The 712,266-nt window shown below is 59.3% G+C and carries 621 protein-coding genes, 10 tRNA genes, 1 other RNA gene, 12 pseudogenes and 1 riboswitch; of the genes and pseudogenes, 247 read left to right on the top strand and 397 right to left on the bottom strand.

The features are described 5' to 3' along the window. Nucleotides 1-173: 173 nt before the first annotated feature. Nucleotides 174-539 carry a DUF962 domain-containing protein gene (locus HU727_RS09315; RefSeq protein ID WP_186529326.1) on the top strand — a complete coding sequence of 122 codons (366 nt, stop codon included), beginning with the start codon at nucleotides 174-176 and terminating at the stop codon, nucleotides 537-539. Between the two features lies 1 nt (nucleotide 540). Here HU727_RS09315 and HU727_RS09310 read toward each other — a convergent pair whose 3' ends face one another. The 3 genes from HU727_RS09310 to HU727_RS09300 form a co-directional block, all read right to left on the bottom strand. Further along, on the bottom strand, nucleotides 541-1,335 hold the full coding sequence (locus HU727_RS09310; protein WP_186529328.1) for an acyl-CoA thioesterase: 795 nt from the start codon (nucleotides 1,333-1,335) through the stop codon (nucleotides 541-543). Nucleotides 1,336-1,569: 234 nt separating this feature from the next. After that, complete coding sequence (locus HU727_RS09305) at nucleotides 1,570-2,331, bottom strand: CHAD domain-containing protein (RefSeq protein WP_186529330.1); 762 nt, start codon at nucleotides 2,329-2,331, stop codon at nucleotides 1,570-1,572. A gap of 91 nt (nucleotides 2,332-2,422) precedes the next feature. Continuing rightward, nucleotides 2,423-2,701 carry a hypothetical protein gene (locus tag HU727_RS09300; protein WP_016770894.1) on the bottom strand — a complete coding sequence of 93 codons (279 nt, stop codon included), beginning with the start codon at nucleotides 2,699-2,701 and terminating at the stop codon, nucleotides 2,423-2,425. A 213-nt stretch (nucleotides 2,702-2,914) separates the two neighbouring features. Between HU727_RS09300 and HU727_RS09295 the strand changes: the two genes are divergently transcribed. After that, entirely contained in the window at nucleotides 2,915-3,952 is a 1,038-nt protein-coding gene (locus tag HU727_RS09295; protein ID WP_186529341.1) for a patatin-like phospholipase family protein, read from the top strand. Between the two features lie 109 nt (nucleotides 3,953-4,061). Here HU727_RS09295 and HU727_RS09290 read toward each other — a convergent pair whose 3' ends face one another. The 6 genes from HU727_RS09290 to kdpF form a co-directional block, all read right to left on the bottom strand. Further along, nucleotides 4,062-4,757: a response regulator gene (locus HU727_RS09290; RefSeq protein WP_186529343.1), complete on the bottom strand. Its 696-nt coding sequence runs from the start codon at nucleotides 4,755-4,757 to the stop codon at nucleotides 4,062-4,064. Nucleotides 4,758-4,803: 46 nt separating this feature from the next. Then, nucleotides 4,804-7,455 carry a DUF4118 domain-containing protein gene (locus tag HU727_RS09285; protein WP_186529352.1) on the bottom strand — a complete coding sequence of 884 codons (2,652 nt, stop codon included), beginning with the start codon at nucleotides 7,453-7,455 and terminating at the stop codon, nucleotides 4,804-4,806. 132 nt (nucleotides 7,456-7,587) lie between these two features. Further along, complete coding sequence (kdpC, locus tag HU727_RS09280) at nucleotides 7,588-8,133, bottom strand: potassium-transporting ATPase subunit KdpC (protein ID WP_186529354.1); 546 nt, start codon at nucleotides 8,131-8,133, stop codon at nucleotides 7,588-7,590. A gap of 232 nt (nucleotides 8,134-8,365) precedes the next feature. After that, nucleotides 8,366-10,423 (bottom strand): potassium-transporting ATPase subunit KdpB, encoded by a 2,058-nt coding sequence (gene kdpB / locus HU727_RS09275; protein ID WP_186529356.1) that lies wholly within the window; start codon nucleotides 10,421-10,423, stop codon nucleotides 8,366-8,368. A 10-nt stretch (nucleotides 10,424-10,433) separates the two neighbouring features. Beyond that, nucleotides 10,434-12,128: a potassium-transporting ATPase subunit KdpA gene (gene kdpA / locus HU727_RS09270; RefSeq protein ID WP_186529358.1), complete on the bottom strand. Its 1,695-nt coding sequence runs from the start codon at nucleotides 12,126-12,128 to the stop codon at nucleotides 10,434-10,436. 8 nt (nucleotides 12,129-12,136) lie between these two features. Further along, complete coding sequence (gene kdpF, locus HU727_RS09265; RefSeq protein ID WP_007899818.1) at nucleotides 12,137-12,226, bottom strand: K(+)-transporting ATPase subunit F; 90 nt, start codon at nucleotides 12,224-12,226, stop codon at nucleotides 12,137-12,139. A 469-nt stretch (nucleotides 12,227-12,695) separates the two neighbouring features. On the opposite strand from kdpF, the gene eat reads away from it, so the two are divergent. Then, complete coding sequence (eat, locus tag HU727_RS09260) at nucleotides 12,696-14,060, top strand: ethanolamine permease (RefSeq protein WP_186529360.1); 1,365 nt, start codon at nucleotides 12,696-12,698, stop codon at nucleotides 14,058-14,060. Nucleotides 14,061-14,283: 223 nt separating this feature from the next. Beyond that, nucleotides 14,284-14,451 carry a DUF2897 family protein gene (locus HU727_RS09255; protein ID WP_016770901.1) on the top strand — a complete coding sequence of 56 codons (168 nt, stop codon included), beginning with the start codon at nucleotides 14,284-14,286 and terminating at the stop codon, nucleotides 14,449-14,451. A gap of 68 nt (nucleotides 14,452-14,519) precedes the next feature. On the opposite strand, the gene fabF (HU727_RS09250) is transcribed toward HU727_RS09255, so the two are convergent. The 3 genes from fabF (HU727_RS09250) to HU727_RS09240 all read right to left on the bottom strand — a co-directional run bounded on the left by fabF (HU727_RS09250) (nucleotide 14,520) and on the right by HU727_RS09240 (nucleotide 18,498). Then, a complete protein-coding gene (gene fabF / locus HU727_RS09250) occupies nucleotides 14,520-15,794 on the bottom strand; it encodes a beta-ketoacyl-ACP synthase II (RefSeq protein ID WP_186529370.1) in 1,275 nt (424 codons plus the stop codon). A gap of 245 nt (nucleotides 15,795-16,039) precedes the next feature. Beyond that, nucleotides 16,040-16,378, bottom strand: a complete 339-nt coding sequence (locus HU727_RS09245) for a ComEA family DNA-binding protein (protein ID WP_186529372.1) — start codon at nucleotides 16,376-16,378, stop codon at nucleotides 16,040-16,042. Nucleotides 16,379-16,488: 110 nt separating this feature from the next. After that, the gene (locus HU727_RS09240) at nucleotides 16,489-18,498 is read right to left on the bottom strand and encodes a polysaccharide biosynthesis protein (protein ID WP_186529374.1); all 2,010 of its coding nucleotides are present in this window, start codon (nucleotides 18,496-18,498) and stop codon (nucleotides 16,489-16,491) included. 261 nt (nucleotides 18,499-18,759) lie between these two features. Here HU727_RS09240 and HU727_RS09235 point away from each other — a divergent pair, with 261 nt between their 5' ends. Continuing rightward, the gene (locus HU727_RS09235; RefSeq protein ID WP_186529376.1) at nucleotides 18,760-19,749 is read left to right on the top strand and encodes a glycosyltransferase family 2 protein; all 990 of its coding nucleotides are present in this window, start codon (nucleotides 18,760-18,762) and stop codon (nucleotides 19,747-19,749) included. Nucleotides 19,750-19,931: 182 nt separating this feature from the next. Here HU727_RS09235 and HU727_RS09230 read toward each other — a convergent pair whose 3' ends face one another. The 3 genes from HU727_RS09230 to HU727_RS09220 are packed head-to-tail and all read right to left on the bottom strand — an operon-like array spanning nucleotide 19,932 to nucleotide 26,332. After that, a complete protein-coding gene (locus HU727_RS09230; RefSeq protein ID WP_225919813.1) occupies nucleotides 19,932-23,432 on the bottom strand; it encodes a glycosyltransferase in 3,501 nt (1,166 codons plus the stop codon). A 1-nt stretch (nucleotide 23,433) separates the two neighbouring features. After that, complete coding sequence (locus HU727_RS26075) at nucleotides 23,434-25,509, bottom strand: ATP-binding cassette domain-containing protein (protein WP_186529383.1); 2,076 nt, start codon at nucleotides 25,507-25,509, stop codon at nucleotides 23,434-23,436. Beyond that, nucleotides 25,499-26,332 carry an ABC transporter permease gene (locus HU727_RS09220; protein WP_437180382.1) on the bottom strand — a complete coding sequence of 278 codons (834 nt, stop codon included), beginning with the start codon at nucleotides 26,330-26,332 and terminating at the stop codon, nucleotides 25,499-25,501. Before HU727_RS09220 ends, HU727_RS26075 begins: the two co-directional genes overlap by 11 nt. Before the next feature lie 119 nt (nucleotides 26,333-26,451). On the opposite strand from HU727_RS09220, the gene HU727_RS09215 reads away from it, so the two are divergent. Continuing rightward, entirely contained in the window at nucleotides 26,452-26,709 is a 258-nt protein-coding gene (locus tag HU727_RS09215) for a hypothetical protein (protein WP_186529385.1), read from the top strand. A 659-nt stretch (nucleotides 26,710-27,368) separates the two neighbouring features. On the opposite strand, the gene HU727_RS09210 is transcribed toward HU727_RS09215, so the two are convergent. The 17 genes from HU727_RS09210 to mtnA all read right to left on the bottom strand — a co-directional run bounded on the left by HU727_RS09210 (nucleotide 27,369) and on the right by mtnA (nucleotide 47,109). Continuing rightward, the gene (locus tag HU727_RS09210) at nucleotides 27,369-28,373 is read right to left on the bottom strand and encodes an MraY family glycosyltransferase (RefSeq protein WP_186529387.1); all 1,005 of its coding nucleotides are present in this window, start codon (nucleotides 28,371-28,373) and stop codon (nucleotides 27,369-27,371) included. Continuing rightward, the gene (locus HU727_RS09205) at nucleotides 28,373-29,329 is read right to left on the bottom strand and encodes a UDP-glucose 4-epimerase family protein (protein WP_186529389.1); all 957 of its coding nucleotides are present in this window, start codon (nucleotides 29,327-29,329) and stop codon (nucleotides 28,373-28,375) included. Before HU727_RS09205 ends, HU727_RS09210 begins: the two co-directional genes overlap by 1 nt. After that, on the bottom strand, nucleotides 29,326-30,249 hold the full coding sequence (locus tag HU727_RS09200; RefSeq protein WP_186529391.1) for a glycosyltransferase: 924 nt from the start codon (nucleotides 30,247-30,249) through the stop codon (nucleotides 29,326-29,328). The genes HU727_RS09205 and HU727_RS09200 overlap by 4 nt, the downstream gene beginning before the upstream one ends. Before the next feature lie 55 nt (nucleotides 30,250-30,304). After that, complete coding sequence (gene rfbA / locus HU727_RS09195) at nucleotides 30,305-31,195, bottom strand: glucose-1-phosphate thymidylyltransferase RfbA (protein WP_186529393.1); 891 nt, start codon at nucleotides 31,193-31,195, stop codon at nucleotides 30,305-30,307. Further along, a complete protein-coding gene (gene rfbD / locus HU727_RS09190; protein ID WP_186529395.1) occupies nucleotides 31,192-32,085 on the bottom strand; it encodes a dTDP-4-dehydrorhamnose reductase in 894 nt (297 codons plus the stop codon). Before rfbD ends, rfbA begins: the two co-directional genes overlap by 4 nt. Further along, entirely contained in the window at nucleotides 32,082-33,158 is a 1,077-nt protein-coding gene (rfbB, locus tag HU727_RS09185) for a dTDP-glucose 4,6-dehydratase (RefSeq protein WP_186529397.1), read from the bottom strand. The genes rfbD and rfbB overlap by 4 nt, the downstream gene beginning before the upstream one ends. Nucleotides 33,159-33,381: 223 nt before the next feature. Then, nucleotides 33,382-33,621 (bottom strand): LapA family protein, encoded by a 240-nt coding sequence (locus HU727_RS09180; protein ID WP_186529399.1) that lies wholly within the window; start codon nucleotides 33,619-33,621, stop codon nucleotides 33,382-33,384. Nucleotides 33,622-33,651: 30 nt separating this feature from the next. Then, nucleotides 33,652-33,948: an integration host factor subunit beta gene (ihfB, locus tag HU727_RS09175; protein ID WP_007950920.1), complete on the bottom strand. Its 297-nt coding sequence runs from the start codon at nucleotides 33,946-33,948 to the stop codon at nucleotides 33,652-33,654. 153 nt (nucleotides 33,949-34,101) lie between these two features. Beyond that, nucleotides 34,102-34,380: a hypothetical protein gene (locus HU727_RS09170; protein ID WP_186529401.1), complete on the bottom strand. Its 279-nt coding sequence runs from the start codon at nucleotides 34,378-34,380 to the stop codon at nucleotides 34,102-34,104. A gap of 191 nt (nucleotides 34,381-34,571) precedes the next feature. Continuing rightward, nucleotides 34,572-36,257, bottom strand: a complete 1,686-nt coding sequence (rpsA, locus tag HU727_RS09165; RefSeq protein ID WP_186529403.1) for a 30S ribosomal protein S1 — start codon at nucleotides 36,255-36,257, stop codon at nucleotides 34,572-34,574. A 119-nt stretch (nucleotides 36,258-36,376) separates the two neighbouring features. Further along, nucleotides 36,377-37,066: a (d)CMP kinase gene (gene cmk, locus HU727_RS09160; protein WP_186529405.1), complete on the bottom strand. Its 690-nt coding sequence runs from the start codon at nucleotides 37,064-37,066 to the stop codon at nucleotides 36,377-36,379. Next, nucleotides 37,063-39,270, bottom strand: coding sequence for a bifunctional prephenate dehydrogenase/3-phosphoshikimate 1-carboxyvinyltransferase (locus HU727_RS09155; protein WP_264081979.1), 2,208 nt, complete (start codon nucleotides 39,268-39,270; stop codon nucleotides 37,063-37,065). The genes cmk and HU727_RS09155 overlap by 4 nt, the downstream gene beginning before the upstream one ends. Before the next feature lie 28 nt (nucleotides 39,271-39,298). Continuing rightward, a complete protein-coding gene (hisC, locus tag HU727_RS09150) occupies nucleotides 39,299-40,411 on the bottom strand; it encodes a histidinol-phosphate transaminase (RefSeq protein WP_186529409.1) in 1,113 nt (370 codons plus the stop codon). Nucleotides 40,412-40,424: 13 nt separating this feature from the next. Further along, nucleotides 40,425-41,519 (bottom strand): prephenate dehydratase, encoded by a 1,095-nt coding sequence (gene pheA / locus HU727_RS09145; RefSeq protein WP_186529411.1) that lies wholly within the window; start codon nucleotides 41,517-41,519, stop codon nucleotides 40,425-40,427. After that, nucleotides 41,519-42,604, bottom strand: coding sequence for a 3-phosphoserine/phosphohydroxythreonine transaminase (serC, locus tag HU727_RS09140; RefSeq protein ID WP_186529413.1), 1,086 nt, complete (start codon nucleotides 42,602-42,604; stop codon nucleotides 41,519-41,521). The genes pheA and serC overlap by 1 nt, the downstream gene beginning before the upstream one ends. A 228-nt stretch (nucleotides 42,605-42,832) precedes the next feature. After that, nucleotides 42,833-45,607 (bottom strand): DNA gyrase subunit A, encoded by a 2,775-nt coding sequence (gyrA, locus tag HU727_RS09135; protein ID WP_186529415.1) that lies wholly within the window; start codon nucleotides 45,605-45,607, stop codon nucleotides 42,833-42,835. Nucleotides 45,608-46,032: 425 nt separating this feature from the next. Further along, nucleotides 46,033-47,109: an S-methyl-5-thioribose-1-phosphate isomerase gene (gene mtnA, locus HU727_RS09130; RefSeq protein WP_186529417.1), complete on the bottom strand. Its 1,077-nt coding sequence runs from the start codon at nucleotides 47,107-47,109 to the stop codon at nucleotides 46,033-46,035. Nucleotides 47,110-47,217: 108 nt separating this feature from the next. Between mtnA and HU727_RS09125 the strand changes: the two genes are divergently transcribed. From HU727_RS09125 to HU727_RS09105, 5 genes are all read left to right on the top strand, one after another. Next, complete coding sequence (locus tag HU727_RS09125; protein WP_186529419.1) at nucleotides 47,218-48,552, top strand: TRZ/ATZ family hydrolase; 1,335 nt, start codon at nucleotides 47,218-47,220, stop codon at nucleotides 48,550-48,552. Nucleotides 48,553-48,609: 57 nt separating this feature from the next. After that, nucleotides 48,610-49,308, top strand: coding sequence for a bifunctional 2-polyprenyl-6-hydroxyphenol methylase/3-demethylubiquinol 3-O-methyltransferase UbiG (gene ubiG, locus HU727_RS09120; RefSeq protein WP_186529421.1), 699 nt, complete (start codon nucleotides 48,610-48,612; stop codon nucleotides 49,306-49,308). 4 nt (nucleotides 49,309-49,312) lie between these two features. Further along, nucleotides 49,313-49,984, top strand: a complete 672-nt coding sequence (gene mupP / locus HU727_RS09115) for an N-acetylmuramic acid 6-phosphate phosphatase MupP (protein WP_186529423.1) — start codon at nucleotides 49,313-49,315, stop codon at nucleotides 49,982-49,984. A gap of 70 nt (nucleotides 49,985-50,054) precedes the next feature. Then, entirely contained in the window at nucleotides 50,055-50,795 is a 741-nt protein-coding gene (locus HU727_RS09110) for a YciK family oxidoreductase (protein WP_186529425.1), read from the top strand. A 359-nt stretch (nucleotides 50,796-51,154) separates the two neighbouring features. Beyond that, nucleotides 51,155-52,081: a GGDEF domain-containing protein gene (locus HU727_RS09105; RefSeq protein WP_186529427.1), complete on the top strand. Its 927-nt coding sequence runs from the start codon at nucleotides 51,155-51,157 to the stop codon at nucleotides 52,079-52,081. A gap of 120 nt (nucleotides 52,082-52,201) precedes the next feature. Here HU727_RS09105 and HU727_RS09100 read toward each other — a convergent pair whose 3' ends face one another. From HU727_RS09100 to HU727_RS09070, 7 genes are all read right to left on the bottom strand, one after another. Beyond that, the gene (locus HU727_RS09100) at nucleotides 52,202-52,963 is read right to left on the bottom strand and encodes an iron-containing redox enzyme family protein (RefSeq protein ID WP_189673664.1); all 762 of its coding nucleotides are present in this window, start codon (nucleotides 52,961-52,963) and stop codon (nucleotides 52,202-52,204) included. Nucleotides 52,964-53,042: 79 nt separating this feature from the next. After that, a complete protein-coding gene (locus tag HU727_RS09095; RefSeq protein WP_186529431.1) occupies nucleotides 53,043-55,502 on the bottom strand; it encodes an EAL domain-containing protein in 2,460 nt (819 codons plus the stop codon). Nucleotides 55,503-55,639: 137 nt separating this feature from the next. Continuing rightward, nucleotides 55,640-57,457 (bottom strand): ABC transporter ATP-binding protein, encoded by a 1,818-nt coding sequence (locus HU727_RS09090; RefSeq protein ID WP_186529433.1) that lies wholly within the window; start codon nucleotides 57,455-57,457, stop codon nucleotides 55,640-55,642. Further along, nucleotides 57,450-58,052: a DsbA family protein gene (locus HU727_RS09085; RefSeq protein WP_186530554.1), complete on the bottom strand. Its 603-nt coding sequence runs from the start codon at nucleotides 58,050-58,052 to the stop codon at nucleotides 57,450-57,452. The genes HU727_RS09090 and HU727_RS09085 overlap by 8 nt, the downstream gene beginning before the upstream one ends. A 35-nt stretch (nucleotides 58,053-58,087) precedes the next feature. Continuing rightward, nucleotides 58,088-59,029 (bottom strand): oxygen-dependent tRNA uridine(34) hydroxylase TrhO, encoded by a 942-nt coding sequence (gene trhO / locus HU727_RS09080; protein ID WP_186529435.1) that lies wholly within the window; start codon nucleotides 59,027-59,029, stop codon nucleotides 58,088-58,090. A gap of 274 nt (nucleotides 59,030-59,303) precedes the next feature. After that, the gene (locus tag HU727_RS09075) at nucleotides 59,304-59,603 is read right to left on the bottom strand and encodes a BolA family protein (protein ID WP_186529437.1); all 300 of its coding nucleotides are present in this window, start codon (nucleotides 59,601-59,603) and stop codon (nucleotides 59,304-59,306) included. A 12-nt stretch (nucleotides 59,604-59,615) separates the two neighbouring features. Next, nucleotides 59,616-60,131: a DUF2059 domain-containing protein gene (locus tag HU727_RS09070; protein WP_186529439.1), complete on the bottom strand. Its 516-nt coding sequence runs from the start codon at nucleotides 60,129-60,131 to the stop codon at nucleotides 59,616-59,618. A gap of 192 nt (nucleotides 60,132-60,323) precedes the next feature. Between HU727_RS09070 and HU727_RS09065 the strand changes: the two genes are divergently transcribed. Then, nucleotides 60,324-61,718, top strand: a complete 1,395-nt coding sequence (locus HU727_RS09065) for a class II fumarate hydratase (RefSeq protein WP_186529441.1) — start codon at nucleotides 60,324-60,326, stop codon at nucleotides 61,716-61,718. 108 nt (nucleotides 61,719-61,826) lie between these two features. On the opposite strand, the gene HU727_RS09060 is transcribed toward HU727_RS09065, so the two are convergent. Next, the gene (locus HU727_RS09060; RefSeq protein ID WP_186529443.1) at nucleotides 61,827-62,786 is read right to left on the bottom strand and encodes a DMT family transporter; all 960 of its coding nucleotides are present in this window, start codon (nucleotides 62,784-62,786) and stop codon (nucleotides 61,827-61,829) included. 208 nt (nucleotides 62,787-62,994) lie between these two features. Between HU727_RS09060 and HU727_RS09055 the strand changes: the two genes are divergently transcribed. Next, complete coding sequence (locus HU727_RS09055) at nucleotides 62,995-63,195, top strand: DUF6316 family protein (RefSeq protein ID WP_186529445.1); 201 nt, start codon at nucleotides 62,995-62,997, stop codon at nucleotides 63,193-63,195. Between the two features lie 101 nt (nucleotides 63,196-63,296). Here HU727_RS09055 and HU727_RS09050 read toward each other — a convergent pair whose 3' ends face one another. Then, nucleotides 63,297-64,481, bottom strand: coding sequence for a thiolase family protein (locus tag HU727_RS09050; protein WP_186529447.1), 1,185 nt, complete (start codon nucleotides 64,479-64,481; stop codon nucleotides 63,297-63,299). 105 nt (nucleotides 64,482-64,586) lie between these two features. Beyond that, nucleotides 64,587-66,101, bottom strand: coding sequence for a polyphosphate:AMP phosphotransferase (pap, locus tag HU727_RS09045; protein ID WP_186529449.1), 1,515 nt, complete (start codon nucleotides 66,099-66,101; stop codon nucleotides 64,587-64,589). A 227-nt stretch (nucleotides 66,102-66,328) separates the two neighbouring features. Here pap and mnmC point away from each other — a divergent pair, with 227 nt between their 5' ends. After that, nucleotides 66,329-68,308, top strand: a complete 1,980-nt coding sequence (gene mnmC / locus HU727_RS09040) for a bifunctional tRNA (5-methylaminomethyl-2-thiouridine)(34)-methyltransferase MnmC2/FAD-dependent 5-carboxymethylaminomethyl-2-thiouridine(34) oxidoreductase MnmC1 (protein ID WP_186529451.1) — start codon at nucleotides 66,329-66,331, stop codon at nucleotides 68,306-68,308. Between the two features lie 3 nt (nucleotides 68,309-68,311). On the opposite strand, the gene HU727_RS09035 is transcribed toward mnmC, so the two are convergent. Continuing rightward, entirely contained in the window at nucleotides 68,312-73,135 is a 4,824-nt protein-coding gene (locus HU727_RS09035; RefSeq protein ID WP_186529453.1) for an NEL-type E3 ubiquitin ligase domain-containing protein, read from the bottom strand. A 362-nt stretch (nucleotides 73,136-73,497) separates the two neighbouring features. Between HU727_RS09035 and HU727_RS09030 the strand changes: the two genes are divergently transcribed. The 4 genes from HU727_RS09030 (at nucleotide 73,498) to HU727_RS09015 (ending at nucleotide 78,776) form a co-directional block, all read left to right on the top strand. Continuing rightward, complete coding sequence (locus tag HU727_RS09030) at nucleotides 73,498-75,270, top strand: N-acetylglutaminylglutamine amidotransferase (protein ID WP_186529455.1); 1,773 nt, start codon at nucleotides 73,498-73,500, stop codon at nucleotides 75,268-75,270. Nucleotides 75,271-75,273: 3 nt separating this feature from the next. Next, the gene (gene ngg / locus HU727_RS09025) at nucleotides 75,274-77,022 is read left to right on the top strand and encodes an N-acetylglutaminylglutamine synthetase (protein WP_186529457.1); all 1,749 of its coding nucleotides are present in this window, start codon (nucleotides 75,274-75,276) and stop codon (nucleotides 77,020-77,022) included. A 168-nt stretch (nucleotides 77,023-77,190) separates the two neighbouring features. After that, entirely contained in the window at nucleotides 77,191-78,381 is a 1,191-nt protein-coding gene (locus tag HU727_RS09020; protein ID WP_186530556.1) for an osmoprotectant NAGGN system M42 family peptidase, read from the top strand. A 167-nt stretch (nucleotides 78,382-78,548) separates the two neighbouring features. Further along, on the top strand, nucleotides 78,549-78,776 hold the full coding sequence (locus tag HU727_RS09015) for a YheU family protein (protein ID WP_003172962.1): 228 nt from the start codon (nucleotides 78,549-78,551) through the stop codon (nucleotides 78,774-78,776). 3 nt (nucleotides 78,777-78,779) lie between these two features. On the opposite strand, the gene csrA (HU727_RS09010) is transcribed toward HU727_RS09015, so the two are convergent. The 3 genes from csrA (HU727_RS09010) to HU727_RS09000 all read right to left on the bottom strand — a co-directional run bounded on the left by csrA (HU727_RS09010) (nucleotide 78,780) and on the right by HU727_RS09000 (nucleotide 80,309). Then, nucleotides 78,780-78,965: a carbon storage regulator CsrA gene (gene csrA / locus HU727_RS09010; RefSeq protein ID WP_024013891.1), complete on the bottom strand. Its 186-nt coding sequence runs from the start codon at nucleotides 78,963-78,965 to the stop codon at nucleotides 78,780-78,782. Between the two features lie 132 nt (nucleotides 78,966-79,097). After that, nucleotides 79,098-79,430, bottom strand: a complete 333-nt coding sequence (locus HU727_RS09005; RefSeq protein WP_186529459.1) for a YnfA family protein — start codon at nucleotides 79,428-79,430, stop codon at nucleotides 79,098-79,100. Nucleotides 79,431-79,493: 63 nt separating this feature from the next. Further along, on the bottom strand, nucleotides 79,494-80,309 hold the full coding sequence (locus HU727_RS09000) for an SDR family oxidoreductase (protein WP_186529461.1): 816 nt from the start codon (nucleotides 80,307-80,309) through the stop codon (nucleotides 79,494-79,496). Nucleotides 80,310-80,637: 328 nt separating this feature from the next. On the opposite strand from HU727_RS09000, the gene HU727_RS08995 reads away from it, so the two are divergent. Continuing rightward, nucleotides 80,638-80,790 (top strand): DUF3309 family protein, encoded by a 153-nt coding sequence (locus tag HU727_RS08995; protein ID WP_003183939.1) that lies wholly within the window; start codon nucleotides 80,638-80,640, stop codon nucleotides 80,788-80,790. 78 nt (nucleotides 80,791-80,868) lie between these two features. Here the strand turns inward: HU727_RS08995 and HU727_RS08990 are convergent, their stop codons facing one another. The 10 genes from HU727_RS08990 to HU727_RS08945 form a co-directional block, all read right to left on the bottom strand. After that, nucleotides 80,869-82,962, bottom strand: a complete 2,094-nt coding sequence (locus HU727_RS08990; RefSeq protein ID WP_186529463.1) for an LTA synthase family protein — start codon at nucleotides 82,960-82,962, stop codon at nucleotides 80,869-80,871. Nucleotides 82,963-83,273: 311 nt separating this feature from the next. Further along, the gene (locus tag HU727_RS08985; protein ID WP_186529465.1) at nucleotides 83,274-83,879 is read right to left on the bottom strand and encodes an START domain-containing protein; all 606 of its coding nucleotides are present in this window, start codon (nucleotides 83,877-83,879) and stop codon (nucleotides 83,274-83,276) included. A 40-nt stretch (nucleotides 83,880-83,919) separates the two neighbouring features. Next, the gene (locus tag HU727_RS08980; RefSeq protein ID WP_186529467.1) at nucleotides 83,920-84,174 is read right to left on the bottom strand and encodes a YkgJ family cysteine cluster protein; all 255 of its coding nucleotides are present in this window, start codon (nucleotides 84,172-84,174) and stop codon (nucleotides 83,920-83,922) included. Nucleotides 84,175-84,338: 164 nt separating this feature from the next. Further along, nucleotides 84,339-84,818, bottom strand: a complete 480-nt coding sequence (locus tag HU727_RS08975; protein ID WP_186529469.1) for a translation initiation factor 2 — start codon at nucleotides 84,816-84,818, stop codon at nucleotides 84,339-84,341. Nucleotides 84,819-84,895: 77 nt separating this feature from the next. Further along, complete coding sequence (locus HU727_RS08970) at nucleotides 84,896-86,335, bottom strand: aminotransferase-like domain-containing protein (protein WP_186529471.1); 1,440 nt, start codon at nucleotides 86,333-86,335, stop codon at nucleotides 84,896-84,898. Between the two features lie 201 nt (nucleotides 86,336-86,536). Then, nucleotides 86,537-87,349, bottom strand: coding sequence for an OmpA family protein (locus tag HU727_RS08965; protein ID WP_186529473.1), 813 nt, complete (start codon nucleotides 87,347-87,349; stop codon nucleotides 86,537-86,539). Further along, complete coding sequence (locus tag HU727_RS08960) at nucleotides 87,346-87,708, bottom strand: DUF4398 domain-containing protein (RefSeq protein WP_186529475.1); 363 nt, start codon at nucleotides 87,706-87,708, stop codon at nucleotides 87,346-87,348. Before HU727_RS08960 ends, HU727_RS08965 begins: the two co-directional genes overlap by 4 nt. 9 nt (nucleotides 87,709-87,717) lie before the next feature. Further along, on the bottom strand, nucleotides 87,718-88,539 hold the full coding sequence (locus HU727_RS08955) for a substrate-binding periplasmic protein (protein WP_186529477.1): 822 nt from the start codon (nucleotides 88,537-88,539) through the stop codon (nucleotides 87,718-87,720). A 79-nt stretch (nucleotides 88,540-88,618) separates the two neighbouring features. After that, nucleotides 88,619-89,548 carry an electron transfer flavoprotein subunit alpha/FixB family protein gene (locus HU727_RS08950; protein WP_186529479.1) on the bottom strand — a complete coding sequence of 310 codons (930 nt, stop codon included), beginning with the start codon at nucleotides 89,546-89,548 and terminating at the stop codon, nucleotides 88,619-88,621. A gap of 2 nt (nucleotides 89,549-89,550) precedes the next feature. Next, nucleotides 89,551-90,300: an electron transfer flavoprotein subunit beta/FixA family protein gene (locus HU727_RS08945; RefSeq protein ID WP_186529481.1), complete on the bottom strand. Its 750-nt coding sequence runs from the start codon at nucleotides 90,298-90,300 to the stop codon at nucleotides 89,551-89,553. Nucleotides 90,301-90,851: 551 nt separating this feature from the next. On the opposite strand from HU727_RS08945, the gene HU727_RS08940 reads away from it, so the two are divergent. Beyond that, complete coding sequence (locus tag HU727_RS08940) at nucleotides 90,852-92,516, top strand: electron transfer flavoprotein-ubiquinone oxidoreductase (RefSeq protein ID WP_186529483.1); 1,665 nt, start codon at nucleotides 90,852-90,854, stop codon at nucleotides 92,514-92,516. 183 nt (nucleotides 92,517-92,699) lie between these two features. Here HU727_RS08940 and HU727_RS08935 read toward each other — a convergent pair whose 3' ends face one another. After that, nucleotides 92,700-93,590, bottom strand: a complete 891-nt coding sequence (locus HU727_RS08935; protein WP_186530558.1) for an AraC family transcriptional regulator — start codon at nucleotides 93,588-93,590, stop codon at nucleotides 92,700-92,702. A gap of 190 nt (nucleotides 93,591-93,780) precedes the next feature. Here HU727_RS08935 and HU727_RS08930 point away from each other — a divergent pair, with 190 nt between their 5' ends. Continuing rightward, nucleotides 93,781-94,833 (top strand): NAD(P)-dependent alcohol dehydrogenase, encoded by a 1,053-nt coding sequence (locus tag HU727_RS08930; protein WP_186529485.1) that lies wholly within the window; start codon nucleotides 93,781-93,783, stop codon nucleotides 94,831-94,833. On the opposite strand, the gene HU727_RS08925 is transcribed toward HU727_RS08930, so the two are convergent. The 6 genes from HU727_RS08925 to HU727_RS08900 all read right to left on the bottom strand — a co-directional run bounded on the left by HU727_RS08925 (nucleotide 94,830) and on the right by HU727_RS08900 (nucleotide 100,703). Next, the gene (locus HU727_RS08925; RefSeq protein WP_016770958.1) at nucleotides 94,830-95,633 is read right to left on the bottom strand and encodes an IclR family transcriptional regulator; all 804 of its coding nucleotides are present in this window, start codon (nucleotides 95,631-95,633) and stop codon (nucleotides 94,830-94,832) included. The genes HU727_RS08930 and HU727_RS08925 overlap by 4 nt on opposite strands. A gap of 61 nt (nucleotides 95,634-95,694) precedes the next feature. Continuing rightward, complete coding sequence (locus tag HU727_RS08920; protein WP_186529487.1) at nucleotides 95,695-97,005, bottom strand: MFS transporter; 1,311 nt, start codon at nucleotides 97,003-97,005, stop codon at nucleotides 95,695-95,697. Between the two features lie 183 nt (nucleotides 97,006-97,188). Beyond that, nucleotides 97,189-98,337: a galactonate dehydratase gene (dgoD, locus tag HU727_RS08915; protein ID WP_186529489.1), complete on the bottom strand. Its 1,149-nt coding sequence runs from the start codon at nucleotides 98,335-98,337 to the stop codon at nucleotides 97,189-97,191. A 63-nt stretch (nucleotides 98,338-98,400) separates the two neighbouring features. Further along, complete coding sequence (locus HU727_RS08910; RefSeq protein ID WP_186529498.1) at nucleotides 98,401-99,021, bottom strand: 2-dehydro-3-deoxy-6-phosphogalactonate aldolase; 621 nt, start codon at nucleotides 99,019-99,021, stop codon at nucleotides 98,401-98,403. Between the two features lie 19 nt (nucleotides 99,022-99,040). Beyond that, the gene (locus HU727_RS08905; protein WP_186529500.1) at nucleotides 99,041-100,030 is read right to left on the bottom strand and encodes a 2-dehydro-3-deoxygalactonokinase; all 990 of its coding nucleotides are present in this window, start codon (nucleotides 100,028-100,030) and stop codon (nucleotides 99,041-99,043) included. A gap of 193 nt (nucleotides 100,031-100,223) precedes the next feature. Next, nucleotides 100,224-100,703: a GNAT family N-acetyltransferase gene (locus HU727_RS08900; protein WP_041479417.1), complete on the bottom strand. Its 480-nt coding sequence runs from the start codon at nucleotides 100,701-100,703 to the stop codon at nucleotides 100,224-100,226. Nucleotides 100,704-100,812: 109 nt separating this feature from the next. Here HU727_RS08900 and HU727_RS08895 point away from each other — a divergent pair, with 109 nt between their 5' ends. The 5 genes from HU727_RS08895 (at nucleotide 100,813) to HU727_RS08875 (ending at nucleotide 103,959) form a co-directional block, all read left to right on the top strand. Further along, nucleotides 100,813-101,466 carry an HD domain-containing protein gene (locus HU727_RS08895; protein ID WP_186529502.1) on the top strand — a complete coding sequence of 218 codons (654 nt, stop codon included), beginning with the start codon at nucleotides 100,813-100,815 and terminating at the stop codon, nucleotides 101,464-101,466. 109 nt (nucleotides 101,467-101,575) lie between these two features. Continuing rightward, a complete protein-coding gene (locus HU727_RS08890; protein ID WP_186529504.1) occupies nucleotides 101,576-102,829 on the top strand; it encodes an MFS transporter in 1,254 nt (417 codons plus the stop codon). Between the two features lie 25 nt (nucleotides 102,830-102,854). Next, nucleotides 102,855-103,199: a hypothetical protein gene (locus HU727_RS08885; protein WP_186529506.1), complete on the top strand. Its 345-nt coding sequence runs from the start codon at nucleotides 102,855-102,857 to the stop codon at nucleotides 103,197-103,199. A 44-nt stretch (nucleotides 103,200-103,243) separates the two neighbouring features. Continuing rightward, on the top strand, nucleotides 103,244-103,498 hold the full coding sequence (locus HU727_RS08880) for a hypothetical protein (protein WP_186529508.1): 255 nt from the start codon (nucleotides 103,244-103,246) through the stop codon (nucleotides 103,496-103,498). Nucleotides 103,499-103,578: 80 nt separating this feature from the next. Next, nucleotides 103,579-103,959, top strand: coding sequence for a Rho termination factor N-terminal domain-containing protein (locus tag HU727_RS08875; protein WP_186529510.1), 381 nt, complete (start codon nucleotides 103,579-103,581; stop codon nucleotides 103,957-103,959). Between the two features lie 99 nt (nucleotides 103,960-104,058). Here the strand turns inward: HU727_RS08875 and HU727_RS08870 are convergent, their stop codons facing one another. The 27 genes from HU727_RS08870 to HU727_RS08740 all read right to left on the bottom strand — a co-directional run bounded on the left by HU727_RS08870 (nucleotide 104,059) and on the right by HU727_RS08740 (nucleotide 129,139). After that, complete coding sequence (locus HU727_RS08870; RefSeq protein ID WP_186529512.1) at nucleotides 104,059-104,988, bottom strand: PfkB family carbohydrate kinase; 930 nt, start codon at nucleotides 104,986-104,988, stop codon at nucleotides 104,059-104,061. Further along, nucleotides 104,981-106,447: a purine-cytosine permease family protein gene (locus HU727_RS08865; protein ID WP_186529521.1), complete on the bottom strand. Its 1,467-nt coding sequence runs from the start codon at nucleotides 106,445-106,447 to the stop codon at nucleotides 104,981-104,983. Before HU727_RS08865 ends, HU727_RS08870 begins: the two co-directional genes overlap by 8 nt. A gap of 201 nt (nucleotides 106,448-106,648) precedes the next feature. Next, entirely contained in the window at nucleotides 106,649-107,647 is a 999-nt protein-coding gene (locus tag HU727_RS08860; protein ID WP_186529529.1) for an ADP-ribosylglycohydrolase family protein, read from the bottom strand. Next, a complete protein-coding gene (locus HU727_RS08855) occupies nucleotides 107,644-108,357 on the bottom strand; it encodes a GntR family transcriptional regulator (RefSeq protein WP_186529531.1) in 714 nt (237 codons plus the stop codon). The genes HU727_RS08860 and HU727_RS08855 overlap by 4 nt, the downstream gene beginning before the upstream one ends. A 267-nt stretch (nucleotides 108,358-108,624) precedes the next feature. Further along, nucleotides 108,625-109,593 (bottom strand): L-arabinose ABC transporter permease AraH, encoded by a 969-nt coding sequence (gene araH, locus HU727_RS08850; RefSeq protein WP_186529533.1) that lies wholly within the window; start codon nucleotides 109,591-109,593, stop codon nucleotides 108,625-108,627. A gap of 12 nt (nucleotides 109,594-109,605) precedes the next feature. Beyond that, entirely contained in the window at nucleotides 109,606-111,153 is a 1,548-nt protein-coding gene (gene araG / locus HU727_RS08845; protein ID WP_186529535.1) for an L-arabinose ABC transporter ATP-binding protein AraG, read from the bottom strand. A 53-nt stretch (nucleotides 111,154-111,206) separates the two neighbouring features. Then, entirely contained in the window at nucleotides 111,207-112,211 is a 1,005-nt protein-coding gene (locus tag HU727_RS08840) for a substrate-binding domain-containing protein (protein ID WP_186529536.1), read from the bottom strand. Nucleotides 112,212-112,491: 280 nt separating this feature from the next. After that, entirely contained in the window at nucleotides 112,492-113,310 is an 819-nt protein-coding gene (locus tag HU727_RS08835) for an SDR family oxidoreductase (RefSeq protein WP_186529538.1), read from the bottom strand. Nucleotides 113,311-113,578: 268 nt separating this feature from the next. Next, a complete protein-coding gene (locus HU727_RS08830; RefSeq protein WP_186529540.1) occupies nucleotides 113,579-114,454 on the bottom strand; it encodes an SMP-30/gluconolactonase/LRE family protein in 876 nt (291 codons plus the stop codon). A gap of 132 nt (nucleotides 114,455-114,586) precedes the next feature. Beyond that, a complete protein-coding gene (locus tag HU727_RS08825) occupies nucleotides 114,587-115,303 on the bottom strand; it encodes a FadR/GntR family transcriptional regulator (protein WP_101156423.1) in 717 nt (238 codons plus the stop codon). A 210-nt stretch (nucleotides 115,304-115,513) separates the two neighbouring features. Then, nucleotides 115,514-116,074, bottom strand: a complete 561-nt coding sequence (locus HU727_RS08820; protein ID WP_186529551.1) for a DUF1285 domain-containing protein — start codon at nucleotides 116,072-116,074, stop codon at nucleotides 115,514-115,516. A 15-nt stretch (nucleotides 116,075-116,089) separates the two neighbouring features. Then, nucleotides 116,090-116,695, bottom strand: coding sequence for a DUF4823 domain-containing protein (locus HU727_RS08815; RefSeq protein ID WP_186529553.1), 606 nt, complete (start codon nucleotides 116,693-116,695; stop codon nucleotides 116,090-116,092). A 167-nt stretch (nucleotides 116,696-116,862) separates the two neighbouring features. Next, nucleotides 116,863-117,831 carry a GTP 3',8-cyclase MoaA gene (locus HU727_RS08810; protein ID WP_186529563.1) on the bottom strand — a complete coding sequence of 323 codons (969 nt, stop codon included), beginning with the start codon at nucleotides 117,829-117,831 and terminating at the stop codon, nucleotides 116,863-116,865. Between the two features lie 138 nt (nucleotides 117,832-117,969). Further along, a complete protein-coding gene (locus HU727_RS08805; protein WP_186529565.1) occupies nucleotides 117,970-118,608 on the bottom strand; it encodes a TetR/AcrR family transcriptional regulator in 639 nt (212 codons plus the stop codon). A 352-nt stretch (nucleotides 118,609-118,960) separates the two neighbouring features. Further along, entirely contained in the window at nucleotides 118,961-119,752 is a 792-nt protein-coding gene (locus HU727_RS08800; RefSeq protein WP_186529566.1) for a TatD family hydrolase, read from the bottom strand. 13 nt (nucleotides 119,753-119,765) lie between these two features. Next, nucleotides 119,766-120,122, bottom strand: coding sequence for a PilZ domain-containing protein (locus tag HU727_RS08795; protein ID WP_186529574.1), 357 nt, complete (start codon nucleotides 120,120-120,122; stop codon nucleotides 119,766-119,768). A 42-nt stretch (nucleotides 120,123-120,164) separates the two neighbouring features. Further along, nucleotides 120,165-121,148: a DNA polymerase III subunit delta' gene (locus tag HU727_RS08790; RefSeq protein ID WP_186529576.1), complete on the bottom strand. Its 984-nt coding sequence runs from the start codon at nucleotides 121,146-121,148 to the stop codon at nucleotides 120,165-120,167. Beyond that, complete coding sequence (tmk, locus tag HU727_RS08785) at nucleotides 121,141-121,773, bottom strand: dTMP kinase (RefSeq protein ID WP_186529578.1); 633 nt, start codon at nucleotides 121,771-121,773, stop codon at nucleotides 121,141-121,143. Before tmk ends, HU727_RS08790 begins: the two co-directional genes overlap by 8 nt. A 19-nt stretch (nucleotides 121,774-121,792) precedes the next feature. Then, entirely contained in the window at nucleotides 121,793-122,974 is a 1,182-nt protein-coding gene (mltG, locus tag HU727_RS08780) for an endolytic transglycosylase MltG (protein ID WP_186529580.1), read from the bottom strand. Between the two features lie 3 nt (nucleotides 122,975-122,977). After that, complete coding sequence (gene pabC / locus HU727_RS08775; RefSeq protein ID WP_186529582.1) at nucleotides 122,978-123,793, bottom strand: aminodeoxychorismate lyase; 816 nt, start codon at nucleotides 123,791-123,793, stop codon at nucleotides 122,978-122,980. Next, the gene (gene fabF / locus HU727_RS08770) at nucleotides 123,793-125,037 is read right to left on the bottom strand and encodes a beta-ketoacyl-ACP synthase II (RefSeq protein WP_186529584.1); all 1,245 of its coding nucleotides are present in this window, start codon (nucleotides 125,035-125,037) and stop codon (nucleotides 123,793-123,795) included. The genes pabC and fabF (HU727_RS08770) overlap by 1 nt, the downstream gene beginning before the upstream one ends. Before the next feature lie 108 nt (nucleotides 125,038-125,145). Then, nucleotides 125,146-125,382, bottom strand: coding sequence for an acyl carrier protein (acpP, locus tag HU727_RS08765; protein WP_003175607.1), 237 nt, complete (start codon nucleotides 125,380-125,382; stop codon nucleotides 125,146-125,148). Between the two features lie 196 nt (nucleotides 125,383-125,578). Then, a complete protein-coding gene (gene fabG / locus HU727_RS08760; protein WP_034155354.1) occupies nucleotides 125,579-126,322 on the bottom strand; it encodes a 3-oxoacyl-ACP reductase FabG in 744 nt (247 codons plus the stop codon). A 16-nt stretch (nucleotides 126,323-126,338) separates the two neighbouring features. Next, nucleotides 126,339-127,277, bottom strand: coding sequence for an ACP S-malonyltransferase (fabD, locus tag HU727_RS08755; RefSeq protein WP_186529586.1), 939 nt, complete (start codon nucleotides 127,275-127,277; stop codon nucleotides 126,339-126,341). A 123-nt stretch (nucleotides 127,278-127,400) separates the two neighbouring features. Continuing rightward, nucleotides 127,401-128,411 (bottom strand): phosphate acyltransferase PlsX, encoded by a 1,011-nt coding sequence (plsX, locus tag HU727_RS08750; RefSeq protein ID WP_186529588.1) that lies wholly within the window; start codon nucleotides 128,409-128,411, stop codon nucleotides 127,401-127,403. Nucleotides 128,412-128,415: 4 nt separating this feature from the next. After that, on the bottom strand, nucleotides 128,416-128,598 hold the full coding sequence (gene rpmF / locus HU727_RS08745) for a 50S ribosomal protein L32 (RefSeq protein WP_003179396.1): 183 nt from the start codon (nucleotides 128,596-128,598) through the stop codon (nucleotides 128,416-128,418). 13 nt (nucleotides 128,599-128,611) lie between these two features. Continuing rightward, nucleotides 128,612-129,139, bottom strand: a complete 528-nt coding sequence (locus HU727_RS08740; protein ID WP_186529590.1) for a YceD family protein — start codon at nucleotides 129,137-129,139, stop codon at nucleotides 128,612-128,614. A 105-nt stretch (nucleotides 129,140-129,244) separates the two neighbouring features. Here HU727_RS08740 and HU727_RS08735 point away from each other — a divergent pair, with 105 nt between their 5' ends. Next, a complete protein-coding gene (locus HU727_RS08735; RefSeq protein ID WP_186529592.1) occupies nucleotides 129,245-129,823 on the top strand; it encodes a Maf family protein in 579 nt (192 codons plus the stop codon). A gap of 95 nt (nucleotides 129,824-129,918) precedes the next feature. On the opposite strand, the gene sppA is transcribed toward HU727_RS08735, so the two are convergent. From sppA to rluC, 3 genes are read right to left on the bottom strand one after another with little or no spacing between them, the layout of a single operon-like run. Next, nucleotides 129,919-130,908 carry a signal peptide peptidase SppA gene (gene sppA / locus HU727_RS08730; protein ID WP_186529594.1) on the bottom strand — a complete coding sequence of 330 codons (990 nt, stop codon included), beginning with the start codon at nucleotides 130,906-130,908 and terminating at the stop codon, nucleotides 129,919-129,921. Nucleotides 130,909-130,932: 24 nt separating this feature from the next. Further along, nucleotides 130,933-131,595, bottom strand: coding sequence for an HAD-IA family hydrolase (locus HU727_RS08725; protein WP_186529596.1), 663 nt, complete (start codon nucleotides 131,593-131,595; stop codon nucleotides 130,933-130,935). Next, nucleotides 131,582-132,541 (bottom strand): 23S rRNA pseudouridine(955/2504/2580) synthase RluC, encoded by a 960-nt coding sequence (rluC, locus tag HU727_RS08720; RefSeq protein WP_186529597.1) that lies wholly within the window; start codon nucleotides 132,539-132,541, stop codon nucleotides 131,582-131,584. Before rluC ends, HU727_RS08725 begins: the two co-directional genes overlap by 14 nt. A 698-nt stretch (nucleotides 132,542-133,239) precedes the next feature. Between rluC and rne the strand changes: the two genes are divergently transcribed. Beyond that, nucleotides 133,240-136,515 (top strand): ribonuclease E, encoded by a 3,276-nt coding sequence (gene rne / locus HU727_RS08715; RefSeq protein ID WP_186529599.1) that lies wholly within the window; start codon nucleotides 133,240-133,242, stop codon nucleotides 136,513-136,515. Between the two features lie 215 nt (nucleotides 136,516-136,730). Here the strand turns inward: rne and HU727_RS08710 are convergent, their stop codons facing one another. The 12 genes from HU727_RS08710 to HU727_RS08655 form a co-directional block, all read right to left on the bottom strand. After that, the gene (locus HU727_RS08710) at nucleotides 136,731-137,360 is read right to left on the bottom strand and encodes a nucleotidyltransferase family protein (protein ID WP_186529601.1); all 630 of its coding nucleotides are present in this window, start codon (nucleotides 137,358-137,360) and stop codon (nucleotides 136,731-136,733) included. Next, the gene (locus HU727_RS08705; protein ID WP_186529604.1) at nucleotides 137,357-138,337 is read right to left on the bottom strand and encodes an XdhC family protein; all 981 of its coding nucleotides are present in this window, start codon (nucleotides 138,335-138,337) and stop codon (nucleotides 137,357-137,359) included. The genes HU727_RS08710 and HU727_RS08705 overlap by 4 nt, the downstream gene beginning before the upstream one ends. Further along, entirely contained in the window at nucleotides 138,337-140,658 is a 2,322-nt protein-coding gene (locus tag HU727_RS08700; RefSeq protein ID WP_186529606.1) for a xanthine dehydrogenase family protein molybdopterin-binding subunit, read from the bottom strand. The genes HU727_RS08705 and HU727_RS08700 overlap by 1 nt, the downstream gene beginning before the upstream one ends. Then, nucleotides 140,655-141,125 carry a (2Fe-2S)-binding protein gene (locus HU727_RS08695; protein ID WP_186529607.1) on the bottom strand — a complete coding sequence of 157 codons (471 nt, stop codon included), beginning with the start codon at nucleotides 141,123-141,125 and terminating at the stop codon, nucleotides 140,655-140,657. Before HU727_RS08695 ends, HU727_RS08700 begins: the two co-directional genes overlap by 4 nt. A 305-nt stretch (nucleotides 141,126-141,430) precedes the next feature. Further along, nucleotides 141,431-142,450 carry a UDP-N-acetylmuramate dehydrogenase gene (gene murB / locus HU727_RS08690; protein ID WP_186529618.1) on the bottom strand — a complete coding sequence of 340 codons (1,020 nt, stop codon included), beginning with the start codon at nucleotides 142,448-142,450 and terminating at the stop codon, nucleotides 141,431-141,433. Beyond that, complete coding sequence (locus HU727_RS08685; protein WP_186529620.1) at nucleotides 142,447-142,911, bottom strand: low molecular weight protein-tyrosine-phosphatase; 465 nt, start codon at nucleotides 142,909-142,911, stop codon at nucleotides 142,447-142,449. Before HU727_RS08685 ends, murB begins: the two co-directional genes overlap by 4 nt. Then, nucleotides 142,911-143,675: a 3-deoxy-manno-octulosonate cytidylyltransferase gene (gene kdsB, locus HU727_RS08680; RefSeq protein ID WP_186529622.1), complete on the bottom strand. Its 765-nt coding sequence runs from the start codon at nucleotides 143,673-143,675 to the stop codon at nucleotides 142,911-142,913. Before kdsB ends, HU727_RS08685 begins: the two co-directional genes overlap by 1 nt. Then, complete coding sequence (locus HU727_RS08675) at nucleotides 143,672-143,857, bottom strand: Trm112 family protein (RefSeq protein WP_003179363.1); 186 nt, start codon at nucleotides 143,855-143,857, stop codon at nucleotides 143,672-143,674. Before HU727_RS08675 ends, kdsB begins: the two co-directional genes overlap by 4 nt. A 24-nt stretch (nucleotides 143,858-143,881) precedes the next feature. Next, nucleotides 143,882-144,892 carry a tetraacyldisaccharide 4'-kinase gene (gene lpxK / locus HU727_RS08670; protein ID WP_186529624.1) on the bottom strand — a complete coding sequence of 337 codons (1,011 nt, stop codon included), beginning with the start codon at nucleotides 144,890-144,892 and terminating at the stop codon, nucleotides 143,882-143,884. Next, nucleotides 144,892-145,320: an ExbD/TolR family protein gene (locus HU727_RS08665; protein ID WP_186529626.1), complete on the bottom strand. Its 429-nt coding sequence runs from the start codon at nucleotides 145,318-145,320 to the stop codon at nucleotides 144,892-144,894. The genes lpxK and HU727_RS08665 overlap by 1 nt, the downstream gene beginning before the upstream one ends. Further along, a complete protein-coding gene (locus HU727_RS08660) occupies nucleotides 145,317-145,952 on the bottom strand; it encodes a MotA/TolQ/ExbB proton channel family protein (RefSeq protein ID WP_016771007.1) in 636 nt (211 codons plus the stop codon). Before HU727_RS08660 ends, HU727_RS08665 begins: the two co-directional genes overlap by 4 nt. Before the next feature lie 101 nt (nucleotides 145,953-146,053). Then, on the bottom strand, nucleotides 146,054-148,288 hold the full coding sequence (locus HU727_RS08655) for a DNA internalization-related competence protein ComEC/Rec2 (RefSeq protein WP_186529628.1): 2,235 nt from the start codon (nucleotides 148,286-148,288) through the stop codon (nucleotides 146,054-146,056). Nucleotides 148,289-148,424: 136 nt separating this feature from the next. On the opposite strand from HU727_RS08655, the gene HU727_RS08650 reads away from it, so the two are divergent. Further along, nucleotides 148,425-148,943, top strand: a complete 519-nt coding sequence (locus tag HU727_RS08650) for a DUF2062 domain-containing protein (RefSeq protein ID WP_186529630.1) — start codon at nucleotides 148,425-148,427, stop codon at nucleotides 148,941-148,943. A gap of 137 nt (nucleotides 148,944-149,080) precedes the next feature. On the opposite strand, the gene HU727_RS08645 is transcribed toward HU727_RS08650, so the two are convergent. The 4 genes from HU727_RS08645 to HU727_RS08630 form a co-directional block, all read right to left on the bottom strand. Continuing rightward, nucleotides 149,081-149,860 carry an ABC transporter permease gene (locus HU727_RS08645; protein ID WP_186529632.1) on the bottom strand — a complete coding sequence of 260 codons (780 nt, stop codon included), beginning with the start codon at nucleotides 149,858-149,860 and terminating at the stop codon, nucleotides 149,081-149,083. Next, the gene (locus tag HU727_RS08640) at nucleotides 149,857-150,789 is read right to left on the bottom strand and encodes an ABC transporter ATP-binding protein (RefSeq protein ID WP_186529634.1); all 933 of its coding nucleotides are present in this window, start codon (nucleotides 150,787-150,789) and stop codon (nucleotides 149,857-149,859) included. Before HU727_RS08640 ends, HU727_RS08645 begins: the two co-directional genes overlap by 4 nt. Nucleotides 150,790-150,921: 132 nt before the next feature. Beyond that, complete coding sequence (locus tag HU727_RS08635; RefSeq protein WP_186529636.1) at nucleotides 150,922-151,545, bottom strand: glutathione S-transferase family protein; 624 nt, start codon at nucleotides 151,543-151,545, stop codon at nucleotides 150,922-150,924. Nucleotides 151,546-151,588: 43 nt separating this feature from the next. Next, nucleotides 151,589-152,248 (bottom strand): transglutaminase-like domain-containing protein, encoded by a 660-nt coding sequence (locus tag HU727_RS08630; RefSeq protein ID WP_186529638.1) that lies wholly within the window; start codon nucleotides 152,246-152,248, stop codon nucleotides 151,589-151,591. A 247-nt stretch (nucleotides 152,249-152,495) separates the two neighbouring features. Here HU727_RS08630 and HU727_RS08625 point away from each other — a divergent pair, with 247 nt between their 5' ends. Next, nucleotides 152,496-154,943, top strand: coding sequence for an acyl-CoA dehydrogenase (locus HU727_RS08625; protein ID WP_186529640.1), 2,448 nt, complete (start codon nucleotides 152,496-152,498; stop codon nucleotides 154,941-154,943). Nucleotides 154,944-155,016: 73 nt separating this feature from the next. Continuing rightward, nucleotides 155,017-155,424 (top strand): PA2817 family protein, encoded by a 408-nt coding sequence (locus tag HU727_RS08620; protein WP_129997397.1) that lies wholly within the window; start codon nucleotides 155,017-155,019, stop codon nucleotides 155,422-155,424. 231 nt (nucleotides 155,425-155,655) lie between these two features. Here HU727_RS08620 and HU727_RS08615 read toward each other — a convergent pair whose 3' ends face one another. Continuing rightward, nucleotides 155,656-156,654 carry a LysR family transcriptional regulator gene (locus tag HU727_RS08615; protein ID WP_186529642.1) on the bottom strand — a complete coding sequence of 333 codons (999 nt, stop codon included), beginning with the start codon at nucleotides 156,652-156,654 and terminating at the stop codon, nucleotides 155,656-155,658. Between the two features lie 89 nt (nucleotides 156,655-156,743). On the opposite strand from HU727_RS08615, the gene HU727_RS08610 reads away from it, so the two are divergent. The 4 genes from HU727_RS08610 (at nucleotide 156,744) to HU727_RS08595 (ending at nucleotide 160,795) form a co-directional block, all read left to right on the top strand. After that, entirely contained in the window at nucleotides 156,744-157,370 is a 627-nt protein-coding gene (locus tag HU727_RS08610) for an alanyl-tRNA editing protein (RefSeq protein ID WP_186530560.1), read from the top strand. A 90-nt stretch (nucleotides 157,371-157,460) separates the two neighbouring features. Next, on the top strand, nucleotides 157,461-158,231 hold the full coding sequence (locus tag HU727_RS08605; protein ID WP_186529644.1) for a 2OG-Fe(II) oxygenase: 771 nt from the start codon (nucleotides 157,461-157,463) through the stop codon (nucleotides 158,229-158,231). Between the two features lies 1 nt (nucleotide 158,232). Continuing rightward, a complete protein-coding gene (locus HU727_RS08600; protein WP_186529646.1) occupies nucleotides 158,233-158,871 on the top strand; it encodes a LysE family translocator in 639 nt (212 codons plus the stop codon). Between the two features lie 184 nt (nucleotides 158,872-159,055). Continuing rightward, nucleotides 159,056-160,795 (top strand): dipeptidase, encoded by a 1,740-nt coding sequence (locus HU727_RS08595; RefSeq protein WP_186529648.1) that lies wholly within the window; start codon nucleotides 159,056-159,058, stop codon nucleotides 160,793-160,795. Between the two features lie 135 nt (nucleotides 160,796-160,930). On the opposite strand, the gene HU727_RS08590 is transcribed toward HU727_RS08595, so the two are convergent. The 4 genes from HU727_RS08590 to HU727_RS08575 form a co-directional block, all read right to left on the bottom strand. Continuing rightward, a tRNA-Gly gene (locus tag HU727_RS08590) sits at nucleotides 160,931-161,006 on the bottom strand. Between the two features lie 3 nt (nucleotides 161,007-161,009). Next, a tRNA-Glu gene (locus HU727_RS08585) sits at nucleotides 161,010-161,085 on the bottom strand. A gap of 104 nt (nucleotides 161,086-161,189) precedes the next feature. Beyond that, nucleotides 161,190-161,265, bottom strand: a tRNA-Gly gene (locus HU727_RS08580). Nucleotides 161,266-161,267: 2 nt separating this feature from the next. Next, a tRNA-Glu gene (locus tag HU727_RS08575) sits at nucleotides 161,268-161,343 on the bottom strand. 383 nt (nucleotides 161,344-161,726) lie between these two features. Between HU727_RS08575 and HU727_RS08570 the strand changes: the two genes are divergently transcribed. After that, on the top strand, nucleotides 161,727-162,485 hold the full coding sequence (locus HU727_RS08570) for a hypothetical protein (RefSeq protein WP_186529650.1): 759 nt from the start codon (nucleotides 161,727-161,729) through the stop codon (nucleotides 162,483-162,485). A gap of 180 nt (nucleotides 162,486-162,665) precedes the next feature. On the opposite strand, the gene HU727_RS26070 is transcribed toward HU727_RS08570, so the two are convergent. The 4 genes and pseudogenes from HU727_RS26070 to HU727_RS08555 form a co-directional block, all read right to left on the bottom strand. Continuing rightward, entirely contained in the window at nucleotides 162,666-163,529 is an 864-nt protein-coding gene (locus HU727_RS26070; protein WP_437180381.1) for a methyl-accepting chemotaxis protein, read from the bottom strand. Continuing rightward, nucleotides 163,527-163,724 (bottom strand): annotated as a pseudogene (locus tag HU727_RS26065) (HAMP domain-containing protein); the annotation flags it as partial. The pseudogene HU727_RS26065 and the gene HU727_RS26070, both read right to left, overlap by 3 nt. 1,018 nt (nucleotides 163,725-164,742) lie before the next feature. Continuing rightward, nucleotides 164,743-166,143 (bottom strand): aminotransferase-like domain-containing protein, encoded by a 1,401-nt coding sequence (locus HU727_RS08560; RefSeq protein ID WP_186529654.1) that lies wholly within the window; start codon nucleotides 166,141-166,143, stop codon nucleotides 164,743-164,745. 187 nt (nucleotides 166,144-166,330) lie between these two features. Continuing rightward, on the bottom strand, nucleotides 166,331-167,092 hold the full coding sequence (locus HU727_RS08555; RefSeq protein ID WP_186529656.1) for an SDR family oxidoreductase: 762 nt from the start codon (nucleotides 167,090-167,092) through the stop codon (nucleotides 166,331-166,333). A 237-nt stretch (nucleotides 167,093-167,329) separates the two neighbouring features. On the opposite strand from HU727_RS08555, the gene HU727_RS08550 reads away from it, so the two are divergent. Then, nucleotides 167,330-168,334, top strand: coding sequence for an NADP-dependent oxidoreductase (locus HU727_RS08550; RefSeq protein WP_186529658.1), 1,005 nt, complete (start codon nucleotides 167,330-167,332; stop codon nucleotides 168,332-168,334). An 83-nt stretch (nucleotides 168,335-168,417) separates the two neighbouring features. On the opposite strand, the gene pyrF is transcribed toward HU727_RS08550, so the two are convergent. From pyrF to HU727_RS08525, 5 genes are all read right to left on the bottom strand, one after another. Next, a complete protein-coding gene (gene pyrF / locus HU727_RS08545) occupies nucleotides 168,418-169,116 on the bottom strand; it encodes an orotidine-5'-phosphate decarboxylase (RefSeq protein ID WP_185036818.1) in 699 nt (232 codons plus the stop codon). A gap of 133 nt (nucleotides 169,117-169,249) precedes the next feature. Then, nucleotides 169,250-170,302, bottom strand: a complete 1,053-nt coding sequence (locus HU727_RS08540) for an AI-2E family transporter (protein WP_186529659.1) — start codon at nucleotides 170,300-170,302, stop codon at nucleotides 169,250-169,252. 71 nt (nucleotides 170,303-170,373) lie between these two features. Beyond that, nucleotides 170,374-171,180 (bottom strand): DUF4892 domain-containing protein, encoded by an 807-nt coding sequence (locus HU727_RS08535; RefSeq protein ID WP_186529661.1) that lies wholly within the window; start codon nucleotides 171,178-171,180, stop codon nucleotides 170,374-170,376. A gap of 115 nt (nucleotides 171,181-171,295) precedes the next feature. Then, a complete protein-coding gene (locus HU727_RS08530; protein ID WP_186529663.1) occupies nucleotides 171,296-172,147 on the bottom strand; it encodes an alpha/beta hydrolase in 852 nt (283 codons plus the stop codon). Then, the gene (locus tag HU727_RS08525; RefSeq protein ID WP_186529665.1) at nucleotides 172,144-172,938 is read right to left on the bottom strand and encodes an alpha/beta fold hydrolase; all 795 of its coding nucleotides are present in this window, start codon (nucleotides 172,936-172,938) and stop codon (nucleotides 172,144-172,146) included. The genes HU727_RS08530 and HU727_RS08525 overlap by 4 nt, the downstream gene beginning before the upstream one ends. Before the next feature lie 59 nt (nucleotides 172,939-172,997). On the opposite strand from HU727_RS08525, the gene HU727_RS08520 reads away from it, so the two are divergent. Further along, on the top strand, nucleotides 172,998-175,940 hold the full coding sequence (locus HU727_RS08520) for an RHS repeat-associated core domain-containing protein (protein WP_225919812.1): 2,943 nt from the start codon (nucleotides 172,998-173,000) through the stop codon (nucleotides 175,938-175,940). Between the two features lie 33 nt (nucleotides 175,941-175,973). On the opposite strand, the gene HU727_RS08515 is transcribed toward HU727_RS08520, so the two are convergent. From HU727_RS08515 to HU727_RS08495, 5 genes are all read right to left on the bottom strand, one after another. Continuing rightward, nucleotides 175,974-176,417 (bottom strand): hotdog fold thioesterase, encoded by a 444-nt coding sequence (locus tag HU727_RS08515; protein WP_186529667.1) that lies wholly within the window; start codon nucleotides 176,415-176,417, stop codon nucleotides 175,974-175,976. Nucleotides 176,418-176,449: 32 nt separating this feature from the next. Next, on the bottom strand, nucleotides 176,450-178,105 hold the full coding sequence (locus HU727_RS08510; RefSeq protein WP_186529676.1) for an AMP-binding protein: 1,656 nt from the start codon (nucleotides 178,103-178,105) through the stop codon (nucleotides 176,450-176,452). 202 nt (nucleotides 178,106-178,307) lie between these two features. Next, nucleotides 178,308-178,760, bottom strand: coding sequence for a phosphohistidine phosphatase SixA (gene sixA / locus HU727_RS08505; protein WP_186529678.1), 453 nt, complete (start codon nucleotides 178,758-178,760; stop codon nucleotides 178,308-178,310). Then, on the bottom strand, nucleotides 178,757-179,104 hold the full coding sequence (locus HU727_RS08500; protein ID WP_186529680.1) for a DUF4389 domain-containing protein: 348 nt from the start codon (nucleotides 179,102-179,104) through the stop codon (nucleotides 178,757-178,759). The genes sixA and HU727_RS08500 overlap by 4 nt, the downstream gene beginning before the upstream one ends. 30 nt (nucleotides 179,105-179,134) lie before the next feature. Further along, nucleotides 179,135-180,160: an NAD(P)H-dependent glycerol-3-phosphate dehydrogenase gene (locus HU727_RS08495; RefSeq protein ID WP_186529682.1), complete on the bottom strand. Its 1,026-nt coding sequence runs from the start codon at nucleotides 180,158-180,160 to the stop codon at nucleotides 179,135-179,137. A gap of 197 nt (nucleotides 180,161-180,357) precedes the next feature. On the opposite strand from HU727_RS08495, the gene HU727_RS08490 reads away from it, so the two are divergent. The 6 genes from HU727_RS08490 to HU727_RS08465 all read left to right on the top strand — a co-directional run bounded on the left by HU727_RS08490 (nucleotide 180,358) and on the right by HU727_RS08465 (nucleotide 187,973). Beyond that, entirely contained in the window at nucleotides 180,358-182,481 is a 2,124-nt protein-coding gene (locus HU727_RS08490) for a TonB-dependent receptor plug domain-containing protein (RefSeq protein WP_186529684.1), read from the top strand. A 1-nt stretch (nucleotide 182,482) separates the two neighbouring features. Continuing rightward, nucleotides 182,483-183,415 (top strand): ABC transporter substrate-binding protein, encoded by a 933-nt coding sequence (locus HU727_RS08485; RefSeq protein ID WP_186529686.1) that lies wholly within the window; start codon nucleotides 182,483-182,485, stop codon nucleotides 183,413-183,415. Further along, nucleotides 183,412-185,316, top strand: a complete 1,905-nt coding sequence (locus HU727_RS08480; RefSeq protein WP_186529688.1) for an ATP-binding protein — start codon at nucleotides 183,412-183,414, stop codon at nucleotides 185,314-185,316. Before HU727_RS08485 ends, HU727_RS08480 begins: the two co-directional genes overlap by 4 nt. A gap of 247 nt (nucleotides 185,317-185,563) precedes the next feature. Next, on the top strand, nucleotides 185,564-186,079 hold the full coding sequence (gene fabA / locus HU727_RS08475; protein ID WP_186529696.1) for a 3-hydroxyacyl-[acyl-carrier-protein] dehydratase FabA: 516 nt from the start codon (nucleotides 185,564-185,566) through the stop codon (nucleotides 186,077-186,079). A gap of 11 nt (nucleotides 186,080-186,090) precedes the next feature. Continuing rightward, complete coding sequence (gene fabB / locus HU727_RS08470) at nucleotides 186,091-187,311, top strand: beta-ketoacyl-ACP synthase I (protein ID WP_186529698.1); 1,221 nt, start codon at nucleotides 186,091-186,093, stop codon at nucleotides 187,309-187,311. Nucleotides 187,312-187,784: 473 nt separating this feature from the next. Beyond that, complete coding sequence (locus tag HU727_RS08465) at nucleotides 187,785-187,973, top strand: hypothetical protein (RefSeq protein ID WP_186529700.1); 189 nt, start codon at nucleotides 187,785-187,787, stop codon at nucleotides 187,971-187,973. Between the two features lie 68 nt (nucleotides 187,974-188,041). On the opposite strand, the gene HU727_RS08460 is transcribed toward HU727_RS08465, so the two are convergent. From HU727_RS08460 to HU727_RS08425, 8 genes are all read right to left on the bottom strand, one after another. After that, nucleotides 188,042-188,584 carry a DUF2058 domain-containing protein gene (locus HU727_RS08460; RefSeq protein ID WP_186529702.1) on the bottom strand — a complete coding sequence of 181 codons (543 nt, stop codon included), beginning with the start codon at nucleotides 188,582-188,584 and terminating at the stop codon, nucleotides 188,042-188,044. Nucleotides 188,585-188,609: 25 nt separating this feature from the next. Continuing rightward, nucleotides 188,610-189,443: a nucleoside triphosphate pyrophosphohydrolase gene (gene mazG, locus HU727_RS08455; RefSeq protein WP_186530564.1), complete on the bottom strand. Its 834-nt coding sequence runs from the start codon at nucleotides 189,441-189,443 to the stop codon at nucleotides 188,610-188,612. A 147-nt stretch (nucleotides 189,444-189,590) separates the two neighbouring features. Next, the gene (relA, locus tag HU727_RS08450; protein WP_186529704.1) at nucleotides 189,591-191,834 is read right to left on the bottom strand and encodes a GTP diphosphokinase; all 2,244 of its coding nucleotides are present in this window, start codon (nucleotides 191,832-191,834) and stop codon (nucleotides 189,591-189,593) included. 101 nt (nucleotides 191,835-191,935) lie between these two features. Next, the gene (rlmD, locus tag HU727_RS08445) at nucleotides 191,936-193,312 is read right to left on the bottom strand and encodes a 23S rRNA (uracil(1939)-C(5))-methyltransferase RlmD (protein WP_186529711.1); all 1,377 of its coding nucleotides are present in this window, start codon (nucleotides 193,310-193,312) and stop codon (nucleotides 191,936-191,938) included. After that, complete coding sequence (gene cysM, locus HU727_RS08440) at nucleotides 193,312-194,214, bottom strand: cysteine synthase CysM (RefSeq protein WP_186530566.1); 903 nt, start codon at nucleotides 194,212-194,214, stop codon at nucleotides 193,312-193,314. Before cysM ends, rlmD begins: the two co-directional genes overlap by 1 nt. Before the next feature lie 107 nt (nucleotides 194,215-194,321). Then, entirely contained in the window at nucleotides 194,322-195,347 is a 1,026-nt protein-coding gene (locus tag HU727_RS08435; RefSeq protein WP_186529713.1) for a PDDEXK nuclease domain-containing protein, read from the bottom strand. 184 nt (nucleotides 195,348-195,531) lie between these two features. Further along, the gene (locus HU727_RS08430; protein ID WP_186529715.1) at nucleotides 195,532-196,956 is read right to left on the bottom strand and encodes a sensor histidine kinase; all 1,425 of its coding nucleotides are present in this window, start codon (nucleotides 196,954-196,956) and stop codon (nucleotides 195,532-195,534) included. Beyond that, nucleotides 196,943-197,665 carry a response regulator transcription factor gene (locus HU727_RS08425; protein WP_186529717.1) on the bottom strand — a complete coding sequence of 241 codons (723 nt, stop codon included), beginning with the start codon at nucleotides 197,663-197,665 and terminating at the stop codon, nucleotides 196,943-196,945. Before HU727_RS08425 ends, HU727_RS08430 begins: the two co-directional genes overlap by 14 nt. A gap of 217 nt (nucleotides 197,666-197,882) precedes the next feature. On the opposite strand from HU727_RS08425, the gene HU727_RS08420 reads away from it, so the two are divergent. Together HU727_RS08420 and HU727_RS08415 are read left to right on the top strand one after the other, a co-directional pair. Further along, nucleotides 197,883-200,636 carry a response regulator gene (locus HU727_RS08420; protein WP_186530568.1) on the top strand — a complete coding sequence of 918 codons (2,754 nt, stop codon included), beginning with the start codon at nucleotides 197,883-197,885 and terminating at the stop codon, nucleotides 200,634-200,636. Nucleotides 200,637-200,717: 81 nt separating this feature from the next. Beyond that, complete coding sequence (locus tag HU727_RS08415; RefSeq protein ID WP_186529719.1) at nucleotides 200,718-201,707, top strand: 2-hydroxyacid dehydrogenase; 990 nt, start codon at nucleotides 200,718-200,720, stop codon at nucleotides 201,705-201,707. Between the two features lie 6 nt (nucleotides 201,708-201,713). On the opposite strand, the gene HU727_RS08410 is transcribed toward HU727_RS08415, so the two are convergent. Beyond that, entirely contained in the window at nucleotides 201,714-202,172 is a 459-nt protein-coding gene (locus tag HU727_RS08410) for a hypothetical protein (RefSeq protein WP_186529721.1), read from the bottom strand. A gap of 133 nt (nucleotides 202,173-202,305) precedes the next feature. Between HU727_RS08410 and HU727_RS08405 the strand changes: the two genes are divergently transcribed. After that, complete coding sequence (locus HU727_RS08405; RefSeq protein ID WP_186529723.1) at nucleotides 202,306-202,740, top strand: hypothetical protein; 435 nt, start codon at nucleotides 202,306-202,308, stop codon at nucleotides 202,738-202,740. After that, nucleotides 202,740-203,144, top strand: a complete 405-nt coding sequence (locus tag HU727_RS08400) for an META domain-containing protein (protein ID WP_186529725.1) — start codon at nucleotides 202,740-202,742, stop codon at nucleotides 203,142-203,144. The genes HU727_RS08405 and HU727_RS08400 overlap by 1 nt, the downstream gene beginning before the upstream one ends. An 83-nt stretch (nucleotides 203,145-203,227) precedes the next feature. Here HU727_RS08400 and HU727_RS08395 read toward each other — a convergent pair whose 3' ends face one another. Continuing rightward, a complete protein-coding gene (locus HU727_RS08395) occupies nucleotides 203,228-203,695 on the bottom strand; it encodes a peroxiredoxin family protein (protein WP_186529727.1) in 468 nt (155 codons plus the stop codon). 113 nt (nucleotides 203,696-203,808) lie between these two features. Between HU727_RS08395 and arsC the strand changes: the two genes are divergently transcribed. The 3 genes from arsC to HU727_RS08380 are packed head-to-tail and all read left to right on the top strand — an operon-like array spanning nucleotide 203,809 to nucleotide 205,182. Next, nucleotides 203,809-204,162: an arsenate reductase (glutaredoxin) gene (gene arsC, locus HU727_RS08390; protein WP_186529730.1), complete on the top strand. Its 354-nt coding sequence runs from the start codon at nucleotides 203,809-203,811 to the stop codon at nucleotides 204,160-204,162. Further along, the gene (wrbA, locus tag HU727_RS08385; RefSeq protein ID WP_186529731.1) at nucleotides 204,159-204,755 is read left to right on the top strand and encodes an NAD(P)H:quinone oxidoreductase; all 597 of its coding nucleotides are present in this window, start codon (nucleotides 204,159-204,161) and stop codon (nucleotides 204,753-204,755) included. The genes arsC and wrbA overlap by 4 nt, the downstream gene beginning before the upstream one ends. A 1-nt stretch (nucleotide 204,756) precedes the next feature. Continuing rightward, nucleotides 204,757-205,182, top strand: a complete 426-nt coding sequence (locus HU727_RS08380) for a DUF2069 domain-containing protein (RefSeq protein ID WP_186529733.1) — start codon at nucleotides 204,757-204,759, stop codon at nucleotides 205,180-205,182. A gap of 90 nt (nucleotides 205,183-205,272) precedes the next feature. On the opposite strand, the gene HU727_RS08375 is transcribed toward HU727_RS08380, so the two are convergent. Together HU727_RS08375 and ttcA are read right to left on the bottom strand one after the other, a co-directional pair. Continuing rightward, on the bottom strand, nucleotides 205,273-205,947 hold the full coding sequence (locus tag HU727_RS08375; RefSeq protein WP_186529735.1) for a DNA-3-methyladenine glycosylase I: 675 nt from the start codon (nucleotides 205,945-205,947) through the stop codon (nucleotides 205,273-205,275). A 135-nt stretch (nucleotides 205,948-206,082) separates the two neighbouring features. Continuing rightward, nucleotides 206,083-206,907 (bottom strand): tRNA 2-thiocytidine(32) synthetase TtcA, encoded by an 825-nt coding sequence (gene ttcA, locus HU727_RS08370; protein ID WP_186529737.1) that lies wholly within the window; start codon nucleotides 206,905-206,907, stop codon nucleotides 206,083-206,085. Between the two features lie 287 nt (nucleotides 206,908-207,194). On the opposite strand from ttcA, the gene HU727_RS08365 reads away from it, so the two are divergent. Together HU727_RS08365 and HU727_RS08360 are read left to right on the top strand one after the other, a co-directional pair. Then, on the top strand, nucleotides 207,195-207,797 hold the full coding sequence (locus HU727_RS08365) for a Yip1 family protein (RefSeq protein WP_186529739.1): 603 nt from the start codon (nucleotides 207,195-207,197) through the stop codon (nucleotides 207,795-207,797). A gap of 148 nt (nucleotides 207,798-207,945) precedes the next feature. Further along, nucleotides 207,946-208,440: a SprT family zinc-dependent metalloprotease gene (locus HU727_RS08360; RefSeq protein ID WP_186529741.1), complete on the top strand. Its 495-nt coding sequence runs from the start codon at nucleotides 207,946-207,948 to the stop codon at nucleotides 208,438-208,440. A gap of 135 nt (nucleotides 208,441-208,575) precedes the next feature. On the opposite strand, the gene HU727_RS08355 is transcribed toward HU727_RS08360, so the two are convergent. Continuing rightward, nucleotides 208,576-209,757: a CaiB/BaiF CoA transferase family protein gene (locus HU727_RS08355; RefSeq protein WP_186529742.1), complete on the bottom strand. Its 1,182-nt coding sequence runs from the start codon at nucleotides 209,755-209,757 to the stop codon at nucleotides 208,576-208,578. A gap of 144 nt (nucleotides 209,758-209,901) precedes the next feature. Beyond that, nucleotides 209,902-211,236, bottom strand: a complete 1,335-nt coding sequence (locus tag HU727_RS08350) for a dicarboxylate/amino acid:cation symporter (protein WP_186529744.1) — start codon at nucleotides 211,234-211,236, stop codon at nucleotides 209,902-209,904. 347 nt (nucleotides 211,237-211,583) lie between these two features. Here HU727_RS08350 and HU727_RS08345 point away from each other — a divergent pair, with 347 nt between their 5' ends. Beyond that, on the top strand, nucleotides 211,584-212,582 hold the full coding sequence (locus HU727_RS08345) for an AraC family transcriptional regulator (RefSeq protein WP_186529746.1): 999 nt from the start codon (nucleotides 211,584-211,586) through the stop codon (nucleotides 212,580-212,582). A gap of 96 nt (nucleotides 212,583-212,678) precedes the next feature. Here the strand turns inward: HU727_RS08345 and HU727_RS08340 are convergent, their stop codons facing one another. The 3 genes from HU727_RS08340 to HU727_RS08330 form a co-directional block, all read right to left on the bottom strand. Continuing rightward, nucleotides 212,679-214,025, bottom strand: coding sequence for an ATP-binding protein (locus tag HU727_RS08340; RefSeq protein ID WP_186529748.1), 1,347 nt, complete (start codon nucleotides 214,023-214,025; stop codon nucleotides 212,679-212,681). Then, on the bottom strand, nucleotides 214,022-214,699 hold the full coding sequence (locus HU727_RS08335) for a response regulator transcription factor (RefSeq protein WP_042560510.1): 678 nt from the start codon (nucleotides 214,697-214,699) through the stop codon (nucleotides 214,022-214,024). The genes HU727_RS08340 and HU727_RS08335 overlap by 4 nt, the downstream gene beginning before the upstream one ends. A 144-nt stretch (nucleotides 214,700-214,843) precedes the next feature. Next, a complete protein-coding gene (locus tag HU727_RS08330; RefSeq protein WP_186529750.1) occupies nucleotides 214,844-215,449 on the bottom strand; it encodes a hypothetical protein in 606 nt (201 codons plus the stop codon). A 143-nt stretch (nucleotides 215,450-215,592) separates the two neighbouring features. Between HU727_RS08330 and HU727_RS08325 the strand changes: the two genes are divergently transcribed. Both HU727_RS08325 and HU727_RS08320 read left to right on the top strand, forming a co-directional pair. Further along, nucleotides 215,593-216,384 (top strand): dienelactone hydrolase family protein, encoded by a 792-nt coding sequence (locus HU727_RS08325; RefSeq protein WP_186529752.1) that lies wholly within the window; start codon nucleotides 215,593-215,595, stop codon nucleotides 216,382-216,384. Nucleotides 216,385-216,537: 153 nt separating this feature from the next. Next, a complete protein-coding gene (locus HU727_RS08320; protein WP_202883529.1) occupies nucleotides 216,538-217,263 on the top strand; it encodes a 4'-phosphopantetheinyl transferase family protein in 726 nt (241 codons plus the stop codon). 117 nt (nucleotides 217,264-217,380) lie between these two features. On the opposite strand, the gene HU727_RS08315 is transcribed toward HU727_RS08320, so the two are convergent. Further along, a complete protein-coding gene (locus tag HU727_RS08315; RefSeq protein WP_186529754.1) occupies nucleotides 217,381-218,991 on the bottom strand; it encodes an ATP-binding protein in 1,611 nt (536 codons plus the stop codon). After that, a complete protein-coding gene (locus HU727_RS08310) occupies nucleotides 218,988-219,710 on the bottom strand; it encodes a response regulator (protein ID WP_186529756.1) in 723 nt (240 codons plus the stop codon). The genes HU727_RS08315 and HU727_RS08310 overlap by 4 nt, the downstream gene beginning before the upstream one ends. 643 nt (nucleotides 219,711-220,353) lie before the next feature. Here HU727_RS08310 and HU727_RS08305 point away from each other — a divergent pair. Both HU727_RS08305 and HU727_RS08300 read left to right on the top strand, forming a co-directional pair. Next, entirely contained in the window at nucleotides 220,354-220,545 is a 192-nt protein-coding gene (locus HU727_RS08305; RefSeq protein ID WP_186529758.1) for a hypothetical protein, read from the top strand. Nucleotides 220,546-220,566: 21 nt separating this feature from the next. After that, nucleotides 220,567-223,461, top strand: coding sequence for a ribonucleoside-diphosphate reductase subunit alpha (locus HU727_RS08300; protein WP_186529760.1), 2,895 nt, complete (start codon nucleotides 220,567-220,569; stop codon nucleotides 223,459-223,461). Nucleotides 223,462-223,622: 161 nt separating this feature from the next. On the opposite strand, the gene HU727_RS08295 is transcribed toward HU727_RS08300, so the two are convergent. The 7 genes from HU727_RS08295 to HU727_RS08265 form a co-directional block, all read right to left on the bottom strand. Beyond that, nucleotides 223,623-228,761, bottom strand: coding sequence for a beta strand repeat-containing protein (locus HU727_RS08295; RefSeq protein ID WP_217847128.1), 5,139 nt, complete (start codon nucleotides 228,759-228,761; stop codon nucleotides 223,623-223,625). Nucleotides 228,762-229,276: 515 nt separating this feature from the next. Next, nucleotides 229,277-230,611 (bottom strand): flagellar hook protein FlgE, encoded by a 1,335-nt coding sequence (gene flgE / locus HU727_RS08290; RefSeq protein ID WP_186529764.1) that lies wholly within the window; start codon nucleotides 230,609-230,611, stop codon nucleotides 229,277-229,279. A gap of 31 nt (nucleotides 230,612-230,642) precedes the next feature. Next, nucleotides 230,643-231,368, bottom strand: a complete 726-nt coding sequence (flgD, locus tag HU727_RS08285; RefSeq protein ID WP_186529766.1) for a flagellar hook assembly protein FlgD — start codon at nucleotides 231,366-231,368, stop codon at nucleotides 230,643-230,645. Between the two features lie 15 nt (nucleotides 231,369-231,383). Next, nucleotides 231,384-231,827 (bottom strand): flagellar basal body rod protein FlgC, encoded by a 444-nt coding sequence (gene flgC, locus HU727_RS08280; protein ID WP_186529768.1) that lies wholly within the window; start codon nucleotides 231,825-231,827, stop codon nucleotides 231,384-231,386. A gap of 3 nt (nucleotides 231,828-231,830) precedes the next feature. Continuing rightward, nucleotides 231,831-232,241: a flagellar basal body rod protein FlgB gene (gene flgB / locus HU727_RS08275; RefSeq protein WP_186529770.1), complete on the bottom strand. Its 411-nt coding sequence runs from the start codon at nucleotides 232,239-232,241 to the stop codon at nucleotides 231,831-231,833. 361 nt (nucleotides 232,242-232,602) lie between these two features. After that, entirely contained in the window at nucleotides 232,603-233,430 is an 828-nt protein-coding gene (gene cheR / locus HU727_RS08270) for a protein-glutamate O-methyltransferase CheR (protein WP_186529772.1), read from the bottom strand. 46 nt (nucleotides 233,431-233,476) lie between these two features. Then, on the bottom strand, nucleotides 233,477-234,409 hold the full coding sequence (locus HU727_RS08265) for a chemotaxis protein CheV (RefSeq protein ID WP_186529774.1): 933 nt from the start codon (nucleotides 234,407-234,409) through the stop codon (nucleotides 233,477-233,479). An 83-nt stretch (nucleotides 234,410-234,492) separates the two neighbouring features. Here HU727_RS08265 and flgA point away from each other — a divergent pair, with 83 nt between their 5' ends. The 4 genes from flgA (at nucleotide 234,493) to HU727_RS08245 (ending at nucleotide 237,097) form a co-directional block, all read left to right on the top strand. After that, nucleotides 234,493-235,254, top strand: coding sequence for a flagellar basal body P-ring formation chaperone FlgA (gene flgA / locus HU727_RS08260; RefSeq protein ID WP_186529776.1), 762 nt, complete (start codon nucleotides 234,493-234,495; stop codon nucleotides 235,252-235,254). Nucleotides 235,255-235,415: 161 nt separating this feature from the next. After that, nucleotides 235,416-235,742: a flagellar biosynthesis anti-sigma factor FlgM gene (gene flgM / locus HU727_RS08255; protein WP_186529784.1), complete on the top strand. Its 327-nt coding sequence runs from the start codon at nucleotides 235,416-235,418 to the stop codon at nucleotides 235,740-235,742. A gap of 48 nt (nucleotides 235,743-235,790) precedes the next feature. After that, entirely contained in the window at nucleotides 235,791-236,258 is a 468-nt protein-coding gene (locus tag HU727_RS08250; RefSeq protein ID WP_186529787.1) for a flagella synthesis protein FlgN, read from the top strand. 92 nt (nucleotides 236,259-236,350) lie between these two features. Next, a complete protein-coding gene (locus HU727_RS08245; RefSeq protein ID WP_186529789.1) occupies nucleotides 236,351-237,097 on the top strand; it encodes a flagellar brake protein in 747 nt (248 codons plus the stop codon). Between the two features lie 72 nt (nucleotides 237,098-237,169). Here the strand turns inward: HU727_RS08245 and HU727_RS08240 are convergent, their stop codons facing one another. The 4 genes from HU727_RS08240 to HU727_RS08225 all read right to left on the bottom strand — a co-directional run bounded on the left by HU727_RS08240 (nucleotide 237,170) and on the right by HU727_RS08225 (nucleotide 242,470). Then, nucleotides 237,170-238,549 carry an MFS transporter gene (locus HU727_RS08240; protein ID WP_186529791.1) on the bottom strand — a complete coding sequence of 460 codons (1,380 nt, stop codon included), beginning with the start codon at nucleotides 238,547-238,549 and terminating at the stop codon, nucleotides 237,170-237,172. 68 nt (nucleotides 238,550-238,617) lie between these two features. Continuing rightward, nucleotides 238,618-239,859 carry a glutamine synthetase family protein gene (locus HU727_RS08235; RefSeq protein WP_186530572.1) on the bottom strand — a complete coding sequence of 414 codons (1,242 nt, stop codon included), beginning with the start codon at nucleotides 239,857-239,859 and terminating at the stop codon, nucleotides 238,618-238,620. 317 nt (nucleotides 239,860-240,176) lie between these two features. Next, entirely contained in the window at nucleotides 240,177-240,869 is a 693-nt protein-coding gene (locus tag HU727_RS08230; protein ID WP_186529793.1) for a sensor histidine kinase, read from the bottom strand. Further along, nucleotides 240,866-242,470, bottom strand: coding sequence for a tetratricopeptide repeat-containing response regulator (locus HU727_RS08225; protein ID WP_186529795.1), 1,605 nt, complete (start codon nucleotides 242,468-242,470; stop codon nucleotides 240,866-240,868). Before HU727_RS08225 ends, HU727_RS08230 begins: the two co-directional genes overlap by 4 nt. A gap of 17 nt (nucleotides 242,471-242,487) precedes the next feature. Here HU727_RS08225 and HU727_RS08220 point away from each other — a divergent pair, with 17 nt between their 5' ends. Next, complete coding sequence (locus HU727_RS08220) at nucleotides 242,488-244,032, top strand: lysozyme inhibitor LprI family protein (RefSeq protein ID WP_225919811.1); 1,545 nt, start codon at nucleotides 242,488-242,490, stop codon at nucleotides 244,030-244,032. Nucleotides 244,033-244,218: 186 nt separating this feature from the next. Further along, entirely contained in the window at nucleotides 244,219-248,361 is a 4,143-nt protein-coding gene (locus tag HU727_RS08215) for a CheR family methyltransferase (RefSeq protein WP_186529797.1), read from the top strand. 64 nt (nucleotides 248,362-248,425) lie between these two features. Here the strand turns inward: HU727_RS08215 and HU727_RS08210 are convergent. Continuing rightward, nucleotides 248,426-248,502, bottom strand: a tRNA-Arg gene (locus tag HU727_RS08210). Nucleotides 248,503-248,800: 298 nt separating this feature from the next. Here HU727_RS08210 and HU727_RS08205 point away from each other — a divergent pair. Continuing rightward, nucleotides 248,801-249,034, top strand: a complete 234-nt coding sequence (locus tag HU727_RS08205; protein ID WP_186529799.1) for a hypothetical protein — start codon at nucleotides 248,801-248,803, stop codon at nucleotides 249,032-249,034. A 20-nt stretch (nucleotides 249,035-249,054) separates the two neighbouring features. Next, entirely contained in the window at nucleotides 249,055-249,234 is a 180-nt protein-coding gene (locus HU727_RS08200) for a PA3371 family protein (RefSeq protein WP_186529801.1), read from the top strand. On the opposite strand, the gene phnN is transcribed toward HU727_RS08200, so the two are convergent. Beyond that, nucleotides 249,209-249,778 carry a phosphonate metabolism protein/1,5-bisphosphokinase (PRPP-forming) PhnN gene (gene phnN, locus HU727_RS08195; protein WP_186529803.1) on the bottom strand — a complete coding sequence of 190 codons (570 nt, stop codon included), beginning with the start codon at nucleotides 249,776-249,778 and terminating at the stop codon, nucleotides 249,209-249,211. The genes HU727_RS08200 and phnN overlap by 26 nt on opposite strands. 388 nt (nucleotides 249,779-250,166) lie before the next feature. Here phnN and HU727_RS08190 point away from each other — a divergent pair, with 388 nt between their 5' ends. Continuing rightward, nucleotides 250,167-250,493 (top strand): Arc family DNA-binding protein, encoded by a 327-nt coding sequence (locus tag HU727_RS08190; protein ID WP_003178899.1) that lies wholly within the window; start codon nucleotides 250,167-250,169, stop codon nucleotides 250,491-250,493. A 115-nt stretch (nucleotides 250,494-250,608) separates the two neighbouring features. Here HU727_RS08190 and mgtE read toward each other — a convergent pair whose 3' ends face one another. Then, on the bottom strand, nucleotides 250,609-252,051 hold the full coding sequence (mgtE, locus tag HU727_RS08185) for a magnesium transporter (protein WP_186529805.1): 1,443 nt from the start codon (nucleotides 252,049-252,051) through the stop codon (nucleotides 250,609-250,611). A 318-nt stretch (nucleotides 252,052-252,369) separates the two neighbouring features. Here mgtE and HU727_RS08180 point away from each other — a divergent pair, with 318 nt between their 5' ends. Beyond that, on the top strand, nucleotides 252,370-252,885 hold the full coding sequence (locus tag HU727_RS08180) for a cell envelope protein SmpA (protein WP_186529807.1): 516 nt from the start codon (nucleotides 252,370-252,372) through the stop codon (nucleotides 252,883-252,885). Nucleotides 252,886-252,904: 19 nt separating this feature from the next. On the opposite strand, the gene HU727_RS08175 is transcribed toward HU727_RS08180, so the two are convergent. The 7 genes from HU727_RS08175 to ltaE form a co-directional block, all read right to left on the bottom strand. Next, nucleotides 252,905-252,981: transfer RNA gene (locus tag HU727_RS08175), tRNA-Arg, on the bottom strand. A 72-nt stretch (nucleotides 252,982-253,053) separates the two neighbouring features. After that, a tRNA-Arg gene (locus HU727_RS08170) sits at nucleotides 253,054-253,130 on the bottom strand. Nucleotides 253,131-253,237: 107 nt separating this feature from the next. Further along, nucleotides 253,238-253,328 (bottom strand) — tRNA-Ser (locus tag HU727_RS08165). 62 nt (nucleotides 253,329-253,390) lie between these two features. Beyond that, nucleotides 253,391-253,579, bottom strand: coding sequence for a carbon storage regulator CsrA (gene csrA, locus HU727_RS08160; protein WP_003178872.1), 189 nt, complete (start codon nucleotides 253,577-253,579; stop codon nucleotides 253,391-253,393). A gap of 186 nt (nucleotides 253,580-253,765) precedes the next feature. Further along, nucleotides 253,766-255,007, bottom strand: coding sequence for an aspartate kinase (locus HU727_RS08155; protein ID WP_003227260.1), 1,242 nt, complete (start codon nucleotides 255,005-255,007; stop codon nucleotides 253,766-253,768). Nucleotides 255,008-255,097: 90 nt separating this feature from the next. Beyond that, a complete protein-coding gene (gene alaS, locus HU727_RS08150; RefSeq protein ID WP_186529809.1) occupies nucleotides 255,098-257,716 on the bottom strand; it encodes an alanine--tRNA ligase in 2,619 nt (872 codons plus the stop codon). Nucleotides 257,717-257,862: 146 nt separating this feature from the next. Continuing rightward, nucleotides 257,863-258,867, bottom strand: a complete 1,005-nt coding sequence (gene ltaE, locus HU727_RS08145) for a low-specificity L-threonine aldolase (RefSeq protein WP_186529810.1) — start codon at nucleotides 258,865-258,867, stop codon at nucleotides 257,863-257,865. A 271-nt stretch (nucleotides 258,868-259,138) separates the two neighbouring features. Then, nucleotides 259,139-259,309, top strand: a riboswitch (FMN riboswitch). Nucleotides 259,310-259,412: 103 nt separating this feature from the next. Between ltaE and HU727_RS08140 the strand changes: the two genes are divergently transcribed. After that, on the top strand, nucleotides 259,413-259,922 hold the full coding sequence (locus tag HU727_RS08140) for a 6,7-dimethyl-8-ribityllumazine synthase (RefSeq protein ID WP_186529812.1): 510 nt from the start codon (nucleotides 259,413-259,415) through the stop codon (nucleotides 259,920-259,922). 156 nt (nucleotides 259,923-260,078) lie between these two features. Here HU727_RS08140 and astE read toward each other — a convergent pair whose 3' ends face one another. From astE to HU727_RS08105, 7 genes are all read right to left on the bottom strand, one after another. Further along, nucleotides 260,079-261,089, bottom strand: coding sequence for a succinylglutamate desuccinylase (gene astE / locus HU727_RS08135; protein WP_186529814.1), 1,011 nt, complete (start codon nucleotides 261,087-261,089; stop codon nucleotides 260,079-260,081). Between the two features lie 12 nt (nucleotides 261,090-261,101). Next, nucleotides 261,102-261,392, bottom strand: a complete 291-nt coding sequence (locus HU727_RS08130) for a topoisomerase II (protein WP_095137121.1) — start codon at nucleotides 261,390-261,392, stop codon at nucleotides 261,102-261,104. Between the two features lie 57 nt (nucleotides 261,393-261,449). After that, entirely contained in the window at nucleotides 261,450-262,796 is a 1,347-nt protein-coding gene (gene astB / locus HU727_RS08125; RefSeq protein WP_186529816.1) for an N-succinylarginine dihydrolase, read from the bottom strand. Nucleotides 262,797-262,959: 163 nt separating this feature from the next. Further along, on the bottom strand, nucleotides 262,960-264,429 hold the full coding sequence (gene astD / locus HU727_RS08120; RefSeq protein ID WP_186530577.1) for a succinylglutamate-semialdehyde dehydrogenase: 1,470 nt from the start codon (nucleotides 264,427-264,429) through the stop codon (nucleotides 262,960-262,962). Continuing rightward, a complete protein-coding gene (gene astA, locus HU727_RS08115; RefSeq protein ID WP_186529818.1) occupies nucleotides 264,426-265,451 on the bottom strand; it encodes an arginine N-succinyltransferase in 1,026 nt (341 codons plus the stop codon). The genes astD and astA overlap by 4 nt, the downstream gene beginning before the upstream one ends. 51 nt (nucleotides 265,452-265,502) lie before the next feature. After that, nucleotides 265,503-266,522, bottom strand: a complete 1,020-nt coding sequence (gene aruF / locus HU727_RS08110; protein ID WP_186529820.1) for an arginine/ornithine succinyltransferase subunit alpha — start codon at nucleotides 266,520-266,522, stop codon at nucleotides 265,503-265,505. A 205-nt stretch (nucleotides 266,523-266,727) separates the two neighbouring features. Then, nucleotides 266,728-267,948 carry an aspartate aminotransferase family protein gene (locus HU727_RS08105; RefSeq protein ID WP_186529822.1) on the bottom strand — a complete coding sequence of 407 codons (1,221 nt, stop codon included), beginning with the start codon at nucleotides 267,946-267,948 and terminating at the stop codon, nucleotides 266,728-266,730. A 291-nt stretch (nucleotides 267,949-268,239) separates the two neighbouring features. Here HU727_RS08105 and HU727_RS08100 point away from each other — a divergent pair, with 291 nt between their 5' ends. Next, complete coding sequence (locus tag HU727_RS08100; RefSeq protein WP_186529824.1) at nucleotides 268,240-272,955, top strand: dermonecrotic toxin domain-containing protein; 4,716 nt, start codon at nucleotides 268,240-268,242, stop codon at nucleotides 272,953-272,955. Between the two features lie 33 nt (nucleotides 272,956-272,988). On the opposite strand, the gene argR is transcribed toward HU727_RS08100, so the two are convergent. The 7 genes from argR to acs form a co-directional block, all read right to left on the bottom strand. Beyond that, complete coding sequence (argR, locus tag HU727_RS08095; protein ID WP_186529826.1) at nucleotides 272,989-273,969, bottom strand: transcriptional regulator ArgR; 981 nt, start codon at nucleotides 273,967-273,969, stop codon at nucleotides 272,989-272,991. A 245-nt stretch (nucleotides 273,970-274,214) separates the two neighbouring features. Then, nucleotides 274,215-274,979 (bottom strand): ABC transporter ATP-binding protein, encoded by a 765-nt coding sequence (locus HU727_RS08090; protein ID WP_186529828.1) that lies wholly within the window; start codon nucleotides 274,977-274,979, stop codon nucleotides 274,215-274,217. Between the two features lie 27 nt (nucleotides 274,980-275,006). Next, entirely contained in the window at nucleotides 275,007-276,119 is a 1,113-nt protein-coding gene (locus tag HU727_RS08085) for a succinylglutamate desuccinylase/aspartoacylase family protein (RefSeq protein WP_186529830.1), read from the bottom strand. A gap of 1 nt (nucleotide 276,120) precedes the next feature. After that, nucleotides 276,121-276,819, bottom strand: coding sequence for an ABC transporter permease (locus HU727_RS08080; protein ID WP_130911161.1), 699 nt, complete (start codon nucleotides 276,817-276,819; stop codon nucleotides 276,121-276,123). Then, the gene (locus HU727_RS08075) at nucleotides 276,816-277,505 is read right to left on the bottom strand and encodes an ABC transporter permease (RefSeq protein WP_186529832.1); all 690 of its coding nucleotides are present in this window, start codon (nucleotides 277,503-277,505) and stop codon (nucleotides 276,816-276,818) included. The genes HU727_RS08080 and HU727_RS08075 overlap by 4 nt, the downstream gene beginning before the upstream one ends. 91 nt (nucleotides 277,506-277,596) lie before the next feature. After that, complete coding sequence (locus HU727_RS08070; protein WP_186529834.1) at nucleotides 277,597-278,370, bottom strand: ABC transporter substrate-binding protein; 774 nt, start codon at nucleotides 278,368-278,370, stop codon at nucleotides 277,597-277,599. A 724-nt stretch (nucleotides 278,371-279,094) separates the two neighbouring features. Beyond that, a complete protein-coding gene (acs, locus tag HU727_RS08065; RefSeq protein WP_186529836.1) occupies nucleotides 279,095-281,050 on the bottom strand; it encodes an acetate--CoA ligase in 1,956 nt (651 codons plus the stop codon). 408 nt (nucleotides 281,051-281,458) lie between these two features. Between acs and HU727_RS08060 the strand changes: the two genes are divergently transcribed. The 8 genes from HU727_RS08060 to HU727_RS08025 all read left to right on the top strand — a co-directional run bounded on the left by HU727_RS08060 (nucleotide 281,459) and on the right by HU727_RS08025 (nucleotide 288,060). Then, a complete protein-coding gene (locus HU727_RS08060) occupies nucleotides 281,459-281,719 on the top strand; it encodes a DUF2790 domain-containing protein (protein ID WP_186529838.1) in 261 nt (86 codons plus the stop codon). Between the two features lie 551 nt (nucleotides 281,720-282,270). Then, on the top strand, nucleotides 282,271-283,521 hold the full coding sequence (locus tag HU727_RS08055) for a ribonucleotide-diphosphate reductase subunit beta (RefSeq protein WP_186529840.1): 1,251 nt from the start codon (nucleotides 282,271-282,273) through the stop codon (nucleotides 283,519-283,521). 551 nt (nucleotides 283,522-284,072) lie between these two features. Continuing rightward, nucleotides 284,073-284,786: an HNH endonuclease gene (locus HU727_RS08050; RefSeq protein ID WP_186529842.1), complete on the top strand. Its 714-nt coding sequence runs from the start codon at nucleotides 284,073-284,075 to the stop codon at nucleotides 284,784-284,786. 183 nt (nucleotides 284,787-284,969) lie between these two features. Further along, nucleotides 284,970-286,166, top strand: coding sequence for a colicin E3/pyocin S6 family cytotoxin (locus tag HU727_RS08045; RefSeq protein ID WP_186529844.1), 1,197 nt, complete (start codon nucleotides 284,970-284,972; stop codon nucleotides 286,164-286,166). Next, nucleotides 286,163-286,393: a DUF7683 domain-containing protein gene (locus HU727_RS08040; RefSeq protein ID WP_186529846.1), complete on the top strand. Its 231-nt coding sequence runs from the start codon at nucleotides 286,163-286,165 to the stop codon at nucleotides 286,391-286,393. The genes HU727_RS08045 and HU727_RS08040 overlap by 4 nt, the downstream gene beginning before the upstream one ends. A 61-nt stretch (nucleotides 286,394-286,454) precedes the next feature. Then, the gene (locus HU727_RS08035) at nucleotides 286,455-286,688 is read left to right on the top strand and encodes a DUF7683 domain-containing protein (protein ID WP_186529848.1); all 234 of its coding nucleotides are present in this window, start codon (nucleotides 286,455-286,457) and stop codon (nucleotides 286,686-286,688) included. Nucleotides 286,689-286,730: 42 nt separating this feature from the next. Further along, on the top strand, nucleotides 286,731-286,904 hold the full coding sequence (locus HU727_RS08030; RefSeq protein WP_186529850.1) for a hypothetical protein: 174 nt from the start codon (nucleotides 286,731-286,733) through the stop codon (nucleotides 286,902-286,904). Nucleotides 286,905-287,070: 166 nt separating this feature from the next. Further along, a complete protein-coding gene (locus HU727_RS08025) occupies nucleotides 287,071-288,060 on the top strand; it encodes a hypothetical protein (protein ID WP_186529852.1) in 990 nt (329 codons plus the stop codon). A 17-nt stretch (nucleotides 288,061-288,077) separates the two neighbouring features. Here the strand turns inward: HU727_RS08025 and HU727_RS08020 are convergent, their stop codons facing one another. Continuing rightward, nucleotides 288,078-288,797 (bottom strand): DUF6933 domain-containing protein, encoded by a 720-nt coding sequence (locus tag HU727_RS08020; RefSeq protein ID WP_186529854.1) that lies wholly within the window; start codon nucleotides 288,795-288,797, stop codon nucleotides 288,078-288,080. A gap of 74 nt (nucleotides 288,798-288,871) precedes the next feature. Beyond that, nucleotides 288,872-288,973, bottom strand: a pseudogene (locus HU727_RS25700) (sulfite exporter TauE/SafE family protein); the annotation flags it as partial. Between HU727_RS25700 and HU727_RS08015 the strand changes: the two are divergent. From HU727_RS08015 to HU727_RS08005, 3 genes and pseudogenes are all read left to right on the top strand, one after another. Further along, nucleotides 288,963-289,148, top strand: a pseudogene (locus HU727_RS08015) (helix-turn-helix domain-containing protein); the annotation flags it as partial. The pseudogenes HU727_RS25700 and HU727_RS08015 overlap by 11 nt on opposite strands. A 93-nt stretch (nucleotides 289,149-289,241) precedes the next feature. Continuing rightward, nucleotides 289,242-289,559: a helix-turn-helix domain-containing protein gene (locus HU727_RS08010; protein ID WP_186529856.1), complete on the top strand. Its 318-nt coding sequence runs from the start codon at nucleotides 289,242-289,244 to the stop codon at nucleotides 289,557-289,559. Nucleotides 289,560-289,571: 12 nt separating this feature from the next. Next, nucleotides 289,572-289,829 carry a helix-turn-helix domain-containing protein gene (locus HU727_RS08005; protein ID WP_186529858.1) on the top strand — a complete coding sequence of 86 codons (258 nt, stop codon included), beginning with the start codon at nucleotides 289,572-289,574 and terminating at the stop codon, nucleotides 289,827-289,829. 38 nt (nucleotides 289,830-289,867) lie between these two features. On the opposite strand, the gene HU727_RS08000 is transcribed toward HU727_RS08005, so the two are convergent. Then, the gene (locus tag HU727_RS08000) at nucleotides 289,868-290,920 is read right to left on the bottom strand and encodes an MBL fold metallo-hydrolase (protein ID WP_186529860.1); all 1,053 of its coding nucleotides are present in this window, start codon (nucleotides 290,918-290,920) and stop codon (nucleotides 289,868-289,870) included. Nucleotides 290,921-291,127: 207 nt separating this feature from the next. Between HU727_RS08000 and HU727_RS07995 the strand changes: the two genes are divergently transcribed. Together HU727_RS07995 and HU727_RS07990 are read left to right on the top strand one after the other, a co-directional pair. Then, nucleotides 291,128-291,736, top strand: a complete 609-nt coding sequence (locus HU727_RS07995; RefSeq protein WP_186529862.1) for a TetR/AcrR family transcriptional regulator — start codon at nucleotides 291,128-291,130, stop codon at nucleotides 291,734-291,736. A gap of 227 nt (nucleotides 291,737-291,963) precedes the next feature. Continuing rightward, complete coding sequence (locus tag HU727_RS07990) at nucleotides 291,964-293,283, top strand: methyl-accepting chemotaxis protein (protein WP_186529864.1); 1,320 nt, start codon at nucleotides 291,964-291,966, stop codon at nucleotides 293,281-293,283. Nucleotides 293,284-293,433: 150 nt separating this feature from the next. Here HU727_RS07990 and HU727_RS07985 read toward each other — a convergent pair whose 3' ends face one another. Further along, nucleotides 293,434-293,775: a DUF2025 family protein gene (locus HU727_RS07985; protein WP_186529866.1), complete on the bottom strand. Its 342-nt coding sequence runs from the start codon at nucleotides 293,773-293,775 to the stop codon at nucleotides 293,434-293,436. Between the two features lie 220 nt (nucleotides 293,776-293,995). On the opposite strand from HU727_RS07985, the gene HU727_RS07980 reads away from it, so the two are divergent. Together HU727_RS07980 and HU727_RS07975 are read left to right on the top strand one after the other, a co-directional pair. Continuing rightward, a complete protein-coding gene (locus HU727_RS07980; RefSeq protein ID WP_186529868.1) occupies nucleotides 293,996-295,123 on the top strand; it encodes a glycerophosphodiester phosphodiesterase in 1,128 nt (375 codons plus the stop codon). Between the two features lie 156 nt (nucleotides 295,124-295,279). Further along, on the top strand, nucleotides 295,280-295,585 hold the full coding sequence (locus HU727_RS07975; protein ID WP_039758030.1) for a PepSY domain-containing protein: 306 nt from the start codon (nucleotides 295,280-295,282) through the stop codon (nucleotides 295,583-295,585). A 107-nt stretch (nucleotides 295,586-295,692) separates the two neighbouring features. On the opposite strand, the gene HU727_RS26060 is transcribed toward HU727_RS07975, so the two are convergent. Next, nucleotides 295,693-296,397, bottom strand: a complete 705-nt coding sequence (locus HU727_RS26060; RefSeq protein WP_437180380.1) for a methyl-accepting chemotaxis protein — start codon at nucleotides 296,395-296,397, stop codon at nucleotides 295,693-295,695. Between the two features lie 228 nt (nucleotides 296,398-296,625). Further along, nucleotides 296,626-296,736, bottom strand: a pseudogene (locus HU727_RS26055) (hypothetical protein); the annotation flags it as partial. 857 nt (nucleotides 296,737-297,593) lie between these two features. Here HU727_RS26055 and HU727_RS07965 point away from each other — a divergent pair. Further along, the gene (locus HU727_RS07965; protein WP_186529872.1) at nucleotides 297,594-298,616 is read left to right on the top strand and encodes a transporter; all 1,023 of its coding nucleotides are present in this window, start codon (nucleotides 297,594-297,596) and stop codon (nucleotides 298,614-298,616) included. A gap of 277 nt (nucleotides 298,617-298,893) precedes the next feature. Further along, nucleotides 298,894-300,507: an inorganic phosphate transporter gene (locus HU727_RS07960; protein WP_437180376.1), complete on the top strand. Its 1,614-nt coding sequence runs from the start codon at nucleotides 298,894-298,896 to the stop codon at nucleotides 300,505-300,507. Nucleotides 300,508-300,631: 124 nt separating this feature from the next. Here the strand turns inward: HU727_RS07960 and HU727_RS07955 are convergent, their stop codons facing one another. Further along, entirely contained in the window at nucleotides 300,632-301,528 is an 897-nt protein-coding gene (locus tag HU727_RS07955) for a LysR family transcriptional regulator (RefSeq protein ID WP_186529876.1), read from the bottom strand. Between the two features lie 120 nt (nucleotides 301,529-301,648). Between HU727_RS07955 and HU727_RS07950 the strand changes: the two genes are divergently transcribed. Continuing rightward, nucleotides 301,649-302,407, top strand: coding sequence for an SDR family NAD(P)-dependent oxidoreductase (locus HU727_RS07950; RefSeq protein WP_186529878.1), 759 nt, complete (start codon nucleotides 301,649-301,651; stop codon nucleotides 302,405-302,407). A 30-nt stretch (nucleotides 302,408-302,437) separates the two neighbouring features. Here the strand turns inward: HU727_RS07950 and HU727_RS07945 are convergent, their stop codons facing one another. Beyond that, complete coding sequence (locus tag HU727_RS07945) at nucleotides 302,438-302,875, bottom strand: multidrug/biocide efflux PACE transporter (RefSeq protein WP_186529880.1); 438 nt, start codon at nucleotides 302,873-302,875, stop codon at nucleotides 302,438-302,440. Between the two features lie 89 nt (nucleotides 302,876-302,964). Between HU727_RS07945 and HU727_RS07940 the strand changes: the two genes are divergently transcribed. Then, the gene (locus HU727_RS07940) at nucleotides 302,965-303,819 is read left to right on the top strand and encodes a LysR family transcriptional regulator (protein ID WP_186529882.1); all 855 of its coding nucleotides are present in this window, start codon (nucleotides 302,965-302,967) and stop codon (nucleotides 303,817-303,819) included. Nucleotides 303,820-303,926: 107 nt separating this feature from the next. Here the strand turns inward: HU727_RS07940 and HU727_RS07935 are convergent, their stop codons facing one another. The 3 genes from HU727_RS07935 to HU727_RS07925 are packed head-to-tail and all read right to left on the bottom strand — an operon-like array spanning nucleotide 303,927 to nucleotide 305,959. Further along, the gene (locus HU727_RS07935; protein ID WP_186529884.1) at nucleotides 303,927-305,156 is read right to left on the bottom strand and encodes an RNA polymerase sigma factor; all 1,230 of its coding nucleotides are present in this window, start codon (nucleotides 305,154-305,156) and stop codon (nucleotides 303,927-303,929) included. Next, entirely contained in the window at nucleotides 305,149-305,493 is a 345-nt protein-coding gene (locus tag HU727_RS07930; RefSeq protein ID WP_186529886.1) for a YciI family protein, read from the bottom strand. The genes HU727_RS07935 and HU727_RS07930 overlap by 8 nt, the downstream gene beginning before the upstream one ends. A 40-nt stretch (nucleotides 305,494-305,533) precedes the next feature. Then, a complete protein-coding gene (locus tag HU727_RS07925) occupies nucleotides 305,534-305,959 on the bottom strand; it encodes a YybH family protein (RefSeq protein WP_186529889.1) in 426 nt (141 codons plus the stop codon). Nucleotides 305,960-306,101: 142 nt separating this feature from the next. Between HU727_RS07925 and HU727_RS07920 the strand changes: the two genes are divergently transcribed. Then, on the top strand, nucleotides 306,102-306,587 hold the full coding sequence (locus HU727_RS07920; protein WP_186529891.1) for a GNAT family N-acetyltransferase: 486 nt from the start codon (nucleotides 306,102-306,104) through the stop codon (nucleotides 306,585-306,587). 18 nt (nucleotides 306,588-306,605) lie between these two features. Further along, a complete protein-coding gene (locus tag HU727_RS07915) occupies nucleotides 306,606-307,211 on the top strand; it encodes a pyridoxamine 5'-phosphate oxidase family protein (protein WP_186529893.1) in 606 nt (201 codons plus the stop codon). Between the two features lie 130 nt (nucleotides 307,212-307,341). On the opposite strand, the gene HU727_RS07910 is transcribed toward HU727_RS07915, so the two are convergent. From HU727_RS07910 to HU727_RS07900, 3 genes are all read right to left on the bottom strand, one after another. Continuing rightward, nucleotides 307,342-307,830, bottom strand: a complete 489-nt coding sequence (locus HU727_RS07910; protein WP_186529895.1) for a GNAT family N-acetyltransferase — start codon at nucleotides 307,828-307,830, stop codon at nucleotides 307,342-307,344. An 86-nt stretch (nucleotides 307,831-307,916) separates the two neighbouring features. Beyond that, nucleotides 307,917-308,402, bottom strand: a complete 486-nt coding sequence (locus HU727_RS07905) for a GyrI-like domain-containing protein (protein WP_186529897.1) — start codon at nucleotides 308,400-308,402, stop codon at nucleotides 307,917-307,919. Between the two features lie 69 nt (nucleotides 308,403-308,471). Beyond that, entirely contained in the window at nucleotides 308,472-309,134 is a 663-nt protein-coding gene (locus HU727_RS07900) for a LysE family translocator (protein WP_186529899.1), read from the bottom strand. Nucleotides 309,135-309,273: 139 nt separating this feature from the next. On the opposite strand from HU727_RS07900, the gene alaC reads away from it, so the two are divergent. Further along, nucleotides 309,274-310,491, top strand: coding sequence for an alanine transaminase (alaC, locus tag HU727_RS07895; protein WP_186529901.1), 1,218 nt, complete (start codon nucleotides 309,274-309,276; stop codon nucleotides 310,489-310,491). Between the two features lie 175 nt (nucleotides 310,492-310,666). On the opposite strand, the gene HU727_RS07890 is transcribed toward alaC, so the two are convergent. Continuing rightward, the gene (locus tag HU727_RS07890) at nucleotides 310,667-312,019 is read right to left on the bottom strand and encodes a GntP family permease (RefSeq protein WP_186529903.1); all 1,353 of its coding nucleotides are present in this window, start codon (nucleotides 312,017-312,019) and stop codon (nucleotides 310,667-310,669) included. An 82-nt stretch (nucleotides 312,020-312,101) separates the two neighbouring features. Beyond that, the gene (locus HU727_RS07885; RefSeq protein WP_186529905.1) at nucleotides 312,102-312,635 is read right to left on the bottom strand and encodes a gluconokinase; all 534 of its coding nucleotides are present in this window, start codon (nucleotides 312,633-312,635) and stop codon (nucleotides 312,102-312,104) included. Between the two features lie 215 nt (nucleotides 312,636-312,850). Here HU727_RS07885 and gntR point away from each other — a divergent pair, with 215 nt between their 5' ends. After that, nucleotides 312,851-313,882 (top strand): HTH-type transcriptional regulator GntR, encoded by a 1,032-nt coding sequence (gene gntR / locus HU727_RS07880; protein ID WP_186529907.1) that lies wholly within the window; start codon nucleotides 312,851-312,853, stop codon nucleotides 313,880-313,882. Between the two features lie 149 nt (nucleotides 313,883-314,031). On the opposite strand, the gene HU727_RS07875 is transcribed toward gntR, so the two are convergent. Beyond that, a complete protein-coding gene (locus HU727_RS07875) occupies nucleotides 314,032-314,904 on the bottom strand; it encodes a LysR family transcriptional regulator (RefSeq protein WP_186529909.1) in 873 nt (290 codons plus the stop codon). Between the two features lie 121 nt (nucleotides 314,905-315,025). Between HU727_RS07875 and HU727_RS07870 the strand changes: the two genes are divergently transcribed. Then, nucleotides 315,026-315,466 carry a PACE efflux transporter gene (locus HU727_RS07870; RefSeq protein WP_186529911.1) on the top strand — a complete coding sequence of 147 codons (441 nt, stop codon included), beginning with the start codon at nucleotides 315,026-315,028 and terminating at the stop codon, nucleotides 315,464-315,466. A 103-nt stretch (nucleotides 315,467-315,569) separates the two neighbouring features. On the opposite strand, the pseudogene HU727_RS26050 reads toward HU727_RS07870, so the two are convergent. Next, nucleotides 315,570-315,998 (bottom strand): annotated as a pseudogene (locus HU727_RS26050) (methyl-accepting chemotaxis protein); the annotation flags it as partial. A 120-nt stretch (nucleotides 315,999-316,118) separates the two neighbouring features. Then, a pseudogene (locus tag HU727_RS26045) lies at nucleotides 316,119-316,784 on the bottom strand (PAS domain-containing protein); the annotation flags it as partial. Nucleotides 316,785-317,602: 818 nt separating this feature from the next. On the opposite strand from HU727_RS26045, the gene HU727_RS07860 reads away from it, so the two are divergent. Beyond that, nucleotides 317,603-318,025 carry a GNAT family N-acetyltransferase gene (locus HU727_RS07860; protein ID WP_186529915.1) on the top strand — a complete coding sequence of 141 codons (423 nt, stop codon included), beginning with the start codon at nucleotides 317,603-317,605 and terminating at the stop codon, nucleotides 318,023-318,025. A gap of 115 nt (nucleotides 318,026-318,140) precedes the next feature. On the opposite strand, the gene def is transcribed toward HU727_RS07860, so the two are convergent. From def to HU727_RS07845, 3 genes are all read right to left on the bottom strand, one after another. Next, nucleotides 318,141-318,680, bottom strand: coding sequence for a peptide deformylase (gene def / locus HU727_RS07855; RefSeq protein WP_186529918.1), 540 nt, complete (start codon nucleotides 318,678-318,680; stop codon nucleotides 318,141-318,143). Beyond that, the gene (locus tag HU727_RS07850) at nucleotides 318,677-319,633 is read right to left on the bottom strand and encodes a YihY/virulence factor BrkB family protein (RefSeq protein WP_186529920.1); all 957 of its coding nucleotides are present in this window, start codon (nucleotides 319,631-319,633) and stop codon (nucleotides 318,677-318,679) included. The genes def and HU727_RS07850 overlap by 4 nt, the downstream gene beginning before the upstream one ends. A 165-nt stretch (nucleotides 319,634-319,798) precedes the next feature. Next, entirely contained in the window at nucleotides 319,799-319,990 is a 192-nt protein-coding gene (locus tag HU727_RS07845; RefSeq protein ID WP_116659151.1) for a CsbD family protein, read from the bottom strand. A gap of 196 nt (nucleotides 319,991-320,186) precedes the next feature. Between HU727_RS07845 and HU727_RS07840 the strand changes: the two genes are divergently transcribed. Beyond that, entirely contained in the window at nucleotides 320,187-320,564 is a 378-nt protein-coding gene (locus HU727_RS07840) for a hypothetical protein (RefSeq protein ID WP_186529922.1), read from the top strand. A gap of 151 nt (nucleotides 320,565-320,715) precedes the next feature. Here HU727_RS07840 and fadD1 read toward each other — a convergent pair whose 3' ends face one another. Further along, nucleotides 320,716-322,413 carry a long-chain-fatty-acid--CoA ligase FadD1 gene (gene fadD1 / locus HU727_RS07835; protein ID WP_186529924.1) on the bottom strand — a complete coding sequence of 566 codons (1,698 nt, stop codon included), beginning with the start codon at nucleotides 322,411-322,413 and terminating at the stop codon, nucleotides 320,716-320,718. Between the two features lie 347 nt (nucleotides 322,414-322,760). Continuing rightward, a complete protein-coding gene (gene fadD2 / locus HU727_RS07830) occupies nucleotides 322,761-324,449 on the bottom strand; it encodes a long-chain-fatty-acid--CoA ligase FadD2 (RefSeq protein WP_186529926.1) in 1,689 nt (562 codons plus the stop codon). Nucleotides 324,450-324,671: 222 nt separating this feature from the next. Here fadD2 and HU727_RS07825 point away from each other — a divergent pair, with 222 nt between their 5' ends. Together HU727_RS07825 and HU727_RS07820 are read left to right on the top strand one after the other, a co-directional pair. Continuing rightward, complete coding sequence (locus HU727_RS07825) at nucleotides 324,672-325,616, top strand: alpha/beta hydrolase (protein ID WP_186529928.1); 945 nt, start codon at nucleotides 324,672-324,674, stop codon at nucleotides 325,614-325,616. 42 nt (nucleotides 325,617-325,658) lie between these two features. Continuing rightward, complete coding sequence (locus tag HU727_RS07820; RefSeq protein WP_003227420.1) at nucleotides 325,659-326,129, top strand: MaoC family dehydratase; 471 nt, start codon at nucleotides 325,659-325,661, stop codon at nucleotides 326,127-326,129. A gap of 250 nt (nucleotides 326,130-326,379) precedes the next feature. On the opposite strand, the gene HU727_RS07815 is transcribed toward HU727_RS07820, so the two are convergent. After that, nucleotides 326,380-326,847, bottom strand: coding sequence for a ferritin-like domain-containing protein (locus HU727_RS07815; RefSeq protein ID WP_186529930.1), 468 nt, complete (start codon nucleotides 326,845-326,847; stop codon nucleotides 326,380-326,382). 206 nt (nucleotides 326,848-327,053) lie between these two features. Between HU727_RS07815 and HU727_RS07810 the strand changes: the two genes are divergently transcribed. Together HU727_RS07810 and HU727_RS07805 are read left to right on the top strand one after the other, a co-directional pair. Next, nucleotides 327,054-327,290: a DUF3820 family protein gene (locus HU727_RS07810; RefSeq protein ID WP_003227425.1), complete on the top strand. Its 237-nt coding sequence runs from the start codon at nucleotides 327,054-327,056 to the stop codon at nucleotides 327,288-327,290. 29 nt (nucleotides 327,291-327,319) lie between these two features. After that, nucleotides 327,320-328,501, top strand: a complete 1,182-nt coding sequence (locus HU727_RS07805) for an aminotransferase class V-fold PLP-dependent enzyme (RefSeq protein ID WP_186529932.1) — start codon at nucleotides 327,320-327,322, stop codon at nucleotides 328,499-328,501. Here the strand turns inward: HU727_RS07805 and HU727_RS07800 are convergent. The 4 genes from HU727_RS07800 to zwf form a co-directional block, all read right to left on the bottom strand. Then, nucleotides 328,498-329,079, bottom strand: coding sequence for a peptidase associated/transthyretin-like domain-containing protein (locus HU727_RS07800; protein WP_186529934.1), 582 nt, complete (start codon nucleotides 329,077-329,079; stop codon nucleotides 328,498-328,500). The two genes, HU727_RS07805 and HU727_RS07800, sit on opposite strands and share 4 nt — an antisense overlap. Before the next feature lie 170 nt (nucleotides 329,080-329,249). After that, nucleotides 329,250-329,915, bottom strand: a complete 666-nt coding sequence (locus HU727_RS07795) for a bifunctional 4-hydroxy-2-oxoglutarate aldolase/2-dehydro-3-deoxy-phosphogluconate aldolase (protein WP_186529936.1) — start codon at nucleotides 329,913-329,915, stop codon at nucleotides 329,250-329,252. 17 nt (nucleotides 329,916-329,932) lie between these two features. Next, nucleotides 329,933-330,646, bottom strand: a complete 714-nt coding sequence (pgl, locus tag HU727_RS07790; RefSeq protein WP_186529938.1) for a 6-phosphogluconolactonase — start codon at nucleotides 330,644-330,646, stop codon at nucleotides 329,933-329,935. After that, on the bottom strand, nucleotides 330,633-332,099 hold the full coding sequence (zwf, locus tag HU727_RS07785; protein ID WP_186529940.1) for a glucose-6-phosphate dehydrogenase: 1,467 nt from the start codon (nucleotides 332,097-332,099) through the stop codon (nucleotides 330,633-330,635). Before zwf ends, pgl begins: the two co-directional genes overlap by 14 nt. Nucleotides 332,100-332,325: 226 nt before the next feature. On the opposite strand from zwf, the gene HU727_RS07780 reads away from it, so the two are divergent. Then, the gene (locus tag HU727_RS07780; RefSeq protein ID WP_171057240.1) at nucleotides 332,326-333,186 is read left to right on the top strand and encodes a MurR/RpiR family transcriptional regulator; all 861 of its coding nucleotides are present in this window, start codon (nucleotides 332,326-332,328) and stop codon (nucleotides 333,184-333,186) included. Between the two features lie 206 nt (nucleotides 333,187-333,392). Here the strand turns inward: HU727_RS07780 and HU727_RS07775 are convergent, their stop codons facing one another. The 11 genes from HU727_RS07775 to edd all read right to left on the bottom strand — a co-directional run bounded on the left by HU727_RS07775 (nucleotide 333,393) and on the right by edd (nucleotide 347,088). Next, a complete protein-coding gene (locus tag HU727_RS07775) occupies nucleotides 333,393-334,247 on the bottom strand; it encodes a D-hexose-6-phosphate mutarotase (RefSeq protein ID WP_186529942.1) in 855 nt (284 codons plus the stop codon). A 132-nt stretch (nucleotides 334,248-334,379) separates the two neighbouring features. Beyond that, the gene (locus HU727_RS07770; protein ID WP_186529944.1) at nucleotides 334,380-335,729 is read right to left on the bottom strand and encodes a carbohydrate porin; all 1,350 of its coding nucleotides are present in this window, start codon (nucleotides 335,727-335,729) and stop codon (nucleotides 334,380-334,382) included. Between the two features lie 222 nt (nucleotides 335,730-335,951). Continuing rightward, complete coding sequence (locus tag HU727_RS07765; protein WP_186529946.1) at nucleotides 335,952-337,112, bottom strand: ABC transporter ATP-binding protein; 1,161 nt, start codon at nucleotides 337,110-337,112, stop codon at nucleotides 335,952-335,954. Between the two features lie 2 nt (nucleotides 337,113-337,114). Then, the gene (locus HU727_RS07760; RefSeq protein ID WP_042607262.1) at nucleotides 337,115-337,960 is read right to left on the bottom strand and encodes a carbohydrate ABC transporter permease; all 846 of its coding nucleotides are present in this window, start codon (nucleotides 337,958-337,960) and stop codon (nucleotides 337,115-337,117) included. Further along, entirely contained in the window at nucleotides 337,953-338,861 is a 909-nt protein-coding gene (locus HU727_RS07755) for a carbohydrate ABC transporter permease (protein WP_016773533.1), read from the bottom strand. Before HU727_RS07755 ends, HU727_RS07760 begins: the two co-directional genes overlap by 8 nt. 145 nt (nucleotides 338,862-339,006) lie before the next feature. After that, on the bottom strand, nucleotides 339,007-340,308 hold the full coding sequence (locus HU727_RS07750) for an ABC transporter substrate-binding protein (protein WP_186529948.1): 1,302 nt from the start codon (nucleotides 340,306-340,308) through the stop codon (nucleotides 339,007-339,009). Between the two features lie 119 nt (nucleotides 340,309-340,427). After that, a complete protein-coding gene (locus HU727_RS07745; protein ID WP_186529950.1) occupies nucleotides 340,428-341,687 on the bottom strand; it encodes a D-mannose isomerase in 1,260 nt (419 codons plus the stop codon). Nucleotides 341,688-341,910: 223 nt separating this feature from the next. Continuing rightward, nucleotides 341,911-343,380 carry an ATP-binding protein gene (locus HU727_RS07740; protein WP_186529952.1) on the bottom strand — a complete coding sequence of 490 codons (1,470 nt, stop codon included), beginning with the start codon at nucleotides 343,378-343,380 and terminating at the stop codon, nucleotides 341,911-341,913. Further along, entirely contained in the window at nucleotides 343,370-344,101 is a 732-nt protein-coding gene (locus HU727_RS07735) for a response regulator (RefSeq protein WP_186529954.1), read from the bottom strand. Before HU727_RS07735 ends, HU727_RS07740 begins: the two co-directional genes overlap by 11 nt. A gap of 198 nt (nucleotides 344,102-344,299) precedes the next feature. Beyond that, nucleotides 344,300-345,265 (bottom strand): glucokinase, encoded by a 966-nt coding sequence (locus HU727_RS07730; protein ID WP_186529956.1) that lies wholly within the window; start codon nucleotides 345,263-345,265, stop codon nucleotides 344,300-344,302. Next, complete coding sequence (gene edd, locus HU727_RS07725) at nucleotides 345,262-347,088, bottom strand: phosphogluconate dehydratase (protein ID WP_186529958.1); 1,827 nt, start codon at nucleotides 347,086-347,088, stop codon at nucleotides 345,262-345,264. Before edd ends, HU727_RS07730 begins: the two co-directional genes overlap by 4 nt. 220 nt (nucleotides 347,089-347,308) lie before the next feature. Here edd and gap point away from each other — a divergent pair, with 220 nt between their 5' ends. From gap to HU727_RS07685, 9 genes and pseudogenes are all read left to right on the top strand, one after another. Continuing rightward, complete coding sequence (gene gap / locus HU727_RS07720) at nucleotides 347,309-348,310, top strand: type I glyceraldehyde-3-phosphate dehydrogenase (RefSeq protein ID WP_186529960.1); 1,002 nt, start codon at nucleotides 347,309-347,311, stop codon at nucleotides 348,308-348,310. Nucleotides 348,311-348,512: 202 nt separating this feature from the next. Next, on the top strand, nucleotides 348,513-349,040 hold the full coding sequence (locus HU727_RS07715) for an RNA polymerase sigma factor (RefSeq protein WP_186529962.1): 528 nt from the start codon (nucleotides 348,513-348,515) through the stop codon (nucleotides 349,038-349,040). A gap of 109 nt (nucleotides 349,041-349,149) precedes the next feature. After that, nucleotides 349,150-350,115, top strand: a complete 966-nt coding sequence (locus tag HU727_RS07710; RefSeq protein WP_186529964.1) for a FecR family protein — start codon at nucleotides 349,150-349,152, stop codon at nucleotides 350,113-350,115. A 122-nt stretch (nucleotides 350,116-350,237) separates the two neighbouring features. Continuing rightward, nucleotides 350,238-352,823 (top strand): TonB-dependent receptor, encoded by a 2,586-nt coding sequence (locus tag HU727_RS07705; protein WP_186529966.1) that lies wholly within the window; start codon nucleotides 350,238-350,240, stop codon nucleotides 352,821-352,823. Between the two features lie 112 nt (nucleotides 352,824-352,935). Continuing rightward, on the top strand, nucleotides 352,936-353,532 hold the full coding sequence (locus tag HU727_RS07700; protein ID WP_186529968.1) for a biliverdin-producing heme oxygenase: 597 nt from the start codon (nucleotides 352,936-352,938) through the stop codon (nucleotides 353,530-353,532). 162 nt (nucleotides 353,533-353,694) lie between these two features. Next, nucleotides 353,695-354,084, top strand: coding sequence for a YbaN family protein (locus HU727_RS07695; RefSeq protein WP_186529970.1), 390 nt, complete (start codon nucleotides 353,695-353,697; stop codon nucleotides 354,082-354,084). 210 nt (nucleotides 354,085-354,294) lie between these two features. Continuing rightward, nucleotides 354,295-355,575, top strand: a pseudogene (locus HU727_RS26040) (methyl-accepting chemotaxis protein); the annotation flags it as partial. A 102-nt stretch (nucleotides 355,576-355,677) separates the two neighbouring features. After that, a complete protein-coding gene (locus tag HU727_RS26035) occupies nucleotides 355,678-356,433 on the top strand; it encodes a methyl-accepting chemotaxis protein (protein ID WP_437180379.1) in 756 nt (251 codons plus the stop codon). A 194-nt stretch (nucleotides 356,434-356,627) separates the two neighbouring features. Further along, nucleotides 356,628-357,974, top strand: coding sequence for a CoA transferase (locus tag HU727_RS07685; protein WP_186529974.1), 1,347 nt, complete (start codon nucleotides 356,628-356,630; stop codon nucleotides 357,972-357,974). Between the two features lie 115 nt (nucleotides 357,975-358,089). Here HU727_RS07685 and arcD (HU727_RS07680) read toward each other — a convergent pair whose 3' ends face one another. After that, nucleotides 358,090-359,517: an arginine-ornithine antiporter gene (gene arcD / locus HU727_RS07680; protein WP_186529976.1), complete on the bottom strand. Its 1,428-nt coding sequence runs from the start codon at nucleotides 359,515-359,517 to the stop codon at nucleotides 358,090-358,092. Between the two features lie 464 nt (nucleotides 359,518-359,981). Here arcD (HU727_RS07680) and arcD (HU727_RS07675) point away from each other — a divergent pair, with 464 nt between their 5' ends. The 12 genes from arcD (HU727_RS07675) (at nucleotide 359,982) to HU727_RS07620 (ending at nucleotide 374,640) form a co-directional block, all read left to right on the top strand. Beyond that, nucleotides 359,982-361,409: an arginine-ornithine antiporter gene (gene arcD / locus HU727_RS07675; protein WP_186529978.1), complete on the top strand. Its 1,428-nt coding sequence runs from the start codon at nucleotides 359,982-359,984 to the stop codon at nucleotides 361,407-361,409. Between the two features lie 34 nt (nucleotides 361,410-361,443). After that, on the top strand, nucleotides 361,444-362,700 hold the full coding sequence (gene arcA / locus HU727_RS07670; protein WP_186529980.1) for an arginine deiminase: 1,257 nt from the start codon (nucleotides 361,444-361,446) through the stop codon (nucleotides 362,698-362,700). A 69-nt stretch (nucleotides 362,701-362,769) separates the two neighbouring features. Further along, nucleotides 362,770-363,780 carry an ornithine carbamoyltransferase gene (locus HU727_RS07665; RefSeq protein WP_186529982.1) on the top strand — a complete coding sequence of 337 codons (1,011 nt, stop codon included), beginning with the start codon at nucleotides 362,770-362,772 and terminating at the stop codon, nucleotides 363,778-363,780. Between the two features lie 182 nt (nucleotides 363,781-363,962). Next, nucleotides 363,963-364,892 (top strand): carbamate kinase, encoded by a 930-nt coding sequence (arcC, locus tag HU727_RS07660; RefSeq protein WP_186529984.1) that lies wholly within the window; start codon nucleotides 363,963-363,965, stop codon nucleotides 364,890-364,892. A 59-nt stretch (nucleotides 364,893-364,951) separates the two neighbouring features. Beyond that, nucleotides 364,952-365,314 carry a DUF5064 family protein gene (locus HU727_RS07655; protein ID WP_186529986.1) on the top strand — a complete coding sequence of 121 codons (363 nt, stop codon included), beginning with the start codon at nucleotides 364,952-364,954 and terminating at the stop codon, nucleotides 365,312-365,314. A gap of 208 nt (nucleotides 365,315-365,522) precedes the next feature. Continuing rightward, nucleotides 365,523-367,031: a transcriptional regulator GcsR gene (gene gcsR / locus HU727_RS07650; protein WP_186529988.1), complete on the top strand. Its 1,509-nt coding sequence runs from the start codon at nucleotides 365,523-365,525 to the stop codon at nucleotides 367,029-367,031. A 350-nt stretch (nucleotides 367,032-367,381) separates the two neighbouring features. Then, nucleotides 367,382-367,765, top strand: a complete 384-nt coding sequence (gcvH, locus tag HU727_RS07645) for a glycine cleavage system protein GcvH (protein ID WP_186529990.1) — start codon at nucleotides 367,382-367,384, stop codon at nucleotides 367,763-367,765. An 11-nt stretch (nucleotides 367,766-367,776) separates the two neighbouring features. Next, on the top strand, nucleotides 367,777-370,629 hold the full coding sequence (gene gcvP / locus HU727_RS07640) for an aminomethyl-transferring glycine dehydrogenase (protein WP_186529992.1): 2,853 nt from the start codon (nucleotides 367,777-367,779) through the stop codon (nucleotides 370,627-370,629). Between the two features lie 205 nt (nucleotides 370,630-370,834). After that, on the top strand, nucleotides 370,835-372,211 hold the full coding sequence (locus HU727_RS07635) for an L-serine ammonia-lyase (protein ID WP_186529994.1): 1,377 nt from the start codon (nucleotides 370,835-370,837) through the stop codon (nucleotides 372,209-372,211). A 102-nt stretch (nucleotides 372,212-372,313) separates the two neighbouring features. Then, complete coding sequence (gene gcvT, locus HU727_RS07630; RefSeq protein WP_186529996.1) at nucleotides 372,314-373,438, top strand: glycine cleavage system aminomethyltransferase GcvT; 1,125 nt, start codon at nucleotides 372,314-372,316, stop codon at nucleotides 373,436-373,438. A 404-nt stretch (nucleotides 373,439-373,842) separates the two neighbouring features. Continuing rightward, entirely contained in the window at nucleotides 373,843-374,055 is a 213-nt protein-coding gene (locus HU727_RS07625; protein ID WP_003227496.1) for a cold-shock protein, read from the top strand. A 96-nt stretch (nucleotides 374,056-374,151) separates the two neighbouring features. After that, nucleotides 374,152-374,640, top strand: coding sequence for an RDD family protein (locus HU727_RS07620; protein WP_186529998.1), 489 nt, complete (start codon nucleotides 374,152-374,154; stop codon nucleotides 374,638-374,640). 131 nt (nucleotides 374,641-374,771) lie between these two features. Here the strand turns inward: HU727_RS07620 and nadA are convergent, their stop codons facing one another. From nadA to HU727_RS07525, 19 genes and pseudogenes are all read right to left on the bottom strand, one after another. Further along, nucleotides 374,772-375,830: a quinolinate synthase NadA gene (nadA, locus tag HU727_RS07615; RefSeq protein ID WP_016773509.1), complete on the bottom strand. Its 1,059-nt coding sequence runs from the start codon at nucleotides 375,828-375,830 to the stop codon at nucleotides 374,772-374,774. 271 nt (nucleotides 375,831-376,101) lie between these two features. Beyond that, nucleotides 376,102-376,177: transfer RNA gene (locus HU727_RS07610), tRNA-Lys, on the bottom strand. 62 nt (nucleotides 376,178-376,239) lie between these two features. Beyond that, on the bottom strand, nucleotides 376,240-376,932 hold the full coding sequence (gene queC / locus HU727_RS07605; protein ID WP_186529999.1) for a 7-cyano-7-deazaguanine synthase QueC: 693 nt from the start codon (nucleotides 376,930-376,932) through the stop codon (nucleotides 376,240-376,242). Between the two features lies 1 nt (nucleotide 376,933). Next, entirely contained in the window at nucleotides 376,934-377,581 is a 648-nt protein-coding gene (gene queE, locus HU727_RS07600; RefSeq protein ID WP_093098975.1) for a 7-carboxy-7-deazaguanine synthase QueE, read from the bottom strand. A gap of 165 nt (nucleotides 377,582-377,746) precedes the next feature. Next, nucleotides 377,747-378,580 carry a tol-pal system protein YbgF gene (gene ybgF, locus HU727_RS07595; RefSeq protein ID WP_186530001.1) on the bottom strand — a complete coding sequence of 278 codons (834 nt, stop codon included), beginning with the start codon at nucleotides 378,578-378,580 and terminating at the stop codon, nucleotides 377,747-377,749. A 6-nt stretch (nucleotides 378,581-378,586) separates the two neighbouring features. Next, nucleotides 378,587-379,084 (bottom strand): peptidoglycan-associated lipoprotein Pal, encoded by a 498-nt coding sequence (gene pal, locus HU727_RS07590; protein ID WP_003178634.1) that lies wholly within the window; start codon nucleotides 379,082-379,084, stop codon nucleotides 378,587-378,589. A gap of 52 nt (nucleotides 379,085-379,136) precedes the next feature. Continuing rightward, nucleotides 379,137-380,417 (bottom strand): Tol-Pal system beta propeller repeat protein TolB, encoded by a 1,281-nt coding sequence (gene tolB, locus HU727_RS07585; RefSeq protein ID WP_186530579.1) that lies wholly within the window; start codon nucleotides 380,415-380,417, stop codon nucleotides 379,137-379,139. A 17-nt stretch (nucleotides 380,418-380,434) separates the two neighbouring features. After that, on the bottom strand, nucleotides 380,435-381,511 hold the full coding sequence (gene tolA, locus HU727_RS07580) for a cell envelope integrity protein TolA (protein ID WP_186530003.1): 1,077 nt from the start codon (nucleotides 381,509-381,511) through the stop codon (nucleotides 380,435-380,437). Next, nucleotides 381,511-381,963, bottom strand: a complete 453-nt coding sequence (gene tolR / locus HU727_RS07575; RefSeq protein WP_160767866.1) for a protein TolR — start codon at nucleotides 381,961-381,963, stop codon at nucleotides 381,511-381,513. Before tolR ends, tolA begins: the two co-directional genes overlap by 1 nt. A gap of 23 nt (nucleotides 381,964-381,986) precedes the next feature. After that, complete coding sequence (gene tolQ, locus HU727_RS07570) at nucleotides 381,987-382,682, bottom strand: protein TolQ (RefSeq protein ID WP_008080223.1); 696 nt, start codon at nucleotides 382,680-382,682, stop codon at nucleotides 381,987-381,989. Then, nucleotides 382,672-383,139 (bottom strand): tol-pal system-associated acyl-CoA thioesterase, encoded by a 468-nt coding sequence (ybgC, locus tag HU727_RS07565; protein ID WP_186530005.1) that lies wholly within the window; start codon nucleotides 383,137-383,139, stop codon nucleotides 382,672-382,674. The genes tolQ and ybgC overlap by 11 nt, the downstream gene beginning before the upstream one ends. Nucleotides 383,140-383,266: 127 nt before the next feature. Then, on the bottom strand, nucleotides 383,267-384,328 hold the full coding sequence (gene ruvB / locus HU727_RS07560; protein ID WP_186530007.1) for a Holliday junction branch migration DNA helicase RuvB: 1,062 nt from the start codon (nucleotides 384,326-384,328) through the stop codon (nucleotides 383,267-383,269). After that, nucleotides 384,329-384,937: a Holliday junction branch migration protein RuvA gene (ruvA, locus tag HU727_RS07555; RefSeq protein ID WP_126365832.1), complete on the bottom strand. Its 609-nt coding sequence runs from the start codon at nucleotides 384,935-384,937 to the stop codon at nucleotides 384,329-384,331. It abuts the gene before it with no gap. 114 nt (nucleotides 384,938-385,051) lie between these two features. After that, the gene (gene ruvC / locus HU727_RS07550; RefSeq protein ID WP_016773501.1) at nucleotides 385,052-385,579 is read right to left on the bottom strand and encodes a crossover junction endodeoxyribonuclease RuvC; all 528 of its coding nucleotides are present in this window, start codon (nucleotides 385,577-385,579) and stop codon (nucleotides 385,052-385,054) included. 153 nt (nucleotides 385,580-385,732) lie between these two features. After that, complete coding sequence (locus tag HU727_RS07545) at nucleotides 385,733-386,479, bottom strand: YebC/PmpR family DNA-binding transcriptional regulator (protein WP_034153419.1); 747 nt, start codon at nucleotides 386,477-386,479, stop codon at nucleotides 385,733-385,735. 120 nt (nucleotides 386,480-386,599) lie between these two features. Then, nucleotides 386,600-388,375, bottom strand: coding sequence for an aspartate--tRNA ligase (aspS, locus tag HU727_RS07540; protein ID WP_186530009.1), 1,776 nt, complete (start codon nucleotides 388,373-388,375; stop codon nucleotides 386,600-386,602). 98 nt (nucleotides 388,376-388,473) lie between these two features. Then, complete coding sequence (locus tag HU727_RS07535; protein WP_186530011.1) at nucleotides 388,474-388,695, bottom strand: FmdB family zinc ribbon protein; 222 nt, start codon at nucleotides 388,693-388,695, stop codon at nucleotides 388,474-388,476. A gap of 130 nt (nucleotides 388,696-388,825) precedes the next feature. Continuing rightward, nucleotides 388,826-389,163, bottom strand: a pseudogene (locus HU727_RS07530) (ribbon-helix-helix domain-containing protein). A gap of 181 nt (nucleotides 389,164-389,344) precedes the next feature. Then, entirely contained in the window at nucleotides 389,345-389,815 is a 471-nt protein-coding gene (locus tag HU727_RS07525) for a Dps family protein (protein ID WP_007951212.1), read from the bottom strand. 310 nt (nucleotides 389,816-390,125) lie between these two features. Between HU727_RS07525 and HU727_RS25905 the strand changes: the two genes are divergently transcribed. Further along, nucleotides 390,126-390,728, top strand: a complete 603-nt coding sequence (locus tag HU727_RS25905) for a cold-shock protein (RefSeq protein WP_186530013.1) — start codon at nucleotides 390,126-390,128, stop codon at nucleotides 390,726-390,728. A 78-nt stretch (nucleotides 390,729-390,806) separates the two neighbouring features. Here the strand turns inward: HU727_RS25905 and HU727_RS07515 are convergent, their stop codons facing one another. Next, nucleotides 390,807-391,013: a SlyX family protein gene (locus HU727_RS07515; protein ID WP_186530014.1), complete on the bottom strand. Its 207-nt coding sequence runs from the start codon at nucleotides 391,011-391,013 to the stop codon at nucleotides 390,807-390,809. A 3-nt stretch (nucleotides 391,014-391,016) separates the two neighbouring features. Continuing rightward, entirely contained in the window at nucleotides 391,017-391,442 is a 426-nt protein-coding gene (locus HU727_RS07510) for an HIT family protein (RefSeq protein ID WP_186530016.1), read from the bottom strand. An 871-nt stretch (nucleotides 391,443-392,313) separates the two neighbouring features. Between HU727_RS07510 and HU727_RS07505 the strand changes: the two genes are divergently transcribed. Then, nucleotides 392,314-393,642, top strand: a complete 1,329-nt coding sequence (locus HU727_RS07505; protein WP_186530020.1) for an OprD family porin — start codon at nucleotides 392,314-392,316, stop codon at nucleotides 393,640-393,642. A gap of 117 nt (nucleotides 393,643-393,759) precedes the next feature. On the opposite strand, the gene HU727_RS07500 is transcribed toward HU727_RS07505, so the two are convergent. Then, the gene (locus HU727_RS07500) at nucleotides 393,760-394,602 is read right to left on the bottom strand and encodes a mechanosensitive ion channel family protein (protein ID WP_186530022.1); all 843 of its coding nucleotides are present in this window, start codon (nucleotides 394,600-394,602) and stop codon (nucleotides 393,760-393,762) included. A 104-nt stretch (nucleotides 394,603-394,706) separates the two neighbouring features. After that, entirely contained in the window at nucleotides 394,707-395,192 is a 486-nt protein-coding gene (locus HU727_RS07495; protein WP_186530024.1) for a YajQ family cyclic di-GMP-binding protein, read from the bottom strand. Between the two features lie 140 nt (nucleotides 395,193-395,332). Between HU727_RS07495 and HU727_RS07490 the strand changes: the two genes are divergently transcribed. Genes HU727_RS07490 through HU727_RS07480 form a run of 3 tightly spaced genes read left to right on the top strand, consistent with a single transcriptional unit; the run spans nucleotide 395,333 to nucleotide 398,920 of the window. Next, nucleotides 395,333-396,250, top strand: coding sequence for a putative 2-dehydropantoate 2-reductase (locus HU727_RS07490; protein ID WP_186530027.1), 918 nt, complete (start codon nucleotides 395,333-395,335; stop codon nucleotides 396,248-396,250). Between the two features lie 45 nt (nucleotides 396,251-396,295). Further along, nucleotides 396,296-398,332 carry a sensor histidine kinase gene (locus HU727_RS07485; protein WP_186530029.1) on the top strand — a complete coding sequence of 679 codons (2,037 nt, stop codon included), beginning with the start codon at nucleotides 396,296-396,298 and terminating at the stop codon, nucleotides 398,330-398,332. Between the two features lie 3 nt (nucleotides 398,333-398,335). Next, entirely contained in the window at nucleotides 398,336-398,920 is a 585-nt protein-coding gene (locus tag HU727_RS07480; RefSeq protein WP_186530031.1) for a cob(I)yrinic acid a,c-diamide adenosyltransferase, read from the top strand. Nucleotides 398,921-399,094: 174 nt separating this feature from the next. Here HU727_RS07480 and HU727_RS07475 read toward each other — a convergent pair whose 3' ends face one another. The 4 genes from HU727_RS07475 to secA all read right to left on the bottom strand — a co-directional run bounded on the left by HU727_RS07475 (nucleotide 399,095) and on the right by secA (nucleotide 404,907). Continuing rightward, nucleotides 399,095-400,039, bottom strand: a complete 945-nt coding sequence (locus HU727_RS07475) for a Nudix family hydrolase (protein ID WP_186530033.1) — start codon at nucleotides 400,037-400,039, stop codon at nucleotides 399,095-399,097. Further along, nucleotides 400,036-400,668: a glutathione S-transferase family protein gene (locus tag HU727_RS07470; protein ID WP_186530035.1), complete on the bottom strand. Its 633-nt coding sequence runs from the start codon at nucleotides 400,666-400,668 to the stop codon at nucleotides 400,036-400,038. Before HU727_RS07470 ends, HU727_RS07475 begins: the two co-directional genes overlap by 4 nt. A 157-nt stretch (nucleotides 400,669-400,825) precedes the next feature. Then, a complete protein-coding gene (gene argJ / locus HU727_RS07465; protein WP_186530037.1) occupies nucleotides 400,826-402,043 on the bottom strand; it encodes a bifunctional glutamate N-acetyltransferase/amino-acid acetyltransferase ArgJ in 1,218 nt (405 codons plus the stop codon). Between the two features lie 122 nt (nucleotides 402,044-402,165). After that, complete coding sequence (gene secA, locus HU727_RS07460; RefSeq protein WP_186530039.1) at nucleotides 402,166-404,907, bottom strand: preprotein translocase subunit SecA; 2,742 nt, start codon at nucleotides 404,905-404,907, stop codon at nucleotides 402,166-402,168. Between the two features lie 307 nt (nucleotides 404,908-405,214). On the opposite strand from secA, the gene HU727_RS07455 reads away from it, so the two are divergent. After that, complete coding sequence (locus tag HU727_RS07455) at nucleotides 405,215-405,670, top strand: DUF721 domain-containing protein (RefSeq protein ID WP_186530041.1); 456 nt, start codon at nucleotides 405,215-405,217, stop codon at nucleotides 405,668-405,670. 115 nt (nucleotides 405,671-405,785) lie between these two features. Here the strand turns inward: HU727_RS07455 and HU727_RS07450 are convergent, their stop codons facing one another. Then, nucleotides 405,786-407,273 (bottom strand): helicase HerA-like domain-containing protein, encoded by a 1,488-nt coding sequence (locus HU727_RS07450; protein ID WP_186530043.1) that lies wholly within the window; start codon nucleotides 407,271-407,273, stop codon nucleotides 405,786-405,788. A gap of 186 nt (nucleotides 407,274-407,459) precedes the next feature. Between HU727_RS07450 and HU727_RS26030 the strand changes: the two are divergent. From HU727_RS26030 to gpgF, 5 genes and pseudogenes are all read left to right on the top strand, one after another. Next, nucleotides 407,460-408,491: pseudogene (locus HU727_RS26030) on the top strand (HAMP domain-containing protein); the annotation flags it as partial. Between the two features lie 93 nt (nucleotides 408,492-408,584). Further along, entirely contained in the window at nucleotides 408,585-409,349 is a 765-nt protein-coding gene (locus HU727_RS26025; protein ID WP_437180378.1) for a methyl-accepting chemotaxis protein, read from the top strand. Between the two features lie 226 nt (nucleotides 409,350-409,575). Next, a complete protein-coding gene (gene gpgS / locus HU727_RS07440) occupies nucleotides 409,576-410,688 on the top strand; it encodes an N-acetylglucosaminyl phosphatidylglycerol synthase (RefSeq protein ID WP_186530048.1) in 1,113 nt (370 codons plus the stop codon). A gap of 4 nt (nucleotides 410,689-410,692) precedes the next feature. Further along, nucleotides 410,693-411,451: an N-acetylglucosaminyl phosphatidylglycerol deacetylase gene (gene gpgD / locus HU727_RS07435; protein WP_225919810.1), complete on the top strand. Its 759-nt coding sequence runs from the start codon at nucleotides 410,693-410,695 to the stop codon at nucleotides 411,449-411,451. Continuing rightward, nucleotides 411,448-412,446 (top strand): glucosaminyl phosphatidylglycerol flippase, encoded by a 999-nt coding sequence (gpgF, locus tag HU727_RS07430; protein ID WP_186530052.1) that lies wholly within the window; start codon nucleotides 411,448-411,450, stop codon nucleotides 412,444-412,446. The genes gpgD and gpgF overlap by 4 nt, the downstream gene beginning before the upstream one ends. Here the strand turns inward: gpgF and HU727_RS07425 are convergent. Together HU727_RS07425 and purU are read right to left on the bottom strand one after the other, a co-directional pair. Next, nucleotides 412,430-412,606: a hypothetical protein gene (locus HU727_RS07425; RefSeq protein WP_186530054.1), complete on the bottom strand. Its 177-nt coding sequence runs from the start codon at nucleotides 412,604-412,606 to the stop codon at nucleotides 412,430-412,432. The two genes, gpgF and HU727_RS07425, sit on opposite strands and share 17 nt — an antisense overlap. Nucleotides 412,607-412,696: 90 nt before the next feature. Continuing rightward, a complete protein-coding gene (gene purU / locus HU727_RS07420) occupies nucleotides 412,697-413,545 on the bottom strand; it encodes a formyltetrahydrofolate deformylase (RefSeq protein WP_016773477.1) in 849 nt (282 codons plus the stop codon). A 337-nt stretch (nucleotides 413,546-413,882) separates the two neighbouring features. Between purU and mvaT the strand changes: the two genes are divergently transcribed. Beyond that, nucleotides 413,883-414,260, top strand: a complete 378-nt coding sequence (mvaT, locus tag HU727_RS07415) for a histone-like nucleoid-structuring protein MvaT (RefSeq protein WP_186530056.1) — start codon at nucleotides 413,883-413,885, stop codon at nucleotides 414,258-414,260. A gap of 96 nt (nucleotides 414,261-414,356) precedes the next feature. Here mvaT and sbcB read toward each other — a convergent pair whose 3' ends face one another. After that, nucleotides 414,357-415,787, bottom strand: a complete 1,431-nt coding sequence (gene sbcB, locus HU727_RS07410) for an exodeoxyribonuclease I (RefSeq protein WP_186530058.1) — start codon at nucleotides 415,785-415,787, stop codon at nucleotides 414,357-414,359. Between the two features lie 322 nt (nucleotides 415,788-416,109). On the opposite strand from sbcB, the gene HU727_RS07405 reads away from it, so the two are divergent. The 6 genes from HU727_RS07405 (at nucleotide 416,110) to HU727_RS07380 (ending at nucleotide 422,999) form a co-directional block, all read left to right on the top strand. Then, the gene (locus tag HU727_RS07405; RefSeq protein ID WP_186530060.1) at nucleotides 416,110-416,823 is read left to right on the top strand and encodes an RDD family protein; all 714 of its coding nucleotides are present in this window, start codon (nucleotides 416,110-416,112) and stop codon (nucleotides 416,821-416,823) included. After that, complete coding sequence (locus HU727_RS07400; protein WP_186530062.1) at nucleotides 416,820-417,797, top strand: stage II sporulation protein M; 978 nt, start codon at nucleotides 416,820-416,822, stop codon at nucleotides 417,795-417,797. Before HU727_RS07405 ends, HU727_RS07400 begins: the two co-directional genes overlap by 4 nt. Beyond that, entirely contained in the window at nucleotides 417,784-419,331 is a 1,548-nt protein-coding gene (locus tag HU727_RS07395) for a DUF4129 domain-containing protein (protein WP_186530064.1), read from the top strand. Before HU727_RS07400 ends, HU727_RS07395 begins: the two co-directional genes overlap by 14 nt. Further along, a complete protein-coding gene (locus HU727_RS07390) occupies nucleotides 419,328-420,491 on the top strand; it encodes a DUF4350 domain-containing protein (RefSeq protein ID WP_186530066.1) in 1,164 nt (387 codons plus the stop codon). The genes HU727_RS07395 and HU727_RS07390 overlap by 4 nt, the downstream gene beginning before the upstream one ends. Further along, the gene (locus tag HU727_RS07385) at nucleotides 420,488-421,486 is read left to right on the top strand and encodes an AAA family ATPase (protein WP_186530068.1); all 999 of its coding nucleotides are present in this window, start codon (nucleotides 420,488-420,490) and stop codon (nucleotides 421,484-421,486) included. The genes HU727_RS07390 and HU727_RS07385 overlap by 4 nt, the downstream gene beginning before the upstream one ends. A gap of 181 nt (nucleotides 421,487-421,667) precedes the next feature. Continuing rightward, a complete protein-coding gene (locus HU727_RS07380; protein ID WP_186530070.1) occupies nucleotides 421,668-422,999 on the top strand; it encodes a DUF58 domain-containing protein in 1,332 nt (443 codons plus the stop codon). A gap of 63 nt (nucleotides 423,000-423,062) precedes the next feature. Here HU727_RS07380 and HU727_RS07375 read toward each other — a convergent pair whose 3' ends face one another. The 4 genes from HU727_RS07375 to HU727_RS25690 all read right to left on the bottom strand — a co-directional run bounded on the left by HU727_RS07375 (nucleotide 423,063) and on the right by HU727_RS25690 (nucleotide 438,754). Next, a complete protein-coding gene (locus tag HU727_RS07375; protein WP_225919809.1) occupies nucleotides 423,063-427,763 on the bottom strand; it encodes an Ig-like domain-containing protein in 4,701 nt (1,566 codons plus the stop codon). Further along, on the bottom strand, nucleotides 427,756-431,814 hold the full coding sequence (locus HU727_RS07370) for a Tc toxin subunit A-related protein (RefSeq protein WP_186530072.1): 4,059 nt from the start codon (nucleotides 431,812-431,814) through the stop codon (nucleotides 427,756-427,758). The genes HU727_RS07375 and HU727_RS07370 overlap by 8 nt, the downstream gene beginning before the upstream one ends. Before the next feature lie 2 nt (nucleotides 431,815-431,816). After that, nucleotides 431,817-435,446, bottom strand: a complete 3,630-nt coding sequence (locus HU727_RS07365) for a Tc toxin subunit A (RefSeq protein WP_186530074.1) — start codon at nucleotides 435,444-435,446, stop codon at nucleotides 431,817-431,819. A gap of 149 nt (nucleotides 435,447-435,595) precedes the next feature. Next, the gene (locus HU727_RS25690; RefSeq protein ID WP_225919808.1) at nucleotides 435,596-438,754 is read right to left on the bottom strand and encodes a hypothetical protein; all 3,159 of its coding nucleotides are present in this window, start codon (nucleotides 438,752-438,754) and stop codon (nucleotides 435,596-435,598) included. Nucleotides 438,755-439,228: 474 nt separating this feature from the next. Here HU727_RS25690 and HU727_RS26020 point away from each other — a divergent pair. After that, nucleotides 439,229-439,315, top strand: a pseudogene (locus HU727_RS26020) (DUF6124 family protein); the annotation flags it as partial. Nucleotides 439,316-439,507: 192 nt separating this feature from the next. On the opposite strand, the gene HU727_RS07355 reads toward HU727_RS26020, so the two are convergent. Together HU727_RS07355 and HU727_RS07350 are read right to left on the bottom strand one after the other, a co-directional pair. Beyond that, entirely contained in the window at nucleotides 439,508-439,867 is a 360-nt protein-coding gene (locus HU727_RS07355; RefSeq protein WP_186530076.1) for a PilZ domain-containing protein, read from the bottom strand. A 224-nt stretch (nucleotides 439,868-440,091) separates the two neighbouring features. Next, nucleotides 440,092-440,478, bottom strand: coding sequence for a tetratricopeptide repeat protein (locus HU727_RS07350; RefSeq protein ID WP_186530078.1), 387 nt, complete (start codon nucleotides 440,476-440,478; stop codon nucleotides 440,092-440,094). A 173-nt stretch (nucleotides 440,479-440,651) separates the two neighbouring features. Here HU727_RS07350 and pyk point away from each other — a divergent pair, with 173 nt between their 5' ends. Further along, complete coding sequence (gene pyk / locus HU727_RS07345) at nucleotides 440,652-442,103, top strand: pyruvate kinase (RefSeq protein WP_122589649.1); 1,452 nt, start codon at nucleotides 440,652-440,654, stop codon at nucleotides 442,101-442,103. Between the two features lie 284 nt (nucleotides 442,104-442,387). Here the strand turns inward: pyk and HU727_RS07340 are convergent, their stop codons facing one another. Continuing rightward, entirely contained in the window at nucleotides 442,388-443,323 is a 936-nt protein-coding gene (locus HU727_RS07340; RefSeq protein ID WP_186530080.1) for an iron-sulfur-binding ferredoxin reductase, read from the bottom strand. Next, the gene (locus tag HU727_RS07335; RefSeq protein ID WP_186530082.1) at nucleotides 443,316-444,422 is read right to left on the bottom strand and encodes a GGDEF domain-containing protein; all 1,107 of its coding nucleotides are present in this window, start codon (nucleotides 444,420-444,422) and stop codon (nucleotides 443,316-443,318) included. The genes HU727_RS07340 and HU727_RS07335 overlap by 8 nt, the downstream gene beginning before the upstream one ends. Nucleotides 444,423-444,944: 522 nt before the next feature. Here HU727_RS07335 and HU727_RS07330 point away from each other — a divergent pair. The 8 genes from HU727_RS07330 to HU727_RS07295 all read left to right on the top strand — a co-directional run bounded on the left by HU727_RS07330 (nucleotide 444,945) and on the right by HU727_RS07295 (nucleotide 462,367). Then, nucleotides 444,945-446,468, top strand: coding sequence for a fumarate hydratase (locus HU727_RS07330; RefSeq protein WP_007916251.1), 1,524 nt, complete (start codon nucleotides 444,945-444,947; stop codon nucleotides 446,466-446,468). A gap of 213 nt (nucleotides 446,469-446,681) precedes the next feature. Continuing rightward, nucleotides 446,682-451,187 (top strand): SpvB/TcaC N-terminal domain-containing protein, encoded by a 4,506-nt coding sequence (locus tag HU727_RS07325; protein ID WP_186530084.1) that lies wholly within the window; start codon nucleotides 446,682-446,684, stop codon nucleotides 451,185-451,187. Further along, nucleotides 451,184-453,922: an RHS repeat domain-containing protein gene (locus HU727_RS07320; RefSeq protein WP_186530086.1), complete on the top strand. Its 2,739-nt coding sequence runs from the start codon at nucleotides 451,184-451,186 to the stop codon at nucleotides 453,920-453,922. The genes HU727_RS07325 and HU727_RS07320 overlap by 4 nt, the downstream gene beginning before the upstream one ends. Then, nucleotides 453,919-456,723: an RHS repeat domain-containing protein gene (locus HU727_RS07315; protein WP_186530088.1), complete on the top strand. Its 2,805-nt coding sequence runs from the start codon at nucleotides 453,919-453,921 to the stop codon at nucleotides 456,721-456,723. Before HU727_RS07320 ends, HU727_RS07315 begins: the two co-directional genes overlap by 4 nt. A gap of 74 nt (nucleotides 456,724-456,797) precedes the next feature. Then, complete coding sequence (locus HU727_RS07310; RefSeq protein WP_186530090.1) at nucleotides 456,798-458,558, top strand: sensor histidine kinase; 1,761 nt, start codon at nucleotides 456,798-456,800, stop codon at nucleotides 458,556-458,558. Next, on the top strand, nucleotides 458,558-459,880 hold the full coding sequence (locus HU727_RS07305; RefSeq protein WP_186530091.1) for a sigma-54-dependent transcriptional regulator: 1,323 nt from the start codon (nucleotides 458,558-458,560) through the stop codon (nucleotides 459,878-459,880). The genes HU727_RS07310 and HU727_RS07305 overlap by 1 nt, the downstream gene beginning before the upstream one ends. Nucleotides 459,881-460,163: 283 nt before the next feature. Further along, on the top strand, nucleotides 460,164-461,483 hold the full coding sequence (locus tag HU727_RS07300) for an MFS transporter (RefSeq protein WP_186530093.1): 1,320 nt from the start codon (nucleotides 460,164-460,166) through the stop codon (nucleotides 461,481-461,483). 254 nt (nucleotides 461,484-461,737) lie between these two features. After that, nucleotides 461,738-462,367, top strand: coding sequence for a flavin reductase family protein (locus HU727_RS07295; RefSeq protein WP_186530095.1), 630 nt, complete (start codon nucleotides 461,738-461,740; stop codon nucleotides 462,365-462,367). Here HU727_RS07295 and HU727_RS07290 read toward each other — a convergent pair whose 3' ends face one another. Continuing rightward, nucleotides 462,368-462,610 carry a hypothetical protein gene (locus tag HU727_RS07290; protein ID WP_186530097.1) on the bottom strand — a complete coding sequence of 81 codons (243 nt, stop codon included), beginning with the start codon at nucleotides 462,608-462,610 and terminating at the stop codon, nucleotides 462,368-462,370. A 43-nt stretch (nucleotides 462,611-462,653) separates the two neighbouring features. Then, complete coding sequence (locus tag HU727_RS07285) at nucleotides 462,654-463,007, bottom strand: putative quinol monooxygenase (RefSeq protein ID WP_186530098.1); 354 nt, start codon at nucleotides 463,005-463,007, stop codon at nucleotides 462,654-462,656. A gap of 397 nt (nucleotides 463,008-463,404) precedes the next feature. Here HU727_RS07285 and HU727_RS07280 point away from each other — a divergent pair, with 397 nt between their 5' ends. Further along, on the top strand, nucleotides 463,405-464,334 hold the full coding sequence (locus HU727_RS07280) for an AraC family transcriptional regulator (RefSeq protein ID WP_186530100.1): 930 nt from the start codon (nucleotides 463,405-463,407) through the stop codon (nucleotides 464,332-464,334). Nucleotides 464,335-464,459: 125 nt separating this feature from the next. Here the strand turns inward: HU727_RS07280 and HU727_RS07275 are convergent, their stop codons facing one another. The 6 genes from HU727_RS07275 to HU727_RS07250 form a co-directional block, all read right to left on the bottom strand. After that, nucleotides 464,460-465,515 (bottom strand): ABC transporter ATP-binding protein, encoded by a 1,056-nt coding sequence (locus HU727_RS07275; protein ID WP_186530102.1) that lies wholly within the window; start codon nucleotides 465,513-465,515, stop codon nucleotides 464,460-464,462. Between the two features lie 13 nt (nucleotides 465,516-465,528). After that, nucleotides 465,529-466,377, bottom strand: a complete 849-nt coding sequence (locus HU727_RS07270) for an ABC transporter permease (protein ID WP_186530104.1) — start codon at nucleotides 466,375-466,377, stop codon at nucleotides 465,529-465,531. Beyond that, complete coding sequence (locus tag HU727_RS07265; RefSeq protein WP_186530106.1) at nucleotides 466,374-467,282, bottom strand: ABC transporter permease; 909 nt, start codon at nucleotides 467,280-467,282, stop codon at nucleotides 466,374-466,376. The genes HU727_RS07270 and HU727_RS07265 overlap by 4 nt, the downstream gene beginning before the upstream one ends. A gap of 169 nt (nucleotides 467,283-467,451) precedes the next feature. Continuing rightward, the gene (locus tag HU727_RS07260; protein WP_186530108.1) at nucleotides 467,452-468,555 is read right to left on the bottom strand and encodes an extracellular solute-binding protein; all 1,104 of its coding nucleotides are present in this window, start codon (nucleotides 468,553-468,555) and stop codon (nucleotides 467,452-467,454) included. 217 nt (nucleotides 468,556-468,772) lie between these two features. Continuing rightward, nucleotides 468,773-470,224: an aldehyde dehydrogenase family protein gene (locus tag HU727_RS07255; RefSeq protein WP_186530110.1), complete on the bottom strand. Its 1,452-nt coding sequence runs from the start codon at nucleotides 470,222-470,224 to the stop codon at nucleotides 468,773-468,775. Further along, entirely contained in the window at nucleotides 470,221-471,858 is a 1,638-nt protein-coding gene (locus HU727_RS07250; protein ID WP_186530112.1) for a 5-guanidino-2-oxopentanoate decarboxylase, read from the bottom strand. The genes HU727_RS07255 and HU727_RS07250 overlap by 4 nt, the downstream gene beginning before the upstream one ends. A gap of 228 nt (nucleotides 471,859-472,086) precedes the next feature. Between HU727_RS07250 and HU727_RS07245 the strand changes: the two genes are divergently transcribed. After that, complete coding sequence (locus tag HU727_RS07245) at nucleotides 472,087-472,968, top strand: LysR substrate-binding domain-containing protein (RefSeq protein WP_186530114.1); 882 nt, start codon at nucleotides 472,087-472,089, stop codon at nucleotides 472,966-472,968. 108 nt (nucleotides 472,969-473,076) lie between these two features. Here HU727_RS07245 and HU727_RS07240 read toward each other — a convergent pair whose 3' ends face one another. Then, nucleotides 473,077-473,691, bottom strand: coding sequence for an NAD(P)-dependent oxidoreductase (locus tag HU727_RS07240; RefSeq protein WP_186530116.1), 615 nt, complete (start codon nucleotides 473,689-473,691; stop codon nucleotides 473,077-473,079). 40 nt (nucleotides 473,692-473,731) lie between these two features. Further along, a complete protein-coding gene (locus tag HU727_RS07235) occupies nucleotides 473,732-474,610 on the bottom strand; it encodes an MBL fold metallo-hydrolase (protein WP_186530118.1) in 879 nt (292 codons plus the stop codon). Nucleotides 474,611-474,722: 112 nt separating this feature from the next. Here HU727_RS07235 and HU727_RS07230 point away from each other — a divergent pair, with 112 nt between their 5' ends. Both HU727_RS07230 and HU727_RS07225 read left to right on the top strand, forming a co-directional pair. Beyond that, nucleotides 474,723-475,628, top strand: a complete 906-nt coding sequence (locus tag HU727_RS07230; protein ID WP_202883530.1) for a LysR family transcriptional regulator — start codon at nucleotides 474,723-474,725, stop codon at nucleotides 475,626-475,628. A 139-nt stretch (nucleotides 475,629-475,767) separates the two neighbouring features. Beyond that, nucleotides 475,768-475,944: a hypothetical protein gene (locus HU727_RS07225; RefSeq protein ID WP_186530120.1), complete on the top strand. Its 177-nt coding sequence runs from the start codon at nucleotides 475,768-475,770 to the stop codon at nucleotides 475,942-475,944. A gap of 131 nt (nucleotides 475,945-476,075) precedes the next feature. On the opposite strand, the gene HU727_RS07220 is transcribed toward HU727_RS07225, so the two are convergent. Beyond that, nucleotides 476,076-476,966: a helix-turn-helix domain-containing protein gene (locus tag HU727_RS07220; RefSeq protein WP_186530122.1), complete on the bottom strand. Its 891-nt coding sequence runs from the start codon at nucleotides 476,964-476,966 to the stop codon at nucleotides 476,076-476,078. A 186-nt stretch (nucleotides 476,967-477,152) separates the two neighbouring features. Between HU727_RS07220 and pobA the strand changes: the two genes are divergently transcribed. Both pobA and HU727_RS07210 read left to right on the top strand, forming a co-directional pair. Next, entirely contained in the window at nucleotides 477,153-478,337 is a 1,185-nt protein-coding gene (gene pobA / locus HU727_RS07215) for a 4-hydroxybenzoate 3-monooxygenase (protein WP_437180377.1), read from the top strand. A 79-nt stretch (nucleotides 478,338-478,416) separates the two neighbouring features. Further along, nucleotides 478,417-479,934: an MDR family MFS transporter gene (locus HU727_RS07210; RefSeq protein ID WP_186530126.1), complete on the top strand. Its 1,518-nt coding sequence runs from the start codon at nucleotides 478,417-478,419 to the stop codon at nucleotides 479,932-479,934. 124 nt (nucleotides 479,935-480,058) lie between these two features. Here the strand turns inward: HU727_RS07210 and HU727_RS07205 are convergent, their stop codons facing one another. The 4 genes from HU727_RS07205 to HU727_RS07190 all read right to left on the bottom strand — a co-directional run bounded on the left by HU727_RS07205 (nucleotide 480,059) and on the right by HU727_RS07190 (nucleotide 483,998). After that, nucleotides 480,059-480,907: a cache domain-containing protein gene (locus HU727_RS07205; protein ID WP_186530128.1), complete on the bottom strand. Its 849-nt coding sequence runs from the start codon at nucleotides 480,905-480,907 to the stop codon at nucleotides 480,059-480,061. 129 nt (nucleotides 480,908-481,036) lie between these two features. Then, entirely contained in the window at nucleotides 481,037-481,894 is an 858-nt protein-coding gene (locus HU727_RS07200; RefSeq protein ID WP_186530130.1) for an ATPase, read from the bottom strand. 115 nt (nucleotides 481,895-482,009) lie between these two features. After that, the gene (locus HU727_RS07195; protein WP_186530132.1) at nucleotides 482,010-483,002 is read right to left on the bottom strand and encodes an NAD-dependent epimerase/dehydratase family protein; all 993 of its coding nucleotides are present in this window, start codon (nucleotides 483,000-483,002) and stop codon (nucleotides 482,010-482,012) included. Between the two features lie 108 nt (nucleotides 483,003-483,110). Continuing rightward, nucleotides 483,111-483,998, bottom strand: coding sequence for a LysR family transcriptional regulator ArgP (locus HU727_RS07190; RefSeq protein ID WP_186530134.1), 888 nt, complete (start codon nucleotides 483,996-483,998; stop codon nucleotides 483,111-483,113). 96 nt (nucleotides 483,999-484,094) lie between these two features. Here HU727_RS07190 and HU727_RS07185 point away from each other — a divergent pair, with 96 nt between their 5' ends. The 9 genes from HU727_RS07185 (at nucleotide 484,095) to HU727_RS07145 (ending at nucleotide 497,653) form a co-directional block, all read left to right on the top strand. Beyond that, nucleotides 484,095-484,697 carry a LysE/ArgO family amino acid transporter gene (locus HU727_RS07185; RefSeq protein WP_186530136.1) on the top strand — a complete coding sequence of 201 codons (603 nt, stop codon included), beginning with the start codon at nucleotides 484,095-484,097 and terminating at the stop codon, nucleotides 484,695-484,697. Between the two features lie 176 nt (nucleotides 484,698-484,873). Continuing rightward, nucleotides 484,874-485,470: a superoxide dismutase gene (locus HU727_RS07180; protein WP_038366841.1), complete on the top strand. Its 597-nt coding sequence runs from the start codon at nucleotides 484,874-484,876 to the stop codon at nucleotides 485,468-485,470. Between the two features lie 331 nt (nucleotides 485,471-485,801). Next, entirely contained in the window at nucleotides 485,802-487,853 is a 2,052-nt protein-coding gene (locus HU727_RS07175) for a putative bifunctional diguanylate cyclase/phosphodiesterase (protein ID WP_186530138.1), read from the top strand. A 164-nt stretch (nucleotides 487,854-488,017) separates the two neighbouring features. Continuing rightward, a complete protein-coding gene (locus tag HU727_RS07170; protein ID WP_186530140.1) occupies nucleotides 488,018-489,370 on the top strand; it encodes an imelysin family protein in 1,353 nt (450 codons plus the stop codon). A gap of 278 nt (nucleotides 489,371-489,648) precedes the next feature. Then, a complete protein-coding gene (locus HU727_RS07165; protein WP_186530142.1) occupies nucleotides 489,649-491,076 on the top strand; it encodes a di-heme oxidoreductase family protein in 1,428 nt (475 codons plus the stop codon). A gap of 27 nt (nucleotides 491,077-491,103) precedes the next feature. Then, a complete protein-coding gene (locus HU727_RS07160) occupies nucleotides 491,104-492,168 on the top strand; it encodes an imelysin family protein (RefSeq protein ID WP_186530144.1) in 1,065 nt (354 codons plus the stop codon). A 14-nt stretch (nucleotides 492,169-492,182) separates the two neighbouring features. After that, nucleotides 492,183-493,283, top strand: coding sequence for a DUF1513 domain-containing protein (locus HU727_RS07155; RefSeq protein ID WP_186530146.1), 1,101 nt, complete (start codon nucleotides 492,183-492,185; stop codon nucleotides 493,281-493,283). Between the two features lie 178 nt (nucleotides 493,284-493,461). Beyond that, nucleotides 493,462-494,610, top strand: coding sequence for an efflux RND transporter periplasmic adaptor subunit (locus tag HU727_RS07150; protein ID WP_186530147.1), 1,149 nt, complete (start codon nucleotides 493,462-493,464; stop codon nucleotides 494,608-494,610). Nucleotides 494,611-494,623: 13 nt separating this feature from the next. Continuing rightward, nucleotides 494,624-497,653: a multidrug efflux RND transporter permease subunit gene (locus HU727_RS07145; RefSeq protein ID WP_186530149.1), complete on the top strand. Its 3,030-nt coding sequence runs from the start codon at nucleotides 494,624-494,626 to the stop codon at nucleotides 497,651-497,653. A 68-nt stretch (nucleotides 497,654-497,721) separates the two neighbouring features. On the opposite strand, the gene HU727_RS07140 is transcribed toward HU727_RS07145, so the two are convergent. From HU727_RS07140 to colR, 5 genes are all read right to left on the bottom strand, one after another. Further along, a complete protein-coding gene (locus tag HU727_RS07140) occupies nucleotides 497,722-497,949 on the bottom strand; it encodes a hypothetical protein (RefSeq protein WP_186530151.1) in 228 nt (75 codons plus the stop codon). A gap of 2 nt (nucleotides 497,950-497,951) precedes the next feature. Further along, a complete protein-coding gene (locus tag HU727_RS07135) occupies nucleotides 497,952-498,668 on the bottom strand; it encodes a lipopolysaccharide kinase InaA family protein (protein ID WP_186530153.1) in 717 nt (238 codons plus the stop codon). A gap of 3 nt (nucleotides 498,669-498,671) precedes the next feature. Then, entirely contained in the window at nucleotides 498,672-499,340 is a 669-nt protein-coding gene (locus tag HU727_RS07130; RefSeq protein ID WP_186530155.1) for a class I SAM-dependent methyltransferase, read from the bottom strand. A 151-nt stretch (nucleotides 499,341-499,491) separates the two neighbouring features. After that, nucleotides 499,492-500,775 carry a sensor histidine kinase gene (locus tag HU727_RS07125; RefSeq protein WP_186530157.1) on the bottom strand — a complete coding sequence of 428 codons (1,284 nt, stop codon included), beginning with the start codon at nucleotides 500,773-500,775 and terminating at the stop codon, nucleotides 499,492-499,494. Beyond that, on the bottom strand, nucleotides 500,765-501,448 hold the full coding sequence (gene colR, locus HU727_RS07120) for a two-component system response regulator ColR (protein ID WP_041479855.1): 684 nt from the start codon (nucleotides 501,446-501,448) through the stop codon (nucleotides 500,765-500,767). The genes HU727_RS07125 and colR overlap by 11 nt, the downstream gene beginning before the upstream one ends. 222 nt (nucleotides 501,449-501,670) lie before the next feature. On the opposite strand from colR, the gene HU727_RS07115 reads away from it, so the two are divergent. After that, nucleotides 501,671-502,414, top strand: coding sequence for a phosphatase PAP2 family protein (locus tag HU727_RS07115; protein ID WP_186530159.1), 744 nt, complete (start codon nucleotides 501,671-501,673; stop codon nucleotides 502,412-502,414). Between the two features lie 189 nt (nucleotides 502,415-502,603). Here the strand turns inward: HU727_RS07115 and groL are convergent, their stop codons facing one another. The 4 genes from groL to HU727_RS07095 all read right to left on the bottom strand — a co-directional run bounded on the left by groL (nucleotide 502,604) and on the right by HU727_RS07095 (nucleotide 506,128). Next, nucleotides 502,604-504,250 carry a chaperonin GroEL gene (groL, locus tag HU727_RS07110; RefSeq protein WP_186530161.1) on the bottom strand — a complete coding sequence of 549 codons (1,647 nt, stop codon included), beginning with the start codon at nucleotides 504,248-504,250 and terminating at the stop codon, nucleotides 502,604-502,606. 50 nt (nucleotides 504,251-504,300) lie between these two features. After that, complete coding sequence (locus HU727_RS07105) at nucleotides 504,301-504,594, bottom strand: co-chaperone GroES (protein WP_186530163.1); 294 nt, start codon at nucleotides 504,592-504,594, stop codon at nucleotides 504,301-504,303. A 260-nt stretch (nucleotides 504,595-504,854) separates the two neighbouring features. Next, nucleotides 504,855-505,331, bottom strand: coding sequence for an FxsA family protein (locus HU727_RS07100; RefSeq protein ID WP_186530164.1), 477 nt, complete (start codon nucleotides 505,329-505,331; stop codon nucleotides 504,855-504,857). A 71-nt stretch (nucleotides 505,332-505,402) separates the two neighbouring features. Continuing rightward, nucleotides 505,403-506,128 carry a HugZ family pyridoxamine 5'-phosphate oxidase gene (locus HU727_RS07095; RefSeq protein WP_186530166.1) on the bottom strand — a complete coding sequence of 242 codons (726 nt, stop codon included), beginning with the start codon at nucleotides 506,126-506,128 and terminating at the stop codon, nucleotides 505,403-505,405. A 163-nt stretch (nucleotides 506,129-506,291) separates the two neighbouring features. On the opposite strand from HU727_RS07095, the gene HU727_RS07090 reads away from it, so the two are divergent. Together HU727_RS07090 and HU727_RS25955 are read left to right on the top strand one after the other, a co-directional pair. After that, nucleotides 506,292-507,050: an SDR family oxidoreductase gene (locus HU727_RS07090; protein WP_186530168.1), complete on the top strand. Its 759-nt coding sequence runs from the start codon at nucleotides 506,292-506,294 to the stop codon at nucleotides 507,048-507,050. Next, nucleotides 507,038-507,163, top strand: a pseudogene (locus HU727_RS25955) (metal ABC transporter ATP-binding protein); the annotation flags it as partial. The gene HU727_RS07090 and the pseudogene HU727_RS25955, both read left to right, overlap by 13 nt. A 19-nt stretch (nucleotides 507,164-507,182) precedes the next feature. On the opposite strand, the gene apbC reads toward HU727_RS25955, so the two are convergent. Continuing rightward, on the bottom strand, nucleotides 507,183-508,277 hold the full coding sequence (gene apbC / locus HU727_RS07085) for an iron-sulfur cluster carrier protein ApbC (protein WP_186530170.1): 1,095 nt from the start codon (nucleotides 508,275-508,277) through the stop codon (nucleotides 507,183-507,185). A gap of 152 nt (nucleotides 508,278-508,429) precedes the next feature. On the opposite strand from apbC, the gene metG reads away from it, so the two are divergent. The 8 genes from metG to HU727_RS07045 all read left to right on the top strand — a co-directional run bounded on the left by metG (nucleotide 508,430) and on the right by HU727_RS07045 (nucleotide 515,238). Next, nucleotides 508,430-510,481 (top strand): methionine--tRNA ligase, encoded by a 2,052-nt coding sequence (metG, locus tag HU727_RS07080; protein ID WP_186530172.1) that lies wholly within the window; start codon nucleotides 508,430-508,432, stop codon nucleotides 510,479-510,481. Between the two features lie 114 nt (nucleotides 510,482-510,595). Further along, nucleotides 510,596-511,165, top strand: a complete 570-nt coding sequence (locus HU727_RS07075) for an Rnf-Nqr domain containing protein (protein WP_186530174.1) — start codon at nucleotides 510,596-510,598, stop codon at nucleotides 511,163-511,165. Continuing rightward, nucleotides 511,162-512,166, top strand: a complete 1,005-nt coding sequence (gene rsxB / locus HU727_RS07070) for an electron transport complex subunit RsxB (RefSeq protein ID WP_186530176.1) — start codon at nucleotides 511,162-511,164, stop codon at nucleotides 512,164-512,166. Before HU727_RS07075 ends, rsxB begins: the two co-directional genes overlap by 4 nt. After that, a complete protein-coding gene (locus HU727_RS07065; RefSeq protein ID WP_186530178.1) occupies nucleotides 512,153-513,136 on the top strand; it encodes an RnfABCDGE type electron transport complex subunit D in 984 nt (327 codons plus the stop codon). Before rsxB ends, HU727_RS07065 begins: the two co-directional genes overlap by 14 nt. Then, a complete protein-coding gene (locus tag HU727_RS07060) occupies nucleotides 513,133-513,738 on the top strand; it encodes an RnfABCDGE type electron transport complex subunit G (protein WP_186530180.1) in 606 nt (201 codons plus the stop codon). Before HU727_RS07065 ends, HU727_RS07060 begins: the two co-directional genes overlap by 4 nt. Continuing rightward, nucleotides 513,735-514,316, top strand: coding sequence for an Rnf-Nqr domain containing protein (locus HU727_RS07055; protein WP_186530182.1), 582 nt, complete (start codon nucleotides 513,735-513,737; stop codon nucleotides 514,314-514,316). Before HU727_RS07060 ends, HU727_RS07055 begins: the two co-directional genes overlap by 4 nt. Continuing rightward, nucleotides 514,313-514,951 (top strand): endonuclease III, encoded by a 639-nt coding sequence (gene nth / locus HU727_RS07050; RefSeq protein WP_186530184.1) that lies wholly within the window; start codon nucleotides 514,313-514,315, stop codon nucleotides 514,949-514,951. The genes HU727_RS07055 and nth overlap by 4 nt, the downstream gene beginning before the upstream one ends. Nucleotides 514,952-515,058: 107 nt before the next feature. Next, nucleotides 515,059-515,238 (top strand): PA3496 family putative envelope integrity protein, encoded by a 180-nt coding sequence (locus HU727_RS07045; protein ID WP_186530186.1) that lies wholly within the window; start codon nucleotides 515,059-515,061, stop codon nucleotides 515,236-515,238. 88 nt (nucleotides 515,239-515,326) lie between these two features. Here the strand turns inward: HU727_RS07045 and HU727_RS07040 are convergent, their stop codons facing one another. Beyond that, nucleotides 515,327-515,953, bottom strand: coding sequence for a response regulator transcription factor (locus HU727_RS07040; protein WP_186530188.1), 627 nt, complete (start codon nucleotides 515,951-515,953; stop codon nucleotides 515,327-515,329). Nucleotides 515,954-516,418: 465 nt separating this feature from the next. Here HU727_RS07040 and HU727_RS07035 point away from each other — a divergent pair, with 465 nt between their 5' ends. Then, complete coding sequence (locus tag HU727_RS07035; protein WP_186530190.1) at nucleotides 516,419-517,165, top strand: hypothetical protein; 747 nt, start codon at nucleotides 516,419-516,421, stop codon at nucleotides 517,163-517,165. Between the two features lie 86 nt (nucleotides 517,166-517,251). Here the strand turns inward: HU727_RS07035 and HU727_RS07030 are convergent, their stop codons facing one another. Then, a complete protein-coding gene (locus tag HU727_RS07030) occupies nucleotides 517,252-518,469 on the bottom strand; it encodes an argininosuccinate synthase (protein ID WP_186530192.1) in 1,218 nt (405 codons plus the stop codon). Nucleotides 518,470-518,598: 129 nt separating this feature from the next. Next, complete coding sequence (locus tag HU727_RS07025; protein WP_186530194.1) at nucleotides 518,599-519,513, bottom strand: flagellar protein MotY; 915 nt, start codon at nucleotides 519,511-519,513, stop codon at nucleotides 518,599-518,601. A gap of 160 nt (nucleotides 519,514-519,673) precedes the next feature. Here HU727_RS07025 and pyrC point away from each other — a divergent pair, with 160 nt between their 5' ends. Then, on the top strand, nucleotides 519,674-520,720 hold the full coding sequence (gene pyrC, locus HU727_RS07020) for a dihydroorotase (RefSeq protein WP_186530196.1): 1,047 nt from the start codon (nucleotides 519,674-519,676) through the stop codon (nucleotides 520,718-520,720). After that, nucleotides 520,717-521,394, top strand: coding sequence for a ribonuclease T (gene rnt, locus HU727_RS07015; RefSeq protein WP_186530198.1), 678 nt, complete (start codon nucleotides 520,717-520,719; stop codon nucleotides 521,392-521,394). The genes pyrC and rnt overlap by 4 nt, the downstream gene beginning before the upstream one ends. A gap of 71 nt (nucleotides 521,395-521,465) precedes the next feature. On the opposite strand, the gene HU727_RS07010 is transcribed toward rnt, so the two are convergent. Then, entirely contained in the window at nucleotides 521,466-522,068 is a 603-nt protein-coding gene (locus tag HU727_RS07010; RefSeq protein ID WP_186530199.1) for a peroxiredoxin, read from the bottom strand. A 311-nt stretch (nucleotides 522,069-522,379) separates the two neighbouring features. On the opposite strand from HU727_RS07010, the gene HU727_RS07005 reads away from it, so the two are divergent. Continuing rightward, entirely contained in the window at nucleotides 522,380-522,598 is a 219-nt protein-coding gene (locus HU727_RS07005; protein WP_186530202.1) for a bacterioferritin-associated ferredoxin, read from the top strand. Between the two features lie 200 nt (nucleotides 522,599-522,798). Beyond that, entirely contained in the window at nucleotides 522,799-523,272 is a 474-nt protein-coding gene (gene bfr, locus HU727_RS07000; RefSeq protein ID WP_042607368.1) for a bacterioferritin, read from the top strand. Between the two features lie 199 nt (nucleotides 523,273-523,471). Here bfr and grxD read toward each other — a convergent pair whose 3' ends face one another. From grxD to plzR, 3 genes are all read right to left on the bottom strand, one after another. Beyond that, nucleotides 523,472-523,813: a Grx4 family monothiol glutaredoxin gene (gene grxD, locus HU727_RS06995; RefSeq protein ID WP_186530204.1), complete on the bottom strand. Its 342-nt coding sequence runs from the start codon at nucleotides 523,811-523,813 to the stop codon at nucleotides 523,472-523,474. A 97-nt stretch (nucleotides 523,814-523,910) separates the two neighbouring features. Further along, the gene (locus HU727_RS06990; RefSeq protein WP_186530206.1) at nucleotides 523,911-526,016 is read right to left on the bottom strand and encodes a molybdopterin oxidoreductase family protein; all 2,106 of its coding nucleotides are present in this window, start codon (nucleotides 526,014-526,016) and stop codon (nucleotides 523,911-523,913) included. A 134-nt stretch (nucleotides 526,017-526,150) separates the two neighbouring features. Continuing rightward, complete coding sequence (gene plzR / locus HU727_RS06985; protein WP_186530208.1) at nucleotides 526,151-526,441, bottom strand: PlzR type 4 pili assembly inhibitor; 291 nt, start codon at nucleotides 526,439-526,441, stop codon at nucleotides 526,151-526,153. A gap of 403 nt (nucleotides 526,442-526,844) precedes the next feature. Between plzR and argF the strand changes: the two genes are divergently transcribed. Together argF and HU727_RS06975 are read left to right on the top strand one after the other, a co-directional pair. After that, nucleotides 526,845-527,765 carry an ornithine carbamoyltransferase gene (gene argF / locus HU727_RS06980; RefSeq protein ID WP_186530210.1) on the top strand — a complete coding sequence of 307 codons (921 nt, stop codon included), beginning with the start codon at nucleotides 526,845-526,847 and terminating at the stop codon, nucleotides 527,763-527,765. Further along, nucleotides 527,762-528,871 (top strand): ABC transporter ATP-binding protein, encoded by a 1,110-nt coding sequence (locus tag HU727_RS06975; RefSeq protein ID WP_186530212.1) that lies wholly within the window; start codon nucleotides 527,762-527,764, stop codon nucleotides 528,869-528,871. Before argF ends, HU727_RS06975 begins: the two co-directional genes overlap by 4 nt. A gap of 119 nt (nucleotides 528,872-528,990) precedes the next feature. Here HU727_RS06975 and HU727_RS06970 read toward each other — a convergent pair whose 3' ends face one another. Beyond that, nucleotides 528,991-529,773 carry a PhzF family phenazine biosynthesis protein gene (locus tag HU727_RS06970; RefSeq protein ID WP_186530214.1) on the bottom strand — a complete coding sequence of 261 codons (783 nt, stop codon included), beginning with the start codon at nucleotides 529,771-529,773 and terminating at the stop codon, nucleotides 528,991-528,993. Between the two features lie 98 nt (nucleotides 529,774-529,871). Continuing rightward, nucleotides 529,872-530,342: a Cys-tRNA(Pro) deacylase gene (gene ybaK / locus HU727_RS06965; RefSeq protein WP_186530216.1), complete on the bottom strand. Its 471-nt coding sequence runs from the start codon at nucleotides 530,340-530,342 to the stop codon at nucleotides 529,872-529,874. Nucleotides 530,343-530,689: 347 nt separating this feature from the next. Here ybaK and HU727_RS06960 point away from each other — a divergent pair, with 347 nt between their 5' ends. The 4 genes from HU727_RS06960 to glpD all read left to right on the top strand — a co-directional run bounded on the left by HU727_RS06960 (nucleotide 530,690) and on the right by glpD (nucleotide 535,966). Continuing rightward, the gene (locus HU727_RS06960; RefSeq protein ID WP_186530219.1) at nucleotides 530,690-531,541 is read left to right on the top strand and encodes an MIP/aquaporin family protein; all 852 of its coding nucleotides are present in this window, start codon (nucleotides 530,690-530,692) and stop codon (nucleotides 531,539-531,541) included. Between the two features lie 77 nt (nucleotides 531,542-531,618). Then, on the top strand, nucleotides 531,619-533,121 hold the full coding sequence (gene glpK, locus HU727_RS06955; protein ID WP_186530221.1) for a glycerol kinase GlpK: 1,503 nt from the start codon (nucleotides 531,619-531,621) through the stop codon (nucleotides 533,119-533,121). Nucleotides 533,122-533,371: 250 nt separating this feature from the next. Next, nucleotides 533,372-534,127: a DeoR/GlpR family transcriptional regulator gene (locus HU727_RS06950; protein ID WP_007953179.1), complete on the top strand. Its 756-nt coding sequence runs from the start codon at nucleotides 533,372-533,374 to the stop codon at nucleotides 534,125-534,127. Nucleotides 534,128-534,430: 303 nt separating this feature from the next. After that, complete coding sequence (gene glpD / locus HU727_RS06945; protein WP_186530222.1) at nucleotides 534,431-535,966, top strand: glycerol-3-phosphate dehydrogenase; 1,536 nt, start codon at nucleotides 534,431-534,433, stop codon at nucleotides 535,964-535,966. A 92-nt stretch (nucleotides 535,967-536,058) separates the two neighbouring features. On the opposite strand, the gene HU727_RS06940 is transcribed toward glpD, so the two are convergent. After that, nucleotides 536,059-536,946 (bottom strand): LysR family transcriptional regulator, encoded by an 888-nt coding sequence (locus HU727_RS06940; protein WP_186530585.1) that lies wholly within the window; start codon nucleotides 536,944-536,946, stop codon nucleotides 536,059-536,061. Between the two features lie 105 nt (nucleotides 536,947-537,051). On the opposite strand from HU727_RS06940, the gene HU727_RS06935 reads away from it, so the two are divergent. The 9 genes from HU727_RS06935 (at nucleotide 537,052) to HU727_RS06895 (ending at nucleotide 546,096) form a co-directional block, all read left to right on the top strand. After that, nucleotides 537,052-538,404, top strand: coding sequence for an MFS transporter (locus HU727_RS06935; protein ID WP_186530224.1), 1,353 nt, complete (start codon nucleotides 537,052-537,054; stop codon nucleotides 538,402-538,404). Then, entirely contained in the window at nucleotides 538,401-538,811 is a 411-nt protein-coding gene (locus tag HU727_RS06930; protein ID WP_186530226.1) for a DUF4440 domain-containing protein, read from the top strand. The genes HU727_RS06935 and HU727_RS06930 overlap by 4 nt, the downstream gene beginning before the upstream one ends. 273 nt (nucleotides 538,812-539,084) lie before the next feature. Continuing rightward, complete coding sequence (locus HU727_RS06925) at nucleotides 539,085-539,999, top strand: glutamate/aspartate ABC transporter substrate-binding protein (protein WP_186530228.1); 915 nt, start codon at nucleotides 539,085-539,087, stop codon at nucleotides 539,997-539,999. Nucleotides 540,000-540,196: 197 nt separating this feature from the next. After that, nucleotides 540,197-540,943, top strand: coding sequence for an amino acid ABC transporter permease (locus tag HU727_RS06920; protein WP_186530230.1), 747 nt, complete (start codon nucleotides 540,197-540,199; stop codon nucleotides 540,941-540,943). Further along, a complete protein-coding gene (locus tag HU727_RS06915; protein WP_186530232.1) occupies nucleotides 540,943-541,614 on the top strand; it encodes an amino acid ABC transporter permease in 672 nt (223 codons plus the stop codon). Before HU727_RS06920 ends, HU727_RS06915 begins: the two co-directional genes overlap by 1 nt. Next, a complete protein-coding gene (locus HU727_RS06910; protein ID WP_186530234.1) occupies nucleotides 541,611-542,345 on the top strand; it encodes an amino acid ABC transporter ATP-binding protein in 735 nt (244 codons plus the stop codon). The genes HU727_RS06915 and HU727_RS06910 overlap by 4 nt, the downstream gene beginning before the upstream one ends. Nucleotides 542,346-542,522: 177 nt before the next feature. After that, complete coding sequence (gene aauS, locus HU727_RS06905; protein WP_186530236.1) at nucleotides 542,523-544,424, top strand: two-component sensor histidine kinase AauS; 1,902 nt, start codon at nucleotides 542,523-542,525, stop codon at nucleotides 544,422-544,424. Then, nucleotides 544,421-545,746, top strand: a complete 1,326-nt coding sequence (gene aauR, locus HU727_RS06900) for a two-component response regulator AauR (protein ID WP_186530238.1) — start codon at nucleotides 544,421-544,423, stop codon at nucleotides 545,744-545,746. Before aauS ends, aauR begins: the two co-directional genes overlap by 4 nt. 20 nt (nucleotides 545,747-545,766) lie before the next feature. Beyond that, nucleotides 545,767-546,096, top strand: coding sequence for a GlpM family protein (locus tag HU727_RS06895; RefSeq protein WP_186530587.1), 330 nt, complete (start codon nucleotides 545,767-545,769; stop codon nucleotides 546,094-546,096). A gap of 20 nt (nucleotides 546,097-546,116) precedes the next feature. On the opposite strand, the gene HU727_RS06890 is transcribed toward HU727_RS06895, so the two are convergent. The 3 genes from HU727_RS06890 to HU727_RS06880 form a co-directional block, all read right to left on the bottom strand. Next, nucleotides 546,117-547,025, bottom strand: a complete 909-nt coding sequence (locus HU727_RS06890) for a hypothetical protein (protein ID WP_186530240.1) — start codon at nucleotides 547,023-547,025, stop codon at nucleotides 546,117-546,119. Further along, entirely contained in the window at nucleotides 547,022-547,717 is a 696-nt protein-coding gene (locus tag HU727_RS06885; RefSeq protein ID WP_186530242.1) for a hypothetical protein, read from the bottom strand. The genes HU727_RS06890 and HU727_RS06885 overlap by 4 nt, the downstream gene beginning before the upstream one ends. Before the next feature lie 108 nt (nucleotides 547,718-547,825). Then, the gene (locus tag HU727_RS06880; RefSeq protein WP_186530243.1) at nucleotides 547,826-548,860 is read right to left on the bottom strand and encodes an alpha/beta fold hydrolase; all 1,035 of its coding nucleotides are present in this window, start codon (nucleotides 548,858-548,860) and stop codon (nucleotides 547,826-547,828) included. An 86-nt stretch (nucleotides 548,861-548,946) separates the two neighbouring features. Between HU727_RS06880 and HU727_RS06875 the strand changes: the two genes are divergently transcribed. Beyond that, complete coding sequence (locus HU727_RS06875) at nucleotides 548,947-554,316, top strand: dermonecrotic toxin domain-containing protein (protein WP_225919807.1); 5,370 nt, start codon at nucleotides 548,947-548,949, stop codon at nucleotides 554,314-554,316. Nucleotides 554,317-554,464: 148 nt separating this feature from the next. Next, nucleotides 554,465-555,382, top strand: coding sequence for a transcriptional regulator MetR (gene metR / locus HU727_RS06870; RefSeq protein WP_186530245.1), 918 nt, complete (start codon nucleotides 554,465-554,467; stop codon nucleotides 555,380-555,382). Nucleotides 555,383-555,415: 33 nt separating this feature from the next. On the opposite strand, the gene HU727_RS06865 is transcribed toward metR, so the two are convergent. The 5 genes from HU727_RS06865 to HU727_RS06845 form a co-directional block, all read right to left on the bottom strand. Then, nucleotides 555,416-555,922, bottom strand: a complete 507-nt coding sequence (locus HU727_RS06865) for a GNAT family N-acetyltransferase (protein ID WP_186530247.1) — start codon at nucleotides 555,920-555,922, stop codon at nucleotides 555,416-555,418. Between the two features lies 1 nt (nucleotide 555,923). Further along, complete coding sequence (locus tag HU727_RS06860; protein ID WP_186530249.1) at nucleotides 555,924-556,562, bottom strand: LysE family translocator; 639 nt, start codon at nucleotides 556,560-556,562, stop codon at nucleotides 555,924-555,926. A gap of 23 nt (nucleotides 556,563-556,585) precedes the next feature. After that, nucleotides 556,586-557,008, bottom strand: a complete 423-nt coding sequence (locus HU727_RS06855) for an NUDIX hydrolase (protein ID WP_186530251.1) — start codon at nucleotides 557,006-557,008, stop codon at nucleotides 556,586-556,588. Nucleotides 557,009-557,077: 69 nt separating this feature from the next. Continuing rightward, nucleotides 557,078-558,403 (bottom strand): APC family permease, encoded by a 1,326-nt coding sequence (locus tag HU727_RS06850; protein WP_186530253.1) that lies wholly within the window; start codon nucleotides 558,401-558,403, stop codon nucleotides 557,078-557,080. A gap of 208 nt (nucleotides 558,404-558,611) precedes the next feature. Next, a complete protein-coding gene (locus HU727_RS06845) occupies nucleotides 558,612-559,427 on the bottom strand; it encodes a carbon-nitrogen hydrolase family protein (RefSeq protein ID WP_186530255.1) in 816 nt (271 codons plus the stop codon). Between the two features lie 123 nt (nucleotides 559,428-559,550). Here HU727_RS06845 and HU727_RS06840 point away from each other — a divergent pair, with 123 nt between their 5' ends. Further along, nucleotides 559,551-560,348: a helix-turn-helix transcriptional regulator gene (locus HU727_RS06840; protein ID WP_186530257.1), complete on the top strand. Its 798-nt coding sequence runs from the start codon at nucleotides 559,551-559,553 to the stop codon at nucleotides 560,346-560,348. A gap of 110 nt (nucleotides 560,349-560,458) precedes the next feature. Further along, nucleotides 560,459-562,078: an FMN-binding glutamate synthase family protein gene (locus HU727_RS06835; RefSeq protein ID WP_186530259.1), complete on the top strand. Its 1,620-nt coding sequence runs from the start codon at nucleotides 560,459-560,461 to the stop codon at nucleotides 562,076-562,078. 258 nt (nucleotides 562,079-562,336) lie between these two features. Here the strand turns inward: HU727_RS06835 and HU727_RS06830 are convergent, their stop codons facing one another. Further along, nucleotides 562,337-563,758, bottom strand: a complete 1,422-nt coding sequence (locus tag HU727_RS06830; protein WP_186530261.1) for an amino acid permease — start codon at nucleotides 563,756-563,758, stop codon at nucleotides 562,337-562,339. A 600-nt stretch (nucleotides 563,759-564,358) separates the two neighbouring features. Here HU727_RS06830 and HU727_RS06825 point away from each other — a divergent pair. Together HU727_RS06825 and HU727_RS06820 are read left to right on the top strand one after the other, a co-directional pair. Continuing rightward, nucleotides 564,359-567,472, top strand: coding sequence for a transglycosylase domain-containing protein (locus HU727_RS06825; protein WP_186530263.1), 3,114 nt, complete (start codon nucleotides 564,359-564,361; stop codon nucleotides 567,470-567,472). A gap of 147 nt (nucleotides 567,473-567,619) precedes the next feature. Continuing rightward, nucleotides 567,620-572,680, top strand: coding sequence for an NEL-type E3 ubiquitin ligase domain-containing protein (locus HU727_RS06820; RefSeq protein ID WP_186530265.1), 5,061 nt, complete (start codon nucleotides 567,620-567,622; stop codon nucleotides 572,678-572,680). Nucleotides 572,681-572,752: 72 nt separating this feature from the next. Here the strand turns inward: HU727_RS06820 and HU727_RS06815 are convergent, their stop codons facing one another. The 5 genes from HU727_RS06815 to HU727_RS06795 form a co-directional block, all read right to left on the bottom strand. Beyond that, nucleotides 572,753-573,250 carry a CS1 type fimbrial major subunit gene (locus HU727_RS06815; RefSeq protein ID WP_367616983.1) on the bottom strand — a complete coding sequence of 166 codons (498 nt, stop codon included), beginning with the start codon at nucleotides 573,248-573,250 and terminating at the stop codon, nucleotides 572,753-572,755. Between the two features lie 30 nt (nucleotides 573,251-573,280). Continuing rightward, nucleotides 573,281-574,024, bottom strand: coding sequence for a molecular chaperone (locus HU727_RS06810; RefSeq protein WP_186530269.1), 744 nt, complete (start codon nucleotides 574,022-574,024; stop codon nucleotides 573,281-573,283). Nucleotides 574,025-574,067: 43 nt separating this feature from the next. Next, nucleotides 574,068-575,282 (bottom strand): hypothetical protein, encoded by a 1,215-nt coding sequence (locus HU727_RS06805; protein ID WP_367616982.1) that lies wholly within the window; start codon nucleotides 575,280-575,282, stop codon nucleotides 574,068-574,070. Nucleotide 575,283: 1 nt separating this feature from the next. Further along, nucleotides 575,284-577,806 (bottom strand): CS1-pili formation C-terminal domain-containing protein, encoded by a 2,523-nt coding sequence (locus HU727_RS06800; RefSeq protein ID WP_186530271.1) that lies wholly within the window; start codon nucleotides 577,804-577,806, stop codon nucleotides 575,284-575,286. A 109-nt stretch (nucleotides 577,807-577,915) separates the two neighbouring features. Beyond that, on the bottom strand, nucleotides 577,916-578,407 hold the full coding sequence (locus tag HU727_RS06795) for a CS1 type fimbrial major subunit (RefSeq protein ID WP_186530273.1): 492 nt from the start codon (nucleotides 578,405-578,407) through the stop codon (nucleotides 577,916-577,918). 497 nt (nucleotides 578,408-578,904) lie between these two features. Here HU727_RS06795 and HU727_RS06790 point away from each other — a divergent pair, with 497 nt between their 5' ends. Beyond that, nucleotides 578,905-579,486: a PadR family transcriptional regulator gene (locus HU727_RS06790; protein ID WP_186530275.1), complete on the top strand. Its 582-nt coding sequence runs from the start codon at nucleotides 578,905-578,907 to the stop codon at nucleotides 579,484-579,486. Beyond that, the gene (locus HU727_RS06785; protein ID WP_186530277.1) at nucleotides 579,483-580,268 is read left to right on the top strand and encodes a siderophore-interacting protein; all 786 of its coding nucleotides are present in this window, start codon (nucleotides 579,483-579,485) and stop codon (nucleotides 580,266-580,268) included. Before HU727_RS06790 ends, HU727_RS06785 begins: the two co-directional genes overlap by 4 nt. A 95-nt stretch (nucleotides 580,269-580,363) precedes the next feature. On the opposite strand, the gene HU727_RS06780 is transcribed toward HU727_RS06785, so the two are convergent. Beyond that, nucleotides 580,364-580,993 (bottom strand): Pr6Pr family membrane protein, encoded by a 630-nt coding sequence (locus HU727_RS06780; RefSeq protein WP_186530279.1) that lies wholly within the window; start codon nucleotides 580,991-580,993, stop codon nucleotides 580,364-580,366. A 1-nt stretch (nucleotide 580,994) separates the two neighbouring features. Further along, nucleotides 580,995-581,225, bottom strand: a complete 231-nt coding sequence (locus HU727_RS06775) for a VF530 family protein (RefSeq protein WP_186530281.1) — start codon at nucleotides 581,223-581,225, stop codon at nucleotides 580,995-580,997. A gap of 300 nt (nucleotides 581,226-581,525) precedes the next feature. On the opposite strand from HU727_RS06775, the gene HU727_RS06770 reads away from it, so the two are divergent. From HU727_RS06770 to cmoB, 8 genes are all read left to right on the top strand, one after another. Then, complete coding sequence (locus tag HU727_RS06770) at nucleotides 581,526-582,887, top strand: carbohydrate porin (protein ID WP_186530283.1); 1,362 nt, start codon at nucleotides 581,526-581,528, stop codon at nucleotides 582,885-582,887. A gap of 223 nt (nucleotides 582,888-583,110) precedes the next feature. Next, on the top strand, nucleotides 583,111-585,522 hold the full coding sequence (locus HU727_RS06765; RefSeq protein WP_186530285.1) for a glucose/quinate/shikimate family membrane-bound PQQ-dependent dehydrogenase: 2,412 nt from the start codon (nucleotides 583,111-583,113) through the stop codon (nucleotides 585,520-585,522). A gap of 682 nt (nucleotides 585,523-586,204) precedes the next feature. After that, nucleotides 586,205-588,619 carry an endopeptidase La gene (gene lon / locus HU727_RS06760; protein WP_225919806.1) on the top strand — a complete coding sequence of 805 codons (2,415 nt, stop codon included), beginning with the start codon at nucleotides 586,205-586,207 and terminating at the stop codon, nucleotides 588,617-588,619. A 214-nt stretch (nucleotides 588,620-588,833) separates the two neighbouring features. After that, complete coding sequence (locus tag HU727_RS06755; RefSeq protein WP_186530287.1) at nucleotides 588,834-589,226, top strand: protease inhibitor I42 family protein; 393 nt, start codon at nucleotides 588,834-588,836, stop codon at nucleotides 589,224-589,226. Between the two features lie 164 nt (nucleotides 589,227-589,390). Next, nucleotides 589,391-589,513, top strand: a complete 123-nt coding sequence (locus tag HU727_RS25860; protein ID WP_264081975.1) for a hypothetical protein — start codon at nucleotides 589,391-589,393, stop codon at nucleotides 589,511-589,513. Between the two features lie 87 nt (nucleotides 589,514-589,600). Further along, nucleotides 589,601-589,885, top strand: a complete 285-nt coding sequence (locus HU727_RS25685) for a hypothetical protein (RefSeq protein WP_225919805.1) — start codon at nucleotides 589,601-589,603, stop codon at nucleotides 589,883-589,885. 118 nt (nucleotides 589,886-590,003) lie between these two features. Beyond that, on the top strand, nucleotides 590,004-590,783 hold the full coding sequence (gene cmoA, locus HU727_RS06745; protein WP_186530289.1) for a carboxy-S-adenosyl-L-methionine synthase CmoA: 780 nt from the start codon (nucleotides 590,004-590,006) through the stop codon (nucleotides 590,781-590,783). Then, nucleotides 590,780-591,736, top strand: a complete 957-nt coding sequence (gene cmoB, locus HU727_RS06740; protein ID WP_186530291.1) for a tRNA 5-methoxyuridine(34)/uridine 5-oxyacetic acid(34) synthase CmoB — start codon at nucleotides 590,780-590,782, stop codon at nucleotides 591,734-591,736. The genes cmoA and cmoB overlap by 4 nt, the downstream gene beginning before the upstream one ends. Nucleotides 591,737-591,903: 167 nt before the next feature. Here cmoB and tadA read toward each other — a convergent pair whose 3' ends face one another. From tadA to HU727_RS06710, 6 genes are all read right to left on the bottom strand, one after another. Beyond that, nucleotides 591,904-592,404: a tRNA adenosine(34) deaminase TadA gene (gene tadA, locus HU727_RS06735; protein WP_186530293.1), complete on the bottom strand. Its 501-nt coding sequence runs from the start codon at nucleotides 592,402-592,404 to the stop codon at nucleotides 591,904-591,906. After that, nucleotides 592,404-593,780 (bottom strand): multicopper oxidase family protein, encoded by a 1,377-nt coding sequence (locus HU727_RS06730; RefSeq protein WP_186530295.1) that lies wholly within the window; start codon nucleotides 593,778-593,780, stop codon nucleotides 592,404-592,406. The genes tadA and HU727_RS06730 overlap by 1 nt, the downstream gene beginning before the upstream one ends. A 330-nt stretch (nucleotides 593,781-594,110) precedes the next feature. Next, nucleotides 594,111-595,688, bottom strand: a complete 1,578-nt coding sequence (guaA, locus tag HU727_RS06725) for a glutamine-hydrolyzing GMP synthase (protein ID WP_186530297.1) — start codon at nucleotides 595,686-595,688, stop codon at nucleotides 594,111-594,113. Nucleotides 595,689-595,787: 99 nt separating this feature from the next. After that, a complete protein-coding gene (gene guaB, locus HU727_RS06720; RefSeq protein ID WP_186530299.1) occupies nucleotides 595,788-597,257 on the bottom strand; it encodes an IMP dehydrogenase in 1,470 nt (489 codons plus the stop codon). Nucleotides 597,258-597,362: 105 nt separating this feature from the next. Beyond that, nucleotides 597,363-597,911: a sugar ABC transporter ATPase gene (locus HU727_RS06715; RefSeq protein WP_186530301.1), complete on the bottom strand. Its 549-nt coding sequence runs from the start codon at nucleotides 597,909-597,911 to the stop codon at nucleotides 597,363-597,365. Between the two features lie 135 nt (nucleotides 597,912-598,046). Further along, nucleotides 598,047-598,814, bottom strand: coding sequence for a sulfite exporter TauE/SafE family protein (locus HU727_RS06710; protein ID WP_186530302.1), 768 nt, complete (start codon nucleotides 598,812-598,814; stop codon nucleotides 598,047-598,049). Between the two features lie 222 nt (nucleotides 598,815-599,036). On the opposite strand from HU727_RS06710, the gene xseA reads away from it, so the two are divergent. From xseA to leuA, 3 genes are all read left to right on the top strand, one after another. Continuing rightward, complete coding sequence (gene xseA / locus HU727_RS06705) at nucleotides 599,037-600,416, top strand: exodeoxyribonuclease VII large subunit (RefSeq protein WP_186530304.1); 1,380 nt, start codon at nucleotides 599,037-599,039, stop codon at nucleotides 600,414-600,416. 3 nt (nucleotides 600,417-600,419) lie between these two features. Continuing rightward, a complete protein-coding gene (locus HU727_RS06700) occupies nucleotides 600,420-601,241 on the top strand; it encodes a peptidoglycan DD-metalloendopeptidase family protein (protein ID WP_186530306.1) in 822 nt (273 codons plus the stop codon). Nucleotides 601,242-601,705: 464 nt separating this feature from the next. Further along, the gene (gene leuA, locus HU727_RS06695) at nucleotides 601,706-603,385 is read left to right on the top strand and encodes a 2-isopropylmalate synthase (protein ID WP_186530308.1); all 1,680 of its coding nucleotides are present in this window, start codon (nucleotides 601,706-601,708) and stop codon (nucleotides 603,383-603,385) included. 178 nt (nucleotides 603,386-603,563) lie between these two features. Here leuA and HU727_RS06690 read toward each other — a convergent pair whose 3' ends face one another. The 21 genes from HU727_RS06690 to trmJ form a co-directional block, all read right to left on the bottom strand. Beyond that, nucleotides 603,564-604,355 (bottom strand): amidohydrolase, encoded by a 792-nt coding sequence (locus HU727_RS06690; RefSeq protein WP_186530310.1) that lies wholly within the window; start codon nucleotides 604,353-604,355, stop codon nucleotides 603,564-603,566. After that, nucleotides 604,343-605,491: a pyridoxal phosphate-dependent aminotransferase gene (locus tag HU727_RS06685; RefSeq protein ID WP_186530312.1), complete on the bottom strand. Its 1,149-nt coding sequence runs from the start codon at nucleotides 605,489-605,491 to the stop codon at nucleotides 604,343-604,345. Before HU727_RS06685 ends, HU727_RS06690 begins: the two co-directional genes overlap by 13 nt. Nucleotides 605,492-605,705: 214 nt before the next feature. After that, nucleotides 605,706-607,178, bottom strand: coding sequence for a ribosome biogenesis GTPase Der (gene der, locus HU727_RS06680; RefSeq protein ID WP_186530314.1), 1,473 nt, complete (start codon nucleotides 607,176-607,178; stop codon nucleotides 605,706-605,708). A 135-nt stretch (nucleotides 607,179-607,313) separates the two neighbouring features. Next, nucleotides 607,314-608,465: an outer membrane protein assembly factor BamB gene (gene bamB / locus HU727_RS06675; RefSeq protein ID WP_186530316.1), complete on the bottom strand. Its 1,152-nt coding sequence runs from the start codon at nucleotides 608,463-608,465 to the stop codon at nucleotides 607,314-607,316. Next, nucleotides 608,458-609,099, bottom strand: coding sequence for a tetratricopeptide repeat protein (locus HU727_RS06670; RefSeq protein ID WP_186530318.1), 642 nt, complete (start codon nucleotides 609,097-609,099; stop codon nucleotides 608,458-608,460). Before HU727_RS06670 ends, bamB begins: the two co-directional genes overlap by 8 nt. 41 nt (nucleotides 609,100-609,140) lie before the next feature. Then, nucleotides 609,141-610,430, bottom strand: a complete 1,290-nt coding sequence (gene hisS / locus HU727_RS06665; protein ID WP_186530320.1) for a histidine--tRNA ligase — start codon at nucleotides 610,428-610,430, stop codon at nucleotides 609,141-609,143. Between the two features lie 36 nt (nucleotides 610,431-610,466). Then, nucleotides 610,467-611,576 (bottom strand): flavodoxin-dependent (E)-4-hydroxy-3-methylbut-2-enyl-diphosphate synthase, encoded by a 1,110-nt coding sequence (ispG, locus tag HU727_RS06660; RefSeq protein WP_186530322.1) that lies wholly within the window; start codon nucleotides 611,574-611,576, stop codon nucleotides 610,467-610,469. A gap of 3 nt (nucleotides 611,577-611,579) precedes the next feature. Next, a complete protein-coding gene (locus tag HU727_RS06655; protein WP_186530324.1) occupies nucleotides 611,580-612,605 on the bottom strand; it encodes a RodZ domain-containing protein in 1,026 nt (341 codons plus the stop codon). After that, nucleotides 612,605-613,363: a type IV pilus biogenesis/stability protein PilW gene (gene pilW / locus HU727_RS06650; RefSeq protein WP_186530326.1), complete on the bottom strand. Its 759-nt coding sequence runs from the start codon at nucleotides 613,361-613,363 to the stop codon at nucleotides 612,605-612,607. Before pilW ends, HU727_RS06655 begins: the two co-directional genes overlap by 1 nt. 12 nt (nucleotides 613,364-613,375) lie before the next feature. Then, complete coding sequence (rlmN, locus tag HU727_RS06645) at nucleotides 613,376-614,524, bottom strand: dual-specificity RNA methyltransferase RlmN (RefSeq protein WP_186530328.1); 1,149 nt, start codon at nucleotides 614,522-614,524, stop codon at nucleotides 613,376-613,378. 27 nt (nucleotides 614,525-614,551) lie between these two features. After that, a complete protein-coding gene (gene ndk / locus HU727_RS06640; RefSeq protein WP_024014216.1) occupies nucleotides 614,552-614,977 on the bottom strand; it encodes a nucleoside-diphosphate kinase in 426 nt (141 codons plus the stop codon). 87 nt (nucleotides 614,978-615,064) lie between these two features. Next, nucleotides 615,065-615,265, bottom strand: coding sequence for a Fe-S cluster assembly protein IscX (gene iscX, locus HU727_RS06635; RefSeq protein ID WP_186530330.1), 201 nt, complete (start codon nucleotides 615,263-615,265; stop codon nucleotides 615,065-615,067). Between the two features lie 14 nt (nucleotides 615,266-615,279). Continuing rightward, complete coding sequence (gene fdx / locus HU727_RS06630) at nucleotides 615,280-615,621, bottom strand: ISC system 2Fe-2S type ferredoxin (RefSeq protein WP_007916885.1); 342 nt, start codon at nucleotides 615,619-615,621, stop codon at nucleotides 615,280-615,282. After that, nucleotides 615,621-617,486: a Fe-S protein assembly chaperone HscA gene (gene hscA, locus HU727_RS06625; RefSeq protein ID WP_186530332.1), complete on the bottom strand. Its 1,866-nt coding sequence runs from the start codon at nucleotides 617,484-617,486 to the stop codon at nucleotides 615,621-615,623. Before hscA ends, fdx begins: the two co-directional genes overlap by 1 nt. Nucleotides 617,487-617,537: 51 nt before the next feature. Then, the gene (gene hscB / locus HU727_RS06620; RefSeq protein ID WP_186530334.1) at nucleotides 617,538-618,059 is read right to left on the bottom strand and encodes a co-chaperone HscB; all 522 of its coding nucleotides are present in this window, start codon (nucleotides 618,057-618,059) and stop codon (nucleotides 617,538-617,540) included. 8 nt (nucleotides 618,060-618,067) lie between these two features. Next, the gene (gene iscA / locus HU727_RS06615; RefSeq protein WP_003227904.1) at nucleotides 618,068-618,391 is read right to left on the bottom strand and encodes an iron-sulfur cluster assembly protein IscA; all 324 of its coding nucleotides are present in this window, start codon (nucleotides 618,389-618,391) and stop codon (nucleotides 618,068-618,070) included. A gap of 34 nt (nucleotides 618,392-618,425) precedes the next feature. After that, nucleotides 618,426-618,812 carry a Fe-S cluster assembly scaffold IscU gene (iscU, locus tag HU727_RS06610; protein ID WP_003227907.1) on the bottom strand — a complete coding sequence of 129 codons (387 nt, stop codon included), beginning with the start codon at nucleotides 618,810-618,812 and terminating at the stop codon, nucleotides 618,426-618,428. Between the two features lie 101 nt (nucleotides 618,813-618,913). Further along, nucleotides 618,914-620,128 carry an IscS subfamily cysteine desulfurase gene (locus HU727_RS06605; protein WP_186530336.1) on the bottom strand — a complete coding sequence of 405 codons (1,215 nt, stop codon included), beginning with the start codon at nucleotides 620,126-620,128 and terminating at the stop codon, nucleotides 618,914-618,916. Between the two features lie 50 nt (nucleotides 620,129-620,178). Continuing rightward, nucleotides 620,179-620,670 carry a Fe-S cluster assembly transcriptional regulator IscR gene (gene iscR / locus HU727_RS06600; protein WP_186530338.1) on the bottom strand — a complete coding sequence of 164 codons (492 nt, stop codon included), beginning with the start codon at nucleotides 620,668-620,670 and terminating at the stop codon, nucleotides 620,179-620,181. Nucleotides 620,671-620,911: 241 nt separating this feature from the next. Continuing rightward, a complete protein-coding gene (gene cysE / locus HU727_RS06595) occupies nucleotides 620,912-621,688 on the bottom strand; it encodes a serine O-acetyltransferase (protein WP_186530340.1) in 777 nt (258 codons plus the stop codon). Nucleotides 621,689-621,691: 3 nt separating this feature from the next. Next, a complete protein-coding gene (trmJ, locus tag HU727_RS06590; RefSeq protein WP_042560934.1) occupies nucleotides 621,692-622,462 on the bottom strand; it encodes a tRNA (cytosine(32)/uridine(32)-2'-O)-methyltransferase TrmJ in 771 nt (256 codons plus the stop codon). Nucleotides 622,463-622,607: 145 nt separating this feature from the next. Between trmJ and suhB the strand changes: the two genes are divergently transcribed. Next, nucleotides 622,608-623,426 carry a type III secretion system regulator SuhB gene (suhB, locus tag HU727_RS06585; RefSeq protein WP_034156254.1) on the top strand — a complete coding sequence of 273 codons (819 nt, stop codon included), beginning with the start codon at nucleotides 622,608-622,610 and terminating at the stop codon, nucleotides 623,424-623,426. 250 nt (nucleotides 623,427-623,676) lie between these two features. Here suhB and HU727_RS06580 read toward each other — a convergent pair whose 3' ends face one another. The 6 genes from HU727_RS06580 to queA form a co-directional block, all read right to left on the bottom strand. Beyond that, a complete protein-coding gene (locus tag HU727_RS06580) occupies nucleotides 623,677-624,225 on the bottom strand; it encodes a glycine zipper 2TM domain-containing protein (protein ID WP_007916907.1) in 549 nt (182 codons plus the stop codon). Nucleotides 624,226-624,346: 121 nt separating this feature from the next. Next, nucleotides 624,347-625,261 carry a protein translocase subunit SecF gene (secF, locus tag HU727_RS06575; RefSeq protein WP_186530342.1) on the bottom strand — a complete coding sequence of 305 codons (915 nt, stop codon included), beginning with the start codon at nucleotides 625,259-625,261 and terminating at the stop codon, nucleotides 624,347-624,349. 9 nt (nucleotides 625,262-625,270) lie between these two features. Further along, nucleotides 625,271-627,139, bottom strand: coding sequence for a protein translocase subunit SecD (secD, locus tag HU727_RS06570; RefSeq protein ID WP_186530344.1), 1,869 nt, complete (start codon nucleotides 627,137-627,139; stop codon nucleotides 625,271-625,273). A gap of 65 nt (nucleotides 627,140-627,204) precedes the next feature. Beyond that, complete coding sequence (gene yajC, locus HU727_RS06565; protein WP_007916913.1) at nucleotides 627,205-627,543, bottom strand: preprotein translocase subunit YajC; 339 nt, start codon at nucleotides 627,541-627,543, stop codon at nucleotides 627,205-627,207. A gap of 43 nt (nucleotides 627,544-627,586) precedes the next feature. Continuing rightward, nucleotides 627,587-628,702: a tRNA guanosine(34) transglycosylase Tgt gene (tgt, locus tag HU727_RS06560; protein WP_160768392.1), complete on the bottom strand. Its 1,116-nt coding sequence runs from the start codon at nucleotides 628,700-628,702 to the stop codon at nucleotides 627,587-627,589. Between the two features lie 14 nt (nucleotides 628,703-628,716). Continuing rightward, nucleotides 628,717-629,781: a tRNA preQ1(34) S-adenosylmethionine ribosyltransferase-isomerase QueA gene (gene queA / locus HU727_RS06555; RefSeq protein WP_186530346.1), complete on the bottom strand. Its 1,065-nt coding sequence runs from the start codon at nucleotides 629,779-629,781 to the stop codon at nucleotides 628,717-628,719. A gap of 108 nt (nucleotides 629,782-629,889) precedes the next feature. Between queA and HU727_RS06550 the strand changes: the two genes are divergently transcribed. Then, nucleotides 629,890-629,974 (top strand) — tRNA-Leu (locus tag HU727_RS06550). Between the two features lie 216 nt (nucleotides 629,975-630,190). Here HU727_RS06550 and HU727_RS06545 read toward each other — a convergent pair. From HU727_RS06545 to HU727_RS06520, 6 genes are all read right to left on the bottom strand, one after another. After that, entirely contained in the window at nucleotides 630,191-630,478 is a 288-nt protein-coding gene (locus HU727_RS06545; RefSeq protein WP_186530348.1) for a hypothetical protein, read from the bottom strand. Beyond that, complete coding sequence (locus HU727_RS06540) at nucleotides 630,475-631,197, bottom strand: N-acetylmuramoyl-L-alanine amidase (protein ID WP_186530350.1); 723 nt, start codon at nucleotides 631,195-631,197, stop codon at nucleotides 630,475-630,477. The genes HU727_RS06545 and HU727_RS06540 overlap by 4 nt, the downstream gene beginning before the upstream one ends. Beyond that, entirely contained in the window at nucleotides 631,197-631,736 is a 540-nt protein-coding gene (locus tag HU727_RS06535) for a PAAR domain-containing protein (protein ID WP_186530352.1), read from the bottom strand. Before HU727_RS06535 ends, HU727_RS06540 begins: the two co-directional genes overlap by 1 nt. Before the next feature lie 410 nt (nucleotides 631,737-632,146). Continuing rightward, nucleotides 632,147-634,081: an AAA family ATPase gene (locus HU727_RS06530; RefSeq protein ID WP_189673672.1), complete on the bottom strand. Its 1,935-nt coding sequence runs from the start codon at nucleotides 634,079-634,081 to the stop codon at nucleotides 632,147-632,149. Between the two features lie 5 nt (nucleotides 634,082-634,086). After that, complete coding sequence (locus HU727_RS06525) at nucleotides 634,087-634,560, bottom strand: hypothetical protein (RefSeq protein ID WP_186530354.1); 474 nt, start codon at nucleotides 634,558-634,560, stop codon at nucleotides 634,087-634,089. After that, complete coding sequence (locus tag HU727_RS06520) at nucleotides 634,560-635,759, bottom strand: ABC-three component system protein (RefSeq protein WP_186530356.1); 1,200 nt, start codon at nucleotides 635,757-635,759, stop codon at nucleotides 634,560-634,562. The genes HU727_RS06525 and HU727_RS06520 overlap by 1 nt, the downstream gene beginning before the upstream one ends. Before the next feature lie 394 nt (nucleotides 635,760-636,153). Between HU727_RS06520 and HU727_RS06515 the strand changes: the two genes are divergently transcribed. Continuing rightward, entirely contained in the window at nucleotides 636,154-636,897 is a 744-nt protein-coding gene (locus tag HU727_RS06515) for a hypothetical protein (protein WP_186530358.1), read from the top strand. Nucleotides 636,898-638,439: 1,542 nt separating this feature from the next. Here the strand turns inward: HU727_RS06515 and HU727_RS06510 are convergent. The 3 genes and pseudogenes from HU727_RS06510 to HU727_RS06500 all read right to left on the bottom strand — a co-directional run bounded on the left by HU727_RS06510 (nucleotide 638,440) and on the right by HU727_RS06500 (nucleotide 639,594). Further along, nucleotides 638,440-638,796, bottom strand: coding sequence for a DUF7079 family protein (locus HU727_RS06510; protein ID WP_186530360.1), 357 nt, complete (start codon nucleotides 638,794-638,796; stop codon nucleotides 638,440-638,442). After that, nucleotides 638,781-639,322 (bottom strand): annotated as a pseudogene (locus tag HU727_RS26015) (hypothetical protein); the annotation flags it as partial. The pseudogene HU727_RS26015 and the gene HU727_RS06510, both read right to left, overlap by 16 nt. A gap of 11 nt (nucleotides 639,323-639,333) precedes the next feature. Beyond that, nucleotides 639,334-639,594, bottom strand: coding sequence for a DUF6429 family protein (locus HU727_RS06500; protein ID WP_186530362.1), 261 nt, complete (start codon nucleotides 639,592-639,594; stop codon nucleotides 639,334-639,336). Nucleotides 639,595-639,817: 223 nt separating this feature from the next. Between HU727_RS06500 and HU727_RS06495 the strand changes: the two genes are divergently transcribed. From HU727_RS06495 to HU727_RS06475, 5 genes are all read left to right on the top strand, one after another. Then, nucleotides 639,818-640,147, top strand: a complete 330-nt coding sequence (locus HU727_RS06495; protein ID WP_186530364.1) for a hypothetical protein — start codon at nucleotides 639,818-639,820, stop codon at nucleotides 640,145-640,147. 192 nt (nucleotides 640,148-640,339) lie between these two features. Then, complete coding sequence (locus HU727_RS06490) at nucleotides 640,340-641,068, top strand: hypothetical protein (RefSeq protein WP_186530366.1); 729 nt, start codon at nucleotides 640,340-640,342, stop codon at nucleotides 641,066-641,068. A gap of 72 nt (nucleotides 641,069-641,140) precedes the next feature. Beyond that, nucleotides 641,141-643,060: an alkaline phosphatase D family protein gene (locus HU727_RS06485; RefSeq protein ID WP_186530368.1), complete on the top strand. Its 1,920-nt coding sequence runs from the start codon at nucleotides 641,141-641,143 to the stop codon at nucleotides 643,058-643,060. A gap of 231 nt (nucleotides 643,061-643,291) precedes the next feature. Continuing rightward, nucleotides 643,292-643,546 (top strand): type II toxin-antitoxin system prevent-host-death family antitoxin, encoded by a 255-nt coding sequence (locus tag HU727_RS06480; RefSeq protein ID WP_186530369.1) that lies wholly within the window; start codon nucleotides 643,292-643,294, stop codon nucleotides 643,544-643,546. Continuing rightward, complete coding sequence (locus tag HU727_RS06475; protein ID WP_186530371.1) at nucleotides 643,543-643,797, top strand: Txe/YoeB family addiction module toxin; 255 nt, start codon at nucleotides 643,543-643,545, stop codon at nucleotides 643,795-643,797. The genes HU727_RS06480 and HU727_RS06475 overlap by 4 nt, the downstream gene beginning before the upstream one ends. On the opposite strand, the gene HU727_RS06470 is transcribed toward HU727_RS06475, so the two are convergent. Continuing rightward, complete coding sequence (locus HU727_RS06470; RefSeq protein ID WP_186530373.1) at nucleotides 643,791-644,978, bottom strand: aspartate aminotransferase family protein; 1,188 nt, start codon at nucleotides 644,976-644,978, stop codon at nucleotides 643,791-643,793. The genes HU727_RS06475 and HU727_RS06470 overlap by 7 nt on opposite strands. Nucleotides 644,979-645,080: 102 nt before the next feature. Between HU727_RS06470 and HU727_RS06465 the strand changes: the two genes are divergently transcribed. The 3 genes from HU727_RS06465 (at nucleotide 645,081) to HU727_RS06455 (ending at nucleotide 647,285) form a co-directional block, all read left to right on the top strand. Continuing rightward, nucleotides 645,081-646,037 carry a LysR family transcriptional regulator gene (locus HU727_RS06465; protein ID WP_186530375.1) on the top strand — a complete coding sequence of 319 codons (957 nt, stop codon included), beginning with the start codon at nucleotides 645,081-645,083 and terminating at the stop codon, nucleotides 646,035-646,037. Nucleotides 646,038-646,044: 7 nt separating this feature from the next. Continuing rightward, nucleotides 646,045-646,449 carry a GNAT family N-acetyltransferase gene (locus HU727_RS06460; RefSeq protein ID WP_186530377.1) on the top strand — a complete coding sequence of 135 codons (405 nt, stop codon included), beginning with the start codon at nucleotides 646,045-646,047 and terminating at the stop codon, nucleotides 646,447-646,449. A gap of 134 nt (nucleotides 646,450-646,583) precedes the next feature. After that, complete coding sequence (locus HU727_RS06455; protein ID WP_186530379.1) at nucleotides 646,584-647,285, top strand: hypothetical protein; 702 nt, start codon at nucleotides 646,584-646,586, stop codon at nucleotides 647,283-647,285. A gap of 73 nt (nucleotides 647,286-647,358) precedes the next feature. On the opposite strand, the gene HU727_RS06450 is transcribed toward HU727_RS06455, so the two are convergent. Then, a complete protein-coding gene (locus HU727_RS06450) occupies nucleotides 647,359-647,850 on the bottom strand; it encodes a RidA family protein (RefSeq protein WP_186530381.1) in 492 nt (163 codons plus the stop codon). Between the two features lie 340 nt (nucleotides 647,851-648,190). Here HU727_RS06450 and HU727_RS06445 point away from each other — a divergent pair, with 340 nt between their 5' ends. Continuing rightward, complete coding sequence (locus tag HU727_RS06445; RefSeq protein WP_186530383.1) at nucleotides 648,191-649,375, top strand: DUF8462 domain-containing protein; 1,185 nt, start codon at nucleotides 648,191-648,193, stop codon at nucleotides 649,373-649,375. Between the two features lie 145 nt (nucleotides 649,376-649,520). Here HU727_RS06445 and cyoE read toward each other — a convergent pair whose 3' ends face one another. The 7 genes from cyoE to hmpA form a co-directional block, all read right to left on the bottom strand. Next, on the bottom strand, nucleotides 649,521-650,408 hold the full coding sequence (cyoE, locus tag HU727_RS06440; protein WP_186530385.1) for a heme o synthase: 888 nt from the start codon (nucleotides 650,406-650,408) through the stop codon (nucleotides 649,521-649,523). Between the two features lie 10 nt (nucleotides 650,409-650,418). Then, nucleotides 650,419-650,754 (bottom strand): cytochrome o ubiquinol oxidase subunit IV, encoded by a 336-nt coding sequence (cyoD, locus tag HU727_RS06435; protein WP_011335842.1) that lies wholly within the window; start codon nucleotides 650,752-650,754, stop codon nucleotides 650,419-650,421. After that, nucleotides 650,754-651,377 (bottom strand): cytochrome o ubiquinol oxidase subunit III, encoded by a 624-nt coding sequence (gene cyoC, locus HU727_RS06430; RefSeq protein WP_186530387.1) that lies wholly within the window; start codon nucleotides 651,375-651,377, stop codon nucleotides 650,754-650,756. Before cyoC ends, cyoD begins: the two co-directional genes overlap by 1 nt. Before the next feature lie 3 nt (nucleotides 651,378-651,380). Next, nucleotides 651,381-653,411, bottom strand: coding sequence for a cytochrome o ubiquinol oxidase subunit I (cyoB, locus tag HU727_RS06425; RefSeq protein WP_186530388.1), 2,031 nt, complete (start codon nucleotides 653,409-653,411; stop codon nucleotides 651,381-651,383). A gap of 3 nt (nucleotides 653,412-653,414) precedes the next feature. Then, complete coding sequence (cyoA, locus tag HU727_RS06420) at nucleotides 653,415-654,356, bottom strand: ubiquinol oxidase subunit II (protein ID WP_024014231.1); 942 nt, start codon at nucleotides 654,354-654,356, stop codon at nucleotides 653,415-653,417. A gap of 839 nt (nucleotides 654,357-655,195) precedes the next feature. Continuing rightward, entirely contained in the window at nucleotides 655,196-655,705 is a 510-nt protein-coding gene (locus HU727_RS06415; protein ID WP_186530390.1) for a disulfide bond formation protein B, read from the bottom strand. A 232-nt stretch (nucleotides 655,706-655,937) separates the two neighbouring features. Then, complete coding sequence (gene hmpA, locus HU727_RS06410; protein ID WP_186530392.1) at nucleotides 655,938-657,119, bottom strand: NO-inducible flavohemoprotein; 1,182 nt, start codon at nucleotides 657,117-657,119, stop codon at nucleotides 655,938-655,940. Between the two features lie 163 nt (nucleotides 657,120-657,282). On the opposite strand from hmpA, the gene norR reads away from it, so the two are divergent. The 5 genes from norR (at nucleotide 657,283) to HU727_RS06385 (ending at nucleotide 661,850) form a co-directional block, all read left to right on the top strand. Then, nucleotides 657,283-658,842: a nitric oxide reductase transcriptional regulator NorR gene (gene norR / locus HU727_RS06405; protein ID WP_186530394.1), complete on the top strand. Its 1,560-nt coding sequence runs from the start codon at nucleotides 657,283-657,285 to the stop codon at nucleotides 658,840-658,842. A 308-nt stretch (nucleotides 658,843-659,150) separates the two neighbouring features. Next, a complete protein-coding gene (locus HU727_RS06400) occupies nucleotides 659,151-660,053 on the top strand; it encodes a chemotaxis protein CheV (RefSeq protein ID WP_186530396.1) in 903 nt (300 codons plus the stop codon). Nucleotides 660,054-660,080: 27 nt separating this feature from the next. Next, nucleotides 660,081-660,539: a GNAT family N-acetyltransferase gene (locus tag HU727_RS06395; RefSeq protein ID WP_186530398.1), complete on the top strand. Its 459-nt coding sequence runs from the start codon at nucleotides 660,081-660,083 to the stop codon at nucleotides 660,537-660,539. A gap of 151 nt (nucleotides 660,540-660,690) precedes the next feature. After that, the gene (locus HU727_RS06390) at nucleotides 660,691-661,017 is read left to right on the top strand and encodes a hypothetical protein (protein WP_186530400.1); all 327 of its coding nucleotides are present in this window, start codon (nucleotides 660,691-660,693) and stop codon (nucleotides 661,015-661,017) included. Nucleotides 661,018-661,100: 83 nt separating this feature from the next. Further along, nucleotides 661,101-661,850, top strand: coding sequence for a YkgJ family cysteine cluster protein (locus tag HU727_RS06385; RefSeq protein WP_186530402.1), 750 nt, complete (start codon nucleotides 661,101-661,103; stop codon nucleotides 661,848-661,850). Between the two features lie 133 nt (nucleotides 661,851-661,983). On the opposite strand, the gene HU727_RS06380 is transcribed toward HU727_RS06385, so the two are convergent. Beyond that, nucleotides 661,984-662,220 carry a hypothetical protein gene (locus HU727_RS06380; protein WP_186530404.1) on the bottom strand — a complete coding sequence of 79 codons (237 nt, stop codon included), beginning with the start codon at nucleotides 662,218-662,220 and terminating at the stop codon, nucleotides 661,984-661,986. A gap of 109 nt (nucleotides 662,221-662,329) precedes the next feature. Further along, nucleotides 662,330-662,635, bottom strand: coding sequence for a fimbrial protein (locus tag HU727_RS06375; protein ID WP_186530406.1), 306 nt, complete (start codon nucleotides 662,633-662,635; stop codon nucleotides 662,330-662,332). A 181-nt stretch (nucleotides 662,636-662,816) separates the two neighbouring features. Here HU727_RS06375 and HU727_RS06370 point away from each other — a divergent pair, with 181 nt between their 5' ends. The 7 genes from HU727_RS06370 (at nucleotide 662,817) to HU727_RS06340 (ending at nucleotide 672,668) form a co-directional block, all read left to right on the top strand. Next, nucleotides 662,817-663,977: an efflux RND transporter periplasmic adaptor subunit gene (locus tag HU727_RS06370; protein WP_186530408.1), complete on the top strand. Its 1,161-nt coding sequence runs from the start codon at nucleotides 662,817-662,819 to the stop codon at nucleotides 663,975-663,977. Then, nucleotides 663,974-667,075 (top strand): multidrug efflux RND transporter permease subunit, encoded by a 3,102-nt coding sequence (locus HU727_RS06365; protein ID WP_186530410.1) that lies wholly within the window; start codon nucleotides 663,974-663,976, stop codon nucleotides 667,073-667,075. Before HU727_RS06370 ends, HU727_RS06365 begins: the two co-directional genes overlap by 4 nt. Nucleotides 667,076-667,082: 7 nt before the next feature. Beyond that, the gene (locus tag HU727_RS06360) at nucleotides 667,083-667,760 is read left to right on the top strand and encodes a heavy metal response regulator transcription factor (RefSeq protein ID WP_186530412.1); all 678 of its coding nucleotides are present in this window, start codon (nucleotides 667,083-667,085) and stop codon (nucleotides 667,758-667,760) included. Next, nucleotides 667,750-669,114 (top strand): heavy metal sensor histidine kinase, encoded by a 1,365-nt coding sequence (locus HU727_RS06355; protein WP_186530414.1) that lies wholly within the window; start codon nucleotides 667,750-667,752, stop codon nucleotides 669,112-669,114. The genes HU727_RS06360 and HU727_RS06355 overlap by 11 nt, the downstream gene beginning before the upstream one ends. 120 nt (nucleotides 669,115-669,234) lie before the next feature. Continuing rightward, nucleotides 669,235-669,456 (top strand): hypothetical protein, encoded by a 222-nt coding sequence (locus HU727_RS06350; RefSeq protein ID WP_186530415.1) that lies wholly within the window; start codon nucleotides 669,235-669,237, stop codon nucleotides 669,454-669,456. A 195-nt stretch (nucleotides 669,457-669,651) separates the two neighbouring features. Further along, on the top strand, nucleotides 669,652-670,968 hold the full coding sequence (locus HU727_RS06345) for an OprD family porin (protein ID WP_186530417.1): 1,317 nt from the start codon (nucleotides 669,652-669,654) through the stop codon (nucleotides 670,966-670,968). Between the two features lie 194 nt (nucleotides 670,969-671,162). Further along, nucleotides 671,163-672,668, top strand: coding sequence for a sensor domain-containing diguanylate cyclase (locus HU727_RS06340; RefSeq protein WP_186530419.1), 1,506 nt, complete (start codon nucleotides 671,163-671,165; stop codon nucleotides 672,666-672,668). Nucleotides 672,669-672,771: 103 nt separating this feature from the next. Here the strand turns inward: HU727_RS06340 and lpxC are convergent, their stop codons facing one another. From lpxC to rsmI, 18 genes are all read right to left on the bottom strand, one after another. After that, entirely contained in the window at nucleotides 672,772-673,683 is a 912-nt protein-coding gene (lpxC, locus tag HU727_RS06335; protein ID WP_116031548.1) for a UDP-3-O-acyl-N-acetylglucosamine deacetylase, read from the bottom strand. Nucleotides 673,684-673,795: 112 nt separating this feature from the next. Then, the gene (gene ftsZ, locus HU727_RS06330) at nucleotides 673,796-674,992 is read right to left on the bottom strand and encodes a cell division protein FtsZ (protein ID WP_101161966.1); all 1,197 of its coding nucleotides are present in this window, start codon (nucleotides 674,990-674,992) and stop codon (nucleotides 673,796-673,798) included. A gap of 104 nt (nucleotides 674,993-675,096) precedes the next feature. Next, a complete protein-coding gene (gene ftsA, locus HU727_RS06325) occupies nucleotides 675,097-676,356 on the bottom strand; it encodes a cell division protein FtsA (RefSeq protein WP_016773282.1) in 1,260 nt (419 codons plus the stop codon). A gap of 15 nt (nucleotides 676,357-676,371) precedes the next feature. Beyond that, nucleotides 676,372-677,238: a cell division protein FtsQ/DivIB gene (locus HU727_RS06320; protein ID WP_186530420.1), complete on the bottom strand. Its 867-nt coding sequence runs from the start codon at nucleotides 677,236-677,238 to the stop codon at nucleotides 676,372-676,374. A gap of 4 nt (nucleotides 677,239-677,242) precedes the next feature. Beyond that, nucleotides 677,243-678,217, bottom strand: a complete 975-nt coding sequence (locus HU727_RS06315; protein ID WP_186530421.1) for a D-alanine--D-alanine ligase — start codon at nucleotides 678,215-678,217, stop codon at nucleotides 677,243-677,245. Further along, nucleotides 678,214-679,674, bottom strand: coding sequence for a UDP-N-acetylmuramate--L-alanine ligase (murC, locus tag HU727_RS06310; RefSeq protein WP_186530422.1), 1,461 nt, complete (start codon nucleotides 679,672-679,674; stop codon nucleotides 678,214-678,216). Before murC ends, HU727_RS06315 begins: the two co-directional genes overlap by 4 nt. Next, nucleotides 679,667-680,737 carry an undecaprenyldiphospho-muramoylpentapeptide beta-N-acetylglucosaminyltransferase gene (murG, locus tag HU727_RS06305; RefSeq protein WP_186530423.1) on the bottom strand — a complete coding sequence of 357 codons (1,071 nt, stop codon included), beginning with the start codon at nucleotides 680,735-680,737 and terminating at the stop codon, nucleotides 679,667-679,669. The genes murC and murG overlap by 8 nt, the downstream gene beginning before the upstream one ends. Beyond that, complete coding sequence (ftsW, locus tag HU727_RS06300; protein WP_437180375.1) at nucleotides 680,727-681,944, bottom strand: putative lipid II flippase FtsW; 1,218 nt, start codon at nucleotides 681,942-681,944, stop codon at nucleotides 680,727-680,729. The genes murG and ftsW overlap by 11 nt, the downstream gene beginning before the upstream one ends. Then, nucleotides 681,941-683,287 carry a UDP-N-acetylmuramoyl-L-alanine--D-glutamate ligase gene (murD, locus tag HU727_RS06295; RefSeq protein WP_186530424.1) on the bottom strand — a complete coding sequence of 449 codons (1,347 nt, stop codon included), beginning with the start codon at nucleotides 683,285-683,287 and terminating at the stop codon, nucleotides 681,941-681,943. Before murD ends, ftsW begins: the two co-directional genes overlap by 4 nt. A 5-nt stretch (nucleotides 683,288-683,292) precedes the next feature. Further along, nucleotides 683,293-684,375, bottom strand: coding sequence for a phospho-N-acetylmuramoyl-pentapeptide-transferase (gene mraY, locus HU727_RS06290; protein ID WP_186530425.1), 1,083 nt, complete (start codon nucleotides 684,373-684,375; stop codon nucleotides 683,293-683,295). Beyond that, nucleotides 684,375-685,742: a UDP-N-acetylmuramoyl-tripeptide--D-alanyl-D-alanine ligase gene (locus HU727_RS06285; RefSeq protein ID WP_186530426.1), complete on the bottom strand. Its 1,368-nt coding sequence runs from the start codon at nucleotides 685,740-685,742 to the stop codon at nucleotides 684,375-684,377. The genes mraY and HU727_RS06285 overlap by 1 nt, the downstream gene beginning before the upstream one ends. After that, on the bottom strand, nucleotides 685,735-687,198 hold the full coding sequence (locus HU727_RS06280; protein ID WP_186530427.1) for a UDP-N-acetylmuramoyl-L-alanyl-D-glutamate--2,6-diaminopimelate ligase: 1,464 nt from the start codon (nucleotides 687,196-687,198) through the stop codon (nucleotides 685,735-685,737). Before HU727_RS06280 ends, HU727_RS06285 begins: the two co-directional genes overlap by 8 nt. Beyond that, nucleotides 687,198-688,937 carry a peptidoglycan D,D-transpeptidase FtsI family protein gene (locus HU727_RS06275; protein ID WP_186530597.1) on the bottom strand — a complete coding sequence of 580 codons (1,740 nt, stop codon included), beginning with the start codon at nucleotides 688,935-688,937 and terminating at the stop codon, nucleotides 687,198-687,200. The genes HU727_RS06280 and HU727_RS06275 overlap by 1 nt, the downstream gene beginning before the upstream one ends. Then, on the bottom strand, nucleotides 688,937-689,230 hold the full coding sequence (gene ftsL, locus HU727_RS06270) for a cell division protein FtsL (RefSeq protein ID WP_016773269.1): 294 nt from the start codon (nucleotides 689,228-689,230) through the stop codon (nucleotides 688,937-688,939). Before ftsL ends, HU727_RS06275 begins: the two co-directional genes overlap by 1 nt. After that, entirely contained in the window at nucleotides 689,227-690,174 is a 948-nt protein-coding gene (gene rsmH, locus HU727_RS06265; protein WP_437180374.1) for a 16S rRNA (cytosine(1402)-N(4))-methyltransferase RsmH, read from the bottom strand. The genes ftsL and rsmH overlap by 4 nt, the downstream gene beginning before the upstream one ends. Further along, nucleotides 690,171-690,626: a division/cell wall cluster transcriptional repressor MraZ gene (mraZ, locus tag HU727_RS06260; protein WP_186530428.1), complete on the bottom strand. Its 456-nt coding sequence runs from the start codon at nucleotides 690,624-690,626 to the stop codon at nucleotides 690,171-690,173. The genes rsmH and mraZ overlap by 4 nt, the downstream gene beginning before the upstream one ends. Before the next feature lie 403 nt (nucleotides 690,627-691,029). After that, an RNA gene (rnpB, locus tag HU727_RS06255) (RNase P RNA component class A) lies at nucleotides 691,030-691,383 on the bottom strand. A gap of 73 nt (nucleotides 691,384-691,456) precedes the next feature. After that, on the bottom strand, nucleotides 691,457-692,362 hold the full coding sequence (rsmI, locus tag HU727_RS06250) for a 16S rRNA (cytidine(1402)-2'-O)-methyltransferase (protein ID WP_186530429.1): 906 nt from the start codon (nucleotides 692,360-692,362) through the stop codon (nucleotides 691,457-691,459). Between the two features lie 177 nt (nucleotides 692,363-692,539). Between rsmI and HU727_RS06245 the strand changes: the two genes are divergently transcribed. The 4 genes from HU727_RS06245 (at nucleotide 692,540) to HU727_RS06230 (ending at nucleotide 695,983) form a co-directional block, all read left to right on the top strand. Beyond that, on the top strand, nucleotides 692,540-694,351 hold the full coding sequence (locus HU727_RS06245) for a penicillin-binding protein activator (protein ID WP_186530430.1): 1,812 nt from the start codon (nucleotides 692,540-692,542) through the stop codon (nucleotides 694,349-694,351). Beyond that, nucleotides 694,351-694,713, top strand: coding sequence for a YraN family protein (locus tag HU727_RS06240; RefSeq protein WP_150592666.1), 363 nt, complete (start codon nucleotides 694,351-694,353; stop codon nucleotides 694,711-694,713). Before HU727_RS06245 ends, HU727_RS06240 begins: the two co-directional genes overlap by 1 nt. Before the next feature lie 101 nt (nucleotides 694,714-694,814). Then, nucleotides 694,815-695,408, top strand: coding sequence for a phosphoheptose isomerase (locus tag HU727_RS06235; RefSeq protein WP_186530431.1), 594 nt, complete (start codon nucleotides 694,815-694,817; stop codon nucleotides 695,406-695,408). Next, nucleotides 695,405-695,983 (top strand): BON domain-containing protein, encoded by a 579-nt coding sequence (locus tag HU727_RS06230; protein ID WP_186530432.1) that lies wholly within the window; start codon nucleotides 695,405-695,407, stop codon nucleotides 695,981-695,983. Before HU727_RS06235 ends, HU727_RS06230 begins: the two co-directional genes overlap by 4 nt. Before the next feature lie 147 nt (nucleotides 695,984-696,130). On the opposite strand, the gene HU727_RS06225 is transcribed toward HU727_RS06230, so the two are convergent. The 7 genes from HU727_RS06225 to rplM all read right to left on the bottom strand — a co-directional run bounded on the left by HU727_RS06225 (nucleotide 696,131) and on the right by rplM (nucleotide 701,019). Continuing rightward, a complete protein-coding gene (locus tag HU727_RS06225; protein WP_186530434.1) occupies nucleotides 696,131-696,544 on the bottom strand; it encodes a ClpXP protease specificity-enhancing factor in 414 nt (137 codons plus the stop codon). Nucleotides 696,545-696,560: 16 nt separating this feature from the next. Next, nucleotides 696,561-697,178 carry a glutathione S-transferase N-terminal domain-containing protein gene (locus HU727_RS06220; protein WP_186530436.1) on the bottom strand — a complete coding sequence of 206 codons (618 nt, stop codon included), beginning with the start codon at nucleotides 697,176-697,178 and terminating at the stop codon, nucleotides 696,561-696,563. 145 nt (nucleotides 697,179-697,323) lie between these two features. After that, on the bottom strand, nucleotides 697,324-698,106 hold the full coding sequence (locus HU727_RS06215) for a cytochrome c1 (protein WP_186530438.1): 783 nt from the start codon (nucleotides 698,104-698,106) through the stop codon (nucleotides 697,324-697,326). Further along, nucleotides 698,106-699,317, bottom strand: a complete 1,212-nt coding sequence (locus HU727_RS06210; protein ID WP_186530440.1) for a cytochrome b — start codon at nucleotides 699,315-699,317, stop codon at nucleotides 698,106-698,108. Before HU727_RS06210 ends, HU727_RS06215 begins: the two co-directional genes overlap by 1 nt. Then, on the bottom strand, nucleotides 699,317-699,910 hold the full coding sequence (gene petA, locus HU727_RS06205; protein ID WP_186530442.1) for a ubiquinol-cytochrome c reductase iron-sulfur subunit: 594 nt from the start codon (nucleotides 699,908-699,910) through the stop codon (nucleotides 699,317-699,319). Before petA ends, HU727_RS06210 begins: the two co-directional genes overlap by 1 nt. Before the next feature lie 273 nt (nucleotides 699,911-700,183). Then, on the bottom strand, nucleotides 700,184-700,576 hold the full coding sequence (gene rpsI, locus HU727_RS06200; RefSeq protein WP_003205364.1) for a 30S ribosomal protein S9: 393 nt from the start codon (nucleotides 700,574-700,576) through the stop codon (nucleotides 700,184-700,186). A gap of 14 nt (nucleotides 700,577-700,590) precedes the next feature. Then, a complete protein-coding gene (gene rplM, locus HU727_RS06195) occupies nucleotides 700,591-701,019 on the bottom strand; it encodes a 50S ribosomal protein L13 (protein ID WP_007917032.1) in 429 nt (142 codons plus the stop codon). A gap of 245 nt (nucleotides 701,020-701,264) precedes the next feature. Here rplM and HU727_RS06190 point away from each other — a divergent pair, with 245 nt between their 5' ends. Further along, nucleotides 701,265-702,305: an NADP(H)-dependent aldo-keto reductase gene (locus HU727_RS06190; RefSeq protein WP_186530444.1), complete on the top strand. Its 1,041-nt coding sequence runs from the start codon at nucleotides 701,265-701,267 to the stop codon at nucleotides 702,303-702,305. Nucleotides 702,306-702,406: 101 nt separating this feature from the next. Here the strand turns inward: HU727_RS06190 and HU727_RS06185 are convergent, their stop codons facing one another. Continuing rightward, nucleotides 702,407-703,543, bottom strand: coding sequence for an acyl-CoA dehydrogenase family protein (locus HU727_RS06185; protein WP_186530446.1), 1,137 nt, complete (start codon nucleotides 703,541-703,543; stop codon nucleotides 702,407-702,409). 250 nt (nucleotides 703,544-703,793) lie between these two features. Here HU727_RS06185 and HU727_RS06180 point away from each other — a divergent pair, with 250 nt between their 5' ends. Continuing rightward, nucleotides 703,794-704,690 carry a GlxA family transcriptional regulator gene (locus HU727_RS06180; protein ID WP_186530601.1) on the top strand — a complete coding sequence of 299 codons (897 nt, stop codon included), beginning with the start codon at nucleotides 703,794-703,796 and terminating at the stop codon, nucleotides 704,688-704,690. Between the two features lie 198 nt (nucleotides 704,691-704,888). On the opposite strand, the gene zapE is transcribed toward HU727_RS06180, so the two are convergent. The 3 genes from zapE to HU727_RS06165 all read right to left on the bottom strand — a co-directional run bounded on the left by zapE (nucleotide 704,889) and on the right by HU727_RS06165 (nucleotide 708,083). Continuing rightward, complete coding sequence (zapE, locus tag HU727_RS06175; RefSeq protein WP_186530448.1) at nucleotides 704,889-705,983, bottom strand: cell division protein ZapE; 1,095 nt, start codon at nucleotides 705,981-705,983, stop codon at nucleotides 704,889-704,891. Nucleotides 705,984-706,073: 90 nt separating this feature from the next. Next, on the bottom strand, nucleotides 706,074-707,429 hold the full coding sequence (locus HU727_RS06170; protein ID WP_186530450.1) for a tryptophan--tRNA ligase: 1,356 nt from the start codon (nucleotides 707,427-707,429) through the stop codon (nucleotides 706,074-706,076). Between the two features lie 24 nt (nucleotides 707,430-707,453). Further along, complete coding sequence (locus tag HU727_RS06165) at nucleotides 707,454-708,083, bottom strand: alpha/beta hydrolase (protein ID WP_186530603.1); 630 nt, start codon at nucleotides 708,081-708,083, stop codon at nucleotides 707,454-707,456. Nucleotides 708,084-708,227: 144 nt separating this feature from the next. Here HU727_RS06165 and HU727_RS06160 point away from each other — a divergent pair, with 144 nt between their 5' ends. Then, on the top strand, nucleotides 708,228-708,662 hold the full coding sequence (locus HU727_RS06160) for a Z-ring associated ZapG family protein (RefSeq protein ID WP_016773251.1): 435 nt from the start codon (nucleotides 708,228-708,230) through the stop codon (nucleotides 708,660-708,662). Between the two features lie 227 nt (nucleotides 708,663-708,889). Here the strand turns inward: HU727_RS06160 and HU727_RS06155 are convergent, their stop codons facing one another. Continuing rightward, nucleotides 708,890-709,624: a YiaD family glycine zipper/OmpA-like lipoprotein gene (locus tag HU727_RS06155; protein ID WP_186530452.1), complete on the bottom strand. Its 735-nt coding sequence runs from the start codon at nucleotides 709,622-709,624 to the stop codon at nucleotides 708,890-708,892. Nucleotides 709,625-709,744: 120 nt separating this feature from the next. Then, complete coding sequence (locus HU727_RS06150) at nucleotides 709,745-710,389, bottom strand: MBL fold metallo-hydrolase (RefSeq protein ID WP_186530454.1); 645 nt, start codon at nucleotides 710,387-710,389, stop codon at nucleotides 709,745-709,747. Nucleotides 710,390-710,591: 202 nt separating this feature from the next. Between HU727_RS06150 and HU727_RS06145 the strand changes: the two genes are divergently transcribed. Next, a partial coding sequence (locus HU727_RS06145; protein ID WP_217847127.1) for a M10 family metallopeptidase occupies nucleotides 710,592-712,266 on the top strand: 1,675 nt, incomplete at its 3' end.

The following is a 712,266-nucleotide window of genomic DNA, read 5'->3' as shown; positions in this document are numbered from 1 at the left end:
GGGGGAATGCATTGCAAATATGGGAGCGAGCCTGCTCGCGAAGGCGGCAGATTGGGCAACATCAAAAACAGTCATTGCCGCTATCAACTCAATAGCCAACCTTGATTCGCCGCCCTTCGCGCCCGGGCCTATTCTTCGAGCATGTGTTCAACATGGATCGAGGAGTAGCAAACATGGGCAAACGTCACCCCAACCTTCCCGCGTGGCAATGGCGCGCTTACCCGGGCAATCATCAACACCCGACCAATCTGGTGTTGCACCTGATTGCCGTGCCTTTGTTCATCGTGGCGTTTCTACTGATCGTGTCCGGGGTGTTCAGCCCGAGCCTGGCCAGCGTCGCCATCGGCGTGATTGGTATCGTCGCGGCGCTGGGTCTGCAGCGCCATGGCCACAGCCTGGAGGCGCAAGCCTCCGAGCCGTTCAGCGATCGCAAAGATGCGGTCTCACGGTTGCTGGTCGAACAGTTTCTGACCTTTCCGCGCTTCTTTCTCAGCGGCGGCTGGTGGCGCGCCTGGCGTGAGCGCCACCGTCGGCATTGATTCAAGCAAAGATCGTCACGGTCTGGCGACTCATGGCAATCAACTCCCCTTTTGCGCTCCACAATTTCGCCGCGACATGGCCGTAGCCGTCGGCGGCGTATTCAATGTCAGCCAGGTATTGGCACCAGTCCAGCGTACTCAAGTCGTGTAACGGCTGAACAAACTCAATGGTCCAGGTCAGCGTGCTGCCCGGGGCCGGCTTCTTCAGATACGGCAACAGCGCCGGTGGCCAGGCGTCAACCAGCGCGAGCAGATGCGCTTCGTTGACCGGCTCCTCTTTCACGTCCCCGCGCAACCGCACCCAACCGCCCATCAACCGCGATGGCGTGCCAGTGAACGGCATGCCGCCGACGCTCCAGCGCATCGCCAGATGCCGCATGAATTCCGGGGTCACGCCCTTGATATACGGCAACTCCTGGCATTCGTCCCAATGTTTCATGTCCGGCGCCGGGTACGCTTCAACCGCGACCTCCGAAGCCCGCGAAGCACCGAAGCTGCCCTGAATGATCGTCACCACCTGACCCTTCTGCATCGCCCGACCCAACACCTGGCTGACGGCTTTGCCCTCGCGCAATACATCGACTTCAAAACTCACAGGGACGTCCGGTTCGACCGGGCCGACAAAGGTGATCGCCAGCGAGCGCACCGGGCGCTCTGTCGGCACCTTGGCGCGCATGGCTTCAAATTGCAGCGCGGCCACCAACCCGCCAAAACTGGCGCGGCCCTGACCCCATTCGGCGGGGATCGTCACTTCAGGTTGTTGGCGGACAGCATCGAGCAAATCGCAAAAGCGCATGGCAACCTCGAAAAAGCGGAAAAGGGATGCGCGGATCTTAACCAGCCCGGGACGGCGGCGCAGCGTCTATTCCGGTCAAATGGGCTGACAGATAGGCCTAAGCACAGTTGTCGATACGCAGGATGACCCTGTGGGAGCGAGCCTGCTCGCGAAGCGGTGGATCAATCGAAATGATGTCGACTGATACGGACTCTTCGCGAGCAGGCTCGCTCCCACAGGGGAACCGTGTCAGTTTCAGGATTGTTTGAAACAGGTCGCGCTGAGTTTCTCCAGCACTTGATCGGCCTTCAGCTCAGCCTTGATCAACCCAGCCTGCCACGTTGCCACGCACGGTTGCAGATCGCTTTCCTGCTCGGCACGCGCCAGCCATTGCCAGCAATCGTGCCAGTCACCCAGCGCTCCTTGCGCGGCCTTCAAGCGTTTAAGCGCAGGTTTGGGCAAGCGATCCAGTTCGGGGTAGGCTTCGATGCCGTAGCGCACGCGCTTGATCAGCAGGCGCAGACGATGGCGGTCGTGGGCCGGATCGTGCAGCGCCGCGTCGAGTTTCTGCCATTGTTTGCCGAGGCGTTTTTCAATGCGTTTATCCAGCCCCTTGAGCAAACCCTGGCGCTGAGACGCACGAAGAAACCGTGGGAACGCATCCAGAATCATCAGCAACGAAGCCAACTCCGCACTCGCCGCCAACGCCGGATACGCTTCGGCCATTTGCGTCATGCGCCGTTGCGCAGCCTCGGGTTGATCATGCTTGAGCAGATAAGCCGCCAGCACCTCGCGATCGCGCCACGGCGTGGTCAGATCGCCGACCGCCGAGGCTGCTGCCTCCAACTGCTCGACACCCGGCAACCCGCGCAATGGCCGCAACAGACTGCGCAAGCGCCGCACCGTCGTGCGCAAATCGTGCAATGCCTCGGGATCGGTACGCGCAGTCAAGCGCGCCTGACACGCGAGCAGCCGCACATCCAGGCTCAACACATGAGCCACCAAGCGATTGATCATTGGGTCTACTCCATAGACAGCTGCAAGCTACAAGCTGAACGCGGTCGCCTTGAGCTTGCCGCTTGCAGCTAAAAACTTGCAGCTGCTCTTTTTACCTTCCTGCGCGGGATTCGCGAATGTAGAAGCGGGCTTTCTCGGCTTTTTTGCTGCAGCCTTCGAAGCCTTCGAATTGTTGCTGGGTCTTGGCGGCGGTCAGCAGCGACAGCGCTTTGGAGTAACTGACGGTGCCGGCGAAACCTTCAGCCTTGGCCAGGTCCAGCTCGTGCCAGGCCGCGTCGAGTTGGCTGCCGCAGCTGTCGCGATAGGCGGTTTTGCCGGCGCAACCGGCCAGAACCAGGGCCATCAACGGTACACAGATCCAGGCTTTCATCACTCACACCTCAAGGTAGGTCAACAGTCGTGCAGGTAAGACGGTCAAGCGGCGAAAAAGTGCCTCGCTCGCCGCAAACCGCTGTGCCGCAGAGCATAGCGCCGAAGCGTCAGGCAGACGCGAAAAACGACGTCACTGGCGCGCACAACGACCTTGCCGATTGAGCCGCTTGCCCGATGCGTGCATTGTGCAGGCTTGTCCGGAGGAAGTTTGATGAAAAAACGTGTCGCACTGGTGCTGGGCTCCGGTGGCGCCCGGGGCTATGCCCATATCGGCGTTATCGAAGAAATTGAAAAACGCGGCTACGACATCGCCTGCATTGCCGGTTGTTCAATGGGCGCGGTGGTTGGTGGGATCTATGCCGCCGGCAAGCTGGATGAGTATCGGCGCTGGATCGAAAGCCTCGATTACCTCGATGTGCTGCGCCTGGTTGACGTGAGTTTTCGCCTCGGTGCGATTCGCGGAGAGAAGGTGTTCGGGCAGATCCGCAAGATCGTTGGCGAGATCAACATCGAAGACTTGCGCATTCCCTACACCGCCGTCGCCGCCGACCTGACCAATCAGCAGGAAATCTGGTTCCAGGAAGGCTGCCTGCACCAGGCCATGCGCGCCTCGGCGGCGATTCCCAGCCTGTTCACGCCGGTAATGCAGGGCAACCGCATGCTGGTCGACGGCGGCATTCTCAACCCGTTGCCGATCGTGCCGGTGGTGTCCAGTCACTGTGATCTGATTATTGCGGTCAACCTCAATGCGACCAACCAGCGGCAATACAAACTCCCCGTGATCGAACGTCCCCCGGCGTTTCGCTCGCGCTTCGACAGCCTCATCAATTCATTGGGGTCGAAGCTCCCGTTCCGCCGTAAACAGGCCGAGCAATTATTGAAACTGGAACAGGAAGCCCTGCGCGCCGAAGCGGCGGACATCAATCCGTGGCTTGAAGGCGCCGAACCGGAAAGCCAGCAACCGGCCGCCGCCCCGGAGCGCGAAGGTGCACCGAAATCCGCCACCGGTTCGTTCATCATCGATAACGTCGGGCCGGCCTCTTTGCTGGACCTGATCAACCAGAGTTTCGAGGTGATGCAGACCTCGCTGGCGCAGTACAAGATCGCCGGGTATCCGCCGGATATCCTGATCAACGTGCCGAAGCGGGTGTGCCGGTTTTTCGAGTTCTACAAGGCGCCGGAGCTGATCGCGCTGGGCAGACAGATCGCCAGTGATACCCTGGATCGGTATGAGCAGGAGCAGGGTTGAACTGATCCGGATTTTTCAGAGTATTTGATGGCCTCTTCGCGAGCAGGCTCGCTCCCACCTTTGGAATGCATTCCCCTGTGGGAGCGAGCCTGCTCGCGAAAGCGTCAGCTCAGCCAGCTTCACTCAACAACCGATACCCAACCCCCGCTTCCGTCACGATAAACCGTGGCCTCGTCGGATCATCCGCCAGTTTCTGCCGCAGATGCCCGACCACAATCCGCAGGTAATGACTGTCCTCGGTGTGCGTCGGCCCCCAGATATCCTTGAGCAATTGCTGCTGGGTGATGACTCGCCCCGGATGCCGTGCCAGTTGCGCCAGCACCGCATATTCCTTGCGGGTCAGCGCCACTTCGGCGCCGTCGAGCAGCACCCGCCGATAGGCCAGATCCACCGTCAACGGGCCGACATTCAACGCCGCCGGTTGCGCCTCCCCCGCCGGGGCCTGGCGCAACAGCGCACGAACGCGGGCGAGAAACTCCTGGATGCCGAACGGCTTGGTCACGTAATCGTTGGCGCCACCATCCAGCGCTTCGACCTTTTGCCCTTCACTGGCGCGCACTGACAGCACCAGCACCGGCGTGGTCGCCCACTCGCGCAATTCGCGCAGCACTTGTTGGCCGTCCATGTCCGGTAACCCGAGATCGAGCACCACCAGGTCCGGCTTGCTCAACGCTGCCTGCGCCAGGCCGTCAGCACCGGTGCCCGCTTCGAGCACTTTATAGCCCTGTGAAGCAAGGCTGATGCGCAGGAACTTGCGGATCTGCGGTTCGTCGTCGATGACCAAAATGGTCGCGGTCTGGCTCATGAATTCACATCAATAAAAGAGTGGCAGAAGAGTAGCGCAGTCGGCGTCAGGCTTCATGGTCCATGCCCGGTTGCGCCTGCAAGGGCAGATGCAACGTGATGCAGGTGCCACGCCCGTCGATGCCGTCAGACACCGAAATGCGCCCGCCGTGCGCACCGACCATGCCCTGACAGATCGCCAGGCCAAGGCCCGTGCCCTGCCCGCCACGATCCCCGCGCGCGGCGGTGTAAAACATGTCGAAAATCTTCGCCCGTTCTTCTTCAGGAATACCCGGGCCTTCATCGCTGACCGAGAAGAAAATCTCTTGTTCATCGGCCCCTGCGCGCAGTTGCAGGCGACCGTGGCCCGGCGAGAAGCGTGCAGCGTTTTCCAGCACATTGACCAACGCCTGCTCGATCAATGCAGCGTGCACGTACAGCAACGGCAACTCGGCCGGCACGTCGGTGCTGACCTGCAGCGGCGCCAGTACCGCGCGCAGGCGATTGAGCGAACTGCCGACGATATCGGCCGGCGATACCCAGTCCCGCGCCAGCTTCAAGGCGCCGTGGCCGAGACGGGTCATGTCGAGCAGATTCTGGATGTAGCGGTCGAGGCGTTCGGCTTCGTCGCGGGTGCCCTCGAGCAGCTCGCGGCGATCCTCCAGTGGAATCGCTTCGCCCAAGGCCAGAAGACTGTCGATGCTGCCGCGCATGGACGTCAGCGGCGTGCGCAAATCGTGGGACACCGAAGCCAGCAGCGCGCTGCGCAATTGTTCGGTTTCGCCATGCAGGCGCGCGGCTTCCAGATCATCCGCCAACTGCGCACGGGCCAGCGCTTGTGCGAGCGGCTGGCTCAACGCGGTGAGCAAGCGCCGTCGTTGACCGCTCAAAGTCTGGCCCTCTTTGGCGCAAACCCCGAGCAGTGCCAGCGGCCCGTCCTCCACGGACAACGGCCACCACCACCAACGCCCGAGCGGCAGCGTGCCGGTGCCTTTGCCTGCCGGTTGATCGTGCTGCCAGGCCCAATCGGCGGCGGCGCGTTCGGATTCGGTGAATGACAGCGGCCCACCGGTTTCGACTTTCCAGCTGCCCTGACCGTCGCGATTGAGCAGGCACACTTGCAGATCGGTCCAGCCCTCGAGGTGCTGCGCCGCGGCGCTGACCACCGCTTGGCGATCGGTCGCAGCGGTGAGTTTTCGCGACAGGTCGAGCAGTTCGCTGGTCTCTTCCTGGGTGTCGCGCAAGGCCTGCAGTTGCCGACGCTGACGCGCCGCGAGATTGCCGGTGAGCGCGGCCATCAAAAGGAAAAACAGCAGCGTCAGGACGTCTTCTTCGCGCTGAATGCTGAAAGAAAAATTGGGTGGGATGAACAAAAAATCGTAGGTCAGAAACGACAACGCCGCGCACGCCAGTGCCGGCCCCAGACTGCTGCGCACCGCGACCAGCAACACCGCCGCAAGAAACACCAGCGAGATGTTCGGCAACGGCAACACACTCGACACCGCCCACGCCAGACCGCTGGCCAACAACGTGGCGACCAGCGCCAGCGCATAGTCGAACCACACCAGCGTCAGCGGATTGCGCGGGCGCGGTTGATGCTGCTCGTGGTCACTGTCGAGGACGTTGATCTCCAAACCATGAGCCTGACGCAACAGCCGCGCCGCCAGTCCCCCGCCGAACAGTCGACGGCGTAGTCGTGGTCGCGACTGGCCTACCAACAACAGACTCGCACGGCGTTCGGCCGCGTGCTGAATCAGGGTTTTCGCCACCTCACCGGCACGCAGCAACACGACCTCCCCGCCGAGGCGTTCGGCCAGTTGCTGAGCACTTTGCAGGCGCAGCCGCGATTGCTCGTCACGGGCGCTGCCGTTGTCGACGTGGATCAGACTCCACGGCAGATGGCGGCGCTGGGCAACCCGACTGGCGTGTCGCACCAGACGCTCGGCCTGCGCATCGCCGTCAATCCCGACCAGCAAACGCCCGCGCACCGCCGGCGCAGACTGACCGAGCTGGCGATAGCCTTGGGCGAGATCGTTATCGACCTGCGCGGCGGCGGTTTGCATCGCCAGTTCACGTAGCGCGGTGAGGTTGGTCTGAGTGAAAAACGCATCGATGGCGGCGCGCGCCTGCTCTGGCACATACACCTTGCCTTCGCGAAGGCGCTCAAGCAATTCACGCGGCGGCAGGTCGATCAGCAGCAGCTCGAACGCTTCTTGCAGAACCCAGTCGGGCAGGGTTTCGCGCACTTGCACACCGGTGATACCGCGCACCTGGTCATTGAGACTTTCCAGGTGCTGGACGTTGACCGTGGTGAACACGTCGATGCCGGCGGCGAGCAGTTCTTGAATATCTTGCCAGCGCTTGGCGTGACGACTGCCGGGAGCGTTGCTGTGGGCCAGTTCATCGACCAGCACCAGTTTGGGCTTGGCGGCGAGAATGCCGTCGAGGTCCATTTCTTCGAGCAGCACGCCACGGTATTCGGTGCGCACCAGCGGTTGCTGCGGCAGGCCACCGAGCAGCGCTTCGGTTTCGGCGCGGCCATGGGTTTCGACGACGCCAGCGAGGACTTTCACGCCCTGGCGCAGTTGCGTGTGAGCGGCCTGAAGCATCGCGTAAGTCTTGCCGACGCCGGGGGCGGCGCCGAGGAAAACCTTGAGCCGGCCACGGCCGTCCCGGGGCAGGTCTGCTAACAATGCATCGGCGCGGCCGGAGTCGCTCATGCTGGGGTGCTCACTTTCTTCTGATGTTTATGCGGTTATTGTAAGGGCGCCTTCGCGAGCAGGCTCGCTCCCACAGGGATATGCATTCCAAAGGTGGGAGCGAGCCTGCTCGCGAAGGGCCGCGCCGCCGATTTAGAGGTTTTGCAGTGCCAGGTTCAGCTCCAGCACATTCACCACCGGCGGCCCCACCAGCGGCTGCTCGATATGTGTGTCGAGCAGTTGCTGCAAGGTTGAAACTGGCACATTGCGCGCCGCCGCGACACGCGCCAGTTGATAGGCAATTGCTTTCGGTGGCAAGTGCGGATCGAGGCCGCTGGCGGAGGTGGTCAGCAAGGCCAATGGCACCGGCCCCTGCCCAGCGACTTGTTGTTTTTGCGCGTCTTCGATTACGCGGGTCGCCAGGGCCGGATTGCTTGGTGCGAGGTTGCTGGCACTGCTGGCGACCGTGGCGAAGGCCCCGGCGGAGGGGCGCGGGTGGAACCAGCTGTCGCCGGTGAAATCCTGAGCGATCAGCGATGAGCCGCGGACTTTGCCGTCGGCGTCGTGAATCAGGCTACCGTTGGCCTGGGCCGGGAAGGCGACCTGAGCGATGCCGGTGACCGCGAGTGGATAGGCGACGCCGGTGATCAGGGTCATCAGCGCCAATAGAGTCAGGGCTGGGCGTAACATTGTGGACATTTCAAGATCCTCGAATTCGGTGGGCAAACTTTTGCGCGGTTTCAGGGAAATCTTTTCCCCCTCACCCCAGCCCTCTCCCCCAAGGGGGCGAGGGAGAAAGGGAGCCGATCTTCATGCTGTTCAAGACCTGAGTTCGGCTCGGAATTTCAGGTCGGCGAACCTCGCACAAACACCTCGGTCAGTCCCCTCTCCCTCTGGGAGAGGGTTAGGGTGAGGGGCTCTTTTCTAATCATCACACCAGATGCAACGCCGTCAGCAGCATGTCGATCACTTTGATCCCCACAAACGGCACCACAATCCCGCCCACTCCATAGATCAACAAATTGCGCCGTAACAACGCCGCCGCACTCGCCGCCTGCACGCGCACGCCGCGCAGGGCCAGCGGAATCAGCACGACAATGATCAGCGCGTTAAACACGATCGCAGACAGAATCGCGCTCTGCGGACTGGTCAGGTGCATGATGTTCAGCACGCCCAATTGCGGGTAGATCGAGGCGAACAGCGCCGGCAGGATCGCGAAGTATTTAGCGATGTCGTTGGCGATTGAAAAGGTCGTCAGCGCGCCTCGGGTCACCAGCAATTCCTTGCCGATCTGCACCACGTCGAGCAGCTTGGTCGGGTCGCTGTCGAGATCGACCATGTTCGCCGCCTCGCGCGCCGCCTGGGTGCCGTCGTTCATCGCCATACCGACGTCTGCCTGGGCCAGCGCCGGGGCGTCGTTGGCGCCGTCGCCGCACATGGCGACCAAGCGACCGTCGTTTTGCTCGTGACGGATGCGCGCCAGTTTTTTCTCCGGCGTGGCTTCGGCAAGCACGTCATCGACGCCCGCTTCAGCGGCGATCGCAGCGGCGGTCAGCGGGTTGTCACCGGTGACCATCACCGTGCGAATCCCCAGCTTTCGCAACTCGGCGAAACGCTCGCGAATGCCCGGCTTGACCACGTCCTTGAGGTGAATCGCACCCAGCAGTTTGCCGTCAGCGCAGACCAGCAAGGGCGTGCCACCGCTCTGGGCAATCTTGTCGATTTCCCGCGCCAGCGCCGGGGCCAGGTCGGAACGTTGCTGACCAAGAAACGCCAGCAGCGAATCCACCGCGCCTTTGCGGTACACGCGGCCGTGATAATCGACGCCGGACAAACGGGTTTCTGCGCTGAATGGTACGGCCGTCAACGTTTCCGGGGCCGGCTCCGGTTGCGGATGCAGACCACGCAGGAACTCGACGATCGATTTGCCCTCCGCGGTTTCGTCCGCCAGGGATGCGAACAACGCGCCTTCGGCCAGCTCACGGCCGCTCACACCCGGCGCGGCATACACCGCACTGCAGCGGCGATTACCGAAAGTGATGGTGCCGGTCTTGTCGAGCAGCAGCACATGCACGTCACCCGCCGCTTCCACCGCGCGTCCGGATTTGGCGATCACGTTCAGGCGCACCAGCCGATCCATCCCGGCAATACCGATGGCCGAGAGCAGGCCGCCGATGGTGGTCGGAATCAGCGTGACCAATAACGCCACCAGAAAGACCAGCGGCAGGCTGCCATTGGCAAAGTGCGCGAACGGCTGCAGGGTCACGACCACCAGCAGGAAGATCAGGGTCAGGCCGATCAGCAGAATATCCAGCGCGACTTCGTTCGGGGTCTTCTGACGCTTGGCACCTTCGACCAGCGCGATCATGCGGTCGAGCGTCGATTCACCGGGGTTGGCGGTGACTTTCACCAGCAACCAGTCGGACACCAGACGCGTGTTGCCGGTGACGGCGGAACGGTCGCCGCCGGACTCTCGGATCACTGGCGCCGATTCACCGGTGATGGCCGCTTCGTTGACCGCCGCGATGCCTTCGATCACTTCGCCGTCACCGGGAATCATTTCCCCGGCCTCGACACGGACCACATCGCCTTTGCGCAAATTGGCAGCGGGCACGATTTTGAAGCTTCCATCCGCCTGTCGGCATCGGGCACTCAGGCCTTCGCTGCCGGCCTTGAGACTGTCGGCGCGGGCCTTGCCGCGGCCTTCGGCCAAGGCTTCGGCGAAGTTGGCGAACAGCACGGTGAACCACAACCACAGGGCGATTTGTGCAGCGACGAATGTCGAAACATCGGCGTCAGGGATGAAGCACAGCACCGTGGTGAAAATCGCCGTCAGTTCGACCACCAGCATCACTGGCGAACGCGCCAGTTGCCGTGGGTCGAGCTTGACGAAGGCTTGCACCAGCGCCGGGCGCCATAGGGCCGAGATCGCGGTTTTGGCTTGTTCCGGTGCTTTGGCGGCAGCGGGTTTGATTGCAGGCATATTCATGATGGATTCCTTAGAAGCCCATACTTAAATGTTCGGCGATAGGGCCCAGCGCCAACGTCGGCAGAAAGGTCAGGCCGCCCACCAGCAAAATGGTCACGGTCAACAGCGTCACGAACAGCGGGCCATGGGTCGGGAAACTGTTCTGGCCGACCGGTGCGCTTTTCTTCATCGCCAGGCTGCCAGCCAACGCCAGCACCGGCAGGATGTAACCGAAGCGACCGATCAACATGCCCAGGCCGAGCATCAAGTTGTGAAACGGCGTGTTCGCACTCAGGCCACCGAACGCCGAGCCGTTGTTGGCGCTGGCCGAGGTGTAGGCGTAGAGCAACTGACTGAAACCGTGCGGGCCGGGGTTGCTGATGGTTGCCGCAGCGCTGGGAACAGTGGCCGCAATCGCACCCAGCACCAGCACGCCAACCGGCATCACCAGTAGCGTGACCACGAGCAATTGCACTTCACGCGCCTGGAGTTTTTTACCGAGGTATTCCGGCGTACGCCCGATCATCAGGCCGGCAAGGAACACCGCAATCAGCACGTTGAGCAACATGCCGTAAAGTCCCGCGCCGACGCCGCCGAAGATCACTTCGCCGACCATCATGTTGACCAGCGCGACCATGCCGCTGAGCGGGTTGAGGCTGTCGTGCATGCCGTTGACCGAGCCGTTCGACGCGGCAGTGGTGGTCACCGACCAAAGCACGGTCGCGGTTGTGCCGAAGCGCGCTTCTTTACCTTCCAGCGGCGCAGTCTGCTCGACGGCGGCGTTGCTCAGGGTCGGATTCGGTTGATATTCGGCCCACAGCGAAATCGCACCGCCGATCAAAAACAGCGCCAGCATGCAGGCGATGATTGCGCGGCTCTGACGCAGATCCTTGACGTAATGGCCGAAGGTGAACACCAGCGCCACCGGAATCAGAATGATCGAAGCGACTTCGAACAGATTGCTCCAAGCGGTCGGGTTTTCGAACGGATGCGCCGAATTGACGCCGAAGAAGCCACCGCCGTTGGTACCCAGCTGCTTGATCGCAATCTGACTGGCGGCCGGGCCAAGCGGGATCACCTGATCGACGCCTTGCAGCGTCACGGCATTTACATACTGCGCGAACGTCTGCGGCACGCCCTGCCAGACCAGATACAACGCCAGCAACAGGCACAGCGGCAGCAGGGCATAAAGGGTGGCGCGGGTCATGTCGACCCAGAAGTTGCCGAGGGTTTTCGTCGATTTGCGCCCGATGCCACGGCACAGCGCAACCAGCACGGCGAGGCCGGTGGCGGCGCTGACGAAGTTCTGCACGGTGAGGCCGACCATCTGGCTCAGATAGCTGAGGGTCGCTTCGCCGCTGTAGGACTGCCAGTTGGTGTTGGTCATGAAACTGACCGCGGTGTTGAATGCCTGGGTCCATTCCTGGCCCGGCAGATTCTGTGGGTTGAGCGGCAGGTGATCCTGAAACAACAGAATCGCGAACAGCAATAGGAAACCCGCGAGATTGAACGCCAGCAGCGCCAGCGTGTACTTCTGCCAGCTCTGCTCGATCTGCGGATCAACCCCGGCGATGCGATAGCAACCGCGCTCGACCGGACCGAGAATCGGCGTCAGCCAGGTGCGCTGGCCTTCCATGACCTTGTAATAGAAACGCCCGAGAAACGGCGCCGGCAGCAAGACCAGCGCAAAGAACGCGAGGATCAGCCAATAGTCATAACTGTGCATAGCCGCTCCTAGTTCCGGTCCGCGCGCAACAGCGCAACCAACAGATAAATGAACAGCCCCACTGCCAGCAGCAGCGACACCCCGTCCAGAACGCTCATGGAAAATCTCCGTGTTACGGCGTATTGCCGCGTGTGGAGCGATTGTCGGGAAAGAGGCTGTAAAGGAACGAGAGCGAGGCGCGGCGCGGGGCATAAAGAAAGCGTAAAGAGTGGGTTTATGCGGGCGTTACAGCTGATTTTCTCGGTGTTAGGGCTGGCCCTTTCGCGAGCAGGCTCGCTCCCACATTTTGAAATGCATTCCCCCTGTGGGAGCGAGCCTGCTCGCGAAAGGGCCTCATCTGAAGAAATCCGCTACATCAATCACCGCATCACCCTGTGGGAGCGGGCTTGCTCGCGAAGACGGCAGAACGGGCAACATCGCACCCAACTGGCGCATTGTTGCGGCACATCCAGCGCCAATCATCCCTGCAGCGACAGCTTCGAACTCATTACGACTTGTTTCAGCGCAATGGCACGCCCACTGCACACGCCCTTCCCCGAGCTTTCCAACCGTTGCGGGAGCAATCGCATGAACACACAACTCAAACCCACGCTGGGCACGTTGCACCTGTGGGGCATTGCCGTAGGGCTGGTGATTTCCGGGGAATATTTCGGCTGGAGTTACGGCTGGGGTGTGGCCGGCACGCTGGGTTTTCTGGTGACCTCGTTCATGGTCGCGACCATGTACACCTGCTTCATCTTCAGTTTCACCGAACTGACCACCGCGATTCCCCACGCCGGCGGGCCGTTTGCCTACAGTCGTCGGGCGTTCGGGGAGAAAGGCGGATTGATCGCCGGTCTGGCAACGCTGATCGAATTCGTCTTCGCGCCGCCAGCGATTGCCCTGGCCATCGGCGCTTACCTGAATGTGCAGTTTCCCGCGCTCGACCCTAAACATGCTGCGGTCGGGGCATACATCGTCTTCATGGGCCTGAACATTCTCGGGGTAAAACTGGCGGCGACGTTCGAGCTGATCGTCTGCGTGCTGGCCGTCGCCGAGTTGCTGGTGTTCATGGGTGTAGTCGCACCGGCGTTCAGCTTCAGCAACTTCGCCCTGAATGGCTGGGCCGGTTCCGACGTCTTTGGCGCACCAGCAATTGCCGGAATGTTCGCGGCAATCCCCTTCGCGATCTGGTTCTTCCTCGCCATCGAAGGCGCCGCCATGGCCGCCGAAGAAGCAAAGGATCCGAAGCGCACGATTCCCAAAGCCTACATCAGCGGCATCCTGACCCTGGTGGTGCTGGCGATGGGCGTGATGTTCTTCGCGGGCGGCGTCGGCGACTGGCGCACCCTGTCGAACATCAACGATCCACTGCCGCAAGCAATGAAAACCGTGGTCGGTGACAACTCCGGCTGGCTGCACATGCTGGTCTGGATCGGTCTGTTCGGCCTGGTCGCCAGTTTCCACGGCATCATCCTGGGCTACTCACGACAGTTCTTCGCCCTCGCCCGCGCCGGCTACCTGCCAGCCTCGCTGGCGAAACTGTCACGCTTCCAGACGCCACACCGCGCAATCATCGCCGGCGGGGTCATCGGCATCGCGGCGATCTACAGCGACGGTTTGATCAACCTCGGCGGCATGACCCTGACGGCAGCGATGATCACCATGGCCGTATTCGGCGCGATCGTCATGTACATCATGAGCATGCTCAGCCTGTTCAAACTGCGCAAATCGGAGCCGAACCTGGAGCGTACCTTCCGCGCGCCGTGCTATCCGCTGGTGCCACTGATCGCGCTGGTGCTGGCGGTGGTTTGCCTGGTGGCGATGGCGTGGTTCAACACGCTGATCGGCTTGATTTTCCTGGGCTTCATGGCGGTCGGTTTCGGCTACTTCATGCTCACCGGCCAACTCCGCGCCAACGCTCCGTCCGACGCCATGCTCACCGGCCTATAACGCCCCCCGCCCTCTGTAGGAGCTGTCGAGTGAAACGAGGCTGCGATCTTCGCTTTTCAAGATCAAAAGATCGCAACCTTCGGCAGCACCTACAGGAATTTCGGATGCACCGGGTGCAAGCGGCCTAGAATGGAACCACTGCGAAGTCGTTTCGCTCAAAAGTGGTACGCAGCATCGCACGGCGAAATCCTCGCCCGTCGATCTGCCATTAAGGAGAGCCGTTATGCCCTGGTATGCCTGGTTGATTCTGGTCGTTGCGATCGGCTCGATTGTTGGCGGATTGATGATGTTGCGAGACACCGCCAACAAGGTCGAACTGACCGATGAAGAGCGTAAACGCGTCGCGCAACGCAATGCCGAAGCGGACGCCAAGGACGCACAGGACCGCTGAACAAGAACCCCGCCAGATCGGCGGGGTTTGTTTTTAGGTCTTGAGCTGCTTTTCAGGCAACCCTGACGTCAATCCTCCCAGCGCTTGAACAGCACGCTGGCATTGACCCCGCCAAAACCGAAGCCGTTGGACAAGGCATATTCAATCGGCATCGACCGCGCTTCGCCATGAACGATGTCGACCCCTTCGCTCGCAGGGTCCGGGTTTTCGAAGTTGAGCGTCGGCGGCACCCTCTGGTCACGGATAGCCAGCAACGTGAAAATCGCCTCCAGCCCGCCGGCAGCGCCAAGCAAATGACCGGTCGCGGATTTGGTCGACGTTACGGCGATCTTGTTCTGCGTGCCAAACAACGCCTTGATCGCCGCCAACTCACCCAAGTCACCGACCGGCGTCGACGTCGCGTGGGCATTGAGATGCTGTACCTGCTCCGGCGTTACACCGCCCTGAGCCAGCGCCAGTTGCATCGCCCGACGCGCGCCACCGCCGTCTTCCGGCCCGGCGGTCAGGTGGTAAGCATCGGCCGTGGTGCCGTAACCGACCAGTTCGGCCAACGGCTTCGCACCACGCGCCAGCGCATGCTCCAGCGACTCGATGACCAGCAGGCCGGCACCTTCGCCCATCACAAAACCATCACGCCCGCTGTCAAAGGGACGCGAGGCTTTTTCAGGGGTATCGTTGTAGCCGCTGGACAACGCCCGTGCCGCCGCGAAACCGGCGAGACTGACGCGATCGATCGCAGCTTCCGCACCGCCACATACTGCGATGTCCGCCTCCCCCGCCTTGATCAACCGCGCCGCATCGCCGATTGCCTGAACACCGGCGGCACATGCGGTAACCGGTGCGCCCAGCGGTCCCTTGAGGCCATGCTGGATCGACACGTGGCCGGCGGCGAGATTGACGAGAAACGATGGAATGGTGAACGGCGACAAACGCCGAGGGCCACGACTGTCTGTGGTACGCACCGCATCGGCAATCGCACCGAAGCCGCCGACGCCCGAGCCGATGATTGTCGCAGTACGCTCCCGTTTTTCAGCGTCTACTGGATGCCAACCGGCCTGCTCCATCGCCTGCCGCGCCGCTTCCATGGCGAACATGATGAAGCGATCCATCTTCTTCTGTTCTTTGGGCGGCGTTGCGCGATCCGGATCGAAACCGGCCTCGGCATCTTCCTCCACCGTTGGCACACTGCCGCCTACCCGGGTCGCCAGGTCAGCCACCACTGCGTCGGGCAGATTACGCAACCCGGAACGCCCGGCGAGCAGACGCTGCCAGACGATTTCAACATCACTGCCCAAGGGTGAAACCAGGCCCATGCCTGTGACGACGACTCGACGTTGGTTCATATCGTGGTTCCCCCTTATCAATTCAAATACCAGACTTGTAACGTTGGGCTGCCGAACTGCAAAAAAGGTTCGGTGACATGACCAGGCGGGCTTTCGACTCGCCGACTCTCAGCCAACGGCAATTATTATAGGCATAATCCAAAGCCTATATGATAGCCGTAATTTTCCTCGATCGTACTGATGCACCGCCGGCGCGCAATAAAAAGGCCGGTCAATGACCGGCCTCTCGGCGTTGAACTGTCAGCTTAGTTCACTTCCAGCTTTTCACGGTTGCGATCCAGAATCGCCTTGCCAATCCCCTTCACTTCCAGCAACTCATCCACCGACGCGAACGGCCCGTTTGTATCCCGATATGCAACAATCGCTTGGGCCTTGGCCTCACCCACACCCGCCAACTCCTTCTGCAACGTTGCCGCATCCGCACCGTTGAGATCGACCTTGGCAGTCTGAGAAGGCGCCGCCGCGGGATCCATTACCAGAGGTGCCTTTGTTGATTCCGAAGGCGCAACAGGCGCAGCAATCGCAGCGATAGAGGCGCTGGTAAGGAAAGCAAAGATCAGCGAGTAGAAATAACCGGTACGCATAAGTGACGCTCCATCATCGTTTGAGAAAGCAGCTTTTCCGAAGCTGCTCTTCAAACGTAGGTCACGGTGGAGGGAAGTCAAAAATGCGAGCGTTACAGGATGTGAAACAATCAAGGTTCGAGACGACGTTGCTGGTAGATCCAGTCGACAATTTCACCATCGGGGGTGTAGCCGGAGACGGTTTCGCGCAGGAGTTGGCGGACGCGTGAGTAATCATCCTTCTCAACCGCAACCAGCAAATCATGCAACCGGTTCTTGAGCACATCCCAAGGCAAGTGATCTTCACTTGCTGTCATGATCATCGGATGGGGTGTAGCGGCCACGTTGTCGCCGATCAGCAGCTCCTCGTAGAGTTTTTCACCTGGGCGCAGCCCAGTGAACTCGATAGAGATATCACCTTGAGGATTGCGTTCGGAACGAATACTCAAACCGGAAAGGTGGATCATTTTTTCTGCAAGCTCGACGATTTTTACCGGTTCTCCCATATCCAGGACGAATACATCTCCCCCCTGCCCCAATGAGCCGGCCTGGATAACCAACTGCGCGGCTTCAGGAATGGTCATAAAGTATCGAGTGATTTTTGGATGAGTAACCGTCAACGGTCCGCCGGACTTTATCTGACTGTGGAACAGCGGGATCACGGAACCGGAGGAGCCCAGCACATTACCGAAACGCACCATGGTGAACCGGGTTTTATTTACTCGCGAAACATTGGATTTATCACCAAACAGCACCGGTGCAATCTCCCGACTCAAGGCTTGAAGCGTCAACTCTGCCAGGCGTTTTGTGCTACCCATGACATTGGTTGGACGAACGGCCTTGTCAGTCGAAATCAGGACAAAGTTCGGAACGCCTGATTGCAAAGCAGCCTGAGCGGTATTGAGCGTACCTATTACGTTGTTGAGAACACCTTCAGCAATGTTGTGCTCAACCATCGGCACATGCTTATAAGCGGCAGCGTGATAAACGGTATCTACCCTCCAGGTATTCATTACATCGAGAAGCTTTTCCTGATGACGAATAGATCCAAGAATCGGCAGCAGTCGAACTGGAGCCGATTCACGGCACCCGCGGCCTTCCAGCTCTGACGCAATCGTATAAAGGTTAAACTCGCTGTGTTCGAATAAGATTAGCGTGGTCGGAGCCAAAGCGAAAATCTGCCGACAGAGTTCAGAGCCGATCGAACCGCCGGCACCGGTGACCATCACAATCTTGCCTTTGACACAGCGCTCCAGAAGATCCGACTGTGCCGGTACTGCATCACGACCAAGCAGGTCGGCAATATCGACCTCCTGAATATCCTCCACCTTGACCCGCCCACTGGCCAAATCGCTGAAACTGGGGACACTCCGCACGTGAAGCGGGAAACCTTCGAGCAGATTCAATATTTCCCTACGCCTGGCACGCGTAGAGGAAGGTAGAGCCAGAAGAATTTCCTGTGCGCCGGTCTCATCAATCATCTGTTGGATGTGTTTGGGTTTATAGACCTGGAGGCCGGAAATTGATCGCTCGGAAATACTCGCGTCATCGTCGATGAATGCCACCGGACGCATGACACGCCCCATACGCAGAGCTGCGACCAATTGATTACCCGCGACGCCCGCACCGTAAACAGCGACCTTGGTTAGACCGTCTTCGCGGTTGACGAACGGTACGTGCTGAGCGGCAGTGAACCAGTTGCCCATGAAGTATTGGCGCATGCACAGTCGCAATCCGCCGATTATCACCAGACTCAACCACCAATAGTTGAAGATGATCGAGCGCGGCACGACAGCCTGATGATTGCTGTACCAGAAGACGACAAGCGCAAGAATGAGGGAGGAAAGGCTGACGGCCTTGATGATCGCGATCAGCGCGTCATTCCCGAAATATCGCATGACCGCACGGTACATGCCAAAGCGGATGAACAGGGGAATCGCGACTATCGGGGCACAGATAAACAACCAGAGATGGGTTCTGAGAGGATCCAAGACATCCTCGATCCCCAAGCGAACCACAAAGGAGCCCCACAATGAAATCCAGACCAGAAACACGTCCATCACTACCTGAATCAGACGTTTTCTCTGACGCGGCATCCTAAGGAGGAAAAGTCGCAATTTGTCCATTACACGATGTTCCATTTCAATCTCGGTTGCTCCGACCAGCCAAAGATATCACTCCCGTTTTACATCCTACCCGACATGCAACAGCACAGAGTGTTGCCAGACTAGACATGGGCTAACGAGCGCACTCCATTAAAGCGCAAAAGAGTAGAGATTTAACCCTTCGGACAGATAAAATTAGCGTTCAGCGAGTATTATTCATGCAAAACGATATCAAGAAGCCATCAGCGTGCTTTTTTTGTAGTAGTCATAACTCAATATTTTCAAGTGTGAGGCCGCATGGAGCACCCAACGCCGCAAGCCCTTCAACTGACTCACTCCGTGGAGTCCCCCGCCGATGGGGTGTCTGCTGTTGAAGTGGCCATTCTTCTCTGCACCTACAACGGGCGGCCATTTCTCAAAGAACAAATTGAGTCTTTCATAGCGCAAACCCATAAAAACTGGACGCTTTATGTGTCTGATGATGGATCCAGCGATGGCACACTCGCCGTGTTCGAAGAATACAGAAATCTTATTGCGACAAATCGCATTAAAATATTCGCCGGACCTCGCACCGGGTTTGCCCAAAACTTTATATCGCTTATCAGGAACGATCAAATAATCGCGGATTATTTTGCTTTCAGCGATCAGGATGACATCTGGTTCCAGGACAAGCTAGAACGAAGTATTGATCAATTAAAGTTATTACCGCAAAACCTGCCGGCCATGTATTGCTCGCGCACTCGATTGATCGATGAGAATCGAAATATTATCGGCTATTCTCCCAAATTCATTCGAAACCCGAACTTTCAGAATGCATTGATTCAGAGCATCGCGGGGGCTAATACAATGCTTATAAACAATTCAACACGAAAGCTTTTGAATTGCATACCTGCAGATATCAACATCATTGCGCATGACTGGCTGACATATCTCTTAACCAGTGGTTGTGGTGGCACGGTAATTTACGACATCCAACCAACACTGGACTATCGACAACATAGCGGTAACGTGATTGGCGCCAATACCGGAATCAAGGAACGCATCATCAGATTCGGAAAAGTAATCGATGGACAGTTTCGCAATTGGAGCGATTCAAACCTCAAGGTACTCGACTGCGTAGAAACTGAATTAACAGCGACCAGTAGAAAAACGATTAATGAGTTCAAGCAAGGTCGTGAAAGCAATTTTTTTAAAAGAATTTATCTGTTAAAAAAATCCGGAATCTACCGGCAGACACTAAAAGGGAACATCAGCCTTTGTCTCGCAATTCTTTTTAACAAGATATAGTTTCCAAGCACGCCGACAACTGCCAATTCAACCTTCGCCTAAATCAGCGGGCAATGAGCCCCAAATAAAGCCAGACCCACGAGATAGCTTAATGTACATCGCGGGTCTGGAAACCAAATTAGCTTGATGAAAGCCTTAAACCTCGCTGCGTCGATGAGGTAAAAACGGCTAGGCGATCCCAATCAAGATGATGTCAACTCGGCCAATACTTTCTTCGCTGGGTCCCAAGTCCAATTTTGCACGGTATCGAAGCCGGCCTGCCTCAACTTGTTACGTAGCGAATCATCATCGAGCAAACTCTTGACAGCCTGTCGCGCACCCTGGATATCGCCCTTTCCGATCTTCAAGACGTTCACCCCATCAACTGCATACTCGATACCGCCGTTGACATCCATGATGACAACCGTGCAGCCGCAGGCCATGGCTTCAAGTGGAGGATATGCAAAGCTCTCTATCTTGCTCATCTTCAGCAAAATATCACAGGACGAATATATTCTCCGCATGTCTTCCTGTTTCACCTTCTGGAAAAAACGCTCATGTTGCCAATGCGGTTCAGGCATGCCATCACTGCTGACTATCCACAAGTCGCAATCGAGTCCGCTAACGGCGGCATAAGCGTCAGCCATACCTTTAAACGGGACTGAAATAGGTCCTTCAATCAATACGCGCAAACGCGTGGGATTCTTTTCCTGTAAAGGGGAATCCGGATAAAATAATGCCGGGTCCAGACCATTGGGCAAGTAGACTGGAGAATGACCAAACTCCAATCTTAAAAAATCGACAATCCACTGCGCGATACCGACATACTCAATATCCTTCTTATAAGTCTGTTCGACGCGCTCTTTTAATAAATAATCATCATAAAAAAGACGCTCATCAGACTGCACCAGATACAGCTTCCTCTTGGCTTGAATCTTCTCAAGCCATTCGACTGTCGTCCAGAATGTAGCGAAGAGCATATCGATGTTATCGACACCACACTGGTATATATCATTTATGGTATATACGCGAATTGCCGGGTTCCCAAACCATTGAATATCTCCGTAGCCACCCAAATCTATCACGAACGCATCGTGACCTTCCTCGATGAGCAGACTTACATGCTTCAGGACAACTGCAGCACCACCCGAAATACCAAGCCCAGCGAGTAAAAAGGCTATTTTCTTAGGCACAGGCCCCTTTCTCCGATACTCTTCTTTAAGCAGAGTTTCCCAATGACCGTCATTATCCTTGAAATTCAGCTCATTATTCCCGGCATGCAATCGGAGATCAGTCAATACGTGAGGAACGGATTTGAACTTCGCGCCATTGTAAGCGAGGCGCAACCACAATTCGTGGTCCTCACGGTACTCCATTTTGTGTTTCAGAAACCCCGTATTCAGAAGTACTTCTCTTCTTACCATCACCGTACTTTGGCAAGGAACACAGACTTTTTCCAGCATGCTCAAATCACAATCAGGACTGAAAACCTCCTGACCATTAACGAGCCCATCAATTTCACGACTACCATCCAACAGTGCTCGCCAACCGCCATAAACGACATCTACACCCGACTCGAGAATTGGAAGGCATACTTCCAAGCGATCAGGGGCTGCAATATCATCGCTATCCAGAAATGCAATATATTTACCCTTGGCTTCGAGAATCCCCTTATTTCGGCCACGCACCGCGTTTCCGGAACTAGTGGGGAAACTAAAAATTCTTACAAGAGGGTTATTCCGAAATTCCTCCACGACCGCCATGGTCTGGGCAGGCGAACCGTCAGTGACCAATATGACTTCAAATACCTGCTGCGTCTGAGCAAGCGCTGAATTGACAGTGACTCGCAGTACATCGACCCGATCGTAAATAGGTATGACAAATGAAACCAGAGGCGCTGGATTCGCGCCCAAAACATCTCTTTCCCGGCTAAACCGCTCCAGCGCTGAAGAGGCGATCTTGCGCTGTCTGCGACGCACTAAAAAACTGCCGGCCCGACGAACAAACGCCGACAGTCCTTCTTGCCGCAGAACAAACACAGAATTCCTGGCCAGCAATTTCAAATACGCTATTTTCAGCGAAAACTTTGTTGTTAGACGACGAACCGGAGAGGTGATTTTCCAGCTATTGGAGTTCAAAACGGCTTCCAACTCTTCACGAGACAACGCTAGACAACGCTCCAGTTCAGCAAGCCGATCATCAGTACTGCTGGCATTGGACTTACTCGATTCCAGCGACTGCTTTAACTCCTGCCGTAATAGAGAAAGCTCTTGGTTCAATCTTGCAACTTCTGCTTCTCGCTCGGAAAGGACTTTACTGAAAATGGAGATCTGCGACTCCTTTTGAGTAATATAACGATCGAGAATAATCTGGTCAGTGACCTCCATCACGGCAGCTGAGGTTGCGACATTCTTTTCCTCTCGATTTGCGAGGATCATATTGAACGATTCAACATCCATCTCCCGACTGCCTAAAACGCTAGTCAACCGCGCAATTTTATCCTCGAAATCTGCGAGCGTTGAAGTAACGAGATCAATTTGAGCTTCCCGGTCGGCCAACGCTTTACTAATCTCATTCATCTTTATTTCTTTCTCATGTTCCGATTTGGCGAGGTGGCTCAACCTTAATTCAGAATTCTTAACAACTTCCTGGTAGTTTCTTATAACATTGCGCTGCGAACAAAAGGTTTCTGAGTCCCTGGAGAGAACCTCAATCTCGGTCTCCGAAATAGTTACGCACATAGGCAGCCGATCAAAAGTCTCAATAAGCTTGGCTACATTATTCTTGAGTGAGTATCTTTCGCTGGCAATATTTTTAAGTACTTCGGACTGCTCCAAAACGGAACGATACCCTCTAATCAATTCATCGACTATTTGTGAAGCCGACTTCTTTACCGGTGTACATCTACCAGAAAAATTCCTCTCAGAGGCTTGGGCTACGATAGCCGGCGTGATCCAACCCGGTCCGCTAAAACGATCATAACAATAAACGGGCACGCCTCCGGCCAAGCAATACTGCACTGTTTTGCCGATGGTTATAACAGCACTGTAACGGCCTAAAACTTCCGGGGTCACCCGCTCAGGTGTGCCTTGAATACCAATTATGTCGACGTCAACTCCGCGCGCCTCAAGTAAACCGACCAGTTCAAGAACTTCATCAGGTGCATGATTTGAGACAATGCACACTGACTCAAGCGTGCTGGAGATCGCGCGCCGTGGCATCTGGAAATACCCCTCCGGAGAGGAGTTAGGAAAGATGCTCACTCTTCCGACAAACTGAGGGTATTTCTGAGAAAAGTGTTCAAAATTTTCTTGCGAGTGGACCAGATACTGGGAGAAAAAGATACTGGGGACTGGTGGACTTTCGAGAGGCTCAAAGTGTGATAGCGAAGAATAAAACCCGCTCTTCGCCGATATCCGATCCCGGGCGAATAATTGATAGACGACAACGTAATGCGTTAGCCATACAAAATCAAAACTCGCATTACTCAAGCGAGTGACTGATAAATCAACATAGGAAATCCCAGCGGCGTTTAATTCGGACTCAATGGCGCCACCGACCTCAAGCGCAGCAAGCACAACATCAAAACCAAGATCAGCCAAGGTAGTGGCAATTTCCAAGGTGGCAATCTCTGCACCCGCGAAATCCACCAGCCTTGAACAGGCCACCAGCGCCTTTTTTTTATTCGGTTCAGTCTGACTCATATCAATTAATCTTTATTGAGTTTTCAAACAACGTGACGCACCACTGGTGCAATTCGCGGCCAAAATCGGATAAATCATGGAGCGCATGCCCCTTCCGTTTCGACCACTTCTCCCCGTAAGGTATCCAGGGAAAATTCGCACTGTAGTAATCACACGTTGCATCCCAATGTTCATACGAGAGACTTTTGCCATAATGCTGGCAATAAAAGTTGACGTCCGTAACACCTGAAACAACCGGTTCCCTGGCATCCAACCCCTGAAACTTCACAGTGTCGTTGTTCTGCCACAGCATCAAGATATCTCGTCGTTCCACACCGAAGTACCGCCGGAAGTTCAACAGCGGTGTTCCCGGCAAGTAAGGAGCATCATCTCCCGGAGTCATATAAGCGTCGAATAGTTGTATTCTGACCGCTTCCGGCTTCATTTCCGGAGACGTAGTCACATACTCACGGATGGGACCGATATAGCGTTCATCAGCGTCGCAACACATGCACCATTGAAAATCAAAGTGTAGACGAGCAAAATCCAGAAGCATCCCACGATGCCGGGTTTCAGATAGAAGGCGATTATCAATCCCAGATTGCCAGTGGTTGTTTTCTACAATGAGCACGACTTTCTCGCAAGACTTCAGTATCTCTCGAGTACTATCCGTACTGGCATCTTCGTATACACAGATATAGTCAGCAAACGTCGAAAGATGGTCGAGCGTATCTTTTAGAATAAGCTCCTCATTACGCACCCTCAGCAATACTAGTAGAGGAACCTTGTCATCAGTCCTGGAGGGTAGACCCGGACGCACCCAGAGGGCCTCACCCTCATTCAGGCTCCAGCCGGCATTATCAATCCATTCATGGTCAGACCTGAGCATGCCATCAACTTTCGCGAGGCCACGCGAACTACGTTCCATATCGACTTCGAACTTGAAGCATGACTCGAGCTTATCGTAAGAAAACATACCCTGCTCATCAGAGACAGAGAGGGTGGCTCTGTATGAACCAGGTACAAAATTATTATTTCTAATGACTAGAGAAACACCGGGTTTAGCCGAGGAGAAAAACAGGTCATCTCTCAGGCTGCTGAGAATCGTAACCACTTTCTCGTTTGCATCATAAATGATCAATCCAATGCCGTAAGTCGGAACTACATCCGAGAACGCCAGCTTCACGTCAACCCATATGTCCTCTCCCATCTTGTAGGAAGGTTTATCGATTGAGACTGAAACGATAGATATCGTTTTGGCTCTCGGCACGGACGGTGCGGCGAGTGGTTGGTTAAGAGCCGCTGTTGGCGTGTTGTTTTCCTTGCGTATTTCCGATTCCATTTCCGTTTGATACAGGTCGCAAACGCTTTGACGCTCACCAATTGACCGCACCACACCTCTGTCGAGCCAAATAGCGCGATCGCAGAAATTTCGAATGGCTGATGTTGAGTGCGACACGAACAGAATCGACGTTCCAGCATCGCGAATTTTCTTCATTCGTGTGAAGGACTTCTCCTGAAAAGCCATGTCGCCGACGCTTAGCGCCTCGTCAACCACTAGAATATCGGGATCCACTTGTACCGCTACCGAAAACGCCAGCCTTGCGACCATACCACTTGAATATGTCTTTACAGGCTGATCGAGGAAATGCCCTATATCAGCAAATGATTCAATATCGTGGAACTTCTCGTCGATTTCTTCTTTCGTGAGACCCAGGATTGCTGCATTCATATAGACGTTTTCACGTCCGGTGAATTCGGGATTAAATCCAGAGCCCAATTCAAGCAATGCAGCAATTCTGCCACGGGTTTCAATTTCTCCACTTGTTGGAGTCAGGGTCCCGCAGATCATTTGTAAAAGTGTAGACTTGCCACTACCGTTACGACCGATAACACCAATGGTTTCGCCGCGTTTTATCTCGAAGGAGACATCCTTCAACGCCCAAAATTCATCAAAGTATTTGCGGCGCTCCCCATTCTGCTCACGAGACCGAACACGAGGCAAAACAAATTGCTTTAGCCGATCCAATGGCGCGCCATAAATCTCATAGCGTTTATTGACATTCGTCACGCGTATTGCAATTTGATCAGAGGACATCGGCAAAACCTTTTCGTGTTTTCTGAAACCAGGCAAAACCTGCCCAAGCAAAAACTGTAGCCGTCAACATATACACAGACAGGCCTGTCCAGTCAGGCAAATGGCCCCATATGAGCACCTCCCTCGCCTGTTCAATGATGAACGTCAGGGGGTTTGCCATCATGAATGGGCGGAAAGCCTCTGGAACGGCGGAGACAGGGTAAAAAACCGGAGACAGGAATGTGAGTACCGTGGTGATAATCGCGGTGAACTGTCCTATGTCGCGAGCAAAAACACCGAGCGACGCCAGAAACCACGAAAAACCCATGATCATGACAATCAACGGAAAGATTACAACTGGCATGAAGATAGCTGTCCAGTGCACCGATCCTTTGAAAATGAAAAGCGCCATTATCAGAACCAGAAAACTTACCAAACTATGGAACAGTGCCGCTCCCAACGTGATTACTGGGAGAATCTCCAAAGGAAAAACAACTTTCTTAACGTAATTAACATTAGAAATGATCAAACCCGGCGATTTGTTGAAAACCTCTGCAAAAAGTCCTTGCACGATCATACCGACAAACAGAATCAACGCAAATTGCGCCTTGCTTTCGTCCGCAGCGGTCCCTACCCAGCGGGTTTTAAATATTTCAGAGAAAACATAGGTGTACACAGCGAGCATAACGATCGGATTAAAAAACGACCACGCCAAGCCCATAGCGGATCCTTTATATCGTCCCACGACTTCTCTTTTTGTCATCTGCGAAATCAATCGCTTATTTCGCCACAAACTCCCGAGAAGCCCTCTTAACGTAATTGACCTTCTAGCGTGTGGATTAATAATCTCAACTAAATCCTTCATTAAGAATTCCTGCTCTTACAAATTAAAAAAAGAAAAAAAACGCTCATAATAAAGCTGTCACCAGAACTGTATGTTTGGTGATATTTTCGTGAGAGATTATGCTCGCGGACGTTGCTGGCACATATGAAAGCTGCAAATGCCAGACGCCAAAGGGCGATGCAAAGATTCGCGAACAATTGATGCGCTGGGAAGGCACGCTCAAAGGCTTTTCGCTACTTGAGCTGAAAGCCTGCAAAGCCTGTAAAGCTGAAAGATCTTTTTTTGACACCCCTACACTCGCCTCCGAAGGCGACTTCGGACTGCAAGTGGTGAGCGCTTTGTGCAGGCCCACTATCGTGGAGGTCGATGAAGCCTGATGATGGCTCGCTGTATCCATGTTCATACGATTAAGCCGGAAATTTCCAAACCAATGCGAAGGGATGGCTCAATGCCTTTACGATCACGACCATTTGCACTTCATAGAATGCAATTCCAGCGATCAGCAGAAAACATGTGGTTAAGCTAAATCTTATACCCAAACGGTCTGAACCAATTGATACATGCCGCCAAGCCGCTATATGGACAGAACTGAGACAAAATATTTACCTTGAAACAATCACTGACAGGCGGGTGATTCATGACGGAGAAGCGAATTCATCATAAAACTAGACACCCTCCCCTAGGATTGACCACCCTTTTCTATCAGAAATACTGAATTCGAGCATAAAAAGAAGAGATTATCCCAGTAAAAAGCGTTATCTACAATCCGGATTTACCAGGGATGACGGTCAAAAATTCTTGATAATCACTCGCAGAGCAGACTCACCAAAACTCAATCAGCATGGGGCTGCCTATATGGTGAGACGGGGCCGAGAGCGAAGACGGTGCCTCCCGCTCGTAAGACAGCAAGCCATCGTTGCTACAACAGATCCCTTGTAGACTCGGCGAAGCACCCTAGCCGCAAAGACGCCTGCGCGCTGATCATTAACCGACCTGATCACAACAGATTTGCCACTCCCCACGTGACAAGACATCGCTACTTAATACCTGCTTTCGCCATATACGCCAGGTACGAGAGGCAGGCATAAGTCACCAATATTGAGAGCATGCCATCGAACACACCGGTGGCCACCAATGCTGCCACCGGAAGCAAAACACCAATATTCAGGATTGCCACCATCCAGGTCACTCGCTGGTGCCCCCATCGGATAGCGGCTTTTTGATATCCGTGACTACGATGTGCTTGATACAACTTCTCGCCTTGTACCAAGCGCCGGATCAGCGTCCAGGTGGCGTCAACAATAAAAACACCGAGGAGAATGAGCCAACTCCAAAACAACTCGATCGAAATATGCGCTGCCTGTAGCGCCATTCCACCTAGAACTATTCCGATAAACCCACTTCCCGCATCACCCATAAAGATCCGCGCACGTGGAAAGTTCCAGTACATGAACCCCGCCACTGCAGTCGCCAGAATCAACGGCAGCCAAATCAGTTCAACATGCCCGAGGCACCAATAAATCAGACACATCCCCACGCAGGCACTGATAGCTTCGATACTCGCCAATCCATTAATTCCGTCCATGAAGTTGTATAGATTCAGCATCCAGACAAGATATACCACCGCTAAAGTATTACCGAACCAGCCCAAATCTACCGTAAACCCCAAAAAACCGATCGGCGGCAGCCCGCTTAGCCAGTAGAGCCCCCATGCAGCGGCAGTGAAATGTCCAAGCAGTCGCCACCTTGCGGCGATATGCCCATGATCATCAGCAAATCCAATGATGGCCACGAACAGGCCTGCGCCAAATACCCCGTAAAGAACAGAGTGGCTCAACAAATCAAGACCGCTGATAACAGGTAGAGCCAATAGAAAGGAGATCACAATGGCGACTCCTCCTCCACGTGGCGTTGGTATCGTGTGGGAACTGCGCTCGTTTGGTATATCCATCAAACTCTTCGCCAGCGCATAACGACGCAAGAAAAAAGTCAGCCCCCAGGACATTGCAAATACCAAGAGTAAAAACCACCAACTTTTCATTACGTCTGTTTTTCCAAAAAATGGCTAGCGGTCCGGCGCATGGCGAGATGCATATGCACCGGGGGCACCCATGCCAGTAATTCTCGATTTTTGGCGATATCAAGTTGCAATGAACCACAAAGCCTCTGGACAACCGCTTGCTTGCCCAAGATGAACGCTGCCAGTTTCAATAACTGTTCCGGTATCGGCAGGAGCCAAACGCGTTTACCTAGTGCCTTCGATAACCGCTGCAACAATTGTGTCGTCGACAAGTCCTGCCCATCACTGACCAGAAATTTCTGATTAACGGCGCGAGGATGATCAATACAAGTGATAACAAAACTAACCAGATTGCCAATCGCCACGAGACTTCGCTGATTTCGAATTGCGCCCAACGGTAGCGGAATTCCCGTATTTGCCAAACTCAGCAAACTCAAAAAATTGGCTTTTACGCCGGGACCATAAACGAGTGGAGGACGGATGATCACAACCTCCATTCCTGTGCTCTGGCCAATTTGCATTAGGGCCTCTTCCGCTTCGAACTTGGATATTGCGTAAGGATCCAGCGGTCTCGGTTGATCATCGGCCGTGAAAGGCTGCCCAACAATTGTGTTCTCGCCATTAACCTTGATTGAGCTTATGAAAATGAAGCGCTTAACGCCCGATTGCACAGCATGCCTTGCAAGTCTAAGGGTCCCTTCAACGTTGACCTTTCGAAATTCGATCAAGGCATCCACGCACGTTTCATTCGTGACATGAACGCGGGCTGCAGCATGAATAACTACCTGAACGTCGCCAAGATCTGGCAGTACGGTGTGTGTCAAGTCAAAAGCTACCGCAGGACATAATCCGTGCAATCGGCTGGCACCACGAACAGCCGCAATTGGCGAAAACTTCTTATCAACCAACAATTTTAACACCACGGCCTCACCAACAAAGCCGCCCGCCCCTGTCACTAGCACCTTGGGGGCAGTCATTTGGCTTTCCGTCCTATCAAAGCAGTCATCCAGCAGACAAAAAAGAAAAAAACTTTATCGCGCAAACGACGCCGACAACGCCAGGCGCTGAAGGAGAGCGTCAACAACTGGAGACGACGAAAGCTCAACCATGTCCTTACAAAGGAATCACTGCCAAGCCCAACTAACCGAGCTATCAATCGAACCTGATTAAACCACCAACCGTCATGAATGGTTCTGTAGCGGTCAATCAACGAACTCAACCCCTTGTTGGCCCCCACCTGGTTACGCTCATGCTGGCGATAATCCATAGACGGGACTGGGTCTATGTACCAGCGAAAGCCTTTGCTCCGAGCAAACGCGTAACAGTACCAATCATGCAGACTCACATCTTGTAATAGCTGCCAATGCGACAGCATCGAAGCCTTCAGGCTATCGACAAGCTTTCTGCTCATTACATAGGTGCAGCCCGGCCCCGCCGCCTCGAACAAAAAATCCCATTCGACCTGAGGCTGTGCCTTGTCCAGCAAGTGAGTACTGCCATCCGGCCAGAAGGCCGTCACGTTACTCGAATAAGCGTCTGCACAATGCGTCTCGATTGCTTGAAGGGCGCGCTGAAGCTTGTTCGAGTGCCAGACATCATCTTGGTCTGCAAAAGCGACGAAGTCAAAACCGTCAAAGTCTACATCACGAATGAGGCGAAAGAAGTTACGAGAAGCACCGCCAAAAACGCCGGCGGCCGGCAGCACAATAACACTTGGGTGCTCAGCGCAAATAGCGCAGCACAGAGCTTCAGTGCCATCGGAGGAAGGATCGATGCTGATGTAGACCGTCAACTCAACTGCCGACTGGCGAAGGATCGAGGCCAACTGCTCTTCGATCCACTGCTCACCATTGTAGGCCGCCAGTAAAACCGCGACCTTGGGATAATTTACTGGCATGCAAATCCTGCTTGAGCCGATTGAGCGCTACTGTTCGAACGACAGAATATTCAAATCAGTGAGAGGGCGAGTCCAGAAGCTTTTGCAAGTACTGACCGTAGCCCGTCTTCTTCAGCGCATCGGCTTGCGCGCCCAATTGCTGAGCAGTGATCCACCGGTTGTGATAGGCAATTTCTTCCAGGCAAGCGACTTTCAAGCCCTGACGGTGTTCGATGGTATGCACGAAGTGACTGGCTTCCAGCAGGGAGTCATGTGTACCGGTGTCCAGCCACGCAAAACCACGGCCCAACATCTCAACGTTAAGGGTTTTTCGCTCAAGGTAAGCACGGTTAACGTCGGTGATTTCCAGCTCGCCACGTGCAGAAGGCTTGATGTTCTTGGCGATTTCAACGACGTCGTTATCGTAGAAATACAGGCCGGTTACAGCATAGTTCGACTTGGGCTTCAGCGGTTTTTCTTCAATGCTCAACGCCCGGCCATCTTTATCGAACTCGACAACACCAAAACGCTCCGGATCAGACACATGGTAACCGAATACAGTGGCACCTTGCTGCTGAGAGCTTGCCGAGCGCAAGTTATCCGAGAAATGCTGACCGTAGAAAATGTTGTCACCCAGAATCAAGCAGCAAGGATCCTTGCCGATAAACTCTTCTCCGATAATGAACGCTTGGGCGAGACCATCCGGACTAGGCTGTTCGGCGTAGGTAAGTTTGATACCGTACAGGCTGCCATCGCCCAACAACTTGCGAAAACATGGCAAATCTTCCGGAGTGGAGATAACCAGGATCTCGCGCATACCCGCAAGCATCAGTACCGACAACGGATAAAAGATCATCGGCTTGTCGTAGATCGGCAACATCTGCTTCGATACGCCAAGAGTCAGCGGGTGCAGACGAGTACCTGAGCCGCCGGCGAGGATGATGCCTTTACGATTTGTCGTTGTCATTTGTTCAGAACTTCCCTAAGCATTCGGGTTACACCACTTTGCCAATCCGGCAAGTGCAGAGAAAAATTGTCACGTAGTTTCTGCGTATTCAAACGTGAATTCAGAGGACGCCGTGCAGGTGTTGGATAGGCAGTAGTCTCGATAGGATTGACCGTTGTCACAGCCAACTCCTCGCCTTGGGCTTTTGCGAAGTCAATGACATGACAGGCATAGCCATGCCAGGACACTTCACCGGCAGCGGCTAGATGATAGAGACCGGCCAGCTCTGGACGCCTCAGAACTTGTTGGATAGCCAACACCGTTACATCAGCAATCAGATCAGCCCCCGTCGGCGCTCCGATCTGATCCGCAATCACGCTCAACGCTTCGCGATCTTTGGCCAAGCGCAGCATGGTTTTTGCGAAGTTGTTGCCGCGAGCACCGTAAACCCAACTGGTGCGGAAGATCAGATGTTTGCAACCCGATGCGGTAATCGCTTGTTCGCCGGCGAGCTTGCTGGCGCCGTAATGGTTTACCGGCGCAACAGCGTCCGTCTCCTGCCATGGCGTGACGCCTTGGCCACTGAAGACGTAATCCGTTGAGTAATGAATCAGCCATGCGCCCAGCGCTGCGGCTTCTTCTGCCATAACGCCACTCGCAAGGCCGTTTACGCGATCCGCCAACTCGGTTTCCGACTCAGCTTTGTCGACTGCGGTATAGGCAGCAGCATTGACGATAACGTCGGGCTTTACCTGACGAATCGTTGCGCGCAAGGATTCAAGGTCAGACAGATCGCCGCTCAGACCATCAACGGAACGACGATCAAGAGCGACCAGTTCGCCAAGCGGCGCCAGGGAGCGTTGCAGCTCCCAGCCCACTTGACCATTCTTACCCAGCAGGAGAATTTTCATGCTTTGTTCGAGCGATCCGCGTAGTTCTGATCAATCCACTGCTGGTAGCTGCCGCTCTTCACGTGCTCAACCCATTCAGTGTTATTCAGATACCACTCAACCGTCTTGCGAATACCGGTTTCAAACGTCTCTTCCGGCGTCCAGCCCAGCTCACGCTGGATCTTGCTTGCATCGATTGCATAACGCACGTCATGGCCAGGACGATCCTGAACATAAGTAATCAGGCTGGCATGCGGACGGTGAGCCGACTCGGGACGCAACTCATCGAGCAAGGCACACAGGGTATGCACTACTTCGATGTTTTGTTTTTCGTTATGGCCACCGATGTTGTAAGTCTCGCCGATCACGCCTTCGGTAACGACTTTGTACAACGCGCGTGCGTGATCTTCGACATACAGCCAATCACGAACCTGATTGCCTTTGCCATAAACAGGAAGCGGCTTGCCTTCCAATGCATTGAGAATGATCAGCGGGATCAGCTTCTCAGGAAAGTGGCATGGACCGTAGTTGTTCGAGCAGTTGGTAACCAGTGTCGGCAGTCCGTAAGTACGCGCCCAGGCACGGACCAAGTGGTCGGAGCTGGCCTTGCTGGCCGAGTACGGCGAGCTAGGCTGGTAAGGGGTAGTTTCGGTGAAGAGGTCTTCCGGACCTTCGAGGTCTCCGTAAACTTCATCGGTCGAAATGTGGTGGAAGCGGAAGTTGGCTTTACGCGCGTCGTCCAGCGCTGCCCAGTAATGGCGCGCCGCTTCGAGCAGCGTGTAGGTACCGATGATGTTGGTCTGGATGAACTCGGACGGGCCGGAGATCGAACGGTCGACGTGGGATTCTGCGGCCAAGTGCATGATTGCATCCGGTTGGTGTTCACGCAGGACACGGTCGATCTGATCGCGGTCACAGATATCGACGCGCTCGAAGGCGTAACGCGAATTCTGGCTGACTTCTGCCAGGGACTCCAGATTGCCAGCGTACGTCAGCTTATCGACGTTAACGACGGCATCGGAAGTGTTGGAGATGATGTGACGGATGACTGCCGAGCCAATGAAGCCGGCGCCGCCGGTAACTAGAATTTTCACGCGAAACGATACCCTTGAGCTGCGGACAGCGCTGCCAACGAGCGCGGTCTAATCCATGAATGCAGAAGCCACTATCAGTTGGCATCCGTCAGAGTCAGTCTGAATCGACATGCAATAAGGCACGATCGAGCAAGGGACGCATTTTACAGCTTAATGATGGTTTTACTAATGGATAAAGACAGGCTGAGGCGCAATTTCGACAGATGCCGTGCGCCTGTCGTTTTCAGACCAGTCGCTTGCGTGCGGCTCTGGACGAACGTCCCAGAAACCAACCCAATACAGGGCCGATCAACATACCGATCAGCAGCGCCAGCACTGCGACCACCGACACCGGCAACTGCGGACCGGAAAACCCCAGAAACAAAAGCGAGACCGACTGCTGATTCTCGAGCACAAACGCCAGAACAACCAGAACCACCAACAGAAGAAATACGCCAAGCAGTATGCGCTTCAGGTTACGCATTCACGCCCCCTCGAATTTGAATAGCGAAGATCAAGCGCCCTCCTCCTCTTCTTCGTTCACACGATCACGCAATTCCTTGCCCGGTTTGAAGTGCGGAACGAATTTACCGTCCAGACTGACCGACTGGCCGGTTTTTGGATTGCGGCCGACACGAGGCGCGCGGTAGTGCAGGGAGAAGCTGCCAAATCCACGGATCTCGATGCGATCACCGGTGGCGAGGCACTGAGACATTTGTTCAAGCATGGTCTTGATGGCCAGCTCCACATCCTTTGATGAGAGTAGCCCTTGATGGGTGACAATTCGTTCGATCAACTCCGACTTCGTCATATTTTTCCCTTCTTTTTCAAGCAGCTAGATCAGCGCTTGAAAGGTTTTAGCATGCCCGGAAGATTTTGAACAGCCCAGGGATTGACATATCTTCCCCGGCGTCAAAACGCCCATTTTCGGAGCATCGAATCGACGTGCCTGAGTGCTTCATACTCAGCGACAGATCACCAGCATGGTCCGGGTCAGGTAACCTGCCGGGTTGAACCCAAAGGGATATTCATCTTCATCCTTGGCATCGTCTGATCGCGTGACGACCTTATAGCCCGAGCCCTTGCACTCCTTCGCAGCGCGCTTGTGGCACTTCTCCCAGCCGGAGCCCAGCCCGGAGCAGTCGACCTCGATACCGCTGACTCCACGCACTGCATGAGTTTTTGCGCTGGTGGTGCAACCCGCCAACACCAATACCGCTGCAACGACAATCAACTTGTTCATCCACTTCCTTATGCCAGGCAAGCCCGACGACTACATGCTTAAGAACAAGCTTAGTCGCGAATAGGCGATTGATCCGATTAAAGAAACAGACCCGCAAGCGAAGCGATTGGTTTCACGGGCGAGCCGTATTGCCAAATCGCAGGCACAAAAAAGGGCGACCGAAGTCGCCCTTTTTCATGATCAAGCAGAACTTAGTTCTGTTTGGCCATTGCCTGGCGCAGCAGTGCCGCCATGGTGGTGTCGCCTGTAGCAGCTTCCGGAGTCTCTTTCAGGCTCTGGATGGCTTCTTTCTCTTCAGCATCGTCTTTCGACTTGATCGAGAGCTGGATTACGCGGCTCTTGCGATCAACGCTGATGATCTTGGCTTCAACTTCCTGGCCTTCTTTCAGAACGTTGCGCGCGTCTTCAACGCGGTCACGGCTGATTTCGGAGGCTTTCAGGGTAGCTTCGATGTCGTCGGCCAGAACGATGATGGCGCCTTTGGCGTCAACTTCTTTCACGGTACCGGTCACGATAGCGCCCTTGTCGTTAACCGAGACGTACTCGGAGAACGGATCGCTTTCCAGTTGCTTGATGCCCAGGGAGATGCGCTCGCGCTCTGGGTCAACCGACAGGATGACGGTGTCCAGCTCGTCGCCCTTCTTGAAACGACGTACGGCTTCTTCGCCCACTTCGTTCCAGGAGATGTCGGACAGGTGAACCAGACCGTCGATGCCGCCGTCCAGACCAATGAAGATACCGAAATCGGTGATCGACTTGATGGTGCCGGAGATCTTGTCGCCCTTGTTGAACTGGCCAGAGAAGTCTTCCCATGGGTTCGACTTGCACTGCTTGATGCCCAGGGAGATACGACGACGCTCTTCGTCGATGTCCAGAACCATGACTTCCACTTCGTCGCCGACTTGTACGACTTTCGAAGGGTGGATGTTCTTGTTGGTCCAGTCCATTTCCGAAACGTGTACCAGACCTTCAACGCCTTCTTCCAGCTCAGCGAAGCAGCCGTAGTCGGTCAGGTTGGTTACACGAGCGGTAACGCGAGTGCCTTCTGGGTAACGAGCTTTGATAGCAACCCATGGATCTTCGCCCAGTTGCTTCAGGCCCAGGGAAACACGGTTGCGTTCGCGATCGTATTTCAGAACCTTGACGTCGATTTCGTCACCAACGTTGACGATCTCGGAAGGATGCTTGATGCGCTTCCAGGCCATGTCGGTGATGTGCAGCAGGCCGTCCACGCCACCCAGATCGACGAATGCGCCGTAATCGGTGAGGTTTTTGACGATACCTTTGACTTGCTGGCCTTCCTGCAGGGATTCCAGCAGAGCTTCACGCTCGGCGGAGTTCTCGGCTTCGAGGACACTGCGACGGGAAACGACAACGTTGTTGCGCTTCTGGTCCAGCTTGATGACCTTGAATTCCAGCTCTTTGCCTTCCAGGTGCGTGGTGTCGCGCACAGGACGGACGTCAACCAGGGAACCTGGCAGGAACGCACGGATGCCGTTAACGTCGACAGTGAAGCCGCCTTTAACCTTACCGTTGATAACGCCCTTGACCACTTCCTCGGCTGCGAAGGCTGCTTCCAGAACGATCCAGCATTCAGCGCGCTTGGCTTTTTCACGGGACAGCTTGGTTTCACCAAAGCCGTCTTCAACCGAATCCAGAGCAACGTGAACTTCGTCACCAACGTTGATGTTCAGTTCGCCAGCATCGTTGTAGAACTGCTCAAGCGGGATGAGTGCTTCAGACTTCAGACCAGCGTGAACGGTTACCCAGCGAGCCTGGTAATCGATATCAACGATAACACCGGTGATGATGGAGCCTGCCTGAAGGTTCAGGGTTTTCAGGCTTTCTTCAAAGAGTTCCGCAAAGCTTTCGCTCATTTTAATTCCTGTAGATGAGGGCGAAGAAAACGCCCATCTCCACACCCCAGACGGTGTGGGTTAGTTTCATTTAAAAGAAGCACCGCAGGACTATGACTGGTCCCCTGCGACCCTCTTGGTCACCCGGCGATATCGCGAATGGCGATCTCGCTCATGATGCGTTCAAGCACCTGATCGATGGAAAGCTCCGTGGAATCCAGCTGTATCGCGTCGGCCGCCGGTTTGAGCGGGGCTACTGCGCGCTGGGTGTCACGCTCATCGCGTGCACGGATCTCATCTAGCAGACTCGACAGACTAACACCCTCGACTTTGCCCTTCAACTGCAAATATCGGCGGCGCGCCCGCTCCTCGGCACTGGCGGTGAGGAAAATCTTCAGCGGTGCATCCGGAAAAACCACCGTGCCCATGTCGCGACCGTCGGCCACCAGCCCCGGCGCTTCCTGGAACGCGCGCTGGCGCTGCAGCAGCGCGTCGCGCACGGCAGGCAACGCCGCCACTTGCGAGGCACCGGAGCCGACGCTTTCAGTGCGGATGACATCGCTGACTTCGTCGCCTTCCAGAATGATCCGCTGCAGCTGACCTTCAGTCGCCGCGATGAACTGAACATCCAGATGAGCGGCCAGTTGCTTGAGCAGCTCCTCGTTGGTCAGGTCGACACCGTGGTTATGTGCAGCAAACGCCAGCAAGCGGTAAAGCGCACCGGAATCCAGCAGGTTCCAGCCCAGACGCTTGGCCAGAATCCCGGCGACCGTGCCTTTGCCGGAGCCGCTTGGCCCATCGATGGTGATGACCGGTGCGATGTTTTTCACGACTGAACCTCTTGTGCCACACGAATGCCGACCTGCCCGCACAATGCGAGGAAGTTGGGGAACGACGTCGCGACGTTGGCACAATCGTGGATGCGGATCGGTGCCGTGGCGCGCAGCGAGGCCACGCTGAATGCCATGGCGATACGGTGATCGCCGTGACCATGCACTTCGCCGCCGCCAATCTGGCCGCCGTCGATGATGATGCCGTCCGGGGTCGGCTCGCACTTGACGCCCAGCGCCAGCAAACCGTCCGCCATGACCTGGATCCGGTCGGATTCCTTGACCCGCAGCTCTTCGGCGCCGGTCAGCACAGTACGGCCTTCGGCACAGGCGGCCGCCACGAACAGCACCGGGAATTCGTCAATCGCCAGCGGAACCAACTCTTCGGGAATCTCGATACCTTTGAGTTTAGCTGCCCGCACGCGCAGGTCAGCCACCGGCTCGCCTCCGACTTCACGCTGGTTTTCCAGAGTGATATCGGCACCCATCAGACGCAGGATGTCGATAACGCCGGTACGGGTCGGGTTGATGCCGACGTGTTCAAGCACCAGCTCAGACCCTTCAGCAATGGAAGCCGCGACCAGGAAGAACGCCGAGGAAGAGATGTCGCCCGGCACTTCTATGTGGGTCGCGGTCAGTTTGCCGCCAGACTCGACCGAGGCGGTGGCGCCGTCGACACTGACCGGGTACCCGAAGCCACGAAGCATGCGCTCGGTGTGGTCGCGGGTCGGCGCAGGCTCGGTCACGGTGGTTTTGCCTTCTGCATACAGGCCGGCCAGCAACAGGCAGGATTTCACCTGAGCGCTCGCCATCGGCATGGTGTAGGTCAGGCCTTTGAGCTTGTGGCCACCGCGAATGGTCATCGGTGGACGACCTTCTGCGGCGGTTTCGATCACGGCGCCCATCTCACGCAGCGGGTTGGCCACGCGGTTCATCGGGCGCTTGGACAGCGAAGCATCGCCGGTCAGGGTGCTGTCGAAGTTCTGTGCCGCCAGCAGGCCGGACAGCAGACGCATCGAAGTGCCGGAGTTGCCCAGGTAGATCGGCCCCGGCGCAGCTTTCAGGCCGTGCAGGCCGACACCGTGGATGGTCACGCGGCCGTGATGCGGGCCTTCGATGACCACGCCCATGTCGCGGAACGCCTGCAAGGTCGCCAGGGCGTCTTCGCCCTCGAGGAAGCCTTCGACTTCGGTGACGCCTTCGGCCAGCGAACCAAGCATGATCGAACGGTGGGAAATCGATTTGTCACCCGGTACGCGAATCCGACCGGACAGGCGGCCACCAGGTTGAGCCAGGAAGATCAGATCGTTGGAGTTCATAGCGTCCACATAGGCCCTGCGGGCCAGGATTTTACTGAAATGCTCGCGGGCAACCCGGGCGCGCGTGAAAACGCCCAACAATTGGTGCCCATCCCCTGCATCGACCGCGTCGCGCAAGGCGTCGAGGTCGCTGCGAAATGTATCGAGTGTGCGCAGGACAGCCTCGCGGTTGGCGAGGAAGATGTCGTGCCACATCACCGGATCGCTTCCGGCGATTCTTGTGAAATCGCGAAAACCACCGGCAGCGTAACGGAAGATCTCCAGATTTTCATTGCGCTTGGCCAGCGAATCAACCAGACCAAAGGCCAGCAGGTGCGGCAGATGGCTGGTGGCAGCCAGCACTTCATCATGACGCTCGACCTGCATGTGCTCGACATCGGCGCCCAATTCGCGCCAGAGCCGATCGACCACCGCGAGCGCAGCAGGATCAGTCTGTTCGAGTGGCGTCAGGATCACCTTGTGCCGACGGAACAGCTCGGCATTGGAGGCTTCCACCCCGCTCTGCTCGGACCCGGCAATCGGATGCCCGGGCACGAAGCGCGAAGGCATGCCGCCGAACGCTTCGGTCGCTGCGCGCACCACGTTGCCTTTGGCGCTGCCGACATCCGTGAGGATCGCTTGCCCCAGGTCCATGACAGCCAAACGAGCGAGCAGCTTTTCCATCGCCAGAATCGGGACGGCCAGCTGAATCACATCAGCGCCCGCGCAGGCCACGGCCAGATCATCTTCGCAGCGATCGACCACGCCCAACTCGACCGCGAGCTTGCGCGATTGCGGGTCGAGATCTACCCCGACCACTTCGCGACACACGCCGCTTTCACGCAAACCCTTGGCAAACGAACCACCGATCAACCCCAGACCGACCACCACAAGGCGACCGATCATAGGTGCAGCAGGTTGCAGCGCAGTGACATCAACCACGAGCCAGAACCTTGCGCAGCGCTTCGAGGAAACGGCTGTTTTCCGCCGGCAGTCCGATGGTGACCCGCAGATGGTTCGGCATGCCGTAATTGGCCACCGGGCGCACGATCACGCCTTCGCGCAGCAAACCCTCGAACACTGGAGCTGCAACCTGACCGAGATCGACACAGAGGAAGTTGCCTTTGGACTCGATCCAGCCCAGACCCAATTCACGAAAACCGGCTTGCAACTGCTGCATGCCCGCTTCGTTGAGCTGACGGCTTTGCGCCAGATATTCCTCGTCTTTCAACGCCGCGCAGGCTGCCGCCAGGGCCAGGCTGTTGACGTTGAACGGCTGACGAACGCGATTGAGCACGTCCGCGACCACGGGCGTCGACAAGCCATAACCGACGCGCAGCGCCGCCAGGCCATAAGCCTTGGAAAAGGTGCGCGACACCAGCAGGTTCGGGTAAGCCGCGAGGAAGTCCAAGCCGTCCGGCAAGTCGCTGCCTTCGGCGTATTCGATGTAAGCCTCGTCGAGGACGACCAGCACATGCTCGGGAACGTCCTGCAGGAACTCGTCCAGCGCTTCGGCGCCGAACCAGGTGCCGGTCGGGTTGTTCGGATTGGCGATGAACACCACGCGAGTGTTCGCATCGATGGCCGCGAGCATCGCCGGCAGGTCATGCCCCCAATCCTTGGCCGGAACGACCTTGGCTTGCGCGCCGACCGCTTGAGTCGCGATTGGATACACCGCGAAGGCATGTTCGCTGAACACAGCATTGAGACCCGGCGCCAGATAGGCTCGGGCAACCAGCTCGAGAATGTCGTTGGAGCCATTGCCCAACGTGACCTGATTGAGCTCGACACGGCACTGTTCGGCCAACAACGACTTCAATGCGAAACCATTGCCATCCGGATAGCGGGTCAGCTCGGCGAGCTCTTCGCGGATCGCCGCGAGCGCTTTCGGGCTGGCGCCCAGCGGGTTTTCATTGCTCGCCAGTTTGACGATTTTCGCTGGATCCAGATCCAGCTCGCGCGCCAGTTCGTCCACAGGCTTGCCCGGAACGTACGGCGAAAGTTGTTGCACGCCCGGCTGTGCCAGAGCGAGGAAGTTGCCACTCATTTGCTACCGCCCCTTAGAGAACTGCTTTCGGGTAGGAACCCAGCACTTTGAGTGCTACTGCTTCCTGACTGATCTTTTCCAGCACACCTTTGATCAACGGATCGCGGTGATGACCGACAAAGTCGATAAAGAACACGTAGGTCCATTTGCCGCTGCGCGACGGACGGGTTTCGATGCGGGTCAGGTCAATGCCATTGTCATGGAACGGCACCAGCAGCTCGTGGAGCGCGCCGGGCTTGTTGCTCATCGACACGATGATCGACGTCTTGTCGTCGCCGGTCGGCGGCACTTCCTGGTTACCGATCATCAGAAAGCGCGTCGAGTTGTCCGGACGATCCTCGATTTTCTCGGCCAGACGGGTCAGACCGTACAGGCCCGCCGCCATGTCGCCAGCGATCGCTGCCGAATTCCACTCGCCCTTGACCCGCTTGGCTGCTTCGGCGTTGCTCGATACCGCCACGCGCTCAACATTCGGGTAATGCGCGTCCAGCCACTTTCGGCACTGGGCCAGCGACTGCGCGTGGGAATAGATGCGACTGATGCTGTCGGTCTTGGTGTTTTCACCGACCAGCAGGTGGTGGTGGATGCGCAGCTCGACTTCGCCGCAGATCACCATGTCGTGCTCGAGGAAGCTGTCCAGCGTGTGGTTGACTGCGCCTTCGGTGGAGTTTTCCACCGGCACCACGCCGAAATTCACTGCACCTGCCGCGACCTCGCGGAACACTTCGTCGATCGCCGCCATCGGCTTGCTGATCACAGCGTGGCCGAAATGCTTCATGGCGGCGGCCTGGGTGAAGGTGCCTTCAGGGCCGAGGTAAGCCACTTTCAGCGGCTGCTCGAGCGCCAGGCACGACGACATGATTTCGCGAAACAGCCGCGCCATCTCTTCGTTGCCCAGCGGCCCCTGATTGCGCTCCATCACGCGTTTGAGCACCTGAGCTTCGCGCTCGGGGCGATAGAACACCGGCACTTCGCCTTCGGCCAGCGAGGCCATCTTCACGCGCGCGACTTCCTGGGCGCAACGCGCACGCTCACTGATCAGCTCCATGACCTTGGTGTCCAGAGCGTCGATGCGAACGCGCAGTGCCTTGAGTTCCTGGTCGGACATCAGCCGTGTTCCTTCTCGAATTCAGCCATGTACGCCACCAGCGCATTGACGGCGGTGATGTCGACGGCGTTGTAGATGGAGGCACGCATGCCGCCCACGGAGCGGTGCCCCTTGAGATTGAGCAGGCCGCGCTCGTCGGCACCGGCGAGAAACGGCTTGTCCAGGCGATCGTCAGCCAGGCGGAACGGCACGTTCATCCACGAGCGGTCTGACTTGTTGATCGGGTTGCTGTAGAGGCCACTGGCGTCGATGAAGTCGTACAGCGTGCGCTGCTTGACGTCGTTGAGTTGGGCGATGGCTTCGACGCCACCCTGCTCTTTCAGCCACTGGAACACCAGACCGGACAAGTACCAGGCCAGGGTCGGCGGCGTGTTGTACATCGAGCCGTTGTCGGCCGCGACCTTGTAATTGAGCATGGTCGGGCACAGCGAGCGCGCCTTGCCGAGCAGGTCTTCACGGATGATGTTGACCACGATGCCGCTCGGGCCGATGTTTTTCTGCGCACCGGCGTAGATCATGCCAAAACGCGAGATATCCACCGGACGCGACAGAATGTCCGAAGACATGTCAGCTACCAGAGGCACGTCACCGGTTTCCGGGATCCACTGGAATTCCAGGCCGCCGATGGTTTCGTTCGGCGCGTAGTGAACGTAAGCGGCGTCCTTGGACAGGCTCCACTCGTTTTGGCCGGGAATGGCGAAATAGTCGTAAGGCTTGGCGGTAGCGGCGACGTTGACGTGACCGTAGCGCGAGGCTTCTTCGATGGCTTTCTGCGACCAGATACCGGTGTCGATGTAGTCGGCCGAGCTGCCTTCCGGCATCAGGTTCAGCGGGATCTGCGCAAATTGCTGGCTGGCGCCACCCTGCAGAAACAGCACTTTATAGTTGGACGGGATATTCAGCAGGTCACGCAGATCCTGCTCGGCCTGGGTGGCGATGGACACGAACTCATCGCTGCGATGGCTCATTTCCATGACCGACAGGCCCTTGCCGTGCCAGTCGAGGAGTTCACCCTGGGCGCGCTGCAGAACAGCTTCAGGCAGCGCCGCAGGACCGGCGCAGAAGTTATAGGCTCGCTTGCTCACATCCAATCTCGCTCTGATTTGGTGGTCACTTCAATCTTTTGATCTACGACTGATCGTTCCCATGCTCCGCGTGGGAATGCATCCAATGACGCTCTGCGTCATGGGACGCGGAGCGTCCCGAGCGGCATTCCCACGCGGAGCATGGGAACGATCCTGCGCAGTGTCGCAAATTTCAAACAGGACAAATAACAAGGGGGCGAATTCTCATCCGCCCCCTCGTTTGTCCGCTTATTCCTGCGGTTCTTCGTCAGCTGCGGCGTCGAGTTGCTGGTCTTCGCCGGCTTCGTCGGTGCCGACGGTGCCTTCGAATTCTTCGCCCTCTTCGCCCTCGAGCTCTTCACCTTCAATCTCCGAAGGCTCCTGAACCCGCTCCAGCCCGACCAGGGTTTCGTCCTTGGCCAGTTTGATCAGCGTCACGCCCTGAGTATTACGGCCCAGGCTCGACACTTCGTCGACACGGGTGCGCACCAGGGTGCCCTGATCGGAGATCAGCATGATCTCTTCGCCATCCTGCACCTGAACCGCGCCGACCAGACGGCCGTTACGCTCGTTGCTGACCATGGCGATCACGCCCTGACCGCCACGCTTGTATTCAGGAAACTCGGTGATGGCGGTACGCTTGCCGTAGCCACGCTCGGAAGCGGTGAGAATCTCGCTGCCTTCTTCCGGGATCAGCATGGAAATCAGCTTCTGCCCTTCCGGCAGACGCATGCCGCGCACGCCGCGAGCGGTACGGCCCATGGCACGTACTTCGGACTCCTTGAAGCGAGTCACTTTGCCGCCGTCGGAGAACAGCATGATTTCCTGCTCGCCGTCGGTGATGGCTGCGGAGATCAGGATATCGCCTTCGTCCAGTTCCAGCGCGATCAGACCGACGCTGCGCTGACGGCTGAAGGCCACCAGCGGGGTCTTCTTGACCGTACCGTTGGCGGTCGACATGAAGATGAACGGTGCCTTCTTGCGGTCGGCAGCCTTGATACGGGCGCGGCGCTCTTCTTCGGTCTCGTTGCTGTTTTCGATGTCTTCAACATCGGCATCGATGCCTTCAGCCTCTTCCTCGTCAGCGCGCTTCTTCATCGCTTCGAGATCGACCGGCAACATCGTGGTGATGTATTCGCCTTCGCTCAACGGCAACAGGTTGACCAGCGGACGACCACGGGCGGCGCGGGACGCTTCCGGAATTTCGTAGGTCTTGAGCCAGTACACCTTGCCCTTGCTGGAGAACAGCAGCAGCGTGGTGTGGCTGTTGGCAACAAGCAGGTGAGCGATGTAGTCCTCATCCTTGACGCCGGTCGCCGACTTGCCTTTACCGCCACGACGCTGGGCCTGGTACGCAGCCAGCGGCTGGGTCTTGGCATAGCCACCGTGGGAGATGGTCACGACGCGCTCTTCTTCCGGGATCATGTCGCCCAGGGTCAGATCGAGACGGGCATCGAGAATTTCGGTGCGGCGCGCGTCGCCGTATTCGGCGCGGATCACTTCCAGTTCTTCGCGGATCACTTCCATCAGGCGCACGGCGCTGTTGAGGATGCGGATCAGCTCGCCGATCTGGTTGAGGATTTCCTGGTACTCGGCCAGCAGCTTCTCATGCTCCAGACCGGTCAGACGGTGCAGGCGCAGTTCAAGAATAGCCTGTGCCTGTTCCGGCGACAGGAAGTACTTGCCTTCGCGCAGACCGTACTGAGGGTCGAGGTTTTCCGGACGGCACGAATCGGCACCGGCGCGCTCGACCATCGCAACGACCGCCGACGATTCCCAAGGCGTGCTGATCAGCGCTTCCTTGGCTTCCGACGGGGTTGGCGAGGCTTTGATCAGCGCGATGACCGGGTCGATGTTCGACAGGGCAACGGCCTGGCCTTCGAGAATGTGACCACGCTCGCGCGCCTTGCGCAGCTCGAACACGGTACGGCGGGTAACGACTTCGCGACGGTGACGGACGAAGGCTTCGAGCAGATCCTTGAGGTTCAGGATGCGCGGGCGGCCATCGATCAACGCAACGATGTTGATGCCGAATACCGCTTGCAGTTGGGTCTGGGCGTAGAGGTTGTTGAGGATCACCTCAGGCACCTCGCCGCGACGCAGCTCGATCACGACGCGCATACCGTCCTTGTCGGACTCGTCGCGCAGTTCGGTGATGCCTTCGAGCTTCTTCTCCTTGACCAGCTCGGCGATCTTCTCGATCAGACGCGCCTTGTTCAGCTGGTAAGGGAGTTCGGTGATGACGATCTGCTGACGGCCACCGACCTTGTCGATGTCTTCGATGATCGAACGGGCACGCATGTAAATGCGCCCGCGACCGGTACGGTAGGCTTCGATGATGCCGGCGCGACCATTGATGATGGCGGCGGTCGGGAAGTCCGGACCGGGGATGTATTGCATCAGCTCATCGACGGTCAGCTCGGGATTGTCGATGAGGGCCAGGCAACCGTCGATGACTTCACCGAGGTTGTGCGGCGGAATGTTGGTCGCCATGCCCACGGCGATACCACTGGAACCGTTGACCAGCAGGTTCGGAATACGGGTCGGCATGACCGCCGGGATCATTTCGGTGCCGTCGTAGTTCGGCACCCAGTCCACGGTTTCTTTATGCAGGTCAGCCAGCAGCTCGTGCGCCAGCTTGGTCATGCGCACTTCGGTGTATCGCATGGCCGCGGCGTTGTCGCCGTCGACCGAACCGAAGTTGCCCTGGCCGTCGACCAGCAGGTAGCGCAGGGAGAAAGGCTGGGCCATACGAACGATGGTGTCGTACACGGCGGTGTCACCGTGCGGGTGATACTTACCGATCACGTCGCCGACAACACGGGCAGATTTCTTGTACGGCTTGTTGTAGTCGTTGCCCAGCTCGCTCATCGCGAACAGTACGCGACGGTGCACGGGCTTGAGGCCATCGCGCGCATCCGGCAGTGCACGGCCGACGATCACGCTCATTGCGTAGTCGAGGTAGGACTGTTTCAGCTCGTCTTCGATATTGACCGGGAGGATTTCTTTGGCCAGTTCGCCCATGAGAAGCCTGATTCCTTTTTCTGGTGAAACTTCGCCACATCCATAGAGGAGCAACGAAGCTCGTCGGGGCAGGCCGAGTGCCATGCACCGACTTACGACAAATCAACAATCTGGAGAGTGGATTTGCGCAGTAAAGACAGCTCCGTGGAGCGGCCCTGGAAAACGCCGGATGTTATCACAAGAGCCGCCACGCACCTATCCCCCAGACGCGCATGGAGCATAGTTAGTTGACCGGTGACAAGCTTGAGGAGGACGAGAGAGGCTCAGAGCTTCTTTGAATGTGAAATATGGGGCTGAATTAGCGATGTTTATTGACATTACCGACCTCTTCGCGAGCAGGCTCGCTCCCACACGGGTCTGTGGCGATCACAAAACCTGTGGGAGCGAGCCTGCTCGCGAAGGGCTCAACGCCAGACCAAAGCCTGTCAATGCAGGCGCTTGCGGCACATCAACTGGGCCATTTTGGCGGTGTCCGGGCGTTCGACGATGCCTTTCTCGGTCACGATCGCATCGATCAGATCGGCCGGCGTTACGTCAAACACCGGATTGAACGCTTCGACGTCCGCCCCCACGCGCTTGCCGCCGACTTCCAGCAACTCCGCGCCATCACGTTCTTCAATCGGAATGTCATCGCCGCTGGCCAGGTGCATGTCGATCGTTGAACTCGGCGCCACCACCATGAAGCGCACGCCGTGGTGCATGGCGTTGACCGCCAGTTGATAGGTGCCGATCTTGTTCGCCACATCGCCATTGGCCGTGATGCGGTCAGCACCGACGATGACCCAGGTGATGCCTTTGGTCTTCATGATGTGCGCGGCAGCGGAGTCGGCATTCAGGGTCACCGGAATCCCTTCGTTGGCCAGTTCCCAAGCGGTCAGGCGCGAGCCCTGCAGCCACGGACGGGTTTCGTCGGCGTAGACGCGCTCGACCATCCCTTCAATATAAGCAGCACGAATCACTCCCAGCGCGGTGCCGAAACCACCGGTCGCCAGCGCGCCGGTGTTGCAATGGGTCAGAATCGCCTGGGCATTGCCCTGGTGCTTGCGAATCAGATCGACGCCAAGCTGAGCCATGGTCAGATTGGCTTCACGGTCGCTCTCATGAATGGCGATGGCTTCAGCTTCCAGTGCAGCCAGCGGATCGGCATTACTCTTGAGGCGATCCAGGCGATCATGCATGCGACCCAGCGCCCAGAACAGGTTGACCGCCGTGGGACGGGAATCCGCCAGCAAGGCGAAGTCTTCTTCCAGCGCCGCGTACCAGTCGCCCCCTTCGGCAATCCGTGCGCGCGCCGCGAGGACGATGCCATAGGCCGCGCTGATACCGATGGCCGGCGCGCCGCGCACCACCATCGAGCGAATTGCCTCGGCCACGCCGGCGGCGCTGGTGTAGGCAATCCAGGTTTCCTCGAACGGCAAAATACGCTGATCCAGCAGGTGCAGCGCGCCATCATGCCAATCGATGGCCTTCACTTTCTCCGCAGCCAACAGTCGATCGCGCATCCCACACCCCGCACTCGTGAACAAAAGCCGCCGATTATAGCGATCCCCCCGCGAAGACGCTCGGGTATACTTCGCCATCCTTTACAAAAGCACTGGAACCGACCCTCGATGCCAAAACCTGCCATTGCGCTCGACCTGTTATTGCTGCCGACCTGGCTGGTCCCCGTCGAACCTGCAGGTGTTGTGCTCAAGGAGCACGGCCTGGGCATCCGGGACGGTTGCATCGTGTTTATCGGCCCGCGCGCCGAAGCATTGAAGTGTAACGCCACGGAAATCCGTGAACTGCCGGATGTTCTTTTGGCACCAGGCCTGATCAATGCCCACGGCCATGCGGCGATGACACTGTTCCGGGGCCTGGCCGACGATCTGCCATTAATGACTTGGCTGGAAAATCATATCTGGCCGGCCGAGGGCAAATGGGTTGATGAAGCGTTCGTCCGCGACGGCACCGACCTGGCGATTGCCGAACAGATCAAGGGCGGCATCACTTGCTTCTCCGACATGTACTTCTTTCCGAAAGTCGCCAGCGAGCGCGTGCACAACAGTGGCATCCGCGCGCAGATTGCGATCCCGATCCTCGATTTCCCGATACCGGGCGCCAGCAGCGCCGACGAAGCCATTCGTCAGGGCGTGGAGCTGTTCGGCGACCTCAAGCATCATGAACGGATCAAGATCACCTTCGGGCCCCATGCACCCTACACGGTTGGCGACCAGAACCTTGAAAAAATCCGGGTGATCGCCGAGGAGCTGGACGCCTCGATTCACATGCACGTCCATGAAACCGCATTCGAGGTGCAGCAGGCCGTCGAGCAGACCGGCGAACGGCCATTGGCGCGCCTCGGTCGCCTCGGCTTGCTGGGGCCGCGCTTTCAGGCCGTGCACATGACCCAGATCAGCGACGACGATCTGGCGCTGCTGGTAGAAAGCAACACCAGCGTGATCCATTGCCCCGAGTCGAACCTCAAACTGGCCAGCGGCTTCTGCCCGGTCGAACGTTTGTGGCAGGCTGGCGTGAACGTGGCCGTCGGCACCGATGGGGCGGCGAGCAACAATGACCTCGATCTGCTCGGCGAAACCCGCACCGCCGCGTTGCTGGCCAAAGCCGTCGCCGGCTCGGCCACGGCGCTGGACGCCCACCGGGCGCTGCGCATGGCGACATTGAACGGCGCGCGGGCGCTGGGGATCGAAGCACAGACAGGCTCGCTGGAAATCGGCAAAGCCGCCGACATCGTCGCTTTCGACCTGTCCGGCATGGCGCAGCAACCGGTGTATGACCCGGTTTCACAGCTGATCTATGCCACCGGTCGCGACTGCGTCAAACACCTGTGGGTGGCCGGCAGGCAACTGCTCGACGACCGCCGCCTGACCCGCATGGACGAACAACAGCTGGGCGAGACCGCCCGCCACTGGGGCCAGCGCATCAGCGGCCACACCGAATCGTAAACACCGCGCAGCACTTGTCGCGGCTACAACCCCTTTCAGGTTTTCGAGGATTTGAACATGAGCAACGTCGACCACGCCGAAATCGCTAAATTCGAGGCTCTGGCCCATCGCTGGTGGGACCGTGAAAGCGAATTCAAGCCGCTGCACGACATCAACCCGCTGCGGGTCAACTGGATCGACGAGCGCGTCAATCTGGCCGGCAAAAAGGTCCTCGACGTCGGTTGCGGTGGCGGCATCCTCAGCGAAGCCATGGCCTTGCGGGGCGCCACGGTGATGGGAATCGACATGGGCGAAGCGCCACTGGCGGTCGCGCAACTGCATCAACTGGAATCCGGCGTCAGCGTCGAATACCGGCAGATCACCGCCGAAGCGCTGGCCGAGGAAATGCCCGAGCAGTTCGACGTGGTCACCTGCCTGGAAATGCTTGAGCACGTGCCAGACCCTTCCTCGGTGATCCGCGCCTGCTTCCGCATGGTCAAGCCGGGCGGCCAGGTGTTTTTCTCGACCATCAACCGCAACCCGAAGGCCTATCTGTTCGCGATCATCGGCGCTGAATACATCATGAAGCTGCTGCCGCGCGGCACCCACGACTTCAAGAAATTCATCCGCCCGTCCGAGCTCGGTGCCTGGAGCCGCATGGCCGGCCTGACCGTCAAGGACATCATCGGCCTGACCTACAACCCGCTGACCAAGCACTACAAACTGGCCAGCGACGTTGACGTCAACTACATGATCCAGACCCTGCGCGAGGAATAAGCCGATGGCCATCAGAGCGGTACTTTTCGACATGGACGGCACCCTGCTCGACACCGCGCCGGATTTCATCGCCATCTGCCAGGCGATGCGCGCGGATCGCGGTTTGCCGCCGATCAATGACAAGCACATCCGCGACGAGATTTCCGGTGGCGCCAAAGCCATGGTTGCGGTGACGTTTTCGATGGACCCTGAATCGCCGGGCTTCGAGGCGCTGCGTCAGGAGTTCCTCGAACGCTATCTGGTCGGCTGCGCGGTGCACAGCAAACTGTTCGACGGCATGCCCGAGCTGCTGGCCGATATCGAGAAAGCCAATCTGATCTGGGGTGTTGTCACCAATAAACCGGTGCGCTTTGCCGAGCCGATCATGCAACGACTCGGGCTGGCCGAGCGTTCGGCGCTGCTGATTTGCCCGGACCACGTGAAGAACAGCAAACCGGATCCGGAGCCATTGATCCTGGCGTGCAAGATGCTTGATCTGGATCCGTCGACCGTTCTCTTTATCGGCGATGATTTGCGCGATATCGAGTCGGGCCGCGATGCCGGCACCAAAACCGCTGCGGTGACCTACGGCTACATCCACCCGGACGACAACCCGCGGCACTGGGGCGCGGACGTGGTGGTGGATCATCCGCTGGAGTTGCGCAAGGTGCTCGATAGCGCGTTGTGCAGTTGCTGAAAACCTGACGCAGAGCGTCTGCTGCATTCCTTTGCTGCGCATGGGAACGATCCGACTTGATGAGGTTTTTATGTTTGATTACACCGCTCGCCCTGAATTGCTCAAGGATCGGGTCATTCTGGTCACTGGAGCCGGGCGAGGCATCGGCGCGGCTGCGGCGAAAACCTATGCGGCCCACGGTGCGACCGTATTATTGCTGGGCAAGACCGAGGCCAATCTGACTCAGGTCTACGACGAGATCGAGGCTGCCGGCCATCCGCAACCGGCGGTGATCCCGTTCAATCTCGAAACCGCGCTGCCCCATCAGTACGATGAACTCGCCGCGATGATCGAAACCGAGTTCGGCCACCTCGACGGCCTGCTGCACAACGCTTCGATCATCGGCCCGCGCACGCCGATCGAACAACTGTCGGGCGAAAATTTCATGCGGGTCATGCAGATCAACGTCAACGCCATGTTCATGCTGACCAGCACCCTGCTGCCGCTGCTCAAGCTGTCGCAGGACGCTTCGGTGGTATTCACCTCCAGCAGCGTCGGGCGCAAGGGCCGTGCTTATTGGGGCGCATACGGGGTGTCGAAATTCGCCACCGAAGGTTTGATGCAAACACTGGCCGACGAAGTCGAAGGCGTGGCGCCGGTACGCTCCAACAGCATCAACCCGGGCGGCACGCGCACCAGCATGCGAGCTCAGGCTTATCCCGGGGAAAACCCGCTGAACAACCCGACACCGGAAGAAATCATGCCGGTATACCTGTACTTGATGGGGCCCGACAGCACCGGCGTCAATGGCCAGGCTTTCAACGCCCAATAACGCCATACGTCGAATTGTTGCCGCGACAGAATGCTGTCGCGGCAACCCGTTGCCCCTCACAACCGTCACAAACCCGCCAATTCCCCACCGCAACAGCCCCCATGAAATCAGCAAGCCCTTGATTCAAAAGCGCTTAAATTAAATCGAACCGATTGGCACGCGTTTCGCTCTAAATATCCTCAAAACATGCCGTGTGATGGCAATGGGGCAATGCCGGTATCGAGAGCTGACTGATCGTTTCCGGCAGACTAAACTTACGCCAAATGTCCTACGGGACTGACGGATCAGTACGACGCGCAGCCCATAGCCGCTCTCACCCAGCCTGTAAGACAGACTTACTGCTTAGGGGCTCACGCCATATGAAATCTCCTTCCCAGACCCATGCAATTGACTTTGACAGTGCCAAATTGCAGCGCCTGGGCTTCGGTCAAGTGCCGGCGCTGATCGAGCGCCCGACCAGCGTGGCGCAACTGCGTCAGCAAATGAGCCTGCAACTGCAAACCAGCCTTGAGCCACAACGTATCCTCGGACTTTTTTTCCGCGAGATTCAACGTCTGGTGCCGCTGGATGCCTTGAGCTATGTGCACCAGGGCAGCGATCTGCGCCTTGAATTCGGCAGCCGTGGCCACCATTCGGTCAGTTATCGCCTGAGCCACGAAGGCGAGCACATGGGCGAGCTGGTGTTCCGCCGCAATCATCGCTTCAACGAAAAGGAACAGGGCGACCTCGAGTCGCTGCTGTCCTGCCTGCTGTACCCGATGCGCAACGCCCTGCTCTATCGCGCCGCTACCCAGAGCGCCCTGCGCGATCCGCTGACCGGCGCGGGTAACCGCGTGGCGATGGAGCAGACCTTGCAGCGCGAGATCGACATGTCGCGCCGGCACGTGCAACCGCTGTCGGTGCTGATGCTGGACATCGACCACTTCAAACGGGTCAATGACGAACACGGGCACAGCGCCGGTGATGATGTGCTCAAAGCCATTGCGGCATCCATCAAGGCGCAGCTGCGTAACGTCGATATGGTGTTTCGCTACGGCGGCGAGGAGTTTCTGATTCTGCTGTCCAACACTGGCCGGGAAGCGGCGGCGATGGTTGGCGAGCGGTTGCGTCATGCGACGCAGACGGCGGAGTATTTTGCCGACGGCCGGTTGATCGAGCTCACGGTGAGCCTCGGTTGCTCGACGCTGCTGCCGGGGGAATCGGCTGACAGCTTGCTGCGCCGTGCCGACAGTGCGCTGTATGTCGCCAAGCGCGAGGGGCGCAACCGGTTGGCGATGGCGGGTTAAACATTACAGGCAACACAAACCAGTGTGGGAGCGAGCCTGCTCGCGAAGAGGGAGTATCAGACAACGAATTCGCTGCCTGACACACCGCTTTCGCGAGCAGGCTCGCTCCCACAGTGTTGATCAGCTTTCGGCCAAGGTCCTGCGCTCGCGATTGACCAGCAACCGCTCCGAAGTCTCAAGCTGCATGCACCGTTCCAGGAACAGGTACATGTAGTCATAGCTCTTGCAGACGGCTTGGCGCAGTTCGGCCTGCAAGGCCTTGCTCGGGTTCATGCCAGCCAGCGTGCAGATGATTTCCAGCGCTTCCCACGGATGGGCATCGTCATATTGCGCGTGCATTTTCAGCCACTTCATTGCCCGCTTGCGATCTTCTTCCGGGAATGCCGCCGCGTAGACGCCGGTTGAGCAGACCACCGCCGACCACTCCCCCGTTGCCCCCTCGATCGCGTAGTTGGTCGCGGCAATCGCCACGATCAGCGAATCCGCCGAGCTGGTGTGCCAGCACCAGTGGCTCAGGGCGTGCAGCTCGGGTGGCACTTGCTGGGCCTGGAGATCTTCCAGGCTGACGCCGTGGGCCCGGCTCCAATGCATCCAGTAATCGGCGTGGTTGAGTTCGACGCGAATATTGCGCATCAGCCAGCGCCGCGCCATGTCCTCGCCGGGATGGCGGGCGAAGCGGGTTTTGGTGAGGTTCTGCGCCATGTACAAGGCGAACTGCTCCACGACCGGCCAGCCCCCGATCAGGTACTGACGCATGGTTTTGGCGCTGAGCTTGTTATCACGCATGCGCTGGTAAAGTTCATGTTCGACAACCCGGCGCTTGCTCTCGCTACAATCCTCAATGAGCTGTTGCGCCCAGGCAGGATAACTTGCAGCTTCCATGAGTGGTCCGGTTCGGTTGAATGTGTCGATCACTGTTCGGCTCCTTTTGAGTTGTGATTGCTAGGATCGGCGAGAGACTTCAACGGAACGTGCCCGGCGCTTTGAATAACAACGGCTGCGGCCTGGCGGGGCGACTTTGCAAACTCTCACAGGTAAATAACTGCGGGCGCTCGATAACATATCCCTGAGCGTAATCCACACCTATCTCAAGCAACGCCTGTTCGATCTGGATAGTTTCAACGAACTCGGCAATTGTCTGCTTACCCATGACATGCCCGATGTGATTGATCACTTCGACCATCGCCCGGTTAACCGGGTCGTCCAGCATATCCTTTACGAAACTCCCGTCGATCTTCAGGAAGTCTACAGGCAAATGTTTCAAGTAAGCGAATGAAGACATTCCGGCACAAAAGTCATCGAGAGAGAAATGGCAACCCAAGCCTTTGAGTTCATTGATAAAACGTATTGCGCTACCTAAATTAGCAATGGCACTGGTTTCTGTAATTTCAAAACAAATCATTTCAGGAGGTATGTCGTACTTAACAAACTGCTCCTTTAGAAAGTGCAAAAACGCGTTATCTCCTATAGTAATGCCTGACAGATTAATCGCACACATTGCTAGAGGACGTTCATGTTCCTGTTCAATACACTGCGCAATAACCTTGAATACGTTTTGCACTACCCAACGATCTAACTGAGTCATCAAACCATAGCGTTCAGCCGCTGGAATGAAGCTGTCAGGCAGAATTATCCTGCCTGACTCATCATGCAGGCGCAGGAGGATTTCGATGTGTCCGGCCTGGCCGTCGTATGGCTTGAGTGCAGAGATGGACTGGGCATACAGGCAAAACCGATTCTCTTCCAACGCCATGTGCAGGCGTTGCACCCAAGCCATTTCACCAAAGCGCACGGAGAGTTCTGTATCGTCCGCGTGATAAACCTGAACCCGGTTGCGCCCTTTTTCCTTGGCCATGTAGCACGCCATGTCAGCCGCTCGCAGCGAGGCCTCCAGTGTCGTCGGGGTCTGGTTGACGTGCACCAGACCGATACTGACGGTGGTCTGGAAAGGCCGGCCCTTCCAGACAAAATGCAGGTTCTGCACCGTCTGCCGCAGGCTCTCGGCGATTTTCTCTGCAGCCTCCAATGAACAGTTTTCCAGCAGGACGCCGAACTCGTCACCGCCCAGGCGCGCCAAGGTATCGCCCTCGCGCAAAGCTGATTGCAACAATGTACAAATGTGCCGCAGCAGCTCATCGCCCGCCGCATGGCCGCAGGTGTCGTTGACCAGCTTGAACTGGTCCAGATCGAGGAACATCAGCGCGTGCCGACCGGATTGACGCGTGAGGTTGTGCAGCGCCTGCTCCAGCCGGTACTCGAACTCCCGGCGATTGGCCAACCCGGTCAGCGCATCATGGGTTGCCTGCCAGGACAGGTTGGCGATGTACTGTCGCTCCTGCGTCATGTCGTGCAGCACGAGTACCGTACCGCTGACATTGCCGGCATTGCGGATCGGTGCTCCCACCAGTGTGACCGACAGCGTGCTGCCATCAAGGCGCTGGATCAGCTTCGCATGTTCGCTGCCGCCACTGAGCTGACCACTGAGAATGCGCTCGATCAATGTGAGCCCTTCGGTCTGGGCATTCTCATCAAGCAGGTTGAACAACGCCGCCAACGGCAGGCCCGCCGCCTGCTCGGCCTTCCAGTGCGTCATCGCCTCGGCAGCGGGATTCATGTAGTCGATCGCGCCATTGACGTCGGTGGTGATGACGCCGTCGCCAATCGATTGCAGCGTGATGTGAGCGCGGTCCTTCTCCATCTGCAGCGCTTGAGCAAATTCGTGTCGCTGTTTGAGCAGCTTGTGCGTGCGCCACAGCGCCAGCACGATCAAACCCAGGGCCGTCGCCAGATTAGTGAACAACAACAAACGCATAACCACCCGCGAGCCTTCGCCCAAGGCGTCGCTGAACGCTCTGGCCGCTGGCGTCACGCCGTCATTGATCGCAAAGATGCGCGCTTTCCAGCGCTGAATATCGGCCTCGCTGGCACTGTTGCGCGAGATGCTGCGGTGCATTTCCTGCGCTACGTCATCCAGTTCGACCAGATAGGCGTCGCCCACCGTCCAGCGGTCAATAGCCGTTTCCAGATAACTGAAATGCCGGAAATTGAGGTACAGCCAGATCAGGCTGGAGACATCATCGGGGTGGTTGCCGCCTTTGAGAATGCCTTCACGGGCCGCAGCAAGATCCGGCGGCTGCAGATCCAGCGCCAGGCGCAACTCATGCCCGCCCTGAGGCACTGCGATTGCCGTGAGATATTTGTGATAAGTCACCTCATCACGACTGTCGGCGTAGAGGTTCAGATAATAGATGGCGTCTTTCTGGCCCTTGGACCACAGGCTTTCGCCGGCCACATAGCCACGCACGGCCGAGAGCACATACAGGCTCACGCCGCCCAGTAATGCCTGGAACACCACGACAGCAATAAAGGGCCAGACGATACCCAACAACCGTGGTGTTCCCAGAGTCTGCTTTTGCTTCATGAGATTCCTTGCATGAGCACTGCCCGCTCGTCTTCCGGACGAATTCGCTATGACGAGACTAGGTGCGGTTCTCGTTCAAGGCAAGGCGCGGTTTCAGACCGCACGCAGAACGTCTGACAGGTCGACAAGTATTTCGATCAGTGCTGTTGCAAGTTGCCGTAAAGCTTGGCGTACAGACCGCCGTCGGCGATCAGTTGGCGATGGTCGCCGTCTTCGGCAATCTGCCCGCCGTCGAACACCAGCACCCGGTCCGCCTGCTTCACCGCAGACAGCCGATGGGCAATGATCAGGGTGGTGCGGCCATTGAGAAACTTCGCCATCGCCTGATGCAGGTTGTACTCGGTGGCCGCATCAAGGGCCGAGGTGGCTTCGTCGAGAATCACCACTTTCGGTTCGGCGAGGATCATCCGGGCAATCGCCAGACGCTGTCGCTGACCGCCCGACAGGCGCACCCCGGAACGACCGACGATGCTGTCGAGGCCATCGGGTAACGCGCGGATGGTCGCGGCCATTTGCGCGATTTCCAGTGCCTGCCAACAGGCTTCATCGGTGCGGATACGGCCCATGGTCAGGTTGGCGCGCACAGTGTCGTTGAACAGGGCTGGATGTTGCAGCACCACCGCGACGTTCTCGCGAACCGTCTCCAGGCCGATCTCCTGCTGGGTCGACCCGCCGAATCGAATGCTTCCGGCCGCTGGCGTGTACAGGCCCAGCAACAACTGCACCAAGGTACTTTTGCCGCCGCCGCTGGCGCCGACGATCGCGACTTTCTCACCCGGCAGGATCGACAGGTTCATCTGATCCAGCACCAGCTCGTCGCCATAACCGAAGCTCAGGCCCCGCACCTCGATGCCGACGGTGTCACGGCCCTTGAACGGGTCGACCCCGCCGGGGTATTGCGGCTCGTCCGCGCGGGCCAGCAATTCGTTGATCCGTGTCAGCGCGCCGCCCGCCGCGTAATAGGCGTATTGCAGATTGAGCAACTGCTCGACGGGGCCAATCATGAACCACAGGTAGCTGAACACCGCGAGCATCTGGCCGATCGACAGATCGGAGAACAGTACGGTGAGCATCGCTGCTGCGCGGAAGATATCGATGCCGAACTGGAACAGCAGGCCACTGGCGCGATTCGAGGCGTCGGTTTTCCACTGCGAGTTGACCGCGTAGTTGCGCACCTCTTGGGCACGCAAACCGAGGCGCCCGAGGAAATAACCCTGACGATTACCGGCGCGCACTTCCTGAATCGCATCGAGGGTTTCGCTCAGTGCCTGAGTGAAGCGCGAGGTGCTGTCGTTCTCGAGTTTCTTCAGGTGTTTGACCCGTTTGCCCAGCTGCACCGTGGCGTAGATCACCAGCGGGTTGAACAGCAGGATCAACAGGGCGAGTTTCCAGTGCATCCACATCAGAATGCTGGCGGTGCCGACCAGCGTCAGCATCGCCACGAGGAATCGGCTGAGGGTTTCGCCGACGAATTTATCGAGCGTGTCGAGATCGGTAACCAGGTGCGTGGTGACGGTACCGCTGCCCAGGCTTTCGTATTCGCCGAGGGAAATACGTTTCAACCGGTCAATCAGGCGCACGCGAATGCGGTAGACGATGTCCTTGGCAAGCCGCGCGAACAGCCGTGACTGCAAGACGCCAAAACACAGGGCGCCGCAACGCAAGGTAAGGGTCACCACCAGCATCAGGCCGATATAACCCGCCGCTTGCTGCCACATGCCCGGCAGGAAATGATTCATGACTTTCAGTGCGGCGTCGCCGTGGCCGAGCAGGACTTCGTCCACCAGCAAGGGCAGCAGCAATGGAATCGGCACGCTGCACAGCGTCGCCAGAACAGCCACGCCGTTGGCGATCCACAGTGATTTTTTATGATGCAGCGCCAGGCGCCGGACTTCGGCCCAGCTCAGCCGGTCGACACGCTTGGCGGCTGGCGTGTCATCGGTCTGGTCAGACACAGGCCGCGCGCTCCAGCCAGCGGCCGAGCAACGGCGACAGCTCGCTGAGCGGTTGATAGCCATTGGTCAGCAGCGCCAATTGACCGTTGCGTTCGGCCAGCAGGGTCGGGAAACCGGCAATGCCCAGGTCCTGCACCCAGCTGAAATCCGCCTGCGTCGCCTTGTGCTGATCGGCATGATCAAACAAGGCGGCAAATTCAATACGCGGCACACCGGCCTGCTCCGCCAGTTCGACCAGCACGCTGGCCTGAGTGACATCGCGACCTTCAGCGTAAAACGCCTGCTGAATCAGCCCGACCAGTGTCCACGCGCAATCTGGCGCCAGACTGCGCGCGGTGACGATGGCTCGGCAGGCAGGCTCGGTGTCGTAGACAAACCCGTCAGGCAGCGCGCCGTCAAACCTGAACGGTTGGCCGGTGGCCTCGGTGACGGCTTGCCAGTGCTCCAGAATGTAGCGCCGCGTGGTCGGCTCCAGCGCCGAACCACTGCCGGTGCGCAGGCCGCCAACCACCAGATGCAGCTCCACCCCCGCTGCCTGCGCCTGCTCGACGAGTGCCTTGGCCACCGGAGCGAATCCCCAGCACCATGAACACATCGGATCCATCACATAGAGCAGGCGCGCAGACATGGTTAAGCCTCGGTGGATGCTTGCTTATAGTTGTAGCCGATCGGGTGCGGCTGGTTGCGCGCCTTGGCCAGTTCGATCTGCTTCTGCCGATCGATGGCGCTGCGCCGGGTCTTCTCGCTCAGCTTGTCCCAGCAATGCGGGCAACTGATGCCGGCGACGTAGTGCTCGGAGGCGCGATCTTCAACGCTGACCGGCGTGCGGCAGGCATGACATTGATCGTAGTCGCCTTCGGTGAGGTCGTGACGCACGGTCACGCGGTTGTCGAACACGAAGCAGTCGCCGCGCCACTTGGTTTCTTCCTGCGGCACCTCTTCGAGGTACTTCAGAATGCCGCCCTTGAGGTGGTAAACCTCTTCGAAGCCTTCGCCGAGCATGTAGCTGGAGGCTTTTTCGCAGCGGATGCCGCCAGTGCAGAACATCGCGACCTTCTTGTGCACCGCCGGGTCGAAGTGTTCTTTGATGTAGTCGGGAAACTCACGAAAACTGGTGGTTTTCGGATCGATGGCGCCTTCGAAGGTGCCGATCGACACTTCGTAATCGTTGCGCGTGTCGATCAACAGCACTTCAGGGTCGCTGATCAACGCGTTCCAGTCTTGCGGATCAACGTAAGTGCCGACCTTTTTGTTCGGGTCGACGCCTTCGACACCCAAGGTGACGATCTCTTTCTTGAGTTTGACCTTGGTGCGGTAGAACGGCTGCTCGTCGCAGTACGATTCCTTGTGATCGATGTCATCCATGCGCGGGTCATTCTTCAGCCAGGCGAGCAGGCCGTCGATGCCTTCGCGGGTGCCGGACACCGTGCCGTTGATGCCTTCTTCGGCGATCAACAGAGTGCCTTTGATGCCGTTATCAACCATCGCTTGCAGCAGTGGCTCACGCAGGTTGACGTAATCTTGCAGGGTGACGAACTTGTAAAGTGCCGCCACGACAATCGGTTGTGTCATGGGTATTTCTCCAGGTGGCTACCCTCGCAAAGGGTGAACCGGATTCAAAAAAAACGCGCCGGCTAAGCGGCGCGTTGCGGATTCTAGCAAAAACCCAATCAGATTAGGACGCACTGATGTCCTGTGGCGAGGGGAGCTTGCTCCCGATCGGCTGCGAAGCAGTCGTAAACCCGCAAGCGCATCCGGTCAGTCATAGTAGCGTTGCAGTATTTGGGAGTGCCGCACGCTCCAGCGGGAGCAAGCTCCCTCGCCACAACAGCAGCCCTCGCTGTTCTTAATGTTTGCTGCCGCCGGCACAGGTTGGCGACGCCGGGGCGGCGCCGACTTCTGCCCATTCCTGCGGGGTGTAGGTGTGCAGCGCCAACGCATGGAATTCGCCCATCAACTCGCCGAGCGTGCCGTAGACTTTCTGGTGGCGCTTGACCCGGTTCAGGCCTTCGAACTGCGCGCTGACCACCACTGCCTTGAAGTGGGTCGACAGCCCACGACTGTGCATGTGGCTCTCATCCAGCACCTGCAAATGCTCAGGCTGTAACAGGCCCAGCGTCGATTCGATGCGTTGTTGCATGGTCATCACGAACTCCGCTTACTTCTTCTTGGCTGGCGTCGCTGCCGGGGTCAGCTCTTTGGTCATGTCGTCAAGCAGCTTGTTGACGACCGGCACTGCGCTTTCCAGTTTGCCCTGGGTCATTTGCGCCGATTGCTGGGTCAGCTGCGGCATTTTTTCCAGGACTTTCTTGCCCAGTGGCGACTTGTAGAACGCGACCAGGTCCTTGAGTTCGGATTCGCTGAAGTTGCTGGTGTACAGCTTGACCATGTCCGGCTTCAGCTTGTTCCAGCCGATGGCCTGGTCCAGTGCGGCGTTGGCCTTGGCCTGGTAGGTTTCGAGAACGGCTTTCTTGGCCTCAGGGGCTTTGGTCTGCTCAAAGCGCTGAGCGAACATTTGCTGCACTTGCATGTACACCGGGGTGCCCAGCTTGTCAGCGTGAGCCAGCGTCAGGAAAGCTTCGGCACTGGCGTTGTGGCTGGCGGTATCGGCAAGCACCTGGCCGCTGGCGCAAACCAGTGCAACCGCGGTACAGATGGCGCGAAGACGAGTCATCGAGTTTCCTTTTAAGCAAAGCGAGGTCAAACCCCAAGGGCGACCATTCTGCGCCTAACAATCGTTGCGGCTCAACCCCCGAGCCTTGCAGCGCTTGATTGGCGGGGTTTTGCGGTCAACAATCGAGTCGATGGAACCACCCGGGCCGAAGCCGGCCTAAATTGCGCCAACAGACCAACAGGAGTGTGCACGATGAGCCGTATCGAAACCGACAGCCTGGGCCAGATCGAGGTCCCGGACGACGCTTACTGGGGTGCTCAGACGCAACGCTCGCTGATCAACTTCGCCATTGGTCAGGAGCGCATGCCGCTGCCGGTGCTGCACGCCCTGGCGCTGATCAAGAAAGCCGCCGCGCGGGTCAACGACCGCAACGGCGACCTGCCCGCCGACATTGCCCGACTGATCGAACAGGCCGCCGATGAAGTCCTCGGCGGCCAGCATGACGACCAGTTTCCGCTGGTGGTGTGGCAGACCGGCAGCGGCACCCAGAGCAACATGAACGTCAACGAAGTAATCGCCGGTCGCGCCAATGAACTCGCCGGCAACCCGCGCGGCGGCAAGTCGCCGGTGCATCCCAACGATCACGTCAACCGCTCGCAGAGTTCCAACGACTGCTTCCCCACCGCCATGAGCATTGCCACCGCCAAAGCGGTGCAGGAACAACTGCTGCCGGCGATCGCCGAGCTGTCCGGCGGCCTCGCCGAGCTGGCGGCGCGGCACATGAAACTGGTGAAGACCGGACGCACGCACATGATGGACGCGACGCCGATCACTTTCGGTCAGGAGCTTTCCGGGTTCATCGCACAACTGGACTACGCCGAGCGGGCGATCCGCGCCGCATTGCCGGCGGTTTGCGAACTGGCGCAAGGCGGGACGGCCGTCGGTACCGGGCTGAACTCGCCCCACGGTTTCGGCGAGGCGATTGCCGCCGAGCTGGCCGCGCTGTCTGGCTTGCCGTTCGTCACGGCGCCAAACAAATTCGCCGCGCTGGCGGGTCATGAACCGCTGGTCACTTTGTCTGGCGCACTGAAAACGCTCGCCGTGGCGCTGATGAAAATCGCCAACGACCTGCGCCTGCTCGGCTCCGGCCCGCGTGCAGGTTTTGCCGAAGTGAAGTTGCCGGCCAACGAACCGGGCAGTTCGATCATGCCGGGCAAGGTCAACCCGACCCAGTGCGAAGCCTTGTCGATGCTGGCCTGTCAGGTGCTGGGCAATGACGTGGCAATCGGTTTTGCCGCCAGTCAGGGTCATCTGCAATTAAATGTGTTCAAACCGGTGATCATCCACAACCTGCTGCAATCGATCCGCCTGCTTGGCGATGGCTGCAGCAACTTCCAGGAACACTGCATCGCCGGGCTGGAGCCGGATGCAGAAGTCATGGCCAAACATCTGGAGCGTGGGTTGATGCTGGTGACAGCGCTGAACCCGCATATCGGCTATGACAAATCGGCGGAAATTGCCAAGAAAGCCTACAGCGAAGGGCTGACCTTGCGTGAGGCGGCGTTGCAACTGGGCTATCTGACCGATGAAGAGTTCGATGCGTGGGTGCGGCCGGAGAACATGATTGAGGCAGGCGCCAAGGGCTGAGTCATTTAGCGCCTGAAAATCCGTCTTCGCGAGCAGGCTCGCTCCCACAGGAAAATTGCATTGCAAAGTGGAAGCGAGCCTGCTCGCGAATTCAGGCGCCGCCGATCGTCAGCCAGGCACAACCCTGGCCCGTCGCGCCCTGAGCCCGGCCATCAACGACGGCCCCAACGCCACCAGCGCCGAACCCAGCACCACCAGCACCGCCCCGCCATACCCCAGCGCATTGATCTGCTCGGCGTGTACGTATTCCGGCCAGACCCGCGCTGCAATTGCCACCGCAGCAAACGTCACCAGCGGCGTGATCGCCAGAGTCGCGCTGACCCGCGACGCCTCCCAATGCGCCAGCGCTTCGGCAAACGCGCCATAGGCAATCAGCGTATTCATACAGCACGCCAGTAATAGCCAACCCTGCAACGGGCTAAGGTTCAGCGCTTCGAGCGGATGCACCCACGGCGTCAGCAACAATGCGCAGAACAGGTAGATCACCATCATCACCTGCAGCGAATTCCATACCGTGAGCAATTGCTTCTGGCCGAGCGCGTAAAAGGTCCAGACCGTGGACGCCAGCAACACCAGCAACACGCCAGCGGTGTAATCGGACAGCGAAGTCAGCAGCTCTGCCAGTCGCTGATTGAAGAACAGGCCAAAACCAATCAGCAGCACCAGCAAACCGATGCCCTGGCCGATGCTGAACCGCTCCTTGAACACAAACAGACTGGCGATCAGCAGCATGATCGGCCCCATCTGCACCACCAGTTGCGCGGTGCCGGGACTTAGAAGGTTGAGACCCATCAGGTACAGCACGTAATTGCCGACCAGGCCGAGCACGGCCATCAACACCAGCCAGCCGCCCTTGGGCCCGAGCACTTTGCGACTCGGCAGGCGCCTGACCGAGGCCAGGTAGATGAACAGACAGCCGCCGGACACCGTCAGGCGAAACCAGGTCACCGTGACCGGGTCCATCACCAGCAGAACCTGTTTGAGTTTTATCGGCAGGATGCCCCACAGAAACGCGGTCAGCAGCGCCAGGAACAGTCCGTACACCCAGCGCCCTGATGAAATGTGCATGCGAACCCCAAAACCTGCTGACAAGAACGCACAGTCTAGGCGCCCTGCTTCGTTCAACACAGGGACAGTTGCCAACAGGCCGCGAATGAAACTGTGCGGGTCGCAGCAAAAAACCGGCGCACCGCCGTTGATCGGCTCATCGGGCGCGCCAAGTGCTTCAGGCATAAGCTCATTGCAGACTTTTTACTGTTTGATCAGGGAGACCGACATGTACGCAATGCGCGCCGAGGACAGCGCCCCCGCCACCCGCTTTCGCAGCAACCGGGTGTGCCGGGTCAACGGCGAGCTGTTTTTCAGCACTCGGGAAAATACCCTGGAAGGGCCGTATAGCAGTCAAGTCATCGAGCAGGAAATTCAGGCTTACATCGCGCGGATGCAGCAGCAGGATTCCAGGCAGAGTCCGCACTGAATCCATTCGCGAGCAGGCTCGCTCCCACAGGAACATACCGTCACCTGTGGGAGCGAGCCTGCTCGCGAAAGCGCTAGCTCAGTCAGCGCATCTGTCAGGGCTTAACGCACCGCCTCAAACAACCCGGTCGCCCCCATCCCGCCACCCACGCACATGGTGACGATGCCGTAACGCAGATTGCGTCGCTGCAATTCCCGGATCAGATGCCCGACCTGCCGCGACCCGGTCATGCCGAACGGGTGACCAATGGAAATCGAGCCGCCATTGACGTTGTATTTGTCGTTATCGATCTCCAGCCGGTCGCGGCTGTACAGGCACTGCGAAGCGAATGCCTCGTTCAATTCCCATAGATCGATGTCCGCCACCTGCAAGCCTTTGGCCTTGAGCAGTTTCGGCACCGAGAACACCGGGCCGATGCCCATTTCGTCCGGCTCGCAGCCGGCCACGGTGAAGCCACGGAAGAACGCCTTCGGTTTAAGCCCCAGTTCCAGTGCTTTTTCCAGGCTCATCACCAGCGTCATCGACGCGCCATCGGACAACTGCGATGAATTGCCCGCCGTGACCGAGCCGTCGTCGGCAAACACCGGTTTCAGTCCGGCGAGGCTTTCGTAGGTCGTGTCCGGGCGATTGCAGTCGTCACGCTCGACGACGCCATCGACAATCTGCACCTCACCGCTGTGCTTGTCCTCGACGCGGTACTTCACGGCCATGGGCACAATTTCGTCATCGAACAAACCGGCGGCCTGGGCCTGAGCGGTGCGCAACTGGCTTTGCAGGGCATAGCGATCCTGCGCGTCGCGGCTGACGCCGTAACGCCGCGCCACCACTTCGGCGGTCTGGCCCATGGTGTGGTAGATGCCCGGCGTCTGTTGTTTGAGCAGCGGATTGATCAGGTGATCGGTGTTGACACTTTTCAGCGTCAGGCTGATCGACTCGACGCCACCGGCGACGATGATGTCGCTGCAGCCAGAGGCGATCTGGTTGGCGGCAATGGCGATCGCCTGCAGGCCCGAAGAACAGAAGCGGTTGAGGGTCATGCCGGCGGTGCCGGTGCCCAGACGCGACAGCACAGCCACGTTACGACCAATGTTGTAACCCTGCGCCCCTTCGTTGGAGCCGGCGCCGACGATGCAGTCCTCGACGCTGGTCGGGTCGATGTCGTTGCGCGCAAGCAGCGCGTTGACGCAGTGGGCCGCCATGTCATCGGGGCGGGTCTGGTTGAATTTGCCGCGAAAGGATTTGGCCAGGCCGGTCCGCACGCTGTCGACGATCACCACTTCACGCATGGCGCATACCTCATTGTTGTTATGGGTTGAGAATGGACTTGAGCATAAGTCCACCTTCTCGCCGACGGCGAGGATCATTCACCCGGCGTATGCGCGGCCATCGCTTCAATCCTTGTGTTTTTTGGCCTTCTTGTCGGCTTTCTCGAAGGCATCTTCCAGCGCGCGATTAATCGTGCGCAGCACTTTGACCCGCGCCCAGCGTTTATCGTTGGCCTCGACCAGCGTCCACGGAGCGATCTCCGTGCTGGTGCGATCAACCATGTCGCCGACCGCTGCGCGATAGGCGTCCCATTTCTCACGGTTGCGCCAATCGTCCTCGGTGATTTTGAAGCGCTTGAAGGAAATCTCTTCACGCTCCTGAAAGCGCTCCATCTGCGTGTCCTTGTCGATGGCCAGCCAGAACTTGACGACGATGACTCCGGCATCGGCCAGTTGCTCTTCGAAATCGTTGATTTCGCCATAGGCGCGCAGCCAGTCGGCCGGCGTGCAAAACCCCTCGATCCGCTCGACCAGGACGCGGCCATACCAGGAGCGATCGAACACAGTGAACTTGCCCCGCGCCGGAATGTGCCGCCAGAACCGCCACAGATACGGTTGCGCGCGCTCTTCTTCGGTCGGCGCCGCAATCGGCACGATGCTGTATTGACGCGGATCGAGCGCGGCCGCGACCCGCCGAATCGCTCCGCCCTTGCCCGCCGCATCGTTACCTTCGAACACCGCAACCAGCGCATGGCGACGCATGCGCTTGTCGCGCATCAGGCCAGACAGACGCGCCTGTTCGGTGATCAATTGTTCTTCGTAATCCTTCTTGTCCAAGCGATGTGTCAGGTCGAGGCTGTCGAGCAGGTTCAACTGATCGACGGGCGTACCCAGCGGCGCGGCGCTGACTTCGCGCGGGCTGACGTCCGCACGCTTGAGCGCGCTTTGCAGGCCTTCGAGCAGGATCTTGCCAACTGCAAGGCTGCGGTAATTGGCGTCGGCGCCTTCGATGATGTGCCACGGCGCGTAATCGCGGCTGGTGCGGCGCAACACGCGCTCGCCGTATTTGACGAATTTGTCGTAGGTCTGCGACTGTTGCCAGTCCAGCGGGCTGATGCGCCAGCTGTGGAGCGGGTCGTCAGCCAGAGACTTGAGCCGCGCTTTCATCTGTTTCTTGGACAGATGAAACCAGAACTTGAAGATCAGCGCGCCTTCATCGCACAGCATTTTTTCCAGACGCTCGGCGCCAGCGATGGCCTGATCCAGGCGCGGATCCTTGAACAGCCCGTGCACCCGGCCCTGCAGCATCTGGCTGTACCAGTTGCCGAAGAAAATCCCCATCCGCCCCTTGGCCGGCAGCATCCGCCAATAGCGCCAGGCCGGTGGCCGCGCCAGTTCTTCATCGGTCTGCTGATCGAAGGTGCGCACTTCGATGAGGCGCGGGTCCATCCATTCGTTAAGCAGTTTGACCGTCTCGCCCTTCCCCGCTCCTTCGATGCCATTGATCAAAATGATCACCGGAAAACGCTTCTGCTGCTGCAACTCGAACTGCGCTTCAAGCAAGGCTTCGCGTAGCGCGGGAACGGCTGCCTCGTAGGTGTCTTTGTCGATGGCGTGACCGATTTCAGCGGATTCAAACATGGGACGGCTCCTTCCAGGGTTCAGCAAGACTAGCGGATGATTGCAGCACCTGAACAGATCGCAGCCTTCGGCAGCTCCTACATTCGAAATGCTTTTCCCTGTAGGAGCCGCCGAAGGCTGCGATCTTTTGACATTTTTCCTGACAAGTCCAAACCCTGCCTTGCCTTGGATCAGGCAGCCCCCGCGCGATCGGCTAGAATGGCCGCCTTGCGATTGCCGAGCCTGCCATGAAAGCCGAAATGCCCCACGCCCAACTCGACTGGGACGACCACGGACGCCCACGTTCAAGGGTGTTCGATGATGTGTATTTTTCCGACCAGTCGGGGCTGGATGAAACCCGCTATGTGTTCCTTGAACAGAACCGTCTGGCCGAGCGCTTTGCCGCGCTTACGGCGGGCGGGCGACTGGTCATCGGTGAAACCGGCTTCGGCACCGGGCTGAATTTTCTCTGCGCCTGGCAATTGTTCGAACAACACGCGGTGGCCGGCGCGCGCTTGCATTTTGTCAGTGTCGAAAAATATCCCCTGGCACCTGCGGACCTGCAACGGGCCCTGGCTTTGTGGCCGGAACTCAAGCCCTTGGCCGATCAGTTGCTGAAGCATTACGTGGCGATTCATCAAGGTTTTCAACGCATCACCCTGGACAACGGTCGCGTGACATTGACCTTGCTGATCGGCGATGCACTGGAACAATTGCCGCAACTGGATGCGCAGATCGACGCGTGGTTTCTCGACGGTTTCGCCCCGGCGAAAAACCCGGACATGTGGACCGCGGAACTGTTCGTCGAGCTGGCCCGCCTCGCCGCACCGGGCTCGACCATCAGCACATTCACCAGCACCGGCTGGGTGCGGCGCTTGCTCAATGCCGCCGGCTTCAAGATGAAGCGCACACCGGGGATTGGCCATAAATGGGAAATTCTGCGCGGCGAGTTTCTTGGCTGGCCCGCCGAGGTGACGCCACCCGTGCCGGCAAAACCCTGGTTCGCCCGCCCTGCGCCGTTGACCACCGAGCGCCGGGCGCTGGTGATTGGTGCCGGTCTGGCCGGGTGCGCGACGGCGTCGAGTCTGGCAGCACGCGGCTGGCAGGTGAGCCTGCTGGAACGGCACGACACCGTGGCGCAAGAAGCGTCGGGCAACCCGCAAGGCGTGCTGTATCTGAAACTGTCCGCCCATGGCACGGCGTTGTCGCAATTGATCGTCAGCGGTTTCGGTTACACCCGGCGGTTGCTGGAGACCCTGCAACGCGGCACCGACTGGGATGACTGTGGCGTATTGCAGCTGGCGTTCAATGCCAAGGAAGCCGAACGGCACGCGCAACTGGCGGCAGCGTTCCCCGAAGATTTATTGCGATGGCTGGAACAACCCGAAGCGCAGACGCGTGCCGGTGTCGGCGTAGCGCATGGCGGTTTGTTTTATCCCGAGGGCGGCTGGGTTCATCCACCGGCGCTGTGTCAGGCCCAGGCGGCGCACGCCAACATTGAATTGCTCAGCCATCGCGAAGCACTGGATCTGCGCAAAGTCGCTGGCCAGTGGCAAGCCTTCGACGGCGAGCTTTTGCTCGCCAGCGCGCCAGTTGTGGTGCTGGCCGGCGCTGCCGAGATCAAACGTTTTGCGCAAAGCGCAGAGCTGCCGCTCAAACGCATTCGCGGACAGATCACTCGTCTGGCTGAAACCGCAGAAAGTCGTGCTTTGGCCACTGTGGTGTGCGCCGAGGGCTACGTCGCTCCCGCGCGTCTGGGTGAACACACGCTGGGTGCCAGCTTCGCTTTCAACAGCGACGATCTGACGCCAACGATTGTTGAACACGAGGGTAATCTGGCGATGCTCGAAGAGATTTCCGGCGATCTGGTGACGCGCCTGAATATAAGCGAACAGCCGCTCGACAGTCTTCAGGGCCGCGCCGCTTTCCGCTGCACCAGCCCGGACTACCTGCCGATTGTCGGCCCGCTCGCCGACCGTGCAGCCTTCACTCAAACCTACGCGGCGTTGAGCAAGGACGCCCGGCAAGTGCCGGACCTCCCCTGCCCTTGGCTCGATGGTTTGTACGTCAACAGCGGCCACGGTTCCCGTGGTCTGATCACCGCGCCGCTGTCCGGCGAACTGCTCGCCGCGTGGCTGGACAACGAGCCGCTGCCATTGCCGCGCAGCGTCGCCGAAGCCTGTCACCCCAACCGGTTCGCGTTGCGCCAGTTGATTCGCGGCAAGTGAATCTCACACGTCCGGCATCGCGCAGAGGCCCAAGTCCATCAGGCGGATCGACTCTTCGGTCAAGCTCTTGAATACGGCCTCTTGCGCCTGCTCCCTGTCAACCTTGAGGGCATTCGCCTGACTCAGGTAGTCAGCACTGGGCAAGGTGTCTGCCTGCTCATCAAGCGCACTCATCCGCGGTGCGAACGACTCGTCAATCAGCGAGAACTTGCGCGTAAACGTACGTTGCAGATAGTCACGCCAGAACGTTTGCTTTTGCATGAATTTCAGCCATTGGGGGGATAGTTCAGCCGTAGTGATCCTCAGACTCGCCGAGTTCAGATCAGCGTCGGTCACACCACTCTCCGTTTTGAACAGCATGCTCTGCGGCTGGCCGGGCAGGTCCAACAGCTTTGCCAGCCCGACGCGATAAGCCAGGTTCACCTCTAACGGATCGGATGTCGCAACCCTGACGGCATGTTCGTCGGCAATCGCGTTCAGTTGATCCAGCCGAAACAGACCGCGACCTAGGTTTAGCAGTGGCTTGGCAGTGACCCTGCCCCCGGATCCCTTGGTGACACGATCGACATGAACGGCAACTTCAAGATGGCTGAAATTAACCGCCGCACTGTCATCGCAATGGATCGGGTTGGCGGCCAGATCCAGCAACTGGTCGCAGAGAGCGCCATCAGCCTCAGCCGCCTTCAATACCACCCAGACCCGCCGCCGCATGTCAGCGCTGCCCTTCATCCCATCGGCGGTATCGCCCAATCGCGCGAGCAATTGGAGCAAGCTTTCGGCACGGGTATCGTGGCGAAACGCCGTCCAGATTCGTACCTGCGTTGCCCAGTCCTCACCAGCAGTCCTGGTGAGCCATAGCGTGCGCGCGGTTTGTTCGGTGAACCTGATACTGTCATTCGCGGTATAACCCATCCCTATACCGTAATTGCTGCGGTAGTTATCCAGATACGTTTTGCTGGTTTCATTGAAGGGATTCAGCCCCAGGTCGAGCGCCTGCGTGAATTGTCGCGGTTTCTGAAACAGCCAATCGGGCAGTTCCGTGATCTTGTTTTCGCGCATGTCCATCCATTCGATATAGGCGCAATTGTGCAGACCTTCAGGCAGCTCGGTGATCCCCGTATCGCGCAGCAATAACCGACGCAAATTGCTCATTTGACTGACGTTCGGGGTGGCGCCCAACGCGTTGCTGTTCAGATTCAGATACCACAGCGTGCGCAGCCGATTCAGCTTCGCCAGTGTCTGTTCGGTCAGCTTTAGCTGATTGCCCGCCAGGCTCAATCGCTTGAGGTTGGGCATATACGAAAGCACCTCGGGGAGCCGGGTGATTTTATTGCTGTCGAGTTCCAGCGTTTCAAGCTGTTTGAAAGATTTGAGGAAATACGCGACGTCATCAGTCTGCGCCATGTTTTTCATCGACAAGTGCTGGATATGGTCGAAGCTCAAACCCGATGGGAGGGTCGGCAACTTGCCGATGCGCATGCCATCGAGGTTAAGGGCACAGACCGATTTTCCCTGTTCATCCTTGATCCATTGAAAGCGCCGAAAGCTTTCCTCGATCAGCTCGGCTGCCATCCTTCGGCTGTGCCGCGCTTCGGCCAGGTCGCCCCCCATGGCCTTCAAAGCAATGTCGTCTTCACTCCAGATGAATAGAACGTCACGCAGAGTTCTCAAATCCTGACGCAAGGCTTTGAGCCGGATCGCCCGGCTCAGCGAATCATTGCCCAGTTCATCAAGCAATTGACTGGCCTGCGCGTCATCCAGGCGTGGGTAGAGTCTGCGCGCAGTGCGCAGCAACTTGCGTGGGTGGTTCGTCGCAGGCGCCTGATCGCCTTGCACGCAGGCCGGCTCGACGTCCAACGGCTCCGGCATGCCGCTGAGCAATGTACGCGCTGTGGCCTCGCGTTCGTCGAGTGCTACATCGAGCAGTTTTGTGCGCAAGCGTTGCGTACTGGCTATCCCTGCATCTGCAAACCCGACCGCTGTACGCTGGCGTGACGGTATAGCTTTGAGGATGGCGGAATACAAAGCATTGGGCCCCGAATTGACCTTGCCAAGGGATTTTTTGTCGCCTCCGAACGCTTCATAACCCTGCGTGGATTTCACCAGAGAGCAGGTATTTTCGGCGGTCGCCGACGTCTCGCCGATGGCTTGCAGTATCGGCCCGGTCAATGTCTTGTCCCGCACCTCCAGACGCAGCTGTGTATCCCAACCGCTCAAACGCGGCAGCAAATTGATGGCCAGTTTGTCAGTATCGGCGTTCGCCAGCCATGGCCAGTGAAAGCCCGACAACGCGCGGTCAAGCCGCACCCGAGCGGCGCTCGCGCGCACTTGCTGCCCCAGCCGCAACGGTACCCGCCCGCTCGTGCGCAGGTGCATACGCTCGACACTCGGAGCTCGATCAATCAACCGCTGGCCATGGCGCGTCGGGATGTCGGGAAATACCTGGCGCAATTTCCGAATTTCCTGAACGTCGCTCTGGTCGTAACGTTGGTACATGCGCTCGTACGCGGCGCGGTAATCGGACTTCAACGCCGCGCCCAGCTTCTTGGCCAACGCGGTTTCTTTCATGCCTGGCGCAACTTTGCCGCCAAGCAGCGCATCGACTTCGTGCGCGTACAGGCCATCGATCACCGTTTGCAACAACCCGCCCTGGGCCAATTGATCACGTGTCACCACCACGCCGAGTGCTTCGTCGAGTGTGCGGGTCGTCGGGTAGGTCGCTTCGACGACGCCTTCGTCATCGATGACCTCGATGTATCGATGTGTGGGCCAGCCGGGCAGTCCCGGCAAAGCCTGCATTTGCTCTTCGGTAGCCTGGCCGGAATGGGTATCGCCGTTTTGCAGCTCGCGCGCCAACTCACGTAACTGACGTCCGATGCGTACACGTTCGACGGTATCGCGCAGGCGCATGGGGAGTTCCAGATCGTCGTTGAACGTGTCAAGCAGCGCCTGCTGCGAGGTGTCGCTGAGTCGGCGCATCATATCCAGGTCGCTGTCGACGAATTCGTTCAAGTGCGGATCGATGCGTTTGAGCGTATAGCTGCTAGTGCGCCACTCCTCGGGGTTTTCTGCGGGGAATCGCCAGCCGCCTTCAATATGGCGGTTCAGTTCGGGAGCATAGGCCTGCGCGCGTTCCAGGTGTTCGAGGTGCAAGCGCCGCGAATCAGCATCTAAGCGGCCAGCCAGCAGACGATCATCGACACGAGCGAAGGCTTTGTTACCGACCACGTATACATCTTTGGAGCTGGCATCAATGGTGAAGCCGGCAGGGAGGGCATGCTCGTAACGGGTCAGATCGTTCTTCCACAGGCGTGGCTTGCCGACTCGATTGAGTACTGCAGTGAATTGTCCGAAGAATTCCGGGTGCGTGCGCAGCAGTTTGCGGCCCAGGGCCCCCAGCGCTTTTTGCCCACCCGCGAAGGCGCCCATCAACGCGATGTTCTCGACCACGCTGAGCAGATGTGACAGGGCTTGCTGATGATCACCGCGCTGCCAGTCCTCGACGCCTTCGTACACTTCACCCAGCAGTTGACCCACCGCAACGCCCATCATCAATTGTCCGAGCACCGGCACGAACAACCCGGCCACCGAAGCAATGCTCACCCCGCGCTCAACGAAATCCAGCAGGCGCTTTCGGCGTGCCTCTTCATCAATATCAGCGGTAGGTACCGCCAGTTTGCGCGCGTCGATCTGCAATTTGCCAACATGGCTTTGCACCATGAAATCAAAGAGCGACACGGTGATCGGCAACTGTTCAACGAAGCCCAGATCGCTTTTTTCAGCGAACGTCTTGAAGAAATCGGCCTTGTCATCTTCGTCGAGGCTGCGGGCAAAATAGTCCTGATAACCCGCGGTGCCCAGTTGTTGTACGAGGTATCGCTTGAACGCATTGAAACTCGGGTATTCGTACACCGCCCGCGCTGGTTCCCCGGGCATGTAGACCATGCATTTCTCCTCGGGATGTTGCTCGACGGAGCGTTCGGAAAACACCACGACGCCCCACACGCAACTGTCGAGGACCTTGATGCCCTGCATGATCCACGCGTCTTCGCCATAGCGCAGGGTTTGCGTCGACGCCACGCCCTTGGCGACGATCAGGTCCTGCAGCATGCGCAAGCCTGCCGCTGTGATATCGCCTTTGAGCGCAGCCAGATGCGCGTCCAGCTCCAGGAGCGATTGCTTCAATGCGACGATATCGCGGGTCATGGCACTGGTCGTCGTGACTTTACCGCTTTCGTCACGCAGTCCGAACACTTGCTGCAGATGTTCCTGATATTTTTTGCCCAGATCCAGCTCGCGACACAACGCTGCAAACGCCTCCGGGGTCAAACCGCTAACACCCTGTGGCGCGCTTTTGACGCGCACCTGACTACCCTCGGGAAATGCGTCAGCCTGCTCCTCGTCTTCGGTGAAGTTCTGCATGGCTGCCTGCAAGAGAGTCTGCGTGGCGTTTTTGACCATGTCGATCCCGGGCTGATCGGTTGCGGTCGCGTCGCAGCCACACTCAACGCCCGGCAGACTGACCACATCCACGCCTGCGTCATAAAGCGCCGGCCATTTTTTACCCAGCGCCGCGTTGAGTTCGCTGATATAAAAATCGTTCAACGGTTTGAGCCGTTTCAAATCGTTGTCGACCTTCACCTGCCGGACATTCAGTTCACGGTTGATTTCGTCCAGCCTGGCCAGGCTGGTGGTCGAGGCCGTGAGAAAATGCGCAGGGAGATTTTTCTCAATGGTTTCGGCGGTTTCGAGGTCGCCGGTTGCGTCAAATAAAGCGCTCAGGATGGCCTTCGGATCCTGGGCGGGGGTGTTGTTTCGGGCGAGCATGGCAATAGTCCTTTATTGCGGTTGAGCCCCGACTTTAGCGGTGCCGCGCGGCAACAACAATTTCAAAATCCTGTGGACAATCCAGGCCAATCAAGCACTTTTTGTCATGTATAAAATAGCCCTGCACCACCCGGCGAAGACAAACCCTGCCAATGAATCACCGGCTGCGAAAAGCGCAACGGCGCGCGCGGGCATCGCGTCTTTCAACCGCCACGCCTAACTGCCGGGCAGAGGACGGCGCGGCTGGCTTATAACTTATCGGTCTAAAACTCCCCTTACCGAGACAGGTCAGTTTCTGAGTACCCGCACTTTTTGCGAGGTACTGCTTGACCTTCCCCAACGGAAAAACCGGTAAGGACTTTATGTGCGGATTAGCTGGCGAGTTACGTTTTGATCAACAACCTGCAGACCTTGCAGCGATTGAGAGAATTACCCATCACCTGGCCCCCCGCGGCCCTGACGCGTGGGGCTTTCATGCCCAAGGGCCGATTGCCCTGGGCCATCGACGCCTGAAAATCATGGACCTGTCGGACGGCTCGGCGCAGCCGATGATCGACAGCCAACTGGGCCTGTCGCTGGCCTTCAACGGCGCGATCTACAACTTTCCTGAACTGCGCGCCGAGCTCGAAGCGCTGGGTTATGCGTTCTATTCCGGTGGCGACACCGAAGTGCTGCTCAAGGGTTACCACGCCTGGGGCGAGGCGCTGTTACCGAAACTCAACGGCATGTTTGCCTTCGCCATTTGGGAGCGCGACGCCCAGCGCCTGTTCATCGCCCGCGACCGTCTCGGCGTAAAGCCGCTGTACCTGTCTCGCACCGGCCAGCGCCTGCGTTTTGCCTCGGCACTGCCGGCGCTGCTCAAGGGCGGTGACATCAACCCGATTCTTGACCCGGTGGCGCTCAATCATTACCTGAACTTCCACGCGGTCGTACCGGCCCCGCGCACCTTGCTGGCCGGAATCGAGAAATTGCCGCCCGCCACCTGGATGCGCGTTGAAGCCGACGGCCGCACCGAGCAGAAAACCTGGTGGACGCTGCCTTACGGCCCACACGAAGACGAGAAGAATCTCACCCTGGAAGACTGGGTTGACCGCGTGCTCGACAGCACCCGCGACGCCGTGGCGATTCGTCAACGGGCGGCGGTGGATGTTGGTGTGTTGCTGTCGGGTGGTGTCGATTCGAGCATGCTCGTCGGCCTGCTGCGTGAAGTCGGCGTTGAGAACCTGTCGACCTTTTCCATCGGTTTCCAGGATGCCGGGGGCGAGCGCGGCGACGAATTTCAGTATTCCGATCTGATCGCCAAACACTACGGCACCCGCCATCACCAGTTGCGTATCGACGAAAAAGAAATCATCGAACAATTGCCCGCCGCGTTCCGCGCGATGAGCGAGCCGATGGTCAGCCATGACTGCATCGCTTTCTATCTGTTGTCTCGCGAGGTGGCCAAGCACTGCAAAGTGGTGCAGAGCGGCCAGGGCGCGGATGAGTTGTTTGCCGGTTACCACTGGTACCCGCAAGTTGACGGCGCGGCCGATCCTTACGCGGCCTATCGCGAAGCGTTCTTCGACCGCAGCTACGACGACTACGCCGCGACCGTGCAACCACAATGGCTGACCGCACACGACGCGGCCGGTGACTTCGTCAAGGAACACTTCGCCCAGCCTGGCGCCGATGCGGCCGTGGACAAAGCCCTGCGTCTGGACAGCACGGTGATGCTGGTGGACGACCCGGTCAAACGCGTCGACAACATGACCATGGCCTGGGGCCTGGAAGCGCGTACGCCGTTTCTGGATTACCGCCTGGTCGAACTGTCCGCCCGCGTGCCGGGCAAGTTCAAGCTGCCGGACGGCGGCAAGCAGGTATTGAAGGAAGCCGCGCGCCGGGTCATTCCAAGCGAAGTGATCGACCGTAAAAAAGGCTATTTCCCGGTGCCGGGCCTCAAGCATTTGCAGGGCGACACCCTGAACTGGGTGCGCGAGTTGCTGCTTGATCCGAGCCAGGATCGCGGCCTGTTCAACCCGACCATGCTCGACAAGCTTTTGACTGACCCCCAAGGCCAGTTGACCCCGTTGCGCGGTTCGAAACTGTGGCAACTGGCGGCCCTGAACCTGTGGCTCAGTGAACAAGGAATCTGATAAATGAAACGCCATGCCACGTCCATCAACCAACGCCTGCTGCGTGGTCAGGCTCCCTCGTATGAACGTTTACAGGCGCGCCTGGCCGAGGACGGCAGCGAACCTGCGACCGCACCGATTGCCGTGCATTGCGGCTGGGGCCGCCTGTTGATCGGTCACACGTTTCCCGATCCGGCCTCGCTGGCGCAGGAGCTGCTCAACGAGCAACCCGGCGAGCGCGACATCGCCTTGTACGTTGCCGCACCGCAGCAGATTCTCGGTCTTGAGCCGACTCAGCTGTTTCTCGATCCGTCCGACACGTTGCGTCTGTGGTTCAGCGACTATCGCCAGGCGACGCGGGTATTTCGCGGCTTCCGTATCCGTCGCGCGCAGAGCGAAACGGACTGGCAAGGCATCAACCGTTTGTATCAGGCGCGCGGCATGTTGCCGATCGACCCGCAACTGCTCACGCCGCATCATCAGGGCGGCCCGGTGTACTGGCTGGCGGAAGATGAGGACAGCGGCGCGGTGATCGGCAGTGTCATGGGCCTTAATCATCAGAACGCCTTCAACGACCCGGAACACGGCAGCAGCTTGTGGTGCCTGGCCGTCGATCCGCACTGCTCACGTCCTGGCGTGGGGGAAGTGCTGGTTCGACACTTGATCGAGCATTTCATGAGTCGTGGCCTGGCCTGTCTCGATCTGTCGGTCTTGCACAACAACCGTCAGGCGAAAAACCTTTATGCCAAATTGGGTTTCCGCAACCTGCCGACCTTCGCGATCAAGCGCAAGAACGGCATCAACCAGCAGCTTTTCCTCGGCCCGGGGCCGGAGGCGCAGTTCAACCCTTACGCGCGGATCATCGTCGAAGAAGCACACCGGCGCGGGATCGACGTGCAGGTGGATGACGCCGATGCCGGGCTCTTCACCCTCAGCCATGGTGGCCGTCGCGTGCGTTGCCGCGAATCGTTGAGCGACCTGACCAGCGCCATCAGCATGACTTTGTGTCAGGACAAAAGCCTGACTCACAAGGTATTGAAAGCCGCGGGCCTGAACCTGCCGTCACAGCAACTGGCCGGCAATGCCGACGACAACCTGGCCTTCCTCGATGAGCATCAGCGCGTGGTGGTCAAACCCCTCGACGGTGAGCAGGGGCAAGGCGTGGCGGTTGACTTGCGCACGATCGAAGAAGTGCAGCAGGCCATCGAAACCGCCAGGCAGTTCGACAGCCGCGTGTTGCTGGAGAGCTTCCACGAGGGGCTCGATCTGCGAATTGTGGTCATCGGGTTTGAAGTGGTGGCGGCGGCGATTCGGCGTCCGGCGGAAGTGGTCGGCGATGGTCAGCATTCGATCGGGGCGCTGATCGAAGCACAGAGCCGTCGTCGGCAAGCGGCCACGAGCGGCGAAAGCAAGATCCCGCTGGACCACGAAACCCAGCGCACCCTGCACGCCGCCGGCTACGACTACAGCAGCATTCTGCCGGCCGGCGAGCATCTGTTTGTGCGGCGCACCGCGAATCTGCACACCGGCGGCACGCTGGAAGACGTCACCGGCATCCTGCATCCGACGCTGGTCGATGCTGCGGTGCGGGCGGCACGGGCATTGGATATTCCTATGGTCGGACTCGACCTGATGGTGCCTGCGGCGGATCAGCCGGAATACGTTTTCATCGAAGCCAACGAACGCGCCGGCCTGGCCAACCACGAACCCCAGCCGACGGCGGAGCGGTTTGTCGATCTGTTGTTCCCACACAGTCAGCCGGCTGTTTCTTGATTATGCAGCGCCTCTACTGACGCCTTCGCGAGCAGGCTCGCTCCCACAGGGTGAATGCATTCCACATGTGGGAGCGAGCCTGCTCGCGAAAGGGCCGCATCAGGCGCCAAAAATCTTTCTCTCATCGAAACCATCGGTGTGCTCAACCCATCAGGAGTTTCCATGACCATGACCACACAAATCCCTGAACCGGATCTGGCTTACCTGCAAAAAGTCCTGCTGGAAATGCTCGCCATTCCCAGCCCTACCGGGTTCACAGACACCATCGTGCGCTACGTTGCCGAACGTCTGGAAGAACTCGGCATTCCTTTCGAAATGACCCGGCGCGGGACTATCCGCGCGACCCTCAAGGGCAGGAAAAACAGCCCTGACCGAGCGGTTTCCGCCCACCTGGACACCATCGGCGCCGCCGTGCGCGCGATCAAGGACAACGGTCGCCTGGTCCTGGCCCCGGTCGGCTGCTGGTCGAGCCGTTTTGCCGAGGGCAGTCGGGTCAGCCTCTTTACCGACACCGGCGTGATTCGTGGCAGCGTGCTGCCGCTGATGGCGTCCGGGCATGCGTTCAATACCCAGGTCGATGAGATGCCGATCAGTTGGGATCACATCGAATTGCGCCTGGACGCGTACTGCGCGACCAGGGCCGATTGCGAATCGCTGGGGATCAGCATCGGCGATATAGTGGCATTCGATCCGCTGCCGGAGTTCACCGAAAGCGGCCATATCAGTGCCCGCCATCTCGACGACAAGGCCGGCGTCGCCGCGCTGCTTGCCGCGCTCAAAGCCATTATCGACAGCGGCCAGGAATTGATGATCGACTGCCATCCGCTGTTCACCATCACCGAGGAAACCGGCAGCGGTGCGGCGGCAGCGTTGCCGTGGGACGTCAGCGAGTTCGTCGGCATCGATATCGCGCCGGTCGCGCCCGGCCAGCATTCCAGCGAACATGCCGTGAGCGTGGCGATGCAGGATTCCGGCGGCCCTTACGACTATCACCTGTCGCGACACCTGTTACGCCTGGCCGGTGAAAACGAGCTGCCGGTGCGGCGCGACATGTTCCGTTATTACTTCAGCGATGCGCACTCGGCGGTCACCGCTGGCCACGACATTCGCACTGCCCTGCTCGCCTTCGGCTGCGACGCGACCCATGGTTATGAGCGCACGCACATCGACAGTCTGGCAGCGCTAAGCCGTCTGCTCGGCGCTTACATCCTCAGCCCGCCCGTGTTTGCCAGCGATGCCGCGCCGGCCAACGCTTCACTCGATCGCTTCAGCCACCAGATCGAACACGACGCGCAAATGGAAAGCGAAACACGCGTGCCGTCGGTGGACAGCCTGGTGGGGCATCGTTCAGACAGTTGAATCTTTTGTCTGGACAATGCCATCGCGAGCAGGCTCGCTCCTACAGGGGAATGCGTTTCCATTGTGGGAGCGAGCCTGCTCGCGAAGAGGCCGGCACAGCCGACACAAAGCTGGCAGGCGAAACACAATCACCGTAGCATCCCGACATTGATTTGACCGAGGTGCCCATGCTCATTCCCCACGACGCGCTTGAAGTCGACACCCTCACTCGCCTGATCGAAGACTTTGTCACCCGCGACGGCACAGACAACGGCGATGACACCCCGCTGGAAACCCGCGTGCTGCGTGTACGCCAGGCGCTGACCAAGGGCCAGGCATTGATCGTGTTCGACCCGGAAAGCGAACAGTGCCAGTTGATGCTCAAGCACGACGTCCCCAAGCATCTGTTTGACTAAACCTCAGCCTGCCTTGGCTGCGGCCTCCTTGCGCTTGATCCGGTCATAGACCTCCGCGCGGTGCACATGGACCTTCTTCGGCGCCTCGACGCCGAAGCGCACGCTGGAGCCGTTTACCGACAGAACACGCAGGGTGATGTCGTCACCGATTGATATCAACTCACCGACCACACGGCTGAGTACTAGCATGGGATTGATCCTCAGGACTGGCAAACCCTGAAGATGCGCGGCTTACAGCCGGTTCACAATGCATGACGAGTAAATCAGTCTTGCCCTACAGGTTCGCGCGCGCAGAGCCTTCAGACGCTTCCTGCAAATGCGTCAGGCGGCGGAAAATCGCGGGCCGAACAGAATCACACTGGCGCCGATCACACACAGCGCCATGCCGAGCCAGTCCGAACCCAACGGACGCACCCGCTCGACCACTGCCAGCCAGCCAATCGAGGCGACAATGTAGATCCCGCCATACGCGGCATAGGCGCGCCCGGCGTAAGCCGACTCGACACGGGTAAGCAACAGCGCGAACACGGTCAGGCTGAGCAACGCGGGAATCACCCACAAAGCACTCTTGCCCTGGCGCAGCCACAGGTAGAAAGCAAAACAACCGGCGATTTCAAACAGCGCCGCCAGGAAGAACCAGAGGTAATTGAGCATCTATGCGTCTCGACAGGGTGACCATGGCGGCCACCCTAACGACGCGGCGGGCAGCGGACAAGATCAACCGAGGTTTTGTTTGGCCTTGGCACGCATCTTTTCCGCCATGGAGGTCATTTCGTTGTACAGCAGTTGTGGATTCTTCTGCTTGATCGCCCAGGCCATGCGCCCCTGTTCATGGGGCAGAATCATGAACTCGCCGGCCGCGACCTGCTGGTAGATATAGTCGGCGATGTCCGCAGCCGTGATCGGCGAACTTTCCAGCAACTTGCCGACCTGCGCTTTCATCGCCGGAGTCGGGCCTCGAAAAGAATCCAGCAAGTTGGTCTGGAAGAACGACGGGCACACCACATGCACCGCCACTTCCTGCTGCGCCAGTTCGATCAGCAGACTTTCCGACAAGGCCACGACGCCCGCTTTGGCGACGTTGTAATTACTCATGGCCGGGCCCTGCATCAACGCGGCCATTGAAGCGATGTTGATGATCTTGCCCTTGCTTTGCTCAAGCAACGGCAGAAACGCCTTACAGCCTTTGACCACGCCCATCAGATTGATCGCTATCTGCCAGTCCCAGTCTTCCAGCGACAACTCATTGAAGAATCCGCCCGAGGCTACGCCGGCGTTGTTGACGATGACGTCGATGCCACCGAGTTTTTCCTCGCAGGCCTGGGCGAACGCTGTGAGCTGGCTGTAATCGCGCACATCGCAGCGCTGAATGAAGCCGTCGCCACCGGCCTCGCGGACTAACTTCAAGGTTTCCTGCAGGCCGGGTTCACTGACATCGGACAAGGCCAGCCGCCAGCCCTCACGGGCCCAACGCAGCGCGATTTCGCGACCCAGGCCTGAGCCTGCACCAGTGATCATCATGCGATTTTGCATAGCGGACAGCCTTGTTGTTCCGGGAAAGATGCGCCGAGTGTAGCGAAGGATCGGCGCACGCCCACGCTCCATCAGATTGCTGAATGCAGGATCAAAAGATCGCAGCCCCCGGAACTCCGCCAACAGATGCTGTAGGAGCTGACGAGTGCAACGAGGCTGCGATCTTTTGCTTTAAAGGAAATAACAGAGCAATCCAAATACATTAAAAATACATTGAATTTTTTTTCATTGGCGTAAGTCGGAACATGTAAGCCGGCTGGAATTAGTTGCTCTCCAGCTGCCCACTGATACCAAGACTTCTCCAAGACTCTGAACAAGGAAATCACCCATGGGCACAATTCTAATCATCATCCTGATCCTGTTGCTGATCGGTGGTCTGCCGGTCTTCCCGCACTCCAGAAGTTGGGGTTATGGCCCGTCGGGCATTATCGGCGTGGTGTTGGTCGTGCTGCTGGTGCTGTTGTTACTCGGCAAGATATGACCGTTTGAAGTCATAAAAAAAGAGGCCCTTTTATAGGGCCTCTTTTTTATTGCTTGAACGTCGGACTGACCGGAGCGATCAGTCCGGTTTGCCGTGAATCACACCGGCAGTATTGTCGAGCAGGCTTTTTGTTGCCGTTTGCAGGAACGCTTCGAGTTTGAGTTTGAGCTCGGCGGTACGCGGCGCATTCGGCACCACCTCGGCGTGCGGAGTGGCACCGAGTTGGTACTGCCAGATTTTCGGCCCCATGTCCTTGTCTCTCGGCAGCACCAGAATCTGATCGGCGGTGACGATAGCAGTGGTCTGCTCACTGCCCGACGGCTTGATCACACCGAAACCGGTGTCGCCTTCCGGCAGGTTGAGCAAGTCACGACCCCAGCACTGGTGACGCACTTCGCCGCCGAGACGGCCCATGATGGTCGGCACGATGTCGACCTGGGTGCCCACGGTGTGGTCACGGGTACCGAACTTCTGTTGAATGCCCGGTGCGATCATCAGCATCGGCACGTTGAAGCGGCCCAGGTCCATTTCGGTGATCTGGCGCTCGTTGCCGAAGCCGTGGTCGCCGACGATGACAAAGAGGGTTTCGTTGAAGTACTTCTCCTTGCGCGCCTTCTCGAAGAACTGGCCCAGCGCCCAGTCGGAGTAGCGCATGGCGGTCAGGTGTTCGTTGAGCGAGCCACGGTCGGTGACGCGCTCGACCGGCAACGGTGTCGGCAAGGCGTACGGCGTGTGGTTGGACAGGGTTTGCAGCAGCGCATAGAACGGCTTGCCGTTTTCACGCGCCTTGAGCTCCTGCAGGCCACGATCGAACATGTCCTGGTCGGACACGCCCCAGGTCGGATCGGAGAACACCGGATTGACGAAATCGTTGCGGCCAACGAAGTTGGTCATGCCCTGGTTGCTGAAGAAACCCGACTGGTTGTCCCAGGCGAAGTCACCGTTGTAGACGTAGACGTCGTCGTAGTCGCGGGCGCTGAGCAACTGCGGCAGCCCCGACAGTTTGTGGCTGCCTTCCGGGGTCTGCATCAGGTATTCAAAACCCGGCAGGTTCGGGAAACACGCCATCGTCGCAAACATGCCCTGGTGGGTGTGCGTGCCGTTGGAGAAGAAGCGGTCGAACAGCAAACCTTCCTTCGACAGCTTGTCCAGGTACGGCGTGATGTTGCCCGGCGCGCCCAAAGCACCGACCGAATGACCGGCCATGCTTTCCATCAGAATCACGACGACGTTCTTGATCGGCAGGGTTTTGTCGGCTGGCGGCGTGTAATCGCGGCGCACTGCAGCGATGTCGCCATCGACCAGCTTGTCGTCCGGCATCAGCAGCATGTCACGCACCGTTTGCTGCGCCTGCTCCTGCGGCATCGTGGCTTTCCAGATGTTATCGCGGTCCTCGCCCATGCGCGCCTTCGCGGCGGCGACCAGCGACAGCGTCCCGTTGAGACCGAGCTGGTTGGCGAAGTTCGAATCGGTGGTGTACACGTCGCCCCAACGCATCGGCGGGCCCTGACGCAAGGTGCTGCGCGCAGCAACGACGCAAATCAGCAGGCACACCACGAAAACCGCAAGACGCGTGTACCACGGCGCCACCTGACGGGAACTGACGCTGCCGCCGCTGAACGGCCCGCGCGGACGCGTGGCACGGTCGGCGCCTTTGAAGGCCAGGGTCAGAATGACGGTGCCGATAACCCACGCCAGCAGGTAGCGAACCACCGGAAAACCGTACCAGAGCATGCTCATCACGGTTTTCGGGTCTTCTCTCACATACTGGAACACCAGACCGTTGAGGCGCTGGTGAAACTCGCGGTAGAAGTCCATTTCCATCAGGCCGAGGAACAGCGCGATGCTCGAGACAACGGTCAACCAAAGACGGAAGAACCCGCGTGCGGCCATGGCCCGGACACTGAACAGCGCCAGCACCAGCGGAATGCACAAATACACTACAAGGCGCAGGTCGAAGCGCAGGCCGTTGGCGAACGCTTCGAGGAAGGTCGCGGCCGGGGTGTCGAGGATCATCTCGCGGTTGTAGACCAGCAGCGCGAGGCGCAGCGCGGAAAGCATGACCATCATGATCAGTGCGCACAGCAGCGTGTAGGCCAGATGCGATTTGACGGTCGGTTGCAGCAGGCGAGCAGAAGATCGCTGCTGATTCAGGGCGTCCGGGTTTGCCATGTCGTTTTAGGACCCATTGGAAGTTGAAGTTGCAAAAATACAGCGGCGCCAGGCCCTCTGTTGGTCATTCCAGACCCCGGGGCGTGCGCGATGCGCAAATGGTGCACGATCATCCGTGCCAATGCCATTGATTACTGCCCCGCTGGCAGGCGCTTTCATTCAAAGCAACAGCAGGTGGGACAGCATGCAAAAGCGCGGGCGAATTGTCTTGGAGGCATTGTGAAAATTTCGTGCAACGCATATCCGGAAACACAATAAACCCGAGAAACAAAACGCCCCGATCACTCGGGGCGTTCTGTTTCAAAGACCGCTTACTTCTCGGCGCGTTCTTTTAACGCCTTCAGCGTATTGAATGGCGCGTCCACTACGAATTTGTTGGCAACCATCGCCGGGACACTGCCACCAGGATTGGTGTGCACTTGATAGGTCACTTCGACCTGATCGCCCTTCGGCACGAATTTCCAGAAGCCTTTGACTTCGGTGACGCGGACAAAGCCTTTTTCTTCCGGCTGGTACGTGGGCACGCCTTCAAGGTTGCGGGTCAGGCTGCCGTCGGCACCTTCGACGGTGGTAATACGCAGCACCGAATCACGCGGGGTAACGGGCCAAGGCGTGTTGAACTGAGTATAAGTCCAGCTCTTGTCGCCTTCGTGCTTGAGCAGTTTTTGAGTCTTGCACTCGTAAATCCAGGCGCAGGCACCGGCAACGTCCTCCTGCAACGCGCGCAGTTTGGCGACGGTGGTCTTCATCACAGCGACGCCCTGATAGGACTTAAAGTCCGACCCCGGCATTTCGCTCAGCGAAACCTTGATGCCGTCTTCGTTCTTGGCAACCTTCCAGTCTTCTGCCTGCGCCACGGACGTGGCCAACACAGCCGTCAAACCACACAACACAGCGATACGATGCAGCGAACCCATAGTGTTATTCCTTATTGTTGACGTTCCGTTCGTTGACACATCACGCTGCCGTCATCTGTTCCCACCAACCGATCAACCGGATGGCTTCTTCCTGACTGCTGCCACAGACTTCAATGTCCGCGGCGAAGCCCGAGCACACAGCCGGGCGTTCCGGGCGGCCGAAGATGCTGCACAGATTTTCGACCGAGAGCTGTACGCAACGTTCGCCGGCGGGTTTGCCATCAGGCATGCCGGGAATCGCCGAACTGATGGAGGGGGCAATGCAGCAAGCGCCACAGCCTTCACGGCATTTCATGACGAACAGATCCTCGCAACGGGCGATGTGAAAAGGGACGCGGAACAGAGTAACCGCTAAAACGGCTGTTTCAAATTGCCAGGGCCGTGTTTTCAGCGATAAGTAAAAGTGACTGACCAGTCTCCGACAAAGCGTCTGATCAGAGGGTCACAGACCGGCTCCGGTTACTGCTTGAATTCGAAATCCAGCGCGGCACCTTCAACGTCGCGACGTTGGTCGTTGCGCAGTTGTAGTTGCATTTCGTTGCTGAGCAACCGGCCGTTCAACTGAAACCCGCTGTCTTTCTCGCCGAACATCTGCGGCAGTATCGGCTCGCGTTTGGGCAAGTCCACCGTCCCCTTGGGCTTCAACTGCTCAACCATGTCTTTGGGCAGGCTGAGATCGAGCTTCGCCGGCGGCAACCTGGTCTTCGCCACTTCGCTGGCAGATTTCGATTTGGAAGCAACCGGGCGACGCTTTTTCGCCGGGGCGGCTTTCCTGGGCTGGGCTTTCTTTACCGGGGCTGCAGTCTTGCTGGTCGCCGGTTTCTTGATCGTACTGGTTGCCGCCGGTTTATCCTGCGCAGAAGCCGCCAGTACCCCCGGCACCTGACCGAGGGTCAGCAAACCCAACAATACACACGCGGCAGCAGCAATCGCTTTCATGGCCCCAACGACAGTAACGGCAGATGGCCTTATGCTCGCCTGTTGAGCGCCACAAGACAAGCGTGTCCGGCTTCTGCTCAGAATCCGCCAGCGGTTTCCTGGCACAGTTGGGTCGCCAACAGACCCAGGGTCATCAACGCCCTTTCCGCTTCGCGGTTCCACGGAGTCCCGCAGTTGAGGCGGATACAGTGGTTGAACTGCTCGGTATTACTGAAGATCAGCCCCGGCGCGATGCTGATGCCTTGCTGCAACGCCCGTACGTGCAATTCCTGCGTGTTGACGCGCCCCGGCAAGCTCACCCAGAGGATGAAACCGCCCGTGGGCCGGGACATTTGCGTGCCTTCGGGGAAGTGCTGCTGCACCGCTAACTGAAACGCACTGAGGTTTTTCCGGTATTCCTGGCGGATGTACCGTAAATGCCGGTCATAACCGCCGTTTTCCAGATAGGCGGCAATCGCCATCTGCGTGACACTGCAGGCCGAATGTGTGCTGAAGGTCTGCAGGCGTTGTATTTCCTGCTGATACTTGCCGGCAATCATCCAGCCGATGCGCACGCCCGGCGACAAGGTCTTGGAGAAACTTGAGCAATAGACCACCCGATCCAGCCGATCGTACGCTTTCAGCGCTTTGGTGCGGCCCTGCTCGAACATCAGCTCGCCGTAAATATCGTCTTCGACAATCTGAATGTCGAAATCCGAGGCCAGGCGCAGCAGTTGTTTTTGCCGCTCTTCCGGCATAGTGCCGCCCAGGGGATTGCTCAGACGTGTGGTCAGCACCAATGCCTTGATCGACCATTGGTTGGCTGCCAGTTGCAAGGCTTCCAGACTCATCCCGGTGGCGGGATCGCTAGGAATTTCGATGACTTTGAGGCCGAGCAGATCAGCCAGTTGCAGCAGCCCGTAATAGGTCGGCGATTCGGCAGCGATCAAATCGCCCGGCCGGGTCAGCACACGCAATGACATCTGCAGGGCATCGACACAGCCATGGGTAATCACCACCTCTGAAGGATCGACCACCACGCCGGCGTCACGCATGCGAATCGCGACCTGCCGGCGCAACGGTTCGAAACCTGGGCTGAACATGTAGCTGAACGCCCGCGGGCTGTGGAACCGTGTGACCTTGGCCAATTGTTGATGCAGCGCGCGCACAGGCAAATAGTCGACGCTCGGCACAGCGGCGCCCAGCGGGAACACTCCTTCACGCCGGGATTCGACCAACACTTGCTGGATGATGCTGCTGCGAGTGACCAGCCCCGGCCGCTCGACCCGAGCGATGTCTGGCGTCGGGGCCGTCAGCGCGGGCGTCTGGTGTACGTAGTAACCAGACTGCGGACGAGCGCGGATCAGACCCTGATCTTCAAGATTGGCGTAAGCCTGCAACACCGTTGCATGGCTGACGTTGAGTTGCGAACTCATCTTGCGCACCGAAGGCACGCGCTCTCCCGGTTGGTAGACACCTCGGCGGATATCTTCGGCCAACTGTTGGGCAATGCGTTGGTAGAGCAAGAGATTGGTCATGACGCAGCACTCGATTTCACGGGCGTTTTATTCTTGTGTGAAACAATACCGGAACAGTTTAGAAGTGTACTGGGACAGTTGCCACATTACTCGACCATACAGTGCAGTGTCAGCCCCATCTGTACGATTTGAGCGCTATTCGACAAACCGAAAAAAGCCCGGCACTGCATTGACAGTCCGGGCTTTCCAGAGACGCAACCCTCAGCGGGCGGCGCCGAGCTGGCCTTTTTCGTCAGAGAAGACAATTTCAACGCGGCGGTTCTGCGCCCTTCCACGCTCGGAGGCGTTGGCGTCGACCGGAAACTGGTCACCGTAACCTTCGACCTGAATACGTTTTTCATCGATGCCCAGGTCAACCAACACGTCAGCCACCGATTGAGCGCGGTCGCGGGACAGTTTGAGGTTTTCCTGTTTGCCACCCGTGCTGTCGGTGTAACCCTCAATGCGCACCACACGTTTGGGGTTCAACTGCAGGAACTGTACGATCTTCAGCACGACACGGTTGGCCGAGTTCTTCAGCTCAGCTTCACCGGTGTCGAACAGCACATCACCGAGGGTCATCACCAGACCCCGGTCGGTTTGTGTGGTCGCCAGCGCAACGATCTGTTCTTCCAGCCACTTGCCTTGCTGCTGCACGCTGAGCAGTTTCGATTCACGCAGGGCCAATTGCAGACGCTGGCGCTCCAGTTCGAGCTTGGCCGCGCGCTCCTCATTGAGCACCTGGTTGGTATGCTCACGGGCGATCTCGCTGTAGCGCTGGCTCAGGTAGGCGTAATGCACAACATCGGAACCGCTGCCCCAATAGGTGGACAGACGATCGGCCCGGGCCAGGGATTCGCCGGCGCGGATGACGTCTTTCGGCGCGATGCGCAACACGTTGGAGTCTTCCTTAACCTTCTGGAAGTCAGCACCGGCCTGCTGCAATGCCGCCTCGCTGTGCTGGCCGGCGCAGCCGTAAAGGCTCGCGCAGCCGGCCAGGAGCAAGGCGCCAAGAACGTTCGATTTGAGGCTCATTGGGCATCCCCCAGTTGCAACTGCTTGCGCAGACGGACGATGCGGGTATTGAGCACATCCAACTGCTCCTGACTTTTTTGCGTCAGCACTTTGGCTTCCGCCAGACGCGCGTCCAGTTCGGCCTGCTCGGAACGCATGCGCGCGTTGCGGTAGGACTCGTCAGCCATGTTGCCTTTGGCGCGGTTGTATTTGGTCTCGGCCAGTTTAATCTCCGGCACTTCGTCAGCGGTAGCGCCGACTGCCTTGGCCTGAACGATGGCCTGCTCGGTCAACCGCATTTGTTCGGTGGGTGCCGGATCGGTTGCGCAACCGGCCAGGGCCAGAACGGCCACAGCCGCGAAAAGAGGTCGAATACTCACTAAGAATCCCTACTGTTTTGGGGCACTGACAGGTTGTGATGGCTGTTGCTGCTGCGCCTTCCAGCGCTCTATGTTGCGTTGCAGCGCGGCTTCCGTCAGTCCGGACGCGGGCAATTCTGTCATCTTTTTGGCCAGCTGTCCGCGCAACCACGGATCGTTGCAGGCCGAGTTATGGGAAACCGCGAGGAACAGGCCCGGTCGGTCGAGGGGTTGCTCGAACGCCAGCAGATCGTTAGTCATCCCCAGCGCCTGGGCGGCGGCGAGCCCCGAATAGCGTGCGGCGAGTACATATTCCACTTCGCCCAGGAGCAATTTCTGCAAGGCCTGGGTGAGGTTGGCTGTACGTGTCAGGGTCAGATTCTGTTCGGCGAAAGTGCCGAATGCCTGGGTCATCCGCGACTTTTCCGACACCGCGCCCGTGTGGCCATGCAAGTCTGCGGCTTCGCTGTAAACCAGCGTCGATCCCTTGCGCGTCCACACCAGGTAATCGTTTTCGAGCAGTGGTGGGTGAATATAATCGAATGATTCCAGCTCCGTGACCGTCAGCGGCGCGTCGGCCAGCATGTCCATGCGGCCGCTGCGCACCTCGTCGAGCGCCTGCGCGCGTTTGCCGGCATACAGCAGGTCGATTTTGAGGCCCAGATCCTTGGCCACCTGTTGCAACAGGTCGGCACTGGCGCCAATCAACCGTGTGGGATTTTGCGGATCCTGCCAGAGGTACGGCGGCGCATCCGGGCTGCCGGTGACGACTAGGCGCTCGCACTTGCCCGCCGCCATCGACAGGCCCGGCAACAGGGCCAATCCCAGTAACAACCTGCTAGGCAGATCCATGGCAAAACGCTCCCAATCAAATCCGAGACAAAAAAAACCCGACCAAAAGGTCGGGCTCTTTATAAGTGAAGCAGCCGGATTAGACCAGCTTCTCCAGCTCGGGAACGGCTTCGAACAGGTCTGCCACGAGGCCGTAGTCGGCCACCTGGAAGATCGGCGCTTCTTCGTCCTTGTTGATCGCAACGATCACTTTGGAGTCTTTCATACCGGCCAGGTGCTGGATCGCGCCAGAAATACCGACGGCGATGTACAGCTGCGGCGCAACGATCTTGCCGGTCTGGCCGACCTGCATGTCGTTCGGTACAAAACCTGCGTCGACCGCCGCGCGCGAAGCACCAACGGCAGCGCCCAGCTTGTCGGCCAGCGCGTACAGGTGTTTGAAGTTGTCACCGTTCTGCATGCCGCGACCGCCGGAAACGACGATTTTGGCAGCGGTCAGCTCAGGACGATCGGACTTGGCCAGCTCTTCGCTGACGAAGCTCGATGTGCCCGCATCGTGGGCAGCGCCAACAGCTTCAACGGCAGCCGAACCACCTTCCGCGGCAACCGGGTCGAAACCGGTGGCACGCACGGTGATAACTTTGATCGCAGCGGTCGATTGCACGGTAGCAATGGCGTTACCGGCGTAGATCGGACGCTTGAAGGTATCAGCGCTTTCGACCGAGATGATCTCGGAGATCTGGTCTACGTCCAGCGCAGCAGCAACGCGCGGCAGGATGTTTTTGCCGTTGGAAGTGGCGGCGGCCAGAATGTGGCTGTAATTCTTGCCCAACTCTGCAACCAGCGGCGCAATGTTTTCCGGCAGCTGATGCGCGTAAGCGGCGTTGTCAGCGTTGAGGACTTTGCTCACACCAGCGATCTTTGCGGCGGCTTCGGCCACCGGGCCTGCGCCTTGACCAGCCACGAGAACGTGGATGTCGCCACCGATTTTGGCAGCAGCGGCCACGGTGTTCAGCGTGGCCGGGGCCAGCACTTTGTTGTCGTGTTCAGCGAGTACCAGGATAGTCATGGTCAGATTACCTTCGCTTCGTTTTTCAGTTTCTCGACCAGTTCAGCCACGGACTTGACCTTGATGCCCGCGCTGCGTGCAGCCGGCGCTTCGACTTTCAGGGTATTGTTGGTGGAGGCGGTGGAAACGCCCAAAGCGTCCGGAGTCAGCGTCTCGAGAGGCTTCTTCTTGGCTTTCATGATGTTTGGCAGGGACGCGTAGCGCGGCTCGTTCAAACGCAGGTCGGTGGTGACGATGGCTGGCAGTTTCAGCGAAACGGTCTGCGCGCCGCCGTCGATTTCGCGGGTTACCGCAACAGTGTCGCCGGAGACTTCGACTTTCGATGCGAACGTGCCCTGACCGTAGCCGCTCAGTGCAGCGAGCATCTGGCCGGTCTGGTTGTTGTCGCTGTCGATGGCCTGTTTGCCCAGGATCACCAGTTGAGGCTGCTCCTTGTCGACCACAGCCTTGAGCAGCTTGGCCACGGCGAGCGAAGTCAGGTCTTCAGCGGATTCGACGAGGATGGCACGATCGGCACCCAGAGCCAGTGCAGTACGCAGCTGTTCCTGAGCGGTGGACGGGCCGATGGAGACGACGACGATTTCAGTCGCAACACCCTTCTCTTTCAGGCGTACGGCTTCTTCCACGGCGATTTCGCAGAATGGGTTCATCGACATCTTGACGTTGGCGAGGTCGACGCCGGAATTGTCCGCCTTGACGCGGACCTTGACGTTGTAATCCACAACGCGTTTGACAGCTACAAGAACCTTCATGGATTCCTCGTTACTCTCCGGTGAAAAGAAAGTCGCCTAGGCGAACCTGGCGGTTGATGCTCATCGGGCGACAAGGGCACCTCTAAAAACGCCGGCCTGAATATGAGGTGATCCACGTTGCGGAGTATGGTGACCGTTCGTCAGTGGTGACTGCCGGGTCATCCATTTTCACGCTGCGTAAACTGCGCGCCTGACCTGCGCTGCGCATCACCGTCTTCTGCTTTCGCCCTGTCTTTAGAGGTGCTCTTGAAACCGCCAGTCTGCCTACGGCGAGCGCAAAACCGCCCGTATCTTGACCGGAACGCCCATTCTGGTCAATACGCCAAAATGCCCTGTCATAAGCCGCGCTTCTTTGATTTATGAGGGCTGGAGGCGATTCAAACAAACGTTTGTATTGGACGCTGAGAGTGGTGTAGATATAATGCGCCGCCTAGAGAGAAAGGTGGATTTCGCCAATATTCCCTTTGACGTTAACGTAAAGGCAATACGGATGCGACATCAAACCTCCAAATTAGAAAAAAAACTGTTGAGCCTTGAGTAGGAGATAGCCTGTGGAACGCGAATACATGGAATTCGACGTCGTCATCGTCGGTGCCGGCCCCGCTGGTCTGTCCGCCGCCTGCCGCTTGAAGCAGAAGGCCGCTGACGCCGGTAAGGAAATCAGCGTCTGCGTGGTCGAAAAAGGCTCCGAAGTCGGCGCACACATCCTCTCCGGTGCGGTGTTCGAACCCCGCGCACTGAACGAACTGTTCCCGGACTGGAAAGAACTCGGCGCCCCGCTGAACACTCCGGTCACGCGCGATGACATTTTCGTGCTGAAAAACGCCGATAGCGCGCAGAAAATTCCTGACTTCTTTGTGCCCAAGACCATGCACAACGAAGGCAACTACATTATTTCCCTCGGCAACCTGTGCCGCTGGCTGGCCCAGCAGGCCGAAAACCTGGGCGTTGAAATCTACCCCGGCTTCGCCGCTCAGGAAGCGTTGATCGACGAAAACGGCGTTGTGCGCGGGATCATCACCGGTGATCTGGGCGTCGACCGCGAAGGCAACCCGAAAGACGGCCTGTACACGCCTGGCATGGAACTGCGTGGCAAGTACACGCTGTTCGCCGAAGGCTGCCGTGGCCACATCGGCAAGCAACTGATCAAGCGCTACAACCTCGACAGCGAAGCCGATACCCAGCACTACGGCATCGGCCTGAAGGAAATCTGGGAAATCGACCCGGCCAAACACCAGCCAGGCCTGGTGGTGCACACCGCCGGTTGGCCGCTGGACATCATGGGCACCGAAAACACCGGCGGCTCGTTCCTTTATCACCTGGAAAACAACCAGGTAGTAGTCGGTCTGATCGTTGACCTGTCCTACAGCAATACTTACCTGTCGCCGTTCGACGAATTCCAGCGCCTCAAGCATCACCCGGTGCTGGCTCAGTATCTGGAAGGCGGCAAGCGCATCAGCTACGGCGCCCGCGCCATTGCCAAGGGCGGCTTGAACTCGCTGCCGAAAATGGTCTTCAAGGGCGGCGCGCTGATCGGTTGTGACCTGGGCACTCTGAATTTCGCCAAGATCAAAGGCAGCCACACCGCGATGAAGTCCGGCATGCTCGCGGCTGAAGCCGTGGCGGATGCGCTGTTCGCCGAGCAGGACTGCACTGTCGAACTGACCACCTACGTCGACGCGTTCAAAAGCAGCTGGCTGCACGACGAGCTGTTCACCAGCCGCAACTTCGGCGCGGCAATTCACAAGTACGGCGCGATCATCGGCGGTGGTTTCAACTGGCTGGACCAGAACATCTTCGGCGGCAAACTGCCGTTCACCCTGCGCGACACCAAGCCGGATTACGCCTGCCTCAAGCTCGCCGCCGACTGCAAGAAAATCGACTACCCGAAACCTGACGGCAAGCTCAGCTTCGACAAACTCAGCTCGGTATTCATCTCCGGTACCAACCACGAAGAAGAACAACCTTGCCACTTGAAGCTGACCGACCCGAGCATCCCGATCGGCAAGAATCTGCCGCTGTACGATGAACCGGCGCAGCGCTACTGCCCGGCCGGTGTGTACGAAGTGGTAACAAAGGAAGACGGCGAGAAGCGTTTCCAGATCAACGCCCAGAACTGCGTGCACTGCAAGACCTGTGACATCAAGGATCCTGCGCAGAACATCACCTGGGTGGCCCCGGAAGGTGCTGGCGGCCCGACTTACCCGAACATGTAAGTCTTGCTGTTAAACAACAAGGCTCCCGATTGGGGGCCTTTTTGTTGCCCAAAATTCCTCTGACACCACAAAACAACTGTGGGAGCGAGCCTGCTCGCGAAAGCGGTGTGTCATATAAAGATGATGTCGACTGATGCACCGCATTCGCGAGCAGGCTCGCTCCCACATGAGATTTTTGTCGGCTCACGCAGCGCGCTCTTCCCCCGGACTGCGCTCGAAGTAACGCTTGTATTCCCGGCTGAACTGCGACGTACTCTGATACCCCACCCGATGCGCTACCTGCGCTACGCCCAGCCCTTCGGCCACCAGCAGCGTCTGCGCCTTGAGTAGCCGCAAGCGCTTCAGATACTGCACTGGCGACAACAATGTGCTGCGCTTGAAATGCTCATGAAACGTCGACACGCTCATGTTCGCGCACCCGGCGAGGGTCTCGACATTCAACGGCTCGGTGTAGTGCGCATGCAGATGACTGATCGATGCCGCCACTCGCGCAAACTGCCCCTGTTGCTCGACCAGAGCGCGCAACACATCCGCCTGCGGCCCGCGCAGCGCGACGAACAACAACTCGCGGACCCGCGCCGGGCCGAGAATCTGACACTCCAGCGGATCGTGCAGACAGCTGAGCAAGCGCTCGACACACCCACGCATGCCATCGTCAAGCACCACCGAGGTCATCGACTCGGGCGTCTGCGCCGGAATATGCCGCCCCGGCGCAAGGCCCATGGCCAGGACCAATTCACCGAGCAGCACGCGATCGATCGCCACCGACACACCGAGCAACGGCGCATCGGGCAAGGCGAAGGTTTCGCATTCGAACGGCACCGGCAGCGCCTGAATCAGATAATGCCCGGCGCCATATTCCATCGTTCGTGGGCCGAGGAACGCCAGTTTGCTGCCTTGGGCAATGATCATCAGGCTCGGCTCATAAATGTGCGGCCCCCGGGCGACATCGCAACTGGCGCGCAATACCTGCACACCGGGCAGCCCGGTCTGGCTGTAACCATCGCGCAACGCCAGCGGTTCGATCAGCGAAACCAGCCGGGCATTGGCATCAAGATGACGGGTCAACTGCATCGAATAAGTCTTCATGAAAATCTGGGAAAGAGGGATGAAAACATCATCGCAGATCCGCTGAACAATGCGACCGCCCGAGCCCCCATGCCGGAGGAATAGGCATGAGACCCGGAGGAATCGTCATGGCCGCACAAGAGCTCGGCGGCCAGAATGGATGGCCTCACTTGCCACTGCTTTTGCGAGGTCTCACATGTACACCGCCATCGGCTATGCCGCCCAATCGGCCACCACTCCCCTCGCCCCGATGAAATTCGAACGTCGCAGCCCGCGCGCTGACGACGTGGCCATCGAAATTCTCTACTGCGGCGTTTGCCATTCCGACATCCATCAAGCCCGCAATGAATGGGGCATTGCCGTTTATCCGCTGATGCCCGGCCACGAGATCGTCGGAAAAGTCACTGCCGTCGGTGCGAATGTCACCCGCCATAAAGTAGGCGATCTGGTTGGCGTTGGGTGCATGGTCGACTCCTGCCGCAGCTGCGAAGCGTGTCAGGCGAACCTTGAGCAATATTGCCTCGAAGGTCCGACCATGACCTATGCCACACCGGACCGGGTCGATGGCAGCAACACCATGGGCGGGTATTCGGACAGCATCGTGGTCAGCGAACACTTCGTCGTGCGCATCCCGGAACGCCTGGCGCTGGCCAGCGCCGCGCCGATTCTCTGCGCCGGCATCACCACTTACTCGCCGCTCAAGCACTACGGCGTCAAGGCCGGTGACAAGGTCGGAATCCTCGGCATGGGTGGCCTCGGCCACATGGGCATCAAGTTTGCCAAGGCGATGGGCGCGGAAGTCACGCTGTTCACCCGCTCGGCAAGCAAGGCTGAAGAAGGCCGTCGTCAAGGCGCCGATCACGTCATCGTGTCCACCGATGCCGAGCAGATGAAAGCCGCTGCCGGTTACTTCGATTTCCTGCTGGACACGATTCCGGTGCAGCACGATCTCAATCCGTACCTCGATACCCTGCGTTTCGATGGCGTGCACATTCTTGTCGGTCTGATCGAGCCGGTTGATCCCCCCGTGCACGCCGGCAAACTGGTCATGAGCCGTCGCATACTGGCTGGCTCGCTGATCGGCGGCATCGCCGAGACCCAGGAAGTGCTGGATTTCTGCGCCGAGCACAACATCACCTGCGACATCGAAATGCTCGACATCCGCGAGATCAACGAGGCGTATGCCCGCATGATCGCCGGTGATGTGAAGTACCGCTTCGTGATCGACATGGCGACCCTGAAGCGTTAAACCTTCAGCCCCAGTTCCGCCGACAGCCGGGTTGTGACGCCTTTAAGCAGGGGGATCAACTCGGCCATTTTTTCCAGCGGCATGTACGGCACGGTGCTGGCAATACTGATTGCTGCGACGATGCCCTTGCTCGCATCACGAATCGGCGCCGCCACGCAGCGGATCGACGGTTCGTTGTCCTCCAGATCGAAGGCGTAGCCACCGGCGACGTATTCGCCCATACGCTGCTCGAGCTGTTCCCACGATTGCTGGGGATGCTGCGGCCAGAACTGACTTTTCCCACCCGCCGGCAGGCTGATGTCGTACAGCCGTCGCCAATCCTGCGGCGAGTCATCGAGCATCAACGCCTTGCCGATTCCGGTGCGCACCAACGGCATGCGATGGCCGACCCGCGAACGCATCTCGGGGCCATTGCGCCCTGGGTTCTTCAGCAGGTACAGCACTTCGTCGCCCTCGCGAATACCCAGGTGCACGGTATCGCCGGTCAGTGCCGACAGTTCGTCCAGATAGGGCCCGGCCAGGGTCACCAGCGGCAGCTCTTCGCGGGCTTGGAAGCCCAGTTCGATCAGCTTCGGCCCGAGCAGATAACCGATCTGCGGAACCACGCGCAGATAGCGCTCATCGACCAGGCAACTGGCCAGACGATGGGTGGTGCTGCGCGTGGTGCCGATCAGCCGGGCAATCTCCTTGAGATCACGCGCGCCACTGGCCACCGCCTGCACCACGCCCAGGCCGCGCAACAGCGTCTGAGTGCCGGTGGGCGCGGCGTCCTTGGTTTTTTCCGGGGCGTCTTCCTGCATATCCAGCCTTTTACCGTTGAGCGAAGGAACGGGCGGCATTATGGTCGCCCGACGCAGAGCACTACAACTCGATACGCTCGACCTTGCCCACCAGCAGCACGTAGGACAAGGCACCGACCAGTGCGAGTACGGCGATATAGGTGATCGCCGGGGCGAACGAATCGCCGCTGGCGAGGAAGCCGATCACGATCGGTGTAGCAATCGCCGACAGATTGCCGATGAAGTTGAAAACGCCACCGGTCAAGCCCAGCAGTCGTGCCGGCGCCAACGTCGAGACCAGCGACCAGGTGATCGACGCCAGACCGTTGCCGAAAAATGCCAGGGCAAGGAAGGCAATAACCAGCGGCGTCGATTCAACGAAGTTGGCACCGATGATCGAGGTGGAAATCAGCAGCCCGCCAATGATCGGCAACTTGCGCGCGAAGCCCACGGTGTAGCCGCGACGGATCAGGAAGTCCGAAAAGAACCCGGAACACAACACGCCAACGAACGCGGCGAGGAACGGCAGCGACGCCAGCAAGCCGGACTTGATGAAATCCATGCCGCGATATTTCACCAGGTACGTTGGGAACCACGTGAGGAAAAACCACAGCGTCGAATTCAGGCAGAACTGGCCAAGGTAAATGCCCCACAACTTACGCTTGCTGAGGACGATCCCCAGGTCAGTCCAGCTGAATTTTGCCTTGACCTTGGCCGTTTCCGCTTGAATATCGACCAGTCCCCCACCTTCGCGAATCAGGTTGATCTCTGCCTCATTGGCGCCTTTGAAATCCCGTGGCTCGCGATACACCGCGTACCAGATCACTGCCCAGAGAATGCCGACCGCACCGGTCGCAACGAACACCATGTGCCAGCCGAATTCATGTTGCAGCCACGCCAGCACCGGGGTCAGAAACGCCAGACCGACGAACTGACCGGAGGTATAGAAACCGATCGCCGTGGCGCGCTCACGCTCGGGAAACCAGGTGGTCACCACGCGGCTGTTGATCGGGTAAGCCGGCGCTTCCAGTGCACCGACGGCCATGCGCAGCACGAACAGGGCGATGAAACTGCTGACGAAACCGAGCATCACCGTGGCCACCGACCACAGCAGCAACGCGACGCTGTAAAGGATGCGCGGCGGCACACGATCGACCAGCCAGCCGCCGGGGATCTGCATGGCCGCGTATGTCCAGCCGAAGGCAGAGAAGATCAGCCCGACGTGAACCGGATCGATGCCCAGCTCACTGGTCAGCGCCGGCGCGGCAATCGACAGGTTGCTGCGGTCGAGGTAGTTGATGACCACGGTGATAAACAGCAACACCATGATGAAAAAACGCTTTCGGCTGGGCGTGACTAAAGACGCCTGCCCGGTGAGGGTTTGCGTTTGCATGAGAGATGCCTCTTTTTATGTTTGTTGAGGTCATGACGCAGATCTCCTCTCCCTGGAGACCACAAACTGTGGGAGCGAGCCTGCTCGCGAAAGCGTCGGGTCAGTCACATAGATGGCGGATGTGACATTGCATTCGCGAGCAGGCTCGCTCCCACAGGGTGACGGCGATGTGTCAGGGACGACTCACCATTCGGCAAAGCTGCCATCGGCGTGACGCCAGATCGGGTTGCGCCAGCGATGACCGACGGCGGCGCGTTCGATCACGTATTCCTCGTTGATCTCGATACCCAGACCCGGGCCGTTCGGTATTTTCACGAAACCCTTGTCGTAGTCGAACACCTGCGGATCCTTCACGTAGTCGAGCAAATCGTTGCTCTCGTTGTAATGGATGCCGAGGCTCTGCTCTTGGATAAACGCGTTGTAACAAACCGCGTCGAGCTGCAAACACGCCGCCAGCGCGATCGGGCCCAACGGGCAATGCAGCGCCAGCGCCACGTCATAGGCTTCGGCCATGTTGGCGATCTTGCGGGTTTCGGTGATGCCGCCAGCGTGGGAGGCATCCGGCTGGATGATGTCGACGTAGCCTTCACTCAACACCCGTTTGAAATCCCAGCGCGAGAACAGCCGCTCACCAAGAGCAATCGGCGTGCTGGTCAGCGGCGCGAGTTCTTTCAGCGCTTCGTAGTTTTCGCTGAGCACTGGCTCTTCGATAAACATCAGTTTGTACGGGTCGAGTTCCTTCATCAGCACCTTGGCCATCGGCTTGTGCACACGACCATGGAAATCAACGCCAATGCCAACGTTCGGCCCGACCGCATCGCGCACGGCGGCAACGTTGGCCAGGGCCAGATCGACTTTTTCGAAGGTGTCGAGGAACTGCAATTCTTCGGTGCCGTTCATTTTCACCGCAGTGAAACCACGGCTCACCGCCTCTTTCGCCGCGCGCGCGGTGTCGGCCGGACGGTCACCGCCGATCCACGAATAAACGCGAATCTTGTCACGCACCTGACCACCGAGCAGATCGCTGACCGACACGCCGAGCGCCTTGCCCTTGATGTCCCACAACGCCTGGTCAATACCGGCCAGCGCGCTCATGTGAATCGCGCCGCCCCGGTAGAAGCCGCCGCGATAGAGCACGGTCCAGATGTCTTCGATGTTGCGTGGGTCTTTGCCGATCAGGTAGTCGGACAGTTCTTCCACGGCAGCGGCCACGGTGTGCGCGCGCCCTTCGACCACGGGCTCGCCCCAACCGGTCACACCTTCATCGGTTTCGACCTTGAGGAAGCACCAGCGCGGCGGAACGATGAAGGTGGTCAGTTTGGTGATTTTCATCTCTGCTCTCTTTTTGTAAATGCAGCTTTTATTCGGATGCAGCGCACACAGCGCCGAAAAGTCTTAACGAAGGGCTTTCCATGCGGCCACGTAGGCCTTGGCATTCACCGCCACCTGCTCCGGCGTCATGCCAGGTTTGAACAGGCCCGAGCCAAGCCCGAAACCTTTCACGCCGGCATCGATAAACACCTGCATGTTGTCCGGCGTGATGCCGCCAACCGGCGCCAGCACCGTTCCCGAGGGCAACACCGCAAGCCAGGCTTTGACGACCGCCGGGCCCATCTGCTCAGCCGGGAACAGCTTGAGAATGTCCGCGCCCTCGGCCAGTGCCGCGAAGGCTTCGGTCGGCGTGGCCACACCCGGCGACAGAAACAGCCCCGCCGCTTTCGCGGCGCGCAATACCTTGGCATCGCTGTGCGGCATGACAATCACCTGCCCGCCGGCGGCCTTCACCTGCTCGACTTGTTCGGGGGTGAGCACCGTGCCGGCACCGATCAGGCAATCGGCGGGCAAGGCGTCGCGCAGAATGCGGATACTTTCGTACGGCGACGGGGAATTGAGCGGTACTTCGATAACGCGAAATCCAGCCGCATACAGGACTTCTCCGATGGCCGCCGCTTCCTGCGGTTGCAGGCCACGCAGAATTGCGATCAGACCGTTTTGCGCCAGTGCTTGCTTGAGCATGTCAGGCCTCCAGTCAGGGTTAACGGGATAAGGAATCGATCAGTCCGGCGGCGAGCGCCAGTTGCCACAAGCCACGCTCGGTGGCCTGCTCGGCCAGCGTCACCTGCGCAAAACCACAGGCGTCGAGAGCACGGCGATAGCGCGTACACAGTTGCGCATTGCCGATGAGGACGATCGAAGGAAGAGTCGGGCTGTTACGCCGGCGGCGTTGCACAGTGGCGAGTGCGGTCAGCTCATGCCCGATCATCAGGCCGGACAGATAATCGGCCTGAGCGGTGGGGCCGAGTTCACCGGTCAGGCCAAGGGTCCGGGCGCTGAACAAGGTCGAGAGCACGCCGAGCTCGGCATCCGCCGACAGCGCAATCTGCACACCCCGGTCAAACGCTTGCGCATCGAACGTCGCGCTCGGCTGTTGGGTGCGCCCCAGAATGCTGTGCTCACTGAGCACGGCGAAGACTTCGCCGGTCATGAACGTGTCGAAATGAGTGATACGGCCATCGACCACCTCCACCCACTTCGAGTGGCTGCCGGGCAGACCGATCAGCAGGTCGTTGCCGGCCTCGGCCGCAAGACTTTGCAGGACGCCGAGCACTTGGGTCTCTTCGCCGCGCATGACGTTCGGCAGACGCGAACGCTGAATCACGCCCGGGACAATATGCACCGCCGTACCGCGCAGGCTGATAACGGTCTGCAGGGAATTGCCGAGATGGGCGACGTCCGCCGGGGTCTCGCAGTAAGCCGCTTCGCGCCAGCCCTGCGCACTGCCGACCATGCCGCAAGCGATCACCGGAAGATCCGGCTGCGCATCGAGCCAGTCACCGCAGGCCTCGTCAAAGGCCAGTTCAAACCCGTCGGCGCATTCACGACCGTGGATGATTCGCGGAGTCTTGGGCAACTGCATGATCCCGGACGACAGCGCACGCTGCTCCAGCACCACACCGTTTGCCGCGAGTTTGTAAGCACGTAGTGAGGTTGTCCCCCAATCGAGCGCGATCAATTGCGCCTGCATCGCTTCACCTGTTTTGTTTTTGGCAGTGAGTGCGATGGACTATAAACCTGGGAGAGGAGAAATCTCAATATATAAATATCGATCCCATATTATGGGAAGAAGAAAAAAAAGATCGCAGCCTTCGGCAGCTCCAACATGTGTTCAGTTATCACGTGCCGACGCTGCTAAAGACTGCGATCTTTTGGAAGGTTTACTACCCCTCGGCAAACTCCCTCAACACCTTGCCATCCATGCGGTATCTCACCCATTCCTCCTGCGGTTGTGCGCCGAGGGATTTGTAGAATTCGATCGCCGGAGTGTTCCATTCCAGCACACTCCATTCGAAGCGGCCGCAGTCGTTGGCGCAGGCGATTTTCGCCAGGTGGCGCAGCAGGGTTTTGCCGGCGCCGCCGCCGCGTTGTTCGGGGGTGATGTAGAGGTCTTCGAGGTACAGGCAATTGCTGCCGAGCCAGGTCGAGTAGCTGAAAAAGAACACGGCGAAGCCGATCGGCAAGCCGTCGCGCAGGCAGATCAGGCCATGGGCGGTGGCACCTTCGCCGAACAGGCTGCGTTCGATGTCCGCGACGCTGGCGATGACTTCGTGACGGGCCTTTTCGAAATCTGCCAGTTCGGTGATAAAGGCGAGGATTTGTGGCGCATCGCTGGGGGTCGCCGGGCGGATTTCGATCGTCATGGACGGGCCTTGTTTGCAAATTAAAGCGCCATACTAAGGCCAGCGGCGGCGCACGTCACATGGCAAGCGTTGCTTTGATGCGCGATGACCACAACATGAAAGGATACTGATGAGCCCAGATGCATTCGCTCCGCTGACAGCACTTGCTGCGCAGTTGCTGCCCAACGCGCTGGAACCCTGCGACGACGGCGCCCACGACCTTGCCCACCTGCAACGCGTCTGGCACAACGCACGTACATTGCATGAAACAGAAGGCGGCGATCTCGACGTGTTGCTTGCGGCGGTGCTGCTGCACGATTGCGTATCAATCGAAAAAAATTCGCCGCTGCGTTCGCAAGCCTCGCGTCTGGCAGCGGAAAAAGCCTCGGCAGTGCTCGCGCAAATGAACTGGCCCGGCGAAACAATCTCCAACGTCGCCCACGCCATCGAAGCCCATAGTTTTTCCGCCAATATCACCCCGCTGACGCTCGAAGCGAAAATCGTCCAGGACGCCGACCGCCTCGACTCGCTGGGCATGCTCGGCGTGGCGCGCACGTTCTACGTCGCCGGACGCATGGGGTCGGCGTTGTACGACCCGCAGGATCCCGAAGCAAAGCGACGCGAGTACGACGACACGCGTTTTTGCCTCGATCATTTCCAGACCAAACTGCTGCACCTCGCCGACGGTTTTCAGACCGCGACCGGCCAGCGCCTGGCACAGATTCGCCACCAGCGCCTGAAGGGTTTCATGGAGCAGTTCAAGGAAGAAATCGGCATCGCGTGAATCATTACTCCGGCAAACCAGGATCCTGACTTCAGCAACCTCACACCTGTCGCGCAGGCCGGGCATGTTAAACAGATGACGCTGAATTTCCCGCTCAAGGAACCGCGTCATGTCACAAGCAACACCCACAGTGTCAGGCAAGGTGTTCGGCCTGTTCTGCCTCGCCAGTTATCTGCTGTCGCTGTCCTATGGCTCGACGTTTTTGCTGTCGCTGCTGATCGGCTCTCGCGGCGGCAATGAGCACGATGCCGGCAGTGTGATTTCTGCCGCGATGCTCAGCACATTCTGCGCGGTGCTGGTGTCCGGGCATTTGTCGGATCTGTTCGGTGCGGCGCGTTCGATTGCCCTGTTTGGTCTGTTGCTGGTGGCGGCGAGTCTGGGATTCGCGATGACGCGGGAGTTTGGTCACCTTCTGTTGTTCTTTGGCTTGTTGCTGGGATTGGGTTGGGGGGTGTTTTACACCCTGGGGCCGATCATCGTCGCGAGCCTGGTGACGCCGACACAGCGGGCGAAATATTTCGCCCTGCTGTCGGGCAGCATGATGACGGGAATTGGCAGCGCCCCCTTGCTCGCACGTGCAGCCAGCGCAGCGGGCATGCCGTTGACCTCGGCATTTTATCTGGCGGCGTTGGCGAGCCTGGTTGGCGTGCTGCTGTTTTGGCAATTGGGCGCGCAACTCAAAGACTCACACACCACTTCAGCGGCAAGAATTACCTGGCAAGCGACCGCTCAAGTGCTCGGCTCGCGCGCCCTGTTTCCGATCATCATGGTCGGTCTCGGTGGTTGTATATTCGGCGGCCTGTCGAGCTTTCAGACCAGTTACGCCGCCGCCCGCTCGCTGGATTATTCGCTGTTCTTTCTGGGCTTCATGAGCGCGGCGATCAGCAGTCGGATGTTGATCGCAGGGTTTGTCGTCAAACGTGATCCGTTGTTGGCGTCGTGCCTGTTGTCGGGTGTGATGCTGGGTTCGATTGTGCTGTTCGCGTTCGGAGTGCACAGCGGATTCAGTTACCTGCTGGCAGCCGTCATGCTCGGTGTCGGTTACGGGCTGACGTATTCAGTCATCAATGGACTGGCGGCCAACGAAGCACCGCCCGGCGCAACCTCGCAGGCGCTGCTGCTGTTCAGTCTTTCGTACTTCATTGGTGTGTTTGGCTTCCCGTTGCTCGCCGGCAAAATCATTGTCGAACACGGCCTGCCGACGCTGTTGCTCGCGCTATTGGCGGTGGCCTCGGCAAACTGGCTGATCACCTTGGGTCGTCTGCTCTGGCGTCGACTGCAGTTCCAAACCGCGCCAGCGCTCGAGACCGTTCGTCGATCATCAGGCACCAACCCGCCGCCAGGGCTGACCAAAGAAAAGTAAGGATTCCAATCACTGGAGAAACCCTATGATCTCGTCAAGGTTGACCGCTTTCGTTTTCAGCGCCCTGCTTTGCCCTGCTGTCTTCGCCGCTTCCGGCACGGCGGCGGGCACCGGCCCCACCGATCCGACCCCACCCCGAGCCCCCGCCATTAACAGTGCCCCCGGCATGAATACCGATGGTTCCGGTGTGCCGCTGATCAATCAACCGCCCGCCACCGGCACCGACCCGCGCACTCAGGGCAGCGACCCGGGGCGCCAAGGTGGAATGAACACGCCTGACTCCCCTGCCGCCACCCCCGACAATGCTGGTCCCGGCACTGGCTCGAAAACCACCACCGGTGGCTCCGGTTCCGAAGGTGCCGGTCAGTAGTTCGCCGACGCGAGCGTCCTATTCACTCCCATGAAGAGGTAACCATGAACGTCGACAAAGACCTGGAAAAAGAGGTGCTTACCCGCCTGTTGCATGCGCATCCCAATGGCTTGGGCAAGGAAGTACTGGACAATTACCGAGGCGAGAAAGTCGTGGCCGACGCACTCGCGGCGCTACAGGATCGCGGACTGATCCACCATGGCCATGTGACCTGCCGCGAGGCCGGCGAGCATTCGCTTAACCTGCCGATCAAGCTCAGCGCCGCCGGGGTCGAAGCCGCGCGCAAACTCGACAGCTGAGCCATGTGACCGTGCCGGCGCTGCTGCGATCCGCCCAGCGCCGGCAGCGGAATTCACCTACCGATGCAAGGACAAATCCCATGCCTCGTGGAAGCAAAGACAAATACAACGCCGAGCAACAGCGCAAGGCTGAGCACATCGAAGACAGCTATGAGAAAAAAGGCGTGTCTAAAGATGAAGCCGAAGCGCGAGCCTGGGCGACCGTTAATAAACAATCGGGCGGCGGCGAAAAGTCGGGGGGCTCCGGACGCAGAAAACCGGCGAGCGCCAAGTCTGAAGACCGCAAGGAGTCATCGCGCCGCGCGGTGGCCAGTCGCAAGGGACAGTCGCGCAATAGCGAGGCCTCGAAGGACACCCAGACCGTTGATAGCTTGATGAAGGAAGCCCGCGCGAAGAACATTCCGGGACGGTCTTCGATGCGCAAGCACGAGTTGATCGAGGCGTTGCGCAAGGCCGGCTGAGTTCTGCGTGAAGCTTATGGCCTCTTCGCGAGCAGGCTCGCTCCCACAATGGCACCGTGTTTCACCTGTGGGAGCGAGCCTGCTCGCGAAGGTTTCGGATCAGTCGCCGCAGGACTCGCGAATAAACGCATCCACCTCAGCCGCCCCCGGCGAAGTCGCCGGCCCCCAGCGTGTTACCGCGAGCGCCGCTGCCGCATTGGCCCGGCGCGCAGCCTCGCGGGCGGGCAAGCCCTGCGCCAGCCCGGCGACGAACACTCCGGCGTGCGCGTCGCCAGCGCCATTGCTGTCCACTGCTGTCACCGCAAACCCGGGCACGTGACGGCGTTCGCCGTATTGCTCGATCCAGCAACCCTGCGGCCCGTCACGCACCACCGTCAGCACGTCCTTGGGCAGATGCTCAGCCAGGCGATCCAGCGCGATGCCAATGTCTTCAGCACCCGTAAAGCGCAAAGCTTCGACACTGTTGCTGGTCCACACATCGATAAGCGGCAGCAGCGCCTGCATCATCGGCGAGTCCGGTAGCTCCACTAACGGTCCCGGGTCGAATACCACCTGCACGCCGTCCGGCAGTGCAAATGTCCAGTCGAGCAAAGCCTGCGCCTTGCCCTCGTGCAGCAAGCTATAACCACTGAGATAAACGTAATCGCCGGCTTCGGCGGCCACGCTGTTCAGATCCTCTTCGGTCACCTCACCTTCGGCGCCGATGTAGGAAATGAAACTGCGTTCGGCCGACGCATCGGTGAGCGCCACACACAAACCGGTGTCGCGCTCGGCCGGTTCACGGATGCCGATGCAGATGCCCTCCGCCTGCATCGCCTGGCGCGCCAGATCGCCGAAACGCCCAGTGCCGTGGCGGCCGAGGTAGACCACCGGCAGGCCATTTCGTACCGCGGCGGCCATAACGTTGAAACCACCGCCCGCTTCGAAACCGGCTGATTGCGCCAACACATCACCGCCAATCTGCGGCAATTTATCCACGGCCATGACCAGGTCGATGATGACCTGGCCGGTGTGCAGCATCTTAGGCATGAGCAGTCTCGGGTTGCGCGGCGCGGCGATCTTTCGACCCGCCGAGTACAAGGTAAATGCCACCGGCGACCACGAAGGTCACGATCCAGCCGAGGCCGTTGTGCCCCAGCCACGAGTCGGACAGAAAGCCTTTGAACCAGACGTTCTCTGCGGTGGTGCCGATGGTGGTGAAGCTGAAGCCCAGCACGATGGCAATCGCCCAGGCGCCGAACGCGCGCCATTCGATGCCGCCGCGATACCAATAGGCACTGCTCGGGCTGACGTCGAGCAGGTCTGTGGGGCTGTAGTAATGACGGTGCATCAGATCGACCACGAAGATCCCGACCCAGGCGGTGATCGGCACGGCCAGCAGGGAAATGAACGTGATGAACGGGCCGTAGAAGCTGTCGGCGATCAGCATGAAATAGATCGAGCCGGCGAAGATCGCAACGATGTCCACCACCACTGCGTAGACGCGTTTGACCTTGAGGCCCAGGGTCAGCGTGGTCAAACCGGCGGAATACACCGACAGGTTGTTCGACAGCAGCAAGCCGCCGAATGCGGTGATCAGGTACGGCACGGCCATCCAGGTCGGCAGCATGTCGCGGATCGCCACGATCGGGTCGGTCGCTGACGCCAGGTCGTTGTTGCCCACCGAGAGCAAGCCGCCGAGGGTGATCAGCAGCACCAGCGGAATGCCCGCGCCGAACGCCGCCGATGCAACCAGACGCACAGCCTTGACGCTGCGATGTTGATAGCGCGACATGTCGGCGCCGGCGTTGGCCCAGCCGATCCCGGTGCCGGCGGCCATCGTGCCGATGCCGATGATCATCGCGCTCACTGGCGCTGGCGTGGCGTTGAATACCGCGCTCCAGTCGATGGTCGCGCAAAGGAAACCGCCGACCAGAATGTTCAGCGCACCGAACACGTACGTCGCCCACTTCTGGATCACCAGCAAGGTCGCGTGACCGAGACCGGACACCGCCAGCGTCAGCAGCACGAAGATTGCGATGAACATCAGCGTCAGCACCGGCGCGCTTTTCGCCTCCACTGGCGAGCCGAACAGGATCGAGCACAGCGACAGCAACACGAATGCCGCCGTGGTGGTGTTGACGGTTTCCCAACCCAGCCGCGACATCAGCGAGACCAGCGTCGGGCCGATGTTGCCGCGAACGCCGAAGATCGCGCGAGACAGCGTCAGGCTCGGCGCGCGACCACGGCGGCCGGCAATCGAAATGATCCCGACCACCGCAAACGAACCGGCGGCACCGAGGATGGCGACGATGATTGCCTGCCAGATCGCCAACCCGCGAAAGGCCACAAGGGTCGCGCCCAGCGGCAGGCCGAGAATCGAAATATTGGCGGCGAACCAGACCCAGAAAAGCTGCAGCGGATGCCCGTTGCACTCAGCCTCGGGCACTGGCTCGATACCACGGGTTTCCAGTTGCCCGACGCTTTGCCCGGCGGTTGTTGAACTCATGAACGTGCTCCTGTTTGCCTTTTTTGTGGTTGTGGCAATGATGCAAAACGACAAGACAACCGGCCTTCCGAGGCCTGTCTGTGCGATCCATTGCTTTGTGAATTCTTTAGAAATGCGCCCCCCTTTCTCGAGCAGGCTCGCTCCCACAATCGGAATGCATTTCTTTGTGGGAGCGAGCCTGCTCGCGAAGAGGCCAGCCAGTCAACGCAAGGCCAACAGCCCCTGCACCAAAGGCTCAAGCTGCAGTTGATTAACAGCTTTCACCGTCTCGACCATTGGCACAGGCCAACACTCAAGCCCCAGGCAAGCGCCGAGCATCGCGCCCAGAATCGCCGCGATGGTATCCGTGTCGCCCCCTAGACTTGCCGCCATGCACAGCGCTTCGAATGCGCTCATTTCACCAATCGCTACCTGCTGCGCGAGAGCAAACGAGACCACCACCGATTCCTGCGACGCCACCGAAGTACCGATCACGTCATAGAGCACATCCGCCAGCAGCGCCTTGTCGCTGTCGACGCTGATGCTGCGCGCCCAACTGATGCGTGAGGCCATGCGCCCACCGGCCACCCAATGCCCGTGGGCCTCGGCTTGAAGTGCAATCTGCTGGCCGAGGTTCAGCGCCTCGCCCAGATCAACGCCGTTGATGCCCGCGGACACCACCGCCGCCACCGCCGCCGCGCTGGAAATCCCCAGCGTGGTGTTGTGCGTCACCTGACAGGCCTGCACCACTGCCGCGATAAAGCGTTCGGCATCGACGACATTCGCGGCGATCCCTACCGGCGCGATGCGCATCGCCGCGCCGTTGGTGGTGCCATAGCGCCCGGCTTCTTCGGGCGAGTGCCCGGCGAGGATCATTTCAATGGCGCGTTTGGTCGAGGGGCCAAGCAAGTCCTGCGAGCCCTTGGCCTGCATCTGGGCTTCCCATTCGATCAAACGCTGAGCGAGGATCGCCGGTTCGATCTGGCCCTTGCCCTCAACCAGCAATTGGCCGACCAGAATCGCCTGTTCGGTATCGTCGGTGATCGAGCCCTTGGGCATGTTCGCCGCGATCGGTTGCAGCGGGCCGGCGTCCTGCAGGTCGGTGATTTTGCCAAAACGGGCCTTGATCGTCTGGCGATCGAGCGACTGCGTCGGCATGCCCAGCGCATCACCCAGCGCCAGACCATAGAAAGCGCCAAGTGCACGGTTGAGCGCGGTCATTTCGATTCTCCAAATTGCAGGTGCAAACGAAAGTGCACCGGGTCGAGCAAACTTTCGACCTGTTCCATGAAGCGATTCTGCCGGTCGTAGGTTGTGCGCAGGGCTTTGAGAAACACCGTGCCGGCCGGGCGACCGAGCAGTTCGGCGTCTTCGGCATTCAGCGGTTCGGCACCGATCCATTGATCGCCGCGCTCGCCGATGTAGCCGTAGGCGGCCAGGGTAATGGACAGGGAGTTGTCGATCAGACCGACGCGCGGCAGGCTTTCCAGACCGCCGCTGGCCGGCATCAATGCACGTTCGAGTGATACCAGCGTCCCGTCGGTGGCGCGTCGGCGACGGTCGAGGGTGATGAATTGATCGGTGCCGAAACGCACCAGCAAATCGGGCCGAGTCACGGCTTCCAGACGCAACACTTCGGTATTGATCAGCGCCCCGCTGTCGGCCAGCGCCTGCGCCCAGCCGTTACGCTGATCGAGGGCGACGCCGTCGAAGGTGACGATGGAACCGACTCCACTTTGCGTGGCGATGTAATTACGCCGCTTCAGTTCGGCCAGCGCTTCACGCAGCGTGCCACGGCTGACCTGGAATTCTTGAGCCAACTGATGCTCGCCGGGCAATAAAAAGCCGTCCTCCATGAGGCCGCTCTCGATGCGCCGGACGAGCTCGTCGACCACCCTTTGTTTCTTGTCGAATCGTACCTGTCTAATCATGTACAAATTGATAACCGAAACGGCAGGCGGCGGGCAAGGATTATTTGGGGGTTCGGACAGAAGGCCGGAAAGATCAAAAGCACCCTCACCCTAGCCCTCTCCCAGAGGGAGAGGGAACTGAATGGGGGATGCTCAGGAAATTGATCGACCTGAAGATGCTTTGCCGAATCCACAATCGACCCAGTCCTCCAGGACGATCGAGAACGCAAGACACCTCGGTCTGCTCCCTCTCCCTTTGGGAGAGGGCTGGGGTGAGGGGCTTTTGATTCAGCGTTGTTTCAGGCGGTCGATGACGACTGCCAGCAACAAAATCGAACCCCGAATCACGTACTGATAAAAGGTATCAATGTTCTTCAGGTTCATCGCGTTCTCGATGATCGCCAGAATCAGCACACCGGCAATCACGTGCCGGATCATGCCAATCCCGCCACTCAGCGATACGCCGCCCAATACGCAGGCAGAAATCACCGTCAGCTCGAAACCCTGGCCAATCATCGGCTGCCCGGAGGTCATGCGCGATGCCAGAATCACCCCGGCCAGTGCGCCGATCACACCGTGCACGGCGAAGATGATGATTTTGGTTCGGTCAACGTTCACACCTGCCAGCAGCGCCGCTTCCTGGTTGCCGCCGATGGCCATGGTGTTGCGCCCGTAAGTGGTGTAATTCAGCAGCCAGCCGAAAAACAGGAAGCAGACAATCGTGATCAGGATGGGCACCGGCACACCAAAAAGCTGGCCGTTGCCGAACACGAAGAACGATTCCTGCGACACGCCGACCGCTTTGCCGTTGGCAAAAATGTACGCCAGACCGCGAACGATCTGCATGGTCGCCAGCGTGGTGATCAACGCATTGACACGCAGTTTGGCAATCACAATGCCGTTGATCAGCCCGACAATCAGGCCCATCACCAACGCTGCGCTGACGCCAAGGAACACGCTGTCGGTGTCACGCATTACTACGGCTGCGACCACGCCGGCACAGGCGATCACCGAGCCGACCGAAAGGTCGAAGTGCCCGGACGCCAGGCAATACAACATGGTGCAGGCGGCGATGCCGGTGGTGGAAATCGCCAGCCCGAGGCCACGCATGTTCAGCGGCGAGAGGAAGTTGTCGATCAGCAGCGTACAGGCCACGAAGATGCCGACCGCCGCCAGCAACATGACCCAGTCATCAAGGAAGCGACGCATATCCAGCGGTTTGCGCTCGGTCGGCAGGGTTTCGTTTTGGGTTGTCATCATAGTTACCTCTCAGTTCGCCACGCCGTCAGCGCGGTGGCGTGGCAAAGCCAGTTGCAGCAGGTTGGATTCATTGGCCTGGTCGCGGCTGACTTCGCCGCGCAGGGCGCCTTCGCACAGCACCAGGATGCGATCGGAAATACCCATCACTTCCATCAGGTCGCTGGACACCACGATCACCGAAATGCCGTCAGCGGCCAGGTTATGGATGATCTGGTAGATCTCGGCCTTGGCGCCGATGTCGATGCCACGGGTCGGTTCGTCGAGCAGCAGCACCTTCATCGGCATCGACAGCCAGCGGCCGAGAATGGCCTTCTGCTGGTTGCCGCCGGAAAGGAATTTGATCTGCTGCCCGGCGTGCGGGGTTTTCACTTTCAGCGCCTTGATCTGCTTCTCGGCGTTGCCCTTTTCCCACAGACCGCGAATCAGGCAGCCGAGGCCGGAATGCGCACCGCGAGCACTGATGTTGATGTTCTCGGCAACGCTGGCGAGCGGGATGATGCCTTCCTTCTTGCGGTCTTCCGGGCACAGCAGAATGCCGGCGGCGATGGCGTCACGCGGCGAACGCAGTTTCAATTCATGCCCACGTAGCTCGAGACGGCCGGCGGTGTTGCGCTCAAGACCACTGAGCAGGCGAAACAGCTCGGTGCGCCCAGCCCCGACCAGCCCGAACAGGCCAAGGATCTCGCCCTTGTGCGCTTCGAAACTGATCGGCTCGCGCAGGCCGGGGCCGAGCAAGCCGTCGACCTTCAACGCCACGGCGCCGCGTGGACGATGGCGGTAATCGTAGATGTCCTGAATGTCGCGACCGACCATGCAGGTCACCAGTTGATCATGGGTCAACTGGCTCATGTCCTCGAACGTGCGCACGTAGCGACCATCCTTGAACACGGTCACGGCGTCGCAGATGCGGAACACTTCTTCCATGCGATGGGAAACGTAGAGCACCACTTTCCCCTCGTCGCGCAAGCGGCTGATGATCGCCATCAACCGGTCGATTTCGCGCGCCGACAAACTGCTGGTCGGTTCGTCGAAGGCGATGACATGGGCGCCGCGCGACAGGGCTTTGGCGATTTCCACGAGTTGCCGCTGGCCCAGCGACAGCCGCCCGACCTTGGTCTGCGGATCGATTTCGTCGGCCAGGCCTTTGAGGCAATTCAAGGCTTTGTGACGCAGTTCACTGCGATTGATCAAACCGAAACTGGCCGGCAAATGCCCAAGGAACAGGTTCTCGGCCACGGTCATTTCCGGCACCAGATGCAGTTCCTGGTGAATCACCGCCACGCCACTGCCGATGCTGTCGGCGGTGGACTTGAAAGCCATCGTCTGTTCGCCGATCTGCAGTTCGCCGCTGCTCGGGATGTAGGCACCACCGAGAATTTTCAGCAGGGTCGACTTACCCGCGCCGTTCTCACCCATCAAGGCATGAACCTGGCCGGGATGGGCAACGAAGCTGATGCCGTCGAGCGCTTTTACGCCGGGAAAGGTCTTGCCGATCCCGTTAAAGCGCAGGCTGCCCCGAGTGCTGTGTTGTGTTTGTGTCTGTAGTTGCGCGTGCATAAAGCCACCTCTTCACACCGAAAAACGGCCCGGCTGCCCGGGCCGTCGCTGCCTCAGTTCCACAAGCCGATTTTTTCCAGCTCTTGCTTGAAGTTTTCGCGGGTGATCAGGGTGACGTCGTCCATGGCGGTGTATTTCGGCGGCTCTTTGCCGGTGGTGATCCACTCGTACATCATCTCGGCGGTTTTGTAGCCTTCGATGTGCGGGCTAGGCAGCATCGAACCGAAGAAACCGCTATTAGGCTTTTTCAGCTCGCCGATGGCGTCGGTGCCATTGATGCCGATGCCGATCACATTGGCCGCCTTGAACCCGGCCGCTTCGGTGGCGCGCACGCCGCCGAGCACGGTGTTGTCGTTCATGCCGCCGATGATCAGGTTTTTCGCGGCGCCTGGCAGTTTCACCAGCGCCGAGTTGGTAGCGTCCATGCTGCCCGGTACGTCGAGGGTTTTCAGCGCGGCGAAGAGGATATGGTCTTCCGGCATCCCGGCCTTCTTCAGGGCATCAACCGAACCGTCGGTGCGCTTCTTGCCGGTGTCGAGTTCGTTGTAGGTGTTGACCACCGCGTAAGTGTCTTTCCAGTCCCAGTTACGCTTTTTCGCTTCGGCGGCCATCGCCGCGCCCTGCTTCTGTCCGACTTCGAACGCGGCCATGCCCAGGTACGGCACGTCTTCCATGAACTTGCCGCTGGCGTCGACAAAACGGTCGTCCACGGCAATCACTTTAAGGTCATTGAGTTTGGCTTTGGCCATGATGGCCGGGCCGAGGGACACGTCAGGCGGGCAGATCACGAAGCCCTTGGCGCCGTTCGCGGCGAGGCTGTCGATGGCCGAGAGGGTTTTCTCTCCATCCGGCACGGCGATCTTGATCAGTTCAAAGCCTCTGTCCTTGGCAGCTTTCTCGGCAAAAGCCCATTCGGTCTGGAACCAGGGCTCTTCGGCCTGTTTGACCAGAAAACCGATCTTCACCGCGTCGGCGGCGAGCAGCGCACTGCTCAGGCTGAACGCAGTAACCGCCAGGGCAGTGCTGCACAGGGTGCGAATCCCGAAACGACGTTTCATCAGATGACTCCTTGTTATTTTTTTTGAGCAAGGTTTGAAAAGCGTGTGTGGCGAGGGAGCTTGCTCCCGCTCGGCTGCGCAGCAGTCGTAAATCCGGCGTTTGCGGTGTTACTGAAAGACTGCATTCGCCGAGTTGGGGCTGCTTCGCAGCCCAGCGGGAGCAAGCTCCCTCGCCACCGGTTGAGTGGCATAACAAACATTTCGGTCAAGCTGGTTAAAATAGTCATATCGTATGATGATTGGATTTCAAGCGTAGTTCAGCGCGTAAAATCCGTTTTATTCAGTCGTGGTACATCACCGAGCGACCACCATCAATGGTGATGCACGAGGCGTTGATAAAGGGCGCTTCATCGCTGGCCAGGAATACGACTGTCATCGCCACCTCGATCGGCTGTCCAATGCGTTTGGGCGGGTGCAGGTCGAAGGCGCGCTGACGTTCAGCGTGCGGGTCGGCAAAGCCGTTCCAGTAATCGACGTTCAGTTGCGTTTCGATGTAGCCCGGCGCGATAGCGTTGACGCGTATGCCCTTCGCGGCGTATTCGATGCCAAGGGCTCGGGTCAGTCCGAGCAGGCCGTGCTTTGCCACCGGGTAGGGGAAACAGCCGGGAATGATGTGGCTGGAATGGGTCGAGGCGATGTTGATGATGCTGCCAACGCCCTGCTCGATCATTTGCGGCAGCACGGCTTTGCAGCCGTACCAGGCGCCATCCAGATCGATGGCGAAGCAGCGGCGCCAGTCTTCTTCAGTCATTAGCAGCGGATCGCGGAATACATTGACGCCGGCGCAGTTAACCAGCACATCGATGCGGCCATGCAACTCCACGGCGCGTCTGGCCATGGCCTGCAAATCCTGCTGGCACGAGACGTCGGCTTTGAGCGCCTGCACGTCATGGCCTCGCTCGCGCCAATGGGCGGCAACCTGTTCGACCTTGTCGGCCTGGATATCACTGATAAGCAGTTTTGCCTGTTGCGAAGCGAAGGCGGCGACGATGGCTTCGCCGATCCCCTGGGCAGCACCGGTCAGCAGCACGACCTTGTTTTTCAGGCGCTCGCCCTTTGGCGGTTCCGGCACGGGAGGCAGCGTCAATGCTTCAGCCATGCTCAGGCCCCCTGCTCGCACGCGCAAAAAAACCGGGCACCCGTCGATGTCCGGTTTTGCAGGCGGGGAGAATGAAACAGGCAGGCGTCGCTGACGGCGATGTGCCGTTGCGATACGCGGATCCCGCTTGCGCGGGCGACAAGGATTCGCTGCATCACTTCACCTGTTTTGTTCTTTTAAGTGTGAGTGCGTATTACCGATGGAGCCGACTATAAACCCGACCGCCAAATAATCTCAATATATAATTTTGCATCCCATATTTTGGGATTCAACCAGCAAAGCGCGTACAGAATTTTCCTGCAACGTCCACACGCATCGACAGCACGGCTCCGTCCAGTGGATGGTCGTGCGGGCTTTTCGCACTGGTGATGTATAGGGTTTTCAGGTCTTCGCCACCGAAGACGCAACTGGTCGGACGGCTGACCGGCAGATCAATCCTGCGATCAACCTTGCCGTCGGGCGTCAGGCGCAACAGGCAGCTGCCGTCCCAGCGGGCATTCCACACGTAGCCTTCGGCGTCCATGGCCGAACCATCCGGTCCGCCCTGCCCGTCCGGGCCGTACCAGACCTGCGGAACGTCAAGATGGCCGTCGGTGTGAATGAAATAGCGATGCAGCGTACTGTCGAGACTGTCGCCAAACAGCAGCGTCGTGGCGTCGTCGCTCCACAGAAGCGTATTGGGAATCCCAAGGTTGAGCAGCAGCGGCGTGACGCGCTGATCCGGATCGATGCGGAACAGGCCACCGGAGCGGCGCACTATCGGCAGATCCTCGCCCGCCTCGCCAATATTGTTTTGCATGGTGCCGAGCCACAACCTGCCCTGGGCATCACAACGGGCTTCGTTGGGACGGTTGCCCGGTTGCGGGTCGGCGACACAGAACAGGGTCAGCCGTGGTTCGAGGCCGGGGGAATCGAGATCCAGCCGATAGACGCCGCTGCTCAGCGTGACCAGTGCATCGCCGCTCACGCAGGGAATAAAAGCGGAAATATGTTCAGGCATCTGCCAGATCTGCACGTTCTGGCCGATCAGGCGCAGCGCTTGTTTGCCGGCGATATCAACCCAGTACAACGCCTGGGTCGGCGCGTCCCAGAACGGGCCTTCGCCGAGTTGCGCGCGGTGTTCGGTCAGGGCGGTGCAGGTCATCTGGAATCCTTCATGTTCTTGTTTTCAATGTGGGAGCGAGCCTGCTCGCGAAAGCGTCGTGTCAGTCGATGCATGAGTTGCCTGATACACCGCCTTCGCGGGCAGGCTCGCTCCCACAGCGGATTTTCGGTATTAGCTGGCTTTTCTGCCGGCCATGACTTTCGGGTAAAACCGTTTGATCGCCAGATCGGCGTTGTCGATCAGGGTCATGCAGGCCCACACACCGCGCGTCGAATCGCGAGCGGCGATGGCGTCGGCCATGTCTTTATGGATCGGCAAGGTGCGGCGCAGTTCATCGGGGTCGGCGGCTGAGACCTCGAATGACACTGCGAGCAAAGCGCCAAGGGCCGGGACCATTTGTTCGATGAATTGGTTATGGCTGGCGGCAAGTATGCATTCATGAAACGCCTGGTCGGCACGGTTGTAATCGATGCCGCTGTCGACGGCGCGTTCAAGGGCGTTGAATGCCAGCTGCACGGCTTCGATCTGCTCCGGCGTTGCACGTTCGCAAGCCCAGCGCACCGCCATCGGTTCGATGGTGCGGCGCAAGTCCAGCAAGTCATCGACAAAGTTTTCCGGCAAACCGTTGCGTGACAACCAACCGACGACTTGCGGATCGAAAAGATTCCAGCGCCGCACCGGCAATACGCGGGTGCCGACTTTTGGCCCGACTTCGAGCATGCCTTTGGCGACGAGAGTTTTAATGGCTTCACGAATAACAGTGCGGCTCACGCCGAGCTGCTCGCCCAGATCCGCCTCTACCTTGATGGTCTGCCCAGGCTTGACCTGGCCGGCGGCAATCCAGCTGCCCAGCCAGTCAACGGTTGACGCATGGAAGCTGCTGGACATGGACACCTCAGGGCGAATCGCGATGGGTGACTACGCTAATCATCATACGAATGACAGTCAACGAGATTTTTTCAGACAGTGAGCAAACCAATGTGGGAGCGAGCCTGCTCGCGAAAGCGTCGTGTCAGTCAACCTGATGGCGACTGAACTGACGCATTCGCGAGCAGGCTCGCTCCCACAGTTTGGATTTGTGTCAGGACTCAACGCGGGTCAGGGTTCCAGGCCGATGCGAAAGAATTCGCCGCCGCTCCACACGCCCAGCCAGCGCTGACCATCAATCTCGCGGCTCACCGCCAATTCCACCAACTGATAGAACACATTACGGTGGATCAGCGCTTCAAGATTGGTCCGCACATGCACATAAGGCGCAGGCTCTTGGGTCGCCGGATCGGTCTCGACGCGGATAGGATGCTCACCCCCCGCTTCAGTGGTTTCGTCGACGTTGGTGGTAAAGCGCAGAACCTGCGCCTCGCCCTCGCCTTCCACGTCCACGGCAATCGCCACGAACGGCGCGTCATCGACTTTGATCCCGACCTTCTCGACCGGCGTGATCAGGAAATAATCATCGCCATCGCGGCGGATGATCGTGGAGAACAGTTTGACCATCGGCTTGCGCCCGATCGGCGTGCCCTGGTAATACCAGGTGCCATCGCGGGCGATGCGCATGTCGATGTGGCCGCAGAAGTCGGGATTCCACAAATGCACCGGTGGCAGGCCTTTGGTCTTGGGGATCTGCCCCAACAGGTCATTGGCTTTTTGCGGCTCACTCATGGCGTACTCCTTTGATTACCGGTCGCCGATCCCCAAGAGGCTGCGTGCGTACTGCGCCAGTGGCGGACCGATGAGGTCTTCGGGTTTGGCGTCGTGGAACGTCAGTAAACCGCCACGACTTTTGATGCGTGCAGTATCAATCAAATACTGGGTGCTGGTCTCGATCAACATGATTTGAATCACGCCACCATCGATACCGAGGCGATCCACGGCTTCTTGATCCAGCCACTCGTCGGAGTTGCCGATGCGGTCATCAGCCTTGGCGAAACGCGTATAGAGCAGGTAATGCGCACCAGCGTCGCGGGCTTCGCCCATTGCCTGATCAAGGCCTTCGGGTGCACGGGCGCGGCGGACCATCGGGAAGTATTCGACAAACCCTTTGAAGGCTTCTTCGGCCACCACGTTGGGCCGTGGGTACGAACCACCCGGCGGCGCAAACGCGCCCTGGGCGATGTAGATGAACGAATCCGGCTGAATGCGGAAGTTATTCACGCGGCGACTGTCGCTGTGATCCAGCAGCCCCGCGTCGCTCATGTGATAGCGAGTGCCTTCGGCCATATCGCTGACATTCATGCAGCCGCCAAGCGCCAAAACGGCCAGCAGCAAAACCAGGCTACGCATCCCTCATCCTCCAGAAGCCGGTGTCGGAAAACCGGCGAATGGCCGTTGAATGCAGCTTTTGCGCCAGCTCGACAAATTCAGTGATAGAGGCATTCGCGAGCAGGCTCGCTCCCACAATTGAAATGCAATCCAAATGTGGGAGCGAGCCTGCTCGCGAAGGCGGTTAATCAGCCGCCAATGATCTTCATGACGGTCGCACCACCGGAGAACGCCATCTCCTGCTTGTCACCCAACGCCTTGACCAGCAAACGTTGCAGTGCCGGCAAAGCCTGGTGGCGCGGTTTGTCGAGCAGATCGCCGACATAGTGGCGGTTGCTCGACGACAGGCAGCCATGCAGCCAACCGGTCGATGACAGGCGCAAGCGCGAACAGGTCCGGCAGAACGGCACGCTTTCGTTGGCGATCACGCCGAAGTTGCCCAGGCGCGGGATGGAATAGCGCACCGCCGTAGCGTCGACCGGCGCGTCGGTTTGTGCGTACTCGTAGCGCTCGCCGATCAGCGCCAGCAGCTGCTGCAGGCTGACGAACTGTTGCAAGAACGCGTTCGCATCCTTGGCCAGATGCCCCATGCGCATCAACTCGATGAAGCGCAGCTCGAAGCCGCGCTCCAGGCAGTAATCAAGCAATGGCATGACCTGGTCAAGATTCTGGCCGCGCAGGGGCACCATGTTGACCTTGATCTTCATGCCCGCCGCTTTCGCTTGATCCATGCCGTCGAGCACCGTGGCCAGATCACCGCCACGGGCGATGCTGCGGAATGCGCCGGCATCCAGCGTGTCGAGAGAGACGTTGATCCGGCGCAGACCGGCATCCACCAGCAGCGGCAGTTTTTTCGCGAGGAGCTGACCGTTGGTGGTCAGGCTGATGTCGTCCAGCCCCATCTTGCCGACGGCGCTCATGAACGATTCGAGTTTGGGGCTCACCAGCGGCTCACCGCCGGTGATGCGCAGGCGCTCGATGCCGGCCGCTTCGATCAGGTATTCCACACCGCGCGCCATGGCATCGGCGGACAGTTCGTCCTGCGCAGCCACCAACCGCTTGCCGTTCGGCACGCAGTAGGTACAGGCGTAATTGCAGGCAGACGTCAGGCTGATCCGCAAATTGCGAAAGCGCCTGCCTTGACGGTCAACGATCATGAAACACTCCGGCGAAAGGACATCGAGCGGCTAAAACTTGACTCACAAATCAAGTTTTAGCAAGCCCTATGCCTGAGTATATTCCTGAGGTACTGCGCCATGTTGCGAAAACACCGCGCAATCAGCTCGCTGAATGACTCAAGTGCTCGGTGTTTCCGGATCACGCTTGCGCTTGTTGCCCATGCGCACGCCGATGTCCATCAGGAACTGGAAGAAACCTTCCTGATCTTCCAGCACATTGCTCCAGAACGGCGAGTGATACAGCGCCACCGCGCCGTGCACCAGCGCCCAGGACGCGCAGTAATGGAAGTACGGCGGCACGTCTTCGAGCTTGCCTTCGCTGATCCGGCCCTTTATCAGCAGCGTCAGGCGTTCGAAGTTCGAGGCGCGAATCTTGTGCAACTCCTCGACCATCTCCGGCACCTGATTGCCCTTGACCACTTTCTCTTCGAGGCGGTCGAACAGGCGATAACGCTGCGGGTCGCGCATGCGGAATTCGAAGTAGGCGCGAGACAGCGCCTCCTTGTCCTTGTCGACATCCGCCGAATGCAGCAGCTCGTTCAGATCGCGCTCGTAATCGAGCATCAGGCGCAAGTAGATCTCGGCCTTGGATTTGAAGTGCTTATAGATCGTGCCTTTGCCGATACCCACGGCATCAGCAATCATCTCGACGGTGACACTGTCTTCACCTTGTTCGAGGAACAGCTTGAGCGCGGTATCGAGAATTTCCTGCTCGCGGCGACGAAATTCACGGACCTTACGAGGTTCTTTATGCATAAGAAAAAGGTCTGAAGGGTCAAAATTCGAAGCCGCGTATTATGCCTAACTTGCGCAAAAATGCACGGATCATCCGACCGTATCTGCGTTTCTTGTTCATTTTGGGAACGATTCAGCCTCAATGAGAACTCAACCGAAGCAATCGTATTCCAAAATTGTTTAAAAACGCCGACCGGCTTACTGGACGACGCGCCAGACTGATCAATACTTGAACTGTCGGGCGACATCTCCCCCAAGTGTCGCGCCGATAAAGGTACCAACGGACCGCGTGCCTTTGTTTTACTCCTAATGGTCTTAACCCGGATTCACCCCCCAGAACCCGGGTTTTTTTTGCCTGCGATTCAGCCAGCCGTCATACGGCGGATTTAACACTCGCCAATGGGAACAGCCGCTTGAAGTTCTCCGTGGTCTGCTCGGCAAAGCGCTCGTAGTTCTCTCCCCGCAGCATCGCCAGAAACTCCGCCACTTCACGCACGTACTGCGGCAGGTTCGGCTTGCCGCGATAAGGGATCGGCGCAAGATACGGCGAATCGGTTTCAACCAGGAGGCGATCGGCTGGCACCTTGCTAGCCACATCACGCAGGGCGTCGGCATTGCGAAACGTGACGATGCCCGACAGGGAAATGTAATACCCCATGTCCAGCGCCGCCTTGGCCATGTCCCAGTCTTCGGTGAAGCAATGCAAAACGCCGGCCTGGGGCAAGGCTGCCTCGCGCAGCAGTTCGAGGGTGTCGGCGCGGGCGCCACGGGTATGGATGATGACCGGTTTGCCGGTCTGCTGTGCAGCTTGCAGATGCAGACGAAACGACTCTTGCTGCAACTCGGCGGCTTCCGGCTCGTAGTGATAATCCAGGCCGGTTTCGCCGATGGCGACCACTTTCGGGTGATTGAGCTCCTGCAGCAGCCAGTCCAGTGCAGGCGCCCCGCCCGGCTGCACATCCAGCGGGTGCACACCCACCGAGCAATCAACGTCGTCGTAGCGCTCGGCAAGCGCCTTGACGTCGGCGGCGTTGTCGGCGCTCACGCCGATACACAGGAAATGCCCGACTCCGCGCTGACGTGCTGCATCGAGTGCAGCATCCAGCGAGCCGTCATGGGCGGCGAGGTCGAGGCGATCGAGGTGACAATGGGAATCTACGAGCATAAAAGACTGCAACTTACATCGTATGAGTGGGACGGTCGGATTTCAGCGCTCCGGCCAGATGAGTTTCGATGCGACTGCGCGCGGTGTTGTCGCCGTCATTGAACTGCACGCCGACACCGGCCGCACGGTTGCCCTGCGCACCTTTGGGCGTGATCCAGGCGACTTTGCCGGCGACCGGAATTTTTTCCGCTTCGTCCATCAGGTGCAGGAGCATGAACACCTCGTCGCCCAACTTGTAGCTTTTGTTGGTCGGGATGAACAGGCCGCCATTCTTGATGAACGGCATGTAGGCGGCGTAAAGCACGGACTTGTCCTTGATGGTCAGGGACAAAATGCCGTTACGCGGCCCTGGGCTGACAGGTTCAATCATGTTCACCTCCACTGCTGATAGTCAGAGTCTAGGTACACATTCTTATCTTTGACCAGGCAATCCCGCCCATTGCACCAACAATGCTTCGAGCAGCAGTGCCGGGTTGAGATTGGCCTTGCTCAGTACCTTCTGACGCTGAGCGAGAATCCAGTCCTGAATATCGAGCACCTTGCCTTGCGCGCTTTTCTGAGCCAGGTACTGCACGACCTTGCGCATGTCGGTGAGGCCGAGGCCTGCTTCGTCCTGGGTCAGTTGATAACGCAGGATCAGACTCGACCAGTCGCAGAACCAGTCGAACAGGCGCAGCATCGGAATGTTTTTCCACTCTTCAGCCAACTGCGTCGGCGATTGCTGCTGTTTGAGCAATTTTTTCACGCCTTCGACCACTTGCGCGCGCTGTTCACGCACGCCCTGAGATTGCAGGCTGACTGCCATTAATGGCGACCCGGCGGCCAACGTCAGCAGTTCGACGCGTTCCTCTTCGGAGCAATCCGGTAGTGCCTGCGCCAGCCATTGGAGGCTCATCGCCTCGCCGGGCAGCGGGCAGGCCTGTTGCACGCAACGGCTTTTGATGGTCGGCAGCAGACGACTGGTCTGATGGCTGACCAACAACAGGACGGTATCGCCAGAAGGCTCTTCAAGGCTTTTGAGCAAGGCGTTGGCGGCGTTGATGTTCATCGACTCCACCGGCTCGATCAGCACCACTTTGCGCCCGCCCATCTGCGCGGTCTGCACCACGAAACTGACCAGATCGCGCACCTGATCGACCTTGATCGCCTTGTCGGCCTCTTCCGGTTCAAGAATGTAATTGTCCGGGTGGCTACCAGCCTTGAGCAGCAAGCAGGACTTGCACTCACCGCACGCCTCGGGCGTCGGTCGCTGACACAGCAGGCTGGCCATCAACCGTTCGGCCAGCGCACGTTTGCCGATCCCGGCCGGGCCGTGCAGCAGATAGGCGTGGGCATGCTGGCTGCGTCCGGCCAGTTGCTGCCAGAGACTGTCCTGCCATGGATAGGCCTCAGCCACGGCTCAGCTCCAGCAAATTAGGGAGCAAGGTATCCAGCGATTGTTGAACCTTGGCCAGCGGCTGGCCGGCATCAATGCGCACATAACGCGCAGGATCGGCTTCGGCGCGCTTGAGAAACGCATTGCGCACGTTCTCGAAAAACGCTCGGCCTTCAAGTTCGAAACGATCCAGCCGCCCCCGGGCACTGGCGCGGGCCAGGCCGATTTCAACGGGCAGATCGAAAATCAGCGTCAGGTCAGGACGCAAGCCGCCCTGGACGAACGACTCCAGCGTGGCGATGCGTTCCAGCGATAAACCCCGGCCACCACCTTGATAGGCGTACGTCGAGTCGGTAAAGCGATCACACAGCACCACTGCGCCACGGGCCAGCGCCGGGCGAATGACCTCGGCCAGATGCTGCGCGCGAGCGGCGAAGACCAGCAACAGTTCGGTGTCCGGGTTCATCACTTCATCAGCCGGGGCCAGCAACACGTCGCGTATCCGCTCGGCCAGCGGCGTACCGCCGGGCTCGCGCGTCAGCACAACCTCGACACCCGCAGCCCGCAGGCGCTGCGCCAGGTATTCGCGATTCGTGCTCTTGCCGGCGCCTTCCGGGCCTTCCAGGGTAATAAACAAGCCAGTCACAGGCAGTCCTTTTTCAAAGTCATTGCGCGTTTTGAGGTGCTGCGGCGTCCGGTACCGGGGCTGGCGCCGGCTCTTGCGGCGGCACCTGCGGCAGCGACTCGGGCGCGGTGTTCGGCGAGGCCGCCGGAATCGCATCATCGGTTTCGGGCGTGGTTGGCGGCGTGGTCACCGGCGCCGGGCTGGAACGGTAATCGGCACGGCGCTTGAGCTGGTACTCGCGCACGGCATTGTTATGCGCATCGAGGTCATCGGAAAACACATGGCTGCCGTCGCCACGGGCCACGAAATAGAGACTGGTGCCCGCCACAGGATTCAACGCAGCGTGAATCGCTTCGCGCCCGACCATCGCTATCGGCGTGGGCGGCAAGCCGGGGATCACGTACGTGTTGTAAGGCGTCGGTTCTTTCAGATGCGCGCGGGTCAGTTTGCCGGTATAGCGATCACCCAGGCCATAGATCACCGTGGGATCGGTCTGCAACTGCATACCCAGCGCCATGCGCCGCACGAACACGCCGGCAATCTGGCCGCGCTCCTGCGGTACGCCGGTCTCTTTCTCGACCAGCGAGGCCATGATCAGCGCTTGATAGGGTTCGGTGTAAGGCACATCGGCGGAACGCTGTGCCCATTCTTTGGCGAGCACTTCGTCGAGACGATCGAACGCTTTTTTCAGCAGCTCGGCATCGGACATGCCGCGCACGAAGCGATAGGTGTCCGGGAAGAACCGGCCTTCCGGGAACAGCCCCTTGTGACCAATCTTCGCCATCACGTCGCTGTCGCTCAGCCCGTTGAGGGTCTGTTCGAGCTTGTCATCCTTAGCCAGCGCGGCGCGGACCTGATGGAAATTCCAGCCTTCGACGAGGGTCAGGCTGTACTGAACCACGTCACCACGCTTCCACGAATCGATCAGGCCGTTGACGGTCATGCCGGGCTGCATGCGGTACTCGCCGCTGTGAATCGGCGTACCGGCGAGGTTGAAGCGCCAGTAGACGCGCAGCCAGAACGCATCCTTGATGACGCCGTCTTTTTCGAGTTCAAGGAACGTGCGGGTCGGTGTAGAGCCTTTCGGTACATCCAGCAGTTCTTCCTGCCTGATGCTCAGGGGCTGTTCCAGCGCGGAATGAATTTTCCAGGCGCTGGCGCCCAGCAGCAGCCCTGCCAGAACCAGTCCGGTTTCCAGCAGCAGCAATAGTTTACGTCTCACGAATCAGGCATCCAGTAGCGCGCGGGCAATGGTTTGCAGTTTACGGGTGAGCGGCCCAACCGGCCAGCTCAGCGCAGCATAGGCGCGTACCGGCCAGATGCCGTACACGCTGTTACAGACAAAAACTTCATCAGCCCATTGCAGCTGTTCGAGGCTGATATCGGCGATTTGGATGGGGATGGCCAATGACTCGGCCTGAAACAATAATTCGGCGCGCATCACCCCGGCGACTCCGCAGCGCTGCAAATCGGGCGTCATCAGCACACCGTCTCGCACCAGAAACAGATTACTGAACACGCCTTCGATCACTCGCCCGGCCTGATCAAGCATCAAGCCTTCGGCGTGCTCGCTGTCTTGCCATTCGGCGCGGGCGAGAACCTGTTCAAGACGATTGAGGTGTTTGAGCCCGGCGAGCAGAGGTTGCCTGGACAGACGCGTGTTGCACGGGAACAGGCGAATGCCGTGCTCACCATGAACCGCAGGATAAGCAGCAGGAGGGTTACCTTGCAGAATGCGCCGGCCCGGCGCAGCAGGGTCGGGCGCGTAACCACGCAAGCCATCGCCACGGGTGAGGATCAACTTGAGCACGCCCTCGCCCATTGCAGACCCGTAGGCGAGCAGCTCATGACGAATCACTTCGATATCTGCAGCGATAGCAAGACGCGAACAGCCCTCGGCCAGCCGCTTCAGATGCCGATCCAGCAGGATCGGCTGGCCGCCACGCACGGCAATGGTCTCGAACAGACCATCACCGTAAGCCAGGCCGCGATCTTTCAGCGACAGTGCGTGCGCTGGCTGACCGTCGACCCAGCAGTCCATCAGCCTGCGAACCGACGGAACGCCAGCGTACCGTTGGTGCCGCCAAAACCGAAGGAGTTGGACAGCACGACATCGATGTCCATGTTGCGCGCCGTGTGCGGCACGAAATCGAGATCGCAGCCTTCGTCCGGCTCATCCAGATTGATGGTGGGCGGCGCCACCTGGCTGTTGATCGCCAGCACGCTGAAGATCGCTTCAACCGCGCCCGCCGCACCCAACAGGTGGCCGGTCATCGACTTGGTCGAGCTGACGGCCAGCTTGTAGGCGTGATCACCGAACACCGACTTGATCGCGTTGGCTTCGGCGAGGTCACCGGCCGGGGTCGATGTACCGTGGGCGTTGATGTACTGCACCTGATCGGCGTTGATCTTCGCGTCGCGCAGCGCATTGGTGATGCAGCGTGCGGCACCGGCGCCATCGGCGGGAGGCGACGTCATGTGGAACGCGTCGCCGCTGGTACCAAAACCGATCAGTTCGGCATAGATGGTCGCGCCGCGAGCCTTGGCGTGCTCGAGCTCCTCAAGCACCAGGGCACCGGAGCCGTCGGACAGTACGAAGCCGTCGCGCCCCTTGTCCCATGGACGGCTGGCGCGGGTCGGCTCGTCGTTGCGCGTCGACAGTGCACGGGACGCGCCGAAGCCGCCCATTCCCAGACCGCAGGCAGCCATCTCGGCACCCCCGGCAATCATCACGTCGGCTTCGTCGTACATGATGTTGCGCGCCGCCATGCCAATGCAGTGCGTACCGGTGGTGCACGCTGTGGCGATGGCGTAGTTAGGTCCCTGTGCACCCAAGTGAATGGACAGGAACCCTGAAATCATATTGATGATCGAACCCGGCACAAAGAACGGAGAAATCCGGCGCGGGCCAGTCTCGTGCAGGGTGCGGCTGGTTTCTTCGATGTTGGTCAGACCGCCGATACCCGAACCCATGGCCACGCCAATGCGTTCACGGTTGGCATCGGTGACTTCCAGACCGGCGTTGCGCACGGCTTGAAAGCCTGCGGCGAGGCCGTACTGAATGAACAGGTCGAGCTTGCGCGCTTCCTTGACCGACAGGTATTCCTCGACATTGAAGCCTTTGACCGAACCGCCAAAGCGGGTCGAATAGGCAGAAAGGTCGGTGTGTTCGATCAGACCAATGCCACTGCGGCCAGCCAGAATGCCCTGCCAACTGCTCGGCACATCCGTGCCCAGTGGCGACAACATACCCATACCGGTGACTACGACGCGTCTACGCGACACAGCACTCTCCTTTTTCAAATGACGACTTTGCATCAGGCCTAAAGAAAAAACCGCACGCCATGATGGCAGTGCGGTTTTTCCATGACAGCAAGCAACGATTACAAACTATTACGCCTGGTGGCTGGTAACGTAGTCGATTGCAGCTTGTACAGTAGTGATCTTCTCAGCTTCTTCGTCAGGGATTTCGGTCTCGAATTCCTCTTCCAGAGCCATCACCAGCTCAACGGTGTCAAGGGAGTCGGCACCCAGGTCTTCTACGAAGGAAGCGGTGTTGACCACTTCTTCTTCTTTAACACCCAGTTGCTCGGCAACGATTTTCTTGACGCGCTCTTCGATGGTGCTCATACCTTGTTTTCACTCCTAATGGACAAATTCAGGCAGCTGGCCGGTGGGTAAGTGTATAGAAAGACTTTTCAGCTTTTCAACTGAAAGCTTCACTCCTCAAACCCTGCGACCCTCTGCCTATAAATAGATTGCAGCTTTATAACGGATTTTAGACAGCTCGTATGACATTTTTTTGAAGCAATCCGTCACATTTTACTCACATGTACATCCCACCGTTCACCGGAATTGTAGCCCCGGTGACGTATGCCGCACCGTCGGACGCAAGAAAAGCGACCACGGACGCGATCTCTTGAGCTTGTCCCAGACGACCCAGCGGAATCTGCGTCTGCAAGGCTTCACGCTGCGCTTCAGGCAGCTCGCGGGTCATATCGGTGTCGATGAACCCTGGGGTTACCGAGTTAACCGTAATCGAACGCGAACCGACTTCACGCGCCATCGCACGGCTGAAACCTTCCAGACCGGCCTTGGCGGCTGCATAGTTTACTTGGCCAGCGTTGCCCATGGCACCCACCACCGAGCCAATACTGATAATTCGACCCCAGCGCGCCTTGGTCATGCCGCGCAAAACGCCCTTGGACAGGCGATACAGACTGTTCAGGTTGGTATCGATCACGTCGTACCACTCGTCGTCTTTCATGCGCATCATCAGGTTATCGCGGGTGATGCCGGCATTATTGACCAGAATCGCCACTGGCGCACCGAACTGCTCCTGAATACCCGCCAGCACGGCGCTGACCGATTCGTCGCTGGTGACGTTGAGTTCGAAACCCGCGCCCTGAATACCGTTTTCCTTCAGGGTCGCGGCGATGCGTTCGGCGCCCGACGCGGAGGTGGCGGTGCCAATAACGATGGCGCCCTGACGGCCCAGTTCCAGCGCGATGGCCTGGCCGATACCGCGGCTTGCACCGGTGACCAGTGCAACTTTACCTTGCAGACTCATGCAAGTTTCTCCTGATTCAGGCCTGCGCTGCGCGAGCGGCAGCGAAGGCGTCTGGGGTATTGAGGTTGGAAGTCGAAACGCCTTCGGCGCAACGCTTGTTCAGGCCAGCCAGTACTTTGCCCGGGCCGCATTCGACGAGATTGGTCGCGCCCCTGGCGGCCAGCGTCTGTACCGACTCGACCCAGCGCACTGGCTTGTAGAGTTGTTCGAGCAGATCGCGCTTGAGAGTTTCCAGATCAGCCGGCACCTGCGCGCTGACGTTCTGAACGACAGGAATCCGAGGCGCCTGCCAGTCGATGGCAGCGATGGATTCGGCGAAGCGCTCGGCGGCCGGACGCATCAGTTCGCAGTGCGACGGCACGCTCACTGGCAATGGCATGGCACGCTTGGCGCCACGCGCCTTGCAGCCCTCGATGGCGCGCTCGACCGCAGCCTTGGCGCCGGCAATCACAACCTGACCCGGCGAGTTGAAGTTGACCGCGCTGACGACTTCGCCTTGCGCCGCTTCAGCGCAGGCTGCCAGCACGTCGGCATCTTCCAGACCGAGGATGGCCGCCATGCCGCCCTGCCCGGCCGGAACCGCTTCCTGCATCAACTGACCACGGCGTTCGACGAGCTTCACCGCGTCGGCCAGCGTCAGGCTGCCAGCAGCGACCAATGCGCTGTATTCACCCAGGCTGTGACCGGCAACAAATGCCGGACGCTCACCGCCTTCAGCCAGCCACAGACGCCACAGGGCAATCGACGCGGTCAGAATGGCAGGTTGGGTTTTATCGGTTTGATTGAGCGACTCTTCCGGGCCCTGCTGAGTCAATGCCCAGAGGTCGTAGCCCAGCGCAGCAGAGGCTTCTTTGAAGGTTTCGAGGATCAGCGGATGTTGCGCGCCCAGCTCGGCCAGCATGCCGAGGGACTGCGAACCCTGTCCTGGAAAGACGAATGCGAGGGAAGCAGACATGTAACAAGCCCCTAATGATCTTGTCGTCGGAAAATGACGTCCCGTTCGGGACGCAAGAAACTGACAGTTTGGATGGCCCTTTGAACCGGGCGGTCACATTTAAGCATTGTCCGACGAAAACGCCTAAGACAACAAATCCTCCAGACGACCATGGAGACGCTCGGGCAAGTTCTCCTGGATCTCGATCAGCGCTCGCTGAATGGCACTCTGAAAGCCCTGAACCCCGGCCGATCCGTGACTTTTCACGACGATGCCCTGCAATCCGAGGAAGCTTGCGCCATTATGTCGCGCCGGGGCCAGATCAGCCTGCAGCCGTTTCATCAACGGCAGGGCCAGGGCGCCGACAACGCGAGAGGCGAGGTTTTTCTTGAACAAGGCTTCGATACGCCCGGCAATCATCGTCGCCAGACCTTCACTGGATTTGAGCAGGATATTGCCGACAAAACCGTCGCACACCACCACATCCGCCTCACCGCGATACAAGCCATCACCTTCGATGAAGCCGATGTAGTTGATCCCGCGTGCCGCTTGCAACAGCGTCGCGGCGAGCTTGACCTGCTGATTGCCCTTGATGTCTTCGGTGCCGATGTTCAGCAGCGCCACGCGCGGACGCGCAATACCCAGCGTCTGCGCCGCCACCGAACCCATTACCGCGAACTGCAGCAGATGCTCGGCACTGCAATCGACATTGGCGCCCAGGTCGAGCAACTGGCAATAACCCTTCTGCGTCGGAATCGCCGCCACCATCGCCGGGCGATCAATACCGGGCAGCGTCTTGAGCACGAACCGCGACAGGGCCATCAGCGCGCCGGTATTTCCGGCACTGACGCAGGCCTGGACCTTGCCATCGCGCAACAACTCAAGAGCGACACGCATCGACGAATCCGGCTTGCCACGCAAGGCCTGGGAAGGCTTTTCGTCCATGGTGATGACTTCGCTGGCCGGCACAATCGTCAGGCGCGCGCGATCGGCAGCCGATTGGCCGTTGATCAATGCTTCAAGTAGGGAGGGTTGACCGACGAGGGCCAGGTGCAGCGAGGGCGTAGCAGACAGGCAAGCGAGGCTGGCCTGAACAATGCTGCGGGGACCGAAGTCCCCGCCCATTGCGTCAATCGCGATGACTTGAGCGGACAAGTGATTACTCGTCAGCGCCCTTGTCGATCACTTTACGGCCACGGTATACGCCTTCTGGCGATACGTGGTGACGCAGGTGAACTTCACCGGTGGTTTTTTCTACAGACAGGGTGCTAGCCTCGAGAGCGTCGTGCGAACGGCGCATGTCACGGGCAGAGCGGGATTTTTTGTTCTGCTGAACAGCCATAATTGATTAACTCCTAAACGTTTGGGTCACGCTTTAACTGCGCCAATACACTGAACGGGTTGGACCGCGTTACCTCGTCCTCGCTCGGTTCGGGTTCATCTGCTCCCGCCGGCTGCTGGCATTCTTCCGGATGATGAGCAGGCACAATGGGCAAGGCGAGCAGAAGCTCCTCCTCGATCAGTGACTGCAGATCCAATGGATCTTCGCCCAGTTCCAGCACGTCATAACCTTTCGGTAACGACTGGGTATTCGCACCCTCCTTCACCACCGCGTAACTGCATTCGCTGTGGATCGGCAGGGTGACCAGCTCAAGACAACGCTGGCAAACCATTTTGACTTCGGTGTCGATAAAGCTGTGGATCACCACAGATTTACGTTCATCTCGTTCAAAAACGAGTTTTGCCTGCACCTTCCCGACGGTGTCGGAAAGCGGGTCGCAGAGTCTCTTCAAATCGGCCAGCAGCAGTTCACCTTGAAGGGTGGTGCCACGGTCAGCCAATTTGCGCGGGTCAACGTGAGGTGGAATCGGGTCATTCAACATAGGCGCAGCATTATAGGGATGCACCCACCCATGTCAAAGGAAATTGTGCCCTGTCCGTCACTTGCGTGCCTCCGCTAGAATCCGCACCTGACTCAGGAGACGCCAATGCTGCCTTTATTGCTTGCTTCAAGCTCGACTTACCGCCGGGAATTGCTCGCCCGGCTCCACCTGCCGTTCGTCTGCAGCTCGCCGGATATCGATGAAAGTCACCGCCCGGGCGAAACGGCAATCGAGCTGGTCAAGCGCCTCGCCGAACAAAAATCCCGCGCCCTGGCCGACAGCCACCCCGCCCACCTGATCATCGGCTCTGATCAGGTGGCCGTGCTTGACGAGCAGATCATCGGCAAGCCACACACGTTCGAGAACGCCCGTACGCAACTGATGGCAGCCAGCGGCGCCAGCGTGACATTCCTGACAGGACTGGCCCTACTCAACAGCGAGACAGGACAGTGCCAGGTCGACTGCGTGCCGTTCACCGTTCACATGCGCCAGCTCAGTGTGGAGCGCATTGAACGCTATTTAAAAATCGAACAGCCCTATGACTGCGCCGGCAGCTTCAAGGCCGAGGGTCTGGGCGTGAGCCTGTTTCAATCGACCGAAGGCCCGGACGCCACCAGCCTGATCGGGCTGCCGCTGATTCGCCTGATCGACATGCTGATCGCGGAAGGTGTGCAGGTGCCCTGAAAAGCAAAAGATCGCAGCCTTCGGCAGCTCCTACACGGTTTTATATTCCCATGTAGGAGCTGCCGAAGGCTGCGATCTTTTGACGTTGAAACGAACTATCGCAACGAAGGCCCGTGAAAACCCATCCACATTGCCAATTGCTCCGCCACGCTGGCGCCGAGCTTTTTCGAGAAGCGGTCGAACGGCGATTCCTGAACGGTGAAATCCACCAGCTCTTTCTCGCCAATCACATCACGCGCTACCGAACTGGCGCTGCCGAGCCCATCGATCAGGCCCAGCGGCAACGCCTGCTCACCCGACCAGACCAGCCCCGAGAACAGCTCTGGATGCTCTTTATCTTTCAGACGCTCGCCACGGCCCTGCTTGACGCTATTGATGAACTGCTTGTGCGTGGTGTCGAGCACGCTTTGCCAGAATGCCGTTTCTTCAGGCTTCTGCGGCTGGAACGGGTCAAGGAACGATTTGTGCTCGCCCGAGGTGTAGGTGCGACGCTCCACGCCAAGTTTCTCCATGGTGCCGACAAAACCATACCCCGCCGCCGTCACCCCGATGGATCCCACCAGGCTGGCCTTGTCGGCATAGATCTGATCCGCCGCACTGGCAATGTAATAGGCACCGGATGCACCCAGATCGGAAATCACCGCGTACAGCTTGATCTCAGGGTGCAGGCCACGCAGACGCTTGATTTCGTCATAGACGTAACCAGACTGCACCGGGCTGCCGCCCGGGCTGTTGATGCGCAGGATTACGCCCTTGACCTTTTTGTCTTCGAACGCCGCCCGCAGGCTGCCAACGATGTTGTCGGCGCTGGCCGGTTCCTTGTCGGCGATCATGCCCTCGATGTCGATCAGCGCGGTGTAGTTCGGGCCGCGCGCGGCGCTTTTTTCCAAGTCCATCAGCGGCGTGAACAGAATCAGCGCAACGAACAGATAAACAAACGTCAGCAGCTTGAAGAAAATCCCCCAGCGCCGCGAGCGACGCTGTTCCTGCACACCCGCCAGCAGGGTCTTTTCCAACAGCTTCCAGCTTTTCGCGTCACCGTCGTCGGCACTTGCCTTGGCCGGTGCTTTCCATTCGTCGGTCATGCCATCTACCCCAGCAAAAACGTATTAAACCTGCTGTCCCAGCCAGGCATGCAATTCAGAAAAACGGTCGATCGACAGGCGCGGCTCGAACTGCTGCAGGGACTCGATCGATTGCGCGCCATAACTGACCGCCACCGAATCCATCCCCGCGTTTCGCGCCATCAGCAGATCGAAGGACGAATCACCGACCATCAACGCCTGCTCCCGGCGCACACCGCAGTGGCCGAGGATCTGCTCCAGCATCAGAGGGTGTGGCTTGCTGGCAGTTTCATCGGCAGCACGGGTGATATCGAAATAATCTTCCCAGCCGTTGGCCTTGAGCACCCGATCCAGTCCGCGACGGTTCTTGCCGGTCGCGACCGCCAGGCGATAACCCTGCTCGCGAAACGAAGCCATCGATTCGACAACCCCTTCGAAGAGCGGCGATGGTACGGCTTCGGCAGCGATGTAGTGGTCGGCGTAGTACTCGCGAAACAAGAGCATTTCTGCGTCACTGATTTCGGGGTACAGGGTGCGAATCGCTTCCGGCAAGCCAAGACCGATGATGCCTTTGACAGCGAAGTCATCGCGCAACTCGAAACCGGAACGCCCGGACGCCGAATGCATGGCCTCGACGATCCGATGGATGGAATCAGCCAGCGTGCCGTCCCAATCGAAAATCAACAGCTTGTAATCACGGTGCTGCACTCAGGCGCTCCACGGTCTTGGCCCACATCTCATCGACGGGCGCTTGCAAATTCAGCTTGCCGCCGTCGGGCAGCGGCACGGTCAACATGTAGGCGTGAAGGAATAGACGCTTGCCGCCCAGATCGCGGATTTCCTTGGTGAAATCATCGTCGCCGTACTTGCTGTCGCCAGCGATGCAATGCCCGGCGTGCAGGGTGTGAACGCGAATCTGGTGGGTGCGCCCGGTCACCGGCTTGGCCTCGACCATGGTCGCGAAATCACCGAAGCGACGTAGCACCTTGAACAGGGTCAGGGCTTCTTTGCCCTCCTCATTCACCTCGACCATGCGCTCGCCGGAGCGCAAATTGCTCTTGAGCAACGGCGCACGGACTTGCTTGATTGAGGTTGCCCAATTGCCGCGGACCAGCGCCATGTAGCGCTTGTCGACACCATCGCCGCGCAATTGCTCATGCAGATGCCGCAGCATGCTGCGCTTCTTGGCGATCATCAGCAGGCCGGAGGTGTCACGGTCGAGACGGTGAACCAGTTCCAGCTCCTTGGCATCGGGACGCAACTGACGAAAGGCTTCGATCACGCCGAAATTCAAGCCGCTGCCACCATGAACCGCAATGCCGGCGGGCTTGTTGATCACGATCAAGGCTTTGTCTTCGAAGACGATCGAGGCTTCCAGGCGCTGCAACAGGCCTTGCGCCAAAGGCACCGGCTCGTCGCGCTCAGGCACGCGAACCGGCGGAACGCGCACGATATCGCCGGCCTGCAGCTTGTATTCGGGCTTGATCCGACCCTTGTTCACACGCACTTCGCCTTTGCGCAAAATGCGGTAAATCAGGGTCTTGGGCACGCCTTTGAGCCGGGCGAGGAGAAAGTTGTCGATTCGTTGGCCGGCATACTCCGGCGAGACTTCAAGCAGTTGAACGCCTGGAGTCGAAGGGGCAGTAGTTGTCATGGCGCGGATGATAACAATTTTTATGGATTTGAAGCACTTAATCATTGCTGCTATAGTCGCGAACGCCGCCAAAAGCGGCCTGGACAGCGGAACCACGGTCAAAGACCGGCCCTGACCAACGCAATTCACCAGGGCGCGAGGCCGTCCTACGGGGCTTTCGCTACGTAACGGTGGAGTTTGCGGTTGTAACGAGCGCAGGTGACATGAGGCCTGAATTACACCGCCGAGCAGAGTTTTCACTCGCCCGGCAGGCGATATTCGAGGCCAGTTCACAAAGTGCAGTCAACCGCGAATGACCCCGAGCGATTGCTTCGGAAACATCGCCTGAATTAGCCATGATGCGTGACCTCCCCTTTCGGAGCTCACGGTAAATGCCAACCCGCTGCGGATTCTGCGCGCGGCAGCACCCGAATTATCAGGGATACGTGTAGGGTGGAGATGCACAACCGCCGGACTGTGTAGCAACAGGCTTTATCAAGACGCTTCATCTCGTCCACAGCCGCTGGTTGATTCCTCCTCCTGACTGAGTGCTTAAGTAGCCACAGCAAGCAGGACGCGTACGTCGCGGTATCGGCCCAATTGGTCGTACATCGCTGGACACGGGAATGGCCAACCACTCCCGACGCACCTGACACCGACCGTGAGAAGTCGTGTGTGCCGAACGCCGTTTCCGGCAGCCCGGAAACCGACGGTACTACATGAAAAGAATGCTGATTAACGCAACTCAACCCGAAGAGTTGCGTGTTGCACTGGTAGATGGCCAACGCCTCTACGACCTGGACATCGAATCCGGTGCACGCGAGCAGAAGAAGGCCAACATCTATAAAGGCCGCATCACTCGCATCGAACCAAGCCTTGAGGCTGCCTTTGTCGATTTCGGCTCCGAGCGCCACGGCTTCCTGCCCCTCAAAGAAATCTCCCGCGAATACTTCAAGAAAGCCCCCGAAGGCCGCGTCAACATCAAGGACGTCCTGAGCGAAGGCCAGGAAGTCATCGTTCAGGTCGAGAAAGAAGAGCGTGGCAACAAGGGCGCCGCCCTGACCACCTTCATCAGCCTTGCTGGCCGCTACCTCGTGCTGATGCCGAACAACCCGCGTGCCGGCGGCATCTCGCGCCGCATCGAAGGCGAAGAGCGCAACGAACTGCGTGAAGCGCTGAACGGCCTCGTTGCCCCGGCCGACATGGGTCTGATCGTGCGCACTGCCGGCCTGGGCCGCAGCAGCGAAGAAATGCAGTGGGACCTCGACTACCTGCTGCAACTGTGGACCGCCATCAAAGAAGCTTCGCTGGATCGCTCCGCGCCGTTCCTGATCTATCAGGAAAGCAACGTGATCATCCGCGCCATCCGCGACTACCTGCGCCAGGACATCGGCGAAGTGCTGATCGACAGCGTTGAAGCCCAGGACGAAGCCCTGACCTTCATCCGTCAGGTGATGCCGCAGTACGCCAGCAAGATCAAGCTATACGAAGACAGCGTTCCGCTGTTCAACCGTTTCCAGATCGAAAGCCAGATCGAGACCGCTTTCCAGCGCGTCGTTGAGCTGCCTTCCGGCGGCTCCATCGTCATCGATCCGACCGAAGCCCTGGTGTCCATCGACATCAACTCGGCGCGCGCCACCAAAGGCAGCGACATCGAAGAAACCGCCCTGCAGACCAACCTTGAAGCCGCCGAAGAAATTGCCCGTCAGTTGCGCCTGCGCGACATCGGCGGCCTGATCGTCATCGACTTCATCGACATGACCCCTGCCAAAAACCAGCGCGCCGTGGAAGAGAAAGTCCGCGAATGCCTGGAAGCCGACCGCGCCCGCGTGCAGATCGGCCGCATCTCGCGCTTCGGCCTGCTGGAAATGTCCCGTCAGCGTCTGCGTCCATCCCTGGGCGAAAGCAGCGGCATCGTCTGCCCGCGCTGCAACGGCACCGGCATCATTCGCGACGTCGAATCGCTGTCGCTGGCGATCCTGCGCCTGATCGAAGAAGAAGCCCTGAAAGACCGCACCGCCGAAGTCCGCGCACAAGTGCCGATCCCGGTGGCCGCGTTCCTGCTCAACGAGAAACGCAACTCGATCACCAAGATCGAATTGCGCACCCGTGCCCGTATCGTCATTCTGCCGAACGATCACCTGGAAACACCGCACTTCGAAGTTCAGCGCCTGCGTGACGACAGCCCGGAAGCCGCGACCAGCCAGTCCAGCTACGAAATCGCCGCTGCCGCTGCCGAAGTCGAAGAAGTCCAGCCAGCCGCTGCGACTCGCACCCTGGTTCGCCAGGAGGCGGCAGTCAAGACCGCACCGGCCCGCGCCAACGCTCCGGTTCCGACCGAAGTCGCTGCCGCCGCACCTGCACCGGCACCGGTTGCCGCACCTGAGCCAAGCCTGTTCAAGGGCCTGGTGAAGTCGCTGGTCAGCCTGTTCGCCACCAAGGAAGAGCCTGCCGCTCCGGTTGTGGTTGAAAAACCGGCCACCGAGCGCCCGGCGCGCAATGAAGAACGCCGCAACGGCCGTCAGCAGAGCCGCAACCGTAACGGTCGCCGCGACGAAGAGCGCAAGCCGCGCGAAGAACGCGCCCCACGTGAAGAGCGTGCACCGCGCGAACCGCGTGAAGAGCGCCAGCCTCGTGAAGCCCGCGAGCCACGCGAAGCCCGTACCGAAGCGCCGGTCGCTCGTGAAGAGCGTGCTCCACGCGCTCCTCGTGAAGAACGCGCACCTCGTGCTCCACGCGAAGACCGCAAGCCACGTGGCGAGCGCGAAGAACGCGTACGTGAACTGCGCGAGCCACTGGACGCCGCTCCAGTTGCTACCGCTGCCGCAGCCGTAACCACTGAAGAGCGCCCGGCTCGCCAGCCACGCGAAGAACGCGCACCGCGTCCACCGCGTGAAGAGCGCCAGCCGCGTGCCGAGCAGGCTGCCGTCGCTGAAGAAGAAGTCAACACCAGCAACGAAGAGCAACTGCCGGAAGACGGTCAGGATAACGCCGAAGGCGATCGCCCTCGTCGTCGCTCCCGTGGTCAGCGTCGTCGCAGCAACCGTCGTGAGCGTCAGCGTGATGCCAACGGTAACGTGATCGAAGGTTCGGAAGAATCCGAATCCGGCGAAAACGCTGCCGAGCCTACGGCTGCCGATCTGGCTGCGGGCCTGGCGGTTACTGCCGCCGTTGCCAGCAGCGCCATCAGCGCTCCGGCTGAAGCTCAGGCCCATGAACAGGCCGAACGCGCCACCGCCGCAACACTGGAAACCGCGCCAGTGGAAGCGCCAGCTGTAGAAGCCACGACGCCGGTCGAAGTGACTGCTGCTCCGGAAATCGAAGTGGCCCCGGTTCGCCAGGCCTGGCCTCAGGCTGAAGCCGCTGCAGAGCCTGCTCCGGTTGCCGAAGCGCCGGTCGTTGTTGCAGAGCCGGTTGCCGATACCGTCGCAGAAACCGTGACCGAAACCGTGCGTGAAGTGCGCGAAGAGCAGACTGCGTTCAACTGGGTATCGGAGCCCGCCGTGACCGAAGCGCCAGCACCTGTGGCTGAAGCCGAAGTCTCGCAAGCCATGGTTTCCGAACCAGTGGTTGCAGCGGCCGAACCTGCTCCAGCGCCAGTCGTTGAAGCGCCGGTTTTCGAAGCACCGGTTGCAGAAGCACCTGTTGTCGAAGCGCCCGTGGTTGCCGAAACTCCAGCGCCGGTGGTTGACGCTCCTGCGCCGGTCAGCGCCCTGACGCCAAACGGCCGCGCACCTAACGATCCGCGTGAAGTGCGTCGTCGCAAGCGTGAAGAAGAGCGTCTGCAGAAGGAAGCCGAACTGGCTGCCGCTGCGGCTCCAGTGGCTGCCGAACCAGCCCCTGCTGCTGATGTGGTCGAGGCAGCCCCTGCCCCGGTCGCTGAAGAAGCATCGGTCGAAGCGGTGATCGCTGAAGCACCACGCTCCGTTCAGGACGCGGTCGAGCAGCGCGAAGAAGCCGAGGAAAAAGAGCACGAGCCTAAGCCGCTTGTCTGATTCCTGAAGCCCAATAAAAAGCCCCGCCCGGTGAAAGCCTGGCGGGGCTTTTTTAATGCGCTTCGATTTTCTATGCAGGCCTTTGGATCGCCCCCCCTCACCCCAGCCCTCTCCCCCCGAGGGGGCGAGGGGGAAAGGGAGCCGATCTTCAAGCTTTTCAAACCCAAGATCGACTCGGAAGTTTCAGGTCGGTGCTTCTCGGAAAAACAACTCGGTCAGTCCCCTCTCCCTCTGGGAGAGGGCCAGGGTGAGGGGCTTTTGAAGGCCAACGCCTCAGGCACATCGATATCCCACAACACTCCGGGATCATCCACTGCCACTTCGACCACCCGCCCCTGCGCAAACAGCGGTCGAGCTCCTCGATCGCCAGTCAGCGCCTGCAACTGCTCGCCAAACCCACGTCCGAATCCCACCGGATGCCCGAACTCGCCATCCTGCACCGGCACGCTCACCACGTCGTCAGCAATCGCCGCGACCACCCGCTCAATACTCGACGGCGATATAAACGGCATGTCGCCTAACACGATCAGCCAGCCATCTGCATCAGCACACACCGCAACGCCCGCAGCGATGCTATCGCCCATTCCGGTCGTTTCTATCGATACCACATCGCAACCATAAGCCTGCGCCATGCGCATCGCCTGTGGTCGCGCTTCGGTCGTCACCAGCACACGCTTGTCGAGACCGGCCGGCAAGTTCACCAGCACCTGTTCGATCACCGAGCGAACCGCGCCGTCACGTCCGGTGCAATCGGCCAGCAGTTTGTCCTTGCCGGCGCCGGCCACCTGGCGAAAGCGACTGCCCTCACCCGCCGCCAGCACAATCACTGCGATGGATCGGCTCATGCGCCCTCCAGCGGTTTTTTCTGTTTCAACTCCACACCGTTCTTGATCGCGACGATTTCTGCCAGCAACGACAAGGCAATCTCTGCCGGCGAATGACTGCCGATGTGCAGGCCGATCGGCCCGTGCAAGCGGTCGATCGAGGTTTTCGACAAGCCTAGCTGGGCGAGATTTTCCCGGCGTTTCTGGCTGTTCACCCGCGAACCGAGCGCACCGACATAGAATGCCGGCGAGTCCAGTGCCGTGAGCAGCGCCATATCGTCCAGACGTGGATCATGGGTCAACGCGACAATCGCCGTGCGCTCGTCAGTCTGGATGTTCAACACCGCGTCATCCGGCATGCCGGGAACGAAACGGCCATGCTGCTCTTCCCAACCGTAGACAAATTCGGTGCGTGGATCGCAGATCAGCACTTCGAAATCCAGCAGCCGCGCCATGTCCGCCACGTAGCGCGACAACTGCCCGGCGCCGATCAACAGCAGACGCCAGCGCGGGCCGTAAATGGCCCGCAGCGTTTTGCCGTCGAACACCAGCGAATCGGATTTGCTCGCCGGCGCAAGCGTGACAGCGCCGGTTTCAATATCCAGTTCACGGGCGACGATTTCATGGTTTTCACAGCGCTGAAGCAGTTCTTCCACCCAACCCGGATCGCCAACGCGCTCTTCGGTCAGGCGCAGCGTGCCACCGCAAGGCAGGCCGAAACGCGCGGCCTCCTCGCGGGTCACGCCGTAAGTGATCATCTGAACCGGGGGCCCGTCGGTAGCGATACGCCCGTCGTGCAGACGGGCGATCAAGTCATCCTCGACACACCCGCCCGACACCGAACCGATCACCACGCCATCTTCGCGCAAAGCGAGCATGGCGCCGGGCGAACGTGGGGCGGTGCCCCAGGTCTGAACCACGCTGAACAACACCACCCGCTGTCCGGCGCGGCGCCATTCGAGCACGCTGCGCAGGACGTTAAGGTCGACGCTATCCATTACGCCTGCGCCTTCTGCCAGCCCTGCAGCTGGTAACGCACCGGGAGATCACGGATGCGTTTGCCGGTGGCGGCAAAAATTGCGTTACACAAGGCTGGTGCAATCGGTGGCACGCCCGGTTCGCCGACGCCACCCAGCGGCACGTCGCCTGGCGGAGTCACCAGATGCACCGCGACTTCCTTGGGCGCCAGCGACATCCGCGCCACTTCGTACATGTGGAAATTGTCCTGCTGCACCTTGCCGTCCTTGAAGCTGATCTCACCAAGTACCGCGTTGCCCAGGCCCATCACGCAAGCACCTTCGAATTGCGAACGGATGCGCTCGGGGTTGATCTGCGGGCCGCAATCAACGGCAATGTCAGCCTTGTGCACGATCAGCGTGCCATCGTCCTTGACCTCGACTTCGATGACCGCTGCCACGTAGGTGACAAAGCTGTAGTGCACCGCCAGCCCCAGGCCACGACCCTTGGGCAGTTTGCGCCCCCAGCCGGCAGCCTTGGCGGCGGTTTCCAGCACCGTGCGCATGCGCCCGGTGTCGATCGGATAACGCTCCGGGGATTCGCCGTAGTTCCACTCGTCACTCAAGGTGCTCGGGTCAATCTGGCGATCCGGGCCGAGCAGTTTGATCTGGTACTTGAGCGGGTCCTCTTTGGCCTTGTACGCCAATTCATCGACAAAGCTCTGAATCGCAAAGCCATGGGGAATGTTTGACACCGAGCGATACCAGCCGACCCGCGTGTGCACCTTGGCTTCGGGGTTTTCCAGGCGCACGTTGGGAATCGCGTAGGCCATGTTGGTAAACCCCATGCCCAGTTCGAATGCCGCCTCGTGGTTCATGTCCGGCGCGAACAGCGCGGTGATGCTCGGCGCCACGGTGCGATGCAGCCAACCGGACGGCATGCCGTTCTTGTCGACACTCGCCTTCAGGTATTCGGCCGACACGGTGTGGAAGTACGAGTTATGAATGTCGTCTTCACGCGTCCACTGCACCCGCACAGCCTTGCCCGGAAATTCCTTGGCGAGGATCGCCGCTTCAACGACGAAGTCCGGTTTCGACTTGCGACCGAAACCACCGCCCAGCAGCGTCACGTTGAAGGTGACCTTGTCGAACGACACGCCCAGGCGCTCGGCGATGCGCTCGCGGGTGACCTGCGGTGCCTGACTCGGTGCCCAGGCTTCGCAGATGCCGTCCTTGTAACGGGCAATAGCGACCATCGGCTCCATTGGCGCCTGTGCCAGGTGCGGCAAATAATAGGAGGCCTCAAGGGTGCTGGCGCCGCCGCTCAGGGCCTTTTCGATATCACCCGTGTTGCGCACGACTTTGCCGGGTTTCAGCGAAGCAGTTTCGAGTTCCTTGCGATAGGCAATCGAGTCGTAACTGGCATTCGGGCCGTCGTCCCATTCGATCTTCAGGGCCTCGCGGCCCTTGATTGCTGCCCAGGTGTTGCTCGCCACCACCGCCACACCGCCCAAAGGCTGGAACTCCGACGGCAGCGGACGGCTTTCGATTTGAATGACTTTCAGCACGCCAGGGACTTTCAGGGCCGCGCTGTCGTCCAGCGATTTGACCTTGCCGCCGTAGACTGCCGGACGAGCGATGGTCGCGTACAACATGCCGTCAAAATGCACGTCGGCGCCGTACACCGCGCGACCGTTGACGATGTCTTCACCGTCGATGGCTTTGCTGCCTTCCTTGCCGATGTAGCGAAATTCCGACGGCTGCTTGAGGCGCAGACTGTCACGGCTCGGCACCGCCAACGCACTGGCGGCGGCGGCGAGTTCGCCATAGCCCAGCTCGCGGCCGGACGGTTTGTGAATCACTTTGTGCAATTGCGCGTGGCACTCGCCGACCGGCACTTTCCACTGCGCGGCGGCGGCCTGTTCCAGCATGGTCCGGGCCGCCGCGCCGCAACGACGCATCGGCTCGTACCAGTGACGCATGCTCCGCGAACCGTCGGTGTCCTGGTTGCCGAAACGTACTTCGTCGCCCGGCGCCTGTTGCACCTTCACTTTTGCCCAATCGGCTTCCAGCTCATCGGCGACGACCATGGTCAGGCTGGTGCGGATGCCCTGGCCCATTTCCGATCGGTTGCAAACGACGGTTACGGTGCCATCGGCGGCGATGCTGACGTAAACCTTGGGATCGTCGATCCAGCCATTGGGCATGCCGTCGGCGCCGAATTTCTTCGGCGCGTCTTCGGCCAGCGCGTCCTGCCAGCCCCAGCTCGCGGCCAGGACCAATGCACCGGTGGCGCCCACACCCTTGAGAAAGCCACGACGGCTGAGATTGCTCAGGGCGAAATCATTCGGTACGCGGCTCATGCCTTGGCCTCCTTCAGGTGAGTGGAAGCCTGGCGGATCGCAGTCTTGATCCGGTTGTAGGTGCCGCAGCGGCAAATATTGCCGACCATCGCCTCTTCGATCTGCTCGTCGCTGGGGTTCGGGTTGGTTTTCAGCAATGCCGTGGCGGACATGATCTGCCCGCCCTGGCAGTAACCGCATTGCGCCACGGCACTGTCGAGCCAGGCCTGCTGGACGACTTTGCCGACCGGGTCGGCGTGCAGGTTATCGATGGTGGTGACGTCCTGACCGACCACCGAACCGATCGGTGTGATGCAACTGCGCGCAGGCGAGCCGTTGATATGAATGGTGCATGCGCCGCAAAGGCCCATGCCGCAGCCGAATTTTGTGCCGTTGTAACCGGCGACGTCACGAATGGCCCACAACAGCGGCATGTCTTCGGTAACGTCGAGGGAGTGGTCTTGACCGTTGAGCTTCAGGGTAATCATGGGCACGCCCGCATATTTATTGGAGGTTATGGGGTCGAGCAATCTGCCGCCGGGAAATCAGCGTGGGTTCGCGCAGATCGGCTCAGGCTAATCAGGCTCTCTTGCGCCGACAGAAACGTCTGCACCGGGCCTTTGGTGGAGCAAATGATTGGTATCGTTAGCTCGATAAATTAACCCAGCATTAACAAAAAAGCCCTGCTGAGACAGGGCTTTTTTAGCGGCAAGCTTTTAGCTGCAAGCGGTAAGTAGAAGCGGTAGGTCGCTCATGATCCAGTGTAGCTTGCCGCTTGAAGCTTGCCGCTGCATCAATACCTGTTGGGCTCCATTTCCAGCTCGACGTTGAAGCGTTCCGCGATGTCTTTCTGGATCCGTTGCGCCAGGTCGAGCAATTGCAAACCGGTCGCTGTGCCGTAGTTAACCAGCACCAATGCCTGCAATTTATGCACACCGGCATCGGCCTCGCGGAAACCTTTCCAGCCTGCGCGCTCGATCAGCCAGCCGGCGGCCAGTTTCATTTGCCCGTCCGGCTGTGCATACGCCACTACATCCGGATGCTGCGCCTTGATTTGAGCGACGATGTCCGCAGAAACCAACGGGTTCTTGAAAAAGCTGCCGGCATTGCCGAGCACGGCGGGATCCGGCAATTTCTCGCTGCGGATGCTGCAGATGGCGCGACTGACGTCGGTCGGGGTCGGGTGCTCAATGCCCTGCTCGGTCAGGCGTTGACGCACCGGGCCGTATTCCAGATGCAAATGGGCGACGCGATCGAGCTTGAAGCGCACGCGCAGGATCAGCCAACGCCCAGGCTGCTGTTTGAACAGGCTGTCGCGATAGGCGAAGTTGCATTCTTCGAGGGTGAAATCCCGCAGCTCCCCCGTCTGGCGATCCAGCGCGGTGAGCCCGGCGAACACATCCTTGATCTCGACGCCGTAGGCCCCGATGTTCTGCATCGGTGCGGCGCCGACGGTGCCGGGGATCAGGCTGAGATTTTCCAGCCCGGCAAAACCCTGCGCCAGCGTGTGCTGGACGAACGGGTGCCATGGCTCGCCCGCCTCCGCTTCGACCACCACATGGCTGCCGTCATCGCTGAGCACACGAATGCCGCGCGTGGCCATGCGCAATACCAAGGCCGGAATATCGGCAGTCAGCAGTAGATTGCTGCCGCCACCGATCACCAGCAACGGCACCTCATGAGAGGCAGCGTAGGCCAGCGCCTGGTGAACATCGTCGTCGTTATGGGCTTCGGCGAACAGCTTCGCGCGGACATCCACGCCGAAACTGTTGAACGCTTTCAGGGAAACCTGTGACTGGACCTGCAGACTCATGACCGGCCCTTCACTTCGATCAACAATTGATCACAGGCCGCTTCGATCAGATCCAGCACCTGCTCGAACCCCTGATCGCCGTCGTAATACGGATCGGGCACTTCGTCGACCAACCCGGCATAACGACGCAGGAACAGGTCCAGTTCCGCCTTGCCGGTGGACGGCTGCAGCGCCTTGAGATGGCGCAGATTGCTGTTGTCCATGGCGAGGATCAAGTCGTAACTGGCGAAATCGGCCCGGCTGACCTGCTGCGCGCGCTGCGCCGACAGGTCATAACCGCGCACTTTCGCGGCGGCCTGGCTGCGTTTGTCCGGCGGATTGCCGACGTGCCAGTCACCAGTGCCGGCGGAGGCCACTTCGACCTGCGCGGCCAATCCTGCTTCGCGCAATTTGTGCCGCAATACGCCTTCGGCGGTGGGCGACCGGCAAATGTTGCCCAGGCACACAAACAGAACGCGCATCAGGCCCCCAGCAGGCGACGAACGCGCTCAAGGTCTTCGGCGGTATCGACACCGGTCGGCGGCGCGATCAGCGCATCGGCGACATGAATCCGCACGCCGTGCCACAAGGCACGCAGCTGTTCGAGGGATTCGGTGTTCTCCAGCCAGCACGGCCCCCAGCTCACGAAGTCCTGCAAGAACCCGGCGCGGTAGGCATAAATGCCGATATGGCGGCGGTACGGCACGCCTTCAGGCAATTGCTCGCGGCTCTTGGCGAACGCATCGCGCGCCCAGGGCAACGTGGCGCGACTGAAGGTCAGTGCGAGGCCGTTGATGTCGCTGACGACCTTGACCACGTTCGGGTTGAACAGCGTATCCACGTCCTCGATCGGCTCGGCCAACGTCGCCATGCGCGCTTCGGTGTGAGCAGCGAGGTTGGCGGCGACCTGGTCGATCACACTCGGCGGGATCAGCGGCTCGTCGCCCTGCACGTTGACCACGATCGCGTCAGGCGCAAGACCCAGTTTCGCCGCGACCTCGGCCAGACGATCAGTGCCGGAATTGTGGTCTTCACGGGTCAGCACGACTTCGGCGCCAAAGCTTTTGCACGCCTCAACGATGCGCGCATCGTCAGTCGCCACCACCACGCGGCTGGCGCTGCTCTTGCTCGCCTGCTCCCAGACGTGCTGGATCATCGGCTTGCCGGCAATATCCAGCAGGGGCTTGCCCGGCAAACGGGTCGAGGCGAAACGCGACGGAATGACAACGGTGAAGGCTGTGGTCATTTATCCAGGCGCTCGTCGGTGGTCAGGGTGCGCGCTTCGCTTTCCAGCATGACCGGGATGCCGTCGCGGATCGGGTAGGCCAGGCCGGCGCCCTTGCTGATCAGTTCGGTCTTGTCCGCGCTGAGTTTGAGCGGGCCTTTGCATACGGGGCAAGCAAGGATGTCGAGCAGTTTGGTGTCCATGTACATTCCCAGAAATAAGATCAATTAAGGCAACAGGCGATCCGGCAACAGGCGCATCAACTGCGTGTCGAACCAGCTCACGAAAGCCGGCGACGGCACGGCATCGACCGCCAGATACCACCAGTCGGCGGCGGCAAAGGCACGGCACTTTACCGCGTCCTTTTCCGTCATCACCAACGGCAATGACGGTGTGAAATTCAGGGCCTGCACGCTGTATTCGGCGTGGTCGGCAAACGCATGGCTGATGGGGCGCCAGCTTAGCGCTTCGAGGGTATTGAAGAAACGCTGTGGATTGCCGATACCCGCCACCGCGTGCACCGCTTGCCCGGCCGCAAAGTGATCGAGCGACTGACGTTCGCCGCTGCGCAGATTGACCAGTGCGGTGGGTTGCAGGCGAAACGCAAAACCGTCATCGCGATCTTCAGTGGCGCCGTTGAACAGTACGCCATCGACGCTTTGCAGACGCTCGATCGGCTCACGCAAAGGACCCGCGGGCAAGCAACGCTCGTTGCCCAAACCCCGGGCGGCATCGATCAGCACCAGTTCCAGATCGCGAGCCAAGCGGTAATGCTGCATACCATCGTCGGAGAGGATCAGATCCAGCGGTTCGCTGGCGACCAAGGCTTTAACCGCCGCGCTGCGGTCTGGGTCGATCATCAAGGGTACGCCGGTGCGCTGGACGATCAGCAGCGGCTCGTCGCCGGCGATGTCGGCGCTGTGCCCGGCCTCGACTTGCCATGGCAGTTGCGGCGGCTTGGCGCCGTAACCGCGACTGACCACGCCGACGCGCAGTCCCCGGCGTCGGCAATGCTCGATCAGCCAAAGAATCATCGGCGTCTTGCCAGTGCCGCCAACGGTGATATTGCCGACCACGATCAATGGCACGGGCGGCTGGTAGATCTCACCTTCACCGTCAAGAAAACGCCGACGCTTGTTCACCACCACGCGGCGGTACAACATTTCCAGCGGTCGCAACAGCGTCAGGGCCGGATGCCCCTGATACCACGCGGCGAGCAAGCGATCGGACAGGCTCATCAGGGTTTGGGCGCCGCCTCGACCGTGGTCATGCGCAGATGGCTGAAACCGAGCTTGCCGGCCGCGTCCATGGCGGTGATCACCGATTGGTGCTGCGCCTTGCCATCGGCACTGATCGACAACGGCAGGCTGGTGTCGCCGTTGGACTCTTTCTGCATGGCTTCCATCAGGGTCGCCAGATCATTCTTCGGCAGTATCTTGTTGTTCACCGAAAACACGCCTTCGGCGCTGATCGCGACGTCCAGCTGTTTAACTTGCTGGTCCTCGGCCGGCGAGCCGCTGACGGCTTCCGGCAGATCCACGCGCAACTGGGTTTCACGGGTGAAGGTGGTGGTGACCACGAAAAACAACAGCAGGATGAACACCACGTCGATCAGCGACGCGAGGTTGATGTCCACGGTTTCCCGGGGTTTGCGACGGAATTTCACGCTTTGCCCTCGGCCAGATCCACGTCACGGTCGCCCTGCACCACTTCCACCAGTTTGATGGCTTCCTGTTCCATGCCCACCACCAATTCATCGATACGGCGTTGCAGGAAACGGTGGAAGAACACTGCAGGAATACCGACCATCAGGCCCGCTGCGGTGGTGATCAGCGCTTTGGAAATACCGCCGGCCAGCACCGAAGCATTGGTGGTCATGCCGGAGCCGGTGAAGGCGCTGAAGATGTCGATCATGCCCAGCACGGTGCCGAGCAAACCGAGCAACGGCGCCATGGCGGCAATGGTGCCGAGCGCGTTGATATAGCGTTCGAGTTCATGAATGACCCGGGCAGCGGCCTCTTCGATGCACTCTTTCATGATCTCGCGACCATGCTTGGAGTTGGCCAGGCCTGCGGCGAGGATTTCCCCCAGCGGCGAGTTGGCGCGCAGTTCCTTGAGCTTTTCTTTGTTGAGCTGCTTATCCTTGATCCAGACCCAGACCTGGCCCAGCAGATGCTCGGGGGTGACGCGACTGGCGCGCAGTGTCCACAGGCGCTCGGCGACGATCGCCATGGCCGCTATGGAACTCAAAATGATCGGCAACATCATCCAGCCGCCGGATTTGACCAATTCCCACACAGTGACAGCCCCCTCGAAAAAGTGCGCCACTTTACCATACCGATCCGCGATTAAGACCCGCTGCCCCGACGACCGTGATGTGGCAACCATGCTGGCACCGATCAACGGGCAAGCGCAGACGAATCGCGCCAGAAACGCCGCTGTTGACGCATCGTCCACGGGGGTTTGAAGCTGCCCAGTTGCAGATGAATGGCGCCCTGCTCGGCGCTGTCATAGAGGCGAAGGCCTTGTTTGCGGTAACGCGCGATCACCGTGGGATGCGGATGGCCGAAGGAATTGCCGTGCCCTCGGGAGATCAGCACCGACTCCGGTTGCAACGCTTTCAGCAGTGCCGTCGATGATGAGCTGCGACTGCCGTGATGCGGCGACTGCAGCCATTGCGTCGGCACGGCCAGAGGGCTGTCGAGCAGGACGCGCTCGGCATGAATATCGATGTCACCGGTCAATAGCAGGCGTTCGCCGTTGGCCTCGATTTGCAACACACAGGAACGCTGGTTGCTGTCGTGAGCGGCTGACCATTGCCAAAGCTGAAAATTCACGCCATCCCACTGCCACTGCTTGCCACTTTCGCAGCTTTCAGCGCTCAGTTCGGCCGGCAGGCCAGGCGGATCGCCGCTGATAATCCGTTCTACCGACAATTGGCGTCTCACTGCCCGAGCGCCACCGGCGTGATCGGCATCCGCATGGCTGAGCAGCATCAGATCAAGCTTTCCCACATTCAACTTGCGTAGCGCCGGCACCACCACGCGCTCGCCCAGATCAAAATCCCCGAATCGCGGGCCGGCATCATAAAGCAGCGCGTGATGGCGGGTCCGGATCAGAATGGCCAGGCCTTGGCCGACGTCGAGTTGCCAGACATCGGCCACCCCTTCTTTTATTGCCTCTCCGGGCGGTACGACCAACAGCAACATGAGCGGCCAGCCCAGCGGGCGCAGCGGTACGCCACGCGGCAACAGCAACAGCACCGCGCCGAGGCTGCCCGCCGCCAGCGCCCAGAAAGGGATGGAGGCCGGAACCCACGCCGGCCATTGTCCGGCAATCACGGCCAACCCTGAAAACAGCCAATCGATCAAACCACCGGCCAGCCACAACAGCCCTTCGCCAACATAGGGCACGGGCAGCAATAACGTTCCGAGCAATGCCGGGGGCAGCACCACGAGGCTGACCCACGGCACCGCCAACAGGTTTGCAACCGGCCCGCTCACGCTGATCGGCAGGCTGAGCGCCAGCAATACCGGGCACAAACCGATCGCGATCAACCATTGCGCACGCGTCCAGGCCTGCCACCAGCGCCAAGCACCCAGCCGCCCGCCAAACGTTAAAATCAGCACCGCCACCGCGGCGAAGGAGAGCCAGAAACCAGGACGCAAACTGGCCAGCGGATCGAGCAACAGCACGCCGTTGAACGCCAGCAGCAACGGCCACCAGGCACCAAGATGGCGAAAGCGCAGGCGCCACAACAACACCAGCGCCACCATCACACAGGCACGCTGCACCGGCACATCAAACCCGGCGAGCAAGCCGTAACCGAGCGCCGCCGCGAATGCCAGACCACAGGCCCACGGCAGCCATGGCCAGCACGATGGCCACAACCCGTATCGCGCCAGCCCGGCGACCAGCAGATACATCACTGCGGCAAGCATGCCGATGTGCTGGCCGGAAATCACCAGCAAGTGCACGGTGCCGGTGTCTTGAAGAATTTGCCAGTCTTCGCGGCTGAGTCCCGAACCGTCGCCAAGCACCAGCGCGGCCAGCGCGCCCTCCCGTCCCTGCGCATCCACCGCCAGCAAGCGCTGGCGAACGCCATCGCGCCACGCATGCCGGGCTTCTGCCAGGCGCTGACCATCCTTGATCGTGCCGGTCGCACCGATGCGTTGCGCCAGCAACCAGGCCTCGTAATCGAACGCGTCCGGGTTGAGCAACCCGCCCGGACGTTTCAACTTCACCGCCAGGCGCCAGCGTTCACCGCTGCTGACCGGCGGCCCGGCATACCAGGCCAGACGCATCAGCGACGGCAATTTCTCATGGCGTGAGCGGGCATCGGCAAGCTCGAAACGCACCACTCCGTCGCTGTTCTGCGGCAAGCCGACCACCCGCCCCTCCAGCCAACGGGTTTCGCCGTCCAGGCTGGATGGCAAGCGATCATTCAATGCCCATTGCGCGCTGACGCAGGCCCACGTAAAGCCAAACAGCAAAAGCGCCAATGGATAGCTGCGAAACGGCAGCAGCATCAACGCCACCACCGGCAGCACCATCAACAAACCGACCGGCGGCAAGGCCGGCAAAAAAACCGGGGCCAGCAGACCGACTGCCAGCGCCATCATCCCTGTGCGCATATGCCCGTCCTTGAGAGTCCAATCCTTAGGCATAGCGGGTCTGGGGCACGACCGTCGTCAACAATTGTCACAAAGTCTGAATGGGCGGTTCGTAGAATCCAGACATACTTGCCGCCTTAACCGACCGAGAAGCCTTATGCCCCGGCGCTTATTCAAACGTTACATGCCCGACCCGACGAGCATCAGGGAACACAAATCCTTACGCTTTCTCGGCAAGTTGCTGCATGACCCGAACCTCTGGCACCTCAATCGGCACTCGGTCGCCCGGGCGATGGCGGTCGGCCTGTTTGCGGCGTTCCTGCCGATTCCGGCACAGATGCTGGTCGCGGCGGCGCTGGCTGTCATGGTGCGCGGCAATATGCCAATCGCCGTCAGTCTGGTCTGGCTGACCAACCCGCTGACCATGCCGGCGGTGTTTTTCTGCACTTACCAGGCTGGGGCCTTTTTGATGGATGTGCCGGCGCGGCATCTGCCGGACGAGCTGACCTGGGAATGGATCAGCGGAGAATTATCGACCTTGTGGCAGCCATTTTTGCTGGGTTCGGTGGTCGTCGGCCTGGTGCTGGGGGCCCTCGCCTATTGTCTGGTGATGCTGTATTGGCGCTGGTGGGTAGCGCGGCAATGGGCGCGGCGCAAGAAAAGTCGCCAGAAATGAATGCAAAACGGCCTCCGCAATGGGAGGCCGTTTTTTGTTGTGCCTGGTTTCCTTTCGCGAGCAGGCTCGCTCCCACAGGGAAAGCGTTCCAATGTGGGAGCGAGCCTGCTCGCGAATTCAGGCGACCCGTTTTTCGATCAGGTCCGCATCCCGCGCCCACTCACCAGCAACCGCGCACAGCCCAGATACAGCACCACCGTCGCCACCAGCATGAAGGTAATCGCGATGCCGATGCGGATATCCGAGACACCGAGAATGCCGTAGCGGAAGGCGTTGACCATGTGCAGCACGGGGTTGGCCAGCGACACGGTCTGCCAGAACGGCGGCAGCAAGGTGATCGAATAGAACACGCCCCCCAGGTAGGTCAGTGGTGTCAGCACAAACGTCGGTATGATCGAAATATCATCGAAGTTGCGCGCGAACACCGCGTTGATGAAGCCCAGCAGCGAGAAGATTGTCGCCGTCAGCACCACAACCAGAATGGTCACTCCCAGGTGATGCACCTGCAAATCGGTGAAGAACAACGACAGCATCGTCACGATCAGGCCGACCATCAACCCGCGCAATACACCGCCAATGGTGAAGCCGATCAGGATTGTGTGCGGTGATACCGGCGAGACCATCAGCTCTTCGATGGAGCGCTGGAACTTGCTGCCGAAGAAGCTCGAAACAACGTTGCCGTAAGAGTTGGTGATCACCGACATCATGATCAGCCCCGGCACGATGTACTCCATGTAGGTGAAGCCACCCATGTCGCCGATCTGCCGGCCGATCAGGTTGCCGAAGATCACAAAGTACAAAACCATGGTGATTGCCGGCGGCAGCAGCGTCTGCGGCCAGATCCGCATGAAACGTTTGACCTCGCGGTAGACAATGGTTTGCAGGGCGACGAGGTTGGGGCCGAACTCGGAACTCATACCGCCACCTTCGACAGATTTTTCTCCACCAGGGACACGAACAACTCCTCAAGGCGATTGGTTTTGTTACGCAGGCTCAGCACTTCGATGTTCTGCAAGGCCAGTTGGCCGAACAGCGCGGTGATGCCCATCGACTTGTCGACCTGGACTTCCAGCGTGTGCGCATCGACCAGCCGCGACGGATAGCCGACCAGTTGCGGCGCGGCCGCCAGATCACCCTTGAGATCCAACAAAAAGGTCTCGACATGCAGCTGACTGAGCAACTGACGCATACTGGTGTTTTCGACGATGGTGCCGTGGTCGATGATGCCGATGTTGCGGCACAGCTGCTCGGCCTCCTCCAGATAATGCGTGGTCAGAATGATGGTGATGCCTTTCTGATTCAGTTCGGTGAGGAAGGTCCACATCGAACGGCGCAACTCAATGTCGACGCCTGCGGTCGGTTCGTCGAGGATCAGCAGACGCGGTTCGTGCACCAGCGCACGGGCGATCATCAAACGGCGTTTCATGCCGCCGGACAGCGAACGCGACGGCACATCGCGCTTGTCCCACAGGCCGAGCTGGGTCAGGTATTGCTCGGCACGTTCCTTGGCGATTTTCGCCGGAATGCCGTAGTAACCGGCTTGGGTCACCACAATATCGAAGGTCTTTTCGAACTGGTTGAAATTGAATTCCTGGGGCACCACGCCGATCGAGCGCTTGAGCGCCGCCGGATTCTTGTCCAGGTCATGGCCGAAGATATTCACCGTCCCGCTGGTCTTGTTGACCAGGGTCGAGAGGATGCCGATGGTTGTGGATTTGCCGGCACCGTTGGGGCCGAGCAAGGCGAAAAAGTCACCTTCGGCAACGTCCAGATCGATACCACTCAAGGCCTGGAACCCGTTGCCGTAGGTTTTGGTTAGCTGCCGGATGGACAGAGCGGAACTCATATCGGATTTACGCACCAAGAAGGGAGGAATGGAATAAATAAGGGCGGGCGGCGAGGGAAACAACCGCGACACGAAGCGCAATGGTGCTTGCCGTCGCCGCACAAGTACAGTCAAGTGTGTCGATAGTGATTATCAAGTCAACGCGGTCATGACCGCTTTCTGGTAGGCCGGTCGCTGTTTCAATCGATCGTACCAGGCCTGCAGATGAGGCTGCGGCGCCCGCTCGATAGGCATTTCAAACCAGGCATAAATGAAGCTGCCGAGGGGAATGTCACCCATGCCGATTTCATTTCCGGACAGATAGGGCTGGCTGATCAGGGCATGGTCGGCCATGTTCAGCAACTCATCGCATTCCTTGATCGCGGCATTGATCGCCGCCCAGTCCTGCTTCTCGGCAGGCGTGCGCACGACGCCCCAGAACACAGTGCGAAACGGCCCGGCGAAACTGGAAGTGGTCCAGTCCATCCACTTGTCCGCCATGGCTCGGGCTTGTGGATCCGCCGGATACCAGGCGGTATTCGCCGCATGACGGGCCAGCAGATAACGGACGATTGCGTTGGATTCCCACAGCACGAAACCGTCATCCTCGATCACCGGCACCCGGCCATTGGGGTTCATCGCGCGGTATTCGGGCGTGTCGACGACACCGAACGCGCCACCGGCATCGATAGCCTCGTAAGCCAGACCGAGTTCCTCGGCCGCCCACAACGGCTTCCTGACATTCGATGAGTTTTTCCGTCCCCAGATCTTCAGCATGACCGCCTCTTTGCACATGAGTGGACGGTCAGCATACGCCGGATCAGGTGCGACTCAAATCAGTCTGCATATCGCCCAGCAGGACCGGCAACTGCTCACTGAACAGATGCGGATAGCATTTTTGCAGGTGCTCGAAGAAGAAGATTTCGGGCACATCGGTGAACTGGCCGTGATCGATCAGATACTCCATCAACTGCGCGCCGTCACGGTTGAACGGGTGGAAAACGCTGTCGTTGACTCCATCGAATTCCAGTGCCGCGACGTTGAACAGCTCGCACAGTTTCTGGTTGAACGCCGGGGTCGCCTTGACCCAACGGCCGTCGAGAAAAAGTTCGGTGTAGCCATGCATCGCGAACACATCGCTTTTGAGCAACTCGAGCAAACGCGGCGTCGACAAGTGATTGCGCACGTCGGCCAGACCGATGCGCGCCGGGATCGCGCAATGCCGCGCACAGCCGGCAAGCAGTGTGGCTTTGGGCACGCAGTAACTCTCACCCGCCGCCAGCGCGTAACTGCCACGCAAGGTTTGCGGATCACGGCTGAAGGTGTAAGGGTTGTATCGCACCGCCTCGCGCACGGCGTAATAAAGACTGACGGCCTGCTCGCGCGGATCCTTGCTGGCGCCACGATGCTGCTCGGCGAACTCCACCACCGCCGGGTGGTCACTATCGATGAAGCGGCCGGGACTCAGGTACTCGTGCATGACGGCAATCTCCTGGATAAGCCACGAGTCTAGCGACAGCCTGAGCACAGACCTAACGACGTTTCGGCCAAACGTGAAAGCAAAGCTGCGCAGCAACGAACGATTTCCCACACGTGTTGCCCACCGAACCTACGAAAACCATCCGGGGTTTCCCACGATATCAATCACCATGCTCTGACCACCCGGTTTGACAGATGCCGTCTAAGCTCTGGAGGGTTGATTTGCCTTGGTTCACGGAGGACTGAATATGCTGTTGTTGTGGATACTGGTTTTGATCGTCGGCGTGGCGTATATCGCCCATCGACGCATCGCCCCGCTGCCCGCGTTGGGCATTGTTGCCGCCTATCTGGTGGCGATGGGGATTTTCAGTCACGCGCCGGGCTGGCTGCTGGCGGTGTTCTGGATCTTGCTGGCGGCCATCGCCGCGCCGTTGCTGCTGCCAGACCTGCGCCGCCAGCATTTCACCGCGCCGTTGTTCAACTGGTTCCGCAAAACCCTGCCGCCGATGTCGCAGACCGAACACGACGCGATCGATGCCGGCACCGTGTGGTGGGATGGCGAGCTGTTCAGCGGCCGTCCGGACTGGGACAAACTCCTGTCCTATCCCAAGGTGCAACTGAGCGAAGAGGAACAAGCGTTCATCGATGGCCCGACCGAAGAGCTCTGCGCAATGGTCAGTGACTGGCAGATCGGCCAGTCAATGGACCTGCCGCCAGAAGCGTGGACGCACATCAAGGAACATGGCTTCTTCGCCCTGATCATCCCCAAGGAATATGGCGGCAAAGGCTTCTCTGCCTACGCTCACTCGCAAGTGGCAATGAAACTGGCGACGCGCAGCGGCGACCTCGCGTCTACCGTGATGGTGCCCAACTCCCTCGGCCCGGCCGAACTGCTGCTGCATTACGGCACCGAAGAACAACGCAATCATTACCTGCCGCGTCTGGCACGTGGCGACGACATCCCGTGCTTCGCCCTCACCGGCCCGTTGGCCGGTTCCGACGCGGGTGCAATGCCCGACACCGGGATTATTTGCAAGGGCGAATGGGAAGGTGAAGAAGTCATCGGCCTGCGCCTGAACTGGGAAAAGCGCTACATCACCCTCGGCCCGGTCGCTACCCTGCTCGGACTGGCCTTCAAGGCCTACGACCCGGATCATCTGCTGGGTGAAGAGGAAGATCTGGGCATCAGTCTGGCCCTGATTCCCACCGATACAGCAGGCGTGGAAATCGGCCGACGCCACCTGCCACTGGGGGCTGCGTTCATGAACGGCCCCAACTCCGGTAAAGACGTATTCATTCCGCTGGACTTCCTCATCGGCGGGCAGGAAATGCTCGGCAAAGGCTGGATGATGCTGATGAACTGCCTGTCCGTCGGGCGTTCGATTTCATTGCCTGCAGTCGGTACCGGCGCCGCCAAGTTCACCAGTCTGGTGACCGGGCAGTACGCGCAGATACGTGAACAGTTCAATGTGCCGCTGTCCGCCTTCGAAGGCATTCAGGAAGCGATGGCGCGCATTGGCGGCAACGCGTGGATGATGGACGCCGCGCGAATGCTCACCGCCAACGCGGTCGATCTAGGCGAAAAACCTTCGGTGCTGTCGGCGATCCTCAAATACCACCTCACCGAACGCGGCCGCGAATGCATCAGCCACGCCATGGATGTGCACGGCGGCAAAGCCATCATCATGGGGCCGAACAATTACCTGGGCCGTAGCTGGAATGGCGCGCCGATTTTCATCACCGTCGAAGGCGCGAACATCCTGTCGCGCAACCTGATGATCTTCGGTCAGGGCGCGATCCGCTGCCATCCGTTCGTACTCAAGGAAATGGCCCTGGCCGGTCGCGAAGACAAAGACCAGGCGCTGAAGGAGTTCGATGGCCTGCTGCTCAAACACATCGGCTTCGCCGTCAGCAATGCGGCCAGCACGCTGGTGTTGAACCTGGGACTTGGCCACTTCGAACACGCGCCGGGTGACCGGATCAGTCAAGGCTACTTCCGCGCCCTCAACCGCCAGGCCGCAGCATTTGCCTTGCTCGCCGACTTCAGCATGATGCTGTTGGGCGGCGAACTGAAACGCCGCGAGCGTCTGTCGGCACGCCTGGGCGATGTGTTGAGCAACCTGTATCTGGCCTCCGCCGCGCTCAAGCGTTATCACGATCTGGATTCGCCGGCGTACATGGAGCCACTGTTCCGCTGGGCCATGGAAGAAAGTCTTGGCCAATCAGAGCGTGCGCTGGATGAGCTGCTGAGTAACTTCCCCAACAAAGTGTTCGGCTGCCTGCTGCGGGTCATCGTGTTTCCCTTCGGCCGTCGTCACAAAGGCCCGTCGGACAAACTTGGCGCCGAAGTCGCTGCGGTGATCGGTCGAGCCAAGGGCGATCCGGCACTGGAAGAATTGCTCGCCGGCTGCTATCGCCCGCAATCACCGGACGATGCAGTGGGCGCGCTGCAACACGCCAGCGACCTGCTGAGCGCTGCGCAACCGCTGCACAAAAGGCTGCACACCGCGCTGAAAAGCGGCCAGGTCAAGCCGGCGGCAGGCGAACACGCCATCGACGCGGCACTCGAAGCGGGCGTACTGCAAGCGGTGGAAGCGCAGAGCTTGCGCGACGCCGAAGCAGCACGCCGCAAGGTGATCGACGTCGATGATTTCGACAAGGAGGAACTGAAACAGGCAGAGGGCAAAGTCCGCTGATCCTGGTTTTTGTGAAAAAACGGCGCGAGGGCTTTATACTCCCGCGCCCGTTTTGCTCTTGAGGACTTATCTCGTGTCCAACGTCGTTGCCGATCATCTCGTGTTGCTCGACCACCTGCGCAGTATCCTGGTCGCCGTGGGTGACGCCGAACAAGTGCCCGAAGAAAGCCATGCCCTGTTCCTCGAGCGCTTCGACGAACTGCTGGCATCGCTGCCAATCGATCCCATTGAAAGCCAGTACCTGGGCCAGGACATCCTGACCCAAGTGATCAGCCGCTACCCGCAAATCGCCCACCTGATCCCACGCGATCTGCTGTGGTTCTTCGCAGGTGATTGCCTGCACTACCTGTCCGACGAAGAAATCGACCTGTACCAGGCACTGGAAGAACGCCGCTACGAAGCCGAACAGAACGACGAACCGTTCGACTGGAATCAGGAAAAACAACTGCTGGCCATGTCCGCACAGGACAGCAAGCACTGATATTAAAACGCTAATGAAAAGGCCCGCATGGTGATTCCATGCGGGCCTTTTTTTCAAGATCAAAAGCCCTCCCCCGGATCGTCCCGGGTTCCTGGCTCTATCGCCCAGACAGGATCGGACAACGTCATGACGCGGAGCGTCGAAGGCTGCATTCCCACGCAGAGCGTGGGAACGATCAATTGCGAAACCGCCAGAAGTAACACCCGAAGCAACGGATATTCACCCGAAACCTCAAAGCAACCCCTCACTCTCAGGCAGCTCGTACGCCACAGCCACATTGCTCGCGCCGGCCGATTTCCCAGGCTTGCCCAGCGTCGGCTCCTTCTCCAGACACTCCACCAGATAATCAATAAAAACCCGTAACTTCGGCGGCAAATAACGCGTCGGCGAATGCAACAACCACAACCCGCCGTGATAGGAAGCCAGAAACGTCCAGTCCGGCAACACCTGCACAATCAGCTTCTGCTCCAGCGCATAACGCGCCGTGAAATACGGCAGACTGCCAATACCAATATGCTGCAAAACCGCCCCCAACCGCACCCCGGTGTGATTGGCCGCATATCGCCCACGCACACCGACGGTCACCGCCTTGCTGCCCTTCTTGAATTTCCAGCGCGCATCGCTCGGGGTTTCGCCCAGATAAATGCAGCTGTGGTTGAGCAGGTCGTGGGGATGCGTCGGCGTACCGTGTTCGGCCAGGTATTGCGGCGTGGCGCAGAGTAAATGGTCGATGGTCAGCAACTGCCGCCCGACCAGCCCGGCGGGTGGGCGATCGGTGATGCGAATGGCCAGGTCAACGTGATCATCAATCAAGTCGACCTGGCGATCCTCCAGCAGCAACTCGACATCAACCTTGGGATAACGCCGCAGAAATTCCGGCATGTGCGGATGAATCACAAAACGGCCGACGGCTTTAGGCACGCTGACCCGCACCAGACCTTCTGCTTCGTGGGTGAACTGGCCGCTGACTTCCATGACTGACCTGGCGGCGCTAACCATTTCCTGGCAGCGCTTGAACACCTCTTCGCCGCCATCGCTCAAGCGCAGCTTGCGCGTGGTGCGTTGCAGCAAACGCGTGGCCAGGGCTTTTTCCAGGCGGGAAATGCTGCGACTGACCGCCGAGGGTGACGAGCCCATCTGCCGGGCCGCTTCGGAGAAGCTGCCGGTCTCGACAACCTTGACGAAAATCGCCATTTCACCCAGCAGTGGCAACGGGAGATTGATGCTCACAACGCACAAGTCCTTTGATGTTCGAATGGATTATCACGTTATTGCACGATTCATATAATAAAAACAGACTTTCGATCAGGGCACGGAAAATGACGCTTCGCCTGTTTTTTCACAGTGATGATCTCAAGGCGAATGTCGAAGTCCTCGACTGCACACCCCACGAGAATGAATTTGCCGTAGTGCTGCGCGCTACTTTGTTCCATCCACAAGGCGGCGGCCAGCCCTGCGATACCGGCTGGATCGGTGAAAGCCGTATATCTCGGGTGGTGCAGGAACCGGAACGCATTGTTCACTTCGTCGACCGTCCGGTCCCGCTCGGCATGACCATTATCCGTATCGATGAGGAGCGCCGGCGCTTCAACACGCGCATGCATTCGGCCGGTCACTTGATCGGTCATCTCGTTCAGGCCATGGGCTGGATGCCGATCAAGGCGCACCACTGGCCGGACGAAGGCCGGGTGCAATTCAAGCCGGGCGATACCGCTCAAGACGTCGATGCGCCAACCATTCAGCACGGTATCGAACGGTGGATCGAACACGATTTGCCGCGCCTGACGTCGCTGCGCGAAGGCGCACGGGAAATTAGTTTTGGTGAACTGCCGGCCTATGGCTGCGGTGGCACCCATGTACGCAGCCTGAAGGATCTGGGCACCGTCACGATCGCTTCCCTTTCGCACAAGAAGGGCACGCTTTCCGTCCACTACAGCGTGGATTGAGCATTTCGGACGCTGCCGTCGCGCAGCGTCCGACGCCGGGGAACCGCACTCGTCGGTTCCGTTGACTATCGATAGATGGACCTAAAAAAAATGATGCTAGACGTCGAGCGTCTCGATGAGACGTGCATAAAAAAACTGGCCAACGAAGAAGTCCTCGCCATCCGCGTCAAACGCTTTTTGCCCGAGTCGCTGGCGGTCGAAATTGGCGAAAAGATTCTCGCCCCGGGGTTTGAAGGCTACATCAACGCACCGAGCATCGGCCGCATCGGCATGGCATTTTATGAGGCAGAAAACCAGCCGCTACTGATTGAGGACTACTTCGAACGCGCCACCCGCAATATCGCCGAACTGCGCAGTCGTTGCGCGCCCTACTCCTCTCCGATCGACACCCTGCGCTGCATGCTTGATGAGTCCTGGCCCGCCGGTGCACACCTGGAAAATCTCTATGGGCGCAAGATGTATGTCGGCTTGTCGCGCGTGGTCAAACCTGGCGTGTGCTTTCTCGCCCACCACGACATCTTCGCCAAGGACGCCCCGGACAGCTTCCAGGCGCGCAGCCTGGAGGCGCAGTTCGCCTGCAACGTCTACCTGAACATGCCCACCGAAGGCGGCGCTTTGCAGATGTGGGACGACGACATCACGCCGGATCAATTCGATGAAATGCGCGGCGACAGTTACGGCATTGAACCGTCGTTGCTGGGCCCGCCCGCGCTTGAGGTGCGTCCGCAACCCGGCGATTTCATCATGTTCAATTCGCGCCGCATGCACTCGGTCACGCCGGGCGTGGCAGATCCACGCCTGAGCCTTTCGTTCTTTGTCGGCTATCGCGGCAATGCTTCCCCTCTGACTTTCTGGAGCTGACATGTTTACCAATTACCTGGGCGAGTTTCTCGCGTTGGCGACCATCCACTTTCTCGCCGTGGTCGCACCCGGCCCTGACTTCGCCGTGACCATCCGGCAAAGCGTGCGCTTCGGCCGCCTCGTGGGAATCTGCACGGCACTGGGCATCGGCGCAGGCATTTCCGTGCACGTGCTTTACACCCTGCTCGGCGTCGGCGCCTTGATGCACACCACACCGTGGTTGCTGACCGTGGCCAAGGTCATCGGCGCAGCCTACATTCTGTATCTGGGCGTCAGCCTGATTCGTAGCAAACCCAAATCGACGCTGGAGGGAGAAAAACCCGCTGACGAACCGCCGGTTCAGCAAACGCTGTTCAAGGCTTTCAGCACCGGCTTCCTGACCAACGCCACCAACCCCAAAGCCACGCTGTTTTTCCTGGCGATTTTCACCACGGTCATCAGCGCCGAAACACCGCTGCAAATACAGGCGTTTTATGGATTGTGGATGTGCTTCGTCAATGCGTTGTGGTTTGTGATTGTCGCGCTGTTTTTCTCCAGCAACAAAGTGCGCGTGCTGTTCATGCGCCTGGGACACTGGTTCGAGCGCAGCATGGGGGTGATCCTGATTCTCTTCGCCGGACGTTTGATGCTGTCGATGTGAACCACACAAAAAAATCCCGGCACTTGCGCCGGGACTTTTCATTTGCGCGCCTCTTTTGCATTTCTGTGCGACAGATCAAGTTTCTGACTCCCTCTTGACCTCCTCTCAGTGTTAGGTTGCAAAATGTTTCTGTCGCAAGCGTCAGAATTTTCCTTCCAACCCTTAGCAAAGGAATGCCTGTTCGATGGTCTTTTCCCTGAAAAAACTGGCCGCCGCGACTCTGGTCATGGCCAGCCTCACCTCGTTTACCAGCGCCGCTCAAGCCAACATCAGCCCAGAGCAGAGCGCGGCGATCCTGAAAGCCTTCGATGGCAAAACCGTAACGGATTTCCGCGCTTTCCTGGGCAGCCTGGCGAAAAGCGACTTGGCCAGGACGGATAACCTCAACCAGTCCGTCAACGCCTTCCTCGACAACAAGACCCTGAACGCCGAACAGCAGAATGAAATTCATCGCCTGCTGGGTATTTACACGCGAGTGAAGTACGGCAAGGCCGCGCTGGAAACATTGCGCCAGCTCGTCGAGATTCCGACCTTCCGCAAGGATGGCGTGGCGCAACATGACAATCCGGAATTCATCAGGATTGCCGGCGAAATTCAAAAACTCGCCGAGTCTTTCGGCCTGAAATTCCGCAACGTCGATAATCGCGTTTATGAAATCTCTCTGGACGGCGCAGGCGACGAAGTCGTCGGCATTCATGCGCATGCCGATGTGGTGCCGGTGACGCCGGAAAACTGGGTATTGAAGGACGGCACCAAGCTAGATCCATTCAAAGTCACGTTGATTGGTGACCGCATGTACGGGCGCGGCACCGAGGATGACAAGAACGCCATCGTTGTCGCGTTGTACGCAATGAAGGTGATCAAGGACGAAAAACTGCCACTGGCGCGCAACTTCAAGTTGCTGGTCGATACCACCGAAGAAACCACCGGCGACGCCATTCCTTATTACTTCGAACGCAACCCGACGCCGAATTACAACATGGCGCTGGACGGCGGTTATCCTGTGGTGATTGCGGAAAAAGGCTACGGCACCGTCATGGCCAACTTCGCCAAGCGCAAAGCCGAGGGCACCGGCGCCGAAATCGTTTCGATGACTGGCGGCAAGGCGACCAACCAGATTCCATCCGCTTCGGTGGTTACGCTGGTAACCGGCAAACCTGCCGAGCTGGCGGCGAGCCTGCAAAAAGCCGGCGACGCCTATGCCAAAGCCAACGGCGGCGATTTCCAGGTCGCTGCGAAGGTTGAAGGCAAAGACGTCAAACTGACTGTCACCGGGGTTTCCGCGCATTCCTCCGAACCCGAGTCGGGCGTCAACCCCGTGGCCCGAATGCTGGGCTTCATCAACAGCCTGGACGGCAAAATCGCGCTCAAGCACAACCCATTCACCGATGCTGCACGTTATGCCGATGACAACTGGGGCCTCGATTATCTGGGCAACAAACTCGGCGTGGGCTTCTCCGATTCGTTCATGGGGCCGCTGACCACTTCCCTGACCTATGTGGGCGAGGATGACAAAGTGTTCAAATTGGCGGTGAACCTGCGAGTACCGAAGGGCAAGTCCCCGGAGAAGCTGAAGGCTGAGATTGCCGAAAAACTGGACGCCTGGAGCAAGAAGACCAAGGTTGCCGTAGCGTTCGACTACTCCGTGGCCGAGCCGATGTACCGCAACCCCGAGGGTGAGTGGGTCAAGGCGCTGCTGGCGGTGGCCAGCGAAAACCTCGGCATGAAGCAGGAGTTCGGTACCTCCGCTGGCGCAACTTCGGTTCACGAACTGCCGAACGGTGTGCAATTCGGCCTGGCTCGACCTGAAGCCAAATACACCGGCCACACCGATGGCGAATTCAAGACTGTTGACCAATTCCTGCTCGATCTGCAGATCGTCACGGAAATGATGGGACGTGTCGGGCAATTGCCGAAACTGTGAAGCACCGCTTGAGCCCGGGCGCTTTTGGCCGGGCTCAACTTAAAAAGGACCCAAAGCAGGGTCCTTTTTTGTGGTCGCCACAAAACGCGCGCAAACAAAAACGCCGATCATCTCTGATCGGCGTTTTTGTGAAATTGGAGCGGGAAACGAGACTCGAACTCGCGACCCCGACCTTGGCAAGGTCGTGCTCTACCAACTGAGCTATTCCCGCAAATGGCGTCCCCTAGGGGACTCGAACCCCTGTTACCGCCGTGAAAGGGCGGTGTCCTAGGCCACTAGACGAAGGGGACACGCTACCCGGAACACATGGTGTGTGTTTCGGTGTCCAGATCCGCACCCGAGGATTTGGTTCTGGTTTCACTCAGCCCCGCCCGAAAGCAGTGCTGTTTAAAATTGGAGCGGGAAACGAGACTCGAACTCGCGACCCCGACCTTGGCAAGGTCGTGCTCTACCAACTGAGCTATTCCCGCATTGGCGTCCCCTAGGGGACTCGAACCCCTGTTACCGCCGTGAAAGGGCGGTGTCCTAGGCCACTAGACGAAGGGGACACGCTACAACATTCACTCCCTGCCGCGTTTCGCTGTGTGCTTTACGCTGCAAGTGGCGCGCATTCTATGGATGGATTGGGAGGTCGTCAACCCCCTGATATAAATTTATTTAAATCAATGACTTCGACCCGGTTTGCGGGCGGTGTGAGGCTTTTCCCACGTCTGAAACCTGACGCCTATATTCCGCCGTCCGCCAAGGCGTTATAGTCCACAGCACAGTGATGGCAATCTGCGCATCGCACGCCAGCATTCATATATACAGCCGGCGGCCGATACAGATTGCAGCAGCCGATCCAGCCCGTCGAGCGGCGCTAGGCGCCTAAATGCCCAGCCACTACACTCGCATGCGAACCCTATAAGAGGTCTTACCGGTGACACCACTCATGATCACCCTGCTAGTCATAGCCGGGATCGCAATTCTGATCGCCATTGGCTACATGAACCATGTGGTGGAAAACAACAAACTGGAGAAGATCCGCAGCAAAGTCGAGCTCAACGACCGGCTGCGTCGCTGCGGCGAACTCACCGAAACGTTCCCCGGCCAATTCATGACGCCGGCGCTCAAGCTATTGCTGACCCGACTGGAACTCAACGTCTGCCAGCGCCTGCTGAACCTGGAAAAAACCAGCGCGACCACCAAGGCACGCATCGCCGAACTCAGCGCACTGGTGGCCCAGGGCGAATCGATTCCGGTGAACAACCCGCCGGCGCCGATCCTGACCGAAGCCAAAGCCAAAGATGTGCGCTTCCTCCTCGAAGCCCTCCACGGCCAGATCACCCGCGCCGCCCACGACGGCTTCCTGCCACCGAACGAAGCCAAACAATGGATTCGCGAAGTGCGCCACATCCTCGTGCTGCTGCACATCGAGTTCTTCAACAACCTCGGCCAGCAATCCCTGCAACAAAACCAACCCGGCCAAGCCCGCCTCGCCTTCGAACGCGGCGTGCAATACCTGCGCAAACAGCAAGACCCGCAGCTGTACGCCGAGCAACTGCAGTACCTGGAAAAACTGCTAGCCCGTGCCAACGCCCAGGTCATGGACAAGATTGCGCCGGTTGAAGGTGAAGAGAACCAGTTGACTAGCGGTTTGAAGGATGTCGAAGCGGATGCGGACTGGAAGAAGAAAGTGATCTACGACTGATGTGACAATGCCGGAAAAGAAGCCACCGTCATCGGTGGCTTTTTTGTGGATCATGGTACTGAGACGGTTGTAAACTCAGACCGCCTTCGCGAGCAGGCTCGCTCCTACATGTGGAATGAGTGCATTCAGTTAACAGTTGGCTGGCTGTCCGGCCACCATCGCTGGCAAGCCCACCAAAGCTCAAAGCCTGAAATGCCCAACCATCGAGCGCAACTCAACTCCCAACTGCGCCAGCTCGACACTCGAAGCCGCATTGCCGCGCATCGCCACAGAAGACTGCTCCGCACTCGCGCGGATTTGCGTGACACTGCGATTGATCTCCTCCGCCACCGAACTCTGCTCCTCCGCTGCCGCCGCAATCTGCTGGTTCATCTGCTGAATCAACGACACCGCCGCCGCGATACTCCCCAGCGCACTCTCGGTCTGCAACGCGTCACTGACCGCCAGCTTCACCAGTTCACCACTGCTGCGAATCTGCTGCACCGACGATTGCGCCGCCGCACGCAGAGCGCTAACCAATCGCTCGATCTCCTCGGTCGATTGCTGCGTCCGCCGTGCCAACGCACGCACTTCATCGGCCACCACCGCAAATCCCCTGCCCTGCTCCCCGGCCCGCGCCGCTTCGATCGCCGCGTTCAGCGCCAGCAGATTGGTCTGCTCGGCCACACTCTTGATCACCTCCAGCACCGTGCCGATATTCTGAATCTCGGCGCTGAGGCTCTCGATACTGGAACTGGCTGACGTCGCCGAGTCCGCCAGTTGCTCAATCCGCGCCATGCTCTGGCGCACGACCAGCTGGCCGCTCTCGACCTTGTCGTCCGCCGTCTGCGCTGCCAGCGCTGCTTCTTCGGCATTGCGCGCAACGTCATGCACGGTGGCGGTCATTTGATTCATGGCCGTGGCCACCTGCTCGGTTTCTTCTTTCTGGCTGCTGACCTCCAGGTTGGTCTGCTCCGTCACCGCTGACAGCGATTGCGCGGAACCGGCCAGTCGCTCGATCCCGGCCTGCAGCCCGCTGACAATAGTGCCCAGCCCTGTGGCCATCTGCTGCATCGCCAACATCAGCTGACCCATTTCATCGCGGCGCGTCACCTCCACTTGCGCCGTCAGATCACCTGCGGCAATTTGCTGAGCCACGCGGATCACACTGCGCAACGGCGCAACGATCAACCGCGTGATCACCCACGCGGCGAGCAATCCGACCAGCAGCGCCAGCGCCGAAGAACCAATGATCAGCATCGAGTTTTTCTTCAGCTCGGCCTGCATCGAAGCATCTTCCGCGGCGTAGGCCTGAGCCACCCGATCCACCACTTGCGCGGCACGCTGATGCAGTTGCTCATAAACAGTTTTCTCCTGTGCCAGCAGGCCCGTGTATTCCGCGAGTTTTTCGTTAAACCCGGCGATGTGTCCCGACACCTCATTGAGCACCGTCAGGTAGCCCTCGTCCTTGACGGCCGTTTTCAGCGCCTCGGCCTGCTCCTGTGCCTGCGCGGCCTGTTCAATGTTGCCTTGACCGGTGTTGTCGGTATCCCCCTTGCGGCTTTGATCCAGGCGCACACGCGCTTCGTTCATTGCCTGCAGCATCAGCCGTGAGACCTGACTGATCTGATTCGCCTGCTCGATGAACTGAGCACCCTCTTTGCCCTCGGTGTCTTTGAGGGTGTAGGCGCCATCGTCGGCCAGCCCGGCCTGCAACACGTCGAGGTTATTGGCCACGCTGGACACAGACCAACTGGCCATTTCCAGCGCGAGATCCTTGGCCTGGCTCAGCGAAACGAATTCATCGAACGCCTTGCGATACGCGCCCAGCGCTTGCTCGACGTCGCTCATCACCGGCACATTGGTCGGTGAATGGGCCTTGAGTTCACCGGCGAGGGCAACCAATCCATCGACTCCCTCACGCAGAGCATCAGCGGTTTTCGGGTTGCCGCGCAGGGCGTATTCCTGCTCGAGCAGGCGTACCTTGAGCAGGCCGCTGTTAAGCGCGGACATCTGCTTCAAGCCGTCGAAACGCAGGCTGATGGTTTGCAGGGACCAGACGCCAATCGCCGCGACCAACGCTGTCAGCAGCAAGACCAGCACAAACCCGATACCCAGTTTTTTTGCCATACCGAGGTTGGCAAAACGTCCTTGCACGGCCGAAATCATTGCGCGTAGTCCCCTGCCATTGTCTGTTCACTGGAGATTCGCAACGGGCACGAACCAGCACAAGGCTCGGGCGTCGGAATAATGGCAAAAAGCTACGCCCGCGTCGTTTTCAGAATGCTTGAGGTCGATCCGCGCAAGTATTACGAAAAAACTGTCGGGCACGCGGATCGCAGGCACAGGCGACGTTGATGCGATGCCAGTCACCCGCCTCGCCGCTGGGGCTGAAGGCGTCCGCGGCCGATAACACGATTCCGCAGCGCTGCGCCTGCCTGCGTACCCATGCTTGATCGCTGACGCGTGCCCGCGCCCAGATGAACAACCCGCCAACCGGTTTGCCGAACACTTCCCACTCAGCATCTTCCAGAGCCTGTAGCGCCGCCGCGCGATCGGCATTCAAGCGCTGGCGCTGACGCTGCACCAGTTTGCGATAGGCGCCGGTCGCCATCAGCCTCGCCAGCACCGCCTCGGCCAGTCTCGAACAGCCCAGACCGCTGATCATTTTCACCTCGGCCAAGCGCGTTAGCAGCTCGCGTTCTGCCAGGACAAAACCAACCCGCAGGGAACTGCTCAGCGTTTTGGAGAAGCTGCCCACATAAATAACCCGCCCCTCGTGGTCCAGCGCCGCCAGGCGCGTGCCATTGCCGGAGTGCAAATCAGCGTAGACATCGTCTTCGATCACGCGCAGGTCGTAAGTCTTGCTCAACTGCACGATGCGCTGTGCCACGGCGGGCGTGAGGCAACTGCCGGTGGGATTGTGGTGATGACTGCCGATAAACAAGGCGACGGGGCGAAACTGGCGCAGCACCGACTCGAGCATTTCGATGTCCGGCCCGCTCTGCGTACGACGTACTTCGAGCATGCGTACGCCGTGCATGCGCAGCAGGTCAAACAACGGTGCATAACCGGGCGTTTCCACCACCACGCAGTCGCCGGCCTTGAACAAAGTGCGCACGATCAGATCCAGCGCATGACTGGCACCGCATGTGCTCATCAGTCGGCTGGTGCAAGCTTCGATATTCAGCGGCTTCAGGCGCTTGGCGATTTGCTCGCGCAACGCTGGAAGGCCCAGGGGCGAGCCATAATTGAACAGGCTGTCCATATCGGTACGCGTCACCTCGCGCAACGCGTAGCTGAGGTCATCGGGCTCACGCCAGCTCGGCGGCAAGCCGCCTTGTCCCAATTTCAAGCGACCGGTAGCGGCGCTGACCTCGTCGCACCAGGCATGGCGACCTTCGAAGGCTGCCAGTTCCAGGTCGGTACAGCGCACCGAAGACGATGCCGCGACGATAAACCCGGCGCCCTGACGCGTGGTCAGAACGCCCTGCGAAACCAGGCGCTCGCAGGCTTCGGCGACGCACGACTGGCTGAGCAGGTTGCCCCGTGCGATTTGCCGTACGGAGGGCAACCGGGTAGCCGGTGGGATGCCACTTTGTACGATCCAGTCCGTCAGTCCGTCCACAATCTGCTGCACAACAGGCACCATTGCCTGTCGGTCAATTCTCAGTTCCATGAGCTCGCAAACTCCTGTCAGTTTTGCTGGCAGCAGTAAATCACAGCCGCGGCGCAGAGGCTGTGCGACAACGCCGCCAAATGCAGTGGTTCTAACCATTTGATACACATTGTTTAACGGTATCCAGGGTACTAAGCCCGAGGCACAAAAAAACCCGCGCCAGGCGGGTTCTTTCTTAGGCAAAACATTAGAACGCAGTAACGCCTCCGTCCACCGCCAACGAGTGACCCGTGGTGAACGCTGCACCATCGCTGCACAGGTACAACACGGCACTGGCGATTTCCTCAACCTTGCCGATTCGCCCGACCGGGTGCATGGCGTTGGCAAACTCGCCCTTTTTCGGATCAGCCTCGTAGGCGCGGCGGAACATGTCCGTGTCGATCACCGCCGGGCACACTGCGTTAACGCGGATTTTTTTCTTCGCATATTCAATCGCCGCCGATTTCGTCAGACCGATCACCGCGTGTTTTGAGGCCGCATAAATGCTCATCTTCGGCGCCGCGCCCAGCCCCGCTACCGACGCTGTGTTGACGATCGCGCCACCGCCCTGAGCCAGCAGCAACGGCAACTGATATTTCATGCACAGCCAGACACCTTTGACGTTGACGCTCATGATCGCGTCATATTCGTCCATCGAACCTTCGGCAAGTTTGCCTTTCTCGATTTCGATCCCGGCGTTATTGAAGGCATAGTCGAGACGACCGTAGGTATTGATCACCTCGTCCATCAGATTTTTTACATCGCTTTCCAGCGTCACGTTGCAACGCACGAAGGTCGCTTCGCCACCCGCAGTACGAATCAGCGCCACCGTGCCCTCGCCGCCGGCCGCATCCAGATCAGCCACCACCACTTTCAGGCCTTCGGCGGCAAACGCCAGGGCCGTCGCCCGGCCTATGCCGTTGGCGGCTCCCGTGACTACAGCCACCTGACCGGAAAACGTCATGCTCATGGGTATGTCCTCGAACGCAAAGAAGCAGGGATTTTTTGGAGTTGCAGCATAGCCACGGGTAACGGTCGGGCGTCAGCACTATGCCGTCGCTGTTTATGGCTCCATGCGCTGCAGTGATAAAACCCACCCTGCAACCATCACTGCACTGGATTGACCTGCATTCGCCGAATCACCCGACCTTGCGGCATCGCCGCTGAAGGTCTATCAACAAGGTTTCATTCCGTTCGAGTGCCTGTCATGACCAACCAGACCAATCGCCAGTTCCTGCTCGCCAAACGCCCAGTGGGTGCCGCCACCCGCGAGACCTTTACTTATCAAGAAGTGCCCGTGGGCGAACCGGCATCGGGACAGATTCTGGTCAAGAACGAATACTTGTCCCTAGACCCGGCCATGCGCGGCTGGATGAACGAAGGCAAGTCCTACATCCCCCCGGTCGGTCTCGGTGAAGTGATGCGTGCGTTGGGTGTGGGAAAAGTCATCGCCTCGAACAATTCCGGCTTTGCCATCGGCGATTACGTCAACGGCGCCCTCGGCGTGCAGGATTATTTCCTCGGCGAGCCGCGAGGTTTCTACAAGGTCGATCCGAAACTGGCGCCGCTGCCGGTTTATCTGTCCGCATTGGGCATGACGGGCATGACCGCTTATTTCGCTTTGCTGGACGTCGGAGCGCCGAAACCTGGCGACACCGTTGTGTTATCCGGTGCAGCAGGAGCGGTCGGCAGCATCGCCGGGCAGATTGCCAAAATCAAAGGCTGCCGCGTGGTAGGCATTGCCGGTGGCGCGGACAAATGCAGATACCTGGTCGATGAGCTGGGCTTCGATGGCGCCATTGATTACAAGAACGAAGACGTCGTGGCCGGGCTGAAACGCGAATGCCCGAAAGGCGTGGACGTGTACTTCGATAACGTCGGCGGCGACATCCTCGACGCGGTGCTGAGCCGCCTCGCGCCGAAAGCACGGGTGGTAATTTGCGGCGCGATCAGCCAATACAACAATAAAGAGGCGGTCAAAGGCCCGGCCAATTACTTGTCACTGCTGGTCAATCGGGCGCGGATGGAAGGATTCGTGGTGATGGACTACGCCGCACAATTCGCCGCCGCCGGGCAGGAAATGGCTGGCTGGATGGCCAACGGGCAACTCAAGAGCAAGGAAGACATCGTCGAAGGGCTGGAGACCTTCCCGGAAACACTGATGAAACTGTTCAGCGGCGAGAACTTCGGCAAGTTGGTGTTGAAGGTATAAGGCCAGAATCAAAAGATCGCAACATGCAGCAGCACCTACAGGTATTCACTTCCCATGCAGGAGCTGCCGAAGGCTGCGATCTTTCAGGCGATTTCAGCTACGACCGAGGCAAGCGCCTTCGCCGGATCAGCCGCCTGGCTGATCGGGCGGCCAATCACCAGGTAATCGGAACCGGCGTCCAGTGCCTGGCGCGGGGTCAGAATGCGGCGCTGATCGTCCTGCGCGCTGCCCGCCGGACGAATCCCCGGGGTCACCAGTTGCAGCGATGGATGTGCCGTTTTCAATGCGGTGGCTTCCAGCGCGGAACACACCAGACCGTCCATCCCGGCCTTCTCGGCCAACGCGGCCAGACGCAGCACTTGTTCCTGCGGTTCGATGTCCAGACCGATTCCGGCCAGGTCCTCACGCTCCATGCTGGTCAGTACCGTCACGCCGATCAGCAATGGCTGTGGGCCGCTGCGTTTGTCCAGCTCTTCACGGCAAGCCGCCATCATGCGCAGGCCGCCGGAGCAATGCACGTTGACCATCCACACGCCCATCTCGGCGGCAGCTTTCACGGCCATCGCGGTGGTGTTGGGAATGTCGTGGAATTTCAGGTCCAGAAAGACTTCGAAACCCTTGTCGCGCAAGGTGCCGACGATTTCCGCCGCGCAACTGGTGAACAGTTCCTTGCCCACTTTGACCCGGCACAGTTTCGGGTCCAACTGATCGGCCAGCTTCAGTGCGGCGTCACGGGTAGGGAAATCCAGGGCGACGATGATGGGAGTCTGGCAGGCGGACATGGAGGGCTCTCAGGCTGGACGAAAACGGCGCGCATTGTAGCGGAACCAGCGGCGGCGCGGCACCCGATGATCGGTAAATCGTCGCGCCGGCCGTGATCAGCTTAGCCGGCGGTGCCATTGTGTCGAGATTGAATCAGCGCCGATCCTCAACCCGCCCCTGACTCTTACTCCAATCCGTCAACAAACTATAAGCCACCGCCAACAACGTAGGCCCGATAAACAGCCCGATAAACCCAAACGCAATCAACCCGCCAAACACCCCAAGTAATACGATCACCAAGGGCAGATTCCCACCACGACTGATCAGATAAGGCTTCAACACGTTGTCCACGCCACTGATGATGAACGTCCCCCAGATCCCGAGAAACACCGCCATCCCGTACTCACCCTTCCAGGCCAGCCAGGCCGTAGCGGGCACCCACACCAGCGGCGGGCCCATCGGAATCAGACTGAGCAGGAACGTCACAATCCCCAGCACCAGCGCCCCGGGCACCCCGGCAATCAGAAATCCGATCAACGCCAGAACAGCTTGCGCCGCCGCCGTCCCGATTACCCCGTTGACCACCCGCTGCACAGTCCCCGCAACCAGCTCGATGTAGTAACCGGCACGATCGCCGATCAAGCGCTCCAGCAGCCCGTGCACAAACGCCGCCAGCCGAGGCCCGTCACGGTAGAAAAAGAATACGAAGACAATGCTCAAGGTCAGCTCGAGGATGCCGCCGCCGATTTGCGCACTGCGCGCCAGCAACCAGTTCCCGACCTGGCCCAGATAGGGCTTCACCGAAACCATCAGCGCCGCGCCCTGCTGATCGATGCTGTTCCAGATCCCCAGCAACCGCTCGCCCACCAGTGGCACACCACCAAGCCAGGCCGGCGCCTCCGGTAAGCCATCGACCTGCACATCCTTGATGAACGCCGTTGCGTCACGCACGTGATCGGCAAGATTGAAGCCCAGCCACACCAGCGGCACCGCCACGAGCAGCATCCAGCCCAAGGTCAGGATCGCTGCGGCCAACGATTCGCGGCCATTGAGCGCTCGCGTCAGCAAACGCATCAGCGGCCAGCTGGCAAACGCCAGAACCGCGCCCCAAAACAGCGCCGACCAGAACGGCGCCATCACCCACAGGCTGGCACCAAACAACACCAGCAGCAGAATCTGCACCAGCAGGCGATCGTTATTGAGCATGAAAAGTCTCGGCAAAATCAGTCAGCGAAAGAGTAGGCGAACACCCAACGTGCGCGCTCGCCCGGCACAGCTTATCGCAACAGGTCGATGCGCAGGCCAGAGCCTTCGACATTGCCGGCTTCCATCCGCGCTGCCCGTACGCCTTGATTGATCAACGCCTGACGCCAGGCTTCGGCCTTGGGCCCGGAAACCGCGACCCGCAACGTCGTGTCGAGGTTCAGGCCACGGGAAATCAGGCGCAGCCAGGTGGCATCGGGATCGCTCACCAGTTTCGGGAAGTCCAGCTCGCCGGTGCTTTTGAGTTGGCGCAGCAGGGTCGCAGAAGTCGGCAGCAAATCGCCCAGTGGCGCGCTCGCCTCGAATTGTTCGACATGCAAATAAGCTTTGCGATTGCCGCGAGTGATGCTGTAGAGCGCCACCAGCGTGTTGTCCCGTGGCGCCGCCAGCCTCAGCAACAGATACGCCTGTTGCTCGTCGGAACCGTACAGTTTGGCATTGCCGAAGACCTCGTTGGCCCAGAGGCTGCTTTCGCCACAGTCACGGGCCTGACACCAGAACAGCAACTCGGCGTCCTGCTTCTGCAGGGCTTCGCGTGCCGCCGTAAAGGCTTCGGTGGCGGAATGTTCGGGTGGCAGCTCGTAAGTCACTGACGTGGTCTGGCCGCGCGCCGTGACCTGGCCGTCGAAGCGCAACTGGCCGCTGATCTTGCGGATCGAGCCCAACGGATAGATTCGCTCCAGTTCAACCGGAGGACGGTAGTCGACGATCTGCGCATCGGCCAGACGCGGCACAATCTGCAGATCGTGACTGCCGGGCACATCGGCGGCGAAAGAAAAGGCACTGAAACAGCACAGCGCCAACAGACTGAGCGAGCGCATGAGTGACCTCATCGCAGCGCCAAAGCTTGGCGGATCGGGGTCGCAGCGGTATAGCAATCCATCGTGGTTGTCTCCCATTTCAACCCGCCCAGCCTCGACAGTTGCCTGCGGCAAGTCAAGGCATGGCGAAGAAGCGATTGAAACAGTCTGCTACAAGACCTGAACCGGCCTCGTCATTCAGGTGCAAATGATGCCCGCCCGACAGCACTTCCCGGCTGAACGGCAGGCGCTCCAGCAGTTCAGGATGCTTGGCCAGCATGCCATCCGCCGCAACCACCAGATGGGCCGGGCAGCTGACGCGCAAAGCGAATGCCATCGCCTGTTCCTGGGTGAGGCGCAGCGGCGATGGCAGGGTCAGGCGATTGTCGGTGCGCCAGGTATACCCGCCGGGCACCGGCATCAGACCCCGCTGAGCCAGCAGTTCTGCCGCTTCCCGACTGACCGCCACCAGACCTTTCATCCGCGCCTCGATGGCGCGGTCCAGAGTGTTGTAGACCGGTTTGCGCTTTTCCCGCAGATCCAGTTGCGCCTGCAGCGCCATGCCCATTCGCTCGGCGGCGTTTTCGCCTTTGTCTGTCGGAGGAATCACTCCATCGATCAACGCCAGATGGCTGATGCGCTCCGGTAACGAACCGGCCAGAACCATGGAAACGATGGCGCCCATCGAGTGCCCGAGCAGGCCGAAACGATTCCAGCCCAGTTGCTCGGCGACTTGCAACACATCATGGGCGTAGTCCCACAGCGCATAACCGGCGCCGTTCGGCCGGTGCCCGGAATGACCGTGACCAGCCATGTCCAGAGCAACGATGCGCAAGCCTTTGAGTTTCGGCGCCAGCCGGGCAAAGCTGTTGGCATTGTCGAGCCAGCCATGCAAGGCGATCACCGGTCGGCCATCTTCCGGCCCGAACAGGTGGGCCGCCAGTTCAATATGAGGCAGGCTCAGGCGAACCTCTTCGACGGCACTCATGCTCGCTGCCCTTCCCAGCGCTGGAGCAGGTCCTTGATCAAGGTGGCCGTGTCTTGGGGGTATTCAAGAGGAAACATGTGGCCGCCAGGCATGCTCAGGGATTCGCCCCAGGGCATACGCCCCACCGAACGGGTCTGGTGACGCATCACAACCCGGCTCTGCCGGCCTCTCACCACCGCCAGCGGTACTTGCAGCTTTAGAGCCCGACCTGGGCTGGTGTGCGGCACGCCGCGATAGATGCTGATTTCCGTGGCCGGGTCGAAGCGCAGTCGCAATCGATCGCCGAAAGGCTGCAAGCCGTGTTGCAGGTACGCTTCGAAGCATTCTGGATCGAAACCGCGAAACAGCGTCTTGCCGGCAAAATAGGCCCGCGCCGACTCCAGGTCGCTGAACTCCTCCCGCCGCCCCAGCGTTCGCCCGGCCGGTGTCAAGCGGTCGATGAATCCCAAGCGCTTGGCGGCGAGGATCACCCAGCGGTCCGCGCGGGTCAGTACCGGCGAATCGAGCATGACCACGCCCCGATACAGCCCAGGGCATCGCAACGCTGCGTGAAGATGCAGCACACCGCCCAGAGAGTGCCCCACGCCCCATACCGGCTCCGGTTGTTGTTCGAGGTGATGAATCAGTTCGTCCACCAGGTTGTTCCAGTTGTCATCCACCGGAAAACGCGGGTCATGGCCGTGCAGCTCAAGATGCGCGACGGCGTACTGCGGCGCCAGCGCGGCGAACAGCTTGCCGTAGGTGGCCGAGGGAAAACCATTGGCGTGGGCAAAAAACACCTGTTGCGACATGTGGGCCGATCCATTGCGAGAACTGCGACCGATTGTGCGCAGTCCGCCGTAGCGCGGCAATGACCTTAACTGACAGGAATGATGACAGCGTCGTCTTATTGATAAATCCGCCTGGCTGCAAACACCCCTCTGACCTGTCAGACCTGACAGTTGACACTACTCGCATCGAGCCGGATAACCACGGTAACCGCGGATATCCCTTGAGGGAGCAAGCCATGCACGCCAGGACACCAAATGTGTCAGTGAGAGACCCTCGAGGACTCGTTATCGCCTCGGTGTCCTACTTTCGTGATAAGCCCGCAGAGAAACCCGAAGCCCGTATTTTTCGTCAATTTTACAATACCGCCGGACGTCCCACGGTCAGCTACGATCCGCGCCTGTTCGAATTGCTCGGGACAGAGCCGGATGCCCGGCCGAACCTGAGAATCATCTTCAGCCTCGCGGGCGCGCCGATCCGCACCGAAAACGTCGATGCGGGTACTCGCTTGGCGCTATTTGGCGTAGCCGGTGAACACCTCATTGGCTGGGACGGCTTGTACACCCAGGTGAAAACCGAATACGACGCGCTGTTGCGGCCCTTTAGAACCGTTGAGCAAGCTCAAGGCTCGCCTGACAGAAACAGCGCGTTCTACACCTACGGGGCAAACAGCCTTGAATCAGCCTCGCGTAATCAATGTGGCCGATTGATCCGCCACGATGATGATGCGGGTACCGTCCTGTTCAATGATTTTGCGCTGACGGGCGGGGTCGTTTCGCAAATCCGGCATTTTCTCCGGGACCTGAACGAACCGGATTGGCCCGTCGATGAGGCAGGCAGGGACCTTTTGAACGAGACCTCCAGCGCTACCACCCGCGTCGTTTATGACGCCATGGGCACCGCAATCCTGCAAGCAGATGCGCAAAACAACGTCCAGTTTTCGGACCTGGACGTCGCCGGCCAGCTTCGGCGAGTTCGCTTGAAACTCGCCGGGCAAACGGGCGATACATCGTTGCTGAACGACATTCGCTACGACGCGTACGGCAGTATCGAACGCCAGACCGCCGGCAACGGCGTGGTCAGCGAAGCGCTCTACGATCCACAGGATGGTCGTCTGTTGAGCGTCAAGGCTGGACTCCCCGGCCAGCCACCGCTGCAAAACCTGGCATACCAATATGATCGTGTCGGCAATATCCTCAACATCAAGGACGGGACGCTGGGCACCCGTTTTTTTCGTAACCAAAAGATCGAACCAGTCCAGTCGTACATCTACGACAGTTTGTACCAACTGATCGAGGCACATGGCTGGCAACGGGTCGGTAGTGAGAACGGTCCTCAGGAGTCGGTTTTTGTTTCTCCTGCCGATCCAGGGCAGCTGGAAAACTATCACCAGGTTTATAGCTACGATCACGGCGGCAATCTCACGACGCTGGTCCACAGCGCTGCCAGCCATTGCTGGACGCAACGAACGGCGATTTCGAAATACAGCAATCGGGGACTTGCGCAGAAAGCCGATGGCAGCTTGCCCGACGAGGACGAAATCGCAGCCGGATTCGATGCCAACGGCAACAGAAAACAATTACTGGTGGGCCAGGATTTAACCTGGAATCCAAGCAACCGCCTGCGTCAGGTCGATCAAGTAGTGCGTGAAGACGCACCGAACGACGGCGAGACCTATGTCTACGACGGGGCAGGCCAACGCAAACGCAAAATTCGCCTGGCCTACAGCGCAGCCGCTAAGCGCACCCACGAAACACGCTATTTTGCAGGACTGGAGGTCCGTACATCCCCTGAGAAAACTATCCACGTCATTTCAGTGCAGGCGGGACGTTGCACCGTACAGGTCCTGCACTGGAAGTCGGGAAGCACCCAGGCCGATCAATACCGTTACAACCTGACGAATCACCTTGGCTCCAATACGCTGGAGCTTGATGACCGCGCCGACCTGATCAGTGAGGAAATGTATTACCCCTACGGAGGCACGTCGTGGTGGGCTGGCCCGAGCAAGGTGCAAGCCAGCTACAAAACCCGGCGATACTCCGGCCAGGAGCGTGATGCCACGGGCTTGTATTACTACGGTCAGCGGTACTACGCGCCTTGGTTGGAGCGTTGGATAAATCCTGATCCAGCTGGGGCGGCCGATGGTTTGAATCTCTTTCGGTTTGTCAGAAACAATCCTGTGACCTTTTTGGACGACGATGGCCAGATCACCAAGGAAGCTATTGAGGCTTTTAATCATGCCCAGGCCAACGGGAACGCATGGCAGCAGCTTGCTCCATCAACCCATGGCCTGGACGCATTCCAGAAACTATCGAAGGAAAACATCAGGCGCCTTGAGACACGTCTTGAGGAGGACATCGATTTGGGGAGCGCCGATCAGCTTTTTCTTAATCCCTTCAGTGATAGCCCCTTTCATATCGTCCATTTTTCAGACCAGGACCTGCGCCAGGACAACGTCGTCGAATTGTTTTCCAGAAAACAGTTGATCAACCATGGAGTGGTGTTCAAAACAGACAATACCGCTGAGGGCGACCTGACTCACCTGGCCACTGACGACTTCGTCTTCTTTTCACTGGAAGCACAGCAGGAGCCTGCCAAGCGCAGTAGCCGCTTCGGTGATAAACGCTACAGAACACCTTTAACCACGCTCCATCAAAGTGGGCAGTTGGAGAGTTCGTTGCTGCAGACCCTGGATATCATCCTCCCAACAAGCAGGCCCAAGTCTGCCCCTCACTGGGTGGGGGATGCCTTTGCATACGGCAGGGACTTCGCTTTAAGAGACAACGAAGATGAAGATACCCAACGTCGTAATGCAATGTTCGTCGGCGAGGACATGGTCCGCGGAATGGGGCTCAACATCATGATTGACGTCTTGACCTATTCAGAGGTTCCCGTGGACACCCTTGTAGATGAACCCGCCGATAGACTGATGAATAGCCTTTATCGACCCCAGGTATTGGTGCCACACGCAGTACGACTGCGTCCGAACCAATACAGCTTCAAGCAGACAGGCAAGGCGAGTTAGGATTCCGAGCCTGTTTTTTCTGCCCGACGGACCTCAGGATACAGGAGGATTTTCACCCAGTGGCACTACCGCCATGGTCAGGCGCGAGACGCAACTGGCCTTGCCTTCATCGCTGGTGAGGCGGATGTCCCACACGTGGGTTGTGCGACCGATATGGATCGGCGTGGCCACTGCCGTCACCCGGCCACTGCGCAGGCCGCGCAGATGGTTGGCATTGATCTCAAGCCCGACGCAATAGAACTTGCTGGCATCAATGCACAGATAACTGGCCATCGAGCCGACCGTTTCCGCCAGTACCACCGACGCGCCGCCATGCAGTAATCCGTACGGTTGATGGGTGCGATGGTCAATGACCATGCTCGCGCTCAACGATTGTTCGTCGAATGCTTCGAAGCGGATGTCGAGCACTTCGCCAATGGTGTTCTTCTGGATCGCGTTCAACTGCTCGATGTTGGGAGTGGTACGCCACAAGCTCATCGCAGAGTTCCTTTTGTTATTTTAGTGGTCGCTCAATCCTGCCACAGCACCGCCTCGCTGCGCTCGCTCCATTCTTCGAAGCGGGCGCCGTAGCGGTCTTCGATGACATTGCGCTTGATTTTCAACGTCGGCGTGAGGAAACCGTTTTCCACGGCCCAACTGTCCTTGACGACCACAAGGCGGCGCAGGCGCTCGTGCTTGTCGAGCACGGCGTTGACCTCCTCCAGCAGTTTTTCCAGACTCGCATGCAGGCTCGCCCGCGGCTCTTGCTGATTGACCGCCGACAGCACGCATAAACCGAGCGGCGCGCTCAGGCCATCGCCAACCACGCACACCTGTTCGATCCGCGAGTGCACAGCCAGACGGTTTTCGATGGGCGCCGGGGCGACGTACTTGCCTTTGCTGGTCTTGAAGATTTCCTTGAGCCGTCCGGTCAGGCGCAGACGCCCTTCGCCATCCTGCTCGCCCTTGTCACCGGTGCGCAGGAAGCCGTCCTGGGTGAGGGTTTCGGCGGTTTTCTGCGGTTCCTTGAAGTAGCCAAGCATGTTTGCCTGGCTGCGTACCTGCACCTCGCCTGATTCGTCGATACGCACTTCGACTTCGGGACAAGGTTTGCCGATCCAGCCCTGCCGGTACTCGCCCGGCAGGCAGATATGCGAATAACCGCAACCCTCCGTCATGCCGTAGACCTCCAGCACATCTAGGCCGAGCTTCTGGTACCAGCTGAGCAAGGTTTGCGGAACAGGCGCCGCCCCGGACAATGCCACGCGCAACGCATCCAGCCCCAGGCCGGCCAGCACCTTGTGCCCTACGCGCTTGCCGATGAACGGCAGGCCAAGGAGAAAATCCAGGCGCTTCGCCGGGATCTTGCTGTAGACGCCCATCTGGAATTTGGTCCAGATCCTGGGCACGCCGAACATTGCCGTCGGCCTGGCGCGCTTGAGATCGGTCATGAAGGTGTCGAGGCTTTCAGCAAAGAACACCGTTTGCCCGGTATAGATCGACGCCAGCTCGACGAACATCCGTTCGGCCACATGACACAGCGGCAAGTAGGACAGCAGCCGATCGTTCTCGTTGAGCCCGAACAACTGCGTGCCACGGCTGGTGGCAAAACCCAGATTGGCAAAGCTGTGCATGACGCCTTTGGGCAGGCCTGTGGTCCCGGAGGTGTAAATAATCGTCGCCAGCTGTTCCGGGGCGGGTCTCGGATCGTCCTGGATTGGTGAACTTTGCTGAAGGTCGGCCCAACTGAAATCGAACTCGCCGGGCGGATGCAGCGGCAGGCTGATGGTCGGCAACCCTGCAGGCATGCCGCGCGCCATGCCCGGCCAGTCATCCAGCTTACCGATGAACGCCAGCACGCTTTCCGAGTGGGTGAGCACTTGCGCCACTGAATCAACGGTGAGATTGGGATACAGCGGCACGGAGACATGCCCGGCCATCCAGATGGCGAGGTCGGCGATGATCCAGTGCGCGCAGTTTTTTGAGATCAGGGCGATGTGGCTGCCTTGCGGCAGTTCTCGCGAGCGCAACCAGTGCGCGGCGCAGCGGGCCTGATGGCCGACGTCAGCCCAGGTCAGCGTCTCGACCCGTCCGCCACCGATGGGCTGCACAAGGAAGCGCTGGCGCGGGTGCCGGGCTTCCCGTTCGTAGAACACGTCCAGCGGCAAACGGAAGGCGGCAGACATGCGACTCGCTCCTGTTTTTTTGGTCTGGAGCAAGCGTAGTCAACCAAGCAAGTGCTTGGTTGGAATTTTCAAACAAATAATTTCATGGTGTCCGCAGAACCAATGTGGGAGCGAGCCTGCCCGCGAAAACGGCGGGTCAGACAACATTCATGTCGAATGGACCATCGCCTTCGCGAGCAGGCTCGCTCCCACAAGGGGTGTGTCAAGGGTGTTTGAGGCTATTGAGGGTCATCGAGCCAATCAGCAATTCAGCACTCTCAAGCTCGGCCAACCCCGCCGTGCCGACCCTTTCCGGCGGATACCCGGCGCCATGCTGCAGATAGCTGAGCAAGTTGCCCACCAGCGGGTTATGACTGACCAGCAGCACATTGCTGACCGACACCAACTGCTCGGCCACCTTGTCCGGATCGCTCTCCGGCGTCAGCCAGTCGACCGTGCGAATCTGCGGCTTGAAGCCCAGTGCCTCGCGAACGATCTCTGCGGTTTGCTGCGCACGCAGGTACGGGCTGGCGTAAATCGCGGTCAGCGTCTGACCCATCAAATGGGCGGCGCTGTTCGAGACTTCTTTACGACCGTGCGGGGTCAGCTCTCGCTCGGAATCGGCTTTCGCGCCATAAGGCACCGCCTCACCGTGGCGCAATGCCCAGAGTTTCATAGTTTGGGCTCCTCATCGCGCACCGGGTGTGGTGCCGGTGCGACGGCGTGCGGTGCCTCACCTTCAGGCGCGCGCGGCGCAGGCCAGTCAGCGAATGGCCAGGGCTTCTGGTCGCTGTGGAAAGTGCCGAAACGGCCGATCTGCGCGAGGAACTGGCTCAGGCTGTCGCCAAAATTCATCAGGCTGGCGCTCGGTGCGCTGTAGATCAAACGGTAAATCAGTTGCACCAGCACCACCGCGCCGAGGATGAACTGCGCCACTTGCCAGACCAGCAGGTAAACGATCATCCACAACACGCGCAAAAGGATGGATTCGTACCGGGCTTCGTTTTTCGGATCGTTCATGGCTTGCTTCCTGTCCGTATAAAAGCTGAATCAGTTGAAACCGCTGGTGGAAATAAAGTCGACGTCGGTTTTCGGCTCGGCGCGCATCAGTAGACCGATCACCTGCTCCAGCGTGCGTCCCTCGAACAAAATCGCGTGCAGCCCGGCGACCAGTGGCATGTACACGCCGACTTCCTGAGACTTGGCCTTGAGCACTTTCAAGGTGTTGACCCCTTCGGCCACTTCACCCAGACGCGAGACGGCTTCGTCCAGGCTCAGACCCTGCCCGAGGGCGAAGCCGACCTGGTAGTTACGACTCTTGGGCGATGAACAGGTGACGATCAGATCCCCGACCCCGGCCAGGCCGAGAAAGGTCATCGGGTTGGCGCCCTGATTCACGGCAAAGCGTGTCATCTCGGCCAGCGCCCGGGTGATCAGCATGCTTTTGGTGTTTTCGCCCATGTCCAGCGCCACCGCCATGCCGGCGATGATCGCGTAAACGTTTTTCAACGCTCCACCCAGCTCGACGCCGAAACGGTCGGCACTCGCATACACGCGGAAGGTGCGGCCATGCAGCGCTGCTTGCACCTGCTTGCACAATTCTTCGTCTTCGCTGGCGACCACCGTGGCGGTCAGGGCGTGTTCGGCAATCTCGCGCGCCAGGTTCGGCCCGGACAACACGCCGATGCGCGCCTGCGGGGCGATCTCTTCGAGAATCTGGCTCATCAGCTTGAAGGTCTGCGCTTCGATGCCTTTGGTCAGGCTGACCAGCATCTTGCCGCTCAGACGTTCGGCATGGGCGGCCAGCACGGTGCGCAACGCGCTCGACGGCAGCGCGACAAAGCACAGATCGCAGGCGTCGAGGGTTTGCTGCAGGTCGGTGACGGCGGTCACGCCCGGCAAAATTTTGATGCCCTTGAGGTAACGCGGGTTTTCGCGATTGACCCGGATAGCCTCGGCCTGTTCGGGGTCACGCATCCACTGCCGGACTTGATGGCCGTTCTCGGCCAGTAAATTGGCCACGGCGGTACCAAAACTTCCGCCTCCCAGGACCGCAATCGGGCGCTGTTCAGTCATATGCAATCCGTTAATCCATACCAGTGGCGATGCCGGGCATTATACGGGGCGACCCGGTCGCGGCCAGCCCCAGCAACAATTACCGTTATTTGTAGGAAGAAGACCAATAAAACCGAGGTAAATGCCCGCAACGTCACTGGAAAAGTCGCTGCCCTCGGTTAACATGCGCGCCAATTCTTCTCTATACAGGCTGTGTCGTGTTTTCTGGCCCTCCTCCCCCGCGCTCGTCTGTGTTACTGGCGCTGCTGTTCAGCCCGCTGGTGCTGGCCGACGACCTGTTTGTCGACAGCCAGCCGCTGCCGCAAGTGTTGACGGCCACCCGATTGAAGCAGACGCCGGCGGAAGTCCCCGGGAGCATGACCGTCCTCGACAGCGAATTGATCAGCGCCAGCGGTGCCCGCGACATCAGCGAACTGCTGCGACTCGTGCCGGGCATGATGGTCGGCCATATCAGTGGCAATCAGGCGGCAGTGAATTACCACGGCACCAATGCCAGCGAAGCACGGCGGATGCAGGTGTTGATCGACGGTCGCTCGGTGTATCGCGCGGGTCTGGCCACGGTGGACTGGAGCGACATTCCGGTGGCCATGGAAGACATCGAGCGCCTCGAAGTGTTTCGCGGCCCGAACACCGTCAGCTACGGCGCCAACGCGCTGATGGCGGTGGTCAACATCATCACCCGTCACCCGGCGGACAGCCATGGCACACGGCTGAAAATCACTCGTGGTCAGCGCGGCATCAGTGATTTCTACGCCAGCCAGGGCACAAGCTGGAATGGCGGCGATCTGCGTTTGTCGCTGTCCGGCCAGGAGGACGACGGTTTCGACAGCGATCGCAAAGGCGCCGATTACCGCGACAGCCGTCGCTTGAATCGCCTGAGTCTGGCGGTCAGTCACAGCCTCAATGAAGACCAGAGCCTCGACTGGCAGCTCAACGCGAAGGACGGCAGCAACCAGCGGCCTTACACCTACAGCCCGGTTTTCTCGGGGATTACCGCTGCCGGGAACAATTCCGACGTGGTCGCCAGGGATTACGCGGGCTCGGTGCGCTGGAATCTCGATATCAATCCTGAACACAGTCTTTATGTGCAAGGTTCGGCGCAGCACTGGGATCGCCAGCAGGTCTGGCGTGCCTGCGATGCCGAGGTGTCGTTCAGCCCGGAACTGACACAACTGTGGCAGCTCAATCCAAATTACACGGAACGCCTGGCGCGCAACATCACCCGGTTCACCGGGCCCGGCGCGGCGCCCGGCACACCGCCGGAGATGGCGCTGGCCAATCGGGTGCTCGATCAATGGCGCAACGGTGCGAGCCGAACCCTGTGCGGCGACATCGACCAGAGCGCCCGAGAGTCGCGCTACGACCTTGAATTGCAGGACACCCTCAGCCTCTCCGACAGCCTGCGTCTGGTCAGCGGCCTTAACTACCGCTACGACCGCGCAGACTCCGAAACTTATTTCAACGGCACGCTGGATGACACGACATGGCGTGCCTTCGGTCAACTGGAATGGCGCGCCACTGAGCACTGGCTGCTGCAAGGTGGGGCGATGTTCGAAGACGCGCAACTGATCGGCAGTTCCCTGACCCCGCGTTTCGCCATCAACTACCTGATCAATCCGCGCCATGGCCTGCGCGCCGTGTACTCGGAAGCGATCCGCTCGCCGGACATGTTCGAGAACAACGTCAACTGGAGCTATCAGGTCAGCAATTTGCGACCTTCGGCCTACGGCCAGTCCTCGGCGCGTTATTTCGTCAAGACCCGTGGGCCAGGCGATCTCGATCAAGAACACATGCGCTCTCGAGAATTGGGCTACAACGGTTATTTCGCCGAACTTGGCCTCGCCGTCGATGTGAAGCTGTTCTACGACGAAATTACCGGCATGATCAGCGAGCCGCTGCGCAACAACCAATACATTGCCAGCAACGCCAACAGCTCACGCTTTCGCGGCACTGAAACGCAACTCGACTGGCGTGTCAGCCGGGCTGACCGCTTGCGGTTTACCTATGCCTTTGTTGATGCAGAGGCGAGCAATCCACTGGATCAGCAGTTCACCTCACGCAACAGCGGTTCCGCCGGTTGGCTGCGCAATTGGGGCCATGGCTGGAACAGCGCCCTGTTCTATTACGGTGACAACGCGCTCAACGGGTACCGCTTCGAACGGGTCGACACGCGCATCGCCAAACGCATCCCTTTGGGCAAGGCACAGTTGCAACTGGCCGGGGTGGTGCAGCAGCGCCTGGACCGTGAGCCGAGCACCTTCGTCGACAACAACTATGACGAACGCCGGGTGATGTATTTCAGCGCCGAGCTGGAGTTTTAAGATGCGCAACGGCCCGTCACGGAAGACGCCAACCCTTGGCCACTGGCTGGCCGGGTTCTGCCTGTTCATCACGGCGTGGCTGCACGGCGTCGCGGTGCAGGCCGCAGATATTCTTTTGACCGGCGCCGAGGACAGCCCCGGCGTGCAAGCCTTCGTTCAAGCGCTGGGTGAATTGCGACCGACCGATAATGTACGTTTCCAGCCCCTGGCCAGCCTGCCGGCGCCGGGAAAGCTGCCCACCAGCCTGCGTTTGATCCTGCTTGACCTGCCGAGTCTTGACTGGCGCATGCAAGAACCCCAGGGCCCGGCAACGCTGGTGTTGCGCATCAGCCGTTTGCAGGCCCGCCAGCGATTCGGCGATGCGCAGCCGGCGCGCCTGAGTCTGCTGTGGAGCGATCCGCCGCTGAGCCGGCAATTGCAATTGATCCGGCGGATCTTGCCGCAAGCCCGGCGGGTCGGCGTGCTGTTCGATGAGCACGGCGAATTCCTCCTCGAAGAATTACGCCTGGCCGCGCGGCCGCTGAATCTGGACATCGTCAGTCAGCGCTGGGACAACACCCACGACAGCCGCCCCTTGCAAAGCGTGCTGAAAAACAGCGACGTGTTGCTCGGCCTAGACGACCCTGACCTCTACAACTCGCAGACAGCAAAAAACCTGCTGCTAAGTAGCTACGCGCGCCAGGTGGCACTGATTGGTCCCACTATTTCATTCGTCCGCGCGGGCAGCCTTGCCAGCACTTACAGCGATCAGGGTGACTGGCTGGCAATCCTTGACCATTTGCTCGACCAGCCGACGAGCGCATGGCCGCGAACCCTCTACCCCGCTCGTTTCAAAGTCTCAAGTAATGCGCAGGTGGCTCGTTCCTTAGGCATCGAACCGCTGAATGAAGCATCTGTCGCCAGCACCCTGGCCGAAGGAGAGCGCCGTCCATGAGTTTCCGTCGCCGTTGGGACATCAACACCCGCACACAGCTGATCAGCCTCGGGCCGGCGCTGTTGCTGACGTTGCTGTTAATCAGCTTCTTCACCTTCGTGCGAATTCAGGATTTGCGTCAGGAGTTGAACCACACCGGCCAATTGATCGCCAACCAACTGGCTCCGGCGACGGAATACGGCGTGATTTCCGGCAACAACGAAGTGCTCGAAAGCCTGCTCAAAGCCACACTGGCCACGCCCAATGTGCGCTTTCTGGAGGTACAGGACAGTGCCAACCGGATTCTCGTCTATGTCGAACAACCGGCTACCACCCACAGTCGTCCGCATCAGATCGAAGTGTTTCAAGCCCCGGTGCGTCTGCAACGGATCGCTTTGCACAACGATTTTTTCCAGGACGGCAAAGTCACCAACAGCGCGGCCGGCGAGGATTATCTGGGGCGGGTGCTCGTCGGGCTGTCCAACGATGCTTTCAGTCAGCGCCAGCAGGAGATTGTGTTAAAGGCCGCGATTCTGGCGTTGTTCGCCCTGCTCTTCACGTTCGTGTTGGCACGGCGCCTGGCGGGCAGCCTGTCGCGCCCCATCCGAGACATCGGCGATGCAGTCAAGGCTATTCAGGAAGGCGACTATAAAACTCCACTGCCGATTGTCGATGACACCGAACTGGGCGCGCTGTCACAGCACATCAATAACCTTGCCCAAGCGTTGGAACAGGCCAGTCGCGAGCAGCATCAGGCGATGGCGCAGTTGATCCAGACCCGCGAGGAAGCCGAAAAGGCCAACAATGCCAAATCCGACTTTTTAGCGATGATGAGCCATGAACTGCGCACGCCCATGAATGGCGTGCTGGGCATGCTGCAATTGCTCGAAACCACCGAGATGACCGAGGAGCAAGTCGAATATGCCGCGCTCGCGTCGGAGTCAACGGAGCACTTGCTCAAGGTCATCAACGACATTCTCGACTTCTCGCGGATCGAACGTTCGGAACTGGAGCTGGAGCACATTCCGTTCAACCTCGCCGAACTGATCGGCGCCTGCGCGCAGTCGTTCCAGCACAGCGCGGTACAGCGTGGCCTGGCGCTGAACCTGCGGATCCCGGACGACATGCGCGGTTTGCAGGTTCAGGGTGACCCTACGCGGATCCGGCAGATTCTAGTCAATCTGGTTGGCAATGCCTTGAAGTTCACCGAGCAGGGCCGGGTCAGCATCGAAGCGCAATGGCAGTCGCTTGACCACGAACTGTTGTGGTTCACCTGTTCGGTGCGTGACAGCGGCATCGGGATTTCGTCCGAGAGCCTGGAGCTGATGTTCAATGCGTTCCAGCAGGCCGACAGCTCGATTTCCCGCCGATACGGCGGCACCGGGCTTGGCCTGCCGATCGCCCGAACCCTGGCCGAACGCATGGGCGGCACCTTGCGCGCGCAGAGCGAAGAGGGTCGCGGTTCGGTGTTTACCCTGGAAATCCCGCTGGCTCTGTATAAAGAGCCGCTGCCGGCGCTGGTCGCGCCGCGTGCCTTGAACGGCAGTGGACAGGGCGAAGGACGGCATGTATTGCTGGTCGAAGACAACCCGGTCAATCAGACGGTGATCGAAGCGATGCTGCGCAGCCTGGGCTTCGCCGTCAGTGTCGCTACTGACGGTGCGCAAGCAGTGCGCAGTGCCGAAGGCAGCGAATTCGAGGTGATTCTGATGGACTGCCGCCTGCCGATCATCGACGGCTACGAGGCCACGCGGCAGATTCGTAATCTGCCCGGGCGTCGCGATGTGCCGATCATCGCGCTGACCGCCAATGCCTTGCAGGGCGACCGCGAAACCTGCCTGGCGGCGGGTATGAACGATTACCTGGCCAAGCCGTTCAAACGCAACGACCTGCAGCAGATTTTGCAGCGCTGGGTGACGTAGTGTGGGCATTTCGACCATCTGCGACTGGCGTGAAAAGCGAAAGTGCGGCAGTCTTAGGCACCCGAACGAGCCTCAAAAGGGGCTTGAATAAAAATTTCAGTGCACAAGTGTACATTCATGTCCTTGGTGCTGTGACTTTCACCACAACGCAATAGTCTATGAGTAGGCTGCCGGTTCGAGGCATGAACGCTTCGGACGGTCGGGAAGATTTGCCCCACCTGCCGCACGGGATTATTGAGGAGCTCGCATGACCAAACAAAACGCCTTTACTCGGGAAGACCTGCTGCGCTGCAGTCGCGGTGAGCTGTTCGGCCCAGGTAACGCGCAACTGCCCGCCCCGAACATGCTGATGGTGGATCGCATCACCCATATCAGCGAAGAAGGCGGCAAGTACGGCAAAGGTGAATTGGTCGCCGAGCTGGATATCAACCCTGACCTGTGGTTCTTCGCCTGCCATTTCGAAGGCGATCCGGTGATGCCGGGCTGCCTGGGTCTGGATGCCATGTGGCAACTGGTCGGTTTCTTCCTGGGCTGGCAAGGCCTGCCGGGGCGCGGTCGTGCGCTGGGTTCGGGCGAAGTGAAATTCTTCGGTCAGGTGCTGCCAACCGCGAAGAAAGTGACCTACAACATTCATATCAAACGCGTCCTCAAGGGCAAGCTGAACATGGCCATCGCCGATGGTTCGGTCACTGTCGACGGACGCGAAATCTACACCGCCGAAGGCCTGCGCGTCGGCGTGTTCACCTCCACTGACAACTTCTAAGGGTTATTCGCATGCGCCGCGTCGTTATCACTGGTCTGGGCATCGTTTCGTGCCTGGGCAATGACAAAGAGACCGTCTCCGCTAACCTGCGTGCAAGCCGCCCTGGCATCCGGTTCAACCCGGAATATGCTGAAATGGGTCTGCGTAGCCAGGTTTCCGGCTCCATTGACCTCAACCTTGAAGAGCTGATCGATCGCAAGATCTATCGCTTCGTCGGCCATGCAGCGGCTTACGCCTACCTGGCCATGAAAGACGCGATCACTGACTCCGGCCTGACCGAAGAGCAGGTGTCCAACCCGCGTACCGGCCTGATCGCCGGCTCCGGCGGTGCTTCCACGCTGAACCAGATGGAAGCGCTGGACATCCTCCGTGAGAAAGGCGTGAAACGCGTCGGCCCGTACCGCGTCACGCGGACCATGAGCAGCACCGTTTCCGCTTGCCTGGCCACGCCGTTCAAGATCAAGGGCCTGAACTACTCCATCGCATCTGCCTGCGCCACCAGTGCCCACTGCATCGGTACCGCCATGGAACAGATCCAGATGGGCAAGCAGGACATCGTTTTCGCCGGTGGCGGTGAAGAGGAACACTGGAGCCAGTCGTTCCTGTTCGACGCAATGGGCGCCCTGTCCAGCAAACGCAACGACACCCCGGAACAAGCTTCCCGCGCCTACGACAAGGACCGTGACGGTTTCGTCATCGCGGGCGGCGGCGGCATGGTCGTGGTCGAAGAGCTGGAACACGCTCTGGCCCGTGGCGCGAAAATCTACGCCGAAATCGTTGGCTACGGCGCGACGTCCGACGGCTACGACATGGTCGCCCCAAGCGGCGAAGGCGCGATCCGCTGCATGCAGCAGGCGCTGTCCACCGTCGACACCCCGATCGACTACCTGAACACTCACGGCACTTCGACTCCGGTCGGCGACGTCGCGGAAATGAAAGGTGTGCGTGAAGTGTTCGGCGACAAGGCCCCGGCGATCAGCTCGACCAAGAGCCTGTCCGGTCACTCCCTCGGCGCTGCCGGCGTTCACGAAGCGATCTACTGCATGCTGATGATGGAAGGCAACTTCATTGCCGGTTCCGCCAACATCGACGAGCTCGACCCGGAAGTGGCCGACCTGCCGGTGCTGACCAAGACCCGCGAGAACGCCACCCTCAACACCGTGATGAGCAACAGCTTCGGCTTCGGCGGCACCAATGCCACGCTGGTACTGAAGCGCTGGGAAGGCAAGTAATTCCCCGCTGCTGAGCCACACATGAAAACGCCCCGACTGGTTCGGGGCGTTTTTTTTGGTCTGCAGAAAAACTCATGGCTCGACGCAGGTCTCCCATGTAGGAGCTGCCGAAGGCTGCGATCTTGATCGTTCCCACGCTCCGCGTGGGAATGCCTCAAGGGACGCTCCGCGTCCAGTGACGCGGAGCGTCACGGGCTGCATTCCAACGCAGAGCGTGGGAACGATCAGAGTCCAAAGATCGCAGCCTTCGGCAGCTCCTACAGGGGGGTCGTGGTGCGTGCGAAGATGAAACCTTTGTCATGAAACCAAACGCCCTGCGACCGAATGTCGCGGTTTCCGTGGCCTGCAGCGCTGTTGCGAAAACCGCAACAACACCTTGCGCCAATCGGCGGTTTACTTAGCTGGCTAACAAATCCTATAACAGAGTCCTGCAGACGCCTTGCTGCAGATAACTTGAGATTTGGAGCTAGCAGATGACTGTAAAAGTAACTGAACGCGACGATTCACACATGTCCCACGAGGGCCTGGCCGCCGGTATCCGTATCTGGGACGTGCATCAACAAGACCTGCTGGTCGGCATATTCCATAACGAAATCGATGCCCACAATTACAAGGCCGAGCTGGAAGTGCAGGAACAGCAAAGAGACCTGAAGTCAGCCTGAGACAACCACAGCATTGAAAACGACGAACCCCGCCATGAGCGGGGTTCGTCGTTGTTACAGACCTCGACTCACCACATCAGATCATCGGGAATCTGGTACGCCGCATACGGATCGTCTTCGGTAGTGACTTCTTCGGTCTGCACGTTGAGCTGAACGATGCGCTGCGGGTCGCGCTCCTGGATCTTCAGCGCCGCTTCACGGGGGATGACTTCGTAGCCGCCGTTATGGTGCACGATCGCCAGCGAACCGCTGCTGAGCTTGTTGCGCATCAGCGTGTTGACCGAGATGCGCTTGACCTTCTTGTCGTCGACGAAGTTGTAATAGTCCTCGGTGGTCAGCTTGGGCAGACGCGAGACTTCGATCAACTGCTTGACCTGCGCCGCGCGGGCCTTGGCTTCGGCTTTTTCTTTTTGCTGGCGGTTCAGTTCCTGGTCGCGCTTGACCTTCTCGGCCATGGCTTCCTGAGCGGCGCGCTGCTGCGAGTCATCCAGCTCGATCTGCCCCTTGTGGGCCAGACGTTGCTGCTTCTGCTTGTCCTTGCTGACCTGCTTGGCCTGCTTTTGGTTGACCAGGCCTGCTTTGAGCAACTGGTCGCGAAGGGAAATACTCATGGTGCTTACTCACTTGGGCAGTAGCTCAGCCGCAGCTAGGCAAATTCTTTTCCTGACGTTTGGCCTCACCCCACAGGGCGTCCAACTCTTCGAGGGTGCAATCTTCCATGGGACGGTGGGTGTCGCGCAATGCCTGTTCGATAAAACGGAAACGCCTTTCAAATTTGCCGTTGGCACCGCGCAACGCCGTTTCCGGATCGACCTTCAGATGCCGGGCCAGATTGACCACGGAAAACAGCAGGTCGCCGATCTCGTCCGCCACCGCTGCAGGATCATTTTCGGACATGGCTTCGAGCACCTCATCAAGCTCCTCGCGCACCTTGTCGAGCACCGGCAAGGCGTCCGGCCAGTCGAAACCGACCTGCCCCGCGCGCTTCTGCAACTTGGCTGAACGGGACAACGCCGGCAGCGTGGCCGGCACATCGTCGAGCAGGGACAATTGCTCTGGGGCCGAGGCTTTCTCGGCGCGCTCCTGGGCTTTGATTTCTTCCCAGCGCTGTTTGACCTGTTCTTCGCTCAAGCGTGGAACGTCGAGCGGCGCGTAGAGATCGCCGGTGGGGAATACGTGAGGATGACGACGGATCAGTTTGCGCGTGATGCCGTCGATCACCCCGGCAAATTCAAACCGCCCTTCTTCCTTGGCCAACTGGCTGTAATACACCACCTGAAACAGCAGATCGCCCAGTTCGCCCTGCAGGTGATCCAGATCGCCACGCTCGATGGCATCCGCCACCTCGTAGGCTTCCTCGAGGGTGTGGGGGACGATGGTTGCGTAGGTTTGCTTGATGTCCCACGGGCAACCGTACTGCGGATCGCGCAGACGGGCCATGAGGTGGAGCAGGTCTTCGAGGCTGTACATCATTTATCTCTCTTGCGTAGATCCGATCGTTCCCATGCTCTGCGTGGGAATGCAGCCGTGACGCTCCGCGTCACTGGACGCGGAGCGTCCCAAGAGACATTCCCACGCGGAGCATGGGAACGATCGGGACATCAAACAATGTCACTCTCACGGGGTACGGTTACGCCGCGTTTCGATGATGTTCGGCAATTGCGAAATCCGCCCCAGCAGACGCCCCAGCGCATCCAGACCAGGAATCTCGATGGTCAGGGACATCAGCGCGGTGTTGTCTTCCTTGTTCGAGCGGGTGTTGACCGCGAGTACGTTGATGCGCTCGTTGAGCAGCACCTGCGAGACATCACGCAGCAGCCCGGATCGGTCGTACGCGCGAATGATGATGTCCACCGGATAGGTGAGCACCGGCACCGGCCCCCAGCTGACCTGGATGATCCGCTCCGGCTCGCGCCCGCCCAGCTGCAGCACCGAGGCGCAGTCCTGACGGTGAATGCTCACGCCGCGGCCCTGGGTGATGTAACCGACAATCGCGTCGCCCGGCAGCGGCTGGCAGCAGCCGGCCATTTGCGTCATCAGGTTGCCAACGCCCTGGATCTGGATATCGCCGCGCTTGCCCGGTTTGTAACCGGTGGCCTTGCGTGGGATCAGCTCCAACTGCTCGTTGCCGCGCTCCGGCTCGACCAGTTGCTGCGCGAGGTTGACCAGATGCGCCTGACGCAAATCGCCCGCACCGAGGGCGGCGAACATGTCTTCGGCGGTTTTCATGTTGGCCTTTTCGGCCAGCTTGTCGAAATCCACCGCTGGCAGGCCAAGGCGGCTGAGTTCGCGCTCGATCAGGGTTTTACCGGCCGCTACGTTCTGGTCACGGGCCTGCAACTTGAACCAGTGAACGATCTTGGCCCGCGCCCGCGAGGTGGTGACGTACCCCAGGTTCGGGTTAAGCCAGTCGCGACTTGGCGTGCCGTGCTTGCTGGTGATGATCTCGACCTGCTCACCGGTCTGCAGGCTGTAGTTCAGCGGGACGATGCGCCCGTTGATCTTCGCGCCCCGGCAGTTATGGCCGATTTCGGTGTGCACGCGATAAGCGAAGTCCAGCGGGGTAGCGCCCTTGGGCAAGTCGATCGCGTGGCCGTCAGGGGTGAAGATGTAGACCCGATCCGGCTCGATATCCACCCGCAACTGTTCAGCCAGACCACCGATGTCGCCCAGTTCTTCGTGCCATTCGAGCACCTGACGCAGCCAGGAGATTTTCTCTTCGTAATGGTTCGAGCCGGATTTGACGTCGGTGCCCTTGTAGCGCCAGTGCGCGCAAACGCCGAGCTCGGCTTCCTCGTGCATGGAATGGGTGCGGATCTGAACCTCGAGCACCTTGCCTTCCGGGCCGATCACCGCCGTGTGCAGCGAGCGGTAGCCGTTCTCTTTCGGGTTGGCGATGTAGTCGTCGAATTCCTTCGGGATGTGCCGCCACAGGGTATGGACGATGCCGAGCGCGGTGTAGCAGTCGCGCATTTCCGGCACCAGCACACGCACGGCGCGAACGTCGTAGATCTGGCTGAATTCCAGACCCTTGCGCTGCATTTTGCGCCAGATCGAATAGATATGTTTAGCCCGGCCACTGATGTCGGCGTCAACACCGGTGGCCTGCAGTTCGTCCTTGAGCTGGGTCATCACGTCGCTGATGAAGCGCTCGCGGTCCAGCCGTCGCTCGTGGAGCAACTTGGCGATCTGTTTGTATTGATCAGGTTCGAGGTAACGGAAGGACAGGTCCTCCAGCTCCCATTTGATGTGACCGATGCCGAGGCGATGCGCGAGGGGCGCGTAGATGTCAAAGACTTCGCGGGCGACGCGGTTGCGCTTTTCATCATCGGCGGCCTTCACCGCACGAATGGCGCAGGTGCGTTCGGCCAGTTTGATCAGCGCGACGCGCACGTCATCGACCATTGCGACGAGCATCTTGCGCAGGTTTTCCACCTGCCCCTGCGTGCCCATGACCATCGACTGACGCGGGCTGAGGCTGGCGCTGATGGCCGCCATGCGCTGCACGCCGTCGATCAGCTTGGCCACCACCGGGCCGAAGCGCTGGCCGATTGCCGCGAGTTCAATCTGGCCCTCGCGCACGCCGCGATACAGAACTGCAGCGACCAGCGAATCCTGATCGAGCTTGAGGTCGGCGAGGATTTCGGCGATTTCCAGGCCGGTACTGAAACTGCCGGAGCCTTCGGCCCACAGATTCTTCTTGGCATTGGACTGTTGTTCAGCCTCGCGAGCGAACTCGCAGGCTTCTTTCAAGGCCTCGCGATCCAGTGCCAGATCGACACTGACCGCGTGATCGAGCCAGGCCTCGAGATTGATACTGCCGTCGGTGTTGATCGGCTGGTGTGCTCTCACCTGTACCATGCTGCTTTACCTTCCCTACGACGCAGATTCAATGCGTCAAATCGCTGATCCTCTATGCCCGTTCGCGCTCGCGGGGCTCAGGCGAGCGCTGCGCGGACAGATCAGACGGATTCAGACGAGCCGTCCTGGCTCGCTTCAAATAACGCCATGGCCTCGACATGTGCCGTCTGAGGAAACATATCGAGAATCCCGGCACGTTTTAACCGGTAGCCCTGCTTGATCAATTCAACCGTGTCGCGCGCCAGCGTGGCCGGGTTGCACGACACATATACCAACCGCCTGGCACCCAGGGTTGCCAACTTGCGCACCACCTCGAAAGCACCGTCGCGCGGTGGGTCCAAGAGTACCGCAGAAAAGCCGTTTCCGATCCACTCGGCATCCGTCAAAGGCTGGGATAAATCGGCTTGAAAAAACTTTGTGTTATGCAAATTGTTACTGGCGGCGTTGGCGGCGGCACGCTCGACCATGGTCTGCACGCCCTCCACGGCCACCACTTCGCGCACGTTTCTGGCCAAGGGCAATGCGAAGTTGCCAAGACCGCAAAACAGGTCGAGCACACGTTCGTCGGCAGTGGGCTTGAGCCAGTCCAGCGCCTGGGCGACCATCGCTTCGTTGACGCCGGCGTTGACCTGTATGAAATCACCCGGACGATAAGCCAGATCCAGATCCCACCGCTCCAGGCGATAGCCGAGCGTCAGACCCGCCTCGACCGGCTGCGGTTCACCCTCGCCATGCAGCCACAATTGCGCGCCGTGGAAATCACAGAATTCCTTGAGGATCGTCAGGTCCGCTTCGGACAATGGCGCCATATGGCGCAGCAGTACCGCCAGCGACGAGCCACTGAACAATTCAACATGGCCCAGCGCTTGCGGCTTGCTCAAGCGACGCAGCATCTCCGGCAACCGGCTCATGATCGGTTGCAAGGGCTGTACCAGCACCGGACATTCGCTGATCGCGACGATGTCCTGACTGCCGGCGGCGCGGAAACCGACTTCGAGCTTTTTCGCTTTCATGTCCCAACGCACGGCGATGCGCGCGCGACGACGATAGGCGAATTCCGGGCCGGTCAGCGGCGCCGCCCACTCTTGCGGTTCGACACCCGCAACCCGCGACAACTGTTCGGCGAGCATGCGCTGTTTCAGGGCGAGTTGTTCGTCGTGGGGCAAATGCTGGACGCTGCAACCGCCGCAACGGCCGGCGTGCGGACATGGCGCCGGACGACGCAGATCGCTGGCGGTGAACACCCGCTCGGTGCGCGCCTCGACCACTTTGCCGTGGGCGCCGAGCACCCGCGCTTCGACCTCTTCGCCAGCGAGGGCGCCAAGGACGAACCAGGTACGGCCTTCGAAAAACGCGATGCCGCGACCGTCGTTGGCCAGGCGCTCGATCGTCAGGCGCTGCTTTTTACCGGTCGGGACTTGCGGGGCCTTGCTTCCACCGGTGGGCTGGAAGCGCAGGCCTCTCTCGTGTTTGGCCATCAGTTGGGCGCGTCAAAAATGCCGGTCGACAGGTAACGGTCGCCACGGTCGCAGATGATCGCAACGATCACCGCGTTTTCAACTTCTTGCGACAGGCGCAGCATCGCTGCCACCGCACCGCCCGAGGACACGCCGCAGAAGATGCCTTCTTCGCGAGCCAGACGTCGGGTGACGTCTTCGGCTTCGCTTTGCGCCATGTCGACGATACGGTCGACGCGGTCGGCCTGATAGATCTTCGGCAGGTATTCATGCGGCCAGCGACGGATGCCCGGGATGGCCGAGCCTTCCATCGGTTGCAGGCCGACGATCTGCACGCTGTCGCTCTGCTCTTTCAGATAACGCGACACGCCCATGATGGTGCCAGTGGTGCCCATCGAGCTGACGAAATGGGTGATGGAGCCCTGGGTCTGACGCCAGATTTCCGGGCCGGTGGTGGTGTAATGCGCTTCAGGATTATCGCCATTGGCGAACTGATCCAACACCTTGCCACGGCCTTCGGCCTCCATCCGCTGCGCCAGATCGCGCGCGCCTTCCATGCCTTCTTCCTGGCTCACCAGAATCAGCTCGGCACCGTAAGCGGTCATCGCTGCCTTGCGCTCGGCACTGGAGTTGTCCGGCATGATCAGGATCATTTTGTAACCCTTGATCGCGGCAGCCATCGCCAGGGCGATCCCGGTGTTGCCGGAAGTCGCTTCGATCAGCGTGTCGCCGGGATTGATCTGCCCGCGCAATTCGGCGCGGGTGATCATCGACAGCGCTGGCCGGTCCTTGACCGAACCCGCCGGGTTGTTCCCTTCGAGCTTGAGCAGCAGGGTGTTACTGGTGGCGCCGGGCAGGCGCTGCAAACGCACCAGCGGCGTGTTGCCGACGCAATCGGCAATGGTTGGGTACTGCAGGGTCATGGCGTATTCGCAATCCAGACGTGCGGGGGCGCCTATCATACCGGCAAACCCGCGAAGGCCATATCACGCAAAGTACGGTGCTTATGGTTTATGGGAATAAGCGCCCGCTAGTCCGTGTTTTCCGTGTGGGCCGTATCCAAAGCATAAAACTCATGCAGCTTGGCTTGCAGCAACTGTTTATCCGGCAGGCATGTTTGATACTGCGCGATCAATGCCGGCGAGAGACTGCGGTTAAGGGCGTACTCGACGACCTCGTCCTCTTTACTGGCGCAGAGCAACACACCGATCGCCGGATTTTCGTGCGGCTTGCGAACATTGCGATCTAGCGCCTCCAGATAGAAATCCAGCTTGCCGAGATATTCCGGTTCAAAGCGCCCGACCTTGAGCTCGATAGCGACCAGGCAATTGAGCCCTCGGTGGAAGAACAAAAGATCCAGAGCAAAATCCCGACCGCCGACTTGCAGCGGGTATTCGGAGCCGACAAAGCAGAAGTCCCGACCAAGCTCGATGAGGAAGTCCTTCAGCCTTGTCAGGAGCCCTTGGTGCAGATCGGTTTCAGAATGAGCAGAAGGCAGGTCGAGGAATTCGACCATGTAGGAATCGCGGAATATTTCAAGCGCTGCCGGGTGCGTTTGTTTCAGCGCGGCGGAGGTTTTCGCTGGATCGGTGACGCTTCGCTCAAAAAGCGCCGTTTTGAATTGGCGCTCCAACTCTCGAGTAGACCACTTTTGCTGAATGGCCATCCGCAGATAAAACTCGCGCTCTTGGGAGAACTTACTCTGCGTCAAAATGAGCAAATTATGAGTCCACGGCAATTGTGTCAGCAGTGCTGACACTTTCTCATCGCCCCGATAGGCCTCGTAAAACTGGCGCATCCGAAACAGATTTCGCCGAGTGAAACCTCGCAACCCCGGTTGCGTTTTAGCCAGATGTTCAGCCAATTGGCCAACCACCGAATCCCCCCAATCCGCCCGCTCAATCTTGCGACTGATATGAGCGCCCACCTGCCAGTAAAGCTCGATCAGGTGAGTATTGACCGCCTGCATGGCCTTGTGTCTGGAACTGTGGATCAGTGCGAGCACTTCATTGAAACGCTCGCCATCTGAGCCGCCGGTAAGGCTGGATGCATTCATGCGCAATTCCTTGAAGGTTTGGTGAAGCACGAGTCTAAACCGTTCAGGAAGCTTGAAATGACCGCTGGTGCAGCTTGGGAAATGTCATACAGAAAAAGACGAGCGCTCCGTCAAGTCAGCAAGATTGGGGGCGCGAACGGACTACATCGCGAGCAGGCTCACTCCTACACGGAACTTATGTTATTCAAATAATCTGTGGTGAACGCAAATCCACTGTAGGAGCGAGCCTGCTCGCGAAGGCGTCCGCATCAGCAACACCATCATCAGCCAGCAACCGCAAATTCAGCCGCAGCCCTGAGCCGGAATTCTCAGCCCAAAGCAACCCGCCCTGTCGCTGTACCGCATTCTTGGCAATGCTAAGGCCCAGCCCAAACCCGCCATCCCCCGGCCGCGAGCCGTCCAGTCGAATGAAGGGTGAAAAGATCCGCTCCAGATCCTCTTCAGCCACCCCGCCGCCCTGATCTTCCAGCCACAAGTGCCAGTAACCGCCATCGCGCCGGCCATCGAGCCGCACAACACCGCCCTCGGGCGAATGACGAATGGCGTTGCGCAGGATGTTCTCCAGCGCTTGCGCCAGGGTGTTCAGATTACCGCGCACCCAACACGACGCCTCGACCGCGCAATGCAACCGCAGGCTCGGCCAACCACTTTCGTAACAGGCGTTTTCGGTGAGCATTTCCCACAGCGCCTGAATCTGAATCGCTTCGTCTGGCAATGGGGAGCGTTCGGTATCCAGCCACGCCAGTTGCAGGGTGTCTTCGACCAGCCGCTGCATGCCATCGACTTCCCGACCAATGCGCTCACGCAGTTGCACCAGGCCTTGTTCGCTCTCGCTGGCCACGCGCAAGCGGCTCAGCGGCGTGCGCAGCTCGTGAGACAGATCGCGCAGCAATTGCTGTTGCAGGGCAACCGTCGATTGCAGGCGCTCGGACATCGAGTCGAACGCCCGGGCCAGTTCACCGAGTTCGTCCGGGCGCTGGGTGATGCCGCTCGACAGCCGCACATTCAACTGGTCGGCGCGCCAGGCGTTGGCCTGTTCACGCAGGTTGTTCAGCGGCACCACCAGCAAACGATAGAGGCCGACGCACAGCAACAAGGTAAACAGACCGGGAATCACCCCGTTGGTGATGACGCGCCAGAACACCCGGTACTTGCCCGGAACGAAGCGTTCGGGCAATTCGATGACGAGGATGCCGGCGGCAGGATCCTGGGGAAACGGTACGCGCAACCACGGCCGGCCCTTCTTGTGCACCGGCCAGTCGAGGCCACGCAGAAAGGTCAGATGCTGCACTTCAGCGGCGTTCAACGGCTCGCTGCTCAGTGACTGCAAGTCGCTGCCGATCACGCCCACCCAACTGGCCTCGCGCAATTCCATGCTTTGCAACCAGTCATCGACGCCGTTGCGCCCGCCTCGCTGCCACGCTTGCTCGGCTTGCGCGGCATAGCGGCCGAGCGTGCCACGCGCCTCGCCGGAGAGGTACTGATTACGTTCCTCCATGTAGCGGCCCCACGACCAGCTCAGCCAGATCATCAGCAGACAGAAGGCCACCAGCAGGAACGCCAGTTTCCAGAACAGCGAATGCCGCCCCGGCAATTCAGACAGCTTCATCGGTGGCGCTCAATACGTAGCCCTTGCCCCACACTGTGCGCACTTCGCGCTCGGTGTACCCGAGGTTTTTGAGTTTGCGACGAATCTGGCTGATGTGCATGTCCAGGCTGCGATCGTGCGCGGCGTAGCCACGTTGAAGGACATGTTGATAAAGAAAGGCTTTGCTCAGCACCTCTTCGTGATTGCGATGCAGGGTTTCCAGCAGCCGAAATTCGCTGCGCGTCAGCCCGGCCGCCTGCTCACGGAAAAACACGTCGCACGCTTGGTCATCGAAACGCAGGGTTCCGGTTGCGACCGCAGCGGCCATGGCGGGCGGGCGACGATCCAGCGCCACGCGACGCAGGATCGCTTCGATGCGTACATGCAGCTCGGCGATGCTGAACGGCTTGGGCAGGTAATCATCGGCGCCCAGGCGGAAACCGCTGATGCGATCGGCCTCGGCCCCCAGCGCCGACATCAATAGCACCGGCGTCGAATCGCTCTGACGCAGTTGCGTCAACAATTCAAGGCCGTCCAGCCCCGGCAACAGAATGTCCATCAACACCACGTCGAAGGGCTGGCTGCGAGCAATGTTCAGGCCTTCCTGGCCGTTCTGGCACCAGGTCACCTGAAAACCGCTGCGACCCAGATGTTCGTGCACATAGGCACCAAGCACCGGATCGTCTTCAATGGACAGTATGCGTGGCTTACAAGTGGAAACAGGAGTCATGACTATCTGCAACTAATTCTCAGTTGGCGGATTATTCAAGATTGTCCGACAGCGGGCAATACAAGGTTCGCTTGTCGGACGAACGAGCGTGCGCAAGTCCGGCGGTCACCGCTGCATTTTTCCGAAGATTGCCTGCATGCAAATCGCTACACTGCGCCCATGTCGCGTGCCGGATGCACGTATGTTTCAACAGATCAGCGGGATGCAGGAGAAAGGCGTGCTCAAGAAACTGGGAATCAAAGGTCGCGTGCTGTTGCTGACCTTGTTGCCGACCAGCCTGATGGCGCTGGTGCTGGGTGGCTATTTCACCTGGACGCAGCAGTCAGACTTGCAGAGCCAACTGATGCAGCGCGGCGAAATGATCGCCGAGCAACTGGCCCCGCTGGTGGCCCCGGCGATGGGCCATGGCGACACCGATCTGCTTGAACGCATCGCCACCCAGTCACTGGAGCAGCCGGACGTGCGCGCGGTGACGTTCCTGGCGTCCGACCGTTCACCGCTGGCCCACGCCGGCCCGACCATGCTCAATCAGGCACCCAGCGGCGACAGCGCACTGTTGCAACGGCGCAGCGGCAATGACGCGACTCGCTACCTGATGCCGGTGTTTGGTAAACACCGCAATCTTGCCGGTGAAATCATCCCCGAAGAGTCCGAGCGCCTGCTCGGCTGGGTCGAGCTGGAACTGTCGCACAACGGCATGCTGCTGCGCGGTTATCGCAGCCTGTTCGCCAGCCTGCTGCTGATCGCCGCCGGGCTTGCCGGCGCTGCCCTGCTCGCCCTGCGCATGGGCCGCACCATCAACCGTCCGCTGAGCCAGATCAAACAGGCTGTCGCCCAGCTCAAGGACGGCCACCTGGAAACCCGTTTGCCGCCCCTCGGCAGTCAGGAGCTCGACGAACTGGCCTCAGGCATCAACCGCATGGCCGGCACGCTGCAGAATGCCCGGGAAGAACTGCAGCACAGCGTCGATCAGGCCACCGAAGACGTGCGGCAGAACCTTGAGACCATCGAGATCCAGAACATCGAACTGGATCTGGCGCGCAAGGAAGCCCTGGAAGCCAGCCGGATCAAATCCGAATTCCTCGCCAACATGAGCCACGAGATCCGCACACCGCTGAACGGCATTCTCGGTTTCACTCATTTGCTGCAGAAAAGCGAACTGACTCCGCGCCAGCTCGATTATCTGGGCACGATCGAAAAGTCCGCCGACAGCCTGCTGGGGATCATCAACGAGATTCTCGACTTCTCGAAAATCGAGGCCGGCAAACTGGTGCTCGATCATATTCCGTTCAACCTGCGCGACCTGCTGCAGGACACCCTGACCATTCTCGCCCCGGCGGCGCACGCCAAGCAGCTGGAACTGGTGAGCCTGGTGTATCGCGACACGCCGCTGTCGCTGGTCGGCGATCCGCTGCGCCTCAAGCAGATCCTCACCAACCTGGTGAGCAACGCGATCAAGTTCACCCGCGAAGGCACCATCGTCGCCCGGGCGATGCTCGAAGAGGAACACGAAGACAGCGTGCAACTGCGCATCAGCATTCAGGACACCGGCATCGGTTTGTCGAGTCAGGACGTGCGGGCGCTGTTCCAGGCCTTCAGTCAGGCGGACAACTCGCTGTCGCGCCAGCCCGGCGGCACCGGTCTGGGGCTGGTGATTTCCAAACGTCTGATCGAGCAGATGGGCGGCGAAATTGGCGTCGACAGTACACCGGGCGAAGGCTCGGAGTTCTGGATCAGCCTGAGCCTGCCCAAGACGCGCGACGATGCCGAAGACCTGCCCGCCGCGCCGCTGCTAGGTCGCCGCGTGGCAGTACTGGAAAACCATGAACTGGCGCGCCAGGCGTTGCAGCATCAATTGGAAGACTGCGGCCTCGACGTCACGCCGTTCAATACGCTGGAAAGCCTGAGCAACGGCGTAACCGGCGCGCATCAGACCGATCAGGCGATCGATCTGGCGGTCATTGGCATCACCAGCAACGACATGCTGCCGGAGCGCCTGAACCAGCACATCTGGGACCTCGAACACCTGGGCTGCAAAGTGCTGGTGTTGTGCCCGACCACCGAACAGACGCTGTTTCATTTGTCGGTGCCCAACCCGCACAGTCAGTTGCAAGCCAAACCGGCCTGCACGCGCAAGTTGCGCCGGGCCTTGTCCGACCTGGTCAACCCGCGCCAGCTGCGCAACGAACCGGGCGAACCGCTGTCGAGCCGGGCGCCGCGTGTGCTGTGTGTCGACGACAACCCGGCCAACCTGTTGCTGGTGCAAACGTTGCTCGAAGACATGGGCGCCCGGGTGCTTGCGGTGGAAAGCGGTTACGCGGCCGTGAAAGCGGTGCAGACCGAATCCTTCGATCTGGTGCTGATGGACGTACAGATGCCCGGCATGGACGGTCGCCAGAGCACTGAAACCATCCGCCAGTGGGAAAGCGAACGGCATTGCACGCCACTGCCGATCGTCGCCCTCACCGCCCACGCCATGGCCAACGAAAAACGCGCGCTGCTGCAAAGCGGCATGGACGACTACCTGACCAAGCCGATCAGCGAGCGCCAATTGGCGCAGGTCGTGTTGAAGTGGACCGGGCTGGCCCTGCGCAATCAGGCGCCGGAGCGCGCCAGTGATACCGCGTCGGGAAATCAGGAATTGCCGGTGCTCGATCACGAAGAAGGCTTGCGTCTGGCGGCCGGCAAGGCAGATCTGGCGGCAGACATGCTGGCGATGCTGCTCGCCTCGCTGGAAGCCGACCGCGAAGCCATCCGCGCCGCGCGTGACAGTCATGACCAGAATGCGCTGCTCGAGCGCGTGCACCGTTTGCACGGCGCTACTCGTTATTGCGGGGTGCCGCAACTGCGCGCTGCCTGCCAGCGCAGCGAAACCCTGCTCAAGCAGGACGACCCGAAGGCCGTCGGCGCGCTGGATGAACTGGAGCAGGCGATCAATCGACTCGCGGCGCAGGCCCGAATCAGCGCCTGATCCAGCGCAATGCCGGCCGCTCGCAAAGCGCTACAGTTGTCACGGGCCATGGCGGCCCGCGTCGATGCTTCAGGAGGATTCATGCGCACGATCGTTTTCAGCAGCCAGACCTACGACCGCGAGAGTTTTCTCGCCGCAGACTGCCCGGCCGGGCTCGAACTGCACTTTCAAGCGGCCCGGCTCAGCCTCGATACGGCGGCCCTGGCCGAGCAGCACGAAGTCGTTTGCGCCTTTATCAATGACGACCTCAGCGCACCGGTGCTTGAGTGCCTCGCGGCGGGCGGCACGCGATTGATCGCCCTGCGCTCGGCAGGTTACAACCATGTCGACCTGCCGGCGGCGAAACGCCTGGGCCTGTCCGTCGTGCGCGTGCCGGCCTACTCGCCCCATGCCGTGGCCGAGCACGCGGTGGCGTTGATCCTCGCCCTCAATCGTCGTCTGCACCGCGCCTACAACCGCACCCGCGAAGGCGATTTCAGCCTGCATGGCCTGACCGGGTTCGATCTGGTCGGCAAAACCGTCGGCGTTGTCGGCACCGGGCAGATCGGCGCGACCTTCGCGAAAATCATGCACGGTTTCGGTTGCGAGCTGCTGGCGTTCGACCCGTATCCCAACCCCGACGTGCTGGCCTTGGGCGCACGTTATCTGAGCCTGCCGGATTTGCTGGCGCAGTCGCGAATCATCAGCCTGCATTGCCCGCTCAACGAGCAGAGCAAACACCTGATCAACCGCGAGTCACTGGCGCACATGCAGCCGGGGGCGATGCTGATCAACACCGGGCGCGGCGGACTGGTCGACACGCCGGCGCTGATCGACGCGCTGAAGGACGGCCAACTCGGTTATCTGGGGCTGGATGTCTATGAAGAAGAGGCGCAGCTGTTTTTCGAGGACCGTTCCGACCTGCCATTGCAGGACGATGTGCTGGCGCGCTTGCTGACTTTTCCTAACGTGATCATCACCGCGCATCAGGCGTTTCTGACCCGCGAGGCGCTGGGCGCGATTGCCGCAACCACTCTGCACAACATCTCGGCCTGGGCGGCGGGTGCGCCGCAGAACCAGGTCGAGGGTTGACCCGCCTTACTTGGGCAAGGAAGACGCCAGGATCAGCAAGCCCAACCAGCCGAAGCCGAGCAGGCGTTGCTTGCTCGAGTGGCCGTTGCGCAGCAGGAACCAGACGAAAAACGCCGGCAATAGAAACACCATGATTTTCAGCCAGCCTTCCACCGGGCGGCTGCCATCGGCATTGACCGGTTGCTGCGCCTGGCCTGTTTGTTCTGCCGCCTGCTGACGACGGCGCCGCCCCGCCGCTGCCGGCATCACTTTGGGAAGGGATTCTGCCTGCGGCGGCACAAACGCCTCCGGCACAGCCTTGTCGCGTGGCAGGCTGCCGAACGAAATGGTCGACGTCTGAGCCGGCGATGCTGCGGACTGCGCCTGCAGGGCGGCGTGTTCGGCCATCGGGGCGCCGCAGTGAATGCACGCCAGCGCTTCGGAACTGATGCTCCGCTTGCATTCATAACATTCGATCAGCGCCATGTTCCGTTCCTTCAGATTCGGGACCGGCAGTTTGCCATGACTGTTGCCCCATTTGAACCGGATCGAAGGTCGCACGCGCGCATCATTCTGCAATCGAGCCCGTGCTAGCATGTCGCGCATATTTGGAGGACCCATGGTCGAACACGATTTCCGCTACACCCTCATGAACCCGCAACACACCCTCACCGAATGCCGCGCCCTCGTTCCGGGCCGCTATCAGGTGACCGGTAACGGTGGCTCGATCCGCATCGGCGATGCCCTGTTGGTCACGCTCAAAGGCAGCAAGGATTTGTCCATGCGCCTGACCGTCGACACTGTCCGCCACCTGATCAACCCGCCAGGCCAATGGACCGCGATGACCACGGGCCCGGTATTTGGCGAGTTGGCCATTCACACCTGGCAGGTCAATTGTGACAGTTGCGCCAAAGAGTTGAGCTTCGAATTCGCCGTTGATTCCAAATTGGGCAAGGCCGCCGAAAAACCGGCCGCCACCGCGCGCATCGCCGAGCTGGGCTGGAAAGCCGTTGGCGACAAGCACCTGTGCCCGAAATGCCAGGAGCCCGCGTGATGAAACGCTTTGCCCTGACCGCGCTGGTCGGTATTGGCCTGGCCGGTTGCGCCGCAGAGCCCGTGCAACTGCAGCACAACCGCAGCTACATTCTGGAATGGATCGGCGAACGGCCCTTGATGGATTACAGCCATCTGACCGTGACCCTGGGCGATGACGGCCGCGCCTACGGCAACGGCGGCTGCAACCATTGGTTCGCGCCGTACACGCTGGAGGGCGACAAGCTGAGCTTCGGCAAAATCGGCAAGACGCGCAAACTCTGCGCGCCGGCGCTGATGGAGCAGGAACAGCGTTTCCTGCAGGCGCTGGAAAAAGTCGAACGCTGGGACATCTCGCCAATCGAGCAGATGCGCTTCTGGCCGGCTGAAGGCAAGCCGCTGCGCTGGTGGCTGGAAGAGGGCTGATCTCCCCCTGTGCCCGCTGAGGTTACCCGCGGATGATCGTCCCCACGCTCTGCGTGGGAACGATCCCATCAACGAAAAGCGACCTATTGGGTGGCCTGCAGCGCTTCAAGCTTCGCCATCACCCCCGCCGCCGTTTGCTCACCCAGCAACTGCTCACGCACCTTGCCCTTGTCATCGATGATGTAGGTGACCGGCAACGCCTCGCTGCGCGGCACGTCGAACAACTCGGCCGGATCCTGCGCCAGCACGGTGAACCTGATGCCGAGTTTCTCGCTGGCGCTCTTCAGCTCCTCACCCTGCACATTGTCAAAATTCACTCCGAACACACCCACGTTCCTGCTCTTGAGCTCGTCGGCCAAGTGGTTCAACTCGGGGATTTCCGTGCGGCACGGGCCGCACCATTCGGCCCAGTAATTGAGCACTACCCATTGCTTGTCCAGACGCTCGGACGCGACCTTCTGGCCATTCTGGTCTATCCCGTAATCGTTGCCGCAGCCCCCTAGCATCAACGCCCCGAGAATCGTCAATGCCGCTGCCAATCGCCGTGTCATGTGTGGTTCCTTGTGAAAATTGGAAAGCGCCTGCGACCCATCGCCTCTGACGGTTCTGGATTACGCGCTGCACAGTTAGAATAGCCGCCACTTTACGCCAGAAGCGACCCGCCATGACCGATCTGACGCTTTATCACAATCCGCGCTGCTCGAAATCCCGCGGCGCGCTGGAACTGCTCGAAGCCCGCGGCCTGACCCCGACCGTGGTGCGCTACCTCGAAACCCCACTGGACGCCGCGCAGATCAAGGCCCTGCTGGGCAAGCTGGGAATCAGCGCCCGGCAATTGCTGCGTACCGGTGAAGAGGAATACAAAACCCTGAACCTGGCGGATGCCAGCCTCAGCGAAAAACAGTTGATCGATGCCATCGCCGCGCACCCGAAACTCATGGAGCGGCCGATTCTCGAAACCGGCGACAAGGCCACCATCGGGCGCCCACCGGAAAACGTACTGGAGTTGTTGCCATGAGCACGCCGTACATTCTGGTTCTCTATTACAGCCGCAGCGGTTCGACCAACGAAATGGCCCGGCAGATCGCCCGGGGGGTCGAACAGGCTGGCCTGGAAGCGCGCTTGCGCACGGTGCCGGCCATTTCCACCGAATGCGAAGCGGTGGCTTCGGACATCCCCGATGAAGGCGCGCTTTACGCAACCCTGGACGACCTGAAAAACTGCGCCGGCCTCGCCATGGGCAGCCCGACGCGCTTCGGCAACATGGCCGCGCCGCTCAAGTACTTTCTCGATGGCACCAGCAACCTGTGGCTGACCGGTGCGCTGGTTGGCAAACCGGCCGGCGTCTTCACCTCCACCGCCAGCCTGCACGGCGGCCAGGAAACCACGCTGCTGTCGATGATGTTGCCGCTGCTGCACCACGGCATGCTGATCACCGGTCTGCCTTACAGCGAATCGGCCCTGCTGGAAACCGAAGGGGGCGGCACGCCTTACGGGGCCAGCCATCATGCCGGTTCCGATGGCAAGAACGGCCTCGATCAGCACGAGGTGGCGCTGTGTCGCGCACTCGGTCTGCGCCTGGCGAAAACCGCGCAGAAGCTGGTGGGCTGAAATGGCGAAGAAGCCGAAAGTCCTGCCCTCGGTGGCGTGGCTTGAGCCACGGGTGAAGGTGATGCGCGTGCTTAGCCTGCTGAGCTTTTTCGCCCTCGCCGGTTTGCTTGCAGGTTATTACCTGCTGTTCGCCGACCTGCATGGCGCGCGACCGTGGGTGATTCTGCTGGTCGAGCTGATCCCGTGGCTGGTCCTCGCCCCGGCGATGATAATGGGCAGCGCCCGTGGGCATTCGTGGATGTGTTTTGTGGTGAACCTGTATTTCATCAAAGGCGCACTGGCGGCGTATGACCCCAACCGACAATTGTTCGGCCTTCTGGAAATGGCCGCAAGCCTGGCGGTGTTCTGCTCGGCGTTGCTGTATGTGCGCTGGCGGTATCAGCTGAACCGCAAGCTGGCGGGCGAAGGTGAGATCAGCGTCGCCTGATCTGACGCCTTCGCGAGCAGGCTCGCTCCCACCTCTGGAACGCATTTTCCCCGTGGGAGCGAGCCTGCTCGCGAAGGCAGCGACACAGTCTTAATGGTTGACGGTGTAAGCCAGCATCATCGAAATCTGGCTCATCGGCCGTCCGCCGCTTTGTTCGTGCCACTGGTTGAACGCATCCTGCACGATCGCCAGATCACGCTGACTGGTCGGCACCCTGTCCACCAGTTTCTGCGCATTGAGCGCCGCGACCACGTCGTAGCTCGGCACAAACGTATCCTTGCCGACCATGCGCAAAAACCTTGGCGCCGACAGCCCGCCCAGTTGATGGCCGTGCTTTTTCAGGTAAGTCCACAGGCCGACGATATCGGTCACCGGCCAGTCAGCGATCAGGGCGCCGAAGCTCCCCTTGTCTTTCTCGACATCGAGAATGAATTGCGCGTTGCGCGGCACACTTTTGAGTTTGCCCAAGTGACGAATGATCCGCGCATCCTGCATCAGGCGCTCAAGGTGTTCGGCGCTCATCAGCACGACTTTTTCCGGATCGAACCTGAAGAACACTTCTTCGAAGGCCGGCCACTTGGCATCGACCAGGCTGTGTTTGAGGCCGGCGCGAAAAACCCGCAGGGCCATGGTCGAGAGGTAACGGTCGTCGCTGATCTTGCGCAGTTGTGCGGGCGTCTTGGGAACGGGCAGATGGGCTTCCAGTTCAGCCGCCGAACCGAAACGGTTCAGACAGTATTCGTGCAGCCACTTGTAATCGCGCATGCCCTCTCCTATTGAATGGAACAAATAGATCCTTGTGGGAGCGAGCCTGCTCGCGAAGAGGCCAGATCAGTCAACTGACGCGTTGAATGACACACCGCTTTCGCGAACAGGCTCGCTCCCACATTTAGATCAGGTTTACAGGTTTACGACATTGACGAAGCGCGAAGCCGCCGTCTCGTCGATCTTGAGGCTGGTGAAGTCGAACAGGTTGCGGTCGGCCAATTGCGACGGCACCACGTTCTGCAGGCTGCGGAAAATCGACTCGGTGCGGCCCGGGGTCTTGCGATCCCAGTCCTGCAGCATTTCCTTGACCACCTGACGCTGCAGGTTTTCCTGCGAGCCGCAGAGGTTGCACGGGATTATCGGGAATTGCCTGAAATCCGAGTAGGCCTGAATGTCTTTCTCGTTGCAGTAGGCCAGCGGGCGGATCACCACGTTGCGGCCGTCATCGGCGCGTAGTTTCGGCGGCATCGCCTTGAGCGTGCCGTTGAAGAACATATTGAGGAAGAACGTCTCGACGATGTCGTCGCGGTGATGACCGAGGGCCATTTTCGTCGCGCCGATTTCGTCAGCAAAGGTGTACAGCGTGCCGCGACGCAGGCGCGAGCACAGCGAACAGGTGGTCTTGCCTTCCGGCACCAGTTCCTTGACCACCGAGTAGGTGTCTTTTTCGACGATGTGATACTCGATGCCCAACTCTTTCAGATAGGCCGGAAGCACATGCTCGGGAAAGCCCGGCTGCTTCTGGTCCATGTTCACCGCGACGATCTCGAACTTGATCGGTGCAACCTTCTGCAGATGCATCAGCACGTCGAGCATGGTGTAACTGTCCTTGCCCCCGGACAGGCAGACCATGACCTTGTCGCCGTCTTCGATCATGTTGAAATCGGCGACCGCTTCGCCGGCCAGTCGGCGCAGGCGCTTTTGCAGTTTGTTCTGGTTGACCGTAAGAGTGCCCATGACGCGAAATCCGTGAGATGTGACGAAAGGCCGGCATTTTACGCAAAAACCCCGGGTTTGTCGGCACAGGTTATCTCCCTCCGGATTGCGCGCTGCACAGACCCGGAAGCGATTAATTACCCTGTTTACAGCGCGATTTGCTCTAAGCCCGGCATACCGGTGCGCCGGAGTCCTTTCTATACTGCGACATAAGGTCGCACACGTCTGAAGACCTGTATTTGCTCGGCCGCATTGGCCCGTAGGCGCTCCGTTGGGGGGCGACGGCAATAACAAGAGGAGTGAATGGCATGATCCATCACGTAGTGGGACTTTTTACCCACCCCGATCAGGAATGGAAGGAAATCCGTGGCGACCAAGAGGAAAGCATCAGCCACATGTATCTGACCCACACGCTGATTCTGGCGGCGATCCCCGCCGTCTCGGCGTTTATCGGTACCACCCAGGTCGGCTGGGTGATCGGCAATCGCGCGCCGGTGATGCTTACGCTCGAAAGCGCATTGTGGATGACGATCATGTCGTATCTGGCGATGCTCGGCGGCGTCGCGGTCATGGGTGCCTTTGTGCACTGGATGGCCCGCACGTATGACGCCAACCCGAGCCTGGCCCGTTGCGTCGCGTTCGCCACCTACACCGCGACGCCGTTGTTCGTCGGCGGCCTGGCGGCGCTGTATCCGCACATGTGGCTGGGGATGATCGTTGGTACGGCGGCCATCTGCTACACGGTGTATTTGCTGTATGTAGGTCTGCCGACGTTCATGAATATTCCTTCGGATGAAGGTTTCCTGTTTTCCAGCTCGGTGCTTGCGGTGGGTCTGGTGGTGCTGGTCGCGATCATGGCGTTCACCGTAATTGTCTGGGGCCTGGGCGTAGGGCCCGTGTATACGAGCTAGTGTGTTTCACCCCTGAGAAAAACAAGATCTGCCAACACAGGCCGCCGCAAGGCGGCCTTCTCGTTGGGGCGATGACCATTCGGCAGGTCGGCGATTCGCAAGTTGCCGGGGTTGCGGCATACTCGGCGTCTCTGGAGATCCATCAAGCATGCCCGAGCAACTCAATACCCGCGTCGAAGACTGTTACCAACTCGCTGAATCCTTTTTCAAACGCTCCTTCAAACGTCCCGTCGTCAGCCTCAAATTGCGCGGACAGAAAGCCGGTGTCGCGCATTTGCACGAGAACCTGTTGCGCTTCAACCCGCAGTTGTACCGGGAAAACACCGATCACTTCCTCAAACAGACCGTGGCCCACGAAGTCGCGCACCTGATCGCCCATCAACTGTTCGGCGACCGCATCCAGCCCCATGGCGAGGAATGGCAATTGATCATGCGCGGCGTTTACGAACTGCCGCCGGATCGCTGCCACACGTACGAAATCAAACGCCGCAGCGTGACGCGCTACATCTACAAATGCCCGTGCGCCGACAGTGACTTTGCGTTCACGGCGCAACGCCATGGCCTGGTCAGAAAGGGCCGGCGATATCTGTGTCGGCGCTGCCGCAATACGTTGGTGTTCAGTGGCGAGATGCGTGTGGAATAGTCGGTTTCTGCAGTGCTTCGGCGGGCCTCATCGCTGGCAAGCCAGCTCCCACAATGTACGTGGTGCTTACAGACTCTATGTACGACACAAAAACCTGTGGGAGCGGGCTTGCCCGCGATGAGTCCGGCATAAACGCTACAGAATCACCTTTGCCCGCCGCAATTCTTCAATCCTCGAAGCACTGAACCCAAGCTCCCCCAATACCTGATCCGTATGCTGCCCCAACGCCGCGCCAATATGCCGAGGCGCCGGCAGCGCTTCGGAAAACTTCAGCGGACAGGCAATCTGCGCCTGCGTCGAACCGTCATCGCGCGGCACCTGCGTCACCAGTTCCCGCGCCTGCAACTGCGGATGCCGCACCGCCTCACTCAGACTCAACACCGGCTCGACACACGCATCAATCCCGGCGAACAGCTCACACAGTTGCGCAAAGTCATGCCGCTCGAACTCGACCTTCAGCGCTTGCTTCAAGGCCCATTGCTGCTCGGGCCGAGGTGACAGCCCCTGCTCCGCCAGTTCCGGTCGGCCCAACGCCGCGCACAGTTGCTGCATGAACGCCGGCTCCAGGCTGCCAACCGACATCCAGCGTCCATCCCGCGAGCGGTAATAATCATAAAAGCTGCCGCCATTGAGTATCTGGTCCTCCCACCCTGGCTCCGCGCCGCAGGCCAGATAACCCGCACCCGCCATGGCGTTCAGGGCGAACGCGCAATCGGTCATGCTCACGTCCAGATGGGTGCCCTGCCCGCTCTGCTGTCGGGCAATCACCGCGGCCAGCAAGCCGATCACCCCATGCAACGAGCCGCCGGCCACGTCCGCAACCTGCATGCCCAGCGGCAACGGCCCGCTGTCGGCACGTCCGGTGTAGCTGGCCAGCCCCGCCAGTGCCAGGTAGTTGATGTCATGCCCCGCTCGTTCCTTGTACGGCCCGGTCTGGCCATAACCGCTGATCGATACGTAGATCAGCTGCGGATTGATCGCCTTCAGCGCGTCGTAACCCAGGCCCAGGCGCTCCATGACGCCGGGGCGAAACTGCTCAAGCACAATGTCGTAATCGCCGAGAAGTTGCTTGATGATTTCCAGCGCTTCGGGCTGTTTCAGATCCAGCGCCAGACTGCGCTTGTTTCGATTCAGGTAGGCGTGACTGGCCGAAACACCGCCATCGTGGGGCGGCAGCACCCGCAGCAAATCCAGACGTGCCGGCGATTCGATGCGCAGCACTTCGGCGCCCATGTCCGCCAGCAGCAACGAGGCGAACGGCCCCGGCAGCAGCGTGGAAAAATCCAGAATCTTCAGTGAGGCCAGCGGTGCGGACATGGGCGAACTCCTTGGGCGATGCAGTCAGCCTAGGCAGCCTTCGCCGATGCGGCAATCACCACAAATGTCAGCGGGTGTGACCGTTGCGCTCAAATTGCAGACAAGAAAAAACCCGCCGAAGCGGGTTTTTCCATTCAAGCAATGTTACTTGGCATTGCTCGGGGTTGGGCCTTCAGCCACGCCCAGGTCGTCTTCTTCACGCTCGTCGGAGATACCACGACCGCCCGAAGCCAGCTCGGCTTGCAGTTGATCGGTGTCCAGTTCCTTGACCCACTTGGCGACCACGATGGTGGCAACCGCGTTACCCACCAGGTTGGTCAGCGCACGGGCTTCGGACATGAAGCGGTCGATACCCAGAATCAGCGCCAGACCGGCGACTGGCAGGTGGCCCACCGCCGACAGGGTAGCGGCCAGTACGATGAAGCCCGAACCGGTTACGCCCGCCGCGCCTTTGGAGGACAGCAGCAGCACCAGCAGCAGAGTGATCTGATGGGTGATGTCCATGTGGGTGTCGGTTGCTTGCGCAATGAACACGGCCGCCATGGTCAGGTAGATCGACGTACCGTCGAGGTTGAACGAGTAGCCGGTCGGGATCACCAGACCCACTACCGATTTCTTCGCGCCCAGACGCTCCATCTTGATCAGCATGCGTGGCAGTGCCGATTCCGACGAGGACGTACCCAGTACGATCAACAGTTCTTCACGGATGTAACGCACCAGTTTAAATACGCTGAAACCGTGAGCACGGCAGATCGCGCCCAGCACCACCACGACGAACAGTACGCAGGTGATGTAGAAGCAGATCATCAACTGACCCAGTTGCACCAGCGAGCCGACACCGTAGGCACCGATGGTGAACGCCATGGCACCGAACGCACCCAGTGGCGCCAGTTTCATGATCATGTTGATGATGTTGAACATCACATGGGCGAAGCGATCGATCATATCCAGCAGCGGACGACCGTACGACCCCAGGCGATGCAGGGCGTAGCCGAAGATTACCGAGAACATCAGCACTTGCAGAATGTCACCGGTGGCGAACGCGCCAACGATGGTATTGGGGATCACATTGAGGAGGAAACCGACAATGCTCTGGTCTTTACTGGCCGTCACGTAGGTGGCGATTTTCGAGGCATCGAGGGTGGTAACGTCGATGTGCATGCCGGCGCCCGGTTGCACAACGTTGACCACGATCAGACCGATCAGCAGGGCAATGGTGGAGACGATTTCGAAGTACAGCAGCGCGTAGCCGCCGGTCTTGCCCACGGACTTCATGTTCTGCATGCCGGCGATGCCGCTGACAACCGTACAGAAGATGATCGGGGCGATGACCATTTTGATCAGCTTGATGAACCCGTCACCCAGCGGTTTGAGGGCCACACCGGTCTGCGGGTAGAAGTGACCGAGCAGGATGCCGATGGCGATGGCAACGATCACCTGGAAATATAGGGATTTATAAATTGGCTGACGAGTCGTCATTGCAGGTTTCCTCAAGCGTCCAGCGGGCAACATCCATCTGTCGAGCGCCGAACCTTAATTGCGAACCCTCCTGCACTGGAGGGATTTGTTGTTGGACGGCACCTTCCCGGCGGGAGTAAATGCACGCTTCTGTCACTTGTATCGCAAACCCCGTGCCAGAGTGGTGCGACTGCCAGCAAGCCTTTTGATATCAGGGTTTCAGGGATTTTCTGGCTCGGTTTCGCCGTCCGAGGGTTGGCGGATTTCCGCCACCTCGCCGCTTGCCGTCCTGCAATTTGGCGGAAATCCGCCTTGTTGCGCTTCAGGCCCGCCGTTACGATCGGGGCCTGAACAAGGATCTCCCGCTCATGCGCGAACGCACCATTGCCAGCCATTTTGCCCGTGCCGCCCTCGGCGGTGCGCGCCGTCGGGGCTTTGATTATTCAGGGCTGCTGCAACAACTGGGCATCAGTCGGCAATTGCTGGATGAGCCCCGTGCGCGCATCGCTCCAGAGCAGTTCACGCTTTTGATTCAGAGTCTGTGGAAGGCACTGGACGACGAATACCTGGGCTTTGGCAGCGCCCCGAGCAAACCCGGCAGCTTCGCCATGATGTGCCACGCCTCGATTCATTGCCGCAATCTGGAAAAGGCCCTGCAGCGCGGTTTGTTGTTTTACAGCCTGTTCCCCGACGCGCCGCGCCTGACCTTGAGCCGTGAAGACGAATGGGTGCGTTTGAGCCTGGATGACGCGCGGTGGTGGGATCCGGATCACTTCCTCACCGAAAGTCTGCTGGTGATCTGGCATCGTCTGGGCAGTTGGCTGATCGGCCAGCGGATTCGCCTTGAACAGGCGACATTCAGCTACCCACGCCCCGAACACGGCAGCGAATACGACCTGCTGTTCCCCTGCCCGCTGATGTTCGACGGCGAGCAGAGCAGCCTGCTGTTTCACAGTCGCTACCTGACCATGCCGCTGTTGCAGGACGAGCGCACGCTCAAACATTTCCTCGAACGCTCCCCGGCCGACCTGCTGTCACGCCCGGACGACGGCGACAGCCTGAGCAGCCGCTTGCGCCGCTTGCTCAGCCGCGACACTGCACGCTGGCCGGATCTCGAAGCCGTCGCCGCGCACCTGCACATCAGCCCGCAGACCTTGCGCCGGCACCTGCGCGAGGAAGGCACGAGTTTTCAGGAGCTGAAGGATCAACTGCGGCGGGATATCGCCATCTACCATCTGGGGCGAGCGGATCTGTCGTTGCAGCAGATCGCCGAGCAGTTGGGATTCTCGGAGCCTTCGGCGTTTCACAGGGCATTCAAGAAGTGGACGGGGCTGACGCCGGGGGCTTATCGGGCGCAGGAGCTGTGAAGGCAGACGCCTCGCGAGCAGGCTCCCTCCCACAGGAGGACTGCATTTCAAACGTGGGAGCGAGCCTGCTCGCGAAGAGGCCAGCACTGCCAACATTCAAACAGCAGGGAAATGAATCCTGAACGCCGCCCCGCCCATCGGCGAATCGCCCAGCGCTAACCGGGCGTTGTAGCTTTCGATGATGTCCTTGACCACCGCCAGCCCGATCCCCTGCCCCGGATGCTGGGCGTCCAGCCGTTCGCCGCGTTCAAGAATTCGCGCTCGCTGATCAGGTGGCACGCCGGGGCCGTCGTCCTCTACGCACAGTTCTATCCCTGCCAGCGATTCGCGCACGCTGACGCGCACTTCGCCCAGGCACAGGCGATAGGCGTTTTCCAGCAGGTTGCCGAGCATTTCCAGCAAGGCGCCCTGCTCGATCGGCACGTAGCAATGCTCCGGCAGGTCAAACGCCACACGCACGCGTTTGTCGCGGTAAACCTTGTCCAGCGTGTCGCACAGGCTTTTGAGCACTGGCTGCAGGCGCACCTGATGGCGCACCAGGCCGCTTTTGCGCAGGCTCGCCCGCTGCAATTGATAGCTGATCTGCTGGCTCATGCGCTCGATCTGACTTTGCAGCACCCAGGCCTGATCGCGGTCTTCAGGCCGCTGAGCCATGTCTTCGCTGACGCCTTGAAGCACCGCCAATGGTGTTTTCAGGCTGTGCGCAAGGTCGTCGAGGGAGTCGCGGTAGCGGCTGCGCTGCTGGCGTTCGCTGAGCAACAACCGGTTGAGCGAGCCGGTCAGGCGCAGCAATTCACGCGGGTGTTTTTCCGTGAGGCTTTCACGGGTGCCGCCTTCGATTTCATCGAGTTCCTGGCTCAATCTGCGCAAGGCTTTGAGGCCCCAGGTCAGGCCGATCCATAACAACGCCAGCAACACGAGCAGTGCCGCGCCGAAGCCCAGATAGAGATTTTCGCGCAGGCCTTCGAGGGTGGTTTCGTATTCGCGCACCGGTTGCAGAGCGACGATGCTGAACGCCGCACTTTTGCCGCCAAGCAATTTGACTTCGACGTCGTAGACGAAGAATTCCTGGCCGCTGGCTTCACGAATCCGCGCGAACTCGTTGCCGAGGCCGTCGTAGCGCGGTTTGTAGTTGATCCGCTCTTCCTGGGTGGCTTTGGAGCGCCAGACCAGGTGCCCTTCCCGGTCGTAGATATAACCGAGCAAGCGGAAATCGGTGAGGTTGAAGCGCTCGTCCGGCAATTGCGACGGCATCACCAGGCGACCGTTTTCCACGCGCGCGGCGGAGATCAGCGTAGTGACGTCCGAGGCCAGGCGTTGCTCGATAGAATCCTGCAAGGCGAGGCTGAACGCGCCTTGCATCGCCGGGAGCAAGGCGAGCATGAACAACACCGCCAACGTGGTGGCGGCGAGCATCAAACGAACGCGAAGGGAACGGATCAAGTGCAGCGCTCGTTGAACAGATAGCCGAGCCCGCGCACGGTGTCGATCGGTTTGAACCCGGCCGGGCCTTCGAGTTTGCGCCGCAGACGCCCGACCAGCACTTCGATCACATTCGGATCACGCTCGTCGTCATCGGGATAGAGCTGTTCCATCAACCGATCCTTGGGCACCACTTGCTGATGGTGGCGCATCAGGTATTCGAGAATGCGATATTCGTAGGCGGTCAGCGCCAGCGGTTGCTCATCGAGGCTCGCCTGTTTGCGATTGAGGTCCAGCAGCAACGGACCGGCGACGATGGTCGATTGGGTGAACCCGCTGGAGCGGCGCAGCAACGCGTTCAGGCGTGCGTCGAGTTCTTCGAACTGGAACGGTTTGACCACGTAATCGTCGGCACCGGCGGCGAGGCCTTCGACCTTGTCCTGCCAGTTGCCGCGCGCGGTGAGAATCAGGATCGGGAACGTCTTGCCGCCTGAGCGCAACTGGCGGATGAGATCGAGCCCGCCCATGCCCGGCAGGCCGAGATCGATCACCGCCAGATCGAAGTTGAACTGTCCGGTCTGGTACAGCGCCTCCTCGGCGTTGGCCACGGATTCGACCACGTGACCGCTCTCCGTCAGGCGGGTTTGCAGGTGATGACGCAACAGCGCCTCATCTTCAACGACCAACAGTTTCATGCCTTTCTCCCCATTACTTGAACTCTCCCCACACAACCTGTGGGAGCGAGCCTGCTCGCGAAAGCGGTGGATCAGTCAACCCGGAAATCGACTGACCAATGGCCTTCGCGAGCAGGCTCGCTCCCACATTGACCTGGCAACTACTTAGAAATAGTAGTTGGCCGACAGGTAGGTCTGCGCGCTGCTGGTCAAGTCCAGCGAGCCCTGCTTGCTGCCGCCGCTCTCTTTCATTTCGGTGCTGGCGTTGCTGCGCAGATAACGGTAACCGAGTTCCACCGAGGTGTTTTGCGAAACTTGCTGCAGGACACCGAACTGGCCGCCGACGGCGTAACCGATGTCGCTGTCACGACTGAAGCCTGGCGAATCCTGAGTCAGCTTGGTCAGACCGGCCGTGGCGCCGCCGAACAGTTTGGTGCTGCCGCCCACCGGATAAAACAGGTCATAGCTGCCCAGCAAATTTTCCTGGCGCAGTTTAACGCCATTGTGCGAGCCGGAAACGTTGTCGTAAGTGGCGTAGTAGCGGCCCTGGCTGTTTTGCTGCCCGAGGCGCACGCCGTAGGTGTTGTTGCCATCGATGGCCCCGGTGGCGTTGGGGTGGTCGAGGTTGTTGTTCAGCGCGTGGGACTTATCGATCTTGTCGCTGGTCTGGCCGAACGTCAGCCCGGCAAAGTTACGGGTGTCGTCGGCATTCGCCGCGATGCTGGAGCCTAACAGGGTAAAAGCCAGCAGCAGTTTGTTTAAACGAGTCATGGGTATTTCCTCTTTCACAGTGCTGTTTGGGTATGGCGCAAGGTTACTGAGCCTCCCCTGTACCGCCCCTGAACCGTCTCTGAACCTGACCTGAACCAGATCGACTAGGCTGTTCTGACCACTTACCCCAAGGAGACCCGACCATGCGCCTGTTCCTCGCCCTGACTCTGCTGATCATCAGCAGCCTCACCCAGGCTGCGATCAAGACCGAAGAAATCCCCTATCAAAGCGCCGACGGCACCCGGCTGATCGGCTACTACGCTTATGACGATGCGATCAAGGGCAAGCGTCCGGGCGTCGTTGTGGTGCATGAATGGTGGGGACTGAACGATTACGCCAAGCGCCGCGCCCGGGATCTGGCCCAGTTGGGCTACAGCGCACTGGCCATCGACATGTATGGCGAAGGCAAGAATACCGAGCACCCGAAAGATGCGATGGCGTTCATGCAGGCGGCGACCAAGGATGCGGACGCGGCCAGCAAACGTTTTGCCGCTGGCCTTGATTTGCTGAAGAAGCAGCCGCAAACCGACACCGGCAAACTGGCAGCCATCGGCTATTGCTTCGGCGGGGCTGTGGTGCTGAACGCTGCGCGCCAGGGCGTGCCGCTGGCCGGCGTGGTGAGTTTCCACGGTGCACTGGCGACCAAGGCTCCGGCAACCCCGGGCAGCGTGAAGGCGAAGATTCTGGTCGAGCACGGTACGCTCGACAGCATGGTCACCCAGGACAATGTCACTGCCTTCAAAGCGGAAATGGACAAGGCCGGCGCCGACTACACGTTTGTCAGCCTTGATGGCGCCAAACACGGCTTCAGCAATCCGGACGCCGATCGCCTGAGCCATGGCGAACACGGCGGGCCGGACATTGGCTACAACAAGGCAGCGGATGAAAAATCCTGGGCGGATATGCAGGCATTCTTGAAGAAGGTTTTCGGCTGAGCCAGTAACGACCGAGGCGCGGCCTTCGCGAGCAGGCTCGCTCCCACACTGGATCTGTGTCGCGCAGAAAATCCCCTGTGGGAGCGAGCCTGCTCGCGAAAAGCTTCACCGCGATTCTCGACCTTGCCCCGACTAACCGGCAAAATGCCCGCCATGAATGCCACCCCCGCCCTGCCCGCCTGCTGCACCGCGCTCGACAGCCACTGGCCGTTGCCGACGGTATTGCCCGATACCGTGCTGCTCAGCACCCATTTCGACCCGTCGCGATTACTCGGTGATGACTTCCAGCGCAGCGCCGTCCCGCCACCGCCGAGCATTCAGCGCTCAGTGGCCAAGCGCCAGGCAGAGTTTCTCGCCGGGCGAATCTGCGCCCGTGCGGCGTTGCAACAGCTTGAAGGCATGGACATGGTGCCAGCGATTGGCGAGGATCGCGCCCCGGTCTGGCCGGCGCATATCTGTGGCTCGATCACCCACAGCACCGGTCGCGCCGCAGCCATTGTTGCCAACAAGCAGCACTGGCGTGGCCTGGGCATGGACCTGGAAAACCTGCTGAGCAGCGAACGCGCCGAGCGCCTGGCAGGGGAAATCCTGATTCCGGCAGAAATGCAGCGCATGGCAGCGGCCTCTGCGGATCAATTGGCGCTGTGCGTGACGCTGACGTTTTCGGTGAAAGAAAGCCTGTTCAAAGCGCTCTACCCGATCGTGCAGAAGCGTTTTTACTTCGAGCACGCCGAAGTGCTGGAATGGACCGAGCAGGGCCAGGTGCGGTTGCGCCTGCTGACCGATCTGTCGAACGAGTGGCGCAACGGCACCGAACTGGAGGCACAGTTTGGCGTGCAGGATGGGCAGTTGTTGAGTCTGGTCAGCATCCGAGCCTGAAGATTTGGGCTGCCTGTCATGGCCCCTTCGCGAGCAGGCTCGCTCCCACATCTAGAAATGCAGCCCACTGTGGGAGCGAGCCTGCTCGCGAAGGCAATATCCTGGCTGCCCCGAATCTTAGCGGCGCTCCTGATTCCTCGGCCAACTCAGACTGAAGCAAGCCCCACCCAGGCTCTTGCTCTTGCCAATGATCGCCCGGCCGTCATGCCAGTGGATGATCCGCCGCACAATCGACAAGCCCAATCCATGCCCGCCCGACGCCCGCGTGCGGCTGTCGTCCAGGCGCAGGAACGGCGTGAAAATCCGCTCCCACGCCACCTCCGGAACCCCCGGCCCGTCATCCTCGACGTCAATTCGGCAGCGCAACTGCCCGACCTGATAACTCACAGTGACCTTCGAACGCGCATGGCGCATCGCGTTGCCAACCAGATTCTGCAACGCTCGATGCAGATAACGCGGTTCGGCCTCGACCCAGGCACCGTCATTGTCGACCGCCGACAGGCACAGGCCGCGCTGCACCGTGACCTCGGCGCGCAACGGCGCCAGCTCCTCGATCACCTGATTGACCAGCGCATCGAGATCGATGCGCTGGAAGGTCAGCGCCGGTGAGCCCTGCTCCAGCCTCGCGTAAGTGAGCATTTCGTCAACCAGCTTATCGAGGTCCTCAATGTCGTGATCCATGCCTTCGCGGTATTTTTCCAGCGCTTGCGGCGTGGTTGCCGAGCCGATCATTTCCAGACCGAAGCGCAGACGCGCTACCGGCGTGCGCAGCTCATGGGACACCGCCCGCACCAGTTCACGCTGGATCGCCAGCAACTGCTGCAAGTGCTCAGCCATCCCGTTGAACGCAGACGCCAGACGCCCGACCGAATCGGCACCGCGCGCCGGCACGCGGGTTTCCAGGCTGCCCTTGGCGATGCGCGTGGCGGCGGCCTCCAGCCCTCGCAAGCGCCGCTCCAGCTGGCGCACCAGCAGATAGACGATCAGGCCGATCAGCGTCAGGCCGAGCGCGGCAATCAGCACCAGCCATTCCGGTGGGTACGGGTTCATCTGATACAGCGGCCCGATTTCCAGCACCCACGGCGTGCCGACCATACCGGCAAACACGCGGATCGAGTCGCCGCCCTTGCCCAGCGCCATCACCGTATCGCCCTCGGCGACGCGGCGGCTCTGGTCTTCGTCCATGTCCGCCTCACTCACCGTGACCAGACGCAGGTCGAAGCCGAAGCCCTTTTCTTTCTTTATTTGCGCCAGACGTTTGGGCTGCTCGCCGACCGGTACCCGAACCAGTTCATCGGCGAGCAGATAAATTGTCGCCCGGGCCAGCTGCTCGCTGATCTGCTGCACCTCACCCACCAACATCATCTGTTCTTTTTCGCTGACCAGACGATAAACCTTGGCCGCGTGCGGCCCGGTCTGTTCGACCAGCGCCTGACCGCGCAGCACCCGGGTGCGCTGCGCCAGATCGAGATCGGTTTCGGCGAATTTCTTCAGCGTCAGGGGAATGCCGAGCAAGCGCTCCCACACCAGCAGGGCCCGGTGACGCTCGGTCTGGTTCATCGGTTGCAGGTTGTCGGCCATCAACGAGAACGTGCCATGGGCCAGGCGCTCGCGGTATTGCTCGCTGCGCACCTGATTGAGCAGGTTCAGCGCCAGCACACCGAGCACCGCCACCAGAATCAGCGCGGCGCACATGCCGCCGTAGATACGCAGGAAGATCGAATTCACAGCGCCAGGTCTACGCAGGCTTCGGGAACGAACAGGTAGCCTTTGCTGCGGATGGTCTTGATCAGACGCGGATGATCGGGATCGTCGCCGATTTTCGGGCGGATGCGCGAGATGCGCACATCAATCGAGCGGTCCTGGCCGTCATAGCCGATGCCGCGCAGGGCGGTAAAGATCTCCTCGCGCGACAGAATCCGCCCGGCATTGGACACCAGCAGCCAGAGCAGGTCGAACTCGGCGCTGGTGAGCTCGATGCCGTTGTCGCTCAGCCACGCTTCACGCAGGGCGTTGTCGACCACCAGCGGGCCGAATTGCAGGCGACGGGATTTTTCCGCGACAGGCTCCGGTGTGTCACTGCGTCGCAGCAGCGCCTGAATGCGCGCCAGCAACAGGCGCGGACGCACCGGTTTGCACACGTAATCATCGGCGCCGAGGTCCAGACCGTGGATCTGGTCGGCATCGTCGGTACGCGCGGTAAGCATCAGGATCGGCCCGTCGTACTGGCTGCGCACCTTGCGGCAGATGCTCAAGCCATCCTCGCCGGGCAGCATCAGATCGAGGATCACCAGATCCGGCTGCTCCTTGATGATCCGCGCCGCCGCCAGCGCGCCATTGCCCTCGATCTCCACGCGCAGGCCATTGGCTTGCAGGTAATCGCGGGTGAGCTCCGCCAGCCGCTGGTCATCCTCGACAATCAATACCTGCCAGGTTTGTGGCTCCACCGGTGACCTCTGCTTGCTGTTTTTATTAAAAGAATAAGGACAATTGCCTGACGCGGACAAACCCGTGGGAGCGAGCCTGCTCGCGAAAGCGTCTGTTGAGCCAACGTGAATGCTCAATGGTGAATCGATTCGCGAGCAGGCTCACTCCCACAGTCTTGTGTATACCTCCCGTTCATTTGTCATCTTTGAGGAGGATAAAAATGCCTGCGCACCGGGCGATTGTATAAACGCCAGACACCCGGAAAACAAGTCGGTAAATGCGTTCGGACAAGGCGGAATTCTGTGATAGGGTTCGCGCCCTTAAAAAACCGCTGAAGCGTTTTTCCCGGTGAAAAAACAGTGACAAACGGTCTGACTCAGCAGTCTCGCGGCCTACACGCGATTTCCGTCTTTCTTACACAATTTACGCACAGGCTTATCCACAGGTAGTACGTTGCAATCCTCCCCTGAAACGCATTATCTTGTAGCACGGCGAAAACGGAGACCCTACATATGGGGTTTTCGACATAAACGCCCAACCACATTTCAGGCCTGAAACTCAAGTGCTTTATGGCGAGTTTCAGGTGAACAAAGCAAGTTTTTCAAAGCCCAAACCGCACTGGCGGATGGCACCGTTTTTTTAGTCCGAAAGGGACAAAACGGTATGGGTGTTGCAGTCATTACTGTCACCTGCAAAGGAATCCGGTTGCGAGCATTGGCCCGCAACCAAAACTTCGGCAAGGACGCGGCGTTGCAGCCTTTTTCCTACTGTTCCGAAGTTGTCAAGCCGACGCTCGTCGGTCGCAGTGCTTCGGTACAGAACGGTGAGCACCATGACGGTGCCAAACAAACATAGAGAATGTGGAGACAACCCCCCATGCAAACCGACACAACTCGCGAGAACCCGCAGGGCACCTTGCCGCAGGCCGCCGATTCGACTTCGGATCTGGCAGCCACCGCGCCTGGCCAGCTGCGCGTGATCAAGCGTAATGGCACTGTCGTTCCTTACACCGATGACAAGATCACCGTCGCTATCACCAAAGCGTTTCTCGCAGTTGAGGGCGGCACCGCTGCCGCTTCGTCGCGAATCCACGACACCGTTGCGCGCCTGACCGAGCAGGTCACCGCGACCTTCAAGCGTCGCATGCCATCGGGCGGCACCATCCACATCGAAGAAATCCAGGACCAGGTCGAACTGGCCCTGATGCGTGCCGGCGAGCAGAAAGTGGCGCGCGACTATGTGATCTACCGTGACGGTCGTTCGAAAGAACGCGCTGCCCACGCCCCGGCCGAAGCTGCGGTCAACGCACATCCGTCGATCCGCATCACCCGCGCCGACGGCACTTTCGCGCCGCTCGACATGGGCCGCCTGAACACCATCGTCACCGAGGCCTGCGAAGGTCTGGAAGAAGTCGACGGCGACCTGATCCAGCGCGAAACCCTGAAGAACCTGTACGACGGCGTGGCCCTGACCGACGTCAACACCGCACTGGTGATGACCGCCCGTACCCTGGTCGAGCGCGAGCCGAACTACTCGTTCGTCACCGCCCGCCTGCTGATGGACACCCTGCGTGCCGAAGGCCTGAACTTCCTCGAAGTCGCCGAAAGCGCCACGCACCATGAAATGGCCGACCTGTACGCCAAGGCACTGCCGGCCTACATCGCCAAGGGTATCGAATTCGAACTGCTGAACCCGGTGCTGGCCACCTTCGACCTGGAAAAACTGGGCAAGGCGATCAACCACGAGCGCGATCAGCAATTCACCTACCTGGGCCTGCAGACCCTGTACGACCGTTACTTCATCCACAAGGATGGCGTGCGCTTCGAACTGCCGCAGATCTTCTTCATGCGCGTGGCCATGGGTCTTGCGATCGAAGAGAAGCACAAAGAAGACCGTGCGATCGAGTTCTACAACCTGCTGTCCTCGTTCGACTACATGGCGTCGACCCCGACCCTGTTCAACGCCGGCACCCTGCGTCCACAGCTGTCGAGCTGCTACCTGACCACCGTGCCGGATGACCTGTCGGGCATCTATCACGCGATCCACGACAACGCCATGCTGTCGAAATTTGCCGGTGGCCTGGGCAACGACTGGACCCCGGTGCGTGCACTGGGTTCGTACATCAAGGGCACCAACGGCAAGTCGCAAGGCGTGGTTCCGTTCCTCAAAGTAGTGAACGACACCGCTGTAGCCGTTAACCAGGGTGGCAAGCGCAAAGGCGCTGTCTGTGCCTACCTGGAAACCTGGCACATGGACATCGAAGAATTCATCGAGCTGCGCAAGAACACCGGTGATGACCGTCGTCGTACCCACGACATGAACACCGCCAACTGGATTCCTGACCTGTTCATGAAGCGCGTCTTCGATGACGGCAAGTGGACCCTGTTCTCGCCATCCGAAGTGCCGGACCTGCACGACCTGACCGGCAAGGCCTTCGAAGAGCGTTACGAGTACTACGAAGCGCTGACCGAGTACCCGGGCAAGGTCAAGCTGTTCAAGACCATCCAGGCCAAAGACCTGTGGCGCAAGATGCTGTCCATGCTGTTCGAAACCGGCCACCCATGGCTGACTTTCAAAGACCCGTGCAACCTGCGCAGCCCGCAGCAGCACGTCGGCGTGGTTCACAGCTCGAACCTGTGCACCGAGATCACCTTGAACACCAACAAGGACGAGATCGCCGTTTGCAACCTGGGCTCGATCAACCTGCCGAACCACATCGTCGACGGCAAGCTGGACACCGCCAAGCTGCAACGCACCGTGAACACCGCCGTGCGCATGCTCGATAACGTGATCGACATCAACTACTACTCGGTGCCGCAAGCGAAGAACTCCAACTTCCGCCACCGTCCGGTCGGCCTCGGCATCATGGGCTTCCAGGACGCGCTGTACCTGCAGCACATCGCCTACGGTTCCGACGCTGCCGTCGAGTTCGCCGACAAGTCGATGGAAGCGGTCAGCTACTACGCAATCCAGGCGTCCTGCGACCTGGCCGACGAGCGCGGCGCGTACGAGACGTTCAACGGTTCGCTGTGGTCCAAAGGCATCCTGCCACTGGATTCGCAACAGATCCTGATCGAACAGCGTGGCCAGAAGTACATCGATGTCGACCTGAATGAAACCCTGGACTGGGCGCCGGTTCGTGCCCGTGTACAGAAAGGCATTCGTAACTCCAACATCATGGCCATCGCGCCGACCGCGACCATCGCCAACATCACAGGCGTTTCGCAGTCGATCGAACCGACCTATCAGAACCTCTACGTGAAATCGAACCTGTCGGGCGAATTCACCGTGATCAACCCGTACCTGGTTCGCGACCTCAAGGCTCGCGGTCTGTGGGACTCGGTCATGATCAACGACCTGAAGTACTACGACGGTTCGGTTCAGCAGATCGAGCGCATCCCGCAAGAACTCAAAGAGCTCTACGCAACCGCATTCGAAGTGGACACCAAGTGGATCGTCGACGCCGCCAGCCGTCGCCAGAAGTGGATCGACCAGGCTCAGTCGCTGAACCTGTACATCGCCGGCGCATCGGGCAAGAAGCTGGACGTGACCTACCGCATGGCCTGGTACCGTGGTCTGAAAACCACTTACTACCTCCGTGCCCTGGCCGCGACCAGCACCGAGAAGTCGACCATCAACACCGGCAAGCTGAACGCTGTTTCCAGCGGCGGCAACCATGGTGATGATTCGGTTCTGGCAGCTCCAGCCGGTCCGGCGCCAGTGCCCAAGGCTTGCGCGATCGACGAGCCGGATTGCGAAGCTTGCCAATAAGCTGAGCTGATTTCAGGCGTTGCGAGACGCTTGAATGAGCCCCCCCCCGACAGACTTCTGGTTTGTCGGGGGTTCTCTTTATCTGCGGTAAGTATCGAAGCCGAAAAAAACGGCGAAACCTGAGTTCAGGCTTCGCCGTTTTTTGGGTTACAGCGTTTTCGTCAAACTGCGAATGACTCCGTCATTGCCTGCCCTACGACAGGAATGGTGAAGGACTCACCGTTGTTGGTGTAGAACTTTTCAATGTTGTTGGCGCCGGCATTCCAGTCTTTGAGGAAGACACCGGAGTTGAGATTGCCACTTTCGAAATCGGCGCGGTTGAAGATGTAGACCCCCAACTCATTCGATTTGAGTACAACATCATTGAAAGCCTGAATATTCCTCAGGGTAACAGTGTCAGTACCGGTAACCCCGTCATCGAAAATTGCCACCATGGTCTTCGAGGCAACGAAGTACTGATCGCTTCCCTCTCCACCATAGCCATCACCCGAAGCGCTCAGATAGAGTTTGTCGTTACCTGCACCGCCATGTAGTTCATAACCATTGCCGATGGCTATTAACTCGTCATCGCCGTCGCCACCGTCTGCAATCGCGGACACGACAGTAATCCGGTCATTACCGCCGTCGCCGTAGTAAACCGATCCTGCATCAAGCACATGACCGGTGATGTAGTCGTTACCGTTGCCACCATGAATGATATCTGCCTGGTTGGCGGTAGAAGGCTGGCCTGTTAACGCCCCTGTGACGGTGAAGCTGTTGCCGTACAGAATGTCGTTGCCGTCACCACCGTCAATGATGTCGTTTCCGTCTCCGCCTTCGATCATGTTAGCCAGTGCGTTACCCGTCAGCGTATCGCTGAACGCGGAACCGACCAGGTTGTCGATATTGCTCAACACGTCCCCCTCGGCATCACCTCCGGTGCCTGCACCGGTCAACAGATTGACCTGCACGGCTGCCGAACTGTTGACATACCAGGCCGCATCGCCACGCCCAACGCCGAACAGCGCATCCGCACCACCTCCACCAACGAAGCTTTCGGCTGCACCAGTGCTGCCGGTAAACGTGTCCGCATAGCTGGAGCCCAGGAAAGCCTCGATCGAGGTGTATACGTCCCCCGCCCCTACGCCGGTCAAAAGCGGAGCACTGAGATTGAAGGTGACACCTTCGGTTTCATAGGCAAAGCTGAGGAAATCGACACCGGCACCCCCATCGAAGCGATCCGCACCCGCGCCGCCGATGAAAATATCACCGGCATTGGAGCCGTTTATCTGCTCAATGCTGCTGTAGGTGTCCCCTGCTGCCGAGCCTGCATTGGCAACGCCGGTTTTCGTGCTGACAATCGCCATACCGCTATCGGCATAACTGGCAATGTCGAAACCTGCACCGCCAATCAGTTGATCCGCCCCCAATCCACCAAAAAGGACGTCATTGCCTGTCCCTCCGGTGATGATGTTGTCGCCCACATTGCCGCGGCCGGTAAAGTTGCCCGTTCCCGTATAGGTCAACCGTTCCACTTCGCCGTTCAAGGTGTAATTGACTTGATTGGTGCGTACCTCATCGTCACCTTCACCCGCCAGTTCAGTGACCAGAACCGAACCGGTGCCCGTGGCAAAGTAGATGTCATTGCCCTGTCCACCGCTAAAGGTCATTGTACCGGCCGTGACCGTGAACTGATCGTCAAGGGCAGTCCCGACAATGTTCTCGAAATTGCTGAACACATCGCCATGCGCATCACCGCCAACCCCCGATCCCGCATTGTTGGCGACCGTCAAGACGACAGCTTGGGCAGATCCGGAATAGTCCAGCTTGTCAGCGGTGCCGCCCGCGCCGTCGAGAACATCGGCCTGGGTACTTGCAACGAAGGTGTCGTTGGAGGAGGAGCCTCGGAACGTCTCGATTCCGGAAAAGGTGTCCCCGGCGGCAATCCCGGTGTGTACGCCGGTCTTGAAGTTCAGCGTCACGCCGACGCCACTGTAATCATCTTCATAGCTGACAGTGTCACTACCGGCACCGCCAACCAGTTGATCGGCACCGCCACCGCCCATGAGCAAGTCATTGCCGCTACCGCCGATAATGACGTTATCACTGGCGTTACCCCGGCCGGTGAAGTTACCGATCCCTGTTCCGGTATAGGTCAGGCGCTCTACACCCGCGCTTAATGTAGCGCTGGCCTGGTTGGTACGCACTTCATCATAGCCACCGTCGGCGGTCTCGATGACAGTCAGTGCACCCGTGCCGTTAACGATGTAGACATCATTACCTGCCCCCCCGGTGAACGTCACCGAGCCCGCAGCGAGGGTGAACTGATCATCCTGAGCTGTACCGATGATGTTCTCGAAGTTGCTGAACACATCGCCCTGAGCATCGCCGCCCACTCCGACGCCGCCGCCATTGGTAACGGACATGGTAATGGCCTGGGCGGAACCGGAGTAATCCAGTCTGTCGATGCCGCCAGCGCCATCAAGGGTATCGACCGCAAGACTGGCGACAAACGTATCGCCATTGGCTGAACCACGGAAAGCTTCAATACCGGAGAAAGTGTCACCGGAAGCTATCCCTGTATGAACGCCACCCTTCAGGTCGACGGTTACCCCTACTTTAGTGACGTCATCCTCATAGCTGACAGTGTCGATACCACTCCCGCCGATGAACTGGTCAGCGCCAGCTCCGCCCATGAACACATCGTTACCCGCACCACCGGTGATGACGTTGTCACCGGCATTGCCACGCCCGGTGAAATTGCCGCTGCCGGTATAGGTCAATCGTTCGATTTCCGCTCCCAGTACACCACTGGCCTGACTGGTACGTATCTCATCGTCCCCCCCTCCCGCCACTTCTATGGCGTTGATCACCCCGGTGCCATCGACGACGTAAACGTCGTTGCCCGTCCCGCCACTGACGGTGATCGTTCCAGCAGTCGCCGAGAACCGGTCTGCATACACCGAGCCGCCAATCCACTCCATATTGCTGAACTGGTCGCCTTGCGCGTCACCACCCGAGCCAGTGCCGGCGCCGTTGGCAATGGACAGGCTGATGGCTTGGGACGAATCCGCGTAATCCAGCTTGTCCAGACCACCCGAGCCATCCAGCGTGTCAGCTCCAGTACCGGCGAAGAAAGTATCGCCATAGGCCGAACCCCGGATTGCCTCGATGCTCTCGAAAGTGTCCCCCTGAGCCAGGCCTGTGTGCACGCCGGTCTTCAGATTGAGGGTCACGCCAGCACCGGTTCTTTCATCTTCATAGCTGACAGTATCCACACCGGCGCCTCCGATGAGCTGATCCGCCCCCGCACCGCCGATCAACACATCGTTGCCGCTGCCGCCGGTAATCACGTTATCGCCGGCATTGCCACGCCCCGTGAAGTTGCCGGTACCGGTGTATGTCAGGCGTTCGACGTTGGCGGCCAGCGTCATGTCGACGTTATTGGTGAAGAGTTGATCGATACCACCGCCAGCTGCCTCGATGATGACGCCGTTGGCATTGTTGTTGAAAACATAAACGTCATCGCCCGCACCGCCGTTGAGCACCAGTCCACCGCCGGTGACGGTGAACGTATCGTTGAATACCGTGCCGACGATAGTTTCCACATTGGTAAACGAGTCACCTTGGGCATCGCCGCCAGAGCCGGTACCGGCTCCAGCAACGGACGACAGAATGTTGATGGCCTGATCCGACGTCGAATAGCTGAGAATATCCGCGCCCTGAAGACCTTCGAAGGTCTCGGCTGCCGCGCCGCTGACGAACGTGTCTCCGTAATTCGTGCCTTTGTAGAGTTCGATGCCGGAGTAGCTGTCTCCCAAGGCAATGCCGGTATTACTGCCGGTCTTGAGATTGAGCGTCACACCAACGCCATTAACGACATCTTCATAACTTGCGATATCGAAACCGGCACCACCAATCAATTGATCTGCACCCGCCCCCCCGATCAATACGTCGTCGCCCGCGCCGCCCGTGATGATATTGTCACCAGCATTGCCGGTGCCCTTGAAGCTCCCGGCACCCGTGAAGGTCAGGCGCTCGACGTTTACCGCCAGATAAGCAGTGTTTTGCGTGGTGCGAACCTCATCATCACCGCCGCCTGCCGCTTCGACGATGCTGGCGTTGGTGTTGCCGTTAATTATGTAAACGTCGTTACCCGCCCCGCCGTTAAGCGTCAGCCCACCGCCGGTGAGCGTAAAGGTATCGTTGAACGCTGAACCGACAATCGTTTCAACATTGGTGAACGAATCACCTTGGGCGTCGCCACCGGTGCCAGTGCCGGCAGCCCCGACAGAGGAAAAAATATTGATAGCCTGCTCAGATGTCGCGTAGCTGAGCGTGTCATTACCCTGAAGACCTTCGAAGGTCTCGGCTGCCGCGCCGCTGACGAACGTGTCTCCGTAATTCGTGCCTTTGTAGAGTTCGATGCCGGAGTAGCTGTCTCCCAACGCAATGCCGGTATTACTGCCGGTCTTGAGATTGAGCGTCACACCAACGCCATTAACGACATCTTCATAACTTGCGATATCGAAACCGGCACCACCAATCAATTGATCTGCACCCGCCCCCCCGATCAATACGTCGTCGCCCGCGCCGCCCGTGATGATATTGTCACCAGCATTGCCGGTGCCCTTGAAGCTCCCGGCACCCGTGAAGGTCAGGCGCTCGACGTTTACCGCCAGATAAGCAGTGTTTTGCGTGGTGCGAACCTCATCATCACCGCCGCCTGCCGCTTCGATGATGCTGGCGTTGGTGTTGCCGTTAATTATGTAAACGTCGTTACCCGCCCCGCCGTTAAGCGTCAGCCCACCGCCGGTGAGCGTAAAGGTATCGTTGAACGCTGAACCGACAATCGTTTCAACATTGGTGAACGAATCACCTTGGGCGTCGCCACCGGTGCCAGTGCCGGCAGCCCCGACAGAGGAAAAAATATTGATAGCCTGCTCAGATGTCGCGTAGCTGAGCGTGTCATTACCCTGAAGACCATCAAAGGTGTCAGCTCCGGAGCCGCTGACGAAAGTGTCCGCCCAGTTCGTCCCCCTGAACACTTCAATATCAGTGAATATATCGCCCCTGGCGGCGCCGGTATGCACACCTGTCTTTAGATTCAGCGTTACCGGAATGACGTTGGTCACATCCTCATAGCTGGCTATATCAATTCCCGCACCGCCGTTGATCTGGTCGGCCCCTTCCCCGCCCATCAACACGTCGTTACCGGCGCCGCCATTCAACACGTCATCCCCAGCATAGCCCCGAATCTGATCATCAGCTGCGGTGCCCACCAGGGTATCCGCAGCGTTGGTGCCATTTATAACTGCCATTACATCTTCCTTGTGTGTGTGTGTGTCGGAAACTACGCTGAGAAGCCAGGCACTTCGGGGTTGCCCCTCTCTGAGCATGCGCTGGCCATCGTTACATGTTGTATTGTTAAGCGGGCAAGACAGCGCCTACGATGCGGTGCGGCGATCAGCGGTGCGTACAGCCCGACAGGCAAAGAAATCTGATAACGCAGGAAGGAATTACTGGCACTGCCTGGTCGGCGGGCCTTAAGGCTTGTCAGTTGCAGCACCCGGATTGGCGCACGGACAGCTTTGATATTATTCATAGAACTCCATCCCTAGAGCTTTTGATGACTTCCATGTTGGGGCAGCCTACTGCTACACCGTGACGCACATCGGTCGAAAATTTGACGGTGGCTGCGTCTTGTCCGAAGAGGCAGCAATTTCCACACCACACCAGACGACGAACGGAAAAATCGATGCGCAACGTATCACCGCGCAAAAAAAACCGACGCCTCAGGACGTCGGTTTTCTGTGATGCAAAGCCAACAAATAAATCAGGTCATCTGAATAATGGTCTGCATAATCGTGCTCTGAGTCGAAATGGTCTTGGCGTTCGCCTGATAGTTGCTCTGACCCTTGATCAGATCAACCAGCTCGTTGGTCAGGTTAACGTTCGACTCTTCCAGCGAGTTGGACATCACCTCGCCCAAGGTACCTGTCTTCGGCGCGTCGTAGCCCGGAATACCCGAAGCGAAAGTCTCTTTCCAGCTAGTACCACCGACAGCCTGCAAGCCCTGCTCGTTGGTGAAACTGGCCAGTGCAACCTGACCAATCGCCTTGCTCTGGTTGTTGCTGAAGTTGGCGAACAGCGTACCGGTACCGTCGATGGTCAGGTTGGTGATCTGGCCAGTGGCGTAGCCATCCTGAGTCGGGATCGTGCGCGAAGTATCGGCGTTGTACTGGGTGGTCTTGGCCATCGAAATGGTCACGCCATTCGGGTTGGCCGAAGCGCCATTAGGCGTGAAGTTACCGTTGGTCACGGTGCCTGGCTTCCAGTCTTTCAGGGTTAGATCACTGCTGATGATCGGATCAGTCGGATCTGCCGGGTTAGGCGTGCTGACCTGAAGCAACTTGCCGGAACTGTCGAACGTCAGTGTCGAAGCGACCGGTGGAGTCTTGGTTGGATCGCTGCCGGTAGCGTCCGGGTTGCGCCCATCGACCAGGGTGTAAACCTTCCAGACGTTGTCGCCGGTTTTCACCACGTACTGATCCATGACGTGGGAGTTGCCCTGAGTGTCATAGATCGGCGTGCTGAACGACTTGGTGTACGTCTCGGGCTTGGACGGATCGAACACGACGGGCGTAGCGCCGGTATCGATGATTTTCTGTGCCGAAGAGTTCAGGTTGATGCTCGAAGTCACCGCCGAAGTCGACTTCGGCGCCAGGTTCGAGGTGTCGATCTTGAGATCAGTCAACACGCCGTTGAGGATCTTGCCGTTGGCATCCACACCGTAACCCTGCAAACGCGAGGTGTAGTCAGTGTTGGTGATGAAACCGGCGTTGTCGACTTTGAACGTACCGGCACGGGTGTACGAGATCGAGCCGTTGTTGCTCATGGTGAAGAAGCCCGAACCGTTGATGCCCATGTCCAACACGTTGCCGGTGTTGTTGATGTCACCCTGGGTGAACTGCTGGGAAACGTTGGCCAGGCGCACGCCGTTGCCGATTACTTTGCTGCCGCTGCCCAGACGCGTCGACGAATACACGTCTTCGAATTCTGCGCGCGAGGATTTGAAACCGGCGGTCGCGACGTTGGCGATGTTGTTGCCGGTCACGTCGAGCTGTTTGTTGGCGGCATAGAGACCGCTAAGGCCGATGTTAAAAGACATGTTCCACTCCTTTGTGCCGGGTTAGTCGGCTCTATATACCAATGGTTTGTACTTTGGACAGGGCAACGGTGCCCTTGCCGGCCAGGTTGAGCATCAGCTCGCCACCGGTCTGGCTGATCGTCACGCTGTTGACGGTAGCCGGCAGGTAGGTCGCCAGGTCCGTCGCGGTGCCGTTGATCGGTGCGCTGGCCTTGAATGTGTAAGTGCCAACTGGCACGACGGTGCCCGCAGTGTCCTTGCCATCCCAAGTGAAGCTCGCGGCGCCGGCGGCACGGCTGCCCAGGTCAATGGTGCGCACCGTTTTGCCGTCCTTGTCGGTGATGGTCACGGTGCCGCCCGCGATGGACGAAGGCACGTTGACCGAACCGGTGAGGCCTTTGCTCGGATCGTCGAGCTGCGCGGTGTTGGTCTGTACGATCACATTGCGACCGACCAGCGACGAAGCCTGCAGCGCCTGCGACGAGTTGTAGTTGCCGGCAAGCCCACTCACGGTGGAGTTCAGCGTGGTGATGCCTTCAAGGCTGCTGAACTGCGCCAGTTGCGCAACGAATGCGCTGTTGTCCTGCGGGTCGAGCGGGTTCTGGTTTTTCAGCTGGGTGACCAGCAACTGCAGGAAAGCATCCTTGCCCAGCGCCTGGCCGCCGGTGGCGCTGTTGGTCGCCGAAGCGATGCCACCCGACGTGGTGCTGCTCGTCTTCGACGAGTTGGCCAGGATGTCTTTCATGCCCAGGCTGCTGGTGGTATCCGTAACGCTCATGGCAGTCGCCCCTTATTACTGACCGAGGGTCAGTACTTTCTGCATCATGGTTTTGGCGGTGTTCATCATTTCGGCGTTGGTCTGGAAAGACCGGCTCGCGGAAATCATGTCAGCCATCTCTTCCACCACGTTGACGTTCGGGTAGTAGACGTAACCTTTGCCGTCAGCGGCCGGATGGTTCGGCTCGTAGCGCGCTTCAAGATTACTGTCGTCCTCGACCACGCCAAGCACCTGCACGCCCTGGCCGGCAGCGTCCTGGTTCTGGAACAGCGAGTTGCTGCCGCCGGCCTGGCCGCCCTGGAACATGGTGGCGAATACCGGGTGACGGGCGCGATAGGTCTGGTCGATGCTCGACGAAACGGTTTCGGCGTTGGCGATGTTCGAGGCCACGGTGTTCAGACGCGTGGTCTGGGCGCTCATGCCGCTGCCGGCAATGTTGAAAACGCTGGACAGGGACATGGATTATTCTCCGCGCAGGGCTGATACCAGCCCTTTGAATTTGCTGTTGAGCAAGGTGAAGCTGGCCTGGAAGCCGACGGCGTTTTCCGCGTAGTTCGACTGTTCCAGCTGAGCGTCCACGGTGTTCTGGTCGATCGAAGGCTGCATCGGCGTGCGATACATCAGCGACTCGTCGCCGTTGCCCAGCCCCTCAGCCTCGATGTGACGGCTATTGGTCATGTTCAGGGCAAAGTGGCCGCCGGTTTTGGTCTTCTCGGTCTGTGCTTCAAGCACTTTGGAGAACTCCAGATCCCGCGCCTTGTAGTTCGGGGTGTCGGCGTTGGCGATGTTGTTGGCCAGCACTTCGGCACGCTGGGCGCGGAAGCCCAATGCCTTTTCGTGAATGCCGAGCGCTTTATCGAAGCTGATGCTCATGTCGGGAACCTTCAGGTGACCGGTTTTTCGTAACTGAGCTTTAGCAAGCGCCGTGCCAAATGATAAAACCCGCGTATTCCGGGGCCTTGCGCCAAACCGGCACAGCGGCAATGCCAGAAAAGCGGCAACCGGCTTCCGCTGAATGCCGCTTTTCTGCCGCTTGGCTGCCTCTCACTATCACCGGCGGACAACCGTGGGAGCGAGCCTGCTCGCGAAGGCGTTGTATCAGTCGACATATCTTTTGCTGCCAGACCGCTATCGCGAGCAGGCTCGCTCCCACAGGGATTTGCTGTCAGGGAGCATTTCGACAGGCGTAAAAAAGGGAGGCTTTTAGGCCTCCCGTTCTTTATTGCTGCTGCAATCACTTCGCCTGGTAAATGATCCCCGGGCTGCACTGGACCATCTGGTAATGATCCGGCAAACCGTTCAGCGCTTCGGACGCGCCAAGGAACAGATACCCGCCCGGCTTCAGCGTGCTGTGAATGCGCAACAGGATGTCCTTCTTCACTTCGGCAGAGAAGTAGATCAACACGTTGCGGCAGAACACGATGTCGAACTTGCCCAACGCGGCGTAGCTGTCGAGCAGGTTGAACGAGCGAAACTCCACCCGGCTCTTGATCGGTGCCTTGACGACCCAACGCCCCGGCCCTTTCGGGTCAAAATAGCGTTGCAGGCGTTCCGGCGACAGACCGCGACCGATCGCCAGGCTGTCGTACTCGCCGGTCTTGCAGTTATTGAGCATAAGGCCGGACAGGTCCGTGGCAACGATCTGCACGCCCATCTTCAACTGGCCCAGGTTGCTGCGCTCGAACTCGTCGATCGACATCGACAGCGAGTACGGTTCCTGACCCGACGAGCACGCCGCCGACCAGATTCGCAGACGCTGATTGGGGCTGGCCTTGATCGCTTCCGGCAATACCTTGTTCTTCAAGACTTCAAACGGATAGGTATCACGAAACCACAGGGTTTCGTTGGTCGTCATGGCATCGACCACCTGCTCGCGCAAACCGCTGCGCGGCTGGGTCTGGATGCGCTGAACCAGCTCACCCAGGGACTTGATGCCTTGCTGCTCCATCAGTTTGTTGAGACGGCTCGAGACCAGATACTGCTTGTTTTCACCGAGCAGAATGCCACAGGCTTTTTCCAGGAAGACCCGGAACTGTTCGAAATCCAAATTACCCGTAGACAATGATGCCGCCTCTTAAATCGTGTGAATCGCCAGGGACAAAACGCCCCTAGCTGATATCTGCTGCTTTGATCCGGTCGACTACCCGGGATGCCAGGTCATCAGGGCGGAATTTGGCCAAAAAGTCATCGGCACCGACTTTCTTGACCATCGCCTGATTGAATACCCCCGACAACGAAGTGTGCAGGATGATATGGAGCTTTTGCATGCGTGCGTCGCCGCGGATTTCCGCCGTCAGGGTGTACCCGTCCATCTCCGGCATCTCGATATCGGAGATCATCATCAGGAACTCTTCTTCCGGCTTCTTGCCCTCATCGACCAGCTTGCGCAGGTAATCCAGCGCCTGCTTGCCGTCGTTCAGCGCCACCACTTCAACGCCGATCGTCTGCAGACAACGCGTCACCTGCTTGCGCGCCACCGACGAGTCATCGACCGTCAGCACCCGCAGCGACAACGCCTTGGCCTGCGTTTCGACATCGACCACGCCCACCGAAATCGCTTCCGGTGTCGGCGCCACTTCGGCCAGTACCTTCTCGACGTCGATGATTTCGACTAACTGATTGTCCACCCGAGTCACAGCGGTCAGGTAATGATCGCGACCCGTGCCCTTGGGCGGCGGATGAATCTCTTCCCAGTTCATGTTGACGATGCGCTCCACCGAGCGGACCAGGAAACCCTGGGTCTTGGTGTTGTACTCCGTGATGATCACGAACGGGTTTTTCTTGTCTTTCAACGCTCCCGAGCCGGTCGCCATTGCCAGATCCAGGATCGGAATGGTCGCCCCTCGAATGCTCGCCACCCCGCACACGACAGGACTGGACTTGGGCATCAACGTCAGTGACGGGCATTGCAGCACTTCCCGAACCTTGAACACGTTGATCCCGTAGAGCTGCGGACCGTCGAGACGGAACAACAGCAGCTCGAGGCGATTCTGCCCTACCAGTTGCGTGCGCTGGTTCACCGAATCCATTACACCAGCCATGCCCAGACTCCTACACCAACGCCAAGTGTTGTTTGCGACGCACATTCATTGCTAAACGGCACGGCGCTTGCTTTTTAACCCGTATGAACGCTCAAACGACATTTTCCCGACGCCTGACATCCTCCCTTCGCAAAGGGCTTTGCGCGGTGTCCGCCGTTTACTGCCTGCTTGCTGGCAGCCCTGCCAATGCTGACGCGGTTACCTTGCCTGATATGCTTATCGGCGTGACTCAGGGCTTTCTTGAGTTCACCGTAGAGGACTATCTGACGAACAGTCAAACCGAAGGTCGCTACGAGATCGAAGTCAACCAGCTCGACCCGCGCATGCGCATGCCTATGTGCGACAAGGAATTGACAGCGACGCTGGAGAGCCCGGCACGCCCGCTGGGCCGTGTCACGGTGAAGGTTCGCTGCGAAGGCAGCTCGCCCTGGACGGTGTTCGTACCCGCTCAAGTGCGCCTGTTTCGCGAGATCGTGACGACCACTCGTCCACTAAAACGCGCTGGCATTATTCAGCCGCAGGATGTGACCTTGCGTGAGCGCGACGTCAGCACAATCAATCAGGGTTTTTTGACGTCAGTCGATGAAGCGATCGGGCAGAAATTAACCCGACCAACGGTCGCCGATCAGGTCATCACACTGGTACACCTGGAACAGGCCGAGGTTGTTCGCAAAGGCGACCAGGTGGTTATCATCGCGCGCAGCGGCACGCTCGCCGTGCGGATGCCGGGCGAAGCCCTCTCCAACGGCGGGATGAAAGAACAGATCCGGGTAAAAAACCTTAATTCTCAACGTGTTATCAAGGCGCAGGTGACCGCGCCCGGACAGGTGGAAGTGGCCATGTAAAAGCCCCATGGAGAAAACTGGCGCGGATCCCGTCGCTTCCCTAAACTGTGCCGCAGCAGGTCTCGCATCGGCGCATGCAAGCTCATGGTTAATTGGGCCTAAAGTTTTTCAGGGGATAGCCGAAAACATGGCAAGCGTCCAAATTCCCAGAGGTTTTTATCATGGTCATCGATTTCAGCCGTTTGAACAGTTCCTCGTCTCTGACAGGCAGCACGCGTACCAGCAACGCCAAGGAAAGCGCTGAAAACAGCCCCTCCGCGCCGCTGAATACCCAGGCCGAACAAGCCAATGTCGCAAAAAGCGGGGAATCGGTACACCTCAGCAATGAGGCTCAACAGTTGCAGAAGGTCACTGACAAGCTGCGCGATCAACCCGCTGTCGACAACGCCCGTGTGGCCGAGTTGAAAGCCGCGATTGCCGATGGCAGCTATAAAGTCGACAGCAACCGTGTAGCCAGCAAACTGCTCAACTTCGAAGCCCAGCGCTAGGCTTTTGCCGGCGCCAGGCTTTTGGACGCTTAAACCCCAAGGCCAGCCATGCACGACACTAACTTATTGCAACTGATCAACGACGACTTTGCCCCAGCTCAACAATTGCTGGAGTTATTGCAAACCGAATCCATCGCTTTGCATGGTCGCGACATGCCGCTGCTCGAAGAAATTCTGGCCACCAAGCAGGCATTGATCATTCTGCTCGAGCAGCATGGCCGCAAGCGCAGCGAAATCCTCGCCAGCCTCAACCTGCCGACCGATCGCACGGGTCTGGAGCAACTGGCCAGCCAGTCGAGCCTTGGCGAGCAGCTGCTCACGCAGGGCGACGCATTGACCGACCTGATCGCTCAGTGCCAGGCCGCCAACGTCAAGAATGGCCAGTCGATCCAGATTCAGCAGGCCACCACGGCCAATCAGCTGAAAATCCTCACCGGGGGCGAGCCGCCAGCGCTCTACGACGCCAGCGGGACATTCGCCAAACCCGTCAAGCCGCGTACGCTCAGCCAGGCGTGAGCCATTCGATGGCCCAGCACTATCAACCTGCGAAACATGCTGGCAAAATACTGGCCAGCCGTAGTCTTTTTTTGTCTGGAGATTGAAGAACCGTGTCCAACACCCTAAGCGCGGATGATGCTCCGCAGCCTCCGAAGGTGCTCACCACGCCACTGGAAATCTCCAGCAACCTGCGCCAGCTGCAAGACAGCCACGACCCGCTGATCATCACCTTCCATGAGCGCAGCCAGCGCTTTCAGAGCTACCTGATCAAGGTCGACCGCGACACCGCCTCGATTGCCCTGGATGAAATGATCCCGCGCGACGGCGAACGTTTTCTGCAGGCCGGCGAGCCGTTCAAGGTCGAAGGTTTCCATGACGGCGTGCGCATCGCCTGGGAATGCACCGGCACGCTGAACATCGAAGAATCCGACGGTGATCGTTTCTACACCGGCGAGTTGCCGACCGAAGTGGTGTATCACCAGCGTCGCAATGCCTTTCGCGCCGCACTGAAACTGACTGATCTGGTCAGCGTCGAGCTCGGTGGCGAAAAGCTCAAGGCACCGATCGGCGGCAAGCTGCTGGACATCTCGGCTACCGGCTGCAAGTTGCGTTTCGAAGGCGACATCACTGACCGCCTGCAATTGGGTCAGGTCTACGATCGCATGGTCGCCCCGCCGTTGTTCGGCAACCAACCGATCTCTGTCGAACTGCGCTACCTGCACTTCGAAGAAAAACTCAACATCACCTTTGCCGGCCTGCGCTTCCACAACATCAGTGGTCAGGCTGCGCGTAACGTCGAGCGCTTCGTTTATCAGTTGCAGCGTGAAGCACGACGTTTCGACAAAGACGATCTCTGATTCGAAGCGATCAATAAAAAGGGCAGCCCCTGACAGGGCTGCCCTTTTTATGCGCCAGTATTTATGGCTGGCTTAAGGTCTGGCACCGCTGATATCCGGTGCAGGTTTCTCATCACCGCTATCCGCCTCACTTTCGTCCACGGCTTCCGGCTGAGCGGCCGGCTCTGGTTCTGGAGTGGCCGGTGCCGGATCCTGCACCATTTGTTCCTGCACCACCTGCTCATCAACCCGTGGATCAAGCGCCGCGACCAGTGGCGAACTCGACATGCTGTCGGGCATCGCCACGTGATGCAGCGGTGCGTCGTCGACCTGGTGCAGGTTGGTGACCGCTTTCGGACGAATCCGCCAGACCAGCACCAGCGCGAAGAAACTGAAAAACGCATACAGGCTCTGACTGCCGAGGAATTTCATCAGCACGCCGGCGAGCAGCGGCCCGATGCTCGCACCGACGCCGTAGGTCACCAGCAGCATCGCCGTCAGCGATACGCGACGATCACCTTCAACGTGGTCGTTGGAAAATGCCACGGCCAGCGGGTATAGACAGAACTGCACCAGCGAACAGAAGAAACCAACAACGAACAGGACCTCCAGTGGCACCTGCGGCATGATCGCCAATGGCAACGCCGCCACTGCCAGGAATCCGGCGAAGCAACGAATCAGCAGCGCCCGGTCGTAACGGTCGGACAACCAGCCCAATGGCCACTGCACCAGCAGACCGGCGAAAATACAGCTGCCCATGAACAGACCGACCTGCTCGGTCGACAAGCCCTGTTGCGAGGCATACAGCGGCGCCAGACCGTAAAACGAACCGATGATCAGACCTGCCCCGAGCACCGTGCTCAGTGATTGCGGCACGCGCTTGATGAAGAAGCGCGGCTCCATGGGCGCCGGGTGCAGCGGCGCCGGGTGAATCCGCCGGGTCAACGCCACCGGCACCAGACACAGCGCAAAGCACAGTGCAACCAGCATCAGCAGTTCCAGGCCCAGGCTTGGGTGCATGACCAGTATCAGTTGACCGAGCACCAGCCCCAGATACGAAGCGATCATGTAACCGCTGAACACCAGACCGCGTTGATTGGCGTCCGCCTGCTCGTTGAGCCAGCTTTCGATCACCATGTACTGACACATCATGCCCAGACCGACAATCGTACGCAGCACCAGCCACGCCGGCAGCCAATCCACCAGACCATGCCCAAGCACGGCCGCACCGACGATCCCGGCACACGCCGAATAGGCGCGAATATGCCCCACCCGGGCGATCAAGCGGTGGCCGATCTTGCCGCCCAGCACCAGACCGAAATAGTTGGCGGCCATCAGCGCACCGACCCACAGCCCGTCGACATTGTCAGCGGCCAGCCGTAGAGCCAGATAAGTAGAGAGAAGGCCTGAGCCGATCAACATCATCAGCGAGGCAAAATACAGCGCTCGAAAGGATTTCCAGATTTGGCGCATCGGCGTTCCGAGCGGCTCCTTGCAGTAAATACCGGGCTATCGAACGATAGCCCGGCGACGACGATACGTCAGGCCTGGGCGGCCAGGACACGGCGCTCCCAGGGAGTGATTTCATCAAAGAAGCTGGTCAATTCCATGGTCTTCGAAGCGATGTAGCCTTCGATGAACTCCGCCCCGAACAGTTCCCTGGCCAATTGGCTACGTTTCAGACGTTCAAGCGCGGCGTGCAAGGTACATGGCAGCGCAAGATTGTCCGGCACGGCGAATTCGCCCTGGATCGCTGCGCTCGGCTCAAGCTCTTGCTCGATGCCATGCAAACCCGCAGCCAGACTGGCGGCAATCGCCAGATAAGGGTTGGCATCGGCACCGGGCAAGCGGTTTTCGACCCGACGCGCGGCGGGCGAGCTGGCGGGTATACGCAAGCCGGCGGCGCGATTGTCATGCGACCAACAGGCGTTATTCGGTGAAGCGTACGGATGACACAGACGCTGGTAAGAGTTCACATTGGGCGCAAACAGCGCGGTGAAATCGGCCATGCCCGCCTGCTGCCCGCCGATGAAATGACAGAACGTTGCCGTCGCCTCGCCGTGCGCGTCAGTGAATACATTCTTGCCAGTGCCGATCTCGACGATGCTCTGGTGAATGTGCATCGAACTGCCCGGCGTGTGCGCCAGCGGCTTGGCCATGCACACCACGGTCAGGCCATGCTTGAGGGCGACTTCCTTGAGCAGATGTTTGAACAGGAATGTCTGGTCCGCCAGCAGCAGCGGATCGCCGTGCAACAGGTTGATTTCGAACTGGCTGACGCCCATTTCGTGCATGAAGGTATCGCGCGGCAGGCCGAGGGCTGCCATGCATTTATAGACTTCGCTGAAGAACGGCCGCAGGCCATTGTTAGAGCTGACGCTGAACGCCGCCTGGCCATCCTCGCGACGTCCGTCCAGACCGACCGGTGGACGGAACGGCTGGTTCGGATCGGTGTTCGGAGCGAAGACAAAAAATTCCAGTTCGGTCGCCACCACCGGCGCCAGGCCGCGCGCGGCGTAACGGGCGATGACTGCTTTGAGCTGGCCACGGGTCGAGAGACTGGAGCTCTCCCCGGTCAGTTCGTCGGCGTCGCAAATCGCCAGCGCGCGTGGCTCATCGCTCCACGGCAAGCGATGGATCTGCGCAGGATCGGCTATCAGCGCCAGATCGCCATCATCGCTGCCGTAAAACCGCGCCGGCGGATAACCGCCCATGATGCATTGCAGCAGCACGCCCCGGGCCAGTTGCAAACGCCGCCCTTCGAGGAAGCCCTCGGCGGTCATCACCTTGCCCCGTGGCACACCGTTCAGATCCGGGGTGACACATTCAATCTCATCAATGCCGGTCAGTCGCTGCGCGAGTGAACCCTGGCCATCGGTTGTCATGACGCAATCCTTGTTATTGTGCGAGCCGCGAACGGCGACCCGCACAAAATAGGCTCCGGCTGTTCGGAATATCAAGCAGCGTCCTACAAAAACACCGTCACCGCGCTCGTAGGAGCTGACGAGTGAAACGAGGCTGCGATCTTTTGATCTTGTTCTTTAAAATCAAAAGATCGTCCGATCGCGGCCCGAGCCTTCGGCAGCTCCTAAAGGGGATGTCAGGGCAGGTAGAGGCTGAACACTCCACCGCCCAACGGGCCGCCATTGCTGATTTCGGTGCGCCCTCCCACGCCGTTGCGCTGATGCAACGCGGCGATGCGATTGGCGAAATACAGCCCCAGCCCGGTGCTGCCGCTGCTGTGATTGATCCCCTGCACGTAATCGGACTGACGTTCGAGCATCTCGGCCGGGTAGCCGTCGCCATCGTCGTTGATGCTCAGAACCAGTTGCCCGGCCTCGTCACTGACGGTGATCAACAGCGACTCGCGCGCATAACGAATGGCATTGTTGATGCAGTTGCCCAGCACCGAGGCAATCAATTCGCGATCGAAAAAACCCAGCGGACTCAACGGGTCGACTTCATAAGTGGCGACGATGCCGCGACTGGCGAACACCTCCTGATGGGCGGCCAATTGCGCCTCGATGAAATCGTCCAGTTCGTGATAGGCCGGTTGCAGCGGCAACTGGTTGACGCCGAGCTTGTACAGCCCGAGCAATTGCACCAGCATGCCGTTGAGGTGGGCAAACTCGAAATCGATCACGCCCTGCTCCGAGCCTTCGCGCAGGTCCTTGGGCAACCGCGCCAGCCACTGGCTGTGGGCCTGCATCAACATGGCCAGGGAATTTTTCATGTCGTGGACGGTGGAGGCAATCACCGTGGAAAAATCCAGCGCCTGATCAACGTGGTTCATTCGCCAAACGCCTTGCTTTTCAGCTTCTGATAACGCGCATGACGCGCGTCGGTGTCGGGCATCAGGCCGACCATTTTCAGGCAGGCCCGACATTCTTCCAGCTCCGCCGACGGCACACTGGTGTCGGTGCCGTGCAGCAGCGACTGGGCCAGGTTCAGCGCGATACTGAGGTTCTTCGGTTGCAGCTTCAGCGCCTTGCGGAACACCTCGCGGGCTTCCACCAGATTGCCGGTCTTGTACACCCGCACACCTTGTCGGTTCAGGTCAGCGGCGGCATTGCTGGAGCTAAGGATGGTCGGATCGTCGGTGAGCTTGGCGATGTCTTTCATCACCGCCGGGTCATCACCATAGATTTCCGCGCAGCTCTTTAGCATCGACGTGCCCGCCTCGGCCTGACCGAGCATTTGCAGTTGCTTGGCCACCAGTAACGCGGCCTCGGGGCTCATGAACTGCTCCATGCCGTCCAGCCGCATCAGCGCCTGTTCGGTGAGTTTGTCGGCGGTCTCGGCGTCGTTGAGCAACAGGCTCGTGGCCTTCATCAGCCGCGCACGAATCTGCAGGCCGGGGTCACTCGGGTTCTCCTTGGCGACCGCACTGAGGGTCGTGTTGATTTCCAGCCGCGTACGCGTGTCGAGCCCACGATCGCTGCCTTTGCTGATCAGGGCATGAGCGAGGCCGAGGTTGCTTTCCGGGTCCTTGAATCGCGACTGTGCACCTTGCGCCACTGCCTGGCGATAGGCGCGCGAAGCGGTCTCGAAATCTTCGTTGGTCATCGCCAGCTTGCCGAGCAAGGCCTGGCGACGCACGGCCAGCGGCGACAGTCGAATCGCCTCTTCCAGCACCCGTTGCGCGCCTTTGCTGTCGCCTTCGGCAACCAGCACATCGGCCATGCCGTCATACAGCGCCGGCATCATCGGGAAGACTTTCAGGGCTTTTTCATAGACCTCTTTGGCCTGCGCAACCTGACCGCGCTTGAACAGCAACTTGCCCAATCCGGCGAAGGCCCACGGCAATGGACGGTCGGTAATGATGCTGTCGTAAAGTCGCTCCAGCGCTTCGTTCTGGTTCATGTCACGCAGCGCGTCGGCACGATAACGCAGGCACAGCGGCGAATAGCGGATGTCTTGCTTGCACAGGGCGATGCAGGCGTTGAGCACCTCGACCGGCTTGCCGCGATCGAGGGCTTGCAGAATCGGTTTGAGCAAAGTCTTGCGTTGCTCCAGACGCTCAAGCCGCTGGGCCAGTCCTGAGCGATTGAACGGTTTGGTCAGGTACGCGTCGGGCTCGTGCTCCAGAGCGCTGAGCACCATCGCCTGGCTGGTCTCGGCAGTGACCATGACAAACACCGCTTCATGGCTGATGAGCTTTTCAGACATCAGGTCTTCAAGCACCTGCTGACCGTTCTTCTTGCCATCGCCAAGGTGGAAATCCTGGAGGATGAAATCGTAGGATTTCTGCGAGCACATCTTCAGCGCCTGCTCGCCAGTGTCAGCGGTATCGACGTCCTTGACCCCGAGCTCGCGCAGCATTGAGCGCACGGAACTGCGGAAATCCGAAAAATCATCGACGATCAGAAAGCGCTTTTGGTGATACGACGACATCGAGGATTTCCAGGCAATTGAAGAGACGAACCGAAGGCGATTTCAGGCGCGCAGATGATAGCGGGCGGCCGAGCGCCCACAGTGTTTTGCGCGAGTCTGCTATCGCCCTTCGGGTTATCGGCCAAAATTGCGATCGCCTGAGACCTGCGCTTCAAGATTTTTTGTTCAGCGATTACTCTGCGCGCCTGCTTATGGACTTTCAGAAGGCTTGCACCGTGTACATCAAGGGACGCTACATCCTGTTCGCCTGTTTACTGCTCCTGACCGGGCAAGCGACAGCGGCGGCAATGGACTGTACAAAAGCGGCAAGCGCCGTTGAAAACACGATCTGCGCGAACACGGCGCTGTTTGCGCTCGACGCGCAGCTGGGCACGCTGTATCGCCAAGTGATGACCCTAGCCGCGCAGCCTGAGCTCAAGCGTACGCAACGCGCCTGGCTGAAAACCCGCAACGCCTGCGCAGACGACGTTGCGTGCCTGGATGATCGCTATCGCCAGCGCCTGCAAACGTTGCAGACACAGTGGAGGCAAGCCGTGACGTGGCAGCCGGACGCCGTAGATCTTCAGGCGATGAACGACCTGCAGGAAAGCATTCGAGCCCAGAGCAAAAACGATCCGGAGTTTGCTTTGGAACACGCCCTGGCCGCACGAGCGTTCGATTCAGCCGGGACGTCGTTTCCAGGCGATCCCATTGATGACAGTTACGGTGAAACCAAATTTCCAGAGGCGCGCCCCAAAGGCGTAAACCAGGATGAATGGAAGGCTCTGAACGCCTCGAACATTGAGGGCGCCGCCGAAACCGGACGGACTTCCTACGCGCTAATGGATCTGGACAATGACGGCCTTCGTGACCTTATCGTCGAAACCTATGCCGGCGGCACCGGCCTGTTCACCTACGTGGAAACCTGGCGCCGATCGGGCGAGCGGTTTATCAAAAGAACGGCCGAACGGGAAAGCTCGCTGTTCTACACCAATGACCGTGGCGCCAACCAGGCAATCACCTGGATCAAGCTTCACGACCGAATTTATGCGGCCTATCGAAACGGCGCATACGGCGTCGACAACCTCTATTTGCTCAATCCGCTGAAGCTCAACCAGCAGGTCCCTAAGCTGACCATCCGTTACGCGTACGCGCTACGCGTGCCCGCCATCCAGCATAAAGAAGATGGCACTGACACCTTCGAGCTGGAAGCAAATGTGCGGGCGGCACTTGAGCAGGCAATCACTGAGGCCACGAACGCCAAACCCGGCCCCGTCTCGAATGCGCCCCTCTGCCCGATCCCCTCCACGGGTGCTGGCGAGGAGGATTACTCCAGCTATGGCCCGGGGCATTACACGGTAGAGAGAATTGTCGATCTGGCGGTCATGCTCGACGGGCAATGCCACCTCGGCGCGCTGGTCGACTGGTTCGGCAGCTACACTGAAAAGACCGGATTATTCGCCCAGCTCGCCGTGCGCAAACCCGGCACCGAGGCGAGCGGGACCACTTACGAGGTCAATGGCCGTCGGCGCTTGACCGACGTCAGCAGCACCCTTGGCAGCGTCGAACTGAACGACGGCTGACCGCCCATCATGGCGTCCGTGAAATAATCGGCACGGGCGCCGTGTGCGCACTGTCACAAGCACAGACAGCGCATTTGTCTTTCAAAGTTGAGGCAGATTCTCAAATCAGGTTTATTCTGCTCAATTACCTGTGAATCTTGACGTCTGCGATACGCTTGTACCGCCACGAAAAATAAGGCCGAAGTCATGACCTCGAAAACCCCCGCTTCGCCCTCCGCGCCCGAGCGCCGGGATCGTAGCCCCAGCCCCAGCCATCTGGATTTCCCGGTGGTGGGCATCGGCGCCTCTGCGGGAGGTTTGCAAGCGATCAAGCTGTTCTTCGAGCACATGCCCAAAGACACCGGCATGGCGTACGTGATCATTCTGCACCTGTCGCCCGACCACCAGAGCATCGCCGACAAGATCATTCAGGAATCGACTCGCATGCCGGTGTTACAGGTGACGCAGCCTGTTCCCATCGAGAAGAACCGCGTCTATGTGATCCCCCCGGGACATTCCCTGTCGATGAACGACGGCTACCTGCGCGTCAGCTCCGCCGATACATCACAGGCGCGACACACTGCCATCGACCTGTTTTTCCGCGACCTGGCCGACGTGCACCGCGAGCGCGCATTCTGTCTGGTGTTGTCCGGTACCGGCTCAGACGGCGCGGTGGGTCTGTCGCGGATCAAGGAACAGGGCGGCGTGACATTGGTTCAAGTGCCGGAAGACGCCGAGTTCGATGGCATGCCCCGCGCGGCCATCGAGACACGCATGGTCGACCTGGTGTTGCCCGTCGTCGACATGCCGCAAAAACTGATGGAGCTGTGGCGTAACTCCCAGAACATCAAACTGCCCAGCGCCAATGATGCGGATCTCAAAGCCTTGAAGCCGGTAAACGAACATGAGGCGGCCGTCGCCGAACAACGCCTGCACGATATCCTGATCCACCTGCGCAGCAGCACGGGTCACGATTTCAAGCATTACAAGCGCGCCACCGTGTTGCGCCGCATCGAGCGGCGCATGCAGGTCACCGGCCAGGCCGATCTCACTGCCTATTTCGATTATCTGCAAAACACCCCGGACGAAGCCAAAGCCCTGCTCGGTGACATGCTGATCGGTGTGACCAACTTCTTTCGCGACCGTGAAGCCTTCGAAGCCCTTGAGCGCGACGTGGTGCCACAACTGGTGCAATCGGTTGCCGACACGTCGGAAAAAGAGGAACTGCGCGTCTGGTCTGCCGGTTGCTCCACCGGCGAGGAAGCCTACAGCCTGGCCATCCTGCTCGACGACCAGATGCAGGTGCAAGGCAGCAAGGCCAAGTTGCAGGTATTCGCCACCGACATTGACGAACGCGCCATCACCACCGGCCGTGCCGGCACTTATCCGCAAGCGATCGTCACCGACGTGCCGCCCACGCGTCTGCGCCATTACTTCGTCAAGGACGATGAGCACTACCGGATCCGCAAGGAAATCCGCGAAAAAGTGCTGTTCGCCAAACACAGCCTGTTGTCCGACCCGCCGTTTTCGCAGATTGACCTGATTGTTTGCCGCAATCTGCTGATTTACCTGGATCGCGAGGTGCAGCGCGAGATCCTGCAAATGTTCCACTTTGCCTTGCGACCGGGTGGCTTTCTATTTTTAGGCACTTCGGAAAGCGCCGACGCCTGCCAGGAACTGTTCACGTCGGTGGACAAGCGTAACCGGATCTTCCGCGCCAAGACCGGCACGCCGAACAGCCGGCGCACACCGACCATGCCGCGCGGGGGCTACATCCGCGCCAGCCTCGCCCGACCGCCATCCAAAGTCATCGAGCCTGCCAAGCTGTCATTCGCCGATATTCACCGCCGCGCCATCGAACGTTCCGCCCCGCCCAGCATCATCGTCGACAATAACGCCGATATCCTCCATGTGAGCGACGCCGCCGGGCGCTTCCTCAGGCACGTCGGCGGCGAGCTGTCGCGCAACTTGCTGACCCTGATCCTGCCGGAACTGCGCCTGGAAATTCGCACCACGCTGTTCCAGGTGCAACAGAGCAACCTGACCGTGCGTTCGCGCGAGGTGATTCTCAAACGTGACGAGCGCCAGTTCCGCGTTGATCTGGTCGCGCAGCCCTACAAGGACGACGAATCCGACAGCGATTGCGTGCTGGTGATTTTCGAAGAAACGGAGATCGATCCGACGGAGCATGCAATCACCACGCTGATGCAGACCGAAAGCCAGGTGCTATCCAATCTGGAGCGCGAACTGCAACGCACGAAATTGCACTTGCAGGACACCATCGAACAGTCGGAAGTCTCCAGCGAAGAGCTCAAGGCTTCCAACGAGGAAATGCAGGCGATCAACGAAGAGTTGCGCTCGGCCACCGAAGAGCTGGAAACCAGCAAGGAGGAGCTGCAATCGATCAACGAAGAACTGCTGACGGTCAATTACGAGCTCAAGACCAAAGTCGAAGAAACCGACAAGATCAACGATTATCTGACCAACCTGATCGCATCCACCGACATTGCCACGGTCTTCGTTGACCGCAGCATGCGCATCAAATGGTTTACGCCGCGCGCCACCGATATTTTCAGCATGCTGCCGGTGGACACCGGGCGTTCGCTGCTGGACATCACTCACCGGCTCAATTACGACTCACTGGCCGAAGACGCGGTGCAGGTGTTCGAATCGCTGAACATGATCGAGCGTGAAGTCAGCAGCACCGACAATCGCTGGTACATCGCTCGGCTGTTGCCGTATCGCTCCAGCGAGGACCACATCGACGGCACCGTGTTGACGTTCATCGATATCAGCAAGCGGCGCGAAGCCGAAGAAGAACTGCGTCTGGGCGAAGAGCGCATGCGCCTGGTTGCCGAAAGCACCCGCGATTACGCGATCATCATCCTTGACGAACAAGGTGTGATCACCAGCTGGAACAAGGGCGCCGAGCTGATCTTCGGTCATACCAAGACCGAAGCCGAAGGCAAGTTCTACGGCTTCATTTTCACTCCCGACGATCGTGCGGCCGGCATGGCCGAAAACGAACTGGAGACCGCCCGCAAACAAGGACGTGCCGAAGACGAGCGCTGGCATATTCGCAAGGACGGCAGCCGCTTCTACTGCAGCGGTGAAGTCACCCTGCTCAGCGGCGATTACTTGCAGGGCTACGTGAAAATTGCCCGCGACCTGACCGGCCATAAACGCGCACAGGACGAACAGAGTCAGGAACTGGCGCAGACGCGCAATAACGTGTCTCTGCGAGATGAGTTCTTCGCCGTCATGTCCCACGAACTCAAGCACCCGCTGAACCTGATTCAGCTCAATGCCGAACTGTTGCGCCGTTTGCCGATGATTCGCACTGCCGGGCCGGCCACCAAAGCGGTCAACACCATTTGCGACGCAGTCAACAGCCAGGCACGGATCATTGACGACTTGCTGGATGTGGCGCGTGTACGCACCGGCAAGCTCAAGCTGCAACTGGCGCGGGTCGATCTGAGCGCCGTCCTGCGTGACATTCACACGGTGGTGCTCAACGAGCAGCACGCCACGCGCATCGATCTGCAATTGCCGACAGAGCCGCTGATCATCAATGCCGATCCGACGCGGGTCGAGCAAATCATCTGGAATCTGGTTAACAACGCCCTGAAATTCACCCCGCCGACGGGACGCATCGAGCTGATCGCCAGCAAAAGCGCGCAAATGGCGCAACTGGACGTCAAGGACAACGGCGTCGGCATCGCCGCCGAAAACCTCGAACATGTCTTCGATCTGTTCGGTCAGGCGGAAAAGCAACACACCAACCATCAGCGCGAAGGGCTCGGCATCGGCTTGTCACTGGTGCGGCAACTGACCGAAGCGCAACACGGCACGGTCAAAGTGACTTCGCCGGGGCTGGGCGCCGGTTGCACCTTCATCGTTCGGCTGCCGCTGGCGGCGGAAAGCAGGCAACCCCTTGAAACTCCAGAAATCGAACCGGCCTCGGGCAAGCTCAACGGTCTGAACATTCTGCTGGTCGATGACTCGCCAGAAGTGCTGGACACCTTGAAGATGCTGCTGGAAATGGAAGATGCCGAAGTCACAGCCTTCGATCATCCGGCGGAAGCCCTGAAGGCCGCCGAGGGCACTCGCTTCGATCTGATCATCTCCGACCTCGGCATGCCGGTCATGAGTGGCTATGAACTGATGACCGCGTTGCGCAAGCTCCCGCTGGTGAAAAGCGTGCCGGCCATTGCCCTCACCGGCTACGGCACCCAGAGCGACATGCAGAAGTCTCGCGAAGCCGGGTTCGATCAGCACCTTGGCAAACCGGTGGCTTATGACGACCTGATTGAAACCATCGAAGCGCTGCGTCGCTCGCGATTGCTGTAAGCGCCAAACGCAAAAAGCCCCGTCGCAACAATCATTGCGACGGGGCTTTTCGGTTTCTGAAGGATGGTGTCCCAGGCGGGGTTCGAACCTGCAACCTTCCCCTTAGGAGGGGGATGCTCTATCCAATTGAGCTACTGAGACACTGAGTGACGCGGGCTTGCGCGGCGCGACAGACGGCGTGCATGTTAACGGCCAGCCCCTGTTTTGTCATGTCGTCCGTCGGGCTTTTTAAGTGTAGGCAGGCGCCCCGCAATGCTGCGGGAACTTTTACCGTGCAATTTGCACTCCCCGCAAACGGCGTCATTGCAGATTGCAATCAGCCGTGCCCGAAAAAACCTACCAAACCCTTGTTTTTAAAGGACTTACCAGCAGTTACACTGTTGGCACGGCGGCTGCTTTGCCTGTTCTATCAAAAAGAACAAATTTGGAGCGTCGTGCCATGAACAGCACCCTCTTGCTTGCAAACGCAGCGGCTTTGGCTTTTTTGCTCGGATCGCACTTTTTTCCCAAGGCTGACGTCGAGCAGTCGGTGGCGCAGCGCATGCCGCATTACCTGCAAGTGCAGAAAGCGCCGCAGTGGGCAGTGTTCAATGATCGCGATAATGCAGTGGCACAATTGGCCAATGAGCCAGAGCAAGCCTCGGCGCAAACCACCGAACGTCTGGTTTTTTGAAATACCTTCAGGAGTACAACATGTCCAAATCAGCGACGGGATTTCTGATCCTCGCTTTACTGAGTGGCGTTACCCATCTGGCGCTGTTCGAGGAGACAGAAGTCACCTTGCCTCTGGTTGGCTGTGGCGTATTTGCAGTGCTGTTCGTGCTTGCGTTGATCGCAGGGCGCAGGATCAAGTTCGATCCGGTTCTGCGTTGAGCCGAATCAGTTCAAGCAAAGCTGCCACAGCGACAGAAAGGTCGCCTGAGTTATCAATCAGATGAACGGGGCTATCGCTCGATCTTCTGTCCTGGAATAGCGCATTGCGCGCCAGCCTCGCATCGATCTGCTCAGGTGTCTCCCGGCCACGCCTGAGCAAGCGTTCTCGCAGAACCCCGTCATTGACGATTAGCAGGATGGGCACCAACGTTGGGTATCGCTGAATCGCCTGGCGCAGATTCGCTCTGGAGCCATTGACCAGCACATGCCGTCCAGCACGCAGCCATTCGTCCATTTCAATGGGAATGCCATAACCAAGGCCGTTGGCTTGCCAAGCCAGGGAAAACGCGCCTGCCTGCTGTTGCCCCTCGAACTCTTTAAACGTTACGCCGACAGCGTCTTCGCCAATGGACTCCGCGGATCGTGTGATCACCCGACGCATCACTTCGCAATTCAGCTTATGCAAAGACTCGCGCGACGCTTCGATCAGGCTGTCCTTGCCCGAACCGGACGGTCCCATCAGGTAAAAAAGCTTGCCATCCATCCTGAAAACGCCCTCCGACGGGACTCGCCCCTAGTAAATCGGCAAATTGCCACTATCCTGTAGGCATAAGGATCAAGGATAGCGAGCCGCATAGCATGCACGTTCTGAGGTCTTCGGGCATCCACCGATGTTCAGCAAGACGCGGTCAGTCATGCGAAGAGACGGAAAGTTTTCCAACCAGTCCGCATTTCTGACAACTGGTGCTGGCATTACGCCTTTACCCGGCTCAATATTTGTCACAGAATTGACGCCAATGATCTGGCAATTTTGAGGCATGATGCCGGCCTCTTAACAATTCAGGTTGAACCATTTGGCGCGGATGCTTGTCCTATCACACATCCTGCGGCCAATTCCGAGAACCGCTCCCCTGAACTAACCGGTTAAATATATGCGCCCATTGAAACAGGCAATTTATTCCAGCCGTACGGCTGACAAGTTTGTCGTACGTCTGCCAGACGGAATGCGTGAACGCATTGCCGAGGTGGCTCGCAATCATCATCGCAGCATGAACTCCGAGATCATTGCGCGCCTTGAGCAGAGTCTTATTCAGGAAGGCGCACTGGGCGAAGAGCTGAGCATGCGCCTGGACAGCCCGGAGCTGTCGTTGCACGAGCGCGAGCTGTTGCAACGCTTCCGTCAACTGTCTCACCGCCAGCAAAACGCCCTGGTGTCGCTGATCGCCCACGACGCCGAAATGGCCGCAGACGCGTCCTGAGTCACACCGAACACATCAAAGCCAGCATGATTGCTGGCTTTTTTTTGCCTTGATTTCAGCTTTTCGCAGACACAAAAAAGCCCGTCGATTTGACGGGCTTTTTCATTACAGCAGATCAGAGCAGGAAGATTGTCGCCAACCCCAGGAAGATAAAGAAGCCACCGCTGTCGGTCATCGCAGTGATCATCACACTGGCGCCCATGGCCGGGTCACGCCCCATCTTCGCCAGCGTCATCGGGATCAACACGCCCATCAATGCCGCGAGCAGCAGGTTAAGCGTCATTGCCGCCGTCATGACCACGCCCAACGACCAACTGCCGTAAAGCAGATACGCGACCACGCCAATCACCCCACCCCAGACCAGGCCGTTGATCAAGCCAACTGCCAACTCTTTGCGCATCAGGCGCGAGGTGTTGCCGGTGCTGACCTGGTCCAGCGCCATGGCGCGCACGATCATGGTGATGGTCTGGTTGCCGGAGTTGCCGCCAATACCCGCCACGATTGGCATCAGCGCCGCCAACGCAACCAGTTTTTCGATCGACCCTTCAAACAGGCCAATCACCCGCGATGCGACAAACGCGGTGATCAAATTGACCGCCAGCCATGCCCAACGGTTACGCAGGGATTTCCACACCGACGCGAAGATATCTTCCTCTTCGCGCAGACCGGCCATGTTGAGGACTTCGCTTTCACTTTCCTCACGAATCAGGTCGACCATTTCGTCGATGGTCAGACGGCCGATCAGCTTGCCGTTCTTGTCGACCACCGGCGCCGAAATCAAGTCATAACGCTCGAACGCCTGAGCAGCGTCGTAGGCATCTTCGTCCGGATGGAAGCTCACCGGATCGCTGGCCATCACTTCGGCGACCTGCTTGTCCGGATCGTTTACCAGCAGGCGCTTGATCGGCAGTACGCCTTTGAGCACGCCGTCGTAATCGACCACGAACAACTTGTCGGTATGACCGGGAAGCTCTTTCAGGCGGCGCAGGTAACGCAGAACCACTTCAAGGCTGACGTCCTCGCGGATGGTCACCATCTCGAAGTCCATCAGCGCACCGACCTGATCCTCGTCGTAGGACAGGGCCGACCGGACGCGTTCGCGCTGCTGGTTATCCAGACTCTCCATCAGCTCATGGACGACGTCTCGCGGCAGCTCGGAGGCCAGGTCAGCGAGTTCGTCGGCGTCCATGTCCTTGGCGGCAGCCAGGAGCTCATGATCGTCCATGTCGGCGATCAGCGTTTCTCGGACGGAGTCGGACACTTCGAGAAGGATGTCGCCGTCGCGATCAGCCTTGACCAGCTGCCAGAGCGTCAGACGATCGTCCAGCGGCAAGGCTTCGAGAATGTAGGCGACGTCGGCGGAGTGCAAATCATCGAGCTTGCGTTGCAGCTCGACGAGATTTTGCCGGTGAACCAGGTTTTCGACCCGGTCGTGGTGCGGACCTTCCTGGCGATGAGTCAGGTCTTCAACGACACGTTGGCGCTGCAGCAGCTCGACGACCTGAGCCAGGCGGTCCTGCAGGCTTTCCTGTGTTTTCTTTACTTCGATTTCAGACATAGGCGAACTCCACTCCCAGCAGCGGGGCACGCCGGAAGGATCAATCAGTCAATTCATGATTGGTAAAACGGGGTACTGAACAACTACTGGGTAAGTCCATGGAGGTTTTCCATAAGCCCCGGCGGGGCTGACGGGCGCAATGATACACGCCTGACGGTTGAAACGTTAAAAAATCACGGCTGAAACAAGCGCTTGCGAAACAAACCTGAGCGCTTTCCTGATCCATGCAAATGCGACGACTCATCCTGAAAAGAAAACACACCGGCGACGGGAAAAGTAGCGTCTACCCTTGAGCTAGATCGTCATGGAGGACATCGAATGCCATCTAAACCAGCCCTTTTCATGCTGACCGCCCTGCTGCCCCTGGCGCTTGCGGACGCATCCACCACGCTCCATCGTTGCGAAGCGGCAGACGGCAGCGTCACATTTACAAGCATGAGTTGCGCGAGCGGAGAGCACCGTTCCGTTCAGGAGGTTCACCCCTACTCTCCAGGCTGGGTCGCGATCATGCCGCAGGCCAACCACGAAGCTGTGACAGGCATAAAAAACAAGGGGCGAGAACCCGGCATTGTCGGCCGCACCGAAGACCAATGCGGCAATCTGATCGACAGCAGACAGCGGCGAGAAGCGATCATTAATCGGCGGATCATTGCCGGGATGAGCCAGCGGGATGTCGAAAGTGCGCTGGGTAAACCGGACAAGATCAACACGCGTACGTCGACCACTAGCTATCGTTACGACCTCAAGCGAGGCCGCAGTGCTCAAATTGATTTTGATGAGAGAGGCTGCGTGAAAGGAAAAGCCAAATCCCGGACAGCAAAAAGCCCGCGTTAAACGCGGGCTTCTTGGTATATGGTGCACTCGACAGGATTCGAACCTGTGACCGCTCGGTTCGTAGCCGAGTACTCTATCCAGCTGAGCTACGAGTGCATTTTGTGTTTTTAAACCAGACCACAACTGGCTGAAGCCGAGTTATTCACCTTACAGCAAATAACTCTTAAATGGTGCACTCGACAGGATTCGAACCTGTGACCGCTCGGTTCGTAGCCGAGTACTCTATCCAGCTGAGCTACGAGTGCATTTGTTGCCGCGCATTATAGGCCGTCTAATCTCTATGTCAAACACTTTTTCTAGTAATTTCAACAACTTACCGAAGAAGCCAGATTACGACGTACTAAGCAAATAATGGCGGAGAACGGGGGATTCGAACCCCCGACACCCTTTTGAGGTGTACTCCCTTAGCAGGGGAGCGCCTTCGGCCACTCGGCCAGCTCTCCGCAACACGGGGCGTATATTAACCAGCTTCTTCCCCGTTTGCAAACATAAAAATCGATAAAAATTAATGGCTTGGTTCGTCGTCCTTCTCTTTCTTTATACGCAGGTAAATTTCCTCACGGTGCACGGCAACCTCCTTCGGAGCGTTGACGCCGATACGCACCTGGTTTCCTTTGACGCCGAGCACGGTCACGGTGATTTCGCCATCACCGATAATCAGGCTTTCCGCGCACCGACGAGTCAGAATCAGCATACCTTTCTCCTTACGCCATTCAGTTCAGGGACAACAGTCTGCAAAAAAAAGGCACCCGACCTACAACCGGAGCGATCGTAGCCCTACATGCCTGAGTATTGACCAGCGCGAGCAAAAGAACAGTCCAGCGCCCGTGCCATTCAAAAATAAAGGGCGCGGTCAGACCGCGCCCTTCAGGAATTGGAATTACTCGCCCTGACGGGCCGGAGCATCCAGTTCGAAAGCCGTGTGCAGAGCGCGCACGGCCAACTCCAGATACTTCTCTTCGATGACCACGGACACCTTGATTTCCGAGGTCGAGATCATCTGAATGTTGATGCTTTCTTTCGCCAGGGATTCGAACATGCGGCTGGCTACGCCTGCGTGCGAGCGCATGCCAACGCCGACGATCGATACCTTGGCAATCTTGGTGTCGCCCACGACTTCACGGGCACCGATTTCGCGAGCGGTGTTTTCCAACACAGTCTGTGCGGCCTGATAGTCGTTGCGGTGCACGGTGAAGGTGAAGTCGGTGGTGTTATCGTGCGCGACGTTCTGCACGATCATGTCGACTTCAATGTTCGCGGCACTGATCGGGCCGAGAATCTTGAATGCCACGCCCGGGGTGTCTGGTACACCACGGATGGTCAGCTTGGCTTCATCGCGATTGAAAGCGATGCCGGAAATGATCGGCTGTTCCATGGTTTCCTCTTCATCAATAGTAATGAGGGTGCCCGGACCCTCCTTGAAGCTGTGCAGTACGCGCAGCGGAACGTTGTACTTGCCGGCGAATTCCACCGCCCGGATCTGCAACACCTTGGAACCGAGGCTGGCCATTTCCAGCATCTCTTCGAACGTGATCTTGTCCAGACGCTGAGCGACTGGCACCACACGCGGATCGGTGGTGTAAACACCGTCGACGTCGGTGTAGATCTGGCATTCGTCAGCCTTCAGCGCTGCCGCCAACGCCACGCCAGTCGTATCGGAACCGCCACGACCGAGGGTGGTGATGTTGCCGTGCTCGTCGACGCCCTGGAAACCGGCGACAACCACCACGCGACCGGCTTTCAGGTCACCGCGAATCTTCTGGTCATCAATCTGCAAGATACGCGCTTTATTGTGCGCACTGTCCGTCAGAATCCGCACCTGATTACCGGTGTACGACACCGCCGGCACACCGCGCTTGATCAGCGCCATGGCCAACAGGGCAATCGTCACCTGCTCACCGGTGGAAACGATCACGTCCAGTTCACGCGGAACCGGTTGTGCGTCGCCACTGATTTGCTTGGCCAGATCGATCAGACGGTTGGTTTCGCCGCTCATTGCAGACAGCACAACCACCAGGTCATCGCCGGCATCGCGGAATTTCTTAACCTTGTCGGCGACCTGCTCGATTCTCTCGACAGTGCCGACCGAGGTGCCTCCAAATTTCTGTACGATCAAAGCCATTTCAAAGCCGCCTCTGCCCATGAAGGGCGCCCAATAATCACTCGAACAGTCGCCAGGCCCGCCATTGGACGGCGGACCCGACGAGCCGTCTTATAAAGCTTGCTCGACGAATGGAACGGTCAGTGCCAGTGCGCCATCCAGCGCGCCGGCATCAACACCGCCGCCCTGCGCCATGTCCGGACGACCACCGCCCTTCCCGCCCACTGCCGCAGCAGCCTGCTTCATTAAATCACCGGCTTTGAGTTGGCCAGTCAGGTCCTTGGTTACGCCTGCAACCAGTACGACCTTTTCCTCATGGACACCGCCGAGCAGGATCACTGCGCGGCCGAGTTTGTTTTTCAGCTGATCGACCAGCGCCAGCAGCGCCTTGCCGTCCTGACCATCCAGACGTGCAGCGAGAACCTTCACGCCTTTGACGTCCAGTGCCGAGGCCGACAGATCGTCGCCCGCAGCGCTGGCAGCCTTGGCTTGCAGCTGCTCGATTTGTTTCTCCAGCAGACGGTTGCGCTCAAGCACGGCCGAGAGCTTGTCGATCAGATTGTCGCGGCTGCCCTTGACCAGGCTGGCCGCTTCCTTGAGTTGTTCTTCTGCAGCATTCAAGTACGCCAGTGCAGCGGCACCGGTGACCGCCTCGATACGACGCACGCCCGAGGCCACACCGCCTTCGCTGATGATTTTCAGCAGGCCGATGTCGCCGGTACGGTTGGCGTGGATACCACCGCAGAGCTCGACGGAGAAGTCGCCGCCCATGCTCAGCACGCGCACGTTGTCGCCGTACTTCTCGCCGAACAGCGCCATGGCGCCTTTGTTCTTCGCGGTTTCGATGTCGGTTTCTTCGGTCTCAACGGCCGAGTTCTTGCGGATCTCGGCGTTGACGATGTCTTCCAGTTGCTTCAACTGCTCAGGCTTGATCGCTTCAAAGTGGCTGAAGTCAAAGCGCAGGCGCTGACTGTCGACCAGCGAGCCTTTCTGCTGAACGTGATCGCCCAGTACCTTGCGCAGCGCCGCGTGCAGCAAATGGGTGGCCGAGTGGTTCAACGCGGTCGCGTGACGCAGGTCAGCCTCGACGTGAGTTTCCACAGGCGCGCCAATGATCAGGCTGCCCGACGCCAGCACGCCGTGGTGCAGGAACGCGCCGCCGGTTTTGGTGGTGTCACGCACGTCGAAGCGGCTGTTGCCGGCCTGGATGACACCGCAGTCACCGATCTGGCCGCCGGACTCGGCGTAGAACGGCGTGCGGTCGAGGACAATCACGCCCTCCTGGCCTTCGCTCAAGACATCGACCGACTGACCATCCTTATAAAGGGCGACAATCTTCGCCGAACCGCTGGTGCCTGCGTAACCGGTGAACTCGGTGGCCACGTCAACCTTGACCAGGGTGTTGTAGTCCAGACCGAACGAACTGGCCGATCGCGCGCGAACACGCTGGGCTTCCATTTCACGTTCGAAACCGGCTTCGTCGACGGTCAGGCCGCGCTCGCGGGCGATGTCGGCGGTCAGGTCCATCGGGAAACCGTAAGTGTCGTAGAGCTTGAACACCACGTCGCCCGGCACCACGGTGCCTTCCAGTTCCAGAAGATCCTGTTCCAGAATCTTCAGGCCGTGCTCCAGGGTCTTGGAGAACTGTTCTTCTTCAGCCTTGAGCACGCGCTCGATGTTGCTTTGCTGCTTCTTCAGTTCCGGAAACGCTTCGCCCATCTCGGCAACCAGCGCCGCGACGATCTTGTAGAAGAAGCTGCCGGTGGCGCCAAGCTTGTTGCCGTGACGGCAGGCGCGACGGATGATCCGGCGCAGCACGTAACCGCGACCTTCGTTAGACGGCAGCACGCCGTCGGCAATCAGGAAACCGCAGGAACGGATGTGATCGGACACCACTTTGAGCGAAGACTGATCGCCATTTTCGCAGCCGATCGCTTCAGCCGAAGCCTTCAGCAGGTTCTTGAACAGGTCGATGTCATAGTTGGAATTGACGTGCTGCATCACCGCACTGATCCGCTCCAGGCCCATGCCGGTGTCCACCGAAGGGGCTGGCAACGGATGCAACACGCCGTCGGCGGTGCGGTTGAATTGCATGAACACGTTGTTCCAGATCTCGATGTAACGATCACCATCTTCTTCCGGCGAACCCGGCGGGCCACCCCAGATGTGATCGCCGTGATCGTAGAAAATCTCGGTGCACGGGCCGCACGGGCCGGTGTCGCCCATGGTCCAGAAGTTGTCGGACGCGTAAGGCGCGCCCTTGTTGTCGCCGATGCGAATCATGCGCTCGGCCGGCACGCCAATCTTCTGGGTCCAGATGTCATACGCTTCGTCATCGGTGGCGTAGACGGTGACCCAGAGTTTTTCCTTCGGCAGTTTCAGAACGCCGGTCAGGAAGGTCCAGGCGAAGGTGATCGCGTCATGCTTGAAGTAGTCGCCGAAGCTGAAGTTACCGAGCATTTCGAAGAACGTGTGGTGACGCGCGGTATAACCAACGTTCTCCAGGTCACTGTTCTTACCGCCGGCGCGCACGCACTTCTGGCTGCTGGTGGCGCGGGTGTACGCGCGCTTTTCCTGGCCCAGGAAGCAGTCCTTGAACTGGTTCATCCCCGCGTTGGTGAACAGCAGGGTTGGGTCGTTGCCCGGAATCAAAGAGCTGGAGGCTACACGGGTGTGGCCTTGCTCTTCGAAGAAGCGAAGGAAGGCTTCACGGATTTCTGCGCTTTTCATTAGGTTCTTCCACGGAGGCTGCGGCCAAAGGCCTGTTCGAAACGTCTACAGACGAAGCGACGGCAAAGGGCCGCATTATATCGGCCCTGCGCGCGGGGTACAGCGTGTTTATACGATAGAAACGGTCAATTGGACGGCTAACGCGGTCACTTGCGTGAAAACTCGACGAATGTCGCGATCACTTGCTCGATTTGCGAGCGATCAACATTCATGTGCGTGACCATGCGCAAACGCGCGGCAGCGCTCAGCTTGATCCCGCGCTCGCCGGCAAACGCCTTGAGCGCCTCGGCCTTGTCGCCCATTTGCACATAAACCATGTTGGTTTGCACGGGTTCGACGACGAAACCGGCCTCACGCAGACCATCGGCCAACCGCTGCGCATTGGCGTGGTCGTCAGCCAGCCGCTCAACGTTGTGATCCAGCGCATACAACCCTGCCGCCGCGAGCAACCCGGCCTGACGCATGCCGCCGCCGACCATTTTGCGCAATCGCCGCGCCTTGCCGATCAACTGTTCGGTACCGCACAGGACCGAGCCGACCGGCGCGCCGAGGCCCTTGGACAGGCACACCGACACCGAGTCGAAATACTGCGTAATCTGCCGCGCATCAACGCCGAGCCTGACTGCTGCGTTGTACAGGCGCGCGCCGTCCAGGTGCAGCTGCAGGCCATGGTCCTGAGTGAACGCGCGCGCCCGGGCCAGATATTCAAGCGGCAGCACTTTGCCTTGCATGGTGTTTTCCAGCGCCAGCAGGCGAGTACGGGCGAAGTGAAAATCATCAGGCTTGATCGCGGCGGCGACCTGATCCAGGTCCAGCGAACCGTCGGCCTGCACTTCCAGCGGTTGTGGCTGGATCGAGCCGAGCACGGCCGCGCCGCCGCCCTCGTATTTGTAGGTGTGCGCCTGCTGGCCGACGATGTACTCGTCGCCGCGCTCGCAGTGCGCCATCAAGCCCAGCAGATTGCTCATGGTCCCGGTCGGCACGAACAGCGCCGCCGCGAACCCCAGGCGACTCGCCAGTTCAGCCTCCAGTCGATTGACCGTCGGATCTTCGCCATAGACGTCATCGCCAGTGTCCGCCGCGGTCATTGCGTCGAGCATGGCGGTGGTCGGTTGAGTGACGGTGTCGCTGCGAAGATCGATAACGCTCATGAACCTGGCCTCAAGTCAGCAGGGGAAATCCCTTTGCCGGTGATTACTGCGGTCATCGCACAGATTAATCAACCCTTGAACAAGGAAAAACACCGTCCTCGGGAAAAAGCACAATCCATGTGGGAGCGAGCCTGCTCGCGAAGACGCAGTAACAGTCAGCAAATGTGTTGAATTTGAATCCGCTTTCGCGAGCAGGCTCGCTCCCACAAGGCCTGTGCAACTCAGGAAAATATGTGTTACAAACTTGCCGCCGCCCGCCTATGGGCGGCACAAACGTTCTCAGGGCGGGGTGCAATTCCCCACCGGCGGTAATTGCGCGCAATGCGTATAGCCCGCGAGCGCTTGGCGATGCGCACCGCTTCGGCGATGGCGACGGCAAGGTCAGCAGACCCGGTGTGATTCCGGGGCCGACGGTCATAGTCCGGATGAAGAGAGAACGGGATTGACGCCAAAGGGCCGTCCGCAGACACCCGTGCCTGCGCGCGCATCCTTGAATCCCTTTCGATTCATAACGCCCTGTTTTTTACACAAACAGGAGTCAGAACATGCAACCCACCGCTATCGACAGCAAAAGCAAACAGCCACACGGCGAGCGCGTCGCGTTCATTCAGGCCTGCTGGCACAAGGAAATCGTTGACCAGAGCCGCAAAGGGTTCGTCGCCGAAATGCTTGCCCAGGGTTATCAGGAATCGGACATCGATTTCTTCGAAGTCGGCGGCGCTTTCGAAATGCCTCTGCACGCCAAGTTGCTGGCCAGGACCGGTCGTTATGCCGGCATTGTCGCGGCAGCCCTGGTAGTGGACGGCGGCATCTACCGTCACGAGTTCGTCGCTCAATCGGTGGTCAGTGGCCTGATGCAGGTGCAACTGGAAACCGAAGTGCCAGTGTTCTCGGTGTCGCTGACACCGCATCACTTCCACTCGGGCGAAGAGCATCAGAAATTCTTCTTCGAACACTTCGTGCACAAGGGCCAGGAAGCGGCGAGGACGTGCGCGGATACGCTGCAGAAAATTCGCGCACTGCGCCGTACCGAGCCTCGTGCGGTAGCGATCTGACTGCACCAGGCTGGGTGGGGATTCATGCCCCACCCAGATTCAAATGTGGGAGCGAGCCTGCTCGGGAAGGCGCTGTGTCGGCCACCATAGATGTTGGCAGAAAGTCAGCATTCGCGAGCAGGCTCGCTCCCACAGTGGTTTGCGTTAACCGGAACGTCAGGCGAGGTTTTCGTCGGTGGTCGGGACAATGAGGATGCCCGCACGCAAGCCGTTCTTGACCTTGGGGTTGGGGAAGATGATGCGAGCGCCCTGCTCTTCGATGACCCAGCGCGTATTCGCCAGATCCTCGGCCAGCACGTAACCCACTTCCAGCTCGGAGAAATTCTCGATGTCCTGCGGCAGGTTCAGCCGGAACGCATCGCTGTGCTTGATGATTTCCCGCGCCACGCTGAACAACTGCAAACCCTCCAGGCCGTCTTCGGCCACATCCGGTTCCGTGCCGTCGATAATCTGCTTCAAGCGGGTTTCGAGGAGCGATACGTTGACGCCGTCGTTATCCCCGAACGGCCGAGCCTTGCCCAGTTCCAGGGTAAAAGCCTCGGCATCGAGCTTGTCGTAGGTGTACGAACTGAACACGATCGACGGTTTGTTCTGCAGCAACACCGCTTCCATCCCGGCAGCGCGCAGACGCGCCAGTTCACGACGGGAATGTTGCCGACCTTCCTTCCATGGATACAGGGCGAACTGCTCGATCTTCGAGCCGCGAATGGCGGTGTGCAGGTCGTAATGCAAACGCTGGCGATCCGGCTTGCTGAAGAAACTTGCCGCCAATCGCTCCAGCTCACAGGCACGTAATGCTTCGCTGCCGCTGCTTTGTTCGTGACGGCCGTTGAACAGCCGATTGACGTCCTGCTCGACAAAACGCTCGCCTTTGCGAATCGCTTCCGGGTTGCCGAACAGAAACAGAATGCGTGCGCGCGGCTTCAGATCGCCGCGAGCGATGTCATGCAGCAACCGGTCGAGCAACTCGATCGGGGCTGTTTCGTTGCCGTGGATGCCCGCCGACAGCAGCAGGTCCAGGCCATTGTCACGCGCTTCGGGTGGCCGGACTTCCAGCGCACCCTCGCTCAACCAGCGCATGCGCACGCCTTCGACAGTCAGTTGAGTCTTCTCCGCCGGTTCGCGGCCGGCGAGGGTCAGTTCAAGCAGTTTGCCGAGGGCGAGCATAGAGCGGTTTCCTTAATGGTCGTGGTTGCAATCCGGGCCGTGCACGTGGTCTTCGTCGTCGCCGACTTCGGCCGGTTCCATTTCCAGTTGCAGACTTACCAGATTAGTCGCCAATGGGCGCAGCAGCAGGTTGGCGTATTCAGCGTCACCTTCTTCCACGTCCACGCCGATCAATAGCTGGCCACGGCCGTCCTGCTGGATCCACAGCTCTTTGCCTTGCCACATGACCGCGACGCGGGTGCACGAGGTTTGCAGTTGCGTGCCGTCGGTGTCTTCAAGGATCAGCTGCAGGGAATCGCTCATGTTTTTACTCTCTTGGGGAGACAAGCCGCGCGTCGCGTTCAGGCAACGCGCCAGCCATCAATTGATCTGGAATGGATAAACCGCGCCCAGTTTAAGGATTTGCGTCAGTTCATCCAGTGCCGTCCGGCATTCAAGCAGCAACTGCGGGTCCGCCAGATCGGTTTCGCTCAGGCGGTCGCGGTAGTGCTTTTCAACCCATGCGGTCAACGAACCGTACAACGGGGCCGTCATGATAACGCCTGGGTTGACCGCCGCCAGTTCAGTTTCGTTAAGCGCCACGCGCAGACGCAGACACGCCGGGCCGCCACCGTTCTGCATGCTTTGCTTGAGGTCGAAGACCTTCACTTCGCGGATCAGACCGCCGGAGCTGGTCAGGCTTTGCAGGTAAGCCCAGACGCGCTCGTTGGCCTGACATTCCTGCGGCACGATCAACAACATCGAACCGTCAGGGCGCGACAGCAGCTGGCTGTTGAACAGGTACGAACGCACCGCGTCGTCCACGCTGACCGCCGAACGCGGCACGCAGATCGACTGGAAGTTGCCACCCGCCCTGGCCAGCTTGCCTTGCAGTTCGGCCAGCATCTGTTCGGTCTCGAGGAACGCGTCCTCGTGATAGAACAGCACCTCGCCGTTACCGACGGCGATCACGTCGTTGTGAAACACGCCCTGATCGATCACGTTCGGGTTCTGCTGCGCGTAGACCACGCCGTCCTCACGCAGACCATGCAGGCGAGCCACGGCTTGCGAGGCTTCGAGGGTCTGGCGCGCCGGGTATTTTTGCGGCGCCGGGTAGCGGTTGTCGAAAGCACTGCGGCCAAAAACAAAAAACTCGACGCCTGCCTCGCCGTACTCACGGCAGAAACGCGTGTGGTTGGCTGCACCTTCGTCGCCGAATTGCGCCACCGCCGGCAACGCGGCGTGATGGGCAAAGTGCTGCTGATCAGCAAACATCGCGCCGAGCACGCGGCTGGTGGTCGGGTGCTCAATGCTGCGGTGGTACTTGCAGTTGAGGTTGGCGGCGGTGAAATGCACGCGACCGTCAGCGGTATCGGCGCTCGGACTGACCGTGGCGGCGTTGGCCACCCACATGCTAGACGCCGAGCAACTGGCGACCAGCAGCGGCATGGCTTCCTTGGCGGCACGCTCGATAACCTGCGCGTCGGTACCGCCGAAACCCAGACGGCGCAGAGCGGCTACGTCCGGGCGTTCTTGCGGAGCGAGTACGCCTTGCTGAAAGCCCATGTCCATCAGCGCTTTCATTTTCGCCAGACCTTGCAGCGCCGCTTCCCTGGGGTTCGAGGATTGCTGGCTGTTGCTCTGGGACGCAACGTTGCCGTAGGACAGACCACCGTAGTTATGGGTCGGCCCCACTAGACCGTCAAAATTGACTTCATAGGATTTCATCAGCGAGGCTCCACGAGAATCTGTTGTTATAGGCTTCAGTAACTATTCTTTGCGACCGAGGCGCGGCCTTCGCGAGCAGGCTCGCTCCCACAGGATTCAGGTTGGACACAAAATGTGTGAACACCACTGAACCTGTGGGAGCGAGCCTGCTCGCGAATGGGCATTACGCCATTTTCACGCCAGGCGTAAGGGCCGATGGCATCACCAGACTCGGTGTTTCCAGCGACGCGACCGGATACGCGCAGTAATCCGCCGCGTAATAGGCACTGGCGCGGTGGTTGCCTGAAGCGCCGACGCCGCCGAAGGGCGCGCTGCTCGCGGCGCCGGTCAGTTGTTTGTTCCAGTTGACGATACCGGCGCGGCTTTCCAGCCAGAACTGCTGGTAACGCGCTTCGGAATCCGAAAGCAGACCGGCAGCCAAGCCATAGGCAGTGTTATTGGCTTCGGTGATCGCCGCTGCGAAATCGGAGTAGCGAATGACTTGCAGCAACGGCCCGAACAGTTCTTCATCCGGACGTTCGGCCACTGCGGTGACATCGAGAATGCCCGGCGTGAGCAATGCCGACTGAGCCTGCGGCTGGGTCATTGCCAGCAACGATACCGCGCCGTTGGCCAGCAACTGCTCCTGGGCATCCATCAGCGCTTTGGCCGCGCCAAGGGAAATCACCGAGCCCATGAACGGCGCCGGCTGCTGGTCGAACGCACCGACTTCAATCGCCGCGCTGACTTCAACCAGCCGCTTGAGCAGGCTGTCGCCCCACGCGCCTTGCGGCACCAGCAGACGACGGGCGCAAGTGCAACGCTGGCCGGCAGAAATGAACGCCGACTGAATGATCGTGTAAACCGCTGCATCGAGATCAGCGACTTCATCGACCACCAGCGGGTTGTTGCCGCCCATTTCCAGCGCAAGAATCTTGTCCGGGCGACCGGCAAATTGCTGATGCAAGTGATTGCCCGTGCGGCTCGAACCAGTGAAGAACAGACCGTCGATGCCGGGATTCGCCGCCAGGGCGACGCCGGTTTCGCGAGCGCCTTGTAGCAGGTTCAGCACGCCGGCCGGCAGACCGGCCTCGATCCAGCACTTGACCGTCAGCTCGGCGACTTTCGGTGTCAGTTCGCTGGGTTTGAACAGCACGCTGTTACCGGCCAGCAGCGCCGGAACGATATGGCCGTTAGGCAAATGCCCCGGGAAGTTATAAGGACCGAACACCGCCACAACGCCGTGCGGCTTGTGTCGCAACACGGCGGTGGCGTCGCCCAGCGGGCCGCTCTTCTCGCCGGTACGCTCGCGGTAGCTCTGCACCGAGATCGCAATCTTGTTGACCATGCTGGTCACTTCGGTCGCGGCTTCCCACAGCGGTTTGCCGGTTTCCTCGCCGATGGTGCGGGCCAGTTCGTCAGCGTGATTTTTCAACGCAGCGGCGAAGGCTTCGAGCACGCTGATGCGTTCTTCAAGGGTGCGACGTGCCCACCCCGGAAACGCCTGACGCGCGGCCTGCACGGCGGATTCGACCTGAGCGGCGGTAGCGCCCTCCCCCGACCACAGCACTTGCTGGGTCACCGGGTTCAGCGATTGGAACGCCTCGCCCTGACCGGCCAGCCACTCACCTGCGATGTATAGCGAATTCATTATTTCGACTCCCGTGCAGCGGACAACGCCACGGCGCGAACTTGATCGCCGGCGCTGAGTTGAAGACGTTTGGCGGTCTGCGGATCGACCACCAGCGTGCCGGCGGCCAGACGCGCCGGCGCAGCGGTGATGCGGCAATCCTCGCGCTTGCGGTTATGGATGATGAACGGCGTGGCGTCATCGCCCGGTGTGCCGACGGCCAGCACCAGTGCTTCGCTGTCACGTACCGCGCGGATCTTGCTGGTTTCGCATTCAATCGCCGGGCCGGCGTCGAAAATGTCGACATAACCCTGATAGCTGAAACCTTCGCTCTTGAGCATGGCCAGCGCCGGCTCGGTGTCCGGGTGAACCTGACCGATCACGTTGCGCGCGTCCGGTGACAGGAAGCAGGTGTACAACGGGAATTTCGGCATCAGTTCAGCGATGAACGCCTTGTTGCCGACGCCGGTCAGGTAATCGGCCTGGCTGAATTCCATCTTGAAGAAATGCCGACCCAGGCTTTCCCAGAACGGCGAACGCCCGGCTTCATCCGATACGCCACGCATCTCGGCGATGATCTTGTTGCCGAACAGCTCGGGGAACTCTGCGATGAACAGCATGCGCGCCTTCGACAGCATGCGACCGTTAAGGCCGTTGCGGTAATCGGCGTGCAGAAACAGCGAGCACAGCTCGGAATTGCCGGTCAGGTCGTTGGCCAGGAACAGTGTCGGAATTTCGCGGTAGATGTTCAGCTCCTGCGAGGCGCTGACGGTCAGGCCGACGCGGAAGTTGTACCAGGGCTCGCGCAGACCGACCGCGCCGGCGATGGCGGAGATTCCCACCACGCGGCCGTCATCGTCTTCGAGCACGAACAAATAGTCCGCGTCGCCACGCCCGGCTTCGCCGCGAAAGGTCTTCTCGGCCCAGCCGACCCGATGGGTCAGGCGCTCTTCGTTGGCCGGCAAAGTGGTCAGGCCGGTGCCGGTGCTGCGGGCCAGGTCGATCAGCGCGGACAAATCGCTGCTGCGTACGGGACGAACAATCATGCTATCTCCTCAAACGGGCCGCTTTCGCCACCCGTGAAACTCGCTAAGGCGTTAAACCGCCACCAGGCGCACGCTGGCGCCTTCACCGACGCCCAGGGCTTCGGCCGCTTCCATGTCCAGTGTCACCGGTTTGCCCGGCGCGTAGTCCAGTTCCAGCAACACCGCGCGGTAATCCTGCAACTGCGCGTTGGCCACCAGATACTGGCGACCGGCACCTTTGACCGGCTCGCCAATCTTCACCGGCACCACGCGGCTCTGGGCGATCGAACGGATCCCCGAAACGCGCGCATGCAGGGTCGGGCCACCGTCGAAAATGTCGATGTAGTGATCGGTCTCGAAGCCTTCGCGCATCAGGATGTCAAAGGTGATCTGCGCGCGCGGGTGCACCTGGCCCATCGCTTCTTGAGCGGAATCGGGCAGCAGCGGCACGTAGATCGGGTAATGCGGCATCAGCTCGGCGAGGAACGTGCGGCTTTTCAGCCCGCACAGGCGCTCGGCTTCGGCGTAGTTGAGGTCGAAGAAGTTGCGACCGATGGCGTCCCAGAACGGTGAGTCGCCATTCTCGTCGCTGTACCCGACGATCTCGGTCACGACCGAATCGGCGAAGCGCTCGGGATGACTGGCGACGAACAGCAGGCGACCACGGGAATTGAGTTCCGACCACGGCGAACCGACCAATTCGCGCTGCACGTAGAAACTGGTCAGCAAGCTGTTGCCGGTCAGGTCATGGCACTGCGAGAGCACGTGGATCTTGTTGTGGATCTTCAGCTCGCGGGACGCATGCACGAAGGTCTCGTTGCGAAAGCTGTAGAACGGCTCGGAATAGCCGGCCGACGCGACGATCGCCGAGCAGCCCACAAGCTTTCCGGTGGTGGAGTCTTCGAGGACGAAGAAATAGCTTTCTTCACCGTTAAAGCTCACTTCGGCGGCAAACGAGGCTTCGCTCGCGGCGATCTTGTCGCTCAGGCGTTCCACGTCATCCGGCAAGGAAGTGACACCAATCGGGCTGTCCGCAGCCAGACGCTGTACCTCGCCCAGATCAGCCATTTGCGCAGGGCGCATCACCAGCATGGTGTCACTCCTTTTCTCTTCAATATTCACAGAAAAAACACCGGAAACTGTGGGAGCGAGCCTGCTCGCCAAAGCGATGTATCAGTCTGCACGGTTGGCGACTGACACTTCCTGTTCGCGAGCAGGCTCGCTCCCACTTGGAAACTCGCCCGGTATCAAAATTTGGGTTCGGCGCCTGAACGATGCTCAGGCGTCGAACGGTCTATCAGGCTTGCGTCAACTTTGCTGCGGCACGTTCGAAGCGGTCCAGGCCGGCATCGATATCGGCATCTTCCACCACCAGGCTCGGGGCGAAACGGATCACGTCCGGGCCCGCCTGCAGAATCATCAGGCCTTCCTGTTCAGCGGCGTTGAAAATGTCCTTGGCCTTGCCTTTCCAGGCTTCGCTCAGCACGCAACCGATCAGCAGACCGAGGCCACGCACCTGGGTGAACAGGCCATATTTCTCGCCGATCTGTTGCAGGCGGGTCTTGAATTTGTCGTGCTTGGCGTTAACGCCGTTCAACACTTCAGGGGTGTTGATCACGTCGATCACCGCTTCGGCCACCGCACACGCCAGCGGGTTGCCGCCGTACGTGGTGCCGTGGGTACCGACGACCAGATGTTTGGCCAGTGCTTCGGTGGTCAGCATGGCCGCGATCGGGAAACCGCCGCCCAGGCTCTTGGCGCTGGTGAGGATGTCCGGGGTCACGCCGTAATGCTGGTAGGCGAACAGCTTGCCGCTGCGGCCCATGCCGGTTTGCACTTCATCGAACACCAGCAGCGCGTTGTTCGCGTCGCACAGCTCGCGGGCACCTTGCAGGTACGCCAGCTCAGCCGGGAGCACACCGCCCTCGCCCTGGATAGGTTCGAGCACGACCGCACAGGTCTTCTCGGACACCGCAGCTTTCAGCGCGGCCAGATCGTTGTACGGAACGTGGGTGATGCCGGTGATTTTCGGGCCGAAACCATCGGAGTACTTCGACTGCCCACCGACGTTGACGGTGAACAGGGTGCGGCCGTGGAAGCTGTTCAGCGCGGCGATGATTTCGTATTTCTCGGTACCGAAACGGTCGAACGCAACGCGACGGGCCAGCTTGAAGGCGGCCTCGTTGGCTTCGGCGCCGGAGTTGCAGAAGAACACGCGCTCGGCAAACGTGGCGTCGATCAGCTTGTGTGCCAGGCGCAGCGCCGGTTCGTTGGTGAACACGTTGGACACGTGCCACAGCTTGTTCGCCTGTTCGGTCAAGGCACCGACCAGCGCCGGATGCGCATGGCCCAATACGTTGACGGCAATCCCGCCGGCGAAGTCGATCAGCTCGCGGCCGGCCTGATCCCAGACCCGGGAACCGGCGCCACGCACCGGAATGAAAGCGGCAGGCGCGTAGTTGGGAACCATTACCTGGTCGAAATCGGCGCGTTGTACCGCAGCGTGCTCAACGGACATCGGAGTCTCCTGAAGAGGAACACCCGCCTGGAACTGGCGAGCGATGAGGGGATTGTAAGGACAGTTTTGTGCCCGGCCTTGCCGCCAAGCGACAACTTCTTATAGCGCAAACCCCGGATTTTCCCGGGTTTACGGCAATGCGACATATAGCGTCGCAAAGGCGCAGTTTAAACCGGGGACACAGGTTACAGGCAGGCACTTTGCGCGGTGCGGTAAATATCTACCGCACGCTGCAACGGGCCATCTGTTTTGCTTGGGTTCTATCCCAAACGCTAAAGGACTGGCTGGCGAATGAACCCTCACGATACCGAGCTAACCGCTCAACCGGACACGCACTACCACCACGCATTCAAGAATCTGCCCACCTGGTTGCTGGGTGCTTCGGCCGAGACCCGTGGCGCATTGAAAAACGCATCGCTGCAAATTCCCGATTGGCACGCCAGCGCGACGCCCCGACAACATGCGCGGCTCAAATCAGCCAACGCTGAACACATGACCCACCGCAATCGTACCGAAGCGCTACTCAACTCGCTGAAAAATGCCCAGGACTTCGCCGAGCCGATTCTGGCCGGTGCGCTGAAAACACGTTACGGACTCGACCTGGATGTCAAAGCGACGTTCCTGCGCCTGTATATCCCCAAGAAGATCCCGCTGTTTTCGATCAAATCCGGCGCCGCGCGCATCTGGACGGTTTCGCTGCTGGATGCCGCCTTGCACAACTTCCAGCTATCGGAAACCGAAGCCGATGCGCACGAGTCGGACTCCGCCTACATCACCAAGCCAACGCCGGGCGGTCAGTTCACTACGTTGCCGGCTATCGAACGCAAGATGTCCATCCAGAACTTCACCCGGTTATGCCGGGAACTGGACATTGGCGGCCAATACGAGATCTACCTCAACGACAATCTTGGGGTGACTAACCCGGTGGCGGGCGCCATTCTGAACGCGAGCGTCGTCAAGACACAAAAAGCCGCATTACACGCCGCGCTGCAAATGGGCCGACTGCAAAAAACGCTGCCGGACGACGCCTTTCAAGCACTTCTCGGACTCGTGCAAGGTCGCAGCGGCGTGCGGCTCGATGGACATCTATTGCAGGGTCACGACGTGAGGATGATGTCTTCGTCGCTCAGCGCAATTGTCGTGTTCGCGCCCCGACTTGATCAGGCGCGCGCCACACAACGGATCATCGTCTACATTCCAGACGACCCGGAGCACCCAATCAAGCAATACCCCAACGCGCGTTCGTTCATGATCGAGCTGAGCCGAAAGCTGCGCAGCCGTTCCTACCAGACGTTTTTCAGTCGCTTTGTCCCGCATGCGGAGCGAACGTATTTTTTCGCCGACCTCAATCAGCGCCTAAGCCGCGCCATCTGGCATGAACACACGTCGGGAGATGCTCTGCCGAGCTGGCGGGACGCGCCGCTGAACCGGCCCAATCTGCAGTTTTCGATCACCGCGTTCAATACCGACCTCTGGGCTCACCTCTATAAACGACAGTTGAACAAGATCCTCAACGACGCACGCACCCTCGCCGTCTCCACTGCCAGGGCCGATTGCAATGCGCGATGGGCGTTGTGGGAAGGGTTTTGCAAGATTGCCGAGACGCTGGCGCAAGTTGCGTTGTTTGTAGCGATGCCGTTCGTTCCCTTTCTTGGCGAGGCTATGCTCGCGTATATGGCTTATCAGGCGCTCGACGAGATGTTTGAAGCCGTCGTCGATTGGACGCAAGGTCAGGTTCGTGAAGGCTTCGGACATCTCATCAACATCGCGGAAACAGCCGTTCAACTGGGCACGTTCGCGGTTGGCGGCAAACTGGTGGCCGATGCGGTCAGCCACCTGCTGCCGCGTGAGACCCTGGAATTGTTCGGATCGCTCAAACCCGTCGACAGTGGTTCAGGACGGACCCGATACTGGAGACCCGATCTTGCGCCTTATGAGCAATCGGCGCGATTGCCGGCGACAGCCACACCCGATCAGCTTGGCCTGTATCAGCACCAAGGCAGCAGGCTGCTGCGTCTGGAAAACAAGCTCTATGCGGTCGAAGCGGACAGTGCGACGGGACGATACACAATCGAACATCCCGTCCGAACCGATGCGTACCGGCCAGTGTTACGCCAGAACGGCTTTGGCGCGTGGCAATCTCCCCTCGATCGACCTTGGTCCTGGGACAGGGAAACGGTGATTCGGCGACTTGGCCACAGCGTCGAATCGTTCAGCCCCGCCGAGCGCGAAGAAATCCTGCGTATCAGCGGCTTTCACGAAAATGTGTTGCGTGAAATCCACGTCGAAAACCATCGACCGCCTTCGCTGCTGACCGACACCATCAAGCGCTACCGGATCGACCGCGGTATTCAGGCATTGATTGATCAGGCTGACACTGCCCATCCCGACTACGACCAGGCGCTGAACCGGCGACTGGCGCTGTTCGAATCGCGCTACCGTGAACTGCAAAGAACCGACGACCCTCAGGCTCAGCTATTACTGGGCGACTTCCCAGGGCTGCCGACCGACATCGCTGTAGAGTTGGTGAACAACGCGTCTGGCACCGAAGTCAGCCTTTTGCACAATGGAAGCGTGCCTCAGCGCTTGAAAGACGTTGCTGTCAAAGCTATGGAGGCGGTGCGTGTCTCCAGGGCCTATGAAGGGTTTTATTTTCCGGAGATGGACACCGTCGACACCCATCGTCTGGCGCTGCATAGCGTCGAGTCGATGCCGGGCTGGCCGACCGATTTGCGCATCGAGGTGAGGGAATTCTCCTCCGATGGAACGCTGCGCGACAGCATTGGCGAAGTCGATGCGGCCGTGCACAAGACATTGGTGCATGCCGAAGACTTCAGGTATCGAGTGGCAGAACATCCCGAGCAGCCTGGTGACTTTTATCAAGCGCTGCTCTTGACGCTGACGGACCAGGAACGTGCCGCGCTTGAGTTGCCGGCCAATGATGGACCATCACTCAAGCGATACATCGCAGAACACGCGGCGAATAAACCTGAGTTGCGCAAACTGTTCGCCAAGAACCCACGACGCAAACCTTTCTACGACCCGACCACCATGCGCTTGCCGGGCGGCACTCAGGGTTACCCTCGTGACAGTCGTCCCACGCCAACGCTCGACGACAGAGTTCGCGAGGTTTATCCCGATTTCGACGAGGCGGCGATACGCGCTTTCGTCGAAGAACTCCAGCGTCACCCGGACGGGGCTCGCATGGAACTGTCACGCCTGGCCAGCGAGGGCGAAACACTGCGCGAGGATCTTGCTCGGTGGGTGCAAGACGCTCCGACCACCGACCGCGAAACCGGACGTCCCATGAGCGCTCTGGCGCAACAGGTAGAACGGCACAATCGGCGCTTGTTGGCCCAGGAAACCGAGCGCAGTTGGCGCCGCCAGTCCGAGCGCGAGACCGATCAGGAGGGCGGAACCGCGGGCTATGCGTTGCGGTTCACGGAACCGGTAGTGGGAGATCTGCCCACCCTGACGGCTGACTTCAGCCATGTATCGACCCTCATACTCGAAGGCAATCATAGCGCTCAGGGTCTTCCTGCCTTCCTGACGAAATTCAGCGGCCTGCGCCGACTTGAATTACGTCGCTTCGCGCTGAACACGCTCCCGGATGCCATCGGACAGATGGTCGACCTTGAAGTCTTGATACTCAGTGATTGCGCCCTGAATGTTGACGCCGCCGCTTGGGCAAAACTGTCGTCGATGAAAAAAATTGTCATGCTGGATCTGTTCCGGAATCCATTCGAAATCGAGCCGAACATTGACTCCATGCCCGCTCTCGTTCATTTGGATTTAAGCCAGACCGGCCTGTCAAAGATCCCCGCCGGCGCCCTGCAGCATCCCGGACTGAACACGCTGATGCTGGAAACCAATACCATCACCGAGTTGCCTGCCGGATGGCTCGATAGTCCTGTAAACGCCAAGCGCGGCCTGAACCTTGCGCAAAACCCGCTCGGCCCTGAGGCAATGGAGCAAATCAAGCAGCATTACCACCTGACCGCGTACGATCTAGGTGTGTTTGCACCTGACCCGGACATCGCGCGAGCGCGGGTGTTGTATCCATATATGGACGTCGATCAGGCAAGCGCTTTTATCTACGAGCTGCCCGGCACGTTGCTGGAGGGCCGCACCGAGCTAACGCGCCTGGAAGCGCAACTTGCGCAATTGATCAACGATTTGGCGGCATGGACCGCCGACATTCCCGCCCTGCACCCACTGACTGGCGAACCGTTCAATGCGCAACAATTGGCGACGGAACAGGCGAGCCGCGATCGATTCAGAACCGAGCTTGAACAATGCTGGCGGCGCGAGAGAGAACTGGATGACTTCAACGATGCGCTTGAACCGACGTTCGAGCTGTTGTTTGAAACCTTCGTTTACGGCGAGATGCCGACGTTGAGCGCCGACTTCAGTCATGTGACGTCTCTGGAGTTGCTCAGCACTCATGGCGCAACTCGTATAGGCAGCTTTCTTGATGCGTTCCCCAACCTGAAAAGCCTCAGGCTGCGCGGCTGCAATCTGGGCAACATCCCCGATGCTGTTTTCAAGATGGGGGACTTGCACTCGCTGTCACTTCCCGAATGCTTTGTGACCCTGTCCCCGGAGTCGACCAACGCGCTGGCAGGTATGGAAGTGCTGGACTATCTCGACTTGAGCCTGAATCCGCTAGGGCAAACACCGGATTTGAGCCAGATGCCTGGCTTGGCGAATGTACTGCTTCACGAAACCGCAATTACCCAGATCCCTCGCGGACTGTTCCAGTTGAAAGAGTTGGATTGGGCGGATTTGAGTGACAACGCCATCACCGACATCCCCAGTGATATTCACGAGCTACCGCTGGAAATAGCGCAGAACATCATGATGAAAGGCAACCCGTTCTCTGAAGAAAGCCTGCAACACTTGGTTGATTACTTCGAGCGCACACGAGTGGACTTTGGCGTTCAGGAAGTCATCGACCGGGGAGAACTGGAAATTTCCACTTCCGCAGGTTCCGAAATCGATGAGTAATGCCAGTCATCGATTCGTCGCCTGACTGGACCCTCAGCCGCGCTCAGGCGGCACTGAGGACAATTCGAACGGGCTGCTGCTGCGCCGCTGGTTGCGATCTTCGCGCGGCGTGGCACCGAAGAAGTTGCGATAGGCGCTGGAGAAATGCGGCCCCGAGGAAAAACCGCACGACAGGCCGATCTGAATGATCGACTTGCTGGTCTGCATCAACATCTGCCGGGCCTTGTTCAGGCGCAGTTCCAGGTAGTACTGGCTCGGCACACGGTTGAGGTATTGCTTGAAGATACGCTCCAGTTGTCGACGGGATACGCACACGTGCTGAGCAATTTCGTCGGTGGTCAGCGGCTCTTCGATGTTGGCTTCCATCAGCAGCACTGCCTGGGTGAGCTTCGGATGACTGGAGCCCAGGCGATTCTGCAACGGAATGCGCTGACGCTCGCCGCCCTCGCGGATGCGCTCCACCACCAGCTCTTCGGAAACCGCACCGGCCAGTTCCGCACCGTGATCACGGGCCAGAACTGCAAGCAACAGATCGAGTACCGACAGCCCACCACAGGCAGTCAGGCGATCGCGATCCCAGTCAAATAGATGACTGGTGGCGATGACCTTGGGGAAACGCTCGGCGAAATCATCCTGCCAGCGCCAGTGCACGGCAGCGCGATAACCGTCGAGCAGCCCGAGTTGCGCCAACGGATAAACACCGGCCGACAGACCACCGATCACGCAACCGGCACGCACCACTTGCTTGAGCGCACTGCTTAGCGCCGGCGCCAGTGTGGTCGGCGGTTCGTCAGCGAGCAAAAACAGTTTCTGAAAGTTCTCCAGCTTGCCGGCCCAAGGCTCGCCCGGTAATTGCCAGGCACCTTCGGCTGGCGGTTCAGCCTGCAAGAACGACAGTTCGTAGACCACGTCCGGGTGCACCCGCTGCGCAACGCGCAAGGCCTCCTCCGCCAGCGCCAGCGTCAACGCTTTAGTGCTGGGCCAAATCAGGAAACCAATTCGATGGGCAGTCATGGGCGGGCGATCCGAAACAAACAACGGTGATGAAGGCATGGGCCAATGCTAGCCCGTAAACGAACACAAATCCTGAAACCGGTGAAGATCAGAATGTGGGAGCGAGCCTGCTCGCGAGGCGGTGTACCAGTCAACATAATTGCTGGCTGTTCTACCGCTTTCGCGAGCAGGCTCGCTCCCACAGGGGATCTGAGCCAGCCAGAAGATCGCGAAGCATGACCTAATCGGGTGCATAACGGCAGCGATTACTTGAGGCTACCCGACAGGAACTGCTGCAAACGTTCCGACTGCGGATTGACCAGCACCTCGCGCGGGTTGCCGCTTTCTTCAACAACGCCTTTGTGCAGGAACACCAACTGGTTCGACACTTCACGGGCAAAACCCATTTCGTGGGTCACGACGACCATGGTGCGGCCTTCCTGAGCCAGCGCCTGCATGACTTTCAGCACGTCGCCAACCAGTTCCGGATCGAGGGCCGAGGTCGGTTCGTCGAACAGCATCACTTCCGGCTCCATCGCCAGTGCACGGGCAATCGCTACACGCTGCTGCTCACCGCCGGACATGTGCCCCGGGAACGCGTCTTTGCGATGAGCGACGCCAACCTTGTTCAGGTAGTACTCGGCTTTTTCACGCGCCTCGTACTTGGGTACGCCCAGTACGTGGACGGGCGCTTCCATGATGTTTTCAATCGCGGTCATGTGCGACCACAGGTTGAAATGCTGGAACACCATCGACAGGCGCGAACGCATGCGCTGCAGCTGTTTCGGATCAGCGGCTTTCAGCGCGCCATCCTTGTTCGCCACCAGCTTGAGCTCTTCGTTGTTGAGCAGAATCCTGCCGGCGTGCGGCTGCTCGAGCAGGTTGATGCAGCGCAGGAAAGTACTTTTGCCGGAGCCACTGGAGCCGATGATGCTGATCACATCGCCGGCGGCCGCTTTCAGGGACACGCCCTTGAGCACTTCGTGACTGCCATAGCGTTTATGCAGGTCTTGGACTTCAAGTTTGTACATGCGGTCGGTTCTCACAAAAACAGTCAGTCAGTCGTTGAGCAAATGCCCGTGGCGCAGCGCCACGCGCCCCGCCACCTTGGCCAGCCATAAACCGGATTGGGCATAACGCAGTCGCTCGATGGCAAACAGTACACCGGACGTGCCAGCACACACGGTGCTGACCCGATCAGCCAGCGGATCAATCACTTCGAACAGCGCCTCACCCGCTTCGATCCACTCACCGGGCTTGCGCAGAAAGCTCACCACGCCCGGGTGCGGAGCGAACAGCATTTCGGTGCCCTCGAACGGCACGCCCTCGCAAGGCTCCTTAGCCGCTTTCGGCCATTCCCCTTTGATCAGGCCCTGCTCGGCAAGAAACGCCAAAATGCCTTCGGCCCACGCCAGGGCCTGGGCAGGATCGGTATCAGCCTGACCGCCCAGTTCGATGGTCGTCGCCATACAGGCCAACGGGATCTGCGCCTGCGGGAACAGGCGCGACAACCGTAGCCATGGCGCCGAACAGGCCTCATCGAACGAGCTACCGCCGGAATCTTCAGCGAGCAAGCCGACCCTCACATCCAACTGCGCCGCCAGCGAACGCCACTGCGGCCAGTGCTGCGGCAAGGCATACATATGCACTGCGGCTTCACAGTCGCAATGCAGATCCAGCACGATGTCGGCGCTGCAGGCATGGCTGAGCAACACCCGCTGCATGCCTTGCAACTGACTGTCCGCTGCTGGCAACGCCGCCAGGTGATCACTCATCGCCTGCCGGATCAAACGGATGTTGGCGTGCGGATCGTCACCGAGCTTGTCAGCCAGTGCCGCCGCAACCGGCGCGCTCAGCTCGACGAAGTCACGGTTGAAATTCTTGCCGCTGCCCGCTTCGAAACGCCCCTGAAAATTGCCTTGCAGCAATTGCTCCAGACCTAGCGGGTTGGCCACCGGAACCAGCTCGATGACACCGTTGAGCAAGCCCTGGGCTTCGAGTTCGCCGAGGCGCTTTTTCAGCTCCCACGCCGTGCGCATGCCCGGCAGTTCATCGGCGTGCAGGCTGGCCTGAATGTAGGCCTTGCGCTCGCCGCTGCCGAAACGAAATACCGAAAGCTTGCGCTCGCTGCCCAGGTGGCTCCACGGCAACTCGTGGTCGATGCGTTCCATATCAGTGCTTCCTCGGCGCGAGGTAGCTCAACCAGCGACGCTCGGCCAGTTTGAACAGCTTGACCAGAATGAACGTCAGGCACAGGTAGAACACGCCGGCGGTGATGTAGGCCTCGAACGGCAGATAGAACTGCGCGTTGACGGTACGGGCCGCGCCCGTGATGTCGATCAGGGTCACGATGGACGCCAGACTGGTGGTCTGCAGCATCATGATCACTTCGTTGCTGTACTGCGGCAGCGCCCGGCGCAGGGCCGATGGCAGCAGGATGCGTTTGTACAGTTTGAAGCGCGACATGCCCATGGCCTTGGCCGCTTCGATCTCGCCGTTCGGCGTGGCCTTCAGGCTGCCGGCGATGATCTCGGCGGTGTAGGCGCTGGTGTTTACCGCAAAGGCCAGGCACGCGCAGAACGTTGCGCTGGACAGCCACGGCCAGAGGAAGCTTTCGCGTACTGCTTCGAACTGGGCCAGACCGTAGTAGATCAGGAACAGTTGAACCAGCATCGGCGTGCCGCGAATCACGTAGGTGTAGAGCCACGCGGCGCCGTTGACGAGCGGGTTTTTCGAGACGCGCATCAGCCCCAGCGGCAATGCCGCGAGCAAGCCGAAAAACAGCGACAGCGCGAGCAGTTTGAGGGTGGTCAGCAGGCCGCCAAAGTACAGCGGCAGCGCCTCCCAAATGACGTTGTAGTCGAAGATCATAGATCAGCCGCCCTTACGCCTACCGAGTAGCGCTTCTCAAGTTGACGCAATACCAGCAACGAAACACTGGTGATCACCAGGTACATCGCCGCCACTGCGAGGAAGAAGGTGAAAGGCTCACGGGTGGCATCCGCCGCCTGCTTGGCCTTGAACATCATGTCTTGCAGACCGACCACGGAAATCAGCGCAGTGGCCTTGGTCAGTACCAGCCAGTTGTTGGTGAAACCCGGGATGGCCAGACGAATCATCTGCGGCACCATCACCCGGAAGAACACCTGAAAACTGCTCATGCCGTACGCCATGCCTGCTTCGGCCTGGCCCTTGGGAATCGCCATGAACGCGCCGCGGAAAGTCTCAGACAGGTACGCACCGAAGATGAAACCGAGGGTACCGATACCGGCGGCCAGCGGATTCAGGTCGATGTAGTCGTCATAGCCGAGCATCGGCGCCACGCGATTGAGCAGATCCTGACCGCCGTAGAAGATCAGCAGGATCAGCACCAGATCGGGAATCCCGCGGATCACCGTGGAATACAGGTCGCCCAGCCACGCCAGCCAGCGCACCGGCGACAGGCGCAACGCGACACCGATCAGCCCGAGAACGATGGCCAGGGCCATGGAAGACAAGGCGAGCTGAAGCGTCAGCCATGCGCCATCGAGGATGACAGCCCCGTAGCCTTTCAACATGATTCAGGTCCTCGAAAGTTGGGATGAAAAAATGGCGCAAACCGCAGAGATTCTGTTGCTTGCGCCATTTCGGACTTGTCGCAGGGACGTCTTACTTGCCGTAGATATCGAAGGCGAAGTACTTGTCCTGGATCGCTTTGTATTTGCCGTTTTCACGGATGGCCGCGATGGCCGTGTTGATCTTCTCTTTCAGGGCGTCGCCCTTGCGCACCGCGATGCCAACGCCGTCGCCGAAGTATTTGACGTCGGTGAATGCCGGGCCAACGAACGCGAAGCCTTTGCCAGCGTCGGTTTTCAGGAAACCGTCGTCCAGCAGGGTGGCGTCAGCCACAGTGCCGTCGAGGCGACCGGCAGCCACGTCGAGATAGATTTCGTTCTGCGAGCCGTATGGCTTGATCTCGGCACCCAGTGGCGCCAGGACTTCGCGGGCGAAACGTTCGTGGATCGAGCCACGCTGCACGCCGATGTTCTTGCCTTTGAGCTCAGCCAGGTTTTCGCTGACCTGAGTGCCGGCCTTCATCACCAGACGCGCCGGGGTGTTGTAGTACTTGTTGGTGAAGTCGACGGACTTCTTGCGATCTTCGGTGATCGACATCGACGACAGAATCGCGTCGATCTTGCGCACTTTCAGCGCCGGGATCAGGCCGTCGAACTCTTGCTCGACCCACACGCACTTGACCTTCATTTCTTCGCACAGCGCATTGCCGATGTCGTAGTCGAAACCAACGATGCTGCCGTCCGGTGCCTTCGAGGCGAATGGAGGGTAAGCCGCTTCGATGCCGATCTTCACAGGTTTCTCGTCAGCGACGGCATTCAGCGACAGCACGGACAGTGCCAGGGCGCCAAGCAGCACAAGTTTCTTCATCTTGGGACTCCATCGGTAAAGGGCAAAAACGGCAGAGTGAGCAACAGCCCAATATGCGAATGGGGTGAATCGGGAAACGGTTGCGCATCGGCGGGAAATTTCCCATTGAAACCGCAGGCGATTTCAACGTCAGCCACGATGAGCGAGTGATCGGCATTCTAACGACAGGCCCGAAGCCGATATTTCTTCAATGCGACAACTAATTACAGATGCACCGAGAAAGCGGCTTGAGCTCATTGACAGCCCTGCAATTTCATGCAGGAGCGAAAGACAGTGAACCGATCCATGCTGCAAATTGCGGGCCTATTATTCGCAAACCCTTCTAATCCGGCAAGCACAGCGTCATGTCTAATTTTTCACCGGGTATTTGAGGGCTCTAAAACGGGGCACAGCGTTTCCCTTCGCCCCGGTTTGACGCGGACGGTTACACATTGGGTTGTGGCGGGTAACAGCGGGAAAGGTCTGACGGTGCAGATCGATAATTATTGGTTGGGGTGTTGCGGTTTCCTACAGCTGACTACTGCGGTGTCTTACAGATCGCCTTCGCTGGCAAGCCAGCTCCCACAGGGATTTGTGCTGGAACCGAAATCTCCATACACCACAAAACCTGTGGGAGCTGGCTTGCCAGCGATAATGCCAGCCCTACCAGCACAAAACCTGCAGACACAAAAAAGCCCTGTCCGGCGAACACCGAACAGGGCTTTTCAGCACATCAAACCGCTACTTAAGCAACATTCATCGTCTTGTGCGTATCAATCAAATGCTGCACCACACCCGGATCCGCCAGGGTAGAGATATCCCCCAGTCCGTCATATTCCGCCGTGGCGATCTTGCGCAGAATGCGCCGCATGATTTTCCCCGAACGGGTCTTCGGCAGCCCCGGCGCCCACTGAATCACATCCGGCGAGGCGATCGGCCCGATCTCCTTGCGCACCCAGTTCTTCAACTCCAGACGCAGCTGCTCGCTCGGCTCCTCGCCATTCTTCAACGTGACATAGACATAAATGCCCTGCCCCTTGATGTCATGCGGCACACCGACCACCGCCGCTTCGGCGACTTTCGGGTGAGCAACCATCGCGCTCTCGATCTCGGCCGTGCCCATACGGTGACCGGACACGTTGAGCACGTCGTCCACCCGCCCGGTGATCCAGTAGTAACCGTCGGCATCACGGCGCGCACCGTCACCGGTGAAGTACATGCCACGGAAGGTCTTGAAGTAGGTATCAACAAAGCGATCGTGATCGCCGTACAACGTACGTGCCTGCCCCGGCCACGAATCGAGAATCACCAGATTGCCTTCAGCCTCGCCCTCGATAATGTTCCCGAGGTTGTCGACCAACGCCGGCACCACGCCGAAGAACGGACGCGCCGCCGAACCCGGTTTCAGTGCATGAGCGCCAGGCAGCGGGCTCATCATGTTGCCGCCGGTCTCGGTCTGCCACCAGGTATCCACAATCGGGCAACGCGACTTGCCGACATTCTTGTAATACCAGTCCCACGCTTCCGGGTTGATCGGCTCACCGACCGAACCGAGCAGACGCAGGCTGCTGCCATCAGCGCCTTCTACTGCGGCCTGCCCCGAAGCCATCATCGCGCGAATCGCCGTCGGCGCGGTGTAAAGGATGTTGACCTTGTGCTTGTCGATGATCTTCGCCACCCGGGTGATGTCCGGGTAGTTCGGCACGCCTTCGAACAGCAAGGTGGTCGCGCCGTTGGCCAGCGGGCCATAGACGATGTAGCTGTGGCCAGTGACCCAGCCGACGTCGGCGGTGCACCAGTAGATTTCGCCCGGACGGTAGTCGAACACGCGCTCGTGGGTCATCGCCGCGTACAGCAGATAACCGCCAGTGGTGTGCTGCACGCCCTTCGGTTTGCCGGTAGAGCCGGAGGTATAAAGGATGAACAGCGCTTCTTCGGCGCCCATTTCTTTCGGCGCGCAAACGGTGCCCGCCACTTTCATCAGGTCTTCGTACCAGATGTCGCGATGCTGGTTCCACTTGATGTCGCCACCGGTGCGCTTGCACACGATGACCTTCTGGATGCTGCTGGTTTCCGGGTTGGTCAGCGCGTCGTCGACGTTGGCCTTGAGGGAAATCTTCTTGCCGGCACGAATGCCTTCGTCAGCGGTGATCACCACTTTGGAGCGGCAGTCGATGATGCGGCCAGCCAAGGCTTCCGGCGAGAAGCCACCGAACACCACCGAGTGAATCGCGCCGATCCGGGTGCAGGCCAGCATGGCGACCACGGCTTCGGGGATCATCGGCATATAAATGGTCACCACGTCGCCGCGGTGCACGTCCTGACCACGCAGGGCGTTGGCGAGTTTGCACACTTGCTCGTGCAGTTCGCGGTAGGTGATGTTGCGGCTCTCGGAAGGATCGTCGCCTTCCCAGATGATCGCGATCTGGTCGCCGCGCTCGGCCAGGTGGCGGTCGAGGCAATTGTAGGAAACGTTCAGGGTACCGTCGGCAAACCACTTGATGTCGACATGGTGATCGTCGAACGAGGTCTGTTTCACCGTGGTGAAAGGCTTGATCCAGTCGAGGCGCTTGGCCTGCTCGCGCCAGAACCCGTCAGGGTTGACGACCGACTGTTGGTACATGGCTTTGTAGGTCGCCTCGTCAGTCAGCGTGTTTGCCAGAACCTCGGGACGAACGGGATACAGAGAAGCCGCACTCATCTTTCCTACCTCGGTGTAATAGTTGTTTTTGTATGATCCCGTTGTAGCCGGGTGGGCCCAATAGAACCATTCGACGATGGTTGTAGGAGCTGCCGAAGGCTGCGATCTTTTGATCTTCAAAGCAAGATCAAAAGCTCGCAGCCTGGTGGTACTCGACAGCTCCTACAGAGCCCGTGCGGGGGATTGTTACCAAATATGCCAAAAGTGTTTATCAAAACCCGCTCTGTTTACCCACTCCCCACCGCCTTAAAATTGACCTCGCCAACAAGGCAACGCGATTAACAACGTTACAGCCCCCACGAAGGCCGTTAATCCAGCTCTCCCAGCAATAACCACAAACTCGAAGTTACACACGCAACCCCAAAAAGGTTGCGTGACCCAACTCGACCTCAAAAAGGTGAATTAGAAATGAAAGTTTTATTGGTTCTGGCCCTCAGCAGTCTGTGCGCAACCGCCATGGCAAACGAGGCTCCGACTGATGCCGCACAGCAGCAACCGGTTGTTGAGGAGTACACCTACTCCACACACCTGGACATCGCAAAAGTTGTATCGATGAGCGACGTTCCGAATGTCTGCGAAGTAGTACCGGCAAAAATGGAATACGACGACTCCAAAGGTCAGCGCCACATTCTGCGCTACAGCATCATGGGCAACGGCTGCACCAATTGAATCAGACTGCACCGAATCGGACCGTTCAGCGCAACATTGAAGGTCGATTTCAGCCCGGCTTCGGTCGGGCTCAGTTGTGTCTGAAGCCTGCAAAAAGGCTTGCAAAACACTAGATGTAGTGAATCGAGCAGATTTTTGACTATTTTTTGAGCAAAAAACCGCTTGCCAAAAAAATAACAAAAAAAAATCTGACGGCGTCCAATCCACGCAAAGCCCTGTAAACCCTCGGTCGGACCCAAATCGCCCCCCTCCTCGGCCCCTCCATGAGCCGATTCGCCGCACCACGGCGGTAAAAATTTCCCTATAATGCCGCCCTATACGGGTCAGCAATATTCCCTTACAGGGATCAAAAGCCAATCTGAAGCCCCGCAGCAGCGCCCGACGCTGATTGCGCCCATCAGAGGCTCTCGGAGCCCGTCAAAATTTCTGTTTATTTGCCTGCGTGCATCGCTGCAAAAAACGACATCCAACGCGGTCTGTATGACCGTGTGAAAAACCAACCAATCAGGTTTCACACGGGCGACAGGCCCTCACGCAGGAGACGACACGTCATGCTGAGCTGGGACGAATTCGATAAAGAAGACAGTGAAGTCGCAACCGTGAAAGGCGCCAACGCCGGCCACGCAAGCGAAGCCAACATGGACCGCCTCGACAACGCTGGCGGCGCCGCGGCGCTCGAAGCCCGCGCCGTGACCGCCGACGACTCGGCCGCCGTGGCCCGCGCCAAGGCAGCACTGAACTCCCTCGACGTCGCCGAAGGCCTCGCCGAACTCGAAGGCGCTTCCGCCCGTGTCGCCGTTGACGAAAAGCGCATGATCAACTGCCGCGCTGACCTCAACCAACTCGTGCCATTCAAGTACGACTGGGCCTGGCAGAAATATCTGGACGGTTGCGCAAACCACTGGATGCCGCAAGAAGTCAACATGACCGCCGACATCGCCCTCTGGAAAGATCCGGAAGGCCTGACCGACGACGAGCGCCGCATCGTCATGCGCAACCTCGGCTTCTTCTCCACCGCCGACTCCCTGGTTGCCAACAACCTGGTCCTGGCCGTGTACCGCCTGATCACCAACCCGGAATGCCGCCAGTACATCCTGCGCCAGGCTTTCGAGGAAGCGATCCACACCCACGCCTACCAGTACTGCATCGAATCGCTGGCCATGGATGAAGGCGAGATCTTCAACATGTACCACGAGATCCCGTCGGTCGCGAAAAAAGCCGCCTGGGGCCTGAAGTACACCCGTTCGATCTCCGATCCGAAGTTCGAAACCGGCACCCCGGACACCGACAAAGAGTTGCTGCGCAACCTGATCGCCTACTACTGCGTTCTGGAAGGCATCTTCTTCTACTGCGGCTTCACCCAAATCCTCTCCATGGGCCGCCGCAACAAAATGACCGGCGTCGCCGAGCAGTTCCAGTACATCCTGCGCGACGAATCCATGCACCTGAACTTCGGCATCGACGTGATCAACCAGATCAAAATCGAAAACCCACACCTGTGGGATGCGGAAATGAAGGAAGAAGCGACCCAGATGATTCTGCAAGGCACGCAGCTGGAGATCGAATACGCACGGGATACCATGCCTCGTGGGGTGCTGGGGATGAATGCGGCGATGATGGAGGACTACCTGAAGTTCATCGCGAACCGTCGTTTGTCGCAGATTGGTTTGAAAGAGGAATATCCAGGGACGACCAACCCGTTCCCATGGATGAGCGAGATTATGGACTTGAAGAAAGAGAAGAATTTCTTTGAGACTCGGGTTATTGAGTATCAGACTGGAGGGGCGCTTAGCTGGGACTAATAGTCTCGCTTGGTGCGATTTGACGATTGCGGTTTGAGTCGGCGAATCGAGAAAGTAAAAAGCCCCGATGTGATCGGGGCTTTTTATTGGGCGATAGGTAATCCTTAAAGACGCCTGGCAGGGCTAAACCCTCCTACACCTTTATGCCCCGAAAAATCGGTCGTTGCGTGAGTGGCTGAGTCCTCAGGCGGTGCCGGTCTTGCGCGATGCTGAACCTTCAGGACTTCAGGACATCCAGATCGACCGATGCTGAGTTTGTTGGACTGGCAAGTGAGGTCTCTGAGTCTGCTGCATTAGCAGATCGAAGGCTGGATTCGGCTGCGGGCATGCGTAATCTATTGAGCGATCAGCCACCACGAAAAGCGATGGCGACGAACCTTGAGATGGCGAAGGCTCACTCAGGCGCTTCAGCCGTCGAAGCATTCGATGGGGTAAGCGATGCGTTTGTAGGATCACATGCGAGATCCGTCGCTATTTCTTGTAGGAATTTTCGTAGACAGCAGTAATGGCCACTCAGTATCGTCCGAGGGTTTTCAACCCTCGGCGACTGTATGGATACCTCGAAAGAAAAGACTGGCTGGAGCGATGAAGAGCTAGAGGCTTCGGTAGACGCTTATCTAAAGATGTTTGCACTTGAGCAGCAAAACCAGCCATTCAAAAAGGCAGACGAAAACCGTCTGTTGCGTGAAGGCCCACTGAGCAAACGCAGTGCCTCCTCCGTCGAGTACCGCATGCAGAACATCTCTGCGGTGATGGAGCAATTGGGGCAGCAGCGAATTACTGGCTACGTTTCGGCAAAGAACCTTGGTTCTGGCGTTAGTAAACGAATCAAGGAAATCCTCGCGAAGAAGGGCATCAAGGCATTACGAAAAGGCGAACAGCGGGCCGTTACATTTACGGCTCTTCAGTTGGTTGAGGTCACTGCACTTCAACAAAATGAAGCGCCAGTAGGCGTTCTAAACCCTAAAGAGACGACCTCCACAGTCGTGAGGCTTGCCCGCGCCCAGAGCGTTAAAAAGTGGGTACTCAAGCACTCCCAAGGCATTTGTGAAGGTTGTGGGCAAACCGCACCATTCGTTAGTGCAAACGGCCGCCCCTTTCTTGAAGTCCATCATGTTAAGCACCTCATTGATGGCGGAACCGACCGTATATGCAACACGGTAGCGCTGTGCCCCAACTGCCATCGTCGTTGCCACCATTCCAGCGACAAAAAAGAATTCACCGCTGAGTTTTATAAAAAAATTGAGCGGTTGAGGCCTGAATAGTGGATTGCATCAAACCCGGGCCGAGGAATCCCACGGTCCCGAAGACTTCGCACTGAAACAAAAATCAACAGCGACAATTCCTACCCTGATCCAAGACCCGTCCTACAGCCTCAATGCATCACCTTCGTTAACGTCGCCCGGTTTCTGTCCCGTGCGACCGTTAAATGAACGAAAGGATGATCAGTGGCTGGCAAAAAGGATATTCCCCGGGTCAGGAACCCACCTTCGGGCGATGGGCATCACGTCACCTACCGGTTCATGAACGCGACCGAACTGGCCGAGCGCGAAGCCAGGCAAAACGCTTACGAGGCCATGCTCGCCCGGCAGGATGCGTTTGAGCGCAGCCGGCAGGTCGCTGCCAAGAAAGACGACGCGGTCCGGGCCGGGTGCGTGTTCGCGAAGTCTTGCAAGCTGCCGGACGCGATCATTGATTACTCGAATGCCTCCGGGATGGTGCCGACCGACAGCCTGAGGGATTACGGCGAATTCGCTTTGCTCGGTACCCGTGAGGCCGATGATGCCGGGCTGCTGAATCTGCAAACCATCAGCGGCAATACCGTATCACTCGGCCTCGGGCGCCTTGCTCTTCGAAGCCCGACACTCGCCACGCCAACAATCAGTCTTGGCGCAGCCATCGGCGCTACCGGTGCTGTACTCATGACTGGCATGGTCGCTTTGCTCTGGACGCCCAGCCTGGATGACAGCGCTCTGTACACCGAGGAACAATTGCGCGCCCTCAAACACGCCCGTACCCGTGTTCGCCTGCGCATTGAGCAACAAACCGATGGCGCTCTCAAAGCTTATGCCTTTTACACCGGCAAAAATCGCGACTGGGAAATGGTTGATGTCGTGAAGCTGGAAACCCGCGACAGCCAGTACGTCGTCAATCTGGGTGAAGGCGTAGAGCTGATCTGGACACCCGCGGTAGACGGCTCCGATACCTTGGGCATTCCTGCTCTGGAAGCCGCCCCGCGCGCACCGCATATCTGGGTTTACCCACCAACGAAAGCGGCCAACGACATCCTTGTGAATCCGGTTTATCCACCGGAGTACAAGGATTTCATTCTGGTGTTTCCGGAGAGTTCGGGGGTAAGACCGGTTTATATTGTGGTGAGTCTTTCTGATCACAAATATCATCCGCCACCGCCTGGACTTGCAGCGTTCCCGGATGCGATCAAGGCAGATCGTAAGACTTCCGTTAAAGGAGGCGGCGGACTTAGAAAGCGATGGAAAACCAGAAAAGGACTGATTTTTGAATGGGACTCACAACACGGTACTGTCGAAATGTATGACAAACGAGGTCGCCATCTCGGTGAGTATGACCCAGCAACTGGCGCGCAAACCAAACCAGCGGACGGCACGAGGACAGTAGAACCATGATCTATCTAATCGAGGCATTTGACAAAGAAAGCGGTTTCCTGGCTTTTGAAGAGGAACTCCCAAGTGGATCAGATCAGGCGATAAAAACCATCATGGGATGGATGGTGGAACAGCAAGGATGGGAGGGATACGATCTCTCGCACGAACAGCTTGGAGCCCTGGAAAAACTGCTGGGGAAAGAAATCTATAACCCCACCTATAAATTCCAGCTCAGCTGCAATGTGTAAACGATGGTTCTGACACCGGTGAGCAGAACAACCCGGCCTCTCCAAAGAGAAGGATAGAACCATGACTCACGTAATTTATGCGTTTGATCGATCCACCGAAGCTCTGATTTTCGAAGTGCCAATCTCGGCAGAGGGTATCGAGCAGCTGCGAGTCATCATGAAATGGAATGAGGCAGAAGACGAACTCTACGGTTACGATCTTGGTTTTCAGCAGCTAGCACAACTAGAAACATTAACCGGAAAGTCCTTCTACGATCCTCAATACGATTATCAACTCGCTAGCTACGGAAATTAAAGGTCCAAGACAACCCGGCGACCGCACGAGGACAGTAGATCCATGATCTATCTAATCGAGGCATTTGATGAAGAAAGCGGTTTCCTGGCATTTGACATGGAACTCCCAAGCGGATCAGACGCTAACTTCGGTGAGCAGTACGAACTGGCCGCGTGTGCGGTGGATTTGGGGCCGCTCCGCAGCCCAGCGGGAGCAAGCTCCCTCGCCACAGGGTGATGTGTGGCCTGCAATGTTGGTGTGGGGATGGAAATTTGGTTGATGCCTGGAATCGCCAGAAGGCTAGCTCCTACAAGTTTCGCATCATCCTGAAAACAATCAGTGCAACCCACCCCGCCTCCCGCTATTAATACCCTTCCCCCCACTCAAGGACCCGAGCCCCACCATGAAATTCGATCTCGCCTACTGCCTCAGCCTCGACGACAAGTTGTCGATCTATGATGTTCGCGATCTCAATTTCGATGAGACGGTGGCGTTCGACTCTGCGAAGGAACACTTCCAGTGCCCCAACGATGACTGTCGTTCGGCGTTCGAGGTTTCCAATGAGTTAGGCACGTTCAACGCTAAGAACGTGAATTACGTGCGCACGCCGCACTTCAAGAATCTGCCCACTACGCAGCATGTGGCGGGTTGTCCGTATGTGAGTTTGAAGGCGTCGGCGTCTGGCATTGAGACGGCGGATGGCGAGGTGGACGATGGTCGTGAGGAGCACTTCCCATCAGAATTATTGCTGACGCGGCGTGAGTATGTGCGCAAGCCTGCCGCGCCGGCGGGCGTGGCTGATGTGTTGCGCGATGATCCGGTTCGGGCGGCGAAGGACAGTGGTAAAGAGTCGGCGGGGCGTGAGTCGGCTCCGGACAAGACGAGTGTGTTTGCGCATCCGGTGGAGTGTTTTGTTTCCAACTTTGCCGACAAGGATTTGCTCAAGCGGATGCCGCTGAAAATCGGCGAGCATACGGCGCCGTACAGTTCGTTCTTCAAGAAGATCGAGTATCTGACGGACAACAAGGGGCTGATTTACTGGGGCCGGATCAAGAAGATCGAGGACTTCCACAGCGGCGCGAGTTTTCGCATCGATTTCGAGGACAAGGTCTGGTTCAAGAAGCCCGAGGACACCAAGAAGAAGCCTTATCCGGTCAGTGTTTATCTGAACAAGAAGCTGATCGACAACTATCGCAAGCGCAAGGCGTTTCTGGAAGAGATCAAGCACGCAGCGGACAGCGACAAGCCGTTGTTCTGTTTCTTCTATGGCGTGACGCCGGAGTTGAAGCAGGTGCCCGGCAAGAAGAACCCCGAAAAGCCGTTCGAGGTCTTCAATGCCGATATCGAGAACCTGGATCACTTCATCATTCGTGAAGCGCCGGGTCTGGAATGATGGCGGCGGGCCCAGCCTCAACTCCTCGAATCCTGCCCCTCATACGCTTCCATAAAAGCTTTGCGCTCCATCGCCGCTATTTCCCGCGCGACTTGTTGCCGACGCTCTTTCGCAGCATGCAGCTGGACATCATCGAGGAAGCAATAATGGCGCAGCCAGTGAAGCGTCATCTCCTCGTCCGGGAAGTAGTAAGACTTGGCGCCCTTGCTGCTTCTCGGCGTGTCATTCATTTGTTCATCGAAAACCATCGCTGTGACTTCATTGGGCGGCAAGCACCCCGTTCCAGCAACCTTGTCTCGAAAACACCAGGCAATTTCATCAATGTGTTTTTGCGCGCTGCGGTGGCTGCGCCGATAGAACTGCTGATGCTCACAAGTCTGGAGCATCCGGGCCAACATCAACTCGGGGTCTAGCCACTGCCCGAGACCATGGTTTTGGGCATTGATCATCAATCCATTTACCCAGCGCTCGGTGAAGCGCAAAACGAAGTCATGGTCGTCGGCTTTTTTGGCGCCCGCCAAGATCACGCAATAGCGGGTTTTGATGTGCAGAACCAACAGCACATGTTTGCGCTGCACGGTAATCGCATGGACCAGCCACTGTTCGTCTGAGCCGTTCAGTTCATCGTCTTCTATCACTGACGACGGCGGCTTGTTGTCCACCGGCGTGATCGTTTTGCCTTTATGTACGCGGCTGAAAAACTTGCTGGCGGCTTCGGTGCAATTGAAGATCAACATTCTGGTTCTCAGCTAAAGACTGGAGGGCAGCGCCCTATTATCCATTGAATTTTTCGCCCGCGCCGTCCAACGATTCATTGAAGCGAAATGCTCAACAGCACGATGACCAGCAACCCAATATAGATACGGGCATGCATTCTATCCGGAATCCGCCCGATCCAAGGCGGCCTCAGCTTTCGCCAGTGGCGGCAGCAGGCGTGTGTGGTGCAGGCGCTGGCACGGCTGGCGGCGGGCGAAGCGGTGACGCGGATTGCTCTGGACTTCGGTTATGAGAGCCCGGCGGCGTTTTCCACGATGTTCCGGCGTGTGTTGGGACAGGCACCGTCCGTCTGGTTGGAGGCGGCCAACTAGGCATATTCGAAAAATGCGTTTGATCCCGGCCCAAAACAACTGTACAAAAACACAGTACATTTTCAATCAGCACTTTTGAGCCCGGAGCACACCATGGCCTCTCTTGCGATGAACCACGTCCTCGAACGCATAGCCCTTTTCCAGTTCACCCCGACCCACTGCGTCCAGGCCCGCGCCCTGCTGGGCTGGAGCGCAGAGCAATTGTCGCGCGAAGCAGAAGTTGCGGTGGCAGATATTCAGCGGTTCGAAGCACAGCAGGACGTGGCGGACGCCGCGAGACTGGCACTGGCTTATCGATTTGAAGCGCAGGGGTTGGTGTTCTTCCCGGGGTTCGCACCGGGGCGCAGTGTCAGGGCGCAGGGTATGGCGGGGGAGTCGGTGGGGCGTGGGAATTTTGCGATGGCTGAATAAGGAGCGCTAAGGATGGATATCGAAAAAAGCACGGGCAACGTCTACGCAGATTTGGGACTGCACGGTGCCGATGAAATGCTGATCAAATCGGAATATGCGACAAAAATGGCCGCGTTGATCAAGACTGCCAACCTGAACGAATCTGAAGCGGCGCAAATTACTGGCATCACCTTGGAAACACTACGTCAGATACTTCGTGGAAAATTCAGGGATTTGTCGGTCGCTACGATGGCGGATTACCACTTGCGAATGAAGCAAATCGGTATCTGATTCATCCGGTTCGCACCGAGGCGAACCGGATGAACCCGTCAGGCGTTCTGAGCAACCACCTCCCCCTCTTCCACCGCCATCCACCACGCGCTCCCCCGTTGTGGATGCGCAATGTTGAACGCCTCACCCATTCGCGGCGTGGTAATCGCGATACTGCGTTCCCATGCGAGGGCGAGGATGCGGTCGAATGGTTCGTGCCAGGCGTGCATTGCCAGATCGAACGTGCCGTTGTGGATCGGAAAGAGCCAGCGGCCCCTGAGGTCGATGTGGGCCTGCAGGGTTTCTTCCGGTTGCATGTGGACGTGCGGCCACTCGACGTTGTAGGCGCCGGTTTCCATCAGTGTCAGGTCGAACGGGCCGTATTGCTCGCCAATGCGCTTGAAGCCGTCGAAGTAACCGCTGTCGCCGCTGAAAAAGATGCGTGTATCGGCATCGATCATTACCCATGACGCCCACAAGGTGTTGTTGCCGTCGAACAGGCCACGGCCGGAGAAGTGCTGCGAGGGCGTGGCGATGAAACGGATACCGGCGATTTCGGCGCCCTGCCACCAGTCGTACTGACGCACCTTGCCGGCGTCGATGCCCCATTTGATCAGGGTGTCGCCAACGCCCAGCGGGGTCAGGAAATAAGTTGTCTTGGCGGCGAGTTTCAATACGGCTTCGTAGTCGAGATGGTCGTAATGATTGTGCGAGAGGATCACCGCTTCGATCGGCGGCAACTCATCAATGCTGATCGGGGGTTGATGGAAACGTTTCGGGCCAGCCCATTGCACCGGCGACGCGCGTTCGGCAAAGACCGGATCGGTGATCCAGAATTTGTCACGCAGCTTCAGCAGCAGAGTCGAATGCCCGAGGCGGTAAACACTGTGGTTTGGAGCTGCCAGCAGGTCTTCACGGGTCAGCGGCTGCACCGGGATCGCAGCGGTCGGGCGGGTGTTGCGCGGTTTGTGAAAAATCATGTTCCACATGATCCGCAACATTTTGCGCAAGCCTTCGCGCTGCACCGGAGCGTGATTGCGAAACAGCCCTTGATCCTGTCGAGAGGCTTCAGGCGCGCAAGTGTTATCCGGAAGAGAGACTGGATTGGCCATGGCTGAACGACTCCGAAAAACCGTGTAATTGACGGTATTCCAAGGGGAATGAAAATGGCCAAGCTGCACGCAAAGGCCTAGCGCTCTGGTTGTAGGGTGCGAGGATTAACGCAACATTACACTGAGCGGTGTAGTTTCTAGGTTGCATCAAAGTCGATGGCAAGTAAACTGCCAAGTGTAATTTCCTTTCTCTGCCGAAGCCCGCCCATGACAGCCCCACAACGCCTCACCGACCGGAAACGCGAAGCCATTATCCAGGCGGCGATTGCCGAATTCCGCGCTCACGGTTTCGAGATCACCAGCATGGACAAGATCGCCGCCACGGCCGGTGTGTCGAAGCGCACGGTGTACAACCATTTTCCAAGCAAGGAAGAGCTCTTCGCCGAAATCCTCAATCAGTTGTGGGCGCGGATCAGTGCCGAGCCATCGGTGACCTATAACCGCGAGCTACCACTGCACGAGCAACTGCGCCAGATGCTGCGAGAAAAGGTGCAAATGATGGCTGACGAGAATTTTCTCACCCTCGCCCGGGTGGCGATTGCCGCAACCATTCATTCCCCCGAGCGGGCACAGAACATGATCCAGCGCATGGGCGAGCGTGAGGAAGGCCTGACTGTCTGGATTCGCGCAGCGCATGCCGACGGCCGGCTGAAACCGGTGGATCCGGAATTTGCCGCGCATCAAGTACAAGGTTTGCTCAAGGCATTCGCGTTCTGGCCGCAGATCTCGCTCGGCCGGGCGGCCCTTGATCCAGACGCGCAGAATGCAGTTGCCGAGTCGGCGCTGGAAATGTTCCTGGCACTGTATCAGCGGTGATTCGCAGGGTTCGCTGAACGCGTACAACAAATCTCGCAAAAAGTTATACAACCTCGCGAAAAATTCCTTTCTTGTACAACTTTCTGAAGTTTTGTATAAGTAGCCTTCTGCCAGTAACGGAACGCTGGCATTGAGCAGTCACCGCCGAGTGCCGCCTGTGCATTCGGTCTGCCGGCGCAGGAATAGGGACTGAATCCGTTTGATCCCCACTTCCCGAGTATCGCAACATGTTTTTCAACCGCCACAAAGCCACCCTCGAAAACCTGCAACGCACCCTCACTGAACAGTCGGCATTTCTTGAAGCCATTAACCGCTCGATGGCGGTCATCGAATTCGATCTTGATGGCGTGGTGTTACGCGCCAATGACAATTTCCTGCGGACGATGGGTTACACGCAAGATCAGGCGATTGGCCAGCCACATCGGCACTTCTGCACGCCCGAATTCGGCAGAAGTGCCCAATACAACGAATTGTGGTCACGCTTGAAAAACGGGCAGTTCCAGGCCGGCACCTTCGAACGGGTTAACAGCCAGGGCCAGCCGATCTGGCTGGAAGCCAGTTACAACCCGATCAAGGACGCGACGGGGCGGGTGATCAAAGTGGTCAAGTACGCGATGGATGTCACCGCAAAAGTGCAGCAGGAAAACGAGGCCAACGCCAGGTTGGCGGCCATCGATCGGGCGATGGCGGTGATTGAATTCGATCTCGACGGCCATATCCTGACGGCGAATCAGAATTTTCTGACGCGCATGGGTTACACCCTCGCTGAGCTCAAGGGCAAGCATCACCGTTTGTTCTGCACACCGGCGCTGGTCAACAGCAGTGCTTATCAGGATTTCTGGCGGCGCTTGAATCAGGGCGAGTTCTTCCACGGACAATTCGAGCGTGTGGACAAGCGTGGTCAAACCGTTTGGTTGGAGGCCAACTACAACCCGGTCTACGACGCGTCGGGGCGGTTGTACAAAGTGGTGAAATTCGCCTCGGACGTGACCGCCCGTGTCGAGCAGCATGACCAGGATGCGCGCAGTGCAAGTGCCGCTTACCACATCTCGGTGGCCACCCGAAAAGTCGCCGAGCAAGGTACGCAAGTGATTCAGCAAGCTGCCAGCGAAATGCGCGAAATCGCCGAGGACATCAGCCAGTCCTCAACCCTGATCGCCCAGTTGGGCAACCGCTCAGAGCAGATCACCACCATCGTCAACACCATTCGTGCGATTGCGGATCAGACCAATCTGCTCGCTCTCAACGCTGCCATCGAAGCGGCACGCGCCGGTGAACAGGGGCGCGGTTTTGCCGTCGTGGCCGATGAGGTGCGACAACTGGCGGCGCGCACCAGCGGCTCCACCGCCGAGATCTCCAATATGATCGGCCTGATCCAGAGCGAGACGCGGCAGGCAATCAAAAGCATGGAAGGCACTCGCGAGCGCGCGGCTGAAGGCGTGGCATTGGCCAATCAGGCGGGCACGGTGATTTTGCAGATTCGCGATGGCGCCAGTGAGGCGGTGGATGCGGTGAGCATGTTTGCCAATGAGCGAGTGCCGGGGTGATCAGTTCTAATATGAGCTCGTGAGTGGATCGAAATTGCGGCTGGCGATGAACCGAGGTGTTGCCTTCGCGAGCAGGCTCGCTCCCACAGGGATTTTGTGAACGCCACAGATCCAATGTGGGAGCGAGCCTGCTCGCGAAGAGCCCCGCAATCACACTACAAAACCTAAACCGCGCACAAGACTTCGCACCGCCACAATCTCAGGCACCTCAACCTTGCTCATATAAACGCGTAGCGGTTCGGTGATGTTGATCCGCTCATCGATGTGCTGGTCCAGCAGCACCTGAATCAACTCGCGTTTCAACGTCATGGTGGTTTGTGACACGGGCGCCCAGACGAATTCACTGGCCGGAATAATGCCGTCATCGGCCACGTCCATGCCGAACGAGTCTTCGCTGAAGCGCACGATGTATTGACCGGTTTTACGATTGAGGCCGACGAAGCCTTTGAGGTCGTCGGCGGCCTGGCAGATGAGCTGAGAGGTGATGCGCATGGTAAACCTCACGAAAGGTGATCGATGGTTTACACGCAGGGCAACGCAACGGTGCGCCCTCTGCCGGGGCGTCTGTTGCGGGCAAGCGTACTGCAAACAGCGCCACAAAAGTGCAGGAAATTTTCGTTTTGACCGGTTTATGTCGGTCTGACGATAGCCCTCTGGCGCGTCAGTTGTTAAAAGGTACGTCTCGATAAAAACCTGCGAAAGGACCTCGACCATGCCCACCACTTTTACCCAAAGCGCCTTGGTGCTGAGCCTGATTTTCGGCCTCGGTCAGGCGCACGCCGCCAGCCACCCGGAGCCCAAGGCCGTCGCTGCGGCCCATGGCATTCCGCACCCGGCGGTGATCGCCCACCGTGGCGCGTCGTTCGATGCGCCGGAATCCACCGCCGCGGCCTATAAACTGGCCCGTGACCTGGGCGCCGATTACCTGGAAATGGACTTGCAACGCAGCAAGGACGGCGTGCTCTTCGCCTTGCACGACGACAATCTGCAACGCACCACCGATGTCGCCAGCAAGTTCCCCGAGCGCAAGGACAGCCCGGCGACCGCCTTCACCATGGCCGAGCTGAAAACCCTTGATGCCGGTACCTGGTTCAACGCCAAGTACCCGGATCGCGCGCGCCCTTCCTACGCCGGGCTGAAGATCCTCACCCTCGATGAAATCATCGACATCGCCCGGGCCAACCCGCAGCACAAACCCGGCCTGTACATCGAAACCAAAGAGCCACAGCTGTTTCCCGGCATCGAACATGACCTGAAGGAGAAGCTGCAGGATCGCGGCTGGCTGAGCCCGGCCGGCTCGAAACTCGCAAAAAGTGCGCTGGGCGTCGGTCAGGGCAAAGGCAAGGTGATTCTGCAGACGTTCGACAAGCGCAGCCTCGAACTGCTGGAAAAAGAAATGCCGCAAGTGCCGAAGATCCTGCTGCTGTGGGTCGGCGAAGGCAGCATCGAGCCGAAATCCAACGTGACATTTGCCGCATCCGGCGAGCAGGACAAAAACGTTTTCTACGGCAAGCAGGAGCCCAAATCCGAAGCTGAATTCAAGCAATGGGTCGATTACGCCAAGGCCCAAGGCGCCATCGGCACAGGCCCTTCGGCGAAGCTGACAAATGGTGGTGACCAGAGTTACTCCGATCTGGTGCAGCCGTGGATGAACCAATACACCCACGATCAGGGCATGCTGGTGCACGTTTATACCGTCGACGAAGCGGTCGATTACGAGAAGGTCATGTCTGCGGGTGTCGATGGCATCTTTACCAACCGCGCCAGCGAACTGTTGAAGTTTTATAAACGTCCGGCGGGTGGCAGTGTTGACGAGGTTTTGAAGAAGAACGGTTTCTGATCAGATAAGAAGTTGTCTCCTTCGCGAGCAGGCTCGCTCCCACAAAGAGCGGTTTTTTCGCGATTCGGAGATTTAAGGGTGAATTAAGTTGCGCTGGTTAATCTGAACCCACTTACACAGATCAACCACTTCTACGCATAACCAAGGAATGACCCGATGAAAACTTTGACTGCCCTGTTTACCGCCGCCGCCCTGACCCTCACCGCTGGCCTGGCTCAGGCTGATGTGCGCATCGACCAAGTCCCGCAATTGGTGAAAGACGGCAAGATCAAGTCGCTGGAATCGATGAACGCCGAAGCATTGAAACTGCACCCGGGCGCAACGATTACCGACACCGACCTCGATAACCACTTCAACGGTTATGAGTATGAAGTTGAACTTAAAACGGCTGACGGCAAAGAATTCGACGTGGACTTTGATGCCACCACCGGCAAAGTGCTGAGCAACAAGCAAGACACCTGATACATAGCGTTTAAAGAGAGCCGCGCGATTTAACGATCGTGCGGCTTTTTTTTGCCTGAATAAACCATTCTGGGAACAGCGCTAAACTCGCGGCCGGCTGAGCCGGATCACGCGCTCAATCGCGCCGTCACTTCATTCAACTGCCCCGACAGACCGTGCAGATTCTGACTGGCACTTTCGGTGCGCTGCACGTTGTCGAGGTTGGTGCTGGCGATCGCCGTGATCTCGGTGAGGTTGCGCGAAATATCTTCGGCCACCGAGGTCTGCTCTTCTGCCGCCGTGGCGATCTGACGGTTCATGTCGCGAATCGCTTCCACCGCCAATGTGATGCGCTCCAGCATCGCTCCGGCCTGCGTCACTTGCTCAACGCTTTCATCGCTGCGCGACTGGCCGCTTTCGATAGCCTGCGCGGCGTCCACCGCCCCCGTCTGCACGTTCTGGATGATCTGGTTGATCTCGATAATCGACTCGGCGGTGCGCTGCGCCAGGTTGCGCACTTCGTCGGCCACCACGGCGAAACCACGCCCGGCCTCACCAGCCCGTGCGGCTTCAATCGCCGCGTTGAGCGCCAGCAGATTGGTCTGCTCGGCGATGCCGCGAATCACTTCCAGCACCTTGCCGATTCGACCACTGTCGGCTTCCAGACGACGGATGACCGTAGCGGTGTTCGCGATTTCACCGCGCATCTGCGTGATCGAATGAATGGTGCTCTGCATGACCTTTTCACCCTGCTGGGCAGACTGGTCGGCATCGTCGGCCGCACGCGCTGCATCGGCGGCATGACGGGCAACTTCCTGGGCCGTGGCGGACATTTCGTTCATCGCCGCCGCCACTTGGTCGGTGCGATTGAATTGCTCGCTGGTGCCACCGGCCATGGTTGTGGCAATGGCGTTCAACTCGCCGCTGGCGCTGTCCAGGTCGCTGGCACTGCGTTGCAACCGAGTGAAGGTGTCCGCAAGGAAGTCACGCAAGGTGTTCGCTGCGGCGGCGAGGTTGCCCAGCTCATCGCGACGCTCGCTAACCACGCGTTCGGCAAGTTGACCACGGCTCAAGCGGGTGACGTAATCGATAAGGTTGCGGATCGGCTCGATCAGGTTGCGGCTGACCAGCCAGAAGCTTAGAAGCCCGATCAGCAAGCCTGACCCCAGCATCACCAACAGGCCCAGCCACACCGTACGATCGGCGGCTGAACTGATCAACGCCGATTGCTCGGTGCCCTGCTTGCGTAACTCGGCGACCAGTTCGCTCATTTGCTCGCTGGTGGCGCGGTCGACGCCCTTGACCGCCGCGTCACCTGCGCTTGGATCACCGCCGGCAGCCACATAGGCATCGCGACCCTTTTGGTAGGCCGTACCCAACTGGCGATGCTCGTCGCGCAAGCGTTCGATGCGTGATTTGAGATTTGCCTCGATGCCTTTCTGGCTGGCCAGTTCGCCCAGGATGCTTTGCACGTCGCGCTGGCGGTCTTCGAACTGGCCCCAGTATTTGCCCAGATCCGCCGGCTGTTTGCCGCGCAGCAGGACGTTTTTCCACTCCTGTACCTGCACCTTGAATTGCAGGTTGGCTTCATCGATCAGTTGCGAAGTGTGCAACGGGCCGGCGATCAGTTGGCTGTAGCTTTGCACGCCGTTGGAAAGGAAATGAAAGCAGGCCAGCGCGATCAAAAGCGTCGCCAGCAGACTACCGCTCAACAGGGCGAGAATTTGCGCTCTCAAAGATTTTTGCAGCATTGCAGGAGTACTCAAGACAGGGATGAGGCACGCTCGTAAGGAGCGTGAAAAATGGCCGGACTTCCCTGTCGGCGTACCTCGGCTTCAAGCCGAAGGCGCGCAACCTAACGCACCTGAGATCGGCGCGCCAGAGCGCTTCTTGAGGCTTGCCCGACAATCGGTAAGGCATTGATTTTTCGGCGTTACTTGTCACAAAAATGTCATGTGAGATTGCGATGATGCGGCCCGGGTGAATCCGAAAAACGCTCAAGTCAACGCCCTCCTCGCAGCGAGCCGACATGAATCACAACCTCGATATCAGCCATCGCGACCCGGACCTGTTCGGCTTGCTTTACGGCTTTCGTTTCCTGCCCGGTGAGCGCGGCCGGGAAATCGATTCGGCGACCGCGTTGCGTTGTTTGCAGGACGATAGCGACAGCGGTGAATTCCTTTGGCTGCACCTGAACCTGGCTCATGCGGCGTGCGAACGCTGGATGAAAAGTCATCTGCAATTGCCAGACGAATTTTTTGAGGCGCTGCACGAAGGCTCGCGCTCGACGCGCATCGAGCATGTCGACTCGGCGCTGCTGGCGGTGGTCAACGACGTGGTGTTCAACCTCAGCAGCATGGTTTCTTCGGACGTATCGACGCTGTGGGTTTGCGTGCGCAGCAAACTGATTGTCAGCGCACGCCTGCAACCGCTGCACTCGGTGGACAAGTTGCGCTCTTCGGTGAAGGCCGGCGAGCGCTTCCGTTCGCCTTCGGAAGTGCTCGTGCACCTGCTGCGCGATCAGGGCGAAGTGCTGACACAAATCGTGCGCAAGACCAGCCTGAGTGTCGATCAGGTCGAGGACGAATTGCTTTCCTCACGCCTCACCACGAACCGCGCCGAGCTCGGCGCCAATCGCCGGGTGCTCGTGCGTTTGCAACGGCTGCTGGCGCTGGAACCGGGGTCGTTGCTGCGCTTGCTCAATCGCCCGCCGCCCTGGTTGCAGAAGGAGGACGTCAAGGAATTGCGTAAATCCACCGAGGAGTTTGCGCTGATCATCAACGACCTCACCGCCCTCGGCGAGCGGATCAAACTGCTGCAGGAGGAAATCGCCGCCAACCTCAACGAACAGAGCAACCGCACGCTGTTCACGCTGACCGTGGTAACGGTGCTGGCCCTGCCGATCAACATCATCGCCGGCTTTTTCGGCATGAATGTCGGGGGCGTGCCGTTGTCGCAGGATCCGCACGGTTTCTGGGTGCTGGTTGCGTTGGTGGCGACGTTCACGGTGATTGCGGGACGCTGGGCGTTTCGCAAGCGTGGGGATTACTAAGATCAAAAGATCGCAGCCTTCGGCAGCTCCTACATTTGCAATGTGTACGCTCGTTCCCACGCTCTGCGTGGGAATGTATTAGTTGACGCTCCGCGTCATTGGGACGCAGAGCGTCCCGGGCGGCGTTCCCACGCGGGAGCGTGGGAACGATCAATCACCGGCGCCATTTGGGTCAATGGTCAGACTAATAAGACAAACACTGACCTGACGCAGTCTCTCTGTAACATTCTGAAACGATCATGGGCGACATTCCTTCCCTCGCTCAGGATTGTCCGCCATGGTTACGCCCTCTCTGACCGCCAGCCCTGCGTCCGCCGCCAGCGGCAGGCCAGCGCTCGACAAGAAACCCGGTCCATTCACCTACGTGATGTTTTTCGCCGTGCTCGCCATGGGCATGCTCTTCACCGCTTACAGCCTGATGCATGACATGCAAGAACTTGGCACGGTGGTCACCACGTGGACGCCGTTTCTGCTGCTCGGCGTGGCGCTGTTGATTGCGCTGGGCTTTGAGTTCGTCAACGGTTTCCACGACACCGCCAACGCCGTGGCGACGGTGATCTACACCCACTCGCTGCCACCCAACGTTGCGGTGGTCTGGTCGGGCTTCTTCAATTTCCTCGGCGTGCTGCTATCGAGTGGCGCGGTGGCGTTCGGCATCATCGCGCTGCTGCCGGTGGAGCTGATTCTGCAGGTCGGCTCGTCGGCCGGTTTCGCGATGATTTTCGCGCTGTTGATTGCGGCGATCCTGTGGAATCTCGGCACTTGGTGGCTGGGCTTGCCGGCATCGTCTTCGCACACGTTGATTGGCTCGATCATCGGTGTCGGAGTGGCGAATGCATTGATGCATGGCCGCGACGGCACCAGCGGCGTCGACTGGGCGCAGGCGACCAAGATCGGTTACGCCCTGTTGCTCTCGCCGCTCGTGGGTTTCGGTTGTGCGGCGCTGTTGCTGCTCGCGCTACGTGCGTTTGTGAAGAACCGTTCGCTGTACAAGGCGCCACAAGGCAATACCCCGCCGCCGTGGTGGATTCGCGGTTTGCTGATCGTCACCTGCACTGGCGTCTCCTTCGCCCACGGCTCCAACGACGGTCAGAAAGGCATGGGCCTGATCATGCTGATTCTGGTCGGCACGCTGCCAATGGCTTACGCCTTGAACCGCACCATGCCGGAAGAACAGTCGCTGCAATTCGCGGCGGTGGCGCAAGTCACCCAGCAGGCGCTGGTGAAAAACGCACCTCAGCCGGCGCCCGCCGATCCACGCCCGGTCCTCTCGGATTACGTGCGCAGCAAAGAGCCCACACCGCAATTGATTCCCGCCCTCGCCGCCCTTACCGGGCACATTGGCGAGGAAGTCAAAGGCTACGGTTCGCTCGCCAAGGTGCCGGCGGAAGCCATGGGCAACGTGCGCAACGACATGTACCTGGCCAGCGAAAGCATTCGCCTGATGGACAAGAACAAGGTGGGCAACTTCGATGCTGACACGGCCAGCAAACTGCAACTGTTCAAGCAGCAGATCGACAACGCCACGCGGTTTATTCCGCTGTGGGTGAAGATCGCCGTGGCGATCGCGCTGGGGCTCGGCACCATGGTTGGCTGGAAGCGCATTGTGGTGACCGTCGGCGAAAAGATCGGCAAGACCCACCTGACTTACGCCCAGGGCGCATCGGCAGAAACCGTGGCGATGCTGACCATCGGCGCAGCGGATATGTTCGGTTTGCCGGTGTCGACGACGCATGTGCTGTCGTCGGGTGTCGCCGGGACCATGGTCGCCAACGGCGGCGGGTTGCAGATGAGGACAATCCGCAATTTGCTGATGGCGTGGGTGCTGACGCTGCCTGCCGCGATTGTGTTGTCAGGCAGCTTGTATTGGCTGTTCACGCAAATCTTCTGAACACATCGAATCCTTTGTGGGAGCGAGCCTGCTCGCGAAAGCGCTGGGTCAGTCAACTTTGCATTAACTGACATGCCCTCTTCGCGAGCAGGCTCGCTCCCACATGAGTAATGCGCTCAGGGCTTTAGAGGGTCGAACGGATCACATCGCTCAGCCATTCCATAAACACCCGCACCCGCAACGGCAAATGCCGTTGCCGCGCATACAACAACGAAATCGCCATGGCCGGCGCGGTGTATTGCGGCAATACAGTGACCAGTTCGCCGTCCTCCAGATGCGGTTGCATGCCGGTGCGCGGCACTTGGGTCAGGCCGAAACCGCCCAGACAGGCCGCCTCATAAGCGTCTGTGCTGTTGACGGTGATACTGCCGGCCATCGGCACGCGCCGCACCTCACCGCCCTCCTCATAAACAAACCCTTCCGAACGCGAACCCAGCACACCGACGTAATGCACCAACCGATGCTGCGCCAGATCCTCCAGCGTTTGCGGCACGCCGTAGCGCTCGAGATACGCGGGGCTGGCGCAGTTGACCATCGGAAAGTCTCCCAGATGGCGGGCGACGACAGATTGGTCAGGTTGCGCGCCGACCCGCAAGACACAATCGAAACCCTCCGCGAGCAGATCCACGCGGCGATCGGTGCTGCTGATTTCCATTTGCAGATTCGGGTGGCGATCCATGAACTCAGGCAGGCGCGGCATGACCAGCCGGCGCGCCAGGATATTCGGCATATCGACGCGAATGCGCCCGGTCAGCGAGGCCTCGTCCTGACGAAACAACCCTTCGATTTCGTCCATGTGCGAAAGCAGATCCTTGCTCCGCTCATAGAGCACGAGGCCGTCCTGCGTCGCCTGCACTTTGCGTGTTGTGCGTTGCAGCAGGCGCGTGCCAAGCAGGGATTCCAGGGCCTGCACATGCTCGGACACGGTGGAACGCGGCAGGCCGAGGCTTTCGCCGGCCAGGGTAAAACTCGACAACTCGCTGACCCGCACGAAGGTGCGCAGCAGTTCCAGTTTGTTCATCAGCGCACTCCCTGATTGTTCGACTAATTCGATCAGTGATTCCGATTTTGCTGTGTTTATCACCTCTGGGCCGACAAATAAACTCATTCCATCACGCCCAACGCAATCGAGGACAACCCCATGAATCGCAAAATCGCATTGATCACCGGCGCCAGCCGTGGCCTGGGCAAAAGCGCTGCCCTGCACCTAGCCGCCCAAGGCATCGACATTATCGGCACCTACAACAGCCGCGCCGACGAGGCCCAGGCGCTGGTAACCGAATTGCAGGCACTCGGCGCGACAGCGGCCATGCTGCAACTGGATGTCGGTCACAGCGAAAATTTCGCTGCGTTTGCCACGCAGGTTGAACAGGCGCTGGAACAAACCTTTGAGCGTCAGCGCTTTGATTTCCTGATCAACAATGCCGGGATCGGCGTGCATGCGCTGTTCAGCGAGACCACCCCGGAACAGTTCGATCTGCTGATGAATGTCCAGTTGAAAGGTCCGTTCTTCCTGACCCAACAACTGCTGCCGCAGATCAACGATGGTGGGCGGATCATCAACATTTCCAGCGGCCTGACCCGCTTCAGCCTGCCGGGTTACGGCGCTTACGCGGCGATGAAAGGCGCGATGGAAGTGTTGACCCGTTATCAGGCCAGGGAACTGGGCGCTCGGCAGATTGGTGTGAACATTCTTGCGCCGGGCGCGATTGAAACCGACTTTGGCGGCGGTACGGTTCGCGACAACAGCGCAGTCAACGCGATGGTTGCCAGCAATACCGCGCTTGGACGTGTCGGTCAGCCGGAGGATATTGGCGGCGCACTGGCGCTGCTGCTGTCCCCGGGCGGGCAGTGGATCAATGGCCAGCGGGTCGAAGCATCGGGCGGGATGTTTCTCTGACTGCAAACACCGACCCGATAGGAATCGACGTCAGCCCTCACATGTGCGGCGCGTCATGAAGCGCTCGCGCAGCACGTCGTAGCCCCAGTGGTAGAGATAGGTGTACGGCAGGAAAAACAGCAGCACGCCGATGTCGAGCAAGAACGCCTGCCACAGGCTGACCGACAGCCACCAGGCAATCAGCGGCACGCCCATCACGATCAACCCGCCTTCGAACAGCAATGCGTGGACCACACGGACCCAGGCGTTGTGCGCCACGTTCATGCGCACCAGCGCACGATCGAAAAAGCGGTTGAACACCACGTTCCAGGCCAGCGCCAGCATCGCGATCAACACGGTCACTGCGCCCATGTCGAGCAGCGGCTTTTGCATGATCCACGCCAGGATGGGCGTGCAGATAAGGATCGCCAGCAGTTCGAAACCGACAGCCTGGATGATGCGTTCAGTGATGGACTTGTGGGCAGTCATGGCCTCACTCCTTGTTTGAAGATGGTTGCCATGATCCGCCCGAGCACCGATACTTCATAACCAATAACCATCGATCAAGGCGATAGTTCATGGCCTCGCAAGAAGTGCTGTTGGCGTTTGTCCAAGCGGCGACCCAGGGCTCGTTTTCAGCGGCGGCGCGTAAATTGGGACGCAGTCAGTCGACCATCAGCGCGGCGGTCGCCAGCCTGGAAATCGATCTGGATTTGCAGCTGTTCGATCGCAGCAGCCGTAAACCGACGCTGACCCCGGCCGGCCACGTCATGCTGCAGAAGGCCGAGGGGATTCTGGCGGCCACCAGTCGCCTGGAAATGACCGCGCGGCAATTGTCGCAAGGCGTTGAGCCGAAACTCACCGTGGCGATTTCCGACACCTATCAGTCGTATCGTTTTGAGGCGGCTCTGGTGGGTTTCGAACAGCGCTATCCGGAGCTCGAGCTGGAATGTCTGATTGCCGAATGTGATGACCTGATCGAGTTGGTCCAGCGCGGTCGAGCGCATCTGGGCTTCGCCGAAATGCGCGAAAGCTACCCGCCGGACCTCGTGACATCGACCGTGGCCGAGCGCACGGAAATCGCCTTGTTCGTCAATCGTGAGCACCCGTTGGCGAAACTCGATCATCTGGATCAGCAGGTGCTTGAGCAACATCGCGAGCTGCGCCTGGCGACCATCGTCAACCCCTATGACAGCCGCGGCAAAGGCCGGGTGTGGTCGGCGCCGAGTTATCTGATGCTGCTTGAAATGGCGGAAAAGGGCTTTGGCTGGGCGCCGCTGCCCAGGTGGCTGGTGCAACGATACGCCAATCATTCGCTGATTGAACTGAACGTGCGGGGCTGGCCGAAACCGGTGTTTGTCGATGCCTTGTGGTCGAGGCTATACCCGCCCGGGCCGGCGGGGAGCTGGTTGTTGAGCAAGATGCTCGAATAGGCGGTGCTGCCGTTCGCGAGCCGGCTCGCTCCCACACGTGACCTCGTTTCAATTGTGGGAGCGAGCCTGCTCGCGAAAAGGCCAGCACTGCCAATGCAGAATGCAGATCAATCCAGCTCGCTCAGCCGCCCCTCTATAAACCGCCGCTCCGGCTCTTGCCGCGTCAACGCCAACGCCCGCCGGTACGCCGCGCGCGCCTCGTCTACTCGGCCCAACTGCCGACAAAACTCCGCCCTTGCCGAATGCGCCAAGTGGTAATCCTGCAACTCACCCCGCTTCAGAAGCCCCTCAATCAGCAACAACCCGGCTAACGCCCCGTCACGCTTGGCCACCGCCACCGCCCGGTTCAATTCGATCACGGGTGACGGCACCGCCCGCAGCAACACGTCATACAGCCCGACGATCTGCGGCCAATCCGTGTGCGCCGCCGAAGGCGCTTCGGCATGCACCGCAGCGATCGCCGCCTGCAGGCAATAGGGGCCGAAGCGTCGGGTGGTCAGCGCACGCTCGACCAGCGCACAACCCTCGGCCATCAACCCGGCATCCCAGAGCGAGCGATCCTGATCATCGAGCAACACCAGTTCACCGCCCGGCGAGGTGCGCGCGGGGCGCCGTGACTCGTGCAGCAGCATCAGCGCCAGCAGGCCCATGACTTCGGGTTCGGGCAGCAATTCCATGAGCAGACGCCCCAGCCGGATCGCCTCGCGGGTCAGGTCCTCGCGGGTCAGCTCGGTGCCGACCGAGGCCGAATACCCCTCGTTGAACACCAGATAAATCACCCGCAATACACTGTCGAGGCGCTCGGGCAGTTCGCTCAATGCTGGCACTTGATAGGGGATTTTTGCATCGCGAATTTTTGCTTTTGCCCGCACGATGCGCTGGGCAATCGCCGCCGGTGCGCAGAGAAAGGCCCGGGCGATTTCTTCAGTGGTCAGGTCGCAGACTTCACGCAACGTCAGCGGCACTTGCGCATCCGCCGCCAGCGCCGGGTGGCAGCAGGTGAAGATCAGCCGCAAGCGATCGTCTTCCACGTCTTCGCCACTCCAGTCGGCCTGTTCCAGCTCCTCGAGTTGCGCCTGCAGCAACGGCTGCGCAGCCTTGAAACGCGCACGTCGACGCAACACATCGATCGCTTTGAAACGTCCGGTGGACACCAGCCAGGTGCGCGGGTTGTCAGGGACGCCGTCGCGCTGCCAGCGTTCGACCGCGACGAAGAAAGCCTCATGCAGGGCCTCTTCGGCGAGGTCGAAATCACCGAGCAGGCGAATCAGCGTCGCCAGGATCCGCCGCGAGTCTTCGCGGTAAACCTGCTCGACCCGCGCCCTGACGTCAGACATTCAGCTCGCGCACCGGGCGCACTTCGACGCTGCCGACCCGGGCCGCCGGAATGTTGCCGGCGACCTGAATCGCTTCGTTGAGGTCCTTGGCGTCGATCAGGTAGAAACCGGCCAGTTGCTCCTTGGTTTCAGCGAACGGGCCATCGGTGATCGCCAATTTGCCGTTGCGCATGCGCACCGTGGTGGCGGTCTGTACCGACTCCAGCGCTTCGGCCGCGACCATCCGCCCGCTACCCTGGATCGACTCGGCGTAGGCCCAGCATTCGGCGTCCTCCGGGCTGTCCGGCGAGGAATGCAGCAGGCGTTCATCACTGTAGACCAGGCATAGATATTTCATGGCGTGCTCCTGATTCGAACGGATCAACTATGGCTGAAGATCACGGTTGCACATCGAACAGCGTTGCGCCGCTCATCGGATCGAACGGTGCCGACCAGTGCTCGTGAACGATCCGCCACGCGCCGTCGACCTGCCGATAACACGCGGTGACGCGCATCCAGCAGCTCTGGGTTACGCCTTGCTCGTTGGTGCCGCCGCAATTGGCGACCCAGTGGGCGAACGCAATGTTGCCAGCGCTTTCGATGGCGATTTCGTGGAATTCGAAAACGTGCGGGCCGGGGCACATTTCCATGCACGCGATCCAGTGTTCGCGGTAGGCGGTTTTGCCTTTGAATTGCAGGGCCTTGATGGCGTCGAACGAGACGATATCGTCGGCGTACAGCGCCATGACTTTCTCGACGTCCTTGGCCATCACTGCTTCGCGGTAGGTGTTGATCAGGGTCTGGATTTCGCTTTGGGCACTCATGGTGTTCTCCGTGGTTATTGTTGTGAAGACACCCTTAGTCGTTTGCCCTGATCGCAGATCGACAGACCAAACAAAAAAAATTCGCGCACGTCAAAATCGCTAGAATCGGGGGTTCAGTCTTTGTAGGAAAAAGGAAATTCCCGTGTCAGCCCAACTCGTGCCTTACGACAGCCTCAGCCCTTTGCAACGTCAGCAAGTCGAGGCAATTGAAATCCATCCCGAGCAGGTCAAGTTCTCCGGCGACATCCATGGTGCCTTGCACACCTTGCTGTCAAAGCCAGGTCCCGGCGTGAAGGGTTTTGCCCTGCTGGCGGATGATGTGCCGGTCGCGTTTCTGCTGCTCAAGCGCCCGCCGGTGTTGCCCGATTGGGCCGATGAAAACAGCGCGACATTGCATGCGTTGCAGGTTGATCGCCGGGCACAAGGCAAGGGCTACGGCAAGGCCTGCCTGCAAGCGCTGCCCGCCGTTGCACTGCAGGCATGGCCGGAAATAAAAGGCCTGGAATTATCGGTGGACGCCGACAACGAGGCGGCGATTGCGCTATACGCAAGGCATGGCTACGCGGACCGTGGCGAAGCCTATAAAGGCCGGATCGGCTACGAGCGGCGCATGGGGCTGTTTTTCTGAGTCGTCGAGGAGTTCACCATGATTGATTCGATCCAGGCGCTGGAAGCCATTTACGGATTGCCCCACGAGCGGGCAGTACGCAAACAGATCGGTTTTCTCAACGAGGACTATCAGGCGATGGTACGGGTCTCGCCGCTGGTGATCGTCAGCTCGGTCGGCGCTGATGGCCTGGACAATTCACCGCGCGGCGACAAGCCCGGTTTTGTGCGGATCATCGACGAGCGCACCCTTGCCCTGCCAGATCGTCCGGGCAACAACCGCATCGACACCTTGCGCAACGTGCTGCACGACGCGCGGGTTTCTCTACTGTTCATCATTCCAGGCATTGGCGAGACGCTGCGGGTCAATGGCACGGCGGTGATCAGCGCTGAGCCGGCATTGCTGGAGAGTTTCGCGGTGAATGGCAAACCGGCGAAAACGGTGTTGCTGGTGACGGTGGAGGCGGCGTTTTTCCACTGTTCAAAGGCGTTTGTGCGCTCGGATGCGTGGAACCCGGAAACGCACCTGCCGCGCTCGGCACTGCCCACGGCTGGCGCCTTTCATAAACGTCTGAACGATGGGCAATTCGACGCCGACACGTACGACCGCGAAGCGCCGACCAGGGTCCGCGACTCTCTCTACTAAACGCGGAACCAAACCACCTCAAAACCCTGTGGGAGCGAGCTTGCTCGCGAAGGCGTCGTGTCAGTCGACACTTGCTTATCTGAAATACCGCTTTCGCGAGCAGGCTCGCTCCCACAGTTTTGATTGAGGCTTAGAGAGTGAGCATCATCTCGTGCCACGCCATCCCGCCGTGATCGGACTCGGACGGTTTGATGTAGGCAAAACCAAACCCTGCGTACAGCGCAATGTGCTGTTCCTTGCACATCAAATGAATCGTCGCCTTGTCCATCCCGCGCATGCGTTCGATGAACTCGCCCAGCAGACGCTTGGCCAGGCCCTGCCCTTGATAGTCCGGGTGCACGACCACCGACATGATCACCACATTTGGCCCTTTCGGATCATGGCCGACCAGTTCCTTGAACGCCTCGTCGGACATCTGCACATCGAACGCCGCGCCTGAATTGATGAAACCGGCGACCACGCCGTCCACTTCGGCGACGATGAATCCATCCGGCCAGGTGGCGATGCGCGTGGCGATCTTCTCGCGGGTGGCGGCTTCGTCGCCTTCGTAGGCGAGGGTTTCGATGGCGTAGCAGCGGTCCAGATCGGCGGCGTTGACGTTGCGGATAACGGTGTTCATGGCGGCTCTAAAATCGACGAAAGACAGACGTGCAAGCATAAAGCACAAACGCGAAGCGGACATGCGCCCGCCTCGCCCTGTTGCACTCAAGCCTTGAGTGGCAGCCAGATTTCCAGCTTGCCGGTGTTCAGGCGCGGGTTGAAATCTTCGCTGTAGCGCTCGAACTCCGGCGCGTCCGCCGCCTCGCGCCCGGACTGTGGCAGCCAGGTGTTCCAGATGTACTGAAAGGTCGCAGGCAACTGAGCCAGCGGACCTTTGTGCTCGAACACCGCATATTGCTGCGGCTGGATTTCGATCCAGCGGTACTTTTCCGGCAGGTCATCGAGCTTGTCGATCTGCACCCCGGCGACGTATTCGAAACCGCCCTTGCCGTCGGCATTGCAGCAGACGCCGTAGGTCACTTCGCTCTGCTGCCCCGGAATTTTCCCCAGATGAGGGAGGAACTGTTCCCACAACTCCGGAATGCCTTCGGTGGTCGCCTGGGTAAACTTTCCGCCAAGGCCTGCGATCAGCAGAAACTGGCCATTTTCGAAACGGGGTTCCGCCACGTCGACACGTGTTTGCTCATCCATGACTCAACTCCTGGAGACAAAAATTCGGGTTCGGCTGGGAGTATAGAAAGCCCGAACCGATTCGCACGATTACAGCGAATGCAACTGCTCGGCGGCGCCTGAACCGACAAACTCGTTATAGCCCGATATGATCACGTAGACCGCGAAATAGCAGAAGATCGCCGCAGAAGCCAGGTATGAATAGCGCAACAGCTTATCGCCCAGCAACTTGCCACCGTGGCTTGCCGCAAAGCACAAACCGGCCGACCACAGCAGACCCGCGCAGAGAAAACCGCCGAGGAACAGCGCGGAACTGAGCGGGCCACCGCCACCGGATCGGGCGATCAACGTACCGCCGACGGCGGCGAACCAGAGAATCGCGCTCGGCGATGACATGGCCAGAAAGATGCCGCGAAAAAATTCCTTGCGATGGGAGTTCTGCCCCACCTCCGCCGTCTCGGCCAGCAGCGTTTCATGGTGCATCGCTGAATAAATCATCTTCGCCGCGAAGTAGATCAACAGCGCCGAACCGCCGATCCACAGGACCCAACGCACGGTTTCGTATTGCAGCAGAACCGTCATCCCGGCCAGCGCCAGCACCGCGTAGATCAGATCGCCGACGCAAGTGCCGAGACCCAGCGCGAAGCCTTGAAAGTAGCCGCGCTGCATCGCCAGCGTGATCATCGCAATGTTGGCCACGCCGATGTCCAGGCACAGCGAAAGGCTCAGCAAGAAGCCGCTGGTGAATTCCATTGACCGATTTCCTTGGGGCAAAAAATGTTTTCAACGCGCTGGACAGTATGCCATCACTGCCCTTATCGTCCGCCACAGGTCACCGCAGTGACCAGCGTCGCTCGGACGGTTCCGGGCGCTTACGTTATCCGAGGCAACAATGGCTGAACAAGGTTCGCCGCGCCGCTTTGCGCGCATAGATCGACTCCCCCCTTATGTTTTCAACATCACCGCCGAGCTGAAGATGGCCGCGCGGCGCCGTGGTGAAGACATCATCGACCTGAGCATGGGCAACCCTGACGGCGCCACGCCGCCGCACATTGTCGAAAAACTCGTGCAGGTCGCCCAGCGTGAAGACACTCACGGATACTCCACGTCCAGAGGCATTCCGCGCCTGCGTCGCGCGATTTCAAACTGGTACAAGCAGCGCTACGAAGTCGACATCGACCCGGAAAGCGAAGCGATCGTCACCATCGGCTCCAAGGAAGGTCTGGCGCACTTGATGCTGGCGACCCTGGACCAGGGCGATACGGTGCTGGTGCCGAACCCGAGCTACCCGATTCACATCTACGGTGCGGTGATTGCCGGCGCTCAGGTGCGTTCGGTGCCATTGGTGCCGGGGGTGGATTTCTTCGATGAGCTGGAGCGGGCGATTCGCGGCTCGATTCCCAAACCGAAAATGATGATTCTGGGCTTCCCGTCGAACCCGACCGCGCAGTGCGTGGAGCTGGATTTCTTCGAACGGGTGATCGCACTCGCCAAGCAGTACGACGTGCTGGTGGTGCACGACCTGGCTTACGCCGACATCGTTTACGACGGCTGGAAAGCCCCGTCGATCATGCAGGTGCCGGGCGCCAAGGACATCGCGGTGGAGTTTTTCACCCTGTCCAAGAGCTACAACATGGCCGGCTGGCGCATCGGTTTCATGGTCGGCAACCCGGAACTCGTCAACGCCCTGGCGCGAATCAAGAGCTACCACGATTACGGCACGTTCACCCCGCTGCAAGTGGCGGCGATTGCTGCGCTGGAAGGCGATCAGCAGTGCGTGCGCGACATCGCCGAGCAATATCGCCAGCGCCGTAATGTGCTGGTGAAAGGTCTGCATGAACTCGGCTGGATGGTCGAGAACCCGAAGGCGTCGATGTACGTCTGGGCGAAGATTCCCGAGGCTTACGCGCACCTGGGTTCGCTGGAGTTCGCCAAGAAGCTGCTCGCCGAGGCCAAGGTCTGCGTGTCGCCGGGCGTCGGGTTTGGTGAATATGGCGACGATCATGTGCGCTTCGCACTGATCGAAAACCAGGACCGGATCCGCCAGGCTGTACGCGGGATTCGTGGGATGTTCCGCACGGATGGACTTGTCACTAAAACCTCTGCTTAACCGATCGTTCCCACGCTGTGCGTGGGAATGCCTCGATGGACGCTCTGCGTCCGCTTTGGGACGCGGAGCGTCCCGGGCTGCATTCCCACGCGGAGCGTGGGAACGATCAAGCAGAAAGTACACGCCCACAAAAAAACCGCATCGCTGCGGTTTTTTTGCGCCTGCCAGTCGCGTTTTAAACGAACAGCGACAGCAGCAGGATAAAGCCCAACGCAACCACCGAGAGGATGGTTTCCATCGCGGTCCAGGTCTTGAAGGTTTCGGCCACGGTCATGTTGAAGTACTGCTTGACCAGCCAGAAACCGGCGTCGTTGACGTGGGACAGGATCAGCGAACCGGCACCGGTGGCCAGCACCAGCAGCTCACGGTTGACGCCCGGAATCATGCCAACCACCGGCACCACAATGCCCGCGCCAGTGATGGTTGCCACGGTGGCCGAACCGGTTGCGATGCGGATCACCGCTGCCACCAGCCATGCCAGCAGGATTGGCGAAATCTGCGCGCTGACCGCCATGTGGCCGATCACGTCGCCCACGCCGCTGGTCACCAGCATCTGTTTGAAGCCACCGCCGGCACCGATGATCAGAATGATCGCAGCCGTCGGCGCCAAGCTCGCGTCCAGCCATTTGAGCATCTGGCTCGAACCGATGCCCTGCTTGTGGCCGAAGGTGTACAGCGACAGCAACAACGCCAGCAGCAGCGCCGAGATCGGGTGACCGATCATGTCCATCCAGATGCGGAAGAAGTTGCCGTCCGGCAGCGCCACGTCAGCAAATGTTTTCAACAGCATCAGGAACACCGGCAACAGCACGGTGACCAGGGTAATGCTGAAGCTCGGCAGGTTGGTCGAATCGTTTTCACGGGCCAGTTGATCGACCAGTTCCTGATTCGGGTGACCCGGAATGTGCTTGGCGATGAACGTACCGAAAATCGGACCGGCAATGATGGCGGTCGGCAGCGCAACGATCAGACCGTAAAGAATGGTCTTGCCGATGTCAGCGCCGAATACACCGATGGCCAGCAGAGGACCCGGGTGCGGCGGCACCAGACCATGCACGGCGGACAGACCGGCGAGCAGCGGGATACCGATCTTGATAATCGACACGCCGGTGCGACGCGCAACGATGAACACCAGCGGAATCAGCAACACGAAGCCGATTTCGAAGAACAGCGGGATGCCCACCAGGAACGCGGCGAACATCATGGCCCACTGGACCTTGTCCTTGCCGAAAGCGCGAATCAGGGTCTGGGCGATCTGATCGGCCCCGCCCGATTCGGCCATCATCTTGCCGAGCATGGTGCCCAGCGCGAGGATGATGCCGACGAAACCGAGCACCCCACCGAAGCCGTCCTGGAACGCCTTGATGATGGTATTGATCGGCATGCCCGAGGTCAGGCCGAGGAAGGCGGCGGCGATGGTCAGCGCAATGAAAGGGTGAATCTTGAATTTGGTGATCAGGATAATCAGGCCGATTACCGTGACCACTGCATCGAGCAGCAGGAACGTCTCGTGGGACATGCCAAACATGGGGGGTGTCTCCTGGATTGTTGTTGTTATTAAAGCGGGTTAAACAGAAGTCGTGAGGACAGCGCTATCTCTTTCAACACGCTCATACCGCCTGTTTCAGACCGTGGGCCTGCCACCAGACGTGAGCCTGCAGTGCCAGCTCTTCGACGCTGTACACCGAGGCATTGAGCGCCAGAGTCAGCGGCTCGCCCTTGGGCGATTCGAGGGTGGCGAACTGGCTTTCAATCAACGTCGCCGGCATGAAGTGGCCGGGGCGGTGGGACACGCGCTCGGCGGCAACTTCCGGGGTCAATTCAAGAAACACGAAGCCCAGGCCTGGCAGGGCACTGCGCAGACGCTCGCGGTAAATGTGTTTAAGGGCCGAGCAGGTCAACACCGGGCGCTGGCCTTCGGCATCGACACGACGCAACTCTTCGCACAGGCTGTCGAGCCAGCCGGCGCGGTCGTCGTCGTTCAGGGGGATCCCCGCGCTCATCTTTTCGATGTTCGCGGCCGGATGAAAAGTATCGCCTTCAATGGCAGTGGCGCCGCTCAATTGGCACAGGGCCTCGCTGACGCACGTCTTGCCGCAACCGGCAACGCCCATGATAACCAGGGCGGTGATGGGATGACTCATATAACACCTCAGCGCGCAGACAGCGCTACCTTTGCTAGCTATGACTCTAGTGCACAGGCAGAAGTTGCCGACGCCTTCTTGTCGTTTTTTTGGGTTGCAGCAGGTTTGTTCCCGACGCCAAAAAGCGAAGATCAGGCAGGACCGCGCTCACGCATTGCAGCTGCATCAGGACAGCGCTACCTTAGTGCCTTGATTTTTGTTTGGCAAGCCGCCCGATGACCTCCCCCAAGAACGATAAAAATACCCGCACCACCGGCCGTCCCACGCTCAATGAAGTGGCACGCCTGGCCGGCGTCAGCCCGATTACCGCCTCTCGCGCCCTGCGCGGGGTCAGCACGGTTGCCACCGAACTGGTGGAAAAAGTGCAGAAAGCCGCCCTCGAACTCAACTACGTGGTCAATCCTGCCGCCCGCGCCCTGGCCTCGGCCCAGAGCCATTCGGTGGTTGTGTTGGTGCCGTCGCTGTCGAACCTGCTGTTCATCGATACGCTGGAAGCCATTCATCGGGTTTTGACGCCCAAGGGCTTCGAAGTGCTGATCGGCAATTTCCACTACTCGCGCGACGAAGAAGAAAACCTGCTGCGCAACTACATGGCCTATCAGCCACGCGGTTTTCTGCTGACGGGATTTGATCGCACCGAAAGTTCGCGGCGGATGATCGAGGCCAGCAACATTCCCTGCGTGTACATGATGGAGCTGGACAGCGCGGCCGGGGTCAATTGCGTGGGTTTCTCGCAGCTCAGTGCCGGCGAAACGGCAGCGCAGCATTTGCTGTCCCGTGGACGCAAGCGCCTGGCCTACATCGGCGCGCAGCTGGATCAGCGCACGTTGCTGCGCGGTGAGGGTTTTCGCAAGGCGCTGCAAAAGGCGGGGCGTTACGACCCGGACCTGGAAGTGCTGACCCCGCGCTCTTCTTCGGTGGGATTGGGCGGTGAGCTGTTCATGCAGTTGCTCGCGGCGCATCCGGATGTCGATGCGATCTTCTTCGGTAACGACGACCTGGCCCAGGGTGCGCTTCTGGAAGCGCTGCGTAACGGGATCAAAATCCCCGAGCAAGTGGCGATTCTGGGTTTCAACGACTTGCCGATGTCTCAGCACATGGTGCCGCGCCTGAGCAGCATCAACACCCCGCGCGAAGCGATTGGCCGGCGCGCGGCGGAGCAGATGCTGACCTTGATGGCCGGCAACAGCGTGGCGCGACCGGTTGAGGACATGGGGTTTGAATTGAAGGTTCGCGAAAGCACCTGACCTGCCTGTGGTGGTCGCAAATGCGGGGTTGAAACACAACACCTGTGGGAGCGAGCCTGCTCGCGAAGGCGCCGCGTCAGGTAAGAAGATGCCAACTGACACGGCGCCTTCGCGAGCAGGCTCGCTCCCACAGAGGATCTCCACAAGGTTCAGTGGCTGAGCAGGTCAACCAAGGCCTGCGCGCCCTTCTGCAACGGCTGGCTCTTGAGCCACACCGCGTGCACCGGCAGCACCAGGCCATTTTCGATGTTGCGGAAATTCAGCCGTTTCAACCGCCCTGCATCCAGCCACGGCTGAACCACCGACAACGGAAAATTGCCCCAGCCCAGTCCCGCCTCGACCATTTCCATCGCCGTTTCGAGGTTGTCCGTGCGCCAGTACGACTCCGCCACCAACGGCCGCGTCTCGCTGATCGGCAAGTCGCGGCTGGCGACTATGATTTGTCGCACTTGCACCAGATCTTCCAGAAACACATCCCGCCCCTGCAGCAAAGGGCTGTCCGCTGAAAGCGTGGCGATCATGCGTTCGCTGCCGACGAACTGAAAACGCTCCAGCGCGCTCACGCTCAACCCGGCGAACGCCACGCACACGCTGACACGGCCACTGTGCAGCATCGCCAACACGTCATCCTGCGGGGCGGTCAGCACTTCGATATCGAGCAGCGGATGACGCTCGGCGATCACTTTGATCGCCGCCAGCAAACGCCGCCGATCAATATCGGCGACCGCGCCAATCGACAACTTGCTCTCCAGCCCCAGCGATAACTCCACTGCGTGCACTCGCAGTTGCTTGATCTGTTCAGCGATCAAGCGGGCGTGCGGCACCAGTGACTGCGCCATGGCGGTGGGCTGCGGTTCGCGATGGCTGCGGTCGAACAACGGGTATCCGAGCTCGGCTTCAAGATTGGCAATGCCCATGCTGACGGCCGACGGCACCTTGCCCAATTGTCGAGCAGCGGCTGAGAACGAGCCGCGCTCGATGACGGCCAGGAACACTTCGATGCTGTCGCTGTTGAAACTCACACTGACCACCTATCAATAAAACTGAAAGCTACCGACTTTTTCTGTCAGGTCTATTGAAGCTATCTTCCGCCGCCTTCGCCAGCCCCGCTGGCCAACAATCGGCAAGAAAGAGGCAATCTGCATGCAAGGCGTGAAACGCAAACTGGTCTACGTGTCGCTCTACGAAGTGATCGGCATGACTTTCTCCGCCCTTGGCCTGGCGTTGTTGTCAGGCACTTCGCCGGGCAGCACCGGGCCGTTGGCGGTGATCATCACCACCATCGCCGTGACTTGGAATTTCATCTACACCTCGCTGTTCGAGCACTGGGAAAGTCGCCAGGTCTCGCGCACCCGCACGGTCAAACGACGCATCGCCCATGCCGTCGGTTTTCAACTGACGCTGATCGTGTTCCTGATTCCGTTGATCGCGTGGTGGATGAACATCAGCCTGGTGCAGGCGTTTCTGCTCGACCTGGCGCTGATCATTTTTATTCCGTGTTACACGTTTGCGTTCAACTGGTTGTTTGACCGGGTCTTCGGTCTGCCTGCCTCGGCGCTGCCGGATTCGGCTGCTGCGGCCTGATAGATGAGTGAGCCTGTTTGCGATTGCGGTACATCGGCCAGTCACTAAGTCACTGATGTACCGCTATCGCGAGCAGGCTCACTCCTACGAACATTGTGGGCTGTCAGTTCAGCTGCAAGGTCTCGTTGAACTGGCTTATCGCATCCACCACATGCCGCGAGCCCTGCTGGATTTCCAGGATCACTTCCCCCGCCTCGTTCGCCAGTTCGACGCCCAGCCCGGTGCGGCTCAGGCTCGACTGCATGCTCGATACCGCGCTCAACGACAAGTCGTGGTTTCTGCGCACCACATCGACGATTTCCAGCGTCGCCTGACTGGTGCGCGCTGCAAGGCTGCGCACCTCATCGGCGACTACCGCGAAACCGCGTCCATGCTCACCGGCCCGTGCGGCTTCGATCGCAGCGTTCAGCGCCAGCAGGTTGGTCTGATCGGCGATCCCTCGGATCGTCTGGACGATGGTGCCGATGATGTCCGACTGTTTGCTCACCGCATCGATACTGACCGCCGCTTCGTTCAGGTCGCGGGAAATGTCCTGGATGATCTGCACGGTCTGCTGCACGACTTGTGAACCCTTCTGCGCGCAGGCGTCGTTTTGCACCGAGGTGCTGTGGGCCGATTCCGCCGCGCTTTGCAGCGTGGTCATCTGGCGGGTGATGTCGCTGGCGAACTTGACCACTTTGTACAAACGGCCCTTGGCGTCAAACAGCGGGTTATACGAGGCTTCCAAGTACACCATGTGCCCGGACTTGTTCTTGCGCTCAAACCGGTGGGAATGATATTCGCCGCGATTGAGCGAGGCCCAGAATGCCCTGTACTGCGCAGACTCGGCTTCGGCACGGTGACAGAACAGGCTGTGGTGCTGGCCGACGATTTCGTTGAGCGAGTACTGCATGGTTTTCAGGAAGTTATCGTTAGCGGTGATGACGTTGCCTTCAGGGGTGAATTCGATCACCGCCATGGAGCGACCGATCGCCGCCAGCATCGCTTCCTCTTCATGTTCTTTGTTGATTCGCGCGGTGATGTCCGCCGCAACTTTAATGACACTTCTGACTTGCTTGTCGGGACCGAACACCGGCATGTAACTGGCTTCGAGCCAGATCTCCCGGCCGCTCTTGTTCAGGCGCACAAAGGTCCCGCTGAGCGGTTCACCACGGGCCAGGTCACGCCATAACTTCGCGTACTCGTCGCTGCGGTAAAAGGCTTCTTCACAAAAAATGCGGTGATGTTTGCCACGCACTTCTTCGGCGCTGTAACCCATGGTCTTGCAGAAATTGTCGTTGGCGTCGATCACGATGCCATCGGGCGTGAATTCGATCATTGCCATAGAGCGACTGATGGCATCGAGCTTGGCGTTGGCATCGGTCAATGCACAGCTGAAACGCTCGATTTCTCGCAGATCAGCCTTGTGATGTAGGTTGAACATGGTTGTATCACCTTCCGCGCGTTCTTTTGATTTGATGAAAGTCCAGGTCTTTCAAGATCTACCACTACGTTCCACAGAACAGGCACACGCCTTCCTCCACGGGAGGAAGTTGTCAGGTGATAAACGATGATCAATCGGAGGGTCCATGCAGCAACGCTCTAATCAAGACATCCTTTTCTTGATAGCCCGCACTTGGGCCAGCCCTAACGTGAAGAACTTCCATTTAGGTGACGCTCCTTGTTGGTTCAGTGTCGGTGCCTCGGGTTGCGCACTCTGGCAGCATGAATCACGGACCAACCTGTGAACCCGGCATTGTTGACATGACGGTCGACTGGGTTAGTTACGTGCAAGCATAGCCAGCCCGGCGCCGGGCGCAAGGCCACTAGTCGGCCAGTATCTGGCACTTTTTGCACAAGAATCGGTTCAGCGCGAGGAAGAATGGGGCGGGAGCGGACGTTTTTGCGAAGTGGAAGCCCGAGAAGCGGGCTTCCGAAAGGTTTTTCAGTGGCCGAAGATATCGACCTTTTTGGCTTTCTTTTCTGCGCGTTTTTCAATGGCGGTCTTGGCCGGTTTCTTTTTTGCGGCTTTCTTTGAATCCATACCTTTGGACATGATCGGTACTCCACTCACTCAGGATGTGTGATCAGGTATACACCTATCGCGAAGCGCGCGTTCTTTTATAATCGGCGCTTTTTGACCGGCAGCCCGAACTTATGCCCGACACCCACTACAGCCGGCTCGACGAATCGTTGTGGCCGCTGATGAACAAGTTTTACCGCAGCCACCAGTCCTCAATGAAAGCTGTGCGCGAGTCGCAGTTGTGGGTGGCGCGGCGTGGCGAGATCGTTGCGGCGCTGTGTCTGCGGCCGGTATCGGGCGGGCATTGGCTGACGGGATTGTTTGTTGACCCACAGTGTCGCGAACAAGGGATCGCCGCGCAGTTGCTTGCGGCGGCGGTCACGGGTGTCGACGAGCCGGTCTGGCTGTTTTGCCATCCGGATTTGCGCGGGTTCTATGAGCGACGCGGGTTCAGCTTCGACCCGGCGCTACCGCAGGCCATGGCAGAGCGGTTGAGCCGGTATGCGCGAAGCAAGCCGATGATTGCGATGGAACTCAATCCCGCAGATTTACGCTGAACCCGTGTGGGAGCGAGCCTGCTCGCGAATGCGGTGTGTCAGCGCCGAAGTTGGTTCTGATACTCCGCGTTCGCGAGCAGGCTCGCTCCCACAGGGATTGATGGTGTTCTGACAATCAGTCGTCAGCGTTGGGATCGATATCCGGAAACAGCACTTCGGTAAACCCGAACTTGCTGAAATCCGTGATGCGCGACGGGTACAACCGGCCAATCAGGTGGTCGCATTCATGCTGCACCACGCGCGCATGGAAGCCTGACGCCACGCGCACAATCGGCTCGCCCTTCGGGTCAAATCCTTCGTAGCGAATCTGCTGATACCGATCCACCGCGCCGCGCAATCCAGGCACCGATAGACACCCTTCGAAGCCCTCATCCATCAACGGGCTCAACGGCGTGATCAGCGGGTTGATCAGGATCGTCTGAGGCACGGCTTCAGCGTCCGGGTAACGCTCGCTGTGCTCGAAACCGAAGATCACCAACTGCAGATCGACGCCGATCTGCGGGGCGGCCAGGCCGACGCCGCCGACGCTTTCCATGGTCTGGAACATGTCGTCGATCAGCTGCCACAGTTCGGCGCTGTTGAACATTTCGGGTGGCACGGGTGGGGCGATGCGCAGAAGACGCTCGTCGCCCATTTTGAGGATTTCGCGAATCATGGTCGGGCTTCGTCATTGTCCGGCTTGAGCGAATGATCGCGACCCAGGCCCGAGACGTGTTGTTTGGTGGATGCATCAGGACCTTCGGGGGTTTTCTCGCCCTTGTCCTTGCCTTCGGCGGACATGTGTTCGATCACCGCATTCATCTCCGCGCCGAGCAACAGCACCGCAGCGGAAATGTAGAAGTACAGCAACAGCACAATGATCGCCCCGATGCTGCCATACATCGCGTTGTAGTTGGCGAAGGTTTTTACATAGAACGCAAAACCCAGGGACGCGATGATCCAGACCACCACCGCCAACACCGAACCGGGTGTGATGAAACGGAAATCCTGTTTGACGTCAGGCATCACGTAATAGATCAGCGCCACGGCGACCATCATCAGAATCACGATCACCGGCCAGCGCGCGATGGTCCAGATAGTGACAATGACCTCTTCCAGCCCGACCTGCGCTGCAATCCAGCCCATCACCTGCGGCCCCAGCACCATCAACGCGGCGGCAATCAGCAACATTCCGGCAATGCCGACGGTGTAGACGATCGACAAGGGAAAACGCTTCCAGATCGGCCGCCCTTCGACGACGTCGTAGGCCGCGTTCATCGCACTCATCATCAGGCGCACGCCGGCGGAAGCGGTGTACAGGGCGATGACGATACCGATGGAAAGCAGGCCACCCTTGGACTGCTGCAACTGGTCGATCACCGGGTTTACCTGCTCCAGCGCTTGCGGTGGCAAAACCAGTTCCGACTGCAGCCGCAACCAGGAGAAGAAGTCCGGCAGGTGCAGAAAACCGATCAGGGCGATCAGAAACAGGATGAACGGAAACAGCGAGAACAGCATCTGGTAGGCCAGTGCCGAGGCGTAGGTCGACATCTCGTCGTCGACGAATTCAGTGACCGTGCGCACCATTACCCGGTGCAGGGGCAGACCTTTCATGTCCGGAAATATCATTCGCGTCTCCTTGCGCCGCTGAAAAGGTTGAAGTCGTGGCGACTCAGGGGCCGTTTTTTACCTCACGGTAGCCTGTTTTGCGACCCTTTGGTGTCTGACCGCAGGGTTTCGACACAAAAACGGCCATCCTTGGATGGCCGCTCGTGTGATTCGTTCAAGGCTGGATTACGCCTTGTCCACGCCTTTTTTCACGGCGTCCTTGGCGTTGCCAACCGCTTGCTGGGCTTCGCCTTTTTTCTCTTGAACTTTGCCTTCCGCGCGGAGCTTTTCGTTGTCAGTAGCTTTGCCAACGCCTTGCTTGACGTTGCCGACGGCTTCATTGGCCATGCCTTTTACTTTATCGCCTGTGCTACTCATGGTGTTTCTCCGTGACGCTTAAAGGGAAGAAAGTCACTACGTAGCGGTTGACCGGTTCGCTTTGCGCCAAGTTTCATTTAATTTATTGCGGTCATTTCGTCGCGGCGTGCAGGTTGCGCTTTATGTTTGCCGGCATAGCCCCGAGAATGCTCAGCCTACGGGCGTTGCGCCCCGCACACCGATTCGCAGGAATGTTATGAAACTCGATAAAACGCAGGCCATCGCCCGTCGCAACAAGGAACTGGGCGGCGCCGTGCTCGGCACCAACAACTGCCACTTCGCCGAACTGAACCGCAACCGCAACATCTGGTGGTTCGACCTGCCGGTGTCGCGCCTGGCCATCGGTCAGTACGAATGGATTCACCTGTTGATGCACACCCCGGACACGGATGAGCTGCTGCACCTGAAAGTGCCGACCGTGTTCCTGCGTGAAAAGCTTGAAGGCCTGGTGATTCGCAACGAAGGCAAGCGCAAGGCGGCGTTGAGCCTGGAATTGAGTGCAGACAAGGATTCGTATCTTCAGGACATGCGTCCGGCAGGAACCAACGTGAATTTCGCGCCGTTTCGTCAGTAGGATTTGATTTTGATCGTTCCCACGCTCCGCGTGGGAATGCCGCCCCGGACGCTCCGCGTCCAGCACTTCAGGGACGCAGAGCGTCCCGGGATGCGTTACCAAGCCCTGCTCTGCACCCAAAAAAAGCCCCGCATCTGCGGGGCTTTCTTGTTTATGCGGCGGTCTTGGCCTTGATCTTTTTCAGCTCTTCATCACGCAACTCGCGGCGCAGGATCTTGCCAACGTTGGTGGTTGGCAGCGCATCGCGGAATTCCACCGAGCGCGGCACCTTGTAGCCGGTGACGTTGGCGCGCATGTGATCCATCACTTGCTCTTTGGTCAGGGTCACACCCGGTTTGGCGACGATGAAAATCTTGATCGCCTCGCCCGACTTCTCATCCGGCACGCCGATGGCCGCGCACTGCAACACGCCTGGCAGGGTTGCCAACACGTCTTCCAGTTCGTTCGGATAGACGTTGAAACCGGAGACCAGAATCATGTCTTTCTTGCGATCGACAATACGCATGTAGCCGTCCGGCTGAATCAGCGCGATGTCACCGGTCTTCAGCCAGCCGTCGCTGTCGAGCATCTCATCGGTGGCTTCCTGACGCTGCCAGTAGCCTTTCATCACTTGCGGGCCCTTGACGCACAGTTCTCCGATTTCCCCCAGCGGCTGCTCCACCCCGGCATCGTCGATGACCTTGCACAGCGTGGACGGCACCGGAATGCCAATCGTGCCGATCTGGATGTGCTGGATCGGGTTGACCGTGGCCACGGGGCTGGTTTCGGTCATGCCGTAACCTTCGCAGATGGCGCAACCGGTCACGGCCTTCCAGCGTTCAGCGGCGGCCAGTTGCAGGGCCATGCCGCCAGACAGGGTGACCTTCAGCGCCGAGAAGTCGAGCTTGCGGAAACCCTCGTTGTTGCACAGCGCGACGAACAGGGTGTTCAAACCGACGAAACCGCTGAACTTCCACTTCGACAGTTCCTTGACCATCGCCGGCAGGTCGCGCGGATTGCTGATCAGGATGTTGTGGTTGCCGATCAGCATCATCGCCATGCAGTGAAAGGTGAACGCGTAGATGTGGTACAGCGGCAGCGGCGTGATCAGGATCTCGCAGCCTTCGTTGAGGTTGGAGCCCATCAGCGCTTTGCACTGCAACATGTTGGCGACGAGATTGCGGTGGGTCAGCATCGCGCCCTTCGCCACGCCAGTGGTGCCACCGGTGTATTGCAGCACCGCGACATCGCCGCTGTCCGGGTTTGCTTCAGCCACGGGCTGGCCATGGCCCTTGCTCAGCACGTCGTTGAACTTGATGGCGTTGGGCAGGTGGTAGGCCGGCACCATCTTCTTCACGTACTTGATGACGCTGTTGATCACCAGGCGCTTGATCGGCGGCAGCAGGTCGGCCACTTCGGTGACGATGATGTGTTTGACACCGGTCTTGGGCACCACGGCTTCGGCCAGGTGCGCCATGTTCGCCAGGCAGACAAGGGCCTTGGCGCCGGAGTCGTTGAATTGGTGTTCCATTTCCCGCGCGGTGTACAGCGGGTTGGTATTGACCACGATCAGCCCGGCGCGGATGGCACCGAAGACGGCGACCGGGTACTGCAGGACATTGGGCAGTTGCACGGCGATTCGATCGCCGGGCTGCAAGTCGGTATGCTGTTGCAGATACGCGGCAAAGGCACCGGACAGCTCGAACAGTTCACCGTAGGTGATTGTCTTGCCCAGGTTGCTGAAAGCCGGTTTGTTGGCGAAGCGTTGGCAGGATTGCTTCAACACTGCCTGAATGTTCGGATACTCGTCTGGATTGATCTCGGCTGCAATTCCAGCCGGGTACTTATCCTTCCAAAAGTCTTCGATCATGGAAGCCCACTCCTCAGCAACGCGAATTCTTCACCGCATTTGATGCGATTATTATTGGTGTGTATTTGGTATTGGTGAATCCGGCGTTTTACAGGCCGAGAAGTCACAAAGCGCGCCGAGAGTAGCAGCTTTGCCAAGGGTCGACCAGAGCCAAAAACGGCCCCTACAGTCATATTGGTGACTCAAGACTTGCCAGCGGTCATTTTAGAGCAAAAATCCTATAACTCCCCAAAATCCCCGAATTCAGCGGGCACAAAAGATTCGCGAGCAGGCTCGCTCCCACAGAAACCATCGATACCTGTGGGAGCGAGCCTGCTCGCGAATGTCACAAGCGCTGCGGTTCAGCCCTAGGCGATATCGCGCAACTCGCGACGCAGAATTTTCCCTACAGGCGTCATCGGCAACGACTCACGCAGCACGATGTGTTTCGGCACCTTGTAGGCGGTGAAATTCTCTTTGCAGTAAGCCTTCAGCTCTTCCAGGCTGACGCCGGTTTCCCGCGCCACCACGAACAGTTTCACCGCCTCCCCCGAGCGTTCGTCCGGCACACCGATCACCGCGCAGTTGGCGACTTTCGGGTGGGCCATGACCACGTCTTCGATTTCGTTCGGATACACGTTGAAACCGGAGACGATGATCATGTCCTTTTTGCGATCGACGATACGCACGAAACCGTCCGGGTCGATTACCGCGATGTCGCCGGACTTGAACCAGCCTTCGGCGTCCAGCACTTCGGCGGTGGCTTCGGGCTTGTTCCAGTAGCCCTTCATGATCTGCGGGCCTTTGATGGACAACTCGCCACGCTCGCCGAGCGGCTGCTCGACGCCGTCATCGTTGATGATTTTGACCAGTGTGCCCGGAACCGGCAGGCCGACAGTGCCGAGTCGCGACTGATCGCCGTAGGGATTGGTGCAGGCCACCGGAGAAGTTTCGGTCAACCCGTAGCCTTCGGTGATGCGGCAACCGGTGATTTGCTCCCAGCGCTCGGCGGTGGCCTTGACCAGCGCAGTGCCTCCAGAGTTGGTGAGCTTGAGACTGGAGAAATCCAGGGTCTTGAAATCGGGATGGTCCATCAGCGCCACAAACAAGGTGTTCAAACCGAGCAGCGCCGAGAAACGCCAGTTCTTCAGTTCCTTGATGAACCCGGCGATGTCCCGCGGATTGGAAATCAGCACGTTGTGGTTGCCCGAGACCATCATGCACATGCAGTTCGCGGTGAATGCATAGATGTGATAAAGCGGCAGCGGAGCGATCATGACCTCCTGGCCTTCGCGCAACAGAGGCTGCCCGTCAGGGCCGAGCTGTGCAAGACAAGCGCGCACCTGCTGCATGTTCGCCACCAGGTTGCCGTGTGTGAGCATCGCGCCCTTAGCCAGGCCGGTGGTACCGCCGGTGTATTGCAAAACGGCGATATCCTCAAGACCGACGTTCAGCGGCTTGATACCCAGACCACGGCCCATGCGCAGCGCGCTCTTGAACGAGACCGCCTGGGGCAGCGAATACTCCGGCACCAGCTTCTTCACTTTGCTGACCACGGTGTTGACCAGCCAGCCCTTGGCGGCGGGCATCAGGTCGCCCATCTTCGCTTCGATCAGGTACTGGATATCGGTGTCGGGCAGCACTTCCTGGACTTTCTGCCCGAACATGTTCAGGTACACCAACGCGCGCGCACCGGAATCCTTGAACTGGTGGCGCATTTCCCGCGCGGTATACAGCGGGTTGGTGTTGACAACGATCAGCCCGGCGCGCAATGCGCCGAACACGGCAATCGGATAATGCAGAACGTTGGGCATCTGCACCGCGATGCGATCCCCCGGCACCAGATCGGTATGCGCCTGCAGGTAACCGGCGAAAGCGGCGCTCTGGCGTTCGAGTTCGGCGTAAGTCAGCGTGATGCCCATGTTGCTGAACGCCGGGCGATCAGCAAACTTCTTGCAGGAACGCTCAAACACCTCAATGACCGACTTGAACTCGCCCATGTCGATGTCCAGCGGTACGCCGGCCGGGCGTTTGTCATTCCAGAAATCAGGTTGCATTGTTCTTGTCCTCTTTACCTGAGCCGATCCGGGCCGCTTTCTGTCGTTTTTGCTTCCTCCATTGAAGCGAAAAGCACAAAGCGGAGCTTCACGGACACTAGCAGCTATGGCCAGTGAGGCAAATATGGCGAAAGCCCTCATTGATCGTGTGAATCTTCCTGCCGTGGCGTGGGCTGATCAGACGCGCTATACACTGTGGCGATGCCGAGCAAAGGAATCGCCATGAACCACGACACTTTCTGGCTGGACGCGAGTGACCGCAGCCGCCTGTACGTCAACCGCTGGCTGCCGCCCAAGCCACTGAAAGCGGTCATTCTGCTGGCCCATGGCATGGCCGAACACAGCGCTCGCTACGCCCGGCTCGCCGACACGTTTTGCGACAAAGACTACGGCGTGTATGCACCGGATCTGCGAGGCCATGGCAGAACGGCCGATCACGGCACCCTCGGCCATTTCGCCGAAGAGGATGGCTGGTGCAAAGTCCTCGGCGATCTCGCCAGCCTCAATCAGCACATCGGCCAGCAACACCCCGGCGTGCCGATCATCCTGCTCGGCCACAGCATGGGCAGTTACCTGGCCCAAGCCTATTTGCTGCACCACAGCGCCAGTCTGCATGGGGCGATTCTCAGCGGCTCGAATTTCCAGCCGGTGCCCTTGTATCGCGCCGCCCGGCAGATCGCCCGGCTGGAAAAGCTGCGTCGGGGTGGCAAGGGCCGCAGCGCGCTGATCGAATGGCTGTCGTTCGGCTCGTTCAACAACAAGTTCAAGCCGGTGCGCACGCGCTTTGACTGGTTAAGCCGCGACCCCGTCGAGGTCGACAAATACGCTGCGGACCCGTTGTGCGGCTTTCGCTGCACCAATCAGCTATGGATCGACCTGCTCGGCGGCTTGCAGCAAATCAGCAAAGCGTCCAATCTCGCGCAGATCGATCCGGGCCTGCCGCTGCTGGTGATTGGCGGTGAATGTGATCCGGTGAGCGCGGGCAAGCGTCTGACATATCTGGCCAATGCCTTGCGCAGGGCTGGCAGCCAGCATCTGCAATTAAAGATCTACCCGCAGGCACGGCACGAATTGTTTAACGAAACCAATCGCGACGACGTAATCGCCGATGTGCTGGCCTGGATCGACCAGGCCCTGAGCCATCCGCGCCCACAGCGCAGCGAATAATTTTTTGTGGATTCACAGAAATCCGTCACAGGAATCAAACCGATGACCCAGGTTACCAACATCCCTTACGAAGCCCTCGAAGTCGGCCAGACTGCCAGCTACAGCAAGACTGTCGAAGAGCGCGACATTCAGCTGTTCGCCGCGATGTCGGGCGACCACAACCCGGTGCACCTGGACGCCGAATTTGCCGCCGCCAGCATGTTCAAGGAGCGCATCGCCCATGGCATGTTCAGCGGTGCGCTGATCAGCGCCGCGGTAGCCTGCGAACTGCCGGGGCCGGGCACTATTTATATCGGTCAGCAAATGAGCTTTCAGAAGCCGGTCAAGATTGGCGACACGCTGACGGTGCGTCTGGAAATTCTGGAAAAGCTGCCGAAGTTTCGTGTGCGCATCGCCACGCGCGTGTTCAACCAGCGTGATGAGCTTGTGGTCGATGGCGAGGCGGAGATCCTGGCGCCGCGCAAGCAGCAGACCGTGACACTGCCGACGTTGCCGGCAATCAGTATTGGTTGATGGATTGTGGGGTGTCAGGTAGAACTTTCCCCCTCACCCCAGCCCTCTCCCCCAAGGGGGCGAGGGGGAAAGGGAGCCTATCTTCGGGCTTTTCAGATCCTGAGTTCGACTGGATATTTCAGGCCGCTGTAATTTGAAAAACACCTCGGTCAGTCCCCTCTCCTTCCGGGAGAGGGCTAGGATGAGGGGCTTTTCCTGCGGACACAAAAAAACGCCAGACAAGCTGGCGTTTGTTGTAGCCGACTAACGCTTACGAGTTGGCACGCGCCTGGTTACGCAGGGCTTTCACTTGGTCGTGATTGCGTTGTACGCCATGGTACTGACGCTCAACCACGTCCTTGATCCCGACCAGATTGTGCTTGGCGATTTTTTCCAGCGCTTCCTTGTAAGCTTTCAGCGCATGGTCTTCGCCGCGCTCGGCTTCGTTCAGCACGGCTTCTTCGTCTTTGCCGGTGAACATGGATTTAACATCGACCCAGCGACGGTGCATGTCACCGCTCAGGCTGGTGGAAGTTTCAGGGTCGCCGCCCAGCGAACGCACTAGCGCTTGCAGCTCGGCAGCCGCGGTGGCGCAATCGGCGGAGCGGGTTACGAACAGGGTTTTCAATTCCGGGTGCTTGATGTCTTCGGCGCAAGTCTTGAACCCTTCCTGACCGTCCTTGCAGGTTTCAATCAGGTCGTTGAGTACAGAAATGGCTTCTTTATTCATGTCGGACATTTTTCAATTCCTTGCGATGGGTTGAAGATGCAAGGGATATTGCAGCGTGCGTGCCAGCTTCGCTGACCGCTATAAACTGTTATGTTTCAATAACTTATAAAACATTGAACGATCTGCATGCTGGTTTTTTGCATGATCTGTCATTTGGCCTGCATGCAGAATGCCTGTATTTTCGAATCTGATTTAAATCCGTATGAAGCCTTCTGATGAATCCTGAAAAACTTGAACTGTTGATCACCCGCGAGATGCCCTTCGGCAAATACAAGGGCCGTATCATTGCCGACCTGCCCGGGCCCTATTTGAACTGGTTCGCCCGCGAAGGCTTCCCGCATGGCGAACTCGGTGGCCTGCTGGCCCTGATGCAGGAGATCGACCATAACGGCCTGTCGGACCTGCTCGAACCGCTGCGCGCCAAACATGGCAAACCCGCCCCGCGCCACTGAAGCGCCCTCCTCCTTGAGCCTCGCCGACCATGCCCGACAACACCCGCCGCGCCCGTGACGAAGCCTTCTGGCAGACCTTCGCCGACCGTTACGATGTCCAGCCCGGCCCAGTGAACCTGGAGAACGGTTACTTCGGGCGCATGTCGCGTACGGTTATCGAGGAGTACCAGCGCAACATAGAGCTGATCAACACCTGCAACTCGGTTTATGTGCGCCAACGCTTCGAGCAGAAAGACAACCTGGACATCCGCGCGCAACTCGCCGAATTGATCGGTGTACGTGCGCAAAGCCTGGCCCTGACCCGCAACGCCACCGAAGGCCTGCAATCGCTGATCCGCAATTACAACCGCCTGCAACCGGGCGATCAGGTGCTGATCTGCGACCTTGAATACGATACGGTCAAGGGCGCCATGCGCTGGCTGGCCAGACAACGTGGCGTTGAAGTGATCGAGGTCGCCCACCGCCATCCCGCCAGTTACGACAGCCTGCTCGAGACCTACCGCGAGACCTTCATCCGTCATCCGAAACTCAAGTTGATGGCGCTGACCCACGTCACCCATCGCACCGGTCTGGTGATGCCGGTGCAAGCCATCGCCGCGCTGGCCAAAGAGCATGGTGTCGACATCATCCTCGACGGTGCTCACGCCCTCGGCCAGATCGAATTCGATCTCGACGCCCTGGGCATCGCCTTCGCCGGTTACAACCTGCACAAGTGGATCGGGGCGCCGCTCACCCTCGGCTTCATCTATATCGCCCCGCAGCGCTTGGCCGATATCGATCCGGACATGGGCGAGATGCATTATCCGATCACCGATATTCGTGGGCGCACCTCGTACAGCACGCCGAACATTCCAGCGCTGATGACGTTGCCGCTGGTTTTCGAGGAGCACCATTCGCTTGGCGGAGCGCCGGCCAAGGGCGCGCGTTTGAATTACCTGCGCAACCTGTGGGTCAGCGCCGTGCGGCACCTGCCAGGCATCGAAGTGATGACACCGGATGACCCGCAGCTGTATTGCGGGATCACCTCGCTGCGCTTCACCCGCCATGACGATCAACAGGTCATGGCCGAACGCCTTCTGGCCGAGTTCAACCTGTTCACTGTGGTGCGCACAGGCGCCGCCTGTGGGCCGTGCATTCGCATCACCCCGGGACTGACCACCACGGCTGCCGAAATGGAACTGCTGGTGCGTGCGCTGAACCAGCTGCGTTAAAACGGCACACCGTCAGTTTTCTCGTAGCCTTCGAGGCCAATCTGCGAGGACACGGCAAAGGTGTCGATGCCAAGGGTCAGGCAAGCCAAGGCGCCGTCTTCGAAAGACTCGCCGGCAATCGGGCGCAGCAGCAGCCGCAAGTTATCCTCGGCGACGTTTTCACAGCCGCAATGACCGGCCAGGTGCAAGGTTCCAGCCCACGCTTCGTGGTGAGCTCGCGTGTCTGTCTCGTCGCCGGGAATGTACACGTTCAGCGTGACACAGGACGTGCCGGGCGCCGGGCGATCCGGGTAGACACTGGTGAAACGGACGATGCCGTGGCTGTCGGTCGATTGACTGCCGCGCAGGCAGGTGTCGGTGTGGACGGTCTGCTGGATACGCACCAGCGCGCCGACCACGGGTTCGCCGGTCATGGCATCGACCAGGGAAAGTCGCATGATCAGCGGCACCCCTTCGAGGCCTTGGCTGATGTTGCGCACCTCAGGTTCGGGCGCGCGCCAATTGGGGCTGTGGCGGGGAATCTGCTTCGGTTGGCAAGGCGATCGAGGCGTAAGGGTTAAAGATTGAAGGTCGTCCATGAAGCGTTCTCTCTTCCATAAGATGAACGCAGGTTAACGCCACATAAAAGCAGCTGTGCGGTAACTATGTATCGCGGCGTGTAGCGGTACTTTTTTCGGCGCAAAAAAAAACGGTGCACCGACCAAGTGCACCGTAAAGCCGTAGAACACACAACGAAGTGTCGGGTCGATCAGTCCAGCAGCGCCAGGGCTTCGGCGGTGCATTCCTGAATGCGGGCCCAGTCGCCGTTCTTGATCCACTCCGGATCAAGCATCCAGCTTCCGCCCACGCACATGACGTTTTTCAACGCCATGTAGCTCTTGATATTGGCCGGACTCACGCCGCCAGTCGGGCAGAATTTCACTTCCCCGAACGGACCGCCGAGCGCCTTGATTGCCGCCACACCGCCGCTGACTTCCGCCGGAAACAGCTTGAAGCGGCGATAGCCCAGACCATAGCCTTCCATGATCCCCGACGCGTTGCTGATGCCCGGCAACAGTGGGATCGGGCTATCGACGCTGGCTTCCAGCAGGTCGCGCGTGATGCCCGGGGTGACGATGAATTGCGAGCCTGCCGCTTCGGCAGCGGCGAGCATGTTGCGATCGAGCACGGTGCCGGCACCGGTCATCAGTTCCGGGCGCTGTTCGCGCAGGATCTGAATGGCCTTGAGACCGAATTGCGAACGCAGGGTCACTTCCAGCGCGGTCAGACCACCGGCCGCGAGGGCGTCGGCCAACGGCAGGACATCCTGTTCGCGGGCGATGGTGATCACCGGCAGGATCCGCGCCTTGGCGCAGAGGCTGTCGATCAGGGCAACTTTGTCCGCCATGGAAACGGTCAGGGATGGGGTTGTCATAGCGGCTGTTCCTTGGCTCATGGGCACCAGTAAATCTCTAACGTAGGTTGCAGAAATGCGCGCACCGGCATGGCCGCGACGTCATCGGATGCCAGCGCGGCATTCAGGGTGGTCAGTTTCGATTGACCGGAAATCGATAGAATTTTGTGTCGTGCCGACGCCAGCAGCGCCCGGCTCATGGTCAGGCGCTGACGCGGCACACTCGGGGCCAGCATCGGCCAGCAACGGCGCGTGCCGTCGGCTTGCAAGGCTTCGGTGAGATTCGGACTGTCGGGAAACAGCGAGGCGGTGTGACCGTCATCGCCCATGCCCAGCACCAGCACGTCAATGGCCGGCAGCTCACCGAGCAGACGATCAGCCTGTTCGGCCGCCTGCTCGACATTCGCCGCAGCGCTGTAAAGGCTGAGAAACTGCGCCTTGGCCGCCGGGCCTTTGAGCAGATACTGCTTGAGCAGGCCGGCATTGCTGTCGGCGTGTTCGACCGGCACCCAGCGTTCGTCGGCAAGCGTAATCACCACCTTCGACCAATCCAGTTCCTGTTTGGCCAGATGCTGGAAAAACGCGACCGGGCTGCGCCCGCCAGACACCACCAGCACCGCGTTGCCGCGTGCGGCGATGGCCTCGCTCAGTTGTTTGGCCACGTTCAGCGCCAGACCTTCGGCCAACAGCACCGGGCTCTTGAATTCGTGGGCATTCACGCCCGCCGGCAGTTGCACATCAGATATCGCCATACCACGACCTCCCGTCCCGCGTGATCAGTGCAATGGAGCTCATTGGCCCCCACGACCCGGCCGCATAAGGCTTGGGCGCGTCACCGGATTTTTTCCACCCGGCGATCAGTTGGTCACACCACTTCCACGCGGCTTCGATTTCATCTTTACGGACAAACAGGTTCTGATTGCCGTTCATCACTTCCAGCAACAGCCGCTCGTAGGCGTCGGGGATCCGCGCGCTACGCCAGGTGTCGGAGAAATTCAGTTGCAGCGGCCCGCTGCGCAGTTGCATGCCTTTGTCCAGGCCCTGCTCCTTGGTCATCACGCGCAAGGAAATGCCTTCGTCCGGCTGCAAGCGGATGATCAGTTTGTTGCTGATCTGCAAACGCTGCTCCGGGGCGAAGATGTAGTGCGACGGTTCCTTGAAGTGGATGACGATCTGCGACAGCTTCTGCGGCATGCGCTTGCCGGTTCGCAGATAGAACGGCACGCCAGCCCAGCGCCAGTTGCGGATGTCGGCGCGCAGGGCGACGAAGGTTTCGGTGTCGCTCTGGGTGTTTGAATTCGGTTCTTCGAGGTAACCCGGGACGGCTTTGCCTTCGCTGTGACCGGCAATGTACTGGCCGCGTACCACCTGGGTGGTCAGGCCTTCCGGGCTGATCGGCGCCAGGGCCTTGAGCACTTTTACCTTTTCATCACGGATGCTGTCGGCGGACAGGTCTGCCGGCGGGTCCATGGCGATCAGGCAAAGCAGCTGCAGCAGGTGATTCTGGATCATGTCGCGCAGTTGGCCGGCCTTGTCGAAGTAACCCCAACGGCCTTCGATGCCGACTTTCTCGGCCACGGTGATTTCCACGTGGGAGATGTAATTCTGGTTCCACTGGGTTTCGAACAGGCTGTTGGCGAAACGCAGGGCAATCAGGTTCTGGACGGTTTCTTTGCCCAGGTAGTGATCGATGCGGTAGGTGCGGTTCTCCGGGAAGAACTGCGCCACGGCGTCGTTGACCTTGCGCGACGATTCCAGATCGGAGCCGATCGGTTTTTCCAGCACCACGCGGGTATTTTCGGCCAATCCGACGTTCGCCAGATTCTCGCAAATCGCGCCATATACCGAGGCCGGCGTGGCGAAGTAGGCAATCATGCGTTGGCTGTTGCCGGCCAGTTCCGCCAGCGCGACGTAGTCGTCGGCCTTGAGGAAATCGACGTGCAGATACGTCAGGCGCGCCAGAAAGCGCTCGGCCACGGTTTCGCTCAACTCTTTGCCGACATAACGTCGCAATTCGGCGGCGATGAACGCCATGTGCTGCTGCTCGCTGCCGGGTTCACGGGCCAGCGCGATGATACGCGTGTCCTCGTGCAACAGATCGGCACCATCAAGGTGATAAAGGGCAGGAAACAGCTTGCGCAGGGCCAGATCGCCAAGCGCGCCGAACAAGGCAAAGGTGCACGGTTCAACCGTAATGGAAGGCATGATGTTTGTTCTTTTATCAAGTTAAGCTACAAATACCTTTTTTCAAGGTATCACTCAAGGGAAAATGTAGTAATAACCACAACATTTTCGCAAAATACAGATTCCGAGTGGTGGTCGGTCGGAGCCATCAGTAGGATAGGCCACCGTCATGGGCCATATCAAAGGCCCAATTTGCATAGCCCGGCGCACCCTTGCGCAGGTGAATTAGGAATTCCATATGGATCGCGTGCGAAATTTACTGGAACAGATCCAGAGTCGCCTTGAAGACCTGAACAAGGCCGAACGCAAAGTCGCCGAGGTGATCCTGCTCAACCCGCAGCAGGCCACCCGCTTCAGCATCGCCGCCCTCGCCCAGGCCGCGTCGGTTAGCGAACCGACGGTCAACCGCTTCTGCCGCTCGTTTGGTGTCAGCGGCTATCCCGAACTCAAGTTGCAGCTGGCACAAAGTCTGGCCAGTGGCGCGGCGTACGTCAGTCGCGCGGTCGAGGCCGATGATAATCCCGAGGCCTACACGCAGAAGATTTTCGGCAGCGCCATCGCCTCGCTGGACAGCGCTTGCCAGGCGCTTGATCCGAACCTGATCAGCCGCGCCGTCGACCTGTTGATTCAGGCGCGGCAGATCCACTTTTTCGGCCTCGGCGCTTCGGCACCGGTGGCGCTGGATGCGCAGCACAAATTCTTCCGTTTCAACCTGGCGGTCACCGCGCATGCCGATGTGCTGATGCAGCGGATGATTGCTTCGGTGGCGCATACCGGCGAGTTGTTCGTGATCATTTCCTACACTGGACGCACCCGCGAACTGGTGGAAGTGGCGCGCATTGCTCGCGAGAACGGTGCTTCGGTGTTGGGCCTGACGGCAGAGAACTCGCCGCTGGCCAAGGCCAGTACCTTGAGCCTGAACATCCCGCTGCCCGAAGACACCGACATCTATATGCCGATGACCTCGCGGATCATTCAATTGACCGTGCTGGATGTGCTGGCGACCGGGATGACGTTGCGTCGCGGGGTGGATTTCCAGCCGCATCTGCGCAAGATCAAAGAGAGCTTGAATGCCAGCCGGTATCCGGTGGGCGATGAGTTCAATTAAAGATCAAAAGCCCTCACCCCAGCCCTCTCCCAGAGGGAGAGGGGGCCGACCGCGGTGTCTTGTGCCATGCATCGACCTGAGAGATCGAGTCGATTATGGATTCAATACTGTACTTTCACGTCGGCGGAATTCTTCAGCATCCCCCAATCAGTCCCCTCTCCTTCCGGGAGAGGGCTAGGGTGAGGGCAGCGGTTTTAATGACACACTCAAGCCGCCGCCCACGCCTGCAAGCTCAAATGCGCCTTCTCTCCCGGCGCCAGATGCAGGCTGTCCGTGCCGCCCGCCGCCGCTTCCACACAGACGAACTCGCAAATCTCGTCCCAACTCACCCCCAGTAGCGGTCGCGCGCCCGGGTGCCATACCACCGTGTCGCCATTGTCACCGGTATCGATGCACAACTCACGCTGCCAGGCGTGATCCTTGAGCTGCAATTCACCGTCATGCTGAAACACCCGCTGGCACCCGCCCTCCACGCGCAATTCGCCTTCCTGCTGGCAAGCCTGGCGGTTCAACTGGTCATAACCCTGGGCGCCTTCGAGGCCAGACAGCGCTATCTCGCCGACATCGCCAATACGCCAGTAAGCGTGCAAAGCCTGGCTCAGTTGGCATGGCATGTCGTCCTGATGCTCGGTGCTCAGGCGTAATTCCATGCGTTCGCCCAGATGCGCGTGCAGATCAACCTGCCAGTCGCACAACTGCAATTGCCAATGCAGGCGCACGCCATCCTCGGCGCTGCTGCTGTCGAGCAACTTCCAGTCGAGCAATCGCGCCCAACCGTGGGACGGCCATGCGTTTTCGCTCGGATGGCGGCCATACCACGGCCAGCACACCGGCACACCACCGCGGATTGCACCGACGTGCGGCCACTTCGCCGCGCACCACAACCACGGCTTCTGCCCACGCGGTTGAAAGTGCAGCAACTGCGCGCCCTGACGACTGAACACCGCCTGACACAGCGGATGATCGATCACCAACACATCGCGCATCTGATAGCGCTCCCAGGCGAATACCGGTCGCTCGCGCAGGGACTTGAAGAAGCGTTGCAGCGGATGCTCAGGCATTGGCCACGGTCCTGAAAATCATGGGGGGATACTCAACAGCATCACTTGCAGAGACTCACATCGCAAAAAAAAGCGGACAGCCTTGGCTGTCCGCAAATATGCGCACATAGAGAGGAGCTTATCGCAGACGCGTTAGAACGTAGACTGAATTTTCAGGCCAGCGACCAAAGCGTTATCAACTTCGTCCACACCGCCCGGATGGGTGATGTACTGCAGGTTAGGACGCACGGTCAGCCAGTTGGTGACGTGGAAGCCGTAGTTGAGTTCGTAGTTGTATTCGGTTTCACGAATCGGCGAGAACGCGGCGTTCTCGTAATCGGAAACACCGTTGGAGGCATTCAACAGTTCCGCGTTGCGCTTCACGTCCTTGTTGACGTGGATACGCGCTGCGCCAATACCGATGTCGTCTTTTGGACGAGCATCGAACGGGCCTTTGTAGACAAACATCACCGACTGGTAGTTGTCGATGAAGTTGGTGTCCTTGTCGTGGAACGTGGCGTTGGCGGCGATGTTCAGACCGCGCGTCGCGTCACCGTTGTGGGTAGTGAGTTGCTGCTGCGCAACGAACCAGTAGCCGTGTTTGCTGTTGTGCGACTTGTAGTCGTCACCGGTGGTTGCAGCATCGAAACCGTTGACGTCTTCGCGAACGTCGTCGGCATCGGCCGTGCTCTTGTAGTAACCGACGCGGTATTCGCCCGGCAGGCTGTTGACCTTCGGCGACCAGACCAATTCAACCGGCAAAACGGTACCCTTGGTGCCGCTGCCGCTGAGCTTGAAGCCGTTGCCGTGTTCCAGCTGCGACGGGTTCTGGTTGTACGCACCGATCTGCGCATAGAGCTCGTCGTTGATGTTGTACTTCACACGGATCGCGGCCTGGCTGACGGGCCAGTTGTACCAGATGTTGGTCGCCCAGTTACCCACTTGCGAACCGCAGAACGCCAGGTTCTGGAACTCGCACGGGAAGGTATTGAAGTCTTCGCCTTCGCCGAAATAACCGGCCTTCACATCGAGCTTGTTATCGAAGAACTGGTGCTGAATCCACAACTGGGTCAGACGCACCATGTGCCCACGACCCCAGACTTCCTGCGAGGAGCTGAGGGTGCCGGCACGCGGATCGCCAACGCGGTCGTTGGAGATGTTGTAGCCGTTACGGTTGGTCAGCTGGATCTTCGCTTGCGTGTTGTCCCAGCCCCACAGTTTCTGCAGGTCAAGGGCCACACCGAGGCCGAACTGGTCGCTGTAGCGGCCGGTCTTGTCGTCGTCGTAGCCGCCATGCAGGTTGGCGCCCATTTCCCCAACGTAGTCGGCTTTGATGTCGATACCCTGCTCGATCAGCTTGGTGCGCTCGCCGCCCCAGTCGCCGGTCATCCATTTGGAGTCGGAGCTGAAGGCATCCGCCGCCATCGCATTACCGGCCAGCACCAGTGCAGCTGCCGCAGAAACCTGGCAGATCAACCGGGCATTGACGTGTTTCTTTTTCATCCCTACATCCTCGTCTTTATTGTTATTAACTGTTTTTATCTAACGCGGTTTACATAAAGTGCGACGAATAACAGGCCATCCGCCGCGTGCTCCCCTGTGGAATCCAATTTCTGTGGGAGCTGGCTTGCCAGCGATGGCATCGACCCGATTCGACGACGGACCGAGTTGCCTGCATCGCTGGCAAGCCAGCTCCCACATGAATGCATTCCAGCATTGATCTTCTTAGCGGCCTTTGAACTGCGCCACATTCGCCGACCGGGTTTCGCTCTGCACCTGGCCCGCAACGCCCAGACGCTCGCCGGTATTGGCATCGAACAACAACACTTTCGACGGATCGAACTGCAGTGTCAGGCTCTCGCCCACCTGCGGCGCCACGTCGGGCGCCAGTCGGCAGCAGACCTTGGTGTCGTTCAGGTTGACGAACACCAGGGTGTCCGGGCCGGTTGGCTCGGTGACCTGCACTTCGGCACGAATGCTCGGCAAACCATTGCCCTCGCCGTTCGCCAGCACGATCTGTTCAGGGCGCAAGCCGAGGATCACTTCGCGGTCTTCGAGACCGGCGTCCTGCATGCTCATCGGCAATTCGCAGCGCGCCTGACCGCTGTCGAGCAGCGCCAGCAGGCGACCGTCCTTGCGCTGCAAACGCAGAGGGATGAAGTTCATCGGCGGCGAACCGATGAAGCTCGCCACGAACAGATTGGCCGGGTCGTTGTAGATCTCTTTAGGCGTGCCGAACTGCTGAATAATTCCGTCTTTCATCACCGCCACTTTGTCGCCCAGCGTCATCGCTTCGATCTGGTCGTGGGTGACGTAAACGGTGGTGGTCTTCAGGCGCTGGTGCATCAGTTTCATTTCGGTGCGCATCTCGACGCGCAGCTTGGCGTCGAGGTTGGACAGCGGTTCGTCGAACAGGTAGATCTTCGGGCGACGCGCCAGTGCACGGCCCATGGCCACGCGCTGTTGCTGACCGCCAGAGAGCTGGCCCGGCTTGCGATTGAGCAGGTGTTCGATCTGCAAGAGCTTGGCCACGCGGGCGACTTCTTCGTCGATCGCCGACTGCGGCATCTTGCGGATCTTCAGGCCGAATTCGATGTTTTGGCGCACGCTCATGGTCGGGTACAGCGCGTAGGACTGGAACACCATGGCGATGTCGCGATCCTTGGGGCTCATGCCGCTGACGTCCTGATCGCCGATCATGATCGCGCCGCCGGTGATGGTTTCCAGGCCGGCGATGCAATTCATCAACGTCGATTTGCCGCAGCCCGAAGGGCCGACCAGGATCAGGAACTCACCGTCCTTGATCGACAGTTCGATGTTCTTCAGGGTGTCCGGCAGGCCGGCACCGTAGGTCTTGTTTACGTTGCGAAGTTCGAGCGTAGCCATGATTACCCCTTGACCGCGCCGGCCGTCAGCCCGCGCACGAAATACTTGCCTGCGACCACATAGACCAGCAGGGTCGGCAGCCCGGCGATCATCGCCGCTGCCATATCAACGTTGTATTCCTTGGCGCCGGTGCTGGTGTTGACCAGGTTGTTCAGCGCCACGGTGATCGGTTGTGAATCACCGCTGGAGAACACCACACCGAAAAGGAAGTCGTTCCAGATCTGGGTGAACTGCCAGATCAAGCAGACCATGATGATCGGCGTCGACATCGGCAGGATGATGCGGCGGAAGATGGTGAAGAAGCCGGCGCCGTCCAGGCGCGCGGCTTTGACCAGCGCATCGGGAATGCTCACGTAGTAGTTGCGGAAGAACAGCGTGGTGAACGCCAGGCCGTAAACCACGTGAACAAACACCAGGCCGGTGGTGGTGCTCGCCAGGCCCATTTTGCCGAGGGTGAACGAGGCCGGCAGCAGCACGGTCTGGAACGGCAGGAAGCAGCCGAACAACAGCAGGCCGAAGAACAACTGCGAACCGCGAAAACGCCACATCGACAGCACGTAACCGTTCAACGCACCGATAGCGGTGGAGATGATCACGGCCGGTACGGTGATCTTGATCGAGTTCCAGAAGTAACCGTCAACGGTTGCCCAGGCCTTGACCCAGCCGATGCCGCTGACCACGGTCGGCCAGCTCAGCAGGTTGCCGGTGCTGATGTCTTCCGGGGTCTTGAAGCTGGTCAGAAGCATGACAACCAGCGGCACCAGATAAAGGAACACGGCGAAGATCAGCACCGCGTAGATCGCGATGCGACTCAGGCTGATCGCGGGTTTGGCAGCAAGACTAGTCATGGCGCTTGGTCCTCAGCTCGGAATACAGGTAAGGCACGATGATCGCGAGGATCGCCCCGAGCATCAGAATTGCACTGGCCGAGCCCATGCCCATCTGGCCGCGACTGAAGGTGAAGGAATACATGAACATCGCAGGCAGATCGGAGGAATAACCCGGACCACCCGCCGTCATCGCCGCGACCAGGTCGAAGCTCTTGATCGCGATGTGCGCCAGGATCATCACCGCACTGAAGAACACCGGACGCAGGCTTGGCAACACCACTTTCCAGTAAATGCGCGGCATGCTCGCGCCGTCGATCTGTGCGGCGCGAATGATCGACTGATCAACGCCCCGCAGGCCTGCGAGGAACATCGCCATAATGAAGCCCGAGGCTTGCCACACAGCGGCGATCACCAGGCAGTACACAACGCGATCGGGGTCGATCAGCCAGTCCAGACGGAAGCCTTCCCAGCCCCAGTCACGCAGCAATTTGTCCAGGCCCATGCCCGGGTTGAGCAGCCATTTCCAGGCGGTACCGGTGACGATCATCGAGAGCGCCATCGGGTACAGGTAAATGGTGCGGATAAAGCCTTCGCGACGGATGCGCTGGTCGAGGAATACCGCCAGCAGCACGCCGATCACCAAAGTGATGCCGATGAACATGCCGCCGAACACCGCGAGGTTCTTGCTCGCGACCCACCAGCGATCGTTGTCGAACAACCGTGCGTATTGCGCCAGACCTGCCCATTTGTAGTTGGGCAGAAAGGTCGAGGTGGTGAACGACAGAATGAACGTCCACAGGATGTAGCCATAGAAGCCCACCAGCACGATGAACATGCTCGGCGCCAGCACCAGTTTTGGCAGCCAGCGTTGCAATGCATCGAACGGCGAGGCCTTGCTGAAAACAGCAACAGAACTCATGGGGAAATCCACATTAAGATTACAGACGGCTTCCCTTTTGGGAGCGAGCCTGCACGCGAAAATGTTGCGTCAGTCGACGGATGTAGCAACTGACACGACGCCTTCGCGAGCAGGCTCGCTCCCACTGGGTCGAACCTGCTTTTGGTTATTTAGCCGACTGAACTGCCGCGCCCAGTTTCTTCGCGGCATCGGCCGGGTCGGCTTTCGGGTCGTTGATGTAGTTGGTCACGACATCAAAGAACGCGCCCTGCACGGCCAGTGTGGTCGCCATGTTGTGCGCCATGCTCGGCTGCAGGCCACCGGACTTGGCGTCTGCCAGGAAGTCCTTGGCGGCGGTCTGTGCACAGGAGTCGAAACCAAGTTTTTCCATGTTGTTCAACATGTCGTTGCGAACCGGGATCGAGCCCTTGTTGATGCTGAAGACCTTCTGGAAGTTCTCGCCCAGCACGACTTTGGCGATGTCCTGCTGACCCGCCGCAGTGCCTGCGTCTTTCTGCTTGAACACGGCCAGGGAGTCGATGTTGTAAGTGAACGCCTTGTCGGTGCCCGGGAACGCTACGCACTGGTAGTCCTTGCCGGCGATTTTCTTGGCGGCGGTCCATTCGGACTTGGCCCAGTCACCCATGATCTGCATGCCGGCCTTGCCGTTGATGACCTTGGCCGCCTCCAGGTTCCAGTCCTGACCCTTGCCGTCAGCGTCCATGTAGGTCGCGACTTTCTTCAGTTCGGTGAGGGCCTTGACCATTTCCGGGCCGGTCAGGGCTTTGTTGTCCAGATCGACCAGGGCTTTCTTGTAGCCATCAACGCCCATGACCGACAGCACAACGGCTTCGAACACGGTGCTGTCCTGCCAAGGCTGACCGCCGTGAGCGAGCGGAATGAAGCCTGCGGCTTTCAGCTTGTCGCCGGCTGCGTAGAATTCATCGAGGGTGGTCGGGGCTTTTTCGATGCCGGCTTTCTTGAAGACTTCCGGGTTGATCCACAGCCAGTTGACGCGGTGAATGTTCACCGGCACGGCCACGTAATCACCTTCGTACTTCACGGTATCGGAGACTTTCTTGTCGAGCAGGCTGTCCCACTTTTCAGACTTGGCGACGTCTTTCAGCACGTCGGTGTCGAGCAGGCCGGTCGACGCCCATTCCTGGATGTCCGGGCCTTTGATCTGGGCAACGCCAGGTGGGTTGCCGGCGACGGCACGGCTTTTCAGAACGGTCATGGCAGTCGCACCGCCACCCCCGGCAACAGCGCCGTCTTTCCAGGTGAAACCGTCTTTTTCAACTTGAGCCTTGAGCACATCGACAGCGGCTTTTTCGCCACCGGAGGTCCACCAGTGCACGACTTCCACCGAACCTTTGGATTCGGCAGCGGAAACACTGAGCGGCAGGATTGCGAGCGGGAACAGGGAGGCGACAGAAATGACAGTAGCGAGGCGAGAAATCGCATTCATTCGAGATGTACCTTTCTTGTTGTTATGCATTGCAAGTCTGGTGCTTGCGCTGCACAGGAGTTTAAACAGGGCGTTTCGCTTCGCAGGTAACGAAGGGACGCGCAAATGTCACGGCATGGTTACACAGCAATGCCACGGATCCCCTGCGCCAGCGCAGTCGCCATGCTGGGCGCGAGAGGCAGGCGCGGGATGAGCACCGCTTGCCAGGCATGATACAGATCGGGTTTGCCCGGCCAGATATCGGCGCTTGGCACATTGTGCGGATTGAGTTCGTGGTGCCAGCTGCCGTCGCAGCGGTCGATGAAATATGTGTCGCAGAATTCCCAGAACAGCCGGTACCAGGTTTCGTATTGCGGCTCGCCGTTACGTTTGAGCAAGGCACTGGCGGCAGCGCTGGCCTCGGCATGCGTCCAGTGCAGGCGATGACGCACCACGGCTTTGTTGTCCCAGTCGAGGGTATAGACAATGCCCGGCGCGCCATCGACGTCCCAACCGTGGCGGCAGTTTTGCTCGAAGAGTTTTTGCGCATCGGTCGCCAGCCAGCCCGGCGTCAGCATGCCGGCCTGCACCCGCGCGGCTTCGAGGTGCAGCAACAGCCGCGCCCACTCGAAACCGTGGCCCGGCGTGGTGCCGAAGGGGCGGAAGCCGTCGGCGGGATTGTCCTGGTTGTAGTCGCGCAGCGGTTGCCAGTCGCGATCAAAGTGCTCGACGACCATGTAGCCGTTGGCAGCGGCGTGGCCGTGAATCACCCGTTCGACGATGCGTTGCGCGCGCGCCAGCCAGCGTGGGTCCTCGGTGACATCGGCCAACGCGAGAAAGGCTTCGGTGGCGTGCATGTTGCTGTTGGCGCCGCGATAGGCTTCTTCTTCGCTCCAGTCGCGATTGAAGAATTCGCGCATGGCGCCCTCTTCTTCGCTCCAGAAATACGTGTCGATGATGTCGATCGCATCGTCGAGCAAGGCCTGGGCGCCGGGCCGTTGCGCGACCACGGCGGAACTGGCGGCCAATGCGACGAACGCGTGCAGATAGGCATTCTTGCCGGTGTTGTCGTCGCGGTGTTCGGCGACGGCGAACCAGCCACCGTGCAGCGCATCGCGCAATGGCCCGCGCAGGGCGGCGATTCCGTGATCGACCAGCTCGGCGAAACCCGGCAGGCCCTGAATGTGGGCCATGGCGAAGCTGTGGGTCATGCGTGCGGTGTTCATGGTTTCGGCGTGCGCGTGCGCCGGCAAACGGCCGCGCTCGTCGAGATTGCCGAAGCCGTCGGGCAGGCGCGAAGCCTTGGCGAAATCCAGCAGGCGCAGGCCTTCGGCGGCAAGCCATTGCTGATGAGCAGGGGCGTTCAGCCAACTGCTGAAGTCTGGGTGAAAGGTGTCCATGGAGCGGCCCTTTTTTTGTTATGACTGCGGGCAGTCTAAACAACGGGTCGCGGCGCGCTTGTAACGAAGGGGACGGTGTTTGTCACTGACTTGTGACATTTGTATTAATGCATCTGACGCCTTCGCGAGCAGGCTCGCTCCCACAGGTGAACGCATTCCACCCGCCGCAACGCGGTCGAATGTGGGAGCGAGCCTGCTCGCGAAGAACGGTAACGCGGTCTGACTAATCAACACTGCGCGGCAACTGCAGCGTTACCCGCAACCCACCCTCACGCAGGTTCTGCAAGGTCACTTCGCCGCCATGGCTGTGGGCGATGTTGCGCGCGATGCCAAGCCCCAACCCATAACCCTGCTGCTGCCCCGCCAGCCTGAAGTGCGGTTCGAACACCTGCTCCAGCCTTTGCTGCGGTACACCCGGCCCTTCGTCATCGACGTGCAGGACAAACGCACTTTCATCGTCATCAATGTGCAGATGCGCGTTCTGCCCATACTTCAAGGCGTTATCGATCAGATTGCCGATGCAGCGCTTCAACGCCAGCGGCTTGCCCGGATACGCCGACAGCGCCCGGCCATGCTGAGTGACGCGGCCGTTGCCGTGCGGCGCCAGATACGGCTCGACCAGACAATCGAGTACATGGTTGAGATCCACCGGCTCTATGTTTTCGTGGATGTCGGTGTCTTTCACGCATTGCAGCGCGCCTTTGACCAGCAGCTCCAGCTCATCCAGATCGCGGCCGAACTTGGCTTGCAGCTTTTCATCCTCAAGCAATTCGACCCGCAGGCGCAGACGGGTGATCGGCGTACGCAGGTCATGGGAAATCGCGCTGAACAACTGGCTGCGTTCAGTCAGATATCGGCTGATACGCTCGCGCATGGTGTTGAACGCGCGGCCCACTTCAACCACTTCACTGCCGCCGCCCTCCGCCACCGGCTCGACGTCAGCGCCCAGCGACAAATCCCGCGCCGCCCGCGCCAGTCGCTTGAGCGGCCGGCTCTGCCAGTGCACCAGCAGGCCGATGAACAACAGCAAAAATCCGCTGGTGAGGACGATAAACCACACCTGCTGCGCCGGCAGACCTTGTTCTTCGAGGCTGGTGTACGGCTCGGGCAGCAGGGAGGCGATGTACAGCCATTCACCTGGCGCCATTTGAATTTGCGTGACCAGCACCGGCGGATTGACCGGTTCCAGCGTCAATGCGTAATGCGCCCAGGAGCGCGGCAGTTCGTCGAGTTTCAGCCCCGCATTGAAAATACGCAGGTCCTCCGGGCTGACGAAGGTCACCGAAATATCGGTGTCATGGCCAAGGGACTGGCGCAGCACTTCATCCACGGCCTGCATCACTGCCGCCTTGCGCGGCGTGACCGGCAGCACGTCCATGCCAAGGGGTTTGTCGTTGAGCGTCACCACGAATCGCGTGCCGCCCATGCTGCGCAACTGGTCGAGCACCAACGGTCGATAGGCGACCGGCAAAGAGCGGAAATAGCTGACGCTGGCAGTCATCGAGTGGGCCAGGCTACGGGCGCTGGTAACCAGGCCTTCGAGCTGAGTGGCACGCAGTTGCGACACCCAGATCACGCTCGACAGTGTCTGCGCGAACAGCACCGCCAACAGCGTCAGCAGCAGCATCCGCCCAAGCAGCGAGCGCGGCACCGGCACGCGACTGGCAAATCTGCGCAGGGACTCAGTGACCATTGCCGGCAACCACATTGGCTGCCAGCTGGTAACCGCTGCCGCGCACGGTGCGGATCAGTCGCGGCGGTTTCTCGGTATCGCGCAGGCGTTGGCGCAAACGGCTGACGGCCATGTCGACGATGCGATCGAGCGGCATCAGATCCCGGCCACGGGTGGCGTTGCCGATGGTGTCGCGGTCGAGAATTTCCTGAGGATGGTCGAGGAACAGCTTCAGCAAAGCGAAGTCGGCGCCCGACAGGATCACTTCTTCGCCATCCGTGTGGAACAGCCGATGGCTGACTGTGTCCAGCCGCCAGTCATCGAAGGCCAGCACTTCGCTGCCGCTGCGTTCATGAGCGAATTGCGCGCGACGCAGCAGAGCCTTGATCCGCGCTTGCAGCTCGCGCGGACTGAACGGCTTGCCGAGGTAGTCGTCGGCGCCGAGCTCGAGGCCGATCACGCGGTCGGCTTCGTCGGAGCTGGCGGTGAGCATGATGATCGGCACCTGCGCCTGACGCGGATGCTGACGCACCCAACGGCACAGGCTGAAACCGTCTTCATCGGGCAGCATGACATCAAGGATCACCAGATCGCTCGGCGCCTCGTTGAGCGCCTGGCGAAAACTGGCACCGTCGGCGGTGGCCCGCACCTGAAACCCGGCACGGGTCAGATAGGTTTCCAGCAACTCGCGTATTTCCTGGTCGTCATCGACCAACAATATCGACTTGTTGACTGAGCTCACTTCGAAGGCATCCTTGTTGTTGGAGTTGGGGCGGATTATGCCTGAGCAAAAACAGATGGCGTACGAGCTTTTGTGGCGAGGGAGCTTGCTCCCGCTGGGCTGCGAAGCGGCCTCGATGTACTGTCAGTGACATCGTGCCTGCCGGATTTGCGACTGCTGCGCAGCCGAGCGGGAGCAAGCTCCCTCGCCACAGGTCACTTATGCCAGAGCTGGGATTGCTTGATCCAGGGCCACGCCCGCGCCGACCAGCCCGGAATACGGTGCCGTTACCAGCCACACCGGAATGCCTTTGAAGTAATCGCTCATGCAGCCCTTGTCGGCAAAACTGCGGGCGAAACCGCTTTGCAGGAAGAAATCGGCAAACCTCGGAATCACTCCACCGACAATGAACACCCCGCCACGAGCGCCCGTGGTCAGCACGTTGTTGCCGGCGACGCGACCGAGCCAGCAGCAGAACTGCTCCAGCACCTCCAGCGCCACCGGATCACCCGCCAGACCGGCCGATGTGATCGCCTCGGGCGTATCGAGTGTCGGTTCATGCCCATCCACCGCGCAGATTGCCCGGTACAACCGAGGCAGGCCGCCGCCGCTCAACGCCGTTTCCGCGCTGACGTGACCGATTTCGTTGTAGATGTGCTGCCACAGCTGCGCTTCACGCGGGCTGCTCAGCGGCAGGTCAACGTGACCGCCCTCGCCCGGCAACGCCGCGAAACGACCTTCACCCAGATCGAGCAAGGTGCCAACCCCAAGGCCAGTGCCCGGGCCGATGACCACGGCTGGACGCAACGGCTCCGGCGTGCCTTCGCAGACCACGCGGAATTCGCCCGGCTGCAAACGGGTCATGCCCAGCGCCATCGCCGAGAAGTCGTTGGTCAGCAACAATTGCTCGACCTGCAAGGTCTTGCAGAACGCGCTACGACTGAGCCGCCAGTGATTGTTGGTGAACTTGAATTCATCGCCGCTCACCGGGCCTGCCACCGACAGACACACCGAACCGATTGAACCCGGCGCCAGACCGAGCCCGCTCAGGTAGAGGCTGATCGCCTCTTCCGGGCTGGCATAGTCGGCCGTGGCCAGCACCTGAATCGATTGCAGCTGCTGGTTTTTCCACAACGCAAACCGCGCGTTGGTGCCTCCGATGTCACCGACCAAAGCCAGTTTCAATTAAGCGTCTCCAGGGCAGAAGTGAAGGCGCTGGCGCCCTGCTCCGCCGAGCTGAAGGCCATGCGCATGAAGCCAAACAGCTCGCGCCCGCTGCCAATATTGTTGCCCAACAGGCCCTTGGCGGGTTCGCGCGCTGCAAATTCGGCGGCGTCGACCTTGAGTTCCAAAGTGCCTTTGACGCCATCGACGCGGATGATATCGCCCTCTTGCACGCGAGCCAAAGCGCCACCGACATAAGCCTCGGGGCTGACATGAATCGCCGCCGGGATTTTCCCCGACGCGCCGGACATGCGCCCGTCGGTGACCAGCGCGACTTTGAAGCCGCGATCCTGCAACACGCCGAGGAACGGCGTCATTTTGTGCAGCTCCGGCATGCCGTTGGAGCGCGGGCCCTGGAAGCGCATCACCGCGACAAAATTCTTCTCCAGCAGACCGGCCTTGAACGCATCGGCCAGATCCTGCTGATCCTGAAACACCATCGCCGGTGCCTCGACAACCTGGTTTTCCAGGGCTACGGCGGACACTTTCATCACGCCGCGTCCGAGATTGCCTTCCATTACGCGCAAGCCGCCCTCCGAGGAGAACGCACGGGACACCGGGCGCAGAATGTTTTCGTCGAGGCTGTCGATCGGTCCTTCGCGCCACACCAGCTCACCGTTATCGAGGAACGGCTCTTTGGTGTAGCGGCTCAGGCCGTGGCCGAGCACGGTGTTGACGTCTTCGTGCAGCAGACCGGCGCCGAGCAGTTCGCGGATCAGGAACGACATGCCGCCCGCCGCCTGGAAATGGTTGATGTCGGCTTTGCCGTTCGGATAAACGTGGCTGAGGGTCGGCACGACTTCGGAGAGGTCGGCCATGTCTTGCCAGGTCAGTTGAATGCCCGCCGCCATGGCAATGGCCGGCATGTGCAGGGTGTGGTTGGTCGAACCGCCCGTGGCGTGCAGCGCAACAATCGAGTTGACCAGCGCCTTCTCGTCGACGATCTCGCCGATCGGCATGAAGTTGCCGTTCTGCTTGGTCAGACGCGTGACCTGATGCGCGGCCTCGCGGGTCAAGGCGTCACGCAGCGGCGTATTCGGATTGACAAAAGAGGCGCCCGGCAAGTGCAGGCCCATGACTTCCATCAGTAGCTGGTTGGTGTTGGCGGTGCCGTAAAAGGTGCAGGTGCCCGGGCTGTGGTAGGACTTCATCTCCGATTCCAGCAGCTCTTCGCGAGTCGCCTTGCCTTCGGCGTACTTCTGGCGAACGTCGGCCTTTTCCTTGTTGGAGATCCCCGAAACCATCGGTCCACCGGGGACGAAGATCGTCGGCAGGTGGCCGAAGCGCAGCGAACCCATCATCAGCCCGGGAACGATCTTGTCGCAGATGCCGAGCATCAGCGCACCGTCGAACATGTTGTGCGACAGCGCCACGGCGGTAGACATCGCGATCACTTCGCGGCTTGGCAAGCTCAGTTCCATGCCCGGCTCGCCCTGGGTCACGCCATCGCACATGGCAGGTGTGCCACCGGCGAACTGGCCGACCGAGCCGATTTCACGCAAGGCGTTCTTGATCTGTTCAGGGAAGACTTCGTACGGCTGATGCGCCGAGAGCATGTCGTTATACGAAGAAACAATGGCGATGTTCGCCGAGTTCATCATCCGCAGGCTGTGCTTGTCTTCACTGCCGCATCCGGCCACGCCGTGGGCGAAGTTGGCGCATTGCAGCTTGCCGCGCATCGGGCCGTCGGTGGCGGCGCCGCGAATCAATGCAAGGTAAGCCTGACGCGTGGCGCGGCTGCGGGCGATAAGCCGTTCGGTGACCTCAAGAACGCGGGGATGCATGTGTAGAACTCCAGGCTAACGGATGTGGCGACCTGATTGTCTATGCTGAGCAAGGGCCCATCCATTCGGGATGACGGACGGTTTTCTTGATCATTCGGACCAGTTGATTCAGGTCACTCGTTGTAGATAAAACAAAATATTGCCACTAAAAAGGCTTGTTTTCTATTTTTATGCGAATAATCTTGTAATTCCAACAACAAAACGACGGCGGCGCTGTTCCATGACTCTACGAATCGCAATCAATGGTTTTGGCCGCATCGGCCGTAATGTCCTTCGCGCACTGTATACCCAAGGCTATCGCCAGGACCTGCAGATCGTCGCGATCAACGATCTGGGTGACAGTTCGATCAACGCCCATCTGCTCAAGTACGACACCGTCCACGGCACCTTTGATGCCGAAGTCGCGCACGACAACGAGAGCCTGACGGTCAACGGCGACCGCATTGCGGTCAGCGCCATTCGCAACCCGGCCGAACTGCCATGGGCTGCCGAGAAGATCGACGTTGTTTTCGAGTGCACCGGTCTGTTCACCGACCGTGCCAAAGCCGCCGCGCATATTACCGCCGGCGCACGCAAAGTAATCATCTCGGCGCCGGCCAAAGGCGCCGATGCCACCGTCGTTTATGGTGTGAACCACGACATTTTGCGCCAGTCGCACCAGATCATCTCCAACGCCTCGTGCACCACCAACTGCCTGGCGCCGGTCGCCCAGGTGCTGCATCGCGAACTGGGCATTGAAAGCGGCCTGATGACTACCATTCACGCCTACACCAACGATCAGAATCTGACCGACGTCTATCACACCGACCCGTACCGCGCGCGTTCGGCCACGCAGAACATGATCCCGAGCAAGACCGGCGCCGCCGAAGCGGTGGGCCTGGTGCTGCCGGAACTGGCGGGCAAGCTGACCGGCATGGCCGTGCGTGTGCCCGTGATCAATGTGTCGCTGGTGGATCTGACCGTACAGCTCAAGCGTGAAGCCTCGGCCGACGAAGTCAACGCCCTGCTGAAAGCGGCGAGCCAACATTCGAAAATTTTGGGTTACAACACGTTGCCGCTGGTTTCAAGCGACTTCAACCACAACCCGCTGTCGTCGATCTTCGATGCCAATCACACCAAGTCCAGCGGCAAGCTGTTGAAGGTGCTGGCCTGGTATGACAACGAATGGGGCTTCTCCAACCGCATGCTGGATAACTGCCTGGCGTTGTGTAACGCCGAATAATCCCAGGTTCTCCCCCCCATCCCTGTGGGAGCGAGCCTGCTCGCGAATACTTTGTATCATTCGACATTGATGTTGACTGGCAAACCGCTTCTCGCGAGCAGGCTCGCTCCCACAGGGTTTCGATTTCAATCTGAAATCAGCGCTTGACCACGAAGGCAGATGATAAGCATTATCATTAGCTCGAAATGGATCAGGTCTTCCCGTGAGTCAATCGCGCTTCAATCATGTTTTCCTCGCTCAGCGCAGTTCATTGCTGCGGACGCTGGAACGGATGGTCAACAATCACAGCACCGCTGAAGACCTGCTGCAGGAAACCTATCTGCGCGTCACGCGGGCGTTGAGCGAGCGGGCCATCGACCACCTTGAACCTTTTGTCTTCCAGACCGCGCGCAATCTGGCGCTCGACCATTTGCGCGCGCGCAAGATTCACGCGCGCACCATGGTCGATGATGTGCCGCAGGTCATCGTCCATAGCATCGCCGCCCCCGCCAGCAGCGCCGAAGACGCCGCCCACGCCGAACAATTGCTGGAGCGCTTGAACGTGAGTCTCGGTGAACTCAGTCCCCGTCAGCAGCGAATCTTTATCCTCAGCCGTTTGCACGGGCACAGCTATCAGGAAATCGCCGACGAACTGGAGGTGTCCCTCAGTACCGTGCAAAAAGAACTGAAACTGATCATGAGTATCTGCATCGGCGTGGCCGCACGGCATGACGGCAGCGGCAAGCAGTGAGTCTCGAACGGCACGTTGAAAATGAAAGCAATACAACGCATCGGGTCATGGCTTGCAGCTTGTCGCTTGAAGCTGGAAACTGCTTCGCCACAAGCCCCGAGGAAACACCGTGACGGACACCCACCGCTCGCCTTCGCCCGATTCGGCGCGGCACGCTGCAGACGCAATGGACCAGGCGCTGGACTGGCTCATTGTGCTCGGCAGCGCGGACGAAGAGCAGGCCCGGCAGTTTCAGGCCTGGCTGGCGGCTGATCCGCTGAATGCCGAAGCGTTCGCCAAGGCCCAGGCGATCTGGGATGGCCCGCACGTCGCGTCGTGCGCGCAGGCCCTCGCGGCGAAATCCGCGAAAGTGTCCTTGCTCAAACGCCTGCGCCCGCACTGGAAACCCTTGGCGACCGCCGCCGTGCTGATCCTCGGTTTGTTCAGCTTCAGCAATCTGCCAATGCGCCTTCAGGCCGATCATCTGACCGTGGTCGGCGAACGTCAGCGCCTGCAACTGGAGGACGGTTCGCAAGTCCTGCTCAACACCAACTCGGCCTTCTCCAGCACCATCAACGATCAACAGCGCATTGCCCGGTTGTACCAAGGCGAGGCGTTTTTCGAGGTGGCCTCCGATCGCAGTCAACCGCTGGAAATCGATGCCGGACCGGTCCAGGCCAGCGTGCGCGATACGGCCTTCGCCGTGCGTTATCTGGACGGCGTTGCACAGGTCAACGTGCAGCGCGGCGATGTCGATCTGCGCGCCACCCATAACGATGCGCGCGTTCGCCTGCGCGCCGGGGAAAGCATTCGTATCGGGCCCAACGGCTTTGGCCGTCCCGCCAAACTCGACGCCGCCACCGATCTGGCCTGGGTTCAGGGCCGATTGGTGTTCGAGAACTGCCCGCTGAATCAGGTGCTGGCCGAGCTGCGCCGCTACTATCCGGGCTGGATCATCAACAACAACGAGCAACTGGCCGACGTCGCCGTCACCGGCAATTACCGTCTCGATCAGCCGCTCGACGTGGTGCGCTCTCTGGCGCACATCACCTCCGCCCGCCTGCAGGAATTCCCCGCACTGGTGATCCTGAACTGAATGAGAATTATTTTTACTCGATAGCCGAAGCCGGTACGTCTCGTTATAGCCAATGCAATTGATTCGCATCTTCGGACGCGGGTCTGCACCTATAAAGATTCGTGCGACACGGAGCGCTATCGATGTCCTCACGCCTTACCCGCCAGACTGCTTCCCCTTCCCGCGTATTGTCGTTGCTGACCGCTGCCATCCTGATGGCCGGCACTGCACCAGTGATGGCTGCCACCGAGCAACCGGCGCGCAACATGGGCGACTACTCGTTTTCCATCAGTCAGCAGCCGTTGGTCTCGGCACTTAACGCCTTTACCGCCGTGACCGGTTGGCAGGTGGGTTTGCCGGCCCAGTTGGGTCAGGGCGTCTCGTCGCCGGGCGTGCGCGGCTCGCTGCCGCCGGAAAAAGCGCTCGAGCGCCTGTTGGTGGGGACCAACCTGAGCTTTCGCAAGCTGAGCAACAACAATGTCGTGCTGGAAAAGCGCAGCAGCAGCGGCACCCTCAACCTGGATCAGGTGACGATCAGCGCCACTCGCCAGGAACAGTCAGTCAACAGCGTGCCCGCCACCGTCACCGTGCAGACCCGCGAGGGGCTGGACCGCAACAACGTCAACACCATCAAGGATCTGGTGCGCTACGAGCCGGGTGTTTCTGTTGGCGGTGCCGGTCAGCGCGGCGGCATCAGCGGCTACAATATTCGCGGTATCGACGGTGATCGCATCCTGACTCAGGTCGATGGCGTGGAAATCCCCAACAGTTTCTTCAACGGCCCGTACGCCAAAAGCCAGCGCAATTACGTCGACCCGGAAATCGTCAAGCGCGTGGAAATCCTCCGTGGCCCGGCCTCGGTGCTCTACGGCAGCAACGCCATCGGCGGCGCGGTCAGCTATTACACCCTCGATGCCGACGACATCATCAAACCGGGCAAGGACGTCGGTGCACGTCTGAAAAGCGGTTACAGCTCCGCCGATGACAGCTGGCTGAAGTCCGCCACCCTCGCCGGACGTAGCGGTGATTTCGACGGTCTGCTGCATTACAGCCAACGCGACGGGCATGAAACCGAATCGTTCGGTGGCCACAACGGCACCGGCCTTGAGCGCACCGCCGCCAACCCGGAAGACGTGCGGGCACACAACGTGCTGGCCAAGCTCGGCTGGAACTACAACGAAGATTCGCGCCTGGGCCTGACGTACGAAAAGTACAAGGACGACCGCGACACCGATCAGAAAAGCGTCTACGGCGGCCCTTACTTCAACGGTGCGCCCACCATTGCGAACAGCGCGCTGCCCGGCGGCATGTACCAGTGGCGCACCGGCAACGACACCATCACTCGCGAACGTTTCGGCATCGAGCACAACTTCGCCCTCGAGAGCCTGTTGGCCGACAACGTGAAGTGGAGCCTGAACCACCAGATCGCCAAAACCGATCAGAGCACCGAAGAGTATTACTACCCCATGACCCGTAAAGTGCTGCGCACCCGCGACACTGTTTACGAGGAAAAGCAGTGGGTATTCGATGCTCAACTGGACAAGGCTTTCGCCATCGGTGACACCGACCATGTGCTGACTTACGGCACCACGATCAAGCAGCAGAAGGTCACCGGCTCGCGCAGCGGCGACGGCAAATGTCTGGCGGTCGGTCGCGGCTGCACGGCGATTGGCGCGACCAGCACGGCAGACGTATTGAAGAAAGCCAGCGACTTTCCCGACCCGACCATCAACACCTATAGCCTGTTCGCACAGGACCAGATCAGCTGGAATGATTGGACCTTTTTGCCGGGCCTGCGCTACGACTACACGCGACTCAACCCGAAAATCACTCAGGAATTCCTCAACACCGTGGCGGCGGATGGTCAGGGCACGGTCAGCGACAAGAACAAGACGTGGCATAAAGTCTCGCCCAAATTCGGCCTGACCTACGCCTTCAACGACAACTACACCTGGTACGGCCAGTACGCCGAGGGCTTCCGCACTCCCACCGCGAAAGCGTTGTACGGTCGTTTCGAGAACAACACCAGCGGCTACAGCGTGGCGCCGAACCCGGATCTGGATCCGGAAAAAAGCAAAAGCTATGAGACCGGCCTGCGCGGCAACTTCGAGCAAGGTTCGTTCGATGTGGCGGTGTTCTATAACAAGTACCGCGACTTCATCAACGAGGACGCCGTTAAACCCGGCTACAGCGATCTTACGTTCCAGTCGAACAACATCAAGCGCGCCACCATCAAGGGCGCCGAAGTCAAAGGTCGGCTGAATCTGGATGCCTTCGGCGCGCCGCAAGGCCTCTACACCCAGGGCTCGATCGCCTACGCCTACGGTCGCAACAACGACAGCGGCGAGCCGCTTAACAGCGTCAACCCGCTGACCGGCGTGTTTGGCCTGGGTTACGACCAGGACCATTACGGCGGCTTGTTGAGCTGGACTGTGGTGAAGAAAAAGGATCGCGTCGATGACACCAACTTCAAATCGCCGGACGGCGTCAGCAGTCAGTTCAAATCGCCGGGCTTCGGCATCCTCGATATGACCGGTTATTACAAAGTCACCGACGACGTGACCGTCAGCGGCGGCATTTACAACCTGACCGACAAGAAATACTGGCTGTGGGACGACGTGCGCGGTTACGACAGCGTCGGCGAAGCGTCGGTGACGCAACCGGCCAACCTTGATCGCCTGACGCAACCGGGGCGTAACTTCGCCATCAACCTGATTTGGGACATCTGATCCGGCAGGCCTCGCTGCGCGTGTTCATTCGCCGTGCAGTGAGGTTTTTTTACTGTCCGGCGCCGGCCCGTACGTCTCGTTATCAAGCGCCTCTTTTATCAAGGACACCCGCATGACCACTTCGCCAAAAGCTCTGCGTTCGCAACGCCTGAACCAGATAACTCATGAGCCACACAGCAAGCTCGATGCGCTGGTCAAGGCCCACGCGCCATTCGAGACCCGCGCCAGCTTCGCCCGTTTTGTGGTGGCGCAATACCTGTTCCAGTCGGAACTCGTCGAGCTGTACAACGATGCTGAACTGAGCGCGATCGTTCCTGACTTGCCGGCCCGTTGCCGCGCCGAAGCGGCCAGGGCCGACCTTGCCGATCTGGATACCGAAGTTCCGGCAGCGGTGGCCGGCGCGGTGAAAAACCCAGGCAAGGCCCGCGCATTGGGCTGGATCTTCGTGTCGGAAGGTTCGAAGCTCGGCGCAGCGTTCCTGATCAAGCGCGCGGTGGCTCTGGACCTGAGCGAAACCTTTGGTGCGCGCCACCTGGGCGAACCGGAAGGTGGTCGTGCCGAGGGCTGGAAGCGCTTTGTGAAAACGCTGGATTCGCTGGAATTCAGCGCCGAGGAAGAAGCCGAAGTCGAGCGCGGCGCACTGGAGGCATTCAACCGCTTCACCGTGCTGCTGGAACAGGCATATGCCACGGAGGCCGAAGTGGCCTGAAGCAACACTTATCCCTTGTGGGAGCGAGCCTGCTCGCGAAGACGGCAGCACATTCAACATCGATGTGACTGATCCACCGCTTTCGCGAGCAGGCTCGCTCCCACAGTGATCACCACAAGCCTGTAAGATCTCCACTCCGCTTCAGAAGCCACCGCTGAGCTCATGCCCTCACCCGCCCACTCCAAACTCGCCCGCCTGCTGTTCGGCCTGCTGGCCTACGTCAGCCTCGGCATCGGCCTGATTGCCGTTGTCGTGCCCGGCTTGCCAACCACCGAGTTCATCCTCCTCGCCGCCTGGGCCGCGACCCGCAGTTCGCCGCGCCTGAGTGCCTGGCTGGAAAACCATCGCCTGTTCGGGCCGATTCTGCGCAACTGGCGCAACGGCGGGATCATTGCCCGCAAGGCCAAAGTCAGCGCCACGGCCAGCATGTTGCTGTGCGCGACGCTGATGCTGGTGATGCTCGATCACGGTTGGCCGATCTATCTGGCGATCGCGGGCATGGGCCTGGGCAACTTGTGGATCTGGTCGCGCCCCGAATCCTTGCCTGTATAAAAGTGCCCCGGACTATTTGAGCGCACATCCCTTTAATTAATCCTCTTTTCGGCACTTTCTCCTGCGCAAACGTTTAACACTAACCGTTCGTCGGCATGCCCCTCATGCCGTTTCGATCCACGCCGATGAGAAATGAATGGCGCTGAACGGATTTGGCGAACCGGGTAGTTCATACCCAAGCCCCCAGACTTCCTTTCGCGAGACCGCCCTATGTTCGCTTCTCTCTCCATTCGCCTGAAAATCGTTCTGCTGTCCGGGCTGTGCCTGCTCGGCGTGGTCGCGCTGATCGTCGGCATGAATATCTACCAGACCAACCAGAACGATGAGCTGGTCAGCGCCTCCAGCAGCAAAATGCTCACCGCCAGCGTGCAGAACCTGCTGCAAGCCAAAGCCGCCGAGCAAGCGGTGCGGGTGCAGAAAACCTTTGGCGAAAGCCTGTTGGTGGTCACCGCATTGGCTGATCAGGTCAAGGACCTGCAGACGATGGCGGCCAAGCGCTCCCTGGACGCCGGTGCCGTGCGTGAGGAAATCAACCAGAGCCTGAAAACCGCGTTCGAGCGTAACGATAAGGTGCTGGGCATCTGGCTTGCGTTCGAACCTGATGCCCTCGACGGCAAGGATAGCGAGTTCACCAACGATGCCGCGCGTCAGTCCAATGAAGTCGGACGATTTGCTTCGTACTGGAGCCGTGCCGGCGGCGCCTCGCTGAACACGGTCATGGTCGAAGATGACCTGACCAAAACCACCCTCAGCGTCAGCGGCACGCCGTACAACAGTTGGTACACCTGCCCTCGCGACAACAAGCGCACCTGCCTGCTTGACCCGTATGCGGACACCGTCGGTGGCAGGGAAATGCTCATGACGACCATTTCCGTGCCGCTGATGATCGACGGCAAAGCCATCGGTGTGGTCGGTGTCGACATCGCCCTCGATGCCCTGCAAGCCGCCGCCGTGGATTCGCAACGCAGCCTGTTCAACAACGCCGGGCACATGCTGATCGTCTCAGGCAGCGGCGTACTCGCTGCCGACAGCGCTGACGCGACACGCGTGGGCAAGAAAATCAGCGACACCCTCGGCGCCGACGGTAAGGATGTCCTGCAACTGGTCGGCAGCGGCACCGCGAAAATCCTCGAACAGGGCGAGCTGATTCGCGCCGTTTACCCCGTCGATCCGATTGGCAACTCCCGCGCCTGGGGTGTGGTGATCGACTTGCCAAAACACGTGCTGCTCGCCGATTCGGTCAAGCTGCAAGCGGTGCTTGATGAAGCACAGCACACCGGTGTAATCACTGCGCTGGTGGTGGCGGTCGCCGCCGGTTTGGTCGGCCTGCTGCTGATCTGGCTCACCGCGTCGGGCGTGACTCGCCCGATCAACAGCGTGGCCGAGATGCTCAAGAACATCGCCAGCGGCGAAGGCGATCTGACCCAGCGCCTGAACTACGGCAAAAAGGATGAACTCGGCGAACTGGTGAACTGGTTCAACCGTTTCCTCGACAAGCTGCAACCGACCATCGCGCAGATCAAACAGAGCATCACCGAAGCACGCGGCACCGCTGACCAGTCTTCGGAAATTGCGCGCCAGACCAGCGAAGGCATGCAGGTGCAGTTCCGCGAAATCGATCAGGTCGCCACGGCGTCGAACGAAATGAGCGCCACTGCCCATGACGTTGCCAACAGCGCCTCGAACGCGGCCAATGCGGCCAAGGGTGCCGATCAGTCGGCGAAGGACGGCATGGCGATCATCGAACGCAGTACCCGCGATATCAATGACCTGGCCGATGAAGTCAGCAAAGCCGTGACCGAAGTCGAAGCGCTGGCGGTTAACAGCGAGCAGATCGGGTCAGTGCTGGAAGTGATTCGCAGCATCGCCGAACAGACCAATCTGCTGGCGCTCAACGCAGCCATCGAAGCCGCCCGCGCCGGTGAGAGCGGCCGGGGTTTTGCCGTGGTCGCCGATGAAGTGCGCAACCTGGCCAAACGCACACAGGATTCGGTGGAAGAAATTCGCATCGTTATCGAGCGCATCCAGACCGGCACCCGTGGCGTGGTCGCGACCATGCATTCGAGCCAGACCCAGGCGCACAACAACGCCGGGCAGATCCGTCAGGCGGTCGATGCGCTGGGCAAGATCAGCGACGCGGTCACCGTGATCAGCGACATGAACCTGCAAATCGCCAGCGCCGCCGAGCAGCAAAGCGCGGTGGCCGAAGAGGTCAACCGCAACGTCTCGGCGATCCGTACCGTGACCGAAACCCTGACCGGGCAAGCCACCGAGTCGGCAGCGATCAGCAGCCAGCTCAACAGCCTGGCGAGCCAGCAGATGAAGTTGATGGACCAGTTCCGCGTGTAATAACCCGACAAGAATCCCTGTGGGAGCGAGCCTGCTCGCGAAGAGGCCGTCATATGCAACATCATTGTTGACTGACGCTCCGCCTTCGCGAGCAGGCTCGCTCCCACAGTTGAAACGGGTTCACATCCCGGGGGTTTCATCTATCCCGGCATTCTTTTGCACTATCATCGCCCTCTCGCTCCGGAGGGCCTTCGATGACTGATTTGCTCACGTCCATTCAAGCCGCACTCGGCTTGCCGCCTACACCGATTTCGTTCGCAGCCCAGGGCGCCCTGCCCTCGGCATTTGCCGTCACTGATCTGGCCTGCGCCAGCATTGGCGCTGCGGGCCAAGCCGTCAGCGAGCTGCTTAGTCAACAGACCGGTCATTTGCCCACCGTGGAAGTCGACCGTCGTCTGGCTTCGTTCTGGTTCGGCACTTCAATCCGCCCGATCGGCTGGCGGGTGCCGCCGCTATGGGATGCGGTCGCCGGCGATTATGCGACCCGGGACGGCTGGATCCGCTTGCACACCAACGCCCCGCATCACCGCGCCGCCGCTGAACGCGTGCTCGGTGCCTGCGCCGACCGCGCTGCGATGGCGGCCAAAGTTTTGCAATGGTCCGGCTCTGAGCTGGAGCAAGCCGTGGTCGACGCCAAGGGCTGCGCCGCGCAAATGCGCAGCTGGGCGCAGTGGCAAAACCATCCGCAAGGCCTGGCGGTGAATGCCGAGCCGCTGGTCCATTACTCTGATCGGAAAGACGAGAGCACCCACGCATGGCGAGGCACGATTGCGCAACCGTTGGCCGGGATCAAAGTGCTGGATCTGACGCGAGTGATCGCCGGTCCCACGGCCAGTCGTTTTCTCGCAGGCCTTGGCGCTGAGGTGCTACGCATCGATCCGCCGACCTGGAATGAGCCCGGCGTGGTCCCCGACATGACGCTCGGCAAACGTTGTGCGCGGCTGGATCTGCACGCTCCGGCGGATCGCGCAGTGTTCGAAAAGCTGTTGAAGGAGGCCGACATCCTGCTGCATGGCTATCGCGCCGGTGCGCTGGAAGGGCTCGGTTTCGGCGCTGAGCGCCGGCAACAACTGGCGCCGGGGCTGATCGACGTCTGCCTCAATGCCTACGGCTGGAGCGGTCCGTGGCAGAACCGGCGCGGCTTCGACAGCCTGGTACAGATGAGCAGCGGCATCGCCGACGCCGGGAAGCGCTGGAAGCAGGCAGACAAACCAACGCCGCTGCCCGTGCAGGCACTGGATCATGCGACGGGTTATCTGATGGCGGCGAGTGCGATCAAACTGCTTACGCAGCGCTTGAGTAATGGTCGAGGCGGCTCGGCCCGGTTGTCACTGGCGCGCACGGCGAAACTGTTGATTGATCAGGGGCCAGGCACTGACGAGACACTGCGCCCCGAGGAAGAAAAGGATCAAGACACCCTGATCGAGCAAACGCCATGGGGCCCCGCGCATCGTCTGCAGCCACCGCTGAAAATCAGCGGCACGCCGCTGCAGTGGGATTTGCCGGCTACGCAATTGGGATCGTACCGAGCACAGTGGTGAACCGTCTGCCTCTTCGCGAGCAGGCTCGCTCCCACACTGGCCTTGTATCCGGCGCGCCTTTGGTGGGAGCGAGCCTGCTCGCGAAGAGGCCGGACCTGCCGACCCAAATGTCCGATTACAACGACAACACCCCGCTATACAACCCATATGCCGCCAGACCCGCCCCAATAATCACGCAAGCAAAAATCCCCTTCTCCACCGTGGTAAACACCGGCTGGCCCTGCTCATGTTTGGCCTTGGCAAACAGGATCACGCCCGGTGCGTACAGCAGCGCTGACAGCAGCAGATATTTCACGCCCCCGGCGTACAGCAACCACACCGCGTAACACAGGGCGATGCCGCCGATCAGCAGATCCTTGGAGCGTTCAGCGGAGGCGTTTTCGTAGGTTTCGCCACGCCCGCTCAACAGTACGGCGTACGCCGCTGACCACAGGTACGGCACCAGAATCATCGACGACGCCAGATAAATCAGGCTGGTGTAGGTGCCCGCCGAAAACAGCGTGATCAACAGAAAAATCTGGATCATCACGTTGGTCAGCCACAACGCATTCACCGGTACATGGTTTTTGTTTTCCTTCTTCAGGAACGCCGGCATGGTTTTGTCCCTGGCCGTGGCAAAGAGGATTTCCGCGCACAACAGCGCCCATGACAGCAACGCCCCGAGCAGGGAAATCGCCAGGCCAATGCTGATCAGCAACGCGCCCCACGGCCCGACAATGTGCTCCAGCACCGCCGCCAGCGACGGGTTTTGCAGTTTGGCCAGTTCCGGCTGGCTCATAATCCCCAGCGACAACACATTGACCAGCACCAGCAGCGCCAGCACGCCGATAAAGCCGATCACCGTGGCGCGGCCGACATCGCTGCGCTTTTCCGCCCGGGCCGAGTACACGCTCGCCCCTTCGATGCCGATGAACACGAACACCGTCACCAGCATCATGTTGCGCACCTGATCCATCACCCCGCCGAAACTCGGGTTGCTGCGGCCCCAGATGTCGCGGGTGAAAATGTCAGCCTTGAACGCCACTGCCGCGATAACGATGAACATGACCAGCGGCACGATCTTGGCCACGGTGGTGACCTGGTTGATGGACGCCGCCTCCTTGATGCCGCGCATCACCAGAAAGTGCACGGCCCACAGCAGTAGCGACGCACAGCCGATCGCAATCGGCGTATTGCCCTGGCCGAACACCGGAAAGAAATAGCCGAGGGTGCTGAACAGCAGAACGAAATAACCGACGTTGCCCAGCCAGGCGCTGATCCAGTAACCCCAGGCCGACGAGAACCCCATGTAGTCACCGAACCCGGCCTTGGCGTAGGCATACACGCCCGAGTCCAGCTCTGGCTTGCGATTGGCCAGAGTCTGAAACACGAACGCCAGGGTCAGCATGCCAATCGCCGTGATGCCCCAGCCGATCAGGATTGCCCCGGCATCGGCCCGCGCCGCCATGTTCTGCGGCAGCGAAAAAATCCCGCCGCCGATCATCGACCCCACCACCAGAGCGATCAACGCGCCAAGGCGCAGCTTTTGCGTCGGTTGCGACATTCCATTCTCCCTTTCCCGGTCAATGAATACTCAACGCCTGAACCAAACCCGCTAGAGGATAGGCGGCCCAGCAAAATTAGTTGAATGAATGCGCGCCGATACGTTCATTAAATAACGCCGTAACAATCATCTTATATATAGCGATCAATGCTAATGCCCAGCACGTTAAGACGGTTTTGTGCGCTGATCCTAATTAATAAATTCTGTACTGGAAACAGCGTCGAAAAATTTGCCAAAGCCTGAAAAGAAACTAGCGTGATAATTCGAACGTATTGGGATCCACGCACCTAAAACCTTATAAAGGCCTCTGGGACGGCCTTTCCAGACGAAAGGTTTATGCCACCGAGTGCTTCATAAGTCATTCATTAACAATGGAATGTGCCTATGCACTGATCTATGTCAGCTCTTCGAACAGACAACAGATCTACGCTGTGAACTCTTCTCTCCTGCAATGGAGTACTGCAATGTCTGAAGCGCCCGGAAAACTAAGACTCGGTGCACTGGTTGCATTGGTAGTCGGTTCGATGATCGGTGGCGGGATATTTTCCCTGCCACAAAACATGGCCGCCAGCGCCGACGTCGGTGCAGTGCTGATCGGCTGGGCCATTACCGCCGTTGGCATGCTCACCCTCGCTTTCGTCTTCCAGACCCTCGCCAATCGCAAGCCTGATCTGGACGGCGGTGTCTACGCCTATGCCAAGGCCGGATTCGGCGATTACATGGGTTTCTCGTCCGCCTGGGGTTACTGGATCAGCGCCTGGCTGGGCAACGTCGGTTACTTCGTTCTGCTGTTCAGCACCCTTGGTTATTTCTTTCCGATATTCGGCGAGGGTAATACGCCGGCGGCCGTGATCGGCGCCTCTGTGCTGCTGTGGGCCGTGCACTTTCTGGTGCTGCGCGGGATCAAGGAAGCGGCGTTCATCAACCTGGTGACCACGGTCGCCAAGGTCGTGCCGCTGCTGCTGTTCGTCCTGATCGCGATTTTCGCCTTCAAACTGGACATCTTCACCGCCGACATCTGGGGCCTGAAAAACCCCGACCTGGGCAGTGTGATGAACCAGGTGCGCAACATGATGCTGGTCACCGTTTGGGTGTTCATCGGCATCGAAGGTGCGAGCATTTTCTCCGCTCGCGCCGAGAAACGCTCGGACGTCGGTAAAGCCACCGTGATCGGCTTTATCACGGTGCTGCTGTTTCTGGTGCTGGTGAATGTGCTGTCGCTGGGCATCATGACTCAGCCGGAACTGGCCAAACTGCAGAACCCGTCGATGGCCGCCGTGCTGGAGCATGTGGTCGGTCACTGGGGCGCGGTGTTGATCAGCGTCGGTCTGATCATCTCGCTGCTTGGGGCGCTGCTTTCGTGGGTGTTGTTGTGTGCGGAGATCATGTTCGCCGCCGCCAAAGACCACACCATGCCGGAGTTCCTGCGCAAGGAAAACGCCAACCACGTACCGGTCAACGCCCTGTGGCTGACCAACGCGATGGTGCAGATTTTCCTGATCATCACCCTGTTCTCGGCCAGTACTTACCTGTCGCTGATCTACCTCGCCACTTCGATGATTCTGGTGCCGTACCTGTGGTCGGCGGCCTACGCCCTGCTGCTGGCGGTGCGCGGCGAGAGCTACGAAGGCTTTGCCGCCGAGCGGCGCAAGGATCTGATCATCGGTGGCATCGCTTTGATCTACGCGGTGTGGCTGCTGTATGCCGGCGGCGTGAAGTACCTGCTGCTCTCGGCCCTGCTCTATGCGCCCGGCGCGATCCTGTTCGCCAAAGCCAAGCTGGAACTCAAACAACCGATTTTCACCCACGTCGAGAAGCTGATTTTCGCCGCAGTGGTCGTCGGCGCCCTGGTGGCAGCCTACGGTCTCTACGACGGCTTCCTGACCTTGTAACTGCCTGACGTTTTATCTCTGGAGGATCACTGCAATGACCACGGAAAAAGTTAAGTACGGCGTCCATTCCGAAGCCGGGAAACTGCACAAAGTCATGGTTTGCTCCCCAGGTCTGGCCCACCAGCGGCTGACCCCGAACAACTGCGACGAACTGCTGTTCGACGATGTGCTGTGGGTCGCCCAAGCCAAGCGCGACCATTTCGACTTTGTGACCAAGATGCGCGAACGCGGGATCGATGTGCTGGAAATGCACAACCTGCTGACCGACATCGTTGCCATCCCTGAGGCGCTGGACTGGATTCTGGATCGCAAGGTCACCGCCGACTCGGTGGGCCTGGGCCTGATCAGCGAAGTGAAAGCCTGGCTGCGCAGCCTGGAACCACGGCACATCGCCGAGTACCTGATCGGCGGAGTCTCCGCCGATGACTTGCCGGACAGCTTCGGCGGCAAGACCATCCAGATGTTCCGCGACTTCCTCGGCCACTCCAGCTTCATTCTGCCGCCGCTGCCGAACACCCAGTTCACCCGCGACACCACGTGCTGGATCTACGGCGGCGTGACGCTGAACCCGATGTACTGGCCGGCGCGCCGTCAGGAAACCTTGCTGACCACCGCCATCTACAAATTCCATCCGCAGTTCACCAACGCCGAGTTCGAAATCTGGTACGGCGACCCGGACAAGGATCACGGCAGCTCAACCCTGGAGGGCGGCGACGTGATGCCGGTGGGCAACGGCGTGGTGCTGATCGGCATGGGCGAGCGCACCTCGCGCCAGGCCATCGGCCAACTGGCGCTGAACCTGTTCAAGAACAAGGCCGTGGAAAAAGTCATCGTCGCCGGCCTGCCGAAATCCCGCGCGGCGATGCACCTGGACACCGTGTTCAGCTTCTGCGACCGCGACCTGGTGACGGTCTTCCCCGAAGTGGTCAACCAGATTGTCGCGTTCACGCTGCACCCTGACGAAAGCAAACAGGGCGGCATCGATATCCGCCGCGAAGAAGGCAGCTTCCTCGACACCGTCGCCAAAGCCCTCAACCTGCCGGCGCTGCGCGTGGTGGAAACCGGCGGCAACAGCTTCGCCGCCGAACGCGAGCAGTGGGACGACGGCAACAACGTGGTGGCGCTGGAACCCGGCGTGGTCATCGGCTACGACCGCAACACCTACACCAACACCCTGCTGCGCAAGGCCGGTGTGGAAGTCATCACCATCAGCGCCGGCGAACTCGGCCGTGGCCGTGGCGGCGGCCACTGCATGACCTGCCCGATCGTGCGTGACCCAATCGATTACTAAACCTCTGAGCCCTGGCCGGCGCTTACCCAGTGCGGCCAGGGGGATAACCGACACCGAAGGAGATCCATCATGGCTTTTAACATTCATAACCGTAACCTGCTCAGCCTGGAACACCACACCCCACGTGAGCTGCGTTACCTGCTAGACCTGTCCCGCGACCTCAAACGCGCGAAATACACCGGCACCGAGCAACAGCACCTCAAGGGCAACAACATCGCCCTGATCTTCGAGAAAACCTCGACCCGCACCCGCTGCGCCTTCGAAGTGGCGGCTTATGACCAGGGTGCCAACGTCACCTACATCGACCCCAATTCCTCACAGATCGGCCACAAGGAAAGCATGAAGGACACAGCCCGAGTGCTGGGTCGCATGTACGACGCCATCGAGTACCGTGGCTTCAAGCAGGAAATCGTCGAAGAGCTCGCCAAGTTTGCCGGCGTGCCGGTGTTCAATGGTCTGACCGACGAATATCACCCGACGCAAATGATCGCCGACGTGCTGACGATGCGTGAACACGCCGACAAGCCGATCCACGAGATCAGCTACGCCTACCTCGGTGACGCGCGCAACAACATGGGTAATTCTTTGCTGCTGATCGGCGCCAAACTCGGCATGGACGTGCGCATCTGCGCGCCGAAAGCCCTGTGGCCGCTGGACGATCTGGTTGAGCGGTGCAAAAAATACGGTGAGGAAAGCGGCGCGCGCATCACCCTGACCGAAGACCCGAAAGCGGCGGTCAAGGGCGTCGATTTCATTCACACCGACGTCTGGGTGTCGATGGGTGAACCGGTGGAAGCCTGGGCCGAGCGTATCCAGCAACTGCTGCCATATCAGGTCAACGCCGAGCTGATGAAAGCCACCGGCAACCCACGCACCAAGTTCATGCACTGCCTGCCGGCGTTCCACAACAGCGACACCAAGGTCGGCAAACAGATCGCCGAGCAGTATCCGCACCTGGCCAACGGCATCGAAGTCACCGACGACGTGTTCGAATCGCCGGCCTGCATCGCCTTCGAGCAAGCGGAGAACCGCATGCACACCATCAAGGCGATTCTGGTGTCGACACTGGCTGATTTGTAAACGTCACTGCGCTCTAGCTGAAGGGACAGAACCAAAATGTGGGAGCGAGCCTGCTCGCGAAAGCGTCAGATCAGACAACATCACCGTTGAATGAAATACCGTATTCGCGAGCAGGCTCGCTCCCACAAAGTTCTCTGTTCCAACAGCTGTTTGCCATTCCTCTGCTTAGAAGGACATGCATTATGCGTATCGTCGTAGCCCTGGGCGGTAACGCCCTGCTCCGCCGTGGTGAGCCGATGACCGCTGACAATCAGCGCGCCAACATCCGCATCGCCACCGAGCAAATCGCCAAGATCCATCCCGGCAACCAACTGGTCATCGCCCACGGCAACGGCCCGCAAGTCGGCCTGTTGTCGCTGCAAGCGGCGGCCTACACCTCCGTCAGCCCCTACCCGCTGGACGTGCTCGGCGCCGAAACCGAGGGCATGATCGGCTACATCATCGAGCAGGAACTGGGCAACCTGCTGGACTTCGAAGTGCCGTTCGCCACCCTCCTCACCCAGGTTGAAGTCGACGCCAACGACCCGGCTTTCAAGAACCCGACCAAACCGATCGGCCCGGTCTACGACAAGGCCGAAGCGGAAAAACTCGCCACGGAAAAAGGCTGGGCAATCGCCCCGGACGGTGACAAGTTCCGCCGTGTGGTCGCCAGCCCGCGACCAAAACGCATCTTCGAAATCCGCCCGATCAAGTGGCTGCTGGACAAAGGCAGCATTGTGATTTGTGCGGGTGGCGGTGGCATTCCGACAATGTATGACGAGCAGCGCAATCTCAAAGGCGTCGAGGCGGTAATCGACAAGGATTTGTGCTCCTCGCTGCTGGCGCAACAGCTGGAAGCGGACTTGCTGGTGATCGCCACGGACGTCAATGCGGCGTTCATCGACTTCGGCAAACCCACCCAGAAAGCCATCGCCGAGGCTCACCCGGACGAACTCGAACGCCTCGGCTTTGCCGCCGGGTCGATGGGACCGAAGGTACAGGCAGCCTGCGAATTCGCGCGCCATACTGGCAAGGTCGCGGTGATCGGTTCGCTGGCCGATATCGAAGCGATCGTGCAGGGCACCGCCGGTACGCGGGTCAGCACAGCGAAACCGGGTATCAGCTACCGATAACAATAATTGCCGGGCGGGCCAAAGCCTGCCCCGCTCCCATGCCTTGAAGGAGTATCTCAATGGCTCAGTTCGAACCTGGTCATTTGCACATCGAGCGGCACGCGCTGACGGATGATGACGTCAATTACAACGTCAGCCTCGACTACGAAGTGTTCACCGATCCGCAGAAAGGCAAAGGCATTCAATTCACCTTGCATGGCAGCATGCAGGGCAAGGACATGAAGGAGACGTTTTTTCTGCCGAAGGAAGAGGCCTACAACTTCGCGCGCGATGTGACCCGGATTGCCGAGCAGTACGGAATTCCGAAGGCGCACAGCCAGATCGGCTCGGTGCACAAGCATTACGATTTGATGTTTGAAGACATCCGGCAAAAGTTGAATATGCACTCCGGGGATCCGGTCAATCTGGAGCGTTTCGAATAACTACAAGTCCACCACAATGATCGTTCCCACGCTCCGCGTGGGAATGCATCCCGTGACGCTCCGCGTCACAGCAGACGCGGAGCGTCCGTGGCGGCATTCCCACGCAGAGCGTGGGAACGATCAGCCGAAAATCGTCGTGGATTTCACCATTGTCCCGCCCCAAGGCATACTTGCCACCCTCCGCACTGCAAAACACTGAACCGGCCCCATGCGTATCCACGTCAGCTTCATCGACCGCGTCGGCATCACCCAGGAAGTACTGGCCATTCTCGGTGGGCGCAACCTCAATCTGGATGCGGTGGAGATGATCCCGCCGAACGTCTACATCGACGCGCCGACCCTGAGCCCGCAAGTGCTCGAAGAACTGAAAGATGCGCTGTTTCGCGTGCGCGGTGTGGAGGCCGTCACGGTCGTCGACATTCTCCCTGGACAGCGTCGGCACTTGCAGCTCGATGCCCTGCTCGCGGCGATGACCGACCCGGTATTGGCCCTCGACAGCGCTGGCAAGGTGCTGCTGGCCAACCCGGCGCTGATCGCGTTGTACGGTCGCGAGCCGGCGGGTGAAAGTGTCTCGGCACTGTTCAACGATCCCGGCCTGCTCGACACGCTGCTCGAACAAGGCTTCCGCCTGCCGCTGCGCGAAATCACTGTCAACGGCCAGACCCTGTTGCTCGACGCCACGCCGATTACCGATGCCGGCGCCCTGCTGACCTTGTATCAGCCGAACCGCATCGGCGAGCAACTCTCGGCGCTGCACCATGACCACGCCGAAGGCTTCGATGCGCTGCTCGGCGAATCCCCGGCGATCCGCACGCTCAAGGCCCGTGCGCAAAGGGTCGCGGCCCTCGATGCGCCCCTCTTGATTCAGGGCGAAACCGGCACCGGTAAAGAACTGGTCGCCCGCGCCTGTCACGCTATCAGCGCTCGCCATAGCGCACCGTTTCTTGCGCTGAACTGCGCCGCCCTGCCGGAGAACCTCGCCGAGAGCGAACTGTTCGGTTACGCCCCCGGCGCCTTCACTGGCGCCGCACGCGGTGGCAAACCGGGGCTGATGGAACTGGCCAACCAGGGCACGGTGTTTCTCGATGAGATCGGTGAAATGTCGCCCTATCTGCAGGCCAAACTTCTGCGTTTCCTGAATGACGGCAGCTTCCGTCGGGTCGGCGGTGATCGTGAGGTCAAGGTCAACGTGCGCATCCTCAGCGCGACCCACCGTGATCTGGAAAAAATGGTCAGCGAAGGCCTGTTCCGCGAAGACCTGTTCTATCGCCTCAACGTGCTCAACGTGGAAGTGCCGCCGCTGCGCGAGCGCGGTCAGGACATTCTGCTGCTGGCGCGTTATTTCATGCAGCAGGCCTGCGCGCAGATTCAGCGCCCGGTCTGTCGCCTCGCACCGGGGACTTATCCGGCGCTGCTCGGCAACCGCTGGCCCGGCAACGTGCGGCAATTGCAGAACGTGATCTTTCGGGCGGCGGCGATTTGCGAGAGCAGCCTGGTCGACATCGGCGATCTCGACATCGCCGGCACCTCCGTTGCGCGGCAGGCCGACAGCGATGTCGACAGCCTCGAACAGGCCGTCGAGTGCTTCGAGAAATCGCTGCTGGAAAAACTCTACGTCAGCTACCCCTCGACCCGCCAACTGGCCAGCCGGTTGCAAACCTCGCACACGGCAATCGCCCACCGACTGCGCAAGTACGGCATTCCCAACAAGCTCTGAATCCCCCACAAATCCCCTGGGTTTTCATTTCGGGGATGATATCGCCCGTCTGAAAGCGACCTCTACTCGTATCGAAAGCGCTACAGCGGAACGATATCGCTACAGCCTCCGTCGAGCACCGCACTGCAAGGCTCTGATCCGCCTAAGCTTTTTTCCCCGGACCGGGCTGTAGCGATTTCGCTACAACACCACCCTCCCAACATTTACCAAAAACAAGCAAGCCATTGATTCACATGGACAAATCAACCTTGGCCGCATTCTTGCTAATTGATTCCTCATCGATAATGGGCTTCCCCGCCCCAAGCTTTCCACCGCGTCCACCAGACGAGTCTGGCCCCAGAGGAGTTTCCATGAGCGAGTTGCGTTTTACTGAAGACCACGAATGGCTGCGCACCGAAGCTGACGGCAGTGTCACTGTCGGCATCACCGCGTTCGCGCAGAACGCCCTGGGCGACGTGGTTTTCGTGCAACTGCCTGAATTGCAGGCCTACGACAAGGGTGCCGAAGCGGCCACCGTGGAATCGGTCAAAGCTGCCAGCGGCGTGTACATGCCGCTCGACGGCGAAGTGCTGGCAATCAACCCGGCGCTGGAAGACAGCCCGGAGCTGGTCAACGAAGATCCGCTGGGCGAAGGCTGGTTCTTCCGCTTCCAGCCAAGCGACGCTTCGGCAGTCGCCAAACTGCTCGATCAGGACGCTTACGACCGTCTGATCAAAGCCCAAGCCGAAGCCTGAGGAGCGCCGACATGACACAAGTAAACCTTGGTACCGCCAACGAATTCATTGCCCGTCATATCGGCCCGCGTGCCGAAGACGAGCAAGCCATGCTCAACAGCCTCGGTTTCGACTCGCTCGAAGCCCTGAGCGCCAGCGTCATCCCGGAAAGCATCAAGGGCACCAGCGTGCTCGGCATGGACGACGGCCTGAGCGAAGCCGACGCCCTGGCGATGATCAAATCCATCGCCGGCAAGAACCAACTGTTCAAGACCTACATTGGCCAGGGCTACTACAACTGCCACACGCCGTCGCCGATCCTGCGCAACCTGCTGGAAAACCCGGCCTGGTACACCGCATACACCCCGTACCAGCCAGAGATTTCCCAAGGCCGTCTCGAAGCACTGCTGAACTTCCAGACCCTGATCAGCGACCTCACCGGCCTGCCAATCGCCAACGCCTCGCTGCTGGACGAAGCCACCGCCGCTGCCGAAGCCATGACGTTCTGCAAACGCCTGAGCAAGAACAAGGGCAGCCACGCCTTCTTCGCCTCGATCCACAGCCACCCGCAAACCCTCGACGTGCTGCGCACCCGTGCCGAGCCGTTGGGCATCGACGTGGTCGTGGGCGATGAACGTGAACTGACTGACGTAACGCCGTTCTTCGGCGCGCTGCTGCAATACCCGGCCAGCAATGGCGACCTGTTCGACTACCGCGAGCTGACCGAACGCTTCCACGCCGCCAATGCTCTGGTGGCGGTGGCCGCTGACCTGTTGGCCCTGACCCTGCTGACCGCGCCGGGCGAGTTCGGTGCCGACGTAGCGATCGGCAGCGCGCAACGCTTCGGCGTGCCGCTGGGCTTCGGTGGGCCGCACGCGGCGTACTTTTCTACCAAAGATGCGTTCAAGCGTGACATGCCAGGCCGACTGGTCGGCGTGTCGGTTGACCGCTTTGGCAAGCCGGCCCTGCGTCTGGCGATGCAGACCCGCGAGCAACACATCCGCCGCGAGAAAGCGACGTCGAACATCTGCACCGCGCAGGTGCTGCTGGCCAACATCGCCAGCATGTACGCCGTCTACCACGGCCCGAAAGGCCTGACGCAGATCGCCAACCGCGTGCATCACCTGACCGCGATTCTGGCCAAAGGCCTCAGCGCACTGGGCTTGCAAGTCGAGCAGCAAAGCTTCTTCGACACCCTGACGCTGGCCACCGGCACGCAAACCGCTGCGCTGCACGACAAGGCGCACGCGCAACAGATCAACCTGCGTGTCGTCGACGCTCAGCGCGTAGGCCTGTCGGTGGACGAAACCACCACGCAGGCTGATATCGAAACCCTGTGGGGCCTGTTCGCCGACGGCAAGACGCTGCCGGAGTTCGCGGCCCTCGCCGCTTCGACGCAAAGCACCATCCCGTCCGCGCTGGTGCGTCAGTCGCCGATCCTCAGCCACCCGGTGTTCAACCGTTATCACTCGGAAACCGAGCTGATGCGCTACCTGCGCAAACTGGCCGACAAGGACCTGGCGCTGGATCGCACCATGATCCCGCTGGGCTCGTGCACCATGAAGCTCAACGCCGCCAGCGAAATGATCCCGGTCACCTGGGCCGAGTTCGGCGCCCTGCACCCATTCGCCCCAGCCGCCCAGAGCGCTGGCTATCAGCAACTGACCGATGAGCTGGAAGCGATGCTCTGCGCCGCCACCGGTTACGACTCCATCTCGCTGCAACCGAACGCCGGTTCGCAAGGTGAATACGCCGGTCTGCTGGCCATCCGCGCCTACCACCAGAGCCGTGGCGATGAGCGCCGCGACATCTGCCTGATCCCGTCGTCCGCTCACGGCACCAACCCGGCCACCGCCCAGATGGCCGGCATGCGCGTGGTTGTGACCGCCTGCGACGCTCGCGGCAACGTCGACATCGAAGACCTGCGCGCCAAGGCCCTTGAGCACCGCGATCACCTCGCCGCGCTGATGATCACCTACCCGTCGACCCACGGCGTGTTCGAGGAAGGCATCCGCGAAATCTGCGCGATCATTCATGACAACGGCGGCCAGGTGTACATTGACGGCGCCAACATGAACGCGATGGTCGGCCTCTGCGCACCGGGCAAATTCGGCGGCGACGTCTCGCACCTGAACCTGCACAAGACTTTCTGCATTCCCCATGGCGGTGGCGGCCCGGGCGTCGGCCCGATCGGCGTCAAGTCGCACCTGGCACCGTTCCTCCCGGGCCACGCTCAGATGGAACGCAAAGAGGGCGCGGTCTGCGCAGCGCCGTTCGGCAGCGCAAGCATTCTGCCAATCACCTGGATGTACATCCGCATGATGGGCGGCGCTGGTCTGAAACGCGCTTCGCAACTGGCGATCCTCAACGCCAACTACATTTCCCGTCGTCTGGAAGAGCACTACCCAGTGCTCTACACCGGCAGCAACGGTCTGGTGGCGCACGAATGCATCCTCGACCTGCGCCCTTTGAAAGACAGCAGCGGTATCAGCGTCGATGACGTTGCCAAGCGCCTGATCGACTTCGGTTTCCACGCACCGACCATGTCGTTCCCGGTGGCGGGTACGCTGATGATCGAGCCGACAGAAAGTGAATCCCGAGAAGAGCTGGATCGCTTCTGCGACGCAATGATCCGCATCCGCGAAGAAATCCGCGCGGTGGAAAACGGCACGCTGGACAAGGAAGACAACCCGCTGAAGAACGCTCCGCACACTGCCGCGGAACTGGTCGGCGAGTGGACCCACCCGTACAGCCGCGAGCAAGCCGTCTACCCGGTCGCGTCGCTGATCGAAGGCAAATACTGGCCACCGGTCGGCCGCGTCGACAACGTGTTCGGCGACCGCAACCTGGTCTGCGCCTGCCCATCGATCGAAAGCTACGCTTAAACGAATGAGGGGCGCTTTAATCGCCCCGATTTCTGCAACACCACAGATCCCCCTGTGGGAGCGAGCCTGCTCGCGAAAGCGTAGTGTCAGTTAATGAGAGGTTGGCTGACACAGCGCTTTCGAGAGCAGGCTCGCTCCCACAAGGGATCTGCAACCGATTTCGGACTTTCGCCAATCCCTATAACAAGAAACCGGAGAACCACTCATGTCGTTAAGCGTGTTCGACCTGTTCAAGATTGGCATCGGCCCCTCCAGCTCCCACACCGTCGGCCCGATGCGTGCTGCGGCGCGTTTCGTCGAAGGTCTGCGGCGGGAAAATCTGTTATCGGCGACCGCCGGCGTACGCGTCGAGCTGTACGGTTCGCTGGGCGCCACCGGCAAAGGGCACGGCAGCGACAAAGCCGTGTTGCTTGGCCTGGAAGGCGAGCACCCCGACACCGTTGATACCGAAACCGTCGCCGCCCGCTTGCAGGACATCCGTGGCAGCGGTCGCTTGAATCTGCTCGGCGAACACAGCATTGCGTTCAACGAGAAAGAGCACCTGGCGATGATCCGCAAGCCGCTGGCCTTTCACCCCAACGGCATGATCTTCCGTGCCTTCGATGCGGCTGGCATCCAGATTCGCAGCCGCGAGTATTACTCGGTCGGCGGCGGGTTCGTGGTCGACGAGGACGCGGCCGGTGCCGATCGCATCGTCGAAGACGCAACGCCACTGACCTTCCCGTTCAAAAGTGCCAAGGACTTGCTCGCGCATTGCAGCACTTATGGCCTGTCGATCAGCCAGGTGATGCTCACCAACGAGAGCGCCTGGCGACCGGAGGCGGAAACCCGCGCCGGCCTGCTGAAGATCTGGCAGGTGATGCAGGATTGCGTCGCAGCCGGTTGCCGTAACGAAGGCATCCTGCCGGGCGGACTGAAGGTCAAGCGCCGTGCGGCGGCGCTGCACCGGCAACTGTGCAAGAACCCGGAATCGGCGTTGCGCGATCCCTTGTCGGTACTCGACTGGGTCAATCTTTACGCGCTCGCCGTCAACGAAGAAAACGCCAATGGCGGCCGCGTGGTCACCGCACCCACCAACGGTGCAGCGGGGATTGTTCCGGCGGTACTGCATTACTACATGCGTTTTATTCCCGGCGCGAGTGACGACGGCGTGGTGCGTTTTCTGCTGACTGCGGCGGCGATCGGCATTCTGTACAAGGAAAATGCTTCGATCTCAGGCGCCGAAGTCGGTTGCCAGGGCGAGGTCGGCGTCGCCTGTTCGATGGCGGCTGGCGCACTCTGCGAAGTGCTCGGCGGCACCGTGCAGCAAGTCGAAAACGCCGCGGAAATCGGCATGGAACACAACCTCGGCCTGACCTGCGACCCGATTGGCGGGCTGGTGCAGGTGCCGTGCATCGAACGCAATGCGATGGGCTCGGTGAAAGCCATCAACGCGGTGCGCATGGCGATGCGTGGCGACGGTCAGCACTTCGTCTCCCTCGACAAGGTCATCCGCACCATGCGCCAGACCGGCGCCGACATGAAAAGCAAATACAAGGAGACCGCCCGCGGCGGTCTGGCGGTCAACATTATCGAATGCTGATCGCGTAATTAACTCCCTCTCCCTCCGGGAGAGGGCTGGGGTGAGGGGCTCTTGACCTTGATCTTGAGCGCCATCCCCAACCACCCATTCAAGGAGCCACGCATGTCCACCGAACAACTGTCGAAAACCCCGCTGCACGCTCTGCACATCGAACTCGGCGCCCGCATGGTGCCGTTCGCCGGCTATGACATGCCGGTTCAATACCCGCTCGGCGTAATGAAAGAACATCAGCACACCCGTGAACAGGCCGGGTTGTTCGATGTTTCGCACATGGGCCAGATCCGCCTGACCGGCGCCAATGCCGCCGAGGCTCTGGAAACGCTGGTGCCCGTGGACATCATCGACTTGCCGGCGGGCATGCAGCGTTATGCGATGTTCACCAACGAAACCGGTGGCATCCTTGATGACCTGATGGTTGCAAACCTGGGTAAAGACGAGCTGTTCCTGGTGGTCAACGCCGCTTGCAAGGATCAAGACCTGGCCCACCTGCAAAAACACATCGGCGATCAGTGCACCATTACGGCGCTGTTCGAAGAGCGCGCCCTGCTCGCCTTGCAAGGTCCTGCGGCAGTTACTGTCCTGGCTCGTCTGGCACCCGACGTGGCGAAGATGACGTTCATGCAGTTCGCTCGCGTAAACCTGCTGGGCGTTGACTGCTTTGTCAGCCGTTCGGGTTACACCGGGGAAGACGGTTTCGAAATTTCGGTGCCGGCCGCTGACGCGGAAAAACTCGCCCGTGCCCTGCTCGCCGAACCCGAGGTCCAGGCCATCGGCCTCGGCGCTCGCGATTCGCTGCGCCTGGAAGCGGGTCTGTGTCTGTACGGCCACGACATGAACGCCGAAACCACCCCGATCGAAGCCAGCCTGCTGTGGGCAATTTCCAAGCCTCGTCGTGCCGATGGCGCGCGGGCCGGGGGTTTCCCGGGTGCGGAGCAAATTTTTACTCAACAACAGAACGGCGTTGCGCGCAAACGCGTCGGCCTTCTGCCCCAAGAACGCACGCCGGTGCGTGAGGGCGCAGAAATCGTCAACGAGGCCGGCGAGATCATCGGCGCTGTGTGCAGCGGTGGTTTCGGTCCGTCCCTGGGCGGGCCATTGGCAATGGGTTATCTGGACAGCGCCTACGTCGCTATTGATACCCCGGTCTGGGCAATCGTCCGTGGGAAAAAGGTGCAAATGCTTGTAAGCAAAATGCCATTTGTTCCGCAACGCTACTATCGTGGATGATCGCCTGTTTCTATAAGTAACGCGATTGCGTTATGCATGCACTACTGTGTAACGCAATCGCCATAAAACAGTGCGTTTTCTTACATGTGATTCACATATGAACGTCGCTTATAACGTTTCCTGAAACTAGAACCAGACAATCGTCTAAGACCGCACTAGCGAACTGACTAACTGCCATCAAGGTCAGTAAAACCGGGGCCTTCGCAGGGCTTGTTTTTCCTCCCATAGTTGGCGTAGAGTTTGTCCACTGTGTTTGCATGGGTCAGCTTTGAATCGTGACCTGGGCAGTAGCCTACAAGTTAGCTACATCCCGCTCGACGTCTTCTTACTCCTTGCAACCAGCCCCAGTACTCTTTCATGAGAAAGAGACTGCCATCAATTTTTTGCGTCAAAGGAAATAAGAAATGTCCACACGTCAGAGCGGTACCGTCAAGTGGTTTAACGACGAGAAAGGTTTTGGTTTTATCACTCCTGAAAGCGGTCCGGATCTGTTTGTGCATTTCCGCGCCATTCAGGGCAACGGCTTCAAGAGCCTGAAAGAAGGCCAGAAAGTGACTTTCGTCGCCGTACAGGGCCAGAAAGGCATGCAGGCCGACGAAGTACAAGCAGAAGCCTGATCTCTGTAACGAAAAAGCCCCTGATATTGATATCAGGGGCTTTTTTGTGTGCGCGAATCCGTAAAATGGCGCTTCACTTTGCGCCCAGAGGCTGCCATGTCGAAACACCTGCTCATCCCACAGGGCGACTTTCCGGCCGTTGGTCTCGGCCGACGCCTGGCCGCGATGTTCTATGATTTTCTGTTGTGTACGGCCCTGTTGATCGTTACGGGGTTCATCTACAAGCTCATTCAGGCAGCGATCATCGGCGAAGAGCGTCTGCGGGTGATGACCGACGCCGGACAACTGGACGGCGATCCACTGTATTCGACGGTGCTGTTATTGGTGTTGTTCGGCTTCTTCGCCAAGTTCTGGACCCATGGCGGGCAGACACTGGGCATGCAGGTGTGGGGTATCCGCGTGCAAAACGCCGATGGCCGCGCAATCAGCGTCTGGCAGGCCCTGTTGCGGTTCATGGTGTCGATTGCGTCGTGGCTATGCGTGGGCCTGGGATTCCTCTGGTCGCTGTATGACAAGCAGAAACGCACGTGGCATGACATCTACTCGGATTCCCGGGTCGTGCGGATCCCGAAAAAGACCAAGTAGGTCAACCGCCACAAAACACTGTGGGAGCGAGCCTGCTCGCGAAGGGGCGTCGTGTCATTCGGCCTTAATGGTGACTGATACACCGCTTTCGCGAGCAGGCTCGCTCCCACAGGATCTGTGTTTTGTTTATCTCAGGCGTTACCGGCGAGCTTCATCCGCGCCGCCTGGGTGAAATCCAGCATTCGCTTCAATGGCCGAATCGCCTGCGGAATCAACGCCGGATCAACAAAGATCTCATTCGTGCCTTCCTTCAAGCTCTTGAGCGTGCGCTCAAGGGTGTTCATGGCCATCCAGGGGCAATGCGCGCAACTGCGGCAGGCGGCGCCGTTACCGGCAGTTGGCGCCTCGATGAAGACTTTGTCCGGGCACAACTGCTGCATCTTGTAGAAGATGCCACGGTCGGTTGCGACGATCAGGGTCTTGTTCGGCAAGGATTGCGCAGCGGCGATCAGTTGGCTGGTGGACCCGACGGCGTCGGCCAGCTCGATCACCGAGGTCGGCGATTCCGGGTGCACCAGAATTGCAGCGTCCGGGTACAGCGCTTTCATGTCTTCGAGCTGCTTGGACTTGAACTCTTCGTGAACGATGCAGGCACCGTCCCACAGCAACATATCGGCGCCGGTCTTGCGCTGAATGTACGTGCCCAAATGCTTGTCCGGGCCCCAGATAATCGTCTCACCGTTATCCATCAGGCTTTCGACGATTTCCAGTGCGCAGCTCGACGTTACAACCCAGTCGGCCCGAGCTTTCACGGCGGCCGAGGTATTGGCGTAAACCACCACCGTACGCTCGGGGTGCTGATCGCAGAACGCCGAGAACTCGTCGACCGGGCAACCGAGATCCAGCGAGCAGGTCGCCTCCAGGGTCGGCATCAGCACGCGCTTTTCCGGGTTGAGAATCTTCGCGGTCTCGCCCATGAACTTCACGCCGGCAACCACAACGGTCTTGGCCGGATGGGCGTTGCCGAAGCGCGCCATTTCAAGGGAGTCGGAGACACAGCCGCCGGTTTCTTCGGCCAGGGCCTGAATCACCGGATCGCAATAAAAGTGGGCGACCAATACCGCGTCCTGAGCCTTGAGCTCGGCGGCGATGGCGGAACGGTAATAAGCCTCTTCCTCGGCAGTCAGCGGTTTGGGCTGTTTGGCATCGAGGTGAGCTTGAACCAGAAGGCGTTCGGAAATCTGCGTCATGTTCGCAAGACCTGCAGGCGCTTTCGCGCGAAAGTCGAGTATACACCCGGCTCCGGACCGCTTGAGGGTACCGCCGGGAAAGTGAGTTTCATCAGGCACGGACAGCGTTGAAGCTGCGCAAGGCTACAGAATATCCCGTTGATACAAAAGGTGATTCTGACCCGCGTCAGCGCTGACGCGGCTGAAACAGCTAATGCCCGAATTGCAGGCAAAAAAAAACCCGGAAATCCTCACTTTCGTGGGCCTTCCGGATTTTCTAAACCGCCAAATATGGTGGGTCGTGTGGGATTCGAACCTACGACCAATTGGTTAAAAGCCAACTGCTCTACCAACTGAGCTAACGACCCGCTGTGTGGTGGCGCGTATAATACTGATTTTTAAGGACTATTCAACACCTTTTTGAAAAAAATCAAAAATAAGGTGTTGGGTCGCTCACACCTGCCGCCGCAAAGCCTTCCGCACGCAGGCGGCAGCTGTCGCATTTGCCGCATGCACGGCCGTCGTCGTCCGCCTGATAACAGGAAACGGTCAGCCCGTAATCAACGCCCAGCTTCACGCCCGCCTGTACGATCTGCGCCTTGCTGAGGTTTTGCAACGGTGCCTGGATGCGGAAGCCGTTGCCCTCGACTCCGGCCTTGGTCGCCAGATTAGCCATGCGCTCGAACGATTCGATGAACTCCGGACGGCAATCCGGGTAACCCGAATAATCCACCGCGTTGACACCGATGAAAATATCGCGAGCGCCGAGCACTTCTGCCCAGCCCAGTGCGAGAGACAGGAACACGGTATTGCGCGCCGGCACGTAGGTTACCGGAATGCCTTCACCCAGCTCTTCCGGGATATCAATGCTGGAGTCAGTCAGGGCCGAGCCGCCCATGCCGTTCAGATTGAGGCCGATAACCTTGTGTTCAACCACACCCAAGTCGCGCGCGACACGTGCAGCGGCGTGCAACTCGGCGTGGGAACGTTGGCCGTAATCGAAACTCATGGTGTAGCAGCTGTAGCCTTCGGCGCGCGCCATGGCTACGACGGTGGCAGAATCAAGGCCGCCGGAGAGCAGAATGACCGCGCGTTTTTCAGTGGTGTTCAGTTGTTCAGTCATATCAGCGCCCCGGCTCGTCATTCCATAGATATTTATGCAGCTGCAATTGCAGGCGCACTGGCAGGTTGTCCGCCACCACCCAGTCCGCCAGTTCCCGTGCGTTCAGGTCGTGGTGACTCGGGGAGAACAGTACTTCACCGGCACGCCGATCGAGACCGTACTGAATCAGCTTGGACACCGCCCAGTCGTAGTCTTCCCGCGAGCAGATGACAAACTTGACCTGGTCGTTGGGCGTCAGCAGTTCGATGTTTTCGTAACGGTTGCGATGGGCTTCTTTCGAACCCGGCGTCTTCAGGTCGACCACGCGACTGACGCGCGGGTCGACCGCCGAGACGTCGAGAGCGCCGCTGGTTTCCAGCGAGACCTCGTAACCGGCATCACATAACTGTTTGAGCAAAGGGATAGCGTTCGGTTGCGCCAGCGGCTCACCACCGGTAACGCACACGTAGCGCGGACGAAACCCGGCCACTTGTTCGAGGATATCGTCGAGGGTGCGGACGGTGCCGCCACTGAACGCATAGGCGCTGTCGCAGTACTGGCAACGCAGTGGGCAGCCGGTCAGGCGCACGAAAACAGTGGGCAGCCCGGCAGTCCGCGTTTCCCCCTGCAACGAGTAGAAAACTTCGGTAATTCTCAATGTGTCTTGCATAGTCGCCACGGGCGTAACAGCTAAACAGGCTGTCCGCCTCCGTCAGGCACTTCAGGCAATCCCGCCAACGCGCAGACCGCAAGAAGCGTGTTTCAGAAAAAGGGCGTGAATTCTAACGAAAAAACCCGCGACAGGCGCGGGTTTCTTCAAAACGGTTCAAACAGCCTACATGCGCTGCAGATCGCGTTGAGCCAACTGAGCGGCGGAAGTGCCCGGATATTGGGCCACCACCTGCTGCAGAATGCCTTTGACCTTGTCGGTATGACCGAGGCGGCGCTCTACGTCAGCCAGCTTGTACAGCGAATCCGGCACCTTGTTGTGCTTGGGATACAACTGCGAAACCTTGGCGAAAGCCTGACCTGCGCCTTGCAGATCACCCTTTGCCAGGTTCACTTCGCCCAACCAGTACTGGGCGTTGCCCGCGTATTGGCTGTTCGGGTATTTGCGCAGGAAAGCGGCAAAAGCCTGGCTGGCCTTGTCGAAATCCTTGGCTTTGATCAGGTCGAAAGCAGCATCGTAATAGAGCTTTTCTTTCGCCGGATCAGCCGGCTCACTACCCGCAGCAGGCGCCTGGGCAGCAGCCCCGGCACCTGCGGCAGCGCCAGCAGCGGCACTTGCGTCGCCACCGGCAGAAGAATTCTCGGGAGTCGCGGCTGGTGCAACGCCGGATCCTATGCGCCGATCAAGATCCTGGTATCGCTCCAGGGATTCCTGCTTCATGCGCGCAACCTGATTCTGCAGTTCTTCGATCACACCTTGCTGGCGCGATAGCTGATCCTGCATCTGTTGCAATTGGTTGAACAGCATGCCTTGTGCCGAGGCAGGGGCCGAAGCCGCTCCCCCGGCATAGGCGCCGTTCGTACCGTAACCCGCAGGCGGATAACTGCTCCCGCTATTGTTATAACCGGAGTTGTCATCGACCACAGGAACCGCAGCCCACGCCGCAAGCGGCGCGAGGCTGAGAGCCAGAACAGTTACAGCACGACGGCACGTTCGCATATCGAATTACTTACGCAGTTCGACGCGACGGTTTTGAGCCCAGGACTGCTCGTCGTTGCCGGTAGCAACTGGACGCTCTTCGCCATAGGAAACCAGTTCCAGCTGAGCTGGGGAAACACCTTGCAGTACCAGGTAGCGCTGAACGGCTTTCGCACGACGCTCGCCCAGTGCCATGTTGTACTCACGAGTACCACGTTCGTCGGTGTTGCCTTCCAGAACAACGCGAGCGCCGTTTGCTTTCAGGTCTTTGGCGTGAACGTCCAGAGCGCGCATGGCTTCTGGCTTCAGGTCCGAGCTGTCGTATTCGAAGTAGAAGGTGGTGATTGCGCGCAGAGCAGCTTCTTCGCTCAGGGAACCGTCAACGGCACCAGTGTTTGCGCCGTAACCAGCGTTTGGATCAACAGCGCCTTCACCGGCGTTGTCGCCGCCTTTGGACGAGCAACCTACAGCTACAGCCATGGCCAGAGCCAGCGCAGCAAACTTACCAAACTTCAGCATTTCCATCGTGAAACTCCTAATGAACCCCAGTGTGTTAAGTAAAACGTGTAGCACCCGCTCACTTCAGGTAAGGGGACCAGGACGGTTCTCTGACTTCGCCTTGAGCGGTAGGAAGCGGGAGCCTCACGCGTCCATTAATGGACACGAGCATCAAGACTCCCCGGCCCTGTTGGCGGGTGGCGTAGATTACCATGGTGCCGTTGGGCGCAACAGTAGGTGACTCGTCCAGAGTGCTATCAGTGAGGATCTTTACACTACCTCGCTGCAGATCCTGAGCTGCCACCTTGAAATTGGTGAAGCCATCCTGACGATGAATCATCACCAAAGTCTTTTCATCAGCCGACAGTTTCGGGTTGGCGTTGTAGTTGCCAACGAACGTCACACGCTCGGCACCACCGCCACTGGCGCTGGTTTTATAGATCTGTGGTTTGCCGCCACGGTCTGACGTGAAGTAGATGGTCGAGCCATCCTTGCCCCAGTATGGTTCGGTGTTGATGCCAGGACCTGCGGTGACGCGGGTGATCTGACGCGAACCAAGGTTCATCACATAAATATCCGGGTTACCGTCCTTGGACAGGACGAACGCCAGGCGATTGCCATCGGGCGACCATGCAGGCGCGCCGTTCAGGCCTTCAAAGTTGGTGATCTGCTCACGGCGACCAGTGTCGATGTTCTGCATGAAGATGCGCGGACGCTTCTGCTCGAACGAAACGTAGGCGATACGCTTGCCATCCGGCGCGAAACGCGGCGACAGGATCGGCTCGCGCGATTGCAACAGCGTCACAGCACGGGCGCCATCATAGTCGGAACGTTGCAGCGTATAGCGCGTGTTCTTTTCAGAGAAACGCTCGGCTGTCACGTACAGCAGACGCGTCGAGAATGCGCCGTCAATGCCGGTCAGCTGCTTGAACGACTGGTCGGAAATGAAGTGCGCCATGTCGCGCAGTTGATCGGTCGTGCCGGAAACACTGCCGTCGGCCACTTTCTGCTCGGTGGCGACGTTGAACAATGCCCACTGCACCTGCAGACGACCGCCCGCAGGGGCGATGCTGCCGACCATAATGTATTGGGCGCCTACCGCCTTCCAGTCGCGGAAGATGATTTCGCTCGGCTGGCTTGGCTGGCTGATCATGTTTTGCTTGGGAATCGGCGAGTAGTAGCCCGAGTTGCGCAAGTCATTACCAATGATTTCTGCCATGTCGTCCGGCAGCACCGCGCCGCCCTGCATGCCGAACGGTACGACGGCGATCGGAGTTGCCCGATCGCTGCCGCTGGTCACCAGAATGTTCTTTTCATCTGCCATCGCGATCCCTGCCATACAGCAGATCACGACCAGCATTCCTCGAAGAAGGTTTCTCACAAGGCTAGGTCCTCAGGTGTGAATGTCATCTTGAATGAACGATACGGAGCGAAATCGCTCGGCTTCATTCCCTGCATTTCTGTCAAACGTCCAATATTCTTGACCGCCGCCACTGCCGAGGCATCGAACGGACCGTCACCGCTGGATTTGGAAACGCTGACCGAAGTCACCGTACCGTCCGGCAACATGCCTATTTGCAGCACGACCGTCATGCCTTTGCGCGCCGAAGGTGGACGAGCCCAACCCTCTGCGGCTCGCGCACGAATCAGGTCATCGAAACTGCCCGCGACTTCGTCACCCTGTTCATCGGCCAAGGCCTGCTGGCGCTGCGGCGTGTCGGAAAGCAGATCGGCCAAGGCCTGGGCCTTTTTGTCTTCAGCGGACTTGCGTGCCGCTTCCTGCGCTTTCTTCTTCGCAGCATCGGCAGCCGCTTTCTTCTTCGCTTCGTCGGCGATTTTCTTCTTCGCCTCTTCAGCTTCGGATTTCTTCTTGGCGTCTTCGGCGGCTTTCTTCTTCGCGTCTTCGACGATCTTTTTCTTGGCTTCTTCGGCAGCCGCTTTCTTGGCCTCTTCTTCAGCAGCCTTTTTCGCTTCGTCTTCAGCCTTCTTCTTGGCTATATCAGCCAATTGTTTCTCTTCGGCCTTTTTGGCTTCGGCTTTTTTCGCGTCGTCGGCTTTCTTGGCTTCATCAGCTTTTTTCGCCTCGTCCGCTTTTTTAGCCTCATCGGCCTTCTTGGCTTCCTCGGCTTTTTGAGCCGCGTCTTCTTTCTTTTGTTCCGCAGCCTTCACCGCTTCCTGCTCGACCTTCTTCTGTTCCATCTGCTCGACTTCGGTCTGGCGCGCGGCGGATTTCTTCGCCTCACCCGCAATCTTCTGATTGGTCTGGGTGGTTGCCTGACTTTTCGATTTCAGCTGGTACAGAGTCGCCTGGACAATCGGCTTGGCCGGCGGCAGTTCCGGTGTGAAGGCAAAACTGACGAACAGCATGCCGAACACCAGCACGTGCAGGACAATTGCCAGAACACTAGGCCAGAAGTAGCTTTCCGAGGCGGACGGCTCTCGCTGTTGCTGCATCAGGGGGCCTCGGTAATCAGACCAACGTTACCGACCCCGGCTTTCTGCAACCCGCCCATGGCGCCCATGACGGCGCCGTAGTCGACAGTCTTGTCGCCACGAATGAACACCTGGGTGCGCTTGCCACCTTCGGTGCCGGCGCGAATGATCTTGGTCACCGCGTCAGTCATTTGCGGCAGGGTCATGGCCCTGTCCTGTTGCTTCTCGGTATCGACTTCGCTGCCAAGATTCCAGTAATAGGTCTTGTCAGCCTTGATCGAAATGGTCAGGACCTGGGTGTTGTTGTCCTGCGGCAAGGCTTCGCTGGAAACCTTGGGCAGATCAACTTTCACGCCCTGATTGAGCATCGGCGCGGTCACCATGAAGATGACCAGCAGTACCAGCATCACGTCGATGTAAGGCACCACGTTCATCTCGGCGACCGGCTTGCGCTTTTTGCGAGCTCGAGCGATTAAAGCCATTGGAAAATACCTGCTTATTCTTCGCTGGTGTGCACTTTGCGGTGCAGGATCGCCTGGAATTCATCGGCGAAGGTGTAGTAGCGGCCCAGCAGGGTTTCACTGCGAGCGGCGAAACGGTTGTAGGCAATGACCGCCGGGATCGCCGCGAACAGACCGATCGCGGTGGCGATCAGGGCTTCGGCAATACCCGGTGCCACGGTGGCCAGGGTGGCTTGCTGGGCGCTGGCCAGACCACGGAAGGAGTTCATGATGCCCCACACCGTACCGAACAGGCCGATGTACGGGCTGACCGAACCGACTGTGGCGAGGAACGGCAGGCTTTGCTCCAGCTTCTCTTCTTCGCGGGAAATGGCTACGCGCATGGCACGGGCCACGCCTTCCATCACCGCTTCAGGGTCTACGCCAGGCTGCTGACGCAGACGGGAGAATTCCTTGAAGCCGGCGCGGAAGATCTGCTCGACGCCTGAATCCGGGTCCGGGTTGCTGCCCGCCTGACGATACAGCTTCGACAGATCGATACCCGACCAGAAGCGCTCTTCGAAGCTCTCCAGGGCGCGTCGACCGGCGCGCAGCAAGTTGCTGCGCTGAAAGATCATGATCCATGAGGTCACCGATGCGGCCACCAGAGTCAACATTACCAACTGCACCACGATGCTGGCATTGCTGACCAGGCTCCACATGGAGGAATGGTCGACGACGTTAGCTTCCACGCTTTATCTCCTGCTTTGAGTGTGTACCCGGGCCGACCGCGTCGGCGAAGGCCGCACGCAGGTCTTCGGGAAGGGCCCGGGGTTTCAAACTGTCGGTGCGCACGCAGGCCACCAAAAACTGCCCTTCGCAGAGCAGCACATTATCCGTGGCCCGCCTGACCTGCTGTTTGAAGCGCAGGCTGGCACGGTTCAATTCGATTACATCAGCGCTTACCAGCAGTTCGTCGTCCAGTCGCGCCGGCGCGTGATAACGCGCTTCGCTGGAATGCACGACAAACAACAGGTCCTCTCCGGCAAGCGCAGATTGGGCAAAGCCCAGTTCGCGGAGCCGCTCGGTTCGAGCCCGTTCCATAAACTTGAGGTAATTAACGTAATACACGATGCCGCCCGCATCGGTGTCCTCGTAATAAACGCGACAACGATGTGCGAACGGCTCAAGCCCGTTTTGCGCGCGCATACTCTAGTGCTTACTCCTCAGGTTGCCAATCCGGCGAGACAACTGTTTTTCGTGGTTTCAAAGCTTTACCGCAAAAGTACCGTCGTCTGACAGTACAAACCCTGAATAAATCACCAACAAATGTGTATCAATCGTCTGCGGCGTCGAGAAAATCGTCTGCCACGGGCATCTCGCCCATTCGTGACGGAATATTTAAACCGAAATGCAGGTAGGCATGCCGCGTCACCACCCTGCCCCTTGGCGTGCGCATGATGTACCCCTGTTGAATCAGGTACGGTTCGAGCACGTCCTCAATGGTGTGACGCTCTTCGCTGATCGCCGCCGCCAGACTGTCGATGCCGACCGGGCCGCCATCGAACTTCTCGATCATGGTCAGCAGCAGACGACGGTCCTGATGATCGAAACCGTGTTCGTCGACATCCAGCAGGTTCAGCGCCAGATCCGCTACCGCTTTGGTGATGTGCCCCTTGGCACGGACTTCAGCGAAATCGCGCACCCGCCGCAGCAAACGGTTGGCGATTCGCGGCGTGCCACGGGCACGGCGAGCGATCTCGAACGAACCTTCTGGATCCAGCGGCAAGCCGAGAATGGCTGCAGAACGGCTGACGATAGTCGCCAGATCCGCCGTGCTGTAGAACTCCAGGCGCTGGACGATACCGAAACGGTCGCGCAGCGGGTTGGTCAGCATGCCGGCGCGAGTGGTTGCGCCGACCAGGGTGAACGGCGGCAGGTCGAGTTTGATCGAGCGCGCTGCCGGCCCTTCGCCGATCATGATGTCGAGCTGGAAGTCCTCCATCGCCGGGTATAGCACTTCTTCAACGATCGGCGACAGACGATGGATTTCGTCGATGAACAGCACATCGTGGGGCTCAAGATTGGTCAGCAGTGCCGCCAGATCACCCGGACGTTCAAGCACCGGCCCCGAGGTACTTTTGATCGACACGCCCATTTCCTGGGCAATGATATTGGCCAGCGTGGTTTTCCCCAGCCCCGGCGGACCGAAGATCAGCGTGTGATCGAGGGATTCGCTACGGCCACGGGCAGCCTGAATGAACAGTTCCATCTGCTCGCGTACGGTTGGCTGGCCAATGTAATCAGCCAGGCTGACCGGACGAATCGCCCGGTCCTGGACTTCTTCGCGCTCGCGCGGGCTGTGCGCGGCGGTGATCAGACGATCAGCTTCAATCACTTAAATCATTCCCTTCAGGGCGCGGCGGATCATGTCTTCACTGCTCAGGTTTTTCTCTTTGATCGCGGAAATCGCCTTGCTCGCCTCTTGTGGCTTGTAGCCCAAAGAGATCAGCGCGCTGACCGCATCGGTCTCGGCGGTGTTGACCGGCGCCGGGCCGTCCGGCTGATTCGGCACCAGCGCAAACATGGCAGGCGAGGTCTCCCAAGCCTTGAAGCGGTCTTTCAGTTCGACCAGCAGACGCTCGGCGGTTTTCTTGCCAACACCCGGCACCTTGGTCAGAGCCGAGGTGTCCTGGGACTGCACGCAGCGCACCAGCTCATCGACTTCCAGGCTCGACATCAGGGCCAGCGCCAGTTTCGGCCCGACCCCGTTGAGACGGATCAACTCGCGAAAAAAGTCTCGCTCACGCTTGCCGGCAAAACCATAGAGCAATTGCGCATCTTCGCGTACGACCAAATGGGTATGCAGGGTCAGCGGTTCACCGACCGACGGCAGACGATAAAGGGTGGTCATGGGCACTTCGACCTCATACCCCAGGCCGTTTACATCCAGAATCAGGTGCGGTGGCTGTTTTTCAGCCAGAGTGCCGCGCAAGCGTCCAATCACGTTTCAGATCCTTGAGCGTTGGCCAGCCGTGGGCTGGCGACGATTGAAGGTGGGTTCCGCGCCGACAACCCAGGCGCCGGAGAGCCACATTCAGGAAAATTGATGCTGATGCTATCAGAGACGCAGGCGCCCGCCACGACTGCGTGCCGTTCCCAGACCGTGCGGCAGCAGGCTGGAGCGCGTGTGTGCGTGACAAATGGCGATAGCGAGGGCGTCCGAGGCGTCGATTTGCGGTTTGCTGGTCAGCTTGAGCATGTGCATAACCATCATTTGCACCTGTTCTTTATTGGCAGCCCCCGTGCCGACCACCGCCTGTTTGACTTGAGTGGCCGTGTACTCGGCGATCTCCAGGCATTCTTCGGCGCCGGCGACGATAGCGGCGCCACGCGCCTGGCCCAGTTTCAGGGCCGAGTCGGCGTTTTTTGCCATGAATACTTTTTCGATGCCCATGGTGACCGGGCCGTAGGTCTTGATGATTTCACGCACGCCGCGATAGACGATTTGCAGACGCTCATGAAGCTCGCCGGACCCCGTGCGGATACAGCCCGAGGCCACATAGATGCAGCCGCCCCGCCCGGTATCGCGAACGATCCCGTAACCGGTGATGCGCGAACCGGGGTCGATACCAAGAATTAGAGTCATAACGCCTGCAGATTCAAAAAAACGATTTACCTGACATCCAGCTACAAATGTGGGAGCGAGCCTGCTCGCGAAGGCGGTGTCATTCAGCACCCATGTTGCTGATACGCCGCTTTCGCGAGCAGGCTCGCTCCCACGGGGAAGACTAGTCGCTAATCAACCGAGCTGAGCGGCCACGTCTTCCGGGATGTCGGCGTTGGAATAGACGTTTTGCACGTCATCCAGGTCTTCAAGCATGTCGATCAGCTTGAGCACCTTCTCCGCACCTTCCAGATCCAGCTCGGCGCTAGTGGTCGGCTGCATGACGATTTCCGCGTCGTCGCCCTTGAAGCCCGCCGCTTCCAGCGCGTTACGCACCGCGTAGAAACTGGTGAACGAGGTGAACACGTCGATCGAACCGTCTTCGTGGGTGACCACGTCATCGGCGTCGGCTTCCAGCGCCGCTTCGGTCAGTGCGTCTTCATCGACACCCGGCGCGAAGCTGATCTGGCCTTTTCGCTCGAACAGATACGCCACCGAACCGTCGGTGCCGAGGTTGCCGCCACACTTGCTGAACGCGTGACGCACGGCAGCCGCCGTACGGTTGCGGTTGTCGGTCATGCACTCGACCATCACCGCCACGCCGCCCGGGCCGTAGCCTTCATAGGTCAGCTCTTCAACATTGTCCGCCTCAGTGGCACCGGCACCGCGCGCGACGGCACGATCAATGATGTCGCGGCTCATGTTGGCGCTCAGCGCCTTGTCCAAAGCCAGGCGCAGGCGCGGGTTGGAACCCGGATCACCGCCACCCTGGCGAGCCGCAACGGTCAGCTCACGGATCCACTTGGTGAAGATCTTGCCCCTCTTGGCATCCTGACGTTCTTTGCGGTGCTTGATGTTTGCCCACTTGGAATGACCTGCCATAACTCGCTCCGAATGCTCTTTGAAACCTTGCCCGCCCTGCGGATGCAGCGGCCGGCAATTGAAAAATATCGACCTGAGAAAGAAAAAAGGCGCATCCGAAGATGCGCCTTCAGGCCCGTCTTACTCAGCCTTTGGCGTTTCGCGCAAACGAATGTGCAGCTCGCGCAACGCCTTGGCATCTACTACACCCGGTGCTTGCGTCATCACGTCGGCAGCACTCTGGGTTTTCGGGAAGGCGATCACTTCACGAATCGACTGGGCGCCGGTCATCAGCATCACCAGACGATCCAGACCGAAGGCCAGGCCACCGTGCGGCGGTGCGCCGTATTTCAGCGCATCGAGCAGGAAGCCGAACTTCTCTTCCTGTTCCGCTTCGTTGATGCCCAGCAGACGGAACACCGCTTGCTGCATTTCCTTGCGGTGAATACGGATCGAACCGCCACCCAACTCGGTGCCGTTCAACACCATGTCGTACGCGCGCGACAGAGCGCCGGCCGGGTTGGCTTCGAGTTCTTGCGGGGTGCACTTCGGTGCAGTGAACGGGTGGTGCAGCGCGGAGAAGCTGCCATCGTCGTTCTCTTCGAACATCGGGAAATCGACGACCCACATTGGCGCCCACTCGCAGGTCAGCAGCTTGAGGTCGTGACCGAGCTTGATACGCAGCGCGCCCAGGGCTTCGCTGACGATCTTGGCCTTGTCGGCGCCGAAGAACACGATGTCGCCGTCGACTGCACCGACGCGATCAAGGATCACGTTCAGGTGGGCCTCAGGGATGTTTTTCACGATCGGCGATTGCAGACCGTCAACACCGGCAGCGCGCTCGTTGACCTTGATGTACGCCAGGCCCTTGGCACCATAGATGCCGACGAACTTGGTGTAATCGTCGATCTGCTTGCGCGGCATGCTCGCCCCGCCTGGAACGCGCAGCGCGGCGATACGGCACTTCGGATCGTTGGCCGGGCCGCTGAATACTTTGAAGTCGACTTCTTTCAACTGGTCGGCAACGTCAACCAGCTCCAGCGGTATACGCAGGTCCGGCTTGTCCGAACCGTAGCGGCGCATGGCTTCTTCGAAGGTCATGTGCGGAAATTCGCCGAATTCCAGATCCAGCACTTCCTTGAACAGGTTGCGGATCATCTGCTCGGTCAGGCCCATGATCTCTTTTTCATCGAGGAAGCTGGTCTCGATGTCGATCTGGGTGAATTCCGGCTGACGGTCGGCGCGCAGGTCTTCGTCGCGGAAGCACTTGGCGATCTGGTAGTAGCGGTCGAAACCGGCGACCATCAGTAGTTGCTTGAACAATTGTGGCGATTGCGGCAGGGCGAAGAACGAACCGGCGTGAGTACGGCTCGGTACCAGATAGTCACGCGCGCCTTCAGGGGTGGCGCGGGTGAGGATCGGGGTTTCGACGTCGAGGAAGCCGTTCTCGTCGAGGAAGCGACGGATGCTGGTGGTCATGCGCGAACGCAGACGCAGCTTCTCGGCCATTTCCGGACGACGCAGGTCGAGGAAACGATAGCGCAGGCGGGTTTCTTCGCCGACGTCGGAGTATTCGTTGAGCGGGAACGGCGGGGTTTCCGACTCGTTCAGCACTTCCAGTTCATAGCCCAGCACTTCGATCATGCCCGAGGCCATGTTGGCATTGGTCGCACCCGCCGGACGCAGACGCACCTTGCCGGTGATCTTCACGACGTATTCGCTGCGAACGCGATCGGCAGCGGCGAAGCTCTCGGCACGATCCGGATCGAACACCACCTGGGCCAGACCGTCACGATCACGGATATCGAGGAAGATCACCCCGCCGTGGTCGCGGCGACGGTGAACCCATCCGCAAAGGGTAATTTCCTGGCCGTCCAGGCTTTCGTTCAGTTGGCCGCAATAGTGGCTGCGCATCATGGTGTGGTTCGCTTCTCGTAATTCGAAATTCGGTGGAGTGACCGTCGCTTTCAAGCAAAGCGGAAACTCACGCGTGTCGTTCGTTCAGGGTTTGAACCCTAGTCAGCTTTGTCGCCACCGGCCAGGTTCTTCTTGGCTCCGGTCTTGAAATCGGTCTCGTACCAACCGTTGCCGCTGAGGCGAAAACCCGGCATGGACAGCTGCTTCTTCAGTTCAGGCGCCTGGCAGGCAGGACAGTCGACCAGCGGTGCGTCGCTGATCTTCTGAATGGCTTCCATCTGATGACCACAGGAAGCACATTGGTAATCGTACATTGGCATGGGGGTGTCTCGGCGATCAGATTGCTGCCGCGCGCGGGGCTTTGCGGCGAAAGCGCGGGATTATATCGATTAAATGCGGGCTGTGCAGCCGTAACACTGCACAGCCCGCAACCTCGTTGCAACCGCCGTTTCAGGGCGAAACCGTCGGTGCGGCATCCTTGACTCCGTTCAATACGCACACCACCCGTACCAGCGCACTGAAGTTCTTCACGCCGCCATGACGCAAATGCACCTCTCGATCGAGATGCGACAGCAGCGTGCTGATTGAACAATGATTGACCTCGGCCATGCCGCCAAGGATGTTCCAGTAGACCTGTCCAATCGCAGGCAGGTCGCAAAACCGTTGAGCCGTATTGATCGGGACAAGGGCTCGATCAGATTCATGTCGAACCCACCGACAAACGGATCGACCTTAATAACGTGCCGCGAAGCCGACATCCTGTCGCTTCGCCTGTCTCCTTGCACCATTGCGTTGACACTCCTTTGCCATGACTGCTGATTTATAAGGCAACATCCTGTGCCTTCATAAAAACCCAGTGACAAAGTTATAGCCATACGATTTGTTGACCATCCTCGTAGGATAAGCCAACGACAACGGTAAGAGTCTGGACAGCGTGCGGACGACCTTACGGCGTCCGCACTGGCTGGGTCATGCCTCGAGCAGCGCGCGCAACATCCATGCGGTTTTCTCATGCACCTGCATACGCTGGGTCAGCAGGTCAGCCGTCGGTTCATCGCTGACCTTGTCCAGCAGCGGAAAAATACCGCGTGCAGTGCGCGTCACCGCCTCCTGACCTTCGACCAATTGCTTGATCATGTCCTCGGCACTCGGCACACCCTCCTCTTCCTTGATGGAAGAAAGACGGGCGTAGGTCGCATAGGCGCCAGGGGCCGGAAAGCCCAGGGCACGGATGCGCTCGGCGATCGAATCAACCGCCAGTGCCAGCTCGTTGTATTGCTCTTCGAACATCAGATGCAACGTGCGGAACATCGGGCCGGTGACGTTCCAGTGAAAGTTATGGGTTTTCAGATACAGCACGTAGGTGTCCGACAGCAGCCGCGACAGCCCCTCGACGATGGATTTGCGGTCTTCTTCACTGATACCGATATCAATTGCCATGCTTACCCCCTAACAGTGATTGAGTTCATCCAGCAGGTTCAGGCCCACTTTAGCAAGTCAATCGCAGGCTCGCAGCTATCAATAGGCAAACAGACTGCGACAAATCGACTGCTGCACTGCCGCTGGCCGGGCTGATTTGAGTCGCCGCAGGCTTTGCTGTTAAATAGGCAGTGTGTCGCTATGCCCTATTTTCCAGGGCGTCGCGCATAGGCTGATGCCGTTACGTGTCCACCGCCTCTTATTTTCTCCTGAAGCGAACCGTGCGCCTTCAGCTCTTCCTTGTGAGCCGTCATAACGTGAGCCAATCAAAATGTTGAAAATCGTCCACCTGCTAATGGGCGCAGCAGCCTTGCTGCTGTCGTTCATCCCCAGTCTGAAAGCCGAAGCCGTTCCTTACCTGCAACAGCCCGATGCACTTTACCTGGCCTTTTTCGGCCTGCTGAACCTGGTCATCGCTCCAGTGATCCCTTACTGGAACAAAGGCCCGCGCCAGCACCTGCAAAATCTGGTCAGCGCGTTGCTGGTGCTGACTGTCGTCCTGCAAACCCTGACCCTGATCGCGCCGATGCCTGTCATCGCCGGCCAACCAGCTGTGTTGTTCAGCCTGGTGATTGCCCTGGTGGCCGTTATCCTGCACCTGGCGGTCAGCTTCTATAAGTCTTCACCTTCTGCAGCACCCGCCAACTACGACATGAGCAACCGCGATACCGGCACCGTGAAGTGGTTCAACACGTCCAAGGGTTTCGGTTTTATCTCCCGGGATTCCGGCGATGATATCTTCGTGCACTTTCGCGCCATTCGTGGCGAAGGCCACCGTGTTCTGGTCGAAGGCCAGCGCGTCGAGTTCTCGGTAATGAACCGCGACAAAGGCCTGCAAGCCGAAGACGTGATCGCCGCTCTGCCGCGTCGCTGATCCAAAGCAAAAAAACCGCCAACAGCCCAGGCTGTTCGCGGTTTTTTTTGGCCTGCAATCTTCGATTTTCGCCAAGATTCAATAGTGCGGCGGTGGCGCTTCATCCTCAAAGGACTCGAACTGGCCGTGCATCTCTTCCTGACGCTTGAGCAGCGCCGCCATCTGCAATTGCAGGCGCTCGACCACGCGTTGCTGGGCCACCAGCACGTCGTTCAATGCCTGAATAGTGTCGTCCTGAAAGGCCAGACGGCTTTCCAGATCGGTAACGCGTTCTTCAAGGCTCATGGCTCAGCCCTCCATAAACGTGAAGTCTTCGGTCAGCACCAGACGCAAACGCTCGCGTATGGTCGCCACCTGCTCTGCGCTGTACGGACTGGCTGGATGCTTGCCCCAGACCGGCGCCGGCCAGGCGGCATCGTCACGCTTGCGGACGATGACGTGCATGTGTAATTGACTGACAACGTTCCCCAAGGTTGCAACGTTGAGCTTGTCGGCATCGAACGAGTCCTTGAGCAACTCGGCGAGCGCGGTGGTTTCCTTCCAGAGCTGCTGCTGATCCGCGACATCCAACTGAAACAACTCGCTGATATCGTCTCGACGTGGCACCAGAATGAACCATGGGTAGTTGCTGTCGTTGGAAAGCAACAGCCGGCACAGCGGGAAATCGCCAATAACCAGCGTGTCGTGTTGAAGTCGTGGATCTAAAGCAAACACTGCGCATACTCCCGGCTGATCACATTACTCCGCTTGGCGGCCCCTTTCGAAGGGCGGCGCGCCAAGTGACAAAGCGGCAGCATACCTGCGAATGAAGCGACCTTAAATGACCGCGCGCCCCGACATGTCACGTTTATCGAAGGCGCGCACCAACACGGATCGCTATGTGAGTTTTCACTGGAAGAACAGCGTTAAAAGCCTTGATCAACGCAGCCCTGAATTCAACGTTGGCAGAATTAATCAGGCTCAGCCGTGATTTTTTTGCACCAAAACCGCTCAGCGCGTCTACGCTCACCGGGTCGGGCATCCGCCAAATACCCACTTCGGGGTGAACCGGTAACGTTTTCGGTTGTCATGCGCACCTTTGGTGCGTTCAAACACCATTGCGCGAGCGCCGTCAAGCCCGCAGCTAAAACAGGCGCGAGGCCCCGTTTCACAAGGTTTTCACATTTGCGCAAGCTGTACAGAAAAATAACCGCAGCGAATTTGCGGTTTGTGCACGCTTGTTGCAAGGTACTCGTATGGACAGTGAGCGCACCACCGGATGGGGTGGGCTTGCGGCCAATAAGAACAGTGGCAGGGTTGCCCGATGGAGATTCAAGTGTTTTGCCAGGGACTCTTTTTTACCGATGCAAAAAGGCCCAGAAACAGCGATAAAGTTGTCAGTCCGGCTGCATCGGTACTGTGAATTTGCGACATCCAGCGCTCCTTTTGCGACAACGCCGTAAAGAAGCTGAAAGGTTGGTTTCGCAAGTATCGCCAACATTGTCGGCGTGATATAAGTTTGCGCCGACACAAAAAGAAAGAGCCGCCCAGATAATAAAACAGGTGGGACGGCAGTACTCTTCTAAAACCAAAGGAGCAAATCACGATGCGCGTGATGAAGTGGAGCATGATCGCACTGGCAGTTGCAGCAGCCGCCAGTTCGCAGTTGGCTACGGCCGCCCCGTTTGTAAGTGATCAGTCTGAAGCCAAAGGCTTCGTTGAAGACGCCAAAGCCGATCTGTTGATCCGCAACTATTACTTCAATCGCAACAACAAAAACGGCGGCAATGACCAGAAAGACTGGACCCAGGGTATCTGGGGTAACTTCAGCTCTGGTTACACCCAAGGCACCGTAGGCGTGGGCATTGATGCCTTCGGCTACCTGGCCATCAAGCTCGATGGCGGTGATGGTACTGGTGGCACCGGCAACATGAGCCGCGATGCTGATGGCGAAGTCAACGACAGCCAGGGCAAAGCCGGCGCTGCCGTGAAATTCCGCGTATCGAAAACCGAGCTGAAAGTTGGCGACATGCAGCCAAGCACCGCACCTGTATTCGCTGTCGGCGGTTCCCGGATCCTCCCGCAAACTGCCAGCGGCTTCCAGCTGCAGAGCAGCGAGATCAAAGATCTCGATCTTGAAGCCGGCCACTTCTACTCGTCGACCAGCCAGGACCGCAACTCCCGTGAAGGTGGCCTGTACGCCAACTACGCTGGCGTTGAAGCCAACACCATCGATTATTTCGGCGGCAAATACGGCATCACCGAAAATCTGAGCGCATCGCTCTACGGTGCCAAGCTGGAAGACATCTGGAACCAGTACTACGCGAACCTGAACCTCACCACCCCTATCAGTGGTGACACTTCGCTGAACACCGACTTCAACATCTACCGCACCACCGACACCGGTGACGCGAAAGCCGGCGACATCAGCAACACCACGTTCTCCCTGGCGACCGCCCTTTCGTTCCTGAAAGCGCACACCATTACCGTAGGCTTCCAGAAGGTCAACGGTGATACGCCATTCGACTACATCGGCGTTGGCAAGAACAACCGTGGCGGCGACTCGATCTTCCTGGCCAACTCCATCCAGTACTCCGACTTCAACGGTCCGAACGAGAAATCCGCTCAGATCCGTTATGACATCAAAATGGCCGAGTACGGCGTTCCAGGTCTGAGCTTCATGACCCGTTACGTGAAAGGCTGGGACATCGACGGCACCAACACCCCTACTGGCAGCGCATACGCTGGTCTGTACGGCGAAGACGGCAAGCACAACGAAACCAACCTGGAAGCCAAGTACGTCGTCCAGTCTGGCCCGGCAAAAGATCTCTCCTTCCGCATTCGTCAAGCATGGCACCAGGCTAACGCTGACCAGGGCGAAGGCGACATCAAAGAGTTCCGTCTGATCGTCGACTACCCGCTGTCGCTGTTGTAATCGCATCCTGTTAGTGTTGCGATAACTAAAAAGGCCCATCTTCGGATGGGCCTTTTTTATTGCGGCGTCGCTTAACTAACGCCTGAGTGAAAAACCAGTTACTTAGTTAGCGACCTATCATTGTGCTGCGGATTCCTGCACAACCCGTATAACACGCTGCGGAAATGGAATATCAATACCGGCAGTTTTTAAACGATCACGCGCCTGCTCGTTAAACATGAACATCACGTCCCAATAATCTGCCGTTTTCACCCACACGCGCAGCGAAACAGTAATCGAGCTATCACCCAGCGTCGAAACCACGGCTTGTGGTTCAGGATCCTGCATAACGCGGGGATCTTTGGCCAGATCCAGCAGCACCTGACGGGCCTTCTGCAGATCCGCCTCGTAATCCACGCCCACGTCGAACACGACTTTGCGGGTTGGCTGACGATTGGTGTTGGTGATGATGCCGTTCGACAGATTGCCGTTCGGCAAGATGATGGTCTTGTTGTCGCCAGTGCGCAGCACGGTATGGAAAATCTGGATGCTGTCGACGGTACCCGCCACACCTTGGGCTTCGATCCAGTCACCGATGCGGAACGGGCGGAACAGCAGAATCAGCACACCGCCGGCGAAGTTCGCCAGGCTGCCTTGCAGGGCAAGACCGATCGCCAGACCCGCTGCACCGATAGCTGCCACGAACGAGGTGGTTTCCACGCCGATCATCGACGCGACGCTGACGATCAGCAGCACCTTGAGAATGATGTTGGCCAGACTGCTGATAAAGCCCTGCAGCGCCAAGTCGGCATTGCGCAAGGCCAGCAGACCGCCGAGTTTTTGCGTGACTTTGTTGATCAGCCACCAGCCGATGGCCAGCGTAATCACCGCCAGCAGCACGCGGCTGCCGTATTCCATGATCATCGGGATCCACGCCTGGGACGCCTTGACCAGGTGGTCCACTTCCGCATTCAAATCCACTTTCTCTCTCCTGATTTCCGGCTTTCCGGGGTGTATTCAAAACAACTGTGGGAGCGACGGTTCGACGCCTCGACCTGCTCGCTCCCACAAATCACAGATCAAGCTTAGTCGCGGAAGTTGTTGAACTGCAGCGGCATGCCGAATTCCTTGGCACGCAGGGCCGCGATAGCTTCCTGCAGGTCGTCACGCTTCTTGCCGGTGACACGCACCTGCTCACCCTGAATGGCCGCTTGAACCTTGAGCTTGGCGTCCTTGATGTGGCCGACGATCTTCTTCGCCAGCTCTTTGTCGATGCCTTCCTTGAGAATGGCGTCTTGCTTCATCAATTTGCCGGAAGCATAAGCGTCCTTGACCTCAAGGCACTGCACGTCGATCTTGCGCTTGGTCAGCGCCAGCTTGAGGATTTCGATCATTGCTTCGAGCTGGAACCCGGCTTCGGCGGTCAGGCTGACGGTCAGGTCTTTTTCCTTGAACTCGAAGCTGCCTTTGCCTTTCAGGTCATAACGACGATCGAGTTCCTTCACGGCGTTCTCGACCGCGTTGGTGAGTTCGTGTTTGTCCAGTTCGGATACCACGTCGAACGACGGCATGTAATCTCTCCAATAAAAAGGCGCGCCCGATGAGGATGGAGCGCGCTTGGCTTGCGGTTAAAATCGGGCTCATTATAACGGGTCTTTTCCTATCGATACGGCGAGCCGCACATGCCTGTACGCAATCGAGTCAAAAACTGATGTCCACGATCTGGCATGTCCTCGGCGCCGGCAGTCTCGGCACCCTTTGGGCAACGCGACTGGCACGAGCCGGATTGCCAGTGCGGCTGATCCTGCGCGACGCGGTGCGGTTGCGCAGCTATGCCGCCGCCGGCGGGCTGACCCTGATTGAAAACGGACACGCCAGCACCTACGCAGTTCCTGGGGAAACTCCGGACAGCCCCGAGCCGATTCGCCGTTTGCTGATCGCGTGCAAGGCCTACGACGCCGAGAATGCCATCGCCCGCCTCGCCTCGCGCCTGGCGCCGGGCGCCGAGCTGATCCTGCTGCAAAACGGCCTCGGCAGTCAGGACGCGGTTGCCGCGCGAGTGCCGCAGGCGCGCTGCATCAGCGCCTCCAGCACCGAGGGCGCCTTTCGCGATGGCGACTGGCGCGTGGTGTTTGCCGGACACGGTTTCAACTGGCTGGGTGATGCCGGGAATCCGCTGGCGCCAATCTGGCTGGAAGATCTACAGGCCGCCAGGATTCCTCATGAATGGACCACCGACATCCTCACCCGCCTGTGGCGTAAATTGGCGCTCAACTGCGCGATCAACCCGCTGACCGTGCTGCATGACTGCCGCAACGGCGGATTGACGGAGCACCATTGCGAAGTCGCCACGCTCTGCGCCGAGCTGGCCGAATTACTCCAGCGCTGCGGCCAACCAGCGGCGGCGGGCAACCTGCAGCAGGAAGTCGAACGGGTGATTCAGGCCACCGCCGCCAACTACTCGTCGATGTATCAGGATGTCGCCAACCAGCGCCGCACGGAAATCAGCTATCTGCTGGGCCACGCCTGCAAAGTTGCCGCGCGCCATCAACTGAACCTGCCGCATCTCAACCAGCTGCAGCAACGCCTGGTCGCTCATCTGCGCAGCCGTGGATTGCCCAGCGACTGAGCAGCCGCTACGCTGACCACTTGTTCCTCTGCTGCGATAAATCTGATGCCATTGCGCCAGCGCCTTGAAAACCTGCCGGTCGGCCAGAAACTGCTGGCGGCCCTGCTGGTGTTGTTGACCACGGTTCTGCTGGTCGCCAACCTGACTTTTATCAGCGCCGCTTACTACATCTCTCAGGAAAGCATGGCGCCGCAGGCCTTGCAGACCATCGGCCGCCTGATCGCCAATCCGAGTCTGGTCAGCGATGCGCTGGAATCGCCAAGAAGCGCCGAGCGTCTGCTCAAGGAACTCGACAGTTATTCGCCACTGCGCGCTGCGGCCCTGTATGACGGCAAGGGTGAGCGGCTTGCGCAAGTACAGCGCGGGGAAAAACTGCATTTGCCCGAGCGCTATCGACATGTCGAAGCGTGGCAACTCACCGAGTTTCGCAGCAATCAACTGATCACCCTGCCCCGCCCCGGCACCGCGCCGGGGCATCTGTTGCTGGTGGCCAGCAGCGAACTGCCGATGGCGTTCTACACGGGCACGCTGACCGCCAGCCTCGGCATTCTGATTTTCAGCGTATTGCTATGGCTGGTGATTGCCCGGCAGATCAAACGCCTGATCACACGGCCGATCCATCAGCTTGAGGAGCTGTCGCGTCAGGTCACCCGCGAAGAGAACTATGCCCTGCGTGCTTCGCGCGGCAATCACGACGAAATCGGCAGTCTGGCCGAGGCATTCAACACCATGCTGTCGCGCATCGAAGCCCGAGAGCAGCAGCTCAAACGCGCTCGCGACGACTCGCAAGCCGCTTACGATCAGGCGCAGGGGTTGGCCGAGGAAACCCGCCACACCAACCGCAAGCTGGAACTCGAAGTGCAGGTGCGCAGCAAGATCGAGAAGAAACTCACCGGTTTCCAGAATTACCTCAACAGCATCATCGACTCGATGCCTTCGGCGCTGATTGCCCTTGATGAGCAGCTCTATGTCACGCAGTGGAATCAGGAGGCCAGCGCCCTCTCCGGCACGCGTCTGGACGAGGCGCTGAACCAGCCGATCTTCCTCGCCTTCGAACCGCTCAAGCCGTTTTTACCGCAGCTAAAAGAAACCGTCGAGCAGCACACCGTGGCCAAAGTCGACCGGGTAACCTGGTTCAAGGACGATGAACCCAAGCATTACGCGCTGACGTTCTATCCGCTGATGGGCGGTGCCGGCCGTGGCGTGGTGATCCGCATCGACGACATCACCCAGCGCCTGTCACTGGAAGAAATGATGGTGCAGTCGGAGAAAATGCTTTCCGTCGGTGGCCTCGCCGCCGGCATGGCCCATGAAATCAACAACCCGCTCGGTGCGATCCTGCACAACGTGCAGAACATTCGCCGTCGCCTCTCGGCGGAGCTGCCCAAAAACCTCGAAACCGCCGAACAACTGGGCATCGAGCTCGATGCCGTGAATCGCTATCTGCAGGGCCGCGAAGTCCCGCAATTGCTCGATGGCATTCAACAGGCCGGCGCCCGCGCGGCGAAAATCGTCACGCATATGCTGAGTTTCAGCCGCCGCAGCACCCGGCAAATGGCGCCATGTGATCTGCCGGCCCTGATCGATCAAGCGGTAGAAATCGCTGGCAACGACTTTGATCTGGCCATCGGTTTCGACTTCAAGGGCCAGGCGATCATCCGTCAGTTCGACCCGGCGCTCGGCCCTGTGCCCGGCACCGCCAACGAACTGGAACAGGTGCTGCTCAACCTGCTGAAAAACGCCGCCCAGGCGATTCATCAGCGCGAGGACGACAGCGAGCCGGGACGCATCATTCTGCGTACGCGACTCAATCCGCCGTGGGCCGAGATCCAGGTCGAAGACAACGGCATCGGTATGAGCGAGAACGTGCGCAAGCGCACCTTCGAACCGTTTTTCACCACCAAGGAAATCGGTCAGGGCACCGGGCTTGGCTTGTCGGTGTCGTACTTCATCATCACCAACAACCACAAAGGTCAGATGGAAGTGCAATCGGCGCCCGGCCAGGGCACCTGCTTCACGTTGCGCCTGCCGCTGGTGCAACCCGCACCGATGGCCGCTGAAACCAATTCACTACCGAGGTAACCCATGGGCTTTCGCTTGTCGAAGATTTACACCCGCACCGGCGACAAAGGCGAAACCGGCCTGGGCGACGGCCGCCGCGTACCGAAGGATCATCCGCGCGTCGAGGCGATTGGCGAGGTGGATACGCTGAACAGTCAGGTCGGCGTGCTGCTGGCCGGCCTGCTGGCCGAGCGTGAAGCGTTTCCGGGCCTGAATGAAGTGATCGACGTTTTGGCGCCTTGTCAGCATCGGTTGTTTGATCTGGGGGGCGAATTGGCGATGCCCGCCTATCAGGCGCTGAACGCAGCGGAAATCGAACGGCTGGAAGCGGCGATCGATGTGTGGAACGAAGAGCTGGGGCCGCTGGAGAATTTCATCCTGCCCGGGGGATCGATGCTGATTGCGCAGGCGCATGTTTGCCGGAGTCTGGCGCGAAGCGCGGAGCGGCGCTGTCAGCATTTGAATGCGATCGAGCCGTTGGCCGGGGTTGGCCTGGCATATATCAATCGGTTGTCGGATTTGCTGTTCGTGGCGGCGCGGTTGATTGCGCGGCGGCAGGGGGTGGCGGAGATTTTGTGGCAGCCGGCTGCAAAACCTGAAGGACAATAGCGCCGGACAGGACGCCTTCGCGAGCAGGCTCGCTCCCACAGTGGATTGCATTTCTCCAGTTGGAATGCAGACAAATGTGGGAGCGGCAAGCCCGCTCCCACAGGGTTTTACGTCGTCCATGTAACCTGTGGGAGCGAGCCTGCTCGCGAAGAGGCCGCTAGCCTCAATCGAGAATCAAGCTTCTGGCCAGAACGCCCGAATTCCCGCCACACCCTGTGCGCCGACATTCCAGGCTTTCTCCCGCTCGGCGGGCCCTACCCCGCCCAACAGAAACACTGGCTTGCTGAAGCCGTCGATCAACGCCGCAGCCTGCTCCCAGCCCAACGGCTGTGCATCTGGGTGCGTCAGCGTTGGCTGCACCGGTGACAGGGTCACGAAATCCACGCCCATTTGTTCGGCCAGCGCCAGTTCCTCAGCGTTGTGACAGGAGGCCGCGAGCCAGCGATCAGCCGGTAGCGGACGGCCTGCCGCAGCGTATTTACGCAACTGTGCGGCGGTGATGTGCCAACCGGCGGACGGGAAATCACCCAGCCATTCGAATGGCCCCTTGATCATCAGCTGCGCCTTGCCGGCGCAAAGACCCACCGCATCCACCGCCAGATCGCGGTATTTGGGGTCGTAACCATTCGGTGCACGCAGCTGGACCAGTTTGATCCCGCCGGCCACCGCTTTCTGGATGCCGCGCAACAAGGCCGGGGATTCCAGGTCTTCAGGGGTAATCAAATACTCGGCGGGCAAACGTGCTGCCGCGACAATGGGCTGATTGGCAGCGGGAAACTCGTAGTTCGCCAGCTCCTTTGCGCTCACCCAGGCCAACGGTTGACCCTCGGCGCCGTGGGGTTCGCCGCTGAAGGCTGACACCTCCCAGACATCCAGCAACACCTGTTTGTCCGGGTAATCGTGGCGCACCTTGATCAACGGTCGAGCGGCGCCAACAACGATGCCCAACTCTTCGTGCAGTTCACGGGCCAGCGCAGTGTCGACTGTCTCGTCAGCCTCCACCTTGCCGCCCGGGAATTCCCACAAGCCACCCTGATGCTGGCTGTCGGCACGCCGGGCGATGAGAATTTTGCCGTGGTCGTCACGAATGACGGCAGCGGCGACATGGACACGTTTCACGGGTTCAATTCCTCCAGTCCAGCCTTTTGCCACGTCTTGAAGGCGGGCCATTGGTAGACGGTTTCGACATAAGCTTCGTCAACGGCCGGCAGCGTCACCCGATAGGTGCGCAGGCGCACGGCAATCGGCGCGAAAAAGGCATCGGCGAGGCTGACGCGGCCGAACAGGTACGGCCCCTCTTCCGTTGCCGCTGCTCGGCATTCGGCCCACAGCGCAAGCATGCGTTCGATATCGACCTTCACCTCTGGCGGCATCGGGTTCAGCGGTGCGTCATGGCTGAGGTTGAACGGCATGTGATTGCGCATGGCAAAAAAACCGCTGTGCATCTGGGCACAGGCGGACCTTGCCTGGGCGCGGGCGAAAATGTCGCCGGGCCAGAGCTGCTCGGACGGGAACTGCTCGGCAAGGTATTCAGCGATGGCCAGGGAGTCGGCGATGGTGCCGCGCGTAGTGTTGAGCAGCGGCACCTTGCCGGTCGGCGAATGCTTGAGCAGGCGCTCGCGCGTGTCGGGCTTGCCGAGTTTGATCAGCTCTTCGCTGTAAGGCGCCCCGGTCAGCTCCAGCGCCAGTTCTGCGCGCAGGGACCAGGAGGAAAGCAGTTTGTCGCCGATGATCAGGTGCAGGGACATGGTGTGGCGCCTTTTCGTCAGAGGAATGCTTGTGAATTAGTTGTGTCTGGACCGCCGCTTTCGCGAGCAGGCTCGCTCCCACAATGGACCGAGCCGCAGCGAAGGCCCTGTGGGAGCGAGCCTGCTCGCGAATGGAGCGACTCGGTCCAGGATCAGGTCAAGTGCGGTATTCAGCGTTGATCTTCACGTATTCATGCGACAGGTCGGTGGTCCAGATGGTTTCGCTGCAATCGCCACGACCGAGTTCGATACGGATGGTGATTTCTTCCTGCTGCATCACCGCCGAACCCTGCGCTTCAGTGTAGGTCGCCGCGCGCGCGCCACGGCTGGCAATGCACACGTCGCCGAGGAACACGTCGATCTTGCTCACGTCCAGGTCCGGCACGCCGGCACGGCCCACGGCGGCCAGGATACGGCCCCAGTTCGGATCGGACGCAAACAGCGCGGTCTTGATCAATGGCGAGTGCGCGACGGTATAACCCACGTCCAGGCATTCCTGATGATTGCCGCCGCCATTGACTTCAACGGTGACGAACTTGGTGGCGCCTTCGCCGTCACGCACGATGGCCTGGGCCACGTCCATGCACACTTCGAATACCGCTTGTTTCAGCTTAGCGAACAGTTCGCCTTCGGCGCGGGTGATTTCCGGCAACGCGGCTTTGCCAGTGGCGATCAGCATGCAGCAGTCGTTGGTCGAGGTGTCGCCATCGATGGTGATGCGGTTGAACGACTTGTTAGCGCCGTCGAGCATCAGGTTGTGCAGCACGTGGCGGGAGACTTTGGCGTCGGTGGCGATGTAGCCGAGCATGGTTGCCATGTTCGGACGAATCATGCCGGCGCCCTTGCTGATGCCAGTCACGGTGACGGTCACGCCGTCATGCTGGAACTGCCGGCTCGCGCCTTTGGGCAGGGTGTCGGTGGTCATGATGCCGGTGGCCGCGGCTTCCCAGTTGTTTTCCGACAGATCATCCAGCGCCGCTTGCAGCGCGCCTTCGATTTTCTCGACGGGCAATGGCTCACCGATGACGCCGGTGGAGTACGGCAGGATCTGGCTGGCATCTACGCCGGTCAGCTCGGCCAGTCTGGCAGTGGTGCGCTCGGCAGCGGCCAGACCCGGTTCGCCGGTGCCCGCGTTGGCGTTGCCGGTGTTGGTCAGCAGGTAACGCACGGCGTTCTGCACGCGCTTTTTCGCCAGGATCACCGGTGCGGCGCAAAAGGCATTCAACGTGAACACACCCGCCACGGTCGAACCTTCGGCGCAGCGCATCACGACGACGTCTTTGCGCCCGGGGCGCTTGATGCCGGCCGAGGCGATACCGAGTTCAAAACCGGCAACCGGGTGCAACGTTGGCAAAGGACCAAGACCAACAGCCATGAATGCGCTCCTTACTCAATGATGTCAGCACCGCCAGGCGTGGCGGCAGTGGTTTAAATGGCAAAACGCCGCGACGGCAGAAGCCGGTCGCGGCGCGGGGTGTCCAGCGATTGAAACGGGTTCTACTGGATCTGCCCGTGGCAATGCTTGTATTTCTTGCCCGAACCGCAGAAGCACAGTTCGTTGCGGCCCAGCTTCTGCTCGTTGCGAACCGGGGCAGTAGCGGCGGCGAGGGCCACATCGACCTCTTCACCCAGTGCTTCGGGCTGATCGAGGCCAGGCGCTTCGGCGTGTTCGAACTGCATGCGGGCGGCCAGTGCTTCGGCCTCCTGACGCAGACGCTGCTCTTCGGCTTCCGGATCTTCGCGACGCACCTGAACGTGCGACAGCACACGGATCGAGTCGCGCTTGATCGAGTCCAGCAGCTCGGAGAACAGCGTGAACGACTCGCGCTTGTATTCCTGCTTCGGGTTCTTCTGTGCGTAGCCACGCAAGTGGATGCCGTGACGCAAGTGATCCATGGTCGACAGGTGATCTTTCCACAGGTCGTCCAGCACGCGCAGAACGATCTGCTTCTCGAAGGAGCGCAGCGCTTCGGCACCGGCCTGGTCTTCTTTCTCGTTGTACGCGGCGATCAGCTCGTTCATCAGCTTCTCGCGCAGGGTTTCTTCGTACAGATGATCGTCTTCGTCGAGCCATTGCTGGATCGGCAGCGTCACGCCGAAGTCGCTGGCAATCGAGGCTTCCAGGCCGGCGACGTCCCATTGCTCTGGCAGCGATTGCGGCGGAATGTGGGCGCTGATGGTGGCGTTGAGCACGTCCTGACGGAAGTCGGCGATGGTTTCACCGATGTTGTCGGCGGCCAGCAACGTGTTACGCATGTGATAGATCACTTTACGCTGTTCGTTGTTGACGTCATCGAACTCCAGCAACTGCTTGCGGATGTCGAAGTTGCGACCTTCCACCTTGCGCTGAGCCTTCTCGATCGCGTTGGTCACCATGCGGTGCTCGATCGCTTCGCCCGGCTGCATGCCCAACGCTTTCATGAAGTTCTTCACCCGGTCAGAGGCAAAGATGCGCATCAGGCTGTCTTCCAGCGACAGGTAGAAACGGCTGGAACCGGCGTCGCCCTGACGGCCGGCACGACCGCGCAGCTGGTTGTCGATACGACGGGATTCATGACGCTCGGAGGCAATTACCTGCAGACCGCCGGACTCCAGCACTTGCTGGTGACGCTTCTGCCAGTCGGCCTTGATCTGCGCGATCTGCTCAGGGGTCGGGTTGTCCAGCGACGCCACTTCCACTTCCCAGTTGCCGCCCAACAGAATGTCGGTACCACGACCGGCCATGTTGGTGGCAATGGTCAGCGCGCCCGGACGACCGGCCTGCGCGATGATCTCGGCTTCTTTTTCGTGGAACTTGGCGTTCAGAACCTTGTGTTCGATGCCTTCCTTCTCGAGCAGACGGGACATGTGCTCGGATGTTTCGATCGTCGCCGTACCCACCAGCACCGGCCGGCCGGCCGCCATGCTTTCCTTGATGTCCGCCACGATCGCCGCGTACTTCTCTTCGGCGGTGAGGAACACCAGGTCGTTGTAGTCTTTACGCGCCAACGGTTTGTTCGGCGGAATGACCATGACTTCCAGACCATAGATCTGGTGGAATTCGAACGCTTCGGTGTCGGCCGTACCGGTCATGCCGGACAGTTTGGTGTACAGACGGAAGTAGTTCTGGAAGGTGGTCGACGCCAGGGTCTGGCTCTCGGCCTGGATATTCAGGCCTTCCTTCGCTTCGATGGCCTGGTGCAGGCCTTCGGACAGACGACGCCCCGGCATGGTACGACCGGTGTGTTCGTCGACCAGCACGACCTGACCGTCCTGCACGATGTATTCGATGTTGCGATTGAACAGCTTGTGCGCACGCAGACCGGCATAAACGTGGGTCAACAGGCCCAGGTTATGCGCCGAGTACAGGCTCTCGCCTTCGGCCAGCAGGCCGACGCGGGTGAGCATGTCTTCGATGAACTGGTGACCGGCTTCGTTGAGTTCGACCTGACGGGTCTTTTCGTCAACGGTGTAATGGCCAGCCTTGGTCACTTCGCCTTCGACTTCTTCAACGTGCAGTTCCAGCTGCGGGATCAGTTTGTTGATCTCGGTGTACAGCTTGGAGCTGTCCTCGGCCTGACCGGAAATGATCAGCGGGGTACGTGCTTCGTCGATGAGGATGGAGTCGACTTCGTCGATCACGGCAAAATTGAGTTCGCGCTGGAATTTTTCTTCCATGCTGAACGCCATGTTGTCGCGCAGGTAGTCGAAACCGAATTCGTTGTTGGTACCGTAGGTGATGTCGGCGGCATAGGCGGCGCGCTTCTCTTCCGGCGGCTGGAACGGCGTCACGACGCCGACGGTCAGGCCGAGGAATTCATAAAGCGGGCGCATCCAGTTGGCGTCACGGCGGGCCAGGTAGTCGTTCACCGTCACAACGTGCACGCCCTTGCCGGACAATGCGTTGAGGTAAACACCCAGGGTGGCCACGAGGGTTTTACCCTCACCGGTGCGCATCTCGGCGATCTTGCCTTCATGCAAGGTCATGCCGCCGACGAGCTGCACGTCGAAGTGGCGCATGCCCATCACGCGCTTGCCGGCCTCGCGGGCGACGGCAAAGGCTTCGGGCAACAGCTTGTCGAGGGTTTCCCCTTTGGCGATGCGGGCCTTGAACTCTGCGGTCTTGGCGCGTAACTGATCGTCCGAAAGGGCCACCATTTGCTCTTCGAAGGCATTGACGAGCTGCACCGTCTTGAGCATGCGTTTGACTTCACGCTCGTTCTTGCTTCCAAAAAGTTTCTTTAACAAAGGCGCAAACATATCGGCAGGATCTTCCACACTAAAGGGATGGAGGGCGGCCCCGTGAGTCGCCCGTGCAGCCCTCATGGCCGCATGCGAACGAGCATTCTACCCGGAAACGGTGGTGAGGAAAGTGGCGATATTCCACGATGCTGGCACTGCGCTTTGACGGGGCTCACTTAAAATAAGGGCGTTTTGCTCAACTTCAACCCGTGGGGGAAAGAAGTTAGTCGTTGATTTAATGAGCAAAGCAGGGACAAAAGCAATGGGCCAGTGGTTCCGCAGCTTTCTGCTACCATGGCGCCTCTGTTACCTCAGGTGTTCAATCATGGCGTTTCGCCCTCTCACGGCCAGAGCACCCGCCGTCCTGTTACGTGAAGCCAAGCCGCTCAAAGCGATCCTCGGCCATGCTCAACGCCTGGAGCATTTGCAGCGCCTGCTCGAAAGCCAGTTGCAACCCGCCGCCCGAGAGCATTGCCGGGTGGCCAAGTGGCGCGAAGGCGAACTGTCGCTGGTGGTCACTGACGGCCATTGGGCGACGCGCCTGCGCTACCAGCAGAAACGGCTGCAGCGGCAACTGCAACTGTTCGACGAGTTCGCCAATCTGACGCGGATCAAATTCAGCGTGCGCCCGCCCATCGTGCAGCACCAGCCTGTCGGTCACACAATGGGCCTGTCGAGTGATGCGGCAGAAACCATTCAGTCGACGGCAGACGGGATCAGCGATCCAGGGCTTCGAGCGGCGCTGGAGCGGTTGGCGGCGCATGCCAAAGGCAAGACCTGACCGTAGGAGCGAGCCTGCTCGCGAAGAGGCCGCATCAAACGACATTGATGCTGAATGACACACCGCTTCGCGAGCAGGCTCGCTCCCACCTTTCTGATCTGCGGCCGACTGGATATCAGCGGCGCTTGCTGCCGCCTAATAAAGACCCCATCAACCCTCGCACCAATTGCTTGCCGAGGTTATTGGCCGCCTGGCGCATCGCCGATTTCAGCGCCTGCCCTGCTGCCGTCCCGAGAAACTCTCCCGCCCGATCAGCGAGGCTAGGTTCTTCGGCAACCGGTTTGCCGGGGGGCGTTTGCGCCTCAGGCGCCAGCCCTTTGCGGCCCATTAAAATCTCATACGCCGACTCACGATCGATCGGCTTGTCATATCGGCCCTTGAACGGCGAGCCGGCGATCAGCATTGTGCGTTCGGTCTCGGTCAGCGGCCCGATTCGTGATTGCGGTGGCGCCACCAGTACGCGCTGAACCATTTCTGGCGTGCCTTTCTCGGTCAGCGTGCCGACCAGCGCCTCGCCAATCCCCAATTCGGTCAGCACTGACAGGCTGTCGAACGCCGGATTCGGCCGGAAGCCGTCGGCCACCGCGCGCAAGGATTTCTGCTCTTTGGCGGTAAAGGCACGTAAGCCATGCTGGATGCGCAAACCCAGTTGCGCCAGCACATCATCCGGCAAGTCCGCCGGCGATTGGGTGACGAAATAAACGCCCACGCCCTTGGACCGGATCAACCGCACCACTTGCTCAAGCCGCTCCTGCAAGGCCTTGGGCGTGTCGCCAAAGAGCAAATGCGCCTCATCGAAAAACAACGCCAGCAGCGGTTTGTCGGCATCGCCGCGCTCGGGCAATTGTTCAAACAATTCGGCCAGTAGCCATAGCAGGAAGGTGGCGTAGACTTTCGGCGCCTCGTGCACCAGACGACTGGCGTCGAGCAGATGGATGCGTCCACGGCCATCGGCAGTCGGTTGCAAGATGTCTTCGAGCTGCAGCGCCGGTTCGCCGAACAAGGCTTCGGCACCCTGCTGCTCCAGGGTCGCCAGACGACGCAACAGCGCCTGGCTGGAGCCGGTAGTCATCAGCGCCGCGTCTTCACCCAGCAATTGCGGGTTGTCCTTGAGGTGATTGAGCAGTGCTTTCAGGTCTTTCAGATCCAGCAGCAACAGACCTTCGCGATCCGCCACTTTGAAAGCGGCGTACAGCGCCGACTGTTGACTGTCGGTCAGCTCGAGCAGGCTGCCGATCAACAACGGGCCCATTTCGCTTAAGGTGGTGCGCAGCGGATGGCCGGACTCACCGTGAATATCCCACAGCGTTACCGGGTAAGCCCCAGGCGTGTGATTGAGCCATGGCATGCCGGCGATGCGCTCGGCGACCTTGCCCTGCGGGTTGCCAGCGGCGCCGAGGCCGCACAGATCGCCCTTGATGTCAGCGGCAAACACCGCCACACCGGCGTCGCTGAAGGCTTCGGCCAGACGCTGCAAAGTCACCGTCTTACCGGTGCCGGTGGCGCCGGCGATCAGTCCGTGCCGGTTGGCCAGGCGCATGGCCTGAGCGATCGGTTGCGCGGCCGGATCAGCGCCGATTACGAGTTGCGAAGAGTCAGGCATTTTCTCACCCAGTGGTTAATCTTTGATGACACATGGCCGATAAATAAAGTGGACAGCCCCGTCTGAAAATCGGGTCGGACATTTCCCTAAGGAGAGCCGGAAATATCATTTTTTCAACCTTGCCCATAGTGCGCGCCTTTATAAAAGCACGCCCAGGACATTAAGACCTTAGCGGAACCCCAAGCCATGAACAAAAACCTGCGCTTCAGCCATAAGATTTTGCTTGCCGCCGCCCTTATCGTCATCGCCGCTTTCGCCTCGTTCACGCTGTATAACGACTGGCTGCAGCGCAACGCAATCCGCGATGACCTGAACAACTACCTCAATGAGATGGGCGAGGTCACCGCCGGCAATATCCAGACCTGGCTCAGCGGCCGCATTCTGCTGATCGAGAATGCCGCCCAGAACATTGCCATCAACCCGGAACCGTCAACTGTCGCCAGCCTGCTGGACCAGAAAAGCCTGACATCGACGTTCATGGCGACGTACCTGGGCGACGCCACCGGCCACTTCACCATCCGCCCCGACGTGAAGATGCCGGACGGCTTCGATCCACGGGTTCGCCCTTGGTATAAAGGGGCAGAGAGCAGCAGCACCTCGACCCTGACCGAGCCCTACATCGACGCGGCCACCGGCCAGTTGATCATTTCCATCGCCACCGCGTCGAAAAAAGCCGGCCAGAGTGTCGGCGTAGTCGGCGGCGACCTGAGCCTGCAATCGCTGGTCGACACCCTCGCCGCCCGGGATTTCGACGGCATGGGCTATGTGTTTCTGGTCAGCGCCGACGGCAAGATCCTCGTCCACCCGGACAAGGCCTTGGTAATGAAGTCGCTCAAGGAAGCCTATCCGCAGGACACTCCGCGCATCAGCAGCGATTTCAGTGAAGTGACCGTCGAGGGCAAAACCCGCATCGTCACCTTCGCCCCGATCAAAGGCCTGCCGTCGGTGAACTGGTACATCGGTCTGTCGATCGACAAAGACCAGGCCTACTCGATGCTCAGCGAATTCCGCACCTCGGCGGTGATCGCAACCATTATTGCCGTGGCAATCATCATGGCACTGCTCGGCATGCTGATCCGTTTGCTGATCCAGCCACTGCACGTCATGACCCGCGCCATGGAAGACATTGCCGACGGCGAAGGCGACCTGACCAAACGCCTGAACATCGTCAATAACGATGAATTCGGCATCCTTGGCACTGCGTTCAACCGTTTCGTTGAGCGCATTCACAGTTCGATCCGCGAAGTGTCTTCGGCGACCGGGCAGGTCAACGAGGTCGCCCTGCGCGTAGTCGCCGCGTCGAACTCGTCGATGTACAACTCCGACCAGCAGGCCTCGCGCACCAGCAGTGTCGCCGCTGCCATCAATCAGCTCGGCGCCGCCGCGCAGGAAATTGCCCGTAACGCCGCCCAGGCCTCGAACCAGGCCAGCGACGCCCGGGGCCTGGCCGAAGATGGTCAGCAAGTGGTCGAGCGCAGCATCAAGGCGATGAATCAACTGTCGAGCATGCTCAGCGCGTCGAGCACCAATATCGAGTCGCTGAACAGCAAGACTGTGAACATCGGGCAGATTCTCGAAGTGATCACCAGCATTTCCCAGCAGACCAACCTGCTCGCACTCAACGCCGCCATCGAAGCGGCCCGTGCCGGTGAAGCCGGTCGCGGTTTTGCCGTGGTCGCCGACGAAGTACGCAACCTGGCGCACCGCACTCAGGAATCGGCGCAACAGGTGCAGACCATGATCGAGGAGCTGCAAGTTGGCGCTCGCGAGTCGGTGAGCACCATGAGCGATAGCCAGCGTCACAGTCAGGACAGTGTGGAAATCGCTAACCTGGCCGGCGAACGCCTGAACAGCGTGACCCTGCGCATCGGCGAGATCGACGGGATGAACCAGTCGGTGGCGACGGCGACTGAAGAGCAGACGGCGGTGGTCGAGTCGATCAATGTGGATATCACCGAGATCAACACGCTGAACCAGGAAGGCGTGGAGAACCTGCACGCGACGCTGCGGGCTTGTTCGGATCTTGAGCAGCAGGCTTCGCGGTTGAAGCAGTTGGTGGGTAGTTTCCGCATCTGAGGCCCGCCTGCCGGCCCCTTCGCGAGCAGGCTCGCTCCCACAGTGTCTCGTGTTGCAACACAAATTGTGTAAACACCAAAGATCCCTGTGGGAGCGAGCTTGCTCGCGAAGGCGCCCCCTCAAACAACACAAAATCGACCTGACACCCACCGCGCAATCCCGACCGAACATCTATTATGGATAACGGTCAACCAAGGGAGACCAACACAGCGGAGGGTTGCTCACCGTGCATATCGCCGACATCACCATGTTCTACGCCCCGGCCAGCGGAGGCGTGCGCACTTATCTGGATGCCAAACACCGTCGCCTTGGCGACCGAAACGGAATTCGCCACAGCCTGTTGATCCCCGGCGCGCGGCTGGGTGAGCATGACGGCGTCTACACGGTTCCCGCTCCCGCCCTGCCGTTCGGGAAAGGCTATCGTTTTCCGCTGCGCCTGGCGCCATGGCGAAACGTCCTGCAGGATTTGCAGCCCGACCTGATCGAAGTCGGCGATCCCTATCTCACCGCGTGGGCCGCGCTGGATGCACGGCGGCAGCTGGATGTGCCGGTAATCGGTTTTTATCATTCGGACCTGCCGCTGCTGGTCGGCAATCGCATGGGCCACTGGGTCACGCCAAATGTCGAGGCTTACGTCACGCGCCTCTACGGCAATTTCGACCGGGTACTTGCCCCAAGCCAGGTCATGGCCGACAAGCTCACCGGGCTTGGCGTGCGCAATGTCCATGTACAGCCGCTGGGTGTGGATTTGCACACCTTTCACCCTGACGCCCGCGATCCTGGTCTGCGTGCCGAATTGGGAATTGCCGAAGATGCGCGTCTGCTGATCTTCGCCGGACGCGGCTCCAAGGAAAAAAATCTGCCGGTGCTGCTCAAGTGTATGCAGCGCCTCGGCCCGCGCTATCACTTGTTGCTGGTCGGCTCGTCGATGCCGGCCGTGGTGCCGGACAACGTCAGCGTGATCGACGAATTCCGCCCTGCGCAGCAAGTCGCGCGCCTGATGGCGAGTGCCGACGCGCTGCTGCATGCCGGCGATCAGGAAACCTTCGGCCTGGTCATCCTTGAAGCCATGGCCTGCGGGATTCCCGTGGTGGCGGTGGCGGCCGGAGCGTTTGAGGAAATCGTCGATGACTCGTGTGGTCTGCTCTGCGCGCCGAACAATCCGCAGGCCATGGCCAACGCCGTGCGTGAACTGTTCAGTCGCGGCTGTGCACGACTCGGCCAACAGGCGCGTCAACATGTCGAACGCCATTACGCCTGGGACACAGTCGTCGACAGCCTGCTCAGCCACTACCACGCCGTGCTCGGCCACACGCTGCCACGGGTGGCCAATGGTTGAGAACATGAAAGCGGTGTGCTTGGTGTTACATGATGTGGCGCCTTCGACCTGGGCTGATTACCAGCCCTTCGTCGAGGCCGTCGATGCCTTGGGCAATGTGCCGATAACATGGCTGGTGGTGCCGGATTTTCATCGCCACGATGCCCTCGACGCGCACCCGGAATTTCGGCGAATGCTCGATGCGCGCGTCGCTCGTGGAGACGAACTGGCATTGCACGGTTACTACCACGATGACTGCGAATCCACACCGATCAGCCCGCGCGACTGGTTCATGCGCCGGGTTTACACCCATGAAGGCGAGTTCTATCGATTGTCTCGCGAAGCTGCCCTCGCCCGCTTGCACGCGGGTCTCGACATTTTCCAGCGTTATGAATGGCCCGTGCACGGCTTCGTCGCCCCGGCCTGGCTGATGAGCGACGGCACGCGTCAGGCATTGCGCGAGTTGCCGCTGAGCTACACCAGCGATCCGCAGCATCTTTACCGTTTGCCCGATTTCAGCGCCATGGATGCGCCGGGGCTGGTCTGGAGCGCGCGCAGTGCGTGGCGTCGAGGCTTATCGAAAATAGTCAGCGACCAGCGTGAACAGCGCTGGCGCGAGGCCCCGGTGATTCGCCTGGGCCTGCATCCGGTCGACATGCGCCATCGCTTCTCACGCGACTACTGGCTACGGACACTCAAACGCCTGCTGGCGGATGGACGCGCGCCGATGACCAAGATCGACTGGTTCGCCCGACAGCGCGGTCAACTGGAATGCGCAGCATGAAGCGCAGCCTGTTATTGCTCATTGGCCTGCTCGCGGCGGTGCTGATTCCGGTCGTGCTTGGTGGCGGCGAAACCTGGGGCCGACTGCGAAGTTTCCCTCTGAGCTGGCTGTTGATCATGTTCGGCATGATCCTGCTGTGCTGGGGCATCAATACGCTGCGCCTGCGTTTACTGCTGGGGGACCAGCGTGAAAAGGTCCCGCCGTTGAAGAGCCTGGGCGTGGTAATGGCTGCCGAGTTCGCTTACTGCGCCACTCCCGGCGGCAGCGGCGGGCCGTTGACCATCATGGCTTTGTTGGCCCGCTGTGGCGTGCGTCCGGCGAGAGGCAGCGCCGTGTTTGCCATGGATCAGCTCAGCGATCTGCTGTTTTTCCTCTGCGCGCTGAGCGGGATTCTGATTTATGCGCTGTTTCAGCACCTGAGCGATCGCCTCGAGTGGCTCTTGACGGTCAGCGCGGTGTCGCTGTTCGGCGGTTTGTTCAGTTGCGTGTTGATTGCACGTTATCACCGCGCATTGATTCGCTTGAGCGGTCGCCTGTTGGCGGGGATGAACGTTACGCCGCGCACCCGCCGGCGCTGGGCGCGCAAGTTGTTGCACTTTCTCGCAGCGTTTACCGATACGTTGAAGTTGCCTTGGCAGACGCTGGTTCAGGTATTCGCCCTGACCTGCGTGCATTGGCTGTTGCGCTACAGCGTGTTGTATCTGGCGTTGCGCGGACTGGGGGCGGACTTGCAGTGGGCCTGGAGTTTTCTGGTGCAGATGCTCTCGTTGGGCGCCGGTCAGTTCAGCCTGTTGCCCGGCGGCGCCGGGGCGGCGGAATTGACCTCGGCAGCCCTGCTCGCGCCGATGGTGGGTAAATCCACCGCAGCGGCAGCGATCCTGATCTGGCGAGTGGTGACTTACTACTTCTATCTGCTGGTCGGCGGCCCGGTGTTTGTGTTGATGCTGGGGAAGCCGTTGTTGAAGAAATTGATGAACGTCAGACAGGCTTCGTAGGTTTGCCCTGCTCTTCCTGCAACTGCTCCCACAACTCGGCAGCGCCGGGAAACTCGGTGCCGTCCTCAGGGCTCATGTCATCCGGATCATAACGACTGAGGCAACCCTCACCCAGGGTTGCTGGCGCATGGGAAGTAGCTTTGTCGAGTGGATCGCTCATTGCCTTTTCCTCGGATCAGAACGGTGAAGGGCCTGGAGCGATTGAACGCCCAGGCCCTTCGAATTTCAACCAAATATGTTCGATCGCTGATCAGAACACCACAGTCTTGTTGCCGTGCACCAGCACGCGATCTTCGAGGTGATAACGCAAGCCACGGGCCAGCACCATCTTCTCGACATCGCGGCCGAAACGCACCATGTCTTCGATGCTGTCGCTGTGGCTGACGCGCACCACGTCCTGCTCGATGATCGGGCCGGCATCCAGCTCTTCGGTCACGTAATGGCAGGTCGCGCCGATCAGCTTCACACCGCGCAGGGACGCCTGGTGATACGGCTTGGCGCCGACGAACGAAGGCAGGAAGCTGTGGTGAATGTTGATCACTTTGTGCGCGTATTCACGGCACATGTCTGGCGGCAGGATTTGCATGTAACGCGCCAGCACCACGACTTCGGCGTCATGCTGTTTCACCAGACGCGACACTTCGTCGAACGCCGGCTGCTTGTCTTGCGGGTTGACCGGCACATGGTAGTAAGGAATGCCGTGCCATTCGACCATGCTGCGCAGGTCGTCGTGGTTGGAAATCACGCAGGAGATTTCGCAGTCCAGTTCGTCGCTGTGCCAGCGGTGCAGCAGGTCGGCCAGGCAGTGGGATTCGCGGCTGGCCATCAGCACCACGCGCTTTTTCTGCTCGGTGTCGGTGATGCGCCAGTCCATCGAGAACTCTTCGGCGATCGGCGCGAACTTCTCACGCAACTCTTCAATACCGAACGGCAAAGAATCGGCACGAATTTCGTGACGCATGAAGAACCAGCCCACTTGATTGTCAGAGTGGTGGCTCGCTTCGGTGATCCAGCCGTTATGAGAGGCCAGAAAATTACTGACTTTGGCAACGATGCCAACGCGGTCCGGGCAAGATATCACCAGCCGAAAAGTGCGCATGAGGGGGAAACTCCAGAACTTCGCAAAGGCCGCCATTCTAACGACTGCGCGGAAAAACTGCAGTACGGATGAGCATAAGCCGCAGGGAAGCTCTCCTGAACGGCTTTCTGACGCAACGCTACGTCAAGCCCGTGACGCTTTACCGAGGCGTTTGCCGGGCCACTGTAAATATGTGTGATGACTGCATCACATTATTTAACTGAATATTCAATCGACGGCTAAACCCTGAAACTCATTTAAATAAAAAGCCCATCTAAATGTTTACTTGATGAAACAGCCTGACTATTATTGCGGCACTGTCCCCCTGCCATTCAGCATTCTACAAAAGGTAGTACTCATGTCCTTGATCAACGAATACCGCGCCACCGAAGAAGCCATCAAAGAGCTGCAAGCCCGTTTGAAGAACCTGTCCCAAGACGACAAACTGCAAACCGAGCTGGAATTCGAAGGCAAACTGCGCACGCTGATGGGCGAATACTCCAAGTCGCTGCGTGACATCATCGCGCTGCTGGACCCGGAAGCGAAATCCAAGGCTCCACGTGGCGGCGCAGTCAAAACTACCGGCACCAAGCGTGCTCGCAAAGTTAAACAATACAAAAACCCGCACAACGGTGAAGTCATCGAAACCAAAGGTGGCAACCACAAGACGCTGAAAGAGTGGAAAGCCAAGTGGGGCGGCGACGTGGTTGAAGGCTGGGCTACCCTGCTGGGCTAAGTCGCAACGCCATCGCGGATTGATTTGCGATAAAAAAACGCCAGCCTGCGCTGGCGTTTTTTTATGCCCGCAAATTGTCTGCCGGCATGTTCGATTTCAAAGATTCAAACGTTTGCGTAATGCATGGACATAATTTTGCCAATCATTGAGCACCTCTCTCTGCACTGGAGTCGCACTAATCGACCATTGCTCAGCGGCCTCAATAAACGACTGGACGGTATTCGGCGCGCCGGCCTCGGGTTTGCTCAAACGCTGCTGACAAAATAATTTCCAGCGTTCTTGTTCAGCCACATCCAGCGTGTCAAAAAAGTTGCGTGCTCGATATCGAAAAAGCAATTCAGGCAAACGTTCATCATCGAAAGGCCACTGCTCTTGCGCTAATTGCGCAGGGTCTGCCGTTCGAACTTGCTCACATAGTCGACGATCGCGGTCACCGATAAATCCGTCGTACAACTGCTGCTCGGGATCTTCGCTCGACGTGAAATCTTCGCTGGCATAAATCGCCGCGACTTTATCTTTCCAGATTGCCTGTGCGTCACTTAGTCGCAACGCCCGCGCCTGAAACAGCGGCATATCCAGCCCAAGTCTTTGCTGGTCGTCGGCACGCAATACTGAGAGCGGCGCAACCACCGGGCATTTATTGATGTGGACAAGTTTGAGCGGCACCGGCAATTCGCCCTCCGCCAATTGCTCGCGGCGGGTGTAGAGGCGCTGGCGCAGGGTCTCGGCGTCCAGGTCCAGCAGACCCTGCGGATCGAGGTGCAGGTCGCAGACGATCAACGCGTTTTTATTGCGTGGATGCCAGGCCAGCGGCAGGACCACGCCGACATAACTGCGCGCCGCCGAGAAACGCCCGGACACGTGCACCAGCGGTTGCAACAGACGAATCTGGTCCATGACTTTCTGTTTGCTGCGCAACTGAAACAGCCAGTCGTACAGCTTCGGTTGTTTCTCGCGAATGAGCCGTGCCAGCGCGATGGTGGCGCGCACGTCCGACAACGCTTCGTGGGCATGCCCATGATCGATCCCGTTGGCGGCGGTCAGGCGTTCGAGTTTGAGCGTCACGCGACCTTCGTCATCGGTCGGCCAGACCAGACCGTCAGGGCGCAAGGCATAAGCGGCGCGCACCACATCGATCAGATCCCATCGGCTGTTGCCGCCCTGCCACTCCCGCGCATAGGGGTCAAAAAAGTTGCGATACAGGCTGTAGCGAGTCATTTCATCGTCGAAACGCAAGGTGTTGTAACCAGCGCCACAAGTGCCGGGGGCGGACAGTTGCGCATGCACCCGGGTCATGAAATCGGCTTCGCTCAGGCCTTTTTCGGCGAGCTGGCCGGGGGTGATGCCGGTGATCGCACACGCCGCCGGGTGCGGCAGGATGTCTTCGCTGGGCTGGCAATAGAGGTTAACCGGCGCGTCGATCTCGTTGAGTTCATGGTCGGTCCGAATCCCGGCTACCTGCAACGGGCGGTCGCAGCGGGGATTGATGCCGGTGGTTTCGTAGTCGTACCAGAAGATGGAAGTCACGGGCGGTCCCTGAGCTGAAGATCGGCGCAGTCTAGGCGCTTGGGGGTTACCACGGCCAGCCTCACAGCCCTTGAACAGCAATTCCTCCAGATTCCTACAACCGGAATGCAGTTCCCTTGTGGGAGCGAGCCTGCTCGCGAAGCTTTCTGTCAGTTACATTTACGCCAACTGATCCACCGCATTCGCGAGCAGGCTCGCTCCCACAATGGCTATGCAACTGACTGTGGTTAATCCTGGCAATACATAGTGATGTCGTTCCCCCCCGAGAGGCTGCTAGCATCAGGCGTACTTGCATCCCGAACAGTCGAACATCAGGTAGCCCATGCTCGAACCCACAGCACCGCCAAGGAAAGCACCGCTGGACACGCGGCATCAGGTCGAAACGCCGGAAGGCATCGACCTGCCGCTGCGTCCGGCCGGGCTGATGGTGCGCGCTTTGGCCTTCACAATTGATCTGGGTTTGCGCGGGTTGATCCTCGGCGTGCTGTTTATTGCCCTGGCGCTACTGGGCAAGCTCGGCATGGGCCTGGGTTCGTTGCTGATATTCGCGGTGAGCTGGTGGTACATGGTGCTGTTCGAAGTGCTGCGTCAGGGCCGCTCACCGGGCAAACAATGGATGGGCCTGCGTGTGGTGCACGATGATGGCACACCGGTCGGCTGGTCGGCCTCGCTGCTGCGCAATCTGCTGCGCTTCGTTGACTTGATGCCGTTCGGCTACTTCCTTGGCGCAATCAGCTGCCTGCAACATCCGACCTTCAAACGACTCGGCGATATCGCAGCAGGCACGTTGGTGGTGTACGGCGAACGCCCACTCAGCCGACCGTCATTGCCTGAGGCCGAACCACGGCGCGCGCCGATCCCGCTGACATTGAGCGAACAACGCGCCCTGCTCGGATTTGCCGAACGTCAGGGAGATTTGTCGCCGGCGCGGGTCAGTGAACTCGCCGCCCTGCTCGCCCAGCCGCTTCGCATCAGTGCACCGAACACCGTCGCCGAACTGAACGGCATCGCCCGTGGCCTGTTGGGCCCGACATGAAGCAGAGCCTTTTCGAAAGCCGCCACAAGGCCGAATGGGAGCGTTTTGCGCTGGCCCTCGAACGCCTCGAACATGGCAAGGACACCACGCAAGTCGCCGCTTTTCCAAAGGCTTATCGCCGGCTCTGCCAGCATCTGGCATTGGCGCAGGAACGTGGCTACAGCAGTTTTCTGATCGACTCATTGCAACAGCAAGTCCTGCGCGGCCACCAACAGCTCTACCGTAATCGCAACCGACTGGGCGCCAGTCTGCCGGGGTTCATCCTTGGCGGTTTCCCGCGACTGGTGCGTGAGGAGTGGCGTTTCGTATTGGCCGCCGCGCTGCTGTTCTTCGGCAGCCTGATCGGTTTCGGCGTGCTGGTTTATCTGTTCCCGGAGCTGATCTACAACCTGATCCCCGCCGATCAGGTACGCGAAATGCAAGGCATGTACGATCCGGTCGCCGGCCATCTCGGGCGTTCGGCCGAACGCGCGGCCAGCGAAGACTGGGTGATGTTCGGCTATTACATCATGCACAACATCGGCATCGCTTTTCAGACCTTTGCCGGTGGTTTGCTGGCAGGCGTGGGCAGCGCGTTTTTCCTGATCAACAACGGATTGATCATCGGTGCGGTGGCCGGGCACCTGAGCGAAATCGGTTTCGGCCAGACCTTCTGGTCGTTTGTAATCGGCCACGGCGCCTTCGAACTCACTGCAATTGCCCTGGCCGGCGCCGCAGGTTTGAAGCTCGGTTGGGCGTTGATCGCACCCGGGCGCCTCACGCGAGGCGAGGCCTTGAGGCACGCGGCACGCCGCAGCGTGTTGCTGGTGTGCGGGGTAATGTTGTTCCTGTTGATCGCCGCTTTCATCGAAGCCTACTGGTCGTCGCGCACCGCGGTCACGCCGCTGACCAAATACCTGGTGGGTGCCTGCCTGTGGTTCGGCATGGCGATGTATCTGCTGTTTGCCGGAAGAACCCGCCATGCGCCTGAGTGACGCCACCGTCGTGATACGTCCGCGCACGACCTGGGAAGCCATGGATCTGGGCGTGCTCATGAGCCAACAACATCGGCGCTTGCTGATGACCAGTTGGGCCATCGTCACCCTGCCGCTGTTCGCCGCTCTGAGTGTGTTGCTGTGGGATTCACCCTCGTTGGCGATGTTCATTTTCTGGTGGCTGAAGCCTGCGTATGAGCGCCTGCCGCTGTTCATTCTTTCCAAAGCGCTGTTCGGCGAAACACCCACCTTGAAACAGGCCTTGCGCGAATGGCCACGCCTGCTCAAGCCGCAACTGCTGGCCAGCCTGACCTGGCGTCGCTTCAGCCTGAGCCGCAGTTTTCTGTTGCCTGTTGTGCAACTGGAAGGCCTCGCGGGCGACGCGCGCCAGCAACGTTTGCAGGTCTTGCTGCAGCGCAATGCCGGTGCCGCGCAGTGGCTGACGGTGATCGGCGTTCATCTGGAATCGGCGCTTTGGATCGGCATGATGGTGCTGTTCTACATGCTCCTGCCACAACAGATCGAAACCGACTGGGACTGGCAGAGCCTGGTTCTCGCCGCCGACCACGACTGGCTGTGGCTGGAGCATCTGACCAACGCTTTTTATGCGCTGATTCTGGTGGGGTGGGAGCCGGTTTATGTCGCCTGCGGCTTCAGCCTTTATCTGAACCGGCGCACCGTGCTCGAAGCGTGGGACATCGAATTGGTGTTCCGCCGCTTGCGTCAACGCCTGAACAGCAACGCACTGGGTCTGTTGCTGGTGGTGTGCCTGTTGATGCCGGGCATGCCCTCGGCATGGGCTGATACGCCTGCGACTGCACCGGACGCACCCCGCCTGCTGAATCAGCCTCTGAGCAGCCAGGCTTCCCACGACAGCATCAAGGCCGTGCTTGAGCAACCGCCGTTCAAGAACAGGGAAACCGTCACCCGCTACCGCTTCGGCGAAGACCCTGCGAACCCGGCCAGGGCGCGCAAAGACGGCGAAGCACCGCAATGGCTGAGAGCCCTGCTCGGCTGGCTCGACGGTCACCGCCTCGACGGTTTGGCCAACGTTATCGAAGTGCTGCTATGGGGCGCGGTGATTGCCTTAACGGGTTGGCTGGTCTGGCGCTATCGCGACTTTGTCCAAGCGTTTGTCAATCGGCGACCCCGGCTGCCCGAGCCGATCAAAAGACCGCTGCTACAGCAAGCCTTCGGCCTCGATCTGCACCGCGAAAGTCTACCCAATGACATCGCCGGCCACGCCGAACAACTTTGGCAAACCGAGCCGCGCGCAGCGCTGGGGCTGCTGTATCGGGCCTTGCTCAGTCGCCTATTGCACGAGTTCGACCTGACGCTGGGACCTGCCGACACCGAAAACCAGGTACTGGCGCGGATTGAACAATTGCAGCGTCCCGAGCTGCTCGCCTATAGCCGCAACCTCACTGTCCACTGGCAGAACATCGCCTACGGGCATCGCGTGCCGGCGGCGCATCTGCAACAGGAATTGTGTGACGGCTGGCGTGCTTTGTTCAGCCAGGGAGCGGCGCGTTGACCCGGCGCACGCTGTGGTTGATCGGCGCACTGCTTGTCGCTTTGTTGAGCGCACTGAGCATTTATCTGTACCTGAAGGCGCAGCCCTATCAGGAGGTGGTTGATCATGGCCCTTCTCCTGCTGCGCAAGCCAATCCGTATCTGGCAGCAGAGATGTTTTTGCGTGGCCAAAACATCAACGTCGCTCACGCCGAAAGCCTGAGCGTGTTGCCCGATATCGATCCGCGCCAACACACGCTGCTGCTGTTCAACGACCGTTCGAAAATGTCGCCGCGCCAGGTCGATCAAGTGCTGAACTGGGCGCGCGCTGGCGGGCGCCTGGTGTTCGTTGCCGAATCGTTGTGGGATGAAAAGACCGCGCAGAGCAACGACTTGCTGCTCGATCGGGTGCAACTCCAGCAGTTCATGAGCAAGGATCTGAAAGATCCCCCGGCCGCGACAGGCGAAGACCCCTACCCGAACCTGACGAAGCTTTATCTGGAAGACGAAGACGCCCCCGCCTACGCCGGGTTCGATCCCGCGTTTCATCTCCATGACCCGGAAAACCTCGCTCAGGCCTGGGCCAATAGCGCCAATGCCACCCACATGATGCAACTGGCGTACGGCCTCGGTTCAATCACCGTGGTCACCGATGCCGAACTGTGGAAAACCCCGGCCATTGCCGAGCATGATAACGCCTGGCTGCTGTGGTATTTGACCGCCGATACAGACGTGACGCTGCTGTTCAACACCGAGCACGATGGTCTTGCGACCCTGCTTTGGCGCAATTTCCCGCAGGCCATTGTCGCCCTGTTCGCGCTGATCGGATTGTGGCTGTGGCACGTCGGTGTACGCCACGGCCCGGTTCAGGCCCCCGCACCCAGCAGCCGCAGGCAATTGATGGAACACCTGCGCGCCAGTGCCGATTTCATCCTGCGCCACAACGGCCAGCAGACATTGTTGCAAGCGTTGCAGCAAGACGTGCTGCGCCGCGCCCGTCGTCGTCATCCCGGTTTCGAGCAACTGAATGTCGCCGAACAATGGCTGGTGCTGTCGCGCCTGACCCGCCAACCGACCCGTGCTATCAGCCAGGCTCTTAGCCCTGCGCCGAAAAAGCACTTGTCCAGCGCTGAGTTCTGCCGCCAGGTCGCCCACCTGCAAACCTTGAGGAACGCTTTATGAGTGAAATCGAACCCGGCTCGCCCAGCCACGCAGCCCAACAACGTCAACGCGCCAGCCAACTCGCGCAAGCGGTACGCGGCGAATTGCAGAAAGCGCTGATCGGCCAGAACAGCGTGATCGACGACGTGCTGACCGCGCTGATTGCTGGCGGTCACGTATTGCTCGAAGGCGTGCCCGGCCTCGGCAAGACCCTGCTGGTGCGCGCCCTGGCCCGCTGCTTCGGCGGCGAGTTCGCACGCATCCAGTTCACCCCGGACCTGATGCCCAGCGACGTCACCGGTCACGCGGTGTACGACCTGAAAACCGAGCAGTTCAAATTGCGCAAAGGCCCCCTGTTCACCAATCTTTTGCTGGCCGATGAAATCAACCGCGCCCCGGCAAAGACACAAGCCGCATTGCTCGAAGCGATGCAGGAGCGCCAGGTGACACTGGAAGGCAAGGCACTGCCGATTGCGCAACCATTCATGGTGCTCGCCACGCAAAACCCCATCGAACAGGAAGGTACTTACCCACTGCCGGAAGCCGAACTCGACCGCTTCATGCTCAAGGTGCGCATGGACTACCCGGACGCCGACCAGGAATTGAACATGGTGCGTCAGGTCAGCCGCTCGACCCGCGCCGACATGCTCGATGTGCAACCGCTGCGCACCGTCTTGCAGGCCAAGGACGTGCAAGCCCTGCAACGCATCGCCAGTGATTTGCCGCTCGATGATCAAGTGCTCGATTACGCCGTGCGACTGGCGCGCAGCACCCGCACCTGGCCGGGCCTGACCCTCGGCGCCGGGCCACGAGCCTCAATCGCACTGGTGCGTTGCGCCCGCGCCCGCGCCTTGCTGCGCGGTGGCGAGTTCGTGATTCCCGATGACATCAAAGGCTGCGCACTCGCCGTGCTGCGCCATCGCGTACGCCTCGCCCCGGAGCTGGATATCGAAGGCCTGCAAGTCGATCAAGTCCTTCAGCAACTGCTCGACCAAATCCCGGTGCCGCGTCTGTGAACATGCAGACCACTCCCGTGGCGACGGAGCTTGCTCCCGCTGGGTTGCGAAGCAGCCCCAAAACCAGGCGACGGGCAATGTCAGGCAAACCGCACCCACCTGTTTTACGACTGCTGTGCTCTCAAGCAGGAGCAAGCTCCCTCGCCACAAAAAGCTCTTTTCACACGAAAGGCGTGCGCCGATGAAACCGTCTCGGCTGCTGCTGATCTGGCTCGCAATCCTGCTGGCTGTCGGCGTTGTGCTGGGTGCCTTGCAGGCGCTGGACGTCGAGGTGCCCGCAACGCTGCAGTCAATCAATTGGGGACTGCTGCTGGCGCTGCTGGCCCTGGCGATGCTCGATGGCGTGCGCCTCAAACGCCTGCCCTCCCCGCGCGTACAACGGCAAGCGCCCGGTAGTCTGGCGCTTGGTCGCTGGGGTGAAGTGCGGCTGGAGGTCGAGCACGATTTCTCGCAGCCGCTGAACATTCGAATTTTCGACCACGTGCCCGACGGGTTGAGCTTCGAAAACTCGCCGCTATCGGTCGAACTGCTACCCGGTCAACGTAGCCAGATCGGCTATCGCCTGCGACCACTCAAGCGCGGTCACTTCATCTTCGAGCACTGCGAAATCAGCCTGCCGAGCCCAATGGGGTTATGGTCCGACAAACGCCTGCTGAACGTGACCGATAACACCCGCGTCTACCCCGACTTCGCAAGGCTCTACGGCGGACAGCTGCTGGCGGTGGATAACTGGCTCAGCCAGCTCGGTGTCCGCCAGCTTCAACGACGCGGCCAGGGCCAGGAATTCCATCAATTGCGCGAATTTCGCGAAGGCGACAGCCTGCGCCAGATCGACTGGAAAGCCACCGCCCGCCATCGCACACCCATCGCCCGTGAATACGAAGACGAGCGCGACCAGCAGATAATCTTCATGCTCGACTGCGGCCGGAGCATGCGCAGCCAGGATGATGAGCTGTCGCATTTTGATCACGCGCTGAATGCTTGCTTGTTGCTCAGCTACGTTGCGCTACGCCAGGGCGACGCGGTGGGCCTGAGTACGTTTGCCAGTGATCAATCGCGTTATCTCGCGCCGGTCAAAGGCACGGGCCAGCTCAATGTGTTGCTCAACACGGTGTACGACCTCCACAGCAGCCAACGCCCTGCCGACTACCAGGCCGCCGTCAACCAGCTTTTAGCCCGGCAAAAACGTCGGGCGTTGGTGGTGCTGGTGACCAACCTTCGAGATGAAGATGATGAAGAACTGCTGACCGCTGTCAAACGAGTGAGCCGGCAGCATCGAGTGTTGGTCGCCAGCCTGCGCGAAGCAGTACTCGACTCATTACGTCAGATGCCGGTGCAAACATTTCCTGAAGCATTGGCCTATTGCGGGACGGTGGATCATTTGAATACACGAGCCGAGCTTCATGAGCGGTTGAGTGCTCATGGAGTTCAGATACTCGATTCACGCTCCGGTGAGTTGGGGGCTGAATTGGTAACGCAGTATTTGGGGTGGAAGAAAGCTGGGGGGTTATGAGCGAAAAAACGCCTTTTCTCATAGAGAAAAGGCGTTGATTGCTAGTTGAACCAGAATTTGAAGTCAGACAACGCTTCCATCATATCGATTAACTATTTTCAACCTCAGCGTACTTAGTGCGGAATCGGTGCCATTTGCACCAGTGTACCCACTATAAGCACTATTCTCGGCGCTTACCTGAACTCCACTTGCGGGCACCCCCAAGTAAAAGGAGGTAGCGAGAATATTAGACAAATAATAACCATCACCTACCCCAAATGGCCCCGACGTCCAACGTGTAGCCGTCACCAAGTTATGTCCTAACGACATATTTAGCTTCTGAGATAATCCCAAATAGCCATCTACAATCAGTTGCAAGAAAAACTCCCCTTTATTGGAAGTGGTGAGGCAATCCAGTTCCCACGTCACCCCTTCCTCCGTCAGTGTTTGCTTGCCTTCCAACGAAGGTCTCACCACCACCCCGAGGCTTTCAGTGGTCCCGCCGTTCCAAAGCAACTGTAGAGGCTTGTTCAGTAGCCGGCTGGAAGGTTTTGGCAGCACAGTAATCGTGTGGGTTGCCCCATGGCAGGGATAGGCCGCAGCCCCTTTTTCGAAGGTAACCGGAAACTGGTCGAACGTAACATCCACTTCTTGGGCGATATTAATCATCTCCCCCGGCACTGGAGGCGACTTCGATATCTCCGCAATACCGGGAATTCCAAATTGCAATATAACAGGACCGCTATGTGCCTGGTCAGTAGTGATAGACCAACTCAAGAATGTGGTCCCTTCAGCCATCTCACAGAGTTGCCCTAAGGGCGGATCAAAAACCAGACCTTGCCCCTCTGCGCCCGGCTTGTATTCCAAAGTGAGAAAGGCATCTGGATCGCCGATCAACCAACTGTACTCATAGTCCAGCATAAATATGCAACTATCTCCCGCGACTAAATTTAGCATCAGGTCAGGCCACCTAACTTTCTTTTCACCTACATAAGGGGTGAATTCCTGCAACCAAGTAGAAGAAGTAGTAAACGCAGACAAATTTGGCACCAACTTAAACTCTATACTTTTCACCTCCCATCCAGCATACCCACCCAGCACGGTAGCTTCCAAAAGACCTATTCTGATACCCGGCATTCTGAACTCCACCCGGGCGTTCCCTTCAGCATCTGTTTTTGTCGGGGCAAGCACCCGGTCAGGGTAATCCCACATCACCTCAACGTCTTGCAAAGGCTCGCCGGTCATGGCCGATACCACGTTAACGACCGCTGAAACCCGCTCACCCACCTGACCATTCGGCTTCGGACTGGTGAGCGCCGCTATTTCCCGCGGCTCATTCAAGAAATACGACGACGCTACCGATTCCCCATCCCCCACCGTTGCAGTTAGCTCAGCCGCTCCGGGGGTACTCGGAACAAAGCGCATTTGCGCCACCCCGTAAAAGTCTGTCACCGACGTCACAACCCCAATATCAGGACTGCGCCAGGTCACGGGCACACCGGCCATTGGCTTGCCTGTAATGGTCGATATCACGGTGACTCCTTCTACAAGTTCCTGCTCCCAATCCACGGTCTGAAAAGTACGGCTATCCCATATGATGCTCATCACCTGCGAACCCTCACCCAACGACATCGCGTTCGCCGGGGACAAGCTCGCCAATCGCTGCGACGCCAGGCGCAAGGCAAAACTTCCATCTTTCAGATCGCCGGTCTTGAATGTGTACAGCAATCCCACGTTATAAAACTCGCGCGCTACCCCTAAGGCGTCAGGCACAAACTTGATGCCGAGTTCAGCCGGTCCGGTGCCAGTCATGCCAAGTGTCAGTTCACGATCAAATAAAGGACTGTTCTCGGCGGCCAACAGCTCGAACGTGTGTTCACCCTTGCGGCGCGGAAAGTAGGTCTTTTCACCCCAGGGTTGAGCCGTTGCGCCGTCAAATTTGACCATCAAGCCAGCCCAAGGATCGCTCGCCAGTGCCGTAACCTCCAAAGAGCGTGCATCTTCATAGCCGTCGTATGCACTGATCACCAACGCCTTCACCGCCTGTGGGCCAGCGATTGCCGGCGCAACAGGCAAACCGGACCAGCCTTTGGCATCGGTGAGCACCTCGCTTGACTCCCCCGCCGTCCAAGTCACTGGAACTCCATTGACCGCCAGCCCGGTGTAATGCGAGAACACCCGAACCCATAGCCAGGCCGGATCCTGCCCCACGACCGGATCCACCGGAGATTCTCGCCACGCTTCAATCCTGAGCTTGTTATGCGCCAATGCCATCGGCTTGGCGACACCGACGAAACCCAACTGAGGCAGTGCCCACGCCAGGGCAAACTGGCCCGATTGCTGACTGGCGGTAAAGTCGAGCGTCCAAGTCGCGCCACCGTCATTGATCGGCTGCGCAAGATTAAAAGCGGGTTGAACCGTTGCACCCAGCTCCTCAGCGGACGTTCCCGACCACGTCAGCGATGACTCCAGCCCTACCAACGGGCTGAGTGCATTGGGCAATACGCTAAAGCGGTGAAGCGCACCCAGGCACGGATAGAGCGTCTGAGCATCCAGCGCTGCCGGTATCTGATCAAGCCTCAGGCTGACTTCTTCCGTCAGATCCACCGACACCAATCGCCCCGACAGCTCCCGAACGGGTGTAACGCTCGCAAGGCGTAGCTCCAGCTCAAACAGACTGCTGATGCTGGTATCCGTCTGTGAGACGAGTTTCCATTCCACACCGGCTGCCACTAGGGGCTTGGGTGTTGCAAGGTCACTGGGCACCAGTCCGATGTCTGGAGCGACGCCTCGCCAATGCAAACTGATGTTTTTGCCGATCCAGGCGCTGCCAGTAACCGGCTCGACTTTCAGGGTATGTATCTGGCCGCGCCGGCAGAGCACGCCGATCGTATTGCGCTCGACTTCCACCCCGTCCAGAAGGATTTTGACCTCACTTTTCCAGGGGCTGGTTGCAATCGGTTGCACTTTGAAAGGTTGCTCCACCGCGACAGCCTCGGCATGGGCCTTGATCCTGGCAGTGACAACCTTGTCCCCTGCGCTTTTCGGTGTGTACAGCACACTCGCCCAGCCGCCCATGCCCGTTCTGGCGATGGTCGACGGGCCATCGGGAACAGTCCACTCGACCAGGGCATTGACGACCGGATCACCGTTACCACTGACAATGAAGTGCACCACTTGCACCCGCAACAGCACGCGTTCGCTTTCGTCCACCACCGGAAACTTGTTGGCTTCTCGTACCTCGCCGATCTTGACCAGGTTGCGCGCCAGCGACATGGTTTTTTTCAGTGAAGGCAGGAGCAGTTTCGAGCAGACAAGTTGCAGATTGAACCGGCCGTCAAGACGATCCTCGCTCTTCAAATTCCACGCAAGCGCGACGCCGTTAACCGGTACGGGAGCCTCAAGCGCGGGGCTGACAGCAACGCCCAGTTGCTCAGGGGAATCACCGCTCCAATGCAATGACAGCTCCGTCCCCTGCAACGGACTGGCTGCTGGCAGTTTCAAATTGACGGGATAATCCGAACCCCGATTGGGGTAACCGGTTTTTTCTTCCCAACGTGCCTCAATATCCTCGACGACCGCCAGTACGTCTTTCCAGGGATCGGTGGCCAACACCCGGACCACCAAGGTTTGAGTCACGACGCGAGCGGCGTAGTACAGGCTTTCGACCGACGCCTCGATATCGAAATCGCCGGCCTGCGTCGACGGATAGTCAAAGTACGCCCAGCCTGCTTCGTTGGTAACAGCAGCCCCTTTTACCTGTTGATTCTTGAGCGTCCAGTTCACCGTCCGCCCACTCAACGGCTGCCCGTTGTAATACGAAGCGACCTGAACCCCCAGACGCACACTCTGGCCGTATTCAAGCACAGGGTAGTAAGCCGCCTCGAGCACCTCACTGAATACCAGCCGATGATGACCGAGCGACACCTGCACCGGGTAAGGTTCAGCGGTGAACTGGTTAAGCAGGTTCATCGAGAACAGGTAGGGCTCCTCATCCCCGATCAATGGGCAGTCGAGTGTCCAGGGCAAGTCCACCGGTTGATTAATCTCCCAGGCCGGTGTTGCGACAACGGCCCCCTGTGGGTTGTCGTGGATGGTCAAGGCTGCCTGGGTGCCCAGCCAAGCGTTGTCCGGTTCGGGCACGAATGCAAGCGAATGAAACAGGGATGCCGTTGCCCCCAGGCACAGATGCAAAGGTCCTGTTGCCGGCAATGTTTCTTGATCAAGCTTCAGGGTTTGCATTACCACTGGCTCCAGATGCAAGTGGAGCTTGATGCGGGTGATGCAGACTGCCGAGGTGTAGTCGCCAGGATCATTTTTCGGACTGTTCACACGGACCGTGAGCGTGTCCTGATCGGTGAATGGCAGGTCCAGGGGACACTCGTATACGTTCGGCACGAACACCAGCGGCTGACCGCGCTTGCGTCGCGCCTCGTCTTTCTTTAGATCGCGTGGCGGGCCCGGCGTCAACTCGATTATCAACTTGTTATCCGGTTGCCCATCGATACTGACGACCAAAGTGCCCGCCAGGGTATGCCGCACTTCGCACAGGAAACTGAGAACGTATCGAGCTGTTGCGCCCGGATTCTTCGGAACCAATAGCGGCTGACTGACGGAAGATTCATTGCCGGCGTTCAGAAAGCGAATCGGCACGCCTTCATAGGATTCCTGCTTGGTGCCCAGATACGCTGGATTAAGCGGACCCTTCTTCCAGTGAGTTAACGACTGCTCAAAATCGCCATTGAGCACCAGACTTTCATTGGCCAGGATGATTGGTTTAGTCATGATGCTTTACTCCTTTGACGGTTGCGTCCAGAAGTGGCATTTCGGCTTCGCTCACCAGATCTTCGATGGCTCGCGTGAAGGTCGGGTCGCCGGCTTTGGCCGTGTAACGAATGCGCACGATGATGTCCGTCAAAGATCCAAGTATCGCCGGCTGTGACGCTTTTTTCGGCCGTGGAAAATTCAACATCCAGCGCGACACCACCCCGGTGTTTTCGAAGGGGTTGAGCAAACCTTCATCAGGTTTGATCGCCGTCATGCCGTTGTCGGCAATCCCCATGGACAAGGCTATTTGCTGACCGCTGCGCAGGTTGACCTGAACGTCGGGAGGGGCCACGGCACCGTCTGGAGCATGCAAATAGATCACTGACCGGGCCGACGCCTTGGTTGCCGTCATGCTGCTGACTTGCAGCAAAGTGGCCCGCACATTTTCGAAAGGCCCGGTCAGCACTGGCAGATCGACCTCCACCGAGCTGATTTGCCGGCAGTAATGCCCCGGATAATCACGATCGAACAGCAGCTGGGTCAGCTTGAATTCCAGAGTGCCTCGGTTCTGCAACTGTTCCAGCGCCGCTGCCCAGCTGTTGACGCCTGTCTGCGGATCGACTTCGTCTTCAAACAGCTGGCGCAGGGAAACGGTTTTGACCAGTTCCAGCCGTCGCTCATGGCGCTGCAGGTATTCACGCTCCATGCGCAGCAAATACCCGCGCAGGTGCTCGCCTGCCGTCAGGCCGTGGCGGTTGTCCAGCCAGACCTGGGGCAAGGGAATTTGCGCGTCGTAATCGCCGGTTTCAGCGGCCAGCGAAGCCTGGGCGTTGAGGCACAAACTGACGACTGCATCGTAGGCCTGGTAGTGCAACGCCTTGAGCTGACCCAGCAACCAGCCGAACAGTTCGGCATTGGAGGCGCGCTTTTTGATGAAGTTGTAAACCGTCAACGCCTGACTGTTGGCCCTGAGGGTTTGCTCCAGGCTGGTCTGGGCCGCTTGCACGGCATGGGACTGTGCGGTGATTTGCACATCGATTGCCCGGACTTCCGCCAATGCCTGATCGCGTTGCAGCCGCCATTCTTCGCGGCGACGACGGTAGCCCTCGGTGGTGGCCTGTTTATCCGCGTCCAGTTGCAACACTGACGAGGCGACCTCCAAACCGTAACAAATCGCGTCGAATGTTTTGTCGAGGCGATGCCCACCGTTGGCCATGCCAAAAAGATTGGGAAGCGCGGCAAGCCCCCCCCCCACGGGCTTGATGCCCGCCGAGGTCCATAGCAGTGTCTTGGAAAATTGCAGACTCTCCATGACCTCGTATTCAACCGCCGACACATTTTCGTCATAACGCCGCGCATAGGCCTCGGCCCGCTCCTGCGCCACCGCCCGACTCTGTTCCAGCGCGGTCTTGCTCGCTTGCAACTGAGAGATGCTTTGTTCCTGCACGGTCTGGGCGTAGATACCCAATTCCACCAGATGGTTTTGCTGCATTTCCTCCTGTTCGGCCCGGTCCCGTTGCTCGAGCAAACGCAGCACCTGATTGCCGTAATCCTGCAGGGTTTGCACTGCCCGCAATGCCGCCTCGAACGTCACCCGCCAACGGAAAGCACTGACCACCAGTCGCCCGCCCATGGGTCTTGGGGCACCGACGCCCCCGGCCGCCAGATCGCGCAGCAACTGGTTGGGGTCCGTTGGCGGGCTGAACAGGGGAATGTCCAGCGGCCTGCCGTCCAGGGTGAGGTTGTTGCGCAAGTTATGCAGACGCTGGCCGGGCAAGGCGTACAACCCGAGCAACTGCTCATTGATCGGTTGTTTGAAGGGTTCGTTTGCCAACAACCCAAGCAGTGGTGGTGCTTCGGCAGCGGCAGGGAAGTCCGCCAGGCTGAATGCGAGGGTTTGTTCGAACTGTTCCAGCGCCGGCCGCGAAATGGCCCTGCTCATAAGACTGGCCACCGTGTCCGTTTCCCAACGGTTCACCGTTCGCACTGTCGGCGCCTTGCCCATCAGAAACTCGGCCTGCACATAACAAAGCTTGGCGGCCACCAGGCTGTCACGGGTCAGTTGGCGATAGTACCAGTCGCCCCAGTTCAGCAGGTTGGTGACGTATTCCGTGAATACCAGAATCTGAAAATGCCGGGGCGCCGAATAGCCGATGGCGTCGGGATCAGTCGGCGCCTCGGCTTCACAGCCCGAATTACCGGGGCCATTCAAAGGCCGGCAGCGCCAGTACAAGGGTTTTGAATTCGGCAGGGGAGGTTCGTCCGCTGGCGCTTGGGGATCGAACAGGTAATGCAACCACTTCTGCGCTTCCAGAAAACGGTCCTCGGCGCGCAAGCGTGCGGCCACCAAGTGTGGCAAATGAAAAAACAGCTCCCAGAAAAACAGGCCGTTGGCGCCGTTGAATGAACCGTTCGGTTCATCGATTGCAGCGGTACTCGGACGCGGCTCCGGCAGAAACTGCGTATCCCAATCCAGTACGGCATCGACGGAAATATTGGAGCGTTGCACCAGCTCGGGGCCGAACAGCGAGTTCAGACGGGTGAACTTAAGCTCCAGACCTGACTGGTTCAGGGAGAGAAACTGCGCCGCATTCAAGGTGTTTTTGTGCAGCGATGCCGGGGTGAACGCGGTGACGTTCGCGATCGTCAATTCAAACGCCTTGCGCCCCCCCGCGACGGACCCGAACGAAAAATTCGCCGCCCCCCATGAACCTGCTGTGCGGGTAAACTCGAGCCACGGGGTACTCCAGCCACCCGCATTCGGTTGGGTGATTTTAAGCGGCTGCGGATCGGGCTCGGTGCGGTTAATCAACTTCAGTTCGAATTCAGCACTGCCAGCCAGACCTGCGGGCCTTAGCACACCCTGAACGAACAGCTTGTCATCGCCACCGACACGAAACACCACGGCCTGCAAATCCAGGTAATCCGTCAAGTTGCCGGTAGTTTCGACGGAAGTGTCCATGGTCGGCTGATTCATCAGCGGATGCTGAATCGTATTTACCGAGACAAATCGGTGGACCGCCGCATGGTCCAGCCAGCCACCGTCATCGATCAGGGCACGGAACAGCACATCGCGCACCGCAAATACCTTTAGTACGTCAGTCCCATTGGTCAATAGCACTCCGAGCTTGCCCCTGGGGTTGTGATGATCAGCCCAAACGGTCGCCACCAGCCGAGCTCCTTGGGAAAGGTCTTCATCCTGGTTGGAACTGTGCAGGCTCAGCGGTGCCAACCACTGGCCGTTCTGGCCCATGAACGCCAAGTTGATATCCAGCCGGTGCGGCAAGCTTTCGCCGCTCTCGCTTTCCACCTTGTCCTGCCACTGGGCCCATACAAGGCACAACCGTCCATTCCAGAAAACCGGTCGAATGTCCAAGACCTTCACGCCAGTGGGAATGTCCACCGGCTGCCACTCACTCCACGCCGCCGGATTAATCGCTGTGCAACCGGGCGAGAGTTCTGCCGCGACTTTGCGCCAGAAGTACTGGAAGGGTGGCACCCGCTGGCGACCGACAAAGTAATAATCGGCGCGCGCGGGCGAGGCCCCGTCCATGTAGCTGCTGATCACGTCCAGGTTGCAGGTCTGCTCGAACGTCTGCAGGTATTCCCGCAGGGCCGCCTGCACCGAATCGCTGTTCAAGCGTGTCTGGTTGAGGTTGTTTTCAAGGGTTTTGAACAGGCTGGTCTTGCGCTGCCGCACAAAGGGGTTGATGAAGTTTTCCGGATAAAGCGCGATCAGTTGCAGCGCAGCCCAATCCGGGTAGTTGCTGTAGAGCTCCCAGGTGGCCAGATCCTCCTTGTCGAATTTGACTTTTTCATAGCCCGGTTCCAGTTTGCGGTAGGCGGCATGAATAAACTGTTGAGCGCAGCTCGTCGCTTCGGCAACCCAGGAACTCTGAACCGGATAACTGTCCAGCGGGTCCATGCGCAGCAATTCGAACAAATCCGCCGGGGTTCTCAGGAAACCGTACTTGGGAGTCACGCCACTTTTGCCAATTTGCCCGAGGCTGTATTCGATCAGGGCGGCACGGCGTTTTTCCAGCAGGCCAGTCATATTGTTGAATGCCATGATCATTTATCCTCCGGACCTGCAAAAGTGATGTATTCAAAAAAGGAGGACGATTCACCGGCCTCGGTAAAGACATTGATCTCGAATGTCCCGCCGGTAAGGCTTGAGATGAACACGTGCGTGAAGCCATCCTGGTTGGTTTGGCTCTGCGCTGGCCGGACGATCAACAAAGGTTCCTCGTCGCCGGGGTCCATCGCCTCGTATTGCCAGCGCACGAGGCTGTCTTTACCCAGGTTTCCATAGTCATCCCGGAGCGTGGCGTAGAGTTCGATTTCCTGACCGTACGCCACTGGTCCCAATGGCACCCGCGCCATCAGCGGTGGCGGAAATTGCAAGGTCAAAGCGTCGGCGACGACGTTGATGGTGGGTGCGGACTCCGCATCAAACAGATCCAGCCAGAACAGCGGAGTGTCCGTACCCATGACGCTGCCGGGTATGAACTCGGCCTTCACCGTGCCATCCATCTCCGTAGCCACCGTGGCAATGCTGCCCAATGTGGCACTCCAGTAAACATTGACACCGCTCAACGGCGTTCCCCCGCTGTCGGTGAGGGTGACGGTAAAGGTAATTTTTTCCCCTGGCTTGTTGGCCACCACCTCAGTGTTATCCACGACACAGGTCAGGGTGACGAGCTGCTTCAGGTCCTCGCTGAAATTCACCAGCGGCGCAGCGGATTCGGACAGGCTCAGCAATGCAAGCTCGGCGGCCTCCTTGTACGCCGGTTTGTCTACGGCCTCCGGCAAATTGCCTATGAGGAAAATCGTCAAGGCATCCATGCCGGTGTGTTTTGCCAGCACGCGAATGCGCATCAACAGATCCAGTTGCTTCAGGTTTTTCAGAATCTTGAGCGGATCAATGCGGTTAACGCATTCACGTACCTCTTGCACGCTCCAGTCAAAAAACTCGGCCAACCTGATCGACGCCACCTGCTGGGCCAATCGCAGCGCGGCCCCTGACAGATCTTGAGGCAGTGCATTGACCTCACGCAGGTAATCGAGAAATTTTTGCGCCGGTTGCTTGCTCAGTTCAAACGCGCGGGTGAGTGAGGTCAGGTAATAAAGCGCGTGCATGTTAAAGGCGTATTTATCGTATTTCTCTTCTAGATCTTCTTGATCGATCCAGGCCCCGTGGCCATAAGCCAGATAGTCCTGCAACAGCACTGCGCTGAGCTCAAGCTCCGCTACCACTGCACTGCGCCGGCGCACATCGGCCAGCAGCGCGAGCAGCGGATCAGGCTCCTCGTTGCGCCCCCTCACGGACCCATCGACACCCGTCACCGCGCGTTTGAGCACCTGCCGCAAAAACTGCTGGACCGTTCCCTTGGCCCACATCAGCACTTGCAGCGCCTGCTCGGCGTCGACCCCGGCATACACCGCGAGGCACTCCTTGACCACCGAGACCTGTGCATCTTTGGCCCGCAGCAGCACACCGAGCATCTTCTCGACAATGGCCGGGCGCTCCAGCTCGTATTTATCGCCGAGGCCGTCTATCACAGCCTTATCGAGTTGTGCGCGTGCATGGATCAGGTAGTCTGCGTCGGTGCCCGCATGGGACACGACCAGACCATCGCGATCAACCAGAACCGTCAGCAGATCCAGCCAACTCTGCCCCGGCAGTTCGGGTACGCCCGCCGCCAGTAACGCCGAGTTGGTGAACAGCGCGGCGGGCAAAAGATTGAGCACTTGTTCAAACAATCGCTTGTCAATGTCCGAGGCGGCCAGGGTCTGCGGCGGCGCGACGTGCTGCAACATCCACAACACCTCAATGTTGCGGTCGCTGCACCAGCCCACACACGAATGCAGGGCGTAGATCAAGTTCAACACGTCCGGGGTCTTGACGCGTGCCGGATGGATTTTGGGCACACCCGCCAGGCCATTGACCCACGTTTCACCGCCCAGCAGCCTCAGCATCACCACCCCTTCGACCGGCGTGATGCCCAACAGGCGCGGCAGTTTCACCAAACGGTAGAAACTGGAAATGATCGCCGCGTTACGCAGCAGCTTGCCATTCTTGATGTCATGCGCGGCGGCAATCGCCACTGCCAGGTAGTGATAGGTTTCCGGATCAATCGCCAGCGCACTGCACAGCTGGGAAACCGTCAAGTCGAAAGCGCCCTGTTCAGGCGAGACCGGAAACTCTCCTGAATCGAGTTTGAACGGATCCGGGTATTTTCCGCGGTCATTGAACACTTGATCGAATTGCGAGAGCGCTTCACCGCGACCGTAGAGCGACAACTCGTCGAGAAACACGGCAAAGTCCGCCGCTGTGCAGCCGTAGCGTTCGCGCAGTGACTGAAACAGCCCCAGTGCATGCATAGTTTTTTCGGTAATCCACCACAGATTGGCCTCCGCGCCGCTGCGCACTTCAGCTTTGATGGCCGCCACCAACAACGCATCCACCTGCTCGCTGGGCAGCTCCAGCCATTGATCCAGACGCAACTTGCGGTTCATCCGGTCGTATCGGGCGAGCCCCGAGGCATCATCTGGACTTGCGGACAATCTGTGCAAAAACGAAGAGCCTCCGCTGCCTGTAATACTGACAGCAGGATGGGTATTAGCGTTGAGGTAAACCGAACCGGAACGCCCGCTTTCCGGTTCTGTTGGCACCGCTGTCGGGTACTCTACGTTGGCGGAGCGCACGGGCGCGAAGCCACGAACGGACAACAAAGCCTCAAGCCCTGGAGTGTCGAGTTTGGTTCGCTCACCGAAGAACGGCACTTGGTTGAGGTTCTGCCATGAAAGCTTATCGGCACCGAAGTTCAGCCAATAAAAATCTTCGCGGTCCCCGATCGTTGCGGCAGGCACCGTCAGCAACTGCCGCTGATAAGGCCCCAGCCGCGACGCATGCGCCAGCGCGCGACCCGCATCGTCGTCCCAGGCCTGATCCTGAAGAAAATAGGGAAAGGAGAGATCCACCATGTGCGCGAAATTGCCCACGGACAGACCGTGGTGACGGGCGACGCCATCCAGCGTGACCCAATGCTGGTAGTAAGGAAGCCCATTGGGATACCGCGCCTCGATCATCGCCTGTTCGAGTTCAACTGAAGGCGCATGCTTCTTGATAAACTTTTCCAGCACCGAAACAATGATGTCGACCGATGACACAGATTGATGCACCGCATTGAAGTCGACCAACAGTGGCTTCAGGTCTGTGCGGCGATCATGCAGTGGCAGTCTGAGAATATCGGTTGGCGCAGACTCGATGCGCTGGTCGATCCACCTCATCAGCTCAATCAGATACGCCACTGGCGAAGCCAGAGACTCAAGAGCCTGCGGCGGGCAAGCACTGTCGAAGTCGGGACTGAACAGGCGCTCAAAATTGGGGCCTTGAACCATCGCCAGCAAACCGCTGCTCGGCCCTGCCCCCTCGGTATTATCACTGCGCAGGCTATGTTCAATGAACTGGCGCCGCACATAAATGGCCATGCTGTTGGCCCGCCGCAAAAACTGCCGGGCGTCATCCGGACTGATGCTGAAATCCTTCACCAAGCCCTGCACACCCTTTTCCACCAGAGGAAAGATCGAGCCACCCGCCTCGATGTAAGCATTTAAGCCAGCATAGGAGGTGCGTTGCTCCTCGCTGAATACCTGCTGAAAAAGGTGTTGAGTGGGGCGGATCACCAGGTCATCCATGGTCAATTTCCTTGAATCGACGAGCGTGTTCGAACAGAGAACACGGCTGTCGGGGGCCACTAGTTGTGTGATTGAATCTGAGCCTGCAGGGGGGCGATGTCTACTGTCATAACTAACAGTAGACACGACCATTCATCGGAAGACAGATATCAGTTTGAGGCAGGTGCAGGGCCTTCAAAGCGTTCGCTTTCAACCCAGTCGGAAACCGTCGCCGCGCCCGCGCCATCAGTGATGGTTTGCTTGAATCGGCCCCAGTGACCGCCACCGGGCAGCGGCTGTATGGCTTCTCCCTGCCAACCGCCAGCGCCAACGGGAAGGTTCGCCGACCATTTCACATCGGGGTTGTACCAACTCACAACCTGCCCGACACCCTGCCTTCCCAAACCTTCGAACACGACCGGGTTGTTGACCCAACGTCCCGCCGCCGGCACATCGATGGAGGGCAGATACGTTCCCAGTACAACCGATCGCGCGGACGCGGATGACTCGAAGTCACCGCTCGATGCCGCCACCACCAAGCCGCACACGCCGCCGGGATGATCGAGCGTCACCGTCACCGACCAGGTGCGATCCTCCAGCACCGGGCTGCTTCCCAGCGGGCTCTCGCCCAGTTTCACCGTTACTGTGTCACCCGGCACGCCGAAGCCCGAGACCACCACACGCGGGCCGATGTGCTCGTCCACGGTCGGGGTCTCAATGAACGGTGCGGCAGGGACAACGTTATAGGTCAGCAGCGGGCTGTCCCTGGAGGTCTGGACTTCGAAGAATTGCTTGGCCCGGATCGTGGTCACGCCAATCGGCAAGGTCACTTCAGCTTCCCAGCGACCGCCGGCACTCACAGCAATATCCTTCAGCAGAGGCTCGGTCGCGCCCACTAGCCAGACCTCGACCCGTCCTCTCGGCATGCCGGTGCCTGACAGTTGCGAGGTGCGCGGCAGATCGCTGCCAGGCTGCGGCACTTCAAATGTTGGCGGCAACAGCACGACGATCGAAGACACTGGTTCGCTGCGCAGGGACTGGCGACCGTCCAAGCTCTGTTGGGCGTCGATGGTGTAATGCCGAAACTCGAGCGTCTTGAGTTCGATTGACCATGGGCCATCGCTGGTCAACAACTTGGGTTGGCCTAATGGCCTGTCGAACTGCGCGTCGCGCAACTGCAGGGTAGCGTCTTTCAGACCATTACCACCCGTTACGATCAGATCGCGGCCAACTTCTGCCTCCAGAGGATCAATCGTCGGTTTGGGGATGGGCTTGAGAACGGTGAACGTTTTTGATGCTGGCGGCGAGAGTTGATCCGCAGCGGTCTGGGTGACCGTGACGGTATAGTTTTCCGGGGTAAACGGGTCTGTACGGCGATAAGACCAAACCCCTCCGGTAACGGAAGCCAGATGTTCAATGGCGGGTTGGTCACTGTACTTGAGTTTAACGACCGCCCCCGGCCAGCAGGTCCCGTCGATCAGTGGAGAGACTTCACCCGGGGGAATATCGTTGATGACAGGCGCCAACGGCGCAATCGTCACTAACAGGTCGACAGGATCAGAAACCGTGTCGCCCAACTTCTGCACCACACGGACAGGCCGCGCCTTGGTCGGGCCCCATTCAGTGTAAGCCTTGGTCGACCATGCCTGATTAACCACTGGAGCCGCCCCGGCCACCAAGGCTCCGGACCCACGATCCGTTACCTCAATGGTCGCTCCGTTAACGCCGCTGCCGGAAAATGTCGGTGTATAGACAGCGGTATACGTCACACCCGTGGGTGGGCCGAGCACCAGATTGACGGGAAACGTATACGCCGGCGAAGCGATCCAGCCGTTGCTGTTGTCAGGCACTTTTTGTATGGCCGAAAGGCTGTAGTTGCCCAAGGGCCAGTTTGTCGCGGTGGTTTCCCACTTGCCATTGACCACCTGCACAACTGGAGGCGCTGCTCCGGCGGGGCCGCTGACGATGGTGATCTCGACAAATGCGCCCTCATGGCCCGAGCCGGAAAACTTCACGCTGGTTGCGGACAAAATGTCGTCGGTGACGCCGGTCAGCGCCGGTGGGCGGATTTTGAAGGCGCGAGGGGTACTACGTTCCGATTCGTTCCCGCTGAATGTTTGGGTCGCCACAAGTGATACAGGGCCCAGAGGGACCGTCACACTTGCACTCCAGGTGCCATCTGACGCCACGGTATCTGTACCGACAATGTCTTGTGTCAGATCGATATAGACCTTGACAGTCGCGCCGCTGAAACCTCCATTACCAGCAACGGTGAATGCGTGGGTCTGAATGCTATCGGCGGCAGGCGAGGTAATGGCCAAAACGCCCGCTACTTTATAGGTGACAGGCGCTGTAAAACCTTCAGGAAAACTCGCCAGTATGAATTTGGAATCCACCGATACTGGGCCGGAGGGTAATGGAGAGGCTGGGATATAGGGCGCTTCCCATGTACCCGCTTCCGATACGCGTACGTCTGGCGCCATACTGAAATAATGGTTGTCAGCATTGACCGTTCTCATTGTGGTTCCGGGAGCGCCGATGCCCTTGAAGATAACACCAGGTTCCAGATAGGAATTAGAAGCGGGTCCAGTAATGGCGGACAGATAGACCGTCGAAGTAGCGGATTTCAAAGAGTAGGTGTTACCTATGTTCTGCAGGGCGTGAAAAGCAAGGGAATTTCCTGACATAGGAACAACCGCAGTCCACTTGCCATCTGGCTGAATGACTGCTGGAGCTATCATATAGCCGCCGCTGTTATGGACATTGATCGTACCGCCAGATATCCCCCCCGCCCCGGATACTGGAAACGTTCGACTATTAACGTTCCGGATTACATTGATTGAAGGAGCAGGTACGACAAACGATATTGTTTTTTGCCCTGTAAGATTGGGATCGCCACCAACACCGCGATCATATATAAATGAAAAGAAAACAGTTGCACCCGCTCCATTTGCAACTATCTCACCGCCGTCACTAAGGGTATACCAATTTTCATCTTGTTTAGCATCGTCATTATTTAATTCCACCCACCCCCAACTTCCCAAGGCCGTGGAGAACTTCATGTGTATATTCCCGCTAGTACGTCCATTGTTCGCGGCGCGATAGCTCCTTGCAAAACAATGAAATTTTGCACCCTCATCACTCCACCAGGTTTCCACTTGGAGGTCGGCCCATATACCTGAATACTCAGGAGTCGTGGCACGAATAACATATGTCTCCGAAGCTTGGGAGGGAGCAACATAGGTTTGTCTGACGCTCTCTTCAACGACAGACAAGTCTTTCGAAAGTTCGTCAGGCTCAACGATTTCAATATCATCTTTCTTATCCATGACTCACTCCGTGCGTGTTGATCTGGGTGGCGATGCAGTCAATACTCCTAGAGTTATTGAACGCCAATCCCTGACTCTCAAGCACCTGTCAGATCTGACAGTCCAGACGAACGGTAACGTTTCCCACAGCCCCCTACGCTTGCGTCCTGCAATTGGTAGAAGGCGGCTACGATGCTTGTGCCTTGCCTACACATCCCTCAGAATCCGCCGGCTTGTGCACCTTGGCTTTGCCCCGTAACTTGATCCGCGTCGCTGCCAATCAGCGATCGGGTTTAGTCGCCCGGTAGGTATACGAAGGTGCATAAGCATCATCAAGTCGGGTATTCCTATCCCCGCACTCGATGGTGGCTGTGCGCAGGGCGCCCTCGGGCGCGCCGGTAATTCGTATGCCTCCCGGTCGACTAACCTGCGTACAGCCGCCACCCCCTCGTTTAGTCGCGAGTCGGTGGTAGCCCTAATAGAGGCAATACGATCATGTTCAAAGCCACACCCAATCCCCCACCCGAAACCGACCCGGTTTCCCCCTACGCCACCCTTGATTCAAAAAAGCTCCACGATGCTGGTGGAGCGGTCGCTGGATAACGAGCGGGCGATTAAGCCGGCCTGGCCTTTAAGCACTGACCGTCTGGTCTGACGCCATCGCGGGCAAGCCCGCTCCCACAGGGATCTTCGGTGAACACACAATAGGTGAACACCATCGAAACTGTGGGAGCGGGCTTGCCTGCGATGGCAACAGTGAAAGCGCCGCAGCCTTCAGGCCGAAGCAGGCAGCGGCTGGAAACTGAAGTACTGCTTCAATGCCCTGATCAATTGCCCATACTCCGGCGGTGCCCGTTGCAGGCTGAAGCCGGCGTCAAAGTGGTGGGGGGTTGCGTCCTCGTGGCACCACAGACAATACGCGACCAGATCGATCAACTGTTGGCCGCCTGCATTGCAGGGGACTTTCAGACGCAGATTGAATTCCACTCCGATCATCACCGGTAGCGGGCTGATGAGCATCAACCCGTCCTCGGACACGTTGCCCAGAAAACCAATGGGTTTGTCGGTGACGCGGTTGAACACTCTGAGGAAATACGGCAACTGATGCCGTTGGATCCGGCGGTCGGTAAACATGCGCAGTTCGCCATGCAAGGCCCCGTCACAGAGCCGCTGTGCTTCGGAACGCGCCGGTGCAACAGGCACGCTCTCCCCGCTTCCGGTGTGACGGTCGCTATTGCGCCGTTACTTGACGACTGCCAGTCGCAGGTGTTGCCCCGGTTAGAGACTCGGCTCTAAAACCAGTTCACTGGACTATAGCTCAGCTTGTACAGGCATCCAGAACTTGTAGGACAAAACAATTAGAAACGGGTGGGACGCACGACGGCCGCCGCGCTGCGGGTCGGGTAATGGCCAAGGCTCTGCAGGGTTTCCAGACGCGCGCGGGCGCGGTAGGCGTATTCGCTGTTGGGGTACGAAGCGATGATGAACTGGTAAGTCTGCACCGCGTCGATGTAGAGCTTTTGCCGCTCCAGGCACTGGCCGCGCATCATCGACACTTCCGGCCACACGTACGGGCGGGCGCGACTGGCGCGTTCGACCTTGGACAGTTCGAGCATCACCTGCTCGCAATTGCCCCGCTCATAAGCGCTGTAGGCATTGTTCAAATGATGGTTCATCGACCAACGGGTACAGCCCGTCGCGGCGAGGACGCTGATGGCAAGGGCGGCAATGGGCAACAATCGCATGGGGGGTTCTCCTGTCTTGTGCTCTGTATCGACCCCTGGTCGAAAATCTTCAGGCGTGCTTGTCCCAAAGTTGCCACGTTCAATAAAGAAAACGATAAGTAGTGCAAACGAACAATGACTACACCCCCAGAGCATAGTAGCCTCTGCATGCGCTTGAACTCAGGAGTCTTTGCATGTCCGTCCGTCGTACCAAAATCGTCGCTACCCTTGGCCCGGCCAGTAACTCGCCGGAAGTTCTCGAACAGCTGATTCTGGCTGGTCTGGACGTCGCCCGTCTGAACTTCTCCCACGGCACCCCCGACGAGCACAAGGCTCGCGCGAAGCTGGTGCGTGACCTGGCTGCCAAGCACGGCCGCTTTGTCGCCCTGCTCGGTGACTTGCAAGGCCCGAAAATCCGTATCGCCAAATTCGCCAACAAGAAGATCGAGCTGAAGATCGGTGACAAGTTCACCTTCTCCACCAGCCATCCGTTGACCGAAGGCAACCAGCAAGTGGTCGGCATCGACTACCCGGATCTGGTCAAGGACTGCGGCGTGGGCGACGAGCTGCTGCTCGACGACGGCCGCGTGGTGATGCGCGTCGATACCCAAACCGACGATGCGCTGCACTGCACCGTGACCATCGGCGGCCCGCTGTCCGACCACAAAGGCATCAACCGTCGTGGCGGCGGCCTGACCGCTCCGGCGCTGACTGAAAAAGACAAGGCGGACATCAAGCTCGCTGCAGAGATGGAAGTCGACTACCTCGCGGTGTCCTTCCCGCGTGACGCCGCTGACATGGAATACGCCCGTCAACTGCGCGACGAAGCCGGCGGCACTGCATGGCTGGTGGCGAAGATCGAACGCGCCGAAGCCGTGGCCGATGACGAAACGCTCGACGGCCTGATCAAGGCCTCTGACGCTGTCATGGTTGCCCGTGGCGACCTGGGTGTGGAGATCGGCGACGCCGAGCTGGTGGGCATTCAGAAGAAAATCATTCTGCATGCACGCCGCCACAACAAGGCAGTGATCGTCGCGACCCAGATGATGGAGTCGATGATCCAGAACCCGATGCCGACCCGCGCCGAAGTGTCCGACGTGGCCAACGCCGTGCTCGACTACACCGACGCTGTGATGCTCTCCGCTGAGTCCGCTGCCGGTCTGTATCCGCTCGAAGCCGTGCAGGCAATGGCGCGCATCTGCGTCGGCGCTGAAAAGCACCCGACCGGCAAGACCTCGAGCCACCGCATCGGCAAGGAATTCACCCGCTGCGACGAAAGCATTGCGCTGGCGACCATGTACACCGCCAACCACTTCCCGGGCGTCAAAGCGATCATCGCCCTGACCGAAAGCGGCTATACCCCGCTGATCATGTCGCGCATTCGTTCTTCGGTGCCGATCTACGCGTTCTCGCCACACCGCGAAACCCAGGCGCGCGCCGCGATGTTCCGTGGCGTCTACACCGTACCATTCGATCCGGCTTCGCTGGAACCGCACGAAGTCAGCCAGAAAGCGATCGACGAACTGGTCAAGCGCGGCGTTGTGGAAAAAGGCGACTGGGTCATCCTGACCAAGGGCGACAGCTACCACACCACCGGCGGCACCAACGGCATGAAGATCCTGCATGTCGGTGATCCGCAAGTCTGAGTGACCGGTTGCAGAAAAACGAAAGCCCCGCCATGTGAATGGCGGGGCTTTTTGTTGTCCGGGCGGTTGAGGCGCAGGGTCAGCAAACCGCGCTCGCGTTGCAGCAGGATGGCTCGGTCATGGCGTGTCTCAACGATGTCGGGCTCGCGAAGATTCATTGTGGCGAGGGAGCTTGCTCCCGCTTGAGTGCGCAGCGCTCACAAGCTTTCAGGGCCGCTGCGCAGCCCGGCGGGAGCAGGCTCCTTCGCCACAGGACACTTCGAAACCTGAAGAAAGTCCAGCGCTCAACCACGGCTCACAAACACGTCGGCCAGCAGTTGATTGCGCGGCAGTCCAGCCAGGTACAGACGCTTGGCGAACGCATCAACACTGGCCGTCGAGCCGCAGACCAAGGCCAGGGTTTGCCGGGAAACAAGGCGCAGTTGCGCCAAAGCGCCGGCTGACTCGGCCGCTGTCCACAGCTCGACGCTAAGGTTTTCCCGCTGCGCAGCCAGTGCGGCAAGGGGTTTGGCCAGATAGTGTTCGCGAGCGTCATCGGCCAGGTGAACGACACGGATGACGCCTTGATGATCCTGACGCAGGGCTTCGCGCAGCACGCCAAACAAAGGGCCCAGTCCGGTGCCGGCGGCCAGTAGCCACAGCGGTCGGGCCTGCCAGTCCGGGTCGTAATGCAAGGCGCCACCGCGCAATTCGCCGAGACGGACCGGGTCGCCTATCTGCAATTTTCGCGCGGCATCAATGAATTCGCCGGGCTGACGGCAATCGAGGTGAAATTCCAGGAATCGATCCTCTTGCGGCAGGCTCGCCAGCGAATAAGGCCGGGCGATGTGATCGATCCACAGCACCAGATGCTGGCCGGCGCTGTAGCGCAATGGCCGTTGCGGTGTCAGGCGCAGACGCAGGACGTTGTCGCTGAGCCAGTCCAGCGCTTCGACCACAGCCGGGCGCCCGTCGGCCATCGGGTCGAAGGTATGCACCTGCAAGTCTTCGGTTAACTGGCACTGGCAAGCCAACCGCCAGCCCTGCTGACGCTGCTCGGCACTCAAGGCGTCAGGGCGATTGTCGGCAGGCAGACCTTGTACGCACTGCACCAGACAGGCGTGGCAACTGCCGGCACGGCAGCTATAAGGCACGGCGACGCCGTTCTGATTGAGAGCATCGAGCAGATTGCTGCCCGCCTCCACTGTCCAGTGACGATCACCGACGCGAAGTTCAGGCATCGACATTCTCCCATGCGGCCGCACATCGATTACGCCCGTCACGCTTGGCCCGGTACAGCGCCTGATCGGCGCGCTGCAGGGCCTCGTCCAGATCATCGCCGACGGCCAGCAGGGTCATGCCGGCCGACAGGCTCAAGTTATTGACTTGCAGGCCCATCAGCTCAACCTCGGTGAAGGCGATGCGCAAACGCTCGCAGCAGGCCGTCAGCCGCTCGGCATCGCAGTCGGGCACCAACACGACGAACTCCTCGCCACCATAGCGCGCCAGTACATCGCCGTCGCGCAGACAGGCCTGAGCCACACCGGCAAAAGCCTGCAACACCTGATCGCCGGCGGCGTGGCCGTGCAGGTCGTTGATGCGTTTGAAGTGATCCAGATCGATCAACGCCAGACCGTGCATCACGTCGCTGTCCAGCGCATTCAGCTCGCGGGAGGCAATGCGCAGGAAATGCCGGCGATTGAACAGCCCGGTCAACTCGTCGGTGGCGACCAGGTCTTCGAGCTGGCGCATCATCCCGCGCAAGGTGTCCTGATGCGCCTGCAGTGCAAAGCGGCGCTGACGCTGGCGTTGCCGCGACACCTGAACGAAACGCGCATACAGCACCAGCCACGCCAGCACCATCGCCAGAATGCACACCTGCAACGCTGCGAGCGCAGGCTCGGCCAGACGGAAGTGGTAAGCGTCCCACAGCGTAATCGCGGAAAAACTGAAGAACACCAGCAAGGCGCAGCGGATGAAAACGCGCCGGGTGAGATGGAACAGGCCGAACAGCAGGATCAGCACGTAAAACACCAGGAACGCGCCGCGCGCTTCGTCGACGTGAGCGATCAGCCAGGTCTGCCAACCCAGCCCCATCAACACTTGCGCTTCGGTCAGGCTGGGGTCGGCGAAGCGTTGGTTGCGCCCCGTCCAGAACATCGCAAAAAGGCTCGCCTGGCTGATAACAACCAGAGCGCTGCCAATAGCCACGCCACTCAGGGATTGCTGGTAATGCCCGGTGAAAAACGCCAGCCACAGCAGCAGCAAAGCCAATCCGTAGGTGGCCGCAGCGAGGGCGAAGCGTTTGAGCAAAAGGCGTTGAATGGCGTTATGGGTCAATCGTTGACTCACCGTGCGATAGGAGGCTGACCGAGTGTCCTACTCTACAGACCGGATGCCACTTTAGAGGCCCGGTCGCTAAATGACCATCGATTTTCGGGCTCGAAAATTGACGTCAAAAGTGTGGCCCACTGATGCCGCCAGAAGCCCCTCACCCTAACCCTCTCCCAGAGGGAGAGGGGACTGACCGGGTTGTTAGTTCGAGCTGCGCCGACGTGAAATACCGACGCGAACTCAAGTTTTGAACAGCACGGAGATCGGCTCCCTTCCCCCTCGCCCCCTTTGGGGGAGAGGGCTGGGGTGAGGGGGTAGATCTTGAAGTGCGAATGCGATGTCCGATATCCGCCCACCCATGCGACCAACGAATGACGCTCCACCCGTGTAAGCCCCTTTGATGCGCGGTATACTGCCGCGCCTTTTTAGCGTCGCGCCAGCAGCCCCGGCGTGCCAGAGGATCAGCTGTGAGCCGCAAGCCTCAAGCTGCCCCATAGAATGTTCCCGTGTTTCAGAGGAGCGCGACTCATGACCGTGATCAAGCAAGATGACCTGATTCAGAGCGTTGCCGACGCCCTGCAGTTCATTTCCTATTACCACCCCGTGGATTTTATCCAGGCGATGCACGAAGCTTACCTGCGCGAAGAATCGCCAGCGGCCCGTGATTCGATGGCACAAATCCTGATCAACTCGCGCATGTGCGCCACCGGCCACCGCCCGATCTGCCAGGACACCGGTATCGTTACCGTGTTCGTCCGTGTCGGCATGGACGTGCGCTGGGATGGCGCCACCATGGGCCTGGACGACATGATCAACGAGGGTGTGCGCCGCGCCTACAATCTGCCGGAAAACGTCCTGCGTGCCTCGATCCTCGCCGACCCGGCGGGCGCCCGCAAAAACACCAAGGACAACACCCCGGCGGTCATCCACTACTCCATCGTCCCGGGCAACACCGTGGAAGTGGACGTGGCGGCCAAGGGCGGCGGCTCCGAAAACAAGTCAAAAATGGCCATGCTCAACCCGTCCGACTCGATCGTTGACTGGGTATTGAAGACCGTGCCGACCATGGGCGCCGGCTGGTGCCCGCCGGGCATGCTGGGCATTGGCATCGGCGGCACCGCCGAGAAAGCTGCGGTGATGGCCAAGGAAGTGTTGATGGAATCCATCGACATTCACGAGCTCAAGGCCCGTGGCCCGCAGAACCGCATCGAAGAAATGCGTCTGGAGCTGTTCGAGAAGGTCAACCAGTTGGGCATCGGCGCTCAGGGCCTCGGTGGCCTGACCACCGTGCTCGACGTGAAGATCATGGATTACCCGACTCACGCCGCCTCCCTGCCGGTGTGCATGATCCCCAACTGCGCCGCCACCCGTCACGCGCACTTCGTGCTCGACGGTTCCGGCCCGGCCTCGCTGGAGGCACCGCCGCTGGACGCCTACCCGGAAATCGTCTGGGAAGCTGGTCCGTCGGCCCGTCGCGTCAACCTCGACACGCTGACGCCGGAAGACGTGCAGAGCTGGAAGCCGGGCGAAACCGTCCTGCTCAACGGCAAGATGCTCACCGGTCGCGACGCCGCGCACAAGCGCATGGTCGAGATGCTCAACAAGGGCGAAACCCTGCCGGTCGACCTCAAGGGTCGCTTTATCTACTACGTCGGCCCGGTTGATCCGGTCGGTGACGAAGTGGTGGGCCCTGCCGGCCCGACCACCGCGACGCGGATGGACAAGTTCACCCGTCAGATCCTCGAGCAGACCGGCCTGTTGGGCATGATCGGCAAGTCCGAGCGCGGCCCGACCGCGATCGAAGCGATCAAGGACAACAAGGCCGTGTACCTGATGGCTGTCGGCGGCGCCGCGTATCTGGTGGCTCAGGCGATCAAGAAGTCCAAAGTGCTGGCGTTCGCCGAGCTGGGCATGGAAGCGATCTATGAGTTCGAGGTCAAGGACATGCCGGTCACCGTGGCGGTGGACAGCAAAGGTGAGTCGGTGCACATCACCGGTCCTGCGATCTGGCAGCAGAAGATCAGCGAAAGCCTGGCGGTTGAAGTGCAGTAAGTACTGAACCGTAAAAAAAGCAGGCCGGCCCGTCATCCGATGGACCGGCCTTTTTTTTGCCTGCCTACCTGAACCTTGCGCAATTAGCGCAAAAAAACCCACGCATGCATACAAAACGTTCCATCGCACCTGTCAGGTCTGACAGGTTACGGCCGCCCCGATTCTTGTTAGCGTCGAACCACCTCCGCCACCGTATCTGCACCGGACGCAATCATGGCCGAACAAGATTTGAGCATCGTTACGCCGTCTATCGCCAAGAGCTCGACGATCGCCACGATCGGCAAGAGCTGGGGCGCGGTTGGCCCCACCGGAGCCGCATCGTTCGTGCTGCCGATTCCCGCTTCCAGCGGACGCGGCTGGGATCCGCAACTGTCCCTCACCTACAGCAGCCAGACCGGCAACGGCCCGTTTGGCATCGGTTGGGCATTGAATACCGGCCAGATCAGTTTGCGCACCAGCAAGGGTGTGCCGCGATACGCCGGCGATGACGACATCGTCGGATCCGACGGTGAGGTGTGGATGCCGGAACTCGCCGACGGCAGCCCCGACTCACGCCCGGAATCCACTTATGACGGTGAGGACATCGGCCTGCACAGTGTGTTGCGCTACTGGCCACGGGTGGAGGGCGACTTCTCCCTGCGCGAATACTGGCAACCTCAACCCACCGCAAAAGAAGCGCCGGCACCGGGGTTCTGGCTGATTCATGCCACCGACGGTTCGCTCCACGTCTATGGCAAGACGGCCAACTCGCGCCTGACACACCCGGATTACCCTCAGCGCGTCAGCGCCTGGTTGCTCTGCGAGAGCATGAATACCCATGGCGAACATATCTGCTACCAATACAAGGCGGAGAACCAGGATCCCGATCCGATCCGTGACTACCGTGCCCAGCGCTACCTCGAGCGGGTGTATTACGGCAACGTCACCGCGAGCAAAAAGCTGTATGCCTGGGACGAGGCTGACCCCGCGCAAATGGGTTGGCATTTCCACCTGCTGTTCGACTACGGCGAGCGCACGACATCGCTGACAGAGATGCCGGTGTATGACGGCGCGACCCTGCAGCCGTGGATCAAGCGTCCCGACCCTTTTGCAACCTACGGCAAAGGTTTTGAGCTGGGCACCCGAAGGCTGTGTCAGCAGGTGCTGATGTTCCACCACTTCGCGGCTTCCGCGGACGACGCGCCGAAACTGGTTCGTCGTCTGTTGCTGAAATATCACGTTGCGCAAGACAACTCGCAATGGGCATTCAGCCAGATCGCTGCCGCCCATTATCAAGCCTGGGATGCCAGTGGCTTTGTCGAGAATTCGCCGCCGGTGGAGTTCGACTACGCACCCTTCGAGCTCAATAAAACCCCGGCCCGCCTGCTCGAATCAGAAACCCAACCGGGCATCGAAGACGGCGGCTTTTACCAGTGCGTCGACCTCTATGGCGAAGGCCTGCCGGGGTTTCTGTGTCGCTACGACCAGAGCTGGTATTACCGCGAACCGTTGCGCGGTGCGCCGCACACCGACGAAATCGACTACGGCCCATGGACGCGCCTGGAGAAAATCCCGGTGGCCGATCGCACCCGTAGAGCACAGCAGCTACTGACCGATCTGACCGGTGACGGACGCCTGGACTGGATCACTGCAGAGCCGGGCTTCAGTGGTTTCCGAACGTTGAATGCACAGCGCGAGTTCTCCGAATTCGCCACCTTCAATAGATTTCCGCTGGAGTTCTTCAACACCTTATCGACCCTTGGCGACCTGAGCGGTGACGGCTTGAGCTCGGTAGCGTTGATCGGGCCTCGCTCGGTGCGTCTGTACGCCAATCGCCGCGAAGAGGGCTTCGCCGCGGCTGAAGAGGTGGTTCACCAGCCCGACGACGATCGCTTGCCTGTGTTCAGCGACTCACGCACGGAGCTGGTACTGCTGGGGCAGATGCTGGGCAGTGACATGCCTGAGCTGACCCGCATTCGCCACGATGCAATCAATTGCTGGCCCAATCTGGGCCACGGCAAGTTTGGACCCGGTCGCATGATCAGCGAGCTGCCCTTCAGCTATGCGCAATTCGATGCCTCACGGGTTAGGCTTGCCGACCTTGATGGCTCTGGTGCTTCGGCGCTGATCTATCTCAAATCCGATGTGTTCGAAATCTACCTGAACCGCGGCGGCAACGGCCTGGAGCAAATCCCGCTGACCGTGCCTTGGCCTAAAGGCCTGTGTTATGAACATTCGTGTCAGGTGACCTTCGCCGATCTACAAGGCCTGGGCTGCGCCAGTCTGATTCTGACCGTGCCCCATATGCAGCCGCAGCATTGGCGCTACGACTTCGTGTCGGCCAAACCCTACCTGCTCACTTCCAGCAACAACAATATGGGCTGCAGCTCCAGCGTGGTCTATCGCAGCTCCGCACAGGAATGGCTGGACGAAAAACAGCAAGGCCAGCCCTCCGCACATCCGCCGGTTTCGCATTTGCCGTTCCCGGTGGCTGTGATCAAGAAGCAGCAACAACTCGACGAGATTACCGGCAATTGCCTGACGCAGACGTTTACCTGGCGTGAAGGCGTCTATGACGGGGTGGAGCGTGAGTTCCGCGGCTTCGGTCATTTGCAGCAGACCGACAGCGAAAGTGCGACAGCTGATGACGGGGCCGATTTCAGCGCGCCGGTGCGGGTGTGCACCTGGTTCCACACCGGGCAATCGATGGATCGGTCCCGTGATCACTATTTCACTGAAGATAAGGGTGCCGTCGCACTGGAAAAAACGCTGTTCAGCCGCACGCCGCCAGAAGCAGAATTCGACCAGCCAATTGCCCCGCATGACGCCGACACCGAATACCAGATTGGTCGGGCGCTGGCCGGCGCGGTGGCGCGCGTCGAAACCTATGCCGATGCCGACTGGAATGTGCCAGGGATCGCCATACCGTTTGCAGTGCAAGAGTCGCGCTATCTGGTGCGCGAAGTTCGCCCTCAGGGTCATTACGGCTCTGCCGTGTTGTTACCGCTGGTACTGGAGCAAATAAGCTACCAGTACGACGGATTCGTCGATGACCCGCTGTGCAGTCATGAGGTCAACCTGCGCTGGAACCCATTCGGTCTGTCGACCCAGGCGCTGAGCGTTAATTACGCACGGCGCCTGAGCGAAGGAGATACCCCACCTTTCTCCGATCCGGATGAACAGCAATGGTGGCGTGATGCGCATGACCCGGCGCAGCAATCGTATTACCTGAGCGAAAGTCGCGCACAGTACATCGATCTGATCGATTTCGAGCGCTGGCGGCCCGGCTTGCCGTATCGTCAGCGCGGCAACGCGTTGGTTTTGCCCAAGGGCACATTGCCGAATGGCCTGTCCCCGGATCAGGTGTCCTACGAGCAATTGGCACTGCATCAGGATTCGCCACACTGGAGGACTCAGCGGGTGCTGACCTCCCAGTCCGTGCAGCGTTACGTGAACACCGACGGCTTGCCGCTGGACGATGGCGTTGCCGAATTCGAAGCCCTCAAAGGCCCGCTGGAACTGGCGCAACTCGACAAGACGGCGCTGCAGGCTTATAGCATCCTGCCGCCACCGTTCAGCATCCATACCGAACTGACCAGCATCGGTTACACGCCGATGCCGTTTCTGTTTGAGCCCCCCGCCCCGGCGAGTGCCGAACCTGAGTTGTACTCTTCGTGTTTCGGCTTCGCGGAGTACGGCGATCTCGAACGTTTCTACAGAGTGCAACGCTATCGGGAAACGCCCAGCCATGGTGTCACCGAGGCAGAATATGATGGCTACGGGCTGGCGGTCACCAGGGTCACGCTGCCGGACGGTTGCACTACGCGCATCGTCTACGACTACCACGCCCTGCAACCGCGGCAGATCATTGACCCGAACGAGAATACCGAAGAGGCCATTTACGAACCCTCCGGCCAACCACTGGCCACCAGTTTCCACGGCACGGAGAACGGTGACGCCGCCGGATTCCGCCCGCTGACTGAATACAACCGCCCGGAGGATCATCGCCCCGATCCGGCCATTGCCGATCCCGAGGCAGCGGTGCAAAAAGCCGCCAGCACGTTGCGCAAGGACTTGTTCAGCTGGATGGGCAAGGTGCCGCCGTCCGTCAACCCTGAACAACTCGCCGAGTGGATCGCGCGCGGCGATGTCCTGCCCAGCGGGCACATCTGCACCAGCGCCCGTCAGCGATTGCAGCCAGGCATCAACCTGACCGTCTCGGAACAAGCATTGAGCGAGCTCATCGCGACCGTTCACCGCGAGCCGGTGCACAGCGTCATTCTCAGCGCCGACCGTTATCCCGACGACCCTGTCCCGGCACAGATCCAGGTCGTCAAGGCTTGCGTGGACGGCTTCGGCCGTGCGCTGCAGACCCAACAATTGGTCGATCCCGGCATGGCCTATGCAGTGGATGCCGACGGCAAACTGATCATTGAGAATGGCCAGTTTGTCGAAGTGCTCGCCAACCCGCGCTGGCGCGTCAGCGAACGTGTCGAATACAACAACAAAGGGCTGCCGGTTCGACAGTTCCGGCCGTTTTTTGCCGACACCCATGCCTATGTCGACGATCGCTCCCTGCGCGAGCTAGGCTTTTTCGATCAGCTGTTCTATGACGCGTTGGGCCGGCCGATCAAACTGATCAATGCCAAAGGTTTTTTTTCGCGCGAGTCGTATCACCCGTGGTACCACACCAGTGAAGACTTCAACGACACTTGGGAGCCGGAAGCGCCGCCCCCATGACCGCCAGTGTCCATCGGCGCACGCCTTCGCTCGTAGCGAGTGACAGCCGTGGCCTGCCGATTCGCCAGATAGCGTATCTGCGCACCGTCGTCGGTGCAACGGCGACTGCGCTGCTGACCCGCCAGCAACACGATGCGGCCGCACGCCTGGTGGCGCAATGGGATCCGCGTCTGTCCAGGCCAAATCTGACGACGGTTTATGGGTTGGACGGCGAACCGTTGAAAGTCGACAGCGTCGACGCCGGCTGGCGCCTGAACCTGCCGGGACTGGCCGGTGAGACAGTACAAAGCTGGGATGCGCGGGGAAGTCATTGGCGCACCACCTACGATGACCAACTACGCGTGGTGGCGGTCGAGGAAAATGCACAAGCGGCTGTCGAAACCTTCACCTACGCCGATGCCTCGGCCGATGCCAGACAAAATCTGCGCGGCCAGTTACGGGAACAAGTGGATCGATCAGGCGCCTTGCACCAGAGCAGCTATAGCCTGCTGGGTCAGCCGCTGCACGAAACCCGCACCTTTGAAGATGCCAGGGCTTTTGTCAGCCGCCGCCGCTACAGCCCGTTGGGTGGTGTGCTGGAGCTGATCGACGCCGGAGAACACCGCCAGCAGTCGAGTTATGACCTTGCCGGGCAACTCAGACACGTACAGTTGCAGCTCAAGGGGCAGACGGGCTGGCAGCCGGTTTTACTGGGCGCGACGTACAACGCGGCCGGGCAGATTGTCGAGCAAAAAGCAGGCAACGGCATTATCAGCACTTGGATCTATGACTCGGCCGATGCCCGCCTGCATCGGCAATCTGCACAACATAACCAGCAATCGCCCCTTCAAAACCTCGAATACGAATACGATCCGATGGGCAATATCACCCGTATCGTCGACCATGCGTTCATACCCAGCCACTTCGCAAACCAGCGAGTCGATGGCCACCGCGAATTCAGCTACGACTCGCTGTACCGACTGATCCGCGCCACCGGTTACGACGACGCTCCGCCTTCGGACATTCCCGGTTTGCCGCAGCCGACCGATCCGAAAAACCGCCTCAATTACACCCAGACGTATGCCTACGACGACGGCGGCAACCTCATAAAATCCTGCCACACTCGAGACGGCAATTGCCATTCGCGGCAAATGTTCGTCGACCCCAACAGCAACCGCGCGGTGCGCTGGAAACCGGCTGAAGCGGATCCGGACTTCGACGTCTTGTTTGACCGTCACGGCAATCTGCAGGATCTGAAACAGGGGCCATCGCTGCAATGGAATGCTCGTGACGAATTGCAAAGCGTGAGCCTGGTCACACGCAAGGGCAGCGACAGCGACGCCGAGCGCTATCGCTACAGCCAGGGCCAGCGGGTCTTCAAATGCCATGAGTGGTTTACGCAAAACAGGCGGCATTTCCATCAGGTCCGCTACCTGCCCGGCCTTGAAATCCGCAACAAGGACAACGGCGAAGAACTGCACATCATCAGCGTCGGCAACGCCCGTTGCCTGCATTGGGTGGCCAATCCGCCCGCCGCCAACGATCAGCTGCGTTACCGCCTTGAAGACCATCTCGGCTCTTGCGTGAAGGAGCTGGACGAAAACGCTACGGTGACCAGCGAAGAAGGCTATTACCCGTTCGGCGAAACCGCGTGGATGGCCCCGCAATCAGAAATCCAATACCGCTTTATTCGTTATTCCGGCAAGGAAATGGATGTCAGTGGTTTGTATTACTACGGCGCCCGCTATTACGCGCCGTGGTTGCAGCGGTGGGTGAGCGCCGATCCAGCGGGGAATGTGGACGGGTTGAATCTGTATGGGTTTGTCGGTAACAACCCGGTCTCCTTTGTGGATGTGCAGGGCAACAGCCGCGAGAAACGCGAAATCGTCGACTTCTCAAACTTCGTGACCATCCTCGGTGATTACTCCGCCACTACGTTTGACCAGCTTCAGGAGATTGCAGCCGGAAAGTTCGGGGGCCGGCTGCTCGCCAATTTTGTCGGAGAGTTCGTCAACGCCGTTGCCGGCTTCGTCGGCGGCTATCTCGGCGCCATGCACATAGGCTCAATTCTTCCCGACGATCCGCACGTTGCCAACTTTACTCAGCAGAGCAAACCGCCATTTTCCGAAGGGTTGATTGGCGGAAACATCGGCGGCGATATCGTCGGGGCGATTTCCAGTCGTATCACGTCCCGTGCAAGTCTGATCAAGCCATTGATTCCGCAGACATCGGCAATAAGCGTCGCCGCCATCGATCAAGAGACCGGCATCGCCGAGAGAACTGGAGGCTTCGACCCAGCCGATGCGAGCGCATTATATTTGAACCGTGTCGTTGGATCAGTTGTTCCAGGCGTAGGCATGGCACTCGCTATGGGGCAGCGCGTACAAGAGGCCGAGGACATCAAAAACGGGCTCGATCCGGTCAAGATTCAAAAAATCGAAACCACGCTCGACGACTGGAAAAAAGCCCTCGCTTCGCGAATGGCAGGTGTCGAACAAGCCTTCAGGCGTCTAGGCCAAAACACCGTCAATACGGCGGATGTGACGCCCAATACGAGCCGTTTGACGACTAACAAGACCATTCGACTCGACACCTTGCGAGAGCAGACCAAAGCAATCGTGGGCTACATCGAAAGTAGCCAGACCTTCATAAGCTGGTACAAGGAAGACGCACTCACAGACAATCGTTATTCGCGCAAACTGGAGCATGGGAAACCGCGGCCCAAATCCCAGACCTCCGTTCGGACCTTCAGATGAAATACGCTGCCGTTCACTCGCGCACGCCTGTTTTGGCGGTGATCGACGCCCGCGGTCTGCCGATCCGTGAGATCGCTTACTTGCGCACGCTGGCAGAGGACACACCAAAAGCACATGTATCGCGCCAGCTACACGACGTGGCCGGCCGTGTCGTGGCGCAGCAGGATCCGCGTCTGCCCGCTGCGAACGCCACCAAGGTCTACTCGCTGAACGGCGAGACGGTATTCGCTGACAGCGTCGATGCTGGCTGGCACCTGCTACTGCCAGGGCTGGCCGGTGAGCCACGGTTGAGCTGGGATGAGCGCGGCCATCGTTGGCAGTCGACCTTTGACGACCAACTGCGCGTGGTGCAGTTCGAGATCACGGGAAACGGTGAAAATCAGGCCGACACCTACAGCTATGGCACCGCTTCTGCCGAAGCTGAATACAATCTCCGCGGCCAGTTGATCCGACAATCAGATCCCTCGGGTTCACTGGACATTACGAGTCATGCCCTCACGGGTCAGGCACTGGTGGAAAGGCGCACTTTTCACGATGACGAACCGTTCACCAGCCAACAGGTGTTCAGCCCGCTTGGGGCCCTGCTGGAGCAGATCGATGCGGGTGGACATCGCAGACACTCGCGCTATGGGCTTGCCGGGCAACTCAGGGCGGTGGATCTGTTGATCAAGGGGCAAGAGGGCAAACCGGTCCTGCTGGATGCGCAATACAACGCCAATGATCAGCCCCTCCAGCAACAGGCCGGCAACGGTGTGCTCAGCCAGTGGACGTACGATCCGGCCGACGGGCGCTTGCACACGCAGTCCAGCCGCAAGGAGGCCGGGCCGCCGCTGCAGGACTTCGAATATTTCTACGACGGTGTCGGCAATATCACCCGCATCGAGAACCATGCCTTCGAGCCCGCGTGGTTCGCCAACCAGCGGGTCGATGGCCACCGCGAATTCAGCTACGACTCGCTGTACCGACTGATTCGCGCCACCGGTTACGACGACGCTCCGCCTTCGGACATTCCCGGTTTGCCGCAGCCGACCGACCCGAAAAACCGCCTCAATTACACCCAGACGTATGCCTACGACGACGGCGGCAACCTCATAAAATCCTGCCACACTCGAGACGGCAATTGCCATTCGCGGCAAATGTTCGTCGACCCCAACAGCAACCGCGCGGTGCGCTGGAAACCGGGTGAAGCGGATCCGGACTTCGACGTCTTGTTTGACCGTCACGGCAATCTGCAGGATCTGAAACAGGGGCCGTCGCTGCAATGGAATGCTCGTGACGAATTACAGAGCGTGAGCCTGGTCACGCGCCAGGACAGCGACAGTGACGCCGAGCACTATCGCTACAGCCAGGGCCAGCGGGTTTTCAAATGCCATGAATGGTTTACGCAAAACAGGCGGCATTTCCATCAGGTCCGCTACCTGCCCGGCCTTGAAATCCGCAACAAAGACAACGGCGAAGAACTGCACATCATCAGCGTCGGCAACGCCCGTTGCCTGCATTGGGTGTCCCCTCCACCTGCCACCAACGATCAGCTGCGTTACCGCCTTGAAGACCATCTCGGCTCTTGCGTGATGGAGCTGGACGAAAACGCTACGGTGACCAGCGAAGAAGGCTATTACCCGTTTGGCGAAACCGCGTGGATGGCCCCGCAATCAGAAATCCAATACCGCTTTATTCGTTACTCCGGCAAGGAAATGGATGTCAGTGGTTTGTATTACTACGGCGCCCGCTATTACGCGCCGTGGTTGCAGCGGTGGGTGAGCGCCGATCCGGCGGGGGATGTGGACGGGTTGAATCTGTACGCGTTCGTTGCCAACAATCCGATGATCTTTACCGATCCCGACGGCCAGTATCTGGAAACCTCCATTGATGGTCCTCCAGAAACATCAACGCGAGAGGTAACACCTCGAAGCGCCCGCTCTCGTCTGTCGAGGGAAGTCTTCAAGCACACGGAGATAGTAAAACTCTCCAAACGCAGAGCTAAAGATGCCAAAAGACAAATTCTCAATCATCGCTCGGCATTGTCTTATGGAGCTTCCATCGCACGCAGAACAGGCGCCCATCTTGCAAGTCAGGCAGTTTCCTATGGTGCCGGTATCGTTGTCGGTATTGGAGCATCTGCATTGGGCGCCGCCGCCGGTCCCCCAGGCGTAATAACAGGTTTCGCCGTAGGATTCGCGGCAAAAAAAGCAATTAGCCTAGGTTTCGATTATGCCTTGGAGCGAGCCGGCTTGAGTGCTTCGATCAAACTCAAAGCGGGAAAGCTGGACCCGCAAAGGATCGTGAAAAAAGGCGAATACAAGACCGGGTCGTACGTTACTTATGCCAGCCACAAATTCCAGGCATTGGTGGCAGGGGTCATTGCCCTTAACCGAAAGGGCTTTCTGAAGGGAACGAAAGAAGGCATCTCATTTGGGGCGTCCAACGCGTTGAGTTTGACGGGTACAGCAATGGGCAGCGAAATAAGTGCGGCACTTTCCAGCGGCTTGGGCCTGCCTGAGATAGCGCATGAAATCATCGGTGCCGCGGGCGAGCTTTCCCCGGAGAAAATTAGCAAGCTGGACCAAAACATTAACGGTCTGGTCGACGTGTTGAATACTGGCATGAACAACCTTGAAACGTCATTCAGGGCTGCCGGGGTTAACGCGATCAATACGTTCAGCTACGACATCCGTAAAAACTCCGCCCCAACCGGCGATACGGTGCAAAGCCTGAGAAACATGACAAACAGCGCCATCCGTGAGCTGAGGTACACCCAGACGATACTGCACTCTCGCTCGTCCAGGTTTACTGCCGTGTAAATAGCGCAGCAGCCGTAACAAATGTGAGCGGCGTGCTATGGTGCCCGCCCGACTTTCTACCTGTTTGCGCCTGCATGCTGCCGACCTCCCGTACCCTGCGCCTGTCGTTTTACACCCTGCTGATCATTGCCGGCACGGCGCTCGCTGTGACCCTCGCAATGCGCCACGCCGAGCGTCAGGCGCTGGAGGAGGACGCTGCTCGCGCCAATCAGCAACTGGGGCTTTACGCCAACTCATTGCACACGCTGATCGACCGCTACCGCGCCCTGCCCGCCGTACTGGCGCTGGATCCGCAACTGCGCTCGGCACTGGCCGGCCCGGTGGGTGCCTCGCAGCAAGCCGCACTGAATCTGAAACTTGAAAAAATCAACGGCGCGGCGCAGTCCTCGACCCTCGAACTGCTCGATCACACCGGCCTTGCCGTGGCTGCCAGCAACTGGCGCCTGCCGAGCAGTTACGTCGGCCACAACTACGGTTTCCGTCCTTACTTCAGCCAGACCCGCACCCAGGGCACCGGGCGTTTCTACGCGGTGGGTGTGACCAGCGGGATTCCCGGGTATTTCCTCTCCAGCGCGGTGCTCGGCGACAACGGCGAGTTCCTCGGCGCGATGGTGGTCAAACTGGAATTCCCCGAGCTTGAGCGTGAGTGGAGCCAGGGCAGCGACACGCTGCTGGTCAGCGATGCGCGCGGGATCATCTTCATTGCCAATCAGCCCGGCTGGCGTTATCGCGCCTTGCGGCCATTGAGCGACAGCGATCTGGCCGAGATCAAAACCACGCGGCAGTACGACAAGCAAACGTTGGTGCCCCTGACTCACGTGTCGCTGCGCCGCTTCGATGACAACAGCGATCTGCGCCAGGTCGAAGGCCCGCAGGGCACGGCGGATTATTTGTGGGAATCGCTGCCGCTGGCGACCGAAGGCTGGACCCTGCATCTGTTGCGCCGCCCGCAAGTCGCCTTCGAAGATCTGCGCAACGCCGCGCTCGCCGCCGCCGGGGTGTGGCTCGCGCTGGTGTTTTTGCTGCTGTTCCTCAGCCAGCGCTGGCGCCTGGCCAAGGTTCGTCAGCGCAACCGCGAAGAACTCGAACGCTTGGTCGAAGAGCGCACCCGCGAGTTGCGCACCGCCCAGGAAGGTCTGGTGCAATCGGCCAAGCTCGCCGCGCTGGGGCAGATGTCCGCCGCGCTGGCCCACGAAATCAATCAACCGCTGACCGCGCAGCGCATGCAGCTTGCTACTCTGAGGCTGCTGCTTGAGCATGGCCGCGTCGATGACGCGTACAAGGCGCTCAAACCGGTAGACGACATGCTCATGCGCATGGCTGCCCTCACCGGCCACCTGAAAACCTTCGCGCGTAAAAGCCCCAGCGGCTTGCGCGAACGTCTGGATCTGGCGACCGTGGTCGATCAGTCGCTGCAATTGCTCGATGCGCGGCTGCGTGACGAGCAGGTCAGTCTGGTGCTGCATCTGGCGCGGCCGGCATGGGTGCGCGGTGATGCGATTCGTCTCGAACAGGTGCTGATCAACCTGCTGCGCAACGCGCTGGATGCGATGCAGGAAAAACCGTGCAAACGCCTTGAAATTCGTCTGCAAGCCGATGAGCAACTGTGGCACCTGAGTGTCAGCGACAACGGCGGCGGCATTGCCGAAGAGCACCTCGGCCAGGTGTTCGACCCGTTCTTCACCACCAAGCCGGTGGGTGACGGCCTGGGCCTCGGGCTGGCAGTATCCTTCGCCATCGTGCATGAATCCGGTGGCCGCCTGAGCGTCGAAAACGGCGACAACGGCGCGGTGTTCAGCCTGACCCTGCCAATCGATCTGGAGGCACACATCTGATGCTCAATTCGGTCATGGTGGTCGACGATGAAAGCAGCATCCGCAGCGCCGTCGAACAATGGCTGAGCCTGTCAGGGTTCGAGGTGCAATTGTTCAGTCGCGCTGAAGAGTGCCTCGCCGCGCTCCCGGAGCATTTCGCCGGCGTGATCCTCAGCGATGTGCGCATGCCCGGCATGGACGGTTTGCAATTGCTCGCCCAGGTACAACAGCGCGATGCCGATCTGCCGGTGATTCTGCTCACGGGCCACGGCGATGTGCCGATGGCGGTGGAAGCCATGCGCGACGGTGCCTACGATTTTCTGGAAAAACCGTTCAGCCCGGAAACGCTGCTGGGCAGTCTGCGCCGGGCGCTGGACAAGCGCCGCCTGGTTCTGGAAAACCGCGCCCTGCATGAACTTGCCGACAACCGCGCCAAGCTCGATGCGACGCTGCTGGGCGTGTCCCGTGGCTTGCAAACGCTGCGCCGGCAAGTGCTGGATCTGGCGACGCTGCCGGTCAACGTGCTGATCCGTGGCGAAACCGGCAGCGGCAAGGAACTGGTCGCGCGCTGCCTGCACGACTTCGGCCCGCGCGCCGACAAACCGTTCGTGGCGCTCAACTGCGCGGCAATCCCGGAGCAATTATTTGAGGCCGAGCTATTCGGTCACGAGAGTGGCGCGTTTACCGGCGCCTCGGGCAAGCGCATCGGCAAGCTCGAATATGCCGATGGCGGCACGCTGTTTCTCGACGAAATCGAAAGCATGCCATTGGCTCAACAGGTGAAATTGCTGCGCGTTCTGCAGGAGCAGAAGCTTGAACGGCTGGGCTCCAACCAAAGCATTCGTGTCGATTTGCGTATTGTAGCGGCGACCAAACCGGACCTGCTCGACGAAGCCCGGGCCGGACGTTTTCGCGAAGACCTCGCTTATCGCCTGACCGTCGCTGAACTGCGCTTGCCACCGTTGCGCGAGCGCCGTGAAGACATCCCGTTATTGTTCGAAACCTTTGCCCAGAATGCCGCCCAGCGTCTGGGCCGAACCTTCCCGCCGCTCACAGGCGCGCAGTTGAGCCATCTGCTCAGCCATGACTGGCCGGGCAACGTGCGGGAACTGGCCAACGTCGCCGAACGTCAGGTGCTGGGGCTCGATGAGCCAGTGGTCGGGATTGATCCGGGGCAGTCGCTGGCAGCGCAGCAAGAGGCGTTCGAAGCGCAATGCCTGCGCGCGGCGCTGACCCGGCACAAGGGAGATGTCAAAGCAGTGCTTGAAGAACTGCAACTGCCGCGCCGCACGTTCAATGAAAAGATGCAGCGGCATGGGTTGAGTCGAGAGATGTTTTTGTAGCGCCTGTGCAGTCCGCTTCGCGAGCAGGCTCGCTCCCACATTTGAAATGCGTTCCCCGGTGGGAGCGAGCCTGCTCGCGAAGGGGTTTGGACCAAACAACCCAAAATCATCCGCATAAGCAAATTTCCGCTCAGCCTCCATCAACGATAAGCGGATTTCCGCTCACCAGTTCCCGTCACCCCCTCTAAACCGGCCCTCCGCCCCTTGGCACACCTCCTGCTATAGCCATGACAGGCTGCGTTCCGACGCGCTCCACAAAAACAATTAAATGAAGGATCCTTCAATGGATAACTCCAACGCCCTGCCCCTTGGGTCGGCTGCCGTGCCGGCCAAACCGAGAACCACCGCCAGCCGGATCAAATCGATCTTCAGCGGCTCTGTCGGCAACATGGTCGAGTGGTATGACTGGTATGTGTATGCCGCCTTCTCGCTGTATTTCGCCAAATCCTTTTTCCCCGCAGGCTCTTCCACCGCGCAGTTGATGAACACCGCCGCGATCTTCGCCGTGGGCTTCTTGATGCGTCCGATCGGTGGCTGGCTGATGGGCCTGTACGCCGACAAGGTCGGGCGCAAGAAAGCGCTGATGGCTTCGGTGTACCTGATGTGCTTCGGCTCGCTGCTGATCGCCCTGAGCCCGAACTATGAAACCATCGGCATCGGCGCACCGATTCTGCTGGTATTCGCGCGCTTGCTGCAGGGCCTGTCGGTCGGCGGCGAATACGGCACCTCGGCGACGTACCTGTCGGAGATGGCAACCAAGGAGCGTCGCGGCTTCTTCTCCAGCTTCCAGTACGTGACGCTGATCTCCGGCCAGCTCATCGCACTGGGCGTGTTGATCGTGCTGCAGAACGTGCTGACCACCGAACAGCTGTACGCGTGGGGCTGGCGTATTCCGTTCGCCATCGGCGCGCTCTGCGCGGTCGTAGCGTTGTACCTGCGTCGCGGCATGGAAGAAACCGAGTCGTTCACCAAAAAAGAGAAGTCCAAGGAAAGCGCCATGCGCACCTTGATGCGCCATCCCAAAGAACTGTTGACCGTGGTCGGCCTGACCATGGGCGGCACGCTGGCGTTCTACACCTACACGACGTACATGCAGAAGTATCTGGTCAACACCGTCGGCATGAGCATTTCCGACTCGACCACTATTTCTGCCGCCACGCTGTTCCTGTTCATGTGCCTGCAACCGATCATTGGCGGCCTGTCGGACAAAATCGGTCGTCGTCCGATCCTGATCGCCTTCGGCGTACTGGGAACCATTTTCACGGTGCCGATCCTGATGACCCTGCACACGATTCAGAGCTGGTGGGGTGCGTTTTTCCTAATCATGGCGGCACTGATCATCGTCAGCGGCTACACCTCGATCAACGCGGTGGTGAAAGCCGAACTGTTCCCGACTGAAATCCGCGCTCTGGGCGTGGGCCTGCCGTACGCACTGACCGTATCGATCTTCGGCGGCACCGCCGAATACATCGCGCTGTGGTTCAAGAGCATCGGCATGGAAACCGGTTACTACTGGTATGTCACCGCCTGTATCGCCGTGTCGCTGCTGGTGTACATCACCATGAAGGACACTCAGAAACACTCGCGGATCGTCACTGACTGATCAGGCCTCATCGCTGGCAGGCCACAACATCTGTGTCCTGCGCCCAACCTGTAGGAGCTGACGAAGGCTGCGAGCTTTTGATCTTGATTGATCGTTCCCACGCTCCGCGTGGGAATGCAGCCGGGGACGCTCTGCGTCCCAAAAGATCGCAGCGTCCGGCAGCTCCTACAGGGGGTTTGCGTCCGGCTGGAAATATGCGGTGTGTCCTTGCACTATGGCGGCATTCGAAACGCAGCCTGAGGAATACCCCCGCCATGCCCGATGACATCCACTTCTACGAACCCGCCAACGGCCACGGCCTGCCTCACGACCCGTTCAACGCCATCGTCGGCCCGCGCCCCATCGGCTGGATTTCTTCGCAGGATGCCGAAAGCCGGCTCAACCTGGCGCCGTACAGTTTCTTCAACGCCTTCAACTACATTCCGCCGATCATTGGTTTCTCCAGCGTCGGGCGCAAAGACAGCCTGAACAATATCGAGCAGACCGGTGAGTTCGTCTGGAACCTCGCCACCCGCCCCCTGGCCGAGCAGATGAACCAGAGCTGCGCGATGGTCGCGCCTGAGGTCAACGAGTTTGAGCTGGCAGGTCTGACGACGGCAGCGTCGAAGGTGATTTCGGTTCCACGGGTCGCCGAAAGCCCGGTGTCCTTCGAATGCAAGGTCACTCAGATCATTCAGCTGCAACGCGCCGATGGCGAAACCGTGCCGAGCTGGCTGATTCTTGGTGAGGTGGTCGCGGTGCACATCGCCAAATGGCTATTGAAAGACGGCATCTACGACACCGCCGCTGCAGAACCGATCCTGCGCGGCGGCGGTCCTGCTGATTATTTCCAGCTGGGGCCTGAGGCTCTGTTCAAGATGTGGCGCCCAGGCTCGCAGAAGTAACTACCAGATCAGCTCGGCGTCATCCGTGACGCCCTTGAGCTTGTCCAGCTCATTGATGGCCGCGTCATCGGCAGCAATGGCGCCGGGAAACACCTGCTCATCGAGCAATGTATGGAACCGTGGCGCGCCGCCATCGACCAGGGCTTTTACCGCGATTGCCGCGTAATAGCCTTTGTTGCCGCCCAACTCGACGGGGACGATTGCAGAGACTGCCTCAAACTTTTCGAACTCTTTACGTGCCATGTCGCGGATCCCGGCTCAATCAAACAAGTCGGACATTAAACCCTCAACCGGCGAGTTTGTGTATCGGCGACGAACACCGGTCGAGGGCCTGCGCGGCCGACACGTCCCTGAAGGTGTGGAAATCGAGGCTGCTGACCACCAGCTCCTGCACCAGTTCGGCGAAGACTTCCATCGACGGACTGTTGAAATACGCGGTCATCATCTGTTGGCTGGTCCAGTCCCCAGTGATCAGCCACAGGTCAGAATCGCACTGCGATTGCTGCAACGAAAAACTCAGACAACCGGGCGCGGCGCGCGAGACTTCGATCAACGCGCTCAGGCGCACACCGAGCTCCGCCGAGCGCCCCGCTTGTGCACGAATGAAAGCCATATGACTGACAGGCATCTGCTTGGACATGATCAACCCTCCATGAAATCGCGTGGCAGCCTGGGGACGGGCTGCGACTGGAACGAAGATTAAGGGCCGATGCCTTCGCGCCGTTAGTCGATTCCTGCCTTCGCGTTGCACAATCCTGCGAGACTGCACACGGCATCTGTAACAACCTGTAAACCCGCGCAACACGCCTGTCATATACGTTTTGTGTAGGAGCTGACGAAGGCTGCGATCTTTTGATTTTGCCTTGAAGATCAACGGTTCTCAGCCTTCGGCGGCTCCTACAGGATGGTATGGCGACAGGTGCGCAAACAGCTCCGTGCAGAATCAGGCAAGCATTAGGCAGAATGCGTCTACCGCCTGCGCTTGCACAAACTTATGCTCTGCTCCATTCCCCCCTCACTTGCCGAGGATGCCGCGCATGACGTCATTCGATCGTTTTCAAGCCGAACCCAGCGCTGACATGGAAAAGCAGCGCGCGGAACTGGCGGCGATCATCCGCCGCAACACCTGCGAGGATGGCAGCTACCAGACCGCCATCGGCTCGCTGGTCATGTCGCGCCACACCCAGTCCCACGACTTCGCCCCGGTGCTCGCGCAACCTGCGCTGTGCATCATGGCGCAGGGTCGCAAAGAGGTTCGGCTGGCTGACGAGTTTTTCAATTACGACCCACTGAATTACCTGGTGGTGTCGGTTTCGATGCCGCTGAGCGGGCGTGTGGTCAATGTCTCGCCAGAGGAACCGATCCTCGCCGTGCGCCTGGACATTGATCCGACCGAAATCACCGCGCTGATCGCCGACGCCGGCCCGATGGGGGTGCCGACCCGGCCGACCGGGCGTGGTCTATATGTCGAAAAAATCGACAGCGCCATGCTCGATGCCGTGCTGCGCCTGGCGCGTTTGCTCGATGCGCCAAAAGACATCGCCATGCTCGCGCCACTGATTCGCCGCGAGATTCTCTATCGTCTGCTGCGCAGTCCGCAGGGTCATCGTCTGTATGAGATCGCGATTGCCAACAGCCAGAGCCATCGCATCAGCCAGGCGATCAAGTGGCTCAACAGCCATTTCGAGCAACCGCTGCGCATCGATGATCTGGCCAGGGAAGTGAACCTCAGCGTGTCGACTTTGCATCACCGCTTCAAGGCGATGACGGCGATGAGTCCGCTGCAATATCAGAAGCAGTTGCGCCTGCAAGAGGCGCGACGCCTGATGTTGACCGAAGGGCTGGAGGCGTCGGCGGCGGGGTATCGCGTGGGGTATGAAAGCCCGTCGCAGTTCAGCCGCGAGTACAGCCGCTTGTTTGGTGCGCCGCCATTGCGGGATCTGGCGCGGTTGCGGCTGTCGGTGTAACGCTGAATTTTCGGTGCGGTTAAAGGCCGCTTCGCGAGCAGGCTCGCTCCCACATCTGGAATGCAATGATCTGTGGGAGCGAGCCTGCTCGCGATGGCGCCGGCAGGGCCAACATCGAATCCGGATCAGCCCCCCAGCACCCGACACGCCTCAACCGGCAACGTCACCGACACCGGATGCCCTATCCCCAGCCCGATCCCCTGACACGGTGTGCTCAGCGCTGTAAACGTCACGCCGGAACACTCGACCGTGGTCTCGATGGTCGCGCCGATATCGCGCACGAATGTCACCTTGCCCAGCAACCGATTCCCCGCCGTCGCCTGCGGTGCGGACAGTTGCAGGTCTTCGGGGCGAATCAGCATCTTCACCTTTTGCCCGACGACAATGCTGCTGCAGATCGGCACTTGCAGCGCGTCACCGCCCGGCAGGCTGACCTTGCCGTCGCCCAGCGCCGTGGCCGGGAAGATATTGCCGGAGCCGATAAAGTCGGCCACGAATTCATTGGCCGGGTGCCGATAGATTTCGATGGGCGTACCGACCTGCTGAACCTTGTGCTCGCCGAGCACGACAACGATGTCGGCCATGGTCATCGCTTCGCGTTGATCGTGGGTGACCATAATCGTGGTGATGTTCAGGCGTTGCTGCAGTTGGCGGATTTCCACCTGCATCGACTCGCGCAACTTGGCGTCGAGCGCCGACAGCGGTTCGTCGAGCAAAAGGATTTTCGGGTGCGAAGCAATCGCCCGGGCAATTGCCACACGCTGGCGCTGACCGCCGGAGAGTTTCGCCACCGGACGATCAATCATTGCCTGCAACTGGATCAGCTCCAGCAACTCCACCACCCGCGCCTTCTGCTCGGCTTTGCCGACGCCGCGCAGTTTCAGCGGATAGGCGATGTTCTCGCCGACAGTCATGTGCGGAAACAGCGCCAACGATTGAAACACCATGCCGAAGTTGCGCAGATGCGCCGGGGTGTGGCCAATGTTTTCGCCGTCCAGGCGGATCTCGCCGCCCGACAGGGTTTCCAGCCCCGCAATCATCCGCAGCAAAGTGGTTTTACCGCAGCCTGACGGGCCGAGGAAGCACACCAGTTTGCCCTCCGGCAAATGCAGGTTGACGTCTTGTACCGCGCAAGCCGAGCCGTAATGTTTCTCGACGTTTTCCAGAATCAGTCCAGTCATGTTGCACCTCAAATCAAAAGGAAACGCCGCCCTCGCCGACCAGCTTCTCCAGCGCCCAGATGAGGACGAAGTCGATCAGCACGATCAGTACGGCAAACGAGAACACGGTAGGGTCAAGCGATGACACGGTGCGGCTGTACATCCAGATCGGCACGGTCATGACGTCGATGGTGTAAAGGAAGTAGGTCACGGTGAATTCGTTGAACGAGACGATAAACGCCAGCAGCATGCCCGCCAGAATGCCCGACTTCATCAACGGCACGACCACATCGACGATGGCGCGCAATGGCGAGGCGCCGAGCATCCGTGCCGCTTCCTCGACTTCGCTGCCGATCGACAACATTGCCGCCGTGCAGTTTTTCACCACAAAAGGCAGCGCCAGAATCACATGGGCGATCACCAGCCGCGACGTGGTCAAGTGGAACGGCAGGCTGTCGAACACCAACAGCAACGCCAGTCCCAGCACCACCATCGGAAACACCAGCGGCAAAGACATCAGCTGCAGCGCCACGGCTTTGCCACGGAACTCGCAGCGCGTCAGCGCATAAGCGGCCGGCACTGCAATCAGCGTGGCGAAGATCATCGTCAAACATGACACCAGCAGGCTGGTGGCCATTGCCTGACCGAGGCTCAGCACGTCGCTGGCGTCCGGCGCAACGAAGGTGTGCCAGGCGGCCTTGTACCACTGCAGGCTATAGCTGCTCGGGGGGAAGTCGAGGTTCGACGCACCGCTGAACGACATGACGATCATGGTCAGGATGGGCAACACCGCCAACAGCAGAATGAACCCGGAGAGAATGCCCGCGAACTTGCCTGTGTCGCCGGGCAGCAACGCCATACGCTTTTTGCTCAAAACACTCATTGCGAAGCCTCCAGCAGACGCCGACGACGGCCGGTGATGTATTCGGACAACGTCATGATTGCCAGGGTAGTCACGATCAACACCACACCGGCAGCCGACGCGGCAGGCCAGTTCATCAGCGGCGCGATCTGGTCGTGCACCATCACGGCCAGCATCGGCACGCGACGGCCGCCCAGCAGCAACGGCACCACAAAACTGCTGGCGTTGTAGGCGAACACCAGCGTCGCACCGGTGATGATGCCTGGCAGGCTCATCGGCAAGACCACTTGGCGAAACACTTGAAAACGGCTGGCGCCCAGCGTTGCCGCCGCTTCTTCGTACGTGCGGGCAACGCCGCGCATGGCGCTGGCAATCGGCAGCACAGCCAGCGGAAACGCGGTCTGCACCAGGCCCATCAACACGCCGTTCTGGTTGTACAGCAACATGATCGGTCGCTTGATCAAACCCAGGCCCATCAGCGTCTGGTTGAGCATCCCGCCGGGGCCGAGAATCACCAGCCAGCCGTAGCTTTGCAGCAGCAGGTTGACCAGCAACGGCAACAGCACCGCGGCGAGGAATATTCGCCGCAGAAATGGCGAGGTCAGGCGCGACATGGTGTACGCCACCGGTATCGCCAGCACTACGGCAATCGCCGCGCTGATCAGCGCCAGACGCAAGGTCAGCAGCAGGGATTTGAGGTAATAGGGTTCGAGTAGCTGCGCATAGCTGGCCAGACTGAAACCTGTCCACTCCGCGCCTTTGGTGCCGACGCTCATGCGCAGCACCAGCAGGCTGGCGGCAATCAGCACGCCGAGAAACAGCATCGAAGGCGAAAGAAATAGCCACGCCCGCGCGGTTGGCGAAACACCGTGCGACCGGCGCGCGTGAATCACGCCTGCCGTTTGGGTCAGGGATTGATGTTCCATAGCAATGATCTCGTCAATGGAAAACGAATCTCCCAAACGCCTCTGTCTCGTGTGGGAGCGAGCCTGCTCGCGAAAGCGCCGGGTCCGTCAATCACTGTGGCGACGGACAGATTGCATTCGCGAGCAGGCTCGCTCCCACAGAGAATCTGTGGTGTCTGGAAGGACGGCGTCAGGAAGAAAAAATTTCCGTATAACGACGAATCCATTGGTCATGCACGGAGGCCAGGAAGGCGTTGTCGTGCATGATCGCCTTCTCGGCAATCTGCTCCGGCGTGAGGATGAACGGACTCTTGCGGGCCTCAGCGGAAATGATCGCCTTGGCGTTGACCGGACCGTTGTAAATGTCCTCGGCCATCTTGCCCTGCACCAGCGGGTCAAGAGAGTGGTCGATGAAGGCGTAGGCCAGATCAATGTCGCCCGGGCGATTCTTCGGCATCACCGAGAGCATAAGGTCGGTGTAGAAACCTTCCTTCATGCCGAACGTGGCGCCGAGGCCGTAGTTCGGATCGCGAATCTGCTTGGGGAAGAACGCCGGCGCATACAATCCGCCCATGTCCAGCGAACCGGTGCGAAACAGCTCGGCAATCTGGTTCGGGTTTTCGCCCAGGGTCACCACGCGGTCCTTGAGCTCGGCGAGTTTCTTGAAGCCCGGTTCGATGTTGTGTTCGTCACCACCGGCCAGTTTCGCGGCGATGATGATCAGGTCCATCGCCTCGGTCCAGTTCGGCGGTGGCAGGAAAATATTCGGCGCCAGATCCGCGTCCCACAGTGCCGCGTAACTGTCCGGCGCCTGTTTTAGCGTGCGGGTGCTGTAGACCAGACTGTTGCACCACAGCAGGTACCCGATGCCATGGCCGTTGGCGCCGGTGCGGTACTTTTCCGGCACGTCGATCAGATTGGGAATGCGGTTGAGATCGGGCTTCTCGAGCAGTCCGGCGGCGGCCAGACCTTCGGCGCCGACGCCTGCCAGAGTGATGATGTCGTACTGCGGGCGATCGCCGCCGGCCTTGAGCTTGGCGACCATTTCCGAGGTACTGCCGGTGCGGTCGGCGATGACCTTGGCACCGGTCCTGGCTTCGAAGGTTGCCGCGATGTTGCGCAGCGCAGCCAGACCGGTGTCATCCGACCAGGTCAGCAAACGCAGGGTCTTGCCGGCAAAACGGGTATCGCTGGCGCTCGCTCGGATGAAGGGTACGCTCAGAGCGGCCGCAGCCACCGACGCTACGCCCACGGTTTTAATGAATTGACGCCTGTTCAGATCGTGATCGCCCATGACGGACTCCCTTTGTTCTTTTAAGTATGAGGTTGGTCGCAATCGTTGCATCCGCGCGGCCGGATCTGCGACAGCCCCCGGATTACATGGGCTGGAGCGCTGCCGACGGGTTCATCCTGAGGTCGTGCAAAACACCTGACTATCGATAAAAACTCATTGAAGCCATGATGCCGACGCATGCCTCCTTGCGACGCACGCGTTCACCTTTTTCGGGCGCTCAGTGCGCCCGGATCACGTGTTTGATTTCCTGAAAAGCCTGCAAGCCCCAAGGCCCCAATTCGCGCCCGAGGCTGCTCTGCTTGTACCCGCCCCACGCCGCCTGCGGGAAGATCACCTGCGGCGCGTTAAGCCACACAAGCCCCGCGTGCAGGGCGTTGGCGACACGGTCGGCGGTCTCGGCGTTACGCGTCACCACACTGGCGACGAGGCCGAATTGACTGTCGTTGGCCAGGGCGATCGCCTCGGCCTCGCTGCTGAAACTGCGCACGCACAGCACCGGCCCGAAAATCTCTTCGCACCACAGCGCACTGTCGAGGGGCACTTGCGTGAACACGGTCGGCTGCAAAAAATATCCGCGCGGCAGATGCGCCGGGCGATTGCCGCCGCAGACCAGTTTCGCCCCGGCGCTCAGCCCGCGATCGATGTGGCCAAGGACGCGCTGGTATTGCGCCTGATTGACCAGCGCGCCCATCTCCACGTCCGGGTCAAACGGGTCGGCGACGCGAATCGCTTGGGCACGCTTTTGTAAACGCTCCAGAAATTCATCCGCCAGCTCATCGGCAACCAACACGCGACTGGTGGCCGAACACATCTGCCCGGCATTGAAGAAGCCGCCACCACACGCCAGCTCGACGGCCAGTTCGATATCGGCATCCTCGAGCACCAGCAGCGATGACTTGCCGCCCAGTTCAAGGCTTACCCCCTTCACGGTTTCCGCCGCCCGTTGCATCACTTGCACACCAACGGCGTTGCTGCCGGTAAAGGATATCTTGGCGATGCGCGGATCCGCCGCAAGCGGCGCGCCCACCGCCAGACCTGTGCCGCAGACCAGGTTGAACACGCCTTTTGGCAAACCGGATTCGGCAATGATCGCTGCCAGCTCCAGCTCGGACAGCGGCGTCACTTCCGAGGGTTTGAGAACCACGCAGCAACCGGCCGCCAGGGCTGGCGCAAGTTTCCATGCCGTGGTGACCATGGGGAAATTCCACGGCACGATCAGCCCGACCACACCGCAGGGTTCGCGACGCAGGCGTGCGCTGAAGTCATCGCTGGGCAGCGCCACAGCGCGGTCCTGTTGTGCGTCGAGTCCTTCGGCGAGTTCGGCGTAATACTCGAAGGTGGCGATCACGTCATCGACATCAATGGCCGCCTCGAACAGCGGTTTGCCGTTGTTGCTCGACTGCAACCTGGTTAAATGATCGCGGCCATTGCGCACGCCGTTGGCGATGTTGCGCAGGATCGCGCCGCGCTCGGCGCCGGTGGTTTTCGACCAGTCCTTGAACGCCTCGCACGCCGCACTGATGGCTTGATCGACCGCCTGCTCGTCACCGCCATTGACCGTGGTCAGCAGCGCTTCGGTGGCCGGGTTGATCACACGCAGATGATCGCGGCCCGACGACCATTGGCCGTTGATGTAGAGGCCGTGGAGTGTGGTAGGGAAGCTGATCATTGGGCCACCGCCTGCATCCACTGGTTCTGGTCGATTTCGATCAAGGTCGGGCCTTGGCGATCGTTCGCGGCACGCAGGGCGCTGCGCAATTGTTCAACCGAGTCGATCGCTTGGGCGGCGCAGCCCAAGGCCTTGGCCACCGCGATGAAATCCGGGGTGTAGATATCGACGCCGACCGGCTCAATGGCGCGGTTGACCATGTACTTTTTGATTTCTTCGTAGCCCTGGTTATTCCACAGCAGCACGATCACCGGCACTCGCGCTTCGACGGCGCTGGCCAGTTCCGGCAGAGTGAATTGCAAGCCACCGTCGCCGATCAGGCACACCACCGGCGGGCGAGCGCCAGCGTCGGCGCTGCCGCCGAGCCAGGCGCCAATGGCCGCTGGCAAGGCGTAACCGAGGGTGCCGTAACCGGTCGACGAGTTGAACCAGCGTCGCGGGCGCTCGGGATTGAAGGTGAGGTTGCCGGTGTACACCGGTTGCGTCGAATCGCCGACGAACACCGCATCCGGCAGCTCGTGCAAGACGGTTTCTAGGAAACGTGTCTGCGCCAGGGCCGGCGCATCCCAGGTCGCGGCCAGCTCATCACGCAGACGTGCGACGCGCACCTGGCCCCAATCGTTGCGGCGCTCGGCCAAAGGTTGGTGCGACAACGCGCTCAGCAACGCAAGAGCGGCATTGCGCGAATCGGCAACCAGCGCGACGTGCGGCGTGTAGTTGCGCACGGTCTGGTCGGCATCGATGTCGATGCGCAGCAGCTTGCCGGGTATCTCGAAACCGCCGGCGAAAGTCACGTCGTAATCGGTCTCGGCGAGCTCCGTGCCGATTGCCAGCACCACGTCGGCCTCGGCGACCAGCGCTCGAGTGGCGAGCAGGCTTTGCGTCGAACCGATCAGCAGTGGGTGGCTTGAAGGCAACATGCCTTTGGCGTTGATGGTCAGCGCTACCGGCGCACCGAGCAGTTCGGCCAGTTCGGTGAGTTCGGCGGCCGCATCGATGGCGCCGCCGCCAGTGAGAATCAGGGGCCGTTGTGCGCCGGCCAGCAGTTCACTCATGCGGTTCACGGCACCCGGAGCAGCACCGGCGCGGTCGATGGAAACCGGGACGCTGGCGAGCAGCTCATCGGCTTCTTCCACCAGCACGTCCAGCGGAATCTCGATGTGCACCGGACGTGGGCGTCCGGCCTGGAACAAGGCAAACGCACGCGCCAGCACCACCGGCAACTCGGCGGCGGACATCAGAGTGTGCGAGAACGCGGCGACGCCACCGACCAGTGCGCTCTGGTTCGGCAGTTCATGCAACTTGCCGCGTCCACCGCCCAACTGACTGCGCGACTGCACGCTGGAAATCACCAGCATCGGGATCGAATCGGCGTAGGCCTGGCCCATGGCGGTGGTGATATTGGTCATGCCGGGGCCGGTAATGATGAAACACACGCCCGGTTTGCCGCTGGTGCGCGCATAACCGTCGGCCATGAAACCGGCGCCCTGTTCATGCCGTGGGGTGACGTGATTAATGCTGGAGCGGGCCAGACCGCGATAGAGCTCAACGGTGTGCACACCGGGAATGCCGAACACCTGCTCGACGCCATAGTTCTCAAGTAACTTGACCAACACTTCGCCGCACGTTGCCATGTCGATTGCCCTTCATATCCCATAGACAAACACAGACCCCGTGTGGGAGCGAGCCTGCTCGCGAAAGCGTCAGATCAGTCAACATGCGTGTTGAAAATGAAACCGCCTTCGCGAGCAGGCTCGCTCCTACAGGGTCCGTGGAGCGCCCATTGGAACGGCGCACCGCTAGCGGCAACAATCGATTAAAAGTCATACTAGCCATGTCCTCACGTCATGCCTTGGATCCAAATGAAACGACTGCCGCCCCTCCCCGCTTTGCATACGTTTCTGATCACGGCGCAGTGCTGCAACTTCACCCGGGCCGCTGAGCAGTTGCACATCACCCAGGGCGCGGTGAGCCGGCAGATCGCCGGGCTGGAAGAACAGCTCGGTTATCCGTTGTTCATTCGTCTGGCGCGCGGCCTGGCGTTGACCGCCGAAGGACGTGAATGGTTACCGCGCGTGGAGCGGGTCTTCGGGCAGATCAGCGAAGCCACTGAACAGATCGGTCTGAAGCGTCAGACCTTGCAACTCAAAGCGCCCAGCTGCGTGATGCGCTGGCTGTTGCCGCGTTTGCTGCAGTGGCAAAAGGAACGTCCGGACGTGCCGGTAAAACTGACGGCATCGCTGCAGCACGGGGTGGACTTTCATCGCGAGCCATTCGACGCCGCAGTGATTTATGGCCCACCACCGGACAACGCGCCGGGGGCGTTGCACCTGTTTGACGAGCAACTGACGCCGGTCTGCTCGCCGCAACTGCTCAAAGGGTCGCCCGCGCTGAATTCGCCAGAGGATTTGCAGGAGCATCTGTTATTGCATCCCACGCCCGATATCCAGGACTGGTCGGTGTGGCTGGATGCAGCCGGGCTGCAACTGAGCAACCTGGGCAGCGGACAGCATTTCGAAACGCTGGATCAGGCGATGTCCATGGCGTCGCATGGGACCGGCGTGGCGATCGGAGACTGGTCGCTGATTGGTGATGACCTGAACGCCGGGCGGTTGGTGATGCCGTTCCCGTTGAAGGTGAGGACCGGATTGGCGTACTACGTGGTAGTGCCTGTCGGAACCGAGCCCTCGCCGAAGCTGGAAGAGTTGATGCTTTGGCTGGTTGAGCAGGCCCACACCCGCTGAATACTGTGTAGGAGCGGCCGAAGGCTGCGATCTTTTGATCTTGTCTCAGCAGATCAGAATCAAAAGATCGCAGCCTTCGGCAGCTCCTACAGAGACAGCATTTTCGGATCAGTAACCGACGGTGTAACGCTGCCGCGAATGCTTCGGCGATTCCACCTCGTCGATCAGCGCAATTGCGTAATCGGCGAAGGTAATCCAGCTTCGCCCTTCGGCACTCACCAACAGGTGATCCTTGCCGACGCGGAATGTGCCGCTGCGTTCACCTTCGACAAACTCCGCCGAGGGCGACACAAATGTCCAGTCCAAATCCTGCTCCTGACGCAGCGCGTCAAGAAACGCAGCCCCCGCGCTGGCTTCGGTTTTGTACTCGGCCGGGAACCCGGCACTGTCGATCACCCGGGTGTCGTCCGGCAGCAGCAGAGACCCGGCGCCGCCCACCACCAACAGGCGCTTTACCCCGGCCTGTTTAACCGGCCCGACAATCGCCGACGCTGGCACGCTGGCGAAATGCGCAGCCGTGATCACCACGTCGTGACCCGCCACCGCCGCTTGCAGTGCAGCCGAACCCAGCACATCGACATTCTTGCTGACGACACCGGTCCGGGCGCCGATCTTCGATGTGTCGCGGGCAATCGCCGTGACACTGTGGCCGCGACGCAGGGCTTCTTCCAGCAGTTGGCCACCGGCACGTCCGGTGGCCCCGATGATTGCGATCTTGCTCATGACATTCTCCAGTTGGCTTGAGTGCGTGTTCAGATTCGGCTTACCACTGCATTTCGCCCTTGGCGACTTTTGCGCTCAGTTCCAGCGAGCTTTCCTCACCGAGTTGCGGGTAGCGTTTTTTCATCGCCGCGATCAGCGCAGCGGAGTCTTTGGCCATTGCGGTTTCGGCATCGAACGCCTTGATGTAATCGGCGGTGAATTTCACGCTGGCCAGCGAGCGACTGCTGTCGCCCAGGTAATGGCCCGGCACCACGGTTGTGGGTTTCAGGGTCTCGATCGTGTGCAGAGTGTGCAGCCAGTCGGCATGGGACTGCGCGGTCTGCGTGTCGGCCATCCACACATGAATGTGCTCGGCGACCACCACGCCACCGACGACAGCCTTGAGCGACGGAATCCACACGAAGCTGCGATCCGGCTGCTTGCCGTCGAGGCCGATGACCTGCAATTTCTTGCCTTCCAGCGTCAGGCTGTCGCCGTCAAGCACCTCTGGGACGATGGTTTTTGCCGGCACGTCGGCACCCATTTTCGACCCCCAGTAGGCCAGTTTGCCGTCGACGGTGTGCTTGATGTGATCGACCGTCGGCTGCGAGGCCAGCACTTTTGCTTTCGGGAACGCCTTGGTCAAAGTGTCGAGGCCGAAGTAGTAATCCGGGTCGCCGTGGCTGATGTAAATGGTGGTCAATTGCTTGCCGCTGGCGCGGATCTTTTCCACCACCTGCTCGGCCTGGGATTTACCGAATTGAGCATCGACCAGAATCGCTTCTTTCTCACCACTGACCAGCACCGAGCTCACCGGGAAAATTGCTTGTGTGCCAGGGTTGTAGACGTCGAGGCTCAGGTCGGCAGCGGATGCGTGAGCAGCAAAACCTGAAAATGCAGCAGCGAGCAGAACACGTTTAAATGGGGTGAAGCCGATCATCTGTTGCTCCAGAGTTCGAATGCCCGTTGGGCGATGAACAGAGCTTAGTTGCCAGACTCAGTACAAAAAATGCGATGCTTGAACATAGTTTGTTTCTGAAAGCGTGCAAATCATGGATCGTCTTCAAGCAATGCGGGTGTTCGTCACCGTGGTGGATCTGGGCAGCCAGTCAGCGGCGGCCGATCATCTGGACCTGTCGCGGCCCGTCGTGTCGCGCTATCTGGCGGAGCTGGAAGACTGGGTCGGCGCACGACTGATGCACCGCACCACGCGCAAATTGAGCCTGACCGCCGCCGGCAGTGAAATCCTCCCGCGTTGTCGCCAGATGATTGAGTTGTCGCACGACATACAGGCCGCCGTCAGCGAACCCCATGACGCGCCGCGCGGCCTGCTGCGGATCAGCGTCAGCACGTCGTTCGGCCAGGCGCAACTGGCCGATGCGGTGGCGGCGTACGTCAAGCTTTACCCCGGCGTGAGCATCGACCTGCAGATGCTCGACCGCACGGTGAATCTGGTCGATGAGCGCATCGATCTGGCGATTCGTACCAGCAATGACCTGGACCCTAATCTGATCGCCCGGCGCCTGACAGTTTGTCGCTCGGTGGTCTGCGCAGCGCCGGCCTATCTGCACGAGCATCCGGCGCCGCACACCGTCGAGGACCTGAGCCGCCACAACTGCCTGACACATTCCTATTTCGGCAAGAGCCTGTGGCACTTCGAGGAGGATGGCGAACCGGTGTCGGTGCCGGTGCAGGGCAATATCAGCGCCAACGAAGCGAGCACCTTACTGCGCGCAACCCTGGCCGGCGCGGGCGTGGCGATGCTGCCGACCTACCAGGCTGGCGTGCATATTCACAACGGTGAACTGGTGCGCCTGCTGCCGCAAGCCGAACCGCGGCAAATGAATATCTATGCGGTGTACGCCTCGCGCAAACACATGCCGGCGGCACTGCGCAGTATGCTCGACTTCCTTGTTGAGCGCTTTCCCGAAAACCCGGAGTGGGATGTGGGATTGTAAAAGTCAAAAGATCGCAGCCTTCGGCAGCTCCTACAGGGGAAACGCATTTCAAATGCAGGCGCTGCCGAAGGCTGCGATCTTTTGATCTTGTTCTATGCTGAAAGTAATACCGCAAGGTAGACGTTCAGAGGTCATTACCATGAACATCAAAACAAAAAGGTACGCCGCGATTTTCATCACCTGCGCCGCCACGCTGGCGCTGTACGGCACCGCTGCCTGGCGGGTCGAGCAGTTGCGACAGCTGCCACGCGAATATGCGAGTTGCAGCCATGAGCGCTGTATTCCGCACAACGCGACGCTGAACGCGTTGCGCTGAGTGACCTGCGCTGGAATGCAACCCTGTGGGAGCGAGCTTGCTCGCGAAAGCGGCGGGTCAGTCAGCCTATTTGTTGAATGACACTCCGCCTTCGCGAGCAAGCTCGCTCCCACAGTTGTTGGGTGGTGGTTTTAAGGTTGTTGTTCGGCCTTCAGTCGGTCGCGAAATGCCTTTGGCGAAATCCCCACCCGGCGCCGGAACAGGCGCGTGAAATTGGTCGGATCCGAGAACCCCAACAACTCCGACATCTCGTAAATCGTCATGCTCGTGTACGTCAGCAGGCGCTTGGCTTCGAGCAGCTGACGCTCATGCATGATCTGCAATGCCGGTTGCCCGGCCAGTTCACGGCAGGTGCCGTTGAGGTGTGATACCGAGATCCCCAGGCGATGGGCGAGGTCTTCGACTTTCACGTGCTGGCGATAAGTCTCTTCCACCAACTGAATGAAACCATTGAGGTATTCGCGCTGGCGTTGCGGTCGCTGACTGGCCTTGTGCCGGACGATCGCCTGGCGGCTGACCCAGACCATGATCACGCTGACCAGCGAATGCATGAGCATTTCCCGCGCCGGTTGATGGCCGTTGTACTCGGCCTGCAACGCCGAAACCAGGCTGTTCAGGTAATCGCCGTCCTCGCCGGCCGGGTAATTGTCCGCGCTGGCCAGGGCGTGCACCGAGTCGCCCAGTTGCGCTTGCAGGTGTTTGATCAGCGGCGTCGCCAGGGTCACGATGAACCCTTCGACATCCTCCGAGAATCGAAAGCCGTGCACCGACAGCGGTGGCAGGACTTGAATCGCGGGAGTTTGCAGTTGCGTGCGCTGGCCTTCGATTTCAAGCTCTGCCTGACCTTTGAAAACGAAGAGCAGCTGGCACAGATCCGCGTGGCGGTGAGGTTTGATTTCCCATTGATGCTCGCGACTGCGCGAAGAAATGGTTTCACAGTGCAGCAGGTCCGGGGTCGGCCAGTCCAGGCTTTCGCCGTAGAGCTTGAACACCGGAATCGAAGGCAGGGCAGGCTTGTTCATCACTTCAATCCAGGCCTCGGGGTTATGGGCGATAATCGCACCGATTGGCAGAATGTACAGGTATCGGCTCAGTTTTCACCTTCAATTGACAGACCCGCAAGGGAAAAATGCAAGCACTCGATCCATAAAAATCATTCACCGGCGTTTGCTGCGTGAAGCTTGCGAGACATAAAAACAATGAAAACGCTGAAAACCCAAGTCGCCATTATCGGCGCCGGTCCTTCCGGACTCCTGCTCGGCCAGTTACTGCATAACGCTGGCATCGACACCCTTATCCTCGAACGCCAGACGCCTGACTACATCCTCGGCCGAATCCGTGCCGGTGTACTTGAACAAGGCATGGTAGAGCTGTTGCGGCAGGCCGGCGTGGGCCAGCGAATGGATGCCGAAGGCCTGGTTCATGGCGGCTTCGACCTCGCGCTGGACGGCCGACTGGTGCATATCGATCTGCACGCATTGACCGGGGGCAAGACCGTCATGGTTTACGGTCAGACCGAGGTCACCCGCGATCTGATGGCCGCTCGTCGGGACGCTGGCGCGCCGACGATTTATCAGGCCGGTAATGTCGTTCCCCACGACATGAAAAGTGACGAAGCGTATGTCACGTTCGAAAAGGATGGCGAAACCTGGCGTGTCGATTGTGATTACATCGCCGGTTGCGACGGCTTCCATGGCGTCGCGCGGCAGTCGATTCCTGCCGATTGCCTGAAGGTCTTCGAGCGGGTCTACCCGTTTGGCTGGCTGGGTGTTCTGGCCGACACGCCACCGGTTCACGATGAACTTGTATACGCCCGCCACGAGCGCGGATTCGCCCTGTGCAGCATGCGCTCGGCCACCCGCACCCGCTATTACCTGCAAGTGCCGGCAGATGAGAATGTCGATGACTGGAGTGATGCGCGCTTCTGGGATGAGCTGAAGAAACGCCTGCCGGTGGCGCTTGCCAAGAAACTGGTGACCGGCCCGTCGATCGAAAAAAGCATCGCGCCGCTGCGCAGTTTTGTTGTCGAGCCGATGCAGTATGGCCGGATGTTTCTGGTCGGCGACGCCGCGCACATCGTTCCCCCCACAGGTGCCAAGGGCTTGAATCTCGCAGCCAGCGACGTCAGCACGCTGTTCAACATTCTGCTGAAGGTCTACCGCGAAGGTCGCACGGACCTGCTGGAAAAATATTCACAGATCTGCCTGCGCCGGGTATGGAAAGCCGAGCGGTTTTCCTGGTGGATGACGTCGATGCTGCATCGCTTTGACGACCAGGATGAATTCAGCCAGCGCATCAGTGCGTCGGAGCTGGACTACTTTGTCAGCTCGCAAGCCGGGCAGAAAACCATTGCAGAAAATTACGTCGGGCTTGCGTACGAGGCTATCGAATAGCCTGCTATCGACTTATAGTGGCGAGCACTTGCCCGCTCGCCTTGCCCGCGCGGGTCAATCACTGCCCGCAGGTTCTTCCGTGACCACTCTCAATCAGCCTGAAACGCCCAAACCGGCCATTCGCAGCGTGCTGGTCGCCTTGATGATGGCGATCTTTCTGGGTGCGCTGGACCAGACCATCGTCGCCGTGTCGATGCCCGCCATCTCCGCGCAATTCAAGGACGTCAGCCTGCTGGCGTGGGTCATTTCCGGCTACATGGTGGCGATGACCGTGGCAGTGCCGATCTACGGCAAGCTCGGCGATTTGTACGGGCGGCGCAAACTGATGCTGTTCGGCATGGGCCTGTTCACCCTCGCCTCGCTGTTCTGTGGCATGGCGCAGAGCATGGAGCAACTGGTGCTGGCGCGGATTCTTCAGGGCATCGGCGCCGGCGGGATGATCTCGGTAAGCCAGGCGATCATCGGCGACATCGTCCCGCCGCGCGAACGCGGCCGCTATCAGGGTTATTTCAGCAGCATGTACGCCGTGGCCAGCGTCGCCGGCCCGGTACTCGGCGGTTATATGACTGAATACCTGTCGTGGCGTTGGGTCTTCCTGATCAACCTGCCGCTGGGCCTGGGCGCGTGGTGGGTGGCACGCCGCAACCTGCGCGGCTTGCCGATTCCGCAGCGCAAACCGGTCATCGATTACTTCGGCACCGTGCTGATGATCATCGGCCTGACAGCGTTGTTGCTCGGCATCACCGAAGTGGGCCAGGGCCATTCGTGGCGCAGCAGCGAAGTGCTCGGATTGTTCGCTTGCGCATTGGTGGTGCTGGCGCTGTTTGTCTGGCATGAACGCCGGGCGCGCGAACCGTTGCTGCCGATGCACTTGTTCGCCAACCGCAATGCGCTGCTGTGCTGGTGCACGATTTTCTTTACCAGTTTCCAGGCAATTTCGCTGATTGTGCTGATGCCGCTGCGTTTTCAGACCGTGACCGGCGCCGGCGCTGACAGCGCGGCGTTGCACTTGCTGCCACTGGCGATGGGGTTGCCGATCGGTGCCTATTTCGCCGGCCGCCGCACGTCGATCACCGGGCGCTATAAACCGCAGATCCTCACCGGTGCGATCCTCATGCCGATCTCGATTCTCGGCATGGCCTTCAGCCCCCCACAAGCGACGCTGCTCAGCGGCTTGTTCATGCTGCTCAGCGGGATCGCCGGCGGCATGCAATTTCCGACTTCGCTGGTCGGCACGCAAAACGCGGTTGAGCAGCGCGACATCGGCGTGGCCACCAGCACTACCAACCTGTTCCGCTCCCTCGGCGGCGCGGTGGGCGTGGCGTTGATGTCGGCGCTGTTGCTGGCGTTGTTGCACGACTCCAGTTTTGCCCATCTGGCGGGCAGCTCATTGATGAGCGAAGGGCATTCGGGCAACGTGCTGCTGGACGGTTTGAACGCAGCGTCGGGGGATGCGCAGGACGCCTTGCGCGCGGAGCTGCTGGTGACGTTCCGCCATTTGCTGTGGGTCAGCACGGCGGTGTCGCTGCTGGGCCTGGCGGCAGCGATTGCCATGCCCAATAACCTGCTGCGCGGGCGGGAGCACGGCGCGAAATAACTGCTGCAACAAATAGCACTGTGGGAGCGAGCCTGCTCGCGAAGGCGCGGTGTCAGCCAACACATAGCTCAATGACACGCCGCATTCGCGAGCAGGCTCGCTCCCACAAGGGAACGGTGTTCACTCAAGGGCTGTAATAACCCACCGCCACCAGGAAGTGCCCGACTTTTTTCAGGTAGGCATGCTTGTCCTCGATCTTGCCGGTCACCGGGTTTTTCCAGCGGTATTCGTATTCGCCCTCGTCCTGTTTGCCGATCAGCGCCAGGATCGGCTCGCCCACCGGTTTGCCTTCCGGGTCCTTGACCTTGCCGAAGTCGGTATTGATCAGGCGCAGGTTGGTGCCATGGGCGACGTAGCGCTGATTGTTCAGGTCGACCACAAACACATACAGGTCATCCTGCAGGTAACCACCCTTGAGGGAGTTGATTGCCGTCAGCGTGCCCTTTTCGTCTTTGGTCAGATCCCTCGCAGCTTTATCCAGCAACGCTTTGGCCTGCTCGGCCGATGCCCGTGGCAGGTAATAACCGACCGCGAGAATGCGCTGCCCCACACGCTGATAGAACACGTGCTTGCGCTCAACCTTGCCGTCGGCCCAGTTCTGCCAGCGGTATTCGGCTTGTTGGATACCGTTGCCTTCCGGCACTTTCAGTGCCTCTTTGAAAGCCTTTTGCAAATCCGGCCCGAGCACTTCGCTGACATCGCGGCCGATCAATGCCGATGAAGGCCCGCCGCTGGCGAGCATCACGCCCTTGGTATCGACCACAAACACGTAACGGTCCTTGTCGACAAATTCCCCCTGGCGGCTGAACGCGGCGAACGCCTTGTCGCCGTTGTCGTGGTAATAGGCCAAGGCTTTTTCCAGCAGGGCAATGGCGGCCTGGCTGTCATCCCTGGCGGCAGTGGCGGCAGTGGCCTGGCCGAAACCGGCCAGCAACATCAGCACGAGCCAGGCCACTTTATGCAAAAACTCCATAGCGCATCCCTCGTTCTTGTTGGTGTTTGAAGAGCGTAGACGGCTTGGGGTCATGTATGGATATTCAGAGCGTTTCTGGACATTGCGCCGTCGCTGTGGCGAGGAATGCCTCGCCACAGCGATCAACGCTTACGGGCGGGAGTTGATCTGTTGCTGCAGATTCTGGATTTGTGCCTGCAGGGTGTTGAGGTTACGGGTCATCTGCGCGCGGAACGCATCGAACTCGGCGGTATTGCCGCCGCCCTGCGCAGCTGCCGGACGATTGTCCTGCTGGCTCTTGAGCACAACGATGTCCTGTTCCAGACGATCAATCGCCGCGCTCGGATTGCCCTGCTTCTTCAGCGCCGCGATATCGGCGCCGAGGCTCTTGACCTGAGCGTCGAAGGCTTTCAATTGCGCATCGACCTTGCTGGTATCGTCCGGTGTGCTTTTGATCGTCGCCAGTTCGGCGCTCAGGGCTTTGACCTGGGCCTGCAATTGCGTGTTGGCGTTCTGCTGTTCAGTGGTCTGCGCGGTCATCTGCGCCAGACGCTTGTCCAGTTCGCTGGCCTGACCGGCCACGCCTTGCTGCTGCTTGCCCTGGTCGAGCAGTTTGCTTTCGAGTTGCCTGATCTGCAGCTTCAAGGCTTCGCTGTCGCTGCTGACATTGCTCTGGCTGGCGACGACCTTGCCGGAAATATCCTGCAGACGCCCCGCCGCTTCTTCGCTGATCCGCGCGAAGCTTTCCTGGGTGGCGACCAGTTGCTGCTCCATCAGCGAGATCTGCTGGAAGCTCCACCAGGCCAGACCGATGAAGGCGAAAAACAACGCGCCGACCAGCGCCCACAACGGCCCGGTACTGGGGGCCTTGACCTTGACCACCGGCGCCGGGCGCGAATGCACGGAAGTGCGGGCGCCGGGCGCGATGTCATCGTCGTCGAAGGGATCGGCGCGCAGGCTTGGGACGTTATCAAAATCGTCGTCGTGGGCATCATTTCGCATGGACATTGAGGCAACCTTTGGGAACGCGGTGATGGCTAAATGCTGCGAAGTATAACCGCCGCAGCCGCAGGCATTGACCCCCGACCCGCGAGGCGGTTCATTACCGCCCGGCCGAATCGTTTCAACGAATGTCCTGAGCTTTCCACCAGGCGCAGAACTCATCGAGTGCAGCCCAGAGGCTGACTTTCGGGTCGTAGTCCAGATAATGCCGGGCGCGACTGATGTCGAGGGTGAAATTTTTGTTCATCACTTGCATGCCCAGACGCGACAGAGTCGGCTCCGGGCGCCCGGGCCAGAGCATGCACGCACCCTCATTGAGCGCCGCCACGCTGTAGGCCAGACCGTAGGATCGATATTTGCGCACCTGATCGACTTCCATCCGGCGCATCACGTAATTGACCACGTCCCACAACGGCACCGGCGTACCGTTGCTGATGTTGTAGGCCTTGCCCAGCGCGGAGCCTGCCGCCAACAGGCTGCTGAGCATGGCTTCGTTGAGGTTCTGCACGCTGGTGAAATCGACCTTGTTCAAGCCGTTGCCGATGATTGCCAGACGGCCCTTGCGCTGCATCTTCAGCAGGCGCGGAAAGATGCTCATGTCGCCCGCCCCGGTCACAAAGCGCGGGCGCAGGGCGATGGTTTCCAGGCCGAATTCCTGTGCACCGAACACCTTCTGCTCGGCCAGATATTTGGTCGCGGCGTAAGGATGCTTGAAGCGCTTGGGCACTTGCTCTTCGGTCAGATCCAGATGGTCGCGGCCATCGAAATAGATCGACGGCGACGACAGGTGCACCAGACGCCGCACCCGTTGTTTCAGACAGGCTTCAACGACGTTTTCGGTGACCTGGACATTGCCCTGATGAAAATCCTGATAACGCCCCCACAGCCCGACGGCGCCAGCGCAATGCACCACTGCGTCGACATCCCGGCACAACGCGTGCACCAGATCGGCGTCGGTCAGATCACCCGGCACAAACTCGGCCCCACGGCGCACCAGATGCTCGACGCTCTCGGCCCGGCGACCGTTGACCCGCACCTCAAGGCCCTGCTCCAAAGCGAAACGCGCAAAGCGCCCGCCAATAAAGCCGCTTGCGCCGGTAACCAAAATCTTCATCAAAAAACTCCACGAGTGCAGCTGCAAGCTTCAAGCTGTCAGCTGCAAAGTTGAAACAGTGCGCGAGCGCTTTACTTGCCGCTTGCAGCTTGACGCTTGCAGTTGCTCTCAGGCCACTAGCCATTGCTTTGAGGAGCGCAGCAGTTGTTCGGTCAGCAGATTGAGCAACTGCCCGCCATTGCGCCAATGATGCCAGTACAGCGGAACGTCGATCGGTTTATCTGGCAGCAGCTCACGCAGCACCCCGCGTTGCAATTGCTCGCGCACCTGCAGTTCCGGCACCAGCCCCCAACCCAGACCGGCCTCGGCCAGGCGAATGAAACCTTCGGAGGACGGGCACAAATGATGCTCAAAAGCACCGTCGACGCCTGACAGGGCCAGGTAGCGATGCTGAAGAAAATCATCCGGGCCAAACACCAGTGCTGGCGTGCGCGGCAACAGTTCAGCGCGCACGCCATCAGGAAAATGTCGCTCGATGAATGCCGGGCTGGCCAACGCGCGATAACGCATGGCCCCGAGCAACACGCTACGCGCGCCGGCCACCGGACGCTCGCTGGCACACAGGCAAGCGGCAACCTCACCGGCACGCATGCGCTTGAGGCCAACGGTCTGATCCTCGACGATCAGGTCGAGCAATAACTGTTGTTCGGCACAGAAATCACCGACGGCGCCGGCCCACCAGGTTGCCAGGCTGTCGGCGTTGAGCGCGATGCGCAGGCGATCCGGCAGGCCTTCTTCATCAAGCGCCGGAACCACAGACTGCAAGTCGCGCTCAAGCAAACGCACCTGCTGCACATGGTTGAGCAACCGCCGGCCAATCTCGGTCGGCGCCGGCGGCGTGCCACGCACCAGTACCGGCTGGCCGACCCGCGCCTCGAGCAATTTGATCCGTTGGGAGATCGCCGACTGCGACAGGCCCAACGCCTGCGCGGCGCGGTCGAAGCCGGCCTGCTCGACCACGGCAGCCAGCGCAGAGAGCAGTTTATAGTCGAACATCAGTTTTCCTAATGGGCGATCAGCAGTATTGGTTTTCCTTATACAGCGACACACCCCAGAATTGCCAGCAAGCACGCTCTCTCAAGGAAATTTCCCATGTGGCAAAGCTATGTAAACGGCCTGCTGGTGGCGTTCGGCCTGATCATGGCGATCGGCACGCAGAACGCGTTCGTATTGGCGCAAAGCCTGCGCCGCGAACATCACCTGCCGGTGGCGGCGCTGTGCGTGGTGTGTGATGCGCTTCTGGTCGCAGCCGGCGTATTCGGGCTGGCGACGATTCTGGCGCAAAACCCGACGCTGCTGGCCATTGCCCGCTGGGGCGGCGCGACGTTCCTGATTTGGTATGGCAGCCAGGCGCTGCGCCGGGCCTGCTCGAAACAGAGCTTGCAGCAAGGCGAAAACCAGACCGTACGTTCGCTGCGCGCCGTCATGCTCAGCGCGCTGGCGGTGACGCTTCTGAACCCGCACGTCTACCTCGATACGGTGTTGTTGATCGGCTCCCTCGGTGCGCAGCAATCGGTGCCGGGCGCTTATGTGGTCGGCGCGGCAAGTGCATCGCTGCTGTGGTTTTTCACCCTGGCACTGGGCGCGGCCTGGCTGGCGCCGTGGCTGGCACGTCCGACTACCTGGCGGATTCTTGATTTGCTGGTGGCGGTGATGATGTTTGCCGTCGCCGGACAACTGATCTTCGCCGGATGATTTATTCCTGAAGGCTCTGGAACCTCTATCCCACACAGTTGTTGCGTGGTTAAGGCGCGACCCCGGTGCTATGATCCGAACCCTGCGCCGCAAAGAGTAAAAACTCGCCGGTGCATTTCCGGCCGCCCGTGATCGGCCTTGCGCTCACCGCAACAGACCTGATTAGGAGAATCATCATGGCTTTCGAATTGCCGCCGCTGCCTTACGCACACGATGCCCTGCAGCCGCACATCTCCAAGGAAACCCTGGAGTACCACCACGACAAGCACCACAACACCTATGTCGTGAACCTGAACAACCTGGTGCCAGGCACCGAGTTTGAAGGCAAGACCCTGGAAGAAATCGTCAAGACTTCCTCGGGCGGCATCTTCAACAACGCCGCTCAGGTCTGGAACCACACCTTCTACTGGAACTGCCTGGCGCCAAACGCCGGCGGTCAACCAACCGGCGCCCTGGCTGATGCCATCAACGCGGCGTTCGGTTCGTTCGACAAGTTCAAGGAAGAGTTCAGCAAAACCTCGATCGGCACCTTCGGTTCCGGCTGGGGCTGGCTGGTGAAAAAGGCTGACGGTTCCCTGGCCCTGGCCAGCACCATCGGCGCCGGCAACCCGCTGACCAGCGGCGACACCCCGCTGCTGACCTGCGACGTCTGGGAACACGCTTACTACATCGACTACCGCAACGTTCGTCCAAAGTATGTCGAAGCGTTCTGGAACCTGGTCAACTGGAAGTTCGTGGCCGAGCAGTTCGAAGGCAAAACCTTCACCGCTTAAGCTGCGCGCCAGACGAAAAACCCGGCTTTTTGCCGGGTTTTTTTATACCCGGCGAATGGCGTTTTTCTCACGGCAAAAGCAGCTTCGCTGCCGTTTGCCGCAAGCTCACAGCCAGCTACCATCAGAGGCAGGAAAAATTCTCCGTCACAGCGCTCAAGTTGAGGGCAACCACAACCGACACAGTTGATCAGAGCTAATACTCCAATTGGCAGCATTCCGGCCAAGAGTCAGGTGAATCCATCGCTGCCTGATTGTCCCTTTGACTGCCAACCCGGGATTGCCAATACTCATGGCAACTTGACGCTATGCGCACGGAACAAGGAATAACCCTTTGAAGCTGGAACTCAAGAACAGCTTGTCGGTGAAGTTGCTCCGGGTCGTGCTCCTGTCGGCATTGATCGTTGGCGTGGTCTTGAGCTGCGCGCAGATTGTGTTCGATGCCTACAAAACCCGTCAGGCTGTGGCGGGCGATGCCGAGCGCATCCTCGACATGTTCCGCGACCCTTCGACCCAGGCCGTTTACAGCCTGGACCGGGAAATGGGCATGCAGGTCATCGAAGGCCTGTTCCAGGACGACGCGGTACGCCAGGCCTCGATCGGCCATCCCAACGAAACCATGCTCGCGCAGAAATCCCGCGAGCTTCAGCATTCCAGCAGCCGTTGGCTGACCGATCTGATTCTCGGCCAGGAACGCACCTTCACTACTCAGTTGGTCGGGCGTGGTCCCTACAGCGAATATTACGGCGACTTGAGCATCACCCTCGACACTGCCACCTATGGCGAAGGCTTTATCGTCAGCTCAGTGATCATCTTCATTTCCGGCGTGCTGCGTGCACTGGCGCTGGGGCTGGTGCTTTATCTGGTCTATCACTGGCTACTGACCAAACCGCTGTCGCGAATCATCGAGCACCTGACCGAAATCAACCCCGATCGCCCCAGCGAGCACAAGATTCCGCAGCTCAAGGGGCACGAAAAAAACGAACTCGGGTTGTGGATCAACACCGCCAACCAGTTGCTCGAATCCATCGAGCGCAACACCCACCTGCGCCATGAAGCGGAAAACAGCCTGCTGCGTATGGCCCAGTATGATTTCCTTACCGGCCTGCCTAACCGCCAGCAGTTGCAGCAGCAACTGGACAAGATCGTGATCGACGCAGGCAAGCTACAGCGCCGCGTCGCCGTATTGTGCGTCGGGCTGGATGACTTCAAGGGCATCAACGAACAATTCAGCTACCAGACCGGCGATCAATTGCTGCTGGCCCTGGCTGATCGACTGCGTGCGCACAGCGGTCGTCTCGGCGCCCTCGCCCGTCTCGGCGGTGACCAGTTTGCGTTGGTGCAGGCCGACATCGAACAGCCTTACGAAGCGGCGGAACTGGCGCAGAGCATTCTGGATGATCTGGAGGCACCGTTCGCCCTCGACCATCAGGAAATCCGCCTGCGCGCGACCATCGGCATCACTCTGTTCCCGGAGGACGGCGACAGCACCGAGAAGCTGCTGCAAAAGGCTGAACAGACCATGACCCTGGCCAAGACCCGTTCGCGCAACCGCTACCAGTTCTACATCGCCAGCGTCGACAGTGAGATGCGCCGCCGCCGCGAGCTCGAGAAAGACCTGCGTGACGCGCTGATCCGCGACCAGTTCTACCTCGTCTATCAACCGCAAATCAGCTATCGCGATCACAGCGTCGTCGGTGTGGAGGCGCTGATTCGCTGGCAGCATCCGGAGCACGGACTGGTACCGCCGGACCTGTTCATCCCGTTGGCCGAACAGAACGGCACCATCATCGCCATCGGCGAATGGGTGCTCGATCAAGCCTGCAAACAATTGCGCGACTGGCACGATCAGGGCTTCGCCGACCTGCGCATGGCCGTCAACCTCTCGACCGTGCAACTGCACCACGCCGAGCTGCCACGGGTGGTCAACAACCTGATGCAGATGTATCGCCTGCCGCCGCGCAGCCTGGAACTGGAAGTCACCGAAACCGGCCTGATGGAAGACATCAGCACCGCCGCCCAGCATTTGCTCAGCCTGCGCCGTTCCGGTGCGCTGATCGCCATCGATGACTTCGGCACCGGTTACTCATCGCTCAGTTATCTGAAAAGCCTGCCGCTGGACAAGATCAAGATTGACAAGAGCTTCGTGCAGGATCTGCTCGATGACGACGATGACGCGACCATCGTTCGCGCGATCATTCAACTGGGCAAGAGCTTGGGCATGCAGGTGATTGCCGAAGGCGTAGAAACCGCCGAGCAGGAGACGTACATCATTTCCGAGGGTTGCCACGAAGGTCAGGGCTACTACTACAGCAAACCGCTGCCGGCGCGGGAACTGGGCATTTACCTGAAGCAGGCGCAGCGCAGCGACGCTGCGATTCTCTAGAAGATCAAAAGATCGTCCGAAGGCTGCGATCTTTTGCTATCGACGCGTAAATAAGAAATATTTCCAAGCACTCCCTTTACACATAATGCGAAAGATTTGCATTATGTCGCAGTTTTGCGCGCCTCCCGCGCTGTCCAATCAACTACCGAAGCAGGATGTTCGCCATGATTCGTATGCCTCTGGCTACCGCCAGTCTGCTGGCCATCGCTATTTCCCTCGCCGGTTGCGGCGAAGGCAAAGACAAAGAAAAAGCCTCCGAGATGACGCCGGCCTCCAGCAGCGCTGCTCCAGCCCCGGCCGCTGCGCCTGCTCCGGCTGCCGGTAAAGTCGACGATGCTGCCGCCAAGGCTGTGGTCGCGCATTACGCCGACATGGTCTTCGCCGTTTACAGCGATGCCGAATCCACCGCGAAAACCCTGCAAACCGCGATCGACGCCTTCCTCGCCAAACCGAACGCCGACACCCTCAAAGCCGCCAAGGCTGCCTGGGTCGCTGCGCGCGTTCCGTATCTGCAGAGCGAAGTGTTCCGCTTCGGTAACACCATCATTGACGACTGGGAAGGTCAGGTTAACGCCTGGCCACTGGACGAGGGTCTGATCGATTACGTCGACAAATCCTACGAGCACGCACTGGGTAACCCGGGCGCTACCGCCAACATCATCGCCAACACCGAAGTTCAGGTCGGCGAAGACAAGGTTGACGTCAAGGACATCACCCCGGAAAAACTCGCCAGCCTCAATGAGCTGGGCGGTTCCGAAGCCAACGTCGCCACCGGCTACCACGCCATCGAATTCCTGCTCTGGGGCCAGGATCTGAACGGTACCGGCCCTGGTGCCGGCAACCGCCCGGCATCGGACTACCTGGAAGGCGCAGGCGCCACCGGTGGCCACAACGAGCGTCGTCGTGCCTACCTCAAAGCCGTGACCCAACTGCTGGTCAGCGACCTGGAAGAAATGGTCGCCAACTGGAAGCCGAACGTGGCCGACAACTACCGCGCCACGCTGCAAGCCGAGCCGGGCGAAACCGGTCTGCGCAAAATGCTCTTCGGCATGGGCAGTCTGTCTCTGGGCGAGCTGGCCGGCGAGCGCATGAAGGTTTCCCTGGAAGCCAACTCGCCTGAAGACGAGCAGGATTGCTTCAGCGACAACACGCACTACTCGCACTTCTACGACGCCAAAGGCATTCGTAACGTCTACCTGGGCGAGTACACCCGCGTTGACGGCACCAAGCTGACCGGCGCCAGCCTGTCGTCGCTGGTGGCCAAGGCCGACCCGGCTGCCGACGCCGCCCTGAAAGCCGATCTGGCCGCAACCGAAGCCAAGATCCAGGTCATGGTCGATCACGCCAACAAGGGTGAGCACTACGACCAACTGATCGCCGCGGGCAACACCGCTGGCAATCAGGTCGTGCGCGACGCCATCGCCGCGCTGGTCAAGCAGACCGGTTCGATCGAAGCCGCTGCCGGCAAACTGGGCATCAGCGACCTTAACCCGGACAGCGCTGATCACGAATTCTGATCAACCGCGTCTGCATCAAAAAAAGGCGACCTTCGGGTCGCCTTTTTCATACCTGGCACACCACTATCCCTGTGGGAGCGAGCCTGCTCGCGAAGGCTTTATCCGGCGCGGCATTTTCAGCGCGTCGGGCGTCTCTTTCGCGAGCAGGCTCGCTCCCACAGTGTTGGCATGCGCTTCAAGGCTTGCGCTGTATCAAGCAAACGATAATTCCTCTTATTCAAACCCCCTCGCCCTGTTAGACTTTGCGCCTTTGTTTTCGCCCGTTTGCAGGATGTCTGATGCTGTCGTTGCCGCTTCGCTTGTCCGCACTGTTGCTGGCCCTGGGCCTGAGTGCCTGCGATGACGCCCCGCGTTTTACCGAGGCTGAGCCCGGTGAAGCGCGCTCGGGGGGTGCGGCGACCGTGCGCAAGAGCGATCAGAACGCCTTCTCCCTGCCCTCGGCCAACCTGCCGCCATCACGGCGCGTGGATTTCAGTGTCGGCAACAGCTTTTTTCGCAGCCCGTGGGTGATCGCCCCATCGACCACCACCGCCCGTGACGGACTCGGCCCGCTGTTCAACACCAACGCCTGCCAGAACTGCCACATCAAGGACGGCCGCGGGCATCCGCCGGCGCCCGATGCGGCTAACGCGGTGTCCATGCTGGTGCGATTGTCGATTCCCGACGCGCCGCCATTTGCCAAGGTCATCGAGCAGCTCGGCGTGGTGCCTGAGCCAGTCTATGGCGGTCAGTTCCAGGACATGGCCGTGCCCGGCGTCGCCCCGGAAGGCAAGGTGCGCGTCGAGTACACGCCGGTCCCGGTGCGTTTCAAGGACGGCACGCAAGTCGAGTTGCGTAAACCAACGCTGCAGATTACTCAACTCGGTTACGGCCCGATGCACCCGGACACGCGCTTTTCCGCCCGTGTAGCGCCGCCAATGATTGGCCTGGGTCTGCTCGAAGCCATCCCTGAAGACGCGATCCTTGCCAACGCCACCGCACAAGCCAAGGCAAAAAACGGCATCAATGGTCGGCCTAACCGCGTTTGGGATGATGAATTACAGCAAACCGTCATCGGCCGATTTGGCTGGAAAGCCGGGCAACCGAACCTCAACCAACAAAACGTTCACGCGTTTTCGGGTGACATGGGCCTGACCACCAGCCTGCGCCCCATCGATGACTGCACCGACCCCCAAACCGCCTGCAAGCAGGCGCCGAACGGCAATGGCCCGAACGGCGAACCGGAAGTCAGCGATAACATCCTGCGCCTGGTGCTGTTCTACAGCCGTAACCTCGCTGTTCCTGCACGTCGTGGCATCAACGACCCACAGGTGCTGGCCGGCAAGAATCTGTTTTTTGAGGCCGGATGCCAGTCGTGCCACACGCCCAAATACACCACCGCCGCCAATGCCGCCGAACCTGAACTGGCCAATCAAGTGATTCGCCCGTACAGCGATCTGCTGCTGCATGACATGGGCGAAGGCTTGGCCGACAACCGCACCGAGTTCCAGGCCTCCGGCCGCGACTGGCGCACGCCGCCGTTATGGGGCATCGGCCTGACGCAAGCGGTCAGCGGTCACACGCAGTTTTTGCATGACGGTCGCGCACGCAATCTGCTCGAAGCGGTGCTGTGGCATGGCGGCGAAGCCAAGGCTGCGCAGCAACAGGTTTTGTCTTTCAATGCCGAGCAGCGCGCTGCGTTGCTGGCGTTTTTGAACTCACTTTAAATACTGAAAAAGCATCGGGAGCCCGACATGTTCCGTCCCAAGTTATTGTTCACCAGCCTTGCTGCGCTCGCCCTCGGCGCCTGCTCGCCGCAGGATCCGCAAGCGGTCACGTCGGCGGCCATCGCCAAATCGGTGATCCTGCCAACCTACACCCGCTGGGTCGAAGCCGACCGGCAACTGGCGGTCAGCGCCCTCGCCTACTGCCAGGGCAAGGAAACCCTGGAAACCGCCCGCGCCGATTTCCTTCACGCGCAGAAAGCCTGGGCCGAACTGCAACCGTTGCTGATCGGCCCGCTGGCCGAAGGCAACCGTTCGTGGCAGGTGCAGTTCTGGCCGGACAAGAAAAACCTGGTTGGCCGTCAAGTCGAGCAACTGGTTGTCGCGCAGCCACAGATCGATGCTGCCGCACTGGCCAAGTCCAGTGTTGTCGTGCAAGGCCTGTCGGCTTACGAGTACATCCTGTTCGACGCCCGGCCTGACGTCGCCAACGATGCGCAAAAAGCCAAGTATTGCCCATTGTTGATCGCCATCGGCGAACGCCAGAAGCAACTGGCCGAAGAGATCCTGCAGAGCTGGAACAACACTGACGGCATGCTCGCGCAAATGAGCAAGTTCCCTAACCAGCGCTACGCCGACTCCCGCGAAGCGATCGCCGATCTGCTGCGCGTGCAGGTCACCGCACTCGACACGCTGAAGAAAAAACTCGGCACGCCAATGGGTCGCCAGAGCAAGGGCGTACCGCAGCCATTCCAGGCGGATGCGTGGCGCAGCCAGTCCTCGTTGACGGCGCTGGAAGCGAGCCTTGCCGCTGCCAAAACCGTCTGGGAAGGCGTCGACAACAAGGGCCTGCGCGGTCTGCTGCCGGCCGAGCAAAAACCCCTGGCGGACAAGATCGATGCTGCGTACGCCGCTTCGCTGAAGCTGTTCGACAGCACCCAGCGTTCGCTCGGTGAGATGCTCGAGGACGACGCCGGTCGCCAGCAACTCAACGACATCTATGACAGCCTCAACGTCGTCCATCGCCTGCACGAAGGCGAACTGGCCAAGGCGCTGGGCATCCAACTGGGCTTCAATGCCAACGACGGTGACTGATGAGGGCGAGTGCCATGCTGCGACGTCAGGTTCTGACTTTAGGTAGTGCACTGCTGGGAGCAGTGACGCTGGGCGGCTGGACGCTGTTCAAACGCAAGGATCAGAGCCCGCTGCTGCTGTCGGCGCGCGACGATACCGACGGCCAGCACTACGCGGTCGGCTATCGGCTCGATGGCACGCGCGTGTTCGCCACACAGGTCGGTCAACGTTGCCACGACATCATCAACCACCCGACGCAGCCGCTGGCGCTGTTCGTCGCGCGGCGTCCGGGTACCGAGAGCTACCTGATCGATCTGCGCGACGGCACGTTGCTGCAGACCGTGACGTCGCAGCCGAACCGGCACTTCTACGGCCACGCCGTGGTGCACAAGGACGGCGAATACCTGTACGCCACCGAGAACGACACGACGGATCCGGGCCGTGGCCTGCTTGGCGTGTACAGGTTCGAAGGTGAACGGCTGGTACACAGCCGCGAAATTTCCACCCACGGCCTCGGCCCGCATCAGGTGTCGTGGATGCCCGACGGCGAGACGCTGGTGGTGGCCAACGGCGGGATCCGCACCGAGGCGGAAAGCCGCGTCGACATGAACCTCAACGCCATGGAGCCGAGTCTTGTCCTGATGCAGCGCGACGGCACGCTGTTGAGCAAGGAAACCCTCGCCCAGCAGATGAACAGCGTGCGCCACCTGGGCATTGCCAGCGACGGCACCATCGTCGCCGGCCAGCAATTCATGGGGCCTTCTCAAGAACGTTCGGAGCTGCTGGCGATCAAACGGCCGGGGCAACCGTTCATGCCGTTCCCGGTAGCGGATCACCAGTTGCAGGCGATGGGGCACTACACCGCCAGCGTCGCGGTGCACAGCGATTTGCGTCTGGTCGCACTGACGGCGCCGCGCGGCAACCGCTTCTTTATCTGGGACCTGGACAGCGGCCAAGTACGCCTCGATGCGCCATTGCCTGATTGCGCCGGCGTCGGCGCGGTGCAGGATGGATTTGTCGTGACGTCGGGTCAGGGGCGCTGCCGCTACTACGATTGCCGTCAGAAACAGCTGCTGGCCAAGCCGCTGGAATTGCCGGCGGGGCTCTGGGACAACCATCTTCATCTGATGGCTTGAGTCAATAACAAAAGATCGCAGCCTCCAGCAGCGCCTACAGAGGATTGCATTCCCATGTAGAAGCTGCCGAAGGCTGCGATCTCTTTGCCTCACTCTGTAATAACTGCCAGTTGGAATACCCCTTGTACTCGGAGTAATGTGCCCGCCTGTCTCATGATTTTTCCAAGGAACTGGACTTATGCTGCGTCGCCGCATGCTGATCATGTTGGGTGTTGTTTTGCTGATCGTCCTGGTGTTGGGCGGTTACAAGGCCTTTTCGGTCTACACGATGATCCAGGGCTTTTCCAAGCCCAAGCCGCCGATCAGCGTCGCGGTCGCCAATGCCACCGAACAGCCGTGGCAGATGCGCATGCCAACCGTCGGTACGCTCAAGGCACTGCAAGGCGTCGAGTTGAGTCTGGAAGTCGCCGGCACCGTGACCGAACTCAAATTCGAATCCGGACAGAAGGTCAAGGCCGGGCAGCCGCTGCTGCAACTCGACAGCGCCGTGGAAGCCGCCCTCCTTGAAACCGCCAAGGCTGATCTGGGCCTGGCGCAACTGGACTTCGGTCGTGGCAGCCAACTCGTCGACAGCCGCGCCATCTCCAAAGGCGAGTACGACCGCCTCTCCGCCGTACTTCAAAAGAACAAGGCCACGGTCAACCAGCTCAACGCCTCGCTGGCCAAAAAACGCATTCTCGCGCCCTTCAGCGGCACCATCGGCATTCGTCAGGTCGACGTCGGCGACTACCTCGCCAGCGGCACCAGGATCGCCACGCTGCAGGATCTGAGCAGCCTTTACGCCGACTTCTATGTGCCAGAACAATCGGTGCCGAAACTCGCCATCGGCCAGCCCGTACGCCTCACCGTCGCCGCCTGGCCCGGGCAAAACTTCGCCGGCAAGATCAGTGCGATCAACCCGATCGTCGAAAGCAGCACGCGCAATATCCTGGTTCGCGCCACCCTGGCCAACCCCGACGGCAAACTGCTGCCGGGCATGTTTGCCAGCCTTGAGGTGCTGTTGCCCGAGCCGCAGAAACACGTCGTGGTGCCGGAGAGCGCGATCACCTACACCCTGTACGGCAACTCGGTTTACGTGGTCGGGCAGAAGAAAGCCGAGGACGGCAGCGTCGAAAAAGACGACAAGGGCCAACCGGTGCTGGTCGCCGAACGGCGCTTCATCGAGACCGGTGAACGCCGCGATGGCCTGGTAATGATCAACAAGGGCGTGCAGAGCGGCGAACAAGTGGTAACGGCTGGCCAGATCAAACTGGACAACGGTGCCCACATCGCCATCAGCGACGACAAGACCCTCGGCGAGCAGAACAGTCCGCCTCGCGCCGACTGATCAAGGAATCCTCATGGCCTTTACCGATCCGTTCATCCGCCGCCCGGTGCTCGCCACCGTGGTCAGCCTGCTGATTGTGCTGCTGGGTTTCCAGGCGTGGAGCAAGCTGCCGCTGCGTCAGTACCCGCAAATGGAAAACGCCCTGATCACAGTGACTACGGCGTACCCCGGCGCCAACGCCGAAACCATTCAGGGCTACATCACCCAGCCGATGCAACAAAGCCTGGCGAGCGCCGAAGGCATCGACTACATGACCTCGGTCAGCCGGCAGAACTTCTCGACGATATCGATCTACGCGCGCATCGGCGCCAACACCGACCGCTTGTTCACCGAGCTGCTGGCCAAGGCCAACGAGGTGAAGAACAAGCTGCCGCAGGACGCCGAGGACCCGGTGCTGAGCAAGGAGTCAGCTGATGCCTCGGCTTTGATGTACATCAGTTTCTTCAGCAAGGAGTTGGGCAACCCGCAGATCACCGACTACCTGTCACGGGTCATCCAGCCAAAACTGGCAACGCTGCCCGGCATGGCCGAAGCCGAGATTCTCGGCAATCAGGTATTCGCCATGCGCCTGTGGCTCGACCCGGTGAAACTCGCCGGTTTCGGTCTCAGTGCCGCTGACGTGACCAACGCGGTGCGCCAGTACAACTTTCTCTCCGCAGCCGGCGAAGTGAAAGGCGAGTACACGGTCACCAGTATCAATGCCAACACTGAACTGAAATCCGCCGAGGCTTTCGCCGCGATTCCGCTCAAGGTCGATGGCGACAGCCGCGTGCTGCTGCGTGATGTCGCGCGGGTCGAAATGGGCGCGGAAAACTACGACTCGATCAGTTCGTTCGGCGGTACGCCGTCGGTCTACATCGGCATCAAGGCAACACCGGGGGCCAACCCGCTGGACGTGATCAAGGAAGTGCGCAAGCTGATGCCCGAGCTGGAAGCGCAATTGCCGCCCAACCTGAAAAGCGAAATCGCCTACGACGCCACGCTGTTCATCCAGGCGTCTATCGACGAAGTGGTGAAAACCCTGTTCGAAGCGGTGCTGATCGTGATCGTCGTGGTGTTTCTGTTCCTCGGCGCGTTGCGCTCGGTGGTGATCCCGGTGGTGACCATTCCGTTGTCGATGATCGGCGTGATGTTCTTCATGCAGATGATGGGTTATTCGATGAACCTGCTGACGCTGCTGGCGATGGTGCTGGCCATCGGTCTGGTGGTGGACGATGCGATCGTCGTGGTTGAAAACATCCATCGGCATATCGAGGAAGGCAAAACGCCTTTTGACGCGGCGATCGAAGGCGCCCGCGAAATCGCCATGCCGGTGGTGTCGATGACCATCACCCTGGCGGCGGTGTACGCGCCGATCGGTTTTCTCACCGGCCTGACGGGGGCGCTGTTCAAGGAATTTGCCCTGACCCTGGCCGGCGCGGTGGTGATTTCCGGCATCGTCGCCCTGACGCTGTCGCCGATGATGTGCGCTTTTCTGTTACGCCATGAAGAGAATCCCAGCGGACTGGCGCACCGCCTCGATCGTATCTTCGACAGGCTCAAGCGCCGATACCAAAGCATGTTGCACGGCACACTGAACACCCGGCCAGTGGTACTGGTGTTTGCGTTGATTGTGCTGTGCCTGATTCCAGTGTTCCTCAAGTTCACCAAGTCGGAACTGGCGCCGGACGAAGACCAGGGCATCATTTTCATGATGGCCAGCGCACCGCAGCCGACCAACCTCGACTACCTGAGCACCTACACCGACGAATTCATCACCATCTTCAAAGAATTTCCGGAGTACTACTCTTCGTTCCAGATCAATGGTTACAACGGCGTGCAGGCCGGTATCGGCGGTTTCCTGCTCAAACCGTGGAACGAGCGCAGCCGCACGCAAATGGAAATCCTCCCCGAGGTGCAGAGCAAACTGGAGAACATTCCCGGCTTGCAGATCTTCGGTTTCAACCTGCCCTCTCTGCCCGGCACGGGTGAAGGGTTGCCCTTCGAATTCGTGGTCAACACTTCCAACGACTACGAACTGCTGCTGCAGGTCGCCGAGCGGATCGAGAAGCGCGCCATGGAGTCGGGCAAGTTCGCTTTCGTCGATCTCGATCTGGCGTTCGACAAACCGGAAGTCGTCGTCGACATCGACCGCGACAAAGCCGCGCAAATGGGCGTGTCGATGCTCGACCTCGGCGGCACGCTGGCGACGTTGCTTGGCGAGGCGGAGATCAACCGCTTCACTATCGATGGGCGCAGCTACAAGGTCATTGCACAGGTTGAACGGGCCTATCGCGACAACCCGGACTGGCTGAACAACTACTACGTGAAAAATACTCAGGGCGAGTTGCTGCCGCTGTCGACCTTGATCAAGGTCAGCGACCGCGCGCGACCACGCCAACTCAATCAGTTCCAGCAACTCAACGCGGCGAAGATTTCAGGCTTCCCGCTGGTGAGCATGGGCGAAGCGATCGATACCGTCCTGCAGATTGCCCGAGAGGAAGCACCGGCCGGGTTTGCCTTCGATTACGGCGGTGCCTCCCGGCAATACGTGCAGGAAGGCAGCGCGTTGTGGGTGACGTTTGCCCTGGCCCTGGCGATCATCTTTCTGGTGCTGGCCGCGCAGTTCGAGAGTTTCCGCGATCCACTGGTGATCCTGGTGACGGTGCCGCTGTCGATCTGCGGGGCGCTGATTCCGCTGTTCCTGGGCTGGTCGAGCATGAACATTTACACCCAGGTTGGTCTGGTGACGCTGATCGGTCTGATCAGTAAACACGGCATCCTGATCGTCGAGTTCGCCAACCAGTTGCGCAAGGACAAAGGCCTGAGTGCGCGAGGAGCTGTGGAAGAAGCAGCGGCGATTCGCTTGCGGCCAGTGCTGATGACCACGGCAGCGATGGTCTTTGGCATGGTGCCGTTGATTCTGGCGACCGGTGCGGGCGCGGTCAGTCGATTCGATATCGGGATGGTGATTGCGACGGGGATGTCGATCGGGACGCTGTTTACGCTGTTTGTCTTGCCGTGCGTCTACACCTTCCTGGCGAAACCGGATCCCAAGCCCTGACAGGGGGATCTGTAATTAAAAAAAAAGGCCTCGCATCTGCGAGGCCTTTCATGTGGGCTTCAATCGTTTCAACTGGCTGGCCTCATCCCTTGAGAAAGTCCGAACATGAACAGCAGCAAATCATGATCGGGCTGGGTCGCCACGGAGGCTTTCGCCACCCGTGGAACCGTGCAGTAAGCGTCTGTCCCGGACGCTCCTATAACCTGCATGCGGGGCTGCTCCCAGGCAGCCACCGCCAGTGAAGCAACTGCCAAGGCCCCGACCAGGAACACACCTCGTGCAATTTCGAGTTTCATCGCTATAAACCTTTGATAGCGCTGCCAAACGCCGTCTCATAAAAATAGACGAGTTTTTTCCAGTCGGCATCGCGGAACGACGAATGGCGCCGCAATTGCTTCATGTCGTGTTGCGCGGCGCCATAGGCGGTAAGGCGCTGGCGACATTTCTCCAGATCGATCAGCGCCACTTCAACCTGAGCCGCTTCGCCTTCACCGGTCACTCGTACGAAAACGTGCTTGATGTAGATGCAGCTGTGCTGCCAGCGGCCCTTGTGCATGCGCGCCAGGTTCTCGGCCAGATCCTTGAGAACTCGCTCGTAAACCACGTCGCCACATTGATCGCGACCACCCGCGGCCGCCAGCCAGTGTTCCAGTTCCTGGAAACCGTCCAGAGACTTGGTGACCAACAAAGCACGCCACTTGTGCTGCGGATCGGGCTGGGCACCACAGAAAACGATCTGCGGGACGCGTACGCCGAGCTTGCTCACGCCGGTCAACGCATCGAGTTCACGCAGTACAGTCGGGCGACCGAACGGGTGCAACCAGCTGCGATAGATGTGCCCTGTCTGACGCTTGGCGTACAACAGCTGGCCGTCACGGCCGACTATGCGCTGCACCCCACTTTCGCCACCGCGCCGCACGTTGGGTTCTTCAACCCATTCGCCACGCTGGGCCCAGTAATAATCGAAACCATCTTGTGGAGCGACATCCGCTTCAACCGCTGCTTGCACTGCCATCCTCTACCTCTTGCGTAATACGTAAACCCGCCACATCGCATAGAGCGGTATAAAGTCCAGTTGTTCCTGAATGCGGAAACCCGCCTGTTCAAATTCTTTCTCGATCGTTGCCGCCGGAATCAGAAAGCGATTCTGGTAATCACGATTCGGCCGATCCAGTTCCGCGCGCTTGCGCTTCCAGGCCTTGAAATTCCCATCGACCCACAATGAAACGATCACGCTGTCCCGGGTGACCCGCTCGAATTCGCGAAGAATCACCAGACGGTGCTCGGACTCACCGATGTGGTGAAGCAGGCGCATGCAAAAAATGCTGTCGACCGCGTTATCCGGCAAGGCAATGTCAAACGCCGAGGTGTGCAACGGTTGCACGCGTTTCACCACATCGGCCGGTTGCCCTTCCAGCGCCGTCTTGATCATTGATTCGGAATTGTCCGCGCCGATGATCACCCGGTTGGGCTTTTCGGCCAGCATCGGCCAGAAGCGTCCGGCGCCACAGGGCAAATCGAGTACAAGACCAGGATCACCCGCCAGCGCCAGGGCTTTGCGACCCAATTGCTCATCGCGCAAGTGAGACAGGCGACGCCCAAGGCTTTCCTTGTGCTTGCGCAGGTATCGCTGTGCGTGTTGGTCGTCGTACTTTTCGGAAAAATCGAGCTTGATCGGGTCGGCCATCATCTGGACTCCTGAGGTCTGATGACGCCACCTTAAGCAGCGGCGTGTCAGCGACAGGTCATCCAATTGTGAAAAATTTGTCAGGGGAACCAGCAAAGTATTACAACGTTATACAGGATTTAGACAGGTAGGCGGGAGTAGGCTTGAGCGGCTATTTGCGTTCATTAACGCCAAGATCTACCTCGAATCGGCAGCCATTGGGTTCCATCGTGCTCAAGCTGACGGTCCAGCCCTGGTTTTCGCAAATCCGTTGCACCAGTGATAATCCGAGGCCCAGGCCTTCGCCGCGTTTCTCGCTGCCGCGCACAAAGGGTTCGAACATCGCCTCGCGCTTTTCCTCGGGGATGCCCACACCCGAATCCTCAACGATAAAACCGTTGGCGGTGAGCGTCAGACGAATGAAACCTTGCTCGGTGTAATGCAGTGCGTTGCGCAGCAAGTTGCCCATGACCGCATTCAGCAGTGTCGCGTTATAGCGAGTGTCAGGCGGGGTGCCCGGTTCGAACAACAGCGTCAGCCCCTTGCGTTCGATCGGCTCGCGCCACAGGCACAGCAAGCTTTCCGCTACTTGGGTGAGATTTTGCTGCGGCGCCGCCCCGGCTTCTTCGTTCTGCGCGCGCGCCAGCGTCAGGAAAGTCTGCACCAGCTCGCGCATTTCTTCACTGGCCCGGGCAATGCGCTCGACCTGAGCGCGACCGCGCTGATCGATACCCGGGTTTTCCAGCAGCAGCTCGCAGGAACTGGCCAGGACCATCAGCGGCGTGCGCAATTCATGGCTGACGTCGCTGGTGAACAGCCGTTCGCGGGTCAGTGCCTGACGCAAGCGCCCCAGCGTGGCATCGAACGCCACCGCCAGCTCACCCACTTCATCCGCCGCGTAATCCGGCGCCAGCGGCGGCGCCAGCCCGAGCAACTGGTCGCGATGACGGACCTGACGGGCCAGCCGCACCACCGGTGCCATCACCTTGCGCGCGAGCACCCAACCAAGGAACACCGCCAGCGCCAGACTGAGCACAAAGCCCACCAGCACGACGGCAAACAATACGCGCTCACGCTCTTCGAAATCGCTTTGGTCCTGCAGCAATACATACCGCCGGCCATCAACCACTTCGACCATGGCGTGATAGGACAGCTGCTCACGAAACACTTCATGAAAGCCCGCGTCGAGATGGCGCAGGTCTTTGGGCAGCTCGAAATCCCCCGGCCCGCCGCTGAAATAGAACAACTGATCAGGCTCGGGCCGATGGCTCCAGTCGGTGACATTGTCCATCAGCAACAACCGCTGAAGGTCTCCGCCCAGCCCCGCCGAAATCAGTTTTTCCTCCACCAGGTGCACAGTCGCCACAATGCCCATGGCGAAGGCGCCTGCCACCAGAGCGCTCATCAGCGCAAACGCAATGATGATCCGCTGGGAAAGACTCTGCTTAAACTCCATCACGCCCCTCGGCCAAGCGATAACCGACACCGTGCACGGTGTGCAACAGTGGCTTGGCGAACGGTTTGTCGATCACCTGACGCAGTTGGTGAACATGGCTGCGCAGGCTGTCGCTGTCCGGGCAGTCATCGCCCCACAGCGCTTCTTCAAGAATCTCGCGCCGCAAGACATGTGGGCTCTTCTGCATCAGCACCGCGAGCAGCTTGAGGCCGACCGGGTTGAGCTTGAGCAGCTTGCCTTCGCGGGTCACTTCCAGGGTGTCGAGGTCGTAACTCAAATCCCCCACCTGCAATGCGCGGCGGCCGCCACCCTGAGCGCGGCGCATGACCGCTTCGACGCGGGCGGCCAGTTCGGACAAGGCGAACGGTTTGATCAGGTAATCATCGGCGCCGGATTTGAAACCCTGCAAACGGTCGTCCAGTTGATCGCGCGCCGTGAGCATGATCACTGGCGTGTCACGCCGGGCATCTTCGCGCAGGCGTTTGCACAAGGTGTAGCCGTCGATGCCGGGCAGCATGATGTCGAGCACGATCAGGTCGTAATGCTCGGTGGCCGCCAGGTGCAGGCCCGACAGACCATCCTGGGCGCAATCGACGGTATAGCCTTTGAGGCCCAGGTAGTCGGCCAGATTGGCCAGGATGTCGCGGTTGTCTTCGACCAGCAGAATTCGCATGGGCACCTCCTCCGAACGGGGTAACGGCCGTCTTGGCCCGCGCAGCTTACGGCCAAGTGTGGCTCAGGGCTAGGCATGTGTCGGGTTGTTTTTTGATAAACCCGTGCTTAGCCCTGCTCGACGTTTTTTTCACTTTCGGTTAACAAATCGCCGACGCCAGCGCGCGCAGAATCCGCGCAACTGCGCTCTTCTCTCCCTCTTCATCGACCAAGGAATCTGCCCATGGTGTCGACCTCTGCCCTTCCCGCTTCGAGACCACTGAACTGGTGGCTGTGTCTGGGCATTCCTGTAGCGGCGGCGATCATTCTGGTGTTGCTCGAACTGACCGATCTGGACATGGATCTGGCGCAAATGTTCTACGACCCGGTCGCGGGCGACTTCATCGGTCGTCACAGCTACTTTCTTGAAGACATCTTGCATGACCGGGCGAAACAGGTGGTCATCGCCTTCTCGGTGTTTGCCATTGCCGGCTTCATCGGCGCGTTTTTCCTCGACCGACTGAAACCGTTCAAGCGCGAGCTGGGTTGTCTGGTGTTGTCGCTGGGACTGGCCACTTCGTTTGTCACCCCGGTAAAAGCCGTGACCGCCGTGCAATGCCCCTGGAGTCTGGAGCAATTCGGCGGTCATGAAACCTACAGCAAACTGATGGAGCATCGCCCGGCCACTGACAAGCCGGGGCGATGCTGGCCGGGCGGTCATGCGGCAACGGGGTTTACGCTGTTTGCGCTGTTCTTCGTGCTGCGTGACCGCCGTCCGCGGCTGGCGCGACAGGCATTTGTCTTTGCCTTTGCGCTGGGCTCGGTGTTCTCGATCAGCCGCATGATGCAGGGCGCGCACTTCTTTTCGCACAATGTATGGACGGCGATCTTCTGCTGGCTGATCTGCCTGGGGGCTTATTACTGGGTGTTGTATCGCCCGGCGAGCAAGGCTGCGACGGTAATGAATCCACACCCGATCAATGCCTGAAATAAAGAACCTGTGGGAGCGAGCCTGCTCGCGAATTGCCGGGTCAACTGGCTTATATGTCGGATGAAAAACCGCTTTCGCGAGCAGGCTCGCTCCCACATGGGATATCAGTGAGCTTCGGAATCTGGGCAATAAAAAACCCCGCCGGCTTTCGCCAGCGGGGTTTTTCGTTACAGGGGTAAGGCTGGCTTACATCATGCCGCCCATGCCACCCATGCCGCCCATGTCTGGCATACCGCCGCCAGCCGAGCCTTCTTTCTTCGGTGCATCAGCGATCGCCGCTTCGGTGGTCAGGATCAGACCGCCGATGGAGGATGCTGCCTGCAGCGCCGAACGAGTCACCTTGGTTGGGTCCAGGATGCCCAGTTCGATCATGTCGCCGTATTCGCCGGAAGCAGCGTTGTAACCGTAGTTACCTTTGCCGTTCTTCACTTCGTTGACGACAACACTTGGCTCGTCACCGGAGTTGGCAGCGATCTGACGCAGCGGCGCTTCAACAGCGCGACGCAGCACAGCGATACCCACGTTCTGGTCAGCGTTGTCGCCGGTCAGACCGGTCAAGGCTTCCAGAGCACGGATCAGCGCAACGCCACCGCCAGGTACCACGCCTTCTTCGACGGCTGCACGGGTTGCGTGCAGGGCGTCTTCAACGCGGGCCTTCTTCTCTTTCATTTCAACTTCGGAACCAGCACCCACCTTGATCACTGCAACGCCGCCGGACAGCTTGGCCAGACGCTCTTGCAGTTTTTCACGGTCGTAGTCCGAGGACGTTTCGGCAACCTGGGCGCGGATCTGAGCGATACGGCCTTCGATGTCTGCCTGCACGCCAGCACCGTCGACGATGATGGTGTTTTCCTTGGAGATGGTCACGCGCTTGGCGCTACCCAGGTTTTCCAGGGTGGCGCTTTCCAGGCTCAGGCCGATCTCTTCGGAGATCACGGTACCGCCGGTCAGAACGGCGATGTCCTGCAGCATGGCCTTGCGACGGTCGCCGAAGCCTGGCGCCTTGACGGCCGCGACTTTGACGATGCCACGCATGTTGTTCACAACCAGGGTCGCCAGGGCTTCGCCTTCAACGTCTTCGGAAACGATCAGCAGCGGACGGCCGGCTTTGGCAACGGCTTCCAGTACTGGCAGCATTTCGCGGATGTTGGAGATTTTCTTGTCGACCAGCAGGATCAGCGGGCTGTCCAGCTCGGCAACCATGGTGTCCGGCTTGTTGACGAAGTACGGGGACAGGTAGCCACGGTCGAACTGCATGCCTTCTACAACCGACAGTTCGTTTTCCAGGCCCGAGCCTTCTTCAACGGTGATCACGCCTTCTTTACCGACTTTTTCCATGGCTTCGGCAATGATGTCGCCGATGGAGCTGTCGGAGTTGGCGGAGATGGTGCCTACCTGAGCGATAGCCTTGGTGTCAGCGCATGGCTTGGACAGTTTTTTCAGCTCGGCAACGATGGCGATGGTTGCCTTGTCGATGCCGCGCTTCAGATCCATCGGGTTCATGCCGGCAGCGACGGCCTTGTAGCCCTCGTTGACGATTGCCTGAGCCAGAACGGTAGCGGTGGTGGTGCCGTCGCCTGCGTCATCGTTGGCACGGGAGGCAACGTCTTTGACCAGCTGCGCGCCCATGTTCTCGAAACGGTCTTCCAGTTCGATTTCTTTGGCTACGGAAACGCCATCCTTGGTGATGGTCGGAGCGCCGAAGCTTTTCTCGATGATCACGTTACGGCCTTTCGGGCCCAGGGTCGCTTTTACCGCGTCAGCCAGAACGTTGACGCCTTTGAGCATCTTGGAGCGGGCGGAATCGCCGAATTTAACTTCTTTAGCAGCCATGATCGATATTCCTTAAATACTTTGTAGTAACGGGAAAATGAACGGGGAAATCAGTCTTCCAGAACGGCGAGAATTTCGTTCTCGCTCATTACCAGCAGGTCTTCGCCGTCGACTTTCACAGTGTTGCTGCCGGAGTAAGGGCCGAAAACAACCTTGTCACCCACTTTCACGGCCAGCGCACGTACTTCACCGTTTTCCAGAACCTTGCCTGGACCAGCAGCCAGAATCACACCGTGGTTGGCTTTTTCAGCAGCCGAACCTGGCAGGACGATACCGCCAGCGGTTTTCTTTTCTTCTTCGCTGCGACGAATAACGACGCGGTCATGCAGAGGACGAAGCTTCATTGTCGATCTCTCCTAATTGTGGTTTTCATCGGCCGGTGTAGTCCCGGCGGGTTTAACAAATCCGGCCTGCGCCGGTTGCGGTTCGACGAGCGATCCGCGGAAGTCTGTCCGACTCGAATGCCGGAAACCTTTCGGTGACCGATACATAGGGGCGCACAAGGTTATTTCAAGAGCGGGACGAAAAAATTTTCGCGAATCAACTGCGCAAAAGAACCCCATAAACGAGCACGGCACCCAGAGGTGCCGTGTCGATTCACACATTATTTGTTGTCGCGGTGCTCGAACTCGCCTTCGATCACATTCGGCTCACGCCCCAGCGGCTCTCGCGGTGCGGGGCCGCCACGAGGCTGCAGATCATCGGCGAAGGCGCGCTGGCGCATGGCCTGATCTTCGGCGCGCTGGCGCATTTTGTTCGCCAGCAGACGACGGGTGAACGGCAGCAACATCACCAGGCCGACCACGTCGCTGATGAAGCCTGGCAGGATCAACAGACCACCGGCCAATGCCAGCATCAGGCCTTCAAGCATGGTTTGCGCGGGCAGCTCGCCGCGATTCAGGCTTTCACGAGCACGTAATGCGGTGGCCAGGCCGGCGATGCGCAGCACGAACACGCCGAACATCGAGCCGACAATGATCAGCAGCAGGGCCGGGAAGAACCCGATGGCCCCTGCCACTTTGACGAATACGAACAGCTCCAGCACCGGAAACAGCAGAAAGAGCAACAGAAAAGGGCGCATCAAAGTTTCCTCAACGCAAGAAATGCCTTGCAGTAAGCCTTAGATGACGTCGCCCTTGCGTGAATTCAAGCTTAACGCTGCGGATTTTTTTCCCAGGATTGGGCGTGAGCCAGAGAAACCAAGGCCTCGCGCACTTGTGTCGGCGTATTACATGGCGCTGGAAACGGCAGCCAGTACACCGCCTGACCGATGCGCAGGTGCAGGCCTTCGCTGTCGATTCCAGCGAGTATTGCCGGCACGGTTTCGGGCAGGCCGGTCAGTTTGACGTAGTGGGCAATCGCCTTGGCATGGTCGCTGTTCATGTGTTCGACCATGCTGATTTCAGCCTTGCCGGCAAATGGGTTGGCCAGGGTCAGGTCTTCGATCCAGTGAATCGCGCCGAAACCGCCGATGTAGCGGTGACGCACCGGGTTGAGCACCCAGAAATCGAAATCGTGGGCCTTGTGATAGTTCTGCGAGTCAGGGAAATAGCGGTAATAACGCTCAGCCGCAGCCTCGATGGCGGCAGGATCTTCGAGCTTCTGTGCTTCGGCCAGATAAGTCAGACGCCCGACGGCCTGCACATCGTCCGCCTCGCGCTCGCCCACCAGCATTGAACATTTCGGATCTTTTTGCAGGTTGTGGGTGTGCTGGGCGATACGGCTGATCAGGATCAGCGGCCGGCCCTGCTGGTCCAGGCAATACGGCACAACGGAGCCGAAGGGGAAACCCGGCATCGATTTGGAATGAGTCGAGAGCACTCCACGGTATTCCTTGAGAAGCAATTCTCGGGCATTCTTCGCCACTTCAGCGCTCAATTTATGACTCCTTAAACGGATTGCGTCTAAAAAACGGACAGGCGCGTGATTAAACGTAATCATCGCACCATCGGGCAATGCTCGCGCGCAGCCGGTCTCGACCAGCCCCGTTCGAGCGTTGCGCACAACAAAAACAATTCAGACCTGCCAGCGGGACATGCGAATGCAACTCAACGACAAAGTAATCATTATCACCGGCGGTTGCCAGGGTTTGGGCTGTTCCATGGCCGAGTACCTGGCCGGTAAAGGCGCGAAACTGGCCCTGGTCGATCTGAATCAGGAAAAGCTCGACGACGCGGTGGCCGCGTGCAAAGCCAAGGGTGTCGAGGCGCGCAGCTACCTGTGCAACGTCGCCAATGAAGAACAGGTCGAGCACATGGTTGCGCAAGTCGCCGAAGACTTCGGCGCGATCCATGGCCTGATCAACAACGCCGGGATCCTGCGCGATGGCTTGCTGGTGAAGGTCAAGGATGGCGAGATGACCAAGATGAGCCTGGCCCAATGGCAAGCGGTCATCGACGTCAACCTGACCGGCGTATTTCTCTGCACCCGTGAAGTGGCAGCGAAAATGATCGAGCTGAAAACCAGCGGCGCGATCATCAACATTTCCTCGATCTCCCGCGCGGGCAATGTCGGCCAGACCAACTATTCAGCGGCCAAGGCCGGCGTTGCGGCGGCGACCGTGACCTGGGCGAAGGAACTGGCGCGTTACGGCATTCGCGTGGCGGGCATCGCCCCGGGCTTCATCGAAACGGAGATGACGTTGGGCATGAAGCCGGAAGCGTTGGAGAAGATGACGTCGGGGATCCCACTCAAGCGCATGGGCAAGCCGGAAGAGATCGCCCATTCGGCGGCTTATATCTTCGAGAACGACTATTACACCGGGCGGATTCTGGAGATGGATGGCGGATTGCGCATTTAAGTCCCTTTACACAAGCCAATGTGGGAGCGAGCCTGCTCGCGAAGGCGTCGTATCAGGCAACTGATGAGTTGAATGACACACCGCTTTCGCGAGCAGGCTCGCTCCCACAGGTTTTTCAGCGCTGCCGATGGCTCAATCGTCGCTGATGGTGATATTCGGCATTGCCGGCGTCGCCGCTTCCTGCAACACAATGCGCGCGCCCACGTGGCGGGCCAGTTCCTGATAGACCATGGCAATCTGGCTGTCCGGCTCGGCGATCACGGTTGGCTTGCCACCATCGGCCTGTTCGCGGATCAACATCGACAGCGGCAGCGAGGCCAACAATTCGACGCCGTACTGGGTGGCCAGTTTTTCGCCGCCGCCCTCACCGAACAGATGCTCGGCATGCCCACAGTTCGAGCAGATATGTACCGCCATGTTTTCCACCACGCCCAGCACCGGAATGTTGACCTTGCGGAACATTTCCACGCCTTTGCGCGCGTCGAGCAAGGCCAGGTCCTGCGGCGTAGTGACGATCACCGCGCCCGCGACCGGTACTTTCTGCGCCAGGGTCAGTTGGATGTCGCCCGTGCCCGGCGGCATGTCGATCACCAGGTAATCCAGATCGCCCCACGCGGTTTGCGTGACCAGTTGCAGCAATGCTCCGGAAACCATCGGCCCGCGCCAGACCATCGGCGTATTGTCGTCGGTCAGGAAGGCCATCGACATCACTTCCACGCCGTGAGCCTTGAGCGGTACGAACCACTTCTGATCCTTGATCTCGGGACGGGTGCCTTCGGCAATGCCGAACATGATGCCCTGACTCGGGCCATAGATATCGGCGTCGAGAATGCCTACCTTCGCCCCTTCGCGGGCCAGCGCCAGCGCCAGGTTGGCAGCGGTGGTGGACTTGCCCACGCCGCCCTTGCCCGAGGCCACCGCGACCACGTTCTTGACGTTGGCCAGGCCCGGAATCTGCGCCTGGGCCTTGTGCGCGGCGATGACGCTCGTGACCTCGACCCGTGCAATCACCACGCCTTCGATGTTTTCGATGGCCAGTTGCAGCAGTTGCGCCCAGCCACTCTTGAACAGGCCAGCGGCGTAGCCGATCTCCAGCTGCACATTGACGCGGTCACCGACGATCTCGATGTTTTTCACGCAACCGGCGCTGACCGGGTCCTGGTTCAGGTAAGGGTCGGTGTATTGGCTGAGGACGGCTTCCACCGCTGCGCGAGTGACGGCGCTCATGGGCAACTCCGATAACAAGACTGGAAAAGATGGCGGCTATCCTACCCCTTCTGTCCTGCGGACGGCACGCCCGGCAACCATTTGCAGGGGTGAAATATCTTTCCCGGCGCTTTATAGTGGCCGACCTCCGTTTCATCAAGTAGCGAAGCCCCATGTCCGAGCCACGCAAGATCCTCGTCACCAGCGCCCTGCCCTACGCCAACGGTTCGATTCACCTTGGCCATATGCTGGAATACATCCAGACCGATATGTGGGTGCGCTTCCAGAAGCATCGCGGCAATCAATGCATTTATGTCTGCGCCGACGACGCCCACGGTTCGGCGATCATGCTGCGCGCGGAAAAGGAAGGCATCACCCCGGAACAACTGATCGCCAACGTGCAGGCTGAACACAGCGCCGACTTTGCCGATTTCCTGGTCGATTTCGACAACTTCCATTCCACTCACGCCGAAGAAAACCGTGAGCTGTCGAGCCAGATCTACCTCAAACTGCGTGACGCCGGGCACATCGCCCAGCGCTCGATCACCCAGTATTTCGACCCCGAAAAGAAAATGTTCCTGGCCGACCGCTTCATCAAGGGCACCTGCCCGAAGTGCGGCACCGAGGACCAGTACGGCGACAACTGCGAAAAGTGCGGCGCGACTTACGCCCCCACCGACCTGAAAGATCCGAAGTCGGCGATTTCCGGCGCCACCCCGGTGCTCAAGGATTCCCAGCACTTCTTCTTCAAGCTGCCGGACTTCCAGGACATGCTGCAGGCCTGGACCCGCAGCGGCACCCTGCAAGACGCCGTCGCCAACAAGCTCTCCGAATGGCTGGATGCCGGCCTGCAGCAGTGGGACATTTCCCGCGATGCGCCGTATTTCGGTTTTGAGATTCCGGGCGAGCCGGGCAAGTATTTCTACGTGTGGCTGGACGCGCCGATCGGCTACATGGCCAGCTTCAAGAACCTCTGCGACCGCACGCCTTCGCTTGATTTCGACGCGTTCTGGGGCAAGGACTCCACCGCCGAGCTGTATCATTTCATCGGCAAGGACATCGTCAACTTCCACGCCCTGTTCTGGCCAGCGATGCTTGAAGGCGCCGGGTTCCGCAAACCGACCGGGATCAACGTGCACGGCTACCTGACCGTCAACGGCCAGAAAATGTCCAAGTCCCGCGGGACCTTCATCAAGGCGCGCACGTATCTGGATCACCTGTCGCCGGAATACCTGCGCTACTACTACGCGGCCAAACTGGGCCGTGGCGTTGATGACCTCGACCTGAACCTCGAAGACTTCGTGCAGAAGGTCAATTCCGACCTGGTCGGCAAAGTGGTGAACATCGCCAGCCGTTGCGCCGGTTTTATCCACAAGGGCAACGCCGGCCTGCTGGTCGACAACAATGCCGCGCCAGAGCTGACCGAGGCCTTCCTCGCTGCCGCGCCAAGCATTGCAGACGCTTATGAAGCGCGCGATTTCGCCCGCGCCATGCGTGAAACCATGGCCCTGGCCGATCGCGCGAACGCCTGGATCGCCGACAAGGCCCCGTGGTCGCTGAACAAGCAGGAAGGCAAGCAGGATGAAGTCCAGGCGATCTGCGCCACCGGCATCAACCTGTTCCGCCAGTTGGTGATTTTCCTCAAACCGGTGCTGCCGCTGCTGGCCGCCGATGCCGAGGCGTTCCTCAATGTCGCCCCGCTGACCTGGATCGACCACACCACCCTGCTGGCCAATCATCAGTTGAACGAGTTCAAGCCGTTGATGACCCGCATCGACCCGGTAAAAGTGCAAGCCATGAGCGACGCCTCGAAAGAAGACCTGACCGCCAGCCAGACCGACACCGGTGCAGCCGCCCCGGCCGGCAATGGCGAATTGGCCAAGGACCCGCTGTCGCCGGAAATCGACTTCGACGCGTTCGCCGCCATCGACCTGCGCGTTGCCTTGATCGTCAAGGCGGAACACGTTGAAGGTGCGGACAAATTGCTGCGCCTGACGCTGGATATCGGCGACGAGCAACGCAACGTGTTCTCCGGCATCAAGAGCGCTTATCCGGATCCGTCGAAGCTCGACGGTCGCCTGACGATGATGATTGCCAACCTCAAGCCACGGAAAATGAAGTTCGGTATTTCCGAAGGCATGGTGATGGCTGCAGGCCCCGGCGGTGAAGAAATCTACCTGCTGAGCCCGGACAGCGGCGCCAAGCCCGGTCAGCGCATCAAGTAAGACCTTGCAGTCAATCGATCCCACCGGCGTGCCCCGCATGCCGGTGGGATTTTTCATATCTGGCCGGATAATGCCTAACCTTAAGAAATACCCGCCCGGTTCGTTGGCAGAAAAATGACCGGACTTGCGCTTACGCTCATCAGTGCTGCACTGCTCAACAACTTCGTGTTGCACTGGCCGCTGGGCGTCGATCCGCTGCTGGCGGGCAGCCGTCGCCAGGTGCATGCGCTGGGATTGGCGACGTTGTGCCTGATGGTGATTGTCGGCGTCATCGGTCACGCGATCTGGCAATGGCTGCTGGTACCCCTGCAGCTTGAAGCCCTGCGCCTGTTCGTGTTTCTGCCGCTGAGTGTGTTGTTGATCGCACCGTTGTTGAAGCTGTTGGAGCGCTGGCTGCCGACGTTGCCGTTTGACGGGTTATGGCCGCTGTTGCTCGGCAACGCCGGGGTGCTCGGGCTGGCATTGATCAATGCGCAAAATGACCAAGGCCTTTTGCACGCGACAGCATTGAGCCTCGGTGCCGGGCTGGGTTTCTGGCTGGTGCTGAGTGTGTTCTGCGATCTGCGTGAGCGAGCGGCAGGCGAAACCATTCCCCTGCCGTTTCGCGGCCTGCCGATCGATTTGATCAGCGCCGGACTGATCGCAGTCATTTTTCTCGGATTCAGCGGATTGATCAAAACATGAGTCTGATTCAACGCATCGATGCCCTGCTGCCGCAGACCCAATGCGGCAAGTGCGGCCATCCCGGATGCAAGCCGTACGCCGAAGGCATCGCTGAAGGCGAGCCCATCAACAAGTGCCCACCGGGCGGCGAAGAAACCATCGCAGCCCTGGCCGATCTGTTGAAAATACCGGTGCTGGAGCTGGACGTCAGCCGAGGCCCGGCACCGCCGCAAGTCGCCTTCATCCGCGAGGCCGAATGCATCGGGTGCACCAAGTGCATACAGGCCTGCCCGGTTGACGCGATCGTCGGCGCGGCAAAACTGATGCACACCGTACTGATCGACGAATGCACCGGCTGTGACCTGTGTGTCGCGCCGTGCCCGGTCGATTGCATCGACATGCATCCCTTGCCTTTGGCGACGATTCCAGTGACAGGCGGTCTTGCCTTCAGCCTGGATGAACACCGCGCCCGCGCCGCCAAACGTGACCACGCTCGCCAGCGCTTTGAGCGACGCAACCAGCGCTTGCTGCGCGAAGAGCAGCAAAAGCAGGCAGAGCGAGAGGCCCGAGCCCAGCGTTCGGCACTGACGCAAGTCTCGACGGCCGACCCGGTGCAGGCCGCGCTCGAGCGCGTGCGTGCGCAGAAAGCCGCGAATGCCGATGCTGCACTGAAAAAAGCCAAAGTTGATGTGGCGATGAGCCGTGCGCAATTGCACAAATCGCTCAAAGCTTTCGGCCATCCGCCAACGTTTGAACAGCAGTCGCAACTGATCGCCCTGCAGCAACAATTCGAAGCCGCCGAGCAAGCGCTGGCAGCCCTGGAAAGCAGCCAGCCGGCAATTTCCGTCGCCCCGGCCCCGACCAACGACGCGAAACTCAAGCGGGCCAAGATTCAGTTGGCCATGCGCCGCGCCGAGCTGAAAAAAGCCCAGACCGCCGACGCTGCAACGGAGCAGATCGCAGCGCTGGAGCACGCGGTGATTGAAGCCGAACGTCTGGTTAAAGACCATGCAACCCCCTGACGCAACGGAAGATCGCCTGCAACAGGCAATGAAGACCGTGCTGCTCGCGGTCTTGCCGGGGCTGCTCGCGCTGTTCTGGCTGTATGGCTGGGGGGTATTGCTCAATCTGATCCTGGCGGTTGTCAGTGCATTGTTCGTTGAGGCGGGGGTCGCCTGTTTACGCCAGCAAACCGTAGGGCCCGCAGTGCGCGATGGCAGTGCGCTGGTCAGTGCGACATTGCTGGCAGCTGCCCTCCCGGCCTACTGCCCTTGGTGGCTGACGGTCATCGCGACTGCTTCAGGCTTGTTGTTCGGCAAGCACCTGTATGGCGGCGTCGGGAAGAATCCATTCAACCCGGCCATGCTCGGTTTTGCCTTGAGCATCGTGCTGTTCCCGCAATCGATGACGCAGTGGCCCGGCCATGGCCTGGACTTCGCTTCGACGTTGCTGCAGGTATTCAGCCCGGCACAAGCGCCCGATGCGTGGGTTCAAGCCACGGCGCTGGACAGCTTGCGAATCAATAAAAGCCTGACCATGGATGAACTGTTCGCCAGCCATTCGGCGTTCGGCCGTTTCGGAGCGCGCGGCATGGAATGGGTAAATCTGGCGTTTCTGCTCGGCGGACTGTTCTTGCTGCAGCGGCGAGTCTTTGGCTGGCAGGCGCCGACAGGCATGCTTGCCAGCCTGTTCGTCATCAGTTTGCTGTGCTGGAACGGCTCGGGCTCGGATTCCCACGGATCTCCGCTGTTTCATCTGCTGAGCGGCGCAACCATGCTCGGGGCCTTTTTCATCGTGACCGAACCGGTCTCCGGCGCCAAAAGCGCTCTCGCCCGCCTGCTCTTCGGCGTGGGTGTCGGCCTGCTGACTTACGTTATTCGTACGTGGGGCGGCTATCCTGATGGCGTCGCGTTTGCGGTGTTGCTGATGAACCTTCTGGTCCCGGCGCTGGAGCGCTTTGCCGCCGCCCGACAATCCCCGGTGAGCTCATGAACCGCTCGGCGAATGTCCTGATAGTCGGGCTTCTGGCACTCGGCGGCACCAGCGTGACGTACTGGGTGAATCGCAGCAATGCACCGCAGATTGCCGCCGAGCACAGCTCGCTCGACAGCCGCAAACTGCTCGATGTGATCGCTGCCGACCGCTACGATAATCAGCCGCTGGAATCCCGCCTGGTACTCGCAGACACTTCATTGCGCCATAGCACGCTGTTGGGCGGCTACCGTGCGACCCGCTCCGGGCAAACGGTCGCCGTGCTGTTGCGCAGTCAATCCGAAGGCTACACGGGCAAGCTGGAACTGCTGATCGCCATCGATGCCAGCGGCAAACTGTTGGGCGTAAAATCCCTTGAGCAGCGCGAAACGCCGGGGCTGGGCGGTGCCATCGGTGAATGGCCGAATGCCTGGCTTGAGGTCTTCACCGGCAAATCCCGCAGCGAACCGACGGACGCCGGCTGGGCGCTGAAAAAGGATCAAGGGCAATTTGACCAGATAGCCGGTGCAACCATCACCTCCCGCGCTGCCATCAATGCGATTCATGACGCGTTGCGTTACTTCGATGAGCATCGTGCGGCGCTGCTGGAGAATGAAAGATGAAGCGCCCGGCGACTTTGACCCACTCTTTGATGCTGGTACCGCTGCTGGGCACCACAGCTACCTTGAGTGCTGCGCTGGGGATGATTCTGATGCTTGGCGTGGTGACCGGCGCTTTCGCCGTCTGCATGGCGCCGCTGCGCAAACGCCTTAAAGGCGCAAGCACATTACTGACCTGTCTGCTGCTCGCCGCTACGTTGACCAGTTGTGCTGACACTCTGGCGCAGCGCTGGTTTCTGCCATGGCATCAGGCGTCAGCAATCTATACGGGTCTGATCGCCTTGCAATGCATCGTGCTTGAATACACTGGCTTCTTCAGCCGGCCTGCGGCCAGTCGAGTCAAAGACTGCGTGGTGTACGGCGGGTTAATGGTCTCGCTCGGCGGGCTGCGTGAAATCTTCGGTCATGGCACGCTTGGTCGTGGGTTGTCGGCGCACTGGCAAGGCCTTGTTATATTTCCCGAGGGGCTGCATCTGCTCACGCTGGTCCCCGGCGCCTTTGTTTTGTTGGGCTTGCTCCTCGCCGCTCGTCAGGCGTGGACGCGCCGGAACTCTGTTATCAAGGAAACGCATCATTCATGAACGCCGCAAAACGTCTTGAGATTTTTCGCCGACTGCATGAAGACAATCCCGAGCCGAAGACCGAACTGGCTTATTCATCACCTTTCGAGCTGCTGATTGCGGTGATTCTTTCAGCGCAGTCCACCGACGTGGGCGTCAACAAAGCCACCGCTAAACTGTTCCCCGTTGCCAACACACCTGCGGCTATTTATGCGCTGGGCGTCGAGGGACTGTCCGAATACATCAAGACCATCGGCCTCTACAACAGCAAGGCGAAGAACGTCATCGAAACCTGCCGTCTGCTGGTCGAGCGTCATGGCGGCGAGGTCCCGCAAACCCGTGAGGCGCTGGAGGCCTTGCCCGGCGTCGGGCGCAAGACTGCAAATGTGGTGCTGAACACAGCATTCCGTCAGCTGACCATGGCGGTCGATACGCACATTTTCCGCGTCAGTAATCGCACCGGCATCGCGCCAGGTAAAAATGTGGTGGAAGTTGAAATGAAGCTGATGAAGTTTGTACCGAAAGAATTCCTGCTCGACTCGCACCACTGGCTGATTCTGCACGGCCGCTATGTATGTATTGCGCGCAAACCGCGCTGCGGCAGCTGCCGCATCGAGGACCTGTGCGAGTACAAACACAAAACTTCCGACGATTGATCAATCATCAGGTTTTTGCATCCATCGATTGAAAAAATCTTTTTTACCCGCCGCACTAATGTCGATATAAGGGGCGCCAAAGGCAGCATTAGCCGGGAGTCGACTGCATGAGTACCGACAAAGAGCAACTAGACGTAGAAGAAGACTTTACCGCCGTTGAGGCCGATGAAGTCGAACCTGTGGTGGAGGTGGCCAAAACCAACCTCAGCAAGCGTCGCACAATCGACAACCTGCTAGAGGAGCGCCGACTGCAGAGGCAATTGGCCGACTACGATTTTGATCTGTGAGATCTGAAGGCCTCCCGAACGGAGGCTTTTTGTTTTTTGAGACTTGCTGAACTTGATCGGCCCATGACGTTGTCAGCTATCGAATCGCTCAAACAAGACCATTGCGTTGCGCCAGTTCGATCAAATCGACCAGAGAACGCGCATTTAGCTTGAGCAACAAGCGCGTCTTGTAAGTACTGACGGTCTTGTTGCTTAAAAACATACCGTCAGCGATTTCCTTATTGGTCTTGCCGCGCGCCAGCTGCTGCAGCACCATCATCTCCCGACCTGACAGGCGATCGACCATGTCTGCTTCACTCGCATTGCCCAGACTGGTGCGCACGGTATGCAACGCCTGATTAGGAAAATAGCTGTATCCAGACAGAACTGCCTTGATCGCACTCAGCAATTCGGTCAAATCCTGTTGTTTGCAAACATAGCCTGCTGCGCCCGACTGCATGCAACGCATTGAAAAATGCCCGGGCGCCTGTGAAGTCAGCACCAGAACTTTTATCGGCATGGCAGTGGAAGTCAGCCGCGCAATAACTTCCAGCCCATCGAGCTTGGGTATTCCAATATCCAGAATGACAAGATCCGGCATTTGTTCGCGAGCAATTTGTAATGCATCAACGCCATTATCCGTTTCTGCAATGACTTCGTAGCCATGCCGTTCCATCAGCATACGTACCGCAAGCCGAATGACAGGGTGGTCATCCACGATCAGCACTTTATTCATGGGCAAGTCCAGTTTTCGCTGTTCGAATTTTTAGAACACGCACGATATCCCAGTCACTTGCCCCAAGGCATACTAACTTTTACACACACTTGCATCGAGAGACATTCTCTACAGGCATTGAGGATAATTCCCACAAATCCGCCCCGCTCGCTTCCCTCGCAACCACTTTGCGTCTTCTCATATCCCACCCACGCGTGACTCACCGCACAATTCCTACGCCATGGTAGTACGGAGGAAAACACTTACAGGTGCAAAAGAATAATTTCATTTGCAATTCCTTTTGTGCCAGATCGGCCTACTGATATCTTTTAGAAACAAAGCGTAACGCACCGACAGCACGACAGAATCGACACAACATCGTCCAGTCTATAAAACTTGAAATAATCGCGTCGTACTTAAACAAATACTTTTGCTATAACTGGAATAATCAACCTTCGACCCAACTAGCAACACAGGAGTTAACCCATGCTGAAGATAAAAAACAAAATAACCAACCCCATGACAGTCATCGCCATTTTTGCCTTTATTTCGGAAACTTCGGCTGCGGTATCTCTGCCGTTTCTTGACAACGAGGATCGAGAGATTTACGTATGGTTCTTGATCAGCTTTCCCTTTTACCTGCTGTTCCTGTTTTTCGTTACTCTTAACTTTAATCATCGCTCGCTTTACTCACCTTCAGACTTCGACAAAGACGAAAGCTTTTTAAAGGCGACAGAGAATCAGGAGCGCGATAACAACCGAAGCGCACCGCTTCGCGCGACAGGTGAACCTCGCACTTTTGAGCGGACGGGTGGCATCGAGTCAGGAGAATCTGGCGCTAACCGGTTCCGGGGTCCATGCAGAGTTCACAACGCGCCGGACCCCCCGCCCGACCCAGGCAGCCGAGCCGACCCGGTTGTACAGAATATCAAGCTGTCACTTTTGATAAGCGAGCTGAGCATTATTGACGCGAGGAATCTCGACGCATCGAGGGATTTCGATGCCATCCTCGAAACGCTCAAAGCTGCCGACAAAAAACGCGCTCGAGTTATCGTGCTTCTTTCCAATCACGTATCGAATCCCCTTGCGCACTCCGCACTGCAACAGATCAAGCAGGCGAAGAAAGGCTCAGGTGCAACACTGTGTATCGTTTACAACCTGTATTCACAGACGATGACATTGTTGGGAAGAACGAGCCGACAGAAGGGCCACGCCAGCGCGCAGGCAGACTAGAGAAAAGCCTGATGAACCAGACAAATTCCAAAAAAAAAGGCGGCCCTGAAAGGCCGCCTTTTTAATACATCATCGATGTGCACTACTCAGAACAACTTGCGGCCCTTGTTGGCAGCAATACGCATGCGCAGCGCGTTGAGCTTGATGAAGCCCGCCGCGTCAGCCTGATTGTAGGCACCGCCATCTTCTTCGAAGGTCGCGATGTTGGCGTCGAACAGCGAATCGTCGGACTTGCGCCCGGTCACGATCACGTTGCCTTTGTACAGCTTCAGACGCACGACGCCGTTCACGTTGACCTGCGAAGCGTCGATCATCTGCTGCAGCATCAAACGCTCAGGGCTCCACCAGTAGCCGGTGTAGATCAGGCTGGCATACTTGGGCATCAGCTCGTCTTTGAGGTGAGCGACTTCGCGGTCCAGAGTGATCGATTCGATGGCGCGGTGGGCGCGCAGCATGATGGTGCCGCCCGGGGTTTCGTAGCAGCCACGGGACTTCATGCCGACGTAACGGTTCTCGACGATGTCCAGACGGCCGATGCCGTGCTCGCCACCGATCTTGTTCAGCGTCGCCAACACGGTCGCCGGCGTCATTTCGACGCCGTCCAGCGCAACGATGTCGCCGTTGCGGTAAGTCAGTTCCAGATACTGCGCAGTGTCGGGAGCATTCTCCGGGGAGACGGTCCAGCGCCACATGTCTTCTTCGTGCTCGGTCCAGGTGTCTTCCAGCACGCCGCCTTCATAGGAGATGTGCAGCAGGTTGGCGTCCATCGAGTAAGGCGATTTCTTCTTGCCGTGGCGTTCGATCGGGATCGCGTGCTTTTCGGCGTAGTCCATCAGTTTTTCGCGCGAGAGCAGGTCCCACTCACGCCATGGCGCAATCACTTTCACGCCTGGCTTGAGCGCATAGGCACCCAGTTCGAAACGCACCTGATCGTTGCCCTTGCCGGTCGCACCATGGGAGATGGCGTCAGCGCCGGTTTCGTTGGCGATTTCGATCAGGCGTTTGGCGATCAGCGGACGTGCGATGGAAGTACCCAGCAGGTACTCGCCTTCATAAACGGTGTTGGCGCGGAACATCGGGAACACGAAATCACGCACGAATTCTTCGCGCAGGTCGTCGATGTAGATTTCTTTGACGCCCATGGCCTGAGCCTTGGCGCGGGCCGGCTCGACCTCTTCGCCTTGACCGAGATCGGCGGTGAAGGTCACCACTTCACAGTTATAAGTATCCTGCAGCCACTTGAGGATCACCGAAGTGTCCAGGCCGCCGGAATACGCCAGAACGACCTTGTTTACGTCCGCCATGCCATCACTCCACGGGGTTCTACGGAAAGCCGGGGAGTCTACCGCCCAAACGCGATAATTTACAGAGGCGCGACAGCTTAAGACGACAAAGCGACAGAATCTGTCGAGAGCGCGACGATGACCGGCGAGTCAGGAAGTCGCTGCGGTACTGGCTGGCGTGCTCGCTTGAGGCGCCGGAGCTGGAGCCGTAACCGGTGCCACGCGTGCCAGCTTTACGTTGACTCGACGGTTTTTCGCGCGGTTGGCCTTATTGGTGTTCGGCACAATGGGATATTGCTCGCCATGGAAACGCACGGTGATCTGCGATTCCTGAATGCCATTGGCCTTGAAGAAGTCGACCACGGCCAGCGCCCGGCGGCGCGACAGTTCGCGGTTGGTCAGGCGATTGCCGCTGTTGTCGGAGTGGCCGTCGAGTTCGATGTGATTGACCGTCGGATCGGCCTTCATGTACTCGAGCATCACTTGCAGCCTGGCTTTGGCGGCCGGGTCCAGATCAACACCTTCGCCGGGAAAGCCGATCTGCGACTGTTTGATCTGGTCAAAATTCTGCGGCAGCAATTTCGCCACACACGCCTGATAGTCGTTGAAAGCCTTGCTGAATTTGACCGGCAGTAGCCGAACTTCCGAGACGCGACCGTCACCCGATGCACGACGCACCACCGGGCTGCGTCCGTCCAGCAGACCGCTGATCAATCCGCCGGCCTGCGACTGTGAACTGTTGAACAGCACGTTGCCGCTGCCGAGCCTGACGCTGCCCAGATTGATGTCGCCGCGTCCCGGCTGCCAGGGCGCAGCCGCCGCCAGCAATGTCGCCGAGCCACCGCCGAGCATGGCGTTGTAGGCATTCAAACGAAAAATCGCCTGTTCGCCAGCCTTGCGCACGAACTCGCCTGAGCCGAAATCGGTGATCGGTTGGGTCAGACGGCATTCGAACTTGTCGCCGGCGACCGTCCACTCAATGCTCTCCAGACGAGTCTGGTACGTCAGCGCCATCGCGGGAAGGCTGGCAAACACACTGAGCAGGGCTAAATAACGCTGGCGCACGGGAGGCTCCATTGGCTTGTGAAACACAAACACCGATTCACACAATGTTTACGGCATACCCTCGGGCTATCGGACGCTGGCGGCAAAACTTGATAGCGGGTGCCTGCAAGAGTCTTTTCCGGTAGCATTCGCCTCAGTTTGACCCGCCTGGAATCCCCTCATGTCCGACCGCCTGACCCTGCTGCGTCCCGACGACTGGCACATTCATCTTCGCGATGGTGCCGTGTTGAACAATACCGTTGCCGATGTGGCCCGCACCTTCGGGCGCGCCATCATCATGCCAAACCTGGTACCGCCGGTGCGCAACGCCGCTGAAGCCAACGGCTATCGTCAGCGCATCCTTGCTGCCCGCCCGGCCGGCAGTCAGTTCGAACCGTTGATGGTGCTGTACCTCACCGACCGCACCCAACCGGAAGAAATTCGTCAGGCCAAGGCCAGCGGTTTCGTGCACGCCGCCAAGCTGTACCCGGCCGGCGCGACCACCAATTCCGATTCCGGCGTGACCAGCATCGACAAGATTTTTCCGGTGCTGGAAGCCATGGACGAAGTCGGCATGCCGTTGCTGATCCACGGTGAAGTCACTCGCGGCGATGTCGACGTGTTCGACCGCGAAAAGATCTTCATCGATGAGCACATGCGCCGTGTGGTCGAGCGCTTCCCGAAGCTCAAAGTGGTGTTCGAACATATCACCACGGGCGACGCCGTGCAGTTCGTCAACGAGGCTTCGGCCAACGTCGGCGCAACCATTACCGCGCATCACCTGCTCTACAACCGCAACCACATGCTGGTGGGCGGGATTCGGCCGCACTTCTATTGCCTGCCGATCCTCAAGCGCAATACCCACCAGGAAGCCTTGCTCGACGCCGCCACCAGCGGCAGCGCGAAGTTCTTCCTCGGTACCGACTCGGCCCCTCACGCCCAGCACGCCAAGGAGGCCGCTTGCGGCTGCGCCGGCTGCTACACCGCTTACGCAGCGATCGAGATGTACGCCGAAGCGTTCGAGCAGCGTAACGCGCTGGACAAGCTCGAAGCCTTTGCCAGCCTCAACGGCCCGCGCTTCTATGGCTTGCCGGTGAATACCGATCGCATCACCCTGGTTCGCGAAGAATGGACCGCCCCGACCAGCCTGCCATTTGGCGAGCTGACCGTTATCCCGCTGCGCGCCGGTGAAAAACTGCGCTGGCGCCTGCTGGAGGAACACGCGTGAGTGAAGACCATTTCGACGATGAACTGGACGGTCAGAATGGCGGAGGCGGTTCCCGTCACCCGATGGCAGCGCGTTTTCGCGGCTACCTGCCAGTTGTCGTCGACGTAGAAACCGGTGGTTTCAACGCGGCCACCGATGCCTTGCTCGAGATAGCCGCGACCACCATCGCGATGGATGAAAAGGGTTTCGTTTATCCGGATCACACCTACTTCTTCCGTGTCGAGCCGTTCGAGGGCGCCAACGTCGAAGCCGCAGCGCTGGAGTTCACCGGGATCAAACTCGATCACCCGCTGCGCATGGCAGTCAGTGAAGAGACGGCTCTGACCGACATCTTCCGTGGCATTCGCAAGGCGCTCAAAGCCAACGGCTGCAAGCGCGCCATTCTCGTCGGCCACAACAGCAGCTTCGACCTGGGTTTCCTGAACGCTGCGGTTGCGCGCCTGGACATGAAGCGCAACCCGTTCCACCCGTTCTCCAGTTTCGACACCGCAACACTCGCGGGCCTGGCGTACGGTCAGACTGTTCTGGCGAAAGCCTGTCAGGCGGCTGGCATCGATTTCGACGGTCGCGAGGCGCATTCGGCGCGTTACGACACAGAGAAAACCGCCGAGCTGTTCTGCGGCATCGTCAACCGCTGGAAACAGATGGGCGGCTGGGAAGACTTCGACGACTGATTCTGTCGTCAATCGCGCGCAAAAAAAAACCGGCTCACTGAGCCGGTTTTTTTATGCCTCGACGTTGCGCCTTACAGGGCAGCAGCGTTCTCGGTCAGGTACTTGGCAACGCCTTCTGGCGATGCGTCCATGCCTTTGTCGCCTTTCTTCCAGTTGGCAGGGCAGACTTCACCGTGCTCTTCGTGGAATTGCAGCGCGTCGACCAGACGGATCAGCTCTTCCATGTTACGGCCCAGTGGCAGGTCGTTGATGATCTGCGAGCGGACAACGCCTTTGTCGTCGATCAGGAACGCGCCGCGGAAAGCCACGCCGCCTTCGGATTCAACGTCGTAAGCCTTGGCGATGTCGTGCTTCATGTCGGCAGCCATGGTGTATTTCACCTGGCCGATACCGCCATTGTTCACTGGCGTGTTGCGCCAGGCGTTGTGAGTGAAATGCGAGTCGATCGACACGGCGATCACTTCAACGTTGCGGGCCTTGAAGTCTTCCATGCGGTTGTCCAGCGCGATCAGCTCGGACGGGCAGACGAAGGTGAAGTCCAGCGGGTAGAAGAACACCAGGCCGTATTTGCCTTTGATGGCCGAGGACAGGGTGAAGCTGTCAACGATCTCGCCATTGCCGAGTACGGCCGGGACGGTGAAGTCTGGGGCTTGTTTGCCTACGAGTACGCTCATTGAAATCTCCTGGTGTAAAAACTTGAAGTTCAGGGTTCGGGCCAGCCTGCCACCCTGAGGCGACAGCCCTGTGACACGAACCCTCTTCGCAAGGGCCGACCATCATACACTGCGCGTTTGGACTGTCCGTAACGGATTTTCCATGTTGGTTATCCCTTCCGGACTCAAGCGGCCGGGCAAACGGCTGCTCAACACCGTTCGTCAGTAGCAGCCAAATATCCTGCGAAGCGTTCCGAAAGCACTTTGACAATCATTCTCGTTAACATTAAGATCCATCGCAATTGAGTCACAACCAGCGACGGTTCTTACTTATGTATGTTTGTCTCTGCACTGGCGTCACCGACGGACAGATTCGCGAAGCGATCTATGAAGGTTGCTGCAGCTACAAAGAAGTTCGCCAGGCTACCGGCGTCGCCAGCCAGTGCGGCAAATGTGCTTGCCTCGCCAAGGAAGTGGTCCGCGAGACCCTGACCAAACTGCAAACGTCCCAGGCCGCGATCCCCTATCCTGCAGAATTTACTGCCGCGTAATCGCCCCCATTTCAAAGAACCGGACTTCTGTCCGGTTTTTTTATGCCTGAAAATCAATTGCTTAGGTTCAAGACGCGGAACACAAACATTCTTATTCCGATTAATTTTCATTTATTATTCAATAACTTAGGTTTGACACTTATAAATACGAAGCTCAAACTCCGCCTTATATACAGCGAATACAGGGCAGGACTCCGATCATGAAAGGCGACATTACAGTCATCCAGCATCTCAACAAGATCCTTGCCAATGAGCTGGTCGCGATCAATCAGTATTTCCTGCATGCTCGCATGTATGAAGATTGGGGTCTGAACAAGCTCGGCAAGCACGAATACAAAGAATCCATCGACGAGATGAAACACGCGGACAAGCTGATCAAGCGCATCCTGTTCCTGGAAGGCCTGCCGAACGTGCAGGATCTGGGCAAGCTGCACATCGGCGAGCACACCCGCGAAATGCTCGAATGCGACCTGCGCATTGAAAAGACCGGCCACGCTGATCTGAAAGCCGCCATTGCCCATTGCGAAACCGTCGGTGACTTCGGCAGCCGCGAACTGCTCGAAGACATTCTCGAGTCCGAAGAAGAACACATCGACTGGCTGGAAACGCAGTTGGGTCTGATCGACAAGATCGGCCTTGAGAACTATCTGCAATCGCAGATGGGCGAAGAGTAAAAGCTGTCGGGTGAAACGAGGCTGCGATCTTTATCGATTTCAGCCTTAATACTCAATCATCACGTATCCAACAAAAAGCCCCGCCCTCTTTCGAGGTGCGGGGCTTTTTGCTGGCCTCAGATCAAAAGATCGCAGCCTCGTTTCACTCGACAGCTCCTACAGGAGACGCGTCGTCGAGCGAAACTCTAAGAACGTAGAATCAGGCTTCGGACTTGTTCGTCGCTGCCGCTTCAACAGCAGCCTTGATGGTGCTTTGCAGCGAACCGTCTGCAGCCATCTCGGTCATGATGTCGCTGCCGCCGATCAGCTCACCGCCGACCCACAGTTGCGGGAAAGTCGGCCAGTTGGCGTATTTTGGCAGGGTGGCGCGGATTTCCGGGTTCTGCAGGATGTCCACGTACGCAAACTTTTCGCCACAGGCCATGACCGCCTGCGCAGCTTTCGCGGAAAAGCCGCACTGCGGGGCATTCGGCGAGCCTTTCATGTAAAGCAGAATGGTGTTGTTGGCAATCTGCTCTTTAATCGTTTCGATGATATCCATGGAGCACCTCGGCTGAACTTTCCGACTCAGAGGTCGGCACGGTGGCGCATTGTAACGGAATCCCGAGCGCCATGCTCGGTCTCCCCGACGGACCTGCTCAAGCCGCCGCCACCTTCACTGGCACACCGTTCAACGCGGCGTTGCCCGACAGTTCGTCGAGCTGACACTCATCGGTCAGGTCGTTGGCACTCGACCCCGGCTGGCTGCTGGCAATCGCCATCTGCACACCCGGACGCGCATGGCCCCAACCGTGGGGCAAGCTGACCGCGCCCTTCATCATGTCGAGACTGGCGAGCACTTCCACTTCAATCTGACCGACCCGAGAGCTCACCCGAACCCTTTGCCCGTCGATCAGACCACGGCTGGCCAGATCGTCCGGATGCATCAGCAATTGATGGCGTGGCTTGCCCTTTACCAGACGATGAAAGTTGTGCATCCAGGAGTTATTACTGCGCACATGGCGGCGGCCGATCATCAACAACTCATCGACACCCGGCGCCTTCAGTGCGGCAAAGCGTGCGAGGTCGGCGAGAATCTCTGGCGGTGCGGCCTGAATCCGCTGATTCGGCGTTTTAAGACGCGCCGCAAGATTCGGTTTCAGCGCCCCCAGATCAACGCCATGAGGATGATCGAACAGCGTTGCCAGCGACAGCTTCTGCTCGGAGGCGTCGCCGTACATTCCCATGCGCAGGCCCATGTCGATCATTTTTGAAGGCGGCATGGTCGGCTTCAGCTCCTTGCCGGTTTTCTCGGCAAACGCCTTGGCCAGCCCGACGAAAATTTCCCAGTCGTGCAGCGCGCCCTCGGGCTTGGCAAGAATTGCGCGATTGAAACGGGTGACATTACGCACTGCAAACAGGTTGAAGGTGGTGTCGTAGTGATCGTTCTCCAGCGCCGAGGTCGACGGCAGGATCAGGTCGGCGTAGCGCGTGGTTTCGTTGATATACAGGTCGATGCTGACCATGAAGTCGAGGCCATCCAGCGCCTGCTCCAGCTGCCGGCCGTTGGGCGTCGACAGCACTGGATTGCCCGCCACGGTAACCAGCACGCGGATCTGCCCCTCGCCTTCGGTGAGCATCTCTTCGGCCAGCGCCGACACCGGTAACTCGCCGCCGTACTCGGGCCGGCCGGAAACCCGACTCTGCCACTTGTTGAAATGCCCACCCGAGGTTGAGGCGACCAGATCCACCGCCGGCTCGGTGCACAATGCCCCGCCGACCCGGTCAAGGTTACCGGTGACCAGGTTGATCAACTGCACGACCCAGTGGCACAAAGTGCCGAAGGCCTGGGTCGAAACGCCCATGCGTCCGTAGCAGACGGCACTCGGCGCAGCGGCGAAATCGCGGGCCAGTTGGCGAATCTGCTCGGCAGGCACGGCACACAGCGGGCTCATGGCTTCAGCAGTAAAGGGCGCCACGGCGCTGCGCACGTCGTCCAGACCCTCGACCGGCAAGTGGCTGTCGCGGGTAAGGCCTTCGCTGAACAGTGTATTGAGCATGCCGAACAACAAAGCCGCATCGCCACCGGGGCGGACGAACACGTGCTGATCGGCGATTGCCGCCGTCTCGCTGCGCCGTGGATCGACCACCACCACTTTGCCGCCGCGTGCCTGAATCGCTTTCAGACGCTTTTCAACGTCCGGGACGGTCATGATGCTGCCGTTTGAAGCCAGCGGATTGCCGCCCAGAATCAGCATGAAATCGGTGTGGTCGATGTCGGGGATCGGCAGCAGCAAGCCGTGGCCGTACATCAGGTAGCTGCTGAGGTGATGCGGCAGTTGATCGACCGACGTTGCCGAGTAGCGATTGCGCGTCTTCAACAACCCGAGGAAGTAGTTGCTGTGGGTCATCAACCCGTAGTTGTGCACGCTCGGGTTGCCCTGATAAACCGCCACCGCATTTTGCCCGTGACGCTCCTGGATGGCAGCCAGCTTCTCGGCCACCAGGATAAACGCTTCGTCCCATTCGATTGGCAGCCATTGGCTGCCAACCCGGCGCATCGGCTGACGCAGACGATCGGGGTCATTTTGGATATCTTGCAGGGCCACTGCTTTAGGGCAGATATGGCCACGACTGAAAGTGTCGAGGGCATCGCCCTTGATCGAGGTGATCGCGATGTTGCCATCGGTTTCTGTGGTTTCGATGGTCAGCCCGCAAATGGCTTCGCACAGGTGGCACGCACGGTGGTGGAGAGTCTTGGTCATGGCCAGTCTCTGTCTTGTTCTGGGCAGGCACGCATGCCTGCGGAGACAAAACTATGGCCCGTGCGCAGGCAAGGCGCCAGCGACGTTCGTCTTGTGAATCGACGGCTATCAGGACGGCCGATAAACCGCAGCGCTCAGTTCGACGGCAACTGAGGCGGTGCTGCCAACTGGATCTCCTGAATGGTTTCGATCTGCTCGTGGGCGACGTGCACGCCGGTGAGCTCGCCGATCAAACGCCAATGCTCGTCGAGGCCGGCGCTGATGGTCGCCATGCGCTCGACCATGTGGCGGCCGGCTGATTTCACCACTTCATCCTCGCTGCGCAACAACTCGAACGACATCGATGTGACCGACGCGGTGAGATGAGTCAGAGAGCGAGCCGTGTGGCCCAGCAGTTCCATTAACAGTTGTTCTTTCGATTCCATGCGGAGGCTTCCTGCGTCGCTCGAAGGTTATTTATAACTCAGCACTTTGCTTTAGCAAATGTTTCAGCCCGAACATCCGACCAAGCGATTGCGCGGCGCCATGGCCGCAAACCGACCGAAGCCACATCATCACCGTCGCGGCGCATTGCCAAGCCCGGCGGGGCCAGTGTACAAAGAGGCTCGCTTCTGTACTGCACCCAGCTTCAAATGCGTGACCGCCATCAGCGGCACGCTCTGCGAACATTGCAAAATCCGTAGCCTATTGGAAAAACGCGACATTTAGTGTCAATATCGCGCCTCCCCCTATTTCGTCGCCCCGTGCGGCTTACGCCGCAGGTCTCGCCCGTTGTTCCGTTAAACAAGGCTTTGAGCATCTGCGGTTTGTAGCAAAAGGTAGTCAATGATGAGCGCAAGGCACTTTCTCTCCCTGATGGATTGCACGCCCGAAGAGCTGGTCAGCGTGATCCGTCGAGGCGTTGAGCTCAAGGACCTGCGTAACCGCGGTGTACTGTTCGAGCCTCTGAAAAACCGTGTGCTGGGGATGATCTTCGAGAAATCCTCGACCCGGACCCGGATCTCCTTCGAAGCCGGCATGATCCAGCTCGGCGGCCAGGCGATTTTCCTGTCCCCGCGCGACACCCAACTGGGCCGAGGCGAGCCGATCAGCGACTGCGCCATCGTCATGTCGAGCATGCTCGATGCGGTGATGATCCGCACCTTCGCCCACGGCACCTTGACCGAATTCGCCGCCAACTCGCGCGTGCCGGTGATCAATGGCCTGTCCGACGACTTGCACCCATGCCAGTTGCTTGCCGACATGCAGACTTTCCTTGAGCATCGGGGCTCGATCCAGGGCAAGACCGTGGCCTGGATCGGCGACGGCAACAACATGTGCAACAGCTATATAGAAGCGGCGATCCAGTTCGACTTCCAGTTGCGCATCGCCTGCCCGGATGGTTACGAGCCCAATCCTGAATTCGTCGCCAGGGCTGGCGATCGCGTGACCATCGTCCGCGACCCGCAGGACGCCGTGCGCGGCGCGCATCTGGTGAGCACCGACGTCTGGACATCGATGGGCCAGGAAGAGGAAACTGCCAAGCGCCTCAAGCTGTTCGCCCCGTTTCAGGTCAACCGCGCCCTGCTCGACCTCGCCGCCGAAGACGTGCTGTTCATGCATTGCCTGCCAGCCCACCGTGGCGAAGAAATCAGTCTCGACCTGCTCGATGACCCGCGCTCCGTCGCCTGGGATCAGGCAGAAAACCGTCTCCACGCACAGAAGGCCCTGCTCGAGTTCCTCGTCGAACCGGCATATCACCACGCATGAGCCATGAATTACTGCTGAACCTGCGCAACCTCGCTTGCGGCTATCAAGATCAACGCGTGGTGCAGAACCTCAATCTGCACCTCAACGCCGGAGACATCGGCTGCCTGCTCGGCTCGTCCGGCTGCGGCAAAACCACCACGCTGCGTGCCATCGCCGGTTTCGAACCGGTGCATGAGGGAGAAATCACCCTGGGTGGCGAAACGCTTTCCAGCGCCGGCTTCACCCTGGCGCCGGAGAAGCGCCGGATCGGCATGGTGTTTCAGGATTACGCGCTGTTCCCACACCTGAGCGTCGCGGACAACATCGCCTTCGGCATTCGCAAGCACCCGAGCAAGGCGCGCGTGGTTGAGGAGCTGCTGGAACTGGTCAACCTGAAAAACCTCGGCAAGCGCTTCCCCCACGAGTTGTCCGGCGGTCAGCAACAGCGCGTCGCTCTCGCCCGCGCGTTGGCGCCCGAGCCGCAATTGCTGCTGCTTGATGAGCCGTTCTCCAACCTCGATGGCGAGTTGCGTCGCAAGCTCAGCCATGAAGTGCGTGACATTCTGAAGACCCGTGGCACCAGCGCGATTCTGGTGACCCACGATCAGGAAGAAGCCTTCGCCGTGAGCGATCACGTCGGCGTGTTCAAGGAAGGCCGACTGGAACAGTGGGACACGCCGTACAACCTGTACCACGAACCGGCGACGCCTTATGTCGCCAGTTTCATCGGTCAGGGCTATTTCATCCGCGGGCAGCTCGCCAGCCCGGAGTCTGTGCAGACCGAACTAGGTGAACTGCGCGGCAATCGCGCTTACACCTGGCCGATGGGCGGCGCGGTGGATGTACTGCTGCGTCCGGACGACATTGTTTATGCGCCGGACAGCGCCTTGAAGGCGCGGATTATCGGCAAGACGTTTCTGGGCGCGGCGACCTTGTATCGGCTGCAACTGCCAACCGGTGCGCAGCTGGAATCGATTTTTCCGAGCCACGCCGATCATCTGGTCGGTGCCGAGGTGGGAATTCGGGTAGCGGCTGATCACCTGGTGCTGTTCCAGGCTTCCGGCAGCACGGCTGCGCAGATTCCGGCGGTCGAGAACGGCGTACGGCGTTTCAGCACAGCCCTCTGATCCGTACCGGATGAAAATGTGGGAGCGAGCCTGCTCGCGAAAGCGGTGTATCAGTCACAGATAATCTGATCGACCTACCGCATTTCGCGAGCAGGCTCGCTCCCACAGTTGGCTCTGTGTCAGCCTAAAATCAGGGTGCCGCTGGCAACCAGCGTCACATTGCCGCCAATCTTCACCCGCTCACCTTCAAGCCTACAGAACAGCTCCCCGCCCCGCGCCGAGCGTTGGCACGCCGTCAGGCTTGATTTGCCTAACCGTTTGGCCCAATACGGAATCAGGCTGCAGTGCGTAGAGCCGGTGACCGGGTCTTCGTTGATACCAATCGCCGGGGCGAAATAGCGCGAAACGAAGTCATGCTGATTGCCGCGCGCGGTGACGATGGCGCCCAGCCACGGCAGTTTGGCCAGTGCGATCATATCGGGTTTGCAGTCGAGCACTGCCTGCTCCGAATCCAGCACCACGAAGAGTTCGTTGCAGCCCAGCACGTCAACGGCCTCAACGCCGAGCGCCCGCTCGACATCCAGGGTCACGCCGATTTCCGAAGGGGTGATCGTCGGAAAATCCAGCCACAACCGATCGCCTTCACGGCTGACACTCAGCGGGCCGGACTTGCACGTGAAGTCGATGCGCTCGGTGCTTTCTTTATAGATTTCGAACAGAACAAATGCGCTGGCCAACGTCGCGTGGCCGCACAACGGCACTTCAGTGGTCGGCGTAAACCAGCGGATATGCCAGACCTGCCCTTCACGCACCAGAAACGCGGTTTCCGCCAGGTTGTGTTCGGCGGCGATCTTCTGCATCAACTCATCGCTCAGCCAGGCATCGAGCCGATACACCATCGCCGGATTGCCACTGAACGGTCGATCACTGAACGCATCGACCTGATGAAACGCAAGCTGCATAACCTTCTCCCTGAATTGGTCGCCAGAGCATGCTACGGCCGGCCGGATAGGCGCCAGTGACAAAACCGGTATTTTTTCTTCATACAGCCAGACTGATGCTAAGCGCGGCCGATGTCGGCGAACGTCGCCTGGGTGTGCTCTGCCAGCACAGCCGGCGCCAGTTCGACTTCCAGACCACGTCGACCGGCACTGACGTAAATAGTCGCAAACGACTGGGCCGAATTGTCGATGAACGTGCGCAGGCGTTTCTTTTGCCCGAGGGGGCTGATGCCTCCTAAAAGGTAACCGGTGGAACGTTGCGCGGCAGCCGGATCGGCCATCTCGGCCTTTTTCACCCCGGCGGCGTGCGCCAGCCCCTTGAGATCGAGACTTCCGACGACCGGCACCACAGCCACGAGCAATTCACCTTTTTCGCTGGCGGCCAGCAGCGTCTTGAATACTTGCGCCGGCTCCAGCGCGAGTTTCTCGGCCGCCTCCAACCCGTAGGACGCGGCCTTTGGATCATGTTCGTAACTGTGCACGCGATGTTCGGCACGAACTTTTTTAAGCAAATCCAACGCTGGGGTCATGGCAGCTCCGGGTCCGACGAGTGCTAAAAATCTGCGGCCGATTCTAGGCCATCATCCGGCAAAAGGCTCTATCCCGAGCCCGGTTCCCGTGGCTCGGCGGCTTATTCGCTTGATCCGCTGCGCTGATCATTCACCCAGCGAATAGTTCTATTGTGACCGACGGTTCACTTTCGACCTTTGACAGGTTTGTTTCTTGTCTATATTTTTTCGAATCTGAATAATGTAAGAATCATGGTCATCGCACTATCAGCAGTAACCCGGGAGCCGAATGGGGATTCCAACCCGGTGAAGATCGCGCACTGCCCTGTGGGCATGGCGCCAGACAACAACAAAAACCGAGGTTTTCAATGACGACTGCTTTACCGCAACCATCGCTGTCCGGCCAATGCATGGCCGAGTTTCTGGGCACCGCCCTTCTGATTTTCTTCGGCACCGGTTGTGTCGCCGCGCTCAAGGTCGCGGGCGCCAGCTTCGGCCTGTGGGAAATCAGCATTATCTGGGGCGTCGGCGTGAGCATGGCGATCTACCTGACCGCCGGAGTTTCCGGCGCGCACCTGAATCCGGCGGTGAGCATTGCACTGGCCATTTTCGCCGACTTCGAAAAGCGCAAATTGCCGTTCTACATTCTTTCTCAGATCGCCGGTGCCTTCTGCGGCGCACTGCTGGTGTACACGCTGTACAGCAACCTGTTCTTCGATTTCGAACAAACCCACCAGATGGTTCGTGGTTCGGCCGCCAGCCTTGAACTGGCGTCGGTGTTCTCGACTTACCCGAACCCGGCGCTGTCGACGGCTCAGGCTTTCCTGGTCGAGATGATCATCACCGCGATCCTGATGGGCGTGATCATGGCCCTGACCGATGACAACAATGGTCTGCCCAGAGGCCCGATGGCACCGCTGCTGATCGGCTTGCTGATCGCCGTCATCGGCAGCTCCATGGGCCCGCTGACCGGTTTCGCGATGAACCCGGCGCGCGACTTCGGCCCTAAGCTGATGACTTTCTTTACAGGTTGGGGTGATATTTCCTTCACTGGCGGCCGCGAGATTCCGTATTTTCTGATTCCGATTTTTGCACCGATTGTCGGTGCCTGCCTCGGCGCTGCCGGGTACCGCGGGCTTATCGCCCGTCACCTGACCGGCGCGACACCTGCTACAAAGGATGCAGAACCGGCCATTGACGGCAAACCAAGAACTTCTTGAAACAGTCGGCGCAGGCTCCTGCCCAATAGAGCCTGCGCCCCGGCCCACTCTCCCTTATTTCGTCCAAGGCAATCGACATGACCGACATTCAGAACAAGAACTACATCATTGCCCTCGATCAGGGTACGACCAGCTCCCGCGCCATTATTTTCGACCGCGACGCGAACGTGGTCTGCACCGCGCAGCGCGAGTTCGTTCAGCATTACCCGCAAGCCGGCTGGGTCGAACACGATCCGATGGAAATTTTCGCCACCCAGAGTGCGGTGATGGTTGAAGCGCTGGCCCAGGCCGGCCTGCATCATGATCAGGTGGCCGCTATCGGCATCACCAACCAGCGTGAAACCACGGTGGTCTGGGACAAGACCACGGGCCGGCCGGTCTACAACGCCATTGTCTGGCAGTGCCGCCGCAGCACCGAGATCTGCCAGCAACTCAAGCGTGATGGCCACGAAGACTACATCCGTGACACGACTGGCCTCGTCACCGACCCGTACTTCTCCGGCACCAAATTGAAGTGGATCCTCGACAACGTCGAAGGCAGCCGCGAGCGTGCACGCAACGGCGAACTGCTGTTCGGCACCGTCGATAGCTGGCTGATCTGGAAATTCACCGGCGGCAAGGTCCACGTCACCGACTACACCAACGCCTCGCGCACCATGCTTTTCAACATCCACTCGCTGGAGTGGGATTCGAAGATGCTGGAAATCCTCGACATCCCGCGCGAGATGCTCCCGGAAGTCAAAGCCTCCTCGGAAATCTACGGCCGCACCAAGAGCGGCATCGCCATTGGCGGTATCGCCGGCGACCAGCAAGCGGCGCTGTTCGGTCAGATGTGCGTGGAGCCGGGCCAGGCCAAAAACACCTACGGCACTGGCTGCTTCCTGCTGATGAACACCGGCGACAAAGCGGTGAAATCGCAACACGGCATGCTTACCACCATCGCTTGCGGCCCGCGTGGCGAAGTCGCTTATGCACTGGAAGGTGCCGTGTTCAACGGTGGCTCGACCGTGCAGTGGCTGCGTGACGAACTGAAAATCGTCAACGACGCCCACGACACCGAATACTTTGCCAACAAGGTCAAGGACAGCAACGGCGTGTATCTGGTCCCGGCGTTTACCGGGCTGGGCGCGCCGTACTGGGACCCGTATGCTCGCGGCGCGCTGTTCGGCCTCACGCGCGGCGTGCGCGTGGATCACATCATCCGCGCTGCGCTGGAATCGATCGCCTACCAGACCCGCGACGTGCTCGACGCCATGCAACAGGATTCCGGCGAACGCCTCAAAGCCCTGCGTGTGGACGGCGGCGCGGTGGCCAACAACTTCCTCATGCAGTTCCAGGCCGACATTCTGGGCACCCAGGTCGAGCGCCCGCAAATGCGCGAAACCACGGCGCTTGGCGCCGCTTACCTGGCGGGTCTGGCCTGCGGTTTCTGGGGCAGCCTGGAAGAACTGCGCGGCAAAGCGGTGATCGAGCGCGAGTTCGAACCGAGCCTGGATGAAGTGCAGAAAGAGAAGCTCTACAAAGGCTGGAAGAAAGCCGTCAGCCGCACCCGTGACTGGGCGCGTGAGGACGCCGAATAAGCCAACGTTGAGTTCCAGAGACTGCCCAAACAGCGTGAAAGCGTAGCGAGCGAAGGCAAGACAAGGCAAAAACAGGCGAGGACCGGCTGGGGTCGCACTCGACTTTACGGGTTTGTAAATGAGCAGTCCGAGCCTGTTTTTAACGCAGGATTGGCGAGCGCAGTAGCTTTCACGTTGTTTGGAAACTGGTCGGGAGCGGATTCGTGCGTCATCATGGGCAAATTTTGCACGGCAGCCCAAAGGAAGCCCCATGAATCTGCCTCCCCGTCAGCAGCAAATCCTCGAGCTGGTCCGCGAACGCGGCTATGTGAGCATCGAGGAAATGGCCACGCTGTTCGTTGTCACCCCGCAAACCATTCGCCGCGACATCAATCAGCTCGCGGAAGCCAATCTGCTGCGCCGTTATCACGGTGGCGCCGCTTATGATTCCAGTGTCGAAAACACCGCTTATGCAATGCGCGCCGATCAGATGCGCGATGAGAAGCAGCGCATCGGCGAAGCGATCGCCGCGCAGATTCCCGACCACGCCTCGCTGTTCATCAACATCGGCACCACCACCGAATCGATCGCCCGCGCCCTGCTCAATCACAGCCACCTGAAAATCATCACCAACAACCTGCACGTCGCCTCGATGCTCAGCGCCAAGGATGATTTCGATGTGCTGCTGACCGGCGGCAACGTGCGCCGTGACGGCGGCGTGGTGGGTCAGGCCAGTGTGGATTTCATTAATCAATTCAAGGTTGATTTCGCGCTGGTCGGCATCAGCGGGATCGACGAGGACGGCAGCCTGCTCGACTTCGATTATCAGGAAGTACGGGTATCGCAAGCGATCATCGCCAATGCGCGGCAGGTCATTCTGGCGGCCGACTCGAGCAAGTTCGGGCGTAACGCGATGATTCGACTGGGGCCTATCAGCCTGATTGATTGCCTGGTCACCGATCAGCAGCCGGTGCCAGCGCTGGCGCAGTTGTTGAGCCAGCACAAGATTCGGCTGGAAGTCGTCTAGTTGCTCGTTCCCACGCTCCGCGTGGGAATGCCGCCCGGGACGCTCTGCGTCCCACTTCAGAAGCCGACGCAGAGCGTCGATGGATGCATTCCCACGCGGAGCGTGGGAATGATCGGTAAACAACACGCCGTCTGCGTCTTCTGCGCGCATTTCATGTTCGATAATTTTCCTTTCCCTGCCCTTCGATGAGTTTTTTCAATCGAACGCGACTGGCTGCGCGCGTGTTTATGGGCTACCATTTTCGCAAATGAACATTTATGTTCGATTTCCAAGACAGAAAATCAAAAGAACCGAGGCCAGCCGATGTCCACCTCTACCTTGCGTACGCCCCCCATCTCCGAGATCTATGACGTTGCCGTGATTGGCGGCGGGATCAACGGTGTGGGAATCGCAGCGGATGCCGCCGGTCGCGGTCTTTCGGTGTTCCTTTGCGAAAAAGATGACCTGGCCAGCCACACATCGTCGGCCAGCAGCAAGCTGATCCACGGTGGCCTGCGCTATCTGGAACATTACGAATTCCGTCTGGTGCGTGAAGCGCTGGCCGAACGTGAAGTGTTGCTGGCCAAGGCACCGCACATCGTCAAACCCATGCGTTTCGTACTGCCGCACCGTCCGCACCTGCGCCCGGCCTGGATGATTCGTGCTGGCCTGTTCCTTTATGACAACCTTGGCAAGCGCGAAAAACTGCCGGGCTCGAAAAGCCTGAAGTTCGGCGCCGACAGCGCACTGAAAAACGAAATCAAGAAAGGCTTCGAGTACTCCGATTGCTGGGTCGACGACGCCCGCCTCGTTGTCTTGAATGCCATGGCCGCCCGCGAAAAAGGCGCTCACGTGCACACCCAGACCCGTTGCGTCAGCGCCCGCCGCACCAAAGGCCTGTGGCACCTGCACCTGGAGCGTGCCGACGGCAGCCTGTTTTCGATTACAGCCAAAGCGCTGGTGAACGCAGCCGGTCCATGGGTGGCCAAGTTCATCCGTGACGACCTGAAAATGGAATCGCCGTACGGCATCCGTCTGATTCAGGGCAGCCACATCATCGTGCCGAAACTGTACGAAGGCGAACACGCGCACATTCTGCAAAACGAAGATCAGCGTATCGTTTTCACCATTCCGTACCTGAACCACTTCACCCTGATCGGCACCACCGACCGCGAATACACCGGCGATCCAGCGAAAGTCGCGATCACCGAAGGCGAAACCGACTACCTGCTCAAAGTAGTCAACGAACACTTCAAAAAGCAGGTCGTGCGTGAAGACATCCTGCACAGCTACTCGGGCGTACGTCCGCTGTGCAACGACGAATCCGACAACCCGTCGGCCGTCACCCGCGATTACACCCTGGCCTTGTCGGGCAACACTGATGAAGCACCGCTGTTGTCGGTGTTCGGCGGCAAGCTGACCACCTACCGCAAACTGGCCGAGTCGGCGATGGCGCAGTTGATGCCGTTCTTCACCCAGATGCGCCCGAGCTGGACGGCCGGCGCTACCCTGCCCGGCGGCGAAGACATGACCACGCCGCAGGCCCTGAGCGCGCTGATTCGTGACAAGTTCGATTTCGTCCCGACGGAAATCGCCCGTCGCTGGGCCGTCACTTACGGCAGCCGCACCTGGCGCATGCTCGAAGGCGTGGAAGCCCTGGCGGACATGGGCGAGCACATTGGCGGCGGGCTCTACACCCGCGAAGTCGATTACCTGTGCAGCGAAGAGTGGGCGACCACGGCGCACGACATCCTGTGGCGACGCACCAAGCTTGGCTTGTTCACGACCCCGGATGAGCAGGAGAAACTGACGGTCTATCTGGGCAAGGTCGAGCAGAATCGCAAGACTGAAGCCGCCTGATCACCTGATCAGTGAAGAGACAAAAGCCCCTGAATCGCAAGATTCAGGGGCTTTTTCCATTCCAGCGGTTCTGGCGCGGTACTGAGCCGGGATCAGCCCGCCACATGCAGCAGCAAAAAATCAATAAACGCCCGGGATTTGTGCGGCAAATGCGGTGTATCGGGAAACACCAGACTGATTGGCTGTGAAGGCAGCGAGTAGTCAGGCAAGACGCGCAACAGGCGCCCAGTGGCGATATCGTCTTCAACCATCCACGCGGGCAGGACCGATACGCCCAGCGACGACAAGGTCATCGAACGAATCGCCGTCGATGAATTCGACTCGAAGTGGCGGCTGCCGCTGACCTCTATCCCCTGCCCTGCACGGTCACGTAACACCCACTGCGCCGGCGCCGGCAGATTGCTGTTAGCGATCCATGGCAGCACGTTCAGGTCCTTGGGTTCTCGCACCGGACACCGAGCCAGAAAGGCTTCGGTGGCTACCAGCACAATCTCGTAGTCGCCGAGTTTGCGGCTTCTGAAAGCCGAGTCCGCCAGATTGCCCAGGCGAATCACCAGATCCAGACGTTCAGCAAGCAGATCATTCAATGAAGAGTCGAAGTCGTAGCACAGGCGGATATCCGGATATAGCTCGGTGAACAACGGAATCAACGGCAGGATAAATTGCTCGCCGTACTCACGGGTGGAACTGATCCGCAGCGTTCCCGATACCCGGTTGCTGCCGTGCAAAACCCTGTCAAACGCGGCATCGATGTCCGTGACAATGGCCTTGAACTCGGCATAAAAACTGTGCCCGGATTCGGTCAGCGCAACAGCCCGGCTGTTGCGCATCAGTAGCGTGGTCGACAGCGCCGCTTCCAGCGCTTTGATGTGCAGACTGACCATGGCCCTGCTGATGTTCAGATGATTCGCCGCTTTGGTGAACGAACCCAGTTCGGCGATCGCGAGAAACGTCTGAACCCGGTTCAAATGCATGTGCATGGCGCCCTGCGTCACGGTTAAATCCCTTTAAACATTGTGTTCAGCCCCATTGCATCGACGCCCGGAGTCTATCGCCCTTATGCTCGACGACAAAGGGGAAACAGCATGAGTTACCGCTACAAAGTCGCATCGATTTTCCTGCTCGGCTTCTTTGTCGATTGCATCAATATCTTCATGTCGGCGGTGGCCCTGCCTAGCCTGTCGATCACCTTGCACGTCAGCAGCGCTTCAGTGGCGTGGGTTGCCAACGCCTACATCTTGGGGCTGACGCTGATCATTCCAGTCAGTACCTGGCTGGCCGGTCGCTTTGGCAGCCGTGGCATTCTTACCGCTTCGATGTTGCTGTTCACAGCGTCGGTGTGGCTGTGTGGCCAGGCCGACAGCTTTCACGAATTGGTGGGCTGGCGCTTTTTGCAGGGCATTGGGGGCGGCTTGTTGATTCCGGTTGGTCAGGCGCTGATGTTCAACCTGTTCCAGGGCGAGCAGCGCGCGAAGATGTCCACTTTGGTAATGGCCGTCGCGTTGATCGCTCCGGCCATATCGCCGACAGTCGGCGGTATCATCGTCGACAGCAGCTCGTGGCGCTGGGTGTTCTACAGCAATATCCCGTTCTCCTTGATGGCTGCCGGGCTGTCGTGGTTCTGGATCAGGGAAGCCAAATCCGCCAGCCTTCCGCGCCCGGACATCAAAGGCTTGTTGCTGGTCAGCGCCGCGCTCGCCAGCCTGTTGCTGGGCATGTCGCTGTACGGTGCTGACTACCCGGCGGCAGCGGCACTCAGCGGCGTCGCAACAGGCTTGATATTCGTCGCCCTGTACCTGCTGCATTACCGTCGCTGCAGCCATGCGATCATTGAACTGAACCTGCTCAAAAGCAAAAAGCTCAGCGACTCGATTTACGTTTACTACGCGATTCCGGGGGTGTTCACCGGGGTCAATCTTATGGCTGTTTTCTTCCTGCAGAACACCCTGCAATTCAGCGCACGGCTGACCGGGACGTTCATGATCGTCTACGCGGCTGGCGCGTTTATCGCGATGACCATCAGCGGCCGGGTCTACAACCGGGTCGGTGCCAGGCGCCTGTTCACCTTAGGCATGCTGTTACACAGCGCCGGCATCGCCACGCTGATGCTGGTCGAGGCCCCCGGCGATCGGTGGATCATCGTTATCGCCTACAGCCTGATGGGCATCGGTGGCGGCATCGGCGCCAACACTGCGCAAACCACGTCCCTGATGGACTTTGCAGGCGGCGATACGCACAAGGCCAGCGTGATCTGGAACCTCAACCGCCAGATGTCCTTCAGCCTCGGCGCCGCGTTGTTTCTGATGATTTTCAACGTCCTGCTCAAGTACCTCGACATCACCGCGGCCTACCACGCGACGTTCGCTCTGGCGGCGCTGATCGGGCTATTGCCGCTGTTGCGGATGCGCCCATTGAACCCTGCGAAGGAATCCCCATGACCGACCATCCTGTTGAACGAGCCGAACACAGTATTCATCACGTCCACGCACTGATTCATCGTGTATTCACCGATGCCGACGGAACCGGCGCGGCGAGTATCGAGCCGCTGATGCAGGCATTTGCCGACGACTTCAGCATGGTGGGCGTCTCGGCGATCGCGATGAGCCGGTCAGAGGTCGAGCAACTGTTCAGAGGCGCCGTCGGGGCCCGCCCGGGTCTCGAGATCCTCATCAGCCATCTGCATACAATCTGGTATCAGGGCGAGACGCTGGCGGTGAGCTACGTGGAAACCCATCGCCTGGATGGCATTGAACAGTCGCGAGCGTCGGTGGCCATTCTGTGCGTGCAACCTGCGGACGTGCAGTGGCGGTATCTACATGAAATACCGCTCAGTACAGGTGTTTGAGAATAAACCTTCCCGCGGATTCGGTTTTCCGAACGCGACTTCCCGGTCGATTCGGTTAACCGGACCAGACCGATTAATAAATAACACCATAAAACTTTAATAACGTTAAAAATCAATAGGTTGATAACTGTCGACTGGTCTGGCACGAGTCATGCTCTACACTCTCTCGACGAATGCCTGATACGCCAACACTTCAGGAGCCGTCAGGCATTCGAAGCACAAAAAGGGCCGACAAACTGGCTCCATAAAAAAAACAATGTCGAGGAAAATTTGATGCGCATCGTTCCCCATATCCTGGGCGCAGCCATTGCTGCCGCTCTGATCAGCACGCCAGTTTTCGCCGCCGAGCTCACCGGCACCCTGAAGAAGATCAAAGAGTCCGGCGTCGTTACGCTGGGTCACCGCGACGCCTCCATCCCGTTCTCCTACATCGCGGACGCTTCCGGTAAACCGGTCGGCTACTCCCACGACATTCAACTGAAAGTCGTAGAAGCGCTGAAAAAAGAGCTGGACGTGCCGAACCTGCAAGTCAAGTACAACCTGGTCACCTCGCAAACCCGTATTCCCCTGGTGCAGAACGGCACCGTGGATCTGGAATGCGGCTCCACCACCAACAACGTCGAGCGCCAGCAGCAAGTCGCCTTCTCCGTTGGCATCTTCGAGATCGGCACCAAGCTGCTGTCCAAGAAAGATTCCAAGTACAAGGATTTCGATGACCTGAAAGGCAAGAACGTCGTGACCACCGCCGGCACCACGTCCGAGCGCCTGCTCAAGGCCATGAACGCCGACAAGCAGATGGGCATGAACGTCATTTCCGCCAAGGACCACGGTGAATCCTTCCAGATGCTGGAATCGGGCCGCGCTGTTGCGTTCATGATGGACGACGCCCTGCTGGCCGGCGAAGCCGCCAAGGCCAAGAAGGCTGATGACTGGGCCGTGACCGGCACCCCACAGTCGTACGAAATCTACGGCTGCATGATGCGCAAAGGCGACGAGCCGTTCAAAAAAGCGGTAGACGATGCCATCAAGGCCACCTACGCCTCGGGCGAGATCAACAAGATCTACGAAAAATGGTTCATGCAGCCTATCCCGCCGAAAGGCCTGAACCTGAATTTCCCGATGAGCGAAGAACTCAAGAACCTGATCGCCAACCCGACCGACAAAGCGGCTGACGAAAAGAAATCCTGATTTCTGACTAACCTTATTCCCTGAGAAGGCACCTGCCTTTTCAGGGAATGGTCACTCCCTGCTGGCATTTTCTGGAAACACTCGAACCGGTGCTGTCGAGCCGATCGCGTGTGCCCGGTCCTTGAAAAAGACCGGGGAGGGAACGGAGTTTCCCCAGGCGGGCAACTGTACATCGATCGAATCGAGGGGAGACCCTAATGAATTACAACTGGGACTGGGGCGTGTTCTTCAAGTCCACCGGCGTGGGCAGCGAGGTCTATCTCGACTGGTACGTGGCCGGCCTGGGCTGGACCATCGCCATCGCCGTCGTGGCCTGGATCATCGCCCTGCTGCTGGGCTCGATCCTGGGCGTGATGCGCACCGTGCCGAACCGGCTGGTATCAGGCATCGCGACTTGCTACGTGGAACTGTTTCGTAACGTGCCGCTGCTGGTTCAGCTGTTCATCTGGTACTTCCTGGTACCGGACCTGCTGCCCGCCGATATGCAGGAGTGGTACAAGCAGGACCTGAACCCGACCACCTCGGCCTACCTGAGCGTCGTCGTGTGCCTGGGTCTGTTCACTGCCGCACGGGTTTGCGAACAGGTGCGCACCGGCATCCAGGCGTTGCCACGCGGCCAGGAAGCCGCCGCGCGCGCCATGGGCTTCAAGCTGCCGCAGATCTACTGGAACGTGCTGCTGCCCCAAGCGTACCGGATCATCATTCCGCCGCTTACCTCGGAATTCCTCAACGTCTTCAAGAACTCCTCCGTGGCGTCGCTGATTGGCTTGATGGAGCTGCTCGCGCAGACCAAGCAGACCGCCGAATTCTCCGCCAACCTGTTCGAAGCCTTTACCCTGGCGACCCTGATCTACTTCACCCTGAACATGAGCCTGATGTTGCTGATGCGCATGGTCGAGAAGAAAGTCGCGGTGCCCGGCCTGATCTCCGTGGGGGGTAAATAATGGAATTCGACTTCACAGGCATCATCCCGGCCATTCCCGGTTTGTGGAACGGCATGGTGATGACCCTCAAACTGATGGCGCTGGGCGTCGTCGGCGGGATCATCCTGGGGACTATCCTGGCGCTGATGCGCCTGTCCCATAACAAGCTGATTTCCAACATCGCTGGCGCCTACGTCAACTATTTCCGCTCGATCCCGCTGCTGCTGGTGATCACCTGGTTCTATCTGGCGGTGCCGTTCGTGCTGCGCTGGATCACCGGCGAGGACACGCCGATCGGCGCGTTTGGCTCTTGCGTCGTGGCGTTCATGATGTTCGAAGCGGCGTACTTCTGCGAAATCGTTCGGGCCGGCGTGCAGTCGATCCCCAAGGGCCAGATGGGCGCGGCACAGGCATTGGGCATGAACTACGGCCAGATGATGCGTCTGATCATCCTGCCTCAGGCGTTTCGAAAGATGACCCCGCTGCTGCTGCAACAGAGCATCATCCTGTTTCAGGACACCTCGCTGGTCTACACAGTCGGCCTGGTGGATTTCCTCAATGCTTCGCGGGCCAATGGCGACATCATCGGCCGCTCCAATGAGTTCCTGATCATCGCAGGTCTCGTGTACTTCACAATCAGCTTTGCCGCCTCGCTGCTGGTCAAGCGTCTGCAAAAAAGGTTCGCCGTATGATCTCTATCAAGAACGTCAACAAGTGGTATGGGGACTTCCAGGTGCTGACTGATTGCAGCACTGAGGTTAAAAAAGGTGAAGTGATCGTGGTCTGCGGCCCTTCGGGTTCCGGCAAATCCACTTTGATCAAATGCGTCAACGCGCTGGAGCCGTTTCAGAAAGGCGACGTCGTGGTTGACGGCACATCGATTGCCGACCCGAAAACCAACCTGCCGAAACTGCGTTCGCGGGTGGGCATGGTGTTCCAGCATTTCGAACTGTTCCCGCACCTGACCATCACCGAAAACCTGACCATCGCGCAGATCAAGGTACTGGGCCGGAGCAAGGAAGAGGCGACCAAGAAAGGTCTGCAACTGCTTGAGCGCGTGGGTCTGTCGGCTCACGCCCACAAGCATCCGGGGCAGTTGTCCGGTGGTCAGCAACAGCGTGTGGCGATTGCCCGCGCGCTGGCGATGGACCCGATCGTCATGCTGTTCGATGAACCGACCTCTGCGCTCGACCCGGAAATGGTCAACGAAGTGCTCGACGTGATGGTGCAACTGGCCCACGAAGGCATGACCATGATGTGCGTGACCCACGAAATGGGCTTCGCCCGCAAAGTGGCTGACCGAGTGATCTTCATGGACGCCGGCAAGATCATCGAAGACTGCCCGAAAGAGGAATTCTTCGGCGACATCAGCGCTCGCTCCGAACGCGCGCAGCACTTCCTCGAGAAAATCCTGCAGCACTAAAAGCAACACACCCGCCGGGGCATTGCTCCTTCCCTGTGGGAGCGAGCCTGCTCGCGAAGAGGCCATTACATTCAGCCTGGATGTTGAATGTCAGTGCGCTTTCGCGAGCAGGCTCGCTCCCACAAGGGCCGGCGTTGCCCTTGCAACAAGTGTGGTGGTTGACCCAAGGCATCTGTGATGAAATGCGACTCCAATCTCTATCGCGCAGCGCCGCCATCACTTGCCGTGAAGCCCCGTCTGATCCGCCATCTCTTCCTGCCGCCGCTGATCATCGCCCTGATGATCGGATTGGGTTTTATCGGCTTCTGGACCAGTGAACACTTCGGCATCCGCAGCCTGGGCGAGAACGGCCAGCGTCAGCTGGAACTGCACGCCCGCGCGGTTGAAAGTGAAATCAGCAAATACACCTACCTGCCCAGCCTGCTGGAACTCGAAACGAGTGTGCCGCAGTTGCTGGCCGACCCGACCCCGGAGCACCGGCAAACGGTCAACGATTACCTCGAAGGCCTGAACCGCCGCAGCCGCAGTCGGGCCATCTACGTGATGGACACCACCGGCCGCGTCATGGCCACCAGTAACTGGCGCGATGTCGACAGTTACCTGGGTGAAGATCTTTCTTTCCGTGCTTATTTCAAGGACGCCGTGCGCGGCCAGCCCGGGCGCTTTTACGGCATTGGCAGCACCAACGGCGAACCCGGTTACTACCTTGCCCACGGCCTGGAAGAGCACGGCAAGATCATCGGCGTCGCGGTGGTCAAAGTGCGTCTGGAAGCCATGGAAGAACGCTGGCAGCGCGCGCGTCTGGAAGCTTTTGTCAGCGACGAAAACGGCATCATCATTCTGTCCAGTGATCCGGCCCGACGCCTGAAATCGGTGATCCCGCTGAGCGATGAGATCAAGGAAAAACTCGCCCGCAGCCTGCAGTATTACTGGTTCCCGCTCAACGAACTGCAACCGCTGGCCCGCGAAACCCTGGCCGAAGGCGTGGAGAAACTGACCTTCCCGGCCAACAGCGAATTGCAGCCCGACGAAGACGACATCAGTTATCTGGCGCAAACCCGACTGTTGAGCGACACGCCGTGGAATTTCACCCTGCTGACACCGCTGCAGGACCTGCGCCGCGAAGCGATCAATCAGGGGATTCTGGTGGCGGTGGCATTTGCCCTGTTTGCCTTCCTGCTGATCGCCTGGAACGAGCGCCGTAAAGTCCTCGCCACCCGTCTCGCCGCCCGCGAAGCGTTGCAGCAAGCCAACAATCAGCTGGAGCGTCGGATTACCGAACGCACGGCAGACTTGCGCGCCAGCAACGAACGTCTCAAGAGCCAGATCCGCGAGCGCCGTCAGGCAGAAGAGACGTTGCGTCGTGCCCAGGATGAGCTGGTGCAGGCCGGCAAACTCGCGGCCATCGGCCAAATGTCCACAAGCATTGCCCACGAACTGAACCAGCCGCTGGCGGCGATGCGTACCTTGTCGGGCAACACCGTGCGCTTTCTTGAGCGCGGCCAGCTCGACATCGCCAGCACCAATCTCAAGACCATCAACGACCTGATCGACCGCATGGGCCGGATCACCGCCAGCCTGCGCTCCTTCGCCCGTCGCGGCGACAACAAGGGTCAGGCCAGCCTGGGTAAAGCGGTGGATGCGGCACTGCAAGTGCTGGGCGCCCGGCTGGAAAACACCACGCTGCAGATTCATCGGCAATTCATTGATGTGCAGGTGCAGATCGATCAGACCCGTCTCGAACAGATTCTGGTCAACCTGATCGGCAACGCCCTCGACGCCATGCAGGCGCAACCCCAGCCGCAGTTGTGGCTCGAAGGTGAAGAATTCAACGGCAAGTACCGTTTGCGGGTGCGCGATAACGGCCACGGCATCGACGCCGAAGTGCGCAAGCATCTGTTCGAACCGTTCTTTACCACCAAACCCGGCGAGCAAGGCCTGGGACTGGGCCTGACCCTGTCCGCCAGTCTCGCCGCTGCTACCGGCGGGCACTTGGGTGTCGAACACCCGGCCAGCGGTGGCACCACCTTCGTCCTCAGTTTACCGTTGGTAAGCCCTATTTCTGCCGAGCCAATATGAACCACGATCTCAGTGTGCTGATTGTCGAAGACGACCCCCATGTGCTGCTCGGCTGCCAGCAGGCGCTGACCCTCGAAGACATCCCCTGCATCGGTGTCGGCAGTGCCGAAGAAGCGCTGGAGCAGGTCGGGGATAATTTTGCCGGCATCGTTATCAGTGATATTCGTCTGCCGGGCATCGATGGCCTGGAATTGCTGACCCGTCTCAAGCAACGTGATCGCAGCTTGCCGGTGGTGCTGATCACCGGCCACGGTGATATCTCCATGGCCGTCGGCGCGATGCAGAAAGGCGCCTACGATTTCATGGAAAAACCGTTCTCGCCCGAACGTCTGGTGGATGTCGCACGGCGTGCGCTCGAGCAACGCAGCCTCGCCCGAGAAGTCTCGTCGCTGCGCAAGCAACTGGCCGAGCGCGATTCCCTTGAAGGCCGAATCATCGGCCGCTCGCCCGCCATGCAGAACCTGCGCGAACTGATCGCCAATGTCGCCGACACTTCGGCTAACGTTTTGATCGAAGGCGAGACCGGAACCGGCAAGGAACTGGTCGCCCGCTGCCTACACGATTTCAGCCGCCGTCACAGCAAGCAGTTCGTTGCGCTCAACTGTGGTGGTTTGCCGGAAAACCTTTTTGAAAGCGAGATTTTCGGCCACGAGGCCAACGCTTTTACCGGGGCCGGCAAACGGCGGATCGGCAAGATCGAACACGCCGACGGCGGCACGCTGTTCCTCGACGAAGTGGAAAGCATGCCGCTGCCGTTGCAGATCAAATTGCTGCGCGTATTACAGGAACGTACCCTCGAACGCCTCGGTTCAAACCAGAGCGTGGCGGTGGACTGCCGGGTAATCGCGGCGACCAAATCCGACCTCGACGAATCGAGCAAGGCCGGGGCATTTCGCAGCGATTTGTACTACCGCCTCAACGTCGTGACCCTGGAATTGCCGCCGCTGCGCGAACGCCGCGAAGATATCCTGCAACTGTTCGAACACTTCACCCAGCAATCGGCGCTGCGCTTCGACCGCGCCCTGCCGGAGCTGGACAACCAGACCCTGTCGAACCTGATGAGCCACGACTGGCCGGGCAACGTGCGCGAACTGCGCAACGTCGCCGAACGCTTCGCCCTCGGCCTGCCGGCGTTCAAGAAGTCCGGTGCCAGCGCCGGTCAGGGTCTGGCGTTTGCCGAAGCGGTGGAGGCATTCGAGCGCAATCTGCTGGTCGACGCGTTGCAACGCAGCGGCGGCAATCTGACCCAGGCCAGCCAGGAATTGGGCATGGCCAAGACCACGCTGTTCGACAAAGTCAAAAAATATGGCCTGAGCCATTAAGCGAGAACGACGTGGACCTGATGTTCAAAGCCCTGTTGGGCGCAGCGGTGGTGCTGATGATCGCGGCGCTGTCGAAGACCAAAAACTATTACATCGCCGGGCTGGTGCCGCTGTTTCCGACCTTTGCCCTGATCGCCCATTACATCGTTGGCAAGGGTCGTTCGATCGATAATCTGAAAACCACGATCGTGTTCGGCATGTGGTCGATCATCCCGTACTTCGTTTATCTGGCGACGTTATACGTGATGGTCGACCGGATGCGTCTGGAAGCGTCACTCGCGGTCGCGGCAGTGGCGTGGTTGATGGCTGCGACGGTGCTGGTGAGCGTGTGGGTCCGGCTCCACGCCTGAGAGCCGCACGCGCATAGACGTCAGCGCCCGTAGACTTTTTCCAGCTGCGCGGACGACAAGGCATCCTCGAACGGCACCGGCACGGACTTCACCGCACCGTACAGATTGCGGTAGCGCCAGTAGTTGCCGTTCTTCGCCAGTTGATAACCGCGTTCGACCACACGCTGCCCATCGAGCACATAACGCAGGGTTTCCTGCGCGGCGGGCGGTGGGGTCGGTTGCATCAGGTCGGTGCTCAACACGCGCATGGATTCATCGATGCATTCATCAAGCACAGCGGTGACCTGGGCCAGGTCAAGGCTGCCGTCATCGATGCAGCGCTGACCGCAGCGACGAATCGGCTGGCTGGCCACCTCAATGCGCATGCGGTAGAGCGGCGAACCGGCGATGTCCTGCAATTGCACCTGATTGACCAGCACGAAACTGCCGCGATCCGGCGTCAGCATCAACTTCGGCTCGATCAGCAACCGTGCCGTGACCGCGCCCGCGCCCTGCTTGAATCCAGACACTTGCGATGCGGCCTGAAAGCGCTGTTGCAGGCGCTCCTGCAACGGCACGCCAGCGAGCAGATCGGCCATCGGCCGCGACTCGTTCAGCGCCGCTTTTTCAGCGTCGCGTTGCAAGGTGCCGCTACCCATCTGCGTGTTGATCACGCTGGCCACCAGAATGCCCGCCAGCCCGGCGCCAGCGCCGGAACTGGAAACCAGCGTGTAGCTGGAATTCGCCGCGTTCACGGCCGCCTTGCTGTCGATCACCGTGCTGGCGCCGACAAACTCCGTCGGCAATTGCACGTCAACCTTCAGCCCGTGAGCCTGCACGTAGCTCAGGGCAGCCTGATCCTTGAAACCGGCTTCGGGCGCCGGTTTCTGCGCGCAGCCGGGCAATACCAGCAGGGAAATCGCCGCCAGGATCAGTGCCAGACGTTTCATTGGGCGAACGGTGCAATCATTTGCTGACGGCTGCTATCCATCGCTTGATAAAAGGCGTTGGACAGGTTCGTGTAGGACGGCTCGTCCCACTCACCCTGCGCGGCTTGGACGGCAGCGAATGGCTGGTACCACAGCAGCTTGTTGTCGGACAGATCAATAACCATGCCCTGCCCGCCGACCTGAGCCATCGGCACGCTGGTCGGCACGATGCTGTAGTAGCTGCGGGTGGCACCGGTGGCATAGATCGACACCAGTAGCAGGCGATCAATGCCGTGCGCGGCCTTCATCGACGTCATGTCCCTGGTCATGTAACCCTCGCGGAAATCGACTTCCTTGAAGGTTTTCAAATCAACCTGCTGATCAATGCGCTTGGCCTTATAGCCCTTGGCTTGCAGCTTGGCAACGATGGCGTCGGGCAAGGTTTCCAGATCGCGCACCTGCCAGGTCTCGACGTTGGCGCTGAGCTTGCTGTTGACGCCGGCGTTGATGGCGTAATCGAGAATGCCCTGATTGCCGGTCAGCGCCAGCACCGGCGACGGTACGACGGTAATGGCCACGCCGATGGTCGGCTCTTTGGCGTCCCAGAATTGTTTGTCCAGGGCCACGGGCGGTTGCACATGGGCGCAGCCGGTGAGGGTCAGTACAGCGAGCACGGCCAGCGCGGCCCATTGACGTGTAGCGCGAAAAATCATGGATCAAGTCCCTATGTCTGAAAAACGTTCCTGCGGCTTATCGGCAGCAACGCGGCAAACAATAGTGGCACATTGATACTTTTTTGACGACAGGGCGTTGACGTCGACTTACAACAGCTTCCCTTGCGGCGTCGGATCAACCTGAGCCCAATGCGACGTGTCCTCGCGATGAGCCTGCAAATACGGCAATACCGCCGCCAGCAACGGTTCCTTGAACGCTTCCTGAAAACGATGGGCCAGCCCCGGAATCAGTTTCAGACGACTGCCCTGAATGTGCGCGGCCAAATGCACGCCGTGCATCACCGGCAACAGCGGATCGGCCGTGCCGTGCACCACCAGCGTCGGCACGCGCAATTGATTGAGCAGCGCCACCCGGCTCGGCTCGGCGAGAATCGCCATGATCTGCCGCTTGACGCCTTCGGGGTTGAACGCGCGGTCGTAGGACGCCGCCGCCTGTTGCAGCAAAGCCTGACGATCATCCGTCACCGTCGGGCTGCCCAATGCGGCGAGCAGATCGGCCTGTTGTTCCAGCGCCACTTCGCGGTTCGGCGCGCCGCGGCGCGAAAGCAATTGCACCAGCGCCCCACTCGGCGCGGGCAAGCCTTCGGCGCCGGAGGTGGTCATGATCAGGGTCAGACTCTCCACTCGCTGCGGCGCCATCGCCGCCATATGCTGAGCGATCATCCCGCCCATGCTGGCGCCCAGTACGTGGAATTGCTTGATCTGCAAGGCATCCATCAATCCAAAGGCATCGTCCGCCATGTCAGTCAGGGTGTAGGGCGCCGACACCGGTAATCCGAGTTTGTAGCGCAGCACTTCGAACGTCAGGTTGGCCTCTACAGGCGTCTGCCGCCAAGTGGAGAGACCCACGTCGCGATTGTCATAGCGAATCACCCGAAAACCCTGCTGACACAGCGCCACCACCACCTCATCCGGCCAGTGAATCAACTGCCCGCCCAGCCCCATCACCAGCAACAACGCAGGGTCCGAAGCCCGGCCAATGCTCTGGTACGCCAGGCTCACCTGCTGCAGATCGACCCGCTCGGTAGGAACATTGACATCGCACCGCGAAGCCGCAAAAGACGGAAAAGCAAACAGCACAGCGAACAGGAAGACCGCTGTGGATAAAAATCGTGCACGCATGAAAAACACCGAAACGCAGAACCCCAATAGAGCGCGAGTCTGATGAAGTTTGTTCAAGCGCGCTGCCACAGTTCCGTGACAGTTTGATGAAGAGCGCTGAATGGTTATTTTGGGGAACAATAAAACTTCAGCGCTATAACTATCTAACGCCAACGCCCGCTGCTATTTTCCTTAAATGGCTCGCTCAAGGAGTGGAATCCCCACTTCCCACACCGAGCCCAACCATGTCCGATCAACTTCTCCGCGACATCCGCTACCCAGCGATAATCGACATCCCCCTTGCATCCCCGATACCGCCGCTCCGGGATGAAAGCCTGTTCCTGCAGGCCTCGGCACGCTGGCGTGAAAGCAGCCAGGGCCTGGGTGAGCTGTTCGCCGCCGCGCCAATAAAAAGCCAGACGCCTGACCCATCGCTTCAAAAAAGCTGGGACGCCTATTGGCAGACTCGGGCCCCCTATACACCGGTATCACGGCGCGAGCGGGCAGGTCAGTTATATCGCAGCCATTTTGAGGCCAACGCAAAAGTGGCATTTGCCCGCAGAGTCTTGAGCGCTGAACAGTTGAAGCTGCTGCTGTCAATCATGGACTCTCCTGAAGCTTGCCCTCAGCCAAATGACCAGCCAGTCCAATGCGAGCAACCGACTCTGGTGCTGAGCGACGGCGGCACGATAAAACTCCGCGCCGCCTGGGTCATCAGTCAGGGAGGCACCGCCCCCCTCACGCAGATGTTATATCTGCCCTGTCGGCCTTTTCCCATTCAGGTTTTCAACCAACGCAGTGACATGGAGGCCTGGCTGTCTGGACAATCACTCGTCCCGCAGGGCCTGCCCGACGATGACATTCGCTTCCAATACACGTGCGAAGCCCAGCCCCTGACAGCGGGCATTACCGATCTGCTTCTACATCCACCGCACGCAGGAGCCGCTTTTTTCGCCTCTGTGCCAGATGTTGAGAGTGCGGCACCAACCGCGACTGTCGGGTTCGACGAGCCAGCCTTGTTCGGCAGTTTGTACCCCGACATCCCCTTGGACCTGCGCCGGACTGCCCTGAACAGGCAACGCGACGCGCTGGCAACGTTGTTGGGAGACACTGTCGACAGCGAAGCCCTGAAATCCTTCAAGCACTCGTACAAGGCGCTGGAAGCTGCCGAACAAGACGCCGACACAGCTGCCTCCGCCCTGCTTTACCGGGCGCGAACCCTGGATATGGTCACCCTAAATCGTCAATTCACCGCTCTGCATAAGGCCCACAAAGCGGGGCTGCACGCCGAGGCTCGGCTGCAACTGGCGCTTGAGCAGTTGAGCGACGATGACGCCAGCCTGCTCAAAGCCTTGCTGGATACACCTGACGATCCCGGCCCTGATAGGGTGGCCGCCAGCCTGACCCTGTCGATGAGCGAACACAACGGTCACCAGACCACGGTCACAACCCAGGCACTCAACGGCCCCTTCGTCATGACCCAGGCAAACGCCCTGCTCGACGCCGATTCGCCCCACAGCCTGCTGCTGTACTGGCCCGGCAGCGGTGGTGGCTTGCAACGGTTCGCCAACCGTAGAGAACTTGAACAGCAGGTGTTCCTGATCCACGGGACCAATAGCAGTCAGATGTTGCAACTGAAGAGAATCAACGGCGACCCGCTGCGCTTCGCGCTAAACACGCTGACCGCCGACTTCGAAGAACAGGCCGGCGGGATACGCCAACGCTACACTCAAACCGCGGCTCAGCGTGCCGATGAGCTGGAAATCTTGCGTAAACGTGCCCTCGCCGCCTTGCAGGTACCGGTCCACGCTGCCAGAAGCCTGGCTTACACGCATCATCTGGAACAAAACCGCTCCGGCGCCCTGGCCGCCGGTCTGCCGGACTGGCTAGGCAAATTGTCCGAGGCTGAACGCGTCCGGCTCAAGGGGCTGCTCGAGGCTTACATCCCGGCAATGCGCCGCAGCCACGGGCTACTGACCCTGGCCCTGATACCGCGCGATGATTTCACCCGGCAACGTTTACAGGCCCGCCTGCGCCAGGACTTCTCGGTCAAGGGCCATTTCCAGGTGCAGCTGGATTTGCCCGACTCGGTCATCCTGCAGAAACAGGTCACCGACGGCGCATCGCCAGGAACACCACAGAAACTGGTGGCCGTTCCCAGTGACACTCGCAGCAAAATGTCGCTAGAGGAGTTGGCCCAGCTCAATATCGACAACACTCCATCAATGCAGTTGGAGCCTCTTTCTCTGCGGTTGGCCTTCATGCGGGTTGAGATTATTACTGCCGATGAAGACGAACGCCGAACCTTGGCGGCCGGCATTACTCATGCCTATCTGAAAACCTTATTACCGGAACTGGATCTGCCCAAGGTCTATGAGCAGCAGATTCGGAACACCTTCATGGGCTCAACCAACGAGGCCCGGTTCGTCCGCGAACATCGCCGTGAATGCCTGCTCGAGCCCTGGCGCCTGATGCTTAAGCTGCAAGGCGAATGCGCGCGCTTGCAAAGGCATATCCGCGACGACGACCTGCGGCTTCTCGATATTGCCATCGACGCCGACAGCGTCGACGCGTGGAATATCGAAGGCAAACGCGTGGTGATTCTGCCGGCCTTTCTCAGAGCGGGTGGCAAAGACACGCCCAATGAAGGTCCGGTGACCCTGTCCGGCGTGACCTTCATCAATGATCAAGTCAGCGGCACCACCCTGCTGTATCTGCCCGACCGCCCCGATGGCCAGTTTCTACGCCGCTACGACAGTCTGGAGGCCGCGCGCAAGGCTCTGTTCAATTTGTGCCTGCGCAGCGAAATGGTCGGCTATCTGGCTGGCCGAGCCTTGCATGGCAACGTCAGCGCCCATGAAAGCCGCATCAACCAGGCGACGCGCAAACATTATGACGCAATGATCGGAGTGGGCGTGCGCTGGCCGGTCACCACCTCGTTCGCCGCGCACTTGCTCAATGCCCATATGGGGCGCCTGATCGAAGCCCATCGCGGGACGTCCCGATCCAACGATGCGCTGTACATGGAGCGTTATGCTCTGTCAGGCCCACGCGCGTTCAACTACCTGAAAATGGCGTTGGGCCTGCTGCCTTTCATCGGCACCGCTTTCGCCCTCTACGATGCCTGGACCAGCGCCAACCAGGCCGTTGCCGCTTTTCTGCGCGGCGACATCGGTGATGGCCTGGCCGAGATCGAATCGGTGCTGCTGTCTTTGATCGATGCGGCCATGGACCTGCTCCCGGGCGAGGCGGCCGCCTCTGTGCTGTCGCGGACCGCGCGTGCGCTGACACGGGCCCGGCAGTTGCAGCGGCTGGGCAGAACCGCCGCAGCGTTGCAGGCGACATCAATGCGCCAGGCGCGACGGACCGTCGAGCGTTTCGCCGGTTACGAATATGACCAACCGATCTCGCTGGTGGGGCTGCAACCGGCTAGCCATGGCGTGTACCGCAACATTTACCGGCACGCGGACGGCGACTTTATCGTCCGTCAGGGACGGATCTATCAGGTCGAGCCCAGCAAAGACTCACGCAACTGGCGCTTGAGTGGCGGCCGGCTAAAAACCTACAAACAACCGATTGCGCTGGATGAAACCGGCCAGTGGGACACTTGGTTTGGCGTCCATGGAACGATCTTCGAAGGCGGAGGGCTCGGCGGTGGAGCAGTCCTCGGGCATCTGGCCAACGGGCTCGACCCACTCTGGCCGCAAGCCATTCGCCAACGGTTGCCACGCTGGTGGGCCGATCAGGCTTATCGTCGTCATAACCAGTTGACCAATGCAGCCGATGACCTTGCGCTGCGACTCAATGAGCAGGTCTCGCGAAGCACCCTCCCGATCCAAAATTACGGCGACAGCATCGCCGCGGATCGCCCGGCATTGATGGCGGCGGCCGAATCCGCATGCATCAGCGACATTGAAATGGCCAGCCGACATTATCGGACGCTGGATGAACTGCTGCCCCTGACCCGTGGCAATAAACGCCGTGAGCTGAGCGACATGCAGAGCCATGACGCCCTGCTGCTGACTGACCGGTTTAAACATCGTGTTTACTACGCCAACCACCGGGGCCAGTCGATCATGGATCGAATCGATGCATTGAGCGCACGCATGGACGGTTTGCCGCCGGATTCACTCAGTCAGCGCCTGAACCTTCTGGAGCAGATCCGAGTGGCACGCGTGGCGCTACTGCAAAAGCTGGATGACATCGAAGGCTTGATGCGCGACCTCAACCTCTGGCACGAGCGCATCAGCGTCAGGTCACACAAGACAGGGGTGACGCCCGAAGTCACCCAACTGAATGGACGCCTCAGCGAAGCCAATCTGACTTACCTGAAAACCGGCCATTTGCTGGAGACCGTCAAGCGCTTTGACAGCGTTAGCGATGTGTCCTGGTTCTACTTGCAAGCAAGAGCACAAAGCTTGCGAGCCAAGGTCGATCGTGCCCTGTTCACGCAATACAGCCTGCCGGAAGTCAGCGCCACGAAACCCCAGCGCAACCGGATACTCCAGGAGTGCATTGAGCATTACACGCAATTTCGTCGCGACATGAAGGTCTGGACCACCAGCTACCCGCAACACTTTCATCTGGATGCGGTTGCCCCCCTGATTGAGGGTATCGAAAAAATGGAGAAACGAGCGCGCAAGAGTATTGATTTGCCGTCGCCTCCTGCGCCCGTCGGGCGTGGCAATAAAAAAGTTTTCACCACCGAAGACGGCCAGTTGCTGATCGGTGTTGAACGCTGGAAATCCACCACTCAGAAGCGTGAATACGTTTTGACTGGTCAGGGTGGCTCCGAGGAAGTCTGGGAACAAGGCAGCAACGGCAAATTCCGTCTTCTTAACCCGCCGGAACAGGCATCGGCACCCGTTCAGACAAATTTGCCGGCGTTGGTTGAGGATGCCCGCAAACGTCTGGAATACCAGCAGACTTACAAGACCCAGATTGAGTCCTATGCCGGACAAGACATGCTCCCGGTCGACCTTGAGCACATGATGGTCAGCGAGGCCAATGAGCTGACCGGTCGTGCCCTGCGAATCGAAAGATTAGAGGCGCAAAACCCGATCATTCAACAACTGCGCGACAAGGCAGGCGAATTAAAAACCGCAGGCCGGGAAATGCGTACCCGCCAATCGCTGGCCAGCAAAAATCCCACTGACGGCATGCTGCACGACCTGAAAAGCCAAGAGGTGGTGGAGATCCGCAAACCCAGTCCGATCAAGAACCTCGGCAAGCGCCGGGACGGTCGAATCGACTATATGCAGGAGTATGAAATCTGGGACCTGACGCCAACGCCCGCGCAGATTCTATGGTACGCGCACTTTCACTATTCGAGTGCGGCACCGGTGTTCAGACAATTCGAGAAAGCGCACCTCAAGCTGCCTGAGCACCGCTTTCTGACTCATGCCGACGATGCACAGCTTCCCTACGCCGATATCGGTAAAAAATCGGTCGTACTGCCTTTTTTTGACAATCTCTGAGGCGCAAGGGAGCGGGTATCCGAGGGGCTGCCCGCTCCTTTGAAAGGCAAGCTGCTCTGTTGAAGAAACCCTTGTCGACAGCCTGTATGACATGAGACAAACTCAACCTATTCGCACTTATCACAAGTTTTCCTCATGGAGCCGCCCGGTGCTTGAAATCCGTCACTTGAAAACCCTGCATGCCCTGCGCGAAGCCGACAGTCTGGTCGATGCAGCTGATCGCTTGCACTTGACGCAATCGGCGCTGTCGCACCAGTTCAAGGAACTCGAGGAACGCATGGGCATGCAATTGTTCGTGCGCAAGACCAAACCGGTGCGTTTCACCAGCGCCGGTTTGCGCCTGCTGCAACTGGCCGACGCAACCCTGCCGTTGCTGCGCGCTGCCGAGCGCGATATCAGCCGTCTGGCCGGCGGCACCGCCGGGCGTCTGCACATGGCTATCGAATGCCACAGCTGCTTTCAATGGCTGATGCCGACCATCGATCAGTTCCGCGATGCATGGCCGGAAGTCGAGCTGGATCTGGCTTCGGGCTTCGCCTTCGCGCCACTGCCGGCACTGGCCCGGGGCGATCTGGACCTGGTGGTGACCTCCGATCCGCTGGATATCGCCGGCATCACTTACGTGCCGTTGTTTACCTACGAAGCCATGCTCGCGGTGGCCAACCAGCATGCGCTGGCAAACAAGCCGTATATCGTTCCCGAAGACCTGATCACTGAAACGCTGATTACCTACCCGGTGGAGCGTGATCGCCTGGACATCTTCACGCGCTTCCTTGAGCCGGCCGACATTGAACCGGCGCAAGTGCGCACTTCGGAGCTGACGGTGATGATGATGCAACTCGTCGCCAGCGGGCGGGGCGTTTGTGGCATGCCGCACTGGGCGCTGCATGAATACAGCTCGCGCGGGTACGTGAAAGGCAAACGCCTGGGGGAGAAAGGTCTGTTTGCGACGCTGTATGCGGCGATTCGCACCGACATGCTCGATGCGCCGTACATGCGCGACTTTCTGCTGACGGCCAAGGACACTTCGTTTTCTACGCTGGATGGGGTCAGTGCGGTGCGCTGAAAGTCAAAATCGAAGGCTGCGAGCTTTTGATCTTCATGTCTGGGTGACTTCACGCCACATGTGGATCTTGTCGAAGTAGTCTTCGCCGACGCGCACTGCGAGCGGTTCGAGGCCGTACTGAATGAAGCCGCAGCGTTGATACAGCTTGAACGCGGCGTCATTGCCGGCGGTGACGGTGAGCTGGATGAGTTTCAGCTCGGGGTGGCTTTGGGCTTGAGTGATTGCGGCTTGCACCAGTTCAAAACCGAGGCCGTGCTGGCGAAAATCGGCCGATACATACATGCCGAACAGCGTGGCCTTGTGACGCGCCTTTTCGCGCGGTTCGAATGCCAGACCAACGATGCCGGCTAGCGTTCCCGATTCAAACGCACCCAGCACCCCATCGAGCTTGCTGGTCAAGCGCCCTTCCCACCAACTCAACGGCATCACCGCACGCTCGCGCACGGTGGAAGTGAACGCCTGCGGATGACGGTCGTAGGCTTCCAGCATCAGCTCGCGATACGCCAGCGCGTGGCTGGCATCCAGCCGTTCGATCCACATGTCAGGCTGCCCGGCGCTGTTCAGACATCAGCCGCACCGCGAGGCCCGCCAGCACCATGCCCATGAAATAACGCTGCAGCGCCAGCCAGGTCGGGTTGCGCACGAACCATGAAGCAATGCCCGCCGCGAACAGCGCGATCAACAGATTGACGCTGAAGCTGACGCTGATCTGGGTCAGGCCGAGGATGAGGCTTTGGGTGAACACAGAGCCGTGCTCGGGGCTGATGAATTGCGGAAACACCGAGAGATAAAACACGGCGATTTTCGGGTTCAGCGCGCTGGTGAGAAACCCCATCATGATCAGTTTGCGCGAGGAGTCTGGCGGTAGTTGCTGCGCTTCAAACGGCGAACGCGCGCCGGGTTTCACTGCCTGCCAGGCCAGCCACAACAGGTACAGGGCGCCAGCCCATTTCAACACTTCGTAGGCCATCGGTACCGCAAGGAACACCGCCGTCAAACCGGCCGCCGCTGCAAACATATGCACAAAGAACCCCGCCACGACGCCGAGCAGCGACGTCACGCCAGCCTTGCGTCCTTGACAGATCGAACGCGAAATCAGATAGATCATGTTCGGCCCGGGCGTCAGCACCATCAGCAGTGCGGCGGCGGCGAAGATCAACAAGTCGTCAAGCGGGATCATGGCAAAGTCCTTTGCGAAGATGATCAGGCGAGTGCAGTCAATGAACGGCGATAAAACGGCAGGATGTGCTCGCGTGTCAACGGCGCCAGCTCGAGTGCCGGATCAATGGCCGGGTCGACCCAGATGACTTCCTCGATTTCCGCCGCTGGGCAGACCTCGCTATCGATGGTCAGCTGAAAGATTTGCGCATGCACGATGAAGCCAGGCTCGTTGGCGGCAGGGGCGGAAAAGCTGCTCAGAAAAATCGCCTGGGCTGGATCGATCTCCAGCCCCAGTTCCTCTTCCAGCTCACGGGCCAGCGCGTGCACCGGCAACTCATGAGCTTCAATCTTGCCGCCCGGTTGCATGAACGCGGTGGTGCCGCGCTTGCGCACCAGCAGCGTCTGGCCTTGAGCGTTGAGCAACAGCGCAGCGGCTATGTGAATCGTCCGGGAAGGGGTCGGCATACAGGGTGATCCTTGGCGCAAAGGCGCCAAGCATCACACGCCTGTCAACGCAACGCCAAGCCGCAAGGCTCAGGTCGCCTCCTGAAAATCCATTTCCGGCGGCTGCCGACGGAAACCACTGGTGAGCACCGCCAGGTAAACCACACCAATCGCCAGCCAGCTCAACCCCAGCCAGACCGCCAGATGATCGAGGCTGACCATCAACCACAGATCGGCGATCAGGCCGATGAGTGGGCAAATCAGAAACAGCAGCAGTTCCCTCAGACCTTTCTTCTCGCCCCCGATCCAGTAATGGAAAATCACCGAAAGGTTAACCAGACTGAAAGCGAGGAACGCGCCGAAATTGATGAACGAGGTCGAGGTGGTCACGTCGAGTTTCAGCGCCAGCAATGCCACCGCCGCGCACAGCAGAATGCTGTTGACCGGCGTGCCGAAGCGCACATGCAAGGTGCCGAAAAACGACTTGGGCAACACACCGTCGCGGCCCATGGCGAACAGCAGCCGCGAACCGCTGGCCTGCGCCGACAACCCGGACGCGAACTGGCCGACAATCAGCCCGATCAGGAAGATCGACACGAACAGATCGCCACCGATATTGCGAGCAATCTCGTAAGCCGCCGAATCGACGCTGTCGAACTGGAACGACGGGTGCGCGATCTGCACGAAGTACGAGACGCCAACAAAAATCAATCCACCGATCAACGTGATCAGCATGATCGCCCGGGGAATGGTACGGCGTGGGTCACGGGTTTCTTCGGTCAGGGTGCTGACCGCGTCAAAGCCGAGGAACGAGTAACAGGCAATCGCCGCACCGCTCATGATCAGCGGCATTTGCATGTCGCCATTGAAGAAAGGCTTGATCGACCACAACGGCTTGCTCGCATCGCCACCGATGTAGTGCACGCACAGCGCAACGAAAGCGATCAGCACGAGAAACTGCACCAGCATCAGCAACGCGTTGATGCCGTTCGCCAGCTTCAGGCCGACGATGTTGATCGCACTGGTGACGCCGATGAATGCCAGCACCCAGATCCACTGCGGGATCGAAGGGAATGCGGAAGCCAGGTAGGCCGCGCCGATCAGCCAGATGGCCATGGGCAGAAACAGGTAATCGAGCAATACCGCCCACCCGGCGATGAACCCGAGTTTCGGGCTGATCGCCTTGCGCACATAGCTGTAAGCCGAGCCTGCGACCGGGAACGCGGCGGCCATTCGCCCGTAACTCATGGCGGTGAAAAACATCGCCACCAGAGCGGCAAGGTACGCGGCCGGCACCATGCCGGCGGTGGATTGGGCGAGGATGCCGAAGGTGCCGAGCACAATGATCGGCGTCATGTAGGCGATGCCGAACAGCACCACCGACCCTAATGAAAGGGTGCGTTGCAAACGAGCCATGGGCGACTTACTCCGAATGTTATTGGATTTATGGCAGAGCCGGGGTCGGCAAAATTTTCGGGTCTGTTTTTTGTTTTTGGGGTGTCGGTGATCGTTCCCACGCTCTGCGTGGTAACGCCTCAATGGACGCTCCGCGTCCGCTTTTGGGACGCAGAGCGTCCGGGGCTGCATTCCCACGCAGAGCGTGGGAACGATCAGGCATAAAAGGTCAAGGAATCAGCAATTCGCGCAAGCCGCGAGGGTGCTCCACCACCTCCCCCGGCAACTTCAAACGCTGATCATCCAGATAGCGGTAATCCTTGCGCGCCTGCGCCAACTGCTGCAGATCCAGCTCGACACTGAACTGCCCTTCTTCGCGTCCGGCCTCGAACAGCAGCGAACCCAGCGGGTCCACCAGCGCGCTACCGCCGGCAAACACCAGGCCGTCGTCTCCCGCCTCGACGCGGTTGACCATCAGCGCAAACACCTGATTTTCCTGGGCGCGGGCCATGATCGCGGTGCGGTGTGTCGGGCCGTACGGGTCCATGTTGCCGTTGGTGACGATGAGCAATTGCGCGTCCAGTTGCGCAAGCGCACGGGCGGTTTCCGGGAACTCGATGTCGTAGCAGATCAACAGGCCGACGCGCACGCCGTTCCACTCGCAGGTGGCGTAACGGTCGCCGGCTTCGAACACGCCGCGATCCGAGGCCCACAGGTGGGTCTTGCGGTATTTCAGGGCGATGCCTTCAGGAGTGATCAGCAACGTGGTGTTGTAGAAATGGCCGTTGTCGTTCTCGGCCATGCCGATCACCACGGCGATGTTGTGCTTGCGCGACGCCGCGAGTACGGCGTTGACGGTCGGGCCGTCGAGCGGTTCGGCGATCTGCGCCACGGTCCCGGCGTTCGGGAAGCCCATCAGGTGCGTTTCCGGGAACACGATCAGTTGCGTGTCGGCCGTGCAGGCTGCAATCGCCGCCAGTGCGCGTTCCAGGTTGTAAGCCGTGTCGTTATCACGGCCCGCCAGTTGGGCGAATTCGACTTTCATGGGTGTTCCTTGTTATCGCGCCGGGCGTGAAAGATTGCCCGGCTTCTGTCTGTGGGCCAGTATGCGCAGCAAGCGACCGGCCGGGGAATTACGCGGCCGGGGTAACCCGATAGGGGTAGAACGATGACACTTACGTTGAATGACATCACTTGGCACCGCGCCGTCGGACAGCTGATCGACGCGCTCGACAAGCCCAATTTCTGGGCGCAACTGGTGCGTCTGCTCGAGCAGTACGTGCCGTTCGATAGCTGGGTGGTGCTGCTGTTCAGTGCCGACCAACACCCGCAAGTCTTCGCTGAATGCCCCGGTGAGGACGGCAGTCCCGACCCATTGTTTCAGGATTATTTGCGCGGCCTTTACCTGCTCGATCCGTTCTATATCGCCTGCCGCGAGCAATCGCGCACCGGTCTGTATCGCCTGTCGGAAGTCGCGCCGGAGCATTTCGAGCTGACCGAGTATTACCAGCGATACTTTCGTCTGAATGTGGTGGCTGACGAAATCCAGTTCAATTGCCAGCTCGAAGGTGATCGCACGCTGTGCCTGTCGCTGGGCAGCAAAAAACGCTTCAGCACCGAGCAGATTGCCTTGCTGTCACTGATCCAGCCGTGGGTGCTTGGCCTGTTGCGCCAGCGTCTGCCCTATGAAATCAACGAAGCCGTGCCTCTCGCCACGCCCGCTCCGGCGAACTGGCGGGTGCAACTGGAGGCGTCGGTGCAACACCTCAAGGGCGCGCAACTGACCGCGCGCGAACTGGATGTCGGGCGCTTGATGCTCAGCGGTTGCTCGAGCAAAGAAATCGCCCGTAAGCTGGAAATCTCCGTGGAAACCGTGAAAGTCCATAAGAAACACATGTACAGCAAGCTGGGCATCAAATCCCAGTCCGAGCTGTTTTCAATTTTTCTGCAGGCGCAGAACGCCTGAAAAGATCGCAGCCTTCGGCAGTTCCTACAGGGGCAAGTCATACATCGACCTGTAGGAGCTGCCGAAGGCTGCGATCTTTTAAATACCAAGTCCGAACCCAGGGAAACCGTATGAGCCTGTCTCTGCTGAGCCGCTACGCCTTCTTTGCCGTCTGTGTGATTTTTACCCTCGCCAGCCTGCCTTTTCTCGAACATGACTGGCTGTGGCCGATCACGGCAATCACCGCCGTGCTGAGCCTGCTCGGCCTCTTCGACCTGCTGCAGACGCGCCATGCGGTACGCCGCAACTACCCGATCCTCGGCAACATCCGTTACTTGGTCGAAGGCATCCGCCCGGAGATTCGCCAGTACCTGCTCGAGTCCGACAGCGACGCCCTGCCCTTCTCCCGCGCTCAGCGATCGCTCGTTTATTCGCGAGCGAAAAACGAGACCGCCGACAAGCCGTTCGGCACGTTGATCGACGTTTACCAGGCCGGTTTCGAATTCATCGGCCACTCGATGCGCCCGGCGCCGTTGAGCGACCCCAACAGCTTCCGCGTCACTGTCGGCGGCCCGCAATGCACGCAGCCGTATTCGGCGTCGATCTTCAACATTTCGGCGATGAGCTTCGGCTCGCTCAGTGCTAACGCGATCCGCGCGTTGAACCAGGGCGCGAAACTCGGCAACTTCGCCCACGACACCGGCGAAGGCAGCATCAGCCCCTACCATCGCGAACACGGCGGCGACCTGACCTGGGAACTGGGCAGCGGCTACTTCGGCTGCCGCACCCGCGACGGCCGCTTCGACCCGGAACGCTTCGCCGTCCAGGCGCAGAATCCGCAAGTACGAATGATTGAAATCAAAATGAGCCAGGGCGCCAAACCCGGCCACGGCGGGATCCTGCCCAAGCACAAGGTCACCCGTGAAATAGCCGACACCCGCGGCATTCTGATGGGCGAAGACTGCGTTTCGCCGTCGCGCCACAGCGCGTTCTCCACCCCCATCGAAATGATGCAGTTCATCCAGCAGCTGCGTGAGTTGTCCGGCGGCAAACCGGTGGGCTTCAAATTCTGCCTGGGCCATCCGTGGGAGTTCATGGGGATTGCCAAGGCCATGCTGGAAACCGGCATCCTCCCCGACTTCATCGTCGTCGACGGCAAGGAAGGAGGGACCGGCGCTGCACCGGTGGAATTCACCGACCACATCGGCGTACCGATGCGCGAAGGTTTGTTGTTCGTGCACAACACCCTGGTTGGCCTGAACCTGCGCGACAAGATCAAACTTGGCGCCAGCGGCAAGATCGTCAGCGCGTTCGACATCGCCAGCGTTCTCGCCATAGGCGCCGATTGGGCCAACTCCGCGCGCGGCTTCATGTTCGCCATTGGTTGCATCCAGTCGCAGTCGTGCCACACCAACAAATGCCCGACCGGCGTCGCGACTCAGGACGCCCTGCGCCAGCGCGCCCTGGTCGTGCCGGACAAGGCCCAGCGCGTTTACAACTTCCACCGCAGCACGCTGAAAGCGCTGGCGGAAATGCTGGCGGCAGCCGGTCTGGAGCATCCATCGCAACTGTCGGCCAAGCACCTGGTCCGGCGCATGTCGGCGACCGAGATCAAATTGTTCTCACAGTTGCATGTGTTCTTGAAGCCGGGGGAATTGCTCACTGGCGAAGTGAATGGCGAGTTCTATTCGCGGATGTGGCAGATGGCACGGGCGGACAGTTTTGAGCCGAATGAAGTTGCAGTAGCCTGAACCTTCCGTCCAGATCAACCACAAAAGGTTTCGAGGCCACCAAAGGCGCGGACACCATCGGGAAAACAGGCAGGCCGATGTTCATATCGGTCCCCTGCGAAACAGCACAAAACGGAAAAAACCGTACCCCAGAAGGACGTTCAACACCGAAAGGACGCCACGGTTGCCAGCCCGGGCAGGTGCCAGTTATCCGTCGACCCCCAAAACAAAAAAGCCCCGATCTCACGACCGGGGCTTTGTGGTTTCAACCGTTAGCACTTACGAAATCGAACGCGCCGTGTCTTGCGAGGCTTGGGTCGGTTGCAATTTGAATACGTAGAACAACACCGTCAGCAACACCAGAAACGCGGGTCCCACATACAGCGCCACGCGGGTATCCGGGAAGTACGCCATCAGGCCGACCACCAGCACCAGGAACGCCAATGCGCAGTACGAGCTGACCGGGTACAGCCACATTTTGTACTTGAGGCCAGCTCGTTCGCTGGCGCTCAGGCCTTTGCGGAATTTCAGCTGGGCGAGAAGGATCATGACCCAGGTCCAGATCGCACCGAAGGTGGCGATCGAGGTCACCCAGACGAAAACTTTTTCCGGCACCAGATAGTTGAGCAGCACGCCCAGCAGCAACGCCGCGATTGACAGCAGCAGCGCACGACGCGGCACGCCGTTATTCGAGGTCTTGGCGAAACCGGCCGGGGCCTGGCCGTTCTGCGCCAGGCTGTAGAGCATGCGCCCGGTGCTGAAGATGCCGCCGTTGCAAGACGACAGCGCAGCAGTGATCACCACGAAGTTGATGATCCCGGCGGCAGTCTTGATGCCCAGACGCTCAAAGGTCATCACAAACGGGCTGCCTTGCGTGCCGATTTCATTCCACGGGTAGATCGACAGAATCACGAACAGCGCGCCGACGTAGAACAGCAGAATCCGCCAGAACACCGAGCCGATCGCGTCGGGAATGGTCTTTTGCGGGTTCTTCGCTTCACCGGCCGTCAGGCCGATCATCTCGACGCCGAGGTAGGCAAACATGACCATTTGCAGGGACATCAGCACACCGGTCACACCGTTGGGCATGAAGCCACCGTGGGCCCACAGGTTGGAAATACCCAGCGCTACACCGTCGTTGCCAAATCCGAAGGCAATGACGCCAATGCCGCCAATGACCATCGCGATAATGGTGACGATCTTGATCAGGGCGAACCAGAATTCGAATTCACCGAAGGCTTTCACCGCGATCAGGTTGATCGAGCCCATGCTGACCAGCGCGGCGAGCGCCCAGATCCAGCGCGGGACGTCGGGAAACCAGACGCCCATGTAAACCGCCACGGCGGTGATTTCCGCAACGCAGGTCACCAGCCACAGGAACCAGTAGTTCCAGCCGGTGAGAAAGCCCGCCAGCGGTCCGAGGTAGTCCTGGGCGTAGCGACTGAACGAACCGGCCACCGGGTTGTGCACGGCCATTTCGCCGAGGGCGCGCATGATCACCAGGATCGCCAGACCGCCAAGAATGTAAGACAGCATGATCGCCGGGCCGGCCATTTCGATGGCCTTGGCCGAACCGAGAAACAGACCGACGCCGATACAGGCACCGAGCGCCATCAGGCGGATATGCCGTTCGCCGAGTTCACGTTTGAGCGGACCGCCCGAAGCGGTGTCGCCATGGGGCAGAGGATTGCCGACTGGCATAGGGGTACAACCTCGTTTTGTTATTGGATATGACCACCGGGTTTCGAAGCCTCGGCCGATAGGCCTTGGCTGGGCAGGAAACTGCGTCGACTTCGTGGGCAGACGCATCTTGCAGGGCAACCTGAAAGATCAGCGGGGCGTGCAGTATAAAAAGCCATGGGCAGGATTTTTCACTCTATGAACCACAACATTCAGTGACAACTCTCGGCGAAAGCCTGATTTACCGAGAGGCTTGCCTGACTTGTGCAGGAGTTTCCCGCCACTGAAAAAGCCGATGAGTATTGCACAGCGTGGGTGCAGCGTCATGTCGGTGCCCGCGCGGATTTTCCCGCCGATGGCTCTATTGCAACAGTCTCCAAGACCGGCTTGTGCCGGGGAGCTTGCTTTCGCTCGGCTGCGCAGCAGTCGCAATACGGCTCACCACGTTCAGCAGGTAAATCGCGATGGCAGCACGAGGGTCTGCTGCGCAGACCAGCGGGAGCAAGCTCCCTCGCCACAGATTTGTTCTGCGCCCAGCCCCACACAATTCCTTCACCACCGCCATCCACCGTCTAAGCTTCAGACAAGTCCGATCAATCTGCGTGAATGGATCAGTCGACTATGGGTGCTTTGTGGCAAACCGATTCGAGTAAAACCGTGGTTCCGACTGAACGTGTGGATGAAGCGCCTGTCCCTCAAAAACCTCGCCGTAACCGGCACGGGTGGAAGGCTTTCTGGTTGTTGTTTTTGATCATCGCGGTCGTCGTGGGACTGGCTGCGTCCAGGGAAATGCGCACCTCGCGTTTCCAGGCCCGGGAGCTGAGCCATTACGCCGCCTCGCTGACCTACAAACTCGAACCCGGCCCCAGCGAAGCGATCCGCTATCCGGGCAACGGCCCGTTCGATCTGCGCCTGGGTTACAGCTCGCTCGACGAATTTCTGCCGCGCCTGCTCAAGCGCAATTACGTGATCGCCCAGCAGGCGCGCTTTTCTCCAGCCCTGCTCAGCTACACCGATAAAGGTCTGTTCGTGCCCTATTCGGAAAAGATTCAGGCCGGGCTGTCGATCACCGATTGCCGGGCCGCGCCGCTGTACCGATACCACTATCCGCAACAGCTCTACGGCAACTTCGCGGCGATCCCGCCAGTGGTAGTCAGCAGCCTGCTGTTTATCGAAAACCGTTTTCTCCTCGACCCCGGGCAACCGCTGGCCAACCCGGCGGTGGACTGGCCGCGCTTTGGCATGGCCGCGTGGTCACAGGTGGCGAAACTGTTGAACTTGCCGGGGCAATCGGCCGGCGGCAGCACCCTGGCGACACAGCTGGAGAAATATCGTCATTCGCCTGAAGGTCTGACCGTTTCCGGCGCGGAGAAAATCCGCCAGATGATTTCCGCCAGTGTCCGCGCTTATCAGGGCGGGCCGCAGACCCTGGGCGCACGACAGAACATCGTCCGTGACTACCTCAATAGCGTGCCGCTCTCGGCGGTGCCCGGCCACGGTGAGGTGCACGGCATGGCCGAAGGCTTACGGGTCTGGTACGGGAGTGATTTCAACAAGGCCAACGAATGGTTGAACAGTCCGGCGGCCGATCCGCAGACCATGGCCGCCAAAGGCCTGGCCCTTCGTGAAATGCTCTCGCTGATGATCGCCCAACGCCGCCCTTCGCATTATCTGACCAAGGGCCGCGAAGAGCTGGCCAATCTCACCGACAGCCACCTGCGCCTGCTCAAACAGAACGGTGTGATCGACAGCGCTCTCGCCGACGCCGCGCTGGCAAGCACCGTGTCCTACCGCGACTGGCAGACCCAGCCAACGATGCAGCCCATCGAAACCAACAAGGGCATCAGTGTAGCCCGCAGCCGACTGGCCGGTTTGCTCAACCGCCCGCTGTATGACCTCGACCGCCTCGACCTCTCCGCCACCAGCACGCTGCAAGGCGACTTGCAAACCCAGGCCACCGCCTACCTCAAGCAGCTGGCCGATCCGGCTTACGCCGCGCAAATAGGCCTGATCGGCGAACGCCTGCTTACCCCCTCCAGCACCGCGCAGGTGCGCTACAGCTTCACGCTGTTTGAGCTGACGCCTGACGGCTCGCGAGTGCGGGTGCAGACTGACAGCACCGACCAGCCTTTCGACATCAATGAAGGCAGCAAGCTGGAACTGGGCTCCACGGCAAAAATGCGCGTGCTCACGACTTACCTGCAGATCATCGCCGAGCTGCACGAAAAGTACGCAGAGATGAGCGTCCCTGAACTGAAAAAAGTCGACGTTCCGGACCAGGATCGTCTGAGCCGCTGGGCCGTCGATTACCTGATACAGAACAAGGACCGCAGCCTGCCGAACATGCTGAGCGCGGCGCTGGACCGAAAATACTCTGCCAGCCCCGGCGAGGCCTTTTTCACCGGTGGCGGGCTGCATACTTTCAGTAACTTTCGCAAGGAAGACAACGGCCGTCTGCCGACCCTTCGTGATGCCATTCGTGAATCGATCAACCTGCCGTTCATCCGGCTGATGCGCGACGTGGTGCGCTACACCACCTATTCGGGCCCCAATAGCAGTGCAGAATTGCTCAAGGACGATCGCGACCCCAGGCGTCAGGAATACCTGGCCTCATTCGCCGACAGAGAGGGCACCTCGTTCCTGCTGAAGTTCTGGAAAAAGTACCGCAACAAGGACACCCAGGCGCGGCTGGAGACCTTTCTCGACGGCATGCGTCCGACGCCGATTCGCATGTCCGCCGTGCATCGTTATCTATTTCCGCAGGCCGACCAGCAGAGCTTCAACACGTTCGTACGCTCGCACCTCAAGGGCGCCAGGCTTAAAGAAAAGCTGACCGACGAACGCCTTGAACGCCTCTACCTCAGCTACGGCCCCGGCAGCTACGATTTGCCGGACCAGGGCTTCATCGCCAAGGTTCACCCGCTGGATCTGTGGCTGATCGGCTACTTGCTGAACAACCCGGACGCCAAGTTCAGCCAAGTCGTCAAGGCCAGCCAGTTCGAACGCCAGGAAGTCTACAGTTGGCTATTCAAAAGCCGACACAAGGGCGCCCGTGACAGCCGGATCCGCACCATGCTGGAGATCGAGGCGTTTCTTGATATTCACCAGCGCTGGCAGAAAGTCGGTTATCCGTTCGATCATTTGGTGCCCTCGCTGGCTACGGCCATCGGCAGTTCCGGTGACCGTCCAGCGGCACTGGCTGAACTGATCGGCACCATCCTCAACGACGGTGTGCGCATGCCGACGCTGCGTATCGACAGCCTGCATTTCGCGGCAAACACACCGTACGAAACCAAACTGATCAATGATCCTGACGTTGGCAAACGAGTCATGCCATCCGAAGTCGCCGCAGCACTGCGCGAAGCCTTGTCACAGGTGGTGGATGCCGGCACGGCCAAACGGGTGTCCGGCAGTTTTGTGACGGCAGATGGCAAACCATTGGCCATGGGCGGCAAAACGGGCACCGGGGACAATCGCATTGAAGCCGTTGGTTCGGGCGGGCGGATCCTGAGTTCCAAATCGATTAACCGCACGGCGACATTCGTGTTCTACATCGGCGATTCACACTTCGGCACCATGACCGCTTTCGTGCCGGGGCGCACGGCGGAGACCTTCAAGTTCACTTCGGCATTGCCGGCGCAAGTGCTCAAGGGTATGGCGCCGATATTGACGCCGTATCTGCAACCGGGAACGCAAACCCGATGCCTGCCGACCGCCGTGGCACGCCGCGGTTAAAAGGGCGGTATATAAATATTTTCGGCATGGATAATTCCATTGCATTGAGGAGAAAACACGGGTGAAAAACACCAGGAATTCAGGCTTTTAGTTTGAGCCTGGGGCGTTAGGCTGCTGCTTCAATAAATGCCCAGGGTTATAAATTACATGTCTGACTTACAGGGAAGTACGTCTGAACGGCCGCGAGCCGGCCACAAAGGTCGTCATTACGCGTTTATCGAAAGCCGGATCCACCGCACCTTCAAGAACGCCTCGCTGCGCAACGTCAGAGAACTGGCCGCGATGGATAAAGCGCCAGCGCCGTGGATCAAGAACGCCACAAATCGCGATCACAAACAGTTGCAGCAGGCCAACCTCAAGCTCTGGTCCTCCCGCGACAAGATCGATCCTTTCCTCGACAAGCTGCAACACGTTTATCTGTTCGCCGAACCGCTGTTGACCGAAGCGCTGAAGAACCGATTCGGGGTGGAGGTGGATGTAAAAAAAACGTGCCTGCACCTGTATCTGCCCAAGCAAAACCCTTGGTACATCATCGACTCGAACCAAGGCGTGACCGCACGAACCGTTACGCTGCTCGATGCCGCGCTACACAACTTCGCCGCTCATGAAACCTGCGAACCGGACTCGGACTTCGTCACTGCGCCCAATGCCCGTGGGCACTTCAAGGTGGTGCCGATCAAACGCCAGATATCCATCGTCGAGTTTCAGAACCTCTGCCGCGAGCTGGACATCGGCGCGCGCTATAGCCGCTATCTGGAAGAACAGCTGCGCCCAAAGGATGGCGTGGCGCGTTACATGTTGCAGCGCTGGATCACCGACAGCGAGAAAGCGGCTTTCCAGGCGTCGACCCAGCAGGCGCTGATGACCGCAGATATCGATTTCAGCGCCCGCGTCCTGATCCTCAACATGCTCGACGGGCGTAAAATGTCGCGCCATGGCCAAGCCATGCATTTCGTTGAATTGTCCATTCTGGACTGCCGGCTGACCGGCATCGTGCTGATCGCACCGGACCTGGAACAGCATCGCGGTGTCGCACCGGTCATCGCCTACGTGCCGCAAGACCCCGAGCACCCGCTCAAGGAATACCCCTCGACCCAGGCGTTCATGAGCGAACTCACCCGGCAACTGCGCGATAACGTCGTCAGTTCTTCCACCGGCCTGAGCTATCGACAGTACTTCAGCCGGTTCATCGATCAGACGCAGCGCGGGCACTTCTTTGCTGAGCTGCAACAACGTCTGTTTGACGTGAAGTGGCATGAGAAAGAGGCTACGGATCCACTGCCAAGCTGGCAGGAAGTGCCGAAAGACAAGGTCAATCTGCGGTTCAGTGCAGCGTTGATCAGAGGCGACGTCTGGGTCTACCAGTTCCAGGCAAAGCTGAACAAGATCCTCAACGATGCTCAACACATCGCCGTGTCCACCGCCGATACCGACCGCATCGCCCGTTGGGCCTGGTGGGACAACTTCAAGAAAATCACCTCGGACATTTTCAATGTTGCGTTATTGATCGCCACCCCGTTCATCCCCGGCGTGGGAGAGTTGATGCTGGCTTACACTGCGTACCAAATCACCAGCGACGTCATTGAAGGTGTGGTCGACATGACCGAAGGCATGTTGGCCGAAGCCACCGAGCATGTCGTGGGCGTGGTCACGGACATCGTTCAAATGGCGGTGTTTGGTGCCGGAATGAAGACCGGTGAGTGGCTCAGGTTGCAGTTATCGCCGCTGGTCGAAAGTATGAAGCCGGTCACTCTGCCTGATGGCCAGAAGCGTCTGTGGCACCCCGACGTGACGCCATACGAGTTGCCCGATGTGACATTGACGGTAGATTCCAGGCCAGACGAGCGAGGTCTTCATTCCCGCGAAGGCCGAACAATTCTGCCTCTGGATGGCAAACACTTCGCCGTGCGCGAGGATGCGCAAACAGGCAGTTATCGCATCACCCATCCTGAGCGCCCTAATGCCTATTTACCCGAGCTGGAACACAACGGCCAGGGCGCCTGGACCCATGAAGCGGAAAATCCGAAAACCTGGGAAAGCTCCAAACTGATGCGACGGCTGGGCCACCGTGTCGAAGCTTTCAGCGACGCCGAGCTGCAACATGCGCGCGTCTCCAGCGGCACCACCGAGGGGATGTTGCGCAAAATGCATGTTGAGCACATGGCGCCGCCGCCCTTACTGGATGACAGCCTGAAACGCCTGGAACTGCAGCGCCAGGCTGATCAGTCGATAGAACATATTCGGCGGGGCGAGCCGCTCGACCCGTCCTCATTCTGGTTTGAGCAACTGGCGCCGAACCTCGAGGGCTGGCCATCGAGCAAAGCCGTGAGGGTCTATCAACAGGCCGATCTGACTGGCCCGTTTCGTCAGTACGGCAACCGCAACGCTAGCGGGCGGCAAACGCTGTCTACCAGCGCGGCACACATCATGAGTGGCGAGTTTGCGCAAACCCTGGCGGATTTTCTCGATGCCCGGGAACTTGAGGCGATACTCCGCGGGCCCATCGCCGCGAACAAACAGGTAGCAGCGTTACGCAATCGGCTGGCGCAGGCGACTGAACGCCAGAAAGCGGACATCTTCAAGCACTTGTATCAAGGCGCACAAATGTCCAGCGACCCTCAGGTTCGGTTACTGCGCCAGGCGTACCCTGAGCTGCCCGTCAAAACGGCGGAGTCTCTGCTGGGCAGCGCCGAACCCACGGAGCGCGCGCGCATTAGCCGTGAACAACGTCTGCCGCTAAGCATCAAGAGCCTCGCCCGGGAAGCTGAATTCGAGACGCGGGCCAACCATGCCTATGCAGGCTTTGACGACGGAGTGCAGTGGGTGCCGGAAACCGAGAACCTGATCCTTAATGCCCTCAGGATTCACAGCGACACGTTCAGCGAATTGCGTGTTGAAGTCCGTGAGGGTTATGAAGCCGGCCTCTTGCGTTGCCGCGTCGGCGAACCAGAGGCTTCGACGGTCCGGGTACTGTTTAAAAATGAAGCGGGCCACTACGAAATATGGGACGGCGGCCAGCGCAAGCTCCATGAAGCCGCGAATTTCTACGAAGCGATCCTTGAAGCACTGCCCGTCGGCAAGCGAGCACAACTGGGCTATCGCCCTGGCCAGGGCCGATTTTTCAAACAATGGTTGATGGCCAAGACCGAGGCACCCGCCGAGCGACGCATCGCATTGGCGGCACCACCGATTCCGGCGACCGCTGACATCGAAGTCATGACATTGTTGCGCGGTCCGTCGATGTCCCGATCGGCGACTACCCTGGCGGAACGGGTAAAGGATCTTTTTCCACACTTCAACGAGCAGGAAACCAGCACATTTATCCGCTCCCTGGGCCAAGAAGAAACAGGTCACCAGACACTGACGCGACTGGAGAACGAGCTGGATGAGCTGAAAGTCCTGCTCAACCGGTGGCAATACCAGCAGCCCGAGACGTGGGGGCCGGGCAGCACGAACTTTCGTGACGGTGGCGGGCAGCACATCAGCGAGCGGCTCATCGAGTGCTTCGAGCGAAAATCAAAAGTTTTCGGCGAACGCAGTACCACCGCCCAAGGTGGTTATGCGCTGGACCTGTCGGTGGACATGCGCAGCCTCAATCTGGAGTTGTGGTGGAAGAAGATGCCCGACCTCAAGCCCTACCTCGATCAGATCGACACGCTGAATCTGGACCGCACCACGTTTTCCGCCACCGCCACGGGCCTGCTCAAAGATTTTCCCCATCTTCGGCAGTTGAGTGCGAGGAAGTGCAAATTGACGCAATTGCCCGACAGCATCGGCAGGATGCATTTTTTGCGTACCCTGCGCTTGATTGATAACCGCATCACCCTGACCGAGGCAAACATCGAGCAGTTAAACAACCTGACCCGCCTGGAAACCATCAGACTGGACGACAACCCACATTTGGGCAGGTTGCCGAACGTCGGGCGCATGCCCCGGCTGAAAACCCTTTGCCTGAGCAACACGGGCGCAACTACTTGGCCCGATGGCCTCCTCGGCCCATTGAGCAAGCGCCGTCCCCGGGGCTTTTTCCTGGACTTGCAGGCCAACCCGATCAAAGAAATACCCAATGTGGTGCCCGGCTCTCAGGATGCAATGATCATCGCGCGAACCCGTTTATACGCCTGGGATCTGTCTGAAGTCGGTCAGGTCATGTTCAAGGAATATCGGCGGTCGGTCGGTATCGCCCCTGAGCAGGCGTACACCGCGGCTGCAGTGGGTGCGATGAGCCAATGGCCCATGAACGATGACACCACCTGGTGGAGTGCCCAAGTCTCCGGGCTGGGTACCTTCAGAGAAGAAGCCTGGCATGACCTTATGAACGAGCCGGGTTCTGCCGACTTTTTTGCGTTGATTCAGAAACTCACGCAATCGGCCGATTACCGAGCGGGCGGTCATCGCCGTGAACAGCTCAGTTATCGTGTCTGGCGCATGATCGAGGCCGTGGACCTGGACACCGAGTTGCGTAAAGAGGTGTTCGAGATGGCGACCTCACCCACCACGTGCGCCGATGCAGGTGCCCAGGTCTTCAACAACATGGGCATCAAGGTACTCGCTTGCGAAGCGTATGCATTTTCGACGTCCGCCGAGGACCTGACGAGCCGGCTGGCGAAGCTGGCAAAAGGTGCTGCCCGACTGGCGCGCGTAAATGACATTGCCAGCGCCGACTTCGCCAGCCGCCACGGTAATCCCGATGAGGTGGAAGTGCACCTCGCTTATGAAACCGGCCTGGCGCAACGCCTCGGCTTGCCCTGGCAGTCGGAGTCAATGTTGTATCGACCGCTGGCCGGCGTAAGCGCCAAAGCCATCGACACGGCCTTTGCTACGGTGATGTCGATGGAAGCGGGCGATGGCTTGATCAACGGCATGATCGAGCAGCCGTTCTGGGAGAAACACCTGCGTGATATGCACCCGGACGAGTTCAGGCGCAACGCCCGGTTGTATGAACAGCAAACCGAGCGACTGGATCAACTGCGCGAAGCCCAGGACGCCCGGGCCAATGCAACCGCGAGTTCGCCAGCTCGTCAGGAAGTACTGCGGCAGCGGCTGCTGCACCTGGCCACGCAACTGAACGTCGATGAGCACCTCGTCCTGACGGGGCAAGCCATGACCGATGCCTCCTATGATGCGTTGCTCAACGACATCGGCTATGAAGAGAAGCAACTGAGCCGGCGACTGACGCGTGAGGCACTGCAACAGACCGTGCCATGATCCCTGCGCAACGCCCTGACAATGACATCAGGGCGTTGCTCTGGCAGGCAACACTAATGTTCTGAAGTGACCTCAGCCCGGCGTTTTGGCGCTGAACAGCAACAGCACATTGCCTTGGTAATCCCCTGCCCGGTAGCCGGCTGCGGGCTTTTGCGCTTCGATCTCCAGCAAGGCCCGAACACCCGCTGCCGCATCGGCCTGCGAGACCACGTCAGCTTGGTATTGCGAGCTCAGTAACCTGCCATTGAAACTGACCCGCAGCAAAACCTCCTCGCCTGGTTTGCCATTCGAGAGGTACGGCGTGTATTCAAGGCGTGCCTGGATGGCGCTGGAGCTATGGCGCACATCGAAGTATTTGCGCAACGGAATCAAGGACGAGCTTGGGTAGTCCCACTTGAGTTCCTGCGCCTGGTGAATCCAGCCCGGTTCGCTGGGCACGATGTAGAACGAGCGGGTCGGAATCTCCAATGACACTTCGAAGGTGTGCTGTTCCCGAGCCGCCCACGCCAGCGAACCGGTCAGCAAGGTAGCCGTCGCCAGTGCGAAAAGAGTGAATTGTCTGATCATCATTACGGTCCTCTGCATCAATCGAAGGCAGGCCTATTGGCTCGCAACCGTCAGGACTTTCTTCTGCTCGCCCTCAACCAGATTGAAACGGTATTGACGCCCCTCCTCCTTTTCGAAGGCGAACGACTTGCCCGCCAGCACATGGTGTTTGGTGGTCGCGCCGCAGTCGTTCTCCTTGGTCAGCGAACAGCTCTTGAATTCATCGACCACGATCACCGTGTTGCCATTGTTGAGCAGCTCATAGCGGCTTGCGGTTTCGCTGATGGTGGTGTCGAACCGGGCGTTTTTGGGCCGCACGAAAAAGATCGTGCCGAAGCCGGTCATCACGTTGATGCCGGCAGACAACGTTTTCTTGTAGTCTTCGCGCTCTTCACTGCCGACCAGAAATTCGTCTTCCTTTTCCGGCACCACGGGCACGAAACGCACACGAAAATAGCGCTCGCGCTCACGTTCACCCAAGAACAAAAGACGGGTGCCCTGCATCCCTTGCGCCGGTACGATCAGCCGCGCCGGACTGGCCATCACGCCATCGCGTGAAGCGCCGTCGGCGGACGTTTCAACCGGTACTTCACGGGTTGTGCCATCCGCGTCATAGACGATTTCCAGCACGTTGACCTTGACGAATGCAGTCGCATCGCCGCTGTTGAATACCCGCTTGAGGTAGGTACTGTTTTTCGCCTCCAGATAGTCGTACACGGCGCCAACATTGATCTGCGGTCCGGCCTGCGCCACGCCACAAGCCAGGCTGAGCAGCCAGACTGAGAACACACGATTCATCGTTTTCGATCCTGTAGAAAATGAATAAAAACAACCCTGGTGCTCAAACTTCCGAGTCCCAGATGATGGTGATGTTGGTGGAAAGCGAAGCGCCGATACCGGGCTTGAGCAGCCTGTCGATTGCATCGCTGGGGATTTCGAAATGCAGGGTGCCGACTTGACGGTTTACGTATTGACTGGGCTCGAAGGTACCGGACCAGGATTCATGCTGGAGTGGGTAGCGCCCGACGGGGTTGCCGCTGAACGTGATGCCGGCTGGCAAGGTCATGCGCGTCGTCACGTCGGTAACCAAGCCGTTACCGTACATTTGGCAGCGTTCACCGCCGAGCGAGTTCTGACACTGCATCATCACCTTGAAGCGCGACGAGGCAGAAATGTTGAACGTTTGATCGCGAAAGATTCTGCCGGGTTTGGGACCGCCGTTGATCCATTGCTGCCAGCCGCCTTCCGGTTCCAGAGCGACCTTGTTGCCGCCCGGAGGCAGGTCGACTTTCAGGGTGTGCTGGACGTCCAGGACGAAATCCAGGGTCAGGCGGGCGTCGTCTGGTTGCATCATCACCCCCATGTCGAAGTCCTGGGCAGGGCCGAGGGTATACGTCAGCGCACCGGTGTAGAGCCCTGTCGTCATGCCCAAAGGATTGGGAGTGCGCAGTTCATAAGCAAAATCGAGTGTATTGAATGACAACGAGTGCAGGCCAACGGTGGGCACCTTATTGCAAGTGGCCTCAACCGGAGATTTCCAGAAAAAACGATAAGTGCTCGGTGAGTAAGTGCCGACGCCGCTGTACAGGCAGGGTGCAGGTGCATAAACCCAACTGTTGCTGGTCCAAAGCTTCTGGTGCCCCTCAAGTATGTCCGTCACCCCTACCAGCTCAGCGGCCGACTTGCTCAACTCATAATTCGAGCCGATGCCGACAATGCGTACTTCAACCGTTTCGGATTCAAGCGTTTCGGCATTAGTGACCGTTAGCTGCCGCCAGTTAGCCGGTGCCTTGGCCCACACGGCTTCATTAGGGTTTATGTAGCGGCTATTACTAAAACGAACCGGTAACCGGATGCTGAACATGTTGTGTTGGGCACATTCACCCGGCAAGTCCGCGCAATAACCACTGTTCGGCGTCTGGTTGACGAACAGATTTTTGTTCGGCTGCGCAGGGTCGGGTTTGAACACCGCCCTGATCTCCAGATTCGCCGTTTGCGCCGAAGATGCCCCCAGGGCCATCAACAGCCCCAGCCAACACAAAGACTTTTTCATCATTTCAACCCGCCTTCTGATCGGTGAGCGTGACATCGGCCAGGGTGTCCGGCGTGCACCGCAGGTCCCCGATCATCAACACGTTGTTTTCATTGCGGTGCCGACTGGCATCGAGACGGAATTGGCACAACAACTGATTGTCGTGGCGCACTTCCAGGGTCGGTGACCCGGCGTTCATTTCCATGGAAAAGAAACCATCGACTTCAGTGACCCCGCGACTCGCGTGGTTGATCACGTGATGGCCCTTTAGCGGTTGCCCCTGGGCATTGACCAGGCGGCCCAGCACGGTCAGGGTTTTCATCACCCGGATCTTGCGATACTCAACGCCACCCTTATTCAGGTGATAGCGCGTGCGCGCCGGTTCAATCGTGGCGGCAGGCACGCTGTTGCCCTCGAAATCGAAACCCACCGAGCTGTTCTGGTAGGCGGTGATCGGGATGAAGTTGCGCCCCGGCCGCAACGCCGCGCTGCCACCGCTGTAGTCATCGGCGCGCAAGACGACGTTATCGATGTCTGATTCCACGTCGACGATCATCCCTGCACCGCGCATTTCATGCAGACTGGTCAGCATCATTTTCTGACCGTCAACGACCAGGGTGCTGTCCACGTTCAGACCACCGGTGAAATTGCCGTTGTAAGACGAGCGCTGAATGAAGCCATCGCCATTGATCGCAGCGGTGCGAAAATTCGCCAGGCTGGACACGCCGACGCCATAAGTGTCGGTTAGCGCGGTCACCGAGACGTTTTGCAGCACATGACCTTCAAGGTTCTTGCGCCAGCCGAGAGAAGCGTTGTTATCGCGCCCGCCATCGCGATCGGTGCGCGAGCCGATGCTGCCGGTAATCTGCTGGCCCGGCGGACCCAGCGCCACGTTGATGCTCAGATCAACACCGCGGTTGCGCGCATCGCCACTGCTGTAGCTGCCTGGCCGGTCGAACACCGACAAACGCCAGTTGGCATCGCTGCCGAACAACACGGTGCGCTGGTTCCAGCCCAGGTCCAGGCCGACGCCTTCTGTATTGCCTTCGCTGTGAGACACACGGCCGTTGATCGAGCTTTTGCTGCTGATCCGGTGATTGAGCGCCAGTGAGGAATTGCTCGTCTGGCCGATGAAGACATTGCGTTGGCGCACCCGAGTGCCGTCCGGCAAGGTGTCATACAGATTAGTGGTGTCCAGCCAGCTGCGGTTATGGCTGATCACCAGGCTGCCAGCGCCATAGTTATAAAGGCTTTGCAGGTCCAGACCAGTGCCATAACCCTGCGTCTGGTAAACGTTGGCGTACAGGCTGATCTGATTGGCCAGCGTCCAGTCAATGGACGTCCCGAACTGCATCTTTTCGCGAATCTGGCGCGCCGACGCCCCGACAATCACGCGCGGGTGCATCAGGTAATTGACCGACGCCCCTGCGGTCGTACTGCCGCTGGCCTGTTGCTCCCAGTTGCTGAACAGCTTGCTCTCTTCGCCCGCGAACAGGTTGTAGCGCCAGCGCTCATCGAGATTGCGCCAGTTGTTGGGTTTGTAAATCAGCTCTTGGGTAGTGGACGTGATCTGGCCGTCTTCGATCAGGCGCACTTCCACTTCATAAATACCACCTGGCAGTGGTCGAGTGTCGAGGGTCTGCAAGCCGCTGGGTACCGACTGGGTGTTGATCAACAAACCGTCGCGATAGATTTCCACCGAGCCCTGGCGATTGGCCGTGACGTAGACCGGATAGACGCTCGGCATTGGCGTATTGATAGCCAGGCTGTCGGAGCTGCCGTACATGACACCGACAGCCGTATCAGGGCTGGTGCCAAACGTGCGGGGTTGACGGGTCAGCCCTTCGGAATTGGGGGTGAAATAACCCAGGCGAAAGAACGTGCCTTGCAGCTCGCGCTGGGTGTAAAGCTCATGTATTGCGTGATAAAGCTTGTCGTCCGGGCCACCGAGTCGGGCCACCTGCATGTTGAACGTCTGACTCCAGTTGCCCAGGCTGCCACTGGCTTCGAGCCCGAAGCGACCGCCCAGGTCCTGCTGTTGACCACCATTGAGATTGAGCTGGTTGCGCACCATCAGGCCACTGCTGCCGCCCAGGGGTTGCTCGAAATAACGCTTGGCTTCCAGGTCGCGCTCAGCGTTTTCGGTGAGGATCGAGACCAGCGAGTTCTCAAGGTTGTAGTGCACGGCCAGCACCTGGTCCGGGCAAGAACCAGTGCACGCGCCCAACGGCACGCCGGGTTTGAGATAACTGGCCCACTTCTCCCGCTCGGCCGGGCCGTAGCGGTTTTCGCTGGTATCGGTGAATTCAAGCAGCGTGATGCGATCATCACGGGACAACACCACCATGGCCTCCCCCAGCGGCTGCTGATCCAGTTCAACCCGCACTGCCAGCGGCACATCAAAAAAGTGCTCCTCGAAATCCGCCGGCAAGCCTTTGGCTTGAGCCAGTAAACTTCGCGGGGTATTAGCAACCGTTGCGGGCGCTGCAACTGCAGTGCTGCATAAAAGCAGGACAAGCGCAGCCGCGATGGGCGTCATCGGGAACATGAACACGTACTCTAATTGCCGATAGATTAAAGCCCGGCCGACAAACTAAGTGTTTGCCGACCGGTTACGTTACTTGGACAAGTAAGCGTTTCAGGTTTTGTCGAAACGCTTAAAGCGCGACAGGAGGAACGGCGTCCCACACGATAGCCACAGCGCCGGTGTAGTCACCCGGTGCGTGGTTCGTGCCAACGGCGCTGATGCGCAGCGGCGCGCGGAAGTTCACATCTGACTCTTGCTCACCGACAACCATTTGCGGCGTAGTGTTGAGCGAGACGCCGTTGAGTGCGACGGTCAGGTCAATTGTATTGGCGCCACCGTAGAGCCTGGCCGGGCCTTCAAGGCTGGCGTGAATCGAGCCGTTATTGTTGCGCACATCGAAAAAGCCAGTCACAGGCGACAAATTGATGTTGCCATTGGTCGGGCTCATGTCCTGATCCTTGCTGACCAGATCCGGATCTACGGGCATCACGTAGAACCCGTTTGTCGGAACAGTGGCTACCAGGCTGATGGAGTGACGGGCCTCCCCAGCGGCAAAAGCCATGGTAGAGCTCAGTGCCAGAATAGCCAATGGAGCAGTCATCGCGATTTTCTTGAACATCATTCAGTACCTGTTTTCATAAAAGGATCAGTTCATTGAAAGTTCAAGCAACAGCAACCAAAAAGGTTGAATTTGTTCAAACTTTCAACGCCGGGGCATGATCGGCTGTTCGTTCCGGAATGTAAGCAGGCAGTTTCCTATGAGCTTGTAGTTAAACAGCCCCGTGAGCGGAAAGAAAAAAGAACAAATAATCAAAATATAAAACAGCTACTGTAAGTTATTCCCTACATACAGTTTCATCTAAAAACCCATACAGCAACTCCACTCAATAATCATTGAACCTTGAAGCTTCTTAGAATATTAACTCCACTTAAAAATAGAGTAACAACTTTAATTAACCGAGCACTTGCTTGTAAAAAAAACAAGGCTTGGCATATCGATAAACCTTCCCCCGAAGGTACCTCCGCTCATCGACAAGCAGACGGGCGTGCACAAAATGGCTTGCAGAACACTTAAGATATATCTTACGTTGTATCTAAATACGACGAGAGAGAGCGCAAATGAGAGACCATCATTCCCCCCACCGCGAACACGGTGACGGCCGCGACGGCTTCGAGAAACGCCCTGGAACCGGCCGCGAACGGGGTGGACGCGGGCCGCGAGTATTTGCCCCCGGCGACCTGAAATTGCTGTTGCTGGCGCTGATCGCCGAGCAGCCGTGCCATGGCTATGACCTGATCCGCCAGATCGAAAGCATGTTCGACGGCGCCTACAGCCCCAGCCCCGGCGTGATTTACCCGACCCTGACCTTTCTGGAAGAAAGTGATCTGATCGCCGGCGACGCCGAGGGCGGCAAAAAACGTTACAGCGTGACCGACGCCGGTCGTTTGTCTTTGAGTGAGCAGGCCGTGGCGCTTGATGGCGTGCGCATGCGCATCGACGTCAGCAAGCGCTCGCTGCGTGGCCATGACCGCCCCGCCGAAATCCATGAAGCGGTGCACAACCTGCGCCATGCCTTGCAGATGCACCACGGACGCTGGAGCGCGGAAGAGATCCTGCGCGTGCGTGACCTGCTCAACAACACCGCCAAAGCCATCGTTGACGGCCCTGCCGTACAACCTGCCCCGGAGACCGCCGAATGACTGCAGTCGATACCCAAACCATTCACCGCGTGATGCATGAAATCAAACGCCGCAAGCTTGAAGTGTTACGCGTTACCAACCTGACGCCGCGCATGCGCCGCATCACCCTCGGCGGCCCGGAGCTGGCCGGGTTCATCAGCCTGGGCAGCGACGATCACGTCAAACTGTTTTTCCCGCAGTCCGCCGAGCAGACGGCCGCGCTGGAAACGCTGCAACTGGGCGCTGGCAAGGACAACGGCCCGCTGCCCGAGATGCGTGACTACACGCCGCGTCGTTATGATCTGGAAAAACTGGAGCTGGACATCGATTTCGTCCTGCACGGCGATGGCCCTGCCTCGACGTGGGCGGAACAGGCACAGCCCGGGCAATTCCTGCACATCGGCGGGCCACGGGGCTCGATGATCGTGCCGGACATCTTCGACAGCTATCTGCTGATCGGCGACGAAACCGCCCTCCCCGCCATCGCCCGCCGCCTCGAAGGCCTGGCGGCCAATCGCAAGGCGCTGGTGGTCATCGAAGTGGAAAACGGCGCCGAGCAACAAGTGCTCGACAGCGCGGCGCAGGTCCATGTGATTTGGGTATTGCGCGAGGGCGGCCAGAACAACCTGTTGACCACCGTTAAACAATTGCAGATACCCAAGGGCGATCTGTATGCGTGGGTGGCGACGGAGACCCGGGTGTCGCGGCAGATTCGCCGGGTGCTGATTGATGAGCACGGGCTGGATGAGCAGTTCATCAAGGCTGTGGGCTATTGGCGCGCTGAAGGTTCTGAAGAGGAGTAAATCCGGGAATCAAAAAGATCGCAGCCTTCGGCAGCTCCTGCATTTGGATTGCATTTCAGCTGTAGGAGCTGCCGAAGGCTGCGATCTTTTGGTCGTTACCGCCGAAATCGGTCGAGACCAATCACCAACAATCCAATCACCACAAACCCCACCAAGATTCCCCCGGCATTCACTAGCACCTGTGGATAACCCAACACCGCGACATCAATGAACGGATACGCATACGCGCCCAACAGATGCCCGCGCAGCAAGGCGTAGATGAAATACACCAGCGGATAGATCAGCCACACCGGCAGGTGCCACACACGCAACGTGCCTTTGGGAACGCAGCACCACCAATAACCGAGAAACAGCAGCGGCATCACGTCGTGGAGCAACTCGTCGGCGATGAACTGCCAGCCTTCGGGGTGCCACAAGTGCCGCAGCAAAAGGCTGTAGGCCAGGCCGACCACAGTAATACTCACCGCAACGCCACTGCTCACCCACGGCTGCAAAAACCAGCGCCGCGCAGCCGATTCGCGCCTGCTCACGGCACAGGTCAGCACGGTGGCCACCAGCGTATTGGTTAATATGGTGAAGTAGCTGAAGTAGCTCACCAGGCCGCCCAACAGGCTGGCGCCAACACTCCATCGCGCAACGAAAATCAGGTACAGCTGAATCGTCAGCCCCGTCCAGCCCAACACGGCCATGAACGTGATCAGGCGCTGGCGCCACATTGCGTCCATTTCAGAGCGGTCGCTTGGTGCGCATCAGCTTCACGTACAGGCGCTCGACTTTTTCCCGCGCCCACGGAGTTTTACGCAGGAAGGTCAGGCTCGACTTGATGCTCGGATCGCTCTTGAAACAACGGATGTCGATGCGTTCGGCCAGGCCCGACCATTCGTAGTGGCTCACTAGCGCATTGAGGATCTGTTCGAGGGTCACGCCATGCAGCGGATCGGGGGATTGTTCGTTCATGCCGGGCCTTTGGGCGAAGTGAAATCACAGAAGCCGCGCACCTTAGCCGAGGGGCTGACCGGGTGGAAGGCCTGTCTTCAAATGTAGGCCAACCCGGGAAGATCGCAGGCTATGACCTCCCCCACAATGCGCCCGTTTGCCGCACTGTTACCGATTGCGAAACGCTGCATGTCTGTAAAAGCCCTTTCTCAATTTGTTACAGATCATTATCCTGCCGCCCTTCCGCTGAAACGCTTCACTGCCTGCGACAACTTGAAGCGCTCGGCTTGCACCCGAAAAACATCAAAAAAAGACTGATCAATGCCTGATTTTTCCTTCTCCCGAGACAGCGCTATCTCTGCCCTGCGCACCCTTGGCGGCTGCACCGCCCTTGGCCTCGCCACTTGCGCCCAGGCGGCGCCGGCTTTCGACAGTGAATCACCGTGGATGCTCGGTGACTGGAACGGGACACGCAGCGAACTCGCGGAAAAAGGCTACGACTTCAAACTGGATTACACCGGTGAAATGGGCAGCAACCTGCACGGCGGCTACGACCACGATCGCACCGCACGCTACAGCGACCAGTTCGGCCTTGGCACCCACCTGGATCTGCAGAAGATCCTCGGCTGGGACGACGCCGAGTTTCAACTGACCCTCACCAAGCGCAGCGGCAACAACATCAGCAACGACCGCATCAATGACCCGCGCGTGGGTGGCTTCACGTCGGCCCAGGAAGTCTGGGGCCGTGGCCAGACCACACGCCTGACGCAAATGTGGTATCAGCAGAAATTCTTCGATCAGAAGCTCGACATCAAGGTCGGCCGTTTCGGTGAAGGCGAAGATTTCAACAGCTTCCCCTGCGACTTCCAGAACCTGGCGTTCTGCGGCTCGCAGGTCGGCAACTGGGTCGGCGGCATCTGGTACAACTGGCCGGTCAGCCAGTGGGCGCTACGTGTCAAATATCACCTGACGCCTGAACTGTACGCACAGGTCGGCGCCTATGAGCAGAACCCGTCCAACCTGGACCGTGGCAACGGTTTCAAGCTCAGCGGCAGCGGCACCCAGGGTGCGATCCTGCCGGTCGAACTGGTGTGGACGCCGAAGCTCAACGGCCTGCCCGGTGAATACCGCGCCGGCTATTACTACAGCAATGCCAAGGCCACTGACGTTTACAAGGATCACAACGGGCAGCCGGCGGCTCTCAGCGGCGAAGCCTACCGCAGCGCTTCGAGCAAGCACGGCGTGTGGCTGGGCGTTCAGCAGCAAATCACCAGCGTGGCCAGCGACAACTCCCGTGGTTTGAGCCTGTTCGCCAACGCCACGATGCACGACAAGAAAACCAACGCCATCGACAACTACGTGCAGGCCGGCCTGACCTACAAAGGCCCGTTCGATGCCCGCGCCAAGGATGACATCGGTTTCGCCCTCGCCCGCGTGCACGTCAACCCGGCCTATCGCAAAAACGCCGAAGCGAGCAATCGCGCCAACGCCGTGTACGACTACGACGATCCTGCGTTTCTGCCGCCGCAAGACACCGAATACAGCGCCGAACTCTATTACGGCGTGCACGTGACCAACTGGCTGACCGTGCGCCCGAACCTGCAATACATCCGCCACCCTGGTGGCGTGAACGACGTCGACGACGCCCTGATCGGCGGGATCAAGATCCAGTCGTCGTTCTAAAGAACCGCAAAAGCACCTGGTGGAAGCTGGCTTGCCAGCGATAGCAATCTGTCTGGTGATTTCAGTGTTGGATATGAGATCGCCAGCGCTGGCAAGCCAGCTCCCACAGGAATGATGCATTTCGTTAGCCGAACAAGTTTTTATCTGAACCATGCCTGCGCCAAATCGTCATCTAAAGTGACTACAGCGCGGGACTACATAAAACGTCACGGAGAATCACATTATGAGCACCGAAAGTGCTTCGAGTCGGGGCCGTCTGATGCCGGGCCTGCTCGGCATCCTGCTTCTACTGATGGGCCTGGCCATGCTGGCCGGGGGAGTCAAGCTGAGCACGCTCGGCGGCTCGCTCTACTACCTGCTGGCCGGTACCGGCGTCGCGCTGACCGGCCTTCTGCTGTTGATGCGCCGACGCGCGGCGCTGGGCCTGTACGCCATCGTGCTGTTCGCCAGCACCGCGTGGGCCTTGTGGGAAGTCGGTCTGGACTGGTGGCAACTGGTGCCGCGTCTGGCGCTGTGGTTTGTCCTCGGCTTCGTGATGCTGCTGCCGTGGTTCCGTCGTCCGCTGCTGCTCAACGGCCCGGCCAAAATGGGCACCGGCGGTCTGACCGTGGCGGTGATCCTGGCCGGCGTGACCGCGTTGGCCAGCCTGTTCACCCACCCGGGCGAAACCTTCGGCGAACTGGGCCGCGACACGGCAGACATGACCAGCACCGCGCCGGCCATGCCGGATGGCGACTGGCAGGCTTACGGTCGTACCGAATTCGGTGACCGCTACTCGCCGCTCAAGCAGATCACCCCGCAGAACGTCGGCAAGCTGCAAGAAGCCTGGCGCATCCAGACCGGCGACCTGCCGACTGCGGATGACCCGGTTGAGCTGACCAACGAAAACACCCCGCTCAAAGCCAACGGCATGATCTACGCCTGCACCGCGCACAGCAAAGTGCTGGCTCTGGACCCCGACACCGGCAAGGAACTGTGGCGCTTTGATCCGCAGATCAAGAGCCCGGTCGGCTTCAAGGGCTTTGCCCACATGACCTGCCGTGGCGTGTCGTACTACGACGAAGCCGCTTATGCCAAGTCTGAAAACGCAGCCTCCGCCGTGATTTCCGAAGCTGGCCAAGCGGTTGCCCAGGCCTGCCCGCGTCGCCTGTACCTGCCAACCGCTGATGCGCGCCTGATCGCGTTGAATGCCGACACCGGCAAGATCTGCGAAGGCTTCGGCAACAACGGCGTGGTCGATCTGACCCAAGGCATCGGCCCGTTCACCGCCGGCGGCTACTACTCCACCTCGCCAGCGGCGATTACCCGTGATCTGGTGATCATGGGCGGTCACGTCACCGACAACGAATCGACCAACGAGCCGTCGGGCGTGATCCGCGCCTTCGACGTGCGCGACGGTCACCTCGTCTGGAACTGGGACAGCGACAAGCCGGACGCCACCGAACCTCTGGCCCCGGGCGAAACCTACAGCCGCAACTCGGCGAACATGTGGTCGCTGGCCAGCGTCGATGAAAAACTCGGCATGGTTTATCTGCCACTGGGCAACCAGACTCCCGACCAGTGGGGCGGCAACCGCACCCCGGGCGCCGAGAAATTCAGCGCCGGTATCGTCGCGCTGGACCTGGCCACCGGTAAAGTGCGCTGGAACTACCAGTTCACCCACCACGACCTGTGGGACATGGACGTGGGCAGCCAGCCAACGCTGCTCGACATGAAAACCGCCGACGGCGTGAAACCTGCGCTGATCGCTCCGACCAAACAGGGCAGCCTGTACGTCCTTGACCGTCGCGACGGCACGCCGATCATTCCGATCAAGGAAATCCCGGTTCCGCAGGGCGCCGTCAAAGGCGACCGCACTGCACCGACCCAGGCCCGTTCGGACCTCAACCTGCTGGGCCCGGATCTGACCGAAAAAGCCATGTGGGGCGCGACCCCGTTCGACCAGATGCTGTGCCGCATCCAGTTCAAGGAACTGCGTTATGAAGGCCAGTACACCCCGCCATCGGAACAGGGCAGCCTGATCTACCCGGGCAACGTCGGCGTGTTCAACTGGGGCGGCGTCTCGGTCGACCCGGTTCGCCAGATGCTGTTCACCAGCCCGAACTACATGGCTTTCGTGTCGAAAATGGTCCCACGCGAGCAAGTCGAAGCCGGCAGCAAACGCGAGAGTGAAACCTCGGGCGTGCAGCCAAACACCGGCGCGCCTTATGCGGTGATCATGCACCCGTTCATGTCGCCACTGGGCGTACCGTGCCAGGCCCCGGCCTGGGGCTACGTCGCCGGCATCGACCTGACCACCGGCAAAGTCGTGTGGAAACGCAAAAACGGCACCAGCCGCGACAGCTCGCCGATCCCGATCGGCTTCACCCTTGGCGTGCCAAGCATGGGCGGTTCGATCGTCACTGCAGGCGGCGTCGGCTTCCTCAGCGGCACCCTTGACCAGTACCTGCGTGCGTACGACGTCAACACCGGTGAAGAGCTGTGGAAATCGCGTCTGCCAGCTGGTGGCCAGGCCACCCCGATGACCTACACCGGCAAGGACGGCAAGCAATACGTCCTGCTCGTGGTCGGCGGCCACGGCTCGCTGGGCACCAAAATGGGTGACTACATCATTGCGTACAAACTGCCGGAATAAGTTTTAGCTGGCGGTATGAAAAAGGCGATGTCCCGTGAGGGACATCGCCTTTTTTGTGCACGCAATTTGGCAAACGCCGGAAAAACCTGCGGGAGCGGGCTTGCCCGCGAAGGCGTCAGCACATTCAGTCTTTGTGTCTCCTAATACACCGCCTTCGCGAGCAGGCTCGCTCCTACAGAAAAGCAAAACAACGCAGCACCCCGCGGCGAAGCCGCCCCAACTCAACACAATGAGCGCAAGCTCGAGTAGCTTTTGATCCTGGAGCCCGTCGGCAGGCTGAGTGGAGGCATTGATCCGGGCGTGGGAGCGCAGCGACCGTACGACACAGTCGTACACAGCGAGTGTAGGTGCAGCGAAGCAAACCGGAGCCGCTGCGCCAGGATCGATCCCGGGGCGAAGGAACCCCAAGCGTTAGCGAGCGGGCCGAACGTCAGGGCAAAGCCTTTTGGGTTACCTTTTTGGCGTTTGAAAAAGGTGACTCGCCGCAAGGGCGAAACCGCCAGCCGCCACACCCAAAAAAACGGATATCCACCCAAAACCCCAAGTACCTGGCCGGCCCACAGGCCGCCAAGGTTAAAAACCTGTCCAACCCCTGAACACACAAGCAGAAACACACCCGCCCCATTGAAACCACCCATCCCCTGCCCCATCTAAGACCCATACCCCATTGCGCAGGTGCCCCATGACCGACCAGCAAGATCGCCCGGACAACCACGACGATTACGAAAACGACCACATCGAACACACCTCCTCCGGCACCGGCCTGGCGCTGCCCGGGCAAAACCTGCCGGACAAGGTCTACATCATCCCGATCCACAATCGCCCGTTCTTCCCGGCGCAGGTCCTGCCGGTCATCGTCAACGAAGAACCGTGGGCCGAAACCCTCGAACTGGTCAGCAAATCCGAACACCACTCCCTGGGCCTGTTCTTCATGGACACCCCCCAGGAAGACCCGCGCCACTTCGACACCGGCGCTCTTCCCGAATACGGCACGCTGGTCAAGGTTCACCACGCCAGCCGCGAGAACGGCAAACTGCAGTTCGTCGCCCAGGGCCTGAGCCGCGTACGCATCAAGACCTGGCTCAAACATCACCGCCCGCCGTATCTGGTCGAAGTCGAATACCCGCATCAGCCCACCGAGCCGACCGACGAGGTCAAGGCCTACGGCATGGCGCTGATCAATGCGATCAAGGAACTTCTGCCGCTCAACCCGCTGTACAGCGAAGAGCTGAAGAACTACCTCAACCGCTTCAGCCCCAACGACCCGTCGCCGCTGACCGACTTCGCCGCCGCCCTCACGTCGGCCACCGGCCCCGAGCTTCAGGAAGTGCTCGACTGCGTGCCGATGCTCAAGCGCATGGAAAAAGTTCTGCCGATGCTGCGCAAGGAAGTCGAAGTCGCACGCCTGCAAAAAGAGATTTCTGCCGAAGTTAACCGCAAGATCGGTGAGCATCAGCGCGAGTTCTTCCTCAAGGAACAACTCAAGGTCATTCAGCAGGAACTCGGCCTGACCAAGGACGACCGCAGCGCCGACCTCGAACAGTTCCAGCAGCGCCTCGAAGGCAAAACCTTGCCGGCGCAGGTGCAGAAGCGGCTCGAAGAGGAAATGAACAAACTGTCGATCCTTGAAACCGGATCGCCGGAATACGCCGTCACCCGCAACTACCTCGACTGGGCGACTTCGGTGCCATGGGGCGTGTACGGCGCGGACAAACTCGACCTCAAACACGCGCGCAAGATCCTCGACAAGCACCACGCAGGCCTGGACGACATCAAGGACCGCATCCTCGAGTTCCTCGCCGTTGGCGCTTACAAAGGTGAGATCAGCGGCTCGATCGTACTGCTGGTCGGCCCCCCGGGCGTGGGTAAAACCAGCGTTGGTAAATCCATCGCCGAATCCCTCGGCCGGCCGTTCTACCGCTTCAGCGTTGGCGGCATGCGCGATGAAGCCGAAATCAAGGGCCACCGCCGCACCTACATCGGCGCGCAGCCGGGCAAACTCGTGCAGGCGCTCAAAGACGTCGAAGTGATGAACCCGGTGATCATGCTCGACGAGATCGACAAGATGGGCCAAAGCTACCAGGGCGACCCGGCCTCGGCGCTGCTGGAAACCCTGGATCCGGAACAGAACGTCGAATTCCTCGACCACTACCTCGACCTGCGCATGGACTTGTCGAAAGTCCTGTTCGTCTGCACCGCCAACACCCTTGATTCAATCCCCGGCCCGTTGCTTGACCGCATGGAAGTGATTCGCCTGTCGGGTTATATCACCGAAGAAAAGGTCGCCATCGCCAAGCGTCACCTGTGGCCGAAACTGTTGGAGAAGGCTGGCGTATCCAAAGGCAGCTTGAGCATCAACGACAGTGCACTCAAAGCCCTGATCGACGGTTACGCCCGTGAAGCCGGCGTGCGTCAGCTGGAAAAGCAAATGGGCAAACTGGTGCGCAAAGCGGTCATGAAGCTGATTGAAGACCCTAAAGCGGTAATCAAACTCGGGCCGAAAGACCTCGAGGCGTCGCTGGGCCATCCGGTCTTCCGCAACGAACAAGTGCTCTCTGGCACCGGCGTGATCACCGGTCTTGCTTGGACCAGCATGGGCGGCGCGACTTTGCCGATCGAAGCTACACGGATTCACACGCTCAACCGTGGCTTCAAGCTGACCGGGCAACTGGGCGATGTGATGAAGGAATCCGCAGAGATCGCCTACAGCTACGTCAGCTCGCACCTCAAGCAGTTCGGCGGCGACGCGAAGTTTTTCGATGAAGCCTTCGTTCACCTGCACGTCCCTGAAGGCGCGACGCCGAAGGACGGCCCAAGCGCCGGCGTGACCATGGCCAGCGCGTTGCTGTCACTGGCGCGTAATCAACCGCCGAAGAAAGGCGTGGCAATGACTGGCGAGCTGACGCTGACCGGGCATGTGTTGCCAATTGGCGGGGTGCGCGAAAAAGTGATCGCGGCGCGGCGGCAGAAGATATTCGAGCTGATCCTGCCTGAGCCGAACCGGGGTAATTTCGAGGAGTTGCCGGACTATCTGAAGGAAGGGATTACCGTGCACTTCGCCAAGCGCTTTGCGGATGTGGCGAAGGTGCTCTTCTGATATTTCTGTAGCACTTGGTCTATCGCTTTCGCGAGCAGGCTCGCTCCCATAGGGTTTTGCAGTGGACACACAAATTGTCGACACTGCTGACCACTGTGGGAGCGAGCCTGCTCGCGAAGGCAGCAGTCCTGACGGCGCCAATCCCGATCGTCACACTTTCCCTAATCTTCAGTTATGCTCGCCGTTCGTCGTAAACGCCGGAGCCGCTGATCTTATGTCCCCCACCCGCCTGTTTCTTCCCCTCGCCCTTTCCTTGCTGGCCGCCTGCGCCACGCAACCGAAACACAACGTGACCGTGGAAAAGCAAAGCGAATGCCCCGTGCAGCTCACCACCGGGCAAAACCTCATCATCATGCTGCCCAGCAACCCGACCACCGGCTACCGCTGGGCGATTCAGGATTCGGCGGGCGGCGTGTTGCGCGCGCTCAGTCCCGAGGTTTACAGCAATCCGGAAGATGCCGGCGTGGTCGGTGCGGCAGGCGTTTCGACCTGGCGCTTCCAGGCCTTCGCTCCCGGCGCCGGGCGTTTGCGCCTGACCTCGCAACAACCTTGGGCGCCGGAAGTGCTGCCAGTGGAAACTTTCGACTGCGCCATTTCGGTGAAGTGAGCGAGGGGCGGCTGACTTTCGCGCTGGCGCAATAACCAATAAACGCTGAATCCATATCGAAACATTATAAAAAACTGTCAGATCTGACAGTGGCTTAGTTATTTAGCCCTCCCTACTATTTCATGGCGTTTCCCAACCCACCATGTAATACAAGGATGAATCTCATGAGCTTCTTCAAAAGCAAAAATTCAATCTCTGCCAACACTGCAGAACCCACCATCACAGTCAGTGCTGAAACACATGCAACGGTGTCTGACCGCGTGCAATTCGAGAGCCAAATTGTCTAATACCAAGCCGACCCCAATAGCAGCCTGATCGCATTGGTGACTCGGGCGAATACACAAGATTATTCGCATCGAACAAAAAAGGGTCTGGTGCTTGTATTTGATAAGGCGATTAAATCCGGCACTTATTCCGTAGGCGATCCAGGGTTCCCTTTTGAACATGCCTATTACTTTGAAACGGGCACTTTCCCTGGCTTTACTACCTCATTCTCTTATGAAGCGAAAAGCGGGAGCTTCACAGTAGAAGCCATCGAGGTGACTTTAGAAAAACTGCATTACCGGATCGGCTTCGATTTCAAGGGTGTCGACAACCGCGATCGAGAACTGAAAATTTCCGGCAAATCCACTTACATCGTATTACTGCAACCTCGGTAATCCGCGTTAAAATGATGAATGACCAGGCTCGATCTCAGAGCCGGGTCATTCAGCTTTCCTCATTGGCTTTCCCGCGTTTTATCAGCAACCCAAGCATCCGCGCCCTACTTTGGCTAAAATGCCGGCCTTTTCTTCGACACCGCCGGACGCCACCGTGAGCAAAGAACCCGATCGCCTATTCGCCCAGCCTTTGGCCCAGGTGCCTGACTTCGCTTTCAACGAAGACGTGGTGCGAGTGTTCCCGGACATGATCAAGCGCTCGGTGCCGGGTTATCCGACCATCGTCGAAAACCTCGGCGTGCTCGCCGCGCAATTCGCCCAGCCGAACAGCGTGCTTTATGACCTCGGTTCCTCGCTCGGCGCGGTGACTCAGGCATTGCGCCGCCATGTGCGCACCGACGGTTGCCGGGTGATCGCTGTGGATAACTCGGCGGCCATGGTCGAGCGTTGCCGGGAATACCTCAACGGTCAGGATTCGATGTTTCAGGAGTTGCTGCCGGTTGAAGTGATTGAAGGCGATATCCTCGCGCTGGCGTTTCAACCCGCCTCGGTCGTCGCGCTGAACTTCACCCTGCAGTTCATCGCCCCGGATCAGCGCACCGCGTTGCTGTCGCGCATTCGCCAGTCGTTGTTGCCCGGTGGCGCGCTGATTCTTTCGGAGAAACTGCGCTTCAACGATGCCGAAGAACACGCGCTGCTCACCGACTTGCACGTGGCCTTCAAACGCGCCAACGGCTACAGCGAACTGGAAATTGCCCAGAAGCGCAGCGCCATCGAAAACGTCATGAAGCCCGACAGCCTCGAAGAACACCGCGAACGCCTGCTGGCGGCCGGATTCTCGAAAGTCGTGCCGTGGTTCCAGTGTCTTAACTTTGCCTCGTTGATTGCCTTGCCATGATTGACCTGTCCCCCCTCGCCCGCCGTCTGGCCGGTACACCGCTGGCCGAATGGGCCAACACCCTGCAGGCGCAACTCGACAAGAAAATGGAGAAAGGCCACGGCGATCTGGAGCGCTGGCAAAGTGCGCTGGACGCCCTGCCGAAGATTCAGCCAAGCGAAGTCGATCTGCTCAACGGCCTCAAACTCGACACCGATTGTGACGACGTGACTCGTGCACAGATGCGCACCGCACTGATGGGCCTGTCGCCATGGCGCAAGGGGCCGTTCGACCTGTTCGGCGTGCACGTCGACACCGAATGGCGCTCGGACTGGAAATGGTCACGCGTGTCGCCGCACCTGAATTTGCAGGGAAAGCGCATCCTCGATGTCGGCTGCGGCAATGGCTACTACATGTGGCGCATGCTCGGCGCCGGTGCGGACAGCGTGATCGGCGTCGATCCGAACTGGCTGTTCTTCTGCCAGTTCCAGGCCGTGCAGCGTTACCTGTCCGAGCCGAACGCCTGGCACCTGCCGTTCCCGTTCGAAGACCTGCCGGCGAATCTGGAAGGCTTCGACACGGTGTTTTCCATGGGTGTGTTCTATCACCGCCGCTCACCGATCGAGCATTTGCTGGCGCTGAAGGATTGCCTGATCAAGGGTGGCGAACTGGTGCTGGAAACGCTGGTGGTCGAAGGCGATAAGCATCAGGTGCTGGTGCCGGAAGATCGCTACGCGCAAATGCGCAACGTCTGGTTCCTGCCGTCGGTGCCGGCGCTGGAGTTGTGGTTGCGACGTGCCGGGTTCACTGACATTCGTTGCGTGGATGTCAGCACCACGACGGTCGAGGAACAGCGCGGCACTGAGTGGATGAAGTATCAGTCGTTGAGCGATTTTCTTGATCCCGAGGATCACAGCAAAACGATCGAAGGCCTGCCGGCACCGATGCGCGCGGTGATCGTCGCGAAGAAGTAAGCGTAGTTCCCCGGACATCGCGGTGAGCCTACCCCTCACCCCAGCCCTCTCCCCAGGGAGAGGGAGCAGATCTCTGAGCTTTTCAAAATTTGCATTCGACTCGGAGTCTCAGGTCGGCGGACTTCACCCATTCAACTCGGTCCGTCCCCTCTCCCTCTGGGAGAGGGTTAGGGTGAGGGGCTTTTGGCGCGTCTGGCGCGGAAAAATTCGGTCAACACCGCGCCGCACTCCTCCGCCAGCACCCCGCCTTCATACAACACCCGGTGATTCAAAAACCCCTGGGTAAAAAATTGCCCCTGGCTTTGCACGATCCCGGCTTTGGGTTCCAGCGCGCCGTACACCACCCGCGCCACCCGTGAATGCACGATCAGCCCGGCGCACATGCTGCACGGCTCGAGCGTTACATACAGCGTGCTGCCCGGCAGGCGATAGTTATCCATCGCCTGCGCCGCCGCGCGGATCGCGACCATTTCCGCGTGGGCGCTTGGGTCGCTGGTACTGATCGGGCAATTGAAGCCGCGACCGATGATGGCGCCGTCCTGCACCAGCACCGCGCCCACCGGTACTTCGCCAAGCGCAGCGCCCTCTGCGGCGAGGGTCAGGGCTTCATGCATGAAATCGCGGTCGCAGCTGCGGTCGATGATCGCCGCCGGGCGAATCTGGCGCATCACTTCACCTCGATCGCGGCCATCAGGCCGGTTTCCATGTGGTCGATGACATGGCAGTGGAACATCCACACCCCGGGGTTATCCGCCACCAACGCCACTTGCGCACGCTCGTTCTTGCCCAGCAGATAGGTGTCGGTGAAGTATGGAACGACTTTGTGCCGGTTCGACGCAATCACCTTGAAGCTCATGCCGTGCAGGTGAATCGGGTGCTGATACTGGGTCATGTTCTTCAATTCGAAAATGTAACTCTGCCCGAGTTTGAGGCTGGCGATCGGCCGATCGGCACAAGTCTTGTCGGTGATGTCCCAGGCCTTGCCGTTGATCTGCCACAGGCTCGGCGGCTTGCCGTTTTCTGTATTCACGGACACCGAGCCGACCCATTCGAAATTGAAGTTGAGTTTCTCGGCATTGGCCAGGTCCGGTTCGGCCACCGGGTTGGCCGGCAACGCTTTCGGCCAATCGGTCGGCGCATCGCTGTTGGCCACCGAACGCAACGTGCCCAGTCGCACCGGGCCGTTGCGCAGCGACAGTTCTTCACCGGCCGCTGGTGCCTTGATCGCCAGGCAAATGCGCATGCCCGGGCCGAGCCAGTATTCCTTGCCCAACGGCCGTGGCTCGACCGGGTTGCCATCCAGCGCGTAGATCTTCGCTTCGACGCCAGGAATGTTAATGCGATAGGTCAGGGTGTTATCGAGGTTGAGCAAGCGCACCCGGGTGATCTGCCCGGCCGGCAAGTCGATCACCGGCAACGACACGCCATTGATAGACGAAAGGCGGCCTGCTGTACCTCCACGGGCCGCTTCGCGGGGGATGCTGAACTCGACGAACTGGCCTTGCTCATCAATGTGCCAATTCTTCAGGCTCAGGGTCTTCTCGTACTTGAAACCGGTGGGCTCACGCTCTTCGATGATCAGCGGCCCGACCAGCCCGCGACCGAGTTCCTCGCTGCTGCTGACGTGCGGGTGATACCAGTAGCTGCCGGCGTCTGGAACGCGGAATTTGTAGTCGAAATATTCACCCGGCAGTACCGGCAGTTGCGACACGTAGGGCACGCCGTCCATTTCCAGCGGCAAGCGGATGCCGTGCCAGTGAATGGTGGTCGGCACCGGCAAGTGGTTGATGAAGCGTACCCGCAGCCATTCACCCTGGCGCACTCGCAATTCCGTGCCCGGCGCTGACGGGCCGAACGCCCAGGCTTGGGTCTTGTGCCCCGGAACCAACTCCACATCCAGGGGCGCTGCGATCAGTTCATAGTCGTGTCCGGCCTCGGCGTCGGCCATCTTGCCCAGCCAGTAACGCGACGCGCCTCCCGCGCCCACACCAACGACAACAAGACCGGCCAGGCCACCGAGGATTTGGCGACGGGTAAAGGACATGAACTCAACTACCTCACGAATCAGCGACAGAACCCGAGGGATCCGCAAAAAGGCGAATACGATACACCCGCAATTGCGAAACAGTAAGGGCGACCTGAAGCCGCACGTCTTGTCGAGACTTGAGTGTGCACCCCGGCGGATCTGATTTGTTCCGAATATCTTTGATCACGGGAGTCTTCGCTGACCGTTGAGAAAACAGCTCTGCCTCGGAGCTTTCAGCATCACAAATAAAAATGCCAGTCAGCAAAACTGACTGGCATTTTTCATGAGCCTTTGTGTGCGCCTTTGAAGCAAGCGCCTAGCGGGAACCGGACAAGCCGGCTTCCTGCGTCATTCCCACTCAATCGTCGCTGGCGGCTTGCTCGACACGTCGTAGGTGACGCGCGAAATGCCTTCGATTTCATTGATGATGCGGCCGGACACGGTTTCCAGCAGTTCGTAAGGCAGGTGTGCCCAACGTGCGGTCATGAAGTCGATGGTTTCCACGGCGCGCAGGGCCACGACCCAGGCGTAACGACGGCCGTCGCCGACCACGCCGACCGATTTCACTGGCTGGAACACCACGAACGCCTGGCTGACTTTGTGATACCAGTCGGCCTTGCGCAGTTCTTCAATGAAGATGTGGTCGGCACGACGCAGCAGGTCGGCGTATTCCTTTTTCACTTCACCGAGGATCCGCACGCCCAGGCCCGGGCCCGGGAACGGGTGGCGGTAGACCATGTCGTACGGCAGGCCCAGTTCCAGACCCAGACGACGGACTTCGTCCTTGAACAGTTCGCGCAACGGCTCGACCAGTTTCAGGTTCATTTCTTCCGGCAGGCCGCCCACGTTGTGGTGCGACTTGATCACGTGGGCCTTGCCGCTTTTCGCGCCAGCCGACTCGATCACGTCCGGGTAGATGGTGCCCTGAGCGAGGTATTTGATGTTTTCCAGTTTGTTGGACTGGGCATCGAATACGTCGATGAAGGTGCGACCGATGATTTTGCGCTTCTTCTCCGGGTCGGCTTCGCCGGCCAGGTTATTGAGGAACTGATCTTCGGCGTTGGCGCGAATCACTTTGACGCCCATGTTCTCGGCGAACATGGCCATCACCTGCTCGCCTTCGTGCAGACGCAGCAGGCCGTTGTCGACGAAGACGCAGGTCAACTGGTCGCCGATGGCTTTGTGCAGCAATGCCGCAACCACCGAGGAATCGACGCCGCCGGACAGGCCCAGCAATACGTTGTCGGTGCCGACCTGGGCACGGATGTTGGCGATGGCGTCTTCAGCGATCTTCGACGGCGTCCACAGGGCTTCACAGCCGCAGATGTCGAGAACGAAGCGCGACAGGATGCGACCGCCCTGCTTGGTGTGGGTCACTTCCGGATGGAACTGCACGCCGTAGTAAGCACGGTCGTCGTTGAACATGCCGGCGATCGGGCAGCTCGGGGTGCTGGCCAGAATGTGGAAGTCTTCCGGCATCCTGGTGACCTTGTCACCGTGGCTCATCCACACGTCGAGGCCGAACAGGCCGTCGGCGTCGATGTGGTCTTCGATGCCGTCGAGCAGACGGCTCTTGCCGACCACGTCAACCCGGGCGTAACCGAACTCACGCAGTTCGGAACCTTCAACCTTGCCGCCCAGTTGCTCGGCCATGGTTTGCATGCCGTAGCAGATACCGAAGACCGGAACGCCCAGATCGAAGACAGCCTGCGGGCAGCGCGGGCTGTTGGCTTCGTGCACGGACTCGGGGCCGCCGGCGAGGATGACGCCTTTGGGCGCGAATTCGCGGATCGCATCTTCGTCCATGTCGAACGGGTGCAGTTCGCAGTACACACCGATCTCGCGCACGCGGCGGGCGATCAGTTGGGTGTATTGCGAGCCGAAGTCGAGGATCAGGATGCGGTGAGCGTGAATGTCGAGGGCCATGATTCAGTCTCGTCTAAGTAATTCAGAAACAGTCGTGATTCAGAAACAACTCGGGGCTGAATAAAACAGCCCCGGTTGCTTAATGATTTGCTGGAAGCTTCAACCTACGCGGTAGTTTGGCGCTTCTTTGGTGATCTGCACGTCGTGAACGTGGGACTCGGCCATGCCGGCACCGGTGATCCGCACGAATTCAGGCTTGGTGCGCATTTCTTCGATGTCGGCGCTGCCGGTGTAACCCATCGAGGAACGCAGGCCGCCCATCAACTGGTGAATGATCGCGCTCAGGGTGCCCTTGTAAGGCACACGGCCTTCGATGCCTTCCGGAACGAGCTTCTCGGCGCCTGCCGAGGAGTCCTGGAAGTAGCGGTCGGAAGAGCCCTGGGCCTGGGACATGGCGCCCAGCGAACCCATGCCGCGATAAGCCTTGTACGAACGGCCCTGGAACAGTTCGATCTCGCCCGGCGCTTCTTCGGTACCGGCGAACATCGAGCCCATCATCACGCAGGAGGCACCGGCGACGATGGCCTTGGACAGGTCACCGGAGAAGCGGATACCGCCGTCGGCGATCAACGGCACGCCGGTGCCTTCGAGGGCAGCGGCGACGTTGGCGATGGCACTGATTTGCGGCACGCCGACACCGGCGACGATACGGGTGGTGCAGATCGAGCCAGGACCGATACCGACCTTGACCGCATCGGCGCCTGCTTCGGCCAGGGCCTTGGCGGCTGCGCCGGTGGCGATGTTGCCGCCGATCACCTGCACTTCAGGGAAATTCTCTTTGACCCAGCGAACACGATCGATCACACCTTTGGAGTGACCGTGCGCGGTGTCGACCACCACCACGTCCACACCGGCATTGACCAGAGCGGTCACGCGATCGCCAGTGTCCTTGCCGGTACCGACAGCCGCGCCAACGCGCAGACGACCTTGATCGTCCTTGCTGGCCAGCGGGTAGGCTTTGGCTTTTTCGATGTCGTTGACGGTCATCATGCCTTTGAGGGCGAATTTGTCATCGACGATCAGCACGCGCTCGATGCGGTGCTTGTGCAGCAGTTCGCGGACGTCGTTCTTGTCGGCGCCTTCCTTGACGGTGACCAGACGCTCTTTAGGCGTCATCACTTCGCGGACGGTGGCTTCCAGACGGTTTTCGAAACGCACGTCACGGGAGGTGACGATGCCGACCAGGTCGCCATCGTGCAGCACCGGAACGCCGGAGATGTTGTGCAGTCGGGTCAGTTCGAACAGATCACGCACCGTGGCATCGGCCTCGATGGTGATGGGATCCTTGACCACACCGGCTTCGAACTTCTTGACCTTGCGCACTTCGGCAGCTTGCTGCTCGATGGTCATGTTCTTGTGGATAATGCCGATGCCACCTTCCTGAGCCATGGCGATTGCCAGACGGGCTTCAGTGACGGTGTCCATTGCAGCAGAAACCAGAGGAATATTCAGTTCGATGCCACGGGTAAGACGGGTCTTCAGACTGACTTCGTTGGGAAGCACCTCGGAATAACCGGGCACTAAAAGAATGTCGTCGAATGTCAGAGCTTCTTGGCTGATACGCAGCATCGCGGGGGCTCCCGAGCGGGAAAATGGAAGCGCGCCATTATAGTCAGACACCCCCTGCTGTTCAATGTAAAACTCAGCCTAATTGATAGATGGAAAACCCCGGCCCTACAGCTCCACCTTGACCCACGAGACAGGTTGATCGAGCCAATCGGCGAACTCGTCGATAAAGCTCTGCTTGAAGCCCGCTTCCAGCCAGTTGTTGAAGATGAAGCCCAGGTTGGAGAACGCGCATTCCTGCAAAAAGAGGAAGCCGTTGATGTCGTCTTCATGCCCGCATTCGGGGCAGGTGAAATTGTCGGTGCGGCCCGGCATCCAGTCTTCGAGACTTTCGAACAGCGCCTCGCCCACTTCCCGCCGACATTCGGCGCAACCGGCCTCTTCGAGAAAACCCTTTGCCGGGGTGTAGATGCAGCGTTTGGTGACGATCTCCAGACCATTGATCGGCTTGCCGAACGGCAACGCCTCGGGGTGCAACACCACGGCTCGGGCGCCGTCGGCGATCGCATGAGCCATGCGGTTACCGGTGCGCCCGCAGGTGCTCAGTTCTTCTTCGATGATGTTCTTGCGCACCAGCCAGCGCACAATCGCCCGCGCCCGGGGTTCGTGGACCGGCAGGGTGGAGATTTTCGGGACGATGATGCTTTGCGAGTTCATGGAGAATCCTGCGGTGGGGCTGCTGACGCCTTCGCGAGCAGGCTCGCTCCCACATTAGAATGCAGTCCCTGTGGGAGCGAGCCTGCTCGCGAAGGGTCCGTGAAGGCCGGCAGCTTAATCCCTGAAAAAATCCGGTCAAGTGCTGAAATAACGGACGATCAATGCAATCCCGCTCGCCAGCACCAGCCAGGTCACCAACCTTACAAACGCCTCGCGCGACAAACGCAGGGTCAGCCGCCGCCCGACCCACAACCCCAGCGCCATCGCTGGCAGCAGACACAGCGCCAGCATCAACAAGGGTAGCTCGGCGTACACGCCGGCGATGACGAACAGGCTCAAACGCACCACGGTGCTGCAACTGATCAATGCACTTTGTGTAGCCCGAGCCGCTTCCTTGGGCAGGCGACTGTTCAAATAGATCGCATACAGAAAGCCGCCACTGCCGAACAACGCACCGAACATCCCGCCCACCGTGCCCATCGGCACTGCCCACGCCGCCGACAATTGTGTTGGCCGGGCCTTTACCCACAAGCTGTAAACCGCATATGCGCTGATAAACAGCCCCATCAACAAAAGCAAGAGATCGGATTTCAGGTTCAGCAGGAAGATCACCCCCAACGTGCAACCGATCGCCATGCACGGCAGCAGCCTGAGCAATTCCGGCTTGGCTACGTCCCGTCGTGACGGCAGCAGATTGCCGAACGCCGCGACGAAATCCAGCAGCACCAGCAACGGCACAATCTTCGAAAGCGGCATAAACAGAATCAGAATCGGCCCCGCCACCAGCGCCGTGCCGAATCCGGCAATGCCAAACACGATATAGGCCAGCGCGATCGCCAGCCCGATCGCCGCCCACCCGCCGACGCCCCACGACCACGCCCCCAGCAACTCCATTACGTTCATCGGTCCGCATCCTTTATAAGACTGGGGAGACTGTAGCCAGTACCGAGGAGCACCACCAGATATCAAATGAACCCTATGTGGGAGCGAGCCTGCTCGCGAAAGCGGTTTTCATCCACAGCAGTTGTTGGCTGACCCAACGCCTTCGCGAGCAGGCTCGCTCCCACATGGGGATTTACGTCGTGTCATGGTGATTGAGGGGTAAATGCCTTTAAACTGCGGCCCATGATTAAAGATCCCTTTGCAAGACTTGGCCTGGACCGTGAAGTCCTGACCGTCAGCCAGCTCAACGGCCGCGCGCGGGTGTTGCTCGAAGACGTGTTCAGCAACATCTGGGTCGAGGGCGAAATCTCCAACCTCGCGCGCCCGGCGTCCGGCCACGTTTACTTCACCCTCAAGGACAGCGGCGCGCAGGTGCGTTGCGCGCTGTTCCGGCAGAACGCGGCGCGGGTGCGTCAGGCGCTGAAGGACGGTCTGGCGGTCAAGGTGCGCGGCAAGGTTTCGCTGTTCGAAGGCCGTGGCGACTATCAACTGATTCTCGACACCGTGGAACCGGCCGGTGATGGCGCGCTGCGCCTGGCTTACGATGCCCTTAAGGAAAAGCTCAGCGCCGAAGGCCTGTTCAGTGCCGAACGCAAAGTGCCCTTGCCCGCGCACCCGCAGCGCATCGGTATCATCAGTTCGCCGACCGGTGCAGTGATCCGCGACATCATCAGCGTGTTTCGCCGCCGTGCGACGCAAATCCAGCTGACATTGATTCCAACCGCCGTACAGGGCCGCGAAGCCACCGCGCAAATTGTTCGCGCCTTGAAAATGGCCGATGCCCGTGGCTTCGATGCGCTGATCCTGGCTCGCGGCGGCGGTTCGCTGGAAGACCTCTGGTGCTTCAACGAAGAAGCCGTGGCCCGAGCGGTCGATGCCTGCGTAACGCCGATCGTCAGCGCCGTTGGCCATGAAACCGACGTGTCGATCAGCGATTTTGTCGCCGACGTCCGCGCGCCGACGCCTTCCGCCGCTGCCGAATTGCTCGCCCCCGATTCCAGTCACTTGATTCGTCAGGTCGAGAGCCTGCATCGGCGGCTGGTGATGCGTATGCGCGACCGGTTGATGCGTGATCGCCTGCGCCTTGAGGGCATGGCGCGACGGCTGCGGCATCCCGGCGAGCGTCTGCGTCAGCAGGCGCAGCGCCTGGATGATCTGGACATGCGCATGCGGCGGGCCTTCGAGCGCAGCCTCAACACCCGTCGCGAGCGCTTGATTCGTCTGGAAACCCGCCTCGCCGGGCAACACCCGGGGCGGCAACTGGCGATGCTGCGTCAGCGCCTTGAAAGCCTCGCTGAACGTCTGCCCCGGGCGATGCGCGATGGCCTGAAACAACGCCGTCAACAATTGCACAGTCAGATGCAGACCCTGCATGTGGTCAGTCCACTGGCGACCCTCGGTCGCGGTTACAGCATTCTGCTCGACGAACGTGGCCACGCAGTTCGCAATGCTGCGCAGACCCATACCGGCCAGCGCCTGAAAGCCAAACTGGGCGAAGGCGAACTGCAAGTGCGCGTAGAGGACAATCACCTCACGCCCGTCACCCTCTCTTTACTGGACTGATCCATGCCGCGTTTTCTGGCTCCATTGCTTCTGCTGTGCCTGACCTTCAACGCCCACGCCGACAGCTACATCACCCGGTTGCTCAACAAACCCGTGCCGGGCGGCGTCGCGGTGGTTGACCTGGGCACCGCCGCGCAAGCACCAAAGGCGACCTATCAGGGCAAACCGGTGCTGGTGGTAAAGGAGCAGAACAACTGGCTGGCGATCGTTGGCGTGCCATTGACGGTCAGACCGGGCGCGCAGCAAATCAGCAGCGCCGGGCGCAATCTGCCATTCACCGTTGGCAGCAAAAAATACCCCGAGCAACACATCACCTTGAAGAACAAACAGCAGGTCAACCCGAACGCTGACAATCTCAAGCGGATCGAGGGCGAACTGGCGGTGCAGATCGCGGCTTACCGCAGCTTCAGCCCAAACACGCCGAGCAACCTGCTGCTGGACAAACCGGTCAACGGGCCGCTGTCGAGCAAGTTCGGTGTGCGCCGCTTCTTCAATGGAGAAGAGCGCAATCCCCACGCCGGCCTCGATTTCGCGGTGCCAGCGGGCACGCCGATCAAGACCCCGGCGGCGGGCAGGGTGATTCTGATCGGCAACTACTTTTTCAACGGCAACACCGTGTTCGTTGACCATGGCCAAGGCTTTATCAGCATGTTCTGCCACATGTCGAAGATCGATGTGAAGAACGGCCAGCAACTGGCCCGTGGTGCAGTTGTTGGCAAGGTGGGCGCCACCGGGCGAGCGACCGGGCCGCACATGCACTGGAACGTCAGCCTGAATGATGCGCGGGTTGATCCGGCGATTTTCATTGGTGCTTTTCAACCCTGAATCATTGGTTGGGCTACCGGCGCCTTCGCGAGCAGGCTCGCTCCCACAGGGGTATCTTTGATGTCAATAAGATCCAGTGTGGGAGCGAGCCTGCTCGCGAAGGCGGCCTATAAAACACCGCCATACTCAATGAATCTCCAAAAACTCAATTGCGCCCCAATCTTGCCTTACGCAAACATCAACAACTTCCACCGCCTTAAGCGCAATAAATTCCTGCTAAATCCCGCTTTCCGAGGATTCCTCTCAATTTTTTTCGACTGCTTGCCATCCTTTTCCCTCGCGGTTAGGGTTGAAGCCATGAAAACCTCTCACACCCTCATTCAGCTTCGCCAGCACCGCAGCCTGTGCCTCGTCAGTGCACGACTGCCGGGCTGAATCGCTGCGCCTCGTCCCACGCTTTTCCAAGAACATTCGTTCAACCGGCAGGCCGCCTCTTTTCGGCCCAGACAACAAGGAATTTCCCGATGAGCATGCTCAAAGACCCGTCTTCGAAATACCGCGCGTTTCCCGTCATCAACTTGCCGGATCGCACCTGGCCGTCGAAAACCATCGACGCCGCGCCGATCTGGTGCAGCTCCGACCTGCGTGACGGCAACCAGTCGCTGATCGAGCCGATGGACGCGGCGAAGAAGCTGCGCTTCTGGAAAACCCTGGTTCAAGTGGGCGTGAAGGAAATCGAGGCATCGTTCCCGGCGGCATCGCAAACCGACTTCGACTTCGTGCGTACGCTGATTGAGGAAGGCCATATTCCGGACGACACCACCATTCAGGTGCTGACCCAGGGCCGTGAAGACCTGATCGAGCGCACCTTCGAATCCCTGCGTGGGGCCAAGAAAGCCATCGTTCACCTGTACAACGCGACCTCGCCTTCCTTCCGCCGCATCGTCTTTAACCAGGACAAGGACGGCATCAAGGCCATCGCGGTCAACGCTGCCAAGCTGTTCGTCAAATACGCAGCCATGCAGCCGGACACCGAGTGGACGTTCGAATACTCGCCGGAAACCTTCAGCGCCACCGAGCTGGAATTCGCCAAGGAGGTCTGTGACGCCGTGATCGAGGTGTGGAACCCGACGCCTGAGCGCAAGATGATCCTCAACCTGCCGGCCACCGTTGAATGCGCAACCCCTAACATCTACGCCGACCAGATTGAGTGGTTCGGCCGCAACATCAACCGTCGTGACAGCGTGATCATCAGCCTGCACACCCACAACGACCGTGGCACCGGCGTGGCCGCCACCGAGCTGGGCCTGATGGCCGGCGCCGACCGTGTCGAAGGCTGCCTGTTCGGCAACGGCGAGCGTACCGGTAACGTCGACCTCGTCACCGTCGCGCTGAACATGTACACCCAGGGCGTTGACCCTGAGCTGGACTTTTCCGACATCGATGGCGTGCGCAAAGTCGTCGAAGAGTGCAACCAGATTCAGGTTCACCCGCGTCATCCGTATGTCGGCGATCTGGTTCACACTGCGTTCTCCGGCTCGCACCAGGATGCTATCCGCAAGGGCTTCGCCCAGCAGAAACCGGACACCTTGTGGGAAGTGCCATACCTGCCAATCGACCCGGCCGACATCGGTCGAAGCTACGAGGCGGTGATTCGCGTCAACAGCCAGTCGGGCAAGGGCGGTATTGCTTACTTGCTGGAGCAGGAATACGGCATCAGCCTGCCGCGCCGTATGCAGATCGAGTTCAGCCAGGTCGTTCAGCGTGAAACCGACCGCCTCGGTCTTGAGATGACTGCCAAGCAGATCCATGCGCTGTTGATCAGCGAATACCTGCAAGCCAACACCCCGTACGCACTGGTCAGCCATCGTCTGCAGGAAGAAAACGGCAACAGCGCCGTGGAAGTTGAAGTGGCCAGCAAGGGTCAGGGCGAAACCAATCTGCACTGGCGCGGCAAGGGCAACGGTGCGCTGGAAGCACTGGTCGCCGGCCTGCCGATTCCGGTGGAAATCATGGACTACAACGAGCACGCGATCGGTGCGGGCACCAACGCCAAAGCGGCGGCTTATATCGAGCTGCGTGTGAACGGTGAGCGTGCGGTGCACGGCGTGGGCATTGATGAAAACATCACCACCGCCAGCTTCAAGGCCTTGTTCAGCGCACTGAATCGCTCGCTGAGCCAGCCCGAGGCGAAAGCGGCGTAAGCGCCTGCTGAAAAGCAAAAGGCCCCGGCGTGTGAACGCCGGGGCCTTTCTTTTTGTCTGACGTTTTTGTGCCGTATTCACCGGCCCCTTCGCGAGCAGGCTCGCTCCCACATTTGAAATGCATTCCCCTGTGGGAGCGAGCCTGCTCGCGAAGGGGCCAGCGCAGGCAATGAAAGGCTTAAGTGAACTTGAAGGTATCGGCATCCAGGTTGGCCGGAAAACGCTCGCGATACGCCGCCAACGGCGCCGCCTCCAGCACGACCTTAAAGACCCCGTCTGCCTCCCCCGCCGCCAGCAGGGTCTCGCCCTGGAAATCCAGGACCTGACTGTCGCCGGTATAAGCGAAGCCTTTGCCATCGCTGCCGATACGATTCACCGCCGCCACATAGCAGAGGTTTTCGATGGCTCGCGCCGGCAGCAGGCGATTCCAGTGCAGACGCCGCGCACCTGGCCAATTGGCGGTGTACAGCAGCAAATCAGTATCCTGAGCATCGCGACTCCATACAGGGAAGCGCAGGTCGTAGCAAATCAGCGGCCGAATCCGCCACCCCTTCAGTTCGAACTGCACCTGCCGTTCGCCGGGCGTGTAGTGGTTGTGTTCGCCGGCCATGCGGAACAGGTGGCGCTTGTCGTAATGCAGCACCTCACCGTCCGGACGCGCCCACAACAGCCGATTGCGATGACTGCCGTCAGCGGCCTGAATGATCACACTGCCGGTGATCACCGCGTCGAACTTCGCCGCCTGCGCCCGCAACCATTTGCTGGTCGGGCCATTTTCGGCTTCGGCGAGGGTTTCCGATTCCATGGAAAAACCGGTGGTGAACATTTCAGGCAGGATGAACAGATCGGCACCACGGGCCTGCTCCAGCAACAGCTCGAAATGCTCCAGGTTGGCCTGGCGGTCATGCCAGGCCAGGCTCGTCTGAATCAGCGCCAGAGTGAGATCGGGCAACGCACTCAGATCGCGCATAGTTTTGCCGCCGCTTCGCGCAGCGTCTCCTCACGCTTGGCAAAGCACAGCCGCACCAGGCGCTGGCCTTGCGGTGGATTCTGGTAGAACACCGACACAGGAATGCTCGCGACACCGTGTTCGCGGGTCATCCACATCGCCATGTCGACATCATTCAGATCGGGACGAATCTGCGAATAATCGACCAACTGGAAATACGTGCCGGTAACGCGGGTGAAGCTGAACCGCGACGGCGTCAGCAGATCGCAGAACAGGTCACGCTTGGCCTGATAGAAACCCGGCAGTTCTTCGACGTGTTCAGGATGTTCGGCCATGTAATCGGCGAGCGCATATTGCAACGGCGTGACGCCGCAGAAACTGACGTACTGATGCACTTTGCGCAGCTCGGCGCTCAGGGCTGGCGGTGCGACGACGTAGCCGGTTTTCCAGCCAGTGACGTGATACGTCTTGCCGAACGAGCTGACCACGAAAGCGCGCTGATACAGCTCTTCATGGGCCAGTACGCTGACATGCGCCACATCGTCGAACACCAGATGTTCATAGACTTCGTCGCTGATCAGATAAATGTCGCGATCACGGATCAACGCAGCCAGTTGATCCAGTTCAGCCCGGCTGATCAGCGCGCCGCTCGGGTTGTGCGGGGTGTTGAGGATGATCATCCGCGTGCGCGGGGTGAGCGCAGCGCTGAGCTGATCGAAATCGATGGAAAAATCCTTCAGTCCAAGCTGCAAATGCACGCAACGGCCGCCGGCCAGTTCCACCGCAGGTTCGTAGCTGTCATAGGCCGGATCGAAGATGATGACTTCGTCGCCGCTGTGGATAACGGCCTGAATGGCGCAGAAAATCGCCTGGGTCGCACCGGGCGTCACTGTCACTTCATGATCGGCGTCGACCTCAACGCCGTAGCTGCGCGCGATCTTGGCAGCGATCTGCTGACGCAACGCCGGCAGGCCCGTCATCGGCGAATACTGGTTATGGCCACTGGCAATGTGTCGACCCACCGCGTCGCGCAACGACTGCGGCCCGTCGAAATCAGGGAATCCCTGGGACAGGTTGAGCGCGCCGGTCTGCGCCGCGAGCTGAGACATCTGCGTGAAAATAGTGATGCCGACATTCGGCAGCTTGCTGGTGATCATCGGGGGTTCTCTGCTCAACACCCAGGCTCTGACGACGGCGCGGGAGAGCCCGAGGATAGCCCATCCAGCGGCCATAAAAAAAGGGCACTCTGGTGAGCACCCTTCTTATCGCCGAACCCTGTAGGAGCTGCCGAAGGCTGCGATCTTTTGATCTTGTCGTAAAAGCAAAATCAAAAGATCGCAGCCTTCGGCAGCTCCTACACGAAGTGATAAATCACTTCTTGTCGCGGCGTTTCTTGCTGGCTTTTTTGTTGTGCGACATCAAGCGACGCTTCTTGTTGACCTGGCGGTCGGTCAGCGTGTTCTTGTTGCCTTCGTACGGGTTCTCGCCGCCCTTGAATTCGATGCGGATCGGCGTACCGACCAGCTTGAGAACACGGCGATAAGTGTTTTCCAGATAGCGCACGTACGACTTCGGCACTTTCTCAATCTGGTTACCGTGGATCACGATGATCGGCGGGTTCGCACCACCCAAGTGAGCGTAACGCAGCTTGATCCGGCGGTTGTTGACCATCGGTGGCGCGTGCTCGCCCACCGCGTCTTCCAGAATCTGGGTCAGACGGTTGGTCGGCCAGCGGGTGACCGCCGACTTGAAGGAGTTCTGCACCGAGGCGTACAGATTGCCCACGCCCGTACCGTGCAGCGCGGAGATGAAGTGGATGTCAGCGTAGTCGACGAAGAACAGTCGACGCTGCAGCTCGACCTTAACGTAATCGCGCTCGCTCGGCGTCATGCCGTCCCACTTGTTGATCGCGATCACCAGCGCGCGACCCGACTCGATGGCGAAGCCCAGCAGGTTGAGGTCGTGATCGACCACACCTTCGCGGGCATCCATCACGAAGATCACCACGTTGGCGTCTTTGATCGCCTGCAGGGTTTTGACCACGGAGAATTTTTCAACTTCTTCGTGGATCTTGCCGCGCTTGCGCACACCAGCGGTGTCGATCAGCGTGTATTTTTCTTCGTTGCGCTCGAATGGGATGTAGATACTGTCGCGCGTGGTGCCGGGTTGGTCATAAACGATCACCCGGTCTTCACCGAGCATGCGGTTGACCAGGGTCGACTTGCCGACGTTAGGACGGCCAATGATGGCGATCTTGATGCCGTCTTTTTCGCTTGGGCCAGGAATGCGCTTGGCTTCCTCGCCTTCGGCGACAATCTCTTCTTCCTCGCCTTCCGCCAGCTCGTCGTCATCGCGCGGGAAATCGCCAAGGGCGGCTTCCAGCAACTGCGTGATGCCACGGCCGTGAGCACCGGCGATCGGAAGCGCGTGGCCCATGCCCAACGGGGCGAACTCAGCGCGGGCCATTTCCGGATCGATGTTGTCGACCTTGTTGGCGACCACGTGGGAACGCTTGTTACGTTTGCGCAAATGCTCGGCGATCATCTGGTCGGCAGCGGTAAAACCGGCCTTGGCATCTACCAGAAACAGCACCACATCGGCTTCTTCGATGGCCAGCAGCGACTGCTCGGCCATTTTTTCGTCCATACCATGTTCGTCACCGGAGATACCGCCGGTGTCGATCAGAATGTAGGAACGCCCTTGCCACTTGGCCTCACCGTACTGGCGGTCACGGGTCAGACCGGACAAGTCGCCGACGATGGCGTCACGAGTCCTGGTCAGGCGGTTGAACAAGGTGGATTTGCCGACGTTCGGTCGGCCCACCAGGGCGATTACGGGAACCATGCGGCTCTCCACTTCGTTATTTCAGAAAATACAAAAGCCGCTGCGAGGCAGCGGCTGGTGCTCGGGGCAACACCCAGGGGTGCTGCAAACCCTGCAGATGCAAGGTCGCTTGGGGATCAACCCCAAGCATAGTTGTTACTTGATGGTCAGGGCTTCCAGTTTGCCGCTGTTGCCATACACGTAAATCGTGTCGCCCACTACCAGCGGACGGGCACGCAGGCCGTCGCTGTCGATGCGCTCACGGCCTACGAAACGACCGTCCACCTGGCTCAACAGGTGCAGATAACCTTCCAGGTCACCCACGGCCACGTAGCTGGAGAACACTTCCGGTGCCGACAGTTGACGGCGAGCCAGCGAATCGTTGCTCCACAATGCGGTAGTCGAACGCTCGTCGACGCCTTCAACGGTGCCCGAGGACAGGCTCACGTAGACGCTGCCGAAACCCTGAGCGATACCGGCGTAGCTCGACGCATCGCGCTGCCAGAGTTGACGACCGCTTTCCAGATCCAGTGCCGCGACGCGACCCTGATAGCTGGCCACGTACAACGTGCCGCCGGACAGCAGCAGACCGCCGTCGATGTCGACCACGCGCTCCAGTTCCGAACGACCCTGTGGAATGGCGATGCGTTGTTCCCACACCGGCACGCCGTTGGAGATGTCCAGAGCGACCACTTTACCGGTCGACAGGCCAGCCACCGCGAGGCGGTTGGTGACCAGCGGTGCACTGGTGCCACGCAGGGTCAATACCGCCGGCGTGCTGTCATACACCCAGCGCTGATTGCCGGTGGCAGCATCCAGACCGATCAGACGATCGTCCTGGGTCTGCACAACCACCACGTCGCCGTTATTGGCTGGCGGCGCGAGGACTTCGCTGTTGACACGAGCACGCCACTTCTCTTCACCGTTGATGGTGTCCAGAGCAACGACTTCGCCTCGCAGCGTACCGATCAGAACCAGACCGTAACCGACGCCAACGGCGCCAGAGACAGGCAGTTCAAGATCCTGTTCCCACTTCACGTCGCCATTGGCGCGATCCATGGCCATGACCACGCCGGTGACATCGGCGGCGTAGATGCTGTCGCCGTCAATCGCCGGCACCAGCATGTTGTAGGTTTCGCCCTGACCGTCACCGATCGAACGACTCCACTGCTTTTGCAGAACCACTTCTTCTTTGAAGTCGGTCAGTTCGGCCGGTGGCAATTCTTTTTTGCTGTTGCTGCTGCAACCCGCGGCCAGAAGGGCCAGAGCCAGCAATGCTGCATGCTTCCAACGGATCACGTCACGCATCCCCTTTGGCCAGGTCGTCGAGCTTGATTTGAAGGCCACCGACCGCCGCTTCATCCGACAGTGCCGCCTTGGCTTTTTGATACGCCTTGTTCGCGTCATCGGTACGGCCCAAGCGCACCAGCAGGTCGCCCTTGAGTTCTTCGCGAGTGGCCAGGAACGCTTTGTCGGCATCGCCGTCGAGCAGTTTCAGGGCGTCTTCTGCCTTGTCCTGCGCGCCCAGCACCTGCGCCAGACGCTGACGGGCGATTTCGCCCAGCGCCGGGTTGGCCGGTTTGTCGACGATCGCTTTGAGTTCAGCCGCAGCGTCGTCCAGCTTGCCGCTGTCGACCGCGACCTTGGCGACGAACAGGCTGCCGTACTGCGCGTAGGCAGAACCGCCGAACTCGCTGTTGAGCTTGCCGGCCAGATCCGCAACGCGGGCGGCGTCAGGCTTGCCGTCAGGCGTGAGCGTGGTTTCCAGCAATTGCTGATAGAGCACCGAGGCGCCTTGCGACTGGTTGCTCTGATACTTGTGATAAGCCTGCCAGCCGAACACGATGACCAGCGCCAACAGGCCGCCGGTGACCAGAGGTTTGCCGTTGCGTGTCCACCAGTCCTTCAAATCCGCCAACTGTTCGTCTTCGGTACTCGACACCCCAATACTCCTTAATCGCTAAATCGGCTGTTAAGACAGCTTCAACCCTGCACGACGCAGGTGGCCAGGTGAGCGGCAAGCGCATCCCAGGCAATGCTTTGTTGTTCGCCCTGGCCACGCAGGGGTTTGAAACCTACCACTTGCTGGGCCATTTCGTCGTCACCGAGGATCAGCGCGTACAGCGCACCGCTCTTGTCGGCCTTCTTGAACTGGCTTTTGAAGCTGCCGGCGCCGGCATTGACTTGCAGGCGCAGGTTTGGAAGTTGATCGCGAACCCGTTCGGCCAGGGTCAGTCCGGCCAGCTCGGCCTCTTCACCGAAGGCGCAGAGGTAGACATCGACCTGACGGGAGATTTCTGCCGGAATCTGCTCAAGTGTTTCGAGCATCAACACCAGACGCTCGATACCCATGGCGAAACCGACGCCGGTGGTCGGCTTGCCGCCCATCTGCTCGACCAGACCGTCGTAACGGCCGCCCGCGCAGACAGTGCCCTGGGCGCCGAGCTTGTCGGTGACCCATTCGAAAACGGTTTTGCTGTAGTAATCGAGGCCGCGTACCAGCTTCGGGTTGAGCACATAAGGAATGCCGACGGCATCCAGACGCGCTTTCAGGCCTTCGAAGTGGGCGCGGGATTCGTCGTCGAGGTAGTCGGCCATTTTCGGCGCATCGACCAGCACGGCCTGGGTGTCGGCATTTTTCGTGTCGAGCACGCGCAGCGGGTTGGTTTTCAGGCGACGCTGGCTGTCTTCGTCGAGCTTGTCGTGGTGCGCCGAGAGATACTCGACCAGCGCTTCACGGTAGCGTCCACGGGACTCGCTGGTGCCCAGGCTGTTGAGTTCGAGCTTGACCGCATCACGGATGCCCAGCTCGCCCCAAAGGCGCCAGGTCATGATGATCAGCTCGGCGTCGATGTCGGGACCGTCGAGGTTGAACACCTCCAGACCGATCTGGTGGAACTGGCGATAACGGCCTTTTTGCGGACGCTCGTGGCGGAACATCGGGCCGATGTACCAGAGTTTCTGCACCTGGCCACCGCCGGTGATGCCATGTTCGAGCACGGCACGCACGCACGCAGCGGTGCCTTCCGGACGCAGGGTCAGGGAGTCACCGTTGCGGTCTTCGAAGGTGTACATCTCTTTTTCGACGATGTCGGTCACTTCGCCGATCGAGCGTTTGAACAGCTCGGTGAACTCGACGATCGGCATGCGGATCTGCTTGTAACCGTAGTTATCCAGCAGACGCGCAACGGTGCCCTCGAAATAACGCCACAGCGGGGTCTGTTCGGGCAGGATGTCGTTCATGCCACGAATGGCTTGCAGAGACTTGCTCACAATAAATCCTTAAATTCGTTCGGCTTGCGGTCAGGCTCAGCCCCGCGCGATAACCGCTGCGTCAGCGTCGACCTTTTCGGCCGCTTTCTGGCGGATCAGCCGTTCCAGCTCATCCACCAGATTGTCGTTCGTCAGTTTCTGCGACGGTTTGCCGTCGATGTAAATCAGGTTCGGCGTGCCGCCGGTCAAGCCAATATGGGCTTCCTTGGCTTCGCCGGGGCCGTTGACCACGCAACCGATCACCGCGACATCCAGCGGCACCAGCAGGTCTTCAAGGCGCCCTTCCAGCTCGTTCATGGTTTTGACCACATCGAAATTCTGCCGCGAGCAGCTCGGGCAGGCGATGAAGTTGATGCCACGGGAACGCAAATGCAAAGACTTGAGGATGTCGTAACCGACCTTCACTTCCTCGACCGGATCCGCTGCGAGCGAGATACGGATGGTGTCACCAATCCCTTCGGCGAGCAGCATACCTAGGCCGACGGCGGATTTCACTGTGCCCGAACGCAATCCACCGGCTTCGGTGATACCCAGGTGCAGCGGCTGAACGATTTCCTTCGCCAGCAAACGGTAGGCTTCGACGGCCATGAACACGTCGGAGGCCTTCACGCTGACCTTGAAGTCCTGGAAATTCAGGCGTTCAAGATGCTCGACATGGCGCAAGGCGGACTCGACCAGCGCGGCCGGGGTCGGCTCGCCGTATTTCTTTTGCAGGTCTTTTTCCAGCGAGCCGGCGTTGACGCCGATACGGATCGGAATGCCGCGATCACGCGCTGCATCAACTACGGCCCGCACACGGTCTTCGCGACCGATGTTGCCCGGGTTGATACGCAGGCAATCGACACCCAGTTCGGCGACGCGCAGAGCGATCCGGTAGTCGAAATGGATATCGGCAACCAGCGGAACCTTGACCAGCTGCTTGATCTTGCCGAACGCCTCGGCGGCGTCCATGTCGGGCACCGAGACGCGAACGATGTCGACGCCGGCAGCTTCCAGACGATTGATTTGCGCAACGGTAGCGGCCACGTCATTGGTGTCGCTGTTGGTCATGCTCTGCACCGCGATCGGCGCATCGCCGCCCACCGGTACGTTGCCGACCCAGATCTTGCGCGATTCGCGACGTTTGATTGGAGATTCGCCGTGCATGACTTATTGACCCAACTTCAGGCGAGCGGTCTCGCCACTGGTGAACGGAGCGATGTCGACCGGTTGGCCGTTGTAGCTGACCTGTGCGGCACGGGCGACGCCCAGACGTACGGCGAGCGGCGGCTTGCCGGAAACGGTCACGCTGTCGCCTTTATGTTTCAGACCACTGAAGATCACTTTGCCACGGCCATCGGTTACCTGCGCCCAGCAATCGGCAGTGAACTGCAACTGCACCTGGCCTTCGCCGGCGACCGGAGCAGCCGCTTCAGCGGCTGGCGCTGGGGTAGCAGGCGCGGTCACGGTTGGCGCTGGCGTCGCAGGCACATTGGCGGCCGGAGCGGCAGGAGCAGCCACCACCGGCGCCGGCGCTTGAGTCGGTGCGATTGGCGCCAGGGCCGGCGCAGCGGGCTCAGTCGCTGGTGCGGCAGGCTCGGCGGCGGTCGATTCAGCGCCGGTTTCTGACGGCGGCAAAGCCAGCGCGGTAGAGTTGTCGGCCTGATTCTCGGCGACAGCCTGATCTTCCGGCTCGTCGATCGGATGAATCTGAGTCGTGCCGTCCGCGCCTTCGACTTCAACGTGTTCCGGCGCCAGGCTGGTCAGATCGCGGGTGCGCTGCGACGTCTGATCCTGCCACCAGATGAAACCGCCGCCGATGACCGCGATCAGCAACAGCAGGCTGACAATACGCAAAATGGTGTGGGAAACCCGGACCGGTTCTTCGATACGACCCAAAGCGTGAACGTTGCTGCCCTGGGAGTCGGTACCGGTGGACTGGTCGAATTGCTGAACCAGGACGGTCTGGTCCATGCCGAGCAACTTGGCATAGGCGCGAATGTAACCGCGAGCGAAGGTATGCCCCGGCAGCTTGTCGAAAGCGCCGGCTTCAAGATTGCTCAGGGACGTCACGGTGAGGTTGAGCTTGAGGGCCACTTCGGCCAGCGACCAGCCATTGCTTTCGCGGGCCTGGCGCAGGGTCTCACCGGGATTAACGCGATTCGCTGCTACAACTTCGGGATGCGCCGCTTTCATCATTGCTCCGACAGGTATTGCTGATATTCCGGCGTACCGGGATAGAGTCGTTTTAATTGCAGACCGTAACTGGCTGCCTTGTCGCGATCTTCAAACACTTTTGCCAGCCGAACGCCAAGCAACAGACTACGTGCATTTTGTTCGGTGAGCTGGCTGAAACGGTCGTAATAGTCACGCGCGGGCACATAATGCCTGTCTTCGAAGGACAACTCAGCCATTTCCAGCAATGCGCGCGGTTGTTGACGATTCAGGCGCAAGGCTTTTTCGAGCTGTTGCTGCGCCAAATCACGCTGACCGAGCTTGGCGGCCGTCATGCCAAGGTTTTCGAACACTCGCGAACGCTCAGGATACAGGGTATCGGCAGCGGCTTGTTCAAAACGCTCGTAGGCTTCTTTATAACGCTGTTCTTCGTAGAGAAAACTGCCGTAATTGTTGAGGATGCGTGCGTCGGCAGGACGGGAGGACAGGGCTTTGCGGAAATGCTCATCAGCCAGTTTCGGCTCCATTTCGGCCTGAAACACAAGCCCCAGAGCCGCGTTGGCATCGGGATCGGAACTGTCGAGATCCAGGGCCTTTTTCAGCGGCACCTTGGCCCTCTCGGTCATGCCCTGCTGCAAGTACCCCAATCCCAACTGCACGTAGGCAGCCCGCGCTTCATCGCGGCCCTTGCTGGTCTTCATCGGGTTGTAGTCACCCGACAGGACACAACCAGCACACAGGCCGGCCAGCAGCAACAGCAGCGCAAAGCGCAGGGACATAGAGATCCTCTCTTAATTAGTGTTCGCGGCGTTCTGCGCCAGATCACCGTCCGCGTTCAATTCACGTACGGCGATGTAACGTTCGCTGCGACGGGTGCGATCCAGCACCTGCCCTACCAGTTGACCACAAGCGGCGTCGATGTCTTCACCACGAGTGGTGCGGACGGTGACATTGAAACCGGCCTGATGCAATTGATCCTGAAACCGGCGGATAGCATTGTTGCTGGGCCGCTCGTACCCGGAATGCGGGAACGGGTTGAACGGGATCAGGTTGATCTTGCACGGAATGTCATTCAGCAGTTCGATCATTTCAACCGCATGCTCAAGCTTGTCGTTGACGTCCTTGAGCAAGGTGTACTCGATGGTCAGCACACGCTTCTCGCCAAGGGCGGACATGTAGCGCTGGCACGACTCGAGGAGCATCTTAAGCGGATACTTCTTGTTGATCGGCACCAATTGGTTACGCAATGCGTCATTCGGCGCGTGCAGGGACAACGCCAGGGAGACGTCGATGTGCTTGGCCAGCTCATCGATCATCGGCACCACGCCCGAGGTGGACAGGGTGACGCGGCGCTTGGAAATACCGTAGCCGAGGTCATCCATCATCAGATGCATGGCGGCCACGACGTTGTCGAAGTTCAGCAACGGCTCGCCCATGCCCATCATCACCACGTTGGTGATGGCGCGGTCAACGGTGGCGGGGACGCTGCCAAAAGATTTGTTGGCAATCCACACCTGACCGATGACTTCGGCGGCGGTGAGGTTGCTGTTGAAGCCTTGCTTGCCGGTGGAGCAGAAACTGCAATCCAGGGCACAGCCTGCCTGGGACGAAACGCACAGAGTGCCGCGTTTGCCCTGGGGAATGTACACGGTCTCGACGCAGCTGCCGGACGCCACGCGCACCACCCACTTACGGGTGCCGTCGCTGGAGATGTCCTCGCTGACCACTTCGGGACCACGGACTTCAGCAATGGCCTTGAGCTTGTCGCGCAGGGCCTTGCTGACGTTCGTCATGGCGTCGAAATCATCGACGCCAAAGTGGTGAATCCATTTCATTACCTGACCGGCACGGAAACGCTTCTCCCCGATTGAGTCGAAGAATTTTTCCATTTCCGGCTGGGTCAGACCCAGCAGGTTTGTTTTAACAGTCGATGTAGTCATGGATTCACCTTCACTCTCAAGCAATGCTTAGCGAGTGGTTACTTCAGTAGCTGCGAAGAAGTAAGCGATTTCGCGAGCGGCAGCAGCTTCGGAGTCCGAACCGTGAACGGCGTTGGCGTCGATCGATTCAGCGAAGTCAGCACGGATGGTGCCGGCAGCAGCTTCTTTAGGGTTGGTGGCGCCCATCAGCTCACGGTTGCGAGCGATGGCGTTTTCGCCTTCCAGAACCTGAACAACAACCGGGCCGGAAGTCATGAAGGCAACCAGGTCACCGAAGAAACCGCGCTCGCTGTGCTCAGCGTAGAAGCCTTCGGCTTCGGCTTTGGACAGTTGCTTCAGTTTCGAAGCTACAACGCGCAGGCCAGCGTCTTCGAAGCGAGTGGTGATCTTGCCGATCACGTTTTTAGCAACGGCGTCAGGCTTGATGATGGAGAAAGTACGTTGAACAGCCATGGTGTAACTCCAGAAACGGTAATTTGCGAAAAATTAAACCCGCGAATTATACGCGGGTTCTTGGGTATTGCCTAACCTGCGAGACGATCAGTCCAATTCTTTGGCCCAGAGCTCCTGAACCGCTTCCAGCACCTTCTCGCCGACGCGGCCGGAAGTGCTATCGAAGTCAGGCAGTTCAAGGATCATCTGTTGCAGACGGACAAAACCGACAGAATACGGATCGAGCCCCTCGTGGGCCTCGGCCAGCTCTTCGGCAATGCGTTGAACATCATTCCAACCGTAGCTCATGACAGTCTTACCAGTCAGTGCGGCGCTTCGGCCGCATGGTTAAGCGAATATTTCGGAATCTCGACGGTGATGTCTTCTTCGCCGACGATGGCCTGACAGGCCAGACGCGATTGAGCTTCAAGACCCCAGGCGCGATCGAGGAAGTCTTCTTCCAGCTCGTCAGCCTCTTCCATCGAGTCGAAACCCTCACGAATGATGCAGTGACAAGTGGTGCAGGCGCAGACGCCGCCGCAGGCACTTTCCATTTCGATGTGGTGTTCGTGGGCCAGCTCGAGAATCGATGTGCCGGGCGCAGCCTCGACGACCATGCCCTCAGGGCAGAACTTCTCGTGGGGCAGAAATATGACCTGCGGCATCAGATATCCTCGATTTCATTCAGGTTGCGCCCCGACAGAGCGGCTTTCACCGTCAGATCCATGCGGCGGGCAGCAAAAGCATCGGTCACTTGCGACAGACGCTTGGTCTGTTGCTCGATGGCGTAACCATCGGTGCCTTTCATCAGTTCGGCCAGTTCCTGCATCTGCAGGTCGATGACCATGCGCTCTTCGGCGTCGAGCAAACGCTCGCCATCAGCCTCAAGAGCGCCCTGCACCGCTTCGAGCAGGCGCTGGGCATCGACTTGCTGCTCGCGCAGGACGCGGGCGACCTTGTCGTCATTGGCGTGCTGGAACGAATCCTTGAGCATCTTGGCGATTTCGCCATCGGTCAGCCCGTAGGACGGCTTGACCTGGATGCTCGCTTCAACGCCCGAACCCAGCTCGCGGGCAGAAACGCTGAGCAGACCGTCGGCATCGACCTGGAACGTCACGCGAATCTTCGCCGCGCCGGCAACCATCGCAGGAATGCCCCGCAACTCGAAACGAGCCAGGGAGCGGCAGTCGCTGATCAGCTCGCGCTCACCCTGCAAGACGTGGATCGCCATGGCCGACTGGCCGTCCTTATATGTGGTGAAATCCTGGGCGCGAGCGACGGGAATGGTGGTGTTGCGCGGAATCACTTTCTCCATCAGGCCGCCCATGGTTTCCAGCCCCAGGGACAACGGAATCACGTCGAGCAGCAGCAGTTCGCCGCCATCTCGCTTGTTGCCGGCCAGAGTATCAGCCTGGATCGCGGCACCGATCGCCACCACTTGATCCGGGTCGATTTCAGTCAGTGGCTGACGACCGAAAGCTTCGGCGACTGCTTCGCGAACACGCGGAACACGGGTAGAACCGCCAACCATGACCACGGCATGCACGTCGTCCAGCTCGATGCCGGAGTCACGAACAGCGCGGCGGCAGGCTTTCAGACTACGCGCAACCATCGGCTCGATCAGCGCATCGAAGGCTTGGCGGGTCAGCTGCGCTTTCCAGTCACCGTAGGCGACTTCCACGCTGGCCGCATCGGTCAGGGCTTCTTTGGCCGCGCAGGCAGTCTGCAGCAGATTGCGCTGAGCGCCCGGGTCGAGATCGGCCGAAAGGCCTGCGCTCTCGATGATCCAGCCGGCAATCGCGTGGTCGAAGTCATCGCCGCCCAACGCACTGTCGCCGCCAGTGGCCAACACTTCAAAAACACCGCCAGTCAGACGCAGAATGGAAATATCGAACGTACCGCCGCCCAGGTCATAAATGGCCACCAGACCTTCAGCGTGCTGATCCAGACCGTATGCCACAGCGGCCGCGGTCGGCTCATTGAGCAGGCGCAGCACGTTCAGGCCGGCGAGCTTCGCCGCATCTTTGGTGGCCTGACGCTGAGCGTCGTCAAAGTAGGCAGGAACGGTAATCACCGCACCAACCAGTTCGCCACCCAACGTTGCTTCAGCGCGCTGGCGCAAAACCTTGAGGATGTCGGCGGACACTTCAACCGGACTTTTCGGGCCCTGCACGGTATCGATGAACGGCATGTGCGATTCGCCACCGACAAAGCGGTACGGCAACTGGTCGCCCAATTGCTTGACGTCGGACAGACCACGACCCATCAAGCGCTTGACCGACAGCACGGTATTCAGGGGATCGGAGGCAGCGGCCAGCTTGGCTGACTCGCCCACTTCGACGCGGTCGGCGTGATAGCGCACGGCGGACGGCAGGATGACCTGCCCATTAGCGTCGGCCAGCGGTTCGGACAGACCACTGCGCAGCGCAGCGACCAGCGAATTGGTAGTACCCAGGTCGATGCCGACAGCCAGACGACGCTGGTGCGGTTGAGGACTTTGGCCGGGTTCGGCGATCTGCAGTAGAGCCATGGTGATCAGGTCTTGTCTGTCTGTCAGGCGTGCAATCAGGGCAGCACTGGGTTAATCGTCGAGGCGCTCTTCCAGCTGGCGCACTTCGTAGGTGAGCTTGTCGAGGAACTGCATGCGCCGCATCAGGCGTTCGGCCTGCTCGCGTTGCGCTGCATCATCCCAACAGGCTGCGAAGCTTTCGTTGAGTTCTTCCTGAGCCACCTTCAGGCGACGCTTGAACACCGCGACACCGTCGAGGTCGGCACTGTCCTGGAGATCTTCAAGCTCTTCGCGCCATTGCATCTGCTGCAGAAGAAACTCGGGATCGTGGACAGTGACTTCCATCGGCACTTCATGCCCGCTGACTTTCAGCAGGTAGCGTGCGCGCTGGGCCGGATGCTTGAGCGTCTGGTAGGCGTCGTTGAGCCGCGCCGATTGCTCGAGCGCCGAGCGCTGCTCACGCTCGGAAGCGTCGGCAAAGCGGTCAGGATGAACGCCGCGCGCCAACTCACGATAGCGCGTGGCCAACTGCTCGAGATCCAGACGGAAGCTCGGTTGCAGCTCGAATAAAGCGAAATGACAAGGAATACCCACGACCAGCCTCAGATGTTGAAGCTTTCGCCGCAGCCACATTCACCACGCACGTTGGGGTTGTTGAACTTGAAGCCTTCGTTCAACCCTTCCTTGACGAAGTCGAGCTCGGTGCCGTCCAGGTAAGCCAGGCTTTTCGGGTCGATGATCACTTTTTCGCCGTGACTCTCGAACACCTGATCCTCTGCAACCACCTCGTCGACAAACTCCAGCACGTAGGCAAGGCCGGAACAGCCTGTGGTGCGAACCCCCAGACGAATCCCTTCACCTTTGCCGCGCCCGTCGAGGGAGCGCCGCACGTGTCGAGCAGCCGCTTCTGTCATGCTGATAGCCATCGTTGACTCCTTACTCGTCGCCAGATCCAGAGATTCAGATCAAGCCTTTCTTCTGCTTGTAATCGCGAACAGCCGCCTTGATAGCGTCTTCAGCCAGTACCGAGCAGTGGATTTTCACTGGTGGCAAGGCCAGTTCTTCGGCCAGCTGAGTGTTCTTGATGGTTTCGGCTTCGTCCAGGGTCTTGCCCTTCATCCACTCGGTGGCGAGGGAACTGGAGGCGATCGCCGAACCGCAACCATAGGTCTTGAACTTGGCGTCTTCGATAACGCCCTGATCGTTGACCTTGATCTGCAGACGCATCACGTCGCCGCACGCCGGAGCGCCGACCATGCCAGTGCCGACATCAGGGTCTTCCGCGTTCATCTTGCCGACGTTGCGCGGGTTTTCGTAGTGGTCGATGACCTTTTCGCTGTAAGCCATGATTCTCAATCCTCACTCATCAGGGCCGCTCTTGAGGCCCTGCAACTGCGCTGCGTAAACCGCCGCGCCGCTGCAGGATCTGCATCCGGCGGCTTCTATAGTTAGTGTGCCGCCCACTCGATTTTCGAGATATCGACGCCGTCTTTGTACATGTCCCACAGCGGCGACAGAGCGCGCAGCTTGGTAACGGCCTCGCAGACTTTCTGCGCGGCGTAGTCGATTTCTTCTTCGGTGGTGAAACGGCCGAAGGTAAAGCGGATCGAGCTGTGCGCCAGTTCGTCGTTGCGGCCCAGGGCGCGCAGCACATACGAAGGCTCCAGCGACGCCGAAGTGCAGGCCGAACCGGACGATACCGCCAGATCCTTGAGCGCCATGATCAGCGACTCGCCTTCAACGTAGTTGAAGCTCAGGTTCAGGTTGTGCGGAACGCGGGCGGTCAGGCTGCCGTTGACGTACAGCTCTTCCAGATGCTCGACCTGCTTGTAGAAGCGGTCGCTCAGCGCTTTGATTCGGGCATTCTCGACAGCCATGTCTTCCTTGGCTACGCGGAAAGCCTCACCCATGCCAACGATCTGGTGGGTCGCCAGGGTGCCGGAGCGCATGCCGCGCTCGTGACCGCCGCCGTGCATGGTCGCTTCGATGCGAACACGCGGCTTGCGGCTCACGTACAGCGCGCCGATACCCTTGGGGCCGTAGGTCTTGTGGGCAGAGAACGACATCATGTCGACTTTCAGCTTCTGCAGATCGATCTCGACCTTGCCAGTGGACTGAGCGGCGTCGACGTGGAACAGCACACCTTTGGCGCGCAGCATCTCGCCGATCGCGGCGATGTCGTTGATGGTGCCGATTTCATTGTTCACGTGCATGGCGGAAACCAGAATGGTGTCTTCGCGCAGTGCCGCTTCAATCATTGCCGGGGTGACCAGACCGTCGGTCTGAGGCTCGAGATAGGTTACTTCGAAACCTTCACGTTCCAGTTGGCGCATGGTGTCGAGGACAGCCTTGTGCTCAATCTTGGTGGTGATCAGGTGCTTGCCCTTGGAGGCGTAGAAATGTGCCGCGCCCTTGATAGCCAGGTTGTCGGATTCAGTCGCACCGGAGGTCCAGACGATCTCGCGCGGGTCGGCGTTAACCAGATCGGCCACCTGACGACGGGCGTTTTCGACGGACTCTTCAGCTTTCCAGCCGAACACGTGGGAACGGGACGCCGGGTTACCGAAGTTTCCGTCGACCAGCAGGCATTCACTCATTTTCTGCGCAACACGCGGATCAACCGGGGTGGTTGCAGAGTAATCAAGGTAAATCGGCAATTTCATGGACTATCTCCTAAATCAGGGCTGGCGTGCCGCGGGTAGCTCTTCGGCTGTCATTCGACGGCGGACGCTTCAATCTTGTCCAGGCGTGGCGCCTTGCTGCTGCAACGGCGCTGGTCCTGACGCTGGGCTACTTCTTGCACCTCACGGCGAGTCACAAGATCGGCCAAGCTGATACCGCTTAGAAATTCGTGAATCTGCAGGCTCAAATCGCACCACAGATGATGGGTCAGGCAGGTATCGCCGGAATGGCAATCGCCCTGGCCCTGGCATTTGGTGGCATCGACCGATTCGTTCACCGCATCGATCACCTGAGCAACCTGAATGCCCTGCATTTCGCGGGACAACTGGTAGCCGCCACCCGGGCCGCGAACACTGGACACCAGGTTACTGCGGCGCAGCTTGGCGAAAAGCTGTTCGAGGTAGGACAGGGAGATGCCTTGGCGCTCGGAGATATCGGCCAGGGACACCGGCCCGTGCTGCGCGTGCAACGCCAGGTCAAGCATGGCGGTCACGGCGTATCGGCCTTTTGTAGTCAGTCTCATGGACAGTTACCACGGAGTTCGGAATGGGCGGAAGTATGCAATTCCCGAGCATTTAAGTCAACTATAAGACCTAGTGCTTTAGTCGGGCTTTCCCGCAAAAGAGCGCGCGCATCATAGCAAAGGCCTGCGGCGTACAGCCAGCGGAACCGCGCCATCGGTCTTCGCGAGCAGGCTCGCTCCCACAACGGAAATACGCTCCAGTGTGTGGGAGCGAGCCTGCTCGCGAAAGCAGCGCTGCGGATTAGCTGGCTTTAGATTCGTCTTTGCCCTTCACGCTGGCGAAGTCTTCTTCGCGCAACTCGGGCAGATCTTTCGCACAGTAATTACTGCCAAGATCCTTCAGCGCCCCGCACATGCCTTCCAGGCGCCCGTCAACCGCTTGCAGATGATCAAGCAACTGGCCGATCGCCCGCGCCACCGGATCGGGCATGTCTTCGCTGACGCCATAGGCATCGAAACCGATTTTCTCGGCCATGGCCTTGCGTTTGGCGTCTTGCTCTTCGTCGGTCTTGACGATGATTCGCCCCGGAATCCCGACGACAGTGGCGCCCGGAGGAACCTCCTTGGTCACCACCGCGTTGGAGCCGACCTTGGCACCGGCGCCGACCGTGAACGGCCCGAGCACCTTCGCTCCCGCGCCAACGACAACGCCATCACCCAATGTCGGGTGGCGTTTGCCTTTGTTCCAGCTGGTGCCGCCCAGGGTTACACCCTGATAAATAGTCACGTCGTCGCCGATCTCGGCGGTTTCGCCAATGACGATGCCCATGCCGTGGTCGATGAAGAAGCGACGCCCCACCTTGGCGCCCGGGTGAATCTCGATCCCGGTCAACCAGCGACCGAAGTTCGACACCAGCCGCGCCAGCCATTTGAGCTCGTTGCGCCAGAGCATGCCGGCCAATCGATGAATCCAGATCGCATGCATGCCGGGGTAGCAGGTCAGGACTTCAAAAGCGTTACGCGCCGCCGGGTCTCGATGGAATACGCTCTGGATATCTTCACGCAAACGCTCAAACATCATTCAATCCTTCCGCTTTAGAAGCTCGCCACGGGCCGCTTTCTGGGTTTCCGTGAGAATGCCCCGCAAAATATTCATTTCCGCCCGGCTGACCGAGCTGCGTCCATACAACCGGCGCAGGCGCGCCATCAAGTGCCGTGGCTTTTCCGGATCGAGGAATTCGATGGCGACCAGCGTCTGCTCCAGATGCTCATAGAATCGCTCCAGCTCATCCATGGTCGCGAGCTCGGCACTTTTCACCGAGGCCACTTCTTCTTTCTCGATCTTGCTCGGCTGACCTTGTGCCGCCAGCCAGGCCATGCGCACTTCATAACTCAACACCTGCACCGCCGCCCCGAGGTTCAGCGAACTGAACTCAGGATCGGAGGGGATATGAACGTGAAAGTGACATCGCTGCAGCTCATCATTGGTCAGGCCGGAATCTTCACGACCGAACACCAGGGCGATTTGCGCGCCCTGCCCGGCTTCCTCGACCACTTTGGTGCCGCATTCGCGCGGATCCAGCAGCGGCCAGGGAATGCGACGGTCACGGGCACTGGTGCCAAGCACCAGATTGCAGCCGACCAAAGCGTCTTCCAAAGTGGCGACGACCTGGGCGTTTTCAAGGATGTCACCGGCACCGGAGGCGCGCGCATCGGCTTCGTGGTGCGGGAACAGGCGAGGCTCGACCAGCACCAATCGCGACAGACCCATGTTTTTCATGGCGCGCGCGGCCCCGCCGATGTTGCCGGGGTGGCTGGTATTGACCAGGACGACACGAATGTTCTGCAGCAAGGGAGGCGCTCTCGGACACAGGAAAGGGGAGCAAATCTTACAGAACAGCCTACCGTTAAGCTATGAAAGCGAACAGCGACCTTCACCTGAAGAAAAGTTCTGATAGAATGCGCGGCTTTCTTTAACAACCTTAGGTGACACATCCATGCAGCCCATGCTGAATATCGCGCTGCGCGCCGCCCGCAGCGCCAGTGAACTGATCTTCCGCTCCATCGAGCGCCTGGATACCATCAAGGTCGACGAAAAAGACGCCAAGGATTATGTATCCGAGGTCGATCGCGCCGCCGAACAGAAAATCATTGACGCCCTGCGCAAGGCTTACCCGAACCACTCGATTCGCGGTGAAGAGACCGGTCTGCACGCCGGCACCGGCATCGAAGGTGAAGAGTACCTGTGGATCATCGACCCACTGGACGGCACCACCAACTTCCTGCGCGGCATCCCGCACTTCGCTGTCAGCATCGCCTGCAAATACCGCGGTCGCCTGGAGCACGCTGTCGTTCTGGATCCGGTTCGCCAGGAAGAATTCACTGCCAGCCGTGGTCGCGGCGCACAATTGAATGGCCGTCGTCTGCGCGTCAGCGGCCGTACTAGTCTTGACGGCGCCCTACTCGGCACCGGCTTCCCGTTCCGTGACGACCAGATGGACAACCTCGAGAACTATCTGGGCATGTTCCGCGCCCTGGTTGGCCAGACCGCTGGCATCCGCCGCGCAGGTTCGGCAAGCCTGGACCTGGCTTACGTAGCGGCCGGTCGTTTCGATGCGTTCTGGGAATCGGGCCTGTCCGAGTGGGACATGGCTGCAGGCGCCCTGCTGATCCAGGAAGCTGGCGGCCTGGTGAGCGACTTTACCGGCGGTCACGACTTCCTCGAGAAAGGCCACATCGTTGCCGGCAACACCAAATGCTTCAAGGCAGTACTGACGGCGATCCAGCCGCACCTGCCAGCTTCGCTGAAGCGCTAAGCTTCAGGCGAAATGAAAAAGCGCCCTTCGGGGTGCTTTTTTTATGCCTGAAATTCAACATTGCCCCTGTAGGAGCCGCCGAAGGCTGCGATCTTTTGATTTTGATTGTAAAAAAAGATCAAAAGATCGCAGCCTTCGGCGGCTCCTACATTGGATGTCGGGTGGGTCGGCGAGGGATGGGGTGCCTGGCGATATCGCAGGTACAAAAAAAGCACCCCGCAGGGTGCTTCTTTTTTAGACTGCCTGAGCCTTACTGAGCCGGCTCATTCTGCGACAGGATCAGCTTGCCTTCCTTGTCGACCGGAATCTGGTTGCCCGGATCGCGGTCCATCCGCACTTTGCCTTCCTTGCCATCGAGCGAGTAACGCACGTCATAACCGACGACCTTGTCGCTGATGTCATTGACCGTGTTGCAGCGGGTTTGCGTGGTGGTGTAGGTGTCACGCTCCTGCATGCCTTCCTGCACCTTGTTACCGGCATATCCACCACCGACCGCACCCGCCACCGTGGCGATTTTCTTGCCGGTGCCGCCGCCAATCTGATTACCCAACAAACCGCCCGCCAGAGCACCGACAACGGTACCGGCGATCTGGTGTTGATCCTTCACCGGCGCCTGCCGGGTGACTGTCACATCCTTGCACACTTCACGTGGAGTCTTGATCTGTGTCTTGACCGGCTCAACGGCTAATACTTGCGCATACTCAGGGCCGCTTTTAACCAGGCTGTAGGTGGCAACAGCACCCCCGGCTGTAACACCGACAGCACCCAATACCGCACCAACCAGCAACGACTTGTTCACATGAACCTCCTGACCATCACATGCGGGACACGCCCGCGCTTCTCCCAGCCTTGGAGCACAAAAAAAGGCGCGAGTTCAACTCACGCCTTTAATGGACCGACAGCCGGGAAAACGATGGCCGTTATGGACGGTCGTCGACTTCCGTCTCGGTGTTGGCCGGAGGAATCAGATCCTCCGTGGTCAGGTTCAGCCAGATCAACACCACGTTGGCGATGTAGATCGACGAGTAGGTACCCGCCAGCACACCGATGAACAGCGCGATGGAGAAGCCGAACAGATTGTCACCACCGAAGAACAGCAGCGCCGCGATCGCCAGCAAGGTGGAGATCGATGTCGCCATGGTGCGCAGCAGGGTCTGGGTGGTCGAGATGTTGATGTTCTCGATCAGCGTCGCCTTGCGCAGCACACGGAAGTTCTCACGAACCCGGTCGAATACCACAATGGTGTCGTTCAGCGAGTAACCGATGATCGCCAGCACCGCCGCCAGCACCGTCAGATCGAACGTGATCTGGAAGTACGAAAGGATACCGATGGTCACGATCACGTCGTGGATCAGCGAAACAATGGCGCCGACCGCGAACTTCCACTGAAAGCGGAAAGCCAGGTAGATCAGGATACCGCCAAGCGCCAACAGCATGCCGAGGCCGCCCTGGTCGCGCAGCTCTTCACCGACCTGCGGGCCGACGTACTCGACACGCTTGACCGTCGCCGGGTTGTCGCCGCCGACCTTCAGCAGCGCTTCCGCCACTTGATGACCCAACTGCGGATCCTCACCCGGCATGCGTACCAGCAAATCAGTAGTCGCACCGAAATTCTGCACGATCGCCTCATGATAACCCGAAGTCGTCAGCTGCTCGCGCACCTTGGTGACGTCCGCCGGGCGCTCATAGGTCAGCTCGATGAGCGTACCACCGGTGAAATCCAGGCCCCAGTTCAGACCCTTGGTGAAAACGCTGAACAGGGCAATGACCGTGAGCAGCACTGTGACGCCGAACGCAACGTTGCGAACGCCCATGAAGTTGATTGTACGTAACATGGCAGCCCCTTAAATCCACAACTTCTTGAAGTCACGTCCGCCGAAGATCAGGTTGACCATTGCGCGGGTCACCATGATGGCCGTGAACATCGAGGTAAAGATCCCGAGGGACATGGTCACTGCGAAGCCTTTGACCGGGCCGGTGCCCATCGCAAAGAGAATCCCGCCGACCAGCAATGTTGTCAGGTTGGCGTCGAGGATCGCAGTGAATGCCCGGCCGAAGCCTTCGTTGATTGCACGCTGCACAGTCATGCCAGCGGCTATTTCCTCACGAATACGCGAGAAGATCAGCACGTTGGCGTCGACCGCCATACCCATGGTCAGCACGATACCGGCGATACCCGGCAGGGTCAGTGTTGCACCCAGCAGCGACATCAAGGCCAGCAGCAGCACCATGTTCACCGCCAGCGCGACAGTGGCGATGACGCCGAAGAAGCGATAGATGGCGATGATGAACAGCGACACGAACAGCATGCCCCACAGCGACGCGTCGATACCTTTGGTGATGTTGTCAGCACCCAGGCTCGGGCCGATGGTGCGCTCTTCAGCGAAGTACATCGGCGCCGCCAGACCACCGGCACGCAGCAGCAGCGCCAGTTCCGAGGATTCGCCCTGACCGTTCAGGCCAGTGATACGGAACTGCGCACCCAGCGGCGACTGGATGGTCGCCAGGCTGATGATCTTCTTCTCTTCCTTGAAGGTCTGCACCGGCACGTCTTTTTCGACGCCGTTAACCATCTGCTTGGTGTAAGTGGTGACCGGACGCTGCTCGATGAAGATCACCGCCATGCTGCGACCGACGTTCGAGCGAGTCGCGCGACTCATCAACTCGCCACCGTGGCCATCCAGACGGATGTTCACTTCAGGCGTGCCGTGCTCGCCGAAACCGGCCTTGGCGTCGGTGACCTGGTCACCGGTGATGATCAGACCGCGCTCGATCTGTGCTGGCGGACGATTGCCTTCACGGAACTCGAACGACTCGGAAGTGGCTTTGGACGCGCCAGGCTCGGCGGCCAGACGGAACTCAAGGTTGGCCGTCTTGCCGAGAATACGCTTGGCTTCGGCAGTGTCCTGCACGCCCGGCAATTCAACCACGATGCGGTTGGCGCCCTGACGCTGGACGATCGGTTCGGCAACACCCAGCTCGTTGACACGGTTACGTACCGTGGTCAGGTTCTGCTTGATGGAGTATTCACGGATTTCCGCCAGCTTGGCCGGGGTCATCGCCAGACGCAGCACCGGTTGACCATTGAGGTCGGCCGGAACAATGTCGAAATCGTTGAAGTTCTTGCGGATCAGAGCACGAGCCTGTTCGCGGGAATCTTCATCACTGAAGCCCAACTGAATGGCACCGCCCAGTTGCGGCAGACTGCGATAACGCAGCTTCTCTTTACGCAGCAGGCTCTTGACGTCACCTTCGTAGACTTTCAGGCGTGCGTCGAGGGCTTTGTCCATGTCCACTTCCAGCAGGAAGTGCACACCACCGGACAAGTCCAGACCCAGCTTCATCGGGTGCGCGCCCAGATTGCGCAGCCATTGCGGAGTGGTCTGTGCCAGGTTCAGTGCGACGACGTAGTCATCACCCAATGCCTTGCGCACAACGTCCTTGGCCGGCAGCTGATCTTCAGCCTTGCTCAGACGGATCAGACCGCCCTTGCCGCCCGCCGTCAGCGTGGCAGCCTTGACGTTGATCCCGGATTCCTTGAGCGCAGTGCTTACGCGATCCAGGTCGGCCTGATTGACCTGCAGGGCCGTGCTCGCGCCGCTGACCTGAATGGCCGGGTCATCAGGGTAGAGATTGGGAGCGGAATAAATCAGACCGACCGCCAGCACCGCCAGGATCAGAATGTATTTCCACAGAGGGTATTTGTTCAGCATCACGCCGCCCGTTATGAACGCGGGGCGCCTTGCGCGCCCCGTCGATTGAGTAGAAGTTGTTGCTCTTAGATCGCTTTCAGCGTGCCTTTTGGCAGCGTGGCGGCGATGGCGCCTTTCTGGAACTTCATTTCCACGGTGTCGGACACTTCCAGCACCACGAAGTCATCGGCAACTTTGGTGATCTTGCCGGCGATGCCGCCAGTGGTCACAACTTCGTCGCCCTTCTGCAGGCTGCTCAGCAGGTTCTTCTGCTCTTTGGCGCGCTTGGCCTGTGGACGCCAGATCATCAGGTAGAAGATGACCAGGAAGCCGACCAGGAAAATCCACTCGAAGCCGCCGCCCATTGGGCCTGCAGCAGCCGGTGCAGCTGCGTCAGCCATGGCATTAGAGATAAAAAAGCTCATTTAGCACTCCAGTTGCAAATGTTGAATCTTGGGGTCAGGAAACTCAGTCCAAAGGCGGTACGGGAAGTCCGCGTTTGGCGTAGAAGGCATCGACAAAGGCGGCCAATGTACCCTGTTGAATAGCCTCGCGCAAACCAGCCATCAGCACCTGATAATGGCGCAAGTTATGGATGGTATTGAGCATGCTGCCGAGCATTTCGCCGCACTTGTCCAGGTGATGCAGATAAGCGCGCGAGAAGTTCTGGCAGGTGTAGCAATCGCAGGTCGGATCCAGCGGCGATTCATCATGGCGATGGAACGCGTTACGGATCTTCAGCACACCGGTATCGATGAACAGATGCCCATTGCGGGCATTACGGGTTGGCATCACGCAATCGAACATGTCCACCCCGCGGCGCACACCCTCAACCAGATCTTCCGGTTTGCCAACGCCCATAAGGTAACGAGGTTTGTCAGCGGGCATCTGGCCCGGCAGGTAATCCAGCACCTTGATCATTTCGTGCTTCGGCTCGCCGACCGACAAACCGCCAATGGCGAGGCCATCGAAGCCGATCTTGTCGAGACCTTCAAGGGAGCGCATGCGCAGATTTTCGTGCATGCCGCCCTGAACGATGCCGAACAGCGCCGCCGTGTTGTCACCGTGGGCATTCTTCGAACGCTGCGCCCAGCGCAACGACAGCTCCATCGAAACACGCGCGACGTCTTCGTCAGCCGGGTACGGTGTGCATTCGTCAAAGATCATCACGATGTCGGAGCCGAGGTCACGTTGAACCTGCATGGACTCTTCCGGCCCCATGAACACCTTGGCGCCGTCGACCGGAGAGGCGAAGGTCACGCCCTCCTCCTTGATCTTGCGCATGGCGCCCAGGCTGAACACCTGGAAGCCACCGGAGTCGGTGAGGATCGGGCCTTTCCACTGCATGAAATCGTGCAGGTCGCCGTGCTCCTTGATCACCTGGGTGCCGGGACGCAGCCACAGGTGAAAAGTGTTGCCCAGAATGATCTCCGCACCGGTGGCGACGATGTCACGCGGCAACATGCCCTTGACCGTGCCGTAGGTGCCGACCGGCATGAACGCCGGGGTCTCGACGGTGCCACGGGGGAAGGTCAGGCGACCACGACGAGCCTTGCCATCGGTGGCCAGGAGCTCAAAGGACATTCGACATTCGCGACTCATTCTGTTTCCTCTGGGCCTGTTTGTTCAGGGGCAGTTGGAGCGGGATTGCGAGTGATGAACATCGCATCACCGTAGCTGAAAAAACGGTAACCGTTCTCGACGGCGGCCTTGTAGGCGGCCATGGTTTCGGGATAACCGGCAAACGCGGAAACCAGCATCAACAGCGTGGATTCCGGCAAATGAAAATTGGTCACCAGGGCATCAACCACATGAAACGGTCGGCCCGGGTAGATGAAGATGTCGGTGTCGCCACTGAACGGCTTGAGCACGCCATCGCGCGCTGCGCTTTCCAGCGAGCGCACACTCGTGGTGCCCACCGCAATCACCCGACCGCCGCGCTCGCGGCAAGCAGCGACGGCATCGACCACTTCCTGACCGACCTCCAGCCACTCGGTGTGCATGTGGTGATCTTCGATCTTTTCCACGCGCACCGGCTGGAACGTGCCCGCACCGACGTGCAGCGTAACGAACGCGGTCTCGACGCCCTTGGCGGCAATCGCCTCCAGCAGCGACTCATCGAAATGCAGCCCCGCCGTCGGCGCCGCCACCGCGCCCAGGCGCTCGGCGTACACGGTCTGATAACGCTCGCGATCCGAGCCTTCGTCCGGGCGGTCTATATAAGGAGGCAACGGCATGTGCCCGACACGGTCGAGCAGCGGCAACACTTCTTCCGCAAAACCCAGCTCGAACAACGCATCGTGCCGCGCCAGCATCTCGGCTTCGCCGCCACCGTCGATTAGGATCTTCGAACCCGGCTTCGGCGACTTGCTGGACCGCACATGCGCCAGCACGCGATGCGTATCGAGCACCCGTTCGACGAGGATTTCCAGCTTGCCGCCGGACGCTTTCTGCCCGAACAGCCGCGCCGGAATCACCCGGGTATTGTTGAACACCATCAAATCGCCCGGGCGCAAATGCTCAAGCAAATCAGTGAATTGACGGTGTGCAAGGGCACCGCTGACCCCGTCCAGGGTCAACAGGCGACTACCGCGACGCTCGGCCAAAGGGTGGCGGGCGATCAGCGAATCAGGGAGCTCGAAAGTAAAGTCAGCAACGCGCATGATGGGGTTCGTCTAGCAGGGCCGGAAAGTCTAGCGGAAATATCGAAAATTGACCATGAAACGTGATTGACCAACGGTAATCACCTCTCTATACTTCGCCGCCATTGAGCCCTGATGGCGGAATTGGTAGACGCGGCGGATTCAAAATCCGTTTTCGAAAGGAGTGGGAGTTCGAGTCTCCCTCGGGGCACCAACATAGAGAAAAAGGTCTTGCGAAAGCAGGGCCTTTTTTTCGTCTGGAGGAAAGGTGGGCGGTGGTTTTTCGTGTGTGTGAAGCGCAGTAGCTTGCGCTCAACGTTGGATGATTTGATTGCTGCGCGCCGACTCAAACTCTGCTTGTTTAGTTCTGCCTCCCCATGCCTGTTTCGGAAAAGGCCTCTATCGAGGCCTTTTTCTTTACTCCAACCAGCTATTTCTTTCTGCAAACCTCAACGTCGCTTTGTGTTTTCAGATCGGTGTCGATGCCGAGCCGATACCTGCAGTAATCGATGATCCACTTACGCTCTTGCTCCGTGAGTCGTTCCACTTGGCGAATCTCCCCATCATTGGCGTGGATGTTGTAAAACTTCATCTGAAACGTCGGATGCTTCTTGATGAACAGGATGGTTTCGATGTCTCCATCCTCCAGCGCTTCGTAATATCCAACGTAGAGCACGGTCACCAGAACCAAAACCATCAGCGCAATCAGTTTCTTCATTCTTGCGGCGCCGGAGGTGGGAGTAATTGAGTTTTTGCTCTGAGATTCCTGACCAACTCCATGCCAATATTTCCGGGACAGATCTTGCCTTCAGATGCTTGACCTGGGTATTCACGATGCCCCCCAAAATGCTTGATTACAAATACACTCTTCAGCGCATTGATCAGATGCATCAGCGCAGTGATCTGGGCAGCAGGTATCACGTTGGTCGTGCTGTATCCGAGGCTATCGAGCGCAACACGGCCCTTCGCGACCCAATCTCCGCCCTCCTCCGCTGTCGTCAGGTTTTCCAATAAAACAATACCAATTACGCCTGTATTGAATTTCAGGACACTCGAACCTTGAAGGCGTATGTCGCGCCCCTCATAAACTTGCCCGGTGCAATCAATACCGAAGTGGTAGCCGATATCGTCGTATTTCTGGCTTAGGTGCCCCTTCTGAATTTCCTGCATCTGCTCTGCGCCAGGTGTACAGCTGTGGCTACGGCCGGCGTGATGCAGCGCGATCATGGTGTAATCCCAATCCATCACCATATCCGGCTTGCCCTTCACCGCTCCCCACGAGGATCGCTCTACAAACGTGGCGTTCAGTGAACGGACCTTCTTGATGATCGCTTCACGCGTTGCCGCTCGATCATTCACGGTAATCGGTATCGGACACATGAACTCGCCGGGCTTGATTTCTTGGGCGGTCGCTTGAGTTGCGAATAGATTGGTCATCAAGTCCGCTCCGCCAGCTCATGGAGCGTCCGAGCCGGAGCGCTGAACATGACGTGCAGTGAAATCTTCGCATCGGGAGTCGGTGTCTTTACATGAGCAATTCCATTGGCATCGGTTACGCCCGTGGTTTCTAAACCGTTGACTGTCGCCACAAAGTCACGGAAAGCCAACGGAGTGCCCGTTTCGCTGTCGGTGATGCTGAAGGCCTGGCCGTAGGTCTTCTGGAACGCAAGAGGAAGTGGTGGTACGAACGGAGCTGGCGTATGCGAATCCCCGATGATTACGGTACCGGAGCCGCCGACTACGACGTCACCGTGCGTACCAACGGAATCAACCAGAGCTGCGTTTTTACCATTGATAAAAACGGTCGCTGATACACCTGAAACCAATGCGCTGCCGCATGTGCAGGTATCACCCTTCCGAGCGGCAGCAAGTCCATCGAAGAAAACGTCAGCAGAGCCTGAAGCGATGGCTTTGGCGCCATGTCCTGGCATTGGGCAACTGGTCGGATCGGTTAAACGTGCTGCGGGCTTCGCCACAATTGACTCCTTGTCATTATCGTCTATGAACCCGGACCTTATCAGAAATCAATAGGCCTGGCCCGCTTAGACTGAGTTTCAGCAATAGTCAGCAGGATGGATTTCTCGGCCCAAGATTGTCAGCCTCCGGCTACAAACAAGCGTTTGGGGACGTCCGCTTACGGCCAATAGCAGTCACTCAACGTCTACAAAACTGGGGGCGATTCAACGTCTTTAATCCAGGCACCTGAGGAATGTGCAGTTACATTCCCACTATAGTCGACCTTACAATGTACCGAATTTTTTTGCTTTTTCTAATACCTAATGGAAGCCGACTCTTGTTTACACCTAGAGCCTCACCACTAGCAGTTGGATGAGGCTTTATTCGACGGCTACAATGTTAATCCAACAGGAATACAAGCTCGGATAAATCAATAATCATTAATTAATCCCTTATCAAATTTCCCACCCCTCTTACTGAATCGCTTTACAAGATGATATCTTTCGCTATCAGCCAAAAAATTTGGAAGATCATTATCAACCACGATGATCTGGCACTTTCTGTTATGTCGTTCAGCGTAAGTTGTTAGACGAATAAATTGCCTAAACAAATTCTCATACAGTACAGGATCTGAAAGTCCAGACTCCTCATCATCGCGAACATTTCGACCTATATTCTGCCCTGGGGTATCAATCATTAAAAAGGTAGGAAGGTTGCCGGGATACTTAAGTAGATATTTAAGCCGCGCCGCGAAGCTCAATATCGACGTTATCGTTCTCACCCCCCCGGAAGATGTAGAGTAATACGACATTCCTCTAAAATGAGGAATGAATCTTTTATCCAAGTAAATATCCCTCAGGTTTTGCATACCACTCTTCCGAACGTATAACCTGAAAATTCCTGACAACTTCTTAACAATACCATCAAGCCCAAGCAAATTCCCTTCCGCCAGAGAGATACTTTGCTTGAGACGTGAGAGCACTAGCTCTTTATTTTCGATTTTCTGGGATATATCAACGTACTTATTATTAATCGCAAAATCTCTCTTCAGCCGTGCGATCACAACCCGTACTTCTACCTTTTGCCTTTCGATTGCCTCTATGGACGCGAGTAAGGCCGAAATATTTTCTATGTTCAGCCGATCAAATCTTACAGACACGTCCTTCAAAACATCATTTATGCCTGCTTCTTCTTGTTCTAATGCTTGATTCTGCTCCCATATGCTATCAAGCATACCTTGTAAGCCGGAAATCCTATTCCTGATTGATTTAATTTCAGCATCAATGACGTCATCGTCAAGATACTCAGCAGCCAGAGATACCTCCTGACTACACAGCGGGCATGACAATGTATGCTCTGTTATCAACTCTAAGCTGACATTCGCTCTCGTCACCTTCGAAATCCGAAGGCACTCAAGATCATTGATATATGTCGATTTCAAGCTCGAAAACGAACGATATTTTTTTAAATTCTCTTCAATAGTCCTACTATTACTTTCGACTTGATTTTTTAATGTGGCTATCTGAGTCGCCATCGAGAGAGCAAGATCGGTTGCAAACTTATAGTCTTTTTTTAGCGCAACAGAACTCTCAGACAGCTCTTCGAGCTCTTCCTCTTTACCAGCCAGCAGATCATCTTCAGCATTGAAATCTGTCACTGAAATTTCAATATCACTGAGAAACTTTGAGACAGCCTGTTGAGTGCTCTTCAAGCCTTTTAAATCAGCAGATTCGTTGGTCAGCTCTTTGTACAACTCTGCAATTCGATCGTCATGAATATTAAAAACAAATTTTTGAATCTCGACATTTTTATTAAATAGAGCTGGACTGCCAAAATTCAAGAGGCTGTCCGCCCCTACTTTGGTTTGCTTAAGATATAGTAACTTCATTAAATCTCTAAAGCTGAGACGATCCGAACTGGAGTCATCACGAACTTTAGATTCTCGAATGCTAACTTTTGCGATACCAAGCGCGTCCAAGATAAAATCAGAAACCCAACCATCAGGCATCATTTTTTGCGGATAACCAGACATCAGCATTGGGAAGTTTTCGTGCTCGCTCCCGATTTCGCACATGAAAACCCGTATGGCACCCTCGTTATCTGAAATTGAACGCTCAAACGTACAGATATTTCCATTCAAATCAACTTCCAGTTGCGCAGACCTGCCTTTGGCCAGCATCTCTTCGTAAAGCAAAGTCTCATTACTACCACCGAGGCAATAATCGATAAGACTGAGAATACTTGATTTTCCGCAATCCATATCCCCCCATATTATATTCAGCCCTTCCTTGAATTCCGCTTCATAATTCGATGTGACTCCTTTTACAACCACTTTCCTAACGAGCAAATAAGGGCTAACTTCCATTTAAATCACCTCAAGCTACTTTTCTGAAGTACACTCAACGACCGGCTAACCAGTGGCTTAAGCAATGAGATATCTAGCATCCACCTTGCGGTTAACTCAGTATCGATTACTAGACGATTTACTCCAGGTGACACTAAATACTCCAAACCGTCCGAACTGACTTCGACGTAACCTTGCGTCTCTAAGACGAGCATACTATGAAGAAAATCCTTAACCTCTAAAGATGCTCCATGCTCTGCATCATTACTATAGAGAATGTCTGCGTACGGGCTATTGCCATTAAGCTTTTTAAAACTTACAAGAAAATCATGCATATCTTTTGGGTTCTTCAGCAAAAAGTCAAAAAAAGCCGCTTTTTGTACAGATAGCACTTTCGTTCTTGCTCTATTAAAGCCTAGTTGATCGACTATCAGCCAACGACGATAAAGTGAAACATATAAATCATCTCGGTAGTCAGCTATAAACTCAACGCTCTTCATCACATCCTACCCCTGATATCGTCAGGTGTTACACGCTTGTCCCAAATTACAGTCCCATCAAGACGATTAGCAACCTGATGCAAAAGGCCGCCTTTATGAATGAAGTTAATATAGCGCATTGCGCACATAAGGAGCGCTGAGTCTTGATCCCTCAACTCTTTATGTACAGCTGAAAAAATATCATCGGCATCTTTATGTTTGTTGGCATTATATGTTTGACGATAAAGACTTATAACCTTAGTCTGAAGGTCTGCAAGTTGGATTTTATCCTCTCTTCTGGCAGCTTTAGAAATAATTTCCGCATGAAAGAATGAAGTTTTCGCGTCAGCGACTCCCATCTCTCCAACTTCAGACAATATCAGCTTTATAACAAATACTTCTTTATTGAAATCATTTTCATCAGATACATATTCAAACGACGAAACCTCCGCCATTTTATTGTTGTACAAGATATCATCTAAGAAAATCTTCACTCGTTTATAGACTAGATCACTTGTACCATCCGGCTTACATATGGAGGCATGATCGTAGTCAAGAGTAAATTTATCAGCTGTTTTAACTTTGTACGGGATAGAGCTTGTCTCTTTGACACATTCGTCGTTTGAAGCAACTAGATACATGCACCGAGGCAATTCATCTTTTCTTTCATGCCAGTCGGTATTTAGCTCATCACCGTATTCAGAAAGCGGCTGCAATTCTTTTGCATTCACGTTTGCTAGAGGCGAAAGAAGTACGGACGCTAGAGAACCTTTATGGGGGACAGCCATTGACACATAGCCTATGGGGCGCGGCCCCTCTCCACTCACGTAATTTAAGATATGATCTTTTGCAATTAGCCCACCCATGCTGTGCGCGATTAGCACAACTTCTTCGTAATCATAAAGTTCTGTGCGCAAGTATCCATTCAGCAAATGGCTCAGATACTTAATCGGCTTATTCTGCTTTATACGAGTATCAAAATTTACGAGCCCCGTGCGATTAAGTAGCTTCAATACCCTGCGTATAGGTGCAGATTTGAAAACATCAACTAACTGAGTAAAATATTCGAATTCGAAGAAATCGAATCCCTCACCTAGGCTTTGATCGAGCCCAAGTAGCTCATGGAATTTTTTTCCGTCCTTGTTCGTCCATGTGCTGGAGCCTCCAGTGAAACCGTGAACGAAAACTACAGCTACTTTTTTAGGCCTAGGCTCAATCATCCTTAAAATACCTCAGCAAATTTTGTCGGAAGGGACCGTCTCGATACTGTCAATATGCCACAAGACAAAATTTCGTCCTAGGCTGCGTGCAATAAAGGATTCCAAGAGTGTTAGAGGACTGTACATACATTCAGTGAATGGGCGCTCTGGCTCGCTTCAACGATTACGACCCAGCTCCTAGCCCACCTTCCGTTCGCTGGTGATATTTCGGCGTAACGTTCCACCTTCTATAGGAAATGCGATGCTGCGAAGATGGGGTCGATCCTGGTGCATGAATGCCTTTTGAAAACGGACGCTGAAAGATGGATTGCAACCGCACATCGTCGCCTGACGATTCTTCCCACTTCGTTATAGCTGTTCACTAGGCTCGCGGCTCCTCACATAAGGATGTTACATGTCTACATATATCGGATGGGAAACCTCTATTTCGCTCCTCCTTGCCTACGAAGCTCTCGCTATGAACCATCAGAAGACGCTGCGAATCTCGCCCAACGAGGAAGGCACCGATGAGCCCCACGCTTACTTCAAATATAAAAACTCATTTGCGCTATTAATCCTCAATGCTTCCATCGTCGAAGGGACCATGCGGACTATCCTCTCCGAGAGAGTGAAGTCGGATCTCGATGCAGCGATCGAACGCGGAAGTCAACAAGGGCGAATCGAGCATGATGCACCGACCCGTCTGCTGGCCAAGTTCTTGGTCGACCTTGAAACCAGTGGATCTTGGCAAGGCTTGATGACTAGTGCTTTGTCTTATTTCGGCGAGAAAATGGACAATGGGGTGACCGCAGAGGTCCGTGATGGAATTGATAAGCTGTTCGTCTTGCGCAATGTACTAGCGCACGGCACCGCGCTGATCCAGCCTAAAACGAAGATGTCAGATGATATGAAAAATGAATACCCTTTCAGTTGGCAATCTAAACTGCACGGGGTCGCCATGTACCTGGACAATAAGTTCAGTCGTGGTGGGATCTTCGCTAATTTGGCCCACCCTGACTGCGCCAAGCATTTTATGGAAGTTACCAAGCAGTACTTAATCGAAATCGAGAAGAAATTCGATCCTATCCCTAGGCGAGCGGCAAGGACATTCGAAATGATCAAAGAATACAATTTTGGATACTACAACTGGCACCGCTGATCTTGGCAGACTGATGGTGATATCGACGCAAATATGGTGACGTTGCTGTTCGTTTAGGATTGAAGGTATACGGCCACGACTGACTGATTCTGGCCGACAGCGGTCGCTAGCCGATGTCCGCTTATGGCCGACAGCGGCCTGTTGCGACCGCCGGCCGGGAGGCACTCTGCCCTCCTGCATCATAGGCATAACCTAGTTCGTTCCTTTTCATGCATCAGAAGCGTTACACCAGATGGCCGAGTTACACGCCTCAAGATTGGCGTGTGAGGTCGGTGTAACGTTAAGAATACCCAATAAATACAGTCACTTACCAATGATCGTTACACCAGTTACACCAGTTACACGAGTTACACCAATTTCGGACGGATATATTCCCCCGCACCCCGTAAGCATCAATCCCACCAGCGAACTTCAGGTGTATCTCCCTCTGTATGCCTGGGGCCCCTGAGGTTCTCTTTGAGACACGGGGTCGGAAACCCGCCGGACTTTGTTAGCGGACAGGTGCCCAGCTTAGTGAACAGGTGAACCGGGTGAACACACCGTTCACCAGTGCAAATGCACAGCGTCTCGGAAAGTCGCCGGGGACCCTGAGCAAATCTGAAAGACACGGGGCATAAAACCCGCGCGATCTTGGTAGTGGCTGATTTTTTCACATTGGTTGACAGGTTGACTCGGTTGACGGCCCAAGGTGTCCATAATCATCAACACAAAAGGCCATCGTTACCGATGCGGTAACGATGGCCTCTTTTCAGCAAAATTCTTTCGATTTCAATGGCTGAAATTTCAGTAACTTTGAAAACCTTCCACTAACGCAGTCCTGCGGGTTTCCGACCCCGTGTAAGCGATAAAGTCTCAGGGGCCCCGGCGTCTTTTGAGTTGCTGGGATGGAAAATCATCTCAATTCAGCATGAGCATTTCTGTTACGACCTTAGTGCCTTAGCTGCCTCTATCCCACGTGGGGTTAACACACCCGAATACACCCTACGTGGTCTGATGTTGCCTGCCTCCATCCTGAAGATTTGGAAGCACCCCAAGCCTCTTTGCCAGAGGATCTCAAATACCTCCGCATGCTCATTGATGAAAGGGCGTGTCGGGGTTTCGCCTTTCTCGTGCATGACCAATAGCGCTAACAGAGTGGCGTCGTATGTCGATTGTTTGATGAGCATGGGTTATGACCTGTATGTAGGTAGGTTCCCTTCATGCTAGTGGAAACGAGCAATAGCGTGACGGCCCGTTACCTCAACGATTCACCCCCTCTAGGTTTACTGCCCGCGTCTAAAGGCCCTCAAGCAAAGTAATTTTTTTCTCCAGAGTGTTGGTAGACTGTGCTCAACGGAACACATGGTGCGAACTCAGTCGACGCCAGCAGGGATGTTCTTGTATCCCTCCGTGTACCCCTAAGCTCTTAAAACGGCTACAACCCGCATAGCATATAGATCTTTCTAGTCCCCCTCGGGCACCAACATTGAAAAAAAAGGGCCAGCGAGGGCATGGCCTTTTTACTGGGAAGAGACGTCTGATTACGCGGGCACGCTCACAATATCAAAGCCTGGAAGCAATCTCTTTCCAAATATAGCCGTAGTTGTATTTCAACCAGCGCACCAAAGCTTTATCAAACTGCCTGCGTAACCAATTACGTTTTCTTGCTGCCAACCTTTCCTCTATCGATTCTCTAAGTATGTCGGGATCGAACCCCGTCCAGACCGGCGGCACCGGGGCAACGAGATTGGTGAAACACACCGGTGCGACCTCTGAGTAGAGGATTTCGTAGAGTATGTCAGGGTCGATACCTCTGACTTTGTTTGCCACAAAGTCGTATTCGACAGGAAAGTCATTGAATGGCTCAGAGAGCGCAGCTCTGACCCGACTCAGTTCTGGTTCAGCTAGAAGATTTCCCAATGAGAAAACTCCTCTAACTCTTCGTCCAGTGAGCTCGCAACCGCTTCGCCCGCGAAGCCGCCCGCGACAGTCCCTACCAAGACAACCGCGATAGCGCAAATGGGCATTGCTGGTCCGCAAATCGAGCTGACGCCCATCCCCGCCAAGATACCGCCTACCGCTCCCCCACTACAATCATGCCTTGACGCGCCGCTTCCTTGGGTTTGTTTTCCGCTTCCAGTATCTGATAGCTCGCAAGGGCGGCCGTCACGAGAACGCCGAGTTTGCCCATAATCAACATTCGCTTTGTGCCGGTCGTGAATTTGGTGTTATCCCGGCCAGCTGATTCCAAAATGGTGTAGTTAACCTTATTTTTTTCTATCTCTGAAAGGCTGTCATAACCCTTTTTGAACAGGCCTTCGGAGCACATATCCAATAGTGTTTTGAGGCCTCTCCCATCTTTTTTCTTCCTTTGGACGATGGATAAGCCCTGCGCTGATGTCCATTTGCGGTGTTCCATCATTATCTTGTTTCGCATCTCATGACTGGAATTGAGAATCAGCTTTCAGTATCAGATGCGCGCCCTGCCTCCCCCGTAACACCAAACATCCGCCCTGCTATCTGCCGCCCCCGCTCCAACCCTTCCCCCGTCAGCCAGATTGATTTGTTCCTGTTCACCGGATTGCTGATCAATCCCCGCTCGTGCAGACGGTTCATGATTTCGAAGTCATACCCTTTCCAGGCATTGCCGTCGTCGGAGCTATAAGCTGCCAAGAGGGCAAGGACGGCGTCGTCAATCAATTTTTCGTCGTATTCCATGATCGTCACTCCGATGTTGAGGCCCTGGAAATTAAAGCGCGGTATCAAAATGGAGGTCAATGCTGCGCCAGCGACTTTGAGTGTAGGCCTCACGGTCACGCAAGCTGCCCGAATACGACTGCCGCCCGTATAATCACGCCGCACCATAGAGCTGCCTTCCCTATACCGCTTGCATGTGTCCGCACTGGTTCCAAGTCCCCTACTTCAAAAGACAAGACTCCCCATGGAAACTTCACTGGAAACCGTCGCCCTCTTCTCCCTCAAACTCGCCTACGAGGAGGAGGGCCTGAGCCCGATCCTGCGCGACGACCTGGTCATGGGCGATTACCAGAAAGACGTTTTCGAGTTGTTGGTGAAGCGCGGCGATGTCGCGACGATTCAGTTCAAGTTGAATGAATGTCTGAACCTGGCACTGGATGCGTTGGGCGGTGTAGAGAAACCGCTGGGGCGGGAGTTGCACAAGTTGTCGGCGGAGTTCGGTCAGGCGCAATCGCTGGAGCAACTGGGTCAGCCGCTCCTCGCGCTCAAGGGCTATCTGAAAGATGTTCTTTAGCTGATGGTTTGCTGTCCCAATTGATCAGGAGCCAAGTGCGCCGTGGCTAACACGAAAGTGGAGTTTTTAATGCCTCACCGCGGCGAAGACGATGGCTTATACCGTCGCTTTTGTTATCTTCCCGTCCTTATCAATGACGACCTGCGGCACGAGCGCTGTCTTCGCATTAAAGAGTTTTAAGGAAAGAATCAAATGGAGTTTTTGCGTTTGCTGGCGTTCTTCGCTGCCTGGGGTTTCATGTGGCGCTGGGTGGTGAAGAACCGTGGCAGCTGGAATATTTTCTACGGCAACATTGTAGGTGCGGCGGGTGGGGTTATCGTGGCGCTGGTGATGTTGTCGATCACCTTCTCACTGTTTCCCTCTACGTTCGAAGCCGACGAAGCACAACCCGAGAGCGCCATGGCGCAGAGCGTTGAACCGACCTCTTTGCTGCCTGAAAGCGAATCGACGGCTTCATCTCAACTTTCAGCCGCACCGGCCTTCGCGCCCATCGAGCCTGACAATCAGCCCTCGCCGCCCGATTCCGCGTTGCTGCCGAACTACGCCAGCCGTGCGCCGAAGGCGATTTCGGAACAGACCGTGCTGGACCAGAGTGATGCTCAGGGCCGTGCTGCGCTCGCGGCGTTGAGCAAGAAACTTGGCCATGACGCGGACAGCGACAAGTCGATGCTCGCTTATGTGATGTGCAGCCCGATGGTCACCAGTGCGTTGCGCTTCCCGGCGTCGGCGCGTTTTGCCGACAGCAAGGCGATCACGACCCAACGCTTCAAGGACCAGGTCTACACCTTCAGCAACAGCCTCACCGCGCGCAACATGAACGGCGACGATGTCACCTACCGTTTCGACTGCACGGTGCAAGAGCAGGCGTCTTCTGCACAATGGCGTCTGCTGGCGCTCAAGCTGCAGAAATCGTCCACTTAAGCCACGCTTAAGCGTTCAAGGCGCCGGCTGCGTTATCATCGCCGGCCTGTGCGCCTTGAGCTTTGTTTCCGGATGTCTTTAACACCTGATGAACTGATCCCGCTCCCGCCCGTTCTGGCCGGCCCGCTGCTGCGACGGCTGGAGCCCAAACGGCTGGTGCTGTGGCTGGTCGGCACGCGCCCGCTGGCGCTGACCTTGCGCCTGCAGGGTGTAGGAGATATTCCGCTAGATGCGGGGAATTGCACGGTAATCCAGGTAGGTCGTAGCGCCTTCGTTCACCTGATTGACCTAAGCCTGGATAACGCTCTGCCCGTCGATGCATTTGTCGACTACGACGTGTTGATCGAGGGCGACGGGGGCATCGCCGACTGGGCGCCGCATCTGTTGTATGGGGACGCCTCGTGCCCGAACTTCGTGATGCGCTCGCGCATCGATCAGCTACTCCACGGTTCCTGCCGTAAGCCGCATCATCCGGCGGTGGACGGTTTGCTCTGTGTCGATCAGTTGCTGGCCGCCGAAGCCGACCCGCAACAACGCCCTGCACTGTTGATGATGAGCGGCGATCAGGTCTACGCCGACGACGTCGCCGGGCCGATGCTGCGAGCGATTCATGCGTTGATCGCGCGTCTTGGCCTGTTCGACGAGCACCTCGAGGGCGCCGTGGTCAGCGACAGCGCGAAACTCTACGAACACCCGGCCAGTTACTACCATCGTGCGGATTTGTTACCGGCGCTTGAGAGCAACGAGACGTTGCGTGAGCGATTTTTCGGCGGCGCGCGTAAGCCGATTTTCACGAGCAGCAGTGCCGACAATCATCTGGTGACCTTTGCCGAAGTGATGGCGATGTATTTGCTGGTGTGGTCGCCGGTGGCGTGGACGCTGATCAACCCGCAAGCGCCGACACTGACGCCCGAACGCCTCAAGCGTTACACCCTCGAGCAGACACGCATCGACGGGTTCAAGGATGGTCTGGGTAATGTCGCCCGGGCGCTCGCGCATCTGCCGAGCCTGATGATTTTCGATGATCACGACATCACCGATGACTGGAATCTTTCCGCGCAATGGGAGGAAACGGCCTACGGGCATCCGTTCTCCAAGCGCATCATCGGCAATGCCTTGATCGCTTACATGTTGTGCCAGGGCTGGGGCAACAATCCCGACGCCTTCAAGCAAGTGCTGGAGAAAACCGCACGACTGAGCGCCAGTGGCGCAGACCAGTACCTCGACGCCCCGGTGCAGGACGAACTGATCGACGATCTCCTGCGTTTTCAACAGTGGCACTTCGTGTTGCCGAGCACGCCTGCACTGGTGGTGATCGATACGCGTACGCGGCGCTGGCGCAGCGAGATCGCATTGAAGCAACCGTCGGGCTTGCTCGATTGGGAAGCCTTGAGCGAACTGCAACAAGAACTGCTCGATCATCCCTCGGCGATCATCGTTTCCCCAGCGCCGATCTTCGGCGTGAAGCTGATCGAAACCGTGCAGAAGGTGTTCAGCTGGTGCGGCTTTCCGCTGCTGGTCGATGCGGAAAACTGGATGGCCCATCGCGGTTCCGCGCAGGTGATCCTGAACATTTTCCGACACTCACGTACGCCGGGTAATTACGTGGTGCTGTCAGGTGATGTGCATTATTCCTTCGTCTACGAGGTACTTGTCCGACACCGCAAGGCCGGCCCGCGCATCTGGCAGGTCACCAGCAGCGGCATCAAGAACGAGTTCCCGCCCACCCTGCTGGAGTGGTTCGACCGCCTCAATCGATGGCTCTATTCACCGCGCTCGCCGTTGAACTGGTTCACCAAGCGCCGCCGCATGCGCATCGTGCCGTACACGCCGGAGCATGCTGAAGCCGGGGAGCGACTGTGGAACTCAGCAGGGATCGGTCAGGTGTTTTTCAACGAACAGGGGCAACCACGAGAGATCGTTCAACACAATTCGAACGGGCAGGAGAAGACGCGGATGCTGGCGCCGGATTTGGCAGATTATCCTGATTGACTCTGTAGCCGTTTCCTACAGTGCGAATGTCCAGCACCGACAGGGCAAGGGCTCCTCGATACTGAGTGGGAGGGAGGAGGATTACAGCGTTCTCAGAAACGTCTTGATAATTACTGAGCGATACTGAGTGAAGTCGCAGTCAACCCCTCTGCGAAATAACCCATGGTAGGTGCCTCCTTGTCATCCTGTACTCATTTCTGTACGTTCTCCGCATCCAGCGAGGACTTCAACATGCAAACCATTAATTACACCACCGCCCGTGCGCACTTGGCCGAGACGATGGACCGCGTCAATGAAGATCGTGCGCCGCTATTGGTCACCCGTCAAAAAGGCGAGCCCGTGGTGATGATGTCTTTAGCCGAGTACAACGCACTCGAGGAAACAGCCTACTTGTTGCGCTCGCCAGCCAACGCCGAACGCCTGATGAAATCCGTCGGCGAACTGCGCGCAGGTAAAGCCAAAGTCAGGCAATTGATTGAAGAATGAAAATCGAGTTCACGCCAACAGGCTGGGAAGACTATTTGTGGTTTCAGCAAAACGACAAGGCTGGACTCAAGCGTATCAATCTGTTGATCAAAGCGATCAAGCGCGAGCCGTTTGAGGGTGTCGGTAAACCAGAAGCGCTCAAGCACAACATGAGCGGCCTCTGGTCACGCCGGATAACTGCCGAGCATCGTCTGGTTTACGGGATAGAGGGCGGGGAAATTTGTGTTGTCAGTTGCCGGTATCATTACTGAACTTGAGCTGGCTCGTTCGTCAGTGCCCGCTCAACCCCTCTGACAATCATCCCCACCTCCCGCTCATCAATCGTCAGCGGCGGCAGCAGCCGTATCGTTTTGCCGCGGGTGACGTTGATCAACAAGCCATGGTCCCGTGCCGCAATCAAGGTGAGGTCTCGCACCGGTTGTTTCAGTTCGATGCCGATCATCAATCCCTGTCCACGAATCGCCAGCACGTTCGGATTGTCCGCCAACTCCGCACGCAGCCGCTCCAGTAACCGCTCACCTTGCACCCGAGCGTTTTCGAGCAAACCTTGTTCTTCGATGATATCAAGCACGGTGCAGCCCACCCGGCAAGCCAGTGGATTACCGCCGAAGGTGCTGCCATGGCTGCCCGGCGTGAACAGATCCGCCGCCCTGCCCCGCGCCAGGCAGGCGCCAATCGGCACACCGTTGCCCAGGCCTTTGGCCAAGGTCATGACGTCGGGAACGATGCTCTCGTGCTGGAACGCGAACCACTGCCCGGTGCGACCAATGCCAGTCTGAATCTCGTCGAGCATCAACAGCCAGGCGCGGCGATTGCACAGCTCGCGCAGGGCTTTGAGGTAACCGGGCGGCGCAACTTGCACACCGCTTTCGCCCTGAATCGGCTCGACCAGAATCGCGACGACGCGCGCACCATGTTTGCGCTGTACTTGCTCCAGCGCCGCGAGATCGCCGAACGGCACTTTGACGAAATCTCCCGGCAGCTCATTGAAACCCAGGCGCACCGCCGGGCCGTCGCTGGCGGACAATGTGCCAAGGGTGCGGCCATGAAACGCGTTGGCCATGACCACCACCAGCGGCTGTTCGATGCCTTTGCGCCAGCCGTACAGACGCGCCAGTTTCAACGCGGTTTCATTGGCCTCGGCGCCAGAGTTGTTGAAGAAGGCCCGGTCCATGCCCGATAACGCAGTTAGCCGTTTGGCCAATTGTTGCTGCCAGTCGATGCTGTACAGATTGGACGTGTGCAGCAGCAGTCCCGCCTGCTCGCTGATCGCCGTAACGATGCGCGGGTGCGAGTGGCCCACGTTGGTCACCGCCACGCCGGCAACCGCGTCCAGATATTCACGCCCCGCCTGATCCCACAGACGCGTACCCAAACCTTTAGTGAAGCTCAGGGCCAGCGGTTGATAGGTATTCATCAGGGCGGCAGTCATGACGTGAAGCTCCATTGCAGGTCGGTGTGAGCGGAGTATGGTTAGCCACCTGAACTGGATAAACTGCGGTTAACTTCATTCATTTAACAGCTGAGCTTGATAATGGACCTGTTCCAGTCGATGGGCGTTTACGTAAAAGTCGTTGAAACAGGAAGCATGACCGCAGCCGCGCTGCAGTGCGAAATGTCGACAACGATGGTGGGCAATCACCTGCGCGCACTGGAGCAGCGACTCGGCGTGCAGCTGCTGCAGCGCACTACTCGCCGTCAGCGACTGACGGAATTCGGCACTGTTTATTATCAGCGCTGCCTGGAAGTCCTCGGCCTGGTCGCTGACTCCGAACGCCTCGCCGAACAGGCCATCGACGAACCGCGCGGCTTGCTTCGCCTGGCCGCGCCGTTGACATTTGGCGTCGAACGACTGACCCCGGCACTCAGCGAATACGCCCTGCTGTATCCGCAAGTGAAACTGGACGTGGTATTGACCAACGGCCGCCCGGATCTGCTCGAGAACAGCCTGGATGTTGCATTCCGATTGGGCAGCTTCGATCAGTCCTCCAACCTGATCGCCCGACCGCTGATCGACTACACCCTGACGGTCTGCGCCTCCCCGGAATACATCGCGCGGCGCGGCATGCCGAATACGCCGCAGGAGTTGCAGCAACACGACTGCCTGTCCTTTGCCTACCCGGCCGGCGATGATTGGCAATCGGTGGAAAAACGCTGGCGCCTGAGCGGCCCGGATGGAGAAATCCTCGTCGACGTGAGCGGGCCGATGCTGATCAACAGCTCCGCCGGTTTGCATCAGGCGGCGCGGAACGGCATGGGTATCATGATGCTGCCCGACGCGCTGGTGGAACAGGATCTGCGCGACGGCAAACTGGTCAAGGTAATGGCGGATTACCAACCGCCGAGCCGGCCCATGCATTTGTTGTATGCACAGGATCGCTATCGGCTGCCGAAGCTGCGGCGGTTTGTCGAATTTGCGATGCGGATGTGGGGCAAAGCTGACGTCGGTCCGGCCGTAACACAGCTTGATGGATCACAGAAAAGGACTTGAACACCCCATGAACGACACTCTCACCGTACGCGACTTGCATCCCAGCGAAATAGAGTCAGCGAGGCTGTTTCTCGGCAAGCATGGATGGGGCCATCGCATTGGTGATGCCAACACTTTCGCTCGTTTGATTCACAATTCGCAACGCACGGCTATTGCCATGCTGGGCGAGCAGATTGTTGGTTTCGCGCGTGGCATTACCGACGAATTGTCCAACGGTTACCTGTCGATGGTGGTTGTCGATGGCCAGCAGCGGCGCAAGGGAGTCGGCCGCGCATTGGTCAAGCACGTCATGGGCGACAACCCGGATATCACTTGGGTACTACGCGCTGGACGCGAGGGTGCTGAAGCTTTTTTTGCCAGTCTGGGCTTCGAGACTTCGGTGATTGCCATGGAGCGTCCGCGCCTGAAATAGCGTCCTCCGGGAAAAAACCCGACCACCAGCCCGTTGCTCCGTGACAATGCCGCCCCGCTCCCCTAAATTAGGCGGCCTGAAAAAGACCTCGTGCTTTCTCGTCTCAACTCAAGTTAAAAAGTAGTGAAATTTCAATGTCCGATTTCAACACCGCTGAATCCGTAGTCACCGAATCGTCCAAAGCGGAATACGAAAACTCCATCAATCTTTCACAACACCTGCCACAAGCCAAAATCATCAGCGAGATGGTCCTGGACGCGTTCCAGTCGACCCGCGAAAGCGACCAGATCCGCGAGTTGCGTGCGGCGATCCGCCAGGCGCATGACAGCTTTGATGACGATAAGGCGTACGAGCTGATGGGCGAACTCAAGCGTCTGAAAGACGCAGAGGCAGCGGACATCGCCGCGCTGGAGGATCTGAGCAGCAAGTTCTCGATCGGCCGCATTCTGTCCAGCTTCAAGGACGATCCGGCGTTTCAGGAAATCGTTTATGGTCTGGCGCTGAAAGTGCTGAACCAGACCCATCAGGCGATCAGCAATCCGAGCGGCGGCAAGAGCAAGGCTGTAAAGAAGAAAGAAGTCGAAATCTTCACTATCAGCAAGGACGGCGCCAGCGTAACCCTGCCAATGCGCACCCCGCGTTCGCGTCTGAACGTCGACCGTGAGGCGCTGGAATTCCTAGGCTTCACCTTCGTGGGCGAAGGCGATGAAGCCGAGCTGGAAAGCGAAACCTTCGTCGATAACGCCGGCACGGAACAGGCTGTGAACCGCAAGAACATCATCACCGCGCTGCAACAGCAGACCGCGTTTGACGGGTATAGCATCGCGGCGCAGTAATTTGACGAGCGCTTCACGACAAAGCCCCACGCTGAGTGATCAGGCGGGGCTTTTTGTTTGAGCCGCTACGACCTCAAGCCGATGGATGCAACGCCGCAATCATGTCCACCTCAATCGCCGCATTCTTCGGCAACTGATACACACCGATGGTCGTGCGCGTATGCCGCCCGGCATCCCCCAGTACGTGGCTGAACACATCCGAAGCGCCGTTGGCCACTTCGCTTAGATCAACGAAATCAGCCGTCGACTTCACATACACCGTCACCCGCAACAATGCGCGGATCTTGTCCAGTGAGCCGACCGCATCGACGATCAGCGCCAGGCAACGCATTGCGCTGATGCTCGCGGCGGCTTGCGCGTCCTTGAGACTCAACTCCAGCCCTACCCGGCCTGGGTACAGAATCTTGCCATTGACCCGCGGCACCATGCCGCTGATGTACAGCTCATCGTGATGACGAATCAGCGGCGCGTAATTGCCACCGGCAGTGTTCTCGCCATAGATGTCGTAGTTCAGTTCTTCGGCCAGGGCGATAAAGCGCTCATCGCAGGTCATCCGTTCGGTCATTGCGCCCAGCCTTCTGAGTTAAGCCAATTGTTTAGCCAGCTGTAGCCCGCATCTGGATCGCGGACGTGCGGATGACATATCTGGATCCAAATTTAGGTCTTTTACCTGCACTGAGCAACCAGCCTATACAGGGGCCGGTTTCAAAGCACTTCTGCTCTCCCGCCACACTAAAGCCAGTCGGGCGGGCACATCGCTACGATTGTCTCCATCCGACAGCAAACCTAATGTCATAGGGAAATGAATCAAGCAATCAGCCCTTTTGCTAAGTACTTTAGCTACTTATTTGCAGTTATAGCGATTTATCACTATAAGTATGAATAATTTCATATGAGATCAAGCTGTGGACAAGAATACCAACCCCTTCAACCCCGGAGCAGGTGTTTCCCCACCGGAATTAGCTGGGCGATCGGAAGTACTGGAAACGGCAGATACTGCCTTGGCGCGCACGAAGCGCGGCAAGCACGCCAAATCCTTGATGATATTAGGCTTACGCGGTGTCGGAAAAACGGTACTTCTGAATCAGATCAAAGACCGGGCTTTAGCATTGGGTTATCTCGCCGAAATGCAGGAAGCTCACGATGGAGCTGAGTTGAAACAGCTACTGATTCCGGTATTGCGCCGCGTGCTATTGCGTTTGGACCGAGTGCAGAACACGGTCGAGACGGTCAAAAGAGGGATACGCATACTCCGTAGCTTTATCGGCAATATCACAATTGCAGCGGGTGGGGCCGAAGTTACGCTTGGCGGAGACTCCGAAGCTGGCTATGCCGACAGTGGCAATCTGGAAGATGATCTGCGTGACGTCCTGATAGCAACAGCGGAGGCAGCAAGGGACGCAGGGACACCAGTCGCCATTTTGATTGATGAATTACAATATCTTTCCAAAGACGAGCTGGGCGCGCTTATCCGCGGCATCCACGCAGTTAATCAGGCTGCTCTGCCTCTGATCCTTTTTGGTGCGGGTCTCCCGCAGCTTGCGGGACAAGCGGGCGATGCCAAAAGTTATGCTGAGCGACTATTCGAGTTTCCTCGTCTGGGCGCTCTATTAGAGATAGATGCCTGGAAAGCCTTACGTGATCCTGTTGAAGAAGAAGGCGCGAGCATCTCAGATGGAGCATTGCGCGAGATTTTTGAAAAAACCCACGGCTATCCCTATTTTTTGCAGGAGTGGGGCTATACCGCTTGGAACATTGCCAAAGAACAGTCCATAACCGAGGCAGATGCGCAGGCAGCGACAGAGGAAAGCATCCGTAAACTTGACGAGTCTTTTTTCAGGGTCCGCTTTGATCGCACCACGCCGGCTGAAAGGGAATACATGCGTTGTCTTGCCGAGTTGGGAGAAGGACCGCAACGCTCTGCCGATGTAGCTAAAGCGCTGGGGCGAAACGCTACGAGCCTGGGCCCGGTACGCGATAGCCTGATCAAAAAGGGCATGATCTACAGTCCGGAATATGCACTCATAGCATTCACCGTTCCGCTGTTTGACGAGTTCATGAGACGAGTGACTTTCTCACCACCTGCATAAATGCGGGATTAGCTTACACACCCATCAAGCCACCGCGACAAGCTGTTGGACCAAGAAGCAAGCAAATCGGCAGGTCCTAAAGCCAGCCAACAAAAAACCCCGCACATCTCACGATGTGCGGGGTTTTTCTTGAAGCCTTCGAACCTTACGGCGCGTACGTCAGCAGCAGCTCGCCCGGCACCTTGAAGTCCAGGGACATCATGACGCTCAGCGCGGTGATGGTGAAGATCGAGAACACGAACAGCTTGCGTGCCCAGACCGTGTCATCCACTGCCTTGTAGCCAGTCCAGGCCATGTACAGCCAGTACATGCCCATGGCGGCGGCGACGGCAAGGTAGCTCATGCCGGCGTAGCCGCTGAAGGTCAGCATCAAGGTCGCCACGAGGAACGCCAGGATGTAGAGCAGGATGTGCTTCTTGGCCACTTGAATGCCGCGCTTCACTGGCAACACCGGAATCGATGCGGCCAGGTAATCGTTGAAACGGAAAATCGCGATGGCGTAGGAATGCGGCATCTGCCACAGGCTGAACATCACCAGCAGCGTCAGTGCAGCCATGTCGAAGCTGTTGGTCACGGCGACGTAACCGATCACTGGCGGCATGGCGCCCGACAGACTGCCCACCAGCGTGCCGTGAACCGACTTGCGCTTGAGGTACAGGCTGTAGAAGCCGACGTAGATCACAAAGCCGATGATTGCGAACAGGGCGGCCAACGGGTTGGCCACCTTGTACAACAATGCAACGCCGAGAACACCCAGTATGGTCGCGTAAACCAGCGCCAGTTTCAGGGAGATCAAGCCCTGCACCAGTACGCGGTTCTTGGTGCGTTCCATCTTCAGGTCGATGTCGCGGTCGATGCAGTTGTTGAACACGCAACCGGAGGCCACGACCAGGGAAGTACCGATCATGGCGGCCAGAAACACCGCCAGATCGACATGCCCTTTCGAGGCCAGGAAGAACCCGCCTGCCACAGAAAGCACGTTACCGAAAATGATCCCCGGTTTGGTGATTTGGATAAAGTGCTTGAGCGACATCGGGTCTACCTCACTTCGCCATCATGTACGTGTGGATGCTGAACATGATCCACAGCGACAGGCCAACCAGCAGCACGATCACAATCGCCGTAAAGACGAACGCGATCACGTTGTTACGCTGAGCAATGGAACGGTCCAGGTGCAGGAAGTAATACAGGTGAACGATCACCTGGATCACAGCGAACAGCAGAACGATGGCCAGCGTCGTCGACTTCGGCAGGGTCGGGTACATCACCAGACCGAACGGAATGACCGTCAGGATCACCGACAGGATGAAGCCGATGGCGTACGACTTGACGCTGCCGTGGCCAGCATCGTGGCTGTCATGGGAGTGTGCATTAGCCATTACAGAGTCCCCATCAGGTAAACAACGGTGAAGACGCAAATCCAGACCACGTCAAGGAAGTGCCAGAACAGGCTCAGGCAGCTCAGACGCGTCTTGTTGGTTGCGGTCAGGCCATGCTTGTTGACCTGATACATCATGATGCCCATCCAGATCAGACCGGCCGAAACGTGCAGACCGTGGGTACCGACCAGGGTGAAGAACGCCGACAGGAAGCCCGAACGGCTAGGACCGAAGCCCTCGGAGAGCAGCAAGTGGAACTCGTTGATCTCCATGGCGATAAAGCCTGCGCCGAGCAGGAAGGTCGCGAACAGCCAACCCAGCACCTGCTGCTTCTTGCCCTTGAACAACGCCAGCATGGCGAAGCCGTAGGTGATCGAACTGAACAACAGCAGAGCGGTTTCGCCCAGCACGTAAGGCAGTTCGAAGATGTCGTGGCCCGACGGGCCACCGGCAACGTTGTTTACCAGTACTGCGTACACCGCGAAGATCGACGCAAACAGAATGCAGTCGGTCATCAGGTAGAGCCAGAAACCGTATACGGTCATCTCGCCCGAGTCGTGGTGATGGTCATCGTGCCCATGGTCACCATGGGCGTGTCCAACATTGGTCACTAAGTTCGACATGGTTTAAGCCTGTTCCAACGAGGTTTCAACACGGGTGGCATTGGCCGGGATTTTCCCTGCCGCGACCAGACGCTTGTGCTGCTCGGCTTCGATACGCTCGATCGTTTCAACCGGAACCATATAGCCCTGGTCGTCACGTGCAGCGTGGATCACGAAGTAAACGACGGTGCCCACCAGGCTCGCGATCGCCAGCCACCAGATGTGCCAGATCATCGCGAAACCGAAGACGGTCAACAGCGCGCCCATCACTACGCCAGTGGCGGTGTTGTTCGGCATGTGGATCGGCTCGTACTTGGCCGGACGCTGGTACGCAGTACCGTCTTCCTTGGCTTCGGTGAACGGGTCGATGCAGTCGGCCTTCGGCAGCACGGCAAAGTTGTAGAACGGTGGTGGCGACGAGGTCGACCATTCCAGCGTGTGGGCATTCCACGGGTCACCGTGTTCGCACATGTTTTCCGGCTTGTTGCGGTCACGCACACTGACGTACAGCTGGATCAGTTGGCAGGCGATACCGACAGCGATCATCACCGCACCGAACATGGCAACGTACAGGTACGGTACCCACTCAGGGTTGGTGGTGGCGTTCAGGCGACGGGTCATGCCCATGAAGCCCAGTGCATAGAGCGGCATGAACGCGACGAAGAAGCCCGAAATCCAGAACCAGAACGCTGCTTTACCCCAGCCTTCGTGCAGCTTGAAGCCGAACGCTTTCGGGAAGTAGAACGCGAAGCCTGCGATGTAACCGAATACCGCACCGCCGATGATCACGTTATGGAAGTGCGCGATCACGAACAGACTGTTGTGCAGCACGAAGTCAGCACCCGGAATGGCCAGCAGTACGCCGGTCATGCCGCCGATGGCGAAGGTCACCATGAAGCCCAGTGTCCACATTACCTGGCTGGTGAAGCGCAGACGGCCCTGGTAGATGGTGAACAGCCAGTTGAACAGCTTCACACCCGTCGGGATGGAAATCAGCATCGTCGCCAGACCGAAGAAGGCGTTGACGCTCGCACCCGAACCCATGGTGAAGAAGTGGTGCAGCCAAACCATGAAGCCCAGTACCGAGATCGCGCCCGAGGCGTAGATCATCGAATGGTGGCCGAACAGTTTCTTGCCGGTGAAGGCCGAGATCACTTCCGAGAAGATGCCGAACGCCGGCAGGATCAGGATGTAAACCTCAGGGTGGCCCCACGCCCAGAACAGGTTGACGTACATCATTGGATTGCCACCAAGTTCATTGGTGAAAATGTGGAAATCCATGTAACGGTCAAGGGTCAGCAGCGCCAGGGTAGCGGTCAGGATCGGGAACGAAGCCACGATCAGAACGTTTGCCCAGGTGCAGGTCCAGGTGAAGATCGGCATGTCCATCAGCTTCATGCCAGGGGTACGCATTTTCAGCACGGTGGCGAGGAAGTTGACCCCCGTCAGCGTCGTACCCAACCCGGACAGCTGTAGCGCCCAGATGTAGTAGTCCATCCCCACGCCAGGACTGTATTGCAGACCCGACAGCGGCGGATAGGCAACCCAACCGGTCTTGGCGAATTCGCCGACGCCCAGCGACAGGTTGATCAGCACAACGCCGGACACCAGCAGCCAGAAGCTCAGGGAGTTCAGGAACGGGAACGCCACGTCACGCGCGCCGATCTGCAGCGGCACTGCAAGGTTCATCAGGCCGGTGAAGAATGGCATCGCCATGAAGATGATCATGATCACACCGTGAGCGGTGAAGATCTGGTCATAGTGTTCAGGTGGCAGGTAGCCAGGCGAACCCTCGGTGGCCATGGCCAGCTGGGTACGCATCATGATGGCGTCGGCAAAACCGCGCAGCAGCATGACCATGGCGACGATGATGTACATCACGCCGATTTTCTTGTGGTCGACCGAAGTCAGCCACTCGGTCCACAGGTACGTCCACTTCTTGAAATAAGTGATCGCAGCGAACAGCGCCAGACCACCGAGGGCGATCATGGCGATGGTCACCATCACGATCGGCTCGTGGAATGGGACTGCTTCCCAACTTAATTTACCAAACATCGTTTACTCCTCTGCCCCGGCAGCTGAATGCGAACCCGCGTCAATATCCGTGGCCGCCACTTCTTTCTCTTTCTTCTCGTGCTTCAGCGGCTTGCCCGGTTTCATACCTTCGTACTTGTCGACGATGATCTGGAACTGGTTCGGCGTGACCGACGAGTAGAGCTCGACTGGGTTGTTCTGGCTCGGTTTTGCAAGTGCCGCGTATTCAGCCTGATCAAGCTGTTTAGGTGACTTCTTGACTTCGCTTACCCAGGCGTCGAAATCTTCCTGAGTCGTTGAAATGGCTTTGAACTTCATGCCGGTGAAACCCGCGCCGCTGTAGTTGGCCGAGATACCGTCCATTTCAGCGTTGCGGTCGGCGATCAGGTGCAGCTTGGTCTGCATGCCCGCCATTGCGTAGATCTGGCCACCCAGACCCGGGATGAAGAACGAGTTCATCACGGCGTCGGAGGTGATCTTGAAGTTGATTGGCGTGTGCGCCGGGAACACGATCTTGTTGACCGTGGCAATGCCTTGTTCCGGGTAGATGAACAACCACTTCCAGTCCAGCGCGACAACTTCGATGGTCACTGGCTTGACGTCAGATTCGATCGGACGATACGGGTCCAGCTCGTGAGTCGAGATGTAAGTGATGTAACCCAGGGCAATGATGATCAGCACCGGGATGGTCCATACCGCCACTTCGATTTTGGTCGAGTGCGACCACTTCGGCGTGTAGACGGCGTTCTTGTTCGACGCGCGGTACTTCCAGGCAAACAGGAAGGTCATGACGATAACCGGCACGACGACCAACAGCATCAGCAGCGTGGCGGTGATGATCAGGTTGCGCTGTTCCAGGCCGACCTGGCCCGTTGGATTGAGCAAGGTCATGTTGCAGCCTCCCAGCAACAACGTGCCGAGCAGCGGCACTAGGCCTAGTAATCTGGGGTACCTGTTTTTACTCATCTCACGACCTCTAAAGCAGCTTGCGCAATGCAGTTGGGTTTTGATCGCCAACACTTCACCCTGCCAAGGGTTGGCATTTTCTTTGGATTGAATAAGGGCCGCCCGTCGCGCGTCAGACGCTCGAAAAATCCCGGGACAGCGGTGAGTTCTTATTCGAATTCGTGGTCAAAGGCCTTGTTACAGACCAATTCCATTTGGTGCGGAAAGTGAAAGGCACCGACACCTGGGTGTCTTGAAAGCTTTTCGGCTCGCTCGACACCCGACTTTCTGCGCAGCGCTTCAATCAAGCGTTCCTTAATAAAGGCTGAACAGTGCCGGGAATTCAGTGCGGGCGATTGTAGATAGGTAGCGCCCTATACACCATGTCTTATCCCGAAATAATTTTTATCCGTCAGAGCAACAATCCATCGCCACTTTTGCAAAAGTCGCGCCTGTTATCGAAAGCGCTTCTCAACAAAAACGACAAAATTCGTAGGTATAACCGCCTCAAATCAGACAGCTCCGCAGACCATTTCCGAGGGCATGATCGGCGCAAAGCCCGACAGTCCAAGGGTTCTGGCCAATCGCCAGAGGCTGTTAAAACTGCCTGATCTGGTACACCCGTTCAACAGCCCGAAAACATCGAAACTGGCCAATGTTTTTATGTAACAGGCGTCCAATCCGGTGCGTCGGGATACGCTGCGACAGCGCCCGTGTGACAACATGTCGCACACTTGCCGCACGCTTCATTGCCGTTCGTCACGGTGTTTTCACAAACGCTCTGAAATGCAAAACGCCCTGATTTCCTTAATGGAAAACCAGGGCGTTTCTTTTATCGGCCAGCGCTTTGAAAAGTTGACTCAGCGCAGTGCTTTTCGATTACGCGAGGTCAGCAGCGGCACCAGAATCACCACCAGCACGAACGCCACCAGCGCCCATTGCGCCAGCGACAGACCGAGAACCGGCGGATAGGGCGTGGAACAGAAACCGTCGACCTGAAAGCCCAGCGGGAAGATCTTCGCCAGAGGCAGGTCATCCACAATCGGTTGCAACACATCGACCCCGCAACTCACCGCCGGATAGAACTGGGTGTATACGTGATGCCCCGCCACACCGGCCCCGGCAATCGCACAAAGCACCACCAGCGCTTCGAACACGGTGATGCTGCGACGACTGCGCATGCCCGCGCCTATAAAGGCGAACAGCGCAATGAGCAGCAACGCGTAACGCTGCAGAATGCACAGCGGGCAAGGCGCCTCGCCGAGCACGATCTGCATGTACAGCGCACCGCCAATCAACGCCAGGCAGATGATCCCCAGCAGCACCAGATAGCGCCGCTCTCGTCCCAACCGCATCGTTTCGTCGCTCATTGCCTTTCCTTTGTAAGTCCATGGTCCAGCCGGCGGGCGGCTGAAATTGGTGCAAGTCTACACTGGGGCAATAAACGATAGAGCGGTTAAGGCACGATTAACCTCCACTGGGGTGCATAACGTGGCGTCGCACAAAAGATTCGCGAGCAGGCTCGCTCCCACACAGGATCAGCGTCGAACGCAAATCCTGTGGGAGCGAGCCTGCTCGCGAATGGGGCGACCCGGTTTCGGTTTATTCCAAAGCCGCCGCCGGCCCGAAGAACTCATAGCGGCTCTGTTTTTCCGGTACACCCAGTGCCTTCAGATGCCGCTTGATTGCCCCCATGAAACCCTTCGGCCCGAGGAAGTAAGCGTCGACATCACGCTGTTCCGGCAGCCACTCATCCAAGAGTTCCTCGCTGAGCAACCCCACCTTGTCCGCCGCCGGGCTCACGCCATCCTCTTCGGCGTAGCAATAGAAGCGTTTGAGTTGCGGATGACGCGCGGCCAGACCATCGACCCAGTCGCGAAACGCGTGGACGCTGCCATTGCGCGCGCAGTGGATAAAATGCACCGGGCGCTCGGTTGCCAGCGCCGCTTCAAGCATCGCGAGAGTTGGCGTGATGCCGACACCGCCGCTGATCAGCACCAACGGTTTGTCGCTGGCCGCCAGGGTGAATTCGCCCGATGGCGGGAACAACTGAATGCTCGCGCCGACCTGCAGATGATCATGCAAATGGTTGGACGCACGGCCACCCGGTTCACGCTTGACGCTGATGCGGTATTGACCGTTGTTCGCCAATGCCGACAGCGAATAGTTGCGGCGGATTTCTTCGCCATCGAGGATCAGCTTCATGCCGATGTACTGGCCCGGCTCGGCCGCTAGAATCGGGCCTTTGTCTGCCGGCTCGAAGTAGAACGAGGTGATTTCCGCGCTTTCTTGCACCTTGGCCACCACGATGAATTCCCGCGCACCGCGCCAGCCGCCAACAGCCTGTTCTTTCCGGTCGTAGAGGGCGGTTTCCGCGCCGATCAGGATGTCGGCCAATTGACCGTACGCCGCCCCCCAGGCGCTCATCACCTCAGGAGTGGCGATTTCTTCACCGAGCACCTCGGAGATCGCGCGCAACAGGCAGGCACCGACAATCGGGTAGTGCTCCGGCAGAATCTGCAGGGCGACGTGCTTGTTGATGATCTTAGCCACCAGATCGCCCAACTGGTCGAGTTGATCGATGTGACGGGCATACATCAATACGCCGTTGGCCAAGGCACGGGGCTGGTCGCCGCTGGCCTGATGCGCCTGGTTGAACAGCGGGCGCACTTGCGGGTATTCGGAGAGCATCATGCGGTAGAAGTGCGTGATCAACGCCTCGCCGCCGCTTTCGAGCAAAGGCACGGTGGATTTGATGATGGCACGATCCTGGACGCTAAGCATAAGGTGACTCCTGCGTTTTCTTGAATGAATGCATTGGAGGCATCAGCTTTCGTGCCAACTAATTAATCCATACAAATCAATCGGTTAAATATTTGATAGTCATTTCGACTCTAAGCGCCTTATAGTCAACAAGACTACAACGTGTCTCTTTGACTACAAACCCATGACCGCCAAACCCCTGCTCACCGCCCTGCTGCCGCTTGTCTCTGACCTGTCCCGCGAACTGCCCGAGGGCGAGCGCTACCGGCGCCTGCTCGAAGCGATGCGCGCCTTGTTGCCCTGCGACGCGGCAGCGTTGTTGCGTCTGGACGGTGAATCGCTGGTGCCGCTGGCCGTGGACGGTTTAAGCACCGACACCCTTGGCCGGCGCTTCAAGGTCAGCGAGCACCCGCGCTTCGAAATTCTCCTGGCCGGCGCCGGGCCGACGCGCTTCGCCGCCGACAGTGACTTGCCTGATCCCTATGACGGACTGGTCGAAGGCCTGGACGATCATCTGGAAGTCCACGATTGCCTCGGCTGCCCTTTATTTGTCGATGAGAAACTCTGGGGCCTGATCACCCTCGACGCGCTCGATCCAGAGCGGTTCGAGCCGATCGAACTCGACGCCCTGCAAGCCTTCGCGAGCCTCGCCTCCGCCACCGTCAACGCAGCAGAGCGCATCGAGCGTCTGGCGACCCGCGCCGAAGATGAACATCAGCGCGCCGAGGTTTACCGTCAGGCCAGCGGCCAGCAGCACCGTGAAATGATCGGCCAGAGCAAAGCGCACAAGCGTCTGGTGGAAGAAATCAATCTGGTGGGCGGCAGCGATCTGACGGTGCTGATCACGGGCGAGACCGGCGTTGGCAAGGAACTCGTCGCCCAAGCCATTCACGCCGCCTCGGCGCGCGCCGACAAACCGATCATCAGCCTTAACTGCGCCGCCCTGCCCGACACACTCGTGGAAAGCGAATTGTTCGGCCACGTGCGCGGCGCTTTCACCGGCGCCACCAGCGATCGCCGGGGCAAATTCGAACTGGCCAATGGCGGGACGCTGTTTCTCGATGAAGTCGGCGAGTTGTCGCTGACGGTGCAGGCCAAGTTGTTGCGCGTGCTGCAGAGCGGTCAGTTGCAGCGCCTGGGGTCGGACAAGGAACATCAAGTTGATGTGCGCCTGATTGCTGCGACCAACCGCGACCTGGCGGAAGAAGTGCGCAGCGGTCGCTATCGTGCCGACTTCTATCATCGTTTGAGCGTGTATCCGCTGAGAGTCCCGGCACTGCGTGAGCGCGGGCGGGATGTGCTGCTGCTCAGCGGTTTTTTTCTGGAACAGAACCGCTCGCGAATGGGCCTCAACAGCCTGCGCTTGAACAGCGACGCGCAGGAAGCGCTGCTCGCCTACACCTGGCCGGGTAATGTACGCGAACTTGAACACCTGATCGGGCGCAGTGCGTTGAAGGCGCTGGGTAACTGCAAGGTCAGGCCGAAGATTTTGAGCCTGAGTGCGGCGGATATGGATTTGCCGCGTGAGGGTGTGGATAACTCGCCAGAGCCGGCAGCCAGCGTGGCACCCGCGCTGCCAATGATCACCGGGGATTTGCGCAGTGCGACCGAGGAGTTTCAGCGACGCTTGATCAGCGCCGCCCTGGAACGCAATAAGGATAATTGGGCCAGTGCTGCGCGGGAATTGGGCGTGGACCGGGCGAACCTTGGACGGATGGCCAAGCGGTTGGGGATGAAGGGTTGAAAAACCAACAGCCAAGAGCCCCTCACCCCAGCCCTCTCCCAGAGGGAGAGGGAGCCGACCGAAGTGCAGGGCGGCATTCGTCAACCTGAAAAATCGAGTCGCTTATGGATTCGCTACAGCTATATCAGGCCGGCGCAGCGCTTCAGCATCCCGCAATCGGCTCCCTCTCCCCCCGGGAGAGGGCTGGGGTGAGGGGCTTTTGATCTGCCACGACAGACCTAAAGCCCACCTCATTCAAGCCGATAACCCGGCATCAATGGTTTCTGGCGATCCACCCTCGCCCATCACCTTTTCCACAGAAGGTTCTTATGTCTTCCACCAAAGCCCGCGCAGATTCACTTTCGCTTCTGCTGTTTACCTTGCGCAGCGGCAAGCTGATGGCGATCAACCTGCTCAAAGTCAGTGAAATCATCCCCTGCCCGCCGCTGACCAAGCTGCCGGAGTCGCATCCGCACGTTAAAGGTATCGCCACCCTGCGCGGTGCCGCGCTGTCGGTGATCGACCTGAGCCGCGCCATCGGTGAGCGCCCCCTTGAGGACCCGGACGGTGGCTGCCTGATCGTCACCGATGTCAGCCGTTCCAAGCAGGGCCTGCATGTCCAGGCCGTGAGCAAGATCGTCCATTGCCTGACCACCGACATCAAGCCGCCGCCCTTCGGCTCCGGCGGCTCGCGTGCGTACATCACTGGCGTGACCTCCGTGGACGGCACCCTGGTGCAGGTGCTGGATATCGAAAAGGTTATCCACAGTATCGCCCCGGCCCAGATCGAAGTGGCGCCAACCGACCTGACCATGGAGGACGCCGAAGTTCTTGGAAATGCCCGGATTCTGGTGGTCGACGATAGCCAGGTGGCATTGCAGCAATCGGTCCACACACTGCGCAACCTCGGCCTGCAATGCCACACCGCGCGCAGTGCCAAGGAAGCCATCGACTGCCTGCTCGACCTGCAAGGCACCGCGAAACAGATCAACCTGATCGTCTCCGACATCGAAATGTCCGAAATGGACGGCTACGCGTTCACTCGCACTTTGCGTGAAACGCCCGACTTCGCCCATCTGTACGTGTTGCTGCACACCTCGCTCGACAGCGCGATGAACAGCGAGAAAGCCCGGCTGGCCGGGGCCAACGCGGTGCTGACCAAGTTCTCATCGCCAGAACTGACTCAACGTTTGATCGAAGCGGCCAAACACGTCGCGGCGAACGGTCACTGAGCCTTGGCTGAACGGTTTTGTTTTTTAATGCGGCGCGACTTGAGTGAAGCGCTGCCGGATGCGCAATGGCCGTCAGACATGCAATTGTCCGTCTACCGCCCGGAACTGGCGACAGCGGTGCACCGGTTAATGCAACTGGGAGAGCGGCAAGGTGGCGGTCGTGTGCCGCCGCTGGAAGACTGGCAACAGCGGTTTGTGAGTGATCCTGAATACGATTTGGCGTTGTGCTTCGTTGCCATTGATGCCGAAGGCGTGGCTGGCGTGGCGCAGTGCTGGACAAGTTCATACATCAAGAATCTTGTGGTGCATCCGCGTTTGCAGGGGCGCGGACTCGGGCGGGCGTTGCTGCTGCATGCCTTCGGGGAATTCCGCCAGCGGCATGAAGGATTCGTTGATTTGAAAGTGCTGGAAGACAACCTGCGGGCGCAGCGGCTTTATGAAAGTGTCGGGATGTTTGTTGTTCGGCGGGAGCCTGTGCCGGACTGATACACCGCTTTCGCGAGCAGGCTCGCTCCCACAGGTGGATTGCATTTCAAACGGTGGGAGCGAGCGTGCTCGCGAAATCGCCGGCACAGGCAACTTCCTACCTTCAGGCATACTCCAACCCTGGCCACCCACGACCAAGGATGCCCCACTCATGAAAGTCATCACCCTGACCCTGCTCAGCCTCACCGCCCTCGCCTCCCAGGCCCAAGCCTCCAGTCCCGACGCCTGGGCCGCCTACGACAAAACGGTCCTCGCCAGCTGCACCAAAGCCAGCGGCCTCAAAAGTCCCAAACCGGTCGGCACACCCGCGCAATTCGACGACCGCGTGGGCTTCACCGCCGTTTTGCTGCAGGGCCAATACCCGCAAAAACACATGAAAGGCCAGCAGGGCAGCGAGCTGTGCCTGTACAACAAACAATCGAAAACGGCGTTTGTCACCGAATGGGATTCGATTCGTCCGGCCACTAAAACCCACTGAGTGGCGCAGTACTTGCTTCGATCCGGTTCTGTGCGATGGTTTTCCGCCATCGTTTCACACCTTGATTGAAGACAGATCGCTCAATGAATACGACGTTTTCCTGCGTAGGCTGCGGCAAGTGCTGCACCGATCACCATGTCCCACTGACACTGGCCGAAGCCCGTATGTGGGCGGCGGACGGCGGTCAGGTGATCGTGCTGGTCGAGGCGTTTCTCGGCAATGGCCTCGGTTTGCCCGCGCAACAGCGCGAACATGCCGAGCGCCGTTCGATGGTGGTGCGCAGCGGTGCCGCGGAGGCTCATGTGGCTATTACCTTTGCGGCCTACAACGTCGGCCCCTGCCGGAATCTTGACGAGGACAAACGCTGCCGGATCTATGATCGGCGACCGTTGGTGTGCCGGATTTACCCGGCGGAAATCAATCCACACATCCCGCTCAATCCGGCTGCCAAGGACTGCCCGCCCGAATCCTGGGAACAGGGTCCGGAGCTGATCGTGGGGGGCGAGTTGATTGATCGGGACTTGGTGCAGTTGATCCAGCGCTCGCGCCAGGCCGATCGCGATGACATTCAGCTCAAGGATGCGATCTGCGCGTCGCTCGGGATCCGCACCACGGCGCTCAAGGGCGACGGGTTTACTGCCTATCTGCCGAATATGGACGCGTTTGCGGCGGTGATCGATCAAGTCAGCGCACAACCACCAGCAGCACAAACCAGTGAGTGGTTATTTCATCTATCCGGCGAGGACGTGGCCGGGCAGGTGCAGGCAGCCGGGGCACAGGTGGTGACTGAGCCGGCGCAGACGTATGCGTTTATTTCGTTGCGCGCGGCTTGATCCCGCATGGGGGGCGTAGCGGCTGCCGCCTTCGCGAGCAGGCTCGCTCCCACATTGGACTTGCGCTGAACGCATAACCTGTGGGAGCGAGCCTGCTCGCGAAAAGGTCGGCAAGCAGCATCACTTTCCGATGTCAGCGCTTACCCATCGACCGACGTGTCCCCGGCGGTGCCATGCCCGGGGTCTTGGTGTGGCCGTTCTTCGCGCCGTTCTTGTACCACGGCTGATTGGAGCCTTTCGCCGAGGCCAGCTCGCCCGGTTTGAACGGGAACTTGAACGGCGGGATCTCGGTTTTGTCGCTGGCGTCAGTCACTTCAGACGGGACGTCGCTCACAGCGTCGTCAACCGGCGGTTGGGTCGGGGAAGTCATAAAAGCTCCGGGAACAAAAAGTCGGCCCGATCAGTGAGCCGCAAAGGCGCGCAGTATACCCGTGCGTCCTGGCTCGGCACCTGAAGATTTGCACGGTGCGCCGAATGGCTTACAGGTAGCTGAGGATGACGATGCCCTTGTCGGTGGAGGTCTTCAGCGCGTCATACGTGATGGAAAACGGCAGCACTTCACCGCTGCAGGCGTTGCGAAACGTACTGACCCCAATCGTCAGGCCCGGCTTGAGTTCGACTTGTCGCAGGGTACCCGCATCCCGGGCGCCGACTCGCCCGACCTCACAACCGGATTCGACGATCTGCCCGGAAAAACGAATCACACCCGAAGCGCTTTGCGGGTCGGCAGATACGGCGAGAGGCAGCACGACAAGCAGACTTGCGATGGCGCTTTTGAACTTCATGTTCAGATACTCCCGGATTGAGCGGCCCGGAGAAGATCCGGGTTACACAATGTGTATCCGCTTACGGGGACGGATCTTTAGACGCTAACTGACAATCCTGACAGCCAGCCGTCACCCTGCCGACCGGCAAATCCGTTTATAACTACCCAACCTGCCCAAACTCCAGACTTCGGCGCCGCGCATGCCCATTCAGAAAAACAAAGTCCTGCTCGCCACTTTACTCATCCTGCTGGCAGCCACCGGCCTCTGGTTTGTCCTCAAACCCGCCCCGAGCAAACTGGCCACCCCAACCGCCATCCCGGTGCGAGTCATCGCGGTCAGCGCCAAAGATGTTCCGCGCTACACCAGCGGGATCGGCTCGGTGCTCTCACTGCACAGCGTCGTGGTGCGCCCGCAGATCGATGGCATCCTGACCAAAATCCTCGTCAAGGAAGGTCAGCTCGTCAAAGCAGGCGACCTCCTCGCTACCATAGACGACCGCTCGATCCGCGCCAGCCTTGATCAGGCACGCGCGCAACTGGGCGAAAGCCAGGCGCAACTGCAAGTCGCTCTGCTCAACCTCAAACGCTACAAAGCACTCAGCGTCGACGACGGCGTGTCGAAACAGACCTACGACCAGCAACAGGCGCTGGTCAATCAGCTCAAGGCAACTGCTCAAGGTAATCAGGCGTCGATTGATGCGGCGCAGGTGCAACTGTCCTACACGCAGATCCGCTCCCCGGTCACCGGTCGTGTCGGTATTCGTACCGTCGATGAAGGCAATTTCCTGCGCGTGACCGACACCCAGGGCTTGTTCACCGTCACCCAGATCGACCCGATCGCTGTCGAATTCTCACTGCCCCAGCACATGCTGCCGACCCTGCAAGACCTGATCGGCGACCCGCAACGCGCGCCGGTCAAGGCCTACATCGGCGATGATACTGACGGCGAAACCGGCAATCTGCTCGGCGAAGGCCACCTGACGCTGATCGACAACCAGATCAACGCGAACACCGGGACCATCCGCGCCAAGGCGGAATTCGCCAACGCCGGCCAGAAGCTCTGGCCGGGTTTGCTGGTGACGGTAAAAATTCAGACAGCTGTGGATAAAGACGCGCTGGTCGTTCCGCCCACCGTCGTACAACGTGGCCTTGAGCAGCATTTCGTTTACCGCGTGAAGGACGACAAGGTCGAGGCCGTGCCGGTACAAATGGTTTATCAGGGAAGCGGTCAGGACATCATCAAAGGCGTCAACGCCGGTGACGTGCTGGTGACCGACGGCCAGTCGCGGCTCAAACCGGGCTCGACCGTGCAGGTCATGACCGAGCCGCCGCAGGTGGTGCAGGCGGAGCCGAAGTCATGACCGCGCACAAGGGCGTTTCGACGTGGTGCATCGATCACCCGGTGGCGACGATTTTGCTGACGCTTGCCCTGGTGCTGGTCGGGGCGATTGCCTTCCCGCGCTTGCCGATTGCCCCACTGCCGGAAGCGGAATTCCCCACGATCCAGGTGTCCGCGCAGCTGCCCGGCGCCAGCCCAGACACCATGGCCTCGTCGGTGGCGACGCCGCTGGAAGTGCAATTCAGCGCCATTCCCGGCATGACTCAGATGACGTCGAGCAGCGCGCTGGGCTCAACCCTGCTGACGCTGCAATTCACCCTCGACAAAAGCATCGACACCGCCGCTCAGGAAGTGCAAGCGGCAATCAATACCGCCGCTGGCAAGTTGCCCAAGGACATGCCGACGCTGCCGACCTGGAAGAAGGTCAACCCGGCAGACAGCCCGGTGCTGATCCTCAGCGTCAGCTCGACTCAGATGCCCGGCACCGAGCTCAGCGACCTGGTCGAAACCCTGCTCGCCCGACAGATCAGCCAGATCGACGGCGTAGGCCAGATCAACATTACCGGGCAGCAACGTCCGGCGATTCGCGTACAGGCCTCGGCAGACAAATTGGCTGCAATCGGCCTGACCCTGGCTGACATTCGTCTGGCGATCCAGCAGACCAGCCTCAACCTGGCCAAAGGTGCGCTGTACGGCGAGTCGAGCATTTCCACGCTGTCGACCAACGATCAGTTGTTTCATCCAGAGGATTACAGCCAACTCATCGTTTCCTACAAGGATGGCGCCCCGGTTCACCTGCGCGATGTCGCCAAAGTCGTCAACGGTGCGGAAGATGCCTACGTGCAGGCTTGGGCGGGCGGTCGCCCCGGGGTCAATCTGGTGATCTCGCGCCAGCCCGGCGCCAACATCGTCGAGACCGTCGACCGCATCCAGGCCGCCCTGCCCGGCCTCGAAGCCATGTTGCCGGCCTCGGTGCAAGTCAACACCCTGATCGACCGCACTCAGACCATCCGCGCCTCGCTGCATGAAGTCGAGATCACCTTGCTGATCGCGATTCTGCTGGTGGTCGCGGTGATGGCGCTGTTCCTGCGTCAGTTATCGGCGACGCTGATTGTCTCTGCAGTGCTCGGCGTCTCGCTGATCGCCAGTTTCGCGCTGATGTACGTGCTCGGTTTCAGCCTCAACAACCTGACGCTGGTGGCGATCGTCGTCGCGGTGGGTTTCGTGGTCGACGATGCGATTGTCGTGGTGGAGAACATCCACCGACAGCTGGAAGCCGGCGAAGGCATGCGCGAAGCGGCCATCAAAGGCGCTGGCGAAATCGGTTTTACAGTGGTGTCGATCAGCGTGTCGCTGGTGGCGGCGTTCATTCCGCTGTTGTTCATGGGCGGTGTCGTCGGGCGGCTGTTCAAGGAATTTGCCCTGACCGCCACCTCGACCATCCTGATTTCCGTCGTGGTGTCGCTGACGCTGGCGCCGACCCTTGCCGCGCTGTTCATGCGCAAACCGGTGCACCACGCCCATGACAAACCGGGCTTCAGCGAACGCTTGCTCGGCTGGTACGAAAAGGGCCTGCGCCGCGCCCTCGCCCATCAGAAACTGATGATCGGCGTGTTCGGTTTATCGCTGGCGCTGGCCGTCGCCGGTTACATCCTTATCCCCAAGGGATTCTTTCCGGTGCAGGACACCGGCTTCGTCCTCGGCACCACGGAAGCCGCAGCAGATATTTCCTACGGCGACATGGTGAAAAAACACCTGGCCATGGCCGAAATCGTCGCTGCCGATCCAGCGGTGCAGGCGTTTTCCCATTCGGTCGGCGTGTCGGGAAGCAACCAGACCATCGCCAACGGTCGCTTCTGGATTGCCCTGAAAAAACGCGGCGACCGCGATGTTTCAGCCAGCCAGTTCATCGACCGCATCCGCCCGCAACTGATGAAAGTCCCCGGCATCGTTCTGTACTTGCGCGCCGGGCAGGACATCAACCTGAGCTCAGGCCCGAGCCGTGCGCAGTACCAATATGTGCTCAAGAGCAACGATGGCGCGACCCTCGCGACCTGGACCCAGCGCCTGACTGAGAAATTGCGCAGCAACCCGGCATTCCGCGACATTTCCAACGATCTGCAGTTGGGCGGCAGCATCACCCACATCAGCATCGACCGCAGCGCCGCCGCGCGCTTCGGCCTGACCGCCAGCGATGTCGACGAGGCACTGTACGACGCCTTCGGCCAACGGCAGATCAATGAATTCCAGACCCAGGTCAACCAGTACAACGTGATTCTGGAACTGGACACCCGGCAGCGCGGCAAGGCCGAAAGCCTCAACTATTTCTACCTGCGCTCACCGCTCAGCGGGGAGATGGTGCCGCTGTCGGCGCTGGCCAGGTTCGATGCGCCGACCATCGGCCCGCTGTCGATTGCTCACGACGGCATGTTCCCCGCCGCCAACCTGTCATTCAACCTTGCGCCCGGCGTGGCCTTGGGCGATGCGGTGATTCTGCTGAATCAGGCCAAGGCCGAAATCGGCATGCCCACCGCGATCAGCGGCAATTTCCAGGGCGCGGCGCAAGCGTTTCAGAGTTCGCTGGCCAGCCAGCCGTGGCTGATTCTGGCGGCACTGGTGGCGGTGTACATCATTCTCGGTGTGCTTTATGAAAGCTTCGTGCACCCGCTGACGATCATCTCGACATTGCCGGCGGCAGGCCTGGGCGCGGTGATCATGCTGTGGATCTGCGGCCAGGACTTTTCGATCATGGCGCTGATCGGGCTGGTGCTGCTGATCGGCATCGTCAAGAAGAACGGCATCCTGATGATCGACTTTGCGCTCGAGGCGCAGCGCCAGCGAGGCCTGTCACCGCAGGAGGCAATTTTCGAGGCGTGCATCACGCGGTTCCGGCCGATCATCATGACTACCCTCGCCGCCCTGCTCGGCGCGTTACCGCTGATGCTCGGGTACGGCACCGGCGCCGAACTGCGCCAGCCACTGGGCATTGCCGTGGTCGGCGGTTTGCTGGTCAGCCAGATGCTGACGCTGTTCACCACACCGGTCATATACTTATGGCTCGAGCGGCTGTTTCACCGGCCCCGACCAATGCCTTCATCGGCATTGGGGACCACAGACTGAGGCGGTCATGCGCGTTCTGATTATCGAAGACGAAGAAAAAACCGCGGACTATCTGCACAGGGGCCTGACCGAACAGGGCTACACCGTGGACCGCGCTCGCGACGGCGTCGAAGGCCTGCATCTGGCGCTGGAATGCGACTACGCGGTGATCGTTCTTGACGTCATGCTGCCGGGGCTCGATGGCTTCGGTGTACTGCGCGCATTGCGTGCGCGCAAACAGACTCCGGTGATCATGCTCACCGCCCGCGAGCGCGTCGAAGACCGCATCAAGGGCCTGCGCGACGGCGCCGACGATTACCTCGGCAAACCGTTTTCCTTCCTCGAACTGGTCGCCCGCCTGCAAGCATTGACCCGACGCAGCGGCGGCCACGAACCGGTGCAAGTGACGGTCGCCGACCTGTGGATCGACCTGATCAGCCGCAAGGCCACTCGCGCCGGTGCGCGGCTGGACCTGACGGCGAAAGAGTTTTCCCTGCTCAGCGTCCTTGCTCGACGCCAGGGCGAAATCCTTTCCAAGACCGCCATCGCCGAAATGGTCTGGGACATCAATTTTGACAGCGACGCCAACGTCGTCGAGGTCGCGATCAAACGCCTGCGCGCCAAGCTCGACGGGCCGTTCGAGGAGAAATTGCTGCACACCATCCGCGGCATGGGTTATGTGCTGGAGAGCCGTGGTGTCCAGTAATTCGATCGCGCTACGCCTCAGCGGCATGTTTACGCTGGTGGCGCTGCTGGTCTTCGTGTTGATCGGCGGCGCGCTGTATCAACAGGTCGACAAAGGCCTGGGCTTGCTGCCGGAAGCCGAACTCGACGCGCGTTACAGCGTGCTCGAATCCACCGTCGGCCGTTACGGCACGCCGGAGCATTGGGTAAAGATCAACAACAAACTCAAGCTGCTCGGCGAAGAAGACAAGCGCATCAGTTTCTGGATCAGCAGCGGCGATCCCCGCTATGAATACGGCAACCTGACCCCGCAGATTCGCGCCGCTGCCAACGGCCCGCTGGGTACGCGTGACCTGCAACTGCCCGATCAACCTTATCCGCTGAAAGTGCTGGTCAGTCAGTTCCCGGCCAAGGACCAGCGCCCGCCCCTGCGCTTCATGATCGGCATCGACACCGAGACCTTTCATCAGACCCAACATCAATTGCTCATCGCGCTGATCAGCCTGGCGATTGTCGGCGTGCTGCTGGCCTCGGCGCTGGGTTACTGGGTGGCGCGCATCGGTCTGAAACCGTTGATCAAACTGTCTCAGGAAGCCCAACGGTTAGCGCCACCGCTAAGGGCCGGGCGTCTGCGTCTTTCTCCGCTGCCGCCGGAACTGGAACAGTTTGTCGAGTCCTTCAACTCGACACTGGAGCGGGTAGAACTGGCGTATTCGCGGCTAGAATCCTTCAACGCCGACGTCGCCCATGAACTGCGTTCGCCGTTGACCAACCTGATCGGACAGACACAGGTGGCCCTGACCCGTGGCCGCTCTGCCGAACACTACTTCGAAGTATTGCAATCGAACCTCGAGGAGCTGGAACGACTGCGCTCGATCATCAACGACATGCTGTTCCTGGCCAGCGCCGATCAGGGCAACAAGGCGACCAAACTGACCTCGACGTCATTGGCTGGCGAGGTGGCGACGACGCTTGAGTATCTGGATTTCATCCTTGAAGACGCACAGGTTCAGGTGCAGGTCAGCGGCGACGCGCAAGTGCAGATCGAGGTCGCGCATTTGCGCAGGGCCTTGATCAATTTGCTGAGCAACGCTGTGCAGCACACGGAACCGGGTCAGGTGATCGAGGTGCGGATCGAGGTGCGAGAACATCAGGTGAGCATCGGCGTGGCCAATCCCGGGACGCCGATTGCCAGCGAGCACTTGCCGCGATTGTTCGAGCGTTTTTATCGGGTCGATGCCTCGCGTAGCAACAGTGGCAATAATCATGGCCTGGGGCTGGCGATCGTCAAGGCAATTGCGCTGATGCATGGTGGGGATGTGTTTGTGCGCAGTGATCGGGGGATCAACACGTTCGGCATTCACCTCCCGGTCTGAAAAGCCGATCTTTGCTTTTGCTGTAACAGTCATTTATGAAAATCACGCTGTTTCCCGCACCTCGGCAACCTTATCTTTGCCCGCACCAAACAGCACTTGCCAAGCAAGAAGGTTTTCAAGATGTCCAACAGTATGGGTATTGCCAGCGCATTCGTTTTGTCCTCATTGATCCTGTCGCCCATGGCGATGGCTGAAGAATCGCAGTCGTTCGTGGCGCACAACAGCGCTCGCGCCCAGGCATTCGATCAGCATCAGGCCGAAGTGATGGCCAAGGCCCAAGACGCGACGCAAGCCCCGCAAGCCGCTAATTCCCAGAATCAATCGTTCGAGAAAGACAGCTGAGTCGCAACTCGAAAACGTTTCCCTCGACGCGGTTGTTTGGCTCTTCCCGTTCAACTGTCGTCACTCCAGGCCGCCGCCGTTCAGCGGCCTTTTTTCGTTGTGGTCTGGAAGCCGTCCGGTTCGTCTGTAACAACAAGAAACACCAAGCACCTCAAAACATTGAAGTGTCAGCTGACCCAAGGAGCCCCACCGCACGTGCGTTACCCTACCTGTTTCACCCCGCTGTTCATTGCAATTGCCGCAACGATTGCCCCTGCCGCCCACGCCGATGAACCCACCAAAGAAGGTTTCGTCAAAGGCTCAAGCCTCAACCTCAACGCTCGCAACTACTACATGAATCGCAACCGCTTGCAGAAAGCGGACGACAACATTGAGTGGGGCCAGGGTTTTCTTGGGATGTTCCAGTCGGGGTACACCGAAGGCACGGTCCGCTTCGGCATCGATGCCCACGCCATGCTTGGCATGAAACTCGACGGCGGTGGCGGTACGGACGGTTCGAGCATCCTGCCGATCAGCGATGGCAACGGCAAGGCGCCAGGGTCGTTTTCAACCGCGGGCGGGACGCTGAAGCTGCGTGCGTTCGACACCGAATTGAAGGCGGGCGATCTGTTCCTCACCAACCCGGTAATCGCCGGCGGCGACACGCGCATGCTGCCGCAGACTTTTCGTGGCATCAGCCTGAGCAACCACAGTTTCGATGGCTGGCTGATCGAAGGTGGCCAGGCCAGTTTCACCAAACCCTACAACCAGAGCGGCCATACGCGCATCGGCACGTCGTACGGCACGCTCGCGGAGGGCGATGAAAGCCAGCATCTGAACTGGGCCGGTATAGCCTGGAGCGGTGTCGAGGGTCTGAGCAGCAGCCTTTATGCCTCCGAACTCAAGGACATCTGGAACCAGTACTACTACGACCTCGACTACACCTGGCAGCTGAATGACCTGATCAGCCTCAACCCCGGCCTGCATTTCTATCACACGCAGGACACCGGCGATGCGCTGCTCGGCGACATCGACAACAACACCTACAGCGCGCACCTCGCCGTGGGCATCGGCAGCCACAGCGTCACGGCTGCGTATCAGCGGGTCAACGGCAATACACCCTTCGATTACATCAGCCAGGGTGACAGCGTTTATTTGGACAACTCTCAGCAGTACTCGGACTTCAACGGGCCGAACGAACGTTCCTGGAAGCTCAAGTACGCCTATGACTTCACCGGTGTCGGCATGCCCGGCCTGACATCGGCGCTGTCCTACTCACGCGGCACGGTGAACCTGACCAAAGCTGATCCGGACAGCGCTGGTTATTCCAGCTGGTACAGCGCCGAGGGTCGCAACGCCAAGCACTGGGAACGCGACATCGATCTTCAATACGTCGTACAAAGTGGCCAGGCGAAAGACCTCACGGTGCATCTGCAGTGGGCGACCAACCGTGGCGGCAACGGCTACGGCGCGATCGATTCGGATACAGATGAATACCGCGTGATCATCGACTACCCGGTCAACGTCTTCTAAGATCAGCGCTGCGCCATAGTCCGCAAGCTATCGATTTTCCCTGTGGGAGCGAGCCTGCTCGCGAAGGCGGTGTGTCATTCAACAGAAACGTTGACTGATGCACAGCTTTCGCGAGCAGGCTCGCTCCCACAATGCAATTCCCTCACTGACTCCATACAACTACGCTTACAAGACTCCCCAACCGAAACCCCATCATGATCGCCAGCCGCACTCCTTCCATCACAGACCAGACCGGTCGCTCCGAGCGCCTGTTGATTGTCGGCAGTTTGCTGACCGTGATCGCGATGGTGTGCATCGTCACCTTTCTGCTGATTCGCGAATATGCCAGCGCTCAGGAAGCCGCCACCCGCCGCGCCACTACCATCGCACAGCTGATCGACGCCGACGTGCTGCGCACTGTGGAGCTGTACGACCTGACCCTCCAAGGCCTGATCGCCGCCGCCCAGCGTGACGATCTGCAGAATGTCTCGCCGCAGATCCGGCATATGGCGTTGTTCGATCGCTCCACAACGGCGCGCTTCAAGGGGGACATTCTGTTGCTCGACAAGCACGGAGATGTGGTTGCCGACTCTTCACGCATCGAACCGAAACCTGGCAATTTCGCCGACCGTGATTATTTCCTCGCCCACGCGTTCAACCGCGACATGGGCATGTTCATCAGCCGCCCATTCAAGACCCGCTGCGATTGCGACGAGGCCGACCAATGGCGGATCAGCTTCAGCCGGCGCATCGCTTCGCAGACGGGTGAATTCCTCGGCGTGGCCGCCGCTTCGTTGAAACTCGACTACTTCGACGAGTTGTTCAAAAGCCTCGACATCGGCACCGACAGCACGCTGAACATCATCAACAGCGATGGCGTGCTGCTCGCGCAGAAGCCTTACCTGCAGAGCGATTCGGTGGGCAAGAGTTTCGGTAACCGGCCAAACGTCGTGCGGATTCTGAACGACCGCGATGGCAGCGGCAGTTTCGCCAGCACTTCAAGCATGGATGAGCAGCGACGGCTCTACACCTATTCGCGGGTCGGCAATCTGCCTCTGACCGTGATGGTGGCGTTGTCCAGCGATGAAGTGTTCGGCACCTGGCGGCGTACCGCGATATTGATCAGCGGCGCCACGGGCGTGTTGTGCGTGGGCGTGTTGTGGCTGACCTGGCTGCTCGCCCGGGAGCTGCGTTTACGCCATCGCGCCGAACGCGAACTGGCGCAACTGGCCGCCACTGACGACCTGACTGGCGTAGCCAACCGGCGCATGCTCGACCAGACGCTGCGTCACGAATGGTTCCGCGCCCAGCGCTCAGGCCTGCCGTTGTCGGTGATGATGATTGATGCCGACCACTTCAAGGCCTTCAATGACCGGCATGGGCACCAGGCCGGAGACCAGGCGTTGCGCGAACTGGCAAAGGTGATCACCGGCAGCGTGCGGCGGCCGACGGATCTGGTGGCGCGTTATGGTGGTGAGGAGTTCTCGGTGATTCTGGCCGAAACCGACAGCGCTGGCGCGCAGCAGATTGCTGAGCATATTCGTGTGGCGGTTGAGCAACTACCGAGGGTCGAAGGGGCCCTTGTGCCGATGACGGTGAGTATTGGCATCAGTACCTGGACGGCTGTCAGTGAGATGACGCTGGAGCAATTGCTGTTTGCGGCGGACAAGGCGCTGTATCAGGCCAAGGAAGGGGGTCGGAATCGGGTGGTTGTTTATTAAAGTCGAAGGCTCGGGCCGCGATCGGACGATCCTCTGATCTTTATACGGCCATAAAAAAAGGCCACCCATAGGTGGCCTTCAAAAAACTAGAGAGGTTTTTTACTTACACAGCCGCTACAGGGCGCATGTAAGAGATCGGTGCGGTACTGGCGTCTTCGAACGTCACGACTTCCCACGCATCTGTCTGCTCAATCAACTTGCGCAGCAGCTGGTTGTTCAGTGCATGACCGGACTTGAAGCCTTTGAACTCACCAATCAGGCTGTTACCCAGCAGGTACAGGTCGCCAATCGCATCGAGGATCTTGTGCTTCACGAACTCGTCTTCATAACGAAGACCGTCTTCGTTCAACACGCCATCAGCGTCGACCACGATTGCGTTTTCAACGCTGCCGCCAAGTGCGAGGTTGTGCTTGCGCAGGTACTCGATGTCACTCATGAAACCAAAGGTACGGGCGCGGCTGACTTCTTTTACGAACGAAGTGCTGGAAAAATCCACGCTTGCACTCTGGGTGCGGTCCCGGAATACCGGGTGATCGAAATCGATCTCGAAGCTCACCTTGAAGCCTTCGAAAGGGACGAAAGTGGCGCGCTTGTCGCCGTCTTCCACTGTCACTTCACGCAGGATGCGGATGAATTTCTTGGCGGCGTCCTGTTCTTCCAGGCCAGCCGATTGAATCAGGAATACGAAGGGTCCAGCGCTACCATCCATGATCGGGACTTCGGACGCGGAGAGCTCGACGTAGGCGTTATCGATGCCCAGGCCAGCCATGGCCGAGAGCAAGTGCTCTACCGTGTGCACTTTGACGTCGCCTTTAATCAACGTCGTCGACATAGTGGTCTGACCAACGTATTCCGCGCGGGCAGGAATCTGCACCACAGGATCGAGGTCAGCGCGACAAAACACAATGCCAGTGTCGACAGGCGCAGGCTTGAGGGTCAAATAGACCTTCTCACCGGAGTGCAGGCCGACACCTGTGGCACGGATAATATTTTTCAGTGTGCGTTGTTTAATCATGGCATGGGCCGCTTGAGCGCAAATTGCGAACTGGTATCAACAAAGGCTGGCGATGATAGCAGACCATGCCTTTGCTGAACACCAATCACCGTCATAGCCCTGATACATTCCATCAATCGGCCTGACGACGCAGGAATGCCGGAATGTCCAGGTAGTCCAGGTCATCCTGCGGATTCATCTTCGCGGCAGCCGCAGCACCGGCCTGAGCCTGGTTGCGCATGACGGTCGGACGGTCCAGATCACGGTAGTTCACCGCTGGCTGCTCCTGACGGGCCGGAGCCGGTTGTTGCACCTGCGCCGAAGCCATGGAGGTGTGAACGGTGTTGTCGATAACCTTCACAGGCTTCTCGATTTTCGCGCCCAGACCGGTAGCAACCACGGTTACATGCAACTCATCGCGCATGTCCGGATCGATAACGGTACCGACCTTGACCATCGCGTGCTCGGAGGCGAAGGCTTCAATGATGCTACCCACGTCCGAGTACTCACCCAAGGACAGGTCAGGACCGGCGGTGATGTTCACCAGAATGCCGCGCGCGCCTTGCAGGTTCACGTCTTCGAGCAGCGGGTTGCGGATGGCCGCTTCAGTGGCTTCACGTGCACGGTTCGGACCGCTGGCGCAGCCAGTGCCCATCATCGCCATGCCCATTTCGCTCATCACGGTACGCACGTCGGCGAAGTCGACGTTGATCATGCCCGGACGCTTGATGATGTCGGAGATACCGCGAACGGCACCGGCCAGTACATCGTCAGCCTTGGCGAAGGCCGACAGCAGGCTTGCGTCTTTTCCGAGGATGGTCAGCAGCTTCTCGTTCGGGATGGTGATCAACGAGTCGACGCTTTCGGAGAGCATGCGAATGCCTTCGTCGGCGATCTGCATACGCTTGCGACCTTCGAACGGGAACGGACGGGTCACGACCGCAACGGTCAGGATGCCCATTTCCTTGGCCACTTCGGCAATGATTGGCGCCGCACCGGTACCGGTGCCGCCGCCCATGCCGGTGGTGATGAATACCATGTTGGTGCCCTGCAGGACTTCGGCAATGCGCTCACGGTCTTCGAGAGCGGCCTGACGACCTACTTCAGGGTTGGCGCCGGCGCCAAGACCTTTGGTCACGCCGGTGCCCAGTTGCAGGATGGTCCGCGCGCCGATGTTTTTCAGCGCTTGAGCATCAGTGTTGGCGCAGATGAATTCAACGCCTTCGATGTTGCTCTTGACCATGTGATTGACAGCGTTGCCGCCGCCACCGCCAACACCGATAACTTTGATTACCGGGCTTGCGGGGATGTTGTCTACGAGTTCAAACATTTTCCCTCTCCTTACATTCTCTAGTTTTTTCGCCTACTGCTTGTTTGTTGCGGTGTATCTACTGCTGTTGCCTGCCGCTTGAAGCTTGTCGCTTCCAGCTGCTTTTAAAAATTGCCCTGAACCCACTTTTTCAGTCGGTCCAGCAGCGGCGCCTGAGGCTCTTCGCTGCTGTAGCTGTCGCGGCTGCCGATACCGGAGAACGAAACCCCGTCGGACTGCTTTTGCAGGCCGTACATCAACAAACCAACGCCAGTGGAATAAATCGGGTTGCGCACCACGTCATCCAGCCCCTTCACGCCGTGCGGCACACCGAGGCGTACCGGCATGTGGAAAATCTCTTCGGCCAGTTCTGTTGCGCCTTCCATTTTCGAAGTGCCGCCGGTCAGGACGATGCCCGCCGGGATCAGGTCTTCGTAGCCGCTGCGACGCAGCTCGGCCTGGATCAGCGTGAATAGCTCGTCATAACGCGGCTCGACCACTTCGGCCAAGGCCTGACGGGACAGTTCGCGCGGTGGACGATCGCCAACGCTCGGCACCTTGATGGTTTCGCCGGCACCGGCCAGCTTGGCCAGGGCGCAGGCGTAACGGATCTTGATCTCTTCGGCGTACTGGGTCGGGGTGCGCAGCGCCATGGCGATGTCGTTGGTCACCTGATCACCGGCAATCGGGATAACCGCCGTGTGGCGAATTGCGCCTTCGGTGAAGATCGCGATGTCGGTGGTGCCGCCGCCGATGTCCACCAGGCACACGCCCAGCTCTTTCTCGTCGTCGGTCAGTACCGAGTAGGCCGAGGCCAGTTGCTCGAGGATGATGTCGTCGATTTCCAGACCGCAGCGACGCACGCATTTTTCAATGTTCTGTGCAGCGTTGACGGCGCAGGTGACCACGTGAACCTTGGCTTCCAGACGCACGCCGGACATACCCAGTGGCTCGCGCACGCCTTCCTGGTTATCGATCACGTAATCCTGCGGCAGGGTGTGCAGCACGCGCTGGTCGGCCGGGATCGCCACGGCCTGGGCCGCATCGAGCACACGCTCAAGGTCAGCCGAACTGACTTCGCGATCACGAATCGCGACGATGCCGTGGGAGTTCAGGCTGCGGATGTGGTTGCCGGCAACGCCGACAAACGCCGAGTGAATGCGGCAGCCCGCCATCAACTGGGCTTCCTCGATCGCGCGCTGGATCGATTGCACGGTGGACTCGATGTTCACCACCACGCCCTTCTTCAGGCCGCGGGACGGGTGCGTGCCGATTCCGACGATTTCCAGCTGGCCGTCGTCCGCGACCTCGCCAACCAGCGCCACCACTTTGGAGGTGCCGATATCGAGACCGACGATCATTTTGCCGCTTTGCACGTTTGCCATGGGTCCTGCCTCTTCTTAATTCTTCGCAACAGCGGGTTGGGCTGTCGTCGGCGCTACGGGTTCCCGCCAGCCAACAGCGAGGCCGTTGGCGTAGCGCAGATCGATGCGCGCAATGTTCGTAATCTGCTCTTTCAGCGTCTTGTCATAGATGGCGATGAAGCGGCGCATCTTTTCAACCAAATTGCCGCGTCCCAGCAGCAACTCGATGCCGGGGCCGGAACTGCCGGCACCGGTGGTCAGGAACCAGCTGCCGCGTTCACGCAATTCCAGACGCGCGATCGAGAAGCCCAGCGGGCGCAGCATCTGGCTCAGCACCTGATACTGCTGCATCACTTGCTGCTGGGCCCGCTGCGGGCCAAACAGCTGCGGCAGATGTTCGTAATTCGCCAGTTCCCGGGGCGTAAACGCCTGGCCCTGGTTGTTGAGCAGCGACTCATCGCCCCAACGGGCCACCGGCAATTGCTCTTCGAGGCGGATCACCACCTGATCCGGCCATACCCGACGCACTTCGGCGTGGGCGATCCAGGGCATCTGCTCAAGCTCGGTACGCATGCCCGCCAGGTCGATGGTGAAGAAACTCGACGCCACAAACGGTGCGATCCGCTGCTGCACCGCCTGCTGGCTGATGTAGCTGAGGTCGCCCTGCACGGCGATCTTGCTGATCGGCCGGTCGGCATACGGCAGCAAACGCTGCGCGCCTTCGTAAGTACCAAAGCCCAGCGCCACCAGCATCACGGGCCAGAACAGGCTTTTCAGAAAGCCGAAATTGGCTTTTGGCAGGCGCGCGGACATCGGCTCTTTCGCCACCATTCGGCTGGCACCCCGCGGCACCGGCTTGCGGCCGGGTGCGGGTGGCTGATGTCTGAGATGAGCGCCTTGCATGGTCTTAACCTCGCGCCTCTGTTACGCCTGCGTCTTCAACGCTGGCCGCCAGAATGGCCAGAACCAGTTGCTGGAAATCCAGACCGGCGGCACGTGCCGCCATCGGCACCAGACTGTGATCGGTCATGCCCGGCGCGGTGTTCACTTCCAGGAACCAGAACTGACCGTCGGCGTCCTGCATCACATCCGCCCTGCCCCAACCGGCGATACCCAGCGCCTCACAGGCCTTGGCCGTGAGTTCCATGAGTTCTTGTTCCTTGGCGGCATCCAGCCCGCACGGAATGCGGTACTGGGTATCGTTGGCGATGTACTTGGCGTCGTAGTCGTAGAACGTGTGCGGTGTACCCAGGGCGATAGGAGGCAACACCTGGTCACGCAGGGTGGCGATGGTGAACTCCGGACCTTGAATCCATTGCTCGACCAACACTTGTGAATCGTAGGTACTGGCCGCTTTCCATGCGTCGATCAACTCGGACGCAGAACTCACCTTGGCCATCCCGATACTTGAACCTTCATGGGCCGGTTTGACGATCAAAGGGAAGCCCAGTTCCGTCGCTGCCGAAATACAATCGGCCTCGCTGCACAGCACGGCGTGACGCGGCGTCGGAATCCCGAGGCTGTGCCAGACCTGCTTGGTGCGCAGTTTGTCCATGGCCAGTGCCGAAGCCAGGATGCCGCTGCCGGTGTACGGAATGCCCGCGCACTCGAGCAGGCCTTGCATGCTGCCGTCTTCGCCGCCACGACCGTGAAGAATGATGAACGCGCGGTCGATTTTTCCACTGAGCAGACGCTGCAGAAAATCATTCCCGACGTCGATGCCGAACGCATCCACGCCAGCGCTTTGCAGCGCCTCGAGCACGGCGTTACCGGACTTCAGCGAAACCTCACGCTCGGCACTCAAGCCGCCGAACAGCACGGCGACGCGGCCGAAGTCTTTCGGCGCGATCGTGGAGAACAGGTTGGCGTAGGCAGCAGTCATTTCAACTTCCCCTCGACCGACGCCGCCACGGCGCCGGCGAACAATTCACTTTTCAACAGCTTCGGTGCGAGACCACCGATATCACCGGCACCCTGGCACAGCAGAATGTCGCCGGCGCGCAGCAGCGGTTTTACCAGCGGCGCCAGGTCGACACCACGCTCGATGTAGATCGGGTCGAGCTGACCGCGCTGGCGAATGCTGTTGCACAGCTTGCGGCTGTCGGCGCCCGGAATCGGCTCTTCGCCGGCCGGATAGACTTCCATCAACAACAGCACGTTGGCATCGGCCAATACATTGACGAAGTCGTCGTACAGGTCACGGGTGCGGCTGTAACGGTGCGGCTGATACACCATCACCAGACGGCGCTCCGGCCATCCGCCGCGCACGGCTTTGATTACTGCGGCGACTTCGGTCGGGTGGTGACCGTAGTCGTCAACCAGCATCACATGCCCGCCGTCTACCGGCAGCTCGCCGTAGACCTGGAAGCGTCGACCGACACCCTGGAACCCTGACAGCCCCTGAACGATGGCTTCATCACTGACGCCTTCGTCGGTGGCGATGCAAATGGTCGCCAGGGAATTGAGCACGTTGTGGTTGCCGGGCATGTTCACCGACACTTCCAGCGGCTCGCGATCAGGACGCAGGACGGTGAAGAACGTCTGCATGCCTTGCTGGCGCACATTGATCGCGCGCACGTCGGCGTCTTCGCTGAAGCCGTAGGTCACGGTCGGACGTTTGACCTGCGGGAGGATTTCGCGCACCACCGGATCGTCCAGGCACATCACCGCCAGACCGTAGAACGGCAGGTTGTGCAGGAACTCGACGAAGGTTTTCTTCAGTTTGTTGAAGTCGCCGTCGTAGGTCGCCATGTGATCGGCGTCGATGTTGGTGACCACGGCCACCAGCGGTTGCAGGTGCAGGAAGCTGGCGTCGCTCTCGTCGGCTTCGGCGATCAGGTAGCGGCTGGTGCCGAGCTGGGCATTGGTGCCCGCAGCATTCAGGCGACCACCGATCACGAACGTCGGGTCCAGACCACCGGCAGCGAACACCGAGGCGATCAGGCTGGTGGTGGTGGTTTTGCCGTGGGTACCGGCGACGGCGATGCCGTGGCGATAACGCATCAGCTCGGCGAGCATCTCTGCACGCGGCACCACCGGGATGCGACGCTCAAGTGCCGTCGCCACTTCCGGGTTGGAAGTGTTCACAGCGCTCGACACCACCAGTACATCGGCGGCAGCGGCATTCTCGGCCCGGTGGCCGATGAAGATCTGCGCGCCGAAGGACTCCAGACGCTCGGTGACCGGCGACGCCTTGAGGTCGGACCCTGACACTTCATAGCCCAGGTTCAACAAGACTTCGGCGATGCCGCACATGCCCACGCCGCCGATGCCGACGAAGTGGATGCGACGGATGCGGCGCATTTCCGGCTGTGGCATGGCTTTCTGATTCTCAACCATGGGCCACCTCCAGACAGGTATCGACCACGCTACGGGTGGCGTCGGGTTTCGCCAGACGGCGGGCCGCGGTGGCCATTTCTTCGAGTCGTTGCGGTTGCATCAAGACCTCTGTCAGGCGCGCGGCAAGGTCCGCGGCACCGGTCGTTCTTTGCGGCATCAGGAAGGCAGCGCCTTCACGGGCCAAATAATCGGCGTTGCGGGTCTGGTGATCGTCGATCGCGTGGGGCAAAGGCACCAGCATCGAGGGCAGACCGGCGGCAGCCAGCTCACTGATGGTCAGCGCGCCTGCGCGGCACACCACCAGGTCGGCCCAGCCATAGGCCTGGGCCATGTCTTTGATGAACGGCTGCACCTGCGCTTCCACACCGGCGGCGCGGTAACGCTCTGCAGTCACTTCATCGTGGTTTTTACCAGCCTGATGAAACACTTCCGGGCGCAAGTCGGCAGCGACGTGGGCCAGGGCTTCAGGCAGCAATTTGTTCAACGGTTCTGCCCCCAGGCTTCCGCCGAGGATCAGCAAACGCGCTTTGCGGCCAGCCAGGGCTGGTCGCGATGTGTCGAGGAACAGCTCGCTGCGCACCGGGTTTCCGGTGGTACGGCGGGTGTCCGACAGAGTAAAGGTGTCGGGGAACGCTTCACACACCCGAGCGGCGAACGGCACCAGCAATCGATTGGCGGTGCCGGCGACGGCGTTCTGCTCGTGAACGATCACCGGCACGCCGGCCAGTTTCGCGGCAAGCCCACCGGGGCCAGTCACATAACCGCCGAAACCGACCACGCACACCGGCTTCAGCCGACGAATGATCGCGCGCGCCTGCCACACCGACTTCAGCAGCATGAGCGGCGCCTTGAGCAGCGACAGCTTGCCCTTGCCGCGCAGACCGCTGGCGTTGATCCGGTGCAGTTCCAGCCCGGCGGCCGGGACCAGTTCGTTTTCGATGCCGCGTGGCGTGCCGAGCCAGTGCACGGTGTAGCCGCGCGCCTGAAACTCGCGGGCACAGGCCAACGCCGGGAACACGTGACCGCCGGTACCGCCGGCCATGATCAAGACGTTAGCGCCCATGATTCGGCTCCTCGGCGAAGTCGCTTTCATGGAATTCCATCTCTTCACTGCCCAGGTGGGTTCGACTTTCCCACTCGATCCGCAGCAACAGGCCCAGACAGGCACAGCAAATCACCAAGGAGCTGCCGCCGTAACTGAGGAACGGCAAGGTCAGACCTTTGGTTGGCAACAGGCCGACGTTCACGCCGATGTTGATCAGGAACTGACCAATCCACAGGAACGACAGACCATAAGCCACATAAGCGGCGAAGAATTGTTTGGCCTTTTCCGCCCACAAGCCGATGTACATGCCGCGAACGCAGACGAACACGAACAGGGCGACAGTGCACAGCGAACCGACCGCGCCAAGCTCTTCGGCCAATACCGAGAACACGAAGTCGGTGTGCGCTTCCGGCAGGTAGAACTGCTTCTGCACGCTGTTGCCCAGGCCGACGCCCAGCCACTCGCCGCGACCAAACGCGATCAAGGCCTGGGACAGTTGATAGCCCGCGCCGAACTGGTCGGCCCACGGGTCGGCGAAGTTGGTCAGACGCGCCATTCGATACGGCTGCATCTGAATCAACAGCACCACGGCCCCGACCGCCAGCACCACCATCAGCGAGAAACGAAACAGCCCGACTCCGCCAAGGAACAGCATCGCCGCCGCCGCGCCCATCATCACGACCGTGGCGCCGAAGTCCGGCTCCATCAGCAACAGCCCGGCCATCGGCAGCAGCACGATGAACGGCTTGAAGAAGCCCATCCAGCTCTCGCGCACTTCTTTCTGACGACGCACCAGATAACCGGCGAGGTAGATCACCACGAATACCTTGGCAATTTCGGACGGCTGCACGTTAAAGAAGCTGAAGCCGATCCAGCGCATCGAACCGTTCACTTCGCGGCCAATGCCGGGGATGATCACCATCACCAGCAGGCCGAACGCGCCAATCAGCATCAGCCAGCCGAGGCGTTGCCAGGTGGCGATCGGGATCATCATGGTGACGATGCACGCGCCCAGGCCCAGCACCACATAAATAAGGTGGCGAATCATGTAATACAGCGGGCTGCCCGATTGCGCCGCCGCCACTTCGGTGGAAGCCGAAGCAATCATGATCAGGCCCAGACCGAGCAGCGCCAGGCAACCGGCGAGCATCGGGAAATCGAGGTCAATGCCACGCCCGGTAATCAGCGGCGACGGGTACGGCTTGATGATGTTTCTCAGGTTCATGCCAGTTCCTCCACAGCGCGGACGAACTGGTGACCACGGTCTTCGTAATTCTTGAACATGTCGAAACTGGCGCAGGCCGGCGACAGCAGCACCACATCACCGGCTTGCGCAACGGTGCGGCATTGCGCAACGGCGTCGACCAGCGAGGTCGCGCGGATCAATGGCACGGCGTCGCCGATGGCCTCACCGATCTTGTCGCTGTCGCGGCCCATCAGAACCACGGCGCGGCAGTTGGCCGCGACCGGATCACGCAGATCCTTGAACTCGGCACCCTTGCCGTCACCGCCGGCAATCAGAATGACCTTGCCGTCGATGTCCGCACCCAGGCCTTCGATGGCAGCCAGCGCGGCGCCCACGTTGGTGGCTTTGGAATCGTTGTAATAGGCGACGCCGTCGAGATCGCGCACCCATTGGCAGCGATGTTCGAGGCCAGCGAAGGTGCGCAAGGCCGCGAGCATCGCATCGAACGGCAGGCCCACGGCATGACCCAGCGCCAGCGCCGCGAGGGCGTTGGACTGGTTATGCGCGCCGCGAATTTTCAACTCGCGTACCGGCATCAGGTTCTGGAATTCGAAGGCCAGGTACTTCTCGCCGTCTTCTTCGCGGATGCCGAATGCCTTGAAATCAGGTTTGGTCAGACCGAAGGTCCAGCACGGCTGGCCCTCGCCCATCAATGGACGGGTCAGCGCATCCTGACGGTTGACCACGAACTGCTTCGCACCGCGGAAGATCCGGTGCTTGGCCAGGTGGTAAGCCGGCAGACCGCTGTAGCGATCCATGTGGTCTTCGCTGATGTTGAGCACGGTGGCCACTTCGGCGTTGAGCTGGTCGGTGGTTTCCAGCTGGAAACTCGACAGCTCCATCACGTACAGCTCGACGTCATCACTGAGCAGGTCCAGCGCCGGGGTGCCGAGGTTGCCGCCCACCGCGACGCGCTTGCCGGCCGCAGCCGCCATCTCTCCGACCAGGGTGGTGACGGTGCTTTTTGCGTTGGAACCGCTGATGGCCACGATCGGCGCCCGTGCGTTACGCGCGAACAGCTCGATGTCGCCGGACAGTTTCACGCCACGGGCAGCGGCGGCTTGCAGGGCCGGGGTCGCCAGCGCCAGGCCGGGGCTCACGTAGAGCTCGTCGGCACGGCAGAGGAACTCGACGTCCAGCTCGCCACAACGCACTTCCACCTGCGGATAGTCACGCTGGAGCGTGGCCAGTTCCGGTGGATTTTCCCGCGTGTCGGCCACGGCAAACGACGTGCCCCGGTTCGCCAGGAAGCGAACCAGGGACATGCCGCTCTTGCCGAGGCCGACAACGATGCGGAAGTGGTCAGAAGCGATCAGAGACACTCGTTCTACCTCAGCTTCAGGGTGGCAAGGCCGACCAGGACCAGAATCACGGTGATGATCCAGAAACGGACGATCACACGCGGCTCGGGCCAGCCCTTGAGTTCAAAATGGTGGTGTATCGGTGCCATGCGGAACACGCGGCGACCGGTCAGCTTGAAGGAGGCAACCTGAATGACCACTGACAGGGTTTCCATCACGAACACGCCGCCCATGATGAACAGGACGATTTCCTGACGGACGATCACCGCAATGGTGCCCAGTGCCGCGCCCAGCGCCAGTGCGCCGACGTCGCCCATGAATACCTGTGCCGGATAGGTGTTGAACCAAAGGAACCCCAGGCCTGCACCGATCAGCGCGCCGCAGAACACGATCAGCTCGCCCGCGCCAGGCACGTAAGGAATCAGCAGGTATTCGGCGAATTTCACGTTACCCGACAGGTAGCAGAAAATACCCAGGCCACCACCGACCATTACGGTTGGCATGATCGCCAGACCGTCCAGGCCGTCAGTCAGGTTGACCGCGTTGCTCGAACCGACGATCACGAAGTAGGTCAGCACGATGAAGCCAAAGCCCAGCGGAATGCTGTAGTCCTTGAGCATCGGCAGGATCAGCGTGGTTTCCACCGGCGTCGAAGCCGTCATATAAAGGAAGATCGCCGCGCCGAGGCCGAACACCGACTGCCAGAAATACTTCCAGCGGCTTGGCAGGCCACGAGAGTTCTTTTCGATGACCTTGCGGTAATCGTCGACCCAGCCGATGGCGCCGAACAGCAAGGTCACCAGCAGCACCACCCAGACGTAGCGGTTGCTCAGGTCAGCCCAAAGCAATGTGCTGACGCCGATCGAAGACAGAATCAGTGCGCCGCCCATGGTCGGTGTGCCCGACTTGGACAGGTGCGATTGCGGGCCATCGTTACGAACAGATTGTCCGATCTGACGGTTCTGCAAAGTGCGGATCATCCACGGGCCATAGCACAGCGACAAAACCAGCGCGGTCAGCACACCGAGAATCCCGCGCAGGGTCAGGTACTGAAAGACCGCGAAGCCTTTGTGGAACTGTTGCAGATACTCCGCTAGCAGCAGCAGCATTAATGTTTCTCCAGACTGGACCCGCACAGAGCCGCAACGATGTTTTCCATCGCTGCACTGCGCGAACCCTTGATCAAAATGGTGGTGTTTGTGTCCTGCTCGGCGTCGAGGGCCTGGATCAGTTCGGCTTGCGTGCCAAAGTGATGCGCCTGTTCACCGAATGCGTTTACGGCGTGGACCATGTTTGGCCCGACTGCGTAAAGCGCCGAAACCTTGCCTCGGGCGTACTCGCCCACGTCGCGGTGCCCCTGCTCCGCCCAATCGCCCAACTCGCCGATATCCCCGAGCACCAGGACGGTGCGGCCGGAAAAGCCGGCGAGTATATCAACGGCCGCGCACATCGAGGTGGGGTTTGCGTTGTAAGTGTCATCGATCACGCGCATGCCGTTTTTCGCCAGTTGCGCGACGGTGCGGCCCTTGACCGGTTGCACGGCGCCCAACCCGGTGGCGATGCCGAACAGCGACACGCCCAGAGCGTGAGCAGCCGCGGCGGCAGCCAGGGCATTGGCGACGTTATGAGTACCGAGCAGGTTCAACTGAACGCGCTCGGCACCCTCAGGTGTATGCAGATTGAACGCCGGGCAACCGCGCGCGTCCGTCGCCAGATCGCTGGCGTAGAAATTTGCCTGGGAGTTGCTCAGGGCGAAGGTCAGCACCTGGCGACCGGCAGCGCGGGTCTTCCAGATACCAAAGGCTTTGTCATCAAGATTGAGCACGGCGATGCCATCAGCCGCCAACCCTTCGATGATTTCGCCCTTGGCTTCAACGATTTTTTCCGGACCGCCGAATTCACCGACGTGAGCGGTGCCGGCGTTGTTGAGGATCGCTACATGCGGCTTGGTCAGCCCGACGGTGTAGGCGATTTCACCCAGACGCGAAGCGCCCAGTTCGATCACGGCCGAGGTGTGCTCCGGGGCCAGTTCGATCAGGGTCAGCGGCACGCCAAGGTCATTGTTCAGGTTGCCACGGGTCGCCAGCACCGGGCCGCGCGTGCGCAGAATGCTCGCAAGCATTTCCTTGACCGTGGTCTTGCCGCTGGAACCGGTCACGGCAGCCACCGGCTGAGTGAACGCGGCGCGATTGAGGGCCCCCACTTGACCAAGAGCCTGACGAGTGTCCTTGACCAGCAGTTGCGGCAGGGTGCTGTCGGCGACTTCACGCTCGACCAGCGCAGCCACCGCGCCTTTGCCGGCGACTTCGTTCAGGTAATCGTGGCCGTCGAAACGCGGGCCAGTCAGGGCAATGAACAGTTGGCCGGGCTTGATCGCGCGGCTGTCGATGCTGACGCCGTCGAAACGGGCGTCGGCGCTGATCAGGCGCGCATCGAGGGCGTTGATCAGATCGCTGAGTTTGAGGGCCTCAAGCATGGGCCACCTCCCATGCGGTCAGGGCGTGATCGGCTTCGACCAGATCGGAGAACGCGTGACGCTCGCCGTTGATTTCCTGGTAGTCCTCGTGGCCCTTGCCCGCCAGCACGATCACATCGCCTGCAGAGGCGCCGGCAATCAATTGGGCGATCGCCTCGCCGCGGCCAGCGACGAAGGTGACTTTATCCACAGCGCTGAAACCGGCGCGGATGTCGTCGAAAATCACTGCCGGGTCTTCGGTGCGCGGATTGTCGTCGGTGACCAGTACCTGATCGGCGAGACGCTCGACCACTTCAGCCATCAACGGACGCTTGCCGCGATCGCGGTCGCCGCCGCAGCCGAACAGGCACAGCAACTGACCTTTGACGTGCGGGCGCAGAGCGGTCAAAACTTTTTCCAGCGCATCCGGGGTGTGGGCGTAATCGACCACCACCAACGGCTGCGTGCCGCCGCCAAGGCGCTGCATGCGACCGGCCGGGCCTTCGAGTTTCGGCAGCACTTTCAGAATTTCATCAAGCGCGTAATCCAGCCCCAGCAAGGCGCCCACTGCAGCCAAAACGTTGCTCAGGTTGAATCGGCCGAGCAGCGTGCTGCGCAGATGATGTTCGCCCTGCGGCGTGACCAGCGTGGCGCGCACGCCGTGGTCATCAAACTGCGCTTCACGGCAGAACAGGTAAGCGCTGCTGTCGAGGAGGCTGTAGGTGATCAGGCGCGATTCACGTTTTTCAGCGGCGAGTTGGCGGCCGAAATCGTCGTCGAGGTTAACCACCCGGCACTTCAAATCATTCCAGGCGAACAACCGGGCCTTGGCCTCGGCGTAGGCTTGCATAGTGCCGTGGTAATCGAGGTGGTCGCGGGACAGATTGGTCATCACGGCCACGTCGAACGCCAGCGCAGTCACGCGGCCCTGATCCAGACCGTGTGACGAGACTTCCATGGCCACGGCTTTGGCGCCGGCCTTTTTCAGATCCCCCAGCGTCGCTTGCACCGCAATTGGATTCGGCGTGGTGTGCAGGCCGCTTTGCAGCGCGCCGTAGAAACCCGAACCCAGCGTGCCGACGATGCCGCAATGCTGACCGAGCAGATCCAGTGCCTGCGCAACCAGTTGGGTCACGCTGGTCTTCCCGTTGGTGCCGGTCACGCCGATCAGATTCAAATGACGGCTTGGCTCGCCGTAAAAACGCCCGGCGATGTCCGACAACTGTGCCGCCAAACCCTTGACCGGAATCAGCGGTACATCGGTGATCGGCAGCACGGTGGCGCCTTCGACTTCATAGGCGACTGCCGCCGCGCCACGCTGCAGTGCATCGGCGATGTGCGCACGGCCGTCGAACTTGCCGCCCGGTACGGCGAGAAACAGATCACCGGCGCGCACGTTACGGCTGTCGAGTGCCAGTTCACGGATCAACAGATCGTGGCCGGCGTGGGGGAATATCTTGTTCAGACTTAATGACATCAGCCGCGCCCTCCATTGGCTTTCAGCGGAACGACCGGCGTGGCGTTGGCCTGTTGCGTGGTCGGCAGGTTGTCCGGGGTCACGTTCATCAGGCGCAGGGTGCCGGACATCACACGGCTGAACACCGGAGCCGAAACCAGACCACCGAAATAACCAGCCTTGGTTGGCTCATCGATCACCACGACAATGGCGTAGCGCGGATCGCTCATCGGGCCAAACCCGGCGAACAGCGAACGGTAGGAATTTTCCGCATAGCCCTTGGTGCCGACCGAGGTCTTGCGCGCCGTACCCGACTTGCCACCCACGTGATAGGCCGGCACCTGCGCGCGGAACACGCCGCGCGGTGCTTCAATCACCTGTTGCAGCATGCCTTGCATGGTTTTCGCGACGGCTTCCGGCAGCACCTGGGTGGTCTGCGGCATCTTGTCTGTTTTGATCAGGGTCAGCGGTGCCAGACGGCCGTTATTGGCCAGCGCCGAAAACGCGTGAACCAGCTGAATCGCCGTCACGGAAATGCCGTAGCCGTACGACAGCGTCGCGGTTTCAGCCTTGCGCCACTCACGATAATTGGGCAGGTTGCCGACGCGCTCGCCCGGGAAACCCAGACCGGTGTCCTGGCCGAGGCCGACTTTCTGCGCGAGACGGAATATGGTTTCGCCGCCGATATCGAAGGCGACCTTGCTCATGCCGACGTTACTGGAGTTGATCAGGATCCCGGTCAGATCGAGTACCGGGCCTTCGCTCTTCGAAACGTCCTTGATGGTGTACTTGCCGATCTGCAGGGTGCCCGGATACACCTCGACCGTGTCAGTCGGTTTCCAGCGGCCGGTTTCGATCGCGGCGCTCATGGAAATGGCTTTCATGGTCGAACCCGGTTCGAATACGTCGATCATCGCGCGGTTACGCATCATCGCCGGTTGCAGGTTGCGGCGGTTGTTCGGGTTGTAGGTCGGCTGGTTGACCATGGCCAGAATTTCGCCGGTCTTCACGTCCATGATCACCAGACTGCCGGCCTTGGCGCCGTTCTCGATGATCGCGTTACGCAGCTCGCGGTTGGCCAGGTATTGCAGACGCAAGTCAATGGACAACGCCAAGGGCTTGCCGGCCTTGGCGTTTTTGGTGACCTGAACATCCTTGATCAGCCGGCCACGGCGATCCTTGATCACTTGTCGTTTGCCCGGCACCCCGGCCAGCCATTCGTCATAGGCCAGTTCAACACCTTCGCGACCGTGATCGTCGATATCGGTAAAGCCGACCATGTGCGCGGTGACTTCACCGGCCGGGTAGAACCGGCGGAATTCCTCGATGCCGTAAACGCCCGGCACTTTCAGGTCGAGCACAGACTGACCTTGCTCGGGGGTCAGCCCGCGCACCAGATAAATGAATTCCTTGTTGGCCTGAGCTTCGAGGCGTTCGGCCAGGGCTTTAGGGTCCTGCCCCAGCGCGGCGGCCAGTGCTGGCCATTTTTCCTTGGCCGACTGCATTTCCTTGGCGTTGGCCCACAGCGTGGTCACCGGAGTGCTCACGGCCAAAGGCTCGCCATTGCGGTCGGTGATCAGGCCACGGTGCGCCGGAATAGGAATGTGACGAAGACTGCGTGCGTCGCCCTGACCTTTGAGGAAGTCACGGTCAACCACTTGCAGGTCGATGATGCGCCAGCAGATCGCCGCGACCATCAGGCCAAGCAATGCCACCATCAGGCGGAAGCGCCATGGAAACAGTGCGCCTTCGAGTTTCATCATGGCGCCACCATCTTCACGTCAGCCGCGCCGGGAATGTGCATCTTCAGTTGTTCGGTGGCCAGCACTTCGATGCGGCTGTGCGCGGTCCAGGTGCTTTGCTCCAGGATCAGACGCCCCCACTCGGCCTGCGCCTTGTCGCGCACGCTGAGTTCGTTATAAAGGGTGTTGAGCAACTGCCGGTTCCAGTGCGCGCTGTACGACACGGCAATGGCCGAAAAAAGCACGCCAATAAACAGCAGCAGCATCAGAAAGCTGCCGCCGGGCAGTGGTTTGGCGAAAAGCTTGCTCACCGCAACTTCTCCGCGACACGCATGACGGCGCTACGGGAACGAGGGTTGGCTTTGAGTTCGGCATCGGAGGCCGTCTGCGCTTTGCCATGCACTTTGATTTTCGGTTCGAATGCCACGTGGCGAACCGGAAGATTGCGCGGCAGGTTGTCGGCTTCGCCTTTCACCAGCTTGCGCATGAACAGTTTGACGATGCGGTCTTCCAGCGAGTGGAAGCTGATCACCACCAGACGACCGCCGATTTCCAGCGCTTGCAGTGCCGCGTCGAGGCCGGCTTCGAGATCGCCCAGCTCGTTGTTGACGTGAATCCGCAAACCCTGAAATGCACGGGTCGCGGGGTTTTTACCCTTCTCCCACGCCGGGTTGGCGACTTTCAGCACTTCGGCGAGATCGGCAGTGCGCTCGAACGGTTTGATATCGCGGCGCTCGGCAACGGCGCGGGCCATGCGGCCGGAAAAACGTTCTTCGCCGTATTCCTTGAACACCCGGGCGATTTCTTCCACCGGCGCGGTGTTGACGAACTCTGCAGCACTGATGCCACGGGACGGGTCCATGCGCATGTCCAGCGGGCCGTCGTTGAGGAAACTGAAGCCGCGCTCGGCGTCGTCGAGTTGCGGCGAGGACACACCCAGGTCGAGCAGAATGCCGCTGACCTTGCCGGCCAGACCACGCTCGGCAACCACCGAACCAAGCTCGGCAAAGCTGCGCTGCACAACGACAAAGCGGCCGTCTTCGGCCGCTAGCGTTTGCCCGGTGGCAATCGCTTGTGGATCCTTGTCGAATCCGATGAGCCGACCGTCCGGCCCGAGCTGGCTGAGGATCAACCGGCTGTGCCCGCCGCGCCCGAACGTGCCGTCCAGATAGCAGCCATCAGGACGTACGGCGAGAGCCTCGACGGCTTCGTCAAGCAGTACGGTGATGTGGTTAAAGCCGCTATCAATAGTCACAGGATCAAATCACGCAGTTCATCAGGCATCGCGCCCGGTTGTTGAATAGCAGCAAGGTCAGCGGCAGACACCGCGTTCCATGCATCCTCGTCCCACAATTGGAACTTGTTCAGTTGGCCTACCAGCATGGCGCGCTTGTCGAGCCTGGCGTATTCACGCAGACGCGGCGGAACCAGAAAACGACCGCTGCCATCGAGTTCTAGGTCGACGGCATTACCAATCAATAAACGTTGCAGGCGACGGTTCTCTTCACGAAGCGAAGGGAGGGCGCGCAACTTGGTTTCAATAATTTCCCACTCATCGAGCGGGTAGACACACAGACATGGGTCGACGGCATCAATGGTCACGATCAACTGGCCGGAACTACGCGAAACGAGCTCGTCACGGTACCGGCTCGGCATGGCGAGACGGCCCTTTGCATCGAGACTGATAGCGTTAGCTCCGCGAAACACGTCTGCGTTTCTCCAATTTTTTATCGTTTTGAGCTCAAAAAACCCACTTCATGCCACTTTCCGCCACTTGCGCACACTATAGGAATGCGCCCACCACACCGTCAAGGCGCGGATTAAAGGAAAAGCCTTACAGAACGGAGATTTACGAGCATAAAAGGAAGCTTAACGGGAATCCGGCGCGCACTTTTGACCTATAACTTGATGCAGCACTGAAAGCTGCGCTCGAAAGTTAAAGTAGTTTGTTAAGAGTAAGATTTTTTCGGTATTACAAAGGCGCTTCTGCTGCTGATTGAAGCAAGGTGGGAATTGGCTATTACTGCGATTGCCGCTGCCGGACTTTCAGACCAGGCCTGTTGATATTACACAGCCCAGTCGTCTTGAATTCAAGCAGGGAAAGAAAAAGGTGGAGAGTCGATCTGTAAGCCGGGTTCTGTCTTGAACAGTCATTCGTCTACGATGGCCATCACTGGACATCTTTAGCAACCTACCCGGTCCCAGCGCGGGCCACGCCTTGGGACCCTATTTGGTCTTGCTCCAAGTGGGGTTTACCTAGCCACGAACTGTTGCCAGACGTGCGGTGCGCTCTTACCGCACCTTTTCACCCTTACCGGCGCTTGCGCGCTTAGGCGGTTATTTTCTGTGGCACTTTCCGTAGGCTCACGCCTCCCAGGCATTACCTGGCACTTCGCCCTATGGAGCCCGGACTTTCCTCCCCCCCCTAATTTTCATAGAGGGCAGCGACTGTCCGATCGACTCTCCGCCGCGAAGGTTAACGGCACAGCGCCCGAAGAACAAGCGCTAAAACCCTCAAGAGCGCCATGGGCGACGGCTTACACGCCTTTCTGTTTATCCAGGGCAACCTGATACAGCACGTTTTTGCGCTCACCGGTGATTTGCGCGGCAAGTGCGGCGGCGCGCTTGAGCGGCATCTCTTCGAGCAGCAGATCAAGGATGCGCATCGCCTCGCTGCTCACGGCATCTTCGGACTCGGGTGCAGTCCAGCCCGCCACCAGTACTACGCATTCGCCCCGCTGCTGATTGCTGTCGGACTCGACGAAGGCGCGCAACTCACTCAGCGGCAAGCCCTTGAGCGTTTCGAATGTTTTGGTGATCTCACGCGCAAGCAATGCCTGGCGCCCGCCACCGAACACGGCTTCCATATCCTGCAGACATTCGAGAATGCGATGCGGCGCCTCGTAGAAGATCAAGGTGCGCGGTTCTTCTTTAACCGCTTCCAGACGCGCCTTGCGGCCGACAGACTTCGCTGGCAAAAAACCTTCGAAAATGAACCGATCAGACGGCAACCCCGCCGCTGACAGCGCCGCGATCAGAGCACAGGCACCTGGCACCGGCACTACGTTGATCCCGGCAGCACGAGCCTGACGCACCAGGTGATAACCCGGATCAGAGATCAGCGGTGTGCCGGCATCGGAGATCAACGCAACGTTATCGCCCGCCAGCAGACGGGTGATAAAACGGCTACCTTCATCTCGTTCGTTATGTTCGTGACAGGCGGCCAACGGCGTGGCGATCCCGAAGTGCTGCATCAGGCGCGCCGAGTGACGGGTGTCCTCGGCAGCGATCAATGCCACTTCACGCAGGATCTTCAGGGCCCGGGCGCTGATGTCGTCCAGGTTGCCGATGGGCGTCGCCACCACATAAAGCGAGCCCGCAGCGGAATTCAAAGGACCTGGAGCAGTCAAAGCGCACACCTCGTGATCGGTAAAAGCCGGCATTGTAACGCGTCGCGAGGCTTGCGATGCGCTGCGCCGATGGTGGTTTTTGCGCACCGCTGTGCGCCAGCGCAACATTTACGCCAGCTAAATTGCCCGATTCACGCCACTAACATCGCGCCCCGGCCAGTGCTTGGGTACAATTCCACGCTAATTTGATCGAGTATCAGGAACACTTACATGATCGCTTGCCTGCGGCTGTTCACTGCCCTCTGCCTCGCTGCCCTGTTGGCGGCGTGTGCCAGCTCCCCTTCCTCCAGCCTTGGCGAACTTCCACGGACTCCGGACGCCAGCATCGAGCAGCTGCTCGAACAGGCCGGCCAGGCTAAAACCCCGGAAAAAGCCGCCCTGTTGCGCCTGAGCGCGGCTGACCTGGCCTATCGCCAGGGCAATGCCGGCCAATCCGCGCAGATTCTGCAACAGGTACCCGTGGAACAACTCAAGCCGGGCCAGCAGATTTTCGCCAACACGCTGTCCGCCGAACTGGCCATGACGCGCAATCAGCCAAAAGCTGCGCTGACCGCCCTGAGCCATCCGAGCTTCCAGAAGCTCGGCGAGATGCCGGAAGAGCAGCAAGTGCGCACCGGCACCGTTCACGCCCGCGCCCTTGAAGCCGATGGCCAGACCCTGGCCGCCGCCCGGGAACGGGTCTTCATCGCACCGATGCTGGAAGGCGAAGCCGCGAGCAAGAACCACGAAGCGATCTGGACCCTGATCGCCTCGCTGCCGGCTGACCAACTGCAACCCAACACCACCGATGATCTCGGTGGCTGGATGGCCTTGGCGCAAGCGGTCAAAACCGCAGGCACCCTGGAGCAGCAACAAGCCGCGATCGATACCTGGCGCACGCAAAATCCAAAGCACCCAGCCGCGATCAACCTGCCGCTGCCGCTGACCAAGCTCAAGGAACTGGCCAGCCAGCCACTGAGCAAGATTGCCCTGCTGCTGCCGCAGGACGGTCAACTGGCGTCGGTCGGCAAAGCCCTGCGCGAAGGCTTCATGGCCGCACATTATCAGGCGCAACAGGCCGGCCAGAACCCGCCCGCCATCGAGTTCTACGACAGCTCGAAACTGACCAGCATGGATGAGTTCTACCGCAAGGCACAGGCTGACGGCGTGCAACTGGTCGTCGGCCCGCTGGAAAAACCACTGGTCAAACAACTGAGCACCCGCCCACAGCTGCCGATCACGACCCTGGCGCTGAACTACAGCGAAGGCGAGCAGGGCCCGGCGCAACTGTTCCAGTTCGGTCTGGCGGCTGAAGACGAAGCTCGTGAAGTTTCCCGTCGCGCCCGTGCCGATGGCCTGCACCGCGCCGCGATCATGGTGCCGAAAGGCGAATGGGGCGACCGCGTCCTGCGCGCTTTCAGCCAGGACTGGCAAGCCAATGGCGGCAGTATCGTTGCCACCGAACGTGTCGATCAGCCAGTGCAACTGGCCCAGCAGATCGCTGACATGTTCCAGCTGCGCCAGAGCGAAGCCCGCGCCAAGAGTCTGCAGAACGTCGCCGGCACCAACGTCGCCGCACAGCCTTCGCGCCGTCAGGACATCGAGTTCATTTTCCTCGCCGCCACGCCGCAACAGGCCCAGCAGATCAAGCCGACCCTGAACTTCCAGTACGCCGGTGACGTTCCGGTCTACGCGACTTCCCACGTGTACAGCGCGAGCGGCGACGTCAACCAGTACAACGACATGAACGGCATTCGCTTCTGCGAAACCCCGTGGCTGCTGGAAACCAGCGACCCACTGCGCCAGCAAGTCACGGCGCAATGGCCGCAAGCCAACGGCAGCCTCGGTCGCCTGTATGCCATGGGCGCCGACGCTTATCGTCTGGCACCGCGTCTGGGCCAACTCAAAGCCCTGCCAGACAGCCGCATCGAAGGCCAGTCGGGCAGCCTCGGCATGACCCAGACTCAGCGTGTTGTGCGCCAGTTGCCTTGGGCGCAGTTCGTCAGCGGCCAGGTCCAGCGTCTGCCGGACACCCCGCGCTAATGCCTGACAGGTCACGCTCGCAAAGCGGCAAGGATGCCGAGCGCCAGGCGCTCGAACATCTGCAAAATCAAGGGCTGCGCCTGCTGGCGCAGAACTGGTTATGCAAACGCGGCGAGCTTGATCTGGTCATGCTTGATGGCGATACAGTAGTATTCGTCGAAGTTCGCTACAGAAAAAATACCCAGTGGGGTGGCGCGCTCGCTAGCATCGATGGGCGCAAGCAGCAGAAGCTGATTTTCGCTGCGCAGTATTTTCTTCAGCGCGAGTCGCGCTGGGCCAATTCCCCCTGCCGCTTCGACGTGGTGGCGATCGACAGCCACCCGAGTCAGCTGAACTGGTTGCAGAATGCGTTCGACAGTTGATCGCCTGCGCCCGACCCGATTTTTACTCGACACATTTTGCTCTTTGCTTTGCGGGCTGCACATTCTTGTGCCGGACAGCCGCGCTAATTAAGGTCACACAGATGGACATGCAATCCCGAATTCGCCAGCTTTTCCAGGCCAGTATCGACACCAAGCAACAGGCGATGGACGTACTTGCACCGCACATCGAGCAAGCCAGCCAGATCATGGTCAACGCCCTGCTCAACGAAGGCAAAATGCTTTCGTGCGGCAACGGCGGCTCGGCCGGCGACGCACAACACTTCTCCTCGGAACTGCTCAACCGCTTCGAGCGCGAGCGCCCGAGCCTGCCGGCAATTGCGCTGACCACTGATACGTCGACGATCACTTCGATCGCCAACGACTACAGCTACAACGAAGTGTTCTCCAAACAGATCCGCGCACTCGGTCAGCCGGGCGATGTGCTGCTGGCGATTTCGACCAGCGGTAACTCGGCCAACATTATTCAAGCGATCCAGGCCGCACATGATCGCGAAATGGTTGTCGTAGCTTTGACCGGACGCGATGGCGGCGGCATGGCGTCGCTGCTGTTGCCCGAGGACGTCGAGATTCGCGTACCGGCCAACGTGACTGCACGTATTCAAGAAGTCCACTTGCTGGCGATCCATTGCCTCTGCGATCTGATCGACAGCCAACTGTTCGGGAGTGAAGAATGACCCCTAATCGCCTTGGCCTTCTGGCCTTGACCCTGTGCCTTGGCATCAGCGGCTGCACCTCGGTGGTGAACGCCAGCCGTGAAGCGCCGATCGAAGATGACCGTGGCACGCGCACCTTCGGCAGCAAGATCGACGACTCGCTGATCGAAACCAAAGTGGGCGTGAACATCGCCAAGGCCGACCCGGCCCTGGACAACGATTCGCACATTGTCGTCACCAGCTTCAACGGTGTGGTACTGCTCGCCGGCCAGACCCCGCGCGAAGACCTCAAGGCCAAAGCCGAACAGGCCGCCGCCAACGTGCAGCGTGTGAAGAAGGTGCATAACGAACTGCAAGTGCTGCAGCCCTCCTCCCTGCTGGCGCGCCAGAATGACGCGTGGCTGACCACCAAGATCAAGACCCAGATGCTTACCGACGCCAGCATTCCCGGCTCGCGCATCAAGGTCGTGACCGAGAACGGCATCGTCTACCTGCTGGGCCTGCTGACCAAACAGGAAGCCACTCAGGCGACCAATCTGGTTCAGGGCGTGTCCGGCGTGCAGAAGATCGTCAAGCTGTTCGAATACATCGACTGACATTGATACATCCATGTAGGAGCTGCCGAAGGCTGCGATCTTTGATCCTGCTTTTAAAGATCAAAAGATCGCAGCCTCGTTTCACTCGACAGCTCCTACAGGGGCCAAGCGGCAATAAAAAAGGCGATCCATCTGGATCGCCTTTTTTTATTTCACAACTTTCAAGCTTGGCCGGCCATTTGGGCGCGGCGGCTCGCTGCCCGGTGGCGGCGAGTCGTCATCCGGCTCGATCTCTTCCTCGTCATCCATCGGCAACTCGAGATCAAACACCATGCCTTGACCGTTCTCCCGGGCGTAGATGCCCAGGATCGCGCTGATCGGCACGTAGAGACTGTGCGGAACACCGCCGAAGCGGCCTTCAAACGTCACCACGTCGTTGTCCATGTGCAGATGGCGCACGGCACTCGGCGAGATATTCAGAACGATCTGGCCGTCGCTGGCAAAGCCCTGCGGCACCTGCACCGCCGGGTACTCGGAATTCACCAGCATGTGCGGGGTGCAATCGTTATCCACAATCCACTCGTAGAGCGCGCGGACCAGATAAGGTCGACTGGAGTTCATAGCGGCTCCTTAAGCCTTAGCGCATATCGCGTTCGACACCAGACAGACTCGCCTGGAAAGCCTCACGCGCAAACTGACGCTCCATGTAATCAAGCAGCGGCTTGGCCGGCCGCGGCAGTTCAATACCCATAATCGGCAAACGCCAGAGTATGGGTAATAGGCAGCAATCCACCAGACTTTGTTCCTCACTGAGGAAGAACGGTTTGTCGGCGAACAACGGCGACACGCCCGTCAGGCTTTCACGCAATTCCTTGCGCGCCACAACCCGTGCGGCCTCTTTGCTCTTGGGATCCAGAATCAGATCCACCAGACCACACCAATCGCGCTGAATACGGTGAATCAGCAGACGGCTATTGGCACGCGCCACCGGATAAACCGGCAACAGCGGCGGGTGCGGGTAACGCTCATCCAGATATTCCATCACCACGGTCGACTCCCACAACGCCAGGTCACGATCGACCAGCGTCGGCAGACTGCCGTAAGGGTTCACCTCAATCAGTTTAGGCGGCTGGCGACCCGCTTCCACGTAAATGATTTCGGCGCTGACACCCTTCTCTGCAAGCACGATGCGCACTCGATGGGAATAGTGGTCGGCGGGGTCGGAGTAACAGGCCAACCGATTGGTCACGCCCATGGCGATCCTCCTCGCTTGTTGAATTTTTCGGAACCGGAAAAACGCGCGCGCCCAGAGGGCGCCTCCCACAGGATCTGACCGAGCAGACCCTGTTTATCGGAGACGCCCTTGGGCGCGCGCGATTAACAGCAATGCTTGAAGCGTATCAGTGCACGTCTTTCCAGTATTCACGCTTGAGCAGATAGGCGAACACAAAGAAGAACGCCAGGTACAGCAAGACATAAGTACCGATGCGCTGATGTTGCAGCTTAACCGGGTTAGCCGAGTAAGCCAGGAAGGTTACCAGATTCTTGACCTTCTCATCGAACTGCTCTTCGTTCAGAGCACCGGATTTGGGCACGATGGTCAACTGATCGCACGCCTCATGGGTCAGAGGTGAGCCGGTCAGCGGATCATATTGCTTCTTGCCGTCCTCGACGATCTGCACCTGCTTGCATCCCACGACCTGACGGCCTTGCAGGCTGACCAGCACGTTAGGCATGCCGACGTTCGGGAAGACCTTGTTGTTCACGCCCCATGGGCGCGTCGGGTCTTCATAGAACGACTTCAGGTAACCGTAGAGCCAGTCAGTGCCACGAACACGCGCCACCAGCGTCAGATCTGGCGGAGCTGCACCGAACCAGGTCTTGGCATCAGCCGGTTGCATGCCGATGTTCATGTGGTCGCCGATCTTGGCACCGGTGAACACCAGTTTCTCCAGCATCAACTCATGCGGGATGCCGAGATCATCGGCGACGCGCTCGTAGCGCTGGAACTTGGCACTGTGACAACCCATGCAATAGTTGGCGAAAGTCCGCGCACCATCCTGCAGGGCGGCTTTGTCGGAGACGTCGATATCGACATGCTCCAGTTCTGGACCATGGCCCTCGGCAGCAAGAACCAGGGAAGGCAGCGCAGCAAAAATCAGAGCAAGAAATAACTTTTTCATCAGCCAGTCACCCTTTCCGGTACCGGTTTGGTCTTCTCGAGCCGGGTGTAGAACGGCATCAGAATGAAGTAGGCGAAATACAGGAACGTGCAGACCTGCGACAACAACGTGCGTCCCGGCGTCGGCGCCAACACACCCAAAACGCCCAGAATCACGAAGGAAATGCAGAACAGCACCAGCCAGATTTTGCTCATCCAGCCTTTATAGCGCATTGATTTGACCGGACTGCGATCGAGCCAGGGCAACACGAACAACACCGCAATCGCCGCCCCCATGGCGATAACACCGAGGAGCTTGTCCGGCACCGCGCGCAGAATCGCGTAGAACGGAGTGAAGTACCAGACCGGTGCAATGTGCTCCGGCGTCTTGAACGGGTTGGCCGGTTCGAAATTAGGCTTTTCGAGGAAGTAACCGCCCATTTCCGGGAAGAAGAACACAATGAAACAGAAGATGAACAGGAACACCACGACGCCGACAATGTCTTTCACCGTGTAGTACGGATGGAAGGCAATGGCGTCCAGAGGGACCCCGTTTTCGTCTTTGAGCTTCTTGATGTCGATGCCATCGGGGTTGTTCGACCCGACCTCATGCAGCGCCAGAATGTGCAGCACCACCAGACCGAGAATCACGATCGGCAAGGCCACGACATGCAAGGCGAAGAAGCGGTTCAGAGTGATGCCGGAGATCAGATAGTCACCGCGTATCCACTGGGTCAGGTCATCACCGATCAGCGGAATCGCACCGAACAGCGAGATGATCACCTGCGCACCCCAATAGGACATCTGGCCCCATGGCAACAGATAACCCATGAACGCTTCCGCCATCAGCGCCAGGTAAATCAGCATGCCGAACACCCAGACCAGCTCGCGGGGTTTCTGGTACGAACCGTAGAGCAAGCCCCGGAACATGTGCAGATAGACCACGATGAAGAACGCCGAGGCCCCGGTCGAGTGCAGCAAACGCAGGATCGAGCCGTACTCGACGTCGCGCATGATGTATTCAACGGAAGCAAACGCTTCTTCCGCCGACGGGGTGTAGCTCATCGTCAGCCAGACACCCGTGACGATCTGGTTGACCAGAACGAGCAGCGCCAGCGAGCCGAAGAAGTAGAAAAAATTGAAGTTTTTTGGAGCGTAATATTTGCTGAGATGGTCTTCCCACATCTTGGTCGCAGGAAAGCGCGCATCAACCCAATCCATGAACTTGCTCATCACGCGTTCTCCGTATCGACGCCAATGACAATCAGGTCATCGGTCTCATAGGAATGCGGGGGAACTGGCAGGTTCAAAGGCGCAGGTTGCGACTTGTAGACGCGGCCAGCCAGATCGTAATGGGAACCGTGGCAAGGGCAGAAATAACCACCGACCCAGTCTTTACCCAGATCCGCAGGTGCCACTTCGGGGCGAAAGGTTGGTGAGCAACCCAAGTGGGTACAAATCCCGATCAGCAGCAGAATTTCCGGCTTGATCGAGCGTACTTCAGGGTCGACATAGGTGGGTTGCGTGGAGTTTTTGGAGGTCGGATCGGAGAGCTGGCCCTCGATCTTCTTGAGATTCCCCAGGATTTCCTCGGTACGGCGGACAATGAACACCGGCTGGCCGCGCCATTCAGCAATCATCTGCTGGCCTGGCTCGATTTTGCTGACATTCACTTTCACCGGTGCACCGGCGGCTTTCGCCTTGGCACTGGGAAACCATGACCCCACGAACGGGACCGCAGCCCCCACCGCTCCTGCAGCACCCACCACGGATGTGGCTGCCACCAAGAAGCGACGCCGGCCTGCATTCACGCCGTCATTGCTCATTCAGTCCTCTCCCATCAGCTTTTTTGGCCTGTTAAATCAGGCATCTACTAAATAAAATCAATGTTACTTATAAAAATTTTGCCGAATGGTAATGAAAAGCCCCAATTCTGACAAGGGAATTACCCGGGGCTCTCCCCCCTAAGCCTTGCAGTATAGGGCGTCTACGAATGTGGCAAGTTGTCACAGCGCAATTCTTTTTGATAAATCGCAGGCATAAAAAAACGCCCGGTTCCGTGAGGAATCGGGCGTTCTTTTTTGAACGTGGAAGCGGAATTAACGCTTCGAGTACTGCGGACGCTTACGCGCTTTACGCAGACCCACTTTCTTACGTTCAACTTCACGGGCGTCGCGAGTAACGAAGCCAGCTTTGCGCAGGGCGCCACGCAGGGTTTCGTCGTAATCCATCAGAGCGCGAGTGATGCCGTGGCGGATTGCGCCAGCCTGACCACTTACACCACCGCCGATCACGGTGACGTAGATGTCGAACTTCTCGACAGTCTCGGTCAGCTCCAGCGGCTGACGAACTACCATGCGGGCAGTTTCGCGGCCGAAGAAGTTATCCAGCGAACGGTTGTTGATGGAGATGTTACCAGTACCCGGACGCAGGAAAACGCGTGCGGTTGCGGTCTTGCGACGGCCAGTGCCGTAATTTTGAGTCGCCGACATAATGTACTATTCCGTTAAAACTTCAGTTCTTGGGGCTGCTGAGCAGTATGTGGGTGAGCAGCGCCCGCATAGACTTTCAGCTTACGGTACATGTCGCGACCCAGTGGGTTTTTAGGCAGCATGCCTTTAACCGCGGTCTCGATCACGCGCTCAGGGGCTTTGGCGATCAGCTTTTCAAAGTTGATCGACTTGATGCCGCCCGGGAAACCGGAGTGGGAGTAGTACATTTTGTCAGTGGTTTTAGCGCCGGTAACACGGATCTGCTCGGCGTTGATGACGACGATGTAGTCGCCGGTGTCAACGTGAGGAGTGTACTCAGGTTTGTGCTTGCCACGCAGACGGCTCGCGATTTCGGTGGCCAGACGACCCAGGGTCTGACCAGCAGCGTCGACGACAAACCAGTCGCGCTTTACTGTTTCCGGTTTAGCAGTAAAAGTTTTCATTCTTTATAGCCTCAGGGGCCGCCCTGTAAATTAGACGGCGGATCTTACTGAATAGTGCGTACTTTGACAAGTCAAAGGCAGCCGGATACAGACGCTTTCGGGGGCTCGGGTCGGCGCGTCCGTTCAACGGCAAGATTCTTCGGCGGCGGCGCATCACTTCCACTGCAGAAAGAGGTCGGCAATTATGCAGATTGCGAAAAATATTTCAACCTGCTTTTATGATTGTTTTGCCCAAGGAGCACCCGATGGACTATCGCCAACTAGGCCGTACCGACCTGAACGTGAGTGCAATCTGCCTCGGCACCATGACCTGGGGCGAGCAAAACACTGAAGCTGAAGCCTTCGCCCAGATCGAGCGGGCCAAAAATGCCGGGATCAATTTCATCGACACCGCCGAGATGTACCCGGTGCCGCCCAAAGCCGAAACCTACGCCACCACCGAGCGTTACATCGGCAATTACTTCAAGAGCCGCGGCGACCGCGCCGACTGGATTCTGGCCAGCAAGATTGCCGGTCCCGGAAACACCATTGACTACATCCGCGATAAGAACCTGCGCCACAACCGCCGGCACATCACCGAAGCGCTGGATGGCAGCCTGAAACGCCTGCAGACCGATTACATCGACCTGTACCAACTGCACTGGCCGGAGCGCAGCACCAACTTTTTCGGACAGCTGGGCTACAAGCACAAGATCGAGGCCAACCTCACTCCGCTCGAAGACACGCTCGAAGCGCTCGATGAGCAAGTGAAGGCCGGCAAGATCCGCCACATCGGCCTGTCCAACGAAACGCCGTGGGGCACCATGCGTTTTCTCGCCCTGGCCGAAGCCCGTGGCTGGCCGCGTGCCGTGTCGATCCAGAACCCCTACAACCTGCTCAACCGCAGCTTTGAGGTGGGTCTGGCAGAGATCGCCATCCGTGAACAGTGCGGCCTGCTCGCCTATTCGCCGCTGGCGTTCGGTTTTCTATCAGGAAAATACGAAGGTGGTGCCCGACCGCCAAAAGGTCGTCTGAGCCTCTACAGCCGCTTCAGCCGCTATTTCAACCCGCAATCGGAAGCTGCGTGCAGCCGCTATGTGGCGCTGGCCCGTGAGCATGGTCTGGATCCAGCGCAGATGGCTCTGGCCTTCGTAACGCAGCAACCGTTCGTGACCAGCAATATCATCGGCGCGACGACGCTTGAACAACTGGACAGCAACATCGCCAGTTTTGATCTGAAGCTTTCCGATGAAGTGCTGGCCGGGATTGAAGCGATTCACAAGGATCATCCGAATCCTGCGCCGTGAGCTACCGCTAAAAGCTTCGCGAGCAGGCTCGCTCCCACAGGTAATGTGTGCCCTGTGAGAGCAAGCCTGCTCGCGAAGGGGCCCGCCGCAACAAGCAAACGTCAAAGCGAGCGCGCAATGATCTCCTTCATGATTTCATTGGTGCCGGCATAAATTCGTTGCACCCGCGCATCCGCCCACGCCCGTGCCACCGGGTATTCCCACATGTAGCCGTAACCGCCATGCAACTGCACGCACTCGTCGAGCACTTTGCATTGCAGGTCGGTGCCCCAGTACTTGGCCATCGCCGCCGTCGGCACATCAAGCTTGCCTTGCAGATGCAACTCCAGGCAGCGGTCGACGAAGACCCGACCGATTTGAATTTCAGTGGCCATCTCGGCCAACTTGAAGCGCGTGTTCTGGAAATCGGCAATCGACTTGCCGAACGCCTTGCGATCACGGGTGTAATCGAGCGTCCACTGCAATGCCGCTTCGGCCGAGGCCAGGCCCCCAATAGCTACGGTCAGACGCTCCTGGGGCAGCTCCTGCATCAGATAAGCAAACCCGGCGCCGGCCTGCCCCAAAAGGTTTTCCTTTGGCACGCGCACGTCCTGGAAAAACAGCTCCGAGGTGTCCTGCGCCTTCATGCCGACTTTTTCCAGGCGCTTGCCCTTTTCGAAGCCCGGAGTACCGGCCTCCACCAGAAACAGACTCGTGCCCTTGGCGCCGGCCTTCGGATCGGTTTTGGCGACCACAATCACCAGGTCAGCCAGAAAGCCGTTGGTGATGAAGGTTTTGGAGCCATTGATCACATATTCATCGCCGTCCAGCACCGCAGTCGTTTTCACGCCTTGCAAGTCGGAACCCGCCCCAGGCTCGGTCATGGCAATGGCCGTGACCATTTCACCCGAGACCAGTTTCGGCAGGTATTTGTGCTTCAGCGCTTCACTGCCGTAATGCAGGATGTACGGCGCGACGATGTCCGAATGCAGCGAAAAGCCGATGCCGGTCAAGCCCAGCCGGCCAACCTCTTCGATCACCACGGTGCTGTAGAGAAAGTCGGCGCCCAGCCCACCGTATTCTTCCGGCAGATGTGAGCAGAGCATCCCCGCCTCCCCCGCCTTGTTCCAGAGCTTGCGGTCGATGTGGCCCTGCTTCTCCCACTGCGCGTGAAACGGCACGGCTTCCTTTTCGAGGAAGGTTCGCACGCTGTCGCGAAACAGTTCGTGCTCGGAGCTGAACAAGGTTCTGGGGATCATGCGGCACCTGTCTTTCTTGTTGGAGGGATACGGCCTTCAGAGACTAAGCCTCCCCTCTGACACAGGACACTGGACACATCCGACAAAAAATAAGACGATCCAGCCGTCTGGTGACCACTTTCCCTTATAAAAACAAAACAAAAGTTGAATTATGTCCAAGCACGTCTCCACGCCCTTGCGGCGCGTCAGCATCCTGGCGATCGACCAGGTTTTCGCCTACACCCTCATGCAAGCCAAGGACTTCTTCCATGTGGCGAGCCTGCGTTACGGCAAACAACTGGGCCAAGGCCTGACACCGGCGTTCGAAACCCGCCTGGTCAGCCCCGATGGCAAGCCGGTCAAAAGCTTCAGCAATGTGGTCATGCCAGTGGACGGCGGACTGGAAAATACCGATGTCATCATCCTCCCCGCGTTCTGGGACGACTTCGACACGCTGTGCAGCCGATACCCGCAGATCCTGCCGTGGCTGCGCGAGCAACACGCCCGTGGCGCGGTGCTTTGCGGTGAGGCCACCGGCGTATTCTGGCTGGCTGAAGCGGGCCTGCTGAACGGAAAGGAAGCCACCACTTACTGGCGCTTTTTCAACGCTTTTGCGGAACGATTTCCCAAGGTGTTCCTGAATCAGGACAAGCATCTGACCGATGCTGATAACCTCTACTGCGCGGGCGGCACCACCTCGGCCTGCGACCTGTACATTTATCTGATCGAACGCTTTTGCGGCTCGAACGTCGCGCAAGCCGTGGCCCGCGACATTCTTTACGAAGTGCAGCGCAGCTATTCGCCGGGCCGTATCGGTTTCGGCGGGCAGAAACTGCACCAGGACGTGATCATCCTGCAGATCCAGCATTGGCTCGAAGAGCACTTCGCCGACAAGTTTCGCTTCGAAGACGTTGCCCGCGAACATGGCATGAGCATCCGCAACTTCATGCGCCGCTTCCAGACAGCCACCGGTGACAAGCCGCTGCACTACCTGCAACGGCTGCGTATCGAGACGGCCAAAGGCTTGTTGTCCGGCACGCGCAAGAGCATCAAGACCATCAGTTATGAGGTCGGATACGACGATGCCAGCTTCTTTGCGCGGTTGTTCCGCCAGCACACTGAACTGTCGCCGAACCAGTATCGACAACAGTTTCAGCAGGCTGCATAACCTGGTCTGATGATCGTTCCCACGCTCTGGTCTGCACCCCAAAAGTTGGACGCTCTGCGTCCGCTTTGCAAGTGACGCGGAGCGTGGGAACGATCAGTTACTGCGCTTTCGCGAGCAGGCTCGCTCCCACAGAAAAAACTTCAGCGCACAAAAAAGGGCCTGCAATCGCAGGCCCTTTTTTCTCTACCGAAATTCCGCTTAAGGCTTATGCGCCCGAGACAGAAACTCGTGCGATTGCATCTCCAGCAGGCGGCTCAGCGTACGCTGGAATTCAAACGTCAGACGCCCGCCGGTGTACAGATCCTTCAGCTCGACTTCGGCAGAAATGATCAGCTTCACGTTACGGTCGTAGAACTCGTCGACCATATTGATGAAGCGTCGGGCGATGTCGTCGGTGGCGACGCTCATTTGCTCGACACCGCTGATCAGAACGGCGTGGAAGATTTTGCCCAGCTCGATGTAATCGTTCTGGCTGCGTGGGCCGTCGCACAATTCGCGAAAGTCGAACCAGGCCACGTCGTCGCAAGTACGCAGGGCGCGGATTTCGCGATTCTCGATCATCAGCACGTCATTCTCGATCGCTGCGGTGCACTCCGGCGTCAACGCGCGGAAGCTCTTGCGCAGGCTTTCATTCGCAGCCTCGTCGAGTGGATAGTGGAACAGCTCGGCTTGCTCGAGGTGACGCAGACGATAATCGACGCCGCTGTCCACGTTGACGATCTCGGTGTTCTGTTTGATCAGCGCAATCGCCGGCAGGAAGCGCGCGCGTTGCAGGCCGTCCTTGTACAAGCCGTCCGGCACGATGTTTGACGTCGCAACCAGGGTCACGCCGTTCTTGAACAACTCTTCCATCAGCGTGCCAAGAATCATCGCGTCGGTGATGTCGGAGACGAAGAACTCATCGAAGCAGATGACCCGCGATTCAGTCGCGAAACGCTTTGCGATGATGGTCAGCGGGTTTTTCTCGCCGCCGAGGGTTTTCATTTCTTCGTGCACACGCTTCATGAAGCGGTGAAAGTGCGTGCGGGTCTTTTCCTTGAACGGCAGCGCTTCGAAGAAGGTGTCGACCAGGTAAGTCTTGCCGCGACCTACGCCGCCCCAGAAATACAGGCCCTTGACCGGCGCCTGATCCTTTTTGCCAAACAGTTTACCCAGAAATCCCGGCTTGTTCTGGTCGGCGGCGATCAAGTCGTCGTACAGACGCTGCAAGTGGCGCACGGCAGTTTCCTGCGCGGCGTCATGGAAAAAATCCGGGCGTTTCAGATCAGCTTGATATCGTTCTAAGGGCGTCATAATTCGTTAGCAAGGCAACAAAAACGGGCCGTCACTGTAGCGACGGCCCGTGGGAATGGCAATCGGCCCTTGGTCGGGTCGTGCCGCCGATTAGTCCTGAGCCGGGGTCAGGGCGATGCGCAAAGCCTCGACGGCTGCGTCACGCGCGGCAGCGTCGGCAAACGCCGGGCTGTCGCCTACGCACTCGCCCGCCACCCAGACGCTGAAGCTCAGGTCTTCATTGCGCACGTCCAGCGCCTCGCCGGACTGCAACTGCTTGGTCACCTGCCCGGCGGTTTTGCCGTCGGCAAAGTTACGCGACAACAGCAATTGCTCGCCATCGGCCGCCAGCAGACGGAAACGGAAGCTGCCGTCGTCTTCACGGAAGCTGACGAAGCGTGCGGCTTTCGCGGCTTTCTTTTTGGTGGTCGCGGCAACCTGAACCTGATTAACGAAAGAGCGCAGGCCAACGGCCTCGCGCAATTCGTTCAAGAACGGCGTCGCCACGGCCCGGGCCTTTTTGGCGCCGATCTGCAGAATGTCTTCCAGATCCGCCGGACGCTCGATCAACTGGTGATATTTTTCGCGGGATTCGCCCAGCTCATTATCGAGCAGCTGGAACAGGCGATTCTTCGCCTCGCCCCAACCCAGACCGCCCAGCAGTTCGCTACGGAATTCGTCGGACTGCGCCGGGGTGGCGAAGGCCTGGAACAGCGTGAACAGGTGCGAGTTGTCCGGATCCTTGGCTTCGCCCGGCGCGCGCGAGTCGGTGACGATCCGCGAGATCGCGTCCTTCATCTCCTTGGCGCTGGAGAACAACGGGATCGTGTTGTCGTAGCTCTTCGACATCTTGCGACCGTCAAGGCCCGGCAACGTCGCCACGCTCTCCTCGATCAACGCTTCGGGCATGGCGAAAAACTCTTTGCCCTGACCGAACAGATGGTTGAAGCGCTGGCCGATGTCACGGGCCATTTCAACGTGCTGGATCTGGTCACGACCGACCGGCACCTTGTGTGCGTTGAACATCAGAATGTCCGCCGCCATCAGCACAGGGTAGCTGTAGAGGCCCATGGTGATACCGGCATCCGGGTCTTCACCGGTTTCGACGTTCTTGTCCACCGAGGCCTTGTAGGCGTGGGCACGATTGAGCAGGCCCTTGGCAGCGACGCAGGTCAGCAGCCAGGTCAGCTCGGGGATTTCCGGGATGTCGGACTGGCGGTAGAAGGTCACGCGATCGACATCCAGGCCACCGGCCAGCCAGGTCGCGGCGATTTCCAGACGCGAGCGCTGGATGCGCAGCGGGTCGTCGCATTTGATCAGGGCGTGGTAGTCGGCCAGAAAATAAAACGAATCGGCATTGCTGTCGCGGCTGGCCAGGATCGCCGGGCGAATCGCGCCGGCATAGTTGCCCAAATGCGGCGTGCCGGTGGTGGTGATGCCGGTGAGGATGCGGGTACGGTTGGTCATGGGTAATCGCTTGTCAGACTGCAATCAATTCGAGAGACGCGGCAGGATCAGATCCTTGAGGTCGGTCAGCTTGCCGTGAAAAAAGTGTCCGCATTCTGCCACTTTCAGCAGCTCATGGGGGCGCTGGAGTTTTTCTGACCATTGGTAAACCAACTGCGGGTCAACGACTTCGTCGGTTTCCGGCTGGATCACGGTCAACTCGCCCTGTTGCGGCAGTTGATCCTGCTCGCCCAGGCGCATCACCGCCGGCGCGACCATGAACAGGTGCTTGAGCTGGACACCTTGGGCTTCGAGACGACCGCCGAGACTTGCTGCAACAAATCCGCCGAAGGAGAAACCGAACAGAGTGAGCGGCAAGTCCGGGTGCTTTTCTTGCAGCCAGGCGGCAGCGGCCTGAGCGTCGTCGACTTCACCACTGCCCATGTCGTGCGTGCCTTCGCTGGTGCCGACGCCGCGATAGTTGAAGCGCAAGGTGATCAGGCCGGCGTCGCGTGCGGTGCGCTGCAGGGTCGAGACGACCTTGTTGAGCATGGTGCCGCCCTGCACCGGGTTCGGATGGCAGATCAGCGCGATGCCGCGCGGCTGCTCGTTATCCAGATAAAGACTCTCTAGTTGACCCACAGGGCCGTCAATCAATACAGGGGTTTCACGCATCAGCAAGGGAGGAACTCCGTGACCTCGAATCGGGTCGACTCGTCTAGCAAATTGTCTGTGCCGAACTATTGCGAGTGAATCGCGGTATACAGCGCAGGTTCGAGCCGTTAACGTAAAGCAAAGCCGTTTATAGAGGAAGGACTCGTGGAACACTCGCTCTTAGTTTGGTTGTTACCGACTCTTGCCCTGGTTGTGGGTGTCGCCATTGGATTCCTGATCGCGCGCGTTGCGCCGAACGCCGCGCCAAGCCGTACGCAGCGTCAACTGGATGATATCCAGGAGCGTTTCGACAGTTATCAAAACGAGGTGGTCACCCACTTCAACAGCACCGCGATGCTGGTCAAGAAACTGACCCAAAGCTATCAGGAAGTGCAGGATCATCTCGCCGAGGGCGCCAACCGCCTGGCCCTGGACGAGCAGACCCGCCAGCGCCTGATCGCCGCCCTGCACGCCGACGCAGCGCAGGCACCGCGCGAACGCCTGACGCCACCGCGCGATCAGGAACCACCGCGTGACTACGCACCGAAGTCGCCTAATTCGCCAGGGATGCTCGATGAGCACTACGGCTTGAAAAAATAATCGGCTTTCGCTGATCAACAAAAAGCCCCCGGACAGTGATGTGTCCGGGGGCTTTTTTGTATCTGCAATCTTCGCTGCCCTCGCCGGCCTCTTCGCGAGCAGGCTCGCTCCCACAGGGGAATGCATTTCAATTGTGGGAGCGAGCCTGCTCGCGAAAGGGCCGCTACAGGCGACACAAAAAAAATGCCCGATCACCGGACCGGGCATTTCTTCATTCAGACAATCGCTTACGGATACTGCTGAACCGTACCCGGCTGTTGCTGTTGACCACCATATTGCTGGCCCGGAATGGCCTTCAGGTTGACCTCGACGCGACGATTCTGCGCGCGGCCATTGACGTCACCGTTGCTGGCGATCGGATTATCCGGGCCGGCGCCACGGGCCGACAGGTTGGCACCGCTGACGCCTTGCGAGGTCAGGTAGGTCGCCACGCTCTGTGCCCGACGCTGAGACAGGTCCATGTTGTGCTGGCGGCTGCCGGTGCTGTCGGTGTAGCCGACGATTTCGATCTGGTTCTGGTTGAACTCTTTCAGCGAGTTGGCCAGGTTGTTCAGCGGCTGATAGAAGCTCGAAGCGATGTTTGCCGAATCGGTGGCGAAGGTAATGTTACCTGGCATGATCAGCTTGATCTGATCGCCCTGACGCTGAACTTCAACACCGGTGTTGGCCATGCTCGCGCGCAGTTTCTTTTCCTGCTGGTCGGCGTAGTAACCGTAGCCGGCAGCGGATGCACCGACGACCGCCGCGCCAATCAAGGCGCCCTTGCCACGGTTGTCGTGGCCGATGGCGGCACCGGCGAGGGCACCGGCCAGCGCACCGAGGCCACCGTATTTGGCGGTTTTGCTCATGCCTTGCGAGCCACCGTCGGCCTGACCCTGATTGTCATACGGGTTGGGCGAGGCGCAGCCGGACAGCAAGGCCACGGCAGTAGCGACAATAATCAAACGACGCGTGGTGAACATGGAGAGCTCCTGGTTTTTTGCATTCTGTGGTGCAGCGGCCACCGATCAACGAATGGACCTGCGCGGGCGTTGGATCATGACATTGCCCAAAAATTCCGCCGCACGCCCGTGACAAAATCTTCAGGCACGCACAAACGGGTTCTCGCGCATTTCATCCCCCAGACGCGTGTCCGGACCGTGCCCGGTCACAACAGTCGCGTCTTCGTCCAGCGTGTACAGCCGCTGCTTGATCGAACGCACGATGGTCGCCTGATCGCCACCCCACAAATCCGTGCGCCCTACGCCACGACGAAACAGCGTGTCGCCGGCTATCAACAGCTTAGCCTCGGAAAACCAAAAGCTCATGGAACCGGGCGTATGTCCCGGCGTGTGCAATGCCACGCCGCAGCCGCAGGCCAGTTCTTCATCGTCGCTCAGCCAGCGGTCCGGCGCTGGCACCGGGGTGTACGGCACGCCGAACATCTGGCATTGCATCTCCAGATTGTCCCAGAGGAACTGGTCTTCCTTGTGCAGATGCAAAGTGGCGCCGGTCTTCTCCTTCATTTGGCCGGAAGCCAAGAAGTGATCGAGATGGGCGTGGGTGTGGATGATGCTAACGACTTTCAGACCATGAGCGTCGAGGCGCGCCATGATCAGGTCAGGGTTGCCTCCGGGATCGACGACAATGGCTTTTTTTGTGAGTGCGTCGCCGATGATTGTGCAGTTGCACTGGAGCGGGCCGACGGCGAATGTTTCGCGGATGAGTACTGGGGTGGGAACTGACATGGAAAAATCCTGGACGAACGGCGCAGTGGTTGGTTTCAGGATTCTACTGCACGTGCCGATACAGATCGCCCGGTCAGTTATTTGACGCCATCAATCAGAAAATGATGGCTCAATGATGTCAAATGTATTGCTTCTGGTGCAAAATCGCATTTTTTTGTAGCGGTCGCATTCAGGAAGGGCCGCATAGTACTCAGGAAATCCCATGCCGACGCCCAAGACATTTACCTTCGCATTACCTGCTTCGCTGACCGGAAACGCTACTGTTGACAGCCTGATTTCCGGAAATTACTGGCTTGGGTCCAACTGGCCGTTCGGGGGTTCGACCGATCTCAGCTTTAGTTTCATGGCACCGGGGACTTCGAAGTTTGCTCCTTTCTATAGCCCGGACCGCGAGTACAACGGGCTGTATGAACTGACCGAAGCGCAGAAAACTGCAGTCGTCAGCACCCTGGTTGCATGGAGTGCAGTTGCACCTTTCAACTTCACGCTGACCAGTGATACCTCTACCAATGTGGGGGACTTACGTTTTGGAGGTTTCGATGAGATGGATCTCCAAACCGCGGCCTGGGCTTACTTTCCTGACAATCTCCCTTCTTCCGGCGACGTATGGATCGGCCCGGCAACCAACAATCCGAATCCGGTGAAGGGCACATACGATTACATGACGTTCATTCATGAAATCGGTCATGCACTAGGACTCAAGCATCCCTTCGATACTAGCCCCACCAACAAGACCCTGCTGAGTCCATTACTGGACGATGTTCATTTCACAGTAATGAGCTACAACAACAACTATTCCTACCAGCCAACCACACCGATGGTGCTGGATATTATTGCGATTCAGAGTTTGTATGGCGCCAACATACTCTGGCAGACCGGTGACACTGTTTATAAGTGGGATGCCAATCAGTCAATCTTCGAAACCATCTGGGACGCAGGCGGTAACGACACCATTGATGGCAGCAATCAGTTGGCGGCCGTCAATATCAACTTGAATGAAGGCAGCTATAGCCAGATCGGCAAGGCCTTCACGGACCTGAACAGCAACACCGCGATCAATGACGGGCTAGCAATTGCGTACGGGGCCAAGATCGAAAACGCCATCGGCTCGGCGTTCGACGATGTTCTGACGGGGAACGAACTGAATAACGTATTAACCGGAGGAGCCGGCTCTGACACGCTCGATGGAGGCGCAGGTAGCGACACGCTGATCGGTGGCACCGGCGATGACATCTACATCGTCGACAGCCGCGCCGACACCGTCATCGAAGCGGCCGATGAAGGCCGTGACGTAATCCGTTCATCGGTCAGCTATACCCTGTCAGCCAACATCGAAGACGGCGTTCTGCTGGGCGATGCCAACATCAATTTTGGTGGTAACGCCCTTGACAATACTCTGACCGGCAACACAGGCAACAACATCCTCGATGGCATGACCGGTGCGGACACCATGGCTGGTGGCGCCGGGAATGACACCTATTATGTAGACAATGCCGGCGACGTCATTGTGGAAAACGGCACCTCGGTCAACGAGATTGATACTGTCTTTGCCTCGCTGGACTGGACGCTGGGCAATAACCTGGAAAATCTTGTTTTGCGCGGTGAGGATGACCTGAACGGCACCGGCAACGCCCTCAATAACATACTGACCGGCAACACCGGCAACAACACGCTCAACGGCGGTGCCGGCAACGACACGCTAGACGGGGGTGCCGGGACCGACACACTCATCGGCGGCGCCGGCGATGATACATACATCATCGACAGCCTGACTGACACCATCATCGAATCTGCCGGTGAAGGTCGCGATGCGGTCCGTACATTCGTCAGCTACACCCTTGCGGACAACATCGAAGACGGTGTGCTGCTGGGCACCT

This window comes from Pseudomonas khorasanensis, assembly GCF_014268505.2.
Classification (GTDB): Bacteria; Pseudomonadota; Gammaproteobacteria; order Pseudomonadales; family Pseudomonadaceae; genus Aquipseudomonas; species Aquipseudomonas khorasanensis.
Note: the sequence above shows the minus strand (reverse complement) of the source record. Positions and strands in the feature narration are given on the sequence as shown.

Coding starts and splice junctions, on each gene's coding strand:
- HU727_RS09315 (WP_186529326.1), top strand. CDS start 174: ATGGGCAAACGTCACCCCAACCTTCCCGCGTGGCAATGGCGCGCTTAC.
- HU727_RS09310 (WP_186529328.1), bottom strand. CDS start 1,335: ATGCGCTTTTGCGATTTGCTCGATGCTGTCCGCCAACAACCTGAAGTG.
- HU727_RS09305 (WP_186529330.1), bottom strand. CDS start 2,331: ATGATCAATCGCTTGGTGGCTCATGTGTTGAGCCTGGATGTGCGGCTG.
- HU727_RS09300 (WP_016770894.1), bottom strand. CDS start 2,701: ATGAAAGCCTGGATCTGTGTACCGTTGATGGCCCTGGTTCTGGCCGGT.
- HU727_RS09295 (WP_186529341.1), top strand. CDS start 2,915: ATGAAAAAACGTGTCGCACTGGTGCTGGGCTCCGGTGGCGCCCGGGGC.
- HU727_RS09290 (WP_186529343.1), bottom strand. CDS start 4,757: ATGAGCCAGACCGCGACCATTTTGGTCATCGACGACGAACCGCAGATC.
- HU727_RS09285 (WP_186529352.1), bottom strand. CDS start 7,455: ATGAGCGACTCCGGCCGCGCCGATGCATTGTTAGCAGACCTGCCCCGG.
- kdpC (WP_186529354.1), bottom strand. CDS start 8,133: ATGTCCACAATGTTACGCCCAGCCCTGACTCTATTGGCGCTGATGACC.
- kdpB (WP_186529356.1), bottom strand. CDS start 10,423: ATGAATATGCCTGCAATCAAACCCGCTGCCGCCAAAGCACCGGAACAA.
- kdpA (WP_186529358.1), bottom strand. CDS start 12,128: ATGCACAGTTATGACTATTGGCTGATCCTCGCGTTCTTTGCGCTGGTC.
- kdpF (WP_007899818.1), bottom strand. CDS start 12,226: ATGAGCGTTCTGGACGGGGTGTCGCTGCTGCTGGCAGTGGGGCTGTTC.
- eat (WP_186529360.1), top strand. CDS start 12,696: ATGAACACACAACTCAAACCCACGCTGGGCACGTTGCACCTGTGGGGC.
- HU727_RS09255 (WP_016770901.1), top strand. CDS start 14,284: ATGCCCTGGTATGCCTGGTTGATTCTGGTCGTTGCGATCGGCTCGATT.
- fabF (WP_186529370.1), bottom strand. CDS start 15,794: ATGAACCAACGTCGAGTCGTCGTCACAGGCATGGGCCTGGTTTCACCC.
- HU727_RS09245 (WP_186529372.1), bottom strand. CDS start 16,378: ATGCGTACCGGTTATTTCTACTCGCTGATCTTTGCTTTCCTTACCAGC.
- HU727_RS09240 (WP_186529374.1), bottom strand. CDS start 18,498: ATGGAACATCGTGTAATGGACAAATTGCGACTTTTCCTCCTTAGGATG.
- HU727_RS09235 (WP_186529376.1), top strand. CDS start 18,760: ATGGAGCACCCAACGCCGCAAGCCCTTCAACTGACTCACTCCGTGGAG.
- HU727_RS09230 (WP_225919813.1), bottom strand. CDS start 23,432: ATGAGTCAGACTGAACCGAATAAAAAAAAGGCGCTGGTGGCCTGTTCA.
- HU727_RS26075 (WP_186529383.1), bottom strand. CDS start 25,509: ATGTCCTCTGATCAAATTGCAATACGCGTGACGAATGTCAATAAACGC.
- HU727_RS09215 (WP_186529385.1), top strand. CDS start 26,452: ATGCTCGCGGACGTTGCTGGCACATATGAAAGCTGCAAATGCCAGACG.
- HU727_RS09210 (WP_186529387.1), bottom strand. CDS start 28,373: ATGAAAAGTTGGTGGTTTTTACTCTTGGTATTTGCAATGTCCTGGGGG.
- HU727_RS09205 (WP_186529389.1), bottom strand. CDS start 29,329: ATGACTGCCCCCAAGGTGCTAGTGACAGGGGCGGGCGGCTTTGTTGGT.
- HU727_RS09200 (WP_186529391.1), bottom strand. CDS start 30,249: ATGCCAGTAAATTATCCCAAGGTCGCGGTTTTACTGGCGGCCTACAAT.
- rfbA (WP_186529393.1), bottom strand. CDS start 31,195: ATGACAACGACAAATCGTAAAGGCATCATCCTCGCCGGCGGCTCAGGT.
- rfbD (WP_186529395.1), bottom strand. CDS start 32,085: ATGAAAATTCTCCTGCTGGGTAAGAATGGTCAAGTGGGCTGGGAGCTG.
- HU727_RS09180 (WP_186529399.1), bottom strand. CDS start 33,621: ATGCGTAACCTGAAGCGCATACTGCTTGGCGTATTTCTTCTGTTGGTG.
- ihfB (WP_007950920.1), bottom strand. CDS start 33,948: ATGACGAAGTCGGAGTTGATCGAACGAATTGTCACCCATCAAGGGCTA.
- HU727_RS09170 (WP_186529401.1), bottom strand. CDS start 34,380: ATGAACAAGTTGATTGTCGTTGCAGCGGTATTGGTGTTGGCGGGTTGC.
- rpsA (WP_186529403.1), bottom strand. CDS start 36,257: ATGAGCGAAAGCTTTGCGGAACTCTTTGAAGAAAGCCTGAAAACCCTG.
- HU727_RS09155 (WP_264081979.1), bottom strand. CDS start 39,270: ATGATCGGTCGCCTTGTGGTGGTCGGTCTGGGGTTGATCGGTGGTTCG.
- hisC (WP_186529409.1), bottom strand. CDS start 40,411: ATGAGTGGCAACTTCCTCGCTCTGGCACAGCCGGGCGTGCAACAACTT.
- pheA (WP_186529411.1), bottom strand. CDS start 41,519: ATGTCCGACCAGGAACTCAAGGCACTGCGCGTTCGCATCGACGCTCTG.
- gyrA (WP_186529415.1), bottom strand. CDS start 45,607: ATGGGCGAACTGGCCAAAGAAATCCTCCCGGTCAATATCGAAGACGAG.
- mtnA (WP_186529417.1), bottom strand. CDS start 47,109: ATGCGCGATCGACTGTTGGCTGCGGAGAAAGTGAAGGCCATCGATTGG.
- HU727_RS09125 (WP_186529419.1), top strand. CDS start 47,218: ATGCCAAAACCTGCCATTGCGCTCGACCTGTTATTGCTGCCGACCTGG.
- ubiG (WP_186529421.1), top strand. CDS start 48,610: ATGAGCAACGTCGACCACGCCGAAATCGCTAAATTCGAGGCTCTGGCC.
- mupP (WP_186529423.1), top strand. CDS start 49,313: ATGGCCATCAGAGCGGTACTTTTCGACATGGACGGCACCCTGCTCGAC.
- HU727_RS09110 (WP_186529425.1), top strand. CDS start 50,055: ATGTTTGATTACACCGCTCGCCCTGAATTGCTCAAGGATCGGGTCATT.
- HU727_RS09105 (WP_186529427.1), top strand. CDS start 51,155: ATGAAATCTCCTTCCCAGACCCATGCAATTGACTTTGACAGTGCCAAA.
- HU727_RS09100 (WP_189673664.1), bottom strand. CDS start 52,963: ATGGAAGCTGCAAGTTATCCTGCCTGGGCGCAACAGCTCATTGAGGAT.
- HU727_RS09095 (WP_186529431.1), bottom strand. CDS start 55,502: ATGAAGCAAAAGCAGACTCTGGGAACACCACGGTTGTTGGGTATCGTC.
- HU727_RS09085 (WP_186530554.1), bottom strand. CDS start 58,052: ATGTGTTCATGGTGCTGGGGATTCGCTCCGGTGGCCAAGGCACTCGTC.
- trhO (WP_186529435.1), bottom strand. CDS start 59,029: ATGACACAACCGATTGTCGTGGCGGCACTTTACAAGTTCGTCACCCTG.
- HU727_RS09075 (WP_186529437.1), bottom strand. CDS start 59,603: ATGACCATGCAACAACGCATCGAATCGACGCTGGGCCTGTTACAGCCT.
- HU727_RS09070 (WP_186529439.1), bottom strand. CDS start 60,131: ATGACTCGTCTTCGCGCCATCTGTACCGCGGTTGCACTGGTTTGCGCC.
- HU727_RS09065 (WP_186529441.1), top strand. CDS start 60,324: ATGAGCCGTATCGAAACCGACAGCCTGGGCCAGATCGAGGTCCCGGAC.
- HU727_RS09060 (WP_186529443.1), bottom strand. CDS start 62,786: ATGCACATTTCATCAGGGCGCTGGGTGTACGGACTGTTCCTGGCGCTG.
- HU727_RS09055 (WP_186529445.1), top strand. CDS start 62,995: ATGTACGCAATGCGCGCCGAGGACAGCGCCCCCGCCACCCGCTTTCGC.
- HU727_RS09050 (WP_186529447.1), bottom strand. CDS start 64,481: ATGCGTGAAGTGGTGATCGTCGACAGCGTGCGGACCGGCCTGGCCAAA.
- pap (WP_186529449.1), bottom strand. CDS start 66,101: ATGTTTGAATCCGCTGAAATCGGTCACGCCATCGACAAAGACACCTAC.
- mnmC (WP_186529451.1), top strand. CDS start 66,329: ATGAAAGCCGAAATGCCCCACGCCCAACTCGACTGGGACGACCACGGA.
- HU727_RS09035 (WP_186529453.1), bottom strand. CDS start 73,135: ATGCTCGCCCGAAACAACACCCCCGCCCAGGATCCGAAGGCCATCCTG.
- HU727_RS09030 (WP_186529455.1), top strand. CDS start 73,498: ATGTGCGGATTAGCTGGCGAGTTACGTTTTGATCAACAACCTGCAGAC.
- ngg (WP_186529457.1), top strand. CDS start 75,274: ATGAAACGCCATGCCACGTCCATCAACCAACGCCTGCTGCGTGGTCAG.
- HU727_RS09020 (WP_186530556.1), top strand. CDS start 77,191: ATGACCACACAAATCCCTGAACCGGATCTGGCTTACCTGCAAAAAGTC.
- HU727_RS09015 (WP_003172962.1), top strand. CDS start 78,549: ATGCTCATTCCCCACGACGCGCTTGAAGTCGACACCCTCACTCGCCTG.
- csrA (WP_024013891.1), bottom strand. CDS start 78,965: ATGCTAGTACTCAGCCGTGTGGTCGGTGAGTTGATATCAATCGGTGAC.
- HU727_RS09005 (WP_186529459.1), bottom strand. CDS start 79,430: ATGCTCAATTACCTCTGGTTCTTCCTGGCGGCGCTGTTTGAAATCGCC.
- HU727_RS09000 (WP_186529461.1), bottom strand. CDS start 80,309: ATGCAAAATCGCATGATGATCACTGGTGCAGGCTCAGGCCTGGGTCGC.
- HU727_RS08995 (WP_003183939.1), top strand. CDS start 80,638: ATGGGCACAATTCTAATCATCATCCTGATCCTGTTGCTGATCGGTGGT.
- HU727_RS08990 (WP_186529463.1), bottom strand. CDS start 82,962: ATGGCAAACCCGGACGCCCTGAATCAGCAGCGATCTTCTGCTCGCCTG.
- HU727_RS08985 (WP_186529465.1), bottom strand. CDS start 83,879: ATGGGTTCGCTGCATCGTATCGCTGTGTTGTGTGGTTTGACGGCTGTG.
- HU727_RS08980 (WP_186529467.1), bottom strand. CDS start 84,174: ATGAAATGCCGTGAAGGCTGTGGCGCTTGCTGCATTGCCCCCTCCATC.
- HU727_RS08975 (WP_186529469.1), bottom strand. CDS start 84,818: ATGAAAGCGATTGCTGCTGCCGCGTGTGTATTGTTGGGTTTGCTGACC.
- HU727_RS08970 (WP_186529471.1), bottom strand. CDS start 86,335: ATGACCAATCTCTTGCTCTACCAACGCATTGCCCAACAGTTGGCCGAA.
- HU727_RS08965 (WP_186529473.1), bottom strand. CDS start 87,349: ATGAGCCTCAAATCGAACGTTCTTGGCGCCTTGCTCCTGGCCGGCTGC.
- HU727_RS08955 (WP_186529477.1), bottom strand. CDS start 88,539: ATGGATCTGCCTAGCAGGTTGTTACTGGGATTGGCCCTGTTGCCGGGC.
- HU727_RS08950 (WP_186529479.1), bottom strand. CDS start 89,548: ATGACTATCCTGGTACTCGCTGAACACGACAACAAAGTGCTGGCCCCG.
- HU727_RS08945 (WP_186529481.1), bottom strand. CDS start 90,300: ATGAAGGTTCTTGTAGCTGTCAAACGCGTTGTGGATTACAACGTCAAG.
- HU727_RS08935 (WP_186530558.1), bottom strand. CDS start 93,590: ATGCAGTTGACCCGTCATCTTGATGCCAATGCCCGGCTGGTTTCGCTG.
- HU727_RS08930 (WP_186529485.1), top strand. CDS start 93,781: ATGTACACCGCCATCGGCTATGCCGCCCAATCGGCCACCACTCCCCTC.
- HU727_RS08925 (WP_016770958.1), bottom strand. CDS start 95,633: ATGCAGGAAGACGCCCCGGAAAAAACCAAGGACGCCGCGCCCACCGGC.
- HU727_RS08920 (WP_186529487.1), bottom strand. CDS start 97,005: ATGCAAACGCAAACCCTCACCGGGCAGGCGTCTTTAGTCACGCCCAGC.
- dgoD (WP_186529489.1), bottom strand. CDS start 98,337: ATGAAAATCACCAAACTGACCACCTTCATCGTTCCGCCGCGCTGGTGC.
- HU727_RS08910 (WP_186529498.1), bottom strand. CDS start 99,021: ATGCTCAAGCAAGCACTGGCGCAAAACGGTCTGATCGCAATTCTGCGT.
- HU727_RS08905 (WP_186529500.1), bottom strand. CDS start 100,030: ATGCAGGCGCAATTGATCGCGCTCGATTGGGGGACAACCTCACTACGT.
- HU727_RS08900 (WP_041479417.1), bottom strand. CDS start 100,703: ATGACGATCGAAATCCGCCCGGCGACCCCCAGCGATGCGCCACAAATC.
- HU727_RS08895 (WP_186529502.1), top strand. CDS start 100,813: ATGAGCCCAGATGCATTCGCTCCGCTGACAGCACTTGCTGCGCAGTTG.
- HU727_RS08890 (WP_186529504.1), top strand. CDS start 101,576: ATGTCACAAGCAACACCCACAGTGTCAGGCAAGGTGTTCGGCCTGTTC.
- HU727_RS08885 (WP_186529506.1), top strand. CDS start 102,855: ATGATCTCGTCAAGGTTGACCGCTTTCGTTTTCAGCGCCCTGCTTTGC.
- HU727_RS08880 (WP_186529508.1), top strand. CDS start 103,244: ATGAACGTCGACAAAGACCTGGAAAAAGAGGTGCTTACCCGCCTGTTG.
- HU727_RS08875 (WP_186529510.1), top strand. CDS start 103,579: ATGCCTCGTGGAAGCAAAGACAAATACAACGCCGAGCAACAGCGCAAG.
- HU727_RS08870 (WP_186529512.1), bottom strand. CDS start 104,988: ATGCCTAAGATGCTGCACACCGGCCAGGTCATCATCGACCTGGTCATG.
- HU727_RS08865 (WP_186529521.1), bottom strand. CDS start 106,447: ATGAGTTCAACAACCGCCGGGCAAAGCGTCGGGCAACTGGAAACCCGT.
- HU727_RS08860 (WP_186529529.1), bottom strand. CDS start 107,647: ATGACCGCGCTCAACCGTGCACTTGGCGCTTTCTATGGTCTGGCGCTG.
- HU727_RS08855 (WP_186529531.1), bottom strand. CDS start 108,357: ATGATTAGACAGGTACGATTCGACAAGAAACAAAGGGTGGTCGACGAG.
- araH (WP_186529533.1), bottom strand. CDS start 109,593: ATGACAACCCAAAACGAAACCCTGCCGACCGAGCGCAAACCGCTGGAT.
- araG (WP_186529535.1), bottom strand. CDS start 111,153: ATGCACGCGCAACTACAGACACAAACACAACACAGCACTCGGGGCAGC.
- HU727_RS08840 (WP_186529536.1), bottom strand. CDS start 112,211: ATGAAACGTCGTTTCGGGATTCGCACCCTGTGCAGCACTGCCCTGGCG.
- HU727_RS08835 (WP_186529538.1), bottom strand. CDS start 113,310: ATGGCTGAAGCATTGACGCTGCCTCCCGTGCCGGAACCGCCAAAGGGC.
- HU727_RS08830 (WP_186529540.1), bottom strand. CDS start 114,454: ATGACCTGCACCGCCCTGACCGAACACCGCGCGCAACTCGGCGAAGGC.
- HU727_RS08825 (WP_101156423.1), bottom strand. CDS start 115,303: ATGTCCAGCAGCTTCCATGCGTCAACCGTTGACTGGCTGGGCAGCTGG.
- HU727_RS08820 (WP_186529551.1), bottom strand. CDS start 116,074: ATGAGTGAGCCGCAAAAAGCCAATGACCTGTTGGGGCAGATCCCCAAG.
- HU727_RS08815 (WP_186529553.1), bottom strand. CDS start 116,695: ATGCGTAGCCTGGTTTTGCTGCTGGCCGTTTTGGCGCTTGGCGGCTGC.
- HU727_RS08810 (WP_186529563.1), bottom strand. CDS start 117,831: ATGATCGTTGACCGTCAAGGCAGGCGCTTTCGCAATTTGCGGATCAGC.
- HU727_RS08805 (WP_186529565.1), bottom strand. CDS start 118,608: ATGCATAAAGAACCTCGTAAGGTCCGTGAATTTCGTCGCCGCGAGCAG.
- HU727_RS08800 (WP_186529566.1), bottom strand. CDS start 119,752: ATGCTCGTAGATTCCCATTGTCACCTCGATCGCCTCGACCTCGCCGCC.
- HU727_RS08795 (WP_186529574.1), bottom strand. CDS start 120,122: ATGATTGAACCTGTCAGCCCAGGGCCGCGTAACGGCATTTTGTCCCTG.
- pabC (WP_186529582.1), bottom strand. CDS start 123,793: ATGGACTGCTGGGTCGACGGTCAGCCAGCGCACGCACTGTCGCTGAAA.
- acpP (WP_003175607.1), bottom strand. CDS start 125,382: ATGAGCACCATCGAAGAGCGCGTCAAGAAAATCGTTGCCGAGCAACTG.
- fabG (WP_034155354.1), bottom strand. CDS start 126,322: ATGAGTCTGCAAGGTAAAGTTGCACTGGTCACCGGTGCAAGCCGCGGT.
- fabD (WP_186529586.1), bottom strand. CDS start 127,277: ATGTCTGCTTCCCTCGCATTCGTCTTTCCAGGACAGGGTTCGCAGTCC.
- rpmF (WP_003179396.1), bottom strand. CDS start 128,598: ATGGCTGTTCAGCAGAACAAAAAATCCCGCTCTGCCCGTGACATGCGC.
- HU727_RS08740 (WP_186529590.1), bottom strand. CDS start 129,139: ATGTTGAATGACCCGATTCCACCTCACGTTGACCCGCGCAAATTGGCT.
- HU727_RS08735 (WP_186529592.1), top strand. CDS start 129,245: ATGCTGCCTTTATTGCTTGCTTCAAGCTCGACTTACCGCCGGGAATTG.
- sppA (WP_186529594.1), bottom strand. CDS start 130,908: ATGACCGACGAATGGAAAGCACCGGCCAAGGCAAGTGCCGACGACGGT.
- rluC (WP_186529597.1), bottom strand. CDS start 132,541: ATGACAACTACTGCCCCTTCGACTCCAGGCGTTCAACTGCTTGAAGTC.
- rne (WP_186529599.1), top strand. CDS start 133,240: ATGAAAAGAATGCTGATTAACGCAACTCAACCCGAAGAGTTGCGTGTT.
- HU727_RS08710 (WP_186529601.1), bottom strand. CDS start 137,360: ATGAGCCGATCCATCGCAGTGATTGTGCTGGCGGCGGGTGAGGGCAGT.
- HU727_RS08705 (WP_186529604.1), bottom strand. CDS start 138,337: ATGGATAGCGTCGACCTTAACGTCCTGCGCAGCGTGCTCGAATGGCGC.
- HU727_RS08700 (WP_186529606.1), bottom strand. CDS start 140,658: ATGAGCCGCGTACCGAATGATTTCGCCCTGAGCAATCTCAGCCGTCGT.
- HU727_RS08695 (WP_186529607.1), bottom strand. CDS start 141,125: ATGATTACCCTGAAGCTCAACGGTCAAGACCACTCCCTCGACGTTACC.
- murB (WP_186529618.1), bottom strand. CDS start 142,450: ATGAGTCTGCAGGTCCAGTCACAGGTTTCCCTGAAAGCGTTCAACAGT.
- HU727_RS08685 (WP_186529620.1), bottom strand. CDS start 142,911: ATGCGCGTTCTGTTTGTGTGCCTGGGCAACATTTGCCGGTCGCCCACC.
- kdsB (WP_186529622.1), bottom strand. CDS start 143,675: ATGACCACAGCCTTCACCGTTGTCATTCCGTCGCGTTTCGCCTCGACC.
- HU727_RS08675 (WP_003179363.1), bottom strand. CDS start 143,857: ATGGACACCAAACTGCTCGACATCCTTGCTTGCCCCGTATGCAAAGGC.
- lpxK (WP_186529624.1), bottom strand. CDS start 144,892: ATGAGCCTGTCCGATCGCTTGCTCGCCGCGTGGTATCAGGGGCATCCG.
- HU727_RS08655 (WP_186529628.1), bottom strand. CDS start 148,288: ATGCGCACAGGGATGATGGCGCTGGCAGTCGGTCTGCTGGCCCCGGTT.
- HU727_RS08650 (WP_186529630.1), top strand. CDS start 148,425: ATGCCCCGGCGCTTATTCAAACGTTACATGCCCGACCCGACGAGCATC.
- HU727_RS08645 (WP_186529632.1), bottom strand. CDS start 149,860: ATGAGTTCCGAGTTCGGCCCCAACCTCGTCGCCCTGCAAACCATTGTC.
- HU727_RS08640 (WP_186529634.1), bottom strand. CDS start 150,789: ATGAGTTCCGCTCTGTCCATCCGGCAGCTAACCAAAACCTACGGCAAC.
- HU727_RS08635 (WP_186529636.1), bottom strand. CDS start 151,545: ATGCTGAAGATCTGGGGACGGAAAAACTCATCGAATGTCAGGAAGCCG.
- HU727_RS08630 (WP_186529638.1), bottom strand. CDS start 152,248: ATGCACGAGTACCTGAGTCCCGGCCGCTTCATCGATAGTGACCACCCG.
- HU727_RS08625 (WP_186529640.1), top strand. CDS start 152,496: ATGCTGTTGTTGTGGATACTGGTTTTGATCGTCGGCGTGGCGTATATC.
- HU727_RS08610 (WP_186530560.1), top strand. CDS start 156,744: ATGACGCTTCGCCTGTTTTTTCACAGTGATGATCTCAAGGCGAATGTC.
- HU727_RS08605 (WP_186529644.1), top strand. CDS start 157,461: ATGATGCTAGACGTCGAGCGTCTCGATGAGACGTGCATAAAAAAACTG.
- HU727_RS08600 (WP_186529646.1), top strand. CDS start 158,233: ATGTTTACCAATTACCTGGGCGAGTTTCTCGCGTTGGCGACCATCCAC.
- HU727_RS08595 (WP_186529648.1), top strand. CDS start 159,056: ATGGTCTTTTCCCTGAAAAAACTGGCCGCCGCGACTCTGGTCATGGCC.
- HU727_RS08570 (WP_186529650.1), top strand. CDS start 161,727: ATGATCACCCTGCTAGTCATAGCCGGGATCGCAATTCTGATCGCCATT.
- HU727_RS26070 (WP_437180381.1), bottom strand. CDS start 163,529: ATGGCCACAGGGCTGGGCACTATTGTCAGCGGGCTGCAGGCCGGGATC.
- HU727_RS08560 (WP_186529654.1), bottom strand. CDS start 166,143: ATGGAACTGAGAATTGACCGACAGGCAATGGTGCCTGTTGTGCAGCAG.
- HU727_RS08555 (WP_186529656.1), bottom strand. CDS start 167,092: ATGAGCATGACGTTTTCCGGTCAGGTGGCTGTAGTCACGGGAGCCGCC.
- HU727_RS08550 (WP_186529658.1), top strand. CDS start 167,330: ATGACCAACCAGACCAATCGCCAGTTCCTGCTCGCCAAACGCCCAGTG.
- pyrF (WP_185036818.1), bottom strand. CDS start 169,116: ATGTCCGCCTGCCAGACTCCCATCATCGTCGCCCTGGATTTCCCTACC.
- HU727_RS08540 (WP_186529659.1), bottom strand. CDS start 170,302: ATGCTCAATAACGATCGCCTGCTGGTGCAGATTCTGCTGCTGGTGTTG.
- HU727_RS08535 (WP_186529661.1), bottom strand. CDS start 171,180: ATGCGCTCGCTCAGTCTGTTGGCGCTGTGCTGTTTCAGTGCCTTTTCT.
- HU727_RS08530 (WP_186529663.1), bottom strand. CDS start 172,147: ATGAGTGCCGTCGAAGAGGTTCGCCTGAGCCTGCCTCATATTGAACTG.
- HU727_RS08525 (WP_186529665.1), bottom strand. CDS start 172,938: ATGTCGCAACAGGTGTTTTTTGCCCACGCCAATGGTTTTCCCTCGGCC.
- HU727_RS08520 (WP_225919812.1), top strand. CDS start 172,998: ATGACCTTAACTGACAGGAATGATGACAGCGTCGTCTTATTGATAAAT.
- HU727_RS08515 (WP_186529667.1), bottom strand. CDS start 176,417: ATGAGCTTGTGGCGTACCACTCCCAACATCGAGCAGTTGAACGCGATC.
- HU727_RS08510 (WP_186529676.1), bottom strand. CDS start 178,105: ATGTCTGCCGCCTTCCGTTTGCCGCTGGACGTGTTCTACGAACGGGAA.
- sixA (WP_186529678.1), bottom strand. CDS start 178,760: ATGAAACTCTGGGCATTGCGCCACGGTGAGGCGGTGCCTTATGGCGCG.
- HU727_RS08500 (WP_186529680.1), bottom strand. CDS start 179,104: ATGAACGATCCGAAAAACGAAGCCCGGTACGAATCCATCCTTTTGCGC.
- HU727_RS08495 (WP_186529682.1), bottom strand. CDS start 180,160: ATGACTGAACAGCGCCCGATTGCGGTCCTGGGAGGCGGAAGTTTTGGT.
- HU727_RS08485 (WP_186529686.1), top strand. CDS start 182,483: ATGCGCAACGGCCCGTCACGGAAGACGCCAACCCTTGGCCACTGGCTG.
- HU727_RS08480 (WP_186529688.1), top strand. CDS start 183,412: ATGAGTTTCCGTCGCCGTTGGGACATCAACACCCGCACACAGCTGATC.
- fabA (WP_186529696.1), top strand. CDS start 185,564: ATGACCAAACAAAACGCCTTTACTCGGGAAGACCTGCTGCGCTGCAGT.
- fabB (WP_186529698.1), top strand. CDS start 186,091: ATGCGCCGCGTCGTTATCACTGGTCTGGGCATCGTTTCGTGCCTGGGC.
- HU727_RS08465 (WP_186529700.1), top strand. CDS start 187,785: ATGACTGTAAAAGTAACTGAACGCGACGATTCACACATGTCCCACGAG.
- HU727_RS08460 (WP_186529702.1), bottom strand. CDS start 188,584: ATGAGTATTTCCCTTCGCGACCAGTTGCTCAAAGCAGGCCTGGTCAAC.
- mazG (WP_186530564.1), bottom strand. CDS start 189,443: ATGTACAGCCTCGAAGACCTGCTCCACCTCATGGCCCGTCTGCGCGAT.
- relA (WP_186529704.1), bottom strand. CDS start 191,834: ATGGTACAGGTGAGAGCACACCAGCCGATCAACACCGACGGCAGTATC.
- rlmD (WP_186529711.1), bottom strand. CDS start 193,312: ATGGCCAAACACGAGAGAGGCCTGCGCTTCCAGCCCACCGGTGGAAGC.
- cysM (WP_186530566.1), bottom strand. CDS start 194,214: ATGACCCTGCAGTACCCAACCATTGCCGATTGCGTCGGCAACACGCCG.
- HU727_RS08435 (WP_186529713.1), bottom strand. CDS start 195,347: ATGAATGCATCCAGCCTTACCGGCGGCTCAGATGGCGAGCGTTTCAAT.
- HU727_RS08430 (WP_186529715.1), bottom strand. CDS start 196,956: ATGAAGCTGTCTGAATTGCCGGGGCGGCATTCGCTGTTCTGGAAACTG.
- HU727_RS08425 (WP_186529717.1), bottom strand. CDS start 197,665: ATGACTCCTGTTTCCACTTGTAAGCCACGCATACTGTCCATTGAAGAC.
- HU727_RS08415 (WP_186529719.1), top strand. CDS start 200,718: ATGCGCACGATCGTTTTCAGCAGCCAGACCTACGACCGCGAGAGTTTT.
- HU727_RS08410 (WP_186529721.1), bottom strand. CDS start 202,172: ATGGCGCTGATCGAATGTTATGAATGCAAGCGGAGCATCAGTTCCGAA.
- HU727_RS08405 (WP_186529723.1), top strand. CDS start 202,306: ATGGTCGAACACGATTTCCGCTACACCCTCATGAACCCGCAACACACC.
- HU727_RS08400 (WP_186529725.1), top strand. CDS start 202,740: ATGAAACGCTTTGCCCTGACCGCGCTGGTCGGTATTGGCCTGGCCGGT.
- HU727_RS08395 (WP_186529727.1), bottom strand. CDS start 203,695: ATGACACGGCGATTGGCAGCGGCATTGACGATTCTCGGGGCGTTGATG.
- arsC (WP_186529730.1), top strand. CDS start 203,809: ATGACCGATCTGACGCTTTATCACAATCCGCGCTGCTCGAAATCCCGC.
- wrbA (WP_186529731.1), top strand. CDS start 204,159: ATGAGCACGCCGTACATTCTGGTTCTCTATTACAGCCGCAGCGGTTCG.
- HU727_RS08380 (WP_186529733.1), top strand. CDS start 204,757: ATGGCGAAGAAGCCGAAAGTCCTGCCCTCGGTGGCGTGGCTTGAGCCA.
- HU727_RS08375 (WP_186529735.1), bottom strand. CDS start 205,947: ATGCGCGATTACAAGTGGCTGCACGAATACTGTCTGAACCGTTTCGGT.
- ttcA (WP_186529737.1), bottom strand. CDS start 206,907: ATGGGCACTCTTACGGTCAACCAGAACAAACTGCAAAAGCGCCTGCGC.
- HU727_RS08365 (WP_186529739.1), top strand. CDS start 207,195: ATGATCCATCACGTAGTGGGACTTTTTACCCACCCCGATCAGGAATGG.
- HU727_RS08360 (WP_186529741.1), top strand. CDS start 207,946: ATGCCCGAGCAACTCAATACCCGCGTCGAAGACTGTTACCAACTCGCT.
- HU727_RS08355 (WP_186529742.1), bottom strand. CDS start 209,757: ATGTCCGCACCGCTGGCCTCACTGAAGATTCTGGATTTTTCCACGCTG.
- HU727_RS08350 (WP_186529744.1), bottom strand. CDS start 211,236: ATGACGACTCGTCAGCCAATTTATAAATCCCTATATTTCCAGGTGATC.
- HU727_RS08345 (WP_186529746.1), top strand. CDS start 211,584: ATGCGCGAACGCACCATTGCCAGCCATTTTGCCCGTGCCGCCCTCGGC.
- HU727_RS08335 (WP_042560510.1), bottom strand. CDS start 214,699: ATGAAACTGTTGGTCGTTGAAGATGAGGCGCTGTTGCGTCATCACCTG.
- HU727_RS08330 (WP_186529750.1), bottom strand. CDS start 215,449: ATGACTCGTTTAAACAAACTGCTGCTGGCTTTTACCCTGTTAGGCTCC.
- HU727_RS08325 (WP_186529752.1), top strand. CDS start 215,593: ATGCGCCTGTTCCTCGCCCTGACTCTGCTGATCATCAGCAGCCTCACC.
- HU727_RS08320 (WP_202883529.1), top strand. CDS start 216,538: ATGAATGCCACCCCCGCCCTGCCCGCCTGCTGCACCGCGCTCGACAGC.
- HU727_RS08305 (WP_186529758.1), top strand. CDS start 220,354: ATGGGTGTTGCAGTCATTACTGTCACCTGCAAAGGAATCCGGTTGCGA.
- HU727_RS08300 (WP_186529760.1), top strand. CDS start 220,567: ATGCAAACCGACACAACTCGCGAGAACCCGCAGGGCACCTTGCCGCAG.
- HU727_RS08295 (WP_217847128.1), bottom strand. CDS start 228,761: ATGGCAGTTATAAATGGCACCAACGCTGCGGATACCCTGGTGGGCACC.
- flgE (WP_186529764.1), bottom strand. CDS start 230,611: ATGTCTTTTAACATCGGCCTTAGCGGTCTCTATGCCGCCAACAAACAG.
- flgD (WP_186529766.1), bottom strand. CDS start 231,368: ATGAGCGTTACGGATACCACCAGCAGCCTGGGCATGAAAGACATCCTG.
- flgC (WP_186529768.1), bottom strand. CDS start 231,827: ATGTCCCTGTCCAGCGTTTTCAACATTGCCGGCAGCGGCATGAGCGCC.
- flgB (WP_186529770.1), bottom strand. CDS start 232,241: ATGAGCATCAGCTTCGATAAAGCGCTCGGCATTCACGAAAAGGCATTG.
- HU727_RS08265 (WP_186529774.1), bottom strand. CDS start 234,409: ATGGCTGGTGTAATGGATTCGGTGAACCAGCGCACGCAACTGGTAGGG.
- flgA (WP_186529776.1), top strand. CDS start 234,493: ATGAACGCTCAAACGACATTTTCCCGACGCCTGACATCCTCCCTTCGC.
- flgM (WP_186529784.1), top strand. CDS start 235,416: ATGGTCATCGATTTCAGCCGTTTGAACAGTTCCTCGTCTCTGACAGGC.
- HU727_RS08250 (WP_186529787.1), top strand. CDS start 235,791: ATGCACGACACTAACTTATTGCAACTGATCAACGACGACTTTGCCCCA.
- HU727_RS08240 (WP_186529791.1), bottom strand. CDS start 238,549: ATGCGCCAAATCTGGAAATCCTTTCGAGCGCTGTATTTTGCCTCGCTG.
- HU727_RS08235 (WP_186530572.1), bottom strand. CDS start 239,859: ATGACCGCCGAGGGCTTCCTCGAAGGGCGGCGTTTGCAACTGGCCCGG.
- HU727_RS08230 (WP_186529793.1), bottom strand. CDS start 240,869: ATGAACCACGTTGATCAGGCGCTGGATTTTTCCACGGTGATTGCCTCC.
- HU727_RS08225 (WP_186529795.1), bottom strand. CDS start 242,470: ATGTCGTCGTATCACCAAAAGCGCTTTCTGATCGTCGATGATTTTTCG.
- HU727_RS08215 (WP_186529797.1), top strand. CDS start 244,219: ATGACCTCGAAAACCCCCGCTTCGCCCTCCGCGCCCGAGCGCCGGGAT.
- HU727_RS08205 (WP_186529799.1), top strand. CDS start 248,801: ATGAACAGCACCCTCTTGCTTGCAAACGCAGCGGCTTTGGCTTTTTTG.
- HU727_RS08200 (WP_186529801.1), top strand. CDS start 249,055: ATGTCCAAATCAGCGACGGGATTTCTGATCCTCGCTTTACTGAGTGGC.
- phnN (WP_186529803.1), bottom strand. CDS start 249,778: ATGGATGGCAAGCTTTTTTACCTGATGGGACCGTCCGGTTCGGGCAAG.
- HU727_RS08190 (WP_003178899.1), top strand. CDS start 250,167: ATGCGCCCATTGAAACAGGCAATTTATTCCAGCCGTACGGCTGACAAG.
- mgtE (WP_186529805.1), bottom strand. CDS start 252,051: ATGTCTGAAATCGAAGTAAAGAAAACACAGGAAAGCCTGCAGGACCGC.
- HU727_RS08180 (WP_186529807.1), top strand. CDS start 252,370: ATGCCATCTAAACCAGCCCTTTTCATGCTGACCGCCCTGCTGCCCCTG.
- csrA (WP_003178872.1), bottom strand. CDS start 253,579: ATGCTGATTCTGACTCGTCGGTGCGCGGAAAGCCTGATTATCGGTGAT.
- HU727_RS08155 (WP_003227260.1), bottom strand. CDS start 255,007: ATGGCTTTGATCGTACAGAAATTTGGAGGCACCTCGGTCGGCACTGTC.
- alaS (WP_186529809.1), bottom strand. CDS start 257,716: ATGAAAAGCGCAGAAATCCGTGAAGCCTTCCTTCGCTTCTTCGAAGAG.
- ltaE (WP_186529810.1), bottom strand. CDS start 258,867: ATGAGCGTTATCGATCTTCGCAGCGACACCGTCACTCAACCGACCACC.
- HU727_RS08140 (WP_186529812.1), top strand. CDS start 259,413: ATGCAACCCACCGCTATCGACAGCAAAAGCAAACAGCCACACGGCGAG.
- astE (WP_186529814.1), bottom strand. CDS start 261,089: ATGCTCGCCCTCGGCAAACTGCTTGAACTGACCCTCGCCGGCCGCGAA.
- HU727_RS08130 (WP_095137121.1), bottom strand. CDS start 261,392: ATGAGCGATTCCCTGCAGCTGATCCTTGAAGACACCGACGGCACGCAA.
- astB (WP_186529816.1), bottom strand. CDS start 262,796: ATGAAATCCTATGAAGTCAATTTTGACGGTCTAGTGGGGCCGACCCAT.
- astA (WP_186529818.1), bottom strand. CDS start 265,451: ATGATTGTTCGTCCCGTACGCAGCAGCGATTTGTCCGCGCTGATCGAC.
- aruF (WP_186529820.1), bottom strand. CDS start 266,522: ATGCTGGTGATGCGCCCTGCGCAAATGGCTGATCTGGGCGAGGTACAG.
- HU727_RS08105 (WP_186529822.1), bottom strand. CDS start 267,948: ATGTCCGTTGAGCACGCTGCGGTACAACGCGCCGATTTCGACCAGGTA.
- HU727_RS08100 (WP_186529824.1), top strand. CDS start 268,240: ATGAACCCTCACGATACCGAGCTAACCGCTCAACCGGACACGCACTAC.
- argR (WP_186529826.1), bottom strand. CDS start 273,969: ATGACTGCCCATCGAATTGGTTTCCTGATTTGGCCCAGCACTAAAGCG.
- HU727_RS08090 (WP_186529828.1), bottom strand. CDS start 274,979: ATGTACAAACTTGAAGTCCAAGACCTGCATAAACGCTATGGCAGTCAC.
- HU727_RS08085 (WP_186529830.1), bottom strand. CDS start 276,119: ATGGAACGCATCGACCACGAGTTGCCGTGGAGCCACCTGGGCAGCGAG.
- HU727_RS08080 (WP_130911161.1), bottom strand. CDS start 276,819: ATGATCTTCGACTACAACGTCATTTGGGAGGCGCTGCCGCTGTACTTT.
- HU727_RS08075 (WP_186529832.1), bottom strand. CDS start 277,505: ATGTTGAAAGGCTACGGGGCTGTCATCCTCGATGGCGCATGGCTGACG.
- HU727_RS08070 (WP_186529834.1), bottom strand. CDS start 278,370: ATGAAGAAACTTGTGCTGCTTGGCGCCCTGGCACTGTCCGTGCTGTCG.
- acs (WP_186529836.1), bottom strand. CDS start 281,050: ATGAGTGCGGCTTCTCTGTATCCCGTTCGTCCCGAGGTTCTGGCAAAC.
- HU727_RS08060 (WP_186529838.1), top strand. CDS start 281,459: ATGAAAGTTTTATTGGTTCTGGCCCTCAGCAGTCTGTGCGCAACCGCC.
- HU727_RS08055 (WP_186529840.1), top strand. CDS start 282,271: ATGCTGAGCTGGGACGAATTCGATAAAGAAGACAGTGAAGTCGCAACC.
- HU727_RS08050 (WP_186529842.1), top strand. CDS start 284,073: ATGGATACCTCGAAAGAAAAGACTGGCTGGAGCGATGAAGAGCTAGAG.
- HU727_RS08040 (WP_186529846.1), top strand. CDS start 286,163: ATGATCTATCTAATCGAGGCATTTGACAAAGAAAGCGGTTTCCTGGCT.
- HU727_RS08035 (WP_186529848.1), top strand. CDS start 286,455: ATGACTCACGTAATTTATGCGTTTGATCGATCCACCGAAGCTCTGATT.
- HU727_RS08030 (WP_186529850.1), top strand. CDS start 286,731: ATGATCTATCTAATCGAGGCATTTGATGAAGAAAGCGGTTTCCTGGCA.
- HU727_RS08025 (WP_186529852.1), top strand. CDS start 287,071: ATGAAATTCGATCTCGCCTACTGCCTCAGCCTCGACGACAAGTTGTCG.
- HU727_RS08020 (WP_186529854.1), bottom strand. CDS start 288,797: ATGTTGATCTTCAATTGCACCGAAGCCGCCAGCAAGTTTTTCAGCCGC.
- HU727_RS08010 (WP_186529856.1), top strand. CDS start 289,242: ATGGCCTCTCTTGCGATGAACCACGTCCTCGAACGCATAGCCCTTTTC.
- HU727_RS08005 (WP_186529858.1), top strand. CDS start 289,572: ATGGATATCGAAAAAAGCACGGGCAACGTCTACGCAGATTTGGGACTG.
- HU727_RS08000 (WP_186529860.1), bottom strand. CDS start 290,920: ATGGCCAATCCAGTCTCTCTTCCGGATAACACTTGCGCGCCTGAAGCC.
- HU727_RS07995 (WP_186529862.1), top strand. CDS start 291,128: ATGACAGCCCCACAACGCCTCACCGACCGGAAACGCGAAGCCATTATC.
- HU727_RS07990 (WP_186529864.1), top strand. CDS start 291,964: ATGTTTTTCAACCGCCACAAAGCCACCCTCGAAAACCTGCAACGCACC.
- HU727_RS07985 (WP_186529866.1), bottom strand. CDS start 293,775: ATGCGCATCACCTCTCAGCTCATCTGCCAGGCCGCCGACGACCTCAAA.
- HU727_RS07980 (WP_186529868.1), top strand. CDS start 293,996: ATGCCCACCACTTTTACCCAAAGCGCCTTGGTGCTGAGCCTGATTTTC.
- HU727_RS07975 (WP_039758030.1), top strand. CDS start 295,280: ATGAAAACTTTGACTGCCCTGTTTACCGCCGCCGCCCTGACCCTCACC.
- HU727_RS26060 (WP_437180380.1), bottom strand. CDS start 296,397: ATGTCCGCCACGGCCCAGGAAGTTGCCCGTCATGCCGCCGATGCAGCG.
- HU727_RS07965 (WP_186529872.1), top strand. CDS start 297,594: ATGAATCACAACCTCGATATCAGCCATCGCGACCCGGACCTGTTCGGC.
- HU727_RS07960 (WP_437180376.1), top strand. CDS start 298,894: ATGGTTACGCCCTCTCTGACCGCCAGCCCTGCGTCCGCCGCCAGCGGC.
- HU727_RS07955 (WP_186529876.1), bottom strand. CDS start 301,528: ATGAACAAACTGGAACTGCTGCGCACCTTCGTGCGGGTCAGCGAGTTG.
- HU727_RS07950 (WP_186529878.1), top strand. CDS start 301,649: ATGAATCGCAAAATCGCATTGATCACCGGCGCCAGCCGTGGCCTGGGC.
- HU727_RS07945 (WP_186529880.1), bottom strand. CDS start 302,875: ATGACTGCCCACAAGTCCATCACTGAACGCATCATCCAGGCTGTCGGT.
- HU727_RS07940 (WP_186529882.1), top strand. CDS start 302,965: ATGGCCTCGCAAGAAGTGCTGTTGGCGTTTGTCCAAGCGGCGACCCAG.
- HU727_RS07935 (WP_186529884.1), bottom strand. CDS start 305,156: ATGTCTGACGTCAGGGCGCGGGTCGAGCAGGTTTACCGCGAAGACTCG.
- HU727_RS07930 (WP_186529886.1), bottom strand. CDS start 305,493: ATGAAATATCTATGCCTGGTCTACAGTGATGAACGCCTGCTGCATTCC.
- HU727_RS07925 (WP_186529889.1), bottom strand. CDS start 305,959: ATGAGTGCCCAAAGCGAAATCCAGACCCTGATCAACACCTACCGCGAA.
- HU727_RS07915 (WP_186529893.1), top strand. CDS start 306,606: ATGATTGATTCGATCCAGGCGCTGGAAGCCATTTACGGATTGCCCCAC.
- HU727_RS07910 (WP_186529895.1), bottom strand. CDS start 307,830: ATGAACACCGTTATCCGCAACGTCAACGCCGCCGATCTGGACCGCTGC.
- HU727_RS07905 (WP_186529897.1), bottom strand. CDS start 308,402: ATGGATGAGCAAACACGTGTCGACGTGGCGGAACCCCGTTTCGAAAAT.
- HU727_RS07900 (WP_186529899.1), bottom strand. CDS start 309,134: ATGGAATTCACCAGCGGCTTCTTGCTGAGCCTTTCGCTGTGCCTGGAC.
- alaC (WP_186529901.1), top strand. CDS start 309,274: ATGGCTGAACAAGGTTCGCCGCGCCGCTTTGCGCGCATAGATCGACTC.
- HU727_RS07890 (WP_186529903.1), bottom strand. CDS start 312,019: ATGTTTGGCATGTCCCACGAGACGTTCCTGCTGCTCGATGCAGTGGTC.
- HU727_RS07885 (WP_186529905.1), bottom strand. CDS start 312,635: ATGAGTCATCCCATCACCGCCCTGGTTATCATGGGCGTTGCCGGTTGC.
- gntR (WP_186529907.1), top strand. CDS start 312,851: ATGACCTCCCCCAAGAACGATAAAAATACCCGCACCACCGGCCGTCCC.
- HU727_RS07870 (WP_186529911.1), top strand. CDS start 315,026: ATGCAAGGCGTGAAACGCAAACTGGTCTACGTGTCGCTCTACGAAGTG.
- HU727_RS07860 (WP_186529915.1), top strand. CDS start 317,603: ATGCCCGACACCCACTACAGCCGGCTCGACGAATCGTTGTGGCCGCTG.
- def (WP_186529918.1), bottom strand. CDS start 318,680: ATGATTCGCGAAATCCTCAAAATGGGCGACGAGCGTCTTCTGCGCATC.
- HU727_RS07850 (WP_186529920.1), bottom strand. CDS start 319,633: ATGATATTTCCGGACATGAAAGGTCTGCCCCTGCACCGGGTAATGGTG.
- HU727_RS07845 (WP_116659151.1), bottom strand. CDS start 319,990: ATGAGTAGCACAGGCGATAAAGTAAAAGGCATGGCCAATGAAGCCGTC.
- HU727_RS07840 (WP_186529922.1), top strand. CDS start 320,187: ATGAAACTCGATAAAACGCAGGCCATCGCCCGTCGCAACAAGGAACTG.
- fadD1 (WP_186529924.1), bottom strand. CDS start 322,413: ATGATCGAAGACTTTTGGAAGGATAAGTACCCGGCTGGAATTGCAGCC.
- fadD2 (WP_186529926.1), bottom strand. CDS start 324,449: ATGCAACCTGATTTCTGGAATGACAAACGCCCGGCCGGCGTACCGCTG.
- HU727_RS07825 (WP_186529928.1), top strand. CDS start 324,672: ATGAACCACGACACTTTCTGGCTGGACGCGAGTGACCGCAGCCGCCTG.
- HU727_RS07820 (WP_003227420.1), top strand. CDS start 325,659: ATGACCCAGGTTACCAACATCCCTTACGAAGCCCTCGAAGTCGGCCAG.
- HU727_RS07815 (WP_186529930.1), bottom strand. CDS start 326,847: ATGTCCGACATGAATAAAGAAGCCATTTCTGTACTCAACGACCTGATT.
- HU727_RS07810 (WP_003227425.1), top strand. CDS start 327,054: ATGAATCCTGAAAAACTTGAACTGTTGATCACCCGCGAGATGCCCTTC.
- HU727_RS07805 (WP_186529932.1), top strand. CDS start 327,320: ATGCCCGACAACACCCGCCGCGCCCGTGACGAAGCCTTCTGGCAGACC.
- HU727_RS07800 (WP_186529934.1), bottom strand. CDS start 329,079: ATGGACGACCTTCAATCTTTAACCCTTACGCCTCGATCGCCTTGCCAA.
- HU727_RS07795 (WP_186529936.1), bottom strand. CDS start 329,915: ATGACAACCCCATCCCTGACCGTTTCCATGGCGGACAAAGTTGCCCTG.
- pgl (WP_186529938.1), bottom strand. CDS start 330,646: ATGGCGATATCTGATGTGCAACTGCCGGCGGGCGTGAATGCCCACGAA.
- zwf (WP_186529940.1), bottom strand. CDS start 332,099: ATGCCTTCCATTACGGTTGAACCGTGCACCTTTGCCTTGTTCGGCGCG.
- HU727_RS07775 (WP_186529942.1), bottom strand. CDS start 334,247: ATGCCTGAGCATCCGCTGCAACGCTTCTTCAAGTCCCTGCGCGAGCGA.
- HU727_RS07770 (WP_186529944.1), bottom strand. CDS start 335,729: ATGAAAAAGAAACACGTCAATGCCCGGTTGATCTGCCAGGTTTCTGCG.
- HU727_RS07765 (WP_186529946.1), bottom strand. CDS start 337,112: ATGGCTACGCTCGAACTTCGCAACGTAAACAAGACCTACGGTGCCGGC.
- HU727_RS07760 (WP_042607262.1), bottom strand. CDS start 337,960: ATGACTAGTCTTGCTGCCAAACCCGCGATCAGCCTGAGTCGCATCGCG.
- HU727_RS07755 (WP_016773533.1), bottom strand. CDS start 338,861: ATGAGTTCTGTTGCTGTTTTCAGCAAGGCCTCGCCGTTCGATGCATTG.
- HU727_RS07750 (WP_186529948.1), bottom strand. CDS start 340,308: ATGAATGCGATTTCTCGCCTCGCTACTGTCATTTCTGTCGCCTCCCTG.
- HU727_RS07745 (WP_186529950.1), bottom strand. CDS start 341,687: ATGGACACCTTTCACCCAGACTTCAGCAGTTGGCTGAACGCCCCTGCT.
- HU727_RS07740 (WP_186529952.1), bottom strand. CDS start 343,380: ATGGTCACTGAGTCCCTGCGCAGATTTGCCAGTCGCGTGCCGGTGCCG.
- edd (WP_186529958.1), bottom strand. CDS start 347,088: ATGCATCCCCGCGTTCTTGAGGTCACCGAACGGCTTATCGCCCGCAGC.
- gap (WP_186529960.1), top strand. CDS start 347,309: ATGACTCTACGAATCGCAATCAATGGTTTTGGCCGCATCGGCCGTAAT.
- HU727_RS07705 (WP_186529966.1), top strand. CDS start 350,238: ATGTCCTCACGCCTTACCCGCCAGACTGCTTCCCCTTCCCGCGTATTG.
- HU727_RS07700 (WP_186529968.1), top strand. CDS start 352,936: ATGACCACTTCGCCAAAAGCTCTGCGTTCGCAACGCCTGAACCAGATA.
- HU727_RS07695 (WP_186529970.1), top strand. CDS start 353,695: ATGCCCTCACCCGCCCACTCCAAACTCGCCCGCCTGCTGTTCGGCCTG.
- HU727_RS26035 (WP_437180379.1), top strand. CDS start 355,678: ATGCAGGTGCAGTTCCGCGAAATCGATCAGGTCGCCACGGCGTCGAAC.
- HU727_RS07685 (WP_186529974.1), top strand. CDS start 356,628: ATGACTGATTTGCTCACGTCCATTCAAGCCGCACTCGGCTTGCCGCCT.
- arcD (WP_186529976.1), bottom strand. CDS start 359,517: ATGTCGCAACCGACGCAAAAGCTGCGCCTTGGCGCGTTGATCGCTCTG.
- arcD (WP_186529978.1), top strand. CDS start 359,982: ATGTCTGAAGCGCCCGGAAAACTAAGACTCGGTGCACTGGTTGCATTG.
- arcA (WP_186529980.1), top strand. CDS start 361,444: ATGACCACGGAAAAAGTTAAGTACGGCGTCCATTCCGAAGCCGGGAAA.
- HU727_RS07665 (WP_186529982.1), top strand. CDS start 362,770: ATGGCTTTTAACATTCATAACCGTAACCTGCTCAGCCTGGAACACCAC.
- arcC (WP_186529984.1), top strand. CDS start 363,963: ATGCGTATCGTCGTAGCCCTGGGCGGTAACGCCCTGCTCCGCCGTGGT.
- HU727_RS07655 (WP_186529986.1), top strand. CDS start 364,952: ATGGCTCAGTTCGAACCTGGTCATTTGCACATCGAGCGGCACGCGCTG.
- gcsR (WP_186529988.1), top strand. CDS start 365,523: ATGCGTATCCACGTCAGCTTCATCGACCGCGTCGGCATCACCCAGGAA.
- gcvH (WP_186529990.1), top strand. CDS start 367,382: ATGAGCGAGTTGCGTTTTACTGAAGACCACGAATGGCTGCGCACCGAA.
- gcvP (WP_186529992.1), top strand. CDS start 367,777: ATGACACAAGTAAACCTTGGTACCGCCAACGAATTCATTGCCCGTCAT.
- HU727_RS07635 (WP_186529994.1), top strand. CDS start 370,835: ATGTCGTTAAGCGTGTTCGACCTGTTCAAGATTGGCATCGGCCCCTCC.
- gcvT (WP_186529996.1), top strand. CDS start 372,314: ATGTCCACCGAACAACTGTCGAAAACCCCGCTGCACGCTCTGCACATC.
- HU727_RS07625 (WP_003227496.1), top strand. CDS start 373,843: ATGTCCACACGTCAGAGCGGTACCGTCAAGTGGTTTAACGACGAGAAA.
- HU727_RS07620 (WP_186529998.1), top strand. CDS start 374,152: ATGTCGAAACACCTGCTCATCCCACAGGGCGACTTTCCGGCCGTTGGT.
- nadA (WP_016773509.1), bottom strand. CDS start 375,830: ATGACGCAGATTTCCGAACGCCTTCTGGTTCAAGCTCACCTCGATGCC.
- queC (WP_186529999.1), bottom strand. CDS start 376,932: ATGACTGAACAACTGAACACCACTGAAAAACGCGCGGTCATTCTGCTC.
- queE (WP_093098975.1), bottom strand. CDS start 377,581: ATGCAAGACACATTGAGAATTACCGAAGTTTTCTACTCGTTGCAGGGG.
- ybgF (WP_186530001.1), bottom strand. CDS start 378,580: ATGCGAACGTGCCGTCGTGCTGTAACTGTTCTGGCTCTCAGCCTCGCG.
- pal (WP_003178634.1), bottom strand. CDS start 379,084: ATGGAAATGCTGAAGTTTGGTAAGTTTGCTGCGCTGGCTCTGGCCATG.
- tolB (WP_186530579.1), bottom strand. CDS start 380,417: ATGCTGGTCGTGATCTGCTGTATGGCAGGGATCGCGATGGCAGATGAA.
- tolA (WP_186530003.1), bottom strand. CDS start 381,511: ATGCAGCAACAGCGAGAGCCGTCCGCCTCGGAAAGCTACTTCTGGCCT.
- ybgC (WP_186530005.1), bottom strand. CDS start 383,139: ATGCGCGCGCAAAACGGGCTTGAGCCGTTCGCACATCGTTGTCGCGTT.
- ruvC (WP_016773501.1), bottom strand. CDS start 385,579: ATGACTCTAATTCTTGGTATCGACCCCGGTTCGCGCATCACCGGTTAC.
- HU727_RS07545 (WP_034153419.1), bottom strand. CDS start 386,479: ATGGCAGGTCATTCCAAGTGGGCAAACATCAAGCACCGCAAAGAACGT.
- aspS (WP_186530009.1), bottom strand. CDS start 388,375: ATGATGCGCAGCCACTATTGCGGCCAACTGAACGAAAGCCTGGACGGC.
- HU727_RS07535 (WP_186530011.1), bottom strand. CDS start 388,695: ATGCCAATGTACGATTACCAATGTGCTTCCTGTGGTCATCAGATGGAA.
- HU727_RS07525 (WP_007951212.1), bottom strand. CDS start 389,815: ATGGCAATTGATATCGGTATCAGTGAAGAAGACCGCAAATCCATCGTC.
- HU727_RS25905 (WP_186530013.1), top strand. CDS start 390,126: ATGTTGAAAATCGTCCACCTGCTAATGGGCGCAGCAGCCTTGCTGCTG.
- HU727_RS07515 (WP_186530014.1), bottom strand. CDS start 391,013: ATGAGCCTTGAAGAACGCGTTACCGATCTGGAAAGCCGTCTGGCCTTT.
- HU727_RS07505 (WP_186530020.1), top strand. CDS start 392,314: ATGCGCGTGATGAAGTGGAGCATGATCGCACTGGCAGTTGCAGCAGCC.
- HU727_RS07495 (WP_186530024.1), bottom strand. CDS start 395,192: ATGCCGTCGTTCGACGTGGTATCCGAACTGGACAAACACGAACTCACC.
- HU727_RS07490 (WP_186530027.1), top strand. CDS start 395,333: ATGTCCACGATCTGGCATGTCCTCGGCGCCGGCAGTCTCGGCACCCTT.
- HU727_RS07485 (WP_186530029.1), top strand. CDS start 396,296: ATGCCATTGCGCCAGCGCCTTGAAAACCTGCCGGTCGGCCAGAAACTG.
- HU727_RS07480 (WP_186530031.1), top strand. CDS start 398,336: ATGGGCTTTCGCTTGTCGAAGATTTACACCCGCACCGGCGACAAAGGC.
- HU727_RS07470 (WP_186530035.1), bottom strand. CDS start 400,668: ATGTCCCTGCACCTGATCATCGGCGACAAACTGCTTTCCTCCTGGTCC.
- argJ (WP_186530037.1), bottom strand. CDS start 402,043: ATGGCTGTTGGTCTTGGTCCTTTGCCAACGTTGCACCCGGTTGCCGGT.
- secA (WP_186530039.1), bottom strand. CDS start 404,907: ATGTTTGCGCCTTTGTTAAAGAAACTTTTTGGAAGCAAGAACGAGCGT.
- HU727_RS07455 (WP_186530041.1), top strand. CDS start 405,215: ATGGCGTTTCGCCCTCTCACGGCCAGAGCACCCGCCGTCCTGTTACGT.
- HU727_RS07450 (WP_186530043.1), bottom strand. CDS start 407,273: ATGCCTGACTCTTCGCAACTCGTAATCGGCGCTGATCCGGCCGCGCAA.
- HU727_RS26025 (WP_437180378.1), top strand. CDS start 408,585: ATGTACAACTCCGACCAGCAGGCCTCGCGCACCAGCAGTGTCGCCGCT.
- gpgD (WP_225919810.1), top strand. CDS start 410,693: ATGAAAGCGGTGTGCTTGGTGTTACATGATGTGGCGCCTTCGACCTGG.
- gpgF (WP_186530052.1), top strand. CDS start 411,448: ATGAAGCGCAGCCTGTTATTGCTCATTGGCCTGCTCGCGGCGGTGCTG.
- HU727_RS07425 (WP_186530054.1), bottom strand. CDS start 412,606: ATGAGCGATCCACTCGACAAAGCTACTTCCCATGCGCCAGCAACCCTG.
- purU (WP_016773477.1), bottom strand. CDS start 413,545: ATGCGCACTTTTCGGCTGGTGATATCTTGCCCGGACCGCGTTGGCATC.
- mvaT (WP_186530056.1), top strand. CDS start 413,883: ATGTCCTTGATCAACGAATACCGCGCCACCGAAGAAGCCATCAAAGAG.
- HU727_RS07405 (WP_186530060.1), top strand. CDS start 416,110: ATGCTCGAACCCACAGCACCGCCAAGGAAAGCACCGCTGGACACGCGG.
- HU727_RS07400 (WP_186530062.1), top strand. CDS start 416,820: ATGAAGCAGAGCCTTTTCGAAAGCCGCCACAAGGCCGAATGGGAGCGT.
- HU727_RS07395 (WP_186530064.1), top strand. CDS start 417,784: ATGCGCCTGAGTGACGCCACCGTCGTGATACGTCCGCGCACGACCTGG.
- HU727_RS07385 (WP_186530068.1), top strand. CDS start 420,488: ATGAGTGAAATCGAACCCGGCTCGCCCAGCCACGCAGCCCAACAACGT.
- HU727_RS07380 (WP_186530070.1), top strand. CDS start 421,668: ATGAAACCGTCTCGGCTGCTGCTGATCTGGCTCGCAATCCTGCTGGCT.
- HU727_RS07375 (WP_225919809.1), bottom strand. CDS start 427,763: ATGACTAAACCAATCATCCTGGCCAATGAAAGTCTGGTGCTCAATGGC.
- HU727_RS07370 (WP_186530072.1), bottom strand. CDS start 431,814: ATGGCATTCAACAATATGACTGGCCTGCTGGAAAAACGCCGTGCCGCC.
- HU727_RS07365 (WP_186530074.1), bottom strand. CDS start 435,446: ATGGATGACCTGGTGATCCGCCCCACTCAACACCTTTTTCAGCAGGTA.
- HU727_RS25690 (WP_225919808.1), bottom strand. CDS start 438,754: ATGGATAAGAAAGATGATATTGAAATCGTTGAGCCTGACGAACTTTCG.
- HU727_RS07355 (WP_186530076.1), bottom strand. CDS start 439,867: ATGTTTACCGACCGCCGGATCCAACGGCATCAGTTGCCGTATTTCCTC.
- HU727_RS07350 (WP_186530078.1), bottom strand. CDS start 440,478: ATGCGATTGTTGCCCATTGCCGCCCTTGCCATCAGCGTCCTCGCCGCG.
- pyk (WP_122589649.1), top strand. CDS start 440,652: ATGTCCGTCCGTCGTACCAAAATCGTCGCTACCCTTGGCCCGGCCAGT.
- HU727_RS07340 (WP_186530080.1), bottom strand. CDS start 443,323: ATGCCTGAACTTCGCGTCGGTGATCGTCACTGGACAGTGGAGGCGGGC.
- HU727_RS07330 (WP_007916251.1), top strand. CDS start 444,945: ATGACCGTGATCAAGCAAGATGACCTGATTCAGAGCGTTGCCGACGCC.
- HU727_RS07325 (WP_186530084.1), top strand. CDS start 446,682: ATGGCCGAACAAGATTTGAGCATCGTTACGCCGTCTATCGCCAAGAGC.
- HU727_RS07320 (WP_186530086.1), top strand. CDS start 451,184: ATGACCGCCAGTGTCCATCGGCGCACGCCTTCGCTCGTAGCGAGTGAC.
- HU727_RS07315 (WP_186530088.1), top strand. CDS start 453,919: ATGAAATACGCTGCCGTTCACTCGCGCACGCCTGTTTTGGCGGTGATC.
- HU727_RS07310 (WP_186530090.1), top strand. CDS start 456,798: ATGCTGCCGACCTCCCGTACCCTGCGCCTGTCGTTTTACACCCTGCTG.
- HU727_RS07305 (WP_186530091.1), top strand. CDS start 458,558: ATGCTCAATTCGGTCATGGTGGTCGACGATGAAAGCAGCATCCGCAGC.
- HU727_RS07300 (WP_186530093.1), top strand. CDS start 460,164: ATGGATAACTCCAACGCCCTGCCCCTTGGGTCGGCTGCCGTGCCGGCC.
- HU727_RS07295 (WP_186530095.1), top strand. CDS start 461,738: ATGCCCGATGACATCCACTTCTACGAACCCGCCAACGGCCACGGCCTG.
- HU727_RS07290 (WP_186530097.1), bottom strand. CDS start 462,610: ATGGCACGTAAAGAGTTCGAAAAGTTTGAGGCAGTCTCTGCAATCGTC.
- HU727_RS07285 (WP_186530098.1), bottom strand. CDS start 463,007: ATGTCCAAGCAGATGCCTGTCAGTCATATGGCTTTCATTCGTGCACAA.
- HU727_RS07280 (WP_186530100.1), top strand. CDS start 463,405: ATGACGTCATTCGATCGTTTTCAAGCCGAACCCAGCGCTGACATGGAA.
- HU727_RS07275 (WP_186530102.1), bottom strand. CDS start 465,515: ATGACTGGACTGATTCTGGAAAACGTCGAGAAACATTACGGCTCGGCT.
- HU727_RS07270 (WP_186530104.1), bottom strand. CDS start 466,377: ATGAGTGTTTTGAGCAAAAAGCGTATGGCGTTGCTGCCCGGCGACACA.
- HU727_RS07265 (WP_186530106.1), bottom strand. CDS start 467,282: ATGGAACATCAATCCCTGACCCAAACGGCAGGCGTGATTCACGCGCGC.
- HU727_RS07260 (WP_186530108.1), bottom strand. CDS start 468,555: ATGGGCGATCACGATCTGAACAGGCGTCAATTCATTAAAACCGTGGGC.
- HU727_RS07255 (WP_186530110.1), bottom strand. CDS start 470,224: ATGATCAGCTTCCCTACCACACTCCACGGCCTCTACATCAACGGCCAA.
- HU727_RS07250 (WP_186530112.1), bottom strand. CDS start 471,858: ATGGCAACGTGCGGCGAAGTGTTGGTCAAGTTACTTGAGAACTATGGC.
- HU727_RS07245 (WP_186530114.1), top strand. CDS start 472,087: ATGAAACGACTGCCGCCCCTCCCCGCTTTGCATACGTTTCTGATCACG.
- HU727_RS07240 (WP_186530116.1), bottom strand. CDS start 473,691: ATGAGCAAGATCGCAATCATCGGGGCCACCGGACGTGCCGGTGGCCAA.
- HU727_RS07235 (WP_186530118.1), bottom strand. CDS start 474,610: ATGATCGGCTTCACCCCATTTAAACGTGTTCTGCTCGCTGCTGCATTT.
- HU727_RS07230 (WP_202883530.1), top strand. CDS start 474,723: ATGGATCGTCTTCAAGCAATGCGGGTGTTCGTCACCGTGGTGGATCTG.
- HU727_RS07225 (WP_186530120.1), top strand. CDS start 475,768: ATGAACATCAAAACAAAAAGGTACGCCGCGATTTTCATCACCTGCGCC.
- HU727_RS07220 (WP_186530122.1), bottom strand. CDS start 476,966: ATGAACAAGCCTGCCCTGCCTTCGATTCCGGTGTTCAAGCTCTACGGC.
- HU727_RS07205 (WP_186530128.1), bottom strand. CDS start 480,907: ATGGAGTTTTTGCATAAAGTGGCCTGGCTCGTGCTGATGTTGCTGGCC.
- HU727_RS07200 (WP_186530130.1), bottom strand. CDS start 481,894: ATGTCCATGCGAAATGATGCCCACGACGACGATTTTGATAACGTCCCA.
- HU727_RS07195 (WP_186530132.1), bottom strand. CDS start 483,002: ATGAAGATTTTGGTTACCGGCGCAAGCGGCTTTATTGGCGGGCGCTTT.
- HU727_RS07190 (WP_186530134.1), bottom strand. CDS start 483,998: ATGTTCGACTATAAACTGCTCTCTGCGCTGGCTGCCGTGGTCGAGCAG.
- HU727_RS07185 (WP_186530136.1), top strand. CDS start 484,095: ATGTGGCAAAGCTATGTAAACGGCCTGCTGGTGGCGTTCGGCCTGATC.
- HU727_RS07180 (WP_038366841.1), top strand. CDS start 484,874: ATGGCTTTCGAATTGCCGCCGCTGCCTTACGCACACGATGCCCTGCAG.
- HU727_RS07170 (WP_186530140.1), top strand. CDS start 488,018: ATGATTCGTATGCCTCTGGCTACCGCCAGTCTGCTGGCCATCGCTATT.
- HU727_RS07165 (WP_186530142.1), top strand. CDS start 489,649: ATGCTGTCGTTGCCGCTTCGCTTGTCCGCACTGTTGCTGGCCCTGGGC.
- HU727_RS07160 (WP_186530144.1), top strand. CDS start 491,104: ATGTTCCGTCCCAAGTTATTGTTCACCAGCCTTGCTGCGCTCGCCCTC.
- HU727_RS07155 (WP_186530146.1), top strand. CDS start 492,183: ATGCTGCGACGTCAGGTTCTGACTTTAGGTAGTGCACTGCTGGGAGCA.
- HU727_RS07150 (WP_186530147.1), top strand. CDS start 493,462: ATGCTGCGTCGCCGCATGCTGATCATGTTGGGTGTTGTTTTGCTGATC.
- HU727_RS07145 (WP_186530149.1), top strand. CDS start 494,624: ATGGCCTTTACCGATCCGTTCATCCGCCGCCCGGTGCTCGCCACCGTG.
- HU727_RS07140 (WP_186530151.1), bottom strand. CDS start 497,949: ATGAAACTCGAAATTGCACGAGGTGTGTTCCTGGTCGGGGCCTTGGCA.
- HU727_RS07135 (WP_186530153.1), bottom strand. CDS start 498,668: ATGGCAGTGCAAGCAGCGGTTGAAGCGGATGTCGCTCCACAAGATGGT.
- HU727_RS07130 (WP_186530155.1), bottom strand. CDS start 499,340: ATGGCCGACCCGATCAAGCTCGATTTTTCCGAAAAGTACGACGACCAA.
- HU727_RS07125 (WP_186530157.1), bottom strand. CDS start 500,775: ATGGAGTTTAAGCAGAGTCTTTCCCAGCGGATCATCATTGCGTTTGCG.
- colR (WP_041479855.1), bottom strand. CDS start 501,448: ATGCGAATTCTGCTGGTCGAAGACAACCGCGACATCCTGGCCAATCTG.
- HU727_RS07115 (WP_186530159.1), top strand. CDS start 501,671: ATGGTGTCGACCTCTGCCCTTCCCGCTTCGAGACCACTGAACTGGTGG.
- groL (WP_186530161.1), bottom strand. CDS start 504,250: ATGGCTGCTAAAGAAGTTAAATTCGGCGATTCCGCCCGCTCCAAGATG.
- HU727_RS07105 (WP_186530163.1), bottom strand. CDS start 504,594: ATGAAGCTTCGTCCTCTGCATGACCGCGTCGTTATTCGTCGCAGCGAA.
- HU727_RS07100 (WP_186530164.1), bottom strand. CDS start 505,331: ATGCGCCCTTTTCTGTTGCTCTTTCTGCTGTTTCCGGTGCTGGAGCTG.
- HU727_RS07090 (WP_186530168.1), top strand. CDS start 506,292: ATGCAACTCAACGACAAAGTAATCATTATCACCGGCGGTTGCCAGGGT.
- apbC (WP_186530170.1), bottom strand. CDS start 508,277: ATGAGCGCCGTCACTCGCGCAGCGGTGGAAGCCGTCCTCAGCCAATAC.
- metG (WP_186530172.1), top strand. CDS start 508,430: ATGTCCGAGCCACGCAAGATCCTCGTCACCAGCGCCCTGCCCTACGCC.
- HU727_RS07075 (WP_186530174.1), top strand. CDS start 510,596: ATGACCGGACTTGCGCTTACGCTCATCAGTGCTGCACTGCTCAACAAC.
- rsxB (WP_186530176.1), top strand. CDS start 511,162: ATGAGTCTGATTCAACGCATCGATGCCCTGCTGCCGCAGACCCAATGC.
- HU727_RS07065 (WP_186530178.1), top strand. CDS start 512,153: ATGCAACCCCCTGACGCAACGGAAGATCGCCTGCAACAGGCAATGAAG.
- HU727_RS07060 (WP_186530180.1), top strand. CDS start 513,133: ATGAACCGCTCGGCGAATGTCCTGATAGTCGGGCTTCTGGCACTCGGC.
- HU727_RS07055 (WP_186530182.1), top strand. CDS start 513,735: ATGAAGCGCCCGGCGACTTTGACCCACTCTTTGATGCTGGTACCGCTG.
- nth (WP_186530184.1), top strand. CDS start 514,313: ATGAACGCCGCAAAACGTCTTGAGATTTTTCGCCGACTGCATGAAGAC.
- HU727_RS07045 (WP_186530186.1), top strand. CDS start 515,059: ATGAGTACCGACAAAGAGCAACTAGACGTAGAAGAAGACTTTACCGCC.
- HU727_RS07040 (WP_186530188.1), bottom strand. CDS start 515,953: ATGAATAAAGTGCTGATCGTGGATGACCACCCTGTCATTCGGCTTGCG.
- HU727_RS07035 (WP_186530190.1), top strand. CDS start 516,419: ATGCTGAAGATAAAAAACAAAATAACCAACCCCATGACAGTCATCGCC.
- HU727_RS07030 (WP_186530192.1), bottom strand. CDS start 518,469: ATGGCGGACGTAAACAAGGTCGTTCTGGCGTATTCCGGCGGCCTGGAC.
- pyrC (WP_186530196.1), top strand. CDS start 519,674: ATGTCCGACCGCCTGACCCTGCTGCGTCCCGACGACTGGCACATTCAT.
- HU727_RS07010 (WP_186530199.1), bottom strand. CDS start 522,068: ATGAGCGTACTCGTAGGCAAACAAGCCCCAGACTTCACCGTCCCGGCC.
- HU727_RS07005 (WP_186530202.1), top strand. CDS start 522,380: ATGTATGTTTGTCTCTGCACTGGCGTCACCGACGGACAGATTCGCGAA.
- bfr (WP_042607368.1), top strand. CDS start 522,799: ATGAAAGGCGACATTACAGTCATCCAGCATCTCAACAAGATCCTTGCC.
- grxD (WP_186530204.1), bottom strand. CDS start 523,813: ATGGATATCATCGAAACGATTAAAGAGCAGATTGCCAACAACACCATT.
- HU727_RS06990 (WP_186530206.1), bottom strand. CDS start 526,016: ATGACCAAGACTCTCCACCACCGTGCGTGCCACCTGTGCGAAGCCATT.
- plzR (WP_186530208.1), bottom strand. CDS start 526,441: ATGGAATCGAAAGAACAACTGTTAATGGAACTGCTGGGCCACACGGCT.
- argF (WP_186530210.1), top strand. CDS start 526,845: ATGAGCGCAAGGCACTTTCTCTCCCTGATGGATTGCACGCCCGAAGAG.
- HU727_RS06975 (WP_186530212.1), top strand. CDS start 527,762: ATGAGCCATGAATTACTGCTGAACCTGCGCAACCTCGCTTGCGGCTAT.
- HU727_RS06970 (WP_186530214.1), bottom strand. CDS start 529,773: ATGCAGCTTGCGTTTCATCAGGTCGATGCGTTCAGTGATCGACCGTTC.
- ybaK (WP_186530216.1), bottom strand. CDS start 530,342: ATGACCCCAGCGTTGGATTTGCTTAAAAAAGTTCGTGCCGAACATCGC.
- HU727_RS06960 (WP_186530219.1), top strand. CDS start 530,690: ATGACGACTGCTTTACCGCAACCATCGCTGTCCGGCCAATGCATGGCC.
- glpK (WP_186530221.1), top strand. CDS start 531,619: ATGACCGACATTCAGAACAAGAACTACATCATTGCCCTCGATCAGGGT.
- HU727_RS06950 (WP_007953179.1), top strand. CDS start 533,372: ATGAATCTGCCTCCCCGTCAGCAGCAAATCCTCGAGCTGGTCCGCGAA.
- glpD (WP_186530222.1), top strand. CDS start 534,431: ATGTCCACCTCTACCTTGCGTACGCCCCCCATCTCCGAGATCTATGAC.
- HU727_RS06940 (WP_186530585.1), bottom strand. CDS start 536,946: ATGCACATGCATTTGAACCGGGTTCAGACGTTTCTCGCGATCGCCGAA.
- HU727_RS06935 (WP_186530224.1), top strand. CDS start 537,052: ATGAGTTACCGCTACAAAGTCGCATCGATTTTCCTGCTCGGCTTCTTT.
- HU727_RS06930 (WP_186530226.1), top strand. CDS start 538,401: ATGACCGACCATCCTGTTGAACGAGCCGAACACAGTATTCATCACGTC.
- HU727_RS06925 (WP_186530228.1), top strand. CDS start 539,085: ATGCGCATCGTTCCCCATATCCTGGGCGCAGCCATTGCTGCCGCTCTG.
- HU727_RS06920 (WP_186530230.1), top strand. CDS start 540,197: ATGAATTACAACTGGGACTGGGGCGTGTTCTTCAAGTCCACCGGCGTG.
- HU727_RS06915 (WP_186530232.1), top strand. CDS start 540,943: ATGGAATTCGACTTCACAGGCATCATCCCGGCCATTCCCGGTTTGTGG.
- HU727_RS06910 (WP_186530234.1), top strand. CDS start 541,611: ATGATCTCTATCAAGAACGTCAACAAGTGGTATGGGGACTTCCAGGTG.
- aauS (WP_186530236.1), top strand. CDS start 542,523: ATGAAATGCGACTCCAATCTCTATCGCGCAGCGCCGCCATCACTTGCC.
- aauR (WP_186530238.1), top strand. CDS start 544,421: ATGAACCACGATCTCAGTGTGCTGATTGTCGAAGACGACCCCCATGTG.
- HU727_RS06895 (WP_186530587.1), top strand. CDS start 545,767: ATGTTCAAAGCCCTGTTGGGCGCAGCGGTGGTGCTGATGATCGCGGCG.
- HU727_RS06890 (WP_186530240.1), bottom strand. CDS start 547,025: ATGAAACGTCTGGCACTGATCCTGGCGGCGATTTCCCTGCTGGTATTG.
- HU727_RS06885 (WP_186530242.1), bottom strand. CDS start 547,717: ATGATTTTTCGCGCTACACGTCAATGGGCCGCGCTGGCCGTGCTCGCT.
- HU727_RS06880 (WP_186530243.1), bottom strand. CDS start 548,860: ATGCGTGCACGATTTTTATCCACAGCGGTCTTCCTGTTCGCTGTGCTG.
- HU727_RS06875 (WP_225919807.1), top strand. CDS start 548,947: ATGAAGAGCGCTGAATGGTTATTTTGGGGAACAATAAAACTTCAGCGC.
- HU727_RS06865 (WP_186530247.1), bottom strand. CDS start 555,922: ATGTGGATCGAACGGCTGGATGCCAGCCACGCGCTGGCGTATCGCGAG.
- HU727_RS06860 (WP_186530249.1), bottom strand. CDS start 556,562: ATGATCCCGCTTGACGACTTGTTGATCTTCGCCGCCGCCGCACTGCTG.
- HU727_RS06855 (WP_186530251.1), bottom strand. CDS start 557,008: ATGCCGACCCCTTCCCGGACGATTCACATAGCCGCTGCGCTGTTGCTC.
- HU727_RS06850 (WP_186530253.1), bottom strand. CDS start 558,403: ATGGCTCGTTTGCAACGCACCCTTTCATTAGGGTCGGTGGTGCTGTTC.
- HU727_RS06845 (WP_186530255.1), bottom strand. CDS start 559,427: ATGAAAGTCGAATTCGCCCAACTGGCGGGCCGTGATAACGACACGGCT.
- HU727_RS06840 (WP_186530257.1), top strand. CDS start 559,551: ATGACACTTACGTTGAATGACATCACTTGGCACCGCGCCGTCGGACAG.
- HU727_RS06835 (WP_186530259.1), top strand. CDS start 560,459: ATGAGCCTGTCTCTGCTGAGCCGCTACGCCTTCTTTGCCGTCTGTGTG.
- HU727_RS06830 (WP_186530261.1), bottom strand. CDS start 563,758: ATGCCAGTCGGCAATCCTCTGCCCCATGGCGACACCGCTTCGGGCGGT.
- HU727_RS06825 (WP_186530263.1), top strand. CDS start 564,359: ATGGGTGCTTTGTGGCAAACCGATTCGAGTAAAACCGTGGTTCCGACT.
- HU727_RS06820 (WP_186530265.1), top strand. CDS start 567,620: ATGTCTGACTTACAGGGAAGTACGTCTGAACGGCCGCGAGCCGGCCAC.
- HU727_RS06815 (WP_367616983.1), bottom strand. CDS start 573,250: ATGATGATCAGACAATTCACTCTTTTCGCACTGGCGACGGCTACCTTG.
- HU727_RS06810 (WP_186530269.1), bottom strand. CDS start 574,024: ATGAATCGTGTGTTCTCAGTCTGGCTGCTCAGCCTGGCTTGTGGCGTG.
- HU727_RS06805 (WP_367616982.1), bottom strand. CDS start 575,282: ATGATGAAAAAGTCTTTGTGTTGGCTGGGGCTGTTGATGGCCCTGGGG.
- HU727_RS06800 (WP_186530271.1), bottom strand. CDS start 577,806: ATGTTCCCGATGACGCCCATCGCGGCTGCGCTTGTCCTGCTTTTATGC.
- HU727_RS06795 (WP_186530273.1), bottom strand. CDS start 578,407: ATGATGTTCAAGAAAATCGCGATGACTGCTCCATTGGCTATTCTGGCA.
- HU727_RS06790 (WP_186530275.1), top strand. CDS start 578,905: ATGAGAGACCATCATTCCCCCCACCGCGAACACGGTGACGGCCGCGAC.
- HU727_RS06785 (WP_186530277.1), top strand. CDS start 579,483: ATGACTGCAGTCGATACCCAAACCATTCACCGCGTGATGCATGAAATC.
- HU727_RS06780 (WP_186530279.1), bottom strand. CDS start 580,993: ATGGACGCAATGTGGCGCCAGCGCCTGATCACGTTCATGGCCGTGTTG.
- HU727_RS06775 (WP_186530281.1), bottom strand. CDS start 581,225: ATGAACGAACAATCCCCCGATCCGCTGCATGGCGTGACCCTCGAACAG.
- HU727_RS06770 (WP_186530283.1), top strand. CDS start 581,526: ATGCCTGATTTTTCCTTCTCCCGAGACAGCGCTATCTCTGCCCTGCGC.
- HU727_RS06765 (WP_186530285.1), top strand. CDS start 583,111: ATGAGCACCGAAAGTGCTTCGAGTCGGGGCCGTCTGATGCCGGGCCTG.
- lon (WP_225919806.1), top strand. CDS start 586,205: ATGACCGACCAGCAAGATCGCCCGGACAACCACGACGATTACGAAAAC.
- HU727_RS06755 (WP_186530287.1), top strand. CDS start 588,834: ATGTCCCCCACCCGCCTGTTTCTTCCCCTCGCCCTTTCCTTGCTGGCC.
- HU727_RS25860 (WP_264081975.1), top strand. CDS start 589,391: ATGAGCTTCTTCAAAAGCAAAAATTCAATCTCTGCCAACACTGCAGAA.
- cmoA (WP_186530289.1), top strand. CDS start 590,004: ATGCCGGCCTTTTCTTCGACACCGCCGGACGCCACCGTGAGCAAAGAA.
- cmoB (WP_186530291.1), top strand. CDS start 590,780: ATGATTGACCTGTCCCCCCTCGCCCGCCGTCTGGCCGGTACACCGCTG.
- tadA (WP_186530293.1), bottom strand. CDS start 592,404: ATGCGCCAGATTCGCCCGGCGGCGATCATCGACCGCAGCTGCGACCGC.
- HU727_RS06730 (WP_186530295.1), bottom strand. CDS start 593,780: ATGTCCTTTACCCGTCGCCAAATCCTCGGTGGCCTGGCCGGTCTTGTT.
- guaA (WP_186530297.1), bottom strand. CDS start 595,688: ATGGCCCTCGACATTCACGCTCACCGCATCCTGATCCTCGACTTCGGC.
- guaB (WP_186530299.1), bottom strand. CDS start 597,257: ATGCTGCGTATCAGCCAAGAAGCTCTGACATTCGACGACATTCTTTTA.
- HU727_RS06715 (WP_186530301.1), bottom strand. CDS start 597,911: ATGAACTCGCAAAGCATCATCGTCCCGAAAATCTCCACCCTGCCGGTC.
- HU727_RS06710 (WP_186530302.1), bottom strand. CDS start 598,814: ATGAACGTAATGGAGTTGCTGGGGGCGTGGTCGTGGGGCGTCGGCGGG.
- xseA (WP_186530304.1), top strand. CDS start 599,037: ATGATTAAAGATCCCTTTGCAAGACTTGGCCTGGACCGTGAAGTCCTG.
- HU727_RS06700 (WP_186530306.1), top strand. CDS start 600,420: ATGCCGCGTTTTCTGGCTCCATTGCTTCTGCTGTGCCTGACCTTCAAC.
- leuA (WP_186530308.1), top strand. CDS start 601,706: ATGAGCATGCTCAAAGACCCGTCTTCGAAATACCGCGCGTTTCCCGTC.
- HU727_RS06690 (WP_186530310.1), bottom strand. CDS start 604,355: ATGCGCGATCTGAGTGCGTTGCCCGATCTCACTCTGGCGCTGATTCAG.
- HU727_RS06685 (WP_186530312.1), bottom strand. CDS start 605,491: ATGATCACCAGCAAGCTGCCGAATGTCGGCATCACTATTTTCACGCAG.
- der (WP_186530314.1), bottom strand. CDS start 607,178: ATGGTTCCCGTAATCGCCCTGGTGGGCCGACCGAACGTCGGCAAATCC.
- bamB (WP_186530316.1), bottom strand. CDS start 608,465: ATGCGTGACGTGATCCGTTGGAAGCATGCAGCATTGCTGGCTCTGGCC.
- ispG (WP_186530322.1), bottom strand. CDS start 611,576: ATGCACGGCGAATCTCCAATCAAACGTCGCGAATCGCGCAAGATCTGG.
- HU727_RS06655 (WP_186530324.1), bottom strand. CDS start 612,605: ATGAAAGCGGCGCATCCCGAAGTTGTAGCAGCGAATCGCGTTAATCCC.
- pilW (WP_186530326.1), bottom strand. CDS start 613,363: ATGTCCCTGCGCTTTGCGCTGCTGTTGCTGCTGGCCGGCCTGTGTGCT.
- rlmN (WP_186530328.1), bottom strand. CDS start 614,524: ATGACTACATCGACTGTTAAAACAAACCTGCTGGGTCTGACCCAGCCG.
- ndk (WP_024014216.1), bottom strand. CDS start 614,977: ATGGCTGTTCAACGTACTTTCTCCATCATCAAGCCTGACGCCGTTGCT.
- iscX (WP_186530330.1), bottom strand. CDS start 615,265: ATGAGCTACGGTTGGAATGATGTTCAACGCATTGCCGAAGAGCTGGCC.
- fdx (WP_007916885.1), bottom strand. CDS start 615,621: ATGCCGCAGGTCATATTTCTGCCCCACGAGAAGTTCTGCCCTGAGGGC.
- hscA (WP_186530332.1), bottom strand. CDS start 617,486: ATGGCTCTACTGCAGATCGCCGAACCCGGCCAAAGTCCTCAACCGCAC.
- iscA (WP_003227904.1), bottom strand. CDS start 618,391: ATGGCTATCAGCATGACAGAAGCGGCTGCTCGACACGTGCGGCGCTCC.
- iscU (WP_003227907.1), bottom strand. CDS start 618,812: ATGGCTTACAGCGAAAAGGTCATCGACCACTACGAAAACCCGCGCAAC.
- HU727_RS06605 (WP_186530336.1), bottom strand. CDS start 620,128: ATGAAATTGCCGATTTACCTTGATTACTCTGCAACCACCCCGGTTGAT.
- iscR (WP_186530338.1), bottom strand. CDS start 620,670: ATGAGACTGACTACAAAAGGCCGATACGCCGTGACCGCCATGCTTGAC.
- cysE (WP_186530340.1), bottom strand. CDS start 621,688: ATGTTTGAGCGTTTGCGTGAAGATATCCAGAGCGTATTCCATCGAGAC.
- suhB (WP_034156254.1), top strand. CDS start 622,608: ATGCAGCCCATGCTGAATATCGCGCTGCGCGCCGCCCGCAGCGCCAGT.
- secF (WP_186530342.1), bottom strand. CDS start 625,261: ATGTTACGTACAATCAACTTCATGGGCGTTCGCAACGTTGCGTTCGGC.
- secD (WP_186530344.1), bottom strand. CDS start 627,139: ATGCTGAACAAATACCCTCTGTGGAAATACATTCTGATCCTGGCGGTG.
- yajC (WP_007916913.1), bottom strand. CDS start 627,543: ATGAGCTTTTTTATCTCTAATGCCATGGCTGACGCAGCTGCACCGGCT.
- tgt (WP_160768392.1), bottom strand. CDS start 628,702: ATGTCCTTTGAGCTCCTGGCCACCGATGGCAAGGCTCGTCGTGGTCGC.
- queA (WP_186530346.1), bottom strand. CDS start 629,781: ATGCGCGTTGCTGACTTTACTTTCGAGCTCCCTGATTCGCTGATCGCC.
- HU727_RS06545 (WP_186530348.1), bottom strand. CDS start 630,478: ATGAAGAAACTGATTGCGCTGATGGTTTTGGTTCTGGTGACCGTGCTC.
- HU727_RS06540 (WP_186530350.1), bottom strand. CDS start 631,197: ATGACCAATCTATTCGCAACTCAAGCGACCGCCCAAGAAATCAAGCCC.
- HU727_RS06530 (WP_189673672.1), bottom strand. CDS start 634,081: ATGGAAGTTAGCCCTTATTTGCTCGTTAGGAAAGTGGTTGTAAAAGGA.
- HU727_RS06525 (WP_186530354.1), bottom strand. CDS start 634,560: ATGAAGAGCGTTGAGTTTATAGCTGACTACCGAGATGATTTATATGTT.
- HU727_RS06520 (WP_186530356.1), bottom strand. CDS start 635,759: ATGATTGAGCCTAGGCCTAAAAAAGTAGCTGTAGTTTTCGTTCACGGT.
- HU727_RS06515 (WP_186530358.1), top strand. CDS start 636,154: ATGTCTACATATATCGGATGGGAAACCTCTATTTCGCTCCTCCTTGCC.
- HU727_RS06500 (WP_186530362.1), bottom strand. CDS start 639,594: ATGGAATACGACGAAAAATTGATTGACGACGCCGTCCTTGCCCTCTTG.
- HU727_RS06495 (WP_186530364.1), top strand. CDS start 639,818: ATGGAAACTTCACTGGAAACCGTCGCCCTCTTCTCCCTCAAACTCGCC.
- HU727_RS06490 (WP_186530366.1), top strand. CDS start 640,340: ATGGAGTTTTTGCGTTTGCTGGCGTTCTTCGCTGCCTGGGGTTTCATG.
- HU727_RS06485 (WP_186530368.1), top strand. CDS start 641,141: ATGTCTTTAACACCTGATGAACTGATCCCGCTCCCGCCCGTTCTGGCC.
- HU727_RS06480 (WP_186530369.1), top strand. CDS start 643,292: ATGCAAACCATTAATTACACCACCGCCCGTGCGCACTTGGCCGAGACG.
- HU727_RS06475 (WP_186530371.1), top strand. CDS start 643,543: ATGAAAATCGAGTTCACGCCAACAGGCTGGGAAGACTATTTGTGGTTT.
- HU727_RS06470 (WP_186530373.1), bottom strand. CDS start 644,978: ATGACTGCCGCCCTGATGAATACCTATCAACCGCTGGCCCTGAGCTTC.
- HU727_RS06465 (WP_186530375.1), top strand. CDS start 645,081: ATGGACCTGTTCCAGTCGATGGGCGTTTACGTAAAAGTCGTTGAAACA.
- HU727_RS06460 (WP_186530377.1), top strand. CDS start 646,045: ATGAACGACACTCTCACCGTACGCGACTTGCATCCCAGCGAAATAGAG.
- HU727_RS06455 (WP_186530379.1), top strand. CDS start 646,584: ATGTCCGATTTCAACACCGCTGAATCCGTAGTCACCGAATCGTCCAAA.
- HU727_RS06450 (WP_186530381.1), bottom strand. CDS start 647,850: ATGACCGAACGGATGACCTGCGATGAGCGCTTTATCGCCCTGGCCGAA.
- cyoE (WP_186530385.1), bottom strand. CDS start 650,408: ATGTCGCTCAAGCACTTTATCCAAATCACCAAACCGGGGATCATTTTC.
- cyoD (WP_011335842.1), bottom strand. CDS start 650,754: ATGGCTAATGCACACTCCCATGACAGCCACGATGCTGGCCACGGCAGC.
- cyoC (WP_186530387.1), bottom strand. CDS start 651,377: ATGTCGAACTTAGTGACCAATGTTGGACACGCCCATGGTGACCATGGG.
- cyoB (WP_186530388.1), bottom strand. CDS start 653,411: ATGTTTGGTAAATTAAGTTGGGAAGCAGTCCCATTCCACGAGCCGATC.
- cyoA (WP_024014231.1), bottom strand. CDS start 654,356: ATGAGTAAAAACAGGTACCCCAGATTACTAGGCCTAGTGCCGCTGCTC.
- HU727_RS06415 (WP_186530390.1), bottom strand. CDS start 655,705: ATGAGCGACGAAACGATGCGGTTGGGACGAGAGCGGCGCTATCTGGTG.
- hmpA (WP_186530392.1), bottom strand. CDS start 657,119: ATGCTTAGCGTCCAGGATCGTGCCATCATCAAATCCACCGTGCCTTTG.
- norR (WP_186530394.1), top strand. CDS start 657,283: ATGACCGCCAAACCCCTGCTCACCGCCCTGCTGCCGCTTGTCTCTGAC.
- HU727_RS06400 (WP_186530396.1), top strand. CDS start 659,151: ATGTCTTCCACCAAAGCCCGCGCAGATTCACTTTCGCTTCTGCTGTTT.
- HU727_RS06395 (WP_186530398.1), top strand. CDS start 660,081: ATGCGGCGCGACTTGAGTGAAGCGCTGCCGGATGCGCAATGGCCGTCA.
- HU727_RS06390 (WP_186530400.1), top strand. CDS start 660,691: ATGAAAGTCATCACCCTGACCCTGCTCAGCCTCACCGCCCTCGCCTCC.
- HU727_RS06385 (WP_186530402.1), top strand. CDS start 661,101: ATGAATACGACGTTTTCCTGCGTAGGCTGCGGCAAGTGCTGCACCGAT.
- HU727_RS06380 (WP_186530404.1), bottom strand. CDS start 662,220: ATGACTTCCCCGACCCAACCGCCGGTTGACGACGCTGTGAGCGACGTC.
- HU727_RS06375 (WP_186530406.1), bottom strand. CDS start 662,635: ATGAAGTTCAAAAGCGCCATCGCAAGTCTGCTTGTCGTGCTGCCTCTC.
- HU727_RS06370 (WP_186530408.1), top strand. CDS start 662,817: ATGCCCATTCAGAAAAACAAAGTCCTGCTCGCCACTTTACTCATCCTG.
- HU727_RS06365 (WP_186530410.1), top strand. CDS start 663,974: ATGACCGCGCACAAGGGCGTTTCGACGTGGTGCATCGATCACCCGGTG.
- HU727_RS06360 (WP_186530412.1), top strand. CDS start 667,083: ATGCGCGTTCTGATTATCGAAGACGAAGAAAAAACCGCGGACTATCTG.
- HU727_RS06350 (WP_186530415.1), top strand. CDS start 669,235: ATGTCCAACAGTATGGGTATTGCCAGCGCATTCGTTTTGTCCTCATTG.
- HU727_RS06340 (WP_186530419.1), top strand. CDS start 671,163: ATGATCGCCAGCCGCACTCCTTCCATCACAGACCAGACCGGTCGCTCC.
- lpxC (WP_116031548.1), bottom strand. CDS start 673,683: ATGATTAAACAACGCACACTGAAAAATATTATCCGTGCCACAGGTGTC.
- ftsZ (WP_101161966.1), bottom strand. CDS start 674,992: ATGTTTGAACTCGTAGACAACATCCCCGCAAGCCCGGTAATCAAAGTT.
- ftsA (WP_016773282.1), bottom strand. CDS start 676,356: ATGGCAAACGTGCAAAGCGGCAAAATGATCGTCGGTCTCGATATCGGC.
- HU727_RS06320 (WP_186530420.1), bottom strand. CDS start 677,238: ATGCAAGGCGCTCATCTCAGACATCAGCCACCCGCACCCGGCCGCAAG.
- HU727_RS06315 (WP_186530421.1), bottom strand. CDS start 678,217: ATGACTGCTGCCTACGCCAACCTGTTCTCCACGATCGCGCCGAAAGAC.
- murC (WP_186530422.1), bottom strand. CDS start 679,674: ATGGTTGAGAATCAGAAAGCCATGCCACAGCCGGAAATGCGCCGCATC.
- murG (WP_186530423.1), bottom strand. CDS start 680,737: ATGGGCGCTAACGTCTTGATCATGGCCGGCGGTACCGGCGGTCACGTG.
- ftsW (WP_437180375.1), bottom strand. CDS start 681,944: ATGAACCTGAGAAACATCATCAAGCCGTACCCGTCGCCGCTGATTACC.
- mraY (WP_186530425.1), bottom strand. CDS start 684,375: ATGCTGCTGCTGCTAGCGGAGTATCTGCAACAGTTCCACAAAGGCTTC.
- HU727_RS06285 (WP_186530426.1), bottom strand. CDS start 685,742: ATGCTTGAGGCCCTCAAACTCAGCGATCTGATCAACGCCCTCGATGCG.
- HU727_RS06280 (WP_186530427.1), bottom strand. CDS start 687,198: ATGTCATTAAGTCTGAACAAGATATTCCCCCACGCCGGCCACGATCTG.
- HU727_RS06275 (WP_186530597.1), bottom strand. CDS start 688,937: ATGAAACTCGAAGGCGCACTGTTTCCATGGCGCTTCCGCCTGATGGTG.
- rsmI (WP_186530429.1), bottom strand. CDS start 692,362: ATGCCGGCTTTTACCGATCACGAGGTGTGCGCTTTGACTGCTCCAGGT.
- HU727_RS06245 (WP_186530430.1), top strand. CDS start 692,540: ATGATCGCTTGCCTGCGGCTGTTCACTGCCCTCTGCCTCGCTGCCCTG.
- HU727_RS06240 (WP_150592666.1), top strand. CDS start 694,351: ATGCCTGACAGGTCACGCTCGCAAAGCGGCAAGGATGCCGAGCGCCAG.
- HU727_RS06235 (WP_186530431.1), top strand. CDS start 694,815: ATGGACATGCAATCCCGAATTCGCCAGCTTTTCCAGGCCAGTATCGAC.
- HU727_RS06230 (WP_186530432.1), top strand. CDS start 695,405: ATGACCCCTAATCGCCTTGGCCTTCTGGCCTTGACCCTGTGCCTTGGC.
- HU727_RS06225 (WP_186530434.1), bottom strand. CDS start 696,544: ATGAACTCCAGTCGACCTTATCTGGTCCGCGCGCTCTACGAGTGGATT.
- HU727_RS06220 (WP_186530436.1), bottom strand. CDS start 697,178: ATGGGCGTGACCAATCGGTTGGCCTGTTACTCCGACCCCGCCGACCAC.
- HU727_RS06215 (WP_186530438.1), bottom strand. CDS start 698,106: ATGAAAAAGTTATTTCTTGCTCTGATTTTTGCTGCGCTGCCTTCCCTG.
- HU727_RS06210 (WP_186530440.1), bottom strand. CDS start 699,317: ATGAGCAAGTTCATGGATTGGGTTGATGCGCGCTTTCCTGCGACCAAG.
- petA (WP_186530442.1), bottom strand. CDS start 699,910: ATGAGCAATGACGGCGTGAATGCAGGCCGGCGTCGCTTCTTGGTGGCA.
- rpsI (WP_003205364.1), bottom strand. CDS start 700,576: ATGTCGGCGACTCAAAATTACGGCACTGGCCGTCGCAAGACCGCAACC.
- rplM (WP_007917032.1), bottom strand. CDS start 701,019: ATGAAAACTTTTACTGCTAAACCGGAAACAGTAAAGCGCGACTGGTTT.
- HU727_RS06190 (WP_186530444.1), top strand. CDS start 701,265: ATGGACTATCGCCAACTAGGCCGTACCGACCTGAACGTGAGTGCAATC.
- HU727_RS06185 (WP_186530446.1), bottom strand. CDS start 703,543: ATGATCCCCAGAACCTTGTTCAGCTCCGAGCACGAACTGTTTCGCGAC.
- zapE (WP_186530448.1), bottom strand. CDS start 705,983: ATGACGCCCTTAGAACGATATCAAGCTGATCTGAAACGCCCGGATTTT.
- HU727_RS06170 (WP_186530450.1), bottom strand. CDS start 707,429: ATGACCAACCGTACCCGCATCCTCACCGGCATCACCACCACCGGCACG.
- HU727_RS06165 (WP_186530603.1), bottom strand. CDS start 708,083: ATGCGTGAAACCCCTGTATTGATTGACGGCCCTGTGGGTCAACTAGAG.
- HU727_RS06155 (WP_186530452.1), bottom strand. CDS start 709,624: ATGTTCACCACGCGTCGTTTGATTATTGTCGCTACTGCCGTGGCCTTG.
- HU727_RS06150 (WP_186530454.1), bottom strand. CDS start 710,389: ATGTCAGTTCCCACCCCAGTACTCATCCGCGAAACATTCGCCGTCGGC.